This is a genomic window from Streptomyces sp. NPDC002276 (genome assembly GCF_053891435.1).
Genome location: NZ_JBSFCQ010000001.1, coordinates 449,718 through 1,126,730, shown reverse-complemented (window position 1 = coordinate 1,126,730; position 677,013 = coordinate 449,718). Strand labels below are relative to the sequence as shown.

Annotated in this window: 591 protein-coding genes, 14 pseudogenes and 3 riboswitches (1 of these 608 cut by a window edge); of the genes and pseudogenes, 296 read left to right on the top strand and 309 right to left on the bottom strand. The window is 70.4% G+C overall.

Going from position 1 to position 677,013, the window contains the following annotated elements:
• Nucleotides 1-162: 162 nt before the first annotated feature.
• The 5 genes from ACWIHT_RS05115 to ACWIHT_RS05095 all read right to left on the bottom strand — a co-directional run bounded on the left by ACWIHT_RS05115 (nucleotide 163) and on the right by ACWIHT_RS05095 (nucleotide 7,020).
• The gene (locus ACWIHT_RS05115) at nucleotides 163-930 is read right to left on the bottom strand and encodes a transposase (RefSeq protein WP_456164525.1); all 768 of its coding nucleotides are present in this window, start codon (nucleotides 928-930) and stop codon (nucleotides 163-165) included.
• A gap of 43 nt (nucleotides 931-973) precedes the next feature.
• On the bottom strand, nucleotides 974-1,606 hold the full coding sequence (locus ACWIHT_RS05110; protein WP_456164523.1) for a DUF998 domain-containing protein: 633 nt from the start codon (nucleotides 1,604-1,606) through the stop codon (nucleotides 974-976).
• A gap of 125 nt (nucleotides 1,607-1,731) precedes the next feature.
• Nucleotides 1,732-2,652 carry a helix-turn-helix domain-containing protein gene (locus ACWIHT_RS05105; RefSeq protein ID WP_456164521.1) on the bottom strand — a complete coding sequence of 307 codons (921 nt, stop codon included), beginning with the start codon at nucleotides 2,650-2,652 and terminating at the stop codon, nucleotides 1,732-1,734.
• Between the two features lie 1,020 nt (nucleotides 2,653-3,672).
• Nucleotides 3,673-5,157 carry an APC family permease gene (locus ACWIHT_RS05100; RefSeq protein WP_456164519.1) on the bottom strand — a complete coding sequence of 495 codons (1,485 nt, stop codon included), beginning with the start codon at nucleotides 5,155-5,157 and terminating at the stop codon, nucleotides 3,673-3,675.
• A 363-nt stretch (nucleotides 5,158-5,520) separates the two neighbouring features.
• Nucleotides 5,521-7,020, bottom strand: coding sequence for an NAD(P)/FAD-dependent oxidoreductase (locus tag ACWIHT_RS05095; RefSeq protein ID WP_456164517.1), 1,500 nt, complete (start codon nucleotides 7,018-7,020; stop codon nucleotides 5,521-5,523).
• 349 nt (nucleotides 7,021-7,369) lie between these two features.
• On the opposite strand from ACWIHT_RS05095, the gene ACWIHT_RS05090 reads away from it, so the two are divergent.
• Nucleotides 7,370-7,897, top strand: coding sequence for an STM3941 family protein (locus ACWIHT_RS05090; RefSeq protein WP_456164515.1), 528 nt, complete (start codon nucleotides 7,370-7,372; stop codon nucleotides 7,895-7,897).
• Between the two features lie 35 nt (nucleotides 7,898-7,932).
• On the opposite strand, the gene ACWIHT_RS05085 is transcribed toward ACWIHT_RS05090, so the two are convergent.
• The gene (locus ACWIHT_RS05085; protein WP_456164513.1) at nucleotides 7,933-8,853 is read right to left on the bottom strand and encodes a helix-turn-helix transcriptional regulator; all 921 of its coding nucleotides are present in this window, start codon (nucleotides 8,851-8,853) and stop codon (nucleotides 7,933-7,935) included.
• 167 nt (nucleotides 8,854-9,020) lie between these two features.
• Between ACWIHT_RS05085 and ACWIHT_RS05080 the strand changes: the two genes are divergently transcribed.
• Together ACWIHT_RS05080 and ACWIHT_RS05075 are read left to right on the top strand one after the other, a co-directional pair.
• Nucleotides 9,021-9,800 (top strand): SDR family NAD(P)-dependent oxidoreductase, encoded by a 780-nt coding sequence (locus tag ACWIHT_RS05080; protein WP_456164511.1) that lies wholly within the window; start codon nucleotides 9,021-9,023, stop codon nucleotides 9,798-9,800.
• Between the two features lie 55 nt (nucleotides 9,801-9,855).
• Nucleotides 9,856-10,701: an SDR family oxidoreductase gene (locus ACWIHT_RS05075; protein WP_456164509.1), complete on the top strand. Its 846-nt coding sequence runs from the start codon at nucleotides 9,856-9,858 to the stop codon at nucleotides 10,699-10,701.
• A gap of 225 nt (nucleotides 10,702-10,926) precedes the next feature.
• Here the strand turns inward: ACWIHT_RS05075 and ACWIHT_RS05070 are convergent, their stop codons facing one another.
• Both ACWIHT_RS05070 and ACWIHT_RS05065 read right to left on the bottom strand, forming a co-directional pair.
• Nucleotides 10,927-13,689, bottom strand: coding sequence for a helix-turn-helix transcriptional regulator (locus ACWIHT_RS05070; RefSeq protein WP_456164507.1), 2,763 nt, complete (start codon nucleotides 13,687-13,689; stop codon nucleotides 10,927-10,929).
• A gap of 171 nt (nucleotides 13,690-13,860) precedes the next feature.
• Complete coding sequence (locus ACWIHT_RS05065; RefSeq protein WP_456164505.1) at nucleotides 13,861-14,544, bottom strand: sigma-70 family RNA polymerase sigma factor; 684 nt, start codon at nucleotides 14,542-14,544, stop codon at nucleotides 13,861-13,863.
• 473 nt (nucleotides 14,545-15,017) lie between these two features.
• On the opposite strand from ACWIHT_RS05065, the gene ACWIHT_RS05060 reads away from it, so the two are divergent.
• Entirely contained in the window at nucleotides 15,018-17,297 is a 2,280-nt protein-coding gene (locus ACWIHT_RS05060; RefSeq protein WP_456164503.1) for an FtsX-like permease family protein, read from the top strand.
• A 32-nt stretch (nucleotides 17,298-17,329) separates the two neighbouring features.
• Here ACWIHT_RS05060 and ACWIHT_RS05055 read toward each other — a convergent pair whose 3' ends face one another.
• The 4 genes from ACWIHT_RS05055 to ACWIHT_RS05040 all read right to left on the bottom strand — a co-directional run bounded on the left by ACWIHT_RS05055 (nucleotide 17,330) and on the right by ACWIHT_RS05040 (nucleotide 23,197).
• On the bottom strand, nucleotides 17,330-20,074 hold the full coding sequence (locus ACWIHT_RS05055) for a helix-turn-helix transcriptional regulator (protein ID WP_456164501.1): 2,745 nt from the start codon (nucleotides 20,072-20,074) through the stop codon (nucleotides 17,330-17,332).
• A gap of 258 nt (nucleotides 20,075-20,332) precedes the next feature.
• Entirely contained in the window at nucleotides 20,333-20,671 is a 339-nt protein-coding gene (locus tag ACWIHT_RS05050; RefSeq protein WP_456164499.1) for a WhiB family transcriptional regulator, read from the bottom strand.
• Complete coding sequence (locus ACWIHT_RS05045) at nucleotides 20,668-22,101, bottom strand: sugar porter family MFS transporter (RefSeq protein WP_456164497.1); 1,434 nt, start codon at nucleotides 22,099-22,101, stop codon at nucleotides 20,668-20,670. Before ACWIHT_RS05045 ends, ACWIHT_RS05050 begins: the two co-directional genes overlap by 4 nt.
• A gap of 106 nt (nucleotides 22,102-22,207) precedes the next feature.
• Nucleotides 22,208-23,197 carry an ROK family glucokinase gene (locus ACWIHT_RS05040; RefSeq protein WP_456164495.1) on the bottom strand — a complete coding sequence of 330 codons (990 nt, stop codon included), beginning with the start codon at nucleotides 23,195-23,197 and terminating at the stop codon, nucleotides 22,208-22,210.
• A gap of 363 nt (nucleotides 23,198-23,560) precedes the next feature.
• Between ACWIHT_RS05040 and ACWIHT_RS05035 the strand changes: the two genes are divergently transcribed.
• Nucleotides 23,561-23,992 carry a cupin domain-containing protein gene (locus ACWIHT_RS05035; protein WP_456164493.1) on the top strand — a complete coding sequence of 144 codons (432 nt, stop codon included), beginning with the start codon at nucleotides 23,561-23,563 and terminating at the stop codon, nucleotides 23,990-23,992.
• A gap of 53 nt (nucleotides 23,993-24,045) precedes the next feature.
• Nucleotides 24,046-26,874, top strand: coding sequence for an AAA family ATPase (locus ACWIHT_RS05030; protein WP_456164491.1), 2,829 nt, complete (start codon nucleotides 24,046-24,048; stop codon nucleotides 26,872-26,874).
• On the opposite strand, the gene ACWIHT_RS05025 is transcribed toward ACWIHT_RS05030, so the two are convergent.
• Nucleotides 26,871-29,564 (bottom strand): ATP-binding protein, encoded by a 2,694-nt coding sequence (locus tag ACWIHT_RS05025; protein WP_456164489.1) that lies wholly within the window; start codon nucleotides 29,562-29,564, stop codon nucleotides 26,871-26,873. The genes ACWIHT_RS05030 and ACWIHT_RS05025 overlap by 4 nt on opposite strands.
• A gap of 421 nt (nucleotides 29,565-29,985) precedes the next feature.
• Between ACWIHT_RS05025 and ACWIHT_RS05020 the strand changes: the two genes are divergently transcribed.
• The 3 genes and pseudogenes from ACWIHT_RS05020 (at nucleotide 29,986) to ACWIHT_RS05010 (ending at nucleotide 31,847) form a co-directional block, all read left to right on the top strand.
• Nucleotides 29,986-30,399, top strand: a complete 414-nt coding sequence (locus tag ACWIHT_RS05020; protein ID WP_456164487.1) for an SsgA family sporulation/cell division regulator — start codon at nucleotides 29,986-29,988, stop codon at nucleotides 30,397-30,399.
• A gap of 79 nt (nucleotides 30,400-30,478) precedes the next feature.
• Nucleotides 30,479-31,470: pseudogene (locus tag ACWIHT_RS05015) on the top strand (NAD(P)/FAD-dependent oxidoreductase).
• 35 nt (nucleotides 31,471-31,505) lie between these two features.
• The gene (locus ACWIHT_RS05010) at nucleotides 31,506-31,847 is read left to right on the top strand and encodes a hypothetical protein (protein WP_456162984.1); all 342 of its coding nucleotides are present in this window, start codon (nucleotides 31,506-31,508) and stop codon (nucleotides 31,845-31,847) included.
• A gap of 24 nt (nucleotides 31,848-31,871) precedes the next feature.
• On the opposite strand, the gene ACWIHT_RS05005 is transcribed toward ACWIHT_RS05010, so the two are convergent.
• Nucleotides 31,872-32,351 (bottom strand): hypothetical protein, encoded by a 480-nt coding sequence (locus tag ACWIHT_RS05005; protein ID WP_456164485.1) that lies wholly within the window; start codon nucleotides 32,349-32,351, stop codon nucleotides 31,872-31,874.
• Nucleotides 32,352-32,538: 187 nt separating this feature from the next.
• On the opposite strand from ACWIHT_RS05005, the gene ACWIHT_RS05000 reads away from it, so the two are divergent.
• On the top strand, nucleotides 32,539-33,474 hold the full coding sequence (locus ACWIHT_RS05000) for a sigma-70 family RNA polymerase sigma factor (protein ID WP_456164483.1): 936 nt from the start codon (nucleotides 32,539-32,541) through the stop codon (nucleotides 33,472-33,474).
• Nucleotides 33,475-33,502: 28 nt separating this feature from the next.
• Here the strand turns inward: ACWIHT_RS05000 and ACWIHT_RS04995 are convergent, their stop codons facing one another.
• Nucleotides 33,503-34,387, bottom strand: coding sequence for an RNA polymerase subunit sigma (locus tag ACWIHT_RS04995; RefSeq protein WP_456164481.1), 885 nt, complete (start codon nucleotides 34,385-34,387; stop codon nucleotides 33,503-33,505).
• Nucleotides 34,388-34,576: 189 nt separating this feature from the next.
• Here ACWIHT_RS04995 and ACWIHT_RS04990 point away from each other — a divergent pair, with 189 nt between their 5' ends.
• The 3 genes and pseudogenes from ACWIHT_RS04990 to ACWIHT_RS04980 all read left to right on the top strand — a co-directional run.
• Nucleotides 34,577-34,837, top strand: a complete 261-nt coding sequence (locus tag ACWIHT_RS04990; RefSeq protein WP_456164479.1) for a WhiB family transcriptional regulator — start codon at nucleotides 34,577-34,579, stop codon at nucleotides 34,835-34,837.
• 14 nt (nucleotides 34,838-34,851) lie between these two features.
• On the top strand, nucleotides 34,852-36,408 hold the full coding sequence (gene qcrB / locus ACWIHT_RS04985; RefSeq protein ID WP_456164477.1) for a cytochrome bc1 complex cytochrome b subunit: 1,557 nt from the start codon (nucleotides 34,852-34,854) through the stop codon (nucleotides 36,406-36,408).
• A 3-nt stretch (nucleotides 36,409-36,411) separates the two neighbouring features.
• Nucleotides 36,412-36,811: pseudogene (locus ACWIHT_RS04980) on the top strand (nitroreductase); the annotation flags it as partial.
• A gap of 93 nt (nucleotides 36,812-36,904) precedes the next feature.
• On the opposite strand, the gene ACWIHT_RS04975 reads toward ACWIHT_RS04980, so the two are convergent.
• Nucleotides 36,905-39,688, bottom strand: a complete 2,784-nt coding sequence (locus ACWIHT_RS04975; protein ID WP_456164475.1) for a helix-turn-helix transcriptional regulator — start codon at nucleotides 39,686-39,688, stop codon at nucleotides 36,905-36,907.
• 323 nt (nucleotides 39,689-40,011) lie between these two features.
• On the opposite strand from ACWIHT_RS04975, the pseudogene ACWIHT_RS04970 reads away from it, so the two are divergent.
• Nucleotides 40,012-40,245 (top strand): annotated as a pseudogene (locus ACWIHT_RS04970) (sigma factor); the annotation flags it as partial.
• 142 nt (nucleotides 40,246-40,387) lie between these two features.
• Here ACWIHT_RS04970 and ACWIHT_RS04965 read toward each other — a convergent pair.
• The 7 genes from ACWIHT_RS04965 to ACWIHT_RS04935 form a co-directional block, all read right to left on the bottom strand.
• Nucleotides 40,388-40,537, bottom strand: a complete 150-nt coding sequence (locus ACWIHT_RS04965) for a hypothetical protein (protein WP_456164593.1) — start codon at nucleotides 40,535-40,537, stop codon at nucleotides 40,388-40,390.
• 67 nt (nucleotides 40,538-40,604) lie between these two features.
• Nucleotides 40,605-40,808: a hypothetical protein gene (locus tag ACWIHT_RS04960; RefSeq protein WP_456164473.1), complete on the bottom strand. Its 204-nt coding sequence runs from the start codon at nucleotides 40,806-40,808 to the stop codon at nucleotides 40,605-40,607.
• Nucleotides 40,809-40,907: 99 nt separating this feature from the next.
• Entirely contained in the window at nucleotides 40,908-41,654 is a 747-nt protein-coding gene (locus tag ACWIHT_RS04955) for an SDR family oxidoreductase (protein ID WP_456164471.1), read from the bottom strand.
• Between the two features lie 84 nt (nucleotides 41,655-41,738).
• On the bottom strand, nucleotides 41,739-42,236 hold the full coding sequence (locus ACWIHT_RS04950; protein WP_456164469.1) for an Ohr family peroxiredoxin: 498 nt from the start codon (nucleotides 42,234-42,236) through the stop codon (nucleotides 41,739-41,741).
• Between the two features lie 157 nt (nucleotides 42,237-42,393).
• The gene (locus ACWIHT_RS04945; protein ID WP_456164467.1) at nucleotides 42,394-43,152 is read right to left on the bottom strand and encodes a class I SAM-dependent methyltransferase; all 759 of its coding nucleotides are present in this window, start codon (nucleotides 43,150-43,152) and stop codon (nucleotides 42,394-42,396) included.
• Nucleotides 43,153-43,157: 5 nt separating this feature from the next.
• Nucleotides 43,158-45,812, bottom strand: a complete 2,655-nt coding sequence (gene aceE, locus ACWIHT_RS04940; protein WP_456164465.1) for a pyruvate dehydrogenase (acetyl-transferring), homodimeric type — start codon at nucleotides 45,810-45,812, stop codon at nucleotides 43,158-43,160.
• 42 nt (nucleotides 45,813-45,854) lie between these two features.
• Entirely contained in the window at nucleotides 45,855-46,595 is a 741-nt protein-coding gene (locus ACWIHT_RS04935) for an SDR family oxidoreductase (RefSeq protein WP_456164463.1), read from the bottom strand.
• 211 nt (nucleotides 46,596-46,806) lie between these two features.
• Between ACWIHT_RS04935 and ACWIHT_RS04930 the strand changes: the two genes are divergently transcribed.
• From ACWIHT_RS04930 to ACWIHT_RS04900, 7 genes are all read left to right on the top strand, one after another.
• Nucleotides 46,807-47,250: a cupin domain-containing protein gene (locus ACWIHT_RS04930; protein ID WP_456164461.1), complete on the top strand. Its 444-nt coding sequence runs from the start codon at nucleotides 46,807-46,809 to the stop codon at nucleotides 47,248-47,250.
• A gap of 12 nt (nucleotides 47,251-47,262) precedes the next feature.
• Nucleotides 47,263-47,820, top strand: coding sequence for a DUF5134 domain-containing protein (locus tag ACWIHT_RS04925; RefSeq protein WP_456164459.1), 558 nt, complete (start codon nucleotides 47,263-47,265; stop codon nucleotides 47,818-47,820).
• 252 nt (nucleotides 47,821-48,072) lie between these two features.
• Nucleotides 48,073-48,972: a patatin-like phospholipase family protein gene (locus ACWIHT_RS04920; protein ID WP_456164457.1), complete on the top strand. Its 900-nt coding sequence runs from the start codon at nucleotides 48,073-48,075 to the stop codon at nucleotides 48,970-48,972.
• A complete protein-coding gene (locus ACWIHT_RS04915; protein WP_456164455.1) occupies nucleotides 48,969-50,195 on the top strand; it encodes a macrolide family glycosyltransferase in 1,227 nt (408 codons plus the stop codon). Before ACWIHT_RS04920 ends, ACWIHT_RS04915 begins: the two co-directional genes overlap by 4 nt.
• The gene (locus ACWIHT_RS04910; RefSeq protein WP_456164453.1) at nucleotides 50,195-50,683 is read left to right on the top strand and encodes a hypothetical protein; all 489 of its coding nucleotides are present in this window, start codon (nucleotides 50,195-50,197) and stop codon (nucleotides 50,681-50,683) included. Before ACWIHT_RS04915 ends, ACWIHT_RS04910 begins: the two co-directional genes overlap by 1 nt.
• On the top strand, nucleotides 50,680-51,618 hold the full coding sequence (locus ACWIHT_RS04905) for a hypothetical protein (RefSeq protein ID WP_456164451.1): 939 nt from the start codon (nucleotides 50,680-50,682) through the stop codon (nucleotides 51,616-51,618). The genes ACWIHT_RS04910 and ACWIHT_RS04905 overlap by 4 nt, the downstream gene beginning before the upstream one ends.
• Nucleotides 51,619-52,021: 403 nt before the next feature.
• Nucleotides 52,022-53,965 carry a hypothetical protein gene (locus tag ACWIHT_RS04900; protein ID WP_456164449.1) on the top strand — a complete coding sequence of 648 codons (1,944 nt, stop codon included), beginning with the start codon at nucleotides 52,022-52,024 and terminating at the stop codon, nucleotides 53,963-53,965.
• An 81-nt stretch (nucleotides 53,966-54,046) separates the two neighbouring features.
• Here the strand turns inward: ACWIHT_RS04900 and ACWIHT_RS04895 are convergent, their stop codons facing one another.
• The 10 genes from ACWIHT_RS04895 to ACWIHT_RS04850 all read right to left on the bottom strand — a co-directional run bounded on the left by ACWIHT_RS04895 (nucleotide 54,047) and on the right by ACWIHT_RS04850 (nucleotide 65,311).
• The gene (locus ACWIHT_RS04895) at nucleotides 54,047-54,856 is read right to left on the bottom strand and encodes a phosphatase PAP2 family protein (protein ID WP_456164447.1); all 810 of its coding nucleotides are present in this window, start codon (nucleotides 54,854-54,856) and stop codon (nucleotides 54,047-54,049) included.
• A 3-nt stretch (nucleotides 54,857-54,859) separates the two neighbouring features.
• Nucleotides 54,860-55,813: a YihY/virulence factor BrkB family protein gene (locus ACWIHT_RS04890; protein WP_456164445.1), complete on the bottom strand. Its 954-nt coding sequence runs from the start codon at nucleotides 55,811-55,813 to the stop codon at nucleotides 54,860-54,862.
• The gene (locus tag ACWIHT_RS04885) at nucleotides 55,814-55,966 is read right to left on the bottom strand and encodes a hypothetical protein (protein ID WP_456164443.1); all 153 of its coding nucleotides are present in this window, start codon (nucleotides 55,964-55,966) and stop codon (nucleotides 55,814-55,816) included. It lies immediately after the preceding gene.
• A gap of 2 nt (nucleotides 55,967-55,968) precedes the next feature.
• Entirely contained in the window at nucleotides 55,969-56,340 is a 372-nt protein-coding gene (locus tag ACWIHT_RS04880; protein WP_456164441.1) for a hypothetical protein, read from the bottom strand.
• 226 nt (nucleotides 56,341-56,566) lie between these two features.
• On the bottom strand, nucleotides 56,567-58,021 hold the full coding sequence (locus ACWIHT_RS04875) for a hypothetical protein (RefSeq protein ID WP_456164591.1): 1,455 nt from the start codon (nucleotides 58,019-58,021) through the stop codon (nucleotides 56,567-56,569).
• Nucleotides 58,022-58,208: 187 nt separating this feature from the next.
• The gene (locus tag ACWIHT_RS04870) at nucleotides 58,209-60,242 is read right to left on the bottom strand and encodes a hypothetical protein (RefSeq protein ID WP_456164439.1); all 2,034 of its coding nucleotides are present in this window, start codon (nucleotides 60,240-60,242) and stop codon (nucleotides 58,209-58,211) included.
• A 305-nt stretch (nucleotides 60,243-60,547) separates the two neighbouring features.
• Nucleotides 60,548-61,927 (bottom strand): acyl-CoA reductase, encoded by a 1,380-nt coding sequence (locus ACWIHT_RS04865; protein WP_456164437.1) that lies wholly within the window; start codon nucleotides 61,925-61,927, stop codon nucleotides 60,548-60,550.
• Nucleotides 61,924-63,267 (bottom strand): hypothetical protein, encoded by a 1,344-nt coding sequence (locus ACWIHT_RS04860; RefSeq protein WP_456164435.1) that lies wholly within the window; start codon nucleotides 63,265-63,267, stop codon nucleotides 61,924-61,926. The genes ACWIHT_RS04865 and ACWIHT_RS04860 overlap by 4 nt, the downstream gene beginning before the upstream one ends.
• A 22-nt stretch (nucleotides 63,268-63,289) precedes the next feature.
• Nucleotides 63,290-63,994, bottom strand: a complete 705-nt coding sequence (locus tag ACWIHT_RS04855) for an ABC transporter ATP-binding protein (protein ID WP_456164433.1) — start codon at nucleotides 63,992-63,994, stop codon at nucleotides 63,290-63,292.
• Nucleotides 63,995-64,075: 81 nt separating this feature from the next.
• The gene (locus ACWIHT_RS04850; protein ID WP_456164431.1) at nucleotides 64,076-65,311 is read right to left on the bottom strand and encodes an ABC transporter substrate-binding protein; all 1,236 of its coding nucleotides are present in this window, start codon (nucleotides 65,309-65,311) and stop codon (nucleotides 64,076-64,078) included.
• Nucleotides 65,312-65,455: 144 nt separating this feature from the next.
• Between ACWIHT_RS04850 and ACWIHT_RS04845 the strand changes: the two genes are divergently transcribed.
• Nucleotides 65,456-68,152, top strand: coding sequence for an ABC transporter permease subunit (locus ACWIHT_RS04845; RefSeq protein WP_456164429.1), 2,697 nt, complete (start codon nucleotides 65,456-65,458; stop codon nucleotides 68,150-68,152).
• A gap of 86 nt (nucleotides 68,153-68,238) precedes the next feature.
• Here the strand turns inward: ACWIHT_RS04845 and ACWIHT_RS04840 are convergent, their stop codons facing one another.
• The 5 genes from ACWIHT_RS04840 to fabG are packed head-to-tail and all read right to left on the bottom strand — an operon-like array spanning nucleotide 68,239 to nucleotide 73,710.
• Nucleotides 68,239-69,033 (bottom strand): SDR family NAD(P)-dependent oxidoreductase, encoded by a 795-nt coding sequence (locus ACWIHT_RS04840; protein WP_456164427.1) that lies wholly within the window; start codon nucleotides 69,031-69,033, stop codon nucleotides 68,239-68,241.
• A gap of 16 nt (nucleotides 69,034-69,049) precedes the next feature.
• Nucleotides 69,050-70,258, bottom strand: a complete 1,209-nt coding sequence (locus ACWIHT_RS04835; protein WP_456164425.1) for an acetyl-CoA acetyltransferase — start codon at nucleotides 70,256-70,258, stop codon at nucleotides 69,050-69,052.
• Nucleotides 70,255-71,694 carry an OB-fold domain-containing protein gene (locus ACWIHT_RS04830; RefSeq protein WP_456164423.1) on the bottom strand — a complete coding sequence of 480 codons (1,440 nt, stop codon included), beginning with the start codon at nucleotides 71,692-71,694 and terminating at the stop codon, nucleotides 70,255-70,257. The genes ACWIHT_RS04835 and ACWIHT_RS04830 overlap by 4 nt, the downstream gene beginning before the upstream one ends.
• Entirely contained in the window at nucleotides 71,694-72,941 is a 1,248-nt protein-coding gene (locus tag ACWIHT_RS04825) for an acetyl-CoA C-acetyltransferase (protein ID WP_456164421.1), read from the bottom strand. The genes ACWIHT_RS04830 and ACWIHT_RS04825 overlap by 1 nt, the downstream gene beginning before the upstream one ends.
• 22 nt (nucleotides 72,942-72,963) lie before the next feature.
• Entirely contained in the window at nucleotides 72,964-73,710 is a 747-nt protein-coding gene (gene fabG / locus ACWIHT_RS04820; RefSeq protein ID WP_456164419.1) for a 3-oxoacyl-ACP reductase FabG, read from the bottom strand.
• 113 nt (nucleotides 73,711-73,823) lie between these two features.
• Between fabG and ACWIHT_RS04815 the strand changes: the two genes are divergently transcribed.
• Nucleotides 73,824-75,050 carry an acyl-CoA dehydrogenase family protein gene (locus ACWIHT_RS04815; RefSeq protein WP_456164417.1) on the top strand — a complete coding sequence of 409 codons (1,227 nt, stop codon included), beginning with the start codon at nucleotides 73,824-73,826 and terminating at the stop codon, nucleotides 75,048-75,050.
• Nucleotides 75,051-75,254: 204 nt separating this feature from the next.
• On the opposite strand, the gene ACWIHT_RS04810 is transcribed toward ACWIHT_RS04815, so the two are convergent.
• The gene (locus ACWIHT_RS04810) at nucleotides 75,255-75,830 is read right to left on the bottom strand and encodes a DUF2889 domain-containing protein (protein WP_456164415.1); all 576 of its coding nucleotides are present in this window, start codon (nucleotides 75,828-75,830) and stop codon (nucleotides 75,255-75,257) included.
• Nucleotides 75,827-76,654 carry an enoyl-CoA hydratase-related protein gene (locus ACWIHT_RS04805; RefSeq protein ID WP_456164413.1) on the bottom strand — a complete coding sequence of 276 codons (828 nt, stop codon included), beginning with the start codon at nucleotides 76,652-76,654 and terminating at the stop codon, nucleotides 75,827-75,829. The genes ACWIHT_RS04810 and ACWIHT_RS04805 overlap by 4 nt, the downstream gene beginning before the upstream one ends.
• 167 nt (nucleotides 76,655-76,821) lie before the next feature.
• Between ACWIHT_RS04805 and ACWIHT_RS04800 the strand changes: the two genes are divergently transcribed.
• Both ACWIHT_RS04800 and ACWIHT_RS04795 read left to right on the top strand, forming a co-directional pair.
• Complete coding sequence (locus tag ACWIHT_RS04800) at nucleotides 76,822-77,622, top strand: FadR/GntR family transcriptional regulator (RefSeq protein ID WP_456164411.1); 801 nt, start codon at nucleotides 76,822-76,824, stop codon at nucleotides 77,620-77,622.
• Nucleotides 77,623-77,736: 114 nt separating this feature from the next.
• Nucleotides 77,737-78,918: an amidohydrolase family protein gene (locus ACWIHT_RS04795; protein WP_366495198.1), complete on the top strand. Its 1,182-nt coding sequence runs from the start codon at nucleotides 77,737-77,739 to the stop codon at nucleotides 78,916-78,918.
• A gap of 33 nt (nucleotides 78,919-78,951) precedes the next feature.
• Here the strand turns inward: ACWIHT_RS04795 and ACWIHT_RS04790 are convergent, their stop codons facing one another.
• From ACWIHT_RS04790 to ACWIHT_RS04765, 6 genes are read right to left on the bottom strand one after another with little or no spacing between them, the layout of a single operon-like run.
• Nucleotides 78,952-80,076, bottom strand: a complete 1,125-nt coding sequence (locus ACWIHT_RS04790) for a serine hydrolase domain-containing protein (protein WP_456164409.1) — start codon at nucleotides 80,074-80,076, stop codon at nucleotides 78,952-78,954.
• Nucleotides 80,069-81,520, bottom strand: a complete 1,452-nt coding sequence (locus ACWIHT_RS04785) for a class I adenylate-forming enzyme family protein (RefSeq protein WP_456164407.1) — start codon at nucleotides 81,518-81,520, stop codon at nucleotides 80,069-80,071. Before ACWIHT_RS04785 ends, ACWIHT_RS04790 begins: the two co-directional genes overlap by 8 nt.
• Before the next feature lie 4 nt (nucleotides 81,521-81,524).
• Nucleotides 81,525-81,947, bottom strand: a complete 423-nt coding sequence (locus tag ACWIHT_RS04780; RefSeq protein WP_456164405.1) for a MaoC/PaaZ C-terminal domain-containing protein — start codon at nucleotides 81,945-81,947, stop codon at nucleotides 81,525-81,527.
• The gene (locus tag ACWIHT_RS04775) at nucleotides 81,944-82,396 is read right to left on the bottom strand and encodes an FAS1-like dehydratase domain-containing protein (RefSeq protein WP_456164403.1); all 453 of its coding nucleotides are present in this window, start codon (nucleotides 82,394-82,396) and stop codon (nucleotides 81,944-81,946) included. Before ACWIHT_RS04775 ends, ACWIHT_RS04780 begins: the two co-directional genes overlap by 4 nt.
• Nucleotides 82,397-82,411: 15 nt before the next feature.
• Nucleotides 82,412-83,257 (bottom strand): enoyl-CoA hydratase-related protein, encoded by an 846-nt coding sequence (locus ACWIHT_RS04770; protein WP_456164401.1) that lies wholly within the window; start codon nucleotides 83,255-83,257, stop codon nucleotides 82,412-82,414.
• Nucleotides 83,258-83,261: 4 nt separating this feature from the next.
• Nucleotides 83,262-83,762, bottom strand: a complete 501-nt coding sequence (locus tag ACWIHT_RS04765) for a PaaI family thioesterase (protein WP_456164399.1) — start codon at nucleotides 83,760-83,762, stop codon at nucleotides 83,262-83,264.
• Between the two features lie 146 nt (nucleotides 83,763-83,908).
• Between ACWIHT_RS04765 and ACWIHT_RS04760 the strand changes: the two genes are divergently transcribed.
• A complete protein-coding gene (locus ACWIHT_RS04760) occupies nucleotides 83,909-85,105 on the top strand; it encodes a CaiB/BaiF CoA transferase family protein (RefSeq protein ID WP_456164397.1) in 1,197 nt (398 codons plus the stop codon).
• Nucleotides 85,106-85,110: 5 nt separating this feature from the next.
• Here the strand turns inward: ACWIHT_RS04760 and ACWIHT_RS04755 are convergent, their stop codons facing one another.
• The 4 genes from ACWIHT_RS04755 to ACWIHT_RS04740 are packed head-to-tail and all read right to left on the bottom strand — an operon-like array spanning nucleotide 85,111 to nucleotide 88,693.
• Nucleotides 85,111-85,866: an SDR family NAD(P)-dependent oxidoreductase gene (locus ACWIHT_RS04755; protein ID WP_456164395.1), complete on the bottom strand. Its 756-nt coding sequence runs from the start codon at nucleotides 85,864-85,866 to the stop codon at nucleotides 85,111-85,113.
• Complete coding sequence (locus ACWIHT_RS04750; RefSeq protein ID WP_456164393.1) at nucleotides 85,866-86,378, bottom strand: nuclear transport factor 2 family protein; 513 nt, start codon at nucleotides 86,376-86,378, stop codon at nucleotides 85,866-85,868. The genes ACWIHT_RS04755 and ACWIHT_RS04750 overlap by 1 nt, the downstream gene beginning before the upstream one ends.
• A complete protein-coding gene (locus ACWIHT_RS04745) occupies nucleotides 86,375-87,553 on the bottom strand; it encodes an acyl-CoA dehydrogenase family protein (RefSeq protein WP_456164391.1) in 1,179 nt (392 codons plus the stop codon). Before ACWIHT_RS04745 ends, ACWIHT_RS04750 begins: the two co-directional genes overlap by 4 nt.
• Before the next feature lie 18 nt (nucleotides 87,554-87,571).
• Nucleotides 87,572-88,693 carry an acyl-CoA dehydrogenase family protein gene (locus tag ACWIHT_RS04740; RefSeq protein WP_456164389.1) on the bottom strand — a complete coding sequence of 374 codons (1,122 nt, stop codon included), beginning with the start codon at nucleotides 88,691-88,693 and terminating at the stop codon, nucleotides 87,572-87,574.
• Between the two features lie 108 nt (nucleotides 88,694-88,801).
• Between ACWIHT_RS04740 and ACWIHT_RS04735 the strand changes: the two genes are divergently transcribed.
• Nucleotides 88,802-89,623, top strand: coding sequence for an enoyl-CoA hydratase/isomerase family protein (locus ACWIHT_RS04735; RefSeq protein ID WP_456164387.1), 822 nt, complete (start codon nucleotides 88,802-88,804; stop codon nucleotides 89,621-89,623).
• Between the two features lie 29 nt (nucleotides 89,624-89,652).
• Nucleotides 89,653-90,153 (top strand): FAS1-like dehydratase domain-containing protein, encoded by a 501-nt coding sequence (locus ACWIHT_RS04730; RefSeq protein WP_456164385.1) that lies wholly within the window; start codon nucleotides 89,653-89,655, stop codon nucleotides 90,151-90,153.
• Here the strand turns inward: ACWIHT_RS04730 and ACWIHT_RS04725 are convergent.
• Together ACWIHT_RS04725 and ACWIHT_RS04720 are read right to left on the bottom strand one after the other, a co-directional pair.
• Nucleotides 90,132-91,541, bottom strand: coding sequence for a family 1 glycosylhydrolase (locus tag ACWIHT_RS04725; RefSeq protein ID WP_456164383.1), 1,410 nt, complete (start codon nucleotides 91,539-91,541; stop codon nucleotides 90,132-90,134). The genes ACWIHT_RS04730 and ACWIHT_RS04725 overlap by 22 nt on opposite strands.
• Before the next feature lie 237 nt (nucleotides 91,542-91,778).
• Nucleotides 91,779-92,645, bottom strand: a complete 867-nt coding sequence (locus tag ACWIHT_RS04720; RefSeq protein WP_456164381.1) for a crotonase/enoyl-CoA hydratase family protein — start codon at nucleotides 92,643-92,645, stop codon at nucleotides 91,779-91,781.
• A 105-nt stretch (nucleotides 92,646-92,750) separates the two neighbouring features.
• Here ACWIHT_RS04720 and ACWIHT_RS04715 point away from each other — a divergent pair, with 105 nt between their 5' ends.
• From ACWIHT_RS04715 to ACWIHT_RS04705, 3 genes are read left to right on the top strand one after another with little or no spacing between them, the layout of a single operon-like run.
• Nucleotides 92,751-93,536, top strand: a complete 786-nt coding sequence (locus ACWIHT_RS04715) for an enoyl-CoA hydratase/isomerase family protein (protein ID WP_456164379.1) — start codon at nucleotides 92,751-92,753, stop codon at nucleotides 93,534-93,536.
• A gap of 5 nt (nucleotides 93,537-93,541) precedes the next feature.
• Nucleotides 93,542-94,684 carry an acyl-CoA dehydrogenase family protein gene (locus ACWIHT_RS04710; protein WP_456164377.1) on the top strand — a complete coding sequence of 381 codons (1,143 nt, stop codon included), beginning with the start codon at nucleotides 93,542-93,544 and terminating at the stop codon, nucleotides 94,682-94,684.
• Complete coding sequence (locus tag ACWIHT_RS04705; RefSeq protein ID WP_456164375.1) at nucleotides 94,681-95,703, top strand: LLM class F420-dependent oxidoreductase; 1,023 nt, start codon at nucleotides 94,681-94,683, stop codon at nucleotides 95,701-95,703. The genes ACWIHT_RS04710 and ACWIHT_RS04705 overlap by 4 nt, the downstream gene beginning before the upstream one ends.
• 7 nt (nucleotides 95,704-95,710) lie before the next feature.
• Here the strand turns inward: ACWIHT_RS04705 and ACWIHT_RS04700 are convergent, their stop codons facing one another.
• The 5 genes from ACWIHT_RS04700 to ACWIHT_RS04680 form a co-directional block, all read right to left on the bottom strand.
• A complete protein-coding gene (locus ACWIHT_RS04700) occupies nucleotides 95,711-96,469 on the bottom strand; it encodes a FadR/GntR family transcriptional regulator (RefSeq protein WP_456164373.1) in 759 nt (252 codons plus the stop codon).
• 5 nt (nucleotides 96,470-96,474) lie between these two features.
• Nucleotides 96,475-96,876: a Zn-ribbon domain-containing OB-fold protein gene (locus ACWIHT_RS04695; RefSeq protein ID WP_456164371.1), complete on the bottom strand. Its 402-nt coding sequence runs from the start codon at nucleotides 96,874-96,876 to the stop codon at nucleotides 96,475-96,477.
• Nucleotides 96,873-98,024, bottom strand: a complete 1,152-nt coding sequence (locus ACWIHT_RS04690; protein ID WP_456164369.1) for a thiolase family protein — start codon at nucleotides 98,022-98,024, stop codon at nucleotides 96,873-96,875. Before ACWIHT_RS04690 ends, ACWIHT_RS04695 begins: the two co-directional genes overlap by 4 nt.
• A 4-nt stretch (nucleotides 98,025-98,028) precedes the next feature.
• Nucleotides 98,029-99,603, bottom strand: coding sequence for an AMP-binding protein (locus ACWIHT_RS04685; protein ID WP_456164367.1), 1,575 nt, complete (start codon nucleotides 99,601-99,603; stop codon nucleotides 98,029-98,031).
• A gap of 126 nt (nucleotides 99,604-99,729) precedes the next feature.
• Entirely contained in the window at nucleotides 99,730-100,872 is a 1,143-nt protein-coding gene (locus ACWIHT_RS04680; protein ID WP_456164365.1) for an acyl-CoA dehydrogenase family protein, read from the bottom strand.
• Between the two features lie 85 nt (nucleotides 100,873-100,957).
• Here ACWIHT_RS04680 and ACWIHT_RS04675 point away from each other — a divergent pair, with 85 nt between their 5' ends.
• From ACWIHT_RS04675 to ACWIHT_RS04650, 6 genes are read left to right on the top strand one after another with little or no spacing between them, the layout of a single operon-like run.
• Nucleotides 100,958-101,713 carry an SDR family NAD(P)-dependent oxidoreductase gene (locus tag ACWIHT_RS04675; RefSeq protein WP_456164363.1) on the top strand — a complete coding sequence of 252 codons (756 nt, stop codon included), beginning with the start codon at nucleotides 100,958-100,960 and terminating at the stop codon, nucleotides 101,711-101,713.
• 1 nt (nucleotide 101,714) lies between these two features.
• Nucleotides 101,715-102,494 carry an enoyl-CoA hydratase/isomerase family protein gene (locus ACWIHT_RS04670; RefSeq protein WP_456164361.1) on the top strand — a complete coding sequence of 260 codons (780 nt, stop codon included), beginning with the start codon at nucleotides 101,715-101,717 and terminating at the stop codon, nucleotides 102,492-102,494.
• A 30-nt stretch (nucleotides 102,495-102,524) separates the two neighbouring features.
• A complete protein-coding gene (locus tag ACWIHT_RS04665; RefSeq protein ID WP_456164359.1) occupies nucleotides 102,525-103,691 on the top strand; it encodes a CaiB/BaiF CoA transferase family protein in 1,167 nt (388 codons plus the stop codon).
• A 3-nt stretch (nucleotides 103,692-103,694) separates the two neighbouring features.
• Nucleotides 103,695-104,606: an SDR family NAD(P)-dependent oxidoreductase gene (locus ACWIHT_RS04660; RefSeq protein WP_456164357.1), complete on the top strand. Its 912-nt coding sequence runs from the start codon at nucleotides 103,695-103,697 to the stop codon at nucleotides 104,604-104,606.
• Nucleotides 104,603-105,136, top strand: coding sequence for a DoxX family protein (locus ACWIHT_RS04655; RefSeq protein ID WP_456164355.1), 534 nt, complete (start codon nucleotides 104,603-104,605; stop codon nucleotides 105,134-105,136). Before ACWIHT_RS04660 ends, ACWIHT_RS04655 begins: the two co-directional genes overlap by 4 nt.
• Before the next feature lie 19 nt (nucleotides 105,137-105,155).
• Nucleotides 105,156-106,313, top strand: a complete 1,158-nt coding sequence (locus ACWIHT_RS04650) for an acyl-CoA dehydrogenase family protein (RefSeq protein ID WP_456164353.1) — start codon at nucleotides 105,156-105,158, stop codon at nucleotides 106,311-106,313.
• A gap of 64 nt (nucleotides 106,314-106,377) precedes the next feature.
• Here the strand turns inward: ACWIHT_RS04650 and ACWIHT_RS04645 are convergent, their stop codons facing one another.
• Genes ACWIHT_RS04645 through ACWIHT_RS04615 form a run of 7 tightly spaced genes read right to left on the bottom strand, consistent with a single transcriptional unit; the run spans nucleotide 106,378 to nucleotide 113,289 of the window.
• A complete protein-coding gene (locus tag ACWIHT_RS04645; RefSeq protein ID WP_456164350.1) occupies nucleotides 106,378-107,493 on the bottom strand; it encodes an acyl-CoA dehydrogenase family protein in 1,116 nt (371 codons plus the stop codon).
• Nucleotides 107,490-108,710, bottom strand: a complete 1,221-nt coding sequence (locus ACWIHT_RS04640; RefSeq protein WP_456164348.1) for an acyl-CoA dehydrogenase family protein — start codon at nucleotides 108,708-108,710, stop codon at nucleotides 107,490-107,492. Before ACWIHT_RS04640 ends, ACWIHT_RS04645 begins: the two co-directional genes overlap by 4 nt.
• An 18-nt stretch (nucleotides 108,711-108,728) precedes the next feature.
• Nucleotides 108,729-109,877 (bottom strand): thiolase family protein, encoded by a 1,149-nt coding sequence (locus ACWIHT_RS04635; RefSeq protein WP_456164346.1) that lies wholly within the window; start codon nucleotides 109,875-109,877, stop codon nucleotides 108,729-108,731.
• Nucleotides 109,874-110,317 (bottom strand): Zn-ribbon domain-containing OB-fold protein, encoded by a 444-nt coding sequence (locus ACWIHT_RS04630; protein WP_456164344.1) that lies wholly within the window; start codon nucleotides 110,315-110,317, stop codon nucleotides 109,874-109,876. The genes ACWIHT_RS04635 and ACWIHT_RS04630 overlap by 4 nt, the downstream gene beginning before the upstream one ends.
• A gap of 4 nt (nucleotides 110,318-110,321) precedes the next feature.
• The gene (locus tag ACWIHT_RS04625; protein ID WP_456164342.1) at nucleotides 110,322-111,233 is read right to left on the bottom strand and encodes an SDR family oxidoreductase; all 912 of its coding nucleotides are present in this window, start codon (nucleotides 111,231-111,233) and stop codon (nucleotides 110,322-110,324) included.
• Nucleotides 111,234-111,235: 2 nt separating this feature from the next.
• Nucleotides 111,236-111,967: a hypothetical protein gene (locus ACWIHT_RS04620; protein ID WP_456164340.1), complete on the bottom strand. Its 732-nt coding sequence runs from the start codon at nucleotides 111,965-111,967 to the stop codon at nucleotides 111,236-111,238.
• Complete coding sequence (locus ACWIHT_RS04615) at nucleotides 111,967-113,289, bottom strand: phenylacetate--CoA ligase family protein (protein WP_456164338.1); 1,323 nt, start codon at nucleotides 113,287-113,289, stop codon at nucleotides 111,967-111,969. The genes ACWIHT_RS04620 and ACWIHT_RS04615 overlap by 1 nt, the downstream gene beginning before the upstream one ends.
• Nucleotides 113,290-113,474: 185 nt before the next feature.
• Between ACWIHT_RS04615 and ACWIHT_RS04610 the strand changes: the two genes are divergently transcribed.
• The 6 genes from ACWIHT_RS04610 (at nucleotide 113,475) to ACWIHT_RS04585 (ending at nucleotide 120,392) form a co-directional block, all read left to right on the top strand.
• Nucleotides 113,475-114,236, top strand: a complete 762-nt coding sequence (locus ACWIHT_RS04610; protein ID WP_456164589.1) for an electron transfer flavoprotein subunit beta/FixA family protein — start codon at nucleotides 113,475-113,477, stop codon at nucleotides 114,234-114,236.
• Between the two features lie 22 nt (nucleotides 114,237-114,258).
• Nucleotides 114,259-115,224, top strand: a complete 966-nt coding sequence (locus ACWIHT_RS04605; RefSeq protein ID WP_456164336.1) for an electron transfer flavoprotein subunit alpha/FixB family protein — start codon at nucleotides 114,259-114,261, stop codon at nucleotides 115,222-115,224.
• An 85-nt stretch (nucleotides 115,225-115,309) separates the two neighbouring features.
• Nucleotides 115,310-116,389 carry an amidohydrolase family protein gene (locus tag ACWIHT_RS04600; protein WP_456164334.1) on the top strand — a complete coding sequence of 360 codons (1,080 nt, stop codon included), beginning with the start codon at nucleotides 115,310-115,312 and terminating at the stop codon, nucleotides 116,387-116,389.
• A gap of 14 nt (nucleotides 116,390-116,403) precedes the next feature.
• Entirely contained in the window at nucleotides 116,404-118,821 is a 2,418-nt protein-coding gene (locus tag ACWIHT_RS04595; protein ID WP_456164332.1) for a bifunctional acetate--CoA ligase family protein/GNAT family N-acetyltransferase, read from the top strand.
• On the top strand, nucleotides 118,818-119,792 hold the full coding sequence (locus ACWIHT_RS04590; protein WP_456164330.1) for an LLM class flavin-dependent oxidoreductase: 975 nt from the start codon (nucleotides 118,818-118,820) through the stop codon (nucleotides 119,790-119,792). Before ACWIHT_RS04595 ends, ACWIHT_RS04590 begins: the two co-directional genes overlap by 4 nt.
• A gap of 42 nt (nucleotides 119,793-119,834) precedes the next feature.
• Nucleotides 119,835-120,392 (top strand): PaaI family thioesterase, encoded by a 558-nt coding sequence (locus tag ACWIHT_RS04585; protein ID WP_456164328.1) that lies wholly within the window; start codon nucleotides 119,835-119,837, stop codon nucleotides 120,390-120,392.
• On the opposite strand, the gene ACWIHT_RS04580 is transcribed toward ACWIHT_RS04585, so the two are convergent.
• Nucleotides 120,386-121,537, bottom strand: coding sequence for an acyl-CoA dehydrogenase family protein (locus ACWIHT_RS04580; protein ID WP_456164326.1), 1,152 nt, complete (start codon nucleotides 121,535-121,537; stop codon nucleotides 120,386-120,388). The genes ACWIHT_RS04585 and ACWIHT_RS04580 overlap by 7 nt on opposite strands.
• Before the next feature lie 315 nt (nucleotides 121,538-121,852).
• Between ACWIHT_RS04580 and ACWIHT_RS04575 the strand changes: the two genes are divergently transcribed.
• The 4 genes from ACWIHT_RS04575 to ACWIHT_RS04560 all read left to right on the top strand — a co-directional run bounded on the left by ACWIHT_RS04575 (nucleotide 121,853) and on the right by ACWIHT_RS04560 (nucleotide 124,537).
• Nucleotides 121,853-122,671 (top strand): lectin, encoded by an 819-nt coding sequence (locus ACWIHT_RS04575; protein ID WP_456164324.1) that lies wholly within the window; start codon nucleotides 121,853-121,855, stop codon nucleotides 122,669-122,671.
• A 154-nt stretch (nucleotides 122,672-122,825) separates the two neighbouring features.
• Nucleotides 122,826-123,902, top strand: a complete 1,077-nt coding sequence (locus ACWIHT_RS04570) for a glycoside hydrolase family 19 protein (RefSeq protein WP_456164587.1) — start codon at nucleotides 122,826-122,828, stop codon at nucleotides 123,900-123,902.
• Between the two features lie 141 nt (nucleotides 123,903-124,043).
• The gene (locus ACWIHT_RS04565) at nucleotides 124,044-124,229 is read left to right on the top strand and encodes a hypothetical protein (RefSeq protein ID WP_200716082.1); all 186 of its coding nucleotides are present in this window, start codon (nucleotides 124,044-124,046) and stop codon (nucleotides 124,227-124,229) included.
• A complete protein-coding gene (locus tag ACWIHT_RS04560; RefSeq protein WP_456164321.1) occupies nucleotides 124,226-124,537 on the top strand; it encodes a type II toxin-antitoxin system PemK/MazF family toxin in 312 nt (103 codons plus the stop codon). Before ACWIHT_RS04565 ends, ACWIHT_RS04560 begins: the two co-directional genes overlap by 4 nt.
• A 158-nt stretch (nucleotides 124,538-124,695) precedes the next feature.
• On the opposite strand, the gene ACWIHT_RS04555 is transcribed toward ACWIHT_RS04560, so the two are convergent.
• The 3 genes from ACWIHT_RS04555 to ACWIHT_RS04545 form a co-directional block, all read right to left on the bottom strand.
• Nucleotides 124,696-125,373, bottom strand: coding sequence for a class I SAM-dependent methyltransferase (locus tag ACWIHT_RS04555; RefSeq protein ID WP_456164319.1), 678 nt, complete (start codon nucleotides 125,371-125,373; stop codon nucleotides 124,696-124,698).
• A gap of 88 nt (nucleotides 125,374-125,461) precedes the next feature.
• Nucleotides 125,462-125,638 (bottom strand): hypothetical protein, encoded by a 177-nt coding sequence (locus tag ACWIHT_RS04550; protein WP_456164317.1) that lies wholly within the window; start codon nucleotides 125,636-125,638, stop codon nucleotides 125,462-125,464.
• A gap of 190 nt (nucleotides 125,639-125,828) precedes the next feature.
• The gene (locus tag ACWIHT_RS04545) at nucleotides 125,829-127,190 is read right to left on the bottom strand and encodes a glycine cleavage T C-terminal barrel domain-containing protein (protein ID WP_456164315.1); all 1,362 of its coding nucleotides are present in this window, start codon (nucleotides 127,188-127,190) and stop codon (nucleotides 125,829-125,831) included.
• 544 nt (nucleotides 127,191-127,734) lie between these two features.
• On the opposite strand from ACWIHT_RS04545, the gene ACWIHT_RS04540 reads away from it, so the two are divergent.
• Entirely contained in the window at nucleotides 127,735-128,208 is a 474-nt protein-coding gene (locus tag ACWIHT_RS04540) for a hypothetical protein (RefSeq protein WP_456164313.1), read from the top strand.
• Nucleotides 128,209-128,275: 67 nt separating this feature from the next.
• On the opposite strand, the pseudogene ACWIHT_RS04535 reads toward ACWIHT_RS04540, so the two are convergent.
• Nucleotides 128,276-128,443, bottom strand: a pseudogene (locus ACWIHT_RS04535) (DNA-binding response regulator); the annotation flags it as partial.
• 372 nt (nucleotides 128,444-128,815) lie between these two features.
• Between ACWIHT_RS04535 and ACWIHT_RS04530 the strand changes: the two are divergent.
• Entirely contained in the window at nucleotides 128,816-131,866 is a 3,051-nt protein-coding gene (locus tag ACWIHT_RS04530; protein WP_456164311.1) for an AfsR/SARP family transcriptional regulator, read from the top strand.
• Nucleotides 131,867-132,223: 357 nt separating this feature from the next.
• Here the strand turns inward: ACWIHT_RS04530 and ACWIHT_RS04525 are convergent, their stop codons facing one another.
• Nucleotides 132,224-132,763, bottom strand: coding sequence for a hypothetical protein (locus ACWIHT_RS04525; RefSeq protein WP_456164309.1), 540 nt, complete (start codon nucleotides 132,761-132,763; stop codon nucleotides 132,224-132,226).
• Between the two features lie 43 nt (nucleotides 132,764-132,806).
• Nucleotides 132,807-133,676 (bottom strand): serine hydrolase, encoded by an 870-nt coding sequence (locus tag ACWIHT_RS04520; RefSeq protein ID WP_456164307.1) that lies wholly within the window; start codon nucleotides 133,674-133,676, stop codon nucleotides 132,807-132,809.
• Between the two features lie 284 nt (nucleotides 133,677-133,960).
• Here ACWIHT_RS04520 and ACWIHT_RS04515 point away from each other — a divergent pair, with 284 nt between their 5' ends.
• Nucleotides 133,961-134,776, top strand: a complete 816-nt coding sequence (locus tag ACWIHT_RS04515; protein ID WP_456164305.1) for an SAM-dependent methyltransferase — start codon at nucleotides 133,961-133,963, stop codon at nucleotides 134,774-134,776.
• Nucleotides 134,777-134,887: 111 nt separating this feature from the next.
• Here ACWIHT_RS04515 and ACWIHT_RS04510 read toward each other — a convergent pair whose 3' ends face one another.
• Together ACWIHT_RS04510 and ACWIHT_RS04505 are read right to left on the bottom strand one after the other, a co-directional pair.
• Nucleotides 134,888-135,766, bottom strand: coding sequence for a TetR family transcriptional regulator C-terminal domain-containing protein (locus tag ACWIHT_RS04510; RefSeq protein ID WP_456164303.1), 879 nt, complete (start codon nucleotides 135,764-135,766; stop codon nucleotides 134,888-134,890).
• Between the two features lie 55 nt (nucleotides 135,767-135,821).
• Nucleotides 135,822-137,219 carry a flavin monoamine oxidase family protein gene (locus tag ACWIHT_RS04505; RefSeq protein WP_456164301.1) on the bottom strand — a complete coding sequence of 466 codons (1,398 nt, stop codon included), beginning with the start codon at nucleotides 137,217-137,219 and terminating at the stop codon, nucleotides 135,822-135,824.
• Between the two features lie 158 nt (nucleotides 137,220-137,377).
• On the opposite strand from ACWIHT_RS04505, the gene ACWIHT_RS04500 reads away from it, so the two are divergent.
• The 14 genes from ACWIHT_RS04500 (at nucleotide 137,378) to ACWIHT_RS04435 (ending at nucleotide 161,072) form a co-directional block, all read left to right on the top strand.
• Nucleotides 137,378-138,916, top strand: a complete 1,539-nt coding sequence (locus ACWIHT_RS04500; protein ID WP_456164299.1) for an APC family permease — start codon at nucleotides 137,378-137,380, stop codon at nucleotides 138,914-138,916.
• Nucleotides 138,917-138,984: 68 nt separating this feature from the next.
• Entirely contained in the window at nucleotides 138,985-140,367 is a 1,383-nt protein-coding gene (locus ACWIHT_RS04495) for an NAD-dependent succinate-semialdehyde dehydrogenase (RefSeq protein WP_456164297.1), read from the top strand.
• Nucleotides 140,368-140,431: 64 nt separating this feature from the next.
• Nucleotides 140,432-142,543, top strand: a complete 2,112-nt coding sequence (locus ACWIHT_RS04490; protein ID WP_456164295.1) for an acetate--CoA ligase family protein — start codon at nucleotides 140,432-140,434, stop codon at nucleotides 142,541-142,543.
• On the top strand, nucleotides 142,527-143,681 hold the full coding sequence (locus tag ACWIHT_RS04485; protein ID WP_456164293.1) for an acyl-CoA dehydrogenase family protein: 1,155 nt from the start codon (nucleotides 142,527-142,529) through the stop codon (nucleotides 143,679-143,681). The genes ACWIHT_RS04490 and ACWIHT_RS04485 overlap by 17 nt, the downstream gene beginning before the upstream one ends.
• A 35-nt stretch (nucleotides 143,682-143,716) precedes the next feature.
• Nucleotides 143,717-144,736, top strand: a complete 1,020-nt coding sequence (locus ACWIHT_RS04480) for an NAD(P)H-dependent flavin oxidoreductase (protein ID WP_456164291.1) — start codon at nucleotides 143,717-143,719, stop codon at nucleotides 144,734-144,736.
• A gap of 40 nt (nucleotides 144,737-144,776) precedes the next feature.
• Nucleotides 144,777-145,235 (top strand): hypothetical protein, encoded by a 459-nt coding sequence (locus ACWIHT_RS04475; RefSeq protein WP_456164289.1) that lies wholly within the window; start codon nucleotides 144,777-144,779, stop codon nucleotides 145,233-145,235.
• 29 nt (nucleotides 145,236-145,264) lie between these two features.
• Nucleotides 145,265-146,503 carry a low temperature requirement protein A gene (locus ACWIHT_RS04470; protein WP_456164287.1) on the top strand — a complete coding sequence of 413 codons (1,239 nt, stop codon included), beginning with the start codon at nucleotides 145,265-145,267 and terminating at the stop codon, nucleotides 146,501-146,503.
• A 74-nt stretch (nucleotides 146,504-146,577) separates the two neighbouring features.
• Nucleotides 146,578-147,003 (top strand): hypothetical protein, encoded by a 426-nt coding sequence (locus ACWIHT_RS04465; protein WP_456164285.1) that lies wholly within the window; start codon nucleotides 146,578-146,580, stop codon nucleotides 147,001-147,003.
• A gap of 197 nt (nucleotides 147,004-147,200) precedes the next feature.
• The gene (locus ACWIHT_RS04460; protein ID WP_456164283.1) at nucleotides 147,201-148,436 is read left to right on the top strand and encodes a PP2C family protein-serine/threonine phosphatase; all 1,236 of its coding nucleotides are present in this window, start codon (nucleotides 147,201-147,203) and stop codon (nucleotides 148,434-148,436) included.
• Nucleotides 148,437-148,708: 272 nt separating this feature from the next.
• Entirely contained in the window at nucleotides 148,709-149,575 is an 867-nt protein-coding gene (locus ACWIHT_RS04455) for a DUF4132 domain-containing protein (RefSeq protein ID WP_456164281.1), read from the top strand.
• On the top strand, nucleotides 149,572-154,464 hold the full coding sequence (locus tag ACWIHT_RS04450) for a DNA-binding protein (protein WP_456164279.1): 4,893 nt from the start codon (nucleotides 149,572-149,574) through the stop codon (nucleotides 154,462-154,464). Before ACWIHT_RS04455 ends, ACWIHT_RS04450 begins: the two co-directional genes overlap by 4 nt.
• A gap of 79 nt (nucleotides 154,465-154,543) precedes the next feature.
• Entirely contained in the window at nucleotides 154,544-155,704 is a 1,161-nt protein-coding gene (locus ACWIHT_RS04445; protein ID WP_456164277.1) for an ATP-binding protein, read from the top strand.
• On the top strand, nucleotides 155,701-159,219 hold the full coding sequence (locus ACWIHT_RS04440; protein WP_456164275.1) for a vWA domain-containing protein: 3,519 nt from the start codon (nucleotides 155,701-155,703) through the stop codon (nucleotides 159,217-159,219). The genes ACWIHT_RS04445 and ACWIHT_RS04440 overlap by 4 nt, the downstream gene beginning before the upstream one ends.
• A complete protein-coding gene (locus ACWIHT_RS04435) occupies nucleotides 159,216-161,072 on the top strand; it encodes a hypothetical protein (protein ID WP_456164273.1) in 1,857 nt (618 codons plus the stop codon). The genes ACWIHT_RS04440 and ACWIHT_RS04435 overlap by 4 nt, the downstream gene beginning before the upstream one ends.
• A gap of 57 nt (nucleotides 161,073-161,129) precedes the next feature.
• Here ACWIHT_RS04435 and ACWIHT_RS04430 read toward each other — a convergent pair whose 3' ends face one another.
• The 4 genes from ACWIHT_RS04430 to ACWIHT_RS04415 all read right to left on the bottom strand — a co-directional run bounded on the left by ACWIHT_RS04430 (nucleotide 161,130) and on the right by ACWIHT_RS04415 (nucleotide 171,476).
• A complete protein-coding gene (locus tag ACWIHT_RS04430) occupies nucleotides 161,130-162,698 on the bottom strand; it encodes an MFS transporter (protein WP_456164271.1) in 1,569 nt (522 codons plus the stop codon).
• 87 nt (nucleotides 162,699-162,785) lie between these two features.
• On the bottom strand, nucleotides 162,786-163,577 hold the full coding sequence (locus ACWIHT_RS04425; RefSeq protein ID WP_456164269.1) for a hypothetical protein: 792 nt from the start codon (nucleotides 163,575-163,577) through the stop codon (nucleotides 162,786-162,788).
• A gap of 163 nt (nucleotides 163,578-163,740) precedes the next feature.
• Nucleotides 163,741-167,826: a beta-galactosidase gene (locus ACWIHT_RS04420; protein WP_456164268.1), complete on the bottom strand. Its 4,086-nt coding sequence runs from the start codon at nucleotides 167,824-167,826 to the stop codon at nucleotides 163,741-163,743.
• Nucleotides 167,827-168,158: 332 nt separating this feature from the next.
• On the bottom strand, nucleotides 168,159-171,476 hold the full coding sequence (locus ACWIHT_RS04415; RefSeq protein WP_456164266.1) for a lectin: 3,318 nt from the start codon (nucleotides 171,474-171,476) through the stop codon (nucleotides 168,159-168,161).
• 658 nt (nucleotides 171,477-172,134) lie between these two features.
• Here ACWIHT_RS04415 and ACWIHT_RS04410 point away from each other — a divergent pair.
• Nucleotides 172,135-172,614 (top strand): GNAT family N-acetyltransferase, encoded by a 480-nt coding sequence (locus ACWIHT_RS04410; protein WP_456164264.1) that lies wholly within the window; start codon nucleotides 172,135-172,137, stop codon nucleotides 172,612-172,614.
• Nucleotides 172,615-172,654: 40 nt separating this feature from the next.
• Here the strand turns inward: ACWIHT_RS04410 and ACWIHT_RS04405 are convergent, their stop codons facing one another.
• From ACWIHT_RS04405 to ACWIHT_RS04395, 3 genes are read right to left on the bottom strand one after another with little or no spacing between them, the layout of a single operon-like run.
• Nucleotides 172,655-173,905: an MFS transporter gene (locus ACWIHT_RS04405; RefSeq protein ID WP_456164262.1), complete on the bottom strand. Its 1,251-nt coding sequence runs from the start codon at nucleotides 173,903-173,905 to the stop codon at nucleotides 172,655-172,657.
• Between the two features lie 11 nt (nucleotides 173,906-173,916).
• Complete coding sequence (locus ACWIHT_RS04400; RefSeq protein ID WP_456164260.1) at nucleotides 173,917-174,810, bottom strand: dihydrodipicolinate synthase family protein; 894 nt, start codon at nucleotides 174,808-174,810, stop codon at nucleotides 173,917-173,919.
• A 35-nt stretch (nucleotides 174,811-174,845) separates the two neighbouring features.
• The gene (locus tag ACWIHT_RS04395) at nucleotides 174,846-176,165 is read right to left on the bottom strand and encodes an aminotransferase class I/II-fold pyridoxal phosphate-dependent enzyme (RefSeq protein WP_456164258.1); all 1,320 of its coding nucleotides are present in this window, start codon (nucleotides 176,163-176,165) and stop codon (nucleotides 174,846-174,848) included.
• A 181-nt stretch (nucleotides 176,166-176,346) separates the two neighbouring features.
• Here ACWIHT_RS04395 and ACWIHT_RS04390 point away from each other — a divergent pair, with 181 nt between their 5' ends.
• From ACWIHT_RS04390 to ACWIHT_RS04375, 4 genes are all read left to right on the top strand, one after another.
• A complete protein-coding gene (locus ACWIHT_RS04390) occupies nucleotides 176,347-177,831 on the top strand; it encodes a M4 family metallopeptidase (RefSeq protein WP_456164256.1) in 1,485 nt (494 codons plus the stop codon).
• 35 nt (nucleotides 177,832-177,866) lie between these two features.
• Nucleotides 177,867-178,295, top strand: coding sequence for a hypothetical protein (locus ACWIHT_RS04385; RefSeq protein ID WP_456164254.1), 429 nt, complete (start codon nucleotides 177,867-177,869; stop codon nucleotides 178,293-178,295).
• Nucleotides 178,296-178,522: 227 nt separating this feature from the next.
• Nucleotides 178,523-178,957: a DUF485 domain-containing protein gene (locus tag ACWIHT_RS04380; RefSeq protein WP_456164252.1), complete on the top strand. Its 435-nt coding sequence runs from the start codon at nucleotides 178,523-178,525 to the stop codon at nucleotides 178,955-178,957.
• On the top strand, nucleotides 178,954-180,561 hold the full coding sequence (locus tag ACWIHT_RS04375) for a sodium/solute symporter (protein WP_456164250.1): 1,608 nt from the start codon (nucleotides 178,954-178,956) through the stop codon (nucleotides 180,559-180,561). Before ACWIHT_RS04380 ends, ACWIHT_RS04375 begins: the two co-directional genes overlap by 4 nt.
• Nucleotides 180,562-180,628: 67 nt before the next feature.
• On the opposite strand, the gene ACWIHT_RS04370 is transcribed toward ACWIHT_RS04375, so the two are convergent.
• The gene (locus ACWIHT_RS04370; protein WP_456164248.1) at nucleotides 180,629-181,381 is read right to left on the bottom strand and encodes a lysozyme; all 753 of its coding nucleotides are present in this window, start codon (nucleotides 181,379-181,381) and stop codon (nucleotides 180,629-180,631) included.
• A 230-nt stretch (nucleotides 181,382-181,611) separates the two neighbouring features.
• On the opposite strand from ACWIHT_RS04370, the gene ACWIHT_RS04365 reads away from it, so the two are divergent.
• Entirely contained in the window at nucleotides 181,612-182,421 is an 810-nt protein-coding gene (locus ACWIHT_RS04365; protein WP_456164246.1) for an inositol monophosphatase family protein, read from the top strand.
• Here ACWIHT_RS04365 and ACWIHT_RS04360 read toward each other — a convergent pair.
• From ACWIHT_RS04360 to ACWIHT_RS04350, 3 genes and pseudogenes are all read right to left on the bottom strand, one after another.
• Entirely contained in the window at nucleotides 182,396-183,379 is a 984-nt protein-coding gene (locus ACWIHT_RS04360; protein WP_456164244.1) for an NAD(P)-dependent alcohol dehydrogenase, read from the bottom strand. The genes ACWIHT_RS04365 and ACWIHT_RS04360 overlap by 26 nt on opposite strands.
• Before the next feature lie 98 nt (nucleotides 183,380-183,477).
• Nucleotides 183,478-185,772, bottom strand: a complete 2,295-nt coding sequence (locus ACWIHT_RS04355; RefSeq protein WP_456164242.1) for an FUSC family protein — start codon at nucleotides 185,770-185,772, stop codon at nucleotides 183,478-183,480.
• A 91-nt stretch (nucleotides 185,773-185,863) separates the two neighbouring features.
• A pseudogene (locus ACWIHT_RS04350) lies at nucleotides 185,864-186,194 on the bottom strand (ankyrin repeat domain-containing protein); the annotation flags it as partial.
• A 39-nt stretch (nucleotides 186,195-186,233) separates the two neighbouring features.
• Here ACWIHT_RS04350 and ACWIHT_RS04345 point away from each other — a divergent pair.
• Nucleotides 186,234-187,199 carry an NAD(P)H-dependent flavin oxidoreductase gene (locus ACWIHT_RS04345; RefSeq protein ID WP_456164240.1) on the top strand — a complete coding sequence of 322 codons (966 nt, stop codon included), beginning with the start codon at nucleotides 186,234-186,236 and terminating at the stop codon, nucleotides 187,197-187,199.
• Nucleotides 187,200-187,441: 242 nt separating this feature from the next.
• Nucleotides 187,442-188,050, top strand: a complete 609-nt coding sequence (locus ACWIHT_RS04340) for a GNAT family N-acetyltransferase (protein ID WP_456164238.1) — start codon at nucleotides 187,442-187,444, stop codon at nucleotides 188,048-188,050.
• 56 nt (nucleotides 188,051-188,106) lie between these two features.
• Here ACWIHT_RS04340 and ACWIHT_RS04335 read toward each other — a convergent pair.
• Nucleotides 188,107-188,350 (bottom strand): annotated as a pseudogene (locus ACWIHT_RS04335) (SDR family oxidoreductase); the annotation flags it as partial.
• 35 nt (nucleotides 188,351-188,385) lie between these two features.
• Between ACWIHT_RS04335 and ACWIHT_RS04330 the strand changes: the two are divergent.
• Nucleotides 188,386-188,988 (top strand): YdcF family protein, encoded by a 603-nt coding sequence (locus tag ACWIHT_RS04330; RefSeq protein WP_456164236.1) that lies wholly within the window; start codon nucleotides 188,386-188,388, stop codon nucleotides 188,986-188,988.
• Between the two features lie 42 nt (nucleotides 188,989-189,030).
• On the opposite strand, the gene ACWIHT_RS04325 is transcribed toward ACWIHT_RS04330, so the two are convergent.
• Nucleotides 189,031-189,537 (bottom strand): cupin domain-containing protein, encoded by a 507-nt coding sequence (locus tag ACWIHT_RS04325; RefSeq protein ID WP_456164234.1) that lies wholly within the window; start codon nucleotides 189,535-189,537, stop codon nucleotides 189,031-189,033.
• A 163-nt stretch (nucleotides 189,538-189,700) separates the two neighbouring features.
• Here ACWIHT_RS04325 and ACWIHT_RS04320 point away from each other — a divergent pair, with 163 nt between their 5' ends.
• The 14 genes from ACWIHT_RS04320 (at nucleotide 189,701) to metX (ending at nucleotide 205,207) form a co-directional block, all read left to right on the top strand.
• Nucleotides 189,701-190,150, top strand: coding sequence for an RrF2 family transcriptional regulator (locus ACWIHT_RS04320; protein ID WP_456164232.1), 450 nt, complete (start codon nucleotides 189,701-189,703; stop codon nucleotides 190,148-190,150).
• Complete coding sequence (locus ACWIHT_RS04315) at nucleotides 190,147-191,067, top strand: DsbA family oxidoreductase (RefSeq protein WP_456164230.1); 921 nt, start codon at nucleotides 190,147-190,149, stop codon at nucleotides 191,065-191,067. Before ACWIHT_RS04320 ends, ACWIHT_RS04315 begins: the two co-directional genes overlap by 4 nt.
• Nucleotides 191,068-191,557: 490 nt before the next feature.
• Nucleotides 191,558-193,120 (top strand): ABC transporter substrate-binding protein, encoded by a 1,563-nt coding sequence (locus ACWIHT_RS04310; RefSeq protein ID WP_456164228.1) that lies wholly within the window; start codon nucleotides 191,558-191,560, stop codon nucleotides 193,118-193,120.
• Between the two features lie 47 nt (nucleotides 193,121-193,167).
• Nucleotides 193,168-194,199, top strand: a complete 1,032-nt coding sequence (locus ACWIHT_RS04305; protein ID WP_456164226.1) for an ABC transporter permease — start codon at nucleotides 193,168-193,170, stop codon at nucleotides 194,197-194,199.
• A 2-nt stretch (nucleotides 194,200-194,201) separates the two neighbouring features.
• Nucleotides 194,202-195,107, top strand: coding sequence for an ABC transporter permease (locus ACWIHT_RS04300; protein ID WP_456164224.1), 906 nt, complete (start codon nucleotides 194,202-194,204; stop codon nucleotides 195,105-195,107).
• Nucleotides 195,107-196,021 (top strand): ABC transporter ATP-binding protein, encoded by a 915-nt coding sequence (locus tag ACWIHT_RS04295; protein ID WP_456164222.1) that lies wholly within the window; start codon nucleotides 195,107-195,109, stop codon nucleotides 196,019-196,021. The genes ACWIHT_RS04300 and ACWIHT_RS04295 overlap by 1 nt, the downstream gene beginning before the upstream one ends.
• Nucleotides 196,018-196,854 carry an ABC transporter ATP-binding protein gene (locus tag ACWIHT_RS04290; protein WP_456164220.1) on the top strand — a complete coding sequence of 279 codons (837 nt, stop codon included), beginning with the start codon at nucleotides 196,018-196,020 and terminating at the stop codon, nucleotides 196,852-196,854. Before ACWIHT_RS04295 ends, ACWIHT_RS04290 begins: the two co-directional genes overlap by 4 nt.
• A 36-nt stretch (nucleotides 196,855-196,890) precedes the next feature.
• On the top strand, nucleotides 196,891-198,231 hold the full coding sequence (locus ACWIHT_RS04285; protein ID WP_456164218.1) for an LLM class flavin-dependent oxidoreductase: 1,341 nt from the start codon (nucleotides 196,891-196,893) through the stop codon (nucleotides 198,229-198,231).
• 9 nt (nucleotides 198,232-198,240) lie between these two features.
• On the top strand, nucleotides 198,241-199,977 hold the full coding sequence (locus tag ACWIHT_RS04280; RefSeq protein WP_456164216.1) for an FAD-dependent oxidoreductase: 1,737 nt from the start codon (nucleotides 198,241-198,243) through the stop codon (nucleotides 199,975-199,977).
• A 20-nt stretch (nucleotides 199,978-199,997) separates the two neighbouring features.
• Nucleotides 199,998-201,032, top strand: a complete 1,035-nt coding sequence (locus tag ACWIHT_RS04275; protein ID WP_456164214.1) for an LLM class flavin-dependent oxidoreductase — start codon at nucleotides 199,998-200,000, stop codon at nucleotides 201,030-201,032.
• A 1-nt stretch (nucleotide 201,033) separates the two neighbouring features.
• Nucleotides 201,034-201,789, top strand: a complete 756-nt coding sequence (locus ACWIHT_RS04270) for an alpha/beta hydrolase (protein ID WP_456164212.1) — start codon at nucleotides 201,034-201,036, stop codon at nucleotides 201,787-201,789.
• Between the two features lie 56 nt (nucleotides 201,790-201,845).
• Nucleotides 201,846-202,403 (top strand): NADPH-dependent FMN reductase, encoded by a 558-nt coding sequence (gene ssuE, locus ACWIHT_RS04265; RefSeq protein WP_456164210.1) that lies wholly within the window; start codon nucleotides 201,846-201,848, stop codon nucleotides 202,401-202,403.
• A gap of 300 nt (nucleotides 202,404-202,703) precedes the next feature.
• Nucleotides 202,704-204,065, top strand: a complete 1,362-nt coding sequence (locus ACWIHT_RS04260) for a bifunctional o-acetylhomoserine/o-acetylserine sulfhydrylase (protein WP_456164208.1) — start codon at nucleotides 202,704-202,706, stop codon at nucleotides 204,063-204,065.
• A complete protein-coding gene (metX, locus tag ACWIHT_RS04255) occupies nucleotides 204,062-205,207 on the top strand; it encodes a homoserine O-acetyltransferase MetX (protein ID WP_456164585.1) in 1,146 nt (381 codons plus the stop codon). Before ACWIHT_RS04260 ends, metX begins: the two co-directional genes overlap by 4 nt.
• Here metX and ACWIHT_RS04250 read toward each other — a convergent pair.
• The 7 genes from ACWIHT_RS04250 to ACWIHT_RS04220 form a co-directional block, all read right to left on the bottom strand.
• Entirely contained in the window at nucleotides 205,204-205,674 is a 471-nt protein-coding gene (locus ACWIHT_RS04250; protein ID WP_456164206.1) for an ester cyclase, read from the bottom strand. The two genes, metX and ACWIHT_RS04250, sit on opposite strands and share 4 nt — an antisense overlap.
• A 42-nt stretch (nucleotides 205,675-205,716) precedes the next feature.
• Nucleotides 205,717-206,505: an SDR family NAD(P)-dependent oxidoreductase gene (locus tag ACWIHT_RS04245; protein WP_456164204.1), complete on the bottom strand. Its 789-nt coding sequence runs from the start codon at nucleotides 206,503-206,505 to the stop codon at nucleotides 205,717-205,719.
• A gap of 33 nt (nucleotides 206,506-206,538) precedes the next feature.
• Nucleotides 206,539-208,011: an MFS transporter gene (locus ACWIHT_RS04240; RefSeq protein WP_456164202.1), complete on the bottom strand. Its 1,473-nt coding sequence runs from the start codon at nucleotides 208,009-208,011 to the stop codon at nucleotides 206,539-206,541.
• Nucleotides 208,012-208,839, bottom strand: a complete 828-nt coding sequence (locus ACWIHT_RS04235; protein WP_456164200.1) for a TauD/TfdA dioxygenase family protein — start codon at nucleotides 208,837-208,839, stop codon at nucleotides 208,012-208,014.
• Between the two features lie 67 nt (nucleotides 208,840-208,906).
• Nucleotides 208,907-210,223 carry an O-acetylhomoserine aminocarboxypropyltransferase/cysteine synthase family protein gene (locus ACWIHT_RS04230; RefSeq protein ID WP_456164198.1) on the bottom strand — a complete coding sequence of 439 codons (1,317 nt, stop codon included), beginning with the start codon at nucleotides 210,221-210,223 and terminating at the stop codon, nucleotides 208,907-208,909.
• Nucleotides 210,220-211,248: an isopenicillin N synthase family dioxygenase gene (locus tag ACWIHT_RS04225; RefSeq protein ID WP_456164196.1), complete on the bottom strand. Its 1,029-nt coding sequence runs from the start codon at nucleotides 211,246-211,248 to the stop codon at nucleotides 210,220-210,222. The genes ACWIHT_RS04230 and ACWIHT_RS04225 overlap by 4 nt, the downstream gene beginning before the upstream one ends.
• A gap of 345 nt (nucleotides 211,249-211,593) precedes the next feature.
• Nucleotides 211,594-212,163: an AAA family ATPase gene (locus tag ACWIHT_RS04220; protein ID WP_456164194.1), complete on the bottom strand. Its 570-nt coding sequence runs from the start codon at nucleotides 212,161-212,163 to the stop codon at nucleotides 211,594-211,596.
• Between the two features lie 327 nt (nucleotides 212,164-212,490).
• Nucleotides 212,491-212,603, top strand: a riboswitch (SAM riboswitch).
• Here ACWIHT_RS04220 and ACWIHT_RS04215 point away from each other — a divergent pair.
• From ACWIHT_RS04215 to ACWIHT_RS04185, 7 genes are all read left to right on the top strand, one after another.
• On the top strand, nucleotides 212,583-212,753 hold the full coding sequence (locus ACWIHT_RS04215; protein ID WP_456164192.1) for a putative leader peptide: 171 nt from the start codon (nucleotides 212,583-212,585) through the stop codon (nucleotides 212,751-212,753). (Overlaps the previous riboswitch by 21 nt.)
• Nucleotides 212,754-213,000: 247 nt before the next feature.
• Nucleotides 213,001-214,620, top strand: coding sequence for an ABC transporter substrate-binding protein (locus ACWIHT_RS04210; RefSeq protein WP_456164190.1), 1,620 nt, complete (start codon nucleotides 213,001-213,003; stop codon nucleotides 214,618-214,620).
• Between the two features lie 3 nt (nucleotides 214,621-214,623).
• Entirely contained in the window at nucleotides 214,624-215,583 is a 960-nt protein-coding gene (locus ACWIHT_RS04205; RefSeq protein ID WP_456164188.1) for an ABC transporter permease, read from the top strand.
• Entirely contained in the window at nucleotides 215,580-216,506 is a 927-nt protein-coding gene (locus tag ACWIHT_RS04200) for an ABC transporter permease (protein ID WP_456164186.1), read from the top strand. The genes ACWIHT_RS04205 and ACWIHT_RS04200 overlap by 4 nt, the downstream gene beginning before the upstream one ends.
• Nucleotides 216,488-218,227: a dipeptide ABC transporter ATP-binding protein gene (locus ACWIHT_RS04195; RefSeq protein ID WP_456164184.1), complete on the top strand. Its 1,740-nt coding sequence runs from the start codon at nucleotides 216,488-216,490 to the stop codon at nucleotides 218,225-218,227. The genes ACWIHT_RS04200 and ACWIHT_RS04195 overlap by 19 nt, the downstream gene beginning before the upstream one ends.
• Complete coding sequence (locus ACWIHT_RS04190; RefSeq protein ID WP_456164182.1) at nucleotides 218,224-219,237, top strand: LLM class flavin-dependent oxidoreductase; 1,014 nt, start codon at nucleotides 218,224-218,226, stop codon at nucleotides 219,235-219,237. The genes ACWIHT_RS04195 and ACWIHT_RS04190 overlap by 4 nt, the downstream gene beginning before the upstream one ends.
• Nucleotides 219,234-221,186 carry an alpha/beta hydrolase domain-containing protein gene (locus ACWIHT_RS04185; protein WP_456164180.1) on the top strand — a complete coding sequence of 651 codons (1,953 nt, stop codon included), beginning with the start codon at nucleotides 219,234-219,236 and terminating at the stop codon, nucleotides 221,184-221,186. The genes ACWIHT_RS04190 and ACWIHT_RS04185 overlap by 4 nt, the downstream gene beginning before the upstream one ends.
• 47 nt (nucleotides 221,187-221,233) lie before the next feature.
• Here ACWIHT_RS04185 and ACWIHT_RS04180 read toward each other — a convergent pair whose 3' ends face one another.
• The 10 genes from ACWIHT_RS04180 to ACWIHT_RS04135 all read right to left on the bottom strand — a co-directional run bounded on the left by ACWIHT_RS04180 (nucleotide 221,234) and on the right by ACWIHT_RS04135 (nucleotide 232,758).
• Nucleotides 221,234-221,473, bottom strand: coding sequence for a DUF6059 family protein (locus ACWIHT_RS04180; RefSeq protein WP_456164178.1), 240 nt, complete (start codon nucleotides 221,471-221,473; stop codon nucleotides 221,234-221,236).
• Nucleotides 221,470-222,696 carry a dipeptidase gene (locus tag ACWIHT_RS04175; RefSeq protein ID WP_456164176.1) on the bottom strand — a complete coding sequence of 409 codons (1,227 nt, stop codon included), beginning with the start codon at nucleotides 222,694-222,696 and terminating at the stop codon, nucleotides 221,470-221,472. Before ACWIHT_RS04175 ends, ACWIHT_RS04180 begins: the two co-directional genes overlap by 4 nt.
• Entirely contained in the window at nucleotides 222,693-224,357 is a 1,665-nt protein-coding gene (locus tag ACWIHT_RS04170; RefSeq protein WP_456164174.1) for a dipeptide ABC transporter ATP-binding protein, read from the bottom strand. The genes ACWIHT_RS04175 and ACWIHT_RS04170 overlap by 4 nt, the downstream gene beginning before the upstream one ends.
• Complete coding sequence (locus ACWIHT_RS04165) at nucleotides 224,350-225,330, bottom strand: ABC transporter permease (protein WP_456164172.1); 981 nt, start codon at nucleotides 225,328-225,330, stop codon at nucleotides 224,350-224,352. The genes ACWIHT_RS04170 and ACWIHT_RS04165 overlap by 8 nt, the downstream gene beginning before the upstream one ends.
• A 3-nt stretch (nucleotides 225,331-225,333) precedes the next feature.
• Entirely contained in the window at nucleotides 225,334-226,419 is a 1,086-nt protein-coding gene (locus ACWIHT_RS04160) for an ABC transporter permease (protein ID WP_456164170.1), read from the bottom strand.
• Nucleotides 226,416-228,050 carry an ABC transporter substrate-binding protein gene (locus ACWIHT_RS04155; RefSeq protein ID WP_456164168.1) on the bottom strand — a complete coding sequence of 545 codons (1,635 nt, stop codon included), beginning with the start codon at nucleotides 228,048-228,050 and terminating at the stop codon, nucleotides 226,416-226,418. The genes ACWIHT_RS04160 and ACWIHT_RS04155 overlap by 4 nt, the downstream gene beginning before the upstream one ends.
• Before the next feature lie 237 nt (nucleotides 228,051-228,287).
• Nucleotides 228,288-228,397, bottom strand: a riboswitch (SAM riboswitch).
• A 33-nt stretch (nucleotides 228,398-228,430) separates the two neighbouring features.
• Entirely contained in the window at nucleotides 228,431-229,000 is a 570-nt protein-coding gene (locus ACWIHT_RS04150; RefSeq protein WP_456164166.1) for an AAA family ATPase, read from the bottom strand.
• Nucleotides 229,001-229,079: 79 nt separating this feature from the next.
• Nucleotides 229,080-230,879: a dipeptide ABC transporter ATP-binding protein gene (locus ACWIHT_RS04145; RefSeq protein WP_456164164.1), complete on the bottom strand. Its 1,800-nt coding sequence runs from the start codon at nucleotides 230,877-230,879 to the stop codon at nucleotides 229,080-229,082.
• Entirely contained in the window at nucleotides 230,876-231,775 is a 900-nt protein-coding gene (locus ACWIHT_RS04140) for an ABC transporter permease (RefSeq protein WP_456164162.1), read from the bottom strand. The genes ACWIHT_RS04145 and ACWIHT_RS04140 overlap by 4 nt, the downstream gene beginning before the upstream one ends.
• The gene (locus ACWIHT_RS04135; protein ID WP_456164160.1) at nucleotides 231,772-232,758 is read right to left on the bottom strand and encodes an ABC transporter permease; all 987 of its coding nucleotides are present in this window, start codon (nucleotides 232,756-232,758) and stop codon (nucleotides 231,772-231,774) included. Before ACWIHT_RS04135 ends, ACWIHT_RS04140 begins: the two co-directional genes overlap by 4 nt.
• 182 nt (nucleotides 232,759-232,940) lie before the next feature.
• Here ACWIHT_RS04135 and ACWIHT_RS04130 point away from each other — a divergent pair, with 182 nt between their 5' ends.
• Nucleotides 232,941-234,626 carry an ABC transporter family substrate-binding protein gene (locus tag ACWIHT_RS04130; RefSeq protein ID WP_456164158.1) on the top strand — a complete coding sequence of 562 codons (1,686 nt, stop codon included), beginning with the start codon at nucleotides 232,941-232,943 and terminating at the stop codon, nucleotides 234,624-234,626.
• A 78-nt stretch (nucleotides 234,627-234,704) separates the two neighbouring features.
• Here the strand turns inward: ACWIHT_RS04130 and ACWIHT_RS04125 are convergent, their stop codons facing one another.
• Nucleotides 234,705-236,711 carry a family 2A encapsulin nanocompartment cargo protein cysteine desulfurase gene (locus ACWIHT_RS04125; protein WP_456164156.1) on the bottom strand — a complete coding sequence of 669 codons (2,007 nt, stop codon included), beginning with the start codon at nucleotides 236,709-236,711 and terminating at the stop codon, nucleotides 234,705-234,707.
• Between the two features lie 2 nt (nucleotides 236,712-236,713).
• Nucleotides 236,714-237,652 (bottom strand): family 2A encapsulin nanocompartment shell protein, encoded by a 939-nt coding sequence (locus ACWIHT_RS04120; protein WP_456164154.1) that lies wholly within the window; start codon nucleotides 237,650-237,652, stop codon nucleotides 236,714-236,716.
• Nucleotides 237,653-237,826: 174 nt separating this feature from the next.
• On the opposite strand from ACWIHT_RS04120, the gene ACWIHT_RS04115 reads away from it, so the two are divergent.
• Nucleotides 237,827-238,729, top strand: coding sequence for a LysR family transcriptional regulator (locus ACWIHT_RS04115; RefSeq protein WP_456164152.1), 903 nt, complete (start codon nucleotides 237,827-237,829; stop codon nucleotides 238,727-238,729).
• Between the two features lie 5 nt (nucleotides 238,730-238,734).
• Here the strand turns inward: ACWIHT_RS04115 and ACWIHT_RS04110 are convergent, their stop codons facing one another.
• Nucleotides 238,735-239,193, bottom strand: coding sequence for a hypothetical protein (locus ACWIHT_RS04110; RefSeq protein WP_456164150.1), 459 nt, complete (start codon nucleotides 239,191-239,193; stop codon nucleotides 238,735-238,737).
• Between the two features lie 170 nt (nucleotides 239,194-239,363).
• On the opposite strand from ACWIHT_RS04110, the gene ACWIHT_RS04105 reads away from it, so the two are divergent.
• Together ACWIHT_RS04105 and ACWIHT_RS04100 are read left to right on the top strand one after the other, a co-directional pair.
• Entirely contained in the window at nucleotides 239,364-239,882 is a 519-nt protein-coding gene (locus ACWIHT_RS04105) for a VOC family protein (RefSeq protein ID WP_456164148.1), read from the top strand.
• Nucleotides 239,883-239,914: 32 nt separating this feature from the next.
• Entirely contained in the window at nucleotides 239,915-241,504 is a 1,590-nt protein-coding gene (locus tag ACWIHT_RS04100; RefSeq protein WP_456164146.1) for an FAD-dependent oxidoreductase, read from the top strand.
• Nucleotides 241,505-241,566: 62 nt separating this feature from the next.
• Here ACWIHT_RS04100 and ACWIHT_RS04095 read toward each other — a convergent pair whose 3' ends face one another.
• The gene (locus ACWIHT_RS04095; RefSeq protein WP_456164144.1) at nucleotides 241,567-242,550 is read right to left on the bottom strand and encodes an NAD(P)/FAD-dependent oxidoreductase; all 984 of its coding nucleotides are present in this window, start codon (nucleotides 242,548-242,550) and stop codon (nucleotides 241,567-241,569) included.
• Nucleotides 242,551-242,800: 250 nt separating this feature from the next.
• Between ACWIHT_RS04095 and ACWIHT_RS04090 the strand changes: the two genes are divergently transcribed.
• Complete coding sequence (locus ACWIHT_RS04090) at nucleotides 242,801-243,103, top strand: ferredoxin (protein WP_456164142.1); 303 nt, start codon at nucleotides 242,801-242,803, stop codon at nucleotides 243,101-243,103.
• Nucleotides 243,104-243,161: 58 nt separating this feature from the next.
• A complete protein-coding gene (locus ACWIHT_RS04085) occupies nucleotides 243,162-244,604 on the top strand; it encodes an aromatic ring-hydroxylating oxygenase subunit alpha (RefSeq protein ID WP_456164140.1) in 1,443 nt (480 codons plus the stop codon).
• Between the two features lie 63 nt (nucleotides 244,605-244,667).
• Here the strand turns inward: ACWIHT_RS04085 and ACWIHT_RS04080 are convergent, their stop codons facing one another.
• A complete protein-coding gene (locus tag ACWIHT_RS04080; protein ID WP_456164138.1) occupies nucleotides 244,668-245,138 on the bottom strand; it encodes a cupin domain-containing protein in 471 nt (156 codons plus the stop codon).
• A 99-nt stretch (nucleotides 245,139-245,237) separates the two neighbouring features.
• Between ACWIHT_RS04080 and ACWIHT_RS04075 the strand changes: the two genes are divergently transcribed.
• From ACWIHT_RS04075 to ACWIHT_RS04060, 4 genes are all read left to right on the top strand, one after another.
• Nucleotides 245,238-245,705 (top strand): hypothetical protein, encoded by a 468-nt coding sequence (locus tag ACWIHT_RS04075; protein WP_456164136.1) that lies wholly within the window; start codon nucleotides 245,238-245,240, stop codon nucleotides 245,703-245,705.
• A gap of 352 nt (nucleotides 245,706-246,057) precedes the next feature.
• Complete coding sequence (locus ACWIHT_RS04070; RefSeq protein ID WP_456164134.1) at nucleotides 246,058-247,335, top strand: ABC transporter substrate-binding protein; 1,278 nt, start codon at nucleotides 246,058-246,060, stop codon at nucleotides 247,333-247,335.
• A 45-nt stretch (nucleotides 247,336-247,380) separates the two neighbouring features.
• Nucleotides 247,381-250,170, top strand: a complete 2,790-nt coding sequence (locus ACWIHT_RS04065; RefSeq protein WP_456164132.1) for an ABC transporter permease subunit — start codon at nucleotides 247,381-247,383, stop codon at nucleotides 250,168-250,170.
• The gene (locus tag ACWIHT_RS04060; protein WP_200714469.1) at nucleotides 250,167-250,898 is read left to right on the top strand and encodes an ABC transporter ATP-binding protein; all 732 of its coding nucleotides are present in this window, start codon (nucleotides 250,167-250,169) and stop codon (nucleotides 250,896-250,898) included. The genes ACWIHT_RS04065 and ACWIHT_RS04060 overlap by 4 nt, the downstream gene beginning before the upstream one ends.
• Nucleotides 250,899-250,918: 20 nt before the next feature.
• Here the strand turns inward: ACWIHT_RS04060 and ACWIHT_RS04055 are convergent, their stop codons facing one another.
• Nucleotides 250,919-253,729 carry an AAA family ATPase gene (locus ACWIHT_RS04055; protein ID WP_456164130.1) on the bottom strand — a complete coding sequence of 937 codons (2,811 nt, stop codon included), beginning with the start codon at nucleotides 253,727-253,729 and terminating at the stop codon, nucleotides 250,919-250,921.
• A gap of 147 nt (nucleotides 253,730-253,876) precedes the next feature.
• Between ACWIHT_RS04055 and ACWIHT_RS04050 the strand changes: the two genes are divergently transcribed.
• Complete coding sequence (locus ACWIHT_RS04050) at nucleotides 253,877-256,912, top strand: AAA family ATPase (protein WP_456164128.1); 3,036 nt, start codon at nucleotides 253,877-253,879, stop codon at nucleotides 256,910-256,912.
• Between the two features lie 7 nt (nucleotides 256,913-256,919).
• On the opposite strand, the gene ACWIHT_RS04045 is transcribed toward ACWIHT_RS04050, so the two are convergent.
• A complete protein-coding gene (locus tag ACWIHT_RS04045; protein WP_456164126.1) occupies nucleotides 256,920-257,843 on the bottom strand; it encodes a hypothetical protein in 924 nt (307 codons plus the stop codon).
• 361 nt (nucleotides 257,844-258,204) lie between these two features.
• Here ACWIHT_RS04045 and ACWIHT_RS04040 point away from each other — a divergent pair, with 361 nt between their 5' ends.
• Entirely contained in the window at nucleotides 258,205-258,834 is a 630-nt protein-coding gene (locus ACWIHT_RS04040) for a response regulator transcription factor (protein WP_456164124.1), read from the top strand.
• Nucleotides 258,835-258,932: 98 nt separating this feature from the next.
• The gene (locus tag ACWIHT_RS04035; RefSeq protein WP_456164122.1) at nucleotides 258,933-259,547 is read left to right on the top strand and encodes a dihydrofolate reductase family protein; all 615 of its coding nucleotides are present in this window, start codon (nucleotides 258,933-258,935) and stop codon (nucleotides 259,545-259,547) included.
• Between the two features lie 14 nt (nucleotides 259,548-259,561).
• Here ACWIHT_RS04035 and ACWIHT_RS04030 read toward each other — a convergent pair whose 3' ends face one another.
• The 3 genes from ACWIHT_RS04030 to ACWIHT_RS04020 form a co-directional block, all read right to left on the bottom strand.
• A complete protein-coding gene (locus ACWIHT_RS04030) occupies nucleotides 259,562-260,407 on the bottom strand; it encodes an MOSC domain-containing protein (protein ID WP_456164120.1) in 846 nt (281 codons plus the stop codon).
• A gap of 13 nt (nucleotides 260,408-260,420) precedes the next feature.
• On the bottom strand, nucleotides 260,421-261,110 hold the full coding sequence (locus ACWIHT_RS04025; RefSeq protein ID WP_456164118.1) for a M24 family metallopeptidase: 690 nt from the start codon (nucleotides 261,108-261,110) through the stop codon (nucleotides 260,421-260,423).
• An 86-nt stretch (nucleotides 261,111-261,196) separates the two neighbouring features.
• Nucleotides 261,197-262,474, bottom strand: coding sequence for a methyltransferase domain-containing protein (locus ACWIHT_RS04020; protein ID WP_456164116.1), 1,278 nt, complete (start codon nucleotides 262,472-262,474; stop codon nucleotides 261,197-261,199).
• Nucleotides 262,475-262,797: 323 nt separating this feature from the next.
• On the opposite strand from ACWIHT_RS04020, the gene ACWIHT_RS04015 reads away from it, so the two are divergent.
• The 8 genes and pseudogenes from ACWIHT_RS04015 to ACWIHT_RS03980 form a co-directional block, all read left to right on the top strand.
• Nucleotides 262,798-263,217, top strand: a complete 420-nt coding sequence (locus ACWIHT_RS04015) for a TOBE domain-containing protein (protein WP_456164114.1) — start codon at nucleotides 262,798-262,800, stop codon at nucleotides 263,215-263,217.
• A 168-nt stretch (nucleotides 263,218-263,385) separates the two neighbouring features.
• A complete protein-coding gene (locus ACWIHT_RS04010) occupies nucleotides 263,386-264,030 on the top strand; it encodes a molybdopterin-dependent oxidoreductase (protein ID WP_456164112.1) in 645 nt (214 codons plus the stop codon).
• A gap of 71 nt (nucleotides 264,031-264,101) precedes the next feature.
• The gene (locus tag ACWIHT_RS04005; RefSeq protein ID WP_456164110.1) at nucleotides 264,102-265,082 is read left to right on the top strand and encodes an alpha/beta fold hydrolase; all 981 of its coding nucleotides are present in this window, start codon (nucleotides 264,102-264,104) and stop codon (nucleotides 265,080-265,082) included.
• 14 nt (nucleotides 265,083-265,096) lie between these two features.
• The gene (locus ACWIHT_RS04000) at nucleotides 265,097-265,645 is read left to right on the top strand and encodes a YciI family protein (RefSeq protein ID WP_456164108.1); all 549 of its coding nucleotides are present in this window, start codon (nucleotides 265,097-265,099) and stop codon (nucleotides 265,643-265,645) included.
• A 167-nt stretch (nucleotides 265,646-265,812) separates the two neighbouring features.
• Nucleotides 265,813-266,259, top strand: a complete 447-nt coding sequence (locus tag ACWIHT_RS03995; RefSeq protein WP_456164105.1) for a DUF6884 domain-containing protein — start codon at nucleotides 265,813-265,815, stop codon at nucleotides 266,257-266,259.
• Between the two features lie 123 nt (nucleotides 266,260-266,382).
• Nucleotides 266,383-266,745, top strand: a complete 363-nt coding sequence (locus ACWIHT_RS03990) for an NUDIX domain-containing protein (RefSeq protein WP_456164103.1) — start codon at nucleotides 266,383-266,385, stop codon at nucleotides 266,743-266,745.
• 47 nt (nucleotides 266,746-266,792) lie between these two features.
• Entirely contained in the window at nucleotides 266,793-267,047 is a 255-nt protein-coding gene (locus ACWIHT_RS03985) for a hypothetical protein (RefSeq protein WP_456164101.1), read from the top strand.
• Nucleotides 267,044-267,301, top strand: a pseudogene (locus ACWIHT_RS03980) (fic family toxin-antitoxin system, toxin component); the annotation flags it as partial. The gene ACWIHT_RS03985 and the pseudogene ACWIHT_RS03980, both read left to right, overlap by 4 nt.
• Nucleotides 267,302-267,666: 365 nt before the next feature.
• Here the strand turns inward: ACWIHT_RS03980 and ACWIHT_RS03975 are convergent.
• From ACWIHT_RS03975 to ACWIHT_RS03955, 5 genes and pseudogenes are all read right to left on the bottom strand, one after another.
• Nucleotides 267,667-268,098: pseudogene (locus ACWIHT_RS03975) on the bottom strand (IS5/IS1182 family transposase); the annotation flags it as partial.
• 184 nt (nucleotides 268,099-268,282) lie between these two features.
• Nucleotides 268,283-269,473 carry a cytochrome P450 family protein gene (locus tag ACWIHT_RS03970; RefSeq protein WP_456164099.1) on the bottom strand — a complete coding sequence of 397 codons (1,191 nt, stop codon included), beginning with the start codon at nucleotides 269,471-269,473 and terminating at the stop codon, nucleotides 268,283-268,285.
• Nucleotides 269,474-269,640: 167 nt separating this feature from the next.
• Nucleotides 269,641-270,444 (bottom strand): thioesterase II family protein, encoded by an 804-nt coding sequence (locus ACWIHT_RS03965; RefSeq protein ID WP_456164097.1) that lies wholly within the window; start codon nucleotides 270,442-270,444, stop codon nucleotides 269,641-269,643.
• Entirely contained in the window at nucleotides 270,441-272,324 is a 1,884-nt protein-coding gene (locus ACWIHT_RS03960) for an amino acid adenylation domain-containing protein (protein WP_456164095.1), read from the bottom strand. Before ACWIHT_RS03960 ends, ACWIHT_RS03965 begins: the two co-directional genes overlap by 4 nt.
• Nucleotides 272,311-274,245: a cobalamin-dependent protein gene (locus ACWIHT_RS03955; RefSeq protein ID WP_456164093.1), complete on the bottom strand. Its 1,935-nt coding sequence runs from the start codon at nucleotides 274,243-274,245 to the stop codon at nucleotides 272,311-272,313. The genes ACWIHT_RS03960 and ACWIHT_RS03955 overlap by 14 nt, the downstream gene beginning before the upstream one ends.
• Nucleotides 274,246-274,413: 168 nt before the next feature.
• Between ACWIHT_RS03955 and ACWIHT_RS03950 the strand changes: the two genes are divergently transcribed.
• A complete protein-coding gene (locus tag ACWIHT_RS03950) occupies nucleotides 274,414-274,986 on the top strand; it encodes an Lrp/AsnC family transcriptional regulator (protein WP_456164091.1) in 573 nt (190 codons plus the stop codon).
• Here ACWIHT_RS03950 and ACWIHT_RS03945 read toward each other — a convergent pair.
• The 10 genes from ACWIHT_RS03945 to ACWIHT_RS03900 all read right to left on the bottom strand — a co-directional run bounded on the left by ACWIHT_RS03945 (nucleotide 274,916) and on the right by ACWIHT_RS03900 (nucleotide 283,616).
• Entirely contained in the window at nucleotides 274,916-275,992 is a 1,077-nt protein-coding gene (locus ACWIHT_RS03945; protein WP_456164089.1) for a histidinol-phosphate transaminase, read from the bottom strand. The two genes, ACWIHT_RS03950 and ACWIHT_RS03945, sit on opposite strands and share 71 nt — an antisense overlap.
• Before the next feature lie 36 nt (nucleotides 275,993-276,028).
• Nucleotides 276,029-277,015, bottom strand: coding sequence for an ornithine cyclodeaminase family protein (locus ACWIHT_RS03940; protein WP_456164087.1), 987 nt, complete (start codon nucleotides 277,013-277,015; stop codon nucleotides 276,029-276,031).
• A gap of 12 nt (nucleotides 277,016-277,027) precedes the next feature.
• On the bottom strand, nucleotides 277,028-277,621 hold the full coding sequence (locus tag ACWIHT_RS03935; protein WP_456164085.1) for a prephenate dehydratase domain-containing protein: 594 nt from the start codon (nucleotides 277,619-277,621) through the stop codon (nucleotides 277,028-277,030).
• Nucleotides 277,622-277,643: 22 nt separating this feature from the next.
• Entirely contained in the window at nucleotides 277,644-278,621 is a 978-nt protein-coding gene (locus tag ACWIHT_RS03930) for a branched-chain amino acid transaminase (protein ID WP_456164083.1), read from the bottom strand.
• On the bottom strand, nucleotides 278,618-279,898 hold the full coding sequence (locus ACWIHT_RS03925) for a phenylacetate--CoA ligase family protein (RefSeq protein ID WP_456164081.1): 1,281 nt from the start codon (nucleotides 279,896-279,898) through the stop codon (nucleotides 278,618-278,620). The genes ACWIHT_RS03930 and ACWIHT_RS03925 overlap by 4 nt, the downstream gene beginning before the upstream one ends.
• Before the next feature lie 161 nt (nucleotides 279,899-280,059).
• Entirely contained in the window at nucleotides 280,060-280,476 is a 417-nt protein-coding gene (locus ACWIHT_RS03920) for a DUF2000 domain-containing protein (protein WP_456164079.1), read from the bottom strand.
• Nucleotides 280,477-280,547: 71 nt separating this feature from the next.
• Nucleotides 280,548-280,841, bottom strand: coding sequence for a Dabb family protein (locus tag ACWIHT_RS03915; RefSeq protein ID WP_456164077.1), 294 nt, complete (start codon nucleotides 280,839-280,841; stop codon nucleotides 280,548-280,550).
• A 429-nt stretch (nucleotides 280,842-281,270) separates the two neighbouring features.
• Entirely contained in the window at nucleotides 281,271-281,564 is a 294-nt protein-coding gene (locus ACWIHT_RS03910; protein ID WP_456164583.1) for a chorismate mutase, read from the bottom strand.
• 701 nt (nucleotides 281,565-282,265) lie between these two features.
• Nucleotides 282,266-282,895 carry a hypothetical protein gene (locus tag ACWIHT_RS03905; protein ID WP_456164075.1) on the bottom strand — a complete coding sequence of 210 codons (630 nt, stop codon included), beginning with the start codon at nucleotides 282,893-282,895 and terminating at the stop codon, nucleotides 282,266-282,268.
• A 289-nt stretch (nucleotides 282,896-283,184) separates the two neighbouring features.
• A complete protein-coding gene (locus ACWIHT_RS03900; protein ID WP_456164073.1) occupies nucleotides 283,185-283,616 on the bottom strand; it encodes a MarR family winged helix-turn-helix transcriptional regulator in 432 nt (143 codons plus the stop codon).
• A 214-nt stretch (nucleotides 283,617-283,830) separates the two neighbouring features.
• On the opposite strand from ACWIHT_RS03900, the gene ACWIHT_RS03895 reads away from it, so the two are divergent.
• Entirely contained in the window at nucleotides 283,831-285,237 is a 1,407-nt protein-coding gene (locus ACWIHT_RS03895; RefSeq protein WP_456164581.1) for a DHA2 family efflux MFS transporter permease subunit, read from the top strand.
• Nucleotides 285,238-285,250: 13 nt separating this feature from the next.
• Here ACWIHT_RS03895 and ACWIHT_RS03890 read toward each other — a convergent pair whose 3' ends face one another.
• Nucleotides 285,251-286,495, bottom strand: a complete 1,245-nt coding sequence (locus tag ACWIHT_RS03890; RefSeq protein ID WP_456164071.1) for an FAD-dependent monooxygenase — start codon at nucleotides 286,493-286,495, stop codon at nucleotides 285,251-285,253.
• 207 nt (nucleotides 286,496-286,702) lie between these two features.
• Here ACWIHT_RS03890 and ACWIHT_RS03885 point away from each other — a divergent pair, with 207 nt between their 5' ends.
• The 3 genes from ACWIHT_RS03885 (at nucleotide 286,703) to ACWIHT_RS03875 (ending at nucleotide 291,557) form a co-directional block, all read left to right on the top strand.
• Complete coding sequence (locus ACWIHT_RS03885) at nucleotides 286,703-287,905, top strand: acyl-CoA dehydrogenase family protein (protein ID WP_456164070.1); 1,203 nt, start codon at nucleotides 286,703-286,705, stop codon at nucleotides 287,903-287,905.
• A 147-nt stretch (nucleotides 287,906-288,052) separates the two neighbouring features.
• Entirely contained in the window at nucleotides 288,053-288,727 is a 675-nt protein-coding gene (locus ACWIHT_RS03880) for an SDR family NAD(P)-dependent oxidoreductase (protein ID WP_456164068.1), read from the top strand.
• 28 nt (nucleotides 288,728-288,755) lie between these two features.
• A complete protein-coding gene (locus tag ACWIHT_RS03875; RefSeq protein ID WP_456164066.1) occupies nucleotides 288,756-291,557 on the top strand; it encodes an ATP-binding protein in 2,802 nt (933 codons plus the stop codon).
• A gap of 20 nt (nucleotides 291,558-291,577) precedes the next feature.
• Here ACWIHT_RS03875 and ACWIHT_RS03870 read toward each other — a convergent pair whose 3' ends face one another.
• From ACWIHT_RS03870 to ACWIHT_RS03860, 3 genes are all read right to left on the bottom strand, one after another.
• Nucleotides 291,578-293,044 carry an FAD-binding protein gene (locus ACWIHT_RS03870; protein ID WP_456164064.1) on the bottom strand — a complete coding sequence of 489 codons (1,467 nt, stop codon included), beginning with the start codon at nucleotides 293,042-293,044 and terminating at the stop codon, nucleotides 291,578-291,580.
• A gap of 132 nt (nucleotides 293,045-293,176) precedes the next feature.
• The gene (locus tag ACWIHT_RS03865; protein WP_456164062.1) at nucleotides 293,177-293,374 is read right to left on the bottom strand and encodes a hypothetical protein; all 198 of its coding nucleotides are present in this window, start codon (nucleotides 293,372-293,374) and stop codon (nucleotides 293,177-293,179) included.
• An 82-nt stretch (nucleotides 293,375-293,456) separates the two neighbouring features.
• Entirely contained in the window at nucleotides 293,457-294,344 is an 888-nt protein-coding gene (locus tag ACWIHT_RS03860; RefSeq protein ID WP_456164060.1) for a PfkB family carbohydrate kinase, read from the bottom strand.
• A gap of 72 nt (nucleotides 294,345-294,416) precedes the next feature.
• On the opposite strand from ACWIHT_RS03860, the gene ACWIHT_RS03855 reads away from it, so the two are divergent.
• Nucleotides 294,417-294,857, top strand: a complete 441-nt coding sequence (locus ACWIHT_RS03855) for a MarR family winged helix-turn-helix transcriptional regulator (RefSeq protein ID WP_456164058.1) — start codon at nucleotides 294,417-294,419, stop codon at nucleotides 294,855-294,857.
• A 131-nt stretch (nucleotides 294,858-294,988) separates the two neighbouring features.
• Nucleotides 294,989-296,680 (top strand): MFS transporter, encoded by a 1,692-nt coding sequence (locus ACWIHT_RS03850; RefSeq protein WP_456164579.1) that lies wholly within the window; start codon nucleotides 294,989-294,991, stop codon nucleotides 296,678-296,680.
• A 24-nt stretch (nucleotides 296,681-296,704) separates the two neighbouring features.
• On the opposite strand, the gene ACWIHT_RS03845 is transcribed toward ACWIHT_RS03850, so the two are convergent.
• The 10 genes from ACWIHT_RS03845 to ACWIHT_RS03800 all read right to left on the bottom strand — a co-directional run bounded on the left by ACWIHT_RS03845 (nucleotide 296,705) and on the right by ACWIHT_RS03800 (nucleotide 312,046).
• Nucleotides 296,705-298,282, bottom strand: a complete 1,578-nt coding sequence (locus tag ACWIHT_RS03845; RefSeq protein ID WP_456164056.1) for an apiosidase-like domain-containing protein — start codon at nucleotides 298,280-298,282, stop codon at nucleotides 296,705-296,707.
• Complete coding sequence (locus ACWIHT_RS03840; protein WP_456164054.1) at nucleotides 298,279-300,831, bottom strand: beta-glucosidase; 2,553 nt, start codon at nucleotides 300,829-300,831, stop codon at nucleotides 298,279-298,281. Before ACWIHT_RS03840 ends, ACWIHT_RS03845 begins: the two co-directional genes overlap by 4 nt.
• Nucleotides 300,828-302,990: a beta-galactosidase gene (locus tag ACWIHT_RS03835; RefSeq protein WP_456164052.1), complete on the bottom strand. Its 2,163-nt coding sequence runs from the start codon at nucleotides 302,988-302,990 to the stop codon at nucleotides 300,828-300,830. The genes ACWIHT_RS03840 and ACWIHT_RS03835 overlap by 4 nt, the downstream gene beginning before the upstream one ends.
• A 59-nt stretch (nucleotides 302,991-303,049) precedes the next feature.
• Nucleotides 303,050-304,537 carry a glycoside hydrolase family 43 protein gene (locus ACWIHT_RS03830; RefSeq protein ID WP_456164050.1) on the bottom strand — a complete coding sequence of 496 codons (1,488 nt, stop codon included), beginning with the start codon at nucleotides 304,535-304,537 and terminating at the stop codon, nucleotides 303,050-303,052.
• Complete coding sequence (locus tag ACWIHT_RS03825; RefSeq protein WP_456164048.1) at nucleotides 304,534-305,463, bottom strand: ATP-binding cassette domain-containing protein; 930 nt, start codon at nucleotides 305,461-305,463, stop codon at nucleotides 304,534-304,536. The genes ACWIHT_RS03830 and ACWIHT_RS03825 overlap by 4 nt, the downstream gene beginning before the upstream one ends.
• Nucleotides 305,460-307,352, bottom strand: a complete 1,893-nt coding sequence (locus ACWIHT_RS03820) for a dipeptide/oligopeptide/nickel ABC transporter permease/ATP-binding protein (protein WP_456164046.1) — start codon at nucleotides 307,350-307,352, stop codon at nucleotides 305,460-305,462. Before ACWIHT_RS03820 ends, ACWIHT_RS03825 begins: the two co-directional genes overlap by 4 nt.
• Nucleotides 307,349-308,290 (bottom strand): ABC transporter permease, encoded by a 942-nt coding sequence (locus ACWIHT_RS03815; RefSeq protein ID WP_456164044.1) that lies wholly within the window; start codon nucleotides 308,288-308,290, stop codon nucleotides 307,349-307,351. Before ACWIHT_RS03815 ends, ACWIHT_RS03820 begins: the two co-directional genes overlap by 4 nt.
• 94 nt (nucleotides 308,291-308,384) lie before the next feature.
• Nucleotides 308,385-309,914 (bottom strand): ABC transporter substrate-binding protein, encoded by a 1,530-nt coding sequence (locus tag ACWIHT_RS03810; RefSeq protein WP_456164042.1) that lies wholly within the window; start codon nucleotides 309,912-309,914, stop codon nucleotides 308,385-308,387.
• Nucleotides 309,915-310,280: 366 nt separating this feature from the next.
• Entirely contained in the window at nucleotides 310,281-311,276 is a 996-nt protein-coding gene (locus tag ACWIHT_RS03805; protein ID WP_456164040.1) for a LacI family DNA-binding transcriptional regulator, read from the bottom strand.
• Nucleotides 311,277-311,440: 164 nt separating this feature from the next.
• Nucleotides 311,441-312,046, bottom strand: coding sequence for a TetR/AcrR family transcriptional regulator (locus ACWIHT_RS03800; RefSeq protein ID WP_456164038.1), 606 nt, complete (start codon nucleotides 312,044-312,046; stop codon nucleotides 311,441-311,443).
• 137 nt (nucleotides 312,047-312,183) lie between these two features.
• Between ACWIHT_RS03800 and ACWIHT_RS03795 the strand changes: the two genes are divergently transcribed.
• Nucleotides 312,184-313,107 (top strand): NAD(P)-dependent oxidoreductase, encoded by a 924-nt coding sequence (locus ACWIHT_RS03795; protein ID WP_456164036.1) that lies wholly within the window; start codon nucleotides 312,184-312,186, stop codon nucleotides 313,105-313,107.
• 73 nt (nucleotides 313,108-313,180) lie between these two features.
• Here the strand turns inward: ACWIHT_RS03795 and ACWIHT_RS03790 are convergent, their stop codons facing one another.
• Both ACWIHT_RS03790 and ACWIHT_RS03785 read right to left on the bottom strand, forming a co-directional pair.
• Complete coding sequence (locus tag ACWIHT_RS03790) at nucleotides 313,181-314,023, bottom strand: MHYT domain-containing protein (protein WP_456164034.1); 843 nt, start codon at nucleotides 314,021-314,023, stop codon at nucleotides 313,181-313,183.
• Between the two features lie 423 nt (nucleotides 314,024-314,446).
• Complete coding sequence (locus ACWIHT_RS03785; protein WP_456164032.1) at nucleotides 314,447-315,157, bottom strand: SDR family NAD(P)-dependent oxidoreductase; 711 nt, start codon at nucleotides 315,155-315,157, stop codon at nucleotides 314,447-314,449.
• A gap of 57 nt (nucleotides 315,158-315,214) precedes the next feature.
• Between ACWIHT_RS03785 and ACWIHT_RS03780 the strand changes: the two genes are divergently transcribed.
• Nucleotides 315,215-315,553, top strand: a complete 339-nt coding sequence (locus ACWIHT_RS03780) for a hypothetical protein (RefSeq protein WP_456164030.1) — start codon at nucleotides 315,215-315,217, stop codon at nucleotides 315,551-315,553.
• Nucleotides 315,554-315,577: 24 nt separating this feature from the next.
• Here the strand turns inward: ACWIHT_RS03780 and ACWIHT_RS03775 are convergent, their stop codons facing one another.
• From ACWIHT_RS03775 to ACWIHT_RS03765, 3 genes are all read right to left on the bottom strand, one after another.
• Complete coding sequence (locus ACWIHT_RS03775; RefSeq protein WP_456164028.1) at nucleotides 315,578-316,954, bottom strand: dihydrolipoyl dehydrogenase family protein; 1,377 nt, start codon at nucleotides 316,952-316,954, stop codon at nucleotides 315,578-315,580.
• A 41-nt stretch (nucleotides 316,955-316,995) separates the two neighbouring features.
• Nucleotides 316,996-317,613, bottom strand: a complete 618-nt coding sequence (locus ACWIHT_RS03770; RefSeq protein ID WP_456164026.1) for a VOC family protein — start codon at nucleotides 317,611-317,613, stop codon at nucleotides 316,996-316,998.
• A gap of 94 nt (nucleotides 317,614-317,707) precedes the next feature.
• Entirely contained in the window at nucleotides 317,708-318,748 is a 1,041-nt protein-coding gene (locus ACWIHT_RS03765) for an alpha/beta fold hydrolase (RefSeq protein ID WP_456164024.1), read from the bottom strand.
• A gap of 559 nt (nucleotides 318,749-319,307) precedes the next feature.
• Between ACWIHT_RS03765 and ACWIHT_RS03760 the strand changes: the two genes are divergently transcribed.
• Nucleotides 319,308-320,423: an ABC transporter substrate-binding protein gene (locus ACWIHT_RS03760; protein WP_456164022.1), complete on the top strand. Its 1,116-nt coding sequence runs from the start codon at nucleotides 319,308-319,310 to the stop codon at nucleotides 320,421-320,423.
• A gap of 82 nt (nucleotides 320,424-320,505) precedes the next feature.
• On the opposite strand, the gene ACWIHT_RS03755 is transcribed toward ACWIHT_RS03760, so the two are convergent.
• Together ACWIHT_RS03755 and ACWIHT_RS03750 are read right to left on the bottom strand one after the other, a co-directional pair.
• Nucleotides 320,506-322,896, bottom strand: a complete 2,391-nt coding sequence (locus ACWIHT_RS03755; protein ID WP_456164020.1) for an ATP-binding cassette domain-containing protein — start codon at nucleotides 322,894-322,896, stop codon at nucleotides 320,506-320,508.
• A gap of 125 nt (nucleotides 322,897-323,021) precedes the next feature.
• Nucleotides 323,022-324,239 (bottom strand): MFS transporter, encoded by a 1,218-nt coding sequence (locus tag ACWIHT_RS03750; RefSeq protein WP_456164018.1) that lies wholly within the window; start codon nucleotides 324,237-324,239, stop codon nucleotides 323,022-323,024.
• 100 nt (nucleotides 324,240-324,339) lie between these two features.
• On the opposite strand from ACWIHT_RS03750, the gene ACWIHT_RS03745 reads away from it, so the two are divergent.
• The 13 genes from ACWIHT_RS03745 to solA all read left to right on the top strand — a co-directional run bounded on the left by ACWIHT_RS03745 (nucleotide 324,340) and on the right by solA (nucleotide 338,386).
• The gene (locus ACWIHT_RS03745) at nucleotides 324,340-324,888 is read left to right on the top strand and encodes a CGNR zinc finger domain-containing protein (protein WP_456164016.1); all 549 of its coding nucleotides are present in this window, start codon (nucleotides 324,340-324,342) and stop codon (nucleotides 324,886-324,888) included.
• 165 nt (nucleotides 324,889-325,053) lie between these two features.
• The gene (locus ACWIHT_RS03740) at nucleotides 325,054-325,857 is read left to right on the top strand and encodes an N-acyl homoserine lactonase family protein (RefSeq protein WP_456164014.1); all 804 of its coding nucleotides are present in this window, start codon (nucleotides 325,054-325,056) and stop codon (nucleotides 325,855-325,857) included.
• A 152-nt stretch (nucleotides 325,858-326,009) separates the two neighbouring features.
• The gene (locus ACWIHT_RS03735) at nucleotides 326,010-327,665 is read left to right on the top strand and encodes an ABC transporter substrate-binding protein (RefSeq protein ID WP_456164012.1); all 1,656 of its coding nucleotides are present in this window, start codon (nucleotides 326,010-326,012) and stop codon (nucleotides 327,663-327,665) included.
• Nucleotides 327,658-328,569, top strand: a complete 912-nt coding sequence (locus ACWIHT_RS03730; protein ID WP_456164010.1) for an ABC transporter permease — start codon at nucleotides 327,658-327,660, stop codon at nucleotides 328,567-328,569. The genes ACWIHT_RS03735 and ACWIHT_RS03730 overlap by 8 nt, the downstream gene beginning before the upstream one ends.
• On the top strand, nucleotides 328,566-329,636 hold the full coding sequence (locus ACWIHT_RS03725) for an ABC transporter permease (RefSeq protein ID WP_456164009.1): 1,071 nt from the start codon (nucleotides 328,566-328,568) through the stop codon (nucleotides 329,634-329,636). The genes ACWIHT_RS03730 and ACWIHT_RS03725 overlap by 4 nt, the downstream gene beginning before the upstream one ends.
• Before the next feature lie 5 nt (nucleotides 329,637-329,641).
• On the top strand, nucleotides 329,642-330,331 hold the full coding sequence (locus tag ACWIHT_RS03720; RefSeq protein WP_456164007.1) for an alpha/beta hydrolase: 690 nt from the start codon (nucleotides 329,642-329,644) through the stop codon (nucleotides 330,329-330,331).
• Nucleotides 330,328-331,341: an ABC transporter ATP-binding protein gene (locus ACWIHT_RS03715; RefSeq protein ID WP_456164005.1), complete on the top strand. Its 1,014-nt coding sequence runs from the start codon at nucleotides 330,328-330,330 to the stop codon at nucleotides 331,339-331,341. Before ACWIHT_RS03720 ends, ACWIHT_RS03715 begins: the two co-directional genes overlap by 4 nt.
• Nucleotides 331,338-332,300, top strand: coding sequence for an ABC transporter ATP-binding protein (locus tag ACWIHT_RS03710; RefSeq protein WP_456164003.1), 963 nt, complete (start codon nucleotides 331,338-331,340; stop codon nucleotides 332,298-332,300). The genes ACWIHT_RS03715 and ACWIHT_RS03710 overlap by 4 nt, the downstream gene beginning before the upstream one ends.
• 19 nt (nucleotides 332,301-332,319) lie before the next feature.
• Nucleotides 332,320-333,084: an amidohydrolase family protein gene (locus ACWIHT_RS03705; RefSeq protein ID WP_456164001.1), complete on the top strand. Its 765-nt coding sequence runs from the start codon at nucleotides 332,320-332,322 to the stop codon at nucleotides 333,082-333,084.
• Entirely contained in the window at nucleotides 333,081-333,539 is a 459-nt protein-coding gene (locus ACWIHT_RS03700; RefSeq protein ID WP_450514400.1) for a cytidine deaminase, read from the top strand. Before ACWIHT_RS03705 ends, ACWIHT_RS03700 begins: the two co-directional genes overlap by 4 nt.
• 67 nt (nucleotides 333,540-333,606) lie before the next feature.
• Entirely contained in the window at nucleotides 333,607-334,458 is an 852-nt protein-coding gene (locus ACWIHT_RS03695; protein WP_201048199.1) for a creatininase family protein, read from the top strand.
• 11 nt (nucleotides 334,459-334,469) lie between these two features.
• Nucleotides 334,470-335,927, top strand: coding sequence for an aldehyde dehydrogenase family protein (locus ACWIHT_RS03690; RefSeq protein WP_456163998.1), 1,458 nt, complete (start codon nucleotides 334,470-334,472; stop codon nucleotides 335,925-335,927).
• On the top strand, nucleotides 335,924-338,386 hold the full coding sequence (gene solA / locus ACWIHT_RS03685) for an N-methyl-L-tryptophan oxidase (RefSeq protein ID WP_456163996.1): 2,463 nt from the start codon (nucleotides 335,924-335,926) through the stop codon (nucleotides 338,384-338,386). The genes ACWIHT_RS03690 and solA overlap by 4 nt, the downstream gene beginning before the upstream one ends.
• Nucleotides 338,387-338,406: 20 nt before the next feature.
• Here solA and ACWIHT_RS03680 read toward each other — a convergent pair whose 3' ends face one another.
• Nucleotides 338,407-339,111: a GntR family transcriptional regulator gene (locus ACWIHT_RS03680; protein ID WP_456163994.1), complete on the bottom strand. Its 705-nt coding sequence runs from the start codon at nucleotides 339,109-339,111 to the stop codon at nucleotides 338,407-338,409.
• A 137-nt stretch (nucleotides 339,112-339,248) separates the two neighbouring features.
• On the opposite strand from ACWIHT_RS03680, the gene ACWIHT_RS03675 reads away from it, so the two are divergent.
• The 6 genes from ACWIHT_RS03675 to ACWIHT_RS03650 are packed head-to-tail and all read left to right on the top strand — an operon-like array spanning nucleotide 339,249 to nucleotide 347,164.
• Nucleotides 339,249-339,902 carry a cyclase family protein gene (locus ACWIHT_RS03675; RefSeq protein ID WP_456163992.1) on the top strand — a complete coding sequence of 218 codons (654 nt, stop codon included), beginning with the start codon at nucleotides 339,249-339,251 and terminating at the stop codon, nucleotides 339,900-339,902.
• Complete coding sequence (locus tag ACWIHT_RS03670) at nucleotides 339,899-341,434, top strand: gamma-glutamyltransferase (RefSeq protein WP_456163990.1); 1,536 nt, start codon at nucleotides 339,899-339,901, stop codon at nucleotides 341,432-341,434. Before ACWIHT_RS03675 ends, ACWIHT_RS03670 begins: the two co-directional genes overlap by 4 nt.
• The gene (locus ACWIHT_RS03665) at nucleotides 341,431-343,377 is read left to right on the top strand and encodes a primary-amine oxidase (protein ID WP_456163988.1); all 1,947 of its coding nucleotides are present in this window, start codon (nucleotides 341,431-341,433) and stop codon (nucleotides 343,375-343,377) included. Before ACWIHT_RS03670 ends, ACWIHT_RS03665 begins: the two co-directional genes overlap by 4 nt.
• A 31-nt stretch (nucleotides 343,378-343,408) precedes the next feature.
• The gene (locus ACWIHT_RS03660) at nucleotides 343,409-344,761 is read left to right on the top strand and encodes a Rieske 2Fe-2S domain-containing protein (protein WP_456163986.1); all 1,353 of its coding nucleotides are present in this window, start codon (nucleotides 343,409-343,411) and stop codon (nucleotides 344,759-344,761) included.
• A gap of 5 nt (nucleotides 344,762-344,766) precedes the next feature.
• On the top strand, nucleotides 344,767-346,203 hold the full coding sequence (locus tag ACWIHT_RS03655) for a glutamine synthetase family protein (RefSeq protein WP_456163984.1): 1,437 nt from the start codon (nucleotides 344,767-344,769) through the stop codon (nucleotides 346,201-346,203).
• Nucleotides 346,193-347,164 (top strand): PDR/VanB family oxidoreductase, encoded by a 972-nt coding sequence (locus tag ACWIHT_RS03650; RefSeq protein WP_456163982.1) that lies wholly within the window; start codon nucleotides 346,193-346,195, stop codon nucleotides 347,162-347,164. Before ACWIHT_RS03655 ends, ACWIHT_RS03650 begins: the two co-directional genes overlap by 11 nt.
• On the opposite strand, the gene ACWIHT_RS03645 is transcribed toward ACWIHT_RS03650, so the two are convergent.
• The gene (locus tag ACWIHT_RS03645) at nucleotides 347,161-347,628 is read right to left on the bottom strand and encodes an Lrp/AsnC family transcriptional regulator (RefSeq protein WP_456163980.1); all 468 of its coding nucleotides are present in this window, start codon (nucleotides 347,626-347,628) and stop codon (nucleotides 347,161-347,163) included. The genes ACWIHT_RS03650 and ACWIHT_RS03645 overlap by 4 nt on opposite strands.
• A gap of 147 nt (nucleotides 347,629-347,775) precedes the next feature.
• Between ACWIHT_RS03645 and ACWIHT_RS03640 the strand changes: the two genes are divergently transcribed.
• A complete protein-coding gene (locus ACWIHT_RS03640) occupies nucleotides 347,776-349,020 on the top strand; it encodes an MFS transporter (RefSeq protein WP_456163978.1) in 1,245 nt (414 codons plus the stop codon).
• Here the strand turns inward: ACWIHT_RS03640 and ACWIHT_RS03635 are convergent.
• Nucleotides 348,998-351,847, bottom strand: coding sequence for an AfsR/SARP family transcriptional regulator (locus ACWIHT_RS03635; protein WP_456163976.1), 2,850 nt, complete (start codon nucleotides 351,845-351,847; stop codon nucleotides 348,998-349,000). The two genes, ACWIHT_RS03640 and ACWIHT_RS03635, sit on opposite strands and share 23 nt — an antisense overlap.
• A gap of 279 nt (nucleotides 351,848-352,126) precedes the next feature.
• On the opposite strand from ACWIHT_RS03635, the gene ACWIHT_RS03630 reads away from it, so the two are divergent.
• Nucleotides 352,127-352,798 carry an IclR family transcriptional regulator gene (locus ACWIHT_RS03630; RefSeq protein WP_456163974.1) on the top strand — a complete coding sequence of 224 codons (672 nt, stop codon included), beginning with the start codon at nucleotides 352,127-352,129 and terminating at the stop codon, nucleotides 352,796-352,798.
• Between the two features lie 358 nt (nucleotides 352,799-353,156).
• Entirely contained in the window at nucleotides 353,157-355,589 is a 2,433-nt protein-coding gene (pepN, locus tag ACWIHT_RS03625) for an aminopeptidase N (RefSeq protein ID WP_456163972.1), read from the top strand.
• A gap of 10 nt (nucleotides 355,590-355,599) precedes the next feature.
• Here pepN and ACWIHT_RS03620 read toward each other — a convergent pair whose 3' ends face one another.
• Nucleotides 355,600-356,778 (bottom strand): CdaR family transcriptional regulator, encoded by a 1,179-nt coding sequence (locus ACWIHT_RS03620; protein WP_456163970.1) that lies wholly within the window; start codon nucleotides 356,776-356,778, stop codon nucleotides 355,600-355,602.
• A 213-nt stretch (nucleotides 356,779-356,991) separates the two neighbouring features.
• Here ACWIHT_RS03620 and ACWIHT_RS03615 point away from each other — a divergent pair, with 213 nt between their 5' ends.
• The 4 genes from ACWIHT_RS03615 to ACWIHT_RS03600 are packed head-to-tail and all read left to right on the top strand — an operon-like array spanning nucleotide 356,992 to nucleotide 360,766.
• Complete coding sequence (locus ACWIHT_RS03615; protein WP_456164577.1) at nucleotides 356,992-357,924, top strand: substrate-binding periplasmic protein; 933 nt, start codon at nucleotides 356,992-356,994, stop codon at nucleotides 357,922-357,924.
• 9 nt (nucleotides 357,925-357,933) lie between these two features.
• Nucleotides 357,934-358,683 carry an amino acid ABC transporter permease gene (locus ACWIHT_RS03610; RefSeq protein ID WP_456163968.1) on the top strand — a complete coding sequence of 250 codons (750 nt, stop codon included), beginning with the start codon at nucleotides 357,934-357,936 and terminating at the stop codon, nucleotides 358,681-358,683.
• Complete coding sequence (locus tag ACWIHT_RS03605) at nucleotides 358,680-359,474, top strand: amino acid ABC transporter ATP-binding protein (protein WP_456163966.1); 795 nt, start codon at nucleotides 358,680-358,682, stop codon at nucleotides 359,472-359,474. The genes ACWIHT_RS03610 and ACWIHT_RS03605 overlap by 4 nt, the downstream gene beginning before the upstream one ends.
• Complete coding sequence (locus tag ACWIHT_RS03600) at nucleotides 359,471-360,766, top strand: NAD(P)/FAD-dependent oxidoreductase (RefSeq protein ID WP_456163964.1); 1,296 nt, start codon at nucleotides 359,471-359,473, stop codon at nucleotides 360,764-360,766. Before ACWIHT_RS03605 ends, ACWIHT_RS03600 begins: the two co-directional genes overlap by 4 nt.
• On the opposite strand, the gene ACWIHT_RS03595 is transcribed toward ACWIHT_RS03600, so the two are convergent.
• Nucleotides 360,752-362,893: an MMPL family transporter gene (locus tag ACWIHT_RS03595; protein ID WP_456163962.1), complete on the bottom strand. Its 2,142-nt coding sequence runs from the start codon at nucleotides 362,891-362,893 to the stop codon at nucleotides 360,752-360,754. The two genes, ACWIHT_RS03600 and ACWIHT_RS03595, sit on opposite strands and share 15 nt — an antisense overlap.
• Before the next feature lie 199 nt (nucleotides 362,894-363,092).
• Here ACWIHT_RS03595 and ACWIHT_RS03590 point away from each other — a divergent pair, with 199 nt between their 5' ends.
• The 10 genes from ACWIHT_RS03590 (at nucleotide 363,093) to ACWIHT_RS03545 (ending at nucleotide 372,979) form a co-directional block, all read left to right on the top strand.
• A complete protein-coding gene (locus ACWIHT_RS03590) occupies nucleotides 363,093-363,584 on the top strand; it encodes a hypothetical protein (RefSeq protein WP_456163960.1) in 492 nt (163 codons plus the stop codon).
• Between the two features lie 144 nt (nucleotides 363,585-363,728).
• Nucleotides 363,729-365,045, top strand: coding sequence for an MSMEG_0569 family flavin-dependent oxidoreductase (locus ACWIHT_RS03585; protein ID WP_456163958.1), 1,317 nt, complete (start codon nucleotides 363,729-363,731; stop codon nucleotides 365,043-365,045).
• 8 nt (nucleotides 365,046-365,053) lie between these two features.
• Nucleotides 365,054-365,878 carry an amidohydrolase family protein gene (locus ACWIHT_RS03580; RefSeq protein WP_456163956.1) on the top strand — a complete coding sequence of 275 codons (825 nt, stop codon included), beginning with the start codon at nucleotides 365,054-365,056 and terminating at the stop codon, nucleotides 365,876-365,878.
• Between the two features lie 42 nt (nucleotides 365,879-365,920).
• A complete protein-coding gene (locus tag ACWIHT_RS03575; RefSeq protein ID WP_403982106.1) occupies nucleotides 365,921-366,442 on the top strand; it encodes an MSMEG_0572/Sll0783 family nitrogen starvation response protein in 522 nt (173 codons plus the stop codon).
• Between the two features lie 10 nt (nucleotides 366,443-366,452).
• Nucleotides 366,453-367,535 (top strand): MSMEG_0568 family radical SAM protein, encoded by a 1,083-nt coding sequence (locus tag ACWIHT_RS03570; protein ID WP_456163954.1) that lies wholly within the window; start codon nucleotides 366,453-366,455, stop codon nucleotides 367,533-367,535.
• 5 nt (nucleotides 367,536-367,540) lie between these two features.
• Nucleotides 367,541-368,971, top strand: coding sequence for an MSMEG_0567/sll0787 family protein (locus ACWIHT_RS03565; protein WP_456163952.1), 1,431 nt, complete (start codon nucleotides 367,541-367,543; stop codon nucleotides 368,969-368,971).
• Nucleotides 368,968-369,822 (top strand): carbon-nitrogen hydrolase family protein, encoded by an 855-nt coding sequence (locus ACWIHT_RS03560; protein WP_456163950.1) that lies wholly within the window; start codon nucleotides 368,968-368,970, stop codon nucleotides 369,820-369,822. The genes ACWIHT_RS03565 and ACWIHT_RS03560 overlap by 4 nt, the downstream gene beginning before the upstream one ends.
• Nucleotides 369,819-370,655, top strand: coding sequence for a carbon-nitrogen hydrolase family protein (locus ACWIHT_RS03555; RefSeq protein WP_456163948.1), 837 nt, complete (start codon nucleotides 369,819-369,821; stop codon nucleotides 370,653-370,655). The genes ACWIHT_RS03560 and ACWIHT_RS03555 overlap by 4 nt, the downstream gene beginning before the upstream one ends.
• Nucleotides 370,652-371,737: an MSMEG_0565 family glycosyltransferase gene (locus ACWIHT_RS03550; RefSeq protein WP_456163946.1), complete on the top strand. Its 1,086-nt coding sequence runs from the start codon at nucleotides 370,652-370,654 to the stop codon at nucleotides 371,735-371,737. The genes ACWIHT_RS03555 and ACWIHT_RS03550 overlap by 4 nt, the downstream gene beginning before the upstream one ends.
• A 66-nt stretch (nucleotides 371,738-371,803) precedes the next feature.
• Complete coding sequence (locus ACWIHT_RS03545) at nucleotides 371,804-372,979, top strand: acyl-CoA dehydrogenase family protein (protein WP_456163944.1); 1,176 nt, start codon at nucleotides 371,804-371,806, stop codon at nucleotides 372,977-372,979.
• A gap of 4 nt (nucleotides 372,980-372,983) precedes the next feature.
• On the opposite strand, the gene ACWIHT_RS03540 is transcribed toward ACWIHT_RS03545, so the two are convergent.
• Nucleotides 372,984-373,505, bottom strand: a complete 522-nt coding sequence (locus ACWIHT_RS03540; protein WP_456163942.1) for an adenylate kinase — start codon at nucleotides 373,503-373,505, stop codon at nucleotides 372,984-372,986.
• A gap of 56 nt (nucleotides 373,506-373,561) precedes the next feature.
• Here ACWIHT_RS03540 and ACWIHT_RS03535 point away from each other — a divergent pair, with 56 nt between their 5' ends.
• The gene (locus tag ACWIHT_RS03535) at nucleotides 373,562-374,497 is read left to right on the top strand and encodes an ADP-ribosylglycohydrolase family protein (RefSeq protein ID WP_456163940.1); all 936 of its coding nucleotides are present in this window, start codon (nucleotides 373,562-373,564) and stop codon (nucleotides 374,495-374,497) included.
• Between the two features lie 242 nt (nucleotides 374,498-374,739).
• On the opposite strand, the gene ACWIHT_RS03530 is transcribed toward ACWIHT_RS03535, so the two are convergent.
• Nucleotides 374,740-376,137 (bottom strand): condensation domain-containing protein, encoded by a 1,398-nt coding sequence (locus ACWIHT_RS03530; protein ID WP_456163938.1) that lies wholly within the window; start codon nucleotides 376,135-376,137, stop codon nucleotides 374,740-374,742.
• Between the two features lie 172 nt (nucleotides 376,138-376,309).
• A complete protein-coding gene (locus tag ACWIHT_RS03525) occupies nucleotides 376,310-377,134 on the bottom strand; it encodes a class I SAM-dependent methyltransferase (protein ID WP_456163936.1) in 825 nt (274 codons plus the stop codon).
• A 72-nt stretch (nucleotides 377,135-377,206) separates the two neighbouring features.
• On the opposite strand from ACWIHT_RS03525, the gene ACWIHT_RS03520 reads away from it, so the two are divergent.
• Nucleotides 377,207-377,809, top strand: a complete 603-nt coding sequence (locus ACWIHT_RS03520; protein ID WP_456163934.1) for a TetR/AcrR family transcriptional regulator — start codon at nucleotides 377,207-377,209, stop codon at nucleotides 377,807-377,809.
• 48 nt (nucleotides 377,810-377,857) lie between these two features.
• On the opposite strand, the gene ACWIHT_RS03515 is transcribed toward ACWIHT_RS03520, so the two are convergent.
• The 4 genes from ACWIHT_RS03515 to ACWIHT_RS03500 form a co-directional block, all read right to left on the bottom strand.
• On the bottom strand, nucleotides 377,858-378,352 hold the full coding sequence (locus ACWIHT_RS03515; protein WP_456163932.1) for a hypothetical protein: 495 nt from the start codon (nucleotides 378,350-378,352) through the stop codon (nucleotides 377,858-377,860).
• Between the two features lie 42 nt (nucleotides 378,353-378,394).
• Nucleotides 378,395-378,604 carry a hypothetical protein gene (locus tag ACWIHT_RS03510; protein ID WP_456163930.1) on the bottom strand — a complete coding sequence of 70 codons (210 nt, stop codon included), beginning with the start codon at nucleotides 378,602-378,604 and terminating at the stop codon, nucleotides 378,395-378,397.
• Between the two features lie 101 nt (nucleotides 378,605-378,705).
• On the bottom strand, nucleotides 378,706-379,404 hold the full coding sequence (locus ACWIHT_RS03505; protein ID WP_456163928.1) for a TetR/AcrR family transcriptional regulator: 699 nt from the start codon (nucleotides 379,402-379,404) through the stop codon (nucleotides 378,706-378,708).
• A 217-nt stretch (nucleotides 379,405-379,621) separates the two neighbouring features.
• Nucleotides 379,622-379,888, bottom strand: coding sequence for a FadR/GntR family transcriptional regulator (locus ACWIHT_RS03500; protein WP_456163926.1), 267 nt, complete (start codon nucleotides 379,886-379,888; stop codon nucleotides 379,622-379,624).
• A 175-nt stretch (nucleotides 379,889-380,063) separates the two neighbouring features.
• Here ACWIHT_RS03500 and ACWIHT_RS03495 point away from each other — a divergent pair, with 175 nt between their 5' ends.
• The 11 genes and pseudogenes from ACWIHT_RS03495 (at nucleotide 380,064) to ACWIHT_RS03445 (ending at nucleotide 388,900) form a co-directional block, all read left to right on the top strand.
• A complete protein-coding gene (locus ACWIHT_RS03495; protein WP_456163924.1) occupies nucleotides 380,064-380,477 on the top strand; it encodes a hypothetical protein in 414 nt (137 codons plus the stop codon).
• A complete protein-coding gene (locus ACWIHT_RS03490) occupies nucleotides 380,474-380,725 on the top strand; it encodes a hypothetical protein (RefSeq protein ID WP_456163922.1) in 252 nt (83 codons plus the stop codon). Before ACWIHT_RS03495 ends, ACWIHT_RS03490 begins: the two co-directional genes overlap by 4 nt.
• 32 nt (nucleotides 380,726-380,757) lie before the next feature.
• Entirely contained in the window at nucleotides 380,758-381,156 is a 399-nt protein-coding gene (locus ACWIHT_RS03485; RefSeq protein ID WP_456163920.1) for a carboxymuconolactone decarboxylase family protein, read from the top strand.
• Between the two features lie 44 nt (nucleotides 381,157-381,200).
• Nucleotides 381,201-381,941, top strand: coding sequence for an SDR family NAD(P)-dependent oxidoreductase (locus ACWIHT_RS03480; RefSeq protein WP_456163918.1), 741 nt, complete (start codon nucleotides 381,201-381,203; stop codon nucleotides 381,939-381,941).
• A 53-nt stretch (nucleotides 381,942-381,994) separates the two neighbouring features.
• Nucleotides 381,995-383,237: pseudogene (locus ACWIHT_RS03475) on the top strand (cytochrome P450).
• 40 nt (nucleotides 383,238-383,277) lie between these two features.
• Nucleotides 383,278-384,222 (top strand): hypothetical protein, encoded by a 945-nt coding sequence (locus tag ACWIHT_RS03470; RefSeq protein ID WP_456163916.1) that lies wholly within the window; start codon nucleotides 383,278-383,280, stop codon nucleotides 384,220-384,222.
• Nucleotides 384,223-384,248: 26 nt separating this feature from the next.
• Nucleotides 384,249-385,835 carry a flavin-containing monooxygenase gene (locus ACWIHT_RS03465; protein ID WP_456163914.1) on the top strand — a complete coding sequence of 529 codons (1,587 nt, stop codon included), beginning with the start codon at nucleotides 384,249-384,251 and terminating at the stop codon, nucleotides 385,833-385,835.
• Between the two features lie 16 nt (nucleotides 385,836-385,851).
• Complete coding sequence (locus tag ACWIHT_RS03460) at nucleotides 385,852-386,799, top strand: SDR family NAD(P)-dependent oxidoreductase (RefSeq protein WP_456163912.1); 948 nt, start codon at nucleotides 385,852-385,854, stop codon at nucleotides 386,797-386,799.
• Nucleotides 386,796-387,731: a cyclase family protein gene (locus ACWIHT_RS03455; protein ID WP_456163910.1), complete on the top strand. Its 936-nt coding sequence runs from the start codon at nucleotides 386,796-386,798 to the stop codon at nucleotides 387,729-387,731. Before ACWIHT_RS03460 ends, ACWIHT_RS03455 begins: the two co-directional genes overlap by 4 nt.
• A gap of 8 nt (nucleotides 387,732-387,739) precedes the next feature.
• Nucleotides 387,740-388,153, top strand: coding sequence for a nuclear transport factor 2 family protein (locus ACWIHT_RS03450; RefSeq protein WP_456163908.1), 414 nt, complete (start codon nucleotides 387,740-387,742; stop codon nucleotides 388,151-388,153).
• A 36-nt stretch (nucleotides 388,154-388,189) separates the two neighbouring features.
• On the top strand, nucleotides 388,190-388,900 hold the full coding sequence (locus ACWIHT_RS03445; protein ID WP_456163906.1) for a hypothetical protein: 711 nt from the start codon (nucleotides 388,190-388,192) through the stop codon (nucleotides 388,898-388,900).
• A 37-nt stretch (nucleotides 388,901-388,937) separates the two neighbouring features.
• Here the strand turns inward: ACWIHT_RS03445 and ACWIHT_RS03440 are convergent, their stop codons facing one another.
• Together ACWIHT_RS03440 and ACWIHT_RS03435 are read right to left on the bottom strand one after the other, a co-directional pair.
• A complete protein-coding gene (locus ACWIHT_RS03440) occupies nucleotides 388,938-390,395 on the bottom strand; it encodes an aldehyde dehydrogenase family protein (protein WP_456163904.1) in 1,458 nt (485 codons plus the stop codon).
• Nucleotides 390,396-390,428: 33 nt separating this feature from the next.
• Nucleotides 390,429-391,625, bottom strand: a complete 1,197-nt coding sequence (locus ACWIHT_RS03435) for a CaiB/BaiF CoA transferase family protein (RefSeq protein WP_456163902.1) — start codon at nucleotides 391,623-391,625, stop codon at nucleotides 390,429-390,431.
• 229 nt (nucleotides 391,626-391,854) lie between these two features.
• Between ACWIHT_RS03435 and ACWIHT_RS03430 the strand changes: the two genes are divergently transcribed.
• From ACWIHT_RS03430 to ACWIHT_RS03420, 3 genes are read left to right on the top strand one after another with little or no spacing between them, the layout of a single operon-like run.
• Nucleotides 391,855-392,394 carry a nuclear transport factor 2 family protein gene (locus tag ACWIHT_RS03430; RefSeq protein ID WP_456163900.1) on the top strand — a complete coding sequence of 180 codons (540 nt, stop codon included), beginning with the start codon at nucleotides 391,855-391,857 and terminating at the stop codon, nucleotides 392,392-392,394.
• A 55-nt stretch (nucleotides 392,395-392,449) separates the two neighbouring features.
• Entirely contained in the window at nucleotides 392,450-393,826 is a 1,377-nt protein-coding gene (locus ACWIHT_RS03425) for an LLM class flavin-dependent oxidoreductase (protein WP_456163898.1), read from the top strand.
• The gene (locus ACWIHT_RS03420; RefSeq protein WP_456163896.1) at nucleotides 393,823-394,743 is read left to right on the top strand and encodes an HpcH/HpaI aldolase/citrate lyase family protein; all 921 of its coding nucleotides are present in this window, start codon (nucleotides 393,823-393,825) and stop codon (nucleotides 394,741-394,743) included. The genes ACWIHT_RS03425 and ACWIHT_RS03420 overlap by 4 nt, the downstream gene beginning before the upstream one ends.
• A 215-nt stretch (nucleotides 394,744-394,958) precedes the next feature.
• On the opposite strand, the gene ACWIHT_RS03415 is transcribed toward ACWIHT_RS03420, so the two are convergent.
• The 4 genes from ACWIHT_RS03415 to ACWIHT_RS03400 all read right to left on the bottom strand — a co-directional run bounded on the left by ACWIHT_RS03415 (nucleotide 394,959) and on the right by ACWIHT_RS03400 (nucleotide 399,035).
• Entirely contained in the window at nucleotides 394,959-395,930 is a 972-nt protein-coding gene (locus ACWIHT_RS03415) for a threonine ammonia-lyase (protein ID WP_456163894.1), read from the bottom strand.
• 30 nt (nucleotides 395,931-395,960) lie between these two features.
• Nucleotides 395,961-397,586 (bottom strand): AMP-binding protein, encoded by a 1,626-nt coding sequence (locus ACWIHT_RS03410; RefSeq protein WP_456163892.1) that lies wholly within the window; start codon nucleotides 397,584-397,586, stop codon nucleotides 395,961-395,963.
• A gap of 5 nt (nucleotides 397,587-397,591) precedes the next feature.
• Nucleotides 397,592-397,786 carry a ferredoxin gene (locus ACWIHT_RS03405; RefSeq protein ID WP_456163890.1) on the bottom strand — a complete coding sequence of 65 codons (195 nt, stop codon included), beginning with the start codon at nucleotides 397,784-397,786 and terminating at the stop codon, nucleotides 397,592-397,594.
• Between the two features lie 139 nt (nucleotides 397,787-397,925).
• On the bottom strand, nucleotides 397,926-399,035 hold the full coding sequence (locus tag ACWIHT_RS03400) for a sialidase family protein (RefSeq protein ID WP_456163888.1): 1,110 nt from the start codon (nucleotides 399,033-399,035) through the stop codon (nucleotides 397,926-397,928).
• Nucleotides 399,036-399,269: 234 nt separating this feature from the next.
• Here ACWIHT_RS03400 and ACWIHT_RS03395 point away from each other — a divergent pair, with 234 nt between their 5' ends.
• Nucleotides 399,270-399,689, top strand: coding sequence for a hypothetical protein (locus ACWIHT_RS03395; RefSeq protein WP_456163886.1), 420 nt, complete (start codon nucleotides 399,270-399,272; stop codon nucleotides 399,687-399,689).
• An 8-nt stretch (nucleotides 399,690-399,697) separates the two neighbouring features.
• Here ACWIHT_RS03395 and ACWIHT_RS03390 read toward each other — a convergent pair whose 3' ends face one another.
• From ACWIHT_RS03390 to ACWIHT_RS03375, 4 genes and pseudogenes are all read right to left on the bottom strand, one after another.
• Nucleotides 399,698-400,585 (bottom strand): MBL fold metallo-hydrolase, encoded by an 888-nt coding sequence (locus ACWIHT_RS03390; RefSeq protein WP_456163884.1) that lies wholly within the window; start codon nucleotides 400,583-400,585, stop codon nucleotides 399,698-399,700.
• 4 nt (nucleotides 400,586-400,589) lie between these two features.
• Nucleotides 400,590-401,339 (bottom strand): NADPH-dependent F420 reductase, encoded by a 750-nt coding sequence (locus ACWIHT_RS03385; protein ID WP_456163882.1) that lies wholly within the window; start codon nucleotides 401,337-401,339, stop codon nucleotides 400,590-400,592.
• Nucleotides 401,340-401,528: 189 nt separating this feature from the next.
• A complete protein-coding gene (locus ACWIHT_RS03380) occupies nucleotides 401,529-401,891 on the bottom strand; it encodes a hypothetical protein (protein WP_456163880.1) in 363 nt (120 codons plus the stop codon).
• 140 nt (nucleotides 401,892-402,031) lie between these two features.
• Nucleotides 402,032-402,472, bottom strand: a pseudogene (locus ACWIHT_RS03375) (SDR family NAD(P)-dependent oxidoreductase); the annotation flags it as partial.
• A gap of 101 nt (nucleotides 402,473-402,573) precedes the next feature.
• Between ACWIHT_RS03375 and ACWIHT_RS03370 the strand changes: the two are divergent.
• Nucleotides 402,574-403,182 carry a TetR/AcrR family transcriptional regulator gene (locus tag ACWIHT_RS03370; RefSeq protein ID WP_456163878.1) on the top strand — a complete coding sequence of 203 codons (609 nt, stop codon included), beginning with the start codon at nucleotides 402,574-402,576 and terminating at the stop codon, nucleotides 403,180-403,182.
• A gap of 85 nt (nucleotides 403,183-403,267) precedes the next feature.
• Here ACWIHT_RS03370 and ACWIHT_RS03365 read toward each other — a convergent pair whose 3' ends face one another.
• Both ACWIHT_RS03365 and lpdA read right to left on the bottom strand, forming a co-directional pair.
• A complete protein-coding gene (locus ACWIHT_RS03365; protein WP_456163876.1) occupies nucleotides 403,268-403,573 on the bottom strand; it encodes an AMP-binding enzyme in 306 nt (101 codons plus the stop codon).
• A gap of 162 nt (nucleotides 403,574-403,735) precedes the next feature.
• Complete coding sequence (lpdA, locus tag ACWIHT_RS03360) at nucleotides 403,736-405,157, bottom strand: dihydrolipoyl dehydrogenase (RefSeq protein ID WP_456163874.1); 1,422 nt, start codon at nucleotides 405,155-405,157, stop codon at nucleotides 403,736-403,738.
• Between the two features lie 136 nt (nucleotides 405,158-405,293).
• Here lpdA and ACWIHT_RS03355 point away from each other — a divergent pair, with 136 nt between their 5' ends.
• Both ACWIHT_RS03355 and ACWIHT_RS03350 read left to right on the top strand, forming a co-directional pair.
• Nucleotides 405,294-405,674 carry an antibiotic biosynthesis monooxygenase family protein gene (locus tag ACWIHT_RS03355; RefSeq protein WP_456163872.1) on the top strand — a complete coding sequence of 127 codons (381 nt, stop codon included), beginning with the start codon at nucleotides 405,294-405,296 and terminating at the stop codon, nucleotides 405,672-405,674.
• Nucleotides 405,675-405,897: 223 nt separating this feature from the next.
• Nucleotides 405,898-406,893: a phospholipase D-like domain-containing protein gene (locus ACWIHT_RS03350; protein WP_456163870.1), complete on the top strand. Its 996-nt coding sequence runs from the start codon at nucleotides 405,898-405,900 to the stop codon at nucleotides 406,891-406,893.
• On the opposite strand, the gene ACWIHT_RS03345 is transcribed toward ACWIHT_RS03350, so the two are convergent.
• The 3 genes from ACWIHT_RS03345 to ACWIHT_RS03335 all read right to left on the bottom strand — a co-directional run bounded on the left by ACWIHT_RS03345 (nucleotide 406,890) and on the right by ACWIHT_RS03335 (nucleotide 411,834).
• On the bottom strand, nucleotides 406,890-408,098 hold the full coding sequence (locus tag ACWIHT_RS03345) for a PucR family transcriptional regulator (protein WP_456163868.1): 1,209 nt from the start codon (nucleotides 408,096-408,098) through the stop codon (nucleotides 406,890-406,892). The two genes, ACWIHT_RS03350 and ACWIHT_RS03345, sit on opposite strands and share 4 nt — an antisense overlap.
• Before the next feature lie 85 nt (nucleotides 408,099-408,183).
• Nucleotides 408,184-411,099, bottom strand: coding sequence for an AAA family ATPase (locus tag ACWIHT_RS03340; protein ID WP_456163866.1), 2,916 nt, complete (start codon nucleotides 411,097-411,099; stop codon nucleotides 408,184-408,186).
• Between the two features lie 258 nt (nucleotides 411,100-411,357).
• Nucleotides 411,358-411,834 carry a hypothetical protein gene (locus ACWIHT_RS03335; RefSeq protein WP_456163864.1) on the bottom strand — a complete coding sequence of 159 codons (477 nt, stop codon included), beginning with the start codon at nucleotides 411,832-411,834 and terminating at the stop codon, nucleotides 411,358-411,360.
• A gap of 257 nt (nucleotides 411,835-412,091) precedes the next feature.
• Between ACWIHT_RS03335 and ACWIHT_RS03330 the strand changes: the two genes are divergently transcribed.
• The gene (locus ACWIHT_RS03330) at nucleotides 412,092-412,580 is read left to right on the top strand and encodes a DUF1003 domain-containing protein (RefSeq protein WP_456163862.1); all 489 of its coding nucleotides are present in this window, start codon (nucleotides 412,092-412,094) and stop codon (nucleotides 412,578-412,580) included.
• Between the two features lie 6 nt (nucleotides 412,581-412,586).
• Here ACWIHT_RS03330 and ACWIHT_RS03325 read toward each other — a convergent pair whose 3' ends face one another.
• Complete coding sequence (locus ACWIHT_RS03325) at nucleotides 412,587-415,256, bottom strand: AAA family ATPase (RefSeq protein WP_456163860.1); 2,670 nt, start codon at nucleotides 415,254-415,256, stop codon at nucleotides 412,587-412,589.
• Nucleotides 415,257-415,402: 146 nt separating this feature from the next.
• A complete protein-coding gene (locus tag ACWIHT_RS03320) occupies nucleotides 415,403-417,859 on the bottom strand; it encodes a flippase-like domain-containing protein (protein ID WP_456163858.1) in 2,457 nt (818 codons plus the stop codon).
• Between the two features lie 232 nt (nucleotides 417,860-418,091).
• Here ACWIHT_RS03320 and ACWIHT_RS03315 point away from each other — a divergent pair, with 232 nt between their 5' ends.
• The gene (locus ACWIHT_RS03315) at nucleotides 418,092-418,631 is read left to right on the top strand and encodes an HdeD family acid-resistance protein (RefSeq protein WP_456163856.1); all 540 of its coding nucleotides are present in this window, start codon (nucleotides 418,092-418,094) and stop codon (nucleotides 418,629-418,631) included.
• Between the two features lie 10 nt (nucleotides 418,632-418,641).
• Here ACWIHT_RS03315 and ACWIHT_RS03310 read toward each other — a convergent pair whose 3' ends face one another.
• Both ACWIHT_RS03310 and ACWIHT_RS03305 read right to left on the bottom strand, forming a co-directional pair.
• A complete protein-coding gene (locus ACWIHT_RS03310; RefSeq protein WP_456163854.1) occupies nucleotides 418,642-419,094 on the bottom strand; it encodes a MarR family winged helix-turn-helix transcriptional regulator in 453 nt (150 codons plus the stop codon).
• 32 nt (nucleotides 419,095-419,126) lie between these two features.
• The gene (locus tag ACWIHT_RS03305) at nucleotides 419,127-419,672 is read right to left on the bottom strand and encodes a MarR family winged helix-turn-helix transcriptional regulator (protein ID WP_456163852.1); all 546 of its coding nucleotides are present in this window, start codon (nucleotides 419,670-419,672) and stop codon (nucleotides 419,127-419,129) included.
• 158 nt (nucleotides 419,673-419,830) lie between these two features.
• On the opposite strand from ACWIHT_RS03305, the pseudogene ACWIHT_RS03300 reads away from it, so the two are divergent.
• The 3 genes and pseudogenes from ACWIHT_RS03300 to ACWIHT_RS03290 form a co-directional block, all read left to right on the top strand.
• Nucleotides 419,831-420,301: pseudogene (locus ACWIHT_RS03300) on the top strand (YceI family protein); the annotation flags it as partial.
• 108 nt (nucleotides 420,302-420,409) lie between these two features.
• On the top strand, nucleotides 420,410-421,018 hold the full coding sequence (gene wrbA, locus ACWIHT_RS03295; protein ID WP_456164575.1) for an NAD(P)H:quinone oxidoreductase: 609 nt from the start codon (nucleotides 420,410-420,412) through the stop codon (nucleotides 421,016-421,018).
• Between the two features lie 10 nt (nucleotides 421,019-421,028).
• Nucleotides 421,029-421,718 (top strand): annotated as a pseudogene (locus tag ACWIHT_RS03290) (altronate dehydratase); the annotation flags it as partial.
• Between the two features lie 3 nt (nucleotides 421,719-421,721).
• Here ACWIHT_RS03290 and ACWIHT_RS03285 read toward each other — a convergent pair.
• The 4 genes from ACWIHT_RS03285 to ACWIHT_RS03270 form a co-directional block, all read right to left on the bottom strand.
• Nucleotides 421,722-422,336 carry a DinB family protein gene (locus ACWIHT_RS03285; RefSeq protein WP_456163850.1) on the bottom strand — a complete coding sequence of 205 codons (615 nt, stop codon included), beginning with the start codon at nucleotides 422,334-422,336 and terminating at the stop codon, nucleotides 421,722-421,724.
• Nucleotides 422,337-422,410: 74 nt separating this feature from the next.
• Entirely contained in the window at nucleotides 422,411-423,319 is a 909-nt protein-coding gene (locus ACWIHT_RS03280) for a GlxA family transcriptional regulator (RefSeq protein ID WP_456163848.1), read from the bottom strand.
• A gap of 10 nt (nucleotides 423,320-423,329) precedes the next feature.
• Nucleotides 423,330-423,929, bottom strand: coding sequence for an isochorismatase family protein (locus ACWIHT_RS03275; protein ID WP_456163846.1), 600 nt, complete (start codon nucleotides 423,927-423,929; stop codon nucleotides 423,330-423,332).
• 102 nt (nucleotides 423,930-424,031) lie between these two features.
• Nucleotides 424,032-427,406 (bottom strand): pyruvate carboxylase, encoded by a 3,375-nt coding sequence (locus ACWIHT_RS03270; protein WP_456164573.1) that lies wholly within the window; start codon nucleotides 427,404-427,406, stop codon nucleotides 424,032-424,034.
• A gap of 235 nt (nucleotides 427,407-427,641) precedes the next feature.
• Between ACWIHT_RS03270 and ACWIHT_RS03265 the strand changes: the two genes are divergently transcribed.
• The gene (locus ACWIHT_RS03265; protein ID WP_456163844.1) at nucleotides 427,642-428,865 is read left to right on the top strand and encodes a chitinase; all 1,224 of its coding nucleotides are present in this window, start codon (nucleotides 427,642-427,644) and stop codon (nucleotides 428,863-428,865) included.
• Nucleotides 428,866-428,942: 77 nt separating this feature from the next.
• Here ACWIHT_RS03265 and ACWIHT_RS03260 read toward each other — a convergent pair whose 3' ends face one another.
• The 3 genes and pseudogenes from ACWIHT_RS03260 to ACWIHT_RS03250 all read right to left on the bottom strand — a co-directional run.
• Entirely contained in the window at nucleotides 428,943-429,677 is a 735-nt protein-coding gene (locus ACWIHT_RS03260; RefSeq protein WP_456163842.1) for a hypothetical protein, read from the bottom strand.
• Nucleotides 429,678-429,741: 64 nt separating this feature from the next.
• Entirely contained in the window at nucleotides 429,742-430,929 is a 1,188-nt protein-coding gene (locus ACWIHT_RS03255; protein WP_456163840.1) for a M20 family metallopeptidase, read from the bottom strand.
• A gap of 33 nt (nucleotides 430,930-430,962) precedes the next feature.
• Nucleotides 430,963-431,187 (bottom strand): annotated as a pseudogene (locus tag ACWIHT_RS03250) (AbgT family transporter); the annotation flags it as partial.
• Between ACWIHT_RS03250 and ACWIHT_RS03245 the strand changes: the two are divergent.
• Nucleotides 431,188-431,373, top strand: a pseudogene (locus ACWIHT_RS03245) (Lrp/AsnC family transcriptional regulator); the annotation flags it as partial.
• 15 nt (nucleotides 431,374-431,388) lie between these two features.
• On the opposite strand, the gene ACWIHT_RS03240 reads toward ACWIHT_RS03245, so the two are convergent.
• Nucleotides 431,389-432,897 carry a hypothetical protein gene (locus tag ACWIHT_RS03240; RefSeq protein WP_456163838.1) on the bottom strand — a complete coding sequence of 503 codons (1,509 nt, stop codon included), beginning with the start codon at nucleotides 432,895-432,897 and terminating at the stop codon, nucleotides 431,389-431,391.
• Between the two features lie 140 nt (nucleotides 432,898-433,037).
• Nucleotides 433,038-433,781 (bottom strand): IclR family transcriptional regulator, encoded by a 744-nt coding sequence (locus ACWIHT_RS03235; protein ID WP_456164571.1) that lies wholly within the window; start codon nucleotides 433,779-433,781, stop codon nucleotides 433,038-433,040.
• 124 nt (nucleotides 433,782-433,905) lie between these two features.
• Between ACWIHT_RS03235 and mhpD the strand changes: the two genes are divergently transcribed.
• The 4 genes from mhpD to ACWIHT_RS03215 all read left to right on the top strand — a co-directional run bounded on the left by mhpD (nucleotide 433,906) and on the right by ACWIHT_RS03215 (nucleotide 438,536).
• Nucleotides 433,906-434,739, top strand: coding sequence for a 2-keto-4-pentenoate hydratase (mhpD, locus tag ACWIHT_RS03230; protein WP_456163836.1), 834 nt, complete (start codon nucleotides 433,906-433,908; stop codon nucleotides 434,737-434,739).
• Nucleotides 434,736-435,671: an acetaldehyde dehydrogenase (acetylating) gene (locus tag ACWIHT_RS03225; RefSeq protein WP_456163834.1), complete on the top strand. Its 936-nt coding sequence runs from the start codon at nucleotides 434,736-434,738 to the stop codon at nucleotides 435,669-435,671. The genes mhpD and ACWIHT_RS03225 overlap by 4 nt, the downstream gene beginning before the upstream one ends.
• Nucleotides 435,668-436,690 (top strand): 4-hydroxy-2-oxovalerate aldolase, encoded by a 1,023-nt coding sequence (dmpG, locus tag ACWIHT_RS03220; RefSeq protein WP_456163832.1) that lies wholly within the window; start codon nucleotides 435,668-435,670, stop codon nucleotides 436,688-436,690. Before ACWIHT_RS03225 ends, dmpG begins: the two co-directional genes overlap by 4 nt.
• 142 nt (nucleotides 436,691-436,832) lie before the next feature.
• Nucleotides 436,833-438,536: a carbohydrate binding domain-containing protein gene (locus ACWIHT_RS03215; protein WP_456163830.1), complete on the top strand. Its 1,704-nt coding sequence runs from the start codon at nucleotides 436,833-436,835 to the stop codon at nucleotides 438,534-438,536.
• Here ACWIHT_RS03215 and ACWIHT_RS03210 read toward each other — a convergent pair.
• Both ACWIHT_RS03210 and ACWIHT_RS03205 read right to left on the bottom strand, forming a co-directional pair.
• Nucleotides 438,533-439,657 (bottom strand): lysylphosphatidylglycerol synthase transmembrane domain-containing protein, encoded by a 1,125-nt coding sequence (locus tag ACWIHT_RS03210; protein ID WP_456163828.1) that lies wholly within the window; start codon nucleotides 439,655-439,657, stop codon nucleotides 438,533-438,535. The genes ACWIHT_RS03215 and ACWIHT_RS03210 overlap by 4 nt on opposite strands.
• 181 nt (nucleotides 439,658-439,838) lie before the next feature.
• Nucleotides 439,839-441,449: an MFS transporter gene (locus ACWIHT_RS03205; RefSeq protein WP_456163826.1), complete on the bottom strand. Its 1,611-nt coding sequence runs from the start codon at nucleotides 441,447-441,449 to the stop codon at nucleotides 439,839-439,841.
• Between the two features lie 112 nt (nucleotides 441,450-441,561).
• On the opposite strand from ACWIHT_RS03205, the gene ACWIHT_RS03200 reads away from it, so the two are divergent.
• Both ACWIHT_RS03200 and ACWIHT_RS03195 read left to right on the top strand, forming a co-directional pair.
• Nucleotides 441,562-442,170, top strand: coding sequence for a TetR/AcrR family transcriptional regulator (locus ACWIHT_RS03200; protein ID WP_456163824.1), 609 nt, complete (start codon nucleotides 441,562-441,564; stop codon nucleotides 442,168-442,170).
• Nucleotides 442,171-442,180: 10 nt separating this feature from the next.
• Complete coding sequence (locus tag ACWIHT_RS03195; RefSeq protein WP_456163822.1) at nucleotides 442,181-442,969, top strand: LmeA family phospholipid-binding protein; 789 nt, start codon at nucleotides 442,181-442,183, stop codon at nucleotides 442,967-442,969.
• Nucleotide 442,970: 1 nt separating this feature from the next.
• On the opposite strand, the gene ACWIHT_RS03190 is transcribed toward ACWIHT_RS03195, so the two are convergent.
• From ACWIHT_RS03190 to ACWIHT_RS03175, 4 genes are all read right to left on the bottom strand, one after another.
• On the bottom strand, nucleotides 442,971-443,639 hold the full coding sequence (locus tag ACWIHT_RS03190; protein WP_456163820.1) for a TetR family transcriptional regulator: 669 nt from the start codon (nucleotides 443,637-443,639) through the stop codon (nucleotides 442,971-442,973).
• A gap of 115 nt (nucleotides 443,640-443,754) precedes the next feature.
• Nucleotides 443,755-444,330 (bottom strand): hypothetical protein, encoded by a 576-nt coding sequence (locus tag ACWIHT_RS03185; RefSeq protein ID WP_456163818.1) that lies wholly within the window; start codon nucleotides 444,328-444,330, stop codon nucleotides 443,755-443,757.
• Between the two features lie 141 nt (nucleotides 444,331-444,471).
• Nucleotides 444,472-445,350 carry a SigB/SigF/SigG family RNA polymerase sigma factor gene (locus ACWIHT_RS03180; RefSeq protein ID WP_456163816.1) on the bottom strand — a complete coding sequence of 293 codons (879 nt, stop codon included), beginning with the start codon at nucleotides 445,348-445,350 and terminating at the stop codon, nucleotides 444,472-444,474.
• 132 nt (nucleotides 445,351-445,482) lie between these two features.
• A complete protein-coding gene (locus tag ACWIHT_RS03175) occupies nucleotides 445,483-446,295 on the bottom strand; it encodes an SAM-dependent methyltransferase (RefSeq protein ID WP_456163814.1) in 813 nt (270 codons plus the stop codon).
• Between the two features lie 204 nt (nucleotides 446,296-446,499).
• Between ACWIHT_RS03175 and ACWIHT_RS03170 the strand changes: the two genes are divergently transcribed.
• Entirely contained in the window at nucleotides 446,500-447,786 is a 1,287-nt protein-coding gene (locus tag ACWIHT_RS03170; RefSeq protein ID WP_456163812.1) for a PP2C family protein-serine/threonine phosphatase, read from the top strand.
• A gap of 38 nt (nucleotides 447,787-447,824) precedes the next feature.
• On the opposite strand, the gene ACWIHT_RS03165 is transcribed toward ACWIHT_RS03170, so the two are convergent.
• On the bottom strand, nucleotides 447,825-448,271 hold the full coding sequence (locus ACWIHT_RS03165) for an ATP-binding protein (RefSeq protein WP_456163810.1): 447 nt from the start codon (nucleotides 448,269-448,271) through the stop codon (nucleotides 447,825-447,827).
• Nucleotides 448,272-448,511: 240 nt separating this feature from the next.
• On the opposite strand from ACWIHT_RS03165, the gene ACWIHT_RS03160 reads away from it, so the two are divergent.
• From ACWIHT_RS03160 to ACWIHT_RS03145, 4 genes are all read left to right on the top strand, one after another.
• Nucleotides 448,512-449,378, top strand: a complete 867-nt coding sequence (locus ACWIHT_RS03160) for a helix-turn-helix domain-containing protein (RefSeq protein WP_456163808.1) — start codon at nucleotides 448,512-448,514, stop codon at nucleotides 449,376-449,378.
• The gene (locus ACWIHT_RS03155; protein ID WP_093631185.1) at nucleotides 449,375-449,626 is read left to right on the top strand and encodes a DUF397 domain-containing protein; all 252 of its coding nucleotides are present in this window, start codon (nucleotides 449,375-449,377) and stop codon (nucleotides 449,624-449,626) included. Before ACWIHT_RS03160 ends, ACWIHT_RS03155 begins: the two co-directional genes overlap by 4 nt.
• An 85-nt stretch (nucleotides 449,627-449,711) precedes the next feature.
• On the top strand, nucleotides 449,712-450,539 hold the full coding sequence (locus ACWIHT_RS03150; protein WP_456163805.1) for an SAM-dependent methyltransferase: 828 nt from the start codon (nucleotides 449,712-449,714) through the stop codon (nucleotides 450,537-450,539).
• A gap of 243 nt (nucleotides 450,540-450,782) precedes the next feature.
• Nucleotides 450,783-451,826, top strand: coding sequence for a glycoside hydrolase family 5 protein (locus tag ACWIHT_RS03145; protein WP_456163803.1), 1,044 nt, complete (start codon nucleotides 450,783-450,785; stop codon nucleotides 451,824-451,826).
• Nucleotides 451,827-451,918: 92 nt separating this feature from the next.
• On the opposite strand, the gene ACWIHT_RS03140 is transcribed toward ACWIHT_RS03145, so the two are convergent.
• Nucleotides 451,919-452,740, bottom strand: coding sequence for a S1 RNA-binding domain-containing protein (locus ACWIHT_RS03140; RefSeq protein WP_456163801.1), 822 nt, complete (start codon nucleotides 452,738-452,740; stop codon nucleotides 451,919-451,921).
• A 296-nt stretch (nucleotides 452,741-453,036) separates the two neighbouring features.
• The gene (locus tag ACWIHT_RS03135; protein WP_456163799.1) at nucleotides 453,037-453,462 is read right to left on the bottom strand and encodes a nuclear transport factor 2 family protein; all 426 of its coding nucleotides are present in this window, start codon (nucleotides 453,460-453,462) and stop codon (nucleotides 453,037-453,039) included.
• Nucleotides 453,463-453,670: 208 nt separating this feature from the next.
• Here ACWIHT_RS03135 and ACWIHT_RS03130 point away from each other — a divergent pair, with 208 nt between their 5' ends.
• Entirely contained in the window at nucleotides 453,671-454,483 is an 813-nt protein-coding gene (locus tag ACWIHT_RS03130) for an SDR family NAD(P)-dependent oxidoreductase (protein ID WP_456163797.1), read from the top strand.
• Between the two features lie 206 nt (nucleotides 454,484-454,689).
• The gene (locus tag ACWIHT_RS03125; protein WP_456163795.1) at nucleotides 454,690-456,873 is read left to right on the top strand and encodes an MMPL family transporter; all 2,184 of its coding nucleotides are present in this window, start codon (nucleotides 454,690-454,692) and stop codon (nucleotides 456,871-456,873) included.
• Nucleotides 456,874-456,926: 53 nt separating this feature from the next.
• On the opposite strand, the gene ACWIHT_RS03120 is transcribed toward ACWIHT_RS03125, so the two are convergent.
• The 9 genes from ACWIHT_RS03120 to ACWIHT_RS03080 all read right to left on the bottom strand — a co-directional run bounded on the left by ACWIHT_RS03120 (nucleotide 456,927) and on the right by ACWIHT_RS03080 (nucleotide 465,064).
• Complete coding sequence (locus ACWIHT_RS03120; RefSeq protein ID WP_456163793.1) at nucleotides 456,927-457,580, bottom strand: TetR/AcrR family transcriptional regulator C-terminal domain-containing protein; 654 nt, start codon at nucleotides 457,578-457,580, stop codon at nucleotides 456,927-456,929.
• 35 nt (nucleotides 457,581-457,615) lie between these two features.
• On the bottom strand, nucleotides 457,616-458,020 hold the full coding sequence (locus tag ACWIHT_RS03115) for a RidA family protein (protein ID WP_399119559.1): 405 nt from the start codon (nucleotides 458,018-458,020) through the stop codon (nucleotides 457,616-457,618).
• A gap of 70 nt (nucleotides 458,021-458,090) precedes the next feature.
• Nucleotides 458,091-458,675 (bottom strand): helix-turn-helix domain-containing protein, encoded by a 585-nt coding sequence (locus tag ACWIHT_RS03110; protein WP_456163790.1) that lies wholly within the window; start codon nucleotides 458,673-458,675, stop codon nucleotides 458,091-458,093.
• Between the two features lie 64 nt (nucleotides 458,676-458,739).
• Nucleotides 458,740-459,435 carry an alpha/beta fold hydrolase gene (locus tag ACWIHT_RS03105; RefSeq protein WP_456163788.1) on the bottom strand — a complete coding sequence of 232 codons (696 nt, stop codon included), beginning with the start codon at nucleotides 459,433-459,435 and terminating at the stop codon, nucleotides 458,740-458,742.
• Between the two features lie 130 nt (nucleotides 459,436-459,565).
• Complete coding sequence (locus ACWIHT_RS03100; protein ID WP_456163786.1) at nucleotides 459,566-460,903, bottom strand: dihydrolipoamide acetyltransferase family protein; 1,338 nt, start codon at nucleotides 460,901-460,903, stop codon at nucleotides 459,566-459,568.
• Nucleotides 460,904-460,916: 13 nt separating this feature from the next.
• Complete coding sequence (locus ACWIHT_RS03095) at nucleotides 460,917-461,873, bottom strand: alpha-ketoacid dehydrogenase subunit beta (RefSeq protein WP_456164569.1); 957 nt, start codon at nucleotides 461,871-461,873, stop codon at nucleotides 460,917-460,919.
• Nucleotides 461,874-461,881: 8 nt separating this feature from the next.
• Nucleotides 461,882-463,018 carry a thiamine pyrophosphate-dependent dehydrogenase E1 component subunit alpha gene (locus ACWIHT_RS03090; RefSeq protein WP_456163784.1) on the bottom strand — a complete coding sequence of 379 codons (1,137 nt, stop codon included), beginning with the start codon at nucleotides 463,016-463,018 and terminating at the stop codon, nucleotides 461,882-461,884.
• Between the two features lie 70 nt (nucleotides 463,019-463,088).
• Nucleotides 463,089-463,850: an SDR family NAD(P)-dependent oxidoreductase gene (locus ACWIHT_RS03085; protein WP_456163782.1), complete on the bottom strand. Its 762-nt coding sequence runs from the start codon at nucleotides 463,848-463,850 to the stop codon at nucleotides 463,089-463,091.
• Between the two features lie 68 nt (nucleotides 463,851-463,918).
• Nucleotides 463,919-465,064, bottom strand: coding sequence for an acyl-CoA dehydrogenase family protein (locus tag ACWIHT_RS03080; protein ID WP_456163780.1), 1,146 nt, complete (start codon nucleotides 465,062-465,064; stop codon nucleotides 463,919-463,921).
• A gap of 180 nt (nucleotides 465,065-465,244) precedes the next feature.
• Between ACWIHT_RS03080 and ACWIHT_RS03075 the strand changes: the two genes are divergently transcribed.
• The gene (locus ACWIHT_RS03075) at nucleotides 465,245-465,694 is read left to right on the top strand and encodes an Lrp/AsnC family transcriptional regulator (protein ID WP_019070147.1); all 450 of its coding nucleotides are present in this window, start codon (nucleotides 465,245-465,247) and stop codon (nucleotides 465,692-465,694) included.
• A 119-nt stretch (nucleotides 465,695-465,813) separates the two neighbouring features.
• Nucleotides 465,814-466,620 carry a class II aldolase/adducin family protein gene (locus ACWIHT_RS03070; protein ID WP_456163775.1) on the top strand — a complete coding sequence of 269 codons (807 nt, stop codon included), beginning with the start codon at nucleotides 465,814-465,816 and terminating at the stop codon, nucleotides 466,618-466,620.
• Nucleotides 466,621-466,635: 15 nt separating this feature from the next.
• Here the strand turns inward: ACWIHT_RS03070 and ACWIHT_RS03065 are convergent, their stop codons facing one another.
• Nucleotides 466,636-467,073 (bottom strand): hypothetical protein, encoded by a 438-nt coding sequence (locus ACWIHT_RS03065; RefSeq protein WP_456163771.1) that lies wholly within the window; start codon nucleotides 467,071-467,073, stop codon nucleotides 466,636-466,638.
• Between the two features lie 82 nt (nucleotides 467,074-467,155).
• Between ACWIHT_RS03065 and ACWIHT_RS03060 the strand changes: the two genes are divergently transcribed.
• The 5 genes from ACWIHT_RS03060 (at nucleotide 467,156) to ACWIHT_RS03040 (ending at nucleotide 479,135) form a co-directional block, all read left to right on the top strand.
• On the top strand, nucleotides 467,156-474,958 hold the full coding sequence (locus tag ACWIHT_RS03060) for an SDR family NAD(P)-dependent oxidoreductase (protein ID WP_456163769.1): 7,803 nt from the start codon (nucleotides 467,156-467,158) through the stop codon (nucleotides 474,956-474,958).
• Nucleotides 474,959-475,211: 253 nt separating this feature from the next.
• A complete protein-coding gene (locus ACWIHT_RS03055; protein WP_019056860.1) occupies nucleotides 475,212-475,415 on the top strand; it encodes a cold-shock protein in 204 nt (67 codons plus the stop codon).
• A 177-nt stretch (nucleotides 475,416-475,592) separates the two neighbouring features.
• On the top strand, nucleotides 475,593-477,164 hold the full coding sequence (locus ACWIHT_RS03050; protein ID WP_456163766.1) for a DEAD/DEAH box helicase: 1,572 nt from the start codon (nucleotides 475,593-475,595) through the stop codon (nucleotides 477,162-477,164).
• Between the two features lie 62 nt (nucleotides 477,165-477,226).
• A complete protein-coding gene (locus ACWIHT_RS03045; protein WP_456163764.1) occupies nucleotides 477,227-477,541 on the top strand; it encodes an SCO5918 family protein in 315 nt (104 codons plus the stop codon).
• Between the two features lie 148 nt (nucleotides 477,542-477,689).
• The gene (locus ACWIHT_RS03040) at nucleotides 477,690-479,135 is read left to right on the top strand and encodes a glyceraldehyde-3-phosphate dehydrogenase (protein WP_456163760.1); all 1,446 of its coding nucleotides are present in this window, start codon (nucleotides 477,690-477,692) and stop codon (nucleotides 479,133-479,135) included.
• A gap of 79 nt (nucleotides 479,136-479,214) precedes the next feature.
• Here the strand turns inward: ACWIHT_RS03040 and ACWIHT_RS03035 are convergent, their stop codons facing one another.
• Complete coding sequence (locus ACWIHT_RS03035) at nucleotides 479,215-481,284, bottom strand: DUF1996 domain-containing protein (protein ID WP_456163758.1); 2,070 nt, start codon at nucleotides 481,282-481,284, stop codon at nucleotides 479,215-479,217.
• Between the two features lie 334 nt (nucleotides 481,285-481,618).
• Nucleotides 481,619-481,792: riboswitch (cyclic di-AMP (ydaO/yuaA leader) on the top strand.
• Between the two features lie 8 nt (nucleotides 481,793-481,800).
• On the opposite strand from ACWIHT_RS03035, the gene ACWIHT_RS03030 reads away from it, so the two are divergent.
• Entirely contained in the window at nucleotides 481,801-483,558 is a 1,758-nt protein-coding gene (locus ACWIHT_RS03030; protein WP_456163756.1) for an NlpC/P60 family protein, read from the top strand.
• Nucleotides 483,559-483,742: 184 nt separating this feature from the next.
• Nucleotides 483,743-484,207 carry a hypothetical protein gene (locus ACWIHT_RS03025; protein WP_456163754.1) on the top strand — a complete coding sequence of 155 codons (465 nt, stop codon included), beginning with the start codon at nucleotides 483,743-483,745 and terminating at the stop codon, nucleotides 484,205-484,207.
• Between the two features lies 1 nt (nucleotide 484,208).
• Here the strand turns inward: ACWIHT_RS03025 and ACWIHT_RS03020 are convergent, their stop codons facing one another.
• Nucleotides 484,209-485,069: an endonuclease/exonuclease/phosphatase family protein gene (locus ACWIHT_RS03020; RefSeq protein ID WP_456163752.1), complete on the bottom strand. Its 861-nt coding sequence runs from the start codon at nucleotides 485,067-485,069 to the stop codon at nucleotides 484,209-484,211.
• Between the two features lie 177 nt (nucleotides 485,070-485,246).
• On the opposite strand from ACWIHT_RS03020, the gene gndA reads away from it, so the two are divergent.
• Nucleotides 485,247-486,716, top strand: coding sequence for an NADP-dependent phosphogluconate dehydrogenase (gene gndA, locus ACWIHT_RS03015; RefSeq protein ID WP_456163750.1), 1,470 nt, complete (start codon nucleotides 485,247-485,249; stop codon nucleotides 486,714-486,716).
• A 55-nt stretch (nucleotides 486,717-486,771) separates the two neighbouring features.
• Here gndA and ACWIHT_RS03010 read toward each other — a convergent pair whose 3' ends face one another.
• Nucleotides 486,772-487,860, bottom strand: a complete 1,089-nt coding sequence (locus tag ACWIHT_RS03010) for a LacI family DNA-binding transcriptional regulator (protein WP_456163748.1) — start codon at nucleotides 487,858-487,860, stop codon at nucleotides 486,772-486,774.
• 204 nt (nucleotides 487,861-488,064) lie between these two features.
• On the opposite strand from ACWIHT_RS03010, the gene ACWIHT_RS03005 reads away from it, so the two are divergent.
• The 4 genes from ACWIHT_RS03005 (at nucleotide 488,065) to ACWIHT_RS02990 (ending at nucleotide 493,517) form a co-directional block, all read left to right on the top strand.
• Complete coding sequence (locus ACWIHT_RS03005) at nucleotides 488,065-488,991, top strand: carbohydrate ABC transporter permease (RefSeq protein ID WP_200712559.1); 927 nt, start codon at nucleotides 488,065-488,067, stop codon at nucleotides 488,989-488,991.
• Between the two features lie 2 nt (nucleotides 488,992-488,993).
• A complete protein-coding gene (locus tag ACWIHT_RS03000) occupies nucleotides 488,994-489,944 on the top strand; it encodes a carbohydrate ABC transporter permease (RefSeq protein ID WP_456163746.1) in 951 nt (316 codons plus the stop codon).
• A gap of 45 nt (nucleotides 489,945-489,989) precedes the next feature.
• Nucleotides 489,990-491,330 carry an ABC transporter substrate-binding protein gene (locus ACWIHT_RS02995; RefSeq protein ID WP_456163744.1) on the top strand — a complete coding sequence of 447 codons (1,341 nt, stop codon included), beginning with the start codon at nucleotides 489,990-489,992 and terminating at the stop codon, nucleotides 491,328-491,330.
• A gap of 135 nt (nucleotides 491,331-491,465) precedes the next feature.
• Nucleotides 491,466-493,517: a beta-galactosidase gene (locus tag ACWIHT_RS02990; RefSeq protein WP_456163742.1), complete on the top strand. Its 2,052-nt coding sequence runs from the start codon at nucleotides 491,466-491,468 to the stop codon at nucleotides 493,515-493,517.
• 28 nt (nucleotides 493,518-493,545) lie between these two features.
• On the opposite strand, the gene ACWIHT_RS02985 is transcribed toward ACWIHT_RS02990, so the two are convergent.
• Both ACWIHT_RS02985 and ACWIHT_RS02980 read right to left on the bottom strand, forming a co-directional pair.
• The gene (locus ACWIHT_RS02985; protein ID WP_456163740.1) at nucleotides 493,546-494,292 is read right to left on the bottom strand and encodes a hypothetical protein; all 747 of its coding nucleotides are present in this window, start codon (nucleotides 494,290-494,292) and stop codon (nucleotides 493,546-493,548) included.
• A complete protein-coding gene (locus ACWIHT_RS02980; RefSeq protein WP_456163738.1) occupies nucleotides 494,289-494,870 on the bottom strand; it encodes a TetR/AcrR family transcriptional regulator in 582 nt (193 codons plus the stop codon). The genes ACWIHT_RS02985 and ACWIHT_RS02980 overlap by 4 nt, the downstream gene beginning before the upstream one ends.
• A 70-nt stretch (nucleotides 494,871-494,940) precedes the next feature.
• Here ACWIHT_RS02980 and ACWIHT_RS02975 point away from each other — a divergent pair, with 70 nt between their 5' ends.
• The 3 genes from ACWIHT_RS02975 (at nucleotide 494,941) to ACWIHT_RS02965 (ending at nucleotide 498,134) form a co-directional block, all read left to right on the top strand.
• A complete protein-coding gene (locus ACWIHT_RS02975) occupies nucleotides 494,941-495,651 on the top strand; it encodes a DUF2218 domain-containing protein (protein ID WP_456163736.1) in 711 nt (236 codons plus the stop codon).
• 120 nt (nucleotides 495,652-495,771) lie between these two features.
• The gene (locus tag ACWIHT_RS02970) at nucleotides 495,772-496,941 is read left to right on the top strand and encodes a permease (protein ID WP_456163734.1); all 1,170 of its coding nucleotides are present in this window, start codon (nucleotides 495,772-495,774) and stop codon (nucleotides 496,939-496,941) included.
• A gap of 260 nt (nucleotides 496,942-497,201) precedes the next feature.
• Entirely contained in the window at nucleotides 497,202-498,134 is a 933-nt protein-coding gene (locus tag ACWIHT_RS02965; protein ID WP_456163732.1) for a chitinase, read from the top strand.
• On the opposite strand, the gene ACWIHT_RS02960 is transcribed toward ACWIHT_RS02965, so the two are convergent.
• The 4 genes from ACWIHT_RS02960 to ACWIHT_RS02945 all read right to left on the bottom strand — a co-directional run bounded on the left by ACWIHT_RS02960 (nucleotide 498,121) and on the right by ACWIHT_RS02945 (nucleotide 501,847).
• A complete protein-coding gene (locus ACWIHT_RS02960; protein WP_456163730.1) occupies nucleotides 498,121-499,083 on the bottom strand; it encodes a GNAT family N-acetyltransferase in 963 nt (320 codons plus the stop codon). The two genes, ACWIHT_RS02965 and ACWIHT_RS02960, sit on opposite strands and share 14 nt — an antisense overlap.
• A 58-nt stretch (nucleotides 499,084-499,141) precedes the next feature.
• On the bottom strand, nucleotides 499,142-500,194 hold the full coding sequence (locus ACWIHT_RS02955) for an Atu2307/SP_0267 family LLM class monooxygenase (protein ID WP_456163728.1): 1,053 nt from the start codon (nucleotides 500,192-500,194) through the stop codon (nucleotides 499,142-499,144).
• A 28-nt stretch (nucleotides 500,195-500,222) separates the two neighbouring features.
• Nucleotides 500,223-500,678: a MarR family winged helix-turn-helix transcriptional regulator gene (locus ACWIHT_RS02950; protein ID WP_456163726.1), complete on the bottom strand. Its 456-nt coding sequence runs from the start codon at nucleotides 500,676-500,678 to the stop codon at nucleotides 500,223-500,225.
• 71 nt (nucleotides 500,679-500,749) lie between these two features.
• On the bottom strand, nucleotides 500,750-501,847 hold the full coding sequence (locus ACWIHT_RS02945) for a PP2C family protein-serine/threonine phosphatase (protein WP_456163724.1): 1,098 nt from the start codon (nucleotides 501,845-501,847) through the stop codon (nucleotides 500,750-500,752).
• Between the two features lie 301 nt (nucleotides 501,848-502,148).
• Here ACWIHT_RS02945 and ACWIHT_RS02940 point away from each other — a divergent pair, with 301 nt between their 5' ends.
• The 5 genes from ACWIHT_RS02940 (at nucleotide 502,149) to ACWIHT_RS02920 (ending at nucleotide 507,072) form a co-directional block, all read left to right on the top strand.
• Nucleotides 502,149-502,568 carry an ATP-binding protein gene (locus tag ACWIHT_RS02940; protein WP_456163722.1) on the top strand — a complete coding sequence of 140 codons (420 nt, stop codon included), beginning with the start codon at nucleotides 502,149-502,151 and terminating at the stop codon, nucleotides 502,566-502,568.
• Nucleotides 502,569-502,690: 122 nt separating this feature from the next.
• On the top strand, nucleotides 502,691-504,598 hold the full coding sequence (locus ACWIHT_RS02935; RefSeq protein ID WP_456163720.1) for a primary-amine oxidase: 1,908 nt from the start codon (nucleotides 502,691-502,693) through the stop codon (nucleotides 504,596-504,598).
• A complete protein-coding gene (locus ACWIHT_RS02930; RefSeq protein WP_456163718.1) occupies nucleotides 504,591-506,006 on the top strand; it encodes an APC family permease in 1,416 nt (471 codons plus the stop codon). The genes ACWIHT_RS02935 and ACWIHT_RS02930 overlap by 8 nt, the downstream gene beginning before the upstream one ends.
• Complete coding sequence (locus ACWIHT_RS02925) at nucleotides 505,999-506,448, top strand: hypothetical protein (RefSeq protein ID WP_456163716.1); 450 nt, start codon at nucleotides 505,999-506,001, stop codon at nucleotides 506,446-506,448. The genes ACWIHT_RS02930 and ACWIHT_RS02925 overlap by 8 nt, the downstream gene beginning before the upstream one ends.
• 33 nt (nucleotides 506,449-506,481) lie before the next feature.
• A complete protein-coding gene (locus ACWIHT_RS02920; RefSeq protein ID WP_456163714.1) occupies nucleotides 506,482-507,072 on the top strand; it encodes a TetR/AcrR family transcriptional regulator in 591 nt (196 codons plus the stop codon).
• On the opposite strand, the gene ACWIHT_RS02915 is transcribed toward ACWIHT_RS02920, so the two are convergent.
• A complete protein-coding gene (locus ACWIHT_RS02915; protein ID WP_456163712.1) occupies nucleotides 507,027-507,251 on the bottom strand; it encodes a non-oxidative hydroxyarylic acid decarboxylases subunit D in 225 nt (74 codons plus the stop codon). The genes ACWIHT_RS02920 and ACWIHT_RS02915 overlap by 46 nt on opposite strands.
• Nucleotides 507,252-507,403: 152 nt before the next feature.
• Between ACWIHT_RS02915 and ACWIHT_RS02910 the strand changes: the two genes are divergently transcribed.
• Both ACWIHT_RS02910 and ACWIHT_RS02905 read left to right on the top strand, forming a co-directional pair.
• Nucleotides 507,404-507,724 carry a helix-turn-helix domain-containing protein gene (locus ACWIHT_RS02910; protein WP_456163710.1) on the top strand — a complete coding sequence of 107 codons (321 nt, stop codon included), beginning with the start codon at nucleotides 507,404-507,406 and terminating at the stop codon, nucleotides 507,722-507,724.
• Between the two features lie 3 nt (nucleotides 507,725-507,727).
• Nucleotides 507,728-508,387 (top strand): DUF402 domain-containing protein, encoded by a 660-nt coding sequence (locus ACWIHT_RS02905; protein WP_456163708.1) that lies wholly within the window; start codon nucleotides 507,728-507,730, stop codon nucleotides 508,385-508,387.
• Here the strand turns inward: ACWIHT_RS02905 and ACWIHT_RS02900 are convergent.
• Nucleotides 508,384-509,598, bottom strand: coding sequence for a cytochrome P450 family protein (locus ACWIHT_RS02900; RefSeq protein ID WP_456163706.1), 1,215 nt, complete (start codon nucleotides 509,596-509,598; stop codon nucleotides 508,384-508,386). The genes ACWIHT_RS02905 and ACWIHT_RS02900 overlap by 4 nt on opposite strands.
• Nucleotides 509,599-509,692: 94 nt before the next feature.
• On the opposite strand from ACWIHT_RS02900, the gene ACWIHT_RS02895 reads away from it, so the two are divergent.
• A complete protein-coding gene (locus ACWIHT_RS02895; protein WP_456163704.1) occupies nucleotides 509,693-510,361 on the top strand; it encodes a TetR/AcrR family transcriptional regulator in 669 nt (222 codons plus the stop codon).
• A gap of 94 nt (nucleotides 510,362-510,455) precedes the next feature.
• On the opposite strand, the gene ACWIHT_RS02890 is transcribed toward ACWIHT_RS02895, so the two are convergent.
• Complete coding sequence (locus tag ACWIHT_RS02890) at nucleotides 510,456-511,916, bottom strand: MFS transporter (protein WP_456163702.1); 1,461 nt, start codon at nucleotides 511,914-511,916, stop codon at nucleotides 510,456-510,458.
• Nucleotides 511,917-512,091: 175 nt separating this feature from the next.
• Here ACWIHT_RS02890 and ACWIHT_RS02885 point away from each other — a divergent pair, with 175 nt between their 5' ends.
• Nucleotides 512,092-512,547, top strand: coding sequence for a MarR family winged helix-turn-helix transcriptional regulator (locus ACWIHT_RS02885; protein WP_456163700.1), 456 nt, complete (start codon nucleotides 512,092-512,094; stop codon nucleotides 512,545-512,547).
• A gap of 71 nt (nucleotides 512,548-512,618) precedes the next feature.
• Here ACWIHT_RS02885 and ACWIHT_RS02880 read toward each other — a convergent pair whose 3' ends face one another.
• The 4 genes from ACWIHT_RS02880 to ACWIHT_RS02865 all read right to left on the bottom strand — a co-directional run bounded on the left by ACWIHT_RS02880 (nucleotide 512,619) and on the right by ACWIHT_RS02865 (nucleotide 519,193).
• Nucleotides 512,619-513,545, bottom strand: coding sequence for a hypothetical protein (locus ACWIHT_RS02880; protein WP_456163698.1), 927 nt, complete (start codon nucleotides 513,543-513,545; stop codon nucleotides 512,619-512,621).
• A gap of 191 nt (nucleotides 513,546-513,736) precedes the next feature.
• The gene (locus ACWIHT_RS02875) at nucleotides 513,737-515,221 is read right to left on the bottom strand and encodes an alpha-amylase (protein WP_456163696.1); all 1,485 of its coding nucleotides are present in this window, start codon (nucleotides 515,219-515,221) and stop codon (nucleotides 513,737-513,739) included.
• Entirely contained in the window at nucleotides 515,218-517,938 is a 2,721-nt protein-coding gene (locus ACWIHT_RS02870) for an MGH1-like glycoside hydrolase domain-containing protein (protein WP_456163694.1), read from the bottom strand. Before ACWIHT_RS02870 ends, ACWIHT_RS02875 begins: the two co-directional genes overlap by 4 nt.
• The gene (locus ACWIHT_RS02865) at nucleotides 517,922-519,193 is read right to left on the bottom strand and encodes an MFS transporter (RefSeq protein ID WP_456163692.1); all 1,272 of its coding nucleotides are present in this window, start codon (nucleotides 519,191-519,193) and stop codon (nucleotides 517,922-517,924) included. The genes ACWIHT_RS02870 and ACWIHT_RS02865 overlap by 17 nt, the downstream gene beginning before the upstream one ends.
• 216 nt (nucleotides 519,194-519,409) lie before the next feature.
• Between ACWIHT_RS02865 and ACWIHT_RS02860 the strand changes: the two genes are divergently transcribed.
• Nucleotides 519,410-520,168: an SDR family oxidoreductase gene (locus tag ACWIHT_RS02860; protein WP_456163690.1), complete on the top strand. Its 759-nt coding sequence runs from the start codon at nucleotides 519,410-519,412 to the stop codon at nucleotides 520,166-520,168.
• A gap of 147 nt (nucleotides 520,169-520,315) precedes the next feature.
• On the top strand, nucleotides 520,316-521,680 hold the full coding sequence (locus tag ACWIHT_RS02855) for an FAD-dependent oxidoreductase (protein ID WP_456163688.1): 1,365 nt from the start codon (nucleotides 520,316-520,318) through the stop codon (nucleotides 521,678-521,680).
• Nucleotides 521,681-521,743: 63 nt separating this feature from the next.
• Here ACWIHT_RS02855 and ACWIHT_RS02850 read toward each other — a convergent pair whose 3' ends face one another.
• Entirely contained in the window at nucleotides 521,744-522,301 is a 558-nt protein-coding gene (locus tag ACWIHT_RS02850; RefSeq protein ID WP_456163686.1) for a dihydrofolate reductase family protein, read from the bottom strand.
• 57 nt (nucleotides 522,302-522,358) lie between these two features.
• Nucleotides 522,359-523,297 (bottom strand): sigma-70 family RNA polymerase sigma factor, encoded by a 939-nt coding sequence (locus ACWIHT_RS02845; RefSeq protein ID WP_456163684.1) that lies wholly within the window; start codon nucleotides 523,295-523,297, stop codon nucleotides 522,359-522,361.
• 38 nt (nucleotides 523,298-523,335) lie between these two features.
• On the opposite strand from ACWIHT_RS02845, the gene ACWIHT_RS02840 reads away from it, so the two are divergent.
• Nucleotides 523,336-524,301 (top strand): DUF1152 domain-containing protein, encoded by a 966-nt coding sequence (locus ACWIHT_RS02840; RefSeq protein WP_456163682.1) that lies wholly within the window; start codon nucleotides 523,336-523,338, stop codon nucleotides 524,299-524,301.
• Nucleotides 524,302-524,319: 18 nt separating this feature from the next.
• Here the strand turns inward: ACWIHT_RS02840 and ACWIHT_RS02835 are convergent, their stop codons facing one another.
• Nucleotides 524,320-526,395 (bottom strand): SpoIIE family protein phosphatase, encoded by a 2,076-nt coding sequence (locus tag ACWIHT_RS02835; protein ID WP_456163680.1) that lies wholly within the window; start codon nucleotides 526,393-526,395, stop codon nucleotides 524,320-524,322.
• Nucleotides 526,396-526,691: 296 nt separating this feature from the next.
• On the opposite strand from ACWIHT_RS02835, the gene ACWIHT_RS02830 reads away from it, so the two are divergent.
• From ACWIHT_RS02830 to ACWIHT_RS02820, 3 genes are all read left to right on the top strand, one after another.
• Nucleotides 526,692-527,111, top strand: coding sequence for a hypothetical protein (locus ACWIHT_RS02830; RefSeq protein ID WP_456163678.1), 420 nt, complete (start codon nucleotides 526,692-526,694; stop codon nucleotides 527,109-527,111).
• A gap of 268 nt (nucleotides 527,112-527,379) precedes the next feature.
• The gene (locus ACWIHT_RS02825) at nucleotides 527,380-528,564 is read left to right on the top strand and encodes a hypothetical protein (protein ID WP_456163676.1); all 1,185 of its coding nucleotides are present in this window, start codon (nucleotides 527,380-527,382) and stop codon (nucleotides 528,562-528,564) included.
• Between the two features lie 140 nt (nucleotides 528,565-528,704).
• Nucleotides 528,705-529,976, top strand: a complete 1,272-nt coding sequence (locus ACWIHT_RS02820) for an alpha-L-fucosidase (RefSeq protein ID WP_456163674.1) — start codon at nucleotides 528,705-528,707, stop codon at nucleotides 529,974-529,976.
• Nucleotides 529,977-529,996: 20 nt separating this feature from the next.
• Here ACWIHT_RS02820 and ACWIHT_RS02815 read toward each other — a convergent pair whose 3' ends face one another.
• Nucleotides 529,997-530,800 (bottom strand): helix-turn-helix domain-containing protein, encoded by an 804-nt coding sequence (locus ACWIHT_RS02815; RefSeq protein WP_456163672.1) that lies wholly within the window; start codon nucleotides 530,798-530,800, stop codon nucleotides 529,997-529,999.
• A gap of 155 nt (nucleotides 530,801-530,955) precedes the next feature.
• On the opposite strand from ACWIHT_RS02815, the gene ACWIHT_RS02810 reads away from it, so the two are divergent.
• The 3 genes from ACWIHT_RS02810 to tgmB all read left to right on the top strand — a co-directional run bounded on the left by ACWIHT_RS02810 (nucleotide 530,956) and on the right by tgmB (nucleotide 532,611).
• The gene (locus ACWIHT_RS02810) at nucleotides 530,956-531,252 is read left to right on the top strand and encodes a YkvA family protein (protein ID WP_019070093.1); all 297 of its coding nucleotides are present in this window, start codon (nucleotides 530,956-530,958) and stop codon (nucleotides 531,250-531,252) included.
• 164 nt (nucleotides 531,253-531,416) lie between these two features.
• A complete protein-coding gene (gene tgmA / locus ACWIHT_RS02805; RefSeq protein WP_019070092.1) occupies nucleotides 531,417-531,608 on the top strand; it encodes a putative ATP-grasp-modified RiPP in 192 nt (63 codons plus the stop codon).
• 16 nt (nucleotides 531,609-531,624) lie between these two features.
• Entirely contained in the window at nucleotides 531,625-532,611 is a 987-nt protein-coding gene (gene tgmB, locus ACWIHT_RS02800) for an ATP-grasp ribosomal peptide maturase (protein ID WP_456163669.1), read from the top strand.
• A gap of 73 nt (nucleotides 532,612-532,684) precedes the next feature.
• Here the strand turns inward: tgmB and ACWIHT_RS02795 are convergent, their stop codons facing one another.
• Entirely contained in the window at nucleotides 532,685-533,821 is a 1,137-nt protein-coding gene (locus ACWIHT_RS02795; RefSeq protein ID WP_456163667.1) for a serine hydrolase domain-containing protein, read from the bottom strand.
• A 201-nt stretch (nucleotides 533,822-534,022) separates the two neighbouring features.
• Between ACWIHT_RS02795 and ACWIHT_RS02790 the strand changes: the two genes are divergently transcribed.
• A complete protein-coding gene (locus ACWIHT_RS02790; protein WP_456163665.1) occupies nucleotides 534,023-536,059 on the top strand; it encodes a SpoIIE family protein phosphatase in 2,037 nt (678 codons plus the stop codon).
• Between the two features lie 4 nt (nucleotides 536,060-536,063).
• On the opposite strand, the gene ACWIHT_RS02785 is transcribed toward ACWIHT_RS02790, so the two are convergent.
• The gene (locus tag ACWIHT_RS02785; RefSeq protein ID WP_456163663.1) at nucleotides 536,064-536,531 is read right to left on the bottom strand and encodes a hypothetical protein; all 468 of its coding nucleotides are present in this window, start codon (nucleotides 536,529-536,531) and stop codon (nucleotides 536,064-536,066) included.
• Between the two features lie 144 nt (nucleotides 536,532-536,675).
• On the opposite strand from ACWIHT_RS02785, the gene ACWIHT_RS02780 reads away from it, so the two are divergent.
• The gene (locus ACWIHT_RS02780) at nucleotides 536,676-537,644 is read left to right on the top strand and encodes a GlxA family transcriptional regulator (protein ID WP_456163661.1); all 969 of its coding nucleotides are present in this window, start codon (nucleotides 536,676-536,678) and stop codon (nucleotides 537,642-537,644) included.
• Nucleotides 537,645-537,649: 5 nt separating this feature from the next.
• Here the strand turns inward: ACWIHT_RS02780 and ACWIHT_RS02775 are convergent, their stop codons facing one another.
• From ACWIHT_RS02775 to ACWIHT_RS02765, 3 genes are all read right to left on the bottom strand, one after another.
• Nucleotides 537,650-537,880: a DUF5133 domain-containing protein gene (locus ACWIHT_RS02775; protein WP_456163659.1), complete on the bottom strand. Its 231-nt coding sequence runs from the start codon at nucleotides 537,878-537,880 to the stop codon at nucleotides 537,650-537,652.
• A 69-nt stretch (nucleotides 537,881-537,949) separates the two neighbouring features.
• Nucleotides 537,950-539,722, bottom strand: a complete 1,773-nt coding sequence (locus ACWIHT_RS02770; protein WP_456163657.1) for an ABC transporter ATP-binding protein — start codon at nucleotides 539,720-539,722, stop codon at nucleotides 537,950-537,952.
• A gap of 89 nt (nucleotides 539,723-539,811) precedes the next feature.
• Entirely contained in the window at nucleotides 539,812-540,669 is an 858-nt protein-coding gene (locus ACWIHT_RS02765) for an aldo/keto reductase (RefSeq protein WP_456163655.1), read from the bottom strand.
• A gap of 315 nt (nucleotides 540,670-540,984) precedes the next feature.
• Between ACWIHT_RS02765 and ACWIHT_RS02760 the strand changes: the two genes are divergently transcribed.
• A complete protein-coding gene (locus ACWIHT_RS02760; RefSeq protein ID WP_456163653.1) occupies nucleotides 540,985-541,872 on the top strand; it encodes a Gfo/Idh/MocA family protein in 888 nt (295 codons plus the stop codon).
• Here the strand turns inward: ACWIHT_RS02760 and ACWIHT_RS02755 are convergent, their stop codons facing one another.
• The 3 genes from ACWIHT_RS02755 to ACWIHT_RS02745 all read right to left on the bottom strand — a co-directional run bounded on the left by ACWIHT_RS02755 (nucleotide 541,873) and on the right by ACWIHT_RS02745 (nucleotide 545,889).
• Nucleotides 541,873-542,229 carry a hypothetical protein gene (locus tag ACWIHT_RS02755; protein WP_456163651.1) on the bottom strand — a complete coding sequence of 119 codons (357 nt, stop codon included), beginning with the start codon at nucleotides 542,227-542,229 and terminating at the stop codon, nucleotides 541,873-541,875.
• A gap of 122 nt (nucleotides 542,230-542,351) precedes the next feature.
• Nucleotides 542,352-543,242, bottom strand: a complete 891-nt coding sequence (locus ACWIHT_RS02750) for a GNAT family N-acetyltransferase (RefSeq protein WP_456163649.1) — start codon at nucleotides 543,240-543,242, stop codon at nucleotides 542,352-542,354.
• 226 nt (nucleotides 543,243-543,468) lie between these two features.
• Nucleotides 543,469-545,889, bottom strand: coding sequence for a GH92 family glycosyl hydrolase (locus ACWIHT_RS02745; protein WP_456163647.1), 2,421 nt, complete (start codon nucleotides 545,887-545,889; stop codon nucleotides 543,469-543,471).
• Nucleotides 545,890-546,249: 360 nt separating this feature from the next.
• Here ACWIHT_RS02745 and ACWIHT_RS02740 point away from each other — a divergent pair, with 360 nt between their 5' ends.
• On the top strand, nucleotides 546,250-547,467 hold the full coding sequence (locus ACWIHT_RS02740; protein ID WP_456163645.1) for a beta-1,3-glucanase family protein: 1,218 nt from the start codon (nucleotides 546,250-546,252) through the stop codon (nucleotides 547,465-547,467).
• Nucleotides 547,468-547,806: 339 nt separating this feature from the next.
• Nucleotides 547,807-548,904, top strand: coding sequence for a PP2C family protein-serine/threonine phosphatase (locus ACWIHT_RS02735; RefSeq protein WP_456164567.1), 1,098 nt, complete (start codon nucleotides 547,807-547,809; stop codon nucleotides 548,902-548,904).
• A gap of 3 nt (nucleotides 548,905-548,907) precedes the next feature.
• Here ACWIHT_RS02735 and ACWIHT_RS02730 read toward each other — a convergent pair whose 3' ends face one another.
• The 3 genes from ACWIHT_RS02730 to ACWIHT_RS02720 form a co-directional block, all read right to left on the bottom strand.
• Nucleotides 548,908-551,154: an MMPL family transporter gene (locus tag ACWIHT_RS02730; RefSeq protein ID WP_456164565.1), complete on the bottom strand. Its 2,247-nt coding sequence runs from the start codon at nucleotides 551,152-551,154 to the stop codon at nucleotides 548,908-548,910.
• Nucleotides 551,155-551,248: 94 nt separating this feature from the next.
• Nucleotides 551,249-551,689 (bottom strand): Lrp/AsnC family transcriptional regulator, encoded by a 441-nt coding sequence (locus tag ACWIHT_RS02725; protein WP_262063176.1) that lies wholly within the window; start codon nucleotides 551,687-551,689, stop codon nucleotides 551,249-551,251.
• 24 nt (nucleotides 551,690-551,713) lie between these two features.
• Nucleotides 551,714-553,063 (bottom strand): transaminase, encoded by a 1,350-nt coding sequence (locus ACWIHT_RS02720; RefSeq protein ID WP_456163643.1) that lies wholly within the window; start codon nucleotides 553,061-553,063, stop codon nucleotides 551,714-551,716.
• 388 nt (nucleotides 553,064-553,451) lie between these two features.
• Between ACWIHT_RS02720 and ACWIHT_RS02715 the strand changes: the two genes are divergently transcribed.
• From ACWIHT_RS02715 to ACWIHT_RS02675, 9 genes are all read left to right on the top strand, one after another.
• Entirely contained in the window at nucleotides 553,452-554,912 is a 1,461-nt protein-coding gene (locus ACWIHT_RS02715) for an ATP-binding protein (RefSeq protein WP_456163641.1), read from the top strand.
• On the top strand, nucleotides 554,909-555,331 hold the full coding sequence (locus tag ACWIHT_RS02710) for a roadblock/LC7 domain-containing protein (protein WP_456163639.1): 423 nt from the start codon (nucleotides 554,909-554,911) through the stop codon (nucleotides 555,329-555,331). Before ACWIHT_RS02715 ends, ACWIHT_RS02710 begins: the two co-directional genes overlap by 4 nt.
• Entirely contained in the window at nucleotides 555,328-555,690 is a 363-nt protein-coding gene (locus ACWIHT_RS02705) for a DUF742 domain-containing protein (protein WP_456163637.1), read from the top strand. The genes ACWIHT_RS02710 and ACWIHT_RS02705 overlap by 4 nt, the downstream gene beginning before the upstream one ends.
• Entirely contained in the window at nucleotides 555,662-556,270 is a 609-nt protein-coding gene (locus ACWIHT_RS02700) for a GTP-binding protein (RefSeq protein ID WP_456163635.1), read from the top strand. Before ACWIHT_RS02705 ends, ACWIHT_RS02700 begins: the two co-directional genes overlap by 29 nt.
• Nucleotides 556,267-557,484: a cytochrome P450 gene (locus ACWIHT_RS02695; protein WP_456163633.1), complete on the top strand. Its 1,218-nt coding sequence runs from the start codon at nucleotides 556,267-556,269 to the stop codon at nucleotides 557,482-557,484. Before ACWIHT_RS02700 ends, ACWIHT_RS02695 begins: the two co-directional genes overlap by 4 nt.
• Nucleotides 557,481-558,707: a cytochrome P450 family protein gene (locus tag ACWIHT_RS02690; protein WP_456163631.1), complete on the top strand. Its 1,227-nt coding sequence runs from the start codon at nucleotides 557,481-557,483 to the stop codon at nucleotides 558,705-558,707. The genes ACWIHT_RS02695 and ACWIHT_RS02690 overlap by 4 nt, the downstream gene beginning before the upstream one ends.
• Before the next feature lie 253 nt (nucleotides 558,708-558,960).
• Nucleotides 558,961-559,581 (top strand): L-threonylcarbamoyladenylate synthase, encoded by a 621-nt coding sequence (locus ACWIHT_RS02685; protein ID WP_456163629.1) that lies wholly within the window; start codon nucleotides 558,961-558,963, stop codon nucleotides 559,579-559,581.
• 102 nt (nucleotides 559,582-559,683) lie between these two features.
• Nucleotides 559,684-560,445 carry a dienelactone hydrolase family protein gene (locus ACWIHT_RS02680; RefSeq protein WP_456163627.1) on the top strand — a complete coding sequence of 254 codons (762 nt, stop codon included), beginning with the start codon at nucleotides 559,684-559,686 and terminating at the stop codon, nucleotides 560,443-560,445.
• 164 nt (nucleotides 560,446-560,609) lie between these two features.
• A complete protein-coding gene (locus ACWIHT_RS02675) occupies nucleotides 560,610-561,797 on the top strand; it encodes a glycoside hydrolase family 64 protein (RefSeq protein ID WP_456163625.1) in 1,188 nt (395 codons plus the stop codon).
• A gap of 76 nt (nucleotides 561,798-561,873) precedes the next feature.
• On the opposite strand, the gene ACWIHT_RS02670 is transcribed toward ACWIHT_RS02675, so the two are convergent.
• Nucleotides 561,874-564,273: a M4 family metallopeptidase gene (locus ACWIHT_RS02670; RefSeq protein ID WP_456163623.1), complete on the bottom strand. Its 2,400-nt coding sequence runs from the start codon at nucleotides 564,271-564,273 to the stop codon at nucleotides 561,874-561,876.
• A 284-nt stretch (nucleotides 564,274-564,557) separates the two neighbouring features.
• On the opposite strand from ACWIHT_RS02670, the gene ACWIHT_RS02665 reads away from it, so the two are divergent.
• From ACWIHT_RS02665 to ACWIHT_RS02655, 3 genes are all read left to right on the top strand, one after another.
• On the top strand, nucleotides 564,558-565,802 hold the full coding sequence (locus ACWIHT_RS02665) for an MFS transporter (RefSeq protein WP_456163621.1): 1,245 nt from the start codon (nucleotides 564,558-564,560) through the stop codon (nucleotides 565,800-565,802).
• 96 nt (nucleotides 565,803-565,898) lie between these two features.
• Complete coding sequence (locus ACWIHT_RS02660) at nucleotides 565,899-566,081, top strand: antitoxin (RefSeq protein ID WP_200711258.1); 183 nt, start codon at nucleotides 565,899-565,901, stop codon at nucleotides 566,079-566,081.
• 161 nt (nucleotides 566,082-566,242) lie between these two features.
• The gene (locus ACWIHT_RS02655; protein WP_456163618.1) at nucleotides 566,243-567,100 is read left to right on the top strand and encodes an MHYT domain-containing protein; all 858 of its coding nucleotides are present in this window, start codon (nucleotides 566,243-566,245) and stop codon (nucleotides 567,098-567,100) included.
• A 9-nt stretch (nucleotides 567,101-567,109) separates the two neighbouring features.
• Here ACWIHT_RS02655 and ACWIHT_RS02650 read toward each other — a convergent pair whose 3' ends face one another.
• A complete protein-coding gene (locus ACWIHT_RS02650; RefSeq protein ID WP_456163616.1) occupies nucleotides 567,110-569,410 on the bottom strand; it encodes a zinc-dependent metalloprotease in 2,301 nt (766 codons plus the stop codon).
• A gap of 88 nt (nucleotides 569,411-569,498) precedes the next feature.
• Here ACWIHT_RS02650 and ACWIHT_RS02645 point away from each other — a divergent pair, with 88 nt between their 5' ends.
• Complete coding sequence (locus tag ACWIHT_RS02645; RefSeq protein ID WP_456163614.1) at nucleotides 569,499-571,007, top strand: metallophosphoesterase family protein; 1,509 nt, start codon at nucleotides 569,499-569,501, stop codon at nucleotides 571,005-571,007.
• A gap of 72 nt (nucleotides 571,008-571,079) precedes the next feature.
• Entirely contained in the window at nucleotides 571,080-572,108 is a 1,029-nt protein-coding gene (locus ACWIHT_RS02640) for an LLM class flavin-dependent oxidoreductase (RefSeq protein ID WP_456163612.1), read from the top strand.
• A gap of 8 nt (nucleotides 572,109-572,116) precedes the next feature.
• On the opposite strand, the gene ACWIHT_RS02635 is transcribed toward ACWIHT_RS02640, so the two are convergent.
• Entirely contained in the window at nucleotides 572,117-573,091 is a 975-nt protein-coding gene (locus ACWIHT_RS02635) for a TauD/TfdA dioxygenase family protein (RefSeq protein WP_456163610.1), read from the bottom strand.
• A 159-nt stretch (nucleotides 573,092-573,250) separates the two neighbouring features.
• Here ACWIHT_RS02635 and ACWIHT_RS02630 point away from each other — a divergent pair, with 159 nt between their 5' ends.
• Together ACWIHT_RS02630 and ACWIHT_RS02625 are read left to right on the top strand one after the other, a co-directional pair.
• On the top strand, nucleotides 573,251-574,081 hold the full coding sequence (locus tag ACWIHT_RS02630) for an aldo/keto reductase (protein ID WP_456163608.1): 831 nt from the start codon (nucleotides 573,251-573,253) through the stop codon (nucleotides 574,079-574,081).
• A gap of 98 nt (nucleotides 574,082-574,179) precedes the next feature.
• Entirely contained in the window at nucleotides 574,180-574,617 is a 438-nt protein-coding gene (locus tag ACWIHT_RS02625) for a cupin domain-containing protein (RefSeq protein WP_456163606.1), read from the top strand.
• A gap of 9 nt (nucleotides 574,618-574,626) precedes the next feature.
• Here the strand turns inward: ACWIHT_RS02625 and ACWIHT_RS02620 are convergent, their stop codons facing one another.
• From ACWIHT_RS02620 to ACWIHT_RS02610, 3 genes are all read right to left on the bottom strand, one after another.
• A complete protein-coding gene (locus ACWIHT_RS02620) occupies nucleotides 574,627-576,963 on the bottom strand; it encodes a SpoIIE family protein phosphatase (RefSeq protein WP_456163604.1) in 2,337 nt (778 codons plus the stop codon).
• A gap of 64 nt (nucleotides 576,964-577,027) precedes the next feature.
• Nucleotides 577,028-577,495, bottom strand: a complete 468-nt coding sequence (locus ACWIHT_RS02615) for a peroxiredoxin (protein ID WP_400965962.1) — start codon at nucleotides 577,493-577,495, stop codon at nucleotides 577,028-577,030.
• Nucleotides 577,496-577,497: 2 nt separating this feature from the next.
• Complete coding sequence (locus ACWIHT_RS02610) at nucleotides 577,498-577,875, bottom strand: DoxX family protein (RefSeq protein ID WP_456163602.1); 378 nt, start codon at nucleotides 577,873-577,875, stop codon at nucleotides 577,498-577,500.
• A 121-nt stretch (nucleotides 577,876-577,996) separates the two neighbouring features.
• Here ACWIHT_RS02610 and ACWIHT_RS02605 point away from each other — a divergent pair, with 121 nt between their 5' ends.
• The 12 genes from ACWIHT_RS02605 to ACWIHT_RS02550 all read left to right on the top strand — a co-directional run bounded on the left by ACWIHT_RS02605 (nucleotide 577,997) and on the right by ACWIHT_RS02550 (nucleotide 590,540).
• Nucleotides 577,997-579,163 carry an acyl-CoA dehydrogenase family protein gene (locus tag ACWIHT_RS02605; RefSeq protein ID WP_456163600.1) on the top strand — a complete coding sequence of 389 codons (1,167 nt, stop codon included), beginning with the start codon at nucleotides 577,997-577,999 and terminating at the stop codon, nucleotides 579,161-579,163.
• A complete protein-coding gene (locus ACWIHT_RS02600; RefSeq protein WP_456163598.1) occupies nucleotides 579,164-579,931 on the top strand; it encodes an SDR family NAD(P)-dependent oxidoreductase in 768 nt (255 codons plus the stop codon).
• 44 nt (nucleotides 579,932-579,975) lie between these two features.
• A complete protein-coding gene (locus ACWIHT_RS02595; RefSeq protein WP_456163596.1) occupies nucleotides 579,976-580,830 on the top strand; it encodes a FadR/GntR family transcriptional regulator in 855 nt (284 codons plus the stop codon).
• A gap of 82 nt (nucleotides 580,831-580,912) precedes the next feature.
• The gene (locus ACWIHT_RS02590; RefSeq protein WP_456163594.1) at nucleotides 580,913-581,713 is read left to right on the top strand and encodes an enoyl-CoA hydratase/isomerase family protein; all 801 of its coding nucleotides are present in this window, start codon (nucleotides 580,913-580,915) and stop codon (nucleotides 581,711-581,713) included.
• 2 nt (nucleotides 581,714-581,715) lie between these two features.
• The gene (locus ACWIHT_RS02585) at nucleotides 581,716-582,687 is read left to right on the top strand and encodes an acyl-CoA dehydrogenase family protein (RefSeq protein WP_456163592.1); all 972 of its coding nucleotides are present in this window, start codon (nucleotides 581,716-581,718) and stop codon (nucleotides 582,685-582,687) included.
• A complete protein-coding gene (locus ACWIHT_RS02580) occupies nucleotides 582,684-583,823 on the top strand; it encodes an acyl-CoA dehydrogenase family protein (RefSeq protein WP_456163590.1) in 1,140 nt (379 codons plus the stop codon). The genes ACWIHT_RS02585 and ACWIHT_RS02580 overlap by 4 nt, the downstream gene beginning before the upstream one ends.
• Nucleotides 583,824-583,838: 15 nt before the next feature.
• Entirely contained in the window at nucleotides 583,839-585,422 is a 1,584-nt protein-coding gene (locus ACWIHT_RS02575) for a FadD3 family acyl-CoA ligase (protein ID WP_456163588.1), read from the top strand.
• A gap of 17 nt (nucleotides 585,423-585,439) precedes the next feature.
• Nucleotides 585,440-586,639, top strand: coding sequence for a CaiB/BaiF CoA transferase family protein (locus ACWIHT_RS02570; RefSeq protein ID WP_456163586.1), 1,200 nt, complete (start codon nucleotides 585,440-585,442; stop codon nucleotides 586,637-586,639).
• A complete protein-coding gene (locus ACWIHT_RS02565; RefSeq protein ID WP_456163584.1) occupies nucleotides 586,636-587,457 on the top strand; it encodes an enoyl-CoA hydratase/isomerase family protein in 822 nt (273 codons plus the stop codon). The genes ACWIHT_RS02570 and ACWIHT_RS02565 overlap by 4 nt, the downstream gene beginning before the upstream one ends.
• Nucleotides 587,457-588,608, top strand: a complete 1,152-nt coding sequence (locus tag ACWIHT_RS02560; protein WP_456163582.1) for a thiolase family protein — start codon at nucleotides 587,457-587,459, stop codon at nucleotides 588,606-588,608. Before ACWIHT_RS02565 ends, ACWIHT_RS02560 begins: the two co-directional genes overlap by 1 nt.
• Before the next feature lie 11 nt (nucleotides 588,609-588,619).
• Nucleotides 588,620-589,768, top strand: coding sequence for an acyl-CoA dehydrogenase family protein (locus ACWIHT_RS02555; protein ID WP_456163580.1), 1,149 nt, complete (start codon nucleotides 588,620-588,622; stop codon nucleotides 589,766-589,768).
• Nucleotides 589,769-589,814: 46 nt separating this feature from the next.
• Complete coding sequence (locus ACWIHT_RS02550; protein ID WP_456164563.1) at nucleotides 589,815-590,540, top strand: SDR family NAD(P)-dependent oxidoreductase; 726 nt, start codon at nucleotides 589,815-589,817, stop codon at nucleotides 590,538-590,540.
• Between the two features lie 3 nt (nucleotides 590,541-590,543).
• Here ACWIHT_RS02550 and ACWIHT_RS02545 read toward each other — a convergent pair whose 3' ends face one another.
• A complete protein-coding gene (locus tag ACWIHT_RS02545) occupies nucleotides 590,544-591,794 on the bottom strand; it encodes an amidohydrolase family protein (protein ID WP_456163578.1) in 1,251 nt (416 codons plus the stop codon).
• Nucleotides 591,788-592,825: a CoA transferase gene (locus ACWIHT_RS02540; protein WP_456163576.1), complete on the bottom strand. Its 1,038-nt coding sequence runs from the start codon at nucleotides 592,823-592,825 to the stop codon at nucleotides 591,788-591,790. Before ACWIHT_RS02540 ends, ACWIHT_RS02545 begins: the two co-directional genes overlap by 7 nt.
• 70 nt (nucleotides 592,826-592,895) lie before the next feature.
• Here ACWIHT_RS02540 and ACWIHT_RS02535 point away from each other — a divergent pair, with 70 nt between their 5' ends.
• Nucleotides 592,896-593,864 carry an enoyl-CoA hydratase/isomerase family protein gene (locus ACWIHT_RS02535; protein WP_456163574.1) on the top strand — a complete coding sequence of 323 codons (969 nt, stop codon included), beginning with the start codon at nucleotides 592,896-592,898 and terminating at the stop codon, nucleotides 593,862-593,864.
• Between the two features lie 47 nt (nucleotides 593,865-593,911).
• Here ACWIHT_RS02535 and ACWIHT_RS02530 read toward each other — a convergent pair whose 3' ends face one another.
• The 7 genes from ACWIHT_RS02530 to ACWIHT_RS02500 are packed head-to-tail and all read right to left on the bottom strand — an operon-like array spanning nucleotide 593,912 to nucleotide 600,131.
• Nucleotides 593,912-594,640, bottom strand: coding sequence for an enoyl-CoA hydratase-related protein (locus ACWIHT_RS02530; protein ID WP_456163572.1), 729 nt, complete (start codon nucleotides 594,638-594,640; stop codon nucleotides 593,912-593,914).
• Entirely contained in the window at nucleotides 594,637-595,932 is a 1,296-nt protein-coding gene (locus ACWIHT_RS02525; RefSeq protein ID WP_456163570.1) for an amidohydrolase family protein, read from the bottom strand. The genes ACWIHT_RS02530 and ACWIHT_RS02525 overlap by 4 nt, the downstream gene beginning before the upstream one ends.
• Nucleotides 595,933-595,958: 26 nt before the next feature.
• Nucleotides 595,959-596,276 (bottom strand): hypothetical protein, encoded by a 318-nt coding sequence (locus tag ACWIHT_RS02520; RefSeq protein ID WP_456163568.1) that lies wholly within the window; start codon nucleotides 596,274-596,276, stop codon nucleotides 595,959-595,961.
• Nucleotides 596,242-596,625, bottom strand: a complete 384-nt coding sequence (locus tag ACWIHT_RS02515; protein ID WP_200711233.1) for a hypothetical protein — start codon at nucleotides 596,623-596,625, stop codon at nucleotides 596,242-596,244. The genes ACWIHT_RS02520 and ACWIHT_RS02515 overlap by 35 nt, the downstream gene beginning before the upstream one ends.
• Complete coding sequence (locus ACWIHT_RS02510) at nucleotides 596,622-597,329, bottom strand: ABC transporter ATP-binding protein (RefSeq protein ID WP_200711232.1); 708 nt, start codon at nucleotides 597,327-597,329, stop codon at nucleotides 596,622-596,624. Before ACWIHT_RS02510 ends, ACWIHT_RS02515 begins: the two co-directional genes overlap by 4 nt.
• Nucleotides 597,326-598,012, bottom strand: coding sequence for an ABC transporter ATP-binding protein (locus ACWIHT_RS02505; RefSeq protein WP_456163565.1), 687 nt, complete (start codon nucleotides 598,010-598,012; stop codon nucleotides 597,326-597,328). Before ACWIHT_RS02505 ends, ACWIHT_RS02510 begins: the two co-directional genes overlap by 4 nt.
• 4 nt (nucleotides 598,013-598,016) lie before the next feature.
• The gene (locus ACWIHT_RS02500; protein WP_456163563.1) at nucleotides 598,017-600,131 is read right to left on the bottom strand and encodes a branched-chain amino acid ABC transporter permease; all 2,115 of its coding nucleotides are present in this window, start codon (nucleotides 600,129-600,131) and stop codon (nucleotides 598,017-598,019) included.
• A 210-nt stretch (nucleotides 600,132-600,341) separates the two neighbouring features.
• Here ACWIHT_RS02500 and ACWIHT_RS02495 point away from each other — a divergent pair, with 210 nt between their 5' ends.
• The 4 genes from ACWIHT_RS02495 to ACWIHT_RS02480 are packed head-to-tail and all read left to right on the top strand — an operon-like array spanning nucleotide 600,342 to nucleotide 603,484.
• The gene (locus ACWIHT_RS02495) at nucleotides 600,342-600,737 is read left to right on the top strand and encodes a nuclear transport factor 2 family protein (RefSeq protein WP_329242801.1); all 396 of its coding nucleotides are present in this window, start codon (nucleotides 600,342-600,344) and stop codon (nucleotides 600,735-600,737) included.
• Nucleotides 600,734-601,849, top strand: a complete 1,116-nt coding sequence (locus tag ACWIHT_RS02490; protein ID WP_456163561.1) for an acyl-CoA dehydrogenase family protein — start codon at nucleotides 600,734-600,736, stop codon at nucleotides 601,847-601,849. The genes ACWIHT_RS02495 and ACWIHT_RS02490 overlap by 4 nt, the downstream gene beginning before the upstream one ends.
• Before the next feature lie 2 nt (nucleotides 601,850-601,851).
• On the top strand, nucleotides 601,852-602,637 hold the full coding sequence (locus ACWIHT_RS02485) for an acyl-CoA dehydrogenase family protein (protein WP_456163559.1): 786 nt from the start codon (nucleotides 601,852-601,854) through the stop codon (nucleotides 602,635-602,637).
• Nucleotides 602,638-602,680: 43 nt separating this feature from the next.
• Entirely contained in the window at nucleotides 602,681-603,484 is an 804-nt protein-coding gene (locus ACWIHT_RS02480) for an acyl-CoA thioesterase (RefSeq protein ID WP_456163557.1), read from the top strand.
• A 9-nt stretch (nucleotides 603,485-603,493) separates the two neighbouring features.
• On the opposite strand, the gene ACWIHT_RS02475 is transcribed toward ACWIHT_RS02480, so the two are convergent.
• From ACWIHT_RS02475 to ACWIHT_RS02465, 3 genes are read right to left on the bottom strand one after another with little or no spacing between them, the layout of a single operon-like run.
• Nucleotides 603,494-604,255, bottom strand: a complete 762-nt coding sequence (locus ACWIHT_RS02475) for an SDR family NAD(P)-dependent oxidoreductase (RefSeq protein WP_456163555.1) — start codon at nucleotides 604,253-604,255, stop codon at nucleotides 603,494-603,496.
• Nucleotides 604,256-604,292: 37 nt separating this feature from the next.
• Nucleotides 604,293-605,441 (bottom strand): thiolase family protein, encoded by a 1,149-nt coding sequence (locus ACWIHT_RS02470; protein WP_456163553.1) that lies wholly within the window; start codon nucleotides 605,439-605,441, stop codon nucleotides 604,293-604,295.
• Nucleotides 605,434-606,855, bottom strand: coding sequence for a class I adenylate-forming enzyme family protein (locus ACWIHT_RS02465; protein ID WP_456163551.1), 1,422 nt, complete (start codon nucleotides 606,853-606,855; stop codon nucleotides 605,434-605,436). The genes ACWIHT_RS02470 and ACWIHT_RS02465 overlap by 8 nt, the downstream gene beginning before the upstream one ends.
• Before the next feature lie 66 nt (nucleotides 606,856-606,921).
• Between ACWIHT_RS02465 and ACWIHT_RS02460 the strand changes: the two genes are divergently transcribed.
• The 3 genes from ACWIHT_RS02460 (at nucleotide 606,922) to ACWIHT_RS02450 (ending at nucleotide 608,755) form a co-directional block, all read left to right on the top strand.
• Nucleotides 606,922-607,683 (top strand): SDR family NAD(P)-dependent oxidoreductase, encoded by a 762-nt coding sequence (locus ACWIHT_RS02460; protein WP_456163549.1) that lies wholly within the window; start codon nucleotides 606,922-606,924, stop codon nucleotides 607,681-607,683.
• 5 nt (nucleotides 607,684-607,688) lie between these two features.
• Nucleotides 607,689-608,441 carry an SDR family NAD(P)-dependent oxidoreductase gene (locus ACWIHT_RS02455; RefSeq protein ID WP_456163547.1) on the top strand — a complete coding sequence of 251 codons (753 nt, stop codon included), beginning with the start codon at nucleotides 607,689-607,691 and terminating at the stop codon, nucleotides 608,439-608,441.
• Nucleotides 608,442-608,584: 143 nt separating this feature from the next.
• Nucleotides 608,585-608,755: a hypothetical protein gene (locus ACWIHT_RS02450; protein ID WP_456163545.1), complete on the top strand. Its 171-nt coding sequence runs from the start codon at nucleotides 608,585-608,587 to the stop codon at nucleotides 608,753-608,755.
• Between the two features lie 12 nt (nucleotides 608,756-608,767).
• On the opposite strand, the gene ACWIHT_RS02445 is transcribed toward ACWIHT_RS02450, so the two are convergent.
• The 9 genes from ACWIHT_RS02445 to ACWIHT_RS02405 are packed head-to-tail and all read right to left on the bottom strand — an operon-like array spanning nucleotide 608,768 to nucleotide 618,250.
• Nucleotides 608,768-609,586, bottom strand: a complete 819-nt coding sequence (locus ACWIHT_RS02445; RefSeq protein WP_456163543.1) for an SDR family oxidoreductase — start codon at nucleotides 609,584-609,586, stop codon at nucleotides 608,768-608,770.
• Nucleotides 609,583-610,038: a VOC family protein gene (locus ACWIHT_RS02440; RefSeq protein WP_456163541.1), complete on the bottom strand. Its 456-nt coding sequence runs from the start codon at nucleotides 610,036-610,038 to the stop codon at nucleotides 609,583-609,585. Before ACWIHT_RS02440 ends, ACWIHT_RS02445 begins: the two co-directional genes overlap by 4 nt.
• Entirely contained in the window at nucleotides 610,035-611,093 is a 1,059-nt protein-coding gene (locus ACWIHT_RS02435) for a CaiB/BaiF CoA transferase family protein (protein WP_456163539.1), read from the bottom strand. The genes ACWIHT_RS02440 and ACWIHT_RS02435 overlap by 4 nt, the downstream gene beginning before the upstream one ends.
• Nucleotides 611,090-612,046, bottom strand: coding sequence for an LLM class F420-dependent oxidoreductase (locus ACWIHT_RS02430; protein WP_456163537.1), 957 nt, complete (start codon nucleotides 612,044-612,046; stop codon nucleotides 611,090-611,092). Before ACWIHT_RS02430 ends, ACWIHT_RS02435 begins: the two co-directional genes overlap by 4 nt.
• Nucleotides 612,047-612,077: 31 nt before the next feature.
• On the bottom strand, nucleotides 612,078-612,476 hold the full coding sequence (locus tag ACWIHT_RS02425) for a cobalamin B12-binding domain-containing protein (RefSeq protein WP_456163535.1): 399 nt from the start codon (nucleotides 612,474-612,476) through the stop codon (nucleotides 612,078-612,080).
• Nucleotides 612,476-614,077, bottom strand: a complete 1,602-nt coding sequence (locus tag ACWIHT_RS02420) for a methylmalonyl-CoA mutase family protein (RefSeq protein WP_456163533.1) — start codon at nucleotides 614,075-614,077, stop codon at nucleotides 612,476-612,478. The genes ACWIHT_RS02425 and ACWIHT_RS02420 overlap by 1 nt, the downstream gene beginning before the upstream one ends.
• Nucleotides 614,074-615,501, bottom strand: a complete 1,428-nt coding sequence (locus ACWIHT_RS02415; RefSeq protein ID WP_456163531.1) for a FadD3 family acyl-CoA ligase — start codon at nucleotides 615,499-615,501, stop codon at nucleotides 614,074-614,076. The genes ACWIHT_RS02420 and ACWIHT_RS02415 overlap by 4 nt, the downstream gene beginning before the upstream one ends.
• Entirely contained in the window at nucleotides 615,498-616,676 is a 1,179-nt protein-coding gene (locus ACWIHT_RS02410) for an amidohydrolase family protein (RefSeq protein ID WP_456163529.1), read from the bottom strand. The genes ACWIHT_RS02415 and ACWIHT_RS02410 overlap by 4 nt, the downstream gene beginning before the upstream one ends.
• A 35-nt stretch (nucleotides 616,677-616,711) precedes the next feature.
• A complete protein-coding gene (locus ACWIHT_RS02405; RefSeq protein WP_456163527.1) occupies nucleotides 616,712-618,250 on the bottom strand; it encodes an AMP-binding protein in 1,539 nt (512 codons plus the stop codon).
• A gap of 64 nt (nucleotides 618,251-618,314) precedes the next feature.
• Here ACWIHT_RS02405 and ACWIHT_RS02400 point away from each other — a divergent pair, with 64 nt between their 5' ends.
• From ACWIHT_RS02400 to ACWIHT_RS02390, 3 genes are read left to right on the top strand one after another with little or no spacing between them, the layout of a single operon-like run.
• Complete coding sequence (locus ACWIHT_RS02400; protein WP_456163525.1) at nucleotides 618,315-619,328, top strand: 2Fe-2S iron-sulfur cluster-binding protein; 1,014 nt, start codon at nucleotides 618,315-618,317, stop codon at nucleotides 619,326-619,328.
• Nucleotides 619,329-619,333: 5 nt separating this feature from the next.
• On the top strand, nucleotides 619,334-620,053 hold the full coding sequence (locus ACWIHT_RS02395; RefSeq protein ID WP_456163523.1) for an enoyl-CoA hydratase/isomerase family protein: 720 nt from the start codon (nucleotides 619,334-619,336) through the stop codon (nucleotides 620,051-620,053).
• Nucleotides 620,046-620,855: an alpha/beta hydrolase fold domain-containing protein gene (locus ACWIHT_RS02390; RefSeq protein ID WP_456163521.1), complete on the top strand. Its 810-nt coding sequence runs from the start codon at nucleotides 620,046-620,048 to the stop codon at nucleotides 620,853-620,855. The genes ACWIHT_RS02395 and ACWIHT_RS02390 overlap by 8 nt, the downstream gene beginning before the upstream one ends.
• Here the strand turns inward: ACWIHT_RS02390 and ACWIHT_RS02385 are convergent.
• The 14 genes from ACWIHT_RS02385 to ACWIHT_RS02320 all read right to left on the bottom strand — a co-directional run bounded on the left by ACWIHT_RS02385 (nucleotide 620,809) and on the right by ACWIHT_RS02320 (nucleotide 633,788).
• Nucleotides 620,809-621,381: a TetR/AcrR family transcriptional regulator gene (locus ACWIHT_RS02385; protein WP_456163519.1), complete on the bottom strand. Its 573-nt coding sequence runs from the start codon at nucleotides 621,379-621,381 to the stop codon at nucleotides 620,809-620,811. The genes ACWIHT_RS02390 and ACWIHT_RS02385 overlap by 47 nt on opposite strands.
• Nucleotides 621,382-621,474: 93 nt before the next feature.
• Nucleotides 621,475-621,786: a DUF1330 domain-containing protein gene (locus ACWIHT_RS02380; protein WP_456163517.1), complete on the bottom strand. Its 312-nt coding sequence runs from the start codon at nucleotides 621,784-621,786 to the stop codon at nucleotides 621,475-621,477.
• Between the two features lie 30 nt (nucleotides 621,787-621,816).
• Nucleotides 621,817-622,005, bottom strand: a complete 189-nt coding sequence (locus ACWIHT_RS02375; protein ID WP_456163515.1) for a ferredoxin — start codon at nucleotides 622,003-622,005, stop codon at nucleotides 621,817-621,819.
• Nucleotides 622,002-623,297 carry a cytochrome P450 gene (locus ACWIHT_RS02370; protein ID WP_456163513.1) on the bottom strand — a complete coding sequence of 432 codons (1,296 nt, stop codon included), beginning with the start codon at nucleotides 623,295-623,297 and terminating at the stop codon, nucleotides 622,002-622,004. Before ACWIHT_RS02370 ends, ACWIHT_RS02375 begins: the two co-directional genes overlap by 4 nt.
• A 70-nt stretch (nucleotides 623,298-623,367) precedes the next feature.
• A complete protein-coding gene (locus tag ACWIHT_RS02365) occupies nucleotides 623,368-624,219 on the bottom strand; it encodes an NAD(P)-dependent oxidoreductase (protein ID WP_456163511.1) in 852 nt (283 codons plus the stop codon).
• Nucleotides 624,219-624,791, bottom strand: coding sequence for a DoxX family protein (locus tag ACWIHT_RS02360; protein WP_456163509.1), 573 nt, complete (start codon nucleotides 624,789-624,791; stop codon nucleotides 624,219-624,221). The genes ACWIHT_RS02365 and ACWIHT_RS02360 overlap by 1 nt, the downstream gene beginning before the upstream one ends.
• The gene (locus ACWIHT_RS02355) at nucleotides 624,788-625,705 is read right to left on the bottom strand and encodes an alpha/beta hydrolase (protein ID WP_456163507.1); all 918 of its coding nucleotides are present in this window, start codon (nucleotides 625,703-625,705) and stop codon (nucleotides 624,788-624,790) included. The genes ACWIHT_RS02360 and ACWIHT_RS02355 overlap by 4 nt, the downstream gene beginning before the upstream one ends.
• Nucleotides 625,702-627,363, bottom strand: a complete 1,662-nt coding sequence (locus tag ACWIHT_RS02350; protein ID WP_456163505.1) for a thiolase C-terminal domain-containing protein — start codon at nucleotides 627,361-627,363, stop codon at nucleotides 625,702-625,704. The genes ACWIHT_RS02355 and ACWIHT_RS02350 overlap by 4 nt, the downstream gene beginning before the upstream one ends.
• On the bottom strand, nucleotides 627,360-628,736 hold the full coding sequence (locus tag ACWIHT_RS02345; RefSeq protein WP_456163503.1) for a cytochrome P450: 1,377 nt from the start codon (nucleotides 628,734-628,736) through the stop codon (nucleotides 627,360-627,362). Before ACWIHT_RS02345 ends, ACWIHT_RS02350 begins: the two co-directional genes overlap by 4 nt.
• A gap of 36 nt (nucleotides 628,737-628,772) precedes the next feature.
• Nucleotides 628,773-628,967 carry a ferredoxin gene (locus tag ACWIHT_RS02340; protein WP_200711201.1) on the bottom strand — a complete coding sequence of 65 codons (195 nt, stop codon included), beginning with the start codon at nucleotides 628,965-628,967 and terminating at the stop codon, nucleotides 628,773-628,775.
• A 42-nt stretch (nucleotides 628,968-629,009) separates the two neighbouring features.
• Nucleotides 629,010-630,377, bottom strand: a complete 1,368-nt coding sequence (locus tag ACWIHT_RS02335; protein WP_456163500.1) for an ABC transporter substrate-binding protein — start codon at nucleotides 630,375-630,377, stop codon at nucleotides 629,010-629,012.
• Nucleotides 630,378-630,418: 41 nt separating this feature from the next.
• On the bottom strand, nucleotides 630,419-631,624 hold the full coding sequence (locus ACWIHT_RS02330; RefSeq protein WP_456163498.1) for a CaiB/BaiF CoA transferase family protein: 1,206 nt from the start codon (nucleotides 631,622-631,624) through the stop codon (nucleotides 630,419-630,421).
• A complete protein-coding gene (locus ACWIHT_RS02325) occupies nucleotides 631,621-633,060 on the bottom strand; it encodes an aldehyde dehydrogenase family protein (protein WP_456163496.1) in 1,440 nt (479 codons plus the stop codon). The genes ACWIHT_RS02330 and ACWIHT_RS02325 overlap by 4 nt, the downstream gene beginning before the upstream one ends.
• The gene (locus ACWIHT_RS02320; RefSeq protein ID WP_456163494.1) at nucleotides 633,057-633,788 is read right to left on the bottom strand and encodes an SDR family oxidoreductase; all 732 of its coding nucleotides are present in this window, start codon (nucleotides 633,786-633,788) and stop codon (nucleotides 633,057-633,059) included. Before ACWIHT_RS02320 ends, ACWIHT_RS02325 begins: the two co-directional genes overlap by 4 nt.
• A gap of 236 nt (nucleotides 633,789-634,024) precedes the next feature.
• Here ACWIHT_RS02320 and ACWIHT_RS02315 point away from each other — a divergent pair, with 236 nt between their 5' ends.
• From ACWIHT_RS02315 to ACWIHT_RS02295, 5 genes are read left to right on the top strand one after another with little or no spacing between them, the layout of a single operon-like run.
• Complete coding sequence (locus tag ACWIHT_RS02315; RefSeq protein ID WP_456163492.1) at nucleotides 634,025-634,729, top strand: SDR family NAD(P)-dependent oxidoreductase; 705 nt, start codon at nucleotides 634,025-634,027, stop codon at nucleotides 634,727-634,729.
• Nucleotides 634,726-635,313: a carboxymuconolactone decarboxylase family protein gene (locus ACWIHT_RS02310; protein WP_456163490.1), complete on the top strand. Its 588-nt coding sequence runs from the start codon at nucleotides 634,726-634,728 to the stop codon at nucleotides 635,311-635,313. Before ACWIHT_RS02315 ends, ACWIHT_RS02310 begins: the two co-directional genes overlap by 4 nt.
• 4 nt (nucleotides 635,314-635,317) lie before the next feature.
• The gene (locus ACWIHT_RS02305) at nucleotides 635,318-636,583 is read left to right on the top strand and encodes an aromatic ring-hydroxylating oxygenase subunit alpha (RefSeq protein ID WP_456163488.1); all 1,266 of its coding nucleotides are present in this window, start codon (nucleotides 635,318-635,320) and stop codon (nucleotides 636,581-636,583) included.
• Nucleotides 636,570-636,890 (top strand): hypothetical protein, encoded by a 321-nt coding sequence (locus ACWIHT_RS02300; RefSeq protein WP_456163486.1) that lies wholly within the window; start codon nucleotides 636,570-636,572, stop codon nucleotides 636,888-636,890. The genes ACWIHT_RS02305 and ACWIHT_RS02300 overlap by 14 nt, the downstream gene beginning before the upstream one ends.
• A gap of 6 nt (nucleotides 636,891-636,896) precedes the next feature.
• Entirely contained in the window at nucleotides 636,897-638,108 is a 1,212-nt protein-coding gene (locus ACWIHT_RS02295; protein ID WP_456163484.1) for a metal-dependent hydrolase family protein, read from the top strand.
• A gap of 31 nt (nucleotides 638,109-638,139) precedes the next feature.
• On the opposite strand, the gene ACWIHT_RS02290 is transcribed toward ACWIHT_RS02295, so the two are convergent.
• On the bottom strand, nucleotides 638,140-638,736 hold the full coding sequence (locus ACWIHT_RS02290; protein ID WP_456163482.1) for a TetR/AcrR family transcriptional regulator: 597 nt from the start codon (nucleotides 638,734-638,736) through the stop codon (nucleotides 638,140-638,142).
• A 128-nt stretch (nucleotides 638,737-638,864) separates the two neighbouring features.
• On the opposite strand from ACWIHT_RS02290, the gene ACWIHT_RS02285 reads away from it, so the two are divergent.
• The 4 genes from ACWIHT_RS02285 to ACWIHT_RS02270 are packed head-to-tail and all read left to right on the top strand — an operon-like array spanning nucleotide 638,865 to nucleotide 642,066.
• Nucleotides 638,865-639,887: a zinc-binding dehydrogenase gene (locus tag ACWIHT_RS02285; protein WP_456163481.1), complete on the top strand. Its 1,023-nt coding sequence runs from the start codon at nucleotides 638,865-638,867 to the stop codon at nucleotides 639,885-639,887.
• Nucleotides 639,888-639,895: 8 nt separating this feature from the next.
• Nucleotides 639,896-640,423: a nuclear transport factor 2 family protein gene (locus tag ACWIHT_RS02280; RefSeq protein ID WP_456163479.1), complete on the top strand. Its 528-nt coding sequence runs from the start codon at nucleotides 639,896-639,898 to the stop codon at nucleotides 640,421-640,423.
• Nucleotides 640,420-641,241 (top strand): NAD(P)-dependent oxidoreductase, encoded by an 822-nt coding sequence (locus ACWIHT_RS02275; RefSeq protein ID WP_456163477.1) that lies wholly within the window; start codon nucleotides 640,420-640,422, stop codon nucleotides 641,239-641,241. The genes ACWIHT_RS02280 and ACWIHT_RS02275 overlap by 4 nt, the downstream gene beginning before the upstream one ends.
• A gap of 24 nt (nucleotides 641,242-641,265) precedes the next feature.
• Entirely contained in the window at nucleotides 641,266-642,066 is an 801-nt protein-coding gene (locus ACWIHT_RS02270; RefSeq protein ID WP_456163476.1) for an SDR family NAD(P)-dependent oxidoreductase, read from the top strand.
• A gap of 19 nt (nucleotides 642,067-642,085) precedes the next feature.
• Here the strand turns inward: ACWIHT_RS02270 and ACWIHT_RS02265 are convergent, their stop codons facing one another.
• The 6 genes from ACWIHT_RS02265 to ACWIHT_RS02240 are packed head-to-tail and all read right to left on the bottom strand — an operon-like array spanning nucleotide 642,086 to nucleotide 648,164.
• Nucleotides 642,086-642,877 carry an enoyl-CoA hydratase gene (locus tag ACWIHT_RS02265; RefSeq protein WP_456163474.1) on the bottom strand — a complete coding sequence of 264 codons (792 nt, stop codon included), beginning with the start codon at nucleotides 642,875-642,877 and terminating at the stop codon, nucleotides 642,086-642,088.
• Between the two features lie 33 nt (nucleotides 642,878-642,910).
• Nucleotides 642,911-644,059: an acyl-CoA dehydrogenase family protein gene (locus ACWIHT_RS02260; protein ID WP_456163472.1), complete on the bottom strand. Its 1,149-nt coding sequence runs from the start codon at nucleotides 644,057-644,059 to the stop codon at nucleotides 642,911-642,913.
• Entirely contained in the window at nucleotides 644,056-644,907 is an 852-nt protein-coding gene (locus ACWIHT_RS02255) for an acyl-CoA dehydrogenase family protein (RefSeq protein ID WP_456163470.1), read from the bottom strand. The genes ACWIHT_RS02260 and ACWIHT_RS02255 overlap by 4 nt, the downstream gene beginning before the upstream one ends.
• Nucleotides 644,897-645,868 carry an NADPH:quinone oxidoreductase family protein gene (locus ACWIHT_RS02250; protein ID WP_456163468.1) on the bottom strand — a complete coding sequence of 324 codons (972 nt, stop codon included), beginning with the start codon at nucleotides 645,866-645,868 and terminating at the stop codon, nucleotides 644,897-644,899. The genes ACWIHT_RS02255 and ACWIHT_RS02250 overlap by 11 nt, the downstream gene beginning before the upstream one ends.
• Complete coding sequence (locus tag ACWIHT_RS02245) at nucleotides 645,865-646,887, bottom strand: phosphotransferase family protein (RefSeq protein WP_456163466.1); 1,023 nt, start codon at nucleotides 646,885-646,887, stop codon at nucleotides 645,865-645,867. Before ACWIHT_RS02245 ends, ACWIHT_RS02250 begins: the two co-directional genes overlap by 4 nt.
• Entirely contained in the window at nucleotides 646,884-648,164 is a 1,281-nt protein-coding gene (locus ACWIHT_RS02240) for an acyl-CoA dehydrogenase family protein (protein ID WP_456163464.1), read from the bottom strand. Before ACWIHT_RS02240 ends, ACWIHT_RS02245 begins: the two co-directional genes overlap by 4 nt.
• Before the next feature lie 145 nt (nucleotides 648,165-648,309).
• On the opposite strand from ACWIHT_RS02240, the gene ACWIHT_RS02235 reads away from it, so the two are divergent.
• Nucleotides 648,310-648,975, top strand: a complete 666-nt coding sequence (locus ACWIHT_RS02235; RefSeq protein WP_456163462.1) for a TetR/AcrR family transcriptional regulator — start codon at nucleotides 648,310-648,312, stop codon at nucleotides 648,973-648,975.
• Between the two features lie 84 nt (nucleotides 648,976-649,059).
• Nucleotides 649,060-650,121 carry an NAD(P)H-dependent amine dehydrogenase family protein gene (locus ACWIHT_RS02230; protein WP_456163460.1) on the top strand — a complete coding sequence of 354 codons (1,062 nt, stop codon included), beginning with the start codon at nucleotides 649,060-649,062 and terminating at the stop codon, nucleotides 650,119-650,121.
• 51 nt (nucleotides 650,122-650,172) lie between these two features.
• Here ACWIHT_RS02230 and ACWIHT_RS02225 read toward each other — a convergent pair whose 3' ends face one another.
• From ACWIHT_RS02225 to ACWIHT_RS02210, 4 genes are all read right to left on the bottom strand, one after another.
• Nucleotides 650,173-650,694: a MarR family winged helix-turn-helix transcriptional regulator gene (locus ACWIHT_RS02225; RefSeq protein ID WP_456163458.1), complete on the bottom strand. Its 522-nt coding sequence runs from the start codon at nucleotides 650,692-650,694 to the stop codon at nucleotides 650,173-650,175.
• A gap of 80 nt (nucleotides 650,695-650,774) precedes the next feature.
• A complete protein-coding gene (locus tag ACWIHT_RS02220; protein ID WP_456163456.1) occupies nucleotides 650,775-652,388 on the bottom strand; it encodes a carboxylesterase/lipase family protein in 1,614 nt (537 codons plus the stop codon).
• Nucleotides 652,369-653,112 (bottom strand): polysaccharide deacetylase family protein, encoded by a 744-nt coding sequence (locus tag ACWIHT_RS02215; protein WP_456163454.1) that lies wholly within the window; start codon nucleotides 653,110-653,112, stop codon nucleotides 652,369-652,371. The genes ACWIHT_RS02220 and ACWIHT_RS02215 overlap by 20 nt, the downstream gene beginning before the upstream one ends.
• The gene (locus ACWIHT_RS02210) at nucleotides 653,109-654,608 is read right to left on the bottom strand and encodes a glycosyltransferase (RefSeq protein ID WP_456163452.1); all 1,500 of its coding nucleotides are present in this window, start codon (nucleotides 654,606-654,608) and stop codon (nucleotides 653,109-653,111) included. Before ACWIHT_RS02210 ends, ACWIHT_RS02215 begins: the two co-directional genes overlap by 4 nt.
• Before the next feature lie 129 nt (nucleotides 654,609-654,737).
• Here ACWIHT_RS02210 and ACWIHT_RS02205 point away from each other — a divergent pair, with 129 nt between their 5' ends.
• The 3 genes from ACWIHT_RS02205 to ACWIHT_RS02195 all read left to right on the top strand — a co-directional run bounded on the left by ACWIHT_RS02205 (nucleotide 654,738) and on the right by ACWIHT_RS02195 (nucleotide 657,358).
• Nucleotides 654,738-655,163: a BlaI/MecI/CopY family transcriptional regulator gene (locus tag ACWIHT_RS02205; protein ID WP_456163450.1), complete on the top strand. Its 426-nt coding sequence runs from the start codon at nucleotides 654,738-654,740 to the stop codon at nucleotides 655,161-655,163.
• A 4-nt stretch (nucleotides 655,164-655,167) separates the two neighbouring features.
• Nucleotides 655,168-656,187 (top strand): M56 family metallopeptidase, encoded by a 1,020-nt coding sequence (locus tag ACWIHT_RS02200; RefSeq protein WP_456163448.1) that lies wholly within the window; start codon nucleotides 655,168-655,170, stop codon nucleotides 656,185-656,187.
• Nucleotides 656,188-656,422: 235 nt separating this feature from the next.
• Entirely contained in the window at nucleotides 656,423-657,358 is a 936-nt protein-coding gene (locus ACWIHT_RS02195; RefSeq protein WP_456163446.1) for an alpha/beta hydrolase fold domain-containing protein, read from the top strand.
• A 75-nt stretch (nucleotides 657,359-657,433) separates the two neighbouring features.
• On the opposite strand, the gene ACWIHT_RS02190 is transcribed toward ACWIHT_RS02195, so the two are convergent.
• From ACWIHT_RS02190 to ACWIHT_RS02170, 5 genes are all read right to left on the bottom strand, one after another.
• Entirely contained in the window at nucleotides 657,434-658,513 is a 1,080-nt protein-coding gene (locus ACWIHT_RS02190) for an Ldh family oxidoreductase (protein ID WP_456163444.1), read from the bottom strand.
• Between the two features lie 21 nt (nucleotides 658,514-658,534).
• Entirely contained in the window at nucleotides 658,535-660,244 is a 1,710-nt protein-coding gene (locus ACWIHT_RS02185; protein ID WP_456163442.1) for a thiamine pyrophosphate-dependent enzyme, read from the bottom strand.
• Nucleotides 660,245-660,257: 13 nt separating this feature from the next.
• Nucleotides 660,258-661,118 carry an amidohydrolase family protein gene (locus ACWIHT_RS02180; protein ID WP_456163440.1) on the bottom strand — a complete coding sequence of 287 codons (861 nt, stop codon included), beginning with the start codon at nucleotides 661,116-661,118 and terminating at the stop codon, nucleotides 660,258-660,260.
• A 133-nt stretch (nucleotides 661,119-661,251) separates the two neighbouring features.
• On the bottom strand, nucleotides 661,252-662,460 hold the full coding sequence (lhgO, locus tag ACWIHT_RS02175; RefSeq protein ID WP_456163438.1) for an L-2-hydroxyglutarate oxidase: 1,209 nt from the start codon (nucleotides 662,458-662,460) through the stop codon (nucleotides 661,252-661,254).
• Nucleotides 662,461-662,493: 33 nt separating this feature from the next.
• Complete coding sequence (locus tag ACWIHT_RS02170; RefSeq protein ID WP_456163436.1) at nucleotides 662,494-663,942, bottom strand: aldehyde dehydrogenase family protein; 1,449 nt, start codon at nucleotides 663,940-663,942, stop codon at nucleotides 662,494-662,496.
• 257 nt (nucleotides 663,943-664,199) lie between these two features.
• On the opposite strand from ACWIHT_RS02170, the gene ACWIHT_RS02165 reads away from it, so the two are divergent.
• The gene (locus tag ACWIHT_RS02165; RefSeq protein ID WP_456163434.1) at nucleotides 664,200-664,487 is read left to right on the top strand and encodes a putative quinol monooxygenase; all 288 of its coding nucleotides are present in this window, start codon (nucleotides 664,200-664,202) and stop codon (nucleotides 664,485-664,487) included.
• A gap of 47 nt (nucleotides 664,488-664,534) precedes the next feature.
• On the opposite strand, the gene ACWIHT_RS02160 is transcribed toward ACWIHT_RS02165, so the two are convergent.
• The 12 genes from ACWIHT_RS02160 to ACWIHT_RS02105 form a co-directional block, all read right to left on the bottom strand.
• A complete protein-coding gene (locus ACWIHT_RS02160) occupies nucleotides 664,535-665,563 on the bottom strand; it encodes a methionine synthase II (cobalamin-independent)-like protein (protein WP_456163432.1) in 1,029 nt (342 codons plus the stop codon).
• A 3-nt stretch (nucleotides 665,564-665,566) separates the two neighbouring features.
• Nucleotides 665,567-666,055: a GlcG/HbpS family heme-binding protein gene (locus ACWIHT_RS02155; RefSeq protein WP_456163430.1), complete on the bottom strand. Its 489-nt coding sequence runs from the start codon at nucleotides 666,053-666,055 to the stop codon at nucleotides 665,567-665,569.
• Nucleotides 666,052-666,837, bottom strand: coding sequence for an alpha/beta fold hydrolase (locus tag ACWIHT_RS02150; protein WP_456163428.1), 786 nt, complete (start codon nucleotides 666,835-666,837; stop codon nucleotides 666,052-666,054). The genes ACWIHT_RS02155 and ACWIHT_RS02150 overlap by 4 nt, the downstream gene beginning before the upstream one ends.
• Nucleotides 666,838-666,863: 26 nt before the next feature.
• Entirely contained in the window at nucleotides 666,864-667,235 is a 372-nt protein-coding gene (locus ACWIHT_RS02145) for a VOC family protein (protein WP_019069936.1), read from the bottom strand.
• Complete coding sequence (locus ACWIHT_RS02140) at nucleotides 667,232-668,002, bottom strand: fumarylacetoacetate hydrolase family protein (RefSeq protein WP_456163425.1); 771 nt, start codon at nucleotides 668,000-668,002, stop codon at nucleotides 667,232-667,234. The genes ACWIHT_RS02145 and ACWIHT_RS02140 overlap by 4 nt, the downstream gene beginning before the upstream one ends.
• A 6-nt stretch (nucleotides 668,003-668,008) precedes the next feature.
• Complete coding sequence (locus ACWIHT_RS02135; protein WP_456163423.1) at nucleotides 668,009-669,457, bottom strand: NAD-dependent succinate-semialdehyde dehydrogenase; 1,449 nt, start codon at nucleotides 669,455-669,457, stop codon at nucleotides 668,009-668,011.
• A 39-nt stretch (nucleotides 669,458-669,496) separates the two neighbouring features.
• Nucleotides 669,497-670,414 carry a VOC family protein gene (locus tag ACWIHT_RS02130; protein WP_456163421.1) on the bottom strand — a complete coding sequence of 306 codons (918 nt, stop codon included), beginning with the start codon at nucleotides 670,412-670,414 and terminating at the stop codon, nucleotides 669,497-669,499.
• Nucleotides 670,415-670,512: 98 nt separating this feature from the next.
• A complete protein-coding gene (locus ACWIHT_RS02125; protein ID WP_359603682.1) occupies nucleotides 670,513-671,424 on the bottom strand; it encodes a LysR family transcriptional regulator in 912 nt (303 codons plus the stop codon).
• A gap of 179 nt (nucleotides 671,425-671,603) precedes the next feature.
• Nucleotides 671,604-672,554 carry a sugar ABC transporter substrate-binding protein gene (locus tag ACWIHT_RS02120; RefSeq protein WP_456163418.1) on the bottom strand — a complete coding sequence of 317 codons (951 nt, stop codon included), beginning with the start codon at nucleotides 672,552-672,554 and terminating at the stop codon, nucleotides 671,604-671,606.
• Between the two features lie 52 nt (nucleotides 672,555-672,606).
• The gene (locus ACWIHT_RS02115; RefSeq protein ID WP_456163416.1) at nucleotides 672,607-673,620 is read right to left on the bottom strand and encodes an ABC transporter permease; all 1,014 of its coding nucleotides are present in this window, start codon (nucleotides 673,618-673,620) and stop codon (nucleotides 672,607-672,609) included.
• On the bottom strand, nucleotides 673,617-675,038 hold the full coding sequence (locus ACWIHT_RS02110) for a sugar ABC transporter ATP-binding protein (RefSeq protein WP_456163414.1): 1,422 nt from the start codon (nucleotides 675,036-675,038) through the stop codon (nucleotides 673,617-673,619). Before ACWIHT_RS02110 ends, ACWIHT_RS02115 begins: the two co-directional genes overlap by 4 nt.
• Nucleotides 675,039-675,115: 77 nt before the next feature.
• Entirely contained in the window at nucleotides 675,116-675,688 is a 573-nt protein-coding gene (locus tag ACWIHT_RS02105; protein ID WP_456164561.1) for a carboxymuconolactone decarboxylase family protein, read from the bottom strand.
• Nucleotides 675,689-675,921: 233 nt separating this feature from the next.
• Here ACWIHT_RS02105 and ACWIHT_RS02100 point away from each other — a divergent pair, with 233 nt between their 5' ends.
• A complete protein-coding gene (locus ACWIHT_RS02100) occupies nucleotides 675,922-676,332 on the top strand; it encodes a cupin domain-containing protein (RefSeq protein ID WP_456163412.1) in 411 nt (136 codons plus the stop codon).
• A gap of 56 nt (nucleotides 676,333-676,388) precedes the next feature.
• On the opposite strand, the gene ACWIHT_RS02095 is transcribed toward ACWIHT_RS02100, so the two are convergent.
• Nucleotides 676,389-677,013, bottom strand: partial view of an MFS transporter gene (locus tag ACWIHT_RS02095; RefSeq protein WP_456163410.1) — the final stretch only. The gene runs 713 nt beyond the window's last position; only the last 625 of its 1,338 coding nucleotides appear in the window; the start codon falls outside the window, past its right edge; its stop codon occupies nucleotides 676,389-676,391.

Genomic DNA, 677,013 nt, shown 5'->3' with positions numbered 1-677,013 from the left:
CCGTCGTCCTTGCGGCCCTCCACGCTCGGGTCCTCGCTCAAACTGGCGAGCCCCAAAACAAGATCAAGACGACGCGTTAATGATCTGCAAGCCCTAAGGGTTGTCCCGTAAATGATCTTCCGGTCGGGTCGGACGCGGTTCCCCGGCGTGCGGCCTGCTCGACTATCCGGCGAGGGTGAGGTTGTGGAGGCGGGCGATGCCGCGCATGGCGTGGTGGACGCCGTCGCCTTTGAGGCGGCAGTCACGCAGGATCTTCCAGCCTTTCATCCGGGCGAAGGCGTGCTCGACGCGGGCGCGGACCTGCTTGTGGGACTTGTTGTGTGCCTGCTTCCAGTCGGGCAGCTCTTCGCCCTTGCGCCGGCGATGCGGCATGACGAGTCCTGTGCCGGGATAGCCGCCGTCGGCGATCGTGGTGGTCTTGCCGACGGCGGCCTTGGCGCCGGATTCCTCCCATGCTTTGCAGTCGGCGCGGTTGCCGGGAAGCGGTCGGCCGACCACGACGACCAGGCGCGTGTCGGCGTCGATCACGACCTGGTGGTTGGTGGAGTACCGGTAATTCTTCGACTGCTCGGCAACTGTGTGGTCGCGGGTGGGTACCAGGGTTACGTCGACGATCAGCACGGTGTCCATGCGGAATCGCTTGCGTGGCTGGAGCGCGAGCATGGGGCCAAGGTGGTCGATAACGCGGTCGGCTGCGGACTTCGAGACGCCGAACAACAAGGCGAGCTGCCGCATCGTCAAGTTCGTGCGCCAGTAGGCCGCCACGAGCAGTACGCGGTCCTCCGACGGAAGGCTCCACGGTCGGCCTTTTCGGACCGCGTCGGCGCCCTCGCGCCGCAGTTGGGTCACCAACTTGGTGAAGCAGCGTGGGCTCAGCCCGGTGAAGGGGCCTATCCAGGACGGTTCCGACGCCGTGATCACACCAGCCACCTCAAGATCATCTCACCCGTGACCAGGTGCTGCAGGGCAACTGTCAGGTGTGCAGGATGTGCACGGCGAGCAGCGTCTGCCAGGTCCAGCCGATCGTGATGGAGACCCGCTGGATCAGTCCGCCGAGGTCCACCCAGCGTTGATGTTGGCTGAACGCGGCACTGGACAGGGCCATCGTCGTCACGAAGAGCACGCCGCTGGCGATCGAGTAGATGGCCCACCCGGGCGAGCTGGACAGGGCGAATACGAAACAGGCCACCGTAAGGGCGAGGAATCCGATGAGCGACAACATGTCATGCAGCGCCCCTGCGCGGGTGTGGCGCTGGAGCTGATCGGGGGTGCCGGGAGGGTAGCCGCTTACTGGATCCGTCCGGAAGGCACCTGCACCCAGCAGGCCCACCGCCCATGTGCCGATCAGCAGTGCACCCCAGTGGGAAGGCCCGACATGCCACAGGCCCACGGCGAAGATCAGTGACAGCAAGCCCGCGACGAGGAAGTTGACGGTCTGTGCCCACCCGCCGCGGCCGAGGGAGAGCGAACTGACCGGATGACGGAATGGCTTGTAGTCCACACGGCTGGCGCCTTCCAGTAGATACGCGAGGGTGAACACGGGGCCAGCGGCCATCCCGCAGGCAAGCAGCGCTTGATTACCCATCGCGTCAACATAGGTTGACACGAGGGAGTATGTCAACCTTCGTTGACGCGAGGGTGGATGGCCCCGGAGGCCCGCTCAGGCATCGACTCGCGCCTCCGCTCCGCGAGATCAATTGCGGGACAACTCTTATGCACGATGAAAGACATTCAGTCCGGGCATTTCAATTTACGATATTCCCGAGGCGGCACGCCATAGGCGGACCGAAAATCCTTGCTGAGCATCGCCGCGTCCAGCATTCCCCATACAGCGGCCAGTTCACTGATCTTCCGATGCCTGAAGTCAGGATCAGCAAGGTCACCCGCGAAACCCTCCAGACGTCGGCGTTTAATATAGTGCATGACACTCTCGCCGGTGGACTCGAACAGCCGGTGCAACTGCCGCACCGATATATGATGCTCGGCCGCAAGCACCGCCGGACTGACCTCTGAATTGCCGAGGTGTCTTTCGATGGTTTCCTTCACATCGCCCAAGAGGGACGCGCTGCCGGCCGGGTAGTGGTCGCCCATCTCGCAGAACACGGTTTTCGCCGTGGACATACCGAGAAGGTATACGGTTCGCTCCAGGTCGGGACCGAGCTCACCGTCGACGTTCCAAATGTCCGTGGCCAGCGTCCCAAGGAGAGGAAACAGTAGCGTTCCCGCCTGTGATTTATCGGGCCTCCGCACTACGCGGAAGATCCCCCGACGTACGGTCGGCATACCGTCCATCATCTCTCCCGGTAAGTGGAAGACGAGCAGCCGTGAGGCGACCAGCGCGCGCAACGAGAAGGCGGCACCGCCAACGGCGACAAGCAGAGTTCCCGCATCGGCCTCCACGTCCCGTCCTTCGTGGACCGCGGATGCAGTTCCCGAAAGAATGCAAAAGATGACGCACTGTGGCGGCGTGCCGGAATCGCCATAGCCATAGCCATTCCCGAACGTGATGTCGACCGGCCCGCAGTCCACGGTCGTCACTTCAAGTCCGTCCACATTGATGGAATGCATCTTCATGCGCGATTTCGAGATGAGGAAATAGCTTCCGTAAGGATGCTCGCCGGCAGGGAAGGGAAATTTCTCAGGATTGGCCACGAAGAACCACCCCTCAAGGTGTAGGCCCAGCCTATTTTCTTGCTTTCGAACCGCTTTTCAACTTTCAGAGACGTAATTATTTCGAAAATTAACCAATGCCGTGAAGGTCATTTCCGGCCATCTTCCGGGCGCATGTGAATTAATTCAATAGGAGAGAAAAGCCATCCCATCCCACCATCCATATATGGTTACCCTGCGGCAAATAAACTTGCTGTGAATTAAGAGGATGGAGTGAGGAGTCTTTGAATTAAGTGAGGGCACGCCTGCTGCCGACTATACCGAGTGGTTGCCACGCCCACCTGCCCGAACGTCACCCTCGTCGAAGCCGTCGACCAGTGGCGCGACGGCATCAAGACCTAACCGGTCACCGGGATCACCAAGGCCGCCTCGGAAGACAACAACCGCCTCATCCGTGCGTCGACGGAGCCGACGATCCTCTTACTGAAGACGTCCTTGATCGCACAGAGACACAACTTGCCTTCCCTGGTCGCGTATTCGGAGACGCCCGCGAGCCAGAGGCGGTTTCGGGCCATCCGCGGTGACGACACGGCGGACCAGGTCGTCGTGCACCGGCGGACCGGCCGTTTTTGATCCTGCCGCGCCTTCCCGAACACGCTCCGGATCCTCACGGTGGGCGTCGAACAACGCGTTCGCGCGCCAGGCCTCCCCGAGTACGGCATCGGTCACCAGCCGGTCGAGCCGGCGGTGGTACGGCTGTCTGGCGAGCCCCAGGCCCGGCATGTGACCGTGAACAGGAACCCCACCCACGGCGAGCTCCGCCAGATTCGCCTGCGCCAGGTAAACGGCGGTTGGAGCAGGACAGCGTTCTCCTGCTCCAACCGCTTGATCCGCTGACGCGCAGGGCGAGCCAGTTCAGATGTCATCCGATCGTGCATCAGACCGGGACGCCGTCTCGGACACCAGGCCGAGGAGGAGCGGCGGCACGAATACCGAGGTGCAGGAGGTGAGGTGGGCGAGGACCTCACGCGAGCGGAGCCGCGCGTACCTGGTGAGTCCGCGTCAGGTAATCGACTGTCGGCCGATCCGTGCGTAGACGTCCGGACGCCTCGACCGGTAGACAACGGCGAGGCCGATCCCGGCGAGGAAGACCCCCCAGATGATCACCTGCAGGGCGATCGCCGTACCGCGATCGCGTCCGGTCAGGAGAACGAAATGGGTGAAGGACAAGTAGAGCGCCACCCCCAGCGCCGCTGTCGCCAATGCGGGAGCGATCACGGTGTGCCAGCGCGTCGAGTCATGGATCTCGCCGCGCGACCGGTGGAAGAAGACAAGAACGGCCAGGCTGGTCAGGAACATGAGCACCAGGATGGGAAAGCCACCAGCGCCCGCCAGCCAGGCGTATGCGATCGCCGGGGCACTGCCGGTGAACGCGAGTACAGCGATGAAGAAGATGACACTCACGACGAGGGAACTGACGTACGGCGACCCGTGGCGCGGGTGCACTCGGCCGAGGGAGGACGGCAACGCCCGGTCCGTGCCCAGCGAATACCCGTACCGAGCGATGATGTTCTGACACGACAGCACCCCGGCGAACACAGACGTCACCACCAGCACCGAGATCACATCCCGTGCCCAGGTTCCGACGAACCGCCCCATGGCGTCCGAGAACATTCCCGGCCCGTTGGCGGTAGCCGCCTCCGTGGCACGCGTCGTGCCGTAGGCGTCTACGAGCAGCCAGGTGACGACGATGTAGAAGACTCCCATGAAAAGCACCGCCAGATAGGTCGCCCGTGGGATCGTCCTCCGCGGGTCCTTGGTCTCCTCACGGAAGATCGCCGTGGCTTCGAAGCCGATGAAGGTGATCACGGCGAAGAGCAGGGCGACCCCCACCGCTCCTGATTTGAATGAACCCCAGGCGAACGGGGTGAGCGAGCGCCCCTCCGGCCCTCCTTGGACGGCAACCGCCAGGTCGAATATCAGGACCACGACAACTTCGAGGACCATCGCCAGGGAAAGCACTTTGGTGGACAGGTCGATCCGGAAGTATCCGAAGATCCCTACGACCACGACGAGGGACAGTGAGTACAACCACCAGGGCGACGACGGGCCGCCGAACGTGTTGACGACCAGGTCGTTGCAGACGATGCCGAAGAAGAGGCAGACCCCTGTGCCGATCATGAAGTACCCGAGGACAGCAAGGAGACTCGCGGCCATCCCGACCGTCCGGCCCAGCCCGGCGGTGATATAGGCGTAGAACGCACCGGGGTTGGGGACGTACCGGCTCATCGTGGTGTAGCCGACCGAGAAGACTACGAGCACCAGGGTCGCCGCGGCGAACGCGAGTGGCGCCCCTGCGCCGGCGGAGCTGATGACCAGGGGGATCACGCCCACCACACTGGCCAGGGGAGCCGCGAAGGCCAGGACGGTCAACGCGACCGCTATGACGCCCATGCGTCCTTGGAGTTGGGGTCTCACGTCGTCTCGGGTGCCGAGCCCGGAGGCTGCATCCGCCGCCATAGGGTTGGAGGCGACTTCTTCACTCATCTCAGAACCTCGTTCTGTGAGTACCCGGAGGATTCGGCTCAGACCGCCTTCTGACCGGCCGTGGGCAGCGAGGCGTTCGGCAGCCGCGGCAGCCAGTGGTCGAACCAGGTGTTGTGCTGGTCAACACGGCCACCGCGATCGTCGACCTGCCCCCGCAACTGACGCCATCCATCCCGACCTTGCCGGTGGACCACCGCTGCCGCGCCATCCACTCGACGGGGGCATAGCCGTCCTGTGCCCAAGGCGACTGGGCGTAGCAGCCCTGTAGGACTCCGCCCAGTCGCCGGTACCACGGACATCGCAGATCAGGCACCGCACAGCCGTGCCTGATCCACCTCTCCGACAGGGGTGTGCTTCTGGGGGCTACACCGCCGCAGCCTGTGTGGGTTTCTGGTGGTAAGCACGCGCTGCATGCAGGTAAAGGCGCAAGTCGGAAAGACCGTCCGATGGTGTGAGGCCCTGGAGAGCCATGAGGATCTCCGGTGGCAGTGCAACGAGCTCATCCAACTGTTCGTGAACTCGCTGAGCCCGCTGCTTCGAGTGATGAGCGACCGTTTCACTGTCGAGCCAAAACGGGAGGCTCAGGCCGTATTCGTAGGAGGCATCCACTTCGTGCGAAGCGAATTCCGCGATGGCTTCCCCGACCGTCATTGTCTGGATCGGCGGGCGTTTCGGGGTGAACCAGTCGAAGTTCGGGTCGGTGGTGGCCTGGTTCAGGACGGTATCGGTGACGTGGCGGGCGATGACCGGTGAGCAGTGGAAGCCGTCCCGATAGGTTCCGGTGGCGAAATGGAGTCCACGGAGGCTGCTCTCACCGATCAGCGGGAAGCAGTCCAGGGACATCGGGCGCGCTCCGTGCAGCCAGCGGGTGACCTGTGAGAACGCGATCTTCTGGTCGATCTGTTCGCATATCTGGCGCAGGAACGCATGGCCGTCGCCGATCCCGGGCCCGTGTGCCGGACGGTGGGTGACCATGTTGTTCGCGCCGAGGTACTGCCGGCCCTCTCCGGCCAGGGGTACGAGGTGGAGGCCGCATGATCCGGCGCGAATGGGTGTGCGCAGTACCTCGCGGGCGCTGTGGGGGGTGGTGCGCTGGGTGAGCAGCGCCAGACCGTTGCCGTGCAGCATGGGTGGGGTCTCGCCGGGAGGCAGGACGCTGTCGGCGAGAGCTCTGCTCGTACTTCCCGCCGCGAGGATGACGGTGCCGGCGCTGAGCGTGCTGCCGTCGGCGAGCTGCACGCCGGCCACTGTGTCCCCGTCGGCCAGGAGAGCCTGCACCGTGGTGGGAAGAATGTGGACGCGGTGACGGCGTGCCGCTGCTTCCAGTGCGGCGACGACGGCCCGTGCGTCGATGGCGCCTTCGCGGGGCAGGTGCACGGCCTGAGAGGGGCGTGCGCCGGGGCTGGGCTCCAGGCCCTCGATGTCCTGGGGGTCGACCTGCTCGTACGGCTCGTCGTACTTGATGAGGGCTGTGCGCATGGCCTGGAAGTTGTCCTGGGCGATGTGCCCGGACCTGCCGCTGAGCAGCACGAACGTGCCCTCGATTCGCGAGGTACGCAGTGCCGCGGCGTCGTGCCCGACGTCGTCGCAGAGCCTGTCCAGCCATGCGGGCCACTCGTCGAGGGCTTGGCGTGCGATGGCGAGTTTGGCTTCGGCGGCGGGATGTTGATGGGTGTACTTTGTCACTTCGCCGAAGCAGTTGAGCATTGCGCCGGCTGCCATGGATGCGGAGGAGGTCCGTTCCGGAGGACCGATTAACGCAATTTTGATTTTCGGTGCCCGGCGGGCGATTTCGACAGCGATCGAAAGTCCGAGTACGCCGTTCCCTACGACGGCGATATCCGTACTGGGTTGAGCGACCATAAGGCATCTCCCGGAAATGGTAGAACGACAGAATCAAACGGCCCCGCAGTGCAGCGCAACAGTGCAGGCGTCGGATCGGTCCAGACCGTGCAACTCACTCACTCACTCACTCACTCGCCCGCCCGGTCACAGTTATTCGAAAGACCAAATCGCGTCTACTCCGAATATGGTGACAGGCTGCTTTTCCATATACTTGTCGACCAGTGCACAGTTTTCTGTCGGTACGTGCCATGCCACCGGAGCGGGCGGTGGCACGGCTCGTCGAGGGCGACCGGCGCGACAGCCCGGGGCCGAACGATCCAGGAAAAGGGTTTCGCCGACGAGGGCTCTGGTCCTATCGTCTGACCTCGTGATCAACAACGGCGTTCCGCTGCCCCCGACGGTCTACCCGCTCGCCAAGGGGAGGGTGTGGGCCATGCTGGCCGGCTCTCTGGTCTTCGTCGCTCTGGGCATTGGTTTCCTGGTCGCCCACAGCACCGTGAAGATGACCGCGGCAGGGGCAGTGGCCGTGCCCTTCTTCGGGTTGTGCGCGGTGATCATCGGTCAGCGTCTGCGCCGAGACCGGCCGGAGTTGATGCTGGACGACACGGGGGTGGACCACGAGAGGCTGGGCCGGTTCCGCTGGGACGAGATAGCCGCCGTACGGATACGCGAACAGCGAGTACGCAACGCCTCGCAGCGGTTCATCGAGCTCGTACTGCACGATCCGGATGCCTATCTGGCCCGAGCACCCAAGCTCGTCCGCAGCACCGCGTCCATGAACGCCCGACTCGGTTTCGGTCCGGCCGTCATGGCCACGAACACCTTGCCGGTACCGCCTGAGACGATCCTGGACGCGATGCGGCGCCACTGCCCCGGACTCGCCGTACAGCACTGAGCACGTCCGTCGGCAGCTTGTGCCTTGGCCCCTGGTCAGGCCTTCCGTGGATCGGCCGAGGGCGTGATCGTCCCGGACGAGTTCCGTGTGGTTCCCTCGCTCGACTGCCCGCCGGACGTGTGGGTCCAGCTGGCGAGGATGTCGAGGGCTTCCGCGGAGGGTGAGGCGGGTTCGGGAGTGAGGATCGTGAGGCTCTGGTCGGGGTCGCCCTCGACGGCCAGGACGACGTAGTCGAGGGTGAGGTCGCCGACCAGTGGGTGGTGGAGGCGTTTGGTGCCGGTGGTGTGGGCGAGGACGTCGTGGTCGGCCCACATGCGGCGGAAGACATCACTGTGCACGGACAAGTCCCCGATCAGTTCGGTGAGTTGGGGGTCGTCGGGGTGGCGTCCCGCGTACAGGTGAAGGGTGGCCACGCAGTCTCCGGCGGCCGTGTCCCAGTAGTCGGCGTACAGAGCGCGGGCGGTCTCGTCGAGGAAGACGTAGCGGGCGAAGTTCCGCTCGCGGTGGGGCCGGTCCTGGAAGTCGGTGAAGAGGACGTAGCCAAGGCGGTTGGCGGCCAGGACGTCCATGCGCCGGCCCAGGACGATCGCGGGTGTGGCGAGTGAGTCCAGCGCCCGGTACAGGACCGGACGTACCCGCTGTGGGCTGAGCGGCCGTTTCCGGCGGGAGCGGGTGGCGGTGGGCTGGGCCAGATCGAAGAGGTGGGCGCGTTCGGTGTCGTCGAGTTGCAGCGCTCGGGCGACGGCTTCCAGTACGGCGTCGGAGACGCCCTGCGTCCGGCCGCGTTCCAGGCGGACGTAGTAGTCGACGCTCACCCCGGCGAGCTGGGCGACCTCCTCGCGGCGCAGCCCCGGGACCCGGCGGACGCCCAGGTGCGGGGCGAGTCCTGCCTGCTCGGGGGTGACCCGGGCCCGGCGGGTGCGCAGGAACTCGCGGATCTCGGTGCTGCGGTCCATGCATCCACCGTACGGCCGACCCAGCGCGTGGGCGGTGCGGAAAGGGGTACTGCCGGACCCCCGGTAGAGGGATGCCTGTTGTGGCGGTGCGGGCGGGGTCGGCGGGTGGTTGCCTGGATCACGGGCCCACCGCACCGCATCTCCAGCCCACAGAACAGGACACCCCCATGAGTTCCCCGACCGCATCGAAGCTGGCCGGTACCGTCGCCCTCGTCACCGGCGCGAGCAGCGGTATCGGCGCCGCCGCCGTCCGTCGGCTGGCCGAGCACGGCGCCTCCGTGGCGCTCGTGGCCCGGCGCAAGGACCGGTTGGACGGCCTCGCCGCCGAGATCGAGAAGGCGGGTGGCACCGCGCTGGCGGTGGAAGCCGACATCACCGACCGCGCCCAGGCCGAAGCCGCCGTACAGCGGACCGTCGAGCACTTCGGACGACTGGACACCCTCGTCAACAACGCCGGACTGATGCTCCTGGGCCCGGTCCTCGGCGCGGACGCCGAGGAGTGGGACCGGATGATCGCCGTCAACATCCAGGGCCTCCTCCACACCACCCGCGCGGCTCTCCCGCACCTGGTCACGGCGGCCGACGAGGGACCGCGCCGGATCGCCGACATCGTCAACATCAGCTCGATCGCCGGCCGTGTCGCGTGGAACGGGTATGGCGTCTACAACCTCACCAAGTTCGGCGTGAACGGCTTCACCGAGTCCCTACGCCAGGAAGTCACCCGGCGGCACGTGCGCGTCGGCGTCCTCGAACCGGGCGGCGTCGACACCGAGCTGGGCTCCCACAACGATCACAAGCCCGAGGTCCGCGAAGCGATCGACGCCTTCTACGAGCAGACCGAGGTCCTCTCCCCCGACGACATCGCCGACGGTGTCGTCTACATGGTCACCCGGCCCCGCCACGCCTCCGTCGGCGAGCTGTGGATCATGCCCACGGACCAGGCCTAACCCGTCCCCGCACACCACCGGATGCCCGATCACGGCATCCCGAAAGGAACCCCTCATGAGCAAGGTCATTCTCGTCACCGGTGCCGGACGCGGTCTGGGTACGGACATCGTCCGCGAGGCCCTCGCCGCCGGCCACCAGGTCGTCGCCACCGGTCGCCGTCCCGATCAGGTCGGGGAGGCCCTGGGCGGCCCCCGGGACAATCTGCTGGTCACCAAGCTGGACGTCACCAGCCTGGAGGACGCCGAGGCCGCCGCGCGGGCCGCCGTCGACCGCTTCGGCCGCATCGACGTCCTCATCAACAACGCCGGCAACTTCTTCGCCGGCTACTTCGAGGAGATCACCCCCGAGCAGATGCGCCAGCAAATCGAGACCAATCTCTTCGGCCCCATGAACGTCACCCGCGCCGTCCTGCCCGTCCTGCGCGAGCAGCGTACCGGCCACGTGATCACGCTCTCCTCCTCCGCGGGTCTGATCGGCCAGGAGTTCTGCGTCGCGTACGCCGCCTCCAAGTTCGGCGTGGAGGGCTGGATGGAGTCACTGCGCTACGACATCGAGCCTTACGGAATCCACACCACGGTCGTGGAACCCGGCTTCTTCCGCACGGAGTTGCTCGTGGACGCCTCCACCACCTGGCCCGAACCAACCATCGACGACTACGCCGAGCGCACCACGGCCACCGTCGCGGCCTGGAAGAGCATGAACGGACAGCAGAGCGGCGACCCCGCCAAACTCGCCCGCGCCCTGCTGACCATCGCCACCCAGGAGAAGCCGCCGCTGCGCTTCGTCGCCGGTGCCGACGCCATCGACAGCGTCGAAGCCAAGGCGCGGGAACTCCTCGCCCAGGCCCAGGCATCCCGCGAACTCGGCGGCGATCTGGCGTACGGCGGTGCCAAGGGCTGAACACCGCACCGGCCCGTCACGGTGCCACGCGTCGGGCGGGTCTGCCCGCCCGACGACCACTGAGCGCAGGCGGGTGACCGAGATGTCGCGCCTCTCCTCCCCGCCAGCCACAGGGTGCTGTCCGAGGATGACGACGCGTTTCTTACGATGGTGATCAGTGACCATCGCTGGGGCCGGCAGGCTTTCTCCCGCCTGGGGCGGGTCATGCGGCGGGCATCCCGGCTGTCAGGTGCGGGCCAGCGCCGCGCGGAGCTTGTTCCGTGAGGTGATGTCGAGCTTCGTGAACACCTTGTGCAGGTGCCATTCGACCGTGCGGGGGCTGATGAACAACTCGGCGCCGATCTCCGAGTTCGACTTGCCGTCGGCGGCCAGCCGGGCGATCTGGGCCTCCTGCGCGGTGAGGGCCTCCCGTACGTCGGCCGCGCGTTGCCGTACCGATTCGCCGGTGGCCAGGAGTTCGCGACGGGCCCGCTCGGCGAAGGCGGTTGCTCCGAACCCGCTCAGCATGTCGTAGGCGATGCGCAGTTGCTCACGTGCGTCGACGCGCCGGTTCTCACGGCGCAGCCACTCGCCGTACACCAGGTGGGTACGGGCGAGGTGGACGGCGACCCGGCAGCGTCGGAAGTGCTCGATGGCCTCACGGTAGAGCAGGTCGGCCTCCTCACCGTCGCGGAGCAGCGCTCTCGACCGGGCCAGAACGCCAAGGGCCCAGTCCGTGCCGGCCGCGCCGGCTTCTTCCTCAAGCCGGCGCAGGGCTGCCGCGGCCGCCTCGGGGGCGTCACTGCGAGCACCCGCCTCGACCAGTTCGAAGAGGGTGAACCCGAAACCCGCGAGTTCCTCGTACTCCCATGCCTGTTCGGCCCTGGCCAGGGCGTCCTGGTAGCGGCCCAGGCCGTTGTACAGCACCGCGATCACGTAGTGGGCCTGCCCGATCGCCCGTCCCTCGCCCCAGGACGTCGCGTCCCGGACCCGGTCGTCGATCCTGTCCGCCACCCGGGGGTCGTCGCCGCGCCAGACCTGGAGGAACGCTCCGGCGTATCCGAGGGGCGAGTTGCCGGTCACCTCCGTCATGGTGTCGGACTCGTCGATCAAGGCCGAGGCGAGGTCGAACTCCCCGGTGTGCACATGCTGGACGGCCCGGGAGTTGAGGGCCAGGGGAAGGAAATTCAGCGCGCCGGTCTCCCGAGCCGTACGGACCGCGCACATGGCCAGTTCGTGACATGTCTCGTCGTCCCACAGGTCGTTGGCGACCAGCCAGGCCAGCCAGAGCCAGCGCATGACATCGGGGTCGCCCCGTTCGGCGGCTTGCCGGAACGCTCGTAGCGCGCGTTTCAACGGCGGCGCACCCTGGGCGTAGTCCTCGGTGTACCGCGTCGCCAGACCGTCGAGGAGGAGGTCCGTCAGCCGCGGGGGCCGCGGTGCGGGTGGTGCGGCGCGGGCGGCCTCGGCCACCTCCCGCAGTCTGGCACTGCCGCTGAGGCGGCCGGCGACTATCGCTGCGCCGAGTGCTTCGAGGTAGGCCTCACGGGCTTGTCCATTGTCGACGCCCTCCAGCCGGCCGGCCGCGTCGAGCAGCAGCGGCAGCGCTTCTCCGCCGCGTCTGCGCGCGAAGATGATCTGGGCGCGGAGCCTGACCAGCCGCGCGTGCAGGACCTCGTCCAACGGGCCCATCTCCGCGGCGGCGAGGAGTTCGAGCGCCGGTTCGGTGGCCCCGGCCTCGAAGGTGGCCCGTGCCGCGGCCACCGCCCTCGTTCCCCGTACGGCCGGATCGGGTGTCAGCTCTGTCGCGCGTCTCAGGAACGCGGCCTCCGCGGCGATACCGCCACGGGCCTGGGCTCTGGCGGCCGAGCGCTCCAGTTCGGCCGCCAGCGCCTCGTCGGGTTCGACCGCCGCGTGGGCGCGATGCCAGGCCCGGCGGTCCGAGTCGGATTCGGGATCGGTCGCCTCGGCCAGCGCGCGATGCACGTCCCGGCGTACCCCGGGGTCGGCCGCGCGATAGGCCGCCGAGCGGACCAGTGGATGCCGGAACCGTACCTGCGCCCCGAACTCGATCAGCCCGGCCTCCTCCGCCTCCCCCGCGGCGTCCGCCCCGATGTCGAGTTGCTCGGCCACCCGCCGCAGCAGTGGCACGTCCCCCACCGGCTCGGCTGCCGCTGCCAGCAGCAGCCGTTGTGCCGCATCCGGGAGCGAAACGATTCGCCGCAGGAAGCTCTGTTCGATCTGACTCGACAGCGGCTGGGTGTCCGGGCGCCCGAATCCGCCTGCCAGCTCTGTCGTGGTCAATCCCCGCGTCAGTTCGAGCAGTGCCAGCGGGTTGCCGCGGGTCTCGGCGACGATCCGGTCCCGGACGCGTTCGTCCAGCCGGCCGGGGACCACGGAGTCCAGGAGCGCACGCGCATCGTCGTCGCGCAGCCCGCGGATCACGAGCTCCTTCAGCGTCACCCACGGGTCGCTCCCCGGAGTGTGCGACGGCGTACGCACCGCGAAGACCAGTGCCACGCGCTCCGCGAGCAGTCGGCGCGCGACGAAGGTCAGCGTCTGCGCGGAGACCCTGTCGAGCCACTGGGCATCGTCCACCACGCAGACCAGCGGCTGCTCCTCCGCCACCTCGGCCAGCAGGCTGAGCACCGCCAGCCCGACCATGAAACGGTCCGGCGCGCTTCCCGCACGCAGACCGAACGCGATGGCCAAGGCATCACGCTGTGGGTCGGGAAGACGATCGAGCTGCCCCATGACCGGCATGCACAGCTGGTGCAGCCCGGCGAACGCCAGCTCCATCTCGGACTCGACGCCGGTGGCCCGCAGGACCTGGCACCCTGTCGCGCTGCCCGCCAGGTACTCCATCAACGCGGACTTGCCGACTCCCGGCTCGCCCCGCAGCACCAGCACCTGGCTCCGCCCCGCCCTGACGTCGGCCACCACCCGGTCCAGCGCCCCACACTCGCCGCGCCGGCCGCGCAGCCCGCTGCGAGGAACACCGCTCGACATCCACCACCTACCGCGCAGGTAAAAAGAGCCCGACCCTGATCAACTCGGATCGACCCCATGATGCACCCCTGCGCGCGACTCGGACAATCGCCGAGCGGGCCACCGCCGACGCCCGGCCCGCACCTCCCCACCTGCTGGTTGCGGCACGATTGCCTCGGGAGATCATCGGGGTTACGACAGGGCGCGCACCCCTCGGAGCAGGTTGACGAGATGTGCCATGTCGCCGTCTCGCGCCGCGTCGAGGAAGGCTTCGAGCAGCTCGTCACGCTCCGCCGGATCCACCGGTTCGCACCGCTGCCGGGCGAGATGCCTACGCGCCCGCAGGGCCAGTTGCCGTGCGTTGCCCTCGCTGAGTCCGAGCAGGTCGGCGATTTCACGGAACGGATATTCGAACGCCTCTCGAAGTACGTATACGGCCCGTTCGACGGGCGACAGCCGTTCGATCAGGAGTCGGACCGCGCTCGCAATCGCCTCCCCGCGCTCGGCCTCGCGCACCGGATCGACGGCTTCGGGATCCCGTTCCGGATTCCATCCGCCGACACTGACCTCGCGGCGGGCACAGGCCGAGGTCGCCGTGTTGAGCGCGACCCGGGTGGTGACGGTCACCAGGAACGCGACCCGATCCCGCACCTGCGCCCGGTCCGCACCCTGCCAGCGGACCCACACGTCCTGAACGACGTCCTCGGCGTCGACGGCGCGGCCCAGCCTCCGGTAGGCGATCCCGAACAGCAGGGAGCGGACACTCTCGAAGTCCGCCGCCGTCTCGGCCCCCGAGCGGACGGAGGTCGTTGTCGCGTTCCCGGTCGCGCCCGCGCTCGGCGAGCCTGGCTTCGGCACGACGTCGATGCTGGACAAGCCCATGACGATCTTCCCCGCTCCTGGTGCGCTGGACGGCCGGGGCCGGCGCATCGTGCGCCGGTGCCCGGCCCGGTTACCAGCCACCGTCGTCCGGAGCAGGTACCGGGCGCACCCGTGGAATCCCTGGTGTACCCCGTGGTGCGGTACGACCCCCTGGTTCGGGGCGCATCCACGGAAACCATGCCGGGGGCAGAACCACTGTCTAATGTAGGACGATGGCAACATGTTGCCACTTGAGTGTCACCACGACATCTATACATGCAGTGTATAGTCCGGACCACTCCAGGCGGCACTTTCGGCCGTCGACTGCTCCATTCCTCGATGCACACAAGGTGAGCAGCGCCCAGCACGAGAGGTTGCCAGTGAACCCACGTCCGCAGCATGCGCCCCGGACCGCTTCCCCATCGGCCCCGGGTCGTCGACAACGGTTCGGAGACCTTCGGGCCCTCTGCTTCGGAGCGCGGCTCGCCATGACCGGCGGCAGGGACGGTTGGGCACGTACCGCCCTGATGGCCATAGGCATCGGTCTTGGGGTCGCGCTGCTGCTCGTGGCCTCGTCCGTGCCCACCGCCAGACACCACCGTGACGAACGGATCCACAACCGGATCGACACCAATCTCGACGACAGGATCATCACACCCTCTCGCGGAACCGTGTTGCTCAGTGACATTGACACCGTGTTCCGTGGCAGGGAAATCCGGGGCAGGATGCTGGAACCCGAGGGGCCCGCGGCGCCGCTGCCTCCCGGACTCAAGCGTTTCCCGCGTCCCGGGGAGATGGCCGTGTCGCCGGCGCTCCGGAAGCTGCTGGCCGCACCCGGGAGCGCCCTGCTTCGCGAGCGCCTCGACCATCCCGTCACGGGTGAAGTCACGGACCGGGGCCTGGTCGATCCCAGCGAGTACGTCTTCTACCTGGGCGGCGAGCACATGGCGGTCGGAGTGGCAGGAGCCGACCGGCTGGACCACTTCGGCAAGACCTATCCGCAGAAGCCTCTCGACCCCGCGCTCACCCTGCTCAGCATCGTCGGGATGGTCGTGCTGCTCGCCCCGGTCGCCGTGTTCATCGCCGCGGCCGTCCGGTTCGGCGGCGAACGCCGCGACCGGCGGCTGGCCGCGCTACGGCTGGTGGGCGCCGACCGCCGGATGACCGCCCGAATCGCCGCCGGCGAGACGCTGGTCAGCGCATTGATCGGTGTGGCCCTGGGCGCGGTCCTGTTCATGATCGGCCGTCAGTTCATCGAGTTGCTGGACATACAAGGACTCAGTGTCTTCACGGAGGACTTCACCCCGCAGCCCGCGCTGGCCGCACTCACCGTGGTCGGGGTACTTCTGTTGTCTCTCGCTGTCACGAGGCTGGCCATGAACGGGGTGGCTGTCGAACCCCTCGGGGTGGTTCGCAGGTCCGGCGGTGCCACGCGACGGTTGTGGTGGCGGGTCACCGTGCCCGTACTCGGCCTGTCTCTGCTGAAGACGTCCATGGGGAGCGGATCCGAGATACGCAGTACCACCAGCGTCGTCCTGGTCGTTGTCGGCATGCTGGCCCTGCTCGTCGGCGTCACCGCCGTGCTGCCCTGGATCCTGGAACAACTCACCGGAGCGCTCGGCGGATTCGGTCCCGTCTCCTGGCAACTGGCCGTCCGCCGACTCCAGTTGAACAGCGAAGCCGCCACCCGCTCGGTCAACGGCATCGTCGTCGCCGTGGCCGGTGCGATAGCACTGCAAACCCTCTTCACCGGCATCGCACACGGTCAGAACGGCAACAGCGGCGCAGCCAGGAGCAGTTCCGCGCCGACCACGCAGGTCGGCGTCGCCAGTCTCGACGACGGCAAGGGGTACGCCGAACGGTACGCGTCGGTGTTCTCCTCGACGCCCGGCGTGCAACAGGCGATCGGCTACGCGGAGTTGTCCGTCAGCACGCCCGACGGCGATTTCCCGCAGACGGTCCGCGTCGCGGAATGCGGCCAACTGAGGCTGCTCGCATCGCTGTCCACCTGCGCGGACGGGGACGCCTTCGTCGTCGGTCCGCACGGCGGCGGCAGCACCGCCGCCAGAACCGTGTGGAAGCCGGGCAGCGCGATGCGTATGGACACGAACGGCCCCCGGTGGACGGTGCCTCGCATCACCGCCGCCGTCGAGGCCAGGAGCAGCAATCCGCAAGGTGTCTTTCCCGAGAAGATGCTGTTTGTCACGCCCCGCGCAGCCGGTACGTCAGCGATGGCCCACGCTGTGAGCACCATCGACATCACGTATGCGACGTCCGCCGGCGCGGACATCCAGGACCGGCTCCGCACGACAGCCGCCCGGCTGGATCCTTCCTTCGCCGTCGATTTCCCCGCACAGGCCAAGGGCGACACGGCCCTCGACGGGATCGAGCGGGACCTGCTGGCCGGGGTGGCCGCCGTCCTGCTGCTGATCGCGGCGAGCATGCTGCTCGGCGCGCTCGAACAACTCCGTGACCGTAAACGCGTCCTGGCCGTGCTCATCACCTTCGGCACCCCGCGGCGCACCCTCAGCAGCTCGATCCTTTGGCAGACCGCAGTGCCCGTAGCGACGGGCCTGCTCGTCGCAGGAGTGGTCGGAACCGCCCTCGGCAACGCGCTGTTGGGGCTCATCGGCAGGACACCGGTCTACGACTGGAGCAACATGCTGGCCATAGCCGGCATCGGGGCTGCCGCCAGCGTTTCCGTGACCGTGCTGACGCTCCCCACCTTGTGGCGGTCCTCGCACCCGGCGAACCTCCGCCACGAGTGAGCGGGACACCGCCGGGAACCGGGCACGCGCCGTCAGCCGGTACAGGCGCCCGGCGAGTCGGCGCTCGGAGATCCGTCGTCGAGCGCGGCGAGCGCTGCGGCCAGTTTGCTGCGGCTGGTGATGCCCAGGCGAGGATAGATGCGGTACAGATGGGCTCCGACGGTGCGGTGCGAGATGAACAGGCGCTGCCCGATCTGCCGGTTGCTCAGCCCTTGTGACGCGAGCACCGCGATCTGCATCTCCTGGGCCGACAGCCGGTCGCTGGTGTTCGTGTTCCGGCGGTTGCTCGACTCTCCGGCGGCGCGCAGCTGCTCACGCGCCATCTCGGCCCAGGGCCGCGCGCCGGCCCGGTCGAACGCATCACGAGCGCTGCGCAGCGGGCTCCGGGCGTCGACGTTGCGGCGTTGCCGACGCAGCCAGCGGCCGTGGTGCAGGTGCAGCCGGGCCCGTGCGAGGACCCAGCCCGCGGGCAGCGCTGCCAGCGCCGTGGTGCAGCGCTCCCCCGCCGTGTCGTCCGGCGCCAGCACCGCCTCGGTGTAGGCCTGGGCCACCACCATCATTTCCGAGGGCAGCCGGGCGGCCGACTCGGGGAGTCCGTCGAGGAGTTCGCGGGCCTGCTGCACGGTGCCCGCGGCCACCGCCGCGTCCGCCAGGTCGGGTGCGAGCAGCCAGCGGCTGACCGAGTGGTAGTGCGGGTCGGCCGGATCGAACGCGCGCGCCAGAGCGTCGTAGGCCTCGGTCGGGCGGCCGTCGAAGAGCGCGAGCAGGCCCTCGACCTGCTGGGCCATCACGGCGGCGAACGGCATGCCGGGGAACAGTCGGTGGGCGCGCAGTTCGCCGAGCATCCGCGCCGCGGTCTCGGTCTCGCCGCGCAGCGCCGCCACCAGGCTCCCCGTCGCCTTCACCCCCAGCCAGACGATCCATTCCCCGGTCTCCTCCGCCAGGGCGAGTCCTTCGCCGGACTCCTCCCGGGCCCGATCGAGCTGACCGAGGTACACCCGCGGCCAACTGCCGGCGAGTGACCGGGCGAGCAGCCCGAGTCTCCCCTGCGACCGCCACACGCCGGCCGCCAGCGACAGGTACCGGGCGGCGCGGGTCATGTCGCCCAGGACCATCGCACCGCTGCCGAGGAAGTGCGTGATCCGGCCGTCGTGGTGGTCCGGCCGGAGGGCGTCGAGCCGTGAGATCACGTCGGCGCCGTGCCGGTACGGCTCGGTGTACGCCCGTACCGTCAGGACGACGGGGGCGTCCGGGTCAGGGTTCCAGCGGTCCAGTTCGGCGGCGGCCAGCGTACGCACCCGGGTGTCGCCGTCCTGGAAGAAGCACCGGGCGGCGGCCCGCCACAGCAGGTTCTCGGCGACCCGTACGTCACCCGTGTCGAACGCGCCGGCCGCCGTGGTCACCATGTCCTCGATCCGGCGGTGCGGGTCGTCGGGTTCGAACGCCGCCTTGTCGGACACGACCATGAGGCGGGCCCGCTCCAGTGGGCCGAGTTCGCTCAGGTCGGCCCGGTCCAGCAGCAACTGGGTGGTGACCCTGTCGTTGATCTCGCTGGCCGACTCCGCCGCCCGGACCAGGAGTCGGGTCCTACGGCGCGTGTCCTGGACGAGTTCGGCCGCCTGGCGGAAGGCCGGAACGGCCGACGCGAGTTTGCCCCGGGCCAGCGCCGCTTCGGCGAACCCCTCCAACCGGGCGGCGAGTTCCTCGTCCTGGCCGAGCGTCGCGGCGGCCAGGTGAAGCAGTTGGTGCTCGGGGGTGTCGGCCATGGCCACGGCGATGGCTCGGTGGGTGGCCAGACGATCGGTGACCGTGGCGCGGGTGTAGATCGCCGAACGCATCAGGGGATGCCTGAACTGGAGGGTACGGCCGAGCAGAGCGACCAGGCCCGCCTCGACCGCCTCCTGCACCGCTTCCGCGGAGACCGCTGTGTCGCTCATGCGGCTCGCCACGTCCAGCAGCCGGTTCAGTGGTGCGTTGGGCTCCGCGGCCAGCGCCAGCAGGAGCGTGCGGCACTCCGGGCTCACCGAGTCCGTACGCGCGGCGAACGCGTCCTCCAGTCGCTGGGTCAGTGGCAGATCGTCCAGTTGCGCGGCCATGTCCAGCGCCGTCTTGGGGAGTTCGACCAGGGCCAGCGGATTGCCCTCCGCGCGCTCCAGGATGAGGGCCCTTATCGCTGCCGAGAGGTCCGGCGCTCCGGCGTCGAGCAGTTCGGCGGCGTCCGGCAGGGCGAGCGGTCGCAGGGGGAGATCCGGCTGCGCGCCGGGGTCGTAGGAGTCGGAGGTGTGGACCCGGGAGGCGGTGATGATCAGTACGGCGAGGTCGCGGGTGCGCCGGGCCACGAATCTCAGGACGTCCCGGCTCGGTGCGTCGATCCACTGCAGATCGTCCACGAGCAGGAGGAGCGGCTGCCGGTCGGCCTCGTCGGCGAGCAGTTCGAGTACGGCGAGCGCGACCTGGAAGATGTGGGGTTCGGTCTGTGTGGCGCTGAACGCGTCGGCCAGCGCCGTCCGGTGCGGGGCGGGCAGCTTCCCGACGGCGTCGGCGACCGGTTGCAGCAGTAGTTGCAGAGCCGCGAACGGGAGCCACAGCTCGGTCTCCACACCGGCCGCGCCCAGCACCTTGAAACCGCCTTCGGCGGCTTCCGCGCCGACCGTGCGCAGCAGAGCCGACTTGCCGACGCCGGCGGTGCCGTGGATCAACAGCGCGTTGCCGCGACCGTCCGCCGCGTCCGCCAGCAGCCTGCGCAGGACGCTCAGCTCCTCGTCCCGGCCGATCATCGCGCGAGTACTGAATTCGGCCTGCGGAGGGGCCCGGCTGCTTGGCTGAGCATGTGCGGCTTCCTCCGTGCGGGGGTCACGTCGCGCCACATCCTAGCCTCAGCCCATTACACCCTCGTCGCTCACGCACCATCGGTAGAACGACTCAATCCTCGTCGGTGCTCTGGCGCCAGGCGTGGATTCGGAGGGGCCGACGCAAGAGAACCGGCCGGGCCTGTGGGCCCGGCCGGTACTGCCGATGACGACTTCAGGGGCGAATCACGTCCCCGGTTCGGCGAGGAGTTCGGCGGGTTCGGAAGACCGGGCGCGTACGGCCGGCGGTGGCCCCATGCGCATGAGCGTCTCGCGGGTGTCCTCGGTCAGTCCGCCCCAGATCCCGTGCCGTTCCCGTTGGGCGAGCGCGTACCGGCGACAGGGCATCCGCACCGGGCACCGGTCGCAGATCGTCAGCGCCTGTCGGACGGTCTCCAGGTCGCCGGGAGGCGGGAAGAAGGTCTCGATGTCGGCGCCCCGGCAGGACGCGGCCGGCCACCAGCCCGTCGCCGAACGGGCGGGCAGGGCACGGTTGTTCAGCAGAGGGGTGCGCGTTGTGGTCATCCCATCTCCTCCAGCTTCTTTCCGTTGGTCTCGCGCACCCGGAGCGCGACGAAGACGAAGGAGAGCACCGCGAAGCCCGCGTACACGCCGTAGGTGGACGACAGGTTCCAGTCCGCCATGCGTGGGAAGCTCTCGGTGACGGCCCAGTTGGCGATCCAGTTGGCGGCGGTCGCCACCGACATCGCGGCGGCGCGGATCCGCAGGGGGAACATCTCGCCGACCATCACCCAGAGCACGACACCCCAGGAGACCGCGAAGAAGAAGACGAAGGCGTGGGCGGCGATCAGCGCCACGGTGCCCTGGGCGTCCGGGATGGACAGACCGCTGCCGCTGCCGGTCCGGTACGAGAACGCCCAGGCGGCCAGGGCCAGTGACACGGCCATTCCCGCCGAGCCGGTCAGCGCGAGCGGTTTGCGGCCGATCCGGTCGATCAGCAGCATCGCCACGACGGTTCCGACGATGTTGACGATCGACGTGGAGAGGCTGATCAGGAGGGAGTTGGCCTGGTCGATGCCCACCGACTGCCACAGCAGCGACGAGTAGTAGAAGATGACGTTGATGCCGACCAGCTGCTGGAAGACGGCCAGTCCGATGCCGGCCCACACGATCGGCAGCAGCCCGAAGCGGCTGTCGAGCAGATCGCGTACCCGCGGCTTGTGGTCGGTCTTGAGCGCCTGCTCGATCTCGGCGAGCCGGTCCTCGGCACCCGCGTACGTGCCCTGCAGATCGCGCAGAACGGCGAGGGCCTGGATCTCGCGGCCCGTGGCGACCAGGAAGTGCGGCGACTCCGGGATCCGCAGGGTCAGGAACAGGTAGGCGAGCGCCGGTACGACGGCGGCCATCAGCATCCACTGCCAGGCGTGCAGGGCGCCCAGCGCGTTCTCGCTCTTGCCGTCGGCCCCTTGGGCGATCCCCCAGTTGACGAGTTGGGACGCGGTGATCCCCAGCACGATGGCCGCCTGTTGGAACGAGGCCAGCCGCCCGCGATGGTCGGGTGGCGCGACCTCGGCGATGTAGGTGGGCCCGATCAGCGAGGCGAGGCCGATCGCCATGCCGCCGAGCACCCGCCAGGCGCCCAGGTCCCAGGCGGAGAAGGGCATCGACGAGCCGAGCGCGCTGATCGCGAAGAGAGCCGCGGCCAGATGCATCACGCGCCGGCGGCCGATGCGGTCGGCGAGGCGCCCGGCGACGGCCGCTCCGAAGGCGGAACCGAGCAGGGCGGAGGCGACGATGGTGCCCGTCTCGCTGGACGTGACATCGAAGCGGTGCTGGATTCCGGTGATGGCGCCGTTGATGACGGCGCTGTCGTAGCCGAACAGGAAACCGCCGATCGACGCGGCTGCCGAGATGTAGGTGACGCGCCGGAGGTTGGTCGGGCGGAGCGCGGCCCTTGAGTGGGCCGCCCCCGCGGAAGAGGCGTTCGAGGTCATGGATGAGCACTCCTTCACAGGACCGGGTGCGGTGCGCGAGGGCGGGAGCAGCGGTCGTAGAGGACGCGGACAGGGATGACGACCGCGCTCACGCGCGGGTCACCGGTCAGTGGACGGCTGCCGGGGACGAGAGCAGTTCGTGCAGGCGGGCGAGGTTGGCGGCGCCGACGATTCCGGCGTCCGCTCCGACGGTGGCGGTGCGGACCTCGGCGTAGACGCGGTGCTCGCCGCCGCCCAGGGCCCGGCGGTAGGCGACCTCGGCCGGACGCCGGATCAGCTCGCCGGTGTCGCCGAGGCCGCCGCCGATGACGAGGACGGACGGGTCGAGGATGGACGCGAGGTCGGCGAGGACCTGGCCGAGCCAGCGGCCGGACCGCGCGAACACGTCGAGGGAGAAGGGGTCGCCGGCGAGGGCGGCCTTGGTCACATGGTGGCCCTCAAGGCCGGAGGGGGTGCCGTCGCCCAGCGCGAGCACCCGCGCGGCCCGTGCCGGATCGGCGGTGGCCATGTCGCGGGCGCGGCGGGTGTGCGCGGCTCCGCTGGCGTACTGCTCCATGCAGCCGTGCTGGCCGCAGGGGCACGGGAGCCCGTCGGGGACCGCCCGGTAGTGGCCGATCTCGCCGGCCATGCCGAACCGGCCGCGGAAGAGTCGGCCTCTGCTGATGATGCCTCCGCCCAGGCCGGTGCCCGCCATGACCATCAGCATGTCGTCGTGGCCGGCACCGGCTCCGTGGATGAACTCGCCCCAGGCGGCGGCGTTCGCGTCGTTCTCGACGACGACCGGAAGTCCGGTGGCCTCCTGGACGATGTCCCGGATCGCCTTGTCGTGCCAGCCGAGATTGGGCGCGAAGCGCACCGTCGAACGGTCCGCGTCCACATAACCGGCGGCACCGACGCCGACCGCGCGGATGTCGTCCCAGCCTCCGCGGACCCGCTGGACCGCCTCGGCGACCGCTTCGGCGACGCGGTCGGGGTCGTGCGGGGTGGGAATGCGCACCCGGGTGACGACGTCCCCGCCGGGGTCGACCGCCCCCGCGGCGATCTTCGTGCCGCCGAGATCGACACCGACGGTCAGCCCGACGTTCTGGCCCTTCATGCGGCACCGCCCACACCGTCGAACCAACGGCGCGTATGCCGACGCCTGTGCCCGTCAGGCCACTCCAGGCAGGTGAAACGGAGAAACATGATGTGGTTCCTAACGTTGTGATGTCGTGTGGAAGTGCGGAGAACCCGGCTCGTCGCCGCCCGGAACGCGGGGCAGGGCGGCTGCGGGCACCGCATGGACGGCTGTTGACCGCCGGTCCGGGCACTGCTTCAGCGTCCGTGATCCGGCGGCGAGTTGCTTGAGTCATTCGACTGCGTCCTGGAGGTCGTAGGCCGCCGTGTAACAAACACGGGCCGTGCCCGGTCATCCCTGTGAAGCACGTTGGATCGACGGAGGTGTGACACGGTGTTGGAGATGGGATCAACAGACGCGCACAGCGCGCACGGGGACCAGGAAGGGACCGGCCCCAGGATGCTGGCGGAGGTCGAACCGCCCTTCGTGCCGCAGGGCGCCTCGGTGATGACCGTGCTGGTCGAGTGGCCGCCGGGACACCCGGGGACGCCACCCCACCGGCACTCGGGCCCGTGTTTCGGCTACGTCACCGAAGGCGCCGTCCGGTGGGAACTCGAAGGCGAGCCCGAGCGGGTGATCAGGGCCGGTGAGACGTTCTGGGAACCGGGCGGTGAGGTGATCCACTACCAGAACGGCAACGCGACGTCGGACGCGCCGGCCAAGTACGTCGTCGTCATGCTGGGTGCCCCCGGCGAGCCGATGCTCACGCTCGTCGACGAGCAGGAGCTGGAGAGGCGGGCGCATCTGCGCGCACCGCGGCCTCCCGCCGACTGAACCATGGCCAGGAGACGGGGAGTTCAGCACGCCAGTTCTCGAAGGGAGCCGTTGTGGCCGGTGACGGGTCGGTGTCGCACAGCGCGGCCGAGGGGCTGGTGGGACGTGACCGGGAGCTGGAACTGCTCGGTTCGTACGTCGACCAGATGGTCGGCCGCGGTGGGGTGCTGCTGCTGTCCGGGGAGCCGGGCGTCGGCAAGTCCGTGCTCCTGGATGCCGCGGCGAGGGCGGCGACGGCGGCCGGTGCGCTGGTGCTGCGCTCGGCCGGGGTCGAGTTCCTCGCCGATCTGAGCTTCTCCGGACTCAACCACGTACTCGAACCGTTGCTGCCCGAGGGCGAGGCTCTCGACCCGGCGCACCGCGAGGCCCTGGCCGTCGCGCTGGGCGCCGGTGACGGTGCCTCGGTCGATCGGCTGGTCGTCTACGGAGCCGTACTGGCGCTGCTGCGCCGGGCGGCGAGCACCCGTCCGGTACTGCTCCTGGTCGACGACCTGCAATGGATCGACCGGGCCAGCGCGGCGGCGCTCGCGTTCGTCGCCCGGCGGCTGACCGGCAGCCGCGTGGGCCTCCTCGGCGCCTCACGGCCGGGGTTCGAGAGCTTCTTCGAACGCGCGGGACTTCCCGAGCTCATCGTGTCGCCGCTCGACGACACGGCCGCGGTCGGCCTGGTCGGCTCCCGGTTCCCGCTGCTCGCCGGGCGGGAACTGCGGCGGGTCCTCGCGCAGGCACAGGGCAATCCACTGGCCCTGCTGGAACTGCCGACCTCGCTCGACGCCTCGCGGGGCAGCGCGGGAGTGGTGCTGTCCGAGGTGCTCCCACTCAGCCGTCGGCTTCAGGACCTGTACGCCTCCCGGGTCGCGGAGATGCCCGCGCCCACCCGCCGGCTGCTGCTGCTGGCCGCGCTGGAGGACAGCGGCGACCTGCCGGTCCTGCGGGCCGCCGTCCCCGCCGAGGACGTGCTGTCCCTGCTCGCCCCCGCCGAGCGGGCACAGCTGCTGCGGGTCGAACACCGCGGCCTGGGGCGGCTGTCCTTCCGACACCCACTCATCCGCGCGACGATCGTGTCGGGCTCGACCGACGCTCAGCGCCTGGCCGCCCACCACGCCCTGGCGCAGGCGCTGGCCGATCAGCCCGATCGCCGCGCGTGGCACCTGGCCGAGGCCACCCCCGACCCGGACGAGCGGGTCGCGGCCCTCCTGGAACACACCGCCCGCCGGGTCCGCCGGCGCGGCGACGCCGTCGGCGCCTTCAACGCGCTGGTACGGGCCGCGGACCTCACTCCCGGCCCCGCCGACCGCAGCAGACGGCTGGCCGAAGCCGCCTTCGTGGGCGCGGACGTCGCCGGAGAGCTGCGCACGGCTGCGGAACTGCTCGTGGAGGCCCGACGCGCCGACCCCGAAATCAGGGGATCGCTGCGGGCGGCCGCTGCCGCCTCCCATGTGCTGCTCAACCGCGACGGTGACGTCAACACCGCACACCGGCTGCTCGTGGGCGCGATCACAACCCGTGAGGGCAGGTCCGACGGCGACGACGAGGCACTCTTCGAGGCGCTGTGCACCCTGCGCAGGGTGTGTCTGTGCGCGGGCAGACCCGAACTCTGGGCCGCCTACCACGCGGCCATGTCCCAGGTGACCGTACCGATGCCTCCCCTCCAGAAAGTGCTCGGCGACGTCTACTCCGACCCGGCGCGCTCCTCCGCGACATCCCTCGGGCTGCTGGATGCGGTGATCCACGACCTCCACCTGGCGACAGACCCGAGCAGGATCGAACGGATCGCGATGGCGGCACTCTTCGTGGACCGGGCGTCAGGCTGCCGTGCGGCTCTGTGGTCCGTCGTCGACGACGGGCGCGAAGGCGGCGCGGTCGCCTCGGCCCTCATCGCGCTCGTGGTGCTGTGCCTGGACGACTACATGTCGGGGCGGTGGGACGAGTGCGGCCGTCTCGCGGCAGAGGGGCTGGACCTGTGCGAGACCCACGGCTATCAGCTGCCGGCCCAGCACTTCCACCGGGCCCTGGGCCTGCTCGCCGCGGCGCGCGGCGACGACGGCACGGTGCGGGAACTGGCACAGCGGATCACCGAGTGGGCGGTACCTCACGGCGTCCGTACCTGGGAGCACTTCGCACGGCACATGACGACACTGTCGGCCCTGGGACGCGGTGACCACGAGGAGGCCTACCTCAACGCATCGGCGATCAGTCCTTCGGGCGTGCTGGCCCCTCATGCCCCGCTGGCTCTGTGGGTTCCCATGGACCTCGTGGAAGCCGCCGTCGGCAGCGGACGCCGGGCCGAGGCGCTCGCCCATGTCACCGCGATGCGGGAGACGGGCCTGCCCGGCATCTCCGGCCGCCTGGCCCTGGTCACCGCCGGTTCGGCCGCGCTCGTCGCCTCCGAGGACCGGGCCGCCGGTTTCTTCGAGGAAGCGCTCGCCGTACCCGGTGCCGAGCGCTGGCCCTTCGACCTCGCCCGCGTCCGCCTGAACTACGGGCAGCACCTGCGTCGCGCACGCGCCGTCAAGGACGCCCGCGTGCAACTGACCGCCGCACTCAAGACCTTCCGCCGTCTGGGGGCCGGTCCGTGGGCCGCACGGGCCGCCGAGGAACTGCGGGCGACCGGCCGCGGCGCCACCTGGGTCCACCAGGATCCTGAGGGCGTCCCGCTCACGGAGTCGGAACACCGAATCGCCGCTCTCGCCGCGTCCGGACTGACCAACAGGCAGATCGGCGAACGGCTTTTCCTCTCCCACCGAACCGTGGCCGCCCACCTGCACCGGATCTTCCCGAAGCTCGGCATCACCTCCCGTGTCACCCTCGGCGAAGCCCTCGCCTCACTGCCGCCGGGGCAACCCGGCACCGAGCGGTCTCCCGCCTCGTCGCGGTCCTAGAACCCGGCGCCCGGAGGAAGCGAAGCGAGGGCGTCCCGGAGGGCCGCTCGTGAGGCGATTCCGAGTTTCGGAAACAGTTGGTAGAGGTGCGAACCCACGGTGCGGGGCGAAAGGTGGAGTCGTTCACCGATCTGCTTGTTGGTCAGTCCGGAGGCGGCGAGTGCGGCGATCTCCTGTTCCTGGGCGGTGAGAGTCACGGACCCGTGCTTGGCCCCGCTCCGGGACCGGCCGGTGGCGCGCAGTTCGCCTGCGGCCCGGTCGGCCCACGGCCGGGCCCCCAGATGCTCGAACACCTCGGCCGCCGCGACCAGTTGGGCTCGGGCCTCCGTGACGCAGCGCATGCGCCGCAGACGTTGTCCGTAGGCCAGTCGTATCCGGGCCAGATCGAAGGGCCAGTGCTGGGCTCGCGGGACAGCCAGGGCCTGCTCGAAACGTCCGACCGCGCCGTCGTCGGGCGCGACGAGCGCGGCAGAGCCGGCCACCAGCAGCGCCAGCCGCGGAGAGAGCCCCGCGGCACCGGCCTCACGCATCGCCCGCACATGTCCTTCCGCCTCGGCGGTGCGCCGGGTGTGCACCGCCGCCTCCACGAGATCCATACCGGGCGACAGGGCGTACGGAACGTGGGACGCGAGACGGCCTGCGGGACTGATCGCCACAGCGTGGCGGTACGCGCATTCGTAGTCACCCGCGCCGAGTTCGGCCAGGACGCGGGCGTGGTCGGCGAAGGCCACCACCCCAAGGGCCCCGCGAGGCACGGCCCAGTGCGTGATCCGGTCTGCCAGGCTCCGGCTCTCCTCCACGTGGCCCTGGACGGCGGCGAGCAGAGCCCGCTGGTACTCGAAGTGCCAGGAGAGGAACGAGAATTGGCGCTCCTCACAGAGCCTCAGTCCTTCGTCTGCCAGCGTCCCGGCCTCGCCCCATCGGCCGGTGGCAAAGGCCTCCGAGCACAGGTGCAGGAGCGCGTCGAGGTGCCGGCGGAAGTGACCGCCCCGGCGCCCTTGACGGACCGCGCGCCAGGAGACGTCCGCGTCGAGCTCCTGGCTGTCCGCCGAACCGGTGCGGGACGAGTCCGCCGGCCCCTTGACGCAGGCTGAGAGCAGCGGCGGAACAGTCGGCTTCAAACGGTCGAGGGCGGCGTGGAAGGGTTCCCACAGGGCGTCTCGACCACTGGACCGGCACACCAGCAGCAGGATGCGCAGTACCTCGGTGAGGGCGTCGTCCTCCGCGTCGTATCCGTGGGTGCCGGTCTTGACGACCTCTGCCAGGAGGCGGTGAGCCATGCCGATGTCACCGTCGCCGCTGTTGAGCAGGAGGAGCGCCGCCGTGGCGGCGGCGAGCGGAGATCCGGTGAGGTCCGGTTCCGCGCGCCGGGCGCGGTCGAGGAGATCCGACGCCGCGCGCAGGTCACCGATCGCGTCGGCGGCGAGGTAGGCGGCCCGGGTCAGTCGGCGTCCTCGGTCCGCGGGCCGAGGGCTCAGCTCGGCGGCTCTGGTGAGTGTGGCGACCGCTCTCGTGGCGTCATCGCGTCGGGCGGCGCGCCGCCCGGCCTCGTCAAGCAGGGCGGCAACCCGCTCGTCGGGAACGAGAGTCGCTCGGCCCAGGTGCCAGGCCCGCCGCTCGGGTGTCTCCGCGCGGAGCTCGGCGAGCGCGCGATGGGCCTGGCAGCGCTCGGTGAGCGTACTGCTCTCGACGAGCGCTGCCCTCATCAGCGGATGACGGAAGGCGACGCGACGGTTCGTGCCGTCGACGGTGACCAGACGGTTCCATTCGGCCGCCGCCAGGGCCGTGAGAGTTTCCGGGTTCCCCGGCCCGGCCCGCAGGACACCCGGATCGCCGTTGTCGTCGAGGGCGAGAAGCAGCAGAAGCCGACGCGATTCGGCCGAAAGGCCGGCTACGCGCGAAGCGTGGAGGTTCCGAACCCGTGGTGAGAGCGGCAGTACGTCGGGCAGATCGGCCAGCGCGTCGCGTTGCGGACCGCTCAACGCCGCGGGCAGTTCCACGAGCGCCAGTGGATTGCCCTGTGCCTGGGCCAGAACGCGATCCCGTACGGATGCGGCCAGCCCCGGGAAGCGGGTTCCGAGCAGTTCTACGGCGGCGTCGCGATCCAGCGGCGGCACCTCGTACTCGGTGAGTCCGTCTCGCTCGAAGAAGGTCTCGGCTCCCGGTCTGGAGGCGGCCAGGAATCCGATACGGCTGCCCCACGTCCGGCGGGCGACGGACTCCAGCGCCGCCGAACTGGCCCGGTCGAGCCAGGCGAGGTCGTCCACGACAATCAACACAGGGCGTTCGGTCGCCACTTGACGCAGCAGGAAGACCACCGCGTCGGCGACCTCACGCCCGTCGGGCACGGGATCGCCGCCGTAACCCAGCGCGCCCCGCAGGACCTTCCTGTGTGCGTCGCCCATGTGCTCGAACCGGTCGTTCAGCGGCACCAGCAACTGGTGAAGGCCGGCGTAGGCGAGTTCGGTCTCGAACCGGACGCCGACGGCCGACAGGACCCGGCTGCCCGCTCCGGACGCGCCCCTGCCGACCTCGCCGAGAAGCATGCTCTTGCCCACCCCCGGCTCTCCCGAGAGCAACAGGGCCCGGCCCGCGGTCGTGCCCTGCCCGAGCAGCGCCTTGATCTCCCGGAGTTGCCGCGCACGCCCCACCATCTCAAGGCGTCGACCGCCGTCCGCGGCCAACCGCACGGTGTCACTCGACGATTCGGGCAAGGCCCTGGGCGGGACCGGTGGGGAACGGTGCTGCGGCCACCATGAGGGCAGGTGCTCCGCAGGAGTTCGGGGCAGCCGTCCGACGGGCGAACCGAGTGGCATGAGTACTCCGTACATCGGGCCGTCCTTCCCACCGCACGGCGGGAAGACTTGGGCTCAGCGTCCACCCGGCCCGCGAGGGCGAACATCAGTAACGTGACTGCACGGCGACTCCAGGGTCATTTGACTGATGGTGCGAGCCTCACGGCACCTCGCAGAATCGTGATGTCCCGGAATCACATGAGCAGGCGCACAACACTTCACACCGTGTGCCCTCCCGAGCCCCCTTGATCCCACCGGTTTACCGAGCGGTGATGTGATGAGAGAACCCGAAAATTTCCCTCTGGTGGTGTGGCGGATGCTTGTCCGCCTGGTCGTCGCCGAAGGAGTGGACCGCCCTGTGATGCTCGATCTCTCCTACGACGGAGCCGATCCCTACGCGGTGTCCTTGACGTTCCACATGTGCACCGACGCGACCGTACGTTGGGTGGTCGGCCGCCAACTCCTCCTGGACGGACTGGAGACGCTCGCCGGTGTCGGCGACATCCAGGTCTGGCCGTCCCGGCGCCCATGGGCCCCGGGACGGGTGCACATCGCACTGTGCCCGTGTCCGAAGCAGGAGGCGGTCGTGGTCAGCGCCCCGGCGCGAGGCGTGGAAGCCTTCCTGCGGCAGACCCTCGCGCTGGTGCCCGCCGGTACGGAGGAAGGTCACCTCGACGTGGACGCAACCGTCCACCAACTCCTGACCGACCCCGGTGAGTCCCTTCGATAGTGAGTGGCCGGCCCATACATGTCGCATCTGAGCGTCCTGCACGGTCTTCAGGGTGACGGACGACGAAGCAGAGGGAATCATGCGAGAGATTCTGATCGTCGGCGGTGGCTACGCGGGCTTCTACACCGCATGGGGCCTGCGGAGGAAGCTGCGCCGGGGCGAGGCGCTGATCGCGGGGACGGTGACCGGCTGATGACCGCGTTCGACCAGGCCGCGTCACTCCCGCCCGGCCCCGAACGGCGCAAACTGCTCACCGTCACGTTCGTGGGCGGCGGATTCTCCGGCGTCGAAGGCTTCGGTGAACTGCTCTCCCTGGCGACCGCGATGCTCAGCTCCTACCCCGAACTGACCGCCGACGACCTGTCCTTCCACCTGGTCGAGGCCAGGAACCGCATCCTGCCCGAAGTCAGCGACACACCCGGCGCCTGGGTGGTGCGCCATCTGGAACACCGCGGCGCACACGTCCACCTCACCACACAGCTGCTGTCCGCCGAGGACGGCCACGTCGTCCTCTCCGACGGGCAGGAGTACGACTCCACACTGATCGTGTGGACCGCGGGCAACGCCTCGAACCCGGTCGTGCACAACCACACCGACCTGCCCGTCGACGAGCGGGGCCTGCTGCTGGTCCGCGCCGACCTGCGCGTGGGCACGGACAGCGAACCGGTGCCCGGCGTATGGGCGGCCGGCGACGACGCCGCCGTTCCCGACCTCGCCTCGCCGGTGCCCGGCGCACGCACGGTGCCCAACGCCCAGCACGCCGTACGGCAGGGCAGACTCCTCGCCAGGAACCTCGTGGCCGACCTGCGCGGCAAACGCGTCCGCCCCTACCGTCACAGCAGCCTCGGGGTGGTGGCGACACTGGGCCTCGGACGGGGAATCTTCCAGTACAAGGCGGTGCCGAGCTGGGAGCGGAAGATCCGCGTGCTGGCGGTCTGGCTCACCGCGGCTCTGACGGGCCGCGACCTCGTCTCGCTCGCCTCCGTGCAGCACCCGCGCGACGCGTTCGTCACGGGTGAACGCGCGCAGGACCCGGCGGCCGGCCGGACGAAGGAACGGAGCACGGCATGAACACGCGGAGTTCTCGATTCCACCGGGGGTACGCCATGACCGCACGCGAGGAGGCCGCCCGCGGCCTCAGCGACATCGAGGAATTCCTCTACCAGGAGGCCCACATGAAAGCCACGCACCGCCGCGTGGCAGACCTCACCACACGCGTGGAGGGACTCACTCCCGAGCAGCGGCGGGACATCGGGAAATGGTACGTCGACGAGCAGAAACACGTCGCCCGCATGGTCACCGACCACATCACCGAACGCCTCGACGCGATGGAAGCACGCCACCAGGCCCGCATCCGCCACTGGCTGCGCGGAACACTCATCGCCATGACCCTGGTCACCCTCGCCATGAGCGCCGTCGTCGTCGTGATCCTGGAATCATCACGCTGACCGACTGATTCCAGCGCGTTACGCCTAGGAACGCCAGGCGCGATACAGACCCCGGCCGGCGCGCTGCAGCCGGGAGGAGGCGACGAGGCGGTCCAGTGTGCTGCGGACCGCGTTGATGCTTCCGCTGTCGGTGTCACGGTCGAGCGCCGCAGCGACATCCCGGGCACGCACGTCGACGTCACCGACCTTGCCGAAGTACGCCATGATCTGCTCGGTCAGCCTCCCGTACTGCTTGTCCGCGTCGGTGTCCGCGTCCGGCTCCGTGTCGTTGCGCGTCCGTGTGGCGGCGGACCCGGTGTGTTCGTCCGCCGGCCCATCGGCGGCCGAGGCCGACATCACGCTGGCCAGGGCACCAAGGGCACGCTGAACCGAGTCGAGATGGGCCGCGACCGCGGCCAACTCCCTTTCCAGTGCCAGCTTCTGGATCTGCAGCCGGGCGAATTCCTCTTGGAGGCCCTCTGCGGTGACCTCGATGCTGTGCGCCGTACGACTCGCGGAGACCATGCGTCCTCTCCCTCCTCAGTCCTTGTCGACATCATATGCAGTGCTTTGAGTGTCAGACGCGGCATCTCAGTGTGTCGAACAGTGGGAATTCGCAGGTCCGCGAAAAACATCGTCCGTTTCTGTCACACGTTCCTGTCGGCCGCGGTCTATGCAGCGGACGAAGCGGAGCAACGGAGGCCAGTGAACCATGTTTGTCGAACCGTCCCCCACCCCACTTGAGGAACTCGACGAGGCTGTCGCCGTCTTCGTACGCCACCGTAGGCGGCTCTTCGGCATCGCCTACCGCATGCTCGGAAGCGCGGTGGAAGCCGAGGACGTGGTCCAGGAGGTGTGGCTGCGCTGGCAGAAGACCGACCGTTCGATGGTGGTCAATCCCGCGGCCTTCCTCTCCAGCGCGACGACCCGTCTGGCCATCAACGTCGCGCAGTCGGCGCGCGTGCGACGGGAGACCTACGTCGGCCCATGGCTTCCGGAACCCATCGACACGAGCGCGGACCCCGAGGTCGGCGCACAGCGCGCCGAGGCCGTGGAGCTGGCGCTGCTCCTGGTGATGGAGAGGCTGAACCCCGTCGAGCGCGCCGCCTACGTACTGCGCGAGGCGTTCGACTACGCCTACGCCGAGATCGCCGAGATACTCGAACTCAGCATCGTCAATGTACGGAAGGTCGTCAGCCGCGCCCGTCGTCACCTGTCGGACGAGCGGCGGCAGAACGTCGACGCGGGCGAGCACCGACGTCTGCTGAACGCCTTCGTCTCAGCGGCCCGGACGGGAGACGTGGCGTCTCTGGAGGCCCTGCTAGCGCCCGATGTCGTCAGCCTCTCCGACGGCAACGGCATGCGGGGCTGCGCGCGGGTCCCCGTGCGGGGCCGTGTCCGGGTGGCCAGGCTCTCGGCCTACCGGCAGCTCTGGCGGGAGGCGGTGCCCGAGCTGGTCGACGCCAACGGCGCTACGGGCGTGGTGGTCCACCGGGACGGCGAGGCCCTCGCCTTCATGACCGCCGCAGCCTCGAAGCACGGCATTCACCAAGTGCTGTGGGTGTTCGCCCCGAGCAAGATCGCCGCCTTCCTCGATTCGCGTTCCCGTTCCGCGATCCTCCCCGGCGCTGTGCCGGACTGTGTGTGACGGCGGTGGTGTGACGTCCTTGTCGCTGTCACGGGCTGGCGTCCTGGCCGGAGCCGTCGTCGGTGCGCGGCTGGTTCCAGGGCCGGAGTTTGTCGGGGTTGAGCATGACCCAGAACTGGGCGACCCGGTCGTTCGCGACGTCGACGCTGATGACCGCGGTGACCTGGCGGCCGTAGCGGGCGACGAGGCCTGTGCGGCCGTTGACGGAGTGGGTGGTCAGGGTCGTGTGCGGACGGTGGGCCAGGAGCGTCAGCAGGCTGTCGGCGACCGGCCCGCTGCCGTGCACCGGTCCGGTCAGCGCCCGTATCCTGCCGCCGCCGTCGAAGAACGCCGTGACGTCCGGGCGCAGCAGCGAGGTGAGCAGGTCGCCGTCTGCCGTGACGCACGCCCGGCGTACGTCGCGGACGACGGTGTCGTGCTGGTGCGGCGTCGTGGAGCGGGTGCGCCGCGACTGAAGCAACTGCCTTGCCCGCGCGGCGAGTTCTGCGAGTTCCGGCTCCGTGCGGCCCACGATGTCGGCGACCGTGCCGGGGGCCATCCCGAAGGCGCGGAGCACGAACGCAGCGCGCTCGGCCGTCGGCAGCGACTCCAGTGCGCTCAGCACGACCCGGCCGGCCTCCTCCTCCACCTCCGACGGCCGTACCCCCACCTCCACCCCCTCGTGGCCGACCGCACTCCCGCCGGGCAGTGCGAGCCGGCCCAGGCAGATCCCGCCCACCGTCTTCGCCAGCCAGGACCGGGGAACGGCGACCTGCCGGCGTACCGAGTCGGGCAGCCCGTACCACCGCTGATAGGCCTCGTCGACGACGCTTTTCGCCGCCCCAGGGTCGCCCAGCATCCAGTGGGCGACATCGAGCAGATAGCGACGCTCCTCCCACAGCTCGGCGAGCGGCACCGCATCACCCTGGTCCATGGCGCACCCGCCCTCTCGCTCGCACGGCCCCGCACACGGCAGGGGCATGGACTCACCCCTTAAGACCGGGAAGTCCCGGGTCCTGTGACACAGGCCCGCCGGGATCGCATGTCACACATTCGGCGGCTGCCCGGTCTTACAGGACAGCACCGCACTATCTGTTTCACTGCCGAACGAGGTGACCATGCCATGCACTGGCGTGAACGGGCTGCCTGCCTGCACGTAGATCCCGATCTCTTCTTCCCCATATCGAACAGTGGTCTCACACTTCGGCAGATCGACGAAGCGAAGGCCGTGTGCGGCCGTTGTCCCGTCGCGCGGCAGTGTCTCGAATGGGCCATGCGCGTGGGGCAGGCGGACGGTATCTGGGGTGGAACGACAGAAAGGGAACGCCGTGCGATGCGCGGTCTCGACATGTCTCGCGCACAACGCTGCCCGAGCGATCTGTGAGGGGTGGCAGCGACATGGGCAACGGTGAAAAGGTGGCCGACTGGGCCGACGGGCGTCTTGGTGTCCGTCGCCTGGTCAGAGAGAAGTCGCGACGGGTTTTTCCGGACCACTGGTCGTTCCTGCTGGGAGAGATCTGTCTCTACAGCTTCGTCATTCTCGTCGTCACGGGCGTCTATCTGACCTTCTACTTCCATCCGTCGATGAACGAGGTTCAGTACAACGGAAGTTACGCACCACTGCGCGGCCAGATGATGTCAGAGGCGTTCGCCTCGACCCTGCACATCTCCTTCGACGTCCGCGGCGGTCTGCTGATCCGGCAGGCCCACCACTGGGCGGCACTGGTCTTCGTCGCCTCCATACTCGCCCACATGATGCGGGTGTTCTTCACGGGCGCGTTCCGTAAACCGCGCGAGGTCAACTGGGTATTCGGATTCCTGCTGCTGGTCCTCGCCATGTTCGCGGGACTGACGGGATACGACCTCCCGGACGACCTGCTGTCCGGAACCGGCCTCGCCGTCGTGAACGGAACGATCCTTTCCATCCCGATCATCGGAACGTATCTGTCGATGTTCCTCTTCGGCGGCGAATTCCCCGGCCACGAACTCGTGGCCCGCTTCAACACCATCCATGTGCTGCTCATCCCCGCCCTCATGGTCGGACTCCTGACCGCCCACCTCGCCCTGGTGCTCCACCAACGACACACCCAGTACCCGGGCCCCGGACGCACCAACACCAATATCGTGGGCGTCCCGGCCAAAGTACGCGCCGTCAAATCCGGCGGATACTTCCTGCTGGTGACCGGTGCCGTCTTCGTCATCGCCGCGGTCGCGCAGATCAACCCCGTCTGGCAGTACGGCCCTTACCGCGCCGACCAGGTCTCCGCCGGGTCGCAGCCCGACTGGTACATGGGCGTGGCGGACGGACTGCTGCGGGTGATGCCCGGCTGGGAGATCAACCTCTGGGGCCACACCCTGGCACTCGACAACCTGATTCCGCTGACCGCCGGGGTCGGCTTCTTCCTCGCCCTGGGCGTGTATCCGTTCATCGAGTCCTGGGTGACCCGCGACCCGCGCGACCAGAACCTGCTGGACCGACCGCGTAACCGCCCCGTACGGACGGCACTTGGCGTCGCCTGGCTCAGTTTCTACGCGGTGGCCCTGATCGGCGCCGGGAACGACATCATCGCCGTCCGTCTGCACGTCGCGGTCGAGTCGGTGACCTGGGCCGTGCGCATCGGTCTGTTCGTCGTGCCCGTCGCCGCCTATTCGGCAACGAAGCGCTGGGCGCTCGGACTTCAGCGCGGCGACCGCGAAAAAGTCCTGCACGGACGCGAGACCGGCATCGTCAAACGCCTGCCCGACGGAGAGTTCGTCGAGGTCCACGAACCGCTCACCCAGGAACAGTTGCACCTTCTCACCCAGCACGAGCAGTACCGCCCGGTCGACCCCGGCACCCGGAATCTGCGCGCCCGGCTCAGCGAGCGCCTCTACGGCGAGAACGCGCAGATCACCAAAGCCACGGCACAGGAATACAGGGACAAGGAAACACCGACGAAGGAAATCCACCAGTGACCCATGAGGAGATGGACGGTCTTAGACGTCTACGAGGCGGTCAGCAACCGGCGGGCGGTACGCGGATTCACCGATCGGCATGTCCCGAAGGAGCTACTGGGCGCCGTCCGGATCGGGCCGGCGAGCGCCTGGTCGCGGGCGAGCCCTGGGACGAGCCGGAGTACGAGCAGTACCCGCCCGCGCTCAAGTCCCCGTACCACGAGCGTCGGTCCGCGAGAAGGTGGAGGCACGCAAGCGGGCCGCCTCCGCGAACTGGGACTGCTTCGGTGCGCCGACCGCCCTGTTCTGCTACATCGACCGCGATCTGGGCCCGGCCCAGTGGTCCGACACCGGCATGTTCCTCCAGACCGTCATGCTGCTGCTCTTCTGCGGCATGTCGATCGGGCACGAGGACGCCGCGGTCGAGGCAGGCCCCGTGCCCGCCGGGTCTGCCCGCGGTCGGCAGCGGCGGCTCGATGTGCCGACCACCGCCGGCCGGTTCATCGCGACTCAGGGTCTAGGCGGACGTCGCCTCGCCTTCGAGGCGCATGGTGCGGATCTCCTTGCGGGAGGAGATGCCGAGCTTCGAGAACACCTTGCGGAGGTGCCATTCGACCGTGTGCGGGCTGATGAACAACTGGGCGCCGATCTCGGAGTTGGTCAGCCCTTCGCCGGCGAGACGAGCGATCTGCGCCTCCTGCGGAGTGAGGGCTTCGTGCGTCGCGGCGGCGCGTTGACGAACCTTCGCTCCCGTGGCCTGCAGTTCGCGTCGCGCACGTTCCGCGAAGGCCTCGGCCCCGATCTGCCGGAGCATCTCGTGGGCGACCGCCAGATGGGCGCGGGCGTCCGCGCGCCGGTTCTCGCGGCGGAGCCACTCGCCGTAGAGAAGTTGGACGCGTGCCAGTTCCGTCCGGACCTCCGTGGTGCCGAGCCGTTCGATCGCCTCGCGGTACAGGGCGTCGGCGGCCTCACCGTCGCTCACCAGCGCACGGGTCCTGGCCGAGGTACCCAGAGCCCAGTCGGTACCGCTGGCCTGGGCCATGTCGTGGATTGTCCGGACCGTCTCGGCTGCGTCCTCCGGTCTTCCGAGGCGTGCCGAGGCCTCGACGAGCTCGACCATCGACTGGAGGTACAGACCCAGTTCCTGTGGGTTCTCGCAACCGCGCTTGGCGGCCGCATACGCTTCCTCGTATCGGCCGAGCCCGTTGTAGAGCACCGCCGCCGCCCATTGCGTGGCGGTCACCACCTTGCCCTCCCCGCGCAGGAGGAGGTCCTGGGTGATCGCCTCGATCGCCTGCCGGGTCTCGGCCTCCCTGCCCTTCCAGGGTTCGACGACCAGCGCCCCGTAGTGCGCGAAGAATCTGCTGCCGGTCGCCTCGCCGATAGCGGTCGCCTCCACTACAAGGGAGTCGGCGTCGGCGAGGTCGCCTGCGAAGACACGGTTCGACAGGCGCAGCAGCAGAGCCGACGGGAGCACGGTCAGTGCTCCCGTCCCGCGCGCCAGGTCGACCAGGCCCGCCGAGAGCACGGACCAGCTCTCGAAGTCCCACGTGCTGTGCGCCAAACGGCATGCGAGCGGGAGCCAGCCCAGACCCTCTTCCCCCGAGACCTCCTCGGTGCGGAATGCGGCCAGCGCGTCGAGCAGCATCGGCGTGCCCACGGCGTAGCCCTCCGTGGTGAGCCGTGCGATGCCTTCCAGGAGCAGATCGTCACGCCTCGGCTCGGTGGGTCTCGGCGCGCTCAGTACGGCTTTCGCCACTTCGAGGACGCCGCCCTTCGGGAGGCGGCCGGCGGTGAGAGCCGCGTAGATCGCGTCACGGTAGGTCTCGCGGGCGAGCCCGGCGTCGAGGGGCTCAAGTCGCTTGGCCGCGTCGAGCAGCAACGGCAGACCCGCGCTGGCGCTCTTGGACGCCGACATGATCTGACCGCGCAGCAGCTTCGCCTGTGCGGATCCGAGCGCGTCGAGGGAGCCCAGTTCCGCCACGTCCGCCAGCGCTCGCGCGGCGTCGAACGCGCCGGCCTGGTACTTGGCCTGCGCCGCTGCCAACGCCCTGGCCCCCCGGCGTGCGGGGTCCGGGGTCAACTCGGCGGCCCGGTCGAGGAAGGCCGCCGCCGCGGCGATTCCGCCACGCGCCTGTGCCCGGCCCGCCGAGCGCTCCAGTTCCGCGGCCACCGTCTCGTCGGGGCCGGCCGTCGCACACGCCAGATGCCACGCCCGACGGTCGGGATCGAGCCGGGCATCGGTCGCGTCCGCCAACGCCCTGTGCACCTCGCGACGCCCGTCGAGGCCCGCCGCGCCGTACGCCGCCGAGCGCACCAGCGGGTGCCGGAAGCGCACCCACGTGCCGAAGGTGATCAGTCCCGACGCCTCGGCGTGCTCCACAGCGGTGTCCACGGCGATCCCGAGCCGCTCGGCCGCACGCCGCAACAGCGTCACGTCGCCGACCGGTTCGGCGGCCGCGGTGAACAGCAGGCGTTGTGTCTCGGCCCGGAGGGACTGGACCCGGCGGAGGAAGCCCTGCTCGATCTGGCTGGACAACGGCCGCGCGTCGGGGCGCACGAAGCCGTCGGCCAGGTCCACCGGGGCCAACCCGCGGGGCAACTCCAGCAGGGCCAGCGGGTTGCCCCGCGTTTCGGCGATGATGCGGCTGCGCACCCGGTGGTCGAGTGGTCCGGCGACGACCGAGTCGAGGAGTTTCCGGGAGTCGCTCTCGGTCAGGCCCGTCACGGGCAGTTCGGGCAGGCCGGTGATCGGCTCGCCGACGGTCGGTTCGCGGACGCTCGGGGCGCGGACGGCGAAGATCAGCACGACCGACTCCGCGAGGAGTCGGCGGGCGACGAACTCCAGGCTCTGCGCCGACGCCCGGTCCAGCCACTGGGCGTCGTCGATGAGGCAGACCAGCGGCTGGTTCCCGCCGGCGTCCGCGAGGAGGCTCAGAGTGGCCAGGCCCACGAGGAACCGGTCGGGCGCGGCACCGCCACGCAGCCCGAACGCCGTGCAGAGGGCGTCGCGTTGAGGCTCGGGAAGGTCGTCGATGCCGCTCAGCAGGGGGGCACAGAGCTGATGCAGGCCGGCGTGGGAGAGCTCCATCTCGGACTGGACACCGGCAGCCCTGACGACGCGGCAACCGGTGGCACGCTCGACGACGTAGTTCAACAGCTCGGTCTTCCCGATCCCTGCCTCACCGCGCATGACCAGGACCCCACTGCGCCCCGACCTGGCGCCGGCCAAGAGGCCGTCGAGAACCAGGCACTCGTTTCGCCGCCCGAGGAGTCCGGGAAACGCACCGCGACTCGTCATGGCAGCCTCCCTGATCAGGATAGACCGGCGTTCGTGGGAACGTCCCCGGATCTCGGCGCGGTGTCCGTGAGAGGCCGTTGTCACTCTCGGTGGCGGCAGTGACTCAGAGCGACGGCTTTCCCGCGTCAGCGAGGAGACGGCCCGGGCCGCGAACCCACCACGGCACGACCACGCAGCCGCCTGCGGCCTTCCCAGGGGCGATCGGCGGCCCCCGTGCGCGACGGTGATGTCAGCCGCCTTTCAAGCGACTGACCTACGGAGCAGAGGAGCCGGTCGTGGACACGCAAGGGCTCGAAGCGACGCGAGGTCGGGAGAGGGCGGGCATGACGGCCACCCCGGCGCCGAGTGAACTGGACGACGCGACGTCGGTGTTCGTCCATGTCCGACCAGGGCTCCTCAAGATCGCCAGGCGCATCGTCGGACACGCGGGCGAGGCCGAAGACGTCATCCAAGAGGCGTGGCTTCGGTGGCAGGGCACAGACCGCACAGTCGTCCTGAACCCCGCGGCGCTGCTCAGGACCACCACTGTCCGGCTGGCCGTCAACGTCGTCCGGTCCGCCTGGAGACGCCGTGAATCCTGCGCCGGCCCCTGGCTCCCGGAACCGGCTGACACCGAAGCGACCCCGGAAGCGGTGGCCGAGAGGCATCCGCATCTCCGGGATACTGCGCCTGAGCGTCGCGAATGCGAGGCAGCAGGGGTCACGGGCCCAGAAGCGTCTCGCTGCGGAACACAGCAGGCAGCCTGTGGACTCCGTCGCGTGTCGGCGCCTCGTGCAGGCCTTCCTCGCGGCGGCCCAGTCCGGCGGACTCGCGCACTTGGGAGAGGTCCTCGCCACCGACGCCGGCCACCCGCCCGCCCAGCGTCGACCACTCACTTCCGCTCCGAGGACGCGCCGGTGACCGGCGCGATCCTTCCTCACCAGAACCGCTCACGCGCTCCGTCCTGATGCCACGGAGGCGAAAGCCGGTGCAGGGTGGTCGAGATGGCTGTCATGCGCTCGTTGATGTGCACCAGTTCCCGCCGCAACGCGGTGACACGGGTCTGTAGTTCGGCGGATTCGGCACTCAGCGCCATGACGGTGGCCGCGATGTCAGTGCGTTCCTCATGGGTCTCTTCCATCGTGCTCCTCTTGCTGTCCCCCGCGTTCTCATGGGTGGCGGCACCGGGTGGCCCTTCCCTGACGAACCTGAGGGAATGGCCACCCAGAACGGACGATGTCTACTTCTGCCGCGTGAGCCAGTCGACGAACCGCGTCCCGGCGATGTGCGCGTCGGGACCCGGCAGGAGCGTGTTCTCCTCCAACTCGGCACCCCAGTACGTCGCCTGCGGGTCCGTGACGATCTTGCGCGGGTCGTCCTGCGCCGAGAGCCCCATCCGGACGAACTCCTCCAGCTGGAACGCCTCCGGACCGGCGACCTCCACCACGCCGCCCACCGGGTCCCCCACCGCCGCACGCGCCACGGCCACGGCCACGTCGTCCGAGACGATGGGCTGGATCTTCGCGTCGGGCAGATGCACGGTGTCGCCCACGGTGACCCCGTCCGCCAGCCCCTTCGCGAACTCGAAGAACTGGGTCGCGTGCACGATCGAGAACGGATTCCCGGACGCCCTGATCAGCTCCTCCTGAGCCTGCTTGGCGCGGAAGTACCCGCTCCCCTGGAGGCGTTCGGTGCCGACCACCGACAGCGCCACGTGATGCGCGACGCCCGCCTCGGTCTCCGCCTTCAGGAGATTGCTCGTAGACGTGCGGAAGAAGTCCATCACCGCCTGATCCTCGAACGAGGGCGAGTTCGACACGTCCACGACCACCGCCGCACCCTTCAGGACCTCGGCCAGGCCCTCACCCGTCAGCGTGTTCACGCCGGTATTGGGCGACGCGGCGACCGCCTCGTGCCCGTGCTCGCCGAGCCCGGCGACCACCTTCGAACCGATCAGCCCGGTTCCACCGATCACTACGACCTTCATGACGGAATTCCTTTCGGGTTTGCCTCATGCCTGCATCAGTAGAGACCGGACACCGCCTCTGTCCGTGACACCGTCCGACGGAACCTAGGACGCCAGCGTGATGGTGGTCGGCGTACCGTGCCAGGCCATGCGCGCGTACGGGCACAGCGCGTCGGCCCGGTGCAGGAGCGGCACGGCGACGTCCGGGGCGACGCCCGGCCATCGGACCGCAAGGTCGACGTGGAGGACGTAGCCGCCGTCCTGCGGATCGCGGCCGAAGGCCACGGTCGCCTCGACGGAGATCGCGGTGGGGTCGAGCGCGGTCTGTCGGGCGAGGAGGCTCAGCGCGCCGTGGAAGCAGGCCGCGAACCCGGCGGCGAAGAGCTGCTCGGGGTTGGATCCCCGGCCGTCCCCGCCCAGTTCGGCGGGCAGCCGCAGATCGAGGTCGAGGATTCCGTCGTCCGAGCGCGCCCTCCCCGAGGCTCTCCCGTGGGCCGCCGTCCCGCCGGTCACGGTCACCGTCGTGGTGTACAGGGGAGCGAATTCCTCTCCGCCGAAGTCCTGCTCGGTGGACAGATCGGGAGGCTGGACCGACTCGGTCACCGTGTGGCCCCCGTGGTGCTGTGAGGTGCCGGACCAACTGTGCTGCAAGCCATGATGAGCGCACCTTTGTGTCGTGACGTCCCGGATACCGACGGCTGAACGACTGGATGACCGACGAGTGCCCGTACTTGTGACGCGCGAGGCACCGTTCAGGAGGTCACCGCCCTGCGCGTCGTACAGCCAGGACGGAAGGGTCTCGCCGCTCGGGCAGCGCGACGAGACCCGCTTCCTCCAGTTCCGCGATCAGCTCCGTTCGGGAGGCGGGCCACATCCAGAACGTCTCGTCGTGCCGGCGCAGCACGCGCCCGTGCTCGCGCACCCAGTAGTCGAACCGTGCCCGGATCCGGTCCACGTCGGCCGACGTGGTGATGCTTCCCCCGTACTCGTGCCGGCCGATCTTCCGGGTGGGCAGCGCACGGATGGTCTCGTGCCGCGGGAGGCGAGCCGGCGGGAGCTGGACGAGCAGCACCCCTGCGGGCACGAGGGCCTCGGCGACGGCCGGCCACAGCGCACGGCGCGACGCCGGACGCAGGCAGGCGACCGTGTTGTGACACACGGCCACGTCCGCGACCCCGCGCAGCCCCGCCTCGTCGAGCGCGTACGGATGCACGGTGACCCGGGTCGTCAACTCCGCGCTCAGGGATGCCAGACGGGTCATCAGCGGGGTGCGCATGCACCGAGCGGGCTCCACCGCGTGCACGGGAACGCGCGACTCCAGGAGACTCATCAGGGTGACACGCCCGGTGCCCGCGCCGACGTCCAGCACACCGACCCGGGCCCTGGCCACGTCGTCGCGGTACAGCGCACGTACCCGGACCTCGTCCCGCTCCGCCTGCAGAAGGTCGTAGAACTCCGCGCTGACCGCGTAGGCGTCCTGGGATTCCCGTCCCGCGTGGTCGAGCGAGGGCGAACTCATGACGGTCATCCGTGCCATCCGTACCGGTCGCGCGCTCGCCCGACCGTCTCCGGATCGATCGCGTCGGCTCGTGCCAGAGCGTCCAGGGCGGCTACGACGATCGACTCGGCGTCCACCCGGAAGTAGCGCCGTACGGCGTCCCGGGTGTCCGACAGTCCGAAGCCGTCCGTGCCGAGGGACGTGTAGTCGTGGTCGACCCATTGGCTGATCTGGTCGGGCACCTGCCGCATCCAGTCGCTGACGGCCAGCACCGGTCCGGGCGCGTCCGCCAGCGCCGCCGTCACGTGGGGGACGCGTTCCTCGCCCCGCAGCCGCGCCCTGTCGGCGTCCAGCGCGTCGCGGCGCAGCTCCGTCCAGGACGTCACCGACCAGACGTCGGCGTGGACGCCCCACTGGGACAGCAGCAACTCCTGGGCGTCGAGCGCCCAGTGGATGGCCGTACCGGAGGCCAGCAGCTGGATCCGTGGTTCCGGTCCCGCGGGACCGGCGGGTCGGAACAGGTACATGCCCCGGACGATGCCTTCCTCGACTCCGGGTGCGGTGGGCATCGCCGGCTGTTCCTTGGGTTCGTTGTAGACCGTGAGGTAGTAGAAGACGTCCTCGGGCCGCTCCCCGTACATGCGGCGCAGGCCCTCGCGCACGATCACCGCGATCTCGTAGGCGAAGGCGGGGTCGTAGGACACGGCGGCGGGATTCGTGGACGCCAGCAGATGGGAGTGCCCGTCGGCGTGCTGTAGTCCCTCGCCGGTCATCGTGGTGCGGCCGGCCGTGGCCCCGATGACGAACCCGCGCCCCAACTGGTCGGCCAGCGCCCAGAATTGGTCGCCGGTGCGCTGGAAGCCGAACATCGCGTAGAAGATGTAGAACGGGATCATGGGTTCGCCGTGGGTGGCGTACGAGGTCGCCGCCGCGGTGAACTCGGCCATGGAACCGGCCTCGGTGATTCCCTCGTCGATCAACTGGCCGTTCTTGGCCTCGCGGTAGTAGAGGAGTTGGTCCGCGTCGACCGGTTCGTAGGTCTGGCCGTCCGGTGAGTAGATGCCGGCGCTCGGGAACAGGGACTCCATGCCGAACGTGCGGGCCTCGTCCGGGATGATCGGCACCCAGCGCCGTCCCGTCTCATCGTCGCGCATCAGGTCCTTGACCAGGCGGACCAGAGCCATGGTGGTGGCCACCTCCTGATGTCCGAAGCCCTTCTCCAGGGCCTCGAACGGGCGGCTCGGCGGCTGCTTCAACGGTTTCGGGACCACCCTGCGCAGCGGGGCGGGACCGCCCAGGGCCGCGCGCCGCTCGTGCAGGTACCGCACCTCCTCCGAGTTCTCGCCCGGGTGCCAGTACGGCACCAGGTCGCCGCTCAACGCGCTGTCTGGGATGGGGAGTTCGAGCAGGTCACGCATCTCGCGGAACTGCCGCATGGTCAGCTTCTTCATCTGGTGGTTGGCGTTGCGGGACTCGAAGGCCGAGCCGAGTGTGTGCCCCTTCACCGTCTGGGCGAGGACGACTGTCGGCGCGCCCCGGTGTTCGACCGCCGCCCGGTAGGCGGCGTAGACCTTGAGAGGTTCGTGGCCGCCCCGCGAACTGCCGAACAGTTCGGTCAGCCGGCTGTCGCTCAGCCTCTCGGCGAGGCCGGAGAGCGCGTCGCCCGTGAAGAAGTGTTCGCGGATGTACGAGGCGTCCCGGGCGGCGTACGTCTGCAGTTGGGCGTCGGGGATCTCACCGAGCCGGTGCACCAGGGCGCCGGTGGTGTCCTGCCCCAGGACGGGGTCCCAGGCCTCGCCCCAGAGGGACTTGACCACGTTCCAGCCCGCTCCGCGGAACCTGGCCTCCAGTTCCTGCACGATCTTGGAGTTCGGCCGCACTGGCCCGTCCAGGCGCTGGAGGTTGCAGTTGACGACGAAGGTGAGGTTGTCGAGCTGTTCCCGGGCGGCGAGCGCCAGCGCGGCCGTCGACTCCGGCTCGTCCGTCTCGCCGTCCCCGAGGAAGGCCCACACCCGCGACGCGGAGGTGTCCTTGATGCCACGGGCGTGCAGATACCGGTTGAACCGGGCCTGGTGGATGGCGGCGAGCGGGCCGAGGCCCATGGAGACGGTGGGGAACTCCCACAGCCACGGCAGCCGTCGGGGGTGCGGGTACGACGGCAGTCCGTGGCCGTCCGCCTCCCGCCGGAAGCCGTCCAACTGCGCCTCGTTCAGGCGCCCTTCGAGGAAGACCCGGGCGTAGATGCCCGGCGAGGCGTGCCCCTGGAAGTACAGCTGGTCGCCCGAGCCACTCCCGCCGTCCTTGCCCTGGAAGAAGTGATGGAACCCGATCTCGTACAGCCAGGCCGCCGAGGCATAGGTGGAGATGTGGCCGCCGAGCCCGAAGCGGGCTCCGCGGGTCACCATGGCCGCCGCGTTCCACCGGTTCAGGGCGGTGATCCTGGACTCCATGGCGATGTCGCCGGGAAAGGCGGGCTGCGCCGACGCCGGGACGGTGTTGAGGTAGTCGGAGGTCAGGAGCCCGGGCAGGGACACGCCCGTCCTGGCCGCGAACTCGTGCACGCGCCGCATGAGGTACACGGCTCTGTCCGGCCCCGCGTTCCGCACGACGGCGTCGAGCGACGCCTGCCATTCGGCGGTCTCCTCGGCGTCCTGGTCGGGTAGTTGGTCAAGCTCGCTCATGGCTGTTCCTTGTCGGGACGTGGGGCGTGGGGGTGATCGGCCTCATCGCCGTGCGAGCCACTGGGCGAAGGTCTCGTGCCCCAGGTGTGCGTCCGCGCGGGGCAGCAGCGCCCGGTGCCCGAGCATCGCCCCGAAGAAGGGGGTGTGGGCGTCGGGGACCACGTCCCACAGGTAGCCGCGCGCGGCCAGCAGCTTCGCGGTGAGGTCGTCGAGGTGGTGCTCCTCAGGACCGGCGACCTCCAGAACGCCGAACAGCGGCAGCCCCACGGCGACATGGGCGATCTCGGCGGCGACGTCGTCCGCCGACACGGGTTGGATCAGTACGGGCGCGACGTGGACGGCGTCTCCGTACGTCGCCGCGCGGGACATGTACTCCACCGACTCGAAGAACGGTGTGGTCCGCACGATGGAGTAGGGCATGGGTGAGCGCCGTACCTGTTCCTCCTGCAGTGCCTTCGCGCGGAAGTAGCCCGCCTGTAGGCGTTCGGCCCCCACGAGGGACAGGATCACGTGATGTTCGGCGCCCGCCTGCGCCGCCGCCTCCAGGAGATTGCGGGTCGCCGCACCGAAGAACTCCAGGCTCTCCAACTCCCCGCGGGAGGGCGTGTCGGTGACGTCCACCACGACATCGACGCCGCGCATGGCCTCGTCGAGGCCCTTTCCGGTCGTGACGTCGACGCCCTCGTGGCGCGACACGCGCACGACCTCCACACCGTGGTCCCGAAGCCTGTTGACCGTCCTGGAACCGATCAGGCCAGTGGCTCCTGCTACAACGACTCGCATTCCGGGCCCTTCCCGCCGAGGGGTCGGTGACCCCCGCTGATGGCTTCGTGAGGCGGCGCCATCGCCGACCTTTCACACCATCTAGGACAAGACACGTACCAAGGTTGTGACATCAATGCGGCGGGGGGTGTCACAGATCCGTCGGGAGCCCGGTCATCACTGGAGACGGCCATGGCAGCCATGGCCGGGTGAATCCGAGGGAGGCCGACCCATGTCGGACCAGGACACAGCACAGGGCACCGAACCGCGGACCCCCGCCGAGGGATGGAAGACGGCGGCGAAGATGTTGCAGGACACCGCACCGCTCACCGTCCCCGAGGGCGCGTCGGCGATGACCATCTTCGTCGAGTGGGAGCCCGGGGACCCGGGAAGCCCGCCCCACCGCCACTCGGGACCGGCGTTCGGTTACGTCGTCGAGGGTGCCGTCCGTTTCGAGATGGAGGGCGAGCCCGAGTGCGTGATCGAGGCGGGCGGGACGTTCTGGGAGCCCGGCGGCGACCCGATCCACTACCAGGACGGCAACGCGCTGACCGACGCGCGCACCCGCTTCGTCGTGACGATGCTGTGCGCGCCCGGCAAGCCCATGCTCGAACTGGTCGAGGAGAAGGAACTGGCCGAGCGGGCCCATCTCCGCGCCCCACGGCCGACTGCCTGACGGTCCCCTGGCATGAGCGCCACTGATGTCGTACACGTCATGCTGACCGTGCTGTTCACGGCCTCGGCCGGCTACGCACTGCGGCAAGTCGTGCTGCGGCGAAGTCCCGGGTGGCGCGACCGAGGCGACCAGCTGCTGCACACCGTCATGGCGTCGGCCATGGCGGTGATGCCGTGGCACCGGCTCGGCGAAGTGCCGGCGCGGGGGCAGGTGGTGTTCTTCGCCGCCGCGGCGGTGTGGTTCCCACTGACCGCGGTGCTGAGCCGCCGGGGCCCCGCGCCGGCCGGGCTCGTGCGGAGTTCGCCCTACGCGGTCGGGATGGTCGCCATGGCGTGGATGCCGTTGCGGCACGGCGGCGTCGCGGACATGCGGACCGCCGACCTGGTCACCGGTGTGCTGACGCTCTGCCTCATGGCCTACGCTCTGCGGTCGCTCACCCGGGACATGCCGAGGCTCCTCGGAACTTCGGGCGGCGGGAGCGTCTCCACCGACATCGGCGGGGCCTGCGACCGCTTCTGGCACGGATCGACCGCGATGGGAACGGCCATCGTGCTGCTCATGCACCACTGACGCGGTCCGCTTCACGGCTCGGGGTGTCTCCGTATCGCGGCTCCGTCGGACACGCCGGACACGCCGGACCAACGGTGTCACACATTGTGCTGCCGTCCGGTCGTAGGTGGGAAACAAGTCCGATTCGGTGCCCATGGTGAGGAAGGGTGGATCATGAGGGTTGCTCGTCGCCGGAGATCAGTCTCCTCAGCGGACTTCGCCTTCCACGGAGGCGACTCGGACCGACCGCGCGGAACCCCGCAGACGGCGGGTTTGCGCGCGCTTCCCCGTCCGGCGGCCGTGGTGGTGGGCGCCGGTGGCGTGCTCGGAGCGGCGCACATCGGTGTCGGGTACGCCCTGGAGCAGCGCGGATTCGTCCCGGACATGATCGTCGGAACCTCGGTGGGTGCCCTCAACGGGGCCATCGCCGCCGCACATCCCGACCGGGCAGCCCCTTGGCTGGACCACGTATGGACCCGGTTGCGTCGCCGTGACGTGTATCCGCTCGGCCGTCTGTCCTCACGGACCAGCGTCTTCACGGATCGCGGCCTTCGTCGACTGATTGCCCGGGCCGAACTGCCGTCCAGGATCGAGCAGTTGGCGGTCCCGTTCACCGCGGTGGCCATGGACCTGGTCACCGGCGCTCAGGTGTTGCTCGATCGGGGAGATCTCGAATCCGCGCTGCTGGCCAGCGCGGCCATTCCGGGGATGCTGCCCCCGGTGGACCGTGCGGGCAGAACCCTCGTCGACGGCGGAGTGATCGCCTACGTCCCGGTGCTGGCGGCCCTGCAAGCCGGGGCGGCCAGCGTGGTAGTGGTGGCGGCGGGTCCGGAGAGTTCGCCGCTGCCCGCCGCCCTTCCGCGCCGACGGGCCGGCGCGATCGCCGGCAGGGCCGGGCTGCTGCTGTTGCACCATCAGATCGAACGTGACCTGCGTGAGGTGTCGCAGCACATCCCGACCGTCGTGCTCCCGACCGGCATCGAGGACTGGCCCGCGCCGTGGGACTTCGGCCATTCCCAACGGCTGATCGACACCGCGTGCTTCACCGCCGGGCTCTTTCTGGACGGGCTGCGCATCAGCGGGCCCGGGCTGTACCGGGCCGACGTCCCTTCGACGACATCGACCGGCCCGGGCAGGGCATCGGTTTCTTCCACTACGGGGGTCGGCCTGTGAGTACCATCGCGTTCCTCAGCATCGGCATGCACGGGCACATCAACCCGACGCTGCCGGTCGTGGCCGAGCTCGTCCGGCGCGGCCACTCCGTCAGCTACCACACCTCGCCCGCGTTCCGTAAGGAGATCGAGGCGACCGGCGCGACGGTGTACCTGTACCCCGGGGGCGACCAGCCTCTCCCCGATCCGCCGACACCCGTCTCGTGGATGGAGTCGCTGGCGAGCACCGCCGTCCGTCTGCTGCCCGCCGTGCTCACCGATCTGCGCCGCGACCGGCCCGACCTGATCGTCCACGACAGCGCCTGTCTGTGGGGCGCGGTGGCCGCCCGCGAACTCACGGTGCCGGCCGCCTCCTCGTTCACCACGTTCGCCCTCAACGAGCATGTCCCCAGCCCCACCCACGGCTCCTGGGACCTGCTGACCGCGGCGAGGGCTCAGCCCCGCAGCGTCCAGGGGTACGTACGGTCCCGCTGGACACTGCACCGCCACTTCGACGCGCGCGGTCTGCCCCTCCTCGACCTGGCGAACATCCGCCAGCCGCTCAATCTGGTCTACACCTCACGGGCGTTCCAGCCCGCAGTCGAGGACTTCGACCAGTCCTATCGGTTCGTCGGCCCCAGCATCGGCGCCCGTCCCCTCGACCCGTCGTTCCCGGCCGATCGGCTGCGGGACCCGGTGCTGTACGTCTCGCTGGGCACGGTCTTCAACGCCGAACCGCGGTTGCTGCGCTCCCTGGCCACCGCTGTCGCTCCCCTCGGCGGGTCCGTGATCGTCTCCACCGGGCAGACCGATCCCGAGGCGCTGGGTCCGTTGCCGACCAACGTGTTCGCCCGCCGATCCGTGCCGCAGCCGGAGGTGCTGGCCCGCGCGGCGCTGTTCATCACCCACGGCGGGATGAACAGTGTCAACGAGGCCATGTACGCCGGGGTTCCACTGCTGGTCGTCCCGCAGGGTGCCGATCAGCCGATGGTGGCCCGGCGTGTCGTCGAGCTCGGCGCGGGCCTGTCGATCCACACCGAGGACGTCACGGAGGACTCGGTGCGCGCCCTCGCCCGGCAACTGCTCGACGAGCCCCGGTTCCGAACAGCCGCGGGCACCCTGCGGGTCGCCCAGCGGGAGGCGGGGGGATATCGGCGCGCCGCCGACGAACTCGAACGCTACCTGCACGCGGCCGACCCGGTCGGCCGGTTGTCCCCGTCGAGCCGGCACAGCGAGGCCGAGTGATGTCGTCGACCGTCGTTGTGCTGCTGCTGATCGCCGGAGTGTCGGAGGCCGCCGGGCGCATCCTGCCACTGGTCGCCGGCCGGCCCGGTATGTCACGGACTCTCGTGGCCGGGTTGCTGCTGCCCGCCGGCCTCGTCGAGGGCATCGTGTTCGCCCTGTGGCCACTGACCGCGTGGACCCTGGCCGAGGCGGTGGTGTCCTCGCCACCGCCGGGTCCCGTCTTGGTCTGGACACCGGGCCTGGCCGCCCCGCTGGTGCTCGCGGCCGTCCTCGCGTTCCCGTGGCTCGGGCCCCTGCTCCACTTCATGCTCTTCGCGGGGGTCGGGGCGGATCTGGTCGGCCCGCTCGCCACGGCGAGCGGGCTGGGCTGGTGGAGCGCGGCCGGTTGTGTCGCCATCGCGGGGACCGGGCTCGCTCTCGCCGTGGAGGCCGTTCGGCGTCTTGTCTTCAGAATCAGCGGAGCCGAAGTGCGGGAGTCGGTCGCATGAACGACTTCTTGCTCTGGGCATGCGTGATCGGACCTGTTCTGCTGGCCGAAGCCCTGCTGGCCCGCTACGAGGTTCTGGCCTACGGCGCCGGCTGGCGGGCCCCTGTCGACGCACTCCCGGAAGGCGTGCCCTACGCCCGGGGCGCGGCCCCTGACAGTCCCCCGGACGCGTACCTGGTCTACCTCGACGGCATCGGCAAACGCCGAGTCGGTGACAGCCGCGACGGTGGCCAGTTGGTCGAGGCCCTGATCGCCGGAGCGCCGGGGCTGCGCGTGCTGGGGCAGATTCAGCCGTACTCACCCCTGGCCGACCCGCTCGCCGACCGGCCGGTGTGGGCGTGGTTGCGGCGCCGCATCGGGCTGCTGCTGTTCCTGCACAACGTCATGCAGACCTTCGTCGCCGCCGACCACCGCTACCGCCCGCTGTACAACCAGGCCGTCGGCTCACAGATCGCCGCTCAGCTCCGGCTGGCCGGCTACCGGCCCGGCAGCGGTACGACCGTGGTGCTGCTCAGCTACAGCGGCGGCGCCCAGGTCGCCACCGGCGCGGTCGACGAACTGCACACCCAGCTGCGCTGCCCGCTTCTGCTGATCACACTCGGGGGGTTCCACAACGGCGCCAACGACCTCACCCATGCCGGGCACCTGTATCGACTCACCAGCGCGAACGACCGTATCGAACAGATCGGAGCCTGGATCTTCCCTCAGCGCTGGCGGTTGTTCCGTCGCAGCGGATGGAACAGGGCGGTTCGCGCCGGGAAGATCACCGTGCGTCGGCTCGACCCGGCCACTCACTTCGGGCCGCGCAGCTACATCAGCCCGACGGCCGAACTCCCTGACGGCCGCAGCCACCTCGACCGCACCACCGCCATGGTGATCGCGGCGATCCGGGCCGACCATGGCGCGACCGCTGAGCGAGGCGACGCTCTGCCGTGAGGGTCACATCCCGGCAGACCACGCGTCCCTCGTAGCCGAGCGCGATCGCGGAGGCGACCGGGCCCCGGTCGTCGTCGACGGACGGGCATCGCGCGGAATGACGAATGGACCGAAGGCCGCCGCCAGTCGGGACCCGGCCTTCCGGTCAAGGCCGTCTGCGAGGACGTCGTGGGAGTTCGTGGTCGAGCACTGCCTCTCGGCAGGTCGGCAGGACGTCGTCCCGGCCTCCGTCGCGGTTCGACACCATAACCAATTGATCCGATGTCTCACCGTCACGGCCATTGACGTCTCAGCTCGGCACCCCTAACTTTCCAGCATGTTTCCTACTAGAGGGCATGCTCACGTCAGGAAGTCCGCGAAGAAGCTCCGCTTATTCATCGGGTCTTACCGTGTCGTCGCCGCCTTGGTCTGCGCACTCCTGCCGATCGGGGCGCTCACCCTTCCCGCACACGCGGCGACCGCCGTCGGCTACTTCGTCTCGCCGAGCGGCAGCGACGACAACCCCGGGACCAGCGCCGCCCCCTTCCGCACCCTCGCCAAGGCGCAGACCGCGGTACGCGCGATCGACACATCGACGTCCGGCCCGATCACCGTGACCCTGGCCGGTGGGGTCTACCGGCTGACCAAGACGCTGACCTTCACCGCCGCGGACTCGGGCGGCGGTACAGCGGGCACCGTGTGGTGGAAGGCCGCCGCCGGACAGACCCCGGCCATCAGCGGCGGTGCCCACATCACCGGCTGGGCCAGAACCAGCACCGGCAGCGACATCTGGTCCGCTCCGGCCCCCACCGGACTGGACACCCGGCAGCTGTACGTGGACGGCGTGCGCGCCCAGCGCGCGACAGGCTCGCTGCCGGTGTCGGTGACCCAGACGGCGACCGGATACACCACGGCGGCCGGCGACCCGATGGCCGGCTGGCGCAACCCGTCCACGATCGAGTTCGTCTACCGCGGCGGCCTCGGACTGTGGACCGAGCCGCGCTGCCCCGTCGCCTCGGTGACGAGTACGGCCATCACCATGGCCCAGCCCTGCTGGAACAACTCCACCCAGCGGGTGATGCGCACCGACGACTCCGGCCGCACCTACAACCTGGTCGGCCGCAAGTCCATCACCGAGAAGCCGACGGCGGTGGAGAACGCCTATGAACTGCTCGACAAGGCTGGCGAGTTCTACCTGGACAAGAGCGAGCACCGCTTCTACTACATCCCGCGCTCCGGGGAGAACCTCGCCACCGCGGATGTCGAGGCGCCGTCACTCGACACGCTGATGGCGTCCTCCGGCAAGGCCTCGGACGAACCCAGCCATGTCGGCTTCCAGGGCATCCAGTTCAGCTACGCGAACTACACCACCTCCAACACCGGCACCGGCTTCTCGGAGATCCAGGCCACCTACCAGGTCACCGGCACCAACGGCTACGCCACCCAGGGCCTGTGCGACTTCGTCCCCGGCGGCACCTGTCCGTACGGCAGCTGGACGAAAATGCCCGCCGCGGTGCGCTTCACCTACGACAAGAGCATCCACTTCGACCACGACTACTTCGTCCACCTCGGCGCGGCCGGACTGGACCTCGGCGACGGCTCGCAGAACGCCACCGTCACCGCCTGCGTGTTCACCGACATCTCCGGCAACGGCCTCGACCTCGGCGGGGTGGACATCCCGCTGCCCAGCAGCTCCGCCCAGCACACCAGCGGGATCACCGTGAAGGACAGCCACTTCTACGACATCGCCGCCGAGTACCACGGCGGAGTCGCCGTCGACGCCGGGTACATCGAGACGTCGACCGTCACCCACAACCAGATCGACCATGTCCCCTACACGGCCATCTCCATCGGCTGGGGCGGCTGGCCCGACAAGGTGAGCCTGCCCGCACAGCCCAACTACTCCAACGACAACACCATCTCGAACAACCTCATCTACGACCACATGTCGCTCCTCGGCGACGGCGGAGCCGTCTACACCAACGGCATCACCGGCACGTCCATGGCCACCGGTGAACACGTCAGCGGCAACGTGGTCCACGACCAGCTCAACACCTCCGGCGGCCACATCCTGTACACCGACAACGGCGCCACCTACGTGTCGATCCTCGGCAACGCCGTATGGAACATCAACGTCTCCCCCTGGGGCAGCAAACACGGCAACTACACCGCGGGGGACGGGACTTACGACCCTACGGACATCGAGGGCAACTACTGGCCGAACGGTCCCTCGGACTACGACAACAAGGGCGTCCTGATCCAGGGCAACCACGACATCACCGCGGCCGATCAGATTCCGTCGAGCATCATCGCGGCCGGTGGCATCGAGGCGCAGTATCAGGCGATCCTCTCCTGGCAGCCGGCCTGACCCGAAAGCGTCCCGGCGTGCGCCGCTCTCCACGGGCAGGAGAGCGGCGCCGTCGACGGACCGGTTGTTCGACGTGCGCTGTCAGTCGCGCCCGGATCGGTCGCCGAGCTGCCGCGCGGAGGGGCTGGGTTCGGGTCGGGCGTCGGTGAGTTCGGGCTCCAGTCCCTCGCTCAATCCGGCGGGTCCGCGGCCCGCATCGGTGCGCCAGGCCTCGAAGGCCCATGTGGTGAGGGCGACGACGGCGAGGCCCAGGAGCCAGCCGCCCACGACATCGCTGAACCAGTGCACGCCGAGCGCGACACGGGTGAAGCCGACGCCGACGACGGACACGACCGAGACGCACCAGCACAGCACACGCAGAGCGCGCGGCACCACAGGCAGCAGGACCAGCAGCAGAATCGCGAAGGACGTCGTCGCGGTCATCGCGTGCCCCGAGGGGAAAGAGAATCCCGGTGCGTGCGCGACCGGATCCTCCAAGGACGGTCTCGCCCGCTCGACCAGCACTTTGACCAGCAGCCCGATGAGTCCACCGGCGGTGGCAGTCACAGCGGACCAGGCGGCGAGGCGCCAGGCCCGGCGGTACAACAGCCATACGGTCAGCAGTGCCACGGCCGTCCGGAGGGTGACCGGGTCCCACACCCGGTCGGACAGGAACCGCAACACGTCCGTCCACGCCGAGTGTTGGAGGGCCGTCTCGTTCAACCGCCGTGCGGCGCCCGCGTCGAGACGACGCAGCGGCTGCCACTGCCCCTCGACCAGGACGAGCAGTAGTCCGAAGGGGACGGCGGCCACGGCAGCGACCGTGGCCGAACCGAGCAGGTGGACGCCGAATCGCCGGTCGGCCGTCCGACGACGGAGGTCGCGAAGGCGCTGGGCCGTGGCGCGGACCATCGGTCACACTCCCGGGTCGGCGGTGATCGGTCCGGGCCGCAGCGCCCGCGCGGCCTCCAACTGGGCGGCGAAGGACAGGCCCAGGAAGAGGGCGATGGAGGTCAGATAGGCCCAGAGCAACAGGGACATGAAGGCGCTGAGCGGACCGTAGACCGCGTCGAAGGATCCGCTGAAGTTCAGGTACAGGCTCAGCAGCCAGGTCAGAGCCGTCCACAGTACGAGGTATACGGCGGCACCGAAGGCCAGCCAGGTGTAACCGGGCTGGCGGCGCCGAGGGGACCGGCGGAAGATCGCGCTGGCCGAGAGAAGGACGAGCAGCAGGCCGAAGGGCCGGCGCAGGATCTCCCAGGCGGTCCTGGCGTCACCGTCGAGGTGGTACACCGTCGCCGCCGCGGCGGCCAGGTCGCCACCCGCCACCATCACGACGAAGCCGAAGCCGAGCGGGATCCCCGCGCTCAGCGACATCACCAGCCCGCGCAGGTACTTCTGGCGGAAGGGACGGTCGCGTTCGTTTCCGTAGATCCGGTTGGCGCCGCGCTCGATCTGGCACATCGCGGTGGTCACGTTGACCAGGGAGAAGGGCAGGCCGAACCAGAGGGCTATCCGATCGCCGTCGCCCGCGCTGTGGCGACCGCGGTCCAGGGCGCCGTCGACGACGTCGGAGCTGGGGCCCTGCGCGATGCGGTGGATGGTCAGTTCGGCGAGTCTGCCGACGTTCTCCGTGTGCAGCGCGGTGGACAGGCCGACGAAGGCGATGGCCAGCGGGATCACCGCCAGCACCGTCTGCGGCGCGAGCGCGCGGGAATGGCTGAAGCCGTCGGCGTAGCGGAACCGGACGAAGGAGTCGCGCAGCAGCGCCCAGCCGCCGTAGCGGCGCAGCGACACCAGCGCCTCGTCGGCCGCGAGGTCGTCGCCGGTCATGTCACGGGACTCGGGGACCTTGGTGGCGGTACCCATTCACTTCTCCCGGCTGGGCAGCAGCACGGTCAGCGCGCCGGGGCTGACCTCGGCGGTGAGACGCCTGCCGTGGGACACCGGGTCACCGTCGAGTTCACGCGACCGCGGTACGGCGAAGGTGAGTTCGGCCCGCCGGAAGGTGCGGAACTCCACCGCTACGCCCTTCGTGCCGGTGCCGTCGGGGACGAGGGTGTCCCGGGTCGCGGACCGAGGGTGACAGCGATCACCGTGAGGGTGTCGCCCGCCTCCGATCCGAGGTACGAGAGGGTGTTGAGGGGACCCGTACGGATCCGCTCGAACCCCTCGTTGACGTGGTCCTCGGCCGTCAGCGGCCACACGTTCCGAGCGGGGCCCGTGATCAGGAGCCCGAAGCCCACCAGGAGAGCGGCCTGACAGACGGTCAGTACACCGATGCGCGCCGCCGTGCTCCCGGTACCGCGGGGCAACACGGGCGAGCGGCCCGGCCGGACCGCCTCGGATTCTTCACCGGTCGCTCCCACTGTTCTTCCCGGTACTGCGGTCGACATCGGCGCTCCCACGGCTCGGCGCCTCGCGGCGGTCCACGACCGGGTGACGCTCACATCCGATCCATCCCCGTCTGCCCCCGAAGCCGAGGCACAGACATCCCCTCGCCCGGGAGCCGCCCACACAACGTCACCCGGGCTTGATCCTCTTTGGCGGACACGGGAGATCGGGGCCCCGCGCGGACCGCGAACGACACGGTGAGCGCGGGTACGGTTCCGGCAGCCGTGGTCAGGGAGCGATCCCCACCCCGTCGATCCGGCTCCACGCCCGCTCCTGCTTCGCGGTCATCGCGGGCCAGGCGAGTCCGCCCGGCCTGGGTCGGATCCGAGAGGCGTACGACGCGGGCCGGAAGGAAGGGTCGTAGAAGCACCCGCTGCCGTACTTCCGGTCGAAGGCCGCGCAGGAAGCCGCGAGCGAGCGAGCGGTCGGCTTGCGTCCGTGGCGGACCCAAGTGTCCAGCGCTGCAATGGAGTTCGCGTACTCCGAGTCGCTCAGCGCGCTGTGCTCGGTCTCCTTCGTGAAGGTCTGGACGAGGTTGCCGCCCCTGCCCGCGCCCTGGAGGGTGGCGCGGTAGGCCGCCTCGTGCTCGACGAAGGCGGTCGGGTCATCGATCGCGTGCAGGGTGAGGACGGGAAGGGAGACCTTGCCCGTCAGGTCGCTGTCGTAGGAGAGGTCTCGGCGCGCGGTGGGGTCGGCGGAGAACCGTTCGACGCCCGCGTTGAGCGCCTTGTCGTCGTGCGAACCCGTGTACCGCACGCCCTGGTTGCTGAAGGGATTGCGGCCGCCGAGCCGGCTCGACACGATGTCCCGGAACGTGAAGGTCGCGAACCGCAGATGTGACTCCAGGGAGCGCTCCGGGATGCGGGTGACGGCCAGGATGTCGTCGAGGTTGCGCTGTTGGAGGGCGGTGCGCTCGGCGGGGGCGGAGGCGAATCCCGAGCACTCCTGAAGGCGGGCACGGAGGCCGGCGCTCGTCATGGTGGAGTCCACGCGCAGCCCCTGCCACAGCGGGTACTGCGGCTCCGTCGGGCGCGGGTGGTTGTGGCAGTAGTACTGGTAGACCACCCGTAGGTCGACCCGGTAGTCGTAGCCGCGCGAACCGCCGCCGAGGACGCCGCTCGTCAGCAGCGCGCCGTCGTAGGCGCCGGGGCGCCTACCGTACGTCTCGGCGACCTTGGCGGCGACGTCGCCGCCCCAGGACTGGCCGTGCACGTAGGTGCGCCTGGGCTTGCCGAACTCCGCGATGAAGAGTCTGCGCACGTTCTCGGTGTCGGCGGCGGCCATCCGGGTTCCGTAGCCACCGCGGCGGTAGGACGAACCGGCCCAGGCGTATCCCTCCTTGACCATCACCGCCCAACGCCCCAGGTCGTCGGTGCTGCGTGCCGGGTCCGAGGCGTCGCCGAGATCGGGTCCGCCGTGCGCGTGCACCACGAGGGATCCGTTCCAGTGCGTCGGGACGGCCATCGCGTAGTACGCCCCGTTGCTGTCCTGGCCGGTGTAACACGTCGCCTGCCCGACCAGGTCGGACGGGCAGGCGGCCACCGCCGGCCGCGCGGTCTCCGCCGTGGGCGCGGGGGCGTTGCCGAGCGTGCCGAAGAGTGTCGCGGCCACGCCGACGGCCAGGAGTGCCCGCCGGTGGCGAGGGGCCGAGAGCCGTCGGCGTACCGGCACGTGCGCGTCGATTGTTGTCACGGGAGCGGCTCCTATGAGTTCGCTGTGCAAAGTTGCGCTGCGAACCGTGATGTTAGGAAGCGCCGCATGCGGGGACCAGTCGTCGATCATTGCGTTCATAGTGTTCGCCCGCTCCGCCCGCCCCGCCCGCGACATCCCGCACCGCCTGGTCCGCCATCACGAACCGGACGTCGTACGACTACGCCAACTCCCTGACGGTGTGCTGATCTCCGTCCGCCCGGTACTCGTCCCGCTCCGCCGCGGCCTTGTCGGCCAGGGTGTTGACGGCGGTGTTGAAGCGCTCCATGGAGCTGGGCCGGTCCGCGCCCAGGACGTACTCCTTGAAGTCGTGGCGGAGCGGTGCCATCGGATCGTGGCGCGGCTCGCGGACCGCGCGGAGGATCTCCGGCAGCCGGGTGCAGTCACGGTCGAGGAGGTAGGCGCCGCCGGCGGTGGTGTACGCGGCGCGGAAGTCGTCGTCGGGCAGGTCGTGCGCGTTGGTCAGGACATAGGGCTTGAGGCTGGCGACGAAGTCGGCGACCACCGAGGAGACGTCGCTGATGAGCAGGTCCGCCTGGTTGAAGCATTCGTACAGCGTGGGCAGTTGACCGAGGATCACCTGGTGCCTGACCGGTCCGTGACTCTCCCAGAAGAGCCGGTGCCATTCGCCGTGCAGGGCGTGCCACTCGTCCGCGTCGCCGCGGTCGGGGACGCGTGAGTCGCGGGTCTGCTGGGTGTGGTCGCCGCTGTGTCGTCCGGCCAACTCGTCGATCCGGGCCCGGATTTCCCGCAGTCTCGGTCCGACGGCGAGCGCGGCCTGCACCTGTGCCTGTGCGGACTCGCGTGGCTCGTTGTCGTTGCTCAGCAGCTCGCGGACGGCCCGGTCCGCGGCAGCGGCTTCGGGAGAGCGGCGGCCGGTGAGCGGGTGCGGCTTGTAGATGATCCGTACGTTCTGAGCGAGGAGTTGCTCGATCAGGGGCACGCCCATCGGGATGAGGGAGGTGTGGCAGTCGTCGTCGCTCCAGCCCTCCCAGGTGGGGGCGTACAGCACGACCGGCAGTGGGCCCGGCACGTGCTCGGTGTGCGGCCGTATCGACGACAGTTGCGGGCGCCCGACCTCGACGATCGCCCCGTCGCTGATGGCGTGCCGGACCCGCTGGTAGCGGTCGCGCCCGGCCCGTCCGGCCACCCAGATCTCGTCGTACACCTTGCTGACACGGTTGCTGCTGGCGAGCTTGTCGCTGTCGCCGTGGCCGATGAAGACGTGCTTGGCCTCGGCGACGCGCAGCATGTGCACGTTCTTGCCGGCGTTGCCCGGGTACAGGACGACCCGGACGTCCGGCAGTTCCAGTTCGGCCAGGTCGTCGGCCTTGGGCACGCACAGGACCGGGATCCAGGTGCGGCTGAGGTATCGGAACGAGGCCTGCTCACGCAGGATGATCAGCGGGCGTCGGTCGAGCCGCTCCAGCGTCTCGATCCACATGTTGACCTGGTACATGAAGTCCCGCGAGACCGCCGCGAAGCTGAAGTACAGGGCCACCTCGGGTCGGTAGCCGGCCAGTTGGCGGTTGACCTCGGCGATCACCTCGTCCTTCGCCGGCATCCGGCGGGCCCGGCGGAACGCCATCAGCAGGGCCGCTACGGCCGCCGCCGCGGACCCGGCCGTCAGCGCGTAGCCGATCACGGCCGGGTACCAGGCCCCGGCCGCGAGCGCCACGAGCAGCCCCACGTGGGCGGGCAGGTCCAGGTGCAGCAGCTTGCGCAGGAAACGCCGGTAGAGATAGGCGGGCGGGGGCTTCTCGATGCCGGACCCGCTCATGTCGAGGTTGCGCACGGCCACCGGGAGCACGCGCCGACGACTGATCGCGTGATGCACCGCCGAGTACAGCATCACCAGCGCGAAGTGGGCGCCGAAGACGGCGAGTCCGGCGACCAGCACCCGGTCCGGGGCCTCCATCCGGTCGGCCAGGGCGAGCAGCATCAGCGTTCTGAAGGCGAACCTCAGGGTGCGGTCGAGTTGCAGTGCCGCTAGGCGGCGGACGAACTGGGGTGCCCGGGCATGCAGGGCCTCGTCCACGACGTAGCTCACGGCGGACGCGGCGGCGAAGCCCCACAGGGACGGCAGCAGTGCGAAGACGGGCAGCGCGGCGAAGCCGGCGGCGAACAGGAACACCAGCAGAAGGTCGGCCTTCGCCCGCACGCGCAGGGCAGCACACAACCAACGGACCATCATGGACAAGGGATCCCCCCACAGGACTTCCCGCGACGGCGGCGCGCCGTTGCACGCCAGTTCGACGCGAGGAAGGAGTGAAGGGTTGTACGCCTGATGGCTATGAATAATTCACTCTCGGTTAACCATCTCGCGCCCGGTCGGTTGACCAAGCGCTTCCCCGGCGGCAAACGGCAGAAGGACGGCCCGGACCCGCACTTCCCGCGCGGACGCGAACAAGTCTGTCCCGGCAGGATGTTCGGCCTCCACCTCGCCCCCTTCCTCAACGCTGATGACAGGCCGCAGCTCGCGAACGGGAGAAAGCCCTCTCACTCGTCGTTCACCCAGCGCATGAGCCGTTGCAGCGGGTAGAAGCCGTCGTGGGAGAGGCCCGGCGGCATTCCGCCCGCCCTGCCCAGGGAGACCACACGCTGGACTCCGGCGCAGGCAAGGGCGTCGCGCAGTTCCGCCTTACGGGTGTCCGGGTACACGCCGACCGTCTGCGTGGCGACTCCGGCGTGTGCGACGGCTTCCGTCAATGCGCTGACGGGAACCACGTTGACGATCTTTCCGTCCGGGTGGAAGTCCACCGGTTCGGGAGAGCGGATGACGAGGCCCCTGCCGTCGTACCCGCCCCACACCCGGTACTCGGGTGTCAGGGAACGCAGGACGTCGATCTCCTCGCGGAGTTCCGCGGCGACCCGGGGGCCCGCTGCCGAGCTGAACTCCCTTGCCACGCCCAGGCGTTCGCACAGCAGAGCGGCATATCGGTCGGCGTCCGCCCAGGAGCCCTCGACGAACTGGAAGCGGCTGGCCACGCAGGCCTGTTGGTTGAAGAAGGTGGCGTCGACGGCGCCCGCGTCGGCGGCTCGGGCGAGGGTTTCGGGCGACTCGAAGGCCTCGCGGCCGATGAGTGAGATGGAGGTCTTGGGATCGAACGAGACGAGTTCGAAGCCCGGGCCGACGTACCGCAGTGCCCCGCGAATGGTGGACTCGCCACCCCAGGCGACCAGTTTGTCGAAGAACTGCGGACGGAACAGGACGCTCTCCACCGTTTCGTCGCCGCCGCGCCAGTACACGGCGGAGAACGAGCGCACCACGGGGTGGCCGGGTGCCACCGCGGCCATCGTGCGCAGGATCGCGGTCGCGGTGAACAGGTCGTTCGATGGCAGTTTCAGCAGGTTGACGCCCTTGGTGAGGGCCCCGCGCACGACGGACATCGCGGCGACGCCGGGAGCATTGCCGGCGATGATGTGCACCAGGCGCGGAGGGAACGCGCGGATGGCCGCGGTCCGGTTGTCGGGCAGGCGTACCTCTCGCCAGCCGTCGAGCACGTCGGCTCCGCCGAGTTCGTGGTCGATCTGGGCGTACAGGCCGGGCCGTTGGAAGCTGCGCCACAGGACGGCATAGGCGCGTTCGAGGACTTCGGCGGGCAGCGGGCTGATCCGGACCATGCGGTTCAGGGCCTCGGCAAGGAGGCCCTCGCGGTCCGCCTTGAGTGCCTCGCCGGTCTCCACCAGCAGGTCGACGATCTCGGCGACGGGCACGTGGAAGGCGGGGCCGGGTTCGGTGCGCGGCCATACGAGTCGGTCCAGGTCGAGTGCGGGTGCGGTGAAGGCGGCATCGGCGCGGCCGTACGCGACGGGTGAGCCGTGGTCGACCTCGCCGCGCACGACGTGCACGACCTCGGTGTCGGTCGTGGTACTCATCCGTGGATCATCCCCCGCACATAGGAGTCGAGCGTCGCGGCGCAGGTGATCTTGTCCTCGCCGCCCAGATCCCCGTAGCGCCGGATGTCCGGCAGGACAGTCGGTCCCGGTCGGCCGCAGTCGCAGGACGAGAAGTCGACGAAGACCCGGTCCCCGCTGATCAACCCGCCCCAGCGGCCCTCCAGCGAGACGTCCAGGAAGGCGAACCGGCCCTCCACCACGCCCTGTTCGGTGTTCAGCAGCTTCTCTCCCGGCTCGTCCAGCACCAGCGGGATCACCCACGGCGGCACGTGGTAGTTGCCCAACTCGCAAGCCAGGCACGATCCCTGAAGCTCCGTCATGCCGTAACTGCGCACCCGCCGTACTCCGTCGTAGAAGGCTGCGAACTGCTCCTGGTAGTCGTCGGGCAGGACCCCGTTCTTGTTGCCGCCGCCACTGAGGACCAGCGTGTCCGGATGCAGGCTCCCGTCGGGTACACCGCGGGCCCGCAGTGCCTGGATCAGGGTGAACTGCTGGTTGTTCATCCCGGCGATGAGGAGAGGCTCGGTCCGGTGGGCGGCGATGTCGTCGACGATCCGTGCGACAGCCGCGCCGAGTTCCGCCTCACGGGCCCCGGACACGGCCTCGAAGGCACTGATCTCCTGCGGGGTCGCGGTGCCCTCCGCCATGCGGCGGCGCAGCAGGGCGCTGCTCATCAACTCCGAGACCCGCATGGGCTCTTCGGTGAGCAGGCGCGTCTCTCCGGGCCTGACGAAGACGTCCGCGTGCCAGCGGTAGCCGTCGATGGAGCGCATCGGACCGCCCGCCGGTGCGAGGAGGTAGCCGCAGCGGGTCGGTTCGGGCGGCAGCGGGTCGGGCCAGCAGGTGAGGTTCTCCAGGATGTCGTGCAGGAAACTCAGGTCGCCGGCGTCGCAGTTGAGGAAGGAGACCTTCCCGGAGGTGCCGCTGGTGATGTAGGGGCGGTGACCGGCGGCCGTTACGCGGTCGGTCCATTCGTCGATGTCGGTCACGCCCTCGACGTCGACGTCTCCGGGCTCGACCACCGACACCGTCGTGTACCAGCGCAGGAGCCGGTCCCACCGGCCGCCGGTGATGAGGGAGAGGGGGTACGACTTGTAGCTGGTGTGGGAGAACAGCAGGGGGACGAGGTCATCGGGGCTCTCGATCCCGTGGACGCCGCTCTCCTCCGCCCGGGTGCGCAGCAGCGGGATGCGCTCGCGGTGCGCGGCGAAGGCCTCGCGAGCCGCTTCCAGCTGCAACTCCCGCAGGTCCCTGGCGGGTTGGTCGAATGTGTCACCGGACCGGACGAGTGCCCGGATCTGCTCACGTGCGCTGGGCACGGCAACCACCTCAATCAGTCAGTCATGACGTCGGGTTGTTCGCGAGGTAGGAGGACTCGATGGCGTCGAGGTCTCCGCGCAGTTCCTTCGGGGTGCCGGCCATCACGACCCGGCCTCGGCGCAGTACGTAGACGCGGTCGGCGATGTCGAGCACCTTGCGCACGTGTTGCTCGACCAGCAGGGCGCCGAGGCCCTGGTCGGCCGCCTCCCGGACGGCGCGCAGGAGGCGGTCGACGACCAACGGGGCCAGACCGAGGGAGAGTTCGTCGGCCAGGAGGAGCCGGGGCGTACGGCACAGGGCGCGCGCCAGCGACAGCATCTGCTGCTCGCCGCCGGACAGCATTCCCGCGCCGGTCCTCAGGCGTTTCTCCAGTTCGGGGAAGAGGGCGACGGCCCGGTCCGCCGGTACGCGCCCGACCCGCAGGTTGTCGGTGGTGTCGAGGCGGGTGAAGACGGCCCGTTCACCGACGTAGGCGAGGCCCTCGCGGGCCCGGCGGTGCAGGGGTGCGTGGCCGGGGGTACCCAGCCAGCGGACCTCGCCGCTCATCGGGGTCAGGTCGCCGGACAGCGCCCTGAGGGTGGTGGTCTTGCCCGCGCCGTTGGGGCCGAGCAGGGCGACGACCTCGCCCGGCCGGACCTCCAGGTCGAGGTCGCTCACGACGGGCCGGGTGCCGTATCCGGCGGACAGGGCGCGGGTCGCTATCAAGGGCACGGTGGTGTCGGACACGAGGTCCCTCCTAAGCCGGAGTCGGCACGAATCGGCCGACGTCGGCGCGGGTCGGACGGAGTTGACGCGGGTCGGCTGAAGTCAGCCGTGCGACGCGGCCGTCAGCACCTTGCGGACGTCGACGAAGGTCGACCCGGCCTTGGCCCACTCGATCTTCCCGTCGCGGATGACGAGTTCGGTGGCGGTCGTGTTGTGGATGCGGTCGAGTCCCTTGATGGGCAGGGCAGTTGACGCCTTCCAGTTCAGTGGCGGGGTCAGGCCGCCGGTGTCGATGCCGGAGGTGGTGTTGAGTTCCTGCACCAGCGCCTTGGCCGTGATCGTCGGCAGGTTCTTGGCGGCCTCGGTGAACACCTTGAAGGCCACCCAGGTCGTCGCGTTGGCGCCGTTGGTGGTGTCGATGTCCTTGCCCTTGGCCGCCGCGACGAAGTCCTTCCAGACGGCGTCGGAGGTCGGCGGGTAGTAGCCGGTGATGGCGGCGCCCTCCAGCGGGCTGCTGCTTCCGCCGGTGCTCGCGGCCAGTTGGGGCGTGAGGTTGCCGACGACGCTGGCGAGCTTGGTCTTGTCGCCGGACTGGACGTACGACTTGACGAACAGGTCCGAGGCGGTGCCCAGGATGACGCTCACGCAGTCGCTGCCCTTGGTCGCGGCGACCTGCGGGGCGAGGTCGGTGGCGGTGAGCGGCACCTTGAGGTCCTTGGGCGCCGCCCCTCCGGCGGAGACCGCGCCCAGGGTCAGGAACTGCGAGACGACAGCCGCCGCGGCGACGTCGTACCGGACACCGGTGATCTTCTTGCAGCCCTGTTCCACCAGTTGACGGCCGTGGGCGGCGAACACCACCGGGGTGCCGCCGTTGACCGGGAAGGACAGCGGGTTGGAGAACTCCGCCGCGGAGACTCCGGTCCCGCCGATGTACGGGATGCCCGCCTTCTGGAGGATGGGCATGTAGCGGTCCCCGGAGAGGCTGTAGGAGCCGACGACCGCGGTCACCTTGTCTGCGACGGCCTGCTGGGCGCACTTCTCGGCCTCGTCGGGGTCGCCCTTCTCGTTGCAGAACTCGACCTTCAGGGGCCCGCCCTTGATCCCGCCGTTGGCGTTGACCCACTTCTCGTAGGCCGTGGCGGTGAGGTGGATACCGGGCTGAGCGCTGCCCTGGGTGTTCTCCGGGGCCCAGACCATCACCTTGACCGGGGTGCCCTTCAGGGACGAGGTCTCGGCAGAGCTGTCGGCCGCCTTTCCGCCGCATCCTGCGGCGAGCAGGGCTCCGGTCACCGCGAGCGCGCTCGCTGCGGCAGTTCTGCGTCGGCGTGAGTCGTTCATGGTCCCTCCACGGGGCTCGCGCCCAAAGTGGGCGACGTCGAGATGCCGAACAGCATGGGGTGCGTTTTGGGGTTAGTGAAGTACTCTCGGCACAATTATTTAAATGAATACACCTTCTGACCCCACTCCTGGGAGGTTCCTCGGATGGACGACGTCCTGCGCTTCGCGCTGCTCGGCCTGGGGCTCGGCGCCCTCTACGCGCTCACCGCGCACGGCATCGTGCTGGTCTACCGGGGCTCCGGTGTCCTGAACTTCGCGCACGGCGCGATCGGTATGGCCGGCGCCTACGTCCAGTGGGAGCTCACCGTCAACCACGGCGTGCCGTACTGGCCCGCCACCGCGTGCGGTGTGCTCACCTCCGCGCTGCTGGGCCTGCTCACCCACCTGCTGGTGATCCGCCCGCTGCGCAGGGCGTCCACGCTCGCCCGGCTGGTCGGCACCCTCGCGGTGTTCATCGTCCTCACCGCGATCGCCGTCAAACGCTACGGCGACAGCCTGCAACTGGTGCCGGGCAAGCTGCCCACGCGGCTGCTGACGATCGCCGGGGCGACGGTCTCCGAGGACCGCGTGTGGCTGCTCGGGATCGCGATCGCCGTGACCGTCGTGCTCCATCTCCTGTACCGGCGCACCCTGTTCGGCCTGGGCACCACCGCCGTCGCCGAGAACGAGGCGGCCGCCGCCGCGCTCGGCTGGTCCCCCGACGTGATCGCCGCCGGCAACTGGGCCCTGGGCTCCGCACTCGCGGGTCTCACCGCCATCCTGATCGTGCCCGTGATCGGCCTCTCGGTGACCGGGCTGACCACACTGCTGCTGAGCGCGCTGGCCGCCGCCCTCGTCGGCAGGTTCTCGTCGTTCCCGATCACACTGGCGGGCGGGCTGGTCATCGGGGTCGCGCAGTCCGAGCTGACACGCTTCGGCTCCGGCGTCACCGGACTCGCCTCGTCGGTGCCGTTCCTCTTCATCGCCCTGGTGCTGGTCGCCCGCGGCCGGGCGCTGCCGCTGCGGGGCACGTTCCTCGACCGGCTCCCGGCCCTGGGCACCGGCAGGGTCCGCCCGATCCCGCTCACGCTGGCCGTCGTCGTCGGGCTGGTGCTGGTGAGCCTGTCGACACCGCTGTGGGCCGACGCGATCACCAGCACCCTGGTGCTCTCCCTGATCATCCTGTCCGTCATCGTGGTCACCGGCTACGCGGGCCAGGTCTCGCTCGCCGCCTACGCCCTCGCCGGGACCGGTGCCTTCATCGCCGGGCACGCCGCCGCGGACTGGGGCTGGCCCTTCGAACTCGCCCTGCTGGCAGGCGTGTTGGGCACCGTGCCGATCGGCCTGCTGTTCGCGCTGCCGGCCGTGCGCACGCGCGGGGTCAATCTCGCGATCATCACGCTCGGCCTCGGCACCACCCTGGAGGCGATGGTCTTCCAGAACACCGACCTGTCGACGACACCCGGCAGCGACGGCATCGCGGTGGGCAAGCAGACGCTCTTCGGCATCAGCATCTCCGGGGTCGACCACCCGCAGCGCTACGCCGCCGTGGTCCTGGTCCTGTTCGTCGCCGCCACGCTCGTCGTCGCCAACGTCCGGCGCGGCAGGACCGGCCGCCGGCTGATCGCCGTACGGGCCAACGAGCGCGCCGCCGCCGCGCTGGGCATCGACGTCCGCGCGGCCAAGCTCTACGCCTTCGGCCTGTCCTCGGCCATCGCCGCGCTCGCCGGAGTGCTCACCGGCTTCCGCTCCACCTCGGTGGTGTTCTCCGACTTCGCGAGCTTCGACTCCGTCACCGCGCTCGGGCTCGCCGTCATCGGCGGGGTCGGCTTCCTCGTCGGCCCACTGTTCGGCGCCACGTTCGCCGCGGGCACGGTCGGCGCCCGCTTCGGGGACCTGGTGCTGCCCGGGCTGAGCGAGTGGATGCCGCTGATCGGCGGGATCGTCCTGGTGCTCACCCTGGTGGGCAACCAGGACGGCATCGGCAAGGAACTCGGCAAGCAGGCCAAGGGACTTGAGCGAAAGCTGCGCCCGCAGCGCTCCATCGCCGCACCCGAGGAAGAGCCGGGCCCCCTGCCGGACGTACCGCGCGCCACACCCCTCCCCCTGCATGTGCACGACCTCACGGTCCGCTACGGCGGTGTCGTCGCCGTCGACGGACTCTCCCTGGACGTCGAACCGGGCAGGGTGGTGGGCCTCATCGGCCCGAACGGTGCCGGAAAGACCTCCGCGATCGACGCCGTCACCGGCTTCACCCGGGCCGCGTCCGGCAGCGTCCTCCTCGGTGAGCGGGACGTGACCCGGGTGCCGGTGCACCGGCGGGCCGCAGCGGGGCTGAGCCGGTCCTTCCAGTCGCTGGAGCTGTTCGAGGACATGACGGTCCTGGACAACCTCTACGCCGCCTGCGAGCGACCGGGCCGCTGGACCTGGCTCACCGACCTGGTCCGTCCCGGGAGCCGTCCGCTGCCCGCCCATGTGCTCGTCGCCGTACGGGAGTTCGGGCTGCGGGACAGCCTGGACCGGCCGGTGGGCGACCTGTCGTACGGCGAGCGGCGGCTGCTCGCGATCGCGCGCGCGGTGGCCGCGTCACCGTCCGTGCTGCTGCTGGACGAACCGGCGGCGGGGCTGTCCGACGAGGAGACACGGGAACTGGCCCACCTGGTGCGGCGGCTCGCCGAGGACTGGGGCATGGGCGTGCTGCTCGTCGAGCACGACGTCGACATGGTGATGAGCGTCTGCGACCAGGTCGTGGTGCTGGACTTCGGCCGCCGGATCTGCGCCGGCACCCCGGACGAGGTGCGCCGTGACCCGGCGGTCCGGGCGGCCTACCTGGGCGATCTGGAACCGGAGACGACGGCCTGAGAGCGGACGGCACCGGGGCAGCACGACAGGACCGGTCCGCAGCGCGAAACGCCGCGGGCCGGTCGAACGACTCGACCCTCGCTACGTCACGCCTCGCGCAGGTCCGCCACATACGGCTGGTGGGACAGGAGTCCGCCGTCCACCCTCAAGGTGTGTCCGGTGATGAAGGCGGACTCGTCGGAGGCGAGGAAGACGACCGCCGAGGCGACGTCCTCCGGCTGCCCCAGGCGCGGGGTGAGGTGATGGCGGAGCATCTTCTCCCGGATCGCCCCGTGCGCCGAACCGGCGCTCGCCGGTGTGACGATGAACCCTGGGGCGATGGCGTTGCAGCGCACGCCCTGCTTGCCGTACTGCGTGGCGACGTACTGCGTGAGGTTGATGAGGGCGGCCTTGGAGGCGCCGTACGCGGGGTTGCGCAGATCGCCCGCGAGGCCGGCTCCCGACGAGGTGTTGATGATCGAGCCGGCGCCGCGCGCGATCATGTGCGGGACGGCGGCCTGGATGGCGACCATCGTCCCGCGCAGGTTGATCCGCATGGTGTCGTCCCACACCGCCGGGTCGGCCTCCAGGATCGCGAGGTCCTTGCGGGCGGCCAGGTGGGTGGCCGCCGCGTTGTTGTGCAGGACGTCGAGGCCGCCGTAGACCTCGACCGCCGTGGCCACCATGGCCTGTACGGAGTCGATGTCGCCGAGGTCGACGGGGACCGCCGTGGCGGACCCGCCGACGGCGCGGATCTCCTCCGTCACCGTCTTGGCTCCGTCGAGGTTCAGGTCGGCGACCACGGTGTGCGCGCCCTCGGCCGCCAGGCGGCGGGCGGTGGCGGCGCCGATGCCGGACGCGGCTCCGGTGACGATCGCGATCTTGTCGTCGAGTCGTCCCATGACTCAACCACCTTTCTCAGTCGGTGAGTTCGCTGCCGACGACCGACACGAACGAGACGCACTCGCCGGGTCCGCCGCCGAGGTTGTGGGTGAGGGCGAGGGTGCGGCCCTCGGCCACGGACGCGACCGTCCGCTCGGGCGGTGCCTCGCCACGCAGTTGGAGCCAGGCCTCGAACATCATCCGCAGGCCGGAGGCGCCGATCGGGTGACCGAAGGCCTTCAGGCCGCCGTCCGGGTTGACCGGCAGTGCGCCGTCGAGGTCGAACGCGCCGCTGGTGACGTCCTTCCAGGCCTGTCCGCGCGCGGAGAAGCCCAGATCCTCCATGAGCACCAACTCCGTTGGTGTGAAGCAGTCGTGGACCTCGGCGAGCGCGAGTTCGGCGCGCGGGTCGGTGATGCCCGCCTGCCGGTAGGCCTCCTGGGCGGAGACGACGACCTCGGGGAAGGTGGTGAAGTCGTAGTCCGGGTCGAGGAGTCCGTCGGCCGGTCCCGCGACCAAGGACAGGGCCTTCACGAAGATCGGCTTGTCGGTGTACCGGTAGGCGTCCTCGGCCCGTACGACGATCGCCGCCGCCGATCCGTCGGAGACCCCGGAACAGTCGAAGACGCCGAGCATGCCCGCGATGATCGGCGCCGAGCGGATGCGCTCCAGCGGCACCTCCTTGCGGAACTGGGCGCGGGGGTTGCGGGCGCCGTTGGCGTGGTTCTTCCAGGCGATGCGGGTGATGACGTCCTTCAACTCGTCCTGTTCCAGGCCGTACTTGGCGGCGTAGGCGGGGGCGAGCAGGGAGAAGTTCGCGGGCGCGGTGATCTCGCCTCGGCTGTCGTCGCCCGCGCCCGGCATCGTGGTGCCCGAGAGCCCGGACATGCCGGAGTCCTTGAGCTTCTCGACACCGACCGCCATCGCCACGTCGTAGGCGCCGGAGGCCACCGCGTAACAGGCGTTGCGCAGCGCCTCGGAGCCGGTCGCGCACATGTTCTCCAGGCGGGTGACCGGCTTGTACGGCAGGTGCAGGGGGCGGCTGAGGGTCAGTCCGGAGACTCCGGACGCCTGGGTGCCGAGCCAGAACGCGTCGATGTCGTCGAGCGTGATGCCGGCCGAGGTGACCGCCTCGCCCACGGCGTCGACCAGCAGATCGTCCGCCGAGCGGTTCCAGTGTTCGCCGAAGGGCGTGCAGCCCATGCCGACGATCGCGACCCGGTCCCGGATTCCGTGCGAGCTCATACGCCTGTCCCCTCGGTCTCGCCCGTGCGTACCGGCCGGGCTTTCCAGAAGTAGTTGTGGACGCCGGCGGCGGTGACCGTGCGCCGGAAGGTCATCTCGACCCGGGCGCCGATGACGGCGTCGGCCTCGGTGGCGTCGGTGAGCTGACAGCGGAACCTGCCGCCACCGTCGTAGTCGACGACCACGACGAGCATCGGCGGGCTCGGGGTGTGTGCCAGCCGGTCCACGGTGAAGGTGGCGACCGTGCCGGGCACGTGTTCCATCGGCTCGTCGGTCATGGCGTCGATGCTCCGACAGGACACGCACACCCGGTCCGGTGGCAGGTGCCGGGTCCCGCACTTCTCGCAACGGGAGGCGACGAAGCCGTACTTCCAGCTGTTGCGGCGGTGCGCGGGCGGGGCGTAGGGCGGCTCGGGGTCCGGCCGACGGGGTGGTTCGCGGTCGAGGAGGCCGCGCCAGGAGAGGTAGGTGGCGTACGGCATGGGTGCGCTGCCCGCCGCGATCTGCGCGGCGATCGGGCGGGCGGCGCGGTGCGCGGGGAGAGCGTCGGTGGTGCGCAGCAGCAGGACTCCGGCGCCGTCGCCGAGCACGACGAGGGCGATGATCCGGCCGGGTTCGGCACGGTCGAGGACATCGGCGAGGAGCAGTCCGGGCTGTGCGGTGCCGGCGTTGCCGATCTCCGCGGCGAGGTCCGGGGTCGCGGCCTCGGGCCGTACGCCCGTGGTACGACGGACCGTGGCGCACGCGCGTGCGTGCAGGCCGGAGACGATGAAGTGGTCGATGGCGGCGCGGTCCAGGCCAGCCTGGTCGAGGGCGGCGGTCAGCGCCTTGTCGGCGAGGGACACGTAGATCTCCTCGGCGAAGCGCTCCTCCCAGACGCGGGACGCGGGTGCGCCGGGCAGCCGCCAGCGGTCGAGGATCTCGTCGCTGACCGTGTCCTGGGCGAGCAGCTCCGCGATCACGGGGGCGCCGTTGCGGTGTCCACCGAAGGCGAAGGCCGCCGCGCCGTCGCCGCCCGCGCTCTCCTCGCCGCCGCCGGGCAGGCCGGTGCGCAGGTCGGACAGGACGGCGAGGGTCGGCACCGGGGAGCGGGCGGCGGTGACCAGCGCGCCGAGGCCGGAGCGGACGGAGCCCGCCATGTCGGCGGCGAGGACGTGCGGGTCGAGGCCGAGTGCGGCGTGGACGGCGGTCGCGTTCGTCTTGTCCAGGTAGGCGGGCGCGGCGGTGGCGAGGAACAACTGCCCGATGCGGGTGCGCAGTCCGTCTCTGGCCAGGGCGTTGCGGGCCGCCTCGACGGCCATCGAGGTGGTGTCCTCGTCGTAGCCCGCCACCGCGCGCGTGCCCCGGGCCGCGCCCGTCCCGAGGGTGGCGGCGATGTCGGCCCGGGCGAGGCGGTGGTACGGCACGTAGGCGCCGTATGCGATCAGTCCGGCCATCAGCGTCCTCCATTGGCGTCGGTTGCGGGCGTCCGTTCGAAGACGGCGGCGAGGCCCTGGCCGCCGCCGAGGCACATGGTCTCCAGGCCGAACCGGGCCTGGCGGCGGTCGAGTTCGCGGAGCAGGGTGGCGAGGATGCGGCCACCGGTGGCGCCGACGGGATGACCCAGCGAGATGCCGGAGCCGTTGACGTTGAACCGCTCGAAGTCGGCCTCGGTCAGGGCCCATTCGCGGGTGCAGGCGAGTACCTGGGCGGCGAAGGCCTCGTTGAGTTCGATGAGGTCGATGTCGGCGAGCTTGAGGCCCGCGCGGTCAAGTGCCTTGGCCGTGGCGGGTATCGGGCCGATGCCCATCGTTTCCGGCGGTACGCCCACGACGGCCCAGGAGACCAGGCGGGCCAGCGGGCGCAGGCCGAGTTCGGCGGCGCGCTCGGGGTGGGTGACGACGCAGAGGGCGGCACCGTCGTTCTGTCCGCTGGCGTTGCCCGCGGTGACGGTCGCCTCGGGATCCTGCCGTCCGAGTACGGGACGCAGGCTCGCGAGTTTCTCCAACGTCGAGTCGGGGCGCGGGTGTTCGTCGGTGTCGACGACGATCTCGCCCTTCCGGGTCCGTACGGTGACGGGCACGATCTCGTCGGCGAAGCGGCCCTCACGTTGGGCGGCGACCGCCTTCTCATGGGAACGCAGGGCCAGTCGGTCCTGCTCCTCGCGAGGGATCGTGTACTCGCGTCGCAGGTTCTCGGCGGTCTCCAACATGCCGCCGGGGACAGGGTGGTTGACGCCCCCGGAGGTGACCCGGCCACGGGCCAGCCGGTCGTGCAGGGTGGTGCCCGCGCCGCGCACACCGAAGCGGACGCCGGTGGTGTAGAACTCCGCCTGGCTCATGGACTCCACGCCCCCGGCCAGCACGAGGTCGCTCGCGCCGGTCTGCACCTGCATCGCCGCCGTGATGATCGCCTGGAGTCCCGAGCCGCAGCGGCGGTCGATCTGGAGCCCCGGCACCTCCACCGGCAGACCGGCGTCCAGGGCGGCGACGCGGCCGATGGCCGGGGCCTCGCCGTTGGGGTAGCACTGGCCGAGGAGGACGTCGTCGACGGCGGCGGGCGGGATACCGGTGCGGTCCAGTACGGCACGTACGACCGCAGCGGCGAGTTCGGTCGCGGGCACGTCGCGGAAGACGCCTCCGTAGCCGCCGACGGGGGTACGCACGGGTTCGCAGATCACCGCGTCACGTAGGAGGGCGGGCATCAGCCATGCCTTTCATGAGGGGTCACATGTACCGGCCGCCGGTCACTTCGAGGACGGCTCCGGTGACATAGCTCGCCATGTCGGAGGCGAGGAAGAGGACGGTCTGGGCGACCTCGGCGGGTTCGCCCGCGCGGCCCAGGGGGATCTCGGCGAGCTTGGCGTCCCAGGCGGCGGGTGGCATCGCCTCGGTCATGGCGGTGCGGATCAGGCCGGGCTGTACGGCGTTGACGCGGATGCCCGCCTTGGCGAGTTCCTTGGCGGAGGCCTTGGTGAGGCCGACGAGTCCGGCCTTGGCGGCGCTGTAGTTCGTCTGGCCGAAGTTGCCGACCTTGCCGGCGATGGAGGAGATGTTGACGATGCTGCCGCCGAGTCCGTGCGCGCGCATCGCCTCGGCGGCGTACCGGGTGCCGTTCCAGGCACCGGTCAGATGGACGTCGACGACCGCGCGGAAGTCCGACACGGCCATCTTGCGCAGGGTCGCGTCGCGGGTGATCCCGGCGTTGTTGACCATGACGCCGACCGGGCCGAAGGTGTCGGTGCAGTGGGCGACCAGGGCGGCGACCTCGTCCTCGTCGGTGACGTCGCAGCGCAGGGAGGTGGCGGCGACACCGTTCTTGGCAAGACGTTCGGCGGCTTCGGCCGCGGCGACCTCGTTGATGTCGCCGAGGACGACTGACGCCCCCGCGGCGCCGAGTACACCGGCGATCTCGAAGCCGATGCCCTGTGCGCCGCCGGTGATCACCGCGTTGCGGCCGTCCAGCAGTCCCATGTCAGCCCGCTCCCACCTCGATGCTATTCCTCTCAAATAGATAACCTATTATGCTGAAACAATCAATACAGCGACCGGCTGGGCGAGCGGGTCCGGGCGAGGGGAGCACACGGGTGGACATCAGCTATCCCGCGGAGACCGAGACGTTCCGCACCGAGGTCAAGGGGTTCCTCGCCGAGGCGCTGCCGCCGGACTGGAAGGGCATCGGCGCCCTCGACGAGGAGGCCGCGTGGGCCTTCGCCCGGGACTGGCGGCGCCTGCTCGCCGAGCAGCGCTACCTCTCCCTCACCTGGCCGGAGCAGTACGGCGGGCGCGGCCTGTCCAAGCTCCACCAGATGGTCCTGATGGAGGAACTCGCCCTGGCCGGTGTGCCGTTCGGGCTGCCGCAGGACACGTTCGGCGTGAAGATGCTGGCGAACACGCTGCTGCGCTGGGGCACGGACGAGCAGCGGAGTCACTTCTTGCCCCGCATCCTCGGCGGCGAGGACACCTGGTGCCAGGGCTACTCGGAGCCCGACGCGGGCTCGGACCTCGCCTCACTGACGACACGCGCCGTCCGCGAGGGCGACGAGTGGGTGATCGACGGCCAGAAGGTGTGGACGTCCGGCGCCCACCACAGCGACTGGATCTTCGTCCTGGCCCGCACGAACCGCGAGGCCTCCAAGCACCGCGGCATCTCCTTCCTCCTCGTCCCGCTGGACCAACCCGGCGTCGAAGTCCGCCCGTTCCGCATGATGAGCGGCCAACTCCACTTCAACGAGGTCTTCTTCAACGGCGCCAGGACCCGCGCCGACCTGGTCGTAGGCGGCGTCGACAACGGCTGGACGGTCGCGCAGAGCCTGCTGGGCGTGGAGCGCGGGGAGGAGGCGGCGACCAACCCGATCCTGTTCCGGGCCGAGGTGGAACGCCTGGTGGAACTGGCCCGCCTGTACGGCAGGGACCAGGACCCGGTCATCCGGCAGCGGATCGCCTGGTGCTGGTCCAAGGTCGAGATCATGCGTTATCTCGGCTACCGCGTTCTCACGGGCTGGCTCAAGGGCGCCGAGCCGGGCCCCGAGTCGTCGATCGCCAAGCTGTACTGGAGCGAGTACCACACCAAGGTCACCGACCTGGCGATGGACATCATGGGCCTGCACGGCCAAGTCCCGGTGGGCCGACCGCCGTTGCGCACCTACCGCACGGACGACCCCGGCGCCGCGAACTCCTCGGCATCCTGGTCCACGACGTACCTGATCGCCCGCTCCGGCACGATCTACGCGGGGACGTCGCAGGTGCAGCGGAACATCCTCGCGGAGAAGGTGCTGGGACTGCCGCGGGAGCCGAGGGCGACGGCCGGTTAGGGGCGGTTCGGCTGGGGCGGACCAGGTTGCCACCGTGTCGGCCGGTTCGATGCGGGCCACGTCGAGAGCGCGATGACGACGATGCCACGAGGCAGGTCCGCGCCGCGAACCCTGTCGCCCGGCCGGGCGGAATCCGTATCCGCGCGGTTGGCGTCGGCCACCCCCGCCCCGATCTTCGCGCAGCCGCCCCTCAGCCCCGCCGACTCACTCCCGCGTCTCGAACGTCCCGAGTTCCGGTACCGGACGCGGCCCGGACCCCGGGCGCCAGCCCGCGTCGAGTTTGCGTAGGCCCACGCCGTCCGGGGCCCAGATGTGGCAGCTGTTCAGCACCCCGGCCGTGGCGCGCGGACCGTTCGCGGGTTCGCCCGCGTCACGGCGGCGCGCGTTGGCCGACATGGCCGCCTGAACCACCGCGGGGCCGAGGACCCGGGTCAGTTCGTAGAGGTGGGAGCAGCCGGAGACACCGCGGAAGCGCTCCTGGATCGCCCGGTTGTATCCGGCGGTGACGCCGAGGCCGATCAGGCCGTCGAAGACCGGGGTGATCAAGGGGCACTCGGCGTGCGGAAACGTCAGCATGTCCGCGTCGGCGGCCACGACGGTCATGTCCGCGAGGCGAACGCGCACCGCCAGCACCATCCGGTGGACGTCGGCCGCCGTCGGCTCGGCCCACGGCCGCTCGTCGCGCAGTTCCGCCTCTACGGAGATCTCGTCGCCGCCCGGCTCCTGGTAGGCGGTCACGGTGATCGTGCGGCGGTGCAGCGGGAGTTCGGCACGGCTCACGACGAGGCCTCCGCCGGTTCCGGCACGTTCTCCCCCAGCCCGGCGAACTCCGGCGACCGGCGCTCGATGAAGCTGCGCACACCCTCGCGGTAGTCCGGCGCGCGCTTCGCCGTGGCCAGCAGCGCGGCGGCGGTTTCCCGGCTCTCGGTGAAGCTCCTCGCCTGGTCGTCGGCGAGCTGCCGTTTGATGAGGGACATCGCGTACGGGCTGGCCGAGCGGGCCAGTTCCGTGGCGTAGGCGAGCGCCGCCGGGAGCAGTTCCTCGGGCTCGGCCAGATAGTTGACCAGGCCCATCTCACGCGCCTCCGTTCCGGTGATCCGGCGTGAGGACAGCAGCAGGTCGCTCGCGTTGCCGTAGCCGACGAGCCGGGGCAGGAGCCAGGACACGCCGTCCTCGGCGACCAGGCCGCGGGCGCTGAACGCGGCCGCGAACTTGGCGCCCGGGACGGCGAACCGCACGTCGCACATGAGGGCCTGGTTGAAGCCGATGCCGGCACAGGCACCGTTGACGGCCGCGACGAGAGGCTTGGGGAACGACATCGGCCGGGTGCGTGGTGGCAGCCGGTCGGTGGGCCACGGGCGCGCGCCCGAGGAGGCGCCGTCCAGTACGCCGATGTCCATGCCCGGGCAGAAGCTGCGGCCCGCGCCGGTAAGGACGACGGCCCGTACCGCCGGATCCGCCTCAGCACGGTCGAACAGCTCGTTGTAGAGCAGCTCCATCTCCAGCGTCCAGGCGTTGTGCCGCTCGGGCCGGTTCAGGGTGAGCAGCATGACCCCGTCGTCGGTCAGCTCGCTGAGGATCACCGGGGTCGCCTGCTCGGTCATCGCGGTCACTCCCAGAGCCAGTTGGCTTTATAGCTAGATGAATCATCTATATACCCAACAGCGCCCACGGCGCCAGATCAGGTCCCTCCAGGAGAAGATCACCCAACCCTTGACCTGGTACCCTCGATGCACTAAGACGATTCATTTTGCTATATGAGGAGCCCACCGTGGCCGAGGCAGCCCGCGCAGAAACGCCGATCGTGCCCGTCCCCTCGCGCGCCCGCGTGGGACGCCAGGTGCGCGTCCCGAAGACCGCCGAGCTGGTCGCCGCACATCTGCGCCGCCAGATCGTACGGGGCGAGCTGAAGCCCGACGACGCCCTGCCGCCGGAGTCGGGGCTGATGGAGCAGTTCGGCATCTCGCGGCCGACGCTGCGCGAGGCGTTCCGCGTCCTGGAGTCGGAGTCGCTGATCACGGTGCGCCGCGGCGCGCACGGCGGCGCCCGCGTGAGCGCCCCGGACTCCGACGTGGCCGCCCGCTTCGCCGGTCTGATCCTGGAGTACCGCGGCGCCACCCTGGGCGACGTCTACCGCGCCGCGGCCCTCATCGAGCCGCCGTGCGTACGTCAACTGGCCGCCAAGCACACGGCGGACGACATCAAGCGGCTGCGCGACGCGGTGGCGGTCGAGAAGACCGTGCTGGAGGACCCGCTGGGTCTCGTCGAGGCCCAGGACACCTTCCACGCCCTGCTGGTCGAGCTCACCGGCAACCAGACGCTGATCCTCCTGTGCGGCATGCTGCGCAACATCATCGACCGGGCCAACGCCTCGTACACCGCGGCAGCCACCGACGCCGAGACCCAGAAGGCACAGGCCCTCAAGGGGCACCGGGCCCATGTACGGCTGGTCGGTCTGATCGAGTCCGGCAAGGCGGACGAGGCCGAGAAGCTGTGGCAGCGCCACATCAACGGCGCCGACGACGTGGTGAACGGCGCCGGACCGAAGACGGTGCTCGAACTCATCGACTGACCGGACCGCCGAGCGTTCGCCGAGCCGTTTCCGTCGTCACCCCTTGCGTCTCCGAAATAGTTAGATAATTATAGGAGGCGTACTGAATAGACCCGGGGTCCGGAGGCGACGGCCATGGCCGAACAGCGCAAGCGAATCTTCGACTGCGACCAGCACATGTACGAGGAGCGGGACTCCTTCACCCGCTACCTCCCGAAGGAGTTCCTCGGCCAGGCGGTCGCCCCGGTGACACTCCCGGACGGCCGCGAGGTCATTCTCGCCGGCGACCGGATCGTGGTCTGCCTGGAGCCGGAGTTCGGGCAGGTCTACCGGCCCGGCTCGCTCAAGGAGATGCTCAAGGCGATGGCCTCGGGCAACCCCGACGAGACGTACCAGTTCGAGCCGATGCACGAGTCGTACCAGAACCGCGAGGCCCGGCTGCGTGTCATGGACGAGCAGGGCCTGGACCAGACGATCATCTACCCCGGCGGCTGGGCGTTGGTCGCCGAGGAGTACGTACAGGGCGTCGAGCCGCTCTACGCCAACTACCACTCGTTCAACCGCTATATGAACGAGGTGTGGGGCTTCAACCACCAGGACCGCATCTACTCCCCCGCCCTGCTGTCCCTGCGCGATCTGGACAGCGCGGTCAAGGAGCTGGAGTACGTCCTGGAGCGGGGCGCCCGGTTCATCATGCTGCCGACCGGGCCGCAGTACGGCCGCTCACCGGGCGACCCGTACTTCGACCCGTTCTGGAAACTGGTCAACGAGGCCAAGGCCAGCGTCTGTTACCACATCAGCGAGTTCTACTACAACTCGAACGTCGCCCCGGCCTGGGGCCATGACGCGAGCCCGATCCACTTCCGGATGTCCGCGTGGCAGTGGATGAACACTTACGGCCAGCGCCCCATCGAGGAGACCCTGTCCGCGCTGATCTTCGACAACCTCTTCGAACGCTTCCCCGACATCAACGTCCTGGTCTCCGAGTTCGGCGCCGAGTGGGTGCCGCACTTCGTCCGGCACATGGACAAGAGCCGTGGCATGGGCCGCAACGGCCCCTGGATCGGCGGGCAGTTGGCGGAGCGCCCCAGTCAGGTGTTCCGTAAGCACATCCGTGTGGTGCCCTATCCGGAGGACGACATCCCGAGCCTGGTCAAGCGGCTCGGCTATCACGAGTCGATCGTGATGGGCTCGGACTTCCCGCACGCGGAGGGCATCGCCAACCCCGCCGACTACCGCAAGCTCCTCGCGGAACTCGACGAGTCGGTGCAGGACGACATCATGTACAACAACGCGCAGCAGCTGATCAGCCGCTGACCCTCGAACGCCCCAGTCTGGCGGCGGATTTGGTCAACCGACCAGGTCCGCCGCCAGATTCGCGATATTGGTGAGCAGCGCCGTGCCCCGCCGGGAGTGGTCGTAGCCGGAGAGCGGATAGCCGTTGCTCAGACAGGCGAAGGACAGCCCGGACTCCGGGTCCATGAAGCCGAGTTGGTAAGCGGCTCCCGCGCTGCCGAAGAGCGACGGCGAGCCGGTGGAGGGCAGTTGACTGCCGGCGTCCGGCCCCGCCACCGTCACGAACAGGCCCATGCTGGTACGTCGGCTGCCGCCGCCCCCGTAGATCTGCTCCCCGTAAGGGAGTTGGGTGAAGCGGATCCGCGTGCCCTCCGCCACCGCCTCCGGCTTCCACAGGCCCGAGTGCTCCAACGCCTGGAAGTACAGGGCGACATCGGCGGCGGTCGCGACCAGGGCGTGGCTGGGCTCCCCGGCTGCCAGGACGCGGGGATCGGAGAGGTACCAGGGTCCCCAGGGGTCGGGTTCCTGGGCGTCGTCGGTGCGGTCGGTGGCGATAGTCGGTGCGACGGTGCCCGGTTGGCGCTCGACGGGGACGCCGAGTTCGATCGAGGACAGGCCCAGCGGCTGGGCGATCCGCTCGCGAAGGTACTCGGCGAAGGGCAGGCCCGTCCGCCGCTCGACAATCTCGGCGATCAACCAGGCGGCGGCGGTGAGATGGAACTGGAAACGGGTGCCCGGCGGGGTGTCGAGCCGCCAGCGCCCGAAGGCCGCGAGCCGCTGCTCGCGGTCCAGCATCTTCGGATAGCCGAGGGGTGCGAAGGGGAAGCCGGCGGTGTGCGTGAGCACCTGCTCGACCGTCACCGCATCCTTCCCGTTCGGTGCGAACTCCGCGATGATCGCGGCGACTTGCTCGTCCAGACGCAGCAGACCCTCGCCGAGCAGCTTCCACACGACACCGGCGACGATCGACCGGCCGACGGACTGAAGGACGTATCGGGTGTCCGGACCCGCGTCGCCCCAGGTCTCGAACGCCACCAGGCGACCGCCCCGGGCGACGGCAACCTGCGCGGACGGCAACGGCCCGTGCTCGACCTCCAGCCGGATCCGGCGCAGCAGGACGTCCAGTCGGTGCGGGTCCACGCCCACGCTCTCCGGGTCGACGACCAGGTGGTCAGTCATGTGCTCCTCCTTGGCCGGGCTCGCGCAGCAGCCGCCGTACGACCTTGCCGTTGGCGTTGCGCGGCAGGTCGTCCACGACCCACCAGCGCACGGGGACCTTGAATCCGGAGAGCCGGCCGCGGACGTGTGCCCTGAGCGCGGCCGGGTCCGGTGGGGCGTCGGGGTCGGTCGGCACGACGAAGGCGACGACGGTCTGGCCGAGCCGTTCGTCGGGGGCACCCGTGACCGCCACGTCCGCGACGCCGGGATGCGCGGCCAGGACGGTCTCGACCTCCAGCGGATGGACGTTCTCGCCCCCGCGGATGATCATGTCGCTGCCCCGGCCGTACAGGTAGAGGTAGCCGTCCGGTGCCACCCGGCCCAGGTCACCGCTGTGCAGCCAGCCCTCGGTATCGATGCGGAAGAAGTGGTCGGCGCGGGCGTGGATCTCGCCGATGCCGTCGGGTCCCGTGTCTCGCACCCGCAGTTCGACGCCGGGGGCGGGCCGCCCCACGGATCGCAGCAGTTCGGAGCGTCCGGCGACCGCTTCGCGGTGTTCCTCGGGGGTGAGCACGCTGATGGGCGAGCCTTCGGTCTGCCCGAACATGTTGAGCATGCGGACGCCGGGCATCGCCTCGTACGTCCGCCGCAGGGTGCCGGGGCGGATCGGGGCGCCGCCGTACTGGAGGACCCGCAGCGTCCCGTGGTGTGCCTGTCCTGCCGCCAGCAGGGTCTCCAGCATCGCCGGGACCATGCTGGTGTGGGTGGCGCCGAGTTCGCGCAACTGGGTCCAGCCCTCGACGGTGAAGCGGGGCAGGCCGGTGATCAGCGCGCCCGCGGCGAGGGCGACGGCGAGATTACCGAGGCCCGCGATGTGGTGGAAGGGGGCGCTGCCGCCGTAGAAGCTGTCCGGATCGAGCGTGCAGAGACGGCCGTTGACGCGGGCGCGGGCAGCCAGGCGGCGTTGGGTCATACGGACGGGTTTGGGGAGGCCGGTCGTGCCGGAGGTGTGCAGGACGGCGGCGAGGTCGTCCGGTTCGGCGGTCAACGGCCTTGTGCTCGGGCGCAGTTCGGGGACGACGACGGCACGGCGGCCGGACAGTCGGGCGACCTCTTCGCCGAGTCGCGCGAACTCCGGCTGTACGACGACGAGTTGAGCCCCGGTTGCCTCGACCACGGCCGCGGTCTCGTACGGGGTCATACGGACGCCGAGCGGGGCGAGCGGGTGACCGGAGCCCGCGCCGCCGATCACCAGCGCGAAGGCGTCGGCGGAGGTGGCGGCCAAGGCCGGTACCGGGGAGCCGAGTTCGAGGCCGAGGGTGTCCAGCCAGTCGGCGGCGCCGGACGCCCGGTCGAGGAGTTCGTGTCCGGTCCAGGTGAGGTCCCCGAAGCGGACGGCGGGACGCGAGTGGTCGTAGGCGGCGGACACCATCGCCGTCCAGGTGAACTCCGCCTCGGCGCCCACCGGTTCAGGGCTCCAGTAGGGCCGAAGCGGTACCGGTGACCACCTCGGCGCCGTCCTGGGTGACGGTTCGCAGCGAGAAGTGGGCGACCGGTCCGTCCAGTGTGTCCTCGACGGACTCGACGGTCGCCGTGGCGGTCAAGGTGTCGCCGGGCCACACCTGGGCCTTGAAGCGCACCCCGAAGGTCAGCAGCGCCTCCACGCCGACCCAGTCGGTCAGGACCCGTCCCGTCATGCCCATCGTGAGCATTCCGTGGGCGAACACGCCCGGGTAGCCCGCGACTTCGGTGGCGAACCGCTCGTCGGTGTGCAGCGGGTTGTAGTCGCCGGACGCGCCGGCGTACTGCACGATCCGGGTCCGCTTCAGGTCGTCGACCAGCACGCTCTCGCGCGTCTCACCGACCTTGACGTCGTCCGCGTTCAGGCTCATCGGGCGTCCTTACGGGTTGCGGGGCCCTCGGGCACGACGGCCACGGTGCGCGCGCTGACGACGGGTTCACCGGCGGCGTCCCGGTACTCGGTGATGCGCTCGCTGAAGAGAAGTCGGCCCGTACGGCCCTCCTTCTCCCAGCTGCGGCCGGGGACGGTGGCGGCGTACAGGGTCTCGCCCGCGCGCACCGGCCGGTGGTACTCGAAGTGCTGCTCGGCGTGCAGACCGCCACCGCCCTCGGGCATCACGCCCGGTCCGGCGCCGGACCCGAACCACTCCTCGCCCGGCTTGGGCCGCAGCCGGTAGTCGGGGTCGTGCTGGGCGCTCGCCATGGTGAAGGTGGGCGGCGCGAGCGCGCTCTCGCCGACATAGGACGGGTTCTCGTCACCGACGGCCCGGGCGAACATCAGGATGTGCCCGGCCTCGACCGGGAAGGGCTGCCCTGTCATCTTCCAACTCCTCGGTCAGTACGGCAGGAACGCGTCACGGGTGGCCTCGTCCGGGTCGAAGTCCGGGGGCAGTCCCTCGAACTTGGGCTCCCGTTTCTCCACGAAACTGGCGACCCCCTCGCGGAAGTCCGGCGAGCCCGCGAAGAACTCCATCGCGGAGTAGGAGCGGGCGAGCGCGTCGGTGAAGGGCCGGTCGAGATCGCCGTACACCTGATGGCGTACGACGGCCATGGCGCGGGGTGAGCAGTTGCGGGCGATGTCGCGGGCGTAGGCGCGGGCGGCGTCGAGCAGGTCTTCCGGCTCAACTACCCGGCTGACGAGGCCGAGTTGCTTCGCCTCGTCGGCGTCGAAGACCCGGCCCGACAGGAGGAGGTCGAGGGCGTTCTCCAGGCCGATGACGCGCGGCAGGACGTACGGGAGGTTGTACTCGCCGGCGAGGCCGCGGCGGGTGAAGGCGGTGGTGAAGCGGGCGCCGCGGGCGGCGAAGCGGACGTCGCAGATCAGTGCCTGGACCAGTCCGATGCCGGCGCACGCGCCGTTGACGGCCGCGATGAGGGGTTTCGGGAGGGTCCGCCTGCTGTACATGGGCACGCGGGCCTGGAGGTTGAGGGACTGGCCGGGCTGCGCGTTCTGTTCCAGACGCTGGACATCCATGCCCGGGCAGAACGCCCGGCCGGCGCCGGTGATGATCACGACGCGGACGGCGGGGTCGGCAGCGGCCTCGTCCAGGAGCGCGAAGAAGCGGCGCTCCATGGGGATGCTCCACGCGTTCTTGCGCTCGGGCCGGTTGAGAGTGACGGTGGCGACGCCGTCCTCGTCGACCTCGTACAGAACCAGGTCCCGGTCGGGTTCGTCGGGCATCGCGTCACTCCTCGGTCAGCTCTGTCAGCGGTTCGATGGGTTCACCGACGCCCGGGCGCTCGCCGGAGATGGTCACCACGACCTGCCCCCGGGCGCAGACGACCCCGTCGGTCATCACGTCGACGTCGGCGAAGTGCAGCCTGCGGCCCCGGCGGACGCAGCGCGCGTAGGCGACGGCCTCCGGACCCCGGGCGGGTGCGAGGTACTGCACCGACATCGAGACGGTGCTGAGCCGACTCCCCTTCTGGAAGTCGTGCCCGGCGATCACGGCTCCCGCGCCCGCGGTGTCGATGAGCGCGGAGAGCACTCCGCCGTGGAACACGCCTTCGTGGGCGGTGAGTTGCTCGGCGTAGGGCAGGACGACCTCGACGCCGTCGGGGTCCCAGCGGACCATCCGCAGCCGACAGAGGCGGTTGAACGCGACGCCGCGCTCCCAGCGGGCCCGGAACCACTCGCGGCGTTCGCGCTGTTCCTGGTCGGTGAGGGGTCTCGCCGCGACGGTCATCCGCACGCCCTCCGGTCTCGGCCGGTCAGCCGATCCATATAGTTACATGAATTGGATAGTTGAAGCAATCACACGAGACGCGACCAGCGCGCCAGATGTATTATTTATATAACTCATTCGATGCCTGTGAACAGAGGGAGACCTCGATGCCGTCGACCGCCCTGGCCGGGATCCGCGTCCTCGACCTGTCCCGCATCCTCGCGGCACCGCTGGCCACCCAGATGCTGGCCGACCTCGGAGCCGAGGTCATCAAGGTCGAGCGGCCCGGCACCGGCGACGACTCACGGACGTACGGTCCGCCCTTCGCCCCCGGCACGGACGCCGCGGCCTTCTACCACTCCTGCAACCGCAACAAGCAGTCCGTGACCGTCAACCACGCGACCGCCGAGGGGCAGGAGCTGATCCGCACGCTCGCCGCACGCTCGGACGTCCTGGTCGAGAACTTCCGCGCGGGAACACTGGCGAAGTATGGCCTCGACCACGAGAGTCTGCTGGCGCTCAACCCACGCCTGGTCTACCTCTCGGTCACCGGCTTCGGCCAGACCGGCCCGTACGCCGGGCGCCCCGGCTACGACGGCATCTTCCAGGCCATGTCCGGCATGATGAGCGTCTCCGGCCACCCCGACGAGCCGATGAAGGTCGGGGTCAGCATGGTCGACATCCTCACCGGCCTGTACGCCTCCACGGCCGTCCTGGCGGCGCTACGGCACCGGGACGCCACCGGCGAGGGCCAGTTCGTCGACCTCTCCCTGCTGGACTGCGGGCTGGCCTCGCTGTCGCACTTCGCGATGAACTACCTGGTCTCTGGCGAGGTTCCGCGCCGGCGCGGCAACGGCGGCTACGGCGGAATCCCGTCCCAGGCCTTCCAGTGCGCGGACAAGCCGCTCTTTCTGGTCGCGGGCAACGACAAGCAGTTCGCCGCGTTCTGCGCGGCGGCCGACCGCACCGACCTCCTCCAGGACCCGCGCTTCGCCACGACCTCCGCCCGGATCACCCATCGGGAGGAGATCCTGCCGGTCCTCGAAGACATCATGCGCACCCGCACCCGGAACGCGTGGCTGACCCTGCTGGACCAACACGACGTGCCCGCAGGCCCGTTCAACGAGTTGCCCGAAGTCTTCGCCGACCCCCAGATCCAACACCGGGGGATGCTGGTCGAGATCGAGGACCCGCTGTCGGGCCGGCTCCCACTGCTCGCCAATCCGATACGCCTCACGGCGACCCCGGTGGACGGCTATGCCCCGCCGCCCACCCTGGGCGAGCACACGGCCGAAGTCCTGGGCAGGCTGGCGGAAGTGACGGAGAATCAGCTCGCGGGACTGCGCGCGCGGGGTGTGGTGTAGCGAGGTCACCCGATGAGGGTGCGGCCGCCCTCCAACATCAGTGTCGCGCCCGTCAGATAGGCCATGTCGTCGCTCACCAGCGCGGCCACCGCCCGGCCGATGTCCACCTCCGGGTCACCGAGTCGGCCGAGCGGGATCTCCCGCGCCAGTTCCTCCGCCTTCTGCGGATGCGCGGCGAGATAGTCCTCCGCCGCCGGGCTGAGCGCGGCCGGGCAGACGACGTTCACCCGGATCCCGTAGGTCCCCCACTCCCGCGCGGCGACCCGGCTCAGCCCGCGGATCGCCTCCTTGGCCATGGCGTACGCAGCGAAGGTCGCCTCGCCCTGCACAGCCGCCGAGGAACCCAGGTTGACGACACTGCCCCGGCTCTCCCTCAGGTGAGGCAGAGCGGCCTGCATCGCGTGGAAGACGGCCAACGGCCCGCTGCGGTAGGTGAGTTCGACATCGTCGTACGACGTCTTCTCCAGCCGTCGCTGCACCGAAGACTGGGCGTTGTTGACGAGCACGTCGAGGCCGCCGAACTCCCGTACCGTCTCGGCCACCATCCGGTCGACGTCGTCCCGCTCCCCCACGTCCCCGACCACGGTGTACGCCCGCCCGCCGCGCTCGACGATCTCCTCGGCGGTGTCCTTCAGCTTGCTCTCGGTGCGGCCGGTGATGACCACGGCCGCGCCCTCGGCCGCCAGCGCCAGGGCGATGCCACGGCCCACGCCCTGGCCTCCACCGGTGACCAACGCCGTCCTGCCTGACAACCGTGCCATCACGTCTCCTTCCAGAAAGCCGTCCATGAGGGGAAGGCATCGGGGAGCGCCGGTTCTCCCGCGCCCTCCCACCCGTTGAAGCCGACGGCCTGCGGCCGGTCGGTCACGTCGGCCGCGTACCAGTGCTGTTCGCGGCGCCGGGAGAAGTACCAGTCGCCGTCCACGCGCGCGTAGTCGTCGAAGTAGCAGATCGCCATCACGATCCACCGGTCGCCCACCTCGTGCTCGGCGCGGCAGTAGACCGCTCCGGTCGCGGTGTCGCGGCCGGTGAACTCGACGCGGTGGCCGCAGATCTGGTGCACCGAGCGGTGGAAGCCGCGCACAAGGGGCTCGATGTGCTGCCGCAGCACCTCTCGCCCCTGCCCATGGCGGCCCATGTCCACGTCGGGGCGGAAGCAGCCGACCCAGGCGTCGAGGTCACGGGAGTCGACGGCCAGGGCGTAGCGGATGGGCAGTTGCTGGATGGCCTGGTGCGACTCGACGCGGTCGAGGCGGTCCTCGATCGAGGTCATGGGCGTGGCTCCTTGGGCAGACCGAGGAGCTGTTCGCCGATGATGTTGCGCTGGATCTCGCTCGAACCGCCGTAGATCGTCTCCGCGAGGGAGAGCAGGAACGAGCGCTGCCGGGTGTCGAGTTCGTAGTCCTCGCCGACGATCTGTCCGGCGGGTCCGGCCAACTCCATTGCCAGGTGGCCGAGTTGCTGGTGCCGTGTCGAGGCGTACAGCTTCGCCGTGGTGGCCTGCGCGCCGGGTGTGCGGCCCGCGGTCAGTTCGGCGAGGGTGCGCAGATTGGTGGTGCGCATGATGCGTACGGAGATCCAGGCGTCCAGGATCCGGCGGCGCAGCATGGGGTCGTCCAACGCGCCCCGCGCACGGGCCAGTTCGATCAGCGCCTCGGCCTCGCGCTCGAAGCCGAGCTGCTGGGGCAGCAGGGTCGTGCCGCGTTCGATGCCGAGGGTGGCCATCGCGGTGCGCCACCCCTGGCCGACCTCGCCCACGGCCATGTCCGCCCCGGTGCGCGCGTCGGAGAGGAAGACCTCGGCGAACTCGTCCTGGCCCGCGAGGTTGCGGATGGGGCGGATCTCCACGCCGGGTTGGTCGGTCGGGAGGAGGAGCAGGGTCAGGCCTTTGTGGCGGCGGGAGTCGGGGTCGGTGCGGGTGAGGACGTAGAGCCAGTCGGCGTGGATGCCGAACGAGGTCCACACCTTCTGCCCGTTGACCACCCACTGGTCGCCGTCGCGCTCGGCTCGGGTGCGGACGGACGCCAGGTCGGAGCCCGCGCCGGGTTCGCTGAAGCCCTGTCCCCACAGTTCCTCGACGGCGAGGATCGGCGGCAGGAAGCGCTTCTTCTGGGCCTCGTCGCCCATCGCGAGGAGCATCGGGCCGAGTAGGTCGAGGGCGTTGACGGTGGCGCGGTAGGGGGCATTGGCGCGGGCGTACTCATACTCGAAGACGATCTCCTCGATCAGTCCGAGGCCGCGTCCGCCGTACTCCTTCGGCCAGCCCACACCCAGCCAGTTCCCGGCCGACAGCTCGCGGTCCCAGGCGAGGCGAACGTCCCAGGCGGCGCCGTCGGTGGGGCCGCCCACGCCCCGGTGCGCGGCGAACTCCCCCACGAGGTGGTCCGCGAACCAGTCCCGCAGTTCGTCGCGGAAATCGCGTACGGCGGGCCCGAAGTCCACTTCCATGTCTGCTTCTCCTGGGTGTCAGATGCCGAGCCGGGCCGCGAGCAGCTCCCGGTGGTACGCGGGGGTGCCGAGCAGCACCTCGGAGCTCTTGGCGCGCTTGAGGTGGAGGTGCGCGGGGTGCTCCCAGGTGAAGCCGATGCCGCCGTGGACCTGGATGGTGTCGGCGGCGACCCTGGTGAACGTCTCCGCGCAGTAGGCCTGCGCCACGGCGGCCGTCACGGCGATCTCCTTGGCGTCGCCGGCATCCAGGGCCCACAGTCCGGCGTAGGCCGCCGAGCGGGCGGACTCGATCTCGACGAGCATGTCGGCGCACTTGTGCTTGATGCCCTGGAACGAGCCGATCGGGCGGCCGTACTGCTCGCGGATCCTGGCGTACGCGACCGCCATGTCCAGGTCGGCGGCAGCGCCACCGACCTGTTCGGCGGCCAGGAGGACGGAGGCTGTGGCGAGGGTGCGTTCGAGGACCGGCCAGGCCGTGCCGTCGGTGCCGAGCAGGCGGGCGGGGGTGTCCGTGAAGGTGATGCGCGCCTGTTTGCGGGTCTGGTCGAGGGTGGGGAGGGGCGCGCGGGTGAGGCCTGGGGCGTCGGCCGCCTCGACGGCGAAGAGGCTGATGCCAGCGGGGGTGCGGGCGGCGACCAGGATCAGGTCGGCGATGTGTCCGTCGGGGACGTAGGTCTTGGTGCCCGTGAGGCGCCAACCGGCCGGTCCCTCAAGGGCGTTGAGCCGGATGCCCGACGCGTCCCAGCGGCCGTCCTCCTCGGTGAGCGCGAGGGTGGCCACCGTCCGGCCGGTCGCGATACCGGGCAGCAGTTCGGCGCGGGCGGCCTCGTCGTCGCAGCGCAGCAGCGCCTCGGCGGCCAGGGCGACGGTGGCGAAGTACGGGGCGCACAGCAGGGCGCGGCCCGCTTCCTCGAAGACGACGCCGAGGTCGACATAGCCGAAGCCCGAGCCGCCGTACTCCTCGGGTACGGCGAGTCCCTGCAACCCGATCTCCGTGGCGAGGCGACGCCATACGACCGCGTCGTAGCCGCGCGGATCGGCGGCCAGGCGGCGGACGTCCGCCTCGGTGGAGTGCCGGGAGAGGAACGACCGTACGACCTTGCGCAGTTCGTCCTGCTCCTCGCTGAAGGTGAGATCCATGCCGAGCTTCCCGTCCTCGGTACGGCACGGGTACCGGCCGCTTGCCGCCCGCCCCTCGATACAGTTAGATAATTATAGTATCCGCACTGAATACACCAGGAGTGCGACGTGACCGATTCCTACGCCCCGTTCACGAGTCTGACCTTCGAGCGGCCCGCGCCCGGCGTGCTCCGCATCGTGCTGGACGCGCCGAACCTCAACGCCGTGGATCCACGGATGCACGGTGAGCTGGCGGATGTCTGGCCGGTCGTCGACCGGGACGAGGAGACCCGCGCGGTACTGGTCCAGGGAGCGGGCAAGGCGTTCTCGGCCGGCGGGACCTTCGACTCCATCGAGGCCATGACCGAGGACTACGCCGTGCGCGCCCGGGTGATGCGGGAGGCGCGGGACATGGTCTACGGGGTGATCAACTGCTCGAAGCCCGTGGTCTCCGCGATCCACGGACCGGCGGTCGGCGCGGGGCTGGTCATCGGGATGCTGGCGGACATCTCGATCGCCGGGCGGAAGGCGAAGATCGTCGACGGGCACACCCGGCTCGGGGTGGCGGCCGGCGACCACGCGGCCATCTGCTGGCCGCTGCTGTGCGGCATGGCCAAGGCCAAGTACTACCTGCTGACCTGCGAGGCGCTCACCGGCGAGGAGGCCGAGCGGATCGGCCTGGTGTCGAAGTGCGTCGACGACGCGGACGTGCACGCCGAGGGGCTGCGGGTGGCGACCCTGCTGGCCGCTGGTCCGGCCAGCGCCCTCAGCTGGACCAAGCGGTCCCTCAACCACTGGTACCGCACGGCCCAGCCGCTCTTCGAGGCGTCACTGGGGCTGGAGTTCTTCGGGTTCGGGGGGCACGAGGTCGTCGAGGGACTCGCCGCGCACCGCGAGAAGCGCGCACCGGACTTCGAGGGCGTGGCCGGCAAGCACCCGATCGACCTGTGACCGACCCACGTACGCATGAGGAGCACCCGATGACGGCAGAGCAGACCCGCACCGAAATCCCGCCGCTGGTACGGGGGTTGACCTACGAGGAGATGCCGGTCGGGCAGGTCTTCCGTACCGCCCGCCGTACCATCACCGAGACCGACCTGGTCAACTTCGTCACCTGGGGCGGCTTCAACGAACCGCTCTTCTGGGACGCCTCGCACGCGGCCGACGGCGGCTACACGGGGCGGCTGGTCCCGGGCGCGCTGACGTACTGCATCGCGGAAGGGCTCGTACTCCAGACCAACGTGTTGCATGGCACGGGCCTGGCGTTCCTGCACATGGAAATGACCGTGCGCGGCCCGGTGTACGTCGGCGACACGCTGTACGCCGTCGTGGAGACCACGGCGTCCCGGCCATCCGGCAAACCCGGCCGGGGTGTCGTCACCAGCCGGATCACCGTACGCAACCAGCGGGACGAGGACGTGCTCGTCTACACGCCGGTGCGGCTGATCCGGGGCCGGGACTACGAGGCTCCGACCCGCTGATCCCCGGGGCCGGGCGGGACCAGGGTGAGCCCGGGCCCCGCGCCCGGTGCCTCGGGGCCCGCGAAGGCTCCGGCCCGCAGCCAGTCGGAGGGCATCGGCGGGCGCGGCGGCGGCTCGTGGTCGGGGACCGCCATCGCGTAGAGGCGGGTGTAGCGGAACTTCGCCTCCAGGTTGTCGAGCACCGACCAGTACTCGTAGCCGCAGACGTCCACGCCGCGCTGTATCACCCGGCCCAGCCAGGACAGCCTGGCGCGCAGCAGGGACCGGCGCCGTGCGTCGTCGCTGTAACCGGCCTCGTCGACGAGGTCCAGATCGCCCATGCCGTTGTCGACGACGGACAGCGGCGGCAGCAGGTCGCCGTAGAGGTCGTGGAGGTCCGCGACGGCGTCGGCCAGGCCCTCGGGGAGGATGGGCCAGCCGTACGCCGTCGTCTCCACGTCGTCGAAGGGGACGATGGCGAAGCCCAGGCCTACGAGGAGACGGTTGACCTCGTTGAGCCTGCTCTGGCATTTGTCGGCCGGCAGTGCGCGGGCGAGGTTCTCCGGTGCGGTGACGCGGAACGGGGTGTGCCAGGACAGGCCGAGGAGGTCCTGCGGGGTGGCGATGACGTCCAGGTCCCCCGGGCGCACACAGCCGGTGTCCTCGATCGGTGAGACGTCGTCCTCGGTGACCATGTGCTCGGCGAGCAGCAGGGGGTCGAGGAAGAGGCGGTTGGTCCAGCTCAGCAGGCGGTCCAGGGCGAGCCGGTCGAAGGGGTCCTCGGTGGCCGGGTAGCCGCCGACGAGGGTGACCGTGGTCCCGATCCGGCCGCCGGCGCCGGCGGCTCGCAGGGCACGGGTCGCGAGTCCGTTGGCGAGCAGGATGTGGTGGACGGCGGGCAGGCCCGCGCGGCCGATACCCCGGCCCGGTGTGTACATCCCGGCCACATGGTCGGCGAGAGTGGGTCCGGCCAGGTCGGTGGAGGTGATCCAGCGGGTCACGCGGTCGCCGTAGCGGCGGCCCAGTTCGGCGGCGAAGGCCGCGAAGTGCTCGGCGGTGTCACGCTCCAACCAGCCTCCGGCGTCCTCCAGCCAGGATGGCAGCGACCGGTCGAACAGGGTCAGACACGGGCGCAGGCCGAGTGCGAGCAGGGAGTCGAGCTCGCGGTCGCAGCGGTCCAGGGCCGCGCGGTCCCAGCTGTCGGGGCCGTCGGGTTGGAGGAGCGGCCAGCCGGCGACCATCCGGTGCGTGTCGGGTGTGACGCCGACCAGGTGCCGGATGTCGTCGGTCCACTGCCGGAAGTGGCCCCCGCGCTCCGCGAGTGGCGGCGGCGGGGCCGCGATGGCGTCCGCGGTGGCGACTCCCCAGTCGACACCGTGGAAGGACTCATGCAGGAAACCATCGCTCATGGTCACCGTCCTGGAGCGGAATAGCTAACGCATTCAACTGAATGCCCGCCATCCGGACGCTAACACTTCACGGAAACGACGACAATGTTTCGGACAGGTCTCATCCGTCCGTCAAAGTGTCGCGCCGGGGTCGGTTCATGTCCAGGGCGAGGTCGGCCGCCTGCCGGGCCGCGGTCATGATCGAACGGTTGGGGTTGCCTGGGGTCGTGGCCAGCCGGTTTCGGCCATGATCTGGTCTCACTCCCCCAAGGGCCGGAACTCCTCCTCCTGCCACCACGGATAGACGGCCGGCAGGTCCTTGCTGACCCGGCCGGGGAACACGGGTGGCCGCTTGGCGAGGAACGACTCCACACCCTCCACGGGGTCCGGGCCGCCCCCGATCTGGCTCATGATCCGTGAGTCGAGGCGGTGTGCGGCCATCGGGTGGGGCTCGCCGAGCATCCGCCACATCATCTGGCGGGAGAGGGCCACCGAGATCGCCGAGGTGTTGTCGGCGATCTCGCGGGCGAGTTCGTACGCCGCCGGGAGCAGTTCCTCGGGGGGATGCACGGAGCGGACGAGCCCTGCCGACAGCGCCTCGTCGGGGCCGAAGACGCGGCCGGTGGCCACCCATTCCATAGCCCGTTGCATCCCCACGGCCCGGGGGAGGAACCAGCTCGCCGCGGACTCCGGCACGATGCCTCGGCGCGCGAAGACGAACCCGAACTTCGCCGAGGTCGAGACCAGCCGGATGTCCATGGGCAACGTCATGCTCGCCCCCACACCCGCCGCCGGACCGTTGACCGCCGCGATGACCGGCTTGGTGCTGGCGAAGATCCGTAGGGCGACCCGGCCGCCGGTGTCCCGGTGCCAGGCGCCCGCCCTGCGGTGGTCGAAGGACGAGCCGCCGGAGCTGACGTCGGCGCCCGCGCAGAAGCCGCGACCGGCCCCGGTCACCACGATCACCCGTATCTCGTCGTCGGCGTCGGCCGCGTCCAGGACGTCGAGGAGGTCGCCCATCATCTGCGGGTTGAAGGCGTTCAGCTTCTCGGGACGGTTGAGCGTGACGGTGAGGATCCGGTCCGTCACCTCGGCCCGCACGGTCTCGTACTCCTGCTCCGGCATGCGTGTCCTCCGTCGACCTCGTCACCCGGCGATCCGGTTCTCATAAAGCTCAATTAGTTATAGCATTCAACTCTACTGACCTGTTCCTGAACGGTGGCGGTGAAGATGACGGATCTGGTGGTGACGGCCCTCGGGCCGGTCCGGCTGATCGAGCTGAACCGGCCTGACCAGCTCAACGCGATGAGCGAGGAACTGCACTCCGGCCTCGCGTCGGTCTGGGACACGGTCGCCGACGACCCCGAGGCGCGGGTGGTCGTCCTCACCGGCCGGGGAAGGGCGTTCAGCGCGGGCGGCAACTTCGACATCATGACGCGGGTCCAGCGAGACCCCGCCTTCCGGCAGCAGAACGTGGACGAGGCCCGGCGGATCATCACCGGCCTGGTCCGCTGCCCGCTGCCGGTGATCGCGGCGGTCAACGGGCCCGCCGTGGGCCTGGGTTGCAGCCTGGCCCTGCTGAGCGACCTGGTGCTGATCGCGGACGACGCCTATGTGGCCGACCCGCACGTCCAGGTCGGTCTCGTCGCCGGGGACGGCGGCGCCCTCGTCCTGCCGCTGCTCGTCGGCCTGCCACGGGCGAAGGAACTCCTGTTCCTGGGCGAGCGGGTGAGCGCCGAGGAGGCGGTCCGGCTCGGCCTCGCCAACCGTGTCGTACCGAAGGACAAGCTCATGGACGAGGCCATGGACCTGGCCGGACGGCTGGCCGCACTGCCCGCGCAGGCGCTGCGCGGCACCAAGCGGGTGGTGAACCTGCATCTGGAGCAGGCCATCGCCGCCGTACTGGAGCCCGCGTTGCTCGCCGAGCGGGACAGCATGCACGACCCGGACCACATCGCCGCGGTGGAGAAGATCATCGCCTCTCGCGCGCGTCGCCGAACCGGTGCGGAGGGCTGAGCGGCATGGACTTCGCGTTCAGTGACGAGCAGGAGCAACTGCGCCGCACCGTACGGGCGTTCCTCGCGGACACCTCCCCCGAGACCGAGACACGACGGCTGATGGAGACGCCGGAGGGCTTCGACCGGGCGCTGTGGCGCCGGATGGGCACGGAACTCGGCCTTCAGGGGCTGGCCGTTCCCGAGGAGTACGGCGGTGCCGGGTGCGGGCCGGTCGAAGTGGGCGTGGTCATGGAGGAGTTGGGCCGCGCGCTGCTGTGCGCGCCCTTCCTCTCCTCGGCCGTGCTGGTGACGACCGCCCTGTTGCGCTGCGACGACGAGGACGCCCGCAAACGCCTGCTACCGGGGCTGGCCTCGGGCGAGTTGGTCGGAGCGCTGGCCCTGACCGAGGACTCCGCCCGTTGGGACGCGACCGGCGTCCGGCTCAACGCCCGGGCATCGGACGGGTGTTGGCTGCTGACGGGACACAAGATGTTCGTCCTGGACGGCGCCGCCGCCGATGTCGTCCTGACCGTCGCCCGCGCCGACGACGGCATCGGTGTCTTCTGCGTGGACGGCGACGCGCCGGGACTGACCCGCACTCCGCTGCCCACGATGGACCCCACCCGCCGACAGGCCCGCCTCGACTACGACGACGTACCGGCGACCCGGTTGCGCACGCACGGAGACGGCTGGGACCTCGTCTCGCAGGTGCTGGACCGGGCCGCGGTGGCACTCGCCGCCGAGCAGGTCGGGGTGGCCTCGCGCGCGCTGGACATGGCGGTGGAGTACGCCAAGGTACGGCACCAGTTCGGGCGGCCCATCGGTTCCTTCCAGGCCGTCAAACACCTGCTCGCCGACGTCCTGCTCGACGTGGAGTCGGCGCGTGCCGCCGCGCACTACGCGCTGCTCGCCGCGGCGGACGAGGACCCGGACCTGCCCGCCGTGGCGAGTCTGGCCAAGGCGTTCTGCTCCGACGCGTGCCTGAGCGCGTCGGAGCAGAACATCCAGGTCCACGGCGGCATCGGCTTCACCTGGGAACACCCGGCCCACCTCTATCTGAAGCGGGCCAAGACGTCACAACTCCTGTTCGGCGACCCGGCGTTCCACCGCGAACTGCTCGCTGGGCGCATCGGGCTGGACGCGGTCACAGCAGAGGGAGCGGCATGAAGGTCGACGGCAAGCTGAGTGTGTGGGGCACCACGGAGGTCGTGGCGGAGGCGCGGCACCATGAGAAGGCCGGCTACGACGGCCTGTGGGCCTCGGAGTCCCAACACGACCCGTTCCTACCGCTGTTGCTCGCGGCCGAGCACACCGAACGGCTTGAGGTCGGCACGGCGATCGCGGTGGCGTTCGCTCGCTCGCCGATGCAACTCGCGTACACCGCGCACGACTTGCAGGCCTACTCGGGGGGCCGTTTCTCGCTCGGTCTCGGCAGCCAGATCAAACCCCACATCGAGCGGCGCTTCGCCATGCCGTGGAGCCGTCCGGCCGCCCGTATGCGGGAGTACGTGAGCGCGTTGCGCGCCATCTGGGCCGCCTGGAACGACGGCGAGAAGCTCGACTTCCGCGGCGACTTCTACACGCACACGCTCATGTCCCCGTTCTTCTCGCCCCCGCCCGCTCCCGGCGGCGCCCCGAAGGTCTTCGTGGCCGCCGTCGGCGAGGCGATGACCCGGGTCGCGGGCGAGGTCGCCGACGGGCTCCTCGCACACGGCTTCACCACCGAGCGCTATCTGCGGGAAGTGACCCTCCCGACCGTCGAGTTGGGCCTCGAAAGCTCCGGCCGCACCCGGAGCGACTTCTCCGTCTCCCATCTTCTCCTCACCGCGACCGGCCGCACCGAGGAGGAACTGGCCCGCGCGATCGACGGCACCCGCCGCCAGATCGCGTTCTACGGCAGCACACCCGCGTATCGCGGGGTCCTGGAACTGCACGGCTGGGGTGAACTCGGCGACGAGCTGAACGCATTGTCGAAGTCGTCCCGCGAGGACAAGTGGGAGGCGATGGGCGGCCTGGTCGACGACGAGGTCCTGCACACCTTCGCGGTCGTCGCGGAGCCGGAGCGGGTGGCGGACGAGATCAGGCGCCGGTACGGGGCCCTGGTGGACCGGGTGTCCTTCTACACGGCCTACGACATCGACGCCGAGGTGTGGGAGCCGATCGTGCAGGAACTGCGCGGGAGTTGACGAACCGTCAGCCGAGCAGGTCCAGGACCGTCGTCATGGACCTGCTCCGCAGCAGGTAGTCCTCGGCCTCCTGGAGATGCAGGTGCCACAGCTCCTCGGCGGCCTCGGCCCGGCGACCGGCGACCAGTTCGACGAGCGCGCCGTGGGCGCGGAAGCCCCGGCGGTTGGCCCGGATGTTCTCGGGGCTGCCGGCGTCGAGGTCGACGTGTGACCAGTTCGCCTGGTCGATGATGTTCCTGACCATGCCGTTGAGGACGCTCAGTGTCTCGTTGCCGGCGAGTTCGACGACGAGGGCGTGGAACTCCATGTGGGCGCGGATGAAGGCCGAGGGGTCGTCCATGAGTCCCTCGGCCTCGGCGACGGAGGCCCGCAGCCGCTCCAGGTCCCGGTCGGTGCGCCGCTGGGCTAGCAGGCGGGCGCAGGGCGCCTCGATGACCGTACGGGCGTCGTAGACGTCCTTGAGGGTCGTACCGCGGTATTCGAGGACCACCCCCGCGTACCGCGCGGCGACCGTGCCCTCCGGGATCTGCACCCGCGCCCCGCCCCGGGCACCCCGGCGCACGCTGATCAGGGACTCCGACTCCAGTACCCGGAACGCCTCGCGCAGCGTCGGCCGGGAGACGGCGAACTCCGCCATCAGGGCCGTCTCGGCGGGCAGCGCCTCGCCCTCGGCCAGTTCGCCGCGCACGATCTTGCGGCGCAGTTGTGCCGCCACCAGCTCGGCCATCTTCGGGACCCGTACCGGTGTGTTGGTCACGGCATCCATCTCCTTCAGTCGGCGGGGACCGGTACGAAGTACGGCAGGGTGATGTCGTCGGTGAGCGGCCGGAAGTCCACGCGTACGCGCAGGCCGATGACGACGTCGTCCGGGTCGCCGGCGTCGACGTGGGTGAGCAGGGTGGCGCCGTCGTCGAGGTCGATCACGGCGAGCGCGAAGGGCGTGTCGAAGCCGGGGCCGGGTGCGCGGTGCACGACGGTCACGGAGTAGACGGTGCCCCGGCCGGCGCTGGGCACGTACCGCCAGTCCGTCGACATGCAGCCGGGGCAGGCGGGTTCGGGCACGAAGAAGCGCAGCCCGCAGGCCGGGCAGTGCGGGATCACCAGGTCACCGCGCCGGGCCGCGTCCCAGAACGGCCGGGACAGTTCGGTGGGCACGGGCACGGGGCGGCTCATCGTGTCCTCCCCAGGACGCTCATCTCGTAGTGCTGCGCGCCGGAGCCCGCGTTGCCGACGACCGCCAGTTCCGCGCCCTCGACCTGATGGACGGCCGTGCCGCGCAACTGCCGTACGGCCTCGACGACTTTGAGGGTCATCTGCTGGGTTCCGTTCCACGCGTACGCCAGGCAGCCGCCGTCGGGATTGACGGGGTGCTTGCCGCCGACGGCGATGGCGCCACTGGCGGCCAGCGAGCCGCCCTCGCCCTCGCCGCACAGGCCGAGGATCTCCAACTGGCGGATGATCTCGAAGGAGTTGGGGTCGTAGAGGGAGAAGACGTCCACGTCGTGCGGGCTGACGCCGGCCATGGCGTAGGCGCGCTCGGCGGCGTCCCGGCCGAGTTGTCCGACCTCGCGGTACAGGGCGGGGTTGGCGTACGCGGCCTGGTGGTACTCCATGCCCCCGCCGAGCACGGCGACGGGCGGGTGGGGCAGGTCCCGGGCGCGTTCGGCGGTGGTCACCACGAGGGCGGCGCCGCCCTCGCCGACGATGCAGCAGTCCAGCAGGTGGAACGGAGTGGCCACCATGCGGGAGGCGAGCACGTCGTCGGCGGTGTACGGGCCGCGGCCGTACATCATCGCCTCGGGGTTGGTGGTGCCGTTGTTGCGGATGGTGGCGGCGACCTCCGCGAGCTGGCGGGAGGTCGTGCCGTACTCGTGCATGTGCCGGGCCGCGACCAGGGCGAACTGGGCGACGACGTAGCTGCCCCAGACGTCGGCGAACTCCAGCGGGACCCCGGCGCCGACGGGGCCCGCGCCACGCGCGACCAGTTTGCAGCCGCCGACGACGACGGTGTCGGCGAGCCCGGCCCGTACGGCCGCCGCCGCCTTCAGCAGGCCCCGTGAGCCGGCGTTGTCGAGCATCGAGTCGCTGGTCCAGCGCAGGTCCCGGCCGAGCAGCCGCGCCCAGGAGCTGCCCTCGCCGGGGACTCCGCCCGGGCCCGGCCAGTCGACCTGGGCGCCGTCGACGTCCGACGGGGCGAGCCCGGCGTCCTCGATCGCGCCGCGCACCGCTTCGAGGGCGAGGCCCATCGCGTCGCGATGCGGGAGGGACAGTGCCTGCTCGGTGGCGTGGACGCCGACGACGACGGGTTGGCGGTCGGTCACGGCGTCACCGCCCCGCGCCGAGTGTGTCGCCGCCGGGATAGCCGCCCCCGCCGAAGCGCTCGTCGAGCACCTCGTAGTCCTTGGCGAAGTCCTTGGTGCGCGGCAGCGCGTCGACGAACTCGACCGTCTTCGGCTTCTTGTACGAGGCGATCCGCGCCCGGCAGTGCTCGATGACGTCCGCGGCCGTGACGGGTCCGGCGTCGGGGTGGAGGACGACGACGGCCTTGACGTCCTGGGCCCAGCGTTCGTTGGGCACGCCGATCACGGCGGCTTCCTTGACGGCCGGGTGCGACTCGATGCAGTTCTCCACCTCGGCCGGGAAGATGTTCTCCGCCGCCGACTTGAGCATGCGGGTCGTGGTGCCGAGGAAGCTGATCGTGCCGTCGCTCTCGCGTCGGCCGAGGTCGGTGGTGTGCCACCAGCCGAAGCGGAAGCGCTCCTTGTTGATCTCGGGTCGGTTCCAGTAGCCGAGGTGCACCAGGTCGCCGCGGACGCAGATCTCGCCCGCCTCGCCGACCGCGCGCTCCTGGCCGGTGCCGTCGAGGACGCGTAGGGCGGTGAAGGGGCCGGGCCGTCCCGCGTTGCCGGTGCCCGCGCCGCCGTAGGCGCCGGTCACGGCGAAGCCGGTGACCTCGGTCTGGCCGTAGCCGCGGCCCTCGCCGCCGCCGTTGCGGGTGAAGCGGCTGGTGTCGGTGGGGACCGTGCCCTGCCACAGGGGGGCGGCGACGCTGGCCCGCAGATGCGAGAGGTCGTGGCCCGCTTCCCGGTTGAGGGCGACGAGTTGGGCGATCGTCGGCGGCATCAGGTAGGCGTGCGTGCACTGCTCGCGCGCAAGCAGCGGGAGCAACTCCTCGGCTACGACCCGACGGACGACGACGTTCTTGCCGCCGTGCACGAAGGCCGGGACGCCCCAGAACTGGTAGTTGCCGATGTGGAACATGGGTCCGGCGCCGAGGAAGGCGGTCTCGGTGCCGATGTCCCCCATCCAGGCGGCGCTCGCACCCATGGCGAGGAGGTTGCGGTGCGAGAGCATCGAGCCGGACTGGCGTCCGGAGATCGCCGCCGTGTAGATGACCAGGAGCGCGGAGTCCGGGTCCACGTCGACCGCCGGGTCCTCGGCCGTGCCGGAGGCCAGGAAGGACTCGTAGGAGCCGGGGCCCTCGTTGTCGTGGCGCAGCCACAACGCCCGGTGATCGCTGCCCAGTTCAGCGCGCGCCTTGCCGACCGTGTCGCCGACCTCCTCGTCCTGCCAGACCACGACCTTGGGGTCGAAGTCCTCGACGGCGAACGCCATTTCGGGGGCGGCCCAGCGCCAGTAGCCGGGACAGACCATGGCGCCGATCTTCGCGGCGGCGCCGAGCAGCTCCCAGATGCGGAAGGAGTTCTGCCCCAGCCAGAGGATCCGGTCGCCGGGGCCGACCCCCGCGACCGTGAGGGCTTGGGCGAGGCGGTTGGTGCGCTCGTCCAACTGCGGCCAGGTCAGCCGGACTTCGCCGTCCACGAGGGCAATGCCTGCGGGGAAGGACCTGCGGTGTTCACGGATGATGTCGCCGAACGTCAGGCGGCGGGCGGAATGCATGCTCGTGACTCCAAGGGCTTTCGGAAGGAGGAGGAAGTCGGAAGCGGCCGTGCACTCATCCAGGTTAAATAGCTAACCTATTTATCCAAGGTAGTCAATGAGTGGGGCACACATCGGGGTGCGGGCTCACAGCCCCAGCGAGCGCCCGATGATCTCCTGCATGATCTCCGAGGTCCCGCCGAAGACCCGCTGTACCCGGCTGTCGCGCCAGATCCGGGCGATCTCGTACTCGTTGACGTAGCCGTAGCCGCCGAAGAGCTGCATGCAGCGGTCGATGACCTGCCAGCCGGTCTCCGAGGTCCAGTACTTGGCCGCGGCGGCCTCCTCGGCCGTCAACTCGCCCTGGAACAGGGCCATGATGCAGCCGTCGAGATAGACGCGGGCCGCGCCCAGCCGGGCCTTGATGTCGGCGAGGGCGAACCGGTTGGCCTGGAACTCGCCGATCGGCTGCCCGAACGCCGTGCGGGTCTTCGCGTAGTCCAGCGCCAGCTCGAAGGCCCGCTCGGCCGCCGCCAGCGAGGAGACGGCGATGGCGAGGCGCTCGGTGGGGAGGTTGCCCATCATGTGGTAAAAACCGCGCCCCTCCTGCCCGATGAGGTTCTCGGCGGGGACCCGGACCTCATGGAAGAAGAGTTCTGCGGTGTCCTGCGCCTTCATGCCGACCTTGTCGAGCTTGCGACCGCGCTCGAAGCCCTCGGCACCGCGTTCGACGACGATCAGGCTGATGCCCTTGTGCCCGGCCTCGGGGTCGGTCTTGCAGGCGACGATGACCAGGTCGGCCAGGATGCCGTTGGTGATGAAGGTCTTGGACCCGTCGATCACCCACTCGTCGCCGTCCCGGCGGGCGGTGGTGCGGATGGCCTTGAGGTCGGATCCGGCGGCCGGCTCGGACAGGGCGAGCGCGCAGATCGTCTCGCCGCTGGTCACTCCGGGCAGCCAACGGGCCTTCTGCTCAGGGGTGGTTAGATTCGTCAGATAGGGCGGGATCACATCGTTCTGGAGCCCGAGCCCGATACCGACCGAACTGGTGGCCGCCATCTCCTCCGCCATGATCGCGTTGTAGCGGAAGTCCCAGATCCCCTGGCCGCCGTACTCCTCGGGGAACTGCCAGCCGATGAGCCCGGCCTTGCCCGCCGCCGCCCACGCGGCACGGCTCACCTGCCCGTCCCGCTCCCACTGGTCGGCGTACGGGGCGCATTCCCGCAGGTAGTAGGAGTGGGCGGTGTCCCGGAACAGCTCGTGCTCCTCGGTGAAGATCGTACGGCGCATGCTCGACTCCGCTCAGGCATCTCGCTTATTCAGCTGAAGTAGTTATACAATAGCGCGGTATCGACAGCCGGGCGAGGGAGGCCGCGTGAGCGTACGGGACAAGGTGGCACTCGTCACCGGAGCGGGCCGCGGCATCGGCGAGGCGATCGCCGACCGGCTCGCCGCCCAGGGAGCCGCGGTCGCCGTCTGCGACCTCGACGCGGAGGCGGCGGGCAAGGTCGCGGGCCTCCTCACGGAGCGGTACGGAGTGCGCGCGGTCGGAGTCGGCGCGGACATCTCCGACAGTGCGGCTGTCCGCACGGCCGTGGAACGCGTGGCCTCCGAACTCGGCCCGGTGGACGTCCTGGTGAACAACGCGGCCGTGGATGTCATCGGCCGGTTCGTCGACAGCGCCGAGGAGACCTGGGACCGGATCATCGCCGTCAATCTGCGCGGCACGATCACGGTCACCCGGGCCGTCCTCGACCCGATGATCGAGCGCGGCGGCGGCCGGATCGTCCATATCGCCTCGGACGCCGGCCGGGTCGGCTCCTCCGGTGAGGTCGTGTACTCCGCGACGAAGGGCGGGGTCATCGCCTTCGGCAAGGCGCTGGCCCGCGAGGTCGCCCGGCACGGCATCACCGTCAACAGCGTCTGCCCGGGACCGACCGACACCGCGCTGCTCGGGCAGGTCGCCGAGTACAGCCAGAAGATGTACGACGCGACCCTGCGGGCGATCCCGCTGCGCCGCGTCGCCCAGCCCGCCGACATCGCCGGCACGGTGGCCTTCCTCGCCTCCGACGACGCCGCCTACCTGACCGGGCAGACGCTCTCGGTCAGCGGCGGCCTGACGATGGTCTGAGGTGAGCACCGTGCTGCGCGTCGAACTCCGGGACCGCATAGCCGTGTTGACCCTCGACCGGCCCAAGCAACTGAACGCGATCGGGTCCGAGACCGTGGACCGGCTCACCCTCGCACTGCACGAACTGCGCGACAACGACGACGTACGCGCTCTGGTCGTGGCCGGGGCGGGCCGGGCGTTCTCGGCGGGAGCCGACATCGGTGAGATCGAATCCCTCACCGCGCCACGGCAGTTCCATTCCTTCGTGCGGCGACTGACCGACGCGTACGCGCTGTTGGAGGACTTTCCCAAGCCCTCGGTCGCGGCCGTTCACGGGTTCGCCTTCGGCGGCGGGCTCGAACTGGCCCTCGCCTGTGACCTGCGGGTGGCAGAGCGGGGCACCCGGCTGGGCCTGCCCGAGATGAAGCTCGGCGTGCTGCCGGGCGCGGGCGGCACCCAGCGGCTGCCGCGGCTGATCCCGCCCGCGATCGCCAAGCAGATGATCCTCACCGGCGAACCGATCGACGCGGAACGGGCGCACTCGCTCGGGCTGGTCAATGAACTCGCCGAGCCCGGCGGGGCGTTGGGCGCCGCCGAGGCACTCGCCGCCGCGCTGACGGCCGGGGCCCCACTGGCCCTGGCGGCGGGCAAGCGGCTGATCGACTACGGCCTCGGGATGGATCTGGAGGCGGCGATCTCGTACGAGCGCGAGACCGTCTCGGTGCTCTTCTCCACCGAGGACCGGGTCGAGGGACTGAAGGCCTTCCGGGAGCGCCGACCCGGCGACTTCCAGGGCAAATAGCGGGCGGACCGACAGACAGGGAGGTGGGTTGTGCGGCCACTGGAGGGCATTTCGGTCGTCGAACTGGGCATGTGGGTGGCGGCACCGGCCGCTGCCACGATGCTCGCGGACTGGGGCGCGGACGTGGTGAAGGTGGAGGCGCCGACCGGCGATCCGAACCGCTACACGCTCCGGCACGTCGGGCAGGACATCGACAGCGCGCCCCCGTTCGAGACCGACAACCGCGGCAAGCGCGGGATCGTCCTGGACCTGCGCGCGGAGGACGGAAAGGCCGTCCTGGAACGGCTGTTGGAGCGCGCCGACGTCTTCGTCACCAACCTCCGCCCCGGCGCTCTGGAACGGCTGGGCCTGGCCCCGGACGAACTGCGTCTCCGCCATCCGCGCCTGGTCGTCGGCACGTTGACCGGTTACGGCTGGACGGGCGCGGAGCGCGACCGTGCCGGGTACGACGTCTCCGCCTTCTGGGCCCGGCCCGGCATCGCCGCCATGCTCAACCCGGCCGGCGAGCCACCGCCCGGAATCCGCCCAGGACTTGGTGACCGCACGGCCGCGGCGAACCTGGTGGCGGGCGTGCTCGCCGCGCTGCTGCGCCGCGAACGCACGGGCGAGGGCGGCGTGGTGGACGTGTCGCTGCTGCGGTCCGGCACCTATGCCAACGGGAACGACCTCGCCCTCCAGAACTTCTTCGGCAGACGCGGCCGTACCCGGCACCGCACCGAGCACGAGTCCCCGCTCTACAACTCCTACCGGGCCGCCGACGACCGCTGGTTCTGGCTGGTCGGTCTGGAGGGCAACCGGCACTGGCCCGGCGTGATCAAGGCGCTCGGCCGCGCGGACCTGGAGACCGACGAACGGTTCGCCACCGGCAAGGCCCGACGTGGCCATGTACGCGAGCTGATCGCCGAGTTCGACGCGGAGTTCGCGAAGCGACGGCTGGACGAATGGGCGGAGCGGTTCGACGCCGAGGGCGTGTGGTGGGCGCCGGTGCAGACGCTCGCCGAGGTCGCGGCCGATCCGCAGGCCGAAGCCGTGGGCGCGTTCGTCGAGCAGCCCGGCATGGGTGACGCGCCGCCCCTGCGGACCGTGGCAACACCCGTCAGCTTCTGGGGTGTTGACGACAAGCCGCGCGGTGGAGCGCCCACGCTCGGCGAGCACACCGACGACATACTCCGCGAACTCGACTCAACCGGGAGGTAGCAGGTGGGCATCCTCGACGACAAGGTCGCCATCGTGACGGGCGGGGGCAGGGGTCTTGGCCGGGCGCACTGTCTGGCGCTCGCCGAGGCCGGCGCGACCGTGGTGGTGAACGACCTCGGCGCCGGCGTGCACGGGGAACAGACCGGCGACTCCCCCGCCGACGAGGTCGTCGCCGAGATCACCAAGCTCGGCGGGCAGGCGGTCGCCAACCACTCCTCGGTGACGGACTGGGCGGCGACCGAGACCATGGTCGCCGACACCGTCGCGGAGTTCGGGCGCCTCGACATCGTCGTGAACAACGCGGGGATCGTGCGCGACCGCATGCTGTTCTCGATGACCGAGGCCGAGTTCGACACCGTGATCGCGGTCCATCTCAAGGGCACCTTCGCGCTCACCCGGCACGCGTGCGCGTACTGGCGCGAGGCGTCGAAGCGCGGTGAGCACGTCACCGGCCGCGTGATCAACACGACGTCGGGAACAGGCCTGTTCGGCAATCAGGGGCAGTCCAACTACGGTGCCGCGAAGGCCGGAATCGCCGGTCTCACGGTCCTGACCGCTCTGGAGATGCGCAAGTACGGCGTCACCGCGAACGCCATCTCACCGATCGCGGCGACCCGCATGACGGACGGACTGGACGTCGGCGCATCGCTCCAGGCCGTCGACGGCTTCGACCCACGTGATCCCGCCAACGCCTCCGGTGTCGTCGTCTACTTGGCCTCCGACAGCGCGGCCTGGCTCACCGGCCAGGTCCTGCGCATCGAGGGCGACCGGCTGAATCGGCTCCAGGGCTGGACCGTCGCCGCCGTGCACCCCAGCCAGTCAGGCAGAGCCCTCACCTACGACGAACTTGTGGACGCCGTCCCGCAGTTGTACGGTGCCGTCCCCGCCGGCCGGGCCACAGGAGTCGGCCAGTGACGGAGCGGGGCCACGATGTCGCCGCGCTCGTCCTGCGCGCGACGCTCGGCCCGATGCTCTTCGCGCACGGCTGGAACAAGGTCGCCGGGCCGGGTGGGCTGAAGGGCACGACGGGCTGGTTCGAGGCGCTCGGTCTGCGGCCCGCCGAGGTGCACGCGCGCATGGCGGCCGGGACCGAGATGGCCGCCGGTGTGGGGATCGCGCTCGGTGCGGCGGGCCCTCTCCCGGCGGCGGCTGCCGTCGGGCTGATGACAGTGGCGGCCCGCACCGACCATCGAGGCAAGGGCTTCTTCGTCTTCAAAGGCGGCTGGGAGTACGTAGGTGTCGTGGGCGGGGCGGCCGTCGCCCTGGCCGCGCTGGGCCACGGCCGGTACTCGCTGGACGGAGTACTGCGCCGCCAACAGGCGGGCGCGGGGCCCGCGTTGCTGGCCGTGGGCATCGGCACGGCCAGCGCCGCGGCGCTGCTGGCCGCGTGCTACCGGCCGGAGCGGAAACCGGACGAGACAGAAACAGACAACCAAGGTCACTGAAGGCAATAAGGGAGTCGACATGGACGCGGCTGACTTCAGCGCGGTGCTGTCCGAGGTCCGGCGCTTCGTGCGCGAGCGCGTCGTGCCGGTCGAGGCGGAGATCGACGAGAAGGACGAGATGCCCGCGGAGATCCGCGAGGCGGCCAAGAAGATGGGCCTGTTCGGGTTCGCGCTGCCCGAGGAGTACGGCGGGCTGGGCCTGTCGATGTACGAGGAGGCCCAGTTGATGTTCGAGCTGGGGTACACCACCCCGTCGCTGCGCTCGATGTTCGGGACCAACAACGGCATCGCCGGGCACGTCCTGATGGTCGGCGGCACGGAGGAGCAGAAGGCGGAGTGGCTGCCGAGGATCGCCTCGGGTGACGTCCTGGCGTCGTTCGCGCTCACCGAGGCGGAGGCGGGTTCCGATCCCTCGACCCTGACCACCCGGGCGCATCTGGAGGGCGACGACTGGGTGATCAACGGGGCCAAGCGGTACATCACCAACGCCCCGCTCGCCGATGTCTTCATGGTCTTCGCCCGCACCGACCCCGACGCCCCGCGCACCCGTGGCATCTCGACGTTCCTGGTCCCGGCCGGCACCCCGGGCCTCACCGTGGCGCCCAAGGACCACAAGATGGGCCAGTTCGGCGCCTGGACGGCGGACGTGTACTTCGACGACGTGCGCGTGCCGGCGTCCGCCCTCGTCGGCGGCGAGGCCGGTCTGAACCGGGGGTTCGGCACGGCGATGGGCTGTATCGCGCACGGCCGGGTGCACATCTCGTCCCTGTGCGTGGGCATGGCCGAGCGGCTGGTCGACGAGTCCGTGGAGTACGCCCGCACCCGCCGCCAGTCCGGGAAGCTCATCGGCTCCTTCCAGCTCGTCCAGGGCCTGATCGCCGACTCCATGACCGACTACTACGCCGGGCGCGCCACGGTCCTGGAGGCCGCCCGCGCGTTCGACGCGGGAACGGACACGAAGATCGGCCCGTCCTGCACGAAGTACTTCGCCAGCGAGATGGTGTGGCGGGTCGCGGACCGCGCGGTCCAGATCCACGGCGGGGCGGGCTATATGCGCGGGGTCGCCGTCGAACGCTTCTACCGCGACGCCCGGCTGTTCCGCATCTACGAGGGCACGAGCCAGATCCAGCAGGTCATCATCGCGAAGGCGCTGCTGGGCGAGGCGGCCCGGGGCTGACCGGCACCGACGACGAAGGCCCCGGGGACAGCCCCGGGGCCTTCGTCGTCACACAGTCCTCGGCTCAGATCCCGAGCCGGTCCAGCAACCGCTCGTGGTACACCGCAGGCCCGCCGAACAGCAGTTGCGAGGACTTGGCCCGCCGGAAGTAGAGGTGGGCCGGGTGCTCCCAGGTAAAGCCGATGCCACCGTGGACCTGGATGTTCTCCATGGCCGCGAACATGTACGCCCGCGAACAGCAGGCGTGTGCCACGGCTGCGGCGACGGGGAACTCCGGGGAACCCTCGTCGGCCAGTCGAGCCGCCTCACGGGACGCGGCCTCGGCCAGTTCCACCTGGACGAGCATGTCCGCGCACTTGTGCTTGACCGCCTGGAAGGAGCCGATCGGCCGGCCGAACTGGTGCCGGGTACGGGCGTGTTCGGCGCTCGCTTCCAGGCACCGGCGGGCCCCGCCCGACTGCTCGGCGGCGAGTGCGACCGACGCGACGTCGAGGACTTTCGCCATAGTGAGCCCGGCCCGCCCGTCCGCACCGACGAGCGTCGCGGGCACCGAGTCGAATGTCAGCCGGGCCATCGCCCGGGTCGCGTCCAGGGTCTCCATCGACTCGGAGGCCAGTCCCAGGGCTTCCCGGTCAACGGCGAAGAGCGAGGGACCGGCGACCGTGCGGGCGACGACCAAGACCAAATCCGCAGTGGTGCCGTCGATGACGAAGGACTTACGGCCGCTGAGCTTCCAGCCGCCTTCCCCGTCCGGCACCGCCCGCGTGGAGATGAGCGCGGTGTCCCAGGACCCGCTGTCCTCGGACACCGCGAGGGCGGCCGTCGTCGTACCGGCCGCGATGCCGGGGAGGTGATGTGCGCAGGCCTCGCGGTCACCGGAGGCGAGCAGAGCCTGGGCCGCGAGAACGACCGTCGCGAAGAAGGGTGCGCACAGCAGGGCGCGGCCCATCTCCTCCAGTACGACGCCGAGTTCGACCAGTCCGAAGCCGTCACCGCCGTACTCCTCGGGGATCACCAGGCCCGGCAGCCGCAGTTGTTCGGAGGCCTGGGCCCACACCGCCGGGTCGAAGCGCGGCTCGCTCTCCATGAGCTTGCGCACGGCCTCCTCGGGTGACTTGGCGTCGAGGAACTCCCGTACGGATGCGCGCAGTTCGCGGAGTTCACTGTCGTCGGCGGTCATGACCGCACCTCCTTGGGCAGTCCGAGGACGCGTTCCGCGAGGATGTTCTTCATGATCTCCTCGGTGCCGCCGAGGATGCGCAACGCCGGGGTGGCGAGGAGGAATTCGGACCAGGCGTAGGTGCCCCACTGTCCGGTGTCGGCAATGATCCGGGGTCCGAGCGCGTCGGAGACGAAGTGTGCGGCGCGGGTGAGGTTCTGGGCGTACATCAGCTTCGAGACGGACCTCTCGGGACCCGGTGTGCCGCCACCGCGAAGACCGCGCAGGGCACGGGAGTTGAGATGCCCGGTCGCCAGGACGTCCACGAGGAGTTCCGCGAGGCGGGCGCGCAGGGCGCGGTCGTCCCAGGTCCAGGTGGCGCGCATCAGGGCCGAGAGATGGTCGGGGGACAGCGCGGCGGCGACCGGTCCCGCGCCCTCGCTGCCGACGGTCGCGCGCTCGTTCATCAGGGTGGTCAGGGCGACGCTCCAGCCGCCGTCGACCTCGCCGAGCCGGTGGTCGTCGGGGATGCGGACGTCGGTGAGGAAGACCTCGTTGAAGTCGGCGCCGCCGGTCATCTGCCGCAGCGGCCTGACCTCGACGCCGGGGGCGTCCATCGGGACCAGGAAGGCCGTGATCCCGCGATGCTTGGGCGCGTCCGGGTTGGTGCGGGTGAGGGCGAGCCCGATCTGGCTGTGCTGGGCGACCGAGGTCCACACCTTCTGGCCGTTCAGCACCCAGTGGTCGCCTTCGCGCACCGCCTTGGTGGCCACGCTCGCGAGGTCGGATCCGGCGCCGGGTTCGCTGAAGAGCTGGCAGGCGACGGCGTCCCCGCGGTACATCGCGGGCAACCACCGTTCCTTGATGGGTGGTTGGGCGTGGGCGAGGATCGTCGGTCCGATCATGCCGAGGCCGATGACGCTGAGCACACCGGTGTCGGCGACGTCGTACTCGGACTCGACGGCGTCGTAGAGCAGGTCGTGGACGGGGGTCAGGCCCCGGCCGCCGTACTCGACCGGGCCGGTGATCCAGCCGAAGCCGTTCTCGTGGCGGACGCGCTGCCAGTCGCGCGCCTGTTGCACGTGCTCGCGTTCCGCCTCGGGCGGGAGGCTGCTGAAGTACGCCATCGAGTCGTCGCCCTCGCCCCAGACGGGGGCGGTGCGGTCGGGGGCCTTCGGCGCGTGGGCGTCGAGGAAGCGGCGGGCCTCGGCGGTGAAGTCCTGCATGTCCTGGTCCATGGATATGTCCCTGTGCTCTCAGGTCGAGAGGATCGTCACCGCCGACACGCCCGGCGCGCCGTACAGGTGGGTGTAGCCGACGCGGGGTGTGCCGGGGATCTGCCGGTCGCCGGCCGTGCCACGGAGCTGGTGGACGATCTCGTGGATCTGGCGCAGTCCGGACGCGCCGATCGGTTCGCCGTTGCCGAGCAGTCCGCCGTCGGTGTTGACCGGCAACCTGCCACCGATCTTTGTGGCGCCCTCGGCGATGAGGCGTTCCTGTTCGCCGTCCTTGCAGAGGCCGTTCTCGGCCATGTGGATGATCTCGGATCCGGCGTCGGTGTCCTGGAGTTGGGCGACGTCGACGTCCTCGGGACCGATGCCCGCGCGTTCGTAGGCCTCCCGTGAGGCGTCCACTGTGGGGCTCTGCACCACGTCTCCCACCGGGAAGGACGGACTCTGCACCTCAAAGGCGCCGAGGCGACGGCTGCGCAGGGCGGTGGACCGGATCCGTATTGGCTTGCCGGTGTACTTGTGGGCCTGGTCCGCCCGGCACAGCACGAGGGCCGCGGCACCTTCGTCCGGGCCGCAGTACATGAACTGCCGGAGGGGGTAGTTGAGGACGGGCGACGCGAGGATCTCCGCCACGGACAGCGGAGTTCGGCGCCAGGCCTTCTCATTGCGGGCCGCGTTGCCGAAGTTCTTGGCCGCGACGCGCGCCAGCGTCTCGTGCGAGATGCCGTGATCGTGCATATAGCGGTTGATCTTCATGCCGAAGAAGTGGGTGGTGAGGAAGAGCCCGGTCTGCCCGTACCAGGAGGGGATGCCGGCCACGGACGGATCGGCGGCGAACGCGCCGCGCGGATGCTTGTCCAGGCCGATCGCGACGGCCACGTCGTGCTCGCCGGTCTCGATGGCGCGGGCCGCCAGTGCCACCGCCGTACCGGCCGTGGCGCATCCGTTGAACACCCCGCGCAGGGGTACGCCGGTCAGGCCGAGTCGGGCGACGATCGCGTCGGGGTTGGCGACCTCGTAGCTGCCGATGTAACCGCCTTGGATCTGCGGCCAGTTGACGCCCGCGTCGGCGAGTGCGAGCCGTACCGCGTCCGCGCCCATGTCCAGTGCGGACTTCCCGGGGAACCGGCCGAAGGGGTGGAGCCCCGCGCCGATGATGACGGCCTCGGTCACGGTGTCTCCTCCTCGACGGGGGCGAACGCGAAGGTCATGACCTCGGTGCCGTCGTCCCGCACGGTGTAGGGCACGAGGGTCAGCCGCATGTCCTGCCCGATCCGCAGCCTGTCCGGGTCGGGTTCGGTGAGGCGGGCCTCGACGAGCAGCTCACCGGGGAGTTCGATGTAGCCGACGGCGTACGGCTCGAAGGCCTCGGGGCCGTCGTAGGGCGGGGAGGGCGGGCGGAAGTCCTGGGTGGTGTACGTCCAGAGCGTCCCGCGCTCCGCCAGCAGCCGTTCCTTAGACTCCGTGCTCGCGCAGCGGACGCAGTCCGGGGCGGCCGGGAAGCTCACCAGGCCGCAGGCCGCGCACTCGGAGCCGATGAGGCGGAGCGGTGTGCTCTCGTCGGGCGGCCAGGTGAACAGGCCTTCGGCGACCGGTATCTGAGTGGTCGTCATGTCCTCACGCTCCGTTCCTGTTGCCGAGTGCGTCGGCGTTCGGAGCCGCTTTGGCCACCAAGTTCGGGACGACCGAGGTCAGTTCCTCGGGTGTCCAGCGGGACTCCGCGCTCGCGCCGGGTCCGTTCACCCAGCCCTCCAGGACCGTGACGCGGTTGCCGACCACGCCGAAGACCCGGCCGGTGACCTCGCGCGAGGCGGCCGAGCCGAGCCACACCACAAGCGGTGAGATGGCTTCGGGGGTGAGGTCCTGGGCCTCGGCGGCCCGCTTCATCATCTCGATGTCCTCGGTGAGCCGGGTGAGGGCGGTGGGCGCGATGGCGTTCACCGTCACGCCGTAGCGGGCGAGTTCGGCGGCGGCGATGACGGTGAGGCTCGCGATGCCGGCCTTGGCGGAGCCGTAGTTCGACTGGCCCGGGTTGCCGAAGATGCCGGACGGGGAGGTCGTGTTGATGATCCGGGCGTCGTTGTCGTGACCGGACTTGGCGCGCTCGCGCCAGTACGCGGCGGCGTGGTGCAGGGTGGCGAAGCTGCCCTTCAGGTGGACGGCGATCACGCTGTCCCAGTCCTGCTCCGTCATCGACACGATCATCCGGTCCCGCAGGATGCCAGCGTTGTTGACCAGGACGTCCAGACCGCCGTAGGTGTCCACGGCCTGCCGGACGAGCCGGTCGGCGCCGTCCCAGGCGGAGATGTCGTCCGTGTTGGCCACCGCCTCACCGCCGGCCGCGACGATCTCGTCGACCACGCTCTGCGCGGGCCCGGCCGAGGCGCCTCCGCCGTCGCGCCCGCCGCCCAGGTCGTTGACCACGACCTTCGCCCCGTGCGCGGCGAACGCCAGGGCATGGGCCCGGCCGATGCCGTTCCCGGCACCGGTGACGACCACGACCCGGCCGTCGACCACTCCTTCGGACATGCTCAACTCCTCGCTGACAATGAATGGTTGGCCTCGGCGAACAGGACCCGTGGGTCCTCGCTGCCGCAGGCGCAGCGGCCGGTGAGCACGTCTCCGGCGATGCCGAGCGGGGTCTCGGGAAGCGGTGAGACGCGCTCCTCCCCCGCCGCCACGAACAGCTGCCCGTCCCGCACGCCGACCCGCCACTCGGCGGCGTTGACGTGCGCGCCACCTCGCTCGGGGCACTCAAGGGCGAGCGCCGGTCCCACGGCCGTGATCACGGCGGCGGACACGCCCACTCCGCGCAGCATCGGTATCGCGGCGGGCCGGGCCAGCACGAGCGGCGTCGTCCGGAACATCTCACCGACGTCGGCCGCGCCCGCCAGCCCTTCGAGGGTCTCCGCCGACAGGCCGATGACCGCGTGCGGATTGAGTTCGCGATGGAAGACGGCGGTCCGTCGGTGGTCCCAGCCCATCGCCTCCGCGATGCCGTACGGCACCTTCAGCGCGCGCAGGGCGCCGATCACCGCGTGGCCCCAGAAGCCCTCGAAGCCGGAGGTGGTCAACAGTGCCCGCTGTCCGGCGGCGAGGCCGTGGTCCCGCAGCCGGGCGGTGACCCAGGCGGTGTCGCGGGCGAGTTCCGCCCAGGTCAGTTCCATGTCCCGGCTGCCGTCGGGGGTGGGGAAGCGTACGAGGTAGGCGAGTGCGGGCCGGTCGAGGGTCCGGGCGCGGGCGAGGGTGTCGGCGCGGGCCATCAACTCTTCACCACCCGGGGGAACTTGGCGACGCTGGTCATGGTCTTCAACAGGTCCTCCTCGGTGCGCATGTCGAGCACCGGTTTGACGCCGGTGCGTTCGCGCACGGCCTCGCTCAGGCGTCCGGCCAGGGCGTCGACATCGGCGGTGAGACGGGGGTCGTAGCCGACGCGCAGCCGTAGTTCGTCGACCTCGCGGCGGTCGCGGACGATCTGGAAGACGCCCGCGACGGTCTCCGGCTGCTCCTCGACGGCCTGCCAGATGTCACGCAGGACCACGGAACGTCCGTGGACCAGCGTCTCGTCGCCGCGCCGACCGGCGACCCACATCCGGGCGTGGGTGCGCCCGCAGCCGCAGCGGTCCCGGGACAGCCGGACGAGGTCCTCGCTGCGGTAACGGATCAGTGGTGCGGCCCGGTTGTCGAGGTCGGTGGCGACGAGTTCGCCGAGGTCGCCCTCGGCCGCGTCGCGCCAGCCGTGTTCGTCGACCTCGACGCACTCGGCGAAGACGGTGTCCTCCCAGAGGTGGAAGCCGTCGTGTTCGCGGCACTCCCAGGCGGTGCCGGTGTCGGCGGCGCTGGTGTACTCGTAGACGTCGATGCCCCAGTCCTCGCGGATCCGCTCGCGCATCTTGCGGCTGAGGGGCTGGCCGGCGCAGGAGGCTCCCTTGAGGGAGGAGAAGGCCTCCTTGAGGTCGGTCGTGGCGGCCAGGTGCTCCAGCTCGACCATCTGCGGATACATCATCTGGAGGTAGGCCGGGCGGTAGGTGCGCAGGGCCTCGACGACCTCGTCCATCCTGCCGAGCCAGGTGTCCACCTCGATGACGACCGCGCCGAGCGCCTGGTAGCCGGGGTCCATCAGGTTGCGGAAGGTGCCGGGCGGGCTCAGCACCCGGTCTCCGGGCCTGAGGCCGAGTTCCCACAGGTCACGCACCTGTGCGGTGACCAGGGGCGGTGCGCCCTCCCAGATCTCGGCGAAGAACTCCGGATCGCCGGTGGTGCCCGAGCTGGAGGAGACGGAGGTCAGCTCCTCGGTCGGGACGCAGAGCAGCCCGCCGAAGGGGTCGCCGGTGCGGGTCCGGTGGGCGCGCACCATGTCCTTCGTGATGAACGGGATCCGCGCCCGGAAGTCGTCCAGGGAGCGGACCTCGCGCGGGTGGACCCCGTGCTCGTCCCAGAGCTGCCGGTAGAAGGCGGAGTTGGCGTAGGCGTACTCGACGAGTTCCACCACCCGCTCTTCCTGCCCTGCCCGCAGCCGGTCCCGGGCCATGGTCTCCACCTGTGGCTCGAAGTACCTGTCCCCGGTGTCCGTGTCCCCGGCCATGGCGCCTCCTCGCGGCTCAGCTGCCCAGATCTTCCAGCTATCAGCGCAATCAGTCAACCAATTCGGCGGATTGCCGGTGAACTCTCGCGCTCACTCGATCTATATAGTTAACTATTAGCACTCATTAAACCTCAGGAGGGCATCGTGGACATCCTCGGGAGAGCATCGTGAAGATCGTTGTCTGCGTGAAGCACGTGCCCGACGCCACGGCGGACCGCACCTTCACCGAGGACGGCACCACCGACCGCGCGTCGGTCGACTCGCTGCTGTCCGAACTCGACGAGTACGCCGTCGAACAGGCCCTGCGGATCGCCGAGTCGGGCTCCGACGTCGAGGTCTCCTACCTCACCGTCGGCCCCGACGACGCGAAGGACGCCCTGCGCAAGGCCCTCGCCATGGGCGGGGACTCGGCGGTCCATGTCGCCGACGAGGACATCGAGGGCAGCGACGTGTTCGCCACCTCGCTCGTCCTGGCCCGGGCGATCGAGCGCCACGGGTTCGATCTCGTGCTGTGCGGGATGGCCTCGACGGACGGCGGCTCGGCGGTCGTACCGGCGCTGCTGGCGGAGCGGCTCGGCGTCCCGGCCGTCACCCACATCGAGGAACTGACCGTCGAGGACGGCACGGTGACCGGCCGCCGCGAAGGCGACTCCGCGACCGAACACGTCCAGGGCGCCCTGCCGGCCGTCGTGTCGGTCACCGACCGTTCCGGTGACGCCCGTTACCCCTCCTTCAAGGGGATCATGGCCGCCAAGAAGAAGCCCCTGGAAACCCTGGGCCTCGCCGACCTCGGCATCGACGCCGGGCAGGTCGGCCGTACGGGCGCGAGGTCCGCGGTGCGCACCGCCACGAGGCGTCCGCCGCGCACCAAGGGAGAGCTGGTCTCCGACGACGGGACGGGCGGCATCGGGCTGGCCGCGTTCCTCACCGCCAAGAAGTTCGTCTGACCCACTCAAGGAGCACAGCACCGTGGCCGAGATCCTCGTACTGGTCGATCACACCGCCGGCGTCGTCCGCAAGCCGACCCTCGAACTCCTCACCCTGGCACGCCGGTTGGGCGAGCCGTCTGCCGTCCTCCTCGGCCCGGGCGCGGACACCGCGACCGAGATCCTGGGCCGGTTCGGCGCGCACAAGGTGTATGTCGTCGACGCGCCGGAGGTCGAGGAGTTCCTCGTCACCCCGGCCGTCGACGCCCTCACGCAGATCGCCGACGACATCGACCCGGCGGCGATCCTGCTGCCGTCGGGGCCGGACGGCAAGGAGATCGCCGCACGCCTCGCGCTCCGGCTCGGGTCGGGGTTGATCACGGACGCCGTGGACATCACGGCGGGCGAGGACGGCCGCCCGGTCACCGAGCAGTCCGCGTTCGCGGCGACCTATCAGGTGACGGCTCACATCACCCGGGGCACTCCGGTGATCACGGTGAAGCCGAACGCCGTCGCACCCGAACCCGCCCCAGTCACACCGGAGATGGAGAAGCGGGACGTCGCCTTCGGCCCCGACACCGCCGCCGCCAGGGTCCTGTCCCGCACGCCCCGTGAGCGCGGCGACCGCCCCGAGCTGACCGAGGCGGACATCGTCGTCTCCGGCGGCCGGGGTGTGAACGGCGCCGAGAACTTCGCCCTCATCGAGCGCGTCGCCGACACCCTGGGCGCGGCGGTCGGGGCGTCCCGTGCCGCCGTCGACGCGGGCTGGTACCCGCACAGCCACCAGGTCGGCCAGACGGGCACCCAGGTCTCCCCGCAGCTCTACCTCGCCGCCGGGATCTCCGGGGCGATCCAGCACCGCGCGGGCATGCAGACCTCCAAGACCATCGTCGCCGTCAACAAGGACGCGGACGCCCCGATCTTCGAACTCGCCGACTACGGCGTCGTAGGGGATCTCTTCCAGGTGCTCCCGCAGCTGGTGGAGGAGATCGAGCGGCGTCGGAGCTGATCTCCGCCCACTCCCGGCCTTCCACCCGACGACCGATACCACTAAACTCGCTAACTGATTGCATCTATTGACCCGAAGGAGCGTCATGACGAAGATCTGGGTCAACTCCGGGGACTCCCATGTGATGGAACCCGACGATCTGTGGGTCCGGGCACTGCCGCCGCGCCTCGCCGACCGGGCGCCGCGCAGTGAGCGCGGCGACAAGTACGAGGTGCTGTACATCGACGGCGAGCGCATCGACCGCCAGCTCAACGACTTCATGGACGCCATGCGACCGCCGGGCGCCCGGGACCTCCAGGTCCGGCTGAAGGACCTGGACCAGGAGGGCGTCTGGGGTCAACTGGCCTTCCCCTCCATGGGGTTCTGGCTGGTGTCGATCACCGACAGGGAGCTCGCCCGGGAGACCGTGCGGGCCTGGAACGACTGGGCGCACTCCGAGGTCCTCGGCAAGCAGAAGCGCATCATCACTCCCGCCTGTGTGTCGACCGCCGACGTCGAGGACGCGGTCGCCGAGGTCGAGCGGGTGGCGGAGCTGGGCTTCCAGTCGGTGTTCCTGCCGTGCCAGACCCGGCCGGGCGAGGAGTACGCCCTGGACCGCTGGGAACCGCTGTGGACGGCGGCCGAGCGGGCCGGACTGGTGCTGGGCTTCCACATCGGCACGGGCGGCGAGAACGTCGTCTTCCGCGGGCCCGGCGGCGCGGTCGTCAACTACATGGAGACGACCTATCCGGGCATGCGCGTCGTCTCCCACATGGTCGCGGGCGGCGCCCTGGACCGGCACCCCGACCTGAAGATCCTCATCGCGGAGGGCGGCGCGGGCTGGGTGCCGGCGATCGGCGACCGGATGGACGAGGCCTACCGGCAGCACGGCATGTTCGTGCGACCGAAGCTCAGCCGACTGCCCAGCGAGATCATCAGGCAGCAGGTGTACGCCTCCTTCCAGCACGACAAGAGCTCGGTGGAGATCGTCGAGTCGACCGGCTACCGCAATGTGATGTGGGGCGACGACTACCCCCACCTCGAAGGCACCTACGGCCACACCCAGTCCACCTTGCACGACCTGTTCGACGGTGTGCCCGCTGACATCCGCGAGCGCGTCACCCGCGGCACCTTCGACGAGCTGTTCCGCCTGCCCGAACAGAGTCCACAGGAGGCGGCCGTCTGAGCGGCGACACCCCGATGAGCAGTCCGCCGTATCCCGAGGATCTGGAACGACCGGGCCTCGTGCGCACCGGCCGGTCGACCTTCGTCCGGCCCGTCCGGCCGGAGGACGCCGACCGTCTGGTGGCGTTCGTCGGCGGGCTGTCGCGGGCGACCCTGGCCTACCGCTCGCTCGGCCCCGTGGTCCGCGCCCGCGACGACGTGATCCGGCGCGGCGCCCACGTGGACTACCTCAACGAACTGGCGCTGGTCGCCCTGGCCGGCGACGAGATCGCCGGTCTGGTGCGCTACGTCCGCGACCCCGAGGAACCGGAACACGCGGAGGTCACCTTCACCATCCGCGACGACCACCAGAGCGAGGGGTTCGGCAGGCTGCTCCTGGAGCACATCGCCGCCGCCGCCCGCACCCGGGGCATCCGGGTCCTGGAGGCCGACGTCCTCGCGGACAACACCCGCATGATCAACGTGTTCCTCGGCTCCGGCTTCCGGGTCGAGTCGGGGCCGCCGGGCCGGATCGTCCACTTCGAGATCGCCGTCGACCCGCAGGCCCAGGCCGTCGCCCGCGCCGAACGCCGCGAGCACACGGCCGTACGGCGCTCCCTGCGACCGCTCCTCGAACCCCGCTCGGTCGCGGTGATCGGCGCCAATCGCAGCCCCCTGACGATCGGCCACGAGATCGTGGCCAACCTGCTGCGGGGCGGTTTCCGCGGCACCGTGTTCCCGGTCAATCCGCGGGCGGAACAGGTCGCCGGGGTCCGCGCGTACCCGAGCGTCGGGGAACTGCCCGAGGTGCCGGACCTGGCGCTGGTCGCCGTACGGGCCGAGGCGGTGCCCGATGTCGTACGGGAATGTGCGGAGGTCGGTGTCAAAGCCGTGGTAGTCGTATCGACCGGCTTCGGGGAATCGGGGGTCGAAGGGCGGGCTGCCGAGCGGGAGTTGGCCCGTTTCGCCCGCGCCTCCGGGATGCGGCTGGTGGGCCCGAACTGCATGGGCGTGGTCAACACGACGCCCGCGGCCCGGCTGGCCGCGACCTTCTCCCCCGCACTGCCGACGCCGGGCCGCGTCGCGATGTCCAGCCAGTCGGGGCCGCTCGGGCTCGCGGTGCTCGACTTCGCCCGACGGCTGCGGCTGGGCTTCTCCGGGTTCGTGTCGGTGGGGCACGCCGTGGACGTCTCCACGAACGACCTGCTCCAGTGGTGGGAGGAGGATCCCGAGACCTCGGTGATCCTGCTGCACGTCGAGACCTTCGGCAATCCGCGCCGGTTCGCCCGCGTCGCGCGCCGGGTCGCGCCGCGCAAGCCGATCGTCGCGGTGCACCCGGGCCACGCGGACGCGGCCGTCGGTTCGCTCTTCGCCCAGTCCGGCGTCATCCGTACCCGCAGCCTCCAGGAACTCTTCGACGTCGCCCTCCTGCTCGCGCATCAGCCACCCCCACCGGGCAACCGCGTCGCCGTGATCACCAACGCGGGCGGCCCCGCCGCCCTGACCGTCGGCGCGTGCGACGCGAGCGGACTGCGGGTGCCCCAACTCGCCGCACACACACGGCAGTCACTCCGTACGGCCCTCTCGCCCCGCGCGGACGTCACCAACCCGGTCGACCTCACTCCCATGGCCACCGCCGCGCACTACCGGCAGGCGTTGGACGCCGTACTGGCCGACGACGGCATCGACGCGGCCGTGGTCCTCTTCATGCCCCCGCTCGCGGACAAGCCCGACGAGGTGGCGGCGGCGATCCTCGACGCGGCCGAGGCCGCCCCCTCGAAGCCGGTGGTCGCGAGTTTCCTGGGCGGCGCGGGCGTCGCCGATCTCCTCCACCGGGACCAACTCGTAGTACCCACCTACGCGTTCCCCGAGTCGGCGGCGGCCTCGCTCGGTCACGCCGCCGCGTACCAGACCTGGCGCAGCACCCCGGCGGGCGTCATACCGGACCTCCCGGGGGTCGACACGGATCGGGCCCGCGCACTGGTCGCCGACCTCGCTCCCGGACCCGTACCGCCGCGGATCGCCGCCGAGTTGCTGGACGCGTACGGCATCTCCGTGCGGGACACGGACTCCCGGGGCCCGGACGCGTTCCTCTCCGTGGGCGCGGACCCGGTGTTCGGCCCGGTGATCGCGTTCGGTCTCACCGGCGACTACGCCGACCTGATGGCCGACGTCGCCCACCGCGTCACCCCGCTCAGCGACCGCGACGCCCGGGAGATGATCCGCTCCCTGCGGGCCGCCCCACTCCTGGACGGCAGGGTGGGCGGCCCGGGGGTGGACCTGACAGCCCTCGAAGACACCGTCCTGCGGATCTCCGCGATGGTCGAGGACCTGCCCGAGATCGAGTCGATGGATCTGCGCCCGGTACGGCTGCTGCCGCCCGGGAACGGCGTCGCGGTCGCCCGCGCGACGATCCGACTCGCCGACGACACAAGGAGAAGTGACCCCTCATGAAGGTCGGCATCTACTTCGACATGCGCAACCCCCCGCCCTGGCAGCAGAGTTGGGCCCGCGTCTACGGCTTCGCCCTGGAGATGTGCGAGGAGGCGGACCGGCTCGGCATCGACTCGGTCTGGTTCTCCGAACACCACGGCTTCGAGGACGGATACCTCCCGCAGCCGCTCACCATGGCCGCCGCCGTCGCGGCCCGCACACGCCGGATCCGGCTGGGCACCGCGGTCATCCCCGCGCCCCTGCACGCGGCCCCCGAGATCGCCGAACAGGCCGCGATCGTCGACATCATCAGCGACGGCCGCCTGGACCTCGGGCTCGGCACCGGCTACCGCGTGCCCGAATACCGGCTCTACGGCGGCGAGTTGGCCAAGCGGTACTCCACGACGGACCAGCGGGTACGGGAGATCCGCGGCCTGTGGTCCGAGTCCCTGGTCACCCCAGGGCCGGTCCAGGACCCGCTGCCGATCTGGCTCGGCTACCAGGGCCCGCAGGGCGCACGCCGTGCCGGACGGCTGGGCACCGGGCTGCTGTCCCTCAACCCGGCGCTGCTGACGCCGTACCGGGACGGGCTCGCCGAGAGCGGCTACGACGTGTCGGCGGCGCGGATGCAGGGGTCGTTCACCACGTTTGTCTCCGAGGACCCGGACGGCGACTGGCCGGTGGTCCGCAAGCACCTGGCGTACCAGTGGGACAGCTATCGCCGGTACATGGTCGAGGGCACCGACCAGCCCGCGCCCCGTCCCATCGACCCCGAGAAGTGGCGGGCGACGGGACTTCAGGCGACCGGTGTCGGTCAGTTCCTGTACGGCACCCCGCAGGACATCGCCGAGGCCATCAGGGCGTACGTGGCGGGGTTGCCGGTGGAAGGGGTGTTCCTGTGGGCCTCGCTGGCCGGGATGCCCGAGGAGATGGTGGCACGCCAAGTCCAGTTGATCGCTGGGAAGTTGCGCCCCCTGCTCGCCGATGTCTGACCCGAATTCCTGAACCGAATGCCTGAACCGAGGAGAAACAGCGTGACGAGTACGACTGGTGGGGCCACGAGCTCGGCGGGGCCCTGGGCGGCTACGGACTTTCAGGAGCCGCCCCGTACCCCCCGTGGCGTGGCGCTGTGCGGCGCGTGCCGGGTCGCCGGGTCCTGCCGTCTGGGTGTCGAGGGCGAACGGCTCGACGGAGACGGCGTGGCGGTCTTCGAACTCACCTGTCCCCGCGACCAGGAGGGCGGCCCGAATGTCGCGCACGGCGGCTGGACCGCGGCCGTACTGGACGACTGTCTCGGCCATCTCCCGCTGCTGCACCGGGTGTTGAGCGTCACGGCGGAACTGAGCGTGAGCTTCGTGAAGCCGGTGCCTGTGGAACGGCCGCTGGAGGTCCGCGCATGGATCGAACGGCGGGAGGGCCGGCGCTGGTACATCGCGGGCGAGATGGTGCTGCTGCCGACCCGTGCCGTGCTGGCCCGGGCCTCCGGGATCTGGGTGAGCCGTGACCAGGGCCACTTCGCACGGCACGAGGCGTGGTTGGCCGATCAGGAGGCCGAGGGCGAGGGCAGCGGCGAGCCGGGGGCAGGTCAGTAGGAGCGCAGCCCCATGCTCCGGGCGATCCCGTTGCGCTGGATCTGGCTGGTACCGCCGGAGATGGTGGCCACGATCGACTCCCGGTAGCGGAAGCTCATCACGCTCTCGGTCGAGAAGCCGTGCCCGGCGCAGACCTGCATCCCGAGCCGGGCGGCGGCCACATAGGTCTCCGACCCCTTGAGCTTGGCCATCGAGCCCTCCCGCGTGCACGGCTTGCCCTGGGCGAGCAGCCAGGCGGCGCGGTACGCCAGCAGCCGGGCCGAGTCGATCTCCGTCTGGAGGTCGGCCATCGCATGGGCGAGGGCCTGGAAGGTCCCGACCGGACGCCCGAAGGCGTGCCGGGCACGGGAGTACTCCAGCATCTCGTCCAACGTGGCCTGCGCGGCGCCCAGATAACCGCCGGTGATGATCACCTTCTCCAGTTCGATGTTCGAGAGCATGACCTTCCAGCCCTCGTCGCGCGGGCCGACCAGGTTCTCCTTCGGCACCAGTGCGTCGTTGAAGAAGACCTCGTTGGTGCCGAGGATGTGCCGGGCCAGCGTCGGCGTCCGGCGCACCTCGACGCCGTCCGTCGCGGGGTCGACGAGGAGCAGGCTGATGCCGCCGTGCTTGGGTTCGCGGGGACCGGTGCGCACATAGGTCGCGATGGTGGTGTCGGGCAGACCGCCACCTGTGCACCAGGCCTTCTGGCCGCGGACGAGGAAGTGGTCGCCGTGGTCCTCGGCGGTGGTGCGCAGGGCGGCGGCGTCGGATCCGCTGTCCGGCTCACTCAGGCCTACGGCGAGCCGGTGGCGCCCGGTCATCACCTGCTCGCGGATGAAGTCGCGCTGCGCCTCGTTCCCCCACCGGAACACGGTGATCCCCGGGATGAGCACGCCGATGTAGCACATGGCGACGTCGAAGCTGGCCCGCCCCAGCTCCTCGGCGATCAGAATGAGTTCGAGCGGGCCGCCACCGTCCCCGCCCTCCTCCTCGCCGAACGGCAGGGAGAACCACCCCAGTTCGGCCATGCCGCGGAACAGCTCGGGCGGCACGACACCCTCCTCGTCCCACCGCTTGGCCTTCGCTGCCGGACACACGTCGGCGACGAACTGCCGTGCCGTCACGCGCAACAGGTCCTGCTCGTCGGTCAGCCCGAAGTCCACGGCCACTCCTCGACAGCACTAGGCTATTCATCTATCTAATTATTCTATGTTAGCTGATAGCGTCGCCGACCGGAATGCGCATCAACAGACCTGGTCGGCCGACCGCGAACCGTTCCGCCCGCGGTGGGGCCGGGCCGCACCCGCGGCGGGCCGGGCGGACGCCCGCCGGTTCGGCAAATGCTGTCATGCACACACCTTGACCAAATTGGTCTAGACTTTTACTTTCAAGTGGTCAACACCCTTCAGGGCGCGCCCAGTTGAGGCCCTGCCCTCCTCCGCGTGCGCCGAACCGCTCGAAAGGGCCCGACCACCCCCATGACCGCTCGTTCCCCCCTCCCCCGCATCGCGTTACGCGGCACACCCGTCCTCGCCCTGCTGGCCCTGCTGCTCGGCCTCCTCACCGCAGTACCGGCAGCCGCGGCGACCGGGGCGATCACCGGCCTCGCCGGCAAGTGCCTCGACGTCGCCGGAGCAGCCTCCGCCGACGGCACACCGGTCCAGCTCTACGACTGCAACGGCACCGGCGCCCAACAGTGGACGGTCGGTACGGACAACACCGTCCGCGCGCTGGGCAAATGCCTTGACGTCACGGGCGGTTCGACCGCCGACGGCGCCAAGATCCAGCTCTGGACCTGCACCGGCGGCGCGAACCAGCGCTGGACCGTCACCTCCGCCAACGACATCGTCGACCCGGCCGCGAACAAGTGCCTGGACGTGACCGGCAACAACTCCGCCAACGGGACCCGGCTCCAGATCTGGACCTGCACCGGAGGCGCCAACCAGAAGTGGAACGCGCCCGCGCAGCAGTCCGGGGATCAGTGCTGGGCCACGCACTACGGTCCCCAGCCCGCCGGTGCCCTCACAGCCAGCGGCGAGGTGTTCGACAACAACGCGGACACGGCGGCCACTTCGCTCTCGCGCCAGCCCCAACTGCCTTTCGGTACACGGGTCCAGGTCACCAATGTCGCCAACGGCCGCTCCCTGACCGTACGGATCAATGACCGCGGGACGTTCGCCCAGACCCCGCAGGAACCGAAGTGCCTCGATCTGACCGACGGCGCCTTCAGCCGCCTCGGCGGCGTCCTCGACCCGGACGCCGGACACATCGTCGTCACCCAGACGGTTCTGGGCTGACGACCGCGGCCCGCCCGGCTCGTCAGCCCGGCCGACGCAGGCCGACCGACCGCACTCGTCCGCCACTCGACCTCAGGAGCAAAGACCCATGGTCACCCCCCACTCCGCACCAAGTCTCCACAGACTCACGGCTCTGAGCAGACTGACCCTCGTCATGCTGCTCGCCGCGGCCCTGTCCGCCCTGTTCGCCATCTCCCCCGCCCGCGCGGCCGACGGCCGGATCACCGGTCTGGCCGGCAAGTGCGTCGACGTAGCCGGGGCGAACACCGCCAACGGGACCGCCGTACAGCTCTACGACTGCAACGGCACCAGCGCCCAGACCTGGTCCAACTCCGGTGACGGAACGCTGCGTGCGCTCGGCAAGTGTCTCGACGTGACCTCCGGCGGCACGGCGGACGGTACGACGGTCCAGCTCTACGACTGCAACGGCAGCGCCGCCCAGAAGTGGGCCGTCAGTTCCGCCAACGACATCGTCAACCCGCAGGCCAACAAGTGCCTGGACGTCACCGGCAACAACTCCGCCAACGGCACCCGGCTCCAGATCTGGACCTGCTCGGGCGGCGCCAACCAGAAGTGGAGCGCCCCCGCGAGCGGCGGCGGCACCACTCCGTCCGGTTTCGTCGTCAGCGAGGCCCAGTTCAACCAGATGTTCCCGAGCCGGAACGGCTTCTACACGTACCAGGGCCTGACCGCCGCCCTGTCCGCGTACCCCGGCTTCGCCAACACCGGCTCCGACACGGTCAGGAAGCAGGAGGCCGCCGCCTTCCTCGCCAACGTCAGCCACGAGACCGGAGGACTGGTCTACGTCGTCGAGCAGAACACCGCCAACTACCCCCACTACTGCGACGCGAGCCAGTCCTACGGCTGCCCGGCCGGACAGGCCGCCTACTACGGGCGCGGCCCGATACAGCTCAGCTGGAACTTCAACTACAAGGCCGCGGGCGACGCGTTGGGCATCGACCTCCTCAACAACCCCTGGCTGGTGCAGAACGACTCGGCCGTCGCCTGGAAGACCGGCCTGTGGTACTGGAACACCCAGTCCGGCCCGGGCACGATGACCCCGCACAACGCCATGGTCAACGGCGCCGGCTTCGGCCAGACCATCCGTTCCATCAACGGCTCCCTGGAATGCGACGGACGCAACCCCGCGCAGGTCCAGAGCCGCGTCGACGCCTACAACCGGTTCACGTCCATCCTCGGCGTCAGCCCCGGCAGCAACCTGTACTGCTGACGCCCGTCCTCGAACACGCCTGATGCGGGGGCCGGTTCATCCGTGAACCGGCCCCCGCGACACATCTGCTCCGCCGCTCCACAATCCCCGGAGAGTCTCGACGATGCGCACGACGGCAACCTTGCCACTAGAATTGGTGTCATGACTGCCATCACGCTCCGCATTCCCGACGCCATGGACAAACAACTGCGCGACGCCGCCGCCGGCGCCTCGTCCCTGAACGACTACATCGTGCGAGCCGTACGACGTCAGATGACCCTCGACGCCGCGCGCAAACTCGCCTCTGTCGCCCCCCTCGACCTGGCGGGCGAAGGCGACGCCCTGTGACCATCCGCAAGGGCGACGTCTGGGACGTCGACACCGGCAAAGGCACTCGCACCGTTCTCGTAGTCAGTCTCGACGGACTTGCCGACGCCTACGGCGCTGTCGTCGTCCTGGTCCTGCATGCCCCGGCCCAGCACCCCGACACGGCGATGAGCGTGCGCCTGACCACTCCGGTCGACGCCTCCGCAGTCGCCGTCAATCTCCTCCAGCTCTCCGCGCTCCGCTTCGAAACCGGCACGCCGCACGGAAACATCGGCCCGGAACAGCAGGAACTCGTCGACAACGCCCTCCGCGCGGTCCTCGACCTGTAGGCCCCACTCGACTGGGACAGCAGGTGGCGTACGGCGCGTGCTCCCGGAGATGTACGCCCGGTTCCTGAATCAGTCGTCCAGCCGGAGACCCGGCAGGACGACCAACGGCAGCACGGCGAACGCCCCTCACGCGCCGAGCCGGCTTTCAGCGGACGCTGTCAGCGCAGTCGGCGCGCCCGCAGCACCACGTCATCGGTGTGGTGCGCACCGGCGCCGCCGTCAGGTGCCACTCGTGGCCGCTGCTCGTCCACCTCCACCGTCCAGTCGTCGTCGAACAGGGCGGCGACCATGGAGGGCCAGACGTAGTCGGCCGGGTCGAACCCGGCGTCGTGTTCGTGCCGGGTGTCCATGCCCGCGTGATGCACGAGCAGCAGCACTCCGCCGGGCGCGACGGCCGCGAGCAGCGCTCGCTCGGCTGCGGCGTCGGGTGTCCGCAGCAGCGCCGGGTACTGCGCGGAGACCAGGTCGAAGGAGGCCGAGGGGAGCACCGCTTCCGTCAGCGCGGCGTGTACCCAGCGGACGGTGAGACCGGCGTCCCGTGCGTGCCCCGCGGCCCGCTCCAGCGCCACGCCTGAGACTTCGAGCCCGGTCACGTCCCAGCCGCCACGCGCGAGCCAGACGGCATCCGCACCCTCGCCACAGCCGACGTCGAGTACCCGTCCGGGCGTGAGCCCTGCGACCTCGGCCACGAGCGCACCATTGGGCCGGCCGCTCCACAGTTGTTGGCGGTCTGCGTATCGGTTGTCCCACTCCGCCCGCACCTCGGGGTCTCCGACGTAGCCGCCGGGAGGCGAAGAAGTGTCGGGCGCGGACGATCCTGAGATGTTGTCAGTCACCGGCCCACGGTCACCCGCCAAGTCCCGCTCACGCCAATCTTGTTGCTGCTCCGGCAAAACGTCGGCGGAAGCCTTGTGACCCGCGTGGTCAGTCTCCCCAGCTGTGGTCTGCGGGAAGCAGCGAGTCCTTGGTGCGGTTCATCCGCCCAGGGGGCAGTCTCACCGCGCTGCGCACATGGGTGCTCGGAATTCGGACCACGTCACGTGCCGACCGCTCGCGGCTGATCTGCCGGTCCAGAATCTCGGTGATCTCGCTCGCTCGCACAACCGTCCTCCAGAGAAGCTGTCGCCATCTGCCCCAGGGACGAAGCCGGTACAGCAATCTCGACATCCACCGGCCCCTCGTTCCCTCAGCCTCCCGACGGGTCGTTCGGAGGGCGTCCGGTCCCGCGACGGAAGTCACCAGGGATCGGTGCCGCCCACCGCCAGTCGGCTCGGGGAGGCAACAGGGACCCTCACCGCTCGGTGACGTCGGTGCGCCGGTTGTCCGGTTTGAAGGGCAGCGCTGTGACCGTCGCGCGGATCTCCCGCTGCGGGGTGCCCGGACGGCCCCACAGGACGACGACCTCGGTGCCGGGTGTCGCGTGCGCGGGTTCGAGCACACAGAGGGAGATCATCGCCCGCAGGGTCGGGCTCACCGTCCGGCCCGTGGCCACGCCCACCGGCTCACCCGAAACCAAGACCTGGTCGAAGTGGGGACCGCGTCCGCGCGGCATCTCCATCTGGTCCGGCAGCTCGGCCTCGCTCAGGAGCGAGGTGAGGATGCGGGCGACATCCTGTCCGTTCCAGCGCAGACCTGCCAACTGCCGTGCAGGGACGTTGCTTTCGGCATCCCTGACGAGTGCCTCCCGTCCGATGAAGTCGCGGTCGGGGACGCCCTTGCGGAAGCCCCAGCCGAGCTCGCCCGGCTTGCGGAAGTAGTCGGTCACCCCACCTGTCGGGACGAAACTGCCGGTCGGCACGCCCTTGCGGAACTGCCTCGGCGCACCCGGCGTCAGGATCGACGCCGGCAGATAGTCCAGCCCGTTGGTCGCGATCCCGGCCTCGATGTGCTGAACGGGCTGCGCCCGGAAGCCGAGTTGACGAATGCCGACGTCCTGGCCGCTCGCCACGACCGCCGCCCAGATGTGGTTGGCGTGTGCGGTCGGCCCGTGCAGTTCGTAGCCGAGTTCGCCCGAGATCCCGGTGCGCAGGACCCGTACCGGGACCCCGTCGACCGTCGACATACGGCTGCGGCTGAAGGCGATGTCGCGGAGATCGTCCCCCGTCAGTTTCTCCAGTGTCGCCAGGGACGCCGGGCCCTGGACGCCGAAGATGAACACGTCGGGGCTGATGTCGGTGGCAGCGGCGTCCCAACTGCCCTGACTCAGCTGCCACAACAGCCAGTCGCAACTGCCAGCGGTGTAGACGAACTCGTCGGGCCCGAGTCGACACAGCACACCCTCGGAGGCGACCCAGCCGTTCTCGTCGAGCTGCACATGGTGCTTGATCTGCCCAACCTCGAAACGGGACAGGTCCCGCATCCCCAGTCGGCTCAGGAACGCAAGCGCCTGCGGGCCGTGCACCTTCACCTTGTGCAGCGAGGTCCAGTCGCCGACGTAGCAGGAGCCGACATGCGCGGCGCTCTCCTCGACCCAGTCCGAGTACTCCTCGGGGAGCAGGAGCTGTGCGAAGCGGCCATACGTGCCGCGTGTGTTGCTCTCGTCCTGGGCCGCGGCGGCCGGGCTGAACATCGCCGGGCGCTCAGTGATGAACGGTGCGTCGTTCAGCCGAAGGACCGCTTCGTAGGTGCTGCGCTGTTGTGAGACAAGGTCCATTTCACTCTCCGTCGAGTGGCCGTCGTCCGAGGTGTCGTACAGAGCGCCGCCCGGCGCTAGATCGATTAAGTCGGACGGTAACAGGCAGTTCGAGGCGAGGCGAGAGACATGACGCACTGTTGATCGGTCGCGCGGTGCAAGCAATGCGGAACCGCTGTGCGGTGCCGGGTCGGTCAGGACCGGCGGGACCCGTGTCGTCGCCGTAACGGCAGGTGCGGCGGGTCCGCCGCGATCCTGGGTACCGGAGACGACGAAGTCACCGGACATCTACGGAGGCCGCACTTGGCGTTGGATGGTGAGGATCCCGCGTACTCGGGGATGTGGCCGGTGGTCCGCACCACGCCCTGAGCGGCGCACGGCTTGCCGGCCGCCAGACCGGTCCGGACACGCCCGTATTGGGCGGCCCTGCTCTGCGAGATCACAATGAACTCCGCCGGAACGGCATGGGCTTGAAGTCCCTCGCGGAGCCGGACGCGTACTCGACCGACCGGCTTCGGACCCGACCCCTGAAGGGCTTTCGGAGGCGGCACTTTAGGCTGCGGGCGTGAACTACAGCGAACTTGAGGCGGATATTCTCCGGCTGATCATCGAAGCCCCCGAAGCCAGTGTTCGTGCCTTCGGGGAGGAGACGGTCACCCGCCTGGTGCGGCCGGATCTGCTGCGCGGTGCGGCCGATGACGAACTCACCGAAGGCGCCCGGGCGGCACTCACGAGCGCCTGCGTCGACGTCCTGACGATCAGCGCCGCCGAGTTGCACGACAAGCTGGCGACGATCTACGACGGCATCCTGGTCGATGACGATTTGGACACCGGAATCCTCACCGCCATCAGCGCGCTGACGCACTGGAAGAGCTACTTGGAGCAGAATCGGCGCGGCGAGCTCTACGAACTCGCCATACGGTCCATCGAGGACGTCGATCACCAGGTGGTCGCCGATCTCGGTGATTTCCTCGCCACGCCGGAGATGGCAGCCGAGTACGCGCGTATCCGCCGGCTGCTGGACCCCGGCGTGAAGTAGGGGCGCCGGATCCCGTGCCGAGTTCGGTCAGGCTCCGGCCGAGGTGGATCTTGACGGTCGTCGCCCCGACGAAGGGGCGGTCCGCGATCTCGCCGTTGGCCAGTCCCTGGGTGTCCAGGGACTGGGCTTCCCGTTCCCGCTCGGTGAGAACCGCCAGGCGGCTGCGCCGCGTGGGAGCGGGAGCGGGAGCGTGCAGAACGAAGCGTTCGACCAGACGCCCGGTCGGCGAAGGCACCGCGCCACCATGACCTCACCCCTCAGCTCCGCGCGGACGGTCACCGGGGTCGGGACCGGGTCGGTCATGGAGTGGCCGTCGGGGGTGGGCCCGCCGTACAGGGCACTGCGCTCACGCATCCCGGGCAGTTCGCGACCGGAGCGGCCGGCGGAAGCCCCTCGCTCACCTGCCGGCGATCCCGCCGCCGCACACAACTCCCGTTGCCGACCGGCAGGAACAGCTGCGGCCTCTCCCCCAGTCAGCGTCGCGTCACTTTCTGTCGCATCGTCAATGTCCCATCCATGTACGGCAGTTGGGTCGGGCGGTCCCCCTGACGACAAGGCGTGTGAGGATCTAGGATCCGTCTTGCGAAAATCTTGTGATGGAGGGTTTTTGAAGCTCCTTCTGCTCGGTCCGATGCATCTGCGCGTCGCACACGGCGAGCGGGATCCGGGACAGCCGCGCAGGCGGGTGATCCTGGCCGCGCTGGCGGCCGACGCCGGACGGCCCGTGGTTGTCGAAACGCTCATCGACCGGCTCTGGGACGGCGATCCGCCCAACGGCGCGCGCTCGGTGGTCTACTCCCATGTCAGCCGTTTGCGGCGGCTGTTGGACGATGCCGCGGCCGAGGAGAGCGGCGCGGGGGTGCGCCACCCTTCGATCACCATCGGGAAGGTGTCCGGCGGTTACCTGCTGAAGGCGGACGACGACGCTGTCGACCTGGCGCAGTTCCGCCGCCTCGTGGCCCACGGGCGAAAGCCGACGTACTCCGACGGGGAACGTGCGGAGTTCCTCGAACAGGCGCTGCGTCTGTGGCAGGGCCCCGCGCTGGCGGGACTGCCCGGAGCCTGGGCGGAGCGAATGCGGACGGCCTGGGGTCAGGAGCGGATCGAGGCGGCTTGCGCCTGGGCAGAGGGCTGTCTGCGGCAGGGCGGTTCCGAGACGGTGCCGGAGCTGCTGCGGCCCCTGCTGGCCGAACATCCGCTGTCTGAGCCACTGGCCATGGCGTTGATGCGCGCGCTGGCGGCCACCGGATCACGTACGGACGCGCTGCACGTCTACACCAGGATCCGCGAGCAACTGGCCGACGAACTGGGGCACGCACCCGGACCCGAACTACGGTCGCTGTACGAGGAGTTGACCGTCGACGCCCCGGCCAGGCCGCGGCCGTCCGCTCCACCGGCCGCGGCTCCCGTTCCGGCCCAACTGCCCATGGACATTCGGCCCTTCACCGGACGGGACGCCCAACTCTCCGCCCTGACCCGGGTCCTGCTCGACGAAGACGGCGCCGCGGGCGACACCGAAGCGACCGTCTCCGCCGTCCTGGGCACCGCGGGCGTCGGCAAGACCGCGCTCGCGGTGCACTGGGCGCACCGGTCGCGGGAGGCCTTCCCCGACGGACAGCTGTATGTCGACCTCAGGGGCTACGACCCGCACCAACCGGTCTCCGCCGCCCAGGCGCTGACCGGCTTCCTGACCGCCCTCGGCGTGCCCCGGCCGGAGATCCCGCTGCGTCTGGAGGACCGGGCGGCACGCTACCGTACGGCCCTCGACGGACGCCGACTCCTGGTGATCCTCGACAACGCCGCCTCCACCGCCCAGGTCAGACATCTGTTGCCGGGCAACCCCCGCTGCCGGGTACTGATCACCAGCCGGGACTCGCTGAGCGGGCTCATGGCGGTGCACGGGGCACACCCCGTGGTGCTCGACGCGCTCTCCCGTTCCGATGCCCTCAAGCTGCTGCGGGCGCTGATCGGTGAACGGATGGAGGCGGAACGCCCCGCCGCCACCGATCTGGCGGAGCAGTGCGCGCGGCTGCCGCTGGCCCTCAGAGTGGCGGCGCAGCTGGTGCTGTCTAGGCCCACCGAGACGCTGGCCCGTCTGGTGGCAGAACTCGCGGACCACCAGCGGCGGTTGGACCTGCTGGACCTGGGCGACGACCCGCGCGCCGCCGTCCGCGCCGTCTTCTCCTGGTCGTACGCCCGCCTCGCCGACCTGCCCGCCCGTCTCTTCAGACTCCTCGGTCTGCACCCCGGACCCGACATCGACGCCCACTCGGCCGCCGCACTGGCCCACGAGCCCGTGGACACCGTACGGCAGGCCCTCGACGTACTGGCCCGCGCGCACCTGCTCAACCGCACCCCGGCCGGGCGGTACGCCATGCACGACCTGCTGCGGGCCTACGCCGCGGAACTCACCGCCCGGCACGACACACCGGCCGAACACCGGGCTGCCCTCACCCGCCTGCTCGACCACTGCCTCACCACATCCGCGGCGGCCATGGACCTCCTCTACCCCGCCGAACGCCATCTGCGCCCCGTCGTCGAGTACTCCGGCGCCGGGCTGCCACCACTGCGCAGCGCGGATGAGGCACGCGCCTGGCTCACCGCCGCGCAACCCACTCTCGTGGCACTGTGCTCCCGCACCGAGGAGCCCGGCCCGTCCGGACACACGGTGCGCATCGCCACCACGTTGCACCGCCACTACGAGCGCTCGGGGCACTACACGGACGCCCTGACCATCCACACGCACGCCCTGCGGGCCGCCAGGTCGGCGGGCGACACGCGCGGCGAGGTGGACGTCCTCGCCTGCCTGGGCGCCGTCCACCGGCGGCTCGGCGACTACGACAGCGCGCGCCAACTCCACGACGCCGCCCTCGCCCTGTGCCGCACCACCGACCATCCGGCCGGCGAAGCCCGGCACCTGACCAACCTGGGCGTCCTGCTTGAGTTGCGCGGACACTACCGGCAGGCCGCCGAACGCCACGAGCAGGCGGTGGCACTCTTCCGCTCGGCCGGCGACGCCCACGGCGAAGCGGACGTCCTCAACAACCTCGGTATCGTGCTGGAGTTGCTGGAGGACTTCACGGCATCGGCCGAACGCTACGAGCAGGCCCTTGAGTTGTACCGGGCCGCGCACCACCCCTTCGGGGAGGCCAGTGCCCTCGGCAACCTCGGCATCCTCACGGCGCGGCAGGGCAACCACACTGCGGCGGCAGGCTACTTCGAGCGGGCACTGGCACTGTTCCGGCGGCTGACCAACCCCGCCGGAACCGGACACGCGCTGTCCAACCTGGGCAACGCGCTCAGCGCTCTGGGCCGCCACGAAGAAGCAGCCGAACACCAGCGAGAGGCCCTGAGGACGTTCCGCGACATCGGCGAGCGCTACGGCGAGACCGGCGCCCTCAACGGCCTCGGCGAAGCGCTCAACGGCCTCGGCCAGGCCACCGAGGCGCTCGAAGCGCACGCCCAGGCGCTGGATGTCGCCCTTGAGATCGAGGAACAGGAAGAACAGGCCCGCGCCCACCTCGGAACCGCCGCCGTCCTCCGGGACAACGACCAACCGGAGAAGGTCGCCGACCATCTCTCCAAAGCCCTCGACCTCTACACCGCGCTCAACTCCCCCCGCGCCCAGGACATCCGCAAGATGCTCGACATGCGGTGATCCGCCCCCTGTGCCGGATCACCGCATGCACGAGCCCGCCCGCCGACGAAGTGGTTCACAGCCGGCTGGTGTCGTCCGTGCCCTTCAGTGGGTACGTCGCTCCAACTCCTGTACCACCGCTCGACGTTGAACTCGACGGCCACGTCACGAGCGGGTCGCTGCACGTCGAGGGGGTGGACCGGATCCGGGCAGATCGCGGTACTCGTGGTGCCCACTCGCAGTAGGCACCAGCGACCGTGCGAAAACCTTGCGCACCGACTGCGGGGTGCCCCAGGCCTGCCGTATTTCCTGCCGTTCCCTCGGCGGCAGGAGATACGGCGTACTTGGCAGGCGCCAACGGCCCGGAGGCGAACGCCCTTAGCAGGTGGCCCGGTGGATGGTGACGGTGTTCAGGCTGGAGAACTTGTACCAGCCCGCGCCCCGGGTCAGATTCAGGCCGTCGATGTCGAAGGCGAAGGTGCAGCCGGTCGGCACTTCGAAGGCGTCGACGTCGACACTGCCACCGCCGATGTGGTGACCCGCCGCAACGGACTTGATGTCCTTCGGGCAGGTTGAGCCGATATTGCCGGTGTCCGCGGTGCAGGTCCAGTTCAAGGACACACGGACCGTTCGGTTCGAGTTGTTCTGTACCTCACCACAGGGGGTGGGCGGGAAACTGCTGCATCCTCCGAGCGCCACTTCAGGGGCGTTGGGTGCCGTGGGAGCGGCGGTGGCGACCCCGGCGGCGCCGACAGCGAGAAACAGCGTGCTCATCACGAGAGCGACGGCCGATCTGTTGAGCATTCTCACGCTCGAACCTTTCCCTATGACCTGAACACGTCGTGCGCTCTCGATGGTGGGGGGGACCGCCTTGCGAAAACCTTGCGGCCCGTTCGGCGGGCCGAGGGCCAGCGCCAACCTGCTCCTGCTCGCGGTCCTGGCCTGCCGTCGCGTTTCGACGTCAGCCGACCGCCTGTGCCGAGGAGACCGCCGTGCGGGCCGCGCTTTCGACCGCCGCGATGCCGCCCGCCATCGAGGCGTTGCCGTTGGAGAGGACCGCGACGAGGTAGTGGTGTGTTCCCGAGGTGACCTCTCCGACGCTGTTGATGTCCCACAGGCCGGTGGTGCTGCGTTGCAGCCAGCCGTTCTTGAGTGCCCACCCGGCGTCGGAGGCCGCCGAGACGCCCCATGACTGTCCGGCGGCTATGCGGGTCATCAGCGTACGGATGTAGCTCTGGGATGTCGTGGTCAGTGTGGACGCGCTGGAGGACGAGGTCCCGTCGTCGGCGAAGACCGCGTGCAGCAGGCGGATCTGGTCGGTCGCCGTGGTCTGCGTGAGTCCCCACTTGCCGCCGGATCCGCCCACGGTCGCGGACAGACCCAGGCGCTTGTTCGCCGCCTCCAGGCCGGAGGCCTGGCCTGTCTGCCGCCAGAGGGCGGTCGCCGCGTCGTTGTCGCTGTGCTCGATCATCGCCTCGGCCAGGCTCCGCTCCTGCTGGGTGAGGCCGCGTCCGGCGTCCTGGGCCTGGAGGAGCAGCGTGGCGAGGATGTCGACCTTGATGATGCTGGCCGTGTCGTAGGGAAGGTCCTTGCCGCGCACCAGCGGACTCCGGTCGGGGTGGTCCAGGTCCAGCACGGCGGTCGTCAGGCGTGCCTGGCTCGGTGCAGTCGTCGCGGTCGTCTGCGTGCTGACGGCCGCCGCGGCGGGACCGGCCGTGCCGGCCGCGAGAAAGGCCGCCACGGCTCCGGTGAGGAGGACCGCGCGCCTGCCGCGTCGGGCGGGCGTGCTCGCGGTCGGCGTGGTCGGGCGGGGATTCGGTCGGTACGACATGGGGCCTCGGCGGTTCGGGGGCGGGGGCACAGGGTTGCGAACGTAGACGAGGCGGCGGTTCCGCGACGTGACCAGTGCCACGAAAAAGCCCTATGGGTACCATTTGTGAGGATAACCACTGCTCCCGGGCCGCCCGGGGCCGGGCGGCGGCCCCGTGCCACGGAATGTGCACGGACCGGCACTCGGCTCCTTCGGGGAGATCAACTGGCTTACGCGGCCGGGCCGTTGGGACGTAGGTTGAGCGGCGGACACCGCACACCCCGGCTGAAGGACGAACGCTACCCATGCCAGACCAAGCAATGACACCCGGACCGGCCGCACAGCAGAAGATCGACACATCGGTGCCGCACTCGGCGCGGATCTGGAACTACTGGCTGGGCGGCAAGGACAACTACCCCGTCGACGAGGAGGCGGGCGACGCGTACACCGCCGTCTTCCCCGGCATCGTGACCATCGCCCGCAACAGCCGCGCGTTCCTGCGCCGCAACATCACGTACCTGGTCTCCGAGGCGGGCATCCGGCAGTTCCTGGACGTCGGCACCGGCCTGCCGACCGCGGACAACACCCATCAGGTCGCCCAGCGGATCGCCCCCGAGTCCCGGATCGTCTACGTCGACAACGACCCGATGGTCCTCGCACACGCCCACGCGCTGCTCTACTCCACGCCGGAGGGGGTGACCGCCTACGTGGACGCCAACGTGACGGACCCGGACCGCATCCTGGCGGAGGCCACCAAGACACTGGACCTCACCCGGCCCACCGCCCTCATCCTCAGCAACATCCTGGGCCATGTCGCCGAGCACGACCAGGCGCTCGCCATCGTCACCCGCCTGATGGACGCGCTGCCGTCCGGCAGTTACCTGTCCATCAACGACGGTTCGCGGGGCATCGACCCGGTCTTCGAACAGGCCCAGGACGCCTACAACGAGAGCGGTGCCGTCCCCTACAACCTGCGCACCATCGACGAGATCACGGCGTACTTCGACGGTCTGGAGCTGGTGGACCCCGGTGTGGTCTCGGTCCCCCTCTGGCGTCCGGAATCCACCAACCCGGCTCCGGAACCCATCGGCGAGCACGGCGGCCTCGCCCGCAAGCCGTGACACTCCGAGCCTGACTCCGAGGCTCTGACAGATTGCTGTCGGCGGGGGCGCCGGGACCCGGTTCGTGCCGGGCCGGTGCCTCATGCGGGCGGCGAAGGCCGATCGGTCAGGTCAGGTCAGGTCGAGGTGCGGTTCGAAGGCCCGCAGCAGGAGTGAGCGCATGCGGTCCGGCCGCATCTCGGTCGAGCCGGCGAGGATCTGCATCGCCAGGCCGTCGACCATCGCGGTGAACCGGTCTGCGAGGGCCTCGATGTCCGCCTCCGGCGCGAGGCCCTCGGACCGGCACTCGCGCAGCAGGTCCACCACGACCCGGTACCAGCCCGAGTAGATCCGCCGCTGCGCGGCCCGCAGCCCGGGTTCGAGCATCGCCTGGTTCCAGAACTGGATCCACACCGACCATTCGTCGATGTCGTCGGCGGTGAGCGGGAGTTGGACCTCGATCAGACGGCGCAGTTTGTCCCGCGCGGAGGTCGCCCGGCCGAACTCCTCGTCGAGCCGGGTACGGAACCGCTGGGCGTAGTACTCAAGCGCCGCGTGCAGCGTGGCTTCCTTGCTGGGGAAGTGGTAGTGAACCGTCGCCGTGCTGGTCCCGCAGTAGCGGGCGATGTCCGAGACCCGCACGTTGTGGTAGCCGCGGCGGGCGATGAGGACGGTCGCGGCCTCCAGGATCTGGTCCTGCCGCTCCTGTGCCGTCACCGGCTGCGCCCGGTCCCGCCCGGTGTCGGGCGGGAGTACGGGCTCGGGGCCGGTTCCCTCGACGAGATACGCGGTGGACACCCCGCAGGCCTTCGCGATGGCCGCGATCTCCTCGTCGCGCAGCCGCCGGGTCCCGCGCAGCGCCTTGGACAGGGCGGTCGGGTCCATGCCGATGCGCTGAGCGAGTTCGCGCTGGGAGACGGCGGCGGCCCTGATCGCCGTACGGACGCGTTCCGGCAGATCGGCGACGGTCCCGGCAACGGTCTCGGCCGGCCGCTCTTCGATGCTGGTCATAACCCGGTCAGTATGTCAGGCAAGGGGGTTCACCCCGGATTTCGGGCAAGGCCGTTCACCCCGGGTGGACGACGGCCGCCAGGGCGCTGATCACCTCGGCCGCGGCCCGCTCGCCCGACGAGATCGCCCCGTCGATGTAGCCGTTCCACACCGAGGCGGTCTCGGTCCCGGCCCAGTGGACGAGCCCGGACGGCTCCCGCCAGCCGTCCCTGCCGTGGCGGGTCCAGCCGCCCGGGGTCACGAAGCACTCGTAGCCGCCGATGGTCCAGCCCGTCCGGGGCCAGACCTTCTCGACGTAGTCGACCGGCGCTCCGGCCCGGGGTCCGGCCACCGCCGACAGTGCGTCCAGCACCGCCCGGCGGCGCTCGGTGTCGGTTCCTGCGGACCAGCGGTCGAGCCGGTCGCCGTAGACGAACGCGACGAGCACGCCGTGCGAGGCGTCCTCGGGGGAGTTGTCGAAGACGACGCCGACCGGGCTGTCGCCGTAGAGGGTCGCGATGCCGGAGCGTCCGGCCGGGCGCCAGAAGGGTTCCTCGTAGACGGCGTGCACCTTGGCGACCCGGCCCATCGGGGAGTGGCGGACCCAGCCGCGCCGCCCGGTGGGGAGCGGCGGGTCGAAGGCGATCCGTTCGACCGCCGCCGGTGGTACGGCGACCACGGCTCGACGGGCTCGTACGACGGTGTGGCCGGTGTACGCCTCCACGCCGTGCGCGGTCTGGCGCAGGGACAGCACCGGTTCGGCGAGCCGGACCCGTCCGCCGAGCGACTTCGCGAGCGCGTGGGCCACCGCGTCCGCCCCGTCGGAGAAGCGGGCGTCCTGGGCGCAGCCGCGGGTCTCCATCAGCTGTTCGTAGCCGCCGCCCGAGGCCAGGTAGAACAGCACGTGGAAGAAGGAGATCTCGCGCGGTTCGGCGCACCAGACGCCCTGGATCGCGAGCGCGAGTCGTTGGAGGGCGTCCTCGTCGGCGGTCTGCGCGCGGAAGAAGTCCTCGGCCGACAACGCGTCGAACTCCTCGAACCGCGGTGTGGACCAAGGCAGTTCGAGGTCGACAGTGCGGGCGAGTTCGTCGAGGAGGGCGGTGAGGCGTGCGTACTCCTCGATGCCCGGTCCGGTGTCCGGTGCGCCGCCCGCGTAGTCGACGCGGGTTCCGTCGGCGCGGATCTCGGCGTGCCGTCCGGTCTCCCAGGTCGGGAACGTCCGGCAGCCGAAGCGTTCCGCCAGCGCGTGGAACCGTCGCTGGCTCGGCCCGATCCACTGTCCTCCGTGGTCGATGCGCACGCCCGACGGGCTCACCTGGCTGAACACACGGCCGCCCACGCGGTCGGCGGCCTCCAGTACGACGACGTCGATCCCGGCGTCGGCCAGCCGCCACGCGGTGCTGAGCCCCGCGTATCCGGCGCCCACGACCACGACCTCGGTGTCGACGGCAGAAGTTTCGAGTGGTGGTGTCACGCCGGCCACCGTGCCGCAACACTGACTCACCAGTCAAGACACTCCACATAATTGCGATCGAAGTCTTGACAGCACCTCCCGCCACAGCCAGTCTGACTCGCCAATCAGTCATTGCGTTTTGTTGTCGGTACCCGTAGACCACCAGATCGGGAGTGGCAATGACCTCAGATTCGCAACTCCAAGTGCGCGAGGCCCAGACGGACAAGGGCCTGCGCTCCGGCGCGCTCGGCATGGCCACCAGCCTGATCCTCGCCGTGGCGTCCGCCGCGCCCGCCTACAGCCTCACCGCCACCCTGGCCTTCGTCGTTGGCTACGTCGGGTTCCAGGCCCCGGCCGTGGTGGTGCTCGCCTTCGTCCCGATCCTGTTCGTCTCCTTCGGCTACGCCGCCCTCAACCGGCGTGATCCGGACTGCGGCACGATCTTCACCTGGGCCACCCGCTCGCTGAATCCGAGCCTCGGATTCCTGGGCGGCTGGGCGATCATCGCGTCCTTCGTCCTGGTGATCGGCAGCCTCGCGCAGGTCGCCGGACAGTACGTGTTCCTGCTGGCGGGCGCGGAGAACATCGGTTCCGATCCGGCGAACTGGCGGGTGCTGCTGGCCGGGCTCGGCTGGCTCGCGCTGATGACCCTCGTCTGCTACCGCGGCATCGAGATCGCGGCGGCGGTCCAACGCGCCCTGCTCTTCCTGGAGTTCGGCATGCTCGTGGCCCTCTCCGTCGTCGCGCTCGTCAAGGTGTACGCCGGCAGCGCGCCGACCGGCACCCGACGGCCGAGCCTGTCCTGGCTCAACCCGTTCGAGGGCGCGTCCCTGAGCGCGTTCGTCAGCGCGCTGGTGCTGATGCTGTTCATCTACTGGGGCTGGGAGACGGCGCTCACCGTCAACGAGGAGACCACCGACCGGCACCGCATCCCGGGCCGCGCCGCGACCTGGTCCACGGTGCTCCTGGTCACGCTGTACCTCCTCGCCACCTTCGCCGCGATCTCCTTCGCCGGCATCGGCGACTCCGGGATCGGCCTGAACAACCCGGACAACTCCGGGGACGTCCTCTACGGCTTCGGCACCGCGGTGTTCGGATCGAGCGGCTTCGGCTCGGTGCTGTGGCACCTGCTGATCCTCATGGTCCTCACCTCGGCCGCCGCCTCGACGGAGACGACCGTACTGACCCTCAGCCGCACGATGCTGTCGATGGGCGACCAGGGCGCACTCCCCCGCGCACTGGCCCGGGTGCACCCGCGCTTCCGCATCCCGCACGTCGGCACGATCGCGGTCGGGGTGATCGGCGCGGTGGTGTACGTGGCTTTGAACTTCCTCGGCCACGGTCTCGTCCTCGGCGACGCGGTGTCCGCCTGCGGAGTGCTGATCGCGTTCTACTACGGCCTCACCGGGCTCACCTCCGCCTGGGTCCACCGCGACGAGCCGCGCGCCAGGGCGTCGGCGCTGTGGCTGACCGTCGTCCTCCCCGCGATCGGCGGGATCGTCCTGCTCGCCGCGGGAGCCTGGAGCCTGGTGCAGGCGTGGGATCCGATCAACAGCGGTACGAGCTGGACCCTCCCGTTCTCCTCCGGATCCCGCGTCGGCGGCACGTTCCTGATCGGCACCGGGACGCTCCTGCTCGGCCTGGTCGCCCTGTTGATCTGCCGACGCGTGTATCCCGCGTTCTTCGCCCGCCGGTCAACTCCCGCAGTTCAGAACTGAGTTCGGATCCTCCGTCCTACGACCCCCATCGGATCCTCCGTCCCACGACCCCTAGAGGTTCATCACTCATGACCCTGCCAGGCACGGGCCGACCCGCCTATCAGGTCGTCGATCCCGCGACCGGCGAACCGGTCCGCTCCTTCCCCTACGCCACCGAAACCGAGGTCGCCGAGATCCTCGACGCCTCGCAGACGGCGTACCTCGACTGGCGGGAGCGCCCCGTCGCCGAACGCGCCGATCTCGTCCGCCGGGCGGGCGCCGCGCTCCTACGACGCTCCCGCGAACTGGCCGCGACCATGCGGCTGGAGATGGGCAAGCCGCTCCCCGAAGGGATCGACGAGATCGAGTACTGCGCGTCGATCTTCGACCACTACGCCGACCAGGGCCCCGCCCTGCTCGCGGACGAGGAACTCGCGACCCGTGGCGATGGCCGTGCGGTCGTCCAATCCCGCCCGGTCGGCCCCCTGTTGGGCGTCATGCCCTGGAACTACCCGTGCTATCAGGTCGTGCGCTTCGCCGTCCCGAACCTCGTGCTGGGCAACACCGTGATCGTCAAGCACGCCGAGTCGGTCCCGCTCACCGCCAAGGCACTTGAGGAGGTGGTCCTCGACGCGGGCCTGCCGCACGGGGCCTATCTCAACGTCTTCGCCACGCACGAGCAGGTCGAGACCGTCATCGCCGATCCCCGAGTGCAGGGTGTGTCGCTGACGGGCTCCGAGCGTGCGGGCTCGGTCGTCGCCGCGGCGGCGGGCCGACACCTGAAGAAGTGCGTGCTCGAACTCGGCGGCTCGGACCCGTTCATCGTGCTGGACTCCCCCGACGTGACCGCCGTCGCAGCGCTGGCCTGGCGGACCCGACTGCACAACAACGGGCAGGCCTGCACCTCGAACAAGCGCATGCTCGTGATGGCCGACATCTACGACGAGTTCGTGACCGCGCTCGGCGCCGAGGCCGAGGCCGTCGACACCTCCGTACATCCTCCGCTGGCCTCCCGCGCGGCGGCCGAGCACCTCGCGGCCCAGGTCGGGGACGCCGTCGCCAAGGGCGCCCGTCTGCTCGCGGGCGGTGTCCTGGCGTCGGACGAGTCGGCCCGCTACTCCCCCGCCGTCCTCGTGGACGTCACCGAGGACATGCGGGCCTGGCACGAGGAACTCTTCGGGCCGGTGGCCGTCGTCCACCGCGTCACGCACGACGAACACGCGGTCCGACTCGCCAACTCCACCCCGTACGGCCTTGGTTGTGCCGTGTTCAGCGCCGATCCCGAGCGGGCGCGCCGCGTCGCGGAGCGACTGGAGACCGGCATGGCGAACATCAACACCCCGTCCATGGACGGACCCGAACTGCCCTTCGGCGGCGTCCGACGCTCCGGCTTCGGCCGTGAACTGGGCCCGGGAATCAGCGAGTTCATCAACAAGCGGCTCGTCTGCACGGCGGTGCGGCCCCATGTCTGACCAGTTCGGCACCGCGGATCACCGCGGCGGCCCACCGTCGGCACCCGCGACCGGGAGACCGTCCGTGTCCTTTCCCCAGGCCTTCGTCGACCCCTCGTCCATAGCCGTGGTCGGTGCCACCGAGGACCGCGCCAAATGGGGCTACTGGCTCGCCACCGGCGCCCTCGCGGGGGCCGACCGGCGGCAGGTGTGGCTGGTCAACCGCCGTGCCGCGCAAGTCCTCGGACAGCCCTGCCGTACGACGGTGGGCGACCTGCCGGGAACCCCCGACCTCGTCGCCCTCTGCGTACCGCCGCGACACGTCCTTCCCGTCGTCCGGGACGCCCTCGCCAAGGGCTGCCGCGCGTTCCTCTCCATCACCGCGGGACTTGGAGCCGACGAGGCCGAACTCGCCGCGCTGCTGCGCGAGTCGGGCGCGCGGATGATCGGACCGAACAGCCTCGGATTGTTCAACGCTTCCACTCAACTCCGGCTCGCCTGGGGGAACTTCACGCCCGGAAGCCTGGCGATCGTCTCCCAGAGCGGTCAACTCGGCTCCGAGATCGCCGGCCTCGGCGCACGGGCCGGACTGGGCGTGTCCCGCTTCTACTCGGTCGGCAACCAACTCGACGTGGGAGCCGCCGACATACTCGAATCCCTCGTCGCCGACGAGCACACCACCACGGTCGCGCTCTACCTGGAGAGCTTCGCGGACGGAACGCGTATCGTCGCCGCCCTCGAAGCCCTCCGCCACGCAGGCAAACACGTACTCGTGCTCACCACGGGTGCCAGCGAGGGCAGCCGTCGGCTCGCGCGGTCCCACACCGGTTCGATGACCTCGGCGCTCGACATCGTCGACGCGGCGTGCCGCGCCGCCGGAGCCCTCCGGGTGGCGTCACCGCGCGAACTCGTCGACGCTGCAAGGGTGTTGGACGCGACCGCGCCACCCGGCGGATGCCGGGTCGCGATCATCAGCGACAGCGGAGGGCAAGGCGGGATCGCCGCCGACCTCGCTGCCGGACAGGGGCTGCGGCCGCCGGTCTTCACCGACCGGCTCCAGTCCGGACTGTGTGATCTGCTCCCCGCTGCCGCCGCGGTGTCCAATCCGGTGGACCTCGCGGGCGCGGGGGAAGCCGATCTCCATGTCTACGCCCAGGTAGTCGAGTTGGTGGCCGCCTCCGGCGAGGTCGACTCGGTCGTCCTGTCGGGGTATCTCGGCTGCTACGGCGAGGACTCGCCGAGCCTCGTGGAGGCCGAGTCCGCCGTGATCGACCGCCTCGGCCGCCGTCACCGGACGGACGCGGCGCGGGTGCCCCTGATCGCGCACAGCATGAGCGCCGCATCGACCGCGGTCGCCCGGCTACGGGAGCACCGCGTCCCGGTCTTCGACACCGTCGACGCGGCCCTGGGCGCACTGGGCCACGTGTCCCGGCTGGGCGGTGAGCCCCGCCCGGCTCCAGCGACCGTACAACCCGAACTGGCCGTCCCGGGGCCCGGCTACTGGGCGGCTCGTACATTCCTGACAACCCTCGGTATCGCGATGCCCGAGGCGCGGCGGGTCACCGACGCGGCCGGGTTCGAGGAGGCCTGTGCGGCCCTGCGACCGCCGCTGGTGCTCAAGGCGGGCTGGATCGAGCACAAGAGCGAACTCCAGGCCGTCAGAACCGGGTTGGGCCCGGACACCGCGGCGACGGCGTTCCACGAGATGTACGGGCGGCTCGGCCCCGGCGAGTACGTCGTCGAGGAGCAGGACACCCGGCCGGGCGTCGTCGAGATGCTGGTCGGCGGGCGCCGGGACCGTGACTTCGGTCCGACCGTGGCCGTGGGCCACGGCGGGGTCCACGCCGAACTCTGGCGTGACGTGTCCGTGGAACTGGCACCGGTCGACCGGCGGACGGCGGCCGGGATGCTCGACCGGTTGCGCTCGCGCCGACTGCTGGACGGCTGGCGGGGACAGCCCGCGGTCGACGTCGAGTCGCTGATCGACGCGATCGTCGCCGTGTCGGAGGCGATCGCGGCGACGCCCGGTGTGGCGGACATCGAGGTCAACCCGATCCGGGTCGGGGCCGAGGGCGCACTCGCCGTAGACGCGCTCGTCGTCTCCAGTACCGCAGCAGCCGTACCAGAGACAACCGGGGCGCACGGCCACCGGGAAACCACCGAGGAGCAGGAGATATCGCGTGAACACGTCCATTGAGCCCTGGCCGCTGACCGATGAGCAGCGGGCGATCGTCGAACTGTGCCGGGAGTTCGCCGCGAACGAGATCCGGCCGCGCGGGCGCGAGGTCGACGAGCGGGACATCGAGTCGCCGCTGGACATCTTCCGGTCCGCGGCGAAGGTCGGCATCACCGACTTCATGCTGCCCGAGGAGTACGGCGGGGGCGGATTCACCGATGTCGTGACCCAGTGCCTGGTCCAGGAACAGATGTGCTGGGGCGATCCGGGCATCGGCAACTTCGTCTGCTCCAACGGGTTCTTCGCCGACCCGCTGCTCGCGCTCGGCACCGAGGAGCAGAAGACGGAGTGGCTGCGTCCGCTGGCCGGTCCGAACCCGCTCTACACCGCGCTGGCGACGACCGAGCCGGAATCGGGTTCCGATGCCGCGTCCATCGTCACCACGGCCGTCCGGGTCGAGGGCGGTTACTCGATCAGCGGGCAGAAGGTGTGGATCTCCAACGCGGGACTGGCCGACCAGTACGTGGTGTTCGCGAAGACCGACCCCAGTCGTGGGTCTTCCGGGGTCACCGCTTTTCTGTTGCGCAAGGGTGCCGAGGGGATGAGGTTCGGCGAGCCCATGCGCAAGATGGGGCAGCGCGCGATCGTGTGCCGCGAGATCTTCTTCGACGAGGTGTTCGTGCCCGAGTCCGACCGGCTCGGGGCCGAGGGGCAGGGCTTCCGCGGGCTGATGAGGACGTTCGACATCTCGCGGATCGTGCTGGCCGCCGCGGCGACCGGAGCGGCCCGCGCGGCCTACGAGTACGCGCTCAAGTACGCCCGGGAGCGCAAGCAGTTCGGCAAACCGATCGTCGAGCACCAGGCCGTCGCGTTCCGGCTGGCCGACATGGCGACCCGGATCGAGTCCGCGTGGCTGCTCACCCTGCACGCGGCGCGGCAGATGGACGCCGGGGCGGACGCCACGAAGCTCGCCGCCATGGCCAAGCTCCAGGCCTCGGAGACTGCGATGGCGGTGACCTGGGGCGCCGTCCAGACGCTCGGCGGGTGGGGCTACTCGCGCGAGTTCCCGGTCGAACAGTGGATGCGCGACGCCAAGTTGGAGGAGATCGAGGAGGGCACCTCGGACATCATGCGGCTGATCATCTCCCGGCGCCTCTGACGTATACGCCCCCTGCTTCCAGCTACAGGAGTGACATGCCCTTCCAGAACGAGTTCACGGAGATGTTCGGGGTCGAACATCCCATCGTGTGCGGCGGAATGCTCGCGGTGGGTACTGCCGAGCTGATCTCGGCCGTCGCGAACGCCGGCGCGCTGGGGTTCCTCAGCGCGCTGACCCAGCCCACCCCGGAGGCGCTCGCGAAGGAGATCGCGCGCTGCCGTGAGCTGACCGACAGGCCGTTCGGCGTCAACCTGACCATCCTGCCCACCATCGAGCCGGTGCCGTACGACGACTACCGGGCGGTCATCGTCGACTCCGGTGTGAAGGTCGTGGAGACGGCGGGCAGCAATCCCGCGCCGCACCTGCCGGCGTTCAAGGAGGCCGGGGTGAAGGTCGTGCACAAGGCCGTCGCCGTCCGGCACGCGCTGAAGGCCGAGGCACTGGGCGTCGACGCGGTGAGCATCGACGGGTTCGAGTGTGCCGGGCACCCCGGGCAGGACGACGTCCCCGGCCTCGTGCTGATCCCGGCCGCCGCCCGCAGGCTGCGCATCCCGATCATCGCGTCCGGCGGCTTCGCCACCGGCTCCGGACTCGTCGCGGCCCTGGCGCTCGGGGCGTGCGCGATCAATATGGGGACCCGGTTCGAGGCGACCGAGGAGGCGCCGATCCACCCGAACGTGAAGGCCCGGATCGTCGCGAACGACGAGCGCGGCACCCAGATCGTGTTCCGGGAGTTCGGCAACACCGCCCGTGTGGCGCGCAATTCGGTCTCCCAGGACATCGCCCGCCTCGGCGCGCTCCCCGGGGCCGCCTTCTCCGACGTCGCCGACCTCGCCTCCGGGAAACGCGGCCGACAGCGGGTGCTGCGGGAGGGCGATGTCGAGGGCGGCATGTGGTGGGCCGGTCAGGCCCAGGGCCTCATCGACAGTGTGGAGAGCTGCGAGACGGTGGTCCGCACGATCGTGGCGGACGCGGAGGGCATCATCAGCGATCGGCTGCGGGGACAGCTGGCAGGGGTATCGGTTCCGGCCGGAAGCGACCACGTACCGTACTGATGCTCCGCTCAGATCCGATCCGCTTCGGAGGCCCTGCCCCATGGCCCGCCTGTACGTTCGCTCCGGCATCGCCCCCGACGATCCGGACGCGGCCTTCCCCATCCTGGTCGTCGATCCGGACGGCACCCCGGGCGAGCGTGCCCTGGCCCGGCTCGGTGGGCACTGTTACGAGGGCGACGGGGCGTTCTACCTCGTGCGGACCGACGGCTGGGCCGAGCGGTCGCTCGATGCCGGACGGCTGGTGGTCGGCGTCGCCGTCTTTCCCGTGCCGCTCCGGCAGGCGGGCGTGGACCCGGCCGAGTTCCCCGAACGGTCGGGAATCGACCCGGACGCCGTGCTGCTTCTGTCGGCCCGGACGACGGTCGATCCGGCGCTCCGCGCGCGCCTGAGCGAGCCGACCGCCGTGTTCGTCGCGGGAGCCGACATCACGCTCGACCAGCTCCTCGCCGACGACGAGGAGTGGCCGATCATGCTGGCTCCCCCGGCGTCCCAGGCCTGACCGCCGCCATGACAGGGCATGGTGATGCGGTGAGCGACGACGACAGGGCCGTACCGGCCCCGCATACGACATCCGAGGAGAACCGGCACGCCAGTTGGCTGGAGCTGTTCTTCGACCTGGTAGCCGTGGCCGGTGTGGCGCAGATCGCGCACCTGCTGCACGGTGTCCCGGACCTCTCCGACCTCGGCATGTACGCGCTGCTGTTCCTGGCCTTCTGGACGGCCTGGATCGTGTTCACCCTGTACGCGAACGTGGCCTACGAGAACACCCACGTCCGTACGGTGCTGGCCGCGATGTTCGGCATGGCCGTCATGGCCGCGGCGGTACCGGGGGTGCACGAGGGCGACGACCAGCACGCGCGCGTGTTCGCGCTCGCCTACGTCCTGATCCGGGGACTGGCGAGCCGGGCCTGGCAGCACCGCCGCCAGATCCTCGTCGACTGGCCGGCCGCCCAGATGTCGCTCGGCGTGATCCCGTGGATCGTCTCCCTCTGGGCGCACGACCCGCTGCGCTACTGGCTCTGGGCCCTCGGTATCGCCCTCGATCTGTACGTCACCTTCGCGGTATCCGCACGCGACCTCGTCGAACACCAGGAAGCCCGGGAGCGCCACGACGACCGCACCGCGCGGCGCGGCTCCGCGGGGCGCCCGTCGCTCGCGCGGTCGCAGACGGAGCACCTGAGCGAGCGGCTCGGCCTCTTCGTCCTCATCGTGTTGGGCGAGGGCGTCGCCCAGGTGGTCGCGGCCCTGTCGGACGCGGAGTGGGACAAGCAGCTGTACATGGTCGCCGTCGCGGCGTTCTTCCTGCTGGCGACGTTGTGGGCGTTGTCCTTCGAGCACGGTTATGCGGGGGTGCCGCATCTGACGGCGGGAGTGCTGCCCTCCCGTGCGGGGCTGCCCCTGCACTGTTTCGTGTCCGGCTGTCTCGCCGCTCTGGCCGCCGCGCTGGGAGCCGCGGCAGAGCATCTGGAGACGCTGCCGGACGCCACCCGGTGGTTGCTGTGCTCGTCTCTGGCCGGGTACTTCCTGCTCAGCGGGCTTGCCTGGCTGGGCAAAGCCAGCCGGGAACGGCGGTGGCTGCTGTCGGTGGCTCTCCCCTGCTGCGTACTGCCCCTGCTGCTGGCGGTGTTCGGCGCGCATGTGCGCACCGTGACCGTGGTCTGGCTGCTCGTCCTGATCACCCTGTGGCCGATCCTCTACGAGCGCCGGGCGACGACGTCCTCCAAGGGGGCGGTGGGGACCGGGACTTGGCCGGGGGTGAGGTTGTAGGGGCAGCGCGGACTCGGGCAGGCTTGCTTCCCCCGTGGCCAGGAGGAGCGGGACGAGCAGAAGGAGTCTCAGCCATGATCGACTGGGTGCCTCTCCGTACCGGAGCGAGGCCCGTCCCCTCGCCCATGGCCACGCCGCTGGTCTGGGCGGCGGCATCCGGTGGCGCGTTGGTGCTGGTGGCGCTGCTCAACGCGCTGATAGGTCCCGATCGGCCCTCGCCCGCGCTGGCCGCGCTGTCCCTGCTGTCCGTGGTGCTCGGTCTGTGCGCCCGCTTCACGGCGGCCCCGGGCATCGCGGTGCTGTGCTGGCTCTTCCTCAACGGCTTCGCCATACCGCCCGCCGGCACCCTCACCTGGGCCGGACACCGCGACACGTTCTGGCTCGGCTGCCTGTTCACCGCCGCCCTCCTGGGCACGGCTCTGGCCCGCCTCCTGCACGCCCGTGCCGCCTACCGCCGGGTCACCACCGGCGTCGCCGGTACGACGGACACCGGATCATGAACGGCGTGGCCGCCCGTCGGGCAATACCATCGTCCGGCCGCCCACGGCGGCCTCCGCGAGCAGGCCACTCGGTCGGGTGACGGCCGACGGCATCCCCGCTGCTTGCCGGACCGAAAAGTGCCGTTTCCGGGCTACGTGGCCAGATCCCTCTTATCGTGGAGCGACACAGTGACCATCGGCGTCGAAGCGGGCAGGCCATGCAGGATCCGGATCCGGAGATCGACTACGCGGCGGTCTTCCGCGACCTGCCCGGGATGGTGGCCCTGCTCACCCCCGAGCTCGTCTACCTCGACGCCAACGAGGACTTCCAGCGCCTGTCGGGACGCAAACGCGAGGAACTGATCGGCCGGTACATCTTCGACGTCTTCCCCGAGAACCCCAAGGACCCGGCGGCGGCCGGCATGCGCGAGACCCGGGAGTCGATGCTGCGGGCGGTGACCAGCGGAGAGCGCGACACCATGGCCCTGCTCCGCTACGACATCGAGGACCCGCAGCTGTCCGGCCGATGGGTGGAGCACTTCTGGAGCCCGGTCAACGCGCCCGTCCGCGGTCCGGACGGCGAGGTGATGCTGATCGTGCACCGGGTGGAGGAGGTCACCGAGTTCGTCCGGGCCTTCGGCGGCCAGGCCGACGACAACCGGGCCCGGGTACTGAAGGCCGAGCTGTACACCCGGGCACGTGAGTTGCAGCAGGTCAACGAGCGGCTGCGCACGGCCCACGCGCACGAGCGCGAGGTGGCCCTCACCCTCCAGGCGGCGATGCTGCCCCCGCCCCGACCCGTCGGGCACCACCGGGCGGCCGTCCGCTACCGGCCCGCCGTGGGCGCGCTGAACGTCTGCGGCGACTGGTACGACCTGGTCGACCTGCCCGACGGTGGGATGGCGGTCGCCGTGGGTGACGTGGTCGGACACGGACTGGCGGCGGCCTGCGCCATGGGCCAGCTGCGCAGCGCCCTGAGTGCGGCCTGCCGGGTCGCGGACGGGCCGGGCTCCGCGCTTGAGGCCCTCGGTCTGTACTCCCGTTTCGTCGAGGGCGCCGAGTCGGCCACCGCGGTCACGACGTTCATCGACTGGGACGACCACACCATCACCTACAGCTGCGCGGGCCATCCGCCGCCGGCCCTGCTCGACCCCGACGGCACGGTGACCTTCCTCGACCAGGCCACCGACCCGCCGCTGGGCGCCAGACCCGAGCATGTCGGCCGGGTGCAGACGAGCGTCCCCTTCACCGAGGGCGCCACTCTGGTGCTGTACACCGACGGGCTGATCGAGCGTCGTACGGAGGACATCGACCGCGGTCTGGCCCGCCTCGCCGACTCCCTCGCCCTACACCGGCACGCGGAACCCGAGTCCCTGGCCGACGCCCTGCTCGCCGATCTGCTTCCCGCCGAGGGCAACACCGACGACACGGCCCTGATCGTCCTGCGTCTTTGACGGCACGTCCGTTCCGGGCGGGGGCCGTGCGTTTGGCCTGAACTCGCGGCCCGCCGAACCGCCCGCCGGCCCTGTCCGAGTAGGTGGAACGGGCATGGCCGGGCGCCTCGTTCGCCGGTTCCGCCGATGTCTCGACTCAGCCCGTCCACAGCTTCCCCGGCCGATTGTCAGTGATCGCCGCTAACGTTCCACTTGTCGTCGCACAGATGTCGGGGCATCCCGGCTGAACTGTGCTTTCTTCTGGCTGTGTTGATGTGGGAGGCGGGGGCATAGTGGGTTGGCTGTCGGCGGGTGACGGGTATGAAGTCGCCCTGGTGGAGGGGCGGGTGGCGGCGCGAGCCACCGGGGGCCGGGCTGCGGGGCGGCAGTTGAAGTCCCTGCCGCGCGCGCTCAAGGACCACCCGGAGGTGGACCGGCTGCGGCGGTTCGCCGAATGGCTGGATCGGCACGCCGCGGGGTGTGTCGCGCAGGTCGACTCCTGGATGGTGTCGTCGCTGCCCGTCCCCACCGGTCTGCTGGTCCGGGTGTGGCCGGACGAGGCCTGGCAGTCGGCGCTGCGCGACCTGGCCGTGGTCGGCGACGACCCCGACGAGGTCGGCTTCCTGCGGGGCACCACCGAGGACGGCGAGCTGCGGGTGGTGAACCTCGACGGCGAGACGGTACGGCTGTCCCCGCGCACGGTGACGCTGCCGCACCCGGTGCTGCTGCCGGACCTCGACGACATCCGGGAGTTCGCCGCCGAGTTGGGCATAGTCCAGCGCGTCGAGCAGATCCACCGGGCGACCTGGCGGCGCCCTGACGAATTCGCCCCGAAGGCCACCGAGGTACGGGAGTTCGCCGGCGGCTCGTTCCGCTCGCGCTTCGCCCTCGCGGCGCGCGCCAGTTCGCTGGGCTACCGCGTCTCCGGCGGCTACGCCACGGCCCGGGTGCGCGACGGCGGGCGCACGGTCGAGGCCTCCGTGTGGATCGGGGAGCCGTACTGGGAGGACACGGTGGAGACCGGTGGCCTCAGCTGGCAGGACGAGGACGGGCGCGCGCTGCCGCTCGGCGAGGTGGGCCCGGTGGCCTGGTCCGAGGGGATGCGGATGGCGGCGGCACTGTACGCCGGGCGTGACATCGAGGAAGGCAAGAGCGCATGAGCGGGGGGACGCAGGTGTCGTACGAGGACATGCTCGCGGCGGGGGCGGTGCTGCCGCCGGACGCGGCGGGCGCCGGTGAGCGGGCGGTGCCGCTGACGGCGCGCACCTATACGCACCCGGGTCTCGACGACCGGGTGGTGGTGCGGCTGGTCGCGGGTGAACTGGGCGCGGCGGAGGACCTGGCCGCCGGATTCCTCGGCCTGGAGCAGGCCGCCGAACCGGCCGTCGTGGGGCTGGGGCTGCGCCAGTCACTGGGCTTCCCGGAGTGGGTGCTGGTGCACCATCCCGAGGACGGACATCACGCGCTCGGTGTCGTGCCGGACCTGGAGCGGGCGGCCCGGCAGGTGAAGTCCCGGCCCAAGGCCGCCTTGGACGCCTACCTGGAGCTGGGCGCGCGGCTGGCGGCCTCCGTCCCGCACTTCCTGCCGACCTTCTACGAGCAGGCGGGCCGGGTGTTCCTCGCCGAGGAGAACGCCACCTACGCGGCCCAGTTGTTCACCCGGGCCCGCAAGGCCGAGGCGGAGCACGGGCTCGTCATCGAGGAGGACCGGCTCGACGCGGTGTTCCTGGAGTTCGCGCTCGCGGGTGCGCTGCCGGTGAAGGTGCTGTCCGCCTACGGCAAGGAGTTGGGCGCCCGGGTGCCGGCCGAGGAGGCGCTGCGGCGCTTCACGCGGCTGTGTCTGCGCCGTACCGCGGGCGGTCTGCCGCCGTCCGCGCAGATGGCGGGCGACCTGCGCAAGCTGGCCCGTGCCGCGGGGCAGGACGCCGACTTGGCCGAGCAGGACTATCTGTCCGAGCTGCTCGGTCTGCCGGCCACGCTGCGTGCCGCGGCCGGCTGGTGGAAGGGCCACCGTGCCGCGCTGGTGTCACTGGCCGCGCGGGAACGCCAGGTGCGCGGCACCCTGTTGGACATGCTCCCCGCGGGCTCCGACGACGAGATGCCCGCGCTGTGGCTCCAGGTGCTGGAGGACTCCGGTGCCACGGCGGGGCTGTGGGACGCCGAACTGTCCGAGGAGGAGCGTCCCCGGGACGGCACGGCGGGCTGGCTGGACCGCTTCCTCACGTTCCGCGAGCGGGCCCGGTCCTGGCGTGGCTCGACCCGGATGCCGCAGCTCTACCCGCTCGTGGAGCGGACGGTGGACCGGCTGCGGGCCGAACTCGCCGCGTCCGGCGGCGCGTTGAAGGTCACGCACGACATCGATCTGATCGACCTGCTGCTGTCCCTGGACGTACCGGTGGCGGCTCCGGAACGGGGCCACGCCCTGCCGCTGGAGCAGTGGGCGTCCGGCGACGGCCACCGGGACCTGCTGCACCTGGGCGCCGACGCTCGGTTCCACGGCGCCTTCCTGAAGGGCGCGGACCGGTTCAGCGACGACGAGCCGGGGCTGCGGGCCATCCGGCTGCTGGCGCAGTCGCCGGGCTGCCGTCCGCTGCTGGCCCAGTGGGTGCGTACGGTCGTCGAGCGGTTCACCGCGGTCGGTCTGCCCCAGCTGCCCGACGCGCTGGCCCGCCTGAAGTGGCTGCCCGCCGAGGCGCTGGCGCTGGCCGAGGCGGAGGTGCGCGAGGCGGTCGCCACCGACCTGGCCCCCATCCTGGCACGCACCCTCCGGGCCGGGCTCTTCGACGAACTCGGCTGGCCCGCCTGGGAGGAGGCGGCGGCCGAACTCGTGCCGAAGGACCGGGTGGAGGACCTGATCGTCGCCGACGCCTGGCCCCACCTCGTGGTGGCCGGCGAGGCCCAGGCCCGCGTGATCGGCGCCGAGGGCACCCTGCTCACCCACGATCTGCGCATCCCCGCGAACGACCGGTACGGCGACCCCGGCTTCCACCACGTCGACGACGAACTCCTCGTCTACTGGAACAGCCGCAACGACGGGCTGCGCGGCTACTGGCACACCCGCGCCGACCGGGTCGAGAGCCTGGAGGGCCCGCGCGGTACCCGCGGCACCGAAATGGACTGGTACAAGGGCAACTTCCCCATCACCCTGCCGCTGCCCGGCGGCGGCCGGACCACCGGCCGCGGTGTCCTCCACGCCGGGGACACCACGGTGCCCGAGGAGCGCCCGCTGCTCTTCGACGGCTCCAACTACTGGGTCTGGCAGGCGGATTCCGAGGACCGGGAGGCGCACGGCTGGTACGAGTACGACCCGGCCACCGACGAGCGCGGACGCATGAGCCGCCCCGCCTTCTTCGCCGACGCGCTGCGCGACGCCCCCGCCGGCAGCACCTTCGCCGGGGGCCGCCTGAGGCCCTCCCCCACGACCGGAGCCGCCCCCGCCGCGGCGCCTGTCGACGGCCTTGTGGGCCTGTGCAGGCTGGAACTCCCCGACGGCTCCACGCGTGTCGCGGATCTCGCCGGACACACCCTCACGCTGTCCGCCGACGCGGGCCGGCCGTTCACGCTGGTGATGTTCCCGGGCGCCGAGCGGCCCACCGCCGTCGTGCACAACGGCTGGCAGCTCGACCTGGTCGACGCGGACGGTGTCGTCACCGCCTGGGGGAAGACCGACCGCACGGCGGGCGTCTTCGGCGAGGGCTCGCTGCTGCTGCCGCCGGTGCAGTACTGGGAGTGCCTGACCCCGCGCGACCCGGCGGGCTCCACGGGACTGCGGCGGATCGACCGGGACACCGCCGCCGCCCTGCTGTCGGCCGCCGGCGACAAGGAACCGGAGGCGCTGCCCGGCGCGATCCGCACCCTGCTGTCCGTCACCCACCCCGCCCTGATCACGGGCATCGCCGGGGTCGTGCGGTACGCGGCGGCCCAGCAGGCGGTGCTCGACGCGGCGGCGACCCGGCTCACCCTGGCCCTCGAAGGCGGCGTGGCGGACGAGGGTCCGGCCGGTCCCACGGACAGCCTGCTGCGCGACGCGATGAGCGGCCTCGGCGCGTCCAACGGCTACTGGTGGAACCGCGACGACCAGGCCGACACGGTCTTCCGTGCCCTGCGGACGCTGACCCGGGCCGCCGAAGCGGTAGTGGAACCGTCCGATGGCCGACTCCATCTCGACGGACCCGAACTGCCGGTCGGGCAGCCGGAGTTGCGCACCCTGCTCGGGCGGACGACGGCTCTTGCCCACCGGGCGGCCGTCGGCACCACCACGGACGAACACCGGGAGGCGCTGCGGCAACTGCTCGCCGGATTCGACCAGTTGGGGCTGGGAGAGTCCGGAGTGGCCGGTCGCTGGCGCACGGTGACCCTGCATCTTGACGCGCACCGGCTGCGGTTGGCCTCGGGCGGCTGGCGGGAGGGCTCCTGGAACGGGCTGCTGCCGTTGGCGGACGGTGCGTTCATCGCGGTGACCGGGCACGGGTCCCCCGACGACGACGGCTGCGACTTCACCGGTCTGTTCCACGACCCGGCAGGACGGTTCGCGGCTCCGGAGCCGTACAAGGTCCTGGCCTGTGACCCGATCGGCGGGGACGAACACCCGGGTCGGCTCGGTGCGTTCCTCGCCGTGCTCGCCGAGCGCGGTCCGGCGCCGTGGTTCCCGGACGCGCCCGAGGAGTTCGCCCGGCTCACCGGCGTCACGGAGACCATGGCCCGGCTCGTCGTCGCCGGACTGCCCGGGGTCGACGCCTACGAGCGGGCCTTCCTCACCACCGAGGCCCGCAACGTCATCGGGGTGAAGGTCGCCCCCGCGGCGGTAGCCAAGGAGGAACTGGGCGCCCTCGACAGCGCCGTCCGCGCCGCGGTCGTGGCCGCGCTGCTGCCCGCCGACCCGGTCCGGCTGTGGACGGAGGGCCCGGACGTGGCAGCCGCTGCCGCCGTGTGGAACGACAGGCTCGGGCGGCGCCCCGCCATACCCGAGGATCTGCTCAGCGACGCCATCCGCGCCGTCAAGCACGCGCCGTGGCCGGTACGTGAAGCCCTGCCCGCGCTGCTGGAACCGGCCCGTGCCCCGGAGCTCAGCCGGGACCTGCCGTGGGCGGTCATCGGCGACCGGGTGCGGCCGGTCGGCGAGGACACGGCCGGATTCACCGCGCAGATCCTGGTCGGATCGGTCGGACTCGCCGCCTGGCTCGCCCACCGGCTGCCCGCCGGCGACCCGATCCGGGCCGCACTGCCGCCGGTGCTCACCGCCGTGCGCCAACGCCTCGCGGGGCCCGGGTTCATGCTCGACCTCGGCGAGTACATCAGCCTCCCCGCGTTCCGGAAGACGGCGGGCACGCCCACCGAGACGGGTCCGGGCTTCGAGCGCTACGGCGCCGTCGTCCTAGCCACCCAGGACGACCAGCCCGCCCCCGGCATCCGCGTCGACCTCCTCGACGAGGCCGGGCAGGACCCCTATCTGCCCGCGACCCGCGTCAACGACCAGCCGTACCGGGCGGAGATCGCTCTGCGACTGGTCCGCGACCCCCGTTTCGCGGCCCTGCTCGCCGATCCCGGCGAGCCGATGGCGGGCGCGTGCGACAAGGACGGCACCTGGTGGCCGCAGGATCCGGGCCGCTCCGTGCCCGACCTGGTCATCGAGGTGGCCAAGGAGTACGGGCTCGGCGAGGACGCGGCCACGCTGTATCTGATGCTGCTCGCCATGCCCGATCCGACCGACCGTACGACGGCCCGGTGGACGGGATGGAAGCCCGCCCGGATCAAGGCGGCCCGCGCCGAACTCGCCGCCACCGACCTCGTGGTGGAGGCCACCAGGACCAGGGCCGGCCGCTCGCTCTTCCTGCCCGGCGGCTGGGCCGAACAGCCGTCCCCGCGCGTTCCCCTGGAGCGCTGGAAGCTGCCGTTGTTCGACCTCGTCAACGGCGATCACGCGTCGCTCGGCGTGATCGTGCCGACCGAACCGGTCGCGGACCTCTATCGCAGGGCGTGGCAGCGGGTCCGGGAGGGCGACGCTCCCCGGTTCGAGGAGCTGAAGGTGCGCCGGGGCCGCCGCCGCTGACGGACGCCGTACCGGGGGCGCCGGACCTCATCGGCGCCCTCTCATCAACGACCAACAGACCTACCCAGCAAGGACATTCATGACCCCGACCGACACGGCGACGTCCCTGCCCGACCGGCAGACGCTGCCCGCCGAAGAGCGCCACGCCACCGAACTCGCCTTCCTCGCCGCCCACGACGAGGGGCCCCGCCCGCCCGGCTGGCGGCTGACGCCCCGCTCCGTCATCACCTTCGTGTGCGGCAGCGCCGGCGAACCGCTCAAGCTCGCCAAGCCCCACGAGACGCTGCCCCGCGAACTCGTCATAGCGCCCAAGTTCGTCGGTGAACGCGCCCTGGTGGAGCGGTGCGTGGTCACGCTCGCCGGAGAGCGCGGACTGCTGCTCGTCGGTGAGCCCGGCACGGCCAAGTCGATGCTCTCGGAACTGCTGGCGGCGGCCGTCTGCGGCACCAGCGCGCTCACCGTGCAGGGCACCGCGGGCACCACCGAGGACGCCCTGCGTTACGGCTGGAACTACGCCCTCCTCCTCGCCCAAGGACCCACGCCCCAGGCGCTGGTGGACTCGCCCGTGCTCGCCGCGATGCGCTCCGGACGGGTGGCGCGCGTCGAGGAGATCACCCGCTGTCTGCCCGAGGTGCAGGACGCGCTGGTGTCGATCCTCTCCGACCGCCGGATGAGTGTGCCCGAGCTGTCCGGCACGGACGAGGCGCAGGTCGCCTCCGCTCCCGGCTTCACCGTCATCGCCACCGCCAACCTGCGCGACCGCGGTGTGTCGGAGATGTCCGCCGCGCTCAAGCGCCGCTTCAACTTCGAGACGGTGCACCCGATCTCGGACGTCGACGCCGAGACCGCGCTCGTGAAACGACAGGCTGTCGCGGCCGTCGAGCGGGCGGGCGCGGCCTTCGACGTCGACGACGCGGTGCTCGACGTCCTGGTGACCGTCTTCCGTGATCTGCGGGCGGGGCGTTCGGCCGAGGGCTGGGACGTGGAGCGCCCCGGCACGGTGATGTCCACCGCGGAGGCGGTACAGGTCGCGGTCTCTCTCGGGGTGGCCGCCGCCTACCTGCCCGCCGGAGACTCCCTCGACCTGGTGCCCGGCCATCTCCTGGGCGTGGTCCGCAAGGACGATCCGACCGACCACGCACGCCTGTTGGGCTACTGGGACGGTCCGGTGCGCCGCCGCGCCGAGGACGGCTCCGCGACCTGGCGCCGCCTCTGGGACCTGCGGGAGAACCTTCGGTGACGATCGCTCAGGACCCCAGGGCCGCGCTCGACACCCTGGCCGACTCCGTGGTGCCGTACCTGCTGGGCGTACGGCACCACAGCCCGGCGCTCGCCGCCGCCGTGCCCGCGCTGCTGGACGCGGCCGGTGCCGAGGTGGTGTGCGTGGAACTGCCGGTGGACTTCCAGCCGTGGCTGACCCACCTCGGCGCGCCCGGCACGCTGGCGCCGGTCGCGCTCGCGGGTGCCGGTGCGGACGGACGGCTCGGCTTCTATCCGTTCGCCGACTTCTCGCCCGAACTCGCCGCGGTCCGCTGGGCGCGGGAGCGGGGAGTGGAGGTCGTCTGCTGCGACCTGCCGATGGCCGACGCACGCTGGCACGCGGAGGTCCCCGAGCTCGCCGAGGTGGACGACCGGCAGGCGCGCACCTCCTTCGCGCAGGCGCTCACAGCGGCCGGGACCGGGCGTGACGGGGACGACCTGTGGGACCGCAGCGTGGAGGTCCTCGCCCCCGGCTGCGCCCCCGAGTCGCTGCGCCGGGCCGCTCTGGGCGTCGGCTGGGCGCTGCGCCAGGACGCCGAGTCGTCGGGCGGAGTGCCCACGGTGGACCTGGCGCGCGAGGCCCATATGCGGGAGACGATCGCCCTCGCGGCGACCGGCGGACGCCGCGTCGCGGCGGTGATCGGCGCCTTCCACGCACCGGCGCTGACGGACGGCGTGGGGGTGGAGGCGACGGCATCGGTGTCCCTCGGGGAGCCCTCGTCCGTCGTCACCTCCCTGGTCCCGTACGCGTTCGATCTGCTGGACTCACGGTCCGGCTATCCGGCGGGGATCCGCGACCCGCGCTGGCAGCAGGCGGTGTTCGGCGCGGCGGGCGATCCCGAGCTGCTGTACGACGCCGTCGCGCGGGCCATCACGGGAGTGTGCCGTGAGCTGCGCGCGGCCGGGCACACCGCGGGGACCGGCGAGGCCCGCGAGACGCTGCGCGTGGCCTGCGATCTCGCGCGGGTGCGCGGGCTCCCGGCGCCGGGCCGGGGCGAGGTGCTGGAAGCGCTCACGTCCGTGATGGGGCAGGGTGAGCCGCTCGGCCGGGGCCGTGCTCTCGCGCGGGCCCTGGAAGTGGTCCTGGTGGGCACCGACCGCGGCCGGGTCGCGCCGGGCACCCCGCGCTCCGGGCTCGCCCCTTCCGTCGAGGCCGAACTCACCGCCCTGCGGCTGCCCGGCCCGGACGACCCCGCTCCGCGCGAACTGCGCCTGGACCCGCTCCGTTCGGCCCTCGACAACCGGCGCGAGATCCTCCTCAGGCGGCTCGACGTGTGCGGGGTGGGATACGGCGAGCCCGTCGAGGTCGCCGGTACCGGCGACGCCGCCGCGCTCTCCACCCGGTGGCGGCTGGCGTGGGTGCCGTCCGTGCCCGTCCGGCTGGACCTGGCCGGGGTGCGGGGCGTGACCGCCGCGCTGGCGGCCGAGGGAACGCTGCGGGAGACCTTCCGGCGGGAGTCGGCGGACGGCGGCCCCACAAGTGCCCTGGTCCTGACGGGACTTCGGGACGCCGCCCTGTGCGATCTGCCCGCCCTGGTCGCCCAGCGGCTGGCCGAGGCGGCCAAGGTGCTGCCCGCCTCCGCGACGCTCCCCGAACTCCTCACCGGACTCGACCTGTTGGAGGCACTGCGCCGGGGCCATCTCCCCGGCACCACGCCCGGGACCCGACAGACGGCCGGCGTGCTCGCCGCCGATCTGCTGGAGTCGGCGGTACGGTCCCTGCCGGGTCTGGCGGGCAGCGACGACCCGGAGGAGGCCGCCGCGCTCGTCGCCCTCGCCACACGTGCCGCCGACCATCGCCTCGGACTGCGTATGGACGAAGCCCTGGGCGGTCTCGCGCACACCGGCTCGCCCCTCGTCCAGGGAGCCGCGCTCGCCTGCCGGGTCCTGCTCGACCTGGACGACGCCGACGCTCTCGGCGCGCGGGCCGCCGGTTGGATCGACACCGCCACCGGCCCCGACGCACGGCATGCGCTCGCCCGCAGACTCGCCGGACTGCTGACCGGTGCCGCACCCCTGCTCCAGTCGGCGCCGACCGCGCTCGACCCCCTCCTCGACCGGGTCGACTCACTCGGCGACCAGGCGTTCCTGGACCGGCTGCCCGCCCTGCGCGGCGGCTTCGACACCCTGTCTCCGGCGGGCCGCGACCGTCTCCTGCACACGGTCACGGAGCGGCTGGGCGATCGTCTCGACCTGACACTGTCCGCCTCCCCACGCCTGCTGGCCCTGTGGGCGGCGGCGGACGAGGCCGGCCGTACGGCGGTGGAGGCGCTGCGGGTGACACTTCCGACGCCTCGAACCACCGATGTTCCGGACGCCGGGACCGCCGTCACACGTCCAGCGCCGGTACCGGACCCGTCGATCAATGACGTGCTCCGTCTCACGCCGACGGACAGGTGGCGTCTGCTCCTGGGCCGCGAGAGCGACAAGTTGCCAGCGGGCGCCCGCCGTTACGCGCACGCGCTCGACGAGTTGTACGGCAGGGGGCGCGGCGAGGGTTCCTCGGACCTGGGCCGGGACAGCGGTCCCGGCGGCGGGCAGGACGCGTCCTTCCCGTCCGCGCGTGAGTGGGCTGAGGAGCTCCAGGCGTTGTTCGGCGCGGAAGTACGCGAGGAGGTTCTCGCCCGCGCCGCCGATCAGGGTCGTAGCGACGTACTGGCCGAACTCGACCCCAAGTCCGTACGTCCCTCGGTCGATCTGCTGACGTCCGTGCTGTCGCTGGCCGGTGGGATGCCCGAGCAGCGGCTGGCCCGGCTGCGACCGCTGGTGCGCCGGCTGGTCGACGAACTGGCCAAGGAGCTGGCCACCCGGCTGCGGCCCGCGCTGTCCGGACTGGCCACGCCTCGTCCGACCCGCCGTCCGGGCGGCCGGATCGACCTGCCGCGCACCCTGCGGGCGAACCTGGTCCACGCCCGCAAGAGGGCCGACGGCAGCACCCTGGTCGTCCCGGAACGGCCGGTGTTCAGCACCCGTTCGCGCAAGGAGGCGGACTGGCGGCTGATCCTGGTGGTCGACGTGTCCGGGTCGATGGAGGCCTCCGTGATCTGGGCGGCGCTGACCGCGGCCGTACTGGGCGGAGTGCCCACGCTCAGCACACACTTCCTGGCGTTCTCGACGGACGTGATCGACCTGACGGACAAGGTCGAGGATCCGCTGTCCCTGCTGCTGGAGGTGCGGGTGGGCGGCGGCACCCACATCGCCGCCGGGCTGGCCCACGCCCGCTCCCTGGTGACCGTACCCAGCCGGACCCTCGTCGTGGTGGTGAGCGACTTCGAGGAGGGCTACCCGCTGGGCGGACTCCTGGGCGAGGTACGGGCCCTCGCGAGTTCCGGGGTGCATCTGATGGGCTGCGCCGCCCTGGACGACAACGGCACCCCGCGCTACTCCGTGCCGGTGGCCCGACAACTCGTCGCGGCCGGGATGCCCGTCGCCGCCCTCAGTCCCCTCGCCCTCGCCCGCTGGGTGGGCGAACGCCTCCGCGGAGAGACCCGATGAACCCCGAACTGCCCCCGGTGGCGCCCGAGATGGCCGCTGCCGCCGTCGAGGCCCTGACCTCCCGGCTGCGCAAGAAGCTGGACGCCGCGATCGAGACGTATGTGGCCGCACCCGTCGTCGTCGAGGGTGCCGTGCGGCGCGTGCGGTGCGGTGCGGACGCGGAGGTCGTCCTCACTCCGGGTCCTTCCGGAGCGGTGACGAACTCCGGGGAGGTCGCGTGCAGTTGTCTGCTCGCCCCGAGGTGCCTGCACCTCGCCGCCGTGCTCGGCGCGTGTCCGGTGGCGGACGCGGAGACGGCCGTGGCGCAGGAGGAGGTCGGCACTTCCGCGGAGGCCGAGCCACCGACGCAGGACACCGTCATGTCTCCGCCCCAAACCGGCCCCACGGACGCGCAGTTGACGGCCGCCCGCTCGCTGTGGACCGCCGCGGCTGCCGTGCTGGCCGCAGGGGTGCCCGCCGCGGGCGCGGTCGCGCAGGCGGAGGTGCTGCGCGCCTCGCACACCGCGCGCCTCGCCGGGCTGCACCGCGCCGAGGCCGCGGCGCTGCGGGTGGTCCGCGGCCTGCGGGGCGCACGGTCCCGTCATGACGGCCACCGGCTGGCCGACCTGGTCGCCGATCTACGTGAACTCCTGCTGACCACAGGCCTGTTGGCGGCGGCCGATCCGGCCCCGGCGCTGGTCGGAACCGCCCGCCGCGCCTACCGGCCGGAGGGCGCGCTGCGCGTGCACGGGGTGTGCCGGGAGCCGGTGATCTCCGCCACCGGCTACGGCGGGGTGGTCACCCATGTCATCTCCGACGACGGGCGCTGGTTCACCGTCGCGGACGTGAAACCGGGGGGTCCCGCCCGTGCGCGCGGAGCCGCCACGGCCACGGTCGCGCTCGGTTCGGGCAGCGTCGACCATGCCGGGCTCTCCCGAGGCGGGCTGCTGATCTCGGGGGCGACGCTGTCCTCGGACGGCCGTCTCGGTGCCGGAAAGGGAGTCCGGGCGACGCCGGTCGCGGGCCGGTCCTGGACCTCGGGCCCGTTGGCCGCCCTGTTCGCCCGGCCACTCGCCGAGGCCGTCGCCGCCCGGCTCGGGAACGCTCCGGTGAGCGATCCCGAGGGCGCCGAGCGGACGGCCGGTGAGCTGATCGGCTGTGATCTGGTCATCGTCGGAGTGGTCGAACAGCAGCTGCTCGCCCAGGAGTTGACCTCCGGCCGGGCGCACTCCGAGGGCCTGCTGATCCGCCTCCTGCCGTCCAACGGTCACCCCGACCTCGCCCACACCGCGAACCTGCGCCGACTGGCGTCCCGCCCGGGCCTGCGGCTGCGGGTCGTCGGCCGCCTCGACCCCGATCGCGCGGCCACGCTACGGCCGCTCGCCGTCGGCCCCGTACCGGAGCCGGACGAAGGTACGGCGACGCTGCGGCTGCCCGCGGAGTGGCTGGGCCACGCCGATCTGGGCTACGACCGCATCGAAGGCGGTCATCTGCCGCCCGCCGACGCTCTCTTGGAGACGGCCGGGCTCCCCCGCGTCCCGTCCGACCCGGTGGCCGAGGCGCCGTTGTGGCGGCTGCGGCGACTGGTCGAGGTCGCCGTGTCCGGCGGGCGCAGGGCCGCAGCCGAGCCCGCGCGTGACGGCGACCGGGCCGGTGCCGTCGTAGCGCTGCGGCGGGCCGGTTTCCGGACGGCCGCCGACCTCTCGCACGCACTCGCCGCGGAGGCGGACCGGCGTGGGCGGGACGTGTTCGGCCGTACCGAGGAAGCCGATCCGGACGGGTACGCGCGTGCCTGGCTGGCCGCGGCCGTCTACCTGTCCGGCACCGAACGGGCGCTGGTCCGCGCCACCTGGGAGCCGCCGGACGCCGCCTGACCGCCGGTCCCGGGCCGGGGCGTAGCGCGGTGTGGCGGGGCGTGGCGTGGCGTGGCTTCAGTCTCCCTCTCCCGGCGCCTGGGTCGTCCTCAACTCCCGCTTGTCCGGGGGCAGTTCCTGTTGGACTCCGCGGCGCAGGCCGAACAGGGCGACGACGAAGGCGGCGGCCATGATCACGCCCATGCCGAGGAGAACCGAGCGGGTGGCCTCGGCCACGCCCAGTTGGACGAAGTGCGGAACGGACTCGGTGCTGCCGCCGCCCTGTCCGGAACTCAGCTGGGAGATCGACTTGGCCTCCCTGCTCGCCGCCTCGTGGTCCATGCCCTGTGCGGTCAGGGACCGGGTGATCCGCGACTGGAGCACGGAGGCGAAGATCGTGCCGAGGACGGCGAGGCCCAGGCTGGAGCCGTAGTTGCGCACGGTCTGGGTGGCGCCGGTCGCCTCGCCGTAGGAGCTCTGGGGCACCCGGTTGACCGCGTCGGTGTTGGCCTGTCCCAGCATCAGCCCCATGCCCGCACCCGCGAGCACGATGCACCACACGATGCGGCTCTCGCTGAGGTCGGTCACCCGGCCCGCCCAGAGGAAGAAGCCGACGCAGGCCAGTGCACAGCCCAGCACGACGGGACGTTTGGCGCCGATCCGGTCGAGCATCCGTCCGCCGATCTGGGCGGCCACCACGAAGCCGAGGAAGAAGTAGAGCAGGTCGAGGCTGGCCTCGGAGGCCTTCTTCCCGAGGGCGACCTCCGCGTAGACGCTGGTGAAGAAGAACACCGGCACGAAGGCGGCCATGGCCACGCCCAGGACGATGTTCTGCACGGTGAAGGCCCGGTCGCGGAAGAGGTCGACGTCGAGCAGCGGATGGGTGGTCCGCCGCTCGACGAGGACGAAGACCACGAGCAGCAGCAGGCCCACCACTATGCACAGCCAGGTCGCCGCGGAGTGCCAGCCCCACAGATACGACTGCTGGAAGCCGAAGATGCTCAGGCCCACGCCGGCCACGATGAGTGCGAGTCCGCGGTAGTCCATCGGGGCCGGCCGGTTCGGGGTGTGCGGGCGGGCCATGGCGATGAGCACCAGGGCTACGACGGCGACGGGGATGTTCACCCAGAAGATGGCCCGCCAGGTCCACTGGGTCAGCCAGCCGCCGAGGATCGGTCCGACCGCGGTGAGACCACCCGCGATGCCGAAGAAGAAGGCGAGCGCCTTGCCGCGTTCCTGGAGCGCGTAGGAGTTGACCACGATGGCCAGGGCCGCCGGGTACATGATCGCTCCGCCCGCCCCCTGGAGCGCCCGGAACGCGATCAGCCATCCCTCGGCCGCGCCGCCCTTGGGTGTCAGTCCGCACAGTGCGGACGCCACGGCGAAGACGACCACCCCGAGGACGACCATGCGCCGGTGCCCGACGGTGTCGGCGAGCCGTCCCCCGAAGGCGAAGAGGGCGGCCATGGCCAGCAGGTAGGAGTTGATCGCCCACTGCACGCCGGTGTTCGACAGCCCCAGTTCGGCCTGGATGTTCGGTGCGGCGATGGACACGATCGTCTGGTCGATGAACGTCATCGCCACCGCGAAGATCATCGCGGCCAGGGTCAGCCGCCGGGACGAGGACGCGGTTCCGGCTCCGGACATGCGGTGTCCTTTCGGGTGTCTGCACTCCCCTCGCTGACGCTCATCGTGACCTGCGGGCGCGGTTTCCGCATCCGTCGGCGCTGATCGTCACCGGACGTCGACGAAGTCTCCTGCCGCAGTGGACGGGCCGGTGGTGGGGCTGCCGGTGAAGACGAAGCGGAAGTAGCCGTCGGTCCTGGCCTTGGTCGTGGTCTTCAGCGTGCCACCGACGCCACTGGTGACGGTCTTCAGTGTGGTGTAGGCGGAGCTGCCCTTCTTACGGAACTGCAACTGGACCGGCCGTCCCTGGTAGCCGGTGTAGGCGCCGCTCGCCCAGTCGGCGCGGGTCAACTTCCCGGTGACGGTGATCGTCCTGCCCTTCTTCACCGGCTCGGGCGAGGCGTTGACGGTCACCTTGGCGTACCGCTTGAAGGTCGCCGTACCGGCGACGTCGATCTCCGTCCATTCGTCCGTGCTGTCCTGCGCCCCCGCGAGCACCTTCCAGGCTCCGGCGAGACTGTTGTGGTCGAAGTCCCGCGCGGCGTCCACGGCGAGGCTCACCTCGCACGTGGAGGTGGTCGGGTCCGCCGACGACACCGCGCATGTCCCCGTCGGCGGGAACAGCGGCAGCACGCCGTCGGCGTCGTCGGTGTTGGGGCCGTGCCACAGGTAGGCCCAGGACGCGACGACACCTTCCGGGGCGTGGGCCGTCCACGTGATCGTGACGGTCGTTCTGGTGGTCGGGCCGAGCACGATGTCCTTGCCTCCGTTGACCACGACGTTCGAGAACGTGGTGTCGTCGGCGGCGCTCCCGACCGCCGCCTGGGCGGTGGCCGGAAGCATCGACGCGGAAAGGGTGGCTGTCAGGAAGGCGACGGCGACGGCCGGGCGAATGCGCATGGAGTTCCCCCTAGGGACGCTGGGTCCGCCGCGCCTCCCCGCGCGGCGGACCTGATGGTGTGTCATCGGTCGCTAGACCCATGAAGAACGCTCCCGGTTGCCCTGTTCCTGAAACAGGTGCCGCGACCGTCCGGCAGGGAGACCATCTGGGTCCTCCGTCCGATCAGCCACACGTCAGCGTCGGTGTCCCCCAGTCGCCGTGGTCGTTGCCGTTGCCGTCCCCCGCGTCGCCGACCTTGAGGTCGAGCACCTGGGCGTCGCTGATGTCGACGTCGATCGGTACGGCGGCCTGTTTGCCGCGGATCGTCGGGGTGGTGACCAGGGTCCTGCCGTCGGCGATCACGGAGAACGTGACCGTGCCCGCGCCGTTCGTCTCGTCGTCGACGCCGACGTACGCCGTAAGCCGCGAGCACTGTCCGGCGAGATACAGCTCGACGTCGCTGACGGAGTTGGTGCCCAGGCCCTTGGCGTAGCCGACGCCCGCGATGGTGATGGGACGGCCGTCACCGGCCGCCTGCTCGCCGACGCTGCTGTCCCGTTCCACCGGGCCCCATCCGTTGGTGGACGACAGGAACGGCAGTCCGCTCACGTCGCTCTGTCCGGCGGGCGGGGTCGGCGGGATGCCACGGACGATGCGCTCGTCGTCGCCGACGGCCTGCCGTCCGTTCTGCCGGTAGTTCACCGTGGCGGTGAGCGCCGAGGCGGACGGCAGCGTTCCGGTCGGCGGTTCGACCTTCCACGTGAAGGTTGCCGATGTGCCCGGTCGAAGGCTCTTGACCGACGTGGGGCTCGGGGCGCCCACGCTCCAGCCGTCGGGCGCGGTGAGCGACGCCGTCAGTGCGGAGGCGGACTGTCGGTCCTTCGGCACCCGGACCGTCGTCGTGGCGGTGAACGCCTGTCCCGGCTGGGCGGTGTCCGGCACGTCGAGGGTGACATCCGCTCCCGGACGCTTCGGCATCGCGTAGGTCCGGGGGTCGTAGCGGGGGCTGTCGTTCTGTGCGACGCGCAGGGAGGAGGCGTAGCTGCCGTAGTCGGTCAGTGAGACCTGGCCGAGGCCGCCGGTGCTGCCGTCGAGGTTCCACACGGCGATGGCGATGCTGTTGCGGCCGTTCGGGTTCAGGATCCCGTTGGGGACCGGGAAGGAGTGCTGCGGGCCGAGGTAGTTGACGTAGTTGCCGACCTGCCAGCCGTTCACGAAGATCGTGGCGCGGTACTTGCGTGCCGGGTCGTCCGTGAACGTGAGTCCGAGCGAGGTGTCCTGCCCGCGCGGCAGGTCCAGGGTGACGTCGTCGCGGTACCAGGAGACCCCGGGTGTCGTGTCGGCCGTCGGGAGGGAGACGCGGTTCCACTTGGCGTCCGGGTAGCCCGGCAGGGACCAGCCGGCGCGCTCGCCGTAGAGGCCGCCCGTCGACAGCGGGCCGCGGACGGTGTCCTGGAGGTCCTCGCCGCCCCGTACGCCCTGGAGGCGCCAGGTGACGGACGTGAGCGGCGCGCCGACCAGGGAGGCGCTGGTCAGGCCGCGTGCGGCCTTGTTGCCGTTGGTGGAGTTGTAGTCCTCCTCGTGCCCCATGTTGACGGTGAGCACGGAGATGACGTTGTCGCCCGTGGACTTCACGTCACCCGCCGGGAAGGTGAAGTCGCCGCTGCCCGTGGTGGAGCTGCCGAGGAAGGTCCCGTTGAGCCAGACGGAGAACGCCTGCGCGTCTCCTCCCGAGTCCGAGACCAGGTGGATGCCGGTCTCCTTGCCGGTGGCGCGGAAGCGGCCCCGGTACCACGTGTTGCCGGTGTGGAAGCCGTAGTCGTCCGCGTAGAGCACCGGTGGTGAGTTGACGCCGGAGACGCTGTTGGTGGTCGCCTTGTCGGCCACCTGCCAGCTGGTGTCGTCGAAACCGGGGGCCGCTTCGGGGGATTCCTGGGCGTGCTTCCAGTTGGTGAGTGTCGGCAGGTGTACGGGTGCGGCCACCGGGATCTTTCCGGTGCGGCTGCCCGTGTCGGTGGCGTGGGTGGTCAACGTCCTGCCGTTCCAGGTGACTTGGGCGGCGGAGGTGAACACCTCGATGTTCTTGTCGTCGGCATTGTCGCCGGTGAGCGCCACGGTGTGGCCGCCGTGCAGGCTGGTCGCCGTCCGCAGCAGGTGGGTGCCGCGCACGAGCACCGGGCCGCTCGCCGTGTCCTGGCGCCAGAAGGTCTCCGCCGTGGCCTTGTCGCCGACGAGCAGGAGCAGCGGGCGGTTTCCGCCGCCGTTGACGCTGATGCGGATCAGGCCCTTGTGCGTGTAGTTCAGGCGGAGGTCACCGGTGGACGGGTCCCAACTGGTCGTGACCGTCCCGCCGTTGGCGGTCACGGTGGGCTCGGTGGCGTAGCGGAGGACCGTCTCGCCGTCGCTGTCCTGGTCGCCGTAGAGCACGGCGACGTCCCGGTCCCCGATGGTCGCGCTGGTCATGATCTCGGAGGTCGAGTACTGCAACTGGGCATCGCCGAGGCGGTAGTTGGCCACGATGACATGGGAGTCGCGCCCGTCGAGAGTGATCGCGGTGCCGGGCTGCTGCGGCACCACCGGGTAGGTGGGTTCCGACGTGGCGGCCGTGGGCACGTCGATGGCGTCGACGGCCACGTAGTTGTCGGTGGATCCCGAGCCGTGGTTCCCGGCGACGACGATCTTCAGTGTGTGCGCGCCGGGTGTCAGGCCGGTCTTCTGGAAGAGCACGGCCTGGCTCTCGCTGCCGGAGTCGTCGACCGTGGCCACCTTGGTGCCGTCGAGGTAGACGTCGGCGTTGCCGTGGTTGTTGGTCTTCGAGCCGATCCAGCGGATCGCGGTGCCGTCGAAGGGGACGGTGAGCGAGTCACCGGCCTTGTTCGAGAACGACTCCGTGTGTTTGTAATCGCCGCCCGTATAGCTGGTGTTGGCCACATGGGACCACGAACCGGCGTACTGGAGCGCGGAGTCGGGGTCGTCCCAGGTGTAGGTGGTGTCGTTGGTCGGCTGGGCGTTGAAGTCGAGTGAGATGTGGGTCTTGTCGACCGCCGTGGAGGTGGAGTTGCCGTGCCGCAGGACGTGGAACTGCGTCCTGGAGTCGGGGTTCATCCGGGCGGTGTCGACGACCGCCGAGTCGTCCGGCGGTGTGGCCCTGATCGACTCGGTCTTCGTCAGCGGGGCGACCGACTGCGTGAAGTACCCGATGAGCTTGTCCTCGTAGTACTTCGGGTCGAGCTGGCGGGTCTCGCGGATCGCGGCGCCGTAGTCGTACGACGTGTAGTTCTGGGGCATGCCGAGCCAGCCCCAGTTGGTGCCGCCGTAGGTCATGTAGAAGCTCTGGGCGGTGGCGCCGACGGCGATGTTCTGCTTGTAGAACACGTTGGCGAACTGGTCGTTGATCAGTTGCGCGCACTTGTCGTAGCCGGGGCCGCCCCAGGGGTCGAAGGCGCCGCCCTGGAACTCCGGTGAGTAGAGCGGCTTTCCGGCCGGGTGGTCGTAGCTGATGTCGGGGACGCCGTTCCACTTCGCGGGGTTGGAGCAGTTGAAGCCCTGCGGGTAGGAGTCCGGGCCGTCGACGTCCAGGGCGCCGGTACCGGAGTTGAAGGTGCCGTTGTTGTTGCCGGTCAGCGGGACGGTGATGCCGTCGGCGCGGGCCTTGTCCTCCAGGTGCTGCATGTAGGAGCGGCCGGCGGCCGAGCCGTTGTAGTACTCGTTCTCGACCTGATACGCGATCACCGACCCGGTGCCGTTGGTCAGTTGGTGGCGGGCGATGATCCGGTCGATCTGCGTCAGCCACTCGTCCGCGTACTTGAGGAACCGCGGGTCGTCGCTGCGGTTGTTCCCGGCCTTGGTGCTCAGCCAGCCGGGCAGTCCGCCGCCGTCGACCTCCGCGTTGATGTACGGCGCCGGGCGGGCGATGACGTAGAGCCCGGCTTCCTGGGCCATGTCGAGGAGTTTGTCGACGTCCCGCACCCCGGTGAAGTCGTACACGCCCGGCTTGGGCGAGTGGTAGCCCCAATCGAAGTACAGGGAGGTCGAGTTGAAGCCCGCGGCCTTCATCTTCTGGAAGATGTCGCGCCACAGGTCCTGGCTCGGGAGCCGGAAGTAGTGGAACTCGCCGGACCACAGGTAGGTGCGTGTGCCGTCGACGAGGAACGAGTAGCCGTCGAGGGTCACGGTGTGCGCCTGCGGAGCGACGGCGGAGGCCTCCGAACCGACGGCGGTCGGCTGCTCGCCGACGTCCCGCGCCGCCGCCGTGGCCGGCGCTGTCATGCCCGCCGCGAGGGCGATGGTCGCGGTCGCCGCGAGGACGGCCCTCCACCACCGGCGTCGACCGGGTCTCGCACCTTCCGAACCGTTCCGACTACCCCGCACGGCGGCCTCCAGACCGACTGGGCGAACAGCATCAAACAGACTCAGGCAAAGCCGAACAGTAAAGGTGCACAGGGCTCACCACAATGGGTCGGGAGAAGACAGTTGAGGGGCCGGTTCCCGGGCTCGCGTCCGGGAACCGGCCCGGCGTCGTCAGGACCGCCAGTGCCTCAACTGCCTTACTGAGCGCATCAACTGCCTTACTGGTGCCTCACTGGTATTCCACAGGTGCCTCACTGGCCGAAGCCATAGGCGAACAGGTGGTCCGCGCCCGTCGAGCCCGTCACCGGCAGCGTGATCGACGCGACCTGCTTGGACGCGTCCAGCGGGACCTTGGTGGAGAAGACGTAGGCCTTGACGTTGTCCCGGCCCCCGCTCCCGGTGTTCCGGTAGGCGGTCGTGACGGCTGTCGTGTCCCCCGCGAGGGGCTGGCTGCCACCGCCGTTGAGCGTCCAGTCCGAGAAGCCGATCGTCGCCTGCGAGGTGGTGCCGTCGGTGTAGGTGACGGTCACCGTGCCCGAGACTCCGCTGCCGTCGGTCGGCGCGTTGGTCGCCGTGCCCAGCAGCCCGAGCGAGGCGCCGGACGCGCCGGACGGCATCGGGATGGTCTGGCCGGCCATCTCCAGGTTGTCCAGCTGTCCGGCCGTCACGGTCGGCCAGGTGTAGGAGATGCCGTCGGCGGTGACGGTCGAGCCGCTGGTGACACCGGCCGCGGACAGGGCGTTCTGCGAGAAGGCCCAGCCGCCGTTGTCGAACCCGCCCGAGAAGGAGGTGCCGTCGGGGTAGATGCCCTCGTTGGTGTCGTACGGCCACAGCGCGCCGGCCTTGGCCACGGCCACGCGGAGGGTCGCCCCGCTCAGAGCCGCACCCGTGCTGTGGTCGGTGAGTGCGAAGGTGACCGGGTAGGTGCCCTCGCTCGCGCCCGCCGTGACACCGACCTTCGCCTCGGCGCTGCCCGTCGCGGGTACCGTCAGCGAGCCGGACGCGGTGTCGAGCGTGATGCCGGAGGGTGCCGTCGCCTTCCAGTCGACGGTGACGGCCGTGCTGCCGAGGTTGGTCAGGTCGAGGGTGCCGTCACCGGACGCGCCCGGCTGGAGCACCAGGCCGTCGCTGGAGGGACCGGTCGCCGCGAGCACCCGGCCGCCGCCCGTGGTGTCCGAGGGCGGAGCCGCCGAAGGGGCGGACGCCCAGGCCTTGTTGGGCTCGGTGCCGAGTGTGAAGTCGAGCGTGCCCGCGCTCTGGAACTGCTGATAGCTCAGCCAGGAGTTGTTCCACGCCTTGCCCTTGACGGCGAGCGCCTGTACGTACGGCGCGTCGGGCGCGGCCTGCGGTGCGTTGATGCCGACGGTCTTGCCATTGCCGAGGGTCACCTTGGCCACCGGGAACGCCGGGCTGCCGAGCGCCAGGGTGTCCGTGCCCGGGGTCTCCGGGTACATGCCCAGCTCGGACCAGACGTACCAGGAACTCATCGCGCCGAGGTCGTCGTTGCCGAACGAGCCGACCGGCGCGTTGAAGTACAGGTTCTGCTGGGCGTCACGGACGGCCGCCTGGGTCTTCCACGGCCGGCCCGTGTAGTCGTACTCCCAGGGGATCTCCACACTGGGCTCGTTGCTCAGGTCGGCGTCGGTGTTGCCGGGGTGCGTGATGTCGTCGAGCAGGCTGTCCAGGTAGGTGGAGTACGCCGTGTCGCCGCCGCGGGCCTGGATGAGCTGGCGCAGGTTGAAGGGGACCATCGGCGTGTACTGGGCGGACGTACCCTCCACGAAGCCGTTGGAGGTGCCCGGGGTGAAGCCGCCCGCGAACTGGCCGTCCTTGTTCTTGGCCTGCATGTAGCCGGTCTGCGGGTTGAAGACGTTCATCCAGTCCTGGGCGCGGGTGGCGAACTTCTCGTAGACGGCGGTCTTTCCGAGCGACTTCGCGAAGGCGGCGACCGCGTAGTCGGCGGAGTCGTATTCGAGTTGGGTGGACACGGGGCCGTAGAAGTTGCAGCAGTTGTAGTCGTTCTCGTCGAGCGGGAGGTAGCCCTTCGCGTCCCGTACCGGCTCGCCGGGGCGGTCGTTGTTCGGGACGGTGGCCTCGTGCTGGAGGGCCGAAAGGGCCTTGGCCGTATCGAAGTCGGTGGCGCCGAAGGCGTACGCGTCGGCGATGATGCCGGCGGCCGGGTCACCGACCATGACGTAACTCTCGCCGTTGTTCGAGGCCCACTTGGGCAACAGGCCTGTCTGGTCATAGCCGTTGAGCATCGAGGTGACGACGTCACCGGCGACCTTCGGTTCGACCAGCGCCATCAGCTGGGTCTGGGAGCGGTAGGTGTCCCAGCCCGAGTAGTTGGCGTACTGGGCCTTCTGCCCCTTGGCCAGCGTGTGGACCTGGTTGTCCATGCCCATGTACTGGCCGTTGTCGTCGGAGAAGACGTTCGGGTGCAGCAGCGCGTGGTAGAGCGCGGTGTAGAACTGCGTCTGCTGGTTGGCGGAGCCGCCGCCGATCTGGAGCTTGGTCAGCACGCCGTTCCAGGCGTCGTGGTTGGCCTGCTCGACGGCGGCGACGTCCCACTTCTTGACCTCGGTGGAGAGGTTGTTCGCCGCTCCGGCGTCACTCGTGTACGAGATGCCGACCTTGGCGTTCACCGTGGGGTTCGAGGCGGTGTCGAAGGTCAGATACATGCCGTTCGCGCCGGTGGTGGGCGGCTGGGCGGCAGTGGACGTCCGCGGTGCGGCGCTGGATGCCGGGGACGGCGTACCGGAGTGCTTGTTCGCGCTCGTGTGGATCGTCGGGGCGGGCTTCGCCGGGACGGTGAAGTGCTTCTCCTTCAGCGGCGCCGACTTCGCCTTCTGCGGGGCGAGTTGGGCCTTGCCGGCCTTCAGCGATTTCGCGTCGGGGGTGATGGTGCCGCCGACCCACGTACCGCTTTCGGTGAACGGCCGGTCGAACTTGATGTCGAAGTGCAGCGTGTATCTGTTGGCGGCGCCACAGAAGTGGCCGCTGTCGATCGCGCCGCTGATCTCCTGGCTGTTCACGACCTGGACGCGGGTTCCGTCGATCTGGGTGGCACCGCCGCTGAGCTTGAACAGCAGGTTCGCCTGCTGCCCCGCGGGGAAGGTGAAGCGGCCCAGACCTGCGCGGGTGGTGTCGGTCAACTCGGTCTTGACGCCGTTCGCGTCGGTGACCCTGTAGTAGCCGAGCCCCGCCTGCTCGTCGGCGTGGCTGAAGCCGGCGGACGTGGTGCCGAGGTCGCCCGACAGCGCGCCGGTCACCGGCAGGATGGGCAGGTCGCCCGCGACGGGGCAGCCCGGGCCCGAGACGTGGGTGAGGCTGTACCCGGAGATCTTGTTGTCGTTGTACTGGTAGCCGCCGCCGTCGGGGCGGTCGGGCGTCGTGTCGGGACCCCACTGGACCATCCCGGCCGGCATGTCGGGGCCGGGGAAGGTGTCCACCGCACCGGAGGTGCCGATGAGGGGGTTGACGAGGGACGCGGGGTCGCTCACCAAGGCCGGCGTCGCGCCGCTCGCGGCATAGGCGTTGCCCACTGCCGGGAGCGGGAGGACGGCCATTCCCAGGACGCAGAACAGGGCCAGATGTCGGCGGGATCTCTTGCGGTCATGTGGCGCGGCTGATTGTCGGGGTCTCACCATCGGTTGCCTCCGCAGCGATTCGTGCCTGGCACAACAGGTGCCGACGCACCGGGATCCCGGAACGTCGGCGACAGGCAACGGTTCCGGTCGCCCCCGACGGCCTGACAACGTTGCCACGCACGAGTGTCGAGTGAAACGTGTGAGCTGATGGCGTGTCAACGAGGCCAACGGGACTTTCTGAACGCGAAGTTCACCCAGAGGCGCGTGCGACGACGGCACCGCAGGGGGATGCCAGGGTTCCGGAGCGGACCGACCTGCCTCGCCGTTGTACGCAAACTCCGTCGCAAACCGGTCGAGCCGACGGCCTACCTCCCGAAGGAGTTGTACAACCGGCGGGCGCGGCAATGGTTCCGGCAAATATCTCCCAGCGCTGGGTCATCCCGACGCCATGAGAAGCCCATTCCCGTGTTCGGATACGACTCCCGGCTCGCTGCCTCCCCCACCGGAGGCATCCGGTGCGACCGAATAGAATGGGCGCCATGCATTCAAGTCGAGCGGACAACCGCACCGGGTCGCAATTGCCCGGCGGCGTCACGGTGGTCAGTCACCCAGGGTTCCGCCCGCGCTGGAATCCGAAATGGTCGGAACCTGGGTGGAGGTCACCAACCGAGGGGGCGCTGGAATCGGGTTCCTGCCGCCGGTCCGTCCTGAAGACGTCCGGCCGACGGCCGCTGAGCTGTTCAAGAAGGTGAGAAGCGCCGGAGCCCATCTCGTTGTGGTGCGGCGCGACGACGAACTTCTCGGCTGGCTGGCAATTGTGCTGAATCGCGACCACACCCAGAGTCATTGGGGCTGGCTGAAGCGTATGCATGTGCTTCCCGAAGCCCAGGGCACGGGGATTGGATCGGCGATGCTCGACGCCGCCGTGGACATCTGCCATTCCGTAGGACTGAGTCAGCTCTATCTCACGACCGACGGGCAGAGCGGGCCCGTGGATTTCTACGGGAACAAGGGATTTGTCGAGGTCGGCCGTATGCCGCGCAACACACTCGCCGCGGACGGCAGTCTGCACGACGAGGTGTATATGGTGCGCGAATTCGAGAATTCCCAGGCATGACGCACTTCTTGGGCGTAGGCGGCTTCCCGCCTCGGCGCGGTCAGGAGTCCTTCTCGTCGGTTCTCCCGAAGCGCGTCTCGACGGTTGCGGCAGCGACGGCCACGGCGACCGCCAGGAGGCCGACGACGAGTGGCAGTCGGACGGACACGCTCGTCAGGGAGCCGGCCAGTGCCGTACCGGCGGATCCGGACGTGATCTTCAGGGCGGCGACCCAGATGAAGACCTGGCCGCGCGCTCCGCTCGGCGCGTACTCCGTGCGGGCCGCGAGGGTGGAGGCGAAGAAGAAGGAGTTGAGGATCCCGGTGAGGGCGTAGGCCGCGACGGACACCGCGAAGGCGGGGCTCACGGTGACGGTGAGGAGGCCGGCGACGACACCCAGGGCGAGGCGGCGCATCAACCGGTCCGGGGCGCCGGTGAGCGGGAAGGTCATGACGGCTATGGACCCGGTGAGGTTGCCGAGGCCGTAGGCGGCGGTCAGCAGGGCCGCGGTGGCGGGCTCGATACCGAGGATCTTCGTCAGATGGACCGCGGTGATCGGCAGCGCGGCGACACTCAGCGCGACGACCATCGTCAGGTAGACGGTGCGCCGGAGACGGCCCGTGCCGGCTATCAGCGCGAGGGTCGCTCCCGGCTTGAGGATCGCCGCCCTGTCGCCACCGTGCGACGGCGCGGTGAAGGGCAGCAGCAGGACACCGCCCGCCGCGATGGCCGCTCCGAGGGCGAGCGCGAGAGCCGCGGCGGTGGGCGAGACCCAGCCCGACAGCGCGGCCACCAGGGACGGGCCGACCGTGCCGCCGATGCCGTAGGTGGCCACGTCCCAGCCCTGGGCCCGGCGCTGGGTGCGCAGTCGGGGTCCGACGATGGCGGGGAGTCTGCTGCTGATGCCGCCGGTCAGCAGCGGCCCGCAGGTACCGGCCGTGGCCAGCAGCAGCGCGGTCGGTACGACGGGCGAGTGACCGTACGTCAGCACTCCCGTGGTCAGCGCGGTGGCGTACAGGAGGCAGGCCGCCGCGATGACCTTGCGGCCGTCCCGGGCGAGGTCGAGCGTCCGCGCGACGAAGGGGCCGAGGAGGTGCGGGGCGGTGATGCAGGCGCCGAGTACTCCGGCGAGCGTCCCGGAGCCGCCGGACGAGGTGACGAGCAGCACGACGGCGACCACGGCTCCGCCGTCCGCGGTGCGGGCGAGGGCCGCGGCGACGACGTAGCGCGCCAGGCCGCCGAGGCCCTCGCCGGGCGGAGGCGGTGCTTCCCGCGACCTGGGTGTCGTACTTGCTTCGCGCCGCGGGTTCACGGCGTTCGTGCTCAGGAGGTGAGCCCGAGGGTGTCCAGCGCGGCGGCGACCTCCTGGCGGGCGGTCCCGTCCAGCCCCCGCAGCGGCAGCGGCAGGTTCGGTTCTGCCGTCAGGCCGAGGTGGGAGGCGGCGGCGGAGATGACGCGCAGGCTGCCGTGGCGGCGGAACAGGGCCCACAGCGGCTCCAGTTGCTCGGACAGGTCCACCGCCGGGCCCGCGTTGCCGGACTGGGCGGCGCGGGTGATGGCGAGGGCGGTGAGCGGGAGGGTGCCGCCGAGGACCGAGTACCAGGCGTCGCACCCGGCGTTCAGACCGCGCGCGGCCGTCCAGTCCCCGCTCACCCCGATGGTGACGGTGTCGGGGATCAGCGCGCGCAGGGCGGCGACCCGACGCTCCGCCTCGCGCGGGTCGTCGGGCACGCCGGGGATCTTGATCGAGCCGATGTTGGGCAACTGCGCGATGCGGCCGTGCAGTTCGTCGGTGAAGCGGACGTGCGTGGTGCCGGGGTTGTCGTAGACGCAGAGCGGCACGGAGAGGTCGCGTGTGACGTCCTCGTACAGGCCGAACACCTCGTCCTCGGTGAGCAGTTGATACGTCATCGGGGCGAGCAGCACTCCGGAGGCGCCCGCCTGCTGGGCGTCCTCGGCCAGTTGCCGTACGTGCGAGGCGCGCAGCGCGCCGATGCCGACGATGACGGGTACCCCGTCGGCGGCCTCCACCGCGATCTTCGCGGTGTGGGCGCGCTGTTCCCGGGTGAGGTAGGCGTAGCCGCCGGTGGAGCCGAGCGCGCCGATGGAGTCGACGCCTGCGGCGGCGAGCCGTGCGACGAGCGCCGCGTACGCCGTTTCGTCGATGCCCTGCTCGTCGGTGGGCGTCAGGGGGAAGGCGCTCAGGCCGCGGAACATGATGACTCCTTGGGTGAAGGGGGCGTCGGTGATGGTCAGTTGGCCGCCGCGCGCAGTTCCGCGAGGACCGCGGCGAGTGCGGCGGCGAAGGCCTCGGCCTGCGGTTCGGTGAGGGTGGCGGAGGTGATCCGGATCGCGCCCTGGTGGGCGGCCGGATCGGGCGCGAAGAGGTGTCCGGGCCGTACCGCCCAACCGCGCTGGGTGAGTGCCGCGACCACGGCCCTTGCGTCGACGTCGAGTTGGACCCATACGTTCAGTCCGTCAGGTCGGTGCAGGACCTCGATGCCTTGCGCGTGCAGTCGCTCGACGAGCAGGCCGCTGCGCCGTGCGTAGAGTTCGCGGGCGCGTTCGTGGAGTTCGTGGACTCGGGGATCGCGGAGGAGTTCGCGGGCGATGTGTTGCAGCAGGCGGCTGACCCATTGGGTGCCGGCGCTCAACCGCGCTTCGAGTCGCGCGGCGGTCTCGGCGTCGGCGGCGACGAGGGCGAGTCGCAGATCGGGGCCGAGGAACTTGGACACGGACCGCACCAGTGCCCAGCGTGAACTGTTCAGTGGTGTGATCCGGTGGTACGACCGCGCGGAGACCGCCGAGAAGTGGTCGTCCTCGATCACCAGGACCTGGGGGTGCTCCGCGAGGACGGCACGCAGGTCGGCCGCCCGTTCCTCGGTGAGGCTCGCGCCGGTCGGGTTGTGGGCCCGGGGCGTGCAGACGACCGCGCGGGCGCCTGCCTCCAGGGCGGCCCGCAGGGCGTCGGGGCGCATGCCGGCGCCGTCGACCCCGACGGGTGCCGTGCGGTAGCCGTTCAGGCGCAGGGTGCCGATGCTCGCCAGGAAGCAGGGGTCCTCGATCGCCACCAGGTCGCCGCGGGTGAGGTGGGCGTTCAGGAGCCGCTCGGTGGCGTCCACCGCTCCGTGCGTCACCAGCATGCGGAACGGCTGGTCGATGTCCTCGGAGAAGTCGGCGCAGGCCCAAGTCTCCAGGCCGGCGTCGATGGCGGGCACGCCGTACAGCGGTGGGGTGTAGTCGCCGCGCCGGGTGGCGGCCAGGATGTCGGGCAGCAGCCTCGGGTCGGGGTTGCCGCTGGCCAGGTCGACGCAGTCGCCGCCGACACCGACGCCTTCGCGCGCGAGCTGCGGTACTACGGCGACGACCGTGCCGCCGCGGCCCCGGGTCTCGGCCACTCCCGCCTCGACGAGCCGCCGGTAGGCGAGGGCGACCGTGTTCCGGTTGACGCCCAGCTCGGCCGCGAGCGTCCGTACCGGGGGCAGACTCGACTGCGGCGCCAGCTCGCCCGAGGCGACCTGGTCCCGCACGCTCCCCGCGATCTCGGCCGCGGTGACGCCCCTGATACCCACGTGATCGGCTCCGTCCGAGCTGAAGGAGTCGTCCGCACAGAAGGATTCGTCCTAGGCCAAAGTTTGTCCTATGCCAAACATACGCCACGGGTGACCACCGAAGCCAACGAAACCCTGGACGTCGCCGGGGCCGACTGCTTGCCTGGACTTGTGCGTCAACGCCAGGGGGAAGCGGGGCAGCATGGACAGCACGCTGATAGCCGCGCTCATCGGTGCGGCGGGCGGCGGCGTCGCCACCGCCGCAGGTGGACTGCTGCGCACCCACAGCAACGCCCGCACGGCGGCCAGGCTGATCTACGCCGAACTGACCAGGAACAGCACGGCAGTCGCGTACTACCGCAGGTACGGTCACTGGGCGGCGCCCGCGCCGAGCCGCACCGCGTGGGACGACCACGGGCCGCTGCTCGCGCGCAAACGCGACAGCGGGATCTTCGAAGCCGTACTGCGTGGCTACGAGGCCCTGGAAGCGATGCCGTTCATCACCGGGGACACGGTCTCCGAGGAGGCCCGCGAGGATCTGGCCCGGGACGCCGTGCAGCGGTTGGTTCGGGCGATCACGGAGATCGGCGACGTGGCCCGCATCTCCAAGGGCCAGATCCGGGCGTGGACGAGCCGACTTGAACTGGTCGAACACGGCGCCAGTCCCCTGGAACCCGCGCTGCTGCACTCCAGCGTGGTCCCGCTGCTCCTGCTGGAACGGCTGACCGACCAGGCCCCGCCGCAGTTCGTCTTCCGGCGTGCCGAGGTGTACGTCGAGGAGGGGCGCGTCGTACGGAATCCGGACCTGGCGTCGGCCGAGGACGTGAAGCACGTGGTCTTCGACGCACGGTGGGGCACGGATCTCAACCGCCTTTCCACGGTGGCCCGTTCGACCGGTCACGGCCCGGTGGGTGACCCGGCCGTCGACGAGGCGTACGAGGGGCTCGTGGCCACGTCGGACTTCCTGCGGGAGGTCTTCGGCCGCGAGTACGTCGCGAGGCCCGGCGAGGGACCGATCGCGGCGGTCGTCCACTACGACCGGAAGTACAACAACGCGTTCTGGAACGGTGAGGTCCTGGTCCTGGGTGACGGCGACGAGCAGATCTTCACCCGGTTCAGCAAGTGCGTCGACATCATCGGCGTCGAGGTCTGGAAGGGCATCCGCGAACTGAGCCTGATCCCCTACGACGGACAGGCCGGGGCCCTGCGCAACTCGATCTGCGACGTCTTCGGAGTGCTGCTCAAGCAGTACACGCTGGATCAGACCGTGGACGAGGCGGACTGGCTCCTGGGCGCCGGGTTGCTGGCTCCCGGCGTCAACGGCCGCGCGCTGCGTTCGCTGAAGGATCCCGGCAGCGCCTACGACGACGCCGTGCTGGGCACCGACCCGCAGCCCGGGACGATGGACGGCTACCAGCACACGGAGCACGACAACGGGGGCGTGCACCTCAACTCGGGTATCCCCAACCACGCGTTCTACCTTGTGGCCCAGCGACTTGGCGGCAAGGCGTGGGAGCGGGCCGGACAGATCTGGTGGGCGGCCCTCACCGGCGCCGGACTCCACGAGAACGTACAGTTCGCCGACTTCGCCCGCCTGACGGCCACCGCGGCGCTCCGCCGCTACGGCGAGGGCGACGAACACCGCGCGGTGCTGGACGCCTGGTCCGCCGTCGGAGTCCTTCCGTAGCCGCCAGACTTCACCGATCCGGACAGGAGGCGCACATGGTTCCGTCGGCGAAGGTCTTCTTCAGCGAAGTGCGGACGGTGTACGCCCCCGTCGCGGCGGCCCTGGGGCTCACCGGCCCCGAGGAAAGCGACCTGGTGGCGCCAAGTGCAGGCTACACAGGCCCTGTCGTCGGGTACTGGATCACTCTCGACTACAGGGAGGGAACCATCGACGGCAGCGTCGAACTGCACAGGGACGCCTACTACCTGTCGGTGGACGTCGAACAGCTGGCGATGGCCGTCGGAGTCGTGGAGAAGCGCGGTGGCATCTCCTTCAGCGCCAAGAACCAGAAGCAACTTCGGAAGTCCCTTCAGGGGCACGCCGACTATGCCCGGCTCGTCCATCCGTTCCTCGCCGACGCGGATCCCGATACCGCCGAGGAGTTGATGCGTCAGGCGGGAGCCCGCGAGTGGTCCAAGAGGTGATCCGCTCGACGCCCGCTCGGCTCACACACCACTCCCGTGGAGTTCCGTACCACCCCTCACACCCACAACATCCGAGGTCAGCGCGGTGCAGCGGTCCTCACCAGGGAGTTCGTCGGAAGTCCTGCGCGCGCTCCGACGCCCGCATAGCGTGCGATGACCGGGACCGCTCCCCCGCGTTCTCGCGGTCGGCACTTCTTGGGGCCCACGACCCACTAGGAGACCTTGGAATGTCCACCGACAGCTCCGAGTTACACCCGCTGCGACACCGGCCCGCACGTCACGCCTCCCCCACCCCGCACGCTCCGTCACCCGCCCCGCACGGCAGCAACTGGCGTGCGGTCCGGGCCCGTTCATGGACCGGACCGCACCGCGACCTACGACTCCTGCGCCGGGCCTGCCGCCGGCAGCGCCGCGTCGCCGCACTCGTCGCGCTCGGCTACTTCGTCGTCTTCCTCACCCTCACCGTCGCCTTCCCCTCCGTCATGACCGCACCCGCCCCCGGCGGCCTGCCGGTCGGCCTCTGCCTCGCCCTGGTCCAACTCCCCGTCACCTGGCTGGCCGTGCTCTTCTACGAGTACACCGCGCGACGCCACGTCGACCCCCTCGCCCACCGGGTGCGCCACCAGACGCCGCTCCCCCGCGACGAGCAGGTCGGGCCGTGACCGACTTCAAGGGCGCCGCGCAGTCCTGGTCACTCGTGGCGTTCTTCAGCGTCGTCACCCTCACCCTGCTGCTCTGCGTGGTCACCGGCCCCGACCGCGACGACCTCGAAGAGTTCTACACCGGTTACCGGTTCCTCTCCCCGCTGCGCAACGGCCTGGCCATCGCCGGGGACTACATCTCCGCGGCCACCGTCCTGACCGTCGGCGGCATCATCGCGCTCTGCGGCTACGACGGTGTCGTCCTGGCCCTGAGCACCCTGCTCTCCCTGCTGCTCCTGATGTTCCTGCTGGCCGAACCGCTGCACCACACCGGCAGGTTCACCATGGGCGACGTGCTCGCCCGCCGGATGCCCGGCCGCGCGGTACGCATCACCGCGTGCGCCGTCACCCTCGCCGCCCTGGTGCCCATGATGGTCGTCCAACTCGCGGGCGTGGGCCAGCTGTTGGCGTACGTCCTCGGCTTCTCCGACAGCACCATGCGCACCGGCTGTGTCGTCGGGGCCGGTGGGCTGATGATCACGTACGCGGCGCTCGGAGGCATGCGGGGCACGGCGCTGATCCAGATCCTGAAGACCGTGATCCTCCTCGGCTCGGGCCTGGTCGTCGCCGCGCTCATCCTGCACACCTTCGGCTGGAGCCCCCCGGCCCTGTTCCGGACCGCCGCGCGGAACAGCGGGGCGGGCCCCGACTACCTGCGCTACGGGCTCCAGTTCGCCGGCGGACGGCACCCCGCCCTCGACATGGTCAGCACGCAGTGCGCGATCGTGCTCGGCGGTGCGTCCCTCCCCCACGTGACCATGCGCATGTACACCGCCGGCAGCACCCGGCAGGTACGCCGCGCGATGTCCTGGGCCGTGTCGGCGGTCGCGCTGTTCATCGCCGTCATGACCGTCGTCGCGGTCGGCGCCACCGCGCTCATCGGCGCCAAGACCATCAGCGCCGCGGACCCGCGCGGCTCCACCGCCTATCTCCTCGGCGCGCGGGCCGCGTTCGGCACCGATCTCTCCCGTCCGGAGAGCCTGCTGTTCACCACCGTCACCACGGCCATCTTCCTGACCCTGCTGGCCTCCGTGGCGAGCATGACCCTGGCCTGCGCCAACTCCCTCGCCCACGACATCGCGGCCCGCCCCGACACCCCGCCGCTGCGCGAAATGGCACTGGCCCGCCTGGCCGCCCTGGCCGTGGGCATCCCCGTGATCGCGCTGGCCGTACTCGCCCAGCACCGCAGCCTCCAGCCCCTCGCCATCCTCTCCTTCTGTCTGGGCGCCTCGGCGATCGCTCCGGCGCTCCTCTACAGCCTCTTCTGGCGCCGCTACACCCGCGCCGGCCTGCTGGCCACCCTCATCGGCGGCACCCTCAGCGTCCTCGTCCTCCTCCCGGGCACCAGCCTCGTCTCCGGCACTCCCCAATCGGCCTTCCCCGACGCCGACTTCAACTGGTTCCCGTTCACCACGACCGCCCTCGTCTCCGTCCCGGCCGGGTTCCTCAGCGGCCTCGTCGCCACCGTCCTGTCCCGCCGAAGGTCCGGTTCCCGCGCCCGCAACCGCTACGAAGCCATCGAGCCCGTCCTGCTGGCCGGACCGGCGCAGCCCAAGAACGGATGACGCCCCTCCGACGAAACCGGGCCCGAGCCGAAGCCGGGGGCCGGGGCCCCCGGCTCATCACGCCCGGTCAGTCGGCGGCGAACTCGCGCAGGGCGTCCGGGGAGCCGTTGAACCGGTCGTGGTCACCGACCGTCTGCCCGGACGACGTGTACTGCCACATCGTGTACGCCGACCAGCCCGCGGGGAGCGCCCCCACCGACGAGGCGTACCGGGCCACCCACAGGGGGTTCGTGGCACCGAAACCCCGGTAGCTCCCGGTGCAGCTGTTCCACCAGCTGGTGGACGTGTAGATCACGGCATCACGACCGGTGCGGGCCTTGTAGCGGTTCAGGAAGTCGCCGATCCAGCTGACCATGCCGCTCGCGGACTTGCCGTAGCAGGAGTCCCCGTAGGGGTTCCACTCGATGTCGAGTGCCCCGGGCAGCGTCCGGCCGTCGCCCGACCAGCCCCCGCCGTGGTTCACGAAGTAGTCGGCCTGCGCGGCCCCGCTGCCCCCGTCCGGTGTGGCGAAGTGGTAGGCCCCGCGGACCATGCCGACGTCGTACGCGCCCTCGTACTGGTCGTCGTAGTACGGGTTGCGGTAGGAGGTGCCTTCCGTGGCCTTCGTATAGGCCCACCTGGTACCGGCGCTCCACAGAGTGGGCCACGCCACGGCACGCTGATAGCTGGAGACATCGACGCCCTCGGTCTGCCCGGCCCGCTCCTCCGGGGACACCGCACCGGTCCTGCCGACCGACCCGTCGTGGGCCATGACGCCGATGCCCATGTAGGCGCTGCCCCGCACGGGCAGGGGTTCGGCCGTGGTCGGCGCGGGGGCCATACCGGTCACGGTGAGAAGAAGGCCGGACACCACCACGGCCACGCACAGACGGGAGAACCCGTCCCAGGTTGATATTCGTCGTCGCATACCGCCTATACGAACCGCAACCGTGCCGCATCGCACGTCATGTACCGCCAACCACGTCGACGAGGACGTACGACGACGTGATCTCCTGTGTCGAGGCCGACCCGGAGAGGTTCGCCCGCACCGGAGTGGAGTGGGGAAGAGCAGTGACGAACGAGCATGACCTGGACGCCGCGCTGCGCGTGGCCGTGGAGCTGGCCGAGTGGGCCTCGGAGACGATCCGCAACGGCAACGCCGGAGCCTCGGGCCCGGTCCGGCAGAAGGCGAGCCCGGCCGACATCGTCACGGACACGGACGAGGCGGTGGAGCGGCACGTACGGTCGGTGCTGCGGCGGGAGTTCCCCGACTGGGGCATCGACGGCGAGGAGTACGGCATCGAGGAGGGCGCGTCGGACGCCCCGCACTGGGTGATCGACCCCGTGGACGGAACCACCAACTACGCCCACGGGCTTGGCTGGTGCTCCTTCTCGCTGGGCCTCGCGCGGCCGGACGGCTCCCCTCTGCTGGGCCTGGTCGCGGACCCGTGGCGGGGCGAGGTGTTCACGGCCGTACTGGGCAAAGGGGCGCACCTGAACGGCGCCCCGATCCACGCGGCCGACCACACGACACTGACCGGCCATGTGTTCATGACGGAGTGGGCGGCGCACGCGCACTGGCCGGGCCTGGACGCACTGCTGGCCCAACTGGCCGACCGGCACTGCACGGTACGCGTGATGGGTTCGACGGCACTGTCCCTGGTGCAGGTCGCGGCGGGCCGGGCGGCCGCCGCCGCGATCGGCGAGTTCCACCCGGTGGACGGTCTGCCCGCGCTGCTCATCGCGACGGAGGCGGGAGCCGTCGCGCTGCCTCAACTCCCTTCCTACGACGAACCGTTGCTGCTCACCGCGCCCGGAATCGCGGCGGAGGCACGGGAGTTGTGGCGGTCGACGGTCAGTCCCCCGGTCCCGCCACAGTGACGACGACCTTGCCCTGCGGATGGCCGTTCTCCAAGTAGCGGACGGCGTCGGCGGCTTCGGACAGCGGAAAGGCGCGGGCGACCACGGGAGTGAGCTCGCCCTTGTCGATGATCGCGTTGAGAGTCAGGAGGTCCGCACGGCGTACGACCGCGAGCATGCCCTGGAGCTTCTGGCCCCCGAGCAGTGAACGCAGCCCCATCTCCAGGCGGATGCCCGCGTCGGCGAACCATTGGCTCCCGCCCTCGCCGCCGACGCGGACAAGGGTGCCGTGCGGAGTGAGCACGCCGCGCAGGAGCGAGACGGCGCGGTTTCCGGCGGCGTCGAGGACGACGTCGTAGCGGCGCGGCCGGTCGGTGATCTCCTCCCGGGTGTAGTCGATGACGTCGACGGCGCCCAGGGACCGGACGAAGTCCGCCGCGTCCGGACCGCAGACCGCGGTGACCTCGGCGCCCTGCGCGGTGGCGAGTTGGACGGCGAAGCTGCCGACTCCGCCCGAGGCGCCGATGACCAGGACCTGTTGGCCGGGGCGCAGACCGGCCTTGGCGTGCAGCGCCTGGAGGGCGGTGACACCGGAGCAGGGGACGGCGGCGGCCTGTTCGAAGGTGAGGCTGTCGGGCTTGTGCGCGATCGCGCCGGCCTTGGCAAGGGTGAACTCGGCGAAGGAGCCTCGGCATTGGCCGTAGACGGCGTCTCCGGGTCCGAGGTCGCTCACACCGGGGCCGACCGCTTCGATCACCCCCGCGACATCCCAGCCCGGGACGGGGTTCTTCGGCCTGCGCAGCCCAAAGACGAGCCGCGCGGGGTAGGGCAGTCCGGTCATCAGGTGCCAGACGTCGGGCCCGGCACCGGCGGCCCGTACGCGGATCAGCACCTCGTCGGGGCCGGGTGCCGGGCGGTCGATGTCCCGCAACTCCAGTACGTCCGCCGGGCCGTAGACATCCTGCACGATGGCTTTCAAGGTGGTTGCCCTCCGTTCGGGTCGGGGCACGCGCCCAGCATCTCGTGAGCCGACGCGCACGCCCAGACGGACGGGGCGAGTTGACTGTTCGTCAGGTATCAGGCCGCGGCGCTCGGTTTCGCCGCCGCCGTCAGGACGTACTGGAGGCGCCGGGCCACGTTGAGGTGGTCCGCCGTCCAGATGATGCGGACGGCCGTGGCCGTGGCGCGTCCGTCGTCGTCGCGCAGGTCGCGGCGCAGGGAGTCCACAAGGCGTGCTTCCTCCTCCGGATCGCGTGCCAACGGGGCCGGTACGGCGGTGTGTTGACCGAGTCCGGCGGCCAGGTCGCGGTACCAGTCGGAGAGCCGGACGACGGTGTCGAGGAGGATCAGCCGGGCCTCGGAGCGGTCGGGCTGGATCTGTTCGTCGCCGCCGTTGCGCTGCCACAGTTCGAGCACCGCGTCCGCGGCGAGGCGCAGTCCTACGATCCCGGTGACCAGGGTGGTCATGTCGGAGAGCCGTACCGGCTTGGCGCCGCGTTCGGCGAGGTAGCTGCGGAAGGCGTCGTCGAGGCGGCGGGCCGCGGCGGCAGCCTGTCGGCTCGCCTCCAGCGGTGCGTCGGTCGGCAGGCAGCCGATGCTGCATCGACTGGCCGCGTACTCGACCGCGTCCGCGAGGTAGCGGGCGCTGGCGTCGTACGCGGCGGACAGCGCCCGGTCCACTGCGGCCCCGGCACCTCGCGGCCAGAAGAACAGGCCCACCAGCACGCTCACCGCGCATCCCAGGGCGATGTCCTGGATGCGCAGCAGCACGATGTGCCAGTCGGGGTCCTGGCCGATGTTGAAGAGGATCACCAGGGCGACGGTGAAGGCCGCCTGTCCGGCGGCGAAGGAGATGGCGGCGGGGGCGATACCGGCGACGAGCACGGCGACGGGGAGCAGGAACCAGAGCAGGGTGCCGTGGTGGCCGATGACCTGGAGCAGCCCGACGCCCACGAGCGAGCCGGCCAGGGTGCCGCCGAGGGCGCGCAGGGCGTTCTGCCCGGTGTTGAGCGCGTTGGAGCGCAGCACCGACAGGGTTCCGAGCAGGACCCAGAACGAGTGCTGGACCCCTGTCGCGTTCGCCAGCGCCACCGCGATGCCGAGACCCAGCGCGCCCCGGAGGCTGTTGTGCAGCCAGACCGAGCGCGGCTCCAGGTGGGCGGCGGCGCGTTCGACGGCCGACCCCAGGGGCTGGGTCAGTGCGCCGGGTTCTCCGCCGAGCAGCCGCTCCGGCCAGCTGCGCCGCTCGGCGGCCGCGGCGAGGTCCACGTTGCCGGCGATCTGAAGGGTGGCGAAGCCCAACTCCTGGGCGCGGAACGACAGATCGAGGGTCTCGATGAAGGCGCGGACCTCCGACTCCGTGCGCGGCCTCGGCCGTTCCACGGGTAGTCGGCGGGTGGCGCCGTCCTCCATGCCGTCCATCGCCGCGCGCAGGTCGACCAGTGCGGCGCGCAGGGCGTCGGGCGCTTCGCGCGGGGCATCGAGGAGTACGGCCGCCTCGTCCAGGGCCGTGGCGGCCGCCCGCCGTACGGTGCGTGCGTCGACGTCGCAGACCCGGCGTTCGTCCGACACGGGGCCGCTGTCCTCCACGATGGCACTGAGCCAGGTGAGTTCGTCGACCAGCCGGACCAGTGCGCGGGAGCCGACGGACAGGCCGGTGGGCCGGTAGGGAGTGCCGTCGAAGGCGGCGCGCAGGTCCGCGGCCGCGGCGGTGGCCCGGTCGGCGGCGACCTCGCACTGCCGGGCGGTCGGCGCCTGCGGCCCGCCGTCCAGCCAGGAGGCGTCGGTGCGCAGCTGGGCCGCCGCCGCGCGGCAGACCCGGGCGGCGGGCGCGCTGAGCGGGTCCATGGTGGAGCGGGGCCACAGCAGGGAGATCGCGAGCATGGCGGCGACGGCGGCGAGGCCCGCTCCCGCGAGCCGGTCGGGCAGCTGCGACAGCGGGGCCGGTGAGGTCACGGGGAGGATGAAGGCCAGTAGCAGCGCGGTCGAGGCACCCGCGAGAACGGAGCTGACCACCCCCGAGAACAGCACCAGGAAGCCCACTACGACCATGGTGGCGACGGCCAGCCAGTCCGTCCGCGCCACCAGCGTGCCGAGACAGATGAGTGCCGCCCAGCCCAGCGCGAGTCCCACGTGGGCCCGCAGTCGCTGCACCATCGGGCCGGTGAACTCCACCAGCAGGAGCATCGAGAACGACCCGAACGCCGCGTAGGTCGCCATCGTCGAGGATTTCAGCAGTTGGCCGCACAGGGCGAACAACGCGGGCATCACCAGCGCGGTGCGTGCGGCCCTGCGGGTGGCCGCAAGCCCCGGATCATGGTCACGCAACCACGCCGGAATCCGCCCGGGCAGGCCGCGCCAAGTTCTCTCCATACGCCGGCGCACCTCCAGCCCGCGCAGCACCCATGTGCCCCGCCATACCCGAGTATCCGCCATGCTCGCCGATCACCCACCCTGCCGCCGTCGCGCCCGCCTCGGCGAGGAGGGCGACCGTCTCGGGGTGAGGGCCGTGGTTCGCCCACTCCAGCGGGGACCGGCCGGTGCCGTGACCTTCTTGTACGTTCGGATCGGCGCCGTGCGCCAGCAGCTCGCGGACCGTCTCCGCGTGCCCCCAACAGGGGGACGATCGCGGCCTCCCCGTTCACAGAGGCGGCGTAGAGCGGTGTGGTGCCCTCGCTGTCGACTCACCCAGGGTCGGCTCCGGCACGCAGAACCGCCTTCACCACACCCGAGTCGCCCACCACGATCGCCCCGAAATGCCGCCGGGAGAGCTTCTTCAGCTGCCGCTGCTTCATGGGCTGAGATTGGGCGGCTGCTGGGTGATGATGGGGGCCATGGCTTTGACGACGGCGTTCACGAAGCTCTTCGGAGTGCGGCACCCCATCGCCCTGGCGCCGATGGGCGGATCGTCCGGTGGTGCGCTGACCGCGGCCGTGTCCCGTGGGGGCGGGCTCGGTCTGCTGGGCAGCGCCAACGGTGAACGCGATTGGCTGGCGCGGGAGTTGGCCATCGTCACCGAGAACACCACCAACCCGTGGGGAATCGGCTTCCTCACCTGGCAGATGGATGTCGCCGCGGTGGAGCACGCCCTGGAACGCCAACCCCGGGCCGTGATGCTGTCGTTCGGGGATCCGAGCCCGTTCGCCGAGCGAATTCGCCGCGCAGGTACGGCACTTGTCATCCAGGTCACCGATCTGGAGGAAGCCAGGCGGGCGGTGGACCTGGGCGCCGACGTCATCGTGGCCCAGGGTTCCGAGAGCGGCGGACACGGCGCCCGGCACGGGCGCTCCACGCTCCCGTTCGTGCCGGTCGTCGTCGATCTGGCCGCTCCGACGCCCGTACTCGCAGCCGGTGGCATCGCCGACGGCCGTGGCCTGGCCGCCGCTCTCGCCCTGGGCGCCGCCGGCGCACTCATCGGCACCCGCTTCCAGGCGACCACCGAAGCCCTGGTCGCTCCCTCCACCACCAAGGCCATCGTCCAGGGCCATGGCGCGGACACCGAGCGCAACAGGATCCTCGACATCGCCCGAGGCTCCAACTGGCCGTCGAAGTACACCGCCCGCACGCTCGGCCACCCGTTCCTCGACCAGTGGCGCGGCCGGGAGACGGAACTCGCCGACGATCCCCACGCCCGACACGCCTACCAAGTCGCCCTGTCTCAGGGCGACATACCGCCCCTGCCCGTGTGGGCAGGCGAAGCCGTCGACCTCATCAACGACCTGCCCTCGGCCACCGACCTCGTCAACTCCCTTGCCACCCAGGCCGAGGACGCACTGGCCCGAGCCGGAAGGGAAGCCTGATCCTGCCCGGGTTCACGTCACGGCGGCCTTGCCTACGGAGTCCGCGAGCAGCGTGGTGAGCCAAGGTCGCCCCCCTCACAGCTCGGGTGGGCGAGTCCCATGCCCGCCCGGCCGGCGCCGAACACGAAGTCGTCAACACCGGCACCGCCCCCCTGGCCTTCGTCGAAATCGAGCTGAAGTGAGGCGCCAAAGCGACGAAATCCGTCGAGCGCCAGGTGCCTGACTGCGGTTATCGTGCGCCGATGACCAGCACCCACCGCCCCGTCCCCGCCCGGACCGCCACCCCGGCGGACACCGACACCATCGTCGACACCCTGACCACCGCCTTCTTCCACGACCCCCTGTGGGGTCCGGCCTTCCCCGACGAACAGCGGCGCGCCGTACAGGCGGCGGTCATGTGGCGCCTGTACGTCACCTCCGCACTGCGTTACTCCTGGACCCTCGTCACACCGGGCGCGGAGGCCGCGGCCGTATGGATCCCGCCGGGCGGCACCGAACTCACCGATCAGGAGGAAGCCGGCCTGCCGGACCTGCTGACCCGGGCCGCCGGCGCCGAGGTGACCGAGTCCGTCCTGACGATCTCCGGCCAACTCGAAGCCGCCCACCCCGAGGAACCCTGCTTCTACCTCACCCTGCTCGGCGTTCATGACGACCACCGCGGCAAGGGGCTGGGCATGGGTCTGCTCGCCGAGAGCCTCGCACGTGTCGACGCGCTCGGTGCTCCCGCCTACCTCGAATCGTCCAACCCGGCGAACCTCGCCCGCTACCGAAGCGTCGGCTTCACCGCCCGCGATGAGATCACCATCGCCACCGGCCACATCGTCACCACCATGTGGCGACCGGCCCGCTGATCGAAGATCCCGAGTGGGACTGTCTCATCACGTCGCGTCAGTTCTTCGGCCCCGGTCCAGGCCACTTCCTCCGACTGTCCGATACGGCCCAGCGGGGTGTGGGCGAACTGCCGTGCGCGCGCCGAGGGCGACGGCGACGGCGACGACGCGGATGTCCCGGGGGGGGGCCAGTTCGTCCGCCCAACTGTGGGTCAACAGTTCCAGTGCGGTTTTGGTCGCCGCGTAGACCGAGCTGCCGGGCCAGGCCCGCCGTCCCACCGATGTGCTGACATGGACGATCACCCCGCCGTCAGTGACTAGGTCGAGCCGCGCTTCATGAAAGCTAGAGTCGCCGGATGCGACGAAGGACAGGTGCGGTGGCAGCCGGTGTGGCGATCCTCGCCTGGGGCGAGTGGCTGAACCGGCGCTGGTCCCGAACTCTCGTGGGAGACAACGAGGGTGATGCCGAGGCCGTGGTCGTGCTGGGATACCGGAACCCTCAGGCGACGGCGAACCTCATCAACCGTTGGCGCGTCCGCGCCGGAATCCGCTCCCTCACGGATGACGGCACGCACGACACCCGAGTGATCTTCAGCGGCGGTACGACCACCGGTGGCGACACCGAAGCCCAACTGATGGCCGACTACGCCCGATCGGTGCTCAAGTTCGACGGCACAGTGCTCCTCGAAGAGGAGAGCCGGACGACGTGGGAGAACGTCACCTGTGTGGTCCCGCTGCTTGAGGACGTCGACCGCATCAAGATCGTCTCCCAGCCGGCCCACGCCCTCAAGGCCCGCGCCTACTTGCGGCGACAGCACCCCGATCTCGCGAAGAAGCTGGTCCGCGCGGACGACTACCGCCCCGGCGAGTGGCTGCTCGCCAAACCGCTGCTGGCGCTGTACGGGCTCTGGACACTCCGCGGCCTGAACGCCGATGAACGAAGGCGCACAGCCGACTGACCATCAACTCCGCCTCCCCTACCCGGAGTTGGTCACAACCCGTCAGGCCTCCCCGGCCCCCAGCACATACAACCCCGGAAGATTGACCACGATCGCCTCCTGCGTGCTGCGGGCGATCACGACCACTGCCTCGTCCGCCGGGTCGGGGTTCTCCTCGCGGTGCGGGACGAACGGCGGCACGAAGATGTAGTCGCCGGGGGACGCGCGCAGGCGGATTTCCTCAGGCTGCGGACCCGTGTCGTCGAGGAAGACGAACTCGGGGTGCCCGCTGACCACGTAGATCGCGGTCTCGGATTCGCCGTGGTGGTGGTCGGAGGAGGCTGTCGAGGGGGCGACATGCGTCTGGCCCATCCACAGTTTCTCGGAACCGACCGTCTTCCCGCTCACCGCGGCGAACCTGCGCATGCCCCCGCTCTGTGCCGTGTCGCCGTCGAGGGCGTCGGCGCGGACGTGGTGCAGGCGGGTGCGCAGGGGGGTTGCCGACTGCCCTGCGGCGTCGTGGAGATGGGGGTGGAAACCTTCGCCGGGGGTGGTCAACGGCTCGCTCATGGTTGGCGACGCTAGAGCCGCGCCGAAAAGGATGTCAAGAGGTGTCCATTGTCCTTCACCTGCGGCAATGTTCCCGCAATGTACGAGGGAATGGACGGGCGATCCCGTACGGGGAACCTGTGGAAGTCCTCGTGCCGGGCTCCGCGTCGGGCATTATGTGCGCATGCATATCTCCGCGAAGGCGGACTACGCCACGCGGGCCCTGTTGGAGCTCGCCTGCGAACCTGCCCGTCCGCTCACGTGCGAGGCGATCGCCTCCTCGCAGCAGATCCCGTTCCGGTTCCTGAAGTCCGTGGTGGGCGAGTTGCGCAGAGCCGGTCTGGTGCGCAGCCAGCGTGGCTGCGAGGGCGGGTACTGGCTCGGCCGGCCCGCCGACGAGATCACGCTCCTGGACGTGTCCCGCGCCGTCGACGGCGAGTTGATCACCCTGCGCGGTGAACCGCTGGCCGGGCTCGACTACCCGGGTCCCGCCACCGGCCTGCCCGGGGTGTGGCGCCGTATCGAGGACGAGGCCGCCGCCGTGCTGGGCGGCACGACCCTCGCCACCCTGCTGCCCGCCACCACCGACGAACACGCGACGGCCGAGCGACTGAGCCGCCGGGGAGCCGCATGACGCGCCCCGCCGACCAACTCGCCGTCGAAATGCTCGAAGTCGTCGAGTTCACCGACCCTCTGTGTCCCTGGGCCTGGGGATCCGAGCCCGTGTTCCGTCGGCTCCGGGCGGCCTTCGCGGGACAGGTCCGCTGGCGTCGCGCGTACTGCATCCTCTTCGACCACGACGACGACCCGGCGCCCGACCCCGCCGCGGAGACCGCCTGGTACGCGCGCTACGTCGAGGACATCAGCGCCCACACCCACGCCCCGCGAGCCGTGCGGCTGAGCCGGGTGGCCGCGAGTTCCTGGCCGTCCTCACTTGTCGCCAAGGCGGCCGAAGCACAGGGCGCCGAGGTGACCGATCGGGTGCTACGGCGGCTGCGGGAGAGCGTGTTCGTGCTCGGTGAGCCCGCGGACACGGCCGAGTCGGCGATCTCCGTGCTGTCGGGCGTATCCGGTCTCGATGTCGGCCGGCTCGCGGCCGACGCGGCGTCGGACGAAGTGCTGGAGCGGGTACGCGCCGATCACGCCGAGGCGCGCCGTCCGGTCGACGAGGTGCTGTCGGTGCGCGGATGCGAGTCGCCGCATCCCGGCGCCGCGAAGGAGACCCCGGACGGTCAACACCGGTACGCGCTACCGACGTTGCTGGTGCGTGGCGCCACCGGCCGCCGTGCCGTGCCCGGTTGGCGGCCGTACGAGGAGTACGTCTCGGCCGTCGTCGGACTCGGTCCTGAACTGGTGCCCGCTCGCGCGGAGTTGCCCGCGAAGGAGGCGCTCGCGCGGTATCGGACGCTCACCGAGCCGGAACGCGCGTCGCTGACCGACGGCCGCCCGTGGGCCCCCGGTGACGCCGTCCGCGTCGAGACCGGAAACGGGCCGCTGTGGCTGCATCCGGACGAGGCCGCGGTGCACCCCGCACTCACCCCCGGCCCCTGACAGGCCTCTGATCAGCGGTCAGAGACCGTCCCGCCCAATGAGACACCAATTGGTGTCCATTGACAGTCTCCGACGACTGGCCCCAGGATGTGCAGCATGCTCACGACGCACCCCGGTGTGGTGTGCCGCTACGTGGACCTGCGGCGCACCTGTAGCGCTCTCTGTCGCTGACCCGCCGCCCCCGGCCCACAGGCGCCTGACCCCGTTCGCGTAGGTACGGGCGCCCCACCGCCTCGCCGACCGGCGCCCGCCTTCTCGCGCCGCGTCGTTCTCCTCGCGCTTCGTCGCCCCTCTCTGCCTCCGTGTCCCGGCTCTCTCCCGTGATCCGCCGACGCCTCATGTCCGGGCGCGGCATGCCCCCGTGCGTCTCGAAGCCGCACCGGCATGTCCGTCGTCCAGATCCGTGCGGTGTTCGGTCCCCGGGTGTGCCGCCCTCGCTTCCCTTCCGCTGCCCCGGCGCGGCCGGGAGCCCTCGAAGAAAGAAACAAAGATGTCCGGACGACTCACGCCTCGCAGCCGGCGGGCGGCTTTCCGACCCGGCAGACTGCGTGCCGCCGCCCTGGGGACCGCCCTCGCCACCGTGCTCGTCCCCGCGCTCAGCGCCTGCGGCGGCGACGCCTCGACGGCCGGCGGCAACGCCACGCTGAAGTGGGCCTCTTCCTACTTCCCCACCCACTGGGACCCGGTGGTCAGCGGCAGTGGCGCCCAGTTCCGCGAACTCGCCCTGGTCTACGCCTCGTTGACCCGCACGGACGCGACCGGCAAGGCCGTGCCGGACCTGGCCAAGAGCTGGGAGTACAACGCCAAGGGCGACCAGATCACCTTCCACCTGCGCTCCGGCCTCAAGTTCAGCGACGGTACGCCGGTCGACGCGGCAGCGGTGAAGGCCGCGATCGTCCGGGCCCAGAAGCAGAAGAACTCCGCGCTCTTCGGCGACCTCACCTCCATCAAGTCGGTGGACGCCAACGGGCTCGACGCGGTGCTCCACCTCAGCCAGGTCGACTACCAGATCCCCCAACTCCTCGGCGAGCGCGTGCTCCAGATCGCCAGCCCCAAGGCGGCGGCGTCCCCGACCAAGCTGGACCAGAGCCCGGTCGGCGCGGGACCGTTCATCGTCACCCAGCTCGTCCCGGGCACCAAGGTCCTGCTGAAGAAGAACCCGGACTACTGGGACGCCAAGGACATCCACATCGACAATGTGGAGCTGACCTCGGCGCCCGACGCGGCGACGGTCGTCTCCGGACTCCAGACCGGCGTCTACAACTTCGCCGACATCGCGCCCAGTCAGGCCGAGGCCGCGAAGAAGGCGGGCCTCGACGTCTTCGTCCAGCCGGGCTTCAACGCCGCCAACCTGAGCCTGAACGTCAACAAGGCGCCGTTCAACAACGACAAGGTCGTGGACGCGGTCCGCTACGCGATCAACCGCCAGGAGTTCGTGGACAAGCTGACCTTCGGCTACGGCTCGACGACCAACCAGCCCTTCCCCAAGGGCTATGTGGCCTACGACCCGCAGTCCGCGAACGACTACGCCTACGACCCGGCCAAGTCGAAGCAGCTGCTCTCCGAGGCCGGTTACAAGGCGGGCCAGATCAAGCTGAACCTCGTCATCCCGGCCGAGGATCCCCAAGCTGAGATCGTCCAGGCGCAGTTGGCGAAGGTCGGCATCACCGTCACCATCAAGGTCGACAAGAACTGGGCCACGCCGTTCTTCGCCAAGGACCTGACGTTCTCGCTGTACGGGACGACGGGGCGTGACTCGGCCGCACAGACCCTGACCGCGCACTTCGGTCCGAACGGCCCGCTCAACCTCAGTACGCCGTACGAGCCTTCGGGCTTCGAGGCGGCCATCGCCAAGGTCCGCCAGACCCCGCTGGACTCGCCCGACTACACGAAGGTCCTCCAGGCGGCGACCCGGGCCGGCCTCCAGAGCAAGGCGCTCGTCTTCACCTACTCCTCGCCCAACCTCATCGCCAAGAGCAAGTCCATCTCCGCCCTGCCCAAGAACCCGGCCCACATCGACTGGACCGGCGTGACCATCTCCGGCAGCAACTGACACTCCGTCAACTCCTAGACAGAGCCACTACAGAGAGGGGGCAAGCCATGACGACGACGGAGGCACCGGCCACATCACCCGACGTCCGTCATCGGGGCGCCACGACCGGGGCGCGGCGCACGCTGGGCCGCGTCCTGGTCACCCTCGCCCGGTCGATCGCGATCTTCGTGCCCGTGTTCCTGGTCGCGACGTTCGTGACGTTCGCGCTGCGGTCGCTGAGCGGGCTCAGCCCGGCGCGGATCCAGCTGGGCGAGGAAGCAACTCCCGAGGCGGTAGCCAGAGTCGAAGCACAGTGGGGTCTCAACCGGCCCTTCCTCGTGCAGTACGCGGACTGGCTGGGCGGTGTCCTGCACGGACAGCTCGGCACCAGTTGGACCAACGGCGCGGACATCTCCACCCTCATCGGCCTCGGCCTGGGTGTGAGCCTGTCGGTGGCGTTCTTCGCGCTGCTCATCGGCGTGGTCGCGGGCTTCGGCCTCGGCACGCTCGCCGCGCTGCGCCGCACGACATGGATCGACCGCGCGATCACGGGCTTCGTCACGCTGATCTCGGTGATGCCGGCCTTCGTCGTCGGCATCGTGCTGGTCGCGGTGTTCGCCGTGGGACTGCACGTGTTCCCGTCCGCCGGATACGTCCCGGCGGCACAGGGGTTCGGTCCCTGGCTCGCCCATATCACCCTGCCCGCCATCGCGTTGAGCTTCGACGTCGTCGCCGACGTCGCCCGCCAACTGCGCTCCAGCCTCATCGCCGCCTATCGCGAGAACTACGTGACGGGCGCGGTGGTACGGGGACTGAGTCCACGGCGGATCTTCTTCGGGCATGTGCTGCGCAACGGCCTCGGCCCGGCGCTCGCCACGCTCGGACTCAAGTTCCCGACGCTCGTCGGCGCTTCGGTCGTCACCGAGTGGATCTTCGGGCTCCAGGGCTTCGGCCGGTTCGCGAACGACTCCGCGCAGGCCGGTGACGTACCGGCCGTACAAGGGGTGTTGGTGGTGTCGATCGTCCTGGTCGTCGTCTTCAACCTGATCGTCAACCTGGTGCTGGCGCGTGTGACGCCGGCGTCCCAGCGGGGGGTGTGACCATGGTGCGCCGCGTGCTCTCCCTGACGTCCGGCCGGATCGCCCTGGTGATCCTGACCGTGATCGCCCTGCTCGCTCTCCTCGGCCCGGTCATCGCCCCGCACGACCCGCTGGCCACCAGCTCCGACACCCTCGCCGGCTCCTCGGGCGGCCACTGGCTGGGCACGGACTATCTCGGCCGCGATGTGCTGAGCCGACTGCTCGACGGCTCCCGGGTCAGCGTGCTCGGCTCGCTCGAAGTCGCCCTCACGGCACTGGGGGTCGGCGCGATTCCAGGCATCCTCTCGGTCTACCTCGGCCGGGTCTTCGAGTGGATCACCCTGCGGCTGACCGACACATTGGTCGCGCTGCCCTTCCTGCTGTTCGCCGTCGCCGTGGTCGCGCTCCTCGGCAACGGCATCACGCAGGCGATGCTGGTCACCGGGGTGCTGGTGTCCCCGCTGTTCTACCGGGTGGCCCGGGCCGCCACGCTGGCCGTGGCCCGCTCGCCGTACGTGGAGGCGGCGCTGATCTCCGGTGCCTCCATCGGGTGGGTCGTACGCCGGCACGTCTGGGTCAAGGTGCTGCCGCCGATCGCGGTCGCGCTCGCACAGACCATCGGTGTCGGCTTCGTCATCGTGTCGTCCCTGACCTTCCTCGGGATCGGCGTCCAGCCGCCCCAGCCCACCTGGGGCGGACTGCTCGCCTCGGACCTCGGCTACCTCACCCAGAAGCCGTGGGCGCCACTGGTACCCGCCCTGCTGATCATGGTCACCGTCTGGGCCTGCAATCTCCTCGCCGACGCGATCCGTGACGTCTCCGGCGAGGCGGGCCGCGCCCTCGTCAACAACCGCAAGGCACGCGCCAATCGCCTCGCCGGGACCGACTCCGACGCCGACCTCGCCCACGTTCACGCCGGAGGTGCGTGATGGCCAGTTCCTCCACGAAGGTCCTGACGGAACCCGCGCCCCCGGGTGCCGCACAACCCGTCCGCCCGCCGGCCGCTCCCTCGACGCCCGTCCTGTCCGTACGCGACGTACGCATCAGCGACCGGGCCGCGGGCCGGGAGATCGTCCACGGCGTCAACTTCACTCTCACACCCGGCACTTCCGTCGGCATCGTCGGTGAGTCCGGCAGCGGCAAGACCCTCACCTGCCGGGCCACGCTCGGCATCCTGCCCACCCACTTCGAGGTCACCGGCGGCTCGATCGAGATCGACGGCCAGGACATCTCCGGGCTCTCGTCGGCGCGGTGGACGGCCCTGCGGGGCGCCACGATCAGCGCGGTCTTCCAGGACCCGGCGTCCTATCTCAACCCCTCGATCCGCGTCGGCGCCCAGATCACCGAGGTCCTGCGCGTCAAGAAGGGCCTGAAGCGGCGCGAGGCCCGCCGCCACGCGATCGACCTCCTCCATGCCGTGCACCTGCGCGACCCGGAGCTGGTCTACAGCCAGTACACCTACGAGCTCTCCGGCGGCATGCTCCAACGGGTCCTCATCGCCGCCGCGATCGCCGCCGACCCGCGCATCCTCATCGCCGACGAGGCCACCACCGCGCTCGACGTCACCGTCCAGGCCGAGATCCTCGACCTGCTGGCCGACCTGCGCGAACGCACCGGTCTTGCACTCGTCCTGGTCTCGCACGACCTGGCCGTCGTCGCCCAGCTCTGCGACGAGGTCCTCGTCATGCGCCAGGGCGAGGTGGTCGAACAGGGCCCGACGCACGAGGTGTTGCACAACCCGCGGCACGAGTACACGCGGCTGCTGATCGCCGAGCACGAGCAGTACGGCCTGGACAAGTTCCTCGTCCCAGAAGCCACAGAAGTCGCGGAGGACAACGCATGAGCGGGGAACTCGCCGGTCCCGTCCTTGAGGTCACCGACCTGAACGTGCACTATGGCCTGCGCCGACGCCGCCGCCAGGCCCTGAACCAGGTCTCCTTGAGCATCGCCCCCGGCGAGACGGTCGGAATCATCGGCGAGACCGGCTCCGGCAAGTCGACGCTCGCACGGGCCGCACTCGGTCTGGTGCGCGCCTCGTCCGGGTCGATCGTGATCGACGGCGAGGAGGTGAGCGCGTACGGCCATCGCCAGTGGCGCGCGCTGCGCCGCCGGGGTGTGATCCAGTACGTCTTCCAGGACCCGCTGCGCAGCCTCGACCCGGACGTGACGGTCGAAACGTCCCTGGCCGAACCGCTGTTGATCCAGGGCGTGTCCCGGCAGGAGGCGGCGACACGGGTGCGCGCGTTCCTCGACCGGGTCAGGCTCTCCGAGGACCTGCTCGACCGGCTGCCCGGCGAGTTGTCCGGTGGTCAGCGTCAACGCGTCGCGGTGGCAAGGGCGTTGGTCACCGAACCGCGTCTCGTCATCCTCGACGAACCGGTGAGCGCGCTCGACTCCGCCAACCGCGTGCAGATCCTCCAGATCCTCAAGGAACTCCGCGCCGACGGCGTCGCCCTCGTCTTCATCTCGCACGACCTCGGGTCCGTCGCCGGGGTCGCCGACCGCATCGCCGTGCTCTACCAGGGCGAGTTGGTCGAGGTCGGCGGCGCCGCCGACGTCATCAACCAGCCACAGCACGTCTACACCCGCCTGCTCGTCCGCTCCGCGCCGACCCTGCACAGCGCGGCGGCCGACCGCGCCGAACGCGAGGCCCTGCGCGCCCTGTTGCACGCCTGAGCCCCGTCACCTCTCCCTGACAGAACAGGAACAGCCATGTCCCGCACGCTCCACCTCGCCCTCCACCCCTACGGCGTGGGCGGTCCCGGCCAGCACGGTCTGTGGAAGGACCCGCGCGTCGCGAAGAACGCCAGCATCGACATCAACTACTACATCCGGCTGGCGCAGGCCGCCGAACACGCCCTGTTCGACGCCCTGTTCATCGTCGACAGCCAGTTCATCAACTCCACCTACCCCGCGCACTACCTCAACCGCCTGGAACCGCTGACCCTGTTGTCGGCCGTCGCCACCCACACCAAGCATCTCGGCCTGGTGGGCACGGCGAGTTCGACGTACAACTCGCCCTTCAACCTCGCCCGCCGCTTCGCCTCGCTCGACCACATCAGCGGCGGCCGGGCCGGCTGGAACGTCGTCACCAGCTTCGACACCGGCACCGCGCGGAACTTCGGGCTCGACGAGCACCTCGACTACGCCACCCGCTACGGCCGTGCCCTGGAGTTCGTGCAGGCCGCGCGAGGGCTGTGGGACTCGTACGAGGACGACGCGTTCCCGGCCGACGTCGAGCGGGGCGTGTTCCTCGACCCGGCCAAGCTGCACGAACTCAACCACGCGGGCGAGCACTTCAAGATCGCGGGCCCGCTGAACCTCTCCCGCTCCCCGCAGGGCCAGCCGGTGATCTTCCAGGCCGGGGTGTCCGAAGAAGGCCGCGACCTCGCTGCGCAGGTCGCCGAGGGCATCTTCGCGCCCGGGGGCACCCTGGAGTCGTCACAGGACTACTACGCCGACGTCAAGAAGCGCGCGGCTGCCTACGGCCGCGACCCCGAGCACGTCAAGATCCTCATCCACGGCGGCCCGGTCGTCGCCGCCACCGACGAGGCCGCCCGCCGTCGCGAGCGGGAGATCTTCGAGGAGGACGACGACTTCAGCCGCAACCTGGCGCTGCTGGGCCGCTCCTTCGGGGCGTACGACTTCAGCGTGCACGACCTGGACGCGCCCTTCCCGGATGTCGCCCACCTCGCCGAGAAGGGCGGACGCACGGGCGCCTCGCAGCTCATCGAGCGGGCCAGGACCGAGAACCTGACACTGCGTCAAGTGGCCGAGTCCGTCAACCAGTTCCGTCAGTCGCCGTTCGTCGGGGACCCGGGGACCGTGGCCGACACCATCCAGCAGTGGTTCGAGGCCCGCGCTCTCGACGGCTTCAACCTCGCCTTCCGCACCGAGGACGAGCTGAACTACTTCGTCGACAGTGTCGTCCCGATCCTCCAGAAGCGCGGCCTGTTCCGCACCGAGTACACGTCCGACACCCTGCGCGGCAACCTCGGCCTGCCGATCCCGGCCAACCGTCACTCCCGCGAGCGCCAGCTCGTGAACGACTGAGGCCGCGCGATGACCGAACTGTCGGCGACGGGGGGCCGCGACGTCCACACCGTCCGCTTCCCCGCCACCACTCCCCCGGCGACCGTCGATGTCCTCGTCGTCGGCGCCGGACCGGTGGGGTTGGCGGCGGCCGTCGAACTGACGTCACGGGGTGTCGCGGTCGCCGTAGTCGACCGCGCCCCGGCCGCGACGCTGGTGCGGGCCGGCGCGATGGGCCACACCCCTCGCGTGGTGGAGCATCTACGGCGCTGGGGACTCCTCCAACGCGTCCGGGACGCCTGGACGTACCCACCGGAATGGCACCGGGGCACGCGGCTGGTCACCTCCCTGGCCGGACACGAACTGGTGGCGGTGCCCGCCCCGTCGTTCACCGACAGGAGCGGCACCACCGGTCACTCAGCCGACGAGGCCCTGCGCCGCCCGCAGACCGTGTTCCAGCGGGTGTTCCTCGACCACCTGACGGAGCGGGGCGTGAGCGTGTCCGGCGGCTGGGCGTTGACCGATCTGCGCGAGGACGCGAGCAGTGTCGACGCGGAGGTGGTGGACGTCGACTCCGGCCGCTCGCACACCATTCGGACCGCCTACGTCCTCGGCACCGACGGAGGCAGCAGCACCACCCGCCGCCTCGCGGGCATCGACCGTACCGGCGAGCACGCCACCGAGAAGCGGCTGCGCCTCATCGTCCGCACCGGCGACATCGCGGACCGCGTGGGACCCGCGCCGAGTGCCACGAACATCGTCGTCAACGCCCGTGCGTCCGGCTTCCTGGCCGCCGTCAGCTCACGCGAGTGGCGGGTGTACGCCGGTCCGTACCCGCTCGAACACGAGCCCACCGAGAGCGAGTTGCTGGACGTCGGACGGGCCGCGTTCGGTCTGGACCTCGATCTGGAGCTGGTGTCCGCGACGACCTTCTACCACGCCACCCGGATCGCGGAGACGTTCCGTCGCGGCCGGATCCTGCTCGCCGGTGACGCGGCCCATGTGCGCACGCCCGGCGGCAACCTGGGCGAGGGCATCGGCGATGTCGTCAACCTGGGCTGGAAGCTCGCGGCGGTCCTCGACGGACACGCCCCGCCGAGCCTGCTCGACTCCTACGACCAGGAGCGCCGCCCGCACAACTGGCGTGTCGCGGAGCACTCGTTGGAGCGGGCGCGGCACTCGCAGGCGACGCTGGCCGAGATCCGGGCCGGCGGGATCCCCGACGACACGGACCTCGGGGAGGACGCCGTGCGGCGGCGGGCCGAGATCGGCGCGCGGCTGCGCCGGGACCGTTTCGGCAGCGACGGGGTCGCCTTCGACGAGCGGTACGACGCGTCGTCGGTCGTCTGGTACGAACCCGGCCAGTTCGACGCCGAACAGCCCTGGCGCGCCGACGTCTACGAGGACGACCCGCGACCGGGCCACCGCGCGCCGGACGGTCCCGTCGACCCGAGCGGCGGCACCCTCTACGACCGCCTCGGCACCTCCTTCGGCCTGCTCGTCCTCACCGAGGACCGCACGGTCGAGCGGGCCTTCGCGGCCGAAGTCGCCGCGCGCGGGCTGCCGTTCACGGTCGTCCACCTCACGGACCCGGCGGCGCGGGACGCCTACGGCACGACCAACGTCCTGATCCGCCCCGACCAGCACGTCGTCTGGCGCGGCACTCGCCTGCCCGACGCGGGCGCCGGAGCCGTACTCGACCAGGTGCTGGGACAGACCACGGCGACAACAGCACGCACGCCCACCCCGGTCTCCACCGCAGCCTGACACCGAAAGGCCATCACCCCATGACGAGCGAGAGACCACGCTTCCGGCTCGGTTTCCTCACCCACGTCCAGGGCCGCGACGACGACATCGCCCGCACCTACCGCAACGCGCAGGAACTCTTCGTCGTGGCCGACGAGTTGGGCTTCGACGTCGGCTGGGTCGCCCAGCACCATGTCTCCCTCGGGGGCGGCGGGCTGTCCTCCCCGTGGACCTTCCTCGCCCACGCGGCGGCCCGTACGACCCGCATCCGGCTCGGCACCGCCATCACCGTCCTCCCGCTGGAGGACCCGGTCCGGCTGGCCGAGGACATCGCCACCGTCGACACGCTCAGCGGGGGCCGCGTGGAGTTCGGCGCGGGCAGCGGATCGAGCGAGGTGGAGTACGCGGCGTTCGGCAAGGACGTGGCCCGCAGGCGCGAACTCACCAGCGAGAACCTCGACATCGTGCGCCAGGCTCTCGACCGCCGCGAGGTGGGCACGGCCGGATTCCGTATCCAGCCCCGGCCCGGCGACTTCGACGACCGTGTCTGGCAAGGGGTGTTCAGCAAGCAAGGCGCCGAGTACGCGGCGCAGAACGGCTCGAACCTCCTCCTCAACCGGGCGGCCTACGGCTTCGACGCCCCCACGGACGAGGTGCAACGCCCTTGGGCGGACGCCTACTTGGCCGCCTGGAACCGCCCGCACCGACCACGGATCGGACTCTCCCGGTTCGTGTTCCCGGCCAAGGACCGGCGCACCGCGCTCGCGTCGATCGGTGACGACGTCCACCGCGCCGCGCTGCGCATGGCGGAGCACGGCGCGTTCCCCAAGGGCCTTGGCCAGGAAGAGGCGTTGCGCCGTTTCCACTCCTTCTACGGCCATCCGGACGACATCGTCGCGGCGCTCGGGCAGGAACAGGTGCTGCCCGTCGCAACAGACCTGATCACCCAGTTCAACCCTGCGGTCCCCGACCACGACGCCGCCGTCCGCGCCCTCGAACTCATCGCCACCGAAGTGGCACCCGCGTTGGGCTGGAAGCCCGCGCGGGTGGCCGAACCCGCATCCGCAGGAGCGTGAAATGACCCAGTACAGCGACTACTTCGGCCCCGAGGGCCTCCTCGTCCGTGGCACGATCCTGATCGTCCCCGGCCGTGGTGAGACCCGGGCCACCTACACCCGCTTCGGCAGGCGGCTCGCCGCCGACGCCTACCGGGTCCGCGTGGTCGACGCCCCCGACCTCGCCACCGAGGACCTCACCGCCCTCGCCACCCGCCTCGCCGAGGCCGCCGAGGACACGGCCGCCGAGAACGGTGTCGTACGACCCCTCGTGCTCGTCGGAGCCGACTCGGGCGCCGCCGCCGTAGCCGCGTTGCTCGGCCAAGAGACCGGCGTCCGGCCCGACGCCGTGGTCCTCGCGGGCCTGCCCGGCCGCGCCCCGGGCACCACCGCCACGGCCGGCAGCTGGGACGAGGAACTCGACGTCCGCACCTCCTGCCCCGCCCACCGGGGCAACCTCACGCAGGACCCCGAGGTGCGGCGCGGCTCGCTCGACGACGCGATCCCGGAGGCGGTGCTCGCCGCCGCCTACGAGGGCGAGGCCGACGTGCCCGTGCTGTTCCTCGTCGGTGACGCCGACCCCCTCGCGGATCACGAGGCGCTCGCGCACACCGCCAAGTCCCTTTCCCGGGCCCGGCTTTCGGTCGTGCACGGCGCTCACCACGACGTGCTGAACGACCTCCAGCACCGTTCGGTGGCCGCCGAGGTGGTCACGTTCCTGGAGACCCTGCGCAACGAACTCCGACCGCTGATCACGGTGCGGTCGAGCGCCTGGTGAGCGTCACTCCATCCGCTCGGCACACCGTCTGAACCCCGACCTCGGAAGGTCCCGTCATGGCCTCGATCCTGTCCGTCTCCGGCAGCCCCTCTCCCACCTCCCGCACCACCCGGCTCCTGCGTCACCTGGACGACCGGCTCCGCCGCCAGGGTCATGACGTGACTCCGCTTGAGGTGCGCACCCTGCCCGCGCAGGCGCTGCTGGGCGCCGACTTCGGGCATCCGGCGATCGTCGCCGCCACGGCCCTGTTCGAGCAGGCGGACGGGGTGGTGATCGGCACGCCGGTCTACAAGGCCGCCTACTCGGGCCTGTTGAAGTCGCTGCTCGATCTGCTGCCGCAGTACGCGCTGACCGGCAAGACGGTGCTGCCGCTGGCCACGGGTGGCAGTACGGCCCATGTGCTGGCGATCGACTACGCGTTGCGTCCGGTGCTGAGTTCCATGGGGCCCTCGCACATCGTGCCGGGGTGGTTCACGCTCGACAAGGACATCACGGTCGGCGAGGACGGCACCCTGACCGTGGCGCCCGCCACCGCTTCGGCGCTGGAGCAGGTCACGGATCTCTTCTCCAGTGCGCTGGGAGGCCGTACGGCGGTGCTCGCGTCCACGGGGTGAACAACGGCACCCGGGGTCGGCGTGGTTGTGGCAGTCGTGTTTCAACTGCCCACGTCACGCTGGTTCTCCGGCACCGGCTGTGGTTCTCTCACTGCATGACCGTGCTCGTGACCCGCCGCCACGTCGACTATGTGCGTGTCACCAGCACGGGGTGTCCCGCCCCGAGTTGACGCTCCGCTCCGGCATCCGATTCCCCTCCTCACGAGCGCGCCGCGCCGGTATTCGTCGTGCCTACTTTCAGGGCGGCGCCCCCGCGGTCCTCTTCTCTCACGCACCCGCACGCCCGCACAAGGGAGAACCATGAGCCAGCCCATCGACTCCGTCACCGGGGGTCACACACCCGAGGACGAGCCCGCAGGTCCGGACACCTCGGCCTGGTCGTTCGAGACCAAGCAGATCCACGCCGGTGCCGTACCGGACCCGACGACCGGGGCGCGGGCGACGCCGATCTACCAGACCAGCTCGTTCGTCTTCCGTGACACCCAGCACGCGGCCGACCTGTTCGCGCTGGCCGAGCCCGGCAACATCTACACCCGCATCCACAACCCCACCCAGGACGTCTTCGAGCAGCGCGTGGCCGCCCTGGAGGGCGGAGTCGCCGCGGTGGCCCTCGCCTCCGGGCAGGCCGCGGAGACCCTCGCGATCCTGACGCTGGCGTCCGCGGGCGACCACCTGGTATCCAGCACGTCCCTGTACGGCGGCACGTACAACCTGTTCCGGCACACGCTGCCGAAGTTCGGCATCGAGGTGTCCTTCGTCGACGACCCGGACGACCTGGACGCCTGGCGGGCAGCCGTCCGGCCGAACACGAAGGCGTTGTTCGCCGAGACGCTCGGCAACCCGCGCGGCAACGTCCTCGACGTACGAGGCGTGGCGGACGTCGCGCACGAGGCGGGCGTCCCGCTGATCGTCGACAACACGGTGCCGACGCCGTATCTGCTGCGGCCGATCGAGCACGGCGCCGACATCGTCGTCCACTCGGCGACGAAGTTCCTCGGCGGGCACGGCACCACCATCGGCGGTGTCGTGGTCGACGGCGGCACCTTCGACTTCGGCGCGCACGCCGAGCGCTTCCCCGACTTCAGCGAGCCCGATCCCAGTTACCACGGTCTGCGGTACTGGCCTGCTCTGGGCCCGGGCGCCTTCGCCATCAAGCTGCGTGTGCAGCTGCTGCGCGACCTCGGCCCGGCGATCTCGCCGCACTCCGCGTTCCTGCTCCTCCAGGGCGTGGAGACACTGAGCCTGCGCATCGAACGTCACTCGTCCAACGCCCAGGCGCTCGCGGAGTGGCTGGAGCAGCGCGACGAGGTGGCCGCCGTCCACTACCCGGGACTTGAGTCCAACAGGTGGTACGAGGCGGGGCAGCGCTACCTTCCGCGCGGTGCCGGTGCGGTGCTGGCCTTCGAACTGCGGGACGGGGTCGAGGCCGGAAAGCGTTTCGTGGACGCGGTCGAGCTGTTCAGTCATCTCGCCAACATCGGGGACGTACGCAGCCTGATCATCCACCCCGCGTCGACGACCCACAGTCAGCTGGACGAGGCGCAGTTGGCGGCGACGGGTACCTCGCCGGGTCTGGTGCGGCTGTCCGTCGGCATCGAGAACCTCGCCGATCTGAAGGCCGACCTGGAGGCCGGGTTCCGCGCGGCCAAGGGCGCGTCCTGAACACCGTACCGACTCCGTCAGCGGTCCCCCTTCCGCCAGCCTCCGGGGCCTGGCGGGAGGGGGACCCGCCCGGGCGCCGTCAGTGGCACACCCGGGAGAAGCCCCTCGCCCTGGAGGCGGGCGGTGAACTGCCGGGCGTGCGGCTGGTGTTCGAGACCTGGGGACGACTCGCGCCGGACCGCTCGAACGCCGTACTCGTACTTCACGCGCTCACCGGCGACAGCCATGTCGCCGGACCGGCCGGGCCCGGTCACCCCACCCCCGGCTGGTGGGACGCGCTGATCGGACCGGGCCGGGCCCTGGACACGGACCGCTGGTTCGTCGTCGCGCCGAACGTGCTCGGCGGCTGCCAGGGCAGCACGGGTCCGTCCTCGCTCCGCCCGGACGGACGGCGTTGGGGCAGGGCCTTCCCGTTCCTGACACAGCGCGACCAGGTCGCCGTAGAAGCCGGTCTCGCCGACGAACTCGGCATCGAACGCTGGGCGTTGGTGATCGGCGGCTCCATGGGCGGGATGCGCGCGCTGGAGTGGGCCGTGACGTATCCGGAGCGAACGGACGCGCTTCTGCTGCTCGCCACCACCGCCTCGGCGAGCGCCGAGCAGATCGCGTGGACCAACATCCAACTCCACGCCATCCGTTCGGACCCGCACTGGCAGAACGGCGACTACCACGACACGGGCCGGGGTCCCCATTCCGGACTCGGCCTCGCCCGCCGCCTCGCCCATGTCACCTACCGCAGCGAGCCGGAGTTGGCGGCCCGCTTCGGCCGTGCGCCGCAGGGCGCGGAGGATCCGTGGAACGGCGGCCGGTACCAGGTCGAGTCGTATCTCGACCACCACGCGGCCAAGTTGGTACGGCGGTTCGACGCGGGCAGCTACGTCACCCTCTCCGAGGCCATGAACAGCCACGACATCGGCCGCGACCGCGGTGGCACGCTCACGGCTCTGCGCCGGGTGACCGCGCGGACACTCGTCGCCGGAGTCGACTCCGACCGGCTCTATCCCCCGTCCCAGCAGGCGGAGTTGGCGACCGGCATCCCCGACGCGGATCGACTCCGTGTCATCGAGTCGCCCTACGGGCACGACGGATTCCTGATCGAGACGGAACAGGTCGCGGCGCTGGTCCGCGAACTCGTCGGCTAGCGGCCCGGATCCTGCGGGAAGTGTTCGTCCGTGAGTTGCTGGATGATGCCGAGGCGGTCCGGCAGCACGTTGTAGCGGACGATCCGGCCCTCGCGGAGGGTCAGCCAGCTGATGCTGTGTCCGGTGAAGGGCCTGCCGGTGGCGGGCACCCCGAAGACGGTGCCGGTGTGCAGACCCTCCATCTTCCAGAACACGATCACCCGGTCGCCCTCGGCGAGCAGGTCGGAGACGGAGACGCGGACGTCCTTGACGTTCTCCCACAGCCACTCGGCGTGTTGGCGGAAGTCCTCGCGGGTACCGCTGCCGCCGACACCGACCCGGGTCTCGTCGGCGGCGTCCTCGGCAACGGTCTCCTCCAAGGTGTTCAGGTCGCGTCCGTCGACGAACTCCTCGAAGTACCGCCGGGCGACGGCCTTGTTGTGTTCGGGCGCGCTCCCGAAGTCGTGGTTGTTGTGGGTGCCGCTCACTCTGTGCCTGCTCTCTTCGGGCGAATCGGCGGGATCGGTGGGTCAGTTGGCCGCGGGTCCGGGCGGCGGAGGCAGGATCCCCCCGTTGGCGCTGAGTCCGCCGTCGACCGGGACGGTCACCCCGGTCACGTACGAGGCGGCCGGCGAGGTCAGGAACCAGATGACCTCGGCCTGCTCCCGGGGCTCGGACCAGCGGTGGGCCGGGATACGGCCGGTGATGGCGGCGGAGACGTCCGGGGCCGCGATCTGGCCGGCGGTCAGCGCGGTGGCCGTGCCGCCGGGGGCGATGGCGTTGACCCGGATGTTCTGGGCCGCGTAGTCGATGGCGGTGGCGCGCACAAGGTTGATGACGGCGGCCTTGGTGGCGTTGTAGCCCCAGGTGCCGGGGTCGCCGCGCAGTCCGGAGACGGACGAGGTCGCCACGATCGAGCCGCCGCCCGAGGCGCGCAACGCGGGCGCGGCGGCCCGGATGCCGAGGGCGACGGAGCGCACGTTGACGGCGAACAGCCGGTCGAACCGCTCGATCGCGCCGGGCGACTCCAGTGGCCCTGCCCCGCCGATGCCCGCGTTGAGCACGGCCGCGTCGAGCCGCCCGAAACGCTCCAACGCCAGCTCCACAGCTGTGGAGTTGGTGGACTCCTCGGAGACGTCACCGACGAGGGTGACCACACCATCCAGGGCGCCGAGCTTCGCGAGTCCCTCCTCCTGTACGTCCACGGCGACCACCCGGTGACCGCGTTCGGCGAAGAGACGCACGGTGGCCTCCCCGATCCCGGACGCGGCTCCGGTCACCAGCGTGACGGGCGCGGCGGGCGCGGCTTGCGACGTCATCGTCAACTCCTTTGTGCTGCGGGTGGGTTGGCGTTACCGCTCCTGCGGGCTGCGGTCGTCCCGGGGGTTCCTCACGGTCAGCAGCCCGGGTCGCGTCGTACGGGGTGAGACGGCGGCCCGGCGCAGCCGCGCCGGCACCAGCGCGGCGACGAGCAGGGCGGCACAGACGCAGGAGGCCAAGGCGTACGCGGTGCGCGGGCCGCCGCCGGGACCCGGGCCGGACGCGGAACGCAGATAGACCGCCGATACGGCGCTGAGGCAGACGGCCGCCGCGATGCGCTGGGCCATCTGGAGAATGCCGCCGCCCACTCCGGCGGCCTCCGCCAGGGCGTGTTGCAGGACCTGTGTCTGGTTGGGCGAGACGGCGAGGCCGCCTGCCGCGCCGGACAGCAGTTGTGTCGCGGCGAGGACGATCGGCAGTGCGGCGGACGGCACGAGGAGCGCGGCCACCGCTCCGGCCAGGGCGGCGCACACCCCCAGCGTCAGACCGACGCTCACCGTGCGCAGCCCGATCCGGCGCACCAGCCGCCAGGCGAGCGCCGAGGAGACACCCATCGCGATCGCCGAGGGGAGCGAGATCACCGCCGTCAGCAGGGCCGACAGCCCGAGCCCGTCCTGAAGGAAGACGGTCAGCACGAGGGACGCGGCGATCGAGGAACCGAACTGGGCCATGGCGACGGCCGTGCCCAGTGTGTACGGCCTGGACGACGCCAGCGCCGGATGGACCAACGGCACCCGGCCCCTCCGTACCCGTATCCGCTGCTGCACGGCGAACGCGCAGGCCAGGGCGCACACCCCGACCGCCCACAGGAGTGCCGCGCCCGCGCTGTCCGGGGTGCGGATGAACGGCACCATCAGCGTCAGCGTGCAGGCGCAGGCCAGGCCGAGGCCGATGATGTCCAGCCGGGAGTCGCGGGCGGTGCGCCGGGGCGGTGGCAGCCAGCGGGCCGCGAGGGCCAGGGTGACCACCGCGCACGGTGCGCTCAGCAGGAGGCAGTAGCGCCAACCGGACCCGGGGCCCAGTACGGCGACGAGGGCACCGCCGAGCGGCGGACCGAGTGCGGCGGCCACACCGGCCGTCACCGCGTACAGTCCGAGCGCCCGGCCCCGGTCGAGCCCGTGGAAGACGTCCTGAATGGTGCCGATCACCTGGGAGTTGACCAGCCCCGCCGCGGCTCCCTGCACCAGCCGGGCACCGATCACGGTCCCCGGCCCGCCGCCGGTCGCGGCGGCCACCCCGGCCAGGAGAAAGACGGCCATGCCGGCGAGGAAGAACCGCTTGCGGCCGTGCAGATCGCCGAGGCTGCCCCCGGGTACGAGGAGCAGTCCGAAGGCCAGCGAGTAGCCGGCCACGACCCACTGGACGTCCGCCGGGCCTGCCCCGAGCGAGTGCCGCATGCTCGGGACGGCGATGTTCAGAACTGCCTGGTCCAGCAGGGTGGTTGCGCCCGCCGCCAGACACACCAGCAGTACGCGGCGGGCGGCGCGGTCTTCTCCCGGGAGCATTCAGGCGTGCCGCTCCGTGACACCCGCGTCCGGCTCCACACCGAGGACCTTGCGATAGACGCGCTCTCCGTCGCCGTAGTCGTCGACGGCGTAGTGCCAGGTCGCCCGGTTGTCCCAGAGGACGAAGTCGCCGGGCTTCCAGCCGAAGCGGATCGTGTAGTTCGGCGAGGAGGCGTGCCGGAGGAGGTGTTCCAGCAGCACCTTGCTCTCGGCCGGGGTGACGCCGGTGAGCTGCTTGGCCGAGCTGCTGATGAAGAGGCCCTTGCGGCCGGTGGTGGGGTGGGTGAGGACGACCGGGTGCTCGACGGGTTCGCCGGGAGCGTTCTTCCTGCTGCCCTGCGCGTAGTTCTCCGCGTTGCCGTCGTAGAGCGCGCCGACCGATTCCAGCAGCACCTTGAACGGCTCCGACAGGTCGTCGTACGCGGCCTGGAGATCCGCCCACAGGGTGTGGCCACCCACCTCCGGCACCACCTCGTAGGTCAGCGACTCGATCGCGAAGACGGGCTCGCGCCACAGCCCGCCGATGTGCCAAGTGCTGGCCTTGCCGGTCTGCTTGACGTTGTACGGGTAGACCAGTGGGTTCTCCGGGTGCTTCGCGGCGGTCGGATGGTCGAAGGGCCGCGCGAACACGCTTACGGCGGCCACCTGCTGATCGGGCGTCAGATGCTGGCCCCGGAACACGAGCACCTTGTGTTCCCGGAAGGCCCGGCGCAGTTCCTCGGCGGTGCTCTCGTCGACGGGCGCGGTCAGGTCGACGCCGGCGATCTCGGCGCCGAAGCGGGGTCCTGCCCGGAGGATGTCGAGACGGGCGGCGGTGCTGCTGGGCATGGCGAATCGTTCTCCTCGGGTGATCGTTCGGTCGGTTCTCATACGCCGGCCGCTCTGCGTCCGGTTCTCATACGGCGGCTGCCCGCAGGCCGGTTTCGAGGTCGGCGACAAGGTCGGCGACGCCTTCGAGGCCCACGGAGAGCCGGACCAGGCCGGGAGTGACACCGGCCGCGGTCCGCTGGTCGGGGTCGAGTTGCGAGTGGGTGGTGGAGGCGGGGTGGATGACGAGGCTGCGTACGTCGCCGATGTTCGCGAGATGGCTGAACAGCCGTACGCCTTCGACGAATCGCCGTCCCGCGTCCAGTCCGTCCGCGAGCTCGAAGGCGAGGACCGCTCCGGCGCCACGCGGCAGATACCGCTTGGCCTGCGTCACCCAGGGACTGGACGCCAGGCCCGCGTAGTGGACGCGGGAGACCTGCGGTTGCACCTCCAGCCAGGAGGCGAGCGCCTGGGCGTTCTCGACGTGCCGCTCGATGCGCAGGCTGAGCGTCTCCAGGCCCTGGAGGAGCAGAAAGCTGTTGAAGGGTGAGACGGCCGGTCCCAGATCCCGGACCAGTCGGGTGCGCAGGCGCAGCGCGTAGGCGAGGCCCTGGTCGGCGAAGGAGTCCCAGAAGGACAGCCCGTTGTACGTGGGATCGGGGTGGGTGAGGCCGGGCCAGCGGTCGGGGTCCGCGCCGAAGTCGAAGCGCCCGCTGTCCACCACGGCGCCGCCGATCCCGGTCCCGTGTCCGGACAGGAACTTGGTGGTGGAGTGCACGACGATGTCGGCGCCGTGCTCGAACGGCCGCAGTAGGTAGGGCGTGAGCGCGGTGTTGTCCACGACGAGCGGGACACCGACCTCGTGGGCGATGCGGGCGACCGCCTCGATGTCGAGGACGTTGCCGCGCGGGTTGCCGAGGGTCTCGCCGAAGAACGCCTTGGTGGCGGGGCGTACGGCCGCGTACCAGGCGCCCAGGTCGTCCGGGTCGTCGACGAAGGTGACCGCGATGCCGAAGTCGGCGAAGGTGTGCTCCAGCAGGGTGCGGGTGCCGCCGTAGAGCGAGGACGAGGCGACGATGTGGTCTCCGGCGCGGGCCAGGTTCAGCAGGGCGAGGGCGGTGGCGGCCTGCCCGCTGGCCACCGCGACGGCCGCCGAGCCGCCCTCCAGGGCGGCGACGCGTTCTTCGGCCACGGCGGTGGTCGGGTTCGACAGCCGTGTGTAGGCGTGGGTGGTGAGGTCGGACAGCGCGAAGGCCGCGGCGGCGTGCGCGGTGTCGCGGTAGACGTAGCTGGTGGTCTGGTGGATCGGTACGGCTCGGGCGCCGGTGGTGGGGTCCGGGACGGCTCCGGTGTGCACCTGCCGGGTCTCGAACTCCCAGCTGTCATAGGGTCGTTGGCTGCTCATCGCGCGCTCTCCCGCTTCGCGAGGACGTCGTGCCACCAGCGTTCGGCGACCCTCGGGTGCGAGCGGAGCCAGCCGACCACGGCGTTCTCTCCGAAGGCGGCGAGCAGCGGGTTGTCGGGGTCGTCGGTGACACCTCGGCTCAACACGGCTAGTTCTGGAGGCAGTTGGAGCGGCCTCACCACGGCGTCGAGGCGTGGGCCGAGGAAGAAGGGGATGGAGTAGCGGTGGACGCCCGCTCGCGGGCTGACGACCCGGTGCCGAGTGGCCTTCAGATAGCCCTGGGTGGCGATCTCCAGCATCTCGCCGATGTTGAACACGAAGGCTCCGGGCACCGGTACCGCGTCGATCCACTCACCGTCCTCACCCTGCACCTGGAGTCCGCCGACCTCGTCCTGCTGCAACAGGGCGAGATATCCGTAGTCCTTGTGCGCGCCGACTCCCTGGTCGGCGGTCTCGGCGGTGCGCGGCGGGTAGTGCACGATCTTCACGTGTACGGCCGCCTCATGATCGAACCACTCGTCGAAGTAGCCCTCGTCCTGGCCGAGCGCTGCGGCGAGGGCGCGCAGGACCTCGCGGCTCACGCGTAGCGCCTCGGCCTGCCAGCGCAGCACGATGTCCCGCAACTCCGGGAGTGCGGACGGCCATTGGTTGGGGCCGACGAGCCGGAGGTAGTCGGGATCGCCTGGTCCGGTGGGGATCGCAGCGCGTTCCGGGCCGATGTCGATCTGTTCGCGCCAGTCGGCGCTGCCCGCGGTGTACTCGGTGCCGGTGCGCGTGTAGCCGCGGAACTGGGGCGAGTTGACGTTCTCGATCTCCAGCCGTCGTTCGTCCGGCAGCGCGAAGAAGGAGCGGGCCGAGTGCAGGATCTCGTTCCGGACGGATACGGGAACTCCGTGTCCGGTGACGTAGAAGAATCCCACTTCGTGGGCCGCGGCCCGGAGTTCGGCCAGGAAGGCATCGTGGTCGGTGCCGGGATCCCGGAAGCGGGAGATATCGATGACGGGGAGGGCGGTGGGCTGTGCCATGGGATTCCTTCGTGGCGGCAGCAGACCCGGACACGGCGGTGCGCGTGTCAACGGCCGTTTGGGAACGGTCGGTTGACGAGAGAGCGGAGTGTCGCGCCGAGACGGGCGGGGTGCGGAAGGGGCGAGATCGCGGTCGTTACACGAAGGTCAACGACAGATCTGGTCGAACTGGTCGGCGCGGCGGCTCACCCAGAAGGGGTCGAGCAGCACCGTGTGTGCCTGGCCAGTGGTCTCCATGGCCGGATCAAAGCACACCCGGGAAGGTGCGTCCACCACGCGTCCCGAGCGGTGAGACGACCACGGAGGCCGGCCGACGTGGCGGCCGGCCTCTCCCGGAGCCGCCGCTCAGACCCCGCGGTCACGCGCCTCGTCGGTGAGTCGGGCGATGGTGTCGGCGATCAGCGCGACGCGGCCGGGCACGTCACCGGCCGGGACCTCCACGAGGTCGTAGCCGAACCGCCGATAGCTCTCCTCGTGGATCCGCTCGAACACCAGCGACTCCTGGAAGCTGATCCGGCGCGCGTCGGTGGGTTCGCAGAATCCGATGTTGCGGACGAAGAAGACCTGCCGTTCGTAGATCCGGTCGCGGGTGGTCCGGTCGATCTCGGCGAGGAGCGCCGCCGGAGCGGGGCGGCCCAAGTACGTGCTGAGGGCGTGCGTGCACACCGGGGACCTGTCGTAGATCTGCCGGGTCACGTCGTGTGTCGCGGATGCCAGCTGCCGTCGGCGCTGTAGGGCGGCCACCTTCTCGACGAAGTCCTGCCGGGTCCAGGGCTCGGCGTCCCCCTCTGTCTGCCCCCGCGCGATGACCGCGGTCGCGGCCTCGTCGACGACGTCGAACCCGTCCGCCTTCAGCCGGCGGAGGATCGTGGTCTTCCCGGCGCCGGGTGCGCCGGTGAGGATGTATCGCTTCATGGTGGGTCCTTGGGTCGTCGACATGTGGGTGCCGACCGCGAACGGCACGGCGGAACTGACGGACGGCAGGGGGGAGTTCGGGGAGGGGTGTGACGAGATCCGGGCCACGGGCCGCGGTGGTGAAGGCCGTCGTGCGGGGCGCCGAACGCCTCGGGGCCGAGGAAGGGCGGGCGGAGACCACACCGAGGAGACAGCCACGGAATCCGGTCGACCGGGCGGAGTGCGATCCACAGTCGGGCGATTCCGAGCCGGTGGAGGAGCGTAGCCGATGCCGGACCTCTGCCCCGGCATTGACGCAAAGCGACACGACTCCATACGATCTACAGCGGCATTGAGTGTCAGCATCAAGCCCTGGCTGGCTGACCGGCAACCCTCCGACGCGGTGGGGTGCTCCAGGTGAAAGCCCGGCAGGGACAGTGATGACCCTGCAAGCGCGCGGCCCCACGACCGGGGTCCCGGACATGGAGGACGGCGTGCCCAACAGCTACGACCTGAGTGCCTCCTGCCACGACGCCGTGGTTTTCTCCCGGCTCTCGCGCCGACGCCACATCGACCTGCGGCGCTCCGCCAGCTGTCTGTGTCACAGCTGACCGGGTCCGACCTTCCAGGCTGACATCTGTCCGGCCCGCGAAGCCGACATCTGTGGTCGCCCGTCTCGCACGGGCCACTTCCCCCCTTCTCCCACGAGTCGACGTATGCGCGGGTGCGCCCCGCGCCCGTCGACGCGCTTTCCACGCCTCAGGCGTCCCACCCCCGCCGGGGTCGACACCTCCCGCGTCCAGCCACGGTCCGCACAGGTCCGTGAGCACGCGGTGACACGAGTAGGAGCACCTCTCCGTGACAGCACATCCGGTCTCCCGAACCACTCGACGCGCGGCTACGGCCGCCCTTCTGACCACGAGTTTCCTGCTGACCGCCTGCGGATCGGGCGGCGGTGGCTCCGACGCCGGGGGCGGACAGGCCAAATCCGGTGGCAGCCTGACCTTCGCGGTGGGCTCCGACGCGGGCTGCGTGGACCCGCAGCAGGTGGCCAGCAACGACACCATCTACTCGGTACGGCAGATCGTGGACTCGCTCACCGACCAGGACCCCACGACCGGCAAGATCGTGCCGTGGCTCGCGAAGAGCTGGGACATCAGCTCCGACGCGACGACGTTCACCTTCCATCTCAGATCGGGTGTCACCTTCAGCGACGGGTCCAAGCTGACCGCGCAGGTGGTCAAGGACAACTTCGACGCGGTGCCGAAGCTCGGTGCGCTGGGGACCCTCGCCGAGGGCTATCTCAGCGGCGTCAAGAGCACCACCGCGGTCGACCCGCTCACCGTCAAGGTGTCCTTCCAGCAGCCCAACGCCCAGTTCCTGCAAGCCACTTCGACGCACTCGCTGGGCATCGAGTCGTCGGCGAGCGCGAAGAAGAGCCCGCAGGAGAAGTGCAGCCAGGGTGTGGTCGGCTCCGGGCCCTTCGTGCTGAAGCAGTACGTGCAGAACCAGTCGATCACGCTCGCCAGGCGCACCGGGTACGCCTGGGGTTCCTCGCTGTGGCACAAGAGCGGCGAGGCCTATCTCGACAAGGTGGTCTTCAAGGTCGTACCCGAGGCGGGAGTTCGGGCCGGGAGTCTCCAGTCGGGACAGGTGGACGCGATCAGCAGCGTCGGCAAGGCCAATGAGGCGGCTCTCCAGGGCGGCCAGGTCACTCTTCAGCGGCGGGCCAATCCTGGGGTGGTGTTCGGCCTGGCCCTCAACAACTCGCGGCCGGTTCTGAAGGACGCGCGGGTGCGTCAGGCCATCGGGTTCGCCATCGACCGCAAGCAGATCGCCGACACGGTGTTCCCGACCGGGACCCAGTCGGCGACCAGCGTCCTGGCGCACACCACACCCGACTACGCCGACCTGTCCTCGGACCTGACGACCGACGCGGCCAAGGCGAAGTCCCTGCTGGACGCGGCCGGTTGGAAGGTCGGCAGCGACGGCATCCGGACGAAGGACGGCACGAAGCTGAGCCTGACCGTCGACTGGATCCCCAACTCGGCTACGAACCAGCCCGCGTTGGAGCTGGTCCAGCAGCAACTGAAGGCCGTCGGCGTCGGTCTGACGCTCAAGCAGCTCCAGGTCACCCAGCTCGCCCCGACGCTTCAGTCGGGTGACTTCGACGCGGCGTGGAGCAATGTGACCCGCGCCGACCCGGACATCCTGCGCAGCTCCTTCTCCACCAAGCTGGCCAACTTCTACCGTCTGCCCGCGACCCCGCTGGATACCACCCTGACCGGGCAGGCGGCGACCACGGACACCGCGAAGCGCGCCGAACTGGTCAAGCAGGCACAGGAGTTGCTCGTGCGGAACGCCTACTACGTACCGGTGGTGGAGCTCCAGACCCAGATCGGCGTGGCGAAGAAGGTGCACGGCCTGAACTTCGACGCCTCCAGCCGGATCCAGCTGCACGACACCTGGATCGGCTGACGCATGCGCCGCTACGCGATCAAGCGGCTCGCCCAGGCGGTCGGGGTGCTGTGGGCCGCCTACACGGTGTCCTTCCTGGTCCTCGACTTCCTGCCGGGCGATCCGGTCACGGCGATGGCCAGTGCCGGAATGGACTCCGGGACGGTCGACCCGGCCCAACTCGCCGCGCTGCGCCACGAGTACGGCTTCGACAAGCCGATTCTGGTGCAGTACGCCGACTACCTCGGCCGGGCGGTGCGCGGGGACTTCGGTAACTCGGTGTCCACGGGTCGGCCGGTGTCCTCGACGCTGGCCGACGCCCTGCCGGGGACACTCCAGCTGACCGGTGCCGCACTGCTCCTCGCCGTGCTGCTCGGCGGTGGACTGGCGGTCGTGGCGACCTACACCTCGCGTCGGTGGCTGCGTCAACTGCTGCTGTCCCTGCCGCCGTTGGGGGTGTCGGTCCCGACGTTCTGGGTGGGACTGCTGCTCGTCGAGTCGTTCTCCTTCCGCCTGCACTGGTTCCCCGCGTTCGGCAACGACGGGCTGCGCGGGCTGATCCTGCCGGCGCTGACGCTGGCGATCCCGACCGGCGCGCAGGTGGCACAGGTGCTGGCCAAGAGCCTGCTCACCGCGCTGGACCAGGCCTATGTGGAGACCGCCCGGGCCAAGGGCGCCGGGCGGTGGCGCGTCCATCTGCGGCACGCCCTGCGCAACGCGTCCCTGCCCGCGTTGACCGTGGTCGGCCTGCTGGTCGGGCAGTTGATCGCCGGTTCGGTGGTGGTCGAGACAGTGTTCTCGCGTGACGGACTCGGCCGGGTGACGGCCGCCGCGGTCACGGCCCAGGACATCCCGCTCGTGCAGGGCGTGGTGGTGTTCGGCGCGCTGATCTTCGTCATGACGAACCTGCTCGTCGACCTCGTCTATCCGCTGCTCGATCCGCGGATCGTGGTGGCCTCGGGCCGGAAGGCGGTTGCCGCATGAGTCAGAGTCTTGTCGACGACACCGCCGCCGCTGCCGCACTCGGCCTCGCGCGACCGGTCGAGCCGGGGTCCGGTCCAGGCCCGGGACGCCGCGTCGACGCGCGACGGGTCTTGCGATTCGTGGTACGCCGTCCCGGACTGCTGTTGTCGGTCGTCGTCCTCGTCCTGGTGGTGCTGGCCTCGTTCTGGCCCGGCCTGTTCACCTCCCGGGATCCGCTGACGGGCGTACCGTCGCAGAACTTCCGGGGCCCGAGCGGCGCCCACTGGTTCGGCACGGACGAACTCGGCCGCGATGTGTTCTCCCGGGTCGTCCACGGCGCCCAACTCTCCCTCAAGGCAACCCTCATCGCGGTCGCGGTCGCCTTCGTGGTCGGCAGCCTGATCGGCCTGGTCGCCGGGTTCGTCGGCCGCTGGATCGACGACGTGCTGATGCGCTTCGTCGACGTACTCCTCTCCATCCCGGCGCTGTTCCTCTCCCTGGCCCTGGTCACCGCGCTCGGCTACGGCACGGTGAAGGTGGCGGTCGCGGTCGGTATCGCCAGCGTGGCGAGCTTCGCGCGGGTGACACGGGCAGAGGTTCTACGGGTACGGCAGGCGGTCTTCGTCGAGGCCTCGCGGTCGTGCGGGGCCCGCTGGTACTCGGTGCTGGGCCGACATGTGCTGCCCAACGCGGCGGGCCCGGTGATCGTCCTGGCCACCCTCGACTTCGGCTCCTCGATCCTCGCCGTGTCGGCCCTCAGCTTCCTCGGCTACGGCGCCCCGCCACCGGCCCCGGAATGGGGCACGTTGATCTCCGACGGCCGCAACTACCTCGCCAACGCCTGGTGGTTGACGGCGCTGCCCGGGCTCGCGATCGCGGCGACCGTGCTGGCCACCAACCGCATCGCCCGCGCGCTGGACGGCGAATGGTCCCGGCAGTCATGAGCGAGCGCCCGCCGAACACACCTGGAACGGATGAGGACTTGAGCACGACACCGAGCACCGCCCCGGACTCCGGCGAGGACTTCGCGCTGGAGATACGCGGTCTGTCCGTGTCCTACCGCACCCGCGGCGGCACCGTGCCCGCCGTACGGGACGTCGATCTCGTCGTACGCCCGGGCGAAGTGACCGCGGTGGTGGGCGAGTCCGGGTCCGGCAAGAGCACCACCGCGCACGCGATCACCCGCCTGCTCGCGCCGAACGCCACGATCGACGCGGGCACGATCCGCTTCGGCCGGCGCGACCTCACCACGCTGAGCGAGGCGGAGTTGCGCACCGTGCGCGGCGCACAGATCGGCCTGGTGCCCCAGGACCCGTCGGTGTCCCTCAACCCGGTCAAACGCATCGGTGAGCAGGTCGCCGAGGTCTTGCGCATCCACGGTCTCGCGACCCGCCGCTCCGCGCCGACGGAGGCGATCGACATCCTGCACCGGGCCGGACTGCCCGACGCGGCCACCCGTGCCCGGCAGTACCCGCACGAACTCTCCGGCGGCATGCGGCAGCGCGCCCTGATCGCCATCGCGATCGCGGCTCAGCCGAGGCTGATCGTCGCCGACGAGCCGACCAGCGCGCTCGACGTGACCGTGCAACGCGTCATCCTCGACCATCTCCAGGGCCTCACCGAGGAGTTGGGCACCGCCATCCTGCTGGTGACCCACGATCTCGGCGTGGCCGCCGACCGGGCACAGCGCCTCGTCGTCATGTCCCAGGGGCGGGTGGTCGAGGCCGGGGCGACGCGTGAGGTCCTGGACGACCCCCAACACGAGTACACACGACGCCTGTTGGCCAGCGCGCCGAGCCTGACGACCGCCGTCCCCCGCACCGAGGTCACCGCACCTCCGGCACCCGACACCGCCCCACTGGTCGAACTCCGCAACGCGGTCAAGGAGTTCAGGCTCCCCCGCGCGAACGGCGAGTCCCCGACGACCCTGCGCGCGGTCGACGACGTCAGCCTCACCCTCCACCGCGGCCGAACCCTCGCCCTGGTGGGTGAATCCGGCTCGGGCAAGTCCACCACCGCCCGCCTGGTGCTCCGCCTCACCGACGCGAGCGCCGGACACATCCTGTTCGACGGCACCGACGTGACCACCGCCCGGGGGACGCAGGCCAGGCAACTGCGCAGCCGCGCCCAGCTCGTCTACCAGAACCCGTACGCCTCACTCGATCCCCGCTTCTCCATCGGCGAAGTGATCACCGAACCGCTGCGCGCCTTCAAGGTGGGCGACCGCACGTCACGCCTGGACAGGGCCCGGGAACTCCTCGACCGGGTCGCCCTGCCCGCCACCACCCTGGATCGCCGCCCGGCGGAACTCTCCGGCGGGCAGCGGCAGCGCGTCGCGATCGCGCGGGCCCTGGCCCTCTCCCCCGACCTGGTGGTGTGCGACGAGCCGGTGTCGGCGCTCGACGTCTCCGTGCAGGCCCAAGTCCTCGACCTGCTCGCCGAGTTGCAGGCCGACACCGGGGTGGCGTACCTGTTCATCTCGCACGACCTGGCCGTCGTACGGCAGATCGCACACGAGGTCGCGGTCATGCGGGCGGGCCGCATCGTCGAGACGGGCGCACCCGACGACCTGTTCACACATCCCCGCCACGAGTACACGCGCGAGTTGCTCGCGGCGATTCCCGGCCGACGGGCCGACCATGATCTGAGGACGCGAAGCGCATGACCATCACCTCCCTCGCCTTTCTCACTCCGGGCAACTTCGCCGACGACGACCCGTACACCGGCCTGGAGGAGACCCTCCAACTCTTCGAGTACGGCGAGCGGTTGGGGTACGACGGCGCCTGGATCCGGCAGCGGCACCTCGAACACGGCGTCGGTTCGGCCGCGGTGTTCCTCGCGGCGGCCGGACAGCGCACGCGGCGCGTCGAGTTGGGGACAGCGGTCATCCCGATCGGCTACGAGAGCCCGTTCCGGCTCGCCGAGGACCTGGCACTGGCCGACGTCCTGTCCCGGGGTCGGCTCCAGGTCGGCTTCAGCACCGGCATGCCGCACGCCGAACTCCTCGGCGACCTGGTGTACGACGGCGACTGGCGCTCCTTCGACCTGTCCTACGGCCGGGTCGCCCGGGTCGTCGACAATCTGCGCGGCGACTATCTCGGCGGCCCGGACACGGTGATCGAGTCACCGGGCAACACCCAGCGGCCTCGGCTGCAACCGCACAACCCCGGTCTGGTGGACCGTATTTGGTACGGCGGCGGGAGTCTGCGCTCGGCCCGCTGGGCCGGTGAGAGCGGCCTCAACCTGCTGTCCGGGAACATCGTCACCGGCGAGCACACCGACGACTTCACCACCGCCCAGTCGAACCTGCTCGCCGAGTACCGGCGCGTCCAGCCCACCGCCCGGGTCGCGGTGGGCCGCGTCGTCGTGCCGTTCGACAGCGCCGACCGGGCCACCCGCGCCCGCTACCGCACGTACGCGGACAGCCGTCATGCCCGCACCCTCGGCCCGCAGGGCCCGAGGCGGACCCTGTTCGCCCCCGATGTGGTCGGCACGGCGGAACAGGTCCTGGAGCAACTGGCGGCGGATCCGGTGGTGTCGGCGGTCTCGGAGCTGCGCCTTGAACTGCCGTACGAGTTCCGGCGGGAGGAGTACGAACAGATCCTGCACGATGTACTCCACCTGGTCGCACCCGAACTGGGCTGGCGCCCCGCACAGTTGGAGGCCGCGCGATGAGTTCCGTACGACTGGACGTACACGCCCGGGAGCCGTTCGCCGGCGGTCATCGCTTCGCCGAGGGCGGGGCGTACGAAGTACTCACCGCCACGGCCCACTACACGGTGGATCCCGAGGAGCCCGCCCTCCGCTCGATCACCGACCTGGACCTCGCACCGCGTGACGGCGACGGCGCGGTGCGCTTCAGCGGGGACGTCGAAATTCTGCGGCCGGTCGACGGCGGACGCCGACGCCTGTTCTTCGACTGGGGCAACCGGGGCAACAAGCGGGCCGTCCAGTACTTCTGCGACGCCCCGCACACGAACCGCCCCCGCACCCTCGCCGACGCGGGCAACGGGTATCTGCTGCGGCGCGGGTACACGGTCGTCTTCGGCGCCTGGCAGGGCGATCTGCTGCCCGGCGACGGACGGCTGCTGCTCGACCTGCCCGTCGCGACGCGCGGTACGGAACCCGTACGGGGCCTGACGACAGCCGAGTTCATCGTCGAGGAGCCCACCGCCTCCCTGCCGCTGTCGCGCTGGACGAGCACGAGGTCCTCTCCGGTGAGCGCGGCGGGCGAGCGGACCGCGCGGCTCACCCGGCGGCGCTACCCGCACAGTTCACCGGAGGAAGTGCCCACGACGGCCTGGCGGTTCGCCCGACTACAGGGCGGCGGCCGTGACCTGAGGTCGCAGTCCTTCGCCGTCGTACCGAGCCGAAGCGACCTGTACGTCGACGGTGGACTGCGGCCGGGCTGGATCTACGAACTGACCTACGAGGCCGAGGCACCGCTCGTCCTCGGTCTCGGCCTCGTCGCGGTGCGCGACCTGGTCGGCCATCTCCGCCACGACCCGGCGCAGCCGGTCGGGGAGATCAACTACGCGTACGGTTGGGGTCGTTCGCAGACCGGCCGTGCCATCCGCGACTTCATCCACCGGGGTTTCAACGAGGACACCGAGGGCCGCCGGGTGTTCGACGGACTGCTGCCGCACGTCTCCGGGGCGGGCCGGCTGGACATCGGGCGGTTCGCCAATCTGACGGTGCCGGGCGGCCAGCAGTACGAGGACCACCTCAACGCGGCCGACGCCTTCCCGTTCGCGTACGCCGAGACGGTGGACCATCTGACCGGCGCCCGCGACGCGATCATGAAGCGGGCGAGCGACCCCAAGGTGCTGCACACGCAGACGGCCACGGAGTACTGGCAGCGCCGGGGATCGCTGGTCCACACCACAACTGACGGGCGGGACCTGGGATTTCCGCCGAATGCGCGGGGTTATCTGTGGTCGTCGAGCCAGCATGTCGCGAGCCCGATACCGCAGTCCCCGGGGAAGGGCATCTGTAACCATGCCGAGAACGTCGTCGCCACGTCCGCGCTGTTCCGGGGCGTCCTCGACGCACTCGACGCATGGGTGAGCGAGGGGGTGGAACCGCCTCCGAGCGCGGTGCCCACCGTCGCCGACGGCGGCCTGGTGACGTCGGAGGAGTGGTCACGGCAGTTCCCCGCGGTGCCCTCGGCGCAGCGGCCGTACGGTCCCAACGAGCTGTACGCGGTGGACCGTTCGACGGTGCCGCCGGTCGCCGACCGCGCGCACCGCTACACGGTGCTGGTCCCGGCCGTCGACGCCGACGGCAACGAGACGGCGGGCGTGCGCGCCCCGATGGTGTCCGTGCCGCTCGGTACCTACACCGGCTGGAACACGCGTGCACCGGGTCAAGGGCACGGCGCGCTGCACGAGTTCAGCGGCTCCACGTTCCCGTTCGCCGCCACCGAGGACGAGCGGCTGATCACCGGTGATCCACGTCCGAGCGTCGAGAAGCGCTACGGCGACGCGGCCGGTTACCTCGCCCGGATCAGGGCGGCGGTTGAGGAACTCGCGGCGCGGCGGCTGCTGCCCGACGAGGACGTGGAACGCGCGGTGAGTGCCGCCGCGGACTGGTCGGCGCCCCGCCATGACGTCGACCTGCCCTGACTCGGCGTCAGGCAAGTCCCGAACAGTCAAGTCACACAAGCCCCTTCTCAGACCTTCAGGTTCAGTGCGGACCACAGCTCTCGCTCCACACCCGTCGGCGGGATGTGCGCGGCGAGGCACTCCGGATGGCCGGGCGGCGGTCCACTGTCCGGCTCCGGTGTGCGCTCCGGCTCCGCCCCACGGGCAGCGGCCACGGGGACCGGCAGTGCGCCCAGGCAGCAGCCGACCGCGAGCAGCCCCGGTGCCCACCGGGCGAACACGTCGGCCCATCGGCGTGCCCGGCTCATCGCAGCGCCGCCGTCGGCCACAGCGGTTCGGTCGCGCGGTGCTCGGCCTCGCGCAGGACGCGCAGTACGTTGCGGCCGGTCAGGGCCTCCAGGTCGGCCCGGGACCAGCCGCGGTCGGCGAGTTCGCGCAGCAGCACCGGGTAGCCGGAGACGTCGGCGAGGCCGGTGGGCTGGTGGTCGACGCCGTCGTAGTCGCCGCCGAGGCCTATGTGGTCACGGCCGGCCACCTCGCGGGCGTGCTCGACGTGATCGGCGACCTGGGCCACCGTCACCTCGGGCCTGGGGTGTTCATCGGTCCAGCGCCGCAGCCGGTCGTCGGCGGACACGGTGAAGGCCGCCGCGAGTTCCTCGGCGACGTGGGCGGGATCCTCGCCCGGCCGTGGTGCGCGCGGCCAGGACCAGGACTGCTTGGGCAGCCCCAGACGTTCGCGTTCGGCCTGCAACTCCTGTGCCCACGCGGCAACTTCGGCCGAGATGAAGTACGGGACGAAGGTGAGCTGGATGACTCCGCCGTTGTCCCTCAGCAACTCCAGGACCGGGTCGGCGACATTGCGCGGGTGATCGTTGAGGGCGCGTACGGAGGAATGACTGAACAACACCGGGGAGGTCGAGGCGGCGAGCGCCGCGCGCTGGGTGGAGTCGGCGACGTGGGAGAGGTCTACGAGGACACCGGTGCGGTTGAGTTCGGCGACGATCGCGCGGCCGGTGTCGTTCAGTCCGCCGACGCCGGGCTCGTCGGTGGCCGAGTCCGCCCAGGTGGTGTTGTCGTTGTGGGTGAGCGTCACATAGCGGACACCCAGCCGGGCGTACGACCGCAGGACGCCCGGGGACTCGGCGAGGCTGTGGCCGCCCTCGATGCCGAGCAGGGAGGCGATCCGTCCGTCGGCGAGCGAGCGCTCGACATCGGCCGCGGTGTAGGCGATCCGCAAGGTGTCCGGGTAGCGGGCGACGAGCCGATACACGGCGTCGATCTGCTCGAACGTGGCCACCACGGCCTCGGGTTCGGGGAGTTGAGAGGAGACGTACACCGACCAGAACTGTGCGCCGACCCCGCCGGATCTCAGTCTGGGCAGGTCGGTGTGGAGGTCGGGGCGGCCGGCGTCCAACCCCTCGACGCTGTAGCCGGAGCGGGCGCGCAACGCCACGGGCAGGTCGTTGTGGCCGTCGAAGACGGGGGTGTCGCGAAGTACCTCCGCGACGAGGTCCACCACTGTGTCGGTCATGTGCTTGCCACTCCTTCGCCAGGGGTCCGCCGGCGGCGGCCCTGCCGTACCGGGTCGGCGACGGGCAGGGAGGCGACCAGCCGCCGCGTGTAGTCGTCCTGTGGGTTACCCAATACCTGGGCCGTGGATCCGGACGCGGCGATCCTGCCCCGATGCAGTACGACGACCCGGTCGGCGACCTGCTCGACCACCGCGAGGTCATGGCTGATGAACAGCGCCGCGAAGCCCAACTCCCTTTGCAGTTCGGTGAAGAGGTCGAGCACCTTGGCCTGGACGGACACGTCGAGGGCCGAGGTCGGCTCGTCTGCGATGATCAGCGGGGGCCGCAGGGCGAGTGCCCGGGCCAGGGCGGCGCGCTGACGCTGGCCGCCGCTGAGTTCGTGCGGATAGCGGTCGGCGTAACTGCGGGGCAGCTGAACGGACTTCAGCAGCGCCTCCGCCTCGGCTCGGATCGCCGTGGCGCCAAGTTCGCGGCGGTGCACGGTCAGTGGCTCGGCGACGCTGTCGGCGATGGTGAGGAGCGGGTTGAAACTGGCCGCCGGGTCCTGGAAGACGTAGCCGATGTGACCGGCCCGGCCGCGCGTGCGCCGTCTCGCGGTCAACGGCTCGCCGAACACGGTGAGTTCACCGCCGGTCGCGGGTGTCAGACCGGCGACCACGCGGCCGATGGTGGTCTTGCCGCTGCCGCTCTCCCCCACCAGTCCGAGCACCTCGCCCGGCCTGATCTCGAAGTCCACGCCGTCGACCGCGCGGAAGCCCTTCCGTCCCAGTCGCCCGTGGTAGTCCACGACCAGTCCGGCGGCCCGTACGACGGGCTGCGCGTCGTACGTCGAGGAGGTCGGCGTCCTCTCCTGCTCCCCGAAGACCGGTACGGCGGCCAGGAGTTCGCGGGTGTACGCGTGGGCGGGTGCCGCGAACAACTCGCGTACCGGGGCCCGTTCGACGACCTCGCCCTCGCTCATCACGGCCACCCGGTCGGCCAGGTCGGCGACGACGCCCATGTTGTGGGTGATGAGGAGCACGGCGGTGCCGAAGTCGGTGCGGCAGCGGTGCAGGAGTTCGAGGATCTCCGCCTGGACGGTGACGTCGAGGGCCGTGGTGGGTTCGTCGGCGACGATGAGCCGGGTGCCGAGGGCGAGGGCCATGGCGATGACGGCGCGTTGCTTCTGGCCGCCGGAGAGTTGGTGGGGGTAGTGGTTCACGCGGGTGGCGGGGTCGGGGATGCCGACCTTGTCGAGCCATTCGACGGCCAGCGCCCGGCGTTCGGCCTTGCTGCCGCCCTGTCCGTGGGCGCGCAGGCCCTCGGTGAGCTGCCAGCCGATGGTGAAGACGGGGTTGAGCGCGGTGGAGGGCTCCTGGAAGACCATCGCGGCGTGGGTGCCGCGCAGGGCGCGCAGTCGGGCGGGGGACGCGGCGAGCACGTCCTCAGCCGGGTCGGCGGTGCCGTCGCCGAGCAGGACCCGGCCGCGGGTGGACGCGGTGGCGGGCAGTAGCCCGAGCACCGACTTGGCGGTGACGGTCTTGCCGCTGCCGCTCTCGCCGACCAGGGCCAGTACCTCCCCTGGCGCGACGGACAGGCTCACGCCCTTCACCGCGGGGGCCGCGCCGGCGTCCGTGGCGAAGGTGACGTGCAGATCCTCGATGCGCAGGAGGTCAGTCATCGTCCGCGCCTCCGTCCGTTCCGGTGGCGGTCGCCTTGGCGGTCGGGCCGCCGCGTCGTCGCAGTCGCGGGTCGGCGAGGTCGGTGAGGCTCTCGCCGAGCAGGGTCGTGCCGAGCACGGTGAGCACGATGGCCAGGCCCGGCGGGATCGCGGTCCACCACAGGCCCGAAGTGACGTCCGCTACCGAGCGGTTGAGGTCGTAGCCCCACTCGGACGCCGAGTTGGGTTCGATGCCGAAGCCGAGGAAGCCGAGTCCGGCGAGGGTGAGGATGGCCTCGGAGGCGTTGATGGTGAAGATCAGCGGAAGGGTGCGGACCGAGTTGCGCAGTACGTGCCGGAACATGATCCGCCAGGTGCCGGTGCCGATCACCCGGGCCGCATCGACGAAGGGCTCGGCCTTCACCCGGGTCACCTCGGCCCGTACGACACGGAAGTACTGCGGTACGAACGCGACGGCAACCGAGCAGGCCGCCGCGCCGAGGCCGCCGACGAGGCTGGACTGGCCGCCGCTGATCACGATCGACATGACGATGGCGAGCAGCAGCGGCGGGAACGCGTAGAGCGCGTCGGCCAGCCCCACCAGCAACCGGTCGAGGCGCCCGCCGAGATAGCCGGAGGCCAGCCCGAGCACGGTGCCGGGGATCACCGACAGCAGCAGCGCGGCGAGGATGATCTCCAGCGCGGTCCTGGCGCCCCACACCGTGCGGGAGAACACGTCGTACCCCGCGATGGTGGTGCCCAACGGATGGGCGCCACTGGGGTGTTGCTGCGAGCCGAACAGCCGTCCCCCGTCCTGGAGTTGGGCGAATCCGTAAGGGGCGAGGAGCGGTCCGAGGAGGGCGGTGAGGACGAACAGCACGGTGAGGACGGCGCCGGTGAGGAGCATGGCGCGCTGTATCGCACCCCCGGTGCGCAGTCGTGCGCGCATGCGGTCCGGCAGCAAGGTGGGCCGTCGCACGAGGAGTTGGGCCACGGCTCAGTACCTCACTCGGGGATCGATGAGGGCCGCGACGACGTCGACGAGGAAGTTCGTCACCGCCACGACGACGGCGAACAGGGCCACGATGCCCTGCACCGCCGGGAAGTCACGGACCGTCAGGTAGTGGGCGAGTTCGTAGCCGAGGCCCTTCCACTCGAAGGTGGTCTCCGTCAGTACCGCTCCGCCGAGCAGTCCGGCGACCTGGAGTCCCAGGACGGTGACGACGGGGATCAGGGCTGGTCGCGTCGCGTGTCGGGTCACCAGGCGGAAGGGCGCGACACCCCGGGAGCGGGCGGCCTCGACGTAGTCGGCGCCCAGGGTGCCGATCAGGTTCGTGCGGACCAGCCGCAGCAGGATGCCGGCGACGAGCAACCCCAGCGCCACGCCGGGCAGTACGGCGTGTTTCAGCACGTCCGTCACGGCCGCTCCGTCGCCGCTCCGCAGGGCGTCGATGAGATAGAAGCCGGTCGTGCTGGTCTGGTTCTGGAGGAAGAGCTGGACGTCCGTGCTCGCCCGGCCGGACGCGGGCAGCCAGCCGAGTTGGATGGCGAAGACGAGCTTCAGCAGCAGCCCCACGAAGAACACCGGGGTGGCGTAGGTGAGGACGGCGAACAGGCGCAGCGCCGCGTCGGGTGCGCGGTCCCGGTACGAGGCCGCCACCATGCCGAGCGGCACACCGACGGCGAGGGCCACCACGAGGGCGTAGAAGGCGAGTTCGACGGTGGCCGCGCCGTAGGTGCCCAGGACGTGGGTGACGGGTTCGTTGTCGGTGACCGTGCGGCCGAAGTCACCGGTCGCCAGGGACTTCAGGTAGTCCAGGTACTGGGTGAGCAACGGCCGGTCGTAGCCCGCCTGGTGGAGTTTCGCCTGGAGCTGGTCCGGGGTGAGCCGGTCGCCGAAGGCGGCGCTGATCGGGTCGCCGGTGGCGCGCATCAGGAAGAAGACCAGGCTGACCAGGATGAACACGGTGGGGATGATGAGGAGGAAGCGGACCACCAGGTAGCGGGCGAGTCCGTACCCGGCGGCGCCGTCGGCGGGGTTGCCGACGGCGCCGGGGGCCGTCTCCTGGGTGAGGGCGCTCACTTCTTCGAGAGTCCTGCCCAGCGGAAGGTGTACGCGCTGGTCAGCGCGTCCGGTACACCGCTGACGTCGGTGCGGGTGACGATCGCGGTGGATCCCTGGAGCAGTGGCAGCAGCGGCACCTGCGCCGCGGCCTTGTCCTGCGCCTCCTTGAGGAGTTCGGCGCGCTTGGCGGCGTCGGTCTCGGTCTCCTCCTTCAGGATCAGCGAGCGTACGGCGGGGTCGTCGTAGCCGTTGGCGACCCAGCTGTTGGCCGAGTAGAAGGGCGAGAGGTAGTTGTCGGCGTCCAAGTAGTCGGCGTACCAGCCGAGTTGGTAGAGCGGGTACAGGTGCTTGATGCGGTCCTTGCCGTACTGGGTCCACTCGGTGGACTGGAGGTTCACCTTGAACAGCCCCGTCGCTTCGAGCTGGGTCTTGACGAGCGCGTACTCGTCGGCCGAGGACGAGCCGTAATGGTCGCTGTTGTACTGGAGGTTGAGGGTGACGGGGGTGGTCACCTTCGCCGCTTTCAGCCGTGCGGCGGCCGCCGCCTTGTCGGGGCCGCCGTTCTTGTCGCCGTAGAGCGACTTGAAGGAGTCGCTGGCGCCGGTGAGTCCGTCGGGCACCGAGCTGTACAGCGGCTGGTAGCTGTTCTTGTAGACCTGCTGGGCGAGTTGGGCGCGGTCGACGGAATCGGCGACGGCCTGGCGGACGGCCAGCGCCTTGGCCTTGTCGGCGTCCTTGGTCTTGGTGCCGTAGGGCTGTGTGGCGAAGTCGAAGACGATGTAGCGGATGCCGTTGCCGGAACCGGTGTGGACCTTGATGTCCTTCTTCTTGGCCAGGTCGTCGAGGTCGGCGGTGGTGAGGGTGCGGTAGACGGCGTCGACGGTGCCCTGTTGGACGTCGAGCTTCAGGTTGCTGGCGTCGGTGTAGTACTTGAGCTGGATGTTCTTGGTCTTCGGGGTGCCCAACTGGCCGCCGTACCCGCTGTTTTGGGTGAAGGAGACCAGCGAGTTCTTGTCGTAGCTCGTGACGCCGTACGGGCCGTTCCATGGCTTGGCCGCGACGATGGCCTTGTCGTCGAGGATCTTGTCCGCGGGGAAGGTCTGTTCGTCGACGATGTAGCCGGCCGCGGTGGACAACACCTGGGGGAACAGGGTGTCGTTGGCGGACTTGAGGGTGAAGACGACCGTGGTCGGTGACGGGGCGGCGACCGAGGCGAGGTTGTAGAGGAGCGACGAGGGGCCGTTCTCGTCGGCGATCTTCAGGGTCCGGTCGAAGCTGAACTTCACGTCGGAGGACGTGAGTTGGTGACCGTTCGCGAACTTCAGGCCCTTCCGCAGAGTCACCGTGTACTCCTTGGGCCCGGTCAGCTTGATGCCGGTGGCGAGGTCCGGGGAGACCTCCGTGGCGCCGTTCTTCACGCTGAGGAGGGTCGCGTAGACCTCGCTCTCGATGGTGCCGGAGCCCGCGTCCCAGGCGCCCGCCGGGTCGAGGCTGGTCACCTGGTCGGTGGTACCGACGGTGATCGTCGGGCCGTCGGAGCCGGTGGACGTCTTGCTGCTGGTGCAGCCGGTGAGGGCGACCAGGAACGCCGTGCCGAGGGATATCGCGCCGAGGGGCCGAAGAGGTCTGACGGTGCTGAAGTGTGCCATGGCTGGTCTCTGTCTCCGCATGGATGGGTGCGCGAAAGGGGTGCGGCGGGCAGGACTTGCCGAGCGCACGCTGTCGCGTGAAGGGTGGGAGTGGGTGAAGGTGCTGCGCGGGGAACGGGTCAGCTGTGACAGAGACAGCTGGAGACCAGCAGCAGATCCACATGGCGCCGGGAGCACAGCACGAGGCCGGTTGCCACGTCGTCCTCCTAGGGGTGTCGCCGGCAACTGAGGCCGGTGGAAACGCACTTGCAGAACAGAAACATCCGCCGAGCCGTCACCTGGGGCACCCCACTGCGTCGAGGGTTGCCGTCCGGCCAGCCAGGGCTTGATCACCGGAACTCGTAGCTCGCGCTCACCGTAGATCGACTGTTCTCTCGCCGTCAAGACGCCCCGGGGAGCGGCACCGGTGCGAGGAGCCGGAGTCGATCGAGGTGCTGGAGAAGAGAGTTGAGCGAGTCCTGTGGTCCCTCTCCGGCAGTGTCGAGGGTGATGTGCTCACGGTTCCACGGTTCGTAGTCGCGTTGCCGGACCTGCTGCCAGTCCGGGAGCGGCAGACCGGGAATGTCGACCTCCCGGGAGGCCAAGCGGTGTCGATGCTCGGCCGGATCCGAGCAGACGACTTCCACCTCTACGACCGGCAGGCCCGCCCCGGCCCCCACGCCGCGCCAGCTGTCCCGGGTGACGGCCAGCGGATTGACCGACTCCGCTATCACGGTGAGCCCTTGCCGGAGGTGTTCCTCGGCCAGGGCGTACCCGACGACGTAGCCGGCCGGCCCGACGGGGTGCTGCGCCAGGCCGGACCGGACGAGCGCCTGCTCGATGGTGTCGACGCGCAGATGCACCGCCCCGATGTGTGCGGCCAGGAGTCGGGACAGCGTGGTCTTCCCGGTGCCGGGGAATCCGCCGATGACGATGAGAGCGGCATTCGACATCATCAATTCCGGGCTCATCGTGGCTCCGATCGAGGTGTGACCGACGGCGGTGCGAGGGTGTCCGGGCGGGCGGGCGAAACCCGGTGTGGATCGCGGATCAGACGACCTCCCGTACCCGCGGAAAGTGGCAGGCCGCCCCGTCCTCGCCGAACACCGGCACCTCCTGGTCGCACCGTTTCCGCTCCGGCTCCGCCAGTTGCGGATGGAGCGGGCAGCGGGCCCGGAACCGGCAGCCGTCGTAGCGTCGTGTCGGGCTCGGTGGGTCGCCGGCGAGCAGGATGCGCGTCCGCTGCCGTTCCCGCTCGCGGGCCGGGTCCGGCAGGGGTACGGCGGAGAGGAGGGCCTGGGTGTAGGGGTGCCGGGGGCGCTCGAACACCTCGTCCACGGGGCCCGCCTCGACCGTGCGTCCGAGGTAGACGACGCTCACGCGGTCGGCGATGTTCCGCACCACGGACAGGTCGTGGGAGACGAAGAGATAGGCGAGGCCCAGTTCCTCCTTGAGACGTTGCAGCAGGCTCAGCACCCCGGCCTGGACGGAGACGTCGAGTGCCGAGACCGGTTCGTCGAGGACGAGCAGTTCGGGTTCGACGGAGAGTGCTCGGGCGATGCCGACGCGCTGCCGCTGGCCGCCGGAGAACTCGTGCGGGTAGCGCTCCGCGTGGGCCGGGTCCAGGCCGACCTGGGTGAGGAGTTCGGGGACGCGCCGGCCGATCGTCGCCCGGTCGGCGCCCTGGGTGCGCAGTGGTTCGGCGACGATGTCCCCGACGGGCATGCGGGGGTCAAGGGAGGCCATCGGGTCCTGGAAGACGATCTGGACGCGGCGACGCAGGGCCTTCACCCGCGCCTTCCCGAGTCCGGCGAGGTCGTTGCCGAACAGCTCGATCGATCCGCCTTCCGGCGGGGCCAGTTCGAGGAGTTCGAAGAGCGTCGTCGACTTTCCGGAGCCCGATTCGCCGACGAGGGCGAGTGTCTCGCCGCGCCGGATGTCGAGGTCGACGCCGTCGACGGCGTACACGGAGCCGATGCGGCGCTTGAAGGCGGTCCCTTTGAGGAGCGGGAAGGTTCTGGTGAGGCCGCGTACCTTCAACACCGTTTCGCCGGTGGGTGGTTGGGGTGCGCGCGGGGTGTCCATCCGGGGGACGGCGGCCAACAGCCGTTTCGTGTACGGCTCCTGGGGGCGCTCGAAGACGTCGTCGGCCGTGCCTGATTCGACGAGCCGTCCCTCGTGCATCACGGCGACCCGGTCGGCCGTCCCGGCGATGACACCGAGGTCGTGGCTGACCAGGAGCAGCGCGGCGCCGGTCTCGCGTTGCGCGGTGCGCAGGACGTCGAGGACCTGTGCCTGGATGGTGACGTCGAGGGCGGTGGTCGGTTCGTCGGCGAGGATGATGTCGGGGTCGTTGGCCATCGCCATGGCGATCATCGCGCGCTGGCGCATGCCGCCGGAGAACTCGTGCGGGAACGCCCGTGCGCGCAGGGCGGGTTCGGGGATGCCGACGAGGTCGAGGAGTTCGACCGCTCGTTGCCGTGCCTGTTCGCGGGAGACGTCCTGGTGGGCCCGTACGGCCTCGGCGATCTGGTCGCCGATCCGGTAGACGGGCGTGAACGCGGACAGCGGGTCCTGGAAGACCATGGACACGCGGCTGCCGCGGATCCGGGTGAGTTGGCGCTCCGAGGCACCGACGAGTTCCTGCCCGTCGAGGCGGACGGATCCGCGTACGGCCGCGTTGCCCGGGAGCAGGCCGAGGACGGCGAGCGCGGTCGCGGACTTGCCGGAGCCCGACTCGCCGACGAGGCCGAGGACTTCACCGCGTTCGAGGGTGAGACCCACTCCGCGCACGGCGGGCCGCCCGTCGAAGTCGACGTCCAGGTCGGTCACTTGGAGGATCGGGCTCATCGGGAGGCGCCTTTCGAGGTGGGGTCCAGCGCGTCCCGCAGCCCGTCGCCCACCAGGTTCACCGCCAGTACGAAGACGACCAGCAGTCCGGCCGCGAAGAAGAACATCCAGGGGTAGGTGACCGCGGCGCTCGTCCCGTCGGCGATCAGCGTGCCGAGCGAGACGTCGGGCGGCTGGACGCCGAAGCCGAAGTACGACAGCGCGGTCTCGCTCATCACCGCGCCGCCGACCTGGATGGTCGCGTCGATGATGAGGAAGGAGGCCACGTTGGGCAGCACGTGCCGCCAGATGATCCGGAACGGTCCGACGCCCATGTACCGTGCGGCGCGCACGAATTCGCGCTCCTTGAGGGAGAGCGTCATGGACCGCACGACCCGGGCCGTGATCATCCAGGCGAAGAGTCCGAGCAGCCCGACCAGGGCGAACCAGCCTCGGGAGTTAAGCCGGGGCGAGACGATCGCGATGATCAGGAAGGAGGGGAAGACCAGCAGCAGGTCCACGAAGAACATGAGGAGCCGGTCGGTCCAGCCGCCGAAGTATCCCGCGCAGGCGCCGACGAGCGAGGCGAGCCCGGTGGACAGCACGGCGACGAGCAGTCCGATGACGAGGGACTTCTGTAGGCCGCGCACGGTCTGCGCGAACACGTCCTGGCCGATGCGGTTGGTGCCCCACCAGTGGTCGCCGCCGGGTGCGGCGCGCAGCGCGGTGTAGTCGATGTGGCTGTAGGACCACTTGGTGGTGTACGGCCCGGCGAAGGCCAGCAGGAACAGCAGCACCAGGACGACGGCTCCGGCGAGGGCGGTGCGGTTGCGCAGGAAACGGCGCAGGACGACGGTGGCGCGACCGGCGGGCGGGGCGGCGACGGGGGCCTCTTCGGCGATGACGGTCGTGGTCATGATGCCTGCCGGATGCGTGGGTCGAGGGCGGCGTGCAGGAGGTCGGCGAGGAAGCCGGAGAGCAGCACGGTGACGGCGGCGAAGAGGTTCACGGCGACCACCGAGTTCACGTCGTTCTTGCCGATCGACGCGATGAACCACTCCCCCATGCCGTGCCAGCCGAAGATCGTCTCCGTGAAGATGGCGCCGGTGAACAGCGCGAGGAAGCCGTAGGAGAAGTAGGTGGACATGGGGATGAGGGCCGTCCGCAGTCCGTGTTTGAGGAAGACCGTGCGGCGGGCGAGGCCCTTGGCGCGTGCGGTGCGCAGATAGTCGGAGCCGAGGACGTCGAGCATGGTGTTGCGCTGGTAGCGGCTGTAGCTCGCGACGGCGAAGAGGGCGACGGAGAGGGTGGGCAGGAGCAGGTGCACGCTCCGGTCCTTGAGGACGGTCCAGAAGCCGCCGGTCACGCCGGGGCTCTTCTCTCCGGTGAACTGGATCAGGTCCGTGCCGGTGGTCTGGTTGAACCAGATCGCGCCGGTCTTGAGGAGAATCGCCAGCAGGAACACAGGAGTCGAGAGGAGCGCGAAGGAGGCGAGGGTGACGGCCCGGTCGCTGAACCGGTACTGCCGTACGGCCGTCCAGGCCCCGACGAGCACCCCTACGACGGTCCCGAACACGGTCCCGGCGAGCAACAGCCGCAGGCTGACGCCGAGTCGGCGCCCGAACTCGGCGTCGACGGAGGTGCCGTCGATGGTCTCGCCGAGGTCGCCGCGCACCGCGTGCCCGAGCCAGCGCAGGAAGCGACTCGGCAGCGGGGTGCGGTCGTTGACGCCGATCTCGTCGAGATGGTGGTTCACCGAGGCCACCGGGATGGGCGGCTGCCGGCCGGCGTAGTACTCGCGCGGGTGGAGCGCGAGCGAGGCCAGCAGGTAGGAGAGGCAGACGGCGGCCAGGAGCAACAGGGCGTAGTAGCCGAGTCGTTTGGCCAGGTAGGCGGGCACAGTAGAAATGGTCCAGGTGCCTTGTTGCCACTTTATGAAGAGAACATGTCAGGTGTCCAGGGGGTCTCCCCCGGGGGTCGTAGACCGTTCTACGTTCGGTGCATCCACCTGAAGTCCGGTGCGCCCACCCCGAGTTCCGGCGCCCCCCACTGACGACCACCGGCCTCACGAAGGACACCGACATGCGACAGACGTCCACCGCTGCATGGGTCGCCGCCACCGCGGCCACCGCGTTACTGGTGACCGGCTGCGGCTCCTCCGACGACGGCAAACCCGTCGCACGGCAGAGCGCGGCCCCGGCCGGCAGCCAGGAGATCAACGCCCGTCCGCTAAGCGACATCCAGCAGGGCGGCACCCTCAAGCTGGCGATCTCGCAGTGGATCGCGGACTACAACCGCTACACCGCCAACGGCAACCAGGGCGACGCGCAGGACATCAACGCGCTCGTGGAACCCAGGCTGTTCTGGGCGGACGCCCAGGGCGAGTCCCACCCCGACACCGACTTCCTGCTCTCCGTCTCGGTCACCTCCACCAGCCCGCAGACGGTCGTATACAAGCTCAACCCCAAAGCGAAGTGGTCCGACGGAAAGGCCGTCGACTGGCGGGACTTCGCGGCCCTGTGGCAGGCGAACAACGGCACGGACAAGGCGTACGAGGCCGCCGACACCTCCGGCTACGAACAGATCGGCAAGGTCGAGCAGGGCGCCGACGCACACCAGGTCAAGGTCACCTTCACCACGCCGTACGCCGACTGGAAGCACCTGTTCAACCCACTGCTGCCGGCCGCCGGGATCGACACCCCGGACAAGTTCAACAAAGGCTGGACACAGCGGATCCCGATCACCGGGAACGCCTTCAAGATCTCCTCGTACGACAAGACGGCCCAGACCATCACGGCGGTACCGGACCCCAACTGGTGGGGAACGAAGCCCAAGTTGGACTCGATCGTCTTCCGCGCCCTGGACTACACCGCCTGGACGGACGCGTACCTCAACAAGGAGATCGACTACGCCGCCGCGCTCCTGCCCGAGGACTACAAGCGGCTGTACAAGGCGGCCGGTACGGACATCCGGGTCGGCGCGCGCTGGGACGAGGTGCACATCGAGTTCAACGGGGCGCGCGGCCCGCTCAAGGACGTGCGTGTCCGCCAGGCCCTCCAGCACGCCATCGACCGCAAGTCCATCGCCACCGCCTTCGGCAAGGACCTCCCGGTCCAACTCAAGCCGTACGGCAGCCACTTCTTCATGCCCAACCAGGCCGGGTACCAGGACAACTCCGGTACGTACGGCACGTACGACCTGAAAAAGGCGGGCGAGCTGCTGGACGCGGCGGGCTGGAAACTCCAGGGCGGCAAGCGCGTCAAGGACGGCAAGCAGCTCACTCTCGGCTACACGCTCAGCGCGGGCTCCACCTCCGCGCAGGTGGACCAATCGGAGCTGGTCCAGGCGCAGTTGGCGCAGGTCGGCATCAAGCTGAACATCGTGAAGGTGCCGTCGAACGACTACTTCTCCAAGTACGTCACGATCGGCAACTTCGATCTGACGAGCTTCCGTTGGGTCGACCAGATCTTCCGCTCCCAGGCGTACCCGATCTACCGCGAGCCGTCCGGCAAGAACCTCTACCAGAACTACGGCTCGGTCGGTTCCCCCGAGGTCGACGCCCTGCTGAAGAAGGCCACCGAGACCACGGACACCACCGAGGCGAACAAGCTCTACAACGAGGCCGACGCCAAGATCTGGGCACTGGGCCACTCGATCCCCGTCTACCAGCGCCCCCAGGTCCTCGCGGTCCGCTCGAACCTCGCCAACTACGGCGCGAGCGGCCTCGCGGACGTCGACTACACGAAGGTCGGCTGGCTGAAGAAGTGACGCAACGGCTACGGCGGAGACCTGTCCAAGGTCTCCGCCGCAGCCGTTGTGGTGGCACGTGGCACGTGGCACGTTCGGCTAGCGACGGTCCGCGAGCCGCCTGACCGCCGCGATCAGCGTGTCCACCTCTCCGTGCGTGTTGTAGAAGGCGAACGACGGCCGCACGGTGGCCTCCAGGCCGTAGCGGCGCAGGATCGGCTGCGCGCAGTGGTGGCCCGAACGGACCGCGATTCCTTCCTCGTTGAGCGCGGTGCCCACCTCGGCCGGCTCGTAGCCGTCCAGGACGAACGACACGATGCTCGCCTTGTTCGGTGCCGTGCCGACCAACCGCAGCCCGGGTACGCACCGCAGGCCTTCGGTGGCGTGCTCGACCAGGGTGTGTTCGTAGGCGGCGATGTTCGGCAGGCCGACGCGCTCGACGTAGTCGATGGCCGCGGCCAGCCCCACCGCGTCGGCGATGTTGCCGGTCCCGGCCTCGAAACGGCCCGGCGGTGGCTGGAAGGTGGACTTCTCGAAGGTAACGTCGGTGATCATGTTGCCGCCGCCCTCCCACGGAGGCATGTCCTCCAGGACCTCCCGTTTGCCGTAGAGGACGCCGATCCCGGTCGGTCCGAACAGTTTGTGCCCGGAGAAGACCAGGAAGTCGGCGTCCAACTCCCTTACGTCGATGGGGAGATGCGGGACCGACTGGGCCGCGTCGACCAGCACGCGGGCCCCGGCCCGGTGGCCGATCTCGATGATCTGCTCGACCGGTACGACGGTGCCGAGCGCGTTGGACATCTGCGTGACCGCGACGAGCTTGGTGCGGTCGGACAGCAGGGCGGTGTACTGGTCGAGCAGCAACTGGCCGCTGTCGTCGACCGGGATCACCTTGATCACCGCGCCGGTCTGCTCCGCCAGCATCTGCCACGGCACGATGTTGGCGTGGTGCTCCAGGTGGGAGAGCACGATCTCGTCGCCCGCGCGGATGTGCGCCGGACCCCATGCCTTGGCGACCAGGTTGATCGCCTCGGTGGTGCCCCGGACGAACACGATCTCCTCGGCGGAACCGGCCCCGATGAACCGGGCGACGGTCTTCCTGGCGCCCTCGTAGGCGTCCGTCGCCCGGGCGGCCAACTCGTGTGCCGCCCGGTGGATGTTGGAGTTCTCCCGCGAGTAGAACTCCGCCAGCCGGTCGATCACCGCCTGCGGCTTCTGCGTGGTCGCCGCGTTGTCCAGCCAGATCAACGGGCGCCCGTTGACCAGTTCGGACAGGATCGGGAAGTCCCGGCGCACCGCCTGCACGTCGAAGGCCGGGTGCTGGTCGAGCGGCAGTGCCGACGGGACGCCGGACACGTCGGGTTCCCGCACGAAGTAGTACGGCGCGGTCGTCGCCGTCGGTGCCATCGCCTCGGGCAGCGGCGGCAGCCCGAGGTGTCCGAAGCCGGGGAGCTCCGGGGCCTGGGCGGGGAACCCGGCGGCCTCGGTGAGGAAGTAGTACGGCCCCGGGTCAGGGAGGTGGGCCGGTGCGGCCGACGAGGGGACGGGCGGCGGTCCCGGGGCCACCGGCGGCGCCGACACCTCCGGGGTGGCGCCGCCGGGCGCACCCACCGCATAGGGGCTCGCCATGAATGTGGCGGGGGCGCTGGTCGGTGGCGGCCCGGACGGTGGGCTCATTCCTGCGGTCGGCGCCGGGGGCGGCGGGTCCATGGACGGGATGCCGGTGGGCATCGGAGGGGCCGGGTTCGCGGCGGGCGTGCCGGTCGGCACCGGCACTGAAGGGGCTGCGACCGGCTGGGCGGGGAACGGGCCCGGGGCCGGCGGACCGGTGGGCACAGCGGGGGCGGCCTGCGCGGCCGGCGGCCCCGTAGTCGCCGTAGTCGCCGTAGTCGCCGTAGGAGAGGAGTCCGCGTGTGGCAGGCCGGTGGGTGTCGGCCATTCCGGTCGGCCGTCGAAGGCCGGAGTCGGCGCCTCCGTGTCGGACGCCATGGCCGCCGGCTGCCCGGGGAGTGCTCGGAAGAACTCCCCGGCCATCCGGCTCAGCGTCTCCTCGTCCGGCAGCCACGCCGGGGCGGCTTCGTTACCGGTGGTTGGGGGCGTGGTCATGGCTACCGGTAACTCGGCGCGTAGTCATGGAACTTGTCGACCTCGACGTCGTCGAGGACGGCGAGCGCGTCCTCGGTGAGGACCGCGAGCGAGCAGTAGAGGGAGATCAGGTAGGAGGCGATGGCGCTGCGGTCGATCTGCATGAACCGCACCGACAGGCCCATCCCCTGCTCGCCCGACAGCCCGGGCTGGAACAGTCCGACCACACCTTGGCGCGACTCGCCCGTGCGCAGCAGGATGAACTTGGTCTTGCCGTTCTCCAGCGGGACCTTGTCAGACGGGATGATCGGCAGGCCGCGCCAGGTCAGGAACTGCGAGCCGAACATGCTGACCGTGGCCGGCGGTACGCCTCGCCGGGTGCATTCCCGGCCGAACGCGGCGATGCCCTCGGGGTGGGTGAGGAAGAAGGCGGGCTGCTTCCACACCTTCGTGATGAGGGCGTCGAGGTCGTCCGGGGTCGGCGGGCCCGCCATCGTGGAGATGCGCTGGGTGTCCGCCACGCTGGCCAGCATCCCGTACTCCGGGCTGTTGATCAGCTCGCCCTCCTGGTGTTCCTTCACCGCCTCGATGGTCAGCCGCAGTTGCTGCGCGGTCTGGTTGTGCGGGCTGGAGTACAGGTCGGAGATGCGGGTGTGGAGGTCCAGGACGGTCTGGACGGCCTTGAGCCGGTACTCGCGCGGCTCGCGTTCGTAGTCGACGAAGGTGTCCGGCAGCGGCGACTCGTCGTAGTTGTCGCACTCGATGCGCACCGACTCGGGGTGGACGACCTTGTTCACCCGGTAGATGCCGGCCTCGACCGGGACCCAGGACATCAGATGCACCAGCCAGCGAGGCGTGATGGAGCTCATCTGGGGAACGGTCTTGGTGGCGTTCGCGAGGGTCCGCGCCGCGCTGTCGCTCACCGACATCGATCGCGACGGTGGATTCACAGCCGTGGTCATGCGCCATCTCCTTTCGGCGCCCGGGATCCGGGCAGGCGTGAGGGGTGAGATCGCCGACGGGACAGGTACGGCCGAGATCTCTCGCACCCACTATCGATTCACCGTCGCAGTGAGCCCGGTAATGGTCCAATGCGTGTTTTCGAGGCTGTCATCGACGCGGTCTATGATTCACAAATGATCGACTTGAGTCGGTTGCGCGTCCTGGTCGCCGTCGCCCGTGAGGGTTCGATCACGGCAGCCGCCGAGGCACTGCACTACGCCCAGCCGTCGGTGAGTCATCAACTCGCCAAGCTGGAGGCCGAGGTCGGGGTTCCGCTGTTGCAGCGGATGGGGCGCGGTATCCGGCTCACGGAGGCCGGCCGGCTGCTGGTGGACCGGGCCGAGTCGATCCTCGCGCAGGTCGAGTCGGTGCACGCGGAGCTGGACGAGCTGGCCGGGCTGCGCACCGGCCGGGTCCGGCTGGCCGCGTTTCCCTCCGCGCTGGCCACCCTGGTGCCGCTCGCCGCCGCCCGCGTGTCCGTCGAACATCCCGCGATCGACCTGACCCTGCGGGAGGCCGAGCCGCCCGACGCGCTCAACGCGCTGCGCAACAACGACGTGGACGTGGCGCTGATCTTCGAGCACGGCGACCCGCCCCAGCGCGACCGCCGCGACACCACGATGACGCCGCTGCTCGACGAGCCGTTGTACGTGGTCACCCCGGCTGACCGGTGCTGGGACGGGCCCCGGGCGGAGCTGGCCACCTATGCCGACGCGCGCTGGATCGCCGGGTGCGAACGCTGCCGGGAGCATCTCGTCGCGGCCTGCGGGCGGGCCGGGTTCGAGCCGGTGGTCGAGTTCGAGACCGACGACTACGTGGCCGTACAGGCGCTCGTCGCGGCCGGGCTCGGCGTGAGCCTGCTGCCGGGCCTCACCCTTCTCGCCAACCGGCACCCCGGCGTCAGCCTCCACCGCATCCCGGGTATGCGCCGCCAGGTAGTGGCCGCCGTCTACGGCAAGCCGCCCGCGTCGCAGCCCGCCCAAGTGCTCCTCGACGCACTCGCCGCGACCGTCACCGAACCGGAATGGCCCGCCTGACCGGTTCAGTCCTCCCCGGGACCAGTGGTGATCCAGTCGGTCACCTGCCGTACGTACTCCCGGTATCCGGACCGCGCGGCGTCCACGATCGCGGGGACCCGCTCGGGTTCGCTGTCCAGACACAGCTGTACGAGGACGTGGTGCGGGCCGTCCGCCGGTGCCAGGGCGTCGGCGAGTTCGGCGTCGATCATTCCGGCCCGCTCGGCCGCGCCGAACGAGGCTGCTGACGTCTCCGGTTGTCGGCCCGATGGCGCGGCCCGGTTGATGGCGGCGGCCAGGTCGTACAAGAGCGCCAGAATGCGTTCGATGACGAGCCCGGCGCCCGGATCGGCGGCCAGGCGGGCGCTGTCCAGCGCTCCGAGCCCGTCGAGTTGGACGACCGCCTTGCGCATGGTGATGAGCCGGTGCTCGATCGACGCCCGGTCCACGGGCAGTTGGGCCGCGCCCGCGCTGGATGTGGTCATCGCCGCATCGTGCCACCGCGAGGTCGGCGCCGTCGTCGCCGATTCCGTCTGGTGGGACATGCGGTGGACGACCACGGGTGGCGGGTGGACAGTCGATGCCCGTGGTCCGCCGGGCCAGCCAGAGCAGGGGGTGCCGAGTGCGGTCGTTGAGTGACCTCTTCCGTAATTTCATGCAGCTCGGATACGTGACGGACGACATCGACGCGGCGGCCACCTTCCTCGAATCGAGGCTGGGAACCGTGCGGTCCGTCAAGCACTTCAAGTCCTCGCTGGGCGGCGGCCTGCCGCCCGTCGGTGCCGACGCCCCGCGCATCCCCTACGTGGTGGTGGACGGTGCGCCCGCCGACGAGTGGGTCATCGATGTGGCGCTGGTCAACGCCGGGGCGACCAACCTGGAGATCATCCGTCCGGTCGGCGGCTCGGTCGACCTCTATCGCGGCGCCGTCCGGCCCGGGGAGCCCGCGACGCTGCATCATCTGGGCTTCCGCGTCGACGACTTCGACGAGGCGTCCGCGATCGTCACCGCGAACGGCAGGACCTGGAAGCAGTTCGGGGACAGCGGTGGCATCCGTTTCGGCTACCTCGACATGACGGCCGAACTGGGCCACTACGTCGAGGTCATGGAGCTGGACGAGGCATCCGCCCAGGGGTTCGCACACCTTGAGGCCGCGTCCAACGCGGGCCGGTGACAAGGGAATTCGGGATCGGGAGAGGAAACGTCATGAGCGACCAAGGCACAGCCGATGCCTACGACGTCGTTGTCGTCGGTTCGGGCACGGGGCTCGTCGGCGCGTACGCGGCGGCCTCTCGCGGGCTCCGTACGCTGGTCATCGAGAAGACGGAGTACGTCGGCGGGACCACGGCCTATTCGGGCGCCGGACTCTGGCTGCCCGGCAACGCGGCCGAGCAACGCGCCGGGGTCGAGGACGGTCCCGATGTCGCACGTCCCTATCTCGACGCGATCGTCGGTGACGACTCGCCGGCCTCGTTGCGGGAGGCGTTCCTGCAAGCAGGGCCTGTTCTGATCGAGGAGTTGGAGCGGAATCCGCGGTTCGGGCAGTTCGTCTGGCAGGGCGTGCCCGACTACTTCGCGGGACGGCCGGGGAGCCTGCCGCAGGGGCGCACCATCTTCCCTCCGGACCTCGACCGGTCCGAACTCGGCGATCTGGAACCGCTGGTGCGCCGGCCGCTGTGGACGGAACGCTGGGGTGTCGATGCCGGCCCGAAGATGATCGGCGGGCAGGCCCTGATCGGCCGGACGCTGCTCGCCTTCATGGAGACCGGCAACGGCACCGTGCGCACGAACACCCAGTTGACGCGTCTCCTGGTCGAGGACGGCGCGGTCGTCGGCGTCGAGGCCCTGAGCGAGGGCGAGTTGGTCGAGTTCCGGGTCCGCCGAGGCGTGCTCCTGTCCGCGGGCGGCTATGAACGGAACGGCGAACTGCGTGAGCGCTTCCAGCCCGGAGTCACCGACCAGTGGACCCAGGGCTGCCCGGGCAACACCGGCGACGCCCTCGTCGCGGGCACGGACATCGGCGCGGCGACCGACCTGCTCGACGAGTCGTGGTTCGCACCGGGCCTCGTCGTGCCCGACACGCGCCCGGTGTTCTACACGTCGGTCTGGAGCGGTATCTGGGTCAACGCTGCGGGACAGCGCTACATGAACGAGCGGCTCCCCTACGACCGCGCCGGTCACGAGATGCTCAAGGCGCACAGGTCGTCGGGCGTGTCGCACCTGCCGACGCACTGGGTGTTCGACCAGCGCCAGTTCGACAACAGGAAGGCGTTCGCCGGGCTGCCGGTCGCGCCGCAGGTTCCGGGCTGGTTCGACGTCGAGAAGTTCCTCGCCGCCGGTGTGCTGAAGCGGGCCGACACGCTGGAGGAACTGGCGGAGTTGATCGGTCTGCCGGCGGGGGCGCTCACCGAGAGCGTCGAGCGGTTCAACGGGTACGCCCGTGGCGGCAAGGACGAGGAGTTCGGTCGGGGTGAGGATCCCTGGGACCTGATGATCACGCAGATGGCGGGGTCCCACACCGACGGGCCCAACCCCTGTCTCGGGGTGATCGACAAGGCGCCGTTCTACGCGGCCTCGGTCGTGCTGTCCGACCTGGGGACCAAGGGGGGTCTCAAGACGGACGAGCACGCGCGCGTCCTGCGGCCCGACGGCTCGGTGATCACCGGTCTGTACGCGTCCGGGAACACGATGGCGCCGATGTCCGGCCGGATCTACCCGGGCGCGGGCGGTCCCCTGGGTTCGGCGATGGCGTTCGCCTACATCGCCGCCGTCGACATGGCGGACGGGAGCGAATAGACACGCGGAACACGCCTGACTCCCTCTCGAAGTCGGTCTCTTCGAGAGGGAGTCAGGCGTGTTCAGGCGGATTCGGTGGAGTGTCCGGGGAACAGGGACAGTGCGGGGTCCAGGGCGACGGCGGCGTTGTTGACCGCGGTCGCGACCTCCCCGAAGCCGACGGACATCAGGCGGACCTTGCCGGGATAGGCGGTGACGTCGCCGGCGGCGTAGATCCGCTCGACGGTCGTGCGCATCCTGGTGTCGACGACGATCGTGCGCCGCTCCAGCGCGACGCCCCAGTCGGCCAGCGGTCCGAGGTTGCTGATGAAGCCGAGCGCGGCCACGACCGCGTCCACCTTCAGCACGCGGGGTTCGGTCTCCCCGTCGACCTTCAAGTGCGCCTGGCGCAGCCGGTCGTCGCCCGACAGGGTCTCCACCTGGGCGTTGGTGACGATGCCGACCCCGCACTCGTGCAGTTCGCGGACACTGGCCGCGTGGGCCCGGAACGTGCCGCGGCGGTGGACCAGGGTCACCGAGCGGGCGACCGGGTGCAGGGCGAGGGCCCAGTCGACGGCGCTGTCCCCGCCGCCGACGACGAGGACGTCACGGTCGGTGTGTTCGGCCGGGTCGGGGACGAAGTAGCTCAGTCCCCGGTCGAGGAACTCCTCGCCCGCCGGGAGGGTCCGCGGGGTGAACGTGCCGATCCCGGCGGTCAGTACGACCGCTCCGGCGTCGACCGTGACGCCGTCGGAGAGGGTGACCTGCGGCCGTCCGTCGGGCGAGTGCGCGAGGCCGACCGCCTGGCGGCCCAGAAGATACGTCGGTTCGAACGCGTCGGCCTGGTCCTTGAGGGCGGTGACGACGTCGCGGCCTCGGGTGCCTGGGACTGCGGCGATGTCACGGATCTCCTTTTCCGGGTAGAGCGCGGTGATCTGGCCGCCGCACTGCGGCAGCGCGTCGACCAGGACGGTCCGCAGTCCGCGGAAGCCCGCGCAGTAGGCGCCGTAGAGCCCGATGGGGCCGGCGCCGACGATGAGGATGTCTGTGGTCACGGTCTCGGCCACGGGCCGGCCTCCTGGGGGTGTGGGCGGGGTGCTCCGGCGATGGCCGTGAGGCGGGCGGTGGGCGGCGGTGACTCACGTCGCCCCGCGTCGGCCGGTCGAGTGTAGGAGGCGTCCGACCAGGGGCGGCGGTACCGGTCCCGGTTGATGGGACGGTCGGTGGACGGTCCGGGGCGCCGCGTGGAGAGTCGTTCTCACCGCCACCGCGACGACGGGCCGAGGCCCGTACGCCCTGTGGTGCTGGGAGCTTTTCGTGGACGAGGAGGCAGGGCCCGTGAGCGATGAGGTGCGGGTGTGGATCGATCAGAAGCTGTGCACGGGTGACGGTCTGTGCACCCAGTACGCCCCCGATGTCTTCGAGTTCGGCGACGACGGGCTGGCCTACGTCAAGGACGCCCCCGACGGGGAGTTGCTGACACCGGACGGCGCACAGGCCGATGTGTCGGAGCGGCTGCGCCTGGACGTGATCGACGCAGCCGACGAGTGCCCGGGCAACTGCATCCACGTGGTGCGGCGCGCCGACGGGACCGAGGTCGCCGGGCCCGACGCCGGCTGACCTCGCCTTGCGGCCCGCTGGAGCCGTACACGTATGTCTAGTGGAGGAGTGGTGATCGGTGTCTGCCGTGGTTGAGCCCCAAGTGGACCGTCGTGTCCCATGGTTCGAGGGCGATGTGCCGGCCGAGAAGGTCCCGGAGAAGTACCGGCTTTCGCGTGCGTTCGTGCCCAAGGGCCGTTATCTGGATCCCGAGTTCCTCAAGCTGGAACTGGACAAGGTGTTCACCCGGGCCTGGCTGATGGCCTGCCGGGTGGAGGAACTGCCGGGTGTCGGTTGTTTCGTCGAGTACGAGATCGGTGGTCATTCGATCCTGGTCGTGCGGGAGGCCAAGGACTCGATCCGCGCCTATTTCAACGCGTGCCGGCATCGCGGTACGCGGCTGGCGCGGGGCCGGGGCCGGGTCGGCTCCCTCATCTGCCCGTTCCACGGCTGGCGTTGGAACCTGGACGGTTCGATCCGGCTGGTGCTGGACCGTGAGGAGTTCGTGCCGCGCTCGGACGACGACCTCGGCCTGGTGCAGGTGCGGGCGGAGCAGTGGGGCGGGTTCGTGTTCATCAACATGGACCCGGACGCGAAGCCGCTGCTCGAATACCTCGACCCGATCCCGCGGATCTTCGCGCCGTTCCAGTTCGAGCACATGCGGTACCGGTGGCACAAGAGCGTGCTGCTGCCGTGCAACTGGAAGACCGCACTGGACGGGTTCCTTGAGGCCTATCACGTGGCGGGGACGCATCCGCAGCTGTACCGCTTCGACAAGTCGAACACCAACATCGCCTCGATGAAGGAACTTGAGAACCGGATGTGGGCGCCGACGACCGTGTACGAGCGGCACGCGCACTATTCGAGTGTCGGCCCGAAGAAGAAGGCGGGTGCCGACAGCGCGGTCAAGGATCCGACGGACCGCGGCGGCACGGGAGGCATCACCGACGAGCGGCTCTCCGTCGCGCTGAGCGTGCAGTACATCGCCGACGACATGCGCGGTCTGGAGAACGAGCGGAGCTGGCGGGCCGCCGAGGCGCTGAAGACGGCCGAGGTGCCGGAGGGGATGACCGCCGGTCAGTACTACCTGCAGCTGTACAAGGAGCTGTCCCTCGCCGAGGGGTACGACTGGCCGGACATCACGCCCCAGCAGTGGGCGGAGGCCGGTACGGCGTGGAACGTGTTCCCGAACACGATCCTGCTGCCCAACCAGGGTTCGGTGTTCGGCTACCGGGCGCGGCCCGACGGGCTCGACCCGGACAACTGCATCTTCGAGATCTTCAGCCTGGACCAGGTCCCCGTCGCCGACTACGACAAGAAGCGGGACTTCCAGCCGCAGTTCTTCGAGGACTTCCGGGAGGCCGACCTCGGCGAGATCTTCACCCAGGACCTGATGAACGCCAAGGAGGTCACGGTGGGCATGCACTCGCCCAGCTTCGACGGCCACCGGCTGAGCGAGGAGCAGGAGATGACCATCTACAACCATCACCGGGTGGCCGACCGGTTCCTCTGGACGGACTGACCCGTCCGACGTCCGATCCGTGGTCCCGGCTCCCAGGAGCCGGGACACGATCGTGTCGGTGACCTACCGCCGGACCCAGCCGACGTCGTGCCAGTACGTCTCCAGCTCCCGCACCGGCTTGGGCCAGGTCTCGATGTAGGTGACCCCCTCGGCTCCCGCCGTCATCGTGTACGGCGTACCGGCCCGGCTGAGGAAGACGTCCCCCGGGCCCACCCGCACGGTCTGCGGCTCGCCCGACTCGTAGTGCTCGATGTGGTATTCGCCGGCGAAGACGAAGAGCATCTCGTCGACGTTGTGGTGGTGCCGCGGCACCGTGAAGTTCGGCCGCACGCGCAGCGGGTTGCGGTTGAAGCGCGGTATGTCGATCGGCTTCGTGGTCACCCACATCGCGCCGTCGAACGTCGCCGCGAAGTCCACGGGCGCGTCCCGCAGCAGACCGCCGTCGTTCCAGAAGTACTGCGGATGGCCCTGCTGCTCCAGGCCCATGGGAACCCAGTCCGCGTCTTCCACGAGATCACCGAATGTAAGAGTCACGCGGCGACCGTACGCACGGCCGCACACGGTGTCGTGGGAAGGTCCCGGCCAACGGGATTCACGCATGACACGGCCTCTCCCCGTCCCCACTATCGGGGCATGGGAATCGAGTTCTTCAATCTGCTGTCGGACGAGGGCTGGATCGAGCTGCCGGTCGACCAGTCCGCTCCCACGTATCTGTGGAGCGAGGGTGGTCTCCTGGCCGATGCGCCGGTCGACATGGAGCAGACCTTCAAAGGGAACATGTGGTGGTCGACGAAGGTGGACCCGTCGTTCAATCTGAACGGCCTGCGGTGCGCACCGAACTTCGCGGTCCCCCGCCACCATCACAACCTCGACGAGTTGATCATCGTCTTCGGCGGTGAGTTCCACGTCGCATGGGGCAAGGACGGGGAAGAGGGCGGCCGGACCATCGGTCCGGGCGAGTTCTGGATCAGCGAGGCCGGAACCCCCTATCTCATGACGGCTGGACCCGAGGGCGTCACCTACGTCGAGACCTGGCCCGAGCCGATGGAGAACCTTGAGACGTACTGGCACGACGCGGGCTGGGTGCACCGCGGCCACTGACCAACCCGCCATATATTTCGGCCCCTCATTCCAGGCACACTGCCGGAGGAGGGGCCGATCTCATGGACAAGTCCCGTACGACCCATTCCGGCCGACTGCAATTACGTATACTCTTCTTGCTCACGGGCCGGTTCTGCGGGAAACCGCGTGGGAGCCGGTCCGTCTCGTCGCCGGTCGTGACGTCCACGCCACGCCGGCCGACATGGTCTGCCGCGGCGCCCGGCCCTCGTGCCGTTCGACCTCCACTCGCGGCTCTCTCTTCACTTTCTCGGACGGCAGCGTCGCCGCACGGCGCCGCCGGTCGCTGATCGCAGCGAGTGCCGGGCACTCGCCGACACGTTGGGACGCAGACATGATCGAGTCGGTCGGACGAGCCATCTCCTCACCCAGGTCACGCACGTCGGTCGCGCTGGTGTCGGCCACGCTCCTGCTCGCGGGCTGCGGCAGTGGCGGTGACGGCGCCACCACCGCCGCGGACAGCACGAAAGTCCCGGCCGCGCTGGCGAGCGCATTCCCCGGAAAGAAGGCCACCGGCACTCCGGTCAGGATCGGCCTCATCACCAACGAGGGCGGCTCCGCGATCAGCCAGCCCGAGACCAGGGAAGCCGCCCAGGCGGCCATGAAGTACGCCAACGCCAACCTCGGCGGGATCGCGGGCAGGCCCGTCGAACTCACGGTCTGCAAGACGAAGGAGGAACCGGCGACGGCCCGGGACTGCGCGAACCAGATGGTCGAGCAGAAGGTCGACGCGGTGGTCCTGACCAGCAGCGGTCTGGGCGACTCCATGGTGCCGATCGTGACCAAGGCCGGCATTCCGTGGGCGACCGCCATCGCCGCGAGCAACTCCGAGGGCACCACCGCCAACGCCTTCTCCTGGACGGGCGGTTTCCCGACGACCATGACGTCGATGGCCGCGTACGCCAAGGAGAAGGGGTACAAGAACGTGGCCGCGTTCGTCATCGACGCGCCGGCCGCGGTCAGCGGGATCGAGGCCATCGGCAAACCTGTGTTCGCCAAGGCGGGTGTCGGACTGCGGATCGTGACGGTGGCCGCGGGCACCCCGGACGCGTCTCCGCAGGTGAGCGCCGCGCTGCGGAACAAACCCGACGCCGTCGCCGTCGTGGCGGATCCGACCGTGTGCACCTCCGTGCTCCAGGCGATGGGCACGCTCGGGGCGGGCATCGCCCGGATGAGCGTCCAGTCGTGCGTGTCCCCGGAGGTCGTCCAGGCGGTGGGCGCGGGCATGGACGGGCTTCAGGTCTTCAGCAGTTTCGACGTGGCGAGCAACGACCCGGAGGCCCAGCTCTTCCGACAGGTGATGAAGGAGTACAGCCCCGACACCCCCACCCAGGGCTACGCGGCGGTCGGCTATCAGGGCGTGCTCGGCCTGGTCCGCGCCCTGCACGGACTCACCGGCACGGTCTCGGCGAAGACGATCACCGCGCAGCTGCGCACGGCGAAGAACGTCGTACTGCCGGCCGGCCACGGCATCACGTTCAGCTGCGACTCCAAGGCGGTACCCGGACTGCCCGCGGCCTGCTCGGCGAAGGAGGTCACCGGCACGGTGTCGTCCGACGGCAAGTTGGGGCAGTTGCGGGTCGTCGACCCCAGTTCGTTGTTCGCGCGCTAGTCGAAGCAGCGGTGGTCGGAGCAACCGGGAAGGACGGTCTCGCCGATGAGCCAGTACGTCGTGTTTCTGTTGCTGGGGCTGGGCAGTGGGGCGGTGTTCGGCGCGCTCGCGCTGGCACTGGTGCTCACCTACCGCGGTTCCGGAGTGGTCAACTTCGCCACCGGGGCGATCGCGTTGTACAGCGCGTACACCTACGCGTTCCTGCGCCAGGGCGAGTTGCTGGTGCCGCTGCCGGGCGTGCCGAAGAAGGTCGGACTCGGCGGACCGCTCGGCCTCTTCCCGGCGGTGGTCATCTCCCTTGTGCTTGCTGCCCTGTTGGGGGTGGTGCTGTACGGACTGGTCTTCCGACCGCTGCGGACCGCGCCGCCGGTGGCGAAGGCCGTCGCCTCGATCGGGGTCATGCTGGTGATCCAGGCCGTGCTGGCGGCGGGCGTGGGTACGGGCGCGGTGTCGGTCAAGGCGATCCTCCCCAACGACCCGGTGTCCTGGGGCGGTTCACTGATCCCGGGCGACCGGCTGTGGTTCGCGGCGGTCATCGTCGTACTGACCGTCGTGCTGGCGCTGGTGTTCCGGCTGACGCGGTTCGGTCTGGCGGCCCGGGCGGTGGCGGAGTCGGAGAAGGGCGCGCTGGTCAGCGGGTTGTCGCCGGAGCGGATCGCGGTGGCGAACTGGGCGCTCAGCTCGGCCATCGCCGGTCTGTCCGGCATCCTGATCGCGCCGATCGTGCCGCTGGTCCCGGTGTCGTACACGCTGTTCATTGTCCCGGCCCTCGCGGCGGCGCTGGTCGGCAACTTCACGGCGCTGATCCCGGCCGTGGGTGCCGGTCTCGTCATCGGGATGCTCCAGTCGGAGTTGCAGTTCCTCCAGGGGAAGTGGTCGTGGCTGCCCCAGACCGGTCTTGCCCAACTGGTGCCGCTGGCCGTCATTTTGGCCTATCTGGTGGTGCGCGGGCGTCCGCTGCCGACCCGGGGCTCGCTGATCCAGCAGGCGCTCGGCCGGGCACCGCGCCCGGACCGCGTGCTCGTCCCGGCCGTCGTGAGTGCGGCCCTGGGTGTCGTCGTACTCCTGGCCACCCACGGAAGTATTCGCGCCGCCGTGATCACCTCGCTGACCCTGGCGGTGATCTCGCTGTCGCTGGTGGTCGTCACCGGGTTCGCCGGGCAGATCTCACTGGCGCAGCTGACCCTGGCCGGAGTCGGCGCGTTCAGCCTCAGCAAGCTGAGCGCGGGATGGGGTATACCCTTTCCGCTCGCCCCACTGCTGGCGGCCCTCGCGGCGATGGTCATCGGGGTCGTGATCGGGCTTCCCGCGCTGCGGATCCGCGGTCTGCCGGCGGCGGTGGTCACGGTCGCGCTGGCGGTGGCGCTGGAGGCCTTCTGGTTCCGCAACCCCGAACTCAACGGCGGCCTGGGCGGTTCCAAGGTCCCCTCGCCGCATCTGTTCGGCCTGGACCTGGGCATCGGCTCCGGCGAGGACTATCCACGCCTCCCCTTCGCGCTGCTGTGCCTGGTGGTGCTGTTGCTGGTCGGCCTCGGCGTGGCGTGGCTGCGGCGCAGCAGGCTCGGTGCCGCGATGCTCGCCGTGCGCGCCAATGAACGGTCCGCCGCGGCGGCGGGCATCGACGTCGCCCGCACGAAGATCGTCGCCTTCGCCATCGGTGCCTTCGTCGCCGGGCTCGGTGGCGCCCTCCTCGGCTACCAACAGACCGTCGCGGACGCCGAGATGTTCACCGCGATCGGCGGCCTGGGCCTGTTCGCCACCGCGTATCTGGCGGGTGTCACGGCCCTGTCCGGCGGCATCGTGGCCGGGGTGATGGGAGCCGGCGGCCTGCTGCCCGTCCTGCTGGACCGGGCGCTGTCGCTCGGCGAATGGTACGACGTGATCATGGGCATCGGTCTCGTCCTCACCGTGATCACCAACCCCGAGGGCGTCGTCGGCCCGGCACACGAACTGGCCGCGCGAATCCGGCGCGCACGCCACCCGGCCGCCGTCGACACCCTGGACGAGCAGGACGCCGACGCGCTGACGGGTCCGGCACCGGACATCCGTCCCCCGGTTCCCGAACCGGGCGAGGTGGTGCTCTCGGTGCGCGAGGTCGGGGTGCGCTACGGCGGTGTGGTGGCCGTCGACTCCGTCTCCTTCGAGGTGCGCTCGGGCGAGATCGTCGGCGTGATCGGACCGAACGGTGCCGGGAAGACCACCCTCCTCGACGCGATCAGCGGATACCACCGCAGCACCGGCACAGTGGAGTTCGACGGCCGGGAGATCTCGTCCCTGAAACCGCATCAGCGGGGCCGGGCAGGGCTCGGCCGCACCTTCCAGGGCATCGAGCTCTACGAGGATCTCAGCGTCGAGGAGAACGTGCTGGTCGGGGAGGCCGCGGCCCGGCACGGCGGCGATCATGTCGGCTCCGTGCAGGGGCCGGAGCTGCGGAACCGGCTGTTCGAGACGCTGCACCTGAGCCGGTTCCGGGACCAGCCGGCCCGTGAACTCTCCCAGGGCAGGCGGCAGTTGGTGTCCATCGCCCGCGCGCTCGCGGGCCGCCCCCGGATGCTGCTCCTTGACGAGCCCGCGGCCGGTCTCGACAGCTCCGAGAGCCGCTGGCTGGGCGACCGGCTGCGGGCCGTGCGGGCCGACGGTGTGACCGTGCTGCTGATCGACCACGACATGGGGCTGGTGCTCGACGTGTGCGACCGGATCGTCGTGCTGGACATCGGAAAGGTCATCGCGGACGGAACTCCCGCCGAGATCACGGCGGATCCACGCGTCGCCACCGCCTACCTCGGCGCGGCGCAGGACGATACGCACCAGGTGCGAGGGGAGGTTGTCCAGTGACCGGGCCGGAGCTGCTGACGTGCGAGGGCGTGGACGCGGGCTACACGAAGGGGCGACCAGTGGTGCGCGGCTTCGACCTGAAGCTGCTGCCCGGTGAGGTCTTGGCGCTCCTCGGGCCCAACGGGGCGGGAAAGACAACCCTGTTGGCGACCCTCGCCGGTCTCCAGCCCCGCCTCGGCGGGACGGTGGCCCTCGACGGCCGGGAGATCCGCGGCGGCCGGGCACGCGAGGCGGCCCGGCGGGGACTGGTCCTCGTGCCCGACGACCGTTCCCTGTTCACGCAGTTGACCGTGCGGGACAACCTGACGCTCGCGCGGCGGCGACAGGGCAGCACCGTGGACCAGGTGCTCGACTTCTTTCCGGCACTGGGGAAACGGCTGAAGGTCGCGGCCGGCCAACTCTCCGGCGGGGAGCAGCAGATGCTGGCCCTGGGCCGGGCGATGATCCAGGATCCGCGGGTCCTGCTCGTCGACGAGCTGAGCATGGGGCTGGCGCCGGTCATCGTCGAGGAACTGCTGCCGGTGGTACGGCGGATCGCCGAGGACACCGGCGCGGCCGTCGTACTCGTCGAGCAGCATGTCCGGCTGGCCCTCGACGTGGCGGACCGGGCGGTGGTCCTGGTGCACGGCGAAACGGTGCTCAGCGACTCCGCCGACCGGCTCGCGGCCGACCCCGGCCTGCTGGAACGCGCCTATCTCGGCGAGCGGGCACCGGATCCGGTCCCCTGAGCGGATCGGGCTGTGCTCACCTACCCGTCGGGGGTGAGCCCGCGGGCTCGGTAGTCGGTGAGTACGGCCGTGACCACTTCGGTGCGGGAACGCAGACCGGTGCGGGCGAACAGCCGGGACAGCCGGTTGGCGACCGCGTCCTCCGTGAGCCTCAGCACCGTGGCGATCTGACGGTTGGTCAGACCCTCCGCTATCAGGGTCGCGAGCAACTGCTCGCTCTCCACGGTGGCTTGTCTGCGGCCGGGGACGGTGATCCCGGCCGCGCGCATGGCGGCCCGGGTGTGGAAGCGCTCCAGCGCGGCACCGCACTGCCCGAAGAGGTCGTACGCCTCGCGCAGCAGGGTGGATGGGCCTGCGCCCACGTCGGCGGCGGCGACCAACGTCATCGCCGTCTCGAAGGGCTGGCTGCGTGAGCGTGCCAGTTCCACGGCTTCCCGCAGGTTGCCGTCCTGCCGTAGGAGTCGTGCCGAGGCCAGCAGATACGTCAGGCGGGTCCTTCCGGTGCCCATCCGGGCGGAGATGTGTTCCAGGCGGTCCAGGCAGGTCGCCGCCTCCGCCGTGCGTCCTTCCTGGGCGAGCAACTCCACGAGACTGGAATAGAGTTCGTCGGTGCCGGCGACCTGGGCGTGCGCGTCCGCCGCGGCGAGACCGCGCCGTAGCGACCGCTCGGCACCGGCCGGATCGCCGAGGGTCCGCAGCACCTGGGCCTCGGCTGCGTCCAGTGAGTGTTCCGGTGGGCCTTCGCCCGGGGCGCGCACGCCGTCGATCACTCGGCGGGCGCTGGTGACACGGCCCCGGGCGAGCAGGATCGCCGCGGTCCGCGCGGGAATCAGATACTTGTCCAGCGCGGGCGTGTGGAACTGGTTGTTCGCCAGCATCCAGCGGCTGGGCTCCAGTGCCTCGTCCCACTCGCCCCGGAGGTGGTGGCGCAGGAACTGACCGGACCGGGGCAGCAGTTCGGGGGTCATGCCCTGAGCGGTCAGGAGGGATTCGGCGGCGTGCAGGTCCCCGCCGTTGAGCAACTCGTCGAACTTGGCGACGGTCAGCGTGTAGGCGTGGTCGGGGCCGATGTGCGGGGCTTCCGGGATGGCGAGTGAGCGTCGGAAGCGTTCCGGTCGGCCCAGCGCGAGTTCCGCCGCGTCGCGGAAGCAGGTGGGGTTGGCGCGGGCTCGGACGTCGGTGCTCCACGCGGGTTCGGTCTCCGCCAGGAGGTCCAGCGCTTCGTGCCATCTCGCCAGGAGGCACAGGGCCAGCGCGCGGCCGGTCGCGGTGGCCGGGACGGGCAGCCGCAGCTCGTCCCACCAGCGCGGGGTGGCCAGCCGGGACACCGCCGCCCAGTCCAGGTCGTCGGCTGTCGCCGCCGTCAACAGGGTGGCGATCTCCTGGAGTTCGAGCGGGCCGACGATGTCCGGGCGGTTGCGCAGGATCGACTCGGCGATGGCACGTGCGGTCGCGAAGTCTCCGGCGAAGTAAGCCGCGACGGCGTACCTCTGGAGGGCCGGGACACGGTCGGCGGGTCGCTCGATGAGGAAGCCTGCCGCGCGGCACCACCGGAGCATTCCCCTGCCTTCGGCGTCGGGATGCAGACGCTCGGCCGCCGCCGTCAACTCCCTTACCGCGCGCTCGCGTTCGACGAGGGTTCCCGCTTCTGCGATGCGGTCCGCGAGGTAGGCCACCGCGTCGACATCTGTGTCGGTATCTGCGTCAGTATCGGCATCGGCCCAGAGTGTCTCCACTGCGGTGGCGGACAGGCGGCTGCGTTCCAGCGGCCCGAGCCGCTCGCGTACGGCGTGTGCCACCAGTGGGACGGCGAACGTCCAACCTCCGCGTGCTTCGGCCGAGTTGAGCCCAGGCACACCCTCGATGATCTCCGCGTCGACCAACTCGCCTACGGCCTCCCGGACTTCGTCGGTGGACAGTCCGGCCGAGGCCGCGATCAGTTCCACGGCCCGTACGCCGAGGGGCCACAGGATGCTCAGTGCCCCGGCCACGGTGCGGCATGGTTCAGCCAGCGCGGCCAGTGCCGTCAAGTGCCGGTCGCTGTCCGGTAGTTCGGGGGGCGGTGTCCGCACTCCGACGAAGGCATGGCCGTCCGTCACCCTGATCGCCCCTTGCCGGGTCCACGCGGCGAGGAGGGCGTCGACCGCCCCGGGCAGGCCGTGCGCGAGGTCGCGTACCCGCCGGGCCAGACCGGTGTCGGGAGTGGCGCCCAACCGCCGAGCCACCATGGCGGTTGTCTCGTCCGGAGTAAGAGGGGACAGCACGATCGTGCGGGCCCCCTCGACGCCCCTCCGGGGACGGGATACGTGGTCGCGCCCAACGGCCGAGGCCACCAGCCGCGCACCGGACGGGATTCCCGGGAAGTCGATGCCGTCGAGCAGGGCCAGTGAGTCGGCGTCGGCGTGCTGGATGTCGTCGATCACCACCACGGACGCGGTCCGCGCCAGGGCCGTGTGCAGCAGTGCGGCCATGGCCGCCCCGTCACCCCGCCCGGCCGCCCGCACCGCCTCCGCGTTCCGGCGCTCCTCCAACGCCATGACGAGCCGCAGCGCCAGCAGGAACGGCCGGGCGTCGTCGCCGGGCACGCAGCCCACGGCACGTACGAACATCCCGTCCGCGCGCATCCGTTCGACGAGGGCGTGCAGGAACACCGTGCGTCCGGCGCCGCGTTGACCCCGCACCAGCGCCAGGCGTGGCCCGTCCGTGTCTCCCAGCCAGTCGTAGACCTCTGCCAACTCCTGCTCGCGCCCGACGAGTTGGCCGGGCAACGGGCTCACACCGGCAGCCGTGCCGCCGGGCGCTAACCAGGAGCCCTCGGACGCAAGAGTCATGGTCCACTACGTTCTCTTCGACGACCTGTGCCGGGCGGACGGTGACGAGCCCGGTCGGCCATGTGTTCGGAAATCGGCTCCGCGGCCACATTATGATCACATCCGTACGGTCGTTTCCGTCGGACGCCGGACCCGGAGGGGGTGGACGTGCGGGCATGGGAACCTGTCATCGGCAGGGACGGCGAACTCGGGGACGTGACGCGGACGTTGACGTCCACCGGCGCTGCGGCCCGCACCCTCCTGGTCGTCGGAGGACCGGGAACGGGCAAGACCGCCGTGGTGGAACAGGCCCGGCGGGCGGCGGCCGAGGAAGGCGCCAACGTCCTGCGGCTGCGCTGCCACGACGGTGCGAGCCCGCCCGGTGCCGCCGCCCTCGCCGACGGCGTCCACTCGGTGCTCGCCAAGTTCCACGACCGTCGCAGCCCGGTCCGGGTCGGTGCCGTCCGCCGGATCCGACTGCAATCCACCGGCCACGACGGCGAGTTGGCGCTGCTGTCCGTGCTCGGCGAGATCCTCACGGACGCGGCGGCGCACCTCCCCTTCGCGGTGGTGGTCGACGACGTCGACCGGATGCCGGCGCGGACCGCGTCCGCCCTCGGACTCCTGCTGCGCGTCTTCCGCCCGGCCGGAGTCCCCATGGTGATGGCCGGCCGACCGGTCCGTCCCTCGGTCGATGGCGCCTCACCGCTGGCCGCGGCGGCCGACCGACTGCTGGAACTGCCGCCGCTGCGACCCGCCGACATCGAGGCCCTCGTCGTACGGCGGCTCGGCCGACCCGTCGAACCGGCCCTGGTGACAGCGGTGTTGGGCGCACTGGGCCCGATGGCGGGTGTCCCCGAGGCCGTGCTGTCGGTGCTCGACGCGATAGCCGAGCACGGTGACCTCCTCGAACTCGACGGCCATGTCTGTCTGACCCAACCGGAGCGGGCGCTGCGCCTCACCACCGACGTGACGAAACTGAGCCGTCTGTGCTGGCCGGACGCGCCGCCGGACAGCGTCGGTCTGAACGCCGCGGCGGCGGTGGCCCGCAACCTCGAACACGCCGAAGTGCGCCTGGACGACCTCCTCCGGCTGAAGCCCGGCGGACCGCGTCGGGCGGGTCTGGTCGACCGGTCGCTCACCCCGTTGGTCAAGGACGGGACGCTGACCGTGGACGGGGACGGCCGGCTGGCGTTCGCCGTTCCGGCGCTCGCGGCGGCACTGCGCGCACTGCCCACCCACCATGGCGTGTCGTCGCTGCACGCCCTGATCACCCGGTCGTTGACCGACCGGCTGGGCCCGGAGACGGCGGGCGGCTGCTATCCGCGCCTCGCCGAACACGTGGCGGCGGCCGGGGCCGAACTGGACGACGCCCTCGCGGTGGACGTACTGCTCGCGGCTGCCCGTACGGACGCCAGGTCGGACTGGCCCCGATCGGTCCGCGCCTACGCCTCGGCGCTGCGGCGCCTGGCACCGCACGACCACCGGACGCCCGGCGTCCTGCGCGAGTCCGCCGAGCTGAGCCTGCGCCACGCCGACCACCCGGGTGCGCTGGCCCTGGGCGAACCGCTGCTCGCCCATCTGTCCGCGTCACCGGGCGGGCAGAACCGTGGCTGTCTCGACTTCGTCGCCGAGGTGTGGGCCATGGCGGCGCTGCACGAGCACCGGTTCCCGGACGACATCGCGGCCGCCGGATCCCCGGCCCACGATGTCCGGGATCAGGTGCCCGCCGTAGCCCAATTCGCGGACCTGGTCGGCCCGTTCGGGCTCGGCGCGACGACGCCCCGACCGGCGAGCGGGGCCCCTCGGCCGTGGGCCGCAGGACACCGTACGGGCACCGGCCGGATGCCGTCCCCACCGACAAGGGGGACCCGCCAGGCGCCGGCGCCCGCTCTCCGTACGGACACCGGACCGCCGGTGTCCCGAACCGGCCCCCGTGCGGACGCCGGACCAGCGCCGTCCGCACCGAGTGGCGGGACTCACCAGCCCGCGATCCCCGCCCGCCGTCCGGGCTTCGGGCCGCTCCCCTCCCCGGCGGAGCTGCGGTTGCTGGCCGCTGCCGCAGGCAGCCGTGCCGATCTGTCGGACGCGTTGCGCGCCCTGTCTCCCGAGGTGGGCGGCGCGCTGGATCTGGACCGGCTGCGGACGGCGGCCGTGCACGCGGACCTGGCCGGTGCGCTGGCCGCCGTGCTCGGGGACCGATACACGGGGGCGGGCCACAGCACCGCCGCGTGGTATCACGCCATGGTTCGCGACTACCTCGAAGGCGACTGGGACCAGGCGCTGGTGGCGGCCCGCCGGATCGAGGCCCGTAGTCGTACGCGCGGCACGACGGCGGGAGCCGCGCGGTCCGCCCGGGCGCTCGCGGCCGAAATCCTCTGTACGCGTGGGGAGTTGGGGCGGGCCCGGAGCTGGCTGGAGCTGGTTCCGGACAGTGTGCCGCACCCGCTGGTCGCCTGGTCCCGGCTCGGTCTGCGGTACTGGTCGGGGGAGGTGGAGGAGGCCTTGGAGGGGGCGCTGAGGGACGTACGGCGGGCTCACGCGACCGGTCTGCACTCGGGTACCGAGAAGGTGCTGCTGCGGTATGTCTCCTTCGCCCTGGTGGCGGACCTGCCGCGGGCCATGCGGGAGGGGCTGGCCGAACTGGAGGCGCTGCACGAGGTGGTGGGCTCCGCGACGACGCGCGAGGCGGTGCTGTTCGGCCGTGGTCTGGTGCACGGCGACGCGGACAGCGCGCTGGCCGCGCTGCGGTCGGTGCGCGGGCGGGGCGACGCGTACCAGCGGCTGCTCTGCTGTCTGTCCCTGATGGAGATCGCCGACGAGTCCGAACCCTGGCAGGCGGAGGCCTCGCGGATCGCGCGGTCGCTGGGGATCGGGCGGGCCACCCGTACGAGGCTCGGTCACATGACGCGGCGGCGGACCTTCGGGCTGCCGAGGACGCGTCCGGTCAAGGACACGTTCGGCGAGGACGACGTCAGGCTGACCACGATGGTCAGCAACGGGGCGACCAACCGCCAGATCGCGGCGCGGCTCGCGTGGAGCGAGAAGACCGTGGAGCGGCGGCTCACCCGGCTCTTCCAGCGCACCGGGTGCCGTTCCCGGGTGGAGTTGGCCGCGGCCTGGCTGGACGGCAGTCTCGCCCGCCGGGCCGGGAGTCCGCTGTTGCCGGGCCCCGGCGGAGCGACGCCGCCGGGCCGGTTGTGACGGCCGGTCAGCCGAGGCGGGCTGTGTGGGTGTCGATGGGGACACCGAGCCGACCCGTGTCCAGGGCGCCGTCGGCCCTCACCCGGAGGTTCCACTCCAGGGCCGGGATGTAGCCGAGCACCAGCAGCGTGTCGGTCCCGCGCAACGGGGTCTCGCCCCATCGTTCGTTGCGGTACTGGGCCGCGGTCACCACGAAGAGCCGGCGGGCGTGTGTCGGGGCGTTCGCCCCGGCGCGGTCCCTGCCCATGTACAGGGTGTGCGGGGCCGATGGTCCGGACACCTGGTTCTCGCCGACGGACAGCGCCTCGCCCCGGCTGGTCGCGGTGTGCAGCCGGGCCGAGCGCGCGCCCAGTCCGTCCGTCACCGAGGGAGTGGCGGCCGAGCCCACCAGAACGACCGTGGCGAGGGTTCCGACCGGCCCCGAGACCACTTCGGAGATGAGGGCCTGAGCCAGGCGCAGGACATCGTTGTCGTCACCCGTCAGGGCGATCGGGCCGCTGAGCCGGGAGAGGTCGACCAGTGTCCTCTCGCCCTTGTACAGACCGAGGGTGACGGTCAGGGAGTACGGGTGGGTGAGCGCGTCACCCGCGTGGCCGGTCCGCCGCAGGTCCTTCGTGTCCACCGACCACTCCTTCCCGGAGACGTCAGCCGTCCACGGCGCGGGCGCGTGGGTGTCCGCCTCGGCGAGCCGTAACGTCAGCCGCTGCCCCGAGTGGACGACGGTCTGAAGGTCCGGCAGCGGTCGCCCGCCGTGCGTACGGCCCACGGCCACGGCCCGCAGGCCGCGCGCCACGGTCTCCAGCGCCTTGCGGTCGGCACTCGACAGCCCCGAACGGACCTGCTCCGAGGGCGAGTTGCGGCTACGGCGGATCAGCGCGGCCCCGACCAGGAGCAGGCCGAGCAGCACGCACAGGGCAATGGACGCGAGCATGCGGCCACCTTTGTTGCTAGAAGTTGTCGGATTCGGTCACCGGCTCCGTGGAGACACGGCCCGTCAGGGCGGAACACCGGCGGTCCCCTGAACCGGGCCCCGGTGTTCACCGCACGGCATCCTCGCGCGCCCGCCGTGTCCGGTGAAAGGCGAAACCGCCAACCTTGCCGGTCCGTACAGGGAGTTGACGGGATCTTCCGCCCAGGACCGCGGCCCCGCTCGGATCGGGGTCGGGGCCCTTCGTCAACTCGCGCCAGATTTCCCTCGGTTGACGGGCGAGGGGGCGGTGGCGCGGATCCGCGGTCGGTGCCGGTGGCACCATCGTCCTTCCGCACGACCGCAGTTGGGAGTTGGGGGGCACATGCCTCAGCACGTACTCGGCGAGACCCTGCGCGTGGCGATCCACGCGCCCGCTCCCCTCGTCCGCGCCGGACTGGCGGGCTTCGTCGCCCTGGAGCCGCGACTGCGCGAGGTGCCACCGGACAGGATCTGGGAGGCCGACGCGATCGTGGTCGCCGTGGACGTGGCGGACGCCGCCGTCCTGGACCTGCTCCGCAGCCTGTGCGACAAGCCGGGCGCGCGTTTCGTGGTGGTGGTGAGCAAGCAGTGGCGGGCCGATGTGTCGGCGGCACGGCACCGGGGTGTCCGGGCGGTCGTGTGGTGGGACTTCTGTAGCCCGGACGTCTTCGTCCGCACGGTCCGCGCCGTGGCCGGACAGCCCGCCGGACGGCGCAGTCCCGCGGGTCAGCCGCGCGATGCCACGCCGAATGAACAAGCCGTCGCGGTAGCCGGGGACCGGGCCGCGCTGAGCCCGCGCGAAGTGGCGGTGCTGCGCCTGATCGCCGAGGGAAGGCAGTGCGACGAGATAGCGACGGAACTCTCCTATTCCGAGCGCACGGTGCGGTACATCCTCTACGGCGCGATGAAGCGGCTGCGGACCCGCACCCGGGCCCACGCCGTCTCGTACGCCATCCGGGCGGGACTGATCTGAGCGGAGGTCGCGTCAGCCGGGGCAGTGTGTCGAATGCGCCGGTTCCAGATCGACGTGAGAGTGGAAGCATCACCTCCACGACTCAGGAGCGCCTCATCGTGACCGTGACCGCGGATTTCGCCATGTCCCTCGACGGATACATCGCCGGTACCGGCGTCACCCTCGACAACCCCGGAGGCGACGGCGCCGAGCCGCTCTTCGAGTGGATCCACAACCTGGCGAGCTGGCGGGAGCGCCAGGGCATGACCGGTGGGGAGGAGAACCGCGACTCGGAGTTGATTCGCGAGTGGTTCGACGCCACCGGGGCGGTGGTCATGGGCCGGACGATGTACGACACCGGCGAGGAGTTCTGGGGCGACAACCCACCTTTCCGGACACCGGTGTTCGTGCTCACGCACCGCCCCCGGCCGACCCTCGTCAAGGAGGGCGGCACCACCTTCACCTTCGTCACGGACGGCATCCACAGCGCCCTCGACCGCGCGAAGGCCGCCGCAGGTGGAAGGAACGTCGACATCGCCGGTGGGGCGAGCACGGTCCGGCAGTACCTCGGGGCGGGGCTCGTCGACGAACTCCAGCTGCATGTGGTGCCCGCGCTGCTCGGCGACGGCCTGCGCCTCTTCGACGGAACGGGCCCGGGACGGCGACGTGTCGAGCAGGTCAGGGTGGTCGAGACTCCTCTCGCCATCCACCTGAAGTACCGCTTCACGCACTGACCGTTCCGGGACGATCAGGCCGCGTTCAGCAGCGAGATCGGGTCCCCCACCCGGACCGTCCCCGCCTCCAGGACGTCCAGGTACACGCCGAGGCACGAGAGTCGGCCCAGGTCGAAGACCGGTACGCGGTGTTCCCGGGCGACCGCGCGCATGATGCCGGGGTCCGGCGGCAGTTCGTCGTGGCCGAGGGTGGGGACGACGCAGCGAGGTGTCGGCACCAGGACCCGGAACAGGGCCTCCCCCACCCGCAGGCAGGACCCCACCCAGGCGTCCTCCGGGAAGCCGGGGCCCCCGGGCGTGTCCACGACCAGGTTCGGCCGGAAACGGCGGGCGTCGAAGTCCCCCGCCGGGTGGACGGCGCGCATCCGGTCCAGGGCCGCGGTGGTGACGAGATGGACCCTGCCGAAGTCGAAGAAGGTGCCCGGGGCGACGCCGCCCGTCGTGATGCTCTCCCCGGTGGCGTCGACGGTCGCCGACTCCCGCACGGAGTCCGGGACCCCGCCCTCGTACGCGGGCACCGCGCGCTCCAGCCTGCTGTCCTCCGGCACGACGGCCGACAGGAAGACCTGGCGGCCCAGCAGTCTGGACAACTCCCCGTCCAGGTCCGGGTCTTCGACCGGGAGGGCGGTGCCGTCCGGCAGTACGACCCGCACCACGCCGGAGTCGTCGAGGCGGCTGCGGCAGCGCAGCAACTCGCCCCATTTGCGCGGGTGTTTGGCGCTGCCCACCGCGCCCGTCCCGTCGAGGACGGCGTAGACCCGGTCCCCGGAGAGCCCGCGCTCCGTGACCGCCACGGCGATCACTGCCTCGCCGACCATCGACTTCACCGGATAGCGGTACAGCGCCGCGACAGTCCCCATGGAGCGATCCCCGTCAGAGAGTGAGCAGTTCCTCGTAGAAGCCGCCGAACTGCCGCTCCGCGTCGATGAGATGGATCTCCAGGATCCAGTGGCAGCCGCGGCCGGCCTTGTCGGTGCGGCGCATGGGGGTGACGTTCTCCGGAGTGACGTACGACTCGACGTGCGCGCCCTCGATCGTCTCGTGCGGGAACTCGCCGACCAGGTGTCCGGCGTGCCAGCCGCCCAGCTCCCAGCCCGCCTTCTCGGCGAGCCGGACGACCTCGGCGTACAGGTGCTCGCCGGTGATGTCCGGGGTGCTCTCGAAGAAGCTACGGCCGGCCGCGAAGACCTTGGGCAGGTCGTCGCGCAGCCGGTGCTTGACCGGGTCGTCGCCGAGGACGAAGGTACGGCCGAAGTCGGCCTCGTACTCCTCGAAGATCGGCCCGAAGTCCGCGAACACGATGTCGTCCGCGCCGATCACCCGGTCCGGCGGGTTCTCCTTGTACGGCTTGAGCGTGTTCGGTCCGGAGCGCACGATCCGCTTGTGCCAGTGCCGGGTGGTGCCGAACATCTCGTTCGCGAGATCGCGGATCCGGTCGCTGACCGCGCGCTCCCCCTCGCCGGGCGCCACGAGCCCGCGCTCCTCGATCTCCGCGAAGAGCAGTGCGGCCTTGGCCTGGGCATCGAGCAGTCGTGCGGCCCGCGTGGGTTCGTCGTCAGCCATGGGCCGAACCTAGCCAGCCCGATCATCGTCGGCAACGGCATTCCGTATGCCGGGCTCGCCGCACCCCGTGACGCGGGACGGCGCGTTCATCCGGCGACGCGGGTGGCGCGGGCCAGGAAGTGGTGCGGGGCGTCCTCGTAGCGGGACAGTGCCCAGCCCGCTGTGCGCAGGGCGGGGCGCAGATGCTGCTCCGCGAGCGGGTCGTCCGGGTCGAGGGGGCGGCCGTGGCGGGCGGCGCGTTCGGCGCGGCCGGAGGGGTGGTAGAGCAGGAGGGTGCCGTCGGGTGCGGTGACGCGGGCCCATTCACGCAGCGCGGTCGCGGGGTCGGGTACGTGGTTGATCAGGCCCGCGCTGAAGACGGCGTCCAGCGCGGCGGTCGGCAGCGGCAGTCGGCAGGCGTCGGCCAGCAGCAGGTGCCCGTCCTTGTCGCGGCCCTCGCGCAGGGCCGCGGCGAGCATCGCGGGCGTGAGGTCGATGCCGAGGACGAGGCCCGCGTCGCCGACGTGTGCGCGCAGTGCGGGCAGTGCCCGGCCGGTGCCGCAGCCGAGGTCCAGGACGCGTGCGCCGGGGCGGAGTTCCATCCGCTCGACGGCCGCCGCGTACCGGGGGCCGTCGTCGGCGAACCGTTCCTCCCAGGTGGCCGCCCGCCGGGTGAAGAAGGCGCGTGTCGCGGTCTGCTCGGCACGCGCCGCGACGAAGGCGGCGAAGCGCTTGAACACACCGTCGCGGTGACGGGCCAGTACGGCCAGTTCGGCGGGCGCGGACTCGACCAGGCCTGCGGCGGTGGCCGCTTCCTCGGGGAAGGCGTCGGCGAAGGCAGCGACGGCTGTCTCGTCCGCCTCCAGGTGGAACTGCGTTCCCCACGCCGAGCCGCCGATCCGGAACGCCTGCACCGGGTACCGGTCGCAGGAGGCCAGCAGGGTCGCCTCGGCCGGCAGCTCCATCGTGTCGCCGTGCCAGTGCAGCACGCGCAGCCGCTCGGGAAGGCCCGCGAAGAGCGTGTCGGTGTGCGCGGCCCGCGTCATCCGTACGTCGGCCCAGCCGATCTGCGCCCCGTCGCCGGGCCGTCCGGCACCGCCCGCCGCGACGGCCAGCAACTGCGCGCCGAGACACACGCCCAGTACGGGGATCTCGGCGTCCAACGCGGCGCGCAGCAGCGCCAGTTCGGCGGCACGGCCGGGGAAGTCGTCGTAGGCGGCCATCGGTCCGCCCATCACCACCAGGCCCACCAGGTCGTCGGCCGTGTCCGGCACCGGGTCGCCCGCCCAGGTCCGGCAGACCCGGGTCGGCAGCCCGGCCGCCTCCAGTGCGGCGCCGAGGGCGTAGGGGCCTTCGTGCGGTGCGTGCTCCACGATCTGGATCACGGGCGACCACCTCCCGCACGACCGTACCCGGACGATGGCCGGGAACAAACGCGGATACGAGACGAAGAGGCCCTCCCGCCTCGCAATTGCCAGGATATTCCTCTCATTGCCCAAGCATGGGCGAATACCCCGGCGGCCGTGACGGGAACCCGGCGGTCGCCCTCCCCGTCCACGGGTTCCTCCGATTTGCCAGGACGAAGGAAACTCCCAGGTGGCGGATGCGACGGGGTCTGCGACGGGCGCGGCCGGAGCGGCTAGCTTGTGGACGCACAGCCGGTGATAAATCCGGCAATCCAGAACTTTCCCCTGTGAGGCGTTCCGTCATGACCTTGAGCATCCGCAACCAGATTCCCGGCACCGTCACGGCCGTCACGCCCGGTGCGGTGATGGCGACCGTGAAGGTGCGCCTCGACGGCGGCCAGGACCTCACGGCGGCGATCACGCTGGAGGCCGTGAAGGACCTGGGGCTCGTCGAGGGTACGGCCGTACGCGCCATGATGAAGTCCACCGAGGTCGCGCTCGCCACCGGCCGGGTGGAGGGGCTGTCCATCCGCAACCAGTTGCCCGGCACGGTCAGCGACGTCGCCACCGGCGGGGCGATGGCCGTCGTCAAGATCACGGTCGACGGGGGCGAGCTGACCGCGGCGATCACCAAGGACGCGGTCGGCGACCTCGGTCTGGCGGCCGGTTCACCGGTCGTCGCGCTGATCAAGTCGACCGAGGTGTCCCTGGCGACCGTCTGACCTGCTCGGGGCGTGCTGCTGAGGCCTTGGTCCCCGGCCCGTACCCTGCGGCGCGGCGCCACGTACCGGCGCACCCGGACCCGGCCTCGGTCGCGCCGGCCGGGAGCGCCTACGCTGCTCGGGAGAGGTAGCCGTAACCGGTTCACCGGCGAAGAAGGGACGTCCCGCGTGGCAAGCGACCGACAGGACACGGCCGAGGCCACCGCCGACGCGGACCGCCGCATCCCGCCCGGCCAGCGCCATGTGCACGGCTGGCCGGTCTCGCACTACGGGCCCGTCCCCCGCTTCCGCCCCGACCGCTGGAACCTGCGGGTCCACGGCGCCACCGCCGACGGCACCGAGCACAGCTGGACCTTCGACGAACTGGCGCCCCTGCCCCATGTCACGGTCGTCGCCGACCTGCACTGCGCGTCCGGCCCGACCTCCACCGACCACGAGTGGTACGGCATCCCCGCCACCGCCCTCCTCGACCTGGTGCCGCCCGCGCCGGAGGTCACACACGTCATGGCCTGGGCGGAGTACGGCTATTCCGCCAACCTCCGCCTGACCGACTTCACGGCCTCGGGGACCCTGCTCGCCACCCATCACAACGGAGAGCCCCTCACCGCCGAACACGGCTTCCCGCTGCGCCTGGTCGTGCCGCACCTGTACGGCTACAAGAGCCCCAAGTGGCTGCGCGCCGTCGAGTACCTCACCGAGGACCGGCGCGGTTTCTGGGAGGAACGCGGCTACCACAACATCGCGGACCCCTGGAAGGAGCAGCGCTACTCCTACCAGGAGCAGGACGAGGACGGTGCGGAGCACGACGGCTGAGTGGCCGCGATCTTCCTCCGCTCCAGGACCCGTCCTGCCCGGCGATGTTGACGGCACGTAGGCTCGCCCCCATGGTTGCGCAGCGCATGGTCGACGTGAACGGCATACGGCTGGAGATCGCCGAGCAGGGCGAAGGCCCGCTGGTGGTGCTCCTGCACGGCTTCCCCGAGTCATGGCACTCCTGGCACCACCAGATCGGCGCGCTCGCCGACGCGGGCTTCCGGGTGGTCGCCCCCAACCAGCGCGGATACGGCCGCAGCGACCACCCCGAGGCCGTCGACGCGTACACCGTCTTCCACCTGGTCGGCGATGTCGTCGGTCTCATCCAGGAGTTGGGCGAGCGGCAGGCGTACGTCGTCGGGCACGACTGGGGCGCGGTGGTCGCCTGGCACACCGCGCTGCTGCGGCCGGACATGGTCCTCGGGGTGGCCGGGCTGAGCGTGCCGCCGCCTTTCCGCGGACCGTACCCGCCGCTGGCCGTGACGCAGGAGCGGTTCGGCGGCCGGTTCTACTGGAACTACTTCGACCGTCCCGGGGTCGCCGACGCCGAGTTCGGCGCGGACCCCCGGACCACGCTCCGCAAGTTCCTCTACTCCGCCTCCGCCGCGGCCTCCCCCTCCGGCGAGATCATGCAGCCGCTGGTCCCCTCCGGGCAAGGCTGGCTCGCGTCCATGGAGGATCCCGAGGTCCTGCCGGACTGGCTCACCGAGGAGGACCTCGACGCGCTCACCGAGAGCTTCGCCGGGGGCTTCACCGGCCCGCTGAACTGGTACCGCAACCTCGACCGCAACTGGGCACTGACCGCCCCCTGGCACAACGTCGTCGTGACCCCGCCCGCCCTCTACATGTACGGCGACCGCGACCTCGTCCCCGCGTTCCCCGGTGCCGCCGAACTCATCGCGCAGCTCCCCGACTTCATGCCCAACCTGGTCCGCAAGCCCGTCGAACTGGCCGCCTGCGGCCACTGGACCCAGCAGGAACGCCCCGACGAGGTCAACGCGGCGCTCATCGACTTCCTGAAGACCTGCGACCGGACCGCCGCCGGGGAATAGGACATCCTCTGATCATGGAGTTCCTCTGCCACCACCGCGACCGGCCCGGCTCCCTCGCGCTGCGCACGGAACTGACGCAGCGGCACTGGTCCTACATGGACGGGTACGCCCAGGAGATGATCGCCCGGGGCCCGACCCTCTCCGACGACGGCGCCCCCACGGGCAGCGTGCACATCCTGGATCTGCCTTCTCCGGCCGCCGCCCGCGCATTCGCCTTCGACGAGCCGAACTACCAGGCCGGTGTCTACCGGGACGTGTTGCTTCGGCGATGGCGGAACGCACTGGGACGCACCATGTGGGACTTCCCCGGCGGCCGGACCGGCGGCGACCGGTACCTGGTGATCGGCCTCGGCACCGGCCCGGCGGCGGACCTCACGGTGCCGCCCGCCCGGGACGAACTGATCGCGTACGGACCGCTGTTGTCCGACGACGGCACCCGCTGGCTGGGCACGGCGGCACTGCTCCGGGCGCCGAGCACAAAAGCGGCGCGCGCCCTGCTGACGGAGGACCGGTACGCGAGCATCGAGGTCCACAACTGGCAGTTCGGCGGGCGGCCGTCCTGAACCACCGCGTTCTCCCGACCCGGCTGCCCCCTTCAACCACCCACCACCTGCCGGAAGGTTGCTAGACACCACCTCCCAGCAGGGAGGAAACCGGTCATGGCACAGGCGTCGAGCGCGGGAGCAGGATGGTGTCCGACCTACCGAGAACGGGAACAGGACACACCGGCATGACCACGCCCCACTCTCCCCACCACCTCAAGCCGGAACTCGTCGTCATCCCGTGCGGCAGCCGCAAACTGGCCCACCCCGCGCGGGCCGCGGACATGTACATCGGCTCCTACCACCGCGCGTGCCGCAGCACGGCCGAAGCCCTGCGCCCCGACCGGCTGTTGATCCTCTCGGCGCGGTACGGCCTGCTCGATCTCGACGACGTCGTCGAGCCGTACGACACTCCGCACGGGGCAACAGGCGCCATTTCGGCCCCAGTTCTCCTGGAACAGGCGACGCGGCGTGGCATCGTGCGCCTCGATCCCGTCGTCGCTCTCGGTGGCGCCCGGCACGTCGGCCTGGTCCACGCCGTGTGGCCGCACGCCCACACGCCGCTCGCCGGAACACGCGGTATGGGTGAGCAGATGGTCCGGATGGCGGCAATACGCAACAGTCCCGTCCGCTGAGGGAGTCGGTCAACCCTCGTCGTGGTCGTACCGCGTGAACCGACGCGTCCCGGGTAGGAAACGGGGTCGGACGTGGCCGGACGGGCGGTCGCTCCTTGTACCTACGAAGGGAACGGTGCGGAGATGGCGTTGGAGCAGGCCTCCGAGGAGCTGGTGGACGCGGTCGTCGTGAACGACGGGCAGTTGCTGCTGGTGAATGTGCAGGGTGGTTGGGGTCTGCCGTCCGGTGTCCCCGAGGAGGCCGAGACGGCACAGGCCACCGCGGCGCGGGTGGTCTATGAACTCACGGGCTATCTCGTGGACGGGTCGAGCCTCCTGGAGCCGGGTTCCGCCGTGGTGTGTCACCTGTTGAGCCAGGATCCGTCCGGGGAGGCCCAGCTCACCGCCGGGCAGCTTCGCTGGGCGCCCTTCGCCGAAGCCGTCGACATCGACGGTGGGCTGCCCGCGCCGGTGCGCGCCTACTTGGAGGGCCATACGCCCGTGTAGGAAATACACCGGTCCGCCCGCGCGGTACCACTGGTACCGCGAGCGTCATGCCGAACACGCCGAAAGCCATGAACCTCCGCTTCCGAGACCCCCGGCAGCGCGCGGCCATCGAGGCGGCGGCCAAGCAGGCCGGCGTCAGCCTTCAGGAGTACATCCTCGCGGGCTTCAAGGAGTCCATGGCGCGCAGTGGCGAGGCGTTCGCGGCCGAGCCGGGCACCGCGGACTCCGCTGCGGAACAGCGGGCGGCCGAGGCGGACGCGCTCCGTGAACTCGAACGCCGGGAGCAGGGACACGCCGCGTGACCCAGCCCGACCCACCGCACACGCTGGACGTCACCTTCCTGCTGCACGCCGCCGAACTGCTCGACCGCGATCCCCAGGTCGACGACTACGGCCCGCTCTATGCCGCCGCCGCGCGCGTCGACGCCCGCGCGATGGAGCGCGACATCTACGGCTCCCTCCACCTCAAGGCGGCGGCGCTGCTACAGACCCTCGCGAAGCTGCCGTGTCTGGAGCACTCGAACGAGGCCTTCGCCTGGCATGCCACCGAGGCCTGGCAGTTGCGCGAGTGGACCACCGCCTGAGCCTCCGGGCCCGGCCTCAGTGGAGGTTGAGTCCGTTTCTGGTACCGGCCTCGTCCGGTCTGGGTGAGGAAACCCTGGCGGGTGAGGCGTCCGAGGCGGCTGCGGGTGATGTCGCCGGTCGCTTCGCCGGTGAGCACAGCGAGGAGTTCGTTCAACTCACGGTCCCTGAATGCCCGGCCGGGGTGCTGGTTGAAGGCGTTCACGATGGCTTACTGGGCGGTGCTCGTCTCGCGCGGGTCCGGTCCGGTTCCTGTCGATGGACCTCCGAGATGGTTCCCTGACTCGGGCGGTCGCCTCGTCGTGCTCGGTCCGGAGGCCGGCGAGGAGTTCGGTGATGTTCACGCGGCCGGTCCGAGGGAATCACACCAGGCCGGACTCGGCCTGGTGAGGCGGCGGGTCATGTGCGCGGTGAAGGCCCAGTGGACGCGTGAGGCGGAGGTGTCGGGCCGGTGGCCGTACTCACGGGCGAGGCGCCGGTGCAGCATCAGTGTGCCGTTCGTCTGTTCCACCACCCACCGCTTCGGCTGCGGAACGCAGCCTTTGCTCTGGTCCACCAGGGCCTTCTCCAGGCTCATCCCGCACCGCTCGGCGGCCTGGTGGAGCAAGGCGGTGCCGGCGGTGTTGTCGTGCGCGGATGCGGCCGACACGACCATCCCGACGCTCAGCCCCATCACGTCCACGGTCAGGCCCGGCTTGCGGCCCGACACCTTCTCGTCTGCGTCCAGTCCCGTCGTGGTCCTCGGGACACCGGCGGCCGCGCGGACGGACTGGCGCCATACGTCCGACCGCATGGCTGACGACTGCTTCGGGCGTCCACGACTCGCCGCGTCCACGATCCGCTCGGCCCCGGCCGCAGCGATCTCGATGGCCGCTCCGGGACGGGAGGCGGTGGTCGCCCAGGCGGCGGGAGCAGGGACTCGCCGCAACCGCGGGCCTGGACGGCCCCGCAGCTCGTCACTCCAGCCGGACGGGGAGGGCCTCCAGCCCGTGGATGAGGCTGGAGGGCCTCCACCGCAGCGACGACTGCGGAACCGCGAGTTTCAGCTCGGGGAAGCGGGACAACAGCGCCCCGAACGCGATCTCGCCCTCAAGCCGGGCCAGCGGCGCGCCGAGGCAGTAATGGATCCCGTGCCCAAACCCCACATGGCCCGACGTGTCCCGGCCCACGTCCAGCCGGTCGGCGTCGGCGAACCGGGACGGATCCCAGTTCGCCGACGCCGACGCGAGCATGACCCACTCTTTCGCAGGAATGGTGACATCACCGATGGTCACCGGCTCCAGCGTGAAGCGTTCAGTCGCATGATTCAGCGGATTCGCGTACCGCAGCAACTCCTCGACCGCCGAAGGCAGCAGCGAGGGATCGTCTCGCAGCCGTGCCAGTTCGGCCGGATGAGTAAGGAGTGCCAGCACCCCGTTGGCAATCAGGTTCAGCATCGTCTCGTGCCCGGCGACGAGCAGCAGGAACATCATCGAGAGCAACTCGTGCTCCGACAGTGAGTCCTCCGAGTCGCGGGCCGCGATCAGCGCCGAAACCAGGTCGTCCGTTGGTGCCCGGCGTCGCTCATTGACCAGGTGCGTGAAGTATTCGTACATGGCGACGGCAGACGCGCGGATTTCCTCGCGCGTCCCCTGCGAGGACAGCACCGCCTCCGACCACAGCCGGAACGACTGCCGGTCGCCGACCGGGACGCCGATCAGTTCGCAGATCACGGTCACCGACATCGGGAACGCGAACGCCTCGATCAGCTCCGCCTCGGCCGGCCCGTCCGCCATCGCGTCCAGCAATTCGTCCGCGACGGCAGAGATCCGCGGCCTGAGGGCGGCTACCCGGCGCGGAGTGAACGCCTTGACCACCAGACGGCGCAGCCGCGTGTGGTCAGGTTGATCCAGGTTGAGCATGTGCTGATCGAGATACGCCTGCACCGGGTCGACGTTGATGTCGAAATCCTCAGGCGTCATGTGCGTCACCCAGTCCTTGGCCACCCGCGGGTCGGCCAGCGCGGCACGTACATCCTCGTACCGGGTGACCAGCCATACCCGGATGCCCTCCGGCGTGATGGCCGACGTCACCGGCGCGGTTGAGCGCAGCCGAGCGAACAAACCTTGAGGATCCTGGAAGAATGAATCGCCCAGCCGCTCGGTCACGGTTGACAAATCCGCCCCTGCATTCACTATTCAGCCACCCTAACTAATAGCGCGCTTAGCCCCAAACGAGGCCGAATTCCAGACCAGTCGTCATGAGGGCGAGGGGCTGGTGCCAGGGACGTCCCGAGCACCAGCCGACGCCGGCGTCGCAGCTTTGGTGCGTGACCCTATTCGTCCGCCTCTGCTGTTGCCGGGCTGGAATCAAGCAGCCTCTTCTTTATGATCGTCGCCACTTCGTCGTACGCGCCGTAGTGGAAGAAGTGGCCACCCTCGAACACCTCGACATGGAAGTCGGCCGACGTCAATTCCTCCCACGCGTTGAGCCTGTCCAGACTGACGCCAGGATCGTGGCGACCGCCCAGCGCTGTGATCGGGACCGACACCTTCAGCAACGATGTCGGGCGCGGGACATACGTCTCCCAGACCGTGAGGTCCGCGCGGAGCAGGGGAAGCAGCAGTTGCATCAGCTCCGGCTGGGCGAGAACCTCCGGTGCGGTCCCTTCCATCTCCGCGACGGCCTCGACCAGCTCGTCATCCGTCTTCTCGTGCAGCACGGGCCCCGCGAACGGCAGATGTGGCCCGCCCAGCCCCGAGACGAACAGATGACGCGGAGGCTTGCCCAGCTCGGTCAGCGCGTGCGCCAGTTCATAGCTGAGCAGAGCGCCCATGCTGTGCCCGAACAAGGCGAAGTCCCGACCTGCGCGGCCGGCCAGGGGCCCGCTCAGTTCGGCAACGAGCTGTGCGGCCGAGCGCCGCGCCGGCTCCCTGTGACGGCTTTCCCGTCCCGGCAACTGGACAGGTATCGCCTCAATGCCCGGGGCGAGCAGTTCGGGCCAGTCCCGGTAGGCCGACGCGCCTGCCCCCGCGTGAGGCAGGCAGAACAACTGAATCGCGTTCGCGTCCAGTGCCGGCGCAGGAGTGGATACCGGCCGGCACGGAGGGAACCACGTCTCGTCGATGACCCCCGTCATGGACGCCCTTTCTCGGACTGGGCGGCCGGATCGGTCCGCTTCCGGATGTAGTTGGCGATGGCGCACGCCGTCGGGTCCTCGAAGAATTCCCCCAGCGTCATGCTCACGTCGAAGCGCCTGCCCACCTGGGTGAGCAGGCGGATGGCCAGCATCGACTGTCCGCCGGCGTCGAAGAAGTTCTCTTCACGGCCGAAACTCGGCACGTCCAGGAGTTTTCCGATGATGGCGGCGATCTCGTCATCGATCTCGTCGGCGTCGGCCTGGCGTGCCCCCGCATCCGCTGGAGACGGAGGTGTCTCCAGGGCCGGGAGCTGCGCCCGGTCGACTTTCATGTTGGCGTTCCTCGGCAGTTCGGGGAGGCGGACCAACCGCGCAGGCACCATGTATTCGGGCAACCGGTCCCGCAGGAATGCCAACAGGCCATTCGTCTGGGGTGATGCCACGGCTGCCGCCACGTAGTAACTGACGAGTGATTTGTCTCCGGTCCGAGCGTCAGCGACGGCAACCGTCACCGCCTCCTTGACCTCGGAATGCTGCGTCAGCGTCGCATCGACCTCATTCGTTTCGACCCGGAAGCCCCGGATCTTCACCTGGAAGTCGGCCCGGCCGAGGAAATCCAGTGAGCCGTCCGGCAGTTGGCGGACTTCATCGCCCGTCGCGTACATCCGCATGCCTGGCTCCGCCGCGAAGGGGTCCGGAAGGAACCGCTCGTTCGTCAGGTCCGGGCGGCCGAGATATCCCCGCGCGACGCTGTCACCGCCGATGTAGAGCTGGCCGGGCACCCCGGCCGGCTGAGGTTGCAGGGCGTCGTCGAGCACGTAGCAGGTCGTGTTCGAGATGGGCCGGCCGATCGGCACGCGCAATTGGTCTGCGGGCATCGGTGCGACCTGGTGCGCGGTGCTGAGCGTGGTGCATTCGGAGGGGCCGTAACCGTTGAGGAGCGTGCAGCCCGGCACCGCCGCGACGGAGTTGGCCTGGCCGACCGCCATGACGTCACCGCCGACAAGTACCTGGGAAACCGTGGCGAACGTCGAAGGGTCATCCGCCGCAAGCTGGTTGAAGAGCGGTGTCGCCACCACCATGGTGTCAATGCTCCACTCCCGCAGAGCGGCTGCCAGCAGGCCCGGCGAGAGTATGGTGTCGCGGTCGAATCCGATGAGTTGGCACCCATTGAGCAACGCCCCCCACACCTCGATCGTGGTGGCGTCGAAGGCCGCGTTCGCGATCTGCGCTACGCGGTCTCCCGGCTCGAACGTGAGGTAGTCGACGTCCCTCGTCCGCTGGACCACGTTGCGGTGCGTCAGACAGATGCCCTTCGGTGTGCCGGTCGATCCCGACGTGTACACCACATAGGCAAGGTCCTCAGGGCCGGCTCCGCCATCGACCCGGACGTCGTGAGCGGCGCTTCCCCGCACCGCGTCCCCGAGGTGCTCGGCCACCGTGATCACAGGGATGCCGAGACCGCCGGCATCATCTGCGCCGGCCTCTGTCAGCAACGCCACGGGCTTGGACTCCTCCAAGATCGTGCGCAACCGGGCGGGCGGGTGACCTCGATCCAGTGCCAGATAGGCACCGCCGGCCTTGATGGTGGCGAGCATGCCGACAACTAAGCTGACGCTCCGGTCGGCCTGGATCGCCACCAGCCGGTCAGGCCGCACGCCGAGTTCCCGCAGTCGGGCGGCCAGGGAGTTGGCGACCCGGTCAAGCTGCTGATAGGTCAGCGTGACGGGACCATATGTCACGGCGGGTGCGTCGGGACTGCGTACGACGTGCTCCGCGAAGAGATCGCCCAGCGAACTGTTCCGGGGCGTGTCCGTGCGCGGCGACGGAGCGCGAGGTGCCCTGTCGATCCCCTCGATCGCTGTATCAGACTTCGACATGGATTCCTCCAGAAGATGCATCGACGAGCTGGTTGGCGTCGGTCGGCATCCAGAACGGCATGACGTTCCCGACCTTCTCGATCATTCCGTGGCAGTAGGAACCACTGTGGTCACGGCTCTGCGTCAGCATGAACGGATACTGCAGCCGCTTGTGCTCGACCTTGAACACGCCGTCCGCGGGCATCGATTGGATCTGGACTGAATCGGCCAGATCTGCCAGGTACTCCGCCGGGACCTGCACGGTGTAGCTACGTGGACCGCTGCCCAGGAAACGGAGTTCCTGAAAATCTTCGGCGCGCACGTCCAGGGGCGTATTGCTATACATGTACGGACGGTTCAGCATGTCGATCTCGAACAGGGCCCGTACCTTGCCGTCGTCCCACCAGTCCTGACTCTGCGCGAAGCGACGCACATTATCGGTGAAGACTTCCCGATGCTCGTGCAGCACGGAGTGGATGTAGAAGCCGTAGTTGTTCACGTCGTAATATTCGGCGTCCCGGATGGACTGTTCCGCATACCCGAAGATGGGATCGCTCTCTCCTCGCTGGCGCAGGAATTCAGCGAAGGCGGCGAATATCTCCTGGTACTGCATCCCCAACTGCTTCACCAGGTAGCGGCTCACCGTCCGGAGACTGCGCGTGTTGTGCAAGGCGTGGAAAGCGTAGAAGTAATACATACCTTCGACGAATTCCGGTACGGAGACTTCTTTCGTGCCGATGACCACCCGGGCCTCCGAGGCACCCCCTCCGGCTTCCCGGCTCACGATCCCCATTTTCTCTACGCTGTGGAATATGGGGGTGTTGTTGAGGAGCAGGTGAGGGTACGCGATCACGGTTTGCGCCTCGTTGTCGCACAGCGTGCCGATGCCACGCTTGAAAGATTCGAGGGTTTCTCCTGGCAACGGCCAGATGAGCTCGATGTAGGAACTTATCTGCTTTTCGCGCAGATCTTCCTGGAGCTCGGCAAAGGCGCTCAACTTGATGTTGGAGCGGGCGATCAGATCAAGACTCTTCGGCTCAAGAGTCTGCAATGACACCGGCTGCGAGGCGATGAGGTTGGCATCCTGGAAGATGCCCGTGATTTTTGTGACCGCGTGTGGCTTGTTCTTTGCCGCTGAGAAGTAGAGGACGTTCGGCGCCCCGTACTCGACCGCACAGTCCGTGATGTGCCGAGAAATGTCGATATCTCGGCTCAGCATTCCCCAGTTCGCATCGGCGATGAAGAGGAAGAGAATCTCGTTCTTGGCAATCCACTTGATCTCTTCGCGGACCCTCTCCTCATCGAAACGGTGCACCCGGTCATTCGTGGCGGCACCCCAGAAGCAGAATCCGCAGTGGTAGGGACAACCGCGATTCGTCTCCAGGATGGCGATGCTGTAGGCGGAGTCAAAGACCCCCGTCAGGTACGGTGACGGAACGTCATCCAGGCTGCTGATCCTGGGCTGCTTCTCGGTCGTCACCAATTCCTGGTCACGATAGAAGCTGAGACCGTTGACTTCATCGAGTCGCGGAGTGGATTCAGTCAGCGCCCGGAGGTACTGCCTGAAGGTGACTTCCCCTTCGCCGTTGCAGATGACGGTTCGCTCGTCGGCGCTGTTCAGATAGCGCTGAGCCTGCGACATCACCTGTGGGCCACCAAGGATGATGTGTGCCTGCGGCCTTGCCTGCCTGATGACCTCCACAAGGGACCGCACCAGGCCCATATTCCACACGTAGCAGCTGAAGGCATAAACATCGGCTGCCGCCCCGAGTAACTCCCGGATGACAATTTCCCGGGGCGTCTTGGCTACCGTCGCATACCGCTCGAACTGATACTCGCTGCGCACTGTTGAGTCCGTCATGGCATACGCCTGGAGGTAACCAGAGGCCAACGGTGTCATGCGCTCGAATACGGCTAGTTCAACGAGGAGTACTTTCTTCACTTCACTTTCCTTTCAGGACGTGGAGAATATGAACTTCCGGTCACTGGATGGTTCTTGCTGCCTGCTCAGGCCGTAGTTGTGGAGGAGAAAGCCGCCGACGGAACACGCCACGGCCAGACAGACCGGCAGCGCCGAGGCCGTGGTGTCCGGCGCCCCGGGTTCCGGCGCATGCGCACCATGATCCCGAACAGCACAGCGGCGAGCGTGAACGGGATGGCCCCGATGGTCAGCGGCCCGACGTCCGACAGCACCTCCTTGGTCACCCCTGGTTTTCCTCTCTCGGCGATTACTCCCGGAATCCGCCCAGTCATACAGCGAAGAAGCGAGGACACCTGTCTGGAGCGAGTGCGCTCCCCGCGTGAGCGCGGTGTGCTGCTGCGATTCCACGTCGAGGTGGACCTCACGTTGCCGGGCAGGGGACTACAGGCGATCACCGTCGTACGGCTACGGCCGCCGACACGTGCGGTCATCGAACGGTTCCGGGACTCCGTGCCACAGATGCCCGAGGTGATCTCGATCTTCGTACTGACGGGCATCGATGACTCCCCCTCTCATGTGGCGGTGCGTGACACCGACCACCCGCACTCGGTGGTCTCGGACGAACTGACAGAGCGACAGGAGTTCGCGGACGTTCACACCTCGGTCGCCTACGCACACTTGCGGAAGAACGTCATCGATCCGATGCGAGGCCGTCAAGGACGGCGATCAGCAGATCGTTGGCCTCCGGGCTGCCTACCGTGATCCGCAGACCGGTATCGGAGAAACTGCGAACAAGCAGCCCACGCTGCTCCAGCGCGGCAGCCACGGGATCGGAATCCTCGCCGAGCGGCATCCAGAGGAAGTTGGTCTCGCTCGGCGGGATGTTCCATCCTTGCCTGATGAGAGCCTCTCGCAACCGCTCTCTTTCGGAAGTGATCCTGTTCACCTGTTCGAAGAGTTCGATCTCCGCACCCAGTGCGGCCAGGGCCGCCTGCTCCGCAATGCGGCTCACGCCGCACGGCACGGCACACTTGCGCAGGGCGTCGGCGATCTCAGGGTGGGCCACTCCGTAACCGACCCGCAGCCCGGCCAGTCCGTAGGCCTTGGAGAAGGTGCGGAGTACGACCAGATTGGGCCGGTTTCGATGGAGTTCGACTCCGTCCGGTGCTTCTGGCGCCTGACAGAACTCAAAGTAGGCCTCGTCCAGCACCACAAGGACATCGCTGGGCACCCGGCCCAGGAACCGCTTGAGTTCGGTGGAGCCAACGGCTCTGCCCGTGGGGTTGTTGGGCAGGCAGAGCAGCACCATGGTGGTCCGGGGTGTGATGGCCGCGGCCATCGCCTCCAGATCGTGCGTCTCGTCCTTGAGCGGCACCTCCACCGGAACCGCGCCGGCCATCCGTACGACGATGGGAAAGGCCTCGAACGACGGCCAGGCGTAGACCACTTCGTCGCCCGGCGAGAGCATGGCCTGACCGATCTGCTGATAGATGCCCACTGATCCCGGACCAGTGATCACGTGCGCGAGCGGCACGTCCAGCTTACGGGCGAGGGCGTCGGTGAGCTGCTCGGGATAGATCCCCGGGTAGTGGTTGGTTCGCGATGCGGCCCAGGAGATCGTCGCGAGGGCCGAAGGCAGCGGCGGACAAGGGTTCTCGTTGAGGTAGAGCCGGTGCGAGGTCCCCGTGGCGGGCGGTAGCGGCGGCTTGGGTACGTAGGCCGGTATGTCGCCGAGCACGGCGCGCGGCTCAGGTGAGGCGGAGCGCACTCCATCTTCTCCTCTGCTGCTATGTCTTGGGAGTGGTCAGCTAAGGTCGAAGGCCTGGCCCAGCCCCTGGGCTGCCGCCTCTTGAGCAATGGCGAAGCCGGACATGATGTCCTGCACGCCGAGACCGAGTGATTTGAAAACGGTGATCTCCTCGTTCTCTCGGCGTCCTGGATGCGCCCCGAGCAGCACTTCGCCCAACTCGGCCATGATGTGGTCAGGCCCGATAAGCCCCTCGGCAAGAGGACCGCGCAGATCCCCGGACTCGGCAAGAGCCGATTCCCTGCTGTCGACGAAGAAGGATGCGCCTGCCACGGCCTGCGAGGACAGCTCGCGGTGTTCGATGAAGGAAGCGCCGACGGCGTTGACATGGACTCCGGGTGCGAGATCCGCGGCCTGGACGACGGGCTCCTTGCTCGCTGTCGTGGTGCAGACCAGGTCAGCTCCCGCCAGTGCCTGGGCTGGAGTGGGCATGGCCTCCACCACGATGCCCAACTCCTCGGCCGCCCACCTGCGGTAGGCCTCCGCGTTCTGGCTGGTACGACTCCATACCCGGACCCGGTGCAACGGCCTGACCAGTTGCATGGCCTCCAGATGGCTACGGGCCTGGACCCCGGAGCCGAGGACGGCGAGATCCCCGGCGTCCGGCCGCGCCAGCGATTCGGTGGCGACAGCGGAAACCGCGGCAGTACGCACTGCGGTCACCGCACCCGCGTCCATCATCGCCAGCGGGGCGCCGGTATCCGGGTCGTAGACCAGGACGATGCCGATGTGCAGATCAAGGCCACGGGCCGGGTTCTCCGGCTTGAGCACCATGGCCTTCAGCCCGTACCCCGCCCAGTTCTCCCCTCCGACGAACCCTGGCATGGTGCCCAGCAGACCGGTGTCCTTTTCGGGCCGGAGGATTGTGCGCAGCGGCAGTTCCACTTGGCCACCGCTGTAGCGCCGCATCGCTTCCGCCATCACGGGCAGGGCACGCTCGACCGGGTAGAGCTCGCGCACCGTGGCACGGTCGATCAGGAGCATGGGCATACCTCCTCAGGAGTCGGAACCGGCGAGAGTGAAGGCGGACCACAACATGCGAATCTGCCGGGTGCGGGAGATGAATTCCAAGGCATTGGCCATGGCCGCCGGCCATGTGGTGAGCGCCAGGTCGACTTCCCCGCGGCGCACCTGCTCGGCGGCCGCACTGGTGGACGCCGCGAAGCAGATCTCCGCGACTGAGTACTGGTCCGGCAGGAGTTCCTCCACCAACGCGGCAGGCGCCGGGTGGGTGGCGATCCGGGCCGCCTTGGGGACCTGATGGCCGGGGGAGGCGGCGATGCCGTAGAGCGGGGTGTCCAAGAGGAACGCCCCGGCGAACCGCAGAGACGGGTCCATGTAGAAGCTGTTCACTCCCGCGTAGGCGTTGGCAACCACGACATGGCTGACCGCGCCTTCGCACAGTGCCGTGCCGGCGTCTTCATAGGCGTCGTAGAGGTGGATGTCGGGCGGGCCGCCGCAACTGTGGCATGCCCAGAGATGGAGAGCCGCGCGCTCGCTGCTGGTGCCGGCTGGGCCGAGTGTGCCTATCGATTCAACCGCCGGTCCGGAGGACAGAGCGGTGTCTATCCATCCTGCTGCCTGGGGCATGCTGTTCCTCTGAAGTGGACAGTCAGGCCGAGGCAGAACCGACGACCTGGAGCCAGTGGTGATATCGCTCGTCCTTACCGCGGACCACTTCGTGGTACGCGGTCATCAGGGCTGTGGTGAGCGGCCCGGGGACGCCCACTCCGACAGCACGTCCGCCGATCTCGGTCACGGGTACGATTTCCGTGCCGGTACCGGTGAGAAACACCTCGTCGGCGTTGCACAGATCGTCACGGCCGAGGTCGTGGAAGCCGGTCTCGACATCCATCAAGTCGGCGGCAAGCGTGACGACCGTGTCCCTCGTGATGCCCTCGACCAGGTCGGCTGTGATCGGAGGCGTGGTCAACCGGCCGTGGAGCACAGCGAACACGTTGGCCGTGCTGGCTTCTGCCACTTGGCCGCGGCTATTGAGCAGGATGGCGTCGTCATACCCGCCGGCGCGCGCTTCGTCCACGGCCAGTGCGTTGTTGACGTAGCCACCGGTGACCTTCGCGCGGACGGGCAACACGGTGGACTCCGGCCTGCGCCACGAGCTGATCGCGACGCGGATGCCGCCCCGGTCCGTATGCGAGTCCATCCGAAACGCGTTCATCGACAGTGCGTCCGACACGCCTGAAAGCTGGACGCCGGCCGGTGTGCCGGGCAACAGCGATCGCTTGAACGCCAGCGGGCGGACGTACATGTCAGTGGTCGCACCGATCCGGCGCAGCAGTTCGGCTGTCACGTCGGACAGTTGCTCCGCGTCCAGCCCTACGTCGATGCGCAGGGTTCGGGAGCTCCTGAGAAAGCGCGCATAGTGGTCGCGGCCACGGAAGATCGCCAGCCCGCCGTCCGGCTGGGCATAGGCGCGAATTCCCTCGAAGACGCCCGTCCCGTACTGGAGTGCCTGTGTGGTGACGGGCACCTGTGCCTGCTCCAGCGGCACGAACTCCCCGTCGTGGTAGGCCAGAGCCGCGATGGCCGGCGTCGTCTTGCCCGTGGACACTGCAAGGGCGTTGGTCACTGAGCCCGCCCGCTGGCCACGGCGAGGGCGGCGACGCGCTCCTGGTCAGGACCGGAGCGCCGGTCCTCCACCCTGGCGGCCTTCCAACTGACCATGGCGCCGGTCGTGGTGACGCTGCCCAGCGGGCCGTACTCGAATCGGGTCGGGACGTCGAGCCGCTCACGGACGGCTTGGGCGATCGCCGCCTCGTCGATCCGCGCGCCCTCGTCGCCGGGGGGTACCTCAAGGTGGAGGGTCAGCTCGTCCTGGCCGTCCACCGCGTCGATGATGATCTGGTAGTCGAGATAGCCCCGGGGGTGGGTCAGCAGCAGTTCCTCGAAGTCGTAGCCGCTGATCCGATTGCCGCCGATCAGCAGGATGTCGCGGGTGCGCCCGAGGACTTCCAGGGTGGGGGCGGGCAGGGCGTGATCCGCGGATGCGGGGCCCAGCCGGACCAGGTCTCCCGTGCGGTAGCGGACCAGGGGCTTGCTGCCTTGGTAGAGCGAGGTGACGACGAGTTCGCCGGTGCGGACGCCGTCGGGTCCCGGGGCGACCGCGAGCCCGGTGTCCGGGTCGATCACCTCGTACAGGTTGAGCAGCGGGGTGGTGTAAAGCGAACCGTCGGCACCGGCCGCGCCCATCACACCAGCCTCTTGCGAAGCGTAGAGGGCGTTGTAGGCCTTGCCGCCCCACACCTCGCCGATGTTCTCCATGAGGCTGGGGGAAGCAAGTTCACCCGTACACATCAGAACGTCGAGGCGGAAGTCCCGCCGCGGATGCAGACCTGCCGCGTACGCCTTCTTCGCGAGGGACAGCGCCATGCCCGGTGTACTGAACAGGCCGGTGGCCGGAAGGACCCGCAAGGTCTCCAGCGCCCGGTCGTACCCGACCATCGGTGAGTGCGGCCACATCTTGGCGACCGCGTGCCCGAGGTTGCGGCAGATGTCACCGAAGGTGTCCCCGAAAGCGTGCAGCTCGGTCGGCCCCGAGACACCGATCACCTGCTCGTCGCCGAACTGCCGGAAGATCGTGTCGTAGTACACCGTCAGCGCTGTGTTGGTGTGCAGCGAGTCGGTGTTGTTCCGCGGGCAAGGCGTACTCCGGCCGGTGGTGCCGGTGGTCTCGTAGAAGATCCATGCCTTGGACAGGGGGAGCGAGAGCACCTTCTCGAACTCGCGCCGCAGGTCGTCCTTCGTCGTGAACGGTACGGAAGCGAGGCACTCGGGAGCGAGAGAGACGATGGCATCGGGATCCACCGAGGCCAAGTGCCCCGCGTAGAAAGGAGACTTCTCCTTCACGTACGCCACCGTGCGGCGGAATTGCTGAAGTTGATGATCCGCCAGGTCCGCATCGGACCATGCATTCCCGACAAATGCCCGGTGTCGGTCCCGTATCTCTTTCGCGATCTCGGCAAGCTCTTCGTTGAAGACGGTGAACATGATTCCTCCTGCCAATCGTGTCAGCGGTATAACGGAAGGCTGCCGGTGAGCTTGTTCACTGCACTCTTGCTGCCGCAGACGGCGACTCCGATGTAAGGAAGGTCACCCGTGGCCAGATCAGCCGTTCGCGTGGTGTATTCGTCGTAGCTCCGCGACGACTGCGCTACTGCGGTGAAGTCGACCACGAAGACGTCGAGGATGCCGCCCGCCTTCAGCACGATGTCTCGCAGGTCCGTGACGTCCCCCTTCAGAATGGGCAGCGGGATCGCCGTGATCCCGGTGTGCGCCTGGCCGTCGGCGTCCTTGACGGAGTCACCGATGATGCCCTCGACAAACCGTCCGACGGACATCGAAAGAGCTGCCACGGTGTTCATCGCGCGCCCAGGGTCGAGGCCTTTTTCAACTACGAAGGCACACTTCTCGTACTCAGCAACCACTACAATCCCGCCATTCACTCGTCACCATCAAACTTCACTGCTCATGTCGTGCTGGAACAGCTTTTCCTGCGTTATTCTACGAGATCTACGATGACCCACTCGCTGATCTCTCGCCAGAGACGAATTGCTTCCTGGTGAAAGGGGTGCATCAGATAGCGCTCAAGGGCATCCTCGTCGTCCATCAGACCGATCACCGCGAAATCGTACGCGATAGCCCTGGTGGAAACGTTGCGCCCGACGCTCCATTCATTGAGTTCTGGCACCTCACCGCCCACCTTGGCTGCGGTACGCTCCGCTTCCTGCGCTTGCGGGTCGTCCCAGGAAACCCCAGCCTTGAACTTGAAAAGTACGATGTGCCGGATCATATTCGCCCTCCGAAGAACGATATGCGCACAGACATGGGATGGGGACGTTTTGCCCCTGATGGCAACACGTTCGGAAAATTCATGAGCGCGGTCGGCCGCCGTTCACCGACCGAGCAGTCGAGAGTCTGGCCGCGGTCCAGCAGCAGGGGTACGTCGAAGCTCAGAGGTTGGGGGAAACGGCGCATACGCAGATTGCGTCTTCCCACAACATCCTGGCCAGCGGTGCGGCACCACGTGAGGGAAGGCGGCAGGAGCACACCAGACCGTCACCACCCGTCGCGGGGCCCGCCAGCAACCACAGTCCGTCCGCGCGGCGCAGAAGCCGAGTTCAGGTCGCTCATGGCTCCGCCGTCGACCGAGCCCAGCGGAGCGGCGTACGGTCAAGACCGGAGATGCCACCGCCGCACGCTCTGGGAGTTCCACCCGGCATTACGAGCCCGCCCGAGCGTCGTCACCCGCTCCAGGGCCGGCCATTCCGCCTCGGCAAAGTCCGAGGATATTCAAGGCGAGAGCAGCTCCTCCCGCACCGAGCCCGGCCGTGTAGCGGTCGAGGATTACATTCTCGCGGGAGAGGACGGTCCGCGTCCCACCCTCGCTCATACGCTGACGCTGAATTCGAGTCGATAAGTCACATCTACGTCGAATCGAATTAATTATATACGGGTCCAGGACAACGTTTTCCTTACGATCTCCATCGATGTCGACACCTGCATCGACTGCCACGCTCACATTGGACTCCACGCCGACCCCATTCGCCCAGCATCGGGGTAGCACTTCCGGAGCTACCCTCTGACCTACCGTTGATCACTAACCAGAGAAGCAATATCCGCTAGAACTCAGACAGTAGGGAATCATTGACGGTGAACTCGGCATACCCGCACTCCTTGCGATGCCGCTGGCCGTGGTCGATTCCCAGCAGATGCAGGTCATGGTTCGCCCGATGAGGCCGACAAGCGAGAACAGCAGTCGATTCCGCCGGAAAATAGGACAACCACCTTTGGCAAGATATCCCCAACATCTCTCCAAGTCGCCGTGCCCGCACCAGGCACGCTGCACTGTCCCGCACGAGTGCCGCATGCCAACAACGGGTTGGCCACCCAAATTCGGGAATCGGCACAGGCTGCGCTAAGATTAGCAGGGAGCCTGTCCATGAAGACAGTGGTTCTTGCCCGTTAGTCCAACATTCGGGCCGTCAGATGCTCCAGATGTACTGGTTGAGGTTACTGTCCTCCCAATGCCGCAAAATGCCGCGAGAAGGATTGAATGCCGGACTGTATGGGATTTCGGAAAGTTGCGCAGCGTGACCGGAGGAATTGATTCCATCGGTTGCTGAAGCCCAAGGCGTTACGGGCTTCGAGCGAATCAGCCGGTTGGCGACGCCGTCGGCGACGCAGCCCTCGACCTGCTCGAACGGGTCTTTGAAGTCAGGCGGTGGGGAGGTGCCCGCAGGCCCGTCCCGTTGTGCCGCAGCCTGTGCGCCGGCGTTGGCTGTCGGCGTTGCCGGTCACGGACTGTTGTTCGCCCGGAACACCTGGATCCGGTTCGGCGAGTTGGGCGAAGCGCCGGTCGAGCCCCTGCGGCAGACCGGCCGCGGCCAGGGTGTCGTCGAGGCGGGCCCAGGTCACAGCGCGTTGCCAGGTGGCGTCGGACCCGGCAGCCGGGGCAAACGACGGCCGCACCCTCGTGGTACGGGCCCGGCAAGAGCAGCGTGCGATCGCGCCGCCGATCGGTCCACGTGTCGAGCGGCTCCTGCTGGAGGACCGCGTCAGCCCCGGGATGTTCGGTGAGTTCAGGACGAACAAGGCCGGCAAGCTCGGGTCGCCTTCGGCGTCGGCGAGGATCTCGGCAAGCTCTTCGACGTACAGGTAGGCGGTGTCACGGATCACCTCCGGCCCGAACCCCCGGGGCTCGCCGTAGACCACGAGCCGTCCCCGGCCCGGCGCACCGCCCTCGGCGAGAACGGACCGCCCCTCATCAATCCGACCGGACAGGGCAGCGTCGGCCGGCGCGCTGACGACAGCGATGTCGTAGCGGTAGCCAGGCGAGGAGATCACGCACACACCGCCCCGGGCCCAGCGGGGGCCTCGTCCAGACCCAACGGCCGCGCGACGCGGTCCACGGTCAGCTTCCGCGTTCGCTCCTCAGCGCCCTGCGGATCCGGGACCGTGTCGAGGAGGCGTTCGAGGGCACGGCTCGATCAACGCCCACCGCACGCCCGACCAGTCGCCGGGGTACGGCTTTCTGCCCACACCCCGCATCCCAACATGGACATGCCCATCACGCGCAGCCCGACTACCACGATCAAGCGATCACGAACCAGGGAAGATCGGACTCGACGTCCACTCAGGACGTCGCCTCGCGGATCCGCGCGAGCAGGGCGCGCAGCTGTGCGCGGTCCTCCGTGTCCAGGTCGGCCGTCGCCTCCGCGAGCGCGAGGCCGTCGACCTCCTCGGCCTCGCGATGGCACTCCCGGCCTTTGTCGGTGAGGCGCAGCAGGAACGCGCGCCGGTCGTGCGGATGCCGTAGGCGCTCCACCAGCCCGTCGCGCTCCAGGCTGTCGACGATGCTGGTCGTGGTCCGGGCCGCGACGCCGGTCATCTCGCTCAAGTCCCGCATGCGCAGCGGCTGTTCGGCATGGGCGAGCATCCGCAGGGCGCGCAGCCGAGCGACCGAGGCGCCGTTGGCGCGGAGCCGGGTCTCCACGAACTGCCGTAGCCGGTGGGTCGTCTCGTATAGCTCGTCGACCAGGATGTCGCTGCTGCCGTGCACTGCCATGGCGTTCCCCGTTTTCCCGTTTCCCCGTTTCGCGGTGAGGGTCGATTCTAGATCCTCGGCCGCGACCTATGAGCACTCACATAGTGAGTATGCTCAGCATGTGCTGCCGTTCCGACGTCGTCCCGTCTCCCCGGATTCCCCCGTCCCTCCCGTCCCCCTCGCCTCCCGAATACGCCTCCGTCCGCGCCCGGGCCAACGCCTGGTCGTGCCCGTCATGTGTGTCTGCGTGACGTTCATCGCGATCGTCGACGGAGCGATCACGACCGTCGCGCTCCCCTCCATCGCCCGCACGTTCCACCTGACCACGGCCGCCCTGGACGGTGTGGTCGTGGTCTACCCCGTCTGTCTGGCCATGGCCATCCCCGCCTCGGCCTGGCTGGTGGAGCGGTTCGGCGCCAAGCGCGTGCTGCTCACCGCTCTCGGCGCCTTCCTCGGCTCGTCACTGCTGTGCGGCGCGGCGGCCGACCTCGCTCAACTCGTCGCCTTCCGCGCGGTGCAGGGTCTGTCAGCAGGACTGCTCTTCCCCGCCGCGTCCTCGCTGCTCTACAGCACCTTCAACTCGTGGGAGCAGGTGCGGATCTCGCGGTACATGATCGTCCCGCAGCAGATGGCCCCGGCCGTCGCGCCGATCCTCGGCGGCCTGCTGGTGGACCATCTGTCCTGGCGCTGGGTGTTCTACGTCAACCTGCCGCTGGGCGTGCCCGCGGTGGTGTTCGGGGCGGTCTTCCTGGCCGAGCACCGCGGTCATCGGCCGGGCCGGTTCGACCTCACCGGGCTGCTGCTGAGCGCGGCGGCTCTGGGTTCCGTGATGTTCGGGGTCTGCGAGGGCCCCAACCGCGGCTGGTCCTCCCCCGCCGTCGTCACCGCCCTCGTGCTCGGCGCGGTGCTGCTGACCGCCGCCGTTCTCTTCGAACTGCGCGTCGCCGAACCGCTGTTGAGGCTCCGGCTGTTCGCGGACCGGCTCTTCCGGGACACCAACCTGATCAATCTGGTGGGCTTGGTGCCGATCCTGGGCGCCATGTACCTCGGCCCGCTCTTCCTCCAGCAGGGCCAGGGCCGTTCAGCCTTGGAGTCCGGCACCAGCACCTTCCCCGAGGCCTTCGGTGTGCTGCTGACCGTGCAGATCGCCGGGGTCCTGTACTCCAGGGTCGGCCCCCGGATCATCATCGGCTCCGGGCTGGCCATGGTGAGCGGAGTCCTGCTGCTCTTCGCCACCTGCGATCAGGACACCGGCCTGTGGACGTTCCGCACGTACATGTTCCTGCTCGGCGTCGGCATGGGCGGTGTCTTCATGCCGACCACGGTGGCCTCGCTGGCGACCGTCTCCCGCAAGGACCTGGCCCAGGCATCGACGCTGAACACCGTGGTACGGCAGACCGGGGGCGCCTTCGCCCCGGCGGCGGTGACCACGGCACTGGTGCTGAGCACGCCCACGGCAGCCGCGGCGGATCCGCCCGTCACCGCCTACCAGCACGCCTATCTCGCCCTGGCCGCCCTCGCCGCGGCGACCTCCCTCTTCGCCTTCACCCTCCGCGACGGTCCGGCCCGCGCCGCCGCCCGTGGGACCACGACGTCGGGCGGGACGGCTTCGCCGCGACGCCGGCACGAGGAGGCGCACTAGCCGTGCCGCGCCCTCACTGGCTCACCGGTGAAACCGACCAGGAATCACGCGAGTTGAGTACGGCGGTCGTACACCCGGCGAGTCGCTTGTAGCCCTGGGAGACGGCCGTCGCTTGCTCCTCGGGCACCGGGCCGCCGGTCTCCTCCGCCAGGGCGATGATCTTCTCCGGGCCCAACTCGCGGTTGGCCAGCACCAGTTGGTTGAGGGATTCGCGGCGCAGTTCCTCGTACCGCGCCAAGGCCCGTACCGGATCGTCGTGGTGGGCGAGGGTCCAGGCCAGGACGCGGGCGTCGACGATGGACTGGGAGCCGCCGTTCATGCCCATGGGATACATGGGATGGGCGGCGTCCCCGACCAGCGTCACCCTCTCGAAGCTCCAGCGCGGCAGCGGATCGCGGTCCACCATCGGATACTCGTGGATGCCGGTGGACTCATGGACCAGTTCGGGCAGGTCGATCCACGGCAGGCTCCACTCCGCCACCCCGGCCAGCGCCTCATCCACGCCAACTGGCCCGTAGGAGCCGTCCGTTGTCTCACCGGACCGCGGGCCCCGGAGTTCCAGTACCCAGTTCATCAGTGCGGGTCCGCCCTCGACGGCCGGGTCCTCGACGGGGTAGGCGACGAACTTGTCCCCGGGGCGCCCTCCGGCCACCACGATCGACCGCCCGCCGAGTATGTGCGGATACCGGCTCAACCCCCGCCACATGCGCACCCCGTTCCCGCTCAGGGCGCCCTCACCGGGGTGCAGTTGGGCCCGCAGCCGGGAGCCGATGCCGTCGGCGCCGACGAGGGCGTCGGCCTCGATCACCACCGATCCCCCGGTGTGCCGGTCCGTGAACTGGGCCGCCACGCCCCGTTCTTGGGGCTCGAAGCGTTCGAAGACCAGGCCGGTACGGATCGTGTCCGGCCCGACGCGGGTGCGGACCGCGTCCAGCAGCATCATCTGCAACTTGCCCCGGTGGACGGAGTATTGGGGCCACTTGTAGCCGGCCGCCAGACCTAGCGGTTCCTCCCAGATCCGGTGCCCTCGGCGATCGCAGTAGACCAGTCGCTCCGGCGGCAGCGCGATGGCGTCCAGCGCGTCGCCGAGGCCGAGTTCGGTGAGTTCGCGCACCGCGTGGGGAAGCAGGTTGATGCCGACGCCGAGTGCCCGCAGTTCGCGCGCGGACTCGCACACCACCGGTGTCATTCCCGCGGCACGCAGACTGAGAGCGGCGACAAGACCGGCGACACCGCCGCCCACCACAACGATCTTCACATGTTCTCCCTTGCGTTCCGCCCTGCCAACTCACCCTGGAACCTGGCCAGTTCGGGGTGCGGGGCCAGGTCGGGGGGCGGCTCGTCCCCCACCGTCACCATATCCGGAGGGATCATCTCCAGGTAGGCTGACGGCGTTGCGCGACGGCGTGATCCCGCCAGGAACGACACCGTCCGTGGTGGATCGGACCTCAGAGAGGAACCCCCGATGACCGACCCGAACTGCCGGGACCTCTTACCGCGGGGCACCACCACCGAGACGCAACTCGTGCGGGTGGCAAGGGACTTGACTCCGGTGGTCGCGGCCCACGCCGAACGGACCGAGCGGCAGCGCACCCTGGCCGGACCGAGCGCGCAGGCACTCCGTGAGGCCGGGCTCTTCACCATGGGAACACCGGTCCGCTACGGCGGCCACGGGGCCGGTGTGCGCACCGCCGTCGACGTGTGCGCCGAGCTGGCCGCGGGCTGCGCGTCGAGCTCCTGGCTCGTCGGCATCGTGTACGGCGCCGCGCTGTTCGCCTCACAACTGCCCGACGAGGTCCGTACCGCGATCTGGAAGTCCGACCCCGACGCCGTGCTCTGCGGCGCCGCCAATCCGTCCGGTTCGGTCACGGCGGTGCCCGGTGGCCTGGAGCTCGACGGGCGGTGGCCGTGGATCTCCGGCATCGACCACGCGGCCTGGGTGCTGCTGGGGATCGTCCGCGAGGACCGCGGCGGACCGGAACGCGGGCTCGTCCTCGTCCCCGCGTCCGCGCTCACCGTGGCGGACACCTGGCACATGGCCGGTATGCGGGGCACCGGGAGCCGGACGGCCGTGGCGAGTCAACTCTTCGTCCCGGACGAGCAGTTCGTGTCCTTCGCCGAGATCGCCGAGGGCATCGGCGTCCGGCGGCATCCGGGCGAGGCCCGGGTCGTCTTCCCGATGTCCATCAACCTGCCGCTGGTCGGCACCGGCGTCGGCATCGCCCGCGGCGCGCTCGAACGCGTGGTCCGGGACCTCGCGGGAGGAAAGCGGTCCGTGTCACCCCTGCACGCCCTGACGGCGGAAGCCGCCCCGCACCAGCTGAACGTCGCCCAGGCCGCCACCCTGATCGACACGGCCGCGCTGCACCTGCGACGCGCGGCCGACGAGATCGACGAGGCCGCTCGCGCCGGACGACGCCCCGACCTGGAGACCCGGGCACGACTGCGGATGGACGGCAGCCACGCGATGCGCTGTGCCCGCGAAGCGATCAGCATCCTGCTCGACACAGCCGGCGCGAGCAGCTTCTCCGACGACTCACCGCTGCAACGCGCCTGGCGCGACATCGGGACGGCCTCCCGGCACGCGGCGCTGAGCGTCGAGACCAGCCGCGAGCTCTACGGCCGCGTCCTGCTCGGCCGCTCGCTCCCCCACACCGACGTCGTCTGAATCCCGTACCGAAGTCCAGCGAACGAAGGAGACCGGACCGGTGGCCGCACCCCGATCCTCGACAGGCCCGATCCCACCGGCGGCGGAACGCAGGGGGCCCTGGTCACCGGTGCCGCCCGTGGCATCGGCGCCGCCGTCGCCACCGAAATGCACCGACGCGGCCTGCGGGTGGCGCTGCTGGACCGGGACGACAGCGGCGCGCGGGCCCGGGCCAAGGAACTGGACCCCGGCGGGGACACGGCCATGGCGGTAGGTGCCGACGTCGGCGACCCCCGGGAGACAGAGGACGCGGTGCGCGCGGTGTCCTCGGCGTGGCACAGCCCCGATGTCCTGGTCAACAACGCGGCGCGCACGGCGCCCGGTTCGGTGTGGGACGTCGAACTCGACGAGTGGGACACCCTCATGGCCACGAACCTGCGCAGCGTCCTCGTCCTCACCCGGCTGTGCGCACCGTCGATGCGGGAGCGCGGCTGGGGCCGGGTCGTCAACCTCGCGTCGCTGGCCGGACAGCAGGGCGGACTGGTCGCCGGGCCGCACTACGCCGCGGCGAAGGCGGGTGTGCTGGTGCTGACCAAGATCTTCGCCCAGGAACTCGCGCCGCACAGTGTCACCGTCAACGCCGTCGCTCCCGCCGCCGTACGGACACCCGTCATGAACGAGTTGCCCGCCGAGGCGCTGCGGCGGGCCGCCGACCGGATCCCCGTGGGCCGGTTCGGGCGGCCCGAGGAGGTGGCCGCGCTGGTGGGCCATCTGGCGGGGGACGACTCCGGCTACATCACCGGTGCCACAGTCGACGTCAACGGTGGCTCGTTCATGCGCTGACGGTGGTGGCCGCACATAAGGTTCCGAGGTGGAAAGGGAGAAGGGCATGGACGGGGACGGGTCTTCGCCTGCGGGCACGGCCGAGCCTCTGGTGGGACGCGGTCACGATCTCGGACTGGTCCGGGGGTTCGTCGACGCGGCGGTGGTCTCGGGCGGGGCGCTGCTGCTCTCCGGGGACGCCGGGGTCGGCAAGACGGTGCTGCTGGACGCGGCGGCCGCACAGGCTGTCGGCACGGGTGCGCGGGTGGTGCGCGCCGCCGGCGTGGAGTTCGAGAGCACGATCAGTTTCGCGGGTCTCCACCAGGTCCTTCAGCCGCTGCTCGCCGGACTCGACCGGCTGCCCGAGCAGTACCGCGCCGCCCTGAACGTGGCGCTGGGACTGGATCAGGGCGCACCGTCCGATCAGCTGCTGGTGTCGAACGCGGCGCTGACGCTGCTCGTCCAGGCCGCCGTGGAGCGGCCGTTGCTGGTGATCGTCGACGATCTGCCGTGGCTGGACCGGGCCAGCGCCGTGGTGCTCGGCTTCGTCGCCCGCCGTCTTGGCGGCAGCCAGGTCGGCTTCCTCGGCGCCTACCGGTCGGGCGAGGGGACGTTCTTCGAACGCGGCGGGGTGCCCCACCACCACGTGCAGCCGCTCGACACGACAGCGGCGGCGGCATTGATCCAGGCCCGCTCGCCCTCGCTGGCGCCGCGTGTGCGGGAGCGTCTGCTGGCGGAGGCGCAGGGCAACCCGCTGGCCCTGCTCGAACTGCCCGTCGCGCTCAGCGGTGCCCAGCGTTCCGGAGCCGATGTGCCCGACCTGCTGCCGTTGAGCCGGCGGCTCCAGGCCGTGTTCGCGTCCCGGGTCGAGACGTTGCCCGCCGCGACCCGCCTGTTCCTTCTGTACGCGGTCCTGGACGGCACCGGCGATCTGCGGGCCCTCACCTCGGCCGCTGCCGGGCGGGCCGGCATCGAGGACCTGGCGGACGCGGAGCGCGCGGGCCTCGTCTACGTGGACGCGGTCACCGGACGGCTGGCGTTCCGCCATCCCCTGACCCGCTCCGCCGTCGTGGAACTCTCCACCAGCGAGCAGCGCCGCGAAGTGCACCGCGCCCTGGCGGAGTTCAGCGTCGACCGCCCCGAGCGACGCGCCTGGCATCTCGCCCATGCCACCGTCGATCCCACCGAGGACGTCGCGAGTCTGCTGGAGACGGTGGCGCGCGACACCGTGCGACGGGGTGACGCGGGCGGTGCCATCGCCGCGCTGCTGCGCGCCGCCGAGCTGAGCCCGCGCGGCTACGAGCGCAGTCGGCGGATCGCCGAGGCCGCCTATCTCGGCGCGGACCTGACCGGTGACCTGCGTGATGTGCCCCGACTGCTGGAGGAGGCCCGGCGGGCCGACGGCGGACGGGCTGGCCCGCTGGTCGCCGCCGTCGCGGCGGCACACCACATCCTCCTCAGCGGCGAGGGCGACCTGGACACCGCGCACCGGCTGCTCGTCGGCGCGATCGACATGCAGCACCAGCCGTACGACGCCACCGACCCGACCATGATCGACGCGCTGTACACCCTGGCCTGGCTGTGCCAGAGCAGTCAGCGCGCGGAACTCTGGAAGCCGCTGCACCGGGCGCTCGGCCTGCTGAAACCGGAGGTCCCGGACCAACTGGCCCTGACCGTCAACACCATGGCCGACCCGGCCAGGACGGGGTCGGCCGCGCTGGGGAAGCTCGACGAGGTGATCGCCTCGCTCGACCGGGAGGCCGACCCGGTCCGGGTCATCCGGATCGCGATGACGTCCCTGTACGTGGACCGGCTCCCCGCGTGCCGTACTGCGTTGCGGCGGGTGCTGCGCGACGGCCGGGACAACAGCTCGCTCACCGTGGAGATCCAGGGGCTGGTGTACCTGGGCAGGGACCATTTCGCGGCCGGCGAGTGGGACGAGCTGGAGGCGCAGGCCGCGCAGGGCCGGGACCTGGGGGAAGCCCACAACTACCAGCTCCTGTCGACGGAGTTCCTCTACCAGCGCGCGCTGGTGGCCGCCGCCCGCGGCGACGAGGACGCCACCCGCGCCCTCACGGACGAGATGACCCTGTGGGCGACGCCGCGCGGTGTGGGTTCCTATCTGTCGTGCGCCTCGCACGCGAGGGCGCTCGCCGCGCTCGGCCGGGGCCGGTTCGAGGACGCCTACCGGCACGCGTGCGCCATCAGCCGCGCCGGGGAACTCGCCTCGCACGTCCCGCCCGCCCTGCTGGTCGTCATGGACCTGGTCGAGTCGGCGGTCAGAACAGGACGGCAGTCGGAGGCGACGGCTCACGCGACGGCGGCGCGCGAGGCCGGTATCGCCGCGATCTCGCCGCGGCTCGCCCTGCTCGTGAAGGCGTCGGCGGCCGTCGCCGCCGTCGACCACGACGCGATCGGCCTGTTCGAGGAGGCCCTCGCGGTACCCGGCACGGACCGCTGGCCCTTCGAACTGGCCCGGGTCCGTCTCGCCTACGGCGAACGCCTCCGCCGGGTGAAGTCCACGACGGAGGCGCGCACCCAACTGGCCGACGCGATCGAGGCCTTCGAGCGGCTCGGTGCCCGCCCCTGGACCGCCCGGGCGGGCAACGAACTGCGGGCGACCGGCCTGTCCGTCAGCCCCGCCGGCGTCACCGGCCCGGCGTCACTGACACCGCAACAACGGGAGATCGCCCTCCTCGCGGCGGCCGGCCTCACCAACAAGCAGATCGCCGAACGCCTCTTCCTGTCCCCGCGCACCGTCGCCGCCCACCTGCGCCAGCTGTTCCCGAAGCTGGGCGTGGCCTCCCGCGCCGCACTGCGCGACGCGCTGGCGGACCTGCCGCCCGACTAGGACGGCAGCGGCAGCGGCGGTCAGAAGATGTCCTGCCCCGGTACCAGGATCCCCTTCGGGTCGTAGGTCCTCCTGGCCGCGGCGAACCGGTTCCAGACCGGGCCGAAGTGCCGTTTCCAGTCGGCGTGTTGGAAGGGGATCGAGCCGACCGGGTACTGCGTGCCGCCGGCCGCGCCGACGGTGTCGTAGGCGGACCGGTTGGCGTTCAGCAGCCGCCGGACCGTGGCCGTGTCCTCGGGTGGTGTGGTGCGCAGGACGGCGAAGAGGTACGGCACCGGGTCGTCGGGCGTCCGCAGCAGCGGGGTGTGGAGGCGGTCGCGCAGCAGCGGGTAGAGGAGTACTACGCCCGGTCCCAGGTCGGCCGGGGTGAGCTCGTCGAGGAGGGTGGCGGCGAGGTCGGCGGTCCTGCGGCCGGGGAGCAGCAGGTTGAGCCAGGGGTGGGCGTAGGCCCACAGGCCCGCTGCCTTCAGGGCGGCGACGGAGGGGGCGAGCCGGTCGAGGAAGTCGTAGTAGCCGAGGTCGGTGATCTGGACGCCGGACGCGGTGTGGCGCAGGCCCTTCAGGAGCGCGGTGTCGTCGGGGGTGTCCCCCACGGGCGGTCCGTAGGCGACGGCCTCGATGGCGAACTGGTTGAAGGCACCGGCGGTGTCCGCGCCGACCTGGCCCTCGACGTAGGCGAACCGGCCCTCGGTGGCGAGGAGTCGCTGGTCGTCGAGGAAGGTCCGCAGGTCGGCGTAGGGCAGGAGGTAGTGCCGTACGGTCTTTGGGGCGCGCACCAGGCGCAGGGTGGCGGCGACGATCACGGCGCACTGCCCGAGTCCGGCGAGCACGGCGTGGAACAGGTCGGGGTGCCGGGTGGGGGAACAGCGGAGCAACTCGCCCGCGCCGGTGACGACTTCGAGTTCCAGGACGTTGTCGACCTGGGCGCCGTGCCGGTGGGTCTGGCCGCCGAGGCCGCCGACGGACAGGGTGCCGCCGACGGAGAGTTCGAGGTAGTCGGTGAAGACAGGCGGGGTCAGACCGTGGGCGAGGGTGGCCTTGGCGACGTCGCTCCACTTCGCGCCCGCCCCGACGGTGACGCGTGAACTGCCCGTCCGTACGGGCCCGATGGAGGCGAGCGGCTCGGTCTCGATGATCAGGCCGCCCTCGACCTGGGCCTGTCCGTTCGTGCCGTGGCCCTGTCCGCGCGGGGCCACGCGGAGGCCGTGCGGATTGCAGAACCGGACCATCGCGACGACGTCCCGCACGGAGCCGGGGCGGAGCACCGCGGCCGGTCTGCGGTGCACGATGTGCCCGAAGTCGTCGGCGTCGGCGGTGAGCGAGGCGTCGTCGGTGTGGAGCGTCCCGTCCAGGTGCGGGACGCCGCTGAGCGGTCGGCCGGAGTCGCTCACCGCCCAGCTCCGGGTGAAGGGGTCGAAGCCGATGACCGCGGCCGAGGCGACGGCCAGGCCGCGCAGAGCGGTGCGTCGGGTCGGGGTGCGAGGCATGTGGTCCTCCTGAGACCGTCCGAGTGAAACGATCAACGACGGCTCAGTCTAGGCACGTTGGAGTTCGGAGCAGGGTTCCGTCGCGGCGCGTTCCCCGACCGGTTCGGCACCTGCCGCGGCGGCCCGGCCCTGCTAGTCGCCGTCCTGGCTGCTCCGGTTCAGGCCCCTTCGGCGGTTCCTGCCGGAGCTGCGCAGCAGTTCGCCGAGGGTGAGGGTCACGATCGCGACGACGCGTGCCCAGCGGGGCCCGCCGCGCTCGGCCCACACCACACAGGCGCACCCGCCGATGACGAGCACGAGGACACCGAGCAGTAGCAGCACAATGATCACGTTTCCCACCCCTGGTTCGTACGGCCCGTTGACTCGTACGTTTCCGATGAGATCTTCTCAGGTCCGGGCGGGTCGGTCCGGGTCACCCCGCCCGCATCCACGCGCGCGTGCCGAACGAGCCGGTCGCCCGCGAGGCCACGGCGGTCGCCGTGCGCAGCGCCTCGGCGAAGCCCTCCGAGGTCGGGCGGTCCTGGAGTGCGAGGTGATGGGCGAGGGCCCCGTGCAGCACGTCGCCCGCGCCCAGCGTGTCCGCGACGTGTACCTCGGGAACCTCGATCGCGCCCTCGCCGTCGGGGCCCGCCCACAGGACGGGGTCCGCTCCCCTGCTGACCGCCGACCAGCCGACGCCGTGGTCCCGCAGGAAGCGCAGTGTGTCCGTCGGTGTGCGGGTGCCGGGCGGGTGGAAGTCGGCCGAGCAGACGGCGATGTCGAGCAGGGGCAGCAGGACCTCCGTGCCGGGTTTCCAACTCCCGCCGTCGAAAAGGGTCTTGCGGCCGACGGCACGCGCCGAACGGGCCGTGGCGACGGCGAGTTCCATGTGGTGGCCGTCGAACTCGACGAGGTCGCAGGCCGCCACGAGCGCGTCGAGATCGTCGGGCGGGGCGAGCCGGTGTGCTGTCGCATTGGTCGAGGCGACGGCACGTTCCCCTGTGGACGCGGTCACGAGCACGGTGGAGACGGCGGGCGGTCGCGTCGAGTCGGCCGCCAGGTCGCGCACGGTCACGCCGAGTGCGTTCAGGTCGGCGGCCACCCCGGCTGCCAACGGGTGGCGTCCGATCGCCGTCAGCAGCGTGGCCGTACCGCCGAGGTGGGCGAACGTCACGGCCGCGTTCGCCGCCGGACCGCCAGCGGCGACCATCTGGTCCCGGGCGGTGAGTTTCTCGTTCGGGCCCGGTGCGTGGTCCACGAGTTGGATGACGTCCAGGGTGCACAGCCCGACGAACAGTCCCGCGGGGCGTCCTTTCTCCATCGGTGACCTCCTCGCTCGATTTACTAACAATTGGTTGAGCAGTCCAGGCTGATAAATCTAGTGTTAGTACCCATGAAGGTGGACAGTCCGAACGACACCATGCGGCTCGCGTCCGAGCTACGGCTCGCGGTGGGGCGGGTGACGCGCCGGCTGCGCCAGGCGCATGCCGTGGGCGATGTGTCGCTCTCCGGAGTCTCGGTCCTGGCCCGGCTCGCCCGTGACGGCTCCGAGTCTCCGACGTCCCTCGCCGAGGCGGAGCGGGTCCGCCCCCAGGCCATGGCGAGCACGCTCGCGCTGTTGGAACAGCGCGGGCTGGTCCGCCGCAGCCCCGATCCGGCGGACGGACGGCGCAGCATTCTGGAGATCACGGACGAGGGACAGGCCGTGCTGGCCGAGCGGCGCTCCGCGTCCGTGCACCGGCTCGGGGCCGTCCTCGACGAGTTCACCGCGGAGGAACGCGCGGCCCTCGCGTCGGCCCTGCCCCTCCTCGACCGACTGGCGGAGCGACTGTGAGCGGGACAGGGCACATACCCGGCGACGGTGCTCGGCCGTCCTTGTTGAGCGCCGTGCGCTCGGGGCGTCGTAAGGACACCCCTCCCGGGCCGAACTACAAGTGGGTCGCGCTGTCGAACACGACCCTCGGCGTGCTGATCGCCACGATGGACGCCTCCATCGTGATCATCTCGCTGCCCGCGATCTTCCGGGGCATCGGCCTCGATCCGCTCGCGCCGGGCAACATCGGCTATCTCCTGTGGATGATCCTGGGCTATCTGCTGGTCTCGGCGGTACTCGTCGTCGTGCTCGGCCGGCTCGGTGACATGTTCGGCCGGGTGAAGATCTACAACATCGGCTTCCTGATCTTCGCGTGCGCGTCCGTCGCGCTGTCCCTGGACCCGTTCCGCGCGGGGGCGGGGGCGATGTGGCTGATCCTGTGGCGGATCGTGCAGGCCTTCGGCGGCTCGATGCTCACCGCCAACTCGGCCGCCATCCTCACCGACGCGTTCCCCGCCCGGCAGCGCGGAATGGCCCTCGGCGTCAACCAGATCACCGCCCTAGCCGGGCAGTTCCTCGGTCTGCTCGCCGGCGGTCTGCTGGCCGTCGTCGACTGGCGCGCGGTGTTCTGGGTGAGCGTGCCGATCAGCATCACCGGCACGATCTGGTCGTATCTGAGCCTGCGCGAGACCTCGGCGGGCCGCCCCGGCCGCATCGACTGGCTCGGCAACCTCACCTTCGCGACGGGCGCCGGAATCCTCCTCGCGGGCATCACCTACGGCATCCAGCCCTACGGCGGCAGCGCCACCGGCTGGGGGAACCCGTGGGTGCTCAGCGGTCTGATCGGCGGCGTCGTCCTGCTGCTGGTCTTCTGCTACATCGAGACGCACATCGCCGAACCGATGTTCAATCTGGCCCTGTTCAAGGTGCGTGCCTTCGCGGCGGGCAACCTGGCCGCGCTGCTGACGGCGATCGCGCGCGGCGGGCTCCAGTTCATGCTGATCATCTGGCTCCAGGGCATCTGGCTGCCGTTGCACGGCTACGACTACGAGGACACCCCGCTGTGGGCGGGCATCTTCATGCTTCCGCTGACGGTCGGGTTCCTCATCGCGGGGCCCGTGTCCGGATATCTGTCGGACCGGTTCGGCGCCCGCATGTTCTCGACGGTCGGGCTGGTCGTCGTGGCGCTCTCCTTCGTCGGTCTGCTCGCGCTGCCCATCGACTTCGACTACGGGATGTTCGCGGCGCTGCTGCTGCTCAACGGACTGGGTCAGGGCATGTTCTCCGCGCCGAACACGTCCTCGATCATGGGCAGCGTGCCGAGCGAGTACCGGGGTGTCGCCTCGGGCATGCGCTCCACCTTCCAGAACTCGGGCACCGCCCTGTCCATCGGCGTGTTCTTCTCCCTGATGGTCTCGGGGCTCGCCACCTCGCTGCCCGGGACACTGAGCAAGGGGCTCCAGGCACACGGCGTTCCGGCCGGTGCCGCCGAGCAGGCCGCGTCGCTGCCGCCGGTGAGCACGCTGTTCGCCACGTTCCTCGGCAAGAACCCCATTCAGCATCTGCTGGCGTCCAACGGTGTCCTCGACCAGCTCTCGGCGGCCCAGCGTGCCGTCCTGACCGGGCACTCCTTCTTCCCCCGGCTGGTCTCGGGACCGTTCCACCACGGCCTGACCATCGTCTTCGGCGTGGCGGCGGGCATGGCGCTGATCTCCGCGATCGCCTCGGCCCTGCGCGGCGGCCACCAGTCCGAGCCCGGCCCCGAACCGGCTCCGGCCGGTCTGCCGCCCGCCCCCGCCGAGACACCCGAGGCCACGCAGACGGGGCCGAACGGGCCGTCGTAGCACCACCGGAGAGGTCGGCCGGGGTCAACTCCCCCTGGGCGCATGGCAGATGTAGACCCTGGGCGCACCTCCCTCATCGGGCACGGGATCCCCGGCGGCGGCGCGTACACCCTCCCGTACGGTGGCGCCGGTACGCGGATCTACGACGCGGTAGGGAAGCGGAACGTTCTCCGGGTCGGTGATCATCAGCGGTCCGCCCTCCTCCGCGTAGCAGAGGTACAGCTCGCCGGGGACGGACAGGCCCCGGGGTGCCAGGGTGGAGCGCCAGTCCGGGCGCATGTCCGTGAGCGGGAGGCCGTCGAGGATGCGGGCGATGCGGCCGACGTGGTGCGAGCCCTCGAAGTCGAGTGCCTCGCGCCAGCCCGCGTCCTCGGCGAGGAAGTACGTCTCGTGGCCGGGTTCGTCCGGGTGCAGTCGCCACTGCCACAGGCTCGCCGCGCCGTACACCACGCCCATCGTGCCGCCCGCGCACAGGTTGCTCCAGGCCTCGTGCCCCTGCCACCAGCCCGATGCACGCCCCGGGCGGCCGGTGTTCTCATACGTCGGCTCGCCATTCGCGACCGCCTTGGGCGGGGTGTTGCGCCACATGTCGGCGACCCGTTCCTGGACGTGACCGCCCATGTGGCCGGTCTGGCACCACTGGAAGTGCAGCCAACTCTCGCTCTGGTGGGCGCGGTTGGTGGAGTGCGGGCGGTAGTGGATGCCGCAGGGCTGACCGTAGCCGTCCCAGCGGCCGATCTCCTCGCCGCCCGCCGCGATCTGCGGTTCGCCGCCCTCGCCGTCGGCGCCGACCAGGTAGACGGTGGGGGCGGCGCCGTAGCGGGCGACCAGGTAACGGCAGTAGCGGGCGTACTCCTGCGGTGGGACCACCGGGCCCGCCACCCGCTGGCCCTTCCAGCCGAAGCCGTGGAAGAGCGGTTGGAGGACGGGCACGATCCCGTGGTCGCGGAGGATTCCGGTCAGCCGGTCGAGGTACCGGAAGTACGCCGGGTTCAGGACGTTGACGTGCCCGGTGGGCAGGTCCTCGAAGCCGACGTCGAACCCCTCGTCGGCGCTGCGGTCGCGCGGACCGCGCGCGTCCATGTCGGGCTGGACGCTCATCAACAGGGCCGCGTTGAAGCCCTTGGCCCGGCGGTCAGTTGCGTACTGCGTGGCCTGTTCTTCCGTGGCCCGCCAGGGCAGGGCCCAGGCGGTGTCGGCGACCAGCAGCGCGGGCGTTCCGTCGGCGTGCACCAGGCTGCGTCCGCCGGGTGACATCCGCCAGAAGCCGTTCCGGTGGAAGGAGTTGGCGTCGTCCGTGGCGGGGCGGACGTCGAGGGTTCCGGTCCGCCCTGAAAGTCCTTCGTCCGTAAGGCAGTTGCTGTCGCTGCGCCAGGTCCAGCGGCCGACCGCCTCCGGGGAGGCGAACCGGATCTTCCAGACCCGGCCGCCGTCCCAGAAGGCCGGGCGGCGCAGGACCGTCCCGGACTCGTGGGTGAAGTCGGCCCAGACGTCGACGTCCGTGTAGGGGTTGGCGTGGTCGCGGCCCCCGGTGAGGGTGATCTCGGTCTGCCGCCAGGGGGTGGCGGTCACCGGGTCCGCGTCCGGTCGTGCACGGTTCATGACGGGTGGATGGTGATGTCGGCGGTGAGGGGCAGGGTCGTGGAGGACGGGCCCGCTTCCAGGCGGAAGGTTCCCGGCTCGACCGTCCAGCCGCCCGTTCCGGTGTCCCAGTGCCGCAGGGCCCGCGCGTCCACCGTCACCGTCGCGACGGTCTCCTCGCCGGGCGCGGCCTCGACCACGGCGAACCCGGCGAGCCAGCGGACCGGGCGCTCGACCTCGCTGCCGGGACGGCCCGCGTAGACCTGTACGACCTCCTTGCCGTGCCGCGTACCGGTGTTGCGGATGCGCACTTCCGCCGTGAGGTCGGCGCCGGGCGGCACCTCGCCGGGGACGCCGAACGAGACGTACTCCCAGGTGGTGTAGCCGAGTCCATGACCGAAGTCGTAGCGGGGCGGCTGCCATTCGGGACGGCCGGCGCCACGGTGGCCGATGAACAGTCCCTCATCGTAGGTGAGGACGCCGTCGGACGGTTCGGTGGTCGGCAGTCCCCGCTCGGAGGCGGGCCAGATCGTCGGGAGGCGTCCGCCCGGTTCGGCCTCGCCGAGCAGGACGTCGGCGAGCGCGTTGCCGAACTCCTGGCCGGGGAACCAGGCGAGCAGCACGGCCGCCACGTCGTCGGCCCATGGAAGGAGCACCGGCGCCCCGGAGTTGACCACCACGACGGTGCGCGGGTTGGCCTCGGCGACCCGGCGGACGAGTTCGTCCTGTCGCCCGGGCAGGGCCAGACTCGTACGGTCGAAGCCCTCGCTCTCGACTTCCTCGGTGGTGCCGACCACGACCACGGCGACCTCGGCATCGCGGGCGAGTGCCACGGCCCGCTCGATCTCCTCGTCGTCGCTGCCGTGCGGAGGTTGCAGATTGAGCTGGAACATGGTGACCGCGCCACCGATGGCCTCGCCCGTGGAGCCGGAGACGGACTCGGTGTCGGCATCGCTGTCGATGTCGATGTCGTGGGTGAGGACGATCTCGGTCTCCTCGCCCTCCGCCAGCTCAACGGTGTGCAGTTGCTGGGGCGGGGTCATCAGTCCCTCCACCAGGTCAGCGCCCGGCGGGAGTTGGAGCCGTACGTCGAAGGCCTCGGTCCCCGCGACGGACAGCCGGAAGCGGCCGATGCCCGAGCCGCCGATCGCGTAGCGGCCCGCGCCGATCGCGCGGACGACGGTGCGCACCTCCACGCGGGCGACCTGGTCGACGGGCACTCCGGGGCCGTAGGAGCCCATCCAGGTGTAGGCGGCTCCGGCGCGGAGTTCGGAGCCGAGGAGGGTTCCGTCCGCGGCGAGGAAGCGGACCTCGGTGCCCTCGCCCGTGCCGTCGGGGAGGCGGAGGTGGGAGTGCGGCGCTACGGGGGTGCGGGTCCCCGGGGTGACGCCGATGCCGTGGGTGACCTCGACGCCGTCACCGAGGGCGGCGCGGATGCCGTCGAGCGGGGAGACCGTGTACGGCGGGAAGACGGTGGCGCTGCCGCCGCCGAGAGTGCGGGCGACGGAGGCGTTGGGGCCGAGGACGGCTACCTTCTTCAACACCGCGCGGTTCAGGGGCAGTACGGCGTTCTCGTTGCGGGCGAGGACGAACCCGGCGGCTGCGGTCTCACGCAGGCGGGCCGCTACCGATGCCGTGTCCTGCTCCGGGGGCCGGGTGTCGGCGGATATGCCGTCCAGCGCGCCGACACGGGCGGCGAGGCGCAGCAGGCGCAGCACCTTGTCGTCGACGAGGGTCTCGTCGACCTTGCCCTTGCGTACGGCGGCCACCAGCGCGTCGCCCCACGGGCCGATCGGGCCGGGCATCACCAGGTCCAGCGCGGCGCGCGCGGACTGCTCGGTGGTGCGGGCGGCGAACCAGTCCGACATCACCAGTCCGTCGAAGTCCCAGTCGTCGTGCAGGACTTGGCGCAGCAGCGGGCTCTCGGTCATCGGGTGTCCGTTGACCCCGTTGTAGGCGGCCATCACGGCCCATACGCGGCCCTCGCCGACGATCGCCTCGAAGGGCGTCAAGTACAGCTCCCGCAGGGCGCGTTCGCCGATACGGGCATCGAGCGTCATCCGCTGCGTCTCGGAGTCGTTGCCGACGAAGTGCTTCACGGTGGCCGCCACGCCGCCGCCCTGAACTCCCTTCACATAGGCGACGCCGATGCGGGAGGTGAGCAGCGGGTCCTCGCTGAAGCACTCGAAGTGCCGTCCGCCGTAAGGGGTTCGGTGCAGGTTCACGGTGGGGGCGAGGAGGACATCGACGCCCTTGGCGCGTGCCTCGTGGGCGAGCAACCCGCCCAGTTCCTCGACCAGTTGCTCGTCCCAGGTGGCGGCTAGGGCGGTGGGTGAGGGCACGTTGGCGGAGGGGCTGCGTTCGTCCCACAGTTCGCCGCGGACTCCGGCGGGGCCGTCCGAGACGACCAACCTCCGTAGTCCTACAGCGGGTTCGGGGTGGAGGGACCAGAAGTCCGCGCCGGTCAGCAGCCGCACCTTCTGCTCCAGGGTGAGCGCGCCGAGGCGCCTGGCGAGCTCGGCCTCGTCGGCCGTGGGCGGGGCGTCGGTGGGGGTGGGCTGCCGGGTCACGGCGTCCTCCTCGGTGAAGGGTGATGGGTGGGGGTGTCGCCCGCGCTCTCGATGAGGACCCGGACGTCCCAGGGGCCGAGCCCGAGGGCGGTTCCGGCGGCGAGGGGCTCGCCGGTGAGCAGGTCGCGGACGTCTTCCGGGAGGCGGTAATCGACCGGCTCCCAGGCCCAGTTGTGGACGAAGCGCAGGGTCGCGCCGGCGGCGGTGGTGGCCGAGGTGCAGGTGACGGAGGCCGGCCGGGCCGCGCGCCAGGCGTCGGGCGGGAGCGAGGTCGCGGCGATCCAGTCGGCGAGGCTGTGCGCGAGTTCGCGGTCCGGGACGGTGCCGACGTACGTCACCCGGCCGGTGCCGTGTGCGTGGGTGGTGACGGCGGCGAACTCGCCCAGGTGCGGATGGTCGTACCCGGCGAGGACGGTCGCGCCGTCCGGGATCAGCCCGTCGGCCCACGCGGTGGCCTGCCCGTGCAGGGCGGGGCCGTTCGGCGTTCCCTCGCCCTTGGTGACCGTGACCGGGTTCAGCACATTGGTGAACTCCTGGTAATGCGCGCCCGCGGCGGGGCGCAGCGCTCCGGGCATGACCGTGTGCCGGGCGACGGCCTCCTCGTCGGCGTAGCCGGTGCGGGGAGTGAGGACGAGATGGCCGCCCGCTTCGGCGTAGCGGCGCAGCAGGTCGAGGGTCGTGTCGTCCGCGATGTACAGCGCCGGGACGACCAGCACCGGCCAGCGGTCCACCAACTCCTGCGGGCTGGACGGGAGTTGTTCCGGGGCAACGATGTCGACGGACAGTCCGGCGTCGAACAGCCCCCGGTAGTAGGCGGCGACGATCCGGTCGTAGGACTGCGGGTCGCCGAACCAGGCGGGGGCGCCGCCCCGGAGTGGCCCCATGAACTCCATGGCCCAGCGACTGTCGGCGGAGAGCAGCATCGCCACGTCGCTGCGGGGGCGCAGGCCGTCGAGCGCGGGGCCCGCCTGCTCCAACTCCCCCGCGATCAGCGAGAGTTCCTGGTACGTCCGGCCGGGTTCCAGGCTGTGGCCGAGGATGCCGCCCCAGTAGGTCTCGGCGCCGTAGTGCAGGGAGTGCCAGTGCCAGTACTCGATCATTCGGGCGCCGCGCGCGACCATGTTCCACACGGCCTGGCGGGCCTGGCCCCGGTAGAGGGGGAAGTTGTCGGCGGAGCCGCCGATGGAGGTGGCGTTGGTCTCCATGACGAGGAACGGTTCCTGGCGGATGCCGCGGGCCAGGTCGTTCTGGAGGGAGAGCCAGGCGGGTCCCGACCAGGGGACGAAGAACGGGTGCAGTCCGCCGGTGGGTTCGTCCGGGCCAGGCAGGGCCAGTCCGTCCTGGGTGGCGTAGTAGATGTTGGCCCCGGCGACGTCGAGGGGTCGGCCGATGGCGGAGATGTCCAGGCCCTGTTGGCCGAGGGCGACGCAGGTGGTGATGAAGTGGTGCTCGGGGACGAGGCCACGGACCAGTTCGGCGTGCCAGGTGATGTACTCCTGCGTCAGCCGGGACTGGTAGCGGCGCCAGGCCAGGTCGTACGACGGGGTGGTGTTGCCGTCGGGGGTCCAGACGTCGGCCCAGTCCGTCAGGCGGTGGGACCAATAGGTGAGTCCCCAGCGGCGGTTGAGGGTCTCGACGTCGCCGTAGCGGTCGCGGAGGTGGTCGAGGAAGCCCTGGAACACCGAGTCGTTGTGGAAGAGGCGGAGTCCGGGTTCGTTGTCGACCTGCCAGCCGATGACGGCGGGGTGGTCGGCGTAGCGGCCCACGACTTTGCGGACCAGTCGTTCGGCGAGGTGCCGGAAGGCGGGGTGCGAGTAGTCCGCGTCCTGTCGCATGCCGTAGGGGATGGGTTCCCCGGTGCGTGAACGGGCCGCCGTTTCGGGGTACTTGCGGCGCAGCCAGGGCGGGACGGCGTAGGTCGGGGTGCCCACGATCGCCTTGATGCCCCGGTCGTGGGCGGCGTCGAGCACGGGCTGTAGCCAGTCCAGCTCGAACTGTCCCTCGCGGGGTTCCCAGGTCGACCAGACCGACTCGCCGACCCGGATGACGTTGAACCCGGCCTCGGCCATCAGGTCGAGATCCTGCGCGAGTCTCTCGTACGGCTGGTACTCGGTGTAGTACGCGGCTCCGAAGAGCATGGGTGAGGAGGAAGTGCCCATACGGTGCTGGTGACTTTCTGTCAGGAACCGGTCGGTCGGCTCGGGACGGGATGAGGGTGTCAGTCCTCGCCCCGGTAGCTGAACCGCTCGAAGGCGACCGTGCCTTCGGTGGCGTACATGCCGGCGACTCGGCCCGTGAAGGACGCGGCGGTCTCGGCGGAGACGTAGCGGCCGTCGAGGGCCGCGAGTTGGACCGGTCCACCGCCGGTGTCGACGGACAGTCGGACGAGGTCCGGGCCGAGGGCGTCGAGGCCCATGCCGGTGACCGGTTCGGTCTCTATCCGTACGGTGACCGGTCCCGGGGGAATCGGCTGCTCCCAGGTCTGGGAGAGTCCGCCCACCCGGGCGTGGGCGCGGGCGAGTCCGGCGCCCACCTCGATGTCGTAGTGGTGGAGTTCGTCGATGCGCAGGCTCAGTCCGCCGGTGCCCTCGGCGCTGTCCACGCGGACCGTGAAGACGGCCGACTCGTGCTGCTGGCGGCGGCCCACGAACCGTGGTCGGGGGTCGTCCATGGTGGAGCCGTCGGCGTGGATGACGAGGTGGCCCGGGCGCTCGGTGAGCGAGGACCAGTCGGCGGCGGGTGTGCGTATCGAGAGCCATTCCAGGCCGAGTTGGGCGCCGCTGAAGGTGTCGGTCCGCTCAACCGGTCCGGTGGACGGGGTCAGTTGGACCGGCTGCACCACGGGCCAGCCGTCGACCCATTCCAGTGTGGTGCCGAACGTCTCGCGGCCCATGGGCGAGAAGGCCCTGGTCAGACCGCCGGGGCGCATGCCCAGGAGGATGAGGGCCCAGCCGTCGTCGGGAGTGCGGACGAGGTCGGCGTGGCCGGTGTTCTGGACCTTGCGGGCGGTGCTGCGGGCGCTGAGCACGGGATTGGCCGGGCAGCCCTCGAAGGGGCCGTCGGGACGGGGGCCGCGGGCGATGCTCACGGAGTGTCCACGCTCGGTGCCGCCCTCGGCGATCAGGAGGTACCAGGTGCCGTCGATCTCGTAGAGGTGCGGCGCCTCGGGGAACATCAGGCCCGTGCCGGACCACAACGACCGTGGTTCTTCGAGGGCTTGGCCGGTTTCGAGGTCCATCCGGACCTGCTGGACGCCGAGATGTTCGCCTGCGTGGTCGCCGTCGAGTTGGAGACCGGAGTACGTGACGTAGCAGGTGCCGTCGGCGTCCCAGGCGAGGTCCGGGTCGATGCCGGGCGCTCCCTCCATGACGATGCCGTCGGACCAGGGGCCCTCTGCGCGGTCGGCGGTGAAGATCAGGCTGCCGCGTCCCATCGCGTCGGTGACGACCAGCCAGAAGCGGCCGTCGTGGAAGCGGATGGTGGGTGCCCAGGCACCGCCGAGCGTGGGGACCTTCTCGACCGCCAACTGCCCCGGCCGGGTGACGACATGGCCGATCGGCTCCCAGTGCTCCAGGTCGCGGCTGTGGAACAGCGGGATGCCGGGGAGGTACTCGAAGCTGGAACAGGCGAGGTAGTAGTCGTCGCCGACGCGGGTGACGCTGGGGTCCGGGTGGAAGCCGGGGACGATGGGGTTGGGCAGGGTCATGCTCGGTCTCCCGACGTCGAGGCGATAGCGGGGGTGTTCGTGGAGGCGCCGGCCGCCAAGGCCGCCGCCAGGCGGTGCCGTTCGGCCCTGCGCTCCGCCTGACGTGCCGGGTCCGGCACCGGCGCGGCGAGCAACAGCCGCTGGGTGTAGGGGTGTTCGGGTGCGGTCGTGACGGTCGCCGCGTCGCCGGTCTCGACGATCTCCCCGTCGCGCATGACGGCGACCCGGTGGCTGATGTGCCGGACCACGGACAGGTCGTGGGTGACGAAGAGGTAGGCGACGCCGGTGCGTTCCTGGATCTCGACGAACAGGTCCAGGACGCGGGCCTGGGTCGAGAGGTCCAGTGCGCTGACCGGCTCGTCGCAGACGATGACCCGTGGGTCCCGGGACAACGCCCGTGCAATGGCGATGCGTTGGCGCTGGCCGCCGGAGAACTCCCGGGGCAGCCGCTCCCCCGCGTCGGCGGGCAGCCGGACCTGGTCGAGCAGGTCCCGCACCCGCTTCTCGGCCTCCGCGCGAGGGGTGCCCGCGACACGGAGCGGTTCGCTGAGGATGTCGTTCACGGTCATCGCCGGGTTGAGGGAGGTGTAGGGGTCCTGGAACACCACCTGGATGTCGCTGCTGAGCGCCCGGCGCTCCTTCGGGCCCAGGCCCGAGATGACCTGGCCGTCGTAGCGGACGGTGCCGGAGGTGACGGGGGCGAGGCCGAGGACGGCCCGGCCCAGGGTGGTCTTGCCGGAGCCCGACTCGCCGACCAGTCCGAGGGTCTCGCCCGCGCCGATGGTGATCGACACCCCCTTGAGCACGCGGAACGGCGGCTTGCGCCAGCCCTTCGACGGGTACTCCACGATCAAGTCGTCGACTGCCAACAGGGGTTCGTCGGCCAGGAGTTGCCCATTCGGTGTTCCGTTCATGGTCGCGGTCATGCCGGACCCTCCTGATGTGCGGAGTTCGTGATCCCTGCGGTGTCCGTGACGCCCGTGGTGTCCGAGCCGCGCGCGGCCTTCAGGGCATCCGCGGTCTTCGTGGCTCCCGCGACGCTCGACGGCACGATGCGGCTGAGCGGCGACCTCGGCTCGGCGTCCTCCAGGGTGGAGGCCAGGAGCATGCGCGTGTACGGGTGGCGGGGCCCTGCGAACAACTCCCGTACGGGGGCGGACTCCACGACGGTGCCGGTCTGCATCACCGTCACGCGGTCGCAGATGTCGGCCACCACACCGAAGTCGTGGGTCACGAGGATCACGCCCATGTTCCGCTCGCGTTGAAGGGACCGGATCAGGTCGAGCACCTCTGCCTGCACGGTCACGTCCAGTGCGGTGGTCGGCTCGTCGGCGATCAGCAGGTCGGGTTCGCAGGAGACCGCGCCGGCGATGAGGACACGCTGCGCCATGCCGCCGGAGATCTGGTGGGGGTAGGCGTTGAAGACCCGCTCGGGGTCCGCGATCCCGACCCGCTCCAGCAGGGCGAGGGTCTTGGCCTTCGCCTCGGCGGCCGACAACTTCAGGTGTCTGCGCACCGGTTCGACGAGTTGGGCGCCGATACGGAAGGAGGGGTCGAGGTTGGACATCGGCTCCTGAGGCACGTAGGCGATGCGGCGGCCCCGGTAGCGGTTCATCTCCGCGCGGCCGAGGCTTCCCAACTCCTTGCCGTCGAAGACCAGTTGGCGGGTGGAGACGCTCGCTTCCGGGGGCAGGAGTCCCAGGACGGCGAAGGCGGTCTGGCTCTTGCCCGAGCCCGATTCGCCCACGAGGCCGAGGACTTCGCCCCTGCGCACCGTGAGCGAGACGCCCTCGACGACGGTCTTCTCCCCCTCGGCCGTCGGATAGGAGACGGTCAGGCCTTCGAGGGCGAGCAACGCGTCCGTTGCCTCGGGCGGTGCGGAGTGCTTCACCACCACCGGCTTGCGGGGCCTCGCGCCGCCCGGCTTCCGCGCGCGCGTCGCGGTCCCGTCCAGCGCGTCCCGCAGGGCGTTGCCGAGCAGGCCGAACGCGGCGACTGTCACGGCGAGCGCGGCTCCGGGCCAGACCATCAACTCCGGCTTGTTGTAGATGTTGGCGAAGGCGTCATTGAGCATGGAGCCCCAGCTCGCCTGGCTCGCCGAGCCCAGGCCGAGGAACTCAAGACCGGACTGGATGACGATGCCGAGACCGAGCATCTGGGCGGCCTGGATGATGGTCGGCGCCTGGACGACGGGCAGGATGTGGCGGCGGATGATCCGACGGTCGGCAAGCCCGGAGACGCGGGCCGCGTCCACGTACAGCTCCTCGCGCACGGAGATCACCGAGGCGCGGATCAGCCGGAAGACGCCCGGTGACATCAGCACGCCGAAGACGGCCATGGCGATGTATGTGTTCTGCCCGACCGAGGACATCACGACCAGCAGCACGATGATCGCCGGTACGGCCATCAGCAGGTTCGCCAGCCAACTGCTCACCGCGTCGAACCACTTGCGGTAGTAGCCGGCCACCAGACCGGCGGGCACACCGATCACCAGGGCGACGACCACCGCGAGCAGAGCGCCCAGCAGGCTGGTGCGTCCGCCGTAGAGCAGCCGGGCCAGGACGTCACGGCCGACGCCGTCACCGCCCAGGGGATGCTTTCCGCTCATCGGGGCGAGGCTCTCGGTGAGCGAGGTGTGCGCCGGGTCCTGGCTGGTCAGCAGCGGTGCGAACAGGCTGGCCAGGGAGATGACGGCGAGGAGCACCAGGCAGGTCACGGCGACCGGGCTGCGCAGCAACCGACGCAGGAGGCCCGCCCTTCCGTGCGCGGCGACGGCCGGGGCGATCGCTGTTTCTTCGGACTGAGGCAGCGTCATCCGACACGCACCTTCGGGTTGAGCCAGCCGTACGCGAGGTCCATCAGGATGTTGACCACCACGACGAGGGCGACCATGACGACGACTACGCCCATGACCACCGGGGTGTCGCCCTGGGATCCGGCGCTCGTCGCCTCGCTGCCGATCCCGTTGAGGCCGAAGACCTTCTCGACGACCACCGCGCCGCCGACCAGGCCGATGAACTGAAGGGCCAGCACGGTGAGCGCGGCCGGGGCCGCGTTGCGCAGCGCGTGCCGGAACAGCAGGCTCCGCTCGCGGATGCCACGGCTGCGGAGGGTCCGTACGTAGTCGGCGCGCAGGACGTCGACCATGGAGCCGCGGACCTGCTGGGCGGTGGCGGCGATCGCTCCGACGGAGAGCGACAGCGCGGGGAGGGTGATGGATTTCAGCCAGCCGCTCGCCGAGTCCGCGAACGGGACATAGCCGGTGGCCGGCAGCCAGCCGAGGTCGACGCCGATCACCACGGCGAACACCAGGGCGACCAGGAAGCTGGGCACCGCGAAGCCGAGGACCGCGAGCAGCTGCACCACCTGGTCCAGGGCTCCCCTGCGGACCGCGGCGGCCACTCCCAGGACCGTGCTCAGTACCGCCGACAGCAGCAGTGCCGCCAGCACGATCGACAGCGTGACCGGCAGCTTGTTCTCCAGCGAGGTCGTCACGGACTCACCGCTGAACCACGAGCTGCCGAGGTTGCCGTGCACCGCGTCCGCGAGCCAGTGGCCGTAGCGGACCACGAAGGGCTGGTCGAGCCCGAGTTCGGCGGACTTCGCGGTCACCTGCTGCTGGGTGGCGGTCTGTCCCACGATCTGGCGCACGGGATCGGAGCCGGTGAGGCCCATCAGCGCGAAGGTCGTGGTCGCGATGACCAGGACCAGGACCAGCCCGGCGGCGATGCGCCGGACCAAGAAGACAATCATCAGTCTCTCCACCTTGCCTTTCCTCGGCCGTTGTCGGGCGCCGGCGGCCGGGCGGGATGCGTGTCACCGCGCCCCGCCCGGTCCGCCGTCCTGGTCAGCCGGCGGGCTTGAAGTTGTAGATCGGGGGCACCGCGGCGAACGTCTGCGGGGTGAAGGTGACGCCCTTGGTCGTCGCGTAGATGGCCTCCACGGAGTCCCAGGGCGCGTTCCACGCCTGGTCGACGAGGTAGGTGTTGAGCTGCTTGAACAGGGCGTCCTGGGCGGAGCCGGTCGCCGAGCGGGCCTTGGTGATGAGGTCGGTGACCTTGGGGTCGTCGGTGTGCAGCGGGTTCCACAGCGCGGTCTTGCCGACCTCGATCTGGATGGTGTCCCAGGGGCGGAAGGAGGCCAGCGTCATGTACGACAGCGGGTACTTGCCCGCGAGGAGGGCGCTGATGAACTGGGTGACGGGGATCTTGTCGACCTTGACCTTGATCCCGATGTCCTCCAACTGCTGGATCATGGCGGCCTGTTGGTCCGGGAAGACCGACGACACGTCCGGGACGGTGACCGAGAAGCCGTGCGGGTAGCCCGCCTCGGCCAGCAGTTGCTTGGCCTTCGCAGGGTCGTAGGTGTACTTGGAGTTCAGGGAGCTGTCGAAGGCCGAACCGGCCGGGTTGAAGATCTGGGTGGTCGCCTTGCCGAGGCCCTGCTTCGCCGTCTTGACGATCGTGTCGCGGTCGAAGGCGTAGTTGAGCGCCTGGCGGACCCGGACGTCGCCGAGCGCCTTGACGATCTTTCCGGCGCGGTCCCAGATGTAGACGCCCTCGACGTCACCGGAGGTGAACTTGGTGACGGTCAGCCCGCTGCTCTTGGCCGGTGCGATGCTCTTGGCGCTGGCCAGCAGCGCGCCGTTGACCTGGCCGGAGCGCAGCGCGTTGAGCACGGCGGTCGGGTCGGTCAGCGGCTTGAGGACGATCTTGTCGAAGGGGAAGGCGGCCTTGTTCCAGTACCCGGGGTTGCGGACGAAGGTGTAGGTGCTGCCCGCCGTGGTGGCGGAGTTGTCCAGGGTGTACGGGCCGGATCCCACCGGGGTGTTCTTGATCGTGCCCGCGGTGATGGCCTTGGGGCTGGCGATCATGCCGGCCACGTTGCCGAGGTTCGGGACCAGCGAGGGATCGGGGGCCGAGAGCCTGATCCTGACCTCGGTGGCACTGACGACGTCGACGCCGCTGATGCTGGTCAGCTGGCCGGCCGCCTCGCTGGTGCCGCCCTTGGTGTGCAGCAGGTTGGTCTTGACCGCCGTCGCGTCCAGGGGGGTGCCGTCGGTGAACTTGACGCCGGCTCGCAGGGTCAGGGTGAGTACCGTGCGGGCTGCGTCGTAGGACCACTTGGTCGCCAGGTTGGGTTCGACCTCGGCCGTCGGGGACAGCCGGAACAGCGAGTCGTATACGGGCTGGTAGTACTGCGCGTTGTTGCCGAGTCCGGCTTCGGCCAGGTCCCACGGCTGCGCCGCGACGAGCGGGGCCAGGGTCAGGGTGCCGCCGGTGGCCGCTTTGCCGGAACCGGAACCTGAACCCGAGCCGCACGCGGCCGCGGACAACATCAGGGCCGCGGATACGGCCGTCAGCGCGATTCTTCGCATGGGTACTCCGCTGGTGAGTGGATGACCGGGCGGCATCAGGCGTCGAGCCGCCCTCAAGAGCCTCGGAGGTAAGGGGAGAACCAGGTCCTGACGCGGCCTCGACCGTTCTTGGCGGTCAGCCGTCCCTGGCCGGAGGGTGTGTTCGCCACCGTTTTCGGTGGGTGAGAACCAGCCACTGATACGTACAAGTGAAACGTATGCGTAACGTAAGCCCAGCCCTTGGCGGGCCACAAGACCCGTGCGTCACTGTTTTCCGGAAAGCCGGAATTAACCGGGGCGTCGCATCAGCGCACGCCCGAAGCCGGAGCGTCGCGTCACCGCGCGCCCGGAGCCGGAACGGCTGTTGCCAGGTTGGACCGGTGGCCGTCAGGCCGACTCGCGCACGACCAGGCTCAACGGGGTCACCTGGGGCGCCGAGGGCAGCGCACGGCCGGTCACGCCGCTGACGATCATCCGGGCCAGACGGCCCACGACGACATCGAGGTTGTTGTCGATCGTCGTCAGCGGCGGCATCGCGAAGGGCGCCAGTTTGTCGTTGTCGACGCCGATCACGGCCAGGTCGCCGGGGGCGGACAGGCCCACCCTGCGCATGCCGGCGAGGAGGGCGAACGCCGTCTCGTCGTTGTAGGCGCACACTCCGGTGACGGCGGGGACGGCCGAGTGCCACTGCTCGGCCGCGGCGGCGGCGGACCCGATGTCGAGGGGCACGTCCAGCAGCACGGGCGGCTCAAGTCCGCGCTCCGCGCAGGCGGTTCGGGCACCTTCGAGCCGCAGGGCCAGGAAGTCGCGGAGCCGCGGATCCCCCGGAGCGGCGTAGCCGAGGCGGACATGTCCCGTGTCGGCCAGCCGCTCCACCTGCATCGCGCCGATGAGGGTCTGCGGGATGGTCAGCACGCCCGGGGCGGCGTCGGGGCCCATCCCGGCGCTGACCACGTGGATGCCGGCCGCCCGCATACCGGCCACGTCCTCGGCGGAGACCTCGAACGCCGTCATCACGGCCACCGGCATGAGTTCCTGCCAGAGCGACTTGAGCGGGGCGTGGTGCTCGCGCCGGGTGACGAGGTTCAGGCCCTGCCGCTCCAGCTCGTCGCCGAGCAGTTCGACGAGGGCGGTGATCGTGCCGCCGACAGGGACGTCCGGGAGGAACATCAGCACCAGGTCGCTGCGGCCGAGCCGGAGGGCGCGGGCGGCGGCCGACGGTTTGTAGCCCAGCTTCGCCACGGCGTCGAGGACCTTGCGCCGGGTCTGTTCGGAGATCTTCTGGTGCGGGACGTCGTTCAGCACATAGCTGACGGTGGTCTGCGAGACTCCCGCTTCCTTGGCGACGTCGGTCGCCGTCACGCGGCCGGTCCTGCCCGCCATGGGAGCCTCCTGGGAACATCTCGGACATTCGGACATGTCGATACCGTGCGCCCGTCCGGGGTGGCGTGCGTCACTGAATCGTAACAGTGAGGGTGCCACACGTCCGAGGCGTCGGACAGGATGGCTTGTTACCAGTGGTACGAACGATGCCCCTGGGCCTTCGCTCAGCCGTCCTCGCGCACCGCGGCGTCGAGGAGAGGGCCGAGTTCCCGGGCCACGGCCGTCAGGGCACGGATGTCCCGCTCGGCGCGGGCGACGAGGATCGCGCCCTCCAGGGCACTGATCATGAGGGTGGCCAGCGCGCCGGCCCGCCCCTCCGGCACCCCCATCCCGGTGAGGGCGCGGGCGACCGAGCCGCTCCAGCCGGCGAAGGCGGCGGAAGCGGCCTCACGCGTGGCCGCGCTGGTCTCCGCGCAGTCCACCGTGGCGGCGGCCACCGGACACCCGCCCGCGAAGCCGACGGCCGTGTACTCGTCGGTCCACTGGCGGACCATCTCGCCGAACAGCCCGCTCGGCGTCGGCTCGGACAGCGCGGCGAGGAATCGGTCGACGCGCTTGCTCGCGTACCGGCCTCCCCAGCCGACGGCCTCGTTGACCAACTGCTCCTTGCCGCCGGGGAAGTAGTGCTGGAGCGAGCCACGCGGCGCGTGCGCGTGGACGGCGACCTCGCGCATCCCGGTGGCGGCGACCCCGTCGCGCCGGATGAGCTGCGCCGCACTGAAGACCATCCGCTCGCGCGCCCCGTACCGGGACGCCTCCGCCGCTGCCATCCCCGACCTCCGTCACCGTCGCACGGGCTCTCCACACTCCACTCTATGACCGCCGTCATAGAGTGAACTACTATGACCGCCGTCATAAACAACGGCGACGGTCCGGCCTCGCCGGGGGACGGAAACGGCGGTGCATCGTGGCGTACGTGGGTTTCGTCGGCCTCGGGGTCATGGGGCAGCCCATGGCGCTCAACCTCGCCCGCGCCGGAACACCCCTCGTGGTGTGGAACCGCACGCCCGGCCGGTCGGAACCCCTGCGGGCCGCCGGGGCCGAGGTCGCGGCAGGCCCCGCCGAGGTCTTCGACCGGGCGGACGACGTCGTGTTCCTGATGCTGGCCGACGAGGCGGCCGTCGACGCGGTGCTGGGCCGCGGCACCCCGGACTTCGCCACGCGGGTCGCCGGACACACCGTCGTCCACATGGGCACGACCTCGGCCGAGTACTCGGGCGGCCTCCAGGACGACATCCGCGGCGCGGGCGGGCGATACGTCGAGGCCCCGGTCTCCGGATCCCGAGTCCCGGCGGAACAGGGGCAGTTGGTGGGCATGCTGGCCGGGGACGCCGATGCCGTGGCGGCCGTACGACCACTGCTCGCGCCGGTGTGCCAGGAGACGTTCGGCTGCGGTGCCGTTCCGGGCGCCCTGCTGATGAAGTTCTCGGTGAACCTCTTCCTGATCACGCTGGTCACCGGGCTCGCGGAGGCGTTCCACTTCGCCGACCGGCACGGGCTCGACCAGCGCCTGCTGCGGGAGGTGCTGGACGCGGGGCCCATGGCCAGTTCGGTCTCCCGGGTGAAGGCGCCCAAGCTGGTGACCCGCGACTTCGCCGTGCAGGCGGCGGCCAGCGACGTACTCAAGAACAACCGGCTGATCGCGGAGGCCGCCCGAAAGGCCGGGCTGTCCTCCCCGCTCCTCGACGTCTGCCACGCCCTCTACGAGGAGACCGTGGCACGGGGTCACGGCGGCGAGGACATGGTGGCCGTACTGCGCGCGCTGGAGGCCAGGACCGAGGGTGCGGCAGCGTCCGGCGCACGCACTCCTCCTGCGGAGCACGGCATGTGAACGCGTGTGGCCGCCCGGGATCGGGCCCGGACGGCCGTGTGTGTTCGAGGTGCCCAGGTCAGGTCGAGTCAGGTCACCAGGAGGTGTGCGTGTGCGACTGCTGTGCCGACGACTGCTGTGCCGGGAACACGGAGTCGCCGCCGAACAGTGGGGCGGGCGCGGGCGCCGGCACCAGCGTGTCGTCGTCGCCGAGCATCATGTCGGGGTCGAACATGACGATCACGGCGGCGATCAGCAGGACGATGAGCGGGCCGGCCAGCATGACCAGGAGGAACGCGACCAGGTCGGCCGAGGACTGCGCGGATTCGGCCTGGTGGGTGAGGTGTACGGAGACCGCGGCCATCCCGGTGTAGTGCATGCCGGTCACGGCCACACCCATGACCAGGCTCGCGCCGAGGCTCGCCCACAGCGCGTGGATGGAGACCGCGGCCCACAGTGCCGCGGTGGCCGCCCCCACGGCGATCACCACGGACAGCACCACGGTCGCCGGGCTGTAGTGAAGGGTGCCGTTCGTCTGGATGGCGGCCATCCCGAGGTAGTGCATGGCCGCCACACCGAGCCCGGTGATCACGCCCGCGATACCGAGGTTCAGCGGTGAGCCGCCCCGGTAGCCGACGAGGAACACGCCTATGGCAACCACCACGATCGCCACGAGGAGGCTCAGGAGCGTCTTCGCCGTGTCGTAGTTGACCAGCGCGCCCTGGACGCTGAAGCCGATCATGGCGATGAAGTGCATGGTCCATATGCCGCAGCCGATCGACACGGCGCCCAGGGCCAGCCATCGGGCTCTGTGCTGCGGGCGGCGCAGCGAACGGGTCGTGCAGCGCAGCCCGAGGGCCGCTCCCAGGCACGCCATCAGGTAGGCGGCGACAGGTGTCACTGCGCCGTAGTAGAAGTCGGAGACGGTGGCGGTCATCGAGGGTTCCCTTCACGTACGGGACGGCAGGCCGCGCCGCAGGAGCGGTGGGGCCGGCACGGTGACGTGCGCACGCTCCCGTCCGACGGGCCACGGAGACCGCCGGGCCGCGCCGGGCGCGGGCCTCCGGTCGGGAGACGCGCGGGGACACGGGGTGCGCCACGGCAGGGGCGCGCGCGGATCGACCACTCCCGCCCCTGCCGCACGTTCGTACCGGCTCGGCCGGGCGGACGTGCACGAGCGCGCGGACATCCTGCGAACGGAGACAGGACACGGGGAACCGTACGGTCGAGTTCAAGCCACCAGGCCGAGTTGTGCATGATTCAATCACGGCGTTCACACATTTCCTGCACAACCCGGATAGGTGTTAGCCGAATCGATACATCGCCACTACTGCCCATAAAGCCCACCAACGTGGCGAGTTCACCGTCCGGCACTCTGGCCGCCGTCGACGTGGAGGATCTCTCCTGTGACGAAGGACGCGTTCTCCAGGAAGACGATCGCGTCGACGACATCGGCGACCTCTCCCATCCGTCCGAGCGGGTGCAGTGCGGCGAGACTCGCGGATGTCTCCGGCTGCATGGGAGTTCGGATGACGCCCAGCGCGACCGCGTTGCTGCGGATGCCGCGCGAGGCGTACTCGATGGCCAGCGCCTTGGTGGCGGACTGCAACCCGCCCTTGGTCAGGGAGGCCAGCACCGAGGGAATCGTGGAGTTGGCGTGGTCGGCGAGGCTGGTGCTGATCTGGACGATGTGTCCGGTGCCCTGACGAAGCATCTGCCGGACGGCGAGCTGGGTGATGTGGAAGAAGCCGGTCAGGTTGACGCCGACGACCGTCTCGTACTCCTCCCGGGAGTAGTCGGTGAACGGCTTCGCGAGGTAGAGGCCCGCGTTGTTGACGAGGGTGTCGATCCGGCCGAACCGTTCGATCGCCGCGGTGGTGACGCGTTCGGCCGTGGCGGGATCGGTGATGTCGCCCTGGACCGTCAGGACGTCCGGGTCCGCTGAGGGCGAGATGCCGCGCGAGGTCGCGACGACGCGATGGCCGAGCTTCCGGTACGCCTCGACGAGTCCTGCGCCGATGCCCTGCGAGGCGCCGGTGATGACGGCGACCTTCGTGACGGGAGTGTTCATGGTGACCCTCCGGGTGGTGACCGTGCGGACCGGCCCCTGTCGGCCGTTCTCGCCCGGGTGGGGCATACCTACCTGCGCGGGTGCACGATCTACTCGCCCCTCGTCGACATGGACTTCGACCTGGCGCGAGGCGTGCTCGACGAGCACCTGCTGGAATCGCTGCGCACCGCGAAGGAGTGCGCGACGCGGGTCCGTCCCGGCGGCTCGCTGACGTACATCACCGGCAGCGCAGCCGACGAACTGGAGCGTCGCCGCGAGGAGTTGCGCGCCACGCTGCCGATCCGCCCGGTCGTGGGACCGTCGGACGTGGCCGTGCTCGCCCTGCGCCTGATGGCCAACGCCGCGCTCACCGGGGCGACTTACGACATCGACGGCGGTCGGCAGCTGATCCCCTGAGCCATGCGGAACGTCACCATCGCGTCATGCCGTCGCCTTCGCGTCCGCGGCCCGGATCTGATCGTGCAGGTCCTTGAGCGCGGCAACGTAGATCTCCGAGAACGTGGGGAACGGCTGGATCGTGTCCCTCAGCACGTCGAGCGGGACGCGGGCGCGCACCGCGAGGGTGGCCTGTTGCAGCCACTCCCCCGCCTCCGGGCCGAGGGCGTGCGCGCCGGTGATCACCCGGCCGTCGCTGAGCAGCGTGAGGAACCCGTTGGCGTCGGCGTAGGCGCGGGTGTAGGCCGCCGTCTTGGCCACCCCGGAGATCGGGACGGTGGCGCTGAACCGTGCCTCGTCGGCGCCGACCGAGGCAGCCTGCGGATCGGTGTAGACGACGCGGGGGACGGCCGTGTAGTCGGCCTCGCGGGGTTCGCCGAGGATGTTGGCCGCGACGATCTCGCCCTGGTACTTGCCGACGTGGGTGAGCATCCAGAGCCCGGTGGCGTCGCCGACGACCCACAGCCGCTCGGCGGCGCGCAGCCGCGAGTCGACCGGAATGCCGTGCTCGTCGGCCTTCACGCCCACCGTGTCCAGGCCGATGTCGTCGACGCGCGGGCGGCGTCCGGTGGCCACGAGGAGGTGGTCGCCGCGCAGATCCCGTCCGTCGTCGAGCGTCAGGACGTAGTCCTCGCCCTCGCGCCGGGCGGCGACCGTCCGCGGTCCGAGCACCAGCTCGACCCCGTCGCGGCGCAGCACCTCGCCGAGCGCCTCGCCCAGCGGCCGGGGCTCGCGGGGCAGGACGTACGGGCCGTGGGCCGTGAGGGCCACCTCGCCGCCGAGCCTGCGTACGGCCTGGGCCATCTCGACGCCGACGGGGCCCGCGCCGAGCACGATCAGCCGGCGCGGGACGGCCTTCATGCCGGTCACCTCGCGGTTGGTCCACACGCCCGTCAGGTCGGCCAGGCCCGGGACCGGCGGCATGATCGGCGCCGCTCCCGTGGCCACGACGACGTGCTCGGCGGTGTGACGGGCCCCGGCCACCTCCACGACGCCCGGTCCGGCCAGGCGCCCGGTGCCGCGCAGCAGGTCAATGCCGGTGTCGGCCAGCCAGCGTTCCTGTCCGGCGTCGGAGTAGTCCGACACCATGAAGTCCCGCCAGGCCAGGGCCTGTTGGACATCGACCTGGGCACTCGCCGCGGCCTCCCGTGCGCCGTGCACCGCCTCGCCGGGGCGCAGCAGCGTCTTCGACGGGATGCAGGCCCAGTACGAGCACTCCCCGCCGACCAGTTCGCGCTCCACCAGGGCGACCCGCAGTCCGCCGTCGGCCAGGGCGCCGGCGCAGTGCTCACCGGGCGATCCCCCGCCGACCACGATGGCGTCGTAGTCGTAGGCATGATCGTGGTCGTGGTCGTGGTTCATCCGTGCGTCCTCCTCGCCCTGGGGTCGCCCTCGATCGGGTGTCAGGTGGGCAGTTCGGTACCGGCCTGCTCACTCACCATGTACCGCGCGTACCAGTCGGGCCAGTCCGGGTCCTCCGCGCCGGTGCGTGTCTCGTGCTCGCCGTGTGCCGCGGCGGCGCGGCGCAGTGCGCTCGCCAGGTCCTCGGCCGAGGCGAACGTCGTGGCCGCGGGGTCCAGTCGGCCCGGGAGCCGGGTGGTGATCTCCTGGAGGACCCAGCCGTTGCCGTCCGGGTCGCTGAACGAGACGAACGAGCCGTAGCTGCTGCGCTTCGGGTCCGGTCCGGGCACCCGGGCGTCGGTCCCGGCGTGGTGGAAGACGCCTCCCTCGTCGTGGAAGACGTCGCTCGGGTCGGCGCCGACCCGCTTGAGTTCGTCGTGGGCCGCGTCGATGTCGTCCACGATCAGGTGCAGGCCCTGGGCCGAACCCGGTGCCTGGGCCGTGACCGAGGTGCCGAAGATGACGGATGCGGGCGAGCCTGGGGGCGTCACCTGTACGACCCGGAAGTCCTCCCCGGTGGCGACGTCGGCGTCGAGCCGCCAGCCGAGCGCCGTGTAGAAGTTCTTGGACCGGTCCACGTCTCCGACCGGTACCACGACGACTTCGAGCTTCATGTCCATGAGCTGTGTCTCCGTTCTCGGACGAACTGCCGACTCCTCCAGAATCGCCGCTACGGCCCCGATCCGCGCCGGGGAGTCCGCCCCGGCGCTCGTATCAGAGACGATCGGCGTCCAGAACCGCGCGGGCGAACGCCTCCGGTGCCTCCTGCGGCACGTTGTGCCCGATGCCGTCGAGGGCGCGGTGGTCGTAGGGGCCGGTGAACTTCGCGCGGTAGGCACTCCCCTCGCCGGCCGGGGTGAAGGGGTCCAGCTCGCCGTCGAGGGTGATCGTGGGTACCGCGATGGCCGGGCCCGCGGCGAGTTTGGCCTCGATGCCGTCGTAGCGGGGGTCTCCCGCGGCGAGGCCGAGTCGCCAGCGGTAGTTGTGGATCACGATGCTCACGTAGTCCAGGTTCTCGAAGGCCTTCGCGGTGCGGTCGAAGGTGGCGTCGTCGAAGTGCCAGGTCGGGGAGACGTTGCGCCAGATCAGCTTGGCGAAGTCGTGCCCGTACTGGGCCAGGCCCAGCTCACCGCGCTCGGTGGCGAAGTAGTACTGGTACCACCACGCCAACTCGGCGGCGGGAGGCAGCGGTTGCTTGTTCTTCTCCCGGTTGGTGATGAGGTAGCCGGTGACGGAGACCAGTGCTTTGCAGCGCTGAGGCCACAGGGCCGCGATGATGTCGGCGGTGCGCGCTCCCCAGTCGAACCCGCCGAGCAGCGCCTTCTCGATCCGCAGGGCGTCCAGCAGGGCGATGATGTCGAGGGCGACCACCGCCTGCTGGCCGTTGCGGAAGGTCTTCGGCGACCGGAACGTGGTGGTGCCGTAGCCGCGCAGGTAGGGCACGATCACCCGGTAGCCCTCGGCGGCCAGCAGTGGCGCGACCTCGACGTAGCTGTGGATGTCGTACGGCCAGCCGTGCAGCAGGACGACCACCGGGCCCTTGGCCGGGCCGAGTTCGGCGTAGCCGATGGTCAACTCGCCCGCTCTGACCTGTTTCAGCGACTCGAAGGACGTAAGAGCCTTCGTCCGCACGGGAGTTGGCACCTCCGGTCCAGCGGGAGCGGCCGACGCGGGTGACGAACTGAGCCATCCCGCCAGCGACGCGGCCGCGGTCCCGGCTCCGATGGTCCTGCCCAGGGCTCGCCTGTCGATCATGTGAACCGTCCTGCCTGTGGGGGTGCCGGAGAGTGCCGCCCGATCATGGTCCGCCGCCGGTCGCCCGGGGCGCCACGACCAGTCTCCTCACATGTGGGAGGTACGGCCTCTCGCCCGGGCGCCGGTTCATGCGCGAGGGCGAGCCGGCCGGCACACGCTCGTACCGTCGTCAGAACCCCTAACTGCTCTTATTTGTACGGGTAGTTGGAAACCGAGAACGTTGACATGCGCCACACTCGCGCCAAGGGTGCGGGCATTGGGGGTGGGGAGTGTTGACGCACCGTCGGTCCGCCCAGCGACGCCTTCTCGCTCGGCTGTGTCCTCGCCCGCACGGCCACCGGCCGCCCGCCGTTCGGCACCGGTGGCGCGGCGGCCGTGCTGTTCCGGACCGTCGGGAAGGACCTGGACGGCATCCCGGCGAGCCTCGACCGGACCGTACGACGATGTCTGGCGAAGGAACCGGAGCGCCGCCCCAGCGCCCGTGAACTCCGCGATGTCTTCGGCGAGTTCACCGTGGACGAGTGGCTGCCCGAGGGGCTGCCGGCCCTGGTCGCCGCCCGTGCCGCGCGCGTCCTGGACCTGCCCGTTCCCGACCCGACCGTGCTCGCCGGGCCCACCGTCGTGGTGGCGGTGGGGCCGGGGCGCCACGTCGGCGAACACCGGTTCCGTACGGCACTCCCGCCATGTGGTCGCCCTGCTCGGCAGCCCGGACGACCCCTCCTTCACCGACCACGAGCGCGGCGCCCTCCTCGCCGTCGAGCAGCACAACCGGGACGCCCGGCGCACCGTGGACCTCGTCCTGCGCACCGTGGACGACGACGGCACCGCGAAGGGCTCGGCCGCGGCGGCCACCCGGCTGGTCGCCGACCCGGACGTGTCCGTGGTGATCGCCGCGGGTACGAACGCGACCGTGCCCGCGGCCCTGGCGCCCTGCACGAAGGCCCGGCTGACCCTGCTGGTCACCCGCGCCGACACCGACGACCTCGACACCGTCAACGTCACCACCGCGCTCGTCCTGCGCGACACCCGGACCGTCGGCCCGGTCGCGGCACTGGCCCATCTGAACCGGGTCGTCGAACCCGCCCGCACGGTGATCCTGCACGACCTGGCCACCGAGGTGGAGAGTCTGGCGACGGTCCGCATCACCACCGTCCACGGCTCGCTCGACAGCCCCACGGCGGTGGAGGAGATCGCCGCGGACGAGGACTTCACCGGGGCCGCGCACCGTATCGCAGCCCGCCCCCGTGACGCCGTCCTCTTCGGCGGGGTGAGCCCAGGCCGTGACGCCGACTGCGCCCGCGCGCTGCGGGACGCGGGCCACCTCGGCGCCCGGGTCGCGGGCGAGCACGTGCTCGGCGCCCCCTTCCTGGCCGTCGGCGAGGACTGGCGGATCGGCACGAGCTACACCGACGCGAACTCCGACACCCCCACCACGGCGTTCGCCGCCGCGTTCCGCGTCCACCACGGACACGCGCCGGGCCTCTGGGCGGCCGAGGCGTACGACGCCGTCCGGTTCGCCGCCCACGGCCTCGCCTCCGTCGGCGACGACGGCCGCACCGCCCTGCGCTCCTGCGCCGCCCATGGCAGGGCATCACCCGCCTCATGGGCTTCGACGCCTCCACGCAGAACTTCGAGGCGGGCACCGAGGGCGGCGGAAGGTTCCTGTACCGGGTGACCGGCGGAACCGCCCGCTTCGTGGCGCGCGCCCAGGACATCGGCAGGAAGACGTGAGCCGCTCCGACTGTTGCCCCTCCCGCTCAGGCGCCCACGTACGCGGCCAGGTGCTCCCCCGTGAGCGTCGACCGCGCGTCGACCAGGTCGGCCGGTGTCCCCTCGAAGACGATCTTTCCGCCGTCGTGTCCGGCCCCCGGGCCGAGGTCGATGATCCAGTCGGCGTGGGCCATGACGGCCTGGTGGTGTTCCACGACGATGACGGACTTTCCGGAGTCGACCAACCGGTCCAGCAGACCGAGGAGTTGCTCGACATCGGCGAGGTGGAGGCCTGCGGTGGGCTCGTCCAGGACGTAGACGCCACCCTTGTCGGACATGTGGGTGGCCAGCTTGAGGCGTTGGCGTTCGCCGCCGGAGAGGGTGGTGAGGGGCTGACCGAGGCTGAGGTAGCCGAGGCCGACATCGGCGAGCCGGGTAAGGATCTTGTGCGCGGCCGGAGTCGCCGCCTCGCCCGTGCCGAAGAACTCCTCGGCCTCGGTCACGGACATCGCGAGCACCTCACTGATGTCACGGCCACCGAAGTGGTATTCAAGGACCGACGCGTCGAACCGCTTCCCCTCGCACTCCTCGCACGTGGTGGCCACGCCCGCCATCATCGCCAGGTCGGTGTAGATGACGCCGGCGCCGTTGCAAGTGGGGCAGGCGCCTTCGGAGTTGGCGCTGAACAGCGCGGGCTTCACGCCGTTGGCCTTGGCGAAGGCCTTGCGGATCGGTTCGAGGAGTCCGGTGTACGTCGCCGGGTTGCTGCGGCGTGAGCCGCGGATGGCACCCTGGTCGACCGACACCACGTTCTCTCCGGCCGGGATGGACCCGTGCACGAGCGAACTCTTGCCGGAGCCCGCGACACCGGTGATGACGGCGAGGACGCCGAGCGGGATGTCGACGTCGACGTCCTGGAGGTTGTTGGTCGCGGCGCCCCGGATCTCCAGGGCGCCGGTGGGCTTGCGCGTCGACTCCTTCAGCGACGCCCGGTCGTCGAAGTGCCGGCCGGTGATGGTGCCGCCGGTGCGCAACTCCTCGACGGTGCCCTCGAAGCAGACGGTGCCGCCCGCCGTACCGGCGCCCGGGCCGAGGTCGACGACATGGTCCGCGATCGCGATGGTCTCCGGCTTGTGCTCGACGACGAGCACGGTGTTGCCCTTGTCGCGCAGGCGCAGCAGCAGGTCGTTCATGCGCTGGATGTCGTGCGGGTGCAGTCCGATGGTCGGCTCGTCGAAGACGTACGTCACGTCGGTGAGGGAGGAACCGAGGTGGCGGATCATCTTGACGCGCTGCGCCTCACCGCCCGACAGCGTGCCCGCCGGCCGGTTGAGGGAGAGATAGCCGAGGCCGATCTCGACGAACGAGTCGAGGGCCTGCCGCAACGCGGTGAGCAGCGGGGCGACCGACGGCTCGTCGAGTCCGCGCACCCACTCGGCCAGGTCGCTGATCTGCATCGCGCAGGCGTCCGCGATGCTGATGCCCTTGATCTTCGACGAGCGGGCGCCGTCGTTGAGGCGGGTGCCGTCGCAGTCGGGGCAGGTGGTGAAGGTGACGGCCCGGTCCACGAACTCGCGGATGTGCGGCTGCATGCCCTCGCGGTCCTTGGCGAGCATCGACTTCTGGATGCGCGGGATCAGACCTTCGTAGGTCATGTTGATGCCCGCGATCTTCATCCGGGTCGGCTCGCGGTGCAGGAAGTCCTGGAGTTCCTTCTTGGTGAACCTGCGGATCGGCTTGTCCGGGTCGAAGAAGCCGGACTCGATGTAGAGGCGCGAGTTCCAGCCACCGCCCGTGTAGCCGGGCACCGTGATCGCGCCCTCCGCGAGGGACTTGGAGTCGTCGTAGAGCTGGGTGAGGTCGAGGTCGGTGACCGAGCCGCGGCCCTCGCAGCGCGGGCACATGCCGCCGGTGATGCTGAAGCTGCGGCGCTCCTTGACCTTCTGTCCGCCGCGCTCCATGGTGACCGCGCCCGCGCCGCTGATCGAGGCGACGTTGAAGGAGAACGCCTTGGGCGAGCCGAGGTACGGCTTTCCGAGGCGGCTGAAGAGGATGCGCAGCATGGCGTTGGCGTCGGTGGCGGTGCCGACGGTGGAGCGGGGGTCGGCGCCCAGCCGCTGCTGGTCGACGATGATCGCGGTGGTCAGCCCGTCGAGGACGTCGACCTCGGGGCGGGCCAGCGTCGGCATGAAGCCCTGCACGAAGGCGCTGTACGTCTCGTTGATCAGCCGCTGCGACTCGGCGGCGATCGTGTCGAACACGAGCGAGCTCTTGCCCGAGCCGGAGACTCCGGTGAACACCGTCAGCCGGCGCTTCGGGATCTCGATGCTGACGTCCTTGAGGTTGTTCTCGCGCGCCCCGTGCACGCGGATCAGGTCGTGGCTGTCGGCAGCGTGCGGCCCCGGCGACCGCGTGTCCGTCCTCGTGGCCTTGCTCATCGTGCGTTCCCTCCGTTTGCGCCAGGCCGCCGAGAGTCGATCGGCGGTCATCGCCTGGCTCGATCCAACCAGGCTTCGAGCGGTACGTCCGCTTCCGGTACTCGGTGATGTGCCTGGCAGTCACGCTAGGGGGAAGGCGTGGCCTCGCGCTTCTCGAATCCTGACCGGTACGGTCGCGCACGACGTACGTGGTACAGGTGGCGGCCCAGCGCCACCACGGCCAGCGCGGCGACCAGCCCCGTCACCCCCCGCCAGCCGAACCGGTCGTACGTCCGCACGCCCACCCAGGAACCCGCGCTGCCGCCGAGGAACGCGCAGGTCATGTACGCGGTGTTGATACGGGCCCTGGCCTCGGGCCGTAGCGCGAAGATGCGGGCCTGGTTGGCGACCTGGCCGGACTGGACGGCGACGTCGAGCAGCAGCATGCCCGCGGCCAGGGTCAGGAGGCCCGCCGTACCGCCCCCGGCGGCCGGGACGAGCAGCGCGGCCGAGACGATCGTGCCGAGCATGGCGAGGAGGCTGACCGTGTCGGGCCCTCGGCGGTCGGCCAGCCGTCCGGCGAGCGGGGTGCTGAACATGCTGGCCGCGCCGACCAGTCCGAGGATGCCGACCGCCTGGGCACCCATGCCGTACGTCGGCCCGGTGACGAGCAGGGTGAGCGTGGTCCAGGCGGCGCTGAAGCCGGCGAAGACCATGGCCTGGTAGAGGCAGGAGCGGCGGAGATCCGGTTCGGTGCGCAGCAGCCGCAGCGGGGCGGCTATCAGGGCCGGGTAGCCGTGCCGCGTGGACGGTGTGGTCGGCGGGACGGCGCGGGAGAGGACCGCTGCCAGCACCAGGACGACGACCGCGGCCACGAGGTACGGCGCCCGCCAGCCGAACCGTTCGCCGAGGGTGCCGCTGAAGGTGCGGGCCAGGAGTATGCCGCCGATCAGGCCGCTGAGGAGGGTGCCGGTGACGGCTCCGCGACGCTCGGCGGGGACGAGTCCGGCGGCCATCGGGATGATGATCTGGGGCACGACGGTCGTCACGCCGGTGACCGCGCTCGCGGCGACGAGCAGCGGGAGCGAGGGCGCGGCGCTCGCGGCCAGGAGTCCGGCGGCGGTGAGCACGAGCAGGGTGACGATCAGGGGGCGGTGCGGGAGCCGGTCGCCGAGCGGGACGAGGAGGAAGATCCCGGCGGCGTACCCGAATTGGGCCGCCGTGACGACGAGGGCGGCCGAGGTGGCGGACACGCCCAGGTCGGCGGCGACGAGCGAGCTGATCGCCTGCGGGAAGTAGATGGTCGAGACGCCCACACCGCAGGCGAGGGACAGGACGAGGATCACCCAGCGGGGCACGGACACACCTCACGCGAGAACCGGTTTGACTGGTTCGGCCGACGGTAGCAGGCGAGCCCCTCAACTGGCACCACTTAAACCGGTTCCAGGGGAGTAGGGTGGGCGCGTGCCATCGACTCCGCGCTTCCGCCAGGGCGCCGGGCGCCTCTGCCTGGACTTCGTCCGCACCCTGCGCCACCGTGGTTCGCCCGACGTGGTGGAGGAACTCCCCGACGCCGAGGCCTTGTCGGCCTGGGTACGGCAGTGCGGCCCCTGCGCGACAGAAGGGAACGCCGACGCGGCTCGGGCACGCGACCTGCGCGAGGCGGTCTACGTCCTGATCACCGCGGCCCGGTCCGGCCGGATGCCCGACGCGCACTCGCTCGCCCTGGTCAACGAAGCCGCCGCACACCCCGTCCCGGTACCGCGCCTGGACCGCGCCGGGCGGCTCGACTGGCTGGCCGAGGACCCCGTCCCGGCCACCCTCGCCCTCGTCGCCCGTGACGCCCTGGACCTCGCGACCTCCCCGTCGCTCACCCGCCTCCGCGACTGCGCGGGCCCGACCTGCGGCGCCCTGTTCCTCGACACCTCACGCCCCGGGAACCGCCGTTGGTGCTCCATGGGCACCTGCGGAAACCGCGCCAAGAAGGAGACCCTGCGCGGCAGGACGGCCTGACCGGCACGGCGGAGAGAACTTGTTCACCTCTCCGCAACCGCCTTTGGGATCCACATACTTAAAGTGTGGATCCCTACCCTCACCCCCAAGACCCGATCCCCCGAACATAGCCCCTGGCACTCCGAACGGATCGCCCATGCGCTTCCCGCCCCACCCCCGCACCTCATGACACGCCACGGCGTACGCAGGATCGTGCCCCTGCTGCTGGGCTGGGAGGAACTCCCCAAGTCCGTCTCCGTGCACGGCGCCCCCTACGAGGAACGCCTGCGTGAACCCGTACCGGCGGTCCTCCTGGAGTGCGACGGCGGCTGGCTGTTGCTCGACACGGGCTTCAACACGGCCCTCATCCGGGACCCGGCCCTGCGCCGCCGCTTCTACGGCTCCCCCAACTACCGGCCGATCCTGCCGGGTCCGGGCGAGCCTCTGGAGGAGGCCCTCGACGCGGCCGGTATCGCGATGGACGCGATCCACGCGGTGGCCGTCAGTCATCTGCACGCCGATCACGCGGGCGGGCTCAAGCACTTCGCGGGCCGGGTGCCGGTGCACGTCCAGCGCGAGGAGCTGGCCTACGGCCTGTCCGGGCAGCCGGAGGTCGAGCGCCACTCGATCTTCCGCGTCGACTTCGACGACCCGCGCATCGACTGGCGACAGGCCGAGGGCGACATGGAGATCGCCCCAGGTGTGACCGCCGTACTGACCGCCGGGCACACCCCCGGACATCAGAGCTTCGTCGTCGACCTGGCGGACGGCGGCGGTTTCGTGTTCGCCTTCGACGCCGCCGACCTCACCGAGAACATCGAGCACGAGCGTCCGATCGGCGCCACGATCGGTGTCGACCCGGAGCGCACGGTGGAGCCCATCCGCCGACTCAAGCGCATCGCCGCCGAACGCGGCTACGAACTCGTCCCGGGTCATGACCCCGTGGTCTGGCCCGAGTTGATCCGCCGCCTGGGCACGCCGGGCGCGTAGCCGGTACTGGCCGGATCGCGCCCACAGCCCGGTTCACACGCCTTTTACACCCGGGACACGAGAGGGACTCTGTGGCCCGTGAACATGTTATTGGATCCAATCTTGACACTTTGAGATCCATTATCCGAGGATCGGTGCCCAAGGAGGCCCACATGCCGGACCAGTCAGCTGGATCGTCCTCACCCGGCTCCACCCCGTCGACGGCGTCGCGCCGCACCATGCTCCGGGGCGCGGGACTCCTCGGAGTGGGCGTCGGCTTCGGGCTTCCCGCCCTGCTCAGCGCCTGCGGTGCCGCGGCCGACGACGCGAAGGGGAGCAGCAAGGGCGGCACGCTGACGCTCGCCATCGACGCGACGAGCGCGGTCAACGACCCGTCGTTCTACACCTCGTTGGGCGACTGGATGGCAGTCGACTGCATCTGCCGGGGCCTGACCTTCATCTCCTTCGAGACCAACGAGCCCACGCCCGACCTGGCCAAGAGCTGGACGATCTCCGACGACCAGCTCACGTACACCTTCGCGCTGCGCGAGGGCGTCAAGTTCCACGACGGCACCACGCTGACCTCGGCGGACGTACTGGCAAGCCTGGGGCGGCAGTTCAATGAGAAGGACCCGACCCTGCCCAAGGGCGCCACGCGTCCGCTGTCCGACCTCGGCGCGAACGTCGCCTCGCTGACCGCTCCGGACGACCTGACCGTCAAGATGGTCCTCAAGAAGCCGGACCGTACGGCCCTTGGCCAGTTGTCCGACATCGGTGGCCGCATCATCTCGAAGGCCGCGCTGAAGAAGTACGGCGCGGACATCGGCAAACACCTCGTCGGCACCGGCCCGTTCGCCTTCTCCGCGGCCACCTCCGGCCAGTCCATCACCCTCACGGCCTTCGACGACTTCCGCCTCGGCAGACCCCCTGTCGACCGGCTGGTGCTGCGCCAGGTCCAGGACCCGTCGACGATCGTCAGTTCGCTGCTCAGCGGTGACATCTCGGCCACCCAGTTCACCCCGTACTCCGCCGCCGCGCAGCTCCGCAAGGACGACTCGGTGACGGTCTACAAGACGCCGTACAACGCCAACGCGATCCTGATGATCGACGCCCGCCGGGTCCCCGAGCTCAAGGTCCGCCAGGCCATCAACCTCGCCATCGACCGCAAGTCCATCCTCGACCAGGCCTTCTACGGCGTCGGCGCGCTGCCCGGGGGCTACGCGATCCCGCCCGCGCAGAGCGACTACGACACCAGCCTCGCCGACCTCAGCACGCAGGACACGGCGAAGGCGAAGCAGCTCGTCGCCGAGGCCGGTGCCGGTGGCCGGCGCATCCGGCTCATGGCGGCCAGCGACTCCTGGCACCCCAAGGCCGCGCAGATCGTCGCCCAGAACCTCACCGACGTCGGCTTCAAGGTGGTCACCACCTCCGTCGACCCGGCCACCTACTTCACCCGGCTCCTCGACGGCAAGGACGACTACCACGACCTGATGATCTGGGAGCGCAACACCTACGTCCCGGACGCCAACGACATGGTCGGCGCCATGGCCAGCCCCACCGGTCTCTACGGCGCGACCATCACCGGCATGGACACGCTCAAGGACGCCGCCTCGCTCCAGGCGGAGCTGGACACGGCCAAGAACCTGCCCCTCGGTGCGCAGCGCACGGCCGCCTACACGAAGATCCAACGCCGTTGGGCCGAGGACTACATGGTCCTGTCGATGCTCGCCTGCTTCGCCAACCTGGTGGTGAGCGGCTCGCACGTGAAGCACATGAACACGGCGGCGCTGGCCAACCACCGGTGTTACATGGAGAAGGCCAGTGTCTGACACCACGACGGCTCCACCACCCGTGGCGACCGTACGGCCCCCTTCGTCGCCCTTCACCGGGCGGAGCGTCCTCGCCGTATGGCGTCGGCGCCGGTTGGCGCGGTCCTGGCCGGCCGTGCTGTCGTGGCTGGTGCTGATCGTCCTGGTCCTGGTGGCCGTCGTGGGACCGCTGCTCGTCCAGGCGGACCCGTTGCGTCAGACGTCCTCGGCGCTGCTGCCCATGGGCAAGTCCGGCCATCTGTTCGGCACGGACGACCTGGGCCGGGACGAACTGGCCCGACTGGTGCACGGCGCACGGCCGTTGCTGCTCGTGGCGTTCGCGGCGACGGCGCTCGCGGCCGTCGTGGGAACCGGCATCGGACTGGTCGCCGGGTACGCGGGCGGTGTGGTCGAGCAGGTCCTGATGCGGATCGTGGACCTCGCCCTCGCGTTCCCCTCCATCCTGCTCGTCATCCTCCTCGTGGCGGCCGCGGGACCCGGCACGGTCAGTCTCGTCTTCGGCATCGGGGTGTCCCTCGCGCCCGGTCTGGCCCGGCTGGCCCGCGCCCTGACCGCGCGCGAGGCGGCCCATGACTACGTCGTCGCAGCCAAGTTGGGCGGCACCCGCACCTCGCGCATCCTGGCCCGCGAACTCCTCCCGAACATCGCCGGACCGATGCTCGCCCAGGTCGTCATGACACTGTCGATCGCGGCGGGCTTCGCCGCCGGCCTGTCCTATCTCGGCCTCGGCATCCAACCCCCGCAGCCCGACTGGGGCTACATGGTCCAGGCGGGCCAGGAGTTCCTCTACACGGCACCCCGACTGGTCGTCCTGCCCGCGACGTTCACGCTGCTGTTCGTCGTCGCCTGCAACTTCGTGGGCGACGACCTGCGCGACGCGCTCGACGTGAAGGGGCCCGCGTGACCACCGCACTGCTCCCCCTCCGCAGGCCCAAGTGGGCAGCGGCACCAACCCTGTTGGTCCTACGACGGCTTGCGGTCATCCCCGTCGTGCTGTTCGCGCTGGCCAGCCTGGTGTTCCTCGCGATGCGGCTGCTGCCCGGCTCACCGGCGACCTCGCTCGCGGCCGGCGGCAACAACCTCTCCGCCACCGAACTCGCCGCCAACGAGGCGCGCGTCAACAAGGCCCTCGGTCTCGACCGACCGCTCATCGCCCAATACGGCACCTTCCTCAACGACTTGGTGCACCTGCGGCTCGGCACCTCGTTCTACGGCTCCAACAGCGTCCTGGGTCTCCTCGGCGACGCGCTCCCCGCCACGATCGAGCTGACGCTGGCGGCGATGACGATCGCGGTGTTGCTCGGTGTCGTCACCGGGGTCATCGCCGCGCTGCGCAAAGGGAGTTGGATCGACCACTCGACCCGCGCCGTCGCCACGGTCAGCTTCTCCCTGCCGTGGTTCGCGCTCGGTGTGCTCGGCATCGTCGTGTTCGGCGTGTGGCTGCGCTGGCTCCCGGTCCTGGGTCGGCTGCCCAGCTCGCTCGACTACAACCCGACCACCAACTTCGTTCTCCTGGACGCGATCCTCCAGAACCGCCCCGAGCTGGTGTGGCCCTGGATCCAGCATCTGATCCTGCCCGCGGTCACGTTGGCGCTGTCGATGGCCGGGTTCATCACCCGCATCGTGCGCGCCTCGGTGCTGGAGGTCCTCGACGACGACTTCGTCAGGACCGCGCGGATGAAGGGCCTCAGCGAGGGTGTGGTGATCCGCCACCACGTGCTGCGCAACTCGTGGCTGCCCATCGTGACCGTCCTGGGGCTCCAGTTCGGGTCGCTGCTGGGCGGTTCGGTGATCACCGAGACGGTCTTCTCGTACGCCGGTGTCGGCCGCCTGCTCGTGCAGGGCGTCCTGCAACGCGACTACCCCGTCGTGCAGGGCGCCGCCCTCGCCATCGCGCTCCTCTTCACCCTGGTCAACCACGCGGTGGACCTGCTGTACACGGTCCTCGATCCGCGGCTACGGAAAGGATGACCCGCATGGACATCGTGCTCGTCCACGGTGCCGGCGGACGGCCGACGACCTGGTCGGCCGTCCAGCCCCTGCTGACCGCCCGCGGTCACCGCCTGTTCACCGTCACCAACCCGATGACCTCGCTGGAGGACGACGTCGCCAACACGGCGGCCGTACTGGCGGAGACGACGGGTCCGGTGCTGCTCGCCGGGCACTCCTACGGCGGCGCGGTCATCAGCAACGTCGGGCGCGATCCGCGGGTCAAGGGGCTTGTCTACATAGCCGCGTTCGGGCCGGACGAGGGCGAGACGGTCAACGGGATCGTCGAGCGGTACGAGGAGGCCGAGATTTCCAAGTACATGCGGCGCGGCCCGAACGGCGAGTGGAAGTCCGAGACGAGCGAGGAGTTTTGGGCGGAGATAGGCCCCGACCTCTCCCCCGAGCAGCGGGCCGTGGTCGAGGCGGAGGGCCGCAAGGCGGAGAACCTCATCTTCACCCAGCCGACGGGCGCACCGGCCTGGCGGACCCTGCCCAGTTGGTACCTGGTCGCCGACGACGACCGCACCCTGCGCCCGGAGATCCAGAACGACATGGCGGCCCGCATGAAGGCCACCGTCGAGCACGTACCGGGCAGCCACTACACGACCTTGGTGTGGCCGGAGCGCGTCGCCGACCTGATCCACACGGCGGCCGTGGCCGTGGGCGAGGGTTCATGACGTCCGCGCCCGTGCTCGAAGTCCGGGACCTGCGCGTCCAGTTCGACGTTCCGGCGGGCCGACTGCCCGCCGTGGACGGCGTGGACCTCACCCTCCGCCAGGGCGAAGTCCTCGCCCTGGTCGGCGAGTCGGGGTCCGGGAAGTCCGCCCTGTCGATGAGCCTGGTCGGCCTCAACCGCGGCCCGCGCACCCACATCAGCGGCGAGGCGGTCTTCAAGGGGCGTGACCTGGTCGCCGCGTCTGAGCGGGAGTTGCGCGGGGTGCGCGGCAAGGACATCTCGGTCGTCTTCCAGGACGCGCTGGCCGCGCTCAACCCGCTGCACCGCGCGGGCGCCCAGGTCTCCGAGATGATCCGCGCCCACCGCGATGTGACGAGAAGTCAGGCGGCCGCCCGGGCAGTCGAGTTGCTCGGCGAGGTCGGCATCGCGGGCCCGGACCGCACGGCACGCGCCTACCCGCACCAACTCTCCGGGGGCATGCGCCAACGCGTGATGATCGCGATGGGCCTGGCCAACGACCCGGCGGTACTGATCGCCGACGAGCCCACCACGGCACTCGACGTCACGATCCAGGCCCAGGTACTGGCCGTCCTCAAACGCGTCCAGCGCGACCACGGCACCTCCGTCCTGCTGATCACCCATGACCTGGGCGTCGTGGCCGAGGTCGCGGACCGGGTGGCGGTGATGTACGCGGGCCGGATCGTGGAGCAGGGCCTGCGCGAGGAGGTGCTGTTCCACCCCCAACACCCCTACACGATGGGCCTGTTGGGCTCCGTCCCGCCCATCGACGGTCCTGTCGTACGACGTCTGCCGACCATCGCGGGCAGCCCGCTCACCGGGGTCGACCGGCCGTCCGGCTGCGCGTTCGCGCCCCGCTGCCCCTTCGTCCACGACGCGTGTTCCGAGCGGCCGGTGTTGCGGCAGCGGCACGGTGACGACGGGCACCTCGACGCCTGCGTGCTGCCCTCCCCCGCCCGTGCCACGGCCCGCTCCCAGGGAGGCCTCGCATGACCGCCGCGCTGATCCAGGCCCGCGAACTGCGGGTCGAGTATCCGGGCCGGGCGGGCGGCCGGGTCAGGGCGCTGCGGGACGTCGACCTCGACATCCTCCAGGGTGAGACCCTCGGTCTGGTCGGCGAGTCGGGCTGCGGAAAGTCCACGCTCGGCCGGGCCCTGTTGCGGGTGATCGAACCCGCCTCGGGCCGCATCGAGTTCGACGGAACAGACCTCACCCGGCTGCGTGGGAGCCAACTTCGCCGTACGCGGGCCGAGTTGCAGATGGTCTTCCAGGACCCGTTCGGCTCGCTGAATCCGCGCCGCAGGATCGCCGACATCGTCGCCGAACCACTGTTGCGGGCACGCGGCGCCACTCGCGCGGAGGCCGCGAAGGCGGTGGCCGAACTGCTCGACCTCGTCGGGCTCGGCGCGGAGGCCGGCGCGCGCAGGCCGCACGAGTTCTCCGGGGGCCAGCGCCAACGCATCGGCATCGCAAGGGCGTTGGCCTCGTCACCGCAGTTCGTGGTGGCCGACGAGGCGGTCTCGGCGCTGGACGTGTCGATCCAGGCCCAGGTGTTGAACCTGCTGTCGGACCTGGTCCGCGACCGAGGCCTGACGATGCTGTTCATCTCGCACGATCTCGGCGTCGTCCGACACATCGCCGACCGCATCGCGGTCATGTACCTCGGCCAGATCATCGAGGTCGCCTCCCGAGACGCCTTCTTCGCCGCACCCGCACACCCCTACAGCCGAGCGCTGTTGTCCTCAGTTCCGGTGCTACGTCCCGGGGAGAGACGTGAACAAGAGGTACTGGAGGGCGAGTTGCCCGATCCGGCGAATCCGCCCGAGGGCTGTCTGTTCCGCACCCGGTGCCCGATCGCCACGGAGGAGTGCCGAACCAGCGCGCCCGAGCTGCGCGAGATCACGCCGGGCCGCAGTGTGCGGTGCCACTTTCCCTTGGTCACCAGCGAATAGCCAGTAAGGACGAACCGCCTTGATCATCGACGCGTACAACACCACCCAGGACGTCCGCGGCCGTTCCGACTACCTCACCGGCGCCCGCAAGGGCCAGGCCCCGCCGCCGTACAAACCCTTCGAGCCGCGCCGCATTCTCGACCGGATGGACGCGGCCGGGGTGGACATGGCGATGGTGTGCTCGCTCGCGCAGCGCATCGAGAACGACTTCATCGCCTCGCTGGTGGCCACGTATCCGGACCGGTTCTTCGGCTTCGGGCAGGTGATGCCGCAGGCCGACGACGCACTCGACGAGATCGACCGGATGGCCGACGCGGGGCTGGTCGGGCTGAAGCTGCACCCGAGCCTGCACGGCTACCACGTCGCCGACCACGGCCTCCTGGACCCGGTTTTCGAAGCGTGCGAGCGGCGCGGACTGCTCGTCCTCATCAATGCTCTCGACGACGCGTTCTGCGCGCCGCTGGCCATCGAGGAGATCGCCCGGGACCATCCCCAAGTGCCGACGATCATCGCCCACATGGGGGCTGTGTGGAACGTGCCGGAGGCGATCATCGTGGCCGAGCGGCAGCCGCATGTGTATCTGGAGACTTCGGCGACGCTGATGAGCGACGTGAAGCGCGCCTACGCGCGGCTCGGGCCGGAGAAGATCCTGATGGGCAGCGAGTGGCCCGGCTCCGACTTCGACCTGGAGCGCATGAAGATCGCCAAGGCGGTCGAGGACGAGAAGGACCGGGCGCTGGTCGAAGGCGGCAACATGGCCCGGCTGTTGGGGCTGACGGTATGAGTGCCGTGAACGTGCGGCCGGTGGCCGTACCGCCGTCGATGCACGAGGACGACGTCGAACTCCTCGCCACCGCACAGCACTTGCTGGCCCGGGTGTGGCAGTCGGGCCGGCACGAGGTCGCGACCGCGCTGCGCACGGCGGACGGCCGGGTGCACACCGGGGTCCATGTGGAGGGTTCCTGCCGGCGGAGTTCGATCTGTGCCGAGGGGGTGGCCATGGGCACCGCCCGGGGCGCCCTGCCCGCCGGGGCGGAGTTGAGCATCACCTCGGTGGTGTCGGTGCAGATCAAACCGGCGGGCTGGTTCCGGATCATCGCGCCGTGCGGGGTGTGCCGCGAGCTGATCAGCGACTACTGCCCGGACGCCACCGTGTGGGTCACCACGGTCGACGGGGACGAGCCCGTCCCGCTGCGCGCCCTGGATCTGCTGCCCGAGAAGAGCCGACGCCGATGGTGAGCACCGCAGATCCCGAGAAGAGTCCACGCCGATGACGAACGCCATCGGTCCCGAGGAGAGGAGAGCCATGTCGTCCGTCTTCGTCACCGGTCCGTCCGGTCGGACCGTCCCCACCGGGCTCGATGTCCCCGAACTCGCCGCGCAGTTGGGCGGATCCGGGACACCTGTGCTGTGGGAGGAGCTGACCTGGCCGGAGGCCGAGTCCACGGCCGCCGCCCAGGACGCCGTCATCATCCCGGTGGGCGCCACCGAGCAACACGGTCCTCATCTCCCCCTCGCCGTGGACACCCGGATCTGTGAGGCGGTCGCCCTCGGCGTCTCCGCCCTGACCGGCGTGCCCGTCGTACCGCCGCTGAGCTTCGGCGTGTCGGCGTCCCACGGCGACTTCGCGGGGACGGTGGCGCTGCGGCCGGAGACGATGATCGCCGTCGTCGAGGACGTCATCGACTCGCTCTACGCCTCCGGAGTACGGCAGTTCGTGCTGCTGAACGGGCACATCTGGAACAACGGCGCGCTCGACGTGTCGGCCGAGAAGCTGAGGGTACGTCACCGAGACGCGCGGGTACGGGCGTTGGGGTACGTGACCATGTACCCGGGGCCCGAAGTCGACGGACACGTCACGTACGGGCGGGCGTTGATGCACGCCAACTTCTTCGAGACGTCCGTGATGCTGCATCTCGCGCCGGAGCTGGTGCGGATGGAGCGGGCCACCTCCCACGTCGACGTCGACTCGTTCTGGGACTACCGCATGGACCAGGTCAGCGAGACCGGGGTGTGGGGCCGGGACGTGGCCGACGCGAACCCCAAGCACGGTGAGGCGGAGTTCGACCGCTGCGTCCTGACCACAGCCCGGGCGGTGTCCACGGCGGTCCGTGAGCCGTGGCCCGACCCCACTCACCGTCCCGGACGCCAGGCGTGAAGGAGAACACCGTGGACCCCAGCATCGTGATCCCCCGGCTGCCGGACCGCGAGCCCATGCTCATCGGCGGCGAGTGGACCACCGGCACCGCGACGGAGCGGATACCGGTGCTCGACCCGGCCACCCGGGAGCAGCTCACCACGGTCGCCCAGGCGGGCCCGGCCGAGGTGTCGGCGGCGGTCGAGGCCGCCAACGCGGCGCACCGGGACCGCCGTTGGCGCGGACTGCCGCCCCGGCAGCGCCGTGACGTCCTGCTGCGTCTCGCCGATCTGGTGGAGCGCGACGCCGAGCAACTGGCGGTGCTGGACACCCTGGACAACGGCAAGGCCATCGAACGCGCCCGTGGCGATGTGGAGTTGGGACTCCAGGCCATCCGCCACTTCGCGGGCACGCCGACCCGGCTGGAGGGCACCGTGCACGCGGCCGCCCCCGACCGGCACGTGTACAGCGTCCGTGAACCGGTGGGCGTGGTGGCCGCCGTACTGCCGTGGAACTTCCCCTTCATGATCGCCGCGTGGAAGCTCGCGCCCGCCCTGGCCGCCGGTTGCACGGTCGTCGTCAAACCGGCCGAGCAGACCCCGCTCACCGCACTGCGGCTGGCCGCGCTCTGCCTGGAGGCGGGCGTACCCGAGGGCGTCGTCAACGTCCTTACCGGTGACGGCCGTACGGGTGCGGAACTGGTCGCCCATCCCGGCGTCGCCAAGGTGTCCTTCACCGGGTCGACGGAGGTCGGGCGGCACATCATGGCCGCGGCGGCGCCGTCGTTGAAGCGGCTCACGCTCGAACTCGGCGGCAAGTCACCCAACATCGTCTTCGCCGACGCGGATCTAGACGCGGCCGTACCGAACGCCGTGCGCGCGGTGTTCGGACACTCCGGGCAGATGTGCACGGCGGGCAGCAGACTGCTGGTGGAGCGCACGCTCGTCAAGGAGTTCCTGGACCGGCTGGTGCCGGCCGTGGAGGCGCTGCGGATCGGCCCGGGTCTGACGGGCGGCATCAACATCGGTCCGCTGGTGTCGCAGGAGCAGTACGACCGCGTCACCGGTTACGTCGAACTGGGCCGCTCCGAGGGCGCTTTGGTGGCCGTGGGCGGTGAACCGCTGCCCGGTCCTGGCTGGTTCGTGCCGCCGACGGTGTTCACCGAGGTGACCCCCGACATGCGGATCGCCCGGGAGGAGATCTTCGGCCCGGTCGCCACCATCCTGCCCTTCGACAGCGAGGAGGAGGCGATCGCACTGGCCAACGACAGCGAGTACGGGCTCGCCGCCGGGGTGTGGACCGGCAGCCTGGCCCGCGCCCACCGCACCGCCGCCGCGCTGGAGGCGGGGACCGTGTGGGTCAACACGTACAACGAGTTCGACCCCGCCGTGGCCTTCGGCGGGATGAAGCAGTCCGGCCTCGGCAGGGACCTCGGCGACGCCGCCGTCGACGGGTTCACCGAGCTCAAGAGCGTGACGATCGCCCTGTGAGCGCGCCCGTCACGGCCGGTACGGCCACTTCGCCCCCGAGTCCCCCGCCCCCGCCCACCCTGAACGTCGCGGCCGAACGCGCCCGCACCCCGGGCTCGTTCACCGGTCACCACTTCAACTCGGCCGGTGCGGCCCTGCTCGCCAACGGCACCGTCGAGGCGGTCATCGACCACCTCCGCGCGGAGAGCCTGTCCGGCGGCTACGAGGCCGCGAAGCACGCGGCCCCCGCACTGGAGGCCGTCTACGCGCGTACCGCCGCACTCCTCGGCGCCCGGCTGGAGGAAGTCGCCCTCGTCGAGAGCGCGACGGCCGGCTGGCAGCGTGCCGTGTCGGCACTTCGACTGCGCCCCGGCGACCGGGTGTTGGCGGCACGCTCCAGTTACGTCAGCAGCGCGCTGCACCTGCTGTCGGTCGAACGCGATCACGGTGTCCAGGTCGAGCTGCTGCCCAACGGCCCTGACGGGGCAGTGGACTTGGAGGCCCTGGAGGCGGCACTGCGGGCCGGGCCCGCGGCTCTGGTGACGGCCGCGCATGTCCCGACGTCCTCGGGGCTGGTCGAACCCGCCGCCGCGATCGGTGCGTTGGCGGGTGCCCACGGTGTGCCGTTCCTGCTGGACGCGACCCAGTCCCTCGGTCAGTTGCCGGTGGACATGGGTGCCATCGGCTGCGACCTGCTCATCGGCACCGGCCGCAAGTTCCTGCGCGGCCCGCGCGGCACCGGCCTGCTCGCGGTCCGGCGCCCGCTCCTGGACCGGCTCGCCCCGGAGGCTCCCGATGTCCGAGGCGCCGTATGGACCGCTGAACGCAGCTGGGAACTGGTCCCGGACGCCAAACGCTTCGAACTCTGGGAAGCCGCGCACGCCTTGCGCCTCGGCCTCGGGGCAGCGCTGGCCGACCTCGCCGCCCTCGGCGTGGACACCGTCGCCCGACACCTGGCAGCCGTCGCCGCCTCGCTGCGCGAACGCCTCTCCGCGCTGCCGGGCGTCCAGGTCACCGACCCGCCGGCCGCGGGCGGCGCGATCGTCACCTTCGTGGTCGAGGGACTGGACGCCTCGGACGTCCAACGCCAACTCGCCTACCGTCACGTCCACTTGATCGCCGTACCGGCGGGACACGGCCGCTGGGACATGGACCACCGGGGCCTGACCAAGGTGGTCAGGGCGTCCGTCCACGTCTACAACGACGAGCACGATCTGGACGCCCTGGTGGAGGCGGTACGCGAGATCGTGCGCCTGAACGGGCGGAGTGCGGCGTCACCCACAGTGCGGCGGGACGCGGGGGTGGAAGCTGAGGCTCGCATCGAGCCCGCAACGCCCACGGCCCCCGAGCCCACCCCGCACACCACCCGCCCCAACTCCCGCCGCCACGACGCGATCGTGGTCGGTCTCGGCGTCCACGGCAGCGCCACCCTGCGTCATCTGGCCGCACGCGGACTCGACGTCCTGGGGCTCGAACAGTACGGCCTGGGCCATGACTTGGGCTCCTCGCACGGTGCGACCCGGATGATCCGCCGGGCCTACCCCCACCCCGACTGGGACGCCCTGGTCGACACCGCCTACCGAGCCTGGACGGAGTTGGAAGGCGCCTCGAAGGCCCAACTCCTCGACATAACAGGCGGGTTGTACGCGGCGCCGAGCGACCGCCCGGACCCCTTGCGCGGCCCGGGCTGCCGAGAGGTCGACGCCAAGGAGGCGGCTCGGATCTTCCCGGGGCTGCGACTGCCCGCCGGATTCTCCGCGGTGCACGACCCTCGGGCCGGGATCATCGACGCACAGGAGACACTCCGCGCCCAACTGGCCCTGGCCGAACGGTCCGGAGCGCGCGTCGAGGACAACTCCCCCGTCCTCGGCTGGGAAGTGGACGGCGACGAGGTCGTGGTCCGCACCGGTGAGGCCGTCCTGCGCACCCGCCGCCTGGTGCTGTGCACCGGTCCTTGGACCGCAGCTCAAGTCCCCGTCCTCGCCCCGCATCTGACGGTCACTCGGATCGTCAACGCCTACTTCGCCGCCGACCCGACGGGCCCGCTCGGCCCCTCCGGCCTGGGCAGTTTCTCCGTCGATCTGCCGCAGGGCCTGCTGTACGGGTTTCCCGCGACCGACGGCCGCGGTCTCAAGGCGGGACTGGACAGCGGCCCGACCTGGGACCCGTGGGCCCCTCGTCCCCGAGCCACCGCCGAGGAACTCGCCCTGCTCAGCGAGGCGGTGGCACAGGTCCTGCCCGGTGCCGGGCCGGTGACGGAGAGCCTGACCTGCCTGTACACCATGACCGCCGACCGGCGCTTCGTGGTCGGCGAACTACCCGGCGTACCTCAGGTGTTGCTGGGCTCGGCGTGTTCGGGCCACGGGTTCAAGTTCGGACCGGCGATCGGTGAGGCGCTGGCCGACCTCGTGTGCGGGATCGCCCGCCCGGACCTGGACTTCCTGTCGCCTACCCGACTCCTCCCTGGCGGAACCTCGTGAGGCCGCGCCACCGGACCCGCTCAGCCGTGGAACACCGTCTGGGACCGGCGCTCGTACCAGGCCGTCAGATGCTCCCCGGAACTGATGACGTGCTCGCGCATCAACGCATCCGCGCGGTCGGCGTCATGCGCGGCCAACGCCTCGATCACGGCCTCGTGTTCACGGATGTTGAGCTGCCGATGGCGCTCGTCACCCGCGAGGGCGAGCGAGGAGACGTTGCGCGGGAAGCTCTCGTTGATCCGGTCGATCATCCGGGTCAGCCAGGGGTTGTCGGCCGCTTCACAGATCACCGTGTGGAAGCAGTCGTTGGCCGCCGTGGTCGCGGCGCTGCCGCCCCCCGTCCCCTCGCCGGCGGCCCGCGCCACCGCCTCGTACAGGACCGCGTTGTGCTCGCGCAGTGCGGCGAGCCCGCGTTCCGTGATGCGGGAGGCGGCGCGCCGGGCGGCCATGCCTTCCAGTTCGGCGCGCACCTCGTACGCCTGGCGCACCTCCCAGGGCGCGGGCACCCGGACCACCGCGCCGCGGTTCGGCTGCATCTCGATCAGTCCGCCGTTCTGGAGCTGTCGCAGCGCCTCGCGCACCGGTGTGCGGCTGACCCCGAACTCGGTGGCCAGCGCCGCCTGGCGCAGCGGTTTGCCGATCGCCAGCTCGCCGTTCATGATCCGCGCGCGGATTCGGGCCGCGATGTCGTCGACGAGGGGTTCGTCGTCTGTCTGGGGAGTCATGGGAGTCGGTCAAACCCTTCTCGGGGGCGGTCGGGGGGTGCGCGGTGGTGGAGCAGTTTCCCACGCGGCCCGGGGCGTCCACAGCCACACACTTTTGGATCCACTTCCATGATATCCGCATCCAATAGGAGGGCCGCATGAATCTGGACTTCGCCAAGGCGATCGACGTGTCCGTTCCCATCCACCCCGGCATGCTCCACTGGGGCCGCCGCCCCGAGGTGGAGATCGTCGAGTCCCGCACCGCGGGCGATCCCTCCAATGTGAGCCGCTGGCGCATCGGCGCCCACACCGGCACCCACATCGACGCTCCGGCCCACTTCATCGACGGCGGCAGGACGGTCGACCGACTCGACCTGTCCGCCCTCAACGGCACCGCCCGCGTCCTCGATCTGACCCACGTCAAAGAGCAGATCACCGCCGCCGATCTCGACGCGGCCAGCCTCGGCACCGAGGAACGCGTGCTGCTGCGCACCAGCAACTCCGAAGGCGTGCTGCGCAGCCCGTGGAAGGCCCGGCAGTGGGTCGGACTGGCCCCGGACGGCGCGGAACGGCTCATCGAGGCCGGTGTACGCACCGCGGGCATCGACTACCTGAGCATCGAGGCGGTCGCCTACACCTCCCACTGGGAGACCCACCAACTCCTGTGCTCGGCCGAGGTGTTGATCCTGGAGGTGGTAGATCTGCTGCACACTCCGGCCGGGGTCTACGACATGATCTCCCTCCCGCTGCCCTTGCAGGGCGCCGAGGCGGCTCCCTCCCGAACCGTGCTGTTCCCGAGGGACGAAGCGTGACAAGCGAGCTGATCCTCGCCGCACCGCACCCGGCGGCGCTGACGGCTGCCCGGCGTGCGGCCGAGCGGGGCGGCAACGCCGTGGACGCGGCGCTGGCGGCGGCCGCCGCTCTCACCGTCGTCTATCCCCACCAGTGTTCCCTGGGCGGCGACTTGATCGCCCTCGTCCACGCTCCCGGCGGCTCGGTGCGCGCGGTGGTCTCGGCGGGGGCCGCCGCACAGGCCGTGGACGTCGACGCGTTGCGCGCGGCCGACGAGCGGATGCCCGCGCAGGGCCCGCAAACAGTGACCGTGCCCGGTGTGGTGGCGGGCTGGGCCGCGCTCGCCGAGGCCCATGGCACGCCCGGTGCCCTGTCCGCCGCGCTGCGGGATGCCTCCGATCTGGCCGAGGACGGGGCCACCGTCTCGGCGGGTCTGGCCCGTGCCGTCCGCGAGCGGGCCCCGCGGATCGCCGCGGACCCCGGGCTCACCGCGCTGCTGACCGGCCCCGAGGGCGCACCCCTCGTCGAGGGCGACCCGCTCCCCCAGCCCCGGCTGGCCGCCGTCCTGCGCACGCTCGCCGACGATCCGTCGTCCTTCTACCGGGGCGCGGTCGCCGAGGCACTGGTGAACGGCCTGCGTGGGGCCGGGAGTTCACTCACCGCGAGCGACTTCGCGGCACATCAGGCCGCGAGCGCCGAGCCGTTGACGCTGGACGTGGCCGGTACGCGGTGGTGGACCGCGCCGCCGCCGAGTCAGGGGGCGAGCCTGCTGGCCGTACTGGAGACCGCGGCTTCCGTGGCGAAGCTGCCCGAGCCGGAGCGTACCGGTGTGTTGGCCGCCCGCTGCCAAGACGCCTCGGCGGCAAGGGACTTGCTGCTCGGCGATCCGCTCGGCCCCGCGCCCGTGGATCTGGACGGACTGCTGCGTCCGGCTCCGCTCGCCGGTGCGGAGCCTCCCGAGCCGTCCTTCCGGCCCGCCGGGGACACCGTCGCGATCACCGCCGTGGACGCGTCCGGGCTGGCCGTCTCGCTGATCCAGAGCGTGTACCAGACCTTCGGTTCCGGCATCTGCGATCCGGGGACGGGCATCGTGCTGCACAACCGGGGCTCGGCGTTCAGCCTGCTCCCCGGCCATCCGGCCCTCGTCGGACCCGGCCTGCGTCCCCCGCACACCCTTTGTCCCGTGCTCGGCCGGTCCGCCGACGTACTGCTCGCGGCGGGCTGTCAGGGTGGGCGGGCGCAGCCGCAGATCCTCGCCCAGACCGTCCCCGATCTGATGGACCCGGCCGCCGATCCGGCCGCCGTACTGGACCGCCCGCGCTGGGTGATCGGTGCCCGCGACATCGGCCACGAGACACAGACGCTGCTGGCCGAGCCCGGGTCCGTTCCCGCCGGCGGCTTCCCGTCGGTGATTCCGGTCGTCGTGGCGGCGGGCCGCACCGATCTGGCCGGTCACACCCAGGCCGTACGACTGTCCGCCGGCGGTCGGCTGGACGGCGCCTCCGATCCCCGCGCCGATGGTGGCATCACCTTGGAAGGAAGTTCCCTGTGAGCACTCTCGCCCCCGAACCCGTACCGGCCGACGCACCGCATCCGCTGGACCCCCTCACCGTCACCGAACTCGCCACGGCCGTAGGAGTGTTGAGGGCCGACACCCGGGTCCCCGAAGACGCGCGGTTCTGGGGTGTGGCGCTGGACGAGGACCACGCCCGTCGCGCCGCCCACGGGGACACCCGGCGGGCCCGCGCGGTGGTGTTCTCGACCTCCGCACGCCACGCATTCGAGGTCGATCTCGAACTCGGCGACAAGCCGCAGACCACCGCCTGGCGGGAGTTGGACGTCCGCAGTCCGGGCTGTTCCTCGGAGGAGGCCCGGCAGGCCGCTGCCGCCTGCCGTGCCGACCCGGGTTTCCGGGAGGCGCTCGCGTTGCGCGGCATCCACGACGTGTCGCTGGTGATGGTGGACCCGGAGTCGATCGGCGGGTTCGAGCCGCCGGAGTACGCGGGCCGCCGGCTGACCTGGGGCAGCGTCTGGCATCGCACCGACGAGGACGACAACGGTTACGCCCGCCCGGTGCAGGGGGTCGTGCCGATCATCGACATGGAGACCATGGAGATCCTGCACATCGAGGACCACGGGGTGATCCCGCTGTCGGAGGAGTCCGGCGTGTTCGCCGCCGGGACGGTGGCCGAGCGTCCCGGGCTGAAGCCGCTGGAGGTCGTCCAGCCGGAGGGTCCGAGCTTCACCGTCACCGGGCAGCGGATCGACTGGCAGGGATGGTCGGTCCGGGTCGGCTTCAGCCATCGTGAGGGGCTGGTGCTGCACGATCTCGCCTTCGCCGCCGCGGGGAAGGCCCCTCGCCAGGTGATCCGGCGTGCGGCCGTCAACGAGATGTACGTCCCCTACTTCGACACCGCGTCCACCCAGTACCGCAAGAACTTCTTCGACTGGGGCGAGTACGGCGCGGGCCCGCTCACCAACTCCCTTGCCCTGGGCTGCGATTGCCTCGGTGTCATCCAGTACTTCGACGCGGCGGTGCTCGGCGGCGACGGCGTGCCCCGGCTCATCCCCAACGCCGTGTGTGTGCACGAGGAGGACGACGGCATCCTCTGGAAGCACCACGACGGCCGCACGGGCCGTACGGAGGTGCGCCGTTCGCGACGGCTGATCATCTCGGCGTTCGCGACCGTCGCCAACTACGACTACGGCTTCTACTGGTCGCTGTACCAGGACGGTTCGGTGATGCTGGAGATCAAGATGACCGGCATCCTCTCCGCGACCGGTGTCGAGGAGGACGAGGCGACACCGTACGCGCGCCGGGTCGCGCCGAACGTCGCCGTCACCAACCACCAGCACTTCTTCAGCGTCCGCCTCGACATGGCGGTGGACGGCGACCCCAACCGGCTGGTCGAGGTCACCGCCGAGCACGAGCCCGACCCGGTCCTCGACCCGTACGGCAACGCCGCCCGGACCGTGCTGCGGCCGATCCTCAGCGAGTCGGAGGGCGCCCGGCGCACCGACCCCTCGCGCGCGCTGCACTGGCGGGTGGAGAGCACCGAGTCCCGCAACCGGATGGGTGAACCGACCGCGTACCGCGTGCACTTGGAGAACACGGCGGTGCTTCCGGTGCGCGAGGACAGTGTGTGTGCCCGTCGAGCGCCTTTCGTGGGGCGGCAGTTGTGGGCGACGGCCTACGACGCGCAGCGGCGGTTCGTCGGCGGCGAGTATCCGAACCAGGCCGAGCCCGGCGCGGACGGTGTCCACAAGTGGCAGGAGGAGAACCGGTCGTTGGACGGTACGGACCTCGTGCTGTGGGCGACCGTCGGCTCGCACCACTTCCCGCGTCCCGAGGAGTGGCCGGTGATGCCGGTCGCCAAGGCGCGGCTGCGCCTGGAGCCCGACGGCTTCTTCGACCGCAACCCGGCCCTCGACGTACCGGCCCCCGTCTCCTGCCACACGCCGAGCCCGACAGCCGCCGACCACTGCTGCGGCTGACCGGCGCCACCCCTCCCCCGAAAGGCGTCCCATGCGCGAGGAAGAGAACACCCGGCTCACCCGGACCAGGCCCGGCACCCCGGCCGGTGAGTGGATGCGCCGCTACTGGCAGCCGATCGCCCTGAGTGAGGAACTCGCGGGCGTACGACCGCTGGTGGCGCCCAGGGTGATGGGCCAGGACCTGGTCCTGTTCCGTGACGAGGACGGCGAACTCGGTCTCGTCGACCGGGGCTGCCCGCACCGGGGCGCCGACCTGGCGCTCGGCCGCCTGGAGGACGGCGGACTGCGCTGCTGCTTCCACGGCTGGCTGTTCGCCCGTGACGGCTCGTGCCTCGACACACCGGCCGAGCCCGTCGACAGCCCGCTCAAGTCCCGTGTCCGGCTGGGCAGTTATCCAGTCCGCGAGATCAACGGCATCGTCTGGGGCTACCTCGGCCCCGGCGAACCACCCCAACTCCCCGCCCTGGACTGCTTCCAGGCACCCGCCGACCACGCCTTCGCCTGGAAGGGCCTGCTGGAGTGCAACTGGCTCCAGGCCCTGGAGGTCGGCATCGACCCCGCCCACGCCTCCTACCTCCACCGCTTCTTCCAGGACGAGGACCCCGCCGACAGCTACGGCAAACAGTTCCGCGCCGCCTCCCAGGGCACCGACCTCCCGATGACGAAGATCCTGCGCGAGTACGGCCGCCCCGACATCGACGCCGCCCGCACCCCGTACGGCATCCGCATCACCGCCCGGCGCACGCTCGACGGAACGGACACGCGGGGCCTGCCGATGGACGGCAGCCGTACCCATGTCCGCATCACCCACCAGGTGTTCCCGCACGCCTTCCACATCCCGCTGGACGCGGAGACGGCGATCACCCAGTGGCATGTGCCGATCGACGACAACTCCAGTTACTGGTATGCCCTGTTCACCAGTGTCGGCGGCCCGGTGGACCAGGCGGAGATGCGTAGGCAGCGGGTCGGCGCGGTCACCCTGCCCGACTACCGGCCGCGCTTCGGCCGCGAGAACGGCTACGGCTACGACCCGGTGGAGCAGCGGACGACGACGTACACCGGGCTCGGCTTCGACATCAACGTGCACGACCAGTGGGCGGTGGAGGGGCAGGGGTCCGTGCAGGACCGCACGCGTGAGCATCTGGGCCGCTCCGACAAGGCCATCGTGATGTTTCGGCGCATGCTCGGCGAGGCCATCGGCGCGGTCGAGCGCGGGGAGGACCCGCCGCTGGTGCTGCCGGCCGAGGAGGCGGGGCGGTTGCACGGGCCGGTCGCCCTGGACGGGATCGGGCCGACCGAGGGCTGGCAGGAGCACTGGACGGCCGTCACCGACAAGCAGCGCGCCGACAGCAGTTGGGCGCGACCGCTGGGAACGGACGGCTGAGCCGCGTGGGATTCATCGAACGGCACGGCCTGTGGAACCCCGAACAGGCCGCCGCAGCACGGGAGATACTCGGCCGCGCCGAGAGCGGCGGGATGACGGTGGTCCGGCTGGTCTTCGCCGACCAGCACGGTCTGCTGCGCGGCAAGACCGTCACCGTGGGCGAACTGCCCAACGTGCTGCGCGACGGTACGGGCATCGCCTCGTCCCTGCTCGCCAAGGACACCTCGGGGCGGACCGTCTTCCCCCTGTTCACCAAGGAGACACCGCTCGGGCTGCCCGAACTGCGCGGCGCCGCCGACATGGTGATGGTCCCCGACCCGTCGACCTTCCGGATGCTGCCGTGGTCGCCGGGCACCGGCTGGCTGCTGTGCGACCTGCGCTTCACCTCCGGCACGCCGGTCCCGCTGTGCACGCGCGGTCTGCTGCGCTCGGTCCTCGACCAGGCCGACGGACTGACCTACCGCACCGGCCTGGAGGTGGAGTTCCACCTCTTCCGGCTCGACGATCCGCGCCTGGGGCCCGGCGACCAGGGCCAGCCCGGAGCCGCGCCCGAGGTCGGGATGCTGAACCACGGCTACCAGTACCTCAGCGAGCTGCGCTACGACGAACTCGACCCCATCCTCGACGTCCTACGCGCGAACATCGAGGGCCTGGGGCTGCCGTTGCGCAGCCTGGAGGTCGAATTCGGGCCGAGCCAGGTCGAGTTGACCCTCCAGCCCGCCGACGGTCTGGGCACGGCCGACGCGATGGTCCTGCTGCGCAGCACGGTCAAGCAGGTCGCCGCCCGCCACGGCCACCACGCCACCTTCATGTGCCGCCCCCATCTGCCCGGCGTGTTCTCCAGCGGCTGGCATCTGCACCAGAGCATGCTGCGGGACGGCGTGGGGGTCTTCGCGCCGGAGGACGGCGAACTCACCGCGTCCGGGCCGCCGTTGTCGCCGTACGGGACCGCCTTTCTCGGCGGGCTGCTGCGGCACGCGCGGGCCACGAGCGCGTTCTCGACGCCAACTCTCAATGGTTTCAAGCGCTTTCGCTCCCTGTCGCTGGCGCCGGACCGTGCGGTGTGGGGGCGGGACAATCGCGGGGCGATGGTGCGGGTGCTGGGTGACGGGCCCTCCTCCACCCGGCTGGAGAACCGGATCGGTGAACCGGCCGCCAACCCCTACCTCTACCTCGCCTCCCAACTCGCCGCCGGACTGGAGGGCGTGGCGGGCGGACTGGAACCGGGACCGGCCGCCGACGAACCGTACGCGGCCCGCGCCGAACCGCTTCCCCGCTCGCTGGCCGAGGCCCTGGACGCCCTGGAGTCCGACCGCATGCTCGCCGACCGGCTCGGCAAGGACTTCGTGGCGTACTACACGAGCATCAAACGCGCCGAGATCGACCGCTTCAGCCAAGAGGTGACCGACTGGGAACAGCGGGAGTACTTCCGTGTCTTCTGACCTCGACTCCCCTCGTACGACGACGCAACGGCTCCTGGTCCGGCAGGTCCGCTGGGTCGCCCGCGATGTGGTGGAGCTGCGGCTGACGCGGGCCACAGGCGGCGCCCTGCCGACGTGGGAGCCGGGAGCGCATGTGGAGTTGACTCTTCCCTCGGGGCTGCGGCGGGCCTACTCGCTGTGCGGGGAGGTGACGGACGCGGAGGCATGGACGGTCGCCGTGCACCTCGCGCCCGAGGGGCGGGGCGGTTCCCGGGAGATCCATGAAACCGCCCTGGTGGGGCGGGAGTTGGAGGTGCGCGGGCCGGTCAACCGCTTCCCGCTGGTGCCCGCGGAGGGCTATCTGCTGCTGGCCGGCGGCATCGGCGTCACACCGCTCCTACCGATGGCCCGTGAGCTCACCGAGCGCGGCCTGCCGTGGCGGTTGGTCCTCGGTGCCCGCGACCGGTCCCGGCTCGTGTACGCCGAGGAGTTGGTGGAGCTGGGCGGCGACCGGGTGCTGCTCCTGCCGCAGGACGAGGCGGGTCCCCCGGACCTGGCCACCGAACTCGCCGCCGCCCCGCCCGCGCACGCCGTCTACGCCTGTGGTCCGCAGCCGATGCTCGACGCGGTGACGGCGCTGTGCCGGACACCGGGCTCCACCCGGGTCCTTCACCTGGAGCGCTTCGCCGCCGCCGACCAACCCGGCACGGCCGACGGGGAGTTCGAGGTAGTGCTGAGCCGCTCGGGGCTGCGGTTGACCGTGCCCGCCGACCGTTCCGTGCTGGACGTCGTACGGGAGAAGCTCCCGGACGTTCCCTACTCCTGCGAGGAGGGCTACTGCGGCAGTTGCGAGACGGCGGTCGTGGCCGGGCTCCCGGACCACCGCGACTCGGTGATCGAGCCGTCCGAACGCACCGCCGCCACCACGATGATGATCTGCGTGAGCCGCTGCGACTCGCCGGTGCTGGAGCTGGACCTCTAAGTGCCGCCCTGCGCCAGGCGGTTGAGGAGGGACCGGGGTCGGTAGGGGATGACCTCGGCCAGTGAGATGGCGGTGCTGGTGCGGTCGACTCCGTCGATGGCGAGGATCGCCTTCGTGATGCGGTGCAGGTCCGCGGTGTCCCTGGCGACGACCTGGGCGAGGAGGTCGGCGTCGCCGGTGGTGTAGTGCACCTCGATGACTTCGGGGAGGTCGAGCAGGCCTGCGTGGACGCTCTCGGGTTCGGCCTGGCTCACCGCGAGCGACATGAACGCGACCAGGCCGTAGCCGAGGGCGGCGGGGTCGACGCGGCGGCTGAAGGGTTTGAGGGCACCCTCGGCCGCCATTCTCCGCAGCCGGGCGTGCACGGTGTTGCGGGCCACGCCGAGGGTCTGCGCCAGGGCCAGGATCGTGGCGTCCGGGTCGTCGTCCAGGGCCAGGACGATCCTGGCGTCCAAGGTGTCCATCGGTGTCATGGTGCGCATTCTGACACCTGAATCACATCTCGTTGAGCATCTGTCGCATCGGAGAAGACCTCTGTTGCGCCGCTGCCCTGGCACGTGGTCTAGGTGGTGGGCCGTCTCCCGCCTCCGATCCGTTGAAGGACCGCCGTCATGGCTTCGAAGTCGTACCCCGCCGGTACCGGTGGCTCCTGGATCGTCGTCGTGTCCGCCGGGGTCGCCGCCGGGCTCCAGGTGTGGAAGGTGCCGCCCGCGCTGCCGTACCTGCGGCACGATCTGTCGTTGGGTCTGGTGCAGGCCGGGACCCTGCTGGGAATCGTCCAACTGGCCGGGATGCTCGGGGGACTTGCCGTCTCGCTGCTGGCCGAGCTGATCGGTGAACGGCGCTGTCTGACCGGGGGGCTCGTGCTGCTGTTCCTCGGTTCGGCCGGTGGTGGTTTCGCCGGGTCGGCGGGTCCGCTGCTGGCCTCGCGGGCGGTGGAGGGGGCCGGTTTCATCCTGGTGGCGGTGACCGGTCCGGGACTGATCCGGCGCACCGCTCCGCCGGGCCGCTTCACCACCGCCATGGGCTTCTGGGGCGCCTACCAGGGGATCTCCACCTTCGTCGGGCTGGTGGTCGGCGCGCTGGCCCTTCAGGCGGTGTCGTGGCGGGTGTGGTGGTGGGGCATGGCCGTGGTCGCGCTGGCGCCGCTGCCGTGGGTGCTGGCCCGCGTTCCGCGTGACGACGCGGGCGGTGCGCGGGGCGCGGCGACTGCCCTCGCGCGCATCGGCCGTACCGTCCGGGCTCCCGCTCCCTGGACGGCCGGTCTGGTCTTCGCCTGTTACACGCTGCCGTGGATGGCCGTGGTCGGGTTTCTGCCGACCGTCTATCGCGACGGTGGGATGACGGGCAGTTGGCCGGGGGTGCTGAGCGCCGTGGTCGGTGCGGTGAACGCCGTCGGTTCGGTCGGCACTGCGGCGCTGCTGAAACGCGGGCTGGCCGTGCGCGCCGTCGTCGTGCCCGCCTTCGCGCTGATGGCCTCGACCTCCCTGCTGGCCTTCGCCGTCGACTGGCACGGTGTTCCGGCGGGTACCGTCTGGCAGTTCCTGTGTGTCGTCGCCTTCTCGCTGACCGGCGGGGCGATACCCGCGACCCTGCTGCGGATGATCGGTGGGCTGACACCGGCGGGCGGTTCGGCCCCGGCCACCATGGGGCTGATCCAACAGCTGTTCAACGCGGGCAGTTTCGTGGGCCCCACGGTCGCCGCGTGGCTGGCGACCCGTACCGGCGGCTGGCACTCCACCTGGTGGATCACCTGCGGCTGCGCGGTCTGCGGTGCCGTCCTCAGCCTCGGGCTCGGCGGCGGGGGCGCGCCCTCGCAGTTCTCAAAGTCCGCTACGGCAGGGGCCGTTCGCTGATGCGGTCGTGGAGATCGGTGCGGAGGGGATCGTCGTCGGGCAGGCCGAGTTCGTCGGCGAGGTCGCGGGCGCGGGTCCAGGCCTCGTGTGCGGCGTCGGGTTGACCGGCGCTGTGGTGGCTGTCGCCGAGGCAGCGGAGACAGGCTGCTTCGCTGCGGCGCTCGCCGGTGGCGCGGAACAGGGCCGCCGCATCCCGGTAGCGCTCCACCGCCTGTTGGTGGCGGCCGAGTTGGTGGTGGATGTAGCCGAGGCTGTCGGAGATATGGGCCTGTCCGTCCACGTCGGCGGCCGCACGGGCGAGTTCGAGCGCCTGCTCGCAGTGCGCCAACGCGCTGTGGTGTGCGCCGAGTTGGGCCTCCATCCAGCCGATGTGGTTGAGCGCGGCGGCCTGTCCGGCCGGGTCGTCCGCCACCCGGTAGTGCTCCAGGCTCCGGTGGGCGTGTTCCAGCGCCAGTGCGGGGTCGCCCTGGGTTCCCGACATCCGCGAGAGATGCTGGTGGGTACGGGCCTGCCCCGCGTCGCTGCCCAGCTCGGCGAAGAGTTCCAACGCCCGTAAGTAGTGCTCCCTGGCCGGTTCCGGGGAGTTGAGGCGGTCCAGGGCCAGGCCGAGTCCGCGGTGGGCGCCCGCTCTTCCGACCAGGTCGCCCTCCCGTTCGGCCGCCGCGAGCGCGCTGTGCCCGGCGGTCAGCAGCGCCTCCCAGTGGCCGTGCCGGTCCAGGAAGGTGGTCAGGACGGTGACCAGTCGCCACACATGCCCGTCGAAGCCGGGCGGTGGCTGCCCCACGATCTCCAGCAGTACCGGGTGTTCGGCGACGAGCCAGGCCAGCGCTCTGCCGTAGTCCCGGGGCACCATCGGATTCGCGCCCGCTCTGGGCGCGGGAGCGGCGACCGGGTTGGGCTGCGGGGTCACCAGGACGTCGGCGGCACGTGCGGAACGCAGGTAATGGTCCATCATCCGGTGCAGGGCCGCACGCCGTTCCCACTCGTCGTCGTACGCGGCCACCAACTCCCCGGCGTAGACGCGCAACAGGTCGTGGAACGCGTACCGTCCCGGAGCGTGCTCGGTCAGCAGGTGCCCGCCGGTCAGTTCGGCGAGCAGTGCGCGGACGCGTTCCGGCGGAGCGCCGGCGAGGGCGGCCGCCGCGTGCCGTGAGAGGTCCGGGCCCGGGTGCAGGGCGAGCAGCCGGAACAGCCGGGCGGCGGCCGGGCCGAGCGCGCTGTAGGACCACGAGAACACGGCCCGTACCTGGCTGGCCTCCTCGCCGCCGTCGAGCGCGTCCAGTCGGCCGCCCACCTCGCGGAGTTCCTCGGCGAGCGTGCCGAGCGGGCGTCGCGGCTGGGCGGCGGCGCGGGCCGCCACGACCGCCAGGGCCAGCGGCAGTCCCGCGCACCAGGTGACGACGTCCGCGACGGCCTCCGGTTCGGCGGCCACCCGGTCCGCACCGAGCCGCTCCGCCAGGACATCCCGTGCCGCGTCCGGGGTCAGCGGGCCGACCGCGAGCAGATGGGCGCCCTCGGTCGCGGCCAGCCCGGTGAGCCGGTTCCTGCTGGTCACCAGCGCCATGCAGCCGCTCGCGCCCGGCAGCAGCGGGCGCACCTGTTCCTCGTCGCGGGCGTTGTCGAGGACGACCAGGATCCGACGCCCCGTCAGCAGGCTGCGGTACAGGCCGACTTGGGCCTCAAGGCACGGCGGTGTCCGGTCCGGCCGTACACCCAGCGCGTCGAGGAATCCGCGGACCGCCTCGGTCGGGGGCATCACCGCGCCCTGCGGGTCGAAGCCGCGCAGGTTCACGTACAACTGCCCGTCGGGGAAGGCGCTTTCGACCCGGCGGGCCCAGTGCACCGCGAGCGCGGTCTTGCCGACGCCCGCCATGCCCGAGACCGCCGAGATCACCACGGCGGCGGACTCGCCCTCCGCCGAGGCGAGGATCTCCTCAAGCCGGGTCAGTTCCGCGTCGCGGCCGGTGAATCCCCGTACGCCCACGGGGAGTTGGGCGGGGAGTTCGATCGAGCGGGCCGTCTCGGACGGTCCGGACGGTTCGGGCCGTTTGGCGGGGCCGGAGCGGTGGCCGCGCAGGATGGTCTGGTGCAACTGGTGCAGTGCAGGTCCGGTGTCGGTGCCCAGTTCCTCCGCGAGGCGTTTGCGGACGGCCGCGTAGCAGTCCAAGGCCTCCGCGCTGCGGCCGGTCTCGTGCAGGGCCCGCATGAGCGCCTCGGCGAGGGGTTCGGCCAGCGGGTACTCGCCCAGCAGGCCGGTCAACGGGCCGATGACGGACGCGGGATCGCTGTGGACCGGTTCCGTGCGGGCCCAGCCGACCGCCGCGTCCTGGTGCCGCCGCCGCCAGGCCTCGCGCATCCGGGCCGCCCACTGCCCGCGCAGACCGGACAACGGCTCCCCGCGCCACAGGTCCAGCGCCTCGCGCAGCAGCCGCGCCCGCTCCGGGTAGGCCGGGCCCGCGGTCCTTGCCTGGTCCACCAACTGCCGGAATCTGTACACGTCCACCTGGTCCGGGCGGGCCTCCAGGAGGTAGCCGCCGGAGCGCCGCACCACGGACAAGGGGTCCCGCGCGGTCTCGGCGGCCTGCTCGCACACCCGTCGGATCCGGGCGACATGGGCGTGCACGGCGCCGCGCGCCCCGTCCGGCGCGCGCGTGCCCCAGACCCGCTCCATGACCACGTCCATCGCGACGGGCCGGCCGACGTCCACGGCCAACGCGGCCATCACGGTACGGCGTTGGGGCGGGCCCACCTCCACCGCGCGCTCCCCCGCCAACAGTTCCACCGGCCCCAGCAACTGCACGTCCACCATGGTGTGCGCCACCCCCACACAAAGCCTCCTCCTTTCTTTCACGGACGCGTACGCGGCGCGACAAGCCTTCGGCAAGGTTTCCTGCCACCCACCGATGTCAGTCTGCTGGGACACGAACGGGCTCTGACCGGGGCGCCGTTCGGGCACCGCGGCAGGGCCGTAGCCCGGCGGCTGCGCGACAGGCAAACGGGGGCGAGAAGTGTGATCACAGGGGAAGTGATGGCACCTGGAACACGAGTGCCGGTCCGGCGGCCGGAGACGTTACCGGCCGCCGCGGGAAACGCCGGCGGAAGGAGCGTGCTGGAGGGCGCCTTCGCGTTGCTGGAGGCGGTGGAACGGGCCGTGGAGGCGGGGCCGACCAGGCTGGCGTCCGACTGCGGACTGCCCAAGACGACCGCGTACCGGCTGCTGGAGCAGCTGGCGGACCTGGGCGCGGTCGAGCGGTGCGGGGGGAGTTATCGGGTGGGTCCGCGGCTGTTCCGCCTCGGGCGGGCCTGGCAGCCGCATCCCCGGCTGCGGACCGCGGCCCGGGAACCGATGCGCAGGCTGGCGAAGCTCACGGGCACGACGGTGGGGATCGCCGTGCTGTGGAAGGGCGAGACGCTGATGGTCGAGTGGTGTCCCGCCGACGCCGAACGGCCCGATCCGCCGGGGACCCGGATGACCTGGCCGTGGTTCACCGCGGCGGGCAAGGTCCTGGTGGCCATGGCCGGTCCGGCACCGCTGCCGGGGCCGCTGCCCGCGTCCTGGGCGCGGGACGCCGCCACGATCCGGGAGCGGGGTACCGCGTTCGACCGGGAGGAAGTGGTGAGCGGGGTGTGCTGTGCGGCGGTTCCGCTGTTCGGTACGGGCGCCACGCCCCTGGCCGCGCTGTGTGTCCTCACGGATCCGGCACACCACTTGGAGCGGCTCGCGGAGGCCGCCCGCCATACCGCCGGGGTCATCGGCATGGGTCTGCGGGGGCGATGACACCGGGGGGCCGACGACGCGGCCCGGCGCTCCTGCGGGGATGAGCACCGGGCCGCGGCGACGGCCGTGTCCGCGAGCACGCCGGAGGCTCGGTCGAGCCACCGGTCCGCGTCGGCGCGGCCCTCCGGTCCCGCGACGCGGGTGGCGCGGAGCGCGAGTTCCGCTCCGCGCGGCGCCGCGGACGGGCGGAGTCGCCCTCGTCCGCGGCGCCCCGGACGAGGGCGGCTCCGCCCGGCGCTCGCCGCCCACGTGGGCGATCGACCGCCGTCGCCGGTCCGTCCGCCGCGCGGCGAAAACCCTCTGCTCCCCGGCGATCTCCGTCATAGGCTTGCGGCCGCTGTCTGCCGAGGGAGGACACATGGGGATCCGAAGCCTGACCCGCGCCGAAGCCGAGCACCGGGCCGCGCTGATCGCGGTCGAGCGGTACGACGTGGACGTCGATCTGACCGCGCTGCCCGACGGGCCGGAGGTGCGTTCCGTCTCCACCGTGGCGTTCACGTGTCGCGAGCCGGGCGCGGCGACCTTCGTGGACTGCGCGGCGCGGGTGCTGGGCGCGACGCTGAACGGGGTCGAGGTCGGACCCGGCGAGGACGGGCGGATCCAGCTCCCGGGGCTCGCCGCGCACAACGTGCTGCGGGTGGAGAGCGTGCAGGCCGACACCACCACCGGCGAGGGCGTGCACCGGGCGACTGACCCCGGCGACGGCGAGGTGTACGTGTGGATGAGCTTCGAACCGGACGAGGCCCGTTTCGTGTGGGCCTGCTTCGACCAGCCCGACCTCAAGGCCCCGCACGCGTTCACCGTCACGGCCCCGGCCGCGTGGACCGTCACCAGCAACTCCGGTGACGCGGACGTCGAGGAACTGGGCGCGGCCCGCCGGTGGACCTTCCCGGACACCCCACCCCTGTCGACGTACAACACGGTCATCAACGCGGGCCCCTTCCACGAGGTCCGCCGCGAGGTGGACGGCCACGACCTGGGCCTGTACGCCCGCCGTTCGCTCGCCGAGATCCTCGACCGTGACGCCGAGGAGATCTTCACGCTCACCCGTCAGGGCCTCGCCTTCTACGCCGAGGCCTTCGCGATGCCGTTCCCGCAGCGCAGGTACGACCAGGTCTTCATGCCCGAGTTCGGCGGGGCGATGGAGAACTACGGCTGTGTGACGTGGTCGGACTCGTTCCTGCGGCGGGCCGCGCCGACTCCCGCCGAACACGTGCTGCTCGCAAGGGTGTTGCTGCACGAGATGGCGCACATGTGGTTCGGCAACATCGTCACCATGCGCTGGTGGGACGACCTCTGGCTGAACGAGGCGTTCGCGGAGTTCGCCTGCCACTGGGCCGCCGAGCGCGCCACCCGGCACACGGACGCGTGGGCGAGCCATCTGATGATCGGCAAGATCAGCGCGTACCTGTCCGACCAGGGCCCCGCCTCGCACCCGATCCACCAGCCCATCCACGACGTCGCCCAGGCCGCGTCGATCTTCGACAACATCACGTATCCGAAGGGCGCGTCCGTCCTTCAACAGCTCAAGACGTACGTCGGCGAAGAGCACTTCAGGACCGGCATGGCCGCCTACTTCGCGCGCCACGCGTGGGGCAACACCACGCTCCAGGACCTGATCGACTCGCTGTCGGAGGCCAGTGGCCGCGACCTGGACACCTGGCGCACGGCCTGGCTGACGACGGCGGGCACCGACCGCTTCTCGCTGGAGCGCGACGGCGACACCCTCACGCTGGTGGCCGACGGCAGCCCGCGCCCGCAGGTGCTGGCGGTGGGCGCGTACGGGGAGAACGGCGACGCGCTGGAACGCCGGGCGCTGGTCCGGGTCGAGGTGACCGAGACCCGCACCCCGGTGACCGGACTCCCGCCCGCCGACGTCCTGTTGATCAACGACGACGACCTGACCTTCGCGACGACCCGCCCCGACCCCGCCACCAGGGACACGCTGTTCCGTACGGCGGCGCGACTGCCCACGGCGATCTCGCGGGGCGTGGCCGCCGCCACCGTGTGGGACATGCTGACCACCGGCGAGGCCACGGCGGCGGAGGCCGGGCGGTGTCTCACCGCGTTGCTGACGGCCGAGACGTCCGACGCGGTGATCGAGCCGTATCTGACCCTCGCCGCGAACATCGCGGAGCTGTGGGCGCCGGCCGCCGAGCGGACCGAACTGTCGGCGGCGGTGGCGGCGGCCTGTCTCCGGCTCGCCGACGACCCGGGCCGCCGTCAGGTCGCGCTGCGCGGGCTGGCCCGTACCGCGACGACCCGGGAGGATCTCGACCGGCTCCGGGAACTGGCCGGTGCCGACGTGGACCTGCACTGGCGTGCGCTGGTCCGCGACGCGGAACTGGGCGGGGACTTGGCCGCGGAGTCCGATCTCCTGCTCGCCCGGGACCCGGACCCCGACGCCTGGACCCGCGCTCTGACCGTCCGGGCCGCGCTGCCCGACGCGGCCACGAAGGCGGAGGTCTGGCAGCGGCTGACCGTGGACCGTGCCGTCCCCGTCAACTCGGTGGGCCTGGTGGCGGCGGCCTTCTGGCGCCCGGGCCAGGACGCGCTGCTGGCCCCGTACGCGGAACGCTATCTGGAGGCGATCCCGAAGCTGCACCAGGGTGGAATGCTCCTGGCGATGAGCTACACGCACCGCCTCTTCCCGTTGCACGCCATCGACCCGGCGTACATCGAGCGGGCCCAGGAGGCGTCCCGGGAGGCGGTGCCGGTGGTCCGCACCACGCTCCTGGAGCGCTCGGACGAGGTGAGCCGCATGCTCCGCGCGCGGGCTGGGGGCGTGTGACGGGACGCGTTCAGCGCGCCAACCGGTCGGCCAGGCAGGCGAGATACAGGGCCATGGCCGTCCGGTACTCCCGCAGCGGGCGGCCGGTGATCTGCTCGATCTTGTTCATCCGGTAGACGACGGTGTTGCGGTGGATGTGCAGGGCCTCGGCGGTGCGGACGAGGTTGAAGCCGCTCTCGCACCAGGCGGTGACCGTGTCGCGCAGGGCCGGCCAGTCCGGCTGGGCGCGGAGTTCGGCGGCGGTGAGTTCCAGCAGCCGGTTGCGCGCGGACTGGCTCACCGCCGTCACCACCTGGTGGACGCGCAGTTCGGTGATCAGATGCACGGGGTCGGTGTCCGCGAACCGGGCGCCGAGCCGCAGCGCGTCGCACGCGTCCTGGTAGGAGTCGTGCAGACCGCCGACGGCGGTGGCCGCCTCCCCGATACCGGCGCGGGCCGCGAGGCCGTCCTGGGCGGCGATGAGCTCGGTGACCCGCCGGCAGTCGGCGACGAGGGAGGCCGTGGAGCGTCCGGCGGGCAGGCGGTGCAGGACGCCGATCCAGCCGGGCGCCGTGGAGGCAACGATGTCCTGCGGGTCGGCGAAGAACTCCCCCACGGTACGCAGGAGTTCGGAGCGGACCAGGGCCATGTCCCGGCTCTGGGTGCCGCCCTGTCGGCGGGGCGCGGGGTGCGGCACGGTCACCTCGAAGGCCACGGCGACCCGTCGTAGGCGCAGGTCGTAGCCGAGTTCGGCGGCGCGGAACACGAGGAAGTCGCCCTCGACGACCTGGGGGTCGTAGGACGCGATGTCGGCGAGGAGTTTCTCGGCGGCGCGCTCGGCGAGGAGCCGGGAGCGGAGCATCACGGACTCGCGGAGCAGGATCTCCGTCTGGCGTTTGACGAGCAGGCCGAAGCGGCGGACCTGGGCGGGGGTGCCGGTGATGCCGACCGTGCCCACGGCCTGTCCGTTGGTGATCAGCGGGAGGGTGACTCCCGGGCGCACTCCGCGCAGCTGCTGTGCCTGGGAGGCGCTGTGGGTGGCCGGTTCCTTCGTGCGGACGACGTCGACGGAGGCCTCGTGGAAGCTGCCGACGCGGCTGCTGTCGCCGCTGCCGATGACGATCCCCTCGGCGTCCGTGATCAGCACGTTGAAGCCGATGACGGCGGAGGTGTCCCCGGCGATCTCCTGGGCGAGGGACGGGCTGAGCACGGGCTTTCCTCCCGTCGCGGGCGAGCCGGATTGGACGCACCGTACAGGGGACCGCATGAATCCGGCCACAACTTCGTACGAAGTGGACGGTGACGCGCGGCGTCTTGATGCCTAGCGTTTGGGCCCAATCACTTCCCGCCGAGGGCACAGCGCGGTGAACGGCGGGTCCCTTCAGTGCCGATCCCTCAGTGCCGATACGGAAGGCCCGTGCCGATGATCCGTGTGCGCTCGCTCGTCGTGGCGTTGTCCGCGACGTTGATGTTGTCCACCGTCGCCGCCTGTGGTTCGGGCGGCGACGACGCCCCGAAGAACGTCTCCGCGAAGACCGCCGCCCTGGGCACCCTCACGCCCGGTGTCCTCAAGGTCGCCGTCCAGCCGTACGCGCCCTACACCACCGTGCGGGGCGGGAAGATCGTCGGGCTGGACGGCGACATCCTCGCCTACGCGGCCAAGAAGCTGGGGCTCGAAATCAAGCCCGAAGTGACGGACTTCGCGGGAATGCTCGCCGGGGTGCAGTCCCGCCGCGTGGACATCACGATCGGGGGTGTCGCCTGGTCCGCCGACCGGCAGAAACAGGGGCTGTTCACCGATCCGCCGTACTACTCGCCCCCGGCGATGGCCGTCCGCAGCGGCAAGACGTACAAGACGGTCGCCGACCTCAAGGGCCTGAACCTCGGCACGGTCGACGGCTACGTCTGGGTCAAGTCGATCCAGGCCGTACCCGGCGCGAAGCTGCACGCCTACCCGGACGCCAACGGCGTCTTCGACGACCTCGGCGCGGGCCGTATCGACGTCGGCTTCCTGGACCCGCTGATCATCATCGCGGCGCAGAAGCAGCGCCCGGACCTGAAGATCGCCACCGAGTACCTGACCCCGCCAACTGCCGCCGAGGTGAAGGCGAAGCCGGCCCTCCAGTACTTCCAGCCGTACCAGACGGGCTTCTATCTCCCTAAGAAAGCGACGAAGTTGGAGCAGGCGATCTCCGCGCAGATCGACGCGATGTACCAGAACGGCGAGTTGGCGAAGCTCGTCACCAAGTACGGCGGAGATCCCGAGCAGTTCCTCAAGCCCGCCGCCGATGTCGCCACCTCCCGACGCGGTGTGGACCGGCCGGGCGACTGGACCCCGCCGTCCATCGAGAACTGAGGCGCTGACATGTCGGGTCTCTTCCAAGTCCCCTGGTCGGACTACCGTTCCGACCTGATCGACGCGCTGTGGCGGACGATCTCGTACACGGTGGTCAGCTTCGTCGGCGCGGTCCTGCTGGGTCTGGTCGTGGCGCTGCTGCGGCTGAGCAAAGTGTGGCCCGCGCGCGCCCTCGCGGCCGTCTACACGGAGCTGTTCAAGAACATCCCGCTCCTCGCCATCATCTTCCTGACCTACTTCGGTCTGGCCTCGGCGGGCATCCGGCTGGACGTGTTCACCGCCGGGTGCCTGAGTCTCGTCGTCTTCTACGCCGCCTATCTGTCCGAGATCTTCCGCTCCGCGATCAGCGGGGTGCACGAAGGGCAGACCGAGGCCGGTGAGGCGCTGGGCATCGGGAAGGTGGGGATCTTCGTCCACATCGTGCTGCCGCAGGCGGTCAGGCAGGCGCTGGCCGGCACCAACACCATGCTCGTGGACCTGCTGAAGTCCACCTCGCTGCTGGTGACCGTGTCCGCCGCGGAGTTGATGTCGGAGGGGCGGCTGATCACGTCGGAGACGTTCCGCGCGCTGGAGGTGTACCTGGTCATCTCGGCCATCTACTTCGCCCTGTGCTATCCGCTCTCCCAGCTCCTGCTGTTGCTGGAGCGCAAGGTCCGGGCGGGCGTCCCCCTCTCCCCCTTGCGGCGACGCAGGGTGCGGGCGGCCCGGGCCCTGCTCGCCGCCGACCTCGGAGCGAACCTGAAGGAGCCAGCCGTATGACCGAGCCCGTCACCACGGCGAAGACCACACCAACTGCCCACACCGAAGCGGTCGTTCGGATCGAGGGGCTGAGCAAGTCCTTCGACGGACGGCTCGTGCTCGACGACGTGAGTCTCGCGGTCGACCACGGCCGGATCGTCAGCGTCATCGGGCAGAGCGGCGGCGGCAAGACGACGTTGATGCGCTGTGTGAACCTGCTGGAGCGGCCGGACCGGGGCACGGTCGAGGTCGCCGGGGAGGTGGTGCACCGCGACGGCCGCACGGTCTGCCGCGACCTGCCCGCGCTGCGGCGCACGGTCGGCATGGTCTTCCAGCGCTTCAATCTCTTCCCGCATCTCACGGCGGTGGAGAACGTCGTCGTAGCCCAACGCAAGGCGGGCGTACCGGAGTCGGAGGCCCTGGACCGGGCCGTCGCCCTGCTGCGCCGGGTCGGGGTGGCCCATCGGGGTCTCGCCCTGCCCGACCGGCTCTCCGGCGGAGAGCAGCAACGCGTCGCCATCGCACGGGCGTTGGCGCTCCGGCCCGAGGTGCTGCTCTTCGACGAACCCACCTCGTCCCTGGACCCGGAGGCGACCCGTGAGGTGCTCAGCGTGATGCGCGAACTGGCCGCCGACGGCATGACAATGCTGCTGGTCACCCATGAACTCCCCTTCGCCCGCGAGGTGTCGGACCGTGTCGTGTTCGTCGACGGCGGCCGGATCGTCGAGGAGGGCCGACCGCAGCAGGTCATCGACCATCCCGAACAGGCCCGCACCCGCGCGTTCCTGGCCGCCTACGGATCCACGTCATGACCGTGCTCGGTGGTCCGGTCGTCGTGGTCGGCGGCGGTGTGGTGGGACTGTGCACGGCCTACTACCTGGCCGAGTCCGGCCTGGAGGTGGAGGTCGTGGAGCGGCGCGCGCTGGGTTCGGGGGCGTCCCGGGGCAACGCGGGCTGGATCTGCCTGAGCCATTCGACGCCGGTCCCCGCGCCCGGTGTGGTGCGCTACGCGCTCCGCTCCCTGGGCCGCCCGGACTCGCCCCTGTATCTACGGCCCCTGCCCGATCCCGCGTTCGTCCGGTGGCTGTGGCGGTTCTGGCGCAGCAGCACCCCGGCCGCGTTCCGCAGCGGTTACACGGCGATCGCCGAGCTGAACCGCGGCACGTTCGACCTCTTCGACGGGTTGCGCGCGGCCGGGGTCGAGACCGGGCTGACCCGGCCCGGCATGGTGCACGCGTTCCTCTCCCCCGCCGAGGCCCGCCATCATCTCGCCGTCCAGCGGCAGATGGCGCACGGCCGCTACCCGATGCCGGACGACGTGGTCACCGGCGACGAGGCCCGTCTCCTCGACCCCGCGCTGTCCGAACGGGTCCGCGCGGCCTATCTCGTGGAGGGCGAGGGCGTGGTCGATCCGGAGGCGTTCTCCCGCGCCCTGGGCGAGGCGCTCACCGCGTCCGGGGTGAAGATCCACGAGAACACGGAGGCCACCGGGTTCCGTACCGAGGGGAACCGGGTCACCGCGCTGCGCACCGCGACCGGCGAGATCCCGTGCTCGGCCGCCGTGATCGCGGCCGGCACGCGCTCGTCGGACCTGCTCGGCTCGCTCGGCCACCCCCTGCCGTTGCAGGCCGGGAAGGGCTACAGCTTCTCGGTCGACCTCGATCCGGCGCCCCGGCACACGCTGTACTTCGGTGAGCGCAGGGCCGTCGCCTCGCCGATCGGGGCCACCACCCGCATCGGCGGCACGATGGAGCTGAGCGGCAACAACAATCGTCTCGACTGGCGCCGGATCGTCGCCGTCGCGCTCGCCAGCCGGCACTATCTGGGCCGCTGGTTCGACGACCCCGACGACCTCGTGAGCCTCATCCGTGATCCCTGGGTGGGTGGGCGCCCGTTCCTGCCCGACGGGCTTCCGGTCGTCGACCGGGTTCCCGGGCACGACAACGCGTTCGCGGCGACCGGGCACGGGATGCTCGGCGTCACGCTGGGCCCGGTCACCGGCCGCACCCTCGCCGACTACGTCCGTACCGGCCGCCGGCCCGACGTCCTCATGCCGTTCCGCTTCAACAGGGCTCCATGGGGCGGGAGTTCAGGCGGTAGGTGACTTCGCTCCGGTCGGTTCCGGGTGCGGGGAGGACGGCTGGACGCGCAGCGGGCGGGCCGCCCAGGCAGGCAGGTGCCAGTTCCAGCCGCCGAACAGGGAGACGAGAGACGGTACGAGCAGCATCCGCACGATGGTCGCGTCCAGCAGGATGCCGATGCCGAGGCCGGTCGCGAGGGTCTTGAGGTCGGTGCCCGGTCCGGAGGCGAGTGCGGCGAAGGCGAGGAAGAGGATGAGTGCGGCGCTGGTGACGAGGCGGCCGGTGCGGCCGATGCCCTCGACCACCGCTTCGTCGGTGGTGAGGCCGGCGTCGTACTCCTCCCGGATGCGGGACAGGATGAACACCTCGTAGTCCATGGACAGTCCGAACAGGAACGCGAAGATCATGATCGGGATCCAGAACGTGACGGCCCCGGTGGCGGCGATGCCGAAGATCGCGTTGGAGCCATGGCCGTCCTGCCAGAACAGCACCATCAGGCCCAGGGTCGCCGCCAGGGAGATCAGGTTCAGCAGCACCGCCTTCAGCGGCAGCAGCAGGGAACGGAAGGCGCGCACCAGCAGGATGTACGTCAGCAGCGCGATGATCGTGAGCATCAGCGGGAAGTTGCCGTAGACGGCGTGCAGGAAGTCGATCTGGGCCGCGCCGATGCCGGCGACGCCGACGACCCCGGGCAGGTGCTCGGTGGCGGACTTGACCCGTCTGACCACGTCGACGCTCTGCGAGTTCACCGTCTCGGTGTCCGGGATGACGACGACGATGCTCTGTCCGCCCCGCTCGCCCGCGGGCCCGGTCGGCACGAACACGCTGCTCACGCCGTCGATCTTGGTCAGCGCGGCGGCGACCGATTTCGCCTGGTCGGTGCTGACCAGGACCTCCATCGGGGTGAGCGCGCCGGTCGGGACGCCGCCGCGTTCCAGGGTCTGGAGGGTGTCGTAGGCCGAGCCGTTCTTGGCCAGTGACTCCGAGGAGGCGAGGCCGATCTTGATGCCCAGGAAGACACCGACCAGGGCGGCGAGCGCGGCCAGCGCGGCACCGGCCGCGATCCAGCGGCGCCGTACGACGGCGGCGGTCCAGCGGCTCCAGAAGCGGCTCGCCCGGTTCTCGTGGCGGATCTTGGGCCAGTCGACCTTGGGTCCGATGCCGCCGAGGATCGCGGGGGTCAGGGTGAGTGTCGTCAGCACGCTCGCGAGCGGGATGAGCGCGCCGCCGTAGCCCATGCTGCGCAGGAACGGGACGGGCAGGACGACCAGGGAGAGCAGGCCGATGGCGACCGTGACCCCGCTGAACACGATGGCGTGCCCGGCGTGCTGCATGGCGACGACGACCGCGTCGTGGTTGTCCCGGCCGCGGTCGCGTTCCTCGCGCCAGCGGGTGACGAAGAGGAGCGAGTAGTCGATCGCGACGCCCAGGCCGATGAGGGCGACCAGGAACTGCACGATGAACGACATGTCGGTCAGATAGGTGAGGGGCAGCAGCATCACGAAGGTCGCGAGGATCGACACGGCGGCGACCAGCAGCGGCAGCAGGGCCAGGAAGGACGCGAACACGAAGGCGAGGACGGCGAGTGCGCCGACGGCGCCGAGGAGGGTCTCGCCGAGCACTCCGGGGCCGCCCCCGTCGTCGCCGCCGGAGGCGAGCGGGTCCTCGCCCGTCACGCCGACCTTCGCGCCCGCGGGCGCGGCCTTCTCGGCGGCCGTCCTGATCGGGTCGGTCAGCAGGGTCTGGCTGGGTGACGGGTTGAACCGGTAGAACACCAGCGCGTAGGCGGTACGGTCGTCCTTCGTCCGGAACGCCTTGTCACCGGTGTTCGCCTCGTCGATCACCCGCAGTCCCGGGGCGGCCGTGCCGGCGGCGGTGAACGTACGCCCGACGTCCGATTCGTGGCCGGTGACGGTCCGACCGGCGGGCAGGGTGACCGCCACGAGATAGGGATTGGTGTCGCCGCCGCTGCCGAAGGCCTTCTCGATCTTGTGCGCGGTCACGGTGCCGGGCTGGCCGGGCAGCGAGAAGTCGATCGTGAGCCGGTCCGTGGTCCGACCGGCCAGCGCGATGCCGGCGATCAGCACGAGACCCCAGAACGCGACCACCGCTTTGCGGTGCCGCAGCACGAATTCGGCCCACCGTCTCATGCCGGACCATCCCCGCTTCGTAGGTCGGACGAGCCTAGCCCGACCCCCGCTTTCTCCGCTATCGGGACGATCCATCCGATTTGACGGGATGCGGAATCAAGGAATCCGTGCCGCACCCCTCGGAAATAACCGGCGAAGAGCGCGCATTAGCCTGTCAGGGCCGGTTCATCACCGGACGTCTGAGAACGGAGCAGTCGAGGTGAACAACGCACCCAAGGCCGACATACGCCAGGAGGCACAGGCCCCCGCTCCGCCACCCGAAGCGCTGGAGCGGGCACGGCGGCACCGTCGGCACACCTTGGAACTGCTCACGGTCTGCTCCATCGGGCTCGTCCCATGGACGGTCCTGCTGGCGGTGACGCTCCCGACCGGGTACGAGGTCCACCAGTGGCGGGTGACCTGGGTCGGCTTCGACGTCCTGCTCGTGCTCTCGATGGCGGCCACCGCGCTGCTCGGCTGGCGGCGGAACCGCGCGGTCATCGTGGCGGCGATCTTCTCGGCGACTCTGTTGATCTGCGACGCGTGGTTCGACGTGTCGCTCGCCTTCGGCACCTCGGACGTCTGGTCGGCCGTGGCCCTCGCGGTCTTCGCCGAACTGCCGCTGGCCGGCTATCTGATCCACCGGGTGCTGGGGATGATCTCGCTCGCCCACTGGCCGAACGCGGAGGCGGCCACCAGGATCGCCGAATAGCCGTCTTGCCTCTCGGGCAACGGTGAGTTCTTCGCAACTCCCCTTTGTTCCGGATGACTTCACTCGGAAATCCCCAGGGCTGAAGTTGGTCGCCATGAAGAGCGGCGAGGTGGCAAGACCTCGGCGCACGGCATGGAGGATGTCATGCCCGAGATGCACTTCGCTGTCCGCGCACATTACTCCGTCGCCGTGGTCGGCGGCGGTCAGGCCGGACTCTCCGTCAGTCACGAACTCCGCGAACGCGGTATCGACCACATCGTCGTCGAGGCCCACCGGGTCGGCCACGAATGGCGCGAGCGCCGCTGGGACTCCTTCTGTCTGGTGACCCCCAACTGGCAGTGCCGGCTTCCCGGTTACCCCTATCAGGGCGACGATCCCGACGGTTTCATGGTCCGCGACGACATCGTCCGCTACCTGGAGGGCTATGTCGCCCGCTTCCGGCCACCGCTGGTCGAGGGTGTGACGGTCACCAGGCTGCGACGCTCCCCGCGCGGGGTCTTCGAACTCTCCACCACCGAAGGGGACTTCACCGCCGACCAGGTGGTGATCGCGACCGGCCCCTACCACGCCCCCTCCCTCCCCCCGATGGCCCGGCGACTCCCCGACTCCGTCACCCAGGTCCACTCCTCCCGCTACCGCAACCCCGCCCAACTCCCCCCGGGCGCGGTCCTGGTGATCGGCACCGGCCAGTCCGGCTGCCAGATCGCCGAGGACCTGCACCTCGCCGGACGCCAGGTCCATCTCGCCGTCGGCGGCGCGCCGCGCGTGGCCCGCTTCTACCGCGGCCGTGACTGTGTGGCCTGGCTCGACGACATGGGCCACTACTCGAAGAGCATCGACGACTTCGACGACGCCGGCGCGGTCCGGATGCGCGTCAACCACTACGTCACCGGACGCGACGGAGGCCGCGACATCGACCTGCGCGCCTTCGCCCGCGACGGTATGCGGCTGTACGGCCGGCTGACCGAAGTCGGCGGCAGCGCACTGGAGTTCGCCGACGACCTCAAGGTGAACCTCGACCACGCGGACGCGGTCGCGGAGGGCATCAAGGACGCCATCGACGCCCACATCACCGCGCAGGGCATCGCGGCACCGGACGAGCCCCGCTACACACCGGTATGGGAGCCGGACGACCAGCCCCGCGAACTCGACCTCGTCCAGGCCGGCATCACGTCCGTCGTCTGGTCGACCGGGTTCCGCCGCGACCACCGGTGGATCGAGGCACCGGTCTTCGACGGCCGCGGCTACCCCATGCACTGGCGCGGCGCCACCAGCGTCCCCGGCCTGTACTTCCTGGGCCTGCCCTGGCAGCACTCGTGGGGTTCGGGACGCTTCGAAGCGGTGGGCAGGGACGCGGAGTTCCTCGCGAACCACATCGACGCCTCGCGCCGCCTGGCCGACGTCTGCGGCACCCTCACCGGCGCCCCCACCGACCTCGCCTCCGCCCTCCCGATCGGCTGAGGAACGGAATGAAGACCATGGTCTACGACGCACACCGCCACATCGGCGTCCTGCCCGCCCACCCCTTCTACGGCGGCCCGCCCGTCAACCCCGACACCACCGCCCGCGCCACCGTCAAGCAACTCGTCGCCGACCTGGACGCGGAGGGCACCGAACGCGCCCTGGTCATCCCGAACTACGGCGTGCCCGACCCCGCGACCGCCTTCTCCTTCAACGAGTTGGCCATCGAGGCCGCCCAGACCGACGACCGCATCCGGGCCGGACTGTGGGTCTCCCCGCGCCCCGAGGACGAGCAACGCACCACGCAGGCCTTGGAGTTGGCGGGCGAGCGCGGCGTGAAGGCGCTCAAGCTGAGCTTCCTGCTCGGCGGGCGCCCCACCGACCCGGCCTGCCGACCCCACCTGGACAACATCTTCGCCGTGGCGGCCCGGCACGGACTGGTGGTGCACGTCCACACCTCCCCCGGCGCCGCCTCCGACATCGACGAGGTCGGCCACCTGGTCGACTGGTACGCGGACCAAGTACCCGTCCATCTCGTGCACTTCGGCGGCGGGATGAGCGGCCACATCAAGCTCGCCGGCTCCCGGTTCTTCGACTGGATCACCGCCGGCAAGCACGTCTACACCGACCTCTCCTGGGCCATCGGATTCACCCCCCGCTGGCTGGCCAAGGAGATCGAGCGCCGCGGCATCGGCCACGACAGAGTGCTCTTCGCCAGCGACCAGCCGTGGGGCGACTTCACGGGCGAGTACGCCCGCCTCGCCGAAGCGACCGGCGGCGGCGCACTCGGCGACCTGGTCTTCAGGGACACGTTCGCCGCGCTCTACGACTGACCCACTTCCCCTCTCACGTCCGGCACGCACAAGGAGACAGCCATGTCCGAAACCGTCGAACTCAGCGAGATCGAGCAGCAGTCCCTCAACGAGATCCCCCACCCGTCCCTCCCGGACGGCACCAGCATCTACGGCGCCACCAAGGTGTTCCCCGACTACAAGGCCGAGGACGGCGAGACGTACTTCACGCTCGTCCACGGCATCGCCCACGAGTCGTCGGTCTCCTTCGTCGCCGTCCTCCAGGCGACCCGCGCCCTGCGCAAGGGCTTCGAGACGGCCATCTACTTCTACGGCCCCGGCTCCCTCAACTGCCTTGCCACGCGCGGCTTCCCGACCACCGGCAACTCGGCCTTCCCCGGCGAGCACAACATCAACAACCAGCTCAAGACGTTCATCTCCGAGGGCGGCAAGGTCTTCTGCTGCCGCTTCGGCCTCTCCCTGCACGGCGCCCGCGAGGAGGACCTCATCGAGGGCGTCATCCCGACCCACCCCCTCGACGTCCAGGACGCGCTGATCCACTACGCCCGCAAGGGCGCCATCATCAACTCCACCTACCAGCTGTAAGGGGCGGACCGTGAGCGTTGGCACCAACACAGCGGTGGACGTGCGGATCATGACCCGTGCCGAACTCGCACTCCACGGAGTCCGGTTGGAGGCTCCGGTACGGCGGCCGGACGGTGCGGGACCGAGCGACGACGGTCATGTCCTCGTCGACGGCGCCAACGCCGCGCTGCCCACCAACCCCGACAGCCCCTACTCCGTACGGGACGGCAGGGTGTGGCTCGGCGAGGACGACACCGGCCTGACGCTGTCCGCCGTGGACCGCCCGAAGTTCTACGACCTCACCACCGCCGACGGCATCCCCTACGAGCACATCGCCCGCCTGCACGGCGCCGATGTCCTCGCCACCACCGTCGTCCAGACCTGTATCCGCTACGCCGAGTCCGACCGCTGCCGCTTCTGCACCATCGAGGAGTCTCTGCGCGCCGGCGCGACGGTCGCCGCCAAGACACCGGCACAACTCGCCGAAGTCGCCGAGGCCGCCGTCCGGCTGGACGGCGTACGGCAGATGGTCATGACCACCGGCACGACGACCGGACCCGACCGGGGTGCCCGCGCTCTCGTACGATCCGTCCGCGCCGTCCTCGAAGCGGTACCCGGCCTTCCCATCCAGGTGCAGTGCGAACCGCCGGGCGACCTCGCCTGGATCCGCGCCCTGCACGACGCCGGGGCCACCGCGATCGGCATCCACGTCGAGTCCCTCGACGAGGACGTGCGGCGCCGCTGGATGCCCGGCAAGTCGAGCGTCCCGATGGCCGAGTACGAGGCCGCCTGGGATGAGGCGGTGCGCGTCTTCGGACCGAACCGCGTCTCCACCTACCTGCTCGTCGGCCTCGGCGAGGATCCCGACGAACTCATCGCGGGCGCACGGAGGTTGATCGACCGAGGGGTGTATCCCTTCGTCGTTCCCTTCCGTCCGATGCGCGGCACGCTCGCCGCCCGCGACGGAATCGAGGCGCCCGGTGCGGAACTCCTGCGGTACGTCACCGAGGGCGTCGCGGCCGGGCTGCGGGCAGCTGGGATGAGCGGCGCCGACCAGAAGGCGGGCTGCGCGGCCTGCGGCGCGTGCAGTGTGCTGCGCGCCGCGGGCGGGTGAACGCCATGTACCTCGACGGTTCCGCGGCACCGACCGTGACGGACGGGCCCATGGACATCCTGGCGCTGCTCGGCGACCGCAGCACACTCGCCCGCCGCCCCGCGTTCCACATCGAACAGGCGACTGACGCAACCGAGTTGACCGCCTACCGACGGCTGCGCACGGACACGTTCGTCCATGAGCAGGGGCTCTTCACCGGCGACGACCTCGACGACCGTGACGCCGACACCCGTACCGTCGTGCTGGTCGCCAGGGCCCCGGACGGGACGGTGCTCGGCGGGGTGCGTCTCGGCCCGGTCGACGACGGACCCGACCTGGGCTGGTGGCAGGGCGGCCGGCTGGTCGTCGCGCCGAAGGCGCGCGGTCCGCGCGGGATCGGCGCGGCGCTGGTCCGGGCGGCCTGCGCACGGGCGGAGGCGGAGGGTGTGCTGCGGTTCGACGCGACCGTGCAGGCCCGCAACGAGGTGCTGTTCCGGCGACTCGGCTGGCGGTCCGTACGGACCATGGAGGTCGCCCGCACCCCGCACGTCCTGATGCGGTGGCCCATCGGGCGAATCGCCGCCCAAGTGGCGGCGACGAAGGCCGCGTTGGGTCCCCTGCTCGCCGCGCTGCCCGCGCCGCCCGGCTTCGTCGGCGACGACGGCGCGCCCGTCCCCGGCACGGATGTGATCGCCGCCTGCGACGCGATCGTGCCGTCGATGGTGGAGCGGGACCCGGAGTGGGCGGGCTGGTGCGCGGTCCTGGTGAACGTCAACGACCTTGCAGCGATGGGTGCTTCACCGGTCGGCCTGCTGGACGCGGTGGGCGCGCGCGACGCCGCGCACGCCGCGCTGGTCCTCGCCGGACTGACCCGGGCGGCACAGGCGTACGGCGTCCCGGTGCTGGGCGGTCACACCCAACTCGGGGTCCCCGCCGCCCTGTCGGTGACTGCCCTCGGCCGCACCGACCGGCCGGTACCGGGTGGCGGCGGCCGGCCCGGACATGCCGTACGGCTCACGGCCGACCTCGGCGGCGGCTGGCGCACGGGCTACCGGGGCCGCCAGTGGGACTCGACCACCCGGCGTCGTACGGACGAACTCCGCACGATGACAAGGGCGGTGGCCGCCGCACGACCGGCCGCCGCGAAGGACGTGTCGATGGCCGGGATCGCCGGGACACTGGGGATGCTCGCCGAGGCGAGCGGGTGCGGGGCGGTGCTCGATGTGGCCGCCGTGCCCCGTCCGACGGACGCGTCCATGGGCGACTGGCTGACCTGCTTCCCCGGTTTCGCGATGCTCACGGCCGACGAGCCGGACGCCTCGCCGCTGCCCGCGGGGCCCGCGACGGGCGCCGTGTGCGGGGAGTTGACGGCCGGGCAGGGGGTCGGGCTGCGCTGGCCCGACGGAGAGATCACCGAGGCGGTCACCTCGACGGTGACCGGAATGGGGACGGCATGAGCACCCTGCGGATGGCGGCCGTGGCCGCCGAGTTCGGCCGCGACCTGGAGGAGGACTTCGCGATCGCCGAACGACTCATCAAGGAGGCCCGCGAACAGGGTGTGCGGCTTCTCGCGCTGCCGGAGGCGTGCCTGGGCGGCTATCTCCTCAGCCTGGACGACGACAGCGCACTGGACGAGGGCCCGCCCGCACTCGCCCTCGACGGCCCGGAGATCCGCCGACTCGCCACGCTCGCCGGGGAGTTGACGGTCGTCGCGGGCTACTGCGAGGCAGGAGCGGACGGACGGCAGTACAACAGCGTCGTCTGCGTCAGCGGCGACGGCGTCCTCGGCAACCACCGCAAGGTCCACCAACCACTGAGCGAGGACGCCAGCTACTCCTCCGGCGACCGCTTCCACGCCTTCGACACCCCGGTCGGCCGGATCGGCATGATGATCTGCTACGACAAGGCGTTCCCGGAGTCGGCACGGGCGCTGGCCCTGGACGGCGCCGAGATCGGGGTGTGCGTGTCGGCCTGGCCGGGGGCGCGGACGAACGCGAGCACGGACCTGGAGAAGGACCGCTGGAAGCGCCGTTTCGACCTGTTCGACCGGGCCCGCGCGCTGGAGAACCAGATCGTGTGGCTGTCCGCCAACCAGGCGGGTACCTTCGGGTCGCTACGCTTCGTCGGCAGTGCCAAGGTCGTCGACCCGGGCGGTGAGATCCTCGCCGACACGGGCGTGACCCCCGGCATCGCCGTCGCCGAACTCGACGTCGCCCAGGCCCTGGAGACCGCCCGCCGGTCGATGGGGCACCTGCGCGACCGGCGGCCCGAGACCTACGGCCCAGCCCCGGGAGCAGTCACCGTATGAGCACCGTCCGGATCGCGGCGGCAGCCGCCCACTTCGGCCGCGACCTGGAATTCGACCTGGCGCGCGTCGGCAAGCTCGTCGACGACGCCCGCGGCCACGGCGCCGGACTGCTGGTGCTGCCCGACGCCGCCCTCGGCGGCTACCTCTCCGACCTCCGCGACCCCGACCCCCAGGCGCTGCCCCCGGCACTCAAGCCGGACGACCCGCTGATCCTCCAAGTCGCCCGCCTGGCGGCCGAGATGGTGGTGTGCGTCGGCTACTGCGAGGACGGCGGGACCGAGCGCTACAACGCGGCCGTGTGCGTCAGCGGCGACGGGATCCTCGGCCGGCACCGCAAGGTCCACCTCCCGGCCGGCGAGGTCGCCGCCTACACGGCGGGCGACCGCTTCGACGCCTTCGACACCCCGGTCGGCCGCCTGGGCATGCTCATCGACTACGACAAGACCTTCCCGGAGTCGGCCCGTTCGCTGGCCCTGGACGGCGCCGAGATCCTCGCCTGTCTCTCCGCCTGGCCCACCAGCATCACCAACCGCGCCCCGCGCATGGCCCAGGACCGCCAGGCCCGGCTCTTCGACCTCTACGACCAGTCCCGCGCGGCCGAGAACCAGGTCGTCCTCGCCTCCTCGAACCTGACCGGCGCGATGGGCGGTATGCGCTTCCTCGGCCAGGCCAAGGTGGTCGGCCCCGGCGGCGACATCCTCGCCCGCACCTGGTCCAAGGCCGGGCTCGCCGTCGCCGAGATCGACGTGGCCGCCGAGACCGACCGGGCCCGCCGGGTCCTGCGCCACCTCGACGAACGCCGCCCCGACGCCTACCGGGAGTCCCGTACGTGAAGATCGCCCTGCTCAGCTACTCCACCAGGCCGCGCGGCGGAGTCGTCCACACCCTCGCCCTCGCGGAGGCCCTCGCGGCCCTCGGCGAGGACGTCACGGTGTGGACCCTGGGCCGGGGCGGCGACGCGGGCTTCTTCCGCCCCGTGCATCCCGCGGTACGGCTCCAGGTCGTGCCGTTCCCGGACGGCCCGCCCGAGGAGACCGTCGGCGCCCGCGTACTGCGCTCCATCGCCACCCTCCGCACCGCCTTCGACCCCACCCCGTACGACGTCGTCCACGCCCAGGACTGCATCAGCGCCAACGCGGCCGGCCGCTGCGTCCGCACGGTCCACCACCTTGACCACTTCACCACCCCCGAACTGGCCGCCTGCCACGAGCGCGCGATCGTCGAACCGTACGCGCACCTGTGTGTGTCGGAGGCGGTCGCGCGGGAGCTGGCGGAGGGCTGGGGCATCGAGGCGCGGGTCATTCCCAACGGGGTGGCCTACGACCGCTTCGCCACCACCGACCGGGCGGCACGGGCGAGTTGGCGCTCCCGTCTCGGCCCGTACGTCCTGACCGTGGGCGGCATCGAGCCCCGCAAGGGTTCGCTGGACCTCCTGGAGGCCTACGCCCTGCTGCGCGCCGCGCGTCCCGAGGTCCGGCTGGTGATCGCGGGCGGGGAGACGCTCTTCGACTACCGCGACTACCGGGCGGGCTGGGAGGCGCGGGCCGCCGAACTCGCTGTGGAACCGGTGGTGTTGGGGCAGGTCGCGGAGGACGAGTTGCCGTCTCTGGTCGGGGCGGCGGACGTGTTCGCGTTCCCGTCGCTCAAGGAGGGGTTCGGGCTCGCCGCGATGGAGGCGTTGGCGGCGGGCGTGCCGTTGGTCGTGCGGGATCTGCCGGTGCTGCGTGAGGTGTTCGGGCACGCGGCGCGTTTCGCCGCCTCGCCCGAGCAGCTGGCCACGGAACTCGGTCACGCGCTCGCGGTGGAGGACCCTGCGCGGCGATCGGCCGGGCGGGAGCTGGCCGCCCGGCACACCTGGGACACCGCGGCCCGTGCCCACCTCGACTTCTACCGGTCCCTCAACTCACCTGCCTGAGCACGGGCGTTCACACCTTGTGCGATCCGCGTCACGGTGAGGGCCCGTAGCGCTCGGAGGTCGCCCATGGCTCCGCTCCCGTCCGATGCCGGTCTCGTCGAACGTGTACGGGAGTTGCAACCCCTGCTCCGCGAACGCGCGTTGCGCACCGAGCAGGAGCGGCGGGTGTCGGCCGAGGTGGTGTCCGCGCTGACGGACGCCGGGCTGTACCGGATGAACGTCCCGCGGCGGTACGGCGGTTACCAGAGCCGGCTGGGCAGTCAGGTCGAGGTGCTGAGCGAGATCGCCGCCGGTTGCGGTTCGACCGGTTTCATGGCGCTGATCCAGGCGGGGTGTTCCTATATCGCCGCGCTGTTCCCGGACGAGGCGCAGGACGAGATCTTCACCGGCCCGGATGTGCGGGTCGGCGGCACGCTCATCCCGGACGCCGTCGCGGTGGCGACGGACGGCGGCTATGTCGTCAACGGCACCTCGGGCTTCGCCACCGGCTGTCAGAACGCCGACTGGCATCTGCTGACGGCCCGGGTCGAGAACGACGGCGGGCCGCCCGAGGTGCTGTGGACCGCCGTACCGATGGCGGAGCTGGAGATCCTCGACGACTGGTACGTGTCGGGGCTCGCGGGCAGCGGCAGCAACAGCGTCGTCGCACGGGACGTGTTCGTGCCCGCGCATCGCGTCCTGCCTGTCGGGCGGTTGCTGGGCGGCGGCTTCCCCTCCAAGGCCAACGCCGACGACCCCTTCTACCGGATGCCGGTCCTGATGCTGTTCTGCGCCTGGACGGCGCCGAACGCGCTGGGCCTGGCGCGAGCGGCCCTCGCGGAGTTCACCGAGCGCATCCACCGGCGGGGCATCACGTACACCTTCCACGAGCGGCAGTACGAGGCGGGCGTCACCCATCTCCAGCTCGCCGAGGCCGCGTTGAAGATCTCCTGCGCCGAACTGCTGACCGCCGAGTTCGTCGCCCGGATCGAGTCCGCGGCCGACAACGACGAACCGTACACACAGGCGGAACGCGCCAGGATCCGTGCGCAGAGCGGTTATACGACCCGGCTGTGCAAGGAGGCCGTGGACCTGATCGCGTCCGCGTCGGGCGCGTCCTCGCTGCGCCGGGACGTCCCCGTCCAGCGCGCGGTACGCGATCTGCACGCGCTCAGCCTGCACTCCTTCGTCAACCCCGCCACCAACCTGGAGCTGTACGGCCGGGTCCTCTCCGGTCTCGACGCGGGCACGCCCTTCCTCTGACGGTTCAGCCCAGGGACGCCAACCAGGCTGTGGTCTCCCGGGGTTGGGCGAACCGGAGCGTGCTGAGCGGTGCGAAGTGCGGATCGTTCATACGGCGCTCGATCTCGGCGCGTCTGCCCGCGTGCTGGGACCAGGCCCACCAGACCGGGTGCTCACGGCTCAACCAGCCCGCCCAGGTCTCCCGGTTGCCGCCGAAGACGCGCTCGCGGGTGACCGTGCGCCACAGGGAGCGGCGCAGGACGCGCGGCATGATCACACGTCTCCCGTAGTCCAGCCAGAGCACCGTGTCGGCCAACTCCCAGAGCAGGTCGCGGACTTCGGGCGAGCCGATCGAGTCGATGATCCAGCGGGGTTCGGCGGTGAGCCGTAGCACGTCGTCGGTCAGGTGCTCGTTGACGGCCCAGTCGGGGCCCGTGAAGTAGAGGGCGTCCATCTCGTGGTACGGCAGTTGCAGGCGATCGCTCGCCTCCCGGGCCAACGTCGACTTTCCCGCACCCGTCGCCCCGACCACCAGGATCCGCTCCATCCACGCACCCTAACTACGATGTGCGAAGTCCGCCGATCATTAACGGGAGCCCCACCATGAGCAGTCCGCAGCACGCCCACGCCTCCCTGGACGGGCTGGTGACGGGCGACGCCTTCGGGGACGGCTGGTTCACGCGGTCCGACGAGCCCGCCGAGGAGTTGTGGGCCGCGCGGGAGCTGCGGCCCGCGCCGTGGCTGTGGACGGACGACTCGGCGATGGCCTTCGTCCTGTTCGCGCATCTGGTGGCCCACGGGGAGGTTCAACCGGACGCGCTGGCAAGGGAGTTCGCCGCCGAGTACGAACGGGAACCGGGGCGCAAGTACGGCCCGTCCATGCACGGTGTGCTGCGCCGGATCGGCGAGGGCGAGGACTGGCGGGCGGTCACCACGGGGCAGTTCGGCGGCCAGGGGTCCTACGGCAACGGTGCCGCGATGCGGGTCGCCCCGCTGGGCGCCTGGTTCCGGGACGACCTGAAGACCGCCGCCGAGCAGGCCGGGCTGTCCGCGCTGGCCACCCACGCCCACCCGGAGGCCGTCGCGGGGGCGGTGGCCGTGGCGGTCGCCGCCGCGCTGGCCGCCGCGGGTGCGGATCAACAGGCCCTGCCGCGCGCCGAGTTCCTGCGGGAGGTCGCCTCGCACGTGCCGGACGGCGACGTCCGTGCCCGTCTGCTGGTGGCCGCGGGCTTCTCCGCGCGGACGTCGGTACGGCACGCGGCGTCCGTGCTGGGCTCGGGGACGCTGATCTCGGCTCCGGACACCGTGCCGTTCGCCCTGTGGTCGGCGGCGGGGCACCTGGACGACCTGCCGGAGGCGCTGTGGCAGACCGTCGCCGGGTGGGGCGACCGGGACACGACCTGCGCGATCGTGGGCGGTGTGGTCGCGGCCCGCAGCGGCACCGGCGACATCCCGGCCGCCTGGCGGAAGGCCCTGGAGGCCATCCCCGCTCGGAGCGGCTGGGACGCGTACGCGGCGACCCGCCCGGCCGACGTCTAGGGAGCGCGGCGGCCGTGGTCCACGCCGTTCTCGGTCTGATCGACGATGGTACGCAGGAATCCGCCGACGAGCGGACCGCCGACCACGACGGTCGCCCGGCACCTGCTGACCGCCGAACGCGGGGTGGACACCCTCTGGTCAGCGGGTTCGGCTTTCAGGAAGTGTGACATCACGGCAGGAGACAGGCATTCAACATGTGATGCGTAATTCCGGGCGGTAGCGCATCACCTGTTGTGTCCGGGCTAGAGGCGCGCGGGCAGTGCCCGCCGGGCCACCGAGCCGAGGCGTTCCCCCACCAGTTCCATGCACAGCCGCATGTTCTTGTCCGCGATGACGTTGTCCGGGATACGGCAGGCGAACTGAAGGCCCTCATGGACCCGGGTCACCCACGCGCACACCTGGTCGCCGTACGACACCCGGATCAGTCCGTACGCCTTCAGCTCCTGCCAGCGCTCCGAACCGGGCAGGGCGCGCGAGTCGACGTAGGAGACGATCGAGTAGAGGTCGGGGGACGTGGGCCGGAAGTCGGCGCCCAGCAGGCGCAGTACGCGGGCGATCGGCATGCGGGCCATCGGGCGGTTCTCGCGGAGGGTGGCGCGGACCATCCGCAGGGCGTCGTCGAAGTCCCTCGCGTCCTCGATGGGGATCTCGATCGGCGCGCCGCCCACGTACCAGCCGACGGAGTCGGCCCAGCGGGACTTGGCCCGGGTGTGGAAGGGCACGACGGTGCGGTACACGTCGAGGCCGCTGATCTCGCGGGCGGCGAGGGCGACGGCGGCCAGCACGCCGACGAGGCTTCCGCCGTACGGGCGGCAGTACGCCTCGAAGGCCGCCGCCTCCGTGTCGTCGGTGAGCATCTCCTGGAGGAACTTCTGTGTGGGCAGCGGTCCTTGGGGGTCGAGGCCGAGGTCGACGGGGAAGTTCGGCAGTTTGCCGTCGCAGCGGGCGATGAACTCGCGCCAGCGGGAGACGACGGTGTGCGTGTCGTCGATCTGGTCGGCGTCCGTGCGTTCGCCCGCGCAGAAGTCGATGTAGCTGGCGACGGGCGCCACTTCGACCGTCTTCCCGGCGAGCCCGGCCGCGTACAGTTCGTGCACCTCGCCCGCGATGCGATGGAGCGAGTAGGCGTCGACGTTGCTGTGGTCGAACGCCAGGTACACGCTCGTGCAGTCCTGGCGAACGACCGCGGCGAAAAGGAAGTTCGGCCAGGTGAGCGCGTCCGCCGCGACATCGAAACGGTCCTGCAGATACCGGGTCAGAGTCCCCGCGTCCGCGAACTCGCCGACGTCCTCGCGGTGCAGGGCCACCGCGTCGGCGTCCAGGGTGAAGCGGCGCATCTCGTCACCGGCCCACCGGAAACCGCTGCGCAGCGTCTCGTGCCGGAGCATCCAGGCCCGCAACGCGCCCTGGAGCACGTCGAGTTCGATCCGCCCCGGCATGTCGAAGGCGGTGCCGAGCCAGGTCGGCACGAACAGCCCGTCCTCGCGCACCGAACGCGCCGTACGGATATGGGACTCCTGCACATACGCCGGTGGCCGCACGTCGTCGGGAAGCACCCGCGCCGCTCCTACGGCCGTCGGGTGCAGCGTCCACTCGACGAGTCGTCCGGGACGGATCTCGCACCGCTGAAGGTCACTCATGCGCACAGGGCTCTCCGTTCGCCTGCCCACGGGAGGCCGCCGGGCACCACTGTCGATCCACGCCTCCATGCCGCTCGGGCACCGCTCACTGCATGCGGAGATCAACGAGCGGGCTGTTCGGAAAGCAACGCTCTGGAAGGCGCCGTTCCGAAAGGGAGCGGATCACAGCGCGTCAAAGGGGGGTGGTGGCGCGCACCGCGATGACCGCCAGGGTGGTGTACGGCATCGTGAAGCTGCCTCCCAGCGCGTCGATGGCTCGGCCCACCTCGCCCTGAATCTCGGCCAGTTGACCGGGGTCGAGGCGGGTGAGGCCGCCGGTCGTGGGGAGCAGTTCCAGCCACTGGTCGCGGGTGTACGAGTGCTCCCAGTCGAATCGCGACTGTTCCGGGGCGTGGAACCGGCCGGTCTCGCGGATCTTGTCGGCGATCGTCGCGTACCCCGCCTGGTACATCTCCAGCGGACGGCGGGCCGACCGGCCGTTGAACGGCGAGTCGGGCGCCACTCGTCGGTAGGCGGCCGCGAAGGACTCGGCGACCTCGGCAGGCGGCTCGTACACATGGCCGAAGATCGCCAATCGGCCGTCCGGGCGCAGCACTTGGGCCGCTTTCATGGCGCCGGCGGCGGGGTCGACCCAGTGCCAGGACTGGGCGGCGGTCACCACGTCGAACGTACGGCCGCCCGGTTCCCAGGCCTCGAAGGTCGCCACCTCGACCGGCAGGCCGCGGGACCGGGCGAAGTCGGCCATGCGGGCATCCGGTTCGATGCCGAGCACGGTGCAGCCTGCGGCCTGGAACTGGCGGGCGGCGATGCCGGTGCCGCAGCCCACGTCGAGCACGTCGCTCCCCGGGTTTCCGACGACTATCCGGGCCACCAGGTCATCGGGGTAGCCGGGGCGGGCCCGGTCGTAGCGTTGTGCGTCCGTGCCGAAGGACTCGGCCATCTGTCGGGCCTGATGGAGTGGGGCGGGCTCTGGCTGCTCCCGCGGTAAAGTGGGCATGCGTTCACCTTAGTGGGCAAGCGCCCACAAGCCAATGGGTGCCAGCGAACCTGCGCGGGAGAGGATCCACAAGTGCCGACCGGGGTGCACCTTCGTGATGCGCGGCAGCAGCTGTTCGACGCCGCCGAGCGCGTGCTGCTGCGGGACGGCCCGAACGGGCTGACCAGCCGGGCCGTCACCGATGAGGCAGGCTGCGCCAAAGGCGTCCTGCACCGGCACTTCACCGACTTCGACGCGTTCCTCGCCGAACTCGTCCTCGACCGGGCCGCGCGGCTGGAGACGCAGGCGCGGGCGCTGCGCGACTCGGCCGGAACCGGCAGCGTCGCCGACAACCTCACCGACGCGCTGACCACCTTGTTCGGACCGGTTCCGGTGGCGATCATTCCGCTCATCACCTTCCGGGACGAGTTGCGCGCACGGCTGCGGCAGGCCCGGCCCGGAGGCGGTATCGCCATCCTGGCCCAGGTGACGACGGCGGTCTCCGCCTATCTGGCCGACGAGCGGGAGAGGGGCCGTATCGCGGCCGACGCCGACATCGACTCGCTCACCCTCTCCCTGGTCGGGGGCGGGCACCTCCTGTTCGCCGACCGGGCCTCGGACCCGCCGACCTCATCGACGGTCGGCAAGCTGGTGACCTCGGTGCTCGCCGACGTCGTACAGCGGCGGCCACGCTGAACTCGCCTCGCGGTGCTGCGTGTTGGCGCGGTCCGACCGACGGGTGCGTCAGCGGAAGCCGACCTCGGTGAAGGCGCAGCCACCCCGCTCTGCGTACGGCAGTGCCTGCCGCGAGGCGAGCGTCGGTGCTTTCCGGACGTACTGGCGGTAGCCGGACGCGCGGAACCTCAGGTCGAAGGCGTGGCCCTCGATGTGCCACAGCGGCAGGTCCTCCCGGCCGTCGTCCGGCACGAGTCGGTGCACGCCGTCGATCTCCAGGTCCGGGGTCGTGCCCTTGAAGTCGAGGTCTCCTTCGAGGTCCCAGACGTCGTCGAAGACGAGCGTCGCCGGGGCGATCCAGAAGGAGAAATGTGTCGCCGGCGGGACCGGGTGGACCCAGCGGACGATGTAGTCGAGGTCCAGGAGCAGGCGCGGGAGGACGTCGTCGGTCGGCTGCACGGAGAGGCCGTGGACGGTGGCGTCGTGCCAGCCCATCTCCGGGAAGTCGGCGTCGCTCCACTCGCTCTTGGAAAGGCCCGATTCCTGGTGGCCGCCGTGGTCCATGCCCGTATCCAACCATTCGGCCCGCCGAGCCCCGGGCACGGGTCAGGACGCGCTGCCCGCCTTGGAGAAGATGAACCCCGCGTACTCGTGGTCCGCGATCGCCACGGCCATCTCGCGCAGGCGGGACCATCCGGCGCCGTTCGGGGAGGTGTACGTCAGGCGGGTCTCGCCGTTCTCCATCAGGTTCGTCCACTCCTCCTCCGCCGCGAGTTCCACCTCGACGACGTCATGGCCGTGATCGCGTGCGTGCACGAGAGTGCCGGTGACGAGATCCACGTCACGGCGACGGACGTGGATACGGAGGGGCGATGCTCCGAACGCAACGCATCGCACGTGGCCACCGACCGCCGGAGTCAGTCCGTGGCGGAGCGCGGCAGCGGCTCGGGGACGGCGGACTCTCTCTTGGCGAGGTACTCCGCCATGCGGTCCTCGATGTCGTCGAACCGGCTTCCGGGACCGCCCAGGCCGCGGAAGAGGGTGGTGCAGTAGGCGCTCGACAGGTACTGCGCGTCCCACGCGCCGTCGACCTTCACCCACTGGTACGTGTGGTTGTGCATGTTGAGGAACTGCAGAGTGGCCAGTCTGGGATCGAGGGTGCGGAACGAACCGTCGTCCATCGCGGCGACGAGCAGGTTCTGCACGATCTCCTCGAACTCGCGCCGCTGGTCCAGCAGTCGGGCCCGGTTGGCTCCCCGCAGGTTCCGGTAGTCGTGCTCGTAGACCCAGACGTGGTCGAGTCGGGCGAGCGTGTTCTCCAGCAGTGTCTGCGAGAGCATGCGCAGCCGCAGCACCGGGTCGACGTCCTCCAGGGCGGCGATCCGGTGGGCGGAGGCCAGCAAGGGGCTCATCACCCGGTCCTGGATCTCGACGAGGAGATTCTCCTTGGAGCCCATGTAGTAGTAGAGCGCGCCCCTGCCAAGACCGGCGACGTCGCCCACCTCGGCGATGCCGGTGGCGGCGTAGCCCTTCTTCGCGAACAACGCGGCGGCCTTGTCGATGATCTCCTGACGCCTGATCTCGAAGTCCGGCCCGTGCCCTGGTGATCTTGGCATAGCTCCACATTTTAGGGCCCCCGGAGATCAGCACGGGGTCGGGGACCGCGCGGCAGGAGAAGGCGAGGCGGGTGCCGGGTAGTTCATCACGGGCCCGGCGGGGAAGCCCACGATGTGCTGGTACATCTGGTCCCACGGTGTGTCGCCCCGGTGGAACCGCCCGTCGACGCCGGTGTCCGCGTCACGGCGACGCCGACGACTCTTCCGTCCTCCGTGATCAGGTTCTCCAGGCGGGTGCCGACCCGGAGCGAGCCGTTGCCCGTCTCCAGGAAGGCGGCCAGGGCCCGGTCAGGATGCGGAAGGCCTCGCGCAGCGTGGGCCGCGAGACGCCGAACTGCTCTATGAGCTGGTGTTCCGGAGGGAGGGTCTCGCCGGGCGTCAACTCGCCCCGGACGATCCGGCGGCGCAGCTGCGCGGGAATCGACTCCGCCGTTTTGGGCGCTCGTGCGGTCCGACCGGCTCGCAACCCGGCTGTTGAACTCATCCGATGAGTGTGCTGGATCGTGGGCCTCGGATCCGGGGCGGTGACCAAGGATTCAATTTCCGCCCACTCACCGGGAGTCAGCTCACTGATACATCCGATCATCGCTAGGGTCCGGCTCTTAGGGCATGACCACGCCCGCGCACGGACACGTCACAGCGGACGAGAGGCGGAAGCGGTGCTGACCGTTGCCGAGTTCGGCTTCCTGGCGGAACGGGTCAACAACTGGAAGCGCTGGGGCGCCGACGGCCAGCGGGGCACCCTCGGCTTCCTCACCCCGGACGTGGTCAGAAGGGGCACGGCGTCGGTGGTCACCGGTGAGACCTTCTCGCCGGCCATGTCGCTGTCGTCGATCGGCCCGCAGAACGGCACGGGTGTGCCCGGACGCATCAACCCGGTCCGCACCATGCTCGCGGTCAACACCCCGATGGCCGACTCCCCCGACGCGTGCGCGTACAGCGACGACATCGTGGTGACGCCCACTCAGGCGGCCACGCACCGGGACGCGGTCGACGCCTCAGTGGCCACCAGGCCCGGGATCGAGACGGCCGACACGATCGTGTCGCGCGGCTGCCCGACAGGTTCGCCGTGACGCGGGCCGTCCTGGAGTCGGTGGAGGAGGCCCCGGGGGTGCGCGTCGAGGCGGGTGACATCGTTCTCGTCGGGACCGGGCAGGTGTCGTACTTCCTGGCGGGGGACGTGCCGATGGAGTTGCCGGCGTCGGACGTCGAGCGTTTCCTGCACAGCGCCGGCGGCCTGGTGCATCCCGTCGTCGTGTGCCGACGCCACGGCCATCGCCGTCTTCATCAACTGCCTAATAGGGCTCAATCAGCCAGCTAATTACACCAATCCGAAACCGAAGGGTGTGGCAAGTGCGGGACATCAAAGATCCGTTGCGCGCACTCGGGCTCGAAACGATGAGCTCGGTCGTCAACACCTCACTGCCCCCGGACGCCGATCTGCGGGACAAGGGTGTGGGCTCGGAACTCGTCGAGATCGGGCTGGTCAGCGTGTGGGCCGAACTCTGGGCGCGCGACGGCCTGGCCCGGCGGGACCGCAGTCTCGTCACCCTGGGCATCCTGATCGCGCTGGGCGCCGAGGACGAACTCGGCAGCCATGTCCGGATCGGGCTGAACAACGGGCTCACGGAGGACGAGATCTCCGAAGTCCTCTACCACGCCACCGGATACGCGGGTTTCCCCCGGGCCATGGCCGCGCGGAAGGCCGCCAGGAAGGCGCTGGACCAGGCCCGTGAGCGCGGCGACGGGTGATCGCTCCCACGGAAACCGAGCAACAGCCTCACAGGGAGTCCTGAATGACGTCACTGAACGGGAGAAACGCGGTCGTCACCGGTGGCGGCCGGGGCATCGGGCGGGCGATCGCCCTCGTGCTCGCCGCCCAGGGTGCCACGGTCGCCGTGTGGGACCTCAACGGCACGAGCGCGCACGAGACGGCCGACGCGATCGGCGCGGCGGGCGGCAAGGCGATCGCGGTCGTCGGAGACGCGGCCGACGCCACGGCCGTAAGAGCCGCGGCGGACTTGACACGCGCGGAACTCGGCCCGGTCACGATCCTGGTCAACAACGCGGGGATCACCAACTACGTGCCGTTCCCGGACCTCACCGAGGCGACCTGGGACCAGATGATCCGGATCAACCTCAAGGGCCCCTTCCTGGTCACGCAGGCCCTCGTGCCCGACATGCTGACGGCCGGGCACGGACGCATCGTCAACATCTCGTCCTCGTCCGCCCAGACCGGCGGTCGCGGCGTGTCCCACTACGCGGCGTCCAAGGGCGGGGTGATCGGCCTGACCAAGGCGGTCGCCCGCGAGTTCGCCGACACCGGCATCACCGTCAACGCCGTGGCGCCGAGCCTCATCGACACCCCTTTGCTCCGCGAGGGCTTCGACCCCGACGTGCTGGGCGCGACCATGCCCATGAAGCGGGCCGGGCGACCCGACGAGATCGCCTACGCGGTCGCCTATCTGGCGTCGGACGAGGCCGGCTACGTCACGGGCCAGACGCTCAGCGTCAACGGCGGACGCTACCTCGTCTGAGCCCCGAGCGGCCACGCGCAGGCCACGAACAACGCCTCAGCCGAAGGACGACCATGACAGAGAGCGTGACGGGCACCGAAGCGACGGAGGTGCCGCCGGAGTTCCCTGCTCCCAGGTCGGGCGCCTGCCCCTTCGCTCCCCCGCCCGACCTCCTCAAGCTCCACGACACCGGCAAGTCCGTTTCAAGGGTGCGCAGTTGGGACGGCACCACCCCCTGGCTGGTCCTCACCCACGCCGCCCAGCGCGCGATCCTCGCCGACCCGCGGATGAGCGCGAACATCGGCGCGCCGGGCTATCCGCACACCACCTCGGCCATGAAGGCGCATGCGGGCGAGACACAGCCGTCGATCAACAACAAGGACGGCGCCGAACACGCGCGCCGGCGACGGATGTTGACGAGCTCCTTCACCCGGCACCGGATGCGCGGGCTCCAGCCGGCGATCCAGCGGATCACCGACGACCTCATCGACAAGATGCTGGACGGCCCCAACCCGACCGAGCTGAACGAGGCTCTCTCGCTGCCCCTGCCGTCGTTGATGATCTGCGAGCTGCTCGGGGTGCCGTACGAGGATCACGCGTTCTTCCAGAAGCACGCCGGTGTCACCAACGCGGTGAACAAGACGCCCGAGGAGAACGCGCAGACGGCCGACGCTCTGCGCGCGTACATCGCCCGGCTCATCGAGGCCAAGATGGACGACCCGGCCGAGGACGTGCTCTCGGACCTGGGGGCGCGGATCAAGGCCGGTGAGCTGACCTTGCGGGAGGCGGCGCCGCTGGGCCACATCCTGCTAGTCGCGGGCCACGACACGAGCGCCAACATGATCACGCTCGGGACGGCGCTGCTGCTCCAGAACCCGGACCGACTCGCGCGCCTGCGCGCGCACTCCGGCGACCCCGACTACGTGGCGAAGGCCGTCGAAGAGCTGCTGCGCTGTCTCACGCTCCCCCATCTGCTGGCCCGCCGCGCCGTCGTCGAGGACCTTGAGTTCGAGGGGGTGACGATCCGCGCGGGTGAGGGCGTCATCGCGAGCCTGCCGGCCGCGAACCGAGATCCCGCCGCCTTCCCCGACCCCCGCGAAACTGACCCTGGACCGCCCCGCGTCCCACCATCTCGCGTTCGGCTGGGGCCCCCACCAGTGCGTTGGACAGCAACTCGCCCGCGTCGAACTCCAGGTGGTCTTCGGCACGTTGTTCCGCCGCATCCCCACCTTGCGGCTCGCGGCCGACCTGGCGGACCTGAAGTTCAAGGAGGACTCGCAGGCCTACGGCATCTACGAACTGCCCGTCGCCTGGTGACACGGCTCGTACGACAGACATCGGAAGAAGGAGGACCCTCATGACCGACGGCGGCTTTCGGCTGACCCAGCTGTACCACCCCAGCCATCATGTGACCGATCTCCGGGAGGCGGAGGCGTGGTTCGAGCGCGTCTTCGGACGCCCGAGCCGTCCGATGGCCGAGATGCTGCGGGGCGCCCCCGCCAGCGAGGGCTATCCGACGGACTACTCGACGTTCACACCGATCAACGACGTCCTCTTCGACACGATCGACCCGAAGCGCTACGTCCTCGATGGCGTCCAGCGCTATGCCTCGGTCGACAAGCCGCATCTGAAGGGGTTCGGCTGGTACGTCGACGGGATCGGCGACGCCTATCGCGCGCTGCGGGCACTTGGCATCGGCATGGTCGGTCAACTCGACCAGGCGGCCGAGGGAGATGAGCCCCCGACCGCCCCCAACTCACCGATGCCGATCTTCTTCACGGTGCCCGAGGACGCGGGCCTGCGCTATGAGTTCCTGCCGCAGATCCCGTTCCCGCTGGACCACCGGCTGGCCCCGGACTGGGAGTTGCCGCCGGTCTCCGAGGACGATCCGCTCGGCATCGAGCGCTGCTCGCACCACACCGTGCTGACCGACCAGGTCGACCGCGCGCTGCGGGTCATGGTCGACGGCCTGGGCGGGACAGTCATCCACGAGGGACGCAACGAGGTGCTGGGCGCGCGGAGCACCTACGTCCACCTGGCCGACGCCGTCTTCGAGTACGCCGTCCCCGACGAGGGCACCGCGGCACACGCCGACTGGGCCGCCGGGGCGCCCAACGACACGTACCACGCGATCACTTGGAAGGTCGTGGACCTCGACCGCGTCGCACGTCACCTCGAAGCGCAGGGCGTGGGAGTGCGGACGCGGACGGACGACACGCTGGTGGCCGACGCGGCCACCGCGCTCGGTATCCCCTGGGGTTTCACCACCGAACTGCCCGTCGGCGATCCGCGCAGGGGGTGAGTGAAGTGGCAGTCCCGCCAAGGGAGATGGACGGGACCGACGTCGACCTGCTGGTCATCGGGGCCGGGGTCACCGGGATCCATCAGCTGAAGCGGGCCCTCGACGCCGGGTTCTCCGCGCTGCTGCTGGAGGCCGGCTACGGGGTCGGCGGGGTGTGGCACTGGAACCGGTATCCGGGGGCGCGTCTCGACTCGGAGAGCTACACCTACGGCTATCTGTTCTCGAAGAAGCTGTTCGAGGGCTGGGAGTGGCGTGAGCGGTTCGCCGGGCAGCCGGAGAACGAGCGCTACTTCAACTACGTCGTCGACACACTGGGCCTGCGCGAGCGCATAGGGTTCGGGGCCCGGGTCAACTCCGCGCTGTACGACGAGACTTCGGCCACCTGGCTGGTGCGGGCGACCGACGGCACCGAGGTGCGGGCGCGGTTCGTGGTCGCGGCCACCGGTGTGCTGTCGGTGCCGGTCTTCCCCGATGTGCCCGGCCGCGAGGACTTCGCGGGCGTCGCCCATCACACCGGTCTGTGGCCAGACTCCCCCGTCGACTTCGCGGGCAAGCGGGTCGCGGTGGTCGGCACGGGTTCCAGTGGCGTCCAGGTGATCCCCGCCATCGTCGCGGACGTCGCTTCCCTGACGGTCTATCAGCGGTCGCCGAACTGGTGCACTCCGCTGAACAACGAGCCGATCACGGCCGCTCAGCAGGCTCAACTCGTGGCCGGTTTCGATGAGTTGCGGGAAACCCTGCACGAGTCGACGAGCGGGTTCCTGCACAAGCCGCGTGACCGTACGGCCTTCGAGGACTCCAAGGACGGCCGCCGGGCGTTCCACGAGCGGATGTGGCGGAGCCCCGGCTTCGCCAAGGTCATCAGCCACTACGCCGACATGTTCACGAACAAGGCCGCCAACGACGACTGGTGTGCATTCATGGCGCAGAAGGTCCGTGACATCGTCGAGGATCCGGTGACGGCCGAGCGGCTCGTCCCGGACGACCACGGCTGGGCCGGGAAGCGTCCGCCGTTCGTCACCGACTACTTCGAGGCGTACAACGACCCGAGGGTGAGTCTGGTCGATCTCCGGGAGAACCCGTTCGTCCGGGTGACGGAGAGCGGGATCGAAACGGCAGACGGGCCGCGGGAGTTCGACGTCATCGTCTGGGCGTCGGGGTTCGACTTCGGCACCGGCGCGCTGAACCGGATGGGGGTGCGCGGTCGCGACGGACTGGCCCTGGAGGAGTACTGGGCCGACGGACCACGCACGTTCCTGGGGCTCATGAGCCACGGCTTCCCGAACTTCTTCTTCCCCGGCGGGCCGCACGGTGCGGCAGGCAACAACCCGCGCTACGCCGAGGACCAGGTCGACTTCATCACCGACGCGATCGAGTACGCGCGCGATCACGGCCACCGGGCGATCGAGGTCCCCGCCGACACGGAGGCGGCCTGGAACGCCATGGTCGCGGAACTCGCCGCGTATTCGCCGTTCGGTGAGCACAGCTATTTCTTCGGTTCCAACATCGCCGGGAAGCCGCGGAGTTTCCTGCTGAATCCCGGCGGACGCCCGAAACTCCGCGAGTTCATGGTCGAGGTCCTCCAGTCGAAGTACTCCCGCTTCCTTTCCTGAACCGGAAGGCATGGTCATGCGGCAACACCTATTCGACGACCGCGTCGCGGTGGTCACCGGCGCCGGACGCGGAATCGGGCGGGCCTACGCCCTGCTGCTCGGCGAGTTGGGCGCGAAGGTCGTCGTGAACGACCTGGGCGGCTCGATGGACGGCTTCGGCTCCGACACCGGTCCGGCCGAGTCCGTGGCCGCGGAGATCAACGACGCGGGCGGTACGGCGATCGCCGACACGAGCGACATCTCGACGGCCGAGGGCGGCCGACGTCCCGTCGAGGCGGCCGTCGAGGCCTTCGGCCGGATCGACGTCCTCGTCAACAACGCGGGCAACGTGCGGTTCGCCGGCCTCCCGGACATCGACGCGGCGAACATCGAGAGCCATCTCGCGGTCCATGTCCTCGGCGCCTTCCACACCACACGCGCGGCCTGGCCGCACCTGCTGGAGCGGAACTACGGCCGGGTGGTCCTCACCGGCTCGATCGGCATGTTCGGCCTCCCGGACAACCTCGGCTACGCCACCGCCAAGGCGGCGATGATCGGCATGGCCCGCAGCATGACGTCGTCGGCCGCCGGCCACGACATCAAGGTCAACGTGATCGCGCCCAACGCGATGACGCGGATGGGCGGCGGGCCGTCGGAGGGCATGGACGCGCTGCGGGAGCGGGGCCAACCCGCCACCGGCGTGATGGATCCCGCCCTGGTGGCGCCCATGGTGGCGTATCTCGCGCATGAGACGTGCGAGGTGAGCGGTGAGGTGTTCCTCGCCGGCGGCGGGCGGTTCGCTCATCTCTTCGTCGGCGTCACCGAGGGCTGGCTGCCCGCCGACCCGCTCAAGGTCACGGTCGAGGACATCGCGGGGAATCTGGACCGGATCAAAGACCACTCGGGATATCACGTGCCCGGCGACCTCATGGAATGCGTCAGCCGTTACATGGCACACCGGCAAGGAGAAGAGGGAGAAGCGTGAGCGCGGAAAAGGTCTGGCCTCATCACGAACTCGGCAAGAAGCTCAACAACTGGGGTCGTTGGGGGGACGACGACGAGATCGGCACCCTGAACTTCGTGACCCCGCAGAAGCGGATCGCGGCGGCTCAACTCGTCCGCACCGGCAAGGCGTTCGACCTGGGCATGGCGTTCGACAGCAACGGACCCTTCAAATCAGGGGGGTTCCGCAACAACCCGATCCACGTCATGACGCTGCTGCCGTCCGACACGGCGTACTCGCAGGACGGTCTGATCTCGGCCGACGACATGATCGTCACCGGTCTCCAGGCGGCGACCCAGTGGGACGGTCTCGCGCACGCGGGCTACGGCGGCTTCTTCTACAACAACGTTCCCGCCGCCGCGGTCAACAACTTCCAGGGCGCCAGCCGCAATTCGTTCCACAAGGCCGTCGACCGGCTGATATCCCGTGGCGTCCTGCTCGACATCGCGCGGCTGAAGGGCGTGGACCGGCTGGAGGACTCGTACGAGATCACCGAGGCCGACCTGCTGGCCGCCGAGGAACGCCAGGGCGTGCGTGTCGAGTCCGGTGACATCGTGCTGCTGCGTACCGGCTCCTACCAGTGGTTCTTGGAGGGCGACCGCGAGCACTTCCTGGGGAACGCCCCCGGGCCCTGTCTCGACACCTGCAACTGGCTGTACGAGCGGGAGGTCGCGGCGCTCGCGATGGACAACCACTCCGGCGAGGTGTGGCCGAGCCCCGTCAAGGGCTCGACGATCCCGTTCCACCAGGTGGTGATCCGGGACATGGGTCTGACCCTCGGCGAGATGTTCAACTTCGAGGAACTGGCGGCGGACTGCGAGGAGGACGGCGTGTGGGAGACGCTGTTCTGCGCCCCGGGGCTGAAGGTGACGGGCTCCGTCGGCTCCCCCATCACTCCGATCGCCCTCAAGTAGGCGCGGCTGTGCGGGAGTTCGCTGAGGTGAGCGCGGGTGTGCGGGCGACGATCGCCGCGCACGCCCAGGCGCAGGACGAGGGCCGTACGAAGGACATGGTCGCGCTGTACCTGCCGGACGCGGTGGTCGAGATCCCCGGCTTCGATCCGCTGGTGGGCGCCGACGCCATCTTCGCGGCGTTCTCCCAGCCGGGGTGGCGACCGGATCCGGGCAGGCCCCGACGCCACCTGGTCGGCAACACCCTGCTGACGGAGTGGGACGACCGCACGGCGAAGGCGACCAGTGACGTGGTGATGCTCGTCCACGACGGCGCCGCGTGGTCGATCGCCGTCGTGGCGCGCTATCACGACACGTTCGAGGAGTCGGCGGGGCGCTGGCTGCTACGGCGGCGGGTGGACGAGTACGTGGGCGATCCCCCGTGACGGTCGAAGATCCGCGGGGACGCCAACCTCCGGGGCGTGACTCGATCCCCTTGTCCCCCGCGGACGATCACACGGCTGGTCGACGGGCGCGTCCGCGCCTATGACCTGGCCTGCGACGGAAGGGGCGTGCTGTCGCCGGTCATGGTCTGTCGGCCGTCCCCCGGCGACGATGTCGTCGGCCACGCTGTCTCCGTCGGCCGTGAGCGCGTCTATTGCACGACCCTCCACGCGGCGGTCCGCGTGACGGCGGACGGGACCGAGGTCTGGCGGTCAGGGTTCGAACCACGGTCGGACCGGCGGCACGGACACCGCCCCGGCTGTGCGCTGTCGTCGGACGAACGCGTCCTGTGGGTCTACCGGCCCGACGCCATGGCGGGCCGCGACGGACACGACCAGTCGGTCGCCCTGGACGCCGCGACCGGGCCGGTCGTCGCACAGGCGGAGCTGCCGACCGTCGGGCACGGACACGAGTTCATGACCGTCCACCACGAGCAGGCCGACGGCGCCCTCCGCACCTGTCCCGAAGGAGAGGTGCGGTTCACGCTCTCCGTCGCCGTCACCCTCGGCGGCGAGACCGCGGACGAGCAGGAGTGGTTCCGGCACTATCGGGTGGATGTGCGCTCCGGCCGGGTCGGCACCGAGTTCGCCGCGCACACGGACAGCCCCTACGACGTCCAGTCTCTCGGCAACGGAACCTGGCTGACCACGGATCCGTCCGGGCATCCGGTCCGCTGGACCGACTCCTAGCCTCCTGTCAGGCTCACGCCCGAGCACGACCACACCCTCAGAGCTGTACGACGATCGTCTTGGTCGCGGTGCAGCTGTCGAGGGCCTCGACGCCCTTCTCCCGGCCGTAGCCCGACTTGCGGAACCCCCCGAACGGAAGCTCCACGCCACCGCCGGCGCCGTAGGTGTTCACATAGACCTGGCCCGCCTCGACCTCCGCGGCGACCCGGTGGGCCCGGCTCAGGTCCCTGGTCCACACGGCGCCGAGCAGGGCGTAGTCGGTCCCGTTCGCCAGGGCGAGGGCCTCCTCCTCGGTCGAGAACCGCATCGTGGTGAGGACGGGTCCGAAGATCTCCTCCTGGGCGATCGGGGCGGCCGGGTCGACGCCGTCGATCAGGGTCGGCGTGAAGTAGGCGCCGTCCGCCAGGCCTTCGGGCTCGGCGACCGAACCGCCGAAGACGAGCTCACCCGTACCGGCCGACCGCACATAGTCGCGTACGCGGTCCTGCTGTCTGCGCGAGACGAGTGGGCCGAGGTCGGGGTCGTCGAGGCCGCGGCCGATCGTCACCTCGGCGAAGTGCCCCGCGATGCGCTCCACGACTTCGGCGTGCACGCTCTCGTGGACGAGCACACGTGATCCCGCCGAGCAGGTCTGCCCGGCGTTCTGGAGGATCGCGGCGGCGGCGACCCGGGCGGCCTTCTCGATGTCGGCGTCGGGGAACACCAAGTGGGCTGATTTGCCGCCGAGTTCGAGTGTCACCGGTGACACCCGCTCGGCGGCGGCCGTGGCGACGAGGGCGCCGACCCGGGTGGAGCCGACGAAGCCCAGATGGTCGATGCCGGGATGGGCCGCCAGTGCGGCACCGGCCTCGGCGCCGAGGCCGGTCACGACGTTGAACACCCCTTCAGGCAGGCCCGCTTGGATCGCGAGTCCGGCCACGGCGACCGCCGTGCGCGGTGTCTCGTCGGCCGGCTTCACCACGGCGCAGTTGCCGGTCGCGAGGGCGGGTGCGACGCCACGGGCGAGGAGTTGCAGAGGGTAGTTCCAGGCGAGGATGTGGCCGGTGACGCCGTGGGGTTCGCGGCGCGTGTAGACGTGGAGGTCGGGGCGGAGCGGCAGGCTCAGGCCGTAGTACGAGTCGATCGCGCGGCCGTAGAAGCGGAAGTAACGGGCGCACACCCGGGCGTCGTTGCGTGCCTGGGACAGGGGTTTGCCGGAGTCCTCGCTCTCCAGTCGGGCGAGTTCCTCGGTGTTGTTGTCGATCAGGTCGGCCAACCGGCAGAGCAGATCGGCGCGTTGTTCCGGTGTCGTGGTGCGCCAGGCTCGTTGCGCCGCGCGTGCCGAGGTGACCGCCCGGTCGATCTCCTCCGGTGTTCCTCTCGACACCTGGCCGAGGGAGCGTCCGGTCGACGGGTCGATGTTCTCGTAGACCTCGGGTGTCCCGACCGGCACCCCGTCGATGAAGGACTCGGTGACCTGGTCCACGTTCCTTGCGTGTACACCCAGTTGGGCCATGGGAGCCTCCAGCTGCCGATGTTCCCGATCGCTTCAGATCACGCCCTGCTCCGACAGTTCCCGGCGCCGGTCGGCGTCGAGGCCGAGGAGTCCGCCGTAGATCTCGTCGTTGTGCTCGCCGAGAGCCGGACCGAGGTGGCTGATGCCGCCCTGGGTCGCGGAGAAGCGCGGCACCGGTGACTGGACGCGCATGGACCCGAGTTGAGGGTCGGGGACCGACCGGTAGACGTCTCTGGCCACCATCTGCGGGTCGGCGAGGAGTTGGGCGGCGTCGTAGACGGGGGCGGCGGCGACGTCGGCCGCCTCGAAGACCGTCATCGCGTCGTCCAGGGTGTGGGCGCCGATCCAGTCGGCCATGATCGCGTCTATCTCGGCGGCGTGGCGCAGGCGTTGCTGTGCCTCGGCGAACCTGGGGTCCTCGGTGAGTTCGGGTCGTCCGACCGCCTGGAGGGCGCGTTTGGCGATCGTGGGGGCGCTGCCGGACATGGCGAGCCAGTGGCCGTCCTTGGTGAGGTAGACGTTGCGCGGGGCGCTGATGTCCCAGCGGTTTCCGGTCCTGTTGGGGACGGTGCCGAGTTGGTCGTAGGTGAGCACCGACTGTTCAAGCAACCGTGCCAGCGGGTCGATCAGGTTGATGTCGACGAGTTGGCCGTCCGCTCCGTGCACGTCTCGGTGGTAGAGGGCCATCATCACCGCGTAGGTGGCGGTCAGGCCCGCGACGCCGTCGGCGAGCATGAAGGAGGGGAGGGTCGGCGGGCCGTCCGGGCTGCCGGTGAGATGCGCGAAGCCGCTCATCGCCTCGCCGAGGGTGCCGAAGCCCGGGCGGTCGGTCTTCGGGCCGCCCGCTCCGTAGCCGGTGACGTGCGCCATCACCAGGCGGGGGTTCTCCGCGGCGAGACTCGGGTAGTCGAGGCGCCACTTCCGAAGGGTCGACGGGCGCAGGTTCAGCACCACGACGTCGGACTGGCGGGCGAGTCGGCGCAGCAGGTCCCGTCCGGTCTCCTGGCGCAGATTCAGGGTGACGCTCTTCTTGTTGCGGCCCACGCTCTTCCACATCAGGCCGACGCCGTCCTTCTGGGCGCCCCACTGCCTCAACGGGTCACCGCCGTCGGGCTGTTCGACCTTGATGACGTCGGCGCCGTGCTCGCCGAGCCAGGTGGCGATCAATGGTCCGGCGGCGAGGGTGGCGGCATCGAGGACACGGAGTCCGGCCAGTGGTCCGGCGTTCATGGCGCGTTCCCTGCCTTCCTGTTGAGCGCGGTCCTGTGGTGCTCGGGGCGGGATCCGCGCGGCCACGCTAACGGGGCTCCGGTGCCCGGCCCGGGCCCGTTCCCGCTCAGCGGGCACGGGACATGACTGCCGGCCCGGCGCTTCCTATGTTGATCGAGGGGCTTCCCGGCCTGGACGGGACGCGCAGTCAACACGCCCCGGGATCACGTCACTTGACGAGGAGCGAACCATGCGGACCGACTCGGCGCCGACCACCCCGACGACTCCGAACGCCCCGATCACCTTGCTCGCGGCGAAGCAGGAGATCACGGAGGTGCTGTACCGGTACTGCCGTGGCCTGGACCGCATGGACCGCGCGCTCGCCGACACCGTCTGGCATCCCGACGGCACCGCCGACTACGGCCCTTCCTACCGGGGTTCCGGCGGCGGCTTCCTCGACTTCGTCTGGCGCTACCACGCCCAACTCGCCACCCATTCGCACCTGGTGTCCAACACGCTCGTCGAGGTCGACGAGGCGGCGGGAACGGCGGCGAGCGAAGCGTACGTGTCGGTGTGGCTACGCACACGCCCGACCGACGGTCTCGTCACCGACCTGTTCCACCGCGGCCGGTACGTCGACCGCTGGTCGCGCCGCGCGGGCGTGTGGGCCATCGACCACCGGGTCTACGCCGGTGACCTCTACCGCGAGGTGACGCACACCGTCGAGGACGCCGAGGCGCCTTCCGGGCGCCGGGACGACACCGACCCCTCCTACGAGGTGTTCCGCTGACCCGGCCCGGCACCGCGCCTCCGCCCCTCGCCCCACCGGCTCACGAAAGGCCCCGATGAGCACGTCACGCGCTGACCAGATGACCCTGGTCGCCTTCCTCCAGGCGTCCAACGTGTCCGTGTACTCCGGCTCCTGGCGCTATCCCAGCGCGGCGGCGGACTTCCTGGACGTGCGCTACTACCAGCGGATCGCGCGCGTGCTGGAGGAGGGCATGTTCGACTTGATGTTCTTCGACGACCGGCTCGCCATGCCGACGATCTACGGCAACTCGCCCGCCGACGCGGTCCGTTACGGTGCGCGCCCGGTCAAGCTCGACCTGAGCACGGTGCTCGGCGCCGTCGCCGGTGCCACCGAACACATCGGGCTGGGTGCGACGTACTCGACGACGTACTATCAACCCTTCCATGTGGCGCGGACGTTCGCGACGCTCGACCACCTCAGCGGCGGTCGGGCCGCCTGGAACGTCGTGACGTCGGTGAACGACGCGGAGGCCCAGAACTTCGGCCTGGACGAGCACCTCGAACACGACAAGCGCTACGACCGGGCCGAGGAGTTCGTCGAGGTCGTCTCGAAGCTCTGGGACTCGTGGGAGGACGACGCGATCATCGGCGACCGTACGGCCGGGATCTTCGCCGACCCCGGCAAGGTCCACGAACTCGACCACCAGGGCGAGTACTTCAGCGTGCGCGGGCCGCTGACGGTGCCGCGTACTCCGCAGGGCCGACCGGTGATCATCCAGGCCGGACAGTCGGGACGGGGCCGACTGTTCGCGGCCAAGTGGGCCGACCTGATCTTCACGTCCGACCCGAGCCAGGAGATCGCGCGGGAGCACTACGAGGAGCAGAAGGAGCTGATCACCGAGGCGGGCCGGGACGCGAGTTCCGTACGTCTGCTGCCCATGGTCTACACGATCGCCGGTGAGACGGAGGCGATCGCGCGGGAGAAGGAGGCGCTGTTCCTCGACGAACTCGTGCATCCCATGGCCTCGTTGACCCTGCTGTCCGAGGTGACCAACCACGACTTCGCGGGCTACTCGCTCGACGACGTCGTCACGGACGAACTCATCGACTCGGTCTCCGGGATCCGCGGCCTCGTCCAGGGCGTACGACGGCACCTCGGCGACCGCGAACTGACCCTGCGCATGCTGGCGAACCACCGGGCCACCCTGCTCCAGGGCCCGCGGTTCGTCGGTACCGGACCGCAGATCGCCGAGCGGATGCGGCAGTGGTTCGCGTCGCGCTCCTGCGACGGTTTCGTCCTCGCCGCCACCCACTTCCCCGGCGCCTTCGAGGACTTCGTGCGGCTGGTGGTGCCCGAACTCCGCCGGTTGGGGCTCGTCCGCGGCGAGTACACGGGCAGGACGTTGCGGGAGAACCTGTCCCTCGACCGCCCCGCGAACCTGTTCACCGAGGAAGAGGCCACGACACGATGAACACCCTTCCGCTGCGCCGCTCGGAGCTGGCCACGCCCGCCTCCAACGACCACATGTTCGCCAAGGCCGCCGCCTCGCGGGCCGACCTGGTCTTCCTCGACCTGGAGGACGCGGTGGCCCCCGCGCTGCGCGAGGAGTCGCGGGGCAAGGCCGTACGGGCGCTGAACGAGTACGACTGGGGCAGCACCGTTCGTGCCGTCCGGATCAACGGGATCGACACGAAGTGGGCCCACGGCGACATCATCGAGGTGGTCGAAGGGGCCAGGGAGAACCTGGACACCATCATCGTCCCGAAGGTCACGGCCGCGCGGGACGTGTGGTGGGTCGACGTGCTGCTGAACCAGCTGGAGGAGCGGCTGGGTCTGCTCAAGCGGATCCGGCTGGAGGTCCTCATCGAAGATGTCGCGGGGGTCGCGCACGCCGAGGAGATCGCGACCGCGAGCGACCGGCTGGACGCCGTGATCTTCGGCGCGGGCGATCTGTCGGTGTCGCAGGGCGCCCGCGTGGACACCAACTTCCGTCCCCGCGAGCCGTATCCGGGCGACTTCTGGTACTTCGCGCGGATGCAGGTGCTGACCGCGGCGCGCATCGCGGGCATCGCGGCCATCGACGCCCCCTATCCCGACTTCCGGGACCCGTCCGGCTACGAGGAGGACGCCCGGTCGGCGGCCTCCCTCGGGTTCAACGGCAAGTGGGCGATCCATCCCTCGCAGATCGAGATCGCGAACCAGGTCTTCCGCGCGAGCGACGACGAGATCCGACGTGCCCGGCGGGTCCTGGAGGCGTATCGCGCCGCCGAGGCCGAGGGTCTGGGCGCCACCAGCGTGGACGGCCAACTGGTGGACGCCGCGCATGTGAAGCTCGCGGAGAACGTCCTCGCGCAACACGCGGCCGTCACCAACTCCGTTGGCCCGTAAGAGATTGCGCGAAAGGGATTGCCCGTAAGAGATTGCGCGAAGTGGATCTTACGAGAGTCTGACGCGGCACCCCGAGGCCTTCTCCGGCCGCCCCCACAGGGCCACTCTGGTGCCACACACCGGTGGACACCGTCGCGGTGAAGGGAAAGCGGCCATCGCGGCGGGACATCCCGGGCACGTGACGAACGTGCCCGGGACGCCGTGCACGAGCACCCCTACGGCGGAGCCGCGCCGATCCAGCCGCGATAGACGTCCGCGTCGACGTTGCCGCCGCACACGACGGTGACCATATGGCGGCCGGCGAAACGGTCGCGGTCTTCGAGGACCGCCGCGACACCGAGCGCCGCCGACGGCTCGACGACGAGGCCCGCGTGGTCGAAGAGCATCCGCATGCCGGTGACGATCGACTCCTCCCGGACCAGGACCGCGTCGTCGGCGACCAGGAGGAGATCGTCCAGGACGGCGGGGATGGGAAACCGGCCCGCGACACCGTCGGCGATGGTGTCCGCCGAGTCGGTGGTGACGACCCGCCGCGCGCGCCACGAGAGTGTCAACGCCGGTGCGCGCAGCGGCTGGACACAGATCACCTCGACCTCGGGCGCCAGGGACTTCAGCACATGCCCCACTCCGGTGGCCAGCGCGCCGCCACCGAGGGCGATCAGCACGGTGTCGAACTGCCGTGCCGCGTCGGCCAGTTCAAGGCCGATGGTCGCCGCGCCCTCGCAGGTCTCGATGTCGAGGCTGTCCTCGACCAGCCGGATACCCTCGGACCGTGCGACGGCCGCCGCCCGTTCGCGGGCCAACTCGTGGTCGCCGTCAACCAGTTGAAGCCGCGCACCCAGCGCGCGGATGCGGTCGAGCTTGGCCGCGGTCGCGAAACGGGACGCCACCACGGTGACGTCGAGCCCCCTTCCGCGACCGGACCACGCGAGGGCCTGGCCGAGGTTGCCCGCGCTGGCGCACACGACGGCCCGCTCGCCCTTGTCGGCCAGCTGGCTCGCGACGAGTTCGGTGCCGCGTGCCTTGAAGCTGCGGACCGGGTTCGCCGTTTCGAGCTTGATGCTGACCGCGCAGCCGAGGCCGGGCTCCAGCGCCTCGCAGCGGTACAGCGGGGTGTCGAGGAACATCGGGTCGATCACCTGGCGGGCCGCCCTGATCCGGGCCGTGTCGAGGCGTGTCTGCTGCACGACACGGCAGCGTAGCGCCCTGGGTGCAGCTCAGGTATCGGCGACCGCCCGGGCGCGCAGCCGCTCGCGCAGCTCGTACTTGCGGACCTTCCCCGAGGGCGCCAACGGCAGCTCTTCCACGACCTCGACGCGCTCCGGTGTCTTCTGCGGGGCGACCCGATGGCGGGCGAACAGTTCACGCACTTCCTCGATGTCCAGCGTGCCGCCGTCGAGGACGACGAACGCGGCCACGCGCTCGCCGTAGCGCGGGTCGGGTTCGGCGACCACCGCCGCGTGGCGCACCCGGGGATGGGTGGCGAGGATGTCCTCGACCTCCTTCGAGGCGATGTTCTCTCCGCCCCGGATGATGATGTCCTTGATGCGATCGGTGATGGTCAAGTACCCGTCCGCGTCGAGGCGTCCGACATCGCCGGTGCGGAACCAGCCGCCGGACACGAACGCGGACGCGTCGTGGGCGGGGTCGCGGTAGCCGACGAACTGGCTCGGGCCCCGGGTCAGCACCTCGCCCTCCTCCCCCACGGGCAGCTCCCGCTGTGACTCGTCGACGATCCGCACCTCGTCGCCGAAGCGCACGACGCCGTCGGTCAACGACCGCTTCGGCGCTGGGGCGTTGAGCGGGGAGGTCGCGCAGCGCGGATGCTCGGTGCTGCCGTAGGCCCGTGCCACGACGATGCCGGCGGCGTCGGCCCTGGCGACCAGCGCGGGTGGCACGTTGGCGCCGCCGACCTGGACGAAGCGCAGGCTGGAGATGTCCCGGCCGTGCTTCTCGGCCGCCGTGAGGATCGCCTCGACGTGCAGCGGGGTGCCGCTGGTGATGGTGCAGCGGAACTCCTCGACGAGTTCCACGGCGTGGGCGTCGTGCCAGCGGTCCATGTGCACGGTGTCCGTACCGCCGGTGATCCCGCAGCACGCGGCCAGCAGGCCTGCGACATGGCCGGAGGGCCAGGGGATGAGCCGGGTGTCGCCCGGTGCCGTCTCGTTCATGAGGTCGCCCTTGCGCAGTTCGCGCAGCAACGAGTTGTGGGTGTGCTGCACGCCCTTGGGCACGCCGGTCGTACCCGAGGTGTAGATCACCGCGCACACGTCGTCGGACCGTACGCCCTCGGGTGGCCGTATCTCCCCTTCCCCGTCGACCAGTTGGGACCAGGGGACGGTGTCCGGCGCGGTCCGCTCGCCGATCATCACGACGTGCTTGAGGGCGGGGCCCGGGTCGAGGCGGGCCAGGCGGGCGGTGAAGTCGATGGAGCGCCAGGCGTCGGGCAGGATCAGCGCCTTGGCGCGGGCGTCCCGCAGGATGGCGCCGACCTCGGCCGAGTCGTAGATGTGGGTGATGGGCAGGACGACCGCGCCGAGCAGCCAGGCGCCGAAGTACGACACCACGAGTTCCTGCCGGTTGGGGATCTGTACGGCGACCACGTCACCGGGCCCCACTCCCATCCGGCGCAGTCCGGCCGCCGCGCGGCGGCCGAGGGCGAGCATGTCGGTCAGGGTGAGCGTGGTGCGGGTCGCCTCCGAGGCGAACACGAACCGCGTCTCCGGGAAGCGCCGGCCCGCGTCCGCCAAGGCCTCGGCCATGGTGCGCGAGGAGTAGTGACCCTCCCGGTACCAGCGGTCCCGCAGCGCCGCGAGGTCGTGCTGTCGCTGGTCGGGTGTCACGGGGGTCACTCCTGGATCCGGATCGCGAGTGCGGGGCACACGGCGGCCGCGGTACTGACGTCGTCGGCCACCTCCGGCGACGGGTGCTCGGTCAGCAGGACGACGATGCCGTCGTCGTCGCGTTGGTCGAACACGTCCGCTGGCGCGGCGACGCACTGCCCGGCCGCGACGCACCTGTCCTCGTCGACGACGACCTTCATGAATCCCTCCCGAATTGCTCGTTTGACGTGTGGTGCACCGGGCCGCGTCTCCTTGTCGGGAGGCGCGGCCCGGATCGGTCCGACTCAGTGGTAGCGGGACAGGGGAACCCGGGCGACGATGCCGTCGACGGCGCCGCCTTCACGCGCGTCCGCCCAGGTGACGTAGGCGTACTTGCCGTGGATGAGTATCCGCGACCACGGTTGGACCGGTCCACATGCGGCCCGCGTTGTTCGTGACGTACACCTCCAGGTTGTCGCCCCGGGGCAGCAGCAGCGCGAACCGGTCGGTCCTGGCGGGATCGGCGGTGACCCAGGGGATCGGGTCCGACGCCAGCAGCCTGGTGTCCGGCACGAGGTCGCCCGAGGGCGATGCGACCGCGTTTCCGGCGCTGTCGGTGACCGGGAAGGAGGTGAACGTGGTGCCGTCGTCGCGGCTCACCTCGAACACGGGGTTCACGGGCTGCACCGAGACCCCGCCCACGACCACCTCCGAAGTGGCGCTCGCCAGCACGCCGTTGTGCACCGCGATCTCGTTGCCGAACGGCTGGTCGGGGAGTTCCGCGACCGGGGTCCAGGTCAGACCGTGGTCCTTGCTGACCGTGACGGCCGAGGGGCCGGGCTGTCCGACGGGGCTGGCGCCGACCGCGTAGACATAGTCGGTGGCCGTGTCCACCCGCAGCCGGGGCGTGGCGGCGCGGACGGCGGGCGTGTCGACTGCGTGCGACCAGGTGCGTCCGCCGTCGGTCGACCTGGCGACACCGAGTGCGTTCGGAACGCCGTCGCAGGTGCCGGTGATCGGTCCGTCGGGGTCGTCGGGGTCGCCGGGGCAGCCCAGCTGATTCCAGCCGAGGTAGAAGATCCCCTTCGAGTCGACGGCCAGGTACGGGTCCCCGCACTGCGGGTTGTCACTGACCGGCCAGGCCGTACGGGTCCAGGTCCGGCCGTCATCGGTCGAGAACGCGGCGTAGCACTCCACCCGGACCAGCGTGCCGCCGCCGACGATGTGGTCCGTCGACGCGTACACGAGGTTGTCCGGGTGCTTGGGGTTGACCGCGACCACCGGCTGGCCGTTGACGCGGTCCGGTGTGCCGGGGGTGACGTCGACCTCGCGAAGGCTCGCGGCGGGGGTGCTGTGGGCCGGACTCACCTGCGCGCTGGTGACGAGGAAGGGGGACGCTAGCACGGCGGCGACCAGGCCGGAGCCCATAGCCCTCGCCCCTCTCCTGGCCCAGGTGTGGAACGGTCCCATGCCTGCTCCTTCGAAGGCTGCGACTCTGCGGACACGCAAAGCTAGCGACGGTTCTCCGGATGGGGATGGACCGTTCCCGGTGGTCGGCACAGTCCACGATTCTCCTGCCCGGGGACGGCCCGGGGACGGCCCGGGGCCTCGAACGGATGGCTGCTCGTGACCTGGCCTCCGCCGTCCCGTTGAGCTGCCGGAAAGCAGGTCCGCCTGCCCGGCAGACGTGAGAAGAGGAATCCAATGGGAGCGACGAAGTGGTCCACGTTCCTGGGAGCCGCGGGGCTGGCCCTCGCCGCCGTCTCAGCCTCGGCCACGGCGCCGGCGGCCGCGGATGTACGCCTGGCCCAGCGCGTCGTACTCACGAACATGGACGACGGCCGGGCGGTGACCGCGAGCGCCGGTGACGACATCGAGGTCCGGCTCACCGGCTACCGCGAGGGCGGGCTCACCTACGCTTGGAGCGTTCCAACGGCCGCCGATTCCACGGTCCTCCGGAGCACCGGCGGCACCACGACACCGTCCGGGGGCGCCACGACGGTCCTACACGCGGACCGCACCGGCGTCGCCGCCGTCAGCGCCCAACGACGCTGCGTCCCCGCCCCGGGCCGCGCCTGCCCCCAGGTCGTCGTGCCCTGGAGGGTCACCGTCGAGGTGAAGTGACCGGCTGGTCATCCGGCTGTGGCGTGGCCCGCGCCGCCCGGCACGAAGCGCACCTCGTCGCCGTCGAGGGCGAGTTGCCCGTAGTGCGGTGCGGAGAAGTGGGCGGGGAAGAGGAACGCGCCCTCGTCGAGGGCCCGTTGGACCAGTGCACGCCGGGTGGCGACGGCCGTCTCCAGGTCGTCGCAGCCCCGCAGGTGCAGTTCGGGCCGGGTCAGCTGGACCGGGTGGTGGAAGGCGTCTCCGGTGAAGTACGCCCGTACGCCTGCCGAGTTGAGCGCCAGCACGGCGTGCCCGAGCGTGTGGCCCGGCGCGGGTTCGACGGTCAGACTCGGCGAGATCTCGTACGGCAGCGGGACGACCCTGGCGAGACCCGCCTCGGCCACCGGACGCACGCACTCGTCGAACACGTTGGGGTTGAAGGCGTTGGCGTGCGGCGGCCCCGCCGGGTCCCACCGCCGGTACTCCTCCTCCGCGAAGACGTACTCCGCGTTGGGGAAAGTCGGCACCCAACTCCCGGCGCTCCAACGGGTGTTCCAGCCGCAGTGGTCGTGGTGGAGGTGGGTGCAGAAGACGACGTCGACCGAATCGGGCGACACGCCGGCCGCCGCGAGCCGCTCCAGATAGGGCACGTCGAGTCCGTCGAAGTAAGGCCCTCTGCCCGTACGGCCGTTGCCGGTGCACGGGTCGACCAGGACCGTGCGGCCGTCCACCCGCAGTATCCAACTGTGGTTGGAGAACTGGAAGTTCATCGTCTCCCGGTCCAGGAACCCGCTGGGCAGCGGTTCCACGCGGCGCGCGATGAGCTTCTCGTCGCCGGTCAGGGAGGTGAGGGAGACCGGCAGGGTGTGTTCCTCGACCCGGTCGACCAGGGCGTTGCCCAGGGTGAGTGTCCGCATGTCGTCAGGCAAGGCGCTCCCGTGCGTCGGCGGGAAACTGCCGTACGGCATCCCGCATGAGTCCGGCGAGCCGGTCGGCGGGGAGCGGGGCGCCGGGGCAGTCCAGGAACCAGCGCATGACGTCCTCGGCATCCGTCAGTCCCGGCGGGCGTTCGGGCAGGTACGGCCGCACATAGACCGCCGTGTTGGGCTCGCTGCGCCAACTCTCCGACAGGGGGCCCAGATCGACGGCGTCGTAACCGAGGAGGTCCAGCAGGCGTATCGCCTCGCCCTTGGCGGCGGTGCGGTCACCGGCCACGGGCAGCGCGCTGCGGTCCGGGGCGTCGGCGGGCCGGGCGAGGATCTCCAGGCGGTGGAAGTCGATGTTGTTGCACTCCTTGACCACGTGCGCGCCCGGCAGACCGCGCTGCACGAGTTCGCTGGAGGTCAGCTCGCGGGAGTCCAACTCCGCTACGGTGCCGTCTCGTTCGAGGTAGTAGTTCATGGTGTCCAGCACCGTCTTTCCCGCGAGGGCGTCGGCGGGGAGTCGCCGGTACGCGCCGAGGGGGACGGTGGCCACCACGATGTCGCCCTGTCGCGCCGCGTCCTCCACGGTCACGGCTCTGGCGCCTTCTCCCCACTCCGCCACCGTGTCGGTGAGGGTGTGCGGGCCGCGCGAGTTGCTCACGACCACGTCCAGTCCGGCGGCGAGCGCGAGGCGGGCCAGTGCCGCGCCGATCCGTCCGGCTCCGATGAGACCGAGGGTCTTCGTCATGTCCCCGTCCGTCCGTTCGTGTTCCGGTCGTCTCCGTTCACGTCCCGGTCCTTCCGTTCACGTCCCGGTCCTTCCGGTTCAGTAGGCGTTCGCGACGTGGAGGGCCGAGTCTCGGTCGCCCGCCGTCTCGATCGCCTCGATGATGCGGTCGAGTTCGAAGGCGTGGGTGATGATCGAGGCAAGGTCGAGCTACCCGCTCTCCATGATCTTCATGACGTCGACGACGTCCTCGGGCCGGTATCCACCCGGCCCGACGATGGTCTGTCGGCCGTACGTCAGCCGGACCAGGTCGATGGCGACCGGCTTGGGGTGGACGGCGACCGCGCCGATGCGTGCGCCGGCCTTCGCCAGGGACTGGATCGTGGCGAACAGTTCGTCGGGACCCGCCGCCTCGACGTAGATGTCGATGTCGGGGAAGGTCCCCATCAGGCTGGTCACCTCACCGAATTCCTCGACGGCACGTGAACGCAGGTCTTCCCGCGCGGAGTTGCGGGTCAGGAAGCCGAGTCCGGCGGCATTCGCCAGCCCGAAGTCGGAGAGGTCGACCACCATGACTCGGCGGCGCCGAAGCTCTTCAGCGCGACGGCCGCGGCGATCCCGATGGTGCCCACGCCGAAGACGGTCGCCCTCCTCCCCTGCTGCGGGCGGCAGCGTCGCACGGCGTTGTGGGCCACCGTGAAGGGTTCGATGAGTCCGGCGACGGGTGTGGGGATCCGGTCGGTGATGTACGGCACCAGCAGGTTGGTCAGGGCGAAGTGGCCCAGGTGATTGGTCCCGAACTGGGTCTCGAAGCCGTCCGTGGTGCGCGATTCCGGTGTGTTCATGACGCCGGCGTTGTTGATGAGCAGGTCCAGCCCACCCCGCCAGCCGGCGGCGAACTCGCGCACGGAGGCGAGGTCGGCGAGGTCGAGCCGGCGTACCTCCACGCTGCCGTTCACGCCCGTGGCGGCGGCCTCGCCCCGCCCGGGGTCCCGTACGGCGAGCACCACATGGGCGCCCGCGGCGGCCAGCGCCTCGACGGTGGCGATGCCGAGCCCGCTGTTGCCGCCGGTGACGACGGCCGTACGGCCGCGCTGGTCGGGGATGTCGGTGGTGGTCCACGCGCCGGGTGCGGCGCTGGGTGCAGTGGTCATGGTCAGCAATTGTGGGCGGTGCCCACAATGGTGTCAACGTCAACAATGGTGACGCGGTCAACAATGTGGGCCGCGCACACATCACCGGTACACTGCCCTCCATGCAGACCCGCCCCCGCCCCTATCACCACGGAGACCTGCGCGCCGCCCTGCTGGCCCGCGCCGAGGAAACGCTCCGGGAGAAGGGCACCGCCGCCCTGTCGCTACGCGAACTCGCCCGCGATCTCGGTGTCAGCCACAATGCGCCGAGCCGCCACTTCAAGGACAAACAGGCGCTGTTGGACGCGCTGGCGCTGAGCGGCTACGAACGGATGACCGACGCGATGCTGGCGTCACAGGCCGATGCCGGGGAGTCGTGCCGCAAGAAGCTGGAGGCGGTGGTCCGCGCGTATGTGGGCTTCTGCCTGGACAATGCCGCGCTGCTGGACCTGATGTACTCGATCAAGCACGACCCGCAGGCCTCCGCCGCCCTGCTGGAGGCCACCGGGCGCTGGTCCGAGCTCATCGAGCGGTTGATGCTGGACGGGCAGCGCCAGGGCGAGGTGCGCGAGGGCCCTCTCGACAGCATCGGCATCCCGGTCTTCGCGACGCTCCACGGCTACGCCGACCTGGCCGCGACGGGCATGCTCGCTCCCGAGGTCGCGGAACACGGCCTGGACGAGGTGATCGCGTTCATTCTGCGGGGAGTAGCGCCGGACGCACGGCCCTGACGGGGCCCTGGCCCACGAAAGGCCGGAGCCCGGCCGAGCCATGTGGGGGGGGCTCGGCCGGGCTCTACGACGTCCTGTCGCGGTGTCAGACGAACTGATCGCCCACCGCGCGGAGGTGTCTGCGCAGGATCTTGCCGTTCGCGTTGCGGGGCAGGGCGTCCATCCGCACGACGTCCTGCGGGACCTTGTACCTGGACGGCCGGGACCGGGCGAGGGCGATCAGCTCGGCGCCCAACGCGTCACCGTCCGCTCCGTCGCCCGGCTCCTTCTCGGGGACGGTCACCACGTAGGCGCGCAGACTCGTGTCCCCGGCAGGACGGCGGACCGAACCGACCGCCGCTTCGAGGACGCGCGGATGGCTCTCCAGAAGCCGTTCGACCTCGCCCGGCACCGCGTTCTGCCCGCCGATCGCCTCAACCAGCAGGACGCGATCGCCCCGGCGCAGTCCCGCCGACCTGTACCCGCGCGCGGCCCGTGCCGCGCCGTCGAAGACCTCGGCGAACGTCCAGGCGCGGTCGTCGGCGAGCTTCTTCCTTCTTTGGGGGAGAGATGGTCACATGTTGATCATGTGTCCGGCCAGACCGTGCACCGCCTCCTTCACCGCCTCGCCCAGGGTCGGGTGGGCGTGGACGTTGCGGGCGACCTCGTGGACGGTGAGGTCCCACTGCTGGGCCAGGGTGAGTTCGGGGAGGAGTTCGGTGACGTCGGGGCCGATGAGGTGGCCGCCGAGGAGTTCGCCGTACTTCGTGTCGCTGATCAGCTTCACGAAGCCGGTGGTGTCGCCGAGGCCGTGTGACTTGCCGTTCGCGGTGAACGGGAACTTCGCCACCTTGATGTCGTGACCCAACTCCCTTGCCTGCGCCTCGGTGTAGCCGAAGCTGGCGATCTGCGGCTGGCAGTAGGTGGCGCGCGGGATCATCGCGTAATCCAGCTCCATCGTCTCCGCGTCCGCGAGGGTCTCGGCGGCGATCACACCCATCGCCTCGGCGGCGTGCGCGAGCATCAGCTTCGCGGTGACGTCGCCGATGGCGTACAGGTGCGGGACGGAGGTGCGGCACCGGCCGTCGACGTCGATCGCGCCGCGCTCGGTCAGTCGTACGCCGGTGTTCTCCAGGCCGTAGCCGGTGACGTTCGGCGCGAAGCCGATGGCCTGCAACACCTTGTCGGCTTCCAGGACTTGCTGGGTGCCGTCCTTGCCGGTGACGGTGACGCGGACCTGCGGGCCGGACTCGTCGATCGACTCGACGCGGGTGGAGGTGAGGACGTCGATGCCCAACTTGCGGTACTGCTTGGCGAGTTCGGCGGAGACCTCGGCGTCCTCCAGGGGCGCGACGCGGTCCAGGAACTCGACGATCGTGACCTTCACGCCGTAGTTGTGCAGCACGTAGGCGAACTCGATGCCGATGGCGCCGGCGCCCGCGATGACGATGGACCGCGGGAGGTCGTCGGCGAGGATCTGCTCCTCGTACGTCACGACGCGCGCGCTGCGCTTGGTGCCGGGCAGCAGCCTCGGGGTGGCGCCGGTGGCGATGACGCAGTGCTCGAAGGCGATGGTGCGGGTGTCGCCGTCGTATCCGGCCACCTGGAGCGTGTGCGGGTCGAGGAAGGTGCCGCGGCCGTCGATCTCCGTGATCTTGTTCTTCTTCATCAGGTAGTGCACGCCCTTGACCCGGCCGTCCGCGACCCGGCGGCTGCGGCGGAACGCCTCCCCGTAGTCGAAGGAGACCTCCCCCTCGACCTTGATGCCGAAGGTCTTCGCCTCGCGGGTGAAGATGTGCGCCAACTCCGCGTTGCGCAGCAGTGCCTTGGTCGGGATGCAGCCCACGTTGAGGCAGACTCCGCCCCAGTACCGCTCCTCCACCACCGCGACCCGCTTGCCGAGTTGCGCGGCCCGGATGGCGGCGACATAGCCGCCGGGGCCCGCGCCGAGTACGACGACGTCGAACCGGTCGTCCTGCGTGTTCTGCTGGCTCATCGAAAGATCCTTTACCACGGGGAAGGGCATGCCTGGGCACGCGTCTTCAGTAGATCCTCTAACTGTGTCCAGGATGCCGTGGCCCGCCCTGTTCTGCCGTACCGAGAGGTGGCTCCCGTCGTCCTACAGTGGCGCCATGAGCGATCACGCCGACATACCCGTCACACCGATCGAGGCCTTTGAACCTCCGTACTACGTGGCCGTCTTCACCACGGTCCGGACCCAGGAGCAGAGCGGCTACGGCGAGACCAACGCGCGGATGGAGGAGCTGGTGAGGGACATTCCCGGATACCTCGGAATGGACCACGCGCAGACCCCGGGCGGGCTGGGCATCACCGTCGGGTACTTCCGTGACGCCGAGGCACTCGCCGAGTGGCGCACCAACGCCGAGCACCGCGCGGCGCAGCGGCGCGGGCGGGCCGAGTGGTATGAGCGCTACACGCTGCACGTGGCGAAAGTGGAGCGGAGCCAGGGTTTCACCCGGCCGGGGGTCCCGCAGAGCCAGACAGCGGAGTGAGCGCGCTGTCGACGTGCCCACGAGTGCGACAACGAAGTTTTTGCGAACTCACGGGAACCCCATGAACCGGCTCCCACCTGCGTGAAGTCCTCTTTGTCCGCTCCTGCTCGGCGGCGGTAATCGCGAGTTCACCGGGGTTCCCTTCCTCAGCGTTCTACGCGCGTGGTGTCATGCCCACGCTCACCACCCCCCACGTGGGCATCAACTCGACTAGGAGTCACGCATGTTGAGGACGTTCCTCGGCCGCGCGGGTGTCGCGCTGGCAGCCGGCGCCACCCTCTTCGTCACGGCCGTCCCCGCCAACGCCGCGACCTACACCGCCTTCGCCTTCTCGCAGTCCGGCACCACCCAGCCGACGATCTACGACTTCATCAACTCGGCCACCTCCTCGCTCGACATGACCATGTACGAGCTGGAGGACACCACCGCCGTCAACGACCTGATAGCGCTGGAGAAGAAGGGCGTCACCGTGCGGGTGGTCCTCGACACCGCGCACCAGTCCGCCAACAGCTCGGCGTACACGGCGCTGAAGAACGCGGGCGTCGGCGTGGTGTGGTCGCCGTCCAGCTTCGTGTACACCCACCAGAAGACGATCACGGTCGACGCCACCAAGTCCCTTGTCCTGACGGGCAATCTGACCTCGCAGTACTACACGACCGGCCGCGACTACGGCGTCTTCACCGACGACACCCGTGACGTCGCGGCGATCGAGAAGGTCTTCAACGCCGACTACGCCGGCACCTCGATCACCCCGACCGACGGCGATCACCTGCTCTGGTCCCCCACGGACTCCCGGAGCCGGCTGCTCACCGTGATCAACGCGGCGACCAAGACCCTCGACGTCGAGGAACTGGAGTTCAGCGACAGCACGGTGGTCAACGCGATCGTCGCCAGGGCGAAGGCGGGCGTGACCGTGCGGGTGGTGCTGGAGACCCCGTCGAGCTACGCCAGCGAGGTGTCCGCGATCAAGGCGGCGGGCGGCACGGTGGTCGGGTACTCCGACCCGAACGGCTTCTACATCCACGCCAAGGCGATGGTCGCGGACTACGGTCTGTCCACCCAGGAGGTGGAGGCGGGCTCGATGAACATCAGCAGCAACTCCCTCTCCAACAACCGGGAGTTGGGCATCATCCTCACCGGCACGGGCGTGGCCCAGTCCGTCGCCACCACCATCGAGACCACCTTCAAGAGCGACTACGCCGGCGGTACGGCCGCCTAGTCCTCCGCACCGGTCGACCCCGAGGTCGGGGGCCTCGGGGTCTGCCGGACGGCGCGGAGCGCCAGGGAGAGTTCGGTGATGCCGCGTGGGTCGGTCAGTGAACGGCCCGTGCGTTCGGTGATCCGGCGCAGGCGGGTGCGCACGGTGTTCGGGTGGACGTACAGCACCTTGGCGGCCTCCTCGGCCGAGCCGCCGGAGTCGAACCAGGCCTCCAACGTGTCGAGCAGCAGGGCGCGTTCGTCGGCGGGCAGGGCCTCGACGGGGCCGAGGACGCTGGCGACGACCCGGGCCATGACATCGGGTGCGCCCGCCGTGGCGACGGCGACCGGGGAGTCGTCGAAGACGGTCACCGCCGCGCTGCCCGCGTCGCCGCCGCGCATCGCGACCTTGGCGAAGCGCAGGGCGTCTCCGGTGCGGCTGAGATCGCCGTAGGAGGGGCTCACTCCCACCCGCCGCTCCGCCTGTTCGCGCAGCGCCTCGACGAGGTCTTCCAGGTCGCGCGGGGTGCGCAAGTGCACGATGCCCAGCTGGAGTTCGGGCCGCAGTCGCCAGGCGGAGCGGATACCGCGCCGGGCCAGGACGGCCGCGATGTCCGGCAGCGCCCGCCGGCCGATCCGTGGTACCTCCGCAGCGACCACGGTGAACGGCCCCTGGTGCGGCACCTCCAGGACCTCGGCGGCCGACCACACGGCGTCGGCGTCCATGCTCCTGCCCTCCAGGAGCGCTTCCACCAGCGCCGAACGCTCCTGGTCGCCCGCGAGGAGCCGCTCGGCCACCGCCTCGTGGTACCCGGAGACCATGGCCTCGGTGATGCCGTCCTGGATCTCCCACATCGCGGAGGCGGCCGCGACCAGAATGTCGTTGCCCACCAAGGACGTTGTGGTGGCCTCGTCGACCAGCGCCTCCCAGAAGTACCGCACGCCGACGCGGTAGGACGTCATCACGCTGGGCAGCGGCACGTTCTGCGCGGCACGCCTGCGACCTATGCCGGCGGCGGCCCCGGTGTCCAGGGGCATCTGTCCGGTGAACGCCTGGAGCGCGTTGCCCAGATGGATCCGGCAGGCGTCCTCCAGATCCTCCTCGGGCACGACGTCGTAGTGGTCCGCCCGTGAGCCGGCGCGGATCCGTGCCGCCATCTCCTTCGTCAGCTCGTCGATGCGTTCGAGCAACGCGGTGGCCAGGGCGTTGATCTCCTTGTCGACCATGGTCCTCTCCGGCTCACCGTTCAAGGGGTCCCGGATCCCACCGTACGCCGGACCGTTTCGGGTACTCACCGGTTTCCGTCTCCTCCTACATCGTCTCCAGGGCGGCGCGCAGGGCCGCGCGCGAGGTGATGCCGAGCTTGGGGTACAGGCGGTGCAGATGGGAGCCGACCGTGCGGTGGGACAGGAACAGCCGCTCGCCGATCTGCCGGTTGGTCAGGCCCACGGCCGCCAGTTCGGCGATCTGCCGTTCCTGCACGGTCAGTGCGGCGGCCGGCGCGACGGGACCGGTGGTGGTGGCGACCCCGGTGGCGCGCAGTTCGTTGCGGGCCCGCTGCGCCATGGCCCCGGCGCCGATCCGGTCGAAGGTTTCGAGGGCGGCGCTCAGATACCGGCGGGCGCGGTGGTCGCGGGTGCGGCGCAGCCACTGTCCGTAGGCGAGCTGGACGCGTGCGTGTTCCCACGGCCACCGGGCCGCGTGGGGCACGGACAGGGCCGCCTCGAACAGGGGCCCGGCCTCGGTCTCGTCGGCGGCCACCGCCTCGGCCCCGGCGCAGATCAGCGCGGTCCGGGGTGAGATCCGGTGCACGGCGGCCCGCCGTGCGGCGGCGACATGGTCGCGTGCCTCGTCGGCGCGGCCGGTGCGGACAGCCGTCTCGACCAGGTCCAGGAGCGTCCACCGGCGCGGGACCCCGAAGACCGGCGCGCCGGGCGGCTCGATCCGGCCGGCCTGGACGTGGGCCTCCTCGTAGTCGCCCTCCCCCATGGCGGCGAGGCGGCGGGCCGACCGGGCGTAGGCCTCGGTCACCTCGATGCCCCGGGGTGCCGCCCAGGTCGTGGTCTCCTCGCTGCGGGTCCGGGCCACCTCGGCGTCGCCGCGCAGCGCCGCGCCGGACGCCAGCAGGACGCGGATCTGCCGCTCCCAGAAGTGGTAGCCGTGCGCCGCCGCGAGGTCCAGCCCCTGCTGTGCCAGGTTCTCGGCCTCGTCCCAGCGGCCGTGCACGTAGGAGTCGTGGCAGAGCAACAGCAGTGCGGGGACGACCATGGCGATCGCACCGCCGTCACGTTCGCGTTCGATCATGCGGAAGACCAGGTACCGGTGGTCCGACAGGGCGTCCGTGGCGACCGCGGCGAAGGTCAGGGGGATCAGTTCCCACGGTGCCGCGTCGGCGGGCAGTGCCGCGAAGGCGTCCGCGAGGCCCTTGCGCAGCGCGTCGGGGGCGTGCGCGGGGTCGACATAGGCGTCGTAGCAGAGTCTGATCGGTGTCGCCGTGGTCGGTTCGCAGCGGGTCAGCGCGGTCTTGAGGAGGTGCCACGGTTCGGGGCGGAGGGTGTAGAGGCTGACGAGCAGCAGCGCGTAGAGGATGCCGTGCTGGTCCCAGTCGTCGTCCGCGGCGGTGACCGTGTCGTCGTCGAGCGCGCGGACCAGGAGGCGATAGGCGGCGTCGACGTCGCCCTCGTCGTTGGTGAGGAGGTGGGCGGTGGCGGCGAAGACCAGTCCGGTCGGGGCATCGGGGACCTGTCCTGCGTCGGCCAACAGCCTTGCTACGTCGTCGAGTTGGCCGGTGAAGGTGGCCAGATAGGCGGCTTCGACCAGGCGCCGGGAACGGTCGCCGGGGTGCGGGCTGAGTTCACCGGCCCGCATGAGGGCGGACACGGCGGCGGACGCGGCGACGCGCCGCCCTTCGGAAGGAACCGTCTCCCCGGGGCCGACGGGCTCCGCGCCGCGCCGCCAGGCGGACAGGGCCGCCTCGTCCAGCGCCCGGGCCACCGCCTCGTCCGGCCCGGTCGCGGACTCGGCCAGATGCCAGGCCCGGCGCTCGGGTACGTCGGCCAGGGCGGCGGCGAGCGAACGGTGCGCGCGCCGCCGCTCACCGGGCGACGCCAGGTGCACGATCACGGCACGGGTCAGCGGATGCCGGAACGACAGCTGTCCTACGTCCACTTGGAGCAGACCGGCGTCCCGCGCCGGACCGAGGACATCGGCGCCGACCGGGCACTCCGTCGCGTGCGCTGCGTTGCCGAGCGTGACCGGGTCGAGGCCGTCGACACCTTCCGCATCCTGCACGGCATTCCTGAGCGCGGCTGGGCCGGTGACATCGATATCCGCCGCGTCCTCCCATGCCGACCGCGCGGCCTTCCTGATCACGGCCGGGTCGATCCCGGTGTCCAGCGCGGCCATGAGCAGCGCGGTCCGGGTCGGTGCGGGCAGCGCTTCCACGGTGGAGGCGAAGGCCGCTTCCAGTCGTCCGGACAGCGGCAGCCGCGTGGGCAGCGGGGCCTGGCCCGAGCGCTGTCGGCCGGTCAGCGCGGCCGGCAACTCCCGTAGCGCGAGCGGGTTTCCGCCCGCCTCGGCCAGTATCCGCCGACGCACCGACGGCCCGAGACCGGGCCACCGCGCGTCCAGCAACCGCACCGCCTCCCCTTCGACCAGCGGCCCGATCTCCCGTACGGGCAGGGCGAGTTGGCCGCAGATGCCGCGTGCCCCGGTGCGCAGGGTGGCCAGGAAGGCGATCGGGTGGTCGCTCATCCTGCGGACGACGAAGCCGAGTGCGGTCGCGCTGGCGAGGTCGAGCCACGGAATGTCGTCGGCGATCATCAACAACGGTCCCTCCACGGCGACTTCGCCGAGCAGGGCGAGTACGGCCGTCGAGGCGGCCAGCGGGTCGGGCGCCGGTCCCGGCGCGAGGCCGAAGATCCGGTCGACGACGTCACGGTGGTGTCCGGCGAGCCGCCCGGTGTGCCGGCGCAGCGGATAGAGCATCTGGTGCAGCGCCGAGAAGTTCATCTCGCGCTCGAACTCGACGCCGGAGGCCCGCAGTACGCGTGTCCCGAGGTCCCTGGCCCGTGCCGCGGCGGCGTCGAGCAACGCCGTCTTTCCGACGCCGGGGTCACCGCGCAGCAGCAGGCCTCGGCAGGCGCCGTCCCGCCCGGCCAACAGCGAGTCCAGCAGCTCCAGTTCGGCCGCGCGCCCCACCAGGTCCGCTCCCGGCCGTGAGGTCACCGACTCCCCTCCGTCAAGTTGCTTGCCGAAGGAAATATAACGAGTCGGCGAGGAAGAATCCACGTACTGTCGCTCCACAGCAAGATCGTCGCTGATCGGGGCGGGGAGGTCGATGTTCCCGCCCACAGCGTTCGGCGCCGAGGGCAGTGGCCGCCCACACCGGCGCCCGGGCGCGGGGCAGCGGGCCGTGGGCGCCGTCCCACGACCCGCTCCCCCGGCCGTTCGGCCGCCCGCGCCCGGAGGCACGGCGGAAGTCGACTACTGAACGGCGTCGGCGGCCTCGTCCGCCTCCACCCTCGCCAGCACCGCGTCCAGCGTGGCGTACTCCGCCTCTTCGACGGCCGCGATGGCGAAGTCGATGGCGTCGGAGGCGTAGTCCTCGGCGTCGTCGGCTGCGTGCTGGAGCCGCTTCACATCGCGCTCGGCCTTGCGCTCGTCCAGTTTCGCGCGGACCGAGTCCACGTGGTCCTGCCAGGAGGTCTGTACCTGGTTCCAGCTCCCGGCGACGTTCTCCTTGGCCCGCTGCCCACTCGATTGCAGCCGCTGCGCGCCCTGTTCGGCCTTGTCCTTCGCGTCGGCTACGGCGGCGGACAGCTTCTGCCGGTCCTCCGCGATGCTCGCCGCCACGGTCCGCTGGGCGTCCTGGGCCTTCTGCGACAGTTCGGCGAGGCGCCCCGCGGGGCCGGCCGGGGTGGTGCCGGTTGCCTGGTTCTGCTGCGGCGTCGGGTCCGACATGGTGATCCCTTCCTTGACGGATGTGTCGCTGCTCGATGACGCGCGGTACCCCGGTGCGTGTGTGGCCGGGGTACCTGTCCGAGCCGATCGCCACTCTGCCGTCGAGGTGGCGCGGTCCGCTTCGGTCAATCGACGCAACGGACGGCGTACACGGAGGCATTGCGGCCGTACGGACAGTCGATTGACCCAAGTAGGCGCCCCCGTCGCGCGCTTACGCTGACGGCCGTTTCTCGTGAGCGCCGGATCAAGGAGTGCCCGTGCCGTCTGGAATCAACGGGTTGGACATACGTCTCCCGAACGAACAGGCCGTCCTCGCGCGGATGCGGGGGACGCAGGACCGGATCGCGGACGCGATCACCGCTTTCGCCGGGACCATGCAGTTCGTCTATCTCCACGCGCTGTGGTTCACGGTCTGGATCGTGTGCAACGAGGGGCTGTTCGGCCCCGGCGCGGTCTGGGACCCCTACCCGTTCGGGCTGCTCACGATGATTGTCAGCCTTGAGGCGATCTTCCTGTCGACCTTCGTGATGGTGAGCCAGAACCGGCAGGCGACGCGCGAGACCGTCCGCGCCGACCTCGACTTCGAGACCAATATCCGCTCCGAGGTGTGGGCGGCCCACATGGGCCGTTCCCTCGGAGTGGATGCTCAGCAGGTCGAGGAGGACGTACGGACGCTGCTGGCGCAGAACCGGGCGAAGATGAACGACGCCCAGCACACCCCGGCCGCCGACCAACCGGCCGACTGAAGCCGCCTACTCCAGGCTCGTCAGCAGCGGGGCCAGCTCCCCGCGTGAGGTGATGCCGAGCTTGGGGAAGGCCCGGTACAGATGCGCGGCGACCGTACGGTGGGAGAGGTACAGCCGTTCCGCGATCTCCCTGTTGGAGAGGCCTTCGGCAGCCAGCAGGGCGATCTGCCGCTCCTGGGGCGACAGCAGGTCGGCGGCGGACGCCAGCGGGTCGCCCGCTCCCGGCGCCATGCCCTGGCCCGCCCAGTCGGAGGCTCCGACGAGTTCGAAGGCGGCCCGCGCGGAGAGCAGCATCGTGCGGGACCGGGCGGCCTGTCGACGGCGCCGGAGCCACTGTCCGTACGCGTGTTCCGTCCGGGCCCTGACCAGCGGCCAGCGCGAGAGGTCCTGTTCCAGGGCGACCAGGTACAGTTCCTCGGCCGTCGAGTCGGAGGCCAACACGGCGCGGACGCACGGTAGTTGGATGTGCAGCAGCGGGGCGGGGGACATCCGTGCCGCCTCCTCCGCCGGTGCGAGGACGCGCACGGCTTCCGCCGCCCTGCCGACACGGTCCGCCGCCACGGCGAACGGCAGCACGGCGGCGAAGCCCTGCCAGCGCAGGCTCTCGTGCGGCCGGTCGAGGAGCGGGCGCAGTTCCTCGTACGCCGCCGCGTACCGCCCCTCGCCGAGCCGCGCCAGGCCACGGGCCAGCCGGAGCGTCGGGGCGAGGTCGGCCCGCTGCCAGGCCGCCACCATGTCGGCCAACTCCTCGGCACGCAGGGCCTGTCCGCGCAAAGCGGCGGCGACCGCGTCGGTGCCGGCGAGTGCGGCGATCATGGCCGGTTGTCGGGTCTCGGCGACGATCTGCCGTGCTTCTTCGGTGAGTTGGGTCGCGCGCGGCCAGTCCCCGAGCAGCAGGCGGCCGGTGGCTTCGGTGAGGAGGGTTTCCGTGAGGAGGCCGAGTTGGCCCTGTCGGCGCAGAGTTGGCGCTGCCCGGCCGAGCAGGTCGACCGCGCCGACCGGATCGCCGATCTCGTGCGCGGCCGTGCCGTGGAGCCGGAATCCCTCCGAGTCGGTGAGGCACAGCGTCGTCTCCTTGGAGGGGAGCCGGTCGGCCACCGTCCTGCCCTGGCGTACGGGTTCGGTCAGTGCCAGGGCCGCGAGATGGCGGGGGTCGTCCGTGGCGGGCAGCCGCTCGGCGGTCCGGACGACGACTGCGCGCAGGGCGGGGTCGTCGCCGGTCCGGTGGACGTGGAGTGCCGCGCTCAGCAACAGGTCGAGGGCCAGGCCGGGTTCGCCCGCCGACAGCTCGGTGAGGTCGGGCAGTTGTGCCGGGGCCGGACCGGGCTGCGGCTCCGCGTCCGAGATCTCCCGCAGCCACCCGGCCCTCGTCCGGTCGGCGCCGGTCAGCTCCTGGCGTTCCGCCGCGTCGATCAGGGAGTGGGCCAGCCGGACGCGCCCGGCCCTGTGCGCGTGCTCGGCCGCGCCCAGCAACCGGTGTCCCCGGGTGACCGAGTCCGTGGTGAGCTGCGCCGACCGTTCGAGCGCCCGGATGGCCGCGAGGGCTCCATGTCGCCGTAGCAAGGAGTCGTGGGCGGCGGCCAGTTGGTCCGCGATCTCGTCGTCGGGGCCGTTGACGGACTGGGCGCGGTGCCAGGTGCGGCGGTCCGGGTGCTCGGTCAGTACCTGTGCGAGAGCCGCGTCGGCGGCCTGGCGGCGGGCCGGGTTCTCCGCCGCCAGCACGGCGAACCGGACCACGGGATGGCGGAGACGCAGGGTCGTCCGGTCGAGGCGGGTCAGCGAGGCGGCGACCGCGCTGTCGAGGGCGTCCACCTCGACGGTGTGCCCTGCCAGGACGGATGCGGCGGCCAGTATCTCCGCGACGTCCCCGGCCTGGTCCACGGCCGCGACCAGCAGGGCATCCCGGGTCAGGTCCGGGAGTTCGCCGAGACCGGCCGCGAAGGCGCTCGCCAGCGTGGCGTTCACCGGCAGGTGGGCCCAGGATCCCGGTGGCCCCGTCGGGCGCCAGGCCGCGGGGAGTTCGACGAGCGCGAGCGGGTTGCCGAGCGCTTCGCCGAGGATCCGCTCCCGGACGGCCTGCGGCAGTGCGTCCGCGTGCCGGGCCAGGAGCCGCCGGGCCGAGGGCTCGTCCAGCACCGGCACGTCCAGTACGGGGACTCCCGGCAGGGTCCGTCCGTCGCGCAGTGCCCCGAGGACGACGATCGGGTTGTCGCTCGCCCTGCGGGCCATGAAGGCCAGGACGTCCCGGGTGGGCCCGTCGAGTCCCGTCGTGTCGTCGGCGATCAGCACGGTGGGCCGCTCGGCGGCCCTGGCCGTGACCAGGTTGAACGCGGCCAGGGCGACCCGCGAGGTCTCCGGCGGCGGCCCCGAACCGGCGGCGAACGCCGTCCGCAGGATCTCGCCCTGCCCCGCGGGCAGGGACTCCGCCGTGCCGAGCACCGGGCGCAGCAGCGCGCGCAGACCGCTGAAGGGCGTGTCGTCCGCGCCCCCGGTCACCTCCAGGAGCCGCCATCCCGCCGCCCGGGCCCGTTCGGCCGCGGCTTGCAGCAGCGCGGTCTTGCCGACCCCCGGACCGCCCTGCAACAGCATGGCGCCGCCGGCGTCGGGCAGTCGGCCCAGCAGCTCGTGCAGGGCCCTCAACTGCGGCTCACGGCCGAGGAGTTCGGATTCGTTCATGTGCCCTCCAGCCGTCCAGGACACCTCATGTCTTCATCAGCGGGATCGTAGGGTTCTCCCCGACGGCGGGGCTTGAGTCATCCGACCGCGCCCGGAACTGTACGGCTGCGGCACCCGCCCGCCGACTCGTCCACCGTACGACGGTGTCACACGTAGCCGCGCCGCTGCACGACGTTCAGGGCCAGGGCGCCCTGCGGGACGTTCAGCCAGAACGTGAGCAGCCGGTAGACGAGCACCGCCGAGGTGGCCGCACCGGCCGGGACGCCAAGGGCCGTCAGTCCGGCGATGAGTCCGGCCTCCAGCGCCCCGAGTCCGCCGGGCACGGGAGCCGCGTTGGCGATCAGCCGGGCCGCCATGTACGCGGCGCCGACCTGGACGAAGGGGAGGTCGGCGCCCAGTGCGTGCAGGCTCATGGCGAGGCCGACGACCTGGATGAGGGGGAGGCCCAGTGCGCCGACGGAACCTACGACGATCTTCGCGGGTTCGGTCGCGATGCCCGCGACGGTCGAACCGGCCGCCCGCAGGAACGGCCACACCTTGTCGCCGAGGAAGCGTCGGCCCGGCGGGGTGAAGGCGAGCAGTCCGCCGGCGGCCAGCACGAGCGCGAGGACCCACAGCACGGGGCGGGCCGCGGACAGGTCCAGACGCACTCCGGCGTGACGTCGTCCCGCCGAGGTGAGGAAGACTGTGGCGATCACGGTGTTGGAGAGGGCCCCGGCCAGGCTCTGTAGTCCCACGGAGGCGGTGGCGGCTCCGGTCTCGATCCCCGTCTTCTGGAGGTAGCGCAGGTTGAGCGCCATGCCTCCCACGTTGCTGGGGGTGATCCGGTTGAGGAACGAACTGGCGAACTGCACCTGGTAGGTGGGGCCGAACGGCAGGCGCTCCGGGATGGTGCCCTGTTGCAGGAAGGTCGAGAACGCCTGCGAGAGGAAGGTGATCGGCAACACCGCGAGCAGCCACCACCAGTTGGCGTCCCGCAGCGCGTCGACGGCCGCGGGCGCGTTGGCCAACTGCGGCAGCACCAGGTGGAGTACGAGAAACGCGCCCGCGAGCCCCAGGACGCTCTTCCAGGTGAAGCGCGCCAGCCGCGCGGGCTGAACTTCCTTCGTGCCCGTGGCCGTTGAGACCTCGGCGGTGAGATCCCGCAGCAGACTCGGCCGGCCACCTGCCCGCAGTGTCCGCCGTCCGGCCTTCTCCCGGGCCGCCCGCGCGCGGGCCTGGTCGTAGTGGGCGACCGCACTCCGCGCGGGTCCCATGAGCGCGAGCGGTTGCAGGTACGGCAGCGCGGTCGCGAGCAACTCCGGTCCCAGGCCCGCGAGTGCGCATGCGGTGGCGCGCCGCGGGCCGACCCGTATCGCGGTCGTGGCCAGCAACTCCGCGAGGTCGCTGCCGAGTACTTCGGGCGGGGCGTTGAGCCGCCCGCGCGCGAACGCGGAGAGCCGGCTCTCGCCGTCGGGTGCGACTTGGATGTGCTCTGGGCGCAACTCCCCATGCCCCAGGCGGTGTTCCTGAAGCCGGGCCACGGAGTTCCACACGCCGGTGAGGAGCGGATCGGTCAACTCCTCGTCGCGCAGGGCGGACAGGGCACGGGTGTCGTCCGGTTCCGTGGTCGCCACGAGCGCACCGCCCCCGGCCACCGGATAGGCCATCACCGGTTCGTCGGCCTTGGCGCCGGTGCGGGCCGCGAAGACCAGCATGAGCAGTTCGTGCTCGGCGACTCCGAGCGGTGTCGGGGCGGTCTGGTCGGCGGGGTGGCGCAGCAGTGCCCGCCGGGCGAGCCGGTGGAACAGATCGCGGTTGTGGTCCTCGGCGGCGAGCACCCGCACCGCCAGCCGGGACCCGGCCGGGGTGTCGGCCCGGTAGCGGGTCCCCTCCCCCGGCAGCTGCTCACTCGCGGGCAGCTCATGGAGCTTGGTGACCGAAATCCCGGACGCGGCAAGGGCGTCGGCGACCGCCTGCGCCGTGGGGCGGTCGGCGGGAGCACCGGCCAGCAGCAGCACGGCCGATCCGGCAGCGCCTCCCATGGCGAGTGCGGCGACGGCGTCCAGCGGCACGATCGCGGCGGTGGCCACACTCAGCACGGCACAGGAGGAGGCCAGCGCCCACAGCGCACGGCGCGGGCGCGCCCCGAGCCAGGGCCCCGCCGCGACGACGGCCGCGGCGCAGGCCGCCAGGTACACGGCCGGTGGCCAGGTCGCCCGCAGCAGTCCGTCCCGGCCGTCCAGCACCTCCGGCCAGGTGTCCGGTCGCCCCCGCTCCAGCGCCAGGTGCGTGAGCGCCCACGCGCCCAGTGCGCCGAGCAGCGCCGCGGGCAGGACCCGTAGCACCGGGTCGACCCGCCGCCGTACGCACCACACCACCACGGCCGCGACGGGCGCGAGGAGGGCGACGGTCTGGACCGTTCCCACCAGGGTGTCCCGGAGGGCAGGGGGGAGGGCGGTCGCGGAGTCGAGGAGTCCCTGTTGTGCGGCGCGGACGAAGTCGCGGGTCGCGAGGGCCAGCAGTGCGGCGGCCACCAGGACGGCCAGGGACAGCGACAGCCGCCACAGATCGACCGCCCGTCGAACGGTCCGAGGAGGCGGTGTGTCGATCACGGTGCTCACGTCGGCTCCTCGTCGACAGGCCCAAAGTCAAGAAGTGCCGATTTTCTCACCGCTCCCCGGGCCGCGCATCGGTCAGTTGGCTGTACCCCTTCATGTCACGGCGGCAGGGGGGTATGGAAGTAGCGGATGCAGTCGTATGACAGATCGCGGCCGGGGGACGCGACCCTAGCCTTCGTGGCGGACCATGGCCCCGGGCGCGGACCGGGGCGACATTCGTATGGGGAAGGTGACCATGTTCAGTTCACCCAACGTGCTTCTCTCGCGCGGTCTGCTGGCCGTCGTCCTCGGTGTGGTCTCCGTCGCCTGGCCCGGCATCACCATCGGCGCGGTTGTCGTCCTGTTCGCCGTCTACGCGTTCATGATCGCGGCGACGGACGCAGCCCGTGCCTTCGCCAGTGACCGGGTGGGCCCCGTCCTCGGCTGGCTGCTGCTCTCCCTGCTCTCGCTGGCCGGCGGGGTGGTCGCCCTGGCCTGGCCCGGTATCACGGCTCTCGCGCTCACGATCTGGATCGCCGCGTGGGCCCTGACGACCGGCGCGATGGAGATCGGCCTGGCCTTCCAGCGCGGCGAGACGGCGGGGGAACGCACCTTGTTCCTGCTGACCGGCGCGGTGGCGATCGTGTTCGCGTTCTCGCTGTTCGTCCACCCGGACATCGGCGCGGTCTCCCTCGCCACGGTCTTCGGCCTGTTCAGCCTCGTCTACGGCGTCTCGGCGGTCTTCGCCTCGTTCGAGGAACGGCGCCACCGCACGGGCGTGACCGGGCAGGCGTGAGCCGCGGCCCTCAGTCGAACTTCTCGACCACCGTCTCGAACTGCCGCACCAGGGCCGACAGCGACCGGCCGTCCAGATGGTCCATGACCCGCTTGCGGGCACTGGCGAGGTGGACCGGATACGCGGCCTGAAGCCGTTGCATGCCGTCCGGGGTGAGCGTCGCCACGTTCCCCCGGGCGTCCCCTTCGTAGCGCCGTTTCACGACCTGGCCGCGGCTCTGCAGCGCGTCCACGACACGGGTGATGCGGCTCGCCGAGAGGGCGGTGGCCGAGGCCAGGTCCGCCATGCGGAGTTCCTGGTTCTCGGCCTCCGACAGGCTCATCAGGACGACGTACTCGGTGAGCGTCAGACCCGTGGCGCGTAGCAGATCGTCGTCCAGTGAGCGCGGCAGCGCGACGATGACACGCATCAGCGCGCGCCAGAAGCGCTCTTCCTGCGCGGTGAGGGGATCTTCGGCGGTCATCCTCGCAGGTTAGCGTGCTCAAGCAAGGAACCTCAACGGCGGCCCGTGCCCTGCTCGGCGATCTCGGGACGGAGATCGTGGCTCGCCCGGCACCGGGCCTGGAGCGGATCGGCCACCGCCCGTAGTTCTTCGGCCAGTTGGTCGACGAGGGCCGGGTCGAGCCGGTCGATGACGCGTCGGCGCGCGCTGGCCAGATGCGCCGGGTAGGCGCCGCGCAGCCGTCGCCATCCCGCTTCGGTGAGTACGGCCATGCTGCCCCGGGCGTCCGTCGAGTGCGGTCGCTTCATCACCAGTCCTTCGGCCCGGAGGGTCTCCACGAGCCGGGTGATGCGGCTCGCGGACAGGCCCGTGGCGGTGGCCAGGTCGGTCATGCGCAGGCCGGTGCCGTCCGTCTCCGACAGGTGCATCAGCACGGTGTACTGGGTGAGCGACAGACCGGTGGAGCGCAGCAGGTCCTCGTCGAGCGCCCGGGGCAGCGTCACCAGCAGCCTCTGCAGCGATCGCCAGAGGCGTTCCTCGACACAGTCCAGCGGGGCGGAGACCGGGCTCGTGGGGTGCTGTCGCTCCGGCGTTTCCATGTCCTTCACCTTCCCGCCGTAGCTCCCCGTGCGAACACTGAACCACAGTAACTACTTGCTTGACAAAGCATTTCACCCGGGCTGAAGATACTTGCCCAAGCAAGCACCAGCGTCGCACGGGACGGCCCGCGCGACGACGAGCGAGAGGCCAGCAGGGCATGAGCGTCTCCTTGCCCCCAGCCGGGACGTACGAGATCGACCCCGCACGGTCGTCCGTCACCTTCACCACGCGGCACCTGTTCGGCCTGGGCAGGGTGAGTGGAACGTTCCAAGTGGAGTCGGGGCGCGTCACGATCGCGGAACCGGTCACCCACTCGACCGCCCGGGCCGTCGTCGACGCACACAGCTTCCACACGGGCACGGCCCGCCGTGACGATCATGTGCGCTCCCCCGCGTTCCTCCACGCGGAGCGCTACCCCGAGATCAGGTTCGAGTCGACCAGGGTGGCCCGCGGCGAGGAGGGTGCCTGGGTCGTCAAGGGACTCCTCACCGTCCGCGGACACCAGGCCCCGGTCGAACTGACGGTGGACGCCCTGTCCGTCGAGAACGGCTCACTGCGGATCTCGGCCTCGACCTCCGTCGACCGCTACCGCCACGGACTCACCGCGTCGAAGGGCATGGCCGCCCGTCGGCTGCGGCTCACCCTGACCACCATCGCCCATCCCGAACCGAGCATGGCGGCCCCCGCCGAGGCCACGGCGGCGACCGCCGTCGAGCACGCAGCACAGCGAGAGGAAATCTCCATGTCTCCCAAGATCGCAGTCATCTACTACTCGTCGACCGGAACCGTGCACGAGCTGGCCGAGGCGGTGGCCGAGGGCGCCCGCAAGGAGGGTGCGGAGGTACGACTCCTGCGAGTGTCCGAGCTTGCCCCCGAGGAGGCCATCGCCGCCAACGACGCCTGGTCGGCGCATGCTTCGGCCACCAAGGACATACCGGTGGCGACCCCGGCCGACATCGAGTGGGCGGACGCCGTGATCTTCGGCAGCCCCACCCGGTTCGGCAATATCGCCAGCCAGTTGAAGCAGTTCATCGACACGCTCGGCGGGCTGTGGGCGCAGGGCAAGCTGGCCGACAAGATCTACAGCGGCTTCACCGCCACCGCCACCGCGCACGGCGGCCAGGAGTCCACGCTGCTCGCCCTCTACAACTCCGTCCACCACTTCGGCGGCATCATCGTCACCCCGGGCTACACCGACCCGGTGAAGTTCGCCGACGGCAACCCCTACGGCACCAGCCACGTCAACGGCCAGGGCGCGCTCCCCGTCGACGACACCGCCCGGGCCGCCGCCGCGTACCAGGGCAAGCGCGTGGCCACGATCACCGCACGGTTCAACAACGCGTGACAGCGACGCCTACTCCGGCCTGACCGCGAACCCCACGCTCGGTGTCGCGGCCGACCTGCTCGTCGCGGCCGGCGGACGGGTCGTACTCGGCGAGACCCCGGAGATCTACGGCGCCCACCATCTCCTCCGGGACCGGGCGACGACCCCGGAGTCGGCTGCGCGGATCGACCAACTCATCGACTGGTGGCAGGAGTACACGGCCGCGGGCGGCGCGACGCTCGACAACAATCCGTCGCGGGGAAACCGGGCGGGCGGGATCACGACCATCTGGGAGAAGTCCCTGAGCGCCGTGCTCAAGTCCGGGACGAGTCCGCTGAACGACGTCGTCGGCTACGCGGAGCCGGTCACCGCGTGGGGCCTCACCTTCATGGACACCCCCGGCTACGACCCGGTGTCCGCCACCGGGATGGTCGCCGGCGGCGCCAACCTGCTCGCCTTCACGACCGGCCGGGGTTCGTTGTTCGGCTCCCGTCCCGTGCCGTGTCTGAAGATCAGCACCACCAGCGAGCTGTACGAGCGGATGCGCGGCGACATCGACTTCGACGCCGGGCCCGCCATGAGCCACACCCATCAAGTCGCTTACGGGACGGCCCTGTTCGAGGCTCTGGTGGACATGGCCTCGGGTGCGGAGAGCAAGTCCGAGGCGCTCGGGTTCGGGACCGAGGAGATCGTGCCCTGGCGCATGGGAGCGGTCCTGTGAGGGTCAGACGCGCTCTCGGTACAGATCGCGGAGCATGGCGATCTCGGCTCCGTGGTGCAGTACTTCCTGGTTGACCCACCACACGATGTCGACGAACGGCTCCTCCGCGTCACTGCCGTGCGGATAGGTGCAGTACCCGACGGTGTCGAGCGCGGTGTCGTCGACGCTCAGCAGTGCCTTGCGCCAGGCGCCCGCACCGGCGTCGAAGGCCTCGACGGCACCGGCCGCGTCGCCGCTGACTGCATAGTCGTCGCGAGTCAGTGTGCGACTGCCGACCGTGTGGTCGGCGCGCAGGGTCAGCATCTCGGTGAGATGGCTCAGGCGCCAGGCGAGGGTGGTGAAGGGCGGCGGCCAGGGGTGCGGGTAGGCGGCCGAGTCACGGCCCCAATCTCCCTGTCCCTCAAGGACAGTTGCTCGTGGTCCCGGGCCGTCCGCGCGCCGCCGCACCGACCAGCTGCCGGGCACCGGTTCCCAGAAGTACTCCGTGTCCGTCATGGGCCCGACCGGGGTGTCCGTCCCGTCGCCGCTGTCCATGACGGGTCCTGTCATACGGCCGGACAGGCGCTCGCACGCGAAGTCGAACTGGTCGAGCAGCGGAGCCAGACGGGGTGGGTTCACTGGGCGCTCCTGTGGCAGGTCGGTCTGTCCTCGACCTGGCAACCTAACAGCGTCCCCGCCGGACCGCCCTCCGATTACTGGCCGCGGGCGCGCAGTCGGCGCAGCATGCGCGGGTCCTCGAAGCCGACCGAGCGGGCGGCGGCGTCGATCGTGGTGCCGTGGCTGATGAGGTGCTCGGCGCGTTCGAGGCGGAGCGTCTGCTGGTAGCGCAGCGGGGTGAGTCCGGTGGCCCGGGTGAAGAGGCGGGTGAGGGTGCGTTCGCTGACGCCGACGGCCGAGGCGAGGGCGGGCAGGGGCAGCGCTTCGTCGAAGCGGGTGTCGATGAGGTCCTGGGCGCGGTGCACGGTGTCGTCCAGGTGGGAGCGGTGCCGGAGCATCGCGCTGGTCTGCGGGTCGTGGCCGTTGCGGCGGGCGTAGACGACCATGTCCCGGGCGATCTGGGCGGCCACGGCGGGGCCGTGCCGGGTGGCGATCAGGTGCAGGGCGAGGTCGATGCCGCTGGCGATGCCCGCGGAGGTGATGACCCGGTCGTCGGTGGTGAACAGGACGTCTCGGACGACGGTCGCCCTGGGGTGGCGCAGGGCGAGTTCGTCCTGGACGTCGTGGTGGGTGGTGCAGTGGCGGCCGTCGAGGAGTCCGGCCCGGCCGAGCGCGTCGGCTCCGGCGCAGACGCTGGCCACCGTGCCGCCGCGGGTGTGGTGTTCCCGTAGGGCGCGCAGGGGCGCGGGGCCGATCGCGGGCCCCTGTGCGAGCCGGAGCGCACGCCAGCCGGGCACCACGATCAGGTCCTCGGGTCCCAGCTCGGGCCAGTCGAGCGCGGTCGTCAGCGGCAGTCCCTGGGCGCTGGTGACCTGGGGCTGCTCGGCGACGTAGGAGAGCGTGTAGGGGTGCCCGAAGTCGGCCGCCGTGGAGAAGACCTGCGCGGGGCCCGCCAGGTCCAGCAGATGGACACCGGGTACCAGGAAGAAGACGACGTGGCTCACGATCCGGTCATCATGCCTGATGTGCCGCGGCGGCTTCCAGTTCGGCGACCGTCGCGATGGTGGCGAAGCGGCCGGCGAGGGCGTACTCGGTACGGCGGATGATCTCGTCGGCGGGGAGGGTGCGGGGGTCGGCCAGGAGTTCGGCGACGGTCTGGTCGGCGGGGGCGTCGCGGTGCGGGATGGGGTTCGTGGCCGTGGCGTCGGTGACGAAGGTGACCTGGTAGCCGAAGTCGCTCGCGACCCGGGTGGTGGTCTCGACGCACTGCTCGGTGCGGATGCCGCAGATGGTCAGCTCGCGGACGCCGTGTTCGGTGAGGAGTTGTTGCAGGTTGGTGGTGGTGAAGGCGTTGTGCGAGGTCTTGTGGATGAGCGGCTCGCCCTCCGCGCGCTCCAGGCCGTCGATGAGGCGGACGTGGCCGAGGGCCGGGTCGAAGACGTCGCCGCTGCCGGGCTCGGAGTGCAGTACCCACACCACGAGGTCCCGGGCCCGGCGGGCGAGCCGCACCAGGCGGTCGGCCTGCTCGGCGATCTTCGGGTCGGAGATGGTCTCCCACAGCGGGCGGGCGCGGAAGGATTCCTGGACATCGATGACGATCAGTGCTCGGGTCATGGCCCAAGACTGCGCCGTGCGGGTGGGGCGGCGACAGGCCGCATCGGGTCCGGGACCGGACCGATCCGGTCACCGGTGACGCGATCTGTCGCCGCCGTCCGCCTACCTCAGCTCGACGAGCAGGTCGCCGCCCTCCACCTGCTGGATGCGATTGATGGCGAGACGGGAGACCCGGCCGGACCTGGGAGCGGTGATCGCCGCCTCCATCTTCATGGCCTCGATGGTGGCGACGGTGACACCGGCCTCCACCTCGTCGCCCTCCTCGACCGCGAGCGTGACCACACCCGCGAACGGGGCTGCCACATGGCCGGAGTTGGTGCGGTCGGCCTTCTCGGTGACGGGGATGTCGGAGGCGGCGGCGGTGTCGCGGACCTGGATCGGCCGGAGTTGGCCGTTCAGGGTGGACATCACCGTACGCAGGCCACGTTCGTCGGCCTCGCCGACGGCCTCCAGCTCGATGAGGAGCCGGACGCCCGGTTCCAGGTCGACCGTGTACTCCTTGCCCGGGCGGATGCCGTAGAAGAAGTCCTTGCTGTCGAGGACGCTGGTGTCGCCGTAGGTCTGGCGGTGCGTCTCGAACTCGCGGGTCGGGCCGGGGAACAGCAGGCGGTTGAGGGTGGCGCGGCGGTCCTTGTCGAGGGCCGTGCGGTCCTCGGGGGTCAGGTCCTGGACGGGCTTGGGGGCGGCGCGGCCCTGGAGTGCCTTGGTGCGGAACGGCTCGGGCCAGCCGCCGGGCGGGGTGCCCAACTCGCCGCGCAGGAAGCCGATCACGGAGTCCGGGATGTCGAAGCGTTCCGGGGACGCCTCGAAGTCGGCGGGGGTCACTCCGGCGCCGACCAGGTGCAGGGCGAGGTCACCGACGACCTTCGACGACGGGGTGACCTTGACGAGGTGGCCGAGGATGCGGTCGGCGGCGGCGTACATCGACTCGATGTCCTCGAAGCGGTCGCCGAGGCCGAGCGCGATGGCCTGGGTGCGCAGGTTGGAGAGCTGGCCGCCGGGGATCTCGTGGTGGTAGACGCGCCCGGTCGGCGAGGCGAGGCCCGCCTCGAAGGGGGCGTAGATCTTGCGGACGCTCTCCCAGTACGGCTCAAGGTCGCCAATGGCCTGGAGATCGAGGCCTGTTGGGCGGTCCGAGTAGTCGGTGGCGGCGACGATCGCCGAAAGCGACGGCTGTGAGGTCGTACCCGCCATGGAGGCCACCGCGCCGTCGACGGCGTCCGCGCCTGCCTGGATCGCGGCGAGGTAGGTGGCCAGTTGGCCGCCCGCCGTGTCGTGGGTGTGCAGGTGGACCGGGAGGCCGAACTCGCGGCGCAGCGCCGATACGAGGGTCGCGGCGGCGGGTGCGCGCAGCAGCCCCGCCATGTCCTTGACGGCCAGGACGTGGGCGCCCGCCTCGACGATCTGTTCCGCGAGCCGGAGGTAGTAATCGAGCGTGTACAGGCGCTCGTTGGGGTCGGACAGGTCCGAGGTGTAGCAGAGGGCGACCTCGGCGATCGACGTCCCGGTGGCGCGTACGGCGTCGATGGCCGGGCGCATCTGGCCGACGTCGTTCAGGGCGTCGAAGATGCGGAAGATGTCGATGCCGGTGGCGGCGGCCTCCTGCACGAAGGCGTCGGTCACCTGGGTCGGATACGGCGTGTAGCCCACGGTGTTGCGGCCGCGCAGCAGCATCTGGAGGCAGATGTTGGGGACGGCCTCGCGCAGCGCGGCAAGCCGGTCCCAGGGGTCCTCGGCGAGGAAGCGGAGTGCCACGTCGTAGGTGGCGCCGCCCCAGCACTCCAGGGAGAGGAGTTGGGGCACGGTGTGGGCGACCACCGGGGCGACCGCGAGGAGGTCCTTGGTGCGGACGCGGGTGGCGAGGAGCGACTGGTGGGCGTCGCGGAAGGTGGTGTCGGTGACGCCGATCGTCGGCGATTCGCGCAGGTGGCGGGCGAAGCCCTCGGGGCCGAGTTCGGCGAGCAACTGCCGTGATCCGGCCGGGGGTTCGCCGGTCGGGACAGGAGGCAGCTTGGTGGAAGGGTCGATCAGGTCAGGGCGTTCGCCGTGCGGCTTGTTGACCGTGACGTCGGCGAGGTAGGTGAGCAACTTGGTGCCGCGGTCGGCCGAGTGACGGGCCGTCAGCAGATGCGGGCGCTGCTCGATGAACGACGTGTTGATGCGTCCGGCCTGGAAGTCCGGGTCGTCCAGCACCGCTTGGAGGAAGGGGATGTTGGTGGCCACACCGCGGATGCGGAACTCGGCGACCGCGCGCCGCGCGCGGTTGACGGCGGTGGTGAAGTCCCGTCCCCGGCAGGTGAGTTTGACCAGCATGGAGTCGAAGTGCGCGCTGATGTCCGTACCGGCGTGGGTGGTTCCGCCGTCGAGGCGGATGCCGGAGCCGCCCGGCGAGCGATAGGCGCTGATGCGGCCGGTGTCGGGGCGGAAGCCGTTGGCGGGGTCCTCGGTGGTGATCCGGCACTGGAGGGCGGCGCCGTGCAGGGTGACGGTCTCCTGCGAAAGGCCGAGGTCGGCCAGTGTCTCGCCGGAGGCGATACGCAACTGCGCCTGGACGAGGTCGACATCGGTGACCTCCTCGGTCACTGTGTGCTCGACCTGGATGCGCGGGTTCATCTCGATGAAGACGTGCTTGCCGTGCGGGTCGAGGAGGAACTCGACGGTGCCCGCGTTGCGGTAGCCGATCTCGCGGGCGAAGCGGACGGCGTCGGCGCAGATGCGGTCGCGCAGTTCGGGGTCGAGGTTGGGCGCGGGGGCCAGCTCGACGACCTTCTGGTGCCGGCGTTGCAGCGAGCAGTCGCGCTCGAAGAGGTGGATGACGTTGCCCTCGCCGTCGGCGAGGATCTGCACCTCGATGTGCCGGGGGTCGACGACGGCCTTCTCCAGGAACACCGTGGCGTCGCCGAACGCGGACATGGCCTCGCGGGCGGCGGCCTCGATGGACTCACGCAGGGTGGCGGGGTCCTCGACCCGGCGCATACCGCGCCCGCCACCACCGGCGACGGCCTTCACGAACACCGGGAAGCCGATCTCCTCGGCGGCGCGCACCAGTTCGTCGACGTCGGTGGAGGGCGCCGAGGAGCCGAGCACCGGTACGCCGGCCGCGCGGGCGGCGGCGATCGCGGTGGCCTTGTTGCCGGTCATCTCCAGGATGTGGGCGCTGGGGCCGACGAAGGTGATGCCCGCCTCCTCGCAGGCGCGGGCGAGTTCGGGGTTCTCGGAGAGGAACCCGTAGCCCGGGTAGACCGCGTCGGCGCCCGCGCGCTGTGCCGCGCGGACGATCTCGTCGACCGAGAGATAGGCGCGGACCGGATGTCCGGGCTGGCCGATCTCGTAGGCCTCGTCGGCCTTGAGCCGGTGCAGCGAATTGCGGTCCTCATGGGGGAAGACCGCGACCGTTCGCGCGCCCAGCTCATAGCCGGCGCGGAACGCCCTGATCGCGATCTCTCCACGGTTGGCGACCAGCACCTTGCGGAACATTCCGGATCCCTTCAGCCTGCCGGTGACGTGCACCATGGTGTCGGCGTCACCCCTATAACGCCATGTGAGCCGGGACACTAGTCGCAAACGTGTCGTGCGACGCGCTTCAACGGGCCGACGGTAAAGAAATCGTATGGTCTAGTCCAAAGTGGGATTTGGTCCAGTCCAATCCATTGACGTGGCCGCGACACCGCCAGAAGCTGGGCGCCTCCCCCACTCCCACCGGAGGCACAACGTGACACGTCTTCGCGCATGTCTCGGCGCGGCTGCCGCCGTGACGCTCGCCGCCGCGGGCACGACCGCTCTCATCGCGACCAACGCCCAGGGCGCGACCAACGCGGCCACCGCGCTCAGCAACCGCTGGTACGCCGCGGCCCCCTACCTGATGCCGACGGACAACAACCCGCCCGACGCCGGCACCATCATGGACGCCACCGGCCTCAAGGCCTTCCAGCTCGCCTTCGTACTCGCCCCCAACGGCGGTGGCTGCACCCCCACTTGGGGAGGCACCTCACCGGTCTCCTCGGACACCGCCGTCCAGTCGGTCATCAACACGATCCGCGCCAAGGGCGGCGACGTCTCCGTCTCGATCGGCGGCTACGGCGGCACCAAGCTCGGCCAGGCCTGCGCCGACCCGGCCTCGACGGCCGCGGCCTACCAGCAGGTGATCACCAAGTACGGCCTGCACGCGATCGACTTCGACCTGGAGGAGCCGGAGTACGAGAACACCGCGGCCATCCACAACGAGATCGGCGCGGCGAAGATCCTTCAGCAGAACAACGCGGGTCTGTACGTCTCCGTCACCACGGCCGGTACGGCGGACGGGACGGGGTGGTTCGGCAAGCAGATGCTGCTGGAGGCGAAGTCGCAGGGGTTCACGCCGAACAACTTCTCCATCATGCCGTTCGACGGCGGCTTCAGCGGCGCGGCCTCGCAGACCAGCGCGCTCACCAACTTCAACTCCATCCTCCAGTCGACGTTCGGCTGGGACTCGGCGACCGCGTACGCCCACGAGGGCTTCTCGGGCATGAACGGCCGCAGCGACACCGGCGAGTACTTCACCCAGGCCGACTTCCAGACGGTCCTGAACTACGCCACCAGCCACAACATGGACCGCTTCACGTTCTGGTCCCTCAACCGCGACCGTCAGTGCAGCCCGGTCGACAACGGCGGTACCACGTCCGGGACTTGCTCCAGCGTGGCGCAGAACGCGTGGGACTTCGCCAAGTACTCCGTGCAGTTCGCGGGCGTGACCCCGCCGACGACGACACCGACGCCCACCCCGACTCCTACGCCGACCCCCGGCACGTGCAAGACGGCGTGGAGCTCCACCGCCGTCTACACGCAGGGCAACGAGGTGTCGTACGGCAGCCACAACTGGGTCGCCAAGTGGTGGACCCAGAACGAGGTGCCCGGTGCCTCCCAGTGGGGCCCCTGGCAGGACGAGGGCGCCTGCTGATCCGGCGGGATCGGCAGGATGTGGACCGCGACGTCGAGCAGGCCTTGGGAAGGGCTGCTCGGCGTCGCTGTCCGTTGCTAGCGAAGGATGTTGACCGCCCGCGCGACCACCAGGACGACGATCGACACGGAGACCGAGGACTGGCCCATCATCAGCATCTTGGCCCAGCGCGAGAGCGGCATCACGTCGGTCGGGCTGAAGGCCGTGGAGTTGGTGAAGGACAGGTACAGGTAGTCCAGGAACGCCGGTTCCCAGTCCGGTGGCGCGGTCTCCGGGCTCTGCATCTGGACGAAGAGGAAGTCGGCGTAGGGGTGGCTGCCCATGACGCGCGCCATGGGGCCGCCACGGTCCCACTCCCAGTACCACAGGGCGAACACGATGATGTTCGTCAGCCAGACGCCCCCGCCGCTCAACAGCAGCGGTCCGGCGGCCAGTTCGTCGGTGCCCCTGACCAGCCCCACCACCAGCCGGACCGCCGCCCACCCGTTGGCCAGGGTGATCACGCCCGTCAGGACCAGGCTCGGCCAGCGCAGCCACCGGGTGCCGGGCTCGATCCGCCGGGGATTGGCGACGAACAGACCGACCATCAGGGCGAGTTCCAGGGCCGGCAGCAGCCAGTACGGCCGGAAGGCGAGCCGGAGCGGCAGCATCAGCTGCACGGCGACCGCCACCAGGATCACGGCCGACACGGCCCACCGCGTCTCCCCGTGTGTCACCCGCCGCCACGCGGGCACCACATCGCGGCTGCCGTCCTCCAGCAGCCGCTCGATCCTGGCCAGCCGGCTTGCGGGGTCGTCTCTGTCGTCCGTCATGACACCGATTGTCCCCGGCCAGGAGCGCTCGCCCGACGCGCCCCGCCCTGGGTGCCCCGGACGGTCAGCCCTTCAGAGGTTCCGCCAGCCGCGCCAACAGCCCCGCGACCAGAGCGGTCTGCTCGGGCACCGTGTCGGGATAGATGAACTCCCCCTGCGCATGCGCCCCGTCCCCCACCGCTCCCATGCCGCACAGCACCGGCAACCCGAGCGCGGCGACGAAGTTGGCGTCGCTGGCGCCGCCGACCGCGGTGTCGCGCAGGGGGTCGCGGCCCTGCTCGCGGGCGACCTCGCGGGCGAGGTCGAGCAGCGGGGCGGAGGCAGCGTTGAGGGTCATGGGCGGGCGGTTCCAGGCGTGGTCGATCTCGATGCGGACGCGCGGGTCGCTGACCTCGATGGCGTCGAACTCGGCGTCCACCCGGTCCTGTTCGGCCGCGCTGCTCACCCGGATGTCGACGCCCGCAGTTGCCTGCCCGGCGACGACGTTGATGGCCGAACCGCCCTTGATGAGGCCGGTGTTGATGGTGGTGCCGCGTTCCGGGGCGGCCACGGCAGCGGCGGCTACGACGAATTCGGACAGTGCGGTGATCGCGCTCGCTCCGTCCTGCGGTGCGAGCCCCGCGTGGGACTCGACGCCGGTGGCCGTGATCTGGAAGATCCCGGTGCCCTTGCGGGCGGTCTTCACCGCGCCGTGGGCGCTCGGTTCCAGGACCAGGGTGACGTCCGCTGTCCGCGCGACCTCCTCGATCACCGGCCGTGAGGACAGGGAACCGACCTCCTCGTCGCCGTTGAAGAGGAAGGTGACGGTGGGCAGGGGCGCTCCGCTCTCCCTCGCCAGTTTCAGGGCCCAAATGCCTTGCGCCAGGCCGGTCTTCATGTCGAAGATGCCCGGCCCACTCAGCCTCGCCCGCCCGTCCTCGGACGCCCCGGGCCGCTCCCATCCGGCGAGGGTCCCGGTCGGCCACACGGTGTCGTAGTGGCCGATGAGCGCCACATGACCGGCGCCGGAACCCGCGTAGGTCAGGGTGAGGGTGTCGCCGAACTCGCCGCCCGGGTGCCGCTGTTCGTGGTCGGGGCGGCCGAGCCGCTCGGCGGTCAGGTCGCGCAGCAGGTCGAGACCGGTCGCGAGGCGGGGAAGGTCGTAGCTGCCGGTCTCGTGGCGGACGAAGGTCAGGATGTCGTCGAGGATCCGGGACTTGGCGTCCTGGGCGCGGGTGGTGAGGGCGGCGGCGGGTGCGGGTGACGCGGTCATGATCTGCCTTCTCATACGACGGTGAGAGTGCGGTCAGTTGATGCCGAGCGGGAGGACCAGCAGGTACCAGGCCACGAAGAACGCGACCCAGAGGACGGCTGCGACGGGGATCGTGAAGGAGGCCAGGGTGCCGATGCCTGCCGACTTGCGGTACTGCTGGATGAAGCCCAGGGCCATGACGGAGTAGGGGCTCATCGGGGTCACGCAGTTGGTGACCGAGTCGGCGACGCGGTAGACGGCCTGGGTGGTCTCGGGCTCGTCCTGGCCACCGGCCTGGTGACCGACCGCTCCGCCCTGGCGCTCTTCGTCGAGGGCGAACTGGCCAGGATTCCCGGCCTGTTGGGCGTGAGCGTCTCGGTCATGCTCGCCGAGCCGCGCCGGTACTGGATGGACCGCGACCTGACCACCGGCCTCGGCACCTTCCACGCACCGGCGCTGCTGTGAGCGGCGCCTCGCGCGTCAGCCGGTGCCGAAGGCCCCCGTGGCGTAGGCGCACTCGGTGTAGATGTAGCCCGACCTGAGCTTGGCCGTGTCGGAGGCCGGGCTCGCGGTGGAGCTGTCGGGGCGGTGCACGAAGTACGTGGTGCCGGTCGGCAGACTGATCGTCTTCTGCGGGTAGTTCTTGCCTCCGTTGCACGGCTTGAAGCCGGTCAGCAGGGTGGTGGACAGGGAGTACGTCGTGCAGCTGCCGCAGGCCTTGAGCGTGAAGCTGCCGGTGACCGGCCCGGTGTACAGGACGGTGATGTCGTCGGGGCTGTCGTTCTTGACCGTGACGGTGATGCTGCCGCCGGACGCGGTCGTGGGCAGCTTCTTGCCCGCGGCGGGGACCGTCTGGGCCACCTCGGCGGCGATTGCGATCTTCTTGGCGCGGGCCCGGTTCTTGTCGTGCGTGTTGTTCTTCACGAAGTCGTTCATCGTGGTGAGCGCCGAGTCGAAGTCGCCGCTCTTGTACTGCGAGACACCGCACTGGTAGGCCCCGGCGCCGGCCTGGCCGTCGGCCCGCGTGGCGTCGGCGCTCAACTCGTCGGCCACGCCCGCCTGTCCGCCCTCCAGGGTCCCGATCTGGGAGGAGAGACTCTTCAACTGCTCGACGGCCGCGCACGGTTGGCTGCCACTCACGCCCTGCGCCGCCTTGGTGACGGCCGACTTGACGGCCGGTTCGACCTGGCCCGCCTGGGACGACTGCGGGAACGTGGCCAGCAACTCCCCGAAGTTCGTGGGCCAGTCGGCGCTCTTACTGGCCAGCGAAGAGGAGGCGCATTCGTAGAGGGAGGTGGCCAGCCGGTCGTCCGGCCAGGTGGTCAGCGTGCCCAGCTGCTTCTTGCCGATGGTGTCGGGGACCGTCCGCAGATACTTCAACTGGGGTATCGCGTCACAGTAGTTCTTCCGCGGGTAGGCCGCGGCGACCGTCGTGTAGAACGTCTTCAGCCGGTCGGGCACCTTGCCGGCCGCCCGCGAACCGGAGTGCGCGGTGGTGAGGTTGTCGTACACCGCCAGCGCCTGGCGGTAGTGGGGTTCGGCCACGGAGAACGACAACCTCCCGCTGTCCGCGACGAGTTGGTCGGCCTTCTCCAGCCGGTCGAGGAGCATCTGCTGAGTCGCCTCGTCACGGGCGTTGTCGTACAGCACGACTCCCCCGGCCGGTACGGCGAGCAGTACCAGGCCCAGCAGGATCGCGAGCGGTGCGGCCGCGGGCCAGGCCAGCCGGGTGCGCAGACCGACCAACGCGCCGTGGACGGCGGCGAACACGAGGAACACGACGTACAGCACGACGAGCGGGCCCGAGACGCCGTCCGGGTCGGCGGGCAGGGCCACCAGCAGCAGGACGGCGGTCGCGACCCAGCACACGGCCATCAGCAGCCAGCGGCGCGTCAGTGCGTAACCGAGGCCCAGGCCACTGAGGTTGAGCAGGCCGACCGCGACGGATCTGAGTCGGTCCGGCGGAGCGGGTGGAGGTGAGGTGGGCATGGGTGGCACGGCGAACCCTTGATACCCCTGATTTCCTTGATACCCCTGATAACCGCCGTACTGGTCCCCGGACATGAATCTCCCCCCGCTCAACAACGCCCCCGTTACCGTGACTTGTCAGTGTACGGTCGGGTTCACCGCTACGACAGGGGAGACCTCGCGGCCCCTCCGCCCCTCAGCACCCTGGACAGCCCGAGCGCCGCCGTCCGTACGGCCGGGGCGAGTTGGGCGGGCCGGAAGCGGGTGCGCGGCACGGCGACCGAGAGGGCGGAGACCGCGGTGTCGCCGGCGAACACCGGGGCCGCGATACAGCTCACCCCCGAGGCCGCCTCCTGCTCCTCGTAGGCGAGGCCGGAGACCTGGATCTTCTCCAGGGCCATGCGCAGCCGGGCCGGATCGGTGATCGAGTGCGGGGTGAGGCTCGGCAGCGGGCGGGACAGCACCTCCTCCGTCAACTCGGCGCCGGAGAAGGCCAGTAGCGCCTTGCCGACGGCCGTGCAGGTCAGGGGAAGGCTGCCGCCGATGCGGGAGGGCAGCCGCAGTGCCTCGTGACCGTGGATGCGTTCCAGGTAGACCACGTCCAGGCCCTCGCGGATACCGAGGTGGATGGTCTCGCGGGTGGCCTCGAACAGGTCCTGGAGGAAGGGCAGGGCCGTCTCGCGCAGATCGCGCCGGTGCGGGACCAGCGAGCCCAGCTCGAACAGTTTCGCGCCGAGCAGATAGCGCGGACCCGAGCGCTCCAGCCAGCCCAGCCCGACGAGGTCGGCCGCCAGCCGGTGGACGGTGGGCTTGGGCAGTCCGGTGCGCTCCGAAAGTTCCGACAGGCGGTACGGTCCGCCGCTCGGACTGAAGCAGTCGAGGATGAGCGCGGCTTTCTCCAGCATGCTGCCGTTCTTCTCCGGCATACCGCCGCTCTCGTTGTTCCGTGTCACGGAACAAACATTGTCCCTTGGCGGGGATGCTGTCTATACCGGGGTGTACCCGCACTGCTCTCCCAGGAGGTAACCCGTGCCCACCGTGCCCGACGGCGCCCGCCAGGACGCCGTGTCCCCGGCCGTGGTCAAGGCCGCCGATCTGCTGGCGGAGGCCACCCGTACCGGGGTCGCCTGTCCGCCGGTGCGCGACCTGCTCGACGGCGGCGGACTGGAGACCGCCTACGCCGTGCAGCAGCTGAACGTCCGCCGAGGTCTGGACTCCGGCCGCCGTATCGTCGGCCGCAAGATCGGTCTGACCTCCCCCGCCGTACAGCGCCAACTCGGCGTGGACCGGCCGGACTTCGGCGCGCTGTTCGCCGACATGGTGGTGCCGGACGGCGGCGAGGTCCCGGTGGGCCGACTGCTCCAGCCGAAGGTGGAGGCGGAGGTCGCACTGGTCCTCGGCCGGGACCTGCCGCATCCCGAGTGCACGATCGTCGACGTGCTGCGCGCGGTCGACTTCGCGCTGCCCGCGCTGGAGATCGTCGACAGCCGGGTGCGGAACTGGGACATCTCCCTGGTCGACACCGTCGCCGACAACGCCTCCTGCGGTCTGTACGTCCTGGGCGGCACGCCCGTACCCCTCGACCGGGTCGACCTGCGCGCGGTCACGATGACCATGAGCCGGGACGGCGAGACGGTCTCCGAGGGCACCGGCGCCGACTGTCTCGGCAGCCCCCTCACCGCCGCGGTCTGGCTGGCCTCGGCCCTCGCCGAGCGCGGCGACCCGCTGCGCGCGGGCGACCTCGTACTGACGGGCGCCCTCGGTCCGATGACCCCGGCCGCCCCGGGCGACACCTTCGAGGCGCACATCTCGGACCTGGGCTCGGTACGGGTCCGCTTCGCCACGGAAGGGAACGGCAAGTGACGACCAAGGTCGCCATCATCGGCTCCGGCAACATAGGCACCGACCTCCTGATCAAGGTCCTGCGCCTCTCGGACACCCTGGAGATCGCCGCGCTGGCCGGCATCGACCCGGACTCCGACGGCCTGGCCCGCGCCCGCCGCCTCAAGGTCGCCACGACGCACGAGGGCGTCGAAGGACTGGTCAAGTTGGACGAGTTCGCCGACGTGGACATCGTCTTCGACGCGACCTCGGCCGGCGCCCACCGCCACCACGAAGAGGTCCTACGGCCTCTGGGCCGCACCCTCGTCGACCTCACCCCGGCGGCCATCGGCCCGTACGTCGTCCCGCCGGTCAACGGCGAGGCCCACCTCGACGCCCCGAACGTCAACATGGTCACCTGCGGCGGCCAGGCCACGATCCCGATCGTCGCCGCCGTGGGCGCCGTCTCGCCGGTCCACTACGGCGAGATCGTCGCGTCCATCGCCTCCCGCTCGGCCGGTCCCGGCACCCGCGCGAACATCGACGAGTTCACCGAGACCACCTCCCAGGCCATCGAGGCGGTCGGCGGCGCCGCGCGCGGCAAGGCGATCATCGTCCTCAACCCCGCCGAACCCCCGCTGATCATGCGGGACACCGTGCACTGCCTGGTCTCCGACTGCGCGACCGAGGCGGTCACCGCGTCCGTCGAGGAGATGGTCGGCCGCGTCCAGGCGTACGTGCCCGGCTACCGGCTCAAGCAGCAGGTGCAGTACGACAAGGTGGCGGCCGACGACCCGCTGCGCACCCTCGCGCCGGGCGCGGGCGAACTGCTGAAGGTGTCGGTGTTCCTGGAGGTCGAGGGCGCCGCCCACTACCTCCCCGCGTACGCCGGAAACCTCGACATCATGACCTCGGCCGCCCTGCGCACCGCGGAACGCATGGCCGCCCGCAGCAACAAGGAGACCGCCCAGTGACCCCGTCCCTCTACGTCCAGGACGTCACCCTCCGGGACGGCATGCACGCCGTACGCCACCGCTACACCGTCGACCAGGCCCGCGCGATCGCCGCCGCCCTGGACGCGGCGGGCGTGGCCGCCATCGAGATCGCCCACGGCGACGGGCTGTCGGGCTCCAGCATCAACTACGGCGTCGGCGCCCACACCGACTGGGAGTGGATCGAGGCCGTCACCGACGTCGTACAGGAATCGATCCCGACGACCCTGCTGCTGCCCGGCATTGGAACGGTCCACGACCTCAAGCAGGCCCATGCGCTGGGCATCCGCTCGGTACGGGTCGCCACGCACTGCACCGAGGCCGACATCTCCGCCCAACACATCGCGGCAGCGCGGGAGTTGGAAATGGACGTAGCCGGGTTCCTGATGATGTCCCACATGGCCGAACCCACCGAACTCGCCCGCCAGGCCAAGCTGATGGAGTCCTACGGCGCCCACTGCGTCTATGTCACCGACTCCGGGGGCCGGTTGACGATGGACGGCGTCCGGGACCGCTTCCGCGCGTACCGTGAAGTCCTTTCCCCGGAGACCGAGTTGGGCATCCACGCCCACCACAATCTCGCACTGGGCGTGGCCAACACGGTCGTCGCGGTCGAGGGCGGCGCGATCCGCGTCGACGCCTCCCTCGCGGGCCAGGGCGCGGGCGCGGGCAACTGTCCGCTGGAGGCGTTCGTGGCGGTCGCCGACCTGATGGGCTGGAAGCACGGCTGCGAGTTGTTCCCGCTCATGGACGCGGCCGACGATCTCGTACGACCGCTCCAGGACCGCGAGGTGCGGGTGGACCGCGAGACCCTCAGCCTCGGGTACGCGGGTGTGTACTCCAGCTTCCTGCGCCACGCCGAGACGGCAGCCGCCCGCTACGGACTCGACACGCGCAGCATCCTGGTCGAGGCGGGGCGGCGGGCGATGGTCGGCGGCCAGGAGGACATGATCACGGACATCGCGCTGGACCTCGTCGCCCGCGCGGCGAAGACGGCCTGAGCCGGGCGGAGGAGAGGGGGCTCTGTTGGTCTAGTCCTCTTGACGGAGGGCTCGGGGAGTTGTTTGGTATATACCAAAGCCTTTCACGCTCCACCCCCCACAACTCCCCCTCCCCATAGGCACCCCCGAAAGGGGATCTGTCATGCGCCTGGCAAGACTCGCGGCTTCCGTGTGCACCCTCGCGCTCTCGGTCACCGGCGTCACCGTCGCCCTGGCCCCCGTGAGCAGCGCGGCGGGAAGCAGCGTCTACTCCGTGGCCCCCTACGTCGACATGTCGAACAGTCAGGAAGGACTGCTCGACACCGCCATCACCGGACATCAACTCAAGGCGTACACAGCGGCCTTCGTGCTCGGCGTCGGCTGCAACCAGATCTGGGGCGACACCCTCCCCATCGGCAACGACTCCTTCACCGACCCCCTGATCGCCAAGGCGAAGTCCGAGGGCGCGTCGGTCATCATCTCCTCCGGCGGTGCGAGCGGCGAGCCGCTGGCCTGGACGTGCTCGACGCAGAGCAGCATCGACGCCGGATACCAGGCCATCATCAACGACTACGGCGTCACCCAGCTCGACTTCGACATCGAGGGCGCCGCCATCGCGGACACCGCGGCGGCGGCCCGCCAGATGCAGGCGATGAAGGACCTCAAGGCGGCCAACCCGAACCTGAAGTTCTCCATGACCCTGCCGGTGCTGACGAGCGGACTGACCGGCGACGGCGTCAACATCGTCAAGGCCGCGAAGAACGCGGGCATCAAGATCGACGTGCTCAACATCATGGCCATGGACTACTACGCGGGCACCGGCACCCAGATGGGGCAGGCCGCCGTCTCCGCGGCCAAGGCCACGCTGGCGCAGATGCAGTCCGTCGACTCCAGCTACACCTACGCCAACCTCGGCATCACGCCGATGATCGGCAAGAACGACGACGGCTCCACCTTCACCCTGGCCGATGCCCAGACGGTGGAGAGCTTCGCCGCGCAGAACAGTGTCGGCCGGCTGGCGTTCTGGGCGATCACCCGGGACCAGGCGTGCGGCGGCAGCGCCAACTCCCTGCCCACGTGCAGTCAGATCAGCCAGAACAGCCTCGCGTTCACCGACGCGTTCGTGCCCTACACGGGCTCGGGCACGGGCGGCGGCGGAGGCACCACCAGCGACTTCTCACTGTCCCTGTCGCCGGGCTCCGCCTCGGTCGCCCAGGGTGGTACGGCGACCTCGGCCGTCGCCACCGCCGTCACCTCCGGCAGCGCCGAGTCCGTCAGCCTCTCCGCGTCCGGGGCGCCCTCCGGGGTCAGCGTCTCGTTCAGCCCCAACTCCGTGACATCCGGGGGCAGTTCGACACTGACGGCGACGGTCGGCTCGTCCGTGGCCGCGGGCAGCTACCCGATCACCGTCACTGGCACCGCCGCCACCGGCAGCCACACCGCCACGTACACGCTCACCGTCACCAGCAGCACTGGCGGAGGCGGGGGTTCACTGACCAACGCGGGCTTCGAGACCGGCAGTCTGAGTCCGTGGACCTGCACGGGCGGCAGCGCGGTGGTCTCCGGTCCCGTACACAGCGGCAGCCACAGCCTTCAGGTCACGCCGAGTGCCAGCAGCACCGGCGAATGCGACCAGACCGTCACCCTGTCCCCCAACAAGAGCTACACGCTGACCGCGTGGGTGCAGGGACCGTACGCCTACATCGGCGTGAGCGGCGGGGCCTCCGCGAGCACCTGGTCCAACAGCACGAGCTGGAACCAGCTGTCGGTCGCCTTCACCACCGGCAGCAGCGGAACGGTCACCGTGTTCGTCCACGGCTGGTACGGCCAGTCCAACGTCACGGCCGACGACTTCACGCTCGGCTAGCGACCCGCCGACGTACCGGCGCCGGTGCCCAGGGGCCCCCTGTCCTCCTGGGCACCGTCGGCGTCTACGGGGACGACCGGCTCGCGGCGGTTGTGGCGGCGGATGACCAGCCACGTTATCCAGCCGACGCCGATGATGAACCCGAAGCTGATGATCCGGTAGAGCACGACCGTGGCGATGGCGGTGCTGGTCGCCGCGCCACCCGTGACCAGGCCGAGGACGAGCGCGCTGTCGATGATGCCGAGTCCGCCCGGGATGATCGTGAGGGTGCCGGCGGCCATGCCCGCGCAGAAGGCGAGCAGCAGTTGGGCGTTGCTGATCTGCGTGTCGCTTATGGCGTGGAAGCACAGCCACAGACAGCCCGCGTCGAGCAGCCAGTTGAGCACGGCGAAGACGGCGGCGGCGACGGCGTGCCGGGGTTGCAGCCGGGCGGTGCGCAGTTGCTCGACGAAGCCGCGGATCCGGTCGAGGCCCTGGGTCTCGGGAAGGTGCCGCAACTTGTTGACCCTGGCCAGCGCGGCCCGGGTCGCCGGCTCGACCTTCTCCGGGTGCCGGGTGATGCGCCGGATGCCGACGGTGAGCAGCAGGACGGCCAGCCCCAGGGTGACCAGGCTGTGCCACTGGAGGCTGCCGTCGGAGGCGATCGCGGAGATCGCGGTGACGACGGCCAGGGCCGCCGCGGAGAGGATGCCGGACAGCGCGATGCACCAGGAGGCGATGGCGGGCGTGGCTCCGAAGCGGCGCATCTGCTGGTAGTTGAAGTGGGTGGAGAAGGCCGGTCCGCCGGGCAGCGTGACGCTGAGCGAGTGCGCGGCGTAGGCCAGGGCGACATGCCGTTGGATCGGCACCTCCACCCCGGCCGAGCGCAGCAGCCGGCGCTGCATGCGCGCGTAGCAGCCCATGGCGGCGACCTCGGCGACGAGCGCGACGGCGAACCAGTTCAGGCGGGGTGCGCGCAGCTGTGACAGGGCGGCGGCGAGCGACGGCCAGCCCAGCACCAGTTCGGTGGTGAACAGCGCGAGCAGGACCGTGATCACCACCGGGCGCAGCCAGCGTCGGGTGCGACGCGGCGCCGTGTCGGCCGGTTCGGGGGTGATGGCGGTGGTGTCCGGAGCGTGCACAGGCAGGACCGTCGATTTCGTGAAGTGAGCTTCAACCGTCGGCGACCCCGGCGCCGCTCAGTGCGGGGACGGTGTTCTCCGAGCGGACGAGGGAGCGGGCGCCGAGGTGGAACTGTGCCAGTTTATGCACGATGGCCCGGCGGACCGGAGTGTGCCCCCGTTCACTCCTCCCGCACGGACTTCAGACGGAGTCGGCGTGTTCCTGGTCGCGGCTGGTCTCCGTCGCCTTCGGCTCGGGCTCGCCTGCCGCGCGGCGGCCGGGCAGGACCGCGAGGACGATCAGTGTGCCGGCGGCCATGATGATCCCGCCGACCAGGCTGGTCTGCGCGACTCCGTGGGCGAATGCCTCGTGCACGGCGTCGACCAGGGCCTGTGCCTGCCGCGGTCCGGCGGACGGCGTCTTCGCGATCTCCTGGGCGACCGCCAGGCCGCCGCCGACCGAGTCCTTGGCGGTGTCGAGGGCGGCGGCGGGGAGGTGGCCGCCGACCAGGCCGGTCAGCCTGTCCTTGTAGGTGGTGCCGAGCAGCGAGCCGAGGATGGCGATGCCGAGGGAGCCGCCCAGTTCCAGTGCGGTGTCGTTGGCGCCGCCGCCGACGCCGAGTTCGTTCTCGGGGAAGGAGCCCATGATCGTGTCCGTGGCCGGGGAGACGCTGAGTCCGATCGCGAAGCCGAGCAGCATCATCGTGGGCAGGAAGTCGCCGTAGGTGGAGGTCTTGTCGACCTGGGTGAGCAGGAAGACGGCCACGGTGCCGAGCACCATGCCGGTCACCACCATGGGCTTCATGCCCAGCTTGGGGGTGAGCCGTCCGGTGACCGCGGCGCCGAGGAACACGGCTCCGGCCAGCGGCAGCAGTCGTACGCCCGTCTCCAGCGCGTTGTAGCCGAGGACGAACTGCAGGAACTGCGTGGCGTAGTAGATCGCGCCGAAGGTGCCGAAGAAGAAGAACAGCACCGCCGTCATCGAGCCGCTGAAGGGGCGGTGGGCGAATTTGCGGACGTCGAGCATGGGGTGCGGGTGGCGCAGCTCCCAGGCCACGAAGGCGGGCAGTCCTACGGCGGCGACGACGGCCGCGGTGACCGGTCCCGCGCCCCAGCCGAAGTGCGGGCCCTCGATGATGGCGTAGACGAGGCTGCCGACCGAGACGATGGAGAGCAGGCCGCCCACGTAGTCGATGCGGAACGCCGTGTCCGCCTTGGACGGCGGGACCAGGACCAGGGCGCCGACCACCGCGAGGACGGCGATGGGGACGTTGATCAGGAACGTGGAACCCCAGGCGTGGCTCTCCAGCAGCCACCCCGCGACCAGCGGGCCGACGGCGATGGCGAGGCCCGAGGTGGCGGTCCAGGCCGTGATGGCCCGCGCCCGCTCGTGCTTCGGGAAGATCGCGACCAGCAGGGACAGCGTGGCCGGCATGACCACGGCCGCGCCCACTCCCATGATCGCGCGGGCCGCGATGACGAGCCCGGTCTCGTGGACGAGGCTACCCATGACCGATCCGCCGGCGAAGATCACCAGGCCGGTGACGAGGGCGCCGCGGCGGCTGTACTTGTCGCCGATCGAGCCCAGTACGAGCATCAGCGCGGCGTACGGGACGGTGTAGCCGTCGATGACCCATTGCAGATCGCTGCTGCTCAGGCCGAGGTCGGTGGTCATGTCGGGGGCGGCCACGATCAGCGAGGTGTTCGCCATGACCACGATCAGCAGGCTCAGGCACAGCACGATCAGGGCGGACCAGCGGCGCGCGTAGGGCCCGGCCGTCCGGTCGACGGGGGTGGTGACGAAGAGCGGCATCGGGGACTCCTGGGGACGCATTAATTAATTGCTCACTGATGTGCAGACTATTTTATTACCCATCGATGTGCAACTATGCCGGGACGAGCCAGCCCCGCCAGGAGGTGTCGACGTGATCAGCCGCAGCAGCGCCAGGGCGCACGCCACCCGCGCCCGCATCCTGGAAGCGGCCCTGCGGGAACTGGGCCGCGACCCCGACGCCAGCCTCGGCGACATCGCCGGAGCCGCGGGCGTGGCCCGGCGCACCATCTACGGGCACTTCACCGGGCGGGCCGCGCTCGTCCAGGGCCTCGCCGCGGACGCCGGGGAGGCGGTACGGCGGGTGAGCGCCGCCACCCCGGCGCCGACGCCGGACGCCGTGACCGCGCTGGCCCGCTTCGTCCTTGCCCTGTGGCCGGTCGGCGACCGCTACCGCACGCTCCTGCGACTCGCCCACCACGACCTCGGCCCCGACGCGATCGACGCGCTCCTCCGCCCGGCCCGCGAGACCGTCAGCGGGATCCTCGCCCAGGGCCAGCGACAGGGCGTCTTCCACACCGCCGTCCCGCCGGGACCGCTCAACAGAGCCCTGGAGGCACAGCTGTTGGCGCTGCTGGAATGCGTCAACTCAGGCCTCTGGAACGACGACGGCACGGCCGCCGCCACCGCCGCCCTCATCGCCGCAGGCGTCGGACGCGACAGCGCCGCCGCCGCGGTTCACCACCTGCGACCGTCCGCCTGAAGGAGATCTCATGGACCAACACCCGTACGAATACGCCGACTTCACGTACGGGGCGTACGAGCCCGACGCCACGCGTCCACCGCGCGGGAACCGGCGCCCGGTCGTCGTCGCGGTCGGCGCGCTGGTCGCGCTGCTCGTGATTCCCGTCGCCGTCGACCGCTTCGCGACGGCACGAGTCGAGTCCCGTACGGCCAGGGCGTTCCAGGAGGGCATGCACACGCCCTCGGTGCCTGAGGTCCACGTCCGGGGCTTCCCCGTGCTGACCCAACTGGCCGCCGGCACTCTGCGGCAGGTGGACATCACCGCGCACGACATACCGGCGAGCGACACCACCGGCCCGCTTCCGGTGAGTCGACTCTCCCTGCATCTGGCCGGGTTGAAGAAGTCGGACGACGACAAGGAGGCGCTGGCCCGCTCGGCGGAGGCGACCGCCCTGCTGTCCTACCCGGACGTGACCGACGCCCTCGGACCGGAGATCTCCCGGGGCACCCGCCCCGACCAGGTCCGCGCCACGGTGCAACTCGCTCCCGGCGCCGATGTCACCGTGGCGGCCACCGTCTCGGTGCTGTCCGGCAACCGCATCGCCTTCAAGAACTTCCAGGTCACCGGCGGCCTGCTGCCTGAGGTCGGGCGGGCGGCGCTCACGGCGGTCTTCGAGCGGCCGATACAGCTGCGGAACATCCCCGAGGGACTGCGGCTGCGGTCCGTCACCGCGACGGAGAGCGGGCTCAGCGCCCGGCTGTCGGGCGAGTCGGTCACCTTCCGGTCCGACAACAGCGCGCGGAGCGGTTCGGCGTGAGTCAACCAGCCGTACCGGATTGCTGGTTGAGGACTGAGTCGTCCACTCCCGCGATCTCGTCCACCACGTCACGCGCCTGCTTCTCCGGGACACCGGTCGCGATCAGCGCGGCGACGGCCGCGTGCGTGCCGTCGTCCTCCAGCTCGCCGGTGTTGAGCTCTTCGAGCAGCGCGATCGTCAGGGCCTCAAGTCCCGCGCTCAGTACGGCGGGTGGCAGCTGCGTGTGGAAGACGCCGTCGCGCTGTCCGCGGTCCAGGATGGCGGTGGCGACACGGCGGGCCGGTGCCAGGACCTCGGCCACCCGCTCGACGCCCAGGTCACGCCGGGCCAGGGCCAGCAGCAGCCGGTAGCGGTCGCCCACCGTCCACATCGACAGGACGAAGCGTGCGAACGCCCGGTCGGCCGACTCCGGCTCCGCCGGTTCCGGGTCGGCGGGAGGCAGCGCGGCTTTCAGTGCCTCCGAGGCCTCCTCGGCCAGCGCCTCCAGCAGCGCCTCCCGGCCGGGGAAGTGCCCGAACAGGGTGCGCCGGACCACGCCGGAGGCGCGGGCGAGTTCTTCGAGGGTGATGTCCGGATTCCGGCCGAGTTCCCGGCGGGCCGTGGCCAGGATGCGTTCCCGGTTGGAGCGCGCGTTGCTTCGCTGGGGGACTCGGGCCGGGGGCTTGGTCACGGACAACCTCGGTGAAGTGCGGGAACGGCGGAGCAGGGACGGGCGATAGGCCCAGTCTGGCACGGTCGGCGGGCCGATCCCCTCCCACAGCGGGGACCGGCCTGCCGCCCCTCGCTCAGTAGGGGCGCAGGTAACGGTCGACCCGGGAGCGGGCCCGGTTCACGCTGAGTCCCAGCGCCTTGCCGAGCGCCTCGCCGGACACGTCGTCGGCCCGTACCCCGTACGCGGCCTCCCTGCCGACCCGGCCCGCCATGCGTTCCAGCATGGCCACCGCCTTCAGCGCGGCCACCGGTGCCGTCTCGGCGAGTGTGTCGAGCCGCTCCTCCAACTGCTCGATCAGATCGGAGAGTTCCTCCGGCAGCGGGACCGTACGGCGCTCGACCGCGCTGATGTGCTCCCACCAGTCCTCGTACGCGTCGGACGTGTCCAGATCGTCCAGGTCGCGGTCCTCCACCTGGTCCCAGTCGATGGGATGGCTCTCGCCACGCCAGCCGCACACACAAGAGGCCCGCCAGGCCGCCGCCTTGGGGCGGCCCAGCCAGCCGTTGTACGCCCACCACTCGCACGTCTGGAATCCGTTGGTGCCACTGCCCACGTCCAGATACACGGGTTTGGGCTCACTGCCGTCGGCGAGTGTCGCCCCCACGATGCCCTCGTGGGACTCGCCGAACTCCTCACTCCGCCACGCCACAACTCCCCCTTCCGGCAACCCTGTCACGACCGGACCGGCACCGAGGGTGCCGGTCCGGTCACAGTACGAGAGTCCCGCGGAACAGGCGTCCGGGGAGGGTGATTTCACCCAACAGACCGGATTGTTGGGCAGGATGGCCGGTCAGGCCACCGCGGGGTCGAGCAGACCCGCGCGCAGCCGCCGGAGCATACGGCTGATGAGGCGGGACACGTGCATCTGGGAGATGCCGAGTTCCTCGCCGATCTCGGCCTGGGTGCGCTCCTCGACGTAGCGCATGTGGATGATCTTCCGCTCCCGCTCGTCGAGTTGGGCGATCAGGGGGGCCAGGGAGCTGAGGTCGTCGACCAGTTCGAGACCCGGGTCGTCCTCGCCGATGACGTCGGCGAGCACGGTCTCGCCCTCGGCGCCGGCGTCGGAGCTGAGCGCGGCGTCGAGCGAGGAGGAGGTGTAGCCGTTGGACGCCTTGCGGGCCTCGATGACCTCTTCCTCGGACAGGCACATCAGCTCGGACAGTTCACGGGTGGTGGGGGTACGGCCGAGGCGGGAGCGGAGTTCCTCGGTCGCCTTGGCGAGCTCGACGCGGGCCTCCTGGAGCCGGCGCGGCACATGGACGGCCCAACTGGTGTCGCGGAAGAAGCGCTTGATCTCGCCGACGATGTAGGGGACGGCGAACGAGGTGAACTCGACCTGCCGGGTGAGTTCGAAGCGATCGATCGCCTTGATGAGTCCGATCGTGCCGACCTGGACGATGTCCTCCATCTCGTTGTTGCTGCGGCTGCGGAAGCGCGCCGCCGCGTAGCGCACGAGGGAGAGGTTCATCTCGATCAGGGTGTTGCGCACGTACTGGAACTCGGGGGTGCCCTCCTCCAGCGAGGTCAGCCGGTCGAAGAACTGGCGCGACAGCTCACGCGCGTCCTTGGGGCTCACCTTCGACGGTTCCGCGATCAACGGGAGCGACTCCTCGGCCGCCGCCCGCCGCCCTGCCGTGGCCGCTGCCTTCGCTGCCGTCACGGCTCCCATAACGCCCACCCCATTCGCTCGAACGAACTTCCGTCAAGAGCCCCCTGCCCCGGTTCGCACGTCTCACTCCCCCTCGTTCGGAAAAATCCGGGGCGGGCGCCTGACTTTCGGTACGTACCTCGACCGGACGGCTCACGCGCCCTTGCGGCCGACGCCCGCGTAGACCCAGTACTCCGAGGGGTTCTCGGGGATCTCGTCCGCGGAGTCCGGGCGCCACAAGGGGACGTAGGTCAGACCGGGTAGGGCGAGGTCGAAGCCGTCGAACAGGCCGAGGATCTCGTCGTGGGAACGGGCGGTGACGGGCGAGGTGGCCTTGGAACGGTACAACTGGCCCACGGCCGCGGCGGTGTCCGGGCGGTCCTGGTTCGTGGCGTGGCTCAGCGCCAGCCAACTGCCGTCGGGCAGCGCGTCGCGGAACGCGGCGACGATCCCGGCCGGGTCCTCCGCGGGCGTGATGAAGTGCAGGATCGTGATCATCAGGACGGCGACCGGCTGCTCGAAGTCGATCAACTTCCTTACCTGCGGGGCGGACAGGACCTCGGCCGGCCGCCGGATGTCGCCGTCCACGATGTCCGCGTCCGGGTTGTCGGCGAGGAGGGAGGCGCTGTGCGCGACGGCCACCGGGTCGTTGTCGACGTAGACCACGCGGGCGCCGGGGCTCGCCGCCTGCGCGACCTCGTGGACGTTGCCCTGGGTGGGGATGCCCGAGCCGAGGTCGATGAACTGCCGTACTCCGGAGGCGACCAGGAAGCGCACGGCCCGGCCGAGGAAGTCGCGGTTGGCCCGGGCCAGGGTGCGCACCTGAGGGTCGATGGCCGTGAACGCCGCGACCGCCTCGCGGTCTATGGCGAAATTGTGTTCACCGCCCAGCATCGCGTCGTACATTCGGGCGACGCTCGCCTTGTCGGGATCGATCCCCTGAGGCAGACCTCCACTACCCGGCACCGCAACTCCTTTTCGCCCGAAGATCCTTGACGAGTCATCATATGATTGCCGTCGAACGCACGGCAGACCGCATGCCCCCACGCCACGCGGCCGGTCCCCACCCGGAAAGGCACGACCCTGCGGAACGAACCGCGCAGTCACTACGGTGACGCACTCCCTGCCGGGCCCCCACGCCGCAGGCAGGTCTTCGCCCCGGCGGCGGACGTGATCGGCTCGGAGCTCGATCTACGGCTGACGGGTACCCATGTCGTGCACGCGCTGACACCTGGATTCTGCGACTCGGCCTCGGTGTACCTGCTGGAGCGGTGGGTGCTTGAGGAGAACGCGACGCCCTCCGTGGACCCGGCTCAGATCGAGGCGCGCCGGCTGGCGGTGCGGGTCGGCACGGAGGCGCAGGAGTCCTGGGACGGTGTGCTGCCGGTAGGTGAGGTGATCGTCTTCCCGCGCGAGACGCCGTACGCGCGGGCCCTCGCCACCGGGCACACCCAGGTGCTCGACGGGGTGGACACGCACACCTCACAGCGGCTGCTGGCCTCCGCGGGCGGGGACGCACAGCGCATAGACGATCTGCTGAAGACGGCGTCCTTCCTCGTGGTGCCGCTCCAACTGCGCGGCGCCGTCATCGGGTTCATCGCCTGCACCCGCGGCCCGGAGCGGGACCCGTTCGTGCCCGGCGAGGCCGTGGCCGTGGAGTCGCTGGCGGCCCGGGCGGGGGTGGCGTTGGACAACGCGCGCCGCTACGAACGCGAGCGGCGCACCGCGCTGGCCATCCGCAACAGCCTGCTCCCGGACCCGGCCCGGCAGTTCCCCGGCTGCCGTATCGCGCACGGCTATCTCCCGGCCGGCCAGGGCAACATCATCGGCGGTGACTGGTTCGACGTGCTGCCGCGCCCCGGCGGCCGGGTCGGCCTGGTCGTCGGCGACGCGATGGGCCACGGCCCCGACTCGGCCGTCGCCATGATCCAACTGCGCACCGCCGTACGCACGTTGGCCCGACTCGACATGGAACCGGCCGAACTGATGCGCCGCCTCGACGAGTTGGCCTACGACACCCCAGGCGCGTCGTTCGCCACCTGCATCTACGCCGAGTGGGACGCGGGGGCGCACACCTGCACCCTGGTCGGCGCCGGGCACCCTCCGCCGCTGCTGCGCGGCCCCGGGGGACCGGCCGCACCCGTCATCCTCGCCAGCGCGGGACTGCCGCTGGGACTCGGGACCGGCAACTACGAGCCCACGGTACTGACCGTCTCCGAACCGTCCCTGCTGCTGCTCTACAGCGACGGGCTGGTGGAGTCCCGGCACGCCGACATCGACCAGGAGATAGCCCGGTTGGGCGCCGCCCTCGACTCGGCCGCCGCCGAACCCGCGCCGTCCGGCGGCCCCGACGTGTTCCCCTCGCTGTGCGAGCGGCTGCTCCGCTCTCCCGGCGCGGCGCCCGGAGCCGACGACCGCACGCTGCTGCTGGCCGAGTTGACGCCCGCGACCACCTGAACAGGCCGCGGGCGTCCTCGACCCCGCATCGTCCGGGATCAGCGCCCGGTCGGCAGCACGGCCCACACGGCCTTGCCGCCGGTGAGCGCCGACCGGTCGACCCCCCAGGTGTCCGCGAGCGCCTGCACGATGAACAGCCCGCGCCCGCTCTCGTCGTCGACACACGGCTCACAGCGGGAGAGTCCGCCCCCGGTGTAGTCGTGGTCGTGCACCTCGATGCGCAGGGAGTGGTCGTCGACGATCCCGACCCCGCACAGCAGCCGCGCGCTGGGCGTGTGACACACACCGTTGGTGGCCAACTCCGAGACAAGGAGCACCGCGTCGTCACGCACGCTCTCGGGCAGGCCCCACTTGGTCAGTTGCGCGCCCATGACGTGGCGGGCGACCCGGACGCCGGAGCGGTGCGCGGGAAGTTCCAGCCAGTGCGCCAAGTCGGGGCTGGCGACGTCTAAGAGCTGCGGGGAGGGAGTCGTGTGGGGGGACACGGTGGTTCGCCTTCCATCGGGGGCGTGCGCAGGCGGGAGACGCGCGTCAGCGGCAACAGGCGTGCCGGAATTGGGGTGTTCCGGCGGACGGCCTAGATCACTGACACAAGTAACTATGCCCATAGGTCAGTTCAAGCTGCAACCGGCTCCCTGATAATTACAGAACGGCGATTTCTGTCTGGCGGCATCAGCAAGTCGCTGTCACACTAACGCCGGTGACAGTCCCTCAGGAGGTTGGGCGTGAGCGAAGCTCGTTCGGGCGCCGGTGCACCCACGGTCCTGCGCATGATCCTCGGCCGTCGGCTACAGGACCGGCGGCAGGATGCCGGCGTGTCCCTGGAGGACGCCGCCAGGGCCCTGCGGGTGACGTCCCTGACCATCCGCCGCCTGGAGAAGGCCGAGGTCGGCCTCAAACCGCTCTACGTCGAGAAGCTGCTGGAGACCTACGGCGCCGACCGGCAGGAGATCGAGGAGTTCGTCACCCTCGCCGAGCGCGCCAACCGGCCCGGCTGGTGGCACGACTTCCGGGATGTGCTGCCCGGCTGGTTCACCGCCTATGTGAGCCTGGAGACCGGCGCCAAGACCCTGCGCACCTATGAACCCCACTACGTCACGGGACTCCTCCAGACGTACGACTACGCGCGTGCCGTGCTGAGCGGCGGCTTCCCGAACGACAACGACGAAGACCTCGAACGGCGGGTGCAGTTACGCCTGCGCCGCCAGAGTCTGCTGGAGAGGCCGGACTCGCCCACCCTGTGGGCGGTGCTGGAAGAAGCCGTGCTCCACCGGGTGGTGGGCGGTCCCGCGGTCATGCGGGACCAGATAGACCGGCTCCTCGAAGTCTCGGAACTGGACCACGTCAGTGTCGACATCGTCCCGTTCTCGGCGGGTGCCCACGTGGGGGCGTGCGCACCCTTCACCTATTTCCGGTTCGAGGAACCGGAGCTGCCCGACATCGTCTACAGCGAGATCCTCTCCGCCTCCATGTATCTGGACCAGCGATCCGACGTCGCGGCCCACCTGGAGGCGCACAACAGGATGTCGCTGCTGACCTCGTCCGCGGACAGCAAGGCGCTCTTGAACCGCATGCGCAAGGAGTACTCATGACCACCACCGACAACACGGTCTACAACGGGATGCCCGCGTCGAACCTCGGCGAACAGGGCTGGGAATGCCCCTGGAGCGGTCCCAACGGCGGTCAGTGCGTGGAGACCAAGCAACTCGCCGACGGCCGCGTCGCGTTGCGCCAGTCGACCGACCCCGCCGGACCCGCGCTGATCTACACGCCGCAGGAGATGGCGGCGTTCGTCGCCGGGGTCAAGCGCGGCCTGGCCGACCATCTGATGGCCGGCTGAACCAGAACCACGGGCGTGAGGAACTGGAGCCGGCCCGGCTGCGACCTGCCCGAGACGCCGACGCACACCACTTGAGAGGGACAGCATGACCAACCCCCACGCCGCGCGGGACATCGACACCAGCAGGCCGCACTCCGCCCGCATGTACGACTACTACCTGGGCGGCAAGGACCACTTCGAGGTCGACAAGCAGGCGGCCGAGACGGTCGCGGCGGCCTACCCGGCCATCTTCGTCTGCGCCCGCGAGAACCGTGCGTTCATGCACCGGGCCACCCGTGTCCTGGCCCGGGAGCACGGCATCAAGCAGTGGCTCGACATCGGCACCGGCATCCCCACCGAACCGAACCTGCACCAGGTCGCCCAGTCCGTGGTCCCCGAGGCCCGGGTGGTCTACGCCGACAACGACCCGCTGGTCCTCAAGTACGCCGAGCGGCTGATGCGCAGCACCCGGCAGGGCCGGACCACCTATGTGCAGGCGGACGTCAACGACCCCGAGACGCTCCTCAACGCCCCCGAACTCGCCGAGGTGCTGGACCTCGGCCAGCCGGTCGCGCTCTCCCTCAACGCGCTCCTGCACTTCGTCACCGACGCCCAGGACCCGTACGGGCTGGTCGAGCGCCTGCTGTCGGTCCTCCCCTCGGGCAGCGCCCTGGCCATAAGCCACTGCACGCCCGACTTCGACCCCACCACCTGGGAGAAGGTGACGTCGATCTACACCAACGCCGGGACACCGGTGCAGTTCCGCTCCCAGAAGGACGTCTCGCGCTTCTTCAAGGGGCTCGATCTGCTCGAACCCGGCATCGCGGTCGGCCACCGCTGGCGCCCCGACGCCGCCGCCGAGGACGCCGTCACGGCGGAGCCGCCCACGGACGCCGAGGTCAGCCTGTGGACCGGGGTGGGCATCAAGCCGTAGCCGCGTCGTAGGACGCCAACGACGTTACGTGCGGGAAACCTTGACGATGGCGGTGCCGGATGCCACGATTCCGGCGCCGCCATGTTTGCGTAAACATCTCCCTCCACTCCCCCACACCGAGCCCACCGGGTCCGCGGTCGGCGAGCCGGCACGAGCCGTCCGCCCGGTATCTGTTCCGACGGCCGCTCAGCCGCGCGCGGGTCCCGCCCCGCGCCGAGTCGCCATTCCTGAAAGGGCAAGTCGATGCGCACCATCCCCGCCAGAACCCGTCTGCGGGCCACCTTCGTGGCCGTCGCGATCGCCGCGGTCACCGGCACCACCCTGGCCGGCAGCCCCGCCTCCGCCGCGCCGAGCACGAACACGTCCCAGTTCAAGGGCGTCAACTGGGCCGACCCGCGCGACAATTACGCCGACGACCCGGTCGTCCTCTCCGGCCTGTCACTCACCGACACCTACGCCCAGACGTACACGAAGGCGACCCGTGTCATCGCGGCGTTCCGCGCCAACCTCGGCGCCAACACGGTGCGGCTGCCCATCAACCCCTACACGGTGAACGGCAGTTACTGGAAGTCGTACCGCGGTGTCATCGACGCGGCGACGGCACAGGGCTTCAAGGTCATCGTGTCGTACTGGGAGGGGACGGGCGCCAACAAGGACGGCTTCATCGACGACCCGGCCACGTACTGGCCCATGTGGGACACCGTGGTGAAGGCCTACCAGCACAACCAGCGCGTCTACTTCGAGCCGATGAACGAGCCGCACGGCTACACCGACACCGAGTGGGCCGACCTCGCCGCCAAGTGGCTCGACACCTACTCCCGGGTGCCGCGCAACCGCGTGTTCGTGAGCGGCGCCGGCTACAACGACCACGTCACCACGGTCTGCGCCGACCCGCGCCTGAAGGGGACCTACCTCTCCCTGCACCACTACGGCTTCTGGAAGGACTACGCCACCTACGACCAGTGGGTGAGCGACCTCAAGGTACGCCTCGGCGACTGCGCGAACCGCACCGTGGCGGACGAGTTCGGCGCCCCGATGACCACGGGCCTGAACTACAACGTGCCGACTCCCACCGACAATTCGGTCAACTTCATCCAGGCCGACACCGACACCTTCCGCAAGCTCGGCATGGGTTCCGTGTACTGGCCCGGTCTGCGCACCGACGACACGTACTCGATCCAGAAGCTCGTCGGCGACGCGGCCCGCCCCTGGCTGGAGACGACCAACCAGTCCGGCGCGGACCGGCTCGCCTGGGCGTGGGGGCGGGGACGGCCGGTCAAGTCCTGAAGTGGCTGCCTGATCCGTCTTCGCGACAGGGCGACGCGGGGGCGGATCCCGGCACCTGACTCATGGTGAACGGCGTGTCCGGGTGCGGGAGTTCACGGCCGGTGCGCCGGGGAGAGCGCCAACCTGCGTCGTTCCAGGTCGACTTCGGTGATGACGACCATGAGCTCGTCGCCCACTTGGAGGATGCCCTCCGCCGTCTCCACGGGCAGCTCTGTGAGTTCGCGTAGATGGACCAGTCCCTCGATGCCGTCGGCGACCCGGACGAAGACGCCGAACGGGATCACCTTGGTGACCTGTCCGCGCAGCGTTCGGCCCACCGCGGCCCCTTCGGCGAACACCGCGAAGGGGTCCGGCCGCATCCCCTTCAAGGACAGCCGTGCCTCGCCGTTCCAGTCGTCGAACTGGAGGAACTCGCACGAGATGTACTGCCCGACCCGAACGACGTCCGAAGCGGCGTCGATGTGACGCCATGACAGTTCGGGGATCGTGATGAACCCGACGCCGGGGAACACCGGATGGTCAGGGCAGTCGTCCAGCGACACGAACACGCCGAACCGCTCGATCGCGGCGACCGTCCCGGAAAGAACCTCGCCGGGTTGACGCGAGGTCAGGAACGCCCAGAGGTCCGGGTTCTCGGTAGCGGTCATCGCCAGCCGCACCCGGCCCTTGTCGAGATCGACGGCCACCACCTCGCCGGTGATCCGCCGGCCGATCTCCGCGGCCTCGGCCGTCTTCCAGCGCCAGGAGACGTCCGCCGGCCGGACGACCCCGAGCGGGCACGCGGAGAACCCGTCCAAGGTCACCACCACCCCCTCGGACCGCGTGACCTCCGCGACGGTCCCACCGCGGATGTCCCCCACGTGGATCCCTGCCAGAAACTCCCCGACCGCCCGGTCGTCCGCCGTTGCCCCCATACCTCTCAGCCTCCCACGGGGAGCATGACGTCCTGGCCGCGGCCGACAGCCGTTACGCCGAGCAGATCGCAGGGTGCGCGCCGTCTCGTGGTGGAGGACAGCCCCCGGGCGAGACCGGTGGGGTCGTGTCGGCGGTGCGCGACCGGCCGGGGATCAGGAGATCAGGAGATCAGGAGATCAGGGGATCAGGGGATCAGGGGCAGTTCTTCCAGGACAGGACGGACCTGAACAGATACGGCGTTTCCTGCCGCAACACGTGGTTGCGTCGCAAGGCGGTGTCGCCCTCCGACTGACGGTCAGTCGTCTCCGGCCTTGACGGCGGCGACCTCACGCATTTCCGTGATCCTGCCGTCGAGGACGGTGAAGATCGACGTCACCCGGAACTCCTCCCGGCCGGCCTCCCCGTCGATGACGGCATGGTCGGCGTTTCGCGGACGGATCAGGATGTCGTGCTCGACGACGACCCTGTTTCCCGATTCCAGGTACGTGTAGTACGGCACACGAACCCGCACTTTCTCGTACAGCTCGGGAAAGACGCCGAAGTGCTTCCGCAGCGCCTCGATACCGTCCGCCTTGACCCTGCCGAAGGTGACGATCCGCGCGTCGTCCGCCCAGTAGCGGTGAATCTCGTCGAGGGCACCGCCCTTCTCGGCGTCACACAGGTCCGAGACCCATGTGTACATACCGTCGAAGAGATCCCGATAGCGCTCAGTCGTATTCATGGCCGCAGAGTGGTCCTTTCGTGCCCGAAAACAATTCAGACCCCTGCAACAGGACAGGGCCGACGATCATCTTGGTCGCCGCACAAGAACAATAACGCGCCCCTTGGTCGCCGCACAAGGGGCGCGTTTCCGCGGGTTGACATCTTGGTCACCGACCAAGTTCACTGGTCTTGTTGGTCAGCGAACAAGAGAGTGAGCGAGGGAGATCATGCCGAAGACGTGGTTCATCACCGGAGCCTCGAAGGGGTTCGGCCTGGAATGGGCGGAAGCCGCGCTCGAACGAGGCGATCAGGTCGCCGTGACCAGTCGCTCGGAGTCCGCGTTCGACGACCTGGTCGCGAAGTACGGCGACGCGGTGCTGCCGCTGCGGCTCGACGTCGTCGACCGCGCGGCGGCGTTCGAGGCCGTGCAGCAGGCGGTCGACACGTTCGGCGGCCTTGACGTCGTCATCAACAACGCGGGCTACGGCCTGTTCGGCATGACCGAGGAGGTGACCGAGCAGCAGGCCCGCGAGCAGATCGACGTCAATGTGTTCGGCGCGCTCTGGGTCACCCAGGCGGTGCTGCCGCACCTGCGCGCCCGCGGATCCGGCCACATCATCCAGGTGTCGTCCATCGGCGGGGTCGTCTCGCTGCCCGGACTGGGCCTCTACCACGCGTCCAAGTTCGCCCTGGAGGGCTTCACCGCGAGCCTCGCCGCCGAGGTCAAGGACTTCGGCATCAAGGTCACCCTGGTCGAACCGGCCGGATACGCCACCGAATGGGCCGGACCCTCCGCCGTGCAGGCCCAGCACCTGCCCGCCTACGACGACTTCCGTGCCGCCATGACACGGATCGCGGCGCGGCGCGGCGACCCGAGTGCGACGCGCGCGGCGATCCTCACGGTGGTCGACGCGGAGCAGCCGCCGCTGCGGATCTTCTTCGGCGAGGGACCGCTGGAAATGATCACCAAGGAGTACGGGGCACGACTGGACGAGTGGCGGAAGTGGGACGACGTCTCGAAGCTCGCGTTCGGAGCCTAGGACGCCACAACGGCGGCCCCACTCCGCCCGAAAAACTCACCCGCGGTCGCAACCACGCTTGTGTTATGAATCTTCACGCGTGACCGATATGACAAAAAGACAGACAACCATTCGACCGGCCACCGGGTGAGGGCCGGTCGGGGTCGCCGATGCCGGGGTCCGCTCCCCGGGCTGCGGTGATCTTCCTGCCCAGGAGGACCTCCCGCATGTTCCGACGTATTGGCAATACGGTCGTCCGACATCCCGTCTGGACGATCGTCGCGTGGCTGATCGCGGCGGTGGCGATTGTCGCCACCGCTCCAGGCCTGCCCTCCAACAGTGACGAGAGCAGCTTCCTGCCCAAGAGCTACGAATCGATCAAAGCGGCGGATCTTCAGGTGAAGGCGTTCCCCAGCGCCTTCACCCCGTCCGCCATCGCGCTGTACCAGCGCACCGACGGCGGCACACTGACCGCCGCCGACAAGAAGGACGTCGCCCGGATCACCACCGAACTGGGCGACAAGCACATCGACCAGGTGCAGAAGGTGGTCCCCGGCCAGCCGTCGAAGGACGGCCGCTACACCATGTCCCTGGTCCAGATGGACAGCAAGAACGCCGGCCAGCCCGTTCAGGCGGACGCCGCCAAGGTGCTGCGCGACGACGTCAAACAACTCGTCAAGGGCACGGACCTGGAGGTGAAGCTCGGCGGTTCCGCCGCGCAGGCCCTCGACCAGCAGGACTCCTCCAAGCGCGGCGAGGCGCTGATCGGCATCGGGACCTTCGTCATCATTCTGGTGACGCTCCTGATCATCTTCCGGGCGCCGATCCTCGCTTTCCTGCCCCTGCTGCTGATCGGTGTGGTGGCGGCCATCGCCAACGGGCTGATCGCCTACGCCACCAAGCTGTTCGGGCTACAGGCCAACAGTTCCGTCTCGTCGATCCTGATCGTCGTGCTGTTCGGTGTGGGCACGGACTACTTCCTGTTCCTGATGTTCCGTTACCGGGAACGGCTGCGGGCGGGTGACGAGCCGAAGCAGGCCATGATCAACGCGGTCGCCCGGGTCGGCGAGGCCATCGCGTCGGCGGCCGGCGCGGTCATCATCGCGTTCCTCGCGCTGGCGCTGTCCACGCTGGGCTTCCTCAAGCAGATGGGTCCGGCGCTGGCCATCGCGGTCAGCGTCACCCTGATCGCGGGCCTGACCCTGATCCCGGCCGTGGTCTCGCTGATCGGGCCGAAGGTCTTCTGGCCCTCCAAGTCCTGGCAGCGGGAGCCGGAGAACGCCCGCTTCGCCGCCCTCGGCCGCGGTGTACGACGCCGTCCGGCGCTGACCGCCGCGCTCTCCGGCCTCGTGCTCGTCGCCCTGTCGCTCGGCACCCTCGGCTACAAGGCCACCTTCGACCTGGCCTCGGGTTCCATGCCCAAGACCAAGGAGTCGATGGTCGTCCAGGACGAGATGCGGAAGGCGTACTCGGCGGGCGCCGCCGCCCCCACCGACGTCTACCTCTCCAGCTCCGACGGCCGCCCCCTCGACCGGAGCACCTTCACCGCCTACGCCGAGAAACTCGGAGCCGTGGACGGTGTCGCGAGCGCCCGGATGAGCCAGGTCAACACGGGCGGAACCACGGCGGACTTCACTGTCACGCTGAAGTACGAGGCGTCGACGGAGAAGGCGATCGACACCGTGGGCCGGGTGCGCGAGGTCGCGCACTCCTCCGCTCCCGACGGTACGGAGGCCCTGGTCGGCGGCATGTCCTCGATCTACAAGGACATCAACGCGGCGGTCAATCACGACTACCGGACCGTCTTCCCCGTCGCCGCCCTGCTGATCATGCTGATCCTGGGACTGGTGCTGCGCAGTGTGGTCGCGCCCCTGTACCTCATGGCGTCGGTGGGTCTCGGCTTCGGCGCCACGCTCGGCGCCACCGTCTGGATCTTCCAGGACGCGCAGGGGCACCCGGGGCTGATGTTCATGCTCCCGGTGATCATGTATCTCTTCGTGGTCGCCATCGGCACGGACTACAACATCCTGATGATCGCCCGGCTCCGCGAGGAGGCCCGCGAGGGTCGCGATCCGCGCGAGGCGGCGGGTATGGCGCTGCGGCACGCGGGGCCGACCGTGGCGGCGGCCGGTTTCATCCTCGCGGCGACCTTCGCGACGATGATGCTGGCCGGCAACGCGCTGCTCACGGAGATGGGTTTCGCCGTCTCCTTCGGCATCGCCGTCGCCGCGTTCGTGATGGCGATGTTCTTCACGCCCAGCCTCACCGCCCTGATGGGCCACGCGGCCTGGTGGCCGGGCCACGCCGACCGGGCCCGGGAAACCGCGCCTGCTCCGAGCACGGTTTCTGGCACCTCCGGCGGTGAGGAGCAGGACTCTGTCGCCCACGATGCGGCGGGCCGCCGCGGATAGTCACGACCCGAGGGCCTGTCCGCCGGACCGACGTCCGGCGGACAGGCCCTCACTCAACTCCCGGAACCGGCCCCGGGTTTGGTCGTCGGAGCCGATTGCAGGATCTGCTCGATCCCGAAGGCGAAGCGCTCGCCGTAGTCGATCGAGACGTAGTCCTCCAGTACCGAATGGAGGCCGGGGAACTGCCGCTCGTCGACGGATTCCCGCAGCCGGTCGTGGAACGCGGCCGGTGTCGCCTGCTCCTCCTGGACGAGGCCCAGCGTGAAATAGAAAAGGCTCCAGGACGTCCACGCGGCCGACTTACGGGTGGGGCACCCCTCGAAGAGGAGGGTCACCAGCCGTTCGGAAAAAGCCAGCGTGTTCGGCTCGACGGGAAAGGTTCCGGCGACGAGCAGAGCGCCGTCCCGGTGGGCGAGCATGGCCCCTCGCAACCGCCCGAGCAGTTCGGCCACTTGCTCGCGCCAGTCTCCGTGCGGGTTCTCCAGGTCGACCTCGCCCATGATGAACTCCGCCATCAGGCCGAGCAGTCGGTCCTTGGTCCGGATGTGCCACATGACCGTGTTCATCCTGACGCCGAGTTCGGCGGCCACCGCCCTCGCGGAGAGCTTGGCGATGCCTTCTCTCTGAAGGACGTCGAACGCGGCCCCGACCACCCGGTCGAGCGTGATTCCGACCTTGGTCCGGGCAGCTCCTGGCGTCTTGGTCACCGATCAATGCTAGCCGGGCGGCCCGCACGGGTCGGTCACAGGGTCGCGACCACCTCGATCTCGACCAGATAGCCCTCCGCGAAGAGCGTCTCCACACCCACACAGGTGCTCGCGGGCGGCGTCTGTCCCGCCCCTCGGCAACCGGCGATGAGCGCGATCAACTGCTCCGCGTTGTCGGTGTCGTACCCGACGAGGTGAATGGTCTCCTTGATGATTTTGCTACGGCTCGAACCCCCGGCGGCCAGTACGGCGTCGATGTTCTCGTAGGCCTTCGTGAACTGCGCGGCCAGGTCGCCCCGGCCGACGAGTTTCCCTTCGGCGTCCCACGCGACCTGTCCGGACGTGTAAAGGAGACCCAGATCGGGGACCGCCAGCCCGTGGGAGATCACACCGGTCAGGGGCGGGAGTTCAGCGGGATTCAGCGCGATGATCGAGGACATGGCGAGGCCTTCCCTCTTGCCAGGAAAATGGGTTTCCGTCATTCCCGCGCGGTACGCAGCGGGTGTTCGGCTAATTGCGACGCGACGCCGGAATGGGGTGTCTCATCGGAACGGTCGCCGCCGTCGACGCGATCAGTACGGTGGCGTCGGCATCGTCGTCGCTGGTGAGACGGTGCTCCTTCGACGAGTCGAAATGCACCGAGTCCCCGGCATCGAGTCGCAGGGATACGCCCGAGATGTCGAGCGTGATCGCCCCCGACACGACATGCAGCCATTCCTCGCCGACATGCCGCGCGGTCTTGGTGTGTTTGCCGGCCGTCAGTTCGACCCGGATGACGGACATCGTTTCGCGAGGCCCGCTCAGTACGGTGTAGCGGCCGTCCTGGCCCTCACGTGTCATCGCCTCGTCGGCGCGCACCAGATGGAAGTCGTCCTGGTCGGGTTCCTGCACCAGTTCGCTGATGGATACGCCGTAGACGCGGGCGATCTGGAGCAGGCTGCCGATGGACGGCTTGCGTACGCCCTTCTCCAGGCGCGAGAGATGCGCCGAGGAAATGCCGGTCTGTTCGGCCAGTGTCGACAGGGTGATGCCCCGCTCGCCCCGCATGTCCTTGAGGCGTTGGGCGACCCACAGATCAGTGTCCTCGATCGACATTCCCGCACGATAACATGCCTGTGAGGTAATGAAGCCCGCCTGCCAGGTACATCGGACGGGGCCTTTACGCGAGCTTCAGCAGTTCCCGCGCGAAGCCGTCCGGGTGCGTCAGCAGACCGACATGGGTGACGCCGGACAGGGCGACGACCCGGAACCCGCGTTTCTCCGCCGCGGCCGCCACCTCGGTGAAGAAGTCCTGATCGGCACAGTGGATATAAGTGACGGGCCTGGCCGCCAGAACGTCCTCGCTGCCGGGCCCGAGCGGTTCCTCGTGGGTGAACCGCGGCATCGGCGTCATCCTGCTCGACAGCCATGCCGCCCCCTCCTCGTCCGCACCGAGCGCCCCGGTGTCGAGCGGCGCCACCTCCCACTCGGCCGGCCCCCGCGCCTCGGCGAACGCCGGCTCCAGCCAGGGCAGCATCCCGAACGCCGACTCACCGGTCACCGGGGCGAAGGCGTCCGCGTAGACGACCTGTCCGACCCGGTCGGCGGCGAGCGCGGCGGCTCCCGTGATCACCATTCCGCCGTAGCTGTGCCCGACCAGGATCGCGTCCCGCACCCCTTCGGATTCGAGGAGTTGGGCGATTTCCCGCGCGTGGACACCCAGGCCGACGTCCGGCGCGGACAGCTCGTGCCGCTCGCCGAGACCGGCCAGGGTGGGGGTGAGAACCGTATGACCGGCGCTCTCCAGCAGGGGCCGCAACCGGTCCCACACCCAGCCGCCGCCCCATGAACCGTGTACGAGTACGAACGTTGCCATGGCCCGCTCCTCCTGAGACTCCAAGACCCCTCGGCCTTTCCCACAGAGTCTCGGTCCAGCCCGACCAAGTCAACCTCTCAGGCAATTTAAGTTGCCTCTCAGGCCGAAACGCCGATCGGCGCGACCGCCGTCACAGGAGCGCCAATCCCGGTTCGTGCAGGATCTCCGCGATACCGGCCAGCAGTTCGGAGCCCTGACGGCCGTCCATCAGCCGATGATCGAAGGAGAGCGCGAGCTGCGTCACCCACCGGGGTTCGATCCGTTCGTCCCCGTCGTCGTCCCGGACGACCCAGGGCATACGGCGGACCGCGCCCACGGCGAGAATCGCGGCCTCTCCCGGGTTGAGGATCGGGGTACCGGTGTCCACCCCGAACACCCCCACATTGGTGAGCGTGACGGTGCCGCCCGTCATGTCCCCCGGTGAGGTGCGGCCGGCTCGGGCGGTCGCGGTCAAGTCGGCGAGCGCCTGGGCGAGTTCACGCAACGACATCCGGTCCGCGCCCTTGATGTTCGGCACGACCAGCCCGCGGTCCGTCGCCGCCGCGACCCCGAGATTGACGTAGTGCTTCAGGACGATCTCCTGCGCCGCCTCGTCCCAACTGGAGTTCGCCTCAGGGGTCTTGGCCAGCGCGATCACCAGGGCCCGGGCGAAGAACAGCAGCGGGGTGACCCGCAGATCGCGGAACTCCCGCCGCCCGGCGACCAGTTCACGGAGCCGCATGGTGGCTGTGACGTCGACGGTGATGAACTCGGTGACATGCGGTGCGGTGAAGGCGGAGGCGACCATGGCGGCGGCCGTGTGCTTGCGTACGCCTCGGATCGGTATGCGGGTCTCGGCCGTTCGCGCCGTGTCGGGGGCCGGGCTGGGCACGGTCTCCGGGGTCGTGCGCGCGGCGGCCTCGCGCACGTCCTCGCGGGTGATGGTGCCCCCGGGGCCGGTGGGGATGACGGTGGTGAGGTCGACCCCGAGATCCTTGGCCAGTTTACGAACCGGCGGCTTGGCCGCGGGCCGCGCGACCACGTGGTCCGGGGGACTGGTCGCAGCTCCGGCCTCGCCGCGGTCCCCGGCCGCCGATGTCGTGGGCTGGGGTGCGGCCGAGCGCCTTCTGCGACGGCCGGTGCCCGCGCCCTGCGGGCCGTATCCGACCAGGAGCGCCGCCTGTTCCGGTTCCGGCTGCCGTGTCGTACGACCGTCCGACGGGCCGTCCGCCGTCTCTCCCGGTGGGCCAGTGTCGATGGTGATGAGCGGTTTGCCGACCGCCAGGGACTCCCCCACTTCCGCGTGGAGGGCGCTGACGACACCGGCGTAGGGCGAGGGGAGTTCTACGGCGGCCTTGGCCGTCTCCACCTCGACGATGATCTGGTTGACCTCGACGGTGTCGCCGGGCCGGACCGACCAGGCAAGGATCTCCGCCTCCGTCAGGCCCTCGCCGACGTCGGGGAGCAGGAACTGCTGCGGGCTCGTCACGGTGCGCCCCTTCCTAGTAACTCAGGCTGCGGTCAATGGCGTTGAGGATCCGGTCGACACCGGGAAGCCAGTCCGACTCAAGGCGGCTCGGCGGGTAGGGGGTGTCGTATCCGGTCACCCGGACGACGGGGGCTTCGAGGAAGTGGAACTCCTCGTCCTGCAACCGCGCGGCGACCTCGGCGCCGAACCCGTGGGAGAAGGCGGCCTCGTGGACCACGACGGCTCGGCCGGTGCGGTGCACGGACGCGCGGACGGTCGTGACGTCCCAGGGCGAGAGGCTTCGCAGGTCCACGACCTCCACGCTGCGCCCCTCCTCCGCCGCGGCCTCGGCCGCCTCAAGGGCGACGGGCACGGTCGGACCGTAGGCGATGAGTGTCACGTCCGTGCCCTCGCGGCGGATCACTGCCTGCTCCAAGGGCTGGGGCGAGGCGGGGTCGATCTCTCCCTTGGTCCAGTAGTGCCGCTTGGGTTCGAGGAAGACCACGGGATCGTCGTCGGCCACGGCCTGCTGGATCATGTGGAACGCGTCGTGCGGGGTGGAACAGGTGACGACCTTCAGCCCGGCCGTGTGGGCGAAGTACGTCTCGGGCGACTCCGAGTGGTGCTCGATCGAGCCGATGCCGCCGCCGTAGGGGATGCGGATCACGACGGGCAGGGAGATGCGGCCCGCCGAGCGGTGTCGGAGTTTGGCGAGTTGGGTGATGATCTGGTTCGCGGCCGGGTAGACGAAGCCGTCGAACTGGAGCTCGCAGACGGGCCGGTAGCCGCGCATCGCGAGTCCGATCGCCGCTCCGACGATGCCTGCCTCGCCCAGTGGGGTGTCTACGACGCGCAGGTCGCCGAACTCCTTCCGCAGGCCGTCCGTCACCCGGAACACACCGCCGAGGCGGCCGATGTCCTCGCCCATGAGCAGGACCTTGGGGTCGTCGGACAGGGCTTGGCGCAGGCCGTCGTTGAGGGCTTTCACCATGGAGACGCTCACTGCCGCTCTCCGTCCTGCGGCCCGGTGGAGACGAACTCCAGGTGCGCGCGCAGCTGTTGGCGCAGATCGGCGGGCATCCGCGCGTAGGTGTGCTCGAAGGGGGAGGCCGCGTCGGGCTCGGCCAACTCGCGGCACCCGGCGCGCAGTTGCTCGGCCAGGTCACGTTCCCGCTGTTCGAGGTCGGTGAAGTGGTCGTCGGTCACCGCGCCGGTGGACCGCAGATGGGCCTCCAGCCGCTCCAGCGGATCCCGGGCCGCCCAGTCCTCGGTCTCGGCGGCGGGCCGGTAGCGGGTCGCGTCGTCGGCGGTGGTGTGGGCGTTGACGCGGTAGGTGACGGCCTCGATCAGCGTCGGGCCGCCGCCTGAGCGTGCCTGGTGCAGTGCCCGGCGGGTGGCGGCGAGGCAGGCCAGTACGTCGTTGCCGTCGACGCGGATGCCCGGAAAGCCGTATCCGGCCGCCCGTTGGGCCGCGGGGACGCGGCTCTGCACGCTGTAGGGCGCGGAGATGGCCCACTGGTTGTTCTGGCAGAAGAAGACCACCGGCAGGTTCTGGGCGGCGGCCCAGATGAACGCCTCGTTGGTCTCGCCCTCGCTCAGCGCGCCGTCGCCGAGGAACGCCAGGACGGCCGTGTCGCGGTCGGGGTCGCCCGAGCCGGTGCTGTCGTCCCGGTGCAGGCCCATGGCGTAGCCCACCGCGTGCAGGGTCTGCGCCCCGATGACCAGGGTGTACAGGTTGAAGTGGTGGGCGTAGGGATCCCAACCGCCCAGTGTGGTGCCCCGGAAGAGGCCCAGCAGTGCCACCGGGTCGAGGCCCCGGCACCAGGCCACGCCGTGCTCGCGGTAGGTGGGGAAGACCATGTCCTGGCGGCGCAGTGCGTGCGCGGCGCCGACCTGGGCTGCCTCCTGTCCGCGCAGTGAGGGCCAGAGCCCCAGTTCGCCCTGGCGTTGGAGGGCGATGGCCTCCGTGTCGAGGCGACGGGTGAGTGTCATGTCACGGTGCAAGGCGGCGAGGTCGACGGTCGCGAGGTCGAGCGGGAGCCGGTCGTCCGTGCTCAACTTCCCTGCCGGGTCGAGGAGTTGCATGGGTGCGTCGAAGGGTGGTGTCTCCGGCGGCGCGGGTTCGGTGGGTGCCATGAGCGGTCTCTTTCCGGGCAACGGGCAACGTACGGCGGGCAACGTGCGGCGGGCGATCGCGGTTCGGGATTCAGCGCGGAGGCATGCGCAGGGCGCCGTCGAGGCGGATGACCTCGCCGTTGAGCATCGGGTTGTCGAGGATGTAGCCGACCAGTGAGGCGTATTCGTCCGGTGAGCCGAGCCGGGAGGGATGCGGTACGGCCGCTCCCAGTTCCGTCCGTGCCTTCTCCGGGAGCCCCGACAGCAGCGGGGTGTCGAACAGCCCGGGCGCGACGGTGACGACGCGGATGGCCGAGTCGGCGAGATCCCGGGCCGCCGCCAGGGTCAGGGAGACCACTCCGCCTTTGCTCGCCGCGTAGGCGGCCTGGCCGATCTGTCCGTCGTAGGCGGCGATCGACGCGGTGCAGACGATGACACCCCGGTCGCCGTTGTCGGGGGTGTTGCCCGCCATGACGGCGGCAGCGGCGGACAGTACGTGGAAGGTGCCGAGCAGGTTGATCTCGATCACGCGCCGGAAGTCCTCGGCGGGCAGTGCTCCCCGCTTGCCCAGGATGCGGCCGGGTGTCGCGATCCCGGCGCAGTTGACCGTCGCGCGCACCGACCCGTGCCCGGCCGCGTACGCGAAGGCCTGCCGGACCTGGTCCGGATCGGCCACATCGGCCGGGACGAAGTGGGCGCGTTCCCCCAACGCGGCGGCTGCGGCCTTCCCTTGACTTTCCGGGAGGTCCAACAGCACGACCGTACAGCCCTGTCGGTGCAGCCGGTGCGCGGTCGCCCGCCCCAGTCCGGAGCCGCCGCCCGCGATGACGGCAACAGCGTCGTGTGATGCCACGGTGCCCGCCTTTCTCAGGTTCGTTCGCTCAAGTTCGTTCACTCAAGTTCTTTGGAAACGTGGGGTGTTCAGGTGCCGTCGAGATGGCGGCCGATGACCATGCGCTGGATCTGGTTGGTGCCCTCAAAGATCTGGGTGATCTTCGCCTCGCGCATATAGCGCTCCACCGGGTGCTCACGGACGTATCCGGCACCGCCGAGGACCTGGACGGCGTCGGTCGTGACGGCCATCGCCGTGTCGGTCGCGATGAGTTTGGCGATGCTGGCCTGCCTGCTGAACGGCTGACCGGAGTCCTTGCGGCGGGCGGCGACCAGGTAGGTGGCGCGGGCCGCCTCGGTGCGTGCGGCCATGTCGGCGAGGAGGAATCCCACGCCCTGGTGCTCGATGATGCGGCGGCCGAACGTCCGGCGCTCGCGGGCGTATTCGACCGCGTGGTTGAGGGCCGCCTGCGCGATGCCGACCGCGACGGCGGCGATGCCGAGCCGTCCCGCGTCGAGTGCGGACAGCGCGATCCTCAGTCCCTGGCCGGGCTCTCCGATCAGCCGGTCCTCGGGGATCCGCACATCGTCGAAGTTCATGACCGCGGTGGTCGAACTGCGCAGCCCCATCTTGCGTTCCGGGGCGCCCGCGCTCAGGCCGGGCGACCGGGCGTCCACGTGGAAGCAGGAGATGCCGCTGCGGGGGTCGTCGGAGGTGCGCAGAAACGCGGTGTAGAAGTCGGCCTCACCGCCGTGGGTGACCCAGGCCTTGGCGCCCCGGGCGACCCACGCGTCGCCGTCGTGTGCCGCGCGGGCGCGGATGGCGCTGGGGTCGGAGCCGGCGTGCTCCTCGGACAGGCAGTACGCGCCAAGTGCGGTGCCGCTCAGCTGCCACGGGAGCAGCGTCTGCTGTTGGCTCGCGGAGCCGAAGGCCGCGACGGCGTGGCAGGACAGGGTGTGGACGCTGACACCGACCGCGACGGCGGCCCAGCGGGCGGCCAGTTCTTCGAGTACTTGCAGGTAGACGGCGTAGGGCTGGCCGCCGCCCCCGACCTCCTCGGCGAAGGGCAGGGTCAGCAGTCCCGTCTCGCCCAGGAGGTGGAACACCTCGCGGGGGAAGCGGCCCTCCTCCTCGAACTCCGCGGCACGCGGGGCGAGTTCCTTGTCCGCGATGTCGACGGTCAGCTCCAGCAGCTCCTGGGCTTCGTCGGACGGTAGTTCGCGCTCAACTTTCACCGCTGAGTCCCTTTCTCACGCCCTCGAACGGCGGTCGCCGACCGGTTGGCAGGTGTGGACAGTGGAGCGGCGGGACAGAGCGCGAGGCAATTAAGTTGCAGGTATCTTGCACACGACGCAAGAAACTCGACTCTCATCAGGATCTCCCGCAAAGAACGGGCGTCAATGGAAGGACGGCACATGACCGACACGGGACTCATCGACAGCGTCGACCGCGCGATTCTCGATCTGCTGGTCGAGGACGGCCGTCGGACGATGACGGAGATCGCGGAGCGGGTGAGCCTCTCCCCGTCGGCGGTCAAACGCCGGGTCGACCGGCTGGAGCGGGTCGGTGTCATCGCGGGCTACACGGTCACCCTCGACCACGGAAAGCTCGGCGCCGGCTTCGAGGCCTTCGTCGAGCTGCGGTTCGCAGGCGACGTCAAGGTCGAGGCGATCACCATGGCCGCCACCAGCGTCCCGGAGGCCCAGGAGGTCTTCACCGTCGCCGGTGACCCCGACGCCCTGGTCCGCGTCCGGGTGACCGACGTACAGCACCTCAGGGATGTCATCGACCGGCTCCGGCGCACGGGTGCGGTGATCGGAACGAAGACGCTCATGGTGCTGGGCGCCTGGCGAAGGGGCGACTGAGAGGGTCGGACTTCGTACCACTGAGGCAACATAAATTGCCCCTGAGGTTGACATGAGGCGGAGGACGGTTGCAGCCTGAAAGAAATTCCTCGTGACCTCGTACCGGAAAGGACGTGCTGATGTCCGTCACCACCGGCAGCAACGACATCGACTTCGACAACACCGAGGAACTCGACATTCCTCGCCTCGCCGAGAGCCGCGACACCATCGAGGCCGAACGCACGCACCGCAAGCGGCAGTTGACCGCCGCGTTCCGGATCTTCGCCCGCTACGGCTTCGACGAGGGCATCGCCGGACACATCACCGCACGGGACCCCGAGTTCCCGGACCGGTTCTGGGTGAACCCGTACGCGGTGCACTTCTCCAGGATCCGCGTCAGCGACCTGCTCCTCATCGACGAGGAGGGCCGGGTGATCGAGGGCGAACGCAGGACCAACAAGGCGGCCTTCTGGATCCACTCCTCCATCCACCACGCCCGCCCGGACGTCGTGGCGGTGGCACACGCCCACACCATCCACGGCCGGGCCTTCGCCTCACTGGACAAGCCCCTGGCCCCGATCGTGCAGGAGTCCTGCGCCTTCTACGACGACCATGTCCTGTTCGACGAGTACAAGGGTCTGGTCCTTGAGAAGTCCGAGGGCGAGCGGATCGCCGTCCGGCTGGGCGACCGGAGGGCGGCCATCCTCCGGCACCACGGCCTGCTGACCGTCGGCCGGTCCGTCGAGGAGGCCGCGTGGTGGTTCATCACCATGGAGCGCGCCTGCCAGATGCAGCTGCTCGCCGACGCCGCCGGAACGCCCCGGATCATGACCGAGGAGGAAGTGACCCTGGCGCACCGGCAGTTCAGCAACGCCAACATGGCACGCCACAACTTCAATCTCCTGGCCGACCTCGTGGTGGAGGAGGAGCCCGACGTACTGGAGTAAGGCCGGCCGGTTGGGTCAGAGGGCCCACCAGCAGTACAGCCTCCGGTTCTCCGCCGCGGCCCGTCGGGCCAGCCCGGACAGCAGCCGAAGCGGCTCCAGCGCCTCGGCGGGCGGCAGACCCACCTCCTCCACGGCCCCGAACGGCCCTGCCATCAGGCCCAGTTGGTCACCCGTCACCGAGGCCAAAGCGTCCCGGAGCGTGTCGGAGACACTGATGACGAAGGCGGCTTCGGCCTCGGGATCCGAGAGCAGTCGTCCGGAGCGCGGACGGGCGCGTGCCTCGTCGTAGGCGCAGTCCGTGAGGAGGGCTTCGAGTCGCGCCATGACGACCACCGGGTCGATGCCCTTCAGGGACAGGACGTCGAAGACCGACGGATCCGGTCCGCCCGGTGCGTCGAGGACACCGACGGCGGCCTCGTCAGTCGCGGCGGAGAAGTAGTCGCACATCGCCATGCCGAAGATCCTGCCCCATCCCGGTTCCGGAGGGCGCCTGTCGTACGGTTGCCACTCGGGGTTGGTGAACATAGGGGTGGAAATGGCCGTTTCCGACGACGAGTTGACACGCACGCTGCCCGGCATTCTGCGGGAGCACTCGGATCGGATCGGCGACAGGACCGCCTACCTGGACGACCGACGCGCGGTCACCTACCGGGAGTTGGAGCGGCGCACCGCCCGGTTCGCGGGCCATCTGGTACGGCTCGGGGTGCGGCGTGGGGACCGGGTCGCGATCCATCTCGGCAACCGGGTGGAGCTGGTCGAGGCCTGGCTCGGTGTGCTGCGCGCCGGGGCGATCGGTGTGCTCCTCAACTCCGCCGCGTCGGACGAGGAGTTGGCGTACTTCCTCGACGACAGCGGCGCCGTCGCGGTCGTGACGGAGCAGCCGGTCGCCCAACCGGCCTCCGTACGACGGGTGATCGTCGTCGGACGGGACGAACTCGCCGACAGTTCCCTCGACTTCGAGGACCTGGCCGGGACGGATTCCGGTACGGCCGCGCGTGACGACCTCGGGCTCGACGAGCCGACCTGGATCCACTACACGTCCGGCACCACCGGCCAGAGCAAGGGCGTGGTCTCCACGCAGCGTTCCGCACTGTGGTCGGTGACGAAGGCCTACGTACCGGCGTACCGGCTGGAGCAACAGGACCTACTGCTCTGGCCGTTGCCGATGTTCCATGCCCTCGGCCACTCCGTGTGCCTGCTGGGCGTCCTCTCGGTCGGCGCGACAGCGCGGGTCCTCGGGCCGGGCGCGAACCTCGCCGAGGCGCTCGCCACCGAACCGTTCACCGTCCTGGGCGGGGTGCCCGCCACCTACCGTCTTCTGCTGGAGTCACTGCGCGAGACGCCACGTCCGGTGCCCGCCTCGCTGCGGGTGTGTGTCAGCGGCGGGGCGCCCTGTTCCCCCGAGTTGCGTGTCGAGGCCGAACAGACCCTGGACGCTCCCCTGCTCGACGGGTACGGCTCCACGGAGACCTGCGGGAAGATCGCGATCGAGCGGCTGGACGACCCCCGTGACGACCCCTCGCGCGGATTCCCGCTGCTGGTGCTGGACGTACGGATCACCAATCCGTCCAGCGGTGCCGAGGCCGGCGACGGGGACGAGGGCGAGATCTGGGTGCGCGGTCCCGGCCTGATGGCGGGCTATCACAACCGTCCGGAGGCGACCGCCGAGGCCTTCACCGACGGCTGGTACCGCACCGGGGACCTCGGCCGGCGCGACACACACGGCCACCTCCATGTCACCGGCAGGGTCAAGGAACTCATCATCCGCGGTGGTGTGAACATCAACCCGTCCGAGGTGGAACGGGTGTTGCTGGCCCGCCCCGACATCGTCGACGCCGCCGTTGTCGGCCGACGCCACGATGTGCTGGGCGAGGTGCCGGTGGCCTTCGTCGTGCCCGGCCCGGACGGCGTCGACACGGAACGGGCGCTCGCCGCCTGCCGGGAGCGGCTGTCGGGATTCAAGGTGCCGGACGAGATCTATCCGACCGCGTCGCTACCGCGTACCGCGTCCGGCAAGCTCGCCCGCGCGGTGCTCGTCGAGGAGTTGCCGCAGCGCGTCGCCGCGGAACGTACGGCCGCCTCGGCCGCGCTGCGTTCACGGCTCGCCGCCACATCCGACGCCGTGCTCGACCTGGTACTCGACGTGACGGCACGCACCCTCGACGTCCCCGTACCGGAACTGGACCCCGAAGTGCCGTTCAGCGCGCAGGGGTTGACCTCGCTCGGCGCTGTCCTGCTGCGCGACCGGCTGGGCACGGCGACCGGTCTCGCGCTGCCCGCGACGCTGGTCTTCGACCACCCCACGCCCACGGCCGTGGCCGACCTGGTGCGCGCCGCGCTGCACGGCGGGAGCGCTCCGGGTCCCGCGCGCGGCTCCGCGGGCGACCCCGGGGAGCCCATCGCCGTCGTCGCCATGGCCTGCCGCTATCCGGGCGGGGTGGAGTCCCCGGACGACCTGTGGCGGCTGGTCTCCAGCGGCACGGACGCGACCTCCGACTTCCCCGCCGACCGCGGCTGGAACGTGGCCGACCTGTACGACCCGGACCCCGACCGCCTCGGCAGGTCGGTCACCCGCAGGGGCGGTTTCCTGCACGACGCGGCCGACTTCGACGCGGCCTTCTTCGCCATGTCCCCCCGCGAAGCCCTGGCCACCGACCCCCAGCAACGGCTGCTCCTGGAGACGAGTTGGGAGCTGCTGGAGCGGGCGGGGCTGGACCCGGCCGGTCTGCGCGACAGCGACACCGGCATCTTCGTGGGCGTCATGCACGCCACCTACGCGAGCCGACTGCACCACGCCGGGCACGAGTTGGAGGCGCATCTCGCCCTCGGCTCGGCCGGCAGCGTGGCCTCCGGCCGCATCGCCTACACGCTGGGGCTGCGCGGTCCCGCCGTGACCGTGGACACCGCGTGCTCGTCGTCGCTGGTCGCGATGCATTCGGCCGTACGGTCCCTGCGCGACGGGGAGTGCTCTCTCGCGGTGGCCGGCGGAGTCACGGTCATGTCGTCGCCCGGCCCGTTCATCGCGTTCAGCAGGCTGCGCGGGCTGGCTCCGGACGGCCGCTGCAAGCCCTTCTCGGCGGCGGCCGACGGTACCGCGTGGGGCGAGGGGGTCGGCCTGGTCCTGCTGGAACGGCTCTCGGACGCGCGCCGCAACGGCCATCCCGTACTGGCCGTGCTGCGCGGCTCGGCCGTCAACTCCGACGGCGCGTCCAACGGCCTCACCGCCCCCAACGGCCCAGCGCAGCAACGGGTGATCCACGCGGCACTCGCCGACGCGGGGCTGACCCCCGCAGACATCGACACCGTCGAGGCACACGGCACGGGCACCGCGCTCGGCGACCCGATCGAGGCACACGCGCTCCTCGCCACCTACGGCCGGGCCCGCACCGCCCAACGCCCGCTGTGGCTGGGCTCGTTGAAGTCCAACCTCGGACACACCCAGGCCGCCGCCGGGGTCGGCGGTGTCATCAAGACGGTGCTGGCGATGCACCACGACCGACTCCCCCGCACCCTGCACGCCGACGAGCCGTCCCCGCACGTGGACTGGTCGTCGGGCACGGTACGGCTGCTGACCCAGGACGAGGAGTGGCGGCCCGAGCCCGGACGGCCGAGGCGGGCGGCGGTCTCGGCGTTCGGTATCGGCGGGACCAACGCGCACGTGATCCTGGAGGAGGCGGAAGCAGCCGCGGCACCGTCCCCGCGCAGCACAGTGACGCCGCCCTTGCTGCTCTCGGCCGCCACCCCGTCCGCCCTCCGAGCACAGGCCGCACGCACCGCGACCTTCCTCCGCGAGCACCCTGAACTCCCCCTGCTGGACGTGGCGTTCACCCACGCCACCAGCCGCTCCGGCCTCCCCCACCGCGCGGCCGTCACCACCGAGGACCGGGCGGCGACCCTGACCGCCCTCGACGCCCTGACGGAGTCCGCTCCCCCGCACATCGCCGTCTCCGCCGCCCGCCTGGCCCTGCTGTTCACTGGCCAGGGCGCCCAACGAACCGGCATGGGAAGGGAGTTGTACGACACCTTCCCGGTGTTCGCGACCGCGTTCGACGTCCTGTGCGCACGCTTCGACGCCCACCTGGAACGCCCGCTCCGCTCAGTGCTCTGGGACGCGGACCAAAGCGCCCTGCTGGAGCGTACGGACTTCGCCCAGGCCGCCCTGTTCACGTACGAGGTGTCCCTCTTCCGGCTGCTCACCTCCTGGGGCGTACGGCCTGATTTCCTGGCCGGGCACTCGGTCGGCGAGCTGGCGGCGGCGCACTGCGCGGGCGTGCTGTCCGAGGCGGACGCCGTCGAACTGGTCGCGGCCCGTGGGAGGTTGATGCGGGAACTGCCGGAGAGTGGTGCCATGGTGGCGCTCGACGCCACCGAGGCGGAGGTGAGGGCCGAGCTGATCGAGGCAGTCGCGATCGCGGCGGTGAACGGCCCGCGCGCGGTCGTCGTCTCCGGCGCACGGGAGCCGGTCCTCGCGCTCGCGGAACGCTTCGCCGCACGAGGCCGTCGTACCGTCCGGCTACGGGTCAGCCACGCCTTCCACTCCCCGCTGATGGAGCCGATGCTCGCCGAATTCGGCCGTATCGCGGGCGAGTTGACCTACGGCACGCCCAGCATCCCGGTGCTGTCGGGCCTGACCGGGCTTCCTTCCACCGGGGAGGAGCTGCTGTCTGCCGCCTACTGGGTACGCCACGCCCGTGAGGCCGTGCGGTTCGGGGACGCCGTCCACTGGCTGGCGCACGACGGGCGGGTGACCGCGTTCGCCGAGGTCGGCCCGGACGCCCACCTCACCGCCCAGGCCGCCGGGGTCCGCAAGGAGCTCCTCTTCGCCACGACGGCCCGGCGGGACAGCGACGAGCCGCGGACACTGTTCAACGCACTCGGCCAACTCCACACGCACGGCGTGCGGTTGGACTGGCGCCAGGTCTACGCGGGCACCGGTGCCCAGCGGGTCGACGGCATGCCGACCTATCCCTTCCAGCGCCAGCGCTACTGGCTGCCCGACACCGGCAACGACCCGAGCACCGGCTCCGGGCACCCGCTGGTGACCCAGGTCGTCACGGTGCCGGGTACGGAACGGCTGCTGTGCGGCGGGCGGTTGTCCGGTGCGGCCCAGCCATGGTTGCGGGACCACGTCGTCGGCGGACACACCCTCGTGCCGGGCGCGGCCCTCGCCGACCTCGTGCTGCACGCGGGCGACCTGTGCGGGCCGGCCGTACTGGAGGAACTCGCCCTGCTGAACCCGCTGTTCCTGCCCGACGACGACGAGGAGAGCGTCCAGGTCCAGGTGGTCCTGGGCGAACCGGACGACTCCGGGCGTCGCGCGGCGGACGTGTACGCGCGGCCCGAGGAGTCCGGCGCGCTCGGCGCCTGGACTCAGCACGCGACCGGTCGGCTCGGCCCGGCCGTGCCCGGTGCCCTGGAGGACGCGGTCCCGCTCACCGTGTGGCCGCCGACGGGTGCCACGCGGGTGGACCTGTCCGAGGCCTACGACCGGGTGGCCGCGGCCGGGTTGGCGTACGGTCCCGCCTTCCAGGGGGTCAACGCGTTGTGGCGGCGCGGCGAGGAACTGTTCGCCGAGGTCGGCCCGTTGCCGGTCGCGGACGCCCGGCGCCATGTCCTCCACCCCGCTCTGCTGGACGCCGCCCTGCACCCGGGTCTGCTCGCCGAACCGCCCACCGGTCCGGCCCGGCTGCCGTTCGCCTGGCGGGGCCTGACCGTGCACGCCACCGGCGCGACGGCACTGCGCGTCCGTATGACGCGGCCCGGCCCGGACGCGATCACCCTCGATCTCGCGACCCCCACCGGCGTGCCCGTGGCCCGCCTGGAGTCGATGACGACCCGCCCGGCACCGGAGATCGGTCCCACCCCGGCCGCAGAGCTGTACCGGCTGCGGTGGACGAGTGTCCCAACCGCCGGTGAAGTGCCCGCCGTTGCGGTGTCGGAGACGGACGACGTGGGCCTGGCCGCGTTCCTCACCATCGCCGACAACAAGAAGACACCGGAGACCACCGTCGCCTCCCTGGCCGCTCCCGGCGGCGAGGACGCGGACCCGGTCGCCGAGGCGCACCAACTCACCGTGCGGGCAATGCAGTTGCTGCAAACACACCTCGCCGGTTCCGGGCGCCTGGCCGTGGTCACGCGCGGCGCCGCCGACCCGTCGCCCGACCTGCCCGCCGCCACGGCCTGGGGCCTGCTCCGAACCGCCCAGGCCGAGTACCCCGGCCGCCTCACCCTCGTGGACGTGGACGGCCACCCGGAGTCGCTACGACAGCTGCCCGCCGCGCTCGCCACGGGAGAACCCCAAGTCGCCGTACGCGAAGGCGTCTTGCGTGTGCCCCGACTCGCTGCGGCGCCCCCTTCCGAGGACGCGGGCTCGCTCGCCGGGGGCACTGTCCTCATCACCGGCGGCACCGGGTCCCTGGGCGCGATGCTGGCCCGGCACCTTGTCGACCGGCACGGAGTGCGGCGACTCGTCCTCCTCAGTCGGCGCGGCGAACAGGCGCCGGGAGCACCGGAGTTGCGCGCGGATCTGGAACGGACCGGCGCACAGGTGGACCTGGTGGCCTGCGACATCACCGACCGGGACCAACTCGCCGCCGTACTCAAGGCGTTCGGGCCGGACCTGACCGCCGTAGTGCACGCGGCCGGGGTGCTGGACGACGGGGTGCTGGCGTCGATGACACCTGAGCGGCTGGCAGCGGTGCTGGGGCCCAAGGCCGATGCGGCCTGGCAGTTGCACGAGTCGACGAAGGACCTGCCGCTGGCCCGGTTCGTGCTGTTCTCGTCGGCGGCGGGGCTGCTGGGCAACCCCGGTCAGGCCAACTACGCGGCGGCGAACTCCTTCCTGGACGCGCTCGCACGCCAACGCTCCGAACTGGGCCTGCCCGCACTGTCGTTGGCCTGGGGTGCGTGGGCGGACCAGGAGGGCATGGCGGCACGCAGCGGCCGGGTGCACGGCGGCCCGGTGCGCGCGGTCTCTCCGGAGCAGGCGTTCGCGCTCTTCGACGCCGCGCTCTGCAGCGCCGAACCGGTCCTCGCGCCACTGCCGTTGGACCGCTCGCCCAAGGCGCTCCCGGCCGGGACGGCCGTTCCGCCACCACTGCGTGGGCTGCTGTGTGCGGGCCGCCCCTCGGCCGCCGCAGCGCGTACAGGTGGCGGCGGAGCGCCGGACGACAACGCCGGATCCTGGCGGAACCGACTCGCGGCCCTGGCCCCGCCCGAGCGGTTGCCCGCCCTGCGGTCGCTCATCCGCACCGAGGTCGCCGCCGTGCTCGGACACACGGAAGTCGACGCCGTGGACCGGGACTTCGCGGAACTGGGCCTCGACTCCCTGATGCGGGTCATGCTCTGCAACCGGCTGAGCCTGCTGACCGGGACACCACTGTCCGTCACCGTGGCCTACGACTGGCCGGACACCGAACAGCTCGCCGAGCACCTGTACGGCGAGCTGCGCGGCGCACTGCCCGACGAGCCCGCCGCCGCGAGCGTCCCGACACCGGCACAACGCGGACGCGGAGCCGCGCAGTCGCTGCCCGCCCTGTACCGGCGGGTGTGCGAAACCGGGGACGTCGTATCGGCCATGCATCTGCTGGTGACCGCGTCCATCGGCGCGACCACCTTCGGCCCGGAGGAGGCGGCCCGGCACACGCTGCCGCCGCTGCGGCTGGCCGCGGGCGCCCGGGGACCGGCCCTCGTCTGCGTTCCCGGCTTCGCCTCCAACCTGGGCCGCCCCTGGTACGCCGGGCTCGCCGCCTGCTTCGAGGGTGAGCGGGACGTGTTCGAGCTGCGGCACTCCGGGATCGATCACGGGGACGCGGTGCCACGGGATCTGGAGACGCTGACCGCGTCGCACGCCGCGACCGTGGGGCACCAGCTCGGCGATCGCCCCTATGTAGTGGTCGGCCATTCCATGGGGGGATCGGCCGCCCACGCGCTCACCACGCACCTGGCGGATCTCGGCGCTCCCCCGGCCGGGCTGGTCCTGATCGACTCGTACCACATCACCCCGGACCGGGAGGCCGAGCCGTGGCTGCTGTCTCTGCCCGCGCGGATTCCGCTGGCGGTCGGCGAGAGATTCGACACCCTGGTGGACGATCTCGCGCTGCTGTCGCTGGGTGCGTACACGCGGATGTTCCGTGGCTGGCAGCCCGAACTCACGCCGGTGCCAAGCCTGTTGGTCCGGGCCTCCGCACCGCTGGCGGACATGCCGCCGGAGTGGCGGTCGTCCTGGCCCGGGGTGCGGGACACGGCGGACGCCCCCGGCACTCATCTCAGCGTGCTCGAAGAGGACGCGCCGACCACGGCCAAGGCCGTCCGCGACTGGATCGATGGCCTCGCATAGCCCGACGGGAGATCGAATATCTATGTTCGCGGCATGAGAAACGGAATTCACGGCCGCACACTCACGATCGCGCCGTGCTACTATTGATCTCAGTTGCAGTTGTGGTTGCCAAACCCTTCAGATGCCCGCACCGCCCTCCGAGGCGGTGGAGCATTTTTTTGTGTGTCCGGTTTTTCTTCCGGCGGGGTGATCATCACGGCGACACGGAGTCCGCACTGTGCGGACTCCGCTGACCGCCCCGAAGGAGAACAAAATGGCCAGTGGCACCGTGAAGTGGTTCAACGCGGAAAAGGGTTTCGGCTTCATCGAGCAGGACGGTGGCGGCGCTGACGTCTTCGCCCACTACTCGAACATCGCCGCCCAGGGCTTCCGCGAGCTGCAGGAGGGTCAGAAGGTGACCTTCGACATCGCGCAGGGCCAGAAGGGCCCGACGGCCGAGAACATCGTCCCTGCGTAACACCGACGTTAACTTCGCAGCTGGGGCCCGCACCTTGGGGTGCGGGCCCCAGCTCGCTGCATTTTCCATGCTTCGGCGTAATTCCGTCGAAGCCACCGGCTCGTTCTTGCGATTCTCTGCGCCGTTCATTCACCGCGGGAATTCCTTGATACGTGCCATATCAAGGAAGGTTCCACATTGAACCGCGCACGTACAAATGATCGCTTCGCGCGAAAGCGCAATGGAAATCCGGAATCCGGAAAGAGCGGCGGCTACCGCTCGGCGGCTCCGTCCGGCAATCGCTCCAGTGCTCCGCGCCGCTCCAAGGGCGGCGGCGGCCGACCGGTCGCGCTCCAGGGCGAGTTCGCGCTCCCGAAGACCGTGACCCCCGGCCTGCCCGCCGTGGAGTCGTTCGCCGAACTCGACATGCCCGCCAAGCTGTTGGCCGCGCTCGGCCACGAGGGCGTCACCGTCCCGTTCCCGATCCAGGCGACGACCCTCCCCAACTCCCTTGCCGGGCGCGACGTTCTCGGCCGCGGCCGTACCGGCTCCGGCAAGACCCTCGCCTTCGGCCTCGCGATGCTGGCCCGTACGGCGGGCCGTCGTGCCGAGCCGCGTCAGCCGCTCGCGCTCGTCCTCGTCCCGACCCGCGAGCTGGCCCAGCAGGTCACCGACGCGCTCACCCCGTACGCCCGCGCCGTCAGCGTGCGGATGACCACCGTCGTCGGCGGTATGTCGATCGGCCGCCAGGCCGGGGCGCTGCGCGGTGGCGCGGAGGTCGTGGTCGCGACTCCGGGCCGCCTCAAGGACCTGATCGACCGCGGCGACTGCCGCCTCGACAGCGTCACCATCACCGTCCTCGACGAGGCCGACCAGATGGCCGACATGGGCTTCATGCCCCAGGTCACCGGCCTGCTGGACCAGGTGCAGACGGGCGGCCAGCGGATGCTGTTCTCGGCCACCCTGGACCGCAACGTGGACCTTCTGGTCCGCCGCTACCTGACCGACCCCGTCGTCCACTCCGTCGACCCCTCCGCGGGCGCGGTCACGACGATGGAGCACCACGTCCTGCACGTCCACGGCACGGACAAGCAGCGGGCGACCACCGAGATCGCGGCGCGCGACGGCCGGGTCATCATGTTCCTGGACACCAAGCACGCGGTGGACAAGCTGGTCAAGCACCTGCTGAACAACGGCGTCCGCGCGGCCGGGCTGCACGGCGGCAAGTCCCAGCCGCAGCGCACCCGCACCCTCGCCCAGTTCAAGGACGGGCATGTGACGGCGCTGGTGGCGACCAACGTCGCGGCGCGCGGCATCCACGTCGACAACCTCGACCTGGTCGTCAACGTCGACCCGCCCACCGACCCCAAGGACTATCTGCACCGCGGCGGCCGTACGGCCCGTGCGGGCGAGTCCGGCAGTGTCGTCACGCTGGTCACCCCCGACCAGCGCCGTGACTTCACCCGCCTGATGACCATGGCCGGCGTCACCCCCGAGGTCACCTCGGTGCGGTCGGGCGAGGAGGAGCTGACCCGGATCACCGGCGCCCAGGCCCCCTCCGGCGTCCCGGTCGTCATCACCGCGCCGGTCGTGGAGCAGCGCGAGCGCACCCGCCGCAGCCCTTCCTCCTCGTCGTCGCGCGGCCGTCGTGGCCGTCCCGCCGGCGAGGGCCGGACCGGTGGCGGCACGGCTCGCCGCAGCGGCGGCAACGGCGGTGCCGGCGGAAGCGGCAGGGGACAGCGACGGTCGTCCTTCGGCCCCGCGGCCTGAGGATCAACTCAGCCCCTTCGGGGGCCTGTTCGGACGGTTTCTCCTTCTCTCTGTGAGGCAACATGCGTTGTGTCATCGCCCGGTATCCCTTCGATCTCACCAAACTGGGAGTCCTGGAGACGATGAAGGGCATCAAGCCCGAGCTGATCACGGGTGAGTCCGTGACCATCGGGCGGCGCCGCTACCCCGTCAAGCAGGTGGGGCAGGTCATCACCCGGCAGGACCCGCGCGACTTCAACAGCGGCGAGGTCATCCGGGCCATGACCCGGCTCGGCTTCACCTGCCACGCCCTGCCGGAGGCGGCCCCGGTGCACGCGCTCACGCCGTTCGAGAACGCGTCGGCGCTGCTGGGCAGCGGCGCGCCCCAGGACGCGTAGGAGCGACACCAGCTACAACCGTGAGGGCCCTGCCGACGCGCGTCGGCAGGGCCCTCACGGCGTTCGGCGGCCCAGGAGGGACCCCTCGGAACGAGCAGATGAACAGCGGGTTAGCATATGAGCGCCGCCTAGCTCGAAAGAGAAACCTGTGCCTGTCAACGAGGACTCGTTCACCAACTGGAAGCACCGCGAGGAAATCGCGGAGTCGATGATCCCGATGATCGGGAAGCTGCACCGCGAGCGGGACGTCACCGTCCTGCTGCACAGCCGCTCCCTGGTCAACAAGTCGGTGGTCAGCATCCTCAAGACCCACCGGTTCGCCCGCCAGATCGACGGCGAGGAACTCTCCGTCACCGAGACCCTGCCGTACCTGCGCGCGCTCACCACGCTCGACCTGGGCCCCGCCCAGATCGACATCGGCATGCTCGCCGCCACCCACCGCACCGACGAACGCGGCCTGACCGCCGAGGAGTTCACCGCCGAGGCCGTCGCCGGTGCCACCGGCGCCGACAAGGTCGCGTTCCGCGAGGGCCGCGATGTCGTGCTCTACGGCTTCGGCCGCATCGGCCGCCTGGTCGCCCGCCTGCTCATCGAGAAGGCCGGCTCGGGCAACGGACTGCGGCTGCGCGCCATCGTCGTACGCCAGGGCGGGGAGCAGGACATCGTGAAGCGCGCCTCGCTGCTGCGCCGCGACTCGATCCACGGCCAGTTCCAGGGCACGATCACCGTCGACGAGGCGAGCGGCACGATCATCGCCAACGGCAACGAGATCAAGGTGATCTACGCCGGCGACCCCTCCGAGGTCGACTACACGGCGTACGGCATCAAGGACGCCATCCTCATCGACAACACGGGCAAGTGGCGTGACCGGGAAGGGCTTTCGCGGCATCTGCGGCCCGGGATCGACAAGGTCGTGCTGACCGCGCCGGGCAAGGGCGACGTCCCCAACTTCGTGCACGGCGTCAACCACGACACGATCAAGCCGGACGAGCAGATCCTGTCCTGCGCGTCCTGCACCACCAACGCCATCGTGCCGCCACTGAAGGCGATGGCCGACGAGTACGGTGTGCTGCGCGGCCATGTGGAGACGGTCCACTCGTTCACCAACGACCAGAACCTGCTGGACAATTACCACAAGGCCGACCGCCGCGGCCGGTCCGCGCCGCTCAACATGGTGATCACCGAGACCGGTGCCGCGTCCGCCGTCGCCAAGGCGCTGCCCGACCTCAAGGCGCCGATCACCGGCAGCTCGATCCGCGTCCCGGTGCCGGACGTCTCGATCGCGATCCTCAGCCTGCGGCTCGGCCGCGAGACCACCCGCGCCGAGGTCCTCGACTACCTCCGCGACGTCTCGCTGACGTCCCCGCTGAAACGGCAGATCGATTTCACCACCGCCCCCGACGCGGTGTCGAGCGACTTCATGGGCTCCCGCCACGCCTCGATCATCGACGCGGGCGCCACCAAGGTCGACGGCGACAACGCGATCCTCTACCTCTGGTACGACAACGAGTTCGGCTACTCCTGCCAGGTCGTCCGGGTCGTCCAGCACGTCACCGGGGTTGAATATCCGACGTACCCCGCACCGGCGGTCTGACCCCGGCGCGTCGAACGTGTGACGGCCCGGCCACCCCAACTGCGTGCGGCCGGGCCGTCGTTGTCACCTGTGCGCCATGTCAGCGAGTACTGCGCTTGCCCCGGTACAGCACCACGAACCCGGCGACGAGCAGCAGCGCTCCGGCCACGGCGGGCCACAGATTCGCGCCGGTCTCCGCCAAACCGCCCTGAGCCTGCGGCTGGTTCGGGCCCACGGCCGCGTAACTCTCGCCGCCCGAGGACGAGTCGGGCGGTGTCGCCGCGGGGGTGCCGACCTGGCCGCCCGCGTTGCCGTTCGAACTCCCCTGTGTCTCGGTCGACTTGGACCCCTCTGTCTGCGTGTCGGCCTTGGGGACGGACACGGCGGTCGTCAGATCACCGGGGTCGGTGGTCTGGGTGTCGGTGGGCTCGGGGTCGTCGGCTCCGGTGTCCGGGGCGCTCGTCGCGGGATCCGCGGAGGGCTGGTCACCGGAGTTGCCGCCGTTGCCGCCATTCCCCTCGTCGCCGCCGTTGCCGCCGTTCCCGCCGGGCTCGTCGGTCGCGGTGTCGGTGGGCGCCGCCGTAGCGGTGTCGGTCGCGGTCGGGGACGCCGTCGGCTCACCCGAGCCGCCACCCGCACCCTGGCCGCCGCCGGAACCGTCACCCGAACCGCCGCCGTTGCCCGAACCGCCGCCCGATCCCGGGTCGTTGTCCGTGCCGGCGCCGCACTTCTCGCCGCTGTTGATGCAGGTGACCATGTCGTTCATCAGGCTCTCGGAGAACACGTTGATGAAGTCGCCGTGGTCGGTGACGGGCTTGTGCTGCTGCTCGGGGAAGGAGTCCACCGCGAACAGTGGGCTCGTCTTGCCGCCGTCCTGGAGGCTCGGCGCGTCGACGGCGTAGACGATCCGCTGCACCAGCTGCGGAATGGCCTCGAAGCCGGCCGGGCAGGCGCCGTCGGCGGCCTCGAAGGCCACGTGGGTGCGGTGGTTGGCGCTGTCGATGTTGCGGCCGTCCCAGCAGCTCTGGAACTTGAAGGTGCGCACGACGTCACTGCCGGACGGGCACAGCGGGTACTTGTCCTTGAGCTGACGGTCCTCGAACCCGGTGCAGCTCCAAGAGGCGTTGGCGTTGGCCGGGCCGTTGACGAAGGCCTTCGCGTCGCCGGTGATGATGCGCAGAAGGCGCGGCATCGCGACGACCTTGCTCTGCGGGTTGCCCTCGAAGGTCAGGGTGACCTGCTTGGCCGTGACGATCTCGCCGGTGTTGCCCTCGGTGCCGCCGCCGGGCTTGTCGGCGTCCCGCTCCTGCTTGCCGTTCTGCAGGCGCAGCACCGGCCAGTAGTAGGTGGACTTGTCGCCCGGGTTCTCGCAGCTCGTGTCGGCGTTCGCGAGGTCCTGGTCGCTGGCGAAGGCGTTGTTGGACTGGTTGCCGATGTAGTCGTGGAAGTGGTGGGCGCCGTTGGTGACACCGGGCGCGACGATCACGTTGTCGGAGTTGAACAGGCCGTTCTCGTTCACCCCGCAGGCGGTGACGAACGTACCGCGCGAGGCGCCCGCCTGCTGCTGCGGAGCGTTCACATTCGGCTGTACGGAGGTGATGTCCGCGTAGTCAGAGGCGACCGGCCCGTTGGTGGACTGCTGCTGGCCCTGCTGACCCTGGCCGCCCTGGTCCCCGGTGCTGGCGCTGGCGCTCTGGTCGTCGCCGTTGCCTCCCTGGTCACCCTGATCGCCGGTCTCGTTCGTGGGCGCGATCAGCGTGCAGGCGGCGAGGGCGTCGAGTCCCTCCGGGCGGTCCCCGACCTGCGCGATGGCGTCGTCGATCCGCCCGATGGTCTCGGCCCGCTTCTCCTTCAACGGATTCATGATCTCGTTGTCGGCGAAGGAGGCGTCCTGGCGAATGGAATCCCTTGAGTCCTGAAGTTTCTGGTAGGCCTCGGTTATCTGCTGGTCCAGATTCGCGAGTTCCTTGTCGACGTCGGCCTTCGCCTCGTCGGGCACCGTCGTCAACTGGGTACCGACGTCCGGGCAGTCGATCGTCGCGCCTCGCGATGCCGCGTCCGGAGACCCTTGTTGGGCGGAGTCACCGCCCCAACCACCTTCGGACGCCGACGCGTAGACGTTCGCCGCCATCAGTCCTCCGCCGCCCAGCATCAGGGCGACTGCTGCCATCGTCGCGCGTCGTGCGCCTGTGGGGCGTCTGCGCGTGTTGCGTGCCAAGGAAGTTGCTCCTACACGTATCGGTCGGCCCGGCTCGTCCCGGCATGGAAATCCCCCGACCCAATACGGAGCCGGGCCCCGGTGTGTTCAACCGTCCCAGAAATTCATAGCGACCTCTTATGGATCACCGGCCCCGGCGGGCTCCTGCCCCCTCGACACACCAGGGCGAGGTAAAGGTCACAAATACGTATCGGACATATCGCGCTTCAACCTTCACACGAGGCACACACGTTGGCTAAGTTGGCGCTCAGGCCGTACGACCTACTCCGGCGATCGGCGCCGGGCCGCACGGCTCGCGCCGAGTCCGGCGTGTCGCTCGCGACAGCCGGAGCCGGGGACCCAACCGAACTTGGGGTGAATCGGTCCAACTGCCCCTCAGGGCAAGGACCGTAGGGCAAACCTTCCGTGATCGACGCCCGAACCCGACAGCTAACCCGGTAGGCGCGAAGCGGAAGGAGCACGTCTGCCATGCCGGCAGAACGACGCACGCGCACCGGAGGCAGTGGCCCCACCGTGGACGACCGACCCAGCCGCGACGAAGTCCAGCGGCGGATCAACTCCCTTTACGACAGGGCCGAGACGGCCACCGGAAACTACAACGCCACACGTGCGATGTCCGGGAAACCGCGCAAGCGTGTCGAGGCCCGCCCCAGCGCGTCACGTCCTTCCGACCCCGCCGTCGAAGCCGTCACCCGGCAGCTGTTCGACCGCGCCCGCACCCAACTGGGCCCGACCGTACCGGCGATGCTGCCGCCCGGCAGGACCCCGGCCCGCCCGGCCGAGTCCCGCCCCGAGCGGTCCGAACGACCCGAGCGACGCCCCGAGCCCCAGAGCACCGGCCGCGAACTCGAAATGCAGCCCGGTCGCGCCGTGGCCGAACTGACCATGGGGACCACCGCCGCACCGGAGCCCACCGCCCCGCAACTCATGCCCCCCGTAGCGGAGTTGACCGCTGCACCCATTGCCGCGCTGCCTCCCGCCGCACAGGAGACACAGCAGTCTCCCGTGATGGCACAGATGCCGCAGATGTCACAGATGCCGCAGGCACAGGTACCTCAGGCGCAGGTGCCGCAGCCTCCGCAGATGTCTCAGATCGCCCAGATCGCGCAGATGGCTCAGGCCCAGATGTCGCAGACGCCCACGGCGACCGTCCTCGACCTGCCGCCGGTACCGCCCGCCCCGGCCGTCGACGTGCCGCCCGCGCGCGTCATGGCACCGCAGCAGTTCGCGACCGCCCCGGCACCGGCCTTCGACCCGCTCACCGCGAGCCTGGACCTGCTCCCGTCCATCGGCACACCGCGTACCGAGACCGCGCCGACGGGCGCCACCTGGCCGCCCCCGGAGACGGCCTGGCCCGCCCCGGAGACCACGTGGTCCACCGGACAGATGCCGATGGTGACCGAGCAACAACAGACCTGGTCGACAGGGCAGATGCCCGCGGTGACACAGCAACCGCCGTGGTCCACCGGCCAGTTCCCCGTGGTGACCGAGCAACAGCAGATGTGGTCGACAGGACAGATGCCAGCGGTGACCGAGCAACCTGCCTGGTCGACCGGGCAGATGCCCGCAGTCGCCGAGCAACCGGCCTGGTCCACGGGGCAGATACCTCTCATCCCCCAGCAGCCCACGGCCCAGCCCGAGTGGCAGCCCGCGCCGGAACCGTTTTGGCGCCCGCCCCAGCAGGAGTGGCAGCCGACCGCCCCCGCCCCCGAGGTCGCCTTCGCCGCGGCCCCGTCCGTCGCCCCCACACTCGCACCCCCCGCCCCTCCGGCCATGGCCCCGGAAGTCACCCTCCCACCGGCCCCGGCCATGAGCCCGGCGCCCGCCGCGGTCATCCCCACCACGACCGCACCGGACGCCGGCGCCCAGAGCAAGACCGCCACCGCGCTCGCCTTCGCCCGCGCGCAGATCGGCAGGCCCTGCCTGTGGGGCGCGGCGGGACCGGACGCGTACGACTGCTCCAGCCTCACCCAGGCCGCATGGAAGGCGGCGGGGGTCCTCCTCCCGCGCACCGCCCAGGAACAGTCCGGCGCGGGCGCCCTCGTCCCGCTCACGGACATCCACGCCGGCGATCTGATCTTCTTCTACGACAGCATCGACCACGTCGGCCTCTACACCGGCAACGGCCTGATGATCCACGCGCCGAGCCCCGGCACTCCGATACGCGAGGAGTCGATCTTCTACGCCGGTTCCGCCGCCATCCGGGGCGCCGTACGACCCGCCTGAGCCACTGGTTCACACGCGTCCCGCTACTCCCTGCGGGCCGCGTCGTTGCTCTGTACGAGTGGTGGAACCCAGGACACGGTCGTAGCGTCGAACCAGAAGACGGACGACGACCGTGTCCCGCAGGCGGGTCCACCGCCGGTGCGGGTGCGGAGTGACGGGTACGAACGGGCGGCCGGGAGCGGACATGTACAAACACACCATGGTCGGAGTCGTCACGGTCTGTGCCGCCGCTCTGCTGGCGCCGGCCGTGGGCACCTCGTCCGCGGCCCCGGCGACGGTGCACGCGCAACCGGTCGCCCAGCGGCAGCCCGCGGTCCCCGTGCTGGTCGACTGCCTCTGGCATCCCGAGGTGCGTCCCAGCGACTTCATGCTGGCCTGCGGCGACGGCAACAGCCGCCTGACGTCGCTGCGTTGGACCGACTGGAACGCCAACTCCGCGACGGCGACGGGCGTCAACTGGGTGAACGACTGCAAACCTTATTGCGCGGTGGGCAAGTTCCACTCCTTCCCGGTGACCGTGCGGCTCGACTCCGCGCAGACGTGGAAGCGGCATCCGCAGCTGCGGCAGTACGGCGAGATCACCCTGACGTACCCCGGAGCGCGGCCGGACAAGTTCCAGCACACCGTGACCTACCCCCTGTGGAACTGACTCACAGCGACAGCTCCACCACCAGCGGCCGGTGATCGGAGATCTCCACCCTCGGCGCGCCCACCGCCCCCACGGCGTCCGCGCCGAGCCCCGTCGTCATGATGTGGTCGAGCTGGACGAGCGGCCGGTGCGAGGGAAAGGTCGCCCGCCGGGCCGCACTCCGCCAGCCACGTGGCGCGGTCGCGTTCAGAGTGAGCCGGGGAAGAGCGCCGAAGAGATTGAAGTCGCCCATCAGCACGCGGGGTTGGGGCAGCTCCGCGATCCAGCGGCGCACCGCGCGGAGCTGGCCGATGTTCCAGCCCGGCACGAACGAGAGATGCACGGCCACGGCGGTGAACGGCCCCTGCGGGCCTTCCAGTACGGCGGCCAGCGCGGCCCGGGGCTGGTCCCGGGCCAGCACCGGAGCGGCCCGCCCGGCGACCCGCAACGGCACGGCCAGCGGGCCCGGGGACAGTCGTAGGGACCGCCATTCGCGGACCGGCAGCCGGGACAGCAACGCGATGCCCTGGGAAGGGAGTTCGGGCTCCAGGGCCTCGGGGCCGTGGACGCGCATCGCGGGCTGGGACGGGTCGGTGACCCAGCCCCGGTCCGGCACGAAACGGCTGTGCAGCGCCGTCGCGTAGCGCCAGTCGCGGGCGCCCAGCGCCGTGGCGGCGACCGCCGCCTGATCGAGGCGGCCGGAGCGTTCCTGGAAGCGGTCGACCTCCTGGAGGGCCAGCACGTCGACGTCCAAGGACGCGACGGCCTCGGCGAGGGGTGCCGAGGGGTCGGCGGGGCGGGCGGCGGCCGGTTGGCCGTCCGGCCGGATCAGCTGGCCGTGCAGCACGTTGAACGTCGCGCACCGCACCCGTATGTCACCCATGGCCGCTCCCTTCCAGGGGAGCGATCTTCGCATCCGGCGGAACGCGCCGTGCGGCGGTCGACAAGATCGCTCCCAATCACGCGGAATTTCGAGTCAATCCGCGATCGCGCACGTACCAGCGGTCATGGGCGCCCCGCGCCGACCCGCCACGTCACCAATTCGGAGAACAGGCACCCCATGAACGCATCCGCACCGAACAGCACAGCCGCCGACGCCACCGCGCAGATCGGCGTCACCGGCCTGGGTGTGATGGGCCGCAATCTGGCCCGCAACTTCGCCCGCAACGGCTACACGGTCGCCGTCCACAACCGCTCGCCGCACCGCACCCACGAGTTGATGAAGGAGTACGGCGACGAGGGCGCCTTCGTCCCGGCCGAGACGGCACAGGAGTTCGTGGCCGCCCTCGAAAAGCCCCGCCGCCTGATGATCATGGTGCAGGCCGGTCCGGCCACCGACGCCGTGATCGACGAGTTCGCCGCGCTGATGGAGCCCGGCGACATGATCATCGACGGCGGCAACGCGCACTTCGCCGACACCCGCCGCCGCGAGGCCGCCCTGCGCGAACAGGGCCTGCACTTCGTCGGCGCCGGGGTCTCCGGTGGCGAGGAGGGCGCGCTGAACGGGCCGTCGATCATGCCGGGCGGCTCGGCGGAGTCGTACGCCGTGCTGGGCCCGATGTTCGAGTCGGTCAGCGCGAAGGTCGACGGGGAGCCCTGCTCCACGCACATCGGGACCGACGGCGCCGGGCACTTCGTGAAGATGGTGCACAACGGCATCGAGTACGCCGACATGCAGCTCATCGCCGAGGCCTACGACCTGCTGCGCCAGGTCGGCGGCTACACCCCCGCCGAGATCGCGGACGTCTTCCGCCGCTGGAACGAGGGACGGCTCGGGTCCTATCTGATCGAGATCACCGCCGAGGTCCTCGCGCACACGGACGCGGAGACCGGCGGGGCGTTCGTCGACATCGTCAAGGACGCGGCGGGCCAGAAGGGCACCGGGCGCTGGACCGTGCAGACCGCGCTGGAGCTGGGGTCGCCGGTCACCGCGATCGCCCAGGCCACCTTCGCCCGTGCCTCCTCCAGCCAGGCCGACCTGCGCGCGGCCTACCGCGGGCTGCCCGGCGGCACCACTCCCCCGCTCAGCCGCACCGAGGCCGACCGGTTCACCGCCCAGGTGGAGCAGGCGCTGTACGCCTCGAAGGTCATCGCCTACGACCAGGGCTGGAAGATGATCCAGGACGCGGCCACCGAGTACGGCTGGGAGATCGACCTCGCCGCGGTCGCCGGGATCTGGCGCGGCGGCTGCATCATCCGCGCCTCCTTCCTCGACCGCATCCGCGCCGCCTACACCGCCGACCCGGGTCTGGTCAGCCTGCTCGGCGAGGAGACCTTCGCGCGGGAGATCGGCGACGCACAGGTCCCGTGGCGCGAGGTCGTCGCCTCCGCGGCCCGCCGGGGTATCCCCGTCCCGGCGTTCTCCGCCGCGCTGTCGCACTACGACACGCTGCGCGCCGAGCGGCTGCCGGCCGCCCTGCTCCAGGGCCAGCGCGACTTCTTCGGCGCCCACACCTACGGGCGTACCGACCGCACCGGCACCTTCCACACCCACTGGTCCCGGCCCGGCCGTCCGGAGACGACGGCCTGACCAACTCCCTTGCCCAGCCCGCCCGTTGAGGCGGGCCGCACAGACCATGCGCCCGCTACTCGCCCACGGCGGGAGCGGGCGCCGCCGTACTCGCGCGGACCACGAGTTCGGTCGGTACCAGGGTGGTGCCGTGCTCGTCGCCCCGGTCCCGCATCCGCCGTAGCACGCCCTGCACGCACAGGCGGCCGACCTCGGCAAAGTCCTGGTGGACGGTGGTCAGGGGCGGCAGGAAGGAACCGGCCTCGGGGATGTCGTCGAAGCCGATCACGCTGACGTCCTCGGGGATGCGCCGACCGCGCTCGTGCAGGGCCCGCAGCAGACCCAGTGCCATCTGGTCGTTGGCCGCGAACACGGCTGTGCAGTCGGCCTGTTGGGCCAGTTCCAGTCCCACGCGGTAGCCGGATTCCGCGGACCAGTCGCCGCGCACAACGGGGGGCACGGACCGTCCCGCGTCGGTGAGTTCGGCGCTCCAGGCGTCGGCGCGGCGCTGGGCGGCGAAGGACTCCTGGGGTCCGGCGAGGTGCCAGACGGTGCGATGGCCGAGGTCGAGGAGATGGCGTACGGCGGCTCGCGCGCCGCCGTTCTGGTCGGTGTCGACCACGCTGTAGCGGTCGCCCGCGTCGGAGTCGGCGACGACGACCTGGACGTGGGGCGGCAGCGAGATGGTCGCCGCGTCGAGGAGGTGGACCTCCATGATCGCGATGACGGCGTCGACGGCGAGTTCGCCGAGGCGGGAGAAGGCGCCGCGCACCTCGTCCTGGGTGGGGACAGCGACCGGCAGCAGGGTGACGGCGTAGCCCTCGTGCGCGGCGGAGGTGGCGATCGCCTCCAGGGTGCGCATGTTGCCGGTGGTGGAGAGGTTGAAGGTGATGACGCCGATGGTGCGGAACTCACCGCGCTTGAGGGCGCGGGCGGCGCTGTTGGGCCGGTAGCCGAGTTCCTTCATGGCGGCGAGGACCTGTTGCCGGGTCTCCTCGTTCACGCCCGCGTAACCGTTGGACACCCGGGAGACGGTCTGCGAGGAGACGCCGGCCAGGCGTGCGACGTCGGCCATGGACGCGCTCGGGGCGCGCCGCGCGGCCCGTTTCCCGCCGCGTCTGCGGGGCTCCTCGGTGCCGGCCGAGGCACTGTGCGCTGTGTCCACCCGTCTCCCTCCCCTATCGATCCGATTGCCTGGGGCACGTTTCACCAAACGGCCCTTGACCACCGACATTGGGGCAGTGTAGACATGCCGCCATCAGATGTTTACGTAAACATAACAGGCCGAGAGCCTCTCGGACCTGGATGTTTACGCAACCATCGCGACGGCGTGTGACGCCGGTTCCGAGATGGACGAGCGAGGAACTACATGACGACGCTTCAGCCCCCTGCGGCCGCGACTCGGCCCCCGGTCAGGCCATCGGCCAAACGGGACCGCCGTTCCTGGACAGGGTGGGGTTTCATCGGCCCCTTCGCGGTGGTCTTCGCCTTCGTCTTCCTGGCTCCGATCGTGTACTCGGTCTATCTCAGCCTGTACCGCAACCAGCTCATCGGCGGAAACCACTTCGTCGGCCTGGACAACTACACGCAGGCCTTCCAGGACGACCAGTTCTGGTCCTCCCTGGAGCGGGTCTCGCTGTTCCTGGTGATCCAGGTGCCGATCATGCTCGGCATCGCCCTGTTCGTGGCCCTCGCCCTGGACAGCGGCCGGCTCTTCGGCCGGGACTTCTTCCGGATCACGATCTTCCTGCCGTACGCCGTGCCCGCGGTGGTCGCCACCCTGATGTGGGGCTTCATGTACGGCACCCAGTTCGGTCTGGTGGGCGACATCAACAGCGCCTTCGGCGTCACGCTGCCCGACCCGCTCTCCACGCACCTGGTGCTGGCGTCGATCGGCAACATCGTGACCTGGGAGTTCGTCGGCTACAACATGCTGATCTTCTACTCCGCGCTGCGGGTCATCCCGACCTCGCTGTACGAGGCCGCGGAGATCGACGGTGCCGGGCAGTTCCGTGTCATCACCGCCATCAAGCTCCCCGCGATCCGCGGCGCGCTGGTGATCGCGACGATCTTCTCGATCATCGGCAGCTTCCAGCTCTTCAACGAGCCGAGCATCCTGCGACCGCTGGCACGCAACGCGATCACGACGGACTACACCCCGAACTTCTACACGTACTCGCTGTCCTTCAACGGCCAGCAGCACAACTACTCCGCGGCGGTCGCGATCATCATGGGGCTGATCACCATGGTCATCGCCTATGTCGTGCAGCTTCGCGGCATGCGCAAGGGAGCCTGACCATGAGCACCCCCGTCACCACCGCCTCCGGGTCGGCGCCCGCACCGTCCGGCGGCGGCTCCCGGAGCGCGCCCCGGCTGCGCACCCCCCGCAAGAAGCACACACCCGGGCGCCCCAAGCGCAGTGTGCTGCTGACCGTGCTCACCGGTCTGATCCTGGTCTACACCGTGGTGCCCCTGATCTGGCTGGTCATCAGCTCCACCAAGACCCAGGCGGGACTGGCCGACTCCAACGGCCTGTGGTTCGCGCACCGCTTCGCCCTCTGGTCGAACATCCACGACACGTTCACGTACCACGACGGCATCTTCGGCCGGTGGCTGCTGAACACCCTGCTCTACGTCGTGCTCGGCGCCGGCGGCGCCACCTTCCTGGCGATCCTCGGCGGCTACGCGCTGGCGAAGTTCAACTTCCCCGGGAAGCGCGCCATCTTCGCCGTGGTCATCGGCGCCGTCGCCGTCCCCGGTACGGCCCTCGCGGTGCCCACCTTCCTGATGTTCAGCAAGATCGGGCTGACGGACACCCCGTGGGCGGTGATCATCCCCTCGCTGATCTCGCCGTTCGGCCTCTATCTGATGTGGGTCTTCGCGACCGAGGCCATCCCCGTCGAACTCCTCGAAGCGGCCCGTATGGACGGAGCCGGCGAGATCCGCACCTTCTTCCAGGTCTCGCTGCCGCTGCTCGCCCCCGGTGTGGTCACGGTGCTGCTGTTCACCACGGTCGCGACCTGGAACAACTACTTCCTGCCGCTGATCATGCTCAGGGATCCCAACTGGTACCCGCTCACCCTCGGTCTGAGCGCCTGGAGCTCCCAGGCGCAGACGATCGGCGGTGATGTCATCTTCAACCTGGTGATCACCGGTTCGCTGCTCACCATCGTGCCGCTGATCGCGGCGTTCCTGCTGCTCCAGAAGTACTGGCAGTCCGGTCTCGCCGCCGGAAGCGTCAAGGAATAACCCACCCTCAAGTAGTCCCACCCACGAAGAAGTGGAAGCACCTCCATGCGCAGAACCACCGGCCGCCTGCTGCGCGGCCTCGCCCTCCTCTCCGTCCTCTCCCTGGGGGCGACGGCGTGCGGCAGTTCGGACGACGACAGCTCCAGCACCAAGGCCGTCTCGGCCTCGGACATCCAGGCGGCTCTGAAGAAGGGCGGCTCGGTCACGGTCTGGGCCTGGGAGCCCACGCTGAAGAAGGTCGCGGCCGACTTCGAGAAGAAGTACCCCAAGGTCAAGATCAACCTGGTCAGCGACAAGTCCGGTGACAAGTACTACACCGCGCTGTCGAACGCGATCGCGGCCGGGAAGGGCGTCCCGGACGTCTCCCAGGTCGAGTACTTCGCGCTCAGCCAGTACTCCCTGACCAAGGGTCTCAGCGACCTGGCCCCCTACGGCGCGGACAAGCTGGCGTCCAAGTACACGGCCGGTCCGTGGAACGCGGTGAGCGACGGCTCCAAGGTCTACGGCCTGCCGATGGACTCGGGCCCGATGGCGATGTTCTACAACAAGAAGGTCTTCGACAAGTACAAGATCGCCGTCCCGACCACCTGGGACGAGTACGTCGTCGCGGCCCGCAAGCTGCACAAGGCCGACCCGAAGGCGTACATCGCCAACGACGCCGGTGACGCGGGCTTCACCACCAGCATGCTGTGGCAGGCCGGTTCGCGCCCCTACAAGGTCGACGGCACCAAGGTGACGGTCAACTTCGAGGACGCGGGCGCCAAGAAGTACACGGACACCTGGCAGAAGCTCCTCGACGAGAAGCTGGTCTCGCCCATCAACGGCTGGACCGACGACTGGTACAAGGGCCTCGGTGACGGCACCATCGCCACCCTGACCACCGGTGCCTGGATGCCCGCCAACTTCGTCAGTGGTGTGGCCGGTGCCTCCGGCGACTGGCGCGCGGCCCCGATGCCGCAGTGGACCGCGGGCGCCAAGGCCAGCGCGGAGAACGGCGGTTCGTCCCTCGCCCTGCCCGCGCTGGGCAAGAACAAGGAACTCGCCTACGCGTTCGTCGAGTACGCCAACTCCGGTGCCGGTGTCCAGACCCGTGTCGACCAGGGCGCCTTCCCGGCGACCAAGGCGGAACTCCAGTCCTCCGCGTTCCTGAACAAGGAGTTCCCGTACTTCGGCGGCCAGAAGGCCAACGAGATCTTCGCCCAGTCCGCGTCCGAGGTCGCTTCCGACTGGTCGTACCTGCCCTTCCAGCAGTACGCCAACTCGATCTTCAACGACACCGTCGGCAAGGCCTACATCTCGGGCACCACGCTGGCCCAGGGTCTGAAGAGCTGGCAGGACGCCTCCATCAAGTACGGCAACGAGCAGGGCTTCACGGTCAACAAGTGACCCGCTCCAAGTAGCCGGTCCGCAGCGACCGGCACCTCCTCGGGAGCCGCCGCCGAGCAGCACTCGCCCGGCGGCGGCCCGCCCGGAATCCACCCCGCATCTCGCAGCGCCTGTGCAGTAACCGGAAGGACCCCCATGATCTCCACCCTCCTGTCCAAGTTGCGGCACGGGCCGGACGGTGACGCCACCCCCCGCCTCGCCTACGGCGCCGACTACAACCCGGAGCAGTGGCCTCGCGAGGTGTGGGACGAGGACATCCGGCTGATGCGCGAGGCCGGCGTCAACATCGTCTCGTTGGGGATCTTCTCCTGGGCCCGCATCCAACCGGCCCGGGACACATGGGACTTCGGCTGGCTCGACGAGATCATGGACCTGCTGCACGCGGGCGGCATCGGCGTCGACCTGGCCACCGCGACCGCGTCCCCGCCGCCGTGGCTGAGCACGGAGCACCCGGAGATCCTCCCGGTGACCGCCGCCGGCGAGACCCTGTGGCCGGGCGGCCGTCAGCACTGGCGCCCCACCTCGCCGGTCTTCCGCGAGCACGCGCTGCGCCTGGTACGGGAGTTGGCCGAGCGCTACGCGGACCACCCCGCGCTGGTGGCCTGGCACGTCTCGAACGAGCTGGGCTGCCACAACGTCTACGACTACTCCGACGACGCGGCCCGCGCCTTCCGCGACTGGCTGCGCGCCCGCTACTCCACCGTCGAGAGCCTCAACCAGGCCTGGGGCACAGCGTTTTGGTCGCAGCGGTACAGCGACTGGGAGCAGATACTGCCGCCCCGGCTGGCCGCGTCCTTCCCGAACCCGACCCAGCAACTGGACTTCAAGCGCTTCTCCTCGGACGCGCTCAAGGACCATCTGCGCGCGGAGCGCGACCTGTTGCGCGAGATCACCCCTGATGTGCCGGTCACCACCAACTTCATGGTGATGGGCAACACCAAGGGCATGAACTACGCCGACTGGGCCGCCGAGATCGACTTCGTCTCCAACGACCACTACGTCACGCCGGGTTCGCAGGACCGCGACGAGCTGTCCTTCTCCGCGAACCTCGTCAGCGGGATCTCCGCCGGCAAGCCGTGGTTCCTGATGGAGCACTCCACCAGCGCCGTCAACTGGCAGCCCGTCAACGTGGCCAAGCGCCCCGGCGACCTGGCCCGTGACTCGCTGCTGCATGTCGCGCACGGCGCCGACGCCGTCTGCTACTTCCAGTGGCGCCAGTCGGCCGCGGGCGCCGAGAAGTACCACTCCGCGATGGTGCCGCACGCCGGTGCCGACAGCGAGGTCTTCCGCGCGGTCGCCGAACTCGGCCGCACGCTGCGGACGTTGGCGCCGATCGCGGGCACGGACCGCGAGACGGCCCGGGTCGGCATCGTCTTCGACTGGGAGTCCTGGTGGGCGAGCGAGCAGGACTCGCACCCCACGGACCGGCTCGACTACCGCCAGGAGGCGCTGGACTGGTACTCCGCCCTCCTCGACCTCGGCGTACGGGCCGACATCGTCACGGCGCAGACCGCCCTGGACCGCTACGACGTGGTGATCACGCCGGTCCTGCACATGATCCCGGCGGCCCTGTCCAAGGAACTCACGCGCTACGTCGAGCAGGGCGGCCACCTCGTCTCCACCTACTTCTCCGGTGTCGTCGACGAGAACGACCACATCTGGCTCGGCGGCTACCCGGGCGCCCTGCGCGACCTGTTGGGCATCCGCATCGAGGAGTTCGGCCCGCTGCTCGACGGCGACACGGTCGAACTGGACCTCGACACCGCCGCCACGGGCTCCCTGTGGACCGACCGGATCACGGTGACCGACCCGGAGGTGGAGGTGCTGGCCCACTACCGCAGCGGCGCGTACACCGGCCGCCCCGCGGTCACCCGCCGTACGGTGGGCGGGGGTTCGGCCGCGTACGTGTCCACCCGCCTGGGCCGCGACGGCCTCACCGGCCTCCTCCCCCGACTGCTCGCACCGGCCGGTGTCGAGAGCGAACTCCCGGTCGGCGTAAGGGCAGACGTAGAACTGACCGTGCGCCGCAGCGCCGACAGCCGCTACCTGTTCCTGGTCAACCGCACCGACAGGACCGTGCCGTTGACCGGCCTGTCCGGGGAACTCCTGGTCGGCACCGCGGGCGAGGACGGTTTCCCCGTTCTCGCCCCCAGGGACGTCGCGGTGGTACGCCGGCCCGCGAACTGACGACGGGGCGCGTGACCGCGCGCAGCGGTCACGCGCCCGACACGGCCCGCGCCGCGTCGGCGACCTGACGTACCTGATCGACCGTCAGACGCCGTACGTCCCACATCAGTTCGGCGGCGTCGACGGCCGCCGGGTTCGGGGGCGGCGGGCCGTCGGGGACGTCGACACCGGTGAGGATCGACAGGGCGTCCACGGGAACGCCCAGGACGGTCGCGAAGTCGGTCAGCAGGTCGGGCGTGAGTTCCTTGCGGCCGTTGCCCACGCCTCCGTACGTGGCCGCGGACCAGTACCGGCCCGTCAGGCTCACAAAGGTATGGGCGATCCCGGTCCAGCTCAGGTTGCGGTTGCCGACCATGTGTATCAGCACGCCACCTGGACCGCGCTTGAACCGTTCGTACACCCGCGGTGTCCGGACTGGCTCAGAGCGGCTCTCCTGGGGCAACGAACGGGCGAGTCGACTCAACCGGCGTCTGTGCTCCGCGGGCAGGCCAACAGCGTCCTTCACGAGGCCCGCGACCATTCCTCTCGCCCGTGCGTCCAGTGGAGCGAGTTCGTCCGGTACCGGCACGTCCGCGATCACGAACAAGTCGGCCGCGTGCAGGTTCAACACCGGCGCGAGCCTGCGGAGAAGCGAAGGGCTCGGCGCCATTCCCTCGTACACCGCGCGGAGTTCGGGTTCCGGGATCGCCGCCGCGCTCGACAGGCCAGCGATGTCCAGTTGCCGGTGACTCGCCAACCGGGCCAGCAGTACGTCGAAGTCCGGAAGCCCCGTCATTCCGCGGCCGTCGGGCGCAGCCCCGCGAGGGTGACCGAGACGAGTCGTCGCGCCGCCGCCTTGGACGGCAGGACGCCCGCCGCGGCGAGGGCGTGGAGGCAGTAGGTCGCCAGTTCGTCCGGGGAGACGTCGTCACGGATGTCGCCGGCCCGCACGCCCTCCGCCAGGAGTTCGCTCAGGAAGCGGTGGAGATGCCGCTCGGCGCCGGCGACATGGTCGCCCCGGTGCAGCAGCGCGCCGAGTTCCGGGCCGTGACCATGGCGCCGTTGCTGGATGAGCGCGAACGCCTCCAGGACCGCCCGCAGCCGCTCGCCCGCACTGCCGGGCCCGTCCCGGAGTTCGGCGAGTTCGTGCAGATGCCCGGTGATCTGCTCCTCGTGCCACGCCGTCATGATCGACTCGACGTCCGGGAAGTACTTGTACAGCGTGGCGCGGCCGATCCCGCTCTCCTCGGCGATCCTCGACATCGTCACCGAGCGCAGCCCGCGCTCGGTCACCAGCACCGCCGTGGTCTCCAGCACCGCGTCGCGTACAGCGCGGCGGTGCTCCTCGATGGTCTCGTTCCAGAGCTTCGGCACCCCCTCAGCATACGCGCCGCCACTGTCGAGACAAGGTGCATTGACAGCGACAGAGTGTATCGATAAAGCTGTGGGCGAGGCGGCGGCCACGGACAGGCCAGGCACCCTCGCCGCCCGCGACCGCACCTCAACTCCCGGACCCGACCGAACCGAGGAACCCATGCTCACCGCCGAAGCACGCGTCACCACCGAACGTCCCGGCCGATATCTCGTCCAGCTCTGCAAGCACTTCGCCAACAAAGGCCGCCACCTGGGCCACCGCCCGCGCTCCCACAGCAGCGACGACGACACGCGGTCCCCGAGGACGCACACGCTTCCCGAGCTGCGGCCCGATCAGATCCACGTCGAGTGGACGGACACGGACGGGACGCTCACCCTGCCCTGGGGGCGGTGCGCCCTGCGGGCCACTCCGGGCCTGCTGACAGTGCGCGTCGAGGCGGACGACCCGGAGAACCTGGGGCGACTGCGGGACGTCGTCACCACGCACCTGGGCAGGTTCAGCAGGCGGGACCCTTTGACGGTGGAGTGGCAGCCGTCCGAAGCGTCCAAGACGTCCGACGAGGCGGTGCCAGTGCCCCAACGGCGGGGCGGCCGGGCCCGGTTCATGGTCATCGGCGTGGCGGTGATCGCCGTAGCGCTCCATCTGGGGCTCGGCGGAGCCGTCCTCACCCGGACGTCGTGGACCGGCTGGGCGGTGGGCTTCCTGGTGACGGTCGTCGTGGTGAAGGCGGCCCTCGTGGGCGGGTTCGCCCTGCGCCGCCACAGGCGCCGTACCGGATAGGACCCATCCCCCCCGGGGCCACATGCCCGATGTCACTCCTCTCGCCCGGCCGCAACGCATGCGCCATATACCCCCTACGGGTATAGTCCTGGCCGACGGACACCGGAGAGGGGCGGGTTCATGGGAGCGATCGGGCACGCGTTGTCCATTGCCGGTTCGATGACTTGGGAGGTCACCTGGGCGCTGATCCTCGGCTTCACGCTCTCCGCCGTCGTGCAGGCGGTGGTGCGCCGGTCGACGGTCGTACGGCTGCTCGGCGACGACCGGCCGCGCACGCTCGCGCTGTCCGCGGGGCTCGGCGCGGCCTCGTCCTCCTGCTCGTACGCGGCCGTCGCGCTCGCGCGTTCCCTGTTCCGCAAAGGCGCCGACTTCACCGCGGCCATGGCCTTCGAGATCGCCTCCACCAATCTCGTCGTCGAACTCGGCGTGATCCTGGCCCTGTTGATGGGCTGGCAGTTCACCGCCGCCGAGTTCGTCGGCGGACCGATCATGATCGTCGTACTCGCCGTGCTGTTCCGGCTCTTCCTGCGTCAGCGTCTGCTGCATCAGGCGCAGGAGCAGGCCGAGCGCGGGGTCGCCGGCTCCATGGAGGGGCACGCGGCGATGGACATGTCGATCCGCGGCGAGGGCAGCTTCGTCCGACGGCTGTTCTCGCGCGACGGGTTCACGTCCGTCGCGCACATCTTCGTGATGGAGTGGGCCGCGATCCTGCGCGACCTGGTGGCCGGGCTGTTGATCGCGGGGGCGATCGCCGCCTGGGTGCCGGACAGCTTCTGGCACACGTTCTTCCTCGCGGACCATCCCCTCGCGGCGAAGCTCGTCGGACCGCTCGTCGGACCCCTGGTGGCCATCGCGACCTTCGTCTGCTCCATCGGCAATGTGCCCCTCGCGGTGGTCCTGTGGAAGGGCGGCATCAGCTTCGGCGGAGTGATCGCCTTCCTCTACGCCGACCTGCTGATCCTGCCGATCCTGAACATCTACCGGAAGTACTACGGCGCCCGGATGGCCGGCTTCCTGCTGGTCACGTTCTTCGCGGCCATGGCCTTCGCGGGCTATGTCGTGGAGTTCGCCTTCGGCGGTCTTGGCCTCATCCCCGACCAGGCCGACGCGAAGATCCCGGACGACGGGATCACCTGGAACTACACGACCTGGCTGAACATCGCCTTCCTCCTGCTGGCCGCGAGTCTGGTCGTACGGTTCCTGCGCAGCGGCGGACCGGCGATGCTGCGGATGATGGGCGGTTCACCGGACCACGGCGAGCAGCACCAACAGCACGAGCACCACCACTGACCCGGGACGGCTGACGCCGAATTCCCGCGCCCTCCCGGTCAGTTCACTGTAAAGAACCTTGACAGACGATTGGTCTAGTCCAAATATGGTCGCTGTTCGCCCCGGTCCGGGGCGACTTCTCTCCTTTCAGCATGGGAGCGTCAATGAGACGACCTGGGCCCCTTCGCGCGTCACTGTCCTGTACGGCCGTAACGGCCCTGTCCGCCGGGCTCGTTGCTCTCGGCGGGGGTGCCGCGAGCGCCGATCATCGCGCGCGGCCCATGCCGGACCAGGTCGCGGCGCCGTACTTCGAGGCGTGGACCGGTGAGAGCCCGGCCGCGCTCGCCGCGGCCTCGGGCAACAAGTACCTCACGATGGCCTTCCTCCAGACCGAGGCGGCCGGTTCGTGCACGGCGTACTGGAACGGCCTGCCCGCCCAGCCGATCGCCAAGTCCACGTTCGGCAAGGACATCGCCACGATCCAGGCGCGCGGCGGCAACGTCATCCCGTCCTTCGGCGGTTACAGCGCGGACACCACCAACACCGAACTGGCCGACAGTTGCACCGATGTCGACGCCATCGCCAAGGTCTACGAGAGCCTGGTCACGACCTACGGCGTGAGCCGTATCGACCTGGACATCGAGGCCGACTCCATCAACAACACCGCGGGCATCGACCGCCGCAACAAGGCGATCGCCAAGGTGCAGCGCTGGGCCCAACGCACGGGCCGCAGCGTGGAGTTCTCCTACACGCTGCCGACGACCACCACCGGTCTCGCGCCCAACGGCGTGGCCCTGTTGCAGAACGCCGTCGACAACGGCGCGCGCGTCGACGTCGTCAACATCATGACGTTCGACTACTACGACAACGCCACCCACGACATGGCCGAGGACACCAAGACCGCCGCGACCGGCCTGCACGCCCAACTCGCCGCGCTGTACCCGAAGACGAACCCGGCGAGGCTGTGGAAGCGGATCGGTGTCACCGAGATGCCCGGCATCGACGACTTCGGTCCCGCCGAGACCTTCACCACTCAGAACGCCGTCACCGTGAAGAAGTGGGCCGAGGCCCGGGGCATCAACACGCTCTCCTTCTGGGCGCTCCAGCGCGACAACGGCAACTGCGTGGGCACCGGCGGCGCCAACAACTGCTCGGGGATCGCCCAGGACACCTGGTACTTCAGCCACACCTTCAAGTCGTTCACCCGCCGGTGACGGGGACGATCAACTCCCAGGTGTCGACCCCGTAGTCGAGGGTCATGCCGTGCCGTTCGTACAGGGCGAGCGCGTTGCTCGTGTTGTCGGTGTCCACGCCCAGGCCTACGCGGTCGCGGCCCAGCGCCGCGTAGTGGCCGAAGCCGTAGCGCAGGAGGTGGCTGCCCAGGCCCCGGCCGCGGGCCTGGCGCAGGACGGCGAGGTTGCCGATCCAGGCCATGGAGGCGCGGTCGTTGTGGGTGCGCAGCAGCCCGACGTCCCCGAGGCCGTCGACGTGGGCGAGCCAGATCAGCGACCAGTCGACCCGCTCGGCGTCGATGTCGTCCAACCACTGCGTGTAGGTGCGGTACTGGAAGTCGAAGTGCTCGGTCATGGCCTCCTGGAGCAGCGCGTGGGCGCGGCGGCGGTCCGCTTCCTCCAGACAGGGGCGCACCGATACGCCGGGCGGGGAAGGGGGCAACGGGTCGGCCGACGGCGACAGTTGACGGGCCATCGCGTTGTAGCGGCGGACCGGCTGCCAGCCTCGGGCGCGTAGTGCGGGCAGGTCCATGGTGGGGTTCAGGGTGAGGTGCAGGTGCACCACGGCGCGGGGCGCTCCGTTGGCGGCGGCGCGTTCCGCGGCCCTGGTCTCCATGAGGTCGAACAGGTGCAGGGCGCCCGGCAGTTGGCGCGGCACGATGTAGTGGTCGATGTCGATCCGCTCACCGCCCGAGTCGTCCCACAGGAGGCCGTATCCGATCAGGCGGGCGCCGTCGAAGAGCAGCCAGGAGTCGCGCTCCAGGTCCACTTCGGGGTGCTTCAAGTCCCCCTGGATCTCAGCGAGTTCGGTGTCCGCGCGGCCGATCTCCAGGATGTCGATCTCGTTGAGCAGGGCGCAGACCGCCGCCGCGTCGTCGGGTGTCGCCGGGCGGACGCTCAGGCCGGGCGGCGAAGCGGTGGGGGCGGTCATGGACCCACTGTCCGATGACCGCCCCCGGCTCGCAACGGAGTTTCCGCGCCCCGCCCGTTCAGTCCGCCATCAACTCCCGCACCAGGGGCGCCACCTTCGTGCCGTAGAGCTCGATGTTCGTCATGAGGGTGTCGTGGGGCATTCCGGTGATGCCGTACTTCAGGTTGAAGCGGGTGGCGTCGAGGGTCTTCAGGGTGTCGGCGATCTTGCGGGCCACGGTCTCGGGGGATCCGACGTGCAGGGCGCCACCGGGGCCGACGTCGCGCATGAGGCTCTCGCGGGTCGGGGTGCGGAAGCCGCGTTCCCGGGCCACGCTGCGGATCAGTTCCTGGAAGGCCGGTACGAACTCCTCCACCGCCTGTTCGTCGGTGGCGGCGACATGGCCGGGCGCGTGCACGCCGATGGGCCGCGCGGGGTGGCCGAACTCCGCCAGCGCCCGCCGGTACAGCTCGGAGAACGGGGCGAAGCGGGCTATGTCCCCGCCGATGATCGCCAGCATCAGGGAGAACCCGTACTGGGCGGTGCGGATCACCGACTGGGGGCTGCCGCCGACGCCGATCCAGGTGGGGATCGAGCCGGTCTCGCTGTGCGGGTAGACGGAGACGCCGTCGAGGGCGGCGCGCGTGTTGCCGGACCAGGTGACGGGCTTCTCCTTGAGCAGTTCGGCGAAGAGGGCGACCTTCTCCTCGAAGAGTTCCTCGTAGTCGTTCAGGTCGTAGCCGAAGAGCGGGAAGGACTCCGTGCTCGACCCTCTGCCGAGGATGACTTCGGCACGGCCGGCGGAGACGGCGTCGAGGGTGGCGTAGCGCTGGTAGACGCGGACGGGGTCGTCGGAGCTGATCACGGTGACGGCCGAGCTGAGGTGGATGTTCGAGGTGCGCGCGGCGACGGCCGCGAGGACGACGTCCGCCGCCGACAGGGGCATCGCCTCGGTGTGGTGCTCGCCGATGCCGAAGTGGTCGACGCCGACCTGGTCGGCGAGGACGCCCTCCTCGACGAGGCGCCGGATGGCCTGGCCGTGGGTCAGCGGCTTGCCGTCCGGGCCGTTCGTGACGTCGCCGAACGTGTCGAGACCGAGCGTGACGCCGTCGGTACTGGTCGGGTTGGTCATGTCGTACTCCTTGGGTCTGCTCGGTGGGTCAGGTGGCGATACGGCGCATCACGCCGAGGAGCCGGGTCAGGTCGTCGGCGTCGACGTGGTCGAGGACATGGCGCCGGACGCTGGCGAGGTGGGCGGGCCATGCCTCCTGGAGGCGGGCGAGGCCCTGGTCGGTGAGGACGGCGTTCCAGCCGCGGGCGTCCTCGGCGCAGCGTTCCCGTCCGACCAGGCCCTGTGTTTCCAGGCGCGCGACGATGCGGGTCATGCCGCTCAGCGAGAGGTTGCAGACGGACGCCAGCTCGCTCATGCGCATCCGGCGGTCCGTGGCCTCGGAGAGGTGCATGAGGGTCGTGTACTCGGACAGCGGCAGGCGCTGCTCGCGCATCATGTCGGCGTCGACCGCGCGGGGCAGCACCAGCATCACCCGTGCGAGTTCGCGCACCAGCGCCTCTTCGTGCGGGCTCATGGGGTGCAGGGGCTGCTCGGGCGTGGTCATGCCACCAGTTTACTTGATTGACGCAGCAATGACTTTTCGGCAGCGACGAGGCCTCAGCGCAGCTCTCCTGCTCACCCGAGGGGCGAGGTCTCCCCCGTCGTCTCCGCGTGCCCGTGATAGCGCAGCAGGAGCATCGCGGCGTCGTCGTGGAGCGGGCCTGCGGTGTGGCGGACCAGGTCCTCGCGCAGGGAGTCGAGCGCGCTCTGCGCGTCGGGTTCCTTCAGCAGGTGCGCCCGCTCGCCGAGTGGATAGAAGGTGCCGTCCTCGTCGCGGGCCTCGGTGACGCCGTCGGTGTAGAGCAGCAGTTGCTCGCCCGGCGCGAAGCGTACGGAGAACGGCTTCGGGGTCTCGCCGCCCTGGGCGCCGCCGAGGCCCAGCGGGGGCGCGTAGGCGGGCGGTGCCGGGAAGTCGGCGGCGCCGTTGCGCCGCACGACCATCGGGGGCGGGTGGCCGTAGTTGAGGAAGATCACCTCGTGGTCCGTGCCGATCTCGGCGAGGACGGCGGTCACGAACTTCTCGTCGGACAGGACGCGCGAGACGCTGCGCTCCAGGCGTTCGCCGAGTCCGACCAGGTCGGGTTCGTCGTGTGCGGCCTCCCGGAACGCGCCGAGCACGACGGCCGCCGTCTCGACGGCGGCCAGGCCCTTGCCCTGCACATCGCCGACGATGACGCGCACGCCGTGCGGGGAGGCGACCACCTCGTAGAGGTCACCGCCGATCCGGGCCTCCGCGACGGCCGAGGTGTACGACACCGCCGCCTGGAGCGGGCCCGCGGTCAGCGGCACCGGCCGCAGCAGGACGCGTTGGGCGACCTCCGCGATGGACCGCACGCTGGCCAGTTCGGCCTCGCGGCGTCCACGCATCACGGCGGCGGCGATACCCGCGCCGGTCACGCCCACCACCGACACCATCGCCAGGAAGCCTCTTCGTTCCTGGAACAGGCCGTCGTAAAGGCCGAGTCCGACGCACAGGGCGAGGGCCGCCGCGCCGAACCACGCGGTGCGTCTCCAGCCGCCCACCAGTCCGGCGAAGGCCGGGCCGAGGGAGGCCAGCGGCAGGAAGCCGAGTCCCGGGCCGGTGACGAGGTCCCCGACGGCGACCACCGCCATCACCGCGGCGGGCAGCCAGGTCAGCACGGAGAGACTGCGCTGCGGCTTCGTTGCGGCCATGGTCCACTCCAACGGCGTCGCGGCATCCGGAGCCGCCCTCGCCTTCCGCGCAGGGGTACCTCCCCCACCTTGGACATCGCAAGGCTGCCAGGCAACCCCTCGGAAGTGCCCGGCCCTTTACCCAATTGATTCCGAGAACTGACATTTCCTGATCGGCGACAACCATGGGGCGTGGGCCGGTTGGCGATCACGAACTCCGGGCAAGTGAAGTGTGAAGGACCCGCCGCGCAAGAGATGCAGCGGCCCCGGTGCGGTGCCACCGCGGGGATACCGGGTGTCCTAGGAGGGGAAGTGATTCGCCATGCGTACGCATCGGCGTACCCATAGGCGTTCCGTACGCGTGGAGTACCTGCTGCCGGACGAGGCCGCGGCGGCGGGGCAGGCGCGAAAACTGACATCGGAGTTCCTCGCCCGCTCCCGCAGCCGGATGGCGCGGGTGGACGAGGAGCAGATCGACGACGCGACGCTCATCGTCTCCGAACTGGTCGCCAACGCGACCGAACACGGGCGCGGCGAGTGCCGGCTGCGGCTCCAACTGTCCGACGAGCGCGTCACGGTCGAGGTCTACGATGGCAATCCGGCCACGCCTCACGTGCGGCCGTTGACGGCCGAGGGCGAGAGCGGGCGCGGCCTCGCCATGGTCCGTTGTCTGGCCCACCGCCTCGATGTCACCCCGCTCACCGGGGGCGGCAAGCGGGTACGGGCGATCCTGGCCATCTGACCAACTTCGGCTCCGGCTCCCGGGACTTAACAGCAAGGCAACGCGGGCGTACTGCCGAGCGAAACGTGGCCGCGCGATTTTTTGCTCTACGGACGTAGAGAAAAAATCCCCCGGAGGCCCGTATGGCTGCCGCTCCACATCCCCTCGACCCGCTCACCCCTGAAGAGATCACCGCCGCCCGGGAGTCGCTCGTGGCGGCCGGGCTGGTCACGGAGGCCACCCGCTTCGCCTACCTCGGGCTCCTCGACCCGCCCAAGTCCGCCCCGGAGCAAGGGGATCGACGGCTGCGGGTCCTGCTGCTCGACATCTCCGGCGCCCCCTCCTGCGACGCGACGGTCTCCCTGACCGAGTCGCGGGTCGTGGCGCACCGGCTGATCGACGCCGCGACGGAAGGCCAACTCCCGGTACTGGACGCGGAGTTCGCGATCGTCGAAGAGGTACTCGCCAAGGACCCGAGCTGGCTGGCCGCGCTGGCCGCCCGTGGTCTGGACGTGGACTCGGTGCGCGTCGCCCCGCTCTCCGCGGGGGTGTACGACACCGAGTACCCGCAGGAGCGGGGCCGCCGCATCCTGCGCGGGCTGGCCTTCGTGCAGGAACACGCGAAGGATCACGCGTGGGCGCATCCCGTCGACGGGCTCGTCGCCTACGTGGACGTCCTGAACCGGAGCGTGGACCAGGTCATCGACATCGGCCCGGTACCGGTGCCCGCGGAGTCGGGGAACTTCGACGACCCGGCCGTCACGGGCCCGCCGCGCACCACCCTCAAGCCCATCGAGATCACCCAGCCGCAGGGCCCCAGCTTCACCCTCGACGGCAACACCCTGACGTGGGAGAACTGGTCCCTGCGCATCGGCTTCGACGCCCGCGAGGGGCTGATACTCCATCAACTCGCCTTCGCCGGGCGCCCGGTGATCCATCGCGCGTCGATCGCCGAGATGGTCGTGCCGTACGCCGACCCCTCCCCCGTGCGATCCTGGCAGAACTACTTCGACACCGGCGAGTACCTCATCGGCCGCTACGCCAACGCGCTCCAGCTCGGCTGCGACTGCCTCGGCGACATCACCTACCTCGACGCGGTGATCGCCGACGAGACCGGCACACCGCAGACCCTCACCAACGCCGTCTGTCTGCACGAGGAGGACTACGGCATCCTCTGGAAGCACACCGACCTCTGGGCGGGCAGCGTCGAGACCCGGCGCCAACGGCGCATGGTGCTCTCCTTCTTCACCACGGTCGGGAACTACGACTACGGCTTCTACTGGTACCTGTATCTCGACGGCACGATCGAGTTCGAGGCCAAGGCCACCGGCGTCGTCTTCACCTCCGCCCACCCCGGCGGCGACTACCCCTACGCCACCGAACTCGCCCCCGGTCTCGGCGCCCCGTACCACCAACACCTGTTCAGCGCACGGCTGGACATGGCCGTGGACGGTCCCGTCAACCGCGTCGAGGAGATCGAGACGGTCCGGGTCCCGATGGGACCGGACAATCTGCGCGGCAACGCCTTCGCCCTCAAGCGCACCCCGTTGACGCGGGAGAGCGAGGCGCAGCGGATGGCCGACGCGGGCGTGGACCGCGTGTGGCACATCTCCAACCCCGGGTCCCTGAACCGGCTGGGGCGACCGGTCGCGTACGCCTTGCACCCGGAGGGCAAGCCGGCCCTGCTCGCCGATCCCGAGTCCTCGATCGCGGCCCGCGCGGCCTTCGCAACTAAGCACCTGTGGGTCACCGCGTACGACCCGGCCGAGCGCTATCCGGCGGGCGACTTCGTCAATCAGCATCCCGGTGGGGCGGGGCTGCCCGCGTACGCCGCCGCCGACCGGGACCTCGACGGGCAGGACCTCGTCGTCTGGCACACCTTCGGGCTGACCCACGCCCCGCGTCCCGAGGACTGGCCGATCATGCCGGTCGACACCACGGGCTTCACGCTCAAGCCTGTCGGCTTCTTCGACCGCAACCCCACCCTCGACGTGCCGCCGAGCACCTCCGGCCACTGCGGGACAACAGGCACAGGAGGCTGTCATGTCTGAACAGACCATCAGCGGCAGCTCAGTTGATGCTCCGTCAAAACTCCGCGGTTCCATCGGAGTCGGCGGGATCGTCTTCATGGTCGTCGCGGCGGCGGCCCCGCTCACCGCCATCGGCGGCGCCCTGCCGGTGATGCTGGCCATCGGCAACGGCCCCGGCGTACCGGCCGCCTACCTCCTGGTCGCCGTCGTACTGCTGCTGTTCAGCGTCGGGTACGCGGCGATGAGCCGCCATGTCGTCGACACCGGCGCCTTCTACTCCTACGTCACCGCCGGTCTCGGCCGGATCACCGGCACCGGGGCGGCCGGGCTGGCGCTGCTCACGTACAGCACGATCCAGGCCGGTATCTACGGCCTGTCCGGTGTCACCCTTCAGGGGCTGGTCGTGAAGTACGGCGGCCCCGACCTGCCGTGGTGGCTGTGGGCCGGTGTGCTGTGGGGACTGGTCGCGGTGCTGGGCTTCCGCAACATCGAGGTCGGCACGAAGGTGCTGTCGGTGCTGCTGGTCCTGGAGGTCGGCATCGTCACGGTGATGACGGTGGCGATCCTCGCCCAAGGAGGCGCCCACGGCATCGACTTCGACTCCTTCACGCCGGGTGCCTTCACCACGGGGTCGGCAGGCATCGGGGTGATGTTCGCGGTCGCGTCCTTCGTCGGCTTCGAGGCGACCGCCATCTACAGCGAGGAGGCGCGGGACCCCAAACGCAGTGTGCCCAGGGCGACTTACCTCGCGGTCATCGCCATCGGCGGCTTCTACGCGCTGTCCAGCTGGGCGGTCGTCCTGGCCGTCGGCACGGACGAGGTACAGGGCGCGGCGGCGAAGAACACGAGCGGGCTGGTGTTCGCGGTGGCCGGGCAGTACGTCGGTTCGGCCGCCTCCGACACGATGGAAGTCCTGTTGCTGACAAGCCTGTTCGCGGCGCTGCTCGCTTTCCACAACGCGATCTCCCGCTATCTGTTCTCCCTCGGCCGCCAGGGCGACGCCCCCGCGATCCTGGGCCGCAGTCACGCCAAACACGGTTCGCCGCACGCCGGTTCACTGGTGCAGAGCGTGTCGGCCGCCGTGGTCGTGGGGGCGTTCGTGCTCGCGGGGTCCGATCCGGTGCTGGAGCTGTTCACCTGGATGAGCGGGCTGGCCACGCTCGGGGTGCTGGTGCTGATGATCCTCGTCGGGGTCGCGATCATCGCCTTCTTCGCCCGCACGGGGGCGGACACCCGCCTGTGGCACACGCGGCTCGCACCGGCGCTCGGCGCCCTCGGGCTGTGCTGGATCACGTTCATGGTGCTGGCCAACTTCACCACCCTGATCGGCGGTTCGGCCTCGCTCGCGCGGCTCTTCGAGGGGATCGTCGTGCTGTTCTTCGCGGCCGGGGCGGTCTCCGCCGCCGTCCGGCGCCGCCGCGATGCATGACGTTCTCCCGGCGGCCGTCGCGCTGACGGGCTCCGGTCTGTGCCTCGCGGGGCATGTGCCGGGGCCCGTACGGCGCTGGGGTCCGCACGCCGTCGTGCTCGCCGTGACGCTGCTGATGGTGGTGGGGAGCCCGGGGCCGTATCCGCTGCTCGTGGGTGCGGGCGTGACGGCGGGCATGTGCCTGTTCACCCGCGGGCCGGTCGCCGCCGACCTCGCGGTGATGGCCGTGATCACGGCGGCCATGGCCCGGCTTCCGGACGGGCAGCACCAGCACCATGCCGACGGGCATGGGCTGTTCGCGCTGGCGGTGGTGCTGTGGCTGGTGGCCCGCGCGGGTGCCGTCATGCACCGGGCGCTGCGTCCCGGTGTGCCGTGCGCGGGTCCGCTCGGCGGTGCGGGCGGCGCGATGATGGCCCTCGGCATGGCCGCCATGCTGGCCTGACCAGCGTCCGAGCGGCTGGATTAAGGTCGGGGCATGCCCAAAATCGTCGATCATGACGCGCGGCGCCGCGAGATCATCGAAGCCGTATGGGCCCTGATCGCAAGACGCGGGCTCGACGCCGTCACCATGCGGGACCTCGCCGCCGAGGCCGGATACGCCAACGGTGCGCTGACCGGCTACTTCCGCAACAAGGACGAGATCCTGCTCGCCGCCTTCCAGCACGCCTTCGAGAGCACCAACGTCCGCGCCCGCGAGTCCATCGCCGACGCGACCGGCCTGCCCGCGCTGCGCCTGCTCTGCCTGGAGATCATGCCGCTCGACGACGTACGCCTGATGGAGGCCAGGGTCGTCATCGCCTTCTGGGACCGTGCTGTCCACGACGAGCGCATGGCCGGGGTCCACGAGAACGCCATGGCGGCCTGGCGCGAGCAGATGTGCGGCTACCTGCGACAGGCCCGCCGGCAGGGCGACATCGGCACGAGGTCACCCGACGACGAGGTCGTCGACACTCTCCTCGCGGCCCTCATGGGCTTCCAGATCAACGCGGTCCTGCTGCCCCACGCCACCACACCCCGGCGTCAAGAGGCGGTTCTCGACGGCCTGTTGGGCTCGCTGCGACCGTAGAGCAGCGGGGGTACCACGGGCACCTCCGGGGCGGTCTCGATGTCGGCCCGTGTCATGCGGAATTCGGCGGGGTACGCCTCGCAGCGGGTGCGGCGGTCGGGTTCGGTGGTGCGCCACATGTAGAGGCAGCGCACGCACTGGAGTACGTCCCGCACGCCGGGGACCGGCGAGGTGGTCACGGTGTCGACCGGCCCGGGGCACGATCGTCATCTGGCAGCCGGGTTTCGTGTCGGCCGATCCGCCCTTCGACCAGTCACCATCGCTCCCCACGGAACCCCACGCAGGGGCGGCTCGCCTGACACTCCGTCATCTCGCGCGCTAGTAGGCCGACTTGACGTCACTCCCCCTCGACGCGCATCTCCAGACCCTCCGCATGCTCCTCTCCGTCCTGCTGCTCCGCCTCTCGCACGTCCGTCCCGACCCGGTGTCGTCCGCCCCGGCCGACGACACGTTCCGCCGCTACAGCGCCGCGCTGGAAGACGCCCGTGTCCTCCTGGAGGCCAAGCGCCTCCTCGTCCACACCGACGCGACGGCCGCGGACATCTCCCGGACCCTCGGCTTCGCCGAACCGACCGACTTCGCGAAGTTCTTCCGCAAGCGGGACGGCCGTACGCCACTGGAGTTCCGTGCGATGGCGCGCGGGCAGACATGAACCGTGCAGGAATTCCAGCCGGACGAGACGGCAGTACGACGTGATGTGTTCCGTCGGAAGGTGTGGAGTGCCCATGCGCTCCGGGTCGTCGAAGACACACCGGAAGCGCTTGTCCTCGGCTGCGGGCCGGGCGCGGAGCTGGCGGTCCCGACGACCTGGATCGAGTGGCTGCGCACGGGCGACGCGTCCGCCCGCGTGCGCGCCCTGCCGAACCTGGCCGACGGCAACTGGCGGCTCGGCCGGTGGAGTTGGCGCGACACGGCCCATCTCCAATGGGTGCCGCCCGACACCTGGTTCAGCGTGAACGCCTTCTACGACATCACGGGCGACCATCGCCTGACGCGCTGGTACGTCAACTTCCAGCGTCCGATGCGCCGCACGCCCATCGGCTTCGACACCTTCGACCTCTTCCTGGACCTGGTGGTCGCGCCCGATCTGTCCCGGTGGGAGTGGAAGGACGAGGACGAGTACGCCCACGGTCGGCGGTTGGGGGTGGTGAGCGAGGTCGAGCACCGGGCGGTGGAGGCGGCACGCGAGGAGGCGTTGGCGATGATCCGGGCGAGCGGCGGCCCGTTCGCGGTCGACCGGGGCCTGCGGAACTGGTGGCCCGATCCCCACTGGCCGCATCCGGCGCTGCCCGCCGGAGTCCTGACGGTCGGCTAGGCGCCCGGCGTTGCCGGGCCGAACCGTACCGGCAGAGCGCTCAGCCCCCGCACGAGCGTGCTGGTCCGCCAGCGCAGTGTCGTGGGGTCGGCGGCAAGGGTGAGGTCGGGACGGTGGTGCAGGAGGAGGCGTACGGCGACGGCGGCCTCCGTGCGGGCCAGGGGTGCGCCGAGGCAGTGGTGGAGGCCGTGGCCGAAGGCGAGGTGGCCCGGGCCCCGACGCCGTAGGTCGAAGCGGTCGGGATCGGGGAAGTGGCGGGGGTCGCGGGAGGCCGCGGCCAACGAGATCTGGACCGCGTCTCCGGCCGGGATGCGGGTGCCCGCGAGATCGACCGGCTCGGCCGCGAAACGGAACGCCGTGGCGTGGACGGGTGTGCTGTGGCGCAGCGACTCCTCCACGGCCGCGGCGACCAACTCCGGTTCCGCGCGCAGTAGTTCGAGTTGGTCTGGGTGGGTGAGGAGGGCGTGGACGGTCGCGGAGATGAGGTTGACGGTCGTCTCGTGCCCGGCGACGAGGAGGAGGAAGGCCATGCCGAGGAGTTCCTGGGAGGTCAGGGGGGACTCGGCGGTGGGCACGCGGGCCGCGGCGACCAGGTCGCCGAGCAGGTCGGCCTCTCGGGTTCCACGCTTCCGGTGGATCAGGTCGGCCAGGTACCCGCCCAGGGCGTCGGCGGCCGAGGCACCCGCCTCGGGCGAGGCGGGCATGACGAGTTCGTTGGACCAGGCGTGGAACACCGTACGGTCCGCGGCGGGCACTCCGAAGAGGTCGCAGATCACCGTGACGGGCAACGGCAGGGCGTATCCGCTCACCAGGTCCGCGGTTCCCCGAGTCGGCAGCGCGGCGAGCAGATCGACGGCGATCGCCTCAACTGCCGGGCACAGTGCGGCGATTCGCGCGGGCGTGAAGTGGCTCGCGACCAGCCGTCGTAGCCGGGTGTGGTCCGGTGGATCGGTCTGGAGCATGTTGCGGCCGAGGGCGTGGCCGCCGTCGTCCTGCCAGGTGGAGGAGTGGCGGATGTCGTTGCGCAGGCGCGGATCGGTCAGCGCGGCACGGGCCGCGTCCCGGGTGACGACCAGCCAGCTCTCACCGCTGCCAGGGACCAGGACACGGTGCACGGGACCCTGTGCGCGCAGGGCCGCGTAGACGGGGTGGGGATCGGCGGCCAGGTCGTGGCCGTCGGGGGCGAGGTCCTGAAGGGTGGGCGGCGGCACGGCACTCCTTTCGCCAAAGTGGGGAGCACTCCCCATTTGATGGATCGACGATAACATCCCTACCGGGGAGCACTCCCCACTAGTTCGGAGGGTGATGATGACGGGCTCGGACGACGCGACGGCACCGGCACGGCGACGCGATGCGCGGCGCAACCGGGAGCTCCTGATCGAGGCCGCCCACGAGGTCTTCGCCGAGCAGGGTCTGCACGCGCCGATCGACGTGATCGCCCGCCGGGCCGGCATCGGCAACGCCACTCTCTACCGGCACTTCCCCACCCGCGCCGCTCTCGTGGACGCCGTCTTCCACGACCAGCTCACCGACACGATGACCGCGGGCGAGCAGGCCCGCGGCGCCGACGACGCCCTGGCGGGACTGACGGGTTATCTCCACACGGTGTTCGCCGGCCTGGCCGCCGACCGCGGCACCAACGACCTGATGACCACCCACCTCGACGGCGTCGACTCGCTCCAGGCCGTGCACGCCCACAACCGCCGCACCGTGGAGATACTGCTGAGCCGCGGGCAGGACCAGGGCACGATCCGGGCGGACGTCACCCCGGAGGACCTGCTGTTCGCGCTCGCCGCCCTGGGCCGTACCGTCCCGCCCCTCACCGCGGCCGCGGGACCCGGCGCCTGGCTCCGCCCCCTCGCCCTCCTCCTCGACGGCCTGCGCGGCACGTCCGCCGCGCCTCCGCTCCCGGCCCCCGCCCTGACCGCGGCCCAACTCGACAAGGCTCTGCAAGGCCTCGGACCGGGAAGCTGAGTCCGCCGAACAGCACACTGCCCGGCGCCGAGGACCGGTCCCACGGTCCTACGGCGCCGGGCAGCAATTCCCCCGTGCGTTCACCACGTTCAGGTCAGGACTCGACCCCGGCCCCTTCGCGCGCGGCCACCGTCTCGGGCTGCTTCTCGTCCTCCTGCGCGGTCTGCCGTACGGCCGGAATCGCCGCCGCGACCAGGGCCGCGAGGAGGGCGACGCAGCCGCCGATGAGGAGGCCGGTGCGGAAGCCGCTCTCGGAGGTGAAGGTGTAGCCGCCCGCCGTGTTGGTCATCTGGGCGAGGACGACGCCGATCACCGCGGCGCCGATCGAGGTGCCGAGCGAGCGCATCAGGGTGTTGAAGCCGTTGGCGGCGGCGGTCTCGGAGAGCGGGACCGAGCTCATGATGAGCGCGGGCATCGCGCCGTAGGCGAGGCCGACGCCGCTGTTGATGACGATGCAGACGACCATCAGGCCCCAGGCGGAGCCCATCAGGCCCATCGACAGGGCGTAGCCGGCGGTGATGACGAGGACGCCGCTGATGAGGGTGAACTTCGGACCGCGGGCGTTGGTGAGCTTTCCGCCGAGCGGGGAGACGATCATCATCATGATGCCGCCGGGGGCCATCCAGAGGCCGGACGCGAGCATCGACTGGCCCAGGCCGTAGCCGGTGGCCGCGGGGAACTGGAGCAGCTGCGGCACGACCAGCATGCTGGAGTACATGCCGACGCCCACGAACACCGAGGCGATGTTGGTGATCAGGACCCGGGGGCGGGCCGTCGTACGCAGGTCGATCAGCGGGTCACCGGTGCGCAGCTCCCAGACACCCCAGGCCAGGAAGGCCACGATCGCGACGGTGAAGAGGCCCAGCACGGTGGCCGAACCCCAGCCCCAGTCGGCGCCCTTGGAGATGCCGAGGAGGAGGCAGACGAGACCCACGGCGAGGCCGAGCGCGCCGGGCGCGTCGAAGCGCTGGCCCTTGGCGGCGGCCGGTACGTCCGGGATCAGGAACCAGATCAGCGCGGCGACGACCGCGGCAAGGGCGGCCGAACCCCAGAACAGGGCACGCCAGTTGGCGTACTGGGCGACGCCCGCGGCGATCGGCAGGCCGAGGCCGCCGCCGATGCCCATGGAGGCGCTGACGAGCGCGATGGAGGGGCTGAGCCGCTCCTGCGGTACGACGTCCCGCAGCAGGGCGATGCCCAGCGGGACCATGCCCATGCCCATGCCCTGAAGGCCGCGTCCGACGATCATCGGGACGACGGAGGAGGAGAGCGCGCAGACCACCGAGCCCACGATCAGCGGGACGGAGCAGGCGAGCAGCATGCGGCGCTTGCCCAGCAGGTCGCCGAGGCGGCCGACGACCGGCACACAGACCGCGGCCACCAGCAGGGTGGCGGTGATCACCCACGCGGCGTTCGAGGACGAGGTGTGCAGCATCTCCGGAAGGTCGGCGATGAGCGGGGTGACCAGCGTCTGCATGATCGCGGCCGTGGTGCCGGCGAAGGCCAGCGTGGCGATCACACCGCCTGCGCGGGCTGTGGGCTGGGGGGCGTCCATGAGCGGGACTCCTCGGCATATCTGTTCGGTCGGGACAGGAAGGAATGTGCATCGTACACATCGTATGTATCAACCATGTGATGGGGATGATGCATACCGTCGTGCGAGGATGGGTCCGGCCGCCCCGAACCGCGTCGAACGGCGGCGTCGGCAGGAAGCAGGAGGCAGCGGACCGATGGACAGGCGTACGCGCGAGATCGAGTACGAGCAGATGCTCCTCAGCCGGCACGGGCTTCTCTCGCACAAGGGCGGGCGTCGCAAGGACGGCGTGCTGGACCGCAGCGCCTACATCCTGCTGAGCCGGATCCGCGTCCAAGGGCCCATGTCCATCGGCGAGTTGAGCGACGCCTTCGGCCTCGACGCGTCCACCCTCAACCGGCAGACGGCGGCGGCCATGCGCTCCGGTCTGGTGGAGCGGATCCCCGATCCGCAGGGCGGCATGGCCCGTAAGTTCCGCATCACGGAGCTGGGCGCGCGCATGCTCGACGAGGAACGCGAGGGTCTCGTCCAGTCCCTGGACCAGATCATGGACGACTGGTCGGAGGCGGACATCGCCGCCTTCGCGGCCTTCCTACGACGCTTCAACACCGACATCGAGCGGCTCGGCGGGCGTCCCTGGCCCCGGCCATGAGTGCGCCCCGCCCCGTGACAACTCACGGGGCGGGGCGGGCAGTTCACACCGAGTGACCCGGGCCAGTCGTATCAGGAGGAGCGGCGCGAGCGGCTCGCCGCGTAGACCACGCCGCCGCCCAGGGCGATCACGAGGGCCGCGCCACCCGCGAGGAGGCCGACCGGCGCGTTGGAACCGGTCTCCGCCAGCGGCTGCTTGCCGCCGTTGGGCGTCGTCTTCGGCGTGGGCGAGGGCGACGGCTTCAGCGGCGGGACGTGCGCCGAGGTGGGAGGCGTCGTCGACGGCTTGGGGCTGGGCGGCGGGGTCGTCTCGTCGGCGGGCGGCGTGCTGCCGGCCGGGGTCGACGGCGTCGCGGGCGGGGCGGAGGCCGGCTGGGTCGGCGTCGGGGTGGGCGAGTCCGGGGTGCTGGGCGTGCACTCCTTGTCGCCGCCGTTCCAGGCCGCGATGAGGTGGTACGGGGTCATGATGTTGTCGGGCTCGTAGGGGAGCGGGCCGTGGCCCTCGCCCGTACCGCCGTCGTAGGTGACGTCGTCGCCGTACAAGTCGATCTGGCCGTAGCAGTCGGGCGACTTGACGTTGAGCTTCTGCCAGGTCTGGCCCGAGCCGTCCGCGCCGGCGACGTCCTTGGACGTGAGGTAGACCGTGGCCTTGTCGACCATGGTCTGGTGGCCGGAGGTGTACCAGGTGGAACCCTCGGTGGTGTACTCGGCGAGCGAGACGGGGTACTTGCAGCCCTCGCCGACGCTCTGGCCGGGGGCGAGCCGGACCTCGACGGTGCCGGGGACGGCGTCCCACTGGTGGAAGCCGCCCTGCGAGGTCCAGTCGGCGCCGACAACGTTTCCATCGGCGCCGACGATGCGGTACTGCACGGTGGCGGACTGGCACGCGTCGTTCTCGGTGGCACTCGCCGTACCGGCCGCGAGTACGGGCGCGGCGGCGGCTATGAACGCGGTGGCCGCGAGGGCGGACAGGGATGGGAGGTGGTGCGAACGTGACAAGGTGAGCCTCGACGATGATAAAAGGTGTGGGAGGTGGCAGAGCGCGGGCGGCGGGCGCACGAAAGAAGACGTTCAGGGCGTGCGCGACCGGACCGCCCGCATGTGCTTCACTCAGCTGAGCCACAGCGAAGCAAGCTGAATTCTTGTCACCTTTCACAACTCCCGTCAATCCTTCACCAGTTGGCCACAGGTCAAGATCCGGGCATCACCGCGAGTAGATGCCGGCGCAGGCCCGCCAACTCGACGTAAAGGCCGGGGTCCAGGAGTTCGTCGCCGTCCCGGTCGTAGGTCGAATCGGAAAGCAGTTCGGTGAGTTGGCGGGGGCCGCCGCGCAGGTCGCTCCACGGGAGGCGGACCCGGCCCTGGGCCGGCTGCTCGGACAGGTTGACGACGACGAGATGGCGGCTGGAATCGGTCGTCCAGGACCAGGCGATCAGGTTCTCGTGGGACGGGTTGTCGGGCCAGCCGGTGCAGTCGAGCAACTGCCACTCCCCTCCCGTGCGCATGCCGGAGGCGCCCACGGCGGAGAGCAACTGGTGGTAGAAGGCGAGGAGTTCCTTGTCGACGGGCTCTTCCGGCCGACGGGAGAGGAAGACCGGCGGGCGTACCCGGCGCCCCTCGAACTGGCCCTCGTGCCAGAGGGTCGCGCCGGGCAGCGTGGCGATCGTGACCGCTGCCGCCCGTTCCCGTTCCGGGGACAGGGTGGCGGCGGCCCGGGGTTCGTCGTGGTTCTCCAGGAAGCGGACCAGGCCGCGCTGGTAGGCGAGATCAGCTCGCAGATGGCCGCGCACCGAGTCCGCGCCCTCGTGCAGCAGCCGGTCGTAGAGCCGTTTGTCGTAGCAGTGGTCGAACCCCTGCTGCTGAAGGGCCCATTCGAGGTCCCAGTACGCCTCGGCGACGAAGCGGAGGTCGGGGTGGCGCTCGCGGACCTTCGGGACGACGTACGGCCAGAAGTCCTCGGCCGGTGCCGTGCCCGCGCGTTCGCCCCAGGTCTTGGCGAAGACGTCGGTCATCAGGAGCATGGCCATGTCGCAGCGCACGCCGTCCGCCTGGTCGCCGATCGAGGCCAGGGTGTCGACGGCCGCTGTGCGCAACTCGTCGCTGAAGGCGTTGAGTTGGACGACGTCGGGCCAGGGCGCGAAGTAGGGGTCGCGGCCCCGCGCGAACACCTTGCCGCCGGTCCCCAGGAAGGCACCGGGGTCGCGGGCGAGGTCGTCCGGGGTGCCCTGGACCAGGCAGCCGGGGCGTTCGGTCAGCCAGGGGTGGTCGGGGGCGACGTGGTTGGGGACGTAGTCGAGGATCAACCGGACGCCACGCGCGGCCAGTTGGGCGCGGGCCTCCGCCAGTCCCTCGGGGCCGCCCAGGGATGCGTCGACGACGTAGTTCCGGACGCAGTACGGCGATCCGGCCACGTCCTGCGGGCGGAGGTCGGGCAGGGCCGCCCTGAACGACGCCTGCAACGACTCGTCGCGCAGGGCGATCTCCAGTCCGGCCGGGCTGCGCTCCCACACGCCCATCAGCCAGACGGCGTCGACACCGGGGAGAGCGACCTCGTCCCAGGCGGGCGCGGGCACCTCGCCGAGGGTGACGGGGCGGCCGTAGCGGGTACTCAACTCCCCCAGCCAGATCAGGGTGTTGATCTCGTAGATCACCGGGTGTTCGGGCCAGGCGGTCATGACAGCGGCTCCTCTCGGTCGCCGGTCGGGCGCAGGCTCTCGCGGCCCCGGGCCGACCACTCGCCGTCGCCCAGGGTGTGGAAGAGGGTGGCGGTGATGGCCGACAGGCCGGTCCAGCCGGTCTGGTGGGAGGCGCCGAGGCCGGCGCCGTTGTCGCCGTGGAAGTACTCGTAGAAGAGGATCAAGTCCTTCCAGTGCGGGTCCTTGGCGAACTTGGCCTGGGCTCCGTGCACCGGGCGGTGTCCGTCCTCGTCGCTGAGGAAGGTGGCGGTGAGCCGGTCGGCGATCTCGCGGGCGACCTCGTAGAGGGTGAGGTGGCGGCCCGAGCCGGTCGGGCACTCCACGGTGAAGTCGGCGCCGTGGAAGGCGTACAGGTTCAACAGGGCGCGGATCAACAGCAAGTTGACCGGGAACCACACCGGGCCGCGCCAGTTGGAGTTGCCGCCGAACATCCCGGAGTCCGACTCGGCCGGCAGATAGCCGACGCCGTAGGTCTCGCCGTGCACGTCGAAGGTGTAGGGGTGCTCGGCGTGATAGCGGGAGAGGGAGCGGATGCCGTGCGGGCCGAGGAACTCGTCCTCGTCGAGCATCCGGGACAGGACGCGGCGCAGCCGGTCCTCGCCGAACAGGGCGAAGAGGTAGCGGCCGTCGGCGTTCGGGCCCATCGCCTCGTGCGAGGAGATGGTGGCCTCCACGGCCGGGTGGCGTTCGATGAACTCCAGTGCTCCGGCGACGAGTTCGGGGAAGCGCTGGTCCGCCCAGCCGCCGACGAGGCTGGTGGCCGCGAGGGGGATCAGGCCGACGAGCGAGCGCACCTTGAGCCGGGTCGCCGTGCCGTCGGGCAGCCGCAGCACGTCGTAGAAGAAGCCGTCCTCCTCGTCCCAGAGGCTCGCGTTGTCGGCGCCGATGCGGTTCATGGCGACGGCGATCCAGGCGAAGTGCTCGAACAGGGACTGTGCCTGCTCGACGTAGACGGGGTTGTCGACGGCCAACTCTATGGCGATCTCAAGGAGGTTCTGGCAGTAGAGCGCCATCCACGCGGTGCCGTCCGCCTGGTCGAGGTGGCCGCCGGTGGGGAGCGGGGCGCTGCGGTCGAAGACGCCGATGTTGTCGAGGCCGAGAAAGCCGCCCTGGAAGACGTTGTTGCCGTCGGTGTCCTTGCGGTTGAGCCACCAGCTGAAGTTCTTCATCAGCTTATGGAAGGCGTTCTCCAGGAAGGCGCGGTCGCCCTTGCCGGTGCGGTGTTTCTCCAACTCGTAGAGGAACAGGGTGGCCCAGGCGTGCACGGGCGGGTTGACGTCCCCGAAGTTCCATTCGTAGGCCGGGATCTGGCCGTTGGGGTGGAGGTAGAGGCGGCGCAGCAGCAGGTCCAACTGGCCCTTGGCGAAGGTGAGATCGACCATCGACAGGGCGACGGTGTGAAAGGCGAGGTCCCAGGCGGCGAACCACGGGTACTCCCAGGTGTCCGGCATCGACATGATCTCGTCGTTGACCATGTGGTACCAGTTGCTGTTCCGCACCCGGGGGTCGGAGGCGAGCGGGTCGACGCCGTGCTCGGTCAGCCAGCGTTCGACGTCGAGGTAGTAGTACTGCTTGCTCCAGAGCATCCCGGCCAACGCCTGCCGCACCAGCCGCCGTTCGTCGGGGCCCGCGTCGGCCGGGGTGCAGGTGTCGTAGAACTCGTCGGCCTCGGCCCGGCGTTGGGTCATGACGGTGTCGAAGTCGCCGGTCCAGTCGGGGAGTTCGGCGGCGGTGAGGCGCAGGCGGACGGTCGCGCTCTGTCCGGCCGGGATGGTGAGTACGTGGTGGACGGCGGCCTTGGTGCCGGTCCGGTCGGGGTTGACGGCTCCGGTCTCGCCCTGGACGACATATCGGTCGATGCCGTCCTTGACGTACGGGGAGGCGTTCGAACTGCCGAAGATCTTCTCGTTGTTGGTGTCGTTCTCGGTGAACAGCGCTTGCGCGTCCGCGTCGCAGTACAGCCGACGTGGGCCCAAGTCCTCGTGGTCGGCGCGGAGTTCGCCGCCGGGCTCCTGGTGGATGGACGGGACGGCGGTGCCCCCCGCCCAGGACCAGGTGTGCCGGAACCACAGGGTCGGGAGCAGGTGCAACGGGGCTTCGTCGGGGCCCCGGTTGTGGGCGGTGATCTCGATCAGCAGGTCCTCGGGGCCCGCCTTGGCGTACTCGACGAACACGTCGAAGTAGCGGTCCTCGTCGAAGATGCCGGTGTCGAGCAGTTCGTACTCGAAGTCGCCGCGCCCGCGCGCCCTGTTGGTGGCCTTGAGGTCCTCGTAGGGGTACTCCGCCTGCGGGTACTTGTAGAGGTACTTCATGTACGAGTGCGTGGGCGTGCTGTCGAGGTAGAAGTAGTACTCCTTGACGTCCTCGCCGTGGTTTCCCTCGGAGTTGGTGAGGCCGAACATCCGCTCCTTGAGGATCGGGTCGCGGCCGTTCCACAGCGCGAGCGCGAAGCACAGCCGCTGCTTGTCGTCGCTGATGCCCGCGATGCCGTCCTCGCCCCAGCGGTAGGCGCGGGAGCGCGCCTGGTCGTGGGTGAAGTAGGACCAGGCGTCGCCGCTGTGGCTGTAGTCCTCCCGTACGGTGCCCCACTGGCGTTCGCTCAAGTAGGGGCCCCAACGGCGCCACGGCACCCCGGAGTCGTCGGCCTCGGCCAGCCGTCGCCGTTCGGCATCCGGTGTGTCAGCGCTCGTCGCCATCGTGTGTCCTCCCCTTGGCCCGACCCATTCCCCCAGACTCGGGTGTCCCGGACCCGACGGCAACACGAACACCCGGGCGGAGCGTGTCGGTGTCCGCCAGAAACAACACCGCAACGGCGAGCAGCAGAGCCGCCGTTGCCGCGACCGGCGCCAGCAAGAAGGCTCCGGCGGGGCCGTGACCGTCGGCCAGGTAGCCGGCCAGCGCCTGTCCGGTCGCGGTGCCGAGGGGGCCGCCCGCGCAAAGGATCGTCAGGGCCGCGGTCGCGCGGTCGGCGGGCGCGAGGCATTCGGTGAGCGCGTAGAGGCTGATCATGTAGGGGGCCACGGTCACACCTGCGACGGCCATCGCCGCGGGAACGGCGTGCAGTCCGTCCCCGGCGACCAGGGTGAGGGTGCCCAGCAGCAGGGTCGCCGCGAAGGTCACATACCGGTGGAGCAGCGTGAAGCGGGCGGGGAGCCAGGCGCAGGCGGCACCGGCCAGGGCGCTGCCGATGCCGAAGAGGGCGTAGAGGAGTCCCGCGCTGCCGGGGTGTCCGCTGTCGTCGGCGTAGGCGGTGACGCCGGTCTGTACGGCGCCGAAGACGGTGCCCATCGCGGCCATGGCGAGGAACATGACCGCAAGTGGCAGGCGGGGCAAGGGAGTTCGCGAGGTGCCCGGTGCCTTTTGCTGTGCGGCTCCGCCGGGGGTGAGGGACAGGGCGAAGGGCAGGGTGGCCAGGAGGAGCAGGGCGATGGCCGCCACGGTCGGTGCCGTGGGGCCGAGGGCGGTGAGCAGGCCGACGAGCGCCGGTCCCGCGACGAAGCTGATCTCGTCGGCGGTCGCCTCGTACGACAGGGCGCTGGGGACGAGACCGGGCCGCTCGCGCGCGTGGAGCAGGCGTGACCAGTGGACACGGACCAGGGAGCCGACCGGCGGCTGGGTGAGTCCGGCCAGGGCCGCCGCGGCGATCATGCCCGGACGGCCGGTGTGACTCGCCACGACGAGGCCGGTCAGGGCGCCGGCGTTGGCGAGCGCGCTCACCGCCCCGACGAGACGGTGGCCGTACCGGTCGGCCAGTGCTCCGGCGACCGGGGAACCGAGCGCGTTGGCGACGCCCTGGGCAGCGGCGGCGAGACCCGCGAAGGCGTAGCTGCCGGAGGCGGCCCGGACGAGGATGAGCGTCGCGAGCGACGAGGTGGCGTAGGGAAGGCGGGCGAGGAATCCGAGCGGGAAGAATCCCGCGCCGGGAACGCGGAGAAGGGATCGGTACGCCATCGGCGTCTCCCGTGAGCACGTCGGAGGGACGCGCTACCCAGCCACCGACGCGTTGACGATCCCGCTTCCGCCGCGCAGCCTAGCGAGCCGACTGCCCTGCCACCAGAGCGACTTCGCCACCTACGGTCATCGGCATCTCGCGGTACGGATATGGCGTTCTCAAATGACGAGAGGTAGCCTCTCATCCGATCGTCACGTCTCGCCGGGGAGGCCGTCATGGCAGGCACGATGCAGGGCAAGGTCGCGGTGATCAGCGGCGGTTCGACCGGAGTGGGGAGGGCCGTCGGGGCGCAACTCGCCGAGGACGGGGCGCAGGTGGTGCTGCTCGCCCGGCGCGCCGACCGGTTGGAGACGGCCGCGCGCGAGATGGCGGGATCGGTGCTGACGATCCCGACCGACGTCAGCAGCGGGGACAGTGTGCGGGCCGCGTTCGCTCAGGTCGAGGAGCGGTTCGGGCGGGTGGACATCCTGGTGAACAGTGCTGGTGTCGCCCGTATCCGTGCCATCGAGGAGACCGCCGACGAGGACATCCACGCCTGCGTCGGCACCAATCTGCTGGGCCCGATCCACACGATCCGCTCGGCCGTACCCCTGCTGCGGGCGGCCGGGGGCGGCGACATCCTCAACATCTCCTCCGAGATCACCCTCGACCACATGCCCCTGATGGCGATGTACGCGGCGAGCAAGCACGGCCTGAACGGCTTCACCGCCGCGATGCACAAGGAACTGCGCGGCGACGGCATCCGGGTCGCCCTGGTGATCCTGGGCTCGATCTCGGACAGCGCCTTCATCGAGAACTTCCCCGGCGAGGACCGGCAGCGCGCCGCGCCGGTGTGGGAGGCGGACGGCTATCTGACCAGGGTGGGAGCCATGAAGCCGCTCCCCTCGGCGACCGTCGCCCGCGTGATGGTCCAGTTGCTCGCCACTCCGCCCGAGGTGGTGCAGGACGTGGTGCACATCCGCCCGGCCGGCTGAGGATCGCGGGCCGGACCATGCGGCACGCTTGGACACCCCATAAGTCGGCCTTATGGGGCCATAGACCGGACCCGCGTACTGGGTTAGGCATGCCTTAGCTTAGGCTTCCCGACGAGTCGCCTGTCATCACTCGAAGGGAACCTGATCATGCCGCGCCCCCTGCGGGTAGCCATCGTCGGAGCCGGCCCCGCCGGGATCTACGCCGCCGACGCCCTGCTCAAGTCCGAGGTGGCCGCCGAACCCGGTGTGTCCATCGACCTCTTCGAGCGGATGCCCGCGCCCTTCGGCCTGATCCGGTACGGCGTCGCCCCCGACCACCCGCGCATCAAGGGCATCATCACCGCCCTGCACCAGGTCCTGGACAAGCCGCAGATCCGTCTCTTCGGCAACGTCGACTACCCGTCCGACATCAGCCTCGACGACTTGCGCTCCTTCTACGACGCGGTGGTCTTCTCGACCGGCGCGACCGCCGACCGCGAGATGTCCATACCGGGCATCGAGCTGGACGGCTCCTACGGCGCCGCCGACTTCGTCTCCTGGTACGACGGCCACCCGGACGTCCCGCGCACCTGGCCGCTGGAGGCCGAGAAGGTCGCCGTCCTGGGTGTCGGCAACGTGGCCCTCGACGTGGCCCGCGTTCTCGCCAAGACCGGCGACGAGCTGCTGCCGACCGAGATCCCGCCGAACGTCCACGAGGGCCTCAAGGCCAACAAGGCCCTCGAAGTCCACGTCTTCGGACGGCGCGGCCCGGCGCAGGCGAAGTTCTCCCCGATGGAGCTGCGGGAGCTGGACCACTCCCCCAACATCGAGGTCATCGTCGACCCCGAGGACATCGACTACGACGAGGGCTCGATCACCACGCGCCGTGGCAACAAGCAGGCCGACATGGTCGCCAAGACCCTGGAGAACTGGGCGATCCGCGATGTCGGCGACCGCCCGCACAAGCTGTTCCTGCACTTCTTCGAGTCCCCCTCCGAGATCCTCGGCGAGGACGGCAAGGTCGTCGGCCTGCGCACCGAGCGCACCGCCCTCGACGGCACCGGCAACGTCAAGGGCACCGGCGAGTTCAAGGACTGGGACGTCACCGCGGTCTACCGCGCGGTCGGCTACCTCTCCGACAAGCTGCCCAAGCTGCCCTGGGACATCGACTCGGGCACGGTCCCGGACGAGGGCGGCCGGGTCATCCAGGAGACCGGCGAGCACCTTCAGTCGACGTACGTGACGGGGTGGATCCGGCGCGGTCCGGTCGGTCTGATCGGTCACACCAAGGGCGATGCCAACGAGACGGTCGCGAACCTGCTCGACGACCACGCCAACGGCCGTTTGCACACGCCTGTTTCGCCCGACCCGGAGGCCGTGGAGGCGTTCCTCGCCGAGCGGAACGTGCGCTTCACGACCTGGGACGGCTGGTACAAGCTGGACGCGGCCGAGAAGGCGCTGGGCGAGCCGCAGGGCCGTGAGCGCGTGAAGATCGTCGAGCGCGAGGACATGCTCCGGGCTAGCGGCGCGTAAGCCCGACTCCCGCACAAACCAAGCCGAAGGGCCCGGCGGCCGTACCGCCGGGCCCTTCGCACATCAGCGCGCGGCCCTCCCGTACCGGGCGAACACGGTGTACCCCGGCTTCTCCACCTCCAGGCACTCCAGGTTCGCGGGCGGACCGTCCGGGGCGAAGAGCCGCTCGCCGGTGCCGACGACGGTGGGGAACGTGATGAGCCGGTACTCGTCGACCAGGTCCTCCGCCATCAGCGTGTGGACGACGCTCAGGCTGCCCATGACGATCACCTCCCGCTCCTCACGTTTCACGGCGTCGACGAGATCGCCGTCGAGGACGGTCGAGTTCGCCCACGCCGAGGCGTCGGTCAGGGTGCGGGAGGCGACCAGTTTCGACGCGGCGTTCATGCGGTCGGCGAACGGGTCGTCGCGGCCCGGCCACAGCCGCGCGAACGCCTCCCACGTGCCACGGCCGAGCAGCAGCACCGCGTCGCCCAGGGTGTCGGCCAGCCGGAACCTGTCGCCCTCGATCTCCTCGCGACCGTAGCGGAAGAGCCAGCCGCCGTACGGGGTGCCGTCGGACCCGTCGGGGTCGGAGACGACCCCGTCCAGGGTGGTGAACTGAATGACGGTGACGCTCATGGTCCATTGTCCTTTCGGTCGATGCTCACCGGTACGTACCGGCGGCAGCGGCCGAACTCATCGCGGCGGGAGCGGTCGGTCCGAGGAAATCCGCCGAGGCAGGCCGAAGGACGCCAGTACCTGCGGCTCGGTGAACACGACGTTGCGGGTGACAAGGCCCCCGGTGACCGTGAACACCTGGACGCTGTGCAGCCAACGGCCCCCGTCGGGGTCCCTCGCGTACGCGGCCAGCGCGGGCTGCGAGTTGGCAGCGACCGGCCTCAACGCCCAGTCCGTACCCCGGAGTTCGAAGACCCTGCGCATGAACGCGCCGTAGTGTTCGGTGCCCCGGAACCAGAGCGGGACCGGCGGCATCTCCAGGACGACCGCGTCGGCCAACAGCCGTACGAGGGCGGGGACATCGGCCGCCTCGAAGGCCCGCAGGTAGCGGTCGATCACCTCGCGCGCCTCGCGGTCGTCCGGTTCGGCGACCGTGTGGTCGTCGCCGATGTCCGTGAGGGCGGCGCGGGCGCGTTGGAGTGTGCTGTTGACGGCCGGGACGGTGGTGTCGAGCTGGTCGGCGACCTCGGCGGCGCTGAACTGGAGCACCTCACGGAGCACGAGCACGGCCCGCTGGCGCGCCGGGAGCCGTTGCAGGGCCACGACCAGGGCGAGCCGCATGTCGGTGCGCGCCTCCATGTCGTAGCGCGCGTCGGGGAAGGGCTGGAGCCAGGGGATGTCGGTCGCCGGGGTGAGCGGAGTCCCCGGGTCCTCGCCCGGTGCGCCGAGGCCGGACGGGAGGGGGCGGCGGGCGCGGCCTTCGAGGGCGGTGAGGCAGACGTTGGTGGCGATGCGGTACAGCCAGGTGCGGAGGGACGCGCGGCTCGGGTCGTAGCGCTCGCGGGCCTTCCACGCGCGCAGCATCGTCTCCTGCACCAGGTCCTCGGCCTCGTGGAACGAGCCCAGCATGCGGTAGCAGTACGCCACCAACTCGCCCCGGTACGGCTCGAAGTCCACGCGTCCATCATGGCGTACGGGGCTGTTAACGTCCTCCGGTGTTCTCCCTCCTCGAACCCCCGTTCTTCTCCCGGCTGCGCGACGCGCGCCGGATCCTCGTCGCCGGGGCCGGCGGCGGTTTCGACGTCTACGCGGGGCTGCCCCTCGCGCTCGCGCTGCGCTCGGCGGGCAAGGAGGTGCACCTCGCCAACCTGTCGTTCGCCGATCTGTACGGCCTCGACCAGGACGTGTGGGTGGAGCCGGACGTCGCGGCGGTACGGCCCGACACGGCGGCGCGGGGGGACTACTTCCCGGAGCGTTCCCTCGCCCGGTGGCTCCAACTGAACGACATGCCGTCCACGGTGTACGCGTTCCCGCTGACCGGCGTGCAGCCGCTGCGGGCCGCGTACCGCGCGCTGATCGACCACCTGGGCGGTGTCGACGCCGTCGTGCTGGTCGACGGCGGGACCGACATCCTGATGCGCGGCGACGAACACGGGCTCGGTACACCGGAGGAGGACATGGTCAGCCTCGCCGCGGTGGACGGGCTCGACGACGTGCCGGTGCGGCTGGTGGCGTGCCTGGGCTTCGGCATCGACGCGTACCACGGGGTCAACCACGCGCTGGTGCTGGAGAATCTGGCCGCCCTGGAGCGCGAGGGCGCCTACCTCGGCGCGTTCTCCCTCCCGCGCGAGAGCCGCGAGGGGCGGCTGTACCTCGACGCGGTGGCCCACGCCCAGGAGTGCACGCCGGACCATCCGAGCATCGTCAACGGTTCCGTCGCCGCCGCCGTACGCGGGGATTTCGGCGACGTCCGCTTCACCGAACGGACGCGCGGCAGCGAGCTGTTCATCAATCCGCTGATGTCGCTGTACTTCTGTGTGGACGCTCCGGGGCTCGCGCGCCGCAACCTCTACCTCGACCGGCTGGCGCCAACCACGTTGATCCGGCAGGTCAGTTCCCGCATCGAGGAGTTCCGCGACGAACTGCCCAGGCAGCGCCCACCGCGCGCCTACCCCCACTGACCGCCCGCCCCGGCGTGGTCAACTCGTGGGTGTCAGCGCCTGTTCGGCCCAGATGGTCTTGCCGGTCGCGGTGTGCCGGGTGCCCCAGTCCGCGGTGAGCTGGGCGACCAGGAGCAGGCCCCGGCCGCCCTCGTCGTAGATCCGGGCCCGGCGCAGATGGGGCGAGGTCGAGTTGCCGTCGGAGACCTCGCAGATGAGCGTACGGTCGAGGATCAGGCGGAGTTGGATCGGCTCGGCGCCGTAGCGGATCGCGTTGGTGACGAGTTCGCTGACGACGAGTTCGGTGACGAAGGCCTCCTCCGTCAGCCCCCAGGCGTCGAGTTGGGCGGTGGCGAGCCGTCGGGCCTCGGCGACGCCCTCGAAGTCGGCTGCCAGGTCCCAGACTTGGACGTGGTCGGCGTCAAGTGCCTTGGTGCGCGCGAGCACCAGGGCCACGTCGTCGCCGGGGTGCTCGGGCAGCAGCGCGGAGAGCACCTGATCGCAGCGGTCCTCCAGGGTGGACCGCGATCCGGCCAGGGCCCGTCGCAGCCGCGAGATGCCGAGATCCGGGTCCCGGTCGGCGGCCTCCACAAGACCGTCCGTGTAGAGGGCGACGAGGGTGCCCTCCGGGAGGTGGAGTTCGGTGGTCTCGAAGGGCAGACCGCCCACGCCCAGGACCGGGCCGACGCCGATCTCGACCACCTGTGTGGTGCCGTCCGGCAGGACGAGGACGGGCGGCGGATGCCCGGCGCTCGCGGCGCTCAGCATCCGCGACACCGGGTCGTAGACGGCGTACAGACAGGTCGCTCCGGTGCCGCCGACGCCGGCGCGCCCGCCGTTCTCGTCGTCGCCGAGCCGCAGGACCAGGTCGTCGAGGTGGGCCAGCAGTTCGTCGGGCGGCAGATCGACGTCGGCGAGCGTCTGGACCGCGGTGCGCAGCCGCCCCATGGTCGCGGAGGCCTGGATGCCGTGGCCGACCACGTCGCCGACGACCAGGCCCACCCGCGCGCCGGAGAGCGGGATGATGTCGAACCAGTCGCCGCCGACACCGGCCCGCGAGTCGGTGGGCAGATAACGGCAGGCCACGTCGACCGCCGACTGCGGGGACGTGCCGCGCGGCAGCAGGCTCTCCTGGAGCGTGAGCGCCGTGCTGCGCTCCCGGGTGTAGCGGCGGGCGTTGTCGACGCAGAGAGCGGCCCGGCCGGCGATCTCCCGTGCCAGGGCGAAGTCGTCCTGCGTGAAGGCGTCGGGTCGGGTGCGCAGCAGCACGGCGACACCCAGCGTGGTGCCGCGCGCTATCAGCGGCACGGCCAGCAGTGAGGTGACGACGAAGCCCCGCATCTTCGCGGCCCGCGCCGGGACGCCCGCGATCCACCGGTCGAAGTCCGGGTCGCCGCTCCCGCTGAGCACCGGGCGGCCGGTGTGCAGGGCGCGGGCGGGCGGTGAGAACGGCGGGTAGGCGTCACTGGCGCCCAGGCCGATCACGGCCTCCGGGGTCCCCTTCTCGGTGGACAGATGCGCGGCCCGGCGCAGCACGACGTCCGCGTCCGGGCCGCCGTCCTCGGGCTCCTCGCCGCGCATCACCGCCTCCAGCAGGTCCACGCTCGCGAAGTCGGCGAACCTCGGGACGACCAGTTCGGCGAGTTCCCGCGCGGTGCGGTCGAGGTCGAGGGTCGTGCCGACGGAGACGGCGGCCTCGTCGAGCACCGCGAGCCGCTGCCGCGCCCAGTGCTGCTCGCTGCTGTCGAACCCGGCCATGCCTACGGCGCGGACCTCGCCCCGGTCGTCCCGGACCGGCCACAGCTCCAGGTTCCAGGCGTGCTCGCGGATTCCGGACGGGGCGCGGGTATAGCTCTCGTAGTGCGCCGGTTTGCCCGTGGCCGCCACGTCGCGCAGTGCCTGGAGGGTGCCCAGCTGGTCGACGTCCGCGGGCAGGCCGTAGGGGAAGGCGTGGCCGCGCAGGGCCTCCTCGCCGAGCCCCATCACCTCGCAGGCCACGGCGTTGAGCCGCAGATACCGCTGCGAGGCGTCGAACACCGACATCGAGAACGACGCCTGCCGGAACGCGCGCTCCGTCAGTGCGCGCTCGTCGTCGTCCCCGCGGGCGGGATCCATGGGTTCAGTGTGCTCCCGCACCCGGAGGCCAACAACCGGGCGCCTGACCGGGGCGAACGGGCCCGACGGGATCGAACGAATACTTGGGGTCCGTAAATGCTGTGAAGTGCCCCATGACGGGTAGTTCTTAACTCAGCGCCTCTTCCGCGTGAACACCTCCACTCAAAGGAACTGTGGTCTTGGCTCTCGCGTACCCTGACGCCCCGTCAGCCCGTCGACCCGGGCGTACCTGGACTATTCGCATCACAGGTCACCGTGACCGCACCGCCTCGGTCAGCTGCTCCTCCGGGTGCGGCATGCCCGTCCGGTCGCGTGACATCCCGGCCCTGCGCCGCTTCGCCGAAGCCCATGCGGCGGCCCACGTCAGAGCGGCGACCGTACGCCCCGACGCGGCCTGCGGCTGCCGTCGCCAGCGGTGTGCGGCGCACGAGGGGACCCGGGTCGACTGCTCGGGCTCGGTGCTGCTCGTGCTGCGGCACGATCCGGCGGTCGGCCAGGTGTGGACCCTGGCCGAGGTCTGCGCGGCCTGTGCCGCGCTGATGACGCACACCCGGGTCGTCGGCAAGCCCGTACCGCGCACCCGGCCGCCGCGCGAGGAGACGGTCGTACCCCTACAGGCATCGCCCTCGGCGAGCGCGCGCTCGGTACCGGCCGGATTCAGCGCGCCGGCGGCCGAGGCGGGTGTGCCGTCCCGGCCGGACCGCCGACGGCGGTGACGTGTGCGGTGCGTGGCACACGGAAGGGACCCACCCCGAGCGGATGGTGGGCGGGTCCCGTCCGCGCCACCATTCTGCGGACCGGGCCATGTCAAAGGCACGCGTGAAACCCCGCCGCCCGGGGTGGACCGGTCACACCCCGCGCGTATGCTCACGCGGGATCGCAGGAATTCCGGGCATACGAGACTCCACGACCCCCGCTTGACCCACCAAGATCTGCAACGCCCATACTGGTGGGTCAGCCCCGCCCCCGCCCGCAGATTGGCCTATGTCGAACTCCTCCACAGCTCCGCCCACGATCCCCCACACGGTGTGGCTGGCTCGCGGCCGCCACGTCGGGTCCCAGGACGCGGCGGGTGTCGTACGGCGACAGTTGCAGCGACTCAAGGACCGCGAGGTCATCGACGACCACATGGAACCGGACGAGGATCAGGGCCATGATCCCGGTGAGCTGGCCTTCGAGGCCCGCTGGCGGGTCGAGGGGACGGTGACCGTGCGGGCGCGGCTCACGCTTCCGGCACTGCCGGAGCCCGGCTCGCCCGCCGCACCGGCCGACGGGCGGGAATGGATCCTGGTCGCGGAGGCCGAGCAGGTCTGGGATCCCCGGTGGCCCTCTCCCGCGACGGTGTTCTGGCCCGAGGACGCGGACTCCGGCTGGGACCGCGCACCGGTCCCGGGGCTGCGCTTCGGGGAGGTCAATCCGCTGCCGTCGGACGAGAAGGACCTGCGGCGGCTGTTCCGGAGTTGCGCGCAGGACGGCTGGAGCATTCACGTCGTCGTGCACGAGGCGATGACCCCGGACGCGCGCGGTCGGCTCCCCCTGACCCGGCTGCTCCCTGCGAGCCTGCGGCACTGCGTGGTGGAGCACCGGGCCACGCCCGACCAACTACGCTCCGTGAACTGGGCGTTGCTGCGCGAGTTCGACTTCCAGGTGCCGCGTGGCGGTGCCGTGGTGCTGCCCACCAACCCGGCCGCCCCCGGCTACGACGTCCGTGACTTCTCCGTGCGCAGCGTCTTCCTGGACGGCTCCGAACCCACGGAACTCGTGGACGTGCTGTGCCGTTACGCGGCCTCCGCGCGTCCCCTGCCGGAGGGCGGCGCCGAGGCCGTCACCGCGCTGCGCGAGCAGTGGAGCCTGATGACACCGGCGGAGGAACTGGCCCGGGAGCGCAGGCTCGTGGCCATGTACGCCGAGGCGCTCGAAGCGATGACGAAGTCCCGCGACCTGTACCGGGAGTCCGCCGACCGCGCCAACGAGGCACTGGCCGCGCTGCGCGAGTCCGGCGGCGCTGTCGTACCGGGTGAGGCCCCCTCGTCGGCCGGGTCCCCGTTCCAGCGGACCTTCGGCCGGTTGCGGGACGTGACGAAGGCGCTGCGCCCCGCGACACCGTCGGCCGAGGGGGACCGTGTCGATCCGCCGCGGGACGGCGACCGGTCGGCCGAGGAGCGGTAGGGGGCGGCGTCCGGCTGCCAGGACCTTCGGTGACGCGAGCGGACGACGCGGCGAGGTGGCGAGATGGCGGTGGTGAAAATGGACCACCAGTGGTGATCACCGCCCACGCGCCGCGCCGCCTCGCGGCCTAGCTTGGCGGTATGCCGATGCAACCCTGGTTCCGCGATGCCAAGTTGGGCATCTTCGTCCACTACGGGATCTATGCCGTCGACGGTGTGCCGGAGTCCTGGTCGTTCTACACGGGCCAGGTCCCGCACGACCAATACATGCGCCAGCTGGACGGGTTCACCGCCGCGCGCTACGAACCACGGGACTGGGCACGGCTGTTCGCGCGGGCGGGTGCCCGGTACGCGGTGCTGACCGCCCGGCACCACGACGGTGTGGCCCTGTGGGACTCGGCCCACGGCGACCTGGACGTGGCCCGCCGCACCCCGGCCGGCCGCGATCTGATCGGGCCCTATGCCGAGGCCCTGCGCAAGGAAGGCCTCAAGGTCGGGCTCTACTACTCCCACTCCGACTGGAACCACCCCGACTACGCCAGCACGGTGCACCCGCGCCCGCCGGACGAGGAGATCCGCGCCAACCCGTACGCCTCCGCGAGGCCCGGCGCGGAGGATCCGGCCGCCTGGGCGCGTTACCTCGCCTACCGCGACGGCCAGGTCGGCGAGTTGGTGGCCCGCTTCCGGCCCGACCTGCTGTGGTTCGACGGCGAGTGGGAGCGGGCCGAAGAGCAGTGGGGCATGAGGGAGTTGGCGGAACTGATCCTCGCCGGGAACCCCGACACCGTCCTCAACGCCCGCATGCTGAGCCACGGCGACTACGCGACGCCCGAGCAGGGGGTGCCGCTGCAAGCCCCGGACGGGCCTTGGGAGTTGTGCCTGACGGTCAACGACTCGTGGGGGTTCCAGCACCAGGACGAGCATCACAAGTCGGTGCGGCAGCTGGTGCGTTACTTCACGGAGACCATCGGCATGGGCGGCAATCTGCTGCTCGACGTGGGGCCGAAGGAGGACGGGACGATCCCGCCCGCGCAGGTGGAGCGCCTTGAGGGGCTCGGCGCGTGGATCGCCCGGCACGCCGAGGCGGTGTACGGCACAGTGGCCGGTCTGCCCGCCGGGCACCACTACGGGCCGAGCACCCTGTCCGCCGATCGCCGCACGCTGTACCTGGTGTGCTTCGACCCGCCGCGCGAGTCGGTGTCGGTGCGCGGCCTGCGTACGCCCGTGAAGCGGGTCACGGTGCTCGGTACCGGCGCCGCACTCGGCCACGACGTAATCGGTGGGCTCGGCGAGGTTCCGGGCGTGACGTGGATCGACGCCCCGAGGGCGGCCGATGTGGACGAGCGGGCGACGGTCCTGGCGGTGGAGCTGGACGGGGAGTTGGACCTGTACCGGGGTACGGGCCGGGACTGACCCGGAGGTACGGGCGGGACTCACCCGGCGCCGGCGCGAACCGCCCTGGGCGAGGCGCCCAGTTCGCGTCGGCATGCCTTGTTGAAGGCCTGGAGGTCGCCGATGCCGACGGCCGCGGCGATGGCCGGGACGGACAGCGTGGACTCCCGCAGCAGGTGCCGTGCGTGTTCCAGGCGGCGGTGCCGGATGTAGGCGACGACCGTGCTGCCCAACTCCGCGCGGAACAGCCGGATGAGGTGATTGTGCGAGACCCCGGCCGCGCGCGCCACCTCGGGCACCGCCAGCGGTGCCGCCAGGTGCGCCTCGATGTGTGCGACGGCGAGGGCGAGCGCGGGGTGGGGTCCGGCGGCGTCACCGGCGGCCGGGGTCGCCAGGTCGGCGACCCGCCACAGCACGGTCCACAACTCGGCCGCGGCACGCGCGGAGTTGCGCGGCGCCGCCGCGACGGCCCGCAGCATCAGGTCGGTGAGCACGGGCGTCTGCGTACCGGCGTCCTGCATCACGGGAACGGTCAACCGCTCACCGGCGGAAGGGAGTTCCAGGTGGGCGAAGAGGTGCTCGGAGCGGCCCCGGTAGTGGAAGCGCACCAGCGCGCCCGGCGGAACCAGACTCACATGACCGGGGCGAATCGCGTGCGGCACACCGTCGACGGTCAACTCCGCCTCGTACCGGTAGAGATGAAGCTGCCAGAGGTCGGGCAGCCGGAACACGTCGCGCGGGCTCACCGTGCCGTGCACACCGACGCCGAGGCCCGCGACGCGCGGTGGGGCGTCGAGGCAGATCCGTACGTGGGTTCCCGTTCCCGTCCCGCTGGTCGCGCTCACGGTGAAAACGTACCAGTGCCCGACATGGGGTCCGTGACTGTCAAGACTCTTCCGGGCGTTCGGGTGTGATGTTCCCCTCTTCGGCAATACCGGGGCCTCAACCGGGCATCCGGATAGGGCACATGCCGTGCGGCCGGACCGAAAAAGGGGAGCCCGTGGATTCGACCACAACCGTGATCGTCGTCGCCGTGGTGCTCGCGGTGGCGCTGCTCGCCGTGGCCGTCGGAGTGCTGGTGCGGCTCGTCCGCATGCGGCGCGGACTGCGGCGCGCAGGGCTTCCGACCGGCCCCAAATGGGTTTTCTGGGGTGCCGTCCTCTACTTCGTGCTGCCGACCGACCTGATGCCCGATCCCGTGTACTTGGACGACATCGCCGTACTTCTTCTCGCCCTGCGCTCGATGCGCAAGTCCCTCGGCGAGCAGGAGGAGGGGCGGCCGGGGGACCTCGGCTGAACCCGGCGAGCGTCTCGCCTTCCTTCCTGTGACTACGCAGAGTAAGGAAACCATTCACTCGTTCGATTCGTATAAGTCTCTGGAAGCAGACGGAAGTCAGCGGGCCAAGCGACCTCGCGGGGTGGCCACCGCTTGCACGAGGCAGTACCGACGAGGGAGAGACGATGCAACCGTTCGCGCTCAACTACGCTCGCCCGGCAGCACAGTTGGAGCTCACCACTCCGTACAGCTACGACTCCGGACTGCAGTTGAACGTGCTCGCCGACGGACGGGTCGCCGCCCATGATCTCGCTCTGCTGAGAGAATTGGGGACCACGACGTCCACCGCGGGATCGAAGACTCACTTCGACGACTGAACGCGGAACGACGAAAATGACCGTGTTGGTCCTTACCTGCGAAGAGGACGTCACCGCGGACCTGGTGATGGTGCATCTGCACGCGGCCGCCGTCCCCGTGGTCCGGATCGATCCCGCCGACCTCACCGGCGGGGTCGCGCTCTCCGGCGAGTACGTCCACGGAGCCTTCCGCGGCCATCTCGCGGCCGGTGGACGGCTGGTGAGCGTGAGCGGACTGCGTTCCATCTGGGTGCGCAGACCGGGCGCCCCGGCGACCCGCGCACCCCAGCCCTCCGCGTGGCTCACCGAGGAGGCCTCACAGGCGCTCTACGGCATGCTGCGCGGCTCCGGCGCCCGCTGGATGAACCACCCCGACGCGGCGCGCCGCGCCCGGCACAAGCCCTGGCAGCTGAGGCTGGCCCAGCGCAGCGGACTGCCGGTGCCCGCCACCCTGATCACCACGTTCCCGCAGGCCGCCCGCGAGTTCTCGCGGCGCTTCCCGGACCTGGTGGTCAAGCCGGTCTCCGGCGCCCACCCGCAGGATCCGCCGCGGGCGGTGCCGACCAGCCGGGTCGCGCCGGACACCGACTTCGCCGCCGTGGCCTTCGGCCCCACGCTGCTGCAACGCCGGGTCGCCAAGCGCGCCGACATCCGCCTCACCGTGGTGGGCGACCGGATGCTGGCCGCCCGGATGGCGACCGCCCCGGACGCGGACCCCGCCGAGGTCGACGTCCGCTTCGCCGCCCCCGCGCAGCCCTGGCAGCCCGCCGAGGTCCCGCCGCGCATCGCCGAGGCCGTCCGGACGTATCTGCGCGAGGCCGAACTGGCCTACGGCGCCTTCGACTTCGCCGAGGACGGGGACGGGACCTGGTGGTTCCTTGAGTGCAACCAGTCGGGCCAGTTCGGTTTCGTCGAGGCGGACACCGGCCAGCCGATCGCCCGCACCATCGCGGAGTGGCTGGCTCTGCCCGCCGCCCCGGAGCGGGAGGGGCTCGTCAACGGGGCGGACAGTACGGCCGGTTGAGCAGTAACGGTTCGCCTGAGGTGAGCGGGTCGGGCGGGGCGGACGCCCCGGGCCAGGAGTGGGTCTCTGCCCCTCATGTCCTCAGGAGGGCGCACACGGCGTCCTCCTCGACCGCGCGCACCTTGCTCAGCAGAGCGGCGTTCCCCGCCTGGTTCACCTGAGTTGTCAATGAGAAAGTGAGCGCGCGCCGGCCGTCGGGGGTCGCCGCGATCAACTGTGTGTAACCAAGGGTGTTCCCGGTATGTCCGAGAACGACCCCGCAGCGGGTCTGGTAGCGGAAGATGGCCAGTCCTGCGCTGTTGCGGCCCGGTCCCGCCGGTTCGGAGGCGCCGGGGACCCAGTGCCGCTGTTCCCGCAGCGCCGCCCGCGAGGTGAGGGCTCCGGACGCGTAGCCGCCGATGAACGAGGCCAGGTCGCGAGGCGATGAGGTGATGCCGCCGGACGCCCACACGCCCGACATGCCGATCACCTCGCTGACGTCCTCGGGTCCCGACGGTCCACCGACCGCGTAGCCGTGCATGTACGGCTCCGGCATCCGATACCCCTGCGGCAGGCTCGTGTCCCGCAGGCCCAGAGGCCGGTACACGTCGTGCCGTAGCAGGTCCTCGTAGCGCGCGCCGGTCGCGGCCTCCGCCATCAGCGCCACCGCGATGTTGTCGGAGTTGGAGTACTGGTACCGCGAGCCCGGCGCGAACCGCAGCGGCTCCCCCGCCACGAAGTCGAGCAGGCGCCGCGAGTCGAAATGGTGGTGCGGATCGGCCTGGATGAGGCTGCGGAACTCCGGACTCTGGCTGAAGTCCGGGAGCCCGCTGGTGTGCTGGAGCAGCTGACGCAACGTCACCGACCGCCAGGCCCTGGGAAGTTGAGGAAGTCGCTTGCCGATCGTGGTGTCGAGGGTGAGCCGGTGCTGTCGTACGAGACTCAGGGCCACCGCCCCGCTGAACGCCTTGCTGGTGCTCGCGGTCCGGGTGTGGTCGCGGGGTTCGAGCGGGCGGCCCGTGGTGAGGTCGGCGGTCCCGGCCCGCAGGACGCGCCGACGGTCGCCGTCGCGCAGCACGACAATCACGCCGGGCGGGCCGTCGGGAGCGGCGACCAGTTCGTCGAGGCCGCGTTGCAGGGAGTGGTCGTCGGCCGCGGCGGGCGACGCGGGCACCAGGGCGCCGACGCAGCCGGCGACCAGGAGGGAGACGAGACGGAGCGGAAAGGGCATCGGGTGTCCTGTAGGGAGTGGGGGCAGGGCACGATCAGAATCCGGGGGCTCGTCGGCGCCCGCACGGGTACATGCTCCATACGGCCCCGTCCGCTCCCCCTCTCCTCACGGTGTTGCCGGGTGCGCCGGGCTGTGCCGTAATCGGATGACCCGCGGTTCGGATCCGGACGGTGCCGTGCCCCGTCGGAAGGAGCGGCCGGGATGGACGCTTACGGTGCCGGGGACGGCGTCACGGCCGCCTCCGGAGGACTGCTCGACCTGTTGCGGGTCGCGGCGGTGGTCCTGGACGCCGGCGGGTACATCGCGCTCTGGAGTCCCGAGGCGGAGCAACTGCTCGGCTACTCCCCCGAGGAGGCGCTGACGCAGCGCGCCGACCGGCTGCTGGTGTCGCCCGACGACCGGGTCCGGGCCCGTGAACTGTTCGCCCAGGTGGGCTCCGGTGCCCGCTGGGCGGGGGTCTTCCCGCTGCTGCACCGGGACGGCACCGAGCGGCCCGTGGAGTTCCGCACGATGCGGCTGCGCGACAGCCACGGCCAGGCGCATCTGCTGGGTCTCGCGGCGGACGCGACGACGGTACGGGGCGTGGAGCGGGACCTGGCGCTGTCCCACAGCCTGGTGCGGCAGACACCGGTGGGCATCGCCGTGTTCGACACCGATCTGCGGTGGGTCACGGTGAACCCGGCCCTGGAGCGCATCAACGGCGTACCGGAGGCGGAGGTCGTCGGGCGCCGGGTCGGCGAGGTGCTGCCGGGTCTCGACGTGGCCGCCATCGAGTCACGGATGCGGCATGTGCTGATCACCGGCAAGCCGCTGCTCGACCAGCAGACCGTGGGCCATACACCGGCCGATGCCGTGGAGCGGGCGTACTCGGAGTCGTACCACCGCATCGAGGACGCGCAGGGCCGGGTGCTCGGGCTCGCGATGGCCGTCCTGGACGTCACCGAGCGGGAGCGGGCGGCGGCCGAGGTCGCGCAGGCGCGCCAGCACCTGTCCGTGGTGGCGGAGGCCGGGGTGCGGATCGGTACGACGCTGGACCTCCAGCAGACCGCGCGGGAGCTGGCCGACGTGGCGGTGCCGCATGTGGCCGACCTGGCGGCCGTCGACGTACTGGAGTCGGTCGTGGCGCACGGCGGGATCACTCCCGTGGCGGGGGACGCGCAGGTCGAGTTCCGGGCGCTGGCCGTCGCGGCCGGATATCTCACCGACGCGATCCACGCGGCGGACCCGGTCGGCGAGCTGGCCACCTACGGCCCCCAGCGCATCATCACCCAGTGCGTGCGCGAGGCCGGGCCGATCCTGGTGGAGCGGGTGGACCGGCCGATGATGCGGCGCATCGCCAGGGACGGCCGCGCCGCCCAGACCCTGCACGCGGCGGGCGTCCACTCCTACCTCGCCGTCCCGCTGATCGCCCGCGGCGAGGTGCTCGGCACGCTGAGCCTCTACCGCACCGTCAACGAGCGCCCCTTCGACGAACAGGACCGCGTCCTCGCCTCGGAACTCGCCGCGCGCGCCGCGATCTGCATCGACAACGCCCGTCTCTACGGCCGTGAGCGCACCACCGCGCTGACCCTGCAACGCAGCCTGCTGCCGCCGGCCCCGGCCCGGCAGGAGGGACTCGACATCGCCGCCCGCTATCTGCCGGCGCTCAGCGAAGTCGGGGGCGACTGGTACGACGTGCTGCCGCTGGGACCGGGCCGGACCGGGCTCGTCGTGGGCGACGTGATGGGCAAGGGCGTCCAAGCCGCCGCCATCATGGGGCAGTTGAGCAGCGCGACCCGCGCGCTGGCCCGACTCGACCTGCCGCCCGCCGAGTTGCTGCACCACCTCGACGACCTCACCGGCTCCCTCGACACGATCGCCACCTGCGCGTACGGCGTGGTCGACCTCGGCCGGGGCACCTGCGCCCTGTCCAGCGCCGGGCATCTGCCGCCCGTCCTGATCCGCCCCGACGGCTCCGCGGAACTCCTCGACATCCCCGGCGGAGTCCCGCTCGGTGTCGGCGGGGTGGCCTTCGGGACCGCCGAAGTGCCGTTCACCACGGGCGCGTTGCTCGCCCTGTACTCCGACGGGCTGGTGGAGAACCGGGGTGAGTCGATCGACGTGGGGCTGTACACGCTGACGCGGCTGTTGCAGAGTTCCCGGCGCCCCCTGGAGCAGACGAGCGACATGCTCCTCAACGCGCTGCGCCCGGAGCCCGACGACGATGTCGCGCTCCTCCTGGTCCGCGCCACGGGCTGACCGGTCAGGCGCCGGTGGTCGAGCCGGGACGGATGATCATGAGGACGGTGACGGTGGCCCACAGCAGGTTGAAGACGCCGGTGAACATGGCGAGTTGCACGGTCCCGGCGCGCTCCACGGGCCGCCCCGCGCCGAGTTCCTCCAGGAGTTCGTCCTGACGCGGCAGCACGAACGCGATCAGGAGACCGGCGGCCACGGCGGTGAGGGTGATGGAGGCGATGAGCCAGCCGCTGCCCAGGACGCCCATCGCGGCGGCGGTGGCGAAGCCGAAGAGGGGTACCGCGAGGCCGACCGCGCCGTAGAGGCGGCAGATGCGGTGCAGCAGTCGTACGGTCGTCACCCCCGCGTCGGGACCGTCCGTGCCGGTGAGTGCGCGGCGGGCCGCCGGTGGGAACATGCTGGCGGCGACGGTCACGGGGCCGACCGCGACGATGGCGGCCAGCACGTGCAGTGCGAGAAGGATCTTGGTCACCGGCCCAGGCTAGGGATGTCCCGGTCGACCGCACAGGGGCTGGAACGACAGCTTCCAACGGATTCTCGCCAACCCCAGTGGTCAGACTTCAGTGGAATAGGGCCACGTCACTGGGCTGGCGGGAATCTGCCTATCGTGGTGTTCATGCATACCGTCGCGATTCTCGTTCTCGATCATGTGGTGCCGTTCGACATGGCGACCCCGATGGAGGTGTTCGGCCGCACCCGGCTGCCCGATGGCCGGAACGCGTACCGGATCCGGGTGTGCGGCGAGACGCCGGAGGTACGGACGGACGGATTCGCGCTGCGGGTCGACCACGGCCTTGAGGCGCTGGCGGACGCCGACACCGTCATCGTCCCCGGCTGCTCGGAGCAGGCCGGGCCGCCCTCCGAGCGGGTGCTGGAGGCACTACGGGAGGCAGCGGCGGCGGGCACCCGGATCGTGTCGATCTGCGTCGGTGCCTTCGTGCTCGCCGCGGCCGGACTGCTGGACGGGCTGCGCGCCACCACCCACTGGATCGCCGCGGATCTGCTGGCCCGCGAGTATCCGCTGATCGACGTGGAACCGGACGTGCTCTACGTCGACAACGGGCAGATCCTCACCTCGGCCGGGGCCGCCGCCGGACTCGACCTGTGTCTGCACCTCATCCGCCGGGACTTCGGCTCGGCGGTCGCCGCCGACGCGGCCCGCCTCTCGGTCATGCCGCTCGAACGCGAGGGCGGGCAGGCCCAGTTCATCGTGCACCGGCACCCGCCGGTCCCCCAGGGTTCGACCCTCGAACCGCTCCTTCAGTGGATCGAGGACAACCTCGCCCACGAGGTCACATTGGGGGCACTGGCCGCGCGATCGGGCATGAGCGAGCGGACGTTCAGCCGCCGCTTCCGCGAGCAGACGGGCAGCACACCGCTCCAGTGGCTTCTGCGCGCCCGGGTCCGACGCGCCCAGTACCTGCTGGAGAACAGCGACCACCCGATCGAACGCGTCGCCCAGCAGGCCGGGTTCGGCTCCCCCACCGCGTTCCGCGAGCGCTTCCGCAAGGTGGTCGGCACCAGCCCGCAGGCGTACCGGTCAGCGTTCCACGGCCGGACGGCGAGTGAAGTGGCGCTCTCCTGACGGCTCTACGCGAGGGCGCGGTCGTCGACGGCCGCGCCACGCGCCGCCGCCAGCAGGGCGTCCGCCTCGACGATGGCTTCCCGGATGTCCGTTGTGCCCGTCATCACGCACAGGGTGTAGCTGACGTCGTTCAACTCGGCGGCCGTCTGCGGGCGTTGCCTCTCCGCCTGGGCGATACGGAGCACCGCGTACCGGGTGAGCAGTTTTCTGACGGCCTTCGGGTCCGGCACGAGCACGGAGCGCCCCTCTCTCGATGTGCGCTTCGTGTGCCCCGCCGAAGCCGGATCAACCGTCAAGAGGTCCGGTCAGGCGACCTGCCCGCCGTGCAGTGCCGTGTACGCCCCGCCCCTGCGCAGGAGTTCGTCGTGCGTGCCGACCTCCAAGATCTCGCCGTCGCCCATCACCACGATGCGGTCGGCGCTCCGGACGGTGGACAGCCGGTGCGCGACGACGAAGGTCGTACGGCCGTGGAGCAGTCGGGCGAGGGCCTGTTGGACGAGGGCCTCCGAGCGGGTGTCCAGGGCCGAGGTCGCCTCGTCCAGGACGAGGACCTTGGGGTCCCGGATCAACGCCCGTGCGATGGCGAGGCGTTGACGCTGTCCGCCGGACAGCCGGGCCCCGCGCTCACCCACCAGGGTCTCCAGCCCCTGCGGCAACTTGTCCACGAACTCAAGGGCGTTGGCGTCCCGCAGTGCCGCGCGCACCGAGTCCTCGTCGGCGTCGTCCATGCCGTAGGCCACGTTGTCGCGGATCGTGCCGTCGAAGAGGATCGACTCCTGGGGGACGACCGAGACGAAGCGGCGGTAGGTGCGCAGGTCGAGGGTGTTCATGTCGGTGCCGTCGAGGAGGAGTTGGCCGATGGTGGGGCGGATGAAGCCGATGACGAGGTTGAGGACCGTGGACTTGCCGGCGCCGGACGCGCCGACGAGGGCGACGGTCTCGCCGGGTGCGACGGTGAGGGTGAAGTCGTGGACGGCGGGGCGGAGTTGGCCGCCGTCGTAGGCGTGGCCGACGCTCCGGAAGGTGACGGCTCCGCGGACCGCGGTGACCACCTCCTTGCCCTCGTTGTCCTCCAACTCGGGCGCCTGGAGCACCTCGCCGACCGAACGGACCGATTCCAGACCCTTGGTGATGACCGGGGCCAGGCCCATGAGGGTCGTGGTGGAGTTGGTGAGGGTCGTCAGGAAGGCGCTGAGCATGACGACGTCTCCCGCGGTGACGCCCCAGACGCCGTAGTACGACACCAGGGCCCCGCCGGCCAGGACCAGGACGCCGACCACGTTCAGGACGACCCAGGCCAGCGAGCCGAAGCGGCCGTTGAGCAGGTCGAGGCGGTTTCCGGTGGTGAGGAGGCGGCGCAGGGTGCCGTCCATGCGGCGCAGGGCCTTGCCCTCCAGGCCGTGGGCGCGGGTGACCGGGATGAGGCGGGTCATCTCCGTGACGCGCGAGGACAGGGTCTCCACCTCGTGGCGGAAGTGCTCGTTGTGGGTGCGCAGGCGGGCCCGCAGCCGGGACACGAGGAGCGCGGCGACCGGCACGACCACCACGAAGACAGGCACGAACTCCGGTGTGCGGAAGCCGATGATGACCAGGCCTCCGGTGAGCACGGTGATCGCGCCCAGCCCGGTCTCGGCGGTCTGCTGGACCATCTGCTCGACGGTCTCCACGTCCCGTACGACCTTGGCCTGGAGGACTCCGGCGCTGACCCGGGAGTGGTAGCCGATGGAGAGCTGCTGCATGCGGGTGCACAGGGCCGAGCGCAGGTCGGTGCCCATGCGGCGGACGCTGCCGTAGAGGAGGCGGACGTAGAGGACGTGCAGGGGGTAGTTGATCAGCAGGATGAACAGGATGATGCCGGTGCTGGTCCAGAGTCTGCTGACCGGCTGGTGCTGGACGACCGTGTCGATGATGGACGCGGTGATCAGCGGGAGCAGCCAGATGGGGCTGTGCTTGACCGTGAACACGACCACGGCCAGGGCCAGGCGTCTGCGGTCTTCGTGGAACAGGTAGGCGAGGGTGCGGATCGGGTGTTCGTCGCGGTAGCGGTGGTCGAGCGGTTTGTCCGTGGACGACGCCATCGGTGGTGGTCCTCCCCCTGTGACCGGTTGGCGGGCAAGCGCTTTCTTCCCTTGCCCGCCACGACTACACCTCCAGCGTCACCGCCGTCTCAGGCGGCGTCCAGCTCCGCGAACTCTTCGGCGGAGAGCGTCAGTTCGGGCGCGGCGGCCGAGTCGCGGATCGTCTCGGGGCGGCTGGAGCCCGGGATCGGTACGACGACCGGCGACTTGGCGAGCATCCAGGCCAGGCACACCCGCTGCGGGCTGACCCCGTGCTTCTCGGCGATCTTGGCGAACGGCGCGTAGGCGGAGCCGAGTTCACCGGCGCGGCTGATGCCGCCGAGGGGGCTCCAGGGCAGGAACGCGATGCCGAGTTCGTCGCACAGGTCCAGCTCCGGCTCGCTGGAGCGGAAGGCCGGGGAGAACTGGTTCTGCACGGAGACCAGCCGTCCGTCGAGGATCTCGTTCGCGAGCCGGATCTGCTCCGGGTTCGCGTTGGAGATCCCGGCGAGGCGGATCTTGCCCGCGTCGAGCAGGTCCCGGATCGCGCCGACGGAGTCCGCGTACGGGACCCTCGGGTCGGGGCGGTGGAACTGGTAGAGCCCGATGGCTTCCACGCCCAGTCGGCGCAGGGACGCCTCGCAGGCCTCCTTGAGGTACGCGGGGTTGCCGTTCAGGGTCCAACTGCCGTCCCCGGGACGGAGATGGCCGCCCTTCGTCGCGACCAGGACGTCCGCGCCGCGGTCGTGGGAGGCGAGGGCCTTGGCGATGAGGGTCTCGTTGTGGCCGACCTCGTCGGCGTGCAGGTGGTAGGCGTCCGCGGTGTCGATCAGCGTCACGCCCGCGTCGAGAGCCGCGTGGATGGTGGCGAGGGAGCGGGCCTCGTCCGGCCGTCCCTCGATCGACATGGGCATACCGCCCAGGCCGATCGCACTGACCTCGACGTCACCGATACGGCGGGTGTCCATTGCTCGTGCTCCTCTTCCGGTCTTCCGGCCGTCGCGCAGAACCGTGCCGTCCCGCGCCGCCGGACGACCGATCGGGTCGTGGCGGGCAGGGCGCGTCCTCCAGCCTCTCCGGCCCGGGTCCGCAGGTCCAATAGAAGAAATCGAACGCATCCAGCAGCGGGACTGCTCAATCGGTGAGTCGCGGGAAGGGCTTGCGCACCTGCCCTGTTCATGTGGCACGCTCACCGGCGACCGGCCGCTCGGAGCGACTCCGGTGGTCACCAGGTTCGCCCCGCGGATTCGACCCGTGAATCCGCTCCGTGGAGAGGCACCGCCATGCGCATCGGACTGCTCGGCACCGGCCCTTGGGCACAGATGGCACACGCCCCCGCCCTCGCCGGGCACGCGGAGTGGGACTTCGCGGGCGTGTGGGGCCGCCGCCCGGACGCGGCCAAGGAACTGGCCGACCAGTACGGCGTCCCGGCCTACGACGATGTCGACGCGCTCCTCGCGGACGTGGACGCCGTCGCCGTGGCCCTTCCGCCGTCCGTGCAGGCCGAGTTGGCGGTGCGGGCCGCGAGGGCGGGTCGTCATCTGCTGCTGGACAAGCCGCTTGCCCCGACGGTGGAACAGGGACAGGCCGTGGTCGACGCGGTGCGGGAGGCCGGGGTCGCGTCGGTCGTGTTCTTCACCACCCGCTTCCTGCCGGAGACCGAGGCGTGGATCACCGAACAGGCCGCCGCCGAGGGCTGGTTCACCGCCCGGGCCGAGTGGCTGGGCTCGGTGTTCACCAGCGACAGTCCGTTCGCCGCCTCGCCCTGGCGGCAGGAGAAGGGCGCGCTGTGGGACGTCGGCCCGCACGCGCTGTCCGTGCTGCTGCCGGTGCTCGGTGACGTCCGCCGGGTGGCGGCGGCCGTGCGGGGTCCCGGGGACACGGCCGTGCTGGTCCTCGACCATGTGGGTGGTGCGTCGAGCACGCTCACCCTGAGCCTCACCGCGCCGCCCGCGGCGGCGGGGGTCGCGGTCGAACTCCGGGGCGCGACCGGGGTGACCAGCCTTCCGGACAGCGCGGGCAGCGCGGTGTCCGCCCTGGGCCGGGCCGCCGACGCGCTGGGCGAGGCCGTCCGCACGGGCCGGCCGCACCCGTGCGACGCGGCTTTCGGACAGCGGGTCACGGACATCCTGGCGCGGGCCGAGACGATGGTGGCCGACACGGCCGGCTGATCACTCCCCACCGGGCGGCTCCTCGTCCCCGTCCTCATCGTCGTCGAACGGCTCGTCGCTCCACCGGAACCAGGCCCGCTCCCCATCGATGTGCAGCAGGAACTCGGGCACGGGCCCGTCCGGCGAGGTGAGCGTGACCTGTCTCCGGACCTCGTCGTACGCCTCCTCCCACCGCGTCCAGTCGTCGTCCCCTTGGGCCAGGGCGAGTTCCCGCGCGAACAGGTCCCGTACGGCGTCGAACCCCGGGCCCTCGGTGAACTTGCCCGACAGCCAAGGGAAATCGGCGTCGTCGATCAGGATCTCCCCGACCGATTCGTCACCCTTGTGCACCTGCCAGACCTCGCCGACGAACCCCATGCCCGCCTCCATCCCGCCGTAGAGCAATGGCCGTAGATCGACCTGCCGCCAGCATGGCACCCGCCACTGACAGTCGGCCCGGAACCGATCACCGGCCGGGCCGACCGTCCTGCGAGCCGCGTCTACTCGACGAACTCGAAGTTGACGCGCTCCCGGATGACCGGGTAGCCGACCGCCGCGAAGTGCGCAGCCATCGGGAAGTTGCCCCGGTCCGTGGCGGCGGCGATGAACTCGGCGCCGCGTTCGGCGAGATGGTGGGTGCACTCGGCCAGCAGGTCGCGTGCGTAGCCGTGGCCGCGCTGTTCGGGTACGACTCCGATGAAGCCGACGCAGGGGCCCGACGGGTTGCGGGCCGGGATGTGGATGCCCACGAGGTCACCCCCGGGGGTACGGGCGACCTGCCACCACTCGCGCGGGGACGGGCACCAGCGGAAGAAGTCGATCTCCTCCTGTGCGGCCTTTTCGACTCCCCCTTGGCTGATGGCTCGTTGGGCGTGGGCGTCGAGGGTGACGGAGTGGATACGGCGCAGGGCGTCGAAGAACACGGCGTCGTCGGGTTCAGGGGCGAAGTCGAGGCGTCCGGGGCGCTCGGGCAGGCCGCACTCCGGGGTCCATCGGTAGCTGAACCGCTCGACGAGGAGGTCGTATCCGGCCGCGCGCAGGGCGGTGAAGCGGGCCTCGGCGGCGGCGCGGGTCTCGGGGCTGTCGCGCCAGCCGGCGGGAATGTTCAGTTCCACGTCGACTCGCCAGGGCACGCTCCGCAGGAGTTCGGCCCCCGCCTCCTCCTCTCCCTCGATCAGATCGAAGCAGTCGACAGCGAGGGGTTCGCTGTCGTCCGGGCCGCCCCACCAGGCGGCGCGTGCGACGACCGTGCCGTCGCGCAGGGCCACCCGTTGCCAGTCGGGCCGCCAGGTCGTCAGCCGGTGCGCGGCTCGGGCGCCGAGCGGGTCGGGAAGTGCGTCGAAAAGGTGCGCGTCGTTCTCGTCGAGCGCGCGAATGACCAGATCGGTCATGGACTGATTCCTCCGGGATGCGTACCGCGTGAAGCGCTCCCGGTCAGGTCAGTCGAGGCACACCGGGTCAACAGGGAGGGAGCGCTGGAGTGTTGTGAACCTCATGGCACTCGCCTCCTCTCGTCGGTCTCATGGCGTGCAGTCGCACGCTAGGGGATCGGTCTCCCGGCCGTCCAACCATTTTTGACCGGCCCGGCGGAGCGGGACTCCGCCGGACCGGCGCACATCACTTCGGGAGTTGTCCCGGGTCGGTCGCCCAGCTCGTGTTGGGCTCGGTGGCCAGCCGGAAGTCCAGCCTGCCGCCCTTGCGGGTCAGGGCCGCGCCGGTCCAGGAACGGGTGAGGTCGCGGCCGTCGAGTCGTACGGCGTCGACGTAGGCGTGGGTGTCGTCGGCGTCGGGTGCGGTGATGACGATGTCCGCGCGGCCCGGCCGGTCCACGACCGCCTTCGGGAAGAGCGGTGCGCCGAGCAGCAGGTCGGCACTGCCCGGGGTGCGCGGATAGACGCCGAGGGCGGAGAGGACGTACCAGGCGGACATGGTGCCGAGGTCGTCGTTGCCGGGCAGGCCCTTGGGGCCGGTGCCGTACGCGGTGTCGAGGATCTGGCGGACCGTCGCCTGGGTCTTCCAGGGCTGTCCGAGGGAGTTGTAGAGCCAAGGGGCGTGGATGTCGGGCTCGTTGGTGGGGTCGTAGCGCAGCGCGTCGCCGCCCCGGACCGACCACGCCCCGTCGGCCGCGTGGAAGAAGGCGTCGAGCCGGGTGGCGGCCGTCTCGCGTCCACCCATCGCCTCGGCGAGGCCCCGCACGTCCTGCGGGACCATCCACACGTAGGCGGCGGCCGAGCCCTGGGCGAAGCCGAGGTCGCTCGCCGGGTTGAACGGGGTCACCCAGGAGCCGTCGAGGTTGCGGGCCTGGATGTAGCCGGTGGCGGGGTTGAAGACGTTGCGCCAGTAGGCCCCTCGCGCTTCGAAGGCTTTCGCCTCCGCCGTCCGCCCGAGCAGTTTCGCCCACTGGGCGAGGGCGGAGTCGGCGACCGCGTCCTCCAGGGTCTCGGCGGCGCCGCCCCAGCAGTGGCACACGTCCTGGGCCGCGTAGTGGGAGGCCATGTACTGGGCCAGGTTAGGGCGTTGGCCCACGCACTGGCCGGGGCAGCCCGCGTCCGAGAGTTCCTCGGGGTTGGGCACGGTGGCCTGGCGGACGAGGGAGTCGAAGGCGCCCTTGTAGTCGAAGTTGCGTACGCCCATGGCGTAGAAGGTCGCCAGGGTCGCGGCGGACGGGTCGCCGGTCATGACGTGGGTGGCGCCGCTGATGTGCACCCAGCGGTCCCAGACTCCGCCGTTCTGCTGGGCGAAGTTGTAGAGCGACTGAGCGAAGTCGCCCGCGACGGTGGGCTCCAGGAAGGCGAGCAGCTGGATCTGGGCGCGGTACTGGTCCCAGCCGGAGAAGTTGCTGTACTGCGCCCGCTGGCCGCGCGCCAGCCGGTGGACGGCCTGGTCCATGCCCCAGTAGCGGCCGTCCGTGTCACTGATCAGGTTCGGTTGCATGAGGGCGTGATAGAGCGCCGTGTAGAAGGTCTGGCGGCGGGCGGGGGTGCCGCCGTCGACGCGTACGGTGCTCAACTCGCGGTCCCACGCGCGGGCACCCGCTTTCGCGACGTCGGCCACGCGCGCGTGCGGGGCGATTTCCTGGCGGAGGTTGGTCTCGGCTCCGGAGAGGCTGACGTAGGAGATGCCGATCCTCATGTGGACATCGTTGTCAGCCGCCGTGTCGAAGCCGACCCAGCCGCCGGAACCGCGTCCCGCGCGGTCGGCGCCGGTCGCGTATCCCTCGCCTCCGGAGGCGGTCGTCGAACCGGGTGACACCGTGCTGTCGTGCCAGGTGCCGACCGAGGAAAAGGCACGGTCGAAGGAGGCACTGAAATAGAGCCGGTAGTAGCTCTTGCGGTTGTTGACACCGCCGTTGGCGCGGCGCCCGCAGAAGGCGCCGGTGAGGACCCAGCCGGTGACCTTGCGGTGGGCGGTGTCGATGTCGACGTGCGCGTCCGCGCTGCCGTTGAGGGAGTTGGAGGCGCGGAAGAGCAGGCTGGCCGGGCGGTCGGCGGGGAAGGTGAAGTCGGCGACTCCGGCGCGCTTGCTCACGGCCAGGTCGGCGGTGGCGCCGGAGGCGAGGCCGAGCGTGTAGCGGCCGGGGGTGGCCTTCTCGTCGGCGTGGGTGAAGTTCGAGGCGTAGACGGCGTCCTTGGTGTCCGCCGACGGTGACGAGGTGACGTCGCCGACGAACGGCATGATCGGTACGTCGCCCGCCGCGCCCGGGTTGCACCCGGCGCCGTTGACGTGGGTGAGGCTCAGACCGCGGATGCGCGTGGCGCCGTACTCGTAGCCGTTGGCGGCGCCCGTGCTGGTCTGGTCGCCGGTGGTGCTCGTCGGGGACCAGGCGATCATGCCGCCGGGGAGGGTGGCGCCGGGGTAGGTGTTGCCGCCGTTGGACGATCCGATCAGCGGGTCGACGAGGGAGGACAACTCGCCGGAGGTGCCGGTCGCCGCGGCGAGCGCGGGGAAGGGCGCGGCCGCGGCGAGCGCGGTCGTGACCGCCACGGCCGCGACTCCGACGCCGAACCGCCTTGCCGTGCCCAGTAGTTGGTGACGCATGCGTCAAGTCGCCTTTCGGGGAAGGGACATGGGGCCGAAGACACAGGCCGAAGAGACAGGGGGCGTCGCGAGGCTAGGAGGCCGCGCGGTGAGAGGGAAGAGGCACCCGGGTACGGGTGATGAAGCGCGGGTGAACGCTTCGCCGGGCGCTTAAGTGATCCTTAAGCAGGGATTAAGGCACCCATCCTTTCTCGTTCTCGCAGGTCAGCGCGGTGGCGACTTCTCCCCGGCCCGTTGGCCGAGGCGGCGACCGTGCGTAATATCGGGCCTCGGCGGCGGTGTCGACGCACGCTGTGAGAGCGCTCTCAAAGCGTCGGCACCGTCCGCTCCGAACGGCCCGACTCGCCCGGAGGCCCCCACATGACTCCCCCGACTCCCCGCCATCAGCGCACACTCGGCCGCCGCAAACTGCTCTTCGCCCTCGGAGGTGCGGCGGTCGCCGCTCCCGCGCTCGCCGCGCTGGCACCGCACGCCCTCGCGGACACCAAGTCCATGGAGACGAAAGCCGATCGGGCACAGGCGGGCGGGCTGCCGCTGACGCTGGTCAACAACAGCGGTTCGTTCGGCAACGCGAGCGTGCACGTCTACGTCGTCGGCAACGTGGACGGCAAGCAGGTGCGGGTCACCCCCGACGGGGCACTCGCGCCGATAGCGCTCTCGGACAACGGTGCCGACGGCTTCACGGACTACGCGATCAGTCTCAACTCCGGTGCGGAGACGACGTTTTCGCTGCCGTACCTGTCGGGCCGCATCTACGTCTCCCTCGGCGCGAAGCTCAGGTTCAAGGCCGTGGCGGACGGCAACGGCAATCCGGCGCTCCAGTACCCGGCCGGCTGGGTCACCTCCGACCCCAACTACCAAGTCCTGCACGACTGCGCCGAGTTCACGCACAACGCGTCGGGCATGTTCTGCAACACGACGATGGTCGACATGTTCAGCGTGCCGTTGAGCATCCGGCTGACCGGCGCGCGGGACCAGACGACGGGCACACTGCGCGACGGCGGGCGGGCGTCGGTGTTCGCGGCGGTGGGGCAAGTCGAGGCGTTCGCCCCGCTGGTCGTGGGCGACACGCGTGTCATCGCGCCGGGGCACGGCCTGGACGCGGGAATCTTCGCGGCGGACTACTTCGCGCCGTACATCGACGAGGTCTGGAGCACCTACACCGGCAAGGACCTCACCGTCACCACCGACGCGGGCGTCTTCACCGGGCGGGTGCGCGCCGACCGGTTCGCCTTCACCGGCCCCGCCCCGGTCTCGTTCGCGAAGCCGTCGACCCGGGACGTGCTGTTCTGCGACGGCAACCTGGCCGCCCCGAACGACGGCACCACGGGCCCGGTCGCGGCCGTCCTCGGCGCGGGCTTCAACCGCTCCACGCTCCTGTCGGACCCGGCCCAACCGACCACCGGCGCCCAGGAGTTCTACCGCACCGGCCTCACCAACCACTACGCGAAGGCGGTCCACGCGGCCACCGTCGACGGCAAGGCGTACGGCTTCGCCTTCGACGACGTGGCGGACTTCGCGTCGTACGTGCAGGACACGGCGCCGACGGGGATACGGCTGACGCTCACGCCGTTCTGAAGCCGGAGAGGGCGGGAGCGCGGCCCCCGCCCTCTCCCGTTCCGTGCCGCTCGGTTCGGCCGTTGCATGCGCCGACGCCATCACGCCAGTCCCGCGCCGGCCAGTTCGGGTCGACGCCTTGTCGACGTTCGACGGGGCCACCGGTATGTCGTCGGCGAGCTTCGTCCTCGACACGAGACTCTGATTGTGCAGCTTGAGCAGGTCGATGCCGTAGGTCTGGGTGACGTTCAGGGGCCCGGTCGTCTCCGGATCGTCCGGACTGACGAACGCGTACGCGTCCATCGGTTTGGCGCTCGGCGTGCGGGGCCGGTCCCGGCGTAGGAGCGTGGTGGTGTGGGAATGGTGCGGGGTCTCGTGTCGCGCCGGAACCGGGAGCCGACCCGGCGCGGCTGGCTGCGGGGCGCGCCCGCTCCCCTGTGGGTGCGGGTGCTGCCTGCCGTGCTGGTCGCCGGGGTGGGCGTGGCGACGCTGGTGAGTCCGGACCGGCTGGACATCGGCTTTGTGCTGGGGGCGATTCCGCCGCTGGCCGGTCTGTCGTACGGCCCGGTGGCGACCGTGCTGTTCGGCGGTCTCAGCGTCGCGTTGCTGACCGTTCCGGCCTTCCACCTCAACGATCCGGGCAGTACGGACCTGCTGACGATCTGCTTCGTCGCGTTGCTGAGCGTGTTCATCTCGTTCGTACGGAGTCGGCGCGACGCCCAGCTCGATCTGGAGCGTACGGTCGCCGAGGCCGCGCAGCGGGCCGTCGTGCCGCCGTTGCCGGAGCGGGTGGGGCGGGTGCGGTGTGCGGGGCTGTACCGGGCGGCGCAGCGCGGGACGCTGGTCGGGGGTGACTTCTTCGACGTGCGGGACGGGCCGTTCGGGGTGCGGGCGGTGATGGGGGACGTGCAGGGGCATGGGCTGTCGGCCGTGGCGACGGTCGCTTCGCTGCTCGGCGCGTTCCGGGAGGCGGTGCTCGACCGGCCGGAGCTGGAGTCGGTGGCCGCGCGGCTGGACCGCAGGCTCGTCGTGGACTCGGCCCGGTCGCCGCACGCGGAGCTGTTCGCCACGGCCGTACTGCTGGAGTTCTCGGCGGACGCGCGGGCGGTGCGGATCGTGGCGTGCGGGCATCCGGCTCCGGTACTGCTGCGCGAGGGGCGGATTTCGGAGATCGACATCGTGCCGTGGACTCCGCTCGGTCTCGGTCTGGCCGACTCGGGTCCGCTCGGCGCGGTCACCGTGCCGCTGCTGTCCGGGGACCGGCTGTTCCTGGCGTCCGACGGGGTGTGGGAGGCACGGGACGACTCCGGCGCCTTCTATCCGTTCACCGGACGGCTGGCCGCGCTCGCCGACGGCGACCCGGCCGATCTGGCGGAGCGGGTGTGGGCCGATGTGCTGCGGCACTCGGAGGAGATCCGGGACGACGTCACCATGCTCGTCCTGACGCCTGAGGACTGATGCTCACGCCCCCTCGTGCTCACCCTCCGCGTCGATGTGCGGCAGGATCCGGTCCAGGAACCGGGGTGTCCACCAGGCGTGCCGACCCAGCAGGGTCATGACGGCGGGGACCATCAGCAGGCGTACGACCGTGGCGTCGATGAGGACGCTGACGGCCAGGCCGAGGCCGAGCATCTTGACCACGATGTTGTCGCTGAGGACGAAGGCCGCGAAGACGCTCACCATGATCAGCGCGGCGCAGGTGATGACGCGCGCGGTGATCTCCAGGGCGTGGGCGACGGACGCCTCGGCGTCGCCGGTGCGCAGCCAGGCCTCGTGGACGCGGGAGAGCAGGAAAATCTCGTAGTCCATGCTCAGGCCGAAGATGATCGCGAACATCATCATCGGGACGTAGCTCTCGATGGGGACCTTGCCGGAGACGCCCAACGACGGGCCGCCCCAGCCCCATTGGAAGACGGCGACGACGACACCGTAGGAGGCCGCGATCGAGAGGACGTTGAGGACGGCGGCCTTGAGGGCGACGAGGAGGCCGCGGAAGACGGCGAGGATGATCAGGAAGGCCAGCGCGACCACCACGCCGATGATCAGGGGCAACCGGCTCGACACGATGTCGCGGAAGTCGACCTGGGCGGCCGTGGTGCCGGTGACGTAGCCCTTGGCGGAGGTGCCGTGGACGGCGTCCGGGAGGGTGTCGTGGACGAGCCGGTTGGTGAGGTCGGTGGTGCTGGCGCTCTGCGGGGACTGCTTGGAGTAGACGGTGCCGACCAGGACGTCCCCGTCCTTGGTGGTCGTCAGCGGGGTGACCTTGGCGGCGCCCTGCACCCCGTCGAGGGTCTTCTGCGCCTGGGTGGTGAGGTCCTGGCGCTGGGAGGACGGGACGCCCGTCTGGTCGATGACGATGGTCAGCGGGCCGTTGGAGCCGGGTCCGAAGGCGTCGGTCATCAGGTCGTAGGCGCGGCGGTCGGTGAACGAGGTGGGGTCGGCGCCGTCGCCGATGTGGCCGAGCTGGATCGAGAAGACCGGGATGGCGAGGACGACCACGGTCGCGATGCCCGCCGCGAGGAAGGTCCACGGACGGTGTTCCACGCGCTGTGCGTAGCTGTGCCAGGTGCCCGTGGGTTCGGTGCCCGGTTCGGCGTCGGTCTCGGCGACCGGGCGGCGCACCCGGTAGCGGTCGATCCGCTTGCCGATGAGCCCGAGCAGGGCGGGTACGAGGGTGAGCGCGCCGATGACCGCCGACACGACCGTCACGGCGGCGGCGAGCCCGAGTTTCCCGATGAAGGGCACGCCGGACACGAAGAGCCCGGCGAGCGCGATGATCACGGTGCAGCCGGAGACGAGGACGGCCCGGCCGCTGGTGGCGGTGGCCTGTCCGGCGGCGCGCACCGGATCCGCGCCGTTCATGAGGTTCTGCCGGTGACGCGTGATCAGGAACAGGGCGTAGTCGATGCCGACGCCGATGCCGATCATCGTGGCGAGGGTCGGGGAGACCGTCGCGAAGGTGAACGCCGCCGCCAGCAGTCCGAGGCAGGCGAGCCCGCCGATCACGCTGATCAGCGCGGTCACCAGGGGCATCGCGGCGGCGATCACACTGCCGAAGCCGATCAGCAGGACGACGATGGCCACGGCGAACCCGATGAGTTCGCTGACCTTGTCGTCGGCGGCGGGCCGGGCGAGTTCGCCGAGCGGTCCGCCGTACTCGACCTGGGCTCCGGCGGCGCGCAGCGGCTTGACGGAGTTGTCGACGCCGTGGAGGTAGCCGTCACCCAGGGTGGACGGCTGGACGTCGAAGCGGATGGTGATGTAGCCGGTCTTCGCGTCGGACGACAGGGGTCCCACATTCGGACCTGTGGACGTCGGCGGCTGCGCTCCGGGCTGTGGCAGCGGGTTCTGCACCGACAGGACGTGCGGGAGTTTCTGCAGGTCGCCGACCGTCTCGGACATCTGCGAACTGAGCGAGGTGAGCTGTTTGTCCTTGTCGTGGAGGACGATCTGGCTGCCGTAGCCGCCGGCCGCCGGGTCGTGTTCCTTCAGGACCTGCTGACCGTGGTGGGACTGGACGCCGTTGAGCGAGAAGTCGTCCGAATAGTCGCCCCCGAAGGACCTGTTGAGGACCTGGAGCGCGGCCAGCGCGACGAGCCAGGCGACGATGACGACCACGAAGTGCCGGGCACACCACTCCCCCAGCCGCCGCAGCACCCCCTTGGCTGCGGCCCCGCTGCCCCCTGCACTGGATTCCGTGGGCGCCATGACCTCGGCCTTTTCCACCAGGGGACATTTCCGACATCCCCATTAGACGCCCACGGGATCACTACGGCATCTCGGGCCCGCGCTCACACCCCGGTCATCCCACGTCCCACAGGAACCGGTGGGTGTGGATGCCGAAGTACGGGAACGACCGCACGCTCCTGACCCCTTCGATCGGCCGCACCACGTCGTTGACGAAGTCCAGCAGGTCGCGCGGCCCCGGGGTGACCACTTCCGCGAACAGATCGAAGCCGCCGGAGGTGAGCACGGAGTACACCACCTCGTCGCGCAGGGCGAGTTCGTCCGCGACCGTACGCGGGTCGCCGTCCACCTCGATGCCGAGCATGGCCATGGCCTGGCCGCCCATGGCCATCGGGTCGGTCACCCCGACGACCTGAACGGCCTTGGAATCCAAGAGGCGTTGGAGCCGCTGCCGGGCGGCCGACGCCGACAGACCGACCTTCGGTCCGAGGTCGGCGTAGGCGATACGTCCGTCGGTCTGTAGCTCGCGCAGGATGGCCCGGTCGATGTCGTCCACGTGCTTGTTCTCCAACTCCCTGCGTCAGCCGGCCAGTTCGGCGAGCGCGTCGGCGAAGACCCGGGTGTGGGTGTCGACGTCCCGCTCGGTGGTGTCGGGGCACATCAGCGCCATGCTGTGGAACGGGGTGAGCAGGATGCCCCGGTTGGCGAGGTAGAGGTGCAGGAAGTCCTCCAGCTCGGGGTCGCCCGCGGCCTCGGACTCGGTGCCGGTGCGCGGCGCCGGGGACGCGAAGCGGTACTCGCTGCGGGCGCCGAGGCGGCTCACCGTCCAGGGCAGCGCGTGCGCGTCGATTCCCTCCTGCACACCTGCGGCGAAGCGCTCGGACAACTTCGCCATATGGGCGAACGCCTCGTCGGTCAAGACGTGTTCGAGCGTGGCACGCATCGCGGCGACGGAGAGCGCGTTGCCCGCGAGGGTGCCGCCGACGCCGCCCATGTCGACCAGGTCCAGGTCGGCGCGGCCGAGCAGCCGGTCGGCGAGTTCGACGGAGAGGCCGTAGGCACCGGCCGGGATGCCGCCGCCAATCGCCTTGCCGATGGTGAGGAGGTCGGGTTCGAGGTCCCAGGCGGCGGTGCAGCCGCCCGGTCCCGCGGAGAAGGTGTGGGTCTCGTCGATGATGAGCAACGTGCCGTGTTTCCTGGTCAGTTCGCGTACGGCGGCCAGGTAGCCGGGCTCGGGCAGCACGATGCCGATGTTGGTGAGCGCGGGTTCCATGAGGACGGCGGCGACGTCGCCGTGCGCCAACTCCCGTTCCAGCTGGGCGGGATCGTTGAACTCGGCGACGCGGCTGGTGAGCGTGACGTCGCAGGGGGCGCCGACGTTTCCGGGGCGCGCCTGCCCCCGGCCATCCGGCCCGACGACGATGAGCGACTCGTCGACGCTGCCGTGGTAGCTGTAGCTGTTCACCAGGATCTTGGGGCGGTCGGTGACGGCACGGGCGAGCCGGATGGCCCAGCGGTTGGCGTCGGTCGCGGTGAGCGAGAAGCTCCAGCGGGCGAGGCCGAAGCGGCGGGTGAGTTCCGCGCCGACCCACTCGGCGTCCTCCGTGGGCAGCATCGCCGTGGCGCCGCCCTGCTCGGCGAACCGGCGCCGCACCGCCTCCGCGACCACGGCGGGCGAGTGGCCGGCCATGGCTCCGGTGTCGCCGAGGCTGAAGTCGATGTACTCGTGCCCGTCGATGTCGGTGACGCGGGCGCCCCGGGCGGTGTCGAGGTAGCGGGGGAAGGCTCCGGCGGTCTTGTTCATCCAGGTCATCGGCACCCGCCCGAAGAGGTGCTCGGCACGGGCATAGGCGGCCTTCGAGCGCGGATTGCGCCGCGCGGCCTCGGCGCTCTCCCGGACGAGCAGGTTCTGGAGGCGAGTGCGGTCCATGGGATACCCCAGTGGTGTCGGCGACGGAATGTCCGGACGATACGACTGAAAGCATCGCATGAGCAAGACACAGCTACGGAATCAGCTGTTGTGGCGATCGATTCGTGCGCACGCTCCATCGCGCGGCCCGGTCGGTTCAGCGGGCCCGCGACACCCTCCACACCGTTCCGTCTTCGCGCCCTGTGCATCGCCCTTCGGCAACTCAACTCCCTTTCTTCACAAGCCATTTCAGACACTTGACCCAGAAGTGAACAGAGGCCTGTCAGTTTCGGAGGGAACTCCCGTTACACCGTGCGAGAGCGGTCGATGACGGTGTGTACTGTGCTCCGGGCACCCCGCCTCAGGGGCTCGAACTCAGCCCTGCCCGACTCTTCTTGGACTCGATTCGATGACCGAATTACCGGACCTGGTGACCGGTGCGCTCGCCGCCGGCACGCTGTCCGCGCTGGCGCTCGGCGCCGGACTGCTGCGGTCGCGGCGTCAACGTGCCTTGCAGCGCGCGGAGATCGCGGATCTGCGGGACCGACTGGTCGGCGTTCAGGCGGCGTTGGAGGCCGAGGTCGAGCATCTCGCCGTCCAGCGGATTCCGGCCGTCGCGCGCCAGTTGACGTATCCGCGGGTGGCCGTGCCGGGTCCGGCGCAGCCGCAGTTCATCGGTTCGCCCGTCGGGATCGCCCTCGAAAACGTGCTCGGCGCGGTGCGTTCGGAACTCACCGCGCAGCGCACCCGTATCGACGCCGCCGCGCAGGCCGGGATGCGCGGGGCCACCCGGGAGATCCAGGCCGCGCTGTACCGCCTTCAGGACGCCCTGCGCGCGCTCCAACAGCGGTACGACGAACCGGAGTTGGCGCAGACCCTGTTCATGCTGGACCACGAGAACGAGCAGTCGCTGCGCCGGGCGCAGGTCACGGCCGTCGTGTGCGGGGCCTGGGTCGGGCTCGCCCGTGAGGACTCGCACCTCGTGGAGGCGGTGACCGGCGGGCAGGCCCGGCTCGCCGGATACCACCGGGTGCGGGTGCACAACCATCTCGAAGCCGGTACCGCGTTGGTCTCGCACGCCGTCGAACCGGTCGCGATCATCGCCGCCGAGCTCCTCGACAACGCGTTGCGGCACTCCGCCCCGGACACCGAGGTCGTGGTCAACCTGGAGCACGTCCATCACGGCGTCTGCGTCACCGTCGACGACGCGGGTGTGGGCATGACCCCGGACGAGCGCGAGCACGCCCGGCGGACGGTGGCCGGTACCGACCCGGTCCTGCTCACCGACCTGGGCGACCCGCCGCGCATGGGGTTCGCCGCGATCGGCCGCCTCACCCGGCAGTTTGACCTCGGCGTCGACATCTCCTCGCCCTCCCCGTACGGCGGTGTCCGCGCGGTCCTGCGCGTCGACAGCCACCTCCTCAGCCGGATCGACCCCGAGCGGCAGCCGCCCGCGGCGGGTGCCCCGCGCTCCACGCGCCGGGCCCCCGCTCCCACCCGCGCGCCCGCGCCCGCCCCGACCCACTCCTACGGCTCCGAGCGTGACGAACGGGCCGCGGCCGAGGTGCCCGGTCACCAGGCCGTCCCCGACGCCGGCGGACTACCGCGACGGCGTCGCCGCACCCCGGCCGCCGCCGCGAACGCGCGGACCGCCCCGGCCGCACCCGTCGCCCCGGCACAGTCCGAGTGGCGCCCGGAGCAGGCCGCCGCCGCGCTCGGCGCGCTCCAGTCCGGCACCGCCGCCGCGCGCGCCGCGAGTGACGGTGCCGGGAGCGCCGTGGACGAGGAGTCCGTGGGACCGCGACCGGCGGTGCGCGACCTCGATCAGAAGAACAACGGGAACGACTACGAGGGGGGAGCGGCTAGATGACCAGCCGCGATGGGGGCGACACGGCGTGGGTGCTCGATCCGATCCTGGAGGTGCCGCATGTGGTGGCCGCGGTGCTGCTGACCCGGGACGGGCTGGTGCGGGGGTACACCGACGCGCTGTCCCAGGCCTCGGGCGAGCGGGTGGCCGCGATCACCAGCACAGTGCAGGGGGCGTGCCGTACCGCTGCGGCGGCGTTCGCCGACCGGGAGGACGCCGAGATCCGGCAGGTGGTGATCGAGTCGGACCACGGATATGTGCTCATCGTCCCCACGGATCACGGGACTTGTGTGGCGGCCTACGGCGACACCGAGGTGCGTCTCGACCTGCTCGCGCACCGCGTGCACTCGCAGGTGGCGCGACTGGGCGAGAAGGCGATGGCCGCCGCTCCGCGGGGAGTTGACGGCGGCGCGTCGGCATGACGGGCCGCCGCGGCGGCCGTCCTCTGGTCCCCGCGTATCTCTCGACCGGCGGGGTGGCCCGGCCGAGCCGCCCGCAACTGGAGCGGCTGACGGTGCTCTCCGGCAGCGGCGAGCCCGTACCGGCCGGGCTGCCCGCCGCTCAACTCGCCCTGCTGGACGCCCTGTTCGGCGGTTCGCTGACGGTACTGGAGGCGGCGGCCCTGCTGGAGCTGCCGGTCTCCGCCGTGCGGGTGCTGGCCGCCGGTCTCCTCGATCTGAACCTGGTGCTCGCCCGTGCCCCGATCCCGCCCGCCGAACGCTTCGACCCCGACCTGCTGAAGAGAGTGGCCGATGGCCTACGCGCCCTCAAGCACGACTAGTGGCATCCATCTGCCGGACACCGCCCAGGAGTTGGTGAAGATCCTGATCGCGGGTCCGTTCGGGGTGGGCAAGACGACCCTGATCGACTCGGTGTCGGAGATCCGGCCGCTGCACACCGAGGAGCGGCTGACCGAGGCCTCCGTCCACGTGGACGATCTCGACGGGGTGCGGGAGAAGTCGACGACGACCGTCGCCATCGACTTCGGGCGGCTCAGCCTGCCGGGCGGGATCGTGCTGTACCTCTTCGGAACACCAGGGCAGGAGCGGTTCCGGGCGCTGTGGGAGGACATCGCCCACGGCGCGCTCGGGGCGCTGGTCCTGGTCGACAGCCGCCGTATCGACGCCTCCTTCGACATGCTCGGTCTGGTGGAGGAGAGCGGGCTGCCGTACGCGGTCGCCTTCAACGCCTTCCCGGACGCGCCCCGGCACCACACCGACGAACAGCTGCGCGCCGCCCTGGACTTGGCACCCGACACCCCGCTGGTGACCTGCGACGCCCGGGACACCAACTCCTCGATCGACGCGCTGCTCGCCCTGGTCCAGCATCTGATCGACCGCGACCCCCCGGAGCACCGGTGACCACTTCTTCCCCCACCCGACCCGTCCGGCTGTGGGAGGACGGCTTCGCGCTGGATCCCTACGGCTACTACGCCGCCCTGCGCGCCCAGGGCCCGGTCGGCTGGGCCGAACTCGCCCCGGGCGTACCGGCGTACGTCGTCACCGAGCGGCGGGCCGCGCTGGAGCTGCTGCGTGACACCGTCACGTTCTCGCACGATCCCCGGCCGTGGGAGTCGACGGTCGCCGAGGACTCGCCGGTGCTCGGGATGATGCGCTGGCGGCCCAACTCCCTGTTCGCGGACGGCGCCGCGCATGTCCGCTACCGTGCCTCGCTGATCGACACCTTCGACCGGATCGAACCGCACGACCTGCGGGCCCGCGTGCACCGGGCGGTCCATGTCCTGGTGAGCCGGATCGGGCCGCGCGGACAGGCCGATCTGGTGGGCGAGTTCGCCCGGCCGCTGATGGCGCTGGTGTTCAACAGCCTGTTCGGACTGCCCGACAGCCAGAGCGAGCGGCTGGACCGGGCGCTGGGCATGATGATCGAGGGCGGCGACCGAGCGGCCGAGGGCGAGGCCGAGTTCGGCGGCTACGTCCTCGAACTCATCGCCGCCAAGGCCGAGTCGCGCGGCGACGACCTGACGAGCTGGCTCCTGGACCATCCGGCCGGGCTGAATCCGGAGGAGGTCGCCTGGCAGGTGTTCCTCACCCTGGGCGCGGGGCACGAGCCGACCGCGAACCTGGTGTCCAACGCCCTGTCCCGCATCCTCGGCACCTCGGTCTACTACTCCACGCTGACCAGTGGCGCCCGCCCGGTCATGGACGCCGTGGTGGAGGTCCTGCACCACGAGACCCCGCTCGCCAACTACGGGATCCACTACGCCCGTTCACCCGTCATGTTCCACGGCGCGCGGATCAGACCGGCGATCCCTGTCGTCGTCTCGTACGGCGCGCTCGCGCACTTCGCCGAGCAGGAGGTCGTCAGCGGCCGGCATCCCAAGGACGCCTCGCACCTGTCGTGGTCGGCGGGCCCGCACGCCTGCCCGGTCAAACGGCACACGCTGCTCATCGCGACGGAGGCGATCGAGCGGCTCACCCTGTGGCTGCCGGACCTCGAACCCGTCGTACCGCGCGCGGAGTTGACCTGGCGGCCGGGCCCCTTCCACCGTTCGCTCACCTCGCTGCCTGTGCGGTTCAGCCCCCGCTCCCCCGACCAGCCAGGAGGCCCGTCGTGACCGTGTCCGACCGCATCGTCCTCGACCCGTTCGGCGCCGGCATGGCCGCCGAGAGCGCCAAGCTGCGGGCCCTCGGCCCGATCGTGCCCGTCGAACTGCCCGGCGGCATCCCCGCCTGGGCGCCCACCGGCTACGACACCCTGAAGGAACTGATCCTCGATCCGCGGGTCAGCAGGGATCCCCGGCTGCACTGGCGCCTGTGGCCCGAGATGGGTGAACACCCCTCGTGGGGCTGGGTGTTGGGCTGGATCGGCGTCGTCAACATGCTCTCCACGTACGGTGCCGACCACGCCCGTCTGCGCAAGCTCGTGGCGCCGAGCTTCACGCACCGGCGCACCGAGGCCATGCGGGCCCGGGTGGAGGCGATCGCGGCGGAACTGCTCGGCGCGGTGGCGGCCGACGAGACCGAGGTGGTCGACATCAGGGCCGCGCTCGCCCAGCCCCTGCCGATGCGGATCATCTGTGAACTCTTCGGCGTACCGGACGAGTTGGTGGCCGACACCGGGCGGCTGATAGCGGCCATCATGGACACCTCCGACCCGACCCCGGAGCACGCCGAGTTCGTCCAGCGGCAGATCGGCACCGTACTGCCCGCGCTGATCGGCCACCGCACCGAGCACCCCGGCGACGACCTCACCACGGAACTGATCCGGGTCCGGGACGAGGACGGCGACCGGCTCAGCGACGAGGAGCTGCTGTACACGCTGCTGCTGGTGATCGGCGCGGGCTTCGAGACGACCGTCAACCTCATCGGCAACGCGATCGTCGCCCTGCTCAAGCGCCCCGAGCAGCTCGCGGACGTACGCTCCGGAAAGATCACCTGGGACGCGGTCGTCGACGAGACTCTGCGCGTCCACCCGTCCATCGCCGCGCTGCCGCTCCGGTTCGCGGTCAGTGACCTCACCGTCGGCGACATCACCGTCCCGGCCGGGGACGCCATCATCACCACGTACGCGGCGGCCGGGCTCGACCCCGCGCACTACGGCCCGGACGCGGACACCTTCGACGCGGCCCGCGGCGCCGACGACCACCTGTCCTTCGGCATCGGCGTGCACCGCTGCATCGGCGCGCCGCTCGCCCGCGTGGAGGCCCTGACCGCGCTGCCCGCGTTCTTCGACCGCTTCCCGGACGCCCGCCTCGCCGTCGACGCGGACGCCCTGCGCCAGGTGCCGTCCTTCATCGCCTTCGGCTGGCAGGAGATCCCGGTACGGCTGCACGGCTGAGCGCCACGCCCCGGTACGGCTGCGCGGCCGAGCGCCGCCGGTGCATCCGTACGGCCGCTCGCGCACCCGGCACCCGAACGGCTCCGCCGCGGCCTCGGAGGGGAGCCGCCGGCGGAGCCGTGCTGCCCGGGTTCGGGGGAGAGCCCCGAGCGCACTTGTCGGTTTCCCCGGTTTCGCCGGGGTACGCCCGTGCGATTCGGGCGGTGTGAGGGCCCGCGCGGCGACCCGTGGCCGTACGGCATAAGCTCGGCGGGTGGCCAAGTACTTCGACGTGCACCCGGACAACCCGCAGCCCCGCACCATCTCGCAGGTCGCGGACAGTGTGCGGTCGGGTGCGCTGATCGCGTATCCGACCGACTCCTGCTACGCGCTGGGCTGCCAGCTGGGCAACCGTGAGGGCATGGAGCGGATCCGTACGATCCGGCAGCTGAACGACCGGCACCACTTCACGCTGGTGTGCCAGAACTTCGCCCAGCTGGGTCAGTTCGTGCACATCGACAACGACGTGTTCCGAGCCATCAAGGCGTCCACGCCAGGCAGTTACACGTTCATCCTCCCGGCGACGAGGGAGGTGCCGCGTCAGTTGCTGAACGCGAAGAAGAAGACCGTGGGAGTGCGCATCCCCGACCATGTCGTCACCCAGGCGCTGCTGGCCGAGCTGGGCGAGCCGCTGCTGTCGAGCACCCTGCTCCTGCCCGAGGAGGAGGAGCCGATGACCCAGGGCTGGGAGATCAAGGACCGGCTCGACCACGTGGTGGACGCGGTGCTCGACTCCGGGGACTGCGGCACGGAACCGACGACCGTCATCGACTTCTCCAGCGGCGAGGCGGAGATCGTCCGCAAGGGCGCGGGGGACGTCTCCCGCTTCGAGTGACCCCGGCGGCGGGGCCGCGGGCGCGCGTGCCACGATGATCGCAACACGCCGCGCCGGACCGGCAGGTGGCCCGGCGCCGATCCGCTGGGAGGCACCCCCGCCATGACCGCCGTACAGGGCACAGCCGTGGACATCCCCACCGAGGACGGCATCGCCGACGCCTATCTCGTGCATCCCGGCGACGACCTCCCCCGTCCGGCCGTGCTGCTCTACCAGGACGCCTTCGGACTGCGTCCGCACCTCAAGTCGATGGCCGACCGGCTGGCCGAGGCCGGTTACACGGTCCTGGTGCCGAACGTGTTCTACCGGCACGGTCGCGCGCCGGTGGTCGAGCTGCCCGAGTTCATCGACCCGCAGGCGCGGCCGGAGATCTTCGAGAAGGTCGGCCCGCTGATCATGGGCTTCGCGCGCACCCCCGAGCTCATCGAGCGGGACGCCGGAGCCTATCTGCGCTGGCTGGCCGACTCCCCGCTGGTCGCCGACGGACCGGTGGCGATCACCGGGTACTGCATGGGCGCCCGCCTCGCGCTCTACACCGCCGGCGCCTACCCGGACCGGGTGGCGGCAGCGGCCGGCTTCCACGGCGGGCAGCTGGCCACCGACGACCCGGGCAGCCCGCACCTGGCCGCCGAAAACATCACCGCCGAGCTGTACTTCGGCCACGCCGACCAGGACCACTCGCTGCCCGAGGAGCAAATCAAGCGGTTCGAGGAGGCGCTCACCGCGGCGGGCGTCCGGCACCGCTGCGAGGTCTATCCGGGCGCGCAGCACGGCTACACGCAGGCCGACACGTCGTCGTACAACGCGGAGGCCGACGAGCGTCACTGGGTCGCGCTGCTCGACCTGCTGGAGCGCACCTTCTGATCGAGGACCGCGTTTCCTGATCCAACCCGGGTGCCCACGGCGCGAGTTGCCGTGGGCACCTTTCGTTCAACTCATTGACACACACGCGGCTCGGCGCGACATTGAGAGCGCTCTCACACAGGTACGGACCAATTTCTCGTACACCCCCCACACGGAGGTGAGTAGTGCTCGGCAGAATTCTGCGCCGACTGGGTGCCGCGACCGCGGTGGCCACGATGCTCGCGCTGGCCACACCGCTGACGGCGGACGCGGCGGTGCCCGCCACGATCCCGCTGAAGATCACCAACAACTCGGGCCGCGGCGACGCGGTCTACATCTACGACCTGGGCACCAACCTGGCCACCGGCCAACAGGGTTGGGCCGACGCGAACGGCACGTTCCACGCCTGGCCGGCCGGCGGCAACCCGCCCACCCCGGCACCGGACGCGTCGATCGCGGGTCCGGCGGCCGGACAGTCCACCACCATCCGGATCCCCAAGTTCTCCGGCCGCATCTACTTCTCGTACGGTCAGAAGCTGGTGTTCAAGCTGACCACGGGCGGCCTGGTGCAGCCGGCCGTGCAGAACCCGACCGACCCGAACCGCAACATCCTCTTCAACTGGTCCGAGTACACGCTGAACGACTCCGGGCTGTGGATCAACAGCACCCAGGTGGACATGTTCTCCGTGCCGTACGCGGTCGGGGTGCAGCGGTCCGACGGGAGCACCGCCACCACCGGGCACCTCAAGTCGGGTGGCTACACAGGGTTCTTCAACGCGCTGCGCGGACAGCCGGGCGGCTGGGCCAACCTGATCCAGACCCGGTCCGACGGAACGGTCCTGCGAGCGCTCTCACCGACCTACGGCGTTGAGACGGGCGCCCTGCCCAGCACCGTCATGGACGACTACATCAACCGCGTCTGGTCGAAGTACTCGTCGTCGACCCTGACCGTGACACCGTTCGCCGACCAGCCGAACACCAAGTACTACGGCCGGGTCTCGGGCAACGTCATGAACTTCACCAACAGCTCCGGTGCGGTCGTCACCACCTTCCAGAAGCCGGACGCGGCCAGCATCTTCGGCTGCGCCAAGTACCTCGACGCGCCCAACGACCTGGTGCGCGGCCCGATTTCACGCACCCTGTGCGCGGGCTTCAACCGCTCCACGCTCCTGGTCAACCCCAACCAGCCGGACACCACCACGGCGAACTTCTACCAGGACGTGGTGACCAACCACTACGCCCGCAAGATCCACGCGCAGATGGCCGACGGCAAGGCGTACGCGTTCGCGTTCGACGACGTCGGCGCCCAGGAGTCCCTGGTGAACGACGGGAACCCGCAGCAGGCCTACCTGACGCTGGACCCGCTGAGCTGAACAAGACCGAGAAGACCGGAACACCCCGCACGCCTGGGGGCGCGTGCGGGGTGCCGGACGGAACAGGGGAAGCGGATCAGCTGGTCGTGACGGCGGTGTCGTCGATCACGAAGCTGGTCTGGAGCGAGGAGTCCTCGACCCCGCTGAACTTCAGCGCGACCGTGGTCCCCGCGAAGGCCGACAGACTGAAGGACTTCGCGACATATCCGGTGGCCGCGTTGAGGTTCGAGTACGTGGCCAGGGTGGTCGTTCCGGCGGTGACCGTCAGCTTGTCGTAAGCCGTGCTGGTGGTGGTCTCGGCCGTGTCGATGTGGATGTAGAAGGTGAACGTGGTCCCCGTGCAGCCGCTGGGGATCGTCACCGACTGGGACAGCGTGTCGGTGTGGGTCGAGCCGTAGCCGTCGAGCCAGGCCTTGTACGAACCGGTGCGGGCCGCCTGGCTGGTGGAGCTGGTGATGACCCCGCTGGTCGCGGTCCAGGTCGTGGCGCCCGACTCGAAGCCCGCGTTCCCGAGCAACTGCGTCGAGGTGCAACTGCCGCCCCCGCCACTGGAACTGACGGTCCAGGTGAAGGCCGCGGTACCGGTCGCCCCGGTGCTGTCGGTGACGGTCACGGTGGTGCTGTACGTGCCCGCCGTCGTCGGGGTACCGGTGATGGCGCCCGTCGAGCTGCTGATCGACAGGCCCGTCGGCAGTCCGGTCGCCGCGTAGGTCAGCGAACCGCTGTTGGTGCTGCTGGCCGCGACCTGGAGGCTCACCGCCGTGCCGACGGTGGAGGACTGGCTGCCCGGGTTGGTGACCGTGACACCACTGGTCGGCACGGTGATGTGGCTGCCGACGTTGATGCCGGCGAAGGCGTTGCCGACTCCCGCGTACTGCGCGGACGTTGTGCCGTACAGCGCCCCTGCTGCGCTGAGCGCGGCGGTGCGGGCCCCGGCGTAGTTGGTCGTGGACGTCATGTACGTCGTCAGCGCCTTGTACCAGATCTGCAGGGCCGCGGCCCTGCCGATACCGGCGACGGCCACGCCGTCGGAGGTGGTGCTGGTGTAGCTGGTGCCGTTGATGACCTTGGTGCCGCTGCCCTCGGAGAGCAGGTAGAACATGTGGTTCGCGGGACCGGACGAGTAGTGGACGTCGAGGTTGCCGACCCCCGAGTACCAACTGTCCGCGGAGCCGCCGTCCTTGCTCGGCTTGTCCATGTAACGCAGCGGCGTGCCGTCGCCGTTGATGTCGATCTTCTCGCCGATGAGGTAGTCGCCGACGTCACTGCTGTTGTTGGCGTAGAACTCGACACCCGTGCCGAAGATGTCGGAGGTCGCCTCGTTCAACCCGCCCGACTCACCGGTGTAGTTGAGCCCTGCGGTGTTCGAGGTGACACCGTGGCTCATCTCGTGCCCTGCCACGTCCAGCGAGGTCAGCGCGTGGGTGCTGCTGGTGCCGTCGCCGTAGGTCATGCAGAAGCAGCTGTCGTCCCAGAAGGCGTTGACGTACGCCGTGCTGTAGTGGACGCGCGAGTAGGCGGCGACGCCGTCGTTCTTGATGCCGCTGCGGCCGAAGGTGTTCTTGTAGAAGTCCCAGGTCGTCTGGGCGCCGTAGGCCGCGTCGGCGCCCGCGGTCTGGGTGTTGGAGCCCGCGCCGGTGCCCCACACGTCGTCCGCGTCCGTCATCAGGGTGCCGGTGCCGGACGTGGCGTTGTTGAGGCTGTACGTCTTGTGACCGCCGCGCGTGGTGTCGTACAGCTGGTACGTCGAACCCGACAGCGTGGTGCTCAGCGAGACCGTGCCGCTGTACTGGGTGTTGCCGGTGCCGGTCTCGATGCCCTGGAAGCGGGAGAGTTCCTTGCCGGTGGTGGCGTCGGTGATGACGTGCAGCTGGCTCGGTGTGCCGTCGTCCTGGAAGCCGCCGATCACCGTCTCCCAGGCTAGCTTCGACGTCCCGTCGCCGGCCCAGATGACCTTACGGGCGCTGTCGGTGCTCGGCGCCTTGGCGTCGAGGGCCTTCGCGGTGGTGAGCGCCTTGGTCTCGGCGGCCGACTTGGCGACGGACGCCGTGGTGGAGGGGACGGTGAGGGTGTGCTTGTTGTTGAAGGTCGCGCTCACCGTGCCGGTCGCCTGCGCGGCGGGCGGGGTGTGCACGACGAGGTCGCCGCCGAGGACGGGCAGACCTGCGTAGGTGCGCTCGTACCGGGTGTGGACGGTGCCGTCGTTGTCCTTGACGACGTCCTTGACGACCAGCTTCTCCTTGGCGCCGAGGCCGAGGGTGCGGGCTGTCTTCGTGCTGTTCGCGGTGGCGCTCTTCACCAGGGCGGTGCGCTGTGCCGGGGTGAGCTTCGCCTCCAGGCTGCCGGTGCGCAGCGGGCTGGGGTGGGGGGACGCGGGCTTCGCGCTCGCCGGAACCGACTGGATGCCGACGGCGAGGAGCGCGGCGGTGGAGATCAGGGCTCCAACCGCGGTCCGCTTGCGGGGGATGCGTCTCACTCGTACTCCTCCTGCGACGGCCGCGGACGCGGCCGGTGACAGACCGGACAGCCGGGTCTGCTGTCCGGGAGAGCTGAGCTGTGCGGGGCCGACCGAACTTTGACCGATCCATGGAGGATCCGTGGGGTAACTGCGTGGAGGATGACAGCGTTGACCCGTCCATGTCACGCAGGGCTGGGGCACTCAAGGGTTTTCCCTCTGTCACCCGGCCCAACTCACGTCGCGGACAAGCCACTTGCGATCCCCGAAGGTGACGGGGGTTTCTCGCCGGGTACGGTCCGATCATGCCGCGTCTGGTGGATGTTCCCGGGTACGCACGTTTCTGGACCGCCTCCGCGGTCTCGGCGTTCGGCTCCCAGGTGTCGGGGCTCGCCCTCCAGATCCTCACCGCCGTCACGCTGAGCGCGTCCGCCACCGAGGTGGGTCTGGTCAACGCGGCCCGCTGGGCGCCCTACCTGCTCTTCGGCCTCGTGGCCGGGGTCCTGGTGGACCGCTGCCGGCGCAAGCCGGTGATGGTGGCCATGGATCTCGGCCGGGCCGCTCTGCTCGGCGCGATTCCGCTGCTGTACGCGCTGGACCGGCTCGACATCGCCACCCTGTGCGCGTGCGTCTTCGCCTTTGGGGTGCTCTGTCTCTTCTTCGACGCGGCCAACCACTCCTACGTGCCGCGGCTGGTCCCCCGAGAACTCCTCAACGCGGGCTACGCCCGGGTGGGACAGGCCGACGCGGTGGCCGGATCGACCGGACCGCTGATCGCCGGCGTACTGATCAAACTGGTGGGCGCACCGCTCGCCGTGCTCGTGGACGCGGCCAGCTATCTGGCCTCCGGTCTGCTGCTCGCCTCGGTGCGCGCCCACGATCCGCTGCCCGACCGGGAGGCGCGGCGCAGTCTCCTCGGCGAACTACGAGAGGGGGTGGCCTGGGTCTACCGGCACCGGACCCTGGCCTCCATCGCGCTGACCTCGCACCTGATGCTCCTCTTCAACACCGTGGTCAGTACGGTCTTCGTCGTCTTCGCGCTGCGGGACCTGAGGATCGGGGACTTCGGCCTCGGGGTGACCTACGCCTGCGCGGGGCTCGGCGGAGTGCTCGGCGGCGCGTTCTCGGGACGGGCGGCGAAGAGGTTCGACGTCGGTGCCACGCTGATCGCGGGCCGGCTCGTCGCCGCCGTCGGCTGGCTGCCGCTGGTCCTCGCCCACCGCGGGCCGTGGGCACTGGTCTCCGTGTCGGCGGCCTTCTTCGTGGTGTCCGCCGCGATCTCCCTCGAAAGCCCGGTGGAGATGAGCTACCGCCAGGCGGTCACGCCCGACCGGCTGCGGGGCCGGATGAACGCCACGATCCGCTCGTTCAACTGGGGAATGGTGGCGATCGGGGCACCCCTGGGCGGGCTCCTCGCCGACCACGTCGGCTACCGGTTCGCCCTGTCCGTGGGCCTGACCGGAGCGGTCCTCCAGGCACTCGCGCTCGCCGTGTCCCGCACCCGTGAGGCCCGCGCCACCGACGAACACGAACCGCTCGTGCCCGCGTGAGGCCGGGGTCGGCGGGCTCCGCTCGGCACCGAAATGCGGCTTTGGTGAACGCGGGGGATGCTGAAGGGGCCAACGCACGTCCGAAGGAGGACAGCCATGTCGTTCATGGACAAGGTCAAGGGAATGCTCGGCCAGAACCCCGACAAGGCCAAGCAGGCCGTGGACAAGGCGGGCGACATGGTCGACGAGCGCACCGGCGGCAAGCACGCCAAGCAGGTCGACATGGCGCAGGACAAGGCCAAGGACTTCATCGACCGCGAGAAGCCCCAACAGCCCTGACCGGCTGACCGCATCTGTCCGCGTATCGCCCTCGATGCGCCTCAAGTGATCCCTGAAAGTGGAGACTTCGTCAAGTACAGATGTGAAAGCGGTGCGCGGCGCGGCCCCGATTCATAGATACTCCCCCCACAAGAGGCCAGGACTCTGGGGGGAGTTGGCTCATGCAAGGCACGATCGACGGGTTCCGCTACGGTGCGGTGACTCCGGTGGCGGCCTATCTGATGGCCTGCCTGGGAGGTGCTCTGGGACTGCGCTGCGTGGTGCGGTCCCTGCACAACGAACATTCCTGGAAGGCGGGTTGGCTCGCACTGGGCGCGACCTCGATCGGCAGCGGCATCTGGACGATGCATTTCATCGCGATGATCGGCTTCCAGGTCGAGGAGACCCGCATCGGCTACGACATCGGCCTCACGGTGCTGAGTCTGGCCGTGGCGATCGTCATGGTCGCCGTCGGGGTGTTCGCCGTGGGATATCGCGGCGCCACCACCGGCACACTCTCCGCGGCGGGCGTCATCACCGGCCTCGGGGTCGCCGCGATGCACTATCTGGGCATGGCCGCACTCAAGCTGAACGGCACCATCGAGTACCGGACCAGCACGGTCGCGCTCTCCATCGCGATCGCGATCGGCGCGGCGACGGCGGCGCTGTGGGCGGCCGTCTCCATCCGGGGCTTCCTGGCGAGTCTGGGCGCAAGCCTGGTGATGGGCGTGGCGGTGTCCGGGATGCACTACACGGCGATGGCCGCCGTGAGCGTCCATCTGCACGGCACCGGCGGGGCCTGGACGAGCGACTCGGCCACCTCGCTGCTGCTGCCCATGCTGCTGGGGCCGATCATCTTTCTGCTGCTGGCCGGGGTCGTCGTGATGTTCGACCCGCTGCTGGTGATGGGCGAGGGCAACTGGGACCGTTCCTTCGCCCGGCACCCCATCGCCCCGAAGACCGCCGACAAGACCCCGGCACGGCAACCTGATTCGGCCTTCACCCCGAGTGCGACCACCGGCCGCCGCAGACACCGATAGACAACAGAGTCAGTTGGGCGCGCCCGGCGGCACCCGGGGCAGCGGATCGAGCCGCACCGAGCCGGGCTCGGCGAGGAACACGCGCATCAACTCCCCTGCCTCACGGGCCTGTTCGTCACCCTGGCAGCGCAGCTCCGTCGCCAGCCGCCGCACGGCAGCGCGCAACGACATGCGCACCGGAGTGTGCAGCGCGGTGTCGTCGAGCAGGGTCAGCAGCTGGTTCAGGAGGGTCCAGTCCGCCGCGTGCTGCACGGCGGCTCCGCCGGGCAGCTCGCCGGGCACCGGGTCGCCACGGCGCCAGGTCGCGGCGAGGAGCGCGTCGACGACGTCGGCGACTCCGGGTACGGCGGGGTCGGCCGCGTGCTGCCAGGCCACCCGGTTGAGCCGGGCCGGGTCCAGCAACTGCTGGGTCACCAGGGCGGTCGCGGTCCGTACGGCTTCGAAGGGGTCGAAGATCCGTCCGGCGCCCGTGTCGAGGTACTGCTCCGTCCGGCCGTAGCGGATCGCGGGCGGGGTGAGCGCGTCCAACACCGCGTGCGGCAGGGCGAGTTGTTCGGCGCGCAGGAGTTCGGCGAGTCGGGTCAGCGCCGTGTGCTGAGTGGCCGCGTCGACGGCTTCCGCGCCCCGGCCCGCCTCGCCCGCGAGGCCGTACGTGTAGCGCACCCCGCCCACCAGCCGGGCCGCGGCCGCCACCTCGTGCCGGTGCAGGAGGTGCAACAGCGCGGCGCGTTCCTCCAGTTCGCCGGTCTGCCGGGCGGGCGGCAGCACTCCGCGGGAGAATCCGGCCAGGGCGATACGGCGGACCCGCAGCATGGTCTCCAGCGACTGGAGGGCGTCCCCTCCGCCGACCCAGGGCACGGCGTCGGCGTGCGCCGCGTGCGGGCCCTGCGCGTCCTCGTCGGAGACGTAGGTCAGACCGGCCTCGGCGGCTTCGCGGCGCAGTGCCGCGAGGGCGGTGTCCTCGTCACCCTCACCTTCGCCTTCGCCGAACCGTCCGTAGGCGTGCGCGACCAAGTAGTGGTCCCACGGCCCGAGTTCGGTGCCGTACGCGGCGGAGAGGTCGAGTTCGCCGTCCTCGGTGACGCGGATGCGGGCGTGCGGGTAGTCCATGACGGACGGTTCGGGGTGGCCCGTACCGGCGAAGTTGTGCATGAAGCCGAGCGCGTGGCCGATCTCGTGCGCGGCCAGTTGACGCAGTCGGGCGAGCACCAACTCCTCGACGGCGGCGAGCCGTTCGGCCTGGTCCGGGTGGCCGTAGGGGGCGAGGAGGGCCTCGCCGAGCGCGCGGACCTGTTCGACGCGCTGGGAGCCGAGCCGTACCCGGGCGTGCAGGATCTCGCCGGTGCGCGGGTCGGTCAGCCCCTGTCCGAGGGACCAGCCGCGGCCGGCCCGGTGCACCCAGACCACGCCGTTGACGTCGGGGTCGTAGGGGTCGAAGTCGGCGCCGCCGGGCTCGACCCGGTAGGCGTCCGGGAGTCCGATCCGGGCGAAGGCCCGCTGCCACCAGTTGCCGCCCTCGACGACCGCCGAGCGGAAGGGTTCCGGGACGGCCGGGTCGACCTGGAAGACGATCGGGGCGCCGCCGGGTTCCGCGCGGAAACGGGGCTGGAACTTGACCTGGGTGCCCGCCCGGCCGACGAGGCCGTGGTCGGCGTAGCCGACGCCGTAGCCGCCCGAGGCGGGGTGGTAGCGGCGGACGGGCAGCGGGGTCGCGGGCAGCCGCATCAGGATGAGCTGCTGGACGACGGTGATCGCGCGCGGGTCGGCGGCCACGGCCTGGACCGCCCGGCCTCGGCCGGGGCCCCGGAAGGTGAGGAGCGCGGGGAGCCGGACGGCTCGCGGGCCGGTGCGGCTGTCGGCGACGAGCGGGAGGCTCGCGGACTCGTCGATCGCGTGGTCGCCCTGCTCGTGCGCGTGCAGATGCTCGGCGACCCGGTCGTGGTCGGCGACGACCAGGCCGGTCGCGTCGACGACCGCCGCCCCGTTCTCCTCCCGCAGCACGGGCCCGCTCCACACCACGGACAGCGCGAACGACTCGTCCCCGGCCCGTACGGCGGCCTCGTCGCCGGAGGTGAGGAAGTGCTTGTTGCGTACGGCGAACAGGACCCGGTCGCCGATCCGGCGGAACTCCGCGAGCCGCGCCTTGCCCGCCCTGCCCCGGTCCAGCCACAGGTCGCTGGAGCCCAGGCCCTGGGAAAGGGAGACGGTGACAAGGAAGGGTTCGTCGAAGTGGCGGATGCCCAACAGCAGCCGGTCCGACCGGAGTTCGGGGTCGGGGAGCAGATCGATGAAGTCGGCTTCGCCGGACATGCGGGGGCCTTTCGGTCGAGCGTCGTCGAGTTGATGTTGCCAGGCCCCCGCCGCTCGCCCCGCCATGGCTCGTTGTTACGGTTCGCCGGTGTCTGAATCTTCACGCGATACCGCCGAAGGCGCCGGTTGGGGATCCACGGAACGCGGCGCGTACCAGCAACTCATGCCGACCCACGTCCAGAAGGTCTCGTGGCTCGATCCGAAGACCCTGTGGGCCGCCCGCAACGGTGTGCTGGCCTCCTGGTTCGGGGACCCGACCGGCGACACCCGCGGCCGCTGGGTCGCGCAGCGCACGGCCGCCGGCGCCCCCGCCGACAAGGTGATCCGGCGCGACGACACGGACACCTTCTCGTTCATGGTCATCGGTGACACTGGCGAGGGCGACGATCCCCAATACGCCGTCGTACCAGGGTTCCTGAAAGTCAGTCAGGGAACGGACTTCGCGGTCATCGCCAGCGACGTCATCTATCCCGTCGGCACCGCGGACGACTACGGCACGAAGTTCTTCCGCCCGTACCAGGGCTATCCGGCACCCATCTACGCGATACCCGGCAACCACGACTGGTACGAGGGCCTCGGCGGCTTCATGCGCGTCTTCTGCGACGACGCGCCCGCGCTGCCCGCGCCGGAGTCGAAGCCGCGCCCGCTGAGCCGGGCCTGGTGGCGCTCGCTGCTGTGGCACCACCCTCGCCCTGCCGACGGCCAACACCTGGACAAGGAACGGGAGTTGCGTTCCTCCCCGCTCCAACAGGCCGTCCAGCCGGGCCCGTACTGGGCGATCGACGCGGGACCGGTGCGGATCATCGGTATCGACACGGGCCTGTTGGGCACGATCGACGCCGAACAGGGCGCCTGGCTGCGGGAGGTGGCGCAGGGGCCGACGCCGAAGATCCTCGTCACGGGCTCGCCGCTGTACGTGGACGGCAAGTACGACCCCTGTGCCATCGAGGGCGGCGGCACGGTCGACGACATCGTCCGCGATCCGGACCACCACTTCGTGGCGGCGATCGGCGGCGACATCCACAACTACCAGCGCTATCCGGTCCGGTTGGAGGACGGGCGCACGCTTCAGTACGTGGTCTCGGGCGGCGGCGGGGCGTTCATGCACGCGACCCACACCGTCCCGCGCGTCGACATCGCGGGCGTCGCCGAGCGGGACTTCCGCTGCTATCCGCTGCGCGGCGACTCCCTGGCCTTCTACAGCAGGCTGTACGGGCGTCGGCTGCACCTGCGCCGCTTCTTCACGCTCACCGAGGCCGAGGCGTCGGCCGTGATCTGCGAGCGCCTCGGCATCCCGCCGACCCGCACCCCGGGCCCGCCGGTCCGCATCACCCGACGGATCCGGCTGGTCGCGAGTCTGCTGGGCGCGGGCGGCCGTCCCGACCGCACTTCCCGCTTCCGGCTCCCGGTGCGCAAGATCTACACGCAGCTCTTCTCGCCCAGCTCGGTGACGTACAGCCCGCCGTTCTTCAAGTGCTTCCTGCGGCTGGACGTCACCCCGGAGGCGGTCCGGCTGCGCTGCTTCGCGGCCACCGGCAACCGCGTCCAGGAGATCGACCCGCCGGTCGAGGACGAGATCGTCATCCCGCTGCGCTGATCACACGCCCGCAACGTTCACCTGCCACAATCAGGACAGAACAGAACTGACGTACGACCGCCGGAGGAGCCCGTGCCGCCCACCTCACGCCCGCTGCGGAAGCTGGGCTTCCTCACGATCGGCCTGTTCGACGAGGCCGATCCGCGCCGGGGCCACGAGTCGACGCTGGAGATCATCGAACTCGGCGAACGGCTCGGCTTCGACAGCGCCTGGCTGCGCCACCGCCATCTCCAGTACGGCATCTCCTCCCCCGTCGCGATCATGGCGGCGGCCTCGCAGCGCACCAGCCGTATCGAACTCGGCACCGCGGTGACCCCGCTCGGCTGGGAGAACCCGCTGCGGCTGGCGGAGGACCTGGCCACCGTCGACATCCTCTCCGGGGGCCGGATCAACCCGGGCGTCAGCGTCGGCCCGCCGATGCACTACGACCAGGTCAGGGAGGCGCTGTACCCCGACACGGCCGACGCCGAGGACTTCAGCTACGAGCGGGTGCGGCGGTTCGTGGACTTCGTGCGCGGCAAGCCGGCCACCGACTTCAGCGGCGTCGAGGGCTTCGAGGTGTTCTCGGACCGGGTCCAGCCGCACTCCCCCGGTCTGGGCCGTCGCCTCTGGTACGGCGGCGGCAGCGCGAGTTCGGCGAAGTGGGCCGGCGAGCACGGCATGAACTTCCTCACGAGCAGCGTCGTCAAGGCCGAAGGGCCGGACGGGTCAAGGGACTTCGCGGAGATCCAGCTCTCCCACATCCGCACGTTCCGCGCCCACCACCCGGACGGGGAGTCCGCCCGCGTCTCCCAGGGGCTGGTCGTGATCCCCACCGACTCCGCGTCGCCCGAACAGCGCGCCAAATACGAGGAGTTCGCCCGCAAGCGCACTCCCCGTACGACGTCACCGCAGGGCCCGGCCCGGCTGATGTTCGCGCCGGACATCGTCGGCACCTCGGAGGAGATCGCCGAACTCCTGGGCGCGCACGCCGCGTTCAGGGAGATCGACGAGGTGGCGTTCGCGCTGCCGTTCACCTTCGAGCACGAGGACTACGTGCAGATCCTCACGGACATGGCGACGAAGCTGGGTCCGGCGCTCGGCTGGCGGCCCGCCGCCTGACCCCGGTCTCACCACCGGCCGGGCTCGGTGCCGACGATCGGCTCGGACGGCTTGCCGTCGACACCCACCGGTATGTCGCCGGTGAGCATCACCCGGTGCATGGTCCGGGGGAAGCCGAGGTGGGCGTTGTCGCTGGGGGCGAGGTGGATGGTGGCCCGGTTGTCCCAGAAGGCCACGCTGCCCGGCTCCCAGCGGAAGCGGACGGTGTACTCGGGCCGGGTCGCCTGCGCGAGCAGCAGTTCCAGGATCGCGGCGCTCTCCGCGCGGGAGATGTCGGTGATCTGCTCCAGGTAGTAGCCGTTGACGAACAGCACCCGCTCCCCCGTCTCGGGATGTACCCGGACCAGCGGGTGCGCCGAGGCGACCTGGTGGTCCAGGAGATGGCGGACGTACGCGTCGTCGCCGGGCCGCGGCTGGTAGCCGACGCCGAGCCGGTGCTCGGCCCGCAGTCCGTCCACGAACTCCCTTACCGGCTGCGACAGTCCGGCGTAGGCGGCGGCCAGGTTCGACCAGGTGGTGTCGCCGCCGTACGGCGGGACGGTCTCCGCGCGCAGGATCGTCGCGGCCGGCGGGTCGACACGGGCGCCGTGGTCGCAGTGCCAGCCGCGCAGCAGGGTGTGCCGCCGGCGCTCCAGCCACTCCTCGTGCTCCATGCCGAAGCGGCCGCCCAACTCCAGCCGGTCGGCGGTGGTTTCGACCTCGGGGAAGCCGGCCGGTGAGGCGCTGCCGCGACGGCCGAGCACGACCGGCTCTCCGAACCGTCGCGCGAATGCCACATGCCCGGCGTGATCGAGCCGTTGGTCCCGGAAGAACACGACCTTCCAGCGCAGCACCGCCGCCCGGATCGCGGCCACCACGGCGTCGTCGAGTTCACCGGCCAGATCGACACCGGTGATCTCGGCCCCGATGTGCCCGGCGGCCGGCTTCACCTCCATGCCGTCCACCCGCATCGCGTCGTCCGTCGTACCGCTGTCCGTCGTCATGCGCGCTCCGTCGTCGTACCTGCTCGGTCGGTCGTCCGTACCGGGTCGTACCCAGGGCGTACCGGGTTCAAGAAGATCGTGACAGCGATCACCGCACGAGGCGACAGGGGTCCCGGTCGCCCATACTGGCTGTACCGCACAGTCAAGGGAAGGTCGACCGTGATCAGCATCCCGACGCACACGCTCAACGACGGAACGAAGCTCCCCGCCATCGGTCTGGGCACCTGGCCGATGGACGACGCGACGGCCGAGGAGGCCGTCGACGGAGCGTTGCGCATGGGCTATCGCCTGGTGGACACGGCGACGAACTACCGCAACGAGACCGGCGTCGGCCGGGGCATCGCGCGCAGTGGTGTGCCGCGCGAGGAGATCGTCGTGACGACGAAGCTCCCCGGCCGCCACCACGGCTACGACGAGACCCTCGCGTCCTTCGAGGAGTCCCGGGCGCGGCTGGGCGTGGAGTACGTGGACCTGTATCTGATCCACTGGCCGCTGCCCCGCGTCGGCAAGTACGTCGATTCGTGGAAGGCGATGGTCAAGCTCCGTGAGGAGGGTCTCGTCCGGTCGATCGGCGTTTCCAACTTCACGCCCGGTCACATCGAGCGGCTGGAGCAGGAGACCGGTGTGCTGCCCTCCGTGAACCAGATCGAGTTGCACCCGCTGTTCCCGCAGGACGAACTGCGCGCCTTCGGCGCCAAGAAGGGCGTTCTCACCGAGAGTTGGAGTCCCCTCGGGCGCGGTTCCGCGCTGCTCGACGACCCGACCGTCGTGACGGTCGCGGAGGCCTTCGGTGTCACGCCGGGGCAGGTGGTGCTGCGCTGGCACACCCAGCTCGGGGCGGTCCCGATCCCCAAGTCGGCCGACCCGCGACGGCAGCGCGCCAACCTCGACATCTTCGGCTTCGAACTCGGCCCGGCCCAGCTGGCCGCCCTCTCCGACCACACCCCGCAGCGGCTGGGCGGGGACCCGGAAACGCACGAGGAATTCTGAGAATCCGGGGGTGGAAGTCGCGTGTTCCCACCCCCAACTCGCCTTCCCTGCCTCTATGTTCACGGCGGAGGCTCACGATCTCACCGGAAGGCCCTCGTATGCGCAACGCGTTCCGTACCGCCATGACCGGAGCGGTGGCCACCGCCGCCCTGCTGACCGGTGGCACCGTCGCCCAGGCGACCCCCGCCGGGCCCGGTGTCACCGCCAAGCTGATCAGCCAGACCACGATCGGCGACACCGACTACACGGTGCGCGAGATCACCATTCCGCCCGGCCAGGCCACCGGCTGGCACTACCACGACGGCCCCCTGTACGGAATCGTCAAGCAGGGCACGCTCAGCCACTTCGACTCCAGCTGCGCCTCCGACGGCGTCTACCGCAAGGGCAGCACCATCCAGGAGCCGGCCGGGGCGGGCAACGTGCACATCGGCCGCAACCTGGGGAAGACTCCGCTCGTCCTGGACGTGCTGTACGTCCTGCCGCACGGATCGCCGTTCTCGGAGGACGCGCCGAACCCCGGCTGCCCCTTCGAATAGGCCCTCGCGTCAGTCCGGCGGCAGCGGCTGCTCCGCCCAGATCGTCTTGCCGCCGCCGGTCTGCCTGCTCCCCCATCGCTGGGTGAGCTGGGCGACGAGGAGCAGTCCGCGTCCGCCCTCGTCGTAGGCGTGGGCGCGGCGCAGATGCGGTGAGGTCGAACTGCCGTCGGAGACCTCGCAGATGAGGGCGCGGTCGCGGATCAGGCGGAGCTGGATGGGCGGTTGGCCGTAGCGGATGGCGTTGGTGACGAGTTCGCTGACGACGAGTTCGGTGACGAAGGCCTCCTCCGCCAGTCCCCAGGCGGCGAGTTGGTCGGTGGCGGCCTGCCGGGCCCCGGCCACACGCGCGGGGTCCGGTTCAATGTCCCAGGTGGCGACCCGGTCGCCGCCCAGGGCGCGGGTGCGCGCCAGCAACAGGGCCACGTCGTCGCTCGGTTCCTCCGGCATCACGGCCTTCAGCACCGAGTCGCACAGCGCGTCCAGGGAGTCGGCGGACGCGGTGAGCGCGCGGCACAGTTCGGCGGTGGCGTGGTCGACGTCGCGGTCCCGGTCCTCGATCAGACCGTCCGTGTACAGGGCGACGACGGCACCCTCGGGCAGCTCCAACTCGACGGCCTCGAAAGGGAGTCCGCCCACTCCGAGCGGTGGCCCCGCGGTCATGGGCACGAGGCTCGCGGTCCCGTCGGGCAGCACGAGAGCGGGCGGCGGGTGTCCTGCGGCGGCCATGGTGAGGCGGCGCGAGACGGGGTCGTAGACGGCGTAGAGACAGGTCGCGCCGAGTTCCGCGACCTCGTCGCCCGTGTCGTCGGACGCGAGGTGGGTGACCAAGTCGTCCAGGTGGGTGAGGAGTTCGTCGGGCGGCAGGTCCACGTCGGCGAGCGTGCGGACGGCCGTGCAGAGGCGGCCCATGGTCGCCGAGGAGGCGATGCCGTGTCCGACGACGTCGCCGACGACGAGGGCGACCCGGCTGCCGGACAGCGGGATCACGTCGAACCAGTCGCCGCCGATGCCCGCGAGCGAACCGGAGGGCCGGTAGCGGTGCGCCACCTCGACCGCGGCCTGTCCGGGCAGGCCTCTGGGCAGCAGGGTGTGCTGCAACGCCAGCGCGGTGCTGCGTTCGCGGGCGAAGCGGCGGGCGTTGTCGATGCAGACGGCGGCCCTGCTGGCCAACTCCTCGGCGAGTACGGCGTCGTCCTCCGCGTAGTCGTCCGGGTGCGCCATACGGACGCCCACCGCGACGCCGAGGGTGGTGCCGCGCGCCCGCAACGGCACCGCGATCATCGAGTGGACGCCCTCGCGGTACGAAGCCGCGGCGGGGCTGCGCGCGTTGCGCTCCGCCACCCAGCGGACGAAGTCGGGTTCGCCCGCCTGGCTGAGGACGGCCCGGCCCGACCTCAGCGCACGCGCGGGCGGCGAGTACGGCGGGTAGACGTCCGCCTCGGAGAGGTGCAGCGCCGCCTCGGGCGTGCCTTCGGTGGCGGAGCCGTGGGCGACCCGGCGCAGGACGATCTGGCCGTCGAGGTCCGTCTGCGGTTCGTCCGCGCCGAGCACCCACTCAAGGAGGTCCACGCTGGCGAAGTCCGCGTGACGCGGCACCAGGAGTTCCACCAGTTCCTCGGCGGTGCGCACCACGTCGAGGGTGGTGCCGATGCAGGTCGCCGCCTCGTTCAGGAGGGCCAGCCGCTGTCGGGCGAGGTACTGCTCGGTGCTGTCGAACGCCGCGAGGGCGACCGCCGTCAGCTCACCCGAGGGATCTCTGAGCGGCCACATCTCGATGCTCCAGGCGTGCTCCCGGTTCAGGGCGGGGGCGCCCGCCCAGCTGTCGTAGCGGACCGGTCTGCCCGTGTCGACGACCTGGCGCAGGTTGTGGAGGAAGCCCCGGCTGTGTTCGGCGTCCTCGACGCTCTCCGGGAAGAACCGGCCGATCAGGACGTCCTCAGGGACTCCCATCACGCGGCAGGCGACGTCGTTGACGCGGAGATAGCGCTGCCCGGTGTCGAAGACGGACAGTGACATCGACGCCTGCTCGAAGGCCTGCTCGGCGAGGGTGGGGCCGGGTGCGGGGGTTTCGGCGGTGACGACGTATCCGTCCGGGGCGCCGTCCGCGCCGAGCACCGCGCAGGCCCGCACGGTGAGCGGGAGCGGGGAGCCGTCCCGGTGTCGTAGGACCACCGGGCCGGCCAGTGCGGCCACGGACGTGGCGGCGGGGGGTTCGGCGAGGAGTGCCGCCACCGACCGGCCCACGGCCTCCTCGGCCGGGTATCCCGTCAGTGTCCGGGCACCCTCGCTCCACCCCGTCACGATGCCCCGGGCATCGATGACCGCCGCGGCGGAGGCCTGCTCCATATCGTCCAGGATGGTCCCTGTAACGCATCGCATCAACCGCGCTACGGCATTTGCTGCGCCTGTGTCACTTCCGGTGGGCGCGCAGTGCGGCGAGGGCGCGGTCGGCGTGGGTGTTCATACGGAGTTCGCTGGAGACGACCTCCAGGATCGTGCGGTCCTCGCCGATCACGAAGGTGGCCCGCTTGGTGGGCGCGAGCGAGAACCCGCGCTTCACGCCGAACCGCTCCCGGATCGTCCCGTCGACGTCCGAGAGGAGGGGCATGCCGAGGGTGTTCTTCCCGGCGAACTCCTTCTGCTTGTCGACCGTGTCGCCGCTGATGCCGACGGGCCGGGCGCCGACGGCCGCGAACTCGGCCGCCAGATCACGGAAGTGGCAGGCCTCCGCGGTGCAGCCGGCGGACAGGGCGGCCGGGTAGAAGAAGAGCACCACGGGCCCCTCGGCGAGCAGTTCCGTGAGGCTGCGTTCCGCGCCGGTCTCGTCCGGCAGCGTGAAGTCCTCGACCTTGTCGCCGACGTTCAGGCGATCGCTCATGATCATCCCTCCCCATTGTTTCTGGCGACACTACGGGCCCACAGCACAAGGGGTATCTGTAGGGGCAGTCGTCCGAGGGCCGCCGCCTTCTGCGGGGCCGGGCGGTCCCGCCAGTCGATCGCCATCTGCACATTGGCGGGGAACACGCCCACGAAGAACGCCGCCGCGGCCAGTGCGGCCGTGCGCCGGGTGCGCGGCGCGGCGATCCCGGCGGCCAGCGCCAGTTCGACGGCACCACTCGCGTAGGTCCAGGTCCGGGGCGATCCCGGCAGGGCGCGCGGGATCGTCGCGTCGAACTGTTTCGGCGCGGCGAAGTGGGCGACCCCCGCGGTCGCGAGCAGTCCGGCGAGCAGCAGCGACGAGCGTTCGGACCGTGGCACGGTTCCTCCTCTGATGGCCTGCCGCGCGATATTACTCGACGGTAGGACCTTATCGGTCCCCTACTACTTCGGTCTGACCTTTGATATGTTTCGCAGCCGGAACCGGAGAAGGGTCCCGTGCATGGACTTCGAACTGACCGAGGACCAGGAAACGATCCGCAAGTCCGTCGCCGGACTGCTGCGCGACTTCGACGACCAGTACTGGATGGAGAAGGACCAGGCGCACGAGTTCCCGACGGAGTTCTACGAGACCGTCGCGGGCGGCGGCTGGCTCGGGATCACCATCCCGGAGGAGTACGGCGGCCACGGCCTCGGCATCACCGAGGCGAGCCTGCTCCTCGAAGAGGTGGCGCGGGCGGGCGGCGGCATGAACGCGGCCAGCGCCATCCATCTGTCCATCTTCGGCATGCATCCGGTGGTGGTGCACGGCTCCGAAGAACTGAAGCGCCGGACACTGCCCCGCATCGCGAGCGGCGATCTGCACGTCTGTTTCGGCGTCACCGAACCGGGCGCGGGACTCGACACCGCGAGCATCACGACGTACGCGCGACGGAACGGCGACCACTACGTGGTGAACGGCCGCAAGGTGTGGATCTCCAAGGCGATGGAATCGGAGAAGATCCTTCTCCTGACCCGCACCAGCAGGGCCGACGAGGTCGCCAAGAAGACCGACGGGATGACCCTGTTCCTGACGGACATCGACCGCGACCGGATCGACATCCGCCCCATCCCGAAGATGGGCCGCAACGCGGTCACCTCGAACGAACTCTTCATCGACGACCTGCGCATCCCCGTCGAGGACCGCGTCGGTGAGGAGGGCCAGGGCTTCCGCTACCTCCTCGACGGCCTCAACCCGGAGCGCATGCTGATCGCGGCCGAGGCCCTGGGCATCGGCCGGGCCTCACTCGACAAGGCGGTGCGGTACGCCAAGGAGCGGGTCGTCTTCGGCCGCCCGATCGGCATGAACCAGGGCATCCAGTTCCCCCTCGCCGACTCCCTGGCCCGCCTCGACGCGGCCGAACTCGTGCTGCGCAAGGCGACCTGGCTGTACGACAACGGGAGGCCCTGCGGGCGTGAGGCGAACACCGCCAAGTACCTGTGCGCGGACGCCGGGTTCACGGCCGCCGACCGGGCCCTACAGACCCACGGGGGCATGGGCTACTCCGAGGAGTACGGCGTGTCCCGCTTCTTCCGCGAGGCCCGCCTCATGCGGATCGCGCCGATCAGTCAGGAAATGATCCTGAACTACCTGGGATCGCACACGCTGGGACTCCCGAGGAGCTACTGAATGACCGACAGCACAGGGCTGTTCGACCTCACGGGCCGGTCGGCGCTGGTCACCGGCGCCGGGGGCGGCATCGGTTCCGCGGTCGCCGAGGCGCTGGCGCGCGCGGGTGCCGCGGTGCTGGTGACCGATGTCGACGAGGCGGCCGCGGCGGCCGTCGCCGGGAAGATCAACGCGGCGGGTCTCACGGCGGACAGCGCCGCCCTCGACGTACGGGACCGGGCCGCAGCCGACACGGCCGTGGCACGCGCGGCGGCGCTCGCCGACGGAAAGCTGCACATTCTCGTGAACAACGCCGGGGTCATCGCCCCTGCCATGTTCGACAAGCTGGAGGAGGCGGCGTTCCGGCGCGTCCTCGACATCCATGTGATGGGGACCTTCCACTGCGCGCAGGCGGCTCTGCCGTTCCTGCCCGACGACGGGAAGGGGCGGATCATCAACGTCACCTCGTCGGCGGGCCTGGTCGGCACGCTGGGACAGGTCAACTACTCGGCGGCGAAGGCCGGAATCATCGGGCTGACGAAGTCCCTGGCCCGTGAACTGGCGCGCCGACGCGTGCTGGTGAACGCGCTGGCCCCGCTGGCGGCCACACCCATGACGGAGACCATCCGCACCAACGAGAAGTTCGCGGCCCAGATGCTCGCCCGCATTCCGCTGGGCAGATGGGCGGAGCCGGCGGAGATCGCGGGCAGCTTCGTGTTCCTCGCCTCGGACGCGGCCTCCTTCATCACCGGTCAGGTGCTGCCGGTGGACGGGGGCACGGTGATGTGAGGGTCGGTCCCGTGATGTGACAGGGGGCGCGCGTGCTGTGTTGAATGGTTCAGCCAAAGAGGCCGAAGAGCGCGGCCTGCGACGAGAGGCCCGAACCTGTGCAGAGCGCCGAGCACCCTTCCCGCACCGCCCGGGGGCGCGCCGCGGCCGGTGAGCCCCGGCCGCGCTTCGACACGCTCACCGTTCCCAAGGCCTCGGACGTGCTGGCGGCGGAGGTGCGCGAGCGGATCCTCTCCGGGGAGTTCACGGAGGGCATGGCGCTGCCGCCGGAACGGCAACTGGTCGAGCAGACAGGACTGAGCCGGGCCACGGTGCGCGAGGCGCTGCGCGTCCTGGAGGTCGAACGGCTCCTGGAGATCAGGCCGGGGCGCGGGGGCGGCGCCTTCGTGCACCGGCCGGGGCGTGAGTCGCTCGCGAACACCGTGCGGTTGGTGATCCGGGGGCAGCGAATCCGCCTGGAGGACCTGCACGAGACCCGGGAGGCGATCGAGCCCGCGTGCGCGGCGCTGGCGGCCCGGCGCCGGACGGACGCCGACCTCGCCGAGCTGGACGACGCGCACGCGGAGCTGGTCGCGGCGGGGGACGACATCCAGCGGTTCCTGCGCGCGAACATCCACTGGCACAACGCCGTGGCGAGGGCAGGTGAGAACGAGCTTCTCATCGGGTTCATGAGCGCTCTCTCGCAGTCGATCCACGCGGCCACCGACATCGAGCAGTTCATGGACGCGGACATCCGCAAGCTCACCGCCCGCGCGCACGCCCGGATCACCGAGGCGATCCGGGACCGCGACAGCGAGGCGGCGATGCGCCGCATGACCCGCCATGTGTGCGGCTTCGCCCGGGCAGCCGCCGAGGTGGACCGCCGGGACGGCGTGGAGCTGACCGATCCCGAGAACTGACCCCGCCAGAGATGAGAATGTGATTCTCTTCTTCGTGCAACACCATTGACAGTTTCGGTCTGACCTTTAATACCATCGCGGTATGAGCAAGGTGAGTTCCGTGCTGACCGTGGCCGCCGACGGAGACGTCCGCATCGTCACCCTGAACCGCCCCGACCGGCTGAACGGCGTGTCCGAGGAGCTGCACCGACGCCTGTCGGAGGTGTGGCGCGAACTCGCGGACGACACCAAGGCCCGGGCCGTCGTCCTCACGGGCGCGGGACGGGCGTTCAGCGCCGGCGGCGACTTCGACCATCTCCTACGGCACCACACCGACCCGGAGTTGCGGGAGCGGTCCATCCGGATCGACCGCACCATCCAGACCGAGATGATCCGCTTCCCGCTGCCGGTGATCGCCGCCGTCAACGGCCCCGCGGTGGGCCTGGGTTGCAGCCTCGCCCTGGCCTGCGATCTCGTACTGATCGCGGAGGACGCCTACTTCGCGGACCCGCATGTGTCGGTCGGCCTGGTGGCGGGCGACGGCGGAGTCACCCTGTGGCCGCTGCTCACCAGCCTGCTGCGGGTGAAGGAGTACCTCTTCACGGGTGACCGCATCCCGGCGGCCAAGGCGGTCGAGTTCGGCCTCGCCAACCGCACGGTCCCGCCCGACGACCTCATGAGCGAGGCGCTCGCCCTGGCCCACCGGCTCGCGGCCCAGCCCGCAGAAGCCCTCCGCGCCACGAAGCTGGCCCTGGCCGCCGTCGTCGAACAGGTCTCGCGCGGCGGCATGGAGGCGGCCCTGATGGCCGAGCGGGCCACGATGACCAACCCCGACCACATCCGCATCATCACCGACCTCGCGGCCCGCGCCGAGCGGCGCGCGAACCCCCCTGAGGAGCGCTGAGCGTGGAGCGCGAGGAGTTCGTCCTCGTCCGCGACATGGTGCGCTCACTCGCGCCCCGGTACGGAGTGACCTCGGCGGACGAGCTGAAGCCCGCGACCCGCTCAGCGGCCCAACAGGCCCTGGACGACATGGGTTTGCGAGATCTACGACGCGCCTCTCCCCCGGCGGCGACCGCCCAGGAGTGCGCACTGCTCGCGGAGGAACACGGCCGCCACCCGCTCACCACGTCCCTGCTCGGTACGGTCCTGCTCGCTCCGGAGCTGCTCCGACTGCTCGGCGACGACGCATCGCGGGGAACGCCCACCGTCGCACTCACCCGCGAACTACGCTTCCCCGGAGCGGAGTCGGCGGATCTCGTCGCATGGGACAGCGAGGGAGCCGACAGCGCGCTCTGCGTCACCACCGACGGGACGGTCACCCGGGTCGAGTTGGGGCCGTCGGCACCGAGTACCGACCTCGTGCGCTCGGTGCGTGCGGTGCCGTCCGATGCTCCGGTGGAGGTCATCGGGCGTCTCACGACAGCGAACCAACTCCGTTGGCAGGCCTACGCGCTCGTCATCGTGACCGCCGAACTCGTGGGCGCGGCGGGCTCGTTGGTGGAACAGGCGGTCCAATACGCCCGCGTCCGCCGCCAGTACGGTCACGCGATCGGCTCCTTCCAGGCCGTACAGCATCTCCTCGCCGACGCGACGGTCCTGGTGGAGGCTGGCACCAGCGTCACGCGCTACGCGGCCTGGTGTCTCGACAACGAACCGCCGGAGCGGGCCCTGACGGCTGCGCGCGTCGCCAAGGCGGAGGTCAACTCCTCGGCGCTGGAGGCGGTGTACGCCGGGATGCAGGTCTTCGGCGGTATCGCCCAGACCTGGGAGCACATCGCGCACCTGTATCTGCGCAAGGTGCGGCTGGGCGCGACGCTGCTCGCCACGACGGACGATCTGCTCCCCGCGCTGGCCGCACCGGAGGTGCCACGATGACCGACACCCCGCTGGACTTCGGCGACCCGGCCGACCTGGACCGGCTGCGCCACGAGTTCCGTGCCTGGCTGGCCCAACACCCGCTCCCCGAACGGGAGCCGGGCGAACCGGTACCGGTCTTCCTCCGTCGCTGGCACCGCCTGCTGCACTCGGGCGGCTGGGTCGGCCTCGACGTCCCCGAGCGTTACGGCGGCCGGGGCCTGACCGCGCTGCACCAGGTCGCGATCAGCGACGAACTCGGCGCCTGCCGGGCTCCGGGCGTCCCCCGGATCGGCTATCTCGCCCACGCGCTCCTGGAGTTCGGCTCGGAGGAACAGCGACTGCGGTTCCTGCCAAGGATGTTGGCCGGTGACGAGGTGTGGTGCCAGGGCTTCAGCGAGCCGGGAGCCGGCTCCGACCTGGCGGGCATGAGCACCTTCGCCGAACGGCACGACGGCCACTACACCGTGCACGGGCAGAAGCTCTGGACCAGCTACGCCCAGTACTCCGGTCTGTGCCTGCTGCTGGCCCGCACCGACCGCTCGGCACCGGCCCACAAGTCGATCTCGGCGTTCGTCCTGCCCCTGGACCGCCCCGGTGTGACGGTACGGCCGTTGCGCGCGGCCAACGGCGACGACGAGTTCTGCGAGCTGTTCCTGGACGACGTCCGCGTCGAGGAGTCCGAGCGCGTCGGCGCCGAGGGCGTCGGCTGGGCGCTGGCGATGACGACCGTGTCGTACGAGCGCAACGCTCTCGACACCGGGCACATCTCGAAGTACGGGCTGCTCGTCGAGCGGCTGCGGCGCCATGCCTCCGAACACGAAGGCACGCTGCCCGACGGGCTGCTGTCGCGGATCGGCCGGTGTGTCGTCGACTACGAGGTGCTGGTGGCGCACGCCCGCCGCCGTACCGCCGAGCGGCTGGCCGGGCAGGTCGCCGGCCCGGAGTCCTCCGTGGACAAGCTGCTGATGACGAGGACCGAACAGCGGCTCTACGACACGGCACTTGAGGTGTTCCCGGCCGAACTGGCCGGTGAGGGCGGTGAGTTGTTCGGCGACTACCTCTACTCCCGTGCGGCCTCCGTCTACGGCGGCACCTCCCAGATCCAGCGGAACATCATCGCCAAGCGGATCCTGCATCTCCCCTCGAACGGCTAGCCCTGGAGCCAACTGATGCGCTACGACGACGAATTCCTGAGCATCCCCCACGTCATCAGGCTGGCCGCCGAACGTTTCGGAGACGCCACGGCACTCATCGACGGCGACCGCCGCTGGACGTTCCGGGAGCTGAAGGACCAGATGGTCGACGCGGTCCGCGCCACCATCGCGCTGGGCATCAAGCCCGGGGACCGGGTCGGGCTGTGCGCCCCCAACTCGGCGGAGTGGATCTTCGCCGCGCTGGGCATCCACGGCGCCGGGGGCGTACTCGTACCGCTCAACACACGGTTCAAGGCGCGGGAGATCTCGTACATCCTGCGGAAGTCGGAGGCGGCTGCCGTGTTCGCCTCGCCCTTCCTGGGCAACGACTACATCGGCGAGCTGCGGAAGGCCGATCCGGAACTGTCGGCCCTGCACAAGACGGTGTCGGTTCTCGGTCCGCTGGGGGCGGCCGAGCTGGCGTGGAAGGACTTTCTCGGTGCGGGCGAGGGCGTTTCGGCCTCCTCCGTCCATGAGTCGATCGACCGGTTGACGCCGGACGACGTGTCCGACGTGATGTTCACGTCCGGCACGACGGGCCACCCCAAGGGCGTGATGCTCACGCACGGCCAGTCCCTGCGCGCGTACGGGTGGATGGCCGAGGAGTACACGTTCCGGGAGTCCGACACCTTCCTGGTGATCCCGCCGTTCTTCCACTGCTTCGGCTACAAGGCGGGGTGGCTGGCCTCCCTGATGCACGGGGTGACCGTCATTCCCATGGCCGTCTTCGACGCCGGGCGGGCACTGGACCTCATCGCCCGGGAGCGGGTGAGCATCCTCCTCGGCCCGCCGACGATCTTCCACGACCTGGTCAACCACCCGGCCCGTGGCACCCACGACCTGACCTCGCTGCGAGTCTCCATGACGGGCGGTACGACGATCCCGGAATCGCTGATCCGCGCCATGAAGACGGAGTTGTCGTTCGACATCGTGATGAGTGCCTACGGCCTCACCGAGTCCACCGCGCTGGTGACGACGACCCGGGTCGGGGACTCGGAGGAGACCGTCGCTCGCACCACGGGGAGCGCCATTCCGGGTGTCCAGGTCCGGATCGTCGCCGGCGACGGGCTCGACGTCCCGATCGGGCTCGACGGCGAGATCCTCGTGCGCGGCTTCAACGTCACCCGCGGCTACTGGGACGACCCCGGCGCCACCGCTTCGACGATCGACGCCGAGGGCTGGCTGCACACCGGGGACATCGGCCGGCTGGACGACGACGGCAACCTCGCCATCGTCGACCGTAAGAAGGAGCTGTACATCGTGGGCGGCTTCAACGCCTATCCGGCGGAGATAGAGAAGCTGCTTCTCGGCTGCGAGGGCGTCCAGCAGGTCGCCGTGATCGGCGTTCCCGACGAGCGCCTCGGCGAGGTCGGCTGCGCCTTCGTGGTCGCGGACCCGGAGCACCCGACGACCGAGCCCGAGGTCATCGCGTGGGCCCGCGAGAACATGGCGAACTTCAAGGTCCCCCGGCATGTGCGCTTCGTCGACCAACTCCCGCGCAACGCAAGCCAGAAGGTATTGAAGGACGAACTCCGTGCCAGTTTCACGGCCGTGGGCTGAGAGATGTGGGCTGAGAGATGACGACAACGACCGGGCCGCTGGCCGGAATCACCGTGGTCGCGTTGGAGCAGGCGATCTCCGCTCCCATGTGCACCCGCACGCTCGGCGACTTCGGCGCCCGCGTGATCAAGGTGGAGAACCCGCAGGGCGGGGACTTCGCCCGCCACTACGACGACGTCGTCAAGGGGCTCGGGGCGCACTTCGTGTGGGTCAACCGGGGCAAGGAGTCGGTGGCCCTGGACCTCAAATCACCCGGCGGCATGGGCGTGTTGCACCGCTTGCTGGAGCGCGCCGACGTCCTCGTCTCCAACCTCACACCCGGCACCACGGCCAAACTGGGCATCTCCCCGGGCGACTTGACGACTCGTCACCCCGAACTGATCGCCGTCGAGATCGACGGCTACGGCCCCGGGGGCCCCCTCTCCCACAAGCGGGCCTACGACCTGCTCGTGCAGGCCGAGTCGGGCGCCTGCTCGGTGACCGGGTATCCGGGAGCACCGGCCAAACCCGGCCCGCCGATGGCCGACGTGTCCAGCGGCCTGTACGCGGCGCTGTCGGTCGTCGCGTTGCTCTGCGGCAGGGAGCGCGGGGTGGGGCCCGCGGCCTCGTCCGTCGCGGTGAGCCTGTTCGACACGATGACGGAGCTGATGGGCTATCCGCTCACCTACACCCAGCACTCCGGGGTCGAGCAGCAGCCGCTCGGTCTGAGTTCGCCCGCCGTGGCACCGTACGGCGCCCATCGCACCGCCGACGGTCACACCGTGATCCTCGGGACGACGAACGACCGCGAATGGCAGCGCCTGGCAAGGGAGTTGCTCGACCGTCCCGACCTCGCGGACGACCCCCGCTTCCGGAGCAACGCGGGACGGGTGGAACACCGCGCCCTGCTGGAGCCGGAGATCAGCGCCTGGTGCGCACGGCACGACCTCGCCCACGTACAGGATCGCGCGGACGCGGCCGGCATCGGCAACTCCCGCTACAACACGACCAGTGACGTCATCGCCCACCCGCATCTCCAGGCGCGCAACCGGTGGCGGGAGATCGACACACCGTCCGGTCCGGTACCGGCGCTGCTGCCGCCCCCGGTCATCGCCGGGTACGACCCGCCGATGGGCGCGATTCCCGCGCTCGGCCAGCACACCGACGCCGTACTCGCCGAACTCGGCCTCACCGGCGAGGAGATCGCCGTTCTCCGCACGCAGGGAGCAGTGCGATGAACGGGCCGCCGGTGCTTCTGACGAGCGACGCCGACGGTGTGCGGACACTGACCCTGAACCGGCCGGAGCGCAAGAACGCCATCGACGCCGACCTGTGGGACGCCCTGCGAACGGCGCTCACCGCCGCGGGCAGCGACCGTGCGGTACGTGCCCTCGTCCTCACCGGTGCGGGCGGTGCGTTCTGCTCCGGGGCCGACATCCGCAAGGGTGTCAGCGACGAGCACCCCCTGTACCGGATGCGGACGCTGACCGAAGTCACGCTGCTGCTGCACGAGTTGCCGATCCCCACGATCGCCAAGGTGCGGGGCGTGGCGGTCGGCGCGGGCTGGAATCTCGCCCTGGGCTGCGACTTCGTCGTGGCCACTCCGGAGAGCACGTTCTCGCAGATCTTCGCGCGCCGCGCCCTGTCCCTGGACTGCGGCGGCTCCTGGCTGCTGCCGAAGCTCGTGGGTTTGCAGCAGGCGAAACGGCTCGTGCTGCTGGCCGAGACGATCGCCGCCGAGGAGGCCCACGCGCTGAACCTGGTGACCTGGGTCATGGACGCCGACAAGATCGACGCTTTCGTGGACGACCTGGCCGCCCGGCTGGTCGCCGGGGCCCCGGTGGCTCTCGCGCAGAACAAGGCGCTCCTCAACGAGAACGCCGATCGCACGCTGCGCGAGGCCCTTGCCGCTGAAGCGCGGGCGCAGGCCATGAACTTCGCCACGACGGACGTCCCGGAGGCGTATGCCGCCTTCGTGGAGAAGCGCCCGCCTCGCTACACGGGGCGCTGGGCAGTGCCGGGAACAGCCGCGCCCAGAGCGACAAAGGAGACGTGATGCGTGAGGCAGTGGTGGTGGAGGCGGTCCGCACCGCCGTCGGCAAACGGAACGGCGGTCTCGCCGGAGTGCACGCGGCCGACCTCTCCGCCGTCGTCCTCCGGGCCCTCGTCGACCGTACGGGCCTGGATCCCGAGGTCGTGGACGACGTGGTGTGGGGTTGTGTGGGCCAGCTCGGCGACCAGTCGAGCAACATCGGCCGCTACGCGGTACTGGCCGCGGGCTGGCCCGACACCATCCCCGGGACCACGGTGAACCGGGCCTGCGGGTCGAGCCAGCAGGCCCTGGACTTCGCCGCCCAGACGGTCATGTCCGGGCAGCAGGACGTCGTGGTGGCGGGCGGCGTCGAGGTGATGAGCCGGGTGCCGCTCGGCGCCTCGCGGGCCGGCGGGATGCCGTACGGTCCCCAAGTCCTCGCCCGTTACGAGGACTTCTCCTTCAACCAGGGCGTCTCGGCCGAGCTGATCGCGCGGAAGTGGGGACTGGGCCGGGGTGTCCTCGACGAGTTCGCCGCGCTGTCGCACGAGCGGGCGGCGGCCGCGCAGGACGGTGGGGCGTTCGACGCGCAGATCGTGCCGGTGGCCGTCAGCACGGACACGGGCGCGGTGACCATGGACGAAGGCATACGGCGAGGGACCAGCGGCGCCACTCTCGCGAAGCTGAAACCGTCCTTCCAGGAGGACGGGGTGATCCACGCGGGCAACTCCTCGCAGATCTCCGACGGTGCGGCGGCCCTGCTGGTGACCACCCCGGAGAAGGCCCGTGAGCTGGGGCTGACGCCGATCGCGCGCTACCGGGCGGGCGTGGTCACCGGTTCCGATCCGGTCCTGATGCTGACCGGCCCGATCCCCGCGACCGAGAAGGTGCTGCGCAAGGCCGGAGTGGCACTCTCCGAAGTGGGCGTCTTCGAGGTCAACGAGGCCTTCGCGCCCATCCCGCTCGCCTGGCTGGCCGAGACCGGCGCGGACCCGGCCCTCCTCAACCCGCTCGGGGGCGCCATCGCGCTCGGGCATCCGCTCGGCGCGTCGGGTGCCGTCCTGATGACGCGCATGCTCCACCACATGCGGGACCACGGGATCCGCTACGGCCTACAGACCATGTGCGAGGGCGGCGGCACCGCCAACGCCACCGTCGTCGAACTCGCTTCCTGACAGGGGATGTTGTGCGCCGAGACGTCTTCACCGACGACCACGAGGCATTCCGTCGACTCGCGCGGGACTTCATCGCCAAGGAGGTCGTCCCGCACTACACCGAGTGGGAGGAGGCCGGCCGGCTCCCCCGCACGCTCTTCGAACAGCTGGGCTCTCTGGGCCTGTTGGGCACGGCCGTCCCCGAGGAGTACGGCGGAGCGGGCCTCGACGACTACCGCTACAACGTCGTCCTCCAGGAGGAATCGGCCCGCGCCCTGGTGACATTGGGGACGGTCCGCACCCAACTCGACGTCGTCCTCCCGTACTTCCTCACCTACGCCGACCGCGAGCAGCGCGCACGCTGGTTCCCCGGCCTGGCCTCCGGGAAGCTGCTGACGGCGATCGCGATGACCGAGCCGGGCACGGGCTCCGATCTCGCCGGGATCCGGACGACCGCCGTGCGCGACGGGGACTCGTACGTCCTCAACGGCGCGAAGACCTTCATCACCGGTGGACTCCTCGCCGATCTGGTGATCGTCGTGGCCCGCACGGCGACCGACCCGGACAACCGCCGCGCCGGGCTCACCCTGCTGGTCGTCGAGGACGGCATGCCCGGTTTCACCCGGGGCCGGGTGCTGCACAAGCTGGGCATCAAGGTGCAGGACACGGTGGAGTTGGCCTTCGACGACGTGCGGGTCCCGGTCGCCAACCGGCTCGGCGAGGAGGGTGCCGCGTTCGGCTATCTCGGCCACAACCTCCCGCAGGAGCGGATGACGGTCGCGGTCGGTTCGGTCGCGCAGGCACGGGCGGCTCTGGACACGACGATCGCCTACGTCAAGGAGCGCAAGGCGTTCGGGAAACCGGTCGCCTCCTTCCAGAACACCAAGTTCGAACTCGCCGCCGTGGCAGCCGAGATCGAGGCCGCGCAGGCCATGCTGGACCGGGCGGTACTCGAACTCGTCGCCGGTGAACTGAGTGGACCCGACGCCGCCAAGGTCAAACTCTTCTGCACCGAGATGCAGGCCCGCGCGGTCGACCGCTGTCTGCAACTGTTCGGCGGCTACGGCTACATGCTGGAATACCCCATCGCCCGGCTCTACGCGGACGCGCGCATCACCCGCATCTACGCCGGAACCAGCGAGGTCATGAAGGTCATCATCGCCAAGTCTCTCGGATTGTGAGGCGGTTACGGTGCCGGACTTCTCCAGCAGACCAGGTGTCGCGTTCGTGGCGGGCGGCTCGGGCGGTATCGGGGCGGCGATCGTACGGCTCCTCGCCGAGCGGGGCAGCGACATCGTCCTCACCTACCGGGCCAACCAGGAGGCGGCGGACGCCGTCGCCGCCGAGGTGCGGAAGCTGGGCCGTCAAGTGCGGGCGATACGGCTGGACTTGACCGACGAGTCCGCGACTGCCGAGGCCGTGGCGGAGGCGACCGACGGCATCCACACGCTCGTGTACGCGGCGGGACCGCACGTGCCGATGAGGCACCTGAGCAGGGTGACACCGGGCGAGTACCGCGCCCAACTCGAAGGCGACGCCGTGGCGTTCTTCAACCTCGTCCATCCCGCGCTGCCGTTGCTGCGCGAGAGCCGGGGCAACATCGTCGCCGTGACGACCGTGGCCACCCGCCGCTTCCCGGTACGGGACGGACTGTCGTCGGGCGCGAAGGGCGCGGTCGAGGCGGTGGCCCGGGCGCTGGCCGCCGAGGAGGGCCGTTACGGCGTCCGCGTGAACTGCGTGGCGCCCGGCATGCTCAACGACGGTATCGCCGGCCGTCTGATCAGCTCCGGCGAACTCGACGAGGACGCCCTTGCGGTCACCCGGCGGAACATCCCGATGCGCCGTTTCGGCGACGCCACCGACATCGCGGAGGCGGTCGCGTTCCTCGCCTCGGACCGGGCCGGGTTCATCACCGGGCAGGCGTTGGGAGTTGACGGCGGCTACAGCGTTTAGAGGTCACGCGGGCGGGATGCGGCGGCCCGACACGTATGCGGCGCGGACCAGTTCACCGGACAATGCGTCGAGGGCCTCGCGCAGCGGTGCATGCAGCAGGCACAGGTCAGCGACAACACCCACCGCCAACCTCCTTGTCCGGGCGGGGTGTTGAGGCTCGCCGGTGAACAGCCGTAGGGCCGCCTCGGGTTGGATCCGCTCGCCGTCGTCCCGTTCGGTCGCCGCCCGCATGACCGCCCAGGGGTCCGGGGTGCCGTAGGGCGCGTCGGTGCCCGCGGCGACGGGGATTCCGGCCTCGGTCAGGGTCCGGCAGCGGTAGAGGTGGGGGCGGTCGTCGGCGTCCACGTCGGTGGCGTACGCGGCGCCCCGTTCGAGCGGGAAGTGGGGCTGGGTCACCACCGTCACCCCGAGCCGTCGCAGCCACGGGAGCGTCTCGGCCGGGATGACCGAACCGTGCTCGATCCGGTCGCCGTCGGCCGGGCCCTCCTCGTCCAGGGCGAGCAGTGTCACCAGCAACTGCACCCGGGTCACACAGTGCACGGCGACCGGTCTGGGCCTGATCTCCCCTATGGTGCGGGCGAGTTGGGAGGGCGTGGGGAGCGTCGGATCGTCGAGCATCAGCTTCACGGGCTCGTCGACGCCCATCACCAGCAGCCGTTGCGGGAGGACCGACAGCATCTGGGTCAGTCCGCCGGCCGGGTGCGGGTCTGCGTTGGTGAACCCGGTGACGCCGAGTGCCGCCGCCCGCCGTCCCACGCCCTCCAGATCCAGCCGTACGGGCGGCACGAACCCGCGCAGCCGCTCGTCCTCGCGCCAGAACCGTCCGTCGCCGTCCAGCCCGGCCGCCCGGAGCGCGGCGCTGTTCCACACCCACAGCGCGCCGGTGCGATGCTGCACCCGCACCGGTCGATCGGGGACGAGCGCGTCCAGCGTCCACCGGTCCAACTCCCCCGCGACGCCCTCGTGATAGCCGACGGCCCGCACCCACTCCCCCGGCGGCCCACTCGCCAAGGCCGCCGCGAACGCCGTACGGTCTCGCACGTCCCCCGGCCCGACGCGCACGGAGGCGGCTTCGGCGGCCAGTGCCGCGAGATGGATGTGATGGTCGTGCAGCCCCGGCAGCAACGCACCGCCCCGACCGTCCACTTCACCCCGGCCCGGCAGCCCTGGCCCGATCTCGGCGATCCGCCCTCCCACGATCCGTACGTCCACCGCCGCTCCGTGGCCCGCCACCTCCACGTTCCTGATCAGCATGGCGGGCGGACCGGTGTGTGCGCCTCGGCGAGGGTCGCGGCGCAGGCGGCCATGGAGACGCAGAGGAGTTCTCCGCCGCCCCCGGCGAGGGAACGGGCCGCCGCGTGGGCGGCGAAGACTCCGGTGACGGGGTCGGCGAGTGCGTCGCCAAGGAAGACGGGGTCGCCGTTCGGGTCGAGGCCGGTCAGTCCGCCGGCGACGGCAGCGTCGTCTCCGAAGGCGATACGGTCGCTCTCGCGTCCGTAACCGGTGATGCCGACCCAGACCCGGCCGGGCCGCGCGGCGAGGAACTCCTCGGCCCGGAGGCCGAGTCGGCGCAACGCGCGCGGTCGTGAGGCCTCGATCACGACGTCGGCCTCGGCAACGAGTTCATCCAGTGCGCCGGGGGCGAAGTCCATGACCAGGCTGTCGTGCCCGTCGTGCAGCCAACGGTAGAAGGCAGGATTTCCGAGGCGTGCGCCGTCCGGTCGCGTCGCGCTCTCCACCTTGACGACCCGCGCGCCCGCCAGCCCCAGCAGCCGGGCGCACAACGGCCCCGCCCAGAGCGCGGAGAAGTCGACGATCCGCAGATCGGCCATCGCACGCACACGCCGCTCACCCCATCGCTCGGCGCGTACGGCGGGCCGTGCGTCCTGGGTCACCGATCCGCATACTGCGGCGGCGATGCCCAGCAACTGCGCGGCCTCGACCACTTCGGCGGCTGCGACCCGTTGCACGGCCTCGTGCAGGCCCCCGGTCGCGACGGACGGTGAACCGAGTAGTGCCAGCAGTGCGGGTACGGCGGCCAGATCGTCGGGGCGGGCCAGGTTCACGGCGGTCCAGCCGTCGGCGGCTCGGAGGAGGTGGCAGGAGCCGTTGGCCGAGGTCCTTCCCGGGCGTTCCAGACCGGCGAGTTGGGCCCGGAGGAACAGTGCGCTCGGCAGATCCACCGGCACACCCGTCAGGCCGGTGAACGAGCGGGCGAGGTCGGAGAGAGGGGCCAGATACGGCTCGACAGTGTCCATCCATGGGCGGAGAGCGTGATTCTCCATGAGTCGAACCCCCTTCTCTCCACGGGTGATCTCAAATTACACTCCGGTCCACGCCTGGAGGGAGATCACCGTGGAGTCGCCCTTCGTGATCGTCGATCTCGACCGCACCCCCGCATGGGAACCGGACGCCCGCGACCGTGTCGTGATCGGTGTGGCCGGAGCGCCCAAGGACCCGATCGACGGGTACGACGTCCTGCTCACCGGTGTCCCCGATCCGCCCAGGCCGTGGGTGCCGTGCGCGGATCCGTGGGCCACGGCCCGGGAACTGGGGCACATCGTCGAGAGTCGGCCCGCCGCGGCCGTCGCGCTGGTGCAGGTGCTGCGGATGGGCAGCGGGCTCTCGGTCCCGGACAGGCTGGTTCTCGAATCCCTGGCCTATTCGACCTTGCAGGGCGGAACGGACTTCCGGTCCTGGCTGACTGCCGCTCCCAGCCGTACACACCGCCCGGCCGAGATTCCCGTACGGCTTGGTCGCGAGGGTCCCCGGCTGGTCATCACGCTGGACCGGCCCTGGGTGCGCAACGCGTTCGACGCGGCGACGCGGGACGCGCTGTGCGAGGCGCTCCAGGTGGCCGTGGCCGACCCGTCGATCACGCGCGTAGATCTGTACGGCAACGGTCCCGCGTTCTGTAGCGGGGGCGACCTCGCCGAATTCGGTACGTCCCGTGATCCGGCGCACGCTCATCTCGTGCGGGTCCATCGCAGCCCGGCCGCACTGCTGCACCGGTGCGCTCCGCGCGTGACCGCGCATCTGCACGGGGCCTGTGTCGGCGCGGGGATCGAACTCGCGGCATTCGCCGGGAGGGTCGTCGCCGCACCCAACACGGTGATCCGATTGCCCGAGATCGAGATGGGGTTGATTCCGGGAGCGGGCGGCACAGCGAGCATCCCAGTCCGAGTCGGCCGGGAGCGCGCCGCCTATCTCGCCCTGTCCGGCGCGGAGTTGAGCGCCGTGGAGGCACTGTGCTGGGGGCTGGTCGACGAGATCGGCGATACCGATGACGTGACCGCCGATGCTCAGGAGGCGGTCCGCTCCTGAGCATCACTCCGGTGTCTCCAACAGTCGCCGAAGACAGCGGAGTTCGGTCACTTCCCGGTCCACACCGGGCTACGGCGTTCGGCGAAGGCCCGTGCCCCCTCCGCCGCATCGGCACTCCTGAACACCGCCTCGACCTCTTCCGGTTCGGCCCAACGGCGTTCCCGCATCAGCTTCTTCGTCATCGCGACACCGAGAGGGCCGTTCTCGGCGATGCGCTCGGCCAGGGCCAGCGCCGTCTCCCGCACCTTCTCGGCCGGTACGGCTCTGTTCACCAGGCCGAACTGCTTCGCGTCCGTCGCCGTGACCAGCTCGCCGGTCAGACCCATCTCCAGGGCGACCGCCAGCGGCACCCGGTCGGCGAGGGTCGTACCGCCTCCGGCCGCGAACAGGCCCCGTTTGACCTCGGCGATGCCGAGCTTCGCGTCCTCGGCGGCGACCACCAGGTCGCAGGCCAGGGCGAGTTCGAAGCCGCCGGCGAGGGCCGAGCCGTTGAGGGCGGCGATCACCGGGGTGGCGATGCCCTCGCGGAAGAACCAGGTCAGGCCGTCGAACTTCCCGCCGCCCTTCGCGAACGCCTTGAGGTCCATGCCGGAGCTGAAGACCGTTCCGGCGCCGGTGAGGACGATCACCCGGACCGCCGGGTCGGCGTCCGCCTCCCGCAGCACGTCTGACAGGTCGTCAATCAGCTCCGGGTTCATGGCGTTTCGGACCTCGGGACGGTTCAGGGTCGCCACGAGGACGGCGCCGACCCGTTCCGTCAGGACCAGGTCGCTCATCGGGCCGCCGCCACGGCCGCCCGGGCCTTGGAGCGGAACGCCTCCAACTTCTCGGCGGGCTCGATGAGTTGGTGGCTGCGGGAGCGGGTGGTGACGTCGTGGCCCTCGGCCGCCTTGCGCAGGGCGCCCACGGTGGCCTGTTCGCGCGGGATGTGCGCGAAGGGGTCGAAGGAGTACCAGCGCATCGCGTTCTCGAAGGTGATCTTGCGGGCGTCGTCGTCGGGGACGTCGCAGCTCGACAGCACGTCGTGCAGCTGCTCGGGAGCGTCCGGCCACAGGGAGTCGCTGTGCGGGTAGTCGCCCTCCCAGCAGATGTTGTCGATGCCGATCTCGTGGCGCAGCCGTACGCCCAGCTTGTCGGTGATGAAGCAGGTCAGGAAGTGCTCGCGGAAGACCTCGGAGGGGAGCTTGCCGCCGAAGTCCTGGAGGGTCCAGGTGGAGTGCATCTCGAAGGTGCGGTCGAGGCGCTCCAGGAAGTACGGGATCCAGCCCGTGCCGCCTTCCGAGAGGGCGATCTTCAGGTTCGGGAACTCCTTGACCGGCTGCGACCAGAGCAGGTCGGCGGCGGCGGAGACGATGTTCATCGGCTGGAGCGTGATCATCACGTCGGGCGGGGAGTCGGCGGCCGGTACGGCGAGCCTGCCGGAGGAGCCGATGTGCACCGACATGACGGTGTCCGTGTCGGACAGCGCGCGCCAGAGCGGGTTCCAGTACGGGTCGTGGAAGCTCGGGTAGCCGAGGACGGCGGGGTTCTCGGTGAAGGTGAGGGAGTGGACGCCCTTCTCGGCGACCCGGCGGACTTCCGCCGCGCACAGCTCGGCGTCCCAGATGGCGGGGAGCGCCATCGGGATGAAGCGGCCGGGGTAGGCGGCGCACCACTCGTCGATGTGCCAGTCGTTGTAGGCCCGGACGAGCGCGAGGGAGAAGTCGGCGTCCTCGGTGGCGAAGAGCCGGGCCGAGAAGCCGGGGAAGGAGGGGAAGTTCATCTGGGCGAGGATGCCGCCCGCGTTCATGTCCTTGATGCGTTCGTGCACGTCGTAACAGCCGGGGCGGATCTCGTCGAGGCCCTGGGGTTCGACGCCGTACTCCTCCTTGGGCCGGCCGGCCACGGCGTTGAGCGCGGAGTTGGTGATGGTGACGCCGCGGAACTGCCATACGTCGGTTCCGTCGTCCCGGTGGACCAGTTGGGGCGCGTCTTTCTTGTAGCGCTCGGGGAGGTGGTTCACGAACATGTCGGGAGGTTCGATGATGTGGTCGTCGACGCTGATGAGGATGAGGTCGTCGCGGTCCATGACGGCTCCTTACGGGGGTGGGTCGGTCAGTCGGAGGCGGGGAGCGGCTTGGCCGCCTTCAGGGTCATGGGGGCGCCGTCACAGGTCAGTTCGCCCGCGCCGGAGGCGGTGCAGAGCAGTTCGAGCGTCCCGGTGGCGTCGACGTACCGCTTGCCGATGAGCGTGGTGGTGCCGGCCGGTCCGGGCTTCGCCGGGGGCGCGTCGGCCGCGGGCACCAACGGGCTGCCGCCGCAGGCCAGTTGGGGCCGCACGTCGGCGGGGGCGCGGATGACGACCACGCGGGTGCCGCAGACGGTGCTGGCGAGTTGGTCACCTGGGCGCGGCGTCGGTGCCGGTGGGGTCATGGCGGAGTTCCCTTTCGAGCAGGCGGTCGGCGAGGAGTTCCACGTCGTAGGACTGACGGGCCATCCAGTACCGCAGGAAGCCGGTGAGCGAGTACCGCAGGAAGAGCGCGGACCCGACGACGCTCCCGGCGACCGCGGCGAGGCCGAGGGTGAGAGCGTCGTTCTGCACCAGCGGGTCGCTGGTGTTGTGCGAGATGAAGTAGGCGCTCACACCGAGGACGACGCCGATCGTCATCAGGGCGGCGCCCGCGCGCAGCCAGAGAGCGGACCTTCCGGCGGCGGGGTCCGGGATTTTCAGGACGGTGAGTTCGCGGACGAAGCGGTCCGCTCGCGTCTCGGTGGACGTCATGTGGAACTCCCCAGGTAGAGAGCGGACAGTTCGGCGCGCAGGCCGCCGTCGGGGTGGCCCTGCCGTTCGACCCGGCCGCGGACGAGGACGGCGGCATGGTCGCAGATGTCGAGAACCGCTGCGGCGAACTGCTCAACCACCAGGACTGCCACGCCCTGGCGGGCGATTTCGCCGACCTGTTCGTAGAGCCGGCCGACGACCAACGGGGCGAGTCCCATGGAGAGTTCGTCGAGCAGCAGGACGGCGGGGTCGGTGGCGAGGCCGCGGGCGAGGGCGAGCATCTGCTGTTCGCCGCCGGAGAGGGTGCCCGCGGCCTGTCCGGCGCGCTGGGCCAGGACGGGGAAGCGGGCGAACGCGATCTCCTCGATCTCCTCGCGGCTACGGCCGGTGAAGGTCATCATGAGGAGGTTGTCGCGGACGGACAGGTTCGGGAACACGCCTCGCCCCTCGGGGATGAGGCAGACTCCGGCGCGGGCCAGGTCGCGGGGGTCGGCGCCGGTCATGTCCCGTCCGCCGAGCACGAGTTGACCCGACTCGACGGGGTGGACTCCGGCGGCGACGCGCAGGGTGGTGGTCTTCCCGGCGCCGTTCGGGCCGAGCAGCGCGACCACCTGTCCTGCGGCGACGTCGAGGTCGACGCCGTGCAGGACGGTGATGCGTTCATGGGCTGCGCGGATGCCGCGCAGTTCGAGAAGTGCGCTCACGCGTCCCCCAGATAGGCGGCGAGTACCGTTTCGTCGCTGCGGATCACCGCGGGCGGGCCGACGGCGATGATCTTGCCGAGGTCGAGGACGTACACCTCGTCGCAGACGGCCATCACGAGGCTCATGTCGTGCTCGACGAGGACGACGGCGGTGCCGTCCTCGGTGAGGGCGCGCAGGAGTTCCGCGAAGCGTTCGGTCTCCTCCGCGTCCTGTCCGGCGGCGGGTTCGTCGAGGAGAAGCACCTTCGGGCGGATCGCGAGTGCTCTGCCGACCTCGACCAAGCGGCCGACTCCGGTGGGGAGGGCGTCGGGTGAGGTGTCGGCGATGTCGGTGAGATCGAGGCGGTGCAGAATCTCGGTGACGACCTGCTCCGCCCGGCGGCGTTCGGGTCCGAGTTCGGCGGCGACGAGGAGGTTGTCGCGCACGCTCAACCGGCCGAAGAGTTCCAGGCGTTGGAAGGTGCGGGCGAGTCCGTGCCGGGCGCGGGCCGAGGGCCGGGCGCGGGTGACGTCACGGCCGTCCAGCCGGACCTGCCCCGAGGAAGGTCTGCGCAGTCCGGAGGCGACGTCGAACAGGGTACTTTTTCCTGCCCCGTTGGGCCCGATGAGCCCGGTGACCCGGCCCGCCTCGGCGGTCAGCGCGACGCCGTCAAGCGCCCGGTTCCCGCCGAAGGAGACGGTCACTCCACTAACCTGTAGCGATGCCACGGGCCAGCACCTCCTCGTCCTCGGGGCGCCATTCACGCCGTAGGCCCCACCACTCGACGGGGATCTCCGGCTCTGTCGGAACGGCCTGGCGGGCGTCGGCCCAGATGCGCAGCGCGACGGCGAGCAGCAGTGAACCGCCGTAGTACGTCCAGTCGTTGATGACGTCGCCGAAGCGCAGCGCCCAGGCCAGGGCGAGGACGCAGAGCAGGGCGGGCAGGGCGATGCGGTCCCGGGCGAGGGGCTCCCACTGGCGGCGGAAGCGGGAGACGATGCCGTCGGGGTTGTGACCGAGTCCGACGCCTGCCAGGCCCGGGAGCAGGGCGACCAGGTTCGCGGTGCCGGGGGCGATCGCGATCAGGGCGTTCGTCGGGCCGACGAAGGCGGTGCCGGCGAAGAGCCCGTTGCCGACCGCGCCGAGTCCGCCGACCACGGCGACGAGGAAGATCGGCAGTCCCGCGATGAGGCTGAACTGGTCGGCGGTGACGGTGCGTTGCTGCATTCCGTAGAGCGCTCCGCCGAGCCCGGCGATACCGGAGGCGAGGGCGAACACCGCGACCTTGGCGACCAACAGGTTGCCGCCCAGGGTGGCGTACGCGGCCTCGCTGTCGCGCAGGGCGATCAGCCGTCGTCCGAAGCGGCTGCGGCGCAGAGCCGCCACACCGATGGAGGCGAGGGCGAGACAGACGGCGGCGAACACCATCAACTCCCGCCCGCTGTCCAGCCGTAGACCGAAGAGGTGGGGCCCTGAGATGTCCACCGAGCCCTGGTCGAACAGGGCGATCCGCAGGCCGAAGACGTGGAAGGCCGGGATGGTGAAGATCCAGCGATCGAGGATCACGGCGAACGCGGCTGTGCCCAGGGCGAGATACACCCCGGAGAGCCGTAGCGCGGGGAGCGCGACCAGCGCTCCGGCCGCCGCCGAGACGAGGATCGCGGCGCCGAGCGCCCAGAGTTCGCCGTGGGCGCCGAGGTGTCCCCAGACGACCGCTCCGATGCCGGCCATGCTCAGTTGGCACAGGGAGACCTGTCCGGCGTACCCGGCGAGCGGGACGTACGAGAGTGCCACCACGCCCAGCGAGAAGATCGCTCCGTAGGTGATGAGGTCGGCTTCTCCGAGCAGGGAGGCCAGTACCGCGCCGAAGGCGATGACCACCGCCGCGAACACGAGTGTTCCGCGCGCGCTCGGCACCGGTACGCGGGCCAGCCGTCGTTCACGGCCGCGCAGGCGGCGGTGCGGGAACACCAGCAGGGCGAGGAAGAGCAGCAGAGCGGGGGCGGCGAGCCGTAGTCCGGGGAGGTACTCGTTCTGCGGGAGGTAGCCGGTCAGATAGCTCTCCATGCAGCCGACGACGACCGCGCCGAGGAAGGTGAGCGGCAGGCTGCGCAGTCGGCCGAAGACGGCCGCGGTGTAGGCGCTGACGATCAGCAGGGAGAGCTGGGCTGCGTCGAGCGTGACGGTGGGGGCGATCAAGATGCCGCCGATCGCGGCCAGTTGAGTGCCCAGGATCCAGGAGACCCGGCCCGCCCGGACCGGGTCCGCGCCGGTGAGGCCGACGAGTGCCCGGTCGTCGACGGCCGCGCGCATCTCGGCCCCGGCGCGGGTGCGGTAGAGCAGGATGCGCAGGCCGATCGCGACGGCGACGGCCACCGCCATGGTGATCGCCTGGTGCCAGGTGATGACGGCCGGGCCGACGTGGAACGGCTTGCGGTCGGCGAAGAACATCGGTAGCGGACGGGCCACGTTCGGGTCCCAGATCCAGCGCGCCGCCGCGATGAGTCCGCTGAGCAACGCGACCGTCATGACCAGGCGTTCGGCTTCGCCGAGGGCCTGGACCGGGCGCAGCACGAACCGCTCCACGAGCAGCCCGAAGCCCGGGGCGAGCACGAGCAGCACCACGACCAGGGCGACCGGTACGGGCCAGCCCCAGCCGACGGTCAGCTGCCAGTACATGAAGGCGGACAGCATGCCGGCCGCGCCGTGCGCGAAGTTGAACACACCGGTGGTGGTGTAGGTGAGCACGAGCCCACTGCCGATGACGGCATAGATCGCGGCCGTGCTCAGGCCGACGATTCCGAAGGTGAGGAACTGGTCCATCGCGTCGGATCTCCCCTCTCCATCGCTGGAAACTAGCTTCTCATCTACGGAGAATCAACCATTCAGACAGAGACTGTTGACGTCGCCTCGCTCACCGTGGAAATCTGCCACTCATCTGAGAGAATGGCATTCTCACTCATGGTGAAGGGCGGAAAGTCCTTGTCCTCCTTGCCTGTTCCGGCTCCTCCCCCAGGTCCGACCGACGACCTGATGGAGATCCAGCAGCTCCTCGCCCGCTACGCGGTGTGCATCACCCGCGGCGACCTGGACGGGGTGCTGGGTGTCTTCACGCCCGACGGCACGTACAGCGCCTTCGGGGACTCCTACGGCCTCGACGAATTCCCGGCGCTCGTGGCCGCCGCCCCCAAGGGGCTGTTCCTCACGGGTACGCCGGCCGTCGACCTGTCCGGAGACACCGCCACCGGCACCCAGCCGCTGTGCTTCGTCGACCACGCCACGCACGACCTGCGGATCGGCTACTACAACGACACCTACGTCCGCACGGACGGGGGATGGCGGTTGCGCACTCGCGCGATGACGTTCATCCGCCGCAGCGGAGCGCACGACTCGGGCCGCCCGCACGCCTATCAGCGTCCGGGAACATGAACGCCTCCTCCGCGCCCCGGTACTTGAACGTCGCCGACTTCCGCTCGGACCTGCGCGGCTGGCTGGACGAGCACGACCTGTCCCCCGGCCCCGACCACTCCCTGGACGCCCAGGTCGCTCAACTGGCCCGGGTCCGCCGGGCGTTGTACGACGCGGACTGGATGCGGTACGGCTGGCCCGCCGAGGTGAGGGGGCTCGGCGGGCCCGCGGTGCTGAGGGCGGCGCTCGGCGAGGAGGTCGCCACAAGGGAGTTGGCCGAGCCGGGGATCTACTCGATGATCGAGGTCCTCGCCCCGACGATGATCTCGTACGCCCCTCCCGCGCTCGCCGCCGAGATGGTCCCGCGACTGCTGAGCGGCCGGGAGCAGTGGTGCCAGGGCTTCTCCGAACCCGGCTCCGGCAGCGACCTCGCCTCCCTCACGACGCGGGCCGTTCCGCGCGGCGACCACTGGGTGATCAGCGGCCAGAAGGTGTGGACGAGCCTCGCCCAATTCGCCGCCCGCTGCGTCCTGTTGACCCGCACGGCTCCCGGCCACAACGGCATCACCGCGTTCTTCGTCGACATGGACACCCCCGGCATCACCGTCCGGCCGCTGCGCACGATGCACGGCGTGGACGAGTTCGCCGAGGTCTTCTTCGACGACGTGATCGTGCCCGCCGACCGGATGCTAGGCCGCCCCGGCGACGGCTGGCGCCTGGCGATGGACCTGCTCCCGCACGAGCGCTCCACCTGCTTCTGGCACCGGATCGCCCATCTCTACACGCGACTTGACCGCCTGCTGGCCGAGACGAACATCCCGGACGACGCCGAACTCGGCGCCGCCTACCTGGCGTTGCACACCGTCCGCTGCCGCTCGCACGCCACGCAGCGACGGCTGGCCGAGGGTGAGCGGCTGGGCGCGGAGACGTCGGTCGACAAGGTGCTGCTGGCCACCGCCGAGCAACGGCTCTTCGAGACCGTGCGCGATCTCCTGCCCGGCGTACTGGAGTTGACGGACACCCCGTGGCGCTCGGAGTACCTGTACGCGAAGGCGGCCACCATCTACGGCGGTACGGCCGAGATCCAGCGGAACATCATCGCGCGCCGACTGCTCGACCTGGGGAAGGAGTAGCCGTGGACGCGGCCGAACGGGACCTCCTGACCGAGACGCTCCGCAAGACGATGACGGCCGTATCGGGGCAGGCGCTGGACACCGCCCTGGCCGACCTCGGCTGGGCCGAACTCCTCGCCGAACAGCCGGACATCGCCTTACCGCTCGCCTTCCGCCTGCTCGGCGAGACGGGCGCCCAGGCACCGCTCCTCAACGACGTCCTGCTGAGGGCTGCGGGCCGTCCGCTCGGCGGCACGCTGCCGCTGCCCTACACCGGCGGTACGTGGGTCGTCTGGGAGCGCGACGACAGTGCGGCCGGGGCGGTCCTGGACGCCGAACTGCCCCTGCGTTCCGTGCCCGCCGGAGCCCCCGTCCCGCTCGCCGCCGGCCGGGTGGCACTCGGCTGGTGGCTGCTCGGGACCGGCCGCGCCATGCTCGCGCTGGCCCGCCAACACGCCGTGGACCGCGTCCAGTTCGGCCGCCCGCTCGCCTCCTTCCAGGCCGTACGGCACCGGCTCGCCGAGACCCTCGTGGCGCTGGACGGCGCCGAGGCCACCCTCGTCGCCGCCACCGACGATCCGGGCGCGCTGCTGGCCAAGGCGGCGGCCGGGCAGGCGGCGCTGACGGCGGCCCGGCACTGCCAGCAGGTCCTGGGCGGGATCGGTTTCACCGCCGAGCACGATCTGCACCGGCATGTCCGCCGGGCCATGGTCCTGGACGGACTCCTGGGCAGCGCACGGGAGTTGACGCGCGAGGCGGGGGCGCTGCTGCGGACCGGCGGGTCCGCGCCACGACTCGTCCACCTGTGATCGACAAGCTCGTCCGCATGTGATCGACCGAGGAGTGACATCAGTGACCGATCTGTGGAGCGACCTGCTCTCCTGCCTGGACCTCGACGTCCGCCCCCGTGACGTGTTCGAGGGCCGCAACCAACAACTCGGCTATCACCGCGTCTTCGGCGGGCAGTTGCTCGCGCAGAGTGTCCGGGCCGCCCAACTGGCCTGTCCCGAGAAGGCGGTCAAGAGCCTTCATGTGCAGTTCGCGCGGGCCGGACGGCCGCAGGAGCCGGTGCGGTACGAGGTGACGCGTCATCATGAGGGAGGTTCCTTCGCCACGTTGACGGTTGTGGCGCGTCAGACGCAGGGCGTCGCGGCCGTGGCGGCCGTGTCGCTGCACTCCCACGAGGAGGGCCCGGACCAGCAGATCGCGTTCCCGATGCCCTCGGTGCCGGGAGCCGAGCACGATGTGGACCTCTCGCTGCTGCCCTGGGACACCCGGGCGACCGTCGACGTGGACTCGCCGAAGTCGGAGCCGCCCGAGTACGACCTGTGGATGCGCACACCGGCGGTGGCGCCGGAACTCGCGCCCGCGTTGACGGCGTACGCGAGCGATCTGAGCTTGATCGGCACGGCACTTCGCCCGCTGGAGGGGGTCACCCAGCACGATTCGGGAACGGCGTTCACATCCGCCGTCACCGCGCACACGGTGTGGTTCCACCGCCCTTTCACTACGGACGACTGGCTGCTCCTGCGCCACCAGGGCCCGCTCATCGCCCACGGCCGCTGCTACGGCCGGGGCGATGTGCTCACCGCCCAGGGGTCCTTGGTCGCGTCCTTCGCGCAGGAGGCTCTGCTGCGCTTCCGTACGGTCGAGTAGGGCCCCTGCTCAGCGCATCACGGTGCCGCCGTCGACATTGATGACCTGACCGTTGATCCAGGCTCCCGCGTCGGACATGAGGTGGGCGACCATCGCGGAGATGTCGTCGGCGCGGCCGTGCCGGGTGCTGCGGGTGCGGGCGAGCAGCGCCTCCAGCAGGTCCGGGGCGGCGCCCTCCTGGATGGCCGGGGTCAGGATCAGACCGGGGGCGACCGCGTTGGCCCGGATGCCCTCCCTGCCCCAGCGGGAGGCGACATGGCGGGCGAGGGCGTTGATGCCCGCCTTGGTCGCCGAGTACGCGGGGCGCGCGGCCTCGCCGGTGAAGGCCGCGATGGACGAGGTGTAGACGAGCGCGCCGCCGCCCCGGGCGAGGAGTTCGGGAACGGCGTATCGCGTGACGAGCATGTGGCCCCGCAGATTGACGGCGAAGGTCCGGTCCCACACCGCGAGGTCCATGTCCACGACGTCGGTGTCCTTGGAGACCGCGCCCATGTCCCCCGCGTTGATGTGCGCGGCGTCGAGGCCGCCGTACGTCCGCACAGTGGTCGTCACCAGGTCGCCGACCGAGTCCTCGTCGGCGATGTCGAAGCCCACCGCGACCGCCTCGCCACCGGCGTCACCGATGACCGAGGCGGTCCGCCGGGCGCCCTCGACATCGAGGTCGGCGACGACGACCCTGGCGCCCTCGTCCGCGAGCCGCCGGGCCGACGCGGCGCCGAGCCCGGTGGCCGCGCCCGCGACGAGAACGACCTTCTCCTTCAAGCCCTCCACGACGTTCCCCTTTTCTCATCGCCCCCACACTCGGGCATTACGGCGCCGTTACCTCGATGACCGTGGCCGAGCCCATTCCGCCGCCCGCGCACATCGCGGCGACGCCGATGCCACCGCCTCGGCGGCGCAGTTCGTGCACCAGCGTGACCAGCATCCGGGCGCCGGTCGCGGCGACCGGGTGGCCGAGGGAGCAGCCGCTGCCGTTGACGTTCACGCGGTCGGGGTCGAGACCGAGCAGTTTCACCGCGGCGACCGGTACGGCGGCGAAGGCCTCGTTGATCTCGAAGAGGTCGACGTCGGATGTCGAAAGTCCCGCGCGGGCAAGGGCTTTGGGGATGGCCTTCACGGGGGTGAGGCCGGTCTCGGCCGGGTCGGCGCCGACCGAGGCCCAGGAACGGACGACGGCGAGTGCGGGCAGACCGAGCCGGTCGCTGGCCACCACCAGCGCGGCGGCACCGTCGTTGGCGCCGCCGGCGTTGCCCGCAGTGATCGAGAAGCCGTCTATCTCCGGGTGGAGCGGCTTGAGCGAGGCCAGTTTCTCCAGGCTTGTGGTGCGGCGCGGGTGTTCGTCGACGGAGAACAGGCCGTGCGGTGTGTCGATGGGCACCAGCTCCGCGTCGAAACGGCCTTCGTCGATGGCGCGAATCGCGTTCTGGTGGGAGCGCAGCGCCCAGGCGTCCATGTCGGCGCGGCTGAGACCGGCCCGTACGGCGGTGTTCCAGCCGACCGTGATCGACATGTCCAGGTTGGGAGCGTCGGGGCGGTCGGGATGCGTGGGCGGACTCCACGGCTCGACCCACTCCCCGTCCACCCGGAAACGCTGTTTCGGGGACGTGGAAGCCGAGTTGACGCCGCCGGCGATGACGAGTTCGTCCATGCCCGCGCGGATGCTGCCCGCCGCGCTCTGCACGGCCGCGAGACCGGCGGCGCAGTGGCGGTTGTGGGCGAGGCCGGGTACCGAGGTCAGGCCCACGGTGAGTGCCGCGTGCCTGGCCACGACCCCGCCGCCGTACAGGCCCTCGCCGAGGATGACGTCGTCGACCGCGTCCGGGTCGAGGCCCTCCGTGGCGGCAGCGGCGGCGACGATGTGGTGGGCCAGGTCGTACGCGGTGGTGTCGCGGAGGGTGCCCTTCACGGCGGTGCCGACGGGGGTACGCAGGGCGGACACGAGGACTGCTTCAGGCATGGGTGGTCTCCAACTCGGCCAGCAGGGTGCGGCGCAGCAGCTTTCCGGTCTCGGTCTTGGGCAGTTCGGCGCGGAAGACGATCGTGTCGGGGGTCTTGGAGGAGCGCAGCCGGTCCCGGACCCACTGGCGGACCTCCACCGGATCGCCCTCACCGACCACGACGGCCACGATCCGCTGCCCCCACTCGGGGTCGGGCACGCCGATCACCGCGGCCTCCACGATTCCGGGATGGGCGACGAGAACGTCCTCTATCTCGGCGGGAGCGATGTTCTCGCCGCCGCGAATGATGGTGTCGTCGGCGCGACCCTCGATGAACAGGTACCCGTCGGCGTCCAGACGTCCCCGGTCCCGCGTGGGGAACCAGCCTTCCTCGTCGAGTGCGCTGCGTCCGCCGTATTCGCCGGAGATCTGATCACCCCGCAGGAAGACCAGCCCGGTCGCCCCGGTCCCGGCCGGTTTCCCGTCCTCCCCACGGATCTCGATCTCGACTCCGGGCAACGGCCGCCCCACGGAACCGAGTCGGCCCCGTACGGCCGGGTCGGCCGACGCCAACGCCTCGCGGTGGTCGTCGGGCCCCAGGACCGCGACCGAAGAGGCCGTCTCGGTCAGGCCGTACGCGTTGACGAACCCCGTCCCGGGGAAGATCCGCAACGCCCGCTCCACGACGGGCAGTGGGGTCCTGGCGCCGCCGTAGGCGAGGCTGCGGAGTGTGGGCGTGCCGGCGTCGTCCGCCGGGACCTCGGCGACGATGCGGGCCAGCATGGTGGGCACGACGAGTGCGTGCGTGACCCGCTCGCGGCGCGCGGTCTCCAGCCACTCCCCCGCGTCGAAGGCGGAGAGGTACACCAGGCGGCGGCCCGAGTAGAGGTTCGTCAGCAGGTTCATCAACCCGGCCACGTGGTACGGCGGGACGGCCACGAGCGACGCGTCGCCCTCCTCGGCGGAGGCGAACTCCTGGGTGTTCAGGACGTAGGCCAGCAGGTGTCGGTGGCGCAGCAAGGCCGCCTTGGGCTCGGCGGTGGTGCCACTCGTGTAGAGGACCACGGCGACGGAGTCCTGATCCTGGTCCTGGGCCAACTCCGTTACGTCGGTGTCCTCTTCGGCGCTCAGCAGGGCGTCGAGGTCGGCGGGGCGCAGCACGAGGGCGCCGGGGTGGCGGGCCAGGAGGCGGGTCAACTGGTCTTCGCCGAGGCGGTAGTTGAGGGGGATGAACGGGATGCCCGCCAGGGCGGCGCCGAACAGGGCCACCGGATAGGCGAGGTGACTGGGGCTCAGATAGAGCACGGCCGGGTGACCTTGGAAGCGGTGCGCGGCGGCACGGGCGCGGGCGAGCAGTTCCGAGGCGGTAAGGGAGCGGCCGTTCGCCGTGACCACCGGTCGGTCGCCGCCCGAGGCCACCATCTCCAGAATCATGGTTATGTTCATGAGAATGCTATTCTCTTCTCACTAGAGCGCTGTTCGCAAGAGAGGAAATCCTTGATGCAGATCAGTGGGAGCTCCGCGGTCGTCGTCGGCGGGGCGGGCGGCCTGGGCGAGGCCACCGTCCGTCGGCTGCACGCGGCGGGAGCGAAGGTCGTCGTGGCCGATCTGGCCGACGAGAAGGGCAAGGCCCTGGAGCAGGAGTTGGGCGTGCGCTATGTGCGCACCGATGCCACCTCCGAGGACGACGTCCAGGCGGCGCTGGCCGAGGCGGAGTCGGCGGGACCGCTCAGGATCTCGGTGGACGCGCACGGCGGTCCGGCGAGCGGTGGCCGGCTGGTCGGCAAGGACGGCTCTCCCCTGGACCTCGCGGGTTTCCGCACGACGATCGACGTGTATCTCACCGGCGTGTTCAACGTGATGCGCCTGGCCGCCGCCGCGATCGCCCGTCAGGAGCCGCTGGACGGCGGCCGGGGCGTCATCGTCAGCACGGCGTCGATCGCCGCGTACGAGGGCCAGATAGGCCAACTCCCTTACGCGGCAGCCAAGGGCGGAGTCGTCAGCATGACCCTGGTCGCCGCGCGCGACCTCTCGCCGCTCGGCATCCGGGTCGTCACGATCGCGCCGGGCACCTTCAACACACCGGCCTACGGCAAAGCAGGTCCCCAACTGGAGGCCTACTGGGGGCCGCAGGTGCCGTACCCGAAGCGCATGGGCCAGTCACCGGAGTACGCGTCGCTGGTGCAGCACATCGTCGAGAACGACTACCTCAACGGCGAGGTCGTCCGTCTCGACGGCGCCCTCCGGTTCCCGCCGAAGTAGGGGAAGTGACCGACGTGAGCGGCTCGTTGAAGGGCAAGGTCGCCTTCGTCGCGGGCGCCAGCCGTGGCATCGGCCGTACGGTCGCACTGGCGCTCGCCGAGGCGGGCGCGTCGGTCGCGGTCGCCGCGCGCTCCGAACGGGAGGGCCGGTTGCCCGGCACGATCCACTCGGTCGCGGACCGGATCACGGCGGCGGGCGGGCGTGCGCTGCCGGTGCCCTGCGATGTGAGCGACGAGGCGTCGGTCGAGGCGGCCGTCGCCGCAGCGGTCGCGGAGTTCGGCGGAATCGACATTCTCGTCGCCAATGCCGGCGTGCTGTGGCTCGGCCCGGTCGAGTCGACGCCGCTCAAGCGCTGGCAGCTGTGTCTGGACGTCAATCTGACCGGGGTGTTCCTGGTGACGAAGGCGGTGATTCCGCACGTACGGGCGCGTGGCGGTGGGTCGTTGGTGGCCGTGACGACCGGCGGGGTGGGCATGACGGACCGGGGCGCCAACGCGTACTGGGTGTCCAAGGCGGCCGTCGAGCGCCTCTATCTGGGGCTCGCCGCCGACCTGCGGAAGGACAACATCGCGGTCAACTGCCTTGCTCCGTCAAGGGTGGTGCTGACGGAGGGATGGCAGGCCGGGGGCGGGGGCCGGGAGATCCCGCCGGAGATGGTGGAGCCGCCGGAGGCGATGGCGCAGGCCGCGGTTCTCCTCGCGGGCCAGGACGCGACCGGCCTCACGGGTACCGTCCAGCGCTCGGAATCCCTTGCCTGAAAGGCAGTTGGGCCCCAGCGCGCGATGCACGCGGGACGCGGGACGCGACTGATCGGCGTCATCGGGGGCACACGGAACGACGAGCCGCCGGGGTCACCGGTGGCTCGTCGTCCATTCGTAGGGGTTCTCAGATGCTTGCCTTTGTGGCTGCCGCGCTTTTCGTCGTCGCCTTCCTCATCCGTGTCACCGAGACATCGACCCAGCTGGTCTTCACCCCGATGAGCCTCATGCTCCTCGGACTGGCCTTCCTCGCCGCGCACTCGGCAGGCCTGGGGACGGGCTGGTCCGCGCGGCGCAGTGGACGTCGGCGCTGACGCGGTAGGGCGTCACCGGACCGCCGCGCACACCCCGCCGTCGACGAGAACGTCGATCCCGGAGACGAAAGCGGCCTCGTCCGACAGCAGGAACGCCACCGCCGCCGCGACATCCTCGGCCCGCCCCGTCCGGCCGAGCGGTGTCCGTTCCACCAGCGCGGCCATCGCGGGCTGGGCCGCTGCCTCCTGCCGCCCCTGAGGGGTGTCGATGACACCCGGCGAGACGGAACACGCGCGGGCACCGTACGGCCCCAGCCGCACCGCCTCCCGTCGCACGAACCGGTGCACTCCGTGCTTGGCCCACGCGTAGGCGAGCCCGGAGTCCTCGACGGCGGGCCCGAGGGCGTCCCGGAGCCGGTCGAGGAAGTCGTCCCGGAGCGGGTCGTCGAGGATCGCCGCTACGGCGGGATCGGCCTCCAGGTTGCCGAGCAGCGGGGCCATCGAGGCGAAGCACACCAGTGCCGTCCCCTCGGTGGCGAGCGGGCGGAGGACCTCGGCGAGGCGGGCGGTGCCGACGAGGTCGACCTCGAAGACGCGTCGCCAGTCGGCCATGGTGGGCGAGATCCCGGCGGCGTGGGAGACCGCTCTGAGGGTGCCCGATTCCGCTGTGCGGGAGGCGAGTCGGGCCAGTCCGGCCGGGTCGGTGATGTCGAGGACGAAGGGTTCGATCCGCACGTCCCCGTCCTCGGCCGACAGTTCCTTCGCGGCGGCGGTGACGGCCGGTTCGTCGCGGTCCACCAGCAGCAGTGTGTCCACCAGGTCGGTGAGGCGCCGTGCGCAGGCCAGTCCCATGCCGCGTCCGGCCCCGGTCGCGATGCCCACGGTCGTCATTCGGTTCCTCCTCCGTGGCTCCAGTACTTCTCCAGGCCCGGCCGCGCCACCCGGTCCACGAGTTCCACGAGCAGACCGCTGGGCCCGCGCAGGAAGGCGAAGGGCGCGCCCCCGGAGCCGACCCGGCGCGCCTCGGTCACGAAGCCCTGCCCGGTGAGTTCGGCGGCGTCCGCGGCGACGTCGTCGGACCAGTAGCCGACGTGGTGAACTCCCCCACCGGCGACCGGTTCCCACAGGGTGCCTGGTACCCGGCGGATGATCTCCAGTCGAGGGAGTGTCCGGGAATAGGCGCAGCTGATGTCGAGGACGGCGTTTCCGGTCGGCAGCGCCAGCGGAACCGCTGCGCCGATCTCGGCGCACCACTCGTACCCGAACGCGTCCGAGAGTTCGGTCAGGGTCGCCTCGAAGTCCTCGACGACGAGCCCGAGATGGAACTGGTCCTCGGCCCTCATGACTCCGCCACCGCCCCGGAGATGTCATGTTCGCCGAGGCGGGGCGGCGGCCCGTAGTCGGGTTCGTATCCGGCGACCCGGACGGGGCTGCGGACCAGCCGGAAGTCCCCGGCCGTCACCACGGCCTCCGGTGTGGCCGCCAGCGCCTGCGGCAGCGTCCGTACGGCGGCGGCCGGTACCCCGAGGGGACGCAGCCGTGCCTCCCAGGACGCGGCCGTGTCGCCGGCCAGGGCGGCCGTGACGGCGGCGAGTACTTCCTCCCGGCGCTCAGCCCGTTCGGCCATGGTGGGGAATCCTTGGAGGCCGGCCTCGGCGGCGAAGGACTTCCAGAAGCCGTCGTGGGTGATGAAGAGCGCCAAGTAGCCCTCGGCGGTGGGGAAGAGCTGGGCCGGTACGTAGAAGGAGTGGGCGCCGAGCGGCAGTCGGCGCGGTTCGACGCCCTCGTTGAGGTAGGCGGAGGCACGGTAGTTGAGCTGAGACAGCATCACATCCCGCAGGGACACCTCCACTTGGCCGCCGCGCCCGGAGACGATGTGGGCGAGGAGTCCCAACGCGGCTGTCAGACCTGAGGAGTTGTCGGCGGAGGAGTAGCCGGGCAGGGTCGGCGGACCGTCCGGGTCGCCGGTGAGGGCGGCGACGCCGGTGGCCGCCTGGACCACGTAGTCGAAGGCGGGTTCGTCGCCCGCCGCGAGCCCGTATCCGGTGAGGGCGACGCACACGATCCGCTCGTTCCACTTCCGCAGCACGTCGTAGGTCAGCCCGAGCCGGTGGATCGCCGACGGTTTGAGGTTGACGAGCAACGCGTGGGCGTCGGCGGCGAGTTCACCGAGTCCGGCCTGTCCCTCGGCGGTCGTGAGGTCGAGGCGGACGCTGCGCTTGCCGCGGTTGAGGCTGGCGAAGTAGGCGTCGCTCACCTGGCGCGAGATGTCCCCGCCGGGTGGCTCGATCTTGGTGACCTCGGCGCCGAGGTCGGCGAGCATCATCGTGGCGTAGGGGCCGGCCAGCATGTGGCCGACCTCCAGGACGCGGATGCCGTCCAGCGGTCCGGCGGTCATCGCAGGTCCGCGGCGAGGGCGGCGAGCATGTCGCGGGTGCGGTACTTGGAGGCGACCAGCTCGTCGCGGTTGTCGCCGATGGGCAGCAGCCGTACGGAGAGGTCGGTCACCCCGGCGTCCGCGAACCGCTTGAAGCGGGCGGCGATGGCGTTCTCGTCCCCCGCCGCGCACAGGTCACCGATGTCGCGCGCGTCGCCGTACTCAAGCACCCGTTGGTAGTTGGGCGAGATCTCGGCCTCGCCGAGGATGCGGTTGGCGCGCTCGCGGGCCTCGTCGACGCGGTCGGGTGGGCACAGGCAGACCGGGATGCCCGCGACGATCCGGGGTGCCGGGCGTCCGGCGCTCTCGGCGGCCTTGGTGATGCGGGGCACGACGTGTTCGGCGACCGCGCGTTCGTCGGCCATCCACAGCACGGTTCCGTCGGCCCGCTCCCCGGCGACGCGCAGCATGACCGGGCCGAGGGCCGCGAGCAGGACCGGCAGCCGGGAGACGGGAGCGAGGGTGAGCGGGTTGTGCACGGTGAAAGTGTCGTTCTCGACGTCGACCATGTCCGTTCCGGCGAACGCGGCGTCCAGGACGTCCAGGTAGTCACGCGTGAGCGCGGCGGGTTTCTCGTACGGCAGTCCGAGCATGTCCCGGATGATCCAGTGGTGGGACGGGCCGAGGCCCAGCGCGAGGCGTCCGCCGGTCGCGGCCTGGGCCGAAATGGCCTGCCTGGCAAGGGCGATGGGGTGCTGGGCCTGCAACGGCACGACGGCGGTACCCAGTTCGATCCGTTCGGTGCGCGCGCCCATGAGCGCGATCGCGGTGAGGGCGTCGAAGTCGGTCGGGATCTGCGGCACCCACACGGTGTCGAAGCCCGCCTTCTCGGCCCATGTCACGTCGTCGATCATGCGCGTGACCTTGCGGACCGAGTCCCCGCGCTCGGGCCCGATCATCACTCCGATGCGCACGCTGCCTCCAGGTTTTCGGGTTCCCGCCGGGTCATGGCGAGGTGACGGATGTCAGGGCGCGCATCTCGGTGACGAGGGCGTCGAGCGGTGTGCCCGTGGGGAAGACCGCGGCGGCTCCGGCCGAGAGCAGTTTCGGTACGTCGACGGGCGGGATGGTGCCGCCGACCACGACGGCGATGTCCTCGGCGCCCGTGGCGCGCAGGGCCTCGATCACGCGGGTGGTGAGCGCGAGATGTGCGCCGGAGAGGATGCTGAGGCCGACGACGGCCACGTCCTCCTGGACGGCGACGGCCACGATGTCGTCGACGCGCTGCCGGATCCCGGTGAAGATGACCTCGAAGCCCGCGTCGCGCAGGGCGCGCGAGACGATCTTGGCGCCGCGGTCGTGTCCGTCGAGCCCCGGTTTGGCCACCAGTACACGGGAGTTCATCAGAACACCACCGGCTGCTGGAACTCGCCCCAGACCGCCTTGAGCGCGGCCACCATCTCGCCGACCGTGCAGTAGGCGTTGGCGCAGTCGATCAGGATGGGCATGAGGTTGTCGGTGCCTTCCGCGGCGCGGGCCAGTTCGGCGAGGCGTTGCCGTACGAGGGCCGCGTCGCGGGTGGCCTTGACGTCGGCGAGCCGTTTCAGCTGCCGGTCGCGGCCCTCCGCGTCGAGTTCGTACGTCGCGAGGTCGGGCGGTGGTTCGTCGGAGACGAAGCGGTTGACGCCGACCACCGGACGGGTGCCCGCCTCCACCTCGCGGTGCAACTGGTAGGCCTCGTCGGCGATGAGGGTCTGGAGATAGCCGTCCTCGATGGCCCGGACCATGCCGCCGTAGCGCTCCAGGTCCTCCATGATCTCGACGATGCGCTCCTCGGTGGCGTCGGTGAGCGCCTCGACGAAGTACGAGCCGCCGAGCGGGTCCGCGACCCTGGCGACGCCCGTCTCATGGGCGAGGATCTGCTGGGTGCGCAGCGCGAGCGTCGCCGACTCCTCGCTGGGCAGCGCGAACGGTTCGTCCCAGGCGGCCGTGAACATCGACTGGACCCCGCCGAGGACCGAGGCGAGTGCCTCGTAGGCGACCCGGACGGTGTTGTTCTGCGCCTGGGGTGCGTACAGCGAGGCCCCTCCGGCGACGCAGCCGAAGCGGAACATGGCCGCCTTGTCGCTGTCCGCGCCGTACCGCTCGCGCACGATCGTCGCCCAACGCCTGCGCCCGGCGCGGTACTTGGCGATCTCCTCGAAGAAGTCGCCGTGCGTGTAGAAGAAGAAGGAGACCTGCGGGGCGAACTGATCGATCGTCATACGGCCCCGGGCGAGCACCGTGTCGCAGTACGTGACCCCGTCGGCGAGCGTGAACGCCATCTCCTGCACGGCGTTGGCGCCGGCGTCCCGGAAGTGCGAGCCGGCGACCGAGATGGCGTTGAAGCGAGGCACCTCGGCCGCGCAGAACTCGATGGTGTCGGCGATGAGTCGCAGCGACGGTTCCGCGGGCCAGATCCAAGTACCCCTGGACGCGTACTCTTTGAGGATGTCGTTCTGGATCGTCCCGGTGAGTTTCGCCCGGGGCACGCCCGCCCGTTCGGCGGCGGCGACGTAGAAGGCGAGCAGGATCGCGGCGGTGCCGTTGATGGTGAAGCTGGTGCTGATCTTGTCCAACGGGATGCCCTCGAAGAGGACTTCGGCGTCGGCGAGCGTGTCGACGGCGACGCCGACCCGGCCCACCTCCTCACCGACTTCGGGGTCGTCGGAGTCGTAGCCGCACTGGGTGGGCAGGTCGAGCGCCACCGAGAGTCCGGTGCCGCCCTGTTGGAGGAGGTAGTGGTAGCGGAGGTTGGACGATTCGGCGGTGCCGAAGCCGGAGTACTGGCGCAGTGTCCACAGCCGTCCCCGGTATCCGGTGGCGTAATTGCCGCGTGTGAAGGGGAAGTTGCCCGGCGCGGGCGGCTCTGCCCTGACGTCGTCGGGGCCGTAGACCGGTTTGAGGGGCAGGCCGGACGCGGTCCGGACGGGTTCTTCGCCCTGGGGCGGTGTGGGAGGCGTCATCGCAGGAGGTCCTTCATCACCTTTCCGGTGGCGTTCAGCGGCAGTTCCGTCAGGAACTCCACGGACCGGGGCACCTTGAACCCGGCCATCCGGAGCCGGCTCCACTCGATCAACTCGTCGGCGGTCAGCGGCTGTCGGAGGACGACGAAGGCCTTGCCGACCTGTCCCATCCGTTCGTCGGGGACGCCGATCACGGCGGCCTGGGCGACCGCCGGGTGTTCCATCAGGAAGCCCTCGATCTCGGCCGGGTAGGCGTTGAAGCCGCCGACGATGAACATGTCCTTCTTGCGGCCGACGATCCTCAAGTAGCCGCGTTCGTCGAGCGTGCCGAGGTCACCGGTGTGCAACCAGCCGTCCTGGTCGATGGCTTCGGCGGTGGCGTCGGGGTCGTTGAAGTAGCCGCGCATCACGCTGTAGCCGCGGACCAACACCTCGCCGTCGTCGGCGATGTGGACTTCGACGCCGTCGCAGGGGGTGCCGACGGTGGTGGCGATGTCCTCGAAGGAGTCGCCGGGGCGGGTGGCGGTGGCGGTGCCCGCCTCGGTCAGGCCGTAGCCCGTCATGATCGAGGTGAAGGGCAGTTCTGTCATCACCCTGCGGATCAGCTCGACGGGGATGTCGGCGGCTCCGGTGACCGCAACTCGCAGTGAGGACAGGTCTCTTGAGCCGCGGTCGGTGAGCAGGGAGTGGTAGAGCGTGGGCGGGCCGGGCAGGACCGTCACCCGCTCGCGCTCGACCAGGTCGAGGACGTGGTCCACGTCGAAGACGGGCACGGGGAGGATGGTCATGCCCCGGATGAGCGAGGCGACCATGCCCGCCTTGAAGCCGAAGATGTGGAAGAACGGGTTGACGATCAGATAGCGGTCGCCCTCCCTGACCCCGGCGAGGTCGCACCACTCCGCGTACAGGCGGAGCGTCTGGGCGTGGGTCATCAGGACGCCCTTGGGCCGGCCGGTGGTGCCGGAGGTGAAGACGATGTCGCTGACCTGGTCGCTGGTCACCTTGCGCTCGAAGGGTGAACCGCTCGCCAGGAAGCCGGACTTGAGGTCGATGACCGGGACACCGGGCGGTGCCTTGAAGTCCAGGCCGAGGAAGCCCTCCTGGACGAGAACGGCCTTCGCACCGCTGCGCACGATGATGTCGTGCGCCTCGTCCGCCTTGAAGCGGGTGTTGACGGGCACGACCACACCGCCCGCGGTCATCAGACCGAAGGCGGCGACGATCCACTCGGCGGAGTTGGGCGCCCAGATCGCGACCCGGTCGCCCTGCTCCACTCCGGCCGACGCGAACGCTCCCGCAGCCACACGCACCCGTTCGACCAGCTCGGTGAACGTGAGGCGGAGCGGGCCGTCCACCACGGCTTCGGCGTCTCCGAAGCGGTCGGCCGCGCTCAGCACCATCTGCGGGATGCTCTCCCAGGTCATACGCCGATCAGGCGGGCGAGGTTGCCGCCCATGATCTTGGCCTGGTCGGCCTGCTTCATGCCCTGGATGGCGTCGATGTAGGAGACCGGGTCGGCGAGCCCCTCGGGGTGGGGGTAGTCGGACCCGAACAGGACGCGCTCGACGCCGACGACCTCGGAGAGGGCGGCCATGTCCTCCTCCCAGAACGGGCTGATGTGGATGCGGTTCCTGACCTCTTCGACCGGGTCGCCCAGGAAGCCCTTCGGCTGCTTCTTGTAGGTGCTGGCGAGCTGGTCGAGCAGCGGGAGCAGCCAGGAGGAGCCGTTCTCGATGACCGAGACCTTCAGTTCCGGGAAGCGGAACAGGGCTCCGTGGCAGACCCAGGACGCGACCGCGTCGGTGACCGGGCGCCACTCGGACATCATCCGGAAGACCTGCGCCTGGAAGGGCGTCATCTCCTGGCTCTTGCCCTCCCAGTCGCTGGAGTAGCGGGAGTAGCCGCTGTCGGAGGAGTGCATGGCGACCAGCACACCCGCCTCCTCGACGCGCTTCCAGAACGGGTCGAACTCCGGCAGCGCGAAGGACCGCGAGCCGCCGTAGCCGGGGACCGGGGCGGGCCGGACAAGGATCGCCCGCGCTCCACGCTCCAGGCACCACTCCAGCTCGGCGATCGCCTTGTCCAGGATCGGCAGGCTGATCACCGGGGTGGTGAAGATGCGGTTCTTGTAGTTGAACTGCCAGGTCTCGTGCAGCCATTGGTTCAGGGCGTGCACGACGACATGGATCAACTCCGGGTCGTCCCGCATCCGTTCCTCGACCAGGCTGGCCAGGGTCGGGAACATCAGGGTCTGCTGGATGCCCAGCTCGTCCATGAGGGCCAGCCGCGGCGCGGGTTCACGGAACGCGGGGATCGACCGCATCGGCTCGCCGAACAGCTCCCGGTGGGACTTGCCCTCCGGGTTGCCCTCGCGGAAGTAGTCCTCCCAGGCGCCGGGGCGGGCGACGACCTCAAACGTGGGATTGGGGATGTAGTCGCTGATCTGACCGCGGATGGCGATCTTCGTACGCCCCTTCACCTGCACGTACTGAATGGCGCTCGCGTACTGCTTGGGCAGGTACCGGGTGAGCGCGTCCTCGGTCTCGTACAGGTGGTTGTCCGCGTCGAACAGCGGATACGGCGGCACACGCGATGGCATGAGATCCTCCTTCGCAGATTGCGAGAATCCTATTCTCACTCTTGACGGGCGGCAATATCCTTGCGGAGAACGAACTTCTGGACCTTGCCGCTGGCGGTGCGCGGGAAGTCCTCGACGACGTGCAGTTCCTCCGGCCACTTCTGGCGGGCCAGACCCGCCGCGTCGAAGTGGGCACGGAGATCGTCGAGGGTGGGTTCGGGGTGGCCGCTCCGCAGTCGTACGACGGCTGCCGCGTGCTCGCCGAGGCGGGCGTCCGGGGCGGCCACGACCGCGGCCTCGGCGACGGCAGGCAGGGCGAGGAGGACCTCCTCCACCTCCAGCGCGCCGATGTTCTCGCCGCCCCGGATGATGACGTCCGCCTTGCGGTCGGTGATGGTGAGGTAGCCGTCCTCGTCGAGGCGGCCGATGTCGCCGGTGCGGTACCAGCCGTCGGCGTCGAAGGCGCGCCCGGTGAGGGCGTCGTCGGTGTAGCCGAGGCACAGGTCGGGGCCGCGGCTGAGGATCTCGCCGTCCTCCGCGAGCCGGATCTCCACTCCGGCCAGCGCGTCTCCGTCGGTGTAGAGCCGCTTGTCCTCGGGCGCGGTGTGGCTGGAGGCGGTGATCGAGGGGTGCTCGGTGCTGCCGTAGGCCCGGAAGACCGTGATGCCGAGATCCGCGAGCCGTCTGGTGACCGCGTTGGGGACGGCCGCGCCGCCGAGGCCCGCGTACTTCATGCCCGCCAGGTGGGCGGGGGTGAAGTCGGGGTGGTCGAGCAGGCTCGTCATGTAGTAGGCGGCGCCGCCTCCGACGGTGAGTCCGTCGCGGGCCATCAACTCCAGTGTCTGGCCCGGGTCCCAGGTGTCGGCGAGGTTGACCGGGGAGCCGTCGAGGACGGGGATCAGGAAGGCGTTGACCATGCCGATGAAGTGGCCGACGGGCGCGGAGGTGAGCTGGTCGCCCCGGTCGGGCGGGTAGCGGCCGGCCAGTTGGCGGGTCTCGAAGCCGAGGGTGTGGTGGCTGTGCACAACTCCCTTGGGGTCGCGGGTCGTTCCGGAGGTGAAGGCGATGAGCGCGGGGCCGGACGGGTCGGTGGGCAGGACTCCGGTCAGCGGTTCGTCGGCGAGCAGGTCGTCGAAGTTCCGCCCGACGACGCCGACCACCGGGATCTTCGCGCTCAGGTCGGGATCGTAGGAGAGATGCCCGAACCGTTCGGCGGTGACGAAGACCTTGGGCTCGACCGTGTCCAGGATGTAGCCGACTTCCTTCCGGCCGTAGAAGTGGACGATCGGCACCACGACCGCGCCGAGGAACGCCGAGGCCCAGAAGACGGCGGCGGCCTCCATCCAGTTGGGCAGTTGGAGTGCCACCACGTCGCCGGGGGCGACGCCCCGTTCGCGCAGTCCTGCGGCCAGTCGGCGGGCGGTCAGTTCGACCTCGGCGAAGGTGCCTTCCCAGGGCCGTACCGCCGAGTGCACGCGGAACGCGGCGCCCGGGGCGGCCTCCAGTCCCCGCGCGAGCAGGTCACCGATGGTCTCCCCGGTCCACCACCCCTCCGCCTCGTAGCGCCTGACCAGTTCAGCGGGGACAGTTCGCACGACAGGAACTTCCTCTCGTCATTGAGAATTGCACTCTCTCAGAGCGAGAAGGTAAATTCCATACATGGGACGAGACCACGGGTTCCACCCGGTCCGGATCACCCGGATCATCCAGGAGACGCCCGACACCCGGACGTACGTACTCGACGCGCCCTTCCCGTACCGGGCGGGCCAGTTCGTGACGATCAAGGCCTGCGGCACGCTGCGCAGTTACTCCATGTCCAGTTCGCCGGAGACGGACGCCGAGTTGATGACGACGGTGAAGCGAGTTCCGGGCGGTCTGGTGTCCAACTGGATGCACGACCATCTGGCCCCCGGCGACGTCCTCGAAACCACCCTGCCCGCAGGGGTGTTCTGTCTGCGGGAGGACGAACAGGCGGGCTCCGCCCACGGGTTCGCCGCTCCGGTGGTGGCGTTCTGCGGAGGCAGCGGAATCACCCCGGTCCTCTCGCTCGCCAAGTCCGCGCTGGCCGGCACCGGGCGCCCGGTGCGGGTGTTGTCCGCCAACCGGGACGCGGGTGCCGTCATCTTCGCCTCCGCACTGGGCGAGTTGGAGCGGCGCTACCCCGAGCGGTTCGAGATCCGGCACCACCTCGACGACTGGGAGGGCTTCGTCACGGCGGACCAGGTGCGGGAGTTCGCGGGCGGCGACACGGACGCGGACTTCTACCTCTGCGGGCCCGCGCCCTTCATGGAGCTGGTGGAGAACGCGCTCCTCGCCCATGGAGTCGCCCCGGAGCGGATCTTCGTCGAGCGGTTCGCGCAGACCGCCGATCCAGCGCCCGAGGACGCCCCTGAGCAGGAGGGGACGCTGACGCTCGTGCTCTCCGGCAAGCGGCACACGCTCGCGCAGCGTTCCGGCGAGACGTTTCTGGAGAGCGCGCGCCGGGCAGGTCTGGCCCCGCCGTTCTCCTGCGAGGCCGGCAACTGCGCCACCTGTATCGCCCAAGTCACCGAAGGCGAGGCCAAGATGCGTGTCAACAACGCGCTCGACGAGGACGAGATCGCCGAGGGCTGGGTCCTGACCTGCCAGGGCGAGCCGAGCACGCCGCACGTCACTGTCGTATACGAGGACTGAGGCCCATGGACGTAGATCTCGAACTCGACGAGGGCCTGGCGGTCATCACCATCGACCGTCCGCAGGCCCGCAACGCCATTGCCCAGGCCACCATGGACGAACTCGACAAGGCCCTCGACGCGGCCTCCGGCGCCAAGGCGCTGGTCGTCACCGGCGCCGGCGACCGGGCGTTCGTCTCCGGCGGGGATCTCAAGCAGCTCAGTACGGTCCGGACGGAGGAGGACGCGATGGCCATGGCCCTGCGGATGCGGGGGATCTGCGACCGCATCGCGAACTTCCCGGGACCGGTGATCGCCGCGTTGAACGGGCACGCGTTCGGCGGCGGCGCCGAGGTCGCGGTGGCCGCCGACATCCGGGTCGCCGCCGACGACATCAGGATCGGCTTCAACCAGGTGGCGCTGGCCATCATGCCGGCGTGGGGCGGCGCCGAGCGACTTGCCCAACTCATCGGCAAGGGGCGGGCGTTGATGCTCGCCGGGGCCGGGACCGTACTCGGCGCGGCCGAGGCGCAGCGGGTCGGGATGCTCGATCTGGTGTTGCCCCGGGCCGAGTTCGCCGAGGGCTGGCGGACCCTCGCCAGGTCGCTGGCGACCAACCCGGCGCGGGAGATCAAGCGCGTGATGAGCGGAGCCGTCCCGGAGGAGGAGGCGGCCCGCGCCTTCGCCCGCCTCTGGGTGTCCGACGAGCACTGGCAGGCAGCGGAGAGGGTGATGTCCCGTGGGTGACACACGAGTTGGGGCGACCGGAGCGAGCGCGGACCTGGCCGACGTACGAGCGCGTTCGGCTCGGGCGGGGGCCGGCGACGGGCGGGTGCGGGTCGAGTCGAGCCCGGTCGGGCCGATCGTACGGCCGCCGGACGCGAGCGATCTGGTCATCCTGTATCTGCACGGGGACCGGCAGTTGTCGGGTTCGCCGGAGTCGGCGGTGGACCTGGCCGAGCGGCTCGCCCTGCGCACGGGGGCGGTTGTGGTGTGCCCGCGCTACCGTTCGTCGTTCCCGGGGGCGCTCGACGACGTGCACGCCGTGTACAGCTCGTGCCAGGCCCGTGGTCCGGTGGCGCTGGCCGGTGAGCGGCTCGGGGCCGGGCTAGCGGCCTCGCTGCTGGTGCGGCTGCGGGACATGGGGGCGCCCGAGCCGGACTGCGCGGTGCTGAGTTCCGCGTTGCTCGATCTGACGCTGGACGCGCCGAGTCTGCTGTTCAACGCGGCGGCCGATCCGGGCTTCGACATCGACGAAGTCCGGCTGCACGCGGCCCGGTTCGCGGCCGGCGCCGACCGGACCAACCCGCTGCTCAGTCCGCTGCACGCCAATCTGCACGGGCTGCCGCCGATCCAACTCCTGGTGGCGGGCACCGATCCGCTGCTGGACGACTCGCTGTCGTTCGCCGCCCGCGCGGCCCGCTCCGGTGTCACGGTCGACCTTCGGGTACGGCCGGACGCGGTGAGCCTGCATCCCGAGAGCGTGACGGCCATGGCCGATTTCATACAGGCGTGGGCCCGAGCAGCACGCCCATCACCTCGCGGATGATCTCCGGGTAGTCGGTGTGCTCCTCGTCGAGCATCCACTGCTGCTGGACCCCGTCGAGCATCGCCACCACGGCGGTGGCGGCCGCTCGCGGGGTCAGACCGCTGGGTACGCGGTCGCCGTAGAGCGCGGTGAGGTGCTTGGCGGTGTGCTCCTGGATCGACCGGTAGTAGTCGTGGCAGAACCGCAGTGCCTCGTCGCTGCCGGTGACGCCCTCGGCCACGAGAACGCTGTGGATCTGGGCGAGACCGGGGTTCTTGTGGTCGTAGATGATGACCTCGGCGAGCAGTCCCGGGAGGTCCTCGCCGGGGTCCGCGTGGAGGGCGGCCAGGTTTTCGCGGGCGAGGTCCTCGCGGAGCTGGACGAGGGCGAGGAGCAGCCGTTTCTTGCTGGGGAAGTAGTGCAGGACGCCCTGTCTGGTCAGACCGGCGCGCTCCGCCACGGCGTCGATGGACGCCTTCTTGTAGCCGCGCTCGGCGAACACCGCCAGCGCGGCGACAAGGATCTCCTCGTATCGGGCCGACGTCATTGGGGACCCCTTTCACCGCGGCAACACCGATGTGACACTACGGTTGCCATGGCGATAGGGCGACCCTTCCGGCCATTGCCGAACCGATGCCTGTCACCGGCCCCGGGGCGGCATCTCGAAGCCGGAGACGATCACGGCGTTGGTGTCGGCCGCGGCGTGCCGCAGCGGCTTCGCGCGCCCGTACGTCTCCGACTCGTACCAGGCTCTCGCGGATTCCACCGAGTCGAATTCGAGGACGACGGTACGGTCGCCGTGCCACTCGCCCTCCAGGAGCTGTGGCCGGCCGTCGGCCGCGAGGACGGAAGCGCCGCTCTCGGCCATCGACGGTCCGGCCGCCCGGCTGTAGGCGTTCATCCCGGCCGGGTCCTTGATGGACTCGGTCAGGATGACGTACCCCTTGGGCATGCGTTCTCCTCAACTCACCGAGCGGGCAGGCTAGTTCACCGTGATGGCGCGCTCGGGGCAGCTGTTGGCCGCCTCGCGGACCTGGGCCTCGTACGCGGTGGGGACTTCCGGGGTCAAGACCTCGGCGTAGCCGTCGTCGGTGAGGTCGAAGACCTCCGGGCAGATCGACCAGCAGATGCCGTGGCCGCGACAGCGGTCCGTGTCGATGACGGCTTTCATCGGGCGGGCTCCTCGGCGAGCGTGAACTCCAGGTTCAGATGGGTGAGTCCGCGCAGGATGTACGTCGGCAGGTAACGGTAGTTCCGTGCGTCGGCGGGGCCGTGCACGCTCTCCGAGATCCTGATGTCGGTCGTACGGTCGAGGATGCGCTCGATGCCCACCCGGGCCTCGGCGCGGGCCAGCGGGGCGCCGGGGCAGGTGTGGGGGCCGCGGCCGAAGGCGAGGTGGTGGCGGGCGTTGGCGCGGGCCGGGTCGAAGGTCTCGGGGTCCTCGAAGTGGCGCGGGTCGCGGTTGGCGGCGCCGTTGAGGACCATGAGGGTGGTGCCGGCCGGGATGTCGACGCCCCCCACCGTGGACGCCACGCGCGACAGCCGGAAGTCGCCCTTGATCGGGCTCTCCGTGCGCAGCGTCTCCTCGATGAAGTTCGGGATGCGCTCGCGCTCGGTGCGCAACAAGTGCTGTAGTTCGGGGTCTTCGGCGATCAGCTTGAGGGCGTTGCTCAGCAGCCGGACGGTGGTTTCCTGGCCGGCCGCGAACAGGTTGGTCGCGACGCGGGCCACGTCGGCGACGTCGGGGGTCGACCCGTCGGAGAACTTCGCGAGGGCGAGGCCCGTGATCACGTCCTCGCGCGGCTCGCGGCGGCGCTCCTCGACATAGGCCGAGAACTGCCCGTACAGGTACTCCAGCGGCGAGTACGCCATCTCGCCGTCCGTGCTTCCGACGCCGCCCCGCGGCTGGTGTTCGAGGCCCTCCACGAACGAGTTGCGGTCCTCGTCGGGCACTCCGAGCAGGTCGGCGATGACCCTCAGGGTGAAGGGGCCGGCGAACCCGCTGATGAAGTCGCCCTCACCGGCGGCGAGATACGCGTCCAGCTGGGCGTCGGCGAGGTGCCACATCGACGCCTCGTTCTCCTTGAGGCGGCGCGGGGTGATCATCCGCATCAGCAGACCGCGGTGGTCCGTGTGCATGGGCGGGTCGAGCGTCGGCAACTGGTCGCTCATCGGGAGCTGGTCGCGGTACTGCTCGATCAGCGCGCTGACGTCGACATCGCCGTCCAGCGGGACCGGGAACCCGGGGAAGGGGCCGGTCACCGAGAGGCAGGACGAGTACGTGTCGGAGTCGTTGAGGACCTGGATCGCCTCGTCGTACCCCGTCACCATCGTCACGTCGTGGTGGCTCTCGCGCTGCACCGGGCACTTCCCGCGCAGGGCCGCCAAGTAGGGGTACGGATCCGCGACGACCTCGTCGTCCTGGAAGAAGTCGATCGCCTCGAAGTCCTTCACGGTGTGCACGGTTCCCTTCCGTCACCAGTCTGACGACGAGCGACGATATCAATGTTCTCCACTGGCGAGAAGCTCGTTTTCACTTTAGTGGAGCGGGAGTTGGGGCCGCCGTCAGGCGCCCTTGGCCCATGCGGTCGAGGGCCGCGTCGGCCGCCGCGAGTGCGGTGCCCGCCGTGGCGCCCGCCGTCTCGGCGAGGCCGACCAGGAGTCTCACGTCCTTGCGGAGCAGCGGTCCCGCGCGCTCCGCGAGGGGGTCGAGTGTGCCGCCCGCGAACTTCACGCGGTCGAGGGCGAAGCTCGCTCCGCTGCCGTGGAGCACGGCGGCGGCGAGAGCGCCGCGGTCGATGCCGAACTCCGGTGCCAGCGCCAGCGTATCGGCCGCGGTTGCCAAGTTGGCAGTGAACAATAGGTTGTTGAGAAGTTTGGCGATCTGTCCTGATCCGAGCGGGCCCATGTGCAGCACGGGATCGCCGAAGGTCTCGAACACCTTGCGGCAGTAGGCGACGGTGCCGGACTCGCCGCCCGTCATCACGAGCAACCGGCCCTCGGCGGCGGCTCGTCCGCCGCCGCTGACCGGTGCGTCGACCACGGACACGCCGTGCGCCTGGGCACGTTCGGCCAGTCGTCGGCAGGTGTCGGGGTGGATCGTGCTGTGTATGGCGATGACTCCGCCCTTGCGCAGGCCGGTCAGTACGCCCTGTTCGCCCGTGACGACCTGCTCGACGTCGGCGTCGTCGACGACACAGACGCACACCAGGTCGCTGGCCGCGGCCAGTTCGACGGGGGACGCGGCCCGTGCGGCGGCCGTGTCCGCGAAGGCGGCGAGGGTGGCCGGGCGGCGCGCCCAGAGCGTCGTGTCGAAGCCCGCCTCGACGATCCGGCGCGCCATGGGAGCGCCCTGACTGCCCAGTCCGATGAATCCGACGCGCATCAGCGGGCCTCCTGGTCGACTTGCTCGGGGGTGTTCTCGGCCACCGCTTCCGCCTTGGGCTCCGGCTTGGGCTCCGCCTTGGGCTCCGGTCGCCAGAAGGTGCCCAGCAGTCCCCCGGTCGCGAGCACGGCCGCGCCGAGCGCGATCGCGCCGCCGGTCCAGCCGGTCAGGTCGACGCCGGCCGCGTGGTCGAGGGACCAGCGGCCGGGGCCCAGCACCGCGAGGGCCAGGGCGACGACGGCGAGGGTGAGGACGTATTCGTAGCCGTCCTTGAAGACGAAGAACCCGTTGGGCCGGTGGGCGAGCAGCCCCGCGACCAGCATCACGGAGATCACGGCGGCGCAGGCCAGCGGGGTGAGCAGACCGAGGACGAGCAGGATGCCCGCGCCGACCTCGGTGAGCACACTCATCCAGGCTTGCAGCACGCCCTGTCTCAGGCCGAGTCCGGTGAACCAGCGGGCGGTGCCCTCGATCCTGCCGCCGCCGCGCCAGTGATTCAGCCCGTGCATGATCATGACGAGTCCGACGACCACTCGTACGAGCAGCAGTACGGCGTTGTCGGCGTCGCTCATCCGGCTCTCCTCGGCAGACGGTCGATCCCGTCGTTCTCCTGGCCGAGAACGCACTCCTCGACGAACGAGAGGATCTTCAGGTGGTATCCGGTCGCGGTGCGCCCGATGCTCAAGTTGTGGCCGCTGTCGGCCTGTTGGTCGGTGACGACCCGCGGGGAGGCGGTGAACAGGCCCGCGATGTCGGCCATGGCCGCGGGCCCGGAACTCCACACGCGCTCATGGTCGCCGAGCGTGTAGTGCACGGGAATCCTCACGTGGGCGGCGACTTCGGCGAACTCCAGCGGCCAGCGGCGGGCCACGGTGCCTTCGTACGGCGGACCCGACGACTGGATGCGGGCGGCACCGACGACCTCGGCCGGATACAGGCGCGAGGGCTCCCACAGCAGGTCGCGCAGTCCGGGGCCTGACCGCCTCGGCTCGGCCGGGTCGCGCCGCCTGAAGTCCAGGATCTCGACGGCGGCGGGCGCGTGATGGCGTCCGGTACCGGCGATCTCCAGACCGAGAAGGTCGCTCCGCCGTGCGTCGCCCGCCATGCGCACGCCCAGGGCGCAGCCGATCGAGTGCGCCCACAGGAACAGGCCCGCTCCGCGCGCACGCGAGGCGAGCAGCCGGTCCACCACTCCGTACGCGAGGTCGACGCGTCGCGCGGGAGAGGCCATGCTCTCGCCGTACGGAGCCGAACTCCCGTATCCGGGACGGTCGATGGCGATGGTGGTGAAGCCGAGTGCCGCCGCTGTGCGCAGGAGGGACAGGCGGGGCTGGTCGGGGTAGTCGAAGTAGCGGGAGGTCACCGCTCCCCCGTGCAGCGCGACGAGGACCGCGCGTGGTTCGCGGGCCTCGCACAGCAGCGCCGACATGGGGATGCCGTCGACGTCGACGACGCGCGAAACGACCTCTGTGGTACGTGAGTTCATCCGTCCGCCCGGAAGAGGATCACGCCGCTCGGGGTGAGTCCGCCGCTGCTCGCCACCGCCACCCGGGCACCGGACACCTGCCGCGGCCCGGCCGCGCCGCGGAGTTGGGTGATGGCCTCGTGGACCAGTCCCATGCCGTGGGTGCGGCCGTGGGAGAGCTGTCCGCCGTGGGTGTTCAGCGGCAGCACGCCGTCCCGTGCGATGTTCTTGCCTCCGTCCAGGAAGTCCTTGGACTCGCCGATGCCGCAGAACCCCAACCCCTCAAGCCAGGAAAGGCAGTTGAAGGTGAAGCCGTCGTAGAGTTCGGCGACGTCGACGTCCTCGGGGCGCAGCGAGGTGCGGGACCACAAGTGGGCGGACTGGCCAAGGACTTGGGGCTCGTGGGTGAGTGTGCTCTGGTCCCACTCCAGGCGTTCCAGGATCTGGGTGCCCACCGCCTCGACCAGGACGGGCGGTTGGGCGAGGTCCCGGGCCGCGTCCACGGCCGACACGATCACGGCGACCGCTCCGTCGCAGGGGACATCGCAGTCGTAGAGGCCGAACGGGGTGGTGATCGGGCGGGCGCCCAGGTAGTCGTCCATGGTCAGCGGGTCGCGGTAGACCGCCGTGGGGTTGAGCGCCGCGTTGGCCCGCTGGTTGAGGGCGATCCAGCCGAGGGTCTCGCGGGTGGTGCCGTAGCGGTGGAAGTGGCGTTGGGCGTTCTGGGCGAGGGTATGCGCGGCCGAGGTCGCGCCGAACGGCTTCATCCAGCCGTCCAGTTTCCGCGGTGGGTCCTGCGCGATCCGGCCGCGGCGTACGAGTTCGCCGTACGACGCCTCCCAGACCGTGCGGAAGCACAGGACGTGCCGGGCGAGTCCGCCCGCGATGGCGAGCATGGCGGAGATGAGGGAGCCGCAGGGGCCGAAGGTCTCGCTGCCGCCGTTGTACCAGGTCGGTTCGAGGCCGAGGGCCGATTCCAGTGCGGTGATCCCGCCTTCGCCGAAGCCGCCGTAGGCGGTGCCGGCGCCCGGGTAGGTGGCCAGTCCGTCGATGTCGTCGACGGTCAACCCGGCGTCGGCGATGGCCTGTTGGCAGGCCTGGACGGTCAGGGACACCGGTGGGACGAGGAGGCGGCGGCCGATCTGCGACATGCCGATGCCGGTGATGGCGACCTTGTCCTCGAACTTGTCGGTCGACGCCATCGGCCGTACGCGGCGGGCGAGTTGGCGGGTGTCCACCTCGGCGAGCGGCAGCGGGTCCGGGGCCGGGCCGTCGGGTGCCGGGCGGAACAGGGGCAGCCAGGCGTCCTCGACCTGTTCGAAGACGACCTCCATACGCATGCCCAACTCCAGCTCGTCCGGGGTGCATTGGACGGCGTTGGTGGTGAGGCGGATGCGGGGGTCCTCCTCCAGGGCGACCTGGGCCACGACGTAGGGCGCGGGCAGGCCGGGCAGGGCGAAGCGGTGGTTGACGGTGAAGCCGATCAGCGTCGCACGGCCGGAGACGGCGCGGACGCCCATGTCGTGGCCGTGGCAGTACCGGCAGACCGGCTGCGGCGGGTGGATGAGGGCCTGGCAGGACCCGCACTCCGTCAGCCGCAGCCGGCCGTCGGCGCCGGAGGTCCAGAAGAAGGCGTTCTCCTCCGTGACCACCGGACCGGGGCGTCGACTGTCCGTCATGTGTCGATCCGTGCCGTGGACTTGCGGACGGTGACGGGTTCGGCGAGCCCTTGTTCGTCACAGACCTTCTGGAGTTCGGCGAGGGTCTCGTCGAGTCCGGCGCCGAGCCGCTTGCCCGGGGTGAAGGTCGCGGGGAGGTGGCGCATGCCCTGGATGACGCCGATGGTCTCGTAGTGCACGGCGCCTTCGGGGTCGCACTCGTAGTCGGGCATCCGGTCGAGTACGGCCGTCACCATCCGCTTGAACACGGTGCGGGCCACGTTGGAGCCGATGCAGCGGTGGATGCCGAGGCCGAAGCTGCTGTGGCGGTTGCCCTTGCGCTCCATGTCGATGCGGTCCGGGTCGGGGAAGACCGACGGATCGCGGTTGGCCATCGCCCAGGAGAGCCAGAGGCGTTCGCCCTCCTTGAACTCGGTGCCGGCGATCTCGCAGTCGGCGGTGATGGTGCGGCCGTCTCCGGGGGCCGGGGTGTAGAAGCGCAGGAACTCCTCGGTCGCGGAGTCCAGCAGGGTCTTGCGGTCGCGGCTCAGCCGGGCCCGTTCCTCCGGGTGTTGGGAGAGCCATTCGAGGGAGTGGGCGGTGAGTGCGGTCGTGGTGTCGAAGCCGCCGCCGATCAACAGGGCGCACACGCCGAGGAGTTCGCCGTCGTCCGGGTTGCGGCCGTTGATGTCGGCGCGGACCAGCGCGTCGACCAGGCCCGGGCGGGGGTTCTTGCGGATCTCCGCGAGCTGGGCCATGAGGTCCATGCCCATCTTGCGGCTCAGGTCCAACACTCGTGGCATGTCGGGCGAGTTGGGGGGTGTGTAGACGGAGGCGTGGGCCGGTTCGTTGTAGATCGTCCAGTGCTCCAGCGGGATGCCCATCATCGCCAGGGTGAGCACGGCGGGGACGATGTTGGCCAGCTCGTCGACGAAGTCGATGCGCCCGGACTCGATCTTCTCGTCGATGCTGGCGCGGACGACCTCGTCGACGAACGGGATCCAGCGCTGGATCGCGGCCGGCGACAGATACGGGTTGAGGGTCTGCCGGTAGTGCCGTTGGTCCGGCGGGTCCATCTCCAGGAAGCCGCCCCGGCCCTTCCGCTCAGGGGGTGGCGCGGGGATGGAGATCCCGTTGTATCCGCGCCGCTCCCCCTTCACGTCATGGTCGTTGGAGAGGAACTCGGCGGACCTGGCGAGTTCGAACACCTCGCGGTTGCCACTGGCGACCCAGTGGCCGCCGTGGGCCTCCGTCCAGGCGATCGGGCACTGTCCGTGCAGTTCGTGGGTGATGTCCTCGAACCGGTCGCGGTAGTCGGGGGTGTGTCGGTCGAAGTGCACCAGGTGGTGCTTGCGGCCACCGTCGTCGTCGACGGCCGCTTCTTCCGTGGTCATGCGGAGTCCTCTCCCGCTCGGTGGCTGAGGTGGGGGTCAGGAGATGAGGGAGATCGCCCGTTCCGGGCAGGACAGGACCGCCTCGCGGACGGCCTCCTCCTGGTCGGCGGGGACTTCTTCCTCGACGACCGAGGAGTGCCCGTCGATCTCGCTGAGTTCGAAGGTGTCCGGAGCGCGCATCGCGCAGAGCGTGTGGCCCTGACAGCGCTCCGGGTCGACTCGTACCTTCACGGTCCTTCCTTCCTGCCGTGGTGAACGGGGGCCGTGGCGTGGTTACTTGAGGTCGGACAGCGACTTGCCGACGTCCGCCAGGGTCGGCGGCTTGCCGTAGTTCCCCTTGAACTTGTAGGCGGGCGCGTCACAGCGGTAGACGCCGTCGGTGGGCTTGAAGTCGGCCGGCACCCAACCGCTGGTGGTGGCCTTCTCGACGTTGAAGCACTTCAGGGGCTCGTCCGGCGAGGACAGGTTGATCGAGGCCTGGAGCCCTCCCCCGGTCCAGTCGGTCTGCTTCTTGGCGTTCTCCAGGACACAACTGCGGGTCAGCTCGGCGCAGTCGCGGGCCGAGGTGGCGAAGAGCAGCCAGGTGGAGAAGGCCTGCATCGCGGGCAGGGTGATCTGCGCGTCGGGCGCGTACTTCTTGAACAGGTCGACCATTTCCTTCGTCGCCGGGTTGGCGTCGGCCTTCTCCAACGGGTAAGCGCCGTTGATGGAGGCGAAGTTGGTCTGGGTACCGAGCGCGGGACCGGCCAGCTTGAGGAAGGCGGGGCCGTAGGCGTTGCTGTTGGCGTCGATCCAGTCGAGCTTGTAGTCGATGTTGGTGAGCGCCTGCTCCAGCTTCGCCAGCTGGGTGAAGTCGCCCAGGAAGACGAGTCCCTTGACCTTCTTCGTCTTGATGGACTGGGCGTACGGCGTCCAGTCGGAGACGCCCTGCGCGGGATAGAGGTCGGAGTAGGTGACCTTGCCGCCCATCGCGGTGAGGACTTCCTTGTCCTGGGCCGAGAGAACCTTGGTGATAGGCACGTCTCCGGAGATGATGCCGACGCCGCTCGCGGACGACGGGTACGCCTCCTTGAGCAGCCAGGAGAAGTAACCGGCGTAGGGCGAATAGCCACTTGAGGCGCCCTGGGCCATCACCTGGAGGTCCGCGCCGATCTCGGAGGTGACCTGGGCCGGGAACTCGGGGAGCAGGCACTTCAGGCGGGTCTTGACGCCCAGGCCGTCGAGGGCGGCGCCGCCGCCCACCTCGAAGAAGTCGGTGCGGCAGGCCTCGATCATCTGCTGGTTGACCTGCATGAGCGCGGAGTCGTGCGTCACGGGTGTGATCTTGCGGCCGTTGATACCGCCGGCCGCGTTGCACCAGGAGGTGAAGACCTTGGCCGCGTTCACGAACTCCGGGTTCTTGGTGAAGCCGATGTCGCTGAAGACGCCGACCTTGATCTCGGAGCTGGTGACGCCCTGGCTGGTCACGGTCTTGGCCGTGCCCTTGCCGCAGACGGACTTCAGCGTGCCGAAGTCCGCGGCCGCCGTGTCGGCGGCTCCGGTGGTCGAAGGGCTGGTGGTGTCCGCGGACTTGGTGCGGCCGGAACATCCGGCCGCGGCCGCGAGGGCCAGGACCAGTGCGGGGATGAGCAAGCGTCTCATCGGTTCTCCTCGTTGAGAATGTGAGTCCCGCTGTCGGGTGATCAGGTGACCGCGCCCGCTGCCTTGAGCGCGATGATGCGGTCCCAGTCCAGGCCCAGTTCGAGGAGGATCTCCTCGGTCTGGGCTGCGAACTCGGGTGCGGGCCCGAGTTGTGGGGCTTGCACGTCGAACTGCACGGGGCTGCTGACCAGTTCGAGTTCTCCTGCCTGTAGCAGGTACTCGTTGGCTCTGATCTGCGGGTCGTCGCCCACTTGCAGGGAGTCCTGCACCGGGGCCCACGGCCCGGCCAGGGTGGCGAAGCGCCGGCTCCACTCCGCGAGGGTGCGGGTGGCGAGGACCTCGCGCAGGATCTTGACGGCCTCCGCCGTGTTGGCGATGAGGTTCTCGGCCGTGTCGAAGCGCGGGTCGTCGGCGAGTTCGGGGCGGTCGATGTGCCGGCACACGTCGGCCCAGAACTTGCCGGGCTGCATCATGACGAACGCCAGGTGGTGGCCGTCGGACGTCTCGTACAGCCCGGACAGGGGGTTGGTGACGGAGCCGTGGGTGCCGACGGGCGGCGGGATCCAGGGCTTGCCGAGGTGCAGGGAGAGCGCGGTGGCGTGACCCATCGCCCACAGTCCGCTGCCGAGCAGGGAGACGTCCACGACCGACGGTTCGCCGGTGCGCTCGCGCTTCAGGAGCGCCGCCGCGATGCCGCCGGCGAGATTGGTGCCGGAGATCGTGTCGCCGTAGGCGGGCGAGGGCGGGTTGATGATGCCGTCCGTGCCCTCCGGAGTGATGCTCGCGGCGGTGCCGGCGCGGGCCCAGAACGCCGTCATGTCGTAGCCACCCTTCCCCGCTTCCGGTCCGCGCGGCCCGAAGGCGCTGCCCCGGGCGTAGACGATGCGGGGGTTGACGGTACGGATGTCGTCGACGTCGATGCCGAACCTGTCCCGGTGGCCGGGAAGGAAGCTGGTCAGGAACACGTCGGCGTGCCGGGCGAGTTCGTACAGCACCTCCTTGCCCTCGGGGCGGGAGATGTCGAGTCCGAGGCTGCGCTTGCCGCGGTTGGCGTGCTCGACGTTGGGGTTGGGGTCGCCCTCGACGCGCATGGTGCCGGTCTGCCGGAGACCGCGTTGCGGGTCGCCGGTGACGGCGTGCTCGACCTTGATGACGTCCGCTCCCCAGTCGGAGAGGACGGCTCCCGCCGAGGGCACGAAGCCGTACATGGCGACTTCGAGGACGCGGATTCCGTCGAGCGGCATCATGACCGGACCACGACCGCGAAGGACTTGTACTCCAGGAACTCCTCCAGGCCGGGTACTCCGCTCTCCCGGCCGATGCCCGACTGCTTGTAGCCGCCGAACGGCACGTCGGCGGCGAAGTAGTTGCCGCCGTTGATGCTGAAGGTGCCGGTGCGGATCCGGCGGGCGAGCGCGATGGCCCGCTCGTCGTCGGCGCTCTGGATGCCGCCGGAGAGGCCGAAGATGGAGTTGTTGGCGATGCGGACGGCGTCGTCATCGTCGTCGTACGGAATCACCACGAGCACGGGTCCGAAGACCTCGTCCTGGGCGATCTCGCTGTCCGGGTCGACGTTGCTGAGGAGGGTCGGCCGGTAGAAGAAGCCGGGATCGACCTTCTCACCACCGGTGACCAGGTTCGCACCGGCGGCCACGGCCCGCTGCACCATGCCGTCGACCTTCTCGCGCTGGCGCTCGCTGATGAGCGGGCCCGCGAAGGTCTTCGGGTCGGCCGGGTCGCCGAGCGGGATGCGGGCGAGACCCGCCGCCACCTTCTCGACAAGTTCGTCGTGGTGCTCCCGGGGCACGAGCAGCCGGGAGGTCAGCGCGCAACCCTGCCCGGAATGCGAGCAGATGGTGCCGGCCGCGAACATCGCGGCGGTGGCGAAGTCGGCGTCGTCGAGGACGATCATGGCGGACTTGCCGCCGAGTTCCAGGAAGACCTTCTTCACCGTACGGCTGGCCGCCTCCATGATGCGGCGGCCGGTCGCGGTGGAGCCGGTGAAGGTGATCATGTCGACGTCGGGGTGCGTGGTGAGCGTCTCGCCGACGTCGGCGCTGGAGGACGTGAGGACGTTGACCACGCCGGGCGGGAAGTCCGTGTGCTCGGCGATGAGTTGACCGAGGAAGAGGGTGGTCAGCGGGGTGTCCGGGGCGCCCTTGAGGACGACCGTGCAGCCGGCCGCGAGCGCGGGGGCGAGCTTGGCGAGGGCCAGTTGGTTGGGGTAGTTGTACGCGATGATCGCGGTGACGACCCCGGCGGCCTCCTTCTCCACCCAACGGCGGTGGCGCTGGCCGCGGATCTCGGCCTCGCCCAGTTCTTCGGTGAGCGGGTACTTGCGGAGCAGGTCGGCGTAGAACCGCACCAGCTTGACGGGGTCGTCGAGTTGGGGGCCGTAGGTGAGCATGCGGGGCGCGCCGACCTCGGCGATCGTCAGCTCGCGCAGTTCCTCGACATGGTCGAGGAGCGCCTGGTGCAGCTGGTCGAGACAGCGGATGCGCAGTTGTACGTCGGTGGACCACGTGGTGGTGTCGAAGGCGGTGCGAGCCGCCGCTACGGCGGCTTCGGCCTGGGCGGTGGTGGCCTCGGGGGCGTGGCCGTAGACCTCGCCGGTGGCGGGGTTGAGGGAGGGGAACGTCCGCTCCCCGTCGACCAGTTGGCCGTTGATGAGCAGGCGGGTCACAGCCGCACCACCTGTCCGCCGTCCACGCTGATGGTCTGTCCGGTCAGCCAGCCGGCGTCGTCGGAGAGCAGGAACAGCACGGTGGGCGTCAGGTCGCCGGGGGTGCCCATCCGTTTGATGGCCAGGGCCTGGGTCATCCGCTGCTGGAACTCGACCGGTACGACGGTTGACGTGGCCTCGGTGTCGGTGGGGCCGGGGGCGATGGCGTTGACGCGGATGCCCCGGCCGCCGAGTTCGGCGGCGAGGGACGCGGTGAGGTGGTTGAGGCCGATCTTGGCCAGGCCGTAGTAGCCGCTGGCCATGTAGGCGGCGGCGGAGGACTGGTTGACGATCGCGGCGCCCTCGGTCAGGTGCGGGACGACGGCCCTGGTGACGTACAGGGCGCCCATCAGGTTCACCTGGATGAAGCGGTTGAGGTAGTCGAGGTCGACGGTGGTCAGGCCCTCGCGCCGCATGCTGTGGTAGATCGCCGCGTTGTTGATCAGGTAGTCGATGCGGCCGAACTCGGCGACGGTGGCGGCGGCCAGCGCGTCGGCCGAGGCGGGGTCTCCGACGTCGACCTTGACGAAGAGCGCGGAGTCCAGCTCCTTGGCGACCCGCTGCCCCTGCTCCTCGTTGATGTCCGCGACCACGACCCGTGCGCCCTCGGCGGCCAGCGCCCGGGCGTAGTCCTCGCCGATTCCCTGTCCCGCTCCGGTGACGATCGCCACCTTGTCCTGGAACCGCATCCTGTTCTCCTCGCATGGATGGGCGGCTTGCTCCAATGAAGCGGAAACTACATTCTCCTTAAACGCGAATCAACCATCCGGAAGCGAGAATGTCATCCTGACCGATGGCTGACAGGTGCACGCAGTGCGGCGAACAGCCCCGGCCTGCGCGGGACTTCCGGAAGCACCGGAGACGAGAATACGCTTCTCATATCTGGAAGGGAGATTTTCATGATCGAGACGAAGGGGGTTCCGGCATGAGGACAGCCCTCGTCACAGGCGGCGGCTCCGGCATCGGACTGGCCATCGCGCAACGCCTGGAGGCCGACGGTCTCCAGGTCGCCACCCTCGACCTCAACCCGTCCGACAGCGGCTTCTCCCGGAAGGCCGACGTCTCCGACCGGGCCCAGGTGGACGAGGCACTCACCGAGATCCGCGAGCAGCTCGGCCCGGTCACCGTCCTGGTCAACGCGGCGGGGATGGAGGGCTACAAGCGCTTCGCCAACCTGACCTTCGAGGCCTGGCAGCGGGTCATCGACGTCAACCTCAACGGCGTCTTCCACTGCGTCCAGGCGGTTCTGCCGGACATGGTGGAGGCCGGCTGGGGCCGGATCGTCAACATCTCCTCGTCGAGCGCGCACTCCGGCCAGCCGTTCATGACGCACTACGTGGCCGCCAAGTCGGCCGTCAACGGGCTGACCAAGGCGCTCGCCCTGGAGCTGGGCCCACAGGGCATCACCGTGAACGCGGTGCCGCCCGGCTTCATCGACACGCCCATGCTGCGCCGCTCCGAGGAGCGCCAACTCCTGGGCGGGACGGTCGAGGACCACATCCAGCGCACTCCCGTACGGCGGGTCGGGCGCCCCGAGGACATCGCCGCGGCCTGCGCCTTCCTCGCCTCCGAGGAGGCCGGCTACATCACGGGCCAGATCCTTGGCGTGAACGGCGGGCGGAACACGTGAGCGAGAACGGCGAGACAGCCCCCGAGAACGGCGTCCGCATCTCCCCGGTGCCGTACGACGAGTGGGACCACGACCTGTTCTCGGTCATCAACCCCGACAAGAAGCTGCCGGAGGCCAACGTCCTCGGGATCTTCCAGCGGCACCCGGCCCTGGCACGGGCGTTCCTGACGTTCAACATGCACCTCAACACCACGACCCTGCCGGTGCGCGTCCGCGAACTGGCCGTGATGCGGGTGGCCTGGCGGCGGGGCAGCAGATACGAGTGGGCGAGTCACGTCCTGATCGGCCGGAAGTACGGGGTGACCGAGGCGGAGATCGAGGACGTCCGCACCGGCGCCGACACCTTGCTCAACCGGGCCGTGGACGAACTGGACACCGACTCGGGCCTGTCGGACGCGACCTACGCGGCGCTGGCCGTCGACCTGGACGAACACCAGCTCATGGACCTGGTCTTCACCATCGGCGCCTACACGATGCTCACGATGGCCCTCAACACCTTCGGCGTGGAACTCGATCCTGTGATCTCGGAAGAGAACTTCAGTTTCCCAAAACGAGAATGGTATTCTCACAAGCGAGAGGGGTGATCCCATGCCACACTTCGCCAAGCCGGCGGCCGGGAGCTGGACCGAGAACTACCCCGAGCTGGGCACGAGCCCGGTGAACTACGAGGACTCCATCGACCCCGCGTACTACGAGGCCGAGAAGGAGGCGATCTTCAAGAAGACCTGGCTGAACGTCGGCCGGGTCGAGCAACTGCCCAAGGTCGGCAGCTACTTCACGAAGGAGCTGGCCGTCGCCGACACCTCACTGGTGATCGTGCGGGGCAAGGACAAGGAGATCCGCGCCTTCCACAACGTGTGCCGCCACCGCGGCAACAAGCTCGTGTGGAACGACTACCCGGGCGAGGAGGTCAAGGGCACCTGCCGCCAGTTCACCTGCAAGTACCACGCCTGGCGCTACAGCCTCGACGGCGATCTGACCTTCGTCCAGCAGGAGAAGGAGTTCTTCGACCTCGACAAGGCGGACTACGGCCTCAAGCTGGTCCGCTGCGAGGTCTGGGAGGGGTTCGTCTTCGTCAACCTCGACCCGGACGCGCAGCCGCTCAAGGAGTATCTGGGCGAGTTCGCCAAGGGACTTGAGGGCTACCCCTTCCACGAGATGACCGAGGTCTTCACCTACAAGGCGGAGATCGGCAGCAACTGGAAGCTGTTCATCGACGCGTTCGCGGAGTTCTACCACGCGCCCGTCCTGCACATGAAGCAGGCCGTCAAGGACGAGGCCGACAAGCTCTTCAACGTCGGGTACGAGGCGCTGCACTACGAGATCCACCCCCCGCACTCGATGATCTCCTCCTGGGGAGGCATGTCCCCGCCCAAGGACCTGACCATCGTCAAGCCCATCGAACGCGTCCTGCGCAGCGGCCTGTTCGGGCCCTGGGAGGCACCCGACATCGAGGGCCTCGACCCCCTTCCCCCCGGCCTCAATCCGGGCGGACACCGCGCCTGGGGCAACGACTCCTTCGAGTTCTTCCCCAACATGACCCTGCTGATCTGGAAGCCCGGCTGGTACCTGACGTACCACTACTGGCCGACGGCGGTGGACAAGCACCTCTTCGAGGCCAACCTGTACTTCGTGCCCGCCAAGACGGCGCGCGAGCGGCTCAAGCAGGAGCTGGCGGCGGTGACGTTCAAGGAGTACGCGCTCCAGGACGGCAACACGCTGGAGGCCACCCAGACGATGCTCAAGAGCCGGGTCGTCACCGAATTCCCGCTCTGCGACCAGGAGTTGCTGCTCCGCCATCTGCACAAGACGGTCGCCGACTACGTCAAGGAGCACACCGATGCTGCCCAGTGAGTTCGCGGTGCTCGAACCGTTCAGCGAGTGGGTCCTGGAGTCCGAGCGCGACCGTTACAGCAAGCGCCTGGCCAGCTCCATGGAGGAGATGCAGACCTTCTACGACGCGGCGTTCCCGCTGCTGGAACAGGCCTCCGACCATCTCGACAAGTTCCCGCTCTCCGAACTCCCGGAGCAGGAGCGGAACTTGCTGCTCCTGCTGTTCTCCCTGGTGAACATCTCGTTCCCGGTCGAGGTCTGGAAGCAGGCCCGGGTGCCGGACAGCGGGGCCGCCTACATGGACCTCGTCGTCGAACCGAAGGTGTGACAGGTCGTGCTCACGCTCAAAGCGGCGCGTGTACTGCACGTGGAGACGGGCGAGTTCGAGTCGCCGGGCCTGGTCACGGTCGACGGCGACCGCATCGTGGGCGGCACCGGCGACGCCGAGGTTCTCGATCTCGGTGACGTGACCCTCCTGCCCGGTCTCATGGACATGGAGGTCAACCTTCTGATGGGCGGCCGGGGAGAGACGCTCGCGTTCTCCCCCGTCCAGGACGATCCCCCGCTGCGCATGCTCCGCGCGGTGGGCAACGCCCGGCGGACCCTGCGCGCGGGCTTCACCACGGTCCGCAACCTCGGCCTGTTCGTGAAGACGGGCGGTTATCTGCTGGACGTCGCGCTGGCGAAGGCCATCGACGCCGGCTGGATCGACGGCCCGCGCATCGTGCCCGCCGGGCACGCCATCACCCCCACCGGCGGCCATCTGGACCCCACGATGTTCGCCGCGTACGCCCCCGGAATCATGCCCCTCTCCCTGGAGGAGGGCATCGCCAACGGCGTCGACGAGGTGCGCAAGGCCGTCCGCTACCAGATCAAGCACGGGGCCCGGCTCATCAAGGTCTGCGCGTCCGGGGGCGTGATGTCGCACACCGGCACCCCCGGTGCGCAGCACTACTCCGACGAGGAACTGCGCGCCATCGTCGACGAGGCCCACCGGCGCGGACTGAAGGTGGCGGCCCACACCCATGGGGCCGACGCCGTCCGCTCGGCGGTGGAGGCGGGCATCGACTGCATCGAGCACGGCTTCCTGCTCGACGACGACACCATCGCGCTGATGGCGGAGAGGGGCACCTTCCTGGTCCCGACCACCGCTCTCATCGATGGGATGGACATGTCCCACTCCGCGCCCGAACTGGTGGCGAAGGCCGCCGAGATCTTCCCCCGGGCGAAGACGGTGGTGTCCAGGGCGGGGAAGGCGGGTGTCCGGATGGCGCTGGGCACCGACGCGCCGGCGATTCCGCACGGCCGGGGCGCCCAGGAGCTGATCGCCCTGGTCGACCGCGGGATGACTCCCCTGGAGGCGCTCCAGGCGGCGACCGTCAACGCGGCGGAGCTGATCGACGCCGACGACCGGGGCCGTATCGCGGAGGGCCTGCTCGCCGATCTGATCGCGGTGCCGGGCAATCCGCTGGAGGACGTCTCCGTGATGGCGGACGTCCGGTTCGTGATGAAGGGCGGGAAGGTGTTCCGCGACGAACGCCGCTGACACCAACGCCCTTTCGCACCGGACGAGTTGATCAGATCGGCGGCCCGTCGAGCGGCCGTAGCATCCGGAGGACCATCTCCACCGTGCGCTCGACCGGGCGCTCACGGGCCGTGACCGTGGACAGGAGGGTGCGGGTCAGTACGGCGCCGAGGAGCATGTCGAAGACGTCGTCCGGGTCCACGGCGGGGTCGACGGTCCCGGTCGGCGCGGCGCGCAGAATGTCCTGGAACTGCGGTCGCGCCGACACCCGCAGCAGCATCTCCGGCGGCCGGGGCCGGTTCGACGTCTGGGAGTGCGCGAAGAGTCCGGCCGCCGCGGCACGGGCGGCGGGTGCGCCGAAAGCCGCCAGGTACGCGCGGATGAACCGGCGCAGGTCACGGCGGAGGTCCCCCGTCGGCCGGACGCTCAGCGGGCTCAGCCCGGGGAACGTGGCCTCCTCGATCAGCTCGATCCGGGACGGCCAGCGACGGTAGATGGCGGAGGCGTGCACGCCCGAGTGCTCGGCCACCGCCTGGATCGTCGTCGCCTCGAAGCCGCGCTGGACGAGGAGTTCGCGCGTTGCCGCGAGGGCCCGTTCGTTGATGCTCGTGTCCCGTGGACGGCCCGGGGCGCGGCGCGGTTCTGCCATGCCGGTGATTGTAGTGACCGGGCCATGTCCCGCCAATTATAGGAGACGGTCTTCTGTAATTCCCGCAGTGTGGCTACAGTCCGAAGGAGACGGGCGTCGGAGAACTTCGAAGATCGGAGGAGAGTCTGATGCGTGCTGCTGTGCTGCGTGGCGGGACGGTCGAGGCGCGGGTCGTCGGCGATCCGGTCCCCGGGCCGGGTCAACTCCTCGTCCGCTCGCTGGCGTGCGGGATCTGCGCGTCGGATCTGCACTTCATGGACCATCCGGAGGCGGGCGCCGACGACGACAGCGGGATGTCGACGTACGACCAGGACGTCGACATCGTGATGGGGCACGAGTACTGCGCCGAGGTCGTGGGCTACGGCCCCGGCACCGAGCGGCGGATCCCGGTCGGGACGCGGGTGAGTTCGCTGCCCGTGCTGAACACGCCCGCCGGACGGCGGATCATCGGCCAGAACCCCGAATCACCCGGTGGGTTCGGCGAGTTGTTCCTGCTGACCGAGGCCATCACCCGGGTCGTGGTGTCGGATCTGCCGAGCGAGATCGTGTGTGTCGCCGACGCGATCTCGGTGGGCTGGTCGACCGCGTCCCGAGCCCAACTGACCGCGCGGGAAGCGCCGTTGGTCATCGGGTGTGGTGCGATCGCACTGTCGGCCATCGGTCGGCTCAAGAGCCTCGGCGTCGGGCCGATCGTGGCGGCCGACCTGGTCGCGTCGCGTCGTGCGACCGCGCTGGCGATGGGCGCCGATGTGGTCGTCGACCCGGCCGCGGTCTCGCCGTACGAGGCATGGCGCAACGCGGCCGGTCCGCGGGCGAGTTGTGTCGTGTTCGAGTGCGTCGGCGTGCCGGGCGTTCTCGACTCGATCATCAAGGGGTGTGAGCGCGGCACCCGGATCTTCTCCGTCGGCGGTCCGCCCGAGGGCGACCATCTGCACACCCTGACCGCGAAGCGGAAGGGGCTCAACATCCAGTTCGGGGGCGGTCCTTCGATGGACCACTGGGACGAGGCGTTCCGGGCCGTCTGCTCCGGCAGCCTCGATGTCGGTCCGATGCTCGGCCACTCCGTCGGGCTGGACGGGGTTCCGGCGGCGCTCGACGCGGCGCGGGACGCCGACGGTCCGGCCCGCATCATCGTCGTACCAGGGAGTTGAACCCATTCATGAGCGAGAGCGATGAACTTTCCCAACTGCGCGCCGCCGTCGAGTCGTTGGCGGCGAAAGTGCGCACTTTGGAGGACCAGGTCGAGATCACCCAGCTCGTCGCGCAGTACGGGCCGGCGGTCGACAGCGGTTCGGGAGAGGCCGCCGCGGCGCTCTGGACCGAGGACGGTGTCTTCGACGCGATCCCCCATCTGCGGATGGAGGGCCGGCAGGGCATCGTCGGCATGGTGCACGGCCCGGGCCATCAGAGTGTGATCCACAACGGCTGCGGCCATGTGCTGACCGCGCCGCACGTCGTCGTGGACGGCGACCACGCGACCGGGCGGAGCCATGCGCTGCATCTGCGGTGGGACGCCGACGCCGGACGGTTCTGGGTGTTCCAGGTCTCCGCCAACTCCTGGCGCTGGGTGCGCACTTCGGAGGGGTGGCGGATCACGGAGCGGGTCAACGCCAACCTGGACGGTACCGAGGGGCCGCGTGCGATGTTGGCGCCGCCCGCCAATTCCATTGCCTTGGAGCAGAGTTGAGGATCGGGTTCATCGGATGGGGGCGGATGGGGCGGCCGATCGTCGACCGGCTGACGGCCGCCGGGCATGACGTCACGGTCCTCGTACGCCACCCGGAGGCGCGGGCGGCCGCCCGGGAGAGCGGGCTCGCGTCGGCCGACACGGTCCGGGCAACGGTCCGTGACGCCGACGCGGTGTTGGTCACCGTACTGAAGGACGAGCAGGTACGGGCGGTCTGCCTCGGTGCGGACGGCGCCCTCGCGGCCATAAAGCCGGGGGCGACGCTCGTGCAGCACACCACCTCCGACCCGGCCACCGCGCAGCTGCTCGCCGAGGCGGGCGCGGAGCGCGGTGTCGGGGTGCTGGACGCCGCGCTCTCGGGCGGTCCGCACGACATCGCGGCGGGCCGCCTCACCCTGTGGGTCGGCGGTGACGAGGCCCAACTGGCTAAGATGCGGCCGCTGTTGGAGACGTACGCCTCGCCGGTCATGTTCGTCGGACCGGTCGGCAACGGTCAGCGGGTCAAGCTCGTCAACAACGCCCTCTTCGTGGCCCAGGTCGGACTCGCGGTCGACGCGGTCCGCGTGGCGGGTTCACTGGGCATCGACGAGAAGGCGATTCTCGCCGCGCTCCAGCATGGCAGCGGCGCCAGTCGCGCGCTCGGTGTCGTCGCCGGCGGGGGCTCGGTCGACTCGGTCGCGGAGCGGTTGGCGGACCTGATGAGCAAGGACGTCCGCGTGGTGCGCGAGGTGGCGCACAGCGCGGGAGCGGACCTGGGGATCATCGGGACAGTGCTGTCGTCCGACGCGGTCGAGAAGAAGGTTCTCCGGTCGTCCTAGATGAACTTGCCGAGGAGTAACGAAGTGACTGAATCGCTCGCCGCCACATACGGGCCCTGGGGTGTCGTCGCCGGTGGGTCGGACGGGGTAGGTGCCGCGTTCGCCCATCGGATGGCCGCCCAGGGGATGAACGTCGTGCTGGTGGCCCGGCGGCTGCCCGTGCTGGAGGAGTCCGCCGACGAGATCCGCGCCCGGTACGGCGTCGAGGTCCGCGCCGTCGCGCTCGACCTCAGCTCCCCCAGCGCCCTTGAGGAGTTGGAGCAGGCGACCGCAGGACTGGAGGTCGGTCTGTTCGTGTACAACGCGGGCAGCGACGACCGCAGCGTCCCGTTCCTCGACAAGGATCTCGACGTCCACCTGGGGCTGGTTCGACGCAACTGCGCGGCCGTACTCGAAGCGGCCTACCGTTTCGGCGGCCCCATGGTGGCGCGCAAACGGGGAGCCGTGGTCCTGGTGACCTCGGGCGCCGCGTGGGCGGGTGGCGCCACGCTCGCCGCCTATGGCGCGTCGAAGGCGTTCGACCTCATCCTCGCGGAGAGCCTGTGGGCGGAGTGGCGGGACAGCGGGGTGGACGTCCTGGGGCTGGTCCTCGGCAGGACCGACACCCCGTCCCTGCGACGGACCGAAGGTGCCCAAGGGGGGTCGTACGGCGGTGACTTGGCCGATCCGGACGACGTGGCCGCCGAGGCGCTCGCCCATCTCTCCGACGGCCCGACCTGGATCTGCGGCAGCCCGGCCCCGACCGGCGGTTCACCGTTCGGGGCGCTGAGCCGCCGTGACGCGGTCCTCGCGATGAGCCGGGGCGCGACCGCGCATCGCGAGTGATGCGCGGTCGGGCCACCGCCTACTGCTCCTTGAGGCGTTCCTTCATGCCGTCGAGCTTCGTGAGGATGGGATATCCGGAGACGCTCAGCGCGTTTCCGTGTCCCGTCTCGTGGATGTCGAACACGGACTGGATGGCCGCGTAGAAGCCCTGGACGTCGAGGCTCTGGTTGACGGCGCGCTTGGCCTGGCGGAGTCCGAAGGACGGCATGCGGGCGATCTGCCGGGCCAACTCCATGGCCTCGGTGTCCAGTTGGTCGAGGGGGACGACCTTGTTCACCATGCCGACCTTCTCCGCCTCCTCGGCGGTGACGGCCCGTCCGGTGAAGAGGATCTCCTTCGCCTTGCGCGGGCCCAACTCCCAGGTGTGGCCGTGGTATTCGACTCCGCCGATGCCCATGTGGACGACGGGGTCGGAGAATTCGGCGTTCTCGGCGGCCACGATCAGGTCGCAGGGCCAGCAGAGCATCAGTCCGCCGGCGATGCACTTGCCCTGGACCGCGGCGATCGACGGCTTGGGGACGTTGCGCCAGCGCAGCGTGTACTCCAGGTACCGGCGGGACTCGGCGGCGTAGATCCACTCCAGGGTGATCTCGTTCGGGGCCGGCCAGCGGTCCTTGAGGTCGTGGCCGGAGGAGAAGTGCTTCCCGTTGCCCCGCAGAAGGATCACCTTCACCTCCTCGTCGGCGGCGGCCCGGCGCCAGGCGGCGTCCAGCGCGTCGAGGAGCACCGCGTTCTGGGCGTTGGCGACCTCGGGCCGGTTGATGGTGATGATCCCCACCCGGTCGTCCACCTCGTACAGGATCTCGTCCATGCGTCTTGTCCTCTGTCGGCTCTCTGAACGGCTCTATCGGGGCAGGCCGAGGATGCGCTCGGCGATGATGTTGCGCTGGATCTCGGAGGTGCCGCCGGCGATGGTCCCGCCGAAGCTGCGCGCGTACCGCTCGAACCAACTGGCGGTGAACGACCCCAAGTTCATATGGGTGTACGGCCCGGTCTGCACCGGATGCAGCAGCGCCTCGGTCCCGTGGTGTTCGAGTGCGTGCAGTTCGGCGCTCTGCGCGGCCTCGGAGCCGAGCAGCTTGAGCACCGAGATCTCCACCGGGTTCCGGTCGGCGCCGAGCAGCCGGTAGCCGAGCAACCGCAGTGCCTGGACGTCCATTTGGAGCGTCGCGTACCACTCCTCGTCGCAGGGCGAGTCCTGGATCAGGCCGTCCATCCGCTCGGCGTAGTGCACCCAGAGCAGGGTCCGTTCGTGCCCGAGCGAGCCGTTGGCCACCCGCCAGCCCTCGTTGAGGGGGCCGACGAGGTTCTCCTTGGGGACGCGGACGTCGGTGAAGAACACCTCGTTGAAGTCGAGGTCGTCGGGTGCGGCGATCGAGCCGAACGGCCGTCGGACCACGCCTTCGGAGTCGGTGGGGATGAGCAGGACGCTGATGCCCTTGTGCTTGGGGGCGTCGGGGTCGGTGCGGACGAAGGTGAGCAGGACATCTGCGTCGTGCGCGCCGGAGGTCCACACCTTCTGTCCGTTGACGACGAAGTGGTCGCCGTCGAGGACGGCGCGGGTCCGTAGTCCGGCGAGGTCCGACCCCGCTCCGGGTTCGCTCATGCCGAGCGACGCGGTGATCTCGGCCCGTAGGAGCGGTATGGCCCAGTCGCGTTTCTGTTTCTCCGTACCGAAGGTGAGCAGGGAGGCCGCGATGATGTTGAGGCCCTGCGGGTTGAAGCTGTGGTAGATCCGCCGCCGGGACAACTCCTCCAGGTGGGCGACGACTTGGGGCAGGGTGGCGTTGCGTCCGCCGTACTCGGGCGGCTGGGCGGGGAGCAGCCAGCCCTCGTCGAAGAGGGTGCGCTGCCAGCGGCGGGCCCAATCGGGTATGTCCGCGCTGGACTTGGAGCGGGCGGTGGCCTCTTCGGGGGTGGGCAGGTGGGTGTCGAGGAAGGCGCTGAAGTCGGCGCGGAACTTCTCGATCTCGGGGTCGGGGGCCAGCCTCATACCAGCAGCGCCTTCCTGTGCTCGGACGCCGTGCCGAGGAGCAGGTCCCCGGCCTTGGCCCGTTTGAGATGGATCTGTAGTTCGTTCTCCCACGTGTAGCCCATGGCGCCGAAGAGCTGGAACCCGTTGCGGAAACACACCCGTTGGCAGTCTCCGGCGGCGGCCTTGGCCATCGCGGCGGCCCGGCCGCGGCGCGGGTCGTCCTCGGCGATGGTGAGCGCGGAGAAGTAGGCGAGCACTTTGGCGCGTTCGATGGCGACGTACATGTCGGCGGCCTTGTGCTTGACGGCCTGGAACGAGCCGATGGGCACGCCGAATTGGTGCCGTTCCTTCACATGGGCGACGACCAGGTCGAGGATGCGCCGGCAACTGCCGACGGTGCTGACCGCCAGCCCCATCAGGGCCAGGTCCGGTACACCGGCGACCAGGTCCGGGGCGTCCACCCGGGCGACATGCAGGGTCGGGTCGAACACGGAGAGCCGCTCGGCCGCCAGGTCCTTCCCGTCCCGTACGACCACGCCTTCGGAGGTGAGAAGGGCGATCTCGTCCGCGCGGTCGGCGTCGAGGACGAACCGGCCCTCCCCGTCGAAGACCCCCGTGCCCGAGCCGCGCGGCAGCCGTCCGGCCAGCGGCGCGAACCAGGTGGCGGTGGCGAGAAAGGGAGTCGGGTCGGCGGCATAGCCCAACTCCTCCAGCACGATGGCGAGTTCCACCGGAGGGGCTTCGAGCCAGCCCAACTCCAGGTAGGTGTCCCAGAGTTGGTCCTCGGGCAGCGATCGTGACCTGGTGACCGTTTCGCGGACCACTCGCTGGAGCAGCCGCTGCTCGTCGTCGAACTCAAACTCCATGCGCGACCTCCAGAAGGACCTTGCCGATGGCGCGGCGCCCCAGGCCGAGTGCGGCGGCGACTTCGGTGAGTGGATACACGGCGTGGACACGGGGCCGGATCCTTCCGGCGGCGAACAGTCCGTGGAGTTCGGTGCGGGCGGCCACCAGGTCGTCCCGCTGATGCCGCGCCCAGCCGCCGAGGTCGAAGCCGTGGACGCTGACGCCTTTGAGCATCGGGAGGTTGAGCGGGATGCGCGGGATCTCCCCGCTCGCGAACCCCACGCTCACGAACCGTCCGCCCCAGCGCATCGCCCGCAAGGCCTCCTCCGCGTACGGCCCGCCGACCGGGTCGATCACGACATCGGCGCCGCCCGCGTCCCGCAGACTCCGCTTCAGATCGTCGTACGGCAGGGTGACGTGCGCGCCCTGCTCGGCGCACACCGCCCGCTTCTCCTCCGTCGAGGCGACGGCGACGACCTCCGCGCCGAGCAGTGCGGCGAGTTCGACGGTGGCGAGGCCCACCCCGCCCGCCGCGCCGAGGACGGCGACCCGCTCGCCGTGCTGTACGTCGGCGACCAGGCGGAGGGCGTCGAAGGCGGTGGCGTGGCTGACCCCGAAGGCCGCCGCGCGCTCGGTGGGGATGCCCTCCGGGATGCGGCTCAGGCCTGCCGGGCGGGCGGTGACGCGTTCGGCGAAGGCGCCGACGAACATCGAGCCGAAGACCCGCTCGCCCTTCTCGAATCCGTGCGCGGAGGCGGCGACCACACCGGCGAACTCGCTGCCCGGGGTGAAGGGCGGCTCGGCCTTCACCTGGTAGGCGCCGTCGATCACGAGGACGTCGGCGAAGTTGACGGCGGCGTAGTGCACGTCGACCGGGATGCCGCCGTCTTCTTCGGTGAACTCCGGGTCCGGGAAAGGCGGTTCGGGGATGTCCTCGACGACCACCGGGCCGCCGACGGCGTTGCAGCGGGCGGCTCTCATAGCCGGGTCGTGGCGGCGAGTTCGGCCGCCTGGGCGGCCATCTGTAGGACGACGTCGCCGTAGTGGGCCATCTTGGGGTTGCCGCCCTCGCCCTTCACATGCCGGGCGTAGCCGCCCTCCAGGACTACGGCCATCTTGAAGCGGGCGAGGATGACGTAGTAGTCGATCTCGCCGACGTCGCGTCCGCTGACCTTGGCGTAGTGCTCCAGCAGGTCGGCGCGGTCGGGCATGCCGGTGTAGTCGACGTAGCCCTTCTGGGTGCGGTCCTCGTCGGCGTCCGGCCAGCCCATGATGACCCAGCCGAGGTCGAGCAACGGGTCGCCCACGGTGGCCATTTCGAAGTCGACCAGGGCCGCGAGTTCGGCGGGCGCGCCGTGCCGGAACATGACGTTGGCGAACTGGTAGTCGCCGTGGATGATGCCCGGTGTCCAGTGGGCGGGACGGTGTTCCCGCAGCCAGGCGGCGGCCTTCTCCAGGCCGGGTATCTCACGGAACTTGAACTTGGCGAGGTGGGCCAGCCAGCGGTCGACCTGCCGGTCGTGGAAGCCGTCGGGCCGACCGAAGCCCTCAAGCCCCTGCGCCCGCCAGTCGACGTTGCCCAACTTGGCGATGCCCTCGACGAGTTGGTACGCGAGGCCGGGCCGCAGGGACAGGTCGCTGAGGAACGGTTCGGGCCAGCCGCCGGAGTTCATCGGGGACCAGCCGTCGACGTGCGCCATGAGGTAGAAGCAGGAGCCGAGCACGCTCGTGTCGTCGCACACGGCGATCGCCTCGGGATGCGGAACGTCCGTGCCGTTGAGGGCTTTGAGAACACGGTATTCGCGGAGCATGGTCTCGTTGCGCCCCGGCGGAACCTTCTCCGGCGGTTTGCGCAGCACCATGGTCACCTCGCCGCGCCGGATGCCGTAGATGTCGTTGGAGGTGCCTCCGGAGATGTACGACGTCTCGACGGGTTCGCCGGGGGCGATGCCCTGGTCGTCCAGCCAGCGGGCGAGGGATTCCGTGTTGGCGAGCGTCACAGCAAGTCCTCCAACTGCTTCCGGGCCCATTCGCGGCGGGTGGGCAGGTGCTGGGTGGGCCACAGGCCGGGGGCTGCTTCGTAGCCGCGCAGGACGTCACGGGCGACGGTGATCTTGTGGACCTCGGTGGGGCCGTCGACGACGGCCATGACGGCGGCGCCGTTCCACATCTCCGAGAACGGCATCTCGTTCGAGACACCGAGGGCGCCGTGCAGATGCATCGAGCGGTACACGATGTCGTGCAGCACCTTCGGGGTGAGGAACTTGATGGCGGCGATGTCCTTCCGGACCCGCTTGTAGTCCTGGTACCGGTCGATCTGCCAGGCGGTGTGGAGCACGAACAGCCGGAACTGGGCGAGTTGGGCGTAGGAGTCGGCGATGTCGGCGCGGACGAGTTGCTTGTCCGCGAGCCGTTCGCCCTGGGTCTCGCGGGACAGGGCCCGCTCGGCCATCATGTCCAGCGCCTTCTGGCTCTGGCCGACGACCCGCATCGCGTGGTGGACGCGGCCACCGCCGAGCCGGGTCTGGGCGATCGCGAAGGCCTGGCCCTCGCCGCCGAGCAGTGCGTCGGCGGGGACGCGGACGCCGTCGTAGGCGATGAGGGCGTGCATGCCCTCGTCGGTGGCCTCGCCCATGATGCCGAGGTGTCGCTCGATGCGGACGCCGGGGGTGTCGCTGGGCACGAGGAACATCGACATGCCCTTGTAGGGGCTGACGTCGGGGTTCGTCACGGCCATCACGATGACGAACTTCGAGGTGCGGGCGTTGGAGGAGAAGAACTTGCGGCCGGTGATGACCCAGTCGTCGCCGTCCCGTTCGGCGCGGGTGGTGAACATGGTGGGGTCGGCGCCGGCCTGGGGTTCGGTCATGGAGAAGCAGGAGAAGCACTCGCCCTCCAGCAGTGGCTGGAGGTAGCGCTCCTTCTGTTCGTCGGTACCGTAGCGGGCGATGATCTCGGCGTTCCCGGTGTCGGGGGCGGCCGTGCCGAAGATGACGGGGGCCCAACTGGACTGGCCCAGAATCTCGTTGATGAGCGCCAGCTTGACCTGGCCGAAGCCACGGCCGCCGAGCTCGGGGCCCAAGTGCGGTGCCCACAGGCCCTCGTCGCGGACCTGTTGCTTCAACGTCCTGACGACGGGGCCGAGTTCGTCGTCGAGCGGGTGGTAGGCCCGGTCCGGATACAGCAGGTCCAGGGGTTCCACGCGCTCGGTGCGGAACCGCCTGATCCACTCCAGCTTCTCCTCGAACTCCGGCTCGGTGGAAAAGTCCCATGCCATGTCAGACGAACCTCCTGCCAACCCGGACTGATGGCGGTGAGAATATCATTCTCATCTCACGCAAGTAAGGGTCTCGAAACTTGCAGTGCGGTCTTCGGTAGGGGAAGCCGGAGTGTTACCGCTGAAGTGGAGTATCGTTCTTCATGTGACAGCTGTCCCCGAAGAACAACCAGCCTGGCGCCAGCGCGCCGTTGAGCGTTCCACCCGTGCCGCCAAGCTCCGCGCCGAACAACGTGTGCAGCGCTTCCTGGACGCGGCGCAGGAACTGATCGCGGAGAAGCGGACGACGGACTTCACCGTCCAGGAGGTCGTGGACCGCTCCAAACAGTCACTGCGCAGCTTCTACCAGCACTTCGACGGCAAACACGAGTTGCTGCTCGCGCTGTTCGAGGACGCGTTGTCCAAGTCGGCCGCCGAGATCCGTGAGACCGCCGGTGCCCAGCCGGATCCGCTCCAGGCGCTGCGGCTCGCGGTGGAGATGCTGTTCGAGCAGTCGCTCTCCAACCCCGGTGTGGAGCGCCCGCTGTTCAGCGACTTCGCGCTGCAACTCCTCGTGAAGCACCCCTCGCAGGTGGCGACCGCTCATCTCCCCCTGCTCACGGTGTTCACGGAGTTGGTCGAACAGGCCGAGGACGCCGGTGCCATCCCCGCCGGGAAACCTCGCCGTCAGGCCTCGATCCTGATGCAGACGGTCATGTTCGTCGCGCAGGGCAACGGCGTTCCGGCCGGGAGCCATGCCGCGGCGGTCAGCGCCGAGGAGGTCTGGCAGTTCTGCCTCGGCGGCCTCTCGGGCGTCCCGGTGCGCAACTGACGGTTCTCCGCGCACAGTTGATGCGTAATTGACGCTCTCCGTCGCGGAGAGTACGGTTCTCGCCCACCGAACGGGAGGTGGGCGATGACCGAGCCGCTACGGCATGAAGTGCAGCGCTACCGGGTCGTGCAGTGGGCCACGGGGAACATCGGTGCCCGCACGATGCGTGCCGTACTGGAGCATCCGAAGCTGACCCTGGCCGGCGTGTATGTCCACACGCCGGCCAAGTCAGGCCTGGACGCGGGCGAGTTGAGCGGTGGGGAGTTCGGCACGACCGGGATCCTCGCCACGCACGACATCGACGAGATCCTGGCGCTCGACGCCGACTGCGTCCTCTACACCCCGCGCACCTGTGACTTCGACGAGGTGTGCGCGCTGCTCTCGTCGGGTGTGAACGTCGTGTCGACGCGCGGCGAGTTCCATCACGCGCCCAGCCTCGACCCGGTCACGCGGAAGCGGATCGAGGACGCGTGCGCGGAGGGCGGGACCTCCGTCCACAGCACGGGCAGCAGCCCGGGATTCATCACGGAGGCCCTGCCGATCGTCCTCACCTCGATCCAGCGGCGGCTCGACGCGCTGACGATCGACGAGTTCGCGGATCTCTCCCCACGGGACTCCCCCGGGCTGCTGTTCGAGGTGATGGGCTTCGGGCAGCCCCCCGCCGAATTCGGCGAACAGCGACTGACCGGACTGCGCGACAGCTTCGGCCCGTCGTTGCGACTGCTGGCCGAGTCGCTCGGGACACCGCTCGATTCGGTGGAGGCGACCGGAGAGGTCGCGCTCGCCCGGCGCTCGACCACGATCGCGGCGGGCACACTGGCGGAAGGAACGGTGGCCGCGCAGCGGATCACGGTTTCCGGTCTGCGCGAAGGCCGTCCCCTGCTGCGGTTCCGCGCCAACTGGTACTGCACCACCGACCTCGACCCCGCCTGGGATCTCCGCTCCACGGGCTGGCACGTCTCGGTCGAGGGGGACGCGCCGCTCGACATCGACCTGCGCTTCCCCATGCCCCTTGACCGGATGGCCGCGATGTCCCCCTCCTACACCGCGAACCGGGCGGTCAACGCCGTGCCCTTCGTCTGCGCGGCGGCCCCCGGAATCCGCACCACGGCCGACCTGCCGCAGATCGTCGCCGACCTCGGTTGAGGGCCGACCTCGGTTGAGGCCGGCGCGATCCCCACCCAGTGCTCAAGACGGTCAGGCGGTGGTCGCCCGTGCGGCGGCCTCCGGCTCGACCTCCTCGTCGATCGCGTAGGTCAGGAAGTCGTCGACCATGCGGTGGAACAGCGTTGCCAGTTGCTGGAGTTCGTCCGTCGACCACTCCGAGAGGGCCATCTGCATCCCGCGCGCACCCGCGTCCCGGACGCTGGCGACGGCCTTTTCGCCGGCCTCGGTCAGCTCGATCCGCTGGGCGCGGCGGTCGTCGGGGTCGGGCACGCGGGTGACGTAGCCCGACTTCTGCAACTGCTGCACCGTGCGGGTCACATGCGAGGCCTCCACCCCGAGGCGGTTCGCCAGCTCTCCGGGGCGCAGCGGCTCGGAGTCGGCGACCTGCCGCAGCAACGCCACCGCCGCACGGTCCAGCGGCACACCGGCGAGGGCCATGAGCCGGTCGTGCTGGCGGGCGCGCGTACTCAGGTAGGTGATCCGAGTGAGGGCTCGCTCGATCTCGGTCACCTCCGGAGAGGCGGGGGCGGTGGGGACCGGAGGTGTGGACATGAGACCCACTTTACCATATTGTTGCGTAACTCAAGTAAGTTACGGCGTGCGTTTACCCCGTCTACGGCGGAGAGAGTACGTCACCCGCAGGTCACCATCGGCATCGACGTCACCAGGGCTTCTGACTCGCGAAGAATCGCCCGAAGAAGTCCACCTTGGCCGTGTCCGCCAGCGTGAGCGGGCCGAAGCGGTCGCCGAGTTCCATCGTGGTCGCGAAGCGGTGGTTCGCCGCGGGCCAGCGGGTGAGGCCACGGCCGTTGGGGTCGCCATGGGTCGCCGTGGGTCGCGAAGTTCACCACGTAGTCGGACAGGGTGTCGGCGACCGCGCGGTCCGCGTCGGTCCAGGGCAGGTTCGTGGCGTAGAGGTTGTCGAAGACGTCGTTGATCTCCGAACCGTGGTAGGCGCCACGGGAGTTGGCACCCCCAGTAGTACGTGAACACCGGGCTCTTGGCCATCCTCGCCCGCTCGGCCGCCCACGGGCGGCGGGGTAGAGGGTCAGGAACTCGTCGGCGAGAGTGCCGTATTCCTTCTGGGCGGCGGCGAGGTAGTCGGCGAGCTTCACGGTCGGGCTCGGGGAGGCGCCGTTCTCGTCCTTGTTGCCACCCGCCAGTACCGGTACGTCGTTCAAGTGGCCGCCCGCCAGGGCCTGTTCGTACGTCCACGGCTTCACCCAGCCGTCGAGGACCGGGCGGAGCTCCGGCGGGTTGCCGTTCACCGGACCGCTGACCGTGGTGTCGTTCGCGTTCTGACCCACCATCAACTTGTCGCTCGCCACGGCCCGGAGAGCGTCGAGCGAGGTGGCACCGAGCCCGGTCGCGCGGGCACCGCCACTCTCCGAGATCGCGCCCTGGAACAGGCCCTTGGCGAGCGGGGAGTAGATGAGGTGCATCACGGAGGCGCCGCCCGCCGACTGCCCCGCGATCGTCACCCGGTTGGGGTCGCCGCCGAACGCGGCGATGTTGCGCCGTACCCAGCGCAGGGCCGAAATCTGGTCCAGGAGACCGTAGTTGCGGGACGCCTGATGGCCGGACTCGGCGCTGAGTTCGGGGCTGGCGAGGAAACCGAACGCCCCGGTGCGGTAGTTGAGGGTCACCACGACCAGGCCCTTCCCGTCGAGTCCGGCGCTGTCGAAGCCGGGGTCGGAGGCGTAGCCGCCGGTGAACCGGCCGCCGTAGATCCAGACCAGGACCGGACGCTTCTCCCGTGAACTCGCGGCTCCGGTCCAGACGTTGAGGTTGAGGCAGTCCTCGCTCATCGTGACCGCCGCCGAACTCATCGTCTGCTGCGGGCAGATGTCCCCGAAGGTGTCCGCGATGCGCACGCCCGTCCAGGAGTCGGCCCGTTGCGGCGGGCGCCAGCGGTTGGCGCCCGCCGTGGTCGGCGCGTAGGCAGGCCCTTGAACACGGTGACGCCGGAGACCAGGGAGGCCACGCCGGACACCTGGCCGGTGTCGATCCGGAGCGGACCCGTCAACGGGGTCGCGGAGTTGGCGCGGTCCGCCGCGTCGGCGCCGGTCGCGGTGCCGACGAGTGCGGCCGTCGCGGCGGCGGCCAGCGTCCCGTTGAGGAAGGTCCGGCGGTTCAAGGCGTTCGAAAGCATGGGGGGGGCTCCCTGGTCCAGGTATTTGTGAACGTAAATTCCCTCGACCGGGAGCGCCAACAATATTGTCAACTTCAGAGCGGATCCACAGCATGCTCCCGCAGCGGGCCCACGGACAGCCCGCGCATCGCGCAGGTGTCGAGGATGCGGGGCACGGCGCCGAGGGTGGCGCGCCAGGAGCCGGGGGCCGAGGTGCAGTCGGAGTCGTGCAGCAGGATCGTGCCGCCGCCGCGCAGGTCCTCGGTGACCGTGCGGTGGACCGAATCCGGTGTGGCGCGGGCCCGCCAGTCCTCGCCCCAGGCCGTCCACAGCACCGGCGTGAGGTCCAGGCGGCGGGCCGCGAGGTGGGCGGGGGTCGACATCACGCCGTAGGGCGGGCGGAAGAGCCGTGGTGTGCGGCCGGTGAGGTCGCCGACCGTGTCGCGGGCCCGGGCCAGGTCGTCGTGGGTGGCGCGGGGGCCGCGCAGCAGGAGGGGGCGGTGGAGCCAGCCGTGGACGGCGATCTCGTGTCCGGCGGCGGCGATCTCGCGGACCAGGCCAGGGGCGCGTACGGCCTGGTTGCCGAGGAGGAAGAAGGTGGCGTGGACCCGGCGCTCGTCGAGCAGGCGCAGGAACAGAGGGGTGGAGAGCGGGTCCGGTCCGTCGTCGAAGGTGAGCGCCACGTGGTCGGGTCGGCCGCGGCCGGAGAGGCGGGGCATGACGCGGTTGCGGAGGGGGCCGTAGGTGGAGAGGACGGGGGCTGCGTACGCGGCGGCGAGGAGGGGGAGCGTGGGGAGCGCGGCGCGGGTGGCGGTACGGAGGAGGCGGGTGGCGGTCATGAGTGGCGCCCCTTGGCGTGACCATCGTGACCTTCATGGTCTTCGTGGCCTGCGTGCCCCTCGTCGTGTGCGTGGTGTGCGGGGCCCACGTCGTCGAGGTCGAGGTCCTGCCCTATGGCGTGGATGAGGCGCGGGCCGCCGTCGGTCGTGGCGACGGCCGTGCCGACCGCGCCCGCCCAGACCGTGCAGGCCAGGGCGGTGGTGATCGCGAGCCGCAGGGCGGCCGGACGGACCGCACGGGTCCGGCGGACGGCGATCGGGGCGACGGGCCCGACACCGGCCCGGCAGACCCGTACCGTCTCGGCGGCGGGGCCCCGGTCCGCGTCCTGGTGTGTTTCCGCGCTGGTTCCGCTGTCCGGGACTCCGCCCGCGAACAGCGCGAGCCCCGCTTCCCGTTGCAGCAACCCGCGCGGGCCGTCTATCAACTCGCCCAGCACGTGCTTGAGTTGGGCCGGGTCCCGGATCCACGCGGCGACGCCCGCCTGGTCGAGGGCGGACGCGTTGGTCAGTCCGTGGCCGGGTATGCAGCCGTAGCTGGCAACGGGCAGGCCCGCGGCGAAGGCCTCCAGCGAGGTCAGTCCGCCGGCGTTCTGGACCAGGACGTCGGCCGCGTGCATCAGGCCGGGCATGTCGTCGACCCAGCCGTGGACGTGCTCGATGCCGTCCGCGCGGAGCTGTTCGGCCAGTTCCTCGTTGCGGCCGCAGACCACGACCGGTACGGCCGCGCCGCAGTCGCGCAGTTCCCGGGCGACCTGCCGGACCGGGCCCACGCCCCAGGAGCCTGCGACCAGCAGGGCGAGCGGGGCGTTCGGGGGCAGGCCGAAACGGGTGCGGGCGGCGGTGCGCTCCGTCGCGTTCACGGGGTGGAAGCGCGGGTCGGCGACCGGGCCGCACACCCGGACGTCGCGCGCGCCGGCGGCCCTGGCCTGGGCGGCGGGCACGGCGTGCAGCGCGAGGTGCACGTCGACGCCGTCGGCCACCCACAGCGGGTGGACGGAGAAGTCGGTGAGGTAGGTGAGGACGGGCACGGTGAGGCGACCGGCCAGGCGGAGGCTGCCCAGGACCCGGCTCGCGCCCGGGTACGTCGAGACGACGGCGCCCGTGTCGGCGGGCAGGGCGCGCAGCAACCGTGCCTCGGCGGAGCGCAGCAGGGCGCGTGCGACGGGGCCGCCGCCTCCGGCGCGTTCGGTGCTGCTGTAGATCCGCTGGTAGAGCCAGGGTGTCCGGACGAGCATGCGGTGGTAGCCGTCCCGGACGAGTCGGCCGAGCCGGGCGGGCAGCACGTCCAGCAGGTCGAGCCGGTCGACCGTGAATCCGGCCGCGATCAGGCGCCGTTCCAGCTCGGCGGCGGCGCCGTCGTGACCGGCTCCGACGCTCGCCGAGACGATCACGACCCGGTCGGCCGCCGACGGGCGGTGGGGCGGGGTCGTCTGCCGGGGGCGCAGGGTGGCGACCGCGAGGGCACGCAGATGCACCGTACTTCCGAGGTGGGGCATGGGCTTTTTCCTCCGCAGGTGGAGTGGAGCGGCGAAACTCTACAACATGTAGTAGGTGACGTCGTACAACATGTAGTAGGTCGGCGGGTAGGCTGGGGCGCCGAGCGGTGGAAGGCGGTGGGGTGAACAGTGCGCGACCCGAAGAGCGACGAACCCGGCGCGACGTCCGGCAGGCGGGCGCGCGGTGAACTGGAGAGCGGTGTTCTCGCCGCGCTCTACGGGGCCGACCAGCCGCAGACCGCACGCCAGGTGCGGGACGGGCTGCCGGGCGATCTGGCCTACACCACCGTGCTGACGATCCTGTCGCGCCTCTACGACAAGGGGATGCTCGTCCGGCATCGCGCGGGCCGCGGGTACGCGTACGCGCCCGCCCGCGACGAGGCCACGCACACGGCGGAGCGGATGCGTTCCCTGCTGGAGCACGGCGCCGACCGCGAGGCGGTGCTCACCCGTTTCGTCTCCGAACTCTCCGAGGAGGACGAGCAGTTGCTGCAACGCCTGCTCTCCGGGCACGACGGGCCGCAGCACACCGGCCGCGCCGACGAAGGACCGTGAGCCGGTGCTGATCAGCGTCTACGTCCCCCTTCTGATCACCATGGTGATCGCGGTGTTCGCACCCCGCGCCGCCCCTCTGCTGGCCCCGCGCCCGGCGGCCTGGTCGCTGGCCTCCGCCGCGCTGGTGGCGTCGCTGGGCTGGCTCGGTTCCCTGGGTCTGCTGGCGTTCGCGGGCCTTGTGCAGATCCCCGAGGTCGCCGAGGAGGGACAGTGGTCGGTCGCCGCCGTACGGGCCTCCGACCCCGTCTACCTCACGGTCGCCGGGACCGCCGCACTCGCCCTCCTCGCGTCCGTGGCAGGCCTCGCCGTCGCCACCGCACGTCAGCTACGGCACCTGCGCTGGGCCCGCCGCGAGTGCCAACAGCTGCCCGGTGACACGGAGTTGGCCGTTCTCGACATGGCGACACCGGAGGCCTTCGCGCTGCCGGGGAAGCCGGGGCGGATCGTGGTGTCGCGCGGGATGCTGCGCTGTCTGGGCGATCGCGAGCGCGAGGCGCTGCTCGCGCACGAGCGGGCCCATCTGCGCGGCCGCCACCATCTCTTCCAGACCCTCTGGCGCCTGTCCGCCGCCGTGAATCCGCTGCTACGACCGCTGTCCGCCGCCGGCGGTTTCGTTCTGGAGCGCTGGGCCGACGAGGAGGCCGCAGTGCGTGTCGGCGATCGTACGGTCGTCGCCCGTGCCGTGGGCCGGGCGGCGCTGGCCACCTCGGCGAACCGGTCCCGCCCGGTGCTGGCCGCGACCGGCGGGGCGGTGCCGCAGCGGGTGCGGGCGCTGCTGGCGCCGCCTCCCCCGCGCCGGGCGCTGCCGTTCGTCGCGAGCGCGGCGCTGCTCGTCGTGTGCTGCGCGAGCCTGGCCGATGCGGCGACCGACAGCGAGCAGATGATCGAGACCGCACAGCACGCGGCGTGCGTGACGGCCCAGGCGGCGGCCCCGTCGGCTGCTCCGGCGGCTGCTCCGGCGGTCCCGCAGCACGGGCCCTGCTGTGAACACGGACACCTGGACGAACCTGTCCGACACCACTGACCGGTGCGCGACCCCCGTCCCCGCCGGGGGTGTCCTGCGAAAGTGTGACACTGGCACGAGTAAGCGACACACTTTTTCAAAGCCCCACCCACCCCCCTCAACGGCGCCGATCACCGCATCCGCCCGGAATGCACCCGTGTTATCGTCGCCCTAGCCATCATCAGGAATCCTGTCGATCGATCCCGGGCGACCGGTCCGCACTCACCCGTCGCGCGCACTCCATGAATGGAGCGGAATGTCTGTTCTGGCCCGGCCGACGGTGGCCGCCTTCGCCGCCAAGTCCCTGCAACGCCTCTCCCTCATGGCCGACCGCCGCCCGAGCGGGCGCGGCTCCGCCGCCGCCTCGCATCAGCGGTTCCCGCAATTCCCGCGCGACACACGAGAGTTGACCATCCCGAACTCGGTCGCCCCGGCCCGCGCCACGGTGTATCTGCCGGCCGGTGAAGGTCCGCCTCCGCCGGTGCACGTGAACTTCCACGGCGGTGGATACGTCGTACCGCTGACCGAACTCGACGACCCGCTGTGCCGTTTCCTCGCGGCGGAGGCAGGTGTCGTAGTGGTCAACATCGACTACGTCGTCGCACCGCAGCACCCGTTCCCCGCGCCTCCCCGGCAGGCCTTCGAGGTGGTCCAGTGGATCGCGGAGCACGGGGCCGAGCAGGGCTGGGACAGCGACCGGCTCACCGTCGGCGGACAGAGCGCCGGGGGCGCACTCGCGGCGGCGGTGGCCCGGCGGGCACTGGAGGAGGGCGGTCCCTCGATCGCGCTCCAGGTACTGCACTATCCGCCGCTGGACCTCGCGACCAGCGCGAAGGACAAGCGGGCCGCCATCGCCAAGCCGCTGTTGCGGCCCTGGATGGCCGAGGTCTTCGACTCCTCCTACGTCCCGGATCCGAAGATGCGCGCCGACCGGTTGGTGTCGCCCGCCCATCCCTCGGACACCACGGACCTCAAGGGCATCGCACCGGCGCTGGTCGTCACGGCGGAGAACGACCTGCTCAAGGCCGAAGGCGTGCGCTACGCCGACCGGTTGCGTACGGCGGGCGCCCTGGTGGAGTACGCCGATGTAGCCGGAGCCGACCACGGCTACGACGGCACGGACGACGAACGGGCGCTGGAGACCTACGCCCTGATCGCCCGTCAGGTACGGCACGCCGTGAAGACCGGCTGAACTCCCCTCGAAAACAACGCACTTCGCCGACCGTCTCCCTTCCCCCTCTAGGACGGTCGGCGAAGTGCCGCTTGGTCACGCGGAGGGCACCGGCTCCGGCGGAGTGAGGCCGAACTTCCCTGCCGCCTCGGTCAGTTCACGCCACACCTTGGGCGCGACAGGAATGCCCTTGGCTCCGCGTCCCTCGGCGACCGCCGCGCTGCGCTCGCCGGGGTAGAAGACACCCTCGACGCCGTCCGCCGGGGGCAGTTGCTTGAGGGCGGCCAGCGTCGCGTCGACCGCCTCGGTGAAGGCGGCCGGGTCACCGAAGGCCGCCGGGTCCAGGGCGATGAGCAGCGCGTTCTGGCGATGCTTGCGGCCCTGCGGGTCGTCCGAGTGGAACGCGGCGAAGATCGGCGCGCCGACCAGCACACTGGTGAGCAGTTCGAAGGCGAGGGACATCCCGGAGCCCTTGGCGCCACCCAACGGCAGTGGCATGACGGCCAGTTCGGGATCGGTGGTCGGGGTGCCGTCGGCGGTGGCCGCCGCACCCTCGGGCAGCGGGGTGCCGCTCGCCTTCGCCTGGCGGATCTTCCCCAGGGCGATGGTGGCGGTCGCCATGTCGAGCAGCAGCGGGGCGTGCGCCTGGGCCGGTACGGCGATGGCGAGCGGGCTGGTCGCCACGGCCGCGCCCTTGACGCCGGTGTAGCCCATGTTGGGCATGCCGGCGACGTAGCCGATACCGACGAGACCCTGTTCGGCGATCTTCGACACGTAGTAGCCGATGGCGCCGGTGTGCACGGTCCTGCGGACCCCGACAGCGGCAACTCCACTGATCCTGGCCCGGGTTACCGCCTCGTCGGCGGCCACGCTGAGCGCGACCGGGCCGGGGGCACGGTCGGCGTCCAGGACGGCTGCGGCCGGGGAGGTGGACTCGATCTTGATGTCGGCGTCGGCGTTGGCCACACCCTTGGCCAGCAGCTCCAGGTAGGCGGGGACGCGGGCGATGCCGTGCGAGTCGACGCCCCGCAGCGCGGCCCACACGAAGACGTCGGCGGTGGTGCGCGCCTGCTCGGCGTTCAGGCCGCCCTTCTCCAGGAGGGCGGCGGAGAAGGTGCGCAGGTCGTCGGCGGCGACAAGTACCTTGCCCGGCTTGGGCGTTGCGGTGTCGGACATGGTGGCGGAAGCCTTCCTGGTTCAGCGAGTGACGAGTACGTCGACGACGGCGGTGGTGCCCTCCGCCACGGCCTTGAGCGCACGTTCCAGCGCGGGCGCGAGGGCCTCGGGTACGTCGACCGTCTCGGTGTGCATCCCGAACGGCTCGGCGAACGCGGCGAGCCGGGGCAGCCGGTGCAGATCGGTGCCGAGCCACTCACCGGTGTCGGCGGCGGCTCCCTCGGGGTAGAACCTGCGGTGGTTGAGGTTCATCGACTTGTAGACGCGGTTGTTGAACACCACGATGAGCAACGGAAGTTCGTAGGCGTTCGAGGCGTCGTACGACTGGATGACCGGGTTGTAGGTGAACGCGCCGTCCCCGATGGTGAGCACCACCGGGCGTTCCCGGGCGGCGAGTTTGACGCCGAGCGCGACCGCGATGCCCTGGCCGAGGCCGCCCTGGACGTAGAAGTACGAGTCGGGGTCGGCGGTTTGGACATGGCGCTTGACGACGCGGCTGTGGGTGATGGTCTCGTCGACGACGATCCCGTCCCGGCCCTCCAGCAGCTTGCGCAGCGTGGCGGCGACGAGCACCGGGTCGATGCCCTCGGCGCCCTCGGCCTTCGTCTCGGCCTGGGTGATCGCCGTCCGCTCGGCCGCGAAGCGTGCCTCCTGTGCGGCCCTGCGTTCGGCGACAGCCGCCGAGTCGAGATCCTTCGCCCGCTTGGTCAGCTGGCGCAGGGTGTTGGCGACGTTGCCTTCCAAGTACCTGTCGGCGAAGAGGACTTGGTAGACGACGTGCGGGCGCTGCGGTACTTCGTCGATGACGACGACGGTCGCCTTGGAGGGGCGGCGCGACGGCGGGTAGAAGGGGGCGCGGCAGTTGACGAGGAGGATCAGGTCCGCCTCGTCCATCCACGGGCCGATGTCGCTGCCGGCGTGCAGCGGGTGGGTGCGCGGGAAGTTGCCGCAGACCGCCGAGTCGGGCTCGACGACGGGGATGTTCCACGCCTCGGCGAAGGCGACGAGCGCCTCGAAGCCGCCCGCCTCGCGCCCCGCCGTCTCCGTGACGACGACGGGATTCGAAGCCTCACGGATCAACTGGGCGACCGGGTCGACCTCTTCGGGCGAGCTGTGCGTGGAACCCGGCGCCACGATCGGCTTGGCCTCGCGGCCGTCCCACTCCTCCAGGAGGATCTCCAGCGGGACGTTGAGGTACGCCGGTCCCGCCGGGGCACGCCAGGCGAGTTCCGCCGCGCGCGTCACCATCGTAGGAAGGGTGTGGACGCTGGCGGCCTCGTTGGACCACTTGGTGAAGGGCTGGGCGATCTGGTGGGGGCCGCCCACGATGGACAGGTTGCGGTACCACTGGCCGCCCGGGTCCTGGCCGGGGCCGTCGCCGTACGTGGTGGACTCCGAGGAGCTGACCACCATCGGGACGCCCGCGAGCAGCGCCCCGTGGACGGCCATCGAGCCCTGGAGGAGGCCGGGGGCCGCGTGCAGGAGTACGCCCTGCGGGCGGCGCTTGATGAGTCCGTAGCCGGTGGCCATGCCGACGGCGACGGTCTCGTGGGTCAGGTCCAGGTACTGCGGGCAGGGCAGTCCGTCGCGGTGGCGGCGGGCCAGGGACTCCCAGACGGGAGCCCATTCGGAGCCCGACGAGCAGAAGATGTAGTCGGCGCCGACGGCGTTGAAGGCGGTAACGAGAGCATCGCCGCCGTCGGCGCCCGGAGTGTTGGTGGTGTCGGTCATCTCTCGTGCTTCCTCAGCCCTCGATCGGCCAGTTCAGGACCTCGGAGATACCGCGGCCCATGATCCATTCAAGCTCCTCGGGTGTGAAGTCCCAGTGCTTGGTGAACTGCTCGATCGTGTCGGTGTAGGTGATGCCGTGCCCGAGCAGCCGCGTGATGTCGGTGCCGTAGAAGCAGCGCTGCGGGCCCATCTTGTCGACCATCTCGCGCACGTACTTCTGGATGTTGTTGTTCGGGAAGGGCTGGGTGGAGTAGCCGGGGAGCGCCGAGACCTTCACATAGATGTTCGGGTGGGCGGCCAGGTCGGCGGTCTCCGAGACCCAGTAGCCGATCGCGTCGTCGACGCAGCGGGCCATGATGCCCATGTGGTCGATGATGATCTTCAGCTCGGGGTGCTTGGCGGCGATCTCGCCCAACTCCCGCTTCCAGATGGGCGCGTGGACCATCGTCGGGATGCGCAGCTCCTCGGCGATCGGCCAGTACCAGTCGTTGGTGCCGTCGATCATCCAGTTGCGGTCCTGCGGCCGGTGGAAGGTGAGTCGCGTGCCCTTCACATGCGGGTTCTGCGCGAAGTCCTTCAGCAGGGCCTTGCCCTCTTCGGGCTTGTTCTGCGGAATGCGCGCCATGATCCCGAAGCGGTCCGGGTGGGCCTCGCAGGCCTCCAGGGCGTAGTCGATACGGTCGCCCTCCCAGGACGGCGGCAGGATCAGGGCCCGGTTCACGCCGGCCTCGTCCATCAGCTCCAGGGCCTCCTCGTACGAGAAGGGTTCCTCGCGGTGTCCGTTGAGGCGGATGCGCTCCCGCGCCCCCGGGACCCAGGGGCGGTCCGGGCTCTCTTCCTTCCAGATGTGGATCTGCGTGTCGACAACGAACATGTCCGGAACTCTTTCTCTCGAAGGTCTTTACGAAGGTCTTTACGGAAGGAACGCTAGGCGGGAGACGGGGCCTTGCCGAGCGCTGGGAGTGCAAGCAGTAGTTGCGCGAAACACCGCTGTACGCAGGGCATTCTCAGTTTGCGGACGAGGCGTCGAACACGGCCTCGACGATGTGCTCGGCGATCGCCATGGAGGCGGTGGCGGCCGGTGATGGCGCGTTGCGGACGGCGGTGATCCGGCCGACCCGATGGATGCGGAAGTCGTCCACGAGCGTGCCGTCGGGATCGAGTGCCTGGGCCCGGACGCCCGCTCCGCCGCGTACGACGTCGGAGACGCCGACACCGGGGACGTAGAGCTTCGCGTCCTTCATGAAGGCCTTCGCGGACAGCGAGCCGCGGTACTCCTTGATGCCGGTCCGCCAGTGCTGGGCGGCCATCCGCCAGGTGCCGGGGTAGGCGGCGAGTCCGGCGAGGTCCTTCGGCGAGATGCGGCCGAGCTTGTAGCCCTCCCTGGCCAGGGCGAGGACGGCGTTCGGGCCGACCTCGACGCTGCCGTCGACACGCGGGGTGAAGTGCACGCCGAGGAAGGGGTAACGGGGGTCCGGCACCGGGTAGACGAGCCCGCGCACCAGGTGGGTACGGTCCGGTTTGAGGAGCATGTACTCGCCCCGGAACGGGATGATCTTCGGCGCCTTCTTGTCCTGCGCGAGCTTCGCCACGGCGTCGGAGTGCAGCCCCGCGCAGAGGACCAGCCGGTCGACCCGCACGCGCTCCTCCCCCGACGCGACCTCGATACCGCCCGGCACAGTGGTGATGGACGTGACCGGGAAGCCGAGCCGTACCTCGCCGCCGGAGGCCTCGATGTCCTTGGCGAACTCCCGGGCGATCGCCGGGTAGTCGGTGATCGCGGTGCGCGGGGAGTGCAGGGCGGCGATCCCGCCGACGTGCGGCTCCAGCTCCTTGATCTCCTCCCGGGAGATCTTGCGGAGTTCGGGCACGTGGTTGTTCCTGGCCCGCTCGTACAGGTTCGCCATCCGGCCCAGTTCGTCCGGCCGTACGGCCACGACGAGCTTGCCGATCTCGTCGTACGGCAGCCCGCGGTCCTGGCAGTACTCGCGCAGGATCGACACGCCCCGGACGCACAGGTCGGCCTTGAGGCTGCCCGGCGCGTAGTAGATGCCGGCGTGTACGACACCGGAGTTGTGGCCGGTCTGGTGGGCGGCGACCTCGTGTTCCTTCTCCAGGACCACGACCCGGGTGCCGGGGCGGCGCAGGGCGATCTCGCGGGCGGTGGCGAGGCCCACGATGCCCGCGCCGACGATGCCGATCGTCTCGTCAGCCATCGGCATCCTCCTCTCTCCGTGCTGCTCGCCCGCTCATGCGCCGATGTGGACGGCGACGGTCTTGACCCGGGTGGAGAAGCGCAGGACCTCGTCGCCCTGCTCCTTGTAGCCCGTGCCGGAGTCGTGGAAGCCGCCGAAGGGCAGGTGCACGTCCCAGCCGGGGGTGGTCGCGTTGACCGCGATCTGCCCGCACTCGGCGTCGTCCGCGAAGCGGTACGCGGAGGCGAGGTCGCGGGTGAACACCGCTGCGGCCAGGCCGAATTGCGAGTCGTTGACCGCGTCGAGGGCCTGCGCGAAGTCGTCCACGGCGCGGACCGCGAGGACCGGTCCGAAAACCTCCTCGCGCCAGATCGCCGTCTCGGCGGTGACATCGGCGAGCACGGTCGGCTGGACGAAGCAGCCGTGCGCGTGGTCGCCCTCGGTGTCCGCCGCGCCGCCGGTGAGGACGGTCGCGCCCTGGTCGACCGCGCCCCTGAGATGGGCGAGGACGCTGTCGCGCTGCTTGGGGCTGGACAGCGGGCACAGGGTGGACGCCGGGTCACTGCCCGGGCCGACCCTCAACGCCTCGACCTCGGCGACCAGGAGCCGGGTGAACTCGTCGTACACCGGCCGCTCGACGATGACACGACTGGTGGCGGTGCAGCGCTGTCCGGCCTGGCCGAAGGACGCTGCTACGACGGTCTTCGCGGCGAACGGGAGGTCGGCGTCCTTGAGCACGACGGAAGCGTTCTTGCCGCCGAGTTCGCCCTGGAAGCGGACGTTGCGGTCGGCGAGGCGGCGGCGGATGCGGTTGCCGACCTCGTTCGAGCCGGTGAAGGTGATGCCGACGATGCGCGGGTCGTCGAGGAGGGCCTCCTCGATCTCGGCCGTACGGCCCGTGACCACGTTGAGGACACCGGCGGGCAGGCCGGCGTCGTGCAGGGCGCGGGCGAAGTGCAGGCCCGACAACGGTGTCTCGGTGGCCGGCTTGAACACGGCCGCGTTGCCGGTGGCGAGCAGCGGGGCGAGCTTGCGGGCCGGGGTGATCAGCGGGTCGTTCCAGGGGCTGATCACGAGGATCACGCCGATCGGCTCGCGCTGGGTGTGCACGCGCGTGTCGGGGCGGGCGTCGTGCAGGAGGGTGCCGTAGCCCTGGCGGGCCAGCCCCGCGTAGTAGTCGAGGAAGTCGGCGGCCTTGAGGGTCTCACCGCGGGCCTCGGCGCCGGTCTTGCCGTTCTCGGCGGTGACGTCGGCGGCGATCTCGTCGACCCGCTCGCGGATCAGCCTGGCCGCCTCGGTGAAGATACGGGCCCGCTCGAAGGGACTGGTGCGCTTCCATACGGCGAAACCGCGCTCGGCGTGGTCGTAGGCGCGGGTGACGTCCTTGGCGGCGAGGGCGGGGATGCGCGCGAGGGGGGTGCGGACATCGGCGGGGTCGTGCACCTCGATCCACTCGCCGGTCGCCACCCACTCTCCACCGGAGAGGGTTTCCAGGCTTCGCATGAAGATCACTTCCTTCGTCCGCCGCGGTGCGGGTCCGCGGTCTGCACAGTCAGCGGCCACAACGGGCCGAATGCGACAACACACCATGTGAGGGCCATGCCACCAGCCCCGCACAGGCAGGCATTGCTTGCGCCGTGCGCAGGTCGGCGGAGGGTTGATCCGTGCTGGAATCGGCAGGCCGGACGGCATGTGCCACGCCGCCGGGAGCCGAGGATCCGCCGCGGATCGACCGAGGATTCGATGAGGAGAGACACGACATGGCCTACGCAGTCATCGCCCGCTACTTCTGCGCGCCCACCGACGAGGACGCTGTGCGGGCCGCGTTGCTGAAGGTGCGCGAGCAGACCCGTGCCGAGCCGGGGAACCTGGCGTACGAGGTGCACGCGGAGGCGGAGGTGCCGGGGAGTTTCGTGCTGTACGAGCAGTACGCCGACCGGGCCGGTTTCGACGCGCACAAGGCGGCCGACCACTTCGACGAGCTGATCGTGCGGACGATCTGGCCGCTGCTGACCGATCGCAAGGTGACGTTCGCCGAGGTTCTCTGACCGGACCCTGGCCGGGAAGCGCGGTGTCGCGCTTCCCGGCTCACGCATCAGAACTCGTTGCCCCAGACGTACCGGGCGATCGTCTCCACCAGCTCGATCTTCCGGCGCTGTTCCTCGCTGGTCAGCAGCGGCCTGCTCGCCACGTCGGCGAAGCCCCGGGACGGCGCTACGGCCCCGTCCTCCAGGTCCTTGAACTCGCCGACCGCGTCGAGCCTCGCCATCACCGTGTCGATGTCCTCCAGCGCGGGCACGGTCGCGTCGACGACACCCAGGCAGAAGTCACGGTCCTCGGGCAGGGCCTTGACCAGGGCGAGTTCGGCCGGGGTGCCCTGGTCGAAGGGCAGGATCCAACGGTCGGCGCCGATCCCGCCGTAGAGCTGCTCGGCACGGGACAGGTCGACCGAGGCGGGGGCGACCGGGCCGGGGGCCAGCGCGATCCGTACGCCCTCGGGGCGCTCGTCCAGCCGTACCGCCAAGGCGTCCACGGCGAGGGCGTCCTCGAAGGAGAGCGCGCCGGGCGCGGCCGGGTCGGTGGCCAACTGGCCGAGCAGCAGCGGGTTGTTGAGCTGGATCAGGCGTACGCCCTTGGCGACCAGCGACTCGATCTCCGCTACGACGATCTCTGCCAGCGCCTCCCCCAACTCCCGTGCGGAGGACGGGCCGTGACCGGGCTCGAAGGTGGTGGCGGCGAGATACGCGGGCGAGGGCAGCGAGGCCTTCGGGGCGATCACCGTCAGTTCGGCGAGGTGGGCCGCCCAGTCCGCGAGGAGCGGGCCGTTGGCCTTCGGCAGGGACTCCGCGACCCAGCGCACCAGGCCGTCGGCGTCGGTCTCGTCCGTGCGCCGGAAACCTGATACTCCGTCAAGGACCGCGCTGCGGAAGTCCTCTCGCGGGTAGTCGCCGTCCGTGACGACGGTGGAGCGCAGCTTGCGTTGGAGGACGACGGCTTCCTTGACCGCCTGGAGCTCCGCCTCCTTCAGCGCCTCGGGGTCGCCTGCCGCGCGGGCCGCGGTCAGTTCGACCGGGCGGACCAGGCTGCCGTGGTGGTCGATGCGGTAGTTGAACGTATCCGCCATGGGTTATGCGTCCTTTCCGGACGAGGGCGCGGAGGGGGCGGGCTTGCCCGCGACTCCCCAGGCGGCGAACTCCAGTTCGTAGCCGAGCGAGGCGAGGACCTCCTCGGCGATCTGCTGGTCCTCGTCCGCGGTGCCGCCCGCGATGCCGAGGCCGCCGATGATCTCGCCGTCCTTCTTGATGGTGAGGCTGCCTTCGGTGGCCATGATCGGCATTGCGGCGCCCGGGAGTTGGGAGAGCTGGGAGAAGAAGACCGGCTGGCTCTCCTGCCACTTCTTCAGCATCTTGCCGGGCCGCTGCATGATGGCCGCCGTGTACGCCTTGGCGCGGGCGATGTCCGGGGTGAGCGGGCGGGCGCCGTCCGGGCGGCGGATGGCGATGGGGAAGCCGCCGGCGTCCACGACGGCCACGCTCACCGCCTTCCCTAGCGACTGGGCGCGCTTGTGGGCGGCGTCGATGATCTCCTCGGCGGCGTCCAGGGTGAGGCTGCTCATGCTGCTTCCTTCGGTGCGGTGAGGGTGCGGCGCAGGTGGGCGACGGCGGCGTTGTACTCGGCGGGCGTCTCCCAGTACATGGAGTGCGGGGCGTCCGGGACGATCTCCAGGTGTGAGCCGGGCAGCAGTTCGTGGGCGCGGGTCACGGTCTTCACGCTGAGCACCGCGTCCTTCTCGCCCGCGAGGAAGGCGACCTTGACGCCGGAGGCCTGAATGTCGTCCAGGGACGGGCCGTTGGTGTCGAGGTTGCGCAGGTCCTGCATCCTGGCGACGTTGAACGTGCCCATCTGCTGGAAGAGGAAGGTGAGGTCGGCCCGCTGCTCCTGGAAACGCTTCGTCAACAGGCGGTCGATGACCGGGAGTTTGACGGCCTCGGCGCGGTCGGCTGCGGCGAGTTCCTTCAACTCGGGGTGGCTGATGCCGCCCAGCGAGTGGCCGAGCACGACGGAGCCGACCCGTTCGGGCCGCAGCAGTCCGGCGCGCAGAGCGGCCACGGAGCCGATGGACTGGCCGACGAGCATCGCGTCGGTCAGGTCCTCTTGGTCGAGTACGGCTACGACATCACCCGGGAAGTCCTGGCCGTCGAACTCCGGCATCGATGAATCGGACTTGCCGAAGCCGCGCAGGTCCACGGTGACGACCGTGAACTCCTCGCGCAGTGCGGCCACTTGCTGCCACCAGGCGGCGTGGTGGCCGCCGCTGCCGTGCACGAACAGGATCGCCGGACCGCTGCCGTGGCGCTCGTAGTAGATGGAGGTGCCGTCGGAGTCGGCGATGGGCATGGGGGTTAACTCCTGTACGCGCGTGGTTAGTTGGGGCGGCGGCCGTGGAAGACGAGCTCGATCATGGTGTGGTCGGGGTCGTGGATGTAGCAGAACTTCGACTGGTTCTCGGGGCGTTCGATGGGCCGGGTGTGCCGGATGCCCAGGTCCTTGAGGTGGGCGAGGAAGTCGTCCCAGTCGTCCACCTCGACGGCGAAGTGATAGGGCGCCATGCGCTCCATCTCCTCAACCGGGGTGAAGTGCAGGTCGAAGTTGCCACGAGTCATCAGCACCACACGGGTGTTGGACTTGGGCATGATCCGCTTCATCCCGAAGACCTTCGTGTACCACTCGGCGGTCCGGTCGGGGTCGGTGGTGGGGAAGTTGACGTGGTGGATGTAGCGGGGTGCGCTGCTCATGACGGATTCCCTTCACTGTGTACGGGGTTGGACAGGACGCCGATACCGCTGATCTCGATGTCCACGGTGTCCCCGGGTTCGAGTTGGCAGGTGGCTTCGGCGCCCATCCACAGCACGTCCCCCGGGTGCATGGTGATGTGCTTGGTGAGCTCGACGATGTGGTCGAACGGGTCGAAGACCATGTCGCCGGTGGCGAACGAGGCGCGAACCTCCCCGTTCACACGGAGAGTTGTGGTCTGAGCGAGCGCGTCGACGTCGGTGTCGATCCAGGGCCCCATCGGCTTGAACGTGTCGCTGTTCTTGCTGCGCCAGAAGGAGCGGTCCTGGTGCTGCCAGGTGCGGGCGCTGACGTCGTTGCCGATGGTCCAGCCGAAGACCGACTTGCGGGCCTCTTCGTACGTGGCGTGCCGCAGGGTGCGGCCGATGACGGCGACGAGTTCGGGCTCGGCCTCGAAGCGGCCCTCGACCCCGTCCGGCTTGACGATGGGTGAACGGTGGCCGGTGAGCGCGTTGTTGGCGCGATAGCCGACCTCGGGTCGGTCCGGGGTCTCGGCGCCGGCGTGCGCGATGTGCCGCGGGTAGTTCATGCCGACCGCGTAGAACACGGGCGGGACGACGACGGGCAGCCACTGGGCGTCGGCGACCGACACCGAGCCGATGACGGACGGATCGCCGTCCAGAGGGGACTCGGACAGCAGCTCGATGTCCTCCTCCCCCACGCGGCCCCAGACCGCCCGGCCGCCGACCGCAACGCGCGTGTACCTCATGGCGGTTCAGCCCGCCAGCAGGTGGGAGACGCGCTTGGTGATCAGGTAGGCGTCGAGGGCCTCGGGGCCGCCTTCCCTGCCGTAGCCGCTCTCCTTGACGCCGCCGGAGGGGGCCTCGGCGACGGAGCCGCCGCAGTGGTTGATGGAGAGGATGCCGGCCTCCAGCGCGTCCGAGAGCTTCTCGGCGGTGGCGGCGGACTCGGTGAAGCCGTAGGCGGCGAGGCCGTACGGCAGGGCGTTGGCGAGGGCGAGGGTCTCGTCGAGGTCGGTGAACGGGACGATCGGCGCGAGCGGGCCGAAGGGCTCCTCGTGCAGCAGCTTCGCGTCGGCCGGTACGTCGGTGAGGACGGTCGGGGCGTAGAAGTAGCCGTCGCGCGCGAGGCGTTGGCCGCCGGTGAGTATCTTGGCGCCGCGCGAGACGGCGTCGGCCACCAGTTCCTCCATGGCCTGCAACCGGCGCTCGTTGGCGAGCGGGCCCATGGTGGTGTCGGCGTCGAGGCCGTCTCCCACGGTGACTTGCTCGGCGGCCCGCACGAACTCGGCGGTGAAGTCCGCCACGATGCTCTCGTGGACGAAGAAGCGGCTGGGTGAGGTGCACACCTGGCCCGCGTTGAAGAACTTCGCCTGGGCCGCCTTGCGGGCGGACTTCACCGGGTCGGCGTCGGCGCAGACGATGACCGGGGCGTGGCCGCCCAGTTCCATCAGGGTGGGCTTCATGACCTCGCCCGCCTGGGCCGCGAGGAGTTTGCCGACCGGGACGGAGCCGGTGAAGGCGACCAGGCGGATCCGCGGCGAGGGGATCAAGTGGGCGGAGACTTCGGCCGGTTCACCGAAGACGAGGTTGAGAACACCGGCCGGGAGTCCGGCGTCGGCGTAGCAGGCGACGAGGGCGGCGGCCGTGCCCGGGGTCTCCTCGGAGGCCTTGATGACGATCGAGCAGCCCGCGGAGAGGGCCGAGGACAGCTTGCGATTGGGGCCGCCCACGGGGAAGTTCCACGGCACGAACGCGGCGACGGGGCCCACGGGTTCGCGGCGGACGGTGAGGACGGTGCCGAGGGCGGACGGGATGATCCGGCCGTAGGCGCGGCGGGCGTCCTCGATGTGCCAGCGCAGGGTGTCGGCGGTGCGCAGGGCCTCGGTGGTGCCCTCGCGGAGCGGCTTGCCCTGCTCCTGGGCCATGATCCGGCCGATCTCGGGGGCGCGTTCGGTGATGAGGTCGGCGGCGGCGTGCAGGATCGCGGAGCGCTTGGCTATCGGGGTGGCGCGCCAGGTGCGGAAGCCCTCGGTGGCCGCGTCGAGGGCGCGGTCGAGGTCGGCGGTGGTGGCGAGGGGGACTTCGCCGATCACCTTCTCGGTGGCCGGGTTCACGATCGGGGCGGTCCGTCCGGTGCCGCCCTGGCACCACTCGCCCGCGATGTACATGCGGACGGCGGGGTAGCCGTGGTCGGAGGTCATGAGTGGGTGCCCTCTCAGGCTGGAAAGGCGGGAGGAGAGTCAGTTGGCGGGGGCGTCCTGGTCGCGGTTGGAGCGCAGTGCCCAGATGTGGTGCGGTGGGGTGGTCTCGTGGACGCGGGTCTCGTAGGTGTCGTCGACGCGGTCCATGTCGGCCGCGTACTCGACGCGGCCTCCGCAGGGGGCGTGGACGAACCGGAAGACGTTCGAGCCGACCGTGTGGCGGCCGAGTTTGCGGGCCTCCCGCCAGCCGCGCTCGATCATGTGGTTGCCGCCCTCGATGACGTCGTCGAAGCCGGGGACCTCGTAGGCGATGTGGTTGACGCCTGCGCGGTCGGGGCGGTGGCACAGCAGCATGGTGTGCTGGTCGTCGTCGCCCGGTGCCTGCATGAACACGCCCATCGGTTCGACGATGTCGGTGGGCCGGAAGCCGAGCCGCTCGGTGTAGAACGCGACGGCCTCCTCGCGGCCCTCCTTGACGATGTTCAGCGCGACATGGCACATGCGCAGCGGAAAGGCCCGGGTGAGCGGTTCCAGCGCGGTGTTCCAGCGGTCGACGCTGCCCGTCGCGTTGGCGGGGCGCGGGGTGACATCCGTGATCTTCGGGCGGGCCAGGGTGAGTCCGACGCCGAAGCCGCTCTCGTCCACGGTGTGGAAGACCCCGTCGGCGCTCTCGTGGACCTTGCGGTCCCGGCCGGCGGCGGCGACCAGCCGAGCCAGTTCCTCGGGGGCGTCGACGCCCCAGACGACCTCACGGATCGTCGGCCCGGCCTCCACCGGCGGCGGCAGCAGGGGGCCGGGCACGGTGTCCAGGTGCAGGGTCTGCCCGGCGAGCGTCTCGAACACCGCGTGCTCCTCGGTGCGCTCCAGCAGGAACAGCCCGAAGTCGCCGAAGAAACGGACACATTCGTCTACGTCGTCGATGCCGTAGGTGACCGATTCGATTCTCTGGATTCCCATGGATGCCTCGTTTCGCGGGTCGCCCGGCGAGCCTAGATTTCAGGGCGGGAAGGCCTCAATGGTCCGAGCTCGCCCGAATTCGCAATCGTTTCTTGCAGCTACGCGCGGATGGCCGGAATGGGGTTCTGGGAGAACCATTCGGCGAGGAAGTCCAGGAAGACGCTGACCTTGCGCGGGGTGGCCTGGCCGGGGCCGTAGATCGCGAACAGCGGGCGGTCGGGTACGGCGAGTTCGGGCAGCAGGACCTTGAGGGCGCCGGAGAGGAGGTCGTCGTAGGCCGGGCGCTGCGGTAGCAGGGCGATGCCGCGGCCGTGGACGGCGGCCTTCTGGAGCGCGAGGTAGGAGTTCGAGGAGAACGCCACGTTTCGGATCTTGTGCAGGGTGCTCGTGTGTCCGTGGCCGATGCGCCAGACGGGGTCGTTGACGTGGACGAGGCACTCGTGGTGGGCGAGGCCGTTGGGCTCGGTGAGCGGGCCGCAGCGCTCCAGGTACTTCTCGGAGGCGCAGAGCACGAAGGGCAGGGAGGCGATCTTCTTCAGCCGGACGCTCGAATCCCGCAGGTCGCGGGTGTGGAAGGCCACGTCGAAGCCGCTGTCCAGGAAGTCGTACGTACGGTCCGACATGCCGCCCAGTTCGAAGCGGACGTGGATCTTGGGGTGGGCGGCGGAGAACGCGGCGATCGCGTCTCCGAGGTCCAGGCTGCCTATCCACTTGGGGCAGATGATGCTGAGGGTGCCCTCGGCGCGGTCGTGGAGGTGCGAGATGACGGCGTCCTCGGCCTCGATCTCGTCGAGGATGCGGGCCGCGAACTCGGCGTACCGGAGCCCGGGTTCGGTGAGGCTCACCGAGCGGGCGGTGCGGTTGACGAGGCGGACGCCCACCTGTCGCTCCAGTTCGGCGACGTGGCGCGAGACGAGTGAGCCCGACGAGCCGAGTTTCTTGGCGGCACCGCTGAAGCTGCCCGTCTGGGCGACGGTGACGAAGCTGTGCATGAGGAGCAGTCGGTCCATGATTCCTCCGGAGGCCCACGTGTGCCAGGGGTGGGCCCCGGCGGCGGTGCCGGTCGTGCGTAGGGGTCCGGCGGGATCCGGAATGTCCTTGCAGCGGCTCTGTCAGGACATTCCGGCGACGTGCCGGACGGGCGGCTCGGGACAGTGCGGGGACAGGCATCGCTGCCCACGCGGCTGTGCTACTTGGGGCAGTACTGGGGTGCCTTGTTCAGGTTGTCCTTGGTGACCAACAAAAGAGGAATGTTGGCAATCTTGTCAACCTTCTTCTTGGCCAGGAGGCCGACGGCGTTCTTGACCGCGGTCTGCCCGATCGACATGGCCGAGTTGGCGACGGTGGCGGAGAGCCGTCCGTCCTTGACGGCGGCCAGGCCCTCGTCGGTGCCGTTGGCGGTCACGATCTTCACGTCCTTCTTGCCGGCCGCGTCGAACGCCTTGCGGGCGGCCAGCGCCATGTCCTCCGAGGCGACGAACGCGTACTGGAGGTCGGGGTGCGCCTGGATCATGTTCTCGGCCACGTCCTGCGCCTTGACCGGATTGAACATACCTGGCTGGTTCGCGACCACCTTCGCGGTGCTCGGCAGCGCCTTCGTGAAGCCGCCCACCATCAGGTCGGAGGCCGCGCCGGGTGCCCCCGCGATCACGCCGACCTGGACGCTCTCGCCGCCCGCGTCCTGCGCGATCCAGCCAGCGTCCAGGGCGCCGAGCTTGCCCAGGTCGACGACGGCCGCGCCGAGGATGTCGTTCACGTCGCCGGTGGCCACGGAGGTCAGATAGATCGGTATGTTCGCGGCCTTCGCCTTGGCGATGTCGCCCTTGAGCGCGTCGACATTCACCGTCTGCACGATCAGCGCGCTCACACTGCGCGAGGTCATGTCCTCGATGTTGGACAGCTCGGTGGTGGAATTCTGGTGCGAGTTGGCGGTGAAGACCTTGGCGTTCTCCGTCTTCGCCGTCTGCTCGACCGCTTTCTGGAGACAGCTGTGGAACTCGGTGTCACCGCCGTTGACGAACCCGAGGGTGACATCGCCGGAACTCCCGCTGTCGTCACCGCTGCCGCAGCCGCTCAGTACGAGGGTGCCGCCGGCGAACGCGGCGAGCACGGCTCTGTGGGAACGGACCGAAATTCTCATGGTGAACCGCCTTGTGTATGGGGATGCGGTGAGTGGGGCCGGACAATTCCGGTCAATGACGTGCGGAACGTGCCTTGTGCATCTCGTTGGCGACGGCCGCGATGAGCAGCACTCCGCCGACGGAGACCGACTGGTAGTTGCTGGAGACCTGGAGCAGGTTCAGCGCGTTGGCGACGACACCGAGGAGCACCACCCCGAGCGCGGTGCCTACGACGGTGCCGTAGCCGCCTGCCAGGGCGGTGCCGCCGATGACGACCGCGGCGACGGCCTGGAGCTGGAGGGAGAGTCCGCCCGTGCCGGGGCTGCTGCCGCTGAGCCGGGACAGCAGCATCAGGCCGGCCAGTCCGGACAGGGCGCCGGTGAGGGCGTAGAGGGAGAGCTTGCGGGCGGTGACGTTGATCCCGCTCAGGCGGGCGACGTGCTCGTTGCCGCCGATCGCGAAGGCGTCGCGGCCGAACACGGTGAACCGCATGACCAGGGCGGTGGCCACCAGCACGAGGATCGCGACGACCAGCAGGTACGGCACCCCGAGGATCTTGTTGTTGCCGAGGGCGAACATCTTGGTGCCGATGGAGACGCTGACGCTGTCGAGGACGAGCAGGGCGACGCCGTCCAGGAGGGTCGCCGTCGCCAGGGTCGCGACGAACGGGGCGACATTGGTGAACGTCACGACCACCCCGTTGACCAGTCCGATCAGCGTGGCCAGCACCAGACAGGCGACGACGGCGAACGCCGTGGAGTGGCCGTGCGCCAGCAGCTGCGCCCCGACCGCGGTCGTCACGGCGACGTTGCTGCCCATGGAGAAGTCCATGCCGCCCGCGGTCATCAGCAGGGTGAGTCCGGCCGCGATCACGGCGACGACGCTGACCTGGCGCAGGATGTTGATGACGTTCGTGTCGGTGGCGAACGAGTCGGTCCGCAGCGAGGTGGCCACGATCACGACGACCAGCACGGCGATCAGACCGGTGTGCGGGGCGCCGCGCAGCGCGGCGAGCGAGAGCCTGGGGCGTGCCTTCTCGGGCGGTTCGGAGACGCCGGGGGCGTCGGCAAGTGTCTTGACGCTCACTGCGGTTGACCTCCGAGGGCGGTGGCGACGAGTTCGTCGTGGGTGATGGCGTCGATGTCGTGCTCGGCGACGGTCCGGCCGGCGCTGACGACGACGACCCGGTCGGCGAGGCGCATGACCTCCTCGGCGGAGGAGGAGGCGAGCAGCACGGCGACTCCGCGCGAGGCGAGGTCGTCGAGGAGGGCGTGGATGTCGGCCATGGCCGCGATGTCGACCCCGTTGGTGGGGTCCTCCAGGAAGCAGGCGACCGGCTCCGTCTGGAGCCACTTGGCGAGCAGCACCTTCTGCTGGTTGCCGCCGGACAGCGCGCCCACGGGTGGGTTGCCTGCGAGGGCGACCACGCCGTAGCCGCGGCGCAACGGGGCCGCTCGGCGGGCGAGTTGGGCACGTCGGTGGGTGCGGCGGCGGGCGAAGCGGTCGCCGGCCAGCATCAGGTTCTCGTCCAGGGAGAGTTCGGGGACGAGGCCCAGGGCGCGGCGGTCGCCGGTGACACAGCGCAGGCCGCTGGCGAGCGAGGCGTGAACTCGGCCGAACGGCACGGGAGTTCTGTCCACGGCGAGGTCGCCGGTGTCGGGGCGGCGGCGCCCGGAGAGCAGGTCGAAGAGACGTGACTGCGCGTCCCCGGCCGGGCCGAGCACGGCGACGATCTCGCCCTTGTGCACCTCGACGGTGAAGTCCCGTACGGCCCGGCCGTCGGTGAGACCGCGCACGGCCAGCCCGATCTCGTCCTTGGGAGCGGGCCGTTGGGACCGCTGGGACACAACGTCCCTTCCCACCATGCTCCGTACGAGTGCGGCGGCGTCGAACTCGGCGGCGGGCGCGCCGCGTACGACGGCTCCGTCCCGCAGCACCGTCACGCGGTCGGCGACGGCCAGCACCTCGTCGATGTAGTGCGAGATGTAGACGACGGCCACACCCTCGTCGCGCAGGGTGCGCACCAACTCCCTTATCTGGTGCGCCGCTTCGGCGCTCAGACAGGCGGTCGGTTCGTCGAGGATGAGGATGCGTCCGCCGCGGCGGACCTCGCGGGCCACCTCGACCATGGTCTGTTCGGCGACGGTGAGCGAGCCCGCGGTGCGGGTCACGTCGATGTCGATGCCGAGAGCCTCAAGTGCCGTGCGGGCCTGCGAGTTGACGACCTTCCAGCGCACGGCACCGGCCCGGGTGGGCAGGTCGCCCAGCATGACGTTCTCGGCGACGGTGAGCCCCATCGCCAGTTCGCGGCGCTGCGGCACCGAGGCGATGCCGAGCCGCCGCGCCTTGCGGACCGTAAGTCCGTGCTGCGCCTGGCCGTTGACCTCGACGGTGCCGCCGTCGGGCTGGTGGATCCCCGAAAGGACTTGCACCAGCGTCGACTTGCCTGCGCCGTTCATGCCCATCAGCGCGTGGACCTCGCCGGGGTACAGATCGAGGTCCACCCCCTTCAGCGCGGCTGCTCCGCCGAAGCTCTTCGTGACCCCCCGGACGCGAAGTACCGCGTCTCCCCCCGGGGTTGTCACGCGCGTGGCTCGGTGCCGTCGGGGCCGTCCGGGGCGATGCGGCCGTAGCCGCGGATGTCCGGGAACGGGGGTTCCTTGTCGGCCTGGAGGTCCACCTGGAAGGTGTTGAGGCACATGCCGAGCATGGTGAAGTTGCCGAGCGCGCCGATGGTGTCGACCAGGCCCTTGGAGCCGAAGTGCTCCAGCGCGGCGGCGAAGGTCGTGTCGGTGACGAAGTGGTCGTCGAGGATCTCGCGGCAGAACTGGTAGAAGGCCTGGTCCGCTTCGTTGTCGAAGACCGCCTCGCGCCTCTCGGCGATCGCCTTGACGGCGGCCTCCGGAATTCCGGCCTCGATCGCCTGGTGCACATGGGCGTTCCAGGAGTACTGCGCGTCCCAGTTGCGGGCGGCCATCAGCAGCGTGAGTTCGCTGAGGTGCTTGGGGAGGCTGCTGTCGAAGCGGGCGAACGCGCCGAGGGATTCCGCCCGTTCGCACATCTCCGGGCTGTGCAGCCAGACCCGGAAGGGGCCGCGCACGGCACCGCGCCGGCCGGCGATGCGGGCGGCCAGTTCCCGCTGGCGCGGGTCCATTTCCTCTTCGGTGAGAACGGGGAGCCTCATGGGCCGATACCTGCCTTTTCTTTCCGGCGCGTTACGTGCACGGTTCGTGCGGCCGTGCGATGCGAGCCGACGCTACAGCCGGGTCCGGAAAGCTCACCCCTCTGGAAATGCAAGGTAAAGCTGCACGCCAGAGGGCACCCATTCCCCCGCGCGAGGCCTAACGTCGTTCGACGCAGACGTGTGTAAGTGGAAAGGAACTCCGGATGACCACGATCATCAAGGTCGCGTCCGTGCCCGTACTCGACCGGGGCGGTGCCGTCGTCACGACACCCCTCGTCACGACGCCGTCGGCGGGCGGGGAGAACCTGATCACCAGTGGCATGAGCGTGTATCCGGTCGGCTCCGGAGCGCCGTTGCACTCGCACAACTGCGACGAGCACGTGACGATCCTGGAGGGCGAGGCGGAGGTCGTGGTCGACGGCGAGGTGACGAAGCTGGAGCAGTACGACACCACGTACGTGCCCTCACCGATCCCGCACCTGTTCCGGAACGTGGGCGACACCCCGCTGCGCATCCTCTGGGTGTACTCGTCGGGCTATGTGACGCGGACGTTCACCGAGACGGGCAAGACGGTGGAACACCTGTCGGCGGAGGACCAGATGGGCAAGGACTGACCCGCCGCACACGAAAGCGCCCGCGTCTCGCGACGCGGGCGCTTTCGTGTGTCACGTCAGTGGGCGGAGACCAACTCCTGGTCCGCGCCGGTCCGTTCGGTCTGCTTCGCGCTGCGCAGGGCGGCGATGCCGATGAACACCATGGACGACAGACCGGCGATGGCGAAGGAGGTGAAGCCCCAGTCGCCGTTGCCGGAGGCGAGCAGCTGGCCGCCGAGCCACGGGCCGAAGACGGCGCCGAAGCGGCCCATGCCGGAGGTCCAACCGACCGCCGTGGCGCGGTTGTCGGGGGTGGAGCGGATGGAGACCGTCGCGTAGATCATCGTCTGGGCGCTGTTGAGGAAGACGCCGGTGAGGAAGACGACCAGCATCGTGACGGCCTGGTTCATGTGGACGCCGAGCAGGAAGACGCCGACCGCGGTGAGCGCGAACCAGATGGACGAGATGCGCGGGGCACCGAAGCGGTCGGCGGCGCGGCCCGCGGCGAGCATGCCCACGATGCCGCCGAGGTTGAAGACGACCACGAAGGTGAGGGCGTCGGCGAGCGCGTAGCCCTCGGCGCGCATCAGGGTGGGCAGCCAGGTGGCGACGCCGTAGACGAGGAGCAGGCCGCCGAAGGAGGCGCACCAGTACAGCAGGGTCTGGATCCACTGGCCGCCGCTGAAGAGGTCGCGCAGGGCG

Bases quoted from the DNA above. Each gene is read 5' to 3' on its own strand.
- ACWIHT_RS05100 (WP_456164519.1), bottom strand. From the start codon at position 5,157: ATGAGTGAAGAAGTCGCCTCCAACCCTATGGCGGCGGATGCAGCCTCC.
- ACWIHT_RS05095 (WP_456164517.1), bottom strand. From the start codon at position 7,020: ATGGTCGCTCAACCCAGTACGGATATCGCCGTCGTAGGGAACGGCGTA.
- ACWIHT_RS05085 (WP_456164513.1), bottom strand. From the start codon at position 8,853: ATGGACCGCAGCACCGAGATCCGCGAGTTCCTGCGCACCCGCCGGGCC.
- ACWIHT_RS05080 (WP_456164511.1), top strand. From the start codon at position 9,021: ATGAGTTCCCCGACCGCATCGAAGCTGGCCGGTACCGTCGCCCTCGTC.
- ACWIHT_RS05075 (WP_456164509.1), top strand. From the start codon at position 9,856: ATGAGCAAGGTCATTCTCGTCACCGGTGCCGGACGCGGTCTGGGTACG.
- ACWIHT_RS05070 (WP_456164507.1), bottom strand. From the start codon at position 13,689: ATGTCGAGCGGTGTTCCTCGCAGCGGGCTGCGCGGCCGGCGCGGCGAG.
- ACWIHT_RS05060 (WP_456164503.1), top strand. From the start codon at position 15,018: ATGACCGGCGGCAGGGACGGTTGGGCACGTACCGCCCTGATGGCCATA.
- ACWIHT_RS05055 (WP_456164501.1), bottom strand. From the start codon at position 20,074: ATGATCGGCCGGGACGAGGAGCTGAGCGTCCTGCGCAGGCTGCTGGCG.
- ACWIHT_RS05050 (WP_456164499.1), bottom strand. From the start codon at position 20,671: ATGACCACAACGCGCACCCCTCTGCTGAACAACCGTGCCCTGCCCGCC.
- ACWIHT_RS05045 (WP_456164497.1), bottom strand. From the start codon at position 22,101: ATGACCTCGAACGCCTCTTCCGCGGGGGCGGCCCACTCAAGGGCCGCG.
- ACWIHT_RS05040 (WP_456164495.1), bottom strand. From the start codon at position 23,197: ATGAAGGGCCAGAACGTCGGGCTGACCGTCGGTGTCGATCTCGGCGGC.
- ACWIHT_RS05035 (WP_456164493.1), top strand. From the start codon at position 23,561: ATGGGATCAACAGACGCGCACAGCGCGCACGGGGACCAGGAAGGGACC.
- ACWIHT_RS05020 (WP_456164487.1), top strand. From the start codon at position 29,986: ATGCTTGTCCGCCTGGTCGTCGCCGAAGGAGTGGACCGCCCTGTGATG.
- ACWIHT_RS05010 (WP_456162984.1), top strand. From the start codon at position 31,506: ATGACCGCACGCGAGGAGGCCGCCCGCGGCCTCAGCGACATCGAGGAA.
- ACWIHT_RS05005 (WP_456164485.1), bottom strand. From the start codon at position 32,351: ATGGTCTCCGCGAGTCGTACGGCGCACAGCATCGAGGTCACCGCAGAG.
- ACWIHT_RS05000 (WP_456164483.1), top strand. From the start codon at position 32,539: ATGTTTGTCGAACCGTCCCCCACCCCACTTGAGGAACTCGACGAGGCT.
- ACWIHT_RS04995 (WP_456164481.1), bottom strand. From the start codon at position 34,387: ATGGACCAGGGTGATGCGGTGCCGCTCGCCGAGCTGTGGGAGGAGCGT.
- ACWIHT_RS04990 (WP_456164479.1), top strand. From the start codon at position 34,577: ATGCACTGGCGTGAACGGGCTGCCTGCCTGCACGTAGATCCCGATCTC.
- qcrB (WP_456164477.1), top strand. From the start codon at position 34,852: ATGGGCAACGGTGAAAAGGTGGCCGACTGGGCCGACGGGCGTCTTGGT.
- ACWIHT_RS04975 (WP_456164475.1), bottom strand. From the start codon at position 39,688: ATGACGAGTCGCGGTGCGTTTCCCGGACTCCTCGGGCGGCGAAACGAG.
- ACWIHT_RS04960 (WP_456164473.1), bottom strand. From the start codon at position 40,808: ATGGAAGAGACCCATGAGGAACGCACTGACATCGCGGCCACCGTCATG.
- ACWIHT_RS04955 (WP_456164471.1), bottom strand. From the start codon at position 41,654: ATGAAGGTCGTAGTGATCGGTGGAACCGGGCTGATCGGTTCGAAGGTG.
- ACWIHT_RS04945 (WP_456164467.1), bottom strand. From the start codon at position 43,152: ATGAGTTCGCCCTCGCTCGACCACGCGGGACGGGAATCCCAGGACGCC.
- aceE (WP_456164465.1), bottom strand. From the start codon at position 45,812: ATGAGCGAGCTTGACCAACTACCCGACCAGGACGCCGAGGAGACCGCC.
- ACWIHT_RS04935 (WP_456164463.1), bottom strand. From the start codon at position 46,595: ATGCGAGTCGTTGTAGCAGGAGCCACTGGCCTGATCGGTTCCAGGACG.
- ACWIHT_RS04930 (WP_456164461.1), top strand. From the start codon at position 46,807: ATGTCGGACCAGGACACAGCACAGGGCACCGAACCGCGGACCCCCGCC.
- ACWIHT_RS04925 (WP_456164459.1), top strand. From the start codon at position 47,263: ATGAGCGCCACTGATGTCGTACACGTCATGCTGACCGTGCTGTTCACG.
- ACWIHT_RS04910 (WP_456164453.1), top strand. From the start codon at position 50,195: ATGTCGTCGACCGTCGTTGTGCTGCTGCTGATCGCCGGAGTGTCGGAG.
- ACWIHT_RS04905 (WP_456164451.1), top strand. From the start codon at position 50,680: ATGAACGACTTCTTGCTCTGGGCATGCGTGATCGGACCTGTTCTGCTG.
- ACWIHT_RS04895 (WP_456164447.1), bottom strand. From the start codon at position 54,856: ATGGTCCGCGCCACGGCCCAGCGCCTTCGCGACCTCCGTCGTCGGACG.
- ACWIHT_RS04890 (WP_456164445.1), bottom strand. From the start codon at position 55,813: ATGGGTACCGCCACCAAGGTCCCCGAGTCCCGTGACATGACCGGCGAC.
- ACWIHT_RS04880 (WP_456164441.1), bottom strand. From the start codon at position 56,340: ATGTCGACCGCAGTACCGGGAAGAACAGTGGGAGCGACCGGTGAAGAA.
- ACWIHT_RS04870 (WP_456164439.1), bottom strand. From the start codon at position 60,242: ATGATGGTCCGTTGGTTGTGTGCTGCCCTGCGCGTGCGGGCGAAGGCC.
- ACWIHT_RS04865 (WP_456164437.1), bottom strand. From the start codon at position 61,927: ATGAGTACCACGACCGACACCGAGGTCGTGCACGTCGTGCGCGGCGAG.
- ACWIHT_RS04850 (WP_456164431.1), bottom strand. From the start codon at position 65,311: ATGAACGACTCACGCCGACGCAGAACTGCCGCAGCGAGCGCGCTCGCG.
- ACWIHT_RS04845 (WP_456164429.1), top strand. From the start codon at position 65,456: ATGGACGACGTCCTGCGCTTCGCGCTGCTCGGCCTGGGGCTCGGCGCC.
- ACWIHT_RS04840 (WP_456164427.1), bottom strand. From the start codon at position 69,033: ATGGGACGACTCGACGACAAGATCGCGATCGTCACCGGAGCCGCGTCC.
- ACWIHT_RS04835 (WP_456164425.1), bottom strand. From the start codon at position 70,258: ATGAGCTCGCACGGAATCCGGGACCGGGTCGCGATCGTCGGCATGGGC.
- ACWIHT_RS04830 (WP_456164423.1), bottom strand. From the start codon at position 71,694: ATGGCCGGACTGATCGCATACGGCGCCTACGTGCCGTACCACCGCCTC.
- ACWIHT_RS04825 (WP_456164421.1), bottom strand. From the start codon at position 72,941: ATGCCCGCCCTCCTACGTGACGCGGTGATCTGCGAACCCGTGCGTACC.
- fabG (WP_456164419.1), bottom strand. From the start codon at position 73,710: ATGGGACTGCTGGACGGCCGCAACGCGGTGATCACCGGCGGCGCACAG.
- ACWIHT_RS04805 (WP_456164413.1), bottom strand. From the start codon at position 76,654: ATGACCGAGCAGGCGACCCCGGTGATCCTCAGCGAGCTGACCGACGAC.
- ACWIHT_RS04795 (WP_366495198.1), top strand. From the start codon at position 77,737: ATGGCCGAACAGCGCAAGCGAATCTTCGACTGCGACCAGCACATGTAC.
- ACWIHT_RS04790 (WP_456164409.1), bottom strand. From the start codon at position 80,076: ATGACTGACCACCTGGTCGTCGACCCGGAGAGCGTGGGCGTGGACCCG.
- ACWIHT_RS04780 (WP_456164405.1), bottom strand. From the start codon at position 81,947: ATGAGCCTGAACGCGGACGACGTCAAGGTCGGTGAGACGCGCGAGAGC.
- ACWIHT_RS04775 (WP_456164403.1), bottom strand. From the start codon at position 82,396: ATGACAGGGCAGCCCTTCCCGGTCGAGGCCGGGCACATCCTGATGTTC.
- ACWIHT_RS04770 (WP_456164401.1), bottom strand. From the start codon at position 83,257: ATGCCCGACGAACCCGACCGGGACCTGGTTCTGTACGAGGTCGACGAG.
- ACWIHT_RS04765 (WP_456164399.1), bottom strand. From the start codon at position 83,762: ATGACCGTCGCGGCGAGACCCCTCACCGACCAGGAACAGCGCGAACGC.
- ACWIHT_RS04760 (WP_456164397.1), top strand. From the start codon at position 83,909: ATGCCGTCGACCGCCCTGGCCGGGATCCGCGTCCTCGACCTGTCCCGC.
- ACWIHT_RS04755 (WP_456164395.1), bottom strand. From the start codon at position 85,866: ATGGCACGGTTGTCAGGCAGGACGGCGTTGGTCACCGGTGGAGGCCAG.
- ACWIHT_RS04750 (WP_456164393.1), bottom strand. From the start codon at position 86,378: ATGACCTCGATCGAGGACCGCCTCGACCGCGTCGAGTCGCACCAGGCC.
- ACWIHT_RS04745 (WP_456164391.1), bottom strand. From the start codon at position 87,553: ATGGAAGTGGACTTCGGGCCCGCCGTACGCGATTTCCGCGACGAACTG.
- ACWIHT_RS04740 (WP_456164389.1), bottom strand. From the start codon at position 88,693: ATGGATCTCACCTTCAGCGAGGAGCAGGACGAACTGCGCAAGGTCGTA.
- ACWIHT_RS04730 (WP_456164385.1), top strand. From the start codon at position 89,653: ATGACGGCAGAGCAGACCCGCACCGAAATCCCGCCGCTGGTACGGGGG.
- ACWIHT_RS04725 (WP_456164383.1), bottom strand. From the start codon at position 91,541: ATGAGCGATGGTTTCCTGCATGAGTCCTTCCACGGTGTCGACTGGGGA.
- ACWIHT_RS04720 (WP_456164381.1), bottom strand. From the start codon at position 92,645: ATGCCGGAGCAGGAGTACGAGACCGTGCGGGCCGAGGTGACGGACCGG.
- ACWIHT_RS04715 (WP_456164379.1), top strand. From the start codon at position 92,751: ATGACGGATCTGGTGGTGACGGCCCTCGGGCCGGTCCGGCTGATCGAG.
- ACWIHT_RS04710 (WP_456164377.1), top strand. From the start codon at position 93,542: ATGGACTTCGCGTTCAGTGACGAGCAGGAGCAACTGCGCCGCACCGTA.
- ACWIHT_RS04705 (WP_456164375.1), top strand. From the start codon at position 94,681: ATGAAGGTCGACGGCAAGCTGAGTGTGTGGGGCACCACGGAGGTCGTG.
- ACWIHT_RS04700 (WP_456164373.1), bottom strand. From the start codon at position 96,469: ATGGATGCCGTGACCAACACACCGGTACGGGTCCCGAAGATGGCCGAG.
- ACWIHT_RS04695 (WP_456164371.1), bottom strand. From the start codon at position 96,876: ATGAGCCGCCCCGTGCCCGTGCCCACCGAACTGTCCCGGCCGTTCTGG.
- ACWIHT_RS04685 (WP_456164367.1), bottom strand. From the start codon at position 99,603: ATGCATTCCGCCCGCCGCCTGACGTTCGGCGACATCATCCGTGAACAC.
- ACWIHT_RS04680 (WP_456164365.1), bottom strand. From the start codon at position 100,872: ATGCGCCGTACGATCTTCACCGAGGAGCACGAGCTGTTCCGGGACACC.
- ACWIHT_RS04650 (WP_456164353.1), top strand. From the start codon at position 105,156: ATGGACGCGGCTGACTTCAGCGCGGTGCTGTCCGAGGTCCGGCGCTTC.
- ACWIHT_RS04645 (WP_456164350.1), bottom strand. From the start codon at position 107,493: ATGACCGCCGACGACAGTGAACTCCGCGAACTGCGCGCATCCGTACGG.
- ACWIHT_RS04640 (WP_456164348.1), bottom strand. From the start codon at position 108,710: ATGGACCAGGACATGCAGGACTTCACCGCCGAGGCCCGCCGCTTCCTC.
- ACWIHT_RS04630 (WP_456164344.1), bottom strand. From the start codon at position 110,317: ATGACGACCACTCAGATACCGGTCGCCGAAGGCCTGTTCACCTGGCCG.
- ACWIHT_RS04625 (WP_456164342.1), bottom strand. From the start codon at position 111,233: ATGTCCGAAGGAGTGGTCGACGGCCGGGTCGTGGTCGTCACCGGTGCC.
- ACWIHT_RS04620 (WP_456164340.1), bottom strand. From the start codon at position 111,967: ATGGCCCGCGCCGACACCCTCGCCCGCGCCCGGACCCTCGACCGGCCC.
- ACWIHT_RS04615 (WP_456164338.1), bottom strand. From the start codon at position 113,289: ATGGCCGGGGACACGGACACCGGGGACAGGTACTTCGAGCCACAGGTG.
- ACWIHT_RS04600 (WP_456164334.1), top strand. From the start codon at position 115,310: ATGACGAAGATCTGGGTCAACTCCGGGGACTCCCATGTGATGGAACCC.
- ACWIHT_RS04595 (WP_456164332.1), top strand. From the start codon at position 116,404: ATGAGCAGTCCGCCGTATCCCGAGGATCTGGAACGACCGGGCCTCGTG.
- ACWIHT_RS04590 (WP_456164330.1), top strand. From the start codon at position 118,818: ATGAAGGTCGGCATCTACTTCGACATGCGCAACCCCCCGCCCTGGCAG.
- ACWIHT_RS04575 (WP_456164324.1), top strand. From the start codon at position 121,853: ATGACCGCTCGTTCCCCCCTCCCCCGCATCGCGTTACGCGGCACACCC.
- ACWIHT_RS04570 (WP_456164587.1), top strand. From the start codon at position 122,826: ATGCTGCTCGCCGCGGCCCTGTCCGCCCTGTTCGCCATCTCCCCCGCC.
- ACWIHT_RS04565 (WP_200716082.1), top strand. From the start codon at position 124,044: ATGACTGCCATCACGCTCCGCATTCCCGACGCCATGGACAAACAACTG.
- ACWIHT_RS04545 (WP_456164315.1), bottom strand. From the start codon at position 127,190: ATGGACCTTGTCTCACAACAGCGCAGCACCTACGAAGCGGTCCTTCGG.
- ACWIHT_RS04520 (WP_456164307.1), bottom strand. From the start codon at position 133,676: ATGTCGTACCGACCGAATCCCCGCCCGACCACGCCGACCGCGAGCACG.
- ACWIHT_RS04515 (WP_456164305.1), top strand. From the start codon at position 133,961: ATGCCAGACCAAGCAATGACACCCGGACCGGCCGCACAGCAGAAGATC.
- ACWIHT_RS04510 (WP_456164303.1), bottom strand. From the start codon at position 135,766: ATGACCAGCATCGAAGAGCGGCCGGCCGAGACCGTTGCCGGGACCGTC.
- ACWIHT_RS04500 (WP_456164299.1), top strand. From the start codon at position 137,378: ATGACCTCAGATTCGCAACTCCAAGTGCGCGAGGCCCAGACGGACAAG.
- ACWIHT_RS04495 (WP_456164297.1), top strand. From the start codon at position 138,985: ATGACCCTGCCAGGCACGGGCCGACCCGCCTATCAGGTCGTCGATCCC.
- ACWIHT_RS04480 (WP_456164291.1), top strand. From the start codon at position 143,717: ATGCCCTTCCAGAACGAGTTCACGGAGATGTTCGGGGTCGAACATCCC.
- ACWIHT_RS04475 (WP_456164289.1), top strand. From the start codon at position 144,777: ATGGCCCGCCTGTACGTTCGCTCCGGCATCGCCCCCGACGATCCGGAC.
- ACWIHT_RS04465 (WP_456164285.1), top strand. From the start codon at position 146,578: ATGATCGACTGGGTGCCTCTCCGTACCGGAGCGAGGCCCGTCCCCTCG.
- ACWIHT_RS04460 (WP_456164283.1), top strand. From the start codon at position 147,201: ATGCAGGATCCGGATCCGGAGATCGACTACGCGGCGGTCTTCCGCGAC.
- ACWIHT_RS04450 (WP_456164279.1), top strand. From the start codon at position 149,572: ATGAGCGGGGGGACGCAGGTGTCGTACGAGGACATGCTCGCGGCGGGG.
- ACWIHT_RS04445 (WP_456164277.1), top strand. From the start codon at position 154,544: ATGACCCCGACCGACACGGCGACGTCCCTGCCCGACCGGCAGACGCTG.
- ACWIHT_RS04435 (WP_456164273.1), top strand. From the start codon at position 159,216: ATGAACCCCGAACTGCCCCCGGTGGCGCCCGAGATGGCCGCTGCCGCC.
- ACWIHT_RS04430 (WP_456164271.1), bottom strand. From the start codon at position 162,698: ATGTCCGGAGCCGGAACCGCGTCCTCGTCCCGGCGGCTGACCCTGGCC.
- ACWIHT_RS04425 (WP_456164269.1), bottom strand. From the start codon at position 163,577: ATGCGCATTCGCCCGGCCGTCGCCGTCGCCTTCCTGACAGCCACCCTT.
- ACWIHT_RS04420 (WP_456164268.1), bottom strand. From the start codon at position 167,826: ATGACAGCGCCGGCCACGGCGGCGGCGCGGGACGTCGGCGAGCAGCCG.
- ACWIHT_RS04415 (WP_456164266.1), bottom strand. From the start codon at position 171,476: ATGGCCGTCCTCCCGCTCCCGGCAGTGGGCAACGCCTATGCCGCGAGC.
- ACWIHT_RS04410 (WP_456164264.1), top strand. From the start codon at position 172,135: ATGGTCGGAACCTGGGTGGAGGTCACCAACCGAGGGGGCGCTGGAATC.
- ACWIHT_RS04400 (WP_456164260.1), bottom strand. From the start codon at position 174,810: ATGTTCCGCGGCCTGAGCGCCTTCCCCCTGACGCCCACCGACGAGCAG.
- ACWIHT_RS04390 (WP_456164256.1), top strand. From the start codon at position 176,347: ATGGACAGCACGCTGATAGCCGCGCTCATCGGTGCGGCGGGCGGCGGC.
- ACWIHT_RS04385 (WP_456164254.1), top strand. From the start codon at position 177,867: ATGGTTCCGTCGGCGAAGGTCTTCTTCAGCGAAGTGCGGACGGTGTAC.
- ACWIHT_RS04380 (WP_456164252.1), top strand. From the start codon at position 178,523: ATGTCCACCGACAGCTCCGAGTTACACCCGCTGCGACACCGGCCCGCA.
- ACWIHT_RS04370 (WP_456164248.1), bottom strand. From the start codon at position 181,381: ATGGCCCCCGCGCCGACCACGGCCGAACCCCTGCCCGTGCGGGGCAGC.
- ACWIHT_RS04355 (WP_456164242.1), bottom strand. From the start codon at position 185,772: ATGGAGAGAACTTGGCGCGGCCTGCCCGGGCGGATTCCGGCGTGGTTG.
- ACWIHT_RS04345 (WP_456164240.1), top strand. From the start codon at position 186,234: ATGGCTTTGACGACGGCGTTCACGAAGCTCTTCGGAGTGCGGCACCCC.
- ACWIHT_RS04340 (WP_456164238.1), top strand. From the start codon at position 187,442: ATGACCAGCACCCACCGCCCCGTCCCCGCCCGGACCGCCACCCCGGCG.
- ACWIHT_RS04330 (WP_456164236.1), top strand. From the start codon at position 188,386: ATGCGACGAAGGACAGGTGCGGTGGCAGCCGGTGTGGCGATCCTCGCC.
- ACWIHT_RS04325 (WP_456164234.1), bottom strand. From the start codon at position 189,537: ATGAGCGAGCCGTTGACCACCCCCGGCGAAGGTTTCCACCCCCATCTC.
- ACWIHT_RS04320 (WP_456164232.1), top strand. From the start codon at position 189,701: ATGCATATCTCCGCGAAGGCGGACTACGCCACGCGGGCCCTGTTGGAG.
- ACWIHT_RS04315 (WP_456164230.1), top strand. From the start codon at position 190,147: ATGACGCGCCCCGCCGACCAACTCGCCGTCGAAATGCTCGAAGTCGTC.
- ACWIHT_RS04310 (WP_456164228.1), top strand. From the start codon at position 191,558: ATGTCCGGACGACTCACGCCTCGCAGCCGGCGGGCGGCTTTCCGACCC.
- ACWIHT_RS04305 (WP_456164226.1), top strand. From the start codon at position 193,168: ATGACGACGACGGAGGCACCGGCCACATCACCCGACGTCCGTCATCGG.
- ACWIHT_RS04300 (WP_456164224.1), top strand. From the start codon at position 194,202: ATGGTGCGCCGCGTGCTCTCCCTGACGTCCGGCCGGATCGCCCTGGTG.
- ACWIHT_RS04295 (WP_456164222.1), top strand. From the start codon at position 195,107: ATGGCCAGTTCCTCCACGAAGGTCCTGACGGAACCCGCGCCCCCGGGT.
- ACWIHT_RS04290 (WP_456164220.1), top strand. From the start codon at position 196,018: ATGAGCGGGGAACTCGCCGGTCCCGTCCTTGAGGTCACCGACCTGAAC.
- ACWIHT_RS04285 (WP_456164218.1), top strand. From the start codon at position 196,891: ATGTCCCGCACGCTCCACCTCGCCCTCCACCCCTACGGCGTGGGCGGT.
- ACWIHT_RS04280 (WP_456164216.1), top strand. From the start codon at position 198,241: ATGACCGAACTGTCGGCGACGGGGGGCCGCGACGTCCACACCGTCCGC.
- ACWIHT_RS04275 (WP_456164214.1), top strand. From the start codon at position 199,998: ATGACGAGCGAGAGACCACGCTTCCGGCTCGGTTTCCTCACCCACGTC.
- ACWIHT_RS04270 (WP_456164212.1), top strand. From the start codon at position 201,034: ATGACCCAGTACAGCGACTACTTCGGCCCCGAGGGCCTCCTCGTCCGT.
- ssuE (WP_456164210.1), top strand. From the start codon at position 201,846: ATGGCCTCGATCCTGTCCGTCTCCGGCAGCCCCTCTCCCACCTCCCGC.
- ACWIHT_RS04260 (WP_456164208.1), top strand. From the start codon at position 202,704: ATGAGCCAGCCCATCGACTCCGTCACCGGGGGTCACACACCCGAGGAC.
- ACWIHT_RS04245 (WP_456164204.1), bottom strand. From the start codon at position 206,505: ATGACGTCGCAAGCCGCGCCCGCCGCGCCCGTCACGCTGGTGACCGGA.
- ACWIHT_RS04240 (WP_456164202.1), bottom strand. From the start codon at position 208,011: ATGCTCCCGGGAGAAGACCGCGCCGCCCGCCGCGTACTGCTGGTGTGT.
- ACWIHT_RS04235 (WP_456164200.1), bottom strand. From the start codon at position 208,839: ATGCCCAGCAGCACCGCCGCCCGTCTCGACATCCTCCGGGCAGGACCC.
- ACWIHT_RS04230 (WP_456164198.1), bottom strand. From the start codon at position 210,223: ATGAGCAGCCAACGACCCTATGACAGCTGGGAGTTCGAGACCCGGCAG.
- ACWIHT_RS04225 (WP_456164196.1), bottom strand. From the start codon at position 211,248: ATGGCACAGCCCACCGCCCTCCCCGTCATCGATATCTCCCGCTTCCGG.
- ACWIHT_RS04220 (WP_456164194.1), bottom strand. From the start codon at position 212,163: ATGAAGCGATACATCCTCACCGGCGCACCCGGCGCCGGGAAGACCACG.
- ACWIHT_RS04215 (WP_456164192.1), top strand. From the start codon at position 212,583: ATGACCCTGCAAGCGCGCGGCCCCACGACCGGGGTCCCGGACATGGAG.
- ACWIHT_RS04205 (WP_456164188.1), top strand. From the start codon at position 214,624: ATGCGCCGCTACGCGATCAAGCGGCTCGCCCAGGCGGTCGGGGTGCTG.
- ACWIHT_RS04200 (WP_456164186.1), top strand. From the start codon at position 215,580: ATGAGTCAGAGTCTTGTCGACGACACCGCCGCCGCTGCCGCACTCGGC.
- ACWIHT_RS04195 (WP_456164184.1), top strand. From the start codon at position 216,488: ATGGTCCCGGCAGTCATGAGCGAGCGCCCGCCGAACACACCTGGAACG.
- ACWIHT_RS04190 (WP_456164182.1), top strand. From the start codon at position 218,224: ATGACCATCACCTCCCTCGCCTTTCTCACTCCGGGCAACTTCGCCGAC.
- ACWIHT_RS04185 (WP_456164180.1), top strand. From the start codon at position 219,234: ATGAGTTCCGTACGACTGGACGTACACGCCCGGGAGCCGTTCGCCGGC.
- ACWIHT_RS04180 (WP_456164178.1), bottom strand. From the start codon at position 221,473: ATGAGCCGGGCACGCCGATGGGCCGACGTGTTCGCCCGGTGGGCACCG.
- ACWIHT_RS04175 (WP_456164176.1), bottom strand. From the start codon at position 222,696: ATGACCGACACAGTGGTGGACCTCGTCGCGGAGGTACTTCGCGACACC.
- ACWIHT_RS04170 (WP_456164174.1), bottom strand. From the start codon at position 224,357: ATGACTGACCTCCTGCGCATCGAGGATCTGCACGTCACCTTCGCCACG.
- ACWIHT_RS04155 (WP_456164168.1), bottom strand. From the start codon at position 228,050: ATGGCACACTTCAGCACCGTCAGACCTCTTCGGCCCCTCGGCGCGATA.
- ACWIHT_RS04150 (WP_456164166.1), bottom strand. From the start codon at position 229,000: ATGAGCCCGGAATTGATGATGTCGAATGCCGCTCTCATCGTCATCGGC.
- ACWIHT_RS04145 (WP_456164164.1), bottom strand. From the start codon at position 230,879: ATGAGCCCGATCCTCCAAGTGACCGACCTGGACGTCGACTTCGACGGG.
- ACWIHT_RS04140 (WP_456164162.1), bottom strand. From the start codon at position 231,775: ATGACCACGACCGTCATCGCCGAAGAGGCCCCCGTCGCCGCCCCGCCC.
- ACWIHT_RS04130 (WP_456164158.1), top strand. From the start codon at position 232,941: ATGCGACAGACGTCCACCGCTGCATGGGTCGCCGCCACCGCGGCCACC.
- ACWIHT_RS04125 (WP_456164156.1), bottom strand. From the start codon at position 236,711: ATGACCACGCCCCCAACCACCGGTAACGAAGCCGCCCCGGCGTGGCTG.
- ACWIHT_RS04120 (WP_456164154.1), bottom strand. From the start codon at position 237,652: ATGACCACGGCTGTGAATCCACCGTCGCGATCGATGTCGGTGAGCGAC.
- ACWIHT_RS04115 (WP_456164152.1), top strand. From the start codon at position 237,827: ATGATCGACTTGAGTCGGTTGCGCGTCCTGGTCGCCGTCGCCCGTGAG.
- ACWIHT_RS04110 (WP_456164150.1), bottom strand. From the start codon at position 239,193: ATGACCACATCCAGCGCGGGCGCGGCCCAACTGCCCGTGGACCGGGCG.
- ACWIHT_RS04105 (WP_456164148.1), top strand. From the start codon at position 239,364: ATGCAGCTCGGATACGTGACGGACGACATCGACGCGGCGGCCACCTTC.
- ACWIHT_RS04100 (WP_456164146.1), top strand. From the start codon at position 239,915: ATGAGCGACCAAGGCACAGCCGATGCCTACGACGTCGTTGTCGTCGGT.
- ACWIHT_RS04075 (WP_456164136.1), top strand. From the start codon at position 245,238: ATGGGAATCGAGTTCTTCAATCTGCTGTCGGACGAGGGCTGGATCGAG.
- ACWIHT_RS04070 (WP_456164134.1), top strand. From the start codon at position 246,058: ATGATCGAGTCGGTCGGACGAGCCATCTCCTCACCCAGGTCACGCACG.
- ACWIHT_RS04065 (WP_456164132.1), top strand. From the start codon at position 247,381: ATGAGCCAGTACGTCGTGTTTCTGTTGCTGGGGCTGGGCAGTGGGGCG.
- ACWIHT_RS04055 (WP_456164130.1), bottom strand. From the start codon at position 253,729: ATGACTCTTGCGTCCGAGGGCTCCTGGTTAGCGCCCGGCGGCACGGCT.
- ACWIHT_RS04045 (WP_456164126.1), bottom strand. From the start codon at position 257,843: ATGCTCGCGTCCATTGCCCTGTGCGTGCTGCTCGGCCTGCTCCTGGTC.
- ACWIHT_RS04040 (WP_456164124.1), top strand. From the start codon at position 258,205: ATGCCTCAGCACGTACTCGGCGAGACCCTGCGCGTGGCGATCCACGCG.
- ACWIHT_RS04030 (WP_456164120.1), bottom strand. From the start codon at position 260,407: ATGGGGACTGTCGCGGCGCTGTACCGCTATCCGGTGAAGTCGATGGTC.
- ACWIHT_RS04025 (WP_456164118.1), bottom strand. From the start codon at position 261,110: ATGGCTGACGACGAACCCACGCGGGCCGCACGACTGCTCGATGCCCAG.
- ACWIHT_RS04015 (WP_456164114.1), top strand. From the start codon at position 262,798: ATGACCTTGAGCATCCGCAACCAGATTCCCGGCACCGTCACGGCCGTC.
- ACWIHT_RS04005 (WP_456164110.1), top strand. From the start codon at position 264,102: ATGGTTGCGCAGCGCATGGTCGACGTGAACGGCATACGGCTGGAGATC.
- ACWIHT_RS04000 (WP_456164108.1), top strand. From the start codon at position 265,097: ATGGAGTTCCTCTGCCACCACCGCGACCGGCCCGGCTCCCTCGCGCTG.
- ACWIHT_RS03995 (WP_456164105.1), top strand. From the start codon at position 265,813: ATGACCACGCCCCACTCTCCCCACCACCTCAAGCCGGAACTCGTCGTC.
- ACWIHT_RS03990 (WP_456164103.1), top strand. From the start codon at position 266,383: ATGGCGTTGGAGCAGGCCTCCGAGGAGCTGGTGGACGCGGTCGTCGTG.
- ACWIHT_RS03985 (WP_456164101.1), top strand. From the start codon at position 266,793: ATGCCGAACACGCCGAAAGCCATGAACCTCCGCTTCCGAGACCCCCGG.
- ACWIHT_RS03965 (WP_456164097.1), bottom strand. From the start codon at position 270,444: ATGACGGGGGTCATCGACGAGACGTGGTTCCCTCCGTGCCGGCCGGTA.
- ACWIHT_RS03960 (WP_456164095.1), bottom strand. From the start codon at position 272,324: ATGTCGAAGTCTGATACAGCGATCGAGGGGATCGACAGGGCACCTCGC.
- ACWIHT_RS03950 (WP_456164091.1), top strand. From the start codon at position 274,414: ATGCGCACCATGATCCCGAACAGCACAGCGGCGAGCGTGAACGGGATG.
- ACWIHT_RS03940 (WP_456164087.1), bottom strand. From the start codon at position 277,015: ATGCTCCTGATCGACCGTGCCACGGTGCGCGAGCTCTACCCGGTCGAG.
- ACWIHT_RS03935 (WP_456164085.1), bottom strand. From the start codon at position 277,621: ATGCCCCAGGCAGCAGGATGGATAGACACCGCTCTGTCCTCCGGACCG.
- ACWIHT_RS03915 (WP_456164077.1), bottom strand. From the start codon at position 280,841: ATGATCCGGCACATCGTACTTTTCAAGTTCAAGGCTGGGGTTTCCTGG.
- ACWIHT_RS03900 (WP_456164073.1), bottom strand. From the start codon at position 283,616: ATGGCAGTGCACGGCAGCAGCGACATCCTGGTCGACGAGCTATACGAG.
- ACWIHT_RS03895 (WP_456164581.1), top strand. From the start codon at position 283,831: ATGTGTGTCTGCGTGACGTTCATCGCGATCGTCGACGGAGCGATCACG.
- ACWIHT_RS03885 (WP_456164070.1), top strand. From the start codon at position 286,703: ATGACCGACCCGAACTGCCGGGACCTCTTACCGCGGGGCACCACCACC.
- ACWIHT_RS03880 (WP_456164068.1), top strand. From the start codon at position 288,053: ATGCACCGACGCGGCCTGCGGGTGGCGCTGCTGGACCGGGACGACAGC.
- ACWIHT_RS03870 (WP_456164064.1), bottom strand. From the start codon at position 293,044: ATGCCTCGCACCCCGACCCGACGCACCGCTCTGCGCGGCCTGGCCGTC.
- ACWIHT_RS03860 (WP_456164060.1), bottom strand. From the start codon at position 294,344: ATGGAGAAAGGACGCCCCGCGGGACTGTTCGTCGGGCTGTGCACCCTG.
- ACWIHT_RS03855 (WP_456164058.1), top strand. From the start codon at position 294,417: ATGAAGGTGGACAGTCCGAACGACACCATGCGGCTCGCGTCCGAGCTA.
- ACWIHT_RS03845 (WP_456164056.1), bottom strand. From the start codon at position 298,282: ATGAACCGTGCACGACCGGACGCGGACCCGGTGACCGCCACCCCCTGG.
- ACWIHT_RS03835 (WP_456164052.1), bottom strand. From the start codon at position 302,990: ATGGGCACTTCCTCCTCACCCATGCTCTTCGGAGCCGCGTACTACACC.
- ACWIHT_RS03830 (WP_456164050.1), bottom strand. From the start codon at position 304,537: ATGACCCTGCCCAACCCCATCGTCCCCGGCTTCCACCCGGACCCCAGC.
- ACWIHT_RS03825 (WP_456164048.1), bottom strand. From the start codon at position 305,463: ATGACCGCGACCATGAACGGAACACCGAATGGGCAACTCCTGGCCGAC.
- ACWIHT_RS03820 (WP_456164046.1), bottom strand. From the start codon at position 307,352: ATGACGCTGCCTCAGTCCGAAGAAACAGCGATCGCCCCGGCCGTCGCC.
- ACWIHT_RS03815 (WP_456164044.1), bottom strand. From the start codon at position 308,290: ATGATTGTCTTCTTGGTCCGGCGCATCGCCGCCGGGCTGGTCCTGGTC.
- ACWIHT_RS03810 (WP_456164042.1), bottom strand. From the start codon at position 309,914: ATGCGAAGAATCGCGCTGACGGCCGTATCCGCGGCCCTGATGTTGTCC.
- ACWIHT_RS03805 (WP_456164040.1), bottom strand. From the start codon at position 311,276: ATGGCGGGCAGGACCGGCCGCGTGACGGCGACCGACGTCGCCAAGGAA.
- ACWIHT_RS03800 (WP_456164038.1), bottom strand. From the start codon at position 312,046: ATGGCAGCGGCGGAGGCGTCCCGGTACGGGGCGCGCGAGCGGATGGTC.
- ACWIHT_RS03790 (WP_456164034.1), bottom strand. From the start codon at position 314,023: ATGACCGCCACCGTCTCCGACTTCTACTACGGCGCAGTGACACCTGTC.
- ACWIHT_RS03785 (WP_456164032.1), bottom strand. From the start codon at position 315,157: ATGAACACTCCCGTCACGAAGGTCGCCGTCATCACCGGCGCCTCGCAG.
- ACWIHT_RS03775 (WP_456164028.1), bottom strand. From the start codon at position 316,954: ATGAACCACGACCACGACCACGATCATGCCTACGACTACGACGCCATC.
- ACWIHT_RS03770 (WP_456164026.1), bottom strand. From the start codon at position 317,613: ATGGACATGAAGCTCGAAGTCGTCGTGGTACCGGTCGGAGACGTGGAC.
- ACWIHT_RS03765 (WP_456164024.1), bottom strand. From the start codon at position 318,748: ATGATCGACAGGCGAGCCCTGGGCAGGACCATCGGAGCCGGGACCGCG.
- ACWIHT_RS03755 (WP_456164020.1), bottom strand. From the start codon at position 322,896: ATGAGCAAGGCCACGAGGACGGACACGCGGTCGCCGGGGCCGCACGCT.
- ACWIHT_RS03740 (WP_456164014.1), top strand. From the start codon at position 325,054: ATGACACGCCACGGCGTACGCAGGATCGTGCCCCTGCTGCTGGGCTGG.
- ACWIHT_RS03735 (WP_456164012.1), top strand. From the start codon at position 326,010: ATGCCGGACCAGTCAGCTGGATCGTCCTCACCCGGCTCCACCCCGTCG.
- ACWIHT_RS03720 (WP_456164007.1), top strand. From the start codon at position 329,642: ATGGACATCGTGCTCGTCCACGGTGCCGGCGGACGGCCGACGACCTGG.
- ACWIHT_RS03715 (WP_456164005.1), top strand. From the start codon at position 330,328: ATGACGTCCGCGCCCGTGCTCGAAGTCCGGGACCTGCGCGTCCAGTTC.
- ACWIHT_RS03710 (WP_456164003.1), top strand. From the start codon at position 331,338: ATGACCGCCGCGCTGATCCAGGCCCGCGAACTGCGGGTCGAGTATCCG.
- ACWIHT_RS03700 (WP_450514400.1), top strand. From the start codon at position 333,081: ATGAGTGCCGTGAACGTGCGGCCGGTGGCCGTACCGCCGTCGATGCAC.
- ACWIHT_RS03695 (WP_201048199.1), top strand. From the start codon at position 333,607: ATGTCGTCCGTCTTCGTCACCGGTCCGTCCGGTCGGACCGTCCCCACC.
- ACWIHT_RS03680 (WP_456163994.1), bottom strand. From the start codon at position 339,111: ATGACTCCCCAGACAGACGACGAACCCCTCGTCGACGACATCGCGGCC.
- ACWIHT_RS03675 (WP_456163992.1), top strand. From the start codon at position 339,249: ATGAATCTGGACTTCGCCAAGGCGATCGACGTGTCCGTTCCCATCCAC.
- ACWIHT_RS03660 (WP_456163986.1), top strand. From the start codon at position 343,409: ATGCGCGAGGAAGAGAACACCCGGCTCACCCGGACCAGGCCCGGCACC.
- ACWIHT_RS03645 (WP_456163980.1), bottom strand. From the start codon at position 347,628: ATGGACACCTTGGACGCCAGGATCGTCCTGGCCCTGGACGACGACCCG.
- ACWIHT_RS03640 (WP_456163978.1), top strand. From the start codon at position 347,776: ATGGCTTCGAAGTCGTACCCCGCCGGTACCGGTGGCTCCTGGATCGTC.
- pepN (WP_456163972.1), top strand. From the start codon at position 353,157: ATGGGGATCCGAAGCCTGACCCGCGCCGAAGCCGAGCACCGGGCCGCG.
- ACWIHT_RS03615 (WP_456164577.1), top strand. From the start codon at position 356,992: ATGATCCGTGTGCGCTCGCTCGTCGTGGCGTTGTCCGCGACGTTGATG.
- ACWIHT_RS03610 (WP_456163968.1), top strand. From the start codon at position 357,934: ATGTCGGGTCTCTTCCAAGTCCCCTGGTCGGACTACCGTTCCGACCTG.
- ACWIHT_RS03605 (WP_456163966.1), top strand. From the start codon at position 358,680: ATGACCGAGCCCGTCACCACGGCGAAGACCACACCAACTGCCCACACC.
- ACWIHT_RS03600 (WP_456163964.1), top strand. From the start codon at position 359,471: ATGACCGTGCTCGGTGGTCCGGTCGTCGTGGTCGGCGGCGGTGTGGTG.
- ACWIHT_RS03595 (WP_456163962.1), bottom strand. From the start codon at position 362,893: ATGAGACGGTGGGCCGAATTCGTGCTGCGGCACCGCAAAGCGGTGGTC.
- ACWIHT_RS03585 (WP_456163958.1), top strand. From the start codon at position 363,729: ATGCCCGAGATGCACTTCGCTGTCCGCGCACATTACTCCGTCGCCGTG.
- ACWIHT_RS03580 (WP_456163956.1), top strand. From the start codon at position 365,054: ATGAAGACCATGGTCTACGACGCACACCGCCACATCGGCGTCCTGCCC.
- ACWIHT_RS03575 (WP_403982106.1), top strand. From the start codon at position 365,921: ATGTCCGAAACCGTCGAACTCAGCGAGATCGAGCAGCAGTCCCTCAAC.
- ACWIHT_RS03565 (WP_456163952.1), top strand. From the start codon at position 367,541: ATGTACCTCGACGGTTCCGCGGCACCGACCGTGACGGACGGGCCCATG.
- ACWIHT_RS03560 (WP_456163950.1), top strand. From the start codon at position 368,968: ATGAGCACCCTGCGGATGGCGGCCGTGGCCGCCGAGTTCGGCCGCGAC.
- ACWIHT_RS03555 (WP_456163948.1), top strand. From the start codon at position 369,819: ATGAGCACCGTCCGGATCGCGGCGGCAGCCGCCCACTTCGGCCGCGAC.
- ACWIHT_RS03545 (WP_456163944.1), top strand. From the start codon at position 371,804: ATGGCTCCGCTCCCGTCCGATGCCGGTCTCGTCGAACGTGTACGGGAG.
- ACWIHT_RS03540 (WP_456163942.1), bottom strand. From the start codon at position 373,505: ATGGAGCGGATCCTGGTGGTCGGGGCGACGGGTGCGGGAAAGTCGACG.
- ACWIHT_RS03535 (WP_456163940.1), top strand. From the start codon at position 373,562: ATGAGCAGTCCGCAGCACGCCCACGCCTCCCTGGACGGGCTGGTGACG.
- ACWIHT_RS03530 (WP_456163938.1), bottom strand. From the start codon at position 376,137: ATGAGTGACCTTCAGCGGTGCGAGATCCGTCCCGGACGACTCGTCGAG.
- ACWIHT_RS03525 (WP_456163936.1), bottom strand. From the start codon at position 377,134: ATGCCCACTTTACCGCGGGAGCAGCCAGAGCCCGCCCCACTCCATCAG.
- ACWIHT_RS03515 (WP_456163932.1), bottom strand. From the start codon at position 378,352: ATGGACCACGGCGGCCACCAGGAATCGGGCCTTTCCAAGAGCGAGTGG.
- ACWIHT_RS03505 (WP_456163928.1), bottom strand. From the start codon at position 379,404: ATGCCAAGATCACCAGGGCACGGGCCGGACTTCGAGATCAGGCGTCAG.
- ACWIHT_RS03500 (WP_456163926.1), bottom strand. From the start codon at position 379,888: ATGAGTTCAACAGCCGGGTTGCGAGCCGGTCGGACCGCACGAGCGCCC.
- ACWIHT_RS03480 (WP_456163918.1), top strand. From the start codon at position 381,201: ATGACGTCACTGAACGGGAGAAACGCGGTCGTCACCGGTGGCGGCCGG.
- ACWIHT_RS03470 (WP_456163916.1), top strand. From the start codon at position 383,278: ATGACCGACGGCGGCTTTCGGCTGACCCAGCTGTACCACCCCAGCCAT.
- ACWIHT_RS03465 (WP_456163914.1), top strand. From the start codon at position 384,249: ATGGACGGGACCGACGTCGACCTGCTGGTCATCGGGGCCGGGGTCACC.
- ACWIHT_RS03460 (WP_456163912.1), top strand. From the start codon at position 385,852: ATGCGGCAACACCTATTCGACGACCGCGTCGCGGTGGTCACCGGCGCC.
- ACWIHT_RS03440 (WP_456163904.1), bottom strand. From the start codon at position 390,395: ATGGCCCAACTGGGTGTACACGCAAGGAACGTGGACCAGGTCACCGAG.
- ACWIHT_RS03435 (WP_456163902.1), bottom strand. From the start codon at position 391,625: ATGAACGCCGGACCACTGGCCGGACTCCGTGTCCTCGATGCCGCCACC.
- ACWIHT_RS03430 (WP_456163900.1), top strand. From the start codon at position 391,855: ATGCGGACCGACTCGGCGCCGACCACCCCGACGACTCCGAACGCCCCG.
- ACWIHT_RS03425 (WP_456163898.1), top strand. From the start codon at position 392,450: ATGAGCACGTCACGCGCTGACCAGATGACCCTGGTCGCCTTCCTCCAG.
- ACWIHT_RS03420 (WP_456163896.1), top strand. From the start codon at position 393,823: ATGAACACCCTTCCGCTGCGCCGCTCGGAGCTGGCCACGCCCGCCTCC.
- ACWIHT_RS03405 (WP_456163890.1), bottom strand. From the start codon at position 397,786: ATGAAGGTCGTCGTCGACGAGGACAGGTGCGTCGCGGCCGGGCAGTGC.
- ACWIHT_RS03400 (WP_456163888.1), bottom strand. From the start codon at position 399,035: ATGGGACCGTTCCACACCTGGGCCAGGAGAGGGGCGAGGGCTATGGGC.
- ACWIHT_RS03395 (WP_456163886.1), top strand. From the start codon at position 399,270: ATGGGAGCGACGAAGTGGTCCACGTTCCTGGGAGCCGCGGGGCTGGCC.
- ACWIHT_RS03390 (WP_456163884.1), bottom strand. From the start codon at position 400,585: ATGCGGACACTCACCCTGGGCAACGCCCTGGTCGACCGGGTCGAGGAA.
- ACWIHT_RS03385 (WP_456163882.1), bottom strand. From the start codon at position 401,339: ATGACGAAGACCCTCGGTCTCATCGGAGCCGGACGGATCGGCGCGGCA.
- ACWIHT_RS03380 (WP_456163880.1), bottom strand. From the start codon at position 401,891: ATGGTGGTCGACCTCTCCGACTTCGGGCTGGCGAATGCCGCCGGACTC.
- ACWIHT_RS03370 (WP_456163878.1), top strand. From the start codon at position 402,574: ATGCAGACCCGCCCCCGCCCCTATCACCACGGAGACCTGCGCGCCGCC.
- lpdA (WP_456163874.1), bottom strand. From the start codon at position 405,157: ATGAGCCAGCAGAACACGCAGGACGACCGGTTCGACGTCGTCGTACTC.
- ACWIHT_RS03355 (WP_456163872.1), top strand. From the start codon at position 405,294: ATGAGCGATCACGCCGACATACCCGTCACACCGATCGAGGCCTTTGAA.
- ACWIHT_RS03350 (WP_456163870.1), top strand. From the start codon at position 405,898: ATGTTGAGGACGTTCCTCGGCCGCGCGGGTGTCGCGCTGGCAGCCGGC.
- ACWIHT_RS03345 (WP_456163868.1), bottom strand. From the start codon at position 408,098: ATGGTCGACAAGGAGATCAACGCCCTGGCCACCGCGTTGCTCGAACGC.
- ACWIHT_RS03335 (WP_456163864.1), bottom strand. From the start codon at position 411,834: ATGTCGGACCCGACGCCGCAGCAGAACCAGGCAACCGGCACCACCCCG.
- ACWIHT_RS03325 (WP_456163860.1), bottom strand. From the start codon at position 415,256: ATGAACGAATCCGAACTCCTCGGCCGTGAGCCGCAGTTGAGGGCCCTG.
- ACWIHT_RS03315 (WP_456163856.1), top strand. From the start codon at position 418,092: ATGTTCAGTTCACCCAACGTGCTTCTCTCGCGCGGTCTGCTGGCCGTC.
- ACWIHT_RS03310 (WP_456163854.1), bottom strand. From the start codon at position 419,094: ATGACCGCCGAAGATCCCCTCACCGCGCAGGAAGAGCGCTTCTGGCGC.
- ACWIHT_RS03305 (WP_456163852.1), bottom strand. From the start codon at position 419,672: ATGGAAACGCCGGAGCGACAGCACCCCACGAGCCCGGTCTCCGCCCCG.
- ACWIHT_RS03275 (WP_456163846.1), bottom strand. From the start codon at position 423,929: ATGACCCGAGCACTGATCGTCATCGATGTCCAGGAATCCTTCCGCGCC.
- ACWIHT_RS03270 (WP_456164573.1), bottom strand. From the start codon at position 427,406: ATGTTCCGCAAGGTGCTGGTCGCCAACCGTGGAGAGATCGCGATCAGG.
- ACWIHT_RS03260 (WP_456163842.1), bottom strand. From the start codon at position 429,677: ATGACGGACGACAGAGACGACCCCGCAAGCCGGCTGGCCAGGATCGAG.
- ACWIHT_RS03255 (WP_456163840.1), bottom strand. From the start codon at position 430,929: ATGACCGCGTCACCCGCACCCGCCGCCGCCCTCACCACCCGCGCCCAG.
- ACWIHT_RS03240 (WP_456163838.1), bottom strand. From the start codon at position 432,897: ATGCCCACCTCACCTCCACCCGCTCCGCCGGACCGACTCAGATCCGTC.
- ACWIHT_RS03235 (WP_456164571.1), bottom strand. From the start codon at position 433,781: ATGCTGGAGAAAGCCGCGCTCATCCTCGACTGCTTCAGTCCGAGCGGC.
- ACWIHT_RS03215 (WP_456163830.1), top strand. From the start codon at position 436,833: ATGCGCCTGGCAAGACTCGCGGCTTCCGTGTGCACCCTCGCGCTCTCG.
- ACWIHT_RS03205 (WP_456163826.1), bottom strand. From the start codon at position 441,449: ATGCCGCTCTTCGTCACCACCCCCGTCGACCGGACGGCCGGGCCCTAC.
- ACWIHT_RS03195 (WP_456163822.1), top strand. From the start codon at position 442,181: ATGGACCAACACCCGTACGAATACGCCGACTTCACGTACGGGGCGTAC.
- ACWIHT_RS03180 (WP_456163816.1), bottom strand. From the start codon at position 445,350: ATGGGAGCCGTGACGGCAGCGAAGGCAGCGGCCACGGCAGGGCGGCGG.
- ACWIHT_RS03155 (WP_093631185.1), top strand. From the start codon at position 449,375: ATGACCACCACCGACAACACGGTCTACAACGGGATGCCCGCGTCGAAC.
- ACWIHT_RS03150 (WP_456163805.1), top strand. From the start codon at position 449,712: ATGACCAACCCCCACGCCGCGCGGGACATCGACACCAGCAGGCCGCAC.
- ACWIHT_RS03145 (WP_456163803.1), top strand. From the start codon at position 450,783: ATGCGCACCATCCCCGCCAGAACCCGTCTGCGGGCCACCTTCGTGGCC.
- ACWIHT_RS03140 (WP_456163801.1), bottom strand. From the start codon at position 452,740: ATGGGGGCAACGGCGGACGACCGGGCGGTCGGGGAGTTTCTGGCAGGG.
- ACWIHT_RS03135 (WP_456163799.1), bottom strand. From the start codon at position 453,462: ATGAATACGACTGAGCGCTATCGGGATCTCTTCGACGGTATGTACACA.
- ACWIHT_RS03130 (WP_456163797.1), top strand. From the start codon at position 453,671: ATGCCGAAGACGTGGTTCATCACCGGAGCCTCGAAGGGGTTCGGCCTG.
- ACWIHT_RS03125 (WP_456163795.1), top strand. From the start codon at position 454,690: ATGTTCCGACGTATTGGCAATACGGTCGTCCGACATCCCGTCTGGACG.
- ACWIHT_RS03115 (WP_399119559.1), bottom strand. From the start codon at position 458,020: ATGTCCTCGATCATCGCGCTGAATCCCGCTGAACTCCCGCCCCTGACC.
- ACWIHT_RS03110 (WP_456163790.1), bottom strand. From the start codon at position 458,675: ATGTCGATCGAGGACACTGATCTGTGGGTCGCCCAACGCCTCAAGGAC.
- ACWIHT_RS03105 (WP_456163788.1), bottom strand. From the start codon at position 459,435: ATGGCAACGTTCGTACTCGTACACGGTTCATGGGGCGGCGGCTGGGTG.
- ACWIHT_RS03095 (WP_456164569.1), bottom strand. From the start codon at position 461,873: ATGGTGAAAGCCCTCAACGACGGCCTGCGCCAAGCCCTGTCCGACGAC.
- ACWIHT_RS03090 (WP_456163784.1), bottom strand. From the start codon at position 463,018: ATGGCACCCACCGAACCCGCGCCGCCGGAGACACCACCCTTCGACGCA.
- ACWIHT_RS03075 (WP_019070147.1), top strand. From the start codon at position 465,245: ATGACCGACACGGGACTCATCGACAGCGTCGACCGCGCGATTCTCGAT.
- ACWIHT_RS03070 (WP_456163775.1), top strand. From the start codon at position 465,814: ATGTCCGTCACCACCGGCAGCAACGACATCGACTTCGACAACACCGAG.
- ACWIHT_RS03065 (WP_456163771.1), bottom strand. From the start codon at position 467,073: ATGGCGATGTGCGACTACTTCTCCGCCGCGACTGACGAGGCCGCCGTC.
- ACWIHT_RS03060 (WP_456163769.1), top strand. From the start codon at position 467,156: ATGGCCGTTTCCGACGACGAGTTGACACGCACGCTGCCCGGCATTCTG.
- ACWIHT_RS03055 (WP_019056860.1), top strand. From the start codon at position 475,212: ATGGCCAGTGGCACCGTGAAGTGGTTCAACGCGGAAAAGGGTTTCGGC.
- ACWIHT_RS03045 (WP_456163764.1), top strand. From the start codon at position 477,227: ATGCGTTGTGTCATCGCCCGGTATCCCTTCGATCTCACCAAACTGGGA.
- ACWIHT_RS03035 (WP_456163758.1), bottom strand. From the start codon at position 481,284: ATGGCAGCAGTCGCCCTGATGCTGGGCGGCGGAGGACTGATGGCGGCG.
- ACWIHT_RS03030 (WP_456163756.1), top strand. From the start codon at position 481,801: ATGCCGGCAGAACGACGCACGCGCACCGGAGGCAGTGGCCCCACCGTG.
- ACWIHT_RS03025 (WP_456163754.1), top strand. From the start codon at position 483,743: ATGTACAAACACACCATGGTCGGAGTCGTCACGGTCTGTGCCGCCGCT.
- ACWIHT_RS03020 (WP_456163752.1), bottom strand. From the start codon at position 485,069: ATGGGTGACATACGGGTGCGGTGCGCGACGTTCAACGTGCTGCACGGC.
- gndA (WP_456163750.1), top strand. From the start codon at position 485,247: ATGAACGCATCCGCACCGAACAGCACAGCCGCCGACGCCACCGCGCAG.
- ACWIHT_RS03005 (WP_200712559.1), top strand. From the start codon at position 488,065: ATGACGACGCTTCAGCCCCCTGCGGCCGCGACTCGGCCCCCGGTCAGG.
- ACWIHT_RS03000 (WP_456163746.1), top strand. From the start codon at position 488,994: ATGAGCACCCCCGTCACCACCGCCTCCGGGTCGGCGCCCGCACCGTCC.
- ACWIHT_RS02995 (WP_456163744.1), top strand. From the start codon at position 489,990: ATGCGCAGAACCACCGGCCGCCTGCTGCGCGGCCTCGCCCTCCTCTCC.
- ACWIHT_RS02990 (WP_456163742.1), top strand. From the start codon at position 491,466: ATGATCTCCACCCTCCTGTCCAAGTTGCGGCACGGGCCGGACGGTGAC.
- ACWIHT_RS02985 (WP_456163740.1), bottom strand. From the start codon at position 494,292: ATGACGGGGCTTCCGGACTTCGACGTACTGCTGGCCCGGTTGGCGAGT.
- ACWIHT_RS02970 (WP_456163734.1), top strand. From the start codon at position 495,772: ATGGGAGCGATCGGGCACGCGTTGTCCATTGCCGGTTCGATGACTTGG.
- ACWIHT_RS02965 (WP_456163732.1), top strand. From the start codon at position 497,202: ATGCCGGACCAGGTCGCGGCGCCGTACTTCGAGGCGTGGACCGGTGAG.
- ACWIHT_RS02960 (WP_456163730.1), bottom strand. From the start codon at position 499,083: ATGACCGCCCCCACCGCTTCGCCGCCCGGCCTGAGCGTCCGCCCGGCG.
- ACWIHT_RS02955 (WP_456163728.1), bottom strand. From the start codon at position 500,194: ATGACCAACCCGACCAGTACCGACGGCGTCACGCTCGGTCTCGACACG.
- ACWIHT_RS02950 (WP_456163726.1), bottom strand. From the start codon at position 500,678: ATGACCACGCCCGAGCAGCCCCTGCACCCCATGAGCCCGCACGAAGAG.
- ACWIHT_RS02945 (WP_456163724.1), bottom strand. From the start codon at position 501,847: ATGGCCGCAACGAAGCCGCAGCGCAGTCTCTCCGTGCTGACCTGGCTG.
- ACWIHT_RS02940 (WP_456163722.1), top strand. From the start codon at position 502,149: ATGCGTACGCATCGGCGTACCCATAGGCGTTCCGTACGCGTGGAGTAC.
- ACWIHT_RS02935 (WP_456163720.1), top strand. From the start codon at position 502,691: ATGGCTGCCGCTCCACATCCCCTCGACCCGCTCACCCCTGAAGAGATC.
- ACWIHT_RS02930 (WP_456163718.1), top strand. From the start codon at position 504,591: ATGTCTGAACAGACCATCAGCGGCAGCTCAGTTGATGCTCCGTCAAAA.
- ACWIHT_RS02925 (WP_456163716.1), top strand. From the start codon at position 505,999: ATGCATGACGTTCTCCCGGCGGCCGTCGCGCTGACGGGCTCCGGTCTG.
- ACWIHT_RS02920 (WP_456163714.1), top strand. From the start codon at position 506,482: ATGCCCAAAATCGTCGATCATGACGCGCGGCGCCGCGAGATCATCGAA.
- ACWIHT_RS02895 (WP_456163704.1), top strand. From the start codon at position 509,693: ATGATGACGGGCTCGGACGACGCGACGGCACCGGCACGGCGACGCGAT.
- ACWIHT_RS02890 (WP_456163702.1), bottom strand. From the start codon at position 511,916: ATGGACGCCCCCCAGCCCACAGCCCGCGCAGGCGGTGTGATCGCCACG.
- ACWIHT_RS02885 (WP_456163700.1), top strand. From the start codon at position 512,092: ATGGACAGGCGTACGCGCGAGATCGAGTACGAGCAGATGCTCCTCAGC.
- ACWIHT_RS02875 (WP_456163696.1), bottom strand. From the start codon at position 515,221: ATGACCGCCTGGCCCGAACACCCGGTGATCTACGAGATCAACACCCTG.
- ACWIHT_RS02870 (WP_456163694.1), bottom strand. From the start codon at position 517,938: ATGGCGACGAGCGCTGACACACCGGATGCCGAACGGCGACGGCTGGCC.
- ACWIHT_RS02865 (WP_456163692.1), bottom strand. From the start codon at position 519,193: ATGGCGTACCGATCCCTTCTCCGCGTTCCCGGCGCGGGATTCTTCCCG.
- ACWIHT_RS02860 (WP_456163690.1), top strand. From the start codon at position 519,410: ATGGCAGGCACGATGCAGGGCAAGGTCGCGGTGATCAGCGGCGGTTCG.
- ACWIHT_RS02855 (WP_456163688.1), top strand. From the start codon at position 520,316: ATGCCGCGCCCCCTGCGGGTAGCCATCGTCGGAGCCGGCCCCGCCGGG.
- ACWIHT_RS02850 (WP_456163686.1), bottom strand. From the start codon at position 522,301: ATGAGCGTCACCGTCATTCAGTTCACCACCCTGGACGGGGTCGTCTCC.
- ACWIHT_RS02835 (WP_456163680.1), bottom strand. From the start codon at position 526,395: ATGGATCCCGCCCGCGGGGACGACGACGAGCGCGCACTGACGGAGCGC.
- ACWIHT_RS02830 (WP_456163678.1), top strand. From the start codon at position 526,692: ATGCCCGTCCGGTCGCGTGACATCCCGGCCCTGCGCCGCTTCGCCGAA.
- ACWIHT_RS02825 (WP_456163676.1), top strand. From the start codon at position 527,380: ATGTCGAACTCCTCCACAGCTCCGCCCACGATCCCCCACACGGTGTGG.
- ACWIHT_RS02820 (WP_456163674.1), top strand. From the start codon at position 528,705: ATGCCGATGCAACCCTGGTTCCGCGATGCCAAGTTGGGCATCTTCGTC.
- tgmA (WP_019070092.1), top strand. From the start codon at position 531,417: ATGCAACCGTTCGCGCTCAACTACGCTCGCCCGGCAGCACAGTTGGAG.
- tgmB (WP_456163669.1), top strand. From the start codon at position 531,625: ATGACCGTGTTGGTCCTTACCTGCGAAGAGGACGTCACCGCGGACCTG.
- ACWIHT_RS02795 (WP_456163667.1), bottom strand. From the start codon at position 533,821: ATGCCCTTTCCGCTCCGTCTCGTCTCCCTCCTGGTCGCCGGCTGCGTC.
- ACWIHT_RS02790 (WP_456163665.1), top strand. From the start codon at position 534,023: ATGGACGCTTACGGTGCCGGGGACGGCGTCACGGCCGCCTCCGGAGGA.
- ACWIHT_RS02780 (WP_456163661.1), top strand. From the start codon at position 536,676: ATGCATACCGTCGCGATTCTCGTTCTCGATCATGTGGTGCCGTTCGAC.
- ACWIHT_RS02770 (WP_456163657.1), bottom strand. From the start codon at position 539,722: ATGGCGTCGTCCACGGACAAACCGCTCGACCACCGCTACCGCGACGAA.
- ACWIHT_RS02765 (WP_456163655.1), bottom strand. From the start codon at position 540,669: ATGGACACCCGCCGTATCGGTGACGTCGAGGTCAGTGCGATCGGCCTG.
- ACWIHT_RS02760 (WP_456163653.1), top strand. From the start codon at position 540,985: ATGCGCATCGGACTGCTCGGCACCGGCCCTTGGGCACAGATGGCACAC.
- ACWIHT_RS02755 (WP_456163651.1), bottom strand. From the start codon at position 542,229: ATGGGGTTCGTCGGCGAGGTCTGGCAGGTGCACAAGGGTGACGAATCG.
- ACWIHT_RS02750 (WP_456163649.1), bottom strand. From the start codon at position 543,242: ATGACCGATCTGGTCATTCGCGCGCTCGACGAGAACGACGCGCACCTT.
- ACWIHT_RS02745 (WP_456163647.1), bottom strand. From the start codon at position 545,889: ATGCGTCACCAACTACTGGGCACGGCAAGGCGGTTCGGCGTCGGAGTC.
- ACWIHT_RS02740 (WP_456163645.1), top strand. From the start codon at position 546,250: ATGACTCCCCCGACTCCCCGCCATCAGCGCACACTCGGCCGCCGCAAA.
- ACWIHT_RS02735 (WP_456164567.1), top strand. From the start codon at position 547,807: ATGGTGCGGGGTCTCGTGTCGCGCCGGAACCGGGAGCCGACCCGGCGC.
- ACWIHT_RS02730 (WP_456164565.1), bottom strand. From the start codon at position 551,154: ATGGCGCCCACGGAATCCAGTGCAGGGGGCAGCGGGGCCGCAGCCAAG.
- ACWIHT_RS02720 (WP_456163643.1), bottom strand. From the start codon at position 553,063: ATGGACCGCACTCGCCTCCAGAACCTGCTCGTCCGGGAGAGCGCCGAG.
- ACWIHT_RS02715 (WP_456163641.1), top strand. From the start codon at position 553,452: ATGACCGAATTACCGGACCTGGTGACCGGTGCGCTCGCCGCCGGCACG.
- ACWIHT_RS02710 (WP_456163639.1), top strand. From the start codon at position 554,909: ATGACCAGCCGCGATGGGGGCGACACGGCGTGGGTGCTCGATCCGATC.
- ACWIHT_RS02705 (WP_456163637.1), top strand. From the start codon at position 555,328: ATGACGGGCCGCCGCGGCGGCCGTCCTCTGGTCCCCGCGTATCTCTCG.
- ACWIHT_RS02700 (WP_456163635.1), top strand. From the start codon at position 555,662: ATGGCCTACGCGCCCTCAAGCACGACTAGTGGCATCCATCTGCCGGAC.
- ACWIHT_RS02680 (WP_456163627.1), top strand. From the start codon at position 559,684: ATGACCGCCGTACAGGGCACAGCCGTGGACATCCCCACCGAGGACGGC.
- ACWIHT_RS02665 (WP_456163621.1), top strand. From the start codon at position 564,558: ATGCCGCGTCTGGTGGATGTTCCCGGGTACGCACGTTTCTGGACCGCC.
- ACWIHT_RS02660 (WP_200711258.1), top strand. From the start codon at position 565,899: ATGTCGTTCATGGACAAGGTCAAGGGAATGCTCGGCCAGAACCCCGAC.
- ACWIHT_RS02655 (WP_456163618.1), top strand. From the start codon at position 566,243: ATGCAAGGCACGATCGACGGGTTCCGCTACGGTGCGGTGACTCCGGTG.
- ACWIHT_RS02650 (WP_456163616.1), bottom strand. From the start codon at position 569,410: ATGTCCGGCGAAGCCGACTTCATCGATCTGCTCCCCGACCCCGAACTC.
- ACWIHT_RS02635 (WP_456163610.1), bottom strand. From the start codon at position 573,091: ATGACGACGGACAGCGGTACGACGGACGACGCGATGCGGGTGGACGGC.
- ACWIHT_RS02625 (WP_456163606.1), top strand. From the start codon at position 574,180: ATGCGCAACGCGTTCCGTACCGCCATGACCGGAGCGGTGGCCACCGCC.
- ACWIHT_RS02620 (WP_456163604.1), bottom strand. From the start codon at position 576,963: ATGGAGCAGGCCTCCGCCGCGGCGGTCATCGATGCCCGGGGCATCGTG.
- ACWIHT_RS02615 (WP_400965962.1), bottom strand. From the start codon at position 577,495: ATGAGCGATCGCCTGAACGTCGGCGACAAGGTCGAGGACTTCACGCTG.
- ACWIHT_RS02605 (WP_456163600.1), top strand. From the start codon at position 577,997: ATGGACTTCGAACTGACCGAGGACCAGGAAACGATCCGCAAGTCCGTC.
- ACWIHT_RS02600 (WP_456163598.1), top strand. From the start codon at position 579,164: ATGACCGACAGCACAGGGCTGTTCGACCTCACGGGCCGGTCGGCGCTG.
- ACWIHT_RS02595 (WP_456163596.1), top strand. From the start codon at position 579,976: ATGGTTCAGCCAAAGAGGCCGAAGAGCGCGGCCTGCGACGAGAGGCCC.
- ACWIHT_RS02590 (WP_456163594.1), top strand. From the start codon at position 580,913: ATGAGCAAGGTGAGTTCCGTGCTGACCGTGGCCGCCGACGGAGACGTC.
- ACWIHT_RS02580 (WP_456163590.1), top strand. From the start codon at position 582,684: ATGACCGACACCCCGCTGGACTTCGGCGACCCGGCCGACCTGGACCGG.
- ACWIHT_RS02575 (WP_456163588.1), top strand. From the start codon at position 583,839: ATGCGCTACGACGACGAATTCCTGAGCATCCCCCACGTCATCAGGCTG.
- ACWIHT_RS02570 (WP_456163586.1), top strand. From the start codon at position 585,440: ATGACGACAACGACCGGGCCGCTGGCCGGAATCACCGTGGTCGCGTTG.
- ACWIHT_RS02565 (WP_456163584.1), top strand. From the start codon at position 586,636: ATGAACGGGCCGCCGGTGCTTCTGACGAGCGACGCCGACGGTGTGCGG.
- ACWIHT_RS02560 (WP_456163582.1), top strand. From the start codon at position 587,457: ATGCGTGAGGCAGTGGTGGTGGAGGCGGTCCGCACCGCCGTCGGCAAA.
- ACWIHT_RS02545 (WP_456163578.1), bottom strand. From the start codon at position 591,794: ATGCTGATCAGGAACGTGGAGGTGGCGGGCCACGGAGCGGCGGTGGAC.
- ACWIHT_RS02540 (WP_456163576.1), bottom strand. From the start codon at position 592,825: ATGGAGAATCACGCTCTCCGCCCATGGATGGACACTGTCGAGCCGTAT.
- ACWIHT_RS02530 (WP_456163572.1), bottom strand. From the start codon at position 594,640: ATGAGCGACCTGGTCCTGACGGAACGGGTCGGCGCCGTCCTCGTGGCG.
- ACWIHT_RS02525 (WP_456163570.1), bottom strand. From the start codon at position 595,932: ATGGACCGCGACGACCTCATCCTCATCAGCGTCGACGACCACATCATC.
- ACWIHT_RS02520 (WP_456163568.1), bottom strand. From the start codon at position 596,276: ATGACCCCACCGGCACCGACGCCGCGCCCAGGTGACCAACTCGCCAGC.
- ACWIHT_RS02515 (WP_200711233.1), bottom strand. From the start codon at position 596,625: ATGACGTCCACCGAGACGCGAGCGGACCGCTTCGTCCGCGAACTCACC.
- ACWIHT_RS02500 (WP_456163563.1), bottom strand. From the start codon at position 600,131: ATGGACCAGTTCCTCACCTTCGGAATCGTCGGCCTGAGCACGGCCGCG.
- ACWIHT_RS02495 (WP_329242801.1), top strand. From the start codon at position 600,342: ATGGAGATCCAGCAGCTCCTCGCCCGCTACGCGGTGTGCATCACCCGC.
- ACWIHT_RS02490 (WP_456163561.1), top strand. From the start codon at position 600,734: ATGAACGCCTCCTCCGCGCCCCGGTACTTGAACGTCGCCGACTTCCGC.
- ACWIHT_RS02470 (WP_456163553.1), bottom strand. From the start codon at position 605,441: ATGCCTGAAGCAGTCCTCGTGTCCGCCCTGCGTACCCCCGTCGGCACC.
- ACWIHT_RS02465 (WP_456163551.1), bottom strand. From the start codon at position 606,855: ATGATTCTGGAGATGGTGGCCTCGGGCGGCGACCGACCGGTGGTCACG.
- ACWIHT_RS02460 (WP_456163549.1), top strand. From the start codon at position 606,922: ATGCAGATCAGTGGGAGCTCCGCGGTCGTCGTCGGCGGGGCGGGCGGC.
- ACWIHT_RS02445 (WP_456163543.1), bottom strand. From the start codon at position 609,586: ATGACGACCGTGGGCATCGCGACCGGGGCCGGACGCGGCATGGGACTG.
- ACWIHT_RS02440 (WP_456163541.1), bottom strand. From the start codon at position 610,038: ATGAGGGCCGAGGACCAGTTCCATCTCGGGCTCGTCGTCGAGGACTTC.
- ACWIHT_RS02435 (WP_456163539.1), bottom strand. From the start codon at position 611,093: ATGACCGCCGGACCGCTGGACGGCATCCGCGTCCTGGAGGTCGGCCAC.
- ACWIHT_RS02425 (WP_456163535.1), bottom strand. From the start codon at position 612,476: ATGAACTCCCGTGTACTGGTGGCCAAACCGGGGCTCGACGGACACGAC.
- ACWIHT_RS02420 (WP_456163533.1), bottom strand. From the start codon at position 614,077: ATGACGCCTCCCACACCGCCCCAGGGCGAAGAACCCGTCCGGACCGCG.
- ACWIHT_RS02415 (WP_456163531.1), bottom strand. From the start codon at position 615,501: ATGACCTGGGAGAGCATCCCGCAGATGGTGCTGAGCGCGGCCGACCGC.
- ACWIHT_RS02410 (WP_456163529.1), bottom strand. From the start codon at position 616,676: ATGCCATCGCGTGTGCCGCCGTATCCGCTGTTCGACGCGGACAACCAC.
- ACWIHT_RS02400 (WP_456163525.1), top strand. From the start codon at position 618,315: ATGGGACGAGACCACGGGTTCCACCCGGTCCGGATCACCCGGATCATC.
- ACWIHT_RS02395 (WP_456163523.1), top strand. From the start codon at position 619,334: ATGGACGTAGATCTCGAACTCGACGAGGGCCTGGCGGTCATCACCATC.
- ACWIHT_RS02385 (WP_456163519.1), bottom strand. From the start codon at position 621,381: ATGACGTCGGCCCGATACGAGGAGATCCTTGTCGCCGCGCTGGCGGTG.
- ACWIHT_RS02380 (WP_456163517.1), bottom strand. From the start codon at position 621,786: ATGCCCAAGGGGTACGTCATCCTGACCGAGTCCATCAAGGACCCGGCC.
- ACWIHT_RS02375 (WP_456163515.1), bottom strand. From the start codon at position 622,005: ATGAAAGCCGTCATCGACACGGACCGCTGTCGCGGCCACGGCATCTGC.
- ACWIHT_RS02365 (WP_456163511.1), bottom strand. From the start codon at position 624,219: ATGCGCGTCGGATTCATCGGACTGGGCAGTCAGGGCGCTCCCATGGCG.
- ACWIHT_RS02360 (WP_456163509.1), bottom strand. From the start codon at position 624,791: ATGAGCGACGCCGACAACGCCGTACTGCTGCTCGTACGAGTGGTCGTC.
- ACWIHT_RS02355 (WP_456163507.1), bottom strand. From the start codon at position 625,705: ATGAACTCACGTACCACAGAGGTCGTTTCGCGCGTCGTCGACGTCGAC.
- ACWIHT_RS02350 (WP_456163505.1), bottom strand. From the start codon at position 627,363: ATGACGGACAGTCGACGCCCCGGTCCGGTGGTCACGGAGGAGAACGCC.
- ACWIHT_RS02345 (WP_456163503.1), bottom strand. From the start codon at position 628,736: ATGACCACGGAAGAAGCGGCCGTCGACGACGACGGTGGCCGCAAGCAC.
- ACWIHT_RS02335 (WP_456163500.1), bottom strand. From the start codon at position 630,377: ATGAGACGCTTGCTCATCCCCGCACTGGTCCTGGCCCTCGCGGCCGCG.
- ACWIHT_RS02330 (WP_456163498.1), bottom strand. From the start codon at position 631,624: ATGATGCCGCTCGACGGAATCCGCGTCCTCGAAGTCGCCATGTACGGC.
- ACWIHT_RS02320 (WP_456163494.1), bottom strand. From the start codon at position 633,788: ATGCGGTTCCAGGACAAGGTGGCGATCGTCACCGGAGCGGGACAGGGA.
- ACWIHT_RS02315 (WP_456163492.1), top strand. From the start codon at position 634,025: ATGAGGACAGCCCTCGTCACAGGCGGCGGCTCCGGCATCGGACTGGCC.
- ACWIHT_RS02305 (WP_456163488.1), top strand. From the start codon at position 635,318: ATGCCACACTTCGCCAAGCCGGCGGCCGGGAGCTGGACCGAGAACTAC.
- ACWIHT_RS02300 (WP_456163486.1), top strand. From the start codon at position 636,570: ATGCTGCCCAGTGAGTTCGCGGTGCTCGAACCGTTCAGCGAGTGGGTC.
- ACWIHT_RS02290 (WP_456163482.1), bottom strand. From the start codon at position 638,736: ATGGCAGAACCGCGCCGCGCCCCGGGCCGTCCACGGGACACGAGCATC.
- ACWIHT_RS02285 (WP_456163481.1), top strand. From the start codon at position 638,865: ATGCGTGCTGCTGTGCTGCGTGGCGGGACGGTCGAGGCGCGGGTCGTC.
- ACWIHT_RS02280 (WP_456163479.1), top strand. From the start codon at position 639,896: ATGAGCGAGAGCGATGAACTTTCCCAACTGCGCGCCGCCGTCGAGTCG.
- ACWIHT_RS02265 (WP_456163474.1), bottom strand. From the start codon at position 642,877: ATGGACGAGATCCTGTACGAGGTGGACGACCGGGTGGGGATCATCACC.
- ACWIHT_RS02260 (WP_456163472.1), bottom strand. From the start codon at position 644,059: ATGAGGCTGGCCCCCGACCCCGAGATCGAGAAGTTCCGCGCCGACTTC.
- ACWIHT_RS02255 (WP_456163470.1), bottom strand. From the start codon at position 644,907: ATGGAGTTTGAGTTCGACGACGAGCAGCGGCTGCTCCAGCGAGTGGTC.
- ACWIHT_RS02250 (WP_456163468.1), bottom strand. From the start codon at position 645,868: ATGAGAGCCGCCCGCTGCAACGCCGTCGGCGGCCCGGTGGTCGTCGAG.
- ACWIHT_RS02240 (WP_456163464.1), bottom strand. From the start codon at position 648,164: ATGGCATGGGACTTTTCCACCGAGCCGGAGTTCGAGGAGAAGCTGGAG.
- ACWIHT_RS02230 (WP_456163460.1), top strand. From the start codon at position 649,060: ATGACCGAGCCGCTACGGCATGAAGTGCAGCGCTACCGGGTCGTGCAG.
- ACWIHT_RS02225 (WP_456163458.1), bottom strand. From the start codon at position 650,694: ATGTCCACACCTCCGGTCCCCACCGCCCCCGCCTCTCCGGAGGTGACC.
- ACWIHT_RS02220 (WP_456163456.1), bottom strand. From the start codon at position 652,388: ATGCTGTGGATCCGCTCTGAAGTTGACAATATTGTTGGCGCTCCCGGT.
- ACWIHT_RS02215 (WP_456163454.1), bottom strand. From the start codon at position 653,112: ATGACCGCCACCCGCCTCCTCCGTACCGCCACCCGCGCCGCGCTCCCC.
- ACWIHT_RS02210 (WP_456163452.1), bottom strand. From the start codon at position 654,608: ATGCCCCACCTCGGAAGTACGGTGCATCTGCGTGCCCTCGCGGTCGCC.
- ACWIHT_RS02195 (WP_456163446.1), top strand. From the start codon at position 656,423: ATGTCTGTTCTGGCCCGGCCGACGGTGGCCGCCTTCGCCGCCAAGTCC.
- ACWIHT_RS02190 (WP_456163444.1), bottom strand. From the start codon at position 658,513: ATGTCCGACACCGCAACGCCCAAGCCGGGCAAGGTACTTGTCGCCGCC.
- ACWIHT_RS02185 (WP_456163442.1), bottom strand. From the start codon at position 660,244: ATGACCGACACCACCAACACTCCGGGCGCCGACGGCGGCGATGCTCTC.
- ACWIHT_RS02180 (WP_456163440.1), bottom strand. From the start codon at position 661,118: ATGTTCGTTGTCGACACGCAGATCCACATCTGGAAGGAAGAGAGCCCG.
- lhgO (WP_456163438.1), bottom strand. From the start codon at position 662,460: ATGGCTGACGAGACGATCGGCATCGTCGGCGCGGGCATCGTGGGCCTC.
- ACWIHT_RS02170 (WP_456163436.1), bottom strand. From the start codon at position 663,942: ATGCGAAGCCTGGAAACCCTCTCCGGTGGAGAGTGGGTGGCGACCGGC.
- ACWIHT_RS02165 (WP_456163434.1), top strand. From the start codon at position 664,200: ATGGCCTACGCAGTCATCGCCCGCTACTTCTGCGCGCCCACCGACGAG.
- ACWIHT_RS02160 (WP_456163432.1), bottom strand. From the start codon at position 665,563: ATGGCGGATACGTTCAACTACCGCATCGACCACCACGGCAGCCTGGTC.
- ACWIHT_RS02155 (WP_456163430.1), bottom strand. From the start codon at position 666,055: ATGAGCAGCCTCACCCTGGACGCCGCCGAGGAGATCATCGACGCCGCC.
- ACWIHT_RS02150 (WP_456163428.1), bottom strand. From the start codon at position 666,837: ATGCCCATCGCCGACTCCGACGGCACCTCCATCTACTACGAGCGCCAC.
- ACWIHT_RS02145 (WP_019069936.1), bottom strand. From the start codon at position 667,235: ATGAGCAGCGCACCCCGCTACATCCACCACGTCAACTTCCCCACCACC.
- ACWIHT_RS02140 (WP_456163425.1), bottom strand. From the start codon at position 668,002: ATGAGGTACACGCGCGTTGCGGTCGGCGGCCGGGCGGTCTGGGGCCGC.
- ACWIHT_RS02135 (WP_456163423.1), bottom strand. From the start codon at position 669,457: ATGACCTCCGACCACGGCTACCCCGCCGTCCGCATGTACATCGCGGGC.
- ACWIHT_RS02130 (WP_456163421.1), bottom strand. From the start codon at position 670,414: ATGGGAATCCAGAGAATCGAATCGGTCACCTACGGCATCGACGACGTA.
- ACWIHT_RS02125 (WP_359603682.1), bottom strand. From the start codon at position 671,424: ATGGACCGACTGCTCCTCATGCACAGCTTCGTCACCGTCGCCCAGACG.
- ACWIHT_RS02120 (WP_456163418.1), bottom strand. From the start codon at position 672,554: ATGAGAATTTCGGTCCGTTCCCACAGAGCCGTGCTCGCCGCGTTCGCC.
- ACWIHT_RS02105 (WP_456164561.1), bottom strand. From the start codon at position 675,688: ATGGACCCGCGCCAGCGGGAACTGGCCGCCCGCATCGCCGGCCGGCGC.
- ACWIHT_RS02100 (WP_456163412.1), top strand. From the start codon at position 675,922: ATGACCACGATCATCAAGGTCGCGTCCGTGCCCGTACTCGACCGGGGC.